Annotated in this window: 824 protein-coding genes, 8 tRNA genes, 2 other RNA genes, 16 pseudogenes and 3 riboswitches (2 of these 853 running past the window's edge); of the genes and pseudogenes, 385 read left to right on the top strand and 465 right to left on the bottom strand. The window is 64.9% G+C overall.

All coding sequences use genetic code 11. The features are described from left to right. From E5675_RS07395 to E5675_RS07355, 10 genes are all read left to right on the top strand, one after another. Window positions 1-297 carry the 3' portion of a hypothetical protein gene (locus E5675_RS07395; protein WP_136173954.1) on the top strand. 186 nt of this gene lie to the left of the window's left edge, so 297 of the gene's 483 nt are visible here — the last part of the coding sequence; its start codon lies off the left edge, out of view; its stop codon occupies window positions 295-297. Continuing rightward, on the top strand, window positions 294-743 hold the full coding sequence (locus E5675_RS07390) for a hypothetical protein (RefSeq protein WP_136173953.1): 450 nt from the start codon (window positions 294-296) through the stop codon (window positions 741-743). The genes E5675_RS07395 and E5675_RS07390 overlap by 4 nt, the downstream gene beginning before the upstream one ends. Next, window positions 743-1,150, top strand: a complete 408-nt coding sequence (locus E5675_RS07385) for a hypothetical protein (protein WP_136173952.1) — start codon at window positions 743-745, stop codon at window positions 1,148-1,150. The genes E5675_RS07390 and E5675_RS07385 overlap by 1 nt, the downstream gene beginning before the upstream one ends. Before the next feature lie 123 nt (window positions 1,151-1,273). Beyond that, window positions 1,274-2,293 carry a hypothetical protein gene (locus E5675_RS07380; RefSeq protein WP_136173951.1) on the top strand — a complete coding sequence of 340 codons (1,020 nt, stop codon included), beginning with the start codon at window positions 1,274-1,276 and terminating at the stop codon, window positions 2,291-2,293. Between the two features lie 326 nt (window positions 2,294-2,619). Then, entirely contained in the window at window positions 2,620-2,826 is a 207-nt protein-coding gene (locus E5675_RS07375) for a cold-shock protein (RefSeq protein ID WP_037554756.1), read from the top strand. A gap of 3 nt (window positions 2,827-2,829) precedes the next feature. Beyond that, on the top strand, window positions 2,830-3,093 hold the full coding sequence (infA, locus tag E5675_RS07370) for a translation initiation factor IF-1 (RefSeq protein WP_136173950.1): 264 nt from the start codon (window positions 2,830-2,832) through the stop codon (window positions 3,091-3,093). A gap of 64 nt (window positions 3,094-3,157) precedes the next feature. Further along, entirely contained in the window at window positions 3,158-3,313 is a 156-nt protein-coding gene (locus E5675_RS21445) for a hypothetical protein (RefSeq protein ID WP_168707810.1), read from the top strand. Between the two features lie 27 nt (window positions 3,314-3,340). Then, window positions 3,341-3,538 (top strand): hypothetical protein, encoded by a 198-nt coding sequence (locus tag E5675_RS07365; RefSeq protein ID WP_136173949.1) that lies wholly within the window; start codon window positions 3,341-3,343, stop codon window positions 3,536-3,538. A gap of 32 nt (window positions 3,539-3,570) precedes the next feature. Then, complete coding sequence (locus tag E5675_RS07360; protein WP_136173948.1) at window positions 3,571-4,119, top strand: GNAT family N-acetyltransferase; 549 nt, start codon at window positions 3,571-3,573, stop codon at window positions 4,117-4,119. A gap of 100 nt (window positions 4,120-4,219) precedes the next feature. Beyond that, a complete protein-coding gene (locus E5675_RS07355; RefSeq protein WP_136173947.1) occupies window positions 4,220-4,594 on the top strand; it encodes a glycine zipper 2TM domain-containing protein in 375 nt (124 codons plus the stop codon). Window positions 4,595-4,616: 22 nt separating this feature from the next. Here the strand turns inward: E5675_RS07355 and E5675_RS07350 are convergent, their stop codons facing one another. The 6 genes and pseudogenes from E5675_RS07350 to E5675_RS07325 all read right to left on the bottom strand — a co-directional run bounded on the left by E5675_RS07350 (window position 4,617) and on the right by E5675_RS07325 (window position 9,927). Then, on the bottom strand, window positions 4,617-4,910 hold the full coding sequence (locus E5675_RS07350; protein ID WP_136173946.1) for a hypothetical protein: 294 nt from the start codon (window positions 4,908-4,910) through the stop codon (window positions 4,617-4,619). Window positions 4,911-5,150: 240 nt separating this feature from the next. Continuing rightward, on the bottom strand, window positions 5,151-6,239 hold the full coding sequence (locus tag E5675_RS07345; RefSeq protein WP_210727659.1) for a choice-of-anchor A family protein: 1,089 nt from the start codon (window positions 6,237-6,239) through the stop codon (window positions 5,151-5,153). 170 nt (window positions 6,240-6,409) lie between these two features. Further along, the gene (locus E5675_RS07340; protein WP_136173944.1) at window positions 6,410-7,081 is read right to left on the bottom strand and encodes a DUF6445 family protein; all 672 of its coding nucleotides are present in this window, start codon (window positions 7,079-7,081) and stop codon (window positions 6,410-6,412) included. Then, window positions 7,078-8,340 carry a DUF6596 domain-containing protein gene (locus tag E5675_RS07335; protein ID WP_136173943.1) on the bottom strand — a complete coding sequence of 421 codons (1,263 nt, stop codon included), beginning with the start codon at window positions 8,338-8,340 and terminating at the stop codon, window positions 7,078-7,080. Before E5675_RS07335 ends, E5675_RS07340 begins: the two co-directional genes overlap by 4 nt. 132 nt (window positions 8,341-8,472) lie before the next feature. Then, window positions 8,473-8,826: pseudogene (locus E5675_RS07330) on the bottom strand (YciI family protein); the annotation flags it as partial. A 90-nt stretch (window positions 8,827-8,916) separates the two neighbouring features. Continuing rightward, the gene (locus E5675_RS07325) at window positions 8,917-9,927 is read right to left on the bottom strand and encodes a GlxA family transcriptional regulator (protein ID WP_136173941.1); all 1,011 of its coding nucleotides are present in this window, start codon (window positions 9,925-9,927) and stop codon (window positions 8,917-8,919) included. A gap of 127 nt (window positions 9,928-10,054) precedes the next feature. Between E5675_RS07325 and E5675_RS07320 the strand changes: the two genes are divergently transcribed. Continuing rightward, window positions 10,055-10,882 (top strand): alpha/beta hydrolase, encoded by an 828-nt coding sequence (locus tag E5675_RS07320; RefSeq protein ID WP_136173940.1) that lies wholly within the window; start codon window positions 10,055-10,057, stop codon window positions 10,880-10,882. A 56-nt stretch (window positions 10,883-10,938) separates the two neighbouring features. After that, complete coding sequence (locus tag E5675_RS07315) at window positions 10,939-11,433, top strand: hypothetical protein (protein WP_136173939.1); 495 nt, start codon at window positions 10,939-10,941, stop codon at window positions 11,431-11,433. 48 nt (window positions 11,434-11,481) lie between these two features. Here E5675_RS07315 and E5675_RS07310 read toward each other — a convergent pair whose 3' ends face one another. Then, window positions 11,482-12,258 carry a CPBP family intramembrane glutamic endopeptidase gene (locus E5675_RS07310; RefSeq protein ID WP_136173938.1) on the bottom strand — a complete coding sequence of 259 codons (777 nt, stop codon included), beginning with the start codon at window positions 12,256-12,258 and terminating at the stop codon, window positions 11,482-11,484. Between the two features lie 84 nt (window positions 12,259-12,342). Between E5675_RS07310 and E5675_RS07305 the strand changes: the two genes are divergently transcribed. Then, the gene (locus tag E5675_RS07305) at window positions 12,343-12,855 is read left to right on the top strand and encodes a hypothetical protein (protein ID WP_136173937.1); all 513 of its coding nucleotides are present in this window, start codon (window positions 12,343-12,345) and stop codon (window positions 12,853-12,855) included. A 216-nt stretch (window positions 12,856-13,071) separates the two neighbouring features. Here the strand turns inward: E5675_RS07305 and E5675_RS07300 are convergent, their stop codons facing one another. Then, window positions 13,072-13,743: an AraC family transcriptional regulator gene (locus E5675_RS07300; RefSeq protein ID WP_136173936.1), complete on the bottom strand. Its 672-nt coding sequence runs from the start codon at window positions 13,741-13,743 to the stop codon at window positions 13,072-13,074. A gap of 134 nt (window positions 13,744-13,877) precedes the next feature. Between E5675_RS07300 and E5675_RS07295 the strand changes: the two genes are divergently transcribed. Further along, a complete protein-coding gene (locus E5675_RS07295; protein WP_136173935.1) occupies window positions 13,878-14,297 on the top strand; it encodes a VOC family protein in 420 nt (139 codons plus the stop codon). 78 nt (window positions 14,298-14,375) lie between these two features. Then, window positions 14,376-15,347: a nitronate monooxygenase family protein gene (locus E5675_RS07290; RefSeq protein ID WP_136173934.1), complete on the top strand. Its 972-nt coding sequence runs from the start codon at window positions 14,376-14,378 to the stop codon at window positions 15,345-15,347. Between the two features lie 181 nt (window positions 15,348-15,528). Here E5675_RS07290 and E5675_RS07285 read toward each other — a convergent pair whose 3' ends face one another. Next, window positions 15,529-16,011, bottom strand: a complete 483-nt coding sequence (locus E5675_RS07285; RefSeq protein ID WP_247594821.1) for a DUF6456 domain-containing protein — start codon at window positions 16,009-16,011, stop codon at window positions 15,529-15,531. Between the two features lie 88 nt (window positions 16,012-16,099). Between E5675_RS07285 and E5675_RS07280 the strand changes: the two genes are divergently transcribed. Together E5675_RS07280 and E5675_RS07275 are read left to right on the top strand one after the other, a co-directional pair. Next, window positions 16,100-16,660, top strand: coding sequence for a helix-turn-helix transcriptional regulator (locus E5675_RS07280; protein ID WP_136173933.1), 561 nt, complete (start codon window positions 16,100-16,102; stop codon window positions 16,658-16,660). Between the two features lie 6 nt (window positions 16,661-16,666). Continuing rightward, window positions 16,667-17,836 (top strand): glycosyltransferase, encoded by a 1,170-nt coding sequence (locus E5675_RS07275; protein WP_136173932.1) that lies wholly within the window; start codon window positions 16,667-16,669, stop codon window positions 17,834-17,836. 63 nt (window positions 17,837-17,899) lie between these two features. Here E5675_RS07275 and secF read toward each other — a convergent pair whose 3' ends face one another. Genes secF through yajC form a run of 3 tightly spaced genes read right to left on the bottom strand, consistent with a single transcriptional unit; the run spans window position 17,900 to window position 20,894 of the window. Beyond that, window positions 17,900-18,880 (bottom strand): protein translocase subunit SecF, encoded by a 981-nt coding sequence (secF, locus tag E5675_RS07270; protein WP_136173931.1) that lies wholly within the window; start codon window positions 18,878-18,880, stop codon window positions 17,900-17,902. Window positions 18,881-18,894: 14 nt separating this feature from the next. Further along, window positions 18,895-20,508, bottom strand: a complete 1,614-nt coding sequence (secD, locus tag E5675_RS07265) for a protein translocase subunit SecD (RefSeq protein ID WP_136173930.1) — start codon at window positions 20,506-20,508, stop codon at window positions 18,895-18,897. A 56-nt stretch (window positions 20,509-20,564) separates the two neighbouring features. Further along, on the bottom strand, window positions 20,565-20,894 hold the full coding sequence (gene yajC / locus E5675_RS07260) for a preprotein translocase subunit YajC (protein ID WP_136173929.1): 330 nt from the start codon (window positions 20,892-20,894) through the stop codon (window positions 20,565-20,567). 255 nt (window positions 20,895-21,149) lie between these two features. Here yajC and E5675_RS07255 point away from each other — a divergent pair. The 3 genes from E5675_RS07255 (at window position 21,150) to E5675_RS07245 (ending at window position 22,247) form a co-directional block, all read left to right on the top strand. Next, window positions 21,150-21,226, top strand: a tRNA-Pro gene (locus E5675_RS07255). Window positions 21,227-21,318: 92 nt separating this feature from the next. Continuing rightward, a complete protein-coding gene (locus E5675_RS21885; RefSeq protein WP_281727861.1) occupies window positions 21,319-21,441 on the top strand; it encodes a hypothetical protein in 123 nt (40 codons plus the stop codon). 32 nt (window positions 21,442-21,473) lie between these two features. After that, on the top strand, window positions 21,474-22,247 hold the full coding sequence (locus E5675_RS07245) for a TSUP family transporter (protein ID WP_136173927.1): 774 nt from the start codon (window positions 21,474-21,476) through the stop codon (window positions 22,245-22,247). Here E5675_RS07245 and E5675_RS07240 read toward each other — a convergent pair. Then, window positions 22,244-22,579 carry an EF-hand domain-containing protein gene (locus E5675_RS07240; RefSeq protein ID WP_136173926.1) on the bottom strand — a complete coding sequence of 112 codons (336 nt, stop codon included), beginning with the start codon at window positions 22,577-22,579 and terminating at the stop codon, window positions 22,244-22,246. The genes E5675_RS07245 and E5675_RS07240 overlap by 4 nt on opposite strands. Window positions 22,580-22,680: 101 nt before the next feature. Then, window positions 22,681-23,658 carry an NADPH:quinone oxidoreductase family protein gene (locus E5675_RS07235; RefSeq protein ID WP_136173925.1) on the bottom strand — a complete coding sequence of 326 codons (978 nt, stop codon included), beginning with the start codon at window positions 23,656-23,658 and terminating at the stop codon, window positions 22,681-22,683. A 71-nt stretch (window positions 23,659-23,729) separates the two neighbouring features. Here E5675_RS07235 and E5675_RS07230 point away from each other — a divergent pair, with 71 nt between their 5' ends. Both E5675_RS07230 and E5675_RS07225 read left to right on the top strand, forming a co-directional pair. Continuing rightward, window positions 23,730-24,299 carry a glycosyl hydrolase 108 family protein gene (locus E5675_RS07230; protein ID WP_136173924.1) on the top strand — a complete coding sequence of 190 codons (570 nt, stop codon included), beginning with the start codon at window positions 23,730-23,732 and terminating at the stop codon, window positions 24,297-24,299. Between the two features lie 61 nt (window positions 24,300-24,360). Beyond that, window positions 24,361-24,774 carry a holin family protein gene (locus E5675_RS07225; protein ID WP_136173923.1) on the top strand — a complete coding sequence of 138 codons (414 nt, stop codon included), beginning with the start codon at window positions 24,361-24,363 and terminating at the stop codon, window positions 24,772-24,774. A 150-nt stretch (window positions 24,775-24,924) separates the two neighbouring features. Here E5675_RS07225 and E5675_RS07220 read toward each other — a convergent pair whose 3' ends face one another. The 13 genes from E5675_RS07220 to dapA form a co-directional block, all read right to left on the bottom strand. After that, the gene (locus tag E5675_RS07220) at window positions 24,925-25,398 is read right to left on the bottom strand and encodes an SRPBCC family protein (RefSeq protein WP_136173922.1); all 474 of its coding nucleotides are present in this window, start codon (window positions 25,396-25,398) and stop codon (window positions 24,925-24,927) included. Window positions 25,399-25,409: 11 nt separating this feature from the next. Continuing rightward, the gene (gene alaS, locus E5675_RS07215) at window positions 25,410-28,052 is read right to left on the bottom strand and encodes an alanine--tRNA ligase (RefSeq protein ID WP_136173921.1); all 2,643 of its coding nucleotides are present in this window, start codon (window positions 28,050-28,052) and stop codon (window positions 25,410-25,412) included. 60 nt (window positions 28,053-28,112) lie between these two features. Beyond that, the gene (locus tag E5675_RS07210; protein WP_136173920.1) at window positions 28,113-28,853 is read right to left on the bottom strand and encodes a hypothetical protein; all 741 of its coding nucleotides are present in this window, start codon (window positions 28,851-28,853) and stop codon (window positions 28,113-28,115) included. 102 nt (window positions 28,854-28,955) lie between these two features. Then, window positions 28,956-29,549, bottom strand: coding sequence for a hypothetical protein (locus tag E5675_RS07205; protein ID WP_136173919.1), 594 nt, complete (start codon window positions 29,547-29,549; stop codon window positions 28,956-28,958). Then, complete coding sequence (locus tag E5675_RS07200; RefSeq protein WP_136173918.1) at window positions 29,539-30,165, bottom strand: glutathione S-transferase; 627 nt, start codon at window positions 30,163-30,165, stop codon at window positions 29,539-29,541. The genes E5675_RS07205 and E5675_RS07200 overlap by 11 nt, the downstream gene beginning before the upstream one ends. A 15-nt stretch (window positions 30,166-30,180) precedes the next feature. Continuing rightward, on the bottom strand, window positions 30,181-31,026 hold the full coding sequence (gene speB / locus E5675_RS07195) for an agmatinase (RefSeq protein WP_247594820.1): 846 nt from the start codon (window positions 31,024-31,026) through the stop codon (window positions 30,181-30,183). Between the two features lie 126 nt (window positions 31,027-31,152). After that, window positions 31,153-32,232: a recombinase RecA gene (gene recA / locus E5675_RS07190; protein WP_136173916.1), complete on the bottom strand. Its 1,080-nt coding sequence runs from the start codon at window positions 32,230-32,232 to the stop codon at window positions 31,153-31,155. 135 nt (window positions 32,233-32,367) lie between these two features. After that, the gene (locus tag E5675_RS07185) at window positions 32,368-32,721 is read right to left on the bottom strand and encodes a response regulator (protein ID WP_136173915.1); all 354 of its coding nucleotides are present in this window, start codon (window positions 32,719-32,721) and stop codon (window positions 32,368-32,370) included. Beyond that, window positions 32,718-35,093 carry a response regulator gene (locus tag E5675_RS07180; RefSeq protein WP_136173914.1) on the bottom strand — a complete coding sequence of 792 codons (2,376 nt, stop codon included), beginning with the start codon at window positions 35,091-35,093 and terminating at the stop codon, window positions 32,718-32,720. The genes E5675_RS07185 and E5675_RS07180 overlap by 4 nt, the downstream gene beginning before the upstream one ends. Before the next feature lie 92 nt (window positions 35,094-35,185). Next, the gene (locus E5675_RS07175; RefSeq protein WP_136173913.1) at window positions 35,186-37,228 is read right to left on the bottom strand and encodes a M13-type metalloendopeptidase; all 2,043 of its coding nucleotides are present in this window, start codon (window positions 37,226-37,228) and stop codon (window positions 35,186-35,188) included. A gap of 98 nt (window positions 37,229-37,326) precedes the next feature. Then, window positions 37,327-37,941 carry a DUF2062 domain-containing protein gene (locus E5675_RS07170; RefSeq protein ID WP_136173912.1) on the bottom strand — a complete coding sequence of 205 codons (615 nt, stop codon included), beginning with the start codon at window positions 37,939-37,941 and terminating at the stop codon, window positions 37,327-37,329. Continuing rightward, window positions 37,938-38,423: an SsrA-binding protein SmpB gene (gene smpB / locus E5675_RS07165; RefSeq protein WP_037554711.1), complete on the bottom strand. Its 486-nt coding sequence runs from the start codon at window positions 38,421-38,423 to the stop codon at window positions 37,938-37,940. The genes E5675_RS07170 and smpB overlap by 4 nt, the downstream gene beginning before the upstream one ends. 9 nt (window positions 38,424-38,432) lie before the next feature. Continuing rightward, window positions 38,433-39,308, bottom strand: a complete 876-nt coding sequence (gene dapA, locus E5675_RS07160) for a 4-hydroxy-tetrahydrodipicolinate synthase (protein ID WP_136173911.1) — start codon at window positions 39,306-39,308, stop codon at window positions 38,433-38,435. A gap of 100 nt (window positions 39,309-39,408) precedes the next feature. Between dapA and E5675_RS07155 the strand changes: the two genes are divergently transcribed. After that, window positions 39,409-41,439, top strand: coding sequence for a lytic transglycosylase domain-containing protein (locus tag E5675_RS07155; protein WP_136173910.1), 2,031 nt, complete (start codon window positions 39,409-39,411; stop codon window positions 41,437-41,439). Between the two features lie 7 nt (window positions 41,440-41,446). Beyond that, window positions 41,447-41,935 carry a transcription elongation factor GreB gene (gene greB, locus E5675_RS07150; RefSeq protein WP_136173909.1) on the top strand — a complete coding sequence of 163 codons (489 nt, stop codon included), beginning with the start codon at window positions 41,447-41,449 and terminating at the stop codon, window positions 41,933-41,935. 250 nt (window positions 41,936-42,185) lie between these two features. Here the strand turns inward: greB and E5675_RS21440 are convergent, their stop codons facing one another. The 8 genes from E5675_RS21440 to E5675_RS07115 all read right to left on the bottom strand — a co-directional run bounded on the left by E5675_RS21440 (window position 42,186) and on the right by E5675_RS07115 (window position 48,854). Beyond that, window positions 42,186-42,341 carry a hypothetical protein gene (locus tag E5675_RS21440; protein WP_168707808.1) on the bottom strand — a complete coding sequence of 52 codons (156 nt, stop codon included), beginning with the start codon at window positions 42,339-42,341 and terminating at the stop codon, window positions 42,186-42,188. 74 nt (window positions 42,342-42,415) lie between these two features. Then, window positions 42,416-42,801: RNase P RNA component class A (rnpB, locus tag E5675_RS07145), an RNA gene on the bottom strand. 38 nt (window positions 42,802-42,839) lie between these two features. Next, window positions 42,840-43,529 (bottom strand): N-acetylmuramoyl-L-alanine amidase, encoded by a 690-nt coding sequence (locus E5675_RS07140; protein WP_136173908.1) that lies wholly within the window; start codon window positions 43,527-43,529, stop codon window positions 42,840-42,842. Between the two features lie 67 nt (window positions 43,530-43,596). Continuing rightward, window positions 43,597-44,466 (bottom strand): CheR family methyltransferase, encoded by an 870-nt coding sequence (locus E5675_RS07135; protein WP_136173907.1) that lies wholly within the window; start codon window positions 44,464-44,466, stop codon window positions 43,597-43,599. Further along, window positions 44,463-45,503 carry a chemotaxis protein CheB gene (locus E5675_RS07130; RefSeq protein ID WP_247594872.1) on the bottom strand — a complete coding sequence of 347 codons (1,041 nt, stop codon included), beginning with the start codon at window positions 45,501-45,503 and terminating at the stop codon, window positions 44,463-44,465. The genes E5675_RS07135 and E5675_RS07130 overlap by 4 nt, the downstream gene beginning before the upstream one ends. Before the next feature lie 69 nt (window positions 45,504-45,572). Further along, window positions 45,573-45,947 carry a response regulator gene (locus tag E5675_RS07125; protein WP_136173905.1) on the bottom strand — a complete coding sequence of 125 codons (375 nt, stop codon included), beginning with the start codon at window positions 45,945-45,947 and terminating at the stop codon, window positions 45,573-45,575. A gap of 76 nt (window positions 45,948-46,023) precedes the next feature. Beyond that, a complete protein-coding gene (locus E5675_RS07120; RefSeq protein ID WP_136173904.1) occupies window positions 46,024-46,461 on the bottom strand; it encodes a chemotaxis protein CheW in 438 nt (145 codons plus the stop codon). After that, a complete protein-coding gene (locus E5675_RS07115; RefSeq protein WP_136173903.1) occupies window positions 46,458-48,854 on the bottom strand; it encodes a chemotaxis protein CheW in 2,397 nt (798 codons plus the stop codon). The genes E5675_RS07120 and E5675_RS07115 overlap by 4 nt, the downstream gene beginning before the upstream one ends. 202 nt (window positions 48,855-49,056) lie before the next feature. Between E5675_RS07115 and E5675_RS07110 the strand changes: the two genes are divergently transcribed. Together E5675_RS07110 and E5675_RS07105 are read left to right on the top strand one after the other, a co-directional pair. Then, window positions 49,057-49,614, top strand: a complete 558-nt coding sequence (locus E5675_RS07110) for a hypothetical protein (protein ID WP_136173902.1) — start codon at window positions 49,057-49,059, stop codon at window positions 49,612-49,614. Beyond that, window positions 49,611-50,222, top strand: coding sequence for an OmpA family protein (locus E5675_RS07105; RefSeq protein ID WP_136173901.1), 612 nt, complete (start codon window positions 49,611-49,613; stop codon window positions 50,220-50,222). Before E5675_RS07110 ends, E5675_RS07105 begins: the two co-directional genes overlap by 4 nt. A gap of 21 nt (window positions 50,223-50,243) precedes the next feature. Here E5675_RS07105 and E5675_RS07100 read toward each other — a convergent pair whose 3' ends face one another. After that, entirely contained in the window at window positions 50,244-50,885 is a 642-nt protein-coding gene (locus E5675_RS07100) for a histidine phosphotransferase family protein (protein WP_136173900.1), read from the bottom strand. A gap of 171 nt (window positions 50,886-51,056) precedes the next feature. Here E5675_RS07100 and E5675_RS07095 point away from each other — a divergent pair, with 171 nt between their 5' ends. The 4 genes from E5675_RS07095 (at window position 51,057) to mtgA (ending at window position 54,470) form a co-directional block, all read left to right on the top strand. Then, entirely contained in the window at window positions 51,057-52,013 is a 957-nt protein-coding gene (locus E5675_RS07095) for an RluA family pseudouridine synthase (RefSeq protein ID WP_136173899.1), read from the top strand. Between the two features lie 77 nt (window positions 52,014-52,090). Continuing rightward, entirely contained in the window at window positions 52,091-52,993 is a 903-nt protein-coding gene (gene rpoH, locus E5675_RS07090) for an RNA polymerase sigma factor RpoH (protein ID WP_136173898.1), read from the top strand. 90 nt (window positions 52,994-53,083) lie between these two features. Then, on the top strand, window positions 53,084-53,698 hold the full coding sequence (locus E5675_RS07085; RefSeq protein ID WP_136173897.1) for a hypothetical protein: 615 nt from the start codon (window positions 53,084-53,086) through the stop codon (window positions 53,696-53,698). Between the two features lie 61 nt (window positions 53,699-53,759). Then, window positions 53,760-54,470, top strand: coding sequence for a monofunctional biosynthetic peptidoglycan transglycosylase (mtgA, locus tag E5675_RS07080; protein ID WP_136173896.1), 711 nt, complete (start codon window positions 53,760-53,762; stop codon window positions 54,468-54,470). Between the two features lie 18 nt (window positions 54,471-54,488). Here mtgA and E5675_RS07075 read toward each other — a convergent pair whose 3' ends face one another. The 6 genes from E5675_RS07075 to E5675_RS07050 all read right to left on the bottom strand — a co-directional run bounded on the left by E5675_RS07075 (window position 54,489) and on the right by E5675_RS07050 (window position 60,564). Continuing rightward, the gene (locus E5675_RS07075) at window positions 54,489-55,025 is read right to left on the bottom strand and encodes a J domain-containing protein (RefSeq protein ID WP_136173895.1); all 537 of its coding nucleotides are present in this window, start codon (window positions 55,023-55,025) and stop codon (window positions 54,489-54,491) included. Between the two features lie 55 nt (window positions 55,026-55,080). After that, a complete protein-coding gene (locus E5675_RS07070; RefSeq protein WP_136173894.1) occupies window positions 55,081-55,866 on the bottom strand; it encodes a polyphosphate kinase in 786 nt (261 codons plus the stop codon). Window positions 55,867-55,963: 97 nt separating this feature from the next. After that, complete coding sequence (locus E5675_RS07065) at window positions 55,964-56,839, bottom strand: alpha/beta hydrolase (RefSeq protein ID WP_136173893.1); 876 nt, start codon at window positions 56,837-56,839, stop codon at window positions 55,964-55,966. 3 nt (window positions 56,840-56,842) lie between these two features. Then, window positions 56,843-58,624, bottom strand: coding sequence for an aspartate--tRNA ligase (gene aspS / locus E5675_RS07060; RefSeq protein ID WP_136173892.1), 1,782 nt, complete (start codon window positions 58,622-58,624; stop codon window positions 56,843-56,845). A 99-nt stretch (window positions 58,625-58,723) separates the two neighbouring features. Next, window positions 58,724-60,235: an FAD-binding protein gene (locus E5675_RS07055; protein WP_136173891.1), complete on the bottom strand. Its 1,512-nt coding sequence runs from the start codon at window positions 60,233-60,235 to the stop codon at window positions 58,724-58,726. Continuing rightward, window positions 60,235-60,564 carry a hypothetical protein gene (locus E5675_RS07050; protein ID WP_136173890.1) on the bottom strand — a complete coding sequence of 110 codons (330 nt, stop codon included), beginning with the start codon at window positions 60,562-60,564 and terminating at the stop codon, window positions 60,235-60,237. The genes E5675_RS07055 and E5675_RS07050 overlap by 1 nt, the downstream gene beginning before the upstream one ends. Before the next feature lie 108 nt (window positions 60,565-60,672). Between E5675_RS07050 and rnd the strand changes: the two genes are divergently transcribed. Then, window positions 60,673-61,860 (top strand): ribonuclease D, encoded by a 1,188-nt coding sequence (gene rnd, locus E5675_RS07045; protein WP_136173889.1) that lies wholly within the window; start codon window positions 60,673-60,675, stop codon window positions 61,858-61,860. Here the strand turns inward: rnd and E5675_RS07040 are convergent. Genes E5675_RS07040 through E5675_RS07025 form a run of 4 tightly spaced genes read right to left on the bottom strand, consistent with a single transcriptional unit; the run spans window position 61,857 to window position 67,426 of the window. Next, a complete protein-coding gene (locus E5675_RS07040) occupies window positions 61,857-63,344 on the bottom strand; it encodes a Ppx/GppA family phosphatase (protein WP_247594819.1) in 1,488 nt (495 codons plus the stop codon). The two genes, rnd and E5675_RS07040, sit on opposite strands and share 4 nt — an antisense overlap. 7 nt (window positions 63,345-63,351) lie before the next feature. Beyond that, window positions 63,352-65,520: an RNA degradosome polyphosphate kinase gene (locus E5675_RS07035; protein ID WP_136173887.1), complete on the bottom strand. Its 2,169-nt coding sequence runs from the start codon at window positions 65,518-65,520 to the stop codon at window positions 63,352-63,354. After that, complete coding sequence (locus tag E5675_RS07030; protein WP_136173886.1) at window positions 65,511-66,155, bottom strand: chromosomal replication initiator DnaA; 645 nt, start codon at window positions 66,153-66,155, stop codon at window positions 65,511-65,513. Before E5675_RS07030 ends, E5675_RS07035 begins: the two co-directional genes overlap by 10 nt. Then, window positions 66,155-67,426 (bottom strand): heavy-metal-associated domain-containing protein, encoded by a 1,272-nt coding sequence (locus E5675_RS07025; RefSeq protein WP_136173885.1) that lies wholly within the window; start codon window positions 67,424-67,426, stop codon window positions 66,155-66,157. Before E5675_RS07025 ends, E5675_RS07030 begins: the two co-directional genes overlap by 1 nt. Before the next feature lie 85 nt (window positions 67,427-67,511). Here E5675_RS07025 and purM point away from each other — a divergent pair, with 85 nt between their 5' ends. Both purM and purN read left to right on the top strand, forming a co-directional pair. Next, window positions 67,512-68,618 (top strand): phosphoribosylformylglycinamidine cyclo-ligase, encoded by a 1,107-nt coding sequence (gene purM / locus E5675_RS07020; protein ID WP_136173884.1) that lies wholly within the window; start codon window positions 67,512-67,514, stop codon window positions 68,616-68,618. A 138-nt stretch (window positions 68,619-68,756) separates the two neighbouring features. Beyond that, the gene (gene purN, locus E5675_RS07015; protein WP_136173883.1) at window positions 68,757-69,707 is read left to right on the top strand and encodes a phosphoribosylglycinamide formyltransferase; all 951 of its coding nucleotides are present in this window, start codon (window positions 68,757-68,759) and stop codon (window positions 69,705-69,707) included. A gap of 57 nt (window positions 69,708-69,764) precedes the next feature. Here purN and ndk read toward each other — a convergent pair whose 3' ends face one another. The 3 genes from ndk to E5675_RS07000 form a co-directional block, all read right to left on the bottom strand. Next, on the bottom strand, window positions 69,765-70,187 hold the full coding sequence (gene ndk, locus E5675_RS07010; RefSeq protein ID WP_054588335.1) for a nucleoside-diphosphate kinase: 423 nt from the start codon (window positions 70,185-70,187) through the stop codon (window positions 69,765-69,767). An 86-nt stretch (window positions 70,188-70,273) separates the two neighbouring features. After that, window positions 70,274-70,723, bottom strand: a complete 450-nt coding sequence (locus E5675_RS07005; RefSeq protein WP_136173882.1) for a DNA polymerase III subunit chi — start codon at window positions 70,721-70,723, stop codon at window positions 70,274-70,276. A gap of 19 nt (window positions 70,724-70,742) precedes the next feature. Next, window positions 70,743-72,188, bottom strand: a complete 1,446-nt coding sequence (locus tag E5675_RS07000) for a leucyl aminopeptidase (RefSeq protein ID WP_136173881.1) — start codon at window positions 72,186-72,188, stop codon at window positions 70,743-70,745. A 131-nt stretch (window positions 72,189-72,319) separates the two neighbouring features. On the opposite strand from E5675_RS07000, the gene lptD reads away from it, so the two are divergent. The 4 genes from lptD to rsmA all read left to right on the top strand — a co-directional run bounded on the left by lptD (window position 72,320) and on the right by rsmA (window position 78,036). Then, the gene (gene lptD, locus E5675_RS06995; RefSeq protein ID WP_136173880.1) at window positions 72,320-74,626 is read left to right on the top strand and encodes an LPS assembly protein LptD; all 2,307 of its coding nucleotides are present in this window, start codon (window positions 72,320-72,322) and stop codon (window positions 74,624-74,626) included. A gap of 214 nt (window positions 74,627-74,840) precedes the next feature. Continuing rightward, window positions 74,841-76,181, top strand: coding sequence for a peptidylprolyl isomerase (locus tag E5675_RS06990; protein ID WP_136173879.1), 1,341 nt, complete (start codon window positions 74,841-74,843; stop codon window positions 76,179-76,181). Between the two features lie 38 nt (window positions 76,182-76,219). After that, entirely contained in the window at window positions 76,220-77,200 is a 981-nt protein-coding gene (pdxA, locus tag E5675_RS06985; RefSeq protein ID WP_247594818.1) for a 4-hydroxythreonine-4-phosphate dehydrogenase PdxA, read from the top strand. Continuing rightward, entirely contained in the window at window positions 77,197-78,036 is an 840-nt protein-coding gene (gene rsmA, locus E5675_RS06980) for a 16S rRNA (adenine(1518)-N(6)/adenine(1519)-N(6))-dimethyltransferase RsmA (protein ID WP_247594817.1), read from the top strand. The genes pdxA and rsmA overlap by 4 nt, the downstream gene beginning before the upstream one ends. Before the next feature lie 4 nt (window positions 78,037-78,040). Here rsmA and E5675_RS06975 read toward each other — a convergent pair whose 3' ends face one another. From E5675_RS06975 to guaB, 3 genes are read right to left on the bottom strand one after another with little or no spacing between them, the layout of a single operon-like run. Further along, window positions 78,041-78,571 (bottom strand): tetratricopeptide repeat protein, encoded by a 531-nt coding sequence (locus tag E5675_RS06975; RefSeq protein ID WP_052182159.1) that lies wholly within the window; start codon window positions 78,569-78,571, stop codon window positions 78,041-78,043. A 32-nt stretch (window positions 78,572-78,603) separates the two neighbouring features. Beyond that, window positions 78,604-79,794 (bottom strand): RsmB/NOP family class I SAM-dependent RNA methyltransferase, encoded by a 1,191-nt coding sequence (locus tag E5675_RS06970; protein ID WP_136173877.1) that lies wholly within the window; start codon window positions 79,792-79,794, stop codon window positions 78,604-78,606. Between the two features lie 9 nt (window positions 79,795-79,803). Continuing rightward, window positions 79,804-81,261 (bottom strand): IMP dehydrogenase, encoded by a 1,458-nt coding sequence (guaB, locus tag E5675_RS06965; RefSeq protein WP_136173876.1) that lies wholly within the window; start codon window positions 81,259-81,261, stop codon window positions 79,804-79,806. Between the two features lie 259 nt (window positions 81,262-81,520). Here guaB and E5675_RS06960 point away from each other — a divergent pair, with 259 nt between their 5' ends. The 10 genes from E5675_RS06960 to E5675_RS06915 all read left to right on the top strand — a co-directional run bounded on the left by E5675_RS06960 (window position 81,521) and on the right by E5675_RS06915 (window position 93,316). Further along, on the top strand, window positions 81,521-82,885 hold the full coding sequence (locus tag E5675_RS06960) for a sugar MFS transporter (protein WP_247594816.1): 1,365 nt from the start codon (window positions 81,521-81,523) through the stop codon (window positions 82,883-82,885). Between the two features lie 22 nt (window positions 82,886-82,907). Further along, entirely contained in the window at window positions 82,908-83,990 is a 1,083-nt protein-coding gene (gene ugpC, locus E5675_RS06955) for a sn-glycerol-3-phosphate ABC transporter ATP-binding protein UgpC (protein WP_136173875.1), read from the top strand. A gap of 118 nt (window positions 83,991-84,108) precedes the next feature. After that, window positions 84,109-85,149 carry a LacI family DNA-binding transcriptional regulator gene (locus E5675_RS06950; protein WP_136173874.1) on the top strand — a complete coding sequence of 347 codons (1,041 nt, stop codon included), beginning with the start codon at window positions 84,109-84,111 and terminating at the stop codon, window positions 85,147-85,149. A gap of 22 nt (window positions 85,150-85,171) precedes the next feature. Next, window positions 85,172-86,440, top strand: coding sequence for an extracellular solute-binding protein (locus E5675_RS06945; RefSeq protein WP_136173873.1), 1,269 nt, complete (start codon window positions 85,172-85,174; stop codon window positions 86,438-86,440). Next, complete coding sequence (locus E5675_RS06940) at window positions 86,437-87,333, top strand: sugar ABC transporter permease (RefSeq protein WP_247594815.1); 897 nt, start codon at window positions 86,437-86,439, stop codon at window positions 87,331-87,333. Before E5675_RS06945 ends, E5675_RS06940 begins: the two co-directional genes overlap by 4 nt. Next, window positions 87,330-88,145, top strand: coding sequence for a carbohydrate ABC transporter permease (locus tag E5675_RS06935; RefSeq protein WP_136173872.1), 816 nt, complete (start codon window positions 87,330-87,332; stop codon window positions 88,143-88,145). Before E5675_RS06940 ends, E5675_RS06935 begins: the two co-directional genes overlap by 4 nt. Window positions 88,146-88,165: 20 nt before the next feature. Continuing rightward, entirely contained in the window at window positions 88,166-88,936 is a 771-nt protein-coding gene (locus E5675_RS06930) for an alpha/beta hydrolase-fold protein (RefSeq protein ID WP_210727621.1), read from the top strand. Then, window positions 88,933-90,279, top strand: a complete 1,347-nt coding sequence (locus E5675_RS06925) for a GH1 family beta-glucosidase (RefSeq protein WP_136173870.1) — start codon at window positions 88,933-88,935, stop codon at window positions 90,277-90,279. Before E5675_RS06930 ends, E5675_RS06925 begins: the two co-directional genes overlap by 4 nt. Further along, window positions 90,276-91,142, top strand: coding sequence for an endonuclease/exonuclease/phosphatase family protein (locus E5675_RS06920; RefSeq protein ID WP_136173869.1), 867 nt, complete (start codon window positions 90,276-90,278; stop codon window positions 91,140-91,142). The genes E5675_RS06925 and E5675_RS06920 overlap by 4 nt, the downstream gene beginning before the upstream one ends. Window positions 91,143-91,144: 2 nt before the next feature. Then, window positions 91,145-93,316 (top strand): glycoside hydrolase family 2 TIM barrel-domain containing protein, encoded by a 2,172-nt coding sequence (locus E5675_RS06915; RefSeq protein ID WP_136173868.1) that lies wholly within the window; start codon window positions 91,145-91,147, stop codon window positions 93,314-93,316. A 6-nt stretch (window positions 93,317-93,322) separates the two neighbouring features. Here the strand turns inward: E5675_RS06915 and E5675_RS06910 are convergent, their stop codons facing one another. Continuing rightward, window positions 93,323-94,819 carry a glucoamylase family protein gene (locus E5675_RS06910; RefSeq protein ID WP_136173867.1) on the bottom strand — a complete coding sequence of 499 codons (1,497 nt, stop codon included), beginning with the start codon at window positions 94,817-94,819 and terminating at the stop codon, window positions 93,323-93,325. A 69-nt stretch (window positions 94,820-94,888) separates the two neighbouring features. Next, window positions 94,889-97,924, bottom strand: coding sequence for a TonB-dependent receptor (locus tag E5675_RS06905; RefSeq protein WP_247594814.1), 3,036 nt, complete (start codon window positions 97,922-97,924; stop codon window positions 94,889-94,891). Between the two features lie 247 nt (window positions 97,925-98,171). Here E5675_RS06905 and bglX point away from each other — a divergent pair, with 247 nt between their 5' ends. Genes bglX through E5675_RS06890 form a run of 3 tightly spaced genes read left to right on the top strand, consistent with a single transcriptional unit; the run spans window position 98,172 to window position 103,323 of the window. Then, window positions 98,172-100,490: a beta-glucosidase BglX gene (gene bglX, locus E5675_RS06900; protein WP_136173866.1), complete on the top strand. Its 2,319-nt coding sequence runs from the start codon at window positions 98,172-98,174 to the stop codon at window positions 100,488-100,490. Then, on the top strand, window positions 100,487-102,052 hold the full coding sequence (locus tag E5675_RS06895) for a sulfatase (RefSeq protein ID WP_247594813.1): 1,566 nt from the start codon (window positions 100,487-100,489) through the stop codon (window positions 102,050-102,052). The genes bglX and E5675_RS06895 overlap by 4 nt, the downstream gene beginning before the upstream one ends. 41 nt (window positions 102,053-102,093) lie before the next feature. Beyond that, complete coding sequence (locus E5675_RS06890) at window positions 102,094-103,323, top strand: MFS transporter (RefSeq protein ID WP_136173865.1); 1,230 nt, start codon at window positions 102,094-102,096, stop codon at window positions 103,321-103,323. A 3-nt stretch (window positions 103,324-103,326) separates the two neighbouring features. Here the strand turns inward: E5675_RS06890 and E5675_RS06885 are convergent, their stop codons facing one another. Both E5675_RS06885 and E5675_RS06880 read right to left on the bottom strand, forming a co-directional pair. Further along, on the bottom strand, window positions 103,327-104,259 hold the full coding sequence (locus tag E5675_RS06885; RefSeq protein ID WP_136173864.1) for a winged helix-turn-helix transcriptional regulator: 933 nt from the start codon (window positions 104,257-104,259) through the stop codon (window positions 103,327-103,329). A 105-nt stretch (window positions 104,260-104,364) separates the two neighbouring features. Further along, window positions 104,365-106,653, bottom strand: a complete 2,289-nt coding sequence (locus E5675_RS06880) for a TonB-dependent receptor (RefSeq protein ID WP_247594812.1) — start codon at window positions 106,651-106,653, stop codon at window positions 104,365-104,367. Between the two features lie 116 nt (window positions 106,654-106,769). Between E5675_RS06880 and E5675_RS06875 the strand changes: the two genes are divergently transcribed. The 10 genes from E5675_RS06875 to E5675_RS06830 all read left to right on the top strand — a co-directional run bounded on the left by E5675_RS06875 (window position 106,770) and on the right by E5675_RS06830 (window position 118,849). Further along, window positions 106,770-107,738 carry a nitronate monooxygenase gene (locus E5675_RS06875; RefSeq protein ID WP_136173862.1) on the top strand — a complete coding sequence of 323 codons (969 nt, stop codon included), beginning with the start codon at window positions 106,770-106,772 and terminating at the stop codon, window positions 107,736-107,738. After that, window positions 107,735-109,231, top strand: a complete 1,497-nt coding sequence (locus E5675_RS06870; protein ID WP_136173861.1) for a carotenoid oxygenase family protein — start codon at window positions 107,735-107,737, stop codon at window positions 109,229-109,231. Before E5675_RS06875 ends, E5675_RS06870 begins: the two co-directional genes overlap by 4 nt. A gap of 1 nt (window position 109,232) precedes the next feature. Then, window positions 109,233-110,924: a class I adenylate-forming enzyme family protein gene (locus E5675_RS06865; protein WP_136173860.1), complete on the top strand. Its 1,692-nt coding sequence runs from the start codon at window positions 109,233-109,235 to the stop codon at window positions 110,922-110,924. A 1-nt stretch (window position 110,925) separates the two neighbouring features. Next, the gene (locus E5675_RS06860) at window positions 110,926-112,155 is read left to right on the top strand and encodes an acetyl-CoA acetyltransferase (protein ID WP_136173859.1); all 1,230 of its coding nucleotides are present in this window, start codon (window positions 110,926-110,928) and stop codon (window positions 112,153-112,155) included. Window position 112,156: 1 nt separating this feature from the next. Continuing rightward, the gene (locus tag E5675_RS06855; RefSeq protein WP_136173858.1) at window positions 112,157-113,314 is read left to right on the top strand and encodes an acetyl-CoA C-acyltransferase; all 1,158 of its coding nucleotides are present in this window, start codon (window positions 112,157-112,159) and stop codon (window positions 113,312-113,314) included. A gap of 50 nt (window positions 113,315-113,364) precedes the next feature. Beyond that, window positions 113,365-113,584, top strand: a riboswitch (cobalamin riboswitch). 178 nt (window positions 113,585-113,762) lie between these two features. Further along, window positions 113,763-115,619 carry a TonB-dependent receptor gene (locus E5675_RS06850; protein WP_136173857.1) on the top strand — a complete coding sequence of 619 codons (1,857 nt, stop codon included), beginning with the start codon at window positions 113,763-113,765 and terminating at the stop codon, window positions 115,617-115,619. Next, window positions 115,619-116,227, top strand: a complete 609-nt coding sequence (gene cobO, locus E5675_RS06845) for a cob(I)yrinic acid a,c-diamide adenosyltransferase (protein ID WP_136173856.1) — start codon at window positions 115,619-115,621, stop codon at window positions 116,225-116,227. The genes E5675_RS06850 and cobO overlap by 1 nt, the downstream gene beginning before the upstream one ends. Next, complete coding sequence (locus tag E5675_RS06840; RefSeq protein WP_136173855.1) at window positions 116,227-117,081, top strand: ABC transporter substrate-binding protein; 855 nt, start codon at window positions 116,227-116,229, stop codon at window positions 117,079-117,081. Before cobO ends, E5675_RS06840 begins: the two co-directional genes overlap by 1 nt. Continuing rightward, complete coding sequence (locus E5675_RS06835; protein ID WP_136173854.1) at window positions 117,078-118,079, top strand: iron ABC transporter permease; 1,002 nt, start codon at window positions 117,078-117,080, stop codon at window positions 118,077-118,079. Before E5675_RS06840 ends, E5675_RS06835 begins: the two co-directional genes overlap by 4 nt. Next, entirely contained in the window at window positions 118,073-118,849 is a 777-nt protein-coding gene (locus E5675_RS06830; protein ID WP_136173853.1) for an ABC transporter ATP-binding protein, read from the top strand. Before E5675_RS06835 ends, E5675_RS06830 begins: the two co-directional genes overlap by 7 nt. On the opposite strand, the gene E5675_RS06825 is transcribed toward E5675_RS06830, so the two are convergent. After that, window positions 118,846-119,856: a cupin-like domain-containing protein gene (locus E5675_RS06825; protein ID WP_247594811.1), complete on the bottom strand. Its 1,011-nt coding sequence runs from the start codon at window positions 119,854-119,856 to the stop codon at window positions 118,846-118,848. The two genes, E5675_RS06830 and E5675_RS06825, sit on opposite strands and share 4 nt — an antisense overlap. 16 nt (window positions 119,857-119,872) lie before the next feature. Then, window positions 119,873-122,428, bottom strand: coding sequence for a family 20 glycosylhydrolase (locus tag E5675_RS06820; protein WP_247594810.1), 2,556 nt, complete (start codon window positions 122,426-122,428; stop codon window positions 119,873-119,875). 100 nt (window positions 122,429-122,528) lie between these two features. On the opposite strand from E5675_RS06820, the gene E5675_RS06815 reads away from it, so the two are divergent. Together E5675_RS06815 and E5675_RS06810 are read left to right on the top strand one after the other, a co-directional pair. After that, window positions 122,529-123,572, top strand: a complete 1,044-nt coding sequence (locus tag E5675_RS06815) for a glycosyl hydrolase family 18 protein (protein WP_168707807.1) — start codon at window positions 122,529-122,531, stop codon at window positions 123,570-123,572. 99 nt (window positions 123,573-123,671) lie between these two features. Next, window positions 123,672-124,409: a GntR family transcriptional regulator gene (locus tag E5675_RS06810; RefSeq protein ID WP_037554622.1), complete on the top strand. Its 738-nt coding sequence runs from the start codon at window positions 123,672-123,674 to the stop codon at window positions 124,407-124,409. A gap of 73 nt (window positions 124,410-124,482) precedes the next feature. Here the strand turns inward: E5675_RS06810 and E5675_RS06805 are convergent, their stop codons facing one another. From E5675_RS06805 to E5675_RS06790, 4 genes are all read right to left on the bottom strand, one after another. Further along, window positions 124,483-125,973: a tryptophan halogenase family protein gene (locus tag E5675_RS06805; RefSeq protein ID WP_136173850.1), complete on the bottom strand. Its 1,491-nt coding sequence runs from the start codon at window positions 125,971-125,973 to the stop codon at window positions 124,483-124,485. Continuing rightward, entirely contained in the window at window positions 125,970-127,421 is a 1,452-nt protein-coding gene (locus tag E5675_RS06800) for a tryptophan 7-halogenase (RefSeq protein ID WP_136173849.1), read from the bottom strand. The genes E5675_RS06805 and E5675_RS06800 overlap by 4 nt, the downstream gene beginning before the upstream one ends. Before the next feature lie 8 nt (window positions 127,422-127,429). After that, on the bottom strand, window positions 127,430-128,935 hold the full coding sequence (locus E5675_RS06795) for a tryptophan halogenase family protein (RefSeq protein WP_136173848.1): 1,506 nt from the start codon (window positions 128,933-128,935) through the stop codon (window positions 127,430-127,432). Window positions 128,936-129,007: 72 nt separating this feature from the next. Further along, entirely contained in the window at window positions 129,008-132,229 is a 3,222-nt protein-coding gene (locus tag E5675_RS06790; RefSeq protein WP_136173847.1) for a TonB-dependent receptor, read from the bottom strand. Window positions 132,230-132,405: 176 nt separating this feature from the next. Between E5675_RS06790 and E5675_RS06785 the strand changes: the two genes are divergently transcribed. The 5 genes from E5675_RS06785 (at window position 132,406) to nagE (ending at window position 140,259) form a co-directional block, all read left to right on the top strand. After that, window positions 132,406-133,488 (top strand): heparan-alpha-glucosaminide N-acetyltransferase domain-containing protein, encoded by a 1,083-nt coding sequence (locus tag E5675_RS06785; RefSeq protein WP_136173846.1) that lies wholly within the window; start codon window positions 132,406-132,408, stop codon window positions 133,486-133,488. A 127-nt stretch (window positions 133,489-133,615) separates the two neighbouring features. Further along, a complete protein-coding gene (locus tag E5675_RS06780; RefSeq protein WP_247594809.1) occupies window positions 133,616-134,614 on the top strand; it encodes an SIS domain-containing protein in 999 nt (332 codons plus the stop codon). Further along, entirely contained in the window at window positions 134,611-135,777 is a 1,167-nt protein-coding gene (gene nagA, locus E5675_RS06775) for an N-acetylglucosamine-6-phosphate deacetylase (RefSeq protein WP_136173845.1), read from the top strand. Before E5675_RS06780 ends, nagA begins: the two co-directional genes overlap by 4 nt. Window positions 135,778-136,066: 289 nt before the next feature. Then, on the top strand, window positions 136,067-138,580 hold the full coding sequence (ptsP, locus tag E5675_RS06770) for a phosphoenolpyruvate--protein phosphotransferase (protein ID WP_247594808.1): 2,514 nt from the start codon (window positions 136,067-136,069) through the stop codon (window positions 138,578-138,580). Next, window positions 138,580-140,259 carry an N-acetylglucosamine-specific PTS transporter subunit IIBC gene (gene nagE / locus E5675_RS06765; protein WP_136173844.1) on the top strand — a complete coding sequence of 560 codons (1,680 nt, stop codon included), beginning with the start codon at window positions 138,580-138,582 and terminating at the stop codon, window positions 140,257-140,259. The genes ptsP (E5675_RS06770) and nagE overlap by 1 nt, the downstream gene beginning before the upstream one ends. 73 nt (window positions 140,260-140,332) lie before the next feature. Here the strand turns inward: nagE and E5675_RS06760 are convergent, their stop codons facing one another. The 11 genes from E5675_RS06760 to E5675_RS06710 all read right to left on the bottom strand — a co-directional run bounded on the left by E5675_RS06760 (window position 140,333) and on the right by E5675_RS06710 (window position 154,475). Then, the gene (locus E5675_RS06760; RefSeq protein ID WP_136173843.1) at window positions 140,333-140,653 is read right to left on the bottom strand and encodes a multidrug efflux SMR transporter; all 321 of its coding nucleotides are present in this window, start codon (window positions 140,651-140,653) and stop codon (window positions 140,333-140,335) included. A gap of 101 nt (window positions 140,654-140,754) precedes the next feature. Further along, window positions 140,755-141,774: a sugar kinase gene (locus E5675_RS06755; protein ID WP_136173842.1), complete on the bottom strand. Its 1,020-nt coding sequence runs from the start codon at window positions 141,772-141,774 to the stop codon at window positions 140,755-140,757. Next, window positions 141,771-142,547, bottom strand: a complete 777-nt coding sequence (locus tag E5675_RS06750; RefSeq protein ID WP_136173841.1) for a 2-keto-4-pentenoate hydratase — start codon at window positions 142,545-142,547, stop codon at window positions 141,771-141,773. The genes E5675_RS06755 and E5675_RS06750 overlap by 4 nt, the downstream gene beginning before the upstream one ends. Then, window positions 142,547-143,293, bottom strand: a complete 747-nt coding sequence (locus E5675_RS06745) for an FCD domain-containing protein (protein WP_136173840.1) — start codon at window positions 143,291-143,293, stop codon at window positions 142,547-142,549. The genes E5675_RS06750 and E5675_RS06745 overlap by 1 nt, the downstream gene beginning before the upstream one ends. Window positions 143,294-143,375: 82 nt before the next feature. Then, window positions 143,376-144,263 carry an alpha/beta hydrolase gene (locus tag E5675_RS06740; protein WP_168707806.1) on the bottom strand — a complete coding sequence of 296 codons (888 nt, stop codon included), beginning with the start codon at window positions 144,261-144,263 and terminating at the stop codon, window positions 143,376-143,378. An 8-nt stretch (window positions 144,264-144,271) separates the two neighbouring features. Further along, the gene (locus E5675_RS06735) at window positions 144,272-147,133 is read right to left on the bottom strand and encodes a TonB-dependent receptor (protein ID WP_247594807.1); all 2,862 of its coding nucleotides are present in this window, start codon (window positions 147,131-147,133) and stop codon (window positions 144,272-144,274) included. A gap of 114 nt (window positions 147,134-147,247) precedes the next feature. Next, window positions 147,248-148,087: a rhamnogalacturonan acetylesterase gene (locus tag E5675_RS06730; RefSeq protein ID WP_136176364.1), complete on the bottom strand. Its 840-nt coding sequence runs from the start codon at window positions 148,085-148,087 to the stop codon at window positions 147,248-147,250. Next, window positions 148,087-148,839, bottom strand: a complete 753-nt coding sequence (locus E5675_RS06725; RefSeq protein WP_136173838.1) for an SDR family oxidoreductase — start codon at window positions 148,837-148,839, stop codon at window positions 148,087-148,089. Before E5675_RS06725 ends, E5675_RS06730 begins: the two co-directional genes overlap by 1 nt. 13 nt (window positions 148,840-148,852) lie before the next feature. Next, complete coding sequence (locus E5675_RS06720) at window positions 148,853-150,136, bottom strand: MFS transporter (RefSeq protein WP_136173837.1); 1,284 nt, start codon at window positions 150,134-150,136, stop codon at window positions 148,853-148,855. Then, window positions 150,133-152,295 carry a heparinase II/III family protein gene (locus E5675_RS06715; protein WP_136173836.1) on the bottom strand — a complete coding sequence of 721 codons (2,163 nt, stop codon included), beginning with the start codon at window positions 152,293-152,295 and terminating at the stop codon, window positions 150,133-150,135. The genes E5675_RS06720 and E5675_RS06715 overlap by 4 nt, the downstream gene beginning before the upstream one ends. After that, window positions 152,292-154,475 (bottom strand): chondroitinase-B domain-containing protein, encoded by a 2,184-nt coding sequence (locus E5675_RS06710; RefSeq protein WP_136173835.1) that lies wholly within the window; start codon window positions 154,473-154,475, stop codon window positions 152,292-152,294. Before E5675_RS06710 ends, E5675_RS06715 begins: the two co-directional genes overlap by 4 nt. A gap of 176 nt (window positions 154,476-154,651) precedes the next feature. Here E5675_RS06710 and E5675_RS06705 point away from each other — a divergent pair, with 176 nt between their 5' ends. Next, a complete protein-coding gene (locus E5675_RS06705) occupies window positions 154,652-157,699 on the top strand; it encodes a TonB-dependent receptor (protein WP_210727618.1) in 3,048 nt (1,015 codons plus the stop codon). An 84-nt stretch (window positions 157,700-157,783) separates the two neighbouring features. Here the strand turns inward: E5675_RS06705 and E5675_RS06700 are convergent, their stop codons facing one another. After that, the gene (locus E5675_RS06700) at window positions 157,784-163,693 is read right to left on the bottom strand and encodes an autotransporter domain-containing protein (RefSeq protein WP_168707805.1); all 5,910 of its coding nucleotides are present in this window, start codon (window positions 163,691-163,693) and stop codon (window positions 157,784-157,786) included. Between the two features lie 363 nt (window positions 163,694-164,056). Here E5675_RS06700 and E5675_RS06695 point away from each other — a divergent pair, with 363 nt between their 5' ends. Beyond that, entirely contained in the window at window positions 164,057-166,309 is a 2,253-nt protein-coding gene (locus tag E5675_RS06695) for a sensor histidine kinase (protein WP_136173832.1), read from the top strand. On the opposite strand, the gene E5675_RS06690 is transcribed toward E5675_RS06695, so the two are convergent. From E5675_RS06690 to E5675_RS06680, 3 genes are all read right to left on the bottom strand, one after another. Next, window positions 166,295-166,912: a response regulator transcription factor gene (locus E5675_RS06690; protein WP_136173831.1), complete on the bottom strand. Its 618-nt coding sequence runs from the start codon at window positions 166,910-166,912 to the stop codon at window positions 166,295-166,297. The two genes, E5675_RS06695 and E5675_RS06690, sit on opposite strands and share 15 nt — an antisense overlap. 161 nt (window positions 166,913-167,073) lie before the next feature. Continuing rightward, complete coding sequence (locus E5675_RS06685; protein ID WP_136173830.1) at window positions 167,074-168,324, bottom strand: cation:proton antiporter; 1,251 nt, start codon at window positions 168,322-168,324, stop codon at window positions 167,074-167,076. Window positions 168,325-168,593: 269 nt separating this feature from the next. Beyond that, window positions 168,594-168,669: transfer RNA gene (locus tag E5675_RS06680), tRNA-Trp, on the bottom strand. Between the two features lie 92 nt (window positions 168,670-168,761). On the opposite strand from E5675_RS06680, the gene E5675_RS06675 reads away from it, so the two are divergent. Continuing rightward, the gene (locus E5675_RS06675) at window positions 168,762-169,706 is read left to right on the top strand and encodes a DMT family transporter (protein ID WP_136173829.1); all 945 of its coding nucleotides are present in this window, start codon (window positions 168,762-168,764) and stop codon (window positions 169,704-169,706) included. Continuing rightward, complete coding sequence (locus E5675_RS06670; RefSeq protein WP_136173828.1) at window positions 169,703-170,326, top strand: glutathione S-transferase; 624 nt, start codon at window positions 169,703-169,705, stop codon at window positions 170,324-170,326. Before E5675_RS06675 ends, E5675_RS06670 begins: the two co-directional genes overlap by 4 nt. A 183-nt stretch (window positions 170,327-170,509) precedes the next feature. Here E5675_RS06670 and E5675_RS06665 read toward each other — a convergent pair whose 3' ends face one another. From E5675_RS06665 to E5675_RS06515, 31 genes are all read right to left on the bottom strand, one after another. After that, window positions 170,510-170,830 carry a hypothetical protein gene (locus E5675_RS06665; RefSeq protein WP_136173827.1) on the bottom strand — a complete coding sequence of 107 codons (321 nt, stop codon included), beginning with the start codon at window positions 170,828-170,830 and terminating at the stop codon, window positions 170,510-170,512. 78 nt (window positions 170,831-170,908) lie between these two features. Continuing rightward, window positions 170,909-172,468 (bottom strand): fatty acid--CoA ligase, encoded by a 1,560-nt coding sequence (locus tag E5675_RS06660; RefSeq protein WP_136173826.1) that lies wholly within the window; start codon window positions 172,466-172,468, stop codon window positions 170,909-170,911. 101 nt (window positions 172,469-172,569) lie between these two features. Then, on the bottom strand, window positions 172,570-173,205 hold the full coding sequence (locus E5675_RS06655) for a DUF938 domain-containing protein (RefSeq protein ID WP_168707804.1): 636 nt from the start codon (window positions 173,203-173,205) through the stop codon (window positions 172,570-172,572). Beyond that, the gene (locus tag E5675_RS06650) at window positions 173,202-173,648 is read right to left on the bottom strand and encodes an ABA4-like family protein (protein WP_136173825.1); all 447 of its coding nucleotides are present in this window, start codon (window positions 173,646-173,648) and stop codon (window positions 173,202-173,204) included. Before E5675_RS06650 ends, E5675_RS06655 begins: the two co-directional genes overlap by 4 nt. A 30-nt stretch (window positions 173,649-173,678) precedes the next feature. Next, entirely contained in the window at window positions 173,679-175,226 is a 1,548-nt protein-coding gene (gene gcvPB / locus E5675_RS06645; protein WP_136173824.1) for an aminomethyl-transferring glycine dehydrogenase subunit GcvPB, read from the bottom strand. Then, entirely contained in the window at window positions 175,223-176,581 is a 1,359-nt protein-coding gene (gene gcvPA, locus E5675_RS06640; RefSeq protein ID WP_136173823.1) for an aminomethyl-transferring glycine dehydrogenase subunit GcvPA, read from the bottom strand. Before gcvPA ends, gcvPB begins: the two co-directional genes overlap by 4 nt. A gap of 12 nt (window positions 176,582-176,593) precedes the next feature. Next, on the bottom strand, window positions 176,594-177,400 hold the full coding sequence (locus tag E5675_RS06635) for a hypothetical protein (protein ID WP_136173822.1): 807 nt from the start codon (window positions 177,398-177,400) through the stop codon (window positions 176,594-176,596). Between the two features lie 39 nt (window positions 177,401-177,439). Continuing rightward, window positions 177,440-177,811 carry a glycine cleavage system protein GcvH gene (gcvH, locus tag E5675_RS06630; RefSeq protein WP_037554592.1) on the bottom strand — a complete coding sequence of 124 codons (372 nt, stop codon included), beginning with the start codon at window positions 177,809-177,811 and terminating at the stop codon, window positions 177,440-177,442. A 3-nt stretch (window positions 177,812-177,814) separates the two neighbouring features. Continuing rightward, window positions 177,815-178,939, bottom strand: a complete 1,125-nt coding sequence (gcvT, locus tag E5675_RS06625) for a glycine cleavage system aminomethyltransferase GcvT (protein ID WP_136173821.1) — start codon at window positions 178,937-178,939, stop codon at window positions 177,815-177,817. A 52-nt stretch (window positions 178,940-178,991) separates the two neighbouring features. Then, window positions 178,992-179,100: riboswitch (glycine riboswitch) on the bottom strand. Further along, a riboswitch (glycine riboswitch) is annotated at window positions 179,101-179,191 on the bottom strand. A 58-nt stretch (window positions 179,192-179,249) separates the two neighbouring features. Next, a complete protein-coding gene (locus E5675_RS06620; RefSeq protein WP_136173820.1) occupies window positions 179,250-179,897 on the bottom strand; it encodes an NAD-dependent epimerase/dehydratase family protein in 648 nt (215 codons plus the stop codon). After that, on the bottom strand, window positions 179,890-181,062 hold the full coding sequence (locus tag E5675_RS06615) for a deoxyguanosinetriphosphate triphosphohydrolase (protein WP_136173819.1): 1,173 nt from the start codon (window positions 181,060-181,062) through the stop codon (window positions 179,890-179,892). Before E5675_RS06615 ends, E5675_RS06620 begins: the two co-directional genes overlap by 8 nt. Next, on the bottom strand, window positions 181,059-182,816 hold the full coding sequence (locus E5675_RS06610; protein ID WP_136173818.1) for an SPOR domain-containing protein: 1,758 nt from the start codon (window positions 182,814-182,816) through the stop codon (window positions 181,059-181,061). The genes E5675_RS06615 and E5675_RS06610 overlap by 4 nt, the downstream gene beginning before the upstream one ends. Window positions 182,817-182,876: 60 nt before the next feature. Continuing rightward, on the bottom strand, window positions 182,877-184,328 hold the full coding sequence (ftsZ, locus tag E5675_RS06605; RefSeq protein WP_136173817.1) for a cell division protein FtsZ: 1,452 nt from the start codon (window positions 184,326-184,328) through the stop codon (window positions 182,877-182,879). Window positions 184,329-184,481: 153 nt separating this feature from the next. Further along, the gene (gene ftsA, locus E5675_RS06600; RefSeq protein ID WP_136173816.1) at window positions 184,482-185,738 is read right to left on the bottom strand and encodes a cell division protein FtsA; all 1,257 of its coding nucleotides are present in this window, start codon (window positions 185,736-185,738) and stop codon (window positions 184,482-184,484) included. Between the two features lie 3 nt (window positions 185,739-185,741). After that, on the bottom strand, window positions 185,742-186,680 hold the full coding sequence (locus E5675_RS06595; RefSeq protein ID WP_136173815.1) for a cell division protein FtsQ/DivIB: 939 nt from the start codon (window positions 186,678-186,680) through the stop codon (window positions 185,742-185,744). Beyond that, entirely contained in the window at window positions 186,677-187,603 is a 927-nt protein-coding gene (locus tag E5675_RS06590; RefSeq protein ID WP_136173814.1) for a D-alanine--D-alanine ligase, read from the bottom strand. Before E5675_RS06590 ends, E5675_RS06595 begins: the two co-directional genes overlap by 4 nt. Continuing rightward, complete coding sequence (gene murB / locus E5675_RS06585) at window positions 187,600-188,496, bottom strand: UDP-N-acetylmuramate dehydrogenase (protein ID WP_136173813.1); 897 nt, start codon at window positions 188,494-188,496, stop codon at window positions 187,600-187,602. The genes E5675_RS06590 and murB overlap by 4 nt, the downstream gene beginning before the upstream one ends. Before the next feature lie 121 nt (window positions 188,497-188,617). Beyond that, the gene (gene murC / locus E5675_RS06580) at window positions 188,618-190,051 is read right to left on the bottom strand and encodes a UDP-N-acetylmuramate--L-alanine ligase (RefSeq protein ID WP_136173812.1); all 1,434 of its coding nucleotides are present in this window, start codon (window positions 190,049-190,051) and stop codon (window positions 188,618-188,620) included. Beyond that, the gene (gene murG, locus E5675_RS06575) at window positions 190,051-191,235 is read right to left on the bottom strand and encodes an undecaprenyldiphospho-muramoylpentapeptide beta-N-acetylglucosaminyltransferase (RefSeq protein WP_136173811.1); all 1,185 of its coding nucleotides are present in this window, start codon (window positions 191,233-191,235) and stop codon (window positions 190,051-190,053) included. Before murG ends, murC begins: the two co-directional genes overlap by 1 nt. Window positions 191,236-191,245: 10 nt before the next feature. Continuing rightward, entirely contained in the window at window positions 191,246-192,478 is a 1,233-nt protein-coding gene (locus E5675_RS06570) for a putative peptidoglycan glycosyltransferase FtsW (RefSeq protein ID WP_210727617.1), read from the bottom strand. Further along, on the bottom strand, window positions 192,475-193,779 hold the full coding sequence (gene murD, locus E5675_RS06565) for a UDP-N-acetylmuramoyl-L-alanine--D-glutamate ligase (protein ID WP_136173810.1): 1,305 nt from the start codon (window positions 193,777-193,779) through the stop codon (window positions 192,475-192,477). Before murD ends, E5675_RS06570 begins: the two co-directional genes overlap by 4 nt. Then, entirely contained in the window at window positions 193,776-194,846 is a 1,071-nt protein-coding gene (mraY, locus tag E5675_RS06560) for a phospho-N-acetylmuramoyl-pentapeptide-transferase (protein ID WP_136173809.1), read from the bottom strand. Before mraY ends, murD begins: the two co-directional genes overlap by 4 nt. Beyond that, entirely contained in the window at window positions 194,846-196,222 is a 1,377-nt protein-coding gene (murF, locus tag E5675_RS06555) for a UDP-N-acetylmuramoyl-tripeptide--D-alanyl-D-alanine ligase (RefSeq protein ID WP_136173808.1), read from the bottom strand. The genes mraY and murF overlap by 1 nt, the downstream gene beginning before the upstream one ends. Beyond that, window positions 196,219-197,658: a UDP-N-acetylmuramoyl-L-alanyl-D-glutamate--2,6-diaminopimelate ligase gene (locus tag E5675_RS06550; RefSeq protein ID WP_136173807.1), complete on the bottom strand. Its 1,440-nt coding sequence runs from the start codon at window positions 197,656-197,658 to the stop codon at window positions 196,219-196,221. Before E5675_RS06550 ends, murF begins: the two co-directional genes overlap by 4 nt. After that, complete coding sequence (locus tag E5675_RS06545; protein ID WP_136173806.1) at window positions 197,658-199,346, bottom strand: penicillin-binding protein 2; 1,689 nt, start codon at window positions 199,344-199,346, stop codon at window positions 197,658-197,660. Before E5675_RS06545 ends, E5675_RS06550 begins: the two co-directional genes overlap by 1 nt. Beyond that, a complete protein-coding gene (locus tag E5675_RS06540) occupies window positions 199,343-199,966 on the bottom strand; it encodes a hypothetical protein (protein ID WP_247594806.1) in 624 nt (207 codons plus the stop codon). The genes E5675_RS06545 and E5675_RS06540 overlap by 4 nt, the downstream gene beginning before the upstream one ends. Beyond that, entirely contained in the window at window positions 199,960-200,937 is a 978-nt protein-coding gene (gene rsmH, locus E5675_RS06535) for a 16S rRNA (cytosine(1402)-N(4))-methyltransferase RsmH (RefSeq protein ID WP_136173805.1), read from the bottom strand. Before rsmH ends, E5675_RS06540 begins: the two co-directional genes overlap by 7 nt. Next, window positions 200,934-201,434 carry a division/cell wall cluster transcriptional repressor MraZ gene (locus tag E5675_RS06530; protein WP_136173804.1) on the bottom strand — a complete coding sequence of 167 codons (501 nt, stop codon included), beginning with the start codon at window positions 201,432-201,434 and terminating at the stop codon, window positions 200,934-200,936. The genes rsmH and E5675_RS06530 overlap by 4 nt, the downstream gene beginning before the upstream one ends. A gap of 276 nt (window positions 201,435-201,710) precedes the next feature. Continuing rightward, entirely contained in the window at window positions 201,711-202,874 is a 1,164-nt protein-coding gene (locus E5675_RS06525) for a GldG family protein (RefSeq protein WP_247594805.1), read from the bottom strand. Beyond that, on the bottom strand, window positions 202,871-203,269 hold the full coding sequence (locus E5675_RS06520) for a hypothetical protein (RefSeq protein WP_136173803.1): 399 nt from the start codon (window positions 203,267-203,269) through the stop codon (window positions 202,871-202,873). The genes E5675_RS06525 and E5675_RS06520 overlap by 4 nt, the downstream gene beginning before the upstream one ends. Then, window positions 203,266-204,243: a cysteine synthase A gene (locus E5675_RS06515; protein WP_136173802.1), complete on the bottom strand. Its 978-nt coding sequence runs from the start codon at window positions 204,241-204,243 to the stop codon at window positions 203,266-203,268. Before E5675_RS06515 ends, E5675_RS06520 begins: the two co-directional genes overlap by 4 nt. Before the next feature lie 192 nt (window positions 204,244-204,435). On the opposite strand from E5675_RS06515, the gene E5675_RS06510 reads away from it, so the two are divergent. Beyond that, on the top strand, window positions 204,436-206,553 hold the full coding sequence (locus E5675_RS06510; RefSeq protein ID WP_136173801.1) for a TonB-dependent receptor: 2,118 nt from the start codon (window positions 204,436-204,438) through the stop codon (window positions 206,551-206,553). 41 nt (window positions 206,554-206,594) lie between these two features. On the opposite strand, the gene E5675_RS06505 is transcribed toward E5675_RS06510, so the two are convergent. The 4 genes from E5675_RS06505 to E5675_RS06490 all read right to left on the bottom strand — a co-directional run bounded on the left by E5675_RS06505 (window position 206,595) and on the right by E5675_RS06490 (window position 209,828). Beyond that, complete coding sequence (locus E5675_RS06505) at window positions 206,595-207,134, bottom strand: hypothetical protein (protein WP_136173800.1); 540 nt, start codon at window positions 207,132-207,134, stop codon at window positions 206,595-206,597. Window positions 207,135-207,166: 32 nt separating this feature from the next. Then, the gene (fabG, locus tag E5675_RS06500; protein WP_136173799.1) at window positions 207,167-207,907 is read right to left on the bottom strand and encodes a 3-oxoacyl-[acyl-carrier-protein] reductase; all 741 of its coding nucleotides are present in this window, start codon (window positions 207,905-207,907) and stop codon (window positions 207,167-207,169) included. Between the two features lie 26 nt (window positions 207,908-207,933). Next, window positions 207,934-208,872, bottom strand: a complete 939-nt coding sequence (fabD, locus tag E5675_RS06495) for an ACP S-malonyltransferase (protein ID WP_136173798.1) — start codon at window positions 208,870-208,872, stop codon at window positions 207,934-207,936. Window positions 208,873-209,000: 128 nt separating this feature from the next. Next, entirely contained in the window at window positions 209,001-209,828 is an 828-nt protein-coding gene (locus tag E5675_RS06490) for an LD-carboxypeptidase (RefSeq protein WP_136173797.1), read from the bottom strand. Window positions 209,829-209,985: 157 nt separating this feature from the next. On the opposite strand from E5675_RS06490, the gene E5675_RS06485 reads away from it, so the two are divergent. After that, a complete protein-coding gene (locus E5675_RS06485) occupies window positions 209,986-211,368 on the top strand; it encodes a Mur ligase family protein (RefSeq protein WP_136173796.1) in 1,383 nt (460 codons plus the stop codon). Here the strand turns inward: E5675_RS06485 and E5675_RS06480 are convergent. Continuing rightward, window positions 211,365-211,646 carry a hypothetical protein gene (locus tag E5675_RS06480; RefSeq protein WP_136173795.1) on the bottom strand — a complete coding sequence of 94 codons (282 nt, stop codon included), beginning with the start codon at window positions 211,644-211,646 and terminating at the stop codon, window positions 211,365-211,367. The genes E5675_RS06485 and E5675_RS06480 overlap by 4 nt on opposite strands. Window positions 211,647-211,880: 234 nt before the next feature. Between E5675_RS06480 and rpsF the strand changes: the two genes are divergently transcribed. The 3 genes from rpsF to rplI are packed head-to-tail and all read left to right on the top strand — an operon-like array spanning window position 211,881 to window position 213,128. After that, window positions 211,881-212,246: a 30S ribosomal protein S6 gene (gene rpsF, locus E5675_RS06475; protein WP_037554563.1), complete on the top strand. Its 366-nt coding sequence runs from the start codon at window positions 211,881-211,883 to the stop codon at window positions 212,244-212,246. A gap of 11 nt (window positions 212,247-212,257) precedes the next feature. After that, a complete protein-coding gene (gene rpsR, locus E5675_RS06470) occupies window positions 212,258-212,482 on the top strand; it encodes a 30S ribosomal protein S18 (protein WP_037554562.1) in 225 nt (74 codons plus the stop codon). Window positions 212,483-212,495: 13 nt separating this feature from the next. After that, a complete protein-coding gene (rplI, locus tag E5675_RS06465; RefSeq protein ID WP_136173794.1) occupies window positions 212,496-213,128 on the top strand; it encodes a 50S ribosomal protein L9 in 633 nt (210 codons plus the stop codon). A gap of 176 nt (window positions 213,129-213,304) precedes the next feature. On the opposite strand, the gene E5675_RS06460 is transcribed toward rplI, so the two are convergent. The 12 genes from E5675_RS06460 to E5675_RS06405 all read right to left on the bottom strand — a co-directional run bounded on the left by E5675_RS06460 (window position 213,305) and on the right by E5675_RS06405 (window position 229,049). Continuing rightward, window positions 213,305-215,200 carry an XrtA/PEP-CTERM system amidotransferase gene (locus E5675_RS06460; RefSeq protein WP_136173793.1) on the bottom strand — a complete coding sequence of 632 codons (1,896 nt, stop codon included), beginning with the start codon at window positions 215,198-215,200 and terminating at the stop codon, window positions 213,305-213,307. 11 nt (window positions 215,201-215,211) lie between these two features. Beyond that, complete coding sequence (gene xrtA, locus E5675_RS06455; RefSeq protein WP_136173792.1) at window positions 215,212-216,690, bottom strand: exosortase A; 1,479 nt, start codon at window positions 216,688-216,690, stop codon at window positions 215,212-215,214. After that, window positions 216,687-217,892, bottom strand: coding sequence for a TIGR03087 family PEP-CTERM/XrtA system glycosyltransferase (locus E5675_RS06450; protein ID WP_136173791.1), 1,206 nt, complete (start codon window positions 217,890-217,892; stop codon window positions 216,687-216,689). The genes xrtA and E5675_RS06450 overlap by 4 nt, the downstream gene beginning before the upstream one ends. Next, window positions 217,892-218,974 carry a FemAB family XrtA/PEP-CTERM system-associated protein gene (locus tag E5675_RS06445; RefSeq protein ID WP_247594804.1) on the bottom strand — a complete coding sequence of 361 codons (1,083 nt, stop codon included), beginning with the start codon at window positions 218,972-218,974 and terminating at the stop codon, window positions 217,892-217,894. The genes E5675_RS06450 and E5675_RS06445 overlap by 1 nt, the downstream gene beginning before the upstream one ends. Beyond that, window positions 218,956-219,816, bottom strand: a complete 861-nt coding sequence (locus E5675_RS06440) for an XrtA system polysaccharide deacetylase (RefSeq protein ID WP_136173789.1) — start codon at window positions 219,814-219,816, stop codon at window positions 218,956-218,958. Before E5675_RS06440 ends, E5675_RS06445 begins: the two co-directional genes overlap by 19 nt. A gap of 45 nt (window positions 219,817-219,861) precedes the next feature. Then, window positions 219,862-221,118: an XrtA/PEP-CTERM system-associated ATPase gene (locus E5675_RS06435; RefSeq protein WP_136173788.1), complete on the bottom strand. Its 1,257-nt coding sequence runs from the start codon at window positions 221,116-221,118 to the stop codon at window positions 219,862-219,864. 23 nt (window positions 221,119-221,141) lie between these two features. Next, the gene (locus E5675_RS06430; RefSeq protein ID WP_136173787.1) at window positions 221,142-222,851 is read right to left on the bottom strand and encodes a hypothetical protein; all 1,710 of its coding nucleotides are present in this window, start codon (window positions 222,849-222,851) and stop codon (window positions 221,142-221,144) included. Then, entirely contained in the window at window positions 222,851-223,876 is a 1,026-nt protein-coding gene (locus tag E5675_RS06425) for a P-loop NTPase (protein WP_136173786.1), read from the bottom strand. The genes E5675_RS06430 and E5675_RS06425 overlap by 1 nt, the downstream gene beginning before the upstream one ends. 14 nt (window positions 223,877-223,890) lie before the next feature. Further along, window positions 223,891-225,417, bottom strand: a complete 1,527-nt coding sequence (locus E5675_RS06420) for an XrtA system polysaccharide chain length determinant (protein WP_136173785.1) — start codon at window positions 225,415-225,417, stop codon at window positions 223,891-223,893. Window positions 225,418-225,465: 48 nt separating this feature from the next. Further along, window positions 225,466-226,119: an XrtA/PEP-CTERM system exopolysaccharide export protein gene (locus tag E5675_RS06415; RefSeq protein ID WP_136173784.1), complete on the bottom strand. Its 654-nt coding sequence runs from the start codon at window positions 226,117-226,119 to the stop codon at window positions 225,466-225,468. 171 nt (window positions 226,120-226,290) lie between these two features. Beyond that, entirely contained in the window at window positions 226,291-227,520 is a 1,230-nt protein-coding gene (locus tag E5675_RS06410) for a pyridoxal-dependent decarboxylase, exosortase A system-associated (protein WP_136173783.1), read from the bottom strand. After that, window positions 227,517-229,049 (bottom strand): acyl-CoA ligase (AMP-forming), exosortase A system-associated, encoded by a 1,533-nt coding sequence (locus E5675_RS06405; protein ID WP_136173782.1) that lies wholly within the window; start codon window positions 229,047-229,049, stop codon window positions 227,517-227,519. The genes E5675_RS06410 and E5675_RS06405 overlap by 4 nt, the downstream gene beginning before the upstream one ends. Before the next feature lie 35 nt (window positions 229,050-229,084). Here E5675_RS06405 and E5675_RS06400 point away from each other — a divergent pair, with 35 nt between their 5' ends. The 4 genes from E5675_RS06400 to E5675_RS06385 are packed head-to-tail and all read left to right on the top strand — an operon-like array spanning window position 229,085 to window position 231,840. Next, complete coding sequence (locus E5675_RS06400) at window positions 229,085-230,074, top strand: GNAT family N-acetyltransferase (protein ID WP_136173781.1); 990 nt, start codon at window positions 229,085-229,087, stop codon at window positions 230,072-230,074. Then, complete coding sequence (locus E5675_RS06395; RefSeq protein ID WP_247594803.1) at window positions 230,071-230,349, top strand: phosphopantetheine-binding protein; 279 nt, start codon at window positions 230,071-230,073, stop codon at window positions 230,347-230,349. The genes E5675_RS06400 and E5675_RS06395 overlap by 4 nt, the downstream gene beginning before the upstream one ends. Window positions 230,350-230,365: 16 nt before the next feature. After that, window positions 230,366-231,034 (top strand): hypothetical protein, encoded by a 669-nt coding sequence (locus E5675_RS06390; RefSeq protein WP_136173779.1) that lies wholly within the window; start codon window positions 230,366-230,368, stop codon window positions 231,032-231,034. Next, window positions 231,019-231,840, top strand: coding sequence for a hydrolase 1, exosortase A system-associated (locus E5675_RS06385; protein ID WP_136173778.1), 822 nt, complete (start codon window positions 231,019-231,021; stop codon window positions 231,838-231,840). The genes E5675_RS06390 and E5675_RS06385 overlap by 16 nt, the downstream gene beginning before the upstream one ends. Here the strand turns inward: E5675_RS06385 and trxB are convergent. Beyond that, window positions 231,837-232,802, bottom strand: coding sequence for a thioredoxin-disulfide reductase (gene trxB / locus E5675_RS06380; RefSeq protein WP_136173777.1), 966 nt, complete (start codon window positions 232,800-232,802; stop codon window positions 231,837-231,839). The genes E5675_RS06385 and trxB overlap by 4 nt on opposite strands. 92 nt (window positions 232,803-232,894) lie before the next feature. Here trxB and E5675_RS06375 point away from each other — a divergent pair, with 92 nt between their 5' ends. After that, a complete protein-coding gene (locus tag E5675_RS06375; RefSeq protein WP_136173776.1) occupies window positions 232,895-233,521 on the top strand; it encodes a class I SAM-dependent methyltransferase in 627 nt (208 codons plus the stop codon). Window positions 233,522-233,664: 143 nt separating this feature from the next. On the opposite strand, the gene E5675_RS06370 is transcribed toward E5675_RS06375, so the two are convergent. The 7 genes from E5675_RS06370 to E5675_RS06340 form a co-directional block, all read right to left on the bottom strand. Beyond that, window positions 233,665-234,390 (bottom strand): rhodanese-related sulfurtransferase, encoded by a 726-nt coding sequence (locus E5675_RS06370; protein WP_348769824.1) that lies wholly within the window; start codon window positions 234,388-234,390, stop codon window positions 233,665-233,667. Window positions 234,391-234,490: 100 nt separating this feature from the next. Beyond that, entirely contained in the window at window positions 234,491-236,506 is a 2,016-nt protein-coding gene (locus tag E5675_RS06365) for a GMC family oxidoreductase N-terminal domain-containing protein (protein WP_136173774.1), read from the bottom strand. 113 nt (window positions 236,507-236,619) lie between these two features. Beyond that, a complete protein-coding gene (locus tag E5675_RS06360; protein WP_136173773.1) occupies window positions 236,620-237,243 on the bottom strand; it encodes a DJ-1/PfpI family protein in 624 nt (207 codons plus the stop codon). A gap of 43 nt (window positions 237,244-237,286) precedes the next feature. Beyond that, the gene (locus E5675_RS06355; RefSeq protein ID WP_136173772.1) at window positions 237,287-237,781 is read right to left on the bottom strand and encodes a hypothetical protein; all 495 of its coding nucleotides are present in this window, start codon (window positions 237,779-237,781) and stop codon (window positions 237,287-237,289) included. Window positions 237,782-237,852: 71 nt separating this feature from the next. Further along, window positions 237,853-238,755, bottom strand: a complete 903-nt coding sequence (gene dmeF / locus E5675_RS06350) for a CDF family Co(II)/Ni(II) efflux transporter DmeF (protein WP_136173771.1) — start codon at window positions 238,753-238,755, stop codon at window positions 237,853-237,855. A gap of 39 nt (window positions 238,756-238,794) precedes the next feature. Then, complete coding sequence (locus tag E5675_RS06345) at window positions 238,795-239,217, bottom strand: VOC family protein (RefSeq protein ID WP_136173770.1); 423 nt, start codon at window positions 239,215-239,217, stop codon at window positions 238,795-238,797. 199 nt (window positions 239,218-239,416) lie between these two features. Beyond that, the gene (locus E5675_RS06340) at window positions 239,417-241,510 is read right to left on the bottom strand and encodes a malate synthase G (RefSeq protein WP_136173769.1); all 2,094 of its coding nucleotides are present in this window, start codon (window positions 241,508-241,510) and stop codon (window positions 239,417-239,419) included. A 171-nt stretch (window positions 241,511-241,681) separates the two neighbouring features. On the opposite strand from E5675_RS06340, the gene E5675_RS06335 reads away from it, so the two are divergent. Beyond that, window positions 241,682-241,981: a hypothetical protein gene (locus E5675_RS06335; RefSeq protein ID WP_136173768.1), complete on the top strand. Its 300-nt coding sequence runs from the start codon at window positions 241,682-241,684 to the stop codon at window positions 241,979-241,981. On the opposite strand, the gene E5675_RS06330 is transcribed toward E5675_RS06335, so the two are convergent. Further along, window positions 241,982-243,154, bottom strand: a complete 1,173-nt coding sequence (locus tag E5675_RS06330; RefSeq protein WP_136173767.1) for a GGDEF domain-containing protein — start codon at window positions 243,152-243,154, stop codon at window positions 241,982-241,984. Between the two features lie 204 nt (window positions 243,155-243,358). Here E5675_RS06330 and E5675_RS06325 point away from each other — a divergent pair, with 204 nt between their 5' ends. The 7 genes from E5675_RS06325 to E5675_RS06295 all read left to right on the top strand — a co-directional run bounded on the left by E5675_RS06325 (window position 243,359) and on the right by E5675_RS06295 (window position 249,958). Further along, on the top strand, window positions 243,359-244,570 hold the full coding sequence (locus E5675_RS06325) for a hypothetical protein (protein WP_210727616.1): 1,212 nt from the start codon (window positions 243,359-243,361) through the stop codon (window positions 244,568-244,570). Between the two features lie 47 nt (window positions 244,571-244,617). Beyond that, window positions 244,618-245,829, top strand: coding sequence for a hydrolase (locus E5675_RS06320; RefSeq protein WP_136173766.1), 1,212 nt, complete (start codon window positions 244,618-244,620; stop codon window positions 245,827-245,829). Further along, complete coding sequence (locus tag E5675_RS06315) at window positions 245,826-246,827, top strand: arginine N-succinyltransferase (RefSeq protein ID WP_136173765.1); 1,002 nt, start codon at window positions 245,826-245,828, stop codon at window positions 246,825-246,827. The genes E5675_RS06320 and E5675_RS06315 overlap by 4 nt, the downstream gene beginning before the upstream one ends. A 2-nt stretch (window positions 246,828-246,829) precedes the next feature. Next, window positions 246,830-248,080 (top strand): N-succinylarginine dihydrolase, encoded by a 1,251-nt coding sequence (locus E5675_RS06310; RefSeq protein WP_136173764.1) that lies wholly within the window; start codon window positions 246,830-246,832, stop codon window positions 248,078-248,080. A gap of 6 nt (window positions 248,081-248,086) precedes the next feature. Continuing rightward, entirely contained in the window at window positions 248,087-248,758 is a 672-nt protein-coding gene (locus E5675_RS06305; RefSeq protein WP_136173763.1) for a spermidine synthase, read from the top strand. 161 nt (window positions 248,759-248,919) lie between these two features. Then, the gene (locus E5675_RS06300) at window positions 248,920-249,159 is read left to right on the top strand and encodes a hypothetical protein (protein WP_136173762.1); all 240 of its coding nucleotides are present in this window, start codon (window positions 248,920-248,922) and stop codon (window positions 249,157-249,159) included. 46 nt (window positions 249,160-249,205) lie between these two features. Then, window positions 249,206-249,958: an alpha/beta fold hydrolase gene (locus E5675_RS06295; RefSeq protein WP_136173761.1), complete on the top strand. Its 753-nt coding sequence runs from the start codon at window positions 249,206-249,208 to the stop codon at window positions 249,956-249,958. Here E5675_RS06295 and E5675_RS06290 read toward each other — a convergent pair. The 3 genes from E5675_RS06290 to E5675_RS06280 all read right to left on the bottom strand — a co-directional run bounded on the left by E5675_RS06290 (window position 249,912) and on the right by E5675_RS06280 (window position 254,241). Next, on the bottom strand, window positions 249,912-250,952 hold the full coding sequence (locus tag E5675_RS06290) for an alpha/beta hydrolase (RefSeq protein WP_136173760.1): 1,041 nt from the start codon (window positions 250,950-250,952) through the stop codon (window positions 249,912-249,914). The genes E5675_RS06295 and E5675_RS06290 overlap by 47 nt on opposite strands. A gap of 56 nt (window positions 250,953-251,008) precedes the next feature. After that, a complete protein-coding gene (locus E5675_RS06285) occupies window positions 251,009-252,682 on the bottom strand; it encodes an MFS transporter (protein WP_136173759.1) in 1,674 nt (557 codons plus the stop codon). A gap of 149 nt (window positions 252,683-252,831) precedes the next feature. Further along, window positions 252,832-254,241 (bottom strand): DEAD/DEAH box helicase, encoded by a 1,410-nt coding sequence (locus E5675_RS06280; RefSeq protein WP_136173758.1) that lies wholly within the window; start codon window positions 254,239-254,241, stop codon window positions 252,832-252,834. Window positions 254,242-254,553: 312 nt separating this feature from the next. Between E5675_RS06280 and E5675_RS06275 the strand changes: the two genes are divergently transcribed. After that, the gene (locus tag E5675_RS06275; RefSeq protein WP_136173757.1) at window positions 254,554-256,026 is read left to right on the top strand and encodes a glycerol kinase; all 1,473 of its coding nucleotides are present in this window, start codon (window positions 254,554-254,556) and stop codon (window positions 256,024-256,026) included. A 9-nt stretch (window positions 256,027-256,035) separates the two neighbouring features. On the opposite strand, the gene rpmE is transcribed toward E5675_RS06275, so the two are convergent. The 12 genes from rpmE to rpsB form a co-directional block, all read right to left on the bottom strand. Continuing rightward, the gene (rpmE, locus tag E5675_RS06270) at window positions 256,036-256,263 is read right to left on the bottom strand and encodes a 50S ribosomal protein L31 (RefSeq protein WP_037555096.1); all 228 of its coding nucleotides are present in this window, start codon (window positions 256,261-256,263) and stop codon (window positions 256,036-256,038) included. Between the two features lie 196 nt (window positions 256,264-256,459). Next, window positions 256,460-256,939: a 3-hydroxyacyl-ACP dehydratase FabZ gene (gene fabZ, locus E5675_RS06260; RefSeq protein WP_136173755.1), complete on the bottom strand. Its 480-nt coding sequence runs from the start codon at window positions 256,937-256,939 to the stop codon at window positions 256,460-256,462. 4 nt (window positions 256,940-256,943) lie between these two features. After that, window positions 256,944-257,633: an OmpH family outer membrane protein gene (locus E5675_RS06255; protein WP_136173754.1), complete on the bottom strand. Its 690-nt coding sequence runs from the start codon at window positions 257,631-257,633 to the stop codon at window positions 256,944-256,946. Then, complete coding sequence (bamA, locus tag E5675_RS06250; RefSeq protein WP_136173753.1) at window positions 257,633-260,317, bottom strand: outer membrane protein assembly factor BamA; 2,685 nt, start codon at window positions 260,315-260,317, stop codon at window positions 257,633-257,635. Before bamA ends, E5675_RS06255 begins: the two co-directional genes overlap by 1 nt. A 73-nt stretch (window positions 260,318-260,390) precedes the next feature. Further along, window positions 260,391-261,521 carry an RIP metalloprotease RseP gene (gene rseP / locus E5675_RS06245; RefSeq protein WP_136173752.1) on the bottom strand — a complete coding sequence of 377 codons (1,131 nt, stop codon included), beginning with the start codon at window positions 261,519-261,521 and terminating at the stop codon, window positions 260,391-260,393. After that, window positions 261,514-262,677 (bottom strand): 1-deoxy-D-xylulose-5-phosphate reductoisomerase, encoded by a 1,164-nt coding sequence (locus tag E5675_RS06240; protein WP_136173751.1) that lies wholly within the window; start codon window positions 262,675-262,677, stop codon window positions 261,514-261,516. The genes rseP and E5675_RS06240 overlap by 8 nt, the downstream gene beginning before the upstream one ends. A 1-nt stretch (window position 262,678) precedes the next feature. Then, window positions 262,679-263,350 (bottom strand): phosphatidate cytidylyltransferase, encoded by a 672-nt coding sequence (locus tag E5675_RS06235; RefSeq protein ID WP_136173750.1) that lies wholly within the window; start codon window positions 263,348-263,350, stop codon window positions 262,679-262,681. Between the two features lie 4 nt (window positions 263,351-263,354). After that, complete coding sequence (uppS, locus tag E5675_RS06230; RefSeq protein ID WP_247594871.1) at window positions 263,355-263,999, bottom strand: polyprenyl diphosphate synthase; 645 nt, start codon at window positions 263,997-263,999, stop codon at window positions 263,355-263,357. A 164-nt stretch (window positions 264,000-264,163) separates the two neighbouring features. After that, window positions 264,164-264,718, bottom strand: coding sequence for a ribosome recycling factor (gene frr, locus E5675_RS06225; RefSeq protein WP_136173748.1), 555 nt, complete (start codon window positions 264,716-264,718; stop codon window positions 264,164-264,166). A gap of 25 nt (window positions 264,719-264,743) precedes the next feature. Next, a complete protein-coding gene (gene pyrH, locus E5675_RS06220; RefSeq protein WP_136173747.1) occupies window positions 264,744-265,466 on the bottom strand; it encodes a UMP kinase in 723 nt (240 codons plus the stop codon). A 115-nt stretch (window positions 265,467-265,581) separates the two neighbouring features. Beyond that, window positions 265,582-266,508 (bottom strand): translation elongation factor Ts, encoded by a 927-nt coding sequence (gene tsf / locus E5675_RS06215; protein ID WP_136173746.1) that lies wholly within the window; start codon window positions 266,506-266,508, stop codon window positions 265,582-265,584. 134 nt (window positions 266,509-266,642) lie between these two features. Then, window positions 266,643-267,494, bottom strand: coding sequence for a 30S ribosomal protein S2 (gene rpsB / locus E5675_RS06210; protein WP_037555084.1), 852 nt, complete (start codon window positions 267,492-267,494; stop codon window positions 266,643-266,645). A 313-nt stretch (window positions 267,495-267,807) separates the two neighbouring features. Between rpsB and E5675_RS06205 the strand changes: the two genes are divergently transcribed. Next, the gene (locus E5675_RS06205) at window positions 267,808-268,068 is read left to right on the top strand and encodes a hypothetical protein (protein WP_136173745.1); all 261 of its coding nucleotides are present in this window, start codon (window positions 267,808-267,810) and stop codon (window positions 268,066-268,068) included. On the opposite strand, the gene E5675_RS06200 is transcribed toward E5675_RS06205, so the two are convergent. After that, window positions 268,052-268,825, bottom strand: a complete 774-nt coding sequence (locus E5675_RS06200; protein ID WP_136173744.1) for a phosphatidylcholine/phosphatidylserine synthase — start codon at window positions 268,823-268,825, stop codon at window positions 268,052-268,054. The two genes, E5675_RS06205 and E5675_RS06200, sit on opposite strands and share 17 nt — an antisense overlap. A 2-nt stretch (window positions 268,826-268,827) precedes the next feature. Next, on the bottom strand, window positions 268,828-269,565 hold the full coding sequence (locus E5675_RS06195) for a phosphatidylserine decarboxylase (protein WP_136173743.1): 738 nt from the start codon (window positions 269,563-269,565) through the stop codon (window positions 268,828-268,830). 160 nt (window positions 269,566-269,725) lie between these two features. On the opposite strand from E5675_RS06195, the gene E5675_RS06190 reads away from it, so the two are divergent. Beyond that, window positions 269,726-270,940, top strand: coding sequence for an NADP-dependent isocitrate dehydrogenase (locus tag E5675_RS06190; RefSeq protein WP_136173742.1), 1,215 nt, complete (start codon window positions 269,726-269,728; stop codon window positions 270,938-270,940). 64 nt (window positions 270,941-271,004) lie between these two features. Continuing rightward, window positions 271,005-272,789 carry a cation:proton antiporter gene (locus E5675_RS06185; RefSeq protein ID WP_136173741.1) on the top strand — a complete coding sequence of 595 codons (1,785 nt, stop codon included), beginning with the start codon at window positions 271,005-271,007 and terminating at the stop codon, window positions 272,787-272,789. Here E5675_RS06185 and E5675_RS06180 read toward each other — a convergent pair. Then, on the bottom strand, window positions 272,786-275,719 hold the full coding sequence (locus E5675_RS06180) for a M16 family metallopeptidase (protein WP_136173740.1): 2,934 nt from the start codon (window positions 275,717-275,719) through the stop codon (window positions 272,786-272,788). The two genes, E5675_RS06185 and E5675_RS06180, sit on opposite strands and share 4 nt — an antisense overlap. Window positions 275,720-275,803: 84 nt before the next feature. Between E5675_RS06180 and E5675_RS06175 the strand changes: the two genes are divergently transcribed. Then, a complete protein-coding gene (locus E5675_RS06175; protein ID WP_136173739.1) occupies window positions 275,804-276,664 on the top strand; it encodes a carbon-nitrogen hydrolase family protein in 861 nt (286 codons plus the stop codon). An 84-nt stretch (window positions 276,665-276,748) separates the two neighbouring features. On the opposite strand, the gene E5675_RS06170 is transcribed toward E5675_RS06175, so the two are convergent. Together E5675_RS06170 and E5675_RS06165 are read right to left on the bottom strand one after the other, a co-directional pair. Next, window positions 276,749-276,976, bottom strand: a complete 228-nt coding sequence (locus E5675_RS06170) for a hypothetical protein (RefSeq protein WP_136173738.1) — start codon at window positions 276,974-276,976, stop codon at window positions 276,749-276,751. 175 nt (window positions 276,977-277,151) lie between these two features. Beyond that, window positions 277,152-277,943 (bottom strand): NUDIX domain-containing protein, encoded by a 792-nt coding sequence (locus tag E5675_RS06165; protein WP_136173737.1) that lies wholly within the window; start codon window positions 277,941-277,943, stop codon window positions 277,152-277,154. Window positions 277,944-278,066: 123 nt separating this feature from the next. Between E5675_RS06165 and E5675_RS06160 the strand changes: the two genes are divergently transcribed. After that, window positions 278,067-278,693 carry a DUF4126 domain-containing protein gene (locus tag E5675_RS06160; RefSeq protein WP_136173736.1) on the top strand — a complete coding sequence of 209 codons (627 nt, stop codon included), beginning with the start codon at window positions 278,067-278,069 and terminating at the stop codon, window positions 278,691-278,693. 74 nt (window positions 278,694-278,767) lie between these two features. Continuing rightward, on the top strand, window positions 278,768-281,554 hold the full coding sequence (locus E5675_RS06155; RefSeq protein WP_136173735.1) for an autotransporter outer membrane beta-barrel domain-containing protein: 2,787 nt from the start codon (window positions 278,768-278,770) through the stop codon (window positions 281,552-281,554). 3 nt (window positions 281,555-281,557) lie between these two features. Here E5675_RS06155 and E5675_RS06150 read toward each other — a convergent pair whose 3' ends face one another. The 3 genes from E5675_RS06150 to E5675_RS06140 form a co-directional block, all read right to left on the bottom strand. After that, window positions 281,558-282,781 carry an FAD-dependent oxidoreductase gene (locus E5675_RS06150; RefSeq protein WP_136173734.1) on the bottom strand — a complete coding sequence of 408 codons (1,224 nt, stop codon included), beginning with the start codon at window positions 282,779-282,781 and terminating at the stop codon, window positions 281,558-281,560. 99 nt (window positions 282,782-282,880) lie between these two features. After that, window positions 282,881-283,165, bottom strand: a complete 285-nt coding sequence (locus tag E5675_RS06145) for a hypothetical protein (RefSeq protein WP_136173733.1) — start codon at window positions 283,163-283,165, stop codon at window positions 282,881-282,883. Beyond that, entirely contained in the window at window positions 283,165-284,217 is a 1,053-nt protein-coding gene (locus tag E5675_RS06140; protein ID WP_136173732.1) for a Glu/Leu/Phe/Val dehydrogenase dimerization domain-containing protein, read from the bottom strand. The genes E5675_RS06145 and E5675_RS06140 overlap by 1 nt, the downstream gene beginning before the upstream one ends. A 125-nt stretch (window positions 284,218-284,342) precedes the next feature. On the opposite strand from E5675_RS06140, the gene E5675_RS06135 reads away from it, so the two are divergent. The 6 genes and pseudogenes from E5675_RS06135 to E5675_RS06115 form a co-directional block, all read left to right on the top strand. Then, window positions 284,343-284,813: an Lrp/AsnC family transcriptional regulator gene (locus E5675_RS06135; RefSeq protein ID WP_136173731.1), complete on the top strand. Its 471-nt coding sequence runs from the start codon at window positions 284,343-284,345 to the stop codon at window positions 284,811-284,813. Between the two features lie 93 nt (window positions 284,814-284,906). Then, window positions 284,907-284,982, top strand: a tRNA-Thr gene (locus E5675_RS06130). A gap of 119 nt (window positions 284,983-285,101) precedes the next feature. Beyond that, the gene (locus E5675_RS06125; protein ID WP_136173730.1) at window positions 285,102-285,332 is read left to right on the top strand and encodes a hypothetical protein; all 231 of its coding nucleotides are present in this window, start codon (window positions 285,102-285,104) and stop codon (window positions 285,330-285,332) included. A 625-nt stretch (window positions 285,333-285,957) separates the two neighbouring features. After that, window positions 285,958-286,218, top strand: a pseudogene (locus E5675_RS21700) (ISL3 family transposase); the annotation flags it as partial. Further along, a pseudogene (locus tag E5675_RS21695) lies at window positions 286,216-286,329 on the top strand (IS66 family insertion sequence element accessory protein TnpB); the annotation flags it as partial. The pseudogenes E5675_RS21700 and E5675_RS21695, both read left to right, overlap by 3 nt. Window positions 286,330-286,411: 82 nt before the next feature. Further along, window positions 286,412-287,565, top strand: a pseudogene (locus E5675_RS06115) (IS66 family transposase); the annotation flags it as partial. 189 nt (window positions 287,566-287,754) lie between these two features. Here the strand turns inward: E5675_RS06115 and E5675_RS06110 are convergent. From E5675_RS06110 to E5675_RS06070, 9 genes are read right to left on the bottom strand one after another with little or no spacing between them, the layout of a single operon-like run. Then, a complete protein-coding gene (locus E5675_RS06110) occupies window positions 287,755-288,750 on the bottom strand; it encodes an alpha/beta hydrolase (protein ID WP_039575348.1) in 996 nt (331 codons plus the stop codon). After that, on the bottom strand, window positions 288,750-290,384 hold the full coding sequence (locus E5675_RS06105) for an NAD(P)/FAD-dependent oxidoreductase (protein WP_054588684.1): 1,635 nt from the start codon (window positions 290,382-290,384) through the stop codon (window positions 288,750-288,752). Before E5675_RS06105 ends, E5675_RS06110 begins: the two co-directional genes overlap by 1 nt. Further along, entirely contained in the window at window positions 290,381-291,994 is a 1,614-nt protein-coding gene (locus E5675_RS06100; RefSeq protein ID WP_136173729.1) for an acyl-CoA synthetase, read from the bottom strand. Before E5675_RS06100 ends, E5675_RS06105 begins: the two co-directional genes overlap by 4 nt. 58 nt (window positions 291,995-292,052) lie before the next feature. Further along, window positions 292,053-293,144: an acyl-CoA dehydrogenase family protein gene (locus E5675_RS06095; protein WP_054588686.1), complete on the bottom strand. Its 1,092-nt coding sequence runs from the start codon at window positions 293,142-293,144 to the stop codon at window positions 292,053-292,055. Continuing rightward, window positions 293,144-294,364 (bottom strand): acyl-CoA dehydrogenase family protein, encoded by a 1,221-nt coding sequence (locus E5675_RS06090; protein ID WP_054588687.1) that lies wholly within the window; start codon window positions 294,362-294,364, stop codon window positions 293,144-293,146. Before E5675_RS06090 ends, E5675_RS06095 begins: the two co-directional genes overlap by 1 nt. A 7-nt stretch (window positions 294,365-294,371) precedes the next feature. Further along, entirely contained in the window at window positions 294,372-294,833 is a 462-nt protein-coding gene (locus tag E5675_RS06085; RefSeq protein ID WP_054588688.1) for an OB-fold domain-containing protein, read from the bottom strand. Further along, window positions 294,830-296,020: a transporter gene (locus E5675_RS06080; protein WP_054588689.1), complete on the bottom strand. Its 1,191-nt coding sequence runs from the start codon at window positions 296,018-296,020 to the stop codon at window positions 294,830-294,832. Before E5675_RS06080 ends, E5675_RS06085 begins: the two co-directional genes overlap by 4 nt. A 24-nt stretch (window positions 296,021-296,044) precedes the next feature. Further along, window positions 296,045-297,187 carry a nitronate monooxygenase gene (locus E5675_RS06075; RefSeq protein WP_054588690.1) on the bottom strand — a complete coding sequence of 381 codons (1,143 nt, stop codon included), beginning with the start codon at window positions 297,185-297,187 and terminating at the stop codon, window positions 296,045-296,047. A 44-nt stretch (window positions 297,188-297,231) separates the two neighbouring features. After that, complete coding sequence (locus tag E5675_RS06070) at window positions 297,232-297,972, bottom strand: FCD domain-containing protein (RefSeq protein ID WP_039575369.1); 741 nt, start codon at window positions 297,970-297,972, stop codon at window positions 297,232-297,234. Between the two features lie 190 nt (window positions 297,973-298,162). Between E5675_RS06070 and E5675_RS06065 the strand changes: the two genes are divergently transcribed. Both E5675_RS06065 and E5675_RS06060 read left to right on the top strand, forming a co-directional pair. Further along, the gene (locus E5675_RS06065; RefSeq protein WP_039575372.1) at window positions 298,163-299,425 is read left to right on the top strand and encodes a cytochrome P450; all 1,263 of its coding nucleotides are present in this window, start codon (window positions 298,163-298,165) and stop codon (window positions 299,423-299,425) included. Window positions 299,426-299,451: 26 nt separating this feature from the next. Further along, window positions 299,452-299,781: a 2Fe-2S iron-sulfur cluster-binding protein gene (locus E5675_RS06060; protein ID WP_228383639.1), complete on the top strand. Its 330-nt coding sequence runs from the start codon at window positions 299,452-299,454 to the stop codon at window positions 299,779-299,781. 197 nt (window positions 299,782-299,978) lie between these two features. On the opposite strand, the pseudogene E5675_RS06055 reads toward E5675_RS06060, so the two are convergent. Together E5675_RS06055 and E5675_RS06050 are read right to left on the bottom strand one after the other, a co-directional pair. Continuing rightward, window positions 299,979-300,961: pseudogene (locus tag E5675_RS06055) on the bottom strand (helix-turn-helix domain-containing protein); the annotation flags it as partial. 490 nt (window positions 300,962-301,451) lie between these two features. Further along, window positions 301,452-301,952 carry a MarR family transcriptional regulator gene (locus E5675_RS06050; RefSeq protein ID WP_223181259.1) on the bottom strand — a complete coding sequence of 167 codons (501 nt, stop codon included), beginning with the start codon at window positions 301,950-301,952 and terminating at the stop codon, window positions 301,452-301,454. Window positions 301,953-302,020: 68 nt separating this feature from the next. On the opposite strand from E5675_RS06050, the gene E5675_RS06045 reads away from it, so the two are divergent. Together E5675_RS06045 and E5675_RS06040 are read left to right on the top strand one after the other, a co-directional pair. Further along, complete coding sequence (locus E5675_RS06045; protein ID WP_039575377.1) at window positions 302,021-302,899, top strand: alpha/beta hydrolase; 879 nt, start codon at window positions 302,021-302,023, stop codon at window positions 302,897-302,899. Then, window positions 302,896-303,306: a hotdog fold thioesterase gene (locus tag E5675_RS06040; protein WP_054588691.1), complete on the top strand. Its 411-nt coding sequence runs from the start codon at window positions 302,896-302,898 to the stop codon at window positions 303,304-303,306. The genes E5675_RS06045 and E5675_RS06040 overlap by 4 nt, the downstream gene beginning before the upstream one ends. Before the next feature lie 285 nt (window positions 303,307-303,591). Here the strand turns inward: E5675_RS06040 and E5675_RS06035 are convergent, their stop codons facing one another. From E5675_RS06035 to E5675_RS21435, 5 genes are all read right to left on the bottom strand, one after another. Next, entirely contained in the window at window positions 303,592-304,824 is a 1,233-nt protein-coding gene (locus E5675_RS06035; protein WP_136173728.1) for a serine hydrolase domain-containing protein, read from the bottom strand. A gap of 61 nt (window positions 304,825-304,885) precedes the next feature. Then, window positions 304,886-306,433 (bottom strand): carboxylesterase family protein, encoded by a 1,548-nt coding sequence (locus E5675_RS06030; RefSeq protein ID WP_082665267.1) that lies wholly within the window; start codon window positions 306,431-306,433, stop codon window positions 304,886-304,888. A 55-nt stretch (window positions 306,434-306,488) separates the two neighbouring features. After that, a complete protein-coding gene (locus E5675_RS06025; protein WP_054588694.1) occupies window positions 306,489-308,726 on the bottom strand; it encodes a TonB-dependent receptor in 2,238 nt (745 codons plus the stop codon). Between the two features lie 106 nt (window positions 308,727-308,832). Continuing rightward, window positions 308,833-310,032, bottom strand: coding sequence for a hypothetical protein (locus tag E5675_RS06020; RefSeq protein ID WP_168707803.1), 1,200 nt, complete (start codon window positions 310,030-310,032; stop codon window positions 308,833-308,835). 101 nt (window positions 310,033-310,133) lie between these two features. After that, the gene (locus tag E5675_RS21435; protein ID WP_052208263.1) at window positions 310,134-310,874 is read right to left on the bottom strand and encodes a GntR family transcriptional regulator; all 741 of its coding nucleotides are present in this window, start codon (window positions 310,872-310,874) and stop codon (window positions 310,134-310,136) included. Window positions 310,875-311,007: 133 nt separating this feature from the next. Here E5675_RS21435 and E5675_RS06010 point away from each other — a divergent pair, with 133 nt between their 5' ends. The 10 genes and pseudogenes from E5675_RS06010 to E5675_RS05970 all read left to right on the top strand — a co-directional run bounded on the left by E5675_RS06010 (window position 311,008) and on the right by E5675_RS05970 (window position 319,051). Beyond that, a complete protein-coding gene (locus E5675_RS06010; protein WP_052208266.1) occupies window positions 311,008-312,021 on the top strand; it encodes a serine hydrolase domain-containing protein in 1,014 nt (337 codons plus the stop codon). Window positions 312,022-312,235: 214 nt separating this feature from the next. Continuing rightward, a complete protein-coding gene (locus tag E5675_RS06005; RefSeq protein WP_137865749.1) occupies window positions 312,236-313,849 on the top strand; it encodes a long-chain fatty acid--CoA ligase in 1,614 nt (537 codons plus the stop codon). 171 nt (window positions 313,850-314,020) lie between these two features. Then, window positions 314,021-314,698, top strand: a complete 678-nt coding sequence (locus E5675_RS06000; RefSeq protein WP_039575391.1) for a TetR/AcrR family transcriptional regulator — start codon at window positions 314,021-314,023, stop codon at window positions 314,696-314,698. A gap of 98 nt (window positions 314,699-314,796) precedes the next feature. After that, window positions 314,797-315,483: pseudogene (locus E5675_RS05995) on the top strand (DDE-type integrase/transposase/recombinase); the annotation flags it as partial. Window positions 315,484-315,569: 86 nt separating this feature from the next. After that, a complete protein-coding gene (locus E5675_RS05990; protein ID WP_052208271.1) occupies window positions 315,570-316,013 on the top strand; it encodes a transposase in 444 nt (147 codons plus the stop codon). Then, window positions 316,010-316,366, top strand: a complete 357-nt coding sequence (gene tnpB, locus E5675_RS05985; protein WP_039575394.1) for an IS66 family insertion sequence element accessory protein TnpB — start codon at window positions 316,010-316,012, stop codon at window positions 316,364-316,366. The genes E5675_RS05990 and tnpB (E5675_RS05985) overlap by 4 nt, the downstream gene beginning before the upstream one ends. Window positions 316,367-316,397: 31 nt before the next feature. Next, a complete protein-coding gene (locus E5675_RS05980) occupies window positions 316,398-317,915 on the top strand; it encodes an IS66 family transposase (protein WP_054588696.1) in 1,518 nt (505 codons plus the stop codon). Continuing rightward, window positions 317,916-318,200: pseudogene (locus tag E5675_RS05975) on the top strand (integrase core domain-containing protein); the annotation flags it as partial. It abuts the gene before it with no gap. Window positions 318,201-318,269: 69 nt separating this feature from the next. After that, a pseudogene (locus E5675_RS21690) lies at window positions 318,270-318,539 on the top strand (transposase); the annotation flags it as partial. Next, window positions 318,443-319,051, top strand: a complete 609-nt coding sequence (locus E5675_RS05970; RefSeq protein ID WP_232003283.1) for an IS5 family transposase — start codon at window positions 318,443-318,445, stop codon at window positions 319,049-319,051. The pseudogene E5675_RS21690 and the gene E5675_RS05970, both read left to right, overlap by 97 nt. Before the next feature lie 18 nt (window positions 319,052-319,069). Here E5675_RS05970 and E5675_RS05965 read toward each other — a convergent pair whose 3' ends face one another. The 7 genes from E5675_RS05965 to E5675_RS05935 all read right to left on the bottom strand — a co-directional run bounded on the left by E5675_RS05965 (window position 319,070) and on the right by E5675_RS05935 (window position 326,972). Then, the gene (locus E5675_RS05965) at window positions 319,070-319,681 is read right to left on the bottom strand and encodes an ABC-type transport auxiliary lipoprotein family protein (RefSeq protein WP_081997347.1); all 612 of its coding nucleotides are present in this window, start codon (window positions 319,679-319,681) and stop codon (window positions 319,070-319,072) included. Then, entirely contained in the window at window positions 319,678-320,586 is a 909-nt protein-coding gene (locus E5675_RS05960) for an MlaD family protein (protein ID WP_054588698.1), read from the bottom strand. The genes E5675_RS05965 and E5675_RS05960 overlap by 4 nt, the downstream gene beginning before the upstream one ends. Next, window positions 320,586-321,353 (bottom strand): ATP-binding cassette domain-containing protein, encoded by a 768-nt coding sequence (locus E5675_RS05955; RefSeq protein ID WP_136173726.1) that lies wholly within the window; start codon window positions 321,351-321,353, stop codon window positions 320,586-320,588. The genes E5675_RS05960 and E5675_RS05955 overlap by 1 nt, the downstream gene beginning before the upstream one ends. Beyond that, on the bottom strand, window positions 321,350-322,450 hold the full coding sequence (locus E5675_RS05950; protein WP_168707802.1) for an ABC transporter permease: 1,101 nt from the start codon (window positions 322,448-322,450) through the stop codon (window positions 321,350-321,352). Before E5675_RS05950 ends, E5675_RS05955 begins: the two co-directional genes overlap by 4 nt. A gap of 355 nt (window positions 322,451-322,805) precedes the next feature. Beyond that, complete coding sequence (locus E5675_RS05945) at window positions 322,806-324,269, bottom strand: efflux transporter outer membrane subunit (protein WP_039575413.1); 1,464 nt, start codon at window positions 324,267-324,269, stop codon at window positions 322,806-322,808. A 7-nt stretch (window positions 324,270-324,276) separates the two neighbouring features. After that, window positions 324,277-325,848 carry an MDR family MFS transporter gene (locus E5675_RS05940; protein ID WP_095385529.1) on the bottom strand — a complete coding sequence of 524 codons (1,572 nt, stop codon included), beginning with the start codon at window positions 325,846-325,848 and terminating at the stop codon, window positions 324,277-324,279. Next, window positions 325,845-326,972 (bottom strand): HlyD family secretion protein, encoded by a 1,128-nt coding sequence (locus tag E5675_RS05935; protein WP_054590305.1) that lies wholly within the window; start codon window positions 326,970-326,972, stop codon window positions 325,845-325,847. Before E5675_RS05935 ends, E5675_RS05940 begins: the two co-directional genes overlap by 4 nt. Window positions 326,973-327,103: 131 nt before the next feature. Between E5675_RS05935 and E5675_RS05930 the strand changes: the two genes are divergently transcribed. From E5675_RS05930 to E5675_RS05920, 3 genes are all read left to right on the top strand, one after another. After that, window positions 327,104-327,592 carry a MarR family transcriptional regulator gene (locus E5675_RS05930; protein ID WP_052208277.1) on the top strand — a complete coding sequence of 163 codons (489 nt, stop codon included), beginning with the start codon at window positions 327,104-327,106 and terminating at the stop codon, window positions 327,590-327,592. Window positions 327,593-327,597: 5 nt separating this feature from the next. After that, complete coding sequence (locus E5675_RS05925; RefSeq protein WP_136173724.1) at window positions 327,598-329,187, top strand: AarF/UbiB family protein; 1,590 nt, start codon at window positions 327,598-327,600, stop codon at window positions 329,185-329,187. Between the two features lie 61 nt (window positions 329,188-329,248). Then, window positions 329,249-330,022: an NUDIX domain-containing protein gene (locus E5675_RS05920; protein WP_082819772.1), complete on the top strand. Its 774-nt coding sequence runs from the start codon at window positions 329,249-329,251 to the stop codon at window positions 330,020-330,022. Between the two features lie 115 nt (window positions 330,023-330,137). On the opposite strand, the pseudogene E5675_RS05915 reads toward E5675_RS05920, so the two are convergent. Both E5675_RS05915 and E5675_RS05910 read right to left on the bottom strand, forming a co-directional pair. Continuing rightward, a pseudogene (locus E5675_RS05915) lies at window positions 330,138-330,898 on the bottom strand (IS5 family transposase). Between the two features lie 82 nt (window positions 330,899-330,980). Further along, window positions 330,981-331,298, bottom strand: coding sequence for a hypothetical protein (locus tag E5675_RS05910; protein WP_136173723.1), 318 nt, complete (start codon window positions 331,296-331,298; stop codon window positions 330,981-330,983). Between the two features lie 107 nt (window positions 331,299-331,405). On the opposite strand from E5675_RS05910, the pseudogene E5675_RS21685 reads away from it, so the two are divergent. Together E5675_RS21685 and E5675_RS05905 are read left to right on the top strand one after the other, a co-directional pair. After that, window positions 331,406-331,675, top strand: a pseudogene (locus tag E5675_RS21685) (transposase); the annotation flags it as partial. Then, window positions 331,579-332,187, top strand: coding sequence for an IS5 family transposase (locus tag E5675_RS05905; protein ID WP_232003283.1), 609 nt, complete (start codon window positions 331,579-331,581; stop codon window positions 332,185-332,187). The pseudogene E5675_RS21685 and the gene E5675_RS05905, both read left to right, overlap by 97 nt. Window positions 332,188-332,485: 298 nt before the next feature. Here E5675_RS05905 and E5675_RS05895 read toward each other — a convergent pair whose 3' ends face one another. Next, window positions 332,486-333,808 carry a hypothetical protein gene (locus E5675_RS05895; protein WP_039575466.1) on the bottom strand — a complete coding sequence of 441 codons (1,323 nt, stop codon included), beginning with the start codon at window positions 333,806-333,808 and terminating at the stop codon, window positions 332,486-332,488. Between the two features lie 687 nt (window positions 333,809-334,495). Between E5675_RS05895 and E5675_RS05890 the strand changes: the two genes are divergently transcribed. Next, on the top strand, window positions 334,496-337,432 hold the full coding sequence (locus tag E5675_RS05890) for a TonB-dependent receptor (RefSeq protein ID WP_054588702.1): 2,937 nt from the start codon (window positions 334,496-334,498) through the stop codon (window positions 337,430-337,432). A gap of 246 nt (window positions 337,433-337,678) precedes the next feature. Here the strand turns inward: E5675_RS05890 and E5675_RS05885 are convergent. The 6 genes and pseudogenes from E5675_RS05885 to E5675_RS05860 form a co-directional block, all read right to left on the bottom strand. Then, window positions 337,679-338,087 (bottom strand): annotated as a pseudogene (locus E5675_RS05885) (integrase core domain-containing protein); the annotation flags it as partial. Between the two features lie 83 nt (window positions 338,088-338,170). Then, window positions 338,171-339,753: pseudogene (locus E5675_RS05880) on the bottom strand (IS66 family transposase). Between the two features lie 70 nt (window positions 339,754-339,823). Further along, the gene (tnpB, locus tag E5675_RS05875) at window positions 339,824-340,177 is read right to left on the bottom strand and encodes an IS66 family insertion sequence element accessory protein TnpB (protein WP_054588704.1); all 354 of its coding nucleotides are present in this window, start codon (window positions 340,175-340,177) and stop codon (window positions 339,824-339,826) included. Further along, on the bottom strand, window positions 340,174-340,578 hold the full coding sequence (locus E5675_RS05870; RefSeq protein ID WP_210727615.1) for a transposase: 405 nt from the start codon (window positions 340,576-340,578) through the stop codon (window positions 340,174-340,176). The genes tnpB (E5675_RS05875) and E5675_RS05870 overlap by 4 nt, the downstream gene beginning before the upstream one ends. A 125-nt stretch (window positions 340,579-340,703) precedes the next feature. Then, window positions 340,704-341,851 (bottom strand): IS3 family transposase gene (locus E5675_RS05865; RefSeq protein ID WP_095385752.1). Its coding sequence is split into 2 segments (ribosomal slippage): window positions 340,704-341,593 and window positions 341,593-341,851, totalling 1,149 coding nucleotides; the frame shifts between segments, so codons are not numbered across the junction. Between the two features lie 63 nt (window positions 341,852-341,914). Next, window positions 341,915-342,250 (bottom strand): annotated as a pseudogene (locus E5675_RS05860) (IS481 family transposase); the annotation flags it as partial. A 54-nt stretch (window positions 342,251-342,304) separates the two neighbouring features. On the opposite strand from E5675_RS05860, the pseudogene E5675_RS05855 reads away from it, so the two are divergent. Next, a pseudogene (locus E5675_RS05855) lies at window positions 342,305-342,608 on the top strand (integrase core domain-containing protein); the annotation flags it as partial. Window positions 342,609-342,805: 197 nt separating this feature from the next. On the opposite strand, the gene E5675_RS05850 reads toward E5675_RS05855, so the two are convergent. Beyond that, a complete protein-coding gene (locus tag E5675_RS05850) occupies window positions 342,806-343,282 on the bottom strand; it encodes a helix-turn-helix transcriptional regulator (protein ID WP_081997358.1) in 477 nt (158 codons plus the stop codon). Between the two features lie 364 nt (window positions 343,283-343,646). Between E5675_RS05850 and E5675_RS05845 the strand changes: the two genes are divergently transcribed. The 17 genes from E5675_RS05845 to E5675_RS05765 all read left to right on the top strand — a co-directional run bounded on the left by E5675_RS05845 (window position 343,647) and on the right by E5675_RS05765 (window position 359,782). Next, window positions 343,647-344,483, top strand: a complete 837-nt coding sequence (locus E5675_RS05845; protein ID WP_082665251.1) for a DsbC family protein — start codon at window positions 343,647-343,649, stop codon at window positions 344,481-344,483. Between the two features lie 184 nt (window positions 344,484-344,667). Then, on the top strand, window positions 344,668-344,982 hold the full coding sequence (locus E5675_RS05840; protein ID WP_054588705.1) for a hypothetical protein: 315 nt from the start codon (window positions 344,668-344,670) through the stop codon (window positions 344,980-344,982). 137 nt (window positions 344,983-345,119) lie between these two features. Beyond that, the gene (locus E5675_RS05835; RefSeq protein WP_054588706.1) at window positions 345,120-345,386 is read left to right on the top strand and encodes a type IV conjugative transfer system protein TraL; all 267 of its coding nucleotides are present in this window, start codon (window positions 345,120-345,122) and stop codon (window positions 345,384-345,386) included. Between the two features lie 8 nt (window positions 345,387-345,394). Then, window positions 345,395-346,036 (top strand): TraE/TraK family type IV conjugative transfer system protein, encoded by a 642-nt coding sequence (locus E5675_RS05830; protein WP_054588707.1) that lies wholly within the window; start codon window positions 345,395-345,397, stop codon window positions 346,034-346,036. Further along, window positions 346,020-346,784, top strand: a complete 765-nt coding sequence (locus E5675_RS05825) for a type-F conjugative transfer system secretin TraK (protein WP_054588708.1) — start codon at window positions 346,020-346,022, stop codon at window positions 346,782-346,784. The genes E5675_RS05830 and E5675_RS05825 overlap by 17 nt, the downstream gene beginning before the upstream one ends. Then, window positions 346,781-348,073, top strand: coding sequence for a TraB/VirB10 family protein (locus tag E5675_RS05820; RefSeq protein ID WP_054588709.1), 1,293 nt, complete (start codon window positions 346,781-346,783; stop codon window positions 348,071-348,073). Before E5675_RS05825 ends, E5675_RS05820 begins: the two co-directional genes overlap by 4 nt. Before the next feature lie 29 nt (window positions 348,074-348,102). After that, window positions 348,103-348,711, top strand: a complete 609-nt coding sequence (locus tag E5675_RS05815) for a TraV family lipoprotein (RefSeq protein ID WP_054588710.1) — start codon at window positions 348,103-348,105, stop codon at window positions 348,709-348,711. Further along, entirely contained in the window at window positions 348,708-351,236 is a 2,529-nt protein-coding gene (locus E5675_RS05810) for a TraC family protein (protein WP_054588711.1), read from the top strand. Before E5675_RS05815 ends, E5675_RS05810 begins: the two co-directional genes overlap by 4 nt. Before the next feature lie 32 nt (window positions 351,237-351,268). Next, window positions 351,269-351,565, top strand: coding sequence for a hypothetical protein (locus E5675_RS05805; RefSeq protein WP_145985979.1), 297 nt, complete (start codon window positions 351,269-351,271; stop codon window positions 351,563-351,565). Next, window positions 351,562-351,804 (top strand): hypothetical protein, encoded by a 243-nt coding sequence (locus tag E5675_RS05800; protein WP_054724994.1) that lies wholly within the window; start codon window positions 351,562-351,564, stop codon window positions 351,802-351,804. The genes E5675_RS05805 and E5675_RS05800 overlap by 4 nt, the downstream gene beginning before the upstream one ends. A 46-nt stretch (window positions 351,805-351,850) precedes the next feature. After that, window positions 351,851-352,477 carry a conjugal transfer protein TraW gene (locus E5675_RS05795; protein WP_136176358.1) on the top strand — a complete coding sequence of 209 codons (627 nt, stop codon included), beginning with the start codon at window positions 351,851-351,853 and terminating at the stop codon, window positions 352,475-352,477. Window positions 352,478-353,002: 525 nt separating this feature from the next. Next, window positions 353,003-354,091: a TraU family protein gene (locus E5675_RS05790; protein ID WP_232014684.1), complete on the top strand. Its 1,089-nt coding sequence runs from the start codon at window positions 353,003-353,005 to the stop codon at window positions 354,089-354,091. A gap of 369 nt (window positions 354,092-354,460) precedes the next feature. Beyond that, window positions 354,461-356,365 (top strand): hypothetical protein, encoded by a 1,905-nt coding sequence (locus E5675_RS05785; RefSeq protein ID WP_238929702.1) that lies wholly within the window; start codon window positions 354,461-354,463, stop codon window positions 356,363-356,365. Continuing rightward, entirely contained in the window at window positions 356,362-357,471 is a 1,110-nt protein-coding gene (gene traN / locus E5675_RS05780) for a conjugal transfer protein TraN (protein WP_136173720.1), read from the top strand. The genes E5675_RS05785 and traN overlap by 4 nt, the downstream gene beginning before the upstream one ends. Beyond that, window positions 357,443-358,336, top strand: coding sequence for a type-F conjugative transfer system pilin assembly protein TrbC (locus tag E5675_RS05775; RefSeq protein ID WP_054588714.1), 894 nt, complete (start codon window positions 357,443-357,445; stop codon window positions 358,334-358,336). Before traN ends, E5675_RS05775 begins: the two co-directional genes overlap by 29 nt. Continuing rightward, window positions 358,308-358,907, top strand: a complete 600-nt coding sequence (locus tag E5675_RS05770) for a S26 family signal peptidase (RefSeq protein ID WP_054588715.1) — start codon at window positions 358,308-358,310, stop codon at window positions 358,905-358,907. Before E5675_RS05775 ends, E5675_RS05770 begins: the two co-directional genes overlap by 29 nt. A gap of 26 nt (window positions 358,908-358,933) precedes the next feature. After that, window positions 358,934-359,782 (top strand): conjugal transfer protein TraF, encoded by an 849-nt coding sequence (locus E5675_RS05765; protein ID WP_054590309.1) that lies wholly within the window; start codon window positions 358,934-358,936, stop codon window positions 359,780-359,782. 35 nt (window positions 359,783-359,817) lie between these two features. Here the strand turns inward: E5675_RS05765 and E5675_RS05760 are convergent, their stop codons facing one another. Both E5675_RS05760 and E5675_RS05755 read right to left on the bottom strand, forming a co-directional pair. Then, on the bottom strand, window positions 359,818-360,228 hold the full coding sequence (locus E5675_RS05760) for a type II toxin-antitoxin system VapC family toxin (protein ID WP_054588716.1): 411 nt from the start codon (window positions 360,226-360,228) through the stop codon (window positions 359,818-359,820). Beyond that, window positions 360,225-360,476 (bottom strand): AbrB/MazE/SpoVT family DNA-binding domain-containing protein, encoded by a 252-nt coding sequence (locus tag E5675_RS05755; RefSeq protein ID WP_039575504.1) that lies wholly within the window; start codon window positions 360,474-360,476, stop codon window positions 360,225-360,227. The genes E5675_RS05760 and E5675_RS05755 overlap by 4 nt, the downstream gene beginning before the upstream one ends. A gap of 94 nt (window positions 360,477-360,570) precedes the next feature. Here E5675_RS05755 and E5675_RS05750 point away from each other — a divergent pair, with 94 nt between their 5' ends. From E5675_RS05750 to E5675_RS05740, 3 genes are all read left to right on the top strand, one after another. After that, on the top strand, window positions 360,571-361,101 hold the full coding sequence (locus E5675_RS05750; RefSeq protein ID WP_052208289.1) for a hypothetical protein: 531 nt from the start codon (window positions 360,571-360,573) through the stop codon (window positions 361,099-361,101). Between the two features lie 192 nt (window positions 361,102-361,293). Beyond that, a complete protein-coding gene (locus E5675_RS05745; RefSeq protein WP_223181289.1) occupies window positions 361,294-361,569 on the top strand; it encodes a hypothetical protein in 276 nt (91 codons plus the stop codon). Between the two features lie 4 nt (window positions 361,570-361,573). Beyond that, entirely contained in the window at window positions 361,574-362,290 is a 717-nt protein-coding gene (locus E5675_RS05740; protein ID WP_247594802.1) for a nucleotidyl transferase AbiEii/AbiGii toxin family protein, read from the top strand. A 300-nt stretch (window positions 362,291-362,590) separates the two neighbouring features. On the opposite strand, the gene E5675_RS05730 is transcribed toward E5675_RS05740, so the two are convergent. Further along, window positions 362,591-362,998: a PIN domain nuclease gene (locus tag E5675_RS05730; protein WP_058804244.1), complete on the bottom strand. Its 408-nt coding sequence runs from the start codon at window positions 362,996-362,998 to the stop codon at window positions 362,591-362,593. Next, a complete protein-coding gene (locus E5675_RS05725) occupies window positions 362,995-363,189 on the bottom strand; it encodes a type II toxin-antitoxin system VapB family antitoxin (protein ID WP_058804243.1) in 195 nt (64 codons plus the stop codon). Before E5675_RS05725 ends, E5675_RS05730 begins: the two co-directional genes overlap by 4 nt. 259 nt (window positions 363,190-363,448) lie before the next feature. On the opposite strand from E5675_RS05725, the gene E5675_RS05720 reads away from it, so the two are divergent. Both E5675_RS05720 and E5675_RS05715 read left to right on the top strand, forming a co-directional pair. Beyond that, on the top strand, window positions 363,449-364,876 hold the full coding sequence (locus E5675_RS05720; protein ID WP_058804242.1) for a conjugal transfer protein TraH: 1,428 nt from the start codon (window positions 363,449-363,451) through the stop codon (window positions 364,874-364,876). A 5-nt stretch (window positions 364,877-364,881) separates the two neighbouring features. Then, complete coding sequence (locus E5675_RS05715) at window positions 364,882-368,622, top strand: conjugal transfer protein TraG N-terminal domain-containing protein (protein WP_136173719.1); 3,741 nt, start codon at window positions 364,882-364,884, stop codon at window positions 368,620-368,622. Here E5675_RS05715 and E5675_RS05710 read toward each other — a convergent pair. Both E5675_RS05710 and E5675_RS05705 read right to left on the bottom strand, forming a co-directional pair. Further along, complete coding sequence (locus E5675_RS05710) at window positions 368,619-369,140, bottom strand: hypothetical protein (RefSeq protein WP_232014686.1); 522 nt, start codon at window positions 369,138-369,140, stop codon at window positions 368,619-368,621. The genes E5675_RS05715 and E5675_RS05710 overlap by 4 nt on opposite strands. 173 nt (window positions 369,141-369,313) lie before the next feature. After that, entirely contained in the window at window positions 369,314-369,712 is a 399-nt protein-coding gene (locus E5675_RS05705; RefSeq protein WP_136173718.1) for a MarR family transcriptional regulator, read from the bottom strand. A gap of 225 nt (window positions 369,713-369,937) precedes the next feature. Between E5675_RS05705 and E5675_RS05700 the strand changes: the two genes are divergently transcribed. The 3 genes and pseudogenes from E5675_RS05700 to E5675_RS05690 form a co-directional block, all read left to right on the top strand. After that, on the top strand, window positions 369,938-370,177 hold the full coding sequence (locus E5675_RS05700) for a ribbon-helix-helix domain-containing protein (RefSeq protein ID WP_058804239.1): 240 nt from the start codon (window positions 369,938-369,940) through the stop codon (window positions 370,175-370,177). 3 nt (window positions 370,178-370,180) lie between these two features. Next, window positions 370,181-370,609: a putative toxin-antitoxin system toxin component, PIN family gene (locus tag E5675_RS05695; RefSeq protein ID WP_062900424.1), complete on the top strand. Its 429-nt coding sequence runs from the start codon at window positions 370,181-370,183 to the stop codon at window positions 370,607-370,609. A gap of 223 nt (window positions 370,610-370,832) precedes the next feature. Further along, window positions 370,833-371,108: pseudogene (locus E5675_RS05690) on the top strand (PRC-barrel domain-containing protein); the annotation flags it as partial. Window positions 371,109-371,251: 143 nt separating this feature from the next. On the opposite strand, the gene E5675_RS21430 reads toward E5675_RS05690, so the two are convergent. Beyond that, complete coding sequence (locus E5675_RS21430; RefSeq protein ID WP_058804236.1) at window positions 371,252-371,503, bottom strand: hypothetical protein; 252 nt, start codon at window positions 371,501-371,503, stop codon at window positions 371,252-371,254. Window positions 371,504-372,083: 580 nt separating this feature from the next. Here E5675_RS21430 and E5675_RS05675 point away from each other — a divergent pair. The 6 genes from E5675_RS05675 to E5675_RS05655 all read left to right on the top strand — a co-directional run bounded on the left by E5675_RS05675 (window position 372,084) and on the right by E5675_RS05655 (window position 376,562). Beyond that, window positions 372,084-372,536: a hypothetical protein gene (locus E5675_RS05675; protein WP_152998810.1), complete on the top strand. Its 453-nt coding sequence runs from the start codon at window positions 372,084-372,086 to the stop codon at window positions 372,534-372,536. 18 nt (window positions 372,537-372,554) lie between these two features. Continuing rightward, a complete protein-coding gene (locus E5675_RS05670) occupies window positions 372,555-373,049 on the top strand; it encodes a hypothetical protein (protein WP_136173716.1) in 495 nt (164 codons plus the stop codon). Window positions 373,050-373,206: 157 nt separating this feature from the next. Continuing rightward, window positions 373,207-373,803, top strand: coding sequence for a GntR family transcriptional regulator (locus E5675_RS05665; protein ID WP_160328053.1), 597 nt, complete (start codon window positions 373,207-373,209; stop codon window positions 373,801-373,803). A gap of 138 nt (window positions 373,804-373,941) precedes the next feature. Next, complete coding sequence (locus E5675_RS21425; protein ID WP_160328052.1) at window positions 373,942-374,079, top strand: hypothetical protein; 138 nt, start codon at window positions 373,942-373,944, stop codon at window positions 374,077-374,079. Window positions 374,080-374,139: 60 nt separating this feature from the next. Continuing rightward, window positions 374,140-374,787 (top strand): lasso peptide biosynthesis B2 protein, encoded by a 648-nt coding sequence (locus E5675_RS05660; RefSeq protein WP_168707801.1) that lies wholly within the window; start codon window positions 374,140-374,142, stop codon window positions 374,785-374,787. After that, entirely contained in the window at window positions 374,784-376,562 is a 1,779-nt protein-coding gene (locus tag E5675_RS05655; RefSeq protein ID WP_082819775.1) for an asparagine synthase C-terminal domain-containing protein, read from the top strand. The genes E5675_RS05660 and E5675_RS05655 overlap by 4 nt, the downstream gene beginning before the upstream one ends. Here the strand turns inward: E5675_RS05655 and E5675_RS05650 are convergent. The 6 genes from E5675_RS05650 to E5675_RS05625 all read right to left on the bottom strand — a co-directional run bounded on the left by E5675_RS05650 (window position 376,540) and on the right by E5675_RS05625 (window position 384,656). Beyond that, the gene (locus tag E5675_RS05650) at window positions 376,540-378,654 is read right to left on the bottom strand and encodes an Atxe2 family lasso peptide isopeptidase (RefSeq protein ID WP_168707800.1); all 2,115 of its coding nucleotides are present in this window, start codon (window positions 378,652-378,654) and stop codon (window positions 376,540-376,542) included. The two genes, E5675_RS05655 and E5675_RS05650, sit on opposite strands and share 23 nt — an antisense overlap. 11 nt (window positions 378,655-378,665) lie before the next feature. Further along, window positions 378,666-381,236 carry a TonB-dependent receptor gene (locus tag E5675_RS05645; protein ID WP_082665244.1) on the bottom strand — a complete coding sequence of 857 codons (2,571 nt, stop codon included), beginning with the start codon at window positions 381,234-381,236 and terminating at the stop codon, window positions 378,666-378,668. Between the two features lie 92 nt (window positions 381,237-381,328). Then, a complete protein-coding gene (locus tag E5675_RS05640) occupies window positions 381,329-382,339 on the bottom strand; it encodes a FecR domain-containing protein (RefSeq protein WP_058804228.1) in 1,011 nt (336 codons plus the stop codon). Further along, window positions 382,332-382,979, bottom strand: coding sequence for a sigma-70 family RNA polymerase sigma factor (locus E5675_RS05635; RefSeq protein ID WP_058804227.1), 648 nt, complete (start codon window positions 382,977-382,979; stop codon window positions 382,332-382,334). The genes E5675_RS05640 and E5675_RS05635 overlap by 8 nt, the downstream gene beginning before the upstream one ends. A 190-nt stretch (window positions 382,980-383,169) precedes the next feature. Then, the gene (locus E5675_RS05630) at window positions 383,170-384,102 is read right to left on the bottom strand and encodes a HEPN domain-containing protein (RefSeq protein WP_058804226.1); all 933 of its coding nucleotides are present in this window, start codon (window positions 384,100-384,102) and stop codon (window positions 383,170-383,172) included. 29 nt (window positions 384,103-384,131) lie between these two features. After that, on the bottom strand, window positions 384,132-384,656 hold the full coding sequence (locus tag E5675_RS05625) for a sigma factor-like helix-turn-helix DNA-binding protein (protein WP_058804225.1): 525 nt from the start codon (window positions 384,654-384,656) through the stop codon (window positions 384,132-384,134). Window positions 384,657-385,427: 771 nt separating this feature from the next. Here E5675_RS05625 and E5675_RS21420 point away from each other — a divergent pair. Then, window positions 385,428-385,928, top strand: a complete 501-nt coding sequence (locus tag E5675_RS21420; protein ID WP_168707799.1) for a DUF2285 domain-containing protein — start codon at window positions 385,428-385,430, stop codon at window positions 385,926-385,928. A gap of 69 nt (window positions 385,929-385,997) precedes the next feature. On the opposite strand, the gene E5675_RS05615 is transcribed toward E5675_RS21420, so the two are convergent. The 4 genes from E5675_RS05615 to E5675_RS05600 are packed head-to-tail and all read right to left on the bottom strand — an operon-like array spanning window position 385,998 to window position 391,883. Next, window positions 385,998-386,561: a lytic transglycosylase domain-containing protein gene (locus E5675_RS05615; RefSeq protein ID WP_348769823.1), complete on the bottom strand. Its 564-nt coding sequence runs from the start codon at window positions 386,559-386,561 to the stop codon at window positions 385,998-386,000. Next, window positions 386,558-389,503, bottom strand: coding sequence for a MobF family relaxase (gene mobF / locus E5675_RS05610; protein WP_058804224.1), 2,946 nt, complete (start codon window positions 389,501-389,503; stop codon window positions 386,558-386,560). Before mobF ends, E5675_RS05615 begins: the two co-directional genes overlap by 4 nt. Further along, window positions 389,500-391,563, bottom strand: coding sequence for a type IV secretion system DNA-binding domain-containing protein (locus E5675_RS05605; RefSeq protein ID WP_058804223.1), 2,064 nt, complete (start codon window positions 391,561-391,563; stop codon window positions 389,500-389,502). Before E5675_RS05605 ends, mobF begins: the two co-directional genes overlap by 4 nt. After that, window positions 391,560-391,883 carry a ribbon-helix-helix protein, CopG family gene (locus E5675_RS05600; protein WP_058804222.1) on the bottom strand — a complete coding sequence of 108 codons (324 nt, stop codon included), beginning with the start codon at window positions 391,881-391,883 and terminating at the stop codon, window positions 391,560-391,562. Before E5675_RS05600 ends, E5675_RS05605 begins: the two co-directional genes overlap by 4 nt. Before the next feature lie 201 nt (window positions 391,884-392,084). Here E5675_RS05600 and E5675_RS05595 point away from each other — a divergent pair, with 201 nt between their 5' ends. The 4 genes from E5675_RS05595 to E5675_RS05580 all read left to right on the top strand — a co-directional run bounded on the left by E5675_RS05595 (window position 392,085) and on the right by E5675_RS05580 (window position 396,431). Then, complete coding sequence (locus tag E5675_RS05595; protein WP_058804221.1) at window positions 392,085-392,675, top strand: hypothetical protein; 591 nt, start codon at window positions 392,085-392,087, stop codon at window positions 392,673-392,675. Window positions 392,676-392,798: 123 nt separating this feature from the next. Further along, window positions 392,799-393,749: a nucleotidyl transferase AbiEii/AbiGii toxin family protein gene (locus E5675_RS05590; RefSeq protein WP_232014687.1), complete on the top strand. Its 951-nt coding sequence runs from the start codon at window positions 392,799-392,801 to the stop codon at window positions 393,747-393,749. Window positions 393,750-394,060: 311 nt separating this feature from the next. Then, window positions 394,061-395,245: a site-specific integrase gene (locus E5675_RS05585; RefSeq protein WP_136173714.1), complete on the top strand. Its 1,185-nt coding sequence runs from the start codon at window positions 394,061-394,063 to the stop codon at window positions 395,243-395,245. Further along, window positions 395,238-396,431, top strand: a complete 1,194-nt coding sequence (locus E5675_RS05580) for a site-specific integrase (protein ID WP_136173713.1) — start codon at window positions 395,238-395,240, stop codon at window positions 396,429-396,431. Before E5675_RS05585 ends, E5675_RS05580 begins: the two co-directional genes overlap by 8 nt. On the opposite strand, the gene E5675_RS05575 is transcribed toward E5675_RS05580, so the two are convergent. Further along, window positions 396,418-397,431 carry a FecR domain-containing protein gene (locus E5675_RS05575; protein WP_136173712.1) on the bottom strand — a complete coding sequence of 338 codons (1,014 nt, stop codon included), beginning with the start codon at window positions 397,429-397,431 and terminating at the stop codon, window positions 396,418-396,420. The genes E5675_RS05580 and E5675_RS05575 overlap by 14 nt on opposite strands. 2 nt (window positions 397,432-397,433) lie before the next feature. Further along, entirely contained in the window at window positions 397,434-397,997 is a 564-nt protein-coding gene (locus E5675_RS05570) for a sigma-70 family RNA polymerase sigma factor (RefSeq protein ID WP_136173711.1), read from the bottom strand. A 377-nt stretch (window positions 397,998-398,374) separates the two neighbouring features. Here E5675_RS05570 and E5675_RS05565 point away from each other — a divergent pair, with 377 nt between their 5' ends. Together E5675_RS05565 and E5675_RS05560 are read left to right on the top strand one after the other, a co-directional pair. Continuing rightward, window positions 398,375-398,902 (top strand): hypothetical protein, encoded by a 528-nt coding sequence (locus E5675_RS05565; protein ID WP_136173710.1) that lies wholly within the window; start codon window positions 398,375-398,377, stop codon window positions 398,900-398,902. Between the two features lie 459 nt (window positions 398,903-399,361). Beyond that, a complete protein-coding gene (locus tag E5675_RS05560) occupies window positions 399,362-399,607 on the top strand; it encodes a hypothetical protein (RefSeq protein ID WP_136173709.1) in 246 nt (81 codons plus the stop codon). A 195-nt stretch (window positions 399,608-399,802) separates the two neighbouring features. Here the strand turns inward: E5675_RS05560 and E5675_RS05555 are convergent, their stop codons facing one another. The 3 genes from E5675_RS05555 to E5675_RS05545 all read right to left on the bottom strand — a co-directional run bounded on the left by E5675_RS05555 (window position 399,803) and on the right by E5675_RS05545 (window position 402,837). Then, window positions 399,803-400,789 carry an SLOG family protein gene (locus E5675_RS05555; RefSeq protein WP_136173708.1) on the bottom strand — a complete coding sequence of 329 codons (987 nt, stop codon included), beginning with the start codon at window positions 400,787-400,789 and terminating at the stop codon, window positions 399,803-399,805. Between the two features lie 450 nt (window positions 400,790-401,239). Beyond that, complete coding sequence (locus E5675_RS05550; RefSeq protein WP_136173707.1) at window positions 401,240-402,292, bottom strand: DUF2493 domain-containing protein; 1,053 nt, start codon at window positions 402,290-402,292, stop codon at window positions 401,240-401,242. 77 nt (window positions 402,293-402,369) lie between these two features. Next, a complete protein-coding gene (locus tag E5675_RS05545; RefSeq protein ID WP_136173706.1) occupies window positions 402,370-402,837 on the bottom strand; it encodes a DUF736 domain-containing protein in 468 nt (155 codons plus the stop codon). A 1,236-nt stretch (window positions 402,838-404,073) separates the two neighbouring features. On the opposite strand from E5675_RS05545, the gene E5675_RS05535 reads away from it, so the two are divergent. From E5675_RS05535 to E5675_RS05515, 5 genes are read left to right on the top strand one after another with little or no spacing between them, the layout of a single operon-like run. Next, window positions 404,074-404,265, top strand: a complete 192-nt coding sequence (locus E5675_RS05535; protein WP_136173704.1) for a DUF6771 family protein — start codon at window positions 404,074-404,076, stop codon at window positions 404,263-404,265. A 1-nt stretch (window position 404,266) separates the two neighbouring features. Continuing rightward, a complete protein-coding gene (locus tag E5675_RS05530) occupies window positions 404,267-404,596 on the top strand; it encodes a hypothetical protein (RefSeq protein ID WP_136173703.1) in 330 nt (109 codons plus the stop codon). A gap of 10 nt (window positions 404,597-404,606) precedes the next feature. Beyond that, on the top strand, window positions 404,607-405,122 hold the full coding sequence (locus E5675_RS05525; RefSeq protein ID WP_136173702.1) for a hypothetical protein: 516 nt from the start codon (window positions 404,607-404,609) through the stop codon (window positions 405,120-405,122). Window positions 405,123-405,136: 14 nt separating this feature from the next. Next, the gene (locus E5675_RS05520; protein ID WP_247594801.1) at window positions 405,137-405,811 is read left to right on the top strand and encodes an SOS response-associated peptidase family protein; all 675 of its coding nucleotides are present in this window, start codon (window positions 405,137-405,139) and stop codon (window positions 405,809-405,811) included. After that, window positions 405,808-406,518, top strand: coding sequence for a thermonuclease family protein (locus E5675_RS05515; protein ID WP_168707758.1), 711 nt, complete (start codon window positions 405,808-405,810; stop codon window positions 406,516-406,518). Before E5675_RS05520 ends, E5675_RS05515 begins: the two co-directional genes overlap by 4 nt. A gap of 281 nt (window positions 406,519-406,799) precedes the next feature. Here E5675_RS05515 and E5675_RS05510 read toward each other — a convergent pair whose 3' ends face one another. After that, window positions 406,800-407,828, bottom strand: coding sequence for an IS110 family transposase (locus E5675_RS05510; RefSeq protein ID WP_136172897.1), 1,029 nt, complete (start codon window positions 407,826-407,828; stop codon window positions 406,800-406,802). Window positions 407,829-407,949: 121 nt separating this feature from the next. Continuing rightward, window positions 407,950-408,846, bottom strand: coding sequence for a LysR family transcriptional regulator (locus E5675_RS05505; RefSeq protein ID WP_136173699.1), 897 nt, complete (start codon window positions 408,844-408,846; stop codon window positions 407,950-407,952). A gap of 111 nt (window positions 408,847-408,957) precedes the next feature. On the opposite strand from E5675_RS05505, the gene E5675_RS05500 reads away from it, so the two are divergent. The 10 genes from E5675_RS05500 to E5675_RS05455 all read left to right on the top strand — a co-directional run bounded on the left by E5675_RS05500 (window position 408,958) and on the right by E5675_RS05455 (window position 417,312). Then, on the top strand, window positions 408,958-409,908 hold the full coding sequence (locus E5675_RS05500) for an alpha/beta hydrolase (RefSeq protein ID WP_136173698.1): 951 nt from the start codon (window positions 408,958-408,960) through the stop codon (window positions 409,906-409,908). Between the two features lie 172 nt (window positions 409,909-410,080). Beyond that, window positions 410,081-410,410 (top strand): metalloregulator ArsR/SmtB family transcription factor, encoded by a 330-nt coding sequence (locus E5675_RS05495; protein ID WP_136173697.1) that lies wholly within the window; start codon window positions 410,081-410,083, stop codon window positions 410,408-410,410. A gap of 13 nt (window positions 410,411-410,423) precedes the next feature. Further along, window positions 410,424-410,852 (top strand): arsenate reductase (glutaredoxin), encoded by a 429-nt coding sequence (arsC, locus tag E5675_RS05490; RefSeq protein ID WP_136173696.1) that lies wholly within the window; start codon window positions 410,424-410,426, stop codon window positions 410,850-410,852. A gap of 10 nt (window positions 410,853-410,862) precedes the next feature. After that, window positions 410,863-411,936: an ACR3 family arsenite efflux transporter gene (gene arsB / locus E5675_RS05485; protein ID WP_136173695.1), complete on the top strand. Its 1,074-nt coding sequence runs from the start codon at window positions 410,863-410,865 to the stop codon at window positions 411,934-411,936. Then, the gene (gene arsH, locus E5675_RS05480; RefSeq protein ID WP_136173694.1) at window positions 411,933-412,688 is read left to right on the top strand and encodes an arsenical resistance protein ArsH; all 756 of its coding nucleotides are present in this window, start codon (window positions 411,933-411,935) and stop codon (window positions 412,686-412,688) included. The genes arsB and arsH overlap by 4 nt, the downstream gene beginning before the upstream one ends. 377 nt (window positions 412,689-413,065) lie before the next feature. Further along, window positions 413,066-414,211 carry a hypothetical protein gene (locus E5675_RS05475; protein ID WP_168707798.1) on the top strand — a complete coding sequence of 382 codons (1,146 nt, stop codon included), beginning with the start codon at window positions 413,066-413,068 and terminating at the stop codon, window positions 414,209-414,211. Further along, complete coding sequence (locus E5675_RS05470; protein ID WP_136173692.1) at window positions 414,212-414,766, top strand: GNAT family N-acetyltransferase; 555 nt, start codon at window positions 414,212-414,214, stop codon at window positions 414,764-414,766. Next, window positions 414,763-415,221: an ASCH domain-containing protein gene (locus E5675_RS05465; RefSeq protein ID WP_136173691.1), complete on the top strand. Its 459-nt coding sequence runs from the start codon at window positions 414,763-414,765 to the stop codon at window positions 415,219-415,221. The genes E5675_RS05470 and E5675_RS05465 overlap by 4 nt, the downstream gene beginning before the upstream one ends. Beyond that, a complete protein-coding gene (locus tag E5675_RS05460) occupies window positions 415,208-416,746 on the top strand; it encodes a GNAT family N-acetyltransferase (RefSeq protein ID WP_136173690.1) in 1,539 nt (512 codons plus the stop codon). The genes E5675_RS05465 and E5675_RS05460 overlap by 14 nt, the downstream gene beginning before the upstream one ends. Then, a complete protein-coding gene (locus E5675_RS05455) occupies window positions 416,743-417,312 on the top strand; it encodes an ATP-binding protein (protein ID WP_136173689.1) in 570 nt (189 codons plus the stop codon). The genes E5675_RS05460 and E5675_RS05455 overlap by 4 nt, the downstream gene beginning before the upstream one ends. A gap of 73 nt (window positions 417,313-417,385) precedes the next feature. Here E5675_RS05455 and E5675_RS05450 read toward each other — a convergent pair whose 3' ends face one another. Then, the gene (locus E5675_RS05450; protein ID WP_136173688.1) at window positions 417,386-417,964 is read right to left on the bottom strand and encodes an ImmA/IrrE family metallo-endopeptidase; all 579 of its coding nucleotides are present in this window, start codon (window positions 417,962-417,964) and stop codon (window positions 417,386-417,388) included. Window position 417,965: 1 nt separating this feature from the next. Further along, window positions 417,966-418,316, bottom strand: a complete 351-nt coding sequence (locus E5675_RS05445; RefSeq protein ID WP_136173687.1) for a helix-turn-helix domain-containing protein — start codon at window positions 418,314-418,316, stop codon at window positions 417,966-417,968. 97 nt (window positions 418,317-418,413) lie between these two features. Here E5675_RS05445 and E5675_RS05440 point away from each other — a divergent pair, with 97 nt between their 5' ends. Genes E5675_RS05440 through E5675_RS05425 form a run of 4 tightly spaced genes read left to right on the top strand, consistent with a single transcriptional unit; the run spans window position 418,414 to window position 420,540 of the window. After that, the gene (locus E5675_RS05440; protein WP_136173686.1) at window positions 418,414-418,638 is read left to right on the top strand and encodes a DUF2188 domain-containing protein; all 225 of its coding nucleotides are present in this window, start codon (window positions 418,414-418,416) and stop codon (window positions 418,636-418,638) included. A 35-nt stretch (window positions 418,639-418,673) separates the two neighbouring features. Continuing rightward, a complete protein-coding gene (locus tag E5675_RS05435) occupies window positions 418,674-418,943 on the top strand; it encodes a multiubiquitin domain-containing protein (RefSeq protein WP_136173685.1) in 270 nt (89 codons plus the stop codon). Between the two features lie 18 nt (window positions 418,944-418,961). Further along, window positions 418,962-420,149 carry a DUF6791 domain-containing protein gene (locus tag E5675_RS05430; protein WP_136173684.1) on the top strand — a complete coding sequence of 396 codons (1,188 nt, stop codon included), beginning with the start codon at window positions 418,962-418,964 and terminating at the stop codon, window positions 420,147-420,149. Continuing rightward, window positions 420,136-420,540: a DUF6527 family protein gene (locus E5675_RS05425; protein WP_136173683.1), complete on the top strand. Its 405-nt coding sequence runs from the start codon at window positions 420,136-420,138 to the stop codon at window positions 420,538-420,540. The genes E5675_RS05430 and E5675_RS05425 overlap by 14 nt, the downstream gene beginning before the upstream one ends. A gap of 227 nt (window positions 420,541-420,767) precedes the next feature. Here the strand turns inward: E5675_RS05425 and E5675_RS05420 are convergent, their stop codons facing one another. The 5 genes from E5675_RS05420 to E5675_RS05400 all read right to left on the bottom strand — a co-directional run bounded on the left by E5675_RS05420 (window position 420,768) and on the right by E5675_RS05400 (window position 424,492). Continuing rightward, window positions 420,768-420,956 carry a hypothetical protein gene (locus E5675_RS05420; protein ID WP_136173682.1) on the bottom strand — a complete coding sequence of 63 codons (189 nt, stop codon included), beginning with the start codon at window positions 420,954-420,956 and terminating at the stop codon, window positions 420,768-420,770. Between the two features lie 70 nt (window positions 420,957-421,026). After that, window positions 421,027-422,928 carry a sensor histidine kinase gene (locus tag E5675_RS05415; RefSeq protein WP_136173681.1) on the bottom strand — a complete coding sequence of 634 codons (1,902 nt, stop codon included), beginning with the start codon at window positions 422,926-422,928 and terminating at the stop codon, window positions 421,027-421,029. Further along, window positions 422,823-423,170, bottom strand: a complete 348-nt coding sequence (locus tag E5675_RS05410; protein ID WP_247594800.1) for a hypothetical protein — start codon at window positions 423,168-423,170, stop codon at window positions 422,823-422,825. The genes E5675_RS05415 and E5675_RS05410 overlap by 106 nt, the downstream gene beginning before the upstream one ends. 204 nt (window positions 423,171-423,374) lie before the next feature. After that, entirely contained in the window at window positions 423,375-423,836 is a 462-nt protein-coding gene (locus E5675_RS05405) for a hypothetical protein (RefSeq protein ID WP_136173679.1), read from the bottom strand. An 11-nt stretch (window positions 423,837-423,847) separates the two neighbouring features. Then, a complete protein-coding gene (locus E5675_RS05400) occupies window positions 423,848-424,492 on the bottom strand; it encodes a hypothetical protein (protein WP_136173678.1) in 645 nt (214 codons plus the stop codon). Window positions 424,493-424,785: 293 nt separating this feature from the next. On the opposite strand from E5675_RS05400, the gene E5675_RS05395 reads away from it, so the two are divergent. Continuing rightward, window positions 424,786-424,977, top strand: coding sequence for a hypothetical protein (locus E5675_RS05395; RefSeq protein WP_136173677.1), 192 nt, complete (start codon window positions 424,786-424,788; stop codon window positions 424,975-424,977). 32 nt (window positions 424,978-425,009) lie between these two features. Here E5675_RS05395 and E5675_RS21680 read toward each other — a convergent pair whose 3' ends face one another. The 7 genes from E5675_RS21680 to E5675_RS05360 form a co-directional block, all read right to left on the bottom strand. Then, complete coding sequence (locus E5675_RS21680) at window positions 425,010-425,798, bottom strand: hypothetical protein (RefSeq protein WP_247594799.1); 789 nt, start codon at window positions 425,796-425,798, stop codon at window positions 425,010-425,012. Beyond that, window positions 425,788-426,219: a hypothetical protein gene (locus tag E5675_RS21415; RefSeq protein WP_168707797.1), complete on the bottom strand. Its 432-nt coding sequence runs from the start codon at window positions 426,217-426,219 to the stop codon at window positions 425,788-425,790. Before E5675_RS21415 ends, E5675_RS21680 begins: the two co-directional genes overlap by 11 nt. 19 nt (window positions 426,220-426,238) lie before the next feature. Next, a complete protein-coding gene (locus E5675_RS21675; protein ID WP_247594798.1) occupies window positions 426,239-426,628 on the bottom strand; it encodes a hypothetical protein in 390 nt (129 codons plus the stop codon). Window positions 426,629-426,685: 57 nt separating this feature from the next. Then, window positions 426,686-427,879, bottom strand: coding sequence for a DUF932 domain-containing protein (locus tag E5675_RS05375; protein WP_136173675.1), 1,194 nt, complete (start codon window positions 427,877-427,879; stop codon window positions 426,686-426,688). 346 nt (window positions 427,880-428,225) lie between these two features. After that, window positions 428,226-432,521, bottom strand: coding sequence for a strawberry notch-like NTP hydrolase domain-containing protein (locus tag E5675_RS05370; protein ID WP_136173674.1), 4,296 nt, complete (start codon window positions 432,519-432,521; stop codon window positions 428,226-428,228). 139 nt (window positions 432,522-432,660) lie between these two features. Next, entirely contained in the window at window positions 432,661-434,682 is a 2,022-nt protein-coding gene (locus E5675_RS05365) for a ParB/RepB/Spo0J family partition protein (protein WP_136173673.1), read from the bottom strand. After that, window positions 434,679-435,464: a toprim domain-containing protein gene (locus E5675_RS05360; protein WP_247594797.1), complete on the bottom strand. Its 786-nt coding sequence runs from the start codon at window positions 435,462-435,464 to the stop codon at window positions 434,679-434,681. Before E5675_RS05360 ends, E5675_RS05365 begins: the two co-directional genes overlap by 4 nt. A gap of 392 nt (window positions 435,465-435,856) precedes the next feature. Between E5675_RS05360 and E5675_RS05355 the strand changes: the two genes are divergently transcribed. Further along, complete coding sequence (locus E5675_RS05355) at window positions 435,857-436,057, top strand: helix-turn-helix domain-containing protein (RefSeq protein ID WP_136173671.1); 201 nt, start codon at window positions 435,857-435,859, stop codon at window positions 436,055-436,057. Here the strand turns inward: E5675_RS05355 and E5675_RS05350 are convergent. Further along, window positions 436,054-437,289 (bottom strand): integrase arm-type DNA-binding domain-containing protein, encoded by a 1,236-nt coding sequence (locus tag E5675_RS05350; RefSeq protein ID WP_136173670.1) that lies wholly within the window; start codon window positions 437,287-437,289, stop codon window positions 436,054-436,056. The genes E5675_RS05355 and E5675_RS05350 overlap by 4 nt on opposite strands. A 173-nt stretch (window positions 437,290-437,462) precedes the next feature. After that, a tRNA-Leu gene (locus E5675_RS05345) sits at window positions 437,463-437,549 on the bottom strand. Between the two features lie 199 nt (window positions 437,550-437,748). On the opposite strand from E5675_RS05345, the gene E5675_RS05340 reads away from it, so the two are divergent. From E5675_RS05340 to E5675_RS05310, 7 genes are all read left to right on the top strand, one after another. Continuing rightward, entirely contained in the window at window positions 437,749-438,687 is a 939-nt protein-coding gene (locus E5675_RS05340) for a complex I NDUFA9 subunit family protein (RefSeq protein ID WP_136173669.1), read from the top strand. Beyond that, a complete protein-coding gene (locus tag E5675_RS05335; RefSeq protein ID WP_136173668.1) occupies window positions 438,687-439,487 on the top strand; it encodes an undecaprenyl-diphosphate phosphatase in 801 nt (266 codons plus the stop codon). Before E5675_RS05340 ends, E5675_RS05335 begins: the two co-directional genes overlap by 1 nt. 159 nt (window positions 439,488-439,646) lie before the next feature. After that, a complete protein-coding gene (locus E5675_RS05330) occupies window positions 439,647-441,089 on the top strand; it encodes an NAD(P)-dependent oxidoreductase (RefSeq protein WP_136173667.1) in 1,443 nt (480 codons plus the stop codon). A gap of 19 nt (window positions 441,090-441,108) precedes the next feature. Next, window positions 441,109-442,254: a DUF2059 domain-containing protein gene (locus E5675_RS05325; RefSeq protein WP_136173666.1), complete on the top strand. Its 1,146-nt coding sequence runs from the start codon at window positions 441,109-441,111 to the stop codon at window positions 442,252-442,254. A 27-nt stretch (window positions 442,255-442,281) separates the two neighbouring features. Continuing rightward, window positions 442,282-446,811, top strand: a complete 4,530-nt coding sequence (gltB, locus tag E5675_RS05320) for a glutamate synthase large subunit (protein WP_136173665.1) — start codon at window positions 442,282-442,284, stop codon at window positions 446,809-446,811. A gap of 112 nt (window positions 446,812-446,923) precedes the next feature. After that, window positions 446,924-447,358: a hypothetical protein gene (locus E5675_RS05315; RefSeq protein ID WP_136173664.1), complete on the top strand. Its 435-nt coding sequence runs from the start codon at window positions 446,924-446,926 to the stop codon at window positions 447,356-447,358. Between the two features lie 78 nt (window positions 447,359-447,436). Continuing rightward, entirely contained in the window at window positions 447,437-448,108 is a 672-nt protein-coding gene (locus E5675_RS05310) for a glutathione S-transferase family protein (RefSeq protein WP_136176355.1), read from the top strand. Between the two features lie 125 nt (window positions 448,109-448,233). Here E5675_RS05310 and E5675_RS05305 read toward each other — a convergent pair whose 3' ends face one another. Together E5675_RS05305 and ubiG are read right to left on the bottom strand one after the other, a co-directional pair. Further along, window positions 448,234-448,827, bottom strand: coding sequence for a YdeI/OmpD-associated family protein (locus tag E5675_RS05305; RefSeq protein ID WP_136173663.1), 594 nt, complete (start codon window positions 448,825-448,827; stop codon window positions 448,234-448,236). After that, window positions 448,824-449,549 (bottom strand): bifunctional 2-polyprenyl-6-hydroxyphenol methylase/3-demethylubiquinol 3-O-methyltransferase UbiG, encoded by a 726-nt coding sequence (ubiG, locus tag E5675_RS05300; protein WP_136173662.1) that lies wholly within the window; start codon window positions 449,547-449,549, stop codon window positions 448,824-448,826. The genes E5675_RS05305 and ubiG overlap by 4 nt, the downstream gene beginning before the upstream one ends. 160 nt (window positions 449,550-449,709) lie before the next feature. Here ubiG and E5675_RS05295 point away from each other — a divergent pair, with 160 nt between their 5' ends. Then, window positions 449,710-450,957, top strand: coding sequence for an aspartate kinase (locus E5675_RS05295; RefSeq protein WP_136173661.1), 1,248 nt, complete (start codon window positions 449,710-449,712; stop codon window positions 450,955-450,957). On the opposite strand, the gene E5675_RS05290 is transcribed toward E5675_RS05295, so the two are convergent. Both E5675_RS05290 and katG read right to left on the bottom strand, forming a co-directional pair. Further along, window positions 450,958-451,542 carry a septation protein IspZ gene (locus E5675_RS05290; RefSeq protein ID WP_136173660.1) on the bottom strand — a complete coding sequence of 195 codons (585 nt, stop codon included), beginning with the start codon at window positions 451,540-451,542 and terminating at the stop codon, window positions 450,958-450,960. A gap of 252 nt (window positions 451,543-451,794) precedes the next feature. Then, window positions 451,795-453,993 carry a catalase/peroxidase HPI gene (gene katG / locus E5675_RS05285; protein ID WP_136173659.1) on the bottom strand — a complete coding sequence of 733 codons (2,199 nt, stop codon included), beginning with the start codon at window positions 453,991-453,993 and terminating at the stop codon, window positions 451,795-451,797. Window positions 453,994-454,350: 357 nt separating this feature from the next. On the opposite strand from katG, the gene E5675_RS21410 reads away from it, so the two are divergent. Continuing rightward, window positions 454,351-454,506 (top strand): hypothetical protein, encoded by a 156-nt coding sequence (locus E5675_RS21410; protein WP_161786561.1) that lies wholly within the window; start codon window positions 454,351-454,353, stop codon window positions 454,504-454,506. A gap of 66 nt (window positions 454,507-454,572) precedes the next feature. Here E5675_RS21410 and E5675_RS05280 read toward each other — a convergent pair whose 3' ends face one another. Together E5675_RS05280 and E5675_RS05275 are read right to left on the bottom strand one after the other, a co-directional pair. Continuing rightward, entirely contained in the window at window positions 454,573-456,990 is a 2,418-nt protein-coding gene (locus E5675_RS05280; protein ID WP_136173658.1) for a TonB-dependent receptor, read from the bottom strand. A gap of 90 nt (window positions 456,991-457,080) precedes the next feature. Further along, window positions 457,081-457,251 carry a YezD family protein gene (locus E5675_RS05275; protein WP_136173657.1) on the bottom strand — a complete coding sequence of 57 codons (171 nt, stop codon included), beginning with the start codon at window positions 457,249-457,251 and terminating at the stop codon, window positions 457,081-457,083. A gap of 189 nt (window positions 457,252-457,440) precedes the next feature. Between E5675_RS05275 and E5675_RS05270 the strand changes: the two genes are divergently transcribed. The 3 genes from E5675_RS05270 (at window position 457,441) to ptsP (E5675_RS05260) (ending at window position 461,620) form a co-directional block, all read left to right on the top strand. After that, window positions 457,441-458,445, top strand: coding sequence for a nitronate monooxygenase (locus tag E5675_RS05270; protein WP_136173656.1), 1,005 nt, complete (start codon window positions 457,441-457,443; stop codon window positions 458,443-458,445). Window positions 458,446-458,477: 32 nt separating this feature from the next. Beyond that, a complete protein-coding gene (locus E5675_RS05265; RefSeq protein ID WP_247594796.1) occupies window positions 458,478-459,236 on the top strand; it encodes a hypothetical protein in 759 nt (252 codons plus the stop codon). Window positions 459,237-459,322: 86 nt separating this feature from the next. After that, a complete protein-coding gene (gene ptsP, locus E5675_RS05260) occupies window positions 459,323-461,620 on the top strand; it encodes a phosphoenolpyruvate--protein phosphotransferase (RefSeq protein ID WP_136173655.1) in 2,298 nt (765 codons plus the stop codon). A 16-nt stretch (window positions 461,621-461,636) separates the two neighbouring features. On the opposite strand, the gene E5675_RS05255 is transcribed toward ptsP (E5675_RS05260), so the two are convergent. The 5 genes from E5675_RS05255 to E5675_RS05235 all read right to left on the bottom strand — a co-directional run bounded on the left by E5675_RS05255 (window position 461,637) and on the right by E5675_RS05235 (window position 467,165). Continuing rightward, a complete protein-coding gene (locus E5675_RS05255) occupies window positions 461,637-462,653 on the bottom strand; it encodes a glycosyltransferase family 4 protein (protein WP_168707796.1) in 1,017 nt (338 codons plus the stop codon). A gap of 65 nt (window positions 462,654-462,718) precedes the next feature. Then, window positions 462,719-463,414, bottom strand: a complete 696-nt coding sequence (locus E5675_RS05250) for a class I SAM-dependent methyltransferase (protein ID WP_136173653.1) — start codon at window positions 463,412-463,414, stop codon at window positions 462,719-462,721. Further along, a complete protein-coding gene (locus tag E5675_RS05245) occupies window positions 463,404-463,898 on the bottom strand; it encodes a hypothetical protein (protein WP_136173652.1) in 495 nt (164 codons plus the stop codon). Before E5675_RS05245 ends, E5675_RS05250 begins: the two co-directional genes overlap by 11 nt. Before the next feature lie 586 nt (window positions 463,899-464,484). Beyond that, on the bottom strand, window positions 464,485-466,077 hold the full coding sequence (locus E5675_RS05240) for a glycosyltransferase family 39 protein (protein ID WP_168707795.1): 1,593 nt from the start codon (window positions 466,075-466,077) through the stop codon (window positions 464,485-464,487). 77 nt (window positions 466,078-466,154) lie between these two features. Further along, window positions 466,155-467,165 (bottom strand): glycosyltransferase family 2 protein, encoded by a 1,011-nt coding sequence (locus E5675_RS05235; protein ID WP_136173650.1) that lies wholly within the window; start codon window positions 467,163-467,165, stop codon window positions 466,155-466,157. 184 nt (window positions 467,166-467,349) lie between these two features. Here E5675_RS05235 and E5675_RS05230 point away from each other — a divergent pair, with 184 nt between their 5' ends. After that, a complete protein-coding gene (locus tag E5675_RS05230) occupies window positions 467,350-467,766 on the top strand; it encodes a GFA family protein (RefSeq protein WP_136173649.1) in 417 nt (138 codons plus the stop codon). Here E5675_RS05230 and E5675_RS05225 read toward each other — a convergent pair. From E5675_RS05225 to E5675_RS05190, 8 genes are all read right to left on the bottom strand, one after another. Next, the gene (locus tag E5675_RS05225) at window positions 467,748-469,145 is read right to left on the bottom strand and encodes a serine hydrolase (protein WP_247594795.1); all 1,398 of its coding nucleotides are present in this window, start codon (window positions 469,143-469,145) and stop codon (window positions 467,748-467,750) included. The two genes, E5675_RS05230 and E5675_RS05225, sit on opposite strands and share 19 nt — an antisense overlap. Next, window positions 469,129-469,482, bottom strand: coding sequence for a hypothetical protein (locus E5675_RS05220; protein ID WP_136173647.1), 354 nt, complete (start codon window positions 469,480-469,482; stop codon window positions 469,129-469,131). Before E5675_RS05220 ends, E5675_RS05225 begins: the two co-directional genes overlap by 17 nt. A gap of 14 nt (window positions 469,483-469,496) precedes the next feature. Then, the gene (locus E5675_RS05215; RefSeq protein ID WP_136173646.1) at window positions 469,497-470,243 is read right to left on the bottom strand and encodes a hypothetical protein; all 747 of its coding nucleotides are present in this window, start codon (window positions 470,241-470,243) and stop codon (window positions 469,497-469,499) included. A 119-nt stretch (window positions 470,244-470,362) separates the two neighbouring features. Beyond that, complete coding sequence (locus E5675_RS05210; RefSeq protein ID WP_247594794.1) at window positions 470,363-471,682, bottom strand: replication-associated recombination protein A; 1,320 nt, start codon at window positions 471,680-471,682, stop codon at window positions 470,363-470,365. A 7-nt stretch (window positions 471,683-471,689) separates the two neighbouring features. Continuing rightward, window positions 471,690-472,847, bottom strand: a complete 1,158-nt coding sequence (locus E5675_RS05205) for a glycosyltransferase family 1 protein (RefSeq protein ID WP_136173645.1) — start codon at window positions 472,845-472,847, stop codon at window positions 471,690-471,692. A gap of 41 nt (window positions 472,848-472,888) precedes the next feature. After that, complete coding sequence (locus E5675_RS05200; protein ID WP_136173644.1) at window positions 472,889-473,833, bottom strand: hemolysin family protein; 945 nt, start codon at window positions 473,831-473,833, stop codon at window positions 472,889-472,891. 19 nt (window positions 473,834-473,852) lie between these two features. Continuing rightward, on the bottom strand, window positions 473,853-474,359 hold the full coding sequence (gene ybeY / locus E5675_RS05195) for an rRNA maturation RNase YbeY (protein WP_136173643.1): 507 nt from the start codon (window positions 474,357-474,359) through the stop codon (window positions 473,853-473,855). A gap of 161 nt (window positions 474,360-474,520) precedes the next feature. Further along, entirely contained in the window at window positions 474,521-475,459 is a 939-nt protein-coding gene (locus E5675_RS05190; protein WP_136173642.1) for a LysR substrate-binding domain-containing protein, read from the bottom strand. Between the two features lie 97 nt (window positions 475,460-475,556). On the opposite strand from E5675_RS05190, the gene E5675_RS05185 reads away from it, so the two are divergent. Then, window positions 475,557-476,648, top strand: a complete 1,092-nt coding sequence (locus E5675_RS05185) for a hypothetical protein (protein ID WP_136173641.1) — start codon at window positions 475,557-475,559, stop codon at window positions 476,646-476,648. Window position 476,649: 1 nt separating this feature from the next. Further along, a complete protein-coding gene (locus E5675_RS05180) occupies window positions 476,650-477,522 on the top strand; it encodes a PD40 domain-containing protein (RefSeq protein ID WP_136173640.1) in 873 nt (290 codons plus the stop codon). Here E5675_RS05180 and E5675_RS05175 read toward each other — a convergent pair. Then, window positions 477,519-478,394 (bottom strand): sigma-70 family RNA polymerase sigma factor, encoded by an 876-nt coding sequence (locus E5675_RS05175; protein WP_136173639.1) that lies wholly within the window; start codon window positions 478,392-478,394, stop codon window positions 477,519-477,521. The two genes, E5675_RS05180 and E5675_RS05175, sit on opposite strands and share 4 nt — an antisense overlap. Continuing rightward, window positions 478,394-478,852: a carboxymuconolactone decarboxylase family protein gene (locus E5675_RS05170; RefSeq protein WP_136173638.1), complete on the bottom strand. Its 459-nt coding sequence runs from the start codon at window positions 478,850-478,852 to the stop codon at window positions 478,394-478,396. Before E5675_RS05170 ends, E5675_RS05175 begins: the two co-directional genes overlap by 1 nt. Window positions 478,853-478,990: 138 nt before the next feature. On the opposite strand from E5675_RS05170, the gene E5675_RS05165 reads away from it, so the two are divergent. Both E5675_RS05165 and E5675_RS05160 read left to right on the top strand, forming a co-directional pair. After that, window positions 478,991-479,368 carry a DoxX family protein gene (locus tag E5675_RS05165; RefSeq protein ID WP_136173637.1) on the top strand — a complete coding sequence of 126 codons (378 nt, stop codon included), beginning with the start codon at window positions 478,991-478,993 and terminating at the stop codon, window positions 479,366-479,368. Window positions 479,369-479,375: 7 nt separating this feature from the next. Then, window positions 479,376-479,822: a hypothetical protein gene (locus E5675_RS05160; protein ID WP_136173636.1), complete on the top strand. Its 447-nt coding sequence runs from the start codon at window positions 479,376-479,378 to the stop codon at window positions 479,820-479,822. Between the two features lie 53 nt (window positions 479,823-479,875). Here E5675_RS05160 and E5675_RS05155 read toward each other — a convergent pair whose 3' ends face one another. From E5675_RS05155 to E5675_RS05095, 11 genes are all read right to left on the bottom strand, one after another. Then, a complete protein-coding gene (locus tag E5675_RS05155; protein WP_136173635.1) occupies window positions 479,876-480,853 on the bottom strand; it encodes a DUF6607 family protein in 978 nt (325 codons plus the stop codon). A 22-nt stretch (window positions 480,854-480,875) separates the two neighbouring features. Next, window positions 480,876-483,107, bottom strand: coding sequence for a TonB-dependent hemoglobin/transferrin/lactoferrin family receptor (locus tag E5675_RS05150; RefSeq protein WP_247594793.1), 2,232 nt, complete (start codon window positions 483,105-483,107; stop codon window positions 480,876-480,878). A gap of 1,024 nt (window positions 483,108-484,131) precedes the next feature. Beyond that, window positions 484,132-485,139 carry a PhoH family protein gene (locus E5675_RS05135; RefSeq protein WP_136173632.1) on the bottom strand — a complete coding sequence of 336 codons (1,008 nt, stop codon included), beginning with the start codon at window positions 485,137-485,139 and terminating at the stop codon, window positions 484,132-484,134. Window positions 485,140-485,269: 130 nt separating this feature from the next. Continuing rightward, complete coding sequence (miaB, locus tag E5675_RS05130; protein WP_136173631.1) at window positions 485,270-486,607, bottom strand: tRNA (N6-isopentenyl adenosine(37)-C2)-methylthiotransferase MiaB; 1,338 nt, start codon at window positions 486,605-486,607, stop codon at window positions 485,270-485,272. Between the two features lie 7 nt (window positions 486,608-486,614). Next, a complete protein-coding gene (locus E5675_RS05125) occupies window positions 486,615-487,403 on the bottom strand; it encodes a lysophospholipid acyltransferase family protein (protein ID WP_247594792.1) in 789 nt (262 codons plus the stop codon). Then, window positions 487,372-487,797, bottom strand: a complete 426-nt coding sequence (locus tag E5675_RS05120) for a Fur family transcriptional regulator (protein WP_037555319.1) — start codon at window positions 487,795-487,797, stop codon at window positions 487,372-487,374. The genes E5675_RS05125 and E5675_RS05120 overlap by 32 nt, the downstream gene beginning before the upstream one ends. Window positions 487,798-487,933: 136 nt before the next feature. Beyond that, window positions 487,934-488,368: a MucR family transcriptional regulator gene (locus tag E5675_RS05115; protein WP_136173630.1), complete on the bottom strand. Its 435-nt coding sequence runs from the start codon at window positions 488,366-488,368 to the stop codon at window positions 487,934-487,936. Window positions 488,369-488,476: 108 nt separating this feature from the next. Continuing rightward, complete coding sequence (locus E5675_RS05110; RefSeq protein WP_247594791.1) at window positions 488,477-488,959, bottom strand: GNAT family N-acetyltransferase; 483 nt, start codon at window positions 488,957-488,959, stop codon at window positions 488,477-488,479. Beyond that, the gene (gene tsaB / locus E5675_RS05105; RefSeq protein WP_136173629.1) at window positions 488,956-489,573 is read right to left on the bottom strand and encodes a tRNA (adenosine(37)-N6)-threonylcarbamoyltransferase complex dimerization subunit type 1 TsaB; all 618 of its coding nucleotides are present in this window, start codon (window positions 489,571-489,573) and stop codon (window positions 488,956-488,958) included. The genes E5675_RS05110 and tsaB overlap by 4 nt, the downstream gene beginning before the upstream one ends. A 19-nt stretch (window positions 489,574-489,592) precedes the next feature. After that, window positions 489,593-490,186, bottom strand: coding sequence for a malonic semialdehyde reductase (locus E5675_RS05100; protein WP_136173628.1), 594 nt, complete (start codon window positions 490,184-490,186; stop codon window positions 489,593-489,595). A 23-nt stretch (window positions 490,187-490,209) separates the two neighbouring features. After that, window positions 490,210-490,782, bottom strand: coding sequence for a NifU family protein (locus E5675_RS05095; RefSeq protein ID WP_136173627.1), 573 nt, complete (start codon window positions 490,780-490,782; stop codon window positions 490,210-490,212). A 62-nt stretch (window positions 490,783-490,844) separates the two neighbouring features. On the opposite strand from E5675_RS05095, the gene E5675_RS05090 reads away from it, so the two are divergent. Continuing rightward, on the top strand, window positions 490,845-491,717 hold the full coding sequence (locus E5675_RS05090; RefSeq protein WP_136173626.1) for a hypothetical protein: 873 nt from the start codon (window positions 490,845-490,847) through the stop codon (window positions 491,715-491,717). A gap of 58 nt (window positions 491,718-491,775) precedes the next feature. Further along, window positions 491,776-491,851: transfer RNA gene (locus E5675_RS05085), tRNA-Thr, on the top strand. On the opposite strand, the gene E5675_RS05080 is transcribed toward E5675_RS05085, so the two are convergent. The 5 genes from E5675_RS05080 to E5675_RS05060 form a co-directional block, all read right to left on the bottom strand. Further along, entirely contained in the window at window positions 491,852-493,225 is a 1,374-nt protein-coding gene (locus E5675_RS05080) for a hypothetical protein (RefSeq protein ID WP_136173625.1), read from the bottom strand. Window positions 493,226-493,269: 44 nt separating this feature from the next. Further along, complete coding sequence (locus E5675_RS05075; protein ID WP_136173624.1) at window positions 493,270-495,447, bottom strand: polysaccharide biosynthesis tyrosine autokinase; 2,178 nt, start codon at window positions 495,445-495,447, stop codon at window positions 493,270-493,272. Between the two features lies 1 nt (window position 495,448). After that, window positions 495,449-496,306, bottom strand: a complete 858-nt coding sequence (locus E5675_RS05070) for a UTP--glucose-1-phosphate uridylyltransferase (RefSeq protein ID WP_136173623.1) — start codon at window positions 496,304-496,306, stop codon at window positions 495,449-495,451. A 158-nt stretch (window positions 496,307-496,464) separates the two neighbouring features. Beyond that, window positions 496,465-497,403 carry a hypothetical protein gene (locus E5675_RS05065; protein ID WP_136173622.1) on the bottom strand — a complete coding sequence of 313 codons (939 nt, stop codon included), beginning with the start codon at window positions 497,401-497,403 and terminating at the stop codon, window positions 496,465-496,467. Window positions 497,404-497,471: 68 nt separating this feature from the next. Then, window positions 497,472-498,740, bottom strand: a complete 1,269-nt coding sequence (locus E5675_RS05060; protein ID WP_136173621.1) for an aldehyde dehydrogenase family protein — start codon at window positions 498,738-498,740, stop codon at window positions 497,472-497,474. Between the two features lie 311 nt (window positions 498,741-499,051). Between E5675_RS05060 and E5675_RS05055 the strand changes: the two genes are divergently transcribed. Genes E5675_RS05055 through E5675_RS05045 form a run of 3 tightly spaced genes read left to right on the top strand, consistent with a single transcriptional unit; the run spans window position 499,052 to window position 502,642 of the window. Then, window positions 499,052-500,404: a UDP-glucose/GDP-mannose dehydrogenase family protein gene (locus tag E5675_RS05055; protein WP_136173620.1), complete on the top strand. Its 1,353-nt coding sequence runs from the start codon at window positions 499,052-499,054 to the stop codon at window positions 500,402-500,404. Then, a complete protein-coding gene (locus tag E5675_RS05050) occupies window positions 500,401-501,414 on the top strand; it encodes an NAD-dependent epimerase/dehydratase family protein (RefSeq protein WP_136173619.1) in 1,014 nt (337 codons plus the stop codon). Before E5675_RS05055 ends, E5675_RS05050 begins: the two co-directional genes overlap by 4 nt. A 55-nt stretch (window positions 501,415-501,469) precedes the next feature. After that, window positions 501,470-502,642 carry a glycosyltransferase family 4 protein gene (locus E5675_RS05045; RefSeq protein WP_168707794.1) on the top strand — a complete coding sequence of 391 codons (1,173 nt, stop codon included), beginning with the start codon at window positions 501,470-501,472 and terminating at the stop codon, window positions 502,640-502,642. A gap of 4 nt (window positions 502,643-502,646) precedes the next feature. Here the strand turns inward: E5675_RS05045 and E5675_RS05040 are convergent, their stop codons facing one another. Together E5675_RS05040 and E5675_RS05035 are read right to left on the bottom strand one after the other, a co-directional pair. Further along, complete coding sequence (locus E5675_RS05040) at window positions 502,647-502,976, bottom strand: hypothetical protein (protein ID WP_136173617.1); 330 nt, start codon at window positions 502,974-502,976, stop codon at window positions 502,647-502,649. After that, complete coding sequence (locus tag E5675_RS05035) at window positions 502,973-504,133, bottom strand: acyltransferase (RefSeq protein WP_136173616.1); 1,161 nt, start codon at window positions 504,131-504,133, stop codon at window positions 502,973-502,975. The genes E5675_RS05040 and E5675_RS05035 overlap by 4 nt, the downstream gene beginning before the upstream one ends. Before the next feature lie 183 nt (window positions 504,134-504,316). Here E5675_RS05035 and E5675_RS05030 point away from each other — a divergent pair, with 183 nt between their 5' ends. From E5675_RS05030 to E5675_RS05020, 3 genes are read left to right on the top strand one after another with little or no spacing between them, the layout of a single operon-like run. Beyond that, window positions 504,317-505,498, top strand: a complete 1,182-nt coding sequence (locus tag E5675_RS05030) for a glycosyltransferase (protein ID WP_168707793.1) — start codon at window positions 504,317-504,319, stop codon at window positions 505,496-505,498. Beyond that, window positions 505,495-506,058 (top strand): polysaccharide biosynthesis/export family protein, encoded by a 564-nt coding sequence (locus tag E5675_RS05025; RefSeq protein ID WP_136173614.1) that lies wholly within the window; start codon window positions 505,495-505,497, stop codon window positions 506,056-506,058. Before E5675_RS05030 ends, E5675_RS05025 begins: the two co-directional genes overlap by 4 nt. Next, on the top strand, window positions 506,058-506,783 hold the full coding sequence (locus tag E5675_RS05020; protein ID WP_247594790.1) for a serine acetyltransferase: 726 nt from the start codon (window positions 506,058-506,060) through the stop codon (window positions 506,781-506,783). Before E5675_RS05025 ends, E5675_RS05020 begins: the two co-directional genes overlap by 1 nt. A 6-nt stretch (window positions 506,784-506,789) precedes the next feature. On the opposite strand, the gene E5675_RS05015 is transcribed toward E5675_RS05020, so the two are convergent. From E5675_RS05015 to E5675_RS05000, 4 genes are read right to left on the bottom strand one after another with little or no spacing between them, the layout of a single operon-like run. Continuing rightward, complete coding sequence (locus E5675_RS05015) at window positions 506,790-508,088, bottom strand: outer membrane beta-barrel protein (RefSeq protein WP_136173612.1); 1,299 nt, start codon at window positions 508,086-508,088, stop codon at window positions 506,790-506,792. Further along, window positions 508,085-508,999, bottom strand: coding sequence for an endonuclease/exonuclease/phosphatase family protein (locus tag E5675_RS05010; RefSeq protein WP_136173611.1), 915 nt, complete (start codon window positions 508,997-508,999; stop codon window positions 508,085-508,087). The genes E5675_RS05015 and E5675_RS05010 overlap by 4 nt, the downstream gene beginning before the upstream one ends. Next, window positions 508,996-509,922, bottom strand: a complete 927-nt coding sequence (locus tag E5675_RS05005) for a glycosyltransferase family A protein (protein WP_247594870.1) — start codon at window positions 509,920-509,922, stop codon at window positions 508,996-508,998. The genes E5675_RS05010 and E5675_RS05005 overlap by 4 nt, the downstream gene beginning before the upstream one ends. Window positions 509,923-509,960: 38 nt before the next feature. Beyond that, window positions 509,961-510,830: a glycosyltransferase family A protein gene (locus E5675_RS05000; protein ID WP_136173609.1), complete on the bottom strand. Its 870-nt coding sequence runs from the start codon at window positions 510,828-510,830 to the stop codon at window positions 509,961-509,963. Between the two features lie 228 nt (window positions 510,831-511,058). Between E5675_RS05000 and E5675_RS04995 the strand changes: the two genes are divergently transcribed. The 3 genes from E5675_RS04995 to E5675_RS04985 are packed head-to-tail and all read left to right on the top strand — an operon-like array spanning window position 511,059 to window position 514,289. Continuing rightward, the gene (locus tag E5675_RS04995; RefSeq protein WP_247594789.1) at window positions 511,059-511,820 is read left to right on the top strand and encodes a glycosyltransferase family 25 protein; all 762 of its coding nucleotides are present in this window, start codon (window positions 511,059-511,061) and stop codon (window positions 511,818-511,820) included. Then, entirely contained in the window at window positions 511,810-513,291 is a 1,482-nt protein-coding gene (locus tag E5675_RS04990; RefSeq protein WP_136173608.1) for a lipopolysaccharide biosynthesis protein, read from the top strand. The genes E5675_RS04995 and E5675_RS04990 overlap by 11 nt, the downstream gene beginning before the upstream one ends. After that, the gene (locus tag E5675_RS04985) at window positions 513,288-514,289 is read left to right on the top strand and encodes a polysaccharide pyruvyl transferase family protein (protein ID WP_168707792.1); all 1,002 of its coding nucleotides are present in this window, start codon (window positions 513,288-513,290) and stop codon (window positions 514,287-514,289) included. Before E5675_RS04990 ends, E5675_RS04985 begins: the two co-directional genes overlap by 4 nt. A gap of 12 nt (window positions 514,290-514,301) precedes the next feature. Here the strand turns inward: E5675_RS04985 and E5675_RS04980 are convergent, their stop codons facing one another. After that, window positions 514,302-515,690, bottom strand: coding sequence for an exopolysaccharide biosynthesis polyprenyl glycosylphosphotransferase (locus tag E5675_RS04980; protein ID WP_136173606.1), 1,389 nt, complete (start codon window positions 515,688-515,690; stop codon window positions 514,302-514,304). 264 nt (window positions 515,691-515,954) lie between these two features. Between E5675_RS04980 and E5675_RS04975 the strand changes: the two genes are divergently transcribed. The 3 genes from E5675_RS04975 to E5675_RS04965 are packed head-to-tail and all read left to right on the top strand — an operon-like array spanning window position 515,955 to window position 520,202. After that, entirely contained in the window at window positions 515,955-517,613 is a 1,659-nt protein-coding gene (locus E5675_RS04975; protein ID WP_136173605.1) for an MFS transporter, read from the top strand. Window position 517,614: 1 nt separating this feature from the next. Next, window positions 517,615-518,802: an HlyD family secretion protein gene (locus E5675_RS04970; protein WP_136173604.1), complete on the top strand. Its 1,188-nt coding sequence runs from the start codon at window positions 517,615-517,617 to the stop codon at window positions 518,800-518,802. Further along, complete coding sequence (locus E5675_RS04965) at window positions 518,799-520,202, top strand: efflux transporter outer membrane subunit (RefSeq protein WP_247594788.1); 1,404 nt, start codon at window positions 518,799-518,801, stop codon at window positions 520,200-520,202. Before E5675_RS04970 ends, E5675_RS04965 begins: the two co-directional genes overlap by 4 nt. On the opposite strand, the gene E5675_RS04960 is transcribed toward E5675_RS04965, so the two are convergent. Continuing rightward, entirely contained in the window at window positions 520,199-520,819 is a 621-nt protein-coding gene (locus E5675_RS04960) for a cation transporter (RefSeq protein WP_136173602.1), read from the bottom strand. The genes E5675_RS04965 and E5675_RS04960 overlap by 4 nt on opposite strands. A gap of 66 nt (window positions 520,820-520,885) precedes the next feature. Here E5675_RS04960 and E5675_RS04955 point away from each other — a divergent pair, with 66 nt between their 5' ends. Both E5675_RS04955 and E5675_RS04950 read left to right on the top strand, forming a co-directional pair. Continuing rightward, a complete protein-coding gene (locus E5675_RS04955; RefSeq protein WP_136173601.1) occupies window positions 520,886-521,296 on the top strand; it encodes a helix-turn-helix domain-containing protein in 411 nt (136 codons plus the stop codon). A gap of 194 nt (window positions 521,297-521,490) precedes the next feature. Beyond that, window positions 521,491-522,339, top strand: coding sequence for a BON domain-containing protein (locus E5675_RS04950; protein WP_247594787.1), 849 nt, complete (start codon window positions 521,491-521,493; stop codon window positions 522,337-522,339). 107 nt (window positions 522,340-522,446) lie between these two features. On the opposite strand, the gene ssrA is transcribed toward E5675_RS04950, so the two are convergent. Together ssrA and mscL are read right to left on the bottom strand one after the other, a co-directional pair. Continuing rightward, window positions 522,447-522,803, bottom strand: a transfer-messenger RNA (tmRNA) gene (gene ssrA / locus E5675_RS04945). 28 nt (window positions 522,804-522,831) lie between these two features. After that, the gene (gene mscL, locus E5675_RS04940; protein WP_136173599.1) at window positions 522,832-523,254 is read right to left on the bottom strand and encodes a large conductance mechanosensitive channel protein MscL; all 423 of its coding nucleotides are present in this window, start codon (window positions 523,252-523,254) and stop codon (window positions 522,832-522,834) included. 117 nt (window positions 523,255-523,371) lie between these two features. Between mscL and E5675_RS04935 the strand changes: the two genes are divergently transcribed. From E5675_RS04935 to E5675_RS04915, 5 genes are all read left to right on the top strand, one after another. Further along, window positions 523,372-523,974: a LemA family protein gene (locus tag E5675_RS04935; protein ID WP_136173598.1), complete on the top strand. Its 603-nt coding sequence runs from the start codon at window positions 523,372-523,374 to the stop codon at window positions 523,972-523,974. Window positions 523,975-524,092: 118 nt separating this feature from the next. Further along, window positions 524,093-524,500, top strand: coding sequence for a TPM domain-containing protein (locus E5675_RS04930; RefSeq protein WP_136173597.1), 408 nt, complete (start codon window positions 524,093-524,095; stop codon window positions 524,498-524,500). Then, window positions 524,497-525,321 carry a TPM domain-containing protein gene (locus E5675_RS04925; protein WP_136173596.1) on the top strand — a complete coding sequence of 275 codons (825 nt, stop codon included), beginning with the start codon at window positions 524,497-524,499 and terminating at the stop codon, window positions 525,319-525,321. The genes E5675_RS04930 and E5675_RS04925 overlap by 4 nt, the downstream gene beginning before the upstream one ends. Window positions 525,322-525,333: 12 nt before the next feature. Further along, complete coding sequence (locus E5675_RS04920; protein WP_136173595.1) at window positions 525,334-526,014, top strand: hypothetical protein; 681 nt, start codon at window positions 525,334-525,336, stop codon at window positions 526,012-526,014. An 11-nt stretch (window positions 526,015-526,025) separates the two neighbouring features. After that, window positions 526,026-526,571, top strand: coding sequence for an NUDIX hydrolase (locus E5675_RS04915; protein ID WP_136173594.1), 546 nt, complete (start codon window positions 526,026-526,028; stop codon window positions 526,569-526,571). Here the strand turns inward: E5675_RS04915 and E5675_RS04910 are convergent. The 5 genes from E5675_RS04910 to carA form a co-directional block, all read right to left on the bottom strand. After that, window positions 526,568-527,203 (bottom strand): rhomboid family intramembrane serine protease, encoded by a 636-nt coding sequence (locus E5675_RS04910; protein ID WP_136173593.1) that lies wholly within the window; start codon window positions 527,201-527,203, stop codon window positions 526,568-526,570. The genes E5675_RS04915 and E5675_RS04910 overlap by 4 nt on opposite strands. A gap of 13 nt (window positions 527,204-527,216) precedes the next feature. Continuing rightward, window positions 527,217-527,693, bottom strand: coding sequence for a transcription elongation factor GreA (gene greA / locus E5675_RS04905; RefSeq protein ID WP_037554366.1), 477 nt, complete (start codon window positions 527,691-527,693; stop codon window positions 527,217-527,219). Between the two features lie 95 nt (window positions 527,694-527,788). Then, window positions 527,789-531,109, bottom strand: a complete 3,321-nt coding sequence (gene carB / locus E5675_RS04900) for a carbamoyl-phosphate synthase large subunit (protein WP_136173592.1) — start codon at window positions 531,107-531,109, stop codon at window positions 527,789-527,791. Then, complete coding sequence (locus E5675_RS04895; protein WP_136173591.1) at window positions 531,109-531,678, bottom strand: DUF6680 family protein; 570 nt, start codon at window positions 531,676-531,678, stop codon at window positions 531,109-531,111. The genes carB and E5675_RS04895 overlap by 1 nt, the downstream gene beginning before the upstream one ends. Then, complete coding sequence (gene carA, locus E5675_RS04890) at window positions 531,675-532,847, bottom strand: glutamine-hydrolyzing carbamoyl-phosphate synthase small subunit (protein ID WP_136173590.1); 1,173 nt, start codon at window positions 532,845-532,847, stop codon at window positions 531,675-531,677. Before carA ends, E5675_RS04895 begins: the two co-directional genes overlap by 4 nt. A 131-nt stretch (window positions 532,848-532,978) precedes the next feature. Between carA and E5675_RS04885 the strand changes: the two genes are divergently transcribed. The 8 genes from E5675_RS04885 (at window position 532,979) to E5675_RS04845 (ending at window position 540,986) form a co-directional block, all read left to right on the top strand. Next, window positions 532,979-533,431 (top strand): GatB/YqeY domain-containing protein, encoded by a 453-nt coding sequence (locus E5675_RS04885; RefSeq protein WP_136173589.1) that lies wholly within the window; start codon window positions 532,979-532,981, stop codon window positions 533,429-533,431. Between the two features lie 108 nt (window positions 533,432-533,539). Further along, entirely contained in the window at window positions 533,540-534,022 is a 483-nt protein-coding gene (locus E5675_RS04875) for a GIY-YIG nuclease family protein (protein WP_136173588.1), read from the top strand. After that, complete coding sequence (dnaG, locus tag E5675_RS04870; RefSeq protein ID WP_136173587.1) at window positions 534,019-535,914, top strand: DNA primase; 1,896 nt, start codon at window positions 534,019-534,021, stop codon at window positions 535,912-535,914. The genes E5675_RS04875 and dnaG overlap by 4 nt, the downstream gene beginning before the upstream one ends. 33 nt (window positions 535,915-535,947) lie before the next feature. After that, complete coding sequence (gene rpoD, locus E5675_RS04865; RefSeq protein WP_136173586.1) at window positions 535,948-537,963, top strand: RNA polymerase sigma factor RpoD; 2,016 nt, start codon at window positions 535,948-535,950, stop codon at window positions 537,961-537,963. 396 nt (window positions 537,964-538,359) lie between these two features. Then, entirely contained in the window at window positions 538,360-538,662 is a 303-nt protein-coding gene (locus tag E5675_RS04860; protein WP_136173585.1) for a PspC domain-containing protein, read from the top strand. A 252-nt stretch (window positions 538,663-538,914) separates the two neighbouring features. Next, window positions 538,915-539,586 (top strand): hypothetical protein, encoded by a 672-nt coding sequence (locus E5675_RS04855; RefSeq protein WP_136173584.1) that lies wholly within the window; start codon window positions 538,915-538,917, stop codon window positions 539,584-539,586. A gap of 94 nt (window positions 539,587-539,680) precedes the next feature. After that, window positions 539,681-540,526: a MoxR family ATPase gene (locus E5675_RS04850; RefSeq protein ID WP_136173583.1), complete on the top strand. Its 846-nt coding sequence runs from the start codon at window positions 539,681-539,683 to the stop codon at window positions 540,524-540,526. A gap of 79 nt (window positions 540,527-540,605) precedes the next feature. Further along, complete coding sequence (locus E5675_RS04845; RefSeq protein ID WP_136173582.1) at window positions 540,606-540,986, top strand: hypothetical protein; 381 nt, start codon at window positions 540,606-540,608, stop codon at window positions 540,984-540,986. Between the two features lie 74 nt (window positions 540,987-541,060). Here E5675_RS04845 and E5675_RS04840 read toward each other — a convergent pair whose 3' ends face one another. Beyond that, window positions 541,061-542,458, bottom strand: a complete 1,398-nt coding sequence (locus E5675_RS04840; RefSeq protein WP_136173581.1) for a methyl-accepting chemotaxis protein — start codon at window positions 542,456-542,458, stop codon at window positions 541,061-541,063. 471 nt (window positions 542,459-542,929) lie between these two features. Here E5675_RS04840 and E5675_RS04835 point away from each other — a divergent pair, with 471 nt between their 5' ends. From E5675_RS04835 to E5675_RS04825, 3 genes are all read left to right on the top strand, one after another. Then, window positions 542,930-544,108, top strand: coding sequence for a VWA domain-containing protein (locus E5675_RS04835; protein WP_136173580.1), 1,179 nt, complete (start codon window positions 542,930-542,932; stop codon window positions 544,106-544,108). A 150-nt stretch (window positions 544,109-544,258) separates the two neighbouring features. Continuing rightward, window positions 544,259-545,065 carry a lipid II flippase Amj family protein gene (locus E5675_RS04830; protein ID WP_136173579.1) on the top strand — a complete coding sequence of 269 codons (807 nt, stop codon included), beginning with the start codon at window positions 544,259-544,261 and terminating at the stop codon, window positions 545,063-545,065. After that, complete coding sequence (locus E5675_RS04825) at window positions 545,058-545,906, top strand: DUF817 domain-containing protein (protein ID WP_136173578.1); 849 nt, start codon at window positions 545,058-545,060, stop codon at window positions 545,904-545,906. Before E5675_RS04830 ends, E5675_RS04825 begins: the two co-directional genes overlap by 8 nt. Here E5675_RS04825 and E5675_RS04820 read toward each other — a convergent pair. The 3 genes from E5675_RS04820 to E5675_RS04810 are packed head-to-tail and all read right to left on the bottom strand — an operon-like array spanning window position 545,903 to window position 548,912. After that, the gene (locus E5675_RS04820) at window positions 545,903-547,147 is read right to left on the bottom strand and encodes a Xaa-Pro peptidase family protein (RefSeq protein ID WP_136176349.1); all 1,245 of its coding nucleotides are present in this window, start codon (window positions 547,145-547,147) and stop codon (window positions 545,903-545,905) included. The genes E5675_RS04825 and E5675_RS04820 overlap by 4 nt on opposite strands. Window positions 547,148-547,161: 14 nt before the next feature. Further along, entirely contained in the window at window positions 547,162-548,367 is a 1,206-nt protein-coding gene (locus E5675_RS04815) for a DUF1343 domain-containing protein (protein ID WP_136173577.1), read from the bottom strand. Continuing rightward, window positions 548,364-548,912: a DOMON-like domain-containing protein gene (locus E5675_RS04810; protein ID WP_136173576.1), complete on the bottom strand. Its 549-nt coding sequence runs from the start codon at window positions 548,910-548,912 to the stop codon at window positions 548,364-548,366. The genes E5675_RS04815 and E5675_RS04810 overlap by 4 nt, the downstream gene beginning before the upstream one ends. A gap of 41 nt (window positions 548,913-548,953) precedes the next feature. Between E5675_RS04810 and tyrS the strand changes: the two genes are divergently transcribed. Together tyrS and E5675_RS04800 are read left to right on the top strand one after the other, a co-directional pair. Continuing rightward, window positions 548,954-550,180 (top strand): tyrosine--tRNA ligase, encoded by a 1,227-nt coding sequence (gene tyrS, locus E5675_RS04805; RefSeq protein ID WP_136173575.1) that lies wholly within the window; start codon window positions 548,954-548,956, stop codon window positions 550,178-550,180. A 74-nt stretch (window positions 550,181-550,254) separates the two neighbouring features. Beyond that, entirely contained in the window at window positions 550,255-550,596 is a 342-nt protein-coding gene (locus E5675_RS04800) for a PilZ domain-containing protein (protein ID WP_039576180.1), read from the top strand. Here E5675_RS04800 and recG read toward each other — a convergent pair. After that, window positions 550,593-552,659, bottom strand: a complete 2,067-nt coding sequence (gene recG, locus E5675_RS04795) for an ATP-dependent DNA helicase RecG (RefSeq protein WP_136173574.1) — start codon at window positions 552,657-552,659, stop codon at window positions 550,593-550,595. The two genes, E5675_RS04800 and recG, sit on opposite strands and share 4 nt — an antisense overlap. 156 nt (window positions 552,660-552,815) lie before the next feature. Between recG and E5675_RS04785 the strand changes: the two genes are divergently transcribed. Together E5675_RS04785 and mfd are read left to right on the top strand one after the other, a co-directional pair. After that, a complete protein-coding gene (locus E5675_RS04785) occupies window positions 552,816-553,076 on the top strand; it encodes a succinate dehydrogenase assembly factor 2 (RefSeq protein WP_136173573.1) in 261 nt (86 codons plus the stop codon). Next, entirely contained in the window at window positions 553,073-556,567 is a 3,495-nt protein-coding gene (mfd, locus tag E5675_RS04780; RefSeq protein WP_136173572.1) for a transcription-repair coupling factor, read from the top strand. The genes E5675_RS04785 and mfd overlap by 4 nt, the downstream gene beginning before the upstream one ends. On the opposite strand, the gene E5675_RS04775 is transcribed toward mfd, so the two are convergent. Next, on the bottom strand, window positions 556,564-557,763 hold the full coding sequence (locus tag E5675_RS04775; RefSeq protein ID WP_136173571.1) for a GGDEF domain-containing phosphodiesterase: 1,200 nt from the start codon (window positions 557,761-557,763) through the stop codon (window positions 556,564-556,566). The genes mfd and E5675_RS04775 overlap by 4 nt on opposite strands. 53 nt (window positions 557,764-557,816) lie before the next feature. On the opposite strand from E5675_RS04775, the gene moaA reads away from it, so the two are divergent. From moaA to E5675_RS04750, 5 genes are all read left to right on the top strand, one after another. Beyond that, the gene (moaA, locus tag E5675_RS04770) at window positions 557,817-558,839 is read left to right on the top strand and encodes a GTP 3',8-cyclase MoaA (RefSeq protein ID WP_136173570.1); all 1,023 of its coding nucleotides are present in this window, start codon (window positions 557,817-557,819) and stop codon (window positions 558,837-558,839) included. A 43-nt stretch (window positions 558,840-558,882) separates the two neighbouring features. Then, a complete protein-coding gene (locus tag E5675_RS04765; protein WP_136173569.1) occupies window positions 558,883-559,653 on the top strand; it encodes an NAD kinase in 771 nt (256 codons plus the stop codon). 82 nt (window positions 559,654-559,735) lie between these two features. Next, window positions 559,736-559,810: transfer RNA gene (locus tag E5675_RS04760), tRNA-Asn, on the top strand. Between the two features lie 126 nt (window positions 559,811-559,936). Continuing rightward, on the top strand, window positions 559,937-560,623 hold the full coding sequence (locus E5675_RS04755) for a hypothetical protein (protein WP_247594786.1): 687 nt from the start codon (window positions 559,937-559,939) through the stop codon (window positions 560,621-560,623). Window positions 560,624-560,691: 68 nt separating this feature from the next. Then, window positions 560,692-561,495, top strand: a complete 804-nt coding sequence (locus tag E5675_RS04750) for a hypothetical protein (RefSeq protein ID WP_210727614.1) — start codon at window positions 560,692-560,694, stop codon at window positions 561,493-561,495. Between the two features lie 65 nt (window positions 561,496-561,560). Here the strand turns inward: E5675_RS04750 and E5675_RS04745 are convergent, their stop codons facing one another. Next, complete coding sequence (locus E5675_RS04745; RefSeq protein WP_247594785.1) at window positions 561,561-563,651, bottom strand: TonB-dependent receptor; 2,091 nt, start codon at window positions 563,649-563,651, stop codon at window positions 561,561-561,563. A gap of 114 nt (window positions 563,652-563,765) precedes the next feature. On the opposite strand from E5675_RS04745, the gene E5675_RS04740 reads away from it, so the two are divergent. The 5 genes from E5675_RS04740 to E5675_RS04720 all read left to right on the top strand — a co-directional run bounded on the left by E5675_RS04740 (window position 563,766) and on the right by E5675_RS04720 (window position 568,534). Continuing rightward, window positions 563,766-564,134: a MerC domain-containing protein gene (locus E5675_RS04740; protein ID WP_168707791.1), complete on the top strand. Its 369-nt coding sequence runs from the start codon at window positions 563,766-563,768 to the stop codon at window positions 564,132-564,134. Next, on the top strand, window positions 564,127-564,567 hold the full coding sequence (locus tag E5675_RS04735) for a transcriptional repressor (protein WP_136173566.1): 441 nt from the start codon (window positions 564,127-564,129) through the stop codon (window positions 564,565-564,567). Before E5675_RS04740 ends, E5675_RS04735 begins: the two co-directional genes overlap by 8 nt. Window positions 564,568-564,630: 63 nt before the next feature. Then, window positions 564,631-565,362 carry a trehalose-phosphatase gene (gene otsB / locus E5675_RS04730; RefSeq protein ID WP_136173565.1) on the top strand — a complete coding sequence of 244 codons (732 nt, stop codon included), beginning with the start codon at window positions 564,631-564,633 and terminating at the stop codon, window positions 565,360-565,362. Continuing rightward, a complete protein-coding gene (locus E5675_RS04725) occupies window positions 565,359-567,140 on the top strand; it encodes a glycoside hydrolase family 15 protein (protein ID WP_136173564.1) in 1,782 nt (593 codons plus the stop codon). Before otsB ends, E5675_RS04725 begins: the two co-directional genes overlap by 4 nt. Then, a complete protein-coding gene (locus E5675_RS04720) occupies window positions 567,137-568,534 on the top strand; it encodes a trehalose-6-phosphate synthase (protein ID WP_136173563.1) in 1,398 nt (465 codons plus the stop codon). The genes E5675_RS04725 and E5675_RS04720 overlap by 4 nt, the downstream gene beginning before the upstream one ends. A gap of 31 nt (window positions 568,535-568,565) precedes the next feature. Here the strand turns inward: E5675_RS04720 and E5675_RS04715 are convergent, their stop codons facing one another. Beyond that, the gene (locus E5675_RS04715) at window positions 568,566-570,284 is read right to left on the bottom strand and encodes an arylsulfatase (RefSeq protein ID WP_210727613.1); all 1,719 of its coding nucleotides are present in this window, start codon (window positions 570,282-570,284) and stop codon (window positions 568,566-568,568) included. Between the two features lie 216 nt (window positions 570,285-570,500). On the opposite strand from E5675_RS04715, the gene E5675_RS04710 reads away from it, so the two are divergent. Further along, window positions 570,501-573,317, top strand: a complete 2,817-nt coding sequence (locus E5675_RS04710) for a TonB-dependent receptor (protein WP_136173562.1) — start codon at window positions 570,501-570,503, stop codon at window positions 573,315-573,317. An 84-nt stretch (window positions 573,318-573,401) separates the two neighbouring features. On the opposite strand, the gene E5675_RS04705 is transcribed toward E5675_RS04710, so the two are convergent. From E5675_RS04705 to E5675_RS04695, 3 genes are read right to left on the bottom strand one after another with little or no spacing between them, the layout of a single operon-like run. Then, a complete protein-coding gene (locus E5675_RS04705) occupies window positions 573,402-574,877 on the bottom strand; it encodes a sulfatase-like hydrolase/transferase (RefSeq protein ID WP_136173561.1) in 1,476 nt (491 codons plus the stop codon). Between the two features lie 15 nt (window positions 574,878-574,892). Continuing rightward, complete coding sequence (locus tag E5675_RS04700) at window positions 574,893-576,896, bottom strand: sugar-binding domain-containing protein (RefSeq protein WP_210727612.1); 2,004 nt, start codon at window positions 576,894-576,896, stop codon at window positions 574,893-574,895. Window positions 576,897-576,928: 32 nt separating this feature from the next. Beyond that, on the bottom strand, window positions 576,929-578,233 hold the full coding sequence (locus E5675_RS04695) for an MFS transporter (RefSeq protein WP_136173560.1): 1,305 nt from the start codon (window positions 578,231-578,233) through the stop codon (window positions 576,929-576,931). Window positions 578,234-578,408: 175 nt separating this feature from the next. Between E5675_RS04695 and E5675_RS04690 the strand changes: the two genes are divergently transcribed. Together E5675_RS04690 and E5675_RS04685 are read left to right on the top strand one after the other, a co-directional pair. After that, a complete protein-coding gene (locus E5675_RS04690) occupies window positions 578,409-579,563 on the top strand; it encodes an endo-1,4-beta-xylanase (RefSeq protein WP_136173559.1) in 1,155 nt (384 codons plus the stop codon). After that, window positions 579,560-580,501: a family 43 glycosylhydrolase gene (locus E5675_RS04685; protein ID WP_247594784.1), complete on the top strand. Its 942-nt coding sequence runs from the start codon at window positions 579,560-579,562 to the stop codon at window positions 580,499-580,501. The genes E5675_RS04690 and E5675_RS04685 overlap by 4 nt, the downstream gene beginning before the upstream one ends. Window position 580,502: 1 nt before the next feature. On the opposite strand, the gene E5675_RS04680 is transcribed toward E5675_RS04685, so the two are convergent. Continuing rightward, a complete protein-coding gene (locus E5675_RS04680; protein WP_247594783.1) occupies window positions 580,503-581,234 on the bottom strand; it encodes a FadR/GntR family transcriptional regulator in 732 nt (243 codons plus the stop codon). A 132-nt stretch (window positions 581,235-581,366) separates the two neighbouring features. Here E5675_RS04680 and E5675_RS04675 point away from each other — a divergent pair, with 132 nt between their 5' ends. From E5675_RS04675 to E5675_RS04665, 3 genes are all read left to right on the top strand, one after another. Further along, on the top strand, window positions 581,367-582,896 hold the full coding sequence (locus tag E5675_RS04675; RefSeq protein WP_136173558.1) for a sulfatase-like hydrolase/transferase: 1,530 nt from the start codon (window positions 581,367-581,369) through the stop codon (window positions 582,894-582,896). Between the two features lie 101 nt (window positions 582,897-582,997). After that, entirely contained in the window at window positions 582,998-583,918 is a 921-nt protein-coding gene (locus E5675_RS04670; RefSeq protein ID WP_136176342.1) for a formylglycine-generating enzyme family protein, read from the top strand. Between the two features lie 2 nt (window positions 583,919-583,920). Continuing rightward, entirely contained in the window at window positions 583,921-585,483 is a 1,563-nt protein-coding gene (locus tag E5675_RS04665) for a sulfatase (RefSeq protein WP_247594782.1), read from the top strand. 68 nt (window positions 585,484-585,551) lie between these two features. Here the strand turns inward: E5675_RS04665 and E5675_RS04660 are convergent, their stop codons facing one another. From E5675_RS04660 to E5675_RS04635, 6 genes are all read right to left on the bottom strand, one after another. Further along, window positions 585,552-586,634 (bottom strand): glycoside hydrolase family 43 protein, encoded by a 1,083-nt coding sequence (locus tag E5675_RS04660; protein WP_136173557.1) that lies wholly within the window; start codon window positions 586,632-586,634, stop codon window positions 585,552-585,554. A gap of 16 nt (window positions 586,635-586,650) precedes the next feature. Then, a complete protein-coding gene (locus E5675_RS04655) occupies window positions 586,651-589,449 on the bottom strand; it encodes a TonB-dependent receptor (RefSeq protein WP_136173556.1) in 2,799 nt (932 codons plus the stop codon). A gap of 191 nt (window positions 589,450-589,640) precedes the next feature. After that, the gene (locus tag E5675_RS04650; protein ID WP_136173555.1) at window positions 589,641-591,065 is read right to left on the bottom strand and encodes a sulfatase; all 1,425 of its coding nucleotides are present in this window, start codon (window positions 591,063-591,065) and stop codon (window positions 589,641-589,643) included. A 26-nt stretch (window positions 591,066-591,091) separates the two neighbouring features. Next, window positions 591,092-591,721, bottom strand: a complete 630-nt coding sequence (locus E5675_RS04645) for a 2-dehydro-3-deoxy-6-phosphogalactonate aldolase (protein ID WP_136173554.1) — start codon at window positions 591,719-591,721, stop codon at window positions 591,092-591,094. Continuing rightward, window positions 591,718-592,596, bottom strand: coding sequence for a 2-dehydro-3-deoxygalactonokinase (locus E5675_RS04640; RefSeq protein ID WP_136173553.1), 879 nt, complete (start codon window positions 592,594-592,596; stop codon window positions 591,718-591,720). The genes E5675_RS04645 and E5675_RS04640 overlap by 4 nt, the downstream gene beginning before the upstream one ends. Continuing rightward, complete coding sequence (locus E5675_RS04635) at window positions 592,587-594,182, bottom strand: sodium/solute symporter (protein WP_136173552.1); 1,596 nt, start codon at window positions 594,180-594,182, stop codon at window positions 592,587-592,589. Before E5675_RS04635 ends, E5675_RS04640 begins: the two co-directional genes overlap by 10 nt. Window positions 594,183-594,307: 125 nt before the next feature. On the opposite strand from E5675_RS04635, the gene E5675_RS04630 reads away from it, so the two are divergent. Beyond that, window positions 594,308-595,048 (top strand): FadR/GntR family transcriptional regulator, encoded by a 741-nt coding sequence (locus E5675_RS04630; protein ID WP_136176340.1) that lies wholly within the window; start codon window positions 594,308-594,310, stop codon window positions 595,046-595,048. Between the two features lie 16 nt (window positions 595,049-595,064). Here E5675_RS04630 and E5675_RS04625 read toward each other — a convergent pair whose 3' ends face one another. Genes E5675_RS04625 through E5675_RS04615 form a run of 3 tightly spaced genes read right to left on the bottom strand, consistent with a single transcriptional unit; the run spans window position 595,065 to window position 598,889 of the window. Beyond that, the gene (locus E5675_RS04625; protein ID WP_136173551.1) at window positions 595,065-596,210 is read right to left on the bottom strand and encodes an aldose epimerase family protein; all 1,146 of its coding nucleotides are present in this window, start codon (window positions 596,208-596,210) and stop codon (window positions 595,065-595,067) included. A 13-nt stretch (window positions 596,211-596,223) separates the two neighbouring features. After that, a complete protein-coding gene (locus tag E5675_RS04620; RefSeq protein WP_136173550.1) occupies window positions 596,224-597,078 on the bottom strand; it encodes an SMP-30/gluconolactonase/LRE family protein in 855 nt (284 codons plus the stop codon). Beyond that, complete coding sequence (locus E5675_RS04615) at window positions 597,078-598,889, bottom strand: IlvD/Edd family dehydratase (protein ID WP_136173549.1); 1,812 nt, start codon at window positions 598,887-598,889, stop codon at window positions 597,078-597,080. The genes E5675_RS04620 and E5675_RS04615 overlap by 1 nt, the downstream gene beginning before the upstream one ends. A gap of 112 nt (window positions 598,890-599,001) precedes the next feature. On the opposite strand from E5675_RS04615, the gene E5675_RS04610 reads away from it, so the two are divergent. After that, complete coding sequence (locus E5675_RS04610; RefSeq protein ID WP_136176339.1) at window positions 599,002-599,919, top strand: Gfo/Idh/MocA family oxidoreductase; 918 nt, start codon at window positions 599,002-599,004, stop codon at window positions 599,917-599,919. A gap of 99 nt (window positions 599,920-600,018) precedes the next feature. On the opposite strand, the gene E5675_RS04605 is transcribed toward E5675_RS04610, so the two are convergent. The 4 genes from E5675_RS04605 to E5675_RS04590 form a co-directional block, all read right to left on the bottom strand. Continuing rightward, window positions 600,019-601,926, bottom strand: a complete 1,908-nt coding sequence (locus tag E5675_RS04605; RefSeq protein ID WP_136173548.1) for a family 43 glycosylhydrolase — start codon at window positions 601,924-601,926, stop codon at window positions 600,019-600,021. Next, window positions 601,923-603,044: a hypothetical protein gene (locus tag E5675_RS04600; RefSeq protein WP_210727611.1), complete on the bottom strand. Its 1,122-nt coding sequence runs from the start codon at window positions 603,042-603,044 to the stop codon at window positions 601,923-601,925. Before E5675_RS04600 ends, E5675_RS04605 begins: the two co-directional genes overlap by 4 nt. 22 nt (window positions 603,045-603,066) lie before the next feature. Further along, window positions 603,067-604,644 (bottom strand): arylsulfatase, encoded by a 1,578-nt coding sequence (locus E5675_RS04595; protein WP_247594781.1) that lies wholly within the window; start codon window positions 604,642-604,644, stop codon window positions 603,067-603,069. Window positions 604,645-604,708: 64 nt separating this feature from the next. Further along, entirely contained in the window at window positions 604,709-605,833 is a 1,125-nt protein-coding gene (locus tag E5675_RS04590) for a hypothetical protein (RefSeq protein WP_210727610.1), read from the bottom strand. A 275-nt stretch (window positions 605,834-606,108) separates the two neighbouring features. On the opposite strand from E5675_RS04590, the gene E5675_RS04585 reads away from it, so the two are divergent. Together E5675_RS04585 and E5675_RS04580 are read left to right on the top strand one after the other, a co-directional pair. Then, window positions 606,109-607,386: a sulfatase-like hydrolase/transferase gene (locus tag E5675_RS04585; protein ID WP_247594780.1), complete on the top strand. Its 1,278-nt coding sequence runs from the start codon at window positions 606,109-606,111 to the stop codon at window positions 607,384-607,386. 90 nt (window positions 607,387-607,476) lie between these two features. Next, entirely contained in the window at window positions 607,477-610,194 is a 2,718-nt protein-coding gene (locus E5675_RS04580; RefSeq protein WP_136173546.1) for a TonB-dependent receptor, read from the top strand. A gap of 86 nt (window positions 610,195-610,280) precedes the next feature. Here the strand turns inward: E5675_RS04580 and E5675_RS04575 are convergent, their stop codons facing one another. After that, entirely contained in the window at window positions 610,281-612,029 is a 1,749-nt protein-coding gene (locus tag E5675_RS04575) for an arylsulfatase (protein WP_168707790.1), read from the bottom strand. A gap of 273 nt (window positions 612,030-612,302) precedes the next feature. On the opposite strand from E5675_RS04575, the gene dgcN reads away from it, so the two are divergent. The 7 genes from dgcN (at window position 612,303) to E5675_RS04540 (ending at window position 622,772) form a co-directional block, all read left to right on the top strand. Further along, complete coding sequence (gene dgcN / locus E5675_RS04570) at window positions 612,303-613,340, top strand: N-acetyltransferase DgcN (protein WP_136173544.1); 1,038 nt, start codon at window positions 612,303-612,305, stop codon at window positions 613,338-613,340. Then, complete coding sequence (gene dgcA, locus E5675_RS04565; protein WP_136173543.1) at window positions 613,298-614,287, top strand: N-acetyl-D-Glu racemase DgcA; 990 nt, start codon at window positions 613,298-613,300, stop codon at window positions 614,285-614,287. The genes dgcN and dgcA overlap by 43 nt, the downstream gene beginning before the upstream one ends. A 37-nt stretch (window positions 614,288-614,324) precedes the next feature. Beyond that, on the top strand, window positions 614,325-615,956 hold the full coding sequence (locus E5675_RS04560; RefSeq protein ID WP_136173542.1) for an amidohydrolase family protein: 1,632 nt from the start codon (window positions 614,325-614,327) through the stop codon (window positions 615,954-615,956). Between the two features lie 82 nt (window positions 615,957-616,038). Continuing rightward, window positions 616,039-618,861 carry a TonB-dependent receptor gene (locus E5675_RS04555; protein WP_136173541.1) on the top strand — a complete coding sequence of 941 codons (2,823 nt, stop codon included), beginning with the start codon at window positions 616,039-616,041 and terminating at the stop codon, window positions 618,859-618,861. Window positions 618,862-618,875: 14 nt separating this feature from the next. Then, on the top strand, window positions 618,876-620,450 hold the full coding sequence (locus E5675_RS04550) for an amidohydrolase family protein (protein ID WP_136173540.1): 1,575 nt from the start codon (window positions 618,876-618,878) through the stop codon (window positions 620,448-620,450). Window positions 620,451-620,529: 79 nt separating this feature from the next. After that, the gene (locus tag E5675_RS04545; protein WP_136176335.1) at window positions 620,530-621,414 is read left to right on the top strand and encodes a LysR family transcriptional regulator; all 885 of its coding nucleotides are present in this window, start codon (window positions 620,530-620,532) and stop codon (window positions 621,412-621,414) included. 113 nt (window positions 621,415-621,527) lie between these two features. Next, window positions 621,528-622,772 carry a dicarboxylate/amino acid:cation symporter gene (locus tag E5675_RS04540; RefSeq protein WP_136173539.1) on the top strand — a complete coding sequence of 415 codons (1,245 nt, stop codon included), beginning with the start codon at window positions 621,528-621,530 and terminating at the stop codon, window positions 622,770-622,772. A 2-nt stretch (window positions 622,773-622,774) separates the two neighbouring features. Here E5675_RS04540 and E5675_RS04535 read toward each other — a convergent pair whose 3' ends face one another. From E5675_RS04535 to E5675_RS04515, 5 genes are all read right to left on the bottom strand, one after another. Beyond that, a complete protein-coding gene (locus E5675_RS04535; protein ID WP_136173538.1) occupies window positions 622,775-624,823 on the bottom strand; it encodes a glycoside hydrolase family 97 protein in 2,049 nt (682 codons plus the stop codon). Next, window positions 624,813-626,429: an alpha-amylase family glycosyl hydrolase gene (locus E5675_RS04530; RefSeq protein WP_136173537.1), complete on the bottom strand. Its 1,617-nt coding sequence runs from the start codon at window positions 626,427-626,429 to the stop codon at window positions 624,813-624,815. The genes E5675_RS04535 and E5675_RS04530 overlap by 11 nt, the downstream gene beginning before the upstream one ends. Window positions 626,430-626,477: 48 nt before the next feature. Further along, a complete protein-coding gene (locus tag E5675_RS04525; protein WP_136173536.1) occupies window positions 626,478-628,280 on the bottom strand; it encodes an alpha-amylase family glycosyl hydrolase in 1,803 nt (600 codons plus the stop codon). Then, window positions 628,277-629,785, bottom strand: coding sequence for a tryptophan halogenase family protein (locus E5675_RS04520; protein WP_348769822.1), 1,509 nt, complete (start codon window positions 629,783-629,785; stop codon window positions 628,277-628,279). The genes E5675_RS04525 and E5675_RS04520 overlap by 4 nt, the downstream gene beginning before the upstream one ends. 61 nt (window positions 629,786-629,846) lie before the next feature. Further along, complete coding sequence (locus E5675_RS04515) at window positions 629,847-632,606, bottom strand: TonB-dependent receptor (RefSeq protein ID WP_168707789.1); 2,760 nt, start codon at window positions 632,604-632,606, stop codon at window positions 629,847-629,849. A gap of 317 nt (window positions 632,607-632,923) precedes the next feature. Between E5675_RS04515 and E5675_RS04510 the strand changes: the two genes are divergently transcribed. Continuing rightward, complete coding sequence (locus E5675_RS04510; RefSeq protein ID WP_136173533.1) at window positions 632,924-633,958, top strand: LacI family DNA-binding transcriptional regulator; 1,035 nt, start codon at window positions 632,924-632,926, stop codon at window positions 633,956-633,958. A gap of 110 nt (window positions 633,959-634,068) precedes the next feature. Next, window positions 634,069-635,592 (top strand): MFS transporter, encoded by a 1,524-nt coding sequence (locus tag E5675_RS04505; RefSeq protein ID WP_136173532.1) that lies wholly within the window; start codon window positions 634,069-634,071, stop codon window positions 635,590-635,592. Here E5675_RS04505 and E5675_RS04500 read toward each other — a convergent pair. Both E5675_RS04500 and E5675_RS04495 read right to left on the bottom strand, forming a co-directional pair. Continuing rightward, entirely contained in the window at window positions 635,576-636,259 is a 684-nt protein-coding gene (locus E5675_RS04500) for a UTRA domain-containing protein (RefSeq protein ID WP_136173531.1), read from the bottom strand. The genes E5675_RS04505 and E5675_RS04500 overlap by 17 nt on opposite strands. Continuing rightward, window positions 636,256-637,605 (bottom strand): formimidoylglutamate deiminase, encoded by a 1,350-nt coding sequence (locus E5675_RS04495; protein ID WP_136176334.1) that lies wholly within the window; start codon window positions 637,603-637,605, stop codon window positions 636,256-636,258. The genes E5675_RS04500 and E5675_RS04495 overlap by 4 nt, the downstream gene beginning before the upstream one ends. Window positions 637,606-637,634: 29 nt before the next feature. Here E5675_RS04495 and hutI point away from each other — a divergent pair, with 29 nt between their 5' ends. The 10 genes from hutI to E5675_RS04445 all read left to right on the top strand — a co-directional run bounded on the left by hutI (window position 637,635) and on the right by E5675_RS04445 (window position 647,438). Continuing rightward, window positions 637,635-638,846 carry an imidazolonepropionase gene (gene hutI, locus E5675_RS04490; RefSeq protein ID WP_136173530.1) on the top strand — a complete coding sequence of 404 codons (1,212 nt, stop codon included), beginning with the start codon at window positions 637,635-637,637 and terminating at the stop codon, window positions 638,844-638,846. Next, window positions 638,843-640,363, top strand: coding sequence for a histidine ammonia-lyase (gene hutH, locus E5675_RS04485; RefSeq protein WP_136173529.1), 1,521 nt, complete (start codon window positions 638,843-638,845; stop codon window positions 640,361-640,363). The genes hutI and hutH overlap by 4 nt, the downstream gene beginning before the upstream one ends. Continuing rightward, on the top strand, window positions 640,363-641,166 hold the full coding sequence (gene hutG, locus E5675_RS04480; RefSeq protein WP_136173528.1) for an N-formylglutamate deformylase: 804 nt from the start codon (window positions 640,363-640,365) through the stop codon (window positions 641,164-641,166). Before hutH ends, hutG begins: the two co-directional genes overlap by 1 nt. Continuing rightward, the gene (hutU, locus tag E5675_RS04475) at window positions 641,163-642,827 is read left to right on the top strand and encodes a urocanate hydratase (protein WP_136173527.1); all 1,665 of its coding nucleotides are present in this window, start codon (window positions 641,163-641,165) and stop codon (window positions 642,825-642,827) included. Before hutG ends, hutU begins: the two co-directional genes overlap by 4 nt. A 75-nt stretch (window positions 642,828-642,902) precedes the next feature. Beyond that, window positions 642,903-644,066, top strand: coding sequence for an acyl-CoA dehydrogenase family protein (locus E5675_RS04470; protein WP_136173526.1), 1,164 nt, complete (start codon window positions 642,903-642,905; stop codon window positions 644,064-644,066). Then, window positions 644,066-644,896: a MaoC family dehydratase N-terminal domain-containing protein gene (locus E5675_RS04465; RefSeq protein WP_136173525.1), complete on the top strand. Its 831-nt coding sequence runs from the start codon at window positions 644,066-644,068 to the stop codon at window positions 644,894-644,896. The genes E5675_RS04470 and E5675_RS04465 overlap by 1 nt, the downstream gene beginning before the upstream one ends. Before the next feature lie 217 nt (window positions 644,897-645,113). Continuing rightward, window positions 645,114-645,635 (top strand): hypothetical protein, encoded by a 522-nt coding sequence (locus E5675_RS04460; protein WP_136173524.1) that lies wholly within the window; start codon window positions 645,114-645,116, stop codon window positions 645,633-645,635. A 78-nt stretch (window positions 645,636-645,713) separates the two neighbouring features. Next, complete coding sequence (locus E5675_RS04455; protein WP_136173523.1) at window positions 645,714-646,121, top strand: hypothetical protein; 408 nt, start codon at window positions 645,714-645,716, stop codon at window positions 646,119-646,121. 16 nt (window positions 646,122-646,137) lie between these two features. After that, complete coding sequence (locus E5675_RS04450) at window positions 646,138-646,863, top strand: C39 family peptidase (protein WP_136173522.1); 726 nt, start codon at window positions 646,138-646,140, stop codon at window positions 646,861-646,863. 8 nt (window positions 646,864-646,871) lie between these two features. Next, a complete protein-coding gene (locus E5675_RS04445; protein WP_136173521.1) occupies window positions 646,872-647,438 on the top strand; it encodes a hypothetical protein in 567 nt (188 codons plus the stop codon). A gap of 88 nt (window positions 647,439-647,526) precedes the next feature. Here E5675_RS04445 and E5675_RS04440 read toward each other — a convergent pair whose 3' ends face one another. After that, the gene (locus E5675_RS04440; RefSeq protein ID WP_136173520.1) at window positions 647,527-648,963 is read right to left on the bottom strand and encodes a transporter; all 1,437 of its coding nucleotides are present in this window, start codon (window positions 648,961-648,963) and stop codon (window positions 647,527-647,529) included. Then, the gene (locus E5675_RS04435) at window positions 648,960-649,640 is read right to left on the bottom strand and encodes a helix-turn-helix domain-containing protein (protein ID WP_136173519.1); all 681 of its coding nucleotides are present in this window, start codon (window positions 649,638-649,640) and stop codon (window positions 648,960-648,962) included. The genes E5675_RS04440 and E5675_RS04435 overlap by 4 nt, the downstream gene beginning before the upstream one ends. 391 nt (window positions 649,641-650,031) lie before the next feature. Between E5675_RS04435 and E5675_RS04430 the strand changes: the two genes are divergently transcribed. Next, window positions 650,032-650,265: a helix-turn-helix transcriptional regulator gene (locus E5675_RS04430; RefSeq protein ID WP_247594779.1), complete on the top strand. Its 234-nt coding sequence runs from the start codon at window positions 650,032-650,034 to the stop codon at window positions 650,263-650,265. A 22-nt stretch (window positions 650,266-650,287) separates the two neighbouring features. Here the strand turns inward: E5675_RS04430 and E5675_RS04425 are convergent, their stop codons facing one another. Beyond that, complete coding sequence (locus tag E5675_RS04425; RefSeq protein ID WP_136173518.1) at window positions 650,288-650,737, bottom strand: nuclear transport factor 2 family protein; 450 nt, start codon at window positions 650,735-650,737, stop codon at window positions 650,288-650,290. Between the two features lie 319 nt (window positions 650,738-651,056). On the opposite strand from E5675_RS04425, the gene E5675_RS21405 reads away from it, so the two are divergent. After that, window positions 651,057-651,200 (top strand): hypothetical protein, encoded by a 144-nt coding sequence (locus E5675_RS21405; protein ID WP_168707788.1) that lies wholly within the window; start codon window positions 651,057-651,059, stop codon window positions 651,198-651,200. A 66-nt stretch (window positions 651,201-651,266) separates the two neighbouring features. Next, window positions 651,267-652,616, top strand: a complete 1,350-nt coding sequence (locus E5675_RS04415) for a prolyl oligopeptidase family serine peptidase (protein ID WP_136173517.1) — start codon at window positions 651,267-651,269, stop codon at window positions 652,614-652,616. A gap of 164 nt (window positions 652,617-652,780) precedes the next feature. On the opposite strand, the gene E5675_RS04410 is transcribed toward E5675_RS04415, so the two are convergent. The 4 genes from E5675_RS04410 to E5675_RS04395 all read right to left on the bottom strand — a co-directional run bounded on the left by E5675_RS04410 (window position 652,781) and on the right by E5675_RS04395 (window position 654,515). Beyond that, a tRNA-Arg gene (locus E5675_RS04410) sits at window positions 652,781-652,857 on the bottom strand. Window positions 652,858-652,906: 49 nt separating this feature from the next. After that, window positions 652,907-653,368 (bottom strand): DUF1178 family protein, encoded by a 462-nt coding sequence (locus E5675_RS04405; RefSeq protein ID WP_136173516.1) that lies wholly within the window; start codon window positions 653,366-653,368, stop codon window positions 652,907-652,909. A 3-nt stretch (window positions 653,369-653,371) separates the two neighbouring features. Next, complete coding sequence (grxC, locus tag E5675_RS04400; RefSeq protein ID WP_136173515.1) at window positions 653,372-653,632, bottom strand: glutaredoxin 3; 261 nt, start codon at window positions 653,630-653,632, stop codon at window positions 653,372-653,374. 4 nt (window positions 653,633-653,636) lie between these two features. Beyond that, on the bottom strand, window positions 653,637-654,515 hold the full coding sequence (locus E5675_RS04395; protein WP_247594778.1) for a double zinc ribbon domain-containing protein: 879 nt from the start codon (window positions 654,513-654,515) through the stop codon (window positions 653,637-653,639). 24 nt (window positions 654,516-654,539) lie between these two features. Between E5675_RS04395 and E5675_RS04390 the strand changes: the two genes are divergently transcribed. Beyond that, complete coding sequence (locus E5675_RS04390; protein ID WP_247594777.1) at window positions 654,540-655,391, top strand: class I SAM-dependent methyltransferase; 852 nt, start codon at window positions 654,540-654,542, stop codon at window positions 655,389-655,391. On the opposite strand, the gene E5675_RS04385 is transcribed toward E5675_RS04390, so the two are convergent. Next, entirely contained in the window at window positions 655,388-655,816 is a 429-nt protein-coding gene (locus E5675_RS04385) for a (deoxy)nucleoside triphosphate pyrophosphohydrolase (RefSeq protein ID WP_136173513.1), read from the bottom strand. The genes E5675_RS04390 and E5675_RS04385 overlap by 4 nt on opposite strands. Window positions 655,817-655,881: 65 nt before the next feature. Here E5675_RS04385 and E5675_RS04380 point away from each other — a divergent pair, with 65 nt between their 5' ends. Both E5675_RS04380 and E5675_RS04375 read left to right on the top strand, forming a co-directional pair. Next, complete coding sequence (locus E5675_RS04380; RefSeq protein WP_136173512.1) at window positions 655,882-656,052, top strand: Flp family type IVb pilin; 171 nt, start codon at window positions 655,882-655,884, stop codon at window positions 656,050-656,052. Window positions 656,053-656,197: 145 nt separating this feature from the next. Next, a complete protein-coding gene (locus E5675_RS04375; RefSeq protein ID WP_037554190.1) occupies window positions 656,198-656,359 on the top strand; it encodes a Flp family type IVb pilin in 162 nt (53 codons plus the stop codon). 87 nt (window positions 656,360-656,446) lie between these two features. On the opposite strand, the gene E5675_RS04370 is transcribed toward E5675_RS04375, so the two are convergent. The 4 genes from E5675_RS04370 to E5675_RS04355 form a co-directional block, all read right to left on the bottom strand. After that, complete coding sequence (locus E5675_RS04370) at window positions 656,447-657,946, bottom strand: M48 family metalloprotease (protein WP_136173511.1); 1,500 nt, start codon at window positions 657,944-657,946, stop codon at window positions 656,447-656,449. Between the two features lie 134 nt (window positions 657,947-658,080). Further along, window positions 658,081-659,028, bottom strand: a complete 948-nt coding sequence (locus tag E5675_RS04365) for an acetyl-CoA carboxylase carboxyltransferase subunit alpha (protein WP_136173510.1) — start codon at window positions 659,026-659,028, stop codon at window positions 658,081-658,083. 9 nt (window positions 659,029-659,037) lie between these two features. After that, window positions 659,038-659,913, bottom strand: coding sequence for a tyrosine recombinase (locus E5675_RS04360; RefSeq protein ID WP_247594868.1), 876 nt, complete (start codon window positions 659,911-659,913; stop codon window positions 659,038-659,040). 28 nt (window positions 659,914-659,941) lie between these two features. Continuing rightward, a complete protein-coding gene (locus E5675_RS04355; protein WP_136173508.1) occupies window positions 659,942-661,747 on the bottom strand; it encodes a hypothetical protein in 1,806 nt (601 codons plus the stop codon). A gap of 187 nt (window positions 661,748-661,934) precedes the next feature. Between E5675_RS04355 and E5675_RS04350 the strand changes: the two genes are divergently transcribed. Further along, the gene (locus E5675_RS04350; RefSeq protein ID WP_136173507.1) at window positions 661,935-662,513 is read left to right on the top strand and encodes a shikimate kinase; all 579 of its coding nucleotides are present in this window, start codon (window positions 661,935-661,937) and stop codon (window positions 662,511-662,513) included. Beyond that, window positions 662,501-663,607, top strand: a complete 1,107-nt coding sequence (gene aroB, locus E5675_RS04345; protein WP_136173506.1) for a 3-dehydroquinate synthase — start codon at window positions 662,501-662,503, stop codon at window positions 663,605-663,607. The genes E5675_RS04350 and aroB overlap by 13 nt, the downstream gene beginning before the upstream one ends. A 17-nt stretch (window positions 663,608-663,624) precedes the next feature. On the opposite strand, the gene E5675_RS04340 is transcribed toward aroB, so the two are convergent. Genes E5675_RS04340 through radA form a run of 4 tightly spaced genes read right to left on the bottom strand, consistent with a single transcriptional unit; the run spans window position 663,625 to window position 667,856 of the window. Further along, window positions 663,625-665,523: a cation:proton antiporter gene (locus tag E5675_RS04340; RefSeq protein ID WP_136173505.1), complete on the bottom strand. Its 1,899-nt coding sequence runs from the start codon at window positions 665,521-665,523 to the stop codon at window positions 663,625-663,627. Further along, the gene (locus E5675_RS04335; protein ID WP_136173504.1) at window positions 665,520-665,948 is read right to left on the bottom strand and encodes an iron-sulfur cluster assembly scaffold protein; all 429 of its coding nucleotides are present in this window, start codon (window positions 665,946-665,948) and stop codon (window positions 665,520-665,522) included. Before E5675_RS04335 ends, E5675_RS04340 begins: the two co-directional genes overlap by 4 nt. Continuing rightward, on the bottom strand, window positions 665,945-666,484 hold the full coding sequence (locus tag E5675_RS04330; protein ID WP_136173503.1) for a CvpA family protein: 540 nt from the start codon (window positions 666,482-666,484) through the stop codon (window positions 665,945-665,947). The genes E5675_RS04335 and E5675_RS04330 overlap by 4 nt, the downstream gene beginning before the upstream one ends. Before the next feature lie 10 nt (window positions 666,485-666,494). Beyond that, window positions 666,495-667,856, bottom strand: a complete 1,362-nt coding sequence (gene radA / locus E5675_RS04325; RefSeq protein WP_136173502.1) for a DNA repair protein RadA — start codon at window positions 667,854-667,856, stop codon at window positions 666,495-666,497. A gap of 233 nt (window positions 667,857-668,089) precedes the next feature. Here radA and fsa point away from each other — a divergent pair, with 233 nt between their 5' ends. The 3 genes from fsa (at window position 668,090) to E5675_RS04310 (ending at window position 671,215) form a co-directional block, all read left to right on the top strand. Next, entirely contained in the window at window positions 668,090-668,740 is a 651-nt protein-coding gene (gene fsa / locus E5675_RS04320) for a fructose-6-phosphate aldolase (protein WP_136173501.1), read from the top strand. A 176-nt stretch (window positions 668,741-668,916) separates the two neighbouring features. Next, window positions 668,917-669,711, top strand: a complete 795-nt coding sequence (locus tag E5675_RS04315) for a crotonase/enoyl-CoA hydratase family protein (RefSeq protein WP_136173500.1) — start codon at window positions 668,917-668,919, stop codon at window positions 669,709-669,711. A gap of 1 nt (window position 669,712) precedes the next feature. Then, on the top strand, window positions 669,713-671,215 hold the full coding sequence (locus E5675_RS04310; RefSeq protein ID WP_247594776.1) for an acetyl-CoA acetyltransferase: 1,503 nt from the start codon (window positions 669,713-669,715) through the stop codon (window positions 671,213-671,215). 113 nt (window positions 671,216-671,328) lie between these two features. Here the strand turns inward: E5675_RS04310 and E5675_RS04305 are convergent, their stop codons facing one another. Next, on the bottom strand, window positions 671,329-672,828 hold the full coding sequence (locus E5675_RS04305) for an aldehyde dehydrogenase family protein (RefSeq protein WP_210727608.1): 1,500 nt from the start codon (window positions 672,826-672,828) through the stop codon (window positions 671,329-671,331). Between the two features lie 97 nt (window positions 672,829-672,925). On the opposite strand from E5675_RS04305, the gene acs reads away from it, so the two are divergent. Next, a complete protein-coding gene (gene acs / locus E5675_RS04300; RefSeq protein ID WP_136173498.1) occupies window positions 672,926-674,890 on the top strand; it encodes an acetate--CoA ligase in 1,965 nt (654 codons plus the stop codon). Window positions 674,891-674,991: 101 nt separating this feature from the next. Here the strand turns inward: acs and E5675_RS04295 are convergent, their stop codons facing one another. The 8 genes from E5675_RS04295 to E5675_RS04260 all read right to left on the bottom strand — a co-directional run bounded on the left by E5675_RS04295 (window position 674,992) and on the right by E5675_RS04260 (window position 684,153). After that, window positions 674,992-676,179: a serine hydrolase domain-containing protein gene (locus E5675_RS04295; protein ID WP_136173497.1), complete on the bottom strand. Its 1,188-nt coding sequence runs from the start codon at window positions 676,177-676,179 to the stop codon at window positions 674,992-674,994. Between the two features lie 49 nt (window positions 676,180-676,228). After that, on the bottom strand, window positions 676,229-676,960 hold the full coding sequence (locus tag E5675_RS04290) for a peptidase (RefSeq protein WP_037554202.1): 732 nt from the start codon (window positions 676,958-676,960) through the stop codon (window positions 676,229-676,231). A gap of 48 nt (window positions 676,961-677,008) precedes the next feature. Continuing rightward, window positions 677,009-677,812, bottom strand: coding sequence for a transglutaminase family protein (locus E5675_RS04285; RefSeq protein ID WP_136173496.1), 804 nt, complete (start codon window positions 677,810-677,812; stop codon window positions 677,009-677,011). Between the two features lie 2 nt (window positions 677,813-677,814). After that, window positions 677,815-678,759 (bottom strand): alpha-E domain-containing protein, encoded by a 945-nt coding sequence (locus E5675_RS04280; RefSeq protein ID WP_136173495.1) that lies wholly within the window; start codon window positions 678,757-678,759, stop codon window positions 677,815-677,817. A gap of 5 nt (window positions 678,760-678,764) precedes the next feature. Then, the gene (locus E5675_RS04275) at window positions 678,765-680,177 is read right to left on the bottom strand and encodes a circularly permuted type 2 ATP-grasp protein (protein WP_136173494.1); all 1,413 of its coding nucleotides are present in this window, start codon (window positions 680,175-680,177) and stop codon (window positions 678,765-678,767) included. A 249-nt stretch (window positions 680,178-680,426) separates the two neighbouring features. Then, window positions 680,427-683,162: a preprotein translocase subunit SecA gene (gene secA, locus E5675_RS04270; RefSeq protein ID WP_136173493.1), complete on the bottom strand. Its 2,736-nt coding sequence runs from the start codon at window positions 683,160-683,162 to the stop codon at window positions 680,427-680,429. A 107-nt stretch (window positions 683,163-683,269) separates the two neighbouring features. Beyond that, window positions 683,270-683,536 (bottom strand): hypothetical protein, encoded by a 267-nt coding sequence (locus E5675_RS04265; RefSeq protein ID WP_136173492.1) that lies wholly within the window; start codon window positions 683,534-683,536, stop codon window positions 683,270-683,272. Window positions 683,537-683,613: 77 nt separating this feature from the next. Then, entirely contained in the window at window positions 683,614-684,153 is a 540-nt protein-coding gene (locus E5675_RS04260) for a hypothetical protein (RefSeq protein WP_136173491.1), read from the bottom strand. Between the two features lie 110 nt (window positions 684,154-684,263). Between E5675_RS04260 and E5675_RS04255 the strand changes: the two genes are divergently transcribed. Beyond that, entirely contained in the window at window positions 684,264-685,067 is an 804-nt protein-coding gene (locus E5675_RS04255; protein ID WP_136173490.1) for an SDR family oxidoreductase, read from the top strand. Between the two features lie 499 nt (window positions 685,068-685,566). On the opposite strand, the gene E5675_RS04250 is transcribed toward E5675_RS04255, so the two are convergent. Together E5675_RS04250 and E5675_RS04240 are read right to left on the bottom strand one after the other, a co-directional pair. Next, on the bottom strand, window positions 685,567-686,289 hold the full coding sequence (locus tag E5675_RS04250) for a head GIN domain-containing protein (RefSeq protein ID WP_136173489.1): 723 nt from the start codon (window positions 686,287-686,289) through the stop codon (window positions 685,567-685,569). A 309-nt stretch (window positions 686,290-686,598) separates the two neighbouring features. After that, window positions 686,599-687,348, bottom strand: a complete 750-nt coding sequence (locus tag E5675_RS04240; RefSeq protein ID WP_136173488.1) for a head GIN domain-containing protein — start codon at window positions 687,346-687,348, stop codon at window positions 686,599-686,601. 119 nt (window positions 687,349-687,467) lie between these two features. Here E5675_RS04240 and E5675_RS04235 point away from each other — a divergent pair, with 119 nt between their 5' ends. From E5675_RS04235 to E5675_RS04215, 5 genes are all read left to right on the top strand, one after another. Beyond that, on the top strand, window positions 687,468-687,944 hold the full coding sequence (locus E5675_RS04235; RefSeq protein ID WP_136173487.1) for a GreA/GreB family elongation factor: 477 nt from the start codon (window positions 687,468-687,470) through the stop codon (window positions 687,942-687,944). Further along, a complete protein-coding gene (locus E5675_RS04230; protein WP_136173486.1) occupies window positions 687,941-688,120 on the top strand; it encodes a hypothetical protein in 180 nt (59 codons plus the stop codon). Before E5675_RS04235 ends, E5675_RS04230 begins: the two co-directional genes overlap by 4 nt. 7 nt (window positions 688,121-688,127) lie before the next feature. After that, window positions 688,128-689,300: an NAD(P)/FAD-dependent oxidoreductase gene (locus E5675_RS04225; RefSeq protein ID WP_136173485.1), complete on the top strand. Its 1,173-nt coding sequence runs from the start codon at window positions 688,128-688,130 to the stop codon at window positions 689,298-689,300. 145 nt (window positions 689,301-689,445) lie between these two features. Continuing rightward, the gene (locus tag E5675_RS04220) at window positions 689,446-691,257 is read left to right on the top strand and encodes a DEAD/DEAH box helicase (protein ID WP_136173484.1); all 1,812 of its coding nucleotides are present in this window, start codon (window positions 689,446-689,448) and stop codon (window positions 691,255-691,257) included. A gap of 98 nt (window positions 691,258-691,355) precedes the next feature. Continuing rightward, window positions 691,356-692,342 (top strand): quinone oxidoreductase, encoded by a 987-nt coding sequence (locus tag E5675_RS04215; protein WP_136173483.1) that lies wholly within the window; start codon window positions 691,356-691,358, stop codon window positions 692,340-692,342. Window positions 692,343-692,458: 116 nt separating this feature from the next. Here the strand turns inward: E5675_RS04215 and fghA are convergent, their stop codons facing one another. The 13 genes from fghA to E5675_RS04150 form a co-directional block, all read right to left on the bottom strand. Then, on the bottom strand, window positions 692,459-693,307 hold the full coding sequence (gene fghA / locus E5675_RS04210) for an S-formylglutathione hydrolase (RefSeq protein WP_136173482.1): 849 nt from the start codon (window positions 693,305-693,307) through the stop codon (window positions 692,459-692,461). After that, complete coding sequence (locus E5675_RS04205; RefSeq protein ID WP_136173481.1) at window positions 693,304-693,807, bottom strand: prolyl-tRNA synthetase associated domain-containing protein; 504 nt, start codon at window positions 693,805-693,807, stop codon at window positions 693,304-693,306. Before E5675_RS04205 ends, fghA begins: the two co-directional genes overlap by 4 nt. Window positions 693,808-693,815: 8 nt before the next feature. After that, a complete protein-coding gene (locus tag E5675_RS04200) occupies window positions 693,816-694,193 on the bottom strand; it encodes a VOC family protein (RefSeq protein WP_136173480.1) in 378 nt (125 codons plus the stop codon). 102 nt (window positions 694,194-694,295) lie between these two features. Beyond that, the gene (purU, locus tag E5675_RS04195; RefSeq protein ID WP_136173479.1) at window positions 694,296-695,168 is read right to left on the bottom strand and encodes a formyltetrahydrofolate deformylase; all 873 of its coding nucleotides are present in this window, start codon (window positions 695,166-695,168) and stop codon (window positions 694,296-694,298) included. A 1-nt stretch (window position 695,169) separates the two neighbouring features. Then, window positions 695,170-695,556, bottom strand: a complete 387-nt coding sequence (locus E5675_RS04190; RefSeq protein ID WP_136173478.1) for a VOC family protein — start codon at window positions 695,554-695,556, stop codon at window positions 695,170-695,172. Between the two features lie 13 nt (window positions 695,557-695,569). Continuing rightward, window positions 695,570-696,682, bottom strand: coding sequence for an S-(hydroxymethyl)glutathione dehydrogenase/class III alcohol dehydrogenase (locus tag E5675_RS04185; RefSeq protein ID WP_136173477.1), 1,113 nt, complete (start codon window positions 696,680-696,682; stop codon window positions 695,570-695,572). A gap of 169 nt (window positions 696,683-696,851) precedes the next feature. After that, window positions 696,852-698,231 (bottom strand): L-serine ammonia-lyase, encoded by a 1,380-nt coding sequence (locus tag E5675_RS04180; protein WP_136173476.1) that lies wholly within the window; start codon window positions 698,229-698,231, stop codon window positions 696,852-696,854. A gap of 217 nt (window positions 698,232-698,448) precedes the next feature. Next, window positions 698,449-699,063 (bottom strand): superoxide dismutase, encoded by a 615-nt coding sequence (locus E5675_RS04175; RefSeq protein ID WP_136173475.1) that lies wholly within the window; start codon window positions 699,061-699,063, stop codon window positions 698,449-698,451. Between the two features lie 88 nt (window positions 699,064-699,151). Next, the gene (locus E5675_RS04170; protein ID WP_136173474.1) at window positions 699,152-700,720 is read right to left on the bottom strand and encodes a cisplatin damage response ATP-dependent DNA ligase; all 1,569 of its coding nucleotides are present in this window, start codon (window positions 700,718-700,720) and stop codon (window positions 699,152-699,154) included. Continuing rightward, window positions 700,717-701,733: a ligase-associated DNA damage response exonuclease gene (locus E5675_RS04165; protein WP_136173473.1), complete on the bottom strand. Its 1,017-nt coding sequence runs from the start codon at window positions 701,731-701,733 to the stop codon at window positions 700,717-700,719. Before E5675_RS04165 ends, E5675_RS04170 begins: the two co-directional genes overlap by 4 nt. Beyond that, the gene (locus tag E5675_RS04160; RefSeq protein WP_136173472.1) at window positions 701,733-703,160 is read right to left on the bottom strand and encodes a UdgX family uracil-DNA binding protein; all 1,428 of its coding nucleotides are present in this window, start codon (window positions 703,158-703,160) and stop codon (window positions 701,733-701,735) included. Before E5675_RS04160 ends, E5675_RS04165 begins: the two co-directional genes overlap by 1 nt. Continuing rightward, a complete protein-coding gene (locus E5675_RS04155; protein WP_136173471.1) occupies window positions 703,157-704,407 on the bottom strand; it encodes a putative DNA modification/repair radical SAM protein in 1,251 nt (416 codons plus the stop codon). Before E5675_RS04155 ends, E5675_RS04160 begins: the two co-directional genes overlap by 4 nt. Before the next feature lie 55 nt (window positions 704,408-704,462). Then, window positions 704,463-705,938, bottom strand: a complete 1,476-nt coding sequence (locus E5675_RS04150; protein ID WP_247594775.1) for a GAF domain-containing protein — start codon at window positions 705,936-705,938, stop codon at window positions 704,463-704,465. A 276-nt stretch (window positions 705,939-706,214) separates the two neighbouring features. On the opposite strand from E5675_RS04150, the gene E5675_RS04145 reads away from it, so the two are divergent. Beyond that, on the top strand, window positions 706,215-707,009 hold the full coding sequence (locus E5675_RS04145; protein WP_136173469.1) for a response regulator: 795 nt from the start codon (window positions 706,215-706,217) through the stop codon (window positions 707,007-707,009). Between the two features lie 114 nt (window positions 707,010-707,123). Here the strand turns inward: E5675_RS04145 and E5675_RS04140 are convergent, their stop codons facing one another. Both E5675_RS04140 and E5675_RS04135 read right to left on the bottom strand, forming a co-directional pair. Then, window positions 707,124-707,738 carry a sigma-70 family RNA polymerase sigma factor gene (locus E5675_RS04140; RefSeq protein WP_136173468.1) on the bottom strand — a complete coding sequence of 205 codons (615 nt, stop codon included), beginning with the start codon at window positions 707,736-707,738 and terminating at the stop codon, window positions 707,124-707,126. Between the two features lie 81 nt (window positions 707,739-707,819). Then, window positions 707,820-708,224, bottom strand: a complete 405-nt coding sequence (locus tag E5675_RS04135; RefSeq protein WP_136173467.1) for a BLUF domain-containing protein — start codon at window positions 708,222-708,224, stop codon at window positions 707,820-707,822. A gap of 172 nt (window positions 708,225-708,396) precedes the next feature. Between E5675_RS04135 and E5675_RS04130 the strand changes: the two genes are divergently transcribed. From E5675_RS04130 to E5675_RS04115, 4 genes are all read left to right on the top strand, one after another. Further along, on the top strand, window positions 708,397-708,627 hold the full coding sequence (locus E5675_RS04130; protein ID WP_136173466.1) for a NepR family anti-sigma factor: 231 nt from the start codon (window positions 708,397-708,399) through the stop codon (window positions 708,625-708,627). Continuing rightward, a complete protein-coding gene (locus E5675_RS04125; RefSeq protein WP_136173465.1) occupies window positions 708,627-709,262 on the top strand; it encodes a sigma-70 family RNA polymerase sigma factor in 636 nt (211 codons plus the stop codon). Before E5675_RS04130 ends, E5675_RS04125 begins: the two co-directional genes overlap by 1 nt. 183 nt (window positions 709,263-709,445) lie before the next feature. Further along, window positions 709,446-710,621 (top strand): PQQ-dependent sugar dehydrogenase, encoded by a 1,176-nt coding sequence (locus tag E5675_RS04120; protein WP_136173464.1) that lies wholly within the window; start codon window positions 709,446-709,448, stop codon window positions 710,619-710,621. Window positions 710,622-710,664: 43 nt separating this feature from the next. Beyond that, window positions 710,665-711,414 (top strand): alpha/beta fold hydrolase, encoded by a 750-nt coding sequence (locus tag E5675_RS04115; protein WP_136173463.1) that lies wholly within the window; start codon window positions 710,665-710,667, stop codon window positions 711,412-711,414. Between the two features lie 142 nt (window positions 711,415-711,556). Here the strand turns inward: E5675_RS04115 and E5675_RS04110 are convergent, their stop codons facing one another. Next, window positions 711,557-712,075 carry a GNAT family N-acetyltransferase gene (locus E5675_RS04110; protein WP_136173462.1) on the bottom strand — a complete coding sequence of 173 codons (519 nt, stop codon included), beginning with the start codon at window positions 712,073-712,075 and terminating at the stop codon, window positions 711,557-711,559. Between the two features lie 252 nt (window positions 712,076-712,327). Here E5675_RS04110 and E5675_RS04105 point away from each other — a divergent pair, with 252 nt between their 5' ends. The 6 genes from E5675_RS04105 to E5675_RS04080 all read left to right on the top strand — a co-directional run bounded on the left by E5675_RS04105 (window position 712,328) and on the right by E5675_RS04080 (window position 716,687). Continuing rightward, window positions 712,328-712,792, top strand: a complete 465-nt coding sequence (locus E5675_RS04105) for an Rrf2 family transcriptional regulator (protein WP_136173461.1) — start codon at window positions 712,328-712,330, stop codon at window positions 712,790-712,792. Beyond that, a complete protein-coding gene (locus E5675_RS04100) occupies window positions 712,785-713,480 on the top strand; it encodes a class I SAM-dependent methyltransferase (protein WP_136173460.1) in 696 nt (231 codons plus the stop codon). The genes E5675_RS04105 and E5675_RS04100 overlap by 8 nt, the downstream gene beginning before the upstream one ends. A gap of 56 nt (window positions 713,481-713,536) precedes the next feature. Next, entirely contained in the window at window positions 713,537-714,082 is a 546-nt protein-coding gene (locus tag E5675_RS04095) for a helix-turn-helix transcriptional regulator (RefSeq protein WP_136173459.1), read from the top strand. 80 nt (window positions 714,083-714,162) lie between these two features. Next, complete coding sequence (locus E5675_RS04090) at window positions 714,163-714,774, top strand: HD domain-containing protein (RefSeq protein ID WP_136173458.1); 612 nt, start codon at window positions 714,163-714,165, stop codon at window positions 714,772-714,774. 130 nt (window positions 714,775-714,904) lie between these two features. Next, window positions 714,905-716,224 (top strand): S41 family peptidase, encoded by a 1,320-nt coding sequence (locus tag E5675_RS04085; RefSeq protein WP_136173457.1) that lies wholly within the window; start codon window positions 714,905-714,907, stop codon window positions 716,222-716,224. After that, window positions 716,208-716,687 (top strand): MarR family winged helix-turn-helix transcriptional regulator, encoded by a 480-nt coding sequence (locus tag E5675_RS04080; RefSeq protein WP_136173456.1) that lies wholly within the window; start codon window positions 716,208-716,210, stop codon window positions 716,685-716,687. Before E5675_RS04085 ends, E5675_RS04080 begins: the two co-directional genes overlap by 17 nt. A 1-nt stretch (window position 716,688) precedes the next feature. Here E5675_RS04080 and E5675_RS04075 read toward each other — a convergent pair whose 3' ends face one another. The 4 genes from E5675_RS04075 to E5675_RS04060 are packed head-to-tail and all read right to left on the bottom strand — an operon-like array spanning window position 716,689 to window position 719,403. Then, the gene (locus E5675_RS04075) at window positions 716,689-717,168 is read right to left on the bottom strand and encodes a GNAT family N-acetyltransferase (RefSeq protein WP_136173455.1); all 480 of its coding nucleotides are present in this window, start codon (window positions 717,166-717,168) and stop codon (window positions 716,689-716,691) included. A gap of 4 nt (window positions 717,169-717,172) precedes the next feature. Beyond that, a complete protein-coding gene (locus E5675_RS04070; RefSeq protein ID WP_136173454.1) occupies window positions 717,173-717,760 on the bottom strand; it encodes a hypothetical protein in 588 nt (195 codons plus the stop codon). Between the two features lie 3 nt (window positions 717,761-717,763). Further along, a complete protein-coding gene (locus E5675_RS04065) occupies window positions 717,764-718,156 on the bottom strand; it encodes an acyl-CoA thioesterase (RefSeq protein ID WP_136173453.1) in 393 nt (130 codons plus the stop codon). After that, window positions 718,153-719,403 (bottom strand): threonine ammonia-lyase, encoded by a 1,251-nt coding sequence (locus tag E5675_RS04060; protein WP_136173452.1) that lies wholly within the window; start codon window positions 719,401-719,403, stop codon window positions 718,153-718,155. Before E5675_RS04060 ends, E5675_RS04065 begins: the two co-directional genes overlap by 4 nt. Before the next feature lie 57 nt (window positions 719,404-719,460). Here E5675_RS04060 and E5675_RS04055 point away from each other — a divergent pair, with 57 nt between their 5' ends. From E5675_RS04055 to E5675_RS04040, 4 genes are all read left to right on the top strand, one after another. Then, the gene (locus tag E5675_RS04055) at window positions 719,461-720,339 is read left to right on the top strand and encodes an NAD(P)-dependent oxidoreductase (RefSeq protein WP_136173451.1); all 879 of its coding nucleotides are present in this window, start codon (window positions 719,461-719,463) and stop codon (window positions 720,337-720,339) included. Then, complete coding sequence (locus tag E5675_RS04050) at window positions 720,336-722,000, top strand: amidohydrolase (RefSeq protein WP_136173450.1); 1,665 nt, start codon at window positions 720,336-720,338, stop codon at window positions 721,998-722,000. Before E5675_RS04055 ends, E5675_RS04050 begins: the two co-directional genes overlap by 4 nt. Then, window positions 721,990-723,258: an FAD-dependent oxidoreductase gene (locus tag E5675_RS04045; protein ID WP_168707787.1), complete on the top strand. Its 1,269-nt coding sequence runs from the start codon at window positions 721,990-721,992 to the stop codon at window positions 723,256-723,258. The genes E5675_RS04050 and E5675_RS04045 overlap by 11 nt, the downstream gene beginning before the upstream one ends. A 112-nt stretch (window positions 723,259-723,370) precedes the next feature. After that, window positions 723,371-724,519: an alpha-hydroxy acid oxidase gene (locus E5675_RS04040; protein ID WP_136173448.1), complete on the top strand. Its 1,149-nt coding sequence runs from the start codon at window positions 723,371-723,373 to the stop codon at window positions 724,517-724,519. An 89-nt stretch (window positions 724,520-724,608) separates the two neighbouring features. On the opposite strand, the gene E5675_RS04035 is transcribed toward E5675_RS04040, so the two are convergent. Next, a complete protein-coding gene (locus E5675_RS04035; protein WP_136173447.1) occupies window positions 724,609-725,361 on the bottom strand; it encodes a TorF family putative porin in 753 nt (250 codons plus the stop codon). Between the two features lie 235 nt (window positions 725,362-725,596). Then, a complete protein-coding gene (locus E5675_RS04030) occupies window positions 725,597-726,349 on the bottom strand; it encodes a TorF family putative porin (protein ID WP_136173446.1) in 753 nt (250 codons plus the stop codon). 191 nt (window positions 726,350-726,540) lie between these two features. Here E5675_RS04030 and ispG point away from each other — a divergent pair, with 191 nt between their 5' ends. Both ispG and E5675_RS04020 read left to right on the top strand, forming a co-directional pair. Beyond that, window positions 726,541-727,692, top strand: a complete 1,152-nt coding sequence (gene ispG / locus E5675_RS04025) for a flavodoxin-dependent (E)-4-hydroxy-3-methylbut-2-enyl-diphosphate synthase (protein ID WP_136173445.1) — start codon at window positions 726,541-726,543, stop codon at window positions 727,690-727,692. Window positions 727,693-727,895: 203 nt separating this feature from the next. Beyond that, complete coding sequence (locus tag E5675_RS04020; protein ID WP_136173444.1) at window positions 727,896-728,375, top strand: GNAT family N-acetyltransferase; 480 nt, start codon at window positions 727,896-727,898, stop codon at window positions 728,373-728,375. A 57-nt stretch (window positions 728,376-728,432) separates the two neighbouring features. Here E5675_RS04020 and E5675_RS04015 read toward each other — a convergent pair whose 3' ends face one another. From E5675_RS04015 to E5675_RS04005, 3 genes are all read right to left on the bottom strand, one after another. After that, entirely contained in the window at window positions 728,433-729,539 is a 1,107-nt protein-coding gene (locus tag E5675_RS04015) for a S41 family peptidase (protein WP_136173443.1), read from the bottom strand. Between the two features lie 75 nt (window positions 729,540-729,614). Continuing rightward, window positions 729,615-729,812: a hypothetical protein gene (locus E5675_RS04010; protein WP_136173442.1), complete on the bottom strand. Its 198-nt coding sequence runs from the start codon at window positions 729,810-729,812 to the stop codon at window positions 729,615-729,617. Next, a complete protein-coding gene (locus E5675_RS04005; protein WP_136173441.1) occupies window positions 729,812-730,957 on the bottom strand; it encodes an acyltransferase family protein in 1,146 nt (381 codons plus the stop codon). Before E5675_RS04005 ends, E5675_RS04010 begins: the two co-directional genes overlap by 1 nt. A 91-nt stretch (window positions 730,958-731,048) precedes the next feature. On the opposite strand from E5675_RS04005, the gene E5675_RS04000 reads away from it, so the two are divergent. Next, window positions 731,049-731,900 (top strand): LytTR family transcriptional regulator DNA-binding domain-containing protein, encoded by an 852-nt coding sequence (locus E5675_RS04000; protein ID WP_136173440.1) that lies wholly within the window; start codon window positions 731,049-731,051, stop codon window positions 731,898-731,900. Window positions 731,901-732,086: 186 nt separating this feature from the next. Here the strand turns inward: E5675_RS04000 and E5675_RS03995 are convergent, their stop codons facing one another. After that, window positions 732,087-733,604 (bottom strand): carboxyl transferase domain-containing protein, encoded by a 1,518-nt coding sequence (locus E5675_RS03995; RefSeq protein ID WP_136173439.1) that lies wholly within the window; start codon window positions 733,602-733,604, stop codon window positions 732,087-732,089. 56 nt (window positions 733,605-733,660) lie between these two features. Here E5675_RS03995 and E5675_RS03990 point away from each other — a divergent pair, with 56 nt between their 5' ends. From E5675_RS03990 to E5675_RS03980, 3 genes are all read left to right on the top strand, one after another. Beyond that, window positions 733,661-734,170 carry a thioredoxin family protein gene (locus E5675_RS03990; protein ID WP_136173438.1) on the top strand — a complete coding sequence of 170 codons (510 nt, stop codon included), beginning with the start codon at window positions 733,661-733,663 and terminating at the stop codon, window positions 734,168-734,170. After that, the gene (locus tag E5675_RS03985) at window positions 734,163-734,942 is read left to right on the top strand and encodes an SDR family oxidoreductase (protein WP_136173437.1); all 780 of its coding nucleotides are present in this window, start codon (window positions 734,163-734,165) and stop codon (window positions 734,940-734,942) included. The genes E5675_RS03990 and E5675_RS03985 overlap by 8 nt, the downstream gene beginning before the upstream one ends. A gap of 168 nt (window positions 734,943-735,110) precedes the next feature. Beyond that, a complete protein-coding gene (locus E5675_RS03980; protein WP_136173436.1) occupies window positions 735,111-736,010 on the top strand; it encodes a DMT family transporter in 900 nt (299 codons plus the stop codon). Here the strand turns inward: E5675_RS03980 and E5675_RS03975 are convergent. After that, complete coding sequence (locus E5675_RS03975; protein WP_136173435.1) at window positions 736,007-736,954, bottom strand: L-threonylcarbamoyladenylate synthase; 948 nt, start codon at window positions 736,952-736,954, stop codon at window positions 736,007-736,009. The genes E5675_RS03980 and E5675_RS03975 overlap by 4 nt on opposite strands. Before the next feature lie 51 nt (window positions 736,955-737,005). On the opposite strand from E5675_RS03975, the gene E5675_RS03970 reads away from it, so the two are divergent. From E5675_RS03970 to E5675_RS21400, 7 genes and pseudogenes are all read left to right on the top strand, one after another. Further along, window positions 737,006-738,748, top strand: a complete 1,743-nt coding sequence (locus tag E5675_RS03970) for an acyl-CoA dehydrogenase (RefSeq protein WP_136173434.1) — start codon at window positions 737,006-737,008, stop codon at window positions 738,746-738,748. Window positions 738,749-738,862: 114 nt separating this feature from the next. Beyond that, window positions 738,863-741,154: an EAL domain-containing protein gene (locus E5675_RS03965; protein WP_136173433.1), complete on the top strand. Its 2,292-nt coding sequence runs from the start codon at window positions 738,863-738,865 to the stop codon at window positions 741,152-741,154. A 738-nt stretch (window positions 741,155-741,892) separates the two neighbouring features. After that, entirely contained in the window at window positions 741,893-743,860 is a 1,968-nt protein-coding gene (locus E5675_RS03960) for a ribonucleoside-diphosphate reductase subunit alpha (RefSeq protein ID WP_210727607.1), read from the top strand. 157 nt (window positions 743,861-744,017) lie between these two features. Then, a complete protein-coding gene (locus E5675_RS03955) occupies window positions 744,018-744,362 on the top strand; it encodes an endonuclease domain-containing protein (protein WP_247594774.1) in 345 nt (114 codons plus the stop codon). A gap of 69 nt (window positions 744,363-744,431) precedes the next feature. Then, window positions 744,432-745,496, top strand: coding sequence for a ribonucleotide-diphosphate reductase subunit beta (locus E5675_RS03950; protein ID WP_136173432.1), 1,065 nt, complete (start codon window positions 744,432-744,434; stop codon window positions 745,494-745,496). Window positions 745,497-745,617: 121 nt separating this feature from the next. Then, the gene (locus tag E5675_RS03945; RefSeq protein ID WP_136173431.1) at window positions 745,618-745,848 is read left to right on the top strand and encodes a hypothetical protein; all 231 of its coding nucleotides are present in this window, start codon (window positions 745,618-745,620) and stop codon (window positions 745,846-745,848) included. Between the two features lie 214 nt (window positions 745,849-746,062). Further along, window positions 746,063-746,245: pseudogene (locus E5675_RS21400) on the top strand (transposase); the annotation flags it as partial. A 148-nt stretch (window positions 746,246-746,393) separates the two neighbouring features. Here the strand turns inward: E5675_RS21400 and E5675_RS03935 are convergent. Next, window positions 746,394-746,795 carry a type II toxin-antitoxin system PemK/MazF family toxin gene (locus E5675_RS03935; RefSeq protein WP_168707785.1) on the bottom strand — a complete coding sequence of 134 codons (402 nt, stop codon included), beginning with the start codon at window positions 746,793-746,795 and terminating at the stop codon, window positions 746,394-746,396. A gap of 20 nt (window positions 746,796-746,815) precedes the next feature. After that, a tRNA-Pro gene (locus E5675_RS03930) sits at window positions 746,816-746,901 on the bottom strand. 291 nt (window positions 746,902-747,192) lie between these two features. Between E5675_RS03930 and E5675_RS03925 the strand changes: the two genes are divergently transcribed. From E5675_RS03925 to E5675_RS03910, 3 genes are all read left to right on the top strand, one after another. After that, the gene (locus E5675_RS03925) at window positions 747,193-747,993 is read left to right on the top strand and encodes a hypothetical protein (RefSeq protein ID WP_136173429.1); all 801 of its coding nucleotides are present in this window, start codon (window positions 747,193-747,195) and stop codon (window positions 747,991-747,993) included. Between the two features lie 170 nt (window positions 747,994-748,163). Next, entirely contained in the window at window positions 748,164-748,361 is a 198-nt protein-coding gene (locus E5675_RS03920) for a hypothetical protein (protein ID WP_136173428.1), read from the top strand. Between the two features lie 490 nt (window positions 748,362-748,851). After that, entirely contained in the window at window positions 748,852-749,571 is a 720-nt protein-coding gene (locus tag E5675_RS03910; protein ID WP_136173426.1) for a hypothetical protein, read from the top strand. Window positions 749,572-749,603: 32 nt separating this feature from the next. Here E5675_RS03910 and E5675_RS03905 read toward each other — a convergent pair whose 3' ends face one another. Beyond that, complete coding sequence (locus E5675_RS03905) at window positions 749,604-750,098, bottom strand: hypothetical protein (protein ID WP_247594773.1); 495 nt, start codon at window positions 750,096-750,098, stop codon at window positions 749,604-749,606. Window positions 750,099-750,224: 126 nt separating this feature from the next. Here E5675_RS03905 and E5675_RS03900 point away from each other — a divergent pair, with 126 nt between their 5' ends. From E5675_RS03900 to E5675_RS03895, 3 genes are all read left to right on the top strand, one after another. Next, window positions 750,225-750,758: a DUF4440 domain-containing protein gene (locus E5675_RS03900; RefSeq protein ID WP_136173425.1), complete on the top strand. Its 534-nt coding sequence runs from the start codon at window positions 750,225-750,227 to the stop codon at window positions 750,756-750,758. A 277-nt stretch (window positions 750,759-751,035) separates the two neighbouring features. Continuing rightward, a complete protein-coding gene (locus E5675_RS21395; RefSeq protein ID WP_168707784.1) occupies window positions 751,036-751,191 on the top strand; it encodes a hypothetical protein in 156 nt (51 codons plus the stop codon). Between the two features lie 177 nt (window positions 751,192-751,368). Further along, entirely contained in the window at window positions 751,369-751,878 is a 510-nt protein-coding gene (locus E5675_RS03895) for a hypothetical protein (RefSeq protein ID WP_136173424.1), read from the top strand. 319 nt (window positions 751,879-752,197) lie between these two features. Here E5675_RS03895 and E5675_RS03890 read toward each other — a convergent pair whose 3' ends face one another. After that, window positions 752,198-752,437: a DUF2171 domain-containing protein gene (locus tag E5675_RS03890; RefSeq protein WP_136173423.1), complete on the bottom strand. Its 240-nt coding sequence runs from the start codon at window positions 752,435-752,437 to the stop codon at window positions 752,198-752,200. Window positions 752,438-752,576: 139 nt separating this feature from the next. On the opposite strand from E5675_RS03890, the gene E5675_RS03885 reads away from it, so the two are divergent. Beyond that, window positions 752,577-753,269: a hypothetical protein gene (locus E5675_RS03885; RefSeq protein WP_136173422.1), complete on the top strand. Its 693-nt coding sequence runs from the start codon at window positions 752,577-752,579 to the stop codon at window positions 753,267-753,269. Between the two features lie 5 nt (window positions 753,270-753,274). Beyond that, the gene (locus E5675_RS03880; RefSeq protein WP_136173421.1) at window positions 753,275-753,895 is read left to right on the top strand and encodes a hypothetical protein; all 621 of its coding nucleotides are present in this window, start codon (window positions 753,275-753,277) and stop codon (window positions 753,893-753,895) included. Here the strand turns inward: E5675_RS03880 and E5675_RS03875 are convergent. From E5675_RS03875 to mnmA, 5 genes are all read right to left on the bottom strand, one after another. Then, window positions 753,892-754,422: a thermonuclease family protein gene (locus E5675_RS03875; protein ID WP_210727606.1), complete on the bottom strand. Its 531-nt coding sequence runs from the start codon at window positions 754,420-754,422 to the stop codon at window positions 753,892-753,894. The genes E5675_RS03880 and E5675_RS03875 overlap by 4 nt on opposite strands. A 147-nt stretch (window positions 754,423-754,569) precedes the next feature. Continuing rightward, on the bottom strand, window positions 754,570-754,881 hold the full coding sequence (locus E5675_RS21390) for a hypothetical protein (protein ID WP_168707783.1): 312 nt from the start codon (window positions 754,879-754,881) through the stop codon (window positions 754,570-754,572). A gap of 55 nt (window positions 754,882-754,936) precedes the next feature. Beyond that, the gene (locus E5675_RS03870) at window positions 754,937-755,629 is read right to left on the bottom strand and encodes a DsbA family oxidoreductase (RefSeq protein WP_136173419.1); all 693 of its coding nucleotides are present in this window, start codon (window positions 755,627-755,629) and stop codon (window positions 754,937-754,939) included. A 433-nt stretch (window positions 755,630-756,062) separates the two neighbouring features. Continuing rightward, window positions 756,063-756,488 (bottom strand): hypothetical protein, encoded by a 426-nt coding sequence (locus E5675_RS03865; protein WP_247594772.1) that lies wholly within the window; start codon window positions 756,486-756,488, stop codon window positions 756,063-756,065. A gap of 51 nt (window positions 756,489-756,539) precedes the next feature. Further along, a complete protein-coding gene (mnmA, locus tag E5675_RS03860; RefSeq protein WP_247594771.1) occupies window positions 756,540-757,676 on the bottom strand; it encodes a tRNA 2-thiouridine(34) synthase MnmA in 1,137 nt (378 codons plus the stop codon). Between the two features lie 144 nt (window positions 757,677-757,820). Here mnmA and E5675_RS03855 point away from each other — a divergent pair, with 144 nt between their 5' ends. The 4 genes from E5675_RS03855 (at window position 757,821) to E5675_RS03840 (ending at window position 759,200) form a co-directional block, all read left to right on the top strand. Next, window positions 757,821-758,201 carry a hypothetical protein gene (locus tag E5675_RS03855; RefSeq protein ID WP_136173417.1) on the top strand — a complete coding sequence of 127 codons (381 nt, stop codon included), beginning with the start codon at window positions 757,821-757,823 and terminating at the stop codon, window positions 758,199-758,201. A gap of 2 nt (window positions 758,202-758,203) precedes the next feature. Continuing rightward, window positions 758,204-758,503 (top strand): DUF1153 domain-containing protein, encoded by a 300-nt coding sequence (locus E5675_RS03850; RefSeq protein WP_136176326.1) that lies wholly within the window; start codon window positions 758,204-758,206, stop codon window positions 758,501-758,503. Between the two features lie 104 nt (window positions 758,504-758,607). Next, window positions 758,608-758,802, top strand: coding sequence for a hypothetical protein (locus E5675_RS03845; protein WP_136173416.1), 195 nt, complete (start codon window positions 758,608-758,610; stop codon window positions 758,800-758,802). A gap of 122 nt (window positions 758,803-758,924) precedes the next feature. Continuing rightward, on the top strand, window positions 758,925-759,200 hold the full coding sequence (locus E5675_RS03840; protein WP_136173415.1) for a hypothetical protein: 276 nt from the start codon (window positions 758,925-758,927) through the stop codon (window positions 759,198-759,200). A 213-nt stretch (window positions 759,201-759,413) separates the two neighbouring features. Here the strand turns inward: E5675_RS03840 and E5675_RS03835 are convergent, their stop codons facing one another. Beyond that, complete coding sequence (locus tag E5675_RS03835; protein ID WP_136173414.1) at window positions 759,414-760,046, bottom strand: GNAT family N-acetyltransferase; 633 nt, start codon at window positions 760,044-760,046, stop codon at window positions 759,414-759,416. Window positions 760,047-760,212: 166 nt separating this feature from the next. On the opposite strand from E5675_RS03835, the gene E5675_RS03830 reads away from it, so the two are divergent. Further along, a complete protein-coding gene (locus tag E5675_RS03830) occupies window positions 760,213-760,554 on the top strand; it encodes a helix-turn-helix transcriptional regulator (protein WP_052182168.1) in 342 nt (113 codons plus the stop codon). 7 nt (window positions 760,555-760,561) lie between these two features. Here the strand turns inward: E5675_RS03830 and E5675_RS03825 are convergent, their stop codons facing one another. Further along, a complete protein-coding gene (locus E5675_RS03825) occupies window positions 760,562-762,334 on the bottom strand; it encodes a hypothetical protein (RefSeq protein ID WP_136173413.1) in 1,773 nt (590 codons plus the stop codon). Window positions 762,335-762,447: 113 nt separating this feature from the next. Next, a complete protein-coding gene (gene lepA / locus E5675_RS03820) occupies window positions 762,448-764,271 on the bottom strand; it encodes a translation elongation factor 4 (RefSeq protein WP_136173412.1) in 1,824 nt (607 codons plus the stop codon). Window positions 764,272-764,864: 593 nt separating this feature from the next. Between lepA and E5675_RS03815 the strand changes: the two genes are divergently transcribed. Then, window positions 764,865-765,338, top strand: coding sequence for a hypothetical protein (locus E5675_RS03815; RefSeq protein WP_210727605.1), 474 nt, complete (start codon window positions 764,865-764,867; stop codon window positions 765,336-765,338). Between the two features lie 300 nt (window positions 765,339-765,638). Here E5675_RS03815 and E5675_RS03810 read toward each other — a convergent pair whose 3' ends face one another. The 3 genes from E5675_RS03810 to E5675_RS21385 are packed head-to-tail and all read right to left on the bottom strand — an operon-like array spanning window position 765,639 to window position 767,788. Next, a complete protein-coding gene (locus E5675_RS03810; RefSeq protein ID WP_210727604.1) occupies window positions 765,639-766,523 on the bottom strand; it encodes a transposase in 885 nt (294 codons plus the stop codon). Then, window positions 766,511-767,587, bottom strand: a complete 1,077-nt coding sequence (locus tag E5675_RS03805; protein ID WP_136173411.1) for a HEAT repeat domain-containing protein — start codon at window positions 767,585-767,587, stop codon at window positions 766,511-766,513. Before E5675_RS03805 ends, E5675_RS03810 begins: the two co-directional genes overlap by 13 nt. 54 nt (window positions 767,588-767,641) lie before the next feature. Further along, a complete protein-coding gene (locus E5675_RS21385) occupies window positions 767,642-767,788 on the bottom strand; it encodes a hypothetical protein (RefSeq protein ID WP_161786524.1) in 147 nt (48 codons plus the stop codon). 173 nt (window positions 767,789-767,961) lie between these two features. Here E5675_RS21385 and E5675_RS03800 point away from each other — a divergent pair, with 173 nt between their 5' ends. Continuing rightward, on the top strand, window positions 767,962-768,912 hold the full coding sequence (locus tag E5675_RS03800) for a hypothetical protein (RefSeq protein WP_136173410.1): 951 nt from the start codon (window positions 767,962-767,964) through the stop codon (window positions 768,910-768,912). Window positions 768,913-768,997: 85 nt separating this feature from the next. On the opposite strand, the gene E5675_RS03795 is transcribed toward E5675_RS03800, so the two are convergent. The 4 genes from E5675_RS03795 to argH form a co-directional block, all read right to left on the bottom strand. Continuing rightward, window positions 768,998-769,786, bottom strand: coding sequence for a bifunctional precorrin-2 dehydrogenase/sirohydrochlorin ferrochelatase (locus E5675_RS03795; RefSeq protein ID WP_136173409.1), 789 nt, complete (start codon window positions 769,784-769,786; stop codon window positions 768,998-769,000). A 2-nt stretch (window positions 769,787-769,788) separates the two neighbouring features. Then, a complete protein-coding gene (gene lysA, locus E5675_RS03790; RefSeq protein ID WP_136173408.1) occupies window positions 769,789-771,054 on the bottom strand; it encodes a diaminopimelate decarboxylase in 1,266 nt (421 codons plus the stop codon). A gap of 122 nt (window positions 771,055-771,176) precedes the next feature. Next, window positions 771,177-771,407, bottom strand: coding sequence for a hypothetical protein (locus tag E5675_RS03785; protein WP_136176325.1), 231 nt, complete (start codon window positions 771,405-771,407; stop codon window positions 771,177-771,179). A gap of 14 nt (window positions 771,408-771,421) precedes the next feature. Beyond that, window positions 771,422-772,831 (bottom strand): argininosuccinate lyase, encoded by a 1,410-nt coding sequence (gene argH, locus E5675_RS03780; RefSeq protein WP_247594770.1) that lies wholly within the window; start codon window positions 772,829-772,831, stop codon window positions 771,422-771,424. On the opposite strand from argH, the gene E5675_RS03775 reads away from it, so the two are divergent. Then, window positions 772,803-773,423: a TlpA disulfide reductase family protein gene (locus E5675_RS03775; protein ID WP_136173407.1), complete on the top strand. Its 621-nt coding sequence runs from the start codon at window positions 772,803-772,805 to the stop codon at window positions 773,421-773,423. The two genes, argH and E5675_RS03775, sit on opposite strands and share 29 nt — an antisense overlap. Before the next feature lie 215 nt (window positions 773,424-773,638). Here E5675_RS03775 and E5675_RS03770 read toward each other — a convergent pair whose 3' ends face one another. The 11 genes from E5675_RS03770 to zwf form a co-directional block, all read right to left on the bottom strand. Beyond that, a complete protein-coding gene (locus E5675_RS03770) occupies window positions 773,639-773,977 on the bottom strand; it encodes a hypothetical protein (RefSeq protein ID WP_136173406.1) in 339 nt (112 codons plus the stop codon). A 118-nt stretch (window positions 773,978-774,095) separates the two neighbouring features. Further along, window positions 774,096-775,097, bottom strand: a complete 1,002-nt coding sequence (locus E5675_RS03765) for an NAD(P)H-dependent glycerol-3-phosphate dehydrogenase (RefSeq protein WP_136173405.1) — start codon at window positions 775,095-775,097, stop codon at window positions 774,096-774,098. A 137-nt stretch (window positions 775,098-775,234) separates the two neighbouring features. Further along, window positions 775,235-776,173 carry an alpha/beta fold hydrolase gene (locus E5675_RS03760; protein WP_136173404.1) on the bottom strand — a complete coding sequence of 313 codons (939 nt, stop codon included), beginning with the start codon at window positions 776,171-776,173 and terminating at the stop codon, window positions 775,235-775,237. Between the two features lie 30 nt (window positions 776,174-776,203). Further along, complete coding sequence (locus tag E5675_RS03755) at window positions 776,204-777,055, bottom strand: alpha/beta hydrolase (protein WP_136173403.1); 852 nt, start codon at window positions 777,053-777,055, stop codon at window positions 776,204-776,206. Window positions 777,056-777,057: 2 nt separating this feature from the next. Next, window positions 777,058-778,506 carry a DUF3336 domain-containing protein gene (locus E5675_RS03750; protein ID WP_136173402.1) on the bottom strand — a complete coding sequence of 483 codons (1,449 nt, stop codon included), beginning with the start codon at window positions 778,504-778,506 and terminating at the stop codon, window positions 777,058-777,060. Between the two features lie 23 nt (window positions 778,507-778,529). Beyond that, complete coding sequence (locus E5675_RS03745; RefSeq protein WP_136173401.1) at window positions 778,530-780,098, bottom strand: wax ester/triacylglycerol synthase family O-acyltransferase; 1,569 nt, start codon at window positions 780,096-780,098, stop codon at window positions 778,530-778,532. 116 nt (window positions 780,099-780,214) lie between these two features. After that, complete coding sequence (locus E5675_RS03740) at window positions 780,215-782,572, bottom strand: glycerol-3-phosphate 1-O-acyltransferase (protein ID WP_136173400.1); 2,358 nt, start codon at window positions 782,570-782,572, stop codon at window positions 780,215-780,217. 3 nt (window positions 782,573-782,575) lie between these two features. Next, window positions 782,576-784,162, bottom strand: coding sequence for an HAD-IB family hydrolase (locus E5675_RS03735; RefSeq protein ID WP_136173399.1), 1,587 nt, complete (start codon window positions 784,160-784,162; stop codon window positions 782,576-782,578). Window positions 784,163-784,223: 61 nt separating this feature from the next. Then, window positions 784,224-784,847, bottom strand: coding sequence for a bifunctional 4-hydroxy-2-oxoglutarate aldolase/2-dehydro-3-deoxy-phosphogluconate aldolase (eda, locus tag E5675_RS03730; RefSeq protein WP_136173398.1), 624 nt, complete (start codon window positions 784,845-784,847; stop codon window positions 784,224-784,226). A 92-nt stretch (window positions 784,848-784,939) separates the two neighbouring features. Further along, entirely contained in the window at window positions 784,940-786,781 is a 1,842-nt protein-coding gene (edd, locus tag E5675_RS03725; RefSeq protein ID WP_136173397.1) for a phosphogluconate dehydratase, read from the bottom strand. Window positions 786,782-786,988: 207 nt separating this feature from the next. After that, window positions 786,989-788,392, bottom strand: a complete 1,404-nt coding sequence (gene zwf, locus E5675_RS03720) for a glucose-6-phosphate dehydrogenase (protein WP_247594867.1) — start codon at window positions 788,390-788,392, stop codon at window positions 786,989-786,991. A 184-nt stretch (window positions 788,393-788,576) separates the two neighbouring features. Here zwf and glpD point away from each other — a divergent pair, with 184 nt between their 5' ends. Next, window positions 788,577-790,127 carry a glycerol-3-phosphate dehydrogenase gene (gene glpD, locus E5675_RS03715; RefSeq protein ID WP_136176323.1) on the top strand — a complete coding sequence of 517 codons (1,551 nt, stop codon included), beginning with the start codon at window positions 788,577-788,579 and terminating at the stop codon, window positions 790,125-790,127. A 6-nt stretch (window positions 790,128-790,133) separates the two neighbouring features. Here the strand turns inward: glpD and E5675_RS03710 are convergent, their stop codons facing one another. Next, complete coding sequence (locus E5675_RS03710; RefSeq protein WP_348769821.1) at window positions 790,134-790,778, bottom strand: SDR family NAD(P)-dependent oxidoreductase; 645 nt, start codon at window positions 790,776-790,778, stop codon at window positions 790,134-790,136. Between the two features lie 186 nt (window positions 790,779-790,964). On the opposite strand from E5675_RS03710, the gene E5675_RS03705 reads away from it, so the two are divergent. After that, entirely contained in the window at window positions 790,965-791,861 is an 897-nt protein-coding gene (locus E5675_RS03705; RefSeq protein WP_136173395.1) for an AraC family transcriptional regulator, read from the top strand. Here the strand turns inward: E5675_RS03705 and E5675_RS03700 are convergent. From E5675_RS03700 to E5675_RS03690, 3 genes are read right to left on the bottom strand one after another with little or no spacing between them, the layout of a single operon-like run. Further along, window positions 791,858-792,517 carry an MOSC domain-containing protein gene (locus E5675_RS03700; protein ID WP_136173394.1) on the bottom strand — a complete coding sequence of 220 codons (660 nt, stop codon included), beginning with the start codon at window positions 792,515-792,517 and terminating at the stop codon, window positions 791,858-791,860. The genes E5675_RS03705 and E5675_RS03700 overlap by 4 nt on opposite strands. Before the next feature lie 40 nt (window positions 792,518-792,557). After that, the gene (locus tag E5675_RS03695) at window positions 792,558-793,721 is read right to left on the bottom strand and encodes an MFS transporter (protein WP_136173393.1); all 1,164 of its coding nucleotides are present in this window, start codon (window positions 793,719-793,721) and stop codon (window positions 792,558-792,560) included. 14 nt (window positions 793,722-793,735) lie between these two features. Further along, complete coding sequence (locus E5675_RS03690) at window positions 793,736-794,770, bottom strand: aldo/keto reductase (RefSeq protein ID WP_136173392.1); 1,035 nt, start codon at window positions 794,768-794,770, stop codon at window positions 793,736-793,738. A gap of 89 nt (window positions 794,771-794,859) precedes the next feature. Here E5675_RS03690 and E5675_RS03685 point away from each other — a divergent pair, with 89 nt between their 5' ends. The 3 genes from E5675_RS03685 to E5675_RS03675 all read left to right on the top strand — a co-directional run bounded on the left by E5675_RS03685 (window position 794,860) and on the right by E5675_RS03675 (window position 797,347). Beyond that, the gene (locus E5675_RS03685; protein ID WP_136173391.1) at window positions 794,860-795,771 is read left to right on the top strand and encodes a LysR family transcriptional regulator; all 912 of its coding nucleotides are present in this window, start codon (window positions 794,860-794,862) and stop codon (window positions 795,769-795,771) included. Between the two features lie 257 nt (window positions 795,772-796,028). Continuing rightward, window positions 796,029-796,832, top strand: a complete 804-nt coding sequence (fdhD, locus tag E5675_RS03680) for a formate dehydrogenase accessory sulfurtransferase FdhD (protein ID WP_136173390.1) — start codon at window positions 796,029-796,031, stop codon at window positions 796,830-796,832. Then, on the top strand, window positions 796,829-797,347 hold the full coding sequence (locus E5675_RS03675) for a molybdenum cofactor guanylyltransferase (RefSeq protein WP_136173389.1): 519 nt from the start codon (window positions 796,829-796,831) through the stop codon (window positions 797,345-797,347). Before fdhD ends, E5675_RS03675 begins: the two co-directional genes overlap by 4 nt. Here the strand turns inward: E5675_RS03675 and E5675_RS03670 are convergent. Then, window positions 797,344-799,614, bottom strand: a complete 2,271-nt coding sequence (locus tag E5675_RS03670; RefSeq protein WP_136173388.1) for an FdhF/YdeP family oxidoreductase — start codon at window positions 799,612-799,614, stop codon at window positions 797,344-797,346. The genes E5675_RS03675 and E5675_RS03670 overlap by 4 nt on opposite strands. A 30-nt stretch (window positions 799,615-799,644) precedes the next feature. Then, window positions 799,645-801,321 carry a carboxylesterase family protein gene (locus E5675_RS03665; protein WP_247594769.1) on the bottom strand — a complete coding sequence of 559 codons (1,677 nt, stop codon included), beginning with the start codon at window positions 801,319-801,321 and terminating at the stop codon, window positions 799,645-799,647. An 83-nt stretch (window positions 801,322-801,404) separates the two neighbouring features. Here E5675_RS03665 and E5675_RS03660 point away from each other — a divergent pair, with 83 nt between their 5' ends. Then, entirely contained in the window at window positions 801,405-802,694 is a 1,290-nt protein-coding gene (locus E5675_RS03660) for a hypothetical protein (protein WP_136173387.1), read from the top strand. Between the two features lie 3 nt (window positions 802,695-802,697). Here the strand turns inward: E5675_RS03660 and E5675_RS03655 are convergent, their stop codons facing one another. The 7 genes from E5675_RS03655 to pip form a co-directional block, all read right to left on the bottom strand. Continuing rightward, on the bottom strand, window positions 802,698-804,371 hold the full coding sequence (locus tag E5675_RS03655; protein WP_136173386.1) for an MFS transporter: 1,674 nt from the start codon (window positions 804,369-804,371) through the stop codon (window positions 802,698-802,700). 73 nt (window positions 804,372-804,444) lie between these two features. Continuing rightward, window positions 804,445-805,344, bottom strand: coding sequence for an SDR family NAD(P)-dependent oxidoreductase (locus E5675_RS03650; protein WP_136173385.1), 900 nt, complete (start codon window positions 805,342-805,344; stop codon window positions 804,445-804,447). 89 nt (window positions 805,345-805,433) lie between these two features. Then, window positions 805,434-806,126, bottom strand: coding sequence for a TetR/AcrR family transcriptional regulator (locus E5675_RS03645; protein ID WP_247594768.1), 693 nt, complete (start codon window positions 806,124-806,126; stop codon window positions 805,434-805,436). A 55-nt stretch (window positions 806,127-806,181) separates the two neighbouring features. Continuing rightward, on the bottom strand, window positions 806,182-807,837 hold the full coding sequence (locus tag E5675_RS03640; protein WP_348769820.1) for an AMP-binding protein: 1,656 nt from the start codon (window positions 807,835-807,837) through the stop codon (window positions 806,182-806,184). After that, on the bottom strand, window positions 807,774-809,408 hold the full coding sequence (locus E5675_RS03635; protein ID WP_136173384.1) for a carboxylesterase family protein: 1,635 nt from the start codon (window positions 809,406-809,408) through the stop codon (window positions 807,774-807,776). Before E5675_RS03635 ends, E5675_RS03640 begins: the two co-directional genes overlap by 64 nt. A gap of 25 nt (window positions 809,409-809,433) precedes the next feature. Beyond that, window positions 809,434-811,710, bottom strand: a complete 2,277-nt coding sequence (locus tag E5675_RS03630) for a TonB-dependent receptor (protein WP_136173383.1) — start codon at window positions 811,708-811,710, stop codon at window positions 809,434-809,436. Window positions 811,711-811,892: 182 nt separating this feature from the next. Next, entirely contained in the window at window positions 811,893-812,984 is a 1,092-nt protein-coding gene (pip, locus tag E5675_RS03625; RefSeq protein WP_136173382.1) for a prolyl aminopeptidase, read from the bottom strand. A gap of 447 nt (window positions 812,985-813,431) precedes the next feature. On the opposite strand from pip, the gene E5675_RS03620 reads away from it, so the two are divergent. Then, window positions 813,432-815,576, top strand: coding sequence for a S9 family peptidase (locus E5675_RS03620; protein ID WP_136173381.1), 2,145 nt, complete (start codon window positions 813,432-813,434; stop codon window positions 815,574-815,576). Between the two features lie 195 nt (window positions 815,577-815,771). Here the strand turns inward: E5675_RS03620 and E5675_RS03615 are convergent, their stop codons facing one another. Further along, window positions 815,772-816,485, bottom strand: a complete 714-nt coding sequence (locus tag E5675_RS03615; RefSeq protein ID WP_136173380.1) for a 2OG-Fe(II) oxygenase — start codon at window positions 816,483-816,485, stop codon at window positions 815,772-815,774. Window positions 816,486-816,678: 193 nt separating this feature from the next. On the opposite strand from E5675_RS03615, the gene E5675_RS03610 reads away from it, so the two are divergent. From E5675_RS03610 to E5675_RS03595, 4 genes are all read left to right on the top strand, one after another. Further along, the gene (locus tag E5675_RS03610) at window positions 816,679-817,203 is read left to right on the top strand and encodes a hypothetical protein (RefSeq protein ID WP_136173379.1); all 525 of its coding nucleotides are present in this window, start codon (window positions 816,679-816,681) and stop codon (window positions 817,201-817,203) included. Between the two features lie 124 nt (window positions 817,204-817,327). Further along, entirely contained in the window at window positions 817,328-818,983 is a 1,656-nt protein-coding gene (locus E5675_RS03605) for a M20/M25/M40 family metallo-hydrolase (RefSeq protein WP_136173378.1), read from the top strand. 208 nt (window positions 818,984-819,191) lie between these two features. After that, window positions 819,192-819,770, top strand: coding sequence for a phosphoribosyltransferase family protein (locus E5675_RS03600; RefSeq protein WP_136173377.1), 579 nt, complete (start codon window positions 819,192-819,194; stop codon window positions 819,768-819,770). Beyond that, complete coding sequence (locus E5675_RS03595) at window positions 819,763-820,788, top strand: adenosine deaminase (protein WP_136173376.1); 1,026 nt, start codon at window positions 819,763-819,765, stop codon at window positions 820,786-820,788. The genes E5675_RS03600 and E5675_RS03595 overlap by 8 nt, the downstream gene beginning before the upstream one ends. Before the next feature lie 6 nt (window positions 820,789-820,794). On the opposite strand, the gene E5675_RS03590 is transcribed toward E5675_RS03595, so the two are convergent. The 8 genes from E5675_RS03590 to E5675_RS03555 all read right to left on the bottom strand — a co-directional run bounded on the left by E5675_RS03590 (window position 820,795) and on the right by E5675_RS03555 (window position 828,974). After that, window positions 820,795-821,835, bottom strand: coding sequence for a rod shape-determining protein (locus E5675_RS03590; protein ID WP_136173375.1), 1,041 nt, complete (start codon window positions 821,833-821,835; stop codon window positions 820,795-820,797). Between the two features lie 171 nt (window positions 821,836-822,006). Further along, the gene (locus tag E5675_RS03585; RefSeq protein ID WP_136173374.1) at window positions 822,007-822,495 is read right to left on the bottom strand and encodes a hypothetical protein; all 489 of its coding nucleotides are present in this window, start codon (window positions 822,493-822,495) and stop codon (window positions 822,007-822,009) included. An 84-nt stretch (window positions 822,496-822,579) separates the two neighbouring features. Continuing rightward, window positions 822,580-822,957, bottom strand: a complete 378-nt coding sequence (locus tag E5675_RS03580) for a reverse transcriptase-like protein (RefSeq protein WP_247594767.1) — start codon at window positions 822,955-822,957, stop codon at window positions 822,580-822,582. A 17-nt stretch (window positions 822,958-822,974) separates the two neighbouring features. After that, entirely contained in the window at window positions 822,975-825,068 is a 2,094-nt protein-coding gene (locus E5675_RS03575) for a TonB-dependent receptor plug domain-containing protein (RefSeq protein ID WP_136176318.1), read from the bottom strand. Beyond that, window positions 825,068-825,814 (bottom strand): hypothetical protein, encoded by a 747-nt coding sequence (locus tag E5675_RS03570; protein WP_136173373.1) that lies wholly within the window; start codon window positions 825,812-825,814, stop codon window positions 825,068-825,070. Before E5675_RS03570 ends, E5675_RS03575 begins: the two co-directional genes overlap by 1 nt. A gap of 122 nt (window positions 825,815-825,936) precedes the next feature. Then, window positions 825,937-827,664 (bottom strand): M56 family metallopeptidase, encoded by a 1,728-nt coding sequence (locus tag E5675_RS03565; protein WP_136173372.1) that lies wholly within the window; start codon window positions 827,662-827,664, stop codon window positions 825,937-825,939. After that, window positions 827,664-828,038 carry a BlaI/MecI/CopY family transcriptional regulator gene (locus E5675_RS03560; protein ID WP_136173371.1) on the bottom strand — a complete coding sequence of 125 codons (375 nt, stop codon included), beginning with the start codon at window positions 828,036-828,038 and terminating at the stop codon, window positions 827,664-827,666. The genes E5675_RS03565 and E5675_RS03560 overlap by 1 nt, the downstream gene beginning before the upstream one ends. Before the next feature lie 207 nt (window positions 828,039-828,245). Beyond that, the gene (locus E5675_RS03555) at window positions 828,246-828,974 is read right to left on the bottom strand and encodes a Bax inhibitor-1/YccA family protein (RefSeq protein ID WP_136173370.1); all 729 of its coding nucleotides are present in this window, start codon (window positions 828,972-828,974) and stop codon (window positions 828,246-828,248) included. A gap of 165 nt (window positions 828,975-829,139) precedes the next feature. On the opposite strand from E5675_RS03555, the gene thpR reads away from it, so the two are divergent. Further along, window positions 829,140-829,754, top strand: coding sequence for an RNA 2',3'-cyclic phosphodiesterase (gene thpR, locus E5675_RS03550; RefSeq protein WP_136173369.1), 615 nt, complete (start codon window positions 829,140-829,142; stop codon window positions 829,752-829,754). On the opposite strand, the gene E5675_RS03545 is transcribed toward thpR, so the two are convergent. After that, window positions 829,664-830,152: a low molecular weight protein-tyrosine-phosphatase gene (locus E5675_RS03545; RefSeq protein WP_136173368.1), complete on the bottom strand. Its 489-nt coding sequence runs from the start codon at window positions 830,150-830,152 to the stop codon at window positions 829,664-829,666. The two genes, thpR and E5675_RS03545, sit on opposite strands and share 91 nt — an antisense overlap. Before the next feature lie 110 nt (window positions 830,153-830,262). On the opposite strand from E5675_RS03545, the gene E5675_RS03540 reads away from it, so the two are divergent. After that, entirely contained in the window at window positions 830,263-831,873 is a 1,611-nt protein-coding gene (locus E5675_RS03540; protein WP_136173367.1) for an MFS transporter, read from the top strand. 36 nt (window positions 831,874-831,909) lie between these two features. Here E5675_RS03540 and E5675_RS03535 read toward each other — a convergent pair whose 3' ends face one another. From E5675_RS03535 to E5675_RS03525, 3 genes are all read right to left on the bottom strand, one after another. Beyond that, window positions 831,910-832,482 (bottom strand): superoxide dismutase family protein, encoded by a 573-nt coding sequence (locus tag E5675_RS03535; RefSeq protein ID WP_247594766.1) that lies wholly within the window; start codon window positions 832,480-832,482, stop codon window positions 831,910-831,912. Window positions 832,483-832,909: 427 nt separating this feature from the next. After that, window positions 832,910-835,798 carry a M16 family metallopeptidase gene (locus E5675_RS03530; protein ID WP_136173366.1) on the bottom strand — a complete coding sequence of 963 codons (2,889 nt, stop codon included), beginning with the start codon at window positions 835,796-835,798 and terminating at the stop codon, window positions 832,910-832,912. Window positions 835,799-835,841: 43 nt separating this feature from the next. Further along, window positions 835,842-836,987: a diguanylate cyclase gene (locus E5675_RS03525; protein WP_247594765.1), complete on the bottom strand. Its 1,146-nt coding sequence runs from the start codon at window positions 836,985-836,987 to the stop codon at window positions 835,842-835,844. A 171-nt stretch (window positions 836,988-837,158) separates the two neighbouring features. Between E5675_RS03525 and E5675_RS03520 the strand changes: the two genes are divergently transcribed. After that, window positions 837,159-839,147 (top strand): lipoxygenase family protein, encoded by a 1,989-nt coding sequence (locus E5675_RS03520; RefSeq protein ID WP_136173365.1) that lies wholly within the window; start codon window positions 837,159-837,161, stop codon window positions 839,145-839,147. A 50-nt stretch (window positions 839,148-839,197) separates the two neighbouring features. Here the strand turns inward: E5675_RS03520 and purC are convergent, their stop codons facing one another. After that, window positions 839,198-839,977 carry a phosphoribosylaminoimidazolesuccinocarboxamide synthase gene (purC, locus tag E5675_RS03515; protein ID WP_037553641.1) on the bottom strand — a complete coding sequence of 260 codons (780 nt, stop codon included), beginning with the start codon at window positions 839,975-839,977 and terminating at the stop codon, window positions 839,198-839,200. 238 nt (window positions 839,978-840,215) lie between these two features. Between purC and E5675_RS03510 the strand changes: the two genes are divergently transcribed. Further along, window positions 840,216-841,139: a crotonase/enoyl-CoA hydratase family protein gene (locus tag E5675_RS03510; RefSeq protein WP_136173364.1), complete on the top strand. Its 924-nt coding sequence runs from the start codon at window positions 840,216-840,218 to the stop codon at window positions 841,137-841,139. Between the two features lie 3 nt (window positions 841,140-841,142). Here the strand turns inward: E5675_RS03510 and E5675_RS03505 are convergent, their stop codons facing one another. The 5 genes from E5675_RS03505 to E5675_RS03485 are packed head-to-tail and all read right to left on the bottom strand — an operon-like array spanning window position 841,143 to window position 844,990. Further along, window positions 841,143-841,358 (bottom strand): hypothetical protein, encoded by a 216-nt coding sequence (locus E5675_RS03505; protein ID WP_136173363.1) that lies wholly within the window; start codon window positions 841,356-841,358, stop codon window positions 841,143-841,145. A gap of 21 nt (window positions 841,359-841,379) precedes the next feature. Next, window positions 841,380-841,802 (bottom strand): SRPBCC domain-containing protein, encoded by a 423-nt coding sequence (locus E5675_RS03500; RefSeq protein WP_136173362.1) that lies wholly within the window; start codon window positions 841,800-841,802, stop codon window positions 841,380-841,382. Next, window positions 841,799-842,122: a metalloregulator ArsR/SmtB family transcription factor gene (locus E5675_RS03495; protein ID WP_136173361.1), complete on the bottom strand. Its 324-nt coding sequence runs from the start codon at window positions 842,120-842,122 to the stop codon at window positions 841,799-841,801. Before E5675_RS03495 ends, E5675_RS03500 begins: the two co-directional genes overlap by 4 nt. Before the next feature lie 55 nt (window positions 842,123-842,177). Next, on the bottom strand, window positions 842,178-843,812 hold the full coding sequence (locus E5675_RS03490) for an alkaline phosphatase D family protein (RefSeq protein WP_210727602.1): 1,635 nt from the start codon (window positions 843,810-843,812) through the stop codon (window positions 842,178-842,180). A gap of 50 nt (window positions 843,813-843,862) precedes the next feature. Further along, the gene (locus tag E5675_RS03485; protein WP_136173360.1) at window positions 843,863-844,990 is read right to left on the bottom strand and encodes a DUF3667 domain-containing protein; all 1,128 of its coding nucleotides are present in this window, start codon (window positions 844,988-844,990) and stop codon (window positions 843,863-843,865) included. Between the two features lie 79 nt (window positions 844,991-845,069). On the opposite strand from E5675_RS03485, the gene E5675_RS03480 reads away from it, so the two are divergent. The 9 genes from E5675_RS03480 (at window position 845,070) to E5675_RS03440 (ending at window position 852,430) form a co-directional block, all read left to right on the top strand. Further along, on the top strand, window positions 845,070-846,356 hold the full coding sequence (locus tag E5675_RS03480) for a glutamate-5-semialdehyde dehydrogenase (protein WP_136173359.1): 1,287 nt from the start codon (window positions 845,070-845,072) through the stop codon (window positions 846,354-846,356). Continuing rightward, complete coding sequence (locus E5675_RS03475; protein ID WP_136173358.1) at window positions 846,320-847,015, top strand: nicotinate-nucleotide adenylyltransferase; 696 nt, start codon at window positions 846,320-846,322, stop codon at window positions 847,013-847,015. The genes E5675_RS03480 and E5675_RS03475 overlap by 37 nt, the downstream gene beginning before the upstream one ends. After that, a complete protein-coding gene (gene rsfS / locus E5675_RS03470) occupies window positions 847,012-847,422 on the top strand; it encodes a ribosome silencing factor (RefSeq protein WP_136173357.1) in 411 nt (136 codons plus the stop codon). The genes E5675_RS03475 and rsfS overlap by 4 nt, the downstream gene beginning before the upstream one ends. Window positions 847,423-847,567: 145 nt before the next feature. Continuing rightward, window positions 847,568-847,996 (top strand): 23S rRNA (pseudouridine(1915)-N(3))-methyltransferase RlmH, encoded by a 429-nt coding sequence (locus E5675_RS03465; protein ID WP_136176314.1) that lies wholly within the window; start codon window positions 847,568-847,570, stop codon window positions 847,994-847,996. After that, window positions 847,993-849,210: a peptidoglycan DD-metalloendopeptidase family protein gene (locus E5675_RS03460; protein WP_136173356.1), complete on the top strand. Its 1,218-nt coding sequence runs from the start codon at window positions 847,993-847,995 to the stop codon at window positions 849,208-849,210. Before E5675_RS03465 ends, E5675_RS03460 begins: the two co-directional genes overlap by 4 nt. A 133-nt stretch (window positions 849,211-849,343) precedes the next feature. Then, window positions 849,344-850,732, top strand: coding sequence for a S41 family peptidase (locus E5675_RS03455; RefSeq protein ID WP_136173355.1), 1,389 nt, complete (start codon window positions 849,344-849,346; stop codon window positions 850,730-850,732). 13 nt (window positions 850,733-850,745) lie between these two features. Further along, on the top strand, window positions 850,746-851,228 hold the full coding sequence (locus E5675_RS03450; protein WP_136173354.1) for a disulfide bond formation protein B: 483 nt from the start codon (window positions 850,746-850,748) through the stop codon (window positions 851,226-851,228). Continuing rightward, window positions 851,225-851,740 (top strand): demethoxyubiquinone hydroxylase family protein, encoded by a 516-nt coding sequence (locus E5675_RS03445; RefSeq protein WP_136173353.1) that lies wholly within the window; start codon window positions 851,225-851,227, stop codon window positions 851,738-851,740. The genes E5675_RS03450 and E5675_RS03445 overlap by 4 nt, the downstream gene beginning before the upstream one ends. 81 nt (window positions 851,741-851,821) lie before the next feature. After that, window positions 851,822-852,430, top strand: coding sequence for a hypothetical protein (locus tag E5675_RS03440; protein WP_136173352.1), 609 nt, complete (start codon window positions 851,822-851,824; stop codon window positions 852,428-852,430). A gap of 9 nt (window positions 852,431-852,439) precedes the next feature. Here the strand turns inward: E5675_RS03440 and E5675_RS03435 are convergent, their stop codons facing one another. Then, window positions 852,440-853,702: a SulP family inorganic anion transporter gene (locus E5675_RS03435; protein ID WP_136173351.1), complete on the bottom strand. Its 1,263-nt coding sequence runs from the start codon at window positions 853,700-853,702 to the stop codon at window positions 852,440-852,442. A gap of 365 nt (window positions 853,703-854,067) precedes the next feature. On the opposite strand from E5675_RS03435, the gene E5675_RS03430 reads away from it, so the two are divergent. The 9 genes from E5675_RS03430 (at window position 854,068) to E5675_RS03390 (ending at window position 863,038) form a co-directional block, all read left to right on the top strand. Continuing rightward, a complete protein-coding gene (locus E5675_RS03430; RefSeq protein ID WP_247594764.1) occupies window positions 854,068-854,388 on the top strand; it encodes a hypothetical protein in 321 nt (106 codons plus the stop codon). Between the two features lie 51 nt (window positions 854,389-854,439). Continuing rightward, window positions 854,440-855,783 carry a metallopeptidase TldD-related protein gene (locus E5675_RS03425; protein WP_136173349.1) on the top strand — a complete coding sequence of 448 codons (1,344 nt, stop codon included), beginning with the start codon at window positions 854,440-854,442 and terminating at the stop codon, window positions 855,781-855,783. Between the two features lie 12 nt (window positions 855,784-855,795). After that, complete coding sequence (locus tag E5675_RS03420) at window positions 855,796-856,587, top strand: inositol monophosphatase family protein (protein ID WP_136173348.1); 792 nt, start codon at window positions 855,796-855,798, stop codon at window positions 856,585-856,587. 201 nt (window positions 856,588-856,788) lie between these two features. Beyond that, window positions 856,789-857,157 (top strand): 30S ribosomal protein S13, encoded by a 369-nt coding sequence (gene rpsM, locus E5675_RS03415; protein ID WP_037553668.1) that lies wholly within the window; start codon window positions 856,789-856,791, stop codon window positions 857,155-857,157. 100 nt (window positions 857,158-857,257) lie between these two features. Continuing rightward, complete coding sequence (gene rpsK / locus E5675_RS03410; protein ID WP_003040416.1) at window positions 857,258-857,647, top strand: 30S ribosomal protein S11; 390 nt, start codon at window positions 857,258-857,260, stop codon at window positions 857,645-857,647. A 102-nt stretch (window positions 857,648-857,749) separates the two neighbouring features. Further along, a complete protein-coding gene (locus tag E5675_RS03405; RefSeq protein ID WP_136173347.1) occupies window positions 857,750-858,808 on the top strand; it encodes a DNA-directed RNA polymerase subunit alpha in 1,059 nt (352 codons plus the stop codon). Between the two features lie 161 nt (window positions 858,809-858,969). Further along, the gene (rplQ, locus tag E5675_RS03400) at window positions 858,970-859,392 is read left to right on the top strand and encodes a 50S ribosomal protein L17 (RefSeq protein WP_136173346.1); all 423 of its coding nucleotides are present in this window, start codon (window positions 858,970-858,972) and stop codon (window positions 859,390-859,392) included. A gap of 308 nt (window positions 859,393-859,700) precedes the next feature. Continuing rightward, complete coding sequence (locus tag E5675_RS03395) at window positions 859,701-861,617, top strand: proprotein convertase P-domain-containing protein (protein ID WP_136173345.1); 1,917 nt, start codon at window positions 859,701-859,703, stop codon at window positions 861,615-861,617. A gap of 47 nt (window positions 861,618-861,664) precedes the next feature. Next, window positions 861,665-863,038 (top strand): glutamate--cysteine ligase, encoded by a 1,374-nt coding sequence (locus tag E5675_RS03390; RefSeq protein ID WP_136173344.1) that lies wholly within the window; start codon window positions 861,665-861,667, stop codon window positions 863,036-863,038. 264 nt (window positions 863,039-863,302) lie between these two features. Here E5675_RS03390 and E5675_RS03385 read toward each other — a convergent pair whose 3' ends face one another. Then, a complete protein-coding gene (locus E5675_RS03385) occupies window positions 863,303-864,010 on the bottom strand; it encodes a response regulator transcription factor CtrA (protein WP_136173343.1) in 708 nt (235 codons plus the stop codon). A gap of 180 nt (window positions 864,011-864,190) precedes the next feature. After that, window positions 864,191-865,138 (bottom strand): LysR family transcriptional regulator, encoded by a 948-nt coding sequence (locus tag E5675_RS03380; protein WP_136173342.1) that lies wholly within the window; start codon window positions 865,136-865,138, stop codon window positions 864,191-864,193. A gap of 134 nt (window positions 865,139-865,272) precedes the next feature. Here E5675_RS03380 and E5675_RS03375 point away from each other — a divergent pair, with 134 nt between their 5' ends. The 7 genes from E5675_RS03375 (at window position 865,273) to E5675_RS03345 (ending at window position 869,609) form a co-directional block, all read left to right on the top strand. Beyond that, window positions 865,273-865,971, top strand: a complete 699-nt coding sequence (locus E5675_RS03375; RefSeq protein WP_136173341.1) for a pirin family protein — start codon at window positions 865,273-865,275, stop codon at window positions 865,969-865,971. Between the two features lie 118 nt (window positions 865,972-866,089). After that, the gene (locus tag E5675_RS03370; RefSeq protein ID WP_136173340.1) at window positions 866,090-866,686 is read left to right on the top strand and encodes an NAD(P)H-dependent oxidoreductase; all 597 of its coding nucleotides are present in this window, start codon (window positions 866,090-866,092) and stop codon (window positions 866,684-866,686) included. A gap of 4 nt (window positions 866,687-866,690) precedes the next feature. Continuing rightward, window positions 866,691-867,491 (top strand): class III extradiol ring-cleavage dioxygenase, encoded by an 801-nt coding sequence (locus E5675_RS03365; RefSeq protein WP_136173339.1) that lies wholly within the window; start codon window positions 866,691-866,693, stop codon window positions 867,489-867,491. Between the two features lie 24 nt (window positions 867,492-867,515). Beyond that, a complete protein-coding gene (locus E5675_RS03360) occupies window positions 867,516-868,199 on the top strand; it encodes an RNA pseudouridine synthase (RefSeq protein WP_136173338.1) in 684 nt (227 codons plus the stop codon). Continuing rightward, window positions 868,192-868,593, top strand: a complete 402-nt coding sequence (gene arfB / locus E5675_RS03355; protein WP_136173337.1) for an alternative ribosome rescue aminoacyl-tRNA hydrolase ArfB — start codon at window positions 868,192-868,194, stop codon at window positions 868,591-868,593. The genes E5675_RS03360 and arfB overlap by 8 nt, the downstream gene beginning before the upstream one ends. Before the next feature lie 8 nt (window positions 868,594-868,601). Further along, a complete protein-coding gene (locus E5675_RS03350; RefSeq protein WP_247594763.1) occupies window positions 868,602-869,192 on the top strand; it encodes an SOS response-associated peptidase family protein in 591 nt (196 codons plus the stop codon). A gap of 87 nt (window positions 869,193-869,279) precedes the next feature. Then, window positions 869,280-869,609: a PilZ domain-containing protein gene (locus E5675_RS03345; protein ID WP_168707782.1), complete on the top strand. Its 330-nt coding sequence runs from the start codon at window positions 869,280-869,282 to the stop codon at window positions 869,607-869,609. A gap of 4 nt (window positions 869,610-869,613) precedes the next feature. Here E5675_RS03345 and E5675_RS03340 read toward each other — a convergent pair whose 3' ends face one another. Beyond that, window positions 869,614-870,039 carry an EVE domain-containing protein gene (locus E5675_RS03340; protein ID WP_136173335.1) on the bottom strand — a complete coding sequence of 142 codons (426 nt, stop codon included), beginning with the start codon at window positions 870,037-870,039 and terminating at the stop codon, window positions 869,614-869,616. Window positions 870,040-870,170: 131 nt separating this feature from the next. Between E5675_RS03340 and E5675_RS03335 the strand changes: the two genes are divergently transcribed. Both E5675_RS03335 and E5675_RS03330 read left to right on the top strand, forming a co-directional pair. Beyond that, the gene (locus tag E5675_RS03335) at window positions 870,171-871,100 is read left to right on the top strand and encodes a 2-oxoglutarate and iron-dependent oxygenase domain-containing protein (RefSeq protein WP_136173334.1); all 930 of its coding nucleotides are present in this window, start codon (window positions 870,171-870,173) and stop codon (window positions 871,098-871,100) included. Window positions 871,101-871,258: 158 nt separating this feature from the next. Beyond that, window positions 871,259-872,329, top strand: coding sequence for an alpha/beta fold hydrolase (locus E5675_RS03330; RefSeq protein WP_136173333.1), 1,071 nt, complete (start codon window positions 871,259-871,261; stop codon window positions 872,327-872,329). Window positions 872,330-872,338: 9 nt separating this feature from the next. Here the strand turns inward: E5675_RS03330 and E5675_RS03325 are convergent, their stop codons facing one another. The 12 genes from E5675_RS03325 to E5675_RS03270 all read right to left on the bottom strand — a co-directional run bounded on the left by E5675_RS03325 (window position 872,339) and on the right by E5675_RS03270 (window position 882,321). Further along, complete coding sequence (locus tag E5675_RS03325; RefSeq protein WP_136173332.1) at window positions 872,339-872,743, bottom strand: ribose-phosphate pyrophosphokinase; 405 nt, start codon at window positions 872,741-872,743, stop codon at window positions 872,339-872,341. After that, window positions 872,719-873,534: a DUF1295 domain-containing protein gene (locus E5675_RS03320; protein ID WP_136173331.1), complete on the bottom strand. Its 816-nt coding sequence runs from the start codon at window positions 873,532-873,534 to the stop codon at window positions 872,719-872,721. Before E5675_RS03320 ends, E5675_RS03325 begins: the two co-directional genes overlap by 25 nt. Then, entirely contained in the window at window positions 873,531-874,154 is a 624-nt protein-coding gene (locus E5675_RS03315; protein WP_247594866.1) for a lysophospholipid acyltransferase family protein, read from the bottom strand. Before E5675_RS03315 ends, E5675_RS03320 begins: the two co-directional genes overlap by 4 nt. A gap of 83 nt (window positions 874,155-874,237) precedes the next feature. Beyond that, window positions 874,238-875,053, bottom strand: a complete 816-nt coding sequence (locus tag E5675_RS03310; protein WP_136173329.1) for a ferredoxin--NADP reductase — start codon at window positions 875,051-875,053, stop codon at window positions 874,238-874,240. Further along, complete coding sequence (locus E5675_RS03305) at window positions 875,053-875,520, bottom strand: hypothetical protein (protein ID WP_136173328.1); 468 nt, start codon at window positions 875,518-875,520, stop codon at window positions 875,053-875,055. Before E5675_RS03305 ends, E5675_RS03310 begins: the two co-directional genes overlap by 1 nt. Before the next feature lie 433 nt (window positions 875,521-875,953). Beyond that, a complete protein-coding gene (gene pnp, locus E5675_RS03300; RefSeq protein ID WP_136173327.1) occupies window positions 875,954-878,266 on the bottom strand; it encodes a polyribonucleotide nucleotidyltransferase in 2,313 nt (770 codons plus the stop codon). 192 nt (window positions 878,267-878,458) lie between these two features. Beyond that, entirely contained in the window at window positions 878,459-878,728 is a 270-nt protein-coding gene (gene rpsO, locus E5675_RS03295; RefSeq protein WP_136173326.1) for a 30S ribosomal protein S15, read from the bottom strand. Between the two features lie 25 nt (window positions 878,729-878,753). Beyond that, window positions 878,754-879,710 carry a tRNA pseudouridine(55) synthase TruB gene (truB, locus tag E5675_RS03290; protein ID WP_136173325.1) on the bottom strand — a complete coding sequence of 319 codons (957 nt, stop codon included), beginning with the start codon at window positions 879,708-879,710 and terminating at the stop codon, window positions 878,754-878,756. 33 nt (window positions 879,711-879,743) lie between these two features. Next, the gene (locus E5675_RS03285; RefSeq protein ID WP_247594762.1) at window positions 879,744-880,151 is read right to left on the bottom strand and encodes a DUF6491 family protein; all 408 of its coding nucleotides are present in this window, start codon (window positions 880,149-880,151) and stop codon (window positions 879,744-879,746) included. 55 nt (window positions 880,152-880,206) lie between these two features. Next, window positions 880,207-880,743 (bottom strand): GNAT family protein, encoded by a 537-nt coding sequence (locus tag E5675_RS03280; RefSeq protein ID WP_136173324.1) that lies wholly within the window; start codon window positions 880,741-880,743, stop codon window positions 880,207-880,209. Further along, window positions 880,736-881,338, bottom strand: a complete 603-nt coding sequence (locus tag E5675_RS03275) for a thymidine kinase (protein WP_136173323.1) — start codon at window positions 881,336-881,338, stop codon at window positions 880,736-880,738. Before E5675_RS03275 ends, E5675_RS03280 begins: the two co-directional genes overlap by 8 nt. Before the next feature lie 41 nt (window positions 881,339-881,379). Beyond that, window positions 881,380-882,321: a bifunctional helix-turn-helix transcriptional regulator/GNAT family N-acetyltransferase gene (locus tag E5675_RS03270; RefSeq protein ID WP_136173322.1), complete on the bottom strand. Its 942-nt coding sequence runs from the start codon at window positions 882,319-882,321 to the stop codon at window positions 881,380-881,382. 117 nt (window positions 882,322-882,438) lie between these two features. Here E5675_RS03270 and E5675_RS03265 point away from each other — a divergent pair, with 117 nt between their 5' ends. Continuing rightward, entirely contained in the window at window positions 882,439-883,860 is a 1,422-nt protein-coding gene (locus E5675_RS03265; RefSeq protein ID WP_136173321.1) for a wax ester/triacylglycerol synthase family O-acyltransferase, read from the top strand. 10 nt (window positions 883,861-883,870) lie between these two features. On the opposite strand, the gene E5675_RS03260 is transcribed toward E5675_RS03265, so the two are convergent. The 6 genes from E5675_RS03260 to rimP are packed head-to-tail and all read right to left on the bottom strand — an operon-like array spanning window position 883,871 to window position 890,505. Next, window positions 883,871-884,578, bottom strand: coding sequence for a hypothetical protein (locus E5675_RS03260; protein WP_136173320.1), 708 nt, complete (start codon window positions 884,576-884,578; stop codon window positions 883,871-883,873). Beyond that, complete coding sequence (rbfA, locus tag E5675_RS03255) at window positions 884,575-884,976, bottom strand: 30S ribosome-binding factor RbfA (protein ID WP_136173319.1); 402 nt, start codon at window positions 884,974-884,976, stop codon at window positions 884,575-884,577. Before rbfA ends, E5675_RS03260 begins: the two co-directional genes overlap by 4 nt. A gap of 52 nt (window positions 884,977-885,028) precedes the next feature. Further along, window positions 885,029-887,575, bottom strand: coding sequence for a translation initiation factor IF-2 (infB, locus tag E5675_RS03250; RefSeq protein WP_136173318.1), 2,547 nt, complete (start codon window positions 887,573-887,575; stop codon window positions 885,029-885,031). Between the two features lie 17 nt (window positions 887,576-887,592). Next, window positions 887,593-888,351, bottom strand: a complete 759-nt coding sequence (locus tag E5675_RS03245; protein ID WP_136173317.1) for a DUF448 domain-containing protein — start codon at window positions 888,349-888,351, stop codon at window positions 887,593-887,595. Then, window positions 888,332-889,960 carry a transcription termination factor NusA gene (gene nusA / locus E5675_RS03240; RefSeq protein ID WP_136173316.1) on the bottom strand — a complete coding sequence of 543 codons (1,629 nt, stop codon included), beginning with the start codon at window positions 889,958-889,960 and terminating at the stop codon, window positions 888,332-888,334. The genes E5675_RS03245 and nusA overlap by 20 nt, the downstream gene beginning before the upstream one ends. Beyond that, window positions 889,960-890,505, bottom strand: a complete 546-nt coding sequence (gene rimP, locus E5675_RS03235) for a ribosome maturation protein RimP (RefSeq protein ID WP_136173315.1) — start codon at window positions 890,503-890,505, stop codon at window positions 889,960-889,962. The genes nusA and rimP overlap by 1 nt, the downstream gene beginning before the upstream one ends. Window positions 890,506-890,721: 216 nt before the next feature. On the opposite strand from rimP, the gene E5675_RS03230 reads away from it, so the two are divergent. Further along, a complete protein-coding gene (locus tag E5675_RS03230) occupies window positions 890,722-891,210 on the top strand; it encodes an anthrone oxygenase family protein (protein WP_136173314.1) in 489 nt (162 codons plus the stop codon). Between the two features lie 96 nt (window positions 891,211-891,306). Next, on the top strand, window positions 891,307-892,428 hold the full coding sequence (locus E5675_RS03225) for a cell wall hydrolase (protein WP_136173313.1): 1,122 nt from the start codon (window positions 891,307-891,309) through the stop codon (window positions 892,426-892,428). Between the two features lie 58 nt (window positions 892,429-892,486). On the opposite strand, the gene E5675_RS03220 is transcribed toward E5675_RS03225, so the two are convergent. The 5 genes from E5675_RS03220 to E5675_RS03200 form a co-directional block, all read right to left on the bottom strand. Then, a complete protein-coding gene (locus tag E5675_RS03220) occupies window positions 892,487-894,076 on the bottom strand; it encodes an ATP-binding protein (protein ID WP_235211470.1) in 1,590 nt (529 codons plus the stop codon). A 209-nt stretch (window positions 894,077-894,285) separates the two neighbouring features. After that, complete coding sequence (locus E5675_RS03215) at window positions 894,286-895,059, bottom strand: TIGR02186 family protein (protein WP_037554483.1); 774 nt, start codon at window positions 895,057-895,059, stop codon at window positions 894,286-894,288. Further along, a complete protein-coding gene (locus tag E5675_RS03210; RefSeq protein WP_136173312.1) occupies window positions 895,056-895,964 on the bottom strand; it encodes a sulfite exporter TauE/SafE family protein in 909 nt (302 codons plus the stop codon). The genes E5675_RS03215 and E5675_RS03210 overlap by 4 nt, the downstream gene beginning before the upstream one ends. Before the next feature lie 106 nt (window positions 895,965-896,070). Beyond that, window positions 896,071-897,216 carry a hypothetical protein gene (locus tag E5675_RS03205; protein WP_136173311.1) on the bottom strand — a complete coding sequence of 382 codons (1,146 nt, stop codon included), beginning with the start codon at window positions 897,214-897,216 and terminating at the stop codon, window positions 896,071-896,073. After that, window positions 897,213-898,637 carry a glycosyl transferase family protein gene (locus tag E5675_RS03200; RefSeq protein WP_136173310.1) on the bottom strand — a complete coding sequence of 475 codons (1,425 nt, stop codon included), beginning with the start codon at window positions 898,635-898,637 and terminating at the stop codon, window positions 897,213-897,215. The genes E5675_RS03205 and E5675_RS03200 overlap by 4 nt, the downstream gene beginning before the upstream one ends. 138 nt (window positions 898,638-898,775) lie before the next feature. Here E5675_RS03200 and nhaA point away from each other — a divergent pair, with 138 nt between their 5' ends. Next, window positions 898,776-900,050 (top strand): Na+/H+ antiporter NhaA, encoded by a 1,275-nt coding sequence (nhaA, locus tag E5675_RS03195; RefSeq protein WP_136173309.1) that lies wholly within the window; start codon window positions 898,776-898,778, stop codon window positions 900,048-900,050. Between the two features lie 10 nt (window positions 900,051-900,060). Beyond that, a complete protein-coding gene (locus tag E5675_RS03190; RefSeq protein ID WP_136173308.1) occupies window positions 900,061-901,413 on the top strand; it encodes a hypothetical protein in 1,353 nt (450 codons plus the stop codon). Here E5675_RS03190 and E5675_RS03185 read toward each other — a convergent pair. Then, complete coding sequence (locus E5675_RS03185) at window positions 901,410-902,417, bottom strand: NAD(P)-dependent alcohol dehydrogenase (protein WP_136176311.1); 1,008 nt, start codon at window positions 902,415-902,417, stop codon at window positions 901,410-901,412. The genes E5675_RS03190 and E5675_RS03185 overlap by 4 nt on opposite strands. Then, window positions 902,417-904,156, bottom strand: coding sequence for a D-aminoacylase (locus tag E5675_RS03180; protein WP_136173307.1), 1,740 nt, complete (start codon window positions 904,154-904,156; stop codon window positions 902,417-902,419). The genes E5675_RS03185 and E5675_RS03180 overlap by 1 nt, the downstream gene beginning before the upstream one ends. A gap of 123 nt (window positions 904,157-904,279) precedes the next feature. Between E5675_RS03180 and E5675_RS03175 the strand changes: the two genes are divergently transcribed. Together E5675_RS03175 and E5675_RS03170 are read left to right on the top strand one after the other, a co-directional pair. After that, window positions 904,280-905,026, top strand: a complete 747-nt coding sequence (locus tag E5675_RS03175) for a class I SAM-dependent methyltransferase (protein ID WP_136173306.1) — start codon at window positions 904,280-904,282, stop codon at window positions 905,024-905,026. 7 nt (window positions 905,027-905,033) lie between these two features. After that, on the top strand, window positions 905,034-905,339 hold the full coding sequence (locus E5675_RS03170; RefSeq protein ID WP_136173305.1) for an alkylphosphonate utilization protein: 306 nt from the start codon (window positions 905,034-905,036) through the stop codon (window positions 905,337-905,339). A 172-nt stretch (window positions 905,340-905,511) separates the two neighbouring features. Here the strand turns inward: E5675_RS03170 and E5675_RS03165 are convergent, their stop codons facing one another. From E5675_RS03165 to sucC, 5 genes are all read right to left on the bottom strand, one after another. Then, the gene (locus tag E5675_RS03165) at window positions 905,512-906,792 is read right to left on the bottom strand and encodes a serine hydrolase domain-containing protein (RefSeq protein WP_136173304.1); all 1,281 of its coding nucleotides are present in this window, start codon (window positions 906,790-906,792) and stop codon (window positions 905,512-905,514) included. A 92-nt stretch (window positions 906,793-906,884) separates the two neighbouring features. Beyond that, window positions 906,885-908,243, bottom strand: a complete 1,359-nt coding sequence (locus tag E5675_RS03160) for a DUF389 domain-containing protein (RefSeq protein WP_136173303.1) — start codon at window positions 908,241-908,243, stop codon at window positions 906,885-906,887. 12 nt (window positions 908,244-908,255) lie between these two features. Beyond that, window positions 908,256-909,185 carry an electron transfer flavoprotein subunit alpha/FixB family protein gene (locus tag E5675_RS03155; RefSeq protein WP_136173302.1) on the bottom strand — a complete coding sequence of 310 codons (930 nt, stop codon included), beginning with the start codon at window positions 909,183-909,185 and terminating at the stop codon, window positions 908,256-908,258. Next, on the bottom strand, window positions 909,182-909,931 hold the full coding sequence (locus E5675_RS03150) for an electron transfer flavoprotein subunit beta/FixA family protein (RefSeq protein ID WP_037554504.1): 750 nt from the start codon (window positions 909,929-909,931) through the stop codon (window positions 909,182-909,184). Before E5675_RS03150 ends, E5675_RS03155 begins: the two co-directional genes overlap by 4 nt. 231 nt (window positions 909,932-910,162) lie before the next feature. Further along, window positions 910,163-910,231, bottom strand: the end of a protein-coding gene (sucC, locus tag E5675_RS03145; RefSeq protein ID WP_136173301.1) for an ADP-forming succinate--CoA ligase subunit beta. The gene runs 1,140 nt beyond the window's last position; the window shows 69 of its 1,209 coding nt (coding positions 1,141-1,209); its start codon lies beyond the right edge, outside the window; it ends in the stop codon at window positions 910,163-910,165.

Raw genomic sequence — 910,231 nt, 5'->3', positions numbered from 1 at the left:
AGAACTCGTATCTATAGACCTGCAGAGGTTCGCAAAATATTAGCCGACGATGGGTATCACGAAGTCTTCCCTCCTCATGTCGAGCCAGGGGACATCATCGTTTATTTTGATGAGCAAGGCGACGCTGATCATTCCGGCATCGTCGTGGAGATTGCCAAGCGAGCGGACGATAGCGCGTTACTGGTCCCAACGCCGAAAGTGTTGAGCAAATGGGGCTCGTGCCACGAGGTAGTGCATTTTTTCAACGATTGCCCATATAGCTTACGTACAATTCGGTATTTTAGGATGAAGCAATGATCGATTTGGAAGCGATCAATCTCAATGCAGCGAAAGCGCACTTCGCGCTCGCGAATGTGCCGATGTATATCGCTCGCAAACTCCGAGAAGATCCGGCCATTCTCAATATCGCCCTGCACAATGATGCCGATGCTTTGTTCGCTGAATTTGTAAATCGGGTGAGTTCAGAGCCTGCCAGTTTGCGTGAGCAGGTCTACCCATTCGCGTTAGCGGTCGCGGCCGCACTCAAACAGGACACGCCTGCCCTCAAGCAGATGGCGACTCTCGATCTCCATCATTTTGGATGGCTTTCAGATATGATTTCCGGCCTCATCGAGCAGCAGCCATCAGCCGCTACCGAGGCGAGAATTGGCCTTGATCGTCAAATGAACACTGACGACATCGATCTGCTCGCCAGTGATTTTGCGATTATTCCTGCAGCAGTCACCCGAGCTAAGGTCGCATAATGTTCCTGAAAGTCTTTACCGTCGCAGAAACTGTCGTAGTCGATGCTCGTACTAACCGCGCTTCCATCGTTAATGTCTCTGAAGAATATCAGACGCCGAGTTTCCCTTTCATAGCGGGAAATTTGACAGCCGTAGTTATGATTGAGCGTGAAGATAACGATGATGACGAGAAGGCGGCTAAGCTTGAGATAAGGTGCGGCAACGAGCTAACCCTGCAGGGTAGTTTTGCCATTCAATTCAGTGGATTAGTTCGGACGCGCGCAATAATTGAGATTGGAAATTTTACCGTCAATGAGTGTGAGCAAATTCATTTCGACATCATGATTGATGATGAAAGGTTTGCGAGGTGGACGGTAGGGGTTCGTGTTGTAGAAGACGCCTCTGAAGCGACGCCCCAACCCGTTTGAGATGCGAATGAGGCCTAACCCTTAATCTACAGAAGGGTCTGCGGAGCAGGGTAAAATCCCCTTTCCTACATTTCACCTATATGGTTCATTCTGTCGGCTTCACCAAACCGAAAGGACGAATCGATGGACGACTTCCCGCACTATCCCGCGCATATCCCCGCCCCCGGCAGCTATCACTGGACGCCGCGGCTCCAGCGCGAGTTTCTGGAGGCTTTCGCCACCAACGGGTCGGTGAAGATTTCGGCGGCGAAGGTCGGCATGTCGCCCGCCGCCGTCTATCAGCTCAAGCAGCGGCCCGAGGGTGCGGCGTTCAAGCTTGGCTGCGCCGCGGCGCTGCTGATCGCGCGCGGGCGGCTCGTCGACGAGCTGCTCGACCGCGCGATCTGGGGGCATGACGAGCTGACCACCGTAATGCGCGAGGAGGACCGCAGCCTTTACAAGCGCCGCCGCATCGACAGCCGCCTCGGCCTCGCGATGCTCGCGCGGCTCGACCGCATGGTCGAAACGCGCGCTAAAGCGGGCGAAGAGATGCTCGCGCAGACCATCGCCGGCGACTGGCCGGGCTTCCTGTCGCTCTTCGACGCCGCCGAAGCCGCACGCGGCGGGGCCGAAGCCGAGCGCACCGCCGCCCCCGACGCCGCATCCGAAGAGGCGCCCGAAGGCACCGCCGAAACCGCGCCCGCACCCGCGACCGAAGGCATGGCCGCCGCGCTCGCGCTCTGGCTCGCCGGCAGCGACAACCGCGCCAACCCCCTCGTCTCGCTCTGGCGCGGCACGGCAATCGCGAATGAAGTTGCGCGGATTTCCGCCGATTGCGACGAAGAACCCGACGCCGAACCGACCCCCGAGGAAGAGGCGGCCGCGATGACCGTCTGGCACGACGAGGAGCAGGGCGAATGGCGCACCAATTTCCCGCCGCCCGACGATTTCACCGGCATCGAGGAAGGCCTGTTCGGCGACGAGGATTATGAACGCACGCTCGACATCGACGAGGAAGCGGCGTGGGAAAACGCGCGCACCGAAGCCTTCGCCCCGCTGCGCCGCGCCGGCGAAACCGCCCGCCGCGCCTTCTTCGCCCTCCCCGATCCCGCCAACGACCCGGCGCCGGAGGGCAAACGGGCGCGCAAAAGTGCGAGCGGATGATCCCCTCCCTCCCTTCGTCATCCCCGCGCAGGCGGGGACCCAGCGAAACGAGTGAAACAGCGCGGCAGCGCTGTATCGAAACGCCGCAACCGGGTCCCCGCTTAGGCGCTACGCGCCGCCTTCGGTTCCGCGGGATTACGAAACTTTGGGCGCGCCAAAATTCTGCCAACCTTGACTTTTCAAGCAAGACCGCCATATTCGCGAGGCTATCGTCGCCTGCGACGGAAATTTACGGCCCTTCGGGGTACTATCTTCCCTTCACTCGCTACCAGCTTCAGCGGCGCTGTTGCCGCTGGATTCCCGTTTCTCGTGAAAGGAAACACCTCATGCCGATCGGCACCGTAAAATTCTTCAACGCCGACAAGGGCTATGGCTTCATCGAAAATGAAGACGGCTCGGGCGACAGCTTCGTCCACATCACCGCGGTCCAGGCCGCGGGCATGGACACGCTCAACAAGGAGCAGCGCGTCTCCTACGAACTCGAAACCGGCCGCAATGGCAAGGTCTCGGCGATCAACCTCCAGTCGGCCTGATTATTGGCCAAAGAGGAGCTGATGACCTTCGAGGGGCAGATCGACGAGATCCTGCCCGACGGACGCTTCGGCGTCGTCCTCGAAAATGGCCATCGGGTGATCGTCTATACGGCAGGCCGGATGCGGCGTTTCCGCATCCGGTCGGTCGTCGGCGACGCCGTGCGCGTCGAAATGACGCCCTATGACCTGACCAAGGGCCGCCTTGTCTACCGCGAACGCGGGGGCGGGCCGGTTCCGCCGAGCCAGCGCAAGAGGCGCGGGCTCTGAACGAAGAAGACCGGCGAACCGCGCCGGCTTCCAACAAGCAAAACACTCGAAATCAAAGATAAAGATGATGACACCATTCAATAACAACAATGCAATTTTCCCCGCTCTGCCCGCGCTGTCGCTGGCCGGCAAGGCGCAGACGGCGATCCCGCCGCGCCGCCGCCGCCCGACGCTGTCGCGCCGCGAGCTTAGGCGCCTGATCGCCGATATGGTCGATTGATCGACCCAAATCTTTAAAGGAGCAGCCATGTCGGCCACGATCGAATTCTATGTCGCACAGGCCGAAAAATGCACCGCGGAGGCCGAAGCCTCGGCGCTGACGCAGGTCCGCGACCGCAATTTGCGCGCCGCGGCGGCGTGGCAGGCGATGGCCGACAAGCTGCTCCACACCGAACAGCTCCGCGCCGAAAAGAACGCCGCGATGGCGGCCGCGCACGGCGGTTGACGCGAGGTCCGGCGGCAGGTCATGGCAGGGTCATGTTCACGCCCCGCCCCTTCACTCACCGTATCGCCACCCCCGCCGACCTCGAAGCCCTCCGCGCCGTGATGGCGCGCGCCATCGCCGAGCTGCAGAAGGGTTTTCTCGGCCCCGAACAGATCGCCGCGAGCCATGCGGTGATGGGGCTCGATACCCAGCTCGTCGCCGACGGCACCTATTTCATCGTCGAGGAGGATGGCCGGATCGCCGGCTGCGGCGGCTGGTCGCACCGCGCGACGCTCTATGGCGGCGACCACAGCAAGGATCTCCGCGACCCCGCCCCGCTCGACCCCGCGGTCGACGCGGCGCGCATCCGCGCCATGTACACCCACCCCGACTTCGCCCGCCGCGGCGTCGGGCGCCTTGTCATGGCGCTGTGCGAGGATGCGGCGCGCGCCGCGGGCTTCCGCCGCGCCGAAATGATGGCGACGCTGTCGGGCGAGCCGCTCTACCGCGCCTGCGGCTACACCGCCATCGAACAGGTCGCGGCGCCCGGCCCGAACGGCGTCGCCGTGCCGCTGGTCCGCATGGGAAAGGCGCTCGATTGACCGCCACGGGGAACCGAAAGGCCGATGCGACGTTTTCGCCGTTCAGCCCGGGTTATGGTCGATCGTGGCACGATTGGCCGTGCCAAGGAAAGGATCCAAGATGCGCAAGACCCTTATCGCCGCCATGATGGCGGCCATCGCCCTTCCCGCCGCGCCGGCGCTCGCCGACCCGCCGCCTTGGGCCCCCGCGCACGGAAAACGCGCCAAACAGGCCGCCCTCTACGACAATTATGGCCGCTATTATGAGCCGCGCCGGCTCGATCGCGGCTCGCGGATCTGGCGCGGCGACGATGGCCGTTATCATTGCCGCCGCGACAACGGGACGACCGGGCTGATCATCGGCGGCGCCGTCGGTGCGCTCGTCGGCCGCGAACTCGACGGCGGTCGCGACCGAACGGTGGGCACGATCATCGGCGCTGCCGGCGGCGCGCTGCTGGGCCGCGCGATCGATCGCGGCGAGCTTCGCTGCCGCTGACGGCAAGCCGCATGCGGGCGGGTCAGTCGACGACCCAGTAATCGGCCGCCCCGCCCGGTTCGTACCCACGGCGGCAAATCACCTCGTCCCCGCTCGACAATTCGGCCCATTCGCCGATCGGCTCGCGCTCCATCATCGCTAGCGCCGCGGCGACATCCTCGGCCTCGAACGCCACGCGCTTCTCCATCCCGAACCAGGCATCGCGATAGCGCAGAAGGAAGGGCGTCAGAGCGCTCGCATTCGCGGAAGTTTCGGGGCGCGGCAGACAGTCGCAATCGCTGTCCTTCTGGCCGCTGGCGGCAGGGGAGAATTTCATGGGAAGAGCCTTCGGTGGGGGAAACGAAGGGGGCGATCGCGTGGGCTTGTTCGGCCATGACCGCCGCCGGGGCGAAATTGGGTCGGCGACACATCTCCTTTGGGCGCACGGGTATGATCGGATCGTCCCGCAAACCACGGCGTTCCGGAAAAGATACATTATTTCATTGCCATATAGCGCGCGTTCGCCCGCCTTCTCCTTCGACGAGCAGCGCGTTCGAATCGACAAACGACTTGACGGTTATCCGTCATCCCGGCTGGCGCGGCGGCGACGCCACAGGATCAACCCCGCGACCCCCAGCCCGAACAGGCCGAACATCCCCGGCTCGGGCACCGGCACCGCCCCGCCGGTCGATCCGCCGCCGCCGGGCGCCCCGCCCCCGGTCGAGCTGTCGCCGCCGGTCGATGTGCCGCCCGACGGCTGGGTCACATAGCCGCCCTTGAAGATACCGACGTGCATCTCGCCATTCTGCTTGAGATTGCCGAACACCCCCGAACCCTGAATATAATTGCGCGTCTCGGCATCGGCGAGCGGCGCGAGCACCGACCCGCCCCAGGCGGTGGTCAGCTTCAGTTCCTCGGCATCGGGAAAGTTCCATATCACCCGTTCGCCAAGATTGTTGGTGCCGCCGAGGAAGTTGTCATTGAGATTGATCGACCGGCCGCTGACGTTGACGATCGCGGTATCGGCGCCGCCCAGATTGAACTGGATCTCGCCGATCCTGTCGAGGTCGGCAGCGGCGATGTTGAACACCGCGAGCCCCTGAGCGTTCGGCTGCGCGTTGAAAATGCCGCGGTTGCCCTGAACCGTCATCTGGCTGTTGGCGGCCAGCGTGCCCATGTCGAACGACAGGCTGCCGAGGCTGCTCTTGAGGTCGGCCTTCTGCTGCTGCAGTCCCAGGCCGAACGCCGGGTTGCTCCGGTCGAGATTCGCCAGGACGCTGTTCTGGTTGACGTTGGTGTTGCTGATCGTGCCGCCGACCTTCACCGTCTGATTCGGACCGTTGAGGTTGAAGCCGCTCGTCACATTGCCCCCGACGACAGCGCCCGACCCGTTGTTCAGATTCTTGTGGCTGCCCGTGACGTTGCCGACGACGGTCAGCCCCGGCTGGCCGTTCGGCGAGGTCGTGGCGCGGATACCGTAATTCGACGAATTGCCCGTCAAATTGCCGCCGACGAAGGTTCGCCCCTCGACCTCGGACGAGGATTCGAGATTGCCGAGCACGACGAGATTCCACTCGCGCAGCGCATCGATACCGGTAATCGAGTTGCTTTGCGCGAGCGCCGGGATCGTCAGCGCGGTCGCGGCGAGCGCGGCGGAAATCAACATGCGGGTCTGAAAAGGCACGAGTTTGATCCAATGTTTAAAGGAGTGAAGCGCCGGCGCCCATAGAAGGTCCATCCTCTCCCTTACACCGAAGTACGACGACCCGTTGTCCCGTTCCGGAACATCAGTCTATTTTCGGCGAAGGGTCGTGGGAAATTCGCGGCAGGCGTTCGTCAACCGATCGACAGGAATGCCGTCACCGTCAACCGCCCCCGAACCGGATCGGGCGACAGCGCGCTGGCTGACGAAATCGCCCCGCTATGCAGGTTCCAGCTGCGATAGAGCAGCGCGCGATTGTAGCGCGCGGGCTCGGTGTGGATCGATTCGAACAGCGGCGTGTCACCCAGCGGATATCCGGGCGACGGCACCCCGCCATGGCGCATCTCGGTGTCTAGATGGCGGAAGAAGAGATCGCGCCGGGCCTCGGTGACCGTCTCGAACCCCGTCGCGCGGTGGCGGAAGAAAGCGGTTCCGTCACCGTTCTCGATCGACAGATAATGGACCAGCGCGATGCGGTCCTCGGTGAAGGCGTCGACATGCGGCAGGCGCTGCGGAATCGTTAGCGCGCCGGGCGGGGTCGACACGATCGAAAAGCTCGCATCGACGACGCGCAGCGCCCGCCGCCTTTCGAAGGCGGCCGCCGCAGCCTCGGCGATAAGCGGGAGCTGCGTAGCCAGATAGGCCTCGGGCAGCGGCGCGCGCACCCCCGGATAATGGTTGTGCGCCGGGGAAAAATCCGCGGCTGCTGCGAAATCGCGCAGGCCAGCGGGATCGGGCGCGAAATCGTCGAGCACGACGAGCGGCTGCCCCTCGGTGCCGATCGTCTCGATGCGCATGTCCGTCATTCGCCGCACGCCGCCGCGCGTTCGAGCAGGAAGTCGCGCTCGCGCTCATTCCCAGTCAGCGCCGCGGCGGCCTCGAAGGCGACCCGCGCCTCATCGCGGCGACCGGCGCGAAGCAGGAAATCGCCCCGCGCGGCGGGAAGCGGGGCATAGTTTCGCAGCATCGCCGCGTCGGCGATATCGTCGACCAGCCGTAATCCCGCCTCGGGGCCGAATGCCATGCTGTGCGCGACCGCGCGGTTGAGTTCGACCACGGGCGACGGCATCACCTGCCCGAGCCGGTCATAGAGCGTGGCGATACGCCGCCAGTCCGTTGCCTCCGCCGTGCGCGCCCTCGCATGGCACGCCGCAAGCGCCGCCTGCAACGCATAGGGACCGTCGGCGCCGTCCAGCGCCTCGGCGCGGTTCAGCGCGTTCAACCCGCGCCGTATCAGCAGTTGGTCCCAGCGCGCGCGGTTCTGATCGGTCAGCGGTACGAACCGCCCGTCGGGCCCTGCGCGCGCCGTCAGCCGCGATGCCTGGATCTCGACCAGCGCCAGCAATCCCAGCACCTCGGGCTGCTCGGGCATCAACCCGGCGAGGACGCGGGCCAGCCGTTGCGCCTCGGCGCAGAGCGGCGGGCGGACGAGCGACGGCCCCGCGGTCGCGGCATAGCCTTCGTTGAAGATCAGATAGACGACTTCAAGCACCGAACCGAGCCGCGCCGCCAGTTCGGCGCCGCGCGGCACCTCGAACTGGGCGCCCGCCTTGGCGATCGCCTTCTTGGCGCGCGTGATCCGCGCTGCGATCGTTGCGTCGTTCGACAGGAAGGCGCGTGCGATTTCCTCGACGGTCAGCCCGCCGACCAGCCGCAGCGTCAGCGCGGCGCGCGCCTCGGGAGAGATCAGGGGGTGACAGGCGGCGAAGATCAGCCCGAGCAGTTCGTCGCCCAGCGGATCGTCGAGCGCCGCCTCGGCGGCTTCCACGCGCATATCCGGTTCCTCGTCGAGTTCGCGGGCGATTTCGGCATGTTTGCGCGACCGCATCGCGTCGTGTCGCGCCCCGTCGATCAGCCGCCGCTTCGCCGCCGCCGTCAGCCACGCACCCGGCTGGTCCGGCACGCCGCGCTTCGGCCATTCGGTCAATGCGATCAGCAGCGCCTCCTGCGCCAGTTCCTCGGCCCGGTCGACGTCGCGCGTCATCCGGGCGAGCGCGGCGATCAGCCGCGCGCGCTCGATCCGGAACACCGCTTCGATCGCCCGATGGGTCTCGTCCTTCGCCATGCCTGCCTTCTCGGGCAAGGGAGCCGGGGAGGCAAGCATGGCGGTGGACATGGCTTATTCGCCGCTCAGCCGCTCGCGCAGCTTCTGTTCCTGCTCGGCGAGTTCGGGGGTCAGCGCGTCGCCGAAATCCTCCATTTCATAAAAGGGCCGGATTTCGAGCTCGCTCGGCCCCGGCATCGGATTGGGGCAGCGCTTGGCCCAGGCGACCGCCTCGTCCATGTCCTTGACTTCCCAGACCCAATATCCCGCGACCAGCTCGCGCGTTTCGGCGAACGGTCCGTCGATCACCGAGCGGCTCGGCCCGTCGAACGCGATGCGCTTGCCGTGCGAAGAGGGCTTCAGCCCGTCGCCGTCGACCATCACGCCGGCGTTCACCAGTTCCTCGTTAAACTTGCCCATCGCCTCGAACATCGCGGTCATTTCTTCGGTGGGCGGCAGGCCCTTTTCGCTGTCCTCGGTCGCTTTCACGAAAACCATTACGCGCATTTTCCATCTCCTTTTCGAACGGGCCAACAGCGGCTCCTGTCAACACGACGAACGAGCCGTCGCCAAATCGACACGAGCCGCAAAAAATTTTCAGGCGACCTCCGCCAGCGACTGCGGCGTCGAGAAACGCTGGCGATATTCGCCCGGCGACAAGCCGATCAGGCGGTGAAACAATTTGCGGAACGCCGCCGCATCCTCATATCCGACGCTCCACGCGATCTGGTCGACCGTCCGCCGCGTGAATTCGAGCAGTTCGCGCGCCTTTCCGACGCGCAGATGCTGGACATATTCGACCGGCGTCATGCCCGTCGCCGCCTTGAAGCGGCGCTGAAAGGTGCGTTCCTCCATCCCCGCTTCGCGCGCCATCTCGGCGACCGCGACCGGTCCGGTGCCTTTCGCCTGCAGCCAATGTTGCACCTTCAGGACCGCCTCGTCGCCATGCGTCAGCCGCGGTGCGAAGCTCGCATAATTTTTCTGTTCGCGGCCCGCCGGATCGATCAGGAAGAAACGCGCGGTTTCCATCATCACCGTCGGACCGAGAAGCCGCTCTACGATGCGCAGCCCCAGGTCGGTCCACGCCATCAGCCCGCCTGCGGTGACGATATCGCCGTCGTCGACCACCATCCGGTCGGCCTCCAGCCGCACTTCGGGAAAGCGCGTCCGGAACTCCTCGGCAAAGAACCAGTGCGTCGTCGCCGGCCGCCCCGCGAGCAATCCCGTCGCGGCCAGCGCAAAGGCCCCGCCGCAATTCGACGCGAGCACGGTGCCCTGCGCGTGCCGGTCTACCAGCCAGCGTGCGTAGGGCGCGACCTCGTCGGGATCGAGCAGCTTGTGAAGGCTCCCGGGCGCGATCAGCACCGCGGGCGAATTGCTCGCCGGCTCGTCCGCATGGCTGTCGAAACAGCGCGCGAAACCCCCGCTCGCCTGCAAGCGCCAGTGGCTCGCCCGGATCGGGCGGCGCCCATGATCGATCGCGAACCGCCCGGCAACGTCGAACAGGTCGGTAATTCCGTGGACCATGCCGATCTGGCAGTCGGGATAAAGCATCATCCCGACTTCGACGAGCGCCGGCGGCGCATCGGGCACCTTCAATCTGGGCATGGTGGCTCCTTTGTCGGAATCGGCCCGCATAATGTCGCGTCCGCCAATCCCGCGCAAGGACGAGGCGGCGTATCTCCCTCTCATCGGGACGGACACCCCGCCCCTTCGAAACGAAAGGAACCATGACATGACTACGATCACGACCAAGGACGGCATCAACATCTTTTTCAAGGACTGGGGCCCGAAAGACGGCCAGCCGATCATCTTCTCGCACGGCTGGCCGCTGTCGGCCGACGCCTGGGACGCGCAGATGGTATTTTTCGCCAATCAGGGCTTCCGCACCATCGCGCACGATCGCCGCAGCCACGGCCGTTCGGACCAGGTCTGGGACAATAATAATATGGACCAATATGCCGACGACCTCGCCGAACTGATCGAACAGCTCGACCTCAAGGACGTCATCCTCGTAGGCCATTCGACCGGCGGCGGCGAAGTCACCCGCTATATCGGCCGTCACGGCACGTCGCGGGTCGCCAAGGTCGCGCTGATTGGCGCCGTCCCCCCGCTGATGCTCAAGACCGAAGCCAACCCCGACGGCCTGCCGCTCGACGTCTTCGACGGCATCCGCAAGGGCACATTCGACAACCGCCCGCAATTCTTCAAGGATCTGACGCTGCCTTTCTATGGCTATAACCGCGACGGCGCGACCGTCAGCGAAGCGGTGCGCGACGAATTCGTGCGGCAGGGCATGAACGGCGGCCTAAAGGGCCTGCTCGACAGCATCCGCGCCTTCTCGGAAAGCGACTTCAATGAAGATTTGAAGAAGTTCGACAAGCCGACCCTCGTCCTCCACGGCGACGACGACCAGATCGTGCCGATCGGCGCCGCGGCGCTCTCGACCGTCAAGATCGTCAAGCAGGCGGTGCTCAAGGTCTACAAGGGCGGCAGCCACGGCCTCACCGTCACCGAACAGGACCGGTTCAACGCCGACCTTCTCGACTTCATCAACAGCTGAACGAACGGACGGGCGGCGACGCGTTCGCCGCCCCCTTCCAACAGGGAGTAAAGACCATGATCCTCGGCCTCACCATATCGCAGTTCACCGCACTCCATGTCGCGATCAGCCTGATCGGCATCGGTGCGGGCCTGATCGCCCTTCCCGCCTTCGCCCGCGGCCGCATTCTCCGCCGCACCACCGACATCTTCCTCTGGGCGACGCTCCTCACCAGCCTCACCGGCTTCCTCTTCCCGATCGTCGCCTTCACCCCGGCGCTCGGCTTCGGCATCCTCTCGACGCTGATCCTCGTCGTGACCTTTTCGGCCTGGTATCGCCACAGGCTCGCAGGCCGCGCCGCAACGGTCTACGCCGTGACCGCCACCTTCGCGCTCTACCTCAACATGTTCGTGCTGGTCGTGCAGTCCTTCCTGAAAGTCCCCGCGCTCAACGCACTCGCCCCGAACGGCACCGAACCGCCCTTCGCCGCGGCACAAGGCGCCCTCTTCCTCGCCGCGATCCTGTTCGGATATGTCGCGGTCAAGGCGAGCCGTCGTCCGATTGCGGCCTGACCGGCCCCGAAGCGACCCAAGGGCGGCCGTTTGGCCGCCCTTGTCGCGTCAGGACCATATCGCGTTGAGCGCGATCACGATCCCGACTTCGGTAAAATTGCCCAGCCCGTGCGCGACGATCGGCGCCAGCAGGCTCCGCGATCGCTCCATCAGCCAGACATAGACGAGGCCCCAGACGAACGCATAGATCTGCTGCGCCATCGCTTGGTAAAAGGGATCGACGGTAAACGACTTCCAGTGCGCCAGCCCGAACATCAGCGCGACCAGATAGGCGGCGATGGGCAGGTCGAGCGCCCCGATCCGCAGCCGCCCCGGCACTAGCACGACGAGCATCCCGACGAGCAGCCCGCGAAAGATCGTCTCCTCCGCCAGCCCCGTTGTGATCATCCCGAGCAGATATCCCGCGGAATCGAGCGGCGCCTTCGAATAGCTCATATTTGGCGGCGTCTGCGCGGTGAGCGCGGGCCAATAATCGGCGGCGAGCATCACCAGCCCCATGCCGATCCCGATCAACGCGGCGATCCCGACATAGCTCGCGCCCGGCGGCCAGCGCAGGTGTGGGTCGGCGACGGGCAGCAATCGGCGCATGACAAGGATCGCGACCAACCCGAGCAGCGCCTGAAACGCGATCGCGAGGAGCAGGAAAACCGATATATAGCCGTCCCAGAGCGGCGCTCCGGCAAAATAGATTTCGCGCGCGGTGACGCGGCCGAGCTCGAGTATGGCCTGCATCAGCACCGCGGCGAGCAGTATCGGCCACAGGCGGAAGCGAAAACCGGTAAGCGCCACAAACGGGCGCGGCGAAGCGGGAGAGAGACCTGTCATGCGCCGGGTGTAGGCGCGAAGCGTCGCGCGCTTCTTGAACGAATGTGATGTGTGTCGGAGGGAGGTATTGACTCGGACGTCCGGATGGCGCGGGATGCCATCGACGCTGTCAAAAAGGGAGGCGCGCGTGATTACGATACTCACCCGATATCGCACGCTGATGAGCCGGGACGCGGAGCAGGCCGCAAACTGCGGCACCCGGCCGTCATGATCGCGGTGCTGATCGCCCTGAGCACCGCGCCGGCCGGCCCACCCGACGCGAGCGTCATCGAGTATCTTTTGCTCAGGAAGGAATATTGTACCGTCACTGTCGACGGGTGCAGCGATCACGAAGGGCGGCAGATACGTTTCAACACCCGTTATGCCGTCAGCAATGTCGTTTGCGAGGAAGTGGACAAGTCGGAGCAGGCGCCCCGGTCATGGCGTTGCGGTTTCGACGTCAGACTGACGCACTGGATGGAGGGGGAGCAGGTCGGCGAGGCGCAGATCGACCGACGGACCGAGATTTTCGACCTTACGCGCTTCACCGTCCACGACGGAAAAAGGGAAATCCCCAGCATTCTGTGGACCCAGCGTACGCGGGAACAAGCGCCCTGACATCGGGATGCCTTCGAGGTTCCGTCACACTCGCCGGGCGTGTCTGGAAACGACCGGCTGCTGCCGTCTCTTTATTCGTCACCCCGGACTTGATCCGGGGTCCCGCTTGATGCCGAAGACCGGTCGACGCCCCAAAAAGCGGGATCCCGGGTCAAGCCCGGGATGACGGAAGTGGAGGAGAGCAACGACAGCTCTCCGCCCCAAAACCGCCATCCGCTACCCCGCCCCGACCCGCCATCGCCGCGGCGACATCCCGGTCAATCGCGTCACCGCGCGCGTCATATGCGCCTGGTCGGCATAACTCGCCTCGACCGCGATCCCGGCAAGGCTGTCGTCACCCGCTACGATCCTCCGCCACGCCCGCTTCGCCCGGCAATCGGCGCGATAGGCGGCGGGCGACACGCCATAGAGCTTCTCGAAGCTGCGCGACACATGCTCGCGCGATTGCCCGTGCGTCGCGGCCCATTCGCCGATCCGCAGCGACGCCGATGTCCGAAGCGCCGCCGACAACCGGTCGGGCAGGTCGCCGTCTTCGGGCACGGTCGTCGGAACAAGGCCGTCGAGCAGCGCGGCAACCGCCTCGACCGGGTCGTGCCCGGCCAGCCGGACGATCCGGTCGGGATCGGCGATGTCCGCGCGTGCCGGCCAATCGCGCCCGTCGAACGGCAGCGGCAGGTCGAGCACGACCGTCCGTTTCGCGGAAACCCGGTCACGATGCGCCGAAAAAGGCCCGTGAAGCAGCACTGCGCCCTCTTGCACCGCGATCCGCCCGGCATCGCCGGCTTCCTCATAAGCTCCGGCCAATACCAATGTTGCATAGGGTTCGCGGTGGTGGTGCCGTGCGATCTCGGCGGCGGCGGGCAACAGGCTGGGCTGGAGCAACTGCATGGTCCCACCCTGTCGCGCCGCACGGCCGACCGCAACCGCCTCCGGATCAACCCCCGTTACCGGTCGATGGACAGCAGGGGCGCTCACCAACTAGAAGGCTCCGGCCGCGCACAAAAAATCGAGGAGCGATTGCCATGACGACACCCCCCTTTGCCCTTCGCGCAATCGATCATGTCGTACTTCGGGTTGTCGATCTCGATCGCATGACGGGTTTTTACCGCGAGGTTCTCGGCTGCACCGACGAGCGCGCGCAACCGGAAATCGGACTCTTCCAGCTGCGCGCCGGCAGTTCGCTGATCGATCTTGTCACCATCGACGGCAAGCTTGGCGCGATGGGAGGCGCGGCACCCGGACCGGAGGGCCGCAACGTCGACCATTTCGCAATCACCGTCGCCCCCTTCGACGACGCGGCCATTCGAGTTCATCTCGCCCGTCACGATGTCGCGATCGAACAAGCCGGCCCGCGCTACGGCGCCGAAGGCGAAGGTCCGTCGATCTACATCAGCGACCCCGAAGGCAATATCGTCGAACTCAAGGGCCCCGCCTTCGACTAGGGTCCTGACCCTAGCATCTTGCGCAGCCTTCCGTTTACGTTAAGGTCAGTTGCACAAAGCAACCGGAGAGTGTGATTCATGGCCCTTCCCCCGATTTTCGACCGCCTGCGCCTGCCCGTCATCGGCTCGCCACTGTTCATCGTATCGGGCCCCGATCTCGTCATCGCCCAGTGCAAGGCGGGCATCGTCGGCAGCTTCCCCGCATTGAACGCGCGCCCGCAATCCTTGCTCGACGAATGGCTGCATCAAATCACCGAAGAGCTTGCCGCGTGGGACCGCGACAATCCCGACCGCCTCTCGGCGCCCTATGCGGTGAATCAGATCGTCCATAAATCGAACGACCGGCTCGAACAGGATATCGCGACCTGCGCCAAGTGGAAGGTGCCGATCACGATCACCTCCCTGGGCGCGCGCGAGGAGCTTAATCAGGCGGTGCACGGCTGGGGCGGCATCACCCTCCACGACGTCATCGACGACCGTTTCGCGCGCAAGGCGGTCGAAAAGGGCGCCGACGGCCTGATTCCCGTCGCGGCGGGCGCGGGCGGCCATGCCGGCCGCCAGTCGCCCTTCGCTCTCGTGCAGGAAATCCGCGAATGGTTCGACGGCCCCGTCGCGCTGTCGGGCGCGATCGGCCACGGCCGCTCGATCCTTGCGGCGCAGGCGTGCGGCGCCGATCTCGCCTACATCGGCAGCGCCTTCATCGCGACGTCCGAAGCCAATGCCGAGGACGGCTACAAGAACGGCATAGTCGAGGGTCGCGCAGCCGACATCGTCTATTCGAACCTCTTCACCGGCGTCCACGGCAATTATCTCCGCCAGTCGATCGTCGCGGCGGGCATGGACCCCGACAATCTGCCTGAGGGCGATTTGAAGACGATGAACTTCGGGTCGGGCGGCAATACCAAGGCAAAAGCGTGGAAGGATATCTGGGGCTCGGGCCAGGGCATCGGCCCCGTCACCGCCGTGCGCCCCGTCGCCGAATTCGTAGCCGAACTCGAAGAGCAATATCTCGCCGCCCGCCGCGAGCTCGAAGCCAAGGTCCGACTTTAGGACCGAAATAGCCCGGCCAGCCGGCAACGGCTGTTTTGGGCTGGTGAGCGGACGTTCGCTTCCTCTCCTTCGTCATCCCGGACTTGATCCGGGATCCATTGCGGCGCTGACGTCATGGACTCCAGTCGGGGGTGACGATGTAAGAGGGGCAACTTCCGGTCGAAACCGCTCAGCGCGGCTCCTAACCCGTCCCGTAAAACCGCGCCAAACGGTCGAGCGCCAGACCGAGCACCAGTTTCCCCGACCGCGCGGGCCAACCCATCGCCTTCTCCACGCCCCCGATCCCTTCCCCGGCGCAGATCACCCGCCAGCATATATCGGCCAGCCCCGGCCCCGCCGCATCGAGCGCCGCGTGAAAGCGCCGGTGCGCGTCGATCCGCGCCAGCGATGCGTCGGACGCGCGCGCGCCGCCGCGGCTCTTTCCCGGCGGCGCGGCATCCCAGTGCATCGTCACCCGCGCCGACAATCCCGCGCGCTCATAATCGCTGCGAAGCCGTTCGCCCGCCCCGAGCTGCGCCGCCGTCAGCATTCCGCGCGACGCCAGCCAGGCGATCGGACTCTCGCCGACATTCACCGTTACATGCCGCATCACCTGCGGCCCCGCCTTGCCCGGATCGATCCGGTCGTCGGGATGGATGCGCGTTTCGAGGCGGCGTGTGGTCATGCGATTCTCCTTTGCTGCGCGCGGGGCTTGACATTGGATTATTTTGTAGGAAAGAAAAAACCGATTTGGTTATTCAAGGATGAGCCATATGATCAACAGCATTCGCTCCGTCCGCCGCGCCAAGGGCCTGACGCTCGAGGAGGTCGGCCAGCGCTGCGTTCCGCCGACCACCGCGCAGACGATCGGCCGCCTCGAAACGGGCACGCGCACGCTGTCGCTCGGTTGGATGAACCGCATTGCCGCCGCGCTCGGGGTCGATGCCGCCGAACTGGTCCAGCTGCCGCAAGATACCCAGCTCACGATCACCGCGCTGCTCGGCGCCGAGGGCGCGCAGGCGCCGACGCGCATCGAGCAGGCGCTGACCGCCCGCCCGGGCGAGGATATGGTCGCGGTGCGCGTTACCTCGTCGATCGGCGATTACCGCGCCGGCGACGAAATCTGGTGCCGCCGGATCGAGGGGGACTGGGCCAGCGCGCTCAACCGCGACCTGCTCGTGCCCCGCCCCGCCGGCCGCTTCTTTTTCGCGCGCCTGCTCAACGTCGATGGCGAAAAGCTGCACCTGCTCCCGCTCGGTACCGGCCAGCGCCAGCAGGTCGTCAGCAATCCGCCCTGGGCCGCCGTCGCCGTCCGTCTGCTCCGCACGCTCTGAGTGCCCGTGCCCTCCCCCCTCCGCGTCCTCAGCATCGCGACGCTCTTCCCCGACGCCGCGCGGCCGAACTTCGGCCTCTTCGTCGAGAAAAGCCTGCGCGCGCTCGCCGCACAGCGAGGAATCGAACTCACCATCGTCGCACCGGTCGGACTGCCGCCCTTTCCGCTGTCGCTGCACCGGCGCTATCGCGCGCTTCGTGAGCTGCCGACGACAGAGCAACGGAACGGCCTCACCATCTTTCGCCCGCGCTTCACGCTGATCCCGCGCTACGGCGCGCGCTTCAACCCCGCGCGAGTCGCGCGCGCGGTCCTCGGCGCGGTGCGCGATCGCAAATTCCATGTCGTCGACGCGCAATTCTTCTACCCCGACGGTCCCGCCGCGATGCGCGTCGCCGACGCACTCGGCCTTCCCTTTTCGGCCAAGGCGCGCGGCGCCGACATCAGCCATTTCGGCCATGATCCCGCGACAAGATTGCAAGTGATCGAGGCCGGGGTGAAAGCCGCGGGTCTGCTCGCGGTGTCCGAAGCGATGCGCGGCGAAATGGCGGCGATCGGCATCGACGCGCAAAAGGTAGCGGTCCATTACACCGGCATCGACATCGCGCGCTTCCACCCCGGCGACCACGCCGCGGCGCGCGCCGCGCTCGGCATGGACGATGCCCCCGCGATCCTGACCGTCGGCGCCCTCATCCCACGCAAGGGACAGGCACTGGTGATCGCGGCGCTGCCCGCGCTGCCCGGCGTCCACTACTGGCTCGCCGGCGCGGGCGAAGAAGAGGCGCGCTACCGCGCGCTCGCCCGCGAACTCGGCGTCGAAACCCGCGTCCATTTCCTCGGCCCCGTCGCCAACGCCGACCTGCCGCAGCTTTATCGGGCAGCCGACGCAGTCGTCATGCCGTCCGCGAGCGAAGGCCTAGCCAATGCATGGGTCGAAGCGCTCGCCTGCGGCACGCCGATCGTGATCAGTGGCGCGGGCGGGGCCGCCGAACTCGTTACTTCGCCAGTCGCCGTCCGCATCGTCGAGCGCACGCCGCAGGCAATCGCCGAAGCGGTGAAGACCATATTCGCCGCGCCGCCCGCTCCCGCCGAAGTCGCCGCCAGCCTGGCCGGACGCTTCGATTGGGACCGCAACGGCCGCGAACTCGCCGATCATCTGCGTCGCTGCGCCGGGGCCTAGATACGCCAACGCCGGCCCGCTCGCGGAGCGGACCGGCGCCGGTCATCCCTAAAATGTCGACGATTAGACGACCGCGCCGTCGTCCTTGCGCTCGACGCGCTCGCCGCCCTCGATCCCCGCGACGGTGCGCGGCACAAAGCTGTGCGGACCGACCTTCAGCCACACCAGCACCGGCGTCGACATCAGGATCGACGAATAGGTACCGACGAACACGCCGAACAGCATCGCAGCGGTGAACCCGAAAATGACGTCGGGGCCCATCACCAGCAGCACGCCCAGCGCGAGCAGGATCGATACGCTGGTCATCACGGTGCGCGCCAAGGTTTCGTTGATGCTGAGGTTCAGGAGCGGGACAATGTCCATCTTGCGATATTTTTTCAGATTCTCGCGAATGCGGTCATAAACCACAATCGTGTCATTCAGCGAATAACCGACGATCGTAAGCAGCGCTGCAACGCTGTTCAGGTCGAATTGCAACTGGGTGATCGCGAAAAAGCCGAAGGTCAGCGCGACTTCGTGAAACAGGCGCCCGAGCGCGCCGACGCCGAACTGCCATTCGAAGCGGATCCAGATATAGATCGAGATCCCGAGCATCGCGAGCGCCAGGCTGATCGCGCCGGTGCGCAGCAGCTCTTCCGACACCTTGCCCGACACGGTCTCAACCGATCCGGTCCGCGCGGTCGGGAAAGCCTTCTGGATGCCGGCGACAAGCTGTTGCCCCGCGCGTTCGGCTGCCGCCTTGTCGCCATCGGGAAGCGCGGTGCGGATCGACACCGCGCTGTCCGACCCGAATTGCTGGATCGTCGCCTCGCCGACGCCGATCTCGCCTACGGCTTCGCGGATATCCTCGATCGGCGGCATGGTTTGGGTGAACTCGACGCGGACCGACTGGCCGCCGACGAAGTCGATGCCAAGGTTCAGGCCCTTCACCGCCACCAGCGCGATCGAGACCACGACCAGAAAAAAGCTCATGAAGGAGGCGAGCTTGCGCCACTTCAAAAAGTCGTAATTGGTGTCGTCGGGGACGAGTTTGAGCAGGCGCATCTTTCGCTCCCTCCTTAGATATTGATCGACGTCGGGCGATTGGTCCGCAGCCAGTGGGCGACGAACATGCGCGTGACGGTGACGGCGGTGAAGACGCTGGTGACAATGCCGATGGTCAGCACCACCGCAAAGCCCTTGATCGGACCGGAGCCGAACCAGAACATCAGCCCCGCGGCGATGACATTGGTGACGTTGGCGTCGAAAATCGCGCGACTCGCTTCGGTATAGCCGAGCTCGACCGCCTGGAACGGTCGCCGCCCGCGTTTCAATTCCTCGCGGATGCGCTCGTTGATCAGCACGTTCGCATCGACCGCCGCGCCGACGGTCAGCACGAAGCCTGCGATGCCCGGCAGAGTCAGCGTCGCGTTGAACGCGGCCATGATCGCGATGATCAGGAAGACGTTGAAGACAAGCGCGAGGTTCGCATAGACGCCGAAACGGCCATAGACGACGAGCATCAGCGTCAGCACGGAAACCGTCGCGATGATCCCCGCCAGCACGCCCTTTTCGATCGAATCCTGGCCAAGTTCGGGCGAAACGGTGCGCTCTTCGACGACCGTCATCTTCACCGGCAAGGCGCCCGACCGAAGCGAGATCGCCAGCGCGTTGGCGCTCGCGACGCTGAAGCTGCCCGAAATCTGCGCGCTGCCGCCCAGGATCGGTTCGTTGATCGACGGCGCCGACAGCACCTTGCCGTCGAGCACCATCGCAAACCGTTTGCCGACATTCTGCGCGGTCACCTTGGCAAAGGTGCTCGATCCGCCCGAATCGAAACGAATCGAAACGACCGGCTGCCCGGATTGCGGGTCATAGCTTTGCTGGGCGTTGATCAACTGCTCGCCGCTGATCATCACCTGACGGCGCAGGACCTCGAACGGCGCGCCACTGCCCTCGCCCTCGGCATAGGGGACGATTTCGCTGCCCACCGGCACGCGACCGGCTGCGGCTTCGGCCGGGTCGGCATTGGTGTCGACCATGCGGAATTCAAGGCGCGCGGTCTTGCCGATCAGTTCCTTGAGCGCGGCCGGATCCTGCAACCCGGGAACCTGCACGACGACACGGTCGTCGCCTTCACGGATGATCGTCGGCTCGCGTGTGCCGAGCGCGTTGACGCGTTTGTCGATGATGTCGCGCGCGGTATCCATCGCGTTCGCGACCGCCTGCGTCTGTCCCGCGCTCGTCGGGGTCAGCACGATACGCTGCGAATCGACGACATTGATGTTCCAGTCGCGCTGGCCGGTAAGGCCCGCGCCTCGCGTCTCGCTGAACAGCCGCTCGCGCGCCTCGTCGAGTTGCGCCTGATCGCGAACGAGGAAGCTGATCCCGCCGCCCGCGTTCGACAGCTCGCCGATCGCGATGTCGTCATCCGGGCCGCTGTCACCACGCATCGCGGTGCGGACCGTCTTTTCCATGTTGGTGAGCTGCGTCTTCCTGAGGTCGGCGATATCTGCCTCGAGCAAGAGGTGGCTACCACCGGCCAGGTCGAGCCCCAGATTGACCTTCGCCTGCGCAAAGCCCGGCAGGCTTTCGAACGCCTTGGTCGGCAGGAAACTGGGGATGGAAAAGACAATACCGAGCAGCAGGATGATGCTGATGCCGATGGTCTTCCAGCGTGGAAAATCGAGCATAGTCTTGAAGATCCGATAGCAAGAGCGGGGGCCGCGGGAGAGCCGGCCCCGCCGCGTCAGTCGTTGGCGGGCTTGCCACCGGGCTGCAGGACGTCGGCCAGGGTCGACTTCACGACCTTGATCTTCACCCCCTGTGCGATTTCGACATCGACGAAATCATCGTCGACGCGCGTGATCTTGCCGACGATGCCGCCGCCGGTCACGACCTGGTCGCGCGGCTTGACCGCCGCGACCTTGGCGCGATGTTCCTTGGCGCGCACCTGCTGCGGACGGATCAGGAAGAACCAGAACACCGCGAAAATCAGCAGGTAGGGGACCAGCATCAGGAAACCGGCAGCCCCGCCGCCCGATCCGGCCGCCTGGGTCAGAAACAATTGCGTCGACATGGATGAAAAACTTTCGTTACAGGCAGCGCCCGTTCCCCTCCGGAGCGAGCGCGCAAATATGGCGCGGCGCCTATCATGCAGGGGCCTTGCGCGCAACCGGTCGTGCGCGCCCCTCCCCCGTGGCAAGCGCGCCCGAAATGGGGTCCGCGGCGGCGAGGCCAAGCCCGCGGCTTCGATCCGGTCGAAAAGCCGCCATCGCGTCTTGCATCCCCCGCCAAGGCGCGCTAGGGGCCTCGCCTGCCCAATCGGGCCGGTCGGGACGTAGCGCAGCCTGGTAGCGCATCACACTGGGGGTGTGGGGGTCGGAGGTTCGAATCCTCTCGTCCCGACCAATTTTGCCAAACACATTGACAGCTTGCTGACAGCATCAGATCATCCCGCTGTCCGTCACCGCGCTCGCGGTGCTCGCATCGATGGCGGCATCATGATCGGCGGTCATATCCTCGGCCGCATCAGCGAGGCGCATTTTCGCGCGAGCCGCCGCTGGATCGTCACGATCATCGGCGCGACCTTCCTCTATCAGGCGATCTGGATCGCCGCCGCTTGAGCATTGCGATACGGCGCACTACGAGCGCCCGCATGGAATTTGCTCCCGAAATCTTCGCCTTCCTGATCGCCGTTGCCTTTCTTGCGGGGACGATCGACGCGATGGCGGGCGGCGGCGGCCTCCTCACGATCCCGGCGCTGATGGCCGCAGGCGTGCCGCCGGTGTCGGCGCTCGCGACGAACAAGCTGCAAAGCACGATCGGCACCGGATCCGCGTTTGCGACCTTCTGGCGCGCGGGGCACGTCGACCTCCGCCGTTTCGCCTGGCCCGCGGCGGGCGCCTTCGCCGGCTCGGTACTCGGCGCGACGGCGGTTCAATATGTCGGCTCGGATTTTCTCGCCGCCTTCGTGCCCGTCCTCCTGATCGCGATGGGACTTTATTTCCTGCTCGCGCCGCCGATGAGCAGTGTCGATCTCCACGCGCGGGCCGGCCCGCTCGGTCTCACCCTCATCGTGGCCGCGCTCGGCTTCTACGACGGCTTTTTCGGCCCGGGCACCGGCTCGTTCCTGACGCTGACGCTCGTCGCGCTCGGCGGGCTCGGGCTCGTCCGCGCGATCGGCAACACGAAGCTCCTCAACCTTTCGACCAATATCGCGGGGCTGCTCGCGATGATCGTCGGCGGCCACGTCCTCTGGCTGCTCGGCCTGTCGATGGCCGCCGCCAATGTCGCGGGCAATCAGCTCGGCGCGCGGCTCGCGATCCGCTTCGGCGGGCGCGGGGTGCGGCCGCTGCTCGTCGTCATGTCCTTCGCGCTCACCGCAAAGCTGCTCGCCGACCCCGCCAATCCGCTCTGGGATCTGTTTTAGGGCTCGCCCTCGCCGTCGCCCTCCGTCGTCGGTGGCGGCGCGGCGCGCTTCTTGCGGGTGGCCTGCATTTCGGCCTTGTCGACCGCGCCATCGCCATTGGCATCAGCGCGCTTGATGAAGGCGTCGATCTTTTCTGGGCTCTTCAGGCCCGCGTCGCCGCGCCGTTCGGCGCGCATCTCCATCATCTTGGTGATTTCGGCCTTGTCGAGCTTGCCGTCGCCATTGGCGTCCATCCGCTCGAACATGCGCCCGCCGCCCTGCGGCGGCTGCGCGGCAGCGATGGCGGGCAGCGCCAGACCCAGCGAAGCGGCAATCCAGATAGCTGTCTTCACGTCATATCCTCTCGAATGATGCGGCGACCCCGCCGCGACGCCCCGGCGTCAACCCAATGACGGCGCGATGTCGCAAAATTGTCCCAGCACCGCTCGAGCCGTCACGGTTTCAGCACGACCTTCCCCACCACCGCGCGCCGCTCGAGCATCGCAAAGCCCTCGCGCCAGTCGGCAAGATCGAGCGCGGCATGGACGTGCGGCCGGATCTTTCCTTCATTCGCCAGCGCGTCGATCGCCGCGACATTCTCCACGCCGCGCTCGGGAAAGCGCCGGCCATATTCGCCCGCGCGCACCCCGACGACCGAGAAACCCTTGATCAGCGGCATGTTGACCGACAGCTCGGGAATCCGGCCCGAGGCAAAGCCGACGACAAGCAGGCGTCCCCCGAAAGCGATGCAGCGCGTCGATTCGTCGAAGACATCGCCGCCGACCGGATCGAAGATCACATCGGCGCCCTTGCCCCCGGTCAGCGCCTTCACCTCGTCGCGGAACCCCGGCCCCGCCGCGATCACCGCATCGGGCGAATAAAGCCGCGACACCGCTTCGCGCTTTTCTTCGCTGCTCGCCGCCGCGATCACGCGCGCGCCCAATGCCTTCGCCAGATCGACCGTCGCCAACCCGACGCCGCCCGCCGCGCCGTGAACGAGCAGCCACTCGCCGGGCTCGATCCGCGCGCAGCGGACGAGCGCGACATAGGCGGTCAGATAAGCCACCGGATAGGCGGCCGCCTCGTCCCAGCTCAAACCGCCCGGCTTCGCGCGCAACGCGCTCGCGGGAACGACGGCATATTCGGCCATCGCGCCAAAACGGTTGCCGCCGACCACCGCATCGCCCGTGACCCAGCCGGCCACCCCCTCGCCCACCGAGTCGACCTCGCCGGCAAATTCCAGCCCCGACACAAAGGGAAGATCGGGCTTCAGCTGATAGCCGCCCGACGTCATCAACAGGTCGGGGAAATTCACCGCCGCCGCGCGCACGCGCACGCGCACTTCGTCGGGCCCGGGCACCGGCACCGCTAGATCGGCCAGCCCTGCGCCGCCATGGTCGGGGAGCAATTCACGTACCTGCAAAGCCCGCATGGCGAAAAGCCTTTCCTACAATATCCCAATATGGTTCGTTATTCCTGTTTAACCAACCAGAGGAGCGAATCATGCCACGACCCGACCCCCTCGCCAGCGATGCCGACGCGTTGATCGACGCCGTCATCGACCGCGAAGGCCGCTATGTAAACCACCCCGCCGATCGCGGCGGCCCGACCTGTTGGGGAATCACCGAAGCCGTCGCGCGGGCCGAGGGCTATGCCGGCGCGATGCGCGACCTGCCGCGCGCCGATGCGGCGTCGATCTATCGCCGCCTCTATTGGCTGCGTCCCGGCTTCGACAGGGTCGCGCTGCGCGCGCCGAAGATCGCCGCCGAACTGTTCGACACCGGCGTCAACATGGGCACCGGCACCGCCGCCGGCTTCCTTCAGCGCGCGCTCAACGCGCTCAACCGCGCCGCGCGCGACTATCCCGACATCGCGGTCGACCGCGAGATCGGCCCACGTACCCTGTCGGCGCTCGACGGCTTTTTGAAGGCGCGCGGCAGGGGCGGCGAAACCGTCCTCCTCCGCGCGATGGAGGCGCTGCAGGGCGAACGCTACATCGCGCTCGCCGAACGCCGCCCGAGCCAGGAGGCCTTTCTCTATGGCTGGCTCGCGAACCGCATCGGCAACGGCTGATGCCTCTCGGCGCGCCATTGGGCTGAACTTCCCTGAACTTTGAACCTGAAGGAGCATTATCATGAGCATCATCGAAGGCCTGATCGGCCCCATCGCCAAACTGATCGACAAGATCATCCCCGATCCCGAAGCGCGCGACCGCGCCAAGCTCGAACTCATCAAGCTCGAGGGCAGCCAGGAAATGGAGGCGATCCGCACCCGGATGACGGCGATCGTCGCCGAGGCGAACAGCGCCGACCCCTGGACCAGCCGCGCGCGGCCGAGCTTCCTCTACGTCATGTACGCACTCTTGCTCTGGGCGATCCCGATGGGCCTGATCGCCGCCGCGCGGCCCGAGATGGCAAAGGGCATCGCGGAGGGCATGAACGCTTATCTAGCGGGCCTCCCCGAGCCGCTCTACGCGCTCTTCGGGACGGGTTATCTTGGGTATACTGCGGCCAGGGCGTGGGGGAAAGCGAAGGGCACAGAAGCCTGATGATCAATCGTCGTCCCCGCGAAGGAGTGAAGGGTCGGGTTGTCCCCCGGACAACCCTTAGACATGCCCGGGGGCATGTCTAACCCTTAACTGACCGCTGGCAAACTTGCGCAATGCTCATGGCGGTCCCCGCCTTCGCGGGGGCGACGATTATTCCAAGATCCGCGCCAAATTCGCGAGCGAGCTATTGAGCCCCGCTTCGTGATCCTTCGCCGAAATCCCCGGCGGCACCTGGTGCGCATCGATCGTGACCAGCGTGCCGCCGCCCTTGCGCGAAAGATACCAGTGCATCGCCATCGTCCCCGAAAAGCGCGGATCGTCGGATTCGAATTCGACCTCCCAAACGATCAGGCGTCCCTCGTCGAGTGTCGGGATATGCACTTCGACGACATCGCTGTCGTCGTCGCTCTTGGTCTCGACATCCGGGTCGTCGAAGGTGAGCCGCAGCCGAAAGCCCCCGCCCGCCCGCAGGTCGCAATGCTCGAACGCGCCCGTCGCGCCCTCGGGCGGCAGCCAGCGCGCCAGCTTGTCGGCGCTGGTGAAGGCCGCGAACACGTCGACCAGCGGCGCCGCGATCAGCCGTTCGGCATGATCGGTGCGCCGCGTCTTCTTGGTGGGTTTCAAGTCCGCAGGCTTCAGGCGAGCGCGGCTTTGACCGCCGCCACGGCATCGTTCGCCGCGCCGCCATCGGGCCCGCCGCCCTGCGCCATGTCGGGCCGGCCGCCGCCGCCCTGCCCGCCGAGCGCCGCGACCGCCGCCTTGACCAGATCGACCGCGCTATGGCTGCCCGTCCTGTCGTCGGTCACCCCGACCGCGACCGAGGCGCGACCGTCGTTGACCGCGACGAGCATTGCGACGCCGCTGCCGACCTGTTTCTTGAGGCCGTCAACCGTGCCGCGCAATTCCTTAGGATCAAGCCCGTCGACTACCTGCGCGAGAAACGCCACATCGCCGACCTGCTCGACCGCCGGCCCGGCAGCCGAACCGCCGCCGCCCATCGCGAGCGCCTTCTTCGCATCGGCCAGCTCGCGCTCGGCCTTCTTGAGCTGCTCGGCGAGCGCCGCGACGCGCGCGGGCACTTCGTCGGGCGAGGTCTTGAGCGCCGCCGCCGCGCTTTTGAGCGCCTCGTCGCGGCCGTTGAGCCAGACGCGCGCCGCCTCGCCGGTCAGCGCCTCGATGCGCCGCACGCCCGAGGAAACCGCGCTTTCGCTGACGATCTTGAACAGCGCGATGTCGCCCAACGCGCGGACGTGCGTCCCGCCGCAAAGCTCGACCGAATAATGATGATCGTCGGCCGCCCCCATCGAAAGCACGCGCACTTCATCGCCGTACTTTTCGCCGAACAACGCCAACGCCCCCGCCGCAACCGCGTCGTCGGGCGTCATCAGCCGCGTCGACACCGCCTCGTTGCCGCGGATCTGCGCATTAACATCGGCTTCGATCTGCGCGATCTCCTCGGCGCTCAGCGCCTTCGGGTGCGAAAAGTCGAAGCGGAAACGGTCCTCGGCCACAAGGCTGCCCTTCTGCGTCACATGCCCGCCGAGCCGGTTGCGGAGAGCGGCGTGCAGCAGGTGCGTCGCGCTGTGATTGGCGCGGATGCGGTCGCGGCGTTCGGCATCGACGATCAGCTGCACCGTGTCGCCGACCTTCAGCGTCCCGGCTTCGAGCTTCGCCTGATGCGTGTGCAGGCGGCCGAGCGGCTTGCCGGTGTCGCTCACCGACGCCTTTGCGCCTTCGAGCGTCGCGATCGTGCCCGCGTCACCCATCTGGCCGCCGCTCTCGCCATAAAAGGGCGTCTGATTCGTCAGCACGACGACCTCGTCGCCCGCCCTCACCTCATCGACCGGCTTGCCGTCCTTGACGAGCCCGATCACGGTCGCCTCGCCCGCGGTCGAGGTATAGCCGGTGAATTCGGTGCTACCGTTCGTCTCGGCCAGGTCGAACCAGATTTCGTCCGACGCCTTCTCGCCGCTGCCCTTCCACGCCGCGCGGGCCGCCGCCTTCTGCTGCGCCATCGCCGCGTCGAAACCCGCGCGGTCGACCGCGATATCCTGCGTGCGCAGCGCGTCCTCGGTCAGGTCATAGGGGAAACCATAGGTGTCGTAGAGCTTGAACGCGACGTCGCCCGCCAGCGTATCGCCCTTACCCATGCCCACGGTCGCCTCGTCGAGCAGCTTGAGCCCCTTGTCGAGCGTCTGGCGGAACTTGGTTTCCTCGCGTTCGAGCGTCTCGGCGATCAGCGGTTGCGCGCGGATCAGTTCGGGATAGGCGGCGCCCATCTCGGCGGTCAGTGACGGCAGCAGCCGGTGCATCAGCGGATCCTTCGCGCCGAGCAGATGCGCGTGACGCATCGCGCGGCGCATGATCCGGCGCAGCACGTAGCCGCGACCTTCGTTCGACGGCAGCACCCCGTCGGCGACGAGGAAGCTCGACGCGCGAAGGTGATCGGCGATCACGCGGTGGCTGGCTTGGCTTCCGCCTTCGGCCGGCACGCCGGTCAGGTCGACCGATGCCGCGATCAGCGCTTGGAACGTGTCGGTGTCGTAATTGTCGTGGACGCCCTGCATCACCGCGGCGACGCGCTCGAGTCCCATGCCGGTGTCGATGCTCGGCCGCGGCAGGTCAACGCGCTCGCCGCCCGGCATCTGCTCATATTGCATGAACACGAGGTTCCATATCTCGACGAAACGATCGCCGTCCTCTTCAGGCGAGCCCGGCGGACCGCCCCAGATATGGTCGCCATGGTCATAGAAGATTTCGCTGCACGGCCCGCACGGCCCGGTGTCGCCCATCGACCAGAAATTGTCGCTCGTTGCGATACGGATGATCCGCTCGTCGGGCAGGCCGGCGATCTTCTTCCACAGATCGAACGCTTCGTCGTCGGTGTGATAGACGGTTGCGGTCAGCTTCTCGGGCGCGAGGCCCCAGGTCTTGGTGATCAGCGTCCACGCATAGTGGATCGCCTGTTCCTTGAAATAGTCGCCGAAGGAGAAATTCCCCAGCATTTCAAAGAAAGTATGGTGCCGCGCGGTATAGCCGACATTGTCGAGATCATTATGCTTGCCGCCCGCCCGCACGCACTTCTGCGCCGACACGGCGGTGCTGTATGGGCGCTTTTCGAGCCCCGTGAAGACATTCTTGAACGGCACCATGCCCGCGTTGACGAACATCAGCGTCGGGTCGTTATACGGCACCAGCGGCGCCGACGGTTCGATATGATGGCCCGCTCCCCCGAAATAGTCGAGGAAAGAGCGGCGAATGTCGTTGGTCGATATCATGCGCGCGATCTAGTGCGGAACGACGCGTTTCTCAAGCGTGATGGTGCGACCATGCGGCGTCTAGCGGCGACAAAGGCGATCGAGTTCCTCGTCGCTCATCCCCTCCTCGTCGATCAGCTTCTGCGAAACATAGCGCACGTCATATTGCGCGATCTGATATTTGCCCTCGCTGACCCGATAGACCAGCAGCCCGCCACAGGTCCCCGCAATTCCGGGGTGCGAACTGAGGACCGCGAAATAGGCATAGGCACCGGGATAGCTAGCGTCCGGGGGATTGTTGAGCCAGCCATCGAGCCGCGCCGTAAAGCTGCCCTCACCCGTCTGATGCATTTTCGCTTCACCGCTGAACCGATTCATGTCCTCGGTGGTTGCTTCAAGCTGCGGATCCATCATCGCCGCCAGCGCGCGCCCGTTGCCGGTGTCGAGATTGCCCAGAAAGCGCGTCACATATTGGGTCGCGGCTGCGGTCTCGGCCGCGCTTGCCTTCCAGTCGGCCGGCACGGGCTTGTAGGGATCGGTGGCGGGATCGAAGCAGGAAAAGGCCTGACGGAAATCCTTGATGATCGTGACACCGCGCTCGACATCGATCTCATTGTCGAAAAAGAAACGCCCGAACCGGACGCTCTGCCGCCCGCATCGCTCGGCCGCCATCAGCTTTATCCGCTCGATGACCGGCGTATATTGGTTCTCGTCGATCACTGGAACCGTCGCGGCATAGCCGCGCCCCGGCACCGTCTCGATCTTGATCTCAGGTGCCCCCTGTGCAGCCGCAAGCAAGGCCGCCACGAAAATCGCCGACATAATCTGTTCCCCACCTCTTTGCGCATCGCCCCCCGGCGCCGCATCCTGCCCGCGATCGTGCTCAGGCGGGCGCGAGCAGACAAGCCCAAATTTCGCTTGGGATCACAGGGCCGTTGCGATGCCTTTTCCAAGGTAGCATGGGAGCTGTCGCAGCACGTCGACCTTGGGCACGCCGTCTTCGATCAGGTCGGGCGGCACCTCGGACGTGTCGGTGCGCACGACCGTCCAGCCGGCGCCGGGCTCTGCGCGGTGAACCACGACATAGCCGCAGTCCATCGTGCCGTCCTTGCGGTCACCGCGAAAGTCGAAGGCGGCATAAAGCCCGCCGGGCTGCCCCGCGGGATCGAGATACCAGCTAAGACGCAGCGGGCGGATCTGCCCGTCGGCCCACAGGGTTGCCCGCTTGCGTTGGTTCATTTCCCATTCGAGCCGCGGGTTCGACGCCTGGAACGACAGGCGGAACATCGCATAGGCGGCCGCGAAATCGCGCTTTTCAAGCGCGAGCGTATATTCGGCGAACCGGTCAACCGCGCCTTCCTCGTCGGACGGCGACGGCTGGAACGTGACGCCCTCGGGAGCGACAACCTCGCGCTCGACATCGGGCGCGAGCGCCGGCGGTGCCGCCACTGCGGCCGGGGTCGCCGCCATCAAGGCCGCGCCGGCGAACAGCACGCGGCCCCGAAAATCAATAGCCATAATAGGCGCCGCCCTTTTCGCGCGCCCGGCGCCACGCCGGCCGGTCGTGACACGCGTTCACAAAGGCGGCGAGCTTGGGGTAGCGCGGCGCCATGCCCTGCATAATCGCGATTTCGGCGGGGAAGCTCAGCATGATGTCGGCCGCCGACAGGTCGTCGCCGATAAAATGACCATTCTCGCCGACGCGGCTTTCCATATAGGCGAAATGCGCGTCGAGCTGCTGCGCGATGCGCGGCTCGAGCGGCGCCGCGGCTTCGCCGAGCCGCGCGGTGTAGATACGCAGCAGGATCGGCGTCATCGCCGACCCTTCGGCGAAGTGCAGCCATTCGAGGTGGCTGATATAATCGTCGCTGCCGCGTTCGGGAACCAGATGCCCGCCGCCGTGCCGCTCGCAGAGATATTCGGTGATCGCTCCCGATTCGGTGATGACGCGACTTCCATCCTCGATCACCGGCGACTTGCCGAGCGGATGCACTGCGACCAGCTCGGGCGGAGCGAGATTGGTGACGGGATCGCGGTCGTAATATTTGATCTCGTATGCCGCGCCGATTTCCTCCAGCAGCCAAAGAATGCGCTGCGAGCGGCTGTTATTCAGATGGTGGACGATCAGGCTCATGGGCTTTCCTTTGGATCAGGGCCGATAGGGGCCGTTGCGATCGATCAGCGCCGCGAGTTCGCGGACGAGTTTGGCGCCGAGGATGGCGGTAACGCCGCCGACGTCGCGACCGGGATGAAGTTCGACGATGTCCGCTCCGACAATCGGCACGGTCTGCTTGTACAACACCGCGAGCAATTCGCGCACCGTCAGGCCGCCCGGTTCGGGATGCGCCACCCCGGGCGCCGCCGACGGGTCGAGGCCGTCGAGGTCGATCGAGATATAGAGCGGACCGCCCAGAACCGGAACGCGGTCGGGCGAGAAATCGGTCATCGGCACGATTTCGACACCGAAACGCGCCGCCTGTTCGCGGCAATGATTGGTGAGGGTGCGGATGCCGACCTGCACCAACCGCTTCGCGTGACCGCTCTCGCAGATACGCGCGAAGGGCGAGGCGTGGCTACGCGGGTTGCCTGCGAAATCGTCGTAGAGATCGGGATGCGCGTCGAAGTGGAGGATCGTCACCGGGCCGTGGCATGCGGCGGTCGCTTCGACGAGCGGAAAGGTCACGGCGTGATCGCCCCCGAGGGCGAGCGGAATTTCTCCATCTTCGTGCACATAAGCGACGTGGCGGCGGATCATTGCATCGTCCTGCGCCGTGTCCTCGGTCAGCGAAAGGTCGCCGTCGTCGGTAAGGGCGATGTCGACCCCGATTTCTCGGCCGAGCTCGCTCGCCCTATTGCCGCGATCGCTCCACAGCATGGCGCGGATCGCGGCGGGGCCGGCGGCAGCGCCGCGTTCGAAGCTGCTATTGATGTCGGTGGGCAGGCCGAAGAGGCGGATCGCGGGCATGGGCTGCTTGTAGTCGCTGCCAAGGTCCACGCAAGGATCAACGGCGGGCGGGCCGACCTGCTTGGGAGGGGGAGAGCGCAGGTCAAAGGGGCTGGTGGCCCGCCGCCGTCGGCCGGCCGGTTCGAGCAAGGCGAACCGGCCGGATGGCAATCATCATCAGATGTCGTCGTCGCCCTCTTCGTCGGGGCCGGCCATCATTTCCTCGGCCACTTCGTCGGTGCGGCCGCGGATCGCGGCTTCGAGCCGCTCGCGCAGTTCGGGGTTTTCGGTCAGGAAATTCTTCGCATTTTCGCGGCCCTGCCCGATACGGATCGAATCATAGCTGAACCAGGCGCCCGACTTCTCGACCAGCCCGGCCTTGACGCCGATGTCGAGTATTTCGCCGATCTTCGAAATGCCCTGCCCGTACATGATGTCGAATTCGACCTGCTTGAACGGCGGCGCGACCTTGTTCTTGACGACCTTGACGCGGGTCGTGTTGCCGACGATCTCGTCGCCATTCTTGATCTGGCCGGTGCGACGGATGTCGAGGCGGACCGAGGCGTAGAATTTGAGCGCATTGCCGCCGGTCGTGGTTTCGGGGTTGCCGTACATCACGCCGATCTTCATGCGCAGCTGGTTGATGAAGATCACCATGCAGCGCGAGCGGCTGATCGAGCCGGTGAGCTTGCGCAAGCTTTGCGACATCAGACGCGCCTGAAGGCCGACGTGGCTGTCGCCCATTTCGCCTTCGATTTCGGCGCGCGGGACGAGCGCGGCGACCGAGTCGACGACAAGCACGTCGATCGCGTTCGAGCGCACGAGCGTATCGACGATTTCGAGCGCCTGTTCGCCGGTGTCGGGCTGCGACACGATGAGTTCATCGATGTTGACGCCGAGCTTGCGCGCATAGACCGGGTCGAGCGCATGTTCGGCGTCGACGAACGCGACGGTGCCGCCGGTCTTCTGCGCCTCGGCGAGCGTGTGGAGCGCGAGGGTGGTCTTGCCCGAGCTTTCGGGGCCGTAGATTTCGATGACGCGGCCGCGCGGCAACCCGCCGACGCCGAGCGCGATGTCGAGGCCGAGCGAGCCCGTCGAGATCGCTTCGACCTGCATCGCTTCTTTCGAGCCCAATTTCATCACCGAGCCCTTGCCAAACGCGCGATCGATCTGCGCGAGCGCGGCGTCAAGCGCCTTCTGCCTATCCGTGTTGTTCACTGATTTCCCCGATTCGACGAGTGACAATTGTCCGGCCATTTGCCGTCCCTTTCCAGCTCTAGAGCGACAGCGGAAGCATCGCAACGCCGGAACCATGTGCCACATTTGTTCCAGTGGAACAAGAGGGGAACAAAATATTCTTCGACGCCCGCCTTTGTGCGGGCGGCGCTTTCGCTATTTGGCTTCGAATTCCTCGAGGGCCGCCTCGATATCGCTGATCCGGAACGGCTTGGTGATCAGCTTGCGGTGCGCGTGCGTGGGCGGAATGACATCCCCCCCGCCCGAGGTGAAGGCGAATGGAATGTTTTTTGCGGCAAGCGCATCGGCGACAGGCCAGCCCTTTTCGTCGCCAAGGTTGATGTCGACGAGCGCGCCAGCGAGTGCCTCCGAGGCGATCAGCGCGAGCGCTTCCTCATTGCTCGTCGCCTGTGCGGGTTCGGGCAAATCCAGCGCATCGAACATGTCGGCAAGCATCATGCCGATCAGCACATCGTCCTCAACGAGCAGGATGCGGCGATCATCGGTCACTGGACGCCCCGATGCGCCGCGTCGTCGAGCGCCGCTGACGTCGCCTCGGCAAGCTGCGCTACCGAGAAAGGCTTGGGCAGGAAGGAGACATCATCGATGTCGATCGACTGGCGCAACTGCTCCTCGGCATAGCCCGACATGAAAAGAACCGGCAGATCGGGCCGCCTGGCGCGCATCGTGCGCACCATGGCCGGGCCGTCCATCGTCGGCATCACGACGTCGCTGATGATCAAATCGACCTTCTCCATCTTCGCAAAGCGTTCGAGCCCCTCTTCGCCCTGCGAAGCGGTGACGACATTATAACCCGCACGGGTCAGCGCGCGTTCCGCGACGGCGCGTACCATATCCTCATCCTCGACCAGCAGGATCGTGCCGGTGCCCCACTGGCTCTTCTTCGGCTTGGCGGGCGGCGGCACGACCGCAGGTGTATCGCCGCCGGCGCGATGGACCGGCAGATAGATCGAAAAGCTCGTCCCCTGCCCCGGCTTGCTGTCGGCGAAGATGAAGCCCGCCGACTGTTTGATGATCCCGTAGACGGTCGAAAGCCCGAGCCCGGTCCCCTTGCCGACATCCTTCGTCGTGAAAAAGGGTTCGAAAATCTTGGGTAGCACATCGGCGGGAATGCCCGTGCCGGTGTCGCTGACCTTGAGCGCGCAATAATCGGCGGGCGGCATGAATTCATTGCCCATCTGGCGCACGTCGGCGGCCGAGACCGGATAGGTTTCGATCGTCAGCGTCCCGCCGCCCGGCATCGCATCGCGCGCATTGACCGCGAGGTTGATGATCACTTGTTCGAGCTGCCCGGGGTCCGCGCGCACCGCGCCGAGCCCGCGGCCGTGATGCACCGAGAGCTGGACCGTCTCGCCGATCAGCCGCTTCAGGAGGTGTGAAACCTCCGAAATCACGTCGGGAAGCTGCAATATTTGCGGGCGCAGTGTCTGCTGGCGCGAGAAGGCGAGCAATTGCCGCGTCAGACTGGCGGCACGGTTGGCGTTGCTGCGGATCTGCTGGATGTCGTCATAATCGCTGTCGCCCGGCGTATGGCGCATCAGCATCAGGTCGCAGGCGCCGAGCACCGCGGTCAGGATATTGTTGAAATCATGCGCGACGCCGCCCGCGAGCTGGCCGACCGCCTGCATCTTCGACGCCTGCGCGACCTGGCGCTTGAGCCGCGATTCCTCGCTCGAATCCTTGAGACTCAGGAGCACCGCCGCTTCGCCCAGCCCGCGCACGCCAACGACGCGCATCGACACGGGATCGCCGCTCTGTCCCGCGAGGCGGATCGACAGGTCGCCGCCGACCTGCTGCCCGCTGCTGTGGCGGCGGATCATGTCGGCCAGCGGCCCCTTGTCCTCGCCGACAACGATGTCGCCGGGATAGCGCGGCATCTTGCCTTCGGGCAGGCTCGCCGCGCGGACGAAGGCGCGGTTCATGTAAAGGAAGCGCCCGTCGCGATCGACCATCGCGAGCCCGAAAGGCAGCAGCGACAGCAGGGTTTCGACATAGGTCTGCGCGGTGCCGCGGTCGGTCGGCCCCATTTCCTCGTCGAGCAGCGCGAGCAGCATCGGCGCGTTGCTGTCGGCGGGGGCGAGCGGGATCTGGATCAGGCGCACCGGGGTCGCGCGGTCGCCTTCGCGCGCAAAATAGAGCGCGCCGGCATCATCGAGGCGGATCATCGGCGCGACGTCGCGGCCGGCATAATGAACCGCCTCATCCTCGCCCAGCGCGCGAAGCAAGAAGGCCTGATTGGCGACGCGCAGCCGTCCTTCCGAGCTGACGAGCGCCGCCATCACCCCCGAATTACCAAGCGTGCGGCCCGCGGGACCGTCGAGATGCCGGACGATTTCGGCGACGAGGTCGAGCCGTTCGAGCGCCGAGAAGCGCCAGACGAGATAATCCTCCGACTGCCCCGTGCGCGTCACCTGCGCGCGCAGCTGCAGCGGACCGATCGCAATATCGTCGGCATAGCCCTCGCCGTCGCGCCATGCGATGCGGCCGGCATTTTTCAGCTCTTCGGCGCCGCGCCCTTCGAGTGGCAGACCCGGCGGCGTCACGAAGCCATTGAACCAGGTCCCGAACAGGTCGTTCGCGCAGACCATCCGCCCCGCGCGGTCGGTCACTGCGATCGCGACATCGTCGTGATTGACCGCCTGGCGCAGCATCGTCCAGTCGGGCGCGGCTGCTTCGCGCGATACCGCTGCGGGGAACAGGCGGCGCGCGAGCACGACGCCGCCGACAGCGACGGCCAAGCCCGCCACGAAGCCCGCGGCCAGTATCCCGCTGCCCGTAGCCCAGAACAACAGCGCCGCCGAAAGCAGCGCAAGACCGCCGAGTAATCCGATGTCGAGCTGCGACAAGCCTGCCCGGGGCACGAGTGGCCCGGCAGGGCCCGCCCCCCTGATGACGTCACCATCAGCGGAGGACAGGCTTTGCACGGTCAAAGATGGACTTTCCAGTTAACGCATCACCAGATGCGGACGCGGTCTTTCGGCTCGAGATAGAGCTTCTGACCCTGCTTGATCTGATAGGCCTTATACCAAGGGTCAAGATTGCGCGAGACCCAAGTCCGCTGGATCGAGGGCGAATGCGGATCGGTCGTGATGCGCTGCGACAGATTCTGTTCGCGATAGTTGCGCCGCCACACCTGCGCCCAGCCGAGGAAGAAGCGCTGGTCGCCGGTCAGCCCGTCGATCACCGGCGCCGCCTTGCCGCCGAGCGACTTTTTATAGGCATCATAGGCGATGGTCAGGCCGGCGAGGTCGCCGATATTCTCGCCCAGCGTGAAGGTGCCGTCCAGCTTTTCGCCCGGAAGCACTTCATAGGCGTCATATTGCGCGACCAGCGCCTTGCCCGCTGCCTCGAACGCCGCGACGTCGGCCGGAGTCCACCAGTCGGCGAGCTTGCCCGTCTCGTCATATTTCGCGCCCTGATCGTCGAAATGATGGCTGATTTCGTGGCCGATCACCGCGCCGATGCCTCCATAGTTGATCGCACCGTCAGCGTGGGGGTCGAAGAAGGGCGGCTGGAGGATCGCGGCGGGAAAGACAATCTCGTTCATCCCGAAATTGGCATAGGCGTTGACCGTCATCGGGGTCATCCCCCACTCCCAGCGGCGGATCGGGCCGCCGAGGCGGCTGATATTGTCGTCGTGCGCGAACTGGTTCGAGCGGAGCGCGTTACCGAACAGGTCGCCGGTCTTGATTGCGAGCTTGCTATAATCTTTCCAACGATCGGGATAGCCGATTTTGGTGGTGAAATTGGCGAGCTTCTTCTTCGCCTTCACCTTTGTTTCGGGCTGCATCCACGTCAGATTGGTGATGCGTGTGTCGAGCGCGGCGAGCACATTCTTGACGAGCACGTCCATCGCCGCCTTGGTTTCGGGCGGGAAATATTTGGCGACATAATCCTTGCCGACGGCTTCACCCATATTGCCCGTGGTGAAGTCGACCGCGCGCTTCCAGCGCTCCTGCATCTGCGGCGTGCCGGACAGCGCGGTGCCGTAAAAGGAGAAAGCCTCCTGCGCGACCGCATCGGGCAGCACGTCCGAAAAGCCGTCGAGGCTACGCACGACCAGCATGTCGCGGATCACGCCGATCGGCGCATCGGCGAGCAGCTTCGCCTCGCCGGTGAAGGCGCTCGGCTGCGACACGAGGATCGAATCCTCATTGACTCCGATGCCGCGAATGAAGATCGCCCAGTCAAAACCGGGCGCGGCCTGCGCCAGCTCGGCGATCGTCATCTTGTTATAGACCTTGGTCGCGTCGCTGCTGTCGTTCTTGTCCCAATGGACGGTCGCGACCCGCTTTTCGAAGTCGTAGATCGCCTTGGCGCGCGCCGCGGCATCCTCTTCGCCGGCGAGGCTCAGGACATTTTCGAGATGCTTCAGATAGGCAGCCTGCAGCTTGGTGTTCCGCTCATTCTCCTTCAGGTAGAAGTCGCGGTCGGGCATGCCGATGCCGCCCTGAAACATCGTATAGATGTAAACCTCGGGATTCTTGTCGTCCTGTCCAACATAGCCACCGAAGAAATGCTGCACGCCGCTGCGGTCGGCTTCGGCGAGGAGCTTGGCGAGGCCAGCCTTGTCGACAGCGCGGATTTTGTTCAGCCAGGGCTGGATCGGCGCGAGGCCCTTTGCCTCGACCGCCGGCGCGTCGAGATAGGAGGCATAGGCGCGCCCGATCATGCTGTTCGGGTCGGCCTTCGCCGCTTCGAGGATTTCCTGCGTGCGCTTCTGCGAAAGGTCGGCGAGAGCGGTGAACATGCCGTAGTTCGACTTGTCGGCCGGGATCTGCGTGTTCTTGGCCCAGGTGCCGTTGGCATAGGCATAGAAATCGTCGCCCGGCTGGACGCTCTTGTCCATGCCCGAAAGATCGAAGCCGAAGTCGCCGATTTCGGGCTTGGCGGCGGGCGCAGGCTGTTCCTGCGCGGTAGCCGGGACGGCGGCGAGCATCAGCGCACCAAGCGCGGCGGTCGCCAGCAGCGGCGAAGTGAGTTTCAAGTGAATCATGATATTCCCCGATTATCGATTTGAAGCGACGATCCGCGCCATCGAAAAGCGCCGCGGACCAGCGATGCGACAGCTATAGGCCCGGCTTTTGGGGCGGTTCAACCGGCGGCCGTGTCGCTCGTCGATGCCTCAAGTCGTTGGTCGCGTGCGCGCGCCAGCTTGCGCCGCCAGCGGAGGCGAATCCAATTGTCCCAGAACAGCGTCGCAAGCACATAGCCCACCGCCGCCGAGACGACCGAGATCACGAACAGCCCCGCAAGCATCGCGGGCGCCGCATCCGAAAACACCCAGCGCACCCATTCGCCCGCCGACGCGCCATGCTCGATCATCGCCGAAAAGGTCGCGCTGTTGGCGTGGAGTCCGAAGAGCCAGTCGCCGAGCCACACCGAGGCAAGGATGATGAAGGGCGTCGTCACCGGGTTCGAGAGGAAAGTCATCGCCGCGCCGATCGGAATGTTCGCGCGGAAGGGCAGCGCGAGCAGCGCGACGCCCAATATCTGCACGCCGGGGATCAGGAAGAAAATGCCGACGAACAGCCCGAGCGCGGTTCCGCGCGGCACCGAGGTGCGCGTAAAGCGCCACAAATGGCTATGCGCGACCCGGTGGGCAAAAGGCTTGATGAAGCGGCTTTCGAGCAGCTCCTCGCGCGTCGGCGAGTTGCGGCGGATCCAGTTCATCACCGCCGCCTTATCCTTGGGTTTGCCGCCGCTCATCCGCGGTCCTTCATCAGCCGCTGCTTGTCGCGCTTCCAGTCGCGTTCCTTGATCGACTCGCGCTTGTCGTGCGCCTTCTTGCCCTTGGCGAGCGCGAGCTCGACCTTCGCGCGGCCGCGACTGTTGAAATAAACGCTCAGCGGGACGAGCGTCATGCCCTGACGCATCACGCCGGCGTGCAGCTTGTTGATCTCGCGCCAGTTGAGCAGCAGCTTGCGCGGGCGCTTCGGCTCGTGGTTGAAGCGGTTGCCGTGGCTGAATTCGGGGATGTTGGCGTTGATCAGCCACACCTCGCCGCCGGTCACCTCGGCATAGCTTTCGGCAATCGTGCCTTCGCCGAAACGGAGCGACTTCACTTCGGTGCCCTGCAGCGCGATGCCGGCCTCGAACACCTGCTCGATGGCATAGTCGAAGCGCGCGCGCCGGTTCTCGGCGACGACTTTCTTCTTGTCGAATTCGGCGGCGGACTGCGGACGGGCCATGACGAAAGCTTAAATCACTCCTGCCGCGGACAATGCGGCGTCGACGGCGGCGCGCGATGCGCCGCACGCCGGGATGATAGGTAGGCGTACTTCGGGCGAAAACCAGTCATGGAGCCGCGACAGCGCATATTTGACCGGCCCGGGCGAGGTGTCGGAGAACATCGCCTTGTGGAGATCGAACAGCCGGTCGTGCAGCGTCAGCGCGCGCTCCCAGTCCCCGGCGGCGCAGGCGGCAGCGAAATCGGCGCAGAGGCGCGGGGCGACATTGGCGGTGACCGAGATGCAGCCCACGCCGCCCATGACCGCGTGCGGGAGCCAGAGATCATCGTTGCCCGAAAGCTGGCAGAAGTCGGCTCCGGCGCCCGCGCGGTGCACCGTCACGCGCGCGAGGTCGCCGCTCGCGTCCTTGATCGCGACGACGCTCTCGATTTCGGCGAGCTTGCACATCGTCTCGGCGCTGATGTCGGCGACGGTACGGCCGGGGACGTTGTAGACGACGATCGGCAGGTCGCTCGCATCGGCGAGCGCCCGGAAATGCGCGATCATCCCCTCCTGGCTCGGCCGGTTGTAATAGGGCGCCACGACGAGCGCAGCGGTCGCGCCGGCGGCCTGCGCGTGGCGCATGTGGCGGATCGCGGTCGCGGTGTCGTTCGACCCGCAGCCGGCGATCACGGGCACGCGCCCCGCCGCGGCCTGAATGCAGGTGTCGATGACCTGATAATGTTCGTCGAAGCCGAGCGTCGGGCTCTCGCCGGTCGTTCCGCACGGGACCAGCGCGCTGGTGCCCTCTTTGATCTGCCAGTCCACGAGGCGCGCGAAGGCGGGCGCGTCGAACGCCCCATCGCGGAATGGCGTCACCAAGGCGGGAATCGAACCCGAAAACATGCTCCGCTCCTTTACAACTACCCGCTGCGACCGGTAGAATCCGGCCAGCGCGCCGCTATTGGACGTCTATTCAGCGCCCCGCAAGGAGTTTGGCATTAGCATGGCCGGTATGATCTCGCTGTCCCGTATCTCCCGCCTCGCGCTCGCCGCGTCTCTTCTCGTCCCCACCGTCGCTCATGCGAGCGAACTTACCCCCGAACAAATGGCCTGGTATCGCGCCCAGATGGGGCTCGCGTCGGTATCGGGGCCGCCGCCGTCGCCCAATTCGGTCGGCGACGCGGTGATGGAATGGCGCCGCCTGACAGCGAACACCGGTGCGTCGTTCGACCAGCTTTCGCGCTTTCTGATGGCGAACCGCGGCTGGCCCGATGCCGAAAAACTGCGCACGCGCGCAGAGAAAGCGATCTCGCTCGACAGCTATGATCCGCAGCGCACCCTCGCCTATTTCCAGTCCTATCCGCCGCAGACCGCGAGCGGGCAGCTTCGCTACGCGCTCGCGCTCAACGCGGCGGGCCGGCGCGAGGACGCCAATGCCGCGGTCCGCCGCGCGTGGACGAGCGGGCCGCTCGACGATTATGAAACGAGCCGCGCGCTTAGCATGTTCCCCGGCGCGATCACCCCCGCCGACCATGATGTGCGCATGGACAAGCTGCTGTGGCTCGGCGCGACCGCGGCGGCGAGCCGCCAGCTCGCCTACACCTCGCCCGCCCAGCGCAGCATCTTCGCGGCGCGGCTCGCGATGCGCAGCGGCGCGGTCGACGCGGCCTTTCAGGCGGCGGCGGTCGAAAGCGCGAACCCGTCGCTGACGCGCACCGACCCGGGCTATATCACCGCCAAGGCGACCTGGCTGCGCGCGTCGGGCCGCGCCGGCGAAGCGCGCGCGCTGCTCGCCGCGCCGCGGTCGCTGGCCAAACCCCCGACCGACGCCGAGGAATGGCTGGAAACCTTGCTCACCAACGCGCGGCTTGCCGATTCGGGCGGCGACAAGCTGACCGCTTATAATATCGCGCGGCAGCTCGACGACGCGCTGCCGCCCGGCACTGTCGTTCGCGAAACCCCGCTCGGCGTGCGCGACGATTATACGTCGCTCGCATGGCTCGCCGGACAGCTCGCGCTGAACGACTTGCGCCGCCCGGCCGAGGCGGCGCGGCATTTTCGCGCCTATGGCGAAGCCGCGCGCTCGGCGCAGACGCGTACCAAGGGCTTTTACTGGGCGGGCCGCGCGGCACTGGCAGCGGGCGACCGCACCAGCGCGAACGCGCATTTCACCGATGCGGCGCAGCATTACGACCAATTCTACGGCCAGCTCTCGCTCGAGCGGCTGAACCGCCCGCAGCCCAAACCGACGCCGGATCCGACGATCGCGGTCAGCAGCGCCGAACGCCGCGCGTTCGAGGACGACCGGCTGGTGCGCGCCGCGCGCGCGCTCGGCGAGATCGGCGCATGGCGCGAACAGTCGGCGTTCCTGCGCGCGCTCGCGCAACAGGCGAGTTCGCCCGCCGACCATGTGCTCGCCGGGCAGCTTGCCAAGCAGATCGGGCGCCCCGACCTCGGCGTGATGATCGGCCGCAGCGCGCAGGCGAACAGCCTCGACGCGGTCGAGGTGTCGGGCTTCCCGACGGTGCGCGTGCCGTCGGGCCACGAAAGCAACTGGACCTTCATCCACGCGATCACGCGGCAGGAAAGCCAGTTCGACCGCGCCGCGATCAGCCATGCCGGCGCACGCGGCATGATGCAGCTGATGCCCAGCACCGCGCGCGAAGTCGCGGGCAAGCTGGGGATGAGCTATGACGCGGGGTCGCTGACCAGCGACACCAATTACAATATGACCTTGGGGTCGACCTATTTCCAGCAGATGCTGCGCTATTTCGGCGGCAGCTATCCGCTCGCGGTCGCGGCCTATAACGCCGGCCCCGGCAATGTGAACAAATGGCTGCGCGCCAATGGCGATCCGCGCACCGGATCGATCGAAATGCTCGACTGGATCGAGGCGATCCCGATCTTCGAGACGAAGAATTATGTGCAGCGCGTGCTCGAAAATGCGGTGGTCTATGACACACTGCGCGACGGCGGCACGGCGCGGACGAAGGCCCCGCTGAGCTTCTACCTCGGCAAGCGCACGCCGGGGTAAGAACCGGATGGCGGGGGACAAGACCAACATCATCAGCCCGGCGGGCTATGCCGCGCTGCGGGCTGAATATGACACGCTGCTGGGCGACGAGCGGCCCAAGCTGGTCGAGGTGATCAGCTGGGCTGCGGGCAACGGCGACCGCAGCGAGAATGGCGACTATATCTATGGGCGCAAGCGGCTGCGCGAGATCGACCGGCGCCTGGGCTTTCTTGCCCGGCGCATGAAGGCGGCGCGCGTCGTCGACCCCGCCGACCAACCCGACAAGAGCCGCATCTGGTTTGGCGCGACGGTCGAGCTTGCCGACGACGACGATGCGCGGCGCGTCGTCACATTGGTGGGCGATGACGAGGCCGAAGCTGGCGAAGGCCGGATCGGCTGGAACAGCCCGCTCGCCCGCGCGTTGCGCGGCGCGGCGGTGGGCGATCTGCGCACCGTGCAGCTTCCCGCCGGGCCGAAGGAATGGGAAGTGATGGCGGTCGGCTATCCGGTGAATTGAACTACCTTCACCGCGTTTGCCGAAACTTGTCCATAGGAAACCCTGCTCCCCTTGCCCCCAACGGACCGACCGTTCTGGCCGGAAGCTGACTTATCCCTTATCGTCACCCCGGACGTGATCCGGGGTCCATTCACCCAACCTCTGGAAAAATGGATCCCGGATCACGTCCGGGATGACGAAGCAAGCAAGTGTCCGCGCTCCACCCAAAGCCGGAGGGCACCCCGTACCGGAGAGTCGATCGCCTACGCGATCACGGCTGCAGCAGCGCGGGAATGATCCACACGGCCGACAGGACGACAATCACCGCGATGAGCGAAATCGCCAGTACATAGCGGACATTATGTCCCTTTACCCCGCTGCTTGCCTCGGTTTCCGTCACTTCGACATGGTCATCGACGACTTTCATGGTTCGTCTCCCTTTCTGGTTCCTTCAGAACGCGGCCCGTGCGCGGGCGTTCCCGCACGCGGGGCCGGGAGAGAGTTGCCAGAGGGTCTGTAAGCCGGGTTCTGTCCACCCCCTGCGGGGATAGGCGATCATTCCTCTAGGCGGACGGTTACCCGAACGCTCGAGCAGTCAACCCGGACGGCGGGGCCGGAACCGACCCTGGATAAATCCGTGCCATCCCTATTCGACCTTGCTCCCGGTGGGGTTTGCCGTGCCGCGTCCGTTACCGTCCGCGCGGTGCGCTCTTACCGCACCCTTTCACCTTTCGCCGGGCCGAAGCCTTTGGCGGTCTGCTCTCTGTGGCACTTTCCCTGAACCGGCCCTTCGGACCGGCCCGCCGGACGTTATCCGGCACCGTGGTTTCCGTGGAGCCCGGACTTTCCTCCCCCGCTTGCGCGGCGGCGATCGCCCGACCCTCTGGCGCTGGTGATTATAAGTCTTTCGTCCAGGTTTGACCAGTCAATTGCCTTCGGGCTGCGGCAACAGCAGCGCGAGGAGGATCGCGCGGCATTCGCCGTCGATCGTGCCGTCGATCAGTTCGGGGCGAAAGCGGCGCTGGAACGCCACCGTCGCCGCGAAGCCGTCGGTCACGTCATAGCCGAAGCGTTCGAGCGCGAGCAGGAAACCCGCGTCGGTCCACAAGGGATCGGTGAGCTTCTTTGTCGGGCGCGGCAGCGCGAGGCGGCGGCGCGCGAGTTCCTCCCAAGGGAAAAGCTCGCCCGGGTCCTGCTTGCGCGTCGGCGCAATATCCGAATGGCCAACAACATTGCCGCGGGTGATCGCGTGGCGGTCCTTGATCATGTGGACGAGGCGGACGACCGAAGCGACTTGCGGGTCGGGAAAGGGCACATAGCCCCATTCGTGCCCCGGATTGACGATCTCGATCCCGACGCTCGCCGAATTGATGTCGCTGACCCCGCGCCAGTGCGATTTGCCGGCGTGCCAGGCGCGCTTGTCCTCGGGCACCATATGGGTGATCTGGCCGTCTTCGCTGACGACATAGTGCGCGGACACCTTCGCCTCGGGATTGGCAAGCCAATCAATGGCTTCGGCGCCGGTCTTCATGCCGGTATAGTGGAGAATGATCATCGAAATGGGCAGCGAACGCTCGTCGAAATTGGGAGACCAGCGTTCGATAAAATCGCTCATGCGCTTTGCGGGCCCGTCCTGTTCTTGCCAATCCGTCGATTGCGCCAGCGGGGCGCAAAAAGCAAGGTCAGGCGGCGATCGAGCGCGAATCGGGCCGGCGGACCTGCTGATCGGCGGGCTCGTAGAGGCCGCGCAGGCGCGGGCTTGCGACGAACTGGTCGGTCTGGCCGAGCACCGTTTCGCCGGCGCCGAGGACGAGGAAGCTCTGCGGCGCCGCCATCGCGCGCAGCCGCGCGAAGGCTTTCTGGCGCATCGGTGCCGAAAAATAGAGTAGCAGGTTGCGGCAGAAAATGAGGTCGGCCGGACTCGCCAGCGGCGGCCGGTCGGTGAGCATATTCTGCACCGAAAAGTCGATCCGGCGCCGAAGGTCGGCCTTGGCGAGCCAGCCGCCCTCGGTCTGGTCGAACCAGCGCACCATCCGCTGGACGGGCAGCCCGCGCTGAATCTCGAACTGGGTATAGAGGCCGACGCGCGCGCGGCCGATCGCATGATGGCTGACGTCGGTGCCGACGATGTCGACCTGCCACCCGGCCCATTTCGCGCCCTGTTCGGCGATCAGCATCGCCATCGAATAGGCTTCCTGCCCCGTCGACACCCCGCAATGCCAGATCGTCAGCCGGCGGCGTAGCTTGTTGATCTCGCGAATCTGTTCGAGCGCTGTCGCAGTTATATCGTCGAAAACGCTGTATTCGCGATAGAAATAGGTCTCGTTGTTGAGCATGGCGTCGACGGTGTCGTCGAGCAGCGCCCGGCTGGTCGAGGTGACGAGCGCGGCGACCAGTGCGTCGAGATCGGCGATGCCATGCCGCTGCATCACGGGCTTGAGCGACATTTCGATCCGCCAGATGCGGTTTGGCGAAAGCGTCTGGCCCGTGCGTGATTCGAGCACCCCCATCAGGACGCGATAGGCCGATTCACTCGCGCTGCCCCCCATCATGACTTGCTCCTTCCGGACAGGAAGCTGCCGAGCATCAGCGCGATCGCGTCGGGGTTGAGCGTTGCCGCGGCGATGCCCGACTTCGCCACCGCGCCCGGCATGCCCCAGATCACGCAGCTTTCGGGCGCCTGCGCGAAGATCGTTCCGCCCGCATCCTTCAACCGCCCCGCGCCGAGCGCGCCGTCGCGGCCCATACCGCTCAAGATCACGGCGATACCGCCCTTGCCATAGATTTCGGCGACCGAATCAAGCATCGGGTCAGCGGACGGGCAGCAACCATTGTCGACGGGGCGGTGATCGAGCGCGATTTCGCGGCGGCGGCCGCTCTCGACGACGATCAGATGCGCGTCGCCGGGCGCGAGATAGATAGAGTTCGGCTCGATCGCCATCCCCGCTTCCGCGACGCGCACCCGGCGTGCCGTCATCGTTCCGATCTGCTTGGCATAAAATTCCATGAACGCGTCGGGCAGATGCTGGGTCAGCAGGATCGGCGCGCTGATCCGCGGATCGAGGTGCGCGAGGAAATTGGTGAAGGCGGGAATGCCGCCGGTCGACGCAGCGACCGCGATGCACTCGATCGGCTGGTCGGTATCGATCGCGAGCGCGACGGGCGCCGGCGCTTGGCGTTCGGCGACCGGCACCGGCGCCGGATGATCCTGCCGGTGGCCGAGCGTCATGATCCGTTCGGTCAGCACCTCGGCGAAGCGTCCCGAAAAGCTGCCGCGCCCGGGTTTGGCGAGCGTGTCGCTGGCCCCGAGCGCGAGCGCCTCGATCGCTGCCGGGCCACCCTCGACGCAGTTCGACGAGAGGATGAGCACGCGGGCCTTTTCGGCGCGTTCCAATATATGCGGCAGCGCGTCGATGCCGTTCATTCCCGGCATTTCGACGTCAAGCACGACGACATCGACGGGCTCGCGCGAGAGATAGTCGAGCGCGTCATGCGCCGAGGCGACCGAAGCGCAAATCTTGAGCCCCGCCCGCTGATCGACGATCCGTTCGAGGATGCTGCGGACGACAAGGCTGTCGTCGACAAGCATCACGCGCACGGTGCGCGCCGTGGGCTCGGCATCCGGTATCAGGGGTTGCGGCTGGGCCACGAAAAAACCTCAAGCGATGCCGACGAGCTGCAATTTTCCTTCCAGCGTTTCGCGGTCGAACGGCTTCATCACATATTCGTCGGCGCCCGCCTCGATCGCGGCGCGGATATGGTCGATGCTGTTTTCGGTGGTGCAGAAGACGACGCGCGGCCGCTCGTGATGCCCATAATCGAGATCGTTGAACGCGCCGAGAAACTCCATGCCGCTCATCACCGGCATGTTCCAGTCGAGCAGGATCACATCGGGCCGATTGGCGCGGCAGAAGGTCAGCGCCTCTTGCCCGTCGGCCGCCTCCTCGACTGCAAAGGACATGCTTTCAAGGATATGGCGCGCGACCTTGCGAATGACTTTGCTGTCATCGACGACCAGACAAGATTTCGACATTCAATTAACTCCGACCCCCGGGAATTTGGGATGTTTACCGCCAACGCGTGTGCAGCCCGTTAATAAACGGCCAGATTCATGCGGCAATTAAGGTGGGCAGCGAGATAAAGTTGGATGGGTCGACGACGAGCAGCGACGCGCCGTCATATTCGATCACAGCGTCGGCGACGCGCGCCCAGCCGGGAAGCAGCTTGCCGGTGATGCGCGTCTCGGGCGCCTCGATAAAACAGACATCCTCGATTTCGTCGGCGAGCAGCGCATAGCCATGCTCCGCGACTTCGACGACGATCACCCGCTGCCCCGGCGCCACGGGCACCGCGGCAAGGCCGATGACGACATGTGGATCGATGAGCGTGAAGACGCGGCTGCGCAACGCAAAAAGGCCCGCGACATGCGGCGGCGCTCCGGGCACCTCGACCGGGATGCCGACGGCGACGACCGAATGGATCGCACGACTGCGGAGCGCCACGCGCGTGTCGGCGATGCGCGCGACGAGATAGAGTTTTTCCATCATTGACCTGCTCCCCCCACGCTGCGGCGCATCGCGTCGAGCAGCGCCTGGCGGTCGTAACGATAGACGCTTTCGTCCTCCGGCCCCGTCGCGGCGATCGACGTGCGCAGGCGGATCACCGGCACATCGCACTCGATATGCGGGCAGATTTCCCCGTCTCGGGTCAGGCAGAGGAGGACGTCCACCGCCTCGTCGGACGGATCGCCGTCCGCGATTACCCGGTAACCGGCGCTGCGCAGGATCGGGGCGAGGAAATTGTCGCCCCAGCCGTCGCGATCGTCGGCAAGACGGCAGACCGGCTGGCGCGGCGTCGGGACGGCGGCAGCGCGTTCGGCATATTGCTCCATCAACCAGAAGGGATCGACGAGTTCGACCGGCTCGCCGCCGACGAGCACGACGCCGGCGATCAGCCCAGGCGCCGCCGACGGCTGCACCGCGTCGGGCAGCCGGACGATGTCGATCACCTCAGCAATCGGGTAACAGAGCACCGCCCGACCGTCGTAGAGGCGGAGAAGTTTCAGCGTTCCTTCACTCTCGGGCAGCGCCGCAGCATGCACCGCGAAGATTTCGTCGCCTATCTGGGCCTGTATCCGCCCCGCGCTTTCGAACAAGGCCGACACCGGCACTTCCTCGACCCGTTCGATCACCGACAGGCGAATGCCGCGAATGCGGGCGTTTGTGTCACGGAAAAGCAGAAGCTGCGCGGCATTGCGCGCCGCGACGGCCTCGGCTTCGGCTTCGGCGGCGCGGTCGTGCCTGCGCCCCGCTTCGTTCGCATCGACGGCGGCAGCGGCCAGCAGACCCTGAACGTCGAGCAGCAGCACCGGGCGACCATTATCGGGGAGCGTCGTTCCGGCATAAAGCCCCGTCGCCATGATCATCGGCGCGGCGGGCTTGATCACCAGTTCCTCATGATCGTGGATCGCGGCGACGCTGAGCGCATAGCTTTGCCCCTGCCCCGGCCGGACGATAACGAGCGCGCGATCATCGACGTCGTCGCCATCATGGCGCCCCCGGCCGAGTATGGTTTCGAGGCGGAGCAACGGATATTGCTCGCCGCGCACCGTCGCCAATTCGCCGCCGCCGACGCGGTCGATACGCACCGTATCGCCGCTTTCGAGCAGGATCTCGCGCACTGCGCCGCGTGGAATCGCGAAATATTGCCCCGCCGCGCGCACCATCAGGCCCGAGATGATCGTCAGCGTCATCGGCACACGAAGCAGGATCGTCAGTCCGCGGCCCTCGTCGTTACGCAGTTCAACAATGCCGCCAATCTTTTCGACATTCGCCTTGACGATATCCATGCCAACGCCGCGGCCAGAGATGGCGGTGACCTTCGCAGCGGTCGAGAATCCGGGTCGGAAGATCAGTTCGAGCTTTTCCTTCGGTTCCAGCCCACGCGCCTCGGTCGCGGTCACAAGACGCGCCGCGATGGCCTTTGCGGCGAGCGCATCGGGAGAGAGTCCGCGGCCGTCATCGCGGATTTCGATTTCGATCTGATTGCCCGACTGGCGCGCCGACACCGAAATGGTCGCCGTAATCTCCTTGCCCGCAGCGACGCGCTCCTCGAGCGGTTCGACGCCGTGGTCGATCGCGTTGCGGACAATGTGGATCAGCGGATCGCGGATATTCTCCATCATTTCGCGATCGAGTTCGACTTCGCCGCCGCTCGTCTGGAAGGCGATCTTCTTGCCCAATTCCTGCGCCAGATCGCGGACGATACGCGGCAGCGGCGCGAACAATTTGTCGATCCGCTGCATCCGCATCTGGCTGACCGACTGCCGCATTCCCGCGATCGAATCGGACAGGCGGTCGAACGAAGCGATCAGCGACAGGTCGGCTCCTGATTCGCGCAGCATCCGAGCGAATTCGTTGCGCGCGAGCACGATGTCGGTGACACCCGTCATCACGCTGTCGAGCAGCGGCAGCGGGACGCGGATCGATCGCCAGCCCTGCAGGTCGGCACCAAGATCGTCCTCCCGGCGCAACGGAACGCCCGCGATTTCGCGCGGGGCATCTTCGTCCGCCCCGCGTTCGGCGAGCGCGCCGATGACGTCGCGGTCGTCGCCCGCCGGTTCGGTTCCATCCTGTCCAAGCGCCGCGCACAGCTCGTTCAGCCGGTCGAGGATGCCGAGCACGCCCGTGACGAGCGCAGCGTTCGCGGCGCGGTTGCCGCGGCGCACTTGATCGAGCGCGTCTTCGGCAGCGTGCGACAACGCCGTGACCCGCGGCAGAGCGAGGAAGCCCGAACTGCCCTTGATCGTATGCACAAAGCGGAAAATCGCGTCGAGTTGCGCGCGGTCGGCGGGATCCGCCTCCCACGCAACGATCGCCCCACCCGCTTCCGCCAGGATTTCTGCCGTTTCGGCCAAAAAGTCGTTCAGCAGATCGTCCATCGCCGTACCGGTGCGCCCCAAAAAACTGAGGGTTCACCATGGCCGACAATGGTTAAGGTTGGCTTTACTTGGCCTGCCCGGCGGCGGGAAAGCGAGACCGCAAATCATTGTTTCGCGCCCGCTTGGCGCGATCGGCGGGCAATGCGCGGAACCCTGCCCCCGGTCGCGCGTATTCGGGCACGAGCTGACCGGGAGGAATTTCATGCAATTGAAGATATTTGCGCTGACAGGTGCGGCGGCGCTGATGCTGGCTGCGTGCACGACGAAGGAAAAGCAGACGCAAGACGGCACGACGAACACCGCTACCGGCGGGGTCGTGCGCGAGGAGGCCAAAGCCGAAACGGAAACCCCGCCGGTTACGCCGATGCCCGCCGCAACGGTGATCCAGTCGCAGCCCGGCCCCGACGGTTCGCAGGTCGACCTGCTTTCGGTCAAGGTCACGGGCGATATCCTGACCGTCACTCTGCGTTGTTCGAGCGCCGAGCGATATAATCGCGAAACGATCCGCGTCGCCCAGGTCAGCGTGATCGACGATGCCACGTCGCAGCGCATTGGCGTGCTGAAGGACAATGAAGGTAATGCGATGGTGTCGAACCTCAGCCGCAGCGGCAGTCCGGATAACGACAACATGATGGTCGATTGCACCTCCAAGCCCGGCGTGATGTGGGCCAAATTTCCGGCGCCGCCGGCCACCAGCCCTACGGTTTCGATCAATCTTCCCGGGGTCGCGCCCTTCGACGGCATACCTGTCCAGCGATGAAGCGGGCGCTTCTGTCGATCGCCGCCGCCGCTTCGATCGGCGGCTGTTCGGCGAACGCCCCGGCCGATGCCGCCAAGGAGGGCGAAAGCCCGATGGCGACGCCGGCGCCCGCCGCTGACACCGCCCCACAGCCGACGCGCCCAGGCCTGAGCGCAAAAGTCAGCCCGCTCACGGGCGCGGTGAGCGGACTTCGGACGCGGGTCACCGACATGGGCACGGTCATCGACCTGCCTGCCGACGCGTTGTTCGAATATGACAAGGCCGTGCTGACCCCTGCGGCAGAGGTGGAACTGCGCAAAGCAACCGAGATGATCCGCCGCAGCCCGTCCGGAGCGATCCGGGTGATCGGACATACCGACAGCAAGGGCGATGAAGCCTACAACCAGAGGCTTTCCGAAGCGCGCGCGAACAGCGTCGCGGATTGGCTTCGCGAGCAGGTCGGCGTTCGCCAGCGCGAGTTCCTGGTGTCGGGTCGGGGCGAAACCGCGCCGGTCGCGCCCAACGAAAATGCCGCGGGCGGCGATGATCCCGCCGGGCGCGCAAAGAACCGGCGGGTCGAGCTGGTTGTACCGACAGCAGGTAACCGATCGTCAGCTCCCGCCGGGTAACGCCGTCGCGGGAGAAGGGCGTCAGCGCCCCCTGAGCACCGCGCCGACGAGCAGCGAGGTCGGCGTCTCGCGCGCCAACATCACGGTGCCATCGCTCTGCCGCGCGACCGCTTGCACCAGCACCGCGGGCGCGGTGCGCGAGGTCATGGCGGTCGCGCCCTCGCCTTCGGCGAGGATGCGTTCGACATCGGCATCGAGGAAAATCCGCTCGGCCTCTACGTGCAGCGCGATTTCGATGCCTTCCGCCTGCTTTTCGCAGCCGATATCGAGCCGGCCGCCGCGCACCAGCGCATCGACGAGCAGCAGCGCGAGGTTGAGGATGATCTTGACCGCCGGCTTGGGCAGCGGGTCGCTGCCGATCATCCAGTTAAGCTCGATCGCGCGGTCGCCGATGATGCCCTGGATTGCCGATTTGGCTTCGTCGGCCGGCACGAGCTCACCGAAGCCGCCTGCCGAGCCGAAGGCGAGGCGGAAGAATTTGAGCTTGTTCGCCGAGGTTCGCGCGCTCTGTTCGAGCAGTTCGATGCACCGCGCCCGCATTTCGGGCTCTTTTTCGTCGGCAAGCAGTTCGAGGCCGTTGGCGAAGGCGCCGACCGGGCTCAAGAGGTCGTGACACAGGCGCGAAGCCAGCATCGAGGCGAAATCGACGCGATCGTCGGACATGGATGAACAGGCTCCCCAGCGCAGTGGCCGGATATTTCCGGCGTGGATCGCTCCTAGGGCAGGGATAGGCGCGAGGGCAAGCTGGTTCCTGGTCCATTCACCTCACTCACCGTCATCAGGCGCGCGCCTCCGCCCCTTGAAAATCGGTGCCCCGGACCCATATCCCCAGCAATGTTGGGGGACGACGAGATACTTACCGTGACGCTTCAGGATGGCGCGGCCGGGTTGCGGCTCGACCGGGCGCTCGCCGAAGCGCTCCCATCCCTTTCGCGCGAGCGGTTGAAGACGCTGATCAAGGGTGGCCGCGTTACCGATGCGAGCGGCACGATCTTGTGGGACCCGTCGGCCAAAGCCGCTGCGCCCGCGATGATCGAGGTTCGCCTGCCCGCCGCGGCGCCCGCGCATAACGTCGCGCAGGACATGGACCTTGTCATCGCGTTCGAGGACGAGCATCTGATCGTCGTCGACAAGCCCGCGGGAATGGTCGTTCATCCCGCCGCGGGCAATCTCGACGGCACGATGGTCAACGCATTGCTCCACCATTGCGCGGGACAATTGTCGGGGATCGGCGGCGTCGCGCGCCCCGGGATCGTCCACCGCATCGACAAGGACACAAGCGGGCTGATCGTCGCCGCCAAGCACGACAAGGCGCATGAGGGACTCGCGAAGCAGTTCGCCGCGCACAGCATCGACCGCCGCTACCTCGCGCTCGCGACCGGGCGCCCGATGCCCGCGAACGGCACCGTCGACGCCGCGCTCGGCCGGTCGAGCACCAACCGCAAGAAAATGGCGGTGGTCGCCGAAGGACGCGGCAAGCGTGCGGTCACCCATTACCGGACGGTCGAGCCGCTGAAGAACGCGACGCTTGTCGAATGCCGGCTCGAAACCGGGCGCACCCATCAGGTGCGCGTCCATATGGCGCATATCGGCCACCCGCTGGTCGGCGATCCGGTCTATGGCCGGACCAAAAAGCCGCTGTCGGAAGTGCTGAAAGCGCGGCATTTCGCGCGGCAGGCATTGCACGCGGCCCATTTGGGCTTTATTCATCCGGTGACCGGTAACAGGATCGCGCTCGACAGCGAACTCCCAGCGGATATGCGGGAACTGATCGATGAATTGCGCGTTTAGGTTTCGAATGAAAATCTATTTTGACCGTGGATGTCAACCGCGGCATATCTCTCCTCTGGAATTTTAGGGAAGACGCTATGGCTAACAAAAGCAATGTTCCGGCAGTGGTGCCCGCGCTCGGCGGTGAGGCGAGCCTGAACCGCTATCTGGCCGAAATCCGCAAATTTCCGCTTCTGACGCCCGAGCAGGAATATATGCTCGCCAAGCGATTTCAGGAGCATGAAGACAGCGAGGCGGCGGCGCAGCTCGTTACCTCGCATCTCCGCCTCGTCGCGAAGATCGCGATGGGGTATCGCGGCTATGGCCTGCCCGTCAGCGAGCTGATCAGCGAAGGCAATATCGGCCTGATGCAGGGTGTGAAGAAGTTCGACCCCGAACGCGGCTTCCGCCTCGCGACCTATGCGATGTGGTGGATTCGCGCTTCGATCCAGGAATTCATCCTCCGCTCGTGGAGCCTCGTCAAGATGGGCACGACCGCGGCGCAGAAGAAGCTGTTCTTCAACCTCCGCCGGATGAAGAACAACCTCGAGGCGTTTGAGGACGGCGACCTGTCGCCCGAACATGTCGCGAAGATCGCGACCGATCTTGGCGTGACCGAGGACGAGGTCGTCAGCATGAACCGCCGCATGGCAATGGGGGGCGACACCTCGCTCAACGTGCCCATGGGTGAGGATGGCGACAGCCAGTGGCAGGATCTGCTGGGCGACGAAGGCCCGCTGCAGGACGAACGCGTCGCCGAAGCGCAGGAGCGCGACGTGCGGCATGCGCTGCTCAACGAGGCGCTCGAAACGCTCAACGAACGCGAACGCCACATTCTGACCGAGCGCCGCCTGACCGACGACCCCAAGACGCTCGAGGATCTGAGCCAGGTCTATGACGTCAGCCGCGAGCGCGTCCGCCAGATCGAGGTCCGCGCGTTTGAAAAGCTGCAAAAGGCGATGCTCAAGCTCGCCGGCGACCGGCGCCTCGTCTCGGCCTGACCGGTTTCGCGGTATCCCGCGCCGGGATTTGACTAGCGGGCGCAAAAGGATCAGCCTCCCCCCTTCGGACCGACCGAAGGGAAATATGTCATGTGGAAATGGATCCGGATTCCCAAGGGCATCGCGCTGGTGGCCTTCCTGTTGCCATGGATGACCATCAGCTGTTCCGAACAGAAACTCGTCGAGGCGAGCGGCTTTGGCCTCGCCTTCGGCCGGGTCACCGCGATGGGCCGAGCGGCGCAGGCGAGCGACGGTGCCGCGCTCAATCTCTGGTTGATCCTCGCGCTACTTGCGATCGCCGGCGGGCTGGCACTGCTGTTCCTAAAAGGCCGCGAAGCAGCGAAATTCGTCCTCGGCACGGCGGTTGCAGCAATCGCGCTGATCTTCATCGGAACATATCGCTACAGCAAGGATGCGATCCTCGCCGAAGCCGCGAAGAACGGCCAGAACAGCGGAATGGACCAAGCGGCGCTGGCGATGATCCAGGTTCATTGGGAAATTGGATACTGGCTCGCTTTGCTGTCGTTGATCGCCGCTGCCGCGATGGCGTGGCTAGTGATGAGCGGCAAGGACGACGAAGCCGAAGCGAAGATGCGATCGATCGCAGCGGCGACCGGCGAAAAGGCAAAGGTGGCGGCGGAGGACGCGGGCGAAGTGGTGGACGATAGCGGCGGCGGCAAAGAGACCGAACCGCCAAGGCCGTGAGCGCGGTTCGCAACGGCAATCAATCACTTGCCGGAAGCGGGCAAGCAGCTATGAAAATTGCATGACGACCACAAAGAAGCAAAAGAAGCGCCGCAAGTTGCCCTGGTACCTGCGGCCCTTCAAATGGCTGCTCTGGTTTGTCGCGTTTTCGGTCCTGTGGGTGCTGATCTACGCCATCGCGCCGCCGCCTGTAACGCTGACGATGCTGCTCGACAGCAACGGCATCACCAAGGATTGGGAAAGCCTGTCGAACATCGACCGCAACATGGTGCGCGCGGTGATCGCGGCCGAGGACGGCAAATTCTGCAGCCATAACGGCTTCGACCGCGACGCGATCGAAGAGGCGATCGAGCGCAACGCCAAAGGGAAGAAACTGCGCGGCGGATCGACGGTCAGCCAGCAGACCGCAAAGAATGTCTTCCTGTGGCAGGGCAGCGGCTGGACGCGCTATGTCCGCAAGGTGCCCGAAGTGTGGTTCACCTTCCTGATCGAGACGATCTGGGGCAAAAGACGGATCATGGAGGTTTACCTCAACGTCGCCGAGACGGGCATCGGCACCTATGGCGTCGAGGCGGGCGCGCAGCGTTATTTCAAGCATGGCGCGGCCAAGCTGACCCCACGCGAGGCGGCCCGCATCGCCGCGATCCTGCCTCTGCCCAAGAAGCGCGAGGCGATCAGCCCGTCGGGATTCACGCGGCGTTACGGCAACACGATTACCGCGCGCATCGGCGTGGTGCGGCGCGATGGGCTGGATGCGTGCGTTTATAAATAGCGGCGGCTTTGCGATCGCTCAGGCCGGCTTCCAGCTTTTCCGCTCTTCGGCCTGTTTGAGCACCTCGAACGCCGCCTGCCCCGCAGCGAAGCGCTTTGCGGCCTCGGCGTCACCCGGCTTGACGTCGGGGTGGCATTCCTTGGCGAGATTGCGCCATGCCTTTTTCGTCGCCTCGAAATCGGCATCGGGCTCGAGGTCGAGGATTTCGAGCGCGCGCATTTCGTCAGCACTGCGGCTATCGTCGCCCGATCCGCCCCAAGCATAATGCTGCGCTCGCGCATAGCTGCGCGCACCCTGCGCTTCCTCGGCGGCGCGCGCGGCGGCGTCCTCGGCCGACAGACCGGCGAAATAGTCCCAACCGCGATTATATTCGGCAGCGTGGGTTTCGCAGAAATACCAGCGTTCGGGGCTGTTCGGCGACTTGGGCGCGGGGCAGTTGCCGGGGTTGGTGCAGCCGTGACGATCGCACAGGCGCACCTTCTGCGTCTCGCGCGACGAGCCATAGGGGCGCCAGCGGGGAAAACCCCAGTCGTCGGATCTCTTGGCGCGGCTCATACTGCCCCATGTAGCGGCAGAGGCCCTGAATTGCTAGCCGAGGGGGCCGAAAAACCTAGTCTTTGGGCTTGTAGCCAAACGCCTTCGCCGCGAGTTTGACGACCGCCGGGTCGAGATCGGGCGGGGTCATCGGCACCGCCGCCTCGAGCGTTTCGACGATATGGGTCAGCGCCGCGATGCGCGCCGTCTTCTTGTGGTTGCCGTCGATCACCTTCCACGGCGCCCAGCGCGTGCTTGTCTGCGCAAACATTTCTTCGATCGCGACGAGATACTCCTTGCGTTTCGACCGGTTGCGATAATCCTCGGTTCCGGTCTTCCAGCGCTTCCACGGATCGTCGAGGCGCGCGGCGAAACGTTCATCCTGCTCTTCCTGCGTGATGTGGACGAACAGCTTGACGAGATTGGTCGCGCTGCCGGTCAGTTGCGCTTCGAACTCGTTGATCTCGTCGTAGCCCTTGCGCCATTCGGCCTCGCTCGCGAAGCCCTCGACACGCTCGACGAGGACGCGGCCGTACCAGCTGCGGTCGAAGATCGAAATTTCGCGATTGCCGGGCAGGCGTTTCCAGAAGCGCCAGAGAAAATGACGCGCCTTTTCCTCGTCGGTCGGTGCGCCGATCGGCCAGACCTCGAAAAAGCGCGGGTCGAGCGACGCCGTCAGCCGCTGGATGATTCCGCCCTTTCCCGCCGCGTCCCAGCCTTCGAACATGATGATGCTGCGCTGGCCGTGGATGATATGCGCGGCCTGGAGCCGTTCGAGCCGATCCTCGAGCTCCCCTAGATCATCGGTATAGTCGCCCTCATATCTGGCGCCGGTTTCATAATCGGAAAGGGCAATGCTCATTCACACACCCTAGCGCGCGTCGCCCTTCGCACCAAGGGGGCGATGCGCCGATGTCATTTTCTGGCACAGCGCGCGCCAATTTCGCTGCGCGTCCGTATCAGAGAAAATTGGCGAGCAGTGCGGCGACGCGCGCCGGATTCTCCATAGGAATGAAATGGCTATGCTCGGCCCATAACTCGTCACGCTCGGCGCGGATCGCCGGACCAAGGCCGGTCCAGGTCGGGCTCAACGAAAAGTCGAGTTCGCCGCCGCGCTCGCCGGTCGGCGCGCGGATCAGCGTCGATGGCACGGACAGATAGTGCAGCCATTCGTGCGGGCTGGTTCGCAGCGCATTCTGATAGACCGACGCTTCAAGCGCAGGCGGGCAGGCGAGTTCGAGCCCGTCGCCGACCGCGACGGGAAGCAGGCCATGCGTGCAATAGTCGGCGAGTACGCGCGCGTCCCAGTTCGCATAAGGCGGCCGGCCTGCAAAGCGCGCACGCATCTCTTCGGCGCTGGCCCACGCGTTGCGGCGGCGCGCCACCGGATGATCGGCAGGATCGGGAATCGGCTTGGCGCTCTCACCCTCGTAAAGGGCGGGGTCCATGATCACCGGATCGATCAAGACGAGATGGGCGAAGGCCGCCGGCCGCTGCGACGCGAGCCGGGTCAGCACATAGGCGCCCATGCTGTGGCCGCAGCCGACGAGCGGATGGCCGCCGAGGCCGTCGACCAGCGGGAGCAGCACATCGGCGGTCGCCGTCCAGCTGGCGAGGGTCGCGGGGCGATGGCTGCGCCCATGCCCGCGATGGTCGGGCGCCACGACATGCGTTCCAGCGGGCAAGGCAGCAACGACCTGGTCCCACAGGCGCGCGTGAAAACCGGTGGCGTGGAGCAGGAGCAGCGAGGGCCGGTCCGAACGGTCGCCCCACTCGAACCAGCAAATCTCGCCATCCGGCGTCCCCATCCGGAGTTCGCGCGGCTGCTCGCCCATGCCTTAGCTCTTCGGACCGTCGACGAGGCGAATGCTGAGTTCCTTGAGCTGCCTGTCGCTGACCGGCGCGGGCGCGCCCATCATCAGATCCTCGGCCTTCTGGTTCATCGGGAAGACGACCACTTCGCGGATGTTGGGCTCATCAGCGAGCAACATCACGATGCGGTCGACTCCCGGCGCCGAACCGCCGTGCGGCGGTGCGCCGAATTTGAAGGCATTGATCATGCCGCTGAAATTCGCATCGACATCGGCCTGACTGTAGCCCGCAATTTCGAACGCCTTGTACATAATGTCCGGACGGTGGTTCCGGATCGCGCCCGACGACAGCTCGACGCCGTTGCAGACGATGTCATATTGCCACGCGAGAATGTCGAGGGGATCCTTGGTTTCCAGCGCCTCGAGCTCGCCCTGCGGCATCGAGAAGGGGTTGTGGCTGAAATCGATCTTCCCCGTGTCCTCGTCGGCCTCGAACATCGGGAAGTCGACGATCCAGCACATTTCGAACTTGTTCGCATCGATGAGGTCAAGCTGTTCGGCGACACGGGTGCGCGCGAGACCGGCGAGCTTCACGGCGACGGCTTCCTTGCCCGCGGCGAAGAAGAGGCCGTCGTCGGGCCCGATGCCGAGCTCGGCGGCGAGCGCGTCCATCTTTTCCGGCCCGTGATTCTTGGCGATCGGGCCGCCCCATTCGCCGCCTTTGCGCGTCGCGTAGCCGAGTCCCGCGAAGCCTTCGCTCTGCGCCCAGCTGTTCATGTCGTCGAAGAATTTGCGGCTCTTCTCGGCGGTCGCCGGCGCCGGGACCGCGCGTACGACATCGCCCACGGCGACGATATCGGCGAAGCGGCCGAAGCCCGATCCGGCGAAGTGCGCCGAGACATCGGTGATGATCAGCGGGTTGCGCAGGTCCGGCTTGTCGTTGCCGTACTTCAGCATCGACTCACGGTACGGGATGCGCGGGAACGAGCCCGCCGGGGTCACCGATTTGCCGCCCGCGAACTCCTCGAACACGCCGGCGAGCACCGGCTCGATCGCGTTGAAGACGTCGTCTTGCGTGACGAAGCTCATCTCGAAGTCAAGCTGGTAGAATTCGCCCGGCGAGCGGTCGGCGCGCGCATCCTCGTCACGGAAGCAGGGCGCGATCTGGAAATAGCGGTCGAAGCCCGCGACCATCAGCAGCTGCTTGAACATCTGCGGCGCCTGCGGCAGCGCGTAGAATTTGCCGGGGTGAACGCGGCTCGGCACCAGATAGTCGCGCGCGCCCTCGGGCGACGAGGCGGTCAGGATCGGCGTCTGATATTCGGTGAATCCTTGCTCGACCATGCGGCGGCGCAGCGACGCGATGACGTTCGAGCGTAGCAGGATGTTCGCATGCAGCCGCTCGCGGCGCAGGTCGAGGAAACGGTATTTGAGGCGGATATCCTCGGGATACTCCTGCTCGCCCGCGACCGGCATCGGCAGTTCGATCGCCGCCGACTGGACGGCAACCTCGCGCGCGCGGACTTCGATCGCACCGGTGGGCAGGTTCGCGTTGGTCGTTTCGACAGAGCGCGCGACAACGTCGCCGGTGATCGTCACGACGCTTTCAACGCGCAGGCCGTCGAGCGTGGCGAAGGCCGCATCGCTGCTATCGGCGACGATCTGTGTCAGACCATAATGGTCGCGCAGGTCGACGAAGAGCAGCCCGCCATGGTCGCGCTTGCGATGCACCCAACCCGAGACGCGGACATTCTTTCCGACGTCCTCGGCGCGAAGCTGGCCACAATTATGGGTGCGATAGGCGTGCATTTTATAGTCTTTCGATGAATGGAGGAAATCAACTTTAACGTGATTTATGGCCGCGCCTAAGGCAGGTCGGCGCGTCATTTGTCAAGGGTCGAGGCGGTTTCAGCAGGTCAGGCCGAGACCATCGAGAACCTCGCTCCCGAACAGCGCGCGGTGGACCGGATCGGGCATCAAGCGGCCCTGCGCCGCACGCCAGCGACGAAAATCCTCGCCATAGTCGGCGGCGACGCGCGCCGCGTCGAGATGGCAGCTTTTCGCCCAGTGCCGCGTGAAGGCGATCCCTTCGGCATCGAGGCAGTCGACGACGCGCGCATAGGCATCGGCGGTGCGCTGGCTGCGCGGGCCGTCGAAATCGATCACGGCGTTGTGCGTAAAACGCGCCGGCGCAAGCAATCCCTGCGCGCGCTCCATGAAGCGCACGGTGACGACGGTCGAGCCGCCATGGCGTGCATAAACCGCACAGATCCGTTCGAAGGCCCGCGCAAGGTCGGCGCGGTCGATGGTGACCGAGGCGTTGAACAGGTCCGCCATGGGGCGGTGCGTGTCGAGCCCCTCGCCCCAGCTCCCATAGACGGCTGGATCGTTGACGTCGGGGCCGGCGGCATAGCCCAGTTTCATCGCGAATTGCAGCAACGCGCCGCGCGCCCATGGATAATCGTCGAGCAACTGCCCCAAAAGGCTGAGTGCGTCATAGCCCGCGCCGAGCTGGCCGGGTGTCGCCCGCGGATAGTCGTCGCGCCATGGTTCGCGGTAGAGGAAACGCAGCATCGCGGGCCGCTTGAACGGCTTATAGGGATTGAAGATCATCTGGACGAAGTCGGGATCGCGGTCGAGCGCGTAGGTCGCCGAGAAGCGCCGGAAATCGCCTGCGGCGAGCCAGTCGAGTGCGCCGGGGGCGACCTTGCGCAGATTCTGGATCGGCCGGACAAGGAATTTGGGCTCGCTATCGACAACGAGCGCAGTGATGACGCCGAGCGCCCCGACGGGAAGCTGGGCTGCGGCGAAGACATCGTCGTCACGCAGCGGATTTGATCCGGTCGCGAGGATGAACGCGTCGCTCATCACGCCACTCTCCGGCTCGATCCAGTGGATGCCTCCGGGCGTGACGATCTGAACCGCGCGTATATGATCCTGGATACCGCCGCGCGCGATCATCGAGCCGTGGGTGCCGGTGGCGCACGCACCCGCAAAGGTCTGGCCGTTGCCGGCGCCGCTGGTCCAGAGTGATCGGCCCTGCGCTTCGAGCTTGTCGGACACTTCGTCGACGAGGGCCCCTGCCTCGACGAGCATCAGCGCGGCGGCATCGATGCCGGGACGGACGTTGTCGGCATGGATGCGAAAGCAGCGGTTGAACCGGCGCGTATGGAGCAGCCAGCTTTGCGACGCGATATTGACGTTCGACGGCGACCAGCCCGCACCGAGCGGACGGACGCGGCGCTGCGTGGCGGCGGCTTCGGCGAGCCAGTCCCGCACCGCCTTCGCGGCGATCGCGATTTCGTCGCGTCCGCGCTCCGCGTCACCGCTGCGCAGCACGAAACGCGTCGCCGCCTCGCAGGTCCCGGTGCCGTGATAATTGGTCCAGCGGCCTTCGTCGCGGAGTTTGAGGATAGGCATCACGCCTCTCCCAGCGGCGCGACGCCGGCGTGCGCACGCCACGTCACTGTCACCGGGCGCAGAAAGCCGGCGGTCCCGATCGCGACGAGCATTTGGCGCCGCGTCGCAAATATGCGCACGTCGCACAGGCCATGATCGGATTCGGGTGTGATGAACGGCTGCGCGGCCTGGGCGGCGAATCCCCAGCCCTTCAGCGTCACGACCATCACCTCCTCATCGAGCGGCCGTGGATTGGCGATCGAGACGAAAATATCGGCCTGCCCCGCCGCATATTGCCCGAAAAGCAGTACAAAACCCAGCGCCGCCAGCGCCCAACCGAGCCATATCATGCCCCAAATCCCTTCGTTTTCCCCTTGGCCGGTGTGCCGGCTCCGCGACCCGAAGAGTGCGGGCAATTTTTCCTGCCCGTTCCTTTCAACTAGCTGTATAGGCGCGCTATGCAAGTCCATCCGTTGATCGAAACCAGCGCCGCGCTCGTCGAATTCTGCGACCTCATCCGGAACAGCGATTTCATCGCCGTCGATACCGAATTCATGCGCGAAAACACCTTCTGGCCAGAGCTTTGCCTGATCCAGGTTGCCGACCGCGACCATACCGCGGCGATCGATCCGATGGCGTCGGGCATCGATTTGAAACCCCTGCTCGACCTGCTCGTCGACAACGAGGATATGCTCAAGGTCTTTCACGCCGGCGGGCAGGATGTCGAAATCATCTTCAACCTGACCGGCAAGACGCCGCACCCGATCTTCGACACGCAGATCGGCCAGATGGCGCTGGGTCAGGCCGAGCAGGTCGGCTATTCAAACCTTGTGGAGGCGTGGATCGGCGTCCAGCTCGACAAGGGCGCGCGCTTTACGGACTGGAGCCGCCGCCCGCTCGACAAGCGCCAGATCGATTATGCGATCGGCGACGTCACGCACCTCGCCAAGATTTTCCCGATGATGCTCGACAAGCTGATCAAGACCGGTCGCGGCCACTGGCTCGATGAAGAAATGGAAAAGCTCGCCGACCCCGCCAATTACAGCGTCGATCCCGACAAGGCGTGGCAGCGGATCAAGATACCGACGCGCAAGCTCGACGTGCTCGGCCGGTTACAGGCGCTCGCCGCTTGGCGCGAGCGCGAGGCGCGGAACAAGAATCTGCCGCGCGGCCGGATCGTCAAGGACGAGACGCTCGCCGACCTGGCCGCGCATCCGCCGAAGGATCAGGACGGGCTCGGCCGCGTCCGTGGGCTGTCGGCGACGTGGCGCACCAACGACATCGGCGGCCGGCTGATGGACGCGATCACCAACGCCAAGCCGATGTCGAAGGACGACATGCCCGACCGCGCGCCGCGCGGGCCGGGGCTAGGCAAGGAAGGCACTCTGGTCGCCGACCTTTTGAAACTGCTGCTCAAGATCCGGGCGCGCGAGCTCAATGTCGCGGCGCGGCTGATCGCGCGCAGCGACGATCTCGAGGCGCTTGCCGCCGGGGCGCGGGGCGGCATCCAGATGATGGAGGGCTGGCGCTACGACGTGTTCGGCCACGCCGCGCTCGATCTTGTCGAAGGCCGGATGGGCTTTGCCGTCAAGAACGGCAAGCTGGTGATGAGCGAGATCGACGCGGCGACCGCGGCCGAGGTTTAAAGCAGAACGAGCTCGGGTTTGGCATCGAGCGCCTGCGCGAGGACGCGCAGGCGGCGCTCGACCGATTCGCCCGCGAGATGATGCCAGCCGGCCGCCAGACAGAGCCTGAGCTTGCCGTCGACAAGCGCGATCCCGCTCGCCTTGAGCGGGGCTTCGACGCCCCCTGTAAGCCGCTGAGCAAGGCGGATCGCGAGGCCCCATTGCCGCGCGCGGGCGAGCCGTTCCTGCGCGACAAGCGCGCCCATCGCGGGAAATTCGGCGTCGGCGCCGCCAAAGCCTGCGTAAAGCGCGCGCGCGAGCAGGATGCGTCCGGGGATGTCGATGCTGCGCCAATTGCCGTGCAGGCCGATCTCGGTGCCGCGTTCGGCCCGGAAATCGGGATTCGCCGACCACGCGACGTCGCTGAGCAAGCTCGCCGCGAGGCGAACTCGGCTATCGGCCGGTCCTTCGTCCGTAAAGAGCGGTGCGATCCAGTCGGCGATCGCCCGGCCGTGCGGCGCGAAACGCGCAAGACGGCGTCCCTCGAATTCGGCGGCGACGATCAGCGGATCCTGCGCGCGCGTTTCAGCATCGAGCGCCTGATAGAGCAGCCCTTCGCGCAGGCCCGACGAGGAGACCGTCATTTCGGGGACGTCGAGGATGTTGACGAGCGCCGCGAGCAGCGCCGCCGCGTCGGGCAAGGCGGCGGCGCGGTTCGATGCCATGCCGGGGATTGCGCGCAATTCCTCGAAGCTCAGCCTTTTAGTCGCGCGGATCAGGCGGCGGAGCGCGCTGCGCGGCAGCGTATGCTGGTCGAGAACCGCGAGCGGATCCTTGGTGAGTTCGAGGTCCAGACGCGAGAGCGCGCGCCACGAGCCGCCGACGAGATAGAGCGGAAGCCCGCTGAGCCCCTCGCCCGGCCAACCCGCGGCGCGGAGCATCTTGCGGATCGCGCGTTCGAACGCCTGTTCGCCATCCTTGCGTAGCGTGGGCAAGCGGAGCACGCCGAGCGGGAAGGAGGCGCAGCGGCCGACCCGGCCATCCGAAACTTCGGCTAGTTCGAGGCTGCCGCCGCCGAGATCGACCGCGATGCCGCGCGCATCGGGAATCGCCGAAAGGACGCCATGCCCGGCGGCCGCGGCCTCCTCCTCGCCCGAGAGCAGCCGGATTTGGAGGCCGGCTTCGGCCGCCGCTGCGATGAAGTCGGGGCCGTTCGCCGCATCGCGCACGGCGGCGGTGGCAACGCACTGGATCATCTTCACGTCCATATGCTTCGCGAGCAGCGCATAACGGCGGAGCGCAACGAGGCCGCGTTCGGCATCCTCGGGCGCGATGCGGCCGTCGATCGCGAGGCCGCGGCCGAGACCGGCGGCAACCTTTTCGTTGAAGATCACCGCAGGCGCGCGCGACGGGCCTTCATAAACGACGATGCGGACCGAGTTGGAGCCGATATCGATGACGGCGGACCGGCTGACCGCTTGTCGGGAGCTACGCAGGAAGTTCAACCTCTTCTCAATCTTCACGCATATCGAAGGCCAGCGTCGGCACATCCTGACGCTTGTGAAGCGCGGTGCCGCGGCCCGACAGTGACGGGTTGTTCATGAAGTAATGGTGTAAGTTGAAAGGCTTGTCTCCCGGTTCCACGCGCACCGAGGTGCCGTCGGGTTGCAGAATCCAGCTTTGTTCATTGTCGATGAGGTTGGCGACGAGGACCTGATCGAGAATCTGGTCGTGGACGGTCGGATTCTCGATCGGGATCATATATTCGACGCGGCGGTCGAAGTTGCGCGGCATCCAGTCGGCGCTGCTGATATAGAGCTTTGCGGCGCGGTGGGGCAGCGGCGCGCCGTTGGCGAAGGCCCAGACGCGGCTATGTTCCAGGAAGCGCCCGACGACCGATTTGACGCGGATCGTTTCCGAAAGCCCCGCGACGCCCGGCCGCAGGCAGCAGATACCGCGCACGATCAGTTCGACCGGCACCCCCGCCGCGCTGGCTTCGTACAGCTTGTCGATGATGTCGGGGTCGACGAGGCTGTTCATCTTCGCCCAGACGCCCGACGGCCGCCCCGTCCTTGCCGCGGCGATTTCGGAATCGATCAGCTCGCACAGATGCTGGCGCATGTTGAGCGGCGACATGGTGATCAGGTCGAGCCGTTCGGGTTCGACATAGCCGGTGATATAATTGAAGAGCTGCGCCGCATCGCGGCCCGCGCGCGGATCGGCGGTGAAGAAGCTCAAGTCGGTGTAGATGCGCGCGGTGACGGGATGGTAGTTGCCGGTGCCGAAGTGGCAATAGGTGCGATAGCCCTGCCCTTCGCGGCGCACGACCATCGAAATCTTGGCGTGCGTCTTCCACTCGATGAAGCCGTAGACGACCTGCACCCCGGCTCGTTCGAGCTGGTTCGCCCAGAGCAGATTCTGTTCCTCGTCGAAGCGCGCCTTGAGTTCGACGACCGCGGTCACCGACTTGCCCGCCTCGGCCGCCTCGATCAGCGCGCGGATGACGGGGGACTGGTTGCCCGCGCGGTAGAGCGTTTGCTTGATCGCGACGACGTCGGGATCGGCGGCGGCCTGGCGCAGGAAGGAGAGGACGACGTCGAAGCTCTCATAGGGATGGTGAACGACGATGTCCTTCGAGCGGATCGCCGCGAAACAGTCGCCACCATGTTCGCGGATGCGTTCGGGGAAACGGGGCGAATAGGCCGGGAATTTGAGGTCGGGGCGATCGACGTCGACGAGCGCCGACAGCGCCGCAAGGCCGATGAAGCCGCCGATCTTGGCGACGATCGCCTCGTGCCCCTGAATATCGGAACCCAGCACCTCGGCGATTTCGGCGGGCATATCGGCCTCGAGTTCCATCAGGATCACGCGGCCGCGGCGACGGCGGCGGATCGCGGTGCGGAACAGGCGGACGAGGTCCTCGGCCTCTTCCTCAAGCTCGATGTCGCTGTCGCGGATGATGCGGAACACACCCAGCGAGCGGATCGTGAAACCCGGAAACAGCAAGTCGCCGAACAATTCGATCAGATATTCGATCGGCACAAAGGCGCTCGGCTCGCCGGGAACCGGCACGAAGCGCGCCAGCGATGCCGGGATCATCACCAGTTCGCGAACCGTCTCGCCATTCGTCTTGCGCTGAAGGTCGAAGATGACGCCGAGGCCGCGGTTCGGGATGAAAGGAAAAGGATGCGCCGGATCGAGCACCTGCGGGGTCAGGATCGGAAAAATCTGTTCGATGAAATATTGGCGCAGCGCCCGGCGGAGCGCCTCCTTGTCCGAGCCCGAACCGTGAACGACGATGCCCTGCTCGGCGAGTTGGCGGTGGAGCAATTGCCATTCGCTCTGCTGCTGGTCGACGAGGCGATGCACCTCGGCCTCGATTTCGGCGAGTTGCTGCCCCGGCGAGCGGCCGTCGGCGGAGGGATCGTCGATCCCCTGCAGCTGCTGGCCCTTGAGGCCCGCGACGCGGACCATGAAGAATTCGTCGAGATTGCTGCCCGAGATCGAAAGGAAGCGGAGGCGTTCGAGCAGCGGATGCGCGGGATTGCGCGCTTCCTCCATCACTCGCCGGTTGAAGGCGAGCCATGAGAGTTCGCGGTTGAAGAAGCGTTCGGGACCGAAGCTGGGGGCCGTCGTATCGGCGTCATTATCTGCGCGTAAGGGGCCGCCAGCTATCGACATGGGCTCGTTTCCTGTCCTTCGAGGAGATCGGGATCGATCAGCCCCTGTGACAGTAATGTTTCACGCGTAAGACGAATGCCAATGCCACCCTTTTTTTCGAGCGAGGCGGCGTCGAGCGCCGCGACGACGCGGTGGATCATCGCATAGCTGCGTTCCATCCGCGGGACGATATAGGAGGCGACGCCGGGTGCCAATGCCACGCCGCGCTGCGCGAACAGCGCCTCGATCAGGTCGCGCGCCAGGCAGTCGTCGGGATCGCCGATCGCCAGCACGGGAACGGCGGCGAGGCGCGAGCGGAGGTCCGGTAGCGCGATGTTCCATTCCGCGGGCGGCGCGTCGGCGATGATCAGCAGCGGTGTGCCGCTCGCCTGCGCGGCGTTCCACGCGTGGAAAATCTCTTCTTCGGAAACGCTGCCCGCCCCGTCGATGACGCGACCGCCGGTTTCGCGCGCGAAAAGGCGGCCCATCAGGCTGCGCCCCGAGCCGCGCGGCCCGGTGAGCACGGCGGTGCGGACCGGCCAGGTCGCGACATGGCGCAAATAGCGCACCGCGTCGGCGTTGCTGGTGCCGACGATCAGCGGGCCGTCATTCGACCCGCCCGCGCTCCAGTCGAGCGGTAGCGCGATCTGTCCCATCAGCGGCTGATCCTGAGCTGACCGCCGCCTTCCTGCACGTTGAACCCGCGCGCCGCGAGCGCCGCGCGCAGCGCCGCAATATCGCCGCGGAAGGTCACACGCATCACCGACATGCCGCCGAGCGCGAGGCTGGTGGTCGACGCCGACTGGACGCCGGCGACGCCAGCGACAGCACGCTCGGTCGCGGTGACCGAATCGACGTCGGGCGAGCTGTACTGCACCGTGAAGCTCTGCACGCCCGCCGCGGGCGCGGTGGATACGCTCGCGTCGATTTCTCTGGGCGGTATCTCTTCATCGGTCGCGATCTCTTCGGGCAGATCTTCCCTTTCGACCGGCTTTTCGAGCACGAGATAGGTATCGGTCTTGAGAACACCCGCAGTCAGCGCGTCGGTATAGATACGATCCATCCGCGCGACCGCCTTTTCCATCATGTCGGGCAACGCCGCGGGACTCGGTCCGGTCATCGTGAAGCTGGATATCAGCTTGCTGTCGGGGCCGAAACGCGCGGTGAAAATGCCTTTGATCGGCCCGCCGGGATAGGAATATTCGACGCGCGCGATCGGCGTCAGCACGTCGGCGGCGCCATATTGGTCGAGGATCACGCGCCACCAGACGCGGCCGCGACGACCTGTCTGCCCCGCGTTGATCAACAGGGTATCCGCCCCGGTGCCCGCGGTGCGGACATAGTCGATCGCGCTTTGCCCCGTATTATATTCGGCCCAGGCGCGCTGCCAAGCGCTGCGTTGTTCGAACACCTGTGGGATTCCGTCGATCGAATAGACCGGGATCACGAGCAATGGCGGCGAACGGAGCGTGCGACCGCTGACCCCCAATATCTGTCCGGCGCGGACGCGGTCGAACTGCACGCCGAGCTTGGCGACATAGCGGCGCGGGCCGATCTGCTCGTCTTCGACGACGATCGATGTGACGATCCCGTCGAGCACCGAATCGGTGAGTGCGGGGCCGTCACTGCCGTTCAGCCGGCGATAAAGCTGCGCCCAGCCCTTGCGTTGCGCCTCGCGCCAGCCCTTCGAGCGCGCATCGTCGGCATTGTCGCCTGTTACGTCGACCAGGATCCCGCTGGCGAGGAAATCGCCGCTGCTGTTGATCGGGGTAATGCCGCGGTCGCCGCGCGTAATCTGGCCGTCGACGATGCCCGCGAGCAGAATCGCGAAGAAAAGCCCGAAAAGCGCGGCCCAGCGCCAGTCGCGGCCGCGCAGCGGGTCGAAGGAAAAGCTTGGGGCGAAGCGGGGGAAAGCGGCCGAAATCATATCTTCTCTATGCTTTGCCCAAAAGCTTGCCCCCGGACAAGGAAATCATGGCATTTCGTGGCCAGAGTCGTTAGTCGCGCTGGCCATGGATTCCAAGCACAACCAACCCGCCTCCTACACTTATGCGCAGGCCGGCGTATCGATCGAGACCGGCAACGCGCTGGTCCGTGCCATTGCCCCGCTCGCCCGTGCGACGCGCCGTCCCGGCGCCGATGCCGACCTCGGCGGCTTCGGCGGCTTCTTCGACCTGAAGGCGGCGGGGTTCAACGATCCCCTGCTCGTCGCGGCGAACGACGGTGTGGGCACGAAATTGAAGCTCGCGATCGAATCGGGCAAGCATGACGGCGTCGGGATCGACCTGGTCGCGATGTGCGCGAACGACCTGATCGTGCAGGGCGCCGAACCGCTGTTTTTCCTCGACTATTATGCGACCGGCAAACTCGACAACGATGTCGCGACCCAAGTCGTGGCCAGCATCGCCGAGGGTTGCAAGCAGGCCGGATGCGCGCTGATCGGCGGCGAGACCGCCGAGATGCCGGGCATGTATTCGGACGGCGATTATGATCTTGCGGGTTTCTGCGTCGGCGCGGTCGAGCGCGATCAGGTGCTGACCGCCGACAAGGTCGCCGCTGGGGATGTGATTCTGGGGCTCGCCTCGTCGGGGGCGCATTCGAACGGCTTCTCTCTCGTGCGCCGGCTTGCGGCGGATAAGGGGTGGAAGCTCGATCGCCCGGCCCTGTTCGACCAGAATATCCTGCTGATCGACGCGCTGATGGCGCCGACGCGCATCTATGTGAAGAGCCTGCTCCCGCTCGTGAAGACCGGCAATATCCACGCGCTCGCGCATATCACTGGCGGCGGGCTGCTCGAGAATATCCCCCGCATTCTGCCCAAGACGCTGCATGCCCATGTTGATGCCGATGCTTGGGAACAGCCGCGGCTAATGGCGTTTTTGCAAGCGCAGGGGAACATCGAGCCCGAGGAAATGGCGCGCACCTTCAACTGCGGCATCGGGATGGCGGTTGTAGTCGCCGAGGACGATGTCGCCGAGGTGACGGCGGCGCTCGCAGCCGCGGGCGAGACGGTGTTCCGTATCGGGCATATCGCCGCGGGCGAAAAAGGCTGCACGGTCAGCGGCAGCGCCGAGACGTGGAGCGCGATGGGCGCGTGGAGCGCCACGCATCATGGCTAAAATCCTCCCCGCGCGTGGGGAGGTGGCAGCCGCAAAGCGGCTGACGGAGGGGGGTGTCGTGGCCCGCCAGCGTGGCGCGAGGACGCGAACCCCCTCCACCGCTTCGCGGTCCCCCTCCCCGCATGCGGGGAGGATTTGATGGCCAAGGCCAAGGTCGCCGTCCTGATTTCGGGCGCCGGCACCAATATGGCGGCGCTGCTCTACGCGGCGAAAGCCGCCGACTGTCCGTATGAACTGGTGCTCGTCGCGAGCAATGTTCCCGACGCCCCGGGCCTCGCGCTCGCGGCCGCTGAAGGCATCGCAACTTGGGCGCTTTCGCACAAGGGCATGAACCGCGACGCGTTCGACGCGCTGGTCGACGAGCAACTGGTCGAAGCCGGGGCCGAATATGTCGCGCTCGCGGGCTATATGCGCATCCTGTCGGATGCGTTCGTCGCGCGCTGGGCCAGCCGGATGATCAACATCCACCCCAGCCTGCTGCCGCTCTACAAGGGCCTCAATACGCACCAGCAAGCTATCGACGCCGGCGACAAATTCGGCGGGTGTAGCGTGCATATCGTCACGCCCGGCGTCGACGAAGGGCCGGTGCTTGCGCAGACGCCCGTCGCGATCATGCCCGGCGATACCGCCGACAGCCTTGCGCGGCGCGTGCAGTTCGCCGAGCATCAGCTTTATCCCGCGACGCTCGCGGCGTTCGTGACGCGCGAGCGCTCGCCCGACTATTTGCGCGGGCGCGTGCGCGAACTCGCGATGGCGCTGCCCGAGGCTGACGAGGTGGTGTCGCATGGTATGCCGTGCTTCGGGATCGTGAAGGGCAAGAAATTCGCCTATTTTACCGAAGACCATCATGGCGACGGCAAGATCGCGCTGCTGGTGAAGGTCAGCGGCGCCGACGAACAGGCGGCGCTGATCGAGATGGACGAAGAGCGTTATTACCGGCCGGCCTATTTCGGGGACGGCTGGGTCGGCATCCGGCTCGATCTGGGTGACACCGACTGGGATGCGATCGGCGAATGGCTGCGCAAGAGCTGGCTGGCGGTCGCGCCGAAAAAGCTGGCAGGGCTGATGGCGGTGGCCGACGAGTTTTGACGAAAAAGGCCGCCGGATCGCTCCGGCGGCCTCTTCGTATCGGCTGGACCGATCAGCTTAGCCGACGATTTCTTCGGGCTTGAAGAAATAGGCGATTTCGATCGCCGCATTCTCGTCGCTGTCCGAACCGTGGACCGTGTTCGCTTCGATGCTTTCGGCGAGTTCCTTGCGGATCGTGCCGGGCGCGGCGTCCTTCGGGTTGGTCGCGCCCATGATGTCACGGTTCGCCTGCATGGCGTTTTCGCCTTCGAGGACCTGGACGACGACGGGGCCGCTGATCATGAAGTCGACGAGTTCGCCGAAGAAGGGGCGTTCCTTATGGACCGCGTAAAAGCCCTCGGCCTGTTCGCGGCTCATGTGGATGCGCTTCGACGCGACGACGCGGAGGCCGGCGTCTTCGAGCATCTTGGTGACCGCGCCGGTCAGGTTGCGACGCGTGGCGTCGGGCTTGATGATCGAAAAGGTGCGGGTGACCGCCATGGGAAAGCTCCTGCGTTGCTGTGTTATGTGATGCGCGCGCCTCTAGCCGCGCTTTCGCCGCACCGCAAGGACAGAGCGCGCGGGCGCTAGGGCCCTTCGGACCAGCGGCCGTTTTCGTCCTGTTTCCAGAAGCGGTTGTCGACATCGTCGCGCGCCGCGAGCGTGCGCCAGAGCGCACGGGCATCGTCGATGCGGCTGTTGTCGAAGAGGAGGAAAGTGCGATCGAACGCCAGCGCCTCGTCGCGCCACTCGCCGTCGGCGAGCGCGAGAAGGGTCGCGCGATTGGGTGGCGAGGTGTCGAGTGTGCCCGAAATCAGGATCGGCTCGATCGACTCGTCGGGCGATCCGGCGTGGCCGTGCGGCAGGAAACTGGCGGGCTGGAACGTCCAGAGCGCCTCGTCGATCGCCTGCCGCTGCATCGCCGAGGCGGCGACCACCAGCAGGCGGTCGCCATTGCCGAGGACGCGCGTGGCGAGCGCGGGGAGCACGCGTTCGACGGGGTCGCGGGTCAGCCGGTAGAAGTCGACGCGCGGCATGCTCCCTGCCCTGCTCGCCTCAGCCTTCGTGGTTCGCAGCGATATAGCGGTCGAGCAGGCGCACGCCATAGCCGGTCGCGCCCTTGGCATAGACCGGGCCGTCCTTGTCGCCCCACGCCATGCCCGCGATGTCGAGATGCGCCCAGGCGACGCCGTCCTCGACATAGCGCTTCAGGAATTGCGCCGCGGTGATCGAGCCGCCTTCGCGCGGGCCGATATTCTTCATGTCGGCGATCGGGCTGTCGATCAGCTTGTCGTAGGCGGGCGACAGCGGGAAGCGCCACAGCTTGTTGTTCGACGCCTCGCCCGCCGCGAGCAGGCCGGCGGCGAGCCCGTCGTCGTTCGCGAACATGCCGGCATATTCGTGGCCGAGCGAGATGACCATCGCGCCGGTCAGTGTCGCGAGGTCGACGATCACCTTGGGATCATAAGCTTTTTGCGCCCAGCTGATCGCGTCGCAAAGGACGAGGCGGCCCTCGGCATCGGTGTTGAGCACTTCGACCGTCTGGCCCGACATGGTGGTGACGACGTCGCCGGGGCGCATCGCATTGCCGTCGGGCATATTTTCGACGAGGCCGACGACGCCGACGACATTCGCCTTCGCCTTGCGCCCCGCGATCGCCTTGATCGCGCCCGCGACCGCGCCCGCGCCGCCCATGTCCCACTTCATCATGTCCATGCCCGGTCCGGGTTTGAGGCTGATGCCACCGGTATCGAAGGTCACGCCCTTGCCGATGAAGACGACGGGCGCCTCGCCCGGATTGCCGCCGTTCCAGCGCATCGCGAGCAGCCGCGGCGGCCGTGTCGAGCCCTGCGCGACGCCGAGCAGCGCGCCCATGCCGAGCGCCTTCATCTGGCGTTCGTCGAGGACTTCGAGTTCGACGCCGAGCTCGGCGAGGTGCTGGCAGCGTTCGACGAAGCTTTCGGGATAGAGGATGTTCGGCGGCTCGGCGACGAGCGTCTGGGTCAGCGCGACCCCCTCGGCAATCGCTTCATTTTCGGCCCAGCGCGCCGAAAGGTCGCCGTGCGGCGACGCGATCGTCACCGTCTTGAGGCTGGGCTTCGCCTTGTCGGCGAGCCGCGTGCGATAGGTGTCGAGGCGCCAGTTGCGGAGGCGCGCGCCCATCGCGAAGGCGAGGACGTCGTCGGCGTCGCTCTGCCCCGCGCTGGCGAAATCGACATGGACATGGGTGACGCCGCTCGTCTGGAGCTTCGCGGTGAGCGCGGCACCGCCGCGTTCGATATCCTGCTCGCCGCCCTCGCCGATGCCGACAAGCAGCAGGCGCTTCGCCTGTGCGCCGTCGATCGCCGCGGTCTCGGCGATCGTGCCCGCCGCGCCGTCGAAACGCGCCTGCGCCGCAGCGGCGCCGAGCAGCGCCCCGAGCGCGCCCGCTTCGCCCTTGCGGACCGGAAACGCGACGACGTCGGCAGACGCATCGATTTGCGCGACAAACTGAATGTCCATGCCTTAACTTTCTTATGCGATGATTGATTGGAACGTGGCGGACCGATAGGGGTTTCGCTTGCGAGTTGCAAAAACAAAGCTGCCGGTCCAAGCCGGGACGTATCGATTAGGGTTCGGGACAAAGGGATTAAATGAGCTGGGCTTTGTTCCATCGGGCGGCGGGTGCGCGGCCGTTCTGGCTGGCGACGGCGAGCGGACTGGCCTTGGCGGCGAGCCCGGTGCTGGCCCAGAGCGAGGCGAATCCGGCCCCGCCGGCGGAGGAAGTTGCCGGCGAACCCGATTTGCAAACTCCCGACGTCGTCCCGACGACGTCCGACGCGCCCGATACCGCGAGCGAGCAGCAGATCGGATTTGCCGCGGACAACCTCAATTACGACGGCGACACCGAAGTCGTCGTCGCTGAGGGCAACGTCCAGATGAACCGCGAAGCGATCGAAATGCGCGCGGACAAGGTGACGTGGAACCGGCAGACGGGGCAAGTGTTCGCCGAAGGCAATGTCATGATCAAGAACCCCGAAGGCGACATCGCCTATGGGGACAAGATCGAGCTGACCGACAGTTTGCGCGACGGCGTCGTCGAAAATCTGCTCGTCGTGCTTGACAACGGATCGCGCCTCGCCGCGGTCCGGGGCACGCGCTTCGACAATGGCAATATCGAGCTGGAGAACGCCGCCTATACCCCCTGCCCGGTCGAGGACGACGAAGGCTGTCCAAAGAACCCGAGCTGGCAGATCCGCGCGGTCAAGGTGATGTACGACCGGGCCAAGAACAAGGTCCGATACAAGGGCGCACGCGTCGAGATTTTCGGCCTGCCGCTGATCCCGCTTCCCGGGCTCAGCCACTCGATCAACAACGAGGCGAGCAGCGGCATATTGGTGCCCGAAATCCGGCTGGACCGGAGCAACGGCTTCGAGATCGCGGTCCCCTATTATCTACGCATTGCCCCCGATCGCGACATGACGATCACGCCGCACGTCTACACCGACGCGGCGCCGATGCTGGAAGGCGAGTTCCGTGCGCTGACCGATATCGGGTCGTTCCGTATCAACGGCTATGCGACCTATGGCTCTCTCGTTCCGCTGGTCGGAGAGGATCCGGACAGCCAGAAGAGATTCCGCGGCTATCTGGAAAGCGCGGGCAAGTTCCAGTTCGATCCGCGCTGGAGCCTCACCTATTCGGGGCGCATCGCGACCGACCGCACCTTCATGCGCCGTTACGACATCAGCCGCGATGACCGGTTGCGTTCGACCTTCGAACTCGAACGGATCGGCGGCAATAGCTATCTCTCGATCGCCGGCTGGGCGACGCAGACGCTGCGCGTCAATGATATTCAGGGCCAGCAGCCGATCGCGCTGCCGATCATCGATTATCGCCAGCGGCTAGACGATCCGCTCTTCGGCGGGCAGCTGGAGTTGCAACTGAACACGCTCGCGATCGGCCGCACCGCGGGTCAGGACACGCAGCGCGCCTTTGCCGGTGCGCAGTGGAATTTGCGCGGGCTGACCGGGCTTGGGCAGGAAATCACGCTGACCGCGCTCGTGCGCGGCGACGTCTATCACAGTGACGAGAATCTGCTGACCGCGATCCCCGGCTATCGCGGCAAGTCGGGTTGGCAGGCGCGCGGCATCGCCGCGGTCGCCGCCGACATGCGCTGGCCCTTTATCGGCGAATTCGCCGGCGGCACGCAGACGCTGACCCCGCGCGTCCAGGTTGTCGCGACGCCGCCGATCAAGAATCTCGACATTCCGAACGAAGATTCGCGCGCCTTCGACCTCGAGGACAGCAATCTCTTCGCGATCAACCGCTTCAACGGTCACGACCGGTTCGAAGATGGCGCGCGCATCACCTATGGCCTAGAATGGAATTACAGCCGCCCGGGGTTCAACATCAACAGCATCGTGGGGCAAAGCTATCGCCTGACGGACAAACCCAGCCTGTTCCCCGACGGCACCGGCCTGACCGACCGCACGTCGGATATCGTCGGCCGGACGACGATTGCGTATCGCGATTTCCTGCGCCTCACCCACCGTTACCGGCTCGACAAGGATAATCTCGCGATTCGCCGCAACGAATTCGATGCGACGATCGGCAGCCGCTCGACCTATGCCGTGGTCGGCTATTCGCGGCTCAACCGCGACATCCTGCTACTCGGCGAGGATTTGCAGGACCGCGAGGAAGTCCGTGCCGGCGGGCGCGTCGCGTTCGCGAAACATTGGTCGCTGTTCGGATCGGCGATCGTCGATTTGACCGAACAGAGCGACGACCCGCTGAGCGGTGCCGACGGGTTCGAGCCGATTCGACATCGGCTCGGGCTCGCCTATGACGATGAATGCCTGTCGATCGCACTCACCTGGCGGCGCGACTATGCCGACACCGGCGACGCGCGGCGCGGCAACAGCTTTTCGTTCCGGATCGCGTTCCGTAATCTGGGATTCTGAGGACGGGCTTCGACCGGTTGCTGTCGATCCTCCCCGGCATGGGGAGGATCGGGGACGTCCCCTCACCACCCCAAACCAAATGGCCTTCGCTCAGCCTAGGTTCAGCGTCCGCGGGCTATGCGGCGATATCAAATGGCGTCCAAGGCGGATTGCGCTGGACCATCGGGCGTGTCCGCTGATACGGAGCGTCCGGACTTTCTCGAATAGGGTAAAGATGACCAAATTTTCGACCATGACCGGCCTGATCGTCTTGGCCGCCGTCGGAGCAGCGCCCGTGCTGGCCCAGACCGTTCCCGACAGCGAAGTGCCGACGACCAGCCTCAACATTCCCGGCAATGTGCAGCTCTACGGCGATGCCAAGCCGAACGTCTATCGCCCCTCGGCGACGGTGAACGGCGAGATCATCACCGCGACCGACATCGAACAGCGCATGGCGCTGATCCGTATCGCGAACAACAATGTCGAATTGCCGCCCGAGGAAATCGAGCGGCTTCGCAACCAGGTGTTCAGCAACCTGATCGACGAGAAACTGCAGATCCAGGAAGCCAAGGCAGCCGAGATCGCGATCGATGAGAATATCGTCAACGAACAATTCGCCCGGCTCGCGACGCGTTTCAAGCAGACGCCCGAGCAGTTCTCGGAATATCTGGCGTCGAAAGGCTCGTCCGCCGCGGCGGTGAAGCAGCAGATCCGCGGCGAATTCGCGTGGGATCGCCTGTTGTCACGCAACATCCAGTCAACGACCAACGTGTCGACCGAAGAGGTCGACCTGATCGTCAAGCAGATGGAAGCGGCCAAGGGCCAGGACGAATTCCACCTTGGCGAAATCTATCTGTCGGCGACCCCGGACAATATCGCCGCGGTCAGCGAAAACGCGAAAAAGATCATCCAGGCGCTGCAGGCCGGCGGCAGCTTTGCTGCCTATGCACGCCAGTTTTCCGAAGCATCGACCGCGGTCGTCGGCGGCGACCTCGGCTGGGTGAAGGCAGGTCAGCTGCCCGCGTCGATGGGCGAGGCCGCGACGCAGATGCAGCCCGGCCAGCTCGTCGGACCGATCGAGGTGCCCGGCGGAATTTCGATCATGCTGTTGATCGACCGTCGCCAGGTGCTGACCGCCGACCCGCGCGACGCGGTGCTCAGCCTGAAGCAGATTTCGCTCGATTTCCCGGCCGGAACGACCCAGGAAAAGGCGTCCGAACTTGCCGGCAAGTTCGCCGAAACGACGCGTAGCATCGCCGGCTGCGGCGCCGCAGACGCGGTGGCGCAGCAATTGGGCGCCAGCGTCGTGTCCCGCGACAATATCGAAATGCGCGCGCTGCCTGCGCCGCTCCAGGCGACGCTCGTCAACCTCCAGGTCGGCCAGACGACGCAGCCCTTCGGTGCCGCGAACGAAGGCGTCAGCGTCCTTGTCCTTTGCGGCCGCGACATGCCGCAGACCGCGACGGCGCCCAACCTCGAGCAGATCGAGCAGAAACTGCTGGAGGACAAGGTCAACAAGCGGGCCCAGCGCTATCTGCGCGACCTGCGCCGGGACGCCGTGATCGAATATAGCTGATGTTGAGTTACGACATTCGACGTCCGGTTGCGGTCACCATGGGTGACCCGGCCGGCGTCGGCCCCGAAGTCACAGCGCGCGCATGGGCTGCGCGCGGCGAAAACTGCCTGCCTCCCTTTGTCGCGATCGGCGACATCGCCGCGGTCGAAGCGGTGTGGGACGGCCCTGTCGTGCGCGTCGGCGACATGGAGGAGGTTGTAAAAACCTTCGGCGAGGCGCTGCCCGTCTGGCATCTCGAAGACAGCGGCCCGCTGACCCCCGGATCGCCGACGGCGGCCGGTGCGACATGCGCGCTCCACGCGCTCGAAACGGGTATCGGGCTGACGCGCAATCAGGCAAGTTCGGCGCTGGTCACCGGTTCGGTATCGAAACATGCGCTACACGGCATCGGCTATACGCATCCCGGGCAGACCGAATTCATCGCCGAACGATGCGGGGTGACCGCGACCAACGCGGTCATGATGCTGGCGGGACCGTCGCTGCGCGTCGTACCGCTAACCGTGCACATCCCGCTCGCCGAGGTGCCCGAGCGGCTGACGAGCGAGTTGATCGTCGCCAAGGCGCGGATCGTCGCGCGCGGACTGCGCCGCGATTTCGGCATAGATCCGCCGCGCATCGCGCTGGCAGGGCTCAACCCGCACGCGGGCGAGAGCGGCCATCTGGGCGGCGAGGAGGAGCGGATTATGAAGCCCGCGGTCGCCCAGCTGGCGAGCGAGGGCATCATCGTCGACGGCCCGCTTGCCGCCGACGCGCTGTTCGCGCCCGGCATCCGCGATCAATATGACGCGCTGCTCTGCGGCTATCACGATCAGGCGCTCGCGCCTTTCAAGGCTTTGCATTTCCACGACGGGGTCAATCTGACGCTCGGGCTGCCGATCATCCGCACCTCGCCCGACCATGGCACCGCCTTCAATATCGCGGGTACCGGCCGGGCCGATGCAGGGCCGACGATCGCGGCGATCGCAATGGCCGCGCGCATGGCGACGGCGCGCGAGCGCGGCTGCGCCCCCGCAAAGTGACGGTCCAGCCGCGCACGCCGCTGCCGCCGCTGCGCGAGACGGTGCGCGTCCACGGCCTGTCGGCGAGCAAGGCGCTGGGGCAGAATTTCCTGTTCGACGAGCAATTGCTCGACCGGATCGCGGCGCTTCCGGGCGATCTCAACGGCGTGACGGTGTTCGAGGTCGGACCGGGCCCGGGCGGACTGACGCGCGCGCTGCTGCGCGCCGGGGCGAAGGTGATTGCGGTCGAGCGCGACGACCGCTGCCTGCCGCTGCTCGCCGAGCTGGGCGACGCCTTTCCGGGTCAGCTGACGGTGATCGCCGACGACGCGATGGCGGTCGACGTCGACGCGCTGACCGGCGGGGCTCCCTATCATATCGTCGCCAACCTCCCTTATAATGTCGGCACCGCGCTGTTCACGCGCTGGCTCGAGCCTGCTGCGTGGCCGCCACGCTGGCTATCGCTGACCTTGATGTTCCAGCTCGAGGTCGCCGAACGCATCGTCGCGCCGGTCGGGACGGGCGCCTATGGCCGGCTCGCGGTGCTCGCGCAGTGGCGCTCGAACGCGAAAATCGCGATGAAGGTGCATCGGTCGGCCTTCACCCCGCCGCCCAAGGTGATGTCGGCGATCGTCCATGTGACGCCGGGCGATCAGCCCGCGGGCATCGACCCGAAACGGCTGTCGAAGCTCACCGAAAAGGGGTTCGGCCAGCGGCGCAAGATGCTGCGGCAGAGCCTGAAGGGGGTCGAGGGTGCGGTGGCGGCGGCGGAGGCGCTCGGCATCGACCCGACGCGGCGGGCGGAAACCGTTAGCGTCGACGAGTGGGTCGCGCTGGCGCGCGCGCTCGGCGGGTAATTTCTCAGTTCTGGCCGGTGGCGGGCTTGACCGTCGCGACGACCGGCGTCGGCACCAGCGCTTCGGCGGCGACGACGCGTTTCGACGCGCTCGACGCGATCGTCTTTTCGAGCGCGGCGACCTGCGGGCACTTGGCGCCGCAGACGCGCTCGGCCTCGGCAAGCTTCTCGCGCGCGAGTTCGAGCGCGCCCTTGTCGGCGAGAGCCTCGCCCTGCCCGGTCAGCGCGACGATGTCCTTGGGTTCGAGGATCAGCGCCTCGCGATAGAGGCCGATCGCCTTGCCTGGAAGCCCCTGCGCACGCGCGACCTGGGCCAGCGCGATGATCGCCGAACGGTTGCGCGGGTCGGCGGCGAGCGCCGATTCATAAAAGTCGATCGCCTGGTCGAGATCGCCGGCCTCCTGCGCCTGATGCCCTTCCTGCTGGAGCGCGATCGAGCGAGGAAAAATGTCGTTGTCGGCGCGCTGCGCATCGGAGGCGGTCGGCAGGCTGGCCAGAACAAGACCGGCGCCAATGGCCAGAAAACTGATGCGCATCGCATTCTCCCATCGCTTCATTGCAGGCGATGCTAACATGGCGATGTCAGCCGTGCGAGAAAAAATCCGTCGCAGCCGTCGTGCCCCGGAGTCAGCAGGAAACCCGCGCCCGCGCGGCGGCCGACACTTTCGGGTAGATAGCCGGCGTCGGCCGTCCAGCCCGGACTCCGGTTCAGAAAATCATCCACCTGTGCCCGCCCCTCGCGCGCGATAACCGAGCAGACAGCATAGAGAAGTTTGCCGCCGGGCGCCACCAGATCGGCGCCGATCGCGAGCAGTTTCGCCTGATCGGCGAGGTGGCGGTCGAGGCGCGCGGGGGTGAGGCGCCAGCGCAGTTCGGGACTGCGGCGCCAGGTGCCGCTGCCCGAGCAGGGGGCATCGACGAAGACCCGCGCCGCTTTGCCCCGCCAGCCGGCGAGCATTGCGGGTTCCTGCCCGGGATTGAGCAGGCGCGTCTCGATGCGGGTCGCCCCGGCGCGCTCGGCGCGCGGCGGCAGTTGCTGGAGGCGCGCGCGGTTGGTGTCGCAGGCGAGGATGTCGGCGTCGTTGCCGGTGAACGAAGCGATGGCGAGCGTCTTGCCGCCGCCGCCCGCGCAGAGATCGACGATCGCCTGCCCCGGCGCGGCGTCCAAGGCCGCGGAGGCATATTGGCTCGCGGCGTCCTGCACCTCGAACACCCCGTCAGTATAGGCGCGATGCTGGACCGCGGCCGTTTCGGGCGGCAGGCGCCAGCCGTCCGGCGCGCCGGGGATCGCTTCGCCCTCGGGAAAGAGATCGGCAAGATCGTCGCGCCTCGCCTTGATCCGGTTGGCGCGGAGGTCGAGCGGTGCGCGCGTCAGCATCGCGTCACGCTCGTCTTCGCCGACGAGCGGATCGAAGAGACCGATCAGCGCCTCGGCGGCGAGCCCGGTTTCGGCGCGCGGTTCGTCGGCAGCGATCGGCGCGGGTCCGTAGGGCGAGCCGTCGAACAATGGGGCGAGTTCAGGCTGCGCGTCGGCAAGCGTCAGCATCGCCGCGCGGCCCGACACGGGTGCAGAACGCACGAGCCGGATCGCGCCATAGACATGGCCGCGAATCACACGGCGGTCCTTCGATCCCGCATAGCGGCGCGCGCGCATCGCCTCGGCGAAGATCGCGTCGGCCGGCGCCCCGCCCTCGCGCGCCGCGGCGGCGATGGCATCGAGAATTTCGATCGCCGTCTGGATACGCGCTGCGGGCGTCACCGGCCGGCCTCAGCCCGCCGGATAGTTCGGCGCCTCGCGCGTGATCGCGACGTCGTGGACATGGCTTTCGCGCAGTCCCGCATTGGTGATGCGGACGAATTTGGCGCGCTCGCGGAAATCCTTGAGCGTTCGGCTTCCGGTATAGCCCATCGCCGCCTTCACGCCGCCGACCATCTGGTGGATGACGTCTTTCGCGGGGCCCTTGAACGGGACCTGTCCCTCGATGCCTTCGGGGACCAGCTTCATCTGGTCCTTGATATCCTGCTGGAAATAGCGGTCGGCGCTGCCGCGCGCCATGGCGCCAACGCTGCCCATGCCGCGATAGCTTTTATAAGTGCGTCCCTGATAGAGGAAGGTCTCGCCCGGCGCCTCGGCCGTGCCCGCGAGCATGGAGCCGACCATCACGCTCGACGCGCCCGCCGCGAGCGCCTTGGCGACGTCGCCCGAGGTGCGGAGGCCGCCGTCGGCGATCACCGGCACGCCGAGTTTCGACGCGGCCTCGACGCTGTCGAGGATCGCGGTGAGTTGCGGCACGCCGACGCCCGCGACGATGCGCGTGGTGCAGATCGAGCCCGGCCCGATGCCGACCTTCACCCCGTCAGCGCCCGCGTCGATCAATGCCTTGGTCGCGTCGCCAGTCGCGACATTGCCCGCGAGCACCTGCACGCGGTTCGAGAGTTTCTTGATGCGTGCGACGGTCTCGCCGACGCCCTTGCTGTGGCCGTGCGCGGTATCGACGACGATGAGATCGCATTCGGCCTCGAGCAATGCTTCGGCGCGCTCGACGCCGCTGTCGCCGGTATTGGTCGCCGCCGCGACGCGCAGGCGGCCGTTTCCATCCTTGGTTGCATCAGGGAAATTGACCGCCTTTTCCATGTCTTTGACGGTGATCAGCCCGATACAATGATAATCGTCGTCGACGACGAGCAGTTTTTCGATGCGGCGCTGGTGCAGCAATCTGCGCGCTTCATCCTGCCCGACTCCGGCACGAACCGTCGCGAGATTTTCGGCGGTCATCAGCTCGCGCACCGGTTGGCCCGGATTATCGGCAAAGCGCACGTCGCGATGGGTCAGGATACCGACGAGCTTGCCGCCGGTTTCGACCACCGGAATGCCCGAGATCCGATGCTGGTCCATCAGCGCCGTCGCATAGGAGAGCGGCGCATCGGGGGTTATGGTGATCGGGTTGACAATCATGCCGCTTTCGAAGCGCTTGACCTGCCGCACCGCCGCCGCCTGTTCCTCGATCGTGAGATTGCGGTGAAGCACGCCGATGCCGCCGATCTGCGCCATCAGGATCGCCATGTCGGCCTCGGTCACCGTGTCCATCGCCGACGACAGGACCGGGATGTTGAGGCTGATCTCGCTGGTCAGCTGGGTCGAGAGATTGGCATCCGACGGTAGGATATCCGACGCCCCGGGCACCAGCAGCACATCGTCGAAGGTCAGGCCGGTGATGATTTCCATGGGGTGCCACTTTCTGCTGCGGGCGGCGCCTGCCCCGGATTTCAGGGCGGCACAGCGATTCGTTTGGTGGCGGCCCATGTAACCAGTCGGGCCCGCGCGCGCCAGTGGGTGACGAACGATTATTTCGCGTGATGCGGGATCATCCGCGAAGGCGCGCGAAAGGAAGGCCGCAGGGGGCAAATTGTAACCGGTTGCATTGCCTTCTGCGTCCCGTTAGACCGCCTGCATAACATAGTTTCGGCGAAGAGGATATTCCTGCATGAACGTGCCCAGCCAGGCGCCCGCAAATGGTGGCGGTCGGTCGAATGCCATGGCGGCCTTTGCCGCGGTGACCGTGCTGTTTTTCGCTTGGGGCTTCATCACGTCGCTGATCGATCCGCTGGTCGCCGCGGTAAAGGGTATCTTCACGCTGAGCGACGCCGAGGCGCAATTGTCGGCGTCGGCCTTTTTCATCGCCTATGGCCTGATGTCCTTTCCCGCCGCGGCGCTGATCGCGCGCTTTCATTCGGTGCCCTCCATCCTGACGGCGCTGTCGACGATGGTCGTCGGTTGCCTCGTCATGCTCGCGGCGGCGAACCTCGCCGTCTATCCGCTCGTGCTCGCGGGCCTGTTCATCCTCGCGAGCGGCATCACCATCCTGCAGGTCGCGGCGAACCCGCTCGCGGCGGCGCTCGGCGATCCGAGACGCAGCCATTTCCGCCTGACCTTCAGCCAGACCTTCAACAGTTTCGGCACCTTCCTCGGCCCGCTGATCGGCGCGCACCTGTTCCTCGAAGGGGTCGAGGTCAAGGAAGGTACCGTGGTGACCGAGGCAGTGCGCGCGCAGGCGCTCGGCGGGATCGACGCGGCCTATTTCTGGATCTGCGGCCTGATCATCGCCCTCCTTTTCTTCTTCTGGTTCAGCCGGCGGATCGTCAACGAAGCGGTGCCGCCCGCGCCGATCGGCGAACGCGCGGGGATGGGCGAATTGATCCGCGAGGCCTTTTCGTCACGCTGGGCGCTGCTCGGCGGCGCCGCGATCTTCCTCTATGTCGGCGCCGAGGTCGCGATCGGGACGCAGATGGCGCTGTTTCTCAACAGCGATGCGATCTGGGGCCAGTCCGACGCGCCCTTCGGCACATTCGGCTGGATCATGGGCAGCGACGGCGTTCCGGGCGTGTCGTTGCAGGAAGCGGGCAAGGCGGTCGCGCTCTATTGGGGCGGCGCGATGGTCGGCCGCGCGATCGGATCGCTCCTGCTCGCGCGTTTCTCGGCATCGAAGCTGCTCGTCATCTTCACCGCCATCGCGGCGCTGCTCTGCCTCTATATCGTGGTCGTCGGCGGGGTGAGCGCGGGCTTCGTCGCGCTGTCGATCGGCCTGTTCAACTCGATCATGTTCCCGGTGATCTTCACCCTGACGCTCGAACGCTCGACCGCGCGCGCCGAGGCGACGTCGGGGCTGCTGTGCACCGCGATCGTCGGCGGTGCGGCGATCCCCTATCTCGTCGGACAATTGTCGGACGCGGTCGGTTATAGCGCCGCGCTAGTCCTGCCCGCCACCTGCTATGTCGCGCTGTGCGTCTTTGCCATCGCCGTCGGGCGCGCACCCGCGCGGCAGGCGGGCGCGGGCGTGACGGTCCACTGAAGATCGGGGAACGCGGGGGATCATGGCCGGATTGTCGATCGAGCGCGCGCGCAAGAGCTTCGGCGCGACCGAGGTCCTGAAGGACGTGTCTATTGCGGTTGCCGACGGCGAATTCACCGTGATCGTCGGGCCGTCGGGGTGTGGTAAATCGACGCTTTTGCGATCGGTCGCGGGGCTTGAGGAGCTGACGAACGGCCGTATCCGCATCGGCGACCGCGACGTCACCAACCTCCCGCCGTCGGAGCGCGGAATCGCGATGGTCTTCCAATCCTATGCGCTCTACCCGCATCTGACCGTCTATGAGAATATGGCGTTCGGACTGCGCATCGCGAAGGCCGACAAAGCCGCGATCGACGCCGCGGTGCGCCGCGCGGCGGCGATATTGAACATCGAACCGCTGCTGGACCGCAAGCCCGCGGCATTGTCGGGCGGGCAGCGGCAGCGCGTCGCGATCGGTCGCGCGATCGTCCGCCAGCCGCAGATTTTCCTGTTCGACGAGCCGCTGTCGAACCTCGACGCCGACCTGCGCGTGCGGATGCGTTATGAATTTGCGGATCTTCACCGCCAGCTCGGCACGACGACGCTTTATGTGACGCACGATCAGGTCGAGGCGATGACGCTCGCCGACCGGATCATCGTGATGCGCGACGGACGGATCGAACAGGTCGGCGCGCCGCGCGAACTTTATGACCGGCCCGCGAATATCTTCGTCGCGCAGTTTCTGGGCACGCCGCGAATGAATATCCTGCCCGCGACGGTGGCTGAAGGCGGCCGCGCTACGCTGGCCGACGGGCGCAGCATCGCCCTGCCCCCGCTCGCTGCTGCGCCGCCGGCGGGGACGCCGCTGTCGATCGGTATCCGGCCCGAGGATATCGCGATCGGCGACGCGCCGGGCGCGCTGCCCTTTACCATCAGCTTTATCGAGCGGCTCGGCGGGCTAGCGACGCTGCATCTCGGCGGGCATGACGGCGGCGAACCGGTCGCCTGCCAATTGCGCGACGACGGCAGTTTCAGCGAGGGCGGCACAATCGCCGCATCCTTTCCGCCCGATCGGCTGCACCTGTTCGACGCCGACGGCCAAGCACTGGGAAAGGCCGGGGAATGACCTTGCCTTTCGCCTGTGTAACCGGTTACTCTGTGAGCGTTTCCGCACCCGGCGAGGTCTGGAGGAACGGCGTCGCACAAGCGGCCCGCCGCCATATGAGGGAAAGGGGGCCAGCGGCATGGCGACATTGAGGGACGTGGCCCGCGAGGCGGGGGTTTCGGTGGCGACGGCATCGCGCGCGATCAACGGGCTCGGCAATGTCACCGCACCGACGCGCGCCGCGGTGATGGCGGCGGTCAAGAAGCTGAACTTCGTGCCCCACAGCGGGGCACGCAGCCTGACGCGGCGCAAGACCGATACCGTCGGGGTAATCCTGCCCGACCTGTTCGGCGAATTCTTCTCCGAAATCATCCGCGGCATCGACCTGGTCGCGCATGAATCGGGGATGCACCTGCTGCTCGGCAATATGCACGGCAGCACGCACGAGACGGCGGCGGCGATCGCCGCGATGCGCGGCCGCGTCGACGGGCTGCTCGTCATGCCGCCCGACCTGAAGCCCGAATTGCTGGCGGACTATCTCGATCCGGCGCTGCCCACGGTGCTGCTCAATTATGATGCGGGTTCGCTCGACCTGCCCTTCGTGGCGGTCGACAATTATCGCGGCGCCTATGCGATGACCGAGGCGCTGCTGGCGCAGGGAGCGCGGCAGGTGGTTCATATCGCGGGGCCCAAGCACAACCGCGACGCGCGCGACCGCCAGCGCGGCTTCGTCGACGCGATGGCGAAGATCGCGAAGGAACGCAGTCCGGTGATTCTGCCCGGCGATTTTTCGGAGGAAAGCGGCGAGAAGGCGGCCCGGCTGCTCGTCGAGGGACAGCTCCCCGCCGATGCGGTGTTCGCCGCGAACGACCAGATGGCGGTCGGGCTGATCGCCGAACTGGCGCGCGCGGGCGTGTCGGTGCCCGGCGACGTGATGGTAGCGGGCTTCGACGACATTCCGCTCGCGCGCCACCTGAGTCCCGGCCTGACAACGATGCAGGTCAATATCGACCGGCTGGGGTCGACAGGCATGATGCTACTGCTTCGCCTGCTGCGCGGCGACGCGCTGGGCGCGGCGAGCGCGACGATCCTGAACCCGAACCTCATCGCACGCGGCACCACCGCGAGCTCGCCCGACGCCCGGCGAGCAAGTACCGCAACGGGAGCCTCGCCATCGTGAACCCCGTGGCGCGCCTTTGCCGATGCAGCTGACGCGCCGCCATATGACCGGCGCGCTCGCCGCGCTGCCCCTCGCCCCGCTGCTCGGCGGCTGCGGCGCGCGCACGAGCGATATGTTGACAATCTGGGCGATGGGAAATGAGGCGGCGAGCCTGCCCGCGCTGATCAAGGGAATCGACTGGCCGGCGGGCGCGCCGCCGATCGCGGTCCAGCCACTGCCATGGACCGCGGCACACGAGAAGTTGCTGACGGGCTTTGCGGGCGGCTCGCTGCCCAGCGTCGGGCAGGTCGGCAATAGCTGGATCGCCGAATTGGCCGCAATCGGTGCGATCCAACCGGTTCCCGCCTATGCGAAGCGGTTGCTTAGCGACCAGTTCGGCGCGGTGGTCGACACCAATCGCATCGCAGGCAAGACGTGGGGCGTTCCCTGGTATGTCGACACGCGGCTGCAATTCTATCGCAAGGACCTGTTCGCGCGCGCGGGCTATGCCGCGCCGCCGCCCGAGTGGACCGAGTGGAAGGCGGCGCTGCACAAAGTGAAGCAAGTCGCTGGCGACGGCAATTATGCGCTGCTCTACCCGCTCAACGAATATGAGCAGCTGACGACGCTCGCGCTGTCGGCGGGGGCGCGGATGCTGCGCGACGAGGGCGGACGCGGCGCCTTTTCGGAGCCCGAGTTCAAGGCGGCGCTCGCTTTCTACAAATCACTGTTCGACGATAGGCTCGCGCCGCGGTTATCGATGGCGCAGATTTCGAATGTCTGGACCGAGTTCGGGCGCGGTTACTTCAGCGTCTTCCTGTCGGGGCCCTGGACGATCGGCGACATGAAGACCCGCCTCGGCCCCGAACGGCAGGACGATTGGGGCACCGCGGCGAACCCCGGTCCGGGCGGCAACGGATCGGCGGCGCCGGGCGGGTCGAGCCTCGTCGTCTTCGCCGGGAGCGAGCATGGCAAGGCCGCGTGGGATCTGGTCGCGCGCCTCACGACCTCGGGCGCGCAGCTCGCGCTCCACGAGGCGACGGGCGACCTTCCCGCGCGGCGCTCGGCGTGGAGCGCGGCGGGGTTGATGCGCGACCCCGCGGTCGCCCCCTTTCGCGCCCAGCTCGAGCACGCGACCGCGCTGCCCAAGGTGCCCGAATGGGAGCGGATCGTCACCGAGATGCAGATTGTCGCCGAACGCATGGTGCGCGGCCAATATAGCGTCGACGAGGCCGCGAAGGAGATCGACGCGCGCGCCGACCGCCTGCTCGAAAAGCGGCGCTGGATGCTCGAGAAGGGACGGACGCTGTGAGTGCGGTGGGCCGGGCTAGCGAGACGCGCGCGGGTTGGGCGATGTCGTCGCCGGCGCTCGCGGCAATCCTGCTCTTCTTCGTGCTGCCCGCGATCGCATCGCTGTTTTTGAGCTTCACCGATTTCGACATTTACGCGCTCGCCGACATCGGAAATCTGCGCTTCGTCGGCTTCCAGAATTATGAGCGCCTGCTCGAAAATCCGCTGTTCTGGAAGGCGATGACGAACACATTGCTATTCGTCGCGATCGGCACGCCCTTCATCGTCGCGCTCTCGCTGTTCGCTGCGATGCTGGTCAATTCGCGCTGGCTCGCATGGCGCCCCGTGTGGCGCGTCGCGCTCTTCGCCCCCTATGTGACGACGCTCGTCGCCACTGCAGTGGTGTGGCGTTACCTGCTCCACACGCGCTACGGGCTGCTCAACTATCTCCTCTCCTTTTTCGGAGTGCCGCCGATCGACTGGCTGGGAAGTCCGACCGCATCGCTGCCCGCGATCCTGATCTTCGCGGGGTGGAAGACCTTCGGCTATAATATGATCATCTTCCTCGCCGCGCTGCAGACGGTGCCGCGCGAGCTCGACGAGGCGGCGCGGATCGATGGCGCGGGGTGGTTCATGCGGCTGCGCCACGTCACGCTGCCCGCGATCGCGCCGACGGTGCTGCTCGTGTCGGTGCTCACCGTCGCGGGCATGTTCCAGCTGTTCGCGGAGCCCTATGTGATGACGCAGGGCGGCCCCGCCCAGTCGACCGTCACCATCCTCTATTTCATGTACGAGGAGGGGTTCAAATGGTGGAACCTCGGGTCTGGCGCCGCGGTCGCGTTCCTTCTCTTCCTCTGCATCCTCGCGGTGACGCTGGTGCAATTGCGTCTGGCGAAGCGGAGCGGCGCGATATGAGCCTGCGCCGCTGGTCCATCACCTTGCTCGCCGCGCTCGTCGCGCTGGTCACGATCGCGCCGCTCATCTGGATGGTCTCGGTCAGCTTGATGGCGCGCGGCGAGGCGGCGCAATTCCCGCCGCCGCTGTGGCCCGCTAGCCCGACACTCGAAAATTACCGTCTGCTCTTCGGCAGCTTCGGCGTCGGCCGCTTCCTCTTCAACAGCATCCTCATTTCGACGCTCGCGACGGGGCTCGCGCTGCTGTTCACGATTCCGGCTGGCTATGCCTTCGCCAAGCTACGCTTCAAAGGCCGCGACGCGACCTTCCGCCTGCTCGTCGCGGCACTTGTCGTGCCGGGGCAGATCGGAATGCTGCCGCTGTTCCTCGAACTCAAGGCGATGGGGCTCGTCAACAGCTATGCCGGCGCGCTGGTGCCGTGGCTCGCGGGGATTTTTGGCATCTTCCTCGTCCGCCAATATTGCCTGTCGATCCCCGACGAGATGCTCGAGGCGGCGCGGATCGACGGTGCGAGCGAGGGGCAGATATTGCGCCGGATAGTACTGCCGATCCTGACTCCGATCATCGTCACGCTCACGCTTTATGTGTTCCTATCGAGCTGGAACGATTTCATGTGGCCGCTGATCATTCTCGCCGATCAGGACCTCTACACGCTGCCCGTCGCGCTCGCCGCCAACAGCCGTCAGAATGTGCAGGATTACGAGATCATGATGGCCGGCGCGGTCGTCACCACCCTTCCCGTCCTCATCCTCTTCCTCGCGCTCCAACGCTATTATCTAAGCGGGCTTCTGACCGGGAGCGTGAAGGGATGAAATTTATCAGGAGCAAATCGTTGAAGCTGCCTAAAAACTCGTTCGCCTTTGCTCCGCTTGCGGCCATCGCGTTGGCTTTCTCCCCGCCAGCCTTCGCCCAAAGCGACGGCCAAAGCCCACAACCTGCGATCGAGGCGGGCAATTACCCCTACCAGCTGTTCCTGCCGCGCGGCTACACTGCCGATTCCAAGGCGAACTGGCCGCTGCTGATCTTCCTTCACGGTTCGGGCGAGCGCGGCGACGACGTCGCGAAGGTCAAGGTGCACGGCCCGCCGAAGATCGCCGACCGCACCCCCGACTTTCCCTTCGTCACCGTCTCGCCGCTGCTCGGCGCCGATCAGGACTGGGACGTCGCGAAGCTCGACCAGCTGCTCGATCATGTGACCAAGACGCTGCGCATCGACCCTACGCGCGTCTATCTGACCGGGCTCAGCCGCGGCGGCCATGCGAGCTGGCGCTGGGCCACGGCCGAACCGCACCGCTTCGCGGCGGTCGCGCCGGTCGCAGGGCGCGGCGATCCCACGACCGCCTGCGCGCTCAAGGACACGCCGGTCTGGGCCTTTCACGGCGACCGCGACGATGTCGTCGTACCCGAAGGAAGCTTCGCGATGGCGCGCGCGATCCGCGCCTGCGGCGGCCGGGTTTCGCGGCTGACCATCTATCCCGACCTCGGCCACAACAGCTGGGACCCGGCCTATGACGATCCCGCGCTTTACCTCTGGCTGCTCTCTCACCGCCTCCCCACTCCGCCCGACGCGGCGGCAAACAAGAAGACCAAGGAAAGAAAATGACGAAGACGATTTTCCCCGACGATTTCCTGTGGGGCGCGGCGACCGCTGCCTATCAGATCGAGGGGTCGCCGCTCGCCGACGGCGCGGGCGCCAGCATCTGGCAGCGCTTCAGCCACGACCCGCGGCTGATGGCGGCGAAAGGCGACACCGGCGACGTGGCATGCGACCATTATAACCGTATGCCCGCCGACGTCGCGCTGATGAAGGAACTCGGGCTCAAGGCCTATCGCTTCAGCGTCAACTGGGGCCGCGTGCTGCCCGAAGGCATCGGGCGCGTGAACGAGTCCGGCCTCGACTTCTACGAGCGGCTGGTCGACGAACTGCTCAAGAACGACATCGAGCCGTTGCTGACGCTGCATCACTGGGACTTGCCCGCAGCGCTCGACGACAAGGGCGGCTGGCTCAACCGCGACAGCGCCGACTGGTTCGCCGAATATGGGTCGGTGATGTACCGCCGCCTCGACGGGCGCGTGAAGAAATGGGTGACGCTGAACGAGCCGTGGGTGATAACCGATGGCGGCTATCTCCACGGGGCGCTTGCCCCCGGCCACCGCAATCTGTTCGAGACACCGATCGCAAGCCACAATCTGATGCGCGCGCACGGCCGCGCGGTGCAGGCCTATCGCAGCGAGGGCGCGCACGAGATCGGGCTCGTCGTCAACATCGAGCCCAAATATCCCGCGAGCGACAGCGCCGAGGATCTGGCCGCAACGGCGCGCGCACACGCCTATATGAACCGGCAGTATCTCGATCCGGCGCTGAAGGGCAGCTACCCCGACGAACTCGCCGACGTGTTCGGCGAAGCTTGGCCGCAATGGCCCGCGGAGGATTTGAAAGACATCTGCCAGCCGGTCGATTTCATCGGTATCAACTATTACACCCGCAACGTCGTCAGGGCCGACCCGAACCAATGGCCGGTCGGCGCGTCGCCGGTGCGGCAGGTCGCGACGCACACGACCACCGACTGGGAGGTCTATCCGCCCGCGCTCACCGACATGCTGATCTGGTTCCGCGACACCTATGGCGACATTCCCGTCTATATCACCGAAAATGGTGCCGCATTCTATGACCCGCCGCAGGCCGGGCCCGACGGCATCGACGATCCGCTGCGCTGCGATTATCTCCGCACGCATATCTCGGCGATCGGCGACGCGATCCGGCAGGGGGTCGACGTGCGCGGCTATATGGCCTGGTCGCTGCTCGACAATCTCGAATGGTCCTTGGGCTTTTCGAAGCGCTTCGGTATCGTCCATGTCGATTATGAAACGCAGGTCCGCACACCGAAGCGCAGCGCGCGTTTCTATAGTAGCGTGATCGCCGCCAACGGAGGAAATCTCGGATGACCCGCAAAGCCCTGATCCTCGCGGCGGCGCTGCTTGCACTGCCCGCCGCGGCGAAAGAGCGCGCCGATCATTATGAAGCGATGACCTATAATATCCGGCTCGATATCGCGTCGGATGGCGGCAACGCCTGGCCGCACCGCCGCGCGGCGCTGATCGCACTCGTCGCCTATCAGGCGCCTGACCTTGTCGGGATGCAGGAGGTGTTGCAGCACCAGAAGCAGGCCGTCGAGGCCGATCTGCCCGCCTATCAGTTCGTCGGCGTCGCGCGCGACGACGGCAAGACGAAGGGCGAATATTCGATGCTGGGGTTCCGCCGCGACCGCTTCGCGTTGGTCGGATCGGGCACTTTCTGGCTGTCGCCGACGCCCGATGTGCCGAGCAAGGGCTGGGACGCCGCGCTGCCGCGGATCGCCACCTGGGCGCGGCTGCACGACCGGGCGGCGAAGCGCAATTTGCTCGTCGTGAACACCCATTTCGACCATATCGGCGAGGTCGCGCGGCAGGAAAGCGCCCGACAGATCCGCCGCTGGATCGACGGCGAGCGCAAGCCTGACGAAAGCGCCATATTGATGGGCGACTTCAACAGCGCAGCGACGAGCAATCCCTATGCCGCGATCGTCGAGCCCGGCGAGGGCGCGCTGCGCGACAGCCGCACGATCAGCCGCACGCCGCACTATGGCCCGCTCGGCACCTTCACCGGATTCGACATCGCGCGGATGGACGCCAGCCCGATCGACCATATCTTCGTCAGCGACGATGTGGCGGTGCTGCGCCATGCGACGCTGACCGACCAGACCGGCGGGAAGCTGCCGTCGGATCATTATCCGGTGGTGGCCGATCTGTGCATTGGCGAGGCTTGCTGAAGATGGCGCGGTGGCTGGCGTTGCTGATCGCGGCGTCGCTCACCGGCTGCTCGGCGACGCCGCCCACCTCGGTGCCGGCGCCGCCTCCATCGCCGCGCATGATCGCCGATCTCGGCGCGGGCTGGCAGTTTCGCTTCGATGAAAAACTGACGCCCGAGACGGCGGCTGCGCTGCCCGATGGCGGTTGGGCGCCGGTCGTCCTGCCCCACACATGGAATCGTCTCGGCGAATATCGCGTCGGCCGAACCGAAGCGACCGACAACAGGCAGGGCATCGGCTGGTATCGGCTGCGGCTCGACGGCGCGACTTTGCCCGCAGGCCGCCGCCATGTGATCGAGTTCGACGGCGTCGGCAATATCGCCGACCTGTGGGTCAACGGACGCAAGGCCGGCAGCCACGCCGGCGCCTTCTCGCGCTTCCGCTTCGATCTCACCGGATATCTCGATCCGGCTGGTTCGAACCTCATCCTGCTGCGCGCCGACAACAGCAAGCCCGAGCCCGGCAGCAGCACGCAGCATGTCATCCCGCTCGACGGTGATTTCTTCATTCACGGCGGCATCTATCGCGGCGTCCGCCTGCTCCATGTCGCACCCAGCCATATCGCGCTCGACGATCATGGCGGGCCCGGCGTCTACGCGACCCCCCGCTTCGCGGCCGACGGACGCGCGACGCTGGCGGTGCGCGCAAAGCTCGCCGGCGCCGCGGCCGGACTGAGCCTCATAGCCACCTTGCGCGATGCCCAGGGGCGCCCCGTCGCCGAAGCGACGACGCCGCTCGATGCGCGGCAGCATGAGGCGCGATTGACGCTCGACGTCCCCGCTCCGCGCCGCTGGAACGGGCGCGCCGACCCCTATCTCTATCGGCTAGAGGCGAGGATCGTCGATGCGGGCGCCGCAATCGACAGTGTCACGGTGCCCGTGGGCTTTCGCGAATTCCTTATCGATCCGAACAAGGGCTTTTTCCTCAACGGCAAGCATCTGCCGCTGCATGGTGTTTCGCGGCATCAGGACTATCTCGGCAAGGGTTGGACGCTCACCGCCGAAGACCATGAACGCGACATGGCGCTGATCGCCGAAATGGGCGCGAACACCGTGCGCTTCGCCCATTATCAGCATGCGCCCGAATGGTTCGAACTCGCCGACCGTTACGGCATGATCGTGTGGGCCGAAATTCCCTTCGTCAACCGCCCGTCGAACGAAGGCTCGACCGGATCGCCCGAACTGGTCGCCAATGCGAAGGCGCAGATGGTCGAACTGATCCGACAGAATTACAACCATCCCTCGGTCGTCACTTGGGGCATCGGCAATGAGGTCGACCTCGACATGGCGACCGGCCGTGCCCCGCCGAGCGCCGACGCCCGCCCGCTGCTGCGCGACCTCGACGCGCTGTCGAAGGCCGAGGATCCGACGCGCCCGACGGTGATTGCCGATTGCTGCGAGGCGACGCACGAGGGCGCCGCTCCGTCCGGCGAGCGGCCCCGCCAGCCGGTGCTGACGGGGCTTGCCGACCTGATGGGCTACAACCGCTATTTTGGCTGGTATTACGGCGACGTCGCCGACCTTGGTCCGCATCTCGACCGGATGCACGCGCGCTATCCCGATATCCCGATCTCGATCAGCGAATATGGCGCGGGCGGCGCGCTCAGCCAGCATGTCGAGGATGGAGGGGCGCACAAGATTGCCCATGCCAGCCGCATGCACCCCGAGGAATTCCAGAGCTGGTATCACGAGCAAAGCTGGTCGCAGCTTCGCGACCGCCCCTATCTCTGGGCGAGCTGGATCTGGAACATGTTCGATTTCTCTTCCAAAATCCGGCAGGAAGGCGACGCGACCGACATCAATGACAAGGGCCTCGTCACATTCGACCGCAAGGTGAAGAAGGACGCCTTTTTCTACTACAAGGCCGAATGGTCGACCGAACCCGTCGTCCATATCAACAGCCGGCGCTGGAAACAGCGCACCGAAGCGACGACGCGTATCCGCGTCTATAGCAACGCACCGAAGGTCATGGTGATGCTGGGCGACAAGCCGCTGGGCGAAATCGCCTGCGCCGCGAGCATCTGCGAGATCGGGGACGTGCGGCTCGCGCCCGGCGTCAACCGCGTGACCGCCTCTGCCCGCTTCGCCGACAGGGTGGTCAGCGACGTCGTCGAATGGACGCTGACGCCGCGCTGAGCGTCGCTATTTCGGCTCGTCCAGCCAGCCGCCGGTGAAACCGATACGTTTCAATCCGCGAACGATATGCGGATTCTTGCGCATCACCTTCCACACCAGTCCGCTGCGATGGTTCTCCATCATCGCGAGGATCGGGCCCTGGTCGATACCAAGATAATCGTTCGCGACCCAGCCGTGGACGGGGTCGACCGCGCCCGATTTCGATCCGGAATCGGTGAAGATGAAGCCGGGGTTGAACGCGTCCTTGAAACCATAGCGCGTGTAGAGCCGGGGGCCGTATTGCGTGCGCATCGCCATCAGCGCGGGGATCGCCGCTTCGGGTGCAAAGGCGACCGAGCCGCCGGCCGCGGTCGGGACGATGGTGCCGTCGTCGACGACGCGGATCGCGCTGACGCCGCGCGCCATATAGCCGTTGAAATCGCGCGGCGTGCCGTTGACGCTATATTTGCCTTTCGAATAGCCGGGCCCGTCTGAGGCGGTCCAGCCCCAGATGTCGGCGCTATAGCCCAGCCATTCGTTCGGATTGTCGGCGCCATAGGCGCGCTGCGCCAGCGTCGCGCGGCGGCTGTTCTCGAAATAATCGATGCCCTTGCCGCGCATGAATTCGTCGCGGATGCCGCGGAAGTCGACCCAGACATGGCTGTACTGGTGTCCGAACAGCGGTTCGAACTGCAGATGCTCCTGCCCGTAATAGATGCCCCAATCCTTTTCGAGATCGGCCGCCCAGCCTTTGTCCCACGCATCCTTGCCGACGGGGTGCGTCGGCGAACCCAATGCGAGGATATAAACGAGCATCCCCTCATTATAGCCGACCCAGTCGTGGGTCCCGAAATCGCCGCCTTCGCCCCGTTCGGGATACCAGCCCATCGCGATCGCCTTTTGCCCGCCGCCATTGGCTGATGGAATCCGGCTGTTTTCGCGCTGGACGAAGGTCCAGTCGACGCGGCCATAGATTTTTTCGGCGAGGTCGCGAATCTCCGCCTCGACGGGCGTGTCGCGGTCGTAATAGCTCTGCGCGAAGAGCACGCCGCCGAGCAGCAGCGACGTATCGACGGTCGAAAGCTCGGTCTTGCCGCGCCGCGTTCCGTCTTCATTGTTCAGGAAATGATAGAAGAAGCCCTTGTGACCCGCCATCCCGGTCGCGGCGGGTCCCTGAGGCGCGGTCCAGTAGAAGCGCAGGCAATCGCGCGTGCGTTGCGCGGCTTCGGCGCGCGTGACGTAACCGCGTTCGGCGCCGATGCCATAAGCAGTCAGTGCGAAGCCGGTGGCGGCAATCGAGGAGAAGGGGTTGCTCGGCCAGCGATCGGGCGCAAGGCATTTTTCGGTGTCGGTCGTTTCCCAGAAATAGCGGAAAGTGCGCTCGGTCAGCTCCTCCGAAAATGACGCCTCGGTGAGCGGAGGCAGCGTCGCCGCGGGGGTGGCGGCGGAGGGCGCCGGGCTCGGAGCGCAGGCGGTGGCCAGCGCGATCAGGGGCAGGACAAGGACCCCGCTGCGGAACGACATGAAATACTCCAAAAATTGAGGCGCCCGGCCCACGGGAGGGGGGTGCAGGCCGGGCGCCCGGTCAGCCGGTCAGAAAGAGAAGCCAGCCGAAAACTTTAGCGTACGCGGCGGGTTGCCGCCAACGCCATTGCCCGAAATGCTCAGATAATTGGGCGATGTCGGGTCATTGTTGTAATCGACATAATTGCGGTCGTTGAACAGGTTGAGAATGTCGACGCGGAGTCTCAGGCGCGATTCCTCGCTGATGAACTTGAACGGGATATATTTGGTGATCGCGATGTCCATCTGGCGGAAACCCCAGCGATCGCCGTTGCCGTCGGCCTCGTTCGAGATCACCTCACGCGACGGATTGGCGCCGCCGACATCGATGAACCGCTTGAGATATGGCGGCGACGCAATCTGGAACTTGCCCGACAGCGTAACCCCGATCGGCAGATCGACCGACCCAGTCGCGACGAGGCGATGCTTGCGGACCCCGCTCGACCGCGTAATCGGATAATCGTCGAGCGACGGAAAATCGAGGCTGAACGTCTCGCCAAAGTTCCGGTTCTCCTCGGCCTCGGTATAAGTATAGGTCGCCGAGAAGCTCCACGGCGAAGCCGCCGTGTAGTTCTTTACGAGCTTCAGATAGCCCGAATCCGCACTCGTTTCGAGGCCGTTCGTTCCGATGATGATCGAACCGAAGCCCGGCGGGGCGAAACCGAAGGGCGATCCCGGTACCGCCGGCGCGGGCGGGAAGAAGGTGCCGTCGGGCCGGCGATTGCCCAAGAGATAGGCGAAACCATCCTTGCTCTCGATGTGGCTGTAACCGACTTCGGCTTCGAACAGCGGAGTCACGCGCGCACGGAAGCCCAAGCTGAACTGGTCCGAATAGGGCACCTTCAGGTCATTGTCGATGAAACGCAGTTCGCGTCCGCCGCCCGGCCCGGCCTGCGCCAACAGCTGAGCGCGGCCGGCTTCGGTCAAATAGACCGGATCCCAAGGAACGCAGGTCGGTCCGGGAACGCATGTGTTGTTCGGGTCACCCGTGATGAAGTTGAATGTCCGGGTCGTGTAGGAACCGACGCTGATCTCCTGTTGCAGGAAGTCGAACTGGTTGCGGTCGTACGAGCGGCCGAAACCACCGAACAGGACATAGCGTGCCTCGTCGTCGAGTTCGTAGCTGAAACCGATGCGCGGTTGCCATGCCCCGGTGAACGCCTTGCGTTCCGATCCCGTCGAGATGAAGTCGTTGATGTCATAATCGGCGTTGATCAGGTTCGGATAATTGGCCGGCGACACCGCATTGACCGCGTCGGCGGGGTGGACGAAGTCGAGGAAGGCCGGCGTCCGCTCATAGTCCCAGCGCACGCCAAGGTTGAGCGTCAGCCGGTCCGTGACCTCCCAGTCGTCTTGGACATAGATACCGAACTGGAAATTCTTCGAATTGACAATCGGGCTCCCGTTGCCGGTCTGCGCACCGAACTGGACGCGATACGGAACCTCGTCGTTGAAGCTGCCGCCGCCTGGATTGAAAGCGGGATTATAGGTATAAAGCGGGTTGAAATTGCCGAGCTGGAGTGTGTTGAGTTCGACCCATTTGGCCTTTGCGCCAACCTTGATCGTGTGGCCTTCGAAACCGGTCCAGGTGAAGTCGTTCTGGACGCCCCAGCCCTTCTGGCCCTTGTCCTGATAATTGCCGCCGCCGCCGGTGCGCAGAATGTCTCCGCGCACGACCACGCCCGGTTGCGGGTTGGTCGGCGACGGACCCGCATAGGCAAAGAGGAACGCGTTGCCGAATTCGACCGGCGTGGGCGCCCATTTGACGTCTTCATAGGTCAGCTTGAAATCATTGATCCAATTGTCCGCCGTATGTTCCCACCGGCCGGTCACGCGCAGTTCCTCGACATCCTGCGAACTGATCGTGCTGCGCGCGTTGATGCCGCTCGACAGAAACTCGCCGCTTTCCTTGCGATATTTGCCCGACACCTCGATCAGGTCGCTGTTCGAAGGCTGGAAACTGAGTTTGCCGAAATACAGATCCTCATTGAAGGTCGCGTTGGTCGGCCCGAACACCCCCTGATATTCCGACGGGAAATAGCTGACCGGCAGGTTGAGGCCCGGCCGGACATCCACCGGATTTTCCTGCCTTTTGCCTTCATAGGTCACAAAGAAGTGTAGCATATCCTTGATGATCGGACCGCCGAGCGCACCGCCGAACTGGAAATCCTTGGTCTTGACCTTGGACGTCGTGAGCTCGTTCGGCCGCGCGTCACGCAGGCTCTGATCGGTATAGTCGATGAAGGCTTCGCCGTGGAATTCGTTGGTGCCCGATTTGGTCACCGCCGTGATCGCCACGGAGCTTACCTGGTCGAATTCGGCCTTGTAGTTGGACGAAAGGACCCGGTATTCGCCGACCGCGAGCTGCGGGAACGGGTTGCCTTGCGTCGAATCCTGCCCGGTGACCCCGTTCTTGAGGACATAGTCCTTTTGCCCGACGCCATCGATGAAAATGTTGACGCTGCGGCTGTCCTGCGCGCCGCCCTGAAGGCGCGATTGCCCGTTGCCGCCGGTCACGAACTGGACGCCCGGCGCGAGGTCTGCGAAGGCAAGGAAGTTGCGGTTATTTTGCGGCAGCACCTCGATCTGGCGCTGCGTGATGTTCGAACCGACCTCGCCGCCCTCGAGTGAACGAATGCGCGTACCGGTGACGATGATCGCATCGCCCTCGGCCGACGCGATATCGGGCTGCGAGAAATCGAAATCGAGCACCGCGCTCTGTCCGACCGAGAGCGTAAACTCGTCGGTGCGGCGAACACCGTTCGGCGTCGTCAGTTCGAGGCGATAGGTGCCGACCGGGAGCGAGGCTATGTTATAGCTGCCGTTCGCGCCCACCGCGACGCTGCGCGTCAGCCCGGTATCGACATTGATCGCGGTGACCTGAGTCACGCCACCTTCGGCCTTCACCGTGCCGCGCAGCGAGGCGTTCGACACCTGCGCGTGCGCCGGCGTCGCGACGGCAACGGCGAGCGCGGCGCCCGCGCTGCTCCATGCAAGCGCCGCGGCGAGCCGGCGTGCGCGCGACCGGTGTGCGGTCATGGTCTGAAATTCATGCGAAAACTTCACGGCATCCTCCCTTTTTTTGTGCCCCGACCATTTCCGCCCTCGCCTGGCCAGCCGCCCGGCCTTGCCACCGTGCAGCGACGAGTCGCGAAAACCGCGTCGTTGTTTTTTTGGTTTGTAACCGGTTTCACGATAGCTGTATAGGGGGAAGCGACACAGATGGATGCAATCGGGGACCAGCCGGTTTTCGGCCGATTTCGGCCAATCCGCGTCACAATGTATAAGCAAACCCGACCGGGAAGGACGAATCATGCTACCGATGACGCGCAACCTCACATGCCTGACGCTGGCCACCTTGATGGTGACAGGACAGCTCACTCCCGCTCCGCTGATGGCGAAACCGGCGGCGAGCAAGAGCGAGGCCGCCCCGGAGGATTCGGCGGGATGGCTGCGCCCCGATCCGAAGATGGATCGCTTCATTGCCGAACTGATCGCGAAAATGACGCTCGACGAAAAAATCGGACAATTGTCGCTGCTGACCAGCGACTGGGATTCGACCGGCCCGACGATGCGCCAAGGATATCAGGACGATATTCGCAAGGGACGGATCGGGTCGATCTTCAACGCCTTCACCGCCAAATATACACGCGACCTGCAGCGGCTGGCGGTCGAGGAAACGCGGCTCAAGATTCCGCTGCTCTTCGGCTATGACGTCATCCATGGCCACCGCACCATATTCCCCATCTCGCTCGGCGAATCGGCGAGCTGGGACTTGAAAGCCATTGAAAAGGCAGCGCGAATCGCGGCGACCGAAGCGTCGGCCGAGGGCATTCACTGGACCTTCGCACCGATGGTCGACGTCGCGCGCGACCCACGCTGGGGCCGCATGTCCGAAGGCGCGGGCGAAGATGTCTACCTCGGCAGCAAGATTGCCGCGGCGCGCGTGCGCGGATTTCAGGGCGACGATCTGAAGCGCGTCGATACCGTGCTGGCGACGGCGAAGCATTTTGCCGCTTACGGCGCCGCGCAGGCGGGACGCGATTATCACACGGTCGATATTTCGGAGCGCACGCTGCGCGACGTCTATCTGCCGCCCTTCAAGGCCGCAGCCGACGCGGGCGCCGCGACCTTCATGACATCGTTCAACGAATATGACGGCGTCCCGGCATCGGGCAGCCACTATCTGCTGACCGAAGTCCTGCGCGAGAAATGGGGCTTCAAGGGCTTCATCGTAACCGATTACACGTCGATCAACGAAATGGTCGCGCACGGCTATTCAAAAGATCTCGAGCAGGCCGGCGAGCAGGCGATCAACGCCGGTGTCGACATGGACCTGCAGGGCGCGGTGTTCATGGATCACCTCGCCAAGTCGGTCGCCGAAGGCAAGGTCGACGTGAAGCGCGTCGATGCGGCGGTGAAGGCGATCCTTGAGATGAAATACCGCCTTGGCCTGTTCGAGGATCCTTACCGCTATTCGGACGAAGCTCGCGAAAAAGCGACCGTCTATCGCCCCGACTTCCTCGAAGCCGCGCGCGATGTCGCGCGCAAGTCGATCGTTCTCCTCAAAAACGAGGACAATGCCCTGCCCCTCGCCGCGGCGGCGAAGTCGATTGCGGTGATCGGCCCGCTCGGCAACAGCAAGGAGGACATGATCGGCAGCTGGTCGGCGGCGGGCGACCGCAAGACGCGGCCTGTCACGCTGCTCGGGGGGATGCAGGCCGGCGCACCGGAGGGAACGAGCGTCGCTTATGCCAAGGGCGCGAGCTATGCGTTCGCGGACGCGGGCAAGACTGACGGGTTCGCCGAAGCGATCGCGCTGGCGCAGAAATCGGACGTGATCATCGCGGCGATGGGCGAACGCTGGGACATGACCGGCGAAGCGGCGAGCCGCACCTCGCTCGATCTGCCCGGCAATCAGCAGGCGCTGCTTGAAGAGCTAAAGAAGACCGGAAAGCCGATCATCCTCGTGCTGATGAGCGGGCGGCCCAACAGCATCGAATGGGCCGATGCCCATGTCGATGCGATCCTCGAGGCGTGGTATCCGGGCACGATGGGCGGCCACGCGATCGCCGACGTCCTCTATGGCCGGTATAATCCGTCGGGCAAGCTGCCGGTTACCTTCCCGCGCAATGTCGGGCAGGTGCCGATCCATTACGATATGAAAAACACCGGGCGGCCGATCAATCCGGCGGATCCCAATGCGAAATATGTCTCGCGCTACCTCAATACGCCGAACACGCCGCTCTATCCGTTCGGCTATGGCCTCAGCTACACCAGCTTTACCTATTCGCCGGTGACGCTGGACAGGGCAAAGATTCGCTCCGGCGAGACACTGACGGCGAGCGTTACCGTGACCAACAGTGGCACGCGCGACGGCGAGGAGGTCGTGCAGCTTTACGTTCGCGACCTTGTCGGATCGGTGACGCGGCCGGTGAAGGAGTTGAAGGGGTTCGAGAAGATCAGCCTCAAGAAGGGCGAGAAACGGACGGTCCGCTTCACCCTGACCGACGCCGATCTGGCCTTCACGCGGCAGGATATGAGCTGGGGCAGCGAGCCCGGCCAGTTCAAACTGTGGGTCGGACCTTCGTCGGCCGAGGGGCAGGAAGCCGCCTTCGAGCTGACCGAATGACGACGCGCTTTCGCCTGCCTCTCGCGCTCGCACTCCCGCTCGCCTTCGTTGCCGTAGCGGGAGCGCAGCCGCCCGCGCGCCCGAACATCGTCTATATCATGTCGGACGATCATGCCTATCAGGCGATCTCGGCCTATGGATCGCAGCTGTCGAAGCTTGCGCCGACACCCAACATCGACCGCATCGCGAAAAATGGCGCGATCTTCACGCAGAGCTTCGTCGGCAATTCGCTATGCGGCCCCAGTCGCGCGACACTGCTCACCGGCCGCCAGAGCCACGCGCATGGCTTTACCCAGAACGGCCAGCGGTTCGACAACCATGTCTGGGTCTGGCCGCGCGCATTGTCCCAAGCAGGCTATGCGACGGCGATGTTCGGCAAATGGCACATCAACCATTCGCCCGAAGGCATCGGCTTCGACGACTGGAAAGTGCTCGACGACCAGGGCGAATATTATAACCCCGACATCATCACGCCAAAGGGGCGCAGCGTCGTCGAAGGCTATGCCACCGACCTCATCACCCAATACAGCCTCGACTGGCTGAAGAACGGGCGCGACAAATCGAAACCCTTCGCGATCCTGATCCATCACAAGGCGCCGCACCGCAATTTCATGCCCGCGCTGCGCCATGTGCGGAAATATCAGGGCGTGACCTTTCCCGTGCCGGGCAATTATTTCGACGACTATCGCGGCCGCATCGCCGCCGGCACGCAGGAAATGAACATCTATCGCGACATGTATGAGGGGCACGACCTCAAGATGACGGTCGCGAAGGGATCGGCGCAACTCCGCTACAACCGCTGGCCCGGCGCGTTCGACCGCATGACGCACGGGCAGCAAGCCGAGTGGGACGCGGCGATGCAGGCCGACAACGACCGGCTCAACGCCGCGGCGCCGTCGGACCGCGACCTCGCACTGTGGAAATATCAGCGCTACATGCAGCAATATCTGGGCACGATCGCCGCGGTCGACGAAGGCGTCGGCGCGGTGCTCGACTATCTGGAGGACAGCGGCCTCGATCGGAACACGATCGTCGTCTACACCTCCGACCAGGGCTTTTATCTTGGCGAGCATGGCTGGTTCGACAAGCGCTTCATCTATGAAGAATCGATGCGCACGCCGTTCCTGATCCAGTATCCGGGGCATATCCGCCCGGGCACGCGCATCGCGGCGCCGATCCAGAATATCGACTATGCGCCGACCTTCCTCGACTATGCCGGGGTGAAGGGCCCGGCGACGATCCAGGGCCGGTCGATGATGCCGCTACTGGCTGGCCGCACGCCGCGCGACTGGCGCAAGGATGTTTATTATCATTATTATGAATTTCCGGGGTTCCACGCGGTGCGCGCGCACTATGGCGTGCGTGGCGAACGGTACAAACTCGTGCGTTTCTATGGCGAAGGGCTCGACGCGTGGGAATTTTACGACCTCAAGAGCGATCCGCACGAAATGGACAACCGGATCGACGACCCGGCGATGAAGGGTCCGATCGCGGCGATGAAGCGGCGGCTGGTCGAACTGCGCCGCGAATATGAGGATACGAGCGGCCCCGCCATTTCCTGACCGGGTTGCGACGACCGCTTGCGAACGGTAGGCGCGATGGCGTGAGCCCCGAACCACCCTATGCGTTCGCGCCCTTCCGCTACCCGGCGTTCCGCGCGATCTGGATCGCCAACCTCGCGTCGAACATGGGGTCGATGATCCAGTCGGTCGCGGCGGCTTGGCTGATGACCGAACTGACCGAATCGCATCTGCTGATCGCGCTGGTGGCGGCGATCACGACGATCCCGGTCATGCTGCTCGGTATTTTTGCGGGGGCGATCGCCGACAATTTCGACCGGCGGCGCGTGATGCTCGCGGCGCAGACCGGGATGCTGATCGTCTCGGCGGCGCTGACGCTGACGACCTATATGGACGCGATCACGCCGCTCACCCTGCTGTTCTTCACGCTCGCGGTCGGGTGCGGCACCGCGCTCAACGGCCCGGCATGGCAGGCCTCGGTGCGGTTGCAGGTCGGTCCCAGGGATTTGCCGCAGGCGATCGCGCTCAACACCATCGCGTTCAACCTTGCGCGCAGCGTCGGCCCCGCGCTCGGCGGCTTGCTTATCTCGATCGTCGGCACCGCCGCCGCTTTCGGACTCAACGCACTAAGCTATGTCGCGCTGATCGTCGTGCTGCTGCGCTGGCATCCCGAAACGCTGCCGCCGCGAAGGACGCCGATGCTGACGGCGATCGCCGCGGGCATAAGATTCTGTGTGCATTCGGACCCGGTGCGCCGCGTGCTGATCCGCGGTTTCGCCTTCGGTGCCGGCGCGGCGGGGTTTCAGGCGCTGCTTCCCTCGCTCGTCCGCGACCGGCTGCACGGGACCGAAATCATATATGGTCTGTGCCTTGCTGCCTTTGGCGCGGGATCGATCTTTGCCGCACTGTGGGTCGGACAGGCGCGGCGCCGCTGGGGCAGCGACCGGGTGGTCACTGCGGCGTCGCTGATCTTCGCCGCCGCGATGCTGCCTGTCGCGCTCGCGGTCAATCTCCCCGCCTTGATGGTCGCTGCCTTCGTCGCCGGCGGCGCATGGGTGTCCACGCTGACGACGCTGAATGTCGCGATGCAATTGCGCTCGCCCGAGGAGATTCTCGGCCGCTGCCTGTCGATCTACCAGGCAGTGACCTTTGGCGCGATGGCGCTCGGCGCGTATGCGCTCGGACTGGTCGCCGACCTCAGCAGCTTGCCCGCGGCGATCCTCGGCTCCGCCAGCTGGCTCCTGCTCTCCGCGTTTGTACTGCGTTTTGTCGCGCCGATGCCCCGCCGCGACGAGGGCCGTATCCTGCCCTGAAACTCAACGCGCCTCTTCGAGCGTGAAGCGGCTGTTCGACAGCGCAAGTTCGTCACCGCAATGGCTGCACGCCGCGACCATGTGGAGGTCTTGACCGCACGGGCGATGCGTCAGCAACACCGGTGGACCCCGCTCGTCGGAAAACCATTTGTCGCCCCACTGCAGCAGCGCGAGCAGCACCGGATAAAGATCGCGGCCCTTGTCGGTCAGGCGATATTCGAAACGGTCGGCGTGGCTCGAATAGGGCACGGTCTTTAAAATGCCCTGCCGCACGAGGCGTTCGAGACGGCCAGTCAATATGTTCGTCGCCATCAGGGTGTCGCGCCGGATATCGTCGAAGCGGTTGATGTGCGTGAACATCGCGCGGACGACGAGCGTCGCCCAGCGGTCGCCGAACAGCTCGATCATCGTATCGACGAGCGGCCGGCCGCCGGGGCGCCGGGCGCCGACCTCGCCATTGAAGCGGCGGCGCTCATAATGCGGGACCACTTGCGCGAGCCCCGGTCCCTCACGCCAATCGACGTCGCGCGGATCGATTTCGGCCCGGCAATGCGCGCATGCGGGCACGGGTTCGGTCGCATGGCCACAGGTGGCGTGGTGGAGGCGGACCTGGAAATCGCGACTGTCGGCCTCCCACTTATGCTGCCAGCGCAGCATCATCAGGCCGTTGGGAAACTGGTCGCGGCCCTTCTGGGTAAGGACATAGTGAAAGCCGCGCCCATTCTTCTTGGGCATTTTGGCGAGGCATTCCTCGTCGACCAGCTTCTTGAGGCGGCCGTTGACGACCGAACGCGCAAGGCCGGTGCGCGCGACGAATTCGTCGAAGCTGTGGATGCCGAGGAACGTCTGTTCCATGATCAGCAGGACCGGCACATCGCCGACGACATCGAGCGCGCGCCAGATCGAGCAGGCCCTGATGGTGCGGTCGTGTTTCAAATAAGCCGTCCTTACTTCTCCCTGCCCCCTAAACGAAGCATGGGATGCCGACAAGGCTGGCACCCGCGACGGGGAGGGTGGCGCCGAACCGCCCTCCCCGCTGCATCAGAAACGCCCGGTCAATTGCACTGCGATCGTGCGCGGCCGGTCAACGATGCCATTATAAGCGTTGCCGGCATTTCGCGTGATCGTCGTCGCGAGCGGCATCGAACTCGCGGTTTGCAGAATGCGCTGGTTGGTGAGGTTGCGGCCGATCAGCGCGACCTCCCAGCGATCATCGACCTCAGCCAGCGCGAGCCGCGCGCCGAGCTTCACATACCCGTCCTGATGTGTGCGGGGGTCGAGGTTCGCCGCGGCGATATAGGAAGAGGAGAAGTCGGCGTTGACGTTGAACGCAACCTTCATGTCGCTCGTCACCGGCGTGGTGTAATCGACATTGAGATTGCCCGACCATTTGGGGCTGAGCGCGTTGCGCTTGCCCGAATAGTCGCAGAAGCCGTTCGCGTCGGGCGTCTGCAGATAATAGCACTGGCCGTCGGTGAAATTGCTGAACTTGAAATCGAGATAGGCGACCGCGCCGCTGACCGTCAGCCCCGGCGCTACCGCGGCGCGGAAATCGGCCTCAACGCCCTGCGTGCGCGCTTCGGCGGCGTTGCGGACGTTGAAATTGAGCGTGCCGTCGAAGATGTTGACCTGAAGATCCTTGTAATCGGTGCGATAGACCGAGAGGTTGAATGCGACGTTGCGCCCCTTGTATTTGAGGCCCGCCTCGAAATTGTCGGCGCTTTCATCCTCGAACTCGAACGCGCCGGGCTTCGCGACGGTGGTAGAGGTCGGCAGCGAGTTCGATCGGATGTCGAAGCCGCCCGCCTTGGTGCCCTTGGCATAGGAGGCGTAGAGCATCAGATCGTCGGTCGCGTCATACTGGACGTTGACCATCGGGTTGAAGCTGTCTTCGCTGATCTTGCCCGAGATGCTGTGTGCTTCGATATTGAGAGCGCGGAACACCGCCGCGACGACCGGCGCGGGGGCGGTGCTGAGCGGCCCCTGCACGATCGCGAGGCTGCGGCTGCCCGTCTTCTTCTCATGGTTGAAGCGCGCGCCCGCGGTGATACGAAGCCGGTCGGTGACCGACAACTCGCCCTGGGCAAAGCCCGAAATCAGGTCGGACTTCTGCGCATAATCACGATCGTTTCTGGTATCGCCGAGTGCGCTGAAGGGGGCGCCCAGCGCGAGGAAGGTCGGGTTGAACAGGGTGAAGTCCTGCACGTCGAGTTTCGCATGCTGGTAATAGACCCCCGCGATATAGTTGAACGCCTCACCGCCCGGCGATGCAAGCCGCAGTTCCTGGCTGAACTGGCGATAATCCTCGCGCAAGTTCGTCCCGTCGAGGAAGCTGATCCCCGAGAAATCGACGTCGACGATCTCGCGTGTCTTGTAATCGAGCAGCGACGAAACCGAGGTCAGCGTGTGGTCGCCAAGTTCGAGATCGGCGTTGAGCGTCGCGCCGAATACCTTGTTCCGGCTTTCATAGCCATTGTCCTCGCGGACGAAGTCGGGGTCGGTGCTGACGAAGAAGGGGCCCTGGAAAACGGTGTTGTAGTTGCCTACGGCGCCGAACACGTCGCGCGGCTGGCCCTTCATTTCGAAGTCGGCATATTCGAGCTTGAGCTCGGCGGCGAACGGCCCGCCCTTGTCGAATTCGAGCTTGCCGCGGAAATAATATTCGTCGACGTTCGGCTCGTCGCGGTCGAGTTCCTGATTATAGAAATAGCCGTCCATCGAACGGTGATAGCCGACGACGCGCGCCTCGATCCCGTCGCTCAGCGGTCCCGAGAGCACGCCGGTGAGCTGTACTTCCTTGTGGTTGAATTCATAGAGGCCGCTGACCGAGCCTTCGAACTCGTCGGTCGGGCTGCGCGTCGTGATGTTGACCGCGCCCGCGATCGCATTTTTGCCGAACAGCGTCGGCTGCGGCCCGCGCAGCACCTCGACGCGCTCCATGTCGACGAGCGGCAGGCGCGAGAGCTGGTCGCGGCCGTAATAGACGCCGTCGACGAACATCGCGACCGATTGTTCGAAACCCTTGTTGTCGCCCGACGCGATACCGCGGATCGCGATGCGGTTGGCGATCGCGGTCTGGGTGATCTTGAGGTTCGGGACCGACGACGAAATCTGTTCGAGGTTGGTCTGGCCGTAATTTTCGACCTGCTTGCCGCTGACCGCCGAGATCGAGATCGGCACGTCCGACAGGCCTTCGGCGCGCTTTTGCGCGGTGACGATGATTTCCTCAAGCCCGCCCTGATCGTCCCCGGGTGCCGTGTCCTGCGCAAGGGCGATTCCGGGGGTTGCAAGCGCGGTCGCGGCGAACAGCACGGCAAAGCTGGTCTTCATAATCTCTCTCCCTCCCACAATCGTCGGGTTTTCCCCGCGATGTTTTTCTGGCCTTGCGACTCTTATCGTCTTTAAGTATCGTTATGCAAGTCAGATAATTTGAGAGAGGATGAAGAGTGCCGAAACACGGCCTTCCGCCAGCACTGACGCGGGGTTTGCGCCTGCCGGCGATCGCCGCGCCGATGTTCCTCGTCTCGGGTCCCGAGATGGTCATCGCGGCATCTCGTTCGGGCGTGATCGGCAGCTTCCCCGCCCCCAATGCGCGGACGTCGGCGGACCTCGAGAATTGGGTCAGCCGGATCGACGCGGCGCTGTCGAACGACCCCGATGCCGCGCCCTGGGCGGTCAATCTCGTCGTTCATCCGTCGAACAGCCGTTTGCCCGAAGACCTCACCTGCGTCATGCGCCACAAGGTGCCGCTCGTCATCACCGCGCTCGGTAGCCCGGCGCGCGTGGTCGAGGAAATCCATAGCTATGGTGGTCTCGTTTTTGCCGACGTCAATTCGGTGGGCTTCGCGCGCAAGGCCGCGGCGGCCGGGGTAGACGGGCTCGTGCTCGTCGCTGCCGGCGCAGGCGGGCACACCGGCGCGACCGCGGGCTTCGCCTTCGTCGAAGAAGTGCGGCAGTTCTGGGACGGGCCGCTCGTGCTCGGCGGAGCAATTTCGACCGGCCATGCGGTGCGCGCCGCCGAAATTCTCGGCGCCGATCTCGCCTATCTCGGTACCTCGCTGATCGCCTGCGCGGAGAGCATGGCGGTGCAGCCCTACAAGGATATGGTCGTCGCGGCGGGCGCCGAGGACATCGTGCCTTCAAAGGGCATCACTGGTGTGACCGCCAACTGGCTGAAATCGAGCTTGATCGCCGCGGGTTACGACCCGACGAACATGCCCGAGGACAAGCGTCCCAATTTCTCGGATGCGCAGGACGACGCGAAGGCGTGGAAGAATGTCTGGTCCGCCGGACAAGGCGTCGGCGCGGTGCGCGCGGTCGAACCCGTCGCGACCATCGTCGATCGCCTTGTGAAAGAATATGATGCCGCCGCCGCAAGGCCGCGCTTTGCACCTGCCGAAGGAGCCCTCGCATGACCGCCCAGATCGTCGATACGATCACCACCACGATCCAGCCGAACGACCACCCCTATATGAAGGGCGCGTGGCGCCCGACCTATAATGAGTGGAACGCGACCTTCGCCAATGGCGATGCCGAGGTGATCGGCGATATCCCGACCGATATCGACGGCGTCTATGTGCGCACCGGCGAAAACCAGATCCACGAGCCGATCGGCCGCTATCACCCGTTCGACGGCGACGGCTTCATCCATGCGATTTCGTTCAAGGATGGCCGCGCCAGCTATCGCAGCCGTTTCGTGCGCACCAAGGGGTTCGAGGCCGAGAAGGAAGCCGGCCGCTCGCTGTGGGCGGGGTTGATGGAGCCGCCGCACAAGTCGACACGCCACGGCTGGGGGGCGCAGGAGTGGCTCAAGGATTCAAGCTCGACCGACGTTGCGATCCACGCGGGGAAGATCATCTCGACCTTCTATCAGTGCGGCGAAGCGTACCGGCTCGATCCCTTCACGCTCGAACAGTTCGGCACCGAAAGCTGGGTGCCGCTCGACGGCATTTCGGCGCATTGCAAGGTCGACCTTGCGACCGGAGAATTGATGTTTTTCAATTACTCAAAACACGCACCTTATATGCATTACGGCGTCGTCGGCGCCGACAACAAGCTCAAGCACTATATCCCCGTGCCGCTCGCCGGCCCGCGCCTGCCGCACGATATGGCGTTCACCGAAAATTACACGATCCTCAACGACATGCCGCTCTATTGGAACGAGGAATTGCTCGAAAAGAACCTTCACGTCGTGCAGTTCCATCCCGACCAGAAGACGCGCTTCGCGATCATCCCGCGCCACGGCCAGCCCGAGGACATCCGCTGGTTCGAAGCCGAACCCACCTATACGCTGCATTGGCTGAACGCGTGGGAGGAAGGCGACGAGATCATCCTCGACGGCTATTATCAGGAAGAGCCGATGCCGAAATCCTATCCGAACGCGCCCGAGGGGCTCGAACGGATGATGGCGTATCTCGATCAGGGCCTGCTCAAGCCGCGGCTGCATCGCTGGCGTTTCAACCTCAAGACCGGCGAGACCAAAGAGGAGCGGCTCGACGACCGCGACCTTGAATTCGGCATGTTCAACCATCGCTATGCGGGCAAGCCCTATCGCTACGCGTACAGCGCGATCCCCGAGCCCGGCTGGTTCCTGTTCCGCGGGCTCGTGAAGCACGACCTGAATGCCGGAACGAGCGAGGCCTACGAATTCGGCCCCGGCCGCTTCGGCAGCGAAGCGCCGTTCGCGCCGCGCATCGATGCGAAGGACGAGGACGACGGCTATCTCGTCTCCTTCATCGCCGACCTCGAAACCGACACGTCCGAATGCGTGCTGATCGACGCGAAGAATGTCGCCGCGGGGCCGGTTTGCCGGATCATCCTGCCCGAACGCATCTGTTCGGGCACGCACACCGTCTGGGCGAGCGGCGACGATATCGGCATGGGCGCAAACAGCGTGCTGGCCGCCTGAGATGATCGCCGCACGAGAGGACAAACGGCGACAGCACCGGGAAAGCGGCTGGTGGGGCGACAAGACCTTTGCCGACCTGTTCGCGACCAATGCGACGGCGCATCCGGAGCGGCTCGCGCTGGTCGATGCGCCGAACCGCGGCGACTTCGCTTTCGGCGAACCACAGCGGCTGAATTATGCCCAACTGGCGGCCGAGATCGACCGGCTCGCGGGCGCGCTCGTCAATGCGGGGATCGGCAAGGACGATGTGCTGCTGGTCCAGCTTCCGAACATCAGCGAGTTCGTCGCGTTCTATTTCGCCGCGGCTAAGATCGGCGCGATCGTCAGCCCGGCGGCGGTGCAATATCGCAGCCATGAACTGAAGGGCATGATCGGCGTCGTCGAGCCCAAGGCGTTTGTTTGCGCGACGCTGGTGAAGGGCTGCGACCATGTCGGCGTCGCGCAGCCACTGCTCGACGGCATCGCGCTCATGACTTTCGGTCCCAATCCACCTTCAGGAGCGCTCGACCTGTCGACCGCCGAGGGTGCCCCCGACGCCCTCGCCGCGCATGCCGCCGCCAACCCCGTCGATGCCGACGACATCTTCACCATCTGCTGGACCTCGGGCACCACCGGCGTGCCCAAAGGCGTGCCGCGCAGCCACAATCACTGGATCGCGGTCGCAGGCGCGGGGTATGAGGCGATGAAGGTCGGGCCGGGCGACATACTGCTCAACCCCTTCCCGCTGATCAACATGGCGAGCATCGGCGGCATCACCATGTGCTGGCTGACGAGCGCGGGGACGATGGTGCTGCACCACCCCTTCGATCCTGGCATCTACCTCAAGCAGATCGCGACCGAGCGCCCGAGCCTGACGATCGCGCCGCCCGCGGTACTCAACATGCTGCTGCAGAATGAGGCACTACTCGCCTCCGTCGACCTCTCCAGCCTGCGCGTCATCGCCTCGGGATCGGCGCCGCTCGCGCCCGCGATGGTGCGCGGTTTCCAGGAAAAGCTCGGCATCATCATCGTCAACGTCTTCGGGTCGAACGAGGGGATGAGCTTCATCACCGGCGAGGGCGAAATGCCCGACCCCGACAAGCGCGCCAGCCTGTTCCCGCGCCGTGGCACCTATCAGTGCCCCTATGGCGAGGGCCGCGCGCCCAACATCGAAAGCCGGCTCGTCCCGCCCGGCGGCGGCGATCCGATCGAGGCGGACGGCGTCTCGGGCGAATTGCAGATCCGCGGACCGACCGTATTCGAGGGCTATCACAACGCGCCCGAACGCACCGCCGAAGCCTTCACCGACGATGGCTGGTTCCGCACCGGCGACCTGTTCGAAATTGCCGAGGGCGGCGATTTCTACCGCTTCGTCGGACGCTGCAAGGATCTGATCATCCGCGGCGGTGTGAATATCTCGCCCGAAGAGGTCGACCAGCTGCTCGGCGGCCATCCGTTGCTGGCCGAAGCGTGCGTCTTCTCGCTCCCCGACCCGATGATGGGAGAGCGCATCGGCCTTGCCTATGTCCCACGCGGCGCGGACGATGTCGGGATCGGCGAGGTCGCCGACTATCTGCGCGGCCACGACCTCGCGGTGTTCAAACTTCCCGAGCGCCTGTTCCGCTTCGACGCCCTGCCGCGCAACGTCACCAACAAAGTGATGCGCAGCGAAGTGCGCGAAATGGCGCTCGCCACTCTCGAAAAGGAAGCCTGACATGGCGAAAGACGTCTTCATCCTCGGCGGCGCGCAGAGCGATTTCTCGCGCAACCTCGAACGCGAGGGCGGTGGCCTGTTCGAGCTGTTCCGCGGCGTTGCCGAAGCGGCGTTCGTGGCGACGGGGATCGAACCCAACGAGGTCGAGACCGCGCATGTCGGCAATTTCGTCGGCGAGCTGTTCGCTGGTCAAGGCCAGCTCGGCGGCTTCTTCGGCCATGTCCACCCCGACCTTGCGGGCATTCCGGCGTCGCGGCACGAGGCGGCCTGTGCGTCGGGCAGCATTGCCATCCTCGCTGCTGCCGCCGAGATCGAGGCCGAACGCTATGGTCTCGCGCTCGTGCTCGGCATCGAGCTGATGCGCAACGTTCCCGGGCAGCGCGCCGCCGAATATCTCGGCGCTGCCGCCTGGGCGGGACGCGAGGCGCAGGAGGCGCGTTACCTGTGGCCGTACATGTTCGCGCGCGTCGCTGAGGAATATGAGGAACGCTTCGGGCTCGACCGCGCGCATCTGCGCGGGATTTCGGCGAACAATTTCGCCAATGCCAAGAAGAACCCATATTCGCAGACGCGCGGCTGGGCGATTACCGACGATCATCTCGGTGAGAATGACGAGGTCAATCCGTTGATCGAGGGGAGTTTGCGCAAGTCCGATTGCGGGCAGGTTACCGACGGGGCGGCTGCGATCTTTCTCGCCTCGGCGGAAGTTGCCGAACGTTACGCGCAGCGTCGGGGGATCTCGATCGACTCGATTCCGCGGATCAAGGGATGGGGGCATGCGACCGCGCCGCTGCTCTATTCGGCCAAGGTCCAGGAAAGTCGCGGACAAGACTTTGTTTTTCCAAGCGTTCGCAAGGCGATGATGGATGCGCTGCGGCGCGCAGAGATGCCCGACATCTACGCCTGCGACGGGGTCGAGGTGCATGACTGTTTTTCGATCACCGAATATATGGCGATCGATCATTTCGGGATCACCAAACCGGGCGAAAGCTGGCGCGCGGTCGAGGACGGGACGATTGCGCTTGGCGGAAAACTGCCGGTCAATCCGTCGGGCGGCTTGATCGGACTGGGGCATCCCGTAGGTGCCACCGGGGTCCGGATGTTGCTCGACGGATGGCGCCAGGTCACTGGCAATGCGGGCGATTATCAGGTCGGGGGTGCCCGCAACTTCGCGACCTTCAACGTCGGCGGTAGCGCGACGACCGCAGTCAGCTTCGTCGTCGGCACCTGATTTGGCCGACGTCTATATCTACGACGCGGTGCGGACACCGCGCGGCAAGGCGCGGCCAGATGGCGGGCTTGCCGGGCTGAGCCCACAGGAACTCGTGCGTCAGCAGGCGGCGGCGCTCGCCGCTCGTTGCGGCGATATTGCGTCGGCGCCTGACGCGCTGCTGCTCGGCTGCGTCACGCAGAGCGGCGCCCAAGGGGGGCATATCGCGATGCTGGCGAAGCTACAGGCGAGGCTTCCCGACGCGACAGCAGCGCACAGCATCAACAATTATTGCGCGTCGGGGCTGTCGGCGATCGGACAGGCGGTGGCGAAGGTAGGCACTGGCGAAGTAACGCATATCCTTGCGGGCGGCGTCGAATCGATGAGCGCCAGCCCGTTTTTGAGCGACCGCGCGGGTTTCTATGCCAACGACGAATTGCCGCCGCGCGCGCGCTTCGTGCCGCCGGTGCTCGGCGCCGACCGGCTGGCGCATGCCGAGGGGATCGCGCGCGCCGACCTCGATGCCGTCGCGCTTGCCTCGCAGCAAAAAGCGGCTGCGGCCGAAAATGACGCCGCGCTGCAAGCCTCGCGGATCGCGACCGGGGCGCTGACGGGCGAGGAATGTATCCGGCCACAAACGAGCGCGGAATCGCTCGCCGCCGCACCTGCCGCCTTTGGCGAATTGCAGGCGCAATATGCGGGCGCGCTCGAAGGCGCGACCTTCGAACCGCTGCACAGCATCGCGCACGCGCCGCCGATCTGCGACGGCGCGGGGCTGGCGCTGGTCGGCGGCGAAGGCCTCGGCATCGCGCCGCGCGCGCGCGTCATTGCCTTTGCCGAGAGCGGCGGCGACCCCGCCGCCTCGTTGACAGCGGGGTTCGCGGCGATGGACAAGGTGCTGACGCGCGCCGGGCTGACGCTGGGCGACATGGACCGGATCGAGTTCATGGAAGCCTTTGCCGTCACGATCGCCAAATTTCTGCGCGACCGCGACGCCGATCCGGCGCGGGTCAACGTCAGCGGCGGGCATCTGGCCAAGGGGCATCCGATGGGGGCGAGCGGCGCGATCCTGACCTCGACCCTGCTCGACGCGCTCGACGCGTGCGAGGGCCGCTACGGGCTGGTCGTGCTGACCGGTGCGATGGGGGTCGGCGCGGCGATGATCGTCGAACGCCAATAGCCATTGCCAAAAAGCGCGGCTGCGCTATGGGCGGCGCGTGCGGGGCTTGCCCCGCGCATGATCGCGCCGGTGCCCGGAAGGGCTTAAAATGGGAACGCGGTGAAGGGGTTCGTCCTGAACCCCCGAAGCCGAGGCTGTCCCTGCAACTGTAAGCGGCGAGCGAGATGCACCGGTCCGGTTCTGCGGATCAGCCACTGGGGTCACCTGGGAAGGCGTGCATCGAGCCCTGACCCGCGAGCCAGGAGACCTGCCGGCGTGGGTCGCTCAATGCCAAGGCCCAGGGAAAGGCCGCGGCACGGAGGTTTCCGTCGAGCGACAACCAGGCGGCCGGAGCCGCCTCGGTGACGGGGTCGCAGGCCATGACGCCACTTGCGCCGCCGACATCGGTCGATCGCGCGCGCGTATCGGCAGGCTCCGCCTTCGTTGTCGGCGTGCGGGGCCCCTACCCATGTTGAAATTTGCGATCATTTCCCTGTTGGCTTTGACCGCGGCATCGCCGGCTTTCGCTGAAACCACCGACAGCGACCGCGACGATATCGTCGTCACCGCGTCGGGGATCGAGCAGCCGCGCGACGAGGTCGGTCAGGCGATCACGATCATCGACGCCGACACGATCGAAAAGCGCCAGACGGTCGATATCGTCGACCTGCTCGCGACGACGCCGGGCGTCCGCTTCAATCGCAGCGGTAGCACCGGTTCGGTCGCGGGCATCTCGCTGCGCGGTGCTGAAACGACGCAAACCCTCGTGCTGATCGATGGGGTGAAGGTCAACGACCCGAGCGGCATCGGCGACGGATATGATTTCGGCCATCTGCTGACCGGCAACATCGACCGGATCGAAGTGCTGCGCGGATCGAACTCGGTCGCGCACGGCAGCCAGGCGATCGGCGGTGTCGTCAGCCTGATGACCGCGACGCCCGCCGAGGGCCTCGCCGCCAATGCCTCGGCCGAATATGGTTATAGCGATACGGTGGGTGCCAAGGCCGATGTATCCGGCACCGCCGGGGCGATTTCGGGCGGGATCGGTGGCGCTTATTTCCGCACCGACGGCATTTCGTCGGCGGCGGTCGGCACCGAGAAGGACGGATACAAGAATTTCGCGGGCAACGCGCGGCTGAAGGTCGCGTTCAGCGACGCGCTGAGCCTTGACCTGCGCGGCTATTATATCAACGCCGACCTTGATTATGACAGCTTCTTCGGTGCGCCTGCCGACAGCGCCGACGTCGCCAAGCTCGACCAATATGTCGGTTATGCGGGACTGAACCTAGGCCTGTTCGACGGCCATTTCACCAGCCGCGCGGCGGTGACGTGGATGCGCAACGACCGCGATTATTATTTCGTGCGCGGGACGGCGCCCGATTACGGTTATTCGGGCACAAATTTGCGGTTCGAATATCAGGGTGTCGTGACGCCGGTACAGCAGGCCAAGCTGATCTTCGGTTACGAGCACGAACGCCCCGATTATGATTTCTTCGGCTTTGGATCGACCGATAGCCAGAAGGCCAATATCGACAGCGTCTATGCGCTGGGGATCGTCCAGCCCTTCACCGGCCTGTCGCTGTCGGGCGGCGTCCGTCACGACGACCACAGCCAGTTCGGCGGTGCGACGACGTTCGGCGCCAATGCCAATTACTCGCCGAATGCTGGCGCAACCAATGTCCGGCTGAGCTATGGCGAGGGGTTCAAGGCACCGTCGCTGTACCAGCTTTACGATGCGTTCAGCGGCAATAGCGCGCTGCGCCCCGAACGCTCGAAAAGCTATGATATCGGCATCGACCAGAATCTGGCCGACGGCCGCGCGCTGATCTCGCTGACCGCGTTCCTGCGCAACACCGACGACCAGATCAATTACGACAATGCGACCTTCAAATATGGCAACATCGATCGCACGCGCGCCAAGGGGGTCGAGGCGACGCTGGCGCTGAAGCCCGTCGATGCGCTGAACGTCACCGCATCCTACAGCTATATCGACGCGCGCGACCGGTCGGGACGCCCCGCGTTCGACGGCAGGCGCCTGCCGCGCCGCGCCGCGCATGCGGTCAGCCTGTCGGCCGATTATGACTGGTCGTTCGGCCTGTCGACCGGCGCGACGCTGACGATGGTCGGCGACAGTTTCGACGATTTCGCCAACAATGTGCCGCTCGACGGCTATGCGCTCGCGGGTATTCGCGCCTCCTTCCCCGTGGGCGGCCATTTCGAGATTTACGGCCGCGTCGACAATCTGTTCGACGCCGATTATGCGACCGCGTTCAATTACGCCACCTATGGCCGCGCGGCCTATGGCGGTGTGCGGGCGCGCTTCTGATGAAAGCGCGCACCGACGCCGAACATGCGGCCAAGATGAAGAAGATTCAGGCGGCGCAGAACAGGAAGGTCGCGACGAAGACGGTCGAAAAGGGGCTGGTGATCGTCCACACCGGCCCCGGCAAGGGCAAGACCTCGGCCGCGCTCGGCATGGCGGTGCGCGCGATCGGCCACGACATGAAGGTCGGCGTGGTGCAATTCGTAAAGGGCGCGATGGCAACCGGCGAGAAAGCGGTATTCGACCGCTTCCCCGAGCTGATCGAATTCAAGCCGATGGGCGAAGGCTTTACCTGGGACACGCAGGACCGCACGCGCGACATCGCGGTCGCGCGCGAAGCGTGGGACGAGGTCAAGCGCATGATCGCCGACCCGAGCTACAAGATGGTGATCGCCGACGAGCTCAACATCGTGCTGCGGTACGACTATCTGCCGGTGGACGAGGTGCTGGAGGCGCTGGGTACGAAACCGCATATGACGCATGTGATCATCACCGGGCGGAATGCCCCGCAGCAATTGATCGACGCCGCCGACCTCGTCACCGAGATGGCGCAGGTGAAGCATCCGTTCCGCGAGCAGAATGTGAAGGCGCAGAAAGGGATCGAGTTCTAATGCGACGTCGCGCGCTTGCGGCGGCAGCGGTGCTGGTCGGCGGCGCTGGACTGCTATGGGCGACTTCCCCCGCGCCGCGCGTCAAGGCGCCCGCCGTTCCGCAGCGCATCGTGTCGATCAACCTGTGCGCCGACCAGCTCGTCCTCGCGCTCGCCGACCGGGGGCAGATCGCCGGGCTCACGAAAAATGCGACCGATGTCGAAATGTCGGGCGAGGCGGTCAAGGCCGCGGGCCTTCCGCTGCTCAGCAATTCGGCCGAGCAGATATTGGCGATCGAACCCGACCTGATCGTCGGCATGCCCGCGAGCCGCAGCGCGGCGCTGCGCGCGTTGCCGCAGCAGGATTATCCGCTGCTCGATCTGGACACAGCGAACACGCTCGAAGAAATCTATACATCAATCCGCCAGACCGCCGTCGCCGTCGGCCATCCCGAACGCGGCAGCGCGCTGATTGCACGGATGCAGGGCGAGCTCGCCGGGCTGCCCAAGCCGGGCAAGGGCCGCGTTGCGGCCTATTACCAGCGGCGCGGCTATATGACCGGAACGGGGACTTTGATCGACGAGCTGATGGGGCGCGTCGGGCTGGTCAATCTCGCGGGCAAGCTCGGCAAGCCGCCGCTGTCGCAGTTGAGCCTCGAGGAAATGGTCGCGGCGGAGCCCGATTTCCTGATCGTCGAGAGCGCGACCGATGTCGTGACCGATCAGGGGAGCGAAATGCTGCACCATCCCGCGATCAAGGATATTCCGCGCATCAGCATTCCGCAGGCATGGACCGTGTGCGGCAGCCCCGCCTACACACAGGCGGCGCGCAGCATGACCGCGCAGATTGCACGCATCGACGGGGACCGATCATGAACCGCCTTGCCCTGCCCCGCTGGTCGCTGATCGCGGCGCTGCTCCTGCTGACGCTCGTCGCCGCGACCGGATCCTTGCTGTTCGGCGCGGTCGACCTGTCGGTCGCGCGGCTGATCGCCGCCGCGACCGGCGACGGCGACCGGGTGGCGTCGGTGATCCTCTTCGACCTTCGCCTGCCGCGCACGATCCTCGCGCTCGGCGTCGGCGCGATCCTCGGGCTCGCGGGCGCGGCGCTGCAGGGCTATCTGCGCAATCCGCTGGCCGAACCGTCGGTGCTCGGCACGTCGAACGCCGCGGCGCTCGGCGGCGTCGCGGCGCTCTATTTCGGGATCGCCGAACTGCATCCCGTCATGCTGCCGCTGCTCGCGACGGGCGGCGCGCTGCTGTCGCTCGCCTTGCTGTTCATCCTGTCGGGCAAGGCCGAAAGCCCGCTGACCTTGATCCTCGCGGGGATCGCGGTCGGCACGCTCGCGGTCGCGGGGACGAGCCTTGCGCTCAACCTGTCGCCCAATCCGTTCGCGGCGATGGAGATTATGACCTGGCTGCTCGGCAGTCTCGAGAACCGGTCGTTCGACCATGTGTGGATCGCGCTGCCGTGCATCGCGATCGGCGGTGCGATGCTGCTGTGGAACGGGCGCGCACTCGATGCGCTGACGCTGGGCGAGGATGCGGCGCAGGCATTGGGCACCGACTTGCGGCGCACGAGATTGCGGCTGCTGATCGGTACGGCGATCGGCGTTGGCGGCGCGGTCGCCGTGTCGGGATCGATCGGCTTCGTCGGGCTCATCGTGCCGCACCTGATCCGGCCGCTGACCGACCGCAGCCCGTCGGCGATCCTGCTGCCCTCGGCCATCGGCGGCGCGGCGCTGCTGACGCTCGCCGATCTGGGCGTCCGGATCATCCCGACGACGAACGAGCTGAAGCTGGGGGTCGTCACCGCCTTTCTGGGGGTACCGATCTTCCTCCTCCACCTGATGCGGGAGCGGCGGATATGGTGAGCATCACACTCGATCATGTCGGCGTTACGCTCGGCCGCCGCGCGGTGGTGCACGATGTCAGCGCCGCTTTCGAAGCCGGGACGCTCACCGGGATCGTCGGTCCCAATGGCGCGGGCAAGTCGACGCTGGCGCGCGCGATGCTCGCGCTGGTGCCCGCCAGCGGACGCGTCGAGGTCGATGGCGTCGATGCGGCGGCGATGTCGCGCGGTGACCTCGCGCGGCGCATTGCCTATGTGCCGCAGGGGCAGACCCTGCACTGGCCGCTGACGGTCGAACGGCTCGTCGGGCTGGGGCGGTTGCCCCACCTCGCCCCGATGTCGCGGATTTCGGGCGCCGACACCGCAGCCATCAAACGCGCGATGGCGCGTGCCGATGTGCTGGAACTGCGCGACCGGATCGCGACCGAATTGTCGGGCGGCGAACGCGCGCGCGTGCTGTTCGCGCGTGCGCTGGCGGTCGAGGCGCCCGCGCTGATCGCCGACGAGCCGCTCGCGAGCCTCGATCCCGGACACCAGATCGACGTGATGGAGCTGCTGCGCGCCGAGGCGGACGGCGGCGGGCTGGTGATCGCGGTGCTCCATGATCTGACGATGGCGGCGCGTTACTGCGACCGGTTGCTGCTGATCGATCAGGGGCGGATCGTCGCCGACGGGATGCCCGCCGCGGTGCTCACCGCCGAGCGGCTACGCGCGGTCTATGGCATCGATGCGCGCGTCGAGACCGGCGGCGAATGGCCGACGATCACGACCTTCGGGCGCGCGAAGGCCTAGCCGCTCCCACTGCTGCGGCACATGCCGACGACGTAATCGATGATCATCCGATCGCGCTGCGGCGACGGCGGGCCGAGCACGCCCTGCGCGTGCGGCGGCAGATGGTCGACCGCGTGCGTCGCGCCCTCGCCGAAGACATAATGGTCGAACCAGGTTCGCCATGCCTGACGTTCGCCGTCGGGGAGTTCGCGAATCGAATGCATCGCGAGCATCAGCGCGGCGAAGGGGAAGCGGTCCTGCCGCTGGCCGAACCAGTAGTTGACGAGGACATTGAGCGCGCCTTCGCTGCGCACATGATGCCACCACATCGGCGGCATGTAGATCGCGTCGCCGGGGGCGAGGTCGGCAACCAGCTTGTGGCGTTCGGCGTCGGCGTAGCGCGGGTAGCGCGCGTGGTCGGGATGGTCGGGATCGACCATGCTCGTCGGCTGGCCCGCGATAGTGCGCTCGACCGGCCCGACGTAGAGGTTCGCGATCTGCTCGGGCGGGAACAGCGTGAAGCGGCGGCCGCCCGCGACGACGACCGCGATGTTCGCCGCCATGTCGTAATGCGGGGCGATGCGGCTCGAATTGCCGACCCAGATGCGCGGATCGACGCCGGTATCGAGCGGCAACGGATTTTCGGCGGCAAAGCTCGCGACGCTCTCGGGGGTCGGGGTCGATCCGGCGTAGAGGCTGGGCGCATCAGATGTATCGCGCAGCGCGACGAGACGTTCGACAAGCGCCGCCATCGGCATCTTTTCGCTGCGGAAATTCACCCCGCGCATATCGTCGGTGTAGAAATAGCGCCCGCCGGTGTCGGGCGGGCCGACAAGCACGGCGAGCGGCCTGCCATTGTCGCGCGCGGCGAGATAGGCGGCGATCGCTTCGTCGCCGTCACGCGCGGCGGCGACGGCGGGCCAGTCGGCCGCGATGCCGCGGATGATGATGGGCTGGTCGGCGGCCGCAACCGCGCGCGATATCGCGCCATGATCGCTGCCAGCGATTTCGTCCAGGTTGCCGCTCACTTCGTCCCCCTGCCCCTTATCGGGCAGGTTCGACCCGCACCGTCCGGCTGGCGCGCTGGCCGTCGGCCGAGCGACTGCGCAGGTCCACCGCGCCGCCGACCGCGACGGGACCCGCATAGCGCGTCCACACGCCGCCTTCGACCCGATATTCGATCATCGTGCCGGGGAACATGCTGTTCGCCTCGAGCTTGCCGCCCGCGATGCGCGCGCCCGGCGGTGCAACGCGATAGGCAACGCCCATCTTCTCCAGCATCGGCCATTGCGCCGCAACGCGCCCGGCGAAATCCTGCCACCCGGCTTTCAGCTTCGCCGAATCGACCCGGCGGTCGCCCCATTCATAGCTGGCGCCCGCCTGATAGGCGGGGGTCCACGGCGCGGGCGCCCAAGCGCGCTCAGCAAGCGCGAGCAGGCGCGGAAAGAGCATATAATCGACCTGCGCGTCGGTGCGGATCGTCTCGCTCCAGAGCTGCGCCTGCAATCCCGCGACGCGGTGCCCTGCTTCGAGGACCGGTTTGTCCTCGATGGCCGCGCCCTCGGCCCGGATATTGCGGATCGTCGCGGCGTTGGCGGGCAGATTGTCGGACATGAAGCCATAGACCTGATACGGATCGACCCCGCGCGAGGCCCAGTCGTAGCCGCCCTCTTCGGGATGCGGCGCATAGGGCATGTCGAAATAGCCGAGGTCGGGGATCGACAATACCGTATCCCAGCCACGGTTCATCTGGTCGTGCGCCTCGCGGATCGCACCGCTGTGGAGCACGCCCCAGATGTTGGTCTGCACCAGATGCGGCGCCTTGGGCATGGCGGCGGTTTGGGTGTGCCCCATGCCGTCGCTCCAGCCGCCGGTGCGCAGGCCTTTCGCCGCGAGGCTCGCGGTCACGCGCTCGATGAAGCGCGGTGTGAGCTTGCCCGCATCGCCGCCATTTTCGGCGATCATCGCCTTGCACGCGGGCGACCTGATCCATGCGCCCGCGGTCTCGTCGGCGCCGAGGTGGAAGGTCTTGAGCGGCACCCCCGCTTGGACGTGCATCGCGACGAGCGCATCGACGACGGTATCGACGAAGCGATAGGTCGCGGGAATGCAGACGTTGAGCGTATTGTCGTCGTAGTTCTGGATGCTGCGATATTCGGTCGTGTCGGCGGGGTCGATCAGACGATACTCGTCGGCCTCGGCCCTTTTGCCTGCGGCGGTCAGGCGCGCATGGCGCACCTCCATCGCCTTGATCGCAGCGCGGCTGTGGCCGGGCATGTCGATCGACGGGATCACCTCGATCTGGCGTGCCGCCGCCGCCCGAACGATCGCGACATAGTCGGTCGCCGTCAGATAGCCGTTGACGCTGCCCGTACCGTCCGGACCGGCGCCGAGCTGCGGCAGGATACACGTCTGCTCCGACGGATCGTGACAGCGTTTCGAGCCGATTTCGGCGAGTTCGGGAAGCGCCGGAATTTCGATGCGCCAGCCTTCGTCGTCGGCGAGATGGAGGTGGAGCTTGTTAAGCTTGTACGTCGCCATCGCCTCGACCAGCTTCAAAATCTCGTCGCGGCTGTGGAAATTGCGGCCGAGGTCGATGTGAAGGCCACGGAAGCCATATTCGGGGGCGTCCTCGATATGCAGCGGCGTCAGCCTGCCCTTTTCGAATGCCGCCTGCTGCGCGAGCGAGCGCAGGGCACGGCTCGCGCCCGCGGCGTCGTGCGCGGTGATCGCGATTCCCGATGCCTTGGCGTCGAGGACATAGCCCTCGGGCTTTGCCACCGCGACCGGATCGATACGGATCGCGAGCGGCAATGTGCCTTCGGGCGCGCCGAGAGCCGCGAGCGCGGGCGCGATAGCGCTGCGCTCGACGTCATTCAGCGTCAGCGCGACGCCTGCGGCCAAGTCGACCGGCTTGCCCTTGCGCTGCTCCGCCTTTGCGGGTTTCGGCAGGATCACGACGCCCTTGGCTTCGGGTGCGAGCCGGCCGGCCTGCAGGTCGAACGCGCGCTCGGCGGTGAGCCAACGCGTCTTGTCGGCGTCGCTCTTGGTCGCGAGCTTCGCCTCGTCGGTCATCGGCGCAACGAATGGCAAGGTTTCGAGCCCGGTGTCGGGGTCGATCACGGGGCGCGTCGCGGCGATCGTCCGCGGTTTCAGCCCGTCGGCGACGAGATAGGCGTTGGGCATGCCGAACGCCTTGGAGAAGTTCGAGCCGACGCCCCACAGCTTGATTTCATGCGTCGAACCGGGGCGCAGCGTCGCGCCGGGTTTCAGCGTCAGTTGCTGGACGTCGCCGTTGATCAGCCGGTGCGCGAACATGTCGCTTTCGACGAGCGGCAGCCGGTTGACGAAGCTGAAATAGAGCGCGAGCCCCTTGGGCACATCGGCGGGCAGCGTTTCGGGCACGGTCAGCGTGATCGTCGTGAGGAAACAGCCTTCGATCCCTGCCGGGCAGGCCGGGCCGTTGTCGACCATCGTGAGGCGGTAGCCGAGCGTGTCGGCGAGGCGGTCGAGCGACGCTTGCGACCCCGTCTCGGCCGCCAGTGCCTGCGGCGCGGCAAGCGCCATCATCGCCATCGTGATCCACCCCGCAGCCCGCATCAATTTTCTCCCGCTCGACAATTTGTATCTAATTTGTCATGTAGTCGTGGGCGGGTCAACGTCTTTTGGATCGGGCAGAATTATGGGGGAAATTGACAAAATGACAAATATTCGTGCTTTTCGCCTCATCGCGTCGATCCTGATTGGTTTTATATTAGTATTGTCACTGTCGGCCCGAGCGGAGGAGCGACGGCCCGTTGTGGTCGGCTATCTCGCGGCGTTCAAGGGGCTCGACCTGTCGATCGCGCGCACCGACCGTGCAGCCTTCACTCATTTCAACCTGTCCTTTGCCAATCCCGATGTCGCGGGGCGCTTCGTCGATAAGGGGAAGATGACGTGTATGAGCGACGAGACGGGCGCGAACCTGTCGGTCGCGGCGCTGCGCGGCACGGTCGCGCGGCTGCAGGCGAGCGGGGCGAAGGTGCTGATCTCGACCGCGGGCGGGGTCATTCCCGGCTGTTCGGGCGACTGGAAGGCGCTGCTCGCGCCCGAGCGGCGCGCGGCGACGGTCGCGGCGCTTGTCGCGCTGGCCGATACGCTGGGCCTCGACGGGGTAGATATCGACATCGAGGGGGCGCTGCTCACCGAAATCGACCGCGCGGGCGACTATACGCCTTTCATCGCCGCACTCTCCGGCGCGCTGAAGGCGCGCGGCAAGCTGCTGACCTGCGCCACCGCTTCCTATGAAGGCGGGATGATCCCGGTGCGTTCGATCCCCTATTTCGACCTGGTCAACGTCATGTCCTATGACGCGATCGGGCCGAGTTGGGGCGAGCCGGGCGCCGAGCACAGCAGCCATGCGATGGCGGCGCGCGACCTCGACCTGTGGCTGTCGCGCGGCGTGGCGCGCGAGCGACTCGTCCTCGGCGTGCCCTTTTACGGCTATGGCTTCGGCGGTGAGAGGGCGAATTGGTCCTATCGCGAAATCGTCGACACGCATGGCATAAATGCGACCAAAGCCGATGTGATCGGCGATCGGTGCGCGGGCTGTCGCTATATCACCCACAACAGCCCGGCGACGATCGAGAAGAAGGCGCGGCTTGCCGCCGAAAAGGCAGGCGGCGTGATGGTGTGGGAGCTGTCGCAGGACAGCGCGGATCACGCGTTGACCAAGGCGATCACCCGCGGTCTGACGCGCGAATAATTCGCAACAAGGTTGACGCGACGATACCAATGCAACACATGGGGAGCTGGCGCTGGTCTTATCGATCGAAACGCCGGGCAACGAAATGGAGCATCGTCCTTGTCACTGATCGAACGCGTGGGTCCGCTCCAGAAGGACGATCCGACACCGCTTTACCTGCAGCTCCAGAAAATCCTGCGCGACGCGATCGAGGGGCAGGTCGTCAAGGCCGAAGAGGCGATCCCGACCGAGCGCGATCTGGCCGAGGAATTCGACGTGTCGCGCATCACCGTGCGCAAGGCGATCGACGGGCTGGTCGGCGACGGCCTCGTCACGCGGCGGCGCGGCGCCGGCACGTTCGTCACGCGGCCGCGCGTCGAGAAGAGCTTTTCGAAACTCACTTCCTTTTCGGAGGATATGATCTCGCGCGGGCGCAAGCCACACAGCAGATGGGTAAGCAAGACCGCGGGCGCGGTGACCCCCGAAGAGGCGCTGTCGCTCGGCCTGTCGCCGGGGTCGCTCGTCTATCGTTTCCACCGCATCCGCTATGCCGACGACACGTCGATGGCGCTCGAGATCGCGACGATCCCCGCCTATTGCCTGCCTTCGGTCGAGGCGGTGGGCGCGTCGCTCTATGAGGCGCTGGAGGCGGCGGGGCATTTGCCCGTGCGCGCGCTCCAGCGGCTGCGCGCGATCGCGGCAACGACCGAACAGGCCGAGATGCTGGAGATCGAGCCCGGCACGCCGGGGCTGTTCATCGAACGGCGCGGCTTCCTGGCCGACGGGCGCACTGCGGAGTTCACGCAGAGCTTCTATCGCGGCGATGCGTACGACGTGGTGGCGGAGCTGAACGGGTAAGACCGACCGACATCCCGGCGAACGGTGTCCGGAAGCACGTGACACCGGCCACCCTTCGCCGGGATGACGCGCGTTAGGAATTGAGCCGACGCAGAAATTCGATGTGCAGCGGCAGTTCGGCGAGCTGTTCGGCGACGCGGCCGCGCAATGTCGCGAGGCGCGCCGCGAGTTCGCCATCGGACAGACCATCGGCGATCGGATGCCAGCTTTGCGGCCGCACCCCCTGCCCCGTGAGCACCGCATACCAGTTCGTCGGGCCGAACAGGTCGCCGGGTTCGAAGAGGATATTGCCCGTGGCGCGAAACGCCTCGATCCGCTCGGCAAGGCTGTCGGGCATGCCCGCCGCGGCGACGTCGCGCCAGAAGGGCGTGTCGTCGCGGTTCGCGAGCGCATAATGGGCGATCACGAAATCGCGGATCACCTGATATTCGTGGAGCGCGTCGCGGTTGAAGCGGCGGATGACATTCGGATCGATCGCGTCGCGCGGCAGCAGCGACAGCAGGCGGATGATCGTCGTCTGGATGAGGTGGATCGAGGTCGATTCGAGCGGTTCGAGAAAGCCCCCCGCGAGGCCGATCGCGACGCAATTGCGGTTCCAGATCGCCTTGCGGTGCCCTGCGTTGAAACGCAGCCGGTTGGCGTCGGCGAGCGGCGCGCCGGGAAGGCGCGAGCGGAGCAGCGCCTCGGCCTCGTCATGGCCGAGATGCGCGCTCGAATAGACATAGCCGTTGCCGTCGCGGTGCTGGAGCGGGATGCGCCATTGCCAGCCCGCTTCGCGCGCGGTCGAACGGGTGAAGGGCGCCGGGTCGCCGGTGTTTTCGCACGGCATCGCAACGGCACTGTCGCACGGCAGCCAGTGGCTCCATTCGGTGTAGCCGGTGTGGAGCGCGCCTTCGATCAGCAGGCCGCGAAAGCCCGAGCAATCGACGAAGAGGTCGCCTTCAATGACGCGGCGATCGTCGAGCGCCAGCGCGGTGATAAAGCCGTCCTCGCCATCGAGGCGGACGTCGGCGACCTTGCCTTCGACCCGCACCACGCCCTTGTCCTCCGCATAGGTCCGCAAGAAGCGGGCGTATGCAGCGGCGTCGAAATGGACCGCGTGATGGACCGGCCCATGGCGCGTCGCGGGCGCGAAACGGCCTTCGCGCGCGGCCATCGTCTCCAGATTATAGGGGCCGTGATCGGGATCGCCGCCCGCCGCAAGATGCCTCAGCCAATAGTGATGGAAATGGATGCCCGACATTTCGACGCCGAGATAACCGAAGGGATGGAAATAGCGGTGGCCCAATCCGCCCCACCCTTCGAATGCGATGCCGAGTTTGATCGTGCCGTGAGTCGCACGGAGGAATTCTGACGGGTCGAGGCGGAGGTAGCGGTTGAATTCGTGGATCGGCGGCACCGTTGCCTCGCCAACGCCGACGGTGCCGATCGCCTCGGATTCGACGAGGGTGATGCTGTGCGGCTGCCCGGCCAGCGCGCGGCCAAGCGCGGCGGCGGTCATCCAGCCCGCGCTGCCGCCGCCGACAATGACGATGCGCTGCACGGCACGCGCGCGCGCGCTCATCCGCGCATCCGCCGTAGCGCGTCGGCGTGGCTCTCCATCGCATGGACGTCGCTCGCGACGGCGCGGAGCTGGCGCTGGAATTCGGCCATCAGCGCCTGATCTTCGGTCAAGAGCGCTTGCGGGTCGAAGCTGCGCGGGGTCACGCCGTGGCCCGCCATGACGAGCGCCCAGCTATCCTCGACATGCGCCTCATGGTTGAAATGCGCAAACATGCCGCGCGCGGCGAACAGGTCGATCTTGGCCGCGAGTTCGGCCGAGACCGGCGCGGCGCGCGCGGCATCCCAAAAGGGCTCGCCGTTGCGCGCGTTGAGGCGGAAATGCTGCGCGGTGAAATCGGCGACGCGCGCGCGCGTGCCCACGAGTTCTTCATTGTAAATATCGGCCTCGGGCATCTGCGCGCGGTCGATCGGCCAGAGCAGCACGAGCTGCGCTATCGCGAGTTGAAGCAGGAGCATTTCGGCGCCGTCGAGCGGCGGCGCGTCGCCCGCCGCGGGGCCGACCGCGACGACATTGCCGGTCCACGGGCGCCGGCGCGCGGTGGCGGCAAGCGGTGCGGATGGCTCGGCGTCGACGGGGCGTCCAAGGGTCGCCGCGAGCGCGGCGGGGGCATCGGCGTCGGACAAAGATGCGCTGTCGTAGGCGAACTCGATCGCGGTCCGGTTCGAAAGCGGCATCAGCGTGATCCATCCGTCGGGATGCGCGGCGACGCGGCCGTAGAGCGGCAGCGGATCGAAGGCGGGCGCCGAGGCACGGATGATGCGGTCGCAGAAGGCGGGGCGCAATTCCGCGCCGCCGTCAATCGCGGCGATCAGCGCGCCGCCGGTATCGACGAAGAGGTCGGCGTCGAGTTGCTCGCCATCGGCAAGCTCGATGCGGTCGAGGCCTGCGCCCGCTCGGTGCGGAGCGGCGCCCGCGCCGGGCACGATGCGAATATCGGCCTGCTCGCACGCGGCGCGCAGCAGCTTCGCATAGCCGGGGGCGTCGAGATGCCAGCCCGTCTTGACCGCCTGCCGTGTCGCCGGCTCGCGCGGCGCCCCGGTGCGGCCCTGTTTGGCGGCGGCGGCGGCGAGACAGAAATCCTCGAGCGCGACGCGCAGGCCCGCGGCGCGCGCGCGCGTCCAGTGCTGGACGAAAGGCAGCGAGGCGAAGGCGCTGCCCGCGTCGCCATAGGCATGCAGGAAAGCGTCGTCGCCGCCCGACCAGCCGGCGAATTGCTGGCCCATGTTGACCGTCGCGGCGGCGTGGCGGACGAGCGCAACTTCGTCGATGCCGAGCAGGCGGTGGAAGGTCGCGAGGTCGGGCGGCGCGATCAGCGCGGCGTGCGGCGCGGGCGCTTCGCCGGTATCGATCCAGGTCACGTCGGTGCCGAGCCGGGCATAGGCGCGGCCGATCGCGAGCGCCGCCATCGCCGCCGCGACTCCGCCGCCGAAGATAACGACCCGTTGCACCGCGTTGCTCACGGCGCGGGCGCCGGACAATAGCGGGCGATGAAATCGGCGTGCGAAGGGAGCGTCGCGGCCGCATCGGCAATCGTCGCGGCGAGGTTCGCGAGGCGCTCGTCCACCGTCGCCGCGGGGAGCACGTCGGCGAGACGGTCGGCGGCGCGCGGCTCGATCCCCTGCCCGACGAACACCGCCTGCCAGCTCGGCGGGCCGAAGAGGCCGTCGCGATAGGCCTGGACATGTCCGCGATGACGGAAGCGGTCGATCTTGTCCGCGAGCGTATCGGGGACTTGGGCGGCCGTGACGCGCTCCCACAAGGGCGCGTCGGCCTCGTTCGCGACATAATGGAGGATCAGGAAATCGCGGATGCGGTCGTACTCGACATCCATCACGCGGTTGAACTCGCACGGAAGCGCCGGGTCGATCGCACGCTCGGCGGGCATCAGCGTCAACATGTGCATGATCGCCATCTGGACGAGGTAGATGCTCGTCGATTCGAGCGGTTCGAGAAAGCCGCCCGCGAGGCCCATGCCGATGCAATTATGCGCCCATGCCTTTTGCCGCTTGCCCGCCTTGAAGCGCAGCACGCGCGGATCGGCGAGTGCCTCGCCGTCGAGGTTCGCGAGCAAGGTCGCCGCCGCCTCGTCGTCCGAAATATCGGCGCTCGAATAGACATAACCGTTGCCGGTGCGGTGCTGGAGCGGAATGCGCCATTGCCACCCGGCCTTGCGCCGCGTCGAGCGCGTATAGGGGGCGAAATCGTCCGAACGCGCCGAAGGCACCGCCTGCGCGCTGTCGCACGGCAGCCAGTGCGCCCAATCCTCGAGATCGACACCGAGCGTCCCGCCCAGCAATAGAGAGCGAAAGCCCGAGCAATCGACGAACAGGTCGCCCGCGACGCGCGTGCCCGACGCGAGCTTGACCGCGGCAATGTCGCCGCTTTCGCTGTCCTGTTCGACCTCGACGATCCGCCCTTCGACGCGCTCGATCCCGCGCGCCTCGGCCCAGCCGCGCAGATAGCGCGCGTAGAGAAAGGCATCGAGATGATAGGCGTAGGCGAAGGCATTGCGCACGTCGTTCGCATCGCCGCTGGGCAGCATGAAGCGGTTTTGCAGCGCGGCGACGATCGGGAAGCAATAATCGGAGAGCGGCGCGGCGGTGCCGGCAACGTGGGCGCGGATCCAGTAGCTGAAGAAATCGGCCTCGCCGATCGGGCGGCCGAAGGTGCCGAAGGGGTGAACGTAGCGGTCGCCCGCGGCGCCCCAATCGACGAATTCGATGCCGAGTTTGAAGGTCGCCTGCGTCGCCTGCATGAACTCGATTTCGTCGAGCCCGAGGAAGTCGTTGAAATCCTTCATCTGTGGCAGCGTCGCTTCGCCGACGCCGACGGTGCCGATCTCTTCGGATTCGACGAGGCGGACGCGAAAGCGTGCGAGGTCGAGCTTGGCGGCGCACGCGGCGGCGCACATCCACCCAGCGGTCCCGCCGCCGACGATAACGAGTTCGAACCTATCCCCCATCGCGGGTCCAGCTTAACGCGGAAGAAAGCGGGCGCCAGCCCCTAACGGGACCGACGCCCCTTCCCCCTTTTTTTAGAAGCTCAGGCGCACGCCGAGCTGGTAGCGGCGGTCGTTCTTGAACCAGGCGTTGGGCTTGAGCGTGCCGTCGCCGTCGACCTGCTGCATCAGCACGGTGTCGGTGCCGAGCAGATTGGTGCCTTCCAGCACGAACTCGATATTCGCGGTCGCGCGCAGGCGGAGCGACGCATCAAGATAGCCCGTACTCTTCTGCCAGATCGGGAAACCGACGCAGCAATCGATCGCGGTCACCAGATATTTGGAGCGCCAGTTATAGGCGACGCGCGCCGATAGGGGGCCTTTCTCATACATGCCGACGAGGTTGTAACTGTGCTTCGAAATGCCTTCGAGCGCGTTGGCCTTTACCGTGCTATCCTCATAGGTCAGGCCGCCGCCGGCCGTTCCACCGGCGGTTTCGTTGGTCAGATTGACCGTCTCGATCCCGTCGTTCTTCACATAGGTGTAGTTGGCCTGCACCCCGAAGCCGTCGAACGGCGCCGGCAGGAAGTCGAAGAAGGTCTGAAAGGCGAATTCAGCGCCATAGATGCTCGCACCGTCGCCGTTGACCGGGCGGTTGACGCGGACGTCCTCGGTCACCCCGTTGTTCGTCACTTCGAGGTTGAATTGCCCCGCCTGAATATAGTCGTAGAACTTCTTGTAGAAGCCGGTGGCGGTGAACGAACTCGACCGGCCGAAATAATATTCGAGCGTCAGGTCGAACTGGTCGGCCGTCATCGGTTTCAGCCCCGGGTTGCCCGACTGGCCGGTATATTGCCAATCATAGGCGATCGCCCTGCCGTTTTCGTCGCGCGTGACGTTCGGGTCCGAAAAATCGTTGAGATTCGGCGTCAGTCGGTTGACCGTCAGGAAGTTGCGCAGCAAGCCGAAATCGGGGCGCGACATCGCGCGCGAATAAGCGAAGCGCGACACCAGCTTGTCGGTCAGGTCGAACTTGATGTTGAAGCTGGGCAGCGCGTGGAAATGATTGACCTTGGTCGTTTCGGCAACGGTCGCGCCATTGCTGAAATCAATCTCCTGCTGCGTGACGACGCAGCCCGACGACGCCGTCGGCCGCGGCGGCGGGCCGGGATCGGTCCCTTCCTCGCAAAGAAGCCCGGTCGGCGTGAAGGGAACGGGCAAGGTGGTTGCCCCCACCGTATCGTCGCGCGTCCAGATCAGGCGGACGCCGATGTTGCCGGAGATCGGCACGCCGCCGATGGCGAGGCTGTCGCCGCCGAACTTCGCCATCGCATAGGTGGCAATCGTGCGCTCGCTGACGCGGTGGACTTCGCTCGGGAAATAGCAGCCGAAGGCCTTTTCGATCGTCTCCGCACCGCGATAGCCGTCGCCCGAACAGACGGGATAATAATCGCCCACGCCGATCGACGGCCGTCCGAGTGCCGCCGCGAGCTGTTCGCGATTCTCCAGCATATCCATGTTGAAGAAGGCGAAGCTGTTGTGATTGATCTGGTTGCCGGCGAAGAAATCGCCGCTGAAGGTGTGGAGCCCGTTGGTGCCCGGGGCATAAGCGGGGCTGTCGATATTGAAATAAGGCGCCTGGGTGAAGGTCCAGGTGTTCGAGATATTCGCCCAATTATAGGCGCCCCAGCGCACCGTCTGGTCGCGGTCGGCATAGCGGGCACCAACCTTGATCGCGTCGAGCCAGCCCGAATCGACATCATATTCGACATCGGCACGGAAGGCGACTTCCTCGCCGTCGCTATCCTCGGTGTGATCGGTCACGGCGTAGTAGAAATAATTGTTCGGGTTGTTCAGCCCGCCGCTCGACAGATTGATGTTCTCGGCCTGGTTGGGCAAGAATTCGAGCCGCGGATATTTACCCGTCAGGTCGACATAGGTGTCCGCAAAGGTCCGCGCGGTGACCGACGCGTTATAGTTGCTGACGCTGGCGTCGACATATTGACCGTCGAGCGTGACGCGCAGCCGGTCCGAAACGTCCCAGCGGAAATTGAGGCCGAAATCCTGGGTGATCTGCTTATTCTTGAGCGCGTTCGCCGCGGTGTCGACCTGCGGCGCGCGCTGTTGCGGGACGCAGCCTTCCCAGCCGTAACAGCGATTGAAGAAGGCCTCGCCATCCTCGTTGACGCCGAGACCGAGATTGTCGTCGCCTTCGCCAACATAGGGGCGCGGCGCCGACCACCAGCCGCTGAGGAAATTGCCGTCGTCGTCGAACTGGAACGGCGCGGTGCCGGTGAGCGGGTTCACGAGCGTCGGATCGGTAACCTGATAGTCGCTCGGCTGGCCGTAGATGCTGAACGCGCTCGAATAGATCGCATGTTCGCGCCAGCTGTTGTTATATTGCGAGCGCAGATACTGACCGGTCAGCTCCATGTCGCCGTCGTTGGAGCGCCACTGGAAGGCCGCGGAGATGCCGTAGCGTTTGCGGTCATATTCGTTGTCGCGCATGTAGATGCCGCTGGGAATATATTGCTTCCCCGGGCCGAACACGCCGTCGAAGATCGCCATACGGTCGAACTGGATGCCCTGGCTCGCGGTGATCGCGTGCGAATAGGCGCCGTTGAGCATCAGCCCGATCTCGCCGATTCCGGTCTGCCAGCGGTCCGAGATGATGCCGGAGATTTCGGGCGTCGATTTCTCCGCAATGTCGCCATAGGTGTTCTTGATCGAAATCGAGACGAGCCGCCCGTCCTGATCGAACGGCACGCGCGTGCGCAGATTGACCGTGCCCGCGATGCCGCCCTCGATCAGGTCGGCGGTCTGGTTCTTGTAGGTGTCGATACCGCCCAGAAGTTCGGGCGAGATGTCCTGCCAGCTGAGACCGCGCGAGCTGTTCGCGCTGAAGGTATCGCGGCCGTTGAATTCGGAGCGGACCTGGTTGAGGCCGCGGATGATGACGCCCGAGGGTTCGGCCGAGAAGTGCGAGGTATCGTCGGTGCCCGCGAAACGGATGACCGTGATGCCGGGAACGCGCTGCAAGGCTTCGGCGACCGATTTGTCGGGGAAGGAGCCGATATCCTCGGCCGTGATCGAATCGACGACCGTATCGGCGTTGCGTTTGCGGTTCTGCGCCGATTCGAGATTGGCGCGAATGCCGGTGACGACGATGTCGTCGGGATTTTCCTCGTCCGCCGATACGGGCGCGCTGTTTTCCTGCGCCGCGGCGGGCAGGATCATCGCGCTCGCCAGTGCTGCGCCGCAGATCCCCTGGAGCAGGTTGCGGCGAATCCGATATGTCTTGGCAGGCCCCTTAACCATTATAATTTTCCCCCATCCAATGCGGTCCAGATTGCCTTCCCACAATCTCTATAAGACCAATTGCGTCCTTGGAATATTACCAATAGACTACAAATTCGACGCGCTGTCCATTGCAAATTTATGGCAGTGTCAGGATGCCGCCCGAGGGGGCGGTGGCGACCGGGGAGGAAAAGGCCATGCGATTGATTTCACTCGACGTGCTGCGGGGGCTCACGGTCGCCGGGATGATATTGGTGAATTCGGCCGCGGCGATGAAATATGGCGCGGAAGCGAGCGTCGCGCCGATCCTGCTGCACGTCAGCTGGGACGGACTCACCCTCGCCGACCTCGTTTTTCCGGGTTTTCTGACGATGGTGGGCATCGCCATCCCCTTTTCGATGCGCGATGCGAAGCTCGATTCTGCACAGCGGCGCCATATCCTCGGCCGCACCGGCCGCTTGCTTCTGCTGGGCTTCATCCTCAGCAACCTTTACTGGTTCACGAGCTTCGCGTCGGGCGACTGGCGACTGTTCGGCGTGCTTCAGCGAATCGGGCTGGTCTATTGCGCGTGCGCGCTGCTGTTCCTGCTCGCCGGGCCGCGCGCACGGCTGATCGTCGCGGCGGCGATACTTGCGCTTTACTGGCCGCTCGCGCTGCTCCCCTCGCTCGACGGCCTCGCGACCGACATCTGGGCGCGCGGGCATAATTTCGTCGCCTCGGTCGACCGGCTGCTGCTAGGCAATCACCTCTATGTAAAGGGGCCCGAAGGCTATGATCCCGAGGGGATATTGGGCACGCTTCCCGCCATAGCTCAAGGCCTGATCGGCGTCGCGATCGGCGAGTTGCTGATCCGCCGGCAAGGTCCCGCGGCGCGACAGCTTGCGGTCATCGGCGCCGCGATGCTGGTCGCCGGCAGCGGCTGGAGCCTCACCTTTCCGATCGTCAAGGATATCTGGTCGAGCAGCTTCGTACTCGTCACCAGCGGCATCACCGTGCTGGCGCTCGCGCTGCTGCATCATTGGCTCGACCGCGAGGGCCGCAAGCCGGGGATGGCCGCGACCGCGATGCTGGCGTTCGGCGCCAATGCGATCGCCGCCTATACGCTGCATCAGGTGACGGCGGGCGTCGTTACCTGGGACCTGCTGCTCCTGCCCTTTCGCGCGCTGCGCGAAGCGCTGGGCGATCCGGTCGCGTCGCTAATCCCCATCCTTCTCTATACGCTGCTGATCTGGGGCGCGATGGAATGGCTGCGCCGCAAGGGCTGGATCATTAAAATCTGACCGCCCAAACATACCTCTTGATGAGACCTATATAACCTATATAATACCAATGATCGGATGGCGTCACGTCGCCCGATCTGGAGAGCGATGGACGATGCAGAACGCCGCAACAGACGGACGAATAACGATGATGGAGCAGGAAGCCGGGGCGGCGGCGGCGGCGGTCGCCACGATGCTGGACGCGAATCGCGACGCCTTCGCGGCGATCGGGCGGCGGCTGCGCAAGGCGCCGCCCGCCGCGGTCGTGACCTGCGCGCGCGGGTCGTCGGACCATGCGGCGACCTATGCCAAATATCTGATCGAGACGATGACGGGGACGCCGACCGCGTCGGCGGCGCTGTCGATCGCGTCGCTTTACGACGCGCCCGCGGTCGCGGGGAATCGCCTGTGCCTTGCCGTGTCGCAGTCGGGCAAAAGCCCCGACCTGCTGGCCGCGGTCGAGCAACAGCGCGGTGCCGGCGCCTTCGTCGTCGCGCTGGTCAACGCCGAGGGTTCGCCGCTAGCGGGGCTCGCCGACGTGGTGATCCCGCTCTCCGCCGGGATCGAACGATCGGTCGCGGCGACCAAATCCTATATCGCCTCGCTGGCGGCCATCGCCGCGCTCGTCGCCGCTTGGGCCGAGGATGATGCGCTCGGCGCGGCGCTGACCGTCCTGCCCGGCCAGCTTGCGCAGGCGTTCGCGCTCGACTGGTCGCCCGCGGTCGCGGCGTTCCGGGGGGCGACGAACCTGTTCGTGCTCGGGCGCGGCTATGGGCTCGGCGTCGCGCAGGAAGCTGCGCTCAAGTTCAAGGAAACCTCGGCGCTCCACGCCGAAAGCTTCAGCGCCGCCGAAGTGCGGCACGGGCCGATGGCGATCGTCGGCGACACCTTTCATGTGCTGGCGTTCGGCGGCACCGACCGTGCGGCGGTCAGCGTGCGCGACGCCGCCGCCGAGTTCCGCGGGCGCGGCGCGACAGTGCTGCTCGCCGATCCCGGGGGCGACCTGCCCGTCATCGCCGCGCACCCGGCGATCGAGCCGGTGCTGATGATCCAGAGCTTTTACCGCATGGCAAGCAGGCTGGCGCTCGCGCGCGGCTGCGACCCCGACTCGCCACCGCATCTCAACAAGGTTACCGAGACTTTATGATCGTTCGTTTCCACAACGGCCGGGTCGCACTGCCGGGCGGCACCGGCGACGCGGCGGACATCGCCGTCGAGGGCGCCGCCGTTACTGCGGTGTCCGCGCCGGGCGATACGCCTGCGGACCGCGACGTCGATCTGGAAGGCGGCTGGCTGCTCCCCGGCTTTGTCGACACGCAGGTCAACGGCGGCGGCGGCGTATTGTTCAACGATCAGGTCGATGTCGAAGCGATCGCCGCTATCGGCGCGGCGCACGCGCGCTTCGGCACCACCGCCTTCCTGCCAACCTTGATCAGCGACACGCCGGCGCAGATCGCCGCCGCGCTCGCCGCGGTCGATGCTGCGATCGAGCAGGGGGTGCCGGGCGTCGTCGGCATCCATATCGAAGGCCCGTTCATCAACGAGGTGAAGCGCGGCATCCACGAGGCGCATCGCATCCGCCGCCTCGATACCGAGATATTGGCGACGCTCACCGCGCCGCACCGCGGGCGCGTGATGCTGACGCTCGCGCCCGAATTGTGCGACGAGGAGGATATCCGCACGCTCGTCCGCCACGGCGTGATCGTCAGCGCGGGGCATAGCGACGCGACCTATGACGAGGCGCAGCGCGCGATCGGCGCGGGATTGTCGGGCTTCACCCATTTGTTCAACGCGATGTCGCCGCTGCACCACCGCAACCCCGGCGCGGTCGGCGCGGCGTTCGATTCGGACAGCTATTGCGGGCTGATCGTCGACGACGTCCACCTGCACCCCGCCGTCGTGCGGCTGGCGGTGCGGGTGAAGGGCAAGGAGCGCATCATGCTCGTCACCGACGCGATGCCGAGCGTCGGCACCGACGTCAGCGAATTCACGCTGCAGGGCAAGCGCATCGCGGTGAAGGACGGCGTCTGCATTTTCGAGGACGGCACACTCGCGGGCACGCATCTCGACATGGCGTCGGCGCTGCGCAAGACGGTCGAGGTCACCGGGCTGCCGGTGCCCGACGTGTCGGCGATGGCGAGCGCGACGCCCGCCGCCTTCCTGTCGCTGGAGGAGCGCATCGGGGCGATCGCGGCGGGACAACGCGCCGACTGGGTGTGGCTGGATGCCGGCCTTACGCCGCGCGCAACGTGGATCGGCGGCGCGATTGTTTCGGAAGCGACAGCGGGCCATTTTCTGGCCGCGCAATGATACACAAGCCGCATCATAAGCGGCGGACGTTTTGGGGATCAGAGCGGTTTTCGACCATTTCAGGTCGCCGTGACGGAGCCGATTTTGGCTCAGTGCAAGGAGAGATGGCGTAGGCATATGTCGATATTCCAAGACATCTCGACGCAGCAATGGGCCAAAATCGGCCCGCCGCAAAGCGGTTGGGCCAGGCAGTCCGCTGGCCGCGTTGCGTCGCTTGCAGGGGCGACCCGCCCCTGCCGCGCGCCGCGCCTCGCCAGCGAACTGCCTGACCCAATCACGGTGATCTGAAATGGTCGAAAACCGCTCTAAATCGATGGGCCTGATCATCACCTCTCCGCTCAGAGGGTGGGCGACGACGCTGGACGATGTTCCCGATCCGGTCTTTGCCCAGCGGATGATGGGCGACGGGGTCGCGATCCAGCCGCTCGGCGATACCGTCGTCGCGCCGTTCGACGGCGAAGTAGTGACGCTGCACGAAGCGGGACACGCCATATCGCTGCGCAGCGCCGAGGGCGCCGAGGTCCTGATCCATATCGGGCTGGATACGGTGACGTTGAAGGGCGAAGGCTTCGAGCCGCTGGTCGCGATCGGCGATATGGTGTCGCGCGGCGATCCGCTGATCCGGTTCGACCTCGACGCCGTCGCGCTTTCGGCGACGAGCCTGATCACGCCCGTCATCGTGACCAATGCCGAAGCATTCGCAATCGGCCGCCGCACGACCGATGCTGCGATCGGCGCATGCGAGGCGCTGATGACGCTGGTTCCGGTGCAGGGCGAAGCGCGGCGGCGTTCGGACGACGGCACGCTGGTCGAGCATGCGGTGACGCTGTCGCTGCCGCACGGCATCCACGCACGGCCCGCGGCGCGGATCGGCGAGGCGGCGCGCGGCTTCGAGGCGGACGTGCATCTGGCGAAGGGCGACAAGCGCGGTGATGCGCGGAGCACGGTCGCGCTGCTCGCGCTCGGCACGGTGTTCGGCGACGAGGTCGTGGTGCAGGCGCGCGGCGACGATGCCGAGGCGGCGCTCGCGGCGGTCGTCGCGTTGCTCGCGACCGATATGGGCGAAGGGGCGCCGGCGGTCGTCGCGCCCCTGTCCGCAGCCGCGACCGATCCGCTGCGCGCAGGGCAGATCGGCGGCGTGATCGCTTCGCCCGGCCTTGCCATGGGACCCGCTGCACGGCTGCGGCAGACGGAGATCGCCGTTGCGCGCGAGGGCGCCGGGGCCGCCGAGGAACGCGCGGCACTCCTCGCGGCGCAAGGCGCGGTTCGGGCGAGCATCGCCGCGCGCGCCGACGGCGCGAGCGGCAGCGTTGCGTCGGTGATGCAGGCGCATCTGGCGCTGATCGGCGATCCCGAACTGCTCGCCGCCGCCGAAGCGCGGATCGCCACCGGAAACAGCGCCGGTTTCGCGTGGCGCGGCGCGATCCACGACCAGATCGACGCGATCCGCGCGACGGGCAATGCCCATCTGATCGAGCGCATCGACGATCTGATCGACATCGAGCGGCAGATGCTCGCGGCGCTGACCGGCACCGCGCTCAATGGCGCTGCGGTCCCGGCGGGCGCGATCGTCGTGGCGGGAGATCTGCTGCCGTCGGAGCTGGTGGCGCTGGCGGCGGCGAGACCCGCAGGGCTGTGCCTCGCGCGCGGAGGGCCTACGTCGCACGTCGCAATCCTGTGCGCGGGGATGGGCCTGCCCGCGCTCGTCGCGATGGGCGACGCGCTGGACAGCATCGAGGATGGCGCAGCGCTGCTGCTCGACGCCGAGCTGGGCCATGCCACGGTGGCGCCCTCCCCCGCCGACGCCGAAGCCTTTACGGCGCGGCTCGCGAAGCGCGACGCGCGGCGCGAAGCGGCGCGAGCGGCGGCGAAAGACGCGTGCCACAGTGCCGACGGCACGCGCATCGAAATCTTCGCCAATGTCGGCAGCGTTGACGAAGCGCGAGCCGCCGCCGCGCAAGGGGCCGAAGGATCGGGCCTCGTGCGCAGCGAATTCCTGTTCCTCGACCGCGAGACCGCGCCGTCGGAGGATGAGCAGCACGCTGCCTATCAGGGGATCGCCGACGCGCTCGCGGAGCGGCCGGTGATCGTCCGTCTGCTCGACATCGGCGGCGACAAGCCCGCGGCCTATATCCCCTTCGACGCGGAGGAAAATCCGGCGCTCGGCCAACGCGGCATCCGTGTGGCGCTGGCGCGGCCCGACCTCCTCGAAACGCAGCTTCGCGCGATCCTGCGCACGAGCCCGGCCGGGCAATGCAAGATCATGATCCCGATGATCGCGAGCGTCGACGAGCTCAGGCAGGTGCGCGCGGTGGTCGAAAGGCTGCGCGGCGAGATGGGCGTCACGACACCGGTGGAGGTCGGCGTGATGGTCGAAACCCCCGCCGCGGCGATGACCGCCGACCTGCTCGCCGCCGAGGCCGATTTCCTGTCGATCGGGACAAACGACCTCACCCAATATGTGCTGGCGATGGATCGCGGCAATCCGGCGGTCGCTGCGGGGGTCGACGCGATGCATCCCGCCGTGCTGCGGATGATCGGCGAGACGTGCCGCCTTGCCGCCGTCCATGGCCGCTGGGTCGGCGTGTGCGGTGGGTTGGCGTCGGATCCGGCGGCGCTGCCGATCCTGATCGGGCTGGGCGTCACCGAATTGTCGGCGGTGCCGGGGTTCGTCGCCGAAGCGAAACAGATCGTACGCGGGCTCTCACTGCCCGAGGCGCAAGCGCATGCGGCGCTGGCGCTGCAATGCAAATCGGCGGCGGAGGTTCGCGCGCTCGCCCGCGCGTTCGAGGAGACACGGTGATGCGGAAGATACTCGAAACGCTCCAGCCGCTCGGCCGCGCGCTGATGTTGCCGATCGCGGTGTTGCCGATCGCGGGGCTGCTGCTGCGCATCGGCCAGCCCGACCTGCTCGACATCGCCTTCGTCTCGGCGGCGGGCGCGGCGATCTTCGAGAATCTGGGCATCCTCTTCGCGATCGGCGTCGCGGTCGGCTTTGCGCGCGACGGCAATGGCGCGGCGGCGCTCGCGGGGGTCGTCTGCTATCTGGTCACGACGACCGGCGCGCAGACCTTCATGACCGCGCCGGCTGACCTCGGCGCCGGATGGCCCGAGGCGGCGGCGGCGCTGGCAGGCAAGAACTGGGCGCTGACGCAGATCGACAAGCTCGAGGTGCCCATCGGCATCCTGTCGGGATTGATCGGCGGCAATTTCTATAACCGTTTCGCGGCGATCGCCCTGCCCGAATATCTCGCCTTCTTCGGCGGGCGGCGCTTCGTACCGATCGCGAGCGGCGTTGCAGGGCTGCTGCTCGCGGCGGTGATCGGTTACGGCTATGCGCATATCAGCGGCGCGATCGACGCCGCGAGCCGTACCGTCGTCGAAAGCGGCGGCGCGGGCCTGTTCGTCTATGGCGTGCTCAACCGGCTGCTGATCGTCACCGGATTGCACCATATCATCAACAATGCCGCCTGGTTCGTCGTCGGCGATTTCGCGGGCGCGACCGGTGATCTCCGCCGCTTCTTCGCGGGCGATCCAACCGCGGGCGCGTTCATGTCGGGCTTTTTCCCGGTGATGATGTTCGGTCTGCCCGCCGCGTGCCTCGCCATGTATCACGAGGCGCGGCCCGAGCGGCGCAAAGCGGTCGGCGGGATGCTGCTTTCGCTGGCGCTCACCAGCTTTTTGACCGGGGTGACCGAACCGATCGAGTTCACCTTCATGTTCGTCGCGCCCTTACTCTATGCGATCCACGCGCTGCTGATGGGCGTGTCAATGGCGCTGATGGACGCGCTCGACATCCGGCTCGGCTTCGGCTTTTCGGCGGGGCTCTTCGACTATGTGCTCAATTTCAGCCTCGCGACGCGGCCGTGGATGCTGCTGCCGGTCGGGGCAGTTTACGCGCTGCTCTATTACGGCCTGTTCCGCTTCTTCATCCGCCGATTCGACCTGACGACGCCGGGACGCGAGCGGGGCGAGGTCGCCGAGACATCGACCGTTTCGACCGGCGGCGTGCGCGGCGAAGCCTTTATCGCAGCGCTCGGCGGTGCGGCGAATCTCGTCAGCGTCGACGCGTGTACGACGCGCCTGCGCCTGATCGTCGCCGATCAGTCGGCGGTGGACGACGCGGCGCTGACCGCGCTCGGCGCGCGCGGCATCATCCGGCCGTCGGAAAACGCGGCGCAGGTCGTTCTGGGCCCGGTCGCCGATCTGGTCGCCGAGGAAATCCGCGGCGCGCTAGCCAGCGGCGGGACTGCTATCGCGGCCCCTGCCCCCGCAGCGAGCGGGAACGGAGCGGATGCGACCCTGCCCGACGATTTGGCCGGTGCGCTTGGCGGCACCGCGAATGTGCGTTCGGTCCGCGCGCTCCACGGCCGCTACCGGGTCGAACTCGCCGATGCGGCGCAGGTCGACGAAGGCGCGCTGGCGCGGCTGACGCGCGGGCTCGTCCGGCCCGCGCCCGATGTCTGTCACATCCTGATCTGAACAGGGCGGCGGTCTTCCCGCCGTTTGCCCTTGGCGCCCGCCGTGTTTTCTTCGAAAGCCCGGCGGGCGTCGCTCACGCAGTCGACGACAGCTTCATCAGGATGAGGCCGCTGACGATCAGCAGCGCGGCGACGATCCGCATCGCGTTCGCCTGTTCGCCGAGGATGAAGATGCCGACGAGGAAGGCGCCGACGGCGCCGATCCCGGTCCAGATCGTATAGGCGGTGCCGAGCGGCAGCGATTTCATCGACAGCGCGAGCAGCGCGAAACTCACGATCATCGCGGCGATGGTGACGGCGGTCGCGCCCGGGCGCGTGAAGCCTTCGGACTGCTTCATCGAGAAAGCCCACACGACTTCGAAAATTCCGGCGATCGTCAAATATATCCAGGCCATGGCAGCCTCCTTATCGAGCTGCCGGGCCGTCCCGGACTTGAGACCCCGGTATAGCCGGGCGAGGACGTGGCCTCCGTCGGGAGACTCTACCGTTGCGAACCCTAGCGTGCAATATCCTGTGCGGCACTGGACGCGCGGTCCAGCACCGACCGCGCGAATGGCGCGAAATCGCCGTGCAGCCCATGTTTGAGCGCCGCGAGCGCAAGGCCGTGCGTCGCCGCATCGGCGAGGTTCTTACCGCTCCACAGGCCGTCGAGAACGCCCGCTGCGAACGCGTCGCCGGTCCCGACCCGGTCGATCACCGGCGTGATGAGGGTGGAGTCGCTCGCGCCACGGTCGTCCCGCGTATCGACGCGCGCGGTAATTCGATGGACCTCGGGGCCGAGGATTTCGCGCGCGGTCGAGGCGATATGTTCGAGCGAAGGAAAATGGTCGAACAATGCGATCGCCGCCTCGCGCCGCCGGTCTTCGCCCTCGCCCGAAAATTCGCGGCCCAGCAGCAGCCCCGCGTCGCGATGATTGCCGAAAAGCAAGGATGCCTGCGCAACAATCGGTTTCAGGATCGCCGCCGGATCGGGCTGCCAGCGTTCCCACAAACGCCCGCGCCAATTGCCGTCGAATGACACGCCGATTCCGGCCGCGCGGGCGCGGGTGACGGCTTCGAGCGTCGCGGCAGCGCTGTCCGGCCCGAGCGCGGGGGTAACGCCCGAGACGTGCAGCCAGCCGATGCCCTCGAGCAAGCGGTCCCAATCCCAATCGTCGGGCTGCGCCGCCGCGAAGGCCGAGCCGGCGCGGTCGTAGACGACCTGGGCGGGGCGCATCGGGCCGCCCGGGAGATGATAATAGAGGCCCATGCGGCCCGCGGGACGGCGCACCGACGTGGTATCGACGCCATGGCGGCGCAGTTCGCCCATGACGCCGTCGCCGATCGGACCTTCGGGGACCGCGCTGATCATCGCGGTAGCGCGGCCGAGCGCGGCGAGCGCGACGGCGACATTCGCCTCGGCGCCGCCGACATGCGCGCCGAACCGCGCCGATTGCAGCGGCAGTTCGCCCGGCGGAACCGAGACGCGCATGACGATTTCGCCGAAACAGGCGATGCTGCGGGGAGGAGCGATCATGCGTGGAATCCGGTTTCGGCGGCGGCGGTGCAGGCGATGGCGGCGGCGCCGAAACGGGCGGTCGCGGTCTGGCCGATCGCGATCGGATGGACCCCGGTGATCGCGCCAGCGGAAATCCATTGCCCGGGCTTGAGTTCGATGACGCCGCGGCGATGGAGGTCGGCGAGGAAATCGAGCGCGCCCCACGGTCCGTCGAGCACGTCGATCGCCCGCCCGCTGCCGACCGCCACGCCGTCGATCCGCGTTTCGACCCCGAGCGTCGCGAAATCCGCAGGATCGAGCCGCGGACCGAGCAGCAGGCCATTGTTGATGCCGATGTCGGCGATAATGCCATAGGGGGCGTGGTTATGGACGTCGGGCGCGGGCGAGCTTGCGACCTCGAACCCCGCGCGGATCTCGTCGACCCAGCGGGCGCCGTCGTCCGCGGTCACGCGCCCGTCGGGCACGGCGCAGAGGCGCAGCATCACCTCGGACTCGATCGCGCCCGCGCCGTCCCTGAAGATAAGGGCCTCGCCCGGCCTGTCTCCGTCGAGTTCGGCGACGCGCAGCACGGGGCCCGCGACGCGCTCGGCACCGAGCGTTTCGACGAGCGCGGGCGGGATGCGGCCGACCTTCCAGCCGAGCACCGGCGCGCCGAGCGCGGCGGCAAGGCGCCGCTGGACCGTATAAGCCTCCGCCAGCGTCGCGGGAACCGGCGCGGGAAAGGCGGGAAGCGCCTGCCCCGAAAGGCGCGCGGCAAGCAGCGCCGCAACCGGATCGGGGGTATCGGGCATCAGGCGAGCTTGGCGCTCAGCAAATAACGCTGGCGGCTTTCGGCCGACTGGCGGCGCAGTTCGACCATCGCGCGTTCCTCGGTTTCGTCGAGCATCGATTCGAGCAGGCGGTTGAAATGGCGCCGCATCGCGAGCCGTGCGCCGCCCGCGTCACGCTTGCGCAGCGCCGCGACGACGTCGGCGTGTTCGGCCTGGCGCGCTGCGCCATCCTTGCGGCAGACGAGCGAATGGCTGCTCCGCACCTCGGGCAATTCCATGCGCATACGCCACAGGCTCTCGATCACATGGATGATCGCCTTGTTGCTCGACGCGGCGGCGATCGTCATGTGAAACTCGCGGTCGATCGCGCTGATCTCTTCCTCGCTCTTGCTGTCGTCGGCCATCGCCACGAGCAGTTCGTCGAGCTTCGCAAGCGTTTCGCTCGAAATCGTCGGCGCCGCGAGCGCCGCCGCCTCGGCCTCGAACAGCGAGCGCGCCTCGGTCAGCTCGAATGCGCTGACCTTGGGCAGGATGGCATTGTCGCCGGGCAGCACGGCCTCGACATAGGCGCCCGCGCCGGTGCGGATGTGGATCCACCCCGTCGCCTGCAGCGCGATCTCGGCCTCGCGGATCGTCACGCGGCTGACCTCGAAACGCTCGGACAGCTCGCGCTCGCCGGGCAGCCGCGTTCCCGGCGGATAGGTTCCGTCGAGAATCAGGCGCCGGATCGTATCGGCGACATCCTCGAAAAGGCGGCGTTCGGCCATGTTCAATCGTCTCCCCGCAAGATTGCGGGTACGGTCATACAATTTGGTATGACAAGTTTGAAGTCTATCGTCGCGCTGCGCATCAGTTTTTCGCTGCACAAGCCGATGCGGCCAGCAATTTGCGGTTACACAGGAAGGCGACGGCCCGCCTCGACACTTCGGCCCGGGCTTGGGGCGCAAATTTGCCATGCCCGCCGCCGCGCACGACGAACAATTCGGACGGCACCGCCAACGCGTCGAGGCGGCGCTTGAGTTCGATCGACTGGGCAACGGGCACCACCGGGTCGGCATCGCCATGTGCGATAAAGATGGGCGGGCTGTCCTTGGCAAGCCAGGCGACCGGCGACATCGCCCGCTCGGTTACCGCTGCTTCGGCTTCGTCGCCGATCCAGTTCGCGACCGTCGGATGGCGCTTTCCGGACGGCGACGCGATGCCGGTCAGGTCGGCCGGTCCATAGAAATCGAGGATCGCCGCCGCCGTGGGAGCACCGCGGCATTCGGCGCTGTCGACATCATTTGCCGCGGGTAACAGCCCCGCCATCAGCGCCAGATGTCCACCCGCCGAGGTTCCGGTCAGAATGATACGGCCGGGATCGAAGCCCAGCCGGGCAGCGTTGGCGGCTACCCAGTGGAGCGCGCAGCGCGCATCCTGCACGGCGGCCGGCGCGCGCGCCTCGCCAGCGAGACGATATTGCACCGTCACCAGCGACAGGCCCGCCGCCAGATAAGGACGGAACCCCGCCCAGTCGGCGGGCCGCGCACCACGCGCCCAACCGCCGCCATGGAAATGGATCAACACCGGGCCCGGCGCCGCGACGCTGTCCGCATGGCGATAGACGTCGAGGTGCAGCGCCGTTCCTCCCACCGTCCGGTACACGACGTCCCGGTCGATTTGCGCGAGTTCGACCGCCTCGGTCGCAGCGGCGGGCGCCGCCGCCGCGACTGATAGCAAGGCGAACAGAGTGCGCACCTTGCCGCCTAGATCCGTGCCCGCAGGCCGATGAAATATTTGGACCCGTAATAGTGATATTGGCGGCTGCTGCCGTAGACGGGCATATAGGTCGCCTTCGGCTCGTTGAAGAGGTTGAGCGCCTCGAACCGCAGCGACACGCCCTTCATCAGGTCGAGCGAAGCGCGGAAATCGACAGTCTCGCTGGGGCCGACATAGCGGAGCTGGCTGTTGCCGCCGACGAAGTCCTGGAAATATTTGCTGCGGTAATTGTAGATCGCCTGCAGCGACACCGGCCCGATTTCGTAATAGGCCTGCGCCGACAACACATGCTTCGAATAGCCCGAGAGACCGGCGGGCGCGATCAGCCCCGGCGTCACCGTTTCGGTTTCCGGATTATATTCGTCGCCGAGCCGGATATCCTGCGTTTCGAAGTTCGAATCGGCGTAATTGTAGCTGACCTTGGCGCCGAGACCGTCGAGCGGCTTGGGCAGGAAGCTGAAGCGCGTCGCGGCGGTGAGTTCGAGGCCGTAGATGCGCGACTTGTCGGGGCTGTTGCGCGTCTGCGTCACCGGGACGGTGACGGTTTCGCCGTTGATCGTGAAATCTTCGTTATAGACCACCGGCTGGAAGCCGCCGTTGAACTGCTTGTAATAGACCGTGGCCGACAGGAGGCTGTCCTTGTTCGGATACCATTCGATCGCGGCGTCGGCGTTCCACGACATCAGCGGCTTCAAACGCGGGCTGCCGTTGGCGCGGACATTGTCGATCGCCTCTTCGATCGAGGTGAAACCGTCGTCGCTTTCGCCGAGTGTGAAGGTTCGTCCGGCGCCAAGCGCGCTGGGGTTGGGTCGCGACATCGCGCGATAACCGGCGAGACGCACGAGCGTGTCGGGCGCAACTTCGAAGATCGCGTTGACGCTCGGCAAGATGCGCGTGCTACGGCTTTTGATCTGCACCGTCTCGAAATCGCCGCTCTCGTCGAGCGTGAACCGGGTCGGGTCGGCGGGATCGGGAACGACGACAAGGTCGCTGCGCAGCCCGTTCGAGGTGACGTCGGTGCGGACGACGCGGACGCCGAAATTGCCGCGGACGGGCATATTGCCCAGATCGGCGTCATATTCGGCCATCACATAGCCGGCGAGCGTGCGTTCGGTGACGTCGCGGTTCGCCGCGGTGCGCAGCTCGTCGGGCAGGCCCGGATCCTCTGTCCCCAGATAGGCGCCGAACAGGCAGTCGACGTCGAAGGTCGCCCAGCTGTTGATATTGTTACCCTCGGCCGCCGACAGATAGCCGGTTTGCGGGAACGCCTGGCGGCACTGGTTGTTGAACCGGCGGTCTTCTTCAAGCGTGAAGTCGGGGCCGAGGTTGAAGTCACCGTTGCGCAGATCATAGTCGCGAAAGGTGAGTTCCGACCAGCGCGCGCCCGCCGAAATCCGGCTGAGGAAGCCGTCGAGCTCGTAAGCGGCGTCGAAGCGTCCCGCGATGATCTCGTTGCGGCGCTTGCTTTCGTCGCGGCGGAAACGTGCGTCGTCCCAGAAGAGATCGTGATTGTTGAGGTCGAAGCGCGGATCGATCGTGATCGTCGGGACGAAGCTGCCCGGCGCGAGTTCGTAAATATAGGGGACGCGCTGGTCGCCCACCGGCGTGCGATCGCCGTTGACGTCGTTCCTGTCGGTGCGCAGGCGGAAATTGCGTTCGATTTCCTTGCGGATGGTGCGCGAATAGCTGCCGTCGAGGGTCAGCGTCAGCCGGTCGTTCGGCATCCATTCGACCGACAGACCGCCGCCCAGATATTCTTCCGAGCGCGACAGTTCGGAGCCGTTCGATTCGAGCGAGCTCGATCCTTCGAGGTAGCGGACGATGCCGTTCTCGTCATATTCGACGTTGGCAAGGCCGCGCCGTGCCTCCGAAATCGTAAGGTCGCGACGGCTTTCGACGAAGGTGCGGTCCGAATATTGGACGTCGAGGTTGACGTTAAGCCGGTCCGACGGGCGCCACTGGATAGCGCCGAACGCGGCATCGCGCTTGTCGGTTTCGCTGATCTGGCGGAAGATGTACGAGTTGGGGACGAGATAATAGGGATCCTGGCCGTAATCCTCGCGCGCGAGTTCGCTGCAATTGCCGCTGGAGGCATTGTCGGCGCGGCACGCGACCCAGGTGCTGCTGGCAGCGTAGGTTTCCTCGGGATTGTTGGTATCGTTGCGCTGAACGCCGATCGCGATGCCGATCGTGTCGTTCGCGAACTGGTCGACATAGCTCAGCGTCCCGCGCCAGCCGATGCCGCCCGAACCGACGATGCGGTCGCCATAGGGGTTGTACTGCGCCTTGACCTCACCCTGGATGCGGCGCTTGCCGAAATCGAGCGGACGCAGCGTGCCGATTTCGATCGTGCCGGCGACGCCGCCTTCGACGAGATCCGCCTGCTGCGTCTTGTAGATCTTGATATTGTTGACGAGTTCGGAGGGGAACTGGTTGAAATTGACCGAGCGGTCGCCGCTGCCGTTTGTCGCGTCGCGGCCGTTGAAGGTCGCGTTCGAGAGGAAGGGGCCGAGGCCGCGCAGCGCGATTTCGGAGGCGTCGCCCTTTTCACGGTGGGTCGTCGCGCCGGTGATCGTCTGGATCGCCTGGCCGACCGACAGCGCGGGAAGATCGCCGATGTCGTCGGCCGACAGCGCGTCGACGATCGCGGTTTCCTCGCGTTTGGTGTTGATCGAATTCTGGATCGTCTCGCGAATCCCGGTGACAACGATCGCGTCCTCTTCGTCCTGCGCGGCGGGCGCCGTGTCCTGCGCCATCGCGGGCATCGCGGCGACGAGCAATGTCGAGCCCGCGCCCGCCAGCAAGACGGCGCGGAGCGAACGCGCACGGATTTGAATACGAGAATTCACTTCGTCTCTCCCAGATACCGATTCTGTTATGACCAATGCTGTCGAACATCGCAGCATGATTGTCAACCATAGTGTATGGCAAATTGGTTAGTCCATATTGCCATACATGCTTTGTCAGCGGACGAGCTGACTCCTGAGCCCCGGCACCGCCCGGGCAAGCGCCTGCGTCACGAGCTTGGCAGTGACTTCGGCGCCGACATTGCCGAGATGCGTATAGTCGAACTTGCGTGTCACCTGCCCGCGGGCGCCATCGCCGGTGATCGGCGGGGGCGGAGGCGGCGCCGGGCGCGCGGTCAGCGTCGTCCCGGCCTTCGCGGCGGCGAGCTCTTCGGGCGTCGGCGGGACCTGCGCAAGCTTGGTCGCCGTCTCGGCGCCCATTTCCTGCGCCTGCGCGGCGCTGAGCGCGTTAAGGTCGACGAGCGGCACGTCCATAGCCTTGGCGACGCCGCGAATCTGGTCCGACCAGCTCGCGAGCGTGTTGCGGAGCTTGCCGTCGCGGAACTCGCGCCGGGTCAGCGGGGTGACGAGCACCGGAGTGGCGCCCGCTGCCCGCACCTCCTCGACGAAGCGGCGAAGGTTGGCGGGGAATTCGGTCGTCTCGTCGGTCCAGCGTTCGGATTTCGACGACTGATCGTTGTGCGCGAACTGGATGAGCACCCAGGTGCCGCGATAGCCGGGCACCTTTGCCTCGGCGAGCGCGATGTCCCAGCTGCCTTCCTGTCGGTAGCTGCGCGTCGAGCGCCCGCCGCGCCCGGTGTTGAGACACGCAACCGACGATTTGACATGATGCGCGCAAAACGCCCCGCCCCAGCCGCTGTGCGGCGCCATCGTCGAATCGCCGACGAGGATGATCTTGTACGGCTCGAGCGGCGGCGCGTCGGTGCGTTCGCGGGTCTCTGCCTGCGCCCCGCTCGCGAGCAGGGCGCAGCCGGCGATGGCGACAAGGCCGCGCATCACGAGAAGGCCAGCCCGCCGTTGATGTCGAGACAGACACCCGCGAGGAAGCTCGCCGCGGGCGAAGCGAGATAGACGATCGTGTCGGCGACCTCGTCGGGATGACCTTCGCGGCGGAGCGGCGTATTGTTCGCGGTCGCAGCGCGCCCCTCGGGCTTCGAGAAGATGTCGTGGAAGCTGGTGCCGATCAGGCCGGGGCAGACGGCGTTGACGCGGATACCCTGCGGGCCGAGTTCCTTCGCCATCGAACGCGTGTAGGTCATCAGCGCGCCCTTCGCGGTCGCATAGACCGACGCGCCCGGACCGCCGCCGTCGCGGCCGGCAAGCGACGAGACGTTCACCACCGCCGATCCTTCGCCAAGGAAGGGCTGCGACGCCTGGAGGACGAGGAAGGCCGATTTGAGGTTGAGCGTCATGACATGATCGAAGAACTCCTCGTCCATCTCGCTCAGCGTCTTGCGTGCGACCATGCCGCCCGCGAGGTTGACGAGGATATCGAGCCGGCCGCTGAACGCGACCCCGACCTCGTCGAGCATCGACTTTACCGCATGGCTGTCGGTGACGTCGGCTTGGATCAGGAAGGCTTCGCCGCCCGCATCCTTGATCGCTTTCAGCGTGTCTTCGGCTGCGTCGCGGCCGCTGTTGTAATTGATCGCGACACGCACCCCGGCGCGCGCGAGCGCGATCGAGACCGATCGGCCGATGTCGCGGCCGCCGCCGGTGACGAGCGCGGTTTTCCCGTGGAGATCCATGTGATGCAGTTCCTTATTCTTGCGTGTTGGTGGGTGGGGTGACGACCGGTTCGACGCGTCCGCCGATCAGCCAGAAACAGAGGAAAGAAACGGGCACGATCGCCGCGGAAAGCGCGAAGATCGGCGCGTAGCTCGTCTTGGTGAGCACAGGGACGAGCCAGGTGGTGATCAGCGTGCCCGCGACCGCTGCGGTGCCGCTGATCCCGGCAAGGCTGCCGACCGCGCCGCCACCGAAATAGTCGCTCGGCAGCGTCTGGATGTTCCCGATCGCCATTTGGAAACCGAAGAGGATGCACGCGATCAGCAGCACCGCGTTGAGCGGCTCGCTCGCGCCGATGGTGAACAGCAGCGAAGGCAGCATGATCGCGCAACCGATCGCGATCGTCAGCGTGCGCGCCTTGTGGACGCCGCCGCCCTTGCTGATGATTCGCCCCGCGAACCAGCCGCCAAACAGGCTGCCGAGCATTGCGCCGACAAAGGGTACCCAGGCGAAGAGGCCGATCTGCTTGACGTCGAAGCCGAAGGTTTCGGCGAGATAGATCGGCAGCCACGAGACGAAGAGCCACCAGACGGGGTCGAGGAAGAAGCGCGACAGGATGACGCCCCAGCTCTGCCGATAGCGAAGCAGTTCGCCGAGCGGCACGCGGCGGCTGTCGTCGCGTCCGGCTTCGGTGCGGCCGGTCAGAATATATTGCCGCTCTTCTTCGCTGAGGCCCGGATGCTTCTCGGGATCGGCCTTGTAGAACCAGAGCCAGGGCACGAGCCAGATGAAGCCGAGCACGCCGATGAGAAGGAAGGTGCCGTGCCAGCCGAACTGGACGAACAGGAGCGCGATCAGCGGCGCCGAGATGATGCCGCCCAGGGAGGCGCCGGCGTTGAAGATGCCCTGCGCCAGCGCGCGCTCGCGCGAGGGGAACCAGAGCGCATTCGCCTTGGCGGCGCCGGGCCAGTTACCCGCCTCGCTGATCCCCAGCGTCGCGCGCAGCACTATCAGCAGCGGCATGGAACGCACCAGCGCATGCGCCGCGATCGACAGCGACCAGACGACGATCGAGAGGGTGAAGCCCATCCGCGTGCCGATCGCGTCGAAGATGCGCCCGAAGAGCGACTGGCCGAAGGCGTAGAAGATCATGAAGATCGTCACCAGCAGCGCGTAATCTTCCTTGGTGGCGCCGATTTCCTTCGACACCTCGGGCCACATCACCGCGAGCGCGTTGCGGTCGATGTAATTGATCACGGTGGCAAGCGCGATCAGCGCGATAACACACCAGCGAAAGCGGCCCTTGATATTGCTCATTTCTTCGCTCCGGTTCTGGCGAGATCGAGGCGGCCGACAGGGCCGGTCCATGCGAGGGTGCGGCCATCGACCGTGAGGCTGTGCTTCGCATCGGCGGTGACGTCGTCGGCAACCGCGATCGCAAGCCGGCGGCCGTCGACGAGGGTGATGAGGACGAGATCGGCGCCCTTTTCCTTGCGATGCTCGAGCGCCGCGACGCGCGCGCTGCTCGCGACCACCGTCTCCGCCGCGGCGTCATAGGCGCCGTGCGGTTCGAGCAGGCTGACGAAGGTCGCATTTGCGGCGCCGTCGACGCGCTGGATCAGCGCGGGTTCGCGGCGCAGGTTGAATTCGGGATCGTTCGCGCCGCTTTGGGCGAGGATGAAGCTCGCCCCCGCGGGCGGCAGCATATGGTAGCTGTAGAAGCGGCTGCCCTGCATCCACGTCAGCCGCGCCTTGCCGGCCTTTATCCCCGTCCCGTCGACCCACAGATGCTGATAGCCGTTCGCCTTCCCTAGCACCGGGCGCTCGGCGAGATTGCGGTCGAACGCGATGTCGCTGTCGATGATATGCCCCGAAAAATGCAGCGGCAGGTCATAGACATGCCTGCCGCTGCCAGTTCCGTGGAGGATATCGAGCGTCAGAGGATTGGCGAGGCCATCGACCTCGATCAGCAGCAACGCGCGGCGGATTGCGACGTCCTTGTAGGCGCTGCCGATTTCGGCGATCGTGTAGCGGGTCGGGCCTTCGAGCGATACGGCGAGCTGGCCCGTTCCGGATTTTTCTCCGGCTTTCCAGTTGCCTGCGAAGTGACTTTGTTCATCGACGACAAGCGTGTTGTGCGCGATCGTCGCGCTCGCCCAGCTGTCGTTTTCGGGGAGGTAGCGCCCGCCGCGCTTTGCCTCGACATTGAGGAAGCGCGCGGCGCCATAGTCGGTCACGACCGCGCCGGTTTCGTCATAATAGAGCCAGCCGAGCCGGTCGAAATGGCCGTGTCCCATGCCTTGCACCGTATTCTTGGCAACGAGCAGCGGGCCTGAGGGATCGGTCTTGGTGCGCAGCAGCACGAGCGCGCCGCCCTTGCCGTCGGGGCCGTCGGACAGCAGCCGCGAGGCGAAGGGCCAGGACTTCGCCTTGCCCGCCGCGAGATCGGCGGCCATCGCCTGCCCCGCCGCGGTCAGCACGGTGCGTCCCTGCCAGTCGGCGATCGACAGGAAGGCCGGGTCTTTTGTCGCGCCATAGGCGATAGCGACGGCGTGATAGAGTTCCTCGGTGCGCAGGCTCTTGTCGGGCATCGCGTCGTTGATCGGCAGGAAAGTGCCATCGTGGGTCAGGTCGATCGCGGTGCGGATCGCTTTCAGCACGATGCCGTCGCGATACTCGAAAATCTTGCGGTCGGGATCATTCGCCGCGATCGCCGCCGCGAAGACGACGAAGGGTTGCAACGCATAGCGTTGATAATAGGGACCTTCGGCATAATAGCCGTCGGGCGAGAAGAGCAGGTCTAGCTGGCGGAGGAAGCCCGCCTTGCCGCTCTTGTCGAGCCCGAGCAGCGCCTTGTCGACGAGCTCGCGGTCGCCGAGCAGATAGCCCGACAGGCCGACGCCGGCAGCCGCCCAGGTCGCATGATTGTGGATGCGGTTGATCACCTCGGGCGATTCGTCCGACAGGAAGCGCGCCATCGGGCGGATCACCCGATCGTCGATCCGCTTGCGGTCGGCGGCGGAGAGCGCCTCGCGGATCTGAGCATAGCCCTGCACCGCGTTGACGAGGAAGACGCTGTCGTTGAGGCTCTGCCAAAAGAGGCGTCCCGGCACCTGGTTCGACGCCGCGGGGTGCGGCCCCAGCCCCGGATAGAGGTCGGCATAAGCGAGCAAAAGGTCGCGGACATGGTCGCGATAGCGCACCTCGCCAGTCAGGCGGAGGAGCTGGCCGCCCTCGAAAATGATGCGGTAATTGCGCTTATGCTGTTCGTGGGTGAAACCACCACCGGGGTCCTTGGGCACGGGCACGTTGATGCCCGCCCAGATCGACGCATCGACGTCGCGCCGGGCGCGCTCGACCTCGGCGGCGAAAAGCGGCGCGAAGGCCTGCGCCGAAGCAGTGGGCGGGGTTTGCGCGGCGGCGGGAAAGGCGGGCAGCGTGGCAGCGGCGAGCAGGAGCGCGAGGGTGCGGGTCACGGGCGTCCCTCCACTACATTGCCGCTGATCTGCCCGCGCGGCGGGCCTTTCCACGCGAGTTCCTCGATGCGCGGCGCGGGGGTCGCGGCGAAGGCGTTCGACGCGATCCGCGTTTCGGGCGCGCCGACCGAATGGATGACGACGATGCCGTCCGACTTGGCGAAGCTGTTCTGCGCGATGTCGGTGTGCTGGGCGCCCGAGACGCGCAGCGACGCGCCGCCCTTCCCACTGCCCGCGACGCTCGATCCGGTCATCGCAAACCAGGGGCCAAAGGTGCTTTCGTCGGTGCCCTTGCGCAGCAGGTCGGCGACCATCGCGACGCGCGCGAAGCGGCTGCCGGCGATCGTCAGCCGTTCCATCGGATACCAGCCCTTCGGTTCCTGCTCGCCGGTCGCGGCGACGACAACGCCCATTGCGGCGAAATCGCTGTTGGTGATGGTCACATCGTCGGCGAAAGTACCGGGCGCCATCGCGATGCCGTCGAGGCGGCCCTTGCCCGGGCCGCGCACCGATACACGGTCGAGCGTAATGCTGTAGTTGGGGGCGACGCCCGACGCGACCGCAATCAGCGCGTCCTCGCCGGACGCCGCGCTTGCGTCGACCGCGAGATTTTCGAGCCGCAGCCCGCCGCCGCCCGCGATCCGCGCGAGGCTCGACGCGACGCGCAGCACAGGCTTTGCATCCTTCGCGCCGGCGATGGTCAGCCGACGTTGCACCGCCAGCGGGGCGGCGATGTCATAGGTGCCGGTGGCGAGCGCCAGCGTGTCGCCGGCGTTCGCATCGGCGACCGCTTCTGCGAGCGAGGCGCCCGCCGCGATCGGCCGTGTGGCGCCGGCGCCGAACGCCGCCTCCGGCGCGTCGCCGCGATACCAGCTTGCGCCGACCTCTTCGCGGGACACGGGTTTGAGGTCGCGCGGGGCGCCGACGGCGGCGAGCGCGGGGTCGGTCGGGTAAAGCAGGCCATTGGCGGCACGTTCGAGCGCCACGTCGCGCTGCTCGACCCCGGCGGTCAGCAAGGGCCTAGCGGCCTTTGCCTGAACATTGCCCGCAAACGTAATGCCGCCGATCTCGCCTTCGGCGCGGAACGGGTCCGCCCCCTTGGCGCCGACGATCAGGTTGCGCTCGAATTTGCTGTCCACGGGCGGCGCCGAACGTTCGGCGTCGGCGCCCGCCGCCAGGGTGATGCGCGCGATGTCGATGAGGCTGTTGCGCTCGATCCGCGCGTTCGCGACCTGATGATAGCGGTTGATCACCGAATTGGGGACGCCGTTCATCACGGCGATCGCGCTTTTGAACGAGCCGCCCGCGAGCCCTTCGAAATAATTGTCGCGCACGATCTGATCGCGGTTGATCACGCGCACGCCGCCGGTGTCGGGCACGCCCTTGCCGAAGAAGATGTTGCGCTCGACGAGGTTGCCGTTGCCGTGGCGGAGCACGAAAGCACCCTGCGCTTCGAGCACGAGGTTTTCGCGGATGATATTGCCGCCCGATTTGATCGAGACGATCTCGACCTCGCCGCTCGTCCGGTCGAAGATGTTGCGCTCGACGATCGTGTGGCTGTCGGACAGCGATTCCTCGCTGGTGCCGATGCGGATCGTCTCGCCGCCGTTCGACCCCAAGGGCGGGCGCGGGCCGAAATAATTATGGTCGATGCGGTGGCCGTTATCGAGCGGATCGCCGGCGCGGCGGATCACCGCGAGCGTCACGCCGGCGTTGGTCTTGCCCTCGAAGTGCGAATGATCGACGCGGTTGCCGGTGCCGTAAAGCGCGACCCAGATGTCCTCGGCGCGGCGGTCGGACTTGCTGAAGCCGTCGATCACGGTCTCGGTGACGCGGCTGTCGGTGGCGAGCGTCTTAGAATCGCGGCGGAAGCTGATGACCTGATCGGTCGGGCTCGCGCCATTTTTGAAGACGAGACCCGAAACGAGCAGATGCTTTCCGCCGATGCGCAGGCTCGACTGGCCGGTGATCAGCACCTTGCCCATGGTCTGCGCGGTCAGCACGATCGGCTTGGCGGCGGTGCCGGCGCCCGTGAAGACGATCTGGAAATCGCGCCACTCGCCGTCGGCGAGGATGATATTGTCGCCCGGCTGCGCCTTTTTGACCGCAGCCCTATATTGCGCCTGATCGGCCACGAGCAGGTCGCGCGCCAGCGCCGGATGCGCGGTCGAGACCAGCATCACCAGTGTTAGAATCGCCCTTATCCGCACTGCGCCTCACCCTTTTTATGATTCTTAGCCATTGGACTATACAAGAGGTAGGACAATATCAACCCAGATATGGTATGAATCATGGGTTGACATATTGGTCTGACAGGAAGAGCCTCTCTCCAAACAAGGCAATGAGGGAGAGTGGGATGATTCGGGGCAGCCTCGTGCGCGTTTCGCGCGGTAAAATGATTTCGGTAGCGACCTTGCTGGGCACGACCGCCCTGTCGATGCTCGCCCTTCCCGCCTTTGCGCAGGAGCCGGTCGCGCAGGAGACAGGCAGTTCCGCCGCCGATGAGGTGGGTGATGATGCGATCGTCGTCACGGGCATCCGCAGTTCCCTTGCCACCGCGCTGGGCGAAAAGCGCACCTCCGACAATATCGTCGAGGTCATCCAGGCCGAAGATATCGGCAAACTGCCCGACCAGAACCTTGCCGAAGTGCTGGAAAATGTCACCGGGGTCCAGATCACCCGGCAGGCGGGCGTCGGCAATGCGGTGCAGATCCGCGGCACCGACGCCAACCGCACCGAAATCAACGGCGTGTCGACCGTCGGGTCGGGCGCCGGCCGCTCGGGCATCAGCTTCGAGGATCTGCCCGCCGCCTTGATCGCCTCCGTCGAGGTAACGAAGGTCCCGACCGCGCAGACGATCGAGGGATCGGTCGGCGGCACAATCAACCTGCGGACAATCCGCCCGCTCGACCTCAAGGAACCGCTGATCGCCGCGCGCGCCCAGATGGAAAACAGCGACCTGTCGAAATCGACCCTGCCCCGGCTGTCGGCGACGGTCGGCAGCAATTGGGATACCGGCATCGGCGAAATCGGCATCGTGTTGAGCGGGAGCTATGCCCGGCAGGACGTCGCCGCGTTCAAGCCGCGCGTCGACCGCGACGCGGTCGTCCTTCCCGGTTCGGGCCCGAGCGCCGAGGCTTTTCCCTTCCTGCGCATCCAGTTCCTTCAGCAGGGATTGGAGAATTACGAATATGAAACCTACAACGGCACCGCGGCGCTCGAATGGAAGCCGAACGACGACCTGAAATTCTATTTCGACGCGACGCTCAACAACCAGACGCGCGGCCAGCAAAGCCACCGCGTGCAGATTTCGGGCACCGCGACGCCCTCGGTCGTCGACGCGACCGACAATAGCGCGTTCGAAACGGTCAACTGGGGCACGCTCGACGGACCCGACGGCCCGATCGACCTTGGCAGCGTCGATGCGACGGTCGCGGGCACGCTCGGTATCGGCGGCAGCACCGGAACGGTGATCGATCCAAATATGCGCACGTCGAGCGACACCGGAGCGCGCGTCACCAAAAGCCGGGTGTTCGACTTTGGCACCGACTGGCAGGTAACCGACAAGCTGAGAATGCGCGCCGAAGTAGCGCTGTCGACCTCGAAATCGGACTTTCCGAACTTCTCGACGACGCTCGACTTCATCAACCCCAATGGCCCGCAGCCGCAAATCGGGCGGAGCATCGACAATGGCGTGCCGATCGAATTCGACCTTCGCGGCGGCACGCTGCAATTCGGAATCGACCAGGCGAGCCCCTTCGCGCCGACGACGGCGCAATTGCTCGACCCCGCCAATTATCAACTGCAGCAAGTGGCGCAGGGCGCGAACACGACCGACAATCAGGAAAGGGCGGCGCGCCTCGATTTCTCGTATGATACGAGCGATCTCAACCCGTTCGTCACTTCGATCGATTTCGGCTATCGCTGGAACCGCACCTCGGCGGAAAACAACGAATTTTCACGAAATGTCAGCCTGACCAACACGACAAGCGCATGGAACCGGCCGTCGGGCGACCTGTTTTCCGATATATTGATCCCGGGACCGAGCAACTTCAACGCGGCCGACGGGCGCCGGCTTTATTTCCCGGACTTCCTGCTGATCGACGGCGGGCTGGCGTTCGACGATCCCGCGAAGGTGCTCGATGCGCTCAACGCTGCCATCGACGCGAGCAACGCCGCCGCGACGCAAGGGCCGCCAATCGCGTCGCTGGTGACGCCGACCGAATCCTTCGCGGGCTTCTTCAAGATCAAGGAAACGACGAATGCCGCCTATTTTCAGGCGAATATGGAAGGTGAGATCGCCGGCATGCCGGTGCGCGGCAACGCGGGCGTGCGCTGGCTGCACACCAGCCTGTCCTCGACCGGCAACAATATCGCCAACGGCGAGGTCACAGGGCAGACGGTCGCGAAAAGCTCGTACAACTTCCTGTTGCCGCGCTTTAATCTCGTGCTCGAACCCGCCGACCGCTTCCTCGTCCGCGCGGGTATCGCGCGCGACATTCGCCGCCCGAATTTCGACACGCTGTCGACCTCCTTTTCCTTCGGCACCGGCGCGAACACGCCGGTCGCGGTGGGCAACCCCGACCTCGTCCCCGAAGCGGTGTGGTCGTTCGACCTGTCGGGCGAATATTATTTCGCGCCGTCGAGCCTGATCAGCATCGGTTTCTTCCACAAGAGCCGCACCAATTTGTTCGCGCAGCGGCAGGAAGATCCGGCCCCCAATCTCGACGCCGACGGCAACCTCAATATTTCGATCGACCCGTCGTGCCCCGACGGCGGCATCTATAACCCGATCGCCAACCGCAACATCAACAACCCGATCCAGGGCGTCGGCATCTGCGTTCCGCGCAGTTCGACCTTCAACGTTCCGGGCACGACGACGCAAACCGGCGTCGAGGTCGCGTTCCAGCATGATCTTTCGGCGTGGGAGGATGTGCTCGGCTTCGCCTCCGGCTTCGGCTTCATCGGCAATTTCACCTATCAGAAGGCGGGCGGCTCGGCGCGCGAATATCGCACCGCCGACGGGCCGCGGACGGTGTTCACCCAGCTCGGCTATCCGGGTTCGCAGGACCTGATCTCGCTGACCAACCTGTCGAAATATGCCTATAACGCGACACTGTTCTACGACAAATACGGGCTCAATGCGCGGCTGCGCTATACGTGGCGGTCGAGCTATGTGTCGGACGATCCCTTCTTCTTTGGCCTCCCGCTGATCAACGGGGCGCGGGGGCAGCTCAACGCCAGCATCAATTACGACATCAACGATCACATCAACGTCGGCGTCGAGGGCATCAACCTGCTGCGCGGCGACCAGAACCAATATTGCGTGAACAACAAGGCGCTGCTCTGCTTCCAGGGCCTGACCGATCGCAGGATCACCGCCGGGTTGAGCGTCAAGTTCTAAGCATCAGGACAAAAGAATGAGGCCGAGGCGACATATGTTGCCTCGGCCCCAAGCCTGCGTGAACCGCTTCCGATCGGGTCGCTATCAGAAGGCGATGCGCGCAGTTACCCGTGCACCATGGGCGCTGCGATCCGACGCCAGCGTGCCGGTGTAGGCCGCGCCGAGGCGGAAGGCCCCCGTGGTGAATTCAAAGCCGGCTTCGACCTCCGCCGAATTTTTGGGGATTGCGATGCCAAGGATGTCGAATGCCGGACCACCCGCGACGAAGCGCGAGACGATCGGCGCGCCGCGGTCGTTGAAGGCGCGGTTCCACGCCGCCGAGACATAGGGCTGGAAGCCCGGCTGCCCCGCGTTGAACTGCGCCCGTGCGCCGAGGCTGAGGAAGGTCGTCTTCTGGTCGGCCTTGCCCACCGTCAGCGCCGCATTGCCGCCGGTTTCGGTGAAGGCGTCGCTTCCGGTGTCGACATGCGCCAGCCGGGCAAAGGGCGTGATCGCCGTGTTGCCGGCGGTGATGTCGTAACCGATTTCGCCGAAGATCTGCAGCGTGTCGGCATCGCGCTTCGACGTCAGCGTTTGCGCCAGCGGCGCGCCGCTGATGCCGCGGCTGGTGTCGATGTCGTGCCAGGCATAGCTGACCCCGACGGTGCCGCGTAGCCCCTCGCCGCTGCCATAGGTGGCGTGCGCGGCGAGATATTTGCTGTCGACCTCGGCCCGGTCATTGCGGCCGTCGAAGCGGAAGTCCGACCCCCCGATCCCCGCCGAAAGCGCCGCGGCAAAGCCGTTGCCGCCGAAACCGACGCCCGCGACCAGCCCCTTGTGGTCGGTGTCCATCGCAAAATTGCCGCGATTGGCGTCAAAGTCGCCCCAGCCGCCGAAGGCCGAGCCCCAGACGAACGCGCCGCTTTCCTCGGGCGCCTTCATCCCCATCAGGCTGTTACGCAGGTGGCGGCTGTCGTCGGTCAAGCCGCTGAGCGAACTGGCGAGGATTTCGCCCGACAGATCGCCGAAACTCGCCTGCGCGGTCGCCGCATTCTGGACCAGAACCGCTTCGTAAAGGGGGTTGTCGATCCCGAGCGCCTGGACCGCGGTCGCGACGCTCGCCTGGTTGAAGCCGATCGCGATGTCGGCGAAGTCGATGTCGTTGCGATAAAGCGACAGGATCACCGAATTGGCGTCGTAGCGCAGCAGCGGATCGAGGAAGGCGAGATCGCTCGTCACCGTCCCGAAGGTGCCGGTGATGCCGCCCGCGCCCGTCAGGATCACATAATCGGTCCGCCCGTTATATTCGCCCTCTTCGGCGAGGACGGCAACGCTTGCGGTGCTGTCGATTGTCACCGCGCCGGTGGCGTCGAGGCGGTCGGCCTCGCCCGCGGCGTTGACTTCGACCTCGTAGGTCGAGCCGGCGGCGAAGGCGAGGTCGCCGTTGACCGTGAGCCGGCCGATCGAATTGCCCGGCGCAAGCGTGCCGCCGTCGCCGACCGTCGTCGAACCGACGCTGCCGTTTCCGCCGAGGGTGCCGCCGCTGTTGACGGTCACCGGCGAGACGATCGAGCCGTTCACCGCAAGGGTGCCGCCGTTGACCGCGGTGGGGCCGGTGTATGTGCTGTTGCCGGTCAGGTTGAGCGTGCCTTCACCCTGTTTGACGAAGCTTCCGGTGCCCGAGATGTTGCCGCCGAACGCGGTGTTCCCGGGCTGGTCGACGGTCAGCTGGCTGTTGCCGAGTTCGACGGTCGAACCTTCCTGGCCTTCAAGGCCGCCGATCGTCTGGTCCTTGCCCGTGATGTCGAGCGTACCGCCCTCGCCGAGGTTGAAATCGGTCGTCGGATCGATCGTTCCGCCGATGCGCACCGAACCGCCGAGGATGTTCGTCACCCCTTCGAAGGCATAGTCGCCCATGAAGGTCAGCGCGCCATCGCCCATCTTGTCGAGCACGCCATTGCCCGAGAAATCGCCGAGGAAGTCATAATTGTCCGAGCGATTGAAGACGAAGCGGCCGTCGTTGACGATGTTGCCCGCGAAGCTGCCCTCGGTCCCGCCAGCGCCGAGTTCGAAATAACCGTCGCCTTCGGTCCGCACATCGCCCTGGAGCACGCCGGTAAGCACCAGCCCGCCGTTGGAGATGATCGTGCCGCCGGTGTGCGCGATATTCGCGGTATCGACGGTGAAAACGGCATCGCCGATCAGCTGCAGCTGCCCGGCCCCGTCGATCGTCAGATCGTCGAGCGCCGAGACGGTTTCGTCCTCCCCGAAGTTGAGCACGAGCAGGCCGTCGGTCCGCACCGCCGAGGTGAGGATCGGCGACGAGGTGCCTTCTTCGCCGAGGTCGACTTCGTTGACCTGGAGCGACGCACCCGCGTCGATCGTGACATTGCCGAATTCGCCGACGAAGCCCGATGTCGACCAATAGCCCGCCGCGACGTCGAGCGCCTCGAAGCCATTGGCGGCGGTCAGTTGCTGCGCTTCGGTCAGTTCGAGGACGTCGCCGTCGAGCGTCAGCGTGTCGATACCGTCGCCCGCATCGACGAGGCCCGAAATCGCGCTGCCCGTGCCCAGCGTGACATTGTCGTCGAAGGCGCCGAGCAGCACTGCGACGCCGCTTCCGCCGGTAATCGTGCCACTGTTGACGAGGTTGGTCTGCGTCGTCGATTCGATGCCCGTACCGGCGCTCTGGATCGTGCCGGCGTTGGTCAGGTCGAGCTTGCCTTCGCCGCTGGTGTAGACGCCATAGGCGCCACCCTCGATCACGCCGTCAGCGCTGTTGTTGATCGTCACGTCGCCGAGCGTGCCGTGAAACACGCCTGCCGCCGCGACGCTGCTGATCGTGCCGCTGTTGTCGAGCGTCGCGGTCGAAAGGTCGCTGCCGAAGCCGACGCCATAGCCGTTGAGCCCGTCATCGCGGGTGCCGGTGATGGTTCCGCTGTTGACGACGCTAGCGGTCAGTCCGCTGCGATCTTCGCCGGGATCGGTGTTGATCGCGGTGCCCTGAATGAACATGCCGCCATCGACGCCGGTGATGTCGCCGGCATTTTCGACCGCGCCGCCGCCCGACAGGATGATGCCGAAGCGGGTGCCTTCGATTTCGCCGCCTTCGGCATTGACGACCGAGGCGCTGAAATCCTCCTTCGCCTGGTCGGTGAAGGCATACATCGAGATGCCGTCGGCGAAGGTCGTTCCCTCGCCGCGGATCGATCCGCTGTTGGTCACGGAGCCGCCGCCGATCAGGCGCACGCCGTCGTTCGCCTCGCCCAGGATGCTGCCGCTGTTCGTAACCTGCGTGCCGACCGCGAGGCCGACGAGCGCGCCGATCTCTTCGTCGAACACGAAGGCGGTGGTGATCCCGGCGTTCGCGCCGCTGATCGTGCCGCTGTTGGTCACGCTCGACGACGCGGTGCCGATGGTGATGCCCGCGTCGGGCGGCGCGCCGAAGCCATCATAGGCGCCCTCGCCGCGGATCGTGCCGGCATTGTCGACGGTCAGCGTACCGCTCGACCCGCTGTAGATGCCCGAGGTGGCGCCGGTGATCACGCCGGCTTCCTCGTTGGTGATCATGAGGTCGGCGAGCGAGCCGTGGCTGACGCCCTCGGCGAAATCGCTGCTGATTGTGCCGCTGTTGACCAGCGTTGCGGTCGACATGTCGCTGCCGAAACCGACGCCATAACCTTCGGTGCCGGTGCCGCCGAAATCGCCGAGCCCGGTAATCGTGCCGCGGTTGACGACGTTCGCGGTGAGCCCGCTGCGTTCCTCGTTCGGGTCGGTGTTGAGCGCGGTGCCCTGAATGTAAACGCCGCCCGACGCGCCGAGGATTTCACCGTCGTTCACGACTTCGCCACCGCCCGACAGGATGACGCCGAAGCGAACGCCGATGATCCGCCCCTCGGTCTCGTTCGTGACGAGCGCGCTATAATCCTCATTCGCCTGGTCGGTGTAGGCGAACATCGACACGCCGTCGGCAAAGGCGTCGATCTGACCGCCGATTTCACCGCTGTTCGTGACGCTGCCGCCGCCAATCAGACGCACGCCATCGTCGTTATAACCATAGATCGTGCCGGTATTGACCACCGTGGTGCCGGTCGCGAGGCCCTGAAGCTGGCCGGTCGCGGGATTGAAATAATTGGCGGTCGTAATGCCGAAGCGGTTGCCGGTGATGCTGCCGCTGTTGACGACCGAGCTGGGCCCGCCCGAAATGGTGACGCCCGCGTCGGGCGGCGCATCGAAGCCGGGATTGACGCCGTCGCCGTGGATCGTGCCCGCATTGGTGAGATCGAGCCCGCCAAGCTCGGCGTGGATGCCCGACGCCGCGCCGGTGATCGTGCCATCTTCGGCATTTTCGATCACCGTGACGCCGTCGGTCGTCGAGGCGTACACACCGTCGCCGGCCGCGCCGGTGATCGCTCCGCTGTTGGCGACCGAGAAGCTCTCCAGATTGCCGAAACCGACGATGCCGTCGCCCGCGAGGCCATTGATCGTGCCGCTGTTGGTGATCGTGCCGGTCAGCGGCTCCTCGCCATTCTGGATCAGCACGCCCATGCTGTTGCCGTCGATCGCGCCGGCATTGTCCACCGTGCCGCCCGACGACAGGGCAACGCCGGCGCGTACGCCGGTGATCTGCCCTTCGGTGGTGTTGGTGACGCTCGACACATAGCCTGCCGGGTCCTGCCCGTCGTAAGCATACATGTTGACGCCGTCCGACTGGGCGTTGTTCAGGCCGCTGATCACGCCGCTGTTGACCACCGTGCCGCCGCCGACGAGCCGCACAGCATCGTTATTATTCCCGATGATCGTCCCGCTGTTGGTCACCGCCGCATTGACGGCAAGAAACTGCCCCGGCCCTTCCGGCGTTGTCGGCTGCGCGTTCGTGACGACTCCGAATTGCCCCCCGCGGATCGTTCCGCTGTTGGCGATCGCGGCATCGGCGGTCAGGATGTTGATGCCGTTCTGCGAATCGCCGCGGATCGTGCCCGCATTGTCGACCGTCAGCCGGCTCGTTCCGGCCTGAATGCCGTTACCGCCCGATGCGATCTCCCCACCCTCGGCATTGTTGACGATCAGCTCGCCGTTCGACTGTCCCAGAATCGCCCCGGCAGACCCGTTGATGATGCCTTCATTATTGATCGTCGTTGTTTCCAGCGCGCCGCCCGCGAGCACGCCGAAAAAGCCGAGGACGACGCCCTCGTTGTTCAGCGTTGCGCTCCGTCCGGTCTGTTCGGGCGTTGCGCCCATGACGATCCCGAAGGGAACCTGTGCCCCCGGAATTGCGGGGTTGAACTGGCCGGTGGCCTGGATCCTGCCGCCTTCGTTGTTGATTGTTCCGCCGCCCTGCAGGACGACACCGAAGGTCTGTCCCTCGATAATCCCCGTGTCGATGTTCGTGACCGTGCCGATGCCGGTGACCCCCTCTGCGATGGCATCGGGGAACTCGGTGATAGCAACGCCGATCCCGTTGACACCGCTACCCGGAGCGCCGTTGAGGCCCTGGATCAGGCCGTCGTTGTTGGTGACACTACCCCCACCGGCCAAGGCGACGCCGGCACCTGCCTGGCCGATAATCGTTCCGGCGTTGGTGACGCTGGTGTTCGCCGCGAGCGGCTGCGGCGGCAATTCATCGTCATTTTCGTCTTCGCTGAAGAAATAGGAGGTCGCGATGCCGTTCGAACCGCCGATGATTTCGCCGCTGTCGCGGTTGGTGACGCTCGATCCGGGCTGCGCGATAACGATACCGCCGCTGGGGCGGCTTTCGGCGCTGCCGATGCTGGTGCCGAGGCCGCGAATCTCGCCGGCATTGTCGACGGTGACAGGGCCATTGTCGGCATAGATGCCAATGTCGAGACCCTCGACATCTGGATCTTCCTCTTCGATCACGATTTCCAGCAGTTCGGGCTGGTCGTTGTGGATGCCGAAGGACTCCTGCGCGGCAGCGGGCGCCGCGATTTGGCCGATCGACAGGCCGACGATCGCGCTGGTGGCCAGCAGGCGGGATTTCGAAATACGCGACATGATAATGACTCCCCTCGACATTCAAGCATGGCGAGGGGTTCGCCGGAGGACGTCGCGTCCTCCGGCTGGTCCACCCCACCCCCCAAAAATTATGCGCCCCGGCTGATGGGATGGCTCGCATCTCTCAGCTTTGTGCGCGTTGACTAGGTCGTGGCTCCCCCGAGCGTCTACCCAATGTTTTTTTGGGTAAATTTGCGACGGACCGTTGACGTCATGCTTGCACACCCGGCGGTGCGGCCGTTACGGTGACCCCGTCACCGGGGGGTGGGTCGCTGATATTCGGGGAGCGCGCGGCTTCGCGCGCCTGTGCCCCGTGGACATGAGGGAACCGCTGGCCCCGCAATCAAACGACGGGTGCCCATCATGCGAAGCCTGCTTGCCGTCCTGTTTTTCACCCTGCTCGGGCTGGTGCAGCCGGCGTGGGGCGCCACGAACACATTGCCCGTGCTCGAACTGCATGCACATGAGGATGCGCCGAATCTGGCGCCTTTCATACGCTTCGCCAAGCGCCCCGGCGACATCCGGACGCCTCGATTAAACGCCATCCTGCGGGGTCCGCTGCAGCAGGTGGAAGGTTCGACCATCCACTTCGGGCCGCCGGGCACGCGCACCGTCGTTCTGCTACAGGTCCGCAACGCCAGCGACGAGCAAGGAAGCTGGATTCTGACCACGGGCCGCGGGTCGCTCAAACACTTCCGGCTCTATGAAGCCAAGGGCGGGCGCCTCGCCTTGATCGTCGATGGCACGGACCCTCAGGCCGCTCGGCAAAATCTCGGCACATATCAGGCCTTCAGTTCCGAACTGATCCTCGGCCCGCGCCAGACCACGCTGGTCGCTATCGAGTTTATTTCGGAAAATTCGACCTATATGCCGCTCAAGATCAACAGCTATGGCACCTTCTTCAAGGAGCGGCGGGCGAATATCTCGATGGTGTCGGGCGTCGTGGTCGGCGCGCTGACGCTGCTGCTGCTCAATTTCCTCTTCTTCTCGATCACGGGTTTCAAGGAATTTCTCTGGCTCGCGGTCGCCGAGGCTTTTTTTGCGCTGAACACGGTCCATTCGGAAGGCTATATCACGATCTTCTTCCTCTACGACAAACCGCTGACGGGGCTGGCGGTGGAGGATTTCATCAAATGCGGCTTTGCCGCGTCGATGGCGCAATTCTGTCGGAGCTTCGTCGACACCCCTACCCATTTCCCACGGCGCGACCTGGTCCTGAAGGCGCTGATCTGGTTCGCGCTCGCGATCATGCTCTTCCAGCCGGGCCTCGCATATTATCCCCCCGAGCTGCGCTTCCTGCTGCACATCGCGACCTGGCTGGTCGCGGTGGCGGTCGCATTGTTCCTGCCCTTCGTCGGCTATGCGGCAATGAAACAGCTCGGCGTCCAGCTCTGGCCGCTCTTTGTAGGCTGGGCGAGCCTTGCGCTCTTCATCATCTATGCGGCGATTGCGTCGATGGGCATTTTCGCATGGTTGCCGATCAACTGGCACCTCGCCGGGCCGATCGGGCTGTTTGAATCGGTCATGGTGACAATCGCGCTGGGGCTGAACCTCAAGAAAATCCAGCGCGACAAGCTCGTCGCCGACTGGAAGTATGCGCAGTCGCTGACCGAACGGCTGGAAATCAGCGAGCGTGCCGCGCGGCTCGCCGAGGAAAAGGCCTTCGCGCTCGAAACCGTCAACAGCCAGAATGCGTTGCTCCACGCATCGGGACACGACAGCCGGCAGGTGATCCTGGCGCTCAACAGCGCTGTCGAGGTCCTCAAGCGCCAGAAGCGCGCCGATGCCGACGACGAGCTGGTCGAGATGCTCGAAAGTTCGGCCGACTATTTGAACGAGATCGTTTCGACGACTATCTCGGGCGCCAATATCGCCGCAAGCGATACGGGCTTCGTCGCGCTAAGCAGCTTTCGCGCCGAGGCGCTCGTCGAACCCCTATCGATGATGTTCAAGACCCCCTTCGCGGGCAAGAAGCTGACGCTGGACGTCCTTGTTCCGGACAAGGTGACGATCATTTCCGACCGGCCCTTGCTGATGCGCGCACTCGCGAACCTGCTGAGCAACAGTTACAAATATACCCACACCGGAGGGGCGAGCCTCTCGCTCGCGATCGAGGATGGCTGCGCCATCATCACGGTCCGCGACAGCGGAGGCGGAATGCCCGCCGAACTGGTCGCGGCGCTGAACGACGGCATCATGACCCGCATCCGCGCCGATGAAAGCGACGAAGGCAGCGGGTCGGGCTTCGGATCGGCGCAGCGCATCATCAGCACGCTGCGCGGATCGCTGAAAATTGTCGCATCGAGTGCCGCCGGAACCGAGATCCGGATCGCGCTGCCCGCGGCTTTTCCGTCGGTCACTCCGGTGTCCGCCGAAGCCTTGCGGGCGGAGCTCGACGGCTGGGCGCTGCTCGATTTCGACGACCGCACGGCGTTCGAGGCCGGACTCGATGCCGCTGCGAGCGGCCCGACGATCGCGCTCACCTATGACGACACGACCGTGACGCGCGGGCGGCTCAGCCAGCTCGTCACGATGATGGCGGTCAAGCCCGCATGCCGCGAAATGGCGCTCCACCCGCTTTTAGGCGCTGTTTCAGCAAGATCAGAGCAGGTTTAACTCGTTCGCCCGCTCGACGATCTTTCGGTTGTGCGGGACGTCGAGCTTGCGCCGCAGTTCGGCGATATGGAACGACACCGTCGGCGGCGCGATCGCCAGCCGATAGGCGATTTCCTTGTTCGTCTCGCCCTGCGCCAGATAGTGAAGAATCGCCATTTGCCGCGACGATAGCGCGACCGGCGGCTGCTGGAACTTGCCGAGTGCCTCGCCGATATGCGGCGAGACATAGATTTCACCCGCCAGCGCCGCGTCGCACGCGGCAACGATATGGTCGAGCGAGTCCGATTTGCTGACGATCGCGCGCGCGCCGAGCTTCAGCGCCGAATGAATCTCATTCACATGCGTTTCGCCGGTCAGGATGATGACAGTCATGTCGCGCGAACCCACGATTTCGGCGAGCACGTTGATCCCGCGCACGTCGGGCAGATTGAGGTCGAGGATCACCAGGTCGACGGGCTGCGACTGGACGAAGGCGTTGACCGTCGCGCCGCGATCGAGCGCGCCCACGACCGTATAGCGGTCGAGCGACCCGAACAGGAACCGCAACCCGCTCTGGGTGATGCGGTGATCGTCGACGATCAATATATTATGCTTCGACACCATGCCTGCGCCCCGCCTGCCCCGATACGGATTGATCAGCAGATTTTCCCGTCGCCGCAACCCGAATAATATTGGGGGACGCCGGTCGCGCCGACGACCGGGATGTCATGGCGGCCACGTTGGCTGAGGGATCGGCCTGAAAAGCTTCGCCTTCGCCCGCGGCCTCACCGCGCGCGGCGTTTCGCGACATGATCGACGATCGGCCCCGCCGTAAAGCCATGGACGATCGTCGACAGCAGGATGGTCAGAAGGATCGTAGCCCAAAGCTGTCCTTCGTTGACCAGTTCGAGATGGCTCCCCGCATAGGCGAGATAATAGATCGAGCCGACACCCCGTATCCCGTAAAATGCCACGAAAAGGCGTTCGCGGGCCGCAAGTCCCGTGCGCGCCAGGCCGACCCAGCCTGCGATCGGCCGGACGAGGAATATCAGTCCCAGCGCAATGCCGGCATGCGCCCAGTCGAGTATGCCGAAAAGCCGCGGAAAGGTCGCACCGACCAGAAGCAGCAACAGCGCGGTGAGCGCCAGTTCGATCGCCTCGTTGAAACTGTGGAGACGGCCATGGAATTCATGCTCGGCTTCAACCCGGCGGAGGACAATACCGGCGACGAAGCAGGCGATGAAGCCATAGCCTTCGGCGAGTTCGGTTGCGCCATAGCAAAAGAGGACGCCGGCAATCGAAAGCACCCCCGACGCGGTGTCGGCGAGGACGTTGCCGCGCGGGATCACGAAAAGGACGCGCGCGAGGAGCCAGCCGATGGCGGCGCCCCCGAGCACACCCACGGCAATCCGGTAGAAGACATCGACAAGCAGCCATTCGCCGAGCATTGCCGCGGAGAATCCGCTGCTCCCGAGGAGCAGGCCGAGATAGACGAAGGGGAACGCCAATCCGTCGTTGAGCCCCGCCTCGGTCGTCAAGGTGAAGCGTACCGGCTGTTCGTCGCCCTCGGTCGGCGGGCCGACCTGTACTTCGCCCGCAAGTACGGGGTCGGTGGGCGCCAGCACCGCGCCGAGCAGAATGGCTCCGGCGAGTGTCATGCCCGCGAAGGCCCATCCCATGAGCGCCACCGCGGCTATGGTCAACGGCATCGCTGCCGCGAGCAGCCTGACCGTCGGCCGCCAGCGGCGGTAATGCGCCAGATCGTCGATACGGATGCCGGTACCGAACAGCGCGACGATCACCGCCAGCTCGCTCGCGACCTCCCAAAGTTTCGGCACTTCACGCGGATCGAGAGCACGCCAGACATCCGGCATCGCCCAATGGATTGCGATACCGAAGAGGATCAGCAGTGCAGAAGCCGCGGGCTCGCGTCCCGAGAGAAAGCGTGGAAGCCAGAAAGCTGCGATGACGCCCACACCGACGAGCATCATGGCGAAGTGATAGGCACTTAATCCAAAGAAGGCCTGTTCGTTCATGCGCTCCCCCGAGTAATCGGAATCCGTATCGGCGTCGAGCAGATCGGTCTCTATAACGCGATAAAGGTTCGGGGTTTCAACCTGAAGGACGCAGACAATTATCGCATCGAAACGCCTATTTCGCCAAGCCGGGCGGGGTCGTCGGTACCGTGCTGCCGGGCGTCGTGACGCGCGTCGAATGCAATGCGTTCAATGCCGATTTCGCCGCGCCAGGGCAAACGCCATCCGGTTAATCGGCGATGCCGAAATCTTGCTCGAAGACGACGGCCTGGCAGGGGCAGCAGGACTCGAACCCGCGACCCTCGGTTTTGGAGACCGATGCTCTACCAACTGAGCTATACCCCTAGGCCGGAGTGCGCCACTAGCCGGATTGGAGATGCGGGGCAAGGGGGATGACGGGTTGCGCCCACGCGCCGTGCTGATATGCGCGATTTCATATGAGCGACGCTCCGTTTCCCGCCCAGTCCGACGGGCCTCCGCAGCATTATCTGGGGGGGATCGCATTGCGGCTGCTCGCGATGGTCAGCCTCTCGCTGATGTTCGTGCTCGTCAAAAAGATCGACGCGGCGGGCATCCATGTCGTCGAGAGCCTCTTCTGGCGACAGGCATTGGTGCTGCCTTTCTTGCTCACATGGGTGATGGCGACAAGCGGTCTTGCGTCGTTGAAGACCCGGCGGATCGGCGCGCATGCGCGGCGAATGCTGATGGGCCTCGCCGGCATGGCGTGCAATTTCGGCGCGATGATCCTGCTGCCGATGGCCGAGGCAACGACGATCAGCCTGTCGGTGCCCATCTTTGCCGTTCTCTTTGCCGCGCTTCTGCTCGGCGAGGCGACGGGGTGGCAGCGGTGGAGCGCGGTGATCGTCGGCTTCGTCGGCGTGCTCGTCGTGCTCGACCCGCTTTCAAGCTTCGCGGGCGGTTTCGGCGGCACACACGGCGTCGGCACATTGGTCGCCCTCACCGGCGCGATCATGACCGCGCTAATCACCATTGCGGTGCGCGATCTCGGCCGCACCGAAAATGCCGCGACGATCGTCTTCTGGTTCAGCCTGCTCTCGATGATACCGCTCGGCATCGCCCTTCCCTTCGTCATCACGCCGCACGGCGGCCACGAATGGCTGTTGCTGATCGGGCTCGGTTTCCTCGGCGCGGTCGTCCAGATGTCGCTGACCGGCGCGCTGCGCCTCGCGCCAGTGTCGGTCGTGATCCCGATGGATTATTCAAGCCTGCTCTGGGCGATCGCCGCGGGCTGGTGGTTTTTCGGCACCCTGCCCGCCGACACCACCTGGGTCGGCGCGCCGCTGATCATCGCTTCGGGCCTGTTCATCGCCTGGCGCGAACATCGCCGCCATATCGACCGGCCGAAGGAGGTTGCCGCATGACACGACCGATCCTCTACCACTGCCCCGATGCCCGCTCGCTGCGCTGCCTGTGGGCGGTCGAGGAGGCGGAGATCGACGTCGACCTCCGCCTGCTCAAATTCCCGCCGCGGGCGTTCGAGCCCGATTATCGCGCCGTGAACCCGCTGATGACGGTTCCCGGCTGGATCGAGGATGGACGGCTGATGACCGAGTCCGCCGCGATCTGCGAACGGATCGCCGAAGGAACGCCGCTCGAAGTCCGGCGGAGCGAAGCCGATTATTGGGATTATCGCAACTGGCTGCACCGCAGCGACGCGACGCTGACCTTCCCGCTCGCGATCATGATCCGCTACACGCGTGTCGAACCCGAGGAGCGGCGGCTCGTGCAGGCGGTCGAGGATTATAGGGCATTTTTCGGTGGCCGCGCCAAGAGCATCGAGGCAGCGCTGGCCGATGGGCGCGAATGGCTGGTCGCCGGACGCTTCACCATCGCCGACATCGTGATCGGCTATGCGGCGTTCCTCGCAACGACCCTCGGTGCCGACGATGTGCTGGGCGAGGTGACGAAGGCATGGCTCGGTCGCTGCATGGCGCGCGAAGGGTTTCAGCGCGCCCGCACACGCCAGAAGGCCGCAGCGTGACGAAAAAGGGCTCCACCATCCGGTGAAGCCCTCCGTGCCCCCCGTGCATGGCGAAGCCAACGAGGAAAACGCATCGGCCCTTCGGGGTGTCGGTCGCGTGAAGGGCCGTATGTGAGCCCAATTTATGGGGCGGCCGGACGGTTGGCTTTCATATTTTCACGCAGGCCATTGCCCTGTCCCAAACTAGCGCTTGTCGGGATGCGCCCGACGCCATCGAAGTCCGACCATCAGAACAAAGGGCCAGAATATCGTATTCAGCACATCGAAAGCGCTGTCGGGCATCCGCCATGCGCCATGCGCCACGCGATCGGCCGCTTCTTTCGCAATTGCCGCCGCCAGGACGAACAGAAACGGCGTCCATGACGCGAGCGAGCGCCGGGTTAGGATCCGGGCGAGAAACAGGACGACCATTCCGCCATGCACATGCAGCAGGCTGTCCGAGGCGCCCGTGCTCATGCCGAGCGCGGCACTCAGCGGACGGTAAAAGTCGATCAGCCATTCCATCGTTGCGCGCTAAGCACCGCGGAAATGAACCTGCCCTTACCGAACGTCAACCGGCACCGCGACGAGCGGTTTTGGCGCTCAATTCACCATCCGCTCATAGCCTTCCCAATAGGGCGCGCGCAGGTCTTTTCGCAAAATCTTGCCGCTGGCGTTGCGCGGCAACGCATCGATCAGGTCGATGCTGCGCGGGCATTTGAAGGGGGCGATGCGCTCGCGCGCCCAGGCGATGATATCGGCTTCCTCGATGCTGGCGCCGGGCTTGGCCACAACGACCGCCTTCACCGTCTCGCCCCATTTCTGGTCGGGAACCCCGATCACCGCGACCTCCTGCACCGCCGGATGGCCGAAGATCGCGCTTTCGACCTCGGCCGGATAGACGTTCTCGCCGCCGGTGATGATCATGTCCTTCATCCGGTCGTGGATGAACAGATAGCCGTCGGCGTCGAGATAACCCGCATCGCCGGTGCGGATCCAGCCGTCGTCGGTCATCGTCGTCGCGGTCGCATCGGGCAGGTTCCAATAGCCCAGCATATTGTTCGACGAGCGGGTGACGACCTCGCCCACCTCGCCCATGGGGACGGCTTGCCCGTCGGGACCCAGAATGACGATTTCGACCCCGGGAAGCGCCTTGCCCGCCGAGCGCATGCGCGCGTTGCCCGCGGGATCATGGTCCTCGGGCGGCAGCATCGAGATGGTGCCCGTCGTCTCGGTCATTCCATAGGCCTGAATGAACTGCGCGCCGAAGACCTGGATGCACTGGCGCAGCAGTTCGAGCGGGATCGGCGCGGCGCCGTAAAGGATATATTTGAGGCGGCTGTAATCGACGCTGGCGCAGCGCGGGTGCATCAGCAGCATCTGGAGCGCCGCCGGCACCATGAAGAAACGCGTGACGCCATGCTGTTCGACCGCGTCGAATACGCCGTCAGGTTGGAATTCGGCGAGGATGACGCCGGGAAGCCCCGCCGCGAGCGCCATGATGCCGAGCCCGGTACCGCCGATATGCGCACAGGGCATCGCGACCAGTACCGCCTCGTCATCCTCCCATTTGGTGTACGGCATGTCGAGGGTGCTCGAATGCTTGCGGAGCGCGAAGAGGTTGCGGTTCGACAGCACCGCGCCCTTGGGGTTGCCGGTGGTGCCCGAGGTATAGAGCTGGAGCACCGCATCGTTCGCGCCCGACGGCGCGAAGGGCGTGCGCTCGGCGCCCTTGATCATCGCCCAAGCATCGGCAGCCCCGACGATCGCCGGATCGTTTTGCAGCTTGCCCGCAAGCTGCTCGGCAAGCGTCTCGAACCCCGGCCCCGCAAAAACTATCTTCGCCTGGGTGTCATTGACGATGAACGCCCATTCGGCCGGCGACAGGCGCCAGCCGATCGGCGCCATCACGATGCCCGCGCGCGCCGCGCCATAGAAGAGCGTGAAGTAAAGATCGCTGTTCTTGCCGATCCAGGCGATGCGGTCGCCCTTTTTCAGACCCGCGGCGATCAAGGCCGATGCCGTACGCGCGGTCAACTCGTCGAGTTCGGCGTAGCTGTATACGCGATCCTCTTCGCGCATCGCCACCCGCTCGGGACGCTCGTCGGCCCAATGGGTCAGAAATTCGTCGAACGTAAACAGCTCCGAAACGTCGCGGCCCATCGCCTCTCTCCTCGAATCGCGTCGTTTGCGCGCAATTGATGAGAAAGCTAACGGTTCTACCGGCGAGGTAAAGCGCCGATCGGCCGACCCTGTCAGGTCCGTCAGGTGCGACGGAAGAGCAGCATCAAATTGTTCGCGGGCATCGCCCGGCGCTCGGCGAAAGCGAGCCCGGCGCGGCGAGCGGAGGACTTGACCACATCGGTGTCGCGCAGCCCCCATGCCGGATCACGCGCGCGCAAATTGGCGTCGAAGTCGAGGTTGCTCGCCGCAGTCGGCATATCGGGTTCGATATACGGACCATAGAGGATCAGCGGCGCGCCGGGCACGAGCAATCGCGCGGCTCCGGCGAACAGGCCGAGGGTCGCTTCCCACGGGCTGATGTGGACCATGTTGATGCAAAGGATCGCGTCGGCCCGCTCGACCGGCCAATCGGACGCGGAAGCGTCGAGCGCGACCGGCGGCGCGACATTGTCGAGCCCGGTCTCGGCGCGCCATGCCGCGATCGACGCCAGACCGGCGGGGTCGGGATCGCTCGGCTGCCAATCCAGGTGCGGGAAAGCCGCGGCGAAATGGATCACATGCTCGCCCGATCCGCTCGCGACCTCGAGCACCGTTCCCGCCGGCGGCAGCCAGTCGGCGAGTACCGCGGCGATGGCGTCGCGGTTGCGGAGCGTCGCGGGGGCGTGGCGCTTGTCGGCCTCGCCGCCGTCGCCCGGCATCCAGGGTTGCGGCGTCACTTTTTCGTCTGCGCCCGGGCGCGACGCTCGCGTACGATCAGCCAGGCGAAGAGGCCGACCGGGCCGGCCATCAACGTCAGGAACAGGAAGGGGAGTTGCACGGCGCGGCTGAAGCCCTTCTGGTCGGCATCGCGCGCGATCCACATGCCGGTGAACAGGTCGAAGGCAAGATAGTGGATCCAACCCAGCGTCGCCCCGCCGGGACTGTCAAACAGCTTCATCACCCCGGCCAGCGTCGTGAAATCGGCGCTGCCCGGCCCACCCGCATCGATGCCGCCGGTGAGGAAGCCGACGATTAGGATGGTGTAGGTCAGACAGAGCAGCGCGACGCCGAGATAGAGGATGAGCGCCAGCGTCTTCGGCCCGCGCGGCAGGAAGGCGAGTGTGATCCACGCTGCGAACGCCCAGTAATTTGCCAGCAGAAACAGGCTATCCCAGCTCATCGCACTCTCCCCCAATTACCGATATGTCGATCATCCCTCCCACGCCAGCACGGGCTTTCGCGCCGCCAGCGTCTCGTCGAGCCGCGCGCGCGGCGCGAAGTGCGGCGCCGATTTGAGCGCGGGGTCACCGTTCTTCCCGCGCAGCGCGATGCTACGCAGCGCGCCGATAAACTGGTCGAGCACCGCCTTCGATTCGGTCTCGGTCGGCTCGACGAGCATCGCTCCGTGAACCACCAGCGGGAAATAGACCGTCATCGGGTGATAGCCCTCGTCGATCAGTCCCTTGGCGATGTCGAGCGTCGAGAAGCCTTCGGCGAGGCCCTTGTCGCTGAACAGCGCCTCGTGCATGCACGGACCCGACGCCGCAAACGGCGCGTCGAGCACATCCTCCAGGCTGCGCAGGACGTAGTTGGCGTTGAGCACCGCATCCTCGGCGACCTGTTTCAGCCCGTCGGCCCCGTGGCTGAGGATATAAGTCAATGCGCGCGTGAACATGCCCATCTGACCATGGAAAGCGGTCATGCGGCCGAAGGTCGCGGGATGCTCCTCGCCGGCATTTTCTTCTTCGATCAGTTTGAAGCCGCCGTCGGCGTAGCGCGCGACGAAGGGCAGTGGACCGTAAGGCGCCAGCGCTTCCGACAGCACGACCGGCCCCGAGCCCGGGCCGCCGCCGCCGTGAGGAGTCGAGAAGGTCTTGTGGAGGTTGATGTGCATCGCATCGATGCCGAGGTCGCCCGGACGCACGCGCCCGACGATCGCGTTGAAGTTCGCGCCGTCGCAATAGACATAGCCGCCCGCTGCATGCACCGCGTCCGAAATCGCCTTCATGTCGCGTTCGAACAGGCCGCAGGTGTTGGGGTTGGTGATCATCACCCCCGCGACGTCGGGGCCGAGACGCGCCTTGAGCGCTTCGAGGTCGACGCGGCCTTCCGGGGTCGCCGGAATATCCTCGACCGTGAAGCCCGCGAAAGCCGCGGTCGCGGGGTTGGTACCGTGCGCACTTTCGGGGACAAGCAGCACGCGCCGGTCCTCGCCGCGTGCCTCAAGCGCCGCTTTGATACAAAGGATGCCGCACAGTTCGCCATGCGCACCCGCCTTGGGCGACATGGCGACGCCGTACATGCCGGTCAGTTTGATCAGCCAGACCGCGAGTTCGTTGATCACGGCCAGCGCTCCCTGAACGGTTTCCTGAGGCTGCAGCGGATGAACGTCCGCAAAGCCCGGCATGCGCGCGACCTTTTCATTGAGGCGCGGGTTATGCTTCATCGTGCAGCTGCCAAGCGGGAACAGGCCGAGATCGATCGCGTAATTCTGCCGCGACAGGCGCGTGTAGTGGCGCACCGTTTCGGACTCGCTAAGCCCCGGCAGGCCGATGGGCTCGCTGCGCATCAGCGAACCAAGGTCGGCGGCGGGCGACGACTCGTCGAAATCGACGCCGGTGGTTTCGGTCGACCCGATTTCGAAAATCAGCGGCTCCTCGAGCATCAAAGCACGGTTTCCGGTGAAGGTCACATTGTCGTCGGCGCCGCCCGCGGCGTTCATTTCGGGGCGCCAGCCGGCGCGGTTGAGCGCGGTCATGCCAGCACCTCCTTCAGCGCCGCGGCAAAGGCGGCGATATCATCCTCGGTCACGGTTTCGGTCACCGCGACGACCAGCCCGTTCGCGAGGCCGTCATTTTCGGGATAGAGACGGCCGAGCGACACGCCGCCCAGCACGCCCTTTTCGGCGAGCTTGTGAACCGTCGCGCGCGCGTCGGCGGGCAGCCGCAACGTGAATTCGTTGAAGAAGCTGTCGTTCATCACCGACACGCCAGGCACCTTCGCCAGCTCGGCCGCCGCCGCCTGCGCGCGGCCGTGGTTGATAGCGGCGAGCTGGCGGAGGCCGGCTTCACCGAGCAGGGTCATGTGAATGCTGAAGGCCAACGCACAAAGTCCTGCATTGGTGCAGATATTGCTCGTCGCTTTCTCACGGCGGATATGCTGTTCGCGGGTCGACAGGGTGAGCACGAAACCGCGCTTGCCCTTGGCGTCAACCGTTTCACCGCACAGGCGGCCGGGCATCTGGCGGACATATTTCGACTTGCAGGCAAAAAGGCCGACATAAGGCCCGCCGAACTGGAGGCCGACGCCGATCGCCTGCCCTTCGCCAACGACGATGTCGGCGCCCATTTCGCCGGGCGACTTGATGAGGCCGAGCGCGACCGGTTCGGTGACGACCGTGATCAGCAGCGCCCCCGCCGCCTGGCAGGCTTCAGCGAGCTTCGTCATGTCGTCGATGCGGCCGAGGATGTCGGGATATTGGACGACGACGCAGCTGGTGTCCTTGTCGAGGCTGTCCGCGAGCCCAGCCCAGTCGGTGCCGGCTTCGAAGCTCGGGTCGCCGTCGACGAGCACATCCCCGGTATATTTGGCCATCGTGCGTGCGACGCTGCGGTAATGCGGGTGGAGCCCGGTCGAGAGCAGTGCCTTGGCGCGCTTGGTGATGCGGCGCGCCATGACGATCGCTTCCCAGCAAGCCGTCGAGCCGTCGTACATCGACGCATTGGCCACATCGGTGCCGAACAGCCGCGCGACCTGGCTCTGGAATTCGAACAGCATCTGCAGCGTGCCTTGCGCGATTTCAGGCTGATAGGGCGTGTAGGCGGTAAGGAACTCGCCCCGCTGGATCAGATGATCGACGCTGGCCGGAACATGGTGGCGATAGGCGCCTGCGCCGAGAAAGAAAGGCCCTTCGCCCGCGGCGCGATTCTGCCGCGCGAGTGCCGCCATATGGCGTTCGACCGCGAGTTCGCTGGCGTGCACCGGCAGGCCCTTGATCGGACCATCGAGCCGCGCCGCGGCGGGGACATCGGCGAACAGGTCGTCGATCGACGACGCGCCGACCGCCGCGAGCATCGCCGTGCGGTCATCGGGAGTCAGAGGGAGGTAACGCATGCAATACTCCGGTCAGGATACGGAAGAAGAAGCAAAAAGCGGTGCGAGATCGGCCAGCGATCCGCGAAAGGTGGCGGGGCCGCTGTGCGTCGTGCGAACCCAGGGCGCGAGCCAGATGCGAAAACCCGCGTCGCGCGCGCGGCGGCAGAAGGCATAGTCTTCGGACAGCATCAGGCCGCTGCCGCGGTCGATCTCGGGCAGGAAGAGTGCGTGGACGCTTTCGCCCACCCCCGTTCCCTGCCGGTCGCGTGCATCGGTGCGGAAAGCGAGTTCGGGGTGCCGCGCGCAGAGCGTTTCGACGACGTCGCGGCGGATCAGCATCAGCCCGGTGCCGAGCTGCGACAGCTCGACGAGGTCGGTCAACGCGAAGCGTTGATCGGCGTGCAGGAAGCTCAGCGCGAAATCGCCCGCATATTGCGCAAGGTCGGCGGCATTGTCCTTTGCCAGCCCGCGCTCCACGGCGCGCGCAACCTGCGGCCAATTGACCGTACGGCGCGGCACCGCGGCTCCCAGGATCGCGCAGTCAGGCCGCGACGCCATCGCCTCGATCATCGAAAAAATATCGGCGGCGGCGAAGTCGATGTCCGCGTCGACGAAGAGCAGATGGCTGCAATCGCTCCGCACGAACAGGTCGGCGAGCAGGCTGCGTGCGCGGTGGATCTGGGCTTCGTGGAGGATGAACTCGAACCGCACCGGCACGGCCCCCGCCTGCGCCGCCAACGCGAGACCCAGCGCCGCGCGGACATAGGGGCCCTGCGCGCCGTCATAGATCGGCGTCGCCACCATCAGGCGGCAATTGGCTGGCGCGGCGTCGGTCATCGCATCCCTCCCCCTCCCGCCCGCGGGAGGGGCGATCGGTTACAGGGCGTCGCAGAAGGCCTTGTATGCCTTCGCGTCCATCAGGCCATCGAGCTGGCCCTTGTCCGACAGCGTCATGCGAAAGAACCAGCCTTCGCCTTCGGGGTCCGAATTGACCAGCGCCGGATCTTCCTCAAGCTGTCCATTGCCCTCGGTCACGGTGCCGTCGACGGGGGCATAGACGTCGCTGGCGGCCTTCACCGATTCGACCACCGCGGCGTCGCCGCCGGCGGTCAGTTCGGCGCCGGTGTCGGGAACCTCGACGAAGACGATATCGCCGAGCTGGCCCTGCGCAAAGTCGGTGATGCCGACCGTCGCGACGTCGCCGTCGACGTCGATCCATTCATGTTCTTCGGTGTAATAACGCGGCATCGATCAGGCTCCCTGTTTGCGCACATAGCGGTGCGGAATGAATGGCATGGCGGTGACGGTGCAATGGACCAGCTTGCCGCGCACTTCGGCGGCGATCGCGGTGCCCGGCACCGCGTGGTCGCGGGGGACATAGCCCATGGCGATCGGCGCACCGACGCTGGGCGCAAAACCGCCCGAGGTCACGATGCCGATTTCATCCTCGCCGTCGAACAGCTTGGCGCCCTCCCGCACCGGCAATTTCCCATCGACGGTCAGCCCAACGCGCTTGCGGGGCGGGCCGTCCTCGAGATGCCCGAGGATACGCGCGGCACCGGGAAAATTCCCCTCCTCGCGGCGGCGCTTGCTGACCGCGAAGCCGAGGTCGGCTTCGGCGGGGTCGATCTCCGGGCTTAGGTCATGCCCGTAAAGCGGCAGACCCGCTTCGAGCCGCAGCGAGTCGCGGGCGCCGAGGCCGATCGGCTTGACCTCTTCCATCGCGCAGAGCGCGTCGGCGAAGTCGGTCAGCGCTTCGTTCGGGAGCGAGATTTCGAAGCCGTCCTCGCCAGTGTAGCCCGAGCGGCTTAGGCCGATCGCATGGCCCTGCCAGGTCGCGCGGTCCGCCTGCATGAAGACGAGCGTCGCGGCTTCGGGCACCAGCCGCGCGAGCGCATCGACCGCCTTCGGTCCCTGCAGCGCGAGCAGGCCGTAATCCTCATTGTGGTTGAGGGTGATATCATCGGGGAGATTTTCGCGCAGGTGGCCGATGTCTTCCCATTTGACCGCGCCGTTGACGACGATGCCGTACCGGTCGCCTTCGTTGGTGATCATCAGGTCGTCGAGGATGCCGCCGTCTTCGTCGAGCAACAGCGAATAGCGCATCCGGCCGGGCTTCAGCGCCGAAATATCGCCCGGGACGAGCGTTTCGAGCGCTTCGGCGACGCCGTCGCCCGAAAGCTGCAGCTGCCCCATATGGCTGACGTCGAAGAGGCCCGCATTCTCGCGCGTCCAGAGATGTTCGGCCATGATGCCTTCATATTGGATCGGCATCCAATAGCCGGCGAATTCGACCATGCGGCCGCCCTTCGCGCGGTGCCAGGCATCGAGCGGCAGGGTGGCCGTTTCGATCGGAATTTCTTCATCTTCGCGCATATCGCACTCCCGTCGTTGACACGGCAAGACGCGGCCGGGTGCCGCCCTGTGCCATGCCCCCTCTGTCACGGGAACCTGAGAGTTTTCCTCCACGATATCATGGAGTTACCCCTTCGGTGGTTCCGGCGATAACGGCCGGAACGCTTTCCAGAGTGTCCGTTCCAGCCTGCGCGGTCCGCTTGACCTGAGAGTTTCCGGGGCGGTTGCTCCTTCGGTGGCGGGGTTGCCCCCGCGCTCTCCCGCGCGGCCGGTCGAATCCCTTGTCAGGACCGACAGACGCCGCGAGCCTTGGCGCTGCGCCCCGGCGGAGTCAATCGGCGAGCGCGCGGATCGCGTCGTTTTCGTGGATATACACGCCCGAAGCACTTTGTCCGGCCAGCGCGACGATCGCGGCGGCGACGCTGTCGCCCGAAATCGAACGGTAGCGGCGGAAGCGGCCGTGGAGCAGCGCGTCGGTGAACGGCGCGGCGATCGTCGCAAGCCCTTCGGCGAGGCGCTGCGGCCCAGGCCGGTCGCCGCGGAGCAGTCCCGGGCGGATCAGGTCGAGGCGGTCGAAGCCTATCGCGCCGAGATCATCCTCGGTCTCGCCCTTGGTGCGGAGGTAGAAATTGGCGCTCTTCGCCGCGGCGCCGACCGAGCTGACCGCGATCATGCGCGGCGTGCCGCTCGCCCTCGCTCCGCGCGCGGCGGCAAGCACGAGGTCGTGATCGACCGCGCGGAACGCCGCCTGCGATCCCGCCTGCCGGATCGTGGTGCCGAGGCAGGAGATGAGGACGGCGGGCCGTTCGGCGGCGATGATATCGCTCCAGCCTTCGGACGGCGCGACCAATTGCTTGTGATGCGGTGCGAGCCCTTCGACCTCGCGGCGGACGAGCGCGGTAACAGGTACGGATCCGAAACGGGCGATCACCGCGCGGCCGACCATGCCGGTCGCGCCGACGATCAGCGCCTCAGGCATGCGCCAGCGCGGCGGGCACGGCGTCGCGGCCGAAGATATCGGCGTAGCGATCGATAGCGAAACGGTCGGTCATGCCCGCAATATAATCACCGATATGCCGGTTTGTCGCGCAGGTTTCGCCGGGGAGCCGCGCCGCCCAGTCGGCACCCATCAGCGCGGGATCGGCGGCATAGACGGCGAAGAGGTCGGCGACGACCCGGTTCGCTGCCTCGGCGGCGGCGAGCTGTTCGGGGTGGTGATAGAGGTTCGCGTACATGAAGCGTTTAAGCTCGCGTTCCGCAGCCGCGAGTTCGGGCGAAAAGCCGCCGAGCGTGCGTCCCGCGGCGCGGACCTCGTCGGCGCTCGCGACACCGGCGTCGGCGACGTTGGCGGCAGTCGCGGCGATCACGTCGTTGACCATCACGCCGATCTGATCGCGGACGAGTTCGCGCAGCAGCCGGTCGCGCGGTGCGCCAGGGAAGCGCCCCTCGACCGCGCGATAATTGGCGGCGACGAAGGGCTGTTCCATCAGCTGGTCGAGGTCGAGCAGGCCGGCGCGCAGGCCGTCGTCGATGTCGTGATTGTCATAGGCGATGTCGTCGGCGATCGCCGCGACCTGCGCCTCGAGGCTGGCGTAGCTGGCAAGACCGAGCCCGAAATCGCGATCGATTTCGGCAAGCGCCCAGCCGGGGTTCGTCACCGGCCCATTATGTTTGGCGAGCCCCTCCAATGTCTCCCACGTCAGGTTGAGCCCGTCGAAGCGCGGATAAGGGCATTCGAGGCGCGCCAGCGTGCGCAGCGTGTGGCCATTATGGTCGAAGCCACCGTGCGCCGCCATCGCGGCCTTCAGCGCGTCCTCGCCCGCGTGACCGAAAGGCGGATGACCGATGTCATGCGCCAAGCACAAAGCTTCGGTAAGATCCTCGTTGAGCCCGAGCGCGCGCGCGATACCGCGGCCGATTTGCGCAACCTCGATACTGTGGGTCAGGCGGACGCGATAATGATCGCCGTCCGGGGCGACGAACACCTGCGTCTTGTGACGCAGGCGGCGAAAGGCGATCGAGTGAATAATGCGGTCGCGGTCGCGCTGAAAATCATCGCGCGGGCCGCGCACGACGCGGCCCGACTCCACATGGCGACGTCCCCGGCTTTTTTCCGGTCTGCTGGCGCAGGCCGCGACACTCACTTGAGCGGCTCTACGATTTCGCCCGCCTCGCTGTCGAAGAGGAAGCCGTCGCCTTCGGCCTTTTTATAGTCGCCGAGCCAGTCCTGGGCCGACTTACGGTTAGGGAAGGGCCCGACGAGCAGGCGACGCGTCTGGCCCCATTCGGCGGTCGCTCCCGATTTGCCCTTGAACAGCGCCGCGTTGCGCTTGGCGAAGCGGTTATAGTCGAAGCCGAGCGCCTTGAGGTTCGAACCGGTCGCGATCTGGACCCAGATGCGCGCGGGGTTCGCCTTTTTCTTTGCGGCTTCTTCCTTTGCCTTGGCATCCGCCTCCGCCTTCGCCTTGGCGGCCGCCTCTTCCTTTTCGCGCTTCGCCGCTTCGGCCGCTTCGGCCCTGCGCTTGTCTTCGAGCAGCATGGCAAGCGTGTCGGCGCCGACCGCGCCGGCGGGCCGGTTCAGCTCTTCGGCGGGAATCTCGATCGATCCGACGATCTCGGCAAGCGACGCGAGCGAGGCCGCTGCCGGAGGTGCAGGCGTTGCCGTCGCGGCGGCCGGGGCCGACGCCGCCGGGCGCCCGACATCGGCGATCGAAAAGCCGGGGCCAATTGATCCCTTGTCGGCATCGCCGGTTCTTCCGGCCGGGGCCGGCGTTGCCGCAGCGGGGACCCCGGCGGGCGCATCCGCCACCGGCGCCGACGCTTCGGACAGCGGGCGAATGGTTTCCCGGAACGGGGAACGCAATGCCGGCGCCCTATCCCCTGCCGGGGCGGGTGCAGGCTGCGCGCCCGCAGTTGCAGCGGGGCGGGCGGCGACCGCTGTGGTGTCCGGCTTCCGCGTCACGGCCGCGGGCGCGGGAGTCGTCGACGAAACCGGACGTCCGCTATCGCTTGCCCCGGGACGCTTGCGGCGCGCGGCGGGAGGCTGCGACGGCGGCGTCGCTGCCGCGACCTGCACGGGTCCGCGTTTTGCGCCGGGCTGGCTGGGGAAGCGGCCGAAATGCGCCGCCGCGGCCTGCTGCGCGGGATTGAGCCGGTCCATCTGGAGCAGATAGGGGGTGATATTCTGCGCCATCGCGGGCGGCATCGTCGCGTTGACGATTTCGGTCGCTTCCTTGTCGCGGCCGTTCATCGCGAGGATCATCGCGCGCAGCCGCCACGCGCCGCGATCCTGCGCGCGGAGTTGCGGAGTCAGCATGGCTATTCCGCGATCGGCGTCGCCGCTGATCCCGAGCGACAGCGCATAGCGCCGCGTCAGTTCGTCGTTGGGCGCGATCGACAGCGCGAGCTGATAGTCGCGCTGCGCTGCATCCTGTTGCCCGAGGAGGTCGCGCGCGAGGCCGCGGTCGGCGAGGAACAGCCGTTCGGGCGCACCCATCAGCTGCGCCTCGCCGAAATAGTCGAGCGCGCGCGTGGGATTTTCCATATGGACCATCGCCGACCCGAGCGCCGCCTTGATCGTGCCGTCGCGCGGGCGCGCCTGTTCGGCGCGGACTAGGAAACCGAGTGCGGCGCGATAATCCTCGAGGTCGATCGACGCGCGCCCCGCATCGAACAGCGCCGCCGTGTCGCTGTTGTTCGCCGCGATACGGGCGAGCGACGACGACAGCAAGCTACGCGCGGCGGTGCGCTTTTCCATCGCCGCCTTCGTCGCGGGGTCGGGCGGCGTCACCTGCGCGCGAGCGGGGGCGAGCGTCGCGGTTCCAAGCAACAGCGCGCCGAGCGCGCGAACAAGGTTGCGCGCGCGCGCCGGCTTCGCCGTCCATTTCACCTGCCGCATGGGCAACTCATCCCGATTTCCGGCCTGCCGTGCCCGGCGGGCGGCCGCTCGATAGCCCCGTTACTGGTTGTTCTGCCGTCCCAGAAAACGCGGAATATCGACCCCGTCATCCTTGCCGCCCTCTTCGGCGTCGGGGGTCGATGCCCCGCGCGAGAGCCGCGACATGCGTTCGAACAAGGTGCCGCCGCCGACCGCACGCGCCGGTGCTTCGGCCGGAGCTTCCGCCGAGGGCGCCGACCGATAGTCGCTCGCCGCGGGTTCGGGCGCGTCGAGCACCAGTTCGTCGGCGGTATCGTCATAGGTCGCGGCGACCTGCGACAATTCCATCGGCTCTTCCTCCGCCGGGGCCGGAGCCTCGGGTTCGGGGGCATCGCCGAGCGAGAAGCCCGGTGCCGGGTCGTTGTCCTGCTGGACCGGCGCTTCGGCGACGGGTTCTTCCTGCACCGCCGGCTCGACGACCTCTTCGGCTACCGGTGCCGGCGCCGCAGTACGCGCAGGAGCGAAGGAGAAGCTGCGCGTCGCGGGGGCGGCCTGCGCCGCTTCGCCCGTGCCGTCGATGCCGGTCGCGACGACCGAGACGCGGATCTTGCCGTCGAGGCTGTCGTTGAAAGCGCTGCCCCAGATGATGTTGGCGTCGGGGTCGACCAGTTCGCGAATATGGTTCGCCGCCTCGTCGACTTCCATCAGGCGCATGTCCTCGCCGCCGGTGATCGAGATGATGACCCCCTTGGCGCCCGCCATCGACACGCCGTCGAGCAGCGGGTTGGCGATGGCTTTCTGGGCCGCTTCCAATGCGCGGCCGTCGCCTTCGGCTTCGCCGGTGCCCATCATCGCCTTGCCCATTTCGCGCATCACGCTGCGCACGTCGGCGAAGTCGAGGTTGATGAGGCCGGGCATGACCATCAGGTCGGTGATGCCGCGCACGCCCTGCTGCAGCACTTCGTCGGCCATGGTGAACGCTTCCTTGAAGGTCGTGTTCGGGTTGGCGACGAGGAAGAGATTCTGGTTGGGAATGACGATGAGCGTGTCGACATGCTCTTGCAGCTCAGCGATGCCGGCGTCGGCCGAGCGCATCCGCCGCGAGCCTTCGAACATGAAGGGCTTGGTCACGACGCCGACGGTCAGGATGCCGCGGTCGCGCGCCGCTTTCGCGATGACGGGCGCCGCGCCGGTGCCGGTGCCGCCGCCCATGCCCGCCGCGACGAAGCACATATGCGCGCCGTTGAGCGCCTCTTCGACCTGCGTGATGCTTTCCTCTGCCGCCGCGCGGCCCACCTCGGGCCGCGAACCCGCGCCCAGTCCCTGGGTGATCTGCGTCCCCAGCTGAATGCGCCGTTCGGCCGGCGAGGCGTTGAGCGCCTGCGCGTCGGTGTTCGCGACGACGAAATCGACGCCCTCGACGCGCGCCGCGATCATGTTTGCGATGGCATTGCCGCCCGCGCCGCCGACGCCGATCACCGCGATACGCGGCTTCAGCTCGTCGACCTGCGGCGGGCCAATATTGATGCTCATCAAATAATCTCCCTGCAGCGGCGAACCGATGCCGCTTCCCTGCACCTTGCGACCCGTCGGGCGGTGGTCCTGCCGCCCGGATAACTGTTACCGCATTGCACTATTGTGACGTCGGAATCACCCAAAAAATTAACCTTTTCGACCATTCGATCGCTAAAAACTGCTTTTCAACGCGGCCATCAGCCGGTGGAGGATCGAGGTCCCCGCCGGCTTGTAAACATCCTGCGCCATCATCGGCAGGTCGCGAAGGTCGACGGGGTCCGATGCGGCATAGAGAACCAGACCCGCGAGCGTCGCGAAAGCCGGGCCGCCATGCGCATCGGGCAGGCCGTGCAAGCCGCGCGGTCGCCCGACGCGCGCGGCGCGGCCGAGCGCGGCCTGCGTATAGTCGGCGATGCCCTTGAGGTCGGCGCCGCCGCCGACGAGCACGACCTGGCGCCCGATCGGCCCGACGAAATGGAGGTCCTTCAAGGTCCGGCCGATCTCGCCCATCATCGCGTCGAGCCGCTGGCGGATCACCGCGACAAGCTGCGCGCGCGTGATGCGCGGGGAATCGCCGCCCGAGGGCGCGCCGGGTTCGAGTTCGATGATCTCATTATTGTCGCGCGGGCTGGCCGAGGCCGAACCGTAGAAACTCTGGAGCCGCTGCGCCTGGCTGCGCCGGATGCCGAAGGCCGAAGCGATATCGTCGGTGATATCGCTCGCGCCGAAGGGCAGCGACGCCATTTCGACGAGCATGCCGCCGGCGTAGAGCGAAACGGTGGTGACCGCGGCGCCGAGCTCGACGAGCGCGACACCCAGATCGCGTTCCTCCTCCGACAGGCAGGCGAGCCCCGCGGCGATCGGCGAGGCGACCACCGCGTTGACGTCGAGATGCGCCTGCCGCACCGCCGCTTCGAGGTTCCGCACCGGCGCGCCGTCGGCCATGATGATGTGGATATCGACGCCGAGGCGGTCGGCGTGAAGGCCGATCGGGTTCTTGACCCCGTTGAGCCCGTCGAGCGTGTAGAGCGCGGGCTGGGCATGGAGGATCATGCGGCCTTCGGGATCGATGCCCGCACGGCCCGCGGCGAGCAGGTCGTCGACGTCCTCCTGCTCGATGCGGTGGCCGCCGAGTTCGCTTTCGATCGGCGCGACGTCGCTCAAGAGGCTGCCCGCCGAGAAGCTGACCCAGACGTCGTCGATATTGAGCCCCGCGATGCGCTCGGCCTGTTCGATCGCCTCGCGCACGACATGCTCGGTCTGTTCCATGTCGGCGACATAGCCGCGCTGGACGCCGCGGCTCTCGCGCTGGCCGGTGCCGAGCACGTGGAGCTTGCCGTCGGCGGTCTGGCCCGCGATCAGCGCGCAGACCTTCCATGACCCGACATCAAGCGCGGTGATGATCTTTTCGATGCGCGGCGGCGCCATGGCTCAGCCCTTCTCCGCCGCCGCGTCGGCGACGGCGTCGACCGCGGCGCGCATGTCGTCGAGCTTGGCGGGCGCCACCTGTCCCTCGTGCGGCAAACGGAGCACGAAACGCGCGGGGTCGCGCATGTCGAAGCGAAGAATACCGCGGCCGAGCAAGCGGTTGGCGCCATCCATATGCGCGAATTTGGCGAGCGCGGCCTTCGCCTCGGCCTCGCCTTCGGGCAGCGACAGCGTCTCGCCGCTACGGAAGCGGAGATCCCAGCGGCGGTTGCCGACCCAGGTCGCGCCTGCGAGCAATTCCTTGAGGCTGCTCGCCTCGGCGAGCAGGCGGGCGAGATCCTGTGACCGCTGGTTGGCGCGCGGGCCGATGACTAGCGGCAGGTCGGGCATCGTCGCGACGGTGACGGGCTCGAGCACGACGCCCTTGTCGTCGATCAACGACAGACGGCCCGAGTGCTGCCAGATCGCCGCCGGGGTGCGTTCGACGATGTCGACGACGAGCGTGTCGGGCAGGCGTCTCGACACGCGCGCATCCTTGATCCAGCCATATTTCATCAGGTCCGCGCGGACGTCCTCGAGATCGACCGCGGCCATCGAGCGATCCTTCTGCGCGAGCGCGATGTCATAAACCTTGAGCCGGTCGATGCGGTCGGCGCCGACGACCTCGACCTTTTTGACCTGAAAGCCAGCGCGGCCGACGGCCTGGGCATATTCCTCGTGGATCTTGGCGGTTACCCCGGTCGCGTGCGCGGCGATCGCGGCGACGGCGCAGAGGCTGAGCCCGATCGTCCAGTTGGCGACCTGCTGCAGCCGCTGCGGGCTGATCGGCAGCGCGTTGATGATCACGTTGAGCCGCGACTGCTGGATCTTGCGCCGCTTTTTCGGCGCGCGCGCGGGGCGCCTTGGCGGCGATTTCCCGCGCTTGATCTGTGTCTTGCTCATATGAGCGCTTCCCCCACGATGCGTTCGACGAGTTCGGCATAATCGACGCCGACGGCGCGCGCCTGTTCGGGCACGAGGCTGAGCGGCGTCATGCCGGGCTGGGTGTTGACCTCGAGCAGGAAGATGCCCGCGAGGCCATGTTCGTCGTCCCAGCGGAAATCGGAACGCGACGCGCCCTTGCAGCCGAGGAGGCGGTGCGCCTGAAGCGCGAGGTCCTTCATCCGCTGCGCGACGTCGGCGGGGACGTCGGCGGGGCAGATATGCTCGGTCAGGCCCGGAGTATATTTGGCGTCATAGTCGTAGAAGCCCGACTTCACGCGTAATTCGGTGACCGCGAGCGGCGTGTCGGCAAGCACGGCAACAGTCAATTCGCGTCCCTTTATGAAGGGTTCGGCGAGCAGGCGGTCGAACGTCTGCCAGGGGCCCATCGCATCGCGCGCGATCGGGTTGCCGTAATTGCTGTCGTCCTTGACGATTGCAATCCCGACCGACGAGCCTTCGTTGACGGGCTTCAGGACATAGGGGCGCGGCAAGGGGTCGACTGAAAAGAGGCTTTCGCTGTCGACCATCGTCCCCGTCGGCATGGGAATACCATGCGGCACGAGCGCCTGTTTCGTCAATTCCTTGTCGATCGCGATCACCGAGGTGACGAGCCCGCTGTGCGTATATTTAAGGCCCATCAGGTCGAGCATGCCCTGCACCGTCCCGTCCTCCCCCGGGACGCCGTGGAGCGCGTTGAACACGACGTCGGGCTTCGCCTCGGCGAGCCGCAACGCAACGTCGCGGTCCATGTCGATGCGCGTGACCTTGTGTCCGCGCGATTCCAGCGCGTCGGCAACGCCATTGCCGCTCATCAGCGACACTTCGCGCTCGGCCGACCAGCCCCCCATCAGGACGGCGACATGCCACGGACCCCGGCTCACTTGGCCTTCCCCACGCGCTGAATCTCCCATTGCAATTCGATGCCGCTCTTGGCCTTCACGCGGCGGCGGACCTCTTCACCGAGCGCCTCGATGTCGGCGCTCGTCGCTTCACCCGTGTTGATGAGGAAATTGGTGTGCTTCTCGCTGACCTGCGCGCCGCCGACCGCAAAGCCGCGGCACCCGGCCTCGTCGACGAGCTGCCACGCCTTATGCCCGTTGGGGTTCTTGAAGGTCGAGCCCCCGGTTTTCGAACGCAAGGGCTGCGAGGCTTCGCGGCTTGCCGAGATGCGGTCCATTTCGGCCTGGATCGCGGCGGGTTCGCCGACACGGCCGCGGAAGGTCGCGCCGATCACCACCGCGCCTTCCGGCAATTCGCTGTGGCGATAGGTGTAGCCCAAATCGGCGAGCGGCAGCGTCCGGCGTTCGCCCGAGCGGAGCACGACGTCGGCGTCGATGAGGATATCCTTGACCTCACCGCCATAGGCGCCGCCGTTCATGCGCACGAACCCGCCGACGGTGCCGGGGATCGAGCGGAGAAATTCCATGCCCCCAATGCCCGCGTCGCGCGCGGTCGAGGAAACAAGGATGCCCGACGCACCCCCGCCGCAGCGCAGCGTCGTCGCATCGATCGCCTCGACCTTTGCAAAGGCCTTGCCGAGCCGGACGACAACGCCGGGGAAGCCGCCGTCGCGGACGATGAGGTTCGACCCGAGCCCGAGCGCCATCACCGGCACGGCAGGATCGAGATCGCGCAGGAAATCGGCAAGGTCGTCGGCGTCCTTCGGTTCGAACAGCCAGTCGGCGGGGCCGCCCGACTTGAACCAGACGAGCGGCGCGAGCGAAGCGTTGGGCGTGAGTTTGCCGCGAACGGTCGGGAGGGTGGCAACGCTCACGCCATATTCCCCTTCGCGTTCGCATCAAGCGAAGTCGAGATGCGTCTGGCGCTGTGCTGGCGTGTCTCGACTTCGCTCGACACGAACGGAGGGAAGAGCCTGATGTCGGGCGAAAGCAGGATCACTTCGCGCTCTCCACCGCGCTCGCCAGACCTGCCGCCATCTTGGTGATGTCTCCCGCGCCGAGGCAGATGACCATGTCGCCTGCGCCGAGTTCGCCCGCCCGGATGCTCGCGGCGAGGTTCGCGGCGAGCGCGGTCGCGTCGGCGACGACTTGTGCATGACGGTGGCCGCGGTCGCGCAGCCCTGCGGTGAGCGTATCGGACGACACGCCGTCGATCGGGCTTTCGCCTGCGGCATAGACGGGGAGCGCAAGCACCATGTCGGCGTCGTTAAACGCCTGCTGGAAATCGTCCATATGATCGCGGAGCCGCGTGAAGCGATGCGGCTGGACGACGCCGACGACGCGCCCCGCGCCCGCGCCTTCGCGTGCGGCCGACAGCACGGCGCGGATTTCAACCGGGTGGTGCGCATAATCGTCGATCACCGTGACGACGCCGCCTTCGACCGCGATCTCGCCAACCTTGGTGAAGCGGCGCTTGACCCCGGCAAAGCCGTTGAAGCCCGATACAATCTTGTCGTCGCTGACCCCCATGTGCAGGGCGACGGCAATGGCCGCGAGCGAATTCTGCACATTATGGCGCCCCGACATCGGCAAATGGATGCCTTCGATCGTGCGGCTGTTCCCGTCGCGGTCGCGCACGACGACATCGAAGCGGTTGCCGTCGGGCCCCGGCGTCACATTGGTGCCGCGCACGTCGGCCTGCGCCGAGAAGCCATAGGTGATGATGCGGCGGTCGCGGATGCGCGGGATGATCGCCTGCACCTCGGGATGGTCGAGGCACAGCATCGCCGCGCCGTAAAAGGGCACATTCTCGATAAACTCGACGAAGGCGTCCTTGATCGCGTCGAAACTGCCATAATGATCGAGATGTTCGGGATCGATGTTGGTGACGACCGCGATCGTCCCGTCGAGGCGGAGGAAGCTGCCATCGCTCTCGTCGGCCTCGACGACCATCCAGTCGCTATCGCCGAGGCGCGCGTTCGAGCCGTAATTGTTGATGATGCCGCCGTTGATCACGGTCGGGTCGATCCCGCCCGCATCGAGCAAGGCCGCAACGAGGCTGGTCGTCGTCGTCTTGCCGTGGGTGCCCGCGATCGCGACGGTCGATTTGAGCCGCATCAGTTCGGCGAGCATTTCGGCGCGGCGGACGAGCGGGATACGGTTCGCGAGCGCGGCCTCAACCTCGGGATTGCCGCGTTTGACCGCGGTCGAGGTCACGACGACGGCGACGCCGTCGATGTTCGAGGCCTCGTGGCCGATGCTGACCTTGATCCCGCGTTTGCGCAGCCCTTCCACCACGTAGCTGTCAGCGATGTCGCTGCCCTGCACCCGATAGCCGAGATTGTGCATTACCTCGGCGATGCCCGACATACCGATGCCGCCGATGCCGATGAAATGGATGGTGCCGATGTCGGTCGCAACGCCGCGCATCAGCGCTCTCCCGCGCGGGTGGCGGCGACGCCGCCCGCGACGGCAGCGCTGCGCGAGGGCGTGCCGACGCGGATCACGTCCATCATCGGCGGCGCGACGAGCGATTCGACGAGGTCGGCGAGGTCGCGCGTCGCGTTCGGCAGGCCGCAGCTTGCCGCCCGCTCGGCTGCTTCCTCGAGCGCGCCGGGTTCGAGCGCCATGCGCTGGATGTGCTTCGCCACCTCGGCAGGGGTGAAGGCCGGCTGCTGAAAAGCGATCGCCCCGCCCGCTTCGACAAGGTCGACGACATTGTACGTCTGATGATCGTCCATCGCACTCGGATAGGGGACGAAGATCGCGGGGCGCCCGGCGCAGGCAAGCTCGGCGACGGTCGAAGCGCCGGCACGCGCGATCACCATATGCGCCCAGCGCAGCCGTTCGGGGAAATCCCTGATATAAGGCGCGCATTCGGCGGCGACGCCGAGTTCGGCATATTTGGCGCGCACGCCCTCGATGTCGTCTTCGCGGCACTGCTGGACGACCTGGAGCCGGTCGAGCAGCGCGCGCGGCAACATCGCGATCGCGGCGGGAACGACTTCGCTAAGCACCGTCGCGCCCAGACTGCCCCCGACGACGAGCAGGCGGAAGATGCCATCCTCGGGCAGCGGCGGGAAGCCGTCCTCGCGGATCGCCACGATCTCGTCGCGCACCGGATTGCCGGTGATATGCTTCTTGAGCTCGTGCCCCGCCGGATAGCGCTGGATATTATGATAGGCGACCGCGACCGCGTCGACGCGCGGCGCCATCATGCGGTTGACGCGCCCGAGCACGGCATTCTGCTCGTGGAGCACGCGCGGCCGCTTCGTCGCACCCGCGGCGAGCAGGCTGGGGAGCGAGGGGTAGCCGCCGAAGCCGACGACGACCGCGGGGTCGAACTCGCGGATCAGGTCGATCGCTTGTCTGCGCCCCTTGCGGATCGCGAGCGCGGCCTTGAGCCAGCCGACGGGGCCGCCGTGGACGCGGCCGGCGGGAAGCACATGCGTTTCCATCTCGGCGGGCGCGCCGGGGATCTTCAGCCCGCGGTCGTCGCTGACCAGCGCGACGCGGTGGCCGCGCGCGATCAGCTCGCCGGCGAGGGCGTAGGCGGGCAGCATATGGCCTCCCGTCCCGCCGGCGGCGAGAAGGAAGTGGCGCGTCGCTGTCATTTTTGGGCGCTCATTTCTTGTTCCAGTTGCGGGTCATCGACACCCGTGCCGCATAGGGGTTTCGCCGGGTCAGCGACAAGAGCAAACCCATGCCGATCGACAGGGCGATGAAAGAGGAGCCACCGTAGGAGATGAAAGGCAAGGTCATCCCCTTCGACGGGAAGATCTGCGTGTTCACCCCCATGTTGATCACCGCCTGTCCGCCGAACTGCGCGATCAACCCCGCGACCGCGAGGATGAGGAAGCTGTCCTCCTCGTCGAGCAGGCGCACGAGCACACGGACGATGATCGCGAGATAGAGCGCCGCGATCGCGATGCACGCGATCATCCCGAACTCCTCGCCGATTACCGAGAAGATATAGTCGGTGTGCGCTTCGGGCAGCTGGAACTTGGCGAGCCCGGCGCCAGGACCGGTGCCGATCAGCCCGCCAGCGGTCAGCGTCGCATGCGCCTTATCGACCTGAAAGCTGTCGCCCTTGTCGAACAGCCAGATGTTGATGCGTTGCTGCGCTACGGGATAGAAGAAATAGGCGAGGATGAGGCCGGCGACGCCGGTGCCCGCAAGCATCCCCATGATCCGCATGGAAAGGCCGGCGACGAGGACGAGCACGAACCAGGTCGCGGCGAAGATGACCGTCTGCCCGAGGTCGGGCTGACCCATCAGCAACAGCGCGATGACCCCGGTGAGCGCCGCGGCGAGCGGGACAACGGGCAGGCTCTGGTCGTGAAGGCGCAGCGACAACACCCAGGCGAGCGACACCGCAAAGAAGGGCTTCAGAAACTCGGACGGCTGCAGCCGGAACATCCCGCTGCCGAGCCAGCGCTGCGCGCCGTTCACCGAGGTGCCGACCAGCGGTACGAGGAACAGGAGCGCAAGGAAGGCGATCGTGCCGTAAATCGCGAAGCGCCGCGCCTGCGGCTTGGGCAGCATCGACACCATCAGCATCACCGGGACGCCGACGATCACCCACATCAGCTGGCGATAGAAATAATAGAGCGGGTCGAGCGCGGCGGCCGAGGTCGAGAGTTTCTGCGCCGCGACGGGCGATGCCGCCGCGACCGCGACGAGCCCGACCGCGACGAGGATCGAGACGAGCAGCAGCAGGACGCGGTCGATTTCCCAGAACCACAGGCCGAGCGGCGTGCGGTCGGCGCGGCTGAGGCGCGGGCCGCGGCGTTTGGTCGTGCGCGTCGTGGCGATCACCGGGCGTTCGGTCGCGTCCATATTGTCCCCCCCGCTCATGCCCCGAGCGCCTGTACGGCGGCGCGGAACGCATCGCCGCGCTGTTCATAATCCTTGAACTGGTCGAAGGAGGCGCAGGCGGGCGACAGCAGGACGATGTCGCCGGGCTGCGCCGCCGCCGCCGCCTGCTTCACCGCCGCCGCCAGGTCGCCCGACCGCTCGACCGGGACCGCGTCGCCAATCTCGGCCGCGAACGGCTCCATCGCCTCGCCGATCAGATAGGCGCGCTTGACGTGGCCGAACCAGGGACGGCACGCCGCGAGCCCGTCGCCCTTTGCCTGTCCGCCGGCGATCCAGTGCAAACGCTGGTCCGGCGCCGGCGGGAACGCCGCCAGCGCCGGTGCAGCGGAAGCCGCGTTGGTGGCCTTGCTGTCGTTGAACCAGCGCACACCATCGGCTTCGCCGACCAATTCCATGCGATGCGGCAGCGACGTGTAGGTCGCGAGGCCGCGTTCGATCTGCTCGTCGTCCAGCCCCAACACGCGGCACACCGCGATCGCGCAGACGGCGTTCTGGGCGTTGTGCGGCCCCTGCAGCGCGGGCCAGCGCATCTGGTCTACGGGGTCGATATCCTTGCCCGACACGCGGTGGAGACGGTGGTTGATGCGCCCCGCGATCATCTTCGAAGGATCGTCGTCGACCGCGACGATTGCGACCTGATCGCGGTGCTGGAGGCTGAACAGGCGGGCCTTCGATGCGGCATAGCCCGCGAAACCGTCGTAGCGGTCGAGGTGATCGGGACTTAGGTTGGTCAGCACCGCGATATCGCACGCGAGACTGTGCGCGAGATCGATCTGGTAGCTCGACAGTTCGAGGACGTAGACCCCGCCTTCGGTTAAGGGCTCGCGGCTGAGGATCGGCAGACCGATATTGCCGCCCATCAGCACCGGCACGCCCGCGCTTTCGAGCATGTGGGTGACGAGCGCGGTTACGGTCGACTTGCCGTTGGTGCCGGTGATGCCGACGAGCTTGTGCGGTGGCAGGTCGCCCTCGGCTTCGGCAAAGAGTTCGATGTCGCCGATGACGGGGACATGCGCTTCGCGCGCGTGCGCTGCGATGGGGTGGCGATTGAGCGGCACGCCAGGCGAGACGACAACGCCCGCGAAACCGACGAGGTCGATTTCGAGCGGGTTGCCGATATCGGCGCCTAGCGCCATCGCCTCGTCGCGCGCGTCCTCGCGCTCGTCCCAGGCGGTGACGCCGGCGCCGCTGGCGACGAGCGCCTCGACTGTCGCGAGGCCCGAGCGCGCCAGCCCCAGCACCGCATAGCGGCGACCGGCAAAGGCGCGCGAGGTGATCACCGGAGTTTCAAGGTCGCGAGCCCTGCCAGCGCGAGGACGATCGAGACGATCCAGAAGCGGATGACGACGGTCGATTCGGGCCAGCCCAATTGCTCGAAGTGATGGTGGATCGGCGCCATGCGAAAGACGCGCTTGCCCGTCCTTTTGTACCAGAAGACCTGGATGATCACCGACAGCGCCTCGACCACGAACAGCCCGCCGACGAGGACGAGGACCAGCTCATGCTGCGCCGTGACCGCGATCGTCGCGAGCGCGCCGCCGAGCGCGAGGCTGCCCGTGTCGCCCATGAAGACAGCGGCGGGGGGCGCATTGAACCAGAGGAAGGCGAGGCAGGCGCCGATGATCGCGGCGGCGAACACCGCGAGCTCGCCCGCGCCGGGAACGTGCGGGATGCCGAGATATTCGGCGAATTTCACGTTGCCCGACAGATAGACGATGACGAGGAACGTCAGGCTGGCGATGATCACCGGAAAGGTCGCGAGCCCGTCGAGCCCGTCCGTGAGGTTCACCGCGTTGCCGAAACCGACGATCAGCACCATCGCGAAGACATAATAGAGTGGGCCGAGCGGGACATAGACGTCGTTGAAGAAGGGCAGGTAGAGATCGGTGCCGGTACGCGACACGATGAGCAGCACCGCGACGCCCGCGATCAGGAATTCGATGAGCAGGCGCACGCGCCCCGGAATGCCGCGATGGCTGGCCTTGGTCACCTTGTCGTAATCGTCGAGGAAGCCGACCACCGCGAAACCCGCGGAGACGAACAGGCAGGCCCAGACGAAACGGTTGGAGAGGTCCATCCAGAGCAGCGCCGAAATCATCAGCGAAATGAGGATCATCAGCCCGCCCATCGTCGGCGTGCCCTTTTTGGCGAGGTGGCTCTGCGGGCCGTCGTCGCGGATCGGCTGCCCCTTCCCCTGCCGCATGCGCAGCATCAGGATGAAGCGCGGCCCGATCCACAGCCCGAGGATCATCGCGGTCGCGACCGCGGCGCCCGAGCGGAAGCTCAGGTAGCGGATAAGGTTGAGAGCCCCCGGAAAGCCAAGCCATTCCGCCAGCCAATATAACATCAATAATCCCCACTGATCAGCGCCGTCACGACATGCGACAGGCCGACGCTGTTCGACCCCTTGACCAGCACGGCGTCGCCGGCGCGGATCAGGTCACCGAGCCGCCCTACCGCGGCCGGGTGGGCGGCCACATGCTCGAAATCGATGCGGCCCTCAAGTGCTTTGGCGAGCGGCGCCATCTCTTCGCCGACAAGCAGGGCGAATTGCACTCCGGCCGCGACGAGCGGAGCGGCAAGCGCGGCGTGATAGGCTTCGCCGTCGGGACCGAGCTCCTTCATCGCACCGAGAATCGCAACCTTGCGGCCTGCGGATTCGGTCCCGAGCTGACCGATCGTCGCCGCCATCGAGGCGGGGTTGGCGTTATAGCTTTCGTCGATGACGAGGATGTCGCCGCCGGGCACTTCGACCCGGTGACGCGCGCCGCGCCCTGTGAGGCCGCCCATTTCGGCGAAGGCGAGGCCCGCTGCGGGCAAATCGCCGCCGACCGCCTTCACCGCGGCGAGCACCGCGAGCGAATTGGCGACCCAGTGCGCGCCGGCCTGCGCGATGGTAAAGCAGAGCAGCGAGTCCTGCACCTCGGCGGTGACGAGCGAACCGCCCTGCCCGTCGGGCAGCCAGTCGACCGCGCGGACGTCGGCGCCCTCGTTCAGCCCGAAGCTGACGAGGTGCGCGGCGTGCTGCTCGGCCTTGGCGCGAAGGCGCGCATAATGCGGGCTGTCGAACGGGACGATCGCGGTGCCCCCGGGCTCGAGCCCTTCGAAAATCTCGCCCTTCGCGTCGGCGATCGCTTCCTCGCTGCCGAAATATTCCATATGCGCGGGGGCGATGGTGGTGACGATGGCGACGTGCGGGCGCACTATCCGCGTCAGCGCTGCAAGCTCGCCCGCGTGGTTCATCCCCATCTCGAATATGCCATAATCGACGGTAGATGGCATGCGCGCGAGGCTGAGCGGCACGCCGACATGATTGTTGTAGCTTTTGACCGAGCGATGCGCCTTGCCGGGGCGGAAACGGTCGAGCGCGGCGAACAGCGCCTCCTTCGTCCCCGTCTTGCCCGCCGAACCGGTGACGCCGATGATGCGGCCATGGCTGCGCGCACGCGATGCGATGCCCAGCGCATTCAGCGCCGCCGCGCTGTCGGCAACGCGGACATGCGGATGGTCGATTTGGGTTTCGCAGATTATGCCCGCGGCGCCCGCCGCAATCGCCTTGTCGATGAAGGCATGGCCGTCGGCGGTTTCGCCCTTCATCGCGATGAAGAGGTCGCCCTTCGTCACCTCGCGCGAGTCGAACGCGACGCCCTGCACGGTGAAGTCGGCGCTGGCGGTGCCATCCGTGGCGGAGGCGATGGCGCGCGCGGTCCAGAGCGGGTTCATGCCGCCTCCTCGCGCGCTACGGTGACATCGTCGAAGGGAATCACCCGCATGTCGTCGCCGCGCCCGACGATCTGACCCTGTTCGTGTCCCTTGCCTGCGATACAGATAATATCGTCGGCCTGCGCTTCGGCGATCGCGGCGGCGATCGCGGCGCGGCGGTCGCCGATTACTTGCGAATTCGGGGCCGCGGCGGCGATCGCGGCGCGGATGGCGGCGGGATTTTCGCCGCGCGGATTGTCATCGGTGATGATGAGCACGTCGGCCTTGGCGGCGGCAACCTTGCCCATTTCGGGACGCTTCGCCTGGTCGCGGTCGCCGCCCGCCCCGAAGACGAGGATCAGGCGGCCGGACGCATGCGGGCGCAGCGCGTCGAGCGCCGCCTCGATCGCGTCGGGTGTGTGCGCATAGTCGACATAGACCGGGGCGCCCGCCCTGGTGATAGCGGCGCGTTCGAGCCGCCCGCGCACCGGCTGGAGCCGCGCGAGGTTGGCGAGTGTCTGGCCGATGTCGCCGCCGGTCGCAATGACGAGTCCTGCCGATACCAATGCATTCGCGACCTGATAGGCGCCGATCAGCGGCAGGTTGACCTTGTGCGCAGCGTCGCCCGCCGCAATCACCAGCGACTGGCCTAGCTGGGACGGCGCACGCGAGACGAGGCGGAGCGCCTCGCCTTTCGTGCCGACGGTCAGCAGGCGGGTGCCGCGCGCCTCTGCCGCATCGATCACAGCGGGCGAATAGTCATCGTCGGCCCAGACCACCGCCGCGCCGCCGTGCTCGACCACCTCGGCGAAGAGGCGAAGCTTGGCCGCGAGATAGGCCTCCATCGTGCCATGATAGTCGAGATGGTCGTGGCTGAGGTTGGTGAAGGCCGCTGCCTTCACGGGCAGCCCCTCGGTGCGATACTGGTCGAGGCCGTGGCTCGACGCCTCGAACGCCGCGTGCGTGACGCCCTCGGCGGCAAGGCCCGACATGGTCGACAGAAAGGTGACGATGTCGGGCGTGGTCAGCCCCGTCGAAGCGCTTTCCATCGATGTCGTGATACCGAGCGTGCCGATCGAGGCGGCGTTGAAGCCGGCCATGCGCCACAGCTGGCGCGTCATTTCGACGGTCGAGGTCTTGCCGTTGGTTCCGGTCACCGCGACCGAGGTCGCGGGAAAACGGTGAAAGAAGCGCGCCGCGATATGCGCGAAGGCACGGCGCGGGTTGGCGTGTGCGACGTGCACCGCGCCCTCCACCTTCGCCTCGGGCCGCGCGACGACGGCGACCGCGCCCGCATCGACAGCGGCGGGAATGAAATCCTCGCCATTGAAATTTTCGCCGACGAAAGCGCCGAAAATCGTGCCCGGTGCGACCTTGCGATGATCGATCGCGAGCCCCGTCACCACCGGATCGCCCCCCTCCAGCGCCTGATCCTCGAGCAGCGCGGCGAGACGCATCAGTGCGCTTCCTCCTCTCTCCGTAACAGCGGCGTGAGTTCGGAGACGTCGACGTCGCGGCTTTCGTCGGGGAAGACGCCGAGCATCGGGCCCGCGCGGGTCACGACCTTGCGCACCACCGGCGCCGCGGTCCAGCCCGCGGTGCGCTGCCCTGAGCTATAGGCGTTGCCCTTGGGCTCGTCGATCATCACAAGCACGATATAGCGCGGATTATCCATCGGGAAGGCCGCGGCGAAGGTCGAGACAAGCGAATGGCGGCGATAACCACCCGCGCCCGGCTTTTCGGCCGATCCGGTCTTGCCGCCGACCCGAAAGCCGGGGGCGTCGGCCTGCTTGCCCGTGCCGTCCGAAACGATCAGGCGCAGCAGCTGGCGCATCCGCGCGCTGGTCGACGCCTTGAACACGCGGCGCCCCTGCGGCGGCGGCTTGTCACCGAGCCTGAGCATCGTCGCGGGACGATAGATGCCGCCGTTGACGAGCGCGGCATAGGCGCTGGCGAGATGAAGCGGCGTCACCGCGATGCCATGACCATAGCTCGTCGTCATCGTCGTCACCCGGCCCCAGTTCCTGGGCCAGAGCGGGAAAGCGCGTTCCTTGAGCTCGATTTCGGGGCGCTTGTCGAAATTGAGGTCGCGGAACAGGCGCTCCAGATTCTCGCGACCCAGCTCGTCGGCGATACGCGCGGTCGCGATGTTCGAGCTTTCGATCAGCGTCTCCGGCACGTTGTACCAGCGGCCGGGGTGGCTGTCGCGGATACGAAAGCCCGCAATCGGGAGCGGCGCCGTCGCGTCGTAGCGGCGCGCCATGCTGGTCACCGTGCCGTCGTCGATCGCGGCGCCGATCGACAGCGGCTTGAAGGTCGAGCCGAGCTCGTAGAGATTATAGGTGACGGCGTTGCGCCGCGTACCCGGATCGCTGCCCAGCAACTTGTTGGGGTTATAGGTCGGAAGCGAGGTCATCGCGGCGACTTCGCCGGTGTGGACGTCGAGGATCACGCCCGCGCCGCCGATGGCTTCCAGATTGGTAACCGCCGCGCTCAGCTCGCTTTCGAGGACCCCCTGCACGCGCGCGTCAATCGACAGCGCGAGCGGGTGCCCGCGCGTCGCCTCGTCAATCAGCCGCTGGTCGAACGCGCCCTCGACCCCTGTCACGCCATGGCCGTCGGCGTTGATGAAGCCGAGCACATGCGCCGCGAGCGTGAGCTGCGGATAGAGGCGTTCCTTTTCGCGCGGGAAGTCGAAACCGACGTCGCCGATCGCATTCACCGCCGCGACCTGATCGGGCAGCGCGCGGCGGCGGATATAGGTCGGGCGCGGCCCGGTCAGCTTTGCCAGCAGATCCTGGCGCGTCATGTCGGGGAAGATCTTGTGGAGCTCGGCCGCCAGATATTGTCGGTCGTTGAGCAGTTTCGACGGCACGACGCGGATCGAATAGCCGTCGATCGTGCGCGCGAGCGGTACGCCGTTACGGTCGACGATATCCGCGCGAGCGGGCACGAACGCCGTCGCCGCCGAACGGCCCGACGAGGTATCAAACAGCGCGAAATAAAGAAGGCGCCCCGACACGACGAAAAATGCCGCCATGAACAGCAGCATCAGGATCATCAAACGCTGTTGCGCGGTCAGCAATATCTGCTGCCGCACCCCGGCGGTTCGGACCCGCGTCGGACGGACGACGAGCGTGTTCATCGGCCGGGCTTGCCTCCCGCGGCTTCGATGGCGGCGGCGCGCTTCAAATCGGCGAGCGTCGATTCGGCGAGCAACTGATCCTCGATCATCTTGAGCTGCTCGCGGCGGCGCGTCGGCGCCATACGCGGCGTCACGTCGCTGCGCACGCCGGTATCGGCCTGCGCGAGCATAACGGGCTTCGCGGCGGCGGGCTTGGGCGCGGCAGGCTTTGCCGCCGCAGGCTTGCTTGCGACCGGGCTTTCCGTTGGCGCGGCCGCCACCGCGACCGGCGAGACCATCGCCATCAGCACCGGCGCGACCTCGTTGGCGCCGCGCGCGCGCGGGAGCCGGTCGAGCGAGGCAAGCTGGCGCTCGCTTTCCAGATATTGCGTCGAGTCGGGTGCCGAATAGCCGAACGCGTCGGCGTTCCACTGTTCGAGCTGGCGCATCGAGGCGCGCACCGCGAGTTCGGATTCGAGGTAGCGGATATTGTCGCGCGTCCGGACGATATCGCGCTCGATACGCGTCAGTTCGCTGCGCGTCGCCGCTACCTTGAGCGACACGGGATACAGCATCATCGCGAAGATGAGCACGAGCAGGACCAGACCGATTCCCTGGAGCTTGCGGGCCGCCATCAACATGACATCGCCTCCTTCATCGAACTATCCGGCCAAGCGGGCGCAGCGGTGCGGACCGCGCTGCGCAGCGTTGCCGAACGCGCGCGCGGATTGCGCGCTTCCTCTTGCTTGCCCGGGCGCACTTTGCGCGCCGGGGTCTCGAAAGTTGCGGCCCGCGCCAGAGGGATCGGCGCGGGCCGGTGACGCGAACCCGCGGCATCGCCACCGCTGCGTTCGCGCAGGAAATTCTTCACGATCCGATCCTCGGTGCTGTGAAAGCTGACGACGGCGAGCCGGCCGCCGGGACGCAGCAGGCGTTCGGCGGCGGAAAGGCCCGCGACCAGTTCGTCGAGCTCGCTGTTGATGTGGATGCGGATCGCCTGAAAGCTTTTGGTCGAGGGATCCTTGGGCGCGCCCGGCGGATGGCGCAGCGCCTTGCGGATCACGGTCGCGAGTTCGGCGGTGCGAGTGAGCGGACGCGCGGCGACAATCGCGCGCGCGACACGGCGCGACTGGCGTTCGTCGCCATAGTGAAAGAGCACGTCGGCGATCTCGGTCTCGTCGGCGCGGTTGAGCCAGTCGGCGGCGCTTTCACCCTCCTGCGCCATGCGCATGTCGAGCGGGCCGTCCTTTTGAAAGGAAAAGCCGCGTTCGTCGCGGTCGAGTTGCATCGACGAGACGCCGATGTCGAAGGTGATGCCGTCGACGGCATCGATCCCGCGCTCGGCGAGCAGCCGGTCGATCTCGCCAAAACGACCGTGGACCAGCGTCAGCTTGCCGCCGGCTTCGGCGACGAGCGCTTGCCCTTCGGCGATCGCGTCGGGATCGCGGTCGCAGGCGACGACATCGGCGCCCGCGGCGAGCATCGCGCGGGTATAGCCGCCGGCGCCGAAAGTCGCATCGACGTGGCGCTCACCCGGGGCGATGGCGAGCGCGGCGATGACTTCTTCGCGGAGGACCGGATCGTGACGGGGATCGCGGGGGAGGTCGGTCATTTGCGCCCCTTCCCTTTCGTGGCATCCCAAGAGGCAGCGAGGCGCTGGAGCACCGGATCAGCGTCGGCGCATTCGGCCAGCGTCGGCAGCCACCAGATTTCGAGGCGGCGGCCCGACCCCACAAAAGCCGTCGCGCCGGCATCGCCGACGCGGTCGCGGTGGATGAAGCTGGGAAGGAAGCGACCGCTGTCGTCGAGCGTGTAGGGCTCGGTGTAGCTGAAGCGCTTCTTGAACTCGCTGTCCTCGTCGAAATCGAGGTTGCGCAGCCGCGCGGTTTCGCGGTCGCGCTCGATCTCGCCGTTCAGCCGGTCATACTGATCCTGGCCGTAGGCGACGAGGCAGGGCAGTTTTTCGTGGAAACCGACCCAGAGCACGCGCTGGCCGTCCGCATTGAGGGGCACGTTGTTGCGGAACTGAGAGGGGACGGCGATGCGCCCCTTGCCATCGATCGCGGCGAAATTGGTGCCCGCATACTGGCCGGGCGTCACAATCGCCATCGCTCTGCCCCCCGTATCCGCGCCGCCGGGCAAAACTTTCCCGGCCCCGGAATCACAGGATTCCGGATGGTTCGGCCTAGGTGGAGAATGCCCCTCTCCACTTGCTTGAGTATCAACTATAGATCGGGGTGAAAAGGGGTATTTTAGGGTAGAATAGGGAATCTAGCCCCTATTTGCCGCAAAAAGCACTCCGAATTGGGTAAATGGCGGTCGCGCGGCGCGGCGGAGGCACCGTCGGGGAGTTTCGATCGGGGTGAATTGGGGCGAAACGCCGACTCAGGTCGTGCTGGTGCGAATCCAGAGCGGGTGGAGCAGCGCGATGCCCGCGCCGGGCCAGAGGCGCGCGGAAAGCCACTCCATCGTGTCGGCCCGCCGCAGATGGTCGGCGCCGGGCACGAGCGGCTGCCAGAGTGGGGCGAAGAGGAGGTCGGCGTCGCCGACGAGCCACACCTCCCCCTCGCCTATCGAACAGCGGGTGACGCGCCTGCCGGCAAAGGCCCGGCATTGACGAGGAAGGCGATCAAAGCGGCCGGCGCTGAAGAGCCGGAGACGCGCGCCGTCGATGTCAACAGGCAGCGCGTCGTCCTCGCCGGTTGGAGCAGAGTCGAGCGTGACGCCCCAATGATCGAGCAGCGGCGTCAGCAGGCTCGTCACCGGCGGGTTGCGCGGGTCGCCGAGCGGGTGGCGCGCGGGCCAGCCCGACAGCGCGTCGGCGAGAACGACCGCGCGGCCGCCGCCGCGCACAAAGGCGTCGATCACCACCAGTTCCTGCGGCGCGAGCGCGCGCGGATGCGCGAGCAGCAGCGTTCCGTCGGGGGGCGGGACATGATCGGCGAGGCTGTCGACGAGCGATACCGGGCCGGCCGCGGTTAGCCGCACGAGCGCAGGGTCGTCATTGGCCCCCTCGGCGATCATCGCGGCGATGTCGCCGACACCCGACCAGCGCAGCGGCAGGCCGGTGAGCATGGTGACGGCGGGCGCCTTCGCGCGCGCGGCGGCGGGGCGGTAGAGGATAGCGAGCAGCGCGTGCCCCGCCGCGAACCAGCCGACGGCGAGCGCGAACGCGGCGAGCCATGACAGGAATGCCGGCCGCGGACGCCACTGGACGATCAGATCGGCGAGCGACGCGGCGACGCCCGCCGCAACGACGACCAGCAGCAGTTGCGGCCAGCCGGCCGATCCGGCAAGCGCAAGCCCGAGCAGCGCCTGCGCCGCAACCAGAAATGCCAGCGCCAGAAACGAAGTGCGCCGCCGCGCCGCGGCGGGTTCGCGGCGCTGCCACCAGGCGAGAAGCAGCATCGGGGGCGCGAGCAAGGGGACAGCGAGCGCGGGATCGACGCGCCCGAGCAGCGCCTGCCCGCCAGCGACCCACGCCAGGGCGACGATGGCAACGGAGATGACGAAAGCGCGCAGCACCGGCCCGCGCGATACCGCGATCACTGTTTCGACTGGCGCGCGCGCTGGAGTTCGGGATCGGGTTCGAGATCGGGAACGGTCGCCGCCGGCGCCACCGCCTGCGGGACCTTAACTGCGGTCGCCGCATTTTCATCCTTCGACGATGACGGCGAGACCGGCTGGACGCCAAGTTCTTCAAGCGGCGCGCCGACGGCGGGTTCTGCGCCGGGCATCTTAACCTCGGTCGTTGCCGGAGCCTCGGCTTCGGCCCGTTCGCGCGCGCGCTCGCCGATCAGCCCTGCCATGCCGACGAGCAACAGCACCGTGAGCACGCCGGCGATGCCGATCTGCAGCCGCCGCATCGTGTCGTGGACCGGCGACGCCGCGGGCGGCGGTGCCTGCGGCTTGGGCGCCGAGGGGGTGTCAATCCGCATGCTCATGCTGCCGTCTCCAGTCCCTTGCTCGCCAGCCATTCGGGGTTGTAGAGCGTCGAGAGATAGCGAAACCCGCTGTCGCAGAGGATGGTTGCGATGCGTTTTCCCGGGCCCAGTTGCCGCGCGAGCGCCATCGCGCCGGCGACATTGATCCCCGACGAAAGGCCGAGGCACAGCCCCTCCTCGTCGAGCAGGCGGCGGACGACGGCAAGCCCTTCGGCGTCCGAGATGCGGAACTGGGTATCGATCGGCGCGCCTTCCAGATTGGCGGTGATACGGTTCTGCCCGATGCCTTCGGCGACGCTCGACCCCTCGGGCTTCAGCTCGCCGCACTGATAATAATTATAGAGCCCCGCGCCATGCGGATCGGTGAGCGCGATGACGACGTCCGAATTATGCGCCTTCAGCCCGAGCCCGGTGCCCGCGATCGTGCCTCCCGTACCCGCGGCGCAGGTGAAGCCATCGATGCGGCCGTCCATCTGTTCCCAGATTTCCTCGGCCGTGCCGAAGATATGCGCCTTGCGGTTGGCGATATTGTCGAACTGGTTCGCCCAGATCGCATTGTCGGTTTCCTCGGCGATGCGGCGCGAGGTGTGGACGAAGTGGCCGGGGTTGGCGAAGGGCGCGGGCGGAACGAGCACCAGCTCGGCGCCCAAGGCACGGATCGTGGCCATCTTCTCGGCGCTTTGATTGTCGGGCATGACGATGATCGTCTTGTACCCCAAGGCATTGGCGACGAGCGCCAGCCCGATTCCCGTGTTGCCCGCCGTCCCCTCGACGATCGTGCCGCCGGGGCGCAGGCTGCCGTTCGCCTCGGCATCGCGGACGATATAGAGCGCGGCGCGGTCCTTCACCGAACCGCCGGGATTCGCATATTCGCACTTGCCCCAGATTTCGCAGCCGGTCGCTTCGCTCGGCCCCTTCAGCAGCACCAGCGGAGTGTTGCCGATCAGGTCGAGGCTGTTTGCAGCAATAGTCATGCGCATGATCTAGGGCGGCGCCCGCGGCCCCGCAAGACAGCTTCGCTTGCCCCGCCGATGGTCGGCCTTGTCGACCAACGGGCGCCGGGGCCCGACGAACGACAGGTCCGGCATGCATCGGGGGTTGTCATTGTGACAGTATATCATTACTGACGCGCCATCTGGTCGCCAAAATTACAGGACTCTCCCCTCATGCGTTTGCTTTGTTCCGCCGGTTTTACCTTTGCCCTTTTCCTCGCCGCCCCCGTCTTTGCGCAGGACCGCGCCAATGCGGGCAGCGACGACGATGTGCACACGGGCGAGCCGATCGTGGTCACCGCGCCCTATGTCCGCAGCCTCGACATTCTCGGCAATGTTTCGGTGCTCGAGGGCGACGAGCTGGCACGCGACATTCGCGGGCAGATCGGCGACACGCTGACGCGGCAACCGGGCGTGTCGGCGACGAGCTTTTCGCCGGGCGCGTCGCGGCCCGTCCTGCGCGGCTTTTCGGGCGAGCGCGTCAAGGTCCTGACCGACGGCATCGGGTCGATCGACGCTTCGAACACGTCGGCCGACCACGCGGTGACGATCGACCCGCTGACGGTCGAGCGCGTCGAAATCCTGCGCGGCCCCGCGGTGCTGCTGTTCGGCAGCCAGGCGATCGGCGGCGCGGTCAATCTGTTCGACCGCCGGATCCCGCGCAAGGTTCCCGCCGACCATGTCCATGTCGATGCGATCGGCGGCTATGCGACCGCGGCAAACGACCGCAACATCGGCAGCTCGATCGACGTCGCGCTGAGCCCGCAGATCGTCGCGCATGTCGACGGCAGCTGGCGCAAGACGGGCGACACCCGTTCGGGAGGCTTCGTCTACGCCCCCGGTCTGCGCGGCGAATTGCTCGACCTTGCAGCCGAAGAGGCCGAGGAAGGCCATGCCGACGAGGCGGCCGAACTGACCGAACAGGCGGGCAAGCGCGGCAAGATCGACAATACGCAGAGCGAAACATGGACCGCCGGCGGCGGGCTATCGCTGATCAACGACGGCGGCCAGCTCGGCATTTCGGTGAGCTATTTCGACAGCAATTATGGCGTGCCTGCCCGGCCCGGCACCGAACACCACCATGAGGGCGAAGAGGAAGAGGGTCATGAGGAGGGCCCGGTCACCATCGGGATGAAGCAATGGCGCGCCGACCTGCGCGGCGAAGTCGAGCTCGGCGACGGATTTTTCGACAAACTGCGTATTCGTGCGGGCTTTGCCGACTACAAGCACACCGAGTTCGAAGGCGACGAGGTCGGCACCATCTTTACCAATCAGGGTATCGAAGGCCGGATCGAGCTGGCGCAGAACGACCGCGGCGGCTGGCGCGGCGCGAGCGGCGTCCAGTACAACCACCGCGATTTCAACGCGATCGGCGCCGAAGCCTTCGTGCCGCGCAACCTGACCGACCAGTTCGCGCTGTTCACGCTGCAGGAATATACGATGGGGCCGCTCGGGCTCGAAGCCGCGGCGCGCTATGAAAAGACCAATGTGCGCGCGCAGACGCTGGGCTTCGAACGCAATTTCGACAGCTTCTCGGGCGCGCTCGGCGCGACCTACGACATTTTCGAAGGCGCAAAGTTCGGCGTCTCGGTCTCGCGCGCGGTCCGTGCGCCGTCGGCCGAGGAATTGCTGTCGAACGGCCCGCACATCGCGACGCAGAGCTTCGAGGTCGGCGACCCGAACCTGCGGCTCGAGAAAAACTGGGGCGCCGAAGCCTCGTTCAAGTTCAAGTCCGACGGCTTCAACCTCAGCCTCACCGGCTATTCGAACTGGTTCGACAATTTCATCTATTCGGCCGCGACCGGCGCCGAAGAGGATGAGCTGCCCGTCTTTCAATATTTCCAGCGCGACGCGCGCGTCTATGGCTTCGAGGCCGAGGCGAGCGCGCGGCTCGCGCAGATCGGCGGCTTCAATATCGTCGGCGACGTGACCGCCGACATGACGCGCGCGAAAATCAAGAATGCCGGGCTCGACCGCAATGTGCCGCGCATCCCGCCGCTGCGCGTGCTCGGCGGGCTCGAAGCGCAGGGCGAGCGCGTCGATGCGCGCGTCGAGGTCGAATGGACTGACGACCAAGCGCGCGTCGCGCAGTTCGAGACGCCCACCGACGGCTTCACGCTCGTTAACGCCTCACTCAGCTGGCGCCCGCTTCCCGACACGAAAAATCTGACGCTCAGCCTGTCGGCGAACAATATCTTCGACGTCGAGGCACGCCGCCACGCGAGCTTCACCAAGGATTATGTGCCGCTGGCGGGCCGCGATTTCCGTCTGACGGCGCGGGCTAGCTTCTGAAGATCGGTTGCCCCCGCGAAAGCGGGGGCAACGGCAGTCGATCAGGGCGCGAGCAGCTTGCGCTTGTTCCAGTAAATCGAGGTCGCCGCGGCATAAGCGCCGACCTTTTCCCAGACCGCGCCATCGACCTTGTCGATGTCCACACCGCTTTCGACATAAGCCTGCACGATCTTCATGATCTGCTCTTCGGTCATGTCGGTCGACAGATCGGGGTTTGCGCCGGTGGGTCCGAAATCGAGCGCCTTGTCGACGATCGCCGGCGACAGGTCGAGTTTAGCGATATCGTTCGCCAGCCAATCGCGCGAAATGCGCGCAAGGCTATAGTCGAAATAGGGACCCTTTTGCTCCGCCGCGATGCCGTGCCGCGTGACGCAAGCGTCGGTGACGCTCGCCAACTGCTTGAACAGAGCCTCGCGTGACGCGTCGTCACCGCCGCCGGCCATCGCATCGCCGATCGAGGCCTTTGTGTCGCCGGGCACCGAAGTAACGACGCAATCGAGCTTCTCGCCATCTTGCGCTGCGGCCGCGCCGGGCAGCGCCGCGAGCATCAGCGCCGTGCCTGCCATCAAAACCTTCATCATCGACTCGTCTTTCGATCCGGAGGGTCCGTCCTTCAGGACAGCATGGCCATGCCGCCGTTCACATGCAACGTCTGGCCGGTGACATAGCCCGCTTCCTTCGACGCGAGATAAACGACCGCAGCGGCGATGTCGCTGCCCTCGCCCATCCGGCCTGCGGGAATGCGCTGGTTGAGCGCCTCCTTCTGTGCGTCGGGTAGGTCATCGGTCATCGCGGTCGCGATGAAGCCCGGCGCGACGCAGTTGACCGTGATGCCGCGGCTCGCGAGTTCCTGCGCCAGCGCCTTGCTCATGCCGGTGACCCCCGCCTTCGACGCGGCATAATTAGCCTGCCCCGGGTTGCCCGTCGCACCGACGACACTGGTGATCGAGATGATACGCCCGAAGCGCGCCTTCATCATCGGCTTCGCAGCCGCGCGCGCGAGGCGGAAATTGGCCTCGAGGTTGATGCGGATGACGTCGGACCATTCGTCGTCCTTCATCCGCAGGATGAGGTTGTCGCGCGTGACGCCGGCGTTGTTAACGAGGACGTCGAGCTGGCCGAGCGCCTCAACCGCCGACGGCACCAGCGCATCGACGGCGGCGGCATCGCCGAGATTGCACGGCAACGCGACATGGTCGCCGCCGAGCGTGTCGCGGAAGGCGGCGAGTTTGTCGGCGTTGGAGCCCGACACCGCGAGACGCGCGCCCCGCGCCGCGAGCGCCTGCGCGATGGCCGAACCGATACCGCCCGAGGCGCCGGTGACGAGGGCGGTCATGCCGGTGAGATCGAACATCTGTGTTTCTCCTGAAATCTTATCGATTAGAGCGTCTTGAGCAGCGCTTCGATGTCGTCCATCGAAATGACGCTGACAGTCTCGACTTCACCAGCGGCGCTGCGCTTGACCATCGGCGAGAGAACCTTGCCGCCGAATTCGACGAACTGCGCGACGCCGATATCTTCCATCGCGACGGCGCTTTCGCGCCAGCGGACGCGGCCGGTGACTTGGCTCACGAGCAGATCGCGAATACTGTCGGCGTCGCTCACCGGGCTCGCAGTGACATTGGCGACGACCGGAACCAGCGGCGCCGCGGGCGGGTTGGTGCCGAGCGCTTCGGCCATCGCGTCGGCGGAAGGCTGCATCAGCGGGCAATGGAAGGGCGCCGACACCGGCAGCAGCACCCCGCGCTTGATGCCATAATCCTTGACCAGCGCGACCGCGCGTTCGACCGCGCCCTTGTGGCCCGAGATCACGACCTGCGACGGATCATTGTCGTTGGCGACGGTGCAGACTTCGCCCTCGGCCGCGGCATCGGCGAGCTTTTGCGCGGTGTTGATGTCGGCGCCGAGCAGCGCCGCCATCGCGCCGACGCCGACGGGGACCGCCGCCTGCATCGCCTGCCCGCGCGTCTTCAAAAGCCGCGCGGTGGTCGCGAGATCGAAGGCGCCCGCGGCACAAAGCGCGCTATATTCGCCGAGACTGTGGCCCGCGACATAATCGGCCTTTGCGGCGAGCCTGACGCCGCCTTCCTTCTCAAGCACGCGCAGCGTCGCGATCGCGTTCGCCATGATCGCGGGCTGGGCATTTTCGGTGAGCGTGAGCTGGTCCTCGGGGCCTTCGCTCATCAGCTGGAACAGCTTCTGCCCGAGCGCGTCGTCGACCTCCTGAAACACTTCGCGCGCGTGGCTCGAAGCGTCGGCGAGCGCCTTGCCCATGCCGACCGACTGGCTGCCCTGACCCGGAAAGATGAATGCGCGCATGACCCCTGACCTTTATCGTCGCCCCCGCGAAGGCGGGGGCCGTTGGAATTCTATACTCCGCCATCGGAATAGGCCGACGGCGGCCCCAGCCTTGGCGGGGGCGACGGAAAGGTTTTGCGCCTATTCGCTCACCCGGCGCGATGCAAGCCGAAGGGCACGACCTTGTTCGCCGCATCGTGGCCGATGTCGGCCTGGCCAAGGAAAGCGATGCCGGTACGCGCACACCAGTCCTGCGCGATTTCCTCGGCCTCGATGCCGAAGGGACGGTCGTTTTCGGGCACGTCGTTTACCCGCCCCAGCCGTAGTCCGGCGAGCCCGCGCGGTGCGAGATAGGTAGCGACATGGAAAAAGGCGCGGTCGAAGGCGTAAAGATATTCGCTGACCTCCTCGACGAGCAGGACATGCCCCGAAAGGTCGGGCTCGAGCGGGGTCCCGAGCAGCATCGACAGCGTCATCAGGTTGAAGGCGGCGTGGCGCGCGCCATGCTCCAGCCCCGACTCGCAGGCCGCGGGATCGCGCGCGACGAGCCAGTCGAGCGCACGGAGCACCGCCGCGTCGCCCCCCTCGCGGCGAATGTCGGCAACCATCGGGCCGTGAGCGACATGGTCGAAACCGTCGCGATAGAGCGCGCCGAGCAGATTGCCTTGATCCGAATAGCCGAGGAAGGCCTTGCCGCGCGCCACGTGAGTCATCGCCGCGACCGCATCCTCGGCGATCCGGCACGCACCGTAACCTCCGCGCGCGAACCACACCGCGTCGACATCGGGGCGGTTCGCCATCTCGACGAGCGCGGCAAATCGGTGTCCGTCCTCGCCCGCGAAATGGCCGTGCGTCGAAAAGCATTGCGGGTCGAATTCGAGTTCGACGTCCGGATAGCCGAGGCTGGCAAGCGCGCGCACCGCCTCCGCGTCGTCGGGCAGGATCGGGGTCGACGGGGCAACAATGCCTATTCGCATGGATTTAAACTAACCCCTTTGATCGTTCGCATCGAGCGAAGTCGAGATGCTTTAGGCCTTACGCCATTCCGATGGGTGTCTCGACTTCGCTCGACACGAACGGAAATTGGGGTGAGTGCCAGTTGCAAACCCTTTGCCAAGCCCATATCGCGCCGCGATGGCCGAAAACAAATCCTATTTCTTCTGCGGCATCGGCGGGTCGGGTATGTTGCCGCTCGCGATGATCGTCGCGGCGCGCGGCGCCAAGGTTTCGGGGTCGGATCGCAGCCGCGACCAAGGCCGGACGCCCGAGAAATTCGCCTGGCTCGAAGGTCAGGGTATCGCATTTTTCCCACAGGACGGCAACGGGCCAAAGTCGGGGCAGATCCTTGTCGCATCGGCCGCGATTGAGGACAGCGTGCCCGATGTCGCGGCCGCCAACGCGCTCGGCTTGCCGCGCATGACGCGCGCCGACCTGAATGCGGCACTGTTCAACGCGGCGGACACGGCGATCGGCGTCGGGGGAACGAGCGGCAAGTCGACCGTGACCGGCATGATCGGCTGGATACTCGAAAGCACAGGGCGCAAGCCGACGGTGATGAACGGCGCGGTGATGCGCAATTTCGCCGCCGCCGAAATGCCGTTCGCCAGCGCACTAATCGGCGAGGCGGCAATCTATGTCAGCGAGGTCGACGAAAGCGACGGGTCGATCGCGCTCTATGCGCCCGACGTCGCGGTCGTCACCAATATCAGCCTCGACCACAAGAGCCTTGAAGAGTTGCATCAGTTGTTCGGCGATTTTACCGCGAAGGCGCGCGTCGCGGTGATCAATGCCGACGATCCGGAATCGGCGCCGCTGCTGTCGGCAGGTAATGTCGCGACATTCGGTTTCGGCGATGCGGCGACAGTGCGCGGCAGCGATTTCGAGGCGCTGCCCGACGGGTGCCGCTTCGCCGTCCATGCAGGCGGCACCGCCTATCAGGTGAAGCTCCGAATGCCCGGCCGCCACAATGCCGCCAATGCGCTCGCAGCAATCGCGGCGGCGCATGCAGCGGACGTAACCGTGGCGCAGGCGGTCGAGGCGCTCGCCGATTTCGCGGGTCTCGCGCGGCGCTATGAGGTACTCGGGCAAGCGGGCGGCGTCACCGTGATCGACGATTTCGCACATAATCCAGATAAAGTCGCCGCGACGCTCGCCGCCGTCGCCGAGTTGCCGGGCCGCGCCCTGCTATTCTTCCAGCCGCACGGCTATGGCCCGCTGCGCCAGATGGGCAAGGAACTGGCGGCGAGTTTCGCCGCTGGAATGAGGTCCGACGACAAGCTCTATGTCTGTGACCCCGTCTATTTCGGCGGCACCGTCGACCGAAGCGTCGGTAGCGAAGCGCTGGTCGCCGATATCGTGGCCGGCGGCGCCGATGCGGTCCACCTCACGACGCGCGCCGCATGCGGCGCGGCGATGCTTGGCGAGGCAAAGGCAGGCGACCGCATCCTGATCCTCGGCGCGCGCGACGACACGCTCACCGAATTCGGGAGGGATCTGCTCGTCCGCCTTGGCGATTAGCCGAACGTATCTTCGATGTTGCTGATGCCTGCCTTGCGCGCCCGATAACGTCCGATACCGAAGCCGACGAAGAATACGACCGTTTCGAGGACCAACTCAAACGCAATCGTGAAGATCATGGCGACACCTACCGGAACCTCTTCCCCGCCCGCAATCATGCCGCCGAGTCCGCCGAAGAGGCACGACAGCAGCAGAATGGCCCCAGCGTGCTTCCACGCAAGCCGATCGCTGTTCATTCCCCAGCTAAAAAGACCGATCAGCGCAACAATTTCCAACATCCCGTTCCCCCTGAATCCCGGCAGAAGTGTTGCGTGTCACCCCAAGAGGAGCAAGCCTTTTCGAACGCGGCCTTGATTTCCGCGCGCGAATCTGTATAGGCGCGCTCATTCGGGGCGAGGCCTTGTGCCGTTCGCCCCGTTTGCTTTGCACCAATAGGCAAAGCCGGACGACAGCCGGAGGGGTTTCGCGATTGGCGCGAAATCAGCGATCGGCCAAATCGAAGGACGCGAACCATGCCGTTTTACGAGCATGTCTTTATCGCGCGTCAGGACCTGAGCCAGGCTCAGGTCGACGCGCTGGCGGAAACCGTCACCAACGTCATCGGCGAATTCAAGGGCACGGTCCACAAGACCGAGACCTGGGGCCTCAAGCAGCTCGCCTACAAGATCCAGAAGAACCGTAAGGGTCATTATGTGATGCTGTCGGCCGAAGTATCGGGCGAAGCGATCGCAGAGATCGAGCGTCAGGCTGCGATCAACGAAGATATCATCCGCTGGCTCACCATCAAGGTCGACGAACTCGAAAAGGGTCCGTCGGTGATGATGCGCAAGCAGGAACGCCGCGGCGGCCGTGGCCGTGACCGCGACGGCGAAGAATAAGGAACAGCACAATGGCACGACCCTTTTTCCGCCGCCGCAAGACCTGCCCCTTCAGCGCGAAGGACGCACCGGTCATCGATTACAAGGACGTCCGCCTGCTCCAGGGTTACCTGTCGGAGCGCGGCAAGATCGTCCCGTCGCGGATCACCGCGGTGTCCACCAAGAAGCAGCGTGAGCTGGCGAAGGCGATCAAGCGTTCGCGCCACATCGGCCTGCTCCCCTACATCGTGAAGTAAGGAGGGCGGACCGATGGAAATCATCCTGCTCGAACGTATCGAGAAACTGGGCGGTATCGGCGACGTCGTCACCGTCAAGAACGGCTTTGCCCGTAACTATCTGCTGCCGAACAACAAGGCGCTCCGTGCGAACGACGCCAACAAGAAGCTGTTCGAAGCCAACCGTTCGAAGATCGAGGCCGACAACGCCGAGCGTCGCACCGACGCCGAAGGCCGTGCCAAGGACATCGACGGCAAGCAGATCGTCCTGATCCGCCAGGCGTCGAACACCGGCCAGCTTTATGGTTCGGTTGCGGTCCGCGACATCGTCGAGGCACTGACCGAAGACGGCGTCCAGGGCGTCACCAAGGCGATGGTCGAGCTCGAACGTCCGATCAAGTCGCTCGGTCTGGTCGACGTCAAGGTCAAGCTGCACCCCGAGGTCGTCGTGACCGTCGGCGTCAACGTCGCGCGCTCGCCCGACGAAGCCGAAATGCAGAAGCAGGGCATCGACGTCATCGCCGCGATGTTCGAAGAAGAACAGGCCGAAGCCGCCGCTGCCGCGCTCGAACCCGACGGCGAGGACGAGTTCGAAGACGCGACCCCGCCTTCGGAAGTCGCCGCCGACGAAGCTCCGGCTGCCGACGAGCCCGAAGAAGAAGCTTAAGCTTTTTCAGGCTGAAGCCTTTCGAAAGGGCCGCGTTTCCCGATGGAGGCGCGGCCCTTTTCTTATGCGATTTTTGAATGGCGGGCGGATAACGGCCGAACCGAGCCGTCGCCCCCACGAAGGCGGGGGCGACGGTTATTGGAGTACGACAACTCCCCATCCAAACGCCCTCCCGTTCAAATCCCGAACAGCTTCGCCAGCGATTTTTCGAGCATGAAATATTGCCAGATCAGTCGGCCGTGATCGCGGCGGCCCGACTGGTGCGCAGCGACGATGCGCTCGATCTCGGCCATGTCGAACCAGCCCGAGCGCGCGAGCGTTGACGAGGTCGCGAGACTCTTCGCCTGCTGCGCGAGCGCGCCGCGAAACCACGCTGACACCGGCGTCACGAACCCCATCTTTGGCCGATAAAGGATATCGTGCGGCAGATAGCGTTCCATCGCCTGTTTCATGATCGCCTTGCCCGTGCCGCGCCGGACGCGCATCGAGGCGGGCAGGCTTGCGGCGAATTCGACGAGACGATAGTCGAGCAAGGGTTCGCGCGCCTCGAGGCTGACCGCCATGCTCATCCGGTCGGTCTTGGTCAAAATATCGCCGGGCAGCCAGATCATCAGGTCGGCATATTGCGCGCGGTCGAGCGCCTCGCGCGCGGGCGCGTCCGCCATCGCTTTCCAGTAGCGCGCTTCGGCGACATGGTCACCGAGCGCGTGATGTGCGGCATCGTTGAAGAGTCTCGCGCGCTGCGCCGGCCCCGTCACGCCGACCGCTTCGGCATAACCCTCCGCCCCGCTTTTGGAGAGGCTGGCGAGCGTCGCGCGCGCGCGCAGCGGGCGCGGCGCCCAGTCCATCTGCGGCCAGACATGCGACAGCGGGCCGAGCAGGCCGCGGCGGAGGAAACCGGGGATCAGCCCGCGCAGGCGCTCCTCCTGATGCTGAAAAACCAGGCGGCGATAGCCCGCGAATGCCTCATCGGCGCCGTCGCCCGACAGCGCGACCGTCACCTCTTCGCGCGCAAGTTCGCAAACGCGGTAGGTCGGCAGCGCGCTCGCATCGGCAAAGGGTTCGTCGAACATGTCGGCGATCCGGTCGACGAGCGTGAAATCCCCCGGCGACACGGTGCGCGTGCGGTGATCGGTCGCGAAACGCTCGGCGATCTGCTGGGCATAGGCCGTTTCGTCGAGCGCCGCCTGGTCGAAGCCGATCGTGCAGGTCTTGACCGCTTTCGCGCTCGCCTCCGCCATCAGCGCGACGACCGCGCTCGAATCGACCCCGCCCGACAGGAAGGCGCCGAGCGGCACGTCGGCAACCATGCGGTCGGTCACAGCGGCGCGCATCAGGTGGACGAGATGCTCGGCCGCCTCGCCTTCGGATGCCCGGATGCGCTTCGAAAAATCGGGCGCCCACCAGCGCGTCGGCGCCGGCACCGGCTTGCCGCGTTCGAGCATCAGATAATGGCCGGCGGGCAGCTTCTCGACGCCGGCGACGATGCAATTGTCGTCGGGGACATAGCCGAAAGCGAGGAAATCCTCGATCGCGGTGATATTGGCTTCCTGCCGCAGCAACGGATTGCGAAGCAGCCCCTTGAGTTCGGACGCGAAGGCCACCGACCCATCGGATAGGCGGACATAATGAAGCGGCTTTACCCCCAGCCGGTCGCGCGCGAGTAACAGGCAGCCGCGCTGGTGATCGTGGATCGCGAAGGCAAACATGCCGTTGAACCGCGACAGACAGTCCGGCCCCCATTGGCGCCACGCCGCGATGATGACTTCGGTATCGCCGCTGGTGCGAAAACGGTGGCCGCGATCCTCGAGCTCAGCGCGCAGTTCGCGGAAGTTGTAGATTTCGCCGTTAAAGGTGAGCGTGACGGCTTCGTCGTCGCTCGCCATCGGCTGCGGGCTGCCCTCGATGTCGATGATCGACAGGCGAAGATGCGCCAGACCGACGCCGGGCGCGGTCCACTCGCCCGATCCGTCGGGGCCGCGATGCTGCATCGGCTGGAGCATCGCGCGCAGGCGGGCCGGGTCGACCGGCTTCGCGGTTTCGAGATGATAGATGCCCGCGATGCCGCACATATACCGATCGCTTAGCGCAGTTTCAGCGCGCGGTCAGCCATTGCCTCGACTCCGCCCGACGCGGAAAGGAAATCGGTGATCGCATTCAGGCCGCCCTGCCGATCCTCGCTCGATATGATCAAGGAGAGCGCGCGCGGGTCGCCGCCGAGCAGCCGCGCGCGAAGCCCCGCGAGCTTGGCGCGGCGCGGATCGCCCGTCACACGGCCGTCGACAACGTACCAGGTGGCCGCATCGCGCAGCACCGGGCCGGGGTGGAGCAGGCGCTCGGTCTTCGCACCCTCGACTGCGGGGAGCGCCGCGCTCCACGCCCATTTGCTGTCGAGGTCGATGGCGCCCTGCCCGAAAGCGACGACCTCGCGTCCCTCGGCCTGGCGCTCATAGCCGCCGATCGCGACCGTCACCTGCCGCCCGGCGCCGTCGACGAAATGCACGATCCGAATCTGGTCGGAGCCATCGAAGCGCGGCGACCATATCGGGCGCTCGAGGATGACCTCGCTCCAGCCCGGCGGCGCGATGATTTCCATGGTCGCGGGCAGCGGCGCACTGCGATCGCCAATCAGCATCCCCCACCCGGCGAAGACCAGCGGAAGCGCGAGCGCAGCGGGCAGCACCGATTTTGCTCGCCCTGCAAAGCGCGGCACGCCGTCCGGCCCGCGCACATCAACCGCGGGGTCGTTCGCCGGCCGGTCGAACCAGCGCAGCGCCACGAGCATGACGAGCAGGATGACGAGCCCGAAAAAAATCCAGCCGTAGAAAATATGGTCGATGCCGCCCGCCGCCTCGATCCCCCAGATTTCGGCAGCGACCATCGTGCCATAAGCACGCAGCGCGTTGGCGAGGATCGTTGTCGCAAGCGCCGCCGCGACGAAGACGATCCGCCGCGTCCAGCTTTTGAAACAGAGATGCGCCGCGAACACCGAATAGGCGAGCATCGCGATCAGGAAATTGACCCCCGAACATTCCTCGGCGACCTCGAAGAAACCAGCCTTCGTCGTGATGAACACGCCCTGCATTTCGGCGGCGATGCCCGAGAGGTGGAGCAAGACGACGCTGATGTGCGCGGTGAAGGTCTGGAGCAGCGGCACCAGTTCCTCGCCGAAGGGCACGAGCAGCAGCGCATAGCCGAGCGGGAACAGCAATCCGCGCACGAGCTTTTCGCCGAGCGCCGCGCCCACCGCCCCCTGCAGCATCAGGACGAGGCCGAGCTGCCGGAACAGGCCGACCCCCGCCGCTTCACCGACCAGCCACACCAGCCCCGCGCCCGCCATCCAGATAAGCGCGGGCCACCAGAAGGCGGGCGTGAGCGGGCGGAGCAGCGATACGCGCTGCGACACCAGCCAGCCGATCATCGGCACCATCAGCAGGCAATGGGTGAAGGTCGAGCTATGCCACCAGATGCCCGCCATGTCTGCGACATCGCGCCAGAAGAGCGCGAGGATGACCGCCGCGAGCAGACCGAGCGCGGCGAGATGGCGCTGCCAGAGCGTCATGCGGGCAGGCCCAGAAGGTCGCCGAGCGGCGCCATGCGCGCGTCCCATCCGTAACGCGCGACCATCCGCGCGCGCGCCGCCTGCCCCATTGCGGCCGCGGCGGCGCGGTCGCCGAAAAGCGTACAAACGGCGACCGCCATCGCCTCCGCTCCGTCGGCGACGAACAGATGCTCGCCCGGCATCGCGTCGATCCCCGTCGCGGCGGCGGCGCTCGCGACCACGGGGCGCGCCATCGCCATCGCTTCGAGCAGCTTGTTCTGCACCCCGCGCGCGAGCAGCAGCGGCGCGACCACGGCACCGGCGGCGACGAGCCACGGGCGCACATCGGGCACCTCGCCGGTCACGATCACGCCGGGCAATGCTTCGAGCGCACGAACCTCCTCGGTCGGTGCGCGGCCGACGATCGCGAAGCGGGCTTGCGGCTGGCGCTTGCGGACCAGCGGCAGAATATCGTTCGCGAACCAGCGGACCGCATCGATATTGGGCCGGTAATCCATCTGGCCGGTGAAGACCGCGAGCGGCCCCTCCCCCGCCCCGATCGTTTCCAACGGGACGGCCGGATCGAAGTGTTTGGTGTCGATACCATTCCCCACCGCGCGCACCTTGTCGTCGCCGAGGCCGCTTCGGCTACGGAACAGCGCCGCCTCCGCTTCGCTGACGAACAGGCTCGCATCGGCGCGGCGCGCGATGTCCGCCTCATAGGCGGCGAGCACGCGCGCCTCGCGCTGATGCACCCAATGGAGCGGCTGGCGCCTGTCCTGCTCCGCATAGGTCGCGAATTTCGCGGAATCGACGTCGACGAAATCCATCAACACCGGCCCGTCGAAACGAGCGGGGAGATATTGCGCCATCTGGCCCGAGAAAGCGACGATATGGCTGATGCCGCCCTGCCCGATCAGCGCGTCGATATGGCGGGCGAGCGCGGCGCTGCGGAACAGGCGGTTCGACACCGGTGCGCCGGTCAGGACGGCCTGCGCGAGCGCGATCGGGCGCGATGCCTTGCGCACTTCGATCGCCAGGCTCTTGCAAAGCGGCGCCATTTTTTCGCGCGCGCGCGCGGCCTCTGCTTCGTTGTCGGCGAGCGCCGCCACATGCACCGGCGCGAGCTTTGCCAGCGCCTCGAACATATGCCAGCTGCGGATCCGGTCGCCGCGGTCCGGGGGCCAGGGCGCGCGGTGAGCAAGAAACAGGATTTCCGCCACTAGCCGAGCCCGCGCGCAATCAGTGGGCCGATCCGGTTCGCCGCCCATAGCGGCAGCTTCTTCCAGAGGTCGACCTGCAGCCGATACCGGGTGCTGTTCGGATTGGTATCGCGCGGCGCCTCTCCCGGCGCGAGCCAGCGCGCGTAGACGAGCGGCTGCGGTTCGAAGCCCCAATTCTTCTTATAGGCGAAGGGGCCCGTGCCGAGTTTCGAGCGGCCGAAATCGAAGCGCGTGCAGCCCCGTTCGCGCGCATGGCGCATCAGCGCGAAATACATGAGTTCGTTGGCGCGCAACCGCCGCGCGTCGGCGGTCCCGCCGCCCCAATAGGGCATGACGGTGCCGCGCCAGTAGAGACTGAGCACACTCGCGACGGGGCGACCGCCCTCGCGCACCGTCAGGATATCCGCCTCGCCGCCGAACGCATCGAGCACGGCGTCGAACAGTGCCTTTGGAAAGACCGGCGTTCCGAGGTTACGAACACTGGTCGCATAAATGCGGTAGTGGTCGCAACGTTCGGCGGCGTCGCTTCCCGTGGTGACCGTCAGCCCGCTTTCAAGCACTTTGCGAACCTCGGCGCGCTGCTTGCGCGGGATGGCGAGGAGTTCGGCGCCGTCGTCGGCCGCAAGGTCGCGCGCGAAGCCCGCATAAATGCCCTCTTCCCGCCTCCAGCTCTCGCCTTCGGGCTGCGCGCCGCCGCGCAGTTCGACCGACGGCACGCCGAGCGATGCCGCCATCGCCGCCGCGCCTTGCGCCAGCGTCGCGGCGACGGCGGGATCGTCGGCCAATATGCCGCCGCCGACCGCGAAGCCGCTACCGACGAGCGCCTGTCCAAAGAGCGGCGAGCGGATATGGTGGAGCGGCAATATGCCCGTCAGCGCGCCCGCCGCGTCGCGCGCTGTGACGAGGTGGCAGCGATGCCCGGTCGCCTTGGTGATCGCCTCGCACCACGCGCGGCTGTGGAAGGGGGTCGCCTCCGGGTGCGCGGCGACATAGGCGTCCCATTCGCCCGCGTCGGATAGCGGCGCGCCCGAAAAGCTGTCGTTCGCGGCAAGCACCGGCGCGTTCACGCCGCGGCGCGCCACGGCTGTGCGCGTTGCTGCTGGGCGGGAAGCAAGGCATCGGCGCGCGTCCATTCGAAGTCGGCGAGCAGTTTCTTGAGTTTGCCAGCCATCGCCGACAAGCCGCTGTAATGGCGGATTTTCGATTTGACCGGAGCGTCGGCGACGCGCGGCTGGCCGGGATCGATTTCCCACGGGTGGAAATAGAGGATAGCGGGGTGCCCCTCGGCATTCATCCGCGCGATCGCCCAGCGCGTGAAGCCATAGGGCAGCATTCGCATGAAGCCGCCGCCGCCCGCCGCCAAGGTGCGTCCCGCAACACGCGCGGTCGTGACCGGCCATTCGACAAGCTCGCTGTCGGAAAACGGCCGCCACGCGTGGCGTGGGCTTTCGGGCCAGCCATAATGGTCGTGGACGACGGGCGCGACGCTCGACGAATAGGCATAGCCTTGTTCGGCGAGCACCCCGTGCGCCCAAGGGGTGCGCGTGTCGACCGAGAAGCTCGGCGCGCGATAGCCACGCACCGCGGCACCGCCGATGTTCTCGAGGATCGCCTGCGTCTTCCTGAGGTCGGCGGCGAATTCGTCTGCGGTCATGTTGAACACGCGTTTGTGATCATAACCATGGCTGGCAAGCTCGTGCCCCGCCGCGACGATGCGCTTGATCAGCGCGGGATAGCGTTCGGCGACCCAGCCCAAGGTAAAGAAGGTCCCGGTCGCGCCGGCATCGGAAAAAATCTGCAGCACCGCGTCGCAATTCGCCTCGACGCGGCATTCGAGCGTCGGCCAGTCGTCACGGTCGATCGTGCGCTCAAAGGCGCCGACCTGGAACCAGTCCTCGACATCGACCGACAGGCCGTTCTGCATTTTCCCTCACCTTCATCAGCGGGATAGCCGATTTCGGCCGGCGTGTCAGGCAGCCCAGGTCCGCGACGTCGCCGGATTGGGCGCGTTGTCGGGATCGCGCTCGACCCATTCGATGAGCAGGTCGAGAACGCGGCGAAGCGCTTCATCCTGTTCGACCAGCCGCGCCTCTAGCGAGGCGACCTGCGCCTCGAGCGCCGCGAGATGTTCGGGGTCGATCGCCGGCGCGGCCGGCGGGGCGATTTCGGTCGCGTCGGGCGTGGTCGCTTCGGCGGCAGGCGGAGTCAGCGTGATGACCTGCGCCGGTTCGGCGGGCACGGCGAAAGGCGCCGGCCCCTCCGTGGCAGGTGCTGCCGCGCGCTGTGGCCATTCGGGCGTTTCGTTCGCGGCCGCCGGAGCGGCGAAGGGCGCGGGGGTCGGTGCGACCGCCGTCGCCGCGGCCGCGACGACCTCTTCGACCGGAAGCGGAGCGAGCGTCGAGGCGTCGATGCCGCGATCGGCCTCGATCTCGGCGACCACCGAGCGCACATTCTGCGCGGTGATGCGGCTCATCTGTTCAACCGCGCCATAGAGCAGAAGCCGGCTGACGAGGACGTTCAATTTGCGCGGTACACCTTCGCTGTAATCGAAGATTTCCTCGAACGCGTCGGGGCTGAAGCTGGGGTTGCCGGTCCAGCCGACTTTGCCGAGGCGGTGCAGGATATAGGGTTCGACCTCCTCGGGCTCCATCGGGTCGAGATGGTGCGTCGCGATCACGCGCTGGCGCAGCTGTTCGAGCGTCGGCGAGTGGAAGAGCGTCTGGCGAAATTCGGGCTGGCCGAGCAGGAATATCTGCAGCAACGAATGGCCGCCGAGCTGGAAGTTCGAGAGCATGCGCAGCTCTTCGAGTGCCGAGATGGCAAGGTTTTGCCCCTCGTCGACGATCAGCAGCGTGCGTTTACCCGCGCGCGCCTGTTCGCGCAGATATTGTTCCATCGAGCGCAGCAGTTCGGCCTTGCTCTGCGCTTCCCATTCGATGCCGAACTGTTCGGCGACAAGGCGGAGCAGGTCGTCGCCTTCGACCTGTGTCGACACCAGCTTGACCGCGGTCAGGCGGTTCGGGTCGATCGTGTTCATCAGATGGCCGACGAGCGTCGTCTTGCCCGCGCCGACGTCGCCGGTGATGACGATGAAGCCTTCGCCCTGCGCGAGGCCATAGCCGAGGTAGGACATCGCCTTGCGGTGCGTGCCGCTTTCGAAATAGAAATTCGGGTCAGGCGTCAGCTGGAACGGACGTCCGGTGAAACCATAGAATTGATCGTACATCGCTTGAATTCCCGTTCGACTGGTCAGAAGTTGTAACGCAGTCCCACCAAAGCTGAGCCGATAAGCTGGCTGTTGAAACCTTCCTGATCGAAGGCGTTGAGGCTGGCCGCCGCGGTCCCGGTCAGGCCGCGCCAGAAGCGCCGCGAATAGGCAGCCGACAATCCGGCCGACTGGACGTCGCTCGCCCCCGGCGCGCCATTGTCGAAATAATTGATATAGCCCGAGAGGCTGAGGTCCGAATCGACATCGAGCTGGCGGCCCGCCGAAACGAAGAGATAATAGCTCTCGTCCTTGATTCCGTTAAGCCCGCCGATCGGCGACAGTTGCGGCGCGAGCAGCTTGCGCTGGTCGTAACCGAGGCCGACGCCATAAGCCCAGCCGGAGAAGCGCGATGACAGCGTCGCCTGCACGCCGCGGCTGCGATATTGCGCCGAGGTCGCATTACCGAGCTGGTTATTGAGGCAGCCACCGCCCTGCTGGCCGAACACGCACGGGTTGATATTGCCGCCGATCGGGTTGCGCGTCGGATCGAACTGCGTCGGCAGCGCGGCAAGTCCGCCCGACAGGCCGCGACCGAGGCTGGACAGTCCATCATAGACGCCGACCTGGATCGAGGTCGCATGGTCGGCGCGATAGGCGAAGCTGCCGGTATAGATGGTATCGCCATAGCGGCGGCCGACGCGAGCGGTCAGCGACGTGCGGCGGCTCGGCCGCCACATCACGCCGGCATCCCAGATCAGCCCATCGGTGTCGAACGACAGGCGGCGCGGGGTCGACTTATCGGTGACGAAGCGACCGTTGGCATCGCGCACCGGAACGCCGTTCGCGTCCAGCACCGGGTCGCGCTGGCCGATCTCGATATCCTCGTAACCGACGCCGCCGAGCAGCGCCACGGTCGGGCCGATGGGCACGGTGACGTCCGCGCGGGCGTATTTGCCCTCGTACCGCTGGTCGAGCTGGCTCGCATCCTCGCGCTCGTAACCGCCCGAAATCTGCCAGCCGAACGGCAGATCGCCGGGACGCGCGCCGAGGCTGGCCCAGGCGACATGGTTGGTCGAGCTGTCGAAAACATCCTGCGGCTGCACATCGGGCGACAGGATCGCGGGCTGGTCGATATCGACCTTGGTATAGCCGAAGCGATAGCCGGCGCCGAAATCGAGCCCGCCGATCCGCCGCGCGAACGTCGGCCCGGCGTAGACCGAATAGAGGTTGGCGACATTGCTGGCGTCGCCGATGAACAGACCGCTGTCGGCGCCCTGCCCGTCTGCGCGCGTGCGCGTCGCGAGCGCGCCGCCTTCGAGGTTGAGGCCGCGCGCGACTTCGAGCCGCCCGCGCGCGAGGCCGCTGATGACGTCGGTATCGCCCTGATTGCCCCAACCGAATTGATGTTCGTAACGCAAGGTCGCAGCGAGTTCGACGCGGCGCGTCACGATCGCGGCGTCGATGCCGGCCGCAACGGTCGTGTAGGTGAGTACGTCGCCGCCGTTCTTGAGATCGGCGGTCAGCACCTGCCCAACCTCGAGATAGGGGCTGACATCGACCTGGCGCTGGGAGCGCTGCCGTTCGCCGCGTTCCGCCGTGCGGTCCGTGTCGGCGGCGGGCGCGCTCGAAGACGCCTCGCCGGCGCCCGAGCCCGGATCCCCCGAAAATTGCGCCTGCGCACCCGTCGCCGTCGTGGCGATCAGAAGCGCCGCCAACGCCGCGCCATGGCGCAGGATGGTCGCGGAGCGCATCACGCGCCTCCCTGTCCGTAATAGGTGCCGAAGCGCCGGCCGCCCGGCGAGAATTTCACGCCGTTGAGGAGCAGCTGGATATGCGGGCACGCGCCCATCAACCCGATCGCGTCGCGTAGCGCGGATTCGAGCGTCTCGTCCGCGCGCACGACCATGATCGTCTGACCGACATGCCCGGCAAGCACGGCGGCGGGCGACGCGGCGAGCACCGGCGGCGAATCGAGGATCAGGATGCGACCCGGCGCGCCCGCTTCGAGCTGCGCCAGCAGAGTTTCGGTGCGCGCCGAAGCGAGCAGCTCGGTATCGTGCATATGCTGGGTGCCGGCGGGCATGACCTTCAACCCCGCGATGTCGGTCTGGATCAGGCAGTCGCCAAGCGGCAGATGCGGGTCGGCGAGCGCGTCCATCAGGCCCGGACCGTTCTCCAGCCCCAGCGCATCGAGCACGCTCGGCTTCGCGATATCGGCGTCGATCAGCAGCACGTCGTGATCGGCCTCGACCGCGAGACTGAGCGCGAGATTCACCGCAGAGAAGGTCTTGCCTTCGCCCGGGTTCGCCGAAGCGATCAGCACGCGGTGTCCGCGCGGCAGGATCGGGCGGTTGCCCGCGCCGCCGAAATTGCGGATCAGCTCGCGCTTCACGATGCGATATTCCTCGGCGATGCCGGTGACCGGTGTGCCGGGTACGATCATGCCGCGCGAGGCGAGCCGCTCGCGGTCGATCACCCCCTGGCGCGTCGGGGCGATCGCGGGCGCAGCCTTCGCAACATCCTTGCGCGGCGATGGCTTCGGCGCCGGGGTGGGTTCGACGGCGGGCGCCGCCTCGACGACCGGCTCGATAATTTCGGGCTGCGGTGCCTCGGCTGCGGGTTCGGCAGGCTTTGCCCTCTTCGCCTTTTTTTCCGGCTCGGGCGGCAGGTTCGACAGGTCGATCGTCGGCGCATTGGCCGCGGGATCGAGCCCGAACATGTCGGCGGCGCGTTCGAGGAGCGAGGGCGGGCGTTTGACTTTGCGTTGATCGTTCATGTCATCGTTCCCCGTCACGCAACCATGCCGCGCTGGATAAATTCGGCGACGAGAAGCAGGGCATAGAGGCCGACGAGCGCACCGCCGCCGCCGGCCAGCCAGACCAGCTTCTTGCGCCGCTCGACATGGCGTTCGGGTGTCACTACCTCGGTAATCGAGCCGATCACCGGCAGCCCGCTCGCGCGTTCGAGCTTCGCGGCGGTTGCATAACTTGTCCGCACCTGACCGAGACCAAAGGCGGCGCCAATGCCGCCACCGATCCCCGCGAGCAGCACGAGCGTCAGAAACAACGGCCGGTTGGGCGCCGCGGGGCTCGTCGGTTTCGATGGCGGGTCGAGCAATTCGATCTTCACCGCGTCGGTTTCGGTCTGCACCTCGCCGCGCAGGCGCACCTGCTCGCGCTGCGCGAGCAGCTTGTCATATTGCGCCTTGAACGCGGTATATTCGCCGTTGATCCGGTCATATTCGGCGGCGATGCCGGGGTTCTGGATCTGCTGCGCCGTGATCTTCGCAATGTCGCCCATCAGCTGGCTCTTGCGCGCCGACAACGCGCTCACCGTCGCCTGACGCTCGGCGCGCATCGCGGCGAGCGAGGCATAGGCGGGGTTCTGGATGCCGCCGCCACCGCCCGTGCCTTCGCGGTCGGCGATGGCCTTCAGCGAGGCGATCTGGCTTTTGATCGCGATCATGTCGGGGTGCGCATCGGTCAGGCCGCGTGCGCGCATCGCCGACAGCTCGTTCTGCGCACCGGCGAGCTGCTGGCGCGCGACGCCGCCTCCGACGCCGCCCCCGCCGGGTATCGACTGCGGGGTCGAGGCGAGCTGGCCGTTCGCAGCCGCGAGCTGCGCCTGCGCCGAGACGAGCTGCGAATCGATCTGGCTGAGTTCGGCGCGCGCCGCCTCGACGCGCTGCGCGGGCGAGCCGGCACCGGCCGGGATCAACCCGATATTCTGCGCCTCGAACGCCGCGCGGCGCGCCTCGACCTCGCGCAGCGCCTTTTCGCGATCGGCAATCTGCGAATCGAGGAATTTCAGGCTCTCGCGCGCGTTCATCCGGCCGCCGCGCAGCTGATCGTCGCGAACCACGGTGATCAGGCTGTCGAGCACGCCCGACGCGAGCTTCGCATTGTCGGCGTCGGAAAGGCTGCCGACCGCAATGCTCGAGGTGATTTCGAAGATATTGTCCTGCTGCGGAACGACCTTGATACTCTTTTGGAGCATGGCGACCGTGCCAGCCTTCTCGCGGTCGTTCGCGCCCGCCGGAAGCAGGCCCGTTGTCGCCGCGACCTTTTCCATATTGCGCGCGCTGGTCAGCGTCTCGCGGATCTGGTCGATGCGCGGCCCCCGCCCCCCCTGCGCCTCGTCGGGCAGAATCTGGTTGATCTCGACGAGCAGGCGCGCGCGGCTGTCATAACGGTTTGGGATCGACGCGATGGCGAGCCAGCCGAGGATGCAGATGCCCCAGGCGACCGCCAGCACGAGCCAGCGGCGTGTCCAGACGCTGTGCACTGCCACCCGGAATTCGTCGTAGAGGCTGTTCATCGCTCGAAATCTATCCTTGGGAGATGGGTGAGTGGCCGCCGGTCGATATCAGAACATGCTTTCGGGGATGATGATCACATCGCCCGGCTGGAGCCGCACGTTCGCCTTGATATCGCCGCGCTTGATCAGGTCATTAAGCCGCAGGGCAAATTCCTGCTGCTTCCCACTGCCCTTGTCGAAACGGACGAGTCGCGCCTTGTTCCCAGCGGCATATTCGCCCAGGCCGCCGACTGCAATCATCGCGTCGAGCACGGTCATGTTGGCGCGGAACGGAATCGAGGCGGGTTTCTCGGTCGCGCCGACGATCCGCACCTGCTGCGAGAAGGTGCTGTTGAAGCTGGTGACGATCACGCTGACGATCGGATCGGTGATATATTGGCTGAGCTGGAGCTTGATATCCTGCTGCAGCATCGTGGGGGTCTTCCCCACCGCGGGCATGTCGGTGATCAGCGGCGTGGTGATCCGGCCGTCGGGGCGCACCTGCACCTTGCCGCCGAGTTCGGGGTTGCGCCACACGAAGATCTGGAGCTCGTCTAGCGGGCCGATGATATATTCCTCGCCCGGCCCTTCCTGGTTCGCGACGAAATTCGCGCTGGGCAGCTGCGGCGCGTTTCCCGCTCCCATGCAGCCGGTGAGCGCGGTCGCGGCGATGCCCGAGACGAGCGCAGCGCGCGCGATACGGAGCGAGGGAAACGAAGCCATAATCATCAACCTTTCGAGCCGTCGGGGGAGCCGCGGTCAGAACTTAAGCGGCGACAGCCATTGCGTCAGTGTCCGCCATTGCTCGAAAAGGGTGAACATAATGTTAGTATTGACATAAGTCTGGACCGCGACCGCGCCAAACTGTCCCGATTGGGAACAGGTCGTGCCGCATCAGACCAGCATTTCGCGCGCGGGCCCCTGCCCCAGAAACGCCGCCGGGCTCGCGCTCGCGCCATAGGCGCCCGCCTGAAAGATCGCGATCAGGTCACCAACCTCGGCGCGCGGGAGCGCGACCTGATCGCCGAGCCGGTCGAGCGGGGTGCAAAGGCAGCCGACGACCGACACGGTTTCGGCGGGCTCGCGGCCGAAGGCATTGGCGACCGCGATCGGATAGTTGCGGCGGATCACGGTGCCGAAATTGCCGCTCGCGGCGAGCTGGTGGTGGAGGCCGCCGTCGGTGACGAGGAAGGTCTCACCGTGGCTGACCTTGCGATCAACGACGCGCGTCAGATAGACCCCTGCCTCGGCGACGAGCCAGCGGCCGAGTTCCATCGCGAAACGGCTGTCCGCGAGGACCGGGTCGCGCACGCCTAGCGTTTCGCCGAGCGCATGCCCCACCGCTGCTGCATCGACCGCCGTATCGCCAGGAAAATAGGGCACGCCCATCCCACCACCGAGGTTGACGAGCGGCGGCGTCACGCCGATTTCATTCGCCAGCCGCGCGGCGAGCGCGACGGTCTGCGCCTGCGTCTCGGCGATCGCGGCCGCGCCCAGCGCCTGCGATCCCGCAAAGATATGAAAGCCGCGCCAGTCGGCTCCGGCATCGATCAGGCGGCGGACGAGCGTCGGAACCTCGGCAGCATCGACCCCGAAAGGCTTGGCGCCGCCACCCATCTTCATCCCCGACCCCTTGAGATCGAAGTCGGGATTGACGCGCACCGCGAGTCTTGGCGTCACACCCCGATGGTCCGCGATCGACAGCGCGCGTGCCGCTTCGCCCGCCGATTCCAGATTGAGCGTCGCGCCCGCGCTGATCGCCGCCTCCAGCTCGCGGTCGCGCTTGCCGGGACCCGCGAAGCTGATGTCCACCGCCGCCATGCGGCTCGCCAGTGCGGCCTTGAGTTCGCCGCCCGATGCCACGTCGAACCCATCGACGAGCTCCGCTATGAAGGCGAGCAGCGGCGCATAGGGGTTCGCCTTCATCGCATAATGAAGCTGCACCTCGGCTGGCATCGCGGCGCGCCATTCGGCGACGCGCGCGGCGAGCATCGCACTATCATAGACAAAAAGCGGCGTGTCGCCCGCGACGTCGGCGAGCGCCGCAGCGCGGTCGCCGCCGATCAGCAACATGCCGCCGGCATCGGCCTTGAAGCCGGGCGGAACCGGACCGTGCGGTTTCATGCCAACTCTCCTTGCGTCCAGCCCGCAGCGATTGCGACGCGATCGAGCTTGCCGTTCGGATTGCGCGGCAGTTCACTCCGCCATTCGATGGCCTGCGGCTGCATAAAATTGGGAAGATTCTGCCGGAGGTGGGCCGCGAGCACCTCTTCGTCGGCGCCGTCGTCCCTGCCGCGCACGATCAGGACGATCGCGCCGCCGAGCCGCGCGTCGGGCACCCCGAAGGCGACCGCTTCATAGATCAGCCCCGACGCGATCGCGACATCCTCGACCTCGGTCGGGCTGACGCGATTGCCCGCGGTCTTGATCATCGCATCGTCGCGGCCGACGAAATAGAGCAGGCCGTCGGCGTCGCGGCGGACGGTGTCGCCCGACCAGACCGCGGTGCCGCCATGGCGCGAGGCGGCGGGCGCGGGCTTGAAGCGCTGAGCGGTTCGTTCTTCGTCGCGCCAATAGCCCTGCGCTACCAGCGGACCGGCATGGACGAGTTCGCCCGGCTCGTCGTCGGCGGTGACGCTGCCGTCGGGGCGGCAGACGAGAATTTCGGCGTGCGGGATCGCGCGGCCCATCGAGGTCGGATGATCGGCAACGAGCGCGGGGTCGAGAAAGGTTGAACGAAACGCCTCGGTCAGCCCGTACATCGGGTAGATGTCGGCGCCCGGGAAGGTCCGGCGCATCGCGTCGATCAGCGACGGTGTCAGCGCACCCCCGCTGTTGGTCAGGCGCCGGAGCAAGCCAGCCGTTTCGACCGGCCATTCGGCCTCGACGAGTTGCACCCAGAGTGGAGGCACCCCCGCGAGCGTCGTGATCCCGTGCCGTGCGACTGCCTTCACGACGTCACGCGCGGTGAGATAGTCGAGCGGGGCGACCGCCGCGCCCGCATACCAGCTCGAAAGCAACTGATTCTGACCATAGTCGAAACTGAGCGGCAACACGCCGACCACCCGGTCGTAGGGAGATAGCTTGAGATAAGAGGCGACGCTTTCGGCGCCGAGCCACAGGTTCGCATGGCTCAGCATCACACCCTTCGGCCGCCCGGTCGAACCGCTGGTGTAGAGGATGGCGGCAAGGTCGTCGGGCTCGGCAATCGAGGGCGGCAGGCCCTGCCCCCCCGAATCGACCACCTCTTCGGCGATTTTCAGATCCTGGAGCGCGCAGTCTTCGGGACGTCCATCGCCCAGCGTGTCGGCGCGCGCGCCATTGGTGACGAGCAGCTTCGCCCCGCTGTCGGCGAGGATATGCGCGACCTGCGGCCCCTTGAGCAGCGGGTTGACCGGCACATGGATCAGCCCCGCGCGCGCCGCGGCGAGCGGCATCAGGCAGGCCGCCCTTGTCTTCGCGCTCCAGCTCGCGACGCGCTCGCCCGGCCCGCCCGCCTGTTCGAGCAGCCACGCGGCGAGCCGGCCGACCCCGGCGTCGAGTTCGGCGAAGGTCGTGACCTTATCGTTGATTAGCAGCGCAGCCGCATCCGCCGCGCCGCGAAGGGCGAGATGGTCGATCGGAAACGAAGGCGGGTTTTCGGCTTTGGTCATCGGCTGTTAGGAGTGAGGTGATAGAGGGCCACACGATGCAAGGGAACGGTGAAGATCAGGCTAACGATGATGCGGCGCGCGCCGCGGGCTTCGCGGCGCCTTTCGACCGGGCCGAATGGTTCGACCTGCTCGCGGCGCATGGTTTTGCCGGGCAAGGCCGGCTCGATGCACGCGGTTCGGCGAACGGCACCGCAGCGCGACTGCCGCTACGCATCGAGAGACCTGGGCATCTGGCGGGGCTGACAAACTGGTACAGCTTTGCGATCCGGCCGCTTTTTTCGGGCGGAAGCGACCATCGCGCCGCGCTGCTCGCGCTGTTTCGCGATCTGCGCTCCCAAGCGGCGCGGTTGACGCTCTATCCGGTTCGCGACGAAGACCGGGCGGGCATCGCGTCGGCGCTTCGCGACGCCGGCTGGTGGGTGAAAGCCAACCCCTTCGGCGACCGCCACTGGCTCGATCTGTCCGATCTGGACCATGATCGCTGGTGGGCAAGCCGCCCCGGGGCGCTGCGCAGCACCGTGCAGCGCAAGGCGAAAAAGGGGATCGTCGCGGTCGAACTGCTCACCACTTTCGATCCCGGAAGCTGGGCGGCCTATGAACAAATCTACGCCGCGAGCTGGAAGCCCGAAGAAGGCGACCCCGCGCTGCTCCGTGCCTTCGCCGAAATGGAAAGCGCGCGCGGCACCTTTCGCATGGGAATCGCACGAATCGAGGGAGCTCCGGTCGCGGCGCAGTTCTGGACGGTCGAGGACGGCACCGCCTTCATCCACAAGCTCGCACATGTCGAGGACAGCCTGAAGGCCTCGCCCGGCACATTGCTCTCGGCGGCGCTCTTCCGTTATGTCATCGAGGTCGATGGGGTGAAACGCGTCGATTTCGGCACCGGCAACGACGCGTATAAGCGCGACTGGATGAACCGGCACGAGCGGCTGTGGCGTATCGAGGCTTTCAATCCGTCGCGTGTCGCGGCATGGGGACCGGCGTTGAAGGCATTTGCCCGTTCGCTGCTGAGGAAAGAAAAGTGACCGAACCCGCCCCTGACGCGACCGGCGTCGATGTCACCCTTCGCGCCCTGCTCGCCGATGTCCTCGGGCTCGGCGAAGCGCGTGCGGCCGCGCTGACCGACGACAGCGGGCTGTTCGGCGAGCTGCCCGAATTCGATTCGATGGCGGTCGCGACGGTGCTCACCGAGATGGAGGACCGGCTCGGCATCGTGATCGACGATGATGAGGTCGATGGGGAAATCTTTGAAACCTATGGCAATCTTCTCGCCTTCTCGTGGCGCAAGGTGAACGGCTGAACCAGCCGATGCGCGCATGATCGAACATCTGCTGCGTATCAACCCCGCCGGCGCGCCGCGCGCCACCGTCCTGATCGTTCCGCCGCTGTTCGAGGAAGCGAACCGCACGCGCCGGACGCTTGTGCTCGCCATGCGCGTGCTGGCGGCACATGGGTTCGCGGCGGTGTTGCCCGACTTGCCGGGTCAGAATGAAAGCATCGTCCCCCTGGTCGAGGCCGACCTGACGCGCTGGCAGGACGCTCTCGCCGAGGCTGCGGCCGCCATCGACGGCCCGGTTATCGCCGCTTCGGTGCGCGGCGGCGCGCTGATCGATCATCGCGCGGGCGTCGCGGCATGGTGGCGCCTTGCCCCCGTAGGAGGCGCTTCGCTGCTCAGGACACTGATGCGCGCGCGGGTCGTCGCCGACCGCGAGGCGGGGCTCACCTCGTCGCTCGAAAGCCTGCAGACCGCGGCGGAAACCGCTCCGCTGCTCCTCGCCGGCAACGCGCTGTCGCCCGCGATGATCGCCCAGCTCGGTGCCGCCGAAGCGCAGCCGGTCGAGCCGCTGCGCAGCGTCGCGCTGGGCGCCGAGGGTGTCGCGGGCACACCGCTCTGGCTGCGCGCCGAACCCGGCGAGGACGCCGCGATGGCGGCGGCGATCGCGTCCGACATCGCCGCATGGAGCACGTCATGCGGCATCAGTTGAGCTTCGATTGCGAAGGCGCCGCGCTCGCCGCGTCGTTCGACGAGGCGCCCGGCGGCACCGGGCTGCTGATCGTGTCGGGCGGCAACGAAATCCGCAGCGGCGCGCATCGCGGCATGGCGATGCTGGCGCAGCGCGTGGCGGCGGCGGGGCATCCGGTGTTCCGCTTCGATCGGCGGGGGATTGGCGACAGCGAAGGCGAAAACCGCAGCTTCGAAGGAAGCGGTCCCGACATCGCTGCCGCGATCGCCGCATTTCGGCAGGCGGCGCCCCAAGTCACGCGCGTTGTTGCTTTTGGCAATTGCGACGCGGCGAGCGCGCTGCTGCTCCACCAGCCGCTCGCGCTGGACGCGTTGATCCTCGCCAATCCGTGGACTTACGACGGGCCGGATGAGGCCAGCGGCGACGAACCCGCGCTGCCGCCCGCTTCCGCCATCCGCGCGCGTTACCTGTCGCGGCTCAAGGATCCGAAGAGCCTGCTCCGACTGCTGAGCGGCGAGATCGATTTCCGCAAATTGTTCCGCGGCCTTTCGGCGCTCAAACAAGCGCCGCGACCGGCAGCGGCGGACAGCCTCGCCCATCGCCTCGAAAGCGCGCTCGCCGAACTGTCCTGTCCGGTGACGATCCTGCTCGCGACCGGCGACCGCACCGCGCAGGCCTTTGCCGAGAGTTGCGGTCCGGCGCTGGGCTGTGGCGAGACAAAGCCCGGCTCGGTCCGCGTCGAGCGTCTCGCCAGCGCATCGCACAGCTTTGCCGGCGAGGATGGAGATTGGCTGACGGCTCGGATTTTGGCGGCTCTGGTCGTCTAGGCGTCCGCCATCGCGTGATATTCGGCTTCGGCGAGGAAGCGTTCGGCGTCGAGCGCGGCCATGCAGCCCATGCCCGCGGCGGTCACCGCCTGGCGATAGATTCTGTCGGTGACGTCGCCCGCGGCGAAGACGCCGGGGATCGAGGTCAGCGAGGTGCCCGGGGTCACTTCGAGATAGCCGTCGGCGTCGAGCGGCAGCTTGCCCTTGAACAGCTCGGTCGAGGGGCTGTGGCCGATCGCGACGAAACCACCGTCGGTCGGCTCGTGGCTCGCCGCGCCGGTTACCGTGTCGATCAGGTCGACACCGACGAGCCCGGACACGCCTTCGCCCGCAACGAAGCGATCGACCTGCTTGTTCCACAGGACTTTGATCTTGGGATTGGCGTGTAGCCGGTCCTGCAGGATCTTTTCGGCGCGCAGGCTGTCGCGGCGATGGATCAGCGTCACATCGTCGCTATGGTTAGTCAGATAGAGCGCCTCCTCGACCGCGGTGTTGCCGCCGCCGATCACCACGACCTTCTTGCCGCGATAGAAGAAGCCGTCGCACGTCGCGCAGGCCGAAACGCCCTTGCCGCCGAGTTCCTGCTCGCCCGGAACGCCAAGCCATTTGGCCTGCGCGCCAGTCGCGATGACAAGCGTTTCGGCCATATAGACGTCGCCGCCGTCGCCGGTCAGCTTGAACGGGCGGCGCGACAGGTCGACGTCAACGATCGTGTCCCAGATCATGCTGGTGCCGACGTGCGTCGCCTGCGCGGTCATCTGTTCCATCAGCCACGGGCCCTGGATCACCTCGGCGAAACCCGGGTAGTTTTCGACGTCGGTGGTGATCGTCAGCTGGCCGCCGGGCTGAAGCCCCTGCACGACGATCGGCATCATGCCCGCACGCGCGGCATAGATGGCGGCCGAGAGGCCGGCGGGACCGGAACCGAGGATGAGCATCTTGGTATGGTGAACGGCGGGCATGGCGATCTTTCATTGGCTGCGCGGCAGGCACAGATGGGTGTTGCCAACTGCGCTAGCAAGGGTCACCTTCCACGCCAAGGGGAGACTGGCGAATGGCAAGCTGGTGGGAACGTCATGGAGTGCCGCGGCTGATCAAATGCGCCTGTTCGCAGGGGCAGGTGATGAAGCTGCGGAGCAAGGTCGTGCCACTCGCGCGCGGTCATGTGCTCGAACTCGGCTGCGGCGGCGGGATCAATATGGAATTCTACCGGCCCGGGCAGATCGAGAGCTTTTCGGGCCTCGATCCCTCGCCCGAGCTGCTCGCGATGAGCCACGCGGCCGCGGCGGATCGCGGGATCGACGCCGACATCCGGAGCGGCGTCGGCGAGGCGATGCCGTTCGAAAGCGGGCGGTTCGACACGGTGGTCACGACCTTCACCCTCTGTTCGGTGACCGATCAGGCGGCGGTGCTCGCCGAAATCCGCCGCGTGCTGAAGCCCGGCGGGACGGCGCTGTTCCTCGAGCATGGCGCCGCACCCGACGCGGGTGTCGCGAAATGGCAGCGGCGGATCGAGCCGATCTGGAGGCGTATCGGCGGTAACTGCCACCTCACGCGCCCGATCGGCGGCGCCTATGAAATGGCGGGATTTGCCGTCGACCGGCAGGGCGCCGCCTATATGCCGAAAACACCGCGCCCGTTCGGCTGGGTCGAATATGGAACCGCGCGCGTGCTGGTATAGATTCGGGCGAAATCGGCCGTAAACCGCCATTCCCTTCCTTCGTCATTCCCGCGAAAGCGGGAACCCAGAGAGCCAGCGTCGCTACTGGGTTCCCGCTTTCGCGGGAATGACGAGAGATAGTCAGGAATGGCCGCGCCCCAACCCTATTCCTTCTCCCCCACCTCGACCAATCCATGGCCGACACTAACGCGCTCGTCGAAGACGAAGCAGCTGCCGTGCCAGCGACTGTCGCCCTCGGGCACCTGTTCGAGATAGGCGAGAATGCCGCCCTTCAGATGGACGACGTCCTCGACGCCTTCGTGGCGCAGGAAGGCGGTCGATTTTTCGCAGCGAATGCCGCCGGTGCAGAACATCGCGACGCGTTTGCCGACAAATTTGTCGGCGTTAGCGCGCCACCAGCCGGGGAAGTCGCCGAAGCTTTTCGTTCCGGGATCGACCGCACCCGCGAAGCTGCCATAGCCGACCTCGAACGCGTTGCGCGTGTCGATGAGCACCGTGCCCGGATCGTCAACGAGCGCGTTCCAGTCTGCCGGGTCGACATACGGCGCCGCGTCGCGCGCGGGATCGAGCCCGGGAACCTTGAGCGTCACGATCTCTTTCTTCAGTCGCACCTTCATCCGCTGGAACGGCATGTCGGCGGCGGTCGAATATTTGACGTCGAGCGCGGCGCAATCGGGAAGCGCGCGGATATGGTCGATGACGGCGGCGATGCCGGCTTCGCTGCCGGCGATGGTGCCGTTGATGCCTTCGCGCGCGAGGAGCAGAGTGCCCCTGACGCCCTGTTCCGCGCAGAGATCGACTAGCGGCTGGCGCAGCAGGGCGGGGTCATCGAACGAGGCGAAGCGGTAGAGGGCGGCGACCTGAAACATGATGCCGCCCCCTTACCCGCTCGCATCGAGCGAAGTCGAGATGCCTGTCATCCCCGGTGCCTCGCCTTCGCTCGACACGAGCGGACTTCGAAGGTTCGCTTCAACGAAACGGATCGCCTCGCCCGGTCGCATATTGCGCCATTGCCATCGTCGTCCACTGCGCGTTGACGCGGATGCAGCTTGGAAAGACGCTGGCGTCGGTGACGAGCACATTGGTCGTTTCGTGGACGCGGCAGTCGAGGTCGACGATGCCATATTGGGGATTTTCGTTGATCGCATTGCCGCCGTGCGGATGACTGCTCGACAGCGTCACATCATCCTGTTCGCGGATCGCATCGCGGAAAAAGGCGTCGACGTCCATGTCGGGCGTGACCTTCTGCCCCTTCGCGAGCGCGGGATAGCATTCGAGCGCGCCGGCGGCGAAATGCACCTTGGTCAGCGTCGCCATCGCATTGCGCAGCACCGGGAGGTCGTCGCTGGCGTCGAGCCGGAATTCGAGCTTGCCGTCCTTCACCCGCCCGCGCCGGTCGGCCGGGAACAAGATGCCCGCCGAATGGACGCGGCCGAAATTCTTCATGCGGTTCGCATGATCGCCGAACCAGCCGGGCATCAGCGACGCCATCGACATCGGCGGCTGAAAATGGCTTTCGAGCAGATAGTCGCCGCAATCGACATAGCTCGACATCTGATCCTCGTCCCACGCATCGCCGCCGACGCCATCGGGCATCAGCGCGACGACCGGCGAAGCGACGTTGAGCGAGACCTGATAGCCGGTGCGATCGATGTCGCTGCGGTCGAGCAGCTTCGAAGAGGCGATCGTGCCCGCCGCGACCACGACGCCGACGCGCGCGCGGACGAGCCGCTTGGACCCGTCGGGCAGGATCAGCTTCACCGCCTCCGCCTCGCGCCGGCCGTCATAGGCGGTCTGCCAGACGATCCGGTCGGCCTTGGTGTCCGGCAGGATGCGTGCCCCGAAATTGCGGCACGCCTCGGGCAAATAGGTCTGGGCGATCCCCATGCGGCGACCATATGCGCAGCCCGAATTGCAATAGCCGCAATAAGCGCAGGCACTGGCCGTATTCGGCGGGCCGAAATTCTTGGCAAACCAGTCGGTAACGGCGCGCTGATCGCGCGGGTTGCTCGATCCGGCCGCATAGGCCTGCCACCCCTCGATCAGATGCGGTCCGTTGTGGCGCCCGCTGCGCGGTTCGATCGGCGCGATGCCGAGCCGGGCCTGCACCGCGTCATAGCTGGCGTGAAAGGCGGCGGCGTCGATCGGCGCGCCGATGCTCGCCCATTTGGCGAGCACGTCGGGCGCGTCGGGGTGCGTCCGCCCCGCTTCGTTGACGCGCAGGCAAATCCCGTTGTTGATCGTCGACGAACCGCCGACGCAGCGGCCCTGAAACACGACGAAATCGCGGTTGGTCGAGGTTTGCAGCGCGCCATGCTTGTAGAGCCGCGCGATCATGTCGAGTTCGTGATGGGTGATCGCGTGGCTGGGATAGAAGGGTCCCGCCTCGACGATCAGCACCTTGTAACCTTGCGCCGCGATATTGCGCGCGGCGACGCCGCCACCCGCGCCCGAGCCGATGACGACAACGTCATATTCCTGTTCGACGCTGTCGGCGTCGAGGATATGCGCGGGATCGATTTCGCGGCCGCCGATCGGGGTCAGCGGCACGTCGTAGCCGCCGCGCTGGCGAAAGGCGGGAAGCGTGAAGCCGATCTGCCGATGCACCGGATTGGCGGCATTGGCACCCTGATCGCCGGGTTCCAGCCCCGGCTGCCAATGGCCGTAATAGCAGGCGTAGATGATGCCGCGCAGCCGCGCCATGTCCTGAAACAGATCGATCTGGCTGTTCTTGAGGCGATCGGTCAGCCGCTCCACACGGTCCGCGACATCATTCTCGGTGAAAAAGGGCCCGCCGAGCACAATTTCGGTCGCGGTCAGCGAAAGCCGGATTTCATCCAGCTTGGTGCCGCCGACCTTTTGGAACAGGTCGCAGACATTGGCGACGACCTGATCGGCCGAAATCGCCATCTCGGCCTCGTGAAACAGCGCCTCGGTCAGCGCCTTCAGAAATTTGAGCTGCCCGAAATTAAACGGTGCCGTCATCGCCCTGCCCCCAATTGCCCTCTGCCGCAAAATGCCGCCTTATAGCGGTGCGGAGCAAGCTGTATTGTATGGGATCGCCAGCTAGAGACTTTCCGAGCTAGACCGGAAAGACTCTAAGCCGTTTGGGCGAGGGCCTCCACCGGCAGGAACGGCCGCACCGCCGCCAGCGCGCGGTTCACATAATCGGCCTTTTCGCCAACAGGCGCGACATAGTGGAGTGCCTCTTCGGCGGCCGCCGTCCCCGCGAGGCGCGCGATGATCCACGCGCCAAGATATTGCGACGCGAGGCAGCCGCCCGCCGTCGCGACATTGCCGTGCGCGACGAAGGGCGCGTCGAGCACTTCCACCCCCGCCTCGATCACCCACGGTTTGGTGGTGAGATCGGTGCAGGCGGGGAGGTCGCCGATCAGCCCGAGCCGTGCGAGCAACAAGGTTCCCGAACATTGCGCGCCGATCAATTGGCGCGCGGGGTCGAGCCGGATGCGGCCGAGCATCAGCGGATCGGCCGCGATCTCGCGCGTCCGGATGCCGCTGCCGATGATAACCGCATCGGCCTTTGCCGCGAAGTCGAGCGGTTGCTGGCGCTCGATCGTCACGCCGTTCATCGAGGTGACATGCGGCGTCGGCGCGGTGATATGCGCCTCCCAGCCCTGTCCACGCAGGCGGTTCAGGATGGCGGCCGCGACGAACGAATCGAGTTCGTTGAAGCCGTCGAAGGTCAGCACCGCGATCTGCACGTCAAAACTCCTGCGAAAGATGAAGGACCAAAGGGGCTCGCGCCTACACCGCGCCTTCGAAGATGTCATCAACCCAGCGCGACCGCGCGGCATCGTCGCGCGGCGAACCGAGATAGCGGGCCCACGCCGCGCTTTCGTGCGCGACGATGCCGAGTTCCCAGACACAGAAGGTCGGGCGCACCACGCCCGGCTGCGGCGGATAGGCTGGATCGAAGGCCGCGAAGGCGGGCATGTCGCCGTGGCGGTACCAGACCGCTTCCCACAGCTCGTTCGAGCCGCGCCACATCGACACGAGCAGAAAATAGAAATCGGTGCCGCAGCGGTGGAGGATGACGAAGCCGCAATCGCCCGCGACGAGGGTCGCGGGCGCCTGCTCATCGAACCACCGCGCCGCCAGAGTTTCGACATCGTCCGGCACCGGCGCCTCGGGGGCGGTCAGATGATAGAGTTTCAGCACGGCGCCGCCGGCCGCGACGCGCGAATGATAGCGCGCCGCTTTCGGATAGTGGCGATAGGCGGGATCGACGGCAGCGGACATAAAGGAAACTCCACAATGTTCCCTTTATGTTCTAATCGAATCGTGCGGCGGCGCAACCCGCTATCGACGGGTCAACGAAGTGCGATCGTCAAATGCGCAACCGCCACGATGTCCGTCAGCCGGTCGCGCAGCTCCTCGCACGACACCTCGCCCCTCACTTCGACGATCGCGGCGCGCGCCTCGGGTCCGACGCGCCACACGTGAAGATCGGTTACGACCGCCCCCGCCGCCTCGACGCGCGAACGGATCGCCGCCGCCGCTTCGTCGTCGTTCGTGTCGAGCAGGATCGCTGCGGTGTCGCGCATCAGCTCCCACGACCAGCGCGCGATCACCAGCGCCCCGACGATGCCCATCGCAGGGTCCATCCAGTGGAGCCCGAGATAGCGCCCCGCAAGCAGCGCGCCGATCGCGAGCAGCGAGGTCAGCGCGTCGGCGAGGACGTGGAAATAGGCCGAGCGGAGGTTATTGTCGTGACCGTGGTGATGGGCGTGATCATGGTCATGTCCGTGCCCGTGATGGTGATGCCCGCCCATCAGGAGCAGCGCGCTCGCGACATTGACCAGAAGGCCGAGCACCGCGACGAGCGTCGCGCTCGCGAAATCGACGCGCACCGGATCGATCAGGCGCAGGAAGGATTCGACCGCGATGCCGATCGCGAAAATGCCGAGGATCAGCGCCGAGGCAAAACCCGTGAGGTCGCCGACCTTGCCGGTGCCGAAGCTGTAGCGCGGATCGTGGCGATGCTTCTTGGCATAGCGATAGGCGAGCGCGGCTAGTCCGAGCGCGCCCGCATGCGTCGCCATATGGAAGCCGTCGGCGAGCAGCGCCATCGAGCCGGTCCAGTAACCCGCCGCGATTTCGGCGACCATCATCACCGCGGTCAGCGCGACGACCCACAGGGTGCGCTTCGCATTCTCGTCGTGCGAGGCGCCGAGGAAATCGTGCAGATGCTGGGTGGATGAGGATTCGGACATGGCCCCACCCTATAAATAATCAGCTCTCCGGCAAGTCGATCAAAGCCCGAAGGCGACGCGCCCTTCACCATCGATGGACCAGGCGGGATTCCAGGCGATTTCCCATGCATGGTCGTCAGGGTCGGCGACATAGCCGCGATAGCCGCCGGGCGGCGGCGCATCGGGATTGCGGAGCAAGGCGCCCCCGGCTGCGACAAGCCGGTCGATCGCGGCGTCGACCGCCCCCGCGCTTTCGACATTGTGCGCGAGCGCGAAGGATCCGGGGCGGACAAGCCCGCGGCGGTTCATATCCGCCTCCAGCGAAGCTTGCAGGAAGGTACCGAGCATGAGGCCATTCATCTGGTAGAAGATGATCTCCTCATTCTCGAATACCGGCGACCAGCCGAAGCCATCGCCGTAGAAGCGCCGCGAACGCGCGAGGTCCGCGATGCCGAGCGTAATAACCGAAATCTGTTGTTGCATAACACGACCTTTCGATGCGGCAACGTGAAGATACGCCGCCGTTCCAGGTCATGGGGCTCGCCGTCACACCGGCTGCCAGGACCCGCGAGCGCGGGGGCCGGGCCAACCGCACCAGCCTGTCCTTTTCTGACAGGTCTATCTTACCGACACCGGGGGTACGGATTCAACCGGCGGCGAAGCAAAGCCCTGCGCCGATGGCTCAGCCCGCCTTTTTCATTTGCCGGTATTTGTGCAGCAACGGCTCGGTATAGCCCGACGGCTGCGTGACGCCTTCGAAGATCAGCGCGCGCGCGGCGCGATAGGCGATCCCGTCGGGCGACAGTTTTTCATAAAGCGCATCGCCCGCATTCTGCGCGTCGACCTTGGCTGCCATGCGCGCCAGCGCAGCGTCGACCTGCGCCTCGGTGCAGACACCGTGGAGCAGCCAGTTGGCGAGCGCCTGGCTCGAAATGCGCAGCGTCGCGCGGTCTTCCATCAGGCCGACGTCGTCGATGTCGGGGACCTTCGAGCAGCCGACACCCTGATCGATCCAGCGCACGACATAGCCCAAGATACCCTGGCAATTATTGTCGAGCTCGCGCATGATTTGGGCTTCGCTCCAGTTGCGGCCGGTGGCGACGGGGATGGCGAGCAGGCGATCGAGCGACGGCACCGCCTCGCCGGCGATTTCCTTCTGTCGCGCGAACACGTCGACCTGATGATAGTGGAGCGCGTGCAAGGTCGCGGCGGTCGGCGACGGCACCCACGCGGTGTTCGCGCCCGACTTCGGATGGCCGATCTTGGCGTCGAGCATCGCTTTCATCAGGTCGGGCATCGCCCACATGCCCTTGCCGATCTGCGCCTTGCCCGAAAGCCCGCAAGCGAGGCCGATGCGGACGTTGCGGTCCTCGTAGCTCGCGATCCAGTCCGACGCCTTCATCTCGCCCTTGGGGATCATCGGCCCCGCGCGCATTGAGGTGTGGATCTCGTCGCCGGTGCGGTCGAGGAAGCCGGTGTTGATGAAGACGATGCGGTCCTTCACCGCGTGGATGCAGGCGGCGAGGTTCGCGCTGGTGCGGCGCTCCTCGTCCATCACGCCGACCTTGATCGTGTGGCGCGCGAGGCCGAGCATATCCTCGACCGCGTCGAACAGGCGATCGGTGAAGCCGCATTCCTCCGGCCCGTGCTGCTTGGGCTTCACGATATAGATGCTGCCCGCGCGGCTGTTCCTGAGCGTGCCGAGGCCCTTGAGGTCGTGGAGCGAGCAGAGGCTGGTGATCACCGCATCGCAGAGCCCCTCGGGCGCTTCGGCACCGTCGGGGAGCTTGATCATCGGCGTCGTCATCAGATGACCGACGTTGCGCACGAACATCACGCTGCGGCCGTGCAGGGCGAACGCCTCGCCCGACGGCGATGTCCATTCACGGTCGGCCGCCATCGCTCGCTTGACGGTCTTGCCGCCCTTGTCGAAGCTCTCGACGAGGTCGCCGCGCATCAGGCCGAGCCAGTTGGTGTAGCCCAGAACCTTGTCCTCGCCATCGACCGCGGCGACGCTGTCCTCGAGGTCGATGATCGTCGTCAGCGCGGCCTCGATCAGGACGTCGGCGATGCCCGCGGGGTCGGTCTTACCGATCGCGCTGTCGGGGTCGATGACGAGTTCGATGTGAAGGCCGTTATGCTTCAGCAAAATGCCGCCGGGCTTGCTGCCCGCCCATTGCGACGGATCGGCTAGCGTCAGCTCTCCGCCCTGCCAGTCGGCCCAGCTCCCCGACGCGAGCGGCACCGCTTCGTCGAGGAATGCCTTCGCCCGCGCGATCACCGCGGCGCCGCGGTCGGGATCATAGCCGCCGGGCTTTGCAGGCGGCGCGTCGAGTGCGTCGGTGCCATAAAGCGCGTCGTAAAGGCTGCCCCAACGTGCATTGGCGGCGTTGAGCGCGAAACGCGCATTGAGCGCGGGCACGACGAGCTGCGGCCCCGCCATCGTCGCGATTTCGGGATCGACATTTTTTGTGCCGACGCTGAATGGCGCGGGTTCGGGGACGAGATAGCCGATCTCGCGCAGGAAAGCCTGATAGGCGGCGGCATCGTGCGCCTGTCCAGCACGCGCTTCGTGCCACGCATCGATCTGCGCCTGCATATTCTCGCGCTTCGCCAGCAGCGCGGCATTTTCGGGCGCAAACTTGCCCAGCAACCCGGCGAAATCGCTCCAGAATTTGGAAGTGTCGAGCCCGGTCCCCGGCAGCGCACGCTGTTCGATGAAATCGGCCAGTCGCGAATCGACGGACAGGCCGGAGCGATCGAGAAATTCGGTCATGCAAGCACCCTCTGGTCGGCGCGGCTGCGCCAGTGGACCCGGGGAGGAAAGGGCCGCCGCCCTATGCCGCGATTGGATTCGATTGGCAATGGGCGCTTTTCAATGGGGGCCGCGTAGGTTACGTTGCAACGCACAACGAAAAAAGACACCCTCCCCTGATGATCCGGATCCATGGACGATACACGACTGAAATTGATGGAAGCCATCGCCCGCAAGAAGCTGGTAACGGCGCAATATAACGGCCAGACGCTGACACTGGCGCCGCATCTGCTGTTCGAACGCCGTGGCGACCTGTTTATCAGCGCGCTGAATCTCAATAAGAGCTGGCGGTCGGACGAAGATCCGCGGCTGGGGCATTTCAAGCTCGGCGGCCTCGCGTCGATAGAGCTCAGCGAAGAGGGTTTCGAGCCCCTCCCCGGTTTCGAAGCCGCGCCGCCGCGCGAGGAAGATACGCCGCTGCTCGCGGTCTGATCAGGCGACGCCGAGGGCCGGCACTGACGGCATTTCACCGAGCGCGACGCGAACCTGGTTCCGTCCCGCGGCCTTGGCCCGATAGAGCGCGGCGTCGGCGCGGCGCGCCAGTTCGAACAGCGAACGGTCCGACGTGCGCTGGGCGACACCGAACGACGCCGTGAAGCCGCGGTCGACCCCGAGCACCGGCAATCGCGCCGAAGCGAAAGCGGCACGCACGGTTTCCGCATAAAGCCGTCCATCGGACAGCAAGGCGTCGGGAAGCAGCACCGCGAACTCCTCGCCGCCGATGCGGCCCACGATCGCATTGGCAGGCGCGGCACCGGCCAGCATCGCCGCGAAATGCGCGATCACGCCGTCGCCCGCCGCATGGCCGAAACTGTCGTTGATCTTCTTGAAATCGTCGAGGTCCGCAGTGATCAGCACTGCCGCCCCGCCACGCAGAAACGCCAGTTCGGCATGATGTTCGAAGCCGCGCCGGTTGAGCACGCTCGACAGCGGATCGGTTTCCGAACGCGCGACCATTTCCGCCGTCGTGTCGCGCATGATCACGAGCAGCATGACGAGCGCGATTGCCATGAGGGTAACGACGCTGCCGCTCTGCGAGATGGCGGCATAGGTCGTCGCCATATAGCCCTGCGGCGAACTCGCCGTTCCGACCGTCGCGGCGATGAAGGGCTTGGCGATATAGATGATCGCCGCGATCACCTGCAACGCAATCAGCAGCAGGTCGAGCGCCTGGCGCCGGCGCGAGCGCCAGATCACCAGCCCGAGCAGCGACTGCATCGCGAAATAGGGTAGCTGATAGAGGGTGAGCCGCAGCGTCGAGCCATAGGTCATGCTGAAAATCGCGGGCACGGCGAGGATGGTGAGGACCCATATCGCCGCCATCGCGGCCAAGGGCGGCGGCACGCGATAATGATGCGCAACCCCGACCAGCGCGAAGCTGAGTGCGAGCATGAAGACCAGGAAGATGCCGATGCCGACGGGGGTCGGATCGACCTGCTGCGTCAGCAGAAATTCGAGGCCGACATAGATGATCCCCATGCCATAGCCGAACGCAAGCCACCCCGCGCCGCGCGCGGTGCGGTTGGTCGCGGCGACCACAGCAAACGCGACGGCAAAAATGCCGGCCACCGACATGTTAATGCCAAATATAAAGGCAGAAGTCATCGCCCCTCACTCATCGTCGTCCGTCGGCGTAACCGGGCCGTCCCCAACTTTCGGTTAATATATTGCGATTCGGGATGATTCGCGCGCGTGTTACCCGATTGGCCGGCCTGCCGCAGCGACTTTACCGTATCGCGGGTTCCCGCGTTGCCCCCGCCGCCACCCGTGCTATGCGAGCATCCATTTTCTTAGCCGAGGATATCGACCGTGCTGCGACGTGCCTTTCCGTGGTTTGCTCTCTTGTTCGCCGTCATCCCGCCCCTCGCCAACGCCCAAGAAGCCAGAACGCGCGTCACGATCCTCGGCGTCGAGCACGCCGCCCAGCTCGTCGCCGAAAAGGACCAACCGGGGATGCTCGCGGCCTGGCTCGATCTCGTAAAGCCTGCGGCGGTGTGTATCGAGCGTCCGCCCGAACAGGCATCGCGGCAGGACTATTACGAATTCACCTATGAAATCCAAGGCATCGTCCTGCCCTGGGCCGCGAAGAATGCGACCGAACTTTGCCCGATCGACTGGATGCCGCCGGTCGACGATCAACTGCTCGGCTTCGGCGTCGATCTCGATATGCCGCTCGAAGTGCGGAAGACACAGGGGTTTCGGGGTTTCCTGACCTTTCCCGACCGCAAGATACTCGATTGGGATTTCTTTTCAGCCGACGACCCCGCAACGCTCGCGCCTTTGCAGAAATGGGCGAACGAGCCCGCGCCGCGCGCCGACCGCGACCTGCCGCGCCGCCTCTATCTCTATCGCACCTTCATGCAGGCGCAGCGCGTCCGCGCGATCGCGCGCAAGCGGAAAGGCGAAACCGTGCTGGTGGTCGTCGGATATTTCCACAAGCCCGACATCGAGGCGATCCTGAAGCACGATCCCGCGATCGAACTCGTGCCCGCCGCGAGCCTCGGCCGCCCCGACGACGCGGCCGTGCGCGCGGCGACGACAGCGGAGCATCGCGGTGCGATCCTCGCCTTCAACCTGCTCGGGATGCAGGCGACCACGGGCGTCGTGGACTGGGGATGGGTCGAGCGCGTCCTCGCCGATTTCGCGGGCGAGGCGCCCTCGCACGAAGCGCGGCTGTTCCAGACACGATACCGCGTGTTGACGGGCAAGATATCGCTCGGAGAGGCCGCACGGAGCTATACGACGATCGCCGAGGATGCGGCGAGCGCCGAGCCCTTCGGTTGGACCGGCGTCAAGGATAAGAGCCGCATCGATTCCTTTTTCGATCCCTTCGGCAATCTCGACGTGCGCCAGCGGGCGCGGGTCGAACTCGCGCGCACCCTGTTGGCTGAGGGCAAGGATGTGCGGGCGCAGCAAGTGCTGGACACGCTCGCCGCGACGCTTTCGCCGCGCAAGGCATTGCAGCTTCACGGTTATGCGCCGCTCCTCAAACCCGTCGCTACAGCCGCAAAGGCACCATAGCGCGTCGGGGGTGGCAAAAGGGCGGCAGGCACGTCTATAGCCGGCGCATGAACTCCGTCACGACCGCCGAGGCCCCCGTGCTCGAACGCGCCGCCGACGCGCCCATGCTCGCGCAGGTCGAGCGATGGGCCGCAATCAACAGCGGCACGGGCAATCTTGCGGGGCTGAAGAGCGTTGCCGGCGTGCTGGCAGACGCCTTTTCCGCGCTGCCGGGCGAGGTCCGGCTCGTCGCGGCCGATCCGGTCAAGAGCGTCGACGCCGCGGGCAAGGTCAATATCATCCAGCGCGGCGACCATCTGCACCTCCGCGTGCGGCCCGGCGCGCCGGTGCAGTTGCTGCTGACCGGCCATATGGACACGGTATTTGCCGCCGACCATCCGTTCCAGACGCTGAAATGGCTCGAACCCGGGGTGCTCAACGGCCCCGGCACCGCGGACATGAAGGCGGGCATTTCGGTGATCCTTGCCGCGCTCGCGGGACTCGAAGCCTCGCCGCTCGCGGAGCGAGTCGGCTATGACGTGATGATCAACAGCGACGAGGAAACGGGCAGCCAGGCCTCGGCGCGGCTGATCGCCGAGCTCGCGAAAGGCAAGACCGCGGCGCTGACCTATGAACCCGCCCTCCCCGACGGCACGCTTGCCGGCGCGCGGCCGGGAAGCGGCAATTTCTCGGTGATCGTCCATGGGCGCGCCGCACACGCGGGGCGCAACCCGCAGGAGGGGCGCAACGCGCTGCTCGCCGCCGCCGACCTTGCGCTGCGGCTCGGCGCGCTCAGATCGGATACGCTGAAGGTCAATCCGGCGAAGATCGACGGCGGCGGGCCGAACAATATCGTGCCCGACCAGGCGATCCTGCGCGTCAACATGCGCCCGACGACTCCGCAAGCGATGGCGGCGGCCGAAGCCGCGATGCGCGATGCCGTCGCGGCGGTGTCGCGCGAACATGACGTGCATTGCCATGTCCATGGCGGCTTCAACCGGCCGCCGAAGCCGCTCGACCCCGCCGCAACGCGGCTGTTCGAGCTGGTGCGCGACTGCGGGACGGCGCTCGGCCTGCCGGCGATCGGCTGGAACGCGACCGGCGGCGTGTGCGACGGCAACAATATCGCCGCGTGCGGGATTCCGGTGGTCGACACGATGGGCCCGCGCGGCGGCGCGATTCATAGCTCGGACGAATTTCTGATCGTCGATAGCCTCGCCGAACGGGCGCGGCTGTCGGCGCTGACCATGTTGAGAATAGCGGAACGGGGGACTGTGTGAATTATGTGATCCGGGCGGCCAAACCGGGCGATCTGCAAAGCATATACGAAATGGCGAAGCTGACCGGCGGCGGCTTCACCAACCTGCCCCCCGACAAAAAGGCGCTGCGCGCCAAGCTCGAGCGCGCCGAGGCGGGTTTCAATTCGGACAAGGAATATCCCGCCGACGAGCTTTACCTGATGGTGCTCGAGGATTTGGACAGCGGCGAAGTGCGCGGCACCTGCCAGATTTTCGGGCAGGTCGGCCAGCGCTGGCCCTTTTATTCCTATCGCATCGGCACCGACAGCAAGCATAGCGAACAGCTGGGCCGCACCTTTCACGCGCAGGTGCTGATGCTGAGCAACGACCTCAACGGCGCATCCGAAGTCGGCGGGCTCTTCCTGCACCCCGCGGCACGCGCCGGCGGGCTCGGGCTGCTGCTCGCACGCTCACGCTACCTGTTCATCGCGCGGCACCGTGCGCGTTTCGGCGACCGCATCCTCGCCGAGTTGCGCGGTGTGATCGACGAGGCGGGCGGATCGCCCTTCTGGGACGGGGTCGCGGGCAAATTCTTCGGGATGAATTTCCAGGAAGCCGACCAGTTCAACGCCGTCCACGGCAACCAGTTCATCGCCGACCTGATGCCCAAGCATCCCGTCTATATCGCGATGCTGAACGAACAGGCGCGCAGCGTGATCGGCGTCCCGCACCCGACGGGGCGAGCGGCGATGCGGATGCTGGAGAATGAGGGCTTCGCATTCGAAAATTACGTCGACATCTTCGATGGCGGCCCGACGATGACAGCACGCACCGATCAGGTCGCGAGCGTGCGCGATGCAAAGCATGTCGAGGTGACGGGAATTGCTGAAAGCGGCGAGGACGCGCTGATCGCGACCGGACGGCTCGGCGATTTCCGCTGCTGTTTCGGAAAGGTCGGCGCCGACGGCACGATCGACACGGAGGCGGCGCGCATTTTGAGCATCGGCAAGGGCGACGAAATCAGCTGGATCGGGCGGTAACCATGCTCACCGAAATCAACTTTGACGGGATTATCGGCCCGAGCCACAATTATGCGGGGCTCAGCCGCGGCAATATCGCGTCGGCGAGCCATGCCGGCGACGTGTCGCAGCCGCGAGCTGCGGCGCTGCAGGGCATCGAGAAAATGCGCCACAATCTGGCGCTCGGGCTGCCGCAGGGCTTTTTCGTCCCGCTCGATCGCCCCGATGCGCCCTGGCTCGGGGCGCTCGGCACGACGCCGGAGCAGGCCGAGGGCCATTTACGTGCACAGGCCTGGTCGGCCTCGTCGATGTGGGCCGCGAATGCCGCGACGGTCTCCCCCGCCCCCGACAGCGCCGACGGCAAATGCCATCTGACCGTCGCGAACCTCGTCACCATGCCGCACCGCAGCCACGAATGGCCGGGCACGCTCGCGCAGCTTCGCCTCGCCTTCGCCGATCCGGCCTTTCAGGTGCACGCCCCCGTCCCCGCGCCGTTCGGCGACGAGGGCGCGGCGAACCATATGCGGCTGTGCAGCGGACACGACACAGCCGGCGTCGAGATTTTCGTCTATGGGGTCGGCGGCGGGCGATTCCCCGCGCGCCAGCATCTCGACGCGTCGAAGGCGATCGCGCGCAAGCACCGGCTCGATCCAGCGCGCACGCTGTTCATCAGGCAATCGGACAGCGCGATCCAGGGCGGCGCCTTTCACAACGACGTCGTTGCGGTCGCGAACGAGCATGTGCTGTTCACGCACGAAACCGCGTTCGAGGATCGCGAGGCGGCGCACGCCGAAATCCGCGCGGCCTTCCCCGCGGTCGAGATCGTCGAAGTGCCCGCGAGCGCGGTGAGCCTGGCGCACGCGATCAAATCCTATCTGTTCAATGCGCAGCTCGTCAGCCTGCCCGATGGCGGCGGCATGGGGCTGGTGCTGCCGACCGAAGCGCAGGACACCCCCGCCGTCTGGAACTGGCTGGAAGCTATGATCGCGGGCAACGGTCCGATCCGCCGCCTGTTGCCCGTCGATGTCCGCCAGTCGATGGCGAACGGCGGCGGCCCCGCCTGCCTGCGGCTGCGCGTCGTCGCCGATCCCGCGACCGTGGATCCGCGCTTCATCGCCGACGAGGCGAAGCTCGATAGCATCGCCGCCGTGGTGGCGAAACTCTGGCCCGAGGCGATCGCGTCTGGCGACCTTGGCTCGGCTGCGTTGGCGAGCGACGTACGCAAGGCACGGAGCGCCCTGCTCGCCGAGCTTGGCCTCAGCGAACTGGACTGATCTTCCTTGAAGATACGCGAACTGGTCGACACCGCTCAGATTCCGGGTGGAGAAGAACTGCGCCTCTACCGGCGCGGGGACGATTTCATCATCGCGATCGGCGGCAATGAATTGATGAACAGCCGAATGAGCGGCTCCGAAGAGGCGCTCGCGGTGATGAGTTGTGAGCGGCTGCGGGGGCCCGATACCGCGCAATTGCTGATCGGCGGCTATGGCATGGGGTTCACGCTCCGCGCCGCGCTCGCGGCGCTCGGCCCGGACGCGAAGGTAACCGTCGCCGAGCTCGCTCCCGAAATCATCGACTGGGCGCGCGGGCCGATGGCCGGGCTCGCGGCGGGCTGTCTCGACGATCCGCGCGTCGAGCTGGTCGTCGGGGACGTCGCGGCGGCCATTGCGGGCGGGCGAAGCCGCTATGATGCGATCCTTCTCGACGTCGACAATGGCCCCGACGGGCTGGTGCGCGCGGCGAACGACGGGATTTACTCGGCGGCGGGGCTCGCATCGGCGAAAGCGGCGCTGCGGCCGGGCGGGGTGCTCGCGATCTGGTCGGCCGCGCCCGACGCGCGCTTTACGCGGCGGCTGATGGCGGCAGGGTTTCGGGTCGAGGAAGTCGCAGTGCGCGCGCGGGCGGGCGGCAAGGGCGCGCGGCATGTGATCTGGTTCGCGCGGGCGGGATAGATCCGTTACTGGCCGGACGCGACAGATCGGGCCGGTTTCGCGCTATGTGCAAGCTCCCCGCCCTTCCGCCACCTGTCGGATTAACTTACAATTTACCATAAGCCCGGCGCGCCGAATCCCCGATTTGCGCCGGTGGCATGGCGTTTGCTTGGGATAGGCCGATGCTGAAGAAAATCGGACGTCTGTTCGTCATCAAGACCCGCCTCGAGGCGTGCCTGATCATCTATGCGCTCGCCGTCGGCGCGATGGCGCGCGGCGCGGCCTATCTGCACGAATATCCCGGTTACGGCGGCAAGCTGTTGCTGCTGGCCTGCACGGGGTCGGTATTCCTTGCCGGCGCGAAGATTTTCGACTGCCTGCGCTACGAGCAGGCGGCGGACGCCGCGAGGCGGGCGGGCTAGCGCACCGGACTTTCGCCGGTCATCAGGATATGCCAAGGCACGGCCCATGAGCAGGATCAGCGGGCGGCCCACGATCAGTACCGAGCATGTTTACGGCCTGAGCCTGCGCGTCGCGCGCTGGCGCGAAGGCGCGCCCGGCACGCCGCTCTTGTTCCTCAACGGAATCGGCGCCGACATCGCCGCTGCTGCGCCTTTGCTCGCGCAGATCGACGGCCGCGAAGTGTGGACGCTCGACATGCCCGGCGTCGGCGGCTCGCCCGACGCGCTGCTGCCCTATGCCGCCCCCACGATCGCGGCGGTGGTGATGGAGATTGCTGACCGGCTGGGTCACAAGGTGATCGACGTCGCGGGGTTCAGTTGGGGCGGCGCACTGGCGCAGCAGGTCGCGATCCAGTTTCCCGGGCGCGTGCGCCGGCTGGTGCTGATGGCGACGACCCCGACGGTGGGCGCGCCGGGGATCGGCTGGGCGGCTTTGCTCGACGACGATATGCTGGCAAGCGGCCTGAAGCTGCCGACCGCGACCCCGCTCGGCCTCGCCTATCAGTCGATGGCGATGGCCGGGTGGACGAGCGTCGCGGCGCTACCGCACCTCAAAGGCACGCCCGTGCTGGTCCTGATGGGCGAGCGCGACGGCGTCGTGCCCGCGTGCCACGGCCAAGCGATCGCCGATTTGATCGACGGCGCGGCGCTCGAGGTGGTGCCGGGATCGCACCTCTTTCCTTTCACCCACGCGGCGGCGATTTCGACCCGGATCAGCGCGTTTCTGGATCAGCCGGAGCGGGCGCAAGCCGCCGCTTGAGGAAGTCCGCGATCGCGGCGGCGGTCGCGTCGGGCGCTTCTTCCATCGGCAAATGACCGATGCCGGGCAGGATCGCGACCTCCGATCCCTTTATCCGTTCGTTGAATGTCTTCGCGGCGCTCGGGTTGATCACCCGATCCTTAGCTCCGAACAGGATCAGGGTCGGCGCCGCAATCTCGCCGACCCGCGCCGCGACTTCGGGCTCGCGGTCCATTCGCGCGCGCAGCACCGTGGCCTCGCGATTGCCGGGGAAAAGCAGTAATTCCCAATAGCGGTCGATCATCGCGTCATCGATGATGCCCTGTTTCTCGACCGAGCCACGCAGCGACTGTTCGACGAGCATCCGCGGCGTCACCCGCGTCGCCAGCCAGCGGCCGAAGGGATATTCGAGTATGCGGAAGCCGACGTTCGATTCGGGCCGCTTCTCGCCTTTGCGGAGCGGCATGCCCGCGGCGTCGATCAGCAGCAGCGCATCGACGCGCGCAGGCTCCGCGAGCGCATAGCGCCACGCGACCCAGCCGCCCATCGAATTGCCGCCGAGAATGAAATGATCGAGCCCGAGCTTCGCCGCGACGACATCGACGGCGTGCCTCATCCCCTCGGCCGAATAATCCTTGTCGGGCGTCGCGCCGGTCAGTCCGTGCCCAGGCAGGTCGAGCGTGACGATGCGATAGGTAGCGCCGAGCCGCTTCACCAGCGGCTCCCACGTATGGAGGCTGGCATTGGCGCCGTGGATCAGGATGATCGGCGGGCCGTCGGCGCGGCCCTGATCGCGGTAGTGGATATGCTGGCCGGCCGGCCCGGCGACGAAGGCCGCGTCCGGGCCGCCATATTTGGCGATCATCGCGTCGCGATCGGTATCCGGGGTCAACAGCAGCAGGAAACCGACGACAATCGCAAGCAGGACGCCGAGCGGGATCAACACCCGCTTGCGCCGGAACAAGGGACGCCGCCGCGGCTGCGGCTCGTCGAAATCCATATCGTCAGCAACCATCACGCGCCCCCCTCAAGGCGTGAAGCGACCCTAGCGCGCGAGGGCACAGGGTCAATCTATGCCGAAGGATGTAGCGCGCGGCGAAAGGTCTCGGGAAGGAACAAGAGGCCGATCACCAAGGTGATCATCGCCACAACCACCGGATACCAGAGCCCGTAATAGATATTGCCGGTCGCCGCGACCATCGCGAACGCCGTCGTCGGCAGGAAGCCGCCGAACCAGCCGTTGCCGATATGATAGGGCAGCGACATCGCAGTGTAACGAATGCGGCTCGGAAACAGCTCGACAAGCAAGGCGGCGATCGGGCCGTAGACCATCGTCACGAGCAGCACGAGGTAGAAGAGGATCGCGACGACGAGCGGTTTGTTGATCGCGGCGGGGTCGGCCTTGGCGGGATAGCCGGCGGCGGCGAGCGCCGCGTCCATCTCGGCAAGCCGAGCGGGAATGCCCGCGGCCTTCATGCCGGGGCCGAGACCCCCTTGCGGATTGGCGATCGTAATAACTTCTCGCCCGATGGTGACCGTCGCCCAGTCGCTTCCCGCGTCTTGCGAAACATAGGGCACGCCGGCCTTGGCCAAATGTGATTTCGCGACGTCGCAAGCGGTTCGATCGAACCTGTTCTTGCCGATGGGGTCGAATTGGAATGAGCAGGCGGCGGGGTTGGCGATCACCGTCACCGGCGCCCTTGCCTGCGCGGCCGCAAGCCCCGGGTTGGCGGCTTCGGTCAGGATCTGGAACGCCGGAAAATAGGTGATTGCGGCAAGCGCGCAGCCCGCGAGGATGATGGGCTTGCGCCCGACCTTGTCGCTGAGCCAGCCGAAGAAGATGAAGAAGGGCGTGCCGAGCGCGAGCGCGATGGCGATCAATATGTTTGCGGTCGCACCGTCGACCTTCAGCGTCTTTTCGAGGAAGAACAGCGCGTAGAATTGTCCCGAATACCAGACGACCGCCTGCCCCGCGACCGCGCCGAAGAGCGCGACAAGCACCCATTTTAGGTTTTCCCAGCGCCCGAAGGCTTCGGTCAGCGGCGCTTTCGACGTCGTCCCCTCTTCCTTCATTTGCTTGAAAACCGGGCTTTCCTCGAGCTGGAGGCGGATCCAGAGCGACACGCCGAGCAGGATGATCGAGATCAGGAAGGGGATGCGCCAGCCCCAGTCGGCGAACGCCGCCTCGCCCATCGCCGTGCGGATCGCGATGACGACGCCGAGCGCGGCGAACAGGCCCAATGTCGCGGTGGTCTGGATGAAGCTGGTGAATAGGCCGCGTTTGCCGTCGGGGGCATGTTCGGCAACATAGGTCGCGGCGCCGCCATATTCGCCGCCGAGCGCGAGTCCCTGGATGAGGCGGAGCAGCACGAGCAGGATCGGCGCCGCGACGCCGATCGATGCATAGCTGGGTAGGACGCCGACGAGGAAGGTCGAGGCGCCCATCAGCCCCATGGTGACGAGGAAGGTGTTCTTGCGCCCGACGAGATCGCCGATGCGCCCGAAGACGAGCGCCCCGAACGGCCTTACCGCAAAACCTGCGGCAAAGGCTGCGAGCGCGAAGATGAAGCCGGTGGTTTCGTTGACGCCCGAGAAGAATTGAGCCGAAATGATCGTCGCAAGCAGGCCGTAGAGGTAGAAATCATACCATTCAAACACCGTGCCGAGCGACGAGGCCAAGATGACTTTGCGTTCGCTCTGGCGGGTGTCGCTTGCTGTGGTCGCTACGCCTGCGCCGTCCGTCATTTACCACTCCCCATTTTCGGAAGTGGTTCATCCCAACATCCGTTCGCCCGAGCCCGTCGAGGGGCCGTTCTTCCTTTTGCGCAATGCTAGAGGAAAGAGCGGTGCTTCGACAAGCTCAGCACGAACGGAAAATGAGGTTTGTCTGTAATTTAGCCGACGCGCTTCACCGCGCCCTTGTGTGCGCCGACGCTCTTGTTCCTCGGGCGGAAGCGGCGCTTGCGCTGGGGCTGGCCTTCGCCGCTAGCCGGACCCTCGCGGCGCGGGCCGCGGTCGCCGCGCGGCTGACCGCCATCACGGTTCCCGGCGTCGCGTTGGCCCCCGTCCCGCTGACGGTGCGCGTCCTCGCGCTGGCGCTGCGGGTTGCGTCCCTTGCTACCGGTATCGCGCGGCGGCTGCACCGGCTTGGGCAGGTTGCGTACCAGTTCGCTGAAATTCTCGGGCAGCGGCATCGGTTCGGACTTGGTTCGCGTCACGCGTTCGATGTCGCGCATATAGGTGCGCTCGTCGGGGGCGATGAAGCTGATCGCCTTGCCTTCTGCGCCGGCACGCGCGGTGCGGCCGATGCGGTGGACATATTGTTCGGGAACATTCGGGATTTCGAAGTTGATCACATGGCTCACCCCCGACACGTCGATACCGCGCGCGGCGATGTCGGTCGCGACGAGCAGCTTGATCTCGCCCGAGCGAAACGCCTGCAGCGCCTGCGTGCGCTGCGACTGGCTCTTGTTGCCGTGGATCGCCATCGCCTTGATCTTCGCGCCCGCAAGGTGACGCACGACGCGGTCGGCGCCATGCTTGGTACGGGTGAAAATAAGCGCGCGGTCGATGTCCTCGCGGCCGATCACCGCAGTCAGCAGCGCCTGCTTTTCCTTCTGTTCGACGAAGGTCGAATATTGGCGGATCTTCTCGGCAGTCGTCGCCTGCGGGGCGACCGACACGGTAACCGGATCGTTGAGGAACTGGTCGGCGAGGCCCGCGATCTCTTTCGGCATTGTCGCCGAAAAGAACAGGTTCTGGCGGCGCGACGGCAGCAGTTTGGCGATGCGGCGCAGCGAGTGGATGAAACCCATGTCCATCATCTGGTCGGCTTCGTCGAGGACGAAGATTTCGACATCGTCCATGCGTAGCGCGCGCTGGTCGATCAGGTCGAGCAGGCGCCCCGGCGTGGCGACGAGGATGTCGACGCCCTGCGCGAGGTCGCGGATCTGCTTGTTGATCGGCACGCCGCCGAACACGGTCGATACGCGAAGCTTGGTAAAGCGGCCATAGTCCCGGCAGCTTTGCGCGATCTGCGCCGCGAGTTCGCGCGTTGGCGCGAGCACGAGCATCCGGCAGCTGCGCGGATTGGCGCGGTGCGGATAGGTCAGGAGGTGATGGATCGAGGGCAACGAAAAGCCCGCGGTCTTGCCCGTGCCCGTCTGCGCGATGCCGCACAGGTCGCGACCCTTCATCAGCGGCGGGATCGCCTGCGTCTGGATCGGGGTGGGCTGGGTATAATCCTTGGCGGCAAGCGCGCGATTGATGTCGGCGTGCAGGCCAAAGTCGTTAAAAGTCGTCATAAATTACTCACATGGGGCGACGCGCAAGCGCATCCGTTCGATCCGAACGAACGGCGCACGGCCGCGGGTTCGAAACGACCCGCGTGAAAGGGTGCCTCTGGGGACAAAGCGCCGGTCCGGCTCGTCCCGCGCCTGTTTCGGACGGGAAAATCACGCTGCCGGTGGTTGCGGCGGAAGGGTCCGCCATGCTGCGCTGCACCATCATATGGCATGGGTTGCGCAATATTGCAAGATTATTGCTCGGCACGGGATTGCTCCCCTCCCTCGTTCGTGCTGAGCTTGGCGAAGAGCGAACGGGAGAGGGAGGACATCATGCCGGAAAAGATCATCGTGATCGACGAAGGCACGACCTCGACCCGCACGATGCTCTTCGACGCCGAGGGCTCCCCGCTCGGCAGCGCGCAGCGCGAGTTTCGGCAGCATTATCCGGGGCCGGGGCTGGTAGAGCATGATGCGGCCGAAATCTGGGAAGCGACGATCGCCTGCACGCGCGACATGGTCGAACGGGCGGGCGGCGCGCATCGGGTGGCGGCGATCGGCATCACGAACCAGCGCGAAACCGTCGTGTTCTGGGACCGAAAGACGGGCGAGCCGCTCGCGCCCGCGATCGTCTGGCAAGACCGCCGCACCGCAGCCGATTGTGCGACACTGAAAGAGGCGGGGCACGAGGCGATGGTGCAACAGAGAAGCGGCCTGCTGCTCGATCCCTATTTTTCGGGGAGCAAGATCGGCTGGGCGCTGGAACACTGGCCGCAGCTTCGCGAGGCGGGCGAGCGGCTCGCGGTCGGGACGGTCGAATCCTATCTTGTCTACCGGCTGACTGGCGGCGTCCATGTCAGCGATGCGACCAACGCCTCGCGCACGCTGCTGATGGATATCAACGGCGATGGCGGCTGGGACGAGCAATTGTGCGACCTGCTCGGCGTGCCCATGACGCTGCTCCCCGAAATCACCGGCTGCACGACGCGCGTCGGCGTGACCGAACCCGCGCTGTTTGGGAGCCCGATCGCGATCTGCGGCATGGCGGGCGACCAGCAGGCGGCAACGATCGGGCAGGCGTGCCTGTCGCCCGGGCAGACCAAGGCGACCTTTGGCACCGGCGCCTTCATCCTGTCGGCGAGCGGTCCCGAACGTCCGCAATCGGCGAACCGCCTGCTCGCAACTATCCTGGTTCAGGAGGAGGGTGCCCGCTCCTATGCTCTCGAGGGATCGGTGTTCGTCGCCGGCAGCCTGATCAAATGGCTGCGCGACGGCCTCGGCCTGCTCGCGAGCGCCGGCGAGAGCGAGGGGCTCGCGCGGTCGGTCGCCGACAATGGCGGCGTCTATCTGGTCCCCGCCCTCGCCGGGCTCGGCGCCCCGCACTGGCGGCCCGACGCGCTCGCGGCGCTCTCCGGCCTCAGCTTTGCGAGCACGAAAGCGCATGTCGCGCGCGCTGCGCTCGAAGCGCAGGCCTATCAGGCGCACGACCTCAAATCCGCCTTCGCCGCCGACGGGGTCGACTGGGCCGAATTGCGGATCGACGGCGGCATGGCCGCGAACGACTGGATGGCGCAGGATCTGGCCGACATGCTGGATCTGGCGGTCGAACGCCCGGGGTTCGTCGAAAGCACCGCGCTGGGCGCCGCGATGCTCGCCGCCACGGGGGCCGGCCTTTATCCCGATCTTGGTAGCGCCGCCGCGACGATGCGCGGCACCGCGACACGCTTTACCCCGGCTCTGGACGCCCAGAAACGCAAAACGCGCCTTGCCGGTTGGCAAAGCGCGCTTGCAAAAGTCCTCGGCTGAGGAGCCGAATTAACGCTTGAGGGTGAGACCACCGAAACGCTTGTTGAACTTCGCGACCTGACCGCCAGCGTCGAGCAGGCGTCCGGTGCCGCCGGTCCACGCCGGGTGCGCGGTGGGGTCGATTTCGAGCGTCATCACGTCGCCCTCTTTGCCCCAGGTCGAGCGCGTCTGATATTCGGTGCCATCGGTCATCTTGACCGTGATCATGTGATAGTCGGGGTGAACGTCTTTTTTCATCTCTTGGCTCCTGTGCCGCTGGTTACCGACCAGCGGCTGAGTCTGTGCGTCCGAGAACGCGAAGTGGCGCCCTTAGTGGGCTGGCTGGAAAAATGCAACTCCCCTGCTTCGTCACCCCGGACCTGATCCGGGGCCCACGACTTCGACGCCGCGGTGGATCCCGGATCAAGTCCGGGATGACGAAGTGAGATACTTCTTAGTCGCTCGGCGGATCGGCGATCATAGCGGTGAACTGGCATTCGGTCGCCAATTGATCGCCCAGCATCGCCTTACCTTCGAACTTGCAGATATTCCGTTTCGCCTGAAGGATCGTGACATGGAGGTCGAGCAGCACGCCGGGTTCGACGGGCTTCCTGAACTTCACCCCGTCGATGCCCATGAAATAGACGAGCTTGCCCGAGCCGCCGAGGCCGAGCGATTCGATCGCGAGAATGCCGCCCGCCTGCGCCAGCGCCTCTACGATGAGGACGCCGGGCATGATCGGCCGGCCGGGGAAATGGCCCTGAAAAAAGGGCTCGTTCATCGTCACCGCCTTGACCGCGTGGATCGAGGTGTCCTTCACCATCGATTCCACCCGGTCGACGAGCAGCATCGGATAACGGTGCGGCAGCAGCGTCAGAATCCGGCGGATATCCACCGGGCCCAACGCCCCTGCCCCATTTTCCCCTTCGGCCATCGGATCAGCGCGTGGTTGGCTGGGTGCCGGTCGGCGCCGGCGCCGGAGTCGCCGTGCCCTGCGACGCACGCGCCGCGTCCATCAGCTGCTGGTTGCGCTGCTGGACGAGCTGGCCGGGCTGGTAGCCGGCCGGAACCGCGATCGAAACGCTGGGCAGGATGCGGTTGAGTTCGGTCACCACCGCGTCGGTGATGTCGACATTGTTTTCGCGCGCAAGAACGGCGTCGGGGTTGAGCAGCAGGTCGATCTTTTTCGCGGTCATCGCGGCCTTGATCGCCTCGTTCATGCGGACGCTGATCTGGTCTTCGACATAAGCGATGGCGAGGTCGACCGGCGCGCCGATCTGGCCGAGTTCGGTCTGCGCGGCCTGGCGCTTGTCCTGCACCGCCTTTGCGGCGGCCTGCAGCGCGGCCTGGTTCTGCGGCGTCTTTTTCGCCTCTTCATTATATTTGGCGATCAGGACGTTGATTTCGGCCTGCAGCGTCTGGCCGCGCGACTGCTGCTGATCGATCTGCGCCTTGTAGGTGGTTTCGATCTGCTGCGACGCGGTGCGGAAGGCGTTCGAACGCGCGGCGGCGACGCGCACGTCGGCAACGCCCACGCCCTTGGCCTGCGCGAGTGCGGGGGCCGAGAGGATGGGCGAAACCGACAGCGCGGCGATCGCCAGCGCGGAGGCGGCAAGGATTTTCTTCATCAGAATTGGGTTCCTACATTGAATGAGAAGCGTTTGGTATCATCGCCCTCTTCTTTACGAAGGGCGTAAGCGAAGTCGATCCGGAAGGGACCGAAAGGAGAGTTCCAGTTGACCCCGGCACCGATTGCGACGCGCGGCATCCAGGTGTCGCCGAAGAAGCGTTCCTCGAACGGCGCGAGCGACGAGAAACCTTCCGGGCAGGTCGTATAGTCGCCGGTTGGCGTTGGGACGCCGCCTTCCGGTGTCGTAACGGTTTCGGTCGCGAACTGGCTGACGCCCGTGGTCGCGTTGCGGCAGAGGAACTTGGTGAAACCGTCGGCGGGATCGCGGAAATCGTCGAGCGTGGTCAGCGTCGGACGTTTCACGCTGAACACCGAGCCGACATCGAGGAAGATCGACGGCCGCAGCCCCAATTCCTTTGCCCCGGTGCCAAGCGGAATATCGAGTTCGATCCGGCCCTGATAATAGGCGCGCCCGCCGAGCGCGTCGTCAATCTGGCCGCGATTGTCGTTGCTGGTGTCGATCACCGGATTGAGCGGATCATAGGTCGCGGCATAGCGGATGACGCGCGGGCCGACCCCGCGAATGTCGAAACCGCGCATCTGCGGTTCGCCGAGGAAGAAGCGGTCGGTCAGGCGGACCTTGTCGCTGGTCGGGGTCGGGCGCCCGCCGAACGGATAGATATAGCCGCCCTCGGCCGAGATGTTGAGGATGAAACGGCTGCCAAGGTTGAAGTGCTTGCTGCCCGCGAGGCGCGTGCGAACATATTTGACGCTGCCGCCAAGCCCGGCGAAATCCTGGCTCAAGGACAGCGACTGGCCGCGCGTAGGACGCAGGCGGTTGTCGCGGTCGTCATAAGCGAGCGTGTAGCCGAGCAGCGAGGTTGTGCGGCTGCCGATCGCGTCGCACAGATAGCGGCCGGCGACGAGCGGATCGCATTCGTCGCCGAAATAATAGATCGACTTGTCGAGCGTCACATCGTCGAAGTTGATGCTGTAGCGACCGAAGAAGGACATGAATTCGGTCAGCGGCACACCGACGTTGATCTGCGCGCCGGTCGTGACCTGTTCGAAGGTCGTGCGGCGATCGTTGTCGATGAAGTTGAACGAATTGAGATCGCGGCGATAGACGCTGCCGCCGATCGAGATATTGCGGTCGAACAGATAGGGTTCGGTAAAGCCGAGTTCGATCGACTTCGAATAGCTCGAATAGTTGACCGAGGCCTGGAGTTGCTGGCCGAGGCCTCGGAAGTTGCGCTGGCGGATCGACGCCTGGAGCAGGAAATTCTCGATCGACGAGAAACCGGCCGAGAGCGACAGTTCGCCAGTCGGCTTTTCCTCGACATTGGTTTCGAGGATGATGCGGTCGGGCGCGCTGCCTTCCTTGCGCTCGATTTCCAGATTTTCCTGGAAATATCCCAAGCTGTTGATGCGGCTCTCGGTCCGCTTGACGCCGAAGCTGTTGAACGCGTCGCCCTCGTTCAGGCGGAATTCGCGGCGCACCACCTTGTCGTGCGTCAGCGTGTTGCCGTTGACGTCGATGCGCTCGACGTAGGTACGCGGGCTTTCGCCGACGTTGAAGGTGATCGCCATCGTCCGGTCTTCGGGATTGCGGCGGAATTCGGGATTGATGTCGGCGAAGGCGTAGCCGAACAGGCCGGCGGTTTCGCTGAGGCTTTCGACTGTATCCTCGACCAGCTTGGCGTCGTACCAGTCGCCGGTCTTCATCGGCAGCAGCTTTTTCAGCATCTCGGGCTGGAAGTCGCGGATCTCGCTCTGCACGTCGACGTCGCCGAACTTGTAGCGTTCGCCCTCCTCGACGACATAGGTGATGATGAAGTCCTGCTTGTTGCTCGTCAGCTCGGCGACCGCCGAAATCACGCGGAAGTCGGCATAACCGTTGGTCAGGTAGAAAAGGCGCACCTTCTGCTGGTCATAGGCGAGGCGATCGGGGTCGTAGCTGGTGTTCGACGACAGGATCGTCAGCAGCCCCGCCTCCTTGGTCGCCATTTCGTCCTTGAGGTCGCCGTCGCTGAACTTCTCGTTGCCGATGATGTTGATCTGGCGGACCTTCGACTTCGGGCCTTCGTTGATTTCGAAGACGACGTCGACGCGGTTCTGGTCGAGTGAGACCATCTTGGGCTCGACGGTCGCGGCGAAGCGGCCCTGCCGCTTGTAGAGTTCGATGATGCGCGCGACGTCGGCGCGGACTTTCGAGCGCGTGTAGATCTGGCGCGGCGCCATCTTGATCTCGGGACGGATCTTGTCTTCCTTGAGGCGTTTGTTGCCTTCGAGGATCACGCGGTTGATCACCGGGTTTTCGGTGACCTGGATCGTCAGCGCACCATTGTTGTCGGTGATCTGGAAATCCTTGAACAGCTCGGTGGCGGCAAGGTCCTTCAGCGCCTGGTCGAGCACCGCGCGGTCATATGGCTGGCCGACGCGCAAGCGCAGGTACGACAGGATCGTCTGCGCCTCGAGCCGTTGGTTGCCGACGACCGTGATCGACTGGACCGTCGTCGCGGTCGGCGCCGCTTCGGGGGTCGGCGCCGGGACCGTCGGCGCGGGGACGGGCGGCGGCGCAACATCTTGCGCCATCAACGGCGTCGCGAGCATCGTGCCGGCCAGAAGAACCACCGACAGCTGCGTCCGCGCCGAAAATTTGTGTGAAGCCACGCTGTTCATCCCGAAAAAATAACTCAAAAGCGACAAACCCGCCTGACCGCGGGGTTGCGCGCCACTCCCTGCCCCAGACTCGCTAGCCAATCAAGCGGGCGATCCTGTCCCACACGCCAATTGAGCCCAAATCGTTGAAAGTCACGACCAGCATGAGGGTCGCGATCGCCACAAAGCCGAATCGGAACGCCCATTCCTGCGCCTCGGGGGGCGCGGGACGTCGCCGGATCGCCTCATAGGCGTAAAAGGCCAGATGACCGCCATCGAGCATCGGCAATGGCAAGAGGTTGATGAACCCCAGATTGATAGAGATGAAGGCGGCAAAGAAGATCAGCGTGCCGATCCCCAGTGTCGCCATCTCGCCCGACTGCTTGGCGATCTTGACCGGTCCGCCCATATCCTTGATCGAACGCTGGCCAGTCACGAACTGGCCGAGGATGCTCCCCGTCAGCCGCACCATCTCCCAAGTTTGCGCGGCGCTTTCCTGGAACGCCGCGACGGGACCCACGGCCGAATAGACTGGCGCACCCGAACGGATCCCGATCACGGCGCGCTCGCTTTTGTTGCCGAACGGGTCGCGCTCGGAGATGATCCGCGGCCGCAACGTGACGTTCAGCCGATCGTTGCCGCGCGCGATCTGGAGGCTGGCGGGCTTGCCGAGGTTGAACGCCACCGCAGCCTGAATGTCGTTGAACGTATCCATTCTTCGGCCGTCGATGCTGACGATCCTGTCGCCGGCGCGTAGACCCGCTTCCTGCGCGGCGCTGTCCGCCTCTACCGCGCCGATAACGGCCGGAGTACGGCCAACGCCGTAAACCATCGCAAAAGCCGCAAAGATCAGGATGGCGAACAGAAAGTTCGTCACGGGCCCAGCGAGCACGATCAGCGCGCGCTTCCACACCGGCTGCGCGGGGAAGGTGTGCGATTTCTCTTCAGCGGGCAGCTGCTGCCAATCGGCATCGGGCTGGCTGACCGCATCGCGGTCTCCCGCGAACTGGACATAGCCGCCGAGCGGCAGCCAGCCGATCTTCCATTCGGTGCCGCGCTTGTCGGTCCAACCGAGGATCTTGCGCCCGAATCCGATCGAGAAGGTCTCGGCCTTCACCCCGCACCAGCGGCCGACGATATAATGGCCATATTCGTGCACGAAGACGAGCGGCCCGAGGACGGCGAGGAAAGCGACGAAATAAAGCCAAAGCGGCACATCAGGCATGTTCGTACTGGTCCACAAAATGCTGCGCGGCCGCGCGGGATGCGGCATCAACGCTGAATATGTCCTGAAGCGAGGTCGGCACCGCCGGGGCGTCGGCATCGGCCACGCGGCGCACCGTGTCGACGATCGCGGGGAAGGAGATGCGGCCCGCAAGGAAGGCGGCGACCGCCACCTCGTTCGCGGCGTTGAGCTGCGCCGGGCGCGCGCCGCCTTCGGCGATCGCGGCGCGGCAGAGCGCGGTCGCGGGAAAGCGCACCTCGTCGGGCGCCTCGAAATCGAGCCGCGCGATGGTTGCGAGGTCGAGCGGGGCGCACGGCGTTGCCATCCGCTGCGGCCAGGCCAGCGCGCTGCTGATCGGGATGCGCATGTCAGGCGATCCGAGCTGCGCGAGCGTCGAGCAGTCGATATATTCGACGAGGCTGTGGATCACCGATTGCGGGTGGACGAGGATTTCGATGCGGTCGAGCCCGACGGGGAACAGATGATGCGCCTCGATCAGTTCGAGCCCCTTGTTCATCATGGTCGCCGAATCGACGCTGATCTTGGCGCCCATCGACCAGTTGGGGTGCGCGACCGCCTGTGCGGGCGTGACGCGCGCCATGTCGTCGGCGCGCATCGTGCGGAACGGCCCGCCGCTCGCGGTCAGGATGATGCGTCGCACCTGATCGATGCGGCCGCCCGAAAGGCACTGAAAGATCGCATTATGCTCGCTGTCGACGGGCAGGATCGTTGCGCCCGAGGCGCGTGCGGCCGCCGTCATCAACTCGGCCGCCGACACCAGCGCCTCCTTGTTGGCGAGCGCGACGTCGTGGCCGGCGGCGAGTGCCGCCATCGTCGGCGCGAGGCCGGCGGTACCGACGATGGCCGCCATGACGAGGTCAGTGGGCCGCTGCGCCGCCTCGACGAGCGCCGCGGCGCCTGCAGCGGTTTCGATGCCCGTTCCTGAAAGCGCATCCTTCAGCGCGTCGTGACGGCTTTCGTCGGCGACGACAGCGAGGTCGGGGCGAAATTCCTTGGCGAGCTTCGCCAGCTCGGCAACGTCGCAATTGGCGGTCAGCACCGCGACCCGCCAGGCCTCTCCATCGCGGCGCACGAGATCGAGGGTCGATTGCCCGACCGAGCCCGTCGCACCGAACAGGGAGAGGCGGCGCGCCATGTCAGCCGCGCACCGCGATCTGACCCGCGAAGGCCAGCGCGCCGAGCAGCAGCGCCACGGGCAGGACGCCGTCGACGCGATCGAAGAGGCCGCCGTGGCCGGGGATGAGCTTGCCCGAATCTTTCACGCCCGCGCGGCGCTTCATCCAGCTTTGCGCAAGATCGCCAAGCTGCGCGAGGAGGCCCATGAACAGGCCGATCCATAGCGGCACGCCCACGATACCCGCGCGGTCGCCGATCGTGGCGCTGGCGATCAGCGCCGCGACCATGCCGCCGAACAGCCCCGACCAGGTTTTCGACGGGCTGATTTTCGGCGCGAGACGCGCGCCGCCGAAGGCGCGGCCGGCGAAATAGGCGCCGATGTCGGTCGCCCAGACTATGCCGAACACCCACAGCGCTGCGGTCACGCCCAGATGATCGCGAACGAACCATAGCCCCGCCATCGCGCCGAGCACGAGGATCGGGCCGAGGATGTGGAGTGCGGTCTTGCCGCCGCTGCCGAGCGTCATCGCCTTCACGAGCTGGAACCATTCGACGAGGACGAGGGCGCCGCCGACGAGCAGCAGCAGGCCGAAGGCGATGCCGCCGAACCATAGCGCGGTGCCCGCGATCGCGAACAGGATGATCGCCGAGGCGAGCCGCACCCAGAGATCCGATTTCGCCGCTGTCGCCATGCCCTTAAAGTCCCCCGTAACGGCGATCGCGGCGCGCGAAATGGTCGAGCGCCGCTTTGAGATCGGCCGGCTTGAAGTCCGGCCATAATATGTCGGTGAAATAGAGTTCGGCATAGGCCGATTGCCACAGCAGGAAGTTCGACAGCCGCACTTCGCCCGAGGTGCGGATGAGCAGGTCGAGCGGCGGCATGTCGGCGGTGTCGAGGTTCGCCTCGATCGCCTCGGTGGTGATTTTGCCCTGCGAAACGGCAGCGGTCGCGGCGCGGACGAGTTCGTCCTGCGCGCCATAGTTGAGCGCGACCGCGAGCGTCGTGCGCTTGTTGCCCGACGTGCGTTCGAGCGCATTTTCAATGAGCGCGACGACGTCGGGCGCGAGCGCGCGCCAGTTGCCGATCACTTTCAGCTTCACATCGTTCGCCGCGAATTCGTCGAGGTCGCTGAGAATGAAGCGCTTCATCAGCCCCATCAGGTCGCTGACCTCTTCCTCGGGTCGCTTCCAGTTTTCGGAGCTGAAGGCGTAGAGCGTCATTGCCTCGATACCGAGGTCGCCCGCGGCGCGCACGATCGTCCGCACCGCCTCGACCCCAGCCTTGTGTCCGGCGACGCGGGGCAGCAGGCGCTTTTTCGCCCAGCGGCCATTGCCGTCCATGATGATGGCGACATGGCGCGCACCGTGATCGGGAACAGTCACAGGAAGAACCTAAAAACCCGTTCGCCCTGAGCTTGTCGAAGGGCCGTTCTTTCTTTCAGAAGGAAAGGACGGGGCTTCGACAGGCTGAGCCCGAACGGAAAAATGGTATGCGCAGATAAGCACTAGCCCAGGATTTCCTTTTCCTTGGCGGTTGCTGCGGCGTCGATTTCGGCGATCGTGCTGTCGGTCAGCTTCTGGACGTCGGTTTCGGCGCGCTTGCGCTCGTCCTCGCTGATTTCCTTCTTGTTTTCGTCGGTCTTGAGATTGTCCATACCATCGCGGCGGACGTTGCGGACGGCGACGCGCGCCTTTTCGGCATATTGGCCGGCGAGCTTCGAGAGTTCCTTGCGGCGCTCCTGCGTCATTTCGGGGATCGGCAGGCGCAGCATCTGGCCGTCGACGATCGGGTTGAGGCCAAGACCCGCCGAGCGGATCGCCTTGTCGACCGGGCCGACGTTCGATTTGTCCCACACCTGCACCGACAGCATGCGCGGTTCGGGCGCGCTGACCGACGCGACCTGGTTCAGCGGCATGTGGCTGCCATAGACCTCGACGGTCACCGGATCGAGCAGCGCGGTGTGCGCGCGGCCGGTGCGCAGGCCCGCAAGGTCGTGCTTCAGCGATTCGACCGCGCCGTGCATGCGGCGTTCGAGGTCGGCCTTGTCATATTTCGCCATCTGTCTTTCCTCTCTGAATATCTTGTCAGCCAGCGTCGCCGACGACGGTCGAAACGCCCTCGCCTGCCAGCACGCGCGCCAAATTGCCAGGCTCGCGGATGTTGAACACGACGATCGGGATATGGTTGTCGCGGCAGAGCGCCACCGCGCTCGCGTCCATCACCTTCAGATTGTCGGCGAGCACGCGATCATAGCTCAGTGTGTCGTAGCGCACCGCCGACGCATCCTTCTTGGGGTCGGCATTGTAGACGCCGTCGACGCTGGTGCCCTTGAGCAGCGCGTCGCACTTCATTTCGGCGGCGCGCAGTGCGGCGCCGCTGTCGGTGGTGAAATAGGGAGCACCGACGCCGGCGGCGAAGATCACGACGCGCCCCTTTTCCATATGGCGTTCGGCGCGGCGGCGGATCACGGGCTCGCATACCTTGTCCATCTCGATCGCCGACTGGACGCGCGTTTCGACGCCGAGCTGCTCGAGTGCATTCTGCATCGCGAGCGCGTTCATCACGGTCGCGAGCATGCCCATATAGTCGGCCTGCGCGCGGTCCATGCCCTTGGCGGCGCCCGCCATGCCGCGAAAGATGTTGCCACCGCCGATAACGAGGCAGATTTCAAGGCCGCGGTCCTTGGCTTCCTTGACCTCGGCCGCCATGCTCGCGACCGTTTCGGGGTCGATGCCGAAGGGGCTGGGGCCCATCAGCGCCTCGCCCGACAGCTTGAGCAAAATGCGTTTCATGCCGGGCAATGCCATGTCGTGGGGAACCTCTTGGTATCGATGAATAAGCGAATGGCGCGCACCCTAGAGCGGGCACGCGCCATTGCCAAGCGGACTGCCGCGGCGAATGCGGCAATCCGTATCGTGCCTTTCAGACGCCAGCGGCGGCCGCGACTTCCGCCGCGAAATCGCTTGCTTCCTTCTCGATGCCTTCGCCGAGCTGGAAGCGGACAAAGCCCTTGAGCGTGATCGTTGCGCCGACATCCTTGCCGGCGGCGGCGACGACTTCGGCGACCGGGGTCTTGCCGTCCATCACGAAGAGCTGCGACAGCAGCGCGTTTTCCTTGCGATACTTGGCGATCGCGCCGTCGACCATCTTCGAAACGATGTCGGCGGGCTTGCCCGACTGGGCGGCCTTTTCCTCGGCGATCGCGCGTTCGCGGGCGACGAGATCGGCGTCGAGATCGTCGCCGTTCAGGGCCAGCGGGTTGGCGGCGGCGACGTGCATCGCGAGCTGCTTGCCGAGCGGTTCGAGAACGTCGGCGCCGGCGGTCGATTCGAGCGCGACGAGCACGCCGATCTTACCCATGCCCGGCGCGGCGGCGTTATGGACATAGCCGGTGACGACGCCCGAGTTCACCGAAACGATCGCCGAGCGGCGCAGCGACTGGTTCTCACCGATCGTCGCGACGTTCTGCGTCAGCTGTTCGGCGACGGTGCCGCCGGTCGGATAAGCCGCGGCGTTCAGCGCGTCGATGTCGGTGATGTTGCCGGCGAGCGCGACCTGCGTCACGTCGCGGACAAAGCCCTGGAACTGTTCGTTCTTCGCAACGAAGTCGGTTTCGCTGTTCACTTCGACCATCGCACCGCGGTTGCCGTCGGTGGCTACGCCGACAAGGCCCTCGGCGGCGACGCGACCGGCCTTCTTGGCGGCGGCGGCGAGGCCCTTGGTACGCAGCCAGTCAATCGACGCTTCGATGTCGCCGTTGTTTTCGGCGAGCGCCTTCTTGCAATCCATCATGCCTGCGCCCGTGCGGTCGCGCAGTTCCTTGACGAGAGCGGCCGTGATTTCAGCCATGGAATATTCCTTTCAAAAGGGGCGAGCCCGTCTGGCCCGCGGGGCGCCTCGCGCGCTTGGCGGGGCGATAAGTCAATGCGATGACAGGGACGGCGCGAACCCTTGCCGCGCCGTCCCGTCATGCCTGCAAGCGATCAGGCGTCGCTCTGGCGTTCGGTTTCGGCGGCGGCTTCGGCCGGGACCTGCTCGTCCTCGGTCACCGGAGCGGCGGCGTCGGCAACCGGGGCGGCTTCTTCGGTCAGCGCGGCTTCGGCGGCGGGCTCGACCGCAGCGCCAAGGTCTTCGCCGCGGTTCGCGCGGGCCTGCTGGCCGCCGCGCGTCGCCGCCTGAGCAACCGCTTCGCAATAAAGGCGGATGGCGCGGGCGGCGTCATCGTTTGCCGGAACCGGGAAAGCGATGCCGTCGGGCGAAACGTTCGAATCGAGGATCGCGACGACGGGGATGCCGAGGACGTTGGCTTCCTTGATCGCCAGCTCTTCCTTGTTCGCGTCGATCACGAACATCACGTCGGGAATGCCGCCCATGTCGCGGATGCCGCCGAGGCTCAGTTCGAGCTTGTCGCGTTCGCGGGTCTTGTTGAGCACTTCCTTCTTGGTGAGGCCCGAGGTGTCGCCCGAAAGCTGCTCCTCGAGCGTCTTGAGGCGCTTGATCGAACCCGAGATCGTCTTCCAGTTGGTGAGCATGCCGCCCAGCCAGCGGTGGTTGACGAAGTGCTGGCCCGACGCGCGGGCCGCATCGGCGATCGCACCCTGCGCCTGGCGCTTGGTGCCGACGAACAGCACCTTGCCGCCGGCGGCCGAGGTCGAGGCGATGAAGTCGAGCGCGCGCGCGAAGAGCGGCACGGTCTGCGACAGGTCGAGAATGTGGATGCCGTTGCGCGCGCCGAAGATGTACGGCTTCATGCGCGGGTTCCAACGGTGGGTCTGGTGGCCGAAGTGGGCGCCAGCTTCGATAAGATTCTGCATCGTGACGACAGGTGCCGCCATAGTCTTTCTCCTTCCGGTTAGTCCTCTGGAAAGCAAGAACCGAGGCATCCGCTCGAGGATGATCCCGGCACCGGTATGTGCGCCTTCCATGTGGAATGGGCGGCCCGTTAGCCGCCTTGGCCGCCAAAAGCAAGGGGGGCCAGCGCGTTTTCGCGCTCAACCGGTCGCGCGTGGCGGACTCGGTTCGGCGACAAAGCGACTCCGTTCGTCGCAAATCACTTGAGAACAAAACAGGAACATGGAACAAAAAGACCAAGGAAACCGTCGCTGGTTAACAAAAGGTTTCGCACAAGAAAGCCGAAAGGACAAGATCATGGTTCAGGTCGCTGCCGCTCTTCTCTTCGCCCTCGCCGCGGGGCTCGGCGTCACGGTGATCCTCGCCATGCTCAAGAATAATGAAGATGCAATTCTGTCGGCGCTGCTCGGCGAAGGCGCCTTCCCGGCCGATACCGCGCCGCAACCCGGCTCCGCTCCGTACAAGATGACGCTGCGCCGCTCGTCGGCCCGCCGCGATGCCCCGCGCCCGATCCGCGCCGCGGCGCGGATGCAACCGGCGATCAGCCGCGCCGCCTGACCTTTGCATAGCTCGCGAGCCCGAAAGGCAGCGTCGCGGCATAAAGCGCACAGACCGCAAGCAATGTCAGCCAGGGCGCGGTAACCAGCGCAGCGCCAAGGAGGCCAACGCCCGCCAAGGCGAACAGACGCCATGACCGGCGCAGCCGGATCGACGACCAGCTGTAGGTCGGGATCGCCGAGATCATCAGCATCGCAATGCCGAGCGCCCACGGCATAACGACATACCATTCACGAAACAGGTCGTTGCCCGTCGTCAACCACAGATAGATGGGCACGAACGACATGCCGGCCCCCGCCGGTGCGGGGATGCCGGTGTTGAAACCCGCCGACTTGTGCGGTTGAAACTCGGCATCCATGCGCGAATTGAAGCGCGCGAGCCGAAGCGCGCAGCACACGGCAAGCGCGAGCGCGGCGGTCCAGCCGAATTTCGGCGCCGCGTTGAGCGACCAGAAGAAGAGGATCATCGCCGGCGCGACGCCAAAGGCGATCACGTCCGAGAGCGAATCGAGTTCGGCACCGAACTTGCTCTGCGCGCGCAGCAGCCGCGCGATCCGCCCGTCCATGCCGTCAAGCACGCCGGCGACGATGATCATCGTTATCGCCGCCGCCCACTCGCCATCGATGGCGAAACGGACCCCGGTCAGCCCCGAACAAAGCGCGAGCAGCGTGATCGCATTGGGCGCAAAGGCGCGCAGCGGGATTCCGCCGATGCGGCGATGCGCGGCGTCGACCCGGGCCTCGACGTCGTCGGCCATTTCTACTGCCCGACGCCTTCGATCGTCTCGCCGACGCCGATCCGCGCGACGATAGTCTCGCCCGCCAGCGTGCGCTGACCGAGCAGCACCTGCGGCGTCGTCCCCGCAGGCAGATAGACATCGACGCGGCTGCCGAAACGGATGAGGCCGACGCGCTGGCCGGTTTTGAGTTCGTTACCCATCGACACGAAGGGCATGATGCGCCGCGCGACGAGGCCCGCGATCTGGGTGAAGCCGATGCGCACGCCGTCGGCGCGCTCGACGACGAAATGCTGGCGTTCATTCTCCTCGCTCGCCTTGTCGAGGTCGGCGTTCACGAATTTGCCGGGGATATAGACGAGTTTGCGCAGCGCGCCCGCAACGGGGGTGCGGTTGATGTGGACGTCGAAGACACTCATGAAAATCGACACACGCAGCATCGGCGCGGCGCCGAGCCCGTCGGGGCCCGCGATTTCGGGCGGTGGCGGCACTTCGGCGATCTGGGTGACAAGCCCATCGGCGGGCGCGACGATCAGGTCGCTGCCCACCGGGGTGATGCGCACCGGATCGCGGAAGAAGGCGCCGACCCAGATTGTCACGCCGAGCATCAGCCAACCGAACAGGTTCCAGATAGGCAGCAGCCACAGACAGAGGGTGATAATGCCCGAGATCAGCAGGAATTTCCGGCCTTCGGGATGAACCGAGGGCCATTGCCATTTGATGCCGCCGCCGGGCCGGTTCGATGAGATGATTATGGACATTGCGTTCTTCTAAGGTGCGGCTTCCATACTGACAATGGATAAGGCGGCTCGATCGTTGCCACCCGGACCATCGAGGACGCGCGACGGGCGGTTGATCAATCGTCCCGCTTTGCCTAAGGCCCGCTGCAACTCCGACTCCCCAAGGAAAAAGGCTGAACGCATGGGCAAGATCAAGGTAGCCAACCCGGTCGTCGAACTCGACGGCGACGAAATGACCCGGATCATCTGGCAATGGATCCGCGAGCGGCTGATCCTTCCCTATCTCGACGTCGACCTTCATTATTACGACTTGGGCATCGAGGAACGCGACCGCACCGACGACAAGATCACAGTCGATGCCGCGAACGCGATCAAGAAATATGGCGTCGGCGTGAAGTGCGCGACGATCACTCCCGACGAAGCCCGCGTCGAGGAGTTCGGCCTGAAGAAGATGTGGAAATCGCCGAACGGCACGATCCGCAATATCTTGGGCGGCGTGGTGTTCCGCGAACCGATCGTGATGAAGAACGTACCGCGCCTCGTCCCCGGCTGGACCGACCCGATCGTCGTCGGCCGTCACGCATTCGGCGACCAATATAAGGCGACCGACTTCCGCGTCCCCGGCCCCGGCAAGCTGCGCCTCGTCTTCGAGGGCGAGGACGGCACGCTGATCGACGAGGAAGTGTTCCAGTTCCCTTCGTCGGGCGTCGCGATGGGCATGTACAATCTCGACGATTCGATCCGCGACTTCGCGCGCGCCAGCCTGAACTATGGCCTCGCCCGCGAGTGGCCGGTGTATCTGTCGACCAAGAATACGATCCTGAAAGCCTATGACGGCCGCTTCAAGGATCTGTTCGAAGAAGTATTCCAGGCCGAATTCAAGGCGAAGTTCGACGCGCTCGGCATCGTCTACGAACACCGCCTGATCGACGACATGGTCGCCTCGGCGCTCAAGTGGAGCGGTAAGTTCGTGTGGGCCTGCAAGAATTACGACGGCGACGTCCAGTCGGACACAGTCGCGCAAGGCTTCGGCTCATTGGGCCTGATGACCAGCGTCCTGATGACCCCCGACGGCAAGACCGTCGAGTCCGAAGCCGCGCACGGGACCGTCACCCGCCACTACCGCATGCACCAGCAGGGCAAGGCGACCTCGACCAATCCGATCGCGTCGATCTTTGCCTGGACCGGCGGCCTCAAGCATCGCGGCAAGCTCGACGACAACGCCGCGCTGGTGCAGTTCGCGGACGATCTCGAAAAAGTCTGCGTCGCGACAGTCGAGAGTGGCAAGATGACCAAGGATCTGGCGCTTCTTATCGGTCCCGACCAGAATTGGCTGACCACCGAAGGCTTCTTCGAGGCGATCGTCGAAAATCTCGACAAGAAGATGGGCGCTTAAACAAGCGAATTAGTTGAGATAGCTCTCTAGCCAATCGGGGCCGGCCTGCATAAGGTCGGCCCTAATGGTATCCGAAACAGACACCTCCGCCATCGGCAACGCGCTCGTGGTGCTCGGCGCGGCGGGCATCGTCATCCCGGCCTTCGCGCGCTTCAGGATTTCGCCGGTGATCGGCTTCATCCTCGTCGGGCTGCTCGTCGGCCCGTCGGGGCTCGGCGCGCTCGCCGCCGATTATCCCTGGCTCAAACATGTCACGATCGCCTCGACCGAGGATATCGCGCTGTTCGGCGAATTCGGGATCATCCTGCTGCTCTTTTCAATCGGGCTCGAGCTATCGTTCCGCCGCCTGTGGCAACTTCGAAAGCTCGTGTTCGGGATCGGCGCGGCAGAGCTTTTCATCGCGGGCGCGATCCTTGGCACCGTTCTACTCTTCCTCGGCAATCTTTCGACCCCTGCCGCCTATGGCCTTGGCATCGCGCTCGCGCTCTCGTCGACGGCGCTGGTGTTGCCGATCGCCGGCACGAAATCGGCGGTCGGGCGGGCGTCCTTTTCGATGCTGTTGTTCGAGGATCTGGCGCTCGTCCCGATCATCTTCATTCTCGGTGCGCTGGCGCCGACGGCGTCGGGCGACAGCACCCAATTGATGCTGACGACGCTGTGGCAGGGCGGGCTCGTCGTCGCGGCGCTCGCGGTCGGCGGCTGGTTTCTGCTGCCAAAGATCTTCGCACAGGCGGCGCGCGCGAAGGACCCCGAACTCTTTCTTGCGGCGAGCCTGCTCGTCGTCATCGTCGCCGCGCTGGCGACAGCGGCGGTCGGGCTGTCACCGATCGTCGGCGCGCTGCTCGCCGGGCTGATGATTGCCGAAACCGAATATCATGGCGAGGTCGAGGCAATCACCGCGCCATTCAAGGGGCTCGCGCTCGGGGTGTTCCTGATCAGCGTCGGCATGGGGCTCAATCTCAAGACGATCGCCAGCCAATGGCAGGCGCTCGCGATCGCCGTCGTCGGGGTCGTTCTGGTCAAAGCGGTCGTCACCGCCGCGCTGCTGCGCTTTTCGGGCGCGGCGCGGCGCGGCACGGCAGCCGAGGTCGGATTGCTCATGGCAAGCCCTTCGGAGACGACGCTGATCGTGTTGACGACCGCGCTGCAGGCGCAGCTGATCAGCCGCGCCACCGCCGAATTCTGGCAACTCGTCACCGCGATCGGGCTGACGATCACGCCGTTGCTCGCGCGGGTCGGCCACGACATCGCGCGGCGGATCGAGATGCGCAGCGGCGATACGCAGGCCGAGGAGACGCCCGAAGGCCGCACCGTCATCGTCGGCTTCGGCCGCGTCGGCCACACCGTCGCCGAACTGCTGCGCGAGCATGACCGGCCCTATATTGCGGTCGACGCCGATATCGACACGGTCGCCGCGGCGCGGCGCGACGGCTTTTCGGTGCGTTTTGCCGACGTCGCGCGCGCAGGAAGTCTCGATCGGCTGGGCATCGAAAACGCCAATGCGATCGTGCTGACGATGGATGACCCCGTGCAGCAGTTGCGCATGACGCGCCAGCTGAAACAGAAATATCCCGACCTGCCGGTGATCAGTCGCGCGCGCGATTCGGACCATGCCGCGGCACTTTATCAGGCGGGCGCAAACGATGCGGTGCCCGAGACGCTCGAAAGCTCGCTGCAACTCGCAGAAGCGGTGCTGATCGACCTTGGCGTCGCGATGGGGCCGGTGATCGCGTCGATCCACGACGTCCGCGCCAAGATGCGGCACGACATCATGACGAAGGGCAAACTCGACCACGAACCGCGGATCCGGCGAACGCGCCGTCACCCCGCCGGCGGCGAGACCGCCTAACGTCCTCCGGTTACTGGCGCGGGCGAAGCATTCAGCGCCGACGCGTCGGCCAGCGTCATCCCCTTGGGCAGGATCGCCAGCGACCATTGCCGATCGGGTGCCAGATATTGACGCGCGAGCCGCTGGACGTCGGCGGCGGTGACCGCCGCGATATCGTCCTGAATAGACAGCGCCGCCGCAGCGACGCGCGGGTCGCGCGTCGCGCCTTCGAGCAGGAACATCCAATAGACATTGCCCGTCGATGCGCGCGCAACCTGTTCGCGGATCGGTCCGGCGTTGCGCGCCAGCTCGTCGGCGCTGACCGGTTTCGTCACCAGGTCGGCGGCGATATCCTTGGCTATGGAATAGAAGCGGTCGAGGTCCTTCGGCGCGAGCAAACTGCCGACGAGCAGATAGCCGCCGCTGTCGAAGCCGGTCGGCCAGTGGCTGTCGACGACGGGGCCATAGCTTGCGCCCTGTTCGGCGCGGAGGCGATCGAACAGGCGGTCATTGAAAATCGCCGCGAGGATCTCGAGCCCGCGCGCGTCGCGCGGGCTGGCAAGACCGCCGCCGGTGGGCCAGGCGGTCATCGCCGCAGCCTGCCCCTGCTCGCCGCGGTGATAGGCGATGTCGGGCTCGGTCACATGCTTGGCGAAGGCGACCCGCTGGCCGCTCGGCGGCGCGAGGACCTTGCGCGGCGGCAGCGCGCCCAATGTTTCGGCAAGGATCTTCTTGTAGTCGACCGTTTCGAGGTCGCCGAAAATCTGCACCTCGATCGGCCCACTCGCGAGGCGCGGCTCCCAGAAGGCGCGGAAAGCAGCGGGCGTCAGCGCCTCGATCTGCGCCTTGTCGGGCGCGGCCCAGCGCGCATCATTGTCGGTCAGCCAGCCGCGCAAATTACGGTCGAGTACCGCATTCGGTGTCGCGTCGTTGAGGTCGTAGCCGGTGAGATAGCCGATGCGCAGCCGCTCGACCGGCGCGGGATCCCAGCGGGGAACGGCCAGCTTGCCCGCGATGAGCCGCATCTGGTCGGCGAGATCGGCGGGGCGGCTTTCGGCCGACAGCTCGAACGCATCGTCGTCGATCGCGAAATTCATCTGAATCTGGCGGCCATTCGTCAGCTTGTCGATCTCGTTCTGGCCCCATGGGCCGATCCCGCTCGCGACCAGCGCATAATCGCCGGTCCACAGGAGATTCGGCGCGTCGGCGGCGACGCTGCGGTTGCCGGTGCCGAAGCGCACATTGACGCGAACCTTGCCCGGTTCGACCTTGTTGTTCGAAACCAGCGCGGTCACGCCATTGGCGAATTCGATCCGTTCGGCGCGCAATCCGAGGATGGGGCTGGTCGACGTGATGGTCCCCTCCGGGCCGAGCGCAGGCAGCTGCTTGAAATCGGCGTCGACCGCCGCCAGCCGGTCGTCGCGCGCGGTCACCGGCGCCTTCAGCGCGGCGAGCACGGCGGCGTTGCCGCCCGCCGTCGTTGGCGTCGTCAGCACGACGCGCGTAACCGGCGCGGCGAAGATCGCCTTACTGATGTCGAGCATCACCTGCGGTGTCGCCGAGGCGCGGATCGCCTTGAACATGTCGACCTGCCCCTGCGGGCTCGTCACCGTTTCGCCGATATCGACTGCGCGCACCATGTCGTCAGCGAGCCGCGCTCCGGGTTCGTTGCGGGCGTTCTCCAGCTCCTTCAGCAGAAACGCCTCGATCTCGTTCATCTCGCGGTCGATGTCGGCCTGCGACGGCGGCGTTTTCACGGCGTCGGCGATCACCCCGCGCACATCGGCGAGCGCGGCCTTCCAGTCGCTCAGGGGAACGATCGACGCCATCGTCACGTCGGCGCTGCGACTGACATATTGCTGCTCGACCGTCGCGACGAGATAGCTGCCCCCGGCGCGCGCTGTGTTTTCGAGCCGGCGGTTGACGAGCGCTTGGGCAAGATATTCGAGATAGAGCCGCCGCGTGTTCGCGACCGTGTCGATGCGCTTCTTCCAAGGCCGCACCATCGCGAGGGTGAGCGCGAGCGGCTGGCTGGCCTCGACAATCTCGAGCGCGGCGGCGTGTTTCGGATCGGGCTTGCCGAAATCGGGCGTTGCGGGGTTCGGGCCGTCCGCTTGCCAGTCGCCGTAATATTTGGCGATCAGCCGGGCGAATTCGGCCGGGTCGCCATCGCCCGAGATGACGACCACCGCCCGGTCGGGGCGATACCAGCGATCATGAAAGGCGCCGACCGTTGTCGCGCTCGCCTTGCCGAGCGACTCCGTGGTGCCGATCGGCGAGCGGTCGCCGAGCAGCTGCCCGGCGAAGAGATGCGCGTTGGTCGCGTCGGCGATCCGCTTTTGCGGACCGTTGGATTCGCGCAGTTCGGCCATCACGACGCCGCGTTCGGCGGCGACGGCAAGTTCGGAGATGCGCGGAGCGCGGATCATGCCCGACAGCAGTTTCATGCCTTCGTCGAGATTGGCCGGGGTAACGCTGGGCAGGTCGAGTTGGTAGACCGTCTGCGTCGGGGTCGTCTGCGCGTTCGAATCGCTTCCGAAGGTCACGCCGAAGCGCTGCCAGATGCGTTTCGCTTCACCGTCGGGGATATGTTCCGACCCGCGAAAGGTCAGATGTTCGAGCAAATGCGCATAGCCGCGCTCCTCCTCGGTTTCGAACATCGAGCCGACGTCCATGCGCACGCGGATCGACACCTGCCCCGGCGGCACGCCGTTGTTGCGCACGGCATAACGCACACCGTTGGGAAGCACGCCGAACTGCCATGCGGTGTCGCGCGGAATGTCGCTGCCGGCGTAGAGCCAGTCGGCGTTCTTCGCCCGGCTCTGCGCGGTCGCCGCCACCCTGTCTTCCTGCGCGCTTGCGGCGAGCGGTGCGAGAAGCAGTGCGGCGGCGCCGGACAGAAAAAGCGAACGGGCCAAACGAAGCGGGCGGCGCGGGGGGGTATAGGACATTGCCCCTTCTTATCGCCTCCGAACCTTGCTGGCCACTGAACTGTCATGCTTGCCCGGGGCGCAGCGCGGGCTTAGCCAGCTAGAATGAACGCTTCATCTCCCGCCCCGCTCGCCGCGCTGATCCAGATGACGAGCGGCATCGACCCCGACACGAATCTGGCGACCATCGATCGCGCGTTGGCGGAGGCCGCGGCGCGTGGCGCTGCCATGGCCTTTCTTCCCGAGATGTCGCTACTGCTCGACCGCGACCGCACGCGATCGGGCGCACTTATGGCCCGCGAAGTTGACAGCGCCTGGCCTTCGGCGCTGCAAGCCATGGCACAAAGGCACGACATCTGGCTGCATTCGGGATCGATGCCCTTGCTCGCCGACGATGGCGAACGACGCGTCAATCGCTCCCATGTCATCGCCGCAGACGGCAGCATACGGGCGCGCTATGACAAGATTCACATGTTCGATGTCGCACTGCCCTCGGGCGAAAACTGGCGGGAGTCGGCGAGCTATGTCGGCGGAGACGCGCTGGCGATCGTAGAAACGCCGCTTGGTCTGATGGGCCTCAGCATCTGTTATGATCTGCGATTTCCCGAACTTTATCGTGCGCTGGCCGATCGCGGTGCGACGGTCATCGCGATTCCTGCTGCCTTCACCGTGTCGACCGGCGAGGCGCATTGGCATGTCCTGATGCGCGCACGCGCGATCGAAACGCAATGCCATGTCGTGGCTGCTGCGCAGTGCGGGACGCATGCCGACGGCCGGCAGACCTATGGCCACAGCGTCACGATCGATCCATGGGGCGCGATCCTTGCCGACGCCAAGGGTGAGGAAGCGATGACCGGGAAGGACTATGTGCTTGCGCTGGCCTCCGTCGACGCAGCGGCCAGCGAACGCGCTCGTCTGGCGATCCCGCTGGAGCGATCCCGCGCAATGCGAAATATTACGCCCTGACCAATCGACGCAACAGGGGCCAGAATGCACAAAAGGCCCCGAGCAGAGCTCGGAGCCTTTTGGTATCGGTACGATCAGCCGAAATTACGGGCTGGTCGGTTCGTCGTCGTCGTTGTCCGACGCGATGATGATGCCACCAACGACGGCAACGAGAGCGAGGACAGCGATGATCCAGCTCGTGCTGCCTTCGAGTTCGCTCTGGCCGTCAACGGCCGAAGCCGCGCGAGCCGCCGGGGCTGCGGATGCGACGACCGGAGCCGCGAGCATCGAGGTCGCTGCGAGAGAGATCGCAGCCTTCTTAAGCAGGTTCATCTTATTCTCCGTCCACTGGATTACTCTTGTCGAATCACACCGGAGGAACCTCCCCGGTCTGCTTCTGCAGCGCCTTCTTAGGCACGGCCTTCAGCAATTGCAACGACGATTTGCCCTAGCTCGCCAAATCTTAGTAAATAATAAATAGGGAAAAACTTGTCGCAAAGAATAGCGCCTATCCGCGCCGCACGCGGTCGAAGGGTTCGCTCGTCACGGGGTAGCCGAGGTGCGCCGGAATGCACAGATAGCTCCGCCCTTCGCGGTCCTCGATCCACGGCGTGACGAGTTCGACTGGAAACTGCCGGGAATGGACAGAGAAGTCTGTAAAATCAGTGACCTGAGCAATACGCTCGAGATTGCGGCGGGTCGGGAAGATCACTGACACCTCGCCGCGATCGGCCATCGTCAGTGTCCGCTCGGCGCTCGCCCAGAAGATATGGCTGTGCTCGGCCTCTTCGACCGTCAGTTCATGGCTGTGCGGCGGGGCAGCCACAGCATAAAATCGCGTATCGAATGTCCGGGCCTCTTTGAAATTCGGGCACCAGCGCGCGAAGGGAACGAATGATTCCAACGCGATTCGATCGCGGCGCGCGGCCAGAATATCGGAAAGCAGGGTCCCGCCAAGCAACGCCCGCCGCACCTCGGCGACCTCGGTTTCCGCCAGTCCCGGCCAGCCGACCGCCAGCCCCGTTTCCTCCAGCGTCTCGCGCAGCGCGGCAACGCGGGCCGCACCGTCGGCCTCGTCGATTCCCGGGCTATACAGGCTTGCGACGCGATAGTCGTCGGGATCGACGCGCCCCCCCGGAAACACGACAGCGCCCGCGGCGAAGGCCATCTTTGCAGACCGTTTGACCATCAATATCTCGTCGGGGCCGCCGCTGTCCGACGGCCGCATGATCACGAGCGTCGCAGCGGGCACGGCGCCATCGGGCAAGGCGGCGGTGGTCGGCGAAGCGGTGTCGGTCATGAGGAAAGCGATAACTGTGCCGCGCCGCCCTGTCATCTCGGCATTTCATCCCGGCATTGCGGGCGTGCGTCGACGGGTGCAAGATGACGCGCGATCGAGCGATCCGGCACGGGGAGCAGGATATTGGGAATCGTCGAGATTTTGGGCGTCGCGGGCAGCCTCAGCCTTCTTGCCGGCTGGCGGCTCTACCTCACCATATTGGCGACCGGCGTCGCGATGCGGTTCGGCTGGCTACCGCTCCCCGAGCATCTCGCGGCGCTGCAGATTCTGGCCAATCCCTGGGTGCTGGGCGTGGCGGGGGTCGGCACGCTCGCCGAGTTCCTCGCCGACAAGATCGCGTGGGTGGATTCGGCCTGGGACACGGTTCACAGCATCGTCCGCCCCCTGGGCGGCGCCCTCCTCGCGCTTGCGCTTGTCGATTCCTCGGACCCCGCATGGCAGGTCATCGCCTTCCTGCTCGGCGGCGGCGGCGCGCTGCTCAGCCACGGCGCGAAGGCGACGACGCGCGCGATCGTAAACGTCAGCCCCGAGCCCTTCAGCAACGCCGCGGTCTCGACCGGAGAGGATGTCGCGACGGGCGGGTTGCTCGCGCTCGCCATCGCCTACCCGCCGCTGGCGATCGTCATCGCGGTCCTGCTCGCGGTCGCCGCAGTCGTAGTGATCATCGCGCTGCGCCGCCTGCTCCGCAATATCAAGGCAACGCTGAAGCGGGCGCTGGGGGATGAGCCTCCACCCGCAATCGACGCTTAACTGTTTGGCAATATTCGGTTAATAAGTCGCTACAGACAGGGGGGCACACCGACCCGATGAGGGAGTGCTGTGCTATGTCCCCGAAATATGCCCTGAGGCCGATACTCCTGTCTTCCGTCGCTATCCTCGCGCTGGGACAGGCCTCCCCCGCCCTTGCGCAATGCGTCTTCACGCCCACCGTGGGTGACGATGTCCATATCTGCGACAGTGACACGTCGGTAGGCGGGCTCGACGATCCGGGCGGAAACAATCAACTCACCCTCCCCGCCGGCGGCACCGGCACCATCGCGGGTAACGTCAACTTCGGCGGCGGCGCCGACATCGTCGTCATCGATTCCGGCCGGATCGAAGGCGGGGTTGATCAGGGCAATGGCGACGACAGCTTCTCGATCAGCGCCGGAACCGTCACCGCCCAGGTGCAGCAAGGCGAAGGCATCGACGACTTCGTCATGACCGGCGGTTCGGTGGGAACGCTCAACCAGGGCGGTTCGATGGATACATTCCTGATGACCGGCGGCCGTATCGTCGATGCCTTCGACGACGGCGACATCGCGCGGATCACCGGCGGGCGGATCGGGCGCGTGAATATGAAACTCGCCGACAATCTGTTCGACATGTCGGGCGGCATCATCGACCGTAATCTCGTCGCCGGCTTCGGCAACGACACGATCATCCTGTCCGGAGGGACGATCGGCGGCAATATCAGCGTGTCGGGCGGCACCGACAGCGTGACGATCTCCGGCGGTTCGGTCGGCGGCGACGTACTGATGAGCGTCGGTACCGACAGTTTCGTCTGGGATGGCGGCGGGATCATATACGGCACGGTCGACCTCGGCGGCGACGACGACAGCGCGCGCCTCGCCAATCTGACCAACGCGAACCTCGGCGGGTCGCCGCGGATCACTGGCGGAGCCGGCACCGACGCGCTGGTTTTCGACAATGTCACGACAGGCGGCGTCGCACGCTTCGACGGCTGGGAAACCATCCGGGCGACGAACGACAGCGAACTGACGTTCGATGGCTTGCTGACGCTCGGCGACGCCGGGACTGGCACCGGGCGCTTCGAGCTCGACGCGTCGAGCACGATCTTCGGCGGCGGCCAGCAAGGCGGGATCGTCGCATTTACGGCGGACGAACGCGCGACGCTGATCAATGCCGGACGTATCGACTTGACCAATGGCGGCAATGCGCCGGGCGACAGCTTTACCGTTGGCGGCGACTATCTCGGCGACGATGGACTGCTGCTGATCGATACCGTGCTGGGCGACGACGCATCGCTTTCCGACAAGCTGGTGATCGACGGCGGCAGTGCCTCGGGCACGACCGGCGTGACCGTGCTCAACGCGGGCGGCACCGGCGCCCTCACGCAGCAGAACGGCATTCTTGTCGTCGAGGCGGTGGGTGGCGCGACGACCGCGAGCGGCGCCTTTGCGCTCAACCACCGCGTCGCCGTCGGCGCCTATGAATATTTCCTGTTCCGTGGAGGCACCACGACCGGAACGAGAGAGAATTGGTATCTGCGTTCGACCTTGCCGCCCCCGCCGGCACCCGCCGCCCCGCCGCCGCCCGAGCCCGCCCCCGCGCCGCCGGTGCTCACGCCGCGGCCGCCCGCGCCCGCGCCGCTGCCCCCCGAGCCTCCGGCACCGCCCCCGCCGCCGGCACCCGCACCGCCTCCCCCGCCGCCCGAACCGACGCCGGACAATCCCGATCCGGTCGACCCCGCGCCGCCAGTGACCGAAACCGATCCGCCGCCCGCGCCGACGCCGGAGCCGCAGCCCGCGCCCGAACCCGAGGCGCCCCCGCCGCCGCCCGAGCCTCCAGCGAAGCCCGCGCCCCTTCCCTCACCCGATTCCCAGGTCACGCCCGAGCCGCCGACTCCCGGTGCCACGCCCGTGGTCGCAGAAGCCGGCGAAGTCGTGCCACTCTATCGCCCCGAGGTAGCAGCGTTCGTCGCAACGGTTCCCGTCGCGCACCATCTAGCCAGTGCGACGCTCGGGACCTTCCACGAACGGCGCGGCGAACAGGCGCTGCTGCGCGGCGGCGGCGCGCTGCCCGCGACCTGGGGCCGCGTCTTCGCCGAGGATAGCGAGATCAAATGGGACGGCGACGTCGCCCCGTCGCTCGACGGCGACCTTTCGGGTTTCCAGATCGGCCAGGATTTCGTCGGTTTCGGCGACGAGGGCGGCACGAATATTCGCCTCGGTGCCTTCGTCGGGCGTTCGTCGACCGACGGGACCGTGCGCGGCCAGGCGCTCGGCTGGAACGACCTGACCGTCGGCCAGATCGACGTCAAGGCGACGAGCCTTGCCGGTTATGCCACGATCGTCGGAGAAACCGGCTGGTATGTCGATGCCGTCGTCATACACAGCTGGTTCGACGGCGAAAACGCGGCCAGCTCGGGCGAGGCGATCGACGTCGACGGCAAGGGGTGGACCGCTTCGCTCGAAGCGGGCTATCCGCTCGCCCTCTCCGACAATTGGACGCTCGAGCCGCAAGCGCAGATCGTGTGGCAGCAGGTGAAGCTCGACGACCGCGCCGACAGCTTTTCAACGATCGACTTCGCGGCGGGCGATTCGCTCACCGGCCGCGCAGGCCTTCGGCTGCAGGGTGAATATGGCGGCTTCCAGCCTTATCTCCACGCCAGCCTGTGGCACGGCTTTTCCGGCGATCAGACGACGCGTTTCGGCAGCGATCCGATCCGCACCGATCTCGGCCGCACCGAGGTCGAGGTCGGCGCCGGGCTGATCGCGCGCCTGGGAACAAGCGTCGCGGTGCATGTGAAGGGCGACTACGGCTTCGACGCCGACGGGCCGCGCAGCCGGCGTTATGGCGGCACGGTGGGCGTCACGATAAGCTGGTAGGCGTCAGGCGGGGAGCAGCGCCTTGAGCGGGGTTTCGGTGTCGGCCAGCTGCTCTGCCGTCGCGCGAAGCCCCGCGGTGACGACCATGCGGCCCTGGACATAATCCTTGGTCGCGTTGACGCAGTCGATCGCGATCACCTTGCCCGCCTTGAGGTAGACGACCGAGAAGCTGCGGTTCGCGGGATCGCCGCGCAGCACCGCCTGATCGTGCCCGGTCGAGAGGCCGGCGGTCTGGAGCTTGAGGTCGTACTGGTTCGACCAGAACCAGGGGATCGCGCGATAGGGCGCCTCGTCGCCGACGATGCCCTTGGCGACGACATTTGCCTGGTCGTTGGCGTTCTGGACCGATTCGAGCCGGATCTCGGCGCCCTCGGCAAAGTGGTTCGCATGCGCGGCGCAGTCGCCGATCGCATAGATGTCGGGCAGGCTCGTCTTGCAGAACGGGTCGACGCGCACGCCATTGGCGCAATCGGCGCCGGCGGTGACCAGCGGTTCGACCGCGGGCACGATCCCGATGCCGACGATGACGAGATCGGCGGGGATCACCTCGCCGTCCGACAGCCGCACGCCGGTGACATGGGTGTCGCCTTCGATCGCATCGACGCAGACGCCGAGCCGAAGGTCGACGCCGTGATCGCGATGTTCCTTTTCATAGAAGCGCGACAGGTCGGGCCCCGCGACACGCGCGAGCACGCGGTCGAGCGCTTCCAGCAGCACGACCTTCTTGCCCGCCTTGGTGAGCACCGCCGCGGCCTCGAGCCCGATATAGCCGCCGCCGATCACGACGATCTGCTTTGCTGTTTCGGATGCCGCCTTCATCGCGTCGGCGTCGGCGCGGGTGCGCACGCCCTGCACGCCGGGCAGATCGCCGCCGGGGATCGGCAACATGCGCGCGGCCCCGCCGGTCGCCCAGACGAGCTTGCCATAGCCGATCGTTTCGCCGTCCCCGGTCGTGACGCTGTGGCCGACCGGATCGACGCTGACGACACGCCGGCCGAGCAGCATCGTTACCTCGCGTTCGTCCCAATATCGGGCGGGACGCAGCTGGATGCGCTCGAATTCCTTCTCGCCCGCAAAATATTCCTTCGACAAGGGCGGGCGCTCATAGGGAAGCTCGGGCTCTTCGCCGATGATCGCGATGCTGCCTGCGAACTTTTGCGTCCGCAGCATCACCGCTACCTGCGCCCCGCCGTGTCCCGCACCTACAATCACCACGTCGAATTGCATCGCTCGCATCTCCCGCTGCTCGTCAGCGCGGCCCTTGCACGCGCGGCGGAGCGAGGCAAGCCGCGCTCGCGTCGCTCGCAGGAAAGAAAAAGTTGAAGCTCAGCCCGCCAGGGTCAGCGCCGGCTTCGCCCCATAAGCGGCAAAGACCACCGGTTCGATTTCCTCAACTTCGGATCGGAGAACCGCAACGACCTCGCCGAGCTTGGCCGCGATGATCGCGGCCTGCGCCGCCTCAAGCCCGGCCACGACGACTTCGACGCGCATGTGCGACGGCAGAAGGTGCATCGTCATCGCGCCCGGGACGAAGGCGCGCTGCGCAAAGAAATTGGCGACGCGCGGCAGTGATTGCGGGTCGAGGGTCGCGTCGACCCGGAAACGGTGCATCACGCCGCCTCGCGCTGCGCGCCGGCGATGACCTCCTCAGCCATTTCGTCGGCGACGACCGCCGGCGAGCGCCCTTCGCGCGCCGCACGCGCGAGCAGGTCGCCTACCCGCGGGGCGATTTGGGCAACGCGCAGCTCGACATCGCTTTCGCCCTCGCCCAGATATTCGGCCGACACGTTGATGATGCCGCCCGCATTGACGACATAGTCGGGCGCATAGGCGATCCCGCGATCGAGCAGCAGCCCCGCAACTTCAGGCGTCGCGAGCTGGTTGTTGGCGGCGCCGCATACGAGCTTCGCCTTCAGCTTCGCGACCGTGTCGCGATCGAGCGCGCCGCCGAGCGCGCACGGCGCAAAGATGTCGGCATCGACCGATGCGATCTCCGACACGTCGACGACTTCGGCACCATGCACCGCCGCGAGCCGGTCGCGGCGCACCGGACTGACGTCGGCGATCACGAGCCGCGCGCCCGCACCGGCGAGGCGGCGGCACAGGTCGGCGCCGACATTGCCGGTGCCCTGCACGGCGACCGTCAGCCCGTCGAGTTCTCGGCCCAGCGCGAACCTGGCGGCGACCCGCATCGATTCGAACACGCCCTTCGCGGTCCAGGGCGACGGATCGCCGCCCGCGCGTCCTTCGACCGAGGGCAGGCCCGCGACATGGCGCGAGACCGCGGCGACCTCCTGCATGTCCTCGACCGACGTGCCGACATCTTCGGCAGTGACATAGAGGCCGCCCAGCGCCTCGACCGCGCGGCCGAAAGCGCGGAACATCGCGACGCGGTCCCATTCGCCCTCGGGCCTCCGCAGCACCGCTTTGGCCCCGCCGAGCGGCAGGCCGGCGAGCGCATTCTTGTAACTCATGCCCTCAGCCAATCGCACCGCATCGGCGAGCGCGTGGCTCGCGTCGGGGTAGGACCACAGCCGGCACCCCCCGGCACCGGGGCCCAGCGCGGTCGAGTGTATCGCGATAAATCCGTCGAGCCCCGCTTCGAGATCGTAAAGCCGCACGCATTCGAGCGGCGGGGCGAGGCGGGCAAGACGGACAACCATGAATCAAACTCCTTGGATTGAGGGGAGCTTGTCGCATTTTCCTGCAGGGCAAACTTGATCGATTAGCGGCTGCAGAGGATCTTTTCTGGATTTTCTGATCGATAAGATTCGTATATCGGGTTGAAATGACCGACTTGGATCCATTCGAGATTAAAATCCTCCGCGAACTCCAACGCGACGCGAATCAAACGACGGCACAGGTCGCCGAACGCGTCGGGCTGTCGGTGTCGCCCTGCTGGCGCCGCATCGACCGGCTCGAACGCGACGGCTTCATCAGGAAGCGCGTCGCGATCATCGACCGGCGCAAGGTCGGGCTCAACGCGCATGTCTTTGCGCAGGTAAAGCTCAACGCGCATGGCCGCGCCAATCTCGACGAGTTCAGCGCCGCGATTCGGGGCTTTCCCGAAGTGCTTGATGCCTATGTACTGATGGGCACGACCGATTTCATGCTGCGCATCGTCGCGCGCGACATCGACGCTTATGAAAGCTTCTTTTTCGACCAACTCAGCAAATTGCCGGGGGTGCAGGAAATCAACTCGACGGTCGCGCTGTCCGAAATCAAGGCGACGACCGAACTGCCGCTGGGCCAGGATTGATCCGCTGCTCCACGGGCGCGCAGAACCCTTATCCGCCACTTGTGCAAGGACGCTTGTTTTCGTCCGAAGGCGCTGCTAGTGGCGCCCCTCGTTGCCGCTTTAGCTCAGTTGGTAGAGCACATCATTCGTAATGATGGGGTCACAGGTTCGAGTCCTGTAAGCGGCACCATTTCCCCGAAATCGCAAAAGCCAAAGAGCCGCCGAGGTTAAGGCGCAATGGCCTGTGCGCCGGCCAGACCGAAGCGAGCATCCTGCCAAATTTCGCGATTTTCTCGGGGGAAATGCCCCATGGGAATGATGGTGCCCAGAAGAGGAACTGAACTGGGCATCAAAGCGGCGGAAATCCGATGCAATCAACAACGAGATACCGCTGAAACCATCATAGAAACCATCACAAAATTTGGCAAGGGCTGGACGATATCGGAAGCCGATTTTTGGTTGCAAATTCGCTCGCGATCGCAGTCGCAGCTTTTCAAGCTCGCCGGCAGAAAAATCGCCGACCGAGTAATCATTTTATGAGCGTCGAATTCGAGCTGGCAACTTGCTAGCTATTGCGGCCCAGTCCTGTTGACGAGGCCAATAAGGTCGAGACCACGCGTTCGAGTTCGGCCAGTGCGGCAATTGCCCCCATTCCCAAGAACGACCGCGCGCGCCCGGCGCTGGCCAACGGGCCGCCTTGCGCCGATCGCCTCAGAGAGTTGCCGCACATCCGCCAAAGGACGACAAATGGAGGCTTTGAGCGTCGATCATAACGGTCGAGTTCGCGCCTCGCGCTGTCGCCCGGGTCGTCTTGCAACTATGTACGGTGCCCTTCCGACCAGGCCAAAACAAATCCCATAGCTCAATCCCAGAGCCCACGCGGGTTCCCCCATCAGAGGCTTTCGTACGCTAAAGCGCCCGAGCCCTTCGCGTTAGGATGTGGATTAGCGCCAGAATGGGGCTCTGACTCACTTTTGGTGCAAGTGCGTTGATAGTGGCGAGTTTTTCCCCGAAGGAGGAGATCGCCATGCATGGGAGAGGTTTTCGCGAAGCCATTGCGCCAACAGGATTGGTGATCGACAAGGTCGAGTATGCCGCCGATCAGATACGGATCACCCGGCGATCCCGATTTCGAGTTTCGATTTACCCGAACTGCTGCCGCCCATCTGCGCGTGTCCACAGTCGATATCACTGTACACTCGCCGATCTACTCTCTCATGGCCGACCGGTTCGGATTACTCTTGTCGCCCGGCGTTTTCGCTGCGCCACATCCCGCTGCACCACGCGGATCTTCGTTGAACGCTTTCCTCCAGATGTGACTGCAACATTTGCCCGGCGTACGGCCCGCCTGGATTCTATCGTACATCACCTTAGGCTGGCGCTGGGTGGGCGTCCGGCGGCCAGCTTGGCGCGCCGCCTTGAGGTGTTCATCGGCGCGGGCAAGCGGCGGGAGTGGCCGCCCGAGGTGGAGGCCTCGATTGTCGCGGAGTGCTATTCGGGCCGCAAGGGCGTCAGTCCTGTGGCGCGCCGGCATGGGCTGGATCCCTCGCAGCTATACGCCTGGCGGCGGGATTTGCGTAAACAGCTTGAGGCCGAGGGTGTGATCCTGCCATCGGCACATTCGGAAGATCGGCGAGGATGTGGCCGAGCGCCTCGATGTGGTGCCGACCACCTTCCGCGTCCTGGTCACCCGGCGGCCGCGTTATGGCTGCCGTTCGTGCGAGAGCGCGATCGTGCAGGCTCCGGCGCCAGCGCGGATCATCGAGGGCGGTACTCCCACCGAGGCACTGATCGCCCAGGTGCTGGTATCCAAGTATGCCGATCACCTGCCGCTTTACCGGCAGGCCCAGATATACGCCCGGCAGGGCATCCGGCTCGACCGATCCACTTTGGCCGACTGGGTCGGGCGAGCGGCCTGGTATCTGCGCCCCTTGCGTGACCACATTCTCGACGAGCTACGACGATCCGAGCGGTTGTTCGCCGACGAGATAACCGCCCCGGTCCTCGATCCGGGCGCGGGCCGACCAAGACAGGACAGCTCTGGGCCTATGCTCGCGATGATCGACCATGGGGCGGCTGCGATCCGCCGATCGTTGCCTATGTCTATGCGCCAGATCGCAAGGCAAAACGCCCTCACACGCACCTTGGTGATTTCGCGGGCATCCTGCAGGTCGATGGCTATGGCGGCTACGCCGCGCTCGCCCGGCGGCGCCAGCAGATCCGGCTCGCTTTCTGCTGGGCGCACGTCCGCCGCAAGTTCTACGAACTGGCCGACACGTCGCCGGTCGCCACCGAAGTGCTGCGCCGCATTGCCTTGCTCTATGGTGTCGAGGACGAGGTGCGCGGTTCACCCGCCGAGCAACGCTGTGCCGCTCGGACCGAACGCAGCCGCGTCATCGTCGGTGATCTTCATCAATATCTTGCCGCCCCTGGCCGCCAAGTCAGCGCCAAGAGCAAGCTCGGCGAGGCGATCCGCTATGCGCTCACCCGCTGGGATGGACTGTCCCGGTTCATCGACGACGGCCGCATCGAGCTCGACTCCAATACCGTCGAACGCTCGATCCGCCCCCTCGCATTGAATCGCAAAGATGCCCTGTTTGCCGGTTCCGACGAAGGCGGCGACAACTGGGCGGTGATCGCCACGCTCATCGAAAACTGCAAGATCAGCGGCGTCAACCCGCACGGGTGGATGACCCAGACCCTCGTGAAACTTGCCAACGGTCATCCCGCCAACAATCTCGCCCAACTCATGCCATGGTCCACCGTGGCCTGAAAACACCGGTTACATGCTTTCGCTGCTTGGCACTGTTTCGCCTTCCCGTTCTATCTGGTGCGGCGCGAACGATGGCTTGAACGCCGCAACGGCATGGCCGGCGAACGCTGAGTGGCAGCTCCCTTTCCCGGCAGGCAAGGTCTGGCAAGCACCGCACCTGCGGGAACCCGGGGCGAAGGACAACCAGGATCAGGCTGCAAGTGGCGGTGCAGTGTGCGTATCCCAAAGGGCAAGAATGCTGCGGAGTGCGGTTACAAAGGCCAAAGGCTGATCGAGCATCAGATGGTGACGGGCTTCAGGCACCGCGATGATCGGAATGTCACCTCCACCCAGCTCGCGGACGTATTCGGCCGATTCCGGGGTGAAGAGTTGGCTCATACCGCCGTGCACGATGGCCTTCCGGCCCGGTGCCTGCACCAGACGCTCGCCCATGGTGAGCCATTCGTTGGGCTTGTTGCTCCTCCGAAAGACCTCGGTTGAAAACTTCCACGTCCACTCGTCTCCATCCTGTCGCAGGGAATGATAGGCCATGTAGTCCAGAAGGAATGGCTCGCCGACCGGCTGGGGCGGGGAAAGGATGTACCGCTTACGTGCCGTTTCATAGCAAGGATAACGCTTGCTGGGCTTGTCCGGATCGCCGGAACCAGGGCTTGACCGCCTGAGGTTCCAGTACTCTTCCAGGAGAGCGGGCCGCATGATCATGAGATCGCAAACCACCACTCCGGCAAAGGCCTCGGGCCACTGGGTCACGGCTGTCAGGGCTGCGCCCGACCCGAAGCTGTGCGCGATGATTGTCGGCTTTTGGCCATCCGCAAACATATTCAGCGCCTCGGCAATCTCGCGAAACTCGCCCCCTCTCGCCAAGAGGTCGGCGCGACCACGCATGTCGCTGTCGCCCATGCCGGCCAGATCAAACGCCACCACGTCATAATCTTCTGCCAGAAACGGTGCAATGAAGGCAAAGCAGCGCGCATGTGCCAGAAAGCCATGGGTCATCAATACCTTGGGCTTGCTGGGGTCACCCCAGCGGAAATAGTGCGCCTTGGCCCCATCTATTTCCACATAACCTTCTTCGCGGGGCACCTTGAGCGCCGACACGAACCATTCGGGCAGATGTGAGCCGTCGCCAGCCCAAACAGGATCAATGTCCACTGGAAAGTCACTTATTCTGAACATCTCATTCATCAGGTTGCGCTGTCCTTGTTCGCTGGTGTGCTGGCGGCAAAGCCGCGGTAGGCATCGCGTGCCACATCGCCGCAAATCGCAGCATAGGTCGACACGCTTGGAAAATTGATGAGTTGGCGCTTCTTACCCGGGATGTTTGCGCCCATGTACCAGGAGTCCGCTTCGGGAAAGAGCGTCATAGCGCCAACCTGAGCGACCATTTCGGTCCAGTCCGCCTCTGCTTGCGGATCGGCGTCGAAAAGATCGTAACCGTTGTTTCGCAGCCAGACCATGAAATCGCAGATCCAGTCGCCCTGCATTTCCGCGCTTGTCGGGCCGTTGGAAAAACCCGAGGGGCTCAGGGGTCCGTAAGCGAACAGCATGTTGGGGAAACCCGATACCGCCATTCCCAGATAGGCGCGCAGCCCGTTGTCCCAAGCTTGCGACAGTAACAGGCCGCCCCTGCCGGTGATGTTCATGTCGATCAACCCGCCCCGCCCCGCGTCGAAGCCGGTGGCGAAAACGATGAGATCGCATTCGACCTCGCCGTCTGCGGTTGTGATTGCGTGCGGCCCGACACGGGTGATCGGGTTTGCCTTCAGATCAACCAGCGCAACATTGTCCTGCGCGAAAATCTCGTAATATCCCTGTTCCAGCGAAGGTCGCTTCGTGCCGAACGGATGCGGCGGTTCGGATGGGGCGAGTTTCTCGGCCAGATCGGGATCGGCGATCCGCGCGCGAACCTTGTCGCGCCAGAAATCGTAGGCGTGGCGATTGGCTGCGCGATTGGTAAGCAAGTCGGCGAAGTTGTGGTACCAGAACCTCAATCCGCCTCGCTGCCATAAATCTTCGAAGTGGGCATTGCGCTCAATCTCGTCGACTTCGAGCGCCGAGACTTCAAGTGACTGGCTTTCAAATCCTCCGCTCGTCTGCCTGCGCTGTTCGAAAAGGGCAGGATAGCTGTGCTTTTCGCGTTCCTGATCCTCCCGCGTCAGCCGCTCCTGCCGCATCGGCAGGGCCAGGATCGGGGTTCTTTGGAACAGGATCAGCGCTTCAGCCCGCTTGGCTGCTTCTTGGGCGACCTGCACACCGCTCGCTCCGGTTCCGATCAGGGCAACTTTGCGCCCATCGAGATCAATACCCTCCTGCGACCAGCGCGCCGTGTGGCACCATTCGCCCTCGAAATCCTCAATGCCCGGAATGTCGGGGATATACGGCTTCGACGCAAAACCGAGGGCTGGGAGCAAGAAGCGTGTCGATACGGATTGCCCGCCCTCAAGCTGTAGATTCCATAGTCCCCGCCCTGCATCAAAATCGGCGCTTTCGACCCTCGATCCCATCCGCATCAGCGGCCAAAGGTTCAGCGTATCGCAGACATGGCGGAAATAGGCCCTGAGTTCTTCCCAGCCGGGAAAGCGCTCACTCCAAGTCCATGTCCGCCACACTTCGGGGATCGAGAATTCATAGAGCGGAATCTGCGAATCCACGCGTGCGCCGGGATAGCAATTCCAGTGCCAGATGCCGCCCGGATCGGTCGCAGCATCGACCAGCAGCACGTTGAACCCGGCGTCCCGCAACTTGTGGAGCAAGTAGATCCCGCTGAAGCCAGCACCGATGATCACAGCGTCATAATCGGGCGAAGTCTGATTCGTCATGAAGCGGCAGTCAGGCTCTCGGCAATTGCCTTCGCCGTTGCATAGTCGGCCTTGCCGTTCGATGCGCGCAGGGGGATCTTCGTTGGATATATGGCCTTCGGTGTTTTGTAGCCTGCCAACTGCCCCCGCACATGATCCTTGACGGCTTGCTCGTCGAACGCAACGTCGCCGCTGAGGTGGACGACGGCGGTGACGGCCTGACCCCATTTTTCGTTTGGCACGTCCACGACCAGCGCGTCACCAATCGCGGGATGGGTCTTGAGAATCTCCTCGACTTCCTCGGGGTAAACTTTCTCGCCAGCAGTGTTGATGCAAACGCTGCCACGGCCCAGCAAGGTCAGGCTGCCATCGGCCTCGACCGTGCACCAGTCGCCCGGAATCGAATAGCGGACCCCATCGATTGTGCGGAAGGTCTTGGCGGATTTCTCGGGATCCTTGTAATAACCCGCTGGGATCGCACCCATGAGGGCGATAAATCCCGGTACGCCGCTTCCCGGCGTCACTTTCTGGTCGTTTTCATCAAAGACATGACAGAATTCGCCAATCGCAAATTTCGCGGTGTTGGTGCCCCCTTGCGCGGTTGTGATGGAGCGGCCGAAGCCGAGCCCTTCGGAAGCGCCGAAGCTGTCCATCAGCACCACCTGGGGGATATGCTTGCACAGCCCAGCCTTGACTTCCTTGCTCCACATCACGCCGGATGAAACGATGGTGACGAGGCTGCTGGTATCCCAGCGGCCGGGATTCCGGTCCAGCGCCTGCAGCATTGGCTTGGCAAAGGCATCGCCCACAATTGCGATGCTTTGCACATTATGCTTATCAACTGTTTCCCACAACTCCGTCGCATCGAAGGACGAGTCTGCGAGTGTAACGATGGCGCCGCCCGACATAAGTGTGCCGATCGCGGTGATGAAGCCGGTCCCGTGCATCATCGGGCAGGATGGCAGGGTGCGGTTGCCGGGCCCTTGACTTGTGATCAACGCGACGTGTTCTTCGAGTGTCTGAGGAACGGGGGCGAGCAGCTTCTGGGCCTCGAGCTGTGCTTTGCGCATTTGGTCGTGATGCCACATCACGCCCTTGGGCATGCCCGTCGTGCCGCCGGTATAGATGAAGAGCTGATCTTCGGGAGAGCGCACTATGCCGAGCGCCGATCCGTCGCCTTCTTGCGCGAGTGTTTCGTAAGGGATCGCAAAAGGCGCGATTTGCGAAGCCTCGCCAATTTCCACAAAGGTGTGAACCTTCTCGAGCCGATCCTTGAGCTCGACGATACAGTCGCGGAATTCCGAGCTGTAGACGATCACTTCGCTATCGGAATCGTCGAAGATATAGAAGACCTCCTCGGCGACATAGCGGTAATTGATGTTCACATGGATCAGGCGCCCCTTGAAGCAGGCTGCCATCAACTCGCCATATTCGGGTCGGTTGCGCATATAAAAGGCAACCTTGGCCCCATTGCCGGCTCCGCGCTGCCGGAGCGCGCGGGCAACATTGTTCGAACGTCCCGACATTTCGGGCCAGGTGATGATCCGGTCGCCGTGTATCAGGGCCGGCGCATCCTTTGGCATGACGGGCTCGATAGCGTCGAGAATGTCGCCGAGATTCCAGTCGATCACATTAGTTCCCCTCTCCGAACGGGGTGGCGGCTTTGGCGCACTTCCCTTGGAAGAAACATCACGCAGCTTTGGTCCAGCCCTGAAGTGCCGCAGCCTCCGCCCGGACCGCTTCTGGCCCACCCAGAACCTGCCGGTCGAATCCGATCCGTTTGAACCAGTAATGCAGGCCAAGCAGGTCGGTGAATCCCATTCCGCCGTGCACTTCGGTGGAAGTGCGTGCGACAAATCGATAGACCTCGGCCGTGTGCGATTTGGCATGGCAGGCAAGCAGTGATGCCTCATTCGGCACCGCGTCGAAGGCGTGGGCGGCGTACCAGACGAGCGAACGGCACGGTTCATGCCGCGCGGCCATCTCGGCGCACATATGCTTTACGGCCTGGAAACTACCGATCAGGCGGCCGAACTGTTCGCGCTGACCAGCATAATCGACAGCCCTTTCGATCATGGCCTGACCTGCGCCAAGGCTGTCTGCGGCGAGGATCACGCGGCCCGCATCGCGCAGCCGGGCCACTGTAGCTCCGCCATCGTCAGCCAGTGGTTCCGCTTCGTCCCCGTCAAACCGCAATTCCCCGACGCTACGGGTGCGATCGATGGTCGTCAACGCGATAGCTTCCAGCCCGGACGCCTTGGCACCGACAAGGTGCAGCCTGCCACCGGAATCGGCGACGACGTAGGCATCAGCTCCTTCGAAATCGAGCGCGAACAGGGCGGTGCCGTTGAGCTTCCCGCCGGCAGAGGAAACTCCCGCGCCGTCGCGCACCTCGATCGTCTCGGAAATCGCGACACCGACACGCGCCTCGCCGCTCGCTATCTTTGGCAGCCAGTGGGCCTTTTGCTCCTCGTTGCCAGCTTCGCGCAAGGCGATCGGTGCGAGAACCTGACTGGCGAGAAACGGCACCGGTGCGACCGCATAGCCAAGCTGTTCCGCCACCACCGCCGCGTCGAGCAAGGTCATGCCGAGCCCGCCATGCTCTTCGGGGACGAGCATTCCGGCAACGCCCAGATCGTGGAGGGCGCGCAACACCTGGTCGCTCAACGGATTGTCCCGCTCCGCACATTCGCGGACGTGACTGAGCGGGCTGGTATCGGCGAGGCACCGCGAAACGGCGTCGCGCAACATCTGCTGGTCCTGCGAAAGTCCAAAGTCCATCAGTCTGCTCCCTGCTTCTGTCGCGCCATGTCCGCGGGGTTCGGCTCACGTGGCATTTCAAGGCCGCGTTCGGCGATGATGTTCTTCTGGATCTGAGCGGTCCCGCCGCCGATGATGAGACCGAGTTGGAACATATAGTTCCATTGCCACGCCCCGCCGTCCCGCTCACGCGGGCTGTGGTGATAGAGTATGCCCAGTTCGCCCATGGCGTCGATTGCCAGCGCGGATATCTGGTGAGCGAGTTCACAGCTTTGCAACTTGACGATCAGCTTCGCCATGCCGCCCGGCTCTCCCCTAAGGCTGTTCGAAAGGATGCGCATCCCATTGTATTTCATCGCCGCTACTTCGGCCTGAAGTGCCACTAGCCGGTCGCGCAGTACCGGATTGTCGATCGCGCGACCCTGGCCCAAACGCTCTTCCTGCATCAGTGCGATCAGCGCCTGCAGCCGGTTTTCGAGCGCGTCGGGATCGCCCAGCATTCCGCGCTCATGGCCTAGGGTTGCGTTCGCGACGAACCAGCCCTGGCCCCGCTGGCCGACGATCTGGTGCATGGGGACGCGCACATCGGTGAAGAACGTCTCGTTGAACTCGGCGTGACCGGTCATCGTCTTCAAGGGGCGAACCTCGATGCCCTGCGTGTCCATCGAAAAGATCAGGTAGGAAATGCCGCCATGTTTGGGTGCGTCAGGTTCGGTCCTGACCAGGCAAAAGATCATGTCGGCCTGCTTGGCGGTGCTGGTCCAGATCTTCTGGCCATTGATAACAAATTCGCCGTTTTCGATGTGCGCGCTGGTCTTGAGGTTGGCTAGGTCCGACCCGGCACCGGGTTCGGAATAGCCCTGGCACCATACGATATCGCCTTTCAACGTGGGTTCGATCCAGCGCCGTTTCTGTTCCTCGGTGCCGAGTTCAAGCAGGGTCGGCACGAACATCGAGATTCCCTGATTAGAAAGCCCGCCCGGCACCCTGGCCCGCGCAAATTCCTCTGCGATGATGCGCGATTGGAGAATGTCCGGCTCCGCTCCATAGCCTCCATACTCCTGCGGGATCGTTCGCGCGGTATACCCATGCTCGATCAACAGCTTCTGCCATTCGACTGCCTTGGACGAAGGTCGGGCCGCCCGGTCAGCAGAAGGCGGCGCGAGATGGCGGTGCGCTTCGATGAAAGCCCGCACTTGCTTGCGGAAGACATCGTATTCGGGCCCGTAATCAAGATCCATGACGCTTCTAACTTTCACGCAGGCGGAAAACAGGAAGGCGGAAGTCCTCACCGATCAATTCGAATTCCACTTCCACCGGAAGGTCGAGCGCTAGGCGCTCGTGATCGCAACCAATCAGGCGCGTGGCCATGCGTACGCCCTCTTCCAATTCCACCACCGCCGCCACGAAGGGAATTTCGTCGGCAAAAGCCGGGTGGAGGGCCTGGTGGGTAACGGTCCAGGAAAACAGCGTGCCCTTGCCACTGCTGCGTTCCCAGGAGAATTCCGGCGAGCCGCACTTTGCGCACATATAGCGCGGTAGGTGGCGGAAGCAGCCGCAGCCGCCGCAGCGCTGGAAATAGAGATTGCCGTCTTGGCACCGCTTCCAGAATTCCTGCTCAACCGGGTCTTGCGGGCGAGGTCGCGGTTTGGGCGGCGCAACCTGCGCGGAGGGCCGCATTTTGGGAGGCAGATCGCTCTCGCTGCTCATGCAAACCTCCTGAGAATGGCAATGCTTCCATCGCCAAGGTCACCCCAGCCGGTCACAAGACCAGTTTGGGCTCCCAGCACCTGGCGCTCGCCGCAGTCGTGACGAAGCTGGCGCACTGCCTCGACCACGTGGTTGAGTCCCCAGACATGCGCCTCACTGAGCAAGCCGCCATGGGTGTTGATCGGATAGCGGCCACCCAGCTCAATCTGGCCATTGGCGACGAATTCGAACTGTGCACCCGGTTCGCAATAGCCCATCGCTTCCAGTTGCAGCAGAACGACATAGGTAAAGCAGTCGTAAATCTGCAGGAAATCCATGTCCTCGCGCTTGACGCCCGCCATGTCGAAAGCGCGCGGGGCAGCATAGCTGAGGCCAATCTTGAAGGGATCGGGCCGCGAGGGGATGTCGTCGGCGGGATAGGGGTGGCCTTCCGCGGCACCGGCGATGCTGACGGGCACATGCGGCATATCCCTGGCCCGATCCATTCGCGATATGACTACCGCGCAGGCGCCATCGGTTTCAAGGCAGCAATCGTAAAGGCGGAAGGGCTCGGATATCCAGCGCGCCGAATGATAGGTTTCCGCGTCGAGTTCGCGCCCATAGGTAAAGGCGCGCGGATTCAACTGCGCGTGACGCCGGCAGGCTAGCGCTACCGCTGCCATCGCATCCGCGCCCACGCCGTAAAGCTTCGAGTGACGGGTCGCCAGCCAAGCATACATCTGCACCGGCAGGAACACACCATAGGGGATGTAATAGCCCTGGATGGTATTGGTCAGCGTGTTCATGTTCATCGCCCGAGTGGGCGGGGCACCCGGCTTGGGCCTGAGGGCGGAATAGCCGTTCCAACCGAGCGTCACCAGCACGTGATCGCAAAGCCCGCTGGCGATCGCCATTGCCGCGTTCTGCAGCGCCGTCGTCGGGCTGGCGCCGCCCATGTGAACGGTGGCCGCATAGCGCAGCACATCAATGCCGAGATTGGCGGCCATTTCCTCCGAGGTCGTATAGATCGGCGGCGGCACCATGCCGTCGATGTCGCAAGGTTTCAGCCCGGCATCTGAGATTGCGCGGCGCGAGGCTTCCAGCATCATGTCCACCGCGGTCCGTTCGGTGCCCTTGACGAATGCGGTTTCGCCCACACCGGTTATGGCGGCCTTGTCGGCAAAGGATAAGGTCTGCGAAGCGTTCATACAGCGTACCCGTCTTGCCGCAATTCAGGAATAGAATCTGGCATCGGCCAGCGCCCTTTCGGCCCCTTCGACAAGATCGCGCATGACCTCTGCCGCTGGACGGATCGAATGGATCAATCCAATTCCCTGCCCCGCGAAGCCGGGCATGATATCCTTGCGCTGAGCCTTTATGCCCGAAGCCATGACCGGCCCTGAAATCATCGACTGGTAAGGCATCGGAAGCGGCTCCTTGCCCGCCGCAACCCAAGCATCGGCCCATTTGTTGCGGATCATGCGCGCAGGCTTGCCGGTCAACGAACGGCTAACGACGGTATCTGCATCGCCGCCGTCGGTTATTGCTTCCTTTTGGAACCGTTCAATCCCTGCCTCTTCGGTTGCCAGGAACGCCGTTCCGACCCACGCGCCCAGAGCGCCCAGCATCATCGCTGCGGCGACTCCGCGGCCATCGGAGATTCCACCTGCTCCGATCACGGGAACCCGATCGCCCACCGCGTCGACTACCTGCGGAATCAGCGAGAAGGTTCCGATCGGGGAGTTGTGCCCGCCGCCATCGTGGCCCTGCGCCACAATCATGTCGATGCCGGAATCGACCACCTGCTGGGCGTGCTTGACCTTGCCGATCACCGCCATGACCCTGGTGCCATTGGAATGAAGGCGGTCCATCCACGGTCCGGGATTGCCGAGGCCGGCGGCATAGACTGGCACCTTTTCCTCGATTACCACTTCCATCTGCGCCTCGAAAAACTCCCGCGTGAACAGCTGCGGACCGCCCTTGCCCATTTCCGGCGCGCCAGCCGCGCGCATGGCCATTGCGGCATCCACTTCGGGCAGATCCTCGCGTTCCATGAAATCGCGGGTGAACTGCTGATATTCGCCAAGCAGTGCCATCGGGTTTTCGAGCGAGGCGCCGCTCTGCGGTGCCGAACCGCGCCTGACGGAGGCAGGCAGAAGGGTGTCGACCCCAAATGGCTTATCGGTCAGTTCGCGGGTCTGGCGGATCCAGCTGCGCAACTGGTCTGGCGAGCAGGCCGCAGCGCCAAGAACGCCAAGTCCCCCGGCATTCGATACTGCGGCCGCGAGCGCGGGGACACTCGCCCCGCCCATTCCGGCCAGAAGGATCGGGTATTCGATCCCGAGAATTTCGCATATGCGGCTCTTGAGTGCCATCGTAATACCCTCTCCATCCAGCGCCACCCACCGGCGCCCGTTTTTTACGTCTGTCCCCACCTGACCTTCTGGGACACAAGCTCAGGGCTTCTCTGTGCGAGATAGGAGGCGGAGCCCGCCACGAGACGCGCCATAGCCTGCCGCGCTCCTTCGGCATCGCCCTTGCGCACAGCTTCAAGGACGCGGCGCAAGAAACGCAACTGGACCGCACGCTCTTGCGCCGAATACCCCAGCGAGAGCGAGAATTCGCGGGTAAGCATATGCAACGCGGAAGTCAGAAGGCCGAAAAGCGGATTGCCGCTGGCCCAGCCGAGCATATCGTGAAAACGGCGATTCAGTTCCTCGAACTGGCTGCTCGCTTCGTTTCGCTCCAGCTCTTTGAGGCAATCGGCAAGTGCGCTCAGATCACCCGTGGTCGCGCGCTGGGCGGCATAGGCTGCAACATCCGCCGCAATCGCTTCGCGCAATTCGAGCAAGCCCCTCAAGTCCGCCTCCATGAAATGCAGGATCAGCGAGAGGCTGTTTGCGAAATCGCCAGTCTGCGGGCGAGCGACCACCGGCCCGCCACCGCGACCTAGTTGAAGATGGATAACGCCTTGGAGTTCAAGGAAGCGAAGCGCTTCGCGCAAGGTCGCTCGGGCGACATCGTATCGCGCAAGCATTTCGTCCTCGCGCGCCAACCTGTCGCCCGCAACATGCGCCCCGGCTTCGATATCGCGTACGATGTCCTGCGCAAGCGTGAGCGCACGCTTGGCCTTCCTCGAATCATCGACCTTCGGTTGCATCACTGGGAATCGCTCCTCTGATAAAACCTTATAAGAGTTTATCGGATGGCATGTCCAGCATCAGTCTATGAAGTTTGCAGTGCGGTCAAATGTCGCAACAATCCTTATAAGCTTTATTGACCACACCCTGCGAAACATCTACCTGTTTGATAGCAAGGTGAGTCTGCTTGCCTGGGATGGAGGACGAGACATGAGCATCGACACGATGGAGCTGGATACTGCCGGAAAAGTTGCAGCCATTCCGATCGACGAAATTGATGTCGCACGGCCGAGTCTTTTTCAGCAGGACACGATCGGCCTGTATTTCGACCGGCTGCGCAAAGAGGAGCCGGTCCACTATTGCCGCGAAAGCTATGTTGGGCCTTACTGGTCGATCACCAAGTTCGACGATATCATGGCTGTCGACACCAACCACAAAGTCTTTTCGTCGGAGGCAAAGCTCGGCGGTATCGCCATTCAGGACATGCATTCGGTGGAAGGCGCGCTCGAACTTGAAATGTTCATCGCTATGGATCCTCCAAAGCACGACCAGCAACGCAAGGCCGTCACCCCCGCTGTAGCGCCGTCCAACTTGCTGTTGCTCGAACCGACAATCCGCGAACGAGCGTGTCAGATTCTCGATGATCTGCCGATAGGCGAGGAATTTGATTGGGTTGACAAGGTCTCAGTTGAATTGACCACGATGACCCTTGCTACCCTATTCGATTTCCCGTGGGAGGAACGCCGCAAGCTCACGCGCTGGTCCGACGTCACAACGGCCGCCCCTGAAACCGGCATCGTCGAATCGTACGAAGCGAGGCGTGAAGAACTCATCGAGTGCGCGATGTATTTCAAAGGACTGTGGGAGCAGCGCATCAACGAAGAACCGAAGAACGATCTGATTTCCATAATGGCGCATTCCCCGGCGACACGGGATATGCCCTTCCTCGAATTTCTGGGTAACCTGCTGCTGCTGATCGTGGGCGGCAACGACACCACGCGCAATTCGATAAGCGGCGGTGTGCTGGCGCTCAATCAGAACCCCGATGAATATCGCAAACTGAATGACGACCCTTCGTTGATCGCCAGCATGGTGCCGGAAATCATCCGCTGGCAGACGCCGCTGACTCACATGCGCCGCACTGCGCTGCAGGACTGGGAGATTGGCGGCAAGCAGATCAAGAAGGGCGACAAGGTCGTGATGTGGTACCTGTCGGGCAACCGCGACGAAACGGTCATCGACCGGGCTGACCGGTTCATCATCGACCGCAAGAATCCGCGCCATCACCTGTCATTCGGTTATGGCATCCATCGATGCATGGGTAACAGGCTGGCAGAACTGCAGTTGCGGATCATCTGGGAAGAAATTCACAAGCGGTTCGCCAAGGTCGAAGTGACCGGCGAGCCCGAGCGCCTTTTCTCAAACCTTGTGCGCGGGATCACCAATCTGCCGGTGCGGCTGCACGCGCGCTGATTTGCTGAAGCAGAAATACGGAGTGTATGATGGTCAAAGTGACGTTCGTATCCAGCGATGGAACGCGGCGGGAAGTCGAAATTGCCGAGGGCGAAACCGCACGCGAGGCGGCGCTCTTCAATGATGTACCGGGCATCGACGGCGATTGCGGCGGTGTCTGCGCCTGTGCGACCTGCCATGTCCATGTCGATCCGGCCTGGATCGACAGGGTTGGTCGCCTGGTCGAAGGGGCAGCGGAGGCAGAGCTTCTGCAATTTGCCGAAGGTGCCAACGAATACAGTCGCCTCGCCTGCCAGATACCCATGGTGGAAGGAGTGGAAGGTTTGATTTTGCACGTTCCCGAGCAGCAATACTGACCAGACAGAGCGCAGCCCTGTCGTGCGCGTGCGGCGTCGCAAATTCAGTTTTGAACGGAGGTTTCAGTGCCAACTCAGCTAGAACCTGATGTCTAGACGAGCGAAGACGCATTTCGCACCGAAATGCGGCAATTCCTCGCCGCCCATTTCCCTGACGAATTAAGGGGCGCGGGCAATATGCTGGCCGGGCCCATTGGCAGCTTCGGCTTGTGGATCATCCTGGCCGACGCGCATCCGGAAGCTTCGAGGGACAGCTCCAGCGTGTCGGTGACATCCCCGGCCCGCATGGTGGTACACAGCTTCCAAAGGATGACATAACGGGAGAAGTCGTCGAGCACGGTCGACAGGTACACCAAGCCCCAGCCGATGATCTTGAAGTAGGTGAAGTCGGTCTGCCACATCTCGTTCGACCGCGTCGTCTTGGTGTGGAACCCGTCGGCGGCCTTGATCACGATGAAGGCCGGACTGGCGATCAGGTCATGGGCTTTCAACATACGGTAAACCGTGGCTTCCGACACGAAGTAGCGCTTCTCGTCGGTGAAGCGCACCGCGAGCTCGCGGGGTGACAGGTCGGTTGTATCCAACGCCATGTCGATGATCTGCTGCTGGATATCATCGCAGATGCGGTTCCACACCCGCCTCGGGGCCGATGGCCGATCCTCCAGCGCCTCCGGCCCGCGCTCGAGGTAGCGGTCGTACCAGCGTTAGAAGGTCCGGCGCGGGATGCCCAACTGCTCCAGCGTGCGCTTGGCCGGCAGGTGCGACTGCTCGACGATCCGAATGATCTCCAGCTTCTCGGATGCGGGTTACCTCATTCGTCGTCGGCCCTATCCGCGATCATGCTTTTTTTGAGCAACCGGTTTTCCAGCGTCAGATTGGCCACGCATTCCTTAAGGGCACGGGCTTCGCGGCGCAGGTCGTGCACCTCGCCGGTGGTCGCGGCACGGGCGGTGTCGCCCGCCAAGCGCCGCTTGCCCGCCTCCATGAACTCCTTCGACCACGTGTAATACAAGCTCTGGGCGATGACATCCTTGCAGCACAGCTCGGCGATGCTGTCCTCGCCGCGCAGGCCTTCCAGCACGATCCTGATTTTGTCCTCTGCAGAGAAGTGCCGGCGCGTCGCACGCCGTATGTCCTTCACCAGCCGCTCAGCAGGGGCCTTCGGCGCCGATTTTTTCAAGGAGGATTGGGCTTCATCCTCGTTCCTTAGTCACTACGACGAAGCCCAAATCCTCCTTAAATCACAACCTCAAATCTGTGCCATTGGTGCTGACGGCGGACAGCACCGGCAATCCGCCCTCACATGAAGCGCTCGGGTTGAGCCATGTCGGTCTCCACGCAGAGGTTCGTTTCTTGGTAGACAACTCGTTGCACGAAATAGCTCGTCGGTCAATTGGCGCTGGCACGCGAAGCCAAGAGCGGCCCGCCTCGCGGGAGGGCGCTCACCGCCGAACGATTGCCGGCTCGATCGGACTATTCTGCAACACGGCGGGAGGCAGGTAGGGCTCCGTGCCGCGATATTCGCAATTAGTTAGCCGTCAGTGCTGGCAACCTGATGCAGCGGGGGCAGAACGGCCGCGGCGCGCCGCCTCAGACGCGAGCGGTGCCAGTTGGGGATATCGGCTTGCTGACGATGAATGGCGTCGGCCATTTCAAATCTTCCACGGCTCCTATCGAGGAGGCATGTCTTCCGATCCGCTTTCGAGATTGCCGGACATTTTCGTCAGCAATGAGCGCATCGCGCGTATCTCAGTTGGGGAAATCATATGGAGCAGTCGCGCGTAGATCATGTCGGCTTCGGCGCGCAGCTGAGGCAGGATTTCGATCGCTCGGGGCAAAAGATGAAGTTCCCAGACGCGCCGGTCGCCCTTGGCAGCGCGCCGTTCCGCGAGCACCATTCTTTCCAGCTGGTCGACAACATGGCCAACGCTGGCACGCTCCAGTTCGAGGCATTTGGAGAGGTCGGTTTGGGTCATGCCCGGGGTCCGATAGATATAGACGAGCGCGCGCCACTGGGTTCGCGTCAATCCGAAGCGCGCCGTTGAGGCATCAAACTTCCGACGCAGTTTGCGGGGCACTTCCTCGATGAGAAAGACAAACTCGTCTGAGGCCGTCAGAAGACTTTTCGCGGGAGAGATGCCGCTTGTATTGCGAGGTTCAACCATCGTCATGGACTGTAGAGCCAACATCATATTCTGAAAACCCTTTACTGTAAGATATGATATAGTATGATCGTGGAATGATTGATCAGTCGATCACGCTTGCCGGGAAAGCGGGCCATGAAATCGCAGCGTCGGTTGATGGCCCGGAACTCGGATTACCGGTAATCCTCGCGCACGGCGGCGGACAGACCCGAAGGGCATGGAGGGCGGTAGCCCACCGGCTCGCGAGCCATGGTTTCCGGACCATCGCAGTCGATATGCGCGGGCACGGCGAGAGTGCATGGGCCAGCGACGGAGCCTATGATATCTCCGATTTTGCGGCCGATCTCGTCGAGATCGCTGCGGCGACGGCGAGCAAACCGGCGCTGATTGGCGCGTCTCTTGGTGGCCTGGCCGGGATCATCGCCGAGGGAAAATGCGCACCGGGAAGTTTCGGATCGCTGACGCTGGTCGACGTCACACCTCAGATGGAACCGAGCGGCGTCGCCCGCGTGGTCGGTTTCATGGCGGCGCATGCGCGCGATGGTTTTGCGTCGGTGGAAGAGGCCGCACAGGTCATTGCCGACTATCTGCCCCATCGCCCCAGCCGGAAGGCTTCGGCCGGGCTAGCACACTATCTGCGCCGCAAGGACGATGAACGCTTCTATTGGCACTGGGACCCCGCCTTCATCGAAAGAGTGACGCAGCAGGGCGGCGGCGTTTCCAGCGACCATGGCCGCACCGAGCTCAGCGCGGCCGCTGCCTGCTTGACCTTGCCGGTGCATCTGATCCGCGGCGGGTCAAGCGATCTCGTCTCGCTGGAAGCCGTCAAGCATTTCCAGGGCCTTGTCCCTCATATGGCGTATAGCGACATTGCGAATGCGACTCATATGGTGGTGGGGGACGAGAACGACGCTTTCGGGCAATCGATCCTAGAGTTTTTGCTCGGCATCCATGAAGCGGAAATGAAATCATGAATGCCCCCGCCGTCCCGGGGCTTGAGGAATTACGTGACCTATTGGCGCTGGCCCCTTTTCACCGCTGGCTCGGGCTCAGCATCGCTGAGGTCGGCGCCAACGAGTTGGTGATCTCCATGCCTTGGCGAGACGAAATCATCTCAAATCCGACGGTCGGCGCGGCGCATGGTGGCATCGTATCGGCTTTGATCGATCTGACCGGCCTCTATACGATCATCGCGATGGGGGGTGCTGCGCGGGCGACGGCGGACCTCCATGTGGATTTTCACCGACCGGCCAAGCTGGGGCCGCTTCGCGCGATCGGCAGCCCGGTGAAATTAGGGCGGCAGATAAGCGTCGCGGCTACCCGGATCCTAGCCGCAGACGGAACCTTGGTGGCGAGTGGTAGAGGGGCCTACGTCGCCTGATAACCGCCCGAGGCGAGCCAATCTGCGCGGCCAGATGCATGCCCAGCAGCTTTCGGAGCCGAGGCAGTGGCGGCAGCGACACGCTTTTTGGCGACGTGTCCCTAGGCCGAACCCACGACCGGACGGCCGCGCATCGGCCATTCAGTCAAATCGGCTCCCTGCCGGTCACACGCGGGTTTGGCCGCTCGCCTTTGAGCCGTCGACTTTGCCTAGTCCGACAGGCCAGCCACGCAGCGCATGGAGATCAAGTTCTCCTGTGCTGCGTGACTAGACTGCTGGGTCAGGTCAGGGCGCCGGGGTGCGATTCGCGATCGCATCCTCGATCAGATCCTGCATGACCTGTTCGAGCTCGACGCCTTTCCGGTCGCCTCCGCTCGATATTTCGGTGGCGATCAAAGCGTAATAGCCGGTCTCGCGATCGATCCAGCCGGTCCAACCATAGGCACCCGGTGAGGAATTGATCTTGGACGTCGCGCAGGCCGAAGGCGTGTCGCATTCGACAAAGGAGCCGAGCGCATATTCCCAATTGCCCGCGCTCGCCGGCACGAAAACGCGCGGCAAGCCTGCGGTACGTTGCTGGGTGAAGCTTGTCATATCGGTAATAAAGCTGCCGCCAAGGAAGGCACGCAGAAGTTTCGCATAGTCGCGCGGCGTCGAATAGGCGCCGCCCGCGACCCACGGGTTGGTGGGAGCGCTTCCCGCAGGGTCATACCAGGTCGTGCTCGTCATCCCGAGCGGGGTCGTCACATGCTGCGCGAACAGTTCGTGAAAATTGCGCTGGCGTGCCGGTGACGTGCCGGGCGCGATGCTTATATCCTTTGCCTCCAGATAGGCAGCGGCGACCTGAAGGCCGTGCGGTCCATAGCTATATTGCGCGCCGGGCGCGTTGCCCGGGCGCAAAATATCATAGCGCAAATCGTGGATGCTCTTCGCGCAATTGTAGAGCGTCATGGCCGGAAGCAGCTGACAGCCGCCAACGAGCGGGCTCGCATTGAAGCCCGACGTCATCGACAGCGCATGCTTGAGTTGGACATCCTTCTTCGTTCCGATCGTGGTCCAGAAGGCAAGCGGCGGCCGCATCGGATCGTCGAGCGTCGCGATGCCAGCCTGCACCATGCGCATCCCCAGCGCGCCGGCGAACCATTTGGAGGCCGACGCAAGCGGGGTCACCCGATCGATACCAAAGCTGCCCTTCTCGTAAGCGAAGAGATAGTCGGGATCCGAAGCATTCCCGACGATGAAATAGCCGTTATCGACCTCGGTATCAGCGTCGATTGCCGACTGTAACGCGGTCCAGTCATAGGTATAACCGCCGACGGTGGCCGAAAGGCTGGCGGCCGCGGGCGCCGATGCCGCCGACGTCGACGCTTTAGCAGCGGGCGCCGCAGGCGGAAGCTGCACCATGGGACGCGCCTCGCCGCCGCCGTTGCCCCCGAACCCGCCCTGCGCCGCAAAGGCCGCAGCCCCAGCCATCGCCGCACCAGCGGCAAGCCACATCCATTTCGTTCTTCCAGCCATTTTCTCTCTCCCAGCTTCGTTGCACATCGTCGAAACGGAGGGCCTAGCGCGGCCGGACGGGCTAGGGCCTGGGCTGGCCGTTCCCGAAGTGAACATTGAGCAGATGGTCGAGCTGCGCCTTGCGAAAGCCGGCGACGACGCCAGACTCGGGCGCAAATTTTGCGAGACGGTCGCTTGCCGCATCGTAACGCGGCCAGTCGCGAACGAGTGCGCAGCCAGGAACGCCCGTCTTGGCGAAGCCAACCCAGCAGGCGGCGATGCCTTCGCCGAAGCGGCGATCCTCGTCACCGACGGCGCCGGCGACCGACGCGAAATAGTCGAGCGTCCCGAACAGATAGGGGATTTCAGACCCGTGCGCGGCGCCCTTGGCGCGGTCGCGCCGCGCCGCTGCGACATAGTCGAAATGATAGAGATACGAAGGCGCCCCTCCCGCCGTCCGGGCCGCGAGCCAGCGCGCCGGGGCGACGAACCAGGCGTCGCCCAACACCTGGCGCGCCAGTTCATCATCGGCCAGCCCCATGCCATAGGCGGCCCGGCCCGCCGCCTGGTCGCGCCCTAGATAGGCGAGCGCGGCGGATGGCGGCACGCCCATGGCAAGGATGACGCTCGCCTCGTTGCTGTTCGCGCCGACGAGGAGCGGAACGTCGATCGGCTCGCTACGCGCAAAGACGCGCCAAGGCGCTTCGCGTACCAGGTCGCCGTCGAGGATGGGGCCGGTCATCGCGCCCGGCGTCCGGACCTCGCCAGCGGCAACGAGCGCGGCGGCGGGCAGCGCGCGAAGCGCGTCGAGCGATGCTGAAGGCGGCGCACCTGCGCGCGCTGCCAACGCCGCGCCTAGCGCTTCTTGCTCGCCAAGCGGGCGCGGATCGAGGAGACCAACGCCCGACTGAACGATCGCCTTGGCGAACAGGCCTTTGGCTTCGGGCTGGGCAAGGATCGTCGTCACTCCGATCGCCCCGGCGGATTCGCCGAACAAGGTGATCTGGCGCGGATCGCCACCAAATGCGGCGATATTTTTCTTCACCCACCGCAGGGCGGCCAATTGGTCCATCAGGCCGTAATTGGCGAGCGCCTCGCCGCGCGGCTTGGCCGCGCTGAGCGCGGGATGGGCGAAATAACCGAGCGCGCCCAACCGATAGTTGATCGTCACCAAAACCACACCTTGCCGCGCGAAGGCGGTGCCGTCGAAAACCGGGAAGGTGCCCGAACCGACCACATGGGCGCCGCCATGGATCCAGACCATCACTGGCAGCTTTCGCGCCCCCGCCGGGCGCCAGATGTTCAGCTGGAGGCAATCCTCAGACTGATGCTCGGCTACCCCGCCCGCGACAAGTGCGGGGCGCACCGTCTGCGGACAAGCCGGGCCGAGTTTTGCGGCATCGCGGACGCCCCGCCAGCGCGGCGGTGCCTGCGGCGCCCGCCAGCGAAGAGCGCCGACCGGTGCGGCGGCGAAAGGAATATCAAGGAAGCGCTCGACGTCCCCCGTGCGCGCGCCCGCAAGGCGCCCCTGCGCGATTGTCGCCGCGGGGGCCGTCTCCGCCGCCGCGACAGACACCGATCCGGTCAGCATCGCGGCACCGAACAGTGCTGCCATCACCAAATGCCGCATTGCGCCCTCCTACCCTTCCCGACCAGCGGCTGGAGGCCGCGGACGGGAGCGCGACCTAGAAAGAAATGCGTCCTTCGACGCCGACGACGCGAGGCTGGCTGTACCGGTTGATCGTCGGCGCCTGCGCGACGAAATAAACCTTGTCGAAGACGTTGTTCGCGAACGCGCTGACGCTGATCTTGCCGAAGTCGACGCCGACCCGAAGATTGACGAGGACATAATCATCGAGGTCGACCGAGGTCGCTGTCAGCTCCTGTTTGCCGCCCCATTGACCACTGATCAGGACATTGCTGGTCAGCGCGACATCCTTGGTGACCGGGTAGCGCAGATTGAGGTTGGCCGAGGCGAGCCAGTCGGGAACCTGCGCAAGGTCCAGCCCGTCATAGCGGCCGCTCTTGACCTTGCCCTCTTGCCGCGAGCCACTCAAGGCGAGGCGGCCATTGCCTTCGCCGAGATCGAAGCCCTGGCTATATTCGGCCTCGATACCCCAGCTTTTCGCATCGCCTGCGTTGGTTAGATAGGCGACCGCGGCGATCGGGCACGCCGGATTGGTGAGCGCGCAGCCATCGTCGACCTGCGCGATCAGGTCTTCAAGCTCGGTGTAATAGCCCGCGATTGCGAAATAGCCGCGGCGGATCGGACTGCCCTTGATGCCGACTTCGTAAGACGTGCTGTTTTCGTTGCCGAACAGCACCTGCACAGGACTCGGCGCGCGCGGATCGGAGAGGCGCGTGTTGAACCCGCCGGCCCGATAGCTGCTGCCGACCTTGCCATAGGCGAGGATGTTCGACGTGAGCTTGTACGAGAGGGTCGCATTGTAGGAGAGATTGTCGGCGTTGATGCTGTCGTCGATGATCCGCGATGGCCCGCCGGTGGGCAGGCCAGTCCCCAAATCGTAAAGCCGCGCCGAGATGCTCCGGCTGTCGCGGGTATAGCGCAGTTCGCCGGTCAGGTTGAGGCTGTCGGTGATGTCGAAACCGAGCGAGCCATAGGCCGCATAGCTTTCGAAATGCAGCCGCGCGGGCGCGATATTGCCCGGCGACGGATTGGCGAGCGTCGGCGTGCGCGTCGTCGCCACCGAGAAATCGCTGTCGAGCAACAGCATTTCGGCGCCGACCAGCCATGTGAAGCGATCGCTCGCCCCGCTGACATGAATATCCTGCGAAAAATTGTCGGTCGTGTCGACGACGTAGGACGCGGTGCTGGCATCGAGCGGCGTGAGAGCGCCGATCTGCCCCGCGGCGCGCGCACGCGCCAGCTCGGCGGGGCTGATCGCGTCATTGTCGAGATCATATTCGGACGTGCGCTTGCGAAAGGAGGTTGTCGACGTCAGGTCGGCACCGCCCAGATCCACGCGGACGAGCGCCTGAAGGCCGTCCACGTCCTGGCTGGCGCGCGGCGCGGTGTTCCAGGGGTAGCGAAAGCGATCCTGCGTATAACCGCCGGGAAAGCCTGGCGTGCCCGCGGGAATGGATATCTGGTAATGGATCGTCGGCGTGGTCAGCCGCTGGGTCTCGGCCGTGATGATCGCGTCGACCGGCCCGCGCTTCAGCCGGATCTGGCCGCGCAGTCCGTGGCCCTTCTGCTGGTCGAAATAGACGTCGTTGTCGGGATTGTAGAAGAAGCCCTTGTCCTGCTCGACGAGATCGCCGCTGATGCGGATCGCCAGGCCATCGGCGAGCGGGACATTGATCGCGCCCTGCGTCTGGAAGCTGTTGTTCTCGAAGCCATAGCGCGCGCTCGCCCAGCCCGAGAGATCGAATTCGGGCTCGGCCGAGATGATATTGATCGCGCCGCCGACCGCGTTGCGGCCGTACAGCGCGCCCTGCGTCCCGCGCAGAACCTCGACGCGGCCGATGTCAAGCAGGTCGAGCCGCGTGAAGTTGCGACCGCCCACCGGACCGCCGGCGATATAGGCACCGTTGCGATAGAGCCCGACGCTCGGGTCGCCATTGGTGGCACGCGCGGTCGACGAAGCGCGGATCGAGATCTCCGACGTGACGGACGAGTTCAGATTGTTGAAGCGAACGCTTGGCTGATCGGCGAGGAGTTCGCCGCTGCCCGTGGCGCCGCCGCGATCGGTGAGCGACGTGATATCGATGACCGACGCCGCGGTCGGCACATCGGCCAGCCGCTCTTCGCGGCGGCGCGCCGTTACGACTATGGCGCCGTCATCATCCGCTTCAGCCGCGTCCGGAAGAGCTTCGGACGGTGCGTCTTGAGCGAAAGCAGGCGGAGCGACGGCTACCCAAATCGCGGCCGTGCAGAAAAGAAGGTTCGCTCTGCGTCCCATGGTCACTCTCCCCATCTTGTTATCGCAATTATTATCGATAATTTTGTGCAAAACCGTCGGCAAGTCAAGCCGGAAAGCGCAATGTCTTTGCAGGTGGTTCGCTGGTCTAAGAGACGACGGCGCTCAGCAGGTCGCGGACGCCCCGCGCCGTAGCGGCAAGGGGGTCAGGTGTGACCGTCGATAAATCGTCGGTCACAGCGTGGTGATGACGGTGTGCGCCAAAGATGCCGGCATGACGCACGTAGCCGGCCTTTATCACTTCCGAGAGTTCGCCCGCTGTGCCTTCCGCCGAAGGATAGGCCATTTCCAACCCCGGCTGGCCTTTGAATATCTCGCGCGCACACGTCACGAATTCGGGCGATGTCATGAGAAAACGATAGGGATCGGCGCTTGGCAGCGGCAGCAAGCGCCCCGGCATTTCCTGATAGTCACGTGCTGCCGCATTGGCGCCGAGATGAAACCAGAAAGCGGTCTCGCCGGGGGCTGGACCCACCTTGTCGGCGATATGGCTCGCACCGAGATTCTCATATTCATGCCCGCTGTTGCACAGGAAGAGCAGGCTGTGTTGCGGAAACGCTCGGGGCATCCAGTCGGCAAGCGCGAGCCACATCGCGATACCCGGCCCCCGCTCGCCGGCGCAATCGGTCCAGCCTGAACGCGGCGTAGAGACGACGAGCCAAGGGCGACCGGAGCGAACGCGTCGCCCGATTATATTCTGCGCTGCCCGAATCCCACCGCGCCCGCGAAGCGCTAATTTCGCCGCGGCACCGTGGCGCGCGGCTTCAATCACCGGGGCGGCGAGTCGCGGCGCGAGCAAGGCAAGTGGCTTGTCCGATACAGGATGACCGGCCGGGACATTGAGGAGCAAGGCCTCGCCCGTCGGCCCAGTCGTAATGAGAATGACCCCGTTCGCACCGCGCGCAAGCGCATCGGCGAGCGGCTCGCGCACTGCACGATCTACGAGGCTCGACCAGCGGCGGAAAGGCAGGCGCACGACGGCGATCGCGCCGTCGAGGCGTTCAGGGATTTCTGCGAGGCGCAGCGGCGCAGCGAGACCGGCCTCGCCGGTTTCGACGGCGAGCGGCTGTGCGACGAGCGGTATCGTGTGGTCGCCGAGCGTAAGTTCGCAATGCGACGCCTCGAACCAAGGCACGTCAAACGTCTGGCGATCCACTTCGAATCCGGCACTGAACAGCCGCTTCGCTGTCCAGTCGGCGGTCCAGCGATCGCCCGCGCCGCCCGACTGCTTGTTGCCGGCCTCGGCATAGCTTTGGACGTCGGCGAAGAGGCGTCCGGGGCCGAACATGGTCAAATCCAGGGATACAGCGGCAGCGGAGTCAACCTGCAATGCGATCGGCGCCGCGAGGCCCGCCTTAAGCAAGGTGCGGCGGTCGGTCGGGAGACGGCTCATGTCACTTTTGCGCGGCGGCGGCTGGGCTTAGGCTTTGCGTGGCGGGCCTTATATTCCTCGAGTGCGCGCCCAAAACTATTCTGAGTAACCCCGATCAGATCGCGCGCCACCGCATCGGCGGCATCGCCATCGCGCGCGACGATATGGCGGCAAAGCGCGTCGTAGAGGATGGCCGATCGCTTCGCCGCCTCGTTGCCATGCGTCTCGATATAGCTGTCAGTATAGACATTGTGCTGCCAGCGCGCGAGCAGCGCGACCCGATCGAGGAGCTCGAGCGCGAGCGGCGCATTGCTGCGTTTGGCGATAAAGCGACCGATGCGGTTCGAGACCTTGATATGCTCGAACGTATTGTCGGTGCGCTGGGTGACATCCTTATATTCGACAAGCCGGTGCATCAGTTCGCGCCCGTCGCGGTCGGTCATTTCGGCGGCCGCAAGGCGACAAACGACGCCGAACAGCGATTTCCACAGTTCATAGACCTCGTTCGCAGCATGCTCGTCGATATCGATCACATAGGTGCCGCGCCACGGCACGACCTTGACAAGCCCGATCCGCGCGAGATGCCGGAACGCCTCGCGCACCGGCGCATGGCTCACTCCGAAGCGCGCGGCGATTTCGCGCTCGCGCAGCCACGATCCGGGCGGAATCCGCCATTCGACGATGTCGTCGGTCAAAAGGCGCGCGATCACGCGGTCCTGCGTCGGCGCGCTGTCGTCGTCGGTCTTCGTCGCGGCCATGTCTCTCCGTTCGGCTTTCCCTGCTCGCGGCGCCATCCTAATCGGGCAGCGCACACGAGCAATCGATGATTGCGAATGAATTTATTATCGATAATATGGAGAATGACAAGCATCGGAAAATCGGAGTCGGATCTTGAAGCGCACCATCCTCTTTTTCGCGGCCGCGGTTGCGGCACAGCCAGCCGCGGCAGGCGAACCCGCCCCTCTTCCCGGCTGTGCCGAAGCGATCGCCTATTCTGAGGCTAATTCCGGCGTTGCGCTGCTGATACTTGAAGATGGCAAAGTGCGCTGCCGATCGGCAGACATCGCGACGCCGCAGGAACTCTGGTCGGGCACCAAGAGCCTTGTCGGGCTGATGGCGGCGGCGGGCGCACAGGATGGACTTCTAACCCTCGACGAGCGGGCATCGGAGACACTCGCTGAATGGAGGGGCGACCCCAAAAAGGAACAGATCACGCTTCGGCAATTGCTGTCGATGACGGGCGGCCAGGCATCGACCGTCGGCAGGGCCCAAGGGTATCTGGACTCGGTGAAGGCACCGCTCACGGCGGCGCCGGGCAGCAAATTCCAATATGGTCCCGCCCCGATGCAAATCTTTGGAGAGATCATGCGGCGCAAGCTCGTTGCCAAGGGCCAAGACGGCAACGCTCGCCATTATGTGGAGCGGCGCATTCTCACTCCGCTTGGGGTTACCATAGGCAGTTGGCGCAGCGGCCCCGATGGCGCACCGCTCATGCCGCAGGGCCTCGTGCTGGCAGCGTCCGAGTGGGCGAAGATCGGCGAGTTCGTCCGCGGCGGTGGGAAGCTCGACGGCAAGCCGCTTGTCGATGAACTGGCGTTCGCCGAGCTGTTCAAGGGTAGCCAGGCCAATCCGGCCTACGGTCTCACCTGGTGGTTGCCCCGTAGCACGCCGGCTGTCGATATTGTTACCCGGTCCACCGATATCACCAGTCATGCCAACGAACTCCCGGCGGATATGGTCGTCGCCGCCGGCGCGGGCGATCAACGCCTCTATATCATTCCGTCGCTTCGGCTTACAATCGTTAGGCAGGCGAAACTCGATCTGGCGGCTTTGGCGGCGGGGGAAAAAGGCGATTGGTCCGATTGGCGGTTCCTGTCACTGTTGCTGAAAGCGGCGAGTGACTAATTTGAAACGCGGCCGAAAACATGTCGGGGCCGATCGAACCTAGGCCGTGCCGCTGCAATATGATCATTGAGAATTGCTGGCCGAATGGAAACGCGGCACGTGGAGTTTGCCGCTGGACCAAAATGATGACGGTTATTGACAGCCCGCGCGGCAATCATACCCGAGGGGCGGAACCTTGCACGCGACGCCGCAGTGGGGCGAAGAAGGATGCAGCATGTTACGGGGATTGATGCAGGACGCGCCGCTGCTGATCAGCGGAATATTGGAATATGCCGCGCGCGCGCACGGCGAGAGGGAGATCGTCTCGAAGGCTGTCGATGAGCCGGTTTGGCGGTATGACTGGCACCGCTGCGATCAGCGTGCGCGTCAGGCTGCGCAGGCCCTTGGTGTCCTCGGGATTGCAACGGGCGACCGCGTCTCGTCGCTCGCCTGGAACACGCACCGCCACCTCGAACTCTTCTATGCGGCGCCGGGCATGGGCGCTGTATTGCACACTGCCAACCCGCGTCTCAGCGACGAGCAAATCGCCTTTACTATCGCTCATGCAGGCAGCCGCATTCTCTTCTTCGAGCCCAATCTAGCCGAGCTCGTCGCACGGCTGCGCCCTCTCCTTCCAGGTATCGAGCGTTATGTCCTTCTCGCGGATCGCGGAGCGACCGCGCCAGATGTTGCTGACGCGTTGAACTATGAAGCGTTGCTGGCACGCCAGGACGGGGCCCTCACCTGGCCGAGCTTCGATGAAAAGGCAGCCGCATTTCTTTGCTACACTTCGGGGACGACGGGCGACCCCAAGGGCGTCCTATACAGCCACCGATCAATCGTTCTCCACGGGATGGCGGCCGGTCTGAGCAGTGCCTTCGGGTTCAGCGCTTTTGATGTCATCATGCCCTGCTCGTCCATGTATCATGCGACGGCATGGGGACTTCCGTTCACGGCAGCGATTAACGGCTGCAAGCTAGTGCTTCCTTGCGACAGGATGGACGGTGCCAGTCTCGCCGATCTGATCAACGAAGAGGGCGTCACCTTTTCGGGCGGTGTGCCCACGATCTGGACCATGTACCTCGCTCATCTCGACACCACGGGGACGGGGGTCGGCAATCTCAAGCGCCTCGTGATTGGCGGCTCGGCCGTCCCGCGGGCGATGGCCGAGACATTCCGCGCCAAATATGGTGTCACTGTGCTCCAGCTCTGGGGCATGACCGAAACCAATCCTCTCGGCGTGATTTCGACGCCCTCCCCGCTCCTGATGGCCGAAGGCGAGGATTTCGCGAACGATCTCCTGCTGACGAAGCAGGGTCGCATGCAATTTGGCATCGAACTGCGCATTATCGACGGCGATGGCACGCCGCTCCCCTGGGACGGTGAGCAGGCGGGTGCGCTCCAGGTCCGCGGACCGTGGGTCGTCGATCGCTATTTCCCCGATTTTGAGGGCGCCGGGAGCGATGGCTGGTTCGACACCGGGGACATAGGTACGATCGATCGCTTCGGCTTTCTCCGGCTGACCGACCGCGCGAAAGACGTGATCAAGTCCGGGGGCGAATGGATCAGCTCGATTGATATCGAGAATGCGGCGGTTGGGTACCCCGGCGTCCGGGTCGCCGCGGTCGTTGGCGTATATCATCCAAAATGGGAAGAGCGACCCCTTCTCGTGATTGAAACGCATGAAGGTCAAGCCGTCACAGCCGACGCAATTCGCGCGCATCTGGAGACGAAGGTTGTTCGTTGGTGGCTGCCGGACGACATCCTGTTCGCGACAGTACCGCTCACTGCAACGGGAAAGATCGACAAAAAGGCCTTACGCGAAGCGTATCGTAACCAACTCGCCTAGATGAGATCACACTGCGTCCATTCCCTGCGAACGGCAGCGATCCTTTCAGGCAGGCAAAGTTCAGCGGGCCTCGTGGGTCTTGCATAAGCCCGGGCAATCTCGCGGGGGCGGGCTATACAATGCAAAGCGCTCTACGCTTGCAGCGCGGACAAGGTATGGCCAAGATGAGGCATGACGTCGACCCAAAAAACCAAAGAACAAGCTTCCGGACGAACAGGGAGGCCTACTCGACAAGCCTCGCAAGCACTTTCGAGGAAAATTCTCCGTGTCGCCCGCGATGTCTTCTTTGCCGACGGATTCGGTCGTTCAACGGCGGAACGGATTGCTGCAAAAGCAGGCATCTCCAAGCGCACTTTGTACGCCCGTTACGGGAGCAAAAAGCTGCTTTTCGAGGCGGTAATACTCAGGGAAATCGAGGATCGGCTCTCCTTCCTCGAACAGCACGTTCCCGAACATGGCGACGTTCGGCCCGAGCTTGAAGAGCTGTCCGATGAACTGCTATCCTGGATGCTTACCGACATTCATGTCGCGTTGGAACGCGTTGTAATGGCTGAGGCTGCACGTTTTCCCGCTTTAGCGCGAAACCTTTACGAATTCGGCGTAGGACGCACGACGAGATTGGTGGCAGAGGTTTTGCGCAAAGCCGAGGAGAGGGGAGAAATCAGGGTGTCAGACGCGAATTTTGCTGCGGAGCAGTTTATATCCAGCGTCATTTTGTCACCTTTTCGTCGGGCCGCTCTTGGAGTGGGAGTGACCAGTCACAATGAAACCTCTTCAGCCCGAATGAGGCAAGCTGTGGATCTATTTGTGTACGGCTGCCGCCCCTCCCAGAAGGGGAGCCATCCATAACATTCCCGCTTCATCTCGGGCTGGGCAGTTGTCACGACTAGGTGTTTAGTCCCAGCATGTGATGGTGTAAGCTTGTCATCGTCACAGCGGGAGGGATTATGGGCCAGCTTCTACACGGCAGCGCCAAGACCACGCACGCCGTTCGAGCGGAGCTACAGCGATCGCAAGCTCCGGTCGCGCAGCTCGCGAAGCGGTACGGGATCAACGAGAAGACGGTGATCAAGTGGCGCAGCCGGCCGTCGGTCGAGGACATGCCGGTGGGGCCGAAGGAACGGCGCAGCACCGTGCTGTCGCCGATGGAAGAAGCCGCGATCGTGGCGCTCAGGGTGCAGGCCCGGCTGCCGCTCGATGACGTCTTCATCGCGTTGAAGGACGTGATCCCGAACCTGACGCGCTCGTCGCTTCACCGCTGCCTGCAGCGGCACGGGATCAGCCGATTGCCGAAGGCGGATCGCGAGAAGCCGAAGAAGTTCAAGAAGTACGAGATCGGCTATTTCCACATCGATATCGCCGAACTGCGCTACGAAGGCGGCAAAGGATTCCTCTATGTCGCGGTGGACCGCACCTCGAAGCTGGTGTTCGCCCGCATCTATCGACGGGCGACCAAGCTCGCCGCGGCAGCCTTCCTGCGCGTGCTGATCAAGACGGTTCCCTACAGGATCCACACCATCCTGACCGACAACGGCGTGCAGTTCGTGCAGCGTGACCAGGGCGGCACACTGGGATGGATCGGCCATATCTTCGGCCGTGTCTGCGAGCAGAACGGCATCGAGCATCGCCTCACCGTAACCGGTGTTTCCCTGCCACCTTGCGGGAGTGAAGCGTGGCGTCGATTTTCGCTAGCCCGATCAGGCTGGAGGATGCTGATGCTATGATGATGACATGTGATGATGCTGGCACCAGCGTGGTTCGGCGTTTTGAGGTTTTCACAGGTGCGGGCCAGCGTCGGGAGTGGTCGCCTGAGGTAAAGGCGTCGATCGTCGCGGAGAGCTATTCGGGTCAGGAGACGGCCTGCGCGGTGGCGCGCCGTCATGGGCTTGCTCCGTCGCAACTATTCGCTTGGCGCCGGGATCTGCGCAAGAAGCTGGAGGACCAAGGGCTGACGCTTCCAGCGACGCCTGCGTTCGTGCCGGCGGTGATCGAACCGCTCCCTTCGGGTGATCCAGCCCCTGTCGCCAGGCGCGGCCGTCGCCGTCGGCGTCCCACAGTCAGTGCTGTCGAGCTGGAGATTGACGGCGTGGCGGTGAAGATCGGACGCGGGGCCGATGCGGCTGTGATCGCAGCGGTGATTGAAGCACTCAAGGCAACGCGATGATCGGACCTGGCGCTGGCGCGCGCGTGATGGTGGCGACGCGTCCGGTGGATTTTCGCAAGGGACCTGACGCCCTGGCCGCGCTGGTCGGCGCCGAGTATGGCGGCGACCCATATTCAGGCGTGATCTACGTGTTCCGGGCAAAGCGTGCTGACCGGATCAAGCTGGTCTGGTGGGACGGCACTGGCCTGTGCCTGATGGCCAAGAAGCTGGAGTCCGGCGGCTTCCGGTGGCCGGGCATCCAGGACGGCGTGATGCGTGTGACCTCAGCGCAACTCGGCGCGCTTCTGGAGGGTCTGGATTGGCGCCGGGTGCATGGCGGGCGCCGCCCGCAGGCCCCGCAGATTGCCTGTTGACGGGGCGTTCCCAGACTGATTCACTGCTCCCATGCTCATGGAAGCGGACCTGCCGGACGATGTTGACGCGTTACGCGCGCTCGTCCTCGAACAGGCCCGCAAGCTCGAGAGTGCCGACGCGGAAGCCGAACGCCTGAGGGCGATCATCGAGGCTTTTCGGCGTCATCGGTTCGGCCGCCGTTCCGAGCAGCTCGATCAGGATCAGTTGCAGCTGGGCCTTGAGGATGCCGAGACGGCGCTCGCGGAAGCCGAGGCCGCCAGCGAAGCGAAGGCCGGACGGCCTCGCAGTGATCCTGTGCGCAAGACCAACCGCGGTTCGCTGCCCGCGCATCTCGAGCGGATCGAACAGATCGTTGACGTCGAGAGCAATGCTTGCCCCTGCTGCGGCGGCGCCCTCCACCAGGTCGGCGAGGATGTCGCCGAGCGCCTCGATGTGGTGCCGACCACCTTCCGCGTCGTGGTCACCCGGCGGCCGCGTTATGGCTGCCGTTCGTGCGAGAGCGCGATCGTGCAGCCGCCGGCGCCGGCGCGGATCATTGAGGGCGGCATTCCGACCGAGGCACTGATCGCCCAGGTGCTGGTATCCAAGTATGCCGATCACCTGCCGCTTTACCGGCAGGCCCAGATATACGCCCGGCAGGGCATCCGGCTCGACCGATCCACTTTGGCCGACTGGGTCGGGCGAGCGGCCTGGTATCTGCGCCCCTTGCGTGACCACATTCTCGACGAGCTACGACGATCCGAGCGGCTGTTCGCCGACGAGACGACCGCCCCGGTGCTCGATCCCGGACGCGGGCGGACCAAGACCGGCCAGCTCTGGGCCTATGCCCGCGACGACCGACCATGGGGCGGCTGCGATCCGCCGATCGTCGCCTATGTCTATGCGCCAGATCGCAAGGCCGAGCGTCCCCAGTTCCATCTTGGTGATTTTGCGGGCATCCTACAGGTCGATGGCTATGGCGGCTACGCCGCGCTCCCCCGGCGGCGCCAGCAGATCAGGCTCGCTTTCTGCTGGGCGCATGTGCGTCGCAAATTCTACGAACTGGCTGATACATCCCCGGTCGCTACCGAGGTGCTGCGCCGCATCGCCTTGCTTTACGCCATCGAGGACGATGTGCGCGGCCTCTCGGCCGAGCAGCGTCGTGCCGCTCGGGCCGGACGCAGCCGCGTCATCATCGACGATCTTCACCAATATCTTGCCGCCCGTGGCCGCCAGGTCAGCGCCAAGAGCAAGCTCGGCGAAGCGATCCGCTACGCACTCACCCGCTGGGACGGCCTCTCACGCTTCATCGATGACGGTCGCATCGACCTCGACTCCAATACCGTCGAACGATCGATCAGGCCGCTGGCTCGCAATCGCAAAAATGCCCTGTTTGCCGGTTCCGACGAGGGCGGCGACAACTGGGCGGTGATCGCCACGCTCATCGAATGTTGCAAGCTCAGCACCATCAACCCCCACCAATGGCTGACCGAAACCCTCACCAGCCTCGCCAACGGTTATCCCGCCAACAGCGTCGGTGATCTCATGCCATGGACCGTCGTAGCCTGAAAACACCGGTTACGCCTCACCAAACCCTATCACCCATGGACCAACGGTCAGGCCGAAAGGATGGTGCGCACCATCAAGGAGGCCACCGTCAAATCTTTCCATTACACGTCGATCAACGAGCTGCGCCGCCATGTCCGCGACTGGTTGGTCGCTTACAACTTTGCCAAGCAGTTGAAGGCACTGCGCTTCAAGACACCCTATGAGGCCATCGAAGAACTCTGGAAATCCAAGCCGGATATCTTCAATATGGAGCCACACCATCACATGCTGGGACTAAACACCTAGGCCGTGTTGACAAAAGGGATTCCCAAATCCTCCTCCTTCTGATTCAAGACTGCTTTTTGAGGATCAGTCATGGGTCGCGGGGATTTGTCGGATGCGGAGTGGGACCTGATTGGGCCGCTGCTGCCGCCTGAACGTGGTCGCTGGGCGCGGCCGTCGGGCGATAATCGTCGCTTTCTCAACGGCATGCTTCACGTGCTGCGGGTCGGCTGCCCTTGGCGCGACATGCACGAGCGCTACGGCAAGTGGAACTCGGTCTATGTCCGCTTCCGGCGCTGGGCCGAACAGGGTGTCTGGGATGCCCTGCTGCAAACGCTGGTCGATCTGGGTCTGACCGACGACTGGCAACATATGATCGACAGCACCAGCGTTCGCGGCCATGTTTCGGCAGCGGGCGGAAAAGGGGGGCTTGTGCGAACGCTCTTGGTCGATCACGCGGCGGCTTTACGAGCAAAATCCACGCCCGCTGCGACAATCAAGGACTGCCTGTCGGCTTCATCCTGACCGGCGGCGAGGCTTCTGATTACACCGCTGCCGAACCGCTGATGGCGATCCCCGTCGCCACACCCAAGGCGCTGCTCGCGGACAAGGGCTATGATGGTGATCGCTTCCGGGAAAGCCTGCTGACCCGGGGCATCCTGCCGATCATCCCGCCCCGCTCGAACCGCAAGGTGCCAGAGCATCCCGACTATCGCCGTTACAAGGACCGCAACCGCGTCGAGCGCATGTTCGGAAAGCTCAAACAGCAACGACGCATCGCCACTCGATATGACAAAACCCTTCTCTCGTTCGAGAGCTTCCTAAACCTCGCCGCCACGCGGCTATGGCTGAAGTCTTTTGTCAACGCGGCCTAAGTTTCCATTGGCTACCCGCTAATTGATCACCGCAGCCGTCCAACTCGCGATTTTGTCGGCCATTTCAAGGCTCGCGCGATCAAAGGCTTCGACGATACTCGAAACACTGTTTGCGCTTGCTGTCCTATCAAGGACGATGCGCGTGACTGCCAGTGGTTCCGATTCTTTGGATCGGCTTAGTTCCACTTGCGCGGCGATGCGAATGATCGGGGCCGCGTCGGGCCCCTGCTCGTAATAGGCTGCAAAAGAAGAAAGCCGTGCGGATAGGACGTAATGATCGGAAGCCACGCTCTGGACAGGGATATATGCGTGATCGATTTTGCGCGCTACGCTTCCGGCAATAGCCTCGCGGATCATCTCGGGCGCAGGCCTCATCCACCGTGCTTTGGCCAGATACGTGACTTCGCGATTCTCGATCGTGAGGATCCTGTCTCCATCGGCCCCAGGCGGAAGCGTCGGTCGCGTAATATACACCGGAATCCACTGTCGTGCAATTTCACGCTCCGGTACGGGCGTGCTGCTGATCCGGTACAACGTCGATTTGCCGCCAGTTCCCAGAATATTCCCGCAACCAGAAAGGCAAATTAGCGCGCCCGTCAGCAAAAACATTCTTGCAGAGATCGTTTTCATTGGGGGAGCTTCCTTTCACGAGGGGTCCGTCGTAGCTGGCCGGCGAGCTGCTCGATTTCCTGCGCCGCGCTATCGAGCGATTTCAAAGTTGCAGCAATCCCGGAGCCGTCGGGCGCCGCCAATCCACTCGCGGCGTCATCAAGCCTGTGAATGACCACCCTCGCCTCGGCGATCCCCTCTCGAAGATCTCGAGCAGCTGCCGAGACATCGGCAAACGTCTTGCGACCGTCGCCATCGATCGCCGTGCGCGCCGATGCGGCCGCGGCCTCGATATCGGCCGCCGCCCGGTCCAGGCGTGCAAACGCTTGTTCAGCCTTGCTGAACATTCCGCGACTAGATCGCAATTCCGCCGTGGTAGCTCTTACATCCGCAATAGCAGCCGAAACATTTTCGATATTCTCGTCGGACAAGGTCCGGTTGACCCTTTCCAGGGCCTGCGAAGCGTCCGCCAACAATGCGCCACCTCCATCCATCAGGGATTGTAGCGAACTTTTTTCCGCCTTAATCACTGGGAGCGTTTCCTTGGAAACCTCCTTCAACAACGGCTTAGAGGGCGTCCCCGCACTGATCTGGATGTAGCTTCCGCCGGTTATGCCTTGCGACTCCGTCGCGGCGGTAGAATCGACGCGCACAGGCGTATCCTCGCGCAGGCGCACCCCTGCAAGCACCCTGTTTGGATTTCTGGGATCAAGACTAATACGCGTGATTTCTCCCACCGGAATTCCGTTGAACTGCACCTCGCCTCCCTCGCTAAGACCGCGGACGGGACCATCGAAAATGATCCGATACTCGTCGAAATTACGGGCGAATTGGGATTGACCGAGCCAGAGGATGAAGCCGAAAGCCGCCGCTAGCAGAGCCAGCGTCAGGCCCCCAATCAGACCGTAGTTCGCGTCGCGTTCCATTAACGGTTCCTTTCCTTGACGCGCTCCGCCCGCCCTCCCAAAAACGCCCTGATCCAAGGATGGTCAGACCTCTCAAGTTCCGCGATTGGCGAAACCTCGACAATTTTCTGATCCGCAACCACGGCCACGCGGTCGCTGATGGAATACAGGCTGTCGAGATCATGGGTCACCATCACGACAGTAAGCCCCAGCGTGTCGCTCAGCGTCCGTATCAGCTGGTCAAATTCGGCGGCGGCGATCGGGTCGAGGCCCGAAGTGGGTTCGTCAAGGAACAGCAATTCTGGATCGAGCGCCAAGGCCCTCGCTACGCTTACACGTTTTCGCATTCCGCCTGAAAGTTCAGCGGGCATTTGCCGGCCCACCTCGGCATCGAGTCCGACAAGGCCGATTTTCATCAGAGCCACGGCCTCGAGCCACGGCTCTCTAAGACGGGTATGTTCGATGAGAGGAGCCTCGACATTTTCTTGCACACTAAGAGAAGAAAAAAGCGCGCCATTTTGAAACATGACGCCAATTCGGTGATCAATTTCCGTACGATCAAAGCGACTCCCAATTTTTTTCTGAAAGATTTCGATTGTCCCATGGCTAGGCGCAATCAGGCCCAAAATGGTGTTCATCAGGACGGATTTTCCACTACCGGACCCTCCGACGACACCAAGAATCTCGCCACGATGGACTTCTAGGTTCAAATCCTGGTGGATAATGTGATCGCCAAATCGGGTTTTAAGATTCTCCACCCGAATAACGATGTCCGGATCGCAAATCATATTTCGAGCACGTTGAAGAGAATTGCAAAGGCGGCATCCAGAAGGATGATTGCGAATAGCGCTTGGACAACGGCGACGGTCACCCGCCCGCCCAGATCCTCAACATCTCCGCGTACCGAAAGGCCGTGGCGACATCCGGCAAGCGCAATCACAATGGCCAGCACCGGTACTTTTGCCATTCCAACCCAGAAGTGTCGGATATCGACCGCAGCTGAGAGTCGTTCGGCGAAATATGTCGGGCTCACGTCGAGTATGCCCCAGCTGACGACAAGCCCGCCGGCCAAACCAGCCAGCATGGCAACAATCGCCAGGAGGGGCATAATTACAAGCAATGCCAATACGCGTGGCACAACCAGCGCGTCGAACAGGTCGATGCCCATCACCTTCATTGCCTGCGTCTCTTGATTCATTCGCATTGCGCCGATCTGGGCCGCGAAAGTGGAAGCGGACCGACCGGCAAGTAGTATCGCGGGAATGAGGACGCCGAACTCGCGGAGGACGGATATGCCAACCAGTTCGACGACCAGTTCCGATGCACCCAATGTCTTGAGCAGATCGCTTCCTATGAGAGCCACCACTGCGCCGATAAAGAATGTCATGATCGCTATGAGTGGCAGCGCATCGAAGCCGACCTTCTGAATTGACGACGCCAGTGCGATCAATCGCATCCTTTTGGGATGTGCAAGAGATTTCATGAGCGCCACCTCAAGTTGGCCGAGAAATCGAGCGCTTGCGCCGATTTCCTGGACAGCTCGATAAACTTTTTGGCCAAGACGCACGTGAAATGGGGGAGTTTTGATTGGCGGGACATCGCGGTCGGCCATGGCCGAGCCCACCAGCGCGAACAGATCAGCAAGATTGGCGGGCAGGTCTGCGGTAAATGCCGCATTGGGTGCGAGAGTCAGGATGGCGAGCGCGCCTGCGCTGTCTATCCTTCCCAGGTTTCCGAAGTCGCTTGAGAAGGAGAGGTTCGAGGGACTCAGAACATGCCCGGAAAGGCCTGCGATCGACATCGCTGTCCAGTCACCTTCAACGACCAACGTTGAAATGCCATCTCCTTCGCGAACGAAGATGTTCGGTGCTGTGCGCGCATTCATCGCAGCAAGTCTCCAACCGGTGTCGGGAGAGCGGATCGCCCGTGGCAACTCCCTCTCCCATAACCCGTCATCGAGCGGATCATGCCAGCAAGCGGGACCACTGACCCCACACATTTAACCATGCCGATCCACACATCGCGCCTTGCCGCAATGACATTATGTAAACGTCACCGTAGCGTTATATCAGGTCGCTTGCAAGGAGTATGCTGCGCACAAATCGGCCGACAGATCGTTTGAATAAGCACAGGATACTCTTGCTAAGGTTAGATAAAATTGTCAGTTGAAATCCCTATGAGATTCTTTCTGAACCGATATCGCACCTTAGAGTTCATATTAACGACACTCGTAGGTGACATTAAATCTTTGCTTGCACTTGCCATCCCAGGCCGAGTGATTTTTGCAGGGCGATCCATGACAGCGTGAGCGCCGCCTTTCCCCGGACGAGGTCGGTTGCCGCCTGCTGCTGTTTGCGAAGCGTGCGATTTAGGTCGGCGCGCGAGATCACTCCGCCGGCAAATCGTTGTCGATCAAGATCGGCTGCGCCATCTGCCTGGGACTTGATCTGCGCGAACGCCACCAGGGCAGAGCGCTGCTGGCTAAAGCGCGACAACGCGCGCTCGGCGTCCTGAAGTGCAGAAAGCACCGTCTTTCGATAGTTGGCAACTGCCTCGGCACGGACGGCGCTCGCCTGATCGACCGAGGCATCGACCCTTCCGAAATCGAGGAAGTTCCACTGCAACTGTGGAATGGCGAGAATTGACGGATTGCTCACATCAAAGAGATCGTCTGGCGACGTTCCGCCAAGTCCCAAGATTCCCATGAATGACAGCTTCGGAAATCGTGCAGCCTCCGCAACACCGATCCGAGCCGTTGCTGCCGCCAGGCTGCGTTCGGCCGCGCGGATGTCGGGCCGACGTGCGACAAGGTTGGAGGGGTCGCCCACGGCGACCTGTTCCGGCGGGAGGGGAACATCGAAGATCTGTTTCAGCGCTTCGTCCGTTGTCCCTGGGATCTGTCCAGCTAGAATGGCAAGCGCATCGAGCAATACCGCCGTGTCAGCTTCGGCCTCGGCGAGCTGAGACTTGAGCAGCTCGAGCTCGGCATTTGCATTGCCGAGAGGGAACAGGGGCAACACGCCTTGCTGATACCGTTGATAGGTTAGCGAGAGGGTTTGCTGCTGCAACTCGCACTCGGTTCGGTACGCTTTGGCTCGAAACTGGGCCTCGCGCAGGTTGACATAGGCATTGGCAACTTCGGCGGTCAGCTGGACCTTGGCATCCTCCACATTGGCAACCGCTGCCGCGGCCTGAGCGTTGCCGGCCTCGATCCGTCGCTGCGTTCCTCCTGCGAAATCCAGCTCCCAGTTAGCGTTGAGCCCGAGATTGTAGACACTGAGGCTATCATCCGCCTGTCCCTGCGGACTAACAGGCGCGCTCGCCGAAGGCGGGGCACTGTTCTGAATATCAAGGCCCGGCAAGCGGCCCTGAATAGCCGTCGCCTGGGTTCCAAGCGTCGGAAATCTTCCGGCCTTCTCCTGTCTCACGGATGCCCGCGCCTGCGCAATCCGCGCTTGCGCAGCCTGAAGCGAAGGATTGTCCGATAACGCAGCCTCGATAAGCCTGGTCAATTCCGGATCGTTCAAAAGGAGCCACCACTCTGCCAGCTCGGGCTCGGTATCGATGATGTTACCGCCGGCACGGACAAAGCCGTCATTTCGGTTCGCCGAGAATACTTCTGGAGGCCCGGCGTAGTCTGGGCCCGCAACACAACCGGCCAGCAGAAACGAGGCGAGAAGCGATATTACAGATTTTCTTATCATGTCAGGCTCAGTGCATCGAAAGGGAAACATTCTTGGGAAGCGGCTTCAAAAAGATGACCAAAGGAACGGTCATCAAGGTCAGGACGCCCATCACCAAGAATACATCATTGTAGGTCATTACGAACGCGTCCCGCTGGATGGTCCGGCCTAGCATCGACATGGCACCCTCCATCCCGCCGAAGCTTTTCGCGAGTTCATCAAGATAAATCTGGAGTGAAGCACTGTTGGCATTCAGCGTCTCTTCCATGCGCCGGCTATGGTGCCAGATCCGCTGGTCCTGAAACGAAGCCAGTCCGGCCAAAGCGAAAGATCCTCCGAGATTTCGAGCGGCGTTAAAAATACCGGAGGCATCGCCAGCATCTGTCTTTGCCACCGAGGCTACGGTAGCCTGGTTCAGGAACATCATGGCCAGAATCATGCCAACACCCCGAATAAGCTGGCTTTCGATGAATACGGCGCCCCCAGATTCCGCGGTGAGGCTTATGCTGACGAAACAGCTGGCCGCCATCAGAAGCATTCCGACACCGACGGCAATGCGAATGTGGAGTCTGCGGATCATGAAGGGCAGGATCGGCATAAGCACAAAAGCCGGAATACCCATCCAAAATATAACGAGCCCGGTTTGAAAAGCGTTATAATCGGATATGATCGCAAGAAATTGGGGAATGACGTAGGTCGAACCATACATGACCATTCCCAGGGCGAGAGCCATCACCGCAACGCTTCCGAATTGGCGATTGAGAAGGAGGCGGAGTTTCAGGACGGGCTTCGACGCGTTCAGCTGCCCGTATATGAGTGAAGCGAAACCGATAACGGCAATGAGTGCCAGCCAGCGAATAAGAGCGGATTCAAACCATTCCTCGCGATGCCCCTCCTCAAGCAACACAGTCAAAGCGCCCAACCCCAGAATCAGGCCGGCAATGCCCGCCCAATCAGCATCGGTCAGATACTCCCACTTCGGCTCTTCGTGAGGAAGCCCGACGAATAGCAGCAGCAGCAGTACGGCGCAGATTGGAACATTGACAAAGAAGGCATAGTGCCAGCTCAAATTTTCGGTCAGCCAGCCACCGATCAGCGGCCCCATGACCGGACCCAGAATCACTGTCATGCCGAACAGCGCCATGCCGATCGGCTGTTGATGGGGCGGCAATCTTTTCGCCACGATGGTCATCGCAGTTGGTATCAGCGCACCACCCATGAAACCCTGACCCGTGCGACCGATGATCATGGTCGTGAGGTCGGTCGCCATACCGCAAAGAATTGAGAAGCCGGTGAACGCGGAAACCGCAATGATGAGCAGGTTTCGCAGTCCAAAAAGGCGTTCAAGCCAGGCGCTAAGCGGAATTACCACAATTTCGGCAACGAGAAATGCGGTGGCAATCCAAGTGCCCTCGGTGCCGCTGGCTCCGATTTCGCCCTGGATCACCGGAAGCGCGGAATTGACGATAGAGATATCGAGTGTTGCGAGCATGGCGCCAAGTGCACCCGCTGCGACCGCTATCCACGCGGTGATATCGGCATTCCGCCTTTCTGCAGTCGGAGTACCAGAGGCGCTGTTCGATGCCAACTCGGCGGTCATTTGTCGGTACTCGAGATCTCTTTCAGCTCTCCGGCAGCGTTTCGCGTGTCGACAACTGCCACAACCGACATGCCCGGGACGAGCAGACGACGCACTTTGGGCGAGGCTATTATCGCGATACGAACCGTTATCCGCTGAACAATCTTGGTGAAATTCCCTGTGGCGTTTTCGGGCGGCAGGATCGAAAATTCTGCTCCGGTTCCGGGCGAGATGCTCTCAACGCGTCCAGCAATCTCAAAGTCGGGAAGAGCATCGACCTCGAGCCTGACCGGTTGCCCCGCCCGCAAAAGGCCGACCTGCGTCTCCTTGAAATTAGCGATGACGTAGATTTCGTTTACCGGAACCACCGTCATCAATCGCTGACCGGGCTGAACGAATTGGCCGACCCTTACTGTTAGATCGCCAACGCGACCTCCCTTGCTGGCTCGCAGCAGAGTCGATGTGACATCTAGGTCGGCCGCTTCCAGCTGCGCGCGGGCCGCGTCAGCTTGGGCTTCGGTCTGGTCGATCTGTTTGAACAAGGTGGCCCTCCGACCGTTGGCAGCAGAGACTGCTGCCTGGGCAGCAACAAAGTCGGCGTGCGCTTGCTGCGCCTGTGTCTCATATTGTTGAAGCTTTTCTCGCGGCTCCGCACCGGTCGCGGCAAGGGGGCGATACCTCGCTACCTGCTCATTGGCGAGGTCGAGCGCCGCGCGCTTGGCGGCGAGTTGGGCCCGCGCCTGCCGAATCGCTGAGTCCTGTTCGGTTACTTGCGAGCGGATTGTGTCGGCGCCGGCCAGCGTCGCCGCAATTTGCGCACGCGCCTGTTGCGCCTGGGCTCTATAATCTCGCACATCCAGTTGCACGAGCGCCTCGCCGGGACTGACCCGCCCGTTCTCAGAGACGAGCACCGCGTCCACGTATCCGGCCACTTTTGATGAAACCACAACGCTGTCGGCCGCGACATAGGCGTTGTCGGTCGACTGCATGTACTGCCCATAGGTGACATGCCTGTAATACCACCAACCACCTGCAATCAGCGCAGCAGTGATGGCTATGATGAGGATGAGGCGAAATTTGGGTTGCGATTTCAGGCTGGATGCGGGCGCGCGATCCTGTTCCCGCTCATTTGGTTCGTCGGTCATCTGCCTCTTTCGAAGGATTTTGGACATGTGCTAAGTCGCTTCATGGCGTGGCGTAGACCGTTCCATCCGGTTAGTAAAATCGTTTAGTAATTTGCGTTTTGGCATTCCCACGAAACGGACTAGGCAGCGGTATGAACGCAAATCTCGACACAATGCCGCCACGGCTTCGCGAAGGCGCCCTCACCGACGACGACCGTATGCTATATTTGATGGACGAGATTAGTCGGGGGGCGAGGCGCGCTTATGACGCACGGATTGCCAAGATTGGCCTCAATCAGACGCAGTGGCGCATCATCGGACAACTTCTCCGCGAACCATCGTTGACGCAGGCCGGAATTGCCAAGCGACTAGAGTTGGAATCCGCCACGATCGGTCAAGCCGTCGCTGGCCTTTGTGGGAAAGGATTGATGGAAAGGCGACGAGCCAAAACGGACGGCCGGGCATGGCAGCTCATCCTGACCCAGGAGCTCGACAGGTTGTTGCCCCAACTGAGAGAATCCGCGGACGGGCTGCATAGGGTCCTATGGCGGAACGCCACGCGCGACGAAAAACGGACGTTGCTGGACATTCTTGTGCGGATTGCGTCGAATCTCGATCAGAGCCGGACCGATGCGGAATAGGACATATGCCTGGGTTCCGAGATAAACCGATAGGAGACATCGCACGCGCCGCCGAGATAGGACAGATTCTTGTCCGGCACGGCGCCAAAAGCCTGGCGGGCGCTCTCGGAGTCATTCCGCATCCGGCCAAGTCAATCGATCCAGGTGAATTGCGGCCGGCGGCGGTCGTCGCACTCCTGCGCGACATTGGTCCGGTCGGAATAAAGCTTGGACAGCTGCTGGCGACGCGCAGCGATCTGTTTTCCAGGTCCTGGATTGCTGCCTTCGCGACGCTCCACGATAAGGTTTCTCCGGTGCCATTCGAAGAAATCGAGCCCATCCTTGCCGCAAGCTGGGGAGCTGACTGGCGAGGGGAATTCACCCAATTCGATGAACAACCACTGGCTTCGGCTTCGGTAGCGCAGACCTACTCTGCTTCGCTGCTCGACGGCGCCGACGTTATCATAAAGGTGCGGCGTCCGGGCACTGCTGCGCGAATGGAGGCCGATGTGCGGCTCCTGACGCGCCTCGCCGCCGTTGCCGAGGATCGATCCCCTGAAATCGCCCGCTATCGCCCCGTAGAGTTCCTGCGAACCTTTGGCAGAAATCTTGCCTGGGAAATGGATCTGGCAGCAGAAGCTCGTGCATGCGAGCGTATCGGTGGCTATCTTGATACGCTTGGGATCAAGACTCCAACAATTCATTGGGAACTGACGGGGATACGGGTCAACGTCCAGGAGCGGCTGTATGGAACGCCCGCGTCTGCGATCGAGGCCGAATCGACCGACCCACGCGTGGCGGCGTTCGCGAGACAATATGCGAATGCAGTCCTGCGCATGATCATTCTGAATGGCGAATTTCATGGCGATCCGCATCCAGGCAATGTTTTCCTTATCGGGGAACAGGATGTGGGCTTTATCGACTTCGGATCGGTCGGCACTCTCACAAAGGCGAGGCGCGAGGAACTGGTACGACTTGTCATGGCTATAGCCGACGAAGACACAGCAGACGTCGCGAACGTGTTGCTCGAATGGGCTGGAGATCCGAAAGTTGACCGTGATGGGCTCACCCAGAATTTGGACCAGCTGATCGGTGAGTTCAGGGGAACGGTCCTTTCGGGGATTGAGTTCTCGCATATTTTCAGCCGCGTGTTCGATCTCCTGCGAGACTATCAGCTCGCACTTCCGCCTGATCTGGCGATCCTTCTTCGAACATTGCTCACGGCGGAAGGGTTTGCGCGTTCCTTTGCGCCTGACTATAATATCGGGGAGGAAACACGCCCCATCATGTTGGAGCTGTTCGCAGAAAGATTCTCCCTTGGCAGGAATCGCGCCAATTTAAAAAAAGTTCGCCGACAACTCCTCGCCCTAGCGGCGATCATGCCTGACCTTCTCGATAACGCCGCCGCTATAGCCAAGTCCGGGCATGTGCCTGTCCAGATTGATCCGGCAAGTTTTGAGAAGCTCGCAGCCATTCGCCGCGCGAGCCAGCCTGTCAAAGGTCCTGTGGCGGCCGCACTTATCGTCTCCGCGGCGCTGCTTGCGAATCAATCCTGGGTGCTTGCAAGTGTTGCAGTGGCTCTTGCCGGGTTGGTTCTTCTGCGCAAATGGCGATAAGATCGTTGCTCAGCTTGAACGGGCCAGCGTCCAATATCAGGCCAACTGAGAACTGGAGTTTATGATGACACTGCAGAAGCCAGTCGATCCGGTCCCCGCAGCCACCATGCTGTTGCTTCGCGACGAGCCGGAGTTCCAGGTGCTGATGGTCAAGCGGCATCACCAGATCGATTTTGCATCCGGCGCGCTGGTCTTTCCCGGTGGAAAGCCTTCTGCTGCCGATGAAGCGCCTGAATGGGCCGATTATTGCAGGGGCTGGAAAACGCTAGATCCTACGCAGCGCACCCTTCGGATTGCCGCGATTCGTGAAGCCTTTGAGGAAGCAGGCATCCTGCTGGCCGATCATCGCGACGGTAGCGAGTTCGAGGATATTTGCGATCTTGAAAGCCGCAAAGCCGTCGAGCGAGGCGAGCGCGAATTTTTCGACATTGTGCGCGAGGCCGATGTGCAACTGCGCCTTGATCGCCTGAGCGAGTTCGCGCGGTGGATCACGCCCAGCTTTATGCAAAAGCGCTTCGACACTCATTTCTTCGTCGTTCGCGCCCCAGAGCGCCAGATCGCAGCATGTGATGGATATGAAACCGTTGATGCGGAATGGCTTTCGCCAAGCAAAGCCCTGAAACTGGGTGTCAGCGGTGAACGAACGATCATCTTTCCCACGCGATTGAACCTGCAACTGCTAGCCGAAGCTGCGAGCGCAGACGATTGCGTCGCGCGGGCCAAGGCTCGCGAAATCGTGCCGGTCCTTCCAGAAGTCATCCAGCGAGACGGCAAGAACATCCTCACTATCCCCGCCGACGTGGGATACGGCACAGCCTTCGAAGTTATCAGCTGAGATAGAAGCAAGCAAGCGGGGGCAAACTCTTACGATCCGTAGCCGGGTAACTGGGGGAATGGCTTGTTTTATCCCAGTATTTCTTGTCGCATAGTCTAGGGTCAGGACTCATTGATCAGAGCCAGAAGATGACGGTTGCGGCGAGTGCGACGGCGGAGAAGAAGGCCTTCGGGCAGCGATCGTAGCGTGTTGCGACCCGCCTCCAGTCTTTGAGGCGGCCGAACATGATCTCGATGCGGTTACGGCGTTTGTAGCGGCGTTTGTCGTACTTTACGGTCGTGTTCCGGATTTTTCAGCCCGGGATGCAGGGCGTGATACCCTTCTCCTGCAGGGCGTCGCGGAACCAGTCGGCATCATAGCCTCGGTCGGCCAGCATCCATTGCGCGTTGGGCAGACTGTCGAGCAAAGCGGCCGCGCCAGTGTAGTCGCTGACCGGTCCGGCGGTCAGGAAGAAGCTGATTGGACGACCATTCGCATCACTCACGGCATGAAGCTTGGTGTTCATGCCGCCTTTCGTCCGGCCGATCAGGCGTCCTGGACCCCCTTTTTTACCCGCAGGCTCGACGCCGTGCGGTGCGCTTTAAGATAGGTCGCGTCGATCATGATCGTCTTGCGCTCGGGAGCCTGAGGTGTCGCCAGGCCTTCCATCATGCGGATGAAGATGCCTTTGTCGCTCCACCGCTTCCAGCGATTGTAGAGCGTCTTCGCCGGGCCGTATTCCCTCGGCGCATCGCGCCACCTCAGCCCATTGCGGTTGACGAAGATGATCCCGCTCAAAACGCGCCGATCATCAACGCGCTCGCGGCCATGGCTCTTGGGAAAATAGGGCTGAAGCCGAGCCATCTGCTCGTCCGTCAGCCAGAATAAATCGCTCAAATTCAGGCTCCTTCGCAGCCGCCTGAATCACAGCCATCACCGCAAATCAATGGGTCCTGACCCTAGGGCACGCCATTGCAGTCTACTTTGGCACGTCAATCGGGCGAATAATTGGGTTCTCGAACTTAGGTAGCTCGCCTGTAGCTACCATTTTTGTAAGAATGGAATTTGCTGTTTCTCTGACTTCTCCTCGCGTTGCCGCCAACGCACTGAAGAGAATAATCTCGACGAAGTGAAAAAGGTAATCCGAATCTTTCACGCTGCTCGTCGCCCATTCAAGTATTAGGCCATATTCCATGTTTGCCATGTGGCGGGTCAGATGATCGATATTCACCCAATCGTGAAGCCCACCCTTGGCACGAACATCTTCCAACCACTCTCGCGTATTGCCAACCGCCATTTCCTGTAGCAACGAGCGCAAGTATGGATTTGTACTAGGCCGTGTTGACAAAAGGGATTCCCAAATCCTCCTCCTTCTGATTCAAGACTGCTTTTTGAGGATCAGTCATGGGTCGCGGGGATTTGTCGGATGCGGAGTGGGACCTGATTGGGCCGCTGCTGCCGCCTGAACGTGGTCGCTGGGCGCGGCCGTCGGGCGATAATCGTCGCTTTCTCAACGGCATGCTTCACGTGCTGCGGGTCGGCTGCCCTTGGCGCGACATGCACGAGCGCTACGGCAAGTGGAACTCGGTCTATGTCCGCTTCCGGCGCTGGGCCGAACAGGGTGTCTGGGATGCCCTGCTGCAAACGCTGGTCGATCTGGGTCTGACCGACGACTGGCAACATATGATCGACAGCACCAGCGTTCGCGGCCATGTTTCGGCAGCGGGCGGAAAAGGGGGGCTTGTGCGAACGCTCTTGGTCGATCACGCGGCGGCTTTACGAGCAAAATCCACGCCCGCTGCGACAATCAAGGACTGCCTGTCGGCTTCATCCTGACCGGCGGCGAGGCTTCTGATTACACCGCTGCCGAACCGCTGATGGCGATCCCCGTCGCCACACCCAAGGCGCTGCTCGCGGACAAGGGCTATGATGGTGATCGCTTCCGGGAAAGCCTGCTGACCCGGGGCATCCTGCCGATCATCCCGCCCCGCTCGAACCGCAAGGTGCCAGAGCATCCCGACTATCGCCGTTACAAGGACCGCAACCGCGTCGAGCGCATGTTCGGAAAGCTCAAACAGCAACGACGCATCGCCACTCGATATGACAAAACCCTTCTCTCGTTCGAGAGCTTCCTAAACCTCGCCGCCACGCGGCTATGGCTGAAGTCTTTTGTCAACGCGGCCTAGGGACCTCACCGGCGGATTTCCATCAAGGCCAGCGGCACTCAAAACGCCGCACAAACAGGCCGGACATATGAAAGCAACCGATCAAAGCCATCGCGACCACAAAGCCCTTGCCATAGGGGGCGTCCACATATGAATCAGAAAACCGCCCAAAAAAGAATCCCCTTTGAATCAGCCAAATGTCATCCCGCTCTAACTGCTCGCCCAGCCAATGATATCTACGGCGGAAAACTCTAACCGCAACTGGTCCAGAATTCAGGTGGCAGAGCACCTGAAATGGAGGCGGCGCCGTTCTCACAGGTCAGAGCCGCACGCATCCCCGCAGGGTATCGCGCAGCACTGCAATTGAATTGCTGAGCGAGGCTTCGCCTTCCAGCCGCCCGTTGATACGTAGCATCACCGTCCCGCTTTGCTGCATGAGCAGGGGAACAAGTTGCGTACCCGTCACGCCGCCGATCCATTGAGTGCCGTTCGCATTGGCGCGCTGAACGGATATGCTAACGAGCCGACCGGAGAAGTTCCACGTCATCGTCATCGCATTGTCGGCGGAGGGCTTGTTGAGCAGCATCGCCATGTAGGGCTTTCCGCCTTCACAATAGAGACTGAGGGCTTCGATGTTGGGCGATGCCGCGGCGCTCACATAAGCCATGGGCGCGCGACCTTGCACCGGTACAACTTCCCAGGGTGTACCGGGAAGCGGCACTGCCGTTTCGGGCGGGCTTTTGTCCAACAGCGTCTTGATTTCCGGCGCAATCGGCAGCCTAACGCCCGAAGCAGACGGATAAACTGTTAGCTTGCCGCGCTCCCAAAGGCCCACCTGCACCGCACGGCGCGCCGGGTCTATTATTATATAGGCCTGCTCCACACCGCCCTGATGCTGCGCATTGCCGGAAAGATAGTAATAGTTCCCAGCCCGCTGCAATGGCGAGACGGCTGAGAGATTGGTCCGCAGCGCAGCCATCTTCGGCCCCATCCGGGCCTTCAATGCCGCAGCCAAGGTACCCTTATCGAACAGGTCGATATTGTCCTTGGCGTAGCTTCCCGGATATTTGCCGACGAGGCTGGCGAGATTGGTCCATTCCGCTGGAATGCCTTGCACGGCCACCGCCGGCTCAGGCCGTGGCGGCAGTGGCGTGCCAGCAAGAGCGCTGCCCTGGCAGAGCGTGAACGGGCCGCCACCCGTGAAGGCCGCATGGAAAGAAGCCGGGCGTTGGCCGCGCGGCAGATCGGATTCAAAGCGGATGACACCGCGCTTCTCGTCGTCGTTCACATACATGAGAACCCGACCAAAATCATTGCTGCTAACTGGAAAGGGAAAAAATACTGCCATGATGCCGTCATAGCTCTGGCCCATGAAGGTGAGAGCATATTCCACCCGAGGGGGCTTTATTTCCCGACCATTGGCGCGGAACGTCATGCCCTTTTCATCGATGGTTACGCGCGGTTCCTTTGAGCAGTCGCCGCGCGGGGCGTAGCTGCCAAAGATATGGTCGACGCCCTGATCCTTGAAGCTGGATAGTGGTAGCGCCTGCGCACTTGCGGCAGCAATCGTGGCAATCGCACAAGCGGCAAGACCTACACCCGAAAGGCGGATTGTGGACGGCATGTGAAATGGCAATGTCATGTCGAATCCCCATCGAAGTGGTGACGGTTTTCGCGCGCACATGGCTCAGTCACGAGGTAAATTGGTGCGCCGGTCGCCTTGATCCTATTTGGCCAACAGGATAGCTGACTTAAGGGATGGTTTGGTTCTGGTCATGGATGCCCCCACGTGAAAGCCCTGCCCGGCAGGGACCGTGACGTGGTTAATACGATCTTGATGACTCTAAAATGAACGGGAAGGAATAGGTGAACTGACCTGACCCCCTGGTTTCCACCAGCCGGGATCAGAGCCCGGCCTTTTGCACTGCTATCCAACTTTCGACCACGCGGGTCATGCGCTCCGGATCGGGCATGCCGTACCGCAGCCGCATCCAAAAGTCGTCGGCGCGCGCTCGACCGCGCCAAGGCTGAAGCGCTGACAGCAAGCATCGGATGTATAAACTGATATCTTCGGATCTGAGATGGCACACCTCCCACCGCCCCGAGCAAAATAATAAAGTGCCATAATAAAGTTCTTTACCAAATGCCGAAAAACTGCTCATCTTCCAGCCGAGCGGCGAGAATCTTTTCCTCTCCGGAAATCTCCTTCTGGCCACTCCTCAAACTCGGGGCAGCTCGGCGAGCTGCCCCATTTTTGAACATCGACAATCGGGGACAAGGACGGGTTCGCGCAAGAAACGAAAAAATCGAGACAGGGAGAGATAGGGTGATGAATAAGAAAGCCTATTGGTTGGCAAGCGCCGTCGTGATGGCGTTGCCACAGGTCTCAAATGCTCAGGAAGTCATAGCCGAAGAGCCAGATGGCGGTGACAATGTCATCGTCGTGACAGCGCAACGTCAGGCGCAAAGCTTGCAAGACGTACCGATCGCTGTCAGCGCATTCAGCGCTGAGGCGCTTGAAAGCCAGCAGATCGAAAATGCCTCGGATCTACAGCTGACGCTGCCCAATGTATCTTTCTCGAAAGGCAATTTCACCTCAGCTTCATTCACTATTCGCGGCGTTGGCGACCTGTGCGTCGGCGTCACCTGCGATGCTGCGACCGCAATCCATGTCAATGGATCCCCCTTGTTCGGAACACGCCTGTTCGAGACCGAATATTTCGATCTGGAAAGGATTGAAGTCCTTCGCGGACCTCAAGGCACCCTGTTCGGCCGGAATGCGACCTCCGGGGTCGTGAATGTTGTGACCGCGAAACCCAAACTCTCCCGTTTCGAGGCTGAAGCGCAATTCGAGTATGGCAATTTCAACAGCATCGAAGCGCGTGGCATGGTCAACGTCCCGATCGGGGATATGATCGGCGTGAGGCTGGCGGGCATATATGTGAACCGCGACGGTTATACGACGAATCTCTATGATGGATCGGACATCGACGCTCGGGACCTCTATGCGTTGCGAGGCTCCCTTCGTTTCGAACCCGGTCCTGATACGACGATCGATCTCATGGGCTATTATTTCCGGGAAAAGGACACGCGCCTCAGAAACCAGAAACAAACGTGCCAACGCGATCCATTGGGCGTGCTCGGATGCCTGAACAATCGACGTGATTTCGATACCACGAACGCAAATTCAACGGTCGGTGCGACGCTCAGTTCATCCGAGTTCTTCGCCATTCAGGGCATTCCCGCCGTGCTCGGCCTCGGCAGCCTTTATGGCCCTGATGGGTTTTCCGGGTTTCAGGAGCCTGGCGATGTGCGTGTCGTCAACACGGCCTATACCCCTTTCTATTTTGCCGAAGAGCTACAGGTGCAGGCGCGCCTTGAGCAAAAATTCGGCGCGATGACCCTGACGGCCACCGGCATTTATCAGGATACTGAAGTCGATTCCAGGCAGGACTATTTTCTTGGAATTCAAAGCCGTGCCGGTTTCGCCCCGGCGCTCAATACGTTGGACTTTTTTGCGGCTAACGGATTACCGACAGGTCTTGCTCCGCCGGCGCCAGCCTTCATTCCCGGCTCTTCGGCCTATTTTTCGCCGATTGCCGGCGCTCTAATCCCGGACGGTCCGCAGGGCGTGCTGTGCACGTCGGATAATGATGATGGAAGCAGAGGCGCTTTCGAAGGGAACTCGCTGTGTTCCGAAACGCCGCTTTCTTTCGATCGATCTTCGGAACAACGCGAATCGTGGAGCGGAGAGCTCATCCTCACGAGTGACTTCGACGGGCCGTTCAATTTCCTGTTGGGCGGAATTTACGCGAAATCGAAAACCACCGACAATAGCTATTATGTGAACTCGTTTGCGCTCGATTACGCCAGTGCCGTATTGGGTTCATTCGGCTCCTTGTCGGGCGGCCTTCCGCCATCCTATTTCGCGACGTCGATGTATCGGAACAACTCGCTGGAATCGAATCTAGAGAGCTATGGCATTTTCGGCGAGGTCTATTTCGATCTAAGCGACCGGCTGACGTTGACCGGGGGGCTGCGTTACAATAATGACAAGAAGGATGTGACGGCGCGTACGACGCTGATCAGTTTCCTGAACCCTTATGCCAATGATGGAGATCCGTTCGATACCCCGATAACGCCCCTCACCGGGCCGTCTGGGCTTTTCGATGCCGACCCGGGGACGCCGGGCCAACAGCTCGCCCAGTTTCGCGAAGTAAGCTTCGACGAAATTACCGGACGAGCAGTTCTGGCCTTCGAGGTTACGCCGGACAATTCACTCTATGCATCTTATTCTAGGGGTTACAAATCCGGCGGGATCAATCCTCCGCTTTCTCCGATTTTCGCCGTCAGCGAGAGTTTCGGCTCTGAAACGATCGATGCCTTCGAGATCGGCTCCAAGAACGTCTTCGCAAACGGCGCGTTACAACTCAATGCCACCGCATTTTACTACAAATATAGTGGACTGCAGCTCAGCCGCATCGTGGCAAGAACGTCCGTGAATGACACGGTTGACGCCAATATCTGGGGTGTCGAACTGGAGTCTGTCATCAGGCCGGACCCGAACTGGCTTATCAATCTGTCCTTCAGCTATCTCAATGCCAAGGTCGCCGGCGATCAATTCTTCTCCAATCCGCGTGATCCGGGCGGCGGGGATCCTGATGCCGTGATTATCAAGGACATCAGCAATGGTGCGCACTGCGCTGTCACGGGACCTGCGCCTGGCGTTGCTGATGCGTTCGTTGCGGGCGTAAATGCGGCTCTCGGCCTTCGCGCACCGCAGGAATTTCCTTCGGACGGCAATATCGCCTCCAGCGGCGCGTTCGGCATTTGCGGTGTCCTCGCGAGCGCTATCCCTGCGAACAGCGGGATCCAGGTATTGAGTCCTGGCGTCGAGGTTAACATCAAGGGCAACACATTGCCGCAAGCGCCGAATGTCAAGGTCTCGATGGGCGTGCAGTACACGGCAGAGGTCGGGAATGGTATGACACTCGTCCCCCGCGTCGACATTTCCATGACCGGAAAGCAATATGGCAATATCTTCAACGGCAGAATTAATCGCATCCAACCTTTCGTACAGGCTAATGCAGTTTTGCAGTTGAATGGTGCCGACGAGCGCTGGTTTGTCCGGGGGTTCGTTCAGAATATCTTCGATAGCAACTCAGTTACCGGACTTTATGTCACCGATGCATCTTCCGGTAATTTTACAAATATCTACACGCTTGATCCGCGGCGTTATGGTGTCGCGATCGGCGCAAAATTCTAATGCTTTAGCTGTCCCAATCGATCGGGAAAAATTATACCGCATGAAAATCGCGGCGTCGGAGGGCCAGTAGCAGGCCCTCCGACGCCGATTTCATGCGCCAATTGCAGTCTTGGGCGAGGAATGGGTGTGAGATACGTCCGGCGTGCGCACTGCGGAAACTTGCGTCTCGCGCGAGCGATATGGGAGGCACATTGGCTCCTGCCCCTCGAATCTGACCGGCCCCCACCGAGTGGTCCGCGTGGACTGTTAGGTGTTTAGTCCCAGCATGTGATGGAGTGGTTTCATATTGAAGATATCTGGCTTGGATTTCCGGAGCTCTTCGATGGCCTCGTAGGTTGTCTTGAAGCGCAGAGCCTTCAACTGCTTGGCGAAGTTGTAAGCGACGAGCCAGTCGCGGACATGGCGGCGCAGTTCATTGATCGACGTGTAATGGAAGGATTTGACGGTGGCCTCCTTGATGGTGCGCACCATCCGTTCGGCCTGGCCGTTGGTCCATGGGTGATAGGGCTTGGTGAGGCGATGCTCGATGCCGTTCTGCTCGCAGACACGGCCGAAGATATGGCCGATCCATCCCAGTGGGCCGCCTTGGTCCCGCTGCACGAACTGTACGCCGTTATCTGTCAGGATGGTGTGGATCCTGGTAAGTGATAATTTTCCCCCACGCGGGGCGGACGGGCGCGGGCTTCGATTAGAAGCTGGCGCCTAATTTCGTTGTATCTAATTTCGATCGTGCTTTGCTCAGGCGGCGTTGGCGGTGGCACTCGTTTCGAACGTCATTTCGGCGGCCTTTGTATCGACCCAGTTCCCAGGTAGCAGGTCATCGATGGGCTCGCCGTCGCCGCGGGTGACGATGCGGGCAAGGACGTCGGCCAGGTAGGCGGCGGGGTTGATCGCACCCAGCTTGCAGGTCTCGATCAGCGACGCGATCGCCGCCCAGTTCTCGGCGCCCAGTTCGTGGCCCGCGAACAACGCATTTTTCCGTTGGAGTGCGATCGGCCGCATCGACCGCTCCACCGGGTTGTTGTCGATGTCGATCCGGCCATCGTCGAGGAACCGGACGAGCCCGGCCCAGTGGCTCAGTGCATAGTTGATCGCCTTGAGGGTCGGCGAGCCGCTGAACATGCGCCGGCGCTTGGCGTCGAGCCAGTCATGCAGCTCGTCGACGATCGGGCTGGACCGCGCCTAGCGGACGGCAAGGCGCTCCTCGGGCGTGCGACCGTGGATCTCGCGCTCGATGTTGTAGAGCAGCCCGATCCGGTGCAGCGCTTCGGTGGCGATCGGCGCGCCATCGCCCTTGCCGCCGGCGTCGAAGAAGCCGCGGCGAACATGCGCCCAGCAATAGGCCAGCACCGAGGGTCCGCCGGGACGTCCCGCCTTGCCGAACTGGCCATAGGCTTCATAGCCATCGACCTGCAGGATGCCGTGATACTCGCCGAGGAGCTTCGCCGCCCACATGCCGCCCCGGCCCGGCATGTAGCTGTAAACGATCGCGGGTGGATCGACCCCGCCATGCGGGCGGTCGTCGCGGACCATCGCCCACAGGTAGCCCGTCTTCGTCTTGCCGCTGCTCGGCGCCAGCACCATCGCGGTGGTCTCGTCGACGAACAGGCGATCGCTCTTCAGAAGCTCCGCCTTCTGCCGGTCGACGATCGGCTTCAGATAGCCCGCCGCGCGGCCGACCCAGCCCGCGAGCGTCGCGCGATCGATCGTCACGCCCTGGCGCGCCAACATCTGCGCCTGCCGGTAGAGCGGAAGGTGATCAGCGTATTTCTTGACGAGGATATCGGCGAGCAGCGCTTCCCTCGGCAGGCCGCCCGGCACCACATGCGCGGGAGCCTTCGCCTGCGCGACGCTATCGCCGCACGATCGGCACACCATCCTCGGCCGCACCGTCACGATGACGCGATATTGGGCGGGGATGATGTCGAGTCGTTCGGACCGATCCTCGCCGATCCGGTGCAGCGCACCGCCGCAGCCCGCGCAGCAGCCGGCCTCCGGCGCGATCTCGATCTCGTGACGCGGAAGATGCGCCGGCAGCGAGGCGCGGGTTCGTCCGCCGCACGCTTGCGCCGCGGCGGCGCGATGCCGGTGGCTTCCTCGCCCTGTTCGACCAGCAGTTCGGCTTCGGCCATCGATACGTCGCGATCTTCGAGCGCCAGCGCGAGCTGGCCGCTGTCGATCTTCTCCGACCGCTTGCCGAAGTGCATGCGATTGAGGACATCAAGAAGGTGCTGGAGCCGGGCGGAGCGGAGCCGTTCGGCGATGATCATCGCCTTTAGTGCCTCGACGTCGTCGGGCAGCTCTTCCACCCCCTCGCTCATGGTGCGGATGGATACATTATTTCGCGGTTTTCTGCCCGTTTTGTGCGGCAAGACGAGTCATTTTCACGGCCTATAACGCCATCACCGGACGCGCCACACGCGGGGCATGAACACGCGCCCAGTCGAGCCCTTCGATCAGCGCCGAAGCCTGCGCCGCGGTAAGGCTCATCACCCCGTCGCCGAAGCGCGGCCAGCGGAACGTGCCCGTCTCGAGCCGCTTCGTCACCAGCACCAGGCCGGTCCCGTCCCATAGCAGCAGCTTGATCCGATCGGCGCGCTTGCGGCGGAACACGAACATGATTCCGGAGAAGGGGTCGCGGTTCAGCTCGTGCTGCACGAGCGACGCCAGGCCCACCATTCCCTTGCGGAAGTCGACCGGCTTCACCGCCACCAGCACTTTGAGTGGTCCCGGCGGGATGATCATGTCGACACCTGCACCGCGAGCAGCACCCGCTCGATATGGTCGGCAGTCACGCCGTCGGGAATGCGGATCGTCATGCCCTTGATGTTGATGCGGATCTCGGCGCCGCTGCCCTGCGCCTTCGGCTCCTCGACCATTGCCGGAACGAAGGCCGGCGCGTCGTCCGATTCCATCCGTTCGCGCGCTTCCCGGCGCCAGGCGTAGAGCTGCTGCGGCAGGATATCGTTCCGGCGCGCGATATCCGCGACGTTCGCCCGCGGCGCCATACTCTCGGCGATGATCCGGGCCTTCGCTTTCGGCGTCCACTGCCGACGCTCGCGACCCGCCGGGATCACCTCCATCGGGCGAGCACGACCGTTCCCGTTGCTTTCGAAGCTACTTTCGAACGTAGTTACATCGCCCATCGCTAGTTACGCTCCCGATACAGAAGGCGCGCAACATAACGATCTCAGAACATTCGAAAATGTGGGGGTAAATTAGCGCTTACGGTGGCCTGCTGCCGGTTTGGTGGACACCGAGATAAGTTCATTCAGGCTACCCCAGCTTCACGTTCGAAGTCGATAGGACTGAGGTAACCCAAGGTCGAGTGACGCCGGGTCGGGTTGTAGAAGCATTCGATATAATCGAACACGTCGGCCTTCGCCTGCGCCCTCGTGCGGTAGATCTTCTTCCCGATCCGCTCGGTCTTGAGCGAGGAGAAGAAGCTCTCCATGGCGGCATTATCCCATACATTGCCGGACCGGCTCATTGAGCAGGTGACCCCATTGTCGGCCATGAGCCGCTGGAACTGCTCGCTGGTATACTGGCTGCCCTGATCCGAGTGATGCAGGAGAGCATCGGGCTTGCCGCGCCGCCAGATCGCCATGATCAGCGCATCGGTGACGAGCTGGGCTGTCATGTTGGGAGTCATCGACCATCCGACCACCCGGCGCGAGAACAGGTCGATCACCGCAGCAACATAGAGCCATCCCTCGGCCGTCCAGATATAGGTGAAGTCGGCCACCCACTTCTGGTTCGGCCTGTCTGCCGTGAACTGGCGATCGAGCACGTTGCCGGCGATGACCGAACGATCGCCGTGATCCTTGGGAAGCCCGCGTCGCCGCGGCCTCGCTCGCAGACCCTGCGCCCGCATGAGCCGTTCGATCCGGTGCAGGCCGCAGGACACCCCATCGGCCAGCAGGTCGTGCCAGACACGGCGCGCGCCATAAGTGCGATAACTTCCTACATGGCTGGCACGGACCTTCGCACCGATCACCTCGTCGTCGCGGGCACGCTGCGACGGCGGGCGGATCAGCCAGGCATGGAAGCCGCTTCGCGAGACACCGAGCGCCCCGCACATCCATGCCACCGGCCAGATCCCTCGGTGCTTCGCGATGAACTGGAACTTCATATCGAGTCCCTCGCGAAGTAGGCGGCGGCTTTTTTTAGGATGTCGCGCTCCGCCTTCAACTTGGCCAGCTCGCGCCGCAGGCGATCGATCTCCATCTGCTCCGGCTTCATCTGACCGTGACCGGGAAAGGCATGACCCGGATCGGCGGCAAGCTCCCGGACCCATTTACGCAGCACGTTCGCATGCACATCCAGATCGCGCGACGCCTGCGCGATCGTCACCCCGCGTTCGCGGACCATCCTCACCGCCTCAAGCTTGAACTCGCGGCTGAACTTCCTTCTTTGCATTGTGGACCTCCGATAGGTGGAAACACCCTATCTCGGTGTCCACCAAACCGGCAGCAGGCCACGGATCCTGTATGGCACCGTCTTGATAAGCACGCGCAGGAACGCTGCCGCGGCAAGCTTGGTCGCCCGGCGATAGATGCGGGCGAACACCAGCTTCGAGGTGCGGTCCACTTCGACATAGAGGAAGCCTCTTCCGCCTTCATAGCGCAGTTCCGCGATATCGACGTGGAAGTAGCCAATCTCATATTTCTTGAACTTCTTCGGCTTCTCCCGATCGGCTTTGGGCAACCGACTGATCCCGTGGCGTTGCAGGCAACGGTGCAGCGACGAGCGTGTCAGGTGTGGGATCACGTCCTTCAGCGCGATGAACACGTCGTCGAGCGGCAATCGCGCCTGCACCGGACACCGGATGTGTTCGAGGTGCTGGAACGGGGCTGCGCGCAAGTGGGTTATCCCGCCTCGATCAGGGCTGACAATGGCAGCGAATTTTATCTCCCGCGAGCTCGATCTGTGGGCCTACATGAAGGGCGTGACGCTCGACTTCTCGCGGCCTGGCAAGCCCACCGACAACGCGTTCATCGAGAGCTTCAACGGCAAGGAATGCCTTAACGCCCACTGGTTCATGAGCCTGGATGACGCGGTGCGAAAATGCGAGGCTTGGCGTAGGGACTACAACGAGGTACGACCGCACAGCGCGATCGAGAACAAATCACCGATATCGCTCATGTTGGCATCAGCGGCACATGGCCCGCCCTGATGTCAGCACGCTGGAAGGCTGCCAGCAGGGCGGTCCAGAAACGGGTAGCAGCTCAGAAGCCATCGAGTATCTTGGCAAGTTCTGGACGATCCTGGGATGTCGGTTTGCCCCGAACTTCGTCGTTCTGATCGCAATGCAACTCGGGTACGCAAATCCTTGTCCCTGGTTCACTTGACAAATTTTCAGAAGTAGCAATTTTAGCTCCTATCCTGAGTAGCAGGTAAAGATTGTGCTGTTCTTGACTGATTTTCAGCAGGGACTCGAACCTCGGCGCGCAGAGGTTCCTGGGCGCGTTCAAATTCGCCGCGGTGTGCAGCCCATCCTGCTCGTCTGCCGATATGAGTCCAGATCAGATATTCGATGTCGGCCCATTCGAATGGCGCTGGATCGATCGACGAAGCTTGGCTGTAGTCAGGGTCCAACAAGGGAAGAAGGACGAACGCGGGCGCGAGACGGAGCGCCGCTGCGCAACGTAAATGGTCATCGAGCGCCACGGCCGGGTTACCGCTCTCGATCTCTCGTAGCCAACGAACGCTCAATCCAACTCTGCGGGCAAGATGCTCCTGACTCAAGCGACGGCGAAGACGCTCGCTTTCGATGCGCCGCCCAGAGAACTCCTTGAGCTGATCCAGCGAAGCGACGCCGCCCTTCTCGCATGTCCTGGTGTCCGACATGAGCTTCCGTCCGAATAGTATGTGGTGCGCTAGCGCTCCATGCGAGGCTGGCTATCGCTGAGCGACACAGCAAGTAGAGATGCTTTCAGTCTATTAGCTTCGTTCATCTTCAAGGATTTCAGTCTGTGTCGCGCCTGACGCAATTCCCTTCAATTCATTGATTCCAATATGAAAGTTGGAATCACGATGCTCGGCTGCGGCACAATCGTGCCGCCTTGGGGAACGCGCCTGCCCTCACGATTGCCGCTGGCTCACAGCGCGTCCATCTATCCCTCCGTTCCGACCGGCTGACTTATCACTGGCTGCCTCATCGGACGTTCACGCAACCCACATCGAACGGGCGCCGTCGCGCCAGGGAGGACTCATGTCATGCGATTCCGCGAACGATCGTGCTGCGCCTCGATTCCGGTTATCGTCATTATCGGCGAACGGCCCCTTCAAGAAACCTGCCGTCTTACTGGCGGCGGCCGCACTTCTCGCCTCGCCGGTCGTTTGTGCACAAGAGAAGACGGAGAAGGTGTTGCTGGCAAAAGCCGCAGCGGAGGCGGAGCAGCAACTCAAGCAAACCTTCACAAATCTCCAGTTCGATGATTTCGAACCGGCGCCGGTGAAAGGCGCGATCTATCAAGCGAGTGCTGGCGGCCGGATCGTCTATTATGCGCCCGAGAGCGAGCATCTCTTGTTCGCGTCGATCTTCGACAAGAACGGCGTCAATCTGACAGCCCTCGCGCAGGAAGCCGGCATCTCCAACCGTCTGAAATCGATAGACTCCTCACAGGCGCTTGAAATCGGCCCCAAGGATGCGCCGACGGTGATCGAATTTACCGATCCCGACTGCCCCTATTGTCGCGCGCTTAATCGATATTGGGCAGCGAAGGCCGCCGAGGGAAAACCGGTCCGGCGTCTCATATTCTTCGTGAGCGGCATTCATCCGGAAGCCGCGGCAAAGTCCGAGCACATCCTGTGCTCAGTCGATAAGGCGGTAGCCTTTAAAGCCATCTATTCGGGTGCCGCGCCGACAGCGCTGCGAACCTGCGCTGAAGGCCGCGGAAAGGTCGAAGCTCACGCCAAAGTGGTCAGCGCCGCTGGTGTCAGCGGGACGCCGACCTTGATCGCGGGCGGCAAGCTCATCTCCGGATTTCAGCAGGCCGAGATCGAGGCCTTTCTATCCTCGGCGAAGACCAACCGTGTCTCTCGCTGAATTCCATCTCTTCATGGCGGCTGCTCGGACGCAGAGAGCATCATCGCTCTCGGTCCCAACGCACCGGAATGCCGGCGGCGACGCCCCTTCGGGCCGTCCAGCACCGCCGTCGGCCGACAACGATCACCATCGATGCCGGCAGGCAGAGTTCAGGGCGGCCCAATGCCCAAGAAAGCAATCATTCATGGTCAAAAAACTTACCAGAACCGTACTTTCGGCCGCCGATGTCGGCGTACCGGTCCTGCTTCTGTCGCTCCTCGCGGCAAGCGCCCACGCCTTTACCGCGCCCGTGGCGGGGGATCTCGGCTACGACATCTACGACATTGTCGTGAACCAGGGTGTCAAAGGCCCGCTCGGCTTCGTCGGGGGCGTCGCCGCCTTCCTGTTCGGCGTGTCGCGACTGTTCAGCAATATCATGATCGGCATCCCGACGATCGTCGCTGCCGTCTGCCTCATTAAGGCGGACAGCATCCTTCAAACCTTCGGCATGGTGATCTGACGGCATCGGAACGTGGGCAAGCATTCGGGTTCCACGCTCGCCCACGTTCCGGTCACCGGGAGGAAGTGCTCCCGGACCCTCGTCTTCGCTTTCGATTTGCTTCGCTGGTGAGGACCGTAGCAGGAGGAGAAGGGTCGATGGACGAACGCTTGCCCCAATATCTGCACAAGCCGGTTCAGATCCTGTGGTTCGGATCGGACGAGTTCGTGTTGGTGGTCACCACCATCTTCGTCGCCGTCATCGTCGGCGGACTGGTCGGTTGGGCGTTCATCGCGGCCCTTCTCCTTTTCCTGCCATGGAAGCGCGCGCAGCCGCGCGGTTTCCTCGCCCATCTCGCATGGCGCTGGGGGATGCTTCGCTTTCGCCATTATCCGGGTCCGACCCAAACCCGATTTTACGAGTGAGGCCGCAGATGTTCTCGCGTCATCGCAAACCCCGAAGCGCGCCGGTCGACCCGCTGCTCGGTAAACCCGCCAGCTTCGGGATCCATCGGTACATTCAGGGCTCATCGAACCTCTTCGAAGAGAACCGGCTGCTCAAGTTCGCGATCGTCGGGCTGTTCGGCATTACCGCGGTGCTTGGCACGGTCATTTACAGCTCGGACCAGAAAGAGCGCACGGTGGTCGTGCCGTTCGGTTCGGGCGGCGATCTCTATGTGACCGGCTCGAAGCCATCGGCCGCCTATATCCGCACGATGACGCGCAATATCGTCGCGCTCGCCGGGACCTATTCGGCCTACTCGGCCGACCGGCAGTTCCAGGAACTGCTCTCGATCGTCCATCCATCGGCGTACGACAGCATGCGCGACAGCCTGAACGGCATATTGGACGAGCTCGCGGGCAATCCGACGCTGTCGATCGCGACCTACATCCGCCCCGATCAGCCGGTCCAGTGGACCGAGCGTGACATCCTGGTCCCGATCGAGAAGGTCCGCGTGATCGGCGGTGTCATCCGCAAGTTCCGCGGCGAACTTCGCGTCCGCTACGCCGTCGAGAACGGACGCTTCTGGGTCATTTCGCTCACCGAGGAGAAATTCGATGTCCAGCCTCGCTAGGCTCGCGGCGGCGCTGCCCGTTGCCGCGCTGCTGTTGCCCGCGCCCGCATCAGCGCAAGCCATCACCGTCCTTCCCGACCAGATGAGCACGATCCGCCTCTCAAACCGCGACGTCAATCATATCGTCTGCGTCGGCGGCGAGATCGAGGATGTAAAATTCTCGGCCGAGAAGGCGATCGCGGTCGAGCGCGCGGGCTCCGACGCCTGGATCAAGTTTCTCGTCAAGGAAGTCGACGATATGGGTATGGTGACGCGCAGCTATGTGACGACACCCTCTGAGTTCTTCATCAGCTGCAACGGGGCCATCTATCCGCTCTATGCCGAGCCTACGGAAATTCCCGCGCAAACGGTCACGCTTGCTCCCGGACGGCCGCAGCGCGCACGGGCCAATGAGGAGCTGCTCGGGCCGCTAGTCGAGGAAGAGAGGGCAGTGTCGATCACGCTCGCGATGCTTCAGGACCGCGTGCCGGCAAGCTTCACCGAGGTCGCGCCGCGGTCGGGAACGATCACGATTGCCGGCCTCCCCTCGGCGCAGCTCGTCGAGCGCCGGCGTCTCGCGATCGAAGGCTCCGGCCTTTCCGTCTCCGAGTATCGCCTCGGTAGCGACAGCGATGTCGTGCTCGAGGAACAGCAGTTCCTCGACCGCGCGCTTGGCATCGACATCTTCGCAGTCACGCTCGACCGACTGAGCCTCAAGGCGGGCGAAAGCGCGCGGCTGATCGTTATCCGCCGGGGAGACGGCGAATGAACGACACGCCCGAACAAGAGCCGCTCGATCTCGGCGAGGTCGGCAAACCGCTTCCGCCCGAGGCCACTCGCGGCCCCGCTCTTCTCGCATTCAAGGAGCGCTGGGCGACGCTGGGCTCGAAACAGAAGCTGCGCGCCAAGCAGTTGAGTGTCGCGGGCGTCGTCGCGATGCTCGGTACCGGTCTCTACGCGGCGAGTACAGGCGGAGATGAGAAGGCGCCCGAGGCGCCAGCGGTGACCAAGCTCGACATGGGCGCCGGCCTGCGCGGCGACAGCCTCGAGACCAAGCTGCGGGGCGACCTCCAGAAGATTCTCGATGGCCAGACCTTGCTCGGCGACCGCGTCACCGCGATCGAGGAGGGCAAGGTCGTGCCCGGCAGCAAGCCAGGCGCACCTCCCGACGGCGACCCCGGGCTTCCCCCGGCTCTGCCGGGCGCGATACCGGATTATCCACCCGCGCCCGGCGATGCCGAAATCGCGACGGGCGAGATCCCGCCACCTCCTTCACCACCCGCGGCGCCCCCTGCTCCTCCTGCGCCCCCGGTTGAAAAGGCCGTCGGCGCGATCGGCGCCGCGGTGACCGCCCCCGGCACGATTGCCGCGGCCGATGGCAAGGGCGCGCCGTCTGGCGCTAAAAAAAAGACCCGGACGATCTATTTGCCACCTGGTTTCATGAAGGCGCGGCTGCTGACCGGGATCGACGCGCTCGCGAGCCGCGATGCTACCTCGAACCCCGAGCCGCTGATTGCGCGCGTCCAGGCGCCCGCCGTGCTGCCGAATGACGTCAAGGCCAATCTCTCGGGCTGCTTCGTCATCGGCAACGCGACGGGCAGCCTCGCCAAGGAGCGGGTCGAGGTCCAGCTCGTATCGCTGTCCTGCGTCGATTTCGACGAACGCTCGGTGGTCGACCAGCCGATCAAGGGTTTCTTCGTCGACACCGACGGCAAGAAGGGGCTGTCGGGCAAGGTGGTAACGCGCGCCGGCGCGAGTCTCGCGCGCGCCTTCATCGCCGGCACGATCAGCGGGATCAGCCAGACGGTCGAGAACACGGTCGGTGACGTGTCGACATCGGCCTTGGGTTCGGTGCGGACGCTCGATGTCGGCGACGCCGCCAAGGTGGGGATCGCAGGCGGCCTCTCGAAGTCGTCCGACAAGCTCACCGACTTCTATCTCGATCTCGCGCGGCAGGCGGGACCTATCGTCGAAGTGGGCGCCGCCAAGGACGTCGTCGTCGTCATCCAGGAAGGCGTCACGCTCGAGATCAAGCCGACCGCCGGGAGCAAGTTCTGATGCCCCCGCCCATCCTCGGAGGAATATCGATGACCGATATGTCAAACCGGCGCCGCGCGCGCCTCTGCTCAGCCGCACTCTTGCTTGCCGGCGTCTTGCCACTCTCAGGGTGCGCAACGCTCGGCTCAGCGATGTCGCCGTACAGCGAAAAGTTCAGCTGCAAGAACGACGATCACGGCCAGTGCATCCATCCCGAGAAAGCCTATGAGGATGCGGCGGAGGGCCGGGCTTCGCGTTCGGACCCGGCGGTGACACGCGACAAGATATTGCTCAAGGCGAACCAGCGCGGCACCGCGCGCCGAGGACGCAGCGATGCTGATGCCTATGGTGATTACCGCGACAGCGTCTACCGGGAGCTTCAGGGGCTGATCGAGGCGCCCGAGGCGCCGATGCTGCGGCCGGCGCAGGCGGTGCGAACACTGATCCTGCCCTATGCCGATCGGAACCGGCCCGACCGGCTCTATATGCCGCGTTTCGTCTATTCGGTGCTTGAGCCCCCCTCCTGGGTCGTCGGCGGCTATCTCGTGCCGCCGGTCTCAGCCGCGGCGCGCGTGCCGGTGCTCGAGCAGATCCGCGAGGTGCCCGGAAGCGAACTGACGCCGCCGGTTGTGCCCGCGCGCGCGGAGCCGCGGCCATGAAGGCGCCCGGAACCGGCGGTGGTCTTACCTTCTCCGACCTGCACCGCGCCGTTGCGCGCGACCGCTATTCGGATTTCCTCCCGCTCGTCGCCTGGGTCGAGGAAGAGGAAGCCTTTCTCTGCATCGATGATGGCTGGGGCTATGCTTGGGAGTTGACCCCTACCGCCTATATGTTCGCGCATGTTCACCAGGCGCTGCTCGGCCTGTTCAACGTCCAGTTTCCCGAGAACAGCGTCGTCCAGCTTATCAGCTTCGCCGACCCGCTGATTGCGCCAGCGCTCGACGCCTATCTCGACCTCAAGACCCGGCCAGATCCGCTGATCCAGGCATCGGCGCGCCGGACGCACGCTTATCTAAACGAAGGCCGGAACGGGCTTGGCGCGCTCCACGGCATTCCGGTGCGTGATTTCCGGACCTTCCTCGCTGTCAAAACGCGCGCCCCCATGCACAGCGACCTGCGCCGCCAGATCGAAGAGCAGCTTGCCAAGCTCGGCATTCGCCGCGTCGAGCCGCACGAAATGATCTCCTTCTATCGCCGTATCTTCAACGGCGTCTTCGAGGACGCTCCTGGCGTATTCGCCAGCGGTGCAGCCGGGCACCCCGCCCCGCCGATCCGCAAGCAGATCGTCGATGCCGGCCCCGATCTCGCTTTCGACGGACCCGAAGTGTTCCTCGGGGGCCAGGTCGCACGCTGCCTGACGCCGAAAGCGCCGGCGAGGCGGGTTACCGCGGAACACATGAACCGGCTGATGGGCGGGATGCGCGGGAGCGCCGAGGACAGCGACCAGATTGGCGGCCCCTTCCTCTATTGCCTCAACATCCTCTTCGACCATTCGCAGTTCGAAATTCACAAGCGCGCCCAGATATTGTCGGCGCAGAAAGCGGCGGGCAGCTTTGCGGTCGAGGTCGGCAAACAGATCGAGGAAATCGGCTGGGTGCTCGACGAGGCCGGCAACAGCCGTTTCGTCTCGGTCATGCCGACCGTCTGGGTTTTCGGCCGCGATTCCCATCACGCCCGCGAGATGGCCGCGCGCGCCAAGCGCCTCTGGGAAAGTGAACCGCTGCCCTGGATGGTGCAGGAAGAATCCTACCTCAATCCGATCTTGCTGACCGCGAGCCTGCCGTTCGGCCTTTATCCCGAGCGCCGAACGATCAAGATGCTCGAGCGCGATTTCCGGATGCCGGTGAAGGCGGCAGCGCTGATGGCGCCGATCCAGACCGACTTTCGCGGAGGCGGCCGCCCTGCCCTGCTCTATGTGGGCCGCAAGGGTCAGCTCGTCACACTCGACCTCTTCGATCCGCGCATCAACAATTATAATTTTGTGGTCGCGGCCGAAAGCGGCGCGGGCAAGAGTTTCCTCCTCAACGATCTCTGCCGGCAATATTATGCCCAGAACGCCCTCATCCGCATCATCGACATTGGCGGATCCTACCGCAAGCTCTGCACCCTCTGCTCGGGTCGTTATATCGACGTCGGCGAGGAACGGCTGGTTCTGAACCCGTTCGACCTCGGGCTCGCGCTAGACGGCGAGGACAAGCATTCGGCGATCGCGATGGCGGTCGCGATCGTTGCCGAGATGGGGAACGCGGCGACGCGCAAAGGCGTTTCGACCTCAGAATGGAATCTCATCAAGTCGGCCGTCCAGTGGACGATCGATGGGGGCTATGCCGATGAAGGCATCGACTCGGTCCGCGCCTGGCTCGGTGCCTATCCGCAATTTGCCGCAGCCGATCTCGACCGTGTCGAGCATCTGAAGCCGGTCGCGCGCGAGCTCGCGTTCAATCTCAGGGATTTCGGCTCGGATGGCGCTTACGGGCACTTCTTCAACGGGCCGTCGACCTTCGACATCTCCGCCGACGAGTTCGTCGTCCTCGAGCTCGAGCGGCTGAAAGCCATGCCTGACCTGTTCAACGTCATCGTCATGGTGGTGGTAAATGCGGTGACGCAGGAGCTCTACCTCTCGGCGCGCGACCGGCCCCGCTTCGTGCTTTGTGACGAAGCAGCGCAGTTCATGACGAAAAGCGATGGTCAGGATCTGTCGCGGCTGGCTGAAGCCTTCGCACAAGGCTACCGCCGTGCCCGCAAATATCAGGGCAGCTTCGGCATCGTCCTCCAGTCTATGAACGACCTCACGCTGTTCGGCGGCACAGGCCAAGTCATCCTCGAGAATGCGGCGACGCGGTTCCTCCTGCAAGGCTCCACCTATGATCGTGCTGTCGAGAGCAAAATTCTTGACTATTCCGGGTTCGTCCTCGACCTCCTGAAATCGGTCCGCAACAACAAGCCGAACTATAGCGAGGTCTTCATCGACTCTCCGCTCGGGCTCGGGGTCGCGCGGCTTGTCGTCGATCCCTTCAGCTACTGGATCAACACCAGCGCGCCCGGCGAAGTCGCGGCGTTCGAAGCACTGATCCGGGCCGGGCGATCGCCGCTCGAGGCTGTGTGCGAGCTCGCCGACGTCGATCCCCGCGAGATATTGGGCGATAGCCGCGACTTGCCGCGAGCATCGGAGCCAGCGGCATGAAGCGGCCTTCGCTCCATCCCGACGAGCTAGCGATGCAGCTCGACGCCATGTTGCCCGCCGATCGGGCGCTGTTCGACGCGGCCGTTGCGGCAGTGGCCGAGCGGCAGGCACTGGGTTGGCGGTTCCGGCTCGTCATGATCGAATCCGTCATGATGGCTGGCCTCGTTCTCATCGCCGGACTGCTGGTTGACCAGCCGACGTCGCTGTTTACGCAGGCGTCGGTGACGGTCGGAATCGCTTGCTTCGCAAGCGGGCTGGTCCTGATCTGGCTCTCGTCCGTGACGAGCGGTCTGATGCTCCGGTGGCGCGGTCATCGGCGGACACGATGAACGGCCTCCTCTCCCACGCTCCTTCGCCCATCGCGGTCAGGTTGGCCGTCGGTGGCCTGATGCTCGGCCAGGCGCAAGCCCTCATCCTCTTCGCCGCGCCCGGCCCAATCGCGAACTCGCCGCGATCGCTCATCGTCGTGCTGAGCCTTCTCTCGTTGGTTTCACTTGTCGGTGCGATCATCGGTGTTGGCAGCTCCGATCCGCGAGAAAGATGGAGGAGATATCGTCGTGGAACATGATCGCGGTAGCATTCGAGTGGCCGCCTGGCAGTTTGGCACCTCGTTGATGCTCGTGTTTGGGGAATTCGTCATCGCCGCCACGGCGCGTGGACAGACCGCGGCGATCGGGCGCACCTGGGCGATCGCTGAACCCGATGCCCTTTCTGAAATCGAGGCGCGCGTTGCGCAGCAGCCGAAAAGCATCGCGGGTCGTTTCGGTCCGCGTGAGAAGTGGAGCGCAATGCAGTCAGCCGCCCTCGGCGTTGCGCGCGCGAACAGGAAACGAAGCGTCGTGCCGTTCCACACGCTCGATTTTGAGGTCCGGTTGGACGACGGCAAACTGCTCTATCCCAAAGGCTACACCTTCAACCCCCTCACCTATGTGTCGATGCCGCAGCGCCTGATCGTGGTTCATTCGCGCGACCTGAACTGGGCGCTTGGCCACGCGCGGGCGAGCGACTGGATATTGCTCGCCGGAGGCGGCCCGGAGGTGACCGACCCGATCGCACTCGGAGAGAAGGTTGCGCGCCCGCTGTTCATTCTCGAAGAGCGCGTGAAGGAGCGGCTCGATCTTCGCGTTGCGCCGGTCATAGTCGCGCAGGTCGGACAAAAGCTCGAGGTCAGCGAGTTCGCGCTTGAACGAAAAGGCCCGGCTCCCGCGAGCCAAATCCTACGCTCGGCGAGCACGCCGTAATTTCGCCAGCTCTTTTTTGGCGCCTTCATCCAATCGCAAATCCGGTCATCCGCCTATTCGGACGCCGCGACCCAGGGGAGCTCTAATCGGAAACGAAGACAGAGTTCTTCATCTTGACGCCCGCCTGGCTCCGGCTGGACGGGCGTCTTTTTTTACTTCGATGAAGTTCGCAAGATTCCGCAGGGTCCCATTTGGCCCGATCGTCGACTTCGTTGATGCCTGGAGGAACTCGCTTCGCAAGAAGCGAGCTTTGGTGCCTTCCCTTCGCCATGGTCTGGTCCGCAAGGACGCGACGGGACCGCGAGCAGACATCTGATCGGCAAATCCAACCTCAGCGTCACGGAAGCCGGCCCCGCACCGCTGATAGCGGCAACGATGTGCCCATCCGCGGCATATCCTTTCCCATCTGGTTGCGACGAGCATGTCGGCGGGTCCATCTCCGCTTCGGGCAGGCCAATCGCCCATACAGAGCGCCGAAGCCTCATCCAACCTTTTCAGCGCCCTACCTGGCGGAACGGAGAAGTCATGCCAGCTTGCCGACACTTGCGCGCGACTTCCGCATCGGGGAGCAGCGGCGCCAGGCGCCAAGTCGAGCCGAAGAAGACGCGCCGGTCCTTTCGCTGGGCGGTACCCGTCGGGCTCGGCGCAGTTCTCGCTTTCATCCCCGCTCCAGCGCAAGCATCCAAATGTCCGAGCGACACGATCTTCAACCCGATCACCAAGGTGCGTTGGAACTGCATCTTCCCCATCACCATCGGCGGCGTGCGCGCCGGCAGCTACGACAAGCTCGACAAGGCGCTCGACGCACAATCGGCGTCGAAACCGCTGTGTGCGTGCCGCAAAGGTGCAACCTTCTGGTTCGGTGTCAAGGTCAGTTTCTGGACTCCGAACCGGATGATCGACGTGGTGACCGAACCCGGCTGCATGATGGCGCTCGGCACGGACATCATGGCGACCGGCGGCAAGCTCCAGGGCAGCCAGTCGTCGATTTCGGACGGCACGAACACGACGAAGTTGTTCGCGCAGATGCACTATTATGTCGCGCCGGTCTGGAAGATGCTCGACATGTTCAGCGATCTTCCGTGCCTCGAGGATGACGGTTTCGACGTCGCGCTGATGACCGAGGTGATGCCGACCTGGCAGTCGGGGACGCTGGGAGCGATCATCCAGCCCGAAGGCATCCTGTTCGGCAATCCCGCGGCCGGCCTTGCCTGCATGTCCGACAGCGCCGCGGCGGCAGCGGGCAAGGTCATCGACCCGCTCTTCTGGTGCATGGGCAGTTGGGGAAGCACCTATCCTGTCGCCGGCGACATTCACATGGGCGACCGCGTCGAAGCCTGGGCGGGGCTGGCAGCGCGCGGCACGTTCATGATGGGCCGGCTCGGCGCGCTGACCATCCATTCGGCGGACGGCTGCTCGTTCAAGCCGCAGCCGATCTGGACCAAGAGCCGATACAAACTCCAGCTCATGGAGCCGGTGAAGGGCGGCAAGTGCGTCAACATCGGCCGTCCCGGCGCGCTCTGGACCTCCGGCAAACACGCGCCGGGCAAGGACAACGCCCAGTTCATGCTCTTCGAGAAAGCGATCTGCTGTGCCGGCATTTCGACGCCCTGACCCGGCACTTCCCGATCGTCTCGTGCGCAGCCCGGAATCGGCCCGGTCTGCCCGCCACAGCCCCGGTGGCTGCCGGCAGGCGCGCGAGGCGGGAGCGGCGCCCTGCCCCCTCTCGGGCGCCGCTCCACCTGCAGACGATACGGGTAAATTGCCATCGCCACAAGCGAGACCGGCCCTGATCCCGCCGTGTCCTCGGGTAAAAGCGGTGCTCACGGTGTTCGACGGCCAGGCCGTCTATCGGCACCTCTCGCCCGGATCCGATGACTTCCGGGCGGGAGACCTGTTTCGGCTCGCGCATGGATCGCGCACTGTGGACGGTGATCGTTCGTGAAGCGCTCGGTTTCTCTCCTGTTGCTGCCGATGGCGGCAATGGCTTCCGCCAGCACACTGGCGCAGTCAGTCGAGGACCGCGCGCGCGCAGCCGCGGAAGCTTCTCGCGCGAAGTCCTCGACCAGCAAGGCGATCCAGGAGAATTACCTCACCCCCGGCCTCAGCGGACAGCCGATCGCGACGGTCGATCGCAGCCAGAGCTTTACGCCGAGTCTCGCCTGCCAGAAAACATCGAGCCTCCTCGAAATCCTGATCCAGCCTGACGGCACGGGCGACATCAACACCGTCCGCATCGCCCGCGACACCGATCTCGACGGCAGCTTCGACCGCGTGTCCACCTTGCCCGTGCCCGTCTCGGGCATCTGCGCCAACGGCGTCATCGCTTGCCAGCCCGGAAGCTGGAACGCGTGCAACTATCATCGTTGGAACGTCGATGTCTCGGGCGACCTGGGGCTCGCCGCCGCCGAAATGGCCGAACTCGCGGGCTGTTACTGCGTCAACAACAGCTGCGGCGCGAATCTCGTGATGGACAATCTGCCGTCGGTGCTCAAGGATCTCGGCGGCGGCGCGATCGGCGCACTCACGAGCCACGATCCCCGCGTCGGCGTGGCCGAGGCGCGCATCAACGGCCCGCTGATCCAGTATGTCGGAGCGCAATCAACCGCCTGCACGGCTTTGCCGGACCTTCCGCAAACAGCCTATCGCGGCCGTCCGACTTCGATCCTCGGCGACGCCGCGGCGACCGCAGCCGGAAGCTCGCTGTTCCAGAGCCTCAAGGGATCGCCCGCCGGCATCGGCAAGGCCGAACAGGTCCGCGCCTGCACGATCGAACGCGACGTCACACTGCGGCCGCTCGCGTATGAGGATATCGTCTCCGCGACGGGCGTCATCTATTCGGTTCAGGGCTGCGGCGAAGGCTGCCGACGCTTTCGCATCATCGGAGATGGCAATTGCAGTAGCGCGCCGCCGATCTTCACCGCGCGCTTCGAAGTCAGCGACCCCGCGAAGCTCCTGTCGGCGCGGATCGTCGAGATGGGCGCCGACGACTGGGTCCAGGGCCGCATCAACGGCCGCGTCGTCGGCTCCGCGGGGCCGCGTCCGTGGCTGACGACAGGATTGCCTTCAGGCGACTGCCGCACCGATGGCGGCGCGGCGCGCAATTACACCTCCTATGATTTTACCACCGACCTGCGGGCGGGGCCGACGACGGTGTCGGCACGCGTGCGCGGCGGCGGCGGCGGTGCGCCTCTCACGACCGAATGGGGACTGGTCGACGTCGAGATTCGCGTTTCGGACGCATGCGAACCGAGCGACCGGCTCGTCGACCAGTGCGAAGATATTGGCGCCAATCAAAAGTGCCGCCTCGACAGCGAGAGCGTCGATGGCGTCCAGACGTTTCTGAACGGCGTCGGCACCGGCCTTCGCCCCCTCCCGCGGTCGCGCCAGTTCGGCACGGGCAGTTGCACCGCTACCCTTACCCGCGACTTTTTCCTGCGCCAGCGGACCTATAAATGCGCGATCGACACCGGCGCGATGCCCGAACCCGACCTGTCGCGCGGCGCCTATATCATCGATCGTTCGACCGAGACGCTGCTCGCCGACCGCGTTCGGACGGCCGACGGCGGCAGCGCCGCGTCTACGCGCGCCTTCGCGCTTCCCGATCGCGGCTCGGTTCCAGCTTGCGAGGCGGTCTGCAAGACGCGCTCTGCGAAAGCCAATACCGACGCGGCGCCTGCGGGCGTCGTCGGCGCGCAGCAGACCAGCCCGACCGGCTTCGACACCTTCTATCACGCCTGCTCACCGGGCAATGTCTGTCCCGCCGGTCCCGGCGAGACCATCGTCACGCCCTGCGGCTGCCTTGATACCTTTCCCGAGGCGGTGGTCATGATGCAAACGGTCAGGCTCGCTGGCGCCGATCTCGCCTGCACGGCGACAGCGCGATGATGGGCCGCTTTCTCTTCTGGCCGTCGCGCCTCGCGCTGATCCTGTTCGGCATCGTCGCCTTCGCGCTCGCCGTTTACGCGTCGGCAGCGCAGGCGCAGCAGATTTGCGCGGTCGACCTCAATGGCAATGGTGACGCCGACGACGCGGGCGAGACCGCTAGCTGCGTCGGGATGCAAGGTGGTAGCTGGCAGTGCCCGATCGAACGGGCATCGTGCGCGCCCGAGCCCGGCGGCGCGTCGTCCTGCCCGCTTGGTTCGCAATATGCGTGCGAGACGCTGGCGAGCGGCGGCGTGCCGAGTTGCTCGCCGAACGCCTGCATCGATACCGCGGCAAACCCGATCGAGGATGAACCCGTCGTCGACGATCCGGGCGCGCCCGCCGACGGCGAAGTCGACACCGACGGCAATTGTCTCGGGAACATCGAGATATTCGGCGGCCGCGCGCTGCGCTGCCGCCCAGCGGGCCTCAAGACAACCTTTTCCAACTGCTGCAAGGACAAGGGTAAGATCGTCAAGGACGGAATGGGCTCGTCGATCGCGTCGACGCAGACGAAGATCGCGATCGCCAAGGGCGTGTTCACCGGAGCCCAAGCCGCCTATGCCGCCTTCCAGGCGGGCGCGACGGCAAGCCAGGCGGCGAGCGCGGGCGCCAATGCGATCATTGTCGGCATCGATCCGACCTCGATCGCGATCAGCCTCGCGGTCAACGTCATGATCGAGTTCCTCCTCTGCTCCTGCGACCAGCAGGACATGGAGACGGGCATGCTACGCGGCTCGGGCATGTGCGTCGAGGTCGGCTCCTATTGCTCGTCGAAGATCCTCGGCATCTGCGTCCAGAAGTCGCGCAGCCATTGCTGCTTCAATACCAAGCTCGGCCGCATCATCCAGGAACAGGGCCGCCCGCAGCTGAAGTCGTTCGCGGATGGCTGGGGACCGGTGAAGACGCCGAACTGCCGCGGGTTCACGCCCGAAGAGTTCCAAGCGCTCGACTTCAGCCGAATGGACCTCTCCGAATATTATTCGGAAGTTCAGGCCCGCGCGCAGGCCGACATCCAGTCAGACATGAAGGATCGTATCGATGCCTATATGCAGGCCATCGGCCGCTAGGCGCCGCGCCGTACTCGCGGTGGCGCTCGCCGACGTAGCCGGCATCGCCGGCCTTGCCGCAGCGCAAATATCGCCGGGCATCGACGACAACCCGTCGGCGCGCGAGAAGGTAGAACGCGAGGGCGAAGCGGCGATGGACCGGCTGAAGGGCGCGGTGTCGCGCCGCAAAGCCCAACAGCAAAACGGCCCATCTGACCTGCCGAAGCCGAGCGAGGTCGAACGCCGGCGCGCCTTCGAGGCGATGCGCGACCGTGCCAAGTCGCCAGCGATGGAAGCCCGCGCCCGCGATGCGCTTGAGACCGGCAAAGACCGCTTCGCCGCAGAGCGCGAGGCGATGGCGAAGCGGCTCGGCCAGGCACTCGGGCTCGAAGCGCCCGAGATCAAGGCCGTCGCCGATGCCGGTCCGGCGCCGGCGGCGAAAGGCTGGGTGCCTGTGCTGTTCGTCTCCTCGTCGATGCCGTCGTCAACGCTGCGCACCTATGCAGCGCAGCTCGAGAAGGCACGCGGTGTCCTCGCGTTTCGCGGCATGCCGGGCGGGATGGCCAAGGTCGCGCCGATGGCGAAGCTCACCGCCGAGATTCTCCGCCTCGATCCCGGCTGCGAGGGACCGGCATGCGTGATGCGCGACGTGCAGGTGATCGTCGACCCGCTGGTCTTTCGCCAGCACGGCGTCACCCGCGTGCCCGCGCTCGCCATGATCCCGGGCGATCCGGTGCTCCCCTATTGCGAGCGCGAGGAGGAAAGTCCGCGCGGGAGCCATATCGCTTACGGCGATGCCGCCCTTTCCGGTTTGCTCGAAGAAATTGCCCGCCTCGGCGGAAAAGAGGAGGTGCGCGATGCTCAGTCTCGCCTGGAAGGCCGGTAAGCATCTGGCGATCGGTTTGAAGGGACTGCCGCGGCGCGCAGCCGTTGCGCTCGGCAGTCCGGGGCTCGGCGAGCCCGCGCGCCCCGACCGGCTCTGGAAGGCGACGGCGATCGTTGTGCCACTCGGGCTTCTGACGTGCTGGGCGATGCAGCAAGCCATTCTCGTGATGTCGCCGTCGATCGACGCCTGGGCGGTGCGCGCGGCGCCGGGGCCGATCGAGAAGGGCGATTTCGTCCTGTTCATGCTCTCCCATCCGCTGGCCGGCCCCGAACCGGTCAAGGTGACCAAGCGCGCGCTTTGCATGCCCGGCGAGCGCATATCGCTGATCGAGAAACCGTCGACGATGGAGCCCCACGCCATGGACGGGTGGTATTATTGCGACGGCGTCCTGCTCGGCGTGACCAAGCCCTACGGGCGAAATGGCCAGCGGCTCGACTATTGGCGGCCCGATCACGGGCTGATCCCGCCGGGATTGATCTATGTCGGCTCGCTGCACCCGAGCGGGTTCGACAGCCGCTATTACGGACCGGTGCCGATCGCGCGCCTCACCCGCATGGAGAAGCTGCTGTGATCCGCCCTGCCCTCCTCGCGGCGCTCATCACGGCCTTCCCCGCCGCCGCGCAGCCGACCTCACCCACCCGCGAACCGAAGCAGGGCTATTGGTGGTATCAGGCACCGCCGCCGGTCGAAGATGCGGATGCCGAGCCCGACGCGCTGATGAAGCCGGCGATACCGCCGATGGCGGAACTGGCGACATGGACGCCGCCCAAAATCCGCAAGCTGATCGAGCAGCAACGCGACTATGCAGCGACCGTGCTCACCGTCGACGCGGTCGCGGACTTCTGGCGGCTGCAGGACTTCGCGCGGCGCAAGGCACGTGCGTTCGCAGGCGTGACTCAGATCGCCTTGCTTCAGAACCCCGAACTCAATGCCAAGTCCGCCAACCCGATCGTCGGCGACGCGCGCGCGGCGATGGGTGCCGAGAAGGAAGCGGTTCGCCGCCGGTATCTCCGCGCCCACGCAAGCCAGTTCGCGCTCGTCATGTTCTCGCGGAATTCCTGTGGCTATTGCCGGGTGCAATGGCCGATCCTCGAACGGTTCCGCGAGGAGACGGGCTGGCAGGTCACACAGATGGATCTCGAGCGCCGACCGGAGCTCGGACAGCGCTTCGGCGTCGAGGTGACACCGACGACGATGGTGATCCGCCGCGACAGCTCGGCAAGGATGGTGATCGCGTCGGGTGTCGAATCCTATCCCAATCTCGCGCAGACCACATACCAGGCCGTGCGGCTGATGCTCGGCGACATTCGGCCCGAACAGTTCCTGACCGGCGCGGGCGAGGAAGATGGTTTCTTCGACGCACTCGGCAATGGGCCGGTTTCCGCGACCGATCCCCGTGTGTTGGGCGGCGACCTCGTCGGTGCGGGCTTGGAGCCGCGTCGATGACAGCGTCTATTGCCGAGCAGCGCAGCGCAGTTGGATCAAGCTTTCGATTGATCGGGGTTCATCGCAGATTGCCCATGCTTTGCCAGAAGGCCAACAGCGCCTCGATCGAAGCTCACGAAGGTCTCGCCTCCCAGCCATTGGCCATCGTGGGCGATGACCCCATCAGCGAAGTCTCCACCTTGCTCCAGTATTGCAAGCCCCGCTTCAACAGCCTGTCGGTCCGCTGCGACATTGCCGGCGTCGATAAGCAATCTGACCGATGCAGCGACCCTTGCCGCCTCATAGCGATACACTTTTCTGAGCACCCAGCAGAACTCGCACAAGGCCGGAAGCGTCACAGCAACAAGTTCTGCTTCCTTCAGGAGCTTTTTTGCCAAGGGGCTTTGAACGGGATCGTCCAGCGTTGCGGATCGGACGAGGATATTGGTGTCGGCAGTAATTTTCACAGCTGTCCGGCCCAGCCCTTTTCAATGGCCTCATTCATCTCCTCGATCGAGATGGGCCGCTGGCCTTCCCGCTTGAGTGACCCGAAGAAATCCTCAATCTTTCCGGAAGGCCTGATGGCCCGAATCTTGATTTCACCGCCGGGGAGTTTGTCAAAGCTGATCTTGTCGCCTGGATGGACGCCGAGATGCCTGAGCAATTCCTTCCGCAGCGTGACCTGCCCTTTCGCGGTAATGGTAACAGCGTTCATGTGGCGAGTCCTTTCAATAGCACAAGGTAAGAGCAAATCCCCTTACCTGCAAGGCGAGTTCAGTATGTTGGCGCGATGTGCAAGCGCGCTGAGCATGAGCATCCTAGTCATTTCGCCCGGCATGGCGCAGACTGTCAGCCGCGAGGATGCAGCGCGCGCCGCGATCCATCCGGTCGGAACAACTGCGGCGATGAACCACTGGCTCTCGCGCGTTCCGGTGACGCGCGCTTTCCCGCCGGACTTTACCGAGGAACTGCGCGGACGCAGTTCGGCCTTCGTCGTCGAGATGAGCACCGCGCCCGGCTGCGTTCCCTGCGCCGATCTCTGGACCAAGCTCGGAAGTCTGGGAAGGCGATATGGCTGGCAGGTCCGCGCCATTTCCGCGCAGGAAGCGATGCTGCGATCAGGCCGGCTCGGCTTGCCCTGGATCGGGCATCCGGTCGCATGGGTGCGTCCGATGAACGATACGAACCGGATCATTCCAATCGCCGTCGGGACCGATCATGCGCCCAATTTAGCGCGCAACCTCTATCTCGCCGCGAAGATGCTGACGGGCGTTCGCCCAGCGGTAGGCGTCCGCGCACTCTCGAAATTCACTGGAATCGTTGGGGGCCCGTCGCGATAAGCCGGACGGAACTTTCTTAGCTCTGGCGCGGAATCTGCTTGAAACATCAAAGCCATGATGCATGCTTCATAAGCTGAATCTGGTCTTGTCATTATTGCCTCGCGTCGGGCGTAGGACGCGACCTGAGCGAGATTCTTGTTTTGATAACCGCTCGCGACTATATGAAAACAACGATCCAAACAGGATCGTGTTATGAGTGGAATGATGGCAAACGCTGTAACTCAAGTGCTGACGACGGTGAACGCCCCTTATGGGGCGGCCGTTTCCGCACATCAGCTTGCTGCCATGATCGTCGACTTGAAGAGCGCGATTGACTGCAACGCGCCGGTTTTCGCTTTCTTCTCCGAAGTGCCGCTGAACGTCCAGGAACAGTTCATGGCAGCGATGGGCGTAGACGCAAGTCAAGCGAGCCAAGTCGCCGATAAAATCTCCGAACTTTCGGGCTACACGCTACCGCTGGCGGCCTGACGCCGTGTCTGCAAAGCGGCCGAGCGAATGGCCGGTCCTTTTCAATCTCGCCGTAGATATTCTTGACCATTTCAGGAAGGCGAACGGCTTCGCGCCTCAGTGGAGCTTCGGCGGCGGAACCGCACTGATGCTGCAGATCGATCATCGTGAAAGTCACGACATCGACCTGTTTCTGGACGATCCACAAATCCTCCCATTTCTCAATCCGGAAACGCAAGGCATCAAACTCGATCACGCTCCTGACAGCTATCAGGCAGGCACCGATATGCTGAAGCTTGCTTATCACGATCTGGGCGAAATTGATTTCATCTGCTGCGACAGCATCATTCCAGATCCAACACGAGCGCACGACGTTCAAGGTCACGCCATCGCGCTTGAAACGCCAGCGGAAATCATCGCTAAAAAGGTCTTCTATCGCGGTTGGAGTTTCCAGCCGCGCGATATGTTCGACCTTGCAGCGGTCGCCGAGCATTTTGGACCCGACTATGTAGTCGGGGCTATTGAGCATTGCGGCCGCGCGAGGTGCGAAACGGCTCTGGCAGTCATCAACAAAACGAATCCCGCCTATGTTGAAGGGATTATTGGCCAGCTCATGCTTCGCGAAAAGACGCGCAATCTCGTTGCCCACTCCCGAGAAATCAGTCGAGACCCGATCGGACGAGCTTCAGCGAAACAGCCTATCCTGAATCCGGATACCCGGCCGCATGAGTCCGACCGGTGAACGATACGAACCGGATCATTCCGATTGCCGTTGGCACCGAATCATGCGCCCAATATCGCGCGCAATTTATATCTCGCCGTAAAGATACTGACCGGCATGCGCCCTGCAAGCCGGGGTCCGGGCGTTTTCGAAATTCACGGGAATTGTTGCTCAAGGGCCGGACATCTCACCGCAACGCCGAGCAAAGCCATAACTTCGAGCTTATTCCGGTTGGATATCCGTTCAGGGCGAAGAAGCGAAATCGAGCAACGACTTATCCCTGCAAATCTGGAGCTACGATCCAGATTTGCAGGGATCACATCATCGGCGTGCGTCCGACATGGCCGACGAGAGTCCGAGATGTTCCACGAAAGGATCAAAATCGCGGTCGCTGTAGAGCAGTGCTAACCCGTCTTCTATGCAACGGGTGGCGATAAGCGTATCGATGGTCTTGCGAATAGTGGCCCCTTTGCCGCGTAGTGCCCGAAAGTTTCGGGCCGCCTGGATCGCGATATCGCGACCTCCGATATCGATCTGGTCGAGAGACCCCATCAATCTCAGCCCGACGTTGAAGTCGCGGTCGCTGGTGAAACCCTGCAGGACTTCAGCCAGAATGATGTCGCCGGTCAGCAGTGGCTCGGCGCCTAGCAATGCGTCTAATCGTTCCGTCTGCGGTGTGGCATCGCCCCGGAAATAATCGATCCAGACGCTGGAATCGACGAGGATCACCCGTCGGTTCTCATGGCATCAAGATCGCCCGTCCAAGCGAGCTTACCCCGAAACTTCCGAATCTCGTCCTGTTTGCGAAGCCGAAGCAACGTCCGCAAGCCGAGCTCAACGGCCTCACGCTTTGTCTTGAGGCCCGTTGCCCGGAGAGCTTCGCTCATAAGATTATCGTCGATGACGATGTTGGTCCGCATGATGTGTATCCTTTTCTTAGATCATACACATACGAACCTTTGAAAGCGTTTGCAATCCATCACGGCATCTTGCCGACCCTGAAACATGGGACGAGGCGATGATCGACATGGCAGTGGCCCATTTCGCGTGGGACATATTGGCGGAAGGACCTTGCCTCTGAGAGGCGCGTACGTGCCTCTGCCCTTGTCGCGAGAGATCAACACAAGCGACCCTGAGCGGGTTCAGCCTGCCACATCCCGCCCCTGAGAAAGAACGCTGATGTCCTCGCTTGGCGGCCGCCGCGCCATTATGATCGCCCTCATCCTGTCAACCTGCGGAGCCGGCGCGCCGGGAGCCTATGCCCAAAGCTGGGCCGAGCATTGGTTCGACAATGTGACCTACACGTCGCCCGGCAGTTTCGAGGACCAGGCGCGCGGTTATGTGACCGCGGGCGGCTTCTCGGGCCGCGTCGACGTCCACAACGACTATCTGATGAGCGTGACGCTGCCCAAGGTGCGCGCGGGCTGCGGTGGCATCGACATGTTCCTCGGCGGCATGTCGTTTCTCGATCCCGACTATCTCGTCCAGAAGCTCGAGAGCATCCTGCAGGCCGCGCCCGCCGTCGCCTTCCAGTATCTCCTCGAAACCCTCGACGAGAAGATGGGCAACATCATCTCGAAGATGGAGGCGGCGACCAACTTCCTGAACTCGATCCAGGTCAACGACTGCCGCCTTGCGAACCGCATGGTTCAGATCGCTCGAGGAGACGACAATATGTCGGGGATCATCGAGGAGATGACCGGCTATCGCTCGATCAAGCAGGGTTATGCGAAAAGTTATCAGCAAAGCCGCGAGAAGATTGAGGCGAACAATAATAATCCGACCGAGGATCTGAAGGAAGCGCTCGCCAACTGCCCGCGCGAGGTCACCGACATCTTCCGCACCGGCTCGCTGCTCGCGCACGCCGCCGCGCGCGTCGGCGCCAGCGAATGGACCAGCGTGATGCGTGCGCGGGTCGGCGATGTTTACATGCGTTGGGACGCGACCGACAAGGTGCCGCTCTTTTCGGCCATCCCTGCCTGCCCGCGTCAGGACACCGAAGGCGTCGAGGATTTCCTGACCGGACGTGTCCAGGCCCGGTCGCTCAACGTCCCGCCGACCAGCGCTGACTGCGCGACTGACGGGCCGGGCCGCGGCGCGCTCGTCCTCGCGCGTGAACGGATGCAGACGATCGCGACCAAGATCCGCACCCGCGCCGCGCTGACTGCCGAAGAGCGCCAGTTCGTCGCCAATGTGAAGACGCTCCCCATCTACCGGATGCTCGAATGGGGCGTGCGCGAAGGCGTCGAGGATGCCGTGATCGGCGATACCGACGAACTGGTCGCCCTGACCCTCGCCTACCAGATGCTCAATGATCTCACTCGCAGCATCGATTTCGCGCTGTCGAATGCCGAGCGCGGCACGTCGGCCGCCGGTGCCGCCGACGCAGGCAATGCCAATATCTGCCAGACGCGCATCCTCACCAAGGGGATAGAGCAGCTGCGCGATCTTCGCGAGGAAGTGCTGCGCCAGCGCGCGCAGATGCGCCAGTCCTATATGGCGGCGCTGAACCAGGCCAACCTCTCGGCGAACTATGCCGGGCTCGTCCGCCAGCGCGACCGCGACGCGCGCGACGCCGCCGGTGCCGCCGCTAACCGCAATCGCTGATCGCGATGTGCTCCCGATTCCTTTCCGCGCTGATCGCCGCCCTCGCCGCCACCGTGCCGACCGCTGCGCTAGCGCTCGAAACCAGCTTCCACACCTATGACGGGTTCAACGAGACCGTCGACGCGTTCCGGCTCGTCTCGATGATCTTTGCCGATCCGCGCTACGAAACGCTGGTGCTCATCGTCGCGGTCGCCGGGATCGCGCTCGGCGCGCTACTCGCGAGCGTGCGCGGCAACGGCATGGGGATCGTCGCTTTCGGCTTTCAGACGCTCGTCGGCATCGGGCTTTTCGTCGGCATGGTTGCGACCACGGGCACCGTCCATGTCTACGACCGGGTCCGCAACGCCTATCAGCCCGTTGGCGACGTCCCGAACCTGATCGTTCTCGTCGCGGGCGTCACCAATATGATGGAGCGGGCGATCGCCGAGACGATCGACGATAATACGATCGACCCCAATGCCAAGCTCGAGTTCGGTGCGGGTGGTCACAGCTTTGACTTGTTCCTGAACGCTGTTAGCCCGCGAGGGCCGATGACCGACACCTTCCTCGATGCAACGATCAAGGATTATGTCCGGCAATGCTATCCCGTCGCGCGCGTCTCTCCCGCCTATGGCATCGACGACGATCAACTCTTTCGTACCACGAACGATCTTCCCGCGGCTTTTGCCGCGATGTCTGGGCCGGCGACCTTCAGCACCGTCTTCACTGCCACCGACAAGGGCGGAACAACGGTGAGCTGCACCGAGACTTGGACGCATATCTCGGACCGGCTTTCCGATCCGTCGCTGTTCCACGGTTACAGTCAACAGGTCTGCGAGCGCACCGGCTATGACGTCTCGAACGCGGCTCAGCTCCAGCGCTGCCGGTCGAACCTCGGAGCGCTCGGTGACAAGATGCTCGCGACGCCGCTGACGCTCCAGCAGCTGATGACGAACATCAACCTCGGCAACGCCGTCGGCGACGTGCTGTTCGAAGATAGCCCTGCGACCGCCGCGCGCGTCATGGCGAACCGTGCCGTCGTCTCGAGCGGTCTCGCCACCATGTCGACGGCGAACGAATGGATGCCGACGATCCGCGCCACTGTCTTCGGCATCATGCTGTTCATGATGCCGATCGCGCTGCTCTTCATCCTGACCCCGATCAACCTGCGCGTCGCGAGCTTCGCGCTTGGCCTCTTCGTCTTCGTCGCCATGTGGGGCGTGATCGATGCCGGAATCTACCAGCTCACGCTCGGCCGCGCGATGGACGTGCTTGCCGAGATGCGCTCGAACCATGTCGCGGCGAACGCCTGGATGCTGGCGCCAGGTTCGGCGATGAAGGCGCTCGCAATCTTCGGAAGCTTTCGCACCGCGGCCGCCGGGCTGGCCGGCGCCTTTGTCTTCACCGTGTTCCGCTTCTCGGGCAATGTGTTCACCTCCTTCACCAGCGGCGCGCTCGGCGTGCAGGGCCAGGGCACCGCGGCCGCCACCCCGATCATGACGCATGAAGGCCGCGCGCAGGCGCTCGAGGCGCAGGCCTCGGCGACCGGCACGACCGCACGGCGCAGTGCGGCGTCGAGCTTCGGCGACTTCGGAGAGCGGTCTACCTTCGGTACCAATCGCGCCTTCGGCGCCGCAGGTGGCTATCTCAGCGATCGCACGCCTGGCGCGCCGGGAGCGACCGGCTTCGGGCTCGGCGTCACGGACGCCGCACGCGAGCTCGGGGGGCTCGCCCCTGCCCTCGTCGGCCGCGACCTCACTCATCCCGCGACGGCCGCAGCGGTGCGCGCCAATGCGACGACGTCGGCGATCCACAATTTCGCCGAGAAGGACGCGCTACGTAGTCTCGGCACGAGCTATTTTGGGCCGGGCCAGGCGGGCGAACGCGCCTTCGCCGGCTTCGCGCAGAACATGGTGCAGTGGAAAGCCTTCGGCGATACGCGCGCCTACGACATGATGATGCAGGGCGCGCAGCGGCATTTCGAGCGCAATGGCTATGATCAGAAAGACGCTGCGCTGAAGGCCTCGACCGTGATCGCGCAGGCATCGGCCGACCCGACCTTCGCGAAGTTGATCGCCAACACGTACGACCAGGAGGCAATGCTGCGGAACGATCTCACGGCTGCGCAGGTCAACGTCGGCGCTATGGAAGGCCGACGCGACTATGCGGGCGACAATGTCGCGGGGATCGAACGCCGCAACGTCGCGACCGAGCAGGCGTGGCGCACCGGGAACAACGAGGGGCAGCGCAATTCCGCGTCGATGCTCGGCCTCTCCATCGACGAAACCTCGCGCCGCATCGGCTTCATCAACACCCTCTCGGGCGAGGCGCGCTCGTCGGCGATTACCTCCCTCTCCCGCGCGACGGGCCGCAATGAGGCGCAGGTCATGCGTGCGCTGGAAACCTATAACGCCTCGGTCCAGCTCGGCACCGCCGACGGCGCGACCGCCGAGGCGGCACGCGAAGGCACGAGCGTCTATGGCCGCACGCGCGAGGCCGCTGGTTACGATTTTGCCGAGCGCTCGGGCAAGCTCGATGCCCAGCGCGAAGTCGGCCACGATGGCGTGCGCGGCGCCGCGCGCATCGGCGAGCAGCGACGGCAGAGCGATAATTTCGGGTTTGCGGAAGGTGCGGCGGCTGCCGGCGTATCGACGCGCGAGGCGGCCCGGCTCGACGCCTTCATCCAGGCACTGAGCCGCACGGCGGGCAACCAGGTCGACATGGCCGAGGGTGGCGCGGCCGGAATTGCCGATCGTGCGCGCAACGAGCGGCTGACGCGGATCGTGGACAATGAGCGGTTGACACGCATGCAGGGGCTGCTGCGCAGCGAGGGCATCAACATGACCAAGCGCGAGCTCGCCATGGCGCAGAATGGCGATCTCAATCTCAATGTCTCGCCCGACGTCGCGCGGCAGCTCCGCGCCGCAGGCCTCATCAACGACAGCCAATATGGCACGATCGCCGAGGGAGGCCGCGCCCGGTTCAGCTTCGCGGACAACGACCTGCTCGTGTCGAGCAGCACCGGGTTCACGCAGTCCGCACGCAGCGACACCAGCACCAAATATGAGGCCGGCAAGCAAGCCGGACCCGATACCATCGAAAACATGCTAAGCAGCGGACCCGAGGGTCAGGCGATGATGGCGAACTGGCTGCGCGGTGGCTTCGAAATGGACCGCAACGGCGAGTGGCGGCTCAATCCGCAGGTTGCGGATACGCTTCAACGCGACGTGTCGGCGATCATGGCCCAGACGGGATGGCAGCGGGCTATATCTCGCTCGGCGCAAGACCAAATCTCAATGGGAACTGCGGTTGGCGGCAATGTCGGCGCAAGTGCCCAAAGCAGTGACTATGCGTCGCGTGGTGGTCCGGCCAAGGGTAAGGAACGATCACAGACAGCAACGTCAGGGAGCGTCGGCGGGAGCTTGGGATATAGCAGCAGCGACATGGGCACGAGTAACGAGACAGCTCGGGCCTCGCTCGATATCGTAAACTATGATGTACGCGAGGCGATATCCGCCGCAGAGCGGGCGGCTGCGCGCTCTGCAAACCCTGAAATGACATTTACGAGCGAGCTGAACCGTCAGGTGCTTGGCCCCGAGGGGCTGCGAAATCGCTACCTTGGGCAAGCCGATTCCGCACGTGGAACCGCCGATATTACTGGACCGATGACGTCGCTCGAACAATCCTCGATCTTGAGCAGTGGCCGATTTTCGACCGACCTAGCAAATGGTCCATTCGACGGAGATAGCAGCTACAAGAAGCGCTAATCTCGACGTCCAGGGTGCTGAAGGCTGAGTGGGTTGCCGATATATAGTCCGCCGGAGCGCGGATCATAGATGTCGACCGACCAATGAGGTCGCCCAAGACGCTCCCAGTGCTCGTCCTCCATCCTCATCTGCTCGAGTTCGCCGATTTCCTCGTCCGAGAGAGGCTCGCCAGATAGCGGCCTGTCGAGCCAAGCTTTGACGAACCCGAAACCAAGCACCAGTAGTGCCGTCGGCGGAAAGAACAGCATGTTGAGATAGCCTGCGAGAGCGCTGGTGTAGAACTCCGCCAGTGCCGGGACCTTCAGCGAGGCCACCGCGCCTGTCCAGTAGACCGGGATCGCCGCCCACCAGAGCTTCGCGTACCAAGGCTTCCAGAGCCAATTGCGCGCAACGGGCGGCCGCGCGGTCTCGGCTGTTGATACGTTGGAAGGTTGGCTCGCCTGCATGGGTTTTCTCGGTCGGCAGCCTATCAGAAGATGCCGATTGAAGGAATCGAAAGAGTTTCCGGAAATGGACATATTGCCTTCCCTGATCCGGTGAGCATCCAGCCATCTCCTGTTCCCATTTGCAACTTCACACCAACGTCAGCTTCCATCCTCCTCCCTTGGACTTGAGGCCGGATTCCCCGTCCCTCGCTTAGGTATGATAGATTGTGTTCTGGACGATCGAGAACGCGGCGGCCAATCAGATTCTATCGGAGCGGCACATTCGCCCGGGACTTCGCATAGTCGTCTAGAATGCACCGCAGGGTCGCTCGACCGCGAGCGGTCAGGGCGATGTTCGTTCGGCGCCCGTCGTGAGGATCGCGCTCGCGAGCCACAAGTTTCCGCGATTCCATCTCAGTTGTCTGCCGCGTCGCCGTCGGAACCGAAACGCCACTCGCATATCCTAGGCTTGAAACCGGCAGCCCTTTACCGACCGTATCCACGACATAGAGTTCCAGTAGCATGATCCAGCCCGCATGGCTCCAGTCTTGCTTCTTGAGGTACCGCGCAATGATCTGCCGTTCGACAAGTAGTTCACGGCAAAGGCCAAGTCGTCGAGCTTCGACATCGAACGGTGGATCATCTTGTTCGATCCGCGTCGCCATGCGTCCGTTTGCGCCTCGCGTCAGTTTGACGTGGAGAGCCGGAACGTCCGGCGCCGAGGTGGATGCTGCGATCTATTGTGTTCCGTGCAGAGGCTCGAAAATCGGGTAGGCTAAAATCGAGCCCCCCTGTGGTAAAGTCGATCCAGCGCATATGTCGGAATCGAATCTTGGCGTAAAAGATGGTCAGCGCTTATCCGCATAGGCGTCCATGAGGAGTTTTTGATTATGGGTGGTGCGACGCGCTGGACCGTCAATGTCGCGCCCGAAACCGACATTGATGTCCGCACATACCTAGCTCAGCGCGGAATGAAAAAGGGCGACCTATCGCGCTTCATTGAAGAGTCCGTGAAATGGCGCCTGCTCGATCTTACGCTCGCCGAGGCCCGCGCCGGTTTCGATGACGTCTCGCCGGAAGAGATGAGCCAGTTGATCGATGAAGCGATTGCGGATGCGCGTCGGAACTGATCAATGCGCGTTGTCATCGACACCAATGTGCTTGTCAGCGCCCTTTTGCACGGGCGGTCGCTTCCCTTTCACCTGATTGCCTTGTGGTGCCAAGGCAAGATCACCTTAATCACCTCTGCTGAACAGCTAGAGGAAATTCGGCGCGGTACGCGCTATCCCAAACTGCGGGCTCGCTTGAATCCAGCCGTTGTCGGCAGACTCGTCAATGAACTCAAGGGCAGCGCCATTGTTATAGAGAATCTGCCCGACGTGTCCGTCAGCCCGGATCCCTGGGACAACTATCTTCTGGCGACGATTGAGGCCGGGATGGCCGAACTTTTGATCACCGGCGATAAGGCCGACTTGTTGAGTCTCGGGCGCCACGGCGGGGCGCGGATTATCACGGTTCGGGAATGCCTGAGGCTGATCACAGGAACCGAGCCTGATATCTAGCGCCTCGTCGGCGCCAGAGCCGGCGTCCCTTCAGCCGAGACGACTCCATCTCATCGGCCGAAACTGTGAGAGCACGGCAAAGGGCCGCTTTGACTTCATCGACGCAGAGCCCGTGACGATGCCGAGTTCGCTATCGCTCGCGTGGTCGACTGGGGAGCCTAAGGAAACTCGGCGCAAGCAGAGGCGCTGGGCGATTGCGAAGCGCCAGGCGGGACTCGACCGCGACCGCGACCGCGAGAAGCTCGGACCGATCTACAATTTCATGGTCACCAAGCGCTAAGGTCGCGTCGAATATGCGGTCCTCCAGTTCGGCGGTCTATTCGGTCTTGGCAGCGACTATTATCCGCTGCCCTGGGACGTCCTGACTTACGACACCGAACAGGGCGGCTATGTCGTCGATCTCGACAAGAAGGTTCTCGAACAGGCGCCGCGCTATGGCGCCGATAGCAAGCCGACCTTTGATCACGACTATGGTCGCGGGATCAATTATCCGTTCTAGTTTCCGGCGCAGGATTCGGATGCGAGGTAACCGCATCGGAGGGCTGCCTCATCGGCGCGGACTGTCCCTGCGCGGCAGCACGAGCGGCAATCCGCCGACCGCCTGCCGCCGGCGATGCATATCATCTGCGACCGCATCAATGATCACGACGAAATGCTGCGGTCGATCGCACGGATGGATTTCACGGTCGCGCCGGGCCGCGGTGACGGGGCGAAGAATGGCGGCGGCCCCGATCCGCGCGATCCGACATGGGCGCCGCGCGGGCGCACATCGGCGTCACGGCCGTTCGGACGACCCCCGAACAAGATGAAATCCTCCGTATCCGCAGCCATGATTTTCACTAACCGGACCTTATCGCAGAGCACCCATACGAGATACTCGGTGAAGAAAAGCAAATCGTTGCCAAGGGTTGCCTGAAAATTCCGGTCCGCCTACTCCCGTGTTAAGTTGAAATTCAGAGAGAGTCGGGAACCGGCTCTGTTGACGGAATGCACGGGGAGCCGCTTGCAGAATCCGTCGGAAAGCAATGCTCGGGTCGAGAAAAAGAGGTGCTGTTTTAGATAGCGTAAGGGACTTGCCGTCCATTGATGGCAAGCAGCGCGCACTTGTCTGCTAGTGATGTAAAAGAGCCGAGCATCGCTCTCTGCGAACGCTTGGCCCCGCGCCAACGCGAGTGCCTCCGCCATGTCTATCGGCTCAAGACCTCCAAGGAAATCGCCCTCGAATTGGGTCTGGGCGTCGGCACCGTCGACACTTACATCAGCGAGGCTGTCGCCATTTTGCGCGCCCGCAATCGCCGGCACGCAGCGGAACTTTTCCACGCCTTCGAAGACGCCGCGATGACCCCCCGCAAAATGCAGTTGGAGAATACGGGGGTAGGCACCGGCCAGGCCGATGAGCCACCGGAGAAGGCGGAACCACCGCCCACCTCCTGGGTCAGGTTGCTTCCTCTACGAACCATGGGAGTATCTGCAAATGACCTCGACCCGTACCTCCGTTACTTCTGGCTCGTCTTCCTTGCGATCGCGCTTGCAGTCGGCTTCGGCATGCTCGCCGTCGGACTCGACGTCCTCTCCCGGCTTCTCGGATAGAAGGTCCGACGATGAAGAGCGCATCAAGCATCTGACCGAATCGCTGTTCGGCTACGAAAAACTGCTGCAGCAGATTTTCGCGGAAGGCGGGCGGCTCGCCACTGCGGCAATCGACGCGCAGACGCACCAAAATCTTTCGCCGCTGGTCGGACATCAGATATTGTCGGCCCTGACCAACGCGCAGCTCTCGGTTACCGGAGCGCTCGGTTACATGGCCGAAGGTCATCGACAGCTTGAAGTGCTGGCACAAAAGCTGGGCATTGATCCTGAAGCTTTCGGGGATGTCGTCAAGCGCCCAAGCGCGCGCGGCGCGACGCCCCTTGAATTGGCCGCCTGACCAAGGGGGCCGCTGCTCGTGATCGTCATTGTGGCATTCATGATCCTGCTCTTCCTCGTCTCTGCCTATGCGCAGTGGCGAGGCGGAGCCCCGGAAAGGACTGCGTCGATCTGCATGGTCATCGCCACGATGGGAACTTTTTGGGCCGGACTAAGCAATCCATCCTATCGCGACGTCGAATGGGAAATGTTACTTATCGATTTCGGGCTCCTGCTGGCGCTTTCGGCAATCGCCGGGGCGGCAGACAGATTCTGGCCGATCTGGCTGGCAGCCTTTCAGTTGGTTGCGGTCGCGGCACACGGCGTCACGGCATACAATCCCGAGATCTTGCCCGTCGCCTATTGGTGGATCGTAGGTAAGATCGCCTATCCAATGGTCGCAATCCTCGCCATTGGGACACGGCGACATCACCGCAGGACACGTGACGGGCTCCAGGAATATGCTTGGACTCATCAGCGACATCGCGCCGCATCTTCGCGCGCGAAGACGATCACACCCGCCCCGCGTTCCTGACTGATTCGTCGCATCGTCGCCGACGCGCGAACCGTGGAGGGGCTCTGTGGCGACCATTCCACGCCGGGATTGACCACAATGCTCAGTCCGAGACTCCACTAAGCATCGGTCATGTCCGCGACTGGCGCACGGGCGCTCGAACTCGGAGTGTATGAAGATGAGCGCAGATCACGGGCTTAGCCAAAGAGCCTACACCAGCCTTAAACTCGATCTCATTGAAGGTCGTATCGCGTCTGGGCGAATCAATATCGGACAACTAGCTGATCGATATGGAATGAGCGCGACTCCGGTCCGCGAGGCGATGTTGCGGCTCGTCGGCGAAGCTTTACTCGACATGCCGGTAACTGGCGGATTTGAAATACCGTCGCTCGACGAGAATGCGGCTCGCCACCTCTATATTCTGAGCCAATATGTAATGCTCACAGCCGCCTCGTGCCGGAGCAGTCTCCTTGTTTCCCATGACTTTAATCAACAGGACGAGCTCGGCGCGCCGCCGCCGATTGAACTACTCTTCGACTCGATCTCCCAGGTGACCCAGAACGTCTTTTTCATGCATTTGGTCCGGAATCTCAACGATCGAATGCGTCGGATCCGGCGCGCCGAAGAGCGTAAATTGAGCGGTTTGCGCCGCGAATTCGATGCTTTGCTCGGGAAGATTGAACGCGGAAACAGGCAGTCAATCAGGCGATCGGTAGTCGCATATCATCGACGCCGTATCCGTAATCTTCCTGAAATCATGAGTGGACTTACCTAGGGCGGCCTCAAGAATGCCGATACCGGGGTTCGCCCCTTCCATATATAGCTTCAGATTCAGAACATATATGTTTGGATATATCCTCTGAAACTGGGATTCTTTCGGTGTCGCATTTGTGCGGCGGGAAAGGAGACTATCATGGACAAGGAACCGAACTATCGCGACGCTGAACTGATCGACCTCGGCACCGTCACCGAAGAGACCCACGGGTCGAACGAAAACATCGCGCCGGACGGTGTGCAGCCGCGCCAGCCGCTCGGCATCGTCGTCGACTGATCAATGGCCGGCCGGGAATGGATAAATTCCCGGCCGGCTTTTTCCGCCAAGGCGTCACTCATGCTTCCTTCGTGGGTTTCGAGCTGCGAAATCGATGGTCAGGTCGTCTTTCTGGATGTCCTCGCAAATCGATATTCACGCTTGGAAAAGGAGGCTGCGTCTGCCCTCGGAAGAGGAGACGTTGATTCACTGCAACCGAGCCTTCGGCGCCTGATTGAGGATCGCCACTGGTTGAACTCCAATGCGGAAGGAGCCCGTAGTTCCTGCTGCGCAATTACTCGCCCAGCTCGTGAACATTCCGCGGAATTCGATATGCGTTCGCCATCCGGCCGGCAAATTGCATCGGCATTCAGATCTCTCGCCAGCGCACGATTCACCATTGCACTGCGCGGATTCGATGAATTGCTGTGGTGGGTGCAACGCAATAACATGATCGCCCAGACAGAAGGCCCTCCGGCGTCAAACCGCAGCGGTCTGATATCAGCATTCGAATATGTAGAACGGTTTGCGATCAGGAGGGATCGCTGCCTGCTCCGTTCAATCGGCCTTCAGCATCTTTTGGCCCAAAACGGGTATGAGAGCACACTGGTTTTCGGTGTTCGGCTTCATCCATTCGAAGCCCATTGCTGGCTTCAGGATGATGACCTCATCCTCAACGATACGATCGAAATGGTCGGCCCCTTCGAACCTATCAGAGCAGTGCGATGATCGGCAGATTCTTAGCCGTCAGCTCGCCGACCCAGGTCCCATGCGCCCTCGACCTACATTTGGATGAAATAGCTCATCAGTCGGGGCTGAGCGTGACCCATCGTGACGAACGCCTTGTCGTCTATTCCGACAGCGGGTTGGAAATCAACCACCTCACCGATGGCACTGGCGTCGTCGTTGGCGACGTCTTCTGCCGGCATGTCCCGTCGCGCGCATTTGGAAAGAACATCGACGAAGGGGCGCGTGTCACGGCGGCGTATCGAGGCGGCCATTTGAACAATGAATATTGGGGTTCCTATATCGTCCTGGCCAGTTTGCCCAACGGCGTGATCACCTGCGAACGATCCCCATTCTGTAGCATCAATGCCTATTACATAGTCGAGGGCGGAGTCCTCGTTGTTGCCTCGGACACAAGGCTATTGCTGGAAATGGCAAGGCGCCCGCCGTCGATAAACTGGGAATCAGTCGCCAGACATCTGATTTGGGATAATCTCAGCATGTCATCCACATGCCTCTCCGGAGTTTCCGAGATCAGGTGTGGAGAATCGATCAAGTTTGAAGCCCCACGGGCGCTTGAGGCCAGTTTTCACTGGGACCCTTGGAAGTTCACCAATCCCGACGTCCTGATCACCGATCCAGATGAAGCCATGGAACTTGTTCGCCGGGAAATTCTTCGCTGCATCGGAGCGCAGATGCCGCGCGGACGGTTTTACGCCCTCGATCTTTCAGGGGGCTTGGATTCGTCGATAATCGCGGCGGGGTCCGCCACTGCTGGGCGTGAAATTCACGCGATCACGATGTTCAGCGAAGGAAACGATGGGGACGAGAGGAATTTTGCAAGAAGCGTAGCCAGCCACTTACATATCTCCCTGGACGAGGGTGCGCCTGATCATCGAAGACCAGATCTTCTTCATTCGGCGCGGCCGCACTTGCCCCGACCCCACTCGCGGTCCTTTGTTCAAGAAACCGATCGCATCTCCCTCGAAATGGCAACGGACCGGTCGATCGACACATTTGTCAACGGTCAGGGCGGCGACGCCGTATTCTGCCATCTGCAGAGTTCCGGACCCGCGGCGGACACCCTTCGAGCGAAAGGTCCGAGTCCAAATTTTGCACGAACCGTCTTTGAGGTGGCGCGTGCAAATCAGTGCAACGCGTGGGATCTCGGCTGGAAGGCGATCAGGAAGGGATGGAAAGGCAAGCACCACGCCAACTGGCGCGCGAATGATGCATTTCTTTCCAAAGATCTTCCATCCAATGAATCGCCACCTGGGCTGCCGTGGCCTCCGCCAAAAAACCGACCGCTTCCCGGAAAGGTTGAACATGTTCATGGACTATACAACAGCTGCTATAACATGAATGGTTATCGGCGCTCCGATTTGATGAAGGGGATATTTCCCCTATTGTCGCAGCCCCTTGTCGAGACTTGCCTACGCATACCGACTTGGCTTTGGGTCGGCCGGGGGCGAAGTCGTTACATAGCCCGCCGAGCCATGGAGCGGGATCTTCCCGCCAAAGTCGCATGGCGGATCTCAAAAGGAGGCCTCGGCCAGTTTCAATTGCAGATGCTGCGCGAGCGACGAGTTCTCATTCGCGAAATGCTGATGGACGGACTACTCAGCGGCGCGGGTATTCTTGATCGCAGCATGATCGAACAGCAGCTGAAGGACGACCTGACATTTGGCGTGAATGATATGGGACGAATTCTCCGCCTGTGCGACGTCGAGGCTTGGTGCAGAGCATCGCCGCAAGTCACCTTGAACACCGCGCCTTAGGCAATCGCCGCCAGTCGTCGAGTTCCATGAGCGTTCGTCTGAAAACGGCCTGACGATGAACCGGCTGCCATTTCACATGATACTCATCGGGGAAAATGAACATTGTCACATCACGGCCGAATTGCCGCAGCGCCCGAAGGGAGGCAGTGGCCAGGCGCGCTTCCCGATCCGCGCTCTGAATTATAATCTTCGCGCACACGCGGCTTGCGTTCATCGCGAGACTGACGCGCTTCCAACTCGATTTGTGCTGTTCCCAAGGCAGTGGATATTCATTCGTGCGCAAAATGCTCGCATAGGCTTCCCCAACACCGGTCTCCAAAATGCTCGGGTCTTCACAGCATGAGCTAATGAGCGCCAGCGAGAATATATCGGCATGGATTAGCGCATATGTCGCGGTGGACGCGCCATCGCTGAGTCCCGTGATCGCGATATGGTCGGCATCGATCGGGTGCGTGTCAGCCGCCAGCTTGATTCCGCGCATAAGAGAATCGTGAACGCTCGCACGATCGGTCCACGCGTTCGCGATGTGCCGTCGGGATACCGATCGGCCGGCGCGAGACATCGCGGTCCGGTAGTCGAGCGGACGGTCAAAACTCAGGACGGCAAAGCCTTTCGCCGCGATAGCCTGAATCGGATATTCGTCGCCAGTTCCGCCTCTGAGAAAGCCGCGACTGCTGTACTGCACGACAACAAGTGGCAAACGCTCATCGTGCCGAGCGTCCGGTGGAAGCACGAGATCGCCAAACGTTTCGATTCCATATTTGTTGGTCCAACGCAGGCGGGTCACTGTTCCGAGCCTGCGCGCGATCCATTCGGGGTTGAGCTCGATAAGTTGATGGATTTTTCCCGACCTCAGATCGATTTCAACGATGTCGCGGGGTTGAAGAGAAGCTTCTCGGGCGCAAACCAAAAGGAGTTGAAAATCACATCCGCGGATCGCGTCGTCTGTTGTGAGGATATTCGTCAGCTTGTTCTCACCCAGAGCCCATCGATAAATGCCGGTTCGCGCTGCGGCGAACCCTTCTCGGCGCATGAAGACAATTTCGTCGGCTCCCGGAACCGTCCATGCCGCTGCGACGCGGGCGCATTCCTTAAATTGGCAAACTATATTTTTGTCGCCGACCCTCGCCGCGAGTTGTCGATGGTCGCTGATCGCAACAGCGGCGCCTTTGCGCGTCGGAGCGCGGCCTGCCTCCTCCGCCATTCTATCCTGCTGTGATGCACTGCCGGACCCACCGAACGTATCGGCCTCTCCGATCATGACAAAACGTTCGACTTCCGCAGGTGTCTCGCGTGGATATGGCGTGAGCTCGGCAAGCGGCCAAAATCGCTCGTCGAATTGGAAACCGCTTCGCCCCTCGGTTTGCAGTCGTTCTATGGCAGCGGCGTGATTTTCCCGTTGTCGATAGCGCAACTGCGATGCGTCATCTGACCAGGCGAAGTCGGCGACGTCGAAACGCCCGTCAGAGATACTTCTCGTGCCACCTTCGGACAGCGCGGTCACGAAAAGTCGCGTGATTCCTTCTTCTCGTTTCAGGAAGGCCAGCCACTTGCCATCTTTTGACCATTTCGGCGTCAAAGGTTCCGGAGTGCCGGTGGGGAAGCCCTCGAGACCGTAGAGCGTAATCGTCCGGCGCACGTAGTCGCCGCCCATGTCGACAATGCGCGGCGCAGTTCGAACATTGCCGAGATCATAAATCAGCAGGGCTTGGCAGTAGCTGTTGGAGACGGGGTCCGCCTGTCGAAGCTGGATTGCCAGATATCTTCCGTCGGGCGACACAGCAAAGCCGCCCGGGTCTGCCTCAGACGCATCCATCTTTCCGAAATCGCGGAGGCGAATGATATCATCCGCCTCCACACTTCGTGCTATCGATTGCGATGCGACCGGAGGAACTATCGTCGGACATGACGGGCTTGTGTCCCTCGCTGATTGCAAGTCGACGCCGGTCGCATTCGTAGCCACAACTTGCAGAGCGGGCGCCGTCGGTGGCAGCGGCGCAGCTTGTGAGAAAGCCGCACCCGGCAGCGCTGCGGTAGTAAGGAAAATTAACGTGAACGCGCGGTTCGCCGATCGCCGCGCGATGCATTCCATGACGAGGGCCATTAGAAAGACTGCGATAGCGACAACGCGACAAAGCGCCCCATTGGGGAATAATTGGTCGAGTCATAGGGTTCCGTGAAGGGTGCCGGCGCCAAATAGGGGGGCCGCTTGTCGAACAGATTCTCGACGCTGAGACCGATACGGAAACCGTTCGGAAAGCCGCCGGAAGTGGACGTTCGATAGCTGAGCGAAAGATCGACGGTAAACATTGATCGCCCGTCAATCGGGAGCGCCGCACGACGATCTTCGACGCCTCCAATATAGTTGAAATAGACGAATGCTTCGGCGGAATTCCCTTCCCAACCGACACTGGCGCGCGATCGAAAATGGGGTGGGTTCCAGATCGTTCCGGCAAGGTCAAAATAGGGGAAAGCTGATCCGTTCTTCTGGCGGCTGCGAAGCCAACTGCCATTCAACGCTGTGACCAGCGCGCCGTCGTGCAGATCCAGGCGATAGGACAAATTGACATCCACGCCCTCGATTTTTTGCGCCGCGACATTCATATTTCTGTTGTCGATGAGGTACAGGACCGACGCCGGGTCGTAGGCCCCGGCGGTATAATTGAGGAAGCCGCCGGACGCGCCATTGATGGCTGCCTGGAGCGCCACTTCGCTGGGATTCAGTGTGACATAGTTCGCATAATTCGGACTGAGTGCTTCGGGGTAAAACCCGATTGGAGTGCGAACACGGTCGATATATTTCACCCGGAAGTAGGACAGGTCCGCGTTAAGCCCCGGCAACGACTTGGGGTGAAAGGCGACCGTCGCAGTCCAGGTTGTGGCTCGCTCCGGCCGCAATGATGTGGAACCGCCATCAAGATAGAGGGCTGATTCATCTGGTGCAGCGTCGCTCCTCCCAAAATATGTCAGCGGAAGGAGGTACGCATATTGCGTCTGATAAATGGACGCGAGGGTGGGAGCTTTGAACGAACGCCCCCAGGAGAATTTCAGGTCGACGGCATTATTTGGGCTGTAAATCAGGCCGATCTTCGGCGTTGTGACGCTACCGCTATAATTGTACCGGTCGTAGCGGCCGGCTACCGAGATCGTCAGTGCCTTTGCGAATGCCGTTTCGTTCAGCCCTGAAATGACCGGGATCTGGATTTCGCCGAATGCGTAGGTATCGCTCTGATCCCCTCCAGTTGTGACGAATTGATCTCCGTTCGCCGACGATCTCCCGTGAACGCGATAGCGATTTTTCCGGTAGCCGGCGCCCAGCACCGCCCGCACATCCCCTGCGGGCAACGACAGCGCTGAGCCTTCCAGATAGGCTTCAACGGCGTGGAGCGAATGGCAGTAACAAAAGTCTTCGCGGAGGAATACGGTGCCGTTCGATGACGACGCGGTTTGGCGCCGATTCCGACTTCTCGCATAGGTGCTCGCGACCGAAAGCGACCAGTTGTCATCGACGGGGATGGTCAGAGACGGGCTGATCGAAAGCGAGCGATCGGTCGTATGGGAGACGCTAAGGATGTTATTCGTGTTGTAGCTCCCGTCCATGGCCCGATCCACGAAGGTAGCGTCGAGACTGAAGCGCACATCATCGAACAGGCTTTGTGACCCGCTTACGAGCGCGGAGTGCACGCGCTGCCCTTTGATCAGCGGATAAGGTTCCGGGAGATAGTTGGTATAGTCCCGATCCTCTGCATCCACCTCCTCATTTCGGCGAAAACCATATGCGACGAGCAGGTTACCGCTCTGCCACTGCTTGCCAGCCACGATCTGATAAAGCTGCGAAGTGCCGCCTCCATCGGTTGCCGTGCCGACGCGCGCGTTAGCGGTAACGCCGTCAAAGGAACGCCGCAAAATGACGTTCACGACGCCAGCCACCGCATCGGAACCATAAAGCGCCGATGAGCCGTCAGGAATGATTTCGACGCGCTCGATGGCTTCAGTCGGGATACCGGAAATATCGATGCCCTGCGCCGAACCCCCAAAAGACAATCTGTGACCGTTCAGAAGGGTGAGCGTTGCATCGGCTCCGAGGCCGCGCAAGTTGACGGCGGAACCTCCGGTCACATTATCGTTAGTATTTGCACCAGAGCGAGCGCCCTTCCCGACCCCCGGGTTTTGGCCCCCGCCGAAATTTTGCGGGATCGATCTCACGGCTTCGCCAAGATCACCAAACCCGGCTCGCTGAATATCGCCGCGATCAATTCTGATCTCGGGCGATGCAAGTCGCGCGCCTTTGATGCGCGATCCCGTAACGGTGATCTCCTGCTCGGCTGTCTCGACTTGGTCCGGAGAACGCGGTGTACCGGCCCGGCCGATTATAATCGCACTTTTCGTATTTCGGACGACCAGACCGGATCCCTCGATCAGACGCCTGACGGCTTCCTCAGGAGTGAAGTTTCCCGCCAACCGCGGCGCCTTTCGCTGTCGGACGTCTTCATTGTCGAAGACGATGTTTGTGCCGGAAATTCGGCGCACTGTATTCAGCGCGGAAGACAGATCCTGGGCAGGAAGATCATAGCTGGCGGTGATGGCGGACTCAGCAGCGATCGCTGAAGCAACCGGCACAAAGCTGGTGGTCGCGGCGAGCACGAAGCCCGCCACGCTGTAACGAAATTGCATGGACTCTCCCCTCAGTACAGCCAGGCGAGTTCTTGCCCGTGCCTACAGGGTATGAGCGTTGCGCACGCTGCGCAGGGTAGTCGAAGGAAGCGTTATTTCTGCGGATCGCCTAAAATAATGCGGTTCCCGCTCCGCGTTATCTGCAGATCGTAAAGATTCGACAGATTCTCAGCGAGCAATTCCGGGTCATCGATCCCGTTTAGCCCAGACACGATGCGCGGCGCGATGGCGGGGTCTTCAAGGTAGATTTTAGTCGCTGATCGATTGTTCACTCTGGCTATGAGATCTGCAACGCGCGCTTCCTGCGCTTCGGACACGCCCTCCGTCCAGTCGGCTTCCGTTCCTCGTTTTTGAACACTTGCCGAGTTGCCCGAACCTTCGATCGCATAGCGGAGCTCGTCACCTGGCTCGAGCCGGATCGGTTCAGCCTTCCCTGCCGACTGCGCTCGGCGAACGTCAATGGCGCCCCGCAGGAGATGAATCTCCACCGTGCGCTTGTCGCGAAAAGCTACGTCAAAGACAGTTCCCACGGCAACGATCTCGCTGTCGCCCGCGTCAACGACAAACGGACGTTCTTCGTGCGCGACATCGAAGCGCGCTCGGCCGCGGCCTAGTCGTAGACGGCGCTCGCCAGATCGAAACCATGCTCGGATCGTGGTGTCACCGTCCAAGGTCAGGCGAGACCCATCCGGAAGTGAAAACTCGCGCACCTCGCCAGCTTCGGTCGAATATTGGAGCGATGCGTCCGCGTGGCCCTGCGCCATTTGTGTCGTATCCGCTTCCGGCCAGAAGGCTGGTGCTCCGCTCGCGCGCCATGCGACGAAGCCTATGAGCGCCATGCATCCGATTACGGTGATCCAGACGCGTTTGGCCGTCCCGCGCACCGGCTTGGGCGGCGGCAGGTTTTCCCAATCGACGCGCTTGCCGGCGGAATGAAGGCCAGCGATGCGATTATAGGTCGCGCGATGCAGCGCACCACGCGCGAGCCATCGCTTAAATTCCCGCTCGTCTTCCTCACTCACATTCTCATCGTTCATGATAACGAACCATTCGCCGGCCTCGCGGCGGAGCTGATCTTGCTCATAGCGATGTGTTTCAGCCATTGGCGTTCACCCTGTGATCGAGATAGAGCAGTGCCTTCTTCATATGGTATTTGACACCGTCAACGGTGATACCGAGCTTCTCGGCGATCTCCTGATAGGTCAGTTCTTCCTGCCGATGGAGCCGGAATACTTCCCGCGTTCGCGATGGAAGTTCTGAAAGCGCCTCCTCGTAGCGGCGCATGAAATCCGACGCCTCCATCATCCATTCCTGTTCCGGATCGACCCACAACTCGTGGGCCTCGTCCACCGGGACATGGTTTGCTCGATCATGGGCGCGGGGACGCCGCGTGCGCTCCCACAACAGACTTCGGGCAATCGTGCGGAGATAGGCAGCGGGGGTGCGCACCTTAGACCTAGGGCGCGCCTCGACGAAATTGACAAATGTGTCCTGAACAAGGTCGTGCACCTCATCTTGGTTCCGGATCGATCGGCGGAAGAGGCGTGCGAGGCGCGGCGCCTCCGACCGGAACAACCGGTCGATCAACCGATCATTTTCGCCGGTTTCCGGCACAGGGGCGCGATCATTATCGGATCGGTTCATGCCGCAATACCCGCTGCAGAACGCCGCGTGCGCCGAGACGAGGTCTGAAGATTTGGTGGCATGGAATTGAAAGCCGATCAGCAAAGCATGACGCAGCATTGCCCGTGTGCAGGCCAATTGCGTAACGATGTGACGGCCGACCCGCATAGTCGGGCGTTTGTAGATCAGGAGACGGGTTCACCCATCCCCTTCGCGCATCATGACGAGGGTAGCTTGTCGTTGCAACAGCAGAATTTACGCCGCGCCCGCTCAGCACCGGTCCTGAGCGTGGCAACCGTCCGGCACAGGATCAGATATTGCCCGACTCTGACGCGGCAGCGCGTTCGAGCTCAGCCAGTTTCTCGGTGCAGATTTCCCGGACGATCGCGCTCAGCTCCTGCACGCGCTCGCCCAGCCATGCGAGATCTTCCGCGCTGATCCGATAATGTTTCGAATAGCGGGCTTTGACATAGGCGTCCTTCAAGAGGCTGAAGCGGCGGCGCGACTGCCTGTCGTCGTCGGGCCAGACATGGACGAGGCGCCGGTCGACCTTCCTCGCCTGGTTGCGGAGATTTTCCAGATTATGGCTGTGCGGCGTGTACAGCGTGCAGGTCAGCAGCAACGTGTGATAGAGACGCTCAGTAGCCTGATGCAGCTGAAACGCGGCATTCTTTCGAAACCCTTGATTTTGAGCAGCTTCGAACATGGCAAAGAACTCGCCGGCGCTCGGGTACCATTCGTCAAAATATTCGCGTGCCAGCGCGAGCGCATCCGCAGGGCGCTTGGGTCGTGGCGTCGCGAGCTCGCTGTCGTCCGATTGATACAGCGCAACCGCATCCTTGACGACGTCCAAGAAAAAGAAGCGTCCATCGGCGAGATTATTATTCACCTCTTGGAGCGTGTGGACGATCAGGCTCACCGGATGACGCAGCCGGTGAAGAACCATATAATCGCGCGCCAGCCGGTTCTCGAGATGATACCAATATTCGTGATCGGTAAGTTCGACCTGATTGACGATGACGAGGATGTCATAGTCCGAGACATAGCCCTTCTCGGTGTGCGGCTCGTATATCCCCTCGCCGCGCGCCATCGAGCCATAGAGAATGACTTTCAGGATCCGGCCAGCCTTGCGTTCGCCGTTCGCGAGCTTGTGGGCATCTTCGAATTCTTCGAAAATCGCCTGCACGATGGCCTCGAGTTCGCGCTGGCCGCGGGCGGGAAGGTGCGTAATGTCCGTGCGCATGACAATTCTTCCTGCATGACTGGGGGCCATCAGGCAATGGGCGACGGGTTATCGCGCTGCTGGATCGTCAGAGTCTGATCGATCGCGACAAGCGCCGCGGCAAGTTCGCGACGAACCAAATCCTCCGAAATGCCAAGGGCCGCGGCGATCGCCGGATAGTCGAGGCTGCCGCGGGAGGACAATGTGAACACGTCTCGGGCAAGAGGCGGCAGCGCGGCGATGGCGGCCGCCAAGCGCTCGGGATCGATGCTTTCACGGCTGCCGGGGCCGGTTGCGGCGCGGATCCAGGCGCCGATCCACACGCCCGCGCGATCGACGCGACAAGGTGCCCGATCGGCGATGAGCACGCGGTCTTCGGCCGCCCAGGCCTGCCTGGTCGCCTCAATGAGACCTGACGGAGCGGTGTCGTCGGCATCGACCGCAAGCACGGCCTGCACGCGTGCGAGAAGTTCACGTCGACGTCTGCGACGGCTGACGACGCCCAAGAACCTGCTTTCGTCGGCGAGTTGGTCGCGCAGTTCCCGGAGGAGCGCGCAAAGATGAACGGTGTCCATGGAATATATCCTTGATGGCAGCCGAGGACTCCAGCGGGTACGCAACCCGCTGTCCTCGCTTCCATCCTTCCCACTCCCCTTCCTGTCCGACACCGATCGCGCAGTCGTGGGATGCATCGATCAGCCATTGAGTGCCGACGAGCGGGCAGGATGCCGCGCACCATCGAACCTTGCGATAGTGTCGGGCAAAGTAAGTTCGCCCCCCGGAAATTCTCACTGGAAAGTCCGGGGGTAGTGATCAGCAATCACGATGACCGATGAACTGCGCAGACGCGCCGAGCGCGCCGCCTATCGGGGTCGATCTTGAATTCACACAATCCAAATCTTCGGTTCGACGCTGCATGCGTGCGCCAGCCATCGATCTATGCGCGGCAGCTAGCTGCCGCGCATTTGCCGTCGCACTTCTCTCGCGATCAGTTTGTCCGCGGTGAATGAGCTGAGATGGCGTCGGGAGGAAAAACCCAGCGCCGCGATGCCATTTTCGCCAGCCGACCCAGCACCTTATGCCCGCGCCGTCACGATCCCCCAGCATCTGACTGGTGCGATCCTCGCGAATATGATGCGTTGTTGCGGTGCGATCGCCGCGCGTTCGCGTGGGAATGGCTACGGCGGAACGGATTCTATCGCAGCCTTTGGAGCGCGCGTGATACACTGCCGTCAGACGCGCCCAAATGTGTTGGCCTCGTCGCATGGGTCGATCCGGCTCTCGCATCTCCCGTGGCGCGACCGATCTGGAGCACAAAACTGGACCCGAAGGTTGTGAGGAGTCACTTGACCGGCCGGCGAGCGGCTTCGAGTGACCTGTTCGATATTCGGGACTTCGCGTCATTCGTCTCGGTTGAAATTGATGCGAGCCAGACGGAACATTGGCTATTCAGTGACGGGCACTGGATCGTCAGGCTGGACGTGCATGGCGGTTCGCTACTCGGCGGCCCGGCAAGACTTGAATATCAATTGAGTGGCGTACGATCGGCAAAACCAAAACTGGAAGCACTACGACAGTTGCTCGCCCTGTTTGAAAATGGCCGCTTACCAAGGTCAATGATTCCCCGCGAACAGCGGGCTGCAAGGTGGATAATGGAACTTCGTATCGGCGATGCAATACTTGCCGGCGCCAGCGAACAAGAGATCGCGAGGGAATTGTTCCCAGATGCAATCGCGCCCAAGCGCTGGCGCCGAGAAAATTCGTCTCATCGCCTGAGGGTGCAACGGCTGGTTCGGACAGCCCGAAGTCGTCTTTCCGATCCGCTGGGAGGGCCATGGTTCGAATAATTTGTCGCAAATAGCCGGTGCCTGGGGGCAATTTGCGGGCTGCACACATGTCATCGCTATCTTGCGCGCTCACCATATTTGGCTGCCGAATCTTCTGCGTAGATGCTGCGAGACGCTCGCCGCGTAGCGCAGTTGCCTCCAACCCGTCGGGCTATGATAGACGCCGATCGCCTTCCAATAATCGCCGGCCGCCGCGAGCCCCGACAGGAATATCCAGCGCGCCGCCTCCGCATTGAAACAGGCATCGTTCTGGAGCCAATGCCGAACATGGGTTTCGGGCCGCCCCACGAGCGTCGCAATTTTGGGCACCCACCAGCTGTTGATTTGCAACGGCCCCAGATCATGAGTGCCATTGCTGTTGACGACAGCGGCGCCGATCCAGCCGCCTTCCTGATCGCGCAGACCCCAAAGCGTGCGTTCGAGCCACGGCTTGCCATGGGCGGCGCTGCGGATGCAGCGAGCGATCTCAGCATCACCCGTCGCGACTGGCGCGCGAGCCATTGCCGGCAGTGAGATGCCGAATGCCAAGGTGAAGATGGCCGCCGTCACCCCAAACCGCAAATCTTGCGAAGCGCGGACCCCGATAGGCGCGCTGGCGAGTTCGGCTGCCCGTGGAAACGGGAATATGTTCATCGATCATGTCCTTGCTGTCGGGAATGCGGTTGCTCTGCGGGCTCGGGATCAGTCGGTGCTTGCGCGCGCTGGCTCTTCGTCGAGCCAGCGAGAATGCCGTTCAGATAGGCATCGAGCTTCGACATGCCGTCTCTCGCGCGGCCCGCGAGCATTTCCGCAAGCGATGGCGGACGCAGAACCTCGTTCCATTCGCGCTCGCGCTCGGCCCTTCGCTCGGCGCGATCCGCACGCGTGCTCAGCATCAGCTCGCGCGCCCGGTCGAGACTTTCAGCGAGCCGGGCGCCGCGGATGTGGTGGCTGTCGCGCCAGAGACGTCCCAAGCCTTCGAGCGAGGACGTCTTTTCGCCAGAATGCTTCTCGAGCTTCTGCACGAGGCGATCACGGTCCTCGGTCCAGAGTTTCACGCCGTAACGAGCACGAGTGATGGCGGTGTAGTAATTCTGGCCATTGACGAGGCCCGATCCGACCGGGGCAAGGACATAGACGCGGTCATAGGTCTTCGACTGCGCCGAATAGACAGTTTCGGCGTAGCCATAATCCCAGGTGCGATGAACGGAGAGGTCGATCTTCTGCGGCTCGACGCTCCGGTCCCAGCGAATAGTCGCGATCGTCCCGTCTAGACGCTCGATCGTCCCGCGCTCCGCATTTTTGAGGCCGAGCTCCCTGGTCGCAAGCCGCCACTGAATGCGATCGCCCGCGGCGATGTCGCGTTTGTCCTCGACGAACACATTGACTTGCGACGCGCGGCCGAGACGGGGATTCCAGAGGATCGTCCCACCCTTCTCGTCGACAAGCCGCACGAGCTGGCGTCCGCGAGCATCGCGTGCGATACCGTCGACACGATATTCGGCGCCGGCGGCGATACCGAGCCCGGCATTGTCGCGGGCGAAGGTCACGACCTGGCCACCCGAATAAAACCGGGCAAAATGCTTCTCCTGGTCGGTCATACCGGAGGGCGAAAGAATATCGATGCGCGCGTCTTCGGCGGCAACGGCCCCTTCCCGCTTCAGAACTTCGCGGATCTGCGTGTTGACGATCAGCCTGGTCGCGTTGTCGAGAACCAAGATATTGGTCTTGTCGCGGTTCTCGGGTTTGAGCCGCGTCCATTCCGCGACGAGGTTAGCCGCAAGTTTGTCCGCGCCCTCGCCGCTGACGATCTTGTCGAGCGATTGGAGTGACGCGGCATAATCCCCGCTGCGCGCGCTCGCCACCGCGGCCTTCATCGACTGGGTTTGCTGTCGGACCGCCTCCGTCAGTTCAGCCGTCGGCAGGCCCAGTTTCTGCATCAGCCAGAATGGTTTGCCCTGCTCGATCGCCCCGGTCTGCTTGTTGTCGCCGAGAAGAAGAACGCGCGCACCGGTGTCGTGGCTGATCTGCAATATCCGCTGCGCTTGTCGGCTACCGAGTTGGCCAGCCTCGTCGACGACCAGGACATGACGGTCGGTAATATCATGCCCGCCGCCGCCTAGGAGCGCGGCGACGGTACGAGAGTCGATACCCGCGTCCTGGCCGAGTTTCGCGGTCGCCGATGAGGTCGGCGCCAATCCGATGAAGGTCCAGCCCGGATCGGCCGCGGCCTTCAACTGCTTGATGAGAGTCGATTTGCCCGAGCCGGCGACGCCGTGAACACCCATGACGCGGTCACTGGATATCGCGATTTCGGCGAGCACCTGTCGCTGGTCATCATTGAGAATGCTCCCGCGCAGCGACGTGTCGATCCGTTCCCGCGACGCAAGCGGAACCCCATCGCCAAGGCTTAGCGAGATATGCGTCGATAGCGCGATCTCGAGCCGCGCGGCGCGGCGCGAGGTTCTGCCGCGCGTAAGGACTTGGTCACCGGTGGGCTCTCTCGTCTTTAGCAGCTTGAGCCGTGCTTCATGCTCCTCGAAGAGGGGGCGAATGTCTCGGAACCGAACATCGCCCACATGCGACGCGAGCCCGGTGCGGATGAGCCGACCAAGGTTATTGACCGCTTCGCGTGTCTCCGACTGGCGAAGCCCGAACAGCGCAGCGCGGCGCACGGTTGCAGTATCGGCGTCCAGATGCTTCTCCTCTCGCGCATCGGCGGCGTCGCGGACAGCTTCGAGCGCGGGAATGTGAGCCTTCGATCGCTCTGCCCATTGGGCATGGAGCGTGTCGAGATCGACTTTCTGCTTGGGGGGCCGGGTCGCGAAGAAAGAAATCGATCGCTCGGCCTGGCCCTGGAAACCATGTTCCTTCGCGTGCGCATTGATCTGCTCGGCCCGGCGCGACGTCGCATCGATCAGCTCCTTGGGGACACCCCGAATCTCGAACAACCCCCGGCGCGGGTCGAACTCGATCTCGTAACCAATCCCCCTGAGGTCATGGGCGAGGTCGTTGCGATAGATCTGGCCGGCGACCATCTGCTCGGCGAACATGGCGCGGGATTCGAGGCTCACCATCTGCTCGTCACCGGCATGGCGGGTCATGTTGAGGATGACGACATGGGTATGGAGGTGCGGATCGAGCTCGCGCGAGGCATGTTCGGTAAAACGCGCATAGAGAAGCTGGCCCGTCGTCTCGTGGGTAATCTTGCCGTCCATGCGCCGACGGAGTTCGGCATGCTCCTCGATCCAGGCGATGGCCGTCCCGACCGCGCGCTCATGCGCGGCGATGATCCTTTCATCGCCCGTCACCAGTGCCATGATCGACACCGACTTCGGGGCTTTGACGGCAAAGTCCCACCCCGGATGATGCTGAACTTCGCCATTCCGGATACGCCCGAGTTGCTGCCCATCGACCTTGCCGGCGAGCAGCGCCTCGAACGCCTTGCGGTCGACCGGCCCCGAAAGACCGAGGTCGGCCGCAAGCTTCCCGCCCCACTCCGAGGGCTCATCCCCACCCTTGGTGTAATAATCGCCGATCGTATAATAGCGGGCGATATTGCCGGGTTTGCCTCCAAGGCGGCGCGGATGGATCATGCAGGCTTCGCGGGCCGGCGGCGACCGCCCGGACGACCGTGCTGCCGTAGGGTGCGATCCCAGTGCGGGGCGATGATTTCGAGGGGCGTGGCCGGATTATCGGGCGAACCATCGGCGGGCGCGTCCCGGTCGGTTGGCGCCTCCCCATTCGTGTCTTCAGGCGCGGGATCGGACGCGCCCATCGGGAGATCGAGCTTCAGCTCGGGCGCATTCGCATTCGCTTCGCGCTTCCCGGACCGTTTGCGCGCTGGCGCACCGTTCTTCGCCGGTTTCGCCGATGACGGGGCAGCCTCTACCGAACCTGATGGTGACGGCGGCGCGGGCAGAGGCGCGATGCGATGCGGAAGTCGACGGCGTTCGGTAAATGCCTCTCCAATGGATGGCAGGTCGTTGTATCGATCCGCAAAGCGAACGACGGGCAGGTCGCGACCGAACCGCAGATAGCCCGACAGGTTCGGGAGGTTCGTGACCTCGGTGTGCATCACAAGAGGTCGCGTCACCTGGATGCGCGAGAGATTGACCCCGTCGCGCATGTCGTTGACGCCGTAGCTCATCCCCTCGTTCGCCTCGACCTGCTCGACCTGTCCCAAATTCTCGCTGACGTGCTTGGCGGTGGGGGTATCGTTCGCCCGGAGCGCGACCCAGGTCGAGCAATAGCCGGTGATCGCCGCGGCATCCTGGATGCCGTATGTCGCCTCGAGCTGCGGATAAGACTGGAACCCGAGGATGCCGCAGCCGCCATATTTGCGGGCGCGTGCGAGAAAGTCCGAAAGCGATGGCAGTTTCTGGAGCGAGGGTAGCTCGTCGATCACGCAATAGAGGCGGCGCTGCTGATCGGGTTTCAGGCTCATGATCGCGCTGATCGCGATATCGAGCCAGACCGTGATGAGGGGGCGGAGCGAGGGAAGCTGGTCGGCCTTCACGGTGACGAACAGCCAGCTGTCGTCCCCCTCGGTCGCCACCCAGTCGCGGATCGAAAGCCCGTCGTCGGTATCATCGAGATAGGCGAAGCTGCGCATCACCGACGCGAGCTCAGCCTGGACGCCCGCCGACGTGCGTTCGCCCTCCATCGAGATAAACGCCGCCGCATCGGTCCCTGCGGCGAAGGCGGACAAATCCTTCAGCGAGGAGCGGACGATGGTGTGAAGGAGGATCGATATATAGGTGCGTCCCTGCGCTGCGAGCTTGCGCAGCACGGCGACCAGAGTACCGCGCGCGGCCTTAGGCCAGAAAGGATCGCCATGCTTGTCGGGGATCGTCGATTCCGCGATCTGGTCATAATGATAATCGTGCGGAACATCGACCCAGGGCGACCAGATGGCCGACCGTTCGTCGAGGGGGTTGAGCAGGATGTCCTTCCCCTCGCGGTAGAATTTCTCGACGAAGGTGCCGGCGGTGTCGTAAACGATCGCCCGCTTGCCCTTGGCGCGGATGCCCTCGAGCATCTTGACGATCATGTTGGTCTTGCCCGTGCCGGGAGCGCCGCAGATCAGAACATGCTCGGTTTCAAAAGCGTTCGGGACGTTGATGCCCCCGATCGCGAAGCTGCCCTTCGCTTCGCCGCGAAGCGCGCGTCGTACCTGACGGACTGTCCCGAAGTGGGCCCCGCGCAGATATTCATTGGAACCGAGCCCCTTCCCTGTCCGGGTAAAATAGAACCAGGCGAAGACAAGTGCTGCGAGCGCGAACACCCCGGACAGGATCGCCCCGCCGATGAGATCGCTCTCGAGCTTTTCGAGCGCCTGCTTCGCGATCACAGAATCGACCAGCCAGTCGGCCGACGTCCAATATTCGCGGCCATCCGGGGTGCGGAACAGGACCGGGTCGTTCGTCCCCGGCGCGGCGTCGGCCTTGAAGTTTGCCTCAATGAGCTTGGTAAGGACGAAGCGCTGATAGGCATCCGATTTTTCGAAGGCGTACCAGATGGCGCCGATGACCCAGATGCTGAGCCCGGCGAGGGTGGTCTGGAAGAAGACCTGGGTGGTCATCCGGACATTGTGGACGATGGCCTGGCCGCCGCGCGTCCAGCTGCCGAGCGTGTCGTTGCGGAAGATGCTCATGACGACGCGCCTCCCCCCAGAGCGGGAAGGTCGCCAGCGGTGATCAGTCCCCGGTCGAGGAGTAGCCGCTTTGTATCTTCCATCCCCTTTGCGAGCGATTTGGGCGCGCGCGCGCCGACGTCGGACGCGAGGATCGCGAGCACTTGGATGACGGTCGAATGAAGTTCGTCGAAGCGGGCATGGAAGCCAAAGGGGTCGGCGCCGTTCAGCTGTTCGAGGGCGTCACGAACGAAGGCCGCGGTAGAGGCGCCTGCCGCATCCGCATCGGCCGCGAGCCGGTCGTATAGATCGTCGGGAAGACGAATAGTCAGTCTTGCCATGGCAAGCTCCTGGTCTGGAGCTTCGGCAAGTGAGGACGCGTAGCCCCTCTTATATAGCGAAACCGGCTCTGACAGGCAAATCGATGAAGGATATTTCGAGGTCTGGCCTGTCGCAATCATCTCGATCCAGCTACGGTCGGCTTGAAAAACGGTTCAAACAAAACTATCTGAATGCCGTAAGCGTCGTATTTTGGTGAAGCCATGCCGAGCCTGTCGAAACAGATTCTGGATTATGTCCCCGAGGGGAAAGTCGTCGATCGCGCGCAGATTGCGCTCGACGCCGATTATGATTCCATTGGCCGCGTGCTGCGCAAGCTGGTCGACGATGGTAAACTCGTGCGTGTCGGTCGCGGCCGTTACCGCAGGCGGGCACGCGGCTCGACTATGTCCTCGAACTCGATCGCCGATCGTGTTGCGCGACGCGTGGCTCGTTCAAAGCGCAATGTCTTCCTGCGCCGGGATTTCGAGACGTTTGGCAGCTATGATGCCGTTGGGCGCGCCCTGCGGAGGGTCACCGAGGAGGGCCGCCTCGTCCAGATCGGCTACGGGCTCTATGCGCGCGCCGAACGCTCGCCGGTGACCGGCAAGCCCGCCCCCGTCGTCGGGATCAAGCGGCTCGCGACCGAGGCCCTCAAGCGGCTGGGGAAAACGGTCTCCGATTCCGGCCAGACAAGAGATTATAACAGCGGCCGAACGAACCAAGTCCCCACCGGGCGAACGATTGCCGTCAAGAACCGTGTCCGCCGCCGGATCGGCTATGATGGCGCCTATGTCATTCTCGAACGCGCCTGACGCAAGAACGCTCGGGCGCGTCGCAGGTGCGCTGCGCGTCGACGAAGCGTTCGTCGAGAAAGACTGGTATGTCGTCCAGGCCATTCAGGTCCTTCTCAACTGGCCACGCCCGACCTTACGCCAGTGTTTTCAGGGGGAACGTCGCTCCTAAAAGCGCACGGGCTGATTCAGAGATTTTCAGAGGAGTTAGATTTCAAGCTCATCCTCTCGGACGCATTCTTGGAAAAGTCTCCGGGGCAAAAACGTAGTGCGTTGAGCGCCTTCAAGAACGGACTCGCCGATGCCTGGGCGGCAGCGGGATTCGTCATAACCGGGGTCGAAGCCGGAAGTGGCAACGGGTTCATCCAGATCGACATGGACTATCCAACGATCCTCGATGGGCATGACGCGCTCCGCCCCCATATCCAGGCCGAGATATCCGCCAAGCCCACGCCGCTTGCGACCGGCGAACGGCCGCTGGCATCTTTCGTCCATCAGTATCGTGGATTGGAACCCGAGATCACCGCGATTGCGTGCGTCGATCCGGTCGAGACAGCCGCCGACAAGCTGAGCGCCTTCTGCTGGCGGGTGCTCACCCGCGACCGCGAGAGGGTCGGTGATGACCCGACGATCGTGCGTCATCTTCACGATCTCGCGGCGCTCGAAGCGACCGCTTCCGCAAACGCGCAGTTCCCTGCCCTGGCTGAAGAGACGATTATGGCCGATTCGCATCGCGGTGGCGGCGCACTGGAAGGCATGCTCCCTGCGCAACGCATGGCGGCCCTGGTGGAGCACCTGCAATCAGACACGCTCTATGCGGATGAATATGCCCGCTTCGTAGGCGGAATGGCCTTTGCCACTGAACAGAAATTCCCACATTTCCGGAAGCCGTCGGGGCGCTGGAGCGGCTTTGCAGGCCGGTACCGGCCAAATAGAGTCGGTACCGGCGTTTTTCCATGTGGCAGCTGCGGCAGCCAAAAGATGCCAAATGAAATCAGAAGCTTGCACCCAATGGCTGCCAAACGCGGCCGCAACCGGCAGCCGCGGCTGCCAGATGACGCCATCTTGGTCGAGCCAGGATATCCACATAACTAGCTGAATTAGAATGAGGAACAGATCCGCAGCACCCGTGCGTAGGGTGCATTACATTAACGACCTTCGGGAGTGAGTCGACATAGACGCATGAGCTTGCGAATGCGCCACATCGAAACACTCCACGCGGCGGACAAATAGCTGATCTGGAAGGGGAAAGTTTAAGCTCCTGAAGGATCGGCAATGATCGGCCGAAGGCCGGTCGAGCCGCCCGACACCCTTGTTGCTCATAAATCCCCGCGTGTCCTGGGGAACAATCCCGGACGCGCTCCACCGGCCCCGCAAGGGGCCGGGATTTATGGAGTGACGACGCTATGCGACGTGCAAAACCGATTGACCTCGCCACCATTGAAATTGCCTCCGTTGACCTGCCCGCCAAGGGCGAGCGCCTGCTCTACGATGCCGGGGCGCAAGGGCTCGCCATGCGCCTCCGTGCCTCCGGTGCGCGCTCTTGGGTGCTGCTCGAAAAGACAGGCGGGCGGACAATGCGCCGAACGCTCGGCAATGCCGCACTGATCCCGCTGGATGCGGCAAGGCGCATGGCCGGGACGCAACAAGCTCCTTCGCCCACCCCTTCCACCGCCACCCCCTCCGCGCCCCTATTCGGCTGCGATGCGCGCATCGCGGACGTTATGCCGCGCTTCCTCGCGTGGGGGGAAAAGGGACGCTGGAAGCGTTCGACTGTCCGCCAAATGCGGTCGGTTACTGAGGGGCATATTCTCCCCGCCTTGGGGCGGCGCAGGGTCCGCGATCTTGCCCCCGAAGACGTGACGCGCTGGCACCTCGACGTGTCCGCCAAAAGCGCTGCCGCGCGTATGGCTCTGTCCACGTTGTCGGGAATGATGCTCTATGCCGAAAGCCACGGCTTACGCGAACCCGGCTCGAACCCTTGCCGGGGCTTGCGGAAGAAGCAGCGAAGCAACCGGGGCCAGTTGCTCCCCGCTGCGACGGTCAGGCAGCTTTGGGCCGCGCTCGACCGGCTGCAAGAGCGGTTCCCCGACGCCTGTGACGCGGTTCGCCTCCTGCTTCTGACCGGCGCGCGTCGAAGCGAGATATTGGGACTGGAATGGGACCGCATTGCGGGGCCGCGCGCGGTGCTGGAAGATTCCAAGGCGGGACCGCGCACGATCTGGCTCAACGCCCCAGCGCGGGCGATCCTCGACGCCCGCAAGGCAACGGCAATGGGGCCGCTGGTGTTCCCGGCCCCGAACAGCGAAGGACCGATCAGGGCCATTGATCGGGCATGGGATCGAATCCGCGAGGAAGCGGGCATTGGGTCGCTGCGGGTCCACGATCTACGGCACCATTTCGCGTCGCTCGCGGTGTCGAACGGAATCGACTTGCGATTGGTCGGACAACTGCTCGGCCACCACGACTTGGACAGCACTCTTGGTTACGCCCACCTGTCAACCGGTGCGCTGGCAAATTCGGCAACGCGGGTGTCGGGACTGATCGACCGCGCCTTGCGCGGCAAGACCGGGGAGGCGCGTCATGCCTAACTTGCGCCTCTCCCTGACCGATAGCCTGTGCGCGCGGGCGAAGCCCGAAGCGCGCGAATATGCCTTGCGCGATACGCGCCAGCCGGGGCTTGCGCTGCGCGTCCAGCCCTGCGGCGCGCGAAGCTGGACCATGCGCGCGCGGGTCAATGGCAAACCTGTGCGGCAGTCGCTCGGCACTTTCCCAGATACCCCGGTGAAGGCCGCGCGCCAGATTGCCGCCGCCCTCTTCGCGAGCGATGCCCCTCCCCCGCCCGCGCCGTCCACAGCGCCGCCGTTCGAGATATTCCGGTTGGAACATGAACGGCGATGCGCGGCGCGCTACAAGCCGGAAGGGCTGCGGACCTATCGCAGCTACGTCCGCTGCGAGTTGCTGCCCGCCTTCGGCGGCAAGCGGCTCGATGCGATCACGCAGCCGGACGTGGTGCGCTGGTTCGAGGGCTACAGCGCCCGACGACCGGGCGGGGCAAATCGCGCGCTTGGCATCCTCGGCCAGATGCTCGCCAGCGCGAAGGCATGGGGCTACATGCCTGATGGCTGGCGCAACCCGGTGACGGGTATCAGGATGAACCGGCGCAAGATCGTCGGCACCTTCCTGAGCCAAAAGCAGATGGAACGGCTTGGCGCGGCGCTCGATGCCCGCACCGCCGAAGGCTGCACGGTGGCGCCACTGCTGCGCTTCCTGACGCTGACCGGCTGCCGGGTCGGCGAAGCAGTCGCACTCGAATGGCGCGACGTGCTGCCGGATCGTCTGCGACTGCGCGACAGCAAGACGGGGCCGCGCGACGTGCCGCTCGGCCTTCCTGTCCGCCGCTTGCTCAACGCGCATCGCGCCCGCTTGCCCGCCCGCGCGCGCGGCTCCGGCTCGCCAGTGTTCCCGCTCGGTGGGCGGCAGCATTACGAGACGGTGCGGAGCGTCTGGCTGGTCGTCCGGCAAGCAGCCGGATTGCCCAAGGCGCTGCGTATTCATGACCTGCGGCATAGCTTCGCCAGCCATGCGGTCATGTCGGGCGAGACGCTGTTCTCGACCTCCCGGCTGCTTGGTCATCGGCGAGTGCAGATGACGGCGCGCTACGCCCACCTTGCCGACGCCGCGCTGCTCGCAGCGGCTGAGAAAATAGGGGCATGGATTGGCACAGACCTCAGACACGCTCCCAACGAACGATCACACCAGCCTACTCCAGTCTAATTCTACCATCAGGTAACTTTGTCATGCGAAGATCATATAATTTTGAAACTAGATCAGCAGCGATCTTTGGATCAGTTATGCTGCTCAATCCGCTTACCGTTCTATGTCTAATACGCTCAGGCACGATAACTCTTGGGGTGCCCTGCGCGTCAGAGAGAGCATCCAGCCACGCTCCCACTTCGACATCAAAGGTTGTTGGGTAAGACGCATTCTCTCCAGCCGATCTTATTGGAGTAGGAGTTACAATGGCATCAGCGGCGGTTCCGTTCGCACTGGGTATGTCCAACTGATATCCAGCTTTCAAAATAACTGGAGGGACCGCTGCTCCGATTGCTCTCTTCCTCACCTCGACAGAACCACTTATGAGAACGACTTGAGTTTTTCGCGCGTCCCGCTCCACATCAAAAACGGTTCCCAGAGCAACGACGCTCACATTTCCGGAAGCAACAGTGAACGTGCTACGTTTGTCATGCTTGACGATTACGCGCACGCGACCTTGGTCAAGTTGCAGTATCCGAGCAGAACCGTCATACCGGAACGTAAGGAGCGTTCCCTTTGCCGCGACGATGGCCGATCCGTCGGGCAAGGTCGCGATTTTCGGCTCATCAAGCGCATTCACTCGCACCAACGGCTTACCAGCGTTGGGGGCAGCAGACGCGATTTCCGCTTTGCGAGGAGAGATTGGTGAGGATTGAAAACCTAAATATGTAACGCCCGCAGTCACTAGGCATAAAACGCCTAGAATCCCTATGTTACGCTTTCGAGCACGACTAAGCTTGTTGGCCTCCCACGCCTCATCGAGCAATTGGCGCGCAAAAGGTGACCTCTTCAACGCGGCTGACGCCTCCCACGCCTTTTCAGTCCTTTCGAGTGCTGCGCGATTAGCTGGATTACTGTCGAGCCAATATTTAAACGCATCTCTATCGTTTTCTATACGCTCTATGTATATTCTAGTGAACCAATAATCGGCTTGCTCGTCGGTGTCGGCTTCACGACCCATGCTCAAGAGACATCCTCAATAATATCGCGATAAGACCGAAGCATTTTTAGCGCGACCTTCATATGATACTTCACACCGTTCACGCTCATTCCAGCTTTCTTCGCGGCCTCGTCGTATGTTAAATCTTCCAATCTAACCAAAAGAAAAACCAATCTTGTATTACTAGGAAGTTCTTGGATAAATTTTTCCAGAAGCCTTAAAATTTGCTGGTCATCCAAGCGATCCTGATCGCCTGCCATTGCAACATCAAAAGATTCATCAAACGGGACAAAGCTACGTTCAATTTGATTTCTTTTAAGACTTGACCACTCCCAGACAAGACCCCTAACAATCCTGTGGAGATAGCCAGCAGGATTTTCTATATTAGACAGGTTCTTTTTCATCAATCTAGTGAAAGCATCGTGAACCAAGTCTTCGGCAACTGCAACGCTCTTCACTCGTCCCGTTAGCCAGCGCACATTGGTTCGATGATGATTCCGATATAGGCGGATAATGATTTCGTTTCGCGCATCCCGCTCCTCATCAATTTCTGCTGTGCTTGTTGCAGACATCAACGGATTACGCACAAATGCTCTCCATTACATTGAAGCGTGAATGCCAGTCGAGGGGCACATGATTTAGCTACGAGAGGAAATCCGATAACCCCAACGAGCGAGACTGGCGGCCCCCCTGCCCCTGTTTTGTGCAGTGCTCTCGCGAACCTATCAGGCGACGGGCAGAAAACAAGAGGACGCAAAAACCGGCTATGCGCTAGACTACATGACTGAGATCAGAGCGAAGTGGGTAGTATTGCGATTGCAAAAATTTATCATCAGAGCGCCCGTGCCCCCGCATTCGCTCGCGACAAACCGGACAGTAACGCTGCTCGATGTTTGAGAAAACCAATATGACGATGCAAAGTTGATTAGCTTGCGTTTAACAATGTTCGGGTTATCGCTTGGGAATGGACACAAGTCCGAGCCCGAACGCGCCGCCGTCGCCAGCAAAGTGGGACGCAATTTTCGCCGAGGTCAACGCTTGGCGCGGAGCTTGCCTGCACCATTTCTCGACGGTCGAGATGGCGGTGACTGAGACGCTGTTCGACCTAAGTGCCGCTGCTCCGACTGGCACCGGCGTTCGTCTGCGGCATCTGATCGGGCAGCGGCTTGAAGATTTGGCTGTAGCGATTTCACCTGACGGCCCGTTCAAGGAAGTCGGCAAGTCGGCATTTATTGAGCTTTCGCAATTTCGCGAGAAGCACGAAAGCTTCCGTAACCTGTTGTGTCATGGAGTCGTGAAAATCACCGTCGAACGCAGCGGTCAATGGGTGCTGGTCATGCGCGTTTTGTCGATCCGCTCGCGCCAAGCCGAACGAAACGCTTTGGCGCTGGAAAAAGACGAGGCCGACGCTCTGCTGACGGCACTGAAGCGCGATGGGCAACGGCTAACGTCGGCTCTTGGACAGCTTCGAAAAGCAGTCAACGCTGCTTAATCACGCGGGAAACGCACCTTTGCGAATGAATGACTAAGCGAACCTGCCCACGCTACGAAAGAGGACAAGTGCCAATCTGTTCGCGATGCACCGGGCGGCGAAGCCGCTGGGTGCCTGAGCGAGCAGATTTCGCTACGCCACAGCCTTGATCGACGGATCAAAATAGCGCAAGATGTGTCCTGACGGCTTGGCCTTGATCCGAACAAGCCGTTGAAAAGCCGACATTTATGAGCAGCACGGGTGCGTAGGGTGCATTACAAACGCCAACGGCGTGCGTCCGCCCACCGCAGCGACCATGTCGCTGCGACGCCTCGTGCCGGAAGGCGCGCGGGCTCCCCCGCAAGGGGGATTTCTTTCTTCCCGGCGGCACGCCGGGCATATTCTCGGGAGGGTTGATTCATGGGATATCCATTCGATAGAAAGCTCAGTGGCGGGCAGACCATCGAAAGGAAGATGGACATGCCCAAGAAGAATGAACGTGAGCGTCTCGCCGACCTCGAAGCGCGCCAGCGCAAGGTCGCCGAAGATGTCGAAAATGCCCGCCGCGCGCTGCGCGGCAAATATGCCGCGATCGTGCCCGAGCTCCCTGTCGAGACCCTCACCGAGCGGGAGTTTCGGGAGATCGTCGATCTTGCGATCCGTGCTGGCGGGACTGCATCTGTCGCGGCGCTCAAGCCCCTGCCGGAGATAGCCCCGCACAAATGACGCCCATCCCGAAGGGATGGTCCCTGCGACGAGCACGGCGGAGCCGCGCGCAGGAGGCCGGTGCGCCGCACCGCATCGCCGCCCGACGGGACCGGGCGCTCCCGCGTCCGGTTACCTGAGGGTGGCGACAGGACGCTCGATCCAAAAATAAGGGGATCGGTCCGAGCTAGCGCCCGGACCGATCCCCTCGCCTTTCTATGCCCGCACCCGTTCGCGCGGCATATCGTGATGCGGAAGCAGCACCGGTTCAACCCCGGCCGCTCGCAGCACCCGCACGAGCTGCGCCTGCACCCCAGTGCCTTCGGCGACCACGGCATCCACCGGCTGCAACCGCGCGATCTGGTCGTTGCGGACGAACCCCGCCCGGTTCCCCCAGCGCGCCTTGTCGATACCCAGCGCGACCAGCGGCGTCTTCGTTCTTGCTGCCCACGCCGCGGCGATGGCATCGGCGCCCCTGTCCTGCGCGGTGGTGAGCAGCACCATGTTCGGTCGGGCTGCTTTCATCTCCTCAAGCGCCTTGTAGATCGGCCGGTGGTCGGCCCAGCGCGCACCCCCGGAGAAGACCACCAGTGGTCCCGGCGGAAAATGCTGCGCGAGGCGGCGCTGGCGGCGTGCGGCGAGATAATCGGTCCCTGCGATGACCGACGCGGTGCGCTTCGACGATACCAGCGTCGCCTTCGGCGCCGACCACGGACGCCCCGTTTCGGCGTGAAAGATGTCTGCGGCATGGTCGCGCATGCAGGCGATGGCATCGCTCGCTTCATCCAGCGATTCCAAAAGTTGCTGCTGTTCTTCCAGCTCGACCCCGTGGATCTCGCTGCCATCGGCCGAGCGCAGCAACTCGCGCACCTCCTGCGCCGCCCGGTCGGACTGTCCAGCGAACTGCCCTGCGACGCGGTGGAAGCTGTGGACGATCCCCCATGCGATCCGTTCGGCCGCGCTTTCGATGCGCGTGTCGCGCAGCACATCGAACACGGTCGTGATCATAAGCTCAACTGCAAGCTGCACCTGCATCGCGTCGGGCATATCGCACGTTTGTTCCTCCTCGCTGCGCCCCAGCCTGCTGCGTTCCAGATCCGTGTCGAAGGCGGCGCTGAAGCTGTCGTTCGCGTCCCCCGTCTCCTCGGCGATGAGAGCTGCGATTTCCGAAAAGTCTCGAATGCTGCGTTTGAACGTCGTCATATTGACCTCCTCTAGATTGAGAGGTCATTCCCCCTGCACGGGCTCCGAGTAGCGGGGTCAAGGATCGGGCGAAGCCCGACCGCGAAGCGGCGGTGGGGGTCACGATTTTCTCTGGCGGCCACGCCCATCGAAGGAAGAAGCCCCGCGCCCGACCCGCCAGGGAAAATGGTGGGGCCCCGCCGTCCTTGAGGCCGATGCGGCCCCGTGCCACACTAAGAAGACTTGAGAGAGAGGAAGAGGTTTGCGGAGTGGGGGCTCGATGCCCCCGATCCGCAAAGGCTCCGGGCCTTCCGCGGCGCGATATGCGAGCATGAGGGTGCGGCTGGTTAGGCGCAGCCTGGGCGGTCAGGGCGTGCAGCAAATCCCCCGCAGCAAAAGAAAGGCCGGCGCGCTTCAGCGCACCGGCCAAGGTGGAGCCAAGGGACAGCCGGGCCTATGGCCCGGTCGATGTCAGGCCGCGGCGAACATCGGATCGGCGCGCGCCGCTTTCAGCGCGCCATGCGCCGTCGGACGGCGGAGCGCACCCTCCTTCTCCGGCGCCTGGTCAGCCTTGCGGAAGGCGTGGATCGGGACATTGGCCTGGCGCAGCGTCTGATAGAGATTGGCCTGCAACCCCGACCCCTCGCAGACCACCGCTTCGACGGGGCGAAGCTCGGCGAGCTTGCGGTTGCGGGTGAAGGCGGTCTTGCGTCCCGTCCCGTAGAGGCCGAAGGCCACGACGGGGACGCGGGTTTCGGATCGCGCGGCCCAGGCCGCGGCAATCGCGTCGGCGCCCTTGCGCTGCCCGGTCGTCACCAGCGTCATTTGGGGCACGCGGGCGTGGATTTCGTCCAGCCGCTGCCAAAGCATTTCCCAGTCGTGCCATTGCGCGGGCCCGGAAAAGACGACGACCGGGCCCTGCGGCAGATAGCGTTCGCGCGTCTCGAGCGCGCGTTCGCGCAGGAAGTCCTGCGCCGCAATCTGGCTCGCGGTCGAGGCGGAAGATGCGCGCGAGCCGCGTGCAGGCGACCAGGGCCATCCCGACTGCGCGCGATACATTTCGGCGGCATAGTCACGCATGCATTCGATCGCCGCGCGCTGTTCGGCGGTCGACTGACACAGGAGCTGCTTTTCCTCTAGCTCGCTGTTGAACACCTCGCTCATGTCCGGGCGCCGGACCATGTCGCCGATCTCGACCGCGAGCGCATCCTCGCGGCGTTCGAGTTTCCCGGCAACGAAGTGGAAGCTGTTCACGAACCCCCAGGCGATCTCGGCCGAAAGCGGCGCGAGCCGCGTGTCGTTGAAGAGGTCGAAGATCGTTGCGATAATTCCTCCGCATTCGGCCTGCGCCGCAAAGGGCTCGGGCATGTCATGCTCCCTGGGCTCGTCGCCGGGTTCGATAATCGAAAGAGGAATGGGGTCGCCGAACGACGCCTGGAATTCAGGCGTGGCAATCTGCTCTGCGTATAGCGCGCGAAGGTCTGCAAAGCTGTCGACGCTTTGCGCGGAAGAATGAGCGACCATGTTCGGTCTCCTTGGATCGGACAAGAAAAGAGCCGGGAAGCGCGGCAGCGCCTCCCGGCCCGGTTGCAGCGTATTCGTCAGCCGAAGGGCACCTCGTCATCGAGGTCGGCGCCGGCGCCCATCAGCGCGCCGTTCGAGCTCGCCGTGCTCTCGCCGAAGCCGCGGTCCTGCGGCTGCTCGTCATAGCTGCGCGTGCTGGCGCCGAAGCCGCCGCCGAACTCGGCACGGACGGTTTCGCGGCGCCACGCGATGGTGTAGCCGCCGTCCTCGGACGGAAACAGCGCCACCGGCAGCGGTTCGGGGAGGCTCGGATCGTCGATATTGCCCGCGAGGAAAACCTCGCCGGTCTTCTTCGACGCCGCTTCCCAGAGCGCCCCGACCTGCACCCAGCGCCGAGCGACGTTGAGCGCCAACACCTCGTAGACGGGTGCCCGCGGGTTCATGCTTTCGACCTTGCGCAGACCGATGCGCGGGAGGTCGATCGTGCGGGTCGCGATCGAGCCGGTCAGACGATCATTCACATTCCTGATTTCACCGATATTCATGACACTTACTTTCGAATGTCGCGCGCGAACCATTTCCCGGCGACACTCTTCCCGACCCTTCTCTCCTCTGTGGCGCCGCGCCCTCGGCCCACGCCGCCGCCTGCATGCACGCGCTCCCCTCGCCGCCCGCGCCGTGGCGTGCGGAGGCTGAAAACCGATCACCGAGTCACTGAGCGGACTGGCTCGGGTCAGCGGAAAGAAGGGGAGCGATATCGGGGAGGTGGCCTCCCGAACCGGCGGGTAGAAATGTCATGAGATTGTCTTGCGGGCGTCAGCGTTGCCTGCATTAGGCCGCGCGGACGCGCGGCGCCCTCACCCGCCATCCGCCTTGCGCGATGCATGCGGCTCGCAGTCTCTCCGCGCTGGCACTTGGCGTGAGCGCGTGGCCTCTGCCCATTGGATATGGCCGATGGCGGCGAGGCAGCTTGTAGGCTTGCGCTTGTCGCGCGGAGATTCTGAGCGCGGCCCCTCTCGGTTCATACGAGATGTTCAGCGCCGAGGCTGAGGCTGTCCATTGGCGGACCGGCGGCATTCGGTGACGAAACCTGAAAACACAGGTTGATGCGATGCTGGAAAGCGAACCTCGCCTTCCACATAAAGCGACCCCCGCGTGGCGGGAAACGCCAGTTCTGCCTAATGAATGCGCCGTCTTTTAGTGACGCTCCCGGCCGACCTCCGTCCCTGAAAATGACGGCACCCCGCGCCCGGAAAACCGGGGTCTAGGCGCGGAGCGCCGCCCAGGTACGGCCGGGCGGGTCGCATGCCCGGCCGACTGTTATCGGAATGATGAGATCGGTCCCCTTATCGGTAACCAGAGGCCCCTCCACCGACGCGGCCGCCGTTAGGGAAACCTCGCCGTTTTCAAAAACAAAACTTTCCTGCCACCAGGATAGATTGTCTTTTCCGTTCACAGTTTGCCAATCTGACGTAATCTTTCAGTTTGCAATTCGGCGCCACTGACTCGGCGCACAGCACGATCCACCAGCCCTCGCCCGCGCAGCTATCTACGACACCAGCTATCCCCAGGTCGCCCAAGGACACCCGCGTTGGCGTTTCTGGCCGATCGCACTCGGGCGCTTTCTTGGAAAATGCCAAAAAGAGCGCCTGTCCGGACCGCCAAGTCTGCGCCGAACGGCTCGCGGTGAGACCGCTCGCGTAGCGGCGGCAAAGCGAGGCCAAGCTAACGCGAGCGCGCTGCGGCTTGCTCGTTTGTTCTTTTTATGTTCTCATTGTTCCATGACGAGAATCGACCCCGACCGAATCGCTCGCGCACTCCTCGACGCCCCGGGGTGGGCGCGCGTCGGCCTGACCGCGCCAACGGAAATCATCCGCGAGGCCGCGGCGCAAGAACTGGCGCTCACGAATGTGCGCATCGACGGCGATTGCCTGACTGCGGCCGATCCCGATCAGCTGGTGCTGGCGCTGTGACGTGCAGCATACGAAATCGGGCATTCCGCGGGCCACGCACATTTTCGAGGCGGCCATCTGGCATTATGCGGTGCAGCCGGTCTGTCGCTGCGGGCATCATGCAAAATTCGATGCGGGGCTGCTCTGGTACCGCTTCCACCGCAAAGGCTGGGACGACAATCTTCGCCAGGCGTGCCGGCACTTCTGGTGCCGGAATTGCGCGTGGAGCTTGGGTCGTCGCGTCGAACCGCTCCGCCTTGAAGTCGTCAATTGGGACAAGGATGCGATCTGCATCAAGGAGCTGGTCGACGAACGAGAATGGAAGCGCGCGATCCGCCGCTACCGGAGCTAGGAGTTAGACAATGGAACGGGATTTCGACGACGTCCTGCAGGGCCTCGGCAAGGGTGGCCACCGGATCATGATCTGGGACGGCCAGGAGGAACGGCAGATCGAGGCGCATTGGGGCCTCCGGTCACGCGACCCCGGCATCGGCCAGATACCTCTCCTCAGGTCCGAGACCGCGCGCATCGAAAACCCCTGCCTTATCCTCGCCAACGAGTTCGGCATCAAGCGCGACGGCAAGACGCTTTACGCGGCGAGCCTTGTCACCGACATTCCCTTTTTCTGCATCGCGGGCGTATGGCAGCGCGGGACGCGTTATTATCCAGACGCCTTCGCGGCGCTGACCGTCCCCGCCTATCCGGATCTCGAGCCGTTTAAGGATCGCCACGTCGCGGTCGTACACCCCGACGACTGGTATGACTGGCTCGAACAGGCCCGGGCCCCGCTGGACATTTTGCGCCCCTTCCCCGAAGGATGTTTCACCATCATGCCGCCGATCCAGCCCCGTTTCGAAGGACTGCGCGGCGCCGCCTGACGCGGGAGCCGCATATGTGCAACCAGATCACGCTCAAAGCCTCGGTCGACGAGGTCGCATCGCATTTCAAGGCGCAACGCAAGAAACAGACCAATGCGAGCTCTGGGGACGTCTGGAAGGGTGGCACCGGCTTCATCGTCCGCGAAGTTGCCGACGAACGCCAGCTCGATGCAATGGTGTGGGGCTTCCCGCGGCATTCGACCAACAAGAAGACCGGCAAGCCCAACAAGCCTACTCATGTCAACAACGCCCGCGACGACAAGCTGATGTCGCCATACAATATGTGGCGCGAATGGTTCGTCCAGCCCGGGCAGCGCTGCCTCATTCCGATCACCGCTTTCGCCGAAGCCGTTGGGCCCGAAGGTCAAATGACACGCACATGGATAAGCATCGCCGACCAGCCGCTCGCCGCCTGCGCGGGCTTCTGGCGCCCGACCGACGAATGGGGAGACAGCTATACGATGGTCATGGTCGATGCCGTTCCCAAGATGCTCGAGGTCCATGACCGGATGCCCGTTATCCTGCATCCCGAAGACCATGAAGCATGGCTGCACGCACCGGCCGAGGAGGCGATGAAGCTCGTCACTCAATATCCCGCCGATCGTCTCGTCGTCGATCATACGCCCGAGCTCTGGTACGCGGGTCGTACCAGGAAAGATCCGGCGCCCACGGCCGCAACCCTGCTGTGACATCGAAAATCCCGACCTGCGCGACACGCCGGACCACGCGCTACGCGCTAGCCGCTATCATCCTCTCGTTCGCCCTGCCCCCTGCCCCGTCGGTCGCACAGGACGTGAGCGGCCCCGCGCGCGTCTCCGACGGCGATACGCTCAACCTCACAGGTGTCGTCGTCCGGCTTTACGGGATCGACGCGCCCGAACTGAAGCAGACCTGCATGCGCGGCGACAGCCGCTGGGCCTGCGGCAGGGAAGCGGCGGGCAAGCTCGCCGCGCTCGTCGAGGGCCATACCGTGCGCTGCGAACAGCGCGACATCGACGACTATGGCCGCACCGTCGCGATGTGCAGGGTCGGACGGGCCGACCTCTCCGCCGCCATCGTCGATGCAGGCCTCGCCGTCGCACTGTCCAAATTCACGGCCGCCTATGTCCCCAACGAAGCTAGAGCGCGCGAGCGCAAACTCGGTCTCTGGGGCAGCGAATTTCAGATGCCCGCCGATTATCGAGCCGCCAACCCCGCCGCGCGCCAGCCGCCCGCGCGCGTGTCAGACGACCCCCGACCGGCAACGCCGCCTTCAGCATCCAGCGCGTATTTCCGCAACTGCAAGGAGGCTTGGGCTGCTGGTGCCGCTCCGATCTATCGAGGTCAGCCCGGCTATCGCCCCGAGATGGATGGCGATGGCGACGGAATCGCCTGCGAAGCTTATCGCCCTCGATAGAGATTCTGGCCGTGTGTGGACGGCCCTCCGTTGGCAAGTGGTTTCTGGATGTGATGCGACCTGCTGGTTGGTGCAGCCATGTGTCCGGCCTGTGATGCGGCCTTGTCATGCGCCGCTGGCCATGATGCCTTTCGCGCGGATCGGGTCCCGACCAATTGCTCGCACTCGAGGTGCACCGGCCAAAATGGGTTTTCCTGATCCGGCGGTTTCAACCGGCTTTGTGCATCAGCTCCTATCTGCCCTTCCCAACCTCGGCGACGCCAAGTTCGGCGCCTGATCTCTTATGCGTGCGCGACCTGCGGTTCGCGGTAGCGCTCTCCGCTCGTCATCAGTGCCCAGACCATGCGGGCGGTTTTGTTAGCTAGCGCCACAGCTGCAATTTTCTTCGCGCGACGCTTCATCAGTTCGATGAGCCACGGCCGTTTGGTGCCGTGTCGTTCAGCATGGCGGATGACGGCCATCGAACCGACGACGAGCATCTGGCGCAGATATTGGTTGCCCGCACGCGATATGCCGCCGAGCCGCTCCTTCCCTCCGCTGGAGTTCTGCCGAGGGACCAGGCCTATCCACGCGGCGAGGTCGCGCCCCGTCTTGAAAATACCGGGGTCGCCGACACTGGCAACAAAGGCGCTGGCAAGCAGCGGTCCGATGCCGGGAATCTCCATCAACCGCTGCCCGACTTCTGTGTCGCGCGCACTCGCACGGATGCGCCGGTCATTCTCGAGGATCTGTTCCTTCACGATGGCGAGCTGCGCCCCGAGCATCTCCAGGCAGAGCCGGGCATCGGGTGGGATGCTCTCGTCATCTTTGTCGGCGACTATCGCCAGCAGGTGCTCGAGCCCAATGCGCCCCACCGGCGCCACGATCCCGAACTCCGACATATGGGCCCGCGTCGCGTTCGACAGCTGAGTGCGCTGGCGGTTGAGCATCAGGCGGACCCGGTGAAGCATCATCACGCTCTGCTGCTCCGGGGTCTTCACCGTCACGAACCGCATCGTCGGCCGCGTTACCGCCTCGCAGATCGCCTCGGCATCGGCAGCGTCGTTCTTGCCGCGCTTCACATAGGGCTTCACATATTGCGCCGGCATCAGTCGAACATCATGCCCCAGCGCGATCAACTCGCGGGCCCAGTGATGAGAGTTGCTGCAGGCCTCGATGCCGACCAGACATCGCGGCAGCTTCGCAAAGAACGGAATCACGCGCGCCCGGCTCAGGCGCTTGCGCACCACCACTTCGCCTGCAGCATCAACGCCGTGGACCTGAAACACCGACTTCGCGATATCCAACCCGACTGTTGCAATCTTCTCCATCGTAGCTCTCCTTCCAGCTCATCCCGCGGACTATACCGCGGGGCGTTGGAGAGCCGTCCACGTCATCACTTGCGGACAGTCGGCTTTCAAGTGCCAACTGAGCAAACCTGCCGTCCGTCGCTTATGGCTGGCGAAATCGCAGTGTCTCGACAAGGAGCTTGAACGCCGGAGAGGCGAAGCGCCGGTTCGGATAATAGAGATGATATCCCGGCAGGTCCTCCGTCCATCGCTCCAATATGCGGATCAGGGAGCCACTTTCGATCGCGTCTGCCACGTAATCGAGCGGCAGATAAGCGAGCCCCAAGCCATCCAGCGCCGCATCCCGGATCTGCGCGATGGCGTTGAAGACGAGCTGTCCCTCGACCTGCACGCGTAGCATCTTGCCGCGCTGACGAAAGTTCCAGCGGTTGTTCGTGCCCGAGGTGGGTAGCCGCAAGTTGATGCATTGGTGACGAACAAGCTCGCCGGGTTCGGACGGCGCGGCATGGTGCTCGAAATAGTCGGGTGAGGCGACCACCGCCATCGGGATATCGGGCCCAATCCGCACAGCGATCATATCCTTGTCGACCTGCCCGCCGAGACGCACGCCCGCGTCGAAGCGCTCGGCCACGATGTCGGTGAGGCCATAGTCGATGATCACTTCGACATTAATGTCCGGATGGCCCGGAAGCATGCGCGCGAGCGCCGGGCGCAGGATCGTCACCGCGGCATGCTCGACGGTCGTGATACGGATATTGCCCGCAGGCTTGTCGCGATATTCGCTGAGCGCCTCGATGCTGGCGTCGAGATCGCGAAGCATCGGCGAGAGGGTAGCGAGGATGCGTTCGCCGACCTCGGTGGGCGCGACGCTGCGCGTCGTCCGCGACAGAAGACGAAGCCCGAGCCGCTCCTCGAGACGCCGCACAACCTGGCTGACCGCCGATTGCGAAAGACCGAGCTTGGCGGCGGCCTTCGTGAAGCTTTGCTCCTCGGCGACCGTCACAAAGGTGGCGAGATCGGCCATTTCCTCGCGGCGCATTCATCACCTCATTGATAGGCTCATGCAGTTTTTAGCATCTAATCGATCAACCCGCGAACCGCTAGATTGTTTGCAACGCCGCATCCCCGGCGGCGAAACAGGAGCGAGACGATGGAAAAGATCAGCTTCCCCAATTCGAATAACGAAACGATCGCCATGTCGGCGGTCATCAATTTCCCCGAAGGCTTCGACAAGGGCGGCAAATACCCCGCCATCGTCGTGTCGCATCCCGGTGGCGGCGTGAAGGAGCAGGCCTCGGGCCTCTATGCCCGGAAGCTCGCCGAACAGGGCTTTGTCACAATCGCCTATGACGCAAGCTACCAAGGCGAAAGCGGTGGCGCTCCGCGCCAGCTCGAAAACCCCTATGTCCGCACCGAAGATGTCAGCGCGGTGATCGATTATCTGACCACCCTGCCCTATGTCGACGCCGACCGCATCGGCGCGATGGGGATCTGCGCCGGCGCCGGCTACACCGCCAACGCTGCGATCAACGACCAGCGGATCAAGGCCGTGGGTACGGTCAGCGCGGTCAATATCGGATCGATGTTCCGCAACGGCTGGGAAAACAACATCAAGGATGCCGACGCCGCGCCGGTGATCGGAATGGGCGACGACGCGCGCAGCAAGGACATCAAGAGCGGCACGCCCGAGATCTTCCCGCTCGCGCCGCTCAAGGAAGAAGATGCGCCGAACGAGGAGCTGCGGCAGGCTTGGGAATATTATCACACGCCGCGCGCCGAATATCCGAGCGCGCCGGGCTATATGACCGCGCGCAGCCTGTCGCAGATCATTCCTTATGACGCCTATAACAAGGCCGAGGCCTTCCTGACCCAGCCGCTCCAGATCGTCGCGGGCAGCGAGGCGGGCAGCAAGTGGATGAGCGACGACCTGTTCGACCGCGCAGCGAGCACCGACAAGCAGTTCCATGTCGTCGAGGGCTCGAACCATATGCAGCTCTACGACGGCGAGAAGGAAGTGGGCGAAGCTGTGTCGGTCCTCGCGCCCTTCTTCGCGGACAAGCTCGCCCTCACGAACACGCCCGAAACCGAGGCCGCCGACTGAGACGGCTGCGGTTTCGACCAGCTCCGCTGATCGAAGGATCGGTCCGCGGAGCTGGCCGGTTGAAGAACCTCCGCTTTTGTCCAGCGGGCGGGACAATCGGACACCATCCCCAACCTATCGGATATTTCCGATAGGAATTGACGAGCACCAACGCATCGGATAATTCCGATGCATGAACATCGATTCCGCGCTTCCCGCTCTTGCCGCTCTCGCCCATCCGACGCGCCTCGAAGCTTTCCGCTTGCTCGTCCGACATGAACCGGAAGGACTGTCGACCGGCGAGCTTGTCGACGCATCGGGTCTCACGCAGAGCACCTTCTCGACCCATCTCGCGGTGCTGGCCAAGGCAGGGCTGGTCAAATCCGAAAAGCTCGGCCGGCAGCAGATACAGCGAGCCGATATCGACACGCTCCGGGAGCTGATGCTCTTCCTTGCGAAGGACTGTTGCCAAGGCCGCCCCGAGCTATGCGAGCCGCTGCTCGCCGAACTCACCTGCTGCTGAAGGAAACAGCCCCGTGACCGACATCATCATCTACCACAATCCGGACTGCGGCACCTCGCGCAACACGCTCGCACTGATCCGCAACGCGGGGATCGAACCGCATGTCGTCGAGTATCTGAAGACGCCGCCGTCGCGCGCGCTGCTCGAACAGATGATCCAGCGCGCCGGGATAGGCCCGCGCGACCTGCTCCGCGAAAAGGGCACGCCTTACGCGGACCTCGGCCTCGGAGACGAAAGCCTGAGCAATGACAACTTGATCGATGCGATGATGGAGCATCCTATCCTCATCAACCGCCCGCTCGTCGTGTCGCCGCTCGGGGTCAGGCTCTGCCGCCCGTCCGAAGCCGTGCTCGACATACTGCCCGCACGGCAACTCGGTGCCTTTGCCAAAGAAGATGGCGAGCAAGTTGTCGACGCCAGCGGTAACCGCGTCCAAGCCTGAGGACAGCATCATGACTGTCGCAAAGCCCGAACGCCTGTCGTTCCTCGACCGCTATCTGACGCTCTGGATATTCCTTGCGATGGCGCTCGGCGTCCTTCTGGGGTCGACCTTCAAGGGTCTGCCTGCCGCGATCGACGCCATGTCCGTGGGCACGACGAATATCCCGATCGCGATCGGCCTCATCCTGATGATGTACCCGCCGCTCGCGCGCGTGCGCTACGATGAGCTGCCGCGGGTATTCGAGAACAAGCGGGTCCTCGTCATCTCGCTGATCCAGAACTGGGTCATCGGGCCGGTTCTGATGTTCGCGCTCGCGGTCATCTTCCTCGCGGACAAACCCGAATATATGACCGGCCTGATCCTGATTGGCCTCGCCCGCTGCATCGCGATGGTGATCGTGTGGAACCAGCTGGCCAAGGGCGACAATCAATATGTCGCGGCGCTCGTCGCCTTCAACTCGATCTTCCAGATCCTCTTCTTCAGCATCTATGCGTGGTTCTTCCTGACTGTTCTGCCTCCACTCTTCGGACTTGAGGGCAGCGTCATCGACGTGAGCATCTGGACCATCGCCGAGGCAGTACTCATCTATCTCGGCATCCCCTTCCTCGCCGGATATCTCACGCGCCGCTTCCTCGCGAAGGCCAAGGGTGACGAGTGGTATGAGTCGCGCTTCCTGCCCAAAATCGGCCCAATCACGTTCGTCGCGCTGCTCTTCACCATCGTTGCGATGTTCAGCCTCAAGGGCGGCGAGATCGTCACCATTCCCGGCGATGTCGTGCGGATCGCAATCCCGCTCACCATCTATTTCGTCGTGCAGTTCCTCATCAGCTTCTGGATGGGAAAACTCATCGCGGCCGACTATCCGCGCACGACCGCGGTCGCTTTCACCGCTGCAGGCAATAATTTCGAGCTAGCAATTGCGGTGGCGATCGCCGCCTTCGGGCTCGCCTCGCCCGTGGCCTTTGCGGCTGTCATCGGCCCGCTGGTCGAAGTGCCCGTCCTCATCCTGCTTGTCGGCGTCGCCTTCCGCCTTGGACGTCGCTGGTTTCCCGCGACCGTTCCTTCACAAGCCAGAGTATCATGACAGAACCGACCCATAATCGCCTGCGCACGCTTACCGACCCCGACCATCTGCCGGCGCTCAGCCCCGAATATCTCCGCGCGCAACCCGCGCTCGGCCTCGGGCCGCTCGACCCGGCGCCGCGCATCCTCCTCCTCTACGGGTCTTTACGCGAACGCTCCTATTCGCGCCTCGTCGTGGAAGAGACGGCGCGCCTGCTTCAGCTCTTCGGGTGCGAGACGCGCATCTTCGATCCGTCCGACCTCCCCTTGCCCGATCTGATCGCCGACGACGACCATCCCGCGGTCGAGGAGCTGCGGCAGCATTCCATCTGGTCCGAAGGCCAAGTCTGGTGCAGCCCCGAACGCCATGGCCAGATTACCGGCATCATGAAGGCTCAGGTCGACCATCTTCCCCTTGCCTACAAGGGGCTGCGCCCCACGCAGGGCCGCACACTCGCGGTAATGCAGGTCTCGGCGGGATCGCAGTCGTTCAACAGCGTCAATACGCTCCGCATCCTCGGCCGCTGGATGCGGATGATCACCATCCCCAACCAGTCGAGCGTCGCCAAGGCATATGCGGAGTTCGACGAGGCCGGCCGGATGCTGCCTTCGAGCTATTATGACCGGATCGTCGACGTCACAGAAGAACTCGTGCGGTTCACCGTGCTTACGCGGGGCCATGCCGACCAGCTCGTTGACCGCTATTCGGAACGCAAGGATCGGAAAGAGCCTGTCGTCACGCCCGCCGAAATCGCCGGAATTCCGGGTACCTGACGGTTGCTTGTGGCCGTTTGGAGACCGTCCGCTTTCAGAAGCGGATCGGGAGAATCTGACATTCGGGACTTCGGATATCCGCGCATTCAATCACGCCGGCCACAAGGCCCCTCAATAGGGGATCGTTGTCGAGTGGTCAGGACGCAGTAGGCGGCGCGAACGGCGGCGGTCTTGATCCTTCGTATCGGCAGCCCGTGCGAAGCGCATCGATCGTGCCAAAGATTGTATCGAGAGATGCGGTTGCCGATCGTCTTTAGGACGCCGACGCGCACAGATATTCGGGCACCTTCTGTGCGCAAAGAAAATATTCGGTATCGGGACAATACCGCTCGCCGAGATCGTTGGATTTTAACTGATATCTGTTTAGGCAGAATTGTATGAATGGAACGCTCGCACTCTGGTATCAGAGCAGAACACAAGGCCCGCCTCAATCCGAACCATCGCGTCGGAGCGGTAATGCGCCATCGGTACAGTTGCACGTCAACCTTTGGCGCGACATCGACAAGGATTTCAATTTCCTTGATGTCGGCTTTCTCCTTGAAGACGTTTCCGATTTGGACAGGCTCAATCTCTTTATTCCTGGCCCGATCGACGCCGCCTCCATCTACGACCTAAGCAACGCCCTGAAGGATGCCGACACGCTGAACGCTGTCTTCAATCAAGTTGCAGTCATTCAGCACAATGCCGACCAGCACTTCATCGTTGCGACGGATTCGGACAAGCAGCGCGTCATTCATCACGTCGAGCCATCACGCGACCTCGCAATCAGTCCTGTCACAGTACCGGGCCGCGGACGCGGCACGACCGTCGCACTAAATACCTCCTTCTGCGATCGCATTCGCGATCCCGCGCATTCCGGACACGAGCATTACGTCAGGCTGCGGGTTTTCTTACGAGGCGAAGCGCGCAATCTCTTCACAACAGAAGAGTCGGCACCCGGTGTCGGCTTATCGCTGACCCAAGACGTGCTCGAAACCACGGAATTTCGTCTGAACGAGCGGCGGAGTTATCCACCGCCGATCTTGCAGAGCTCGATGCGGGGCCAAGTTAGGCTGAAATCGGTGTATTATTTTCTGATCCGCAGCAAGAATCACCAGTTAGGGAGCCAGCACCAGAATTTTCGTAAGGTTCGAAACCTCGAACCCGACATCTGGACCAGCTACCTGCAGGTCGGACAACCCAGCGCTCCTCGATGGCGTCGGAAGCCTCGCGCGGACGGGATGATCATCTATCAGTGGCGAGCGACCGACCGAATTGATAAGCCGCTCGATGACTTCATTGCCTATGCCAGCTTCCGCCGCGTCCAGGCGAAAATCCTAGCCTATCTGGTCGCAATTCTCGCGATCGGGGGTGTCGGTAGCGCACTTCTCAACGTCGGAATCTGGGGGCTGCACGGGTTGTATGTTTTCTTGGGTAAAGCCAAACCCGACGAAGGTCCGTCGAATCTTCTCGTCGGCGGGGCCTTGGCCGTTTGCGCGCTGGGCCCAATGATCTATTCGCGTTTTCGGAGCTGGCTAAATTAAATGCCCCACCCCTTTCCAGTTCGCGCGCCGTTCGCTATCGTGCCATCAATGTCCATGATGCAATCGGCCACCTCATTCCTCGCAAGCCCCCGGGATTGCGACCTCTTTCCGGCTGCAGCCGGAAAGGCGGATGCTTTCTGGCCGGCGCTTGCCCATCTTGAAGCAAGCTATCCGGGCTTTGGCGCTTGGTATTGGTCCAAGGTCGTACCCGGCCTCGACAATGCGACGCGGCAAATCCTCCATGTCGGAGACGTGGAAAATCCGGCGGCGATTGCGATCGTGAAGCGCGATAATATCGAAGCTAAGATTTGCACGCTCTGGGTTTCGGAGACGTGCCGCGGCAAAGGCGTTGGCGGCGAGCTCATGGCAGAAGCTATCGACTGGATTGGGCATGCTCACCCGTTGTTTACTGTGCCGGCAGAGCGTTACGAAGAATTTCGGCCGCTGATGGCGCGTTTCCGATTTGAGGAAACCATGCGTATACCGTCCCTGTACCGCTCGGGCGTGGTCGAGCATGTCTACAACGGCCAGCTTCTGCCGACCCTGGTCTCGTGAACCGCAGCGAAGCGCGCGATACCGGACGCGCATCTGACCGCACGCTCCTAGTCAGCATTCACAATCATTACGCGCGGCTTATTCTTGCAGGAAAGAAGAGCGTGGAACTGCGTCGGCGTTTCGATGCGTCCGCTGCGGGCAGCAGAATGCTCATCTACGCGACGCAGCCCACGGCTGCAGTAATTGGCCATGTCGATATCGAGAAAATGGATGTCCTACCGGTAGATGAACTTTGGCAGCAGCACGGCGCGAGTGCGGTCATATCGGCCGAGGATTTCAAACTTTATTACGACGGCGCCGATACCGGCTGCGCGCTATTGCTGAGCAATCCGACAACCTATCAAAGCCCCGTACCGCTGAAGAATCTACGGGAAGAATACGGGTTGAACGCTCCGCAGTCCTACCTCGTGTTGAAGGAGGCACATCGGGACCTCATCGAGCATGAGCAAGACTAGGGCCCTGATCGATACGAATGTGCTGATCGCCCTCGAGGATCCTGGGCAAACCGGACCCGTTGCCGCCGAATTGTCGCGACGTTGTCAGGCAGGCGGCATCTCGCTCCATATTCATCCGGCGATGAGAGACGATTTCGCGCGCGATCGAAACGAAGTCCGTCGGCTGGTTTCGGCGTCTCGGATGGAAAAATATCCGTGGCTCGCTTTAATCGCCATTCGCGGCTGGGAACTACTCGAACAGCAGTTCGGACCGATCAAGAACGAGAATGATCGCGTCGACGTCCAGCTTCTTTATGCCCTGTCACTCGATGCCATCGACATTTTGATTTCTCAGGATGAGGGTATCCATAAGCGCGTGCGAGGCACGCCATTGGAAGAACGTGTCCTCACGATCGCTGACGCGGTGGCTTGGCTCAAGGCGCTCCAAGACGCGGTCGATGACGGCGTAGCATTTGTCGCAGACGTGCCCGCGTACAGCGTTGACCTCGCCGATCCTATATTCGAAAGCTTGCGAGCCGATTACGAACCGTTCGTGCATTGGTGGCGGACCAAGTGCGTGGTCGAACATCGCGATTGCTGGGTCATTCGAGGCCGTGATGGCCTGCTCGACGGCCTCATTGTTCGCAAAGCTGAGGACGGGACCGAACTCGGCCTCACTCCATCGGACAAGATACTCAAATTATGCACATTCAAGGTCGGCGCGCGTGCGCAAGGTCACAAGGTAGGCGAACTTCTTCTGCGTAAGGCGATCTGGTACGCCCAGCTTAACGGCTTCGACGCCTTGTACCTTACGACTTTTCCCAAGCAGACGATGCTGATCGATCTTCTCGGCCGATACGGGTTCGTCACTAATGGCGAGAATTCGACAGGCGAGCTCATCCTTGCTAAATATTTGCCGAAAGATGCGATACCCGCTCCAACAGGAGATGATGCCGCCCATCTCGTGCGGACACGCTACCCGCGTTTCAGCATCGCTAACCCTGTCACGCTATTCGCGGTCCCGGTGCAATGGCGATTTCATCGCCAGCTTTTCCCGGAAGTCGCCAAGCTCGTTCCGACCCCTTTGTTCAATGACGACACGATCGACGACCGCGAAGCCGGTCGCGTGCCCGGGAACACGATCAGAAAAGTTTATGTCTGCCGCGCAAAGATCAAGGCCATGCGCGCGGGCGACCTTCTGTTCTTCTATCAGTCCAAAGAGGAAGCAGCGCAGAACTCCCAGATGCTGACCACCGTCGGCGTGGTCGAACAATTGCGCCGTGCGGTCGGAGAAGCGGAGTTGCTGCGACTGACAGCTGGCCGATCAGTTTATTCGCGGCAGGATCTGGAGGCGATGGCCGCCGCGTCGCCGAACGGCCTCGCCGTAATCGATTTCCTGCTCATTCGTCATCTCAGTCCACCGATCGGCCTCAAAAAGCTGACCAATACCGGCGTTCTCAAAGGTCCGCCGCAGTCGATCACCCGGATCGACCGCGCCGGCCTACCCGAACTTCTCCCGTCGATGAATTTCGGATTTGCGCTATGAATGCCGCGCCCGTCATCGCGATCCTGGGTCTTTCGGGCTCGGGCAAGAGCCATCTGGCGAAAGCGATCGTGCGTGCACGCCCCGGTATTCTGAGAATGACCGCCGGCAGCCTGCTAAGGCGATCATTCCATACCACCGGTGAGAAACTCCGCACCGCCGAGAGCGATCATGTCAGGGACAATCAGTTCGAGCTAGCGAGTGCTTTAGCCAATGAGCGCGCCGGGCAATTGGAGAGACCCGTTCTGCTGGAGGCGCACGCCTTCATCGACAATGACCGGGAACTCGTCGATGTCCCGACGAACGTAATGGCGTCGCTAGGCCTCGCAGCAATAATTCTGGTGGATGCCCCCGCCACGGCGGTCCTCAAACGCCGCTCACTCGACAAGCGCCAGCGCCCCCGCCGGAACCTTACTGAACTTCGACTACAACGACGCCGTCTACGGGAGCTCGGAGAGATTTACGCATCGGCGCTCAGCATCCCCCTGCTCAAAATTGATTCTGGTAATCGTGCACGCGCCATAGCCTTCGTCGATGCCATCATCACGTCCTCGAATTCGCCTCCATAGTCTCGAACCAAGCGTCGTATTGCGATCGTTTGCTGCCAGGAAGCATCGGCTACCGACACATCGCAATGTTACTTTATCTAAACGCCGCAACCAGATGAGCAGCTCTTGAAATGCGCCGTTGCGCGCCCGTAACGTTTAGTCGCATCTGCATCAGTTGTGTGCTGACGCCATACTCAGCTGCCGCAGACCTTATAGTGATCCCCCGCTTCGCCACAGTCACGGCGGCTTCGTCAGAGACCAAAAGCGCGGGACCAAACCAGTTTGCTTCTTCCTCGAGCCCGGCATCGAAATGGCGCTTCCCCGTCTCCCCGCACAAGGGGTGCGGCGGGTGCAACAACAGCATGTGAGCCAGCTCATGCATGATGTTGGCGGCGCAGCGCGCGGGCGAATGGCCATCATTGTAAACGATAACCCGAACACTGCCGATGCAGACTGTGATAGCTGAAAATTCGGTCTGTCCCGCCGTACTGATGAGATACTCGACCGCGTCGCCGTGCTGCCCTCGAAAGTCGGACAACTTTACGGTGAGAACCTCCAGATGCTTTGCCGTCAAAAAGGGGCACAGCGGAGCGTCGGCGGCGAGGCCCAGCTCTGCGCGAATTTCTCGCGCAGTCCTGTTCGCTTCGGTCTTGAAGCCTCGCCGCAACGTCATCTCATTTCTTTCGAAATTGTTCGTAGGTGGCATGAAGAATGGCTTCCAATGCCTTTGCTCCTTCGTCGCTCAGATTAGGATCGGCCCGGAGATAGGCCGTGACCTTGGCGAGGGGTTCGATGGGCGTAGCTGCGGCCGTCCCGGTGTAAAAAGTGTCCGTATCGAGACCGGCCCAGTGAACTAGAGCGCCGAGGCTATCGACGTCGGGACGTTTACCCTGAGACAGTCGCGTCAAGGTTGAGGCGCTGACTTTCGCCTCATCCGCCACCTTTCGCCAGGTCATGTTCCGCGCCCGCCGCGTGCTGTCCAGCGCTGCCACGAACTTCTCCCCATCAAAATGAACATCCGTCACCGTTCGACTCTTGCAATTCCGTTCGACATTTGCGATCTCCCTCTTGCGTTGCAGATTCGCAACGCCACGTCACTAACAGAACAAGAGGCCCAAGCCAATGGCAGGTAAAAACCAACACGTTGTCCCGCACGCGAGCGGCTGGGCCGTCCGCGGCGCCGGTAACAGCCGCGCATCTTCCGTTCATTCGACACAGGCTGAGGCAGCGCAGGTCGCTCGGGCCACGGCGCAGCGCCAAGGCAGCGAATTGCTGATCCACGGCCGAAACGGACAGATCAGGGCGCGCGACAGCTACGGCAACGACCCGTTCCCGCCGAAGGGATAAAGCGGCGGCAAGAACTCAGAACGAAAGGAAGTCAGATGAGTGACCTCAAAGAAGACAAGGACGACAAGGGACCGAAGACGGTCGATATCGTCGTTAATGACCAGCCTCATTCCGTGCCCAAGGGCAAGATCTCGTTCGACCAGCTGGTGAAGTTGGCGTTCGGCGATGGCGCCAATCCTGCGGACGGATATCGCATTTCGTATGACCGCGGTCACGGGAACGCATCCGGCAAGCTCAAGCCGGGCGGCTCGGTCCAGGTCGTCGAGGGCATGGACTTTACCGTGACCGGCACCGGCCAATCCTAATAGAGAGGACGGGACAAATTGGATAAGCTTCCGCCTTCCGAAGATGGCAGCATCCAGCAGCTCCTCGATGAGGGATATGCGCTCTACAGGCGCGGCCCTTATCTGGTCATGCCGGTGCCGTATCTCGACGCGGCTGGTGATCCGCGTACCGGGCTGATGGTCGACACCCTCAACCTGGACGCGGATCACCGGGCACGGACCCTGCCGATGAACCACCAGATGTATTTCATTGGCGACCAGCCCTACGATCATGAAGGACGCATATTGTTCAGCGGAAACGGCGCGACCGCATCGCCGTTGTTCGATGGGAAATCGTCAACCTTCTACTGGTCGTGGAAGCCGCTCGACGCCAATGGGGCCAAGCGCGAGTACGTCAGCCTCCACGAGAAGTTCACCGAATATGCCGCCTACGTAGCTGGACCGGCCGAGGCGAAGCATCCGAAGTTCAACGCGACGCCTTTCGTTTCGATCGGTGAGAGGCCAGCTGAATGCCCATTCCCCTTCGACGACATGAATTCGGCCCGGGCAAATCTGAGCGAACTCGACAAACGCATTTCCGAGGACGCCGTCGCAATCATCGGCGCCGGCGGTACCGGATCATATATCTTCGACTTGATTTCGAAGACGCGAGTCAAAGCAATTCACCTTTACGATTTCGATGAGCTCGACATCCACAACGCCTTCCGCATTCCCGGAGCAACCATCAGGGAGGAACTAGGTCAGCCGAAGGTTCGGGTGATTGAGCAGCGTTATGCCGGGTGGCATAACGGCGTGAAGGCGTTCGAGGAACGCCTCGATGCTACGTCGGAAAATTTGCTCGAAGGTATTACCTTTGCCTTCATCGCCGTCGACAAGATTGCAGCTCGCAGAAATATTGTGAAGCTGCTCCTCGCTCGCGACATTCCTGTTGTCATAGTCGGAATGGGACTACACCACGGCAATCCTGGGCTCACCGGGTTGGTCGATACGACCCTGCTCGACGCGGCGAGCTCGCCTGCCGCAATAGCGGAGATGATCGGGGACGACCTGATAGATATCCCGGATGAGTACCAGAAGAACATCCAGACTGTCGAACTTAATGCCTTTAACGCTGCCATGGCCGTCTTCATGTACAAAAAGTACCGCGGATACTACGCTGGGGGCCATTCCACCTATCAGGCGACATTCAACATTTCCACCATGCAGCTCGACCGTGAATCAAGCTGAGCGTCGCGAGGCCTTCACGGTCGCGTGCGGGCCGATCCCACAGAATCTCGAGGCGGGAGTTCTGTACGTCAACCCGCAGCGCACACGCGCGCACCACCTCTGCGCGTGTGGATGCGGCCATCGCGTGATAACCCCGCTCAACGAAATCGAGTGGGAGTTGACCGGTACCGACGAGCGACCTTCCCTGTTTCCATCGGTGGGAAACTGGAACTTGGAGTGCAAATCTCACTACATCCTCACCAACGGTCGAATTCGCTGGGCTCGGCTCTTCTCGCCGGCAGAGATCGACGCAGTCCGCCGAAAAGATCTCAAAGCCTACCAGAGCATGTCTTGGTGGCAAAAGATCAACGGGTGGATCGAATTGATCGTCGGGTTCTTCGGTCGCCGCTGATGGGTGCGAACGCATAGGCATCCCCGGGAGGTTCCGCGTCTGCTTTCAGGCCATCTTCGGTGTCCATCGCAACGGCCGAGATGAGGCGCATTCCCGACCAAATTCCTTCGAAGCTCGACGTCTGGACGCTTGGCTTAGGAATTTGACGGAGCGACATGCCTCCCGTAACGTCGCTGACCTGAAATAGGTGGTACCTCCGCCAGATGTATGATCAGGAAATGGCCGCTTCAGGCTACCCAGACCAGCAGTTGCTCACCGAGCGGCGGCAAAGTCGGAGAAACACGAAATGGCTGGATCGGATTGCCGGTCCACAGGATGAACTGACCACGACCGGTCGTGCCGCGGAGTTGAATCGCAACGGCATAAGCGTGGTCGAACGAGGCGAGCCGCGCCCGCAGGGGTGACAGGGCGATCATGGATCACTCCGGCAGGTAGGGGTAAGGGCGGAGGCGGACGCAAAACCGCCAGCCTAGCATGGTCTGCCGGCTATGCAGCGGTGGGTCCTGCTTCTGGATCCGTGGCAGCCAGAGCGATTTGAGCCTTGCCGACATCGGCCTCCAGGGTGAGGGTCAATCCCTCGGGGATCAGCCATTGGACATCGTCGCGGAAAGCCGATCGGATCTGTTCGAGAAGAGCCTCTTCCTTTCCCAGGAGGAGCTTGTTGGCGAAGTGGCGCGCATCGCGGATGAAATCGTCATGCTGCCTGCCCCAGCTGTCGCTGTCGCAATCCTCGTCGTAAGCGAAGACCGCATCCTCGATCAGCTGCGCGAGCGCCTGCGGCGTGACGATTGCCCCCTCCTGGACAAAAATATGCGCTTCATCGACATGGCTGCTTGCGTTCGCGCAGACGAGCATATCGACGGGAAGGCTCAGGATCGCGACGGGTTCGTCGAACTCGGCGCAGCGAACGATCGGGATATTGAGGGTAATCGCAGTCACCCCGCCCGATTCAACATGGTCGAAAACAACGTCATCGTCCGCATAGTGGAACAGTTCGCCCTGCCTTTCGATCGTAAAGGAAAGGCCCGGGACGCGCGGAAGCTCGTCATACCGTCGATAGCCGGAGAACTTGTCTTCAGCGAAGACAGGTCGGAAGCCGAGCTTCTCCTCGGTCAACACCTTCGCCGCGCATTGTTCGACATCGGCCTCGTGCCTGGGGATCAGGATCATCGAGGCAACTTCGACGCGCTCGTCCTCGACATATGCATTGCCATCTGCTGTTCGCGGGCGCCATGCACAGAGCCACGGACTGGCTTCGGGAAGGCCAACGCCGAGCTCGGTGGCGCGCTGCCAGTCCTTGAACGACAGGCGGTGTTCGCCGTTGAGCGCAATGGCCCGGTAAATGGCTGCCTGCACTTCAACCCGCAGATCGGCGAGTGCGGCATTCTCGACCATCTCCTTGCGCGCGGGTAAAACGAGCTGGAGCGAGGGCGCGTCGACGATATCGACCCGAACCGTCCATTTCCGCCGTGCTTCGATTTCCCCGATGGCGGGCATCCGGCAGGGAACCTTGACGCCATGAAAATTGAGGCGTGGGTCGCTCGGGATGTCATAGGAATCGCTGAAGATTCCGATCCGGCAGCCACGCCACTCTTCGATCCGGCAGGCGTCCTTGAGGAAATCCTCGCGTGGCAAGGCCGCGCCCTGAAAACGGACTGGCAGCGGAAAATGCTTCGCCGTAGCTTCGATCTGCGACTGGAGATTGGGCAGCCATTCGGCGGACATGGCAATGACCAGCTGCGTTCCCCTTCGGATCTCGGAGGTTTCGACGGTCAGCGGCTGTTCTCCCTGCCAGCCGTCTTCGGGGATGGTGACCGTCCATCCGACATCGGCGGCTCTCGAGAAGGATCGCACGGTCACGCGCTTGCCGGCGAGGCTGAACACACCCATTCCGGCGGGGTCTTCCCGCCGTGCGATCTGGTCGCTCCAGCCGGAGCGGCCAAGGGTCACGAACGCGGCGGGATCGTCGATGCCAACGCCGTCGTCGGCAATGAAGAGGGCCGGCTTGCCTTCATGCTCGCCGAGGTCGACGTCGATACGCTGCGCACCCGCACGGCGGGCATTCTGGAAGAGTTCGTTGAGAACGTCGGTGATCGTCCCGTTGAACAGGCGCGACACCTTGGTGATGAGTTGCTCGCCGACGGACGGGCGGATTTGAGCGGGAAGCGTCATGGGAATACTCCGGTTACGCGGCAGCCTCATCGCCGCCGCACGCCCATGCTCCCTTTCCTCCCGAGCGGTGACGATTGGTGGCGAGCGTTTGGGCGTGGGCAGCTTAAGATTCAGGCGACGCGAAGTGCCTTCTCGGCCACGGTTTCGACATATATATGCCGCGCGCGCCCGCGTCGCCGCTTCCGGATGCGGCCGTCGACATAGGCCTCTGCCCATCGTTTCGCCTCCGCGGCGCGCGATCCGGCGGAGCATTCGTCCGCTTGCGCAAAGATCGTATAGGCGAGCGCATATTGTTCACGTTCCGGAAGCGCGAGCAGCGACGAGGCGATCGGCAGGGTGCTTTCGTAGAATTCGAGGACGTAGCGGCCGCCGCCATGGTGCATCAATATGGCGAGCCGGCCCTTGCTCCCGACGCCGGTCGGCCTCGCGATCATGACGTCGTGCGAAGCATAGGTCACCGCCCCAAAGCCATCGGGCTCCACCGGATAGAAAACGCGGTCTTCTCGATGGGGAAGCGGGTGCGCTAGAATCTCATATCGGTCGAAGTTCTCGACTTTCCGGATTTGATTATGTCCGATGACCGTCATCGCAGGATCTTTCTACTGGTGGTGAGGTAATTATGCCGAGGGCAGGCGCTTTGGACGGGCCGTCGACGACGGAGATCAAGCAGCCCGGAGGCCGTCGCCTTGACGCAGCCCGAGGTCGATGGCTGTGAGGCTTGCGAACTCGCGTTCGACGCGATCGAAGACGCCGGTCAAATCGTCGACATCGGCCCAGACGCATGCGTCGCCGGGGGCACGGTCGAGTTCAAAGACGATAGGTAATGATTGTGGGGTCATCTCGGGGAAGAAGGCGCCGATGATCAGCCACTCGATCCGGCGTCCGACTGCCCCGACGCGCGAGGCAAGCGCGGTCCGCTCCACAGGGTGCGTCGCGAGGTAGCGCTCGGGCGCAATGAACGGAGCGATCCGAATGCAGGCAATACGACCGGCGATCCCGGGCGCAGCAACGGTGCCAGCAATCGCGCAGCGCTCCGCCGCAATCCCCTCGGCAGGAACCAGGGCGCGATAGATATAATGGGGCAGCGCCCCCGCGAGACGGCAACGCGAGATGACAATTTCCATGGGAGTTCCCCTCAGGCGACCAGCTGCATCGGCGGCGTTCCGGGTTCGGCGAGGTGCAGTTCACGGCGGATGCGCGCGGCTAGGCGGTCAGGCTCGAGCAGTTCGCCGACCGCGGCCCAGTAGTTGCGGTCGCCGCAATAATCCTTCCGCCCGGCGACACGGCGGAACATCACCTCGCGGCCGGATCCGATGCCAAGCCCGAGCTGGACATAGATTTCCTCGCCATGGAGGATGATCTCGCCGCTAACCGCGATGCCGCCCTTGTTCGAGCGAAGGTCATAGCTGCCGTCCTCCAAGCGAAGCGCCTCGGCAAGCCGCTTCAGAGCCTTGCGACCGTCGCCATGGAAGAGCTTCTTTGCCTGCTCATCGTAGCTGACGCCTCTATGCGCCAGCGCCACGAGTGCGGAATTGCCGCGCATGTCGGCAATGTGATCCATGCAGGCACGCTTAAGCGCGGTGTCGGCGCCGCCCGTTGCGCCCGCGACGGCACCGAGATGCCGCGCGAGCAACAACACCGCTGGATCGGCGTCGTCGGGATTGCCGGCATATCGACAATCCTTGATCGCCGCGATCAGCGCGTGGAGACAGGCCGGCAGCGTCGAGAGTGCCGAAGGATCGAGTGCCTGCTGGTAGCGGAATGCGATATCGTAGGTCATGGGATAGGCTCCTTCGTTCGGACGTCTTTTGCGCCCGCCCCTGCCCTTCCCGCTCTCCTCCCACTTGGCGGGGCTATCGCGGGCACCCCAGGCGCCCGCATTCACGGCGTTGTAGATCCGTCGATCGATGGTGAGCGGGCGGCCAGCAAGCGGTCGCCGCTTGTGCCTGGCATCACGCGGTGCGTGCGTTGGCGCTGCCTATCATCGCCGAGAGGAGAATTTGAGCATCCGGCAGTCGCCCGAATGTGCTAGATTGCGGGCATGCCCAAAAAAGCGTCCCGCGGAGAATGACGATGCGAGAACTGGACGAGCAAGAACGCCATTTGTTGCGCACTCTCGATGGCCCGCTCGCGACCGGCGATCTGATCGCTATGGTCAGGGATCTCGGCGAAATCCTGCGCAATCGCGGCCATGTGATCCAGGCCAATGTCGTGGAGCTTGCCGCCGATCGGCTGGAAACACTCGATGCGCGGGCGCATGCCTGAAGATAACTAGCGCAGGATACCAAAGACCGGCTTCACCAGCCATGCTTCGGCAATGCCTCGACGCTGCCTGCGTCGCAGTCGAACAGGATGTGGTCGAAGCCTTGCGCGCGAGCGAACTTCATCGCAGCAAGGAGGTCGGCCGGCAGCTTGGCCTGCGTTAGTTCATCCAGTTCGCGCGCCGGAACAAACCATCCGTAAACGGTGCTCGCAACATTGATCGGCCGGTCCGAGGTTGCCGCCGCGCACCATTCATCCAATGAGCTTGCGGTCGCAGTCGACAGATGCGCCGTGGTGAGTACGCAATAGTGCCCGGTTTCGAGGCTGGATGTCTGCATGTCGGCGCGTGGCGGATCGATATGGACGCGGTCGGTTGTGAAATGCTCGCTCGGATGATCTCCGAAATAAATGTCCGCGATCTTTTCGTCGTCGAGCGTCGCCGGGTCGCGCCTATCTTCGATATCGGACCACCACTCTCGGCAATATTGGGCGACCTCTGCCATCAACGCTTCCCGAGCGAGCGCGGCATAATGGTTGGTGCCATTCTTATGATCGATTGAGCCGATGTGGATGTCGAAGCCCCACGGAATCGCTCCTCGCGCAAGGCAGTCCTCGAACGCGGCGATATCCTCGATTACCGCGGTCCGGGCCGCATCATCGAGGTCGGCCGGCGTCTCGATCGCCGCGCGGGCACGGGCGAGCAGTTGCGCGAATGCGCGAATGCTAGCGTCAGACATGAGATAATCCTGTTCAGCTTGATGTGAGCCTGTGCCGGCAATCGGCGACCTACGATGCCTGGGCAGCCCGGATCGATCAAATGACAATCATTTGATCGACCGCGTCGATAACGCGGCGAATATCTGCCGCGGCCATTTCCAGGCGGCGCAGCGCTTCTTCGCGGCAATCACAGCCCTCGCTCGATGCGAACTCGGCCATAAGAAACGCAAAGAGCCTATCGCCCACATCGTGGGCCTCCTCGATGCTTTCGATGTGAGCAAAGTCGCCTTCACTGTAGGCGAGGGTGCAAATTTGCTGGAATGGATTCAACATCGTCGGGACCTTTTCGGCAATGGTCATGCTGCCAAGGCAAGAAGGGACATGCCGGGCGGCCGGCATCGATCTCGCAAAGTGATGACCTTCACGAAGGATGAGGCCTGTCGGCGCGCGTCGATGACGGCGACGGAAAGGAAACCCCGGGTCGATTCCGTCGCACTCGGTAGCCAGCGGCAGCGCCGTTCGCGCCATCACGGGGTCCGATCGACGATCATATCGGTTTGTTCGGATCGTCCATCGGCCTCGCGGTCGCAGCGCGCGACAGGTCCGGAATGCGCGGGTCGTTGTAAACGCTGTCCAATGACATCGACAGCGCGTGATGCTCCGCCCCGTCGGGTGTCGAAGCGTCGATGGTATAGACGACGGTCGTAAAACAATCGTCGCCGCTGAAGAACTCGACTTCGACCAGGTAGGTAGCGACGACGGCGGTTGAGACCACACCCCGGCTATGCTTGTCGATGAGACCCGCGACGCTCGAACGCAGTCCGTCGATGTCAGGGTCGAAATCTTCCCACGTCACATTGTCGGGGCATGCGTCGAGAAGATAGTTGGACATGAGGTCCTGTATCGTATCGAGCAGACGGTAGCGCGCATCGGTCATCGCGGGTCTCCATGGGAAAGGAAGCCGCCGGATCGGGGGAACCGGCGGCTTCGCGTGTCAGTGGGCGGATTCGAGAAGCTTGCGGGCCTTGCCTTCGACCTCGAGCCGGCTGTCTTGGTTGGTCCTGGTCCGCGCGAAGGCCGTGATGCCCTGCACGAAATCATAGATCGTCTCCGGCGGGCGGCCCTCCTCAGCGAGCACCGTCGCGACGATCTTCGCGGTCTCGGCCTTCGAGAAACCGCGTTTGCGCATGAACGTCTCGCGGTCCTCGTCCTTGCGGGCGACGATGCGCTCGCGCGCGGTCTTGATGCCGCTCAGGAATGGCATCGGCGAGGAGTCTGCGAAGTGCTCGAGCGCGGGCGCCGCTTCATGAGCGAAGCGGTTCGCCGCGAATTTCGAGTGGCGGATCTTCACCTCCTCGAAATTCTCGACGCCCCAGAGGTTCCGGTTCATGCAAACGGCGCGGAGATAGAAGGTCGCCATGCCGAGCGTTTTCGCGCCGACCTCGGAGTTCCAGCAGTAGAAGCCGCGAAAATAGAGGTCGGGGTCGCCATTGGGAAGCTTTCCCGCCTCGATCGGGTGTGTGTCGTCGACAAGGAAAATGAAGACGTCGCGGTCGGAGGCGTAGAGCGTTGTCGTGTCGCGCGTGACGTCGACATAGGGGTTATAGTGCATGTTCGACCAGTCGAGCACGCCGGGGACCTTCCACCGCGTCTGCCCGACGCCGTCGCCAGCGATCTTCATCACCGCTTCCACGAGCTCGTAATCCCAGATACGGCCATATTCGGGACCGGTCGCGGCGCGAAGTTCGGTCCGCCCGTCGTCGGTCTGCAGCAGTTTCACCTGCTCACCGCGGTGCGCGACGAGGCCATGCTGAAGATTGATGCCGGCGAGCGCGGCCGGAAGCTCGCGAAGATAGGATGCGGGCGCGCCGACGAGGCTGCAAAGCTGTCCGAACGCCCAGTTCGTCGGCGCAACGGGCCGCTCTTCGTCGGGGACAATTAGCGAGAGACGTTCGGGGCTATCGCTCCGCGCCTCGACACGGATCGCCTTGCTGTCGACGACGCGCGTGGTTGCGCGGTCGGCGCGGGCACGAACGACCTCATGGAGATCGGTGAGCGAGAGGAAGCGCTCGTCGTCGGGACGCGAGAACCATTCGGACGAGACACGGCCGATATTGCGGCCGCGGGAGATATCGACGCGATAGGCGCCGCCGACTGGGCGGTCGACGACGGGTGCAAGACTGTTCATGGGAGATCTCCGACAAAAATGGGACGTCGAGCTTGGGCGAAATCACTGCCCGGCTCACACCGACCCCACCCCCTTCTCTCCTCGCTGCCAGTCAGATGGCGCCGTGCGCCACGAGGTCGATGAACCAGATTTGTCGACCTTGCGGATATCGACTGCGGCGGCGTTATTGATGATGAAAGTGCGGATATCGCGGACACGGTTCCGGTGCTGAGCACCGCGCTGGGCGCCATTCGACTGGGACCGAGATGGCCTGCATTGAGCAATCCACGATGGGTTTAGATCGTGACCGTCTCGGCATCGACACCTACCAGAAAAGCAAGGGGACACGTGGTCAGGGGTTGTGATTTCACTGCGATCTCTCGGCGACGATGGCGCCGAGAATTTCATCGGCCTTCCCCGCCGGGAGGAAGAGGCGTGTCCTGTATGCGATCACCTCGCTGAACGCACCGCGCGCCTTCAGCCATTCACGATCCTCAGGCCGATAGTCCCTGATCTCGAACCGGCGGCTGTCGTTTACCATGGCCGACACGAGCCGCGCGCCGTGCAGCCCGGGTATGAGGCCGCCATCACCATACCGGGCGGCCTCGATCAGTTCGTCAGGCGTGAGCATGATCGAGGAGGTGAGGCCGAAAGCCGATTCCAGCTTCTCGATCGCCCCGGACATCACGATGCGGCCGAGGATCGACGTTCCCGATGCGTCGTCGATCCGCCAGACACGGACGTCGTCCTGTGGTAGCTGGTTCCAGACAGGGAGAAGAAGGCCCGTCGCGACACTGATCGTCTCGATATCGACCTTCTCGAGTGCTTCGCCGACCTCCGCTTCCCAGAAGCTCCGGAAGCTGTCGCGGTCGATCACCTCCCAGTGCGTATGCCCGAGACCGGCAAGCTGGATGCGGTTCGAACCCGTCGGGCGGACGAGTTCCATCATCTTGACGGGCTTCCCGTCTTCGTCGGTGATCGACCAGGACGGCACGCAAAGGGCTACGCGCCCCGAACGGCTGTTGCGAAGATATTGGACATCCGAGGAAGCACCCCAAATCTTGTCAAGGCGCGCCCACCCCGTGACACGCGGCTTCAGGTGAAGTTCGAGGCGGAGCAGCCGCGTCTCGGCGCCGGATACAGGATCCTCCCTCAGCACCTGCTGCGAGAGCTCGACGATACGCTCGGCGCGCATCGCCTCGACGCCAAGGTCAAGCGTCCCGGCCTCGCGAGCGGCGTCGACGCGGGCCTGGATGAGCCCCATATATTCCTCGAAAATGGCATCTTGGGTCGCGATGCGGAGCGCGAGGATGCGGTTCAGCCATCGCTGGATCGGCGGCAGCTTGTCGAGCAGGGTTCCATTCTCGTCGACGAGCTTCAGTCCCGTGATAAACTGGAACTTCTCGAGACCGATGCTCGCGAGCTTGCCGGCATGGAGCAGATGATACCATTGGGTCAGCGCTTCGCGAGCATAGCTGCTTTCGAGATTATCCGCGGGGTCGAATAGATTCTGGCCGCCGGCCTGACGCTGGCCGCGTGTGAGCGCGCCGAGGGTATCGAGACGGCGCGCGATGGTGCTGATGAAGCGGCGCTCGCCCTTGCAGTTGGTTGTGACGGGGCGGAACACCGGCGGCTTCCACTGGTACGTCCGATGCGTGCGGCCGAGACCCTGGATCGCGATGTCGGCGCGCCAGCCCGGTTCGAGCAGGAAATGGATGCGCCGCTTGTTCGCGGTCGGACAATCGAGGTCGGCGTGATAGGAACGGCCGGTGCCGCCCGCTTCCGAGAAGACGAGGATCGGCTTCCGTCCCGACATGAAGGCGTCGGTCTCGGCGATATTGGAACTTGCGCTGCGGCGCTCGAGCTTCTGTCGCCCCTGCTCCTCGAGGACAACGCGGCGCGTTCGGCCCGTGACCTCGGCGACAGTGTCGGTCCCGAAATGCGCGATCAGGAAGTCGAGCGCCGCCGGGACCGGCGGCATCGAGCAGAGGCTTTCGACCAGATTGTCGCGCGCCGCGACCGCTTCCTGACAGAGGACAGCATTGCCGTCGCCATCGTGCATCGGCTCGGAGCGCATTGCTCCGTCGGATGAGCGAAAGGCGCGCATCTGACGCGTCGGGAAGGCGGTCTTCAGATAATCGATCAGCGTATCGAGCGGCGAGACGTCGATCGCGAGGTTGGCGCGTTCGTCCGGCGACAGGTCCGCCCGCCGGCGTTCGAGGATCGCCTCGGCTGTGCTGGTCAGTTGCACGACGGCGACATGGCCGGCAGCGAGTTCCTCCTCGATCGCGCGAACGACCGTCGGCATTTTCATCGAGATCAGCACTTGGGAGAAGAAGCGCTGCTTCGCGCTCTCGAACCGGCTGAGCGCCGAGCCCTTGGCCATGGCGTTCATCGTCAGACCCGACATGCGGTCGACGATATTCGACGCCTTCAGCACCTCGTCCAGGTTCTGGTGAACAATCGCCCAGGCGTCGGCATAGGCATCGTAAATCTCTATCTGGTCGGGCGTCAGCCGATGCTCGAGCGGGTCATATTCGACGCCGGCGAAACTCAGTGCACGCGCCGTGTAGAGACCCATGGACTTGAGGTCGCGGGCGACGATCTCCATCGCCGCGATACCGCCGTCGGTCATCGCAGCGAGAAAAGCGTCGCGGTTCACGAAGGCCGTGCCGGGCCCCCAAAGCCCGAGCCGCGAGGCATAACTCAGATTCTCGGGCTTGGTGGCGCCGGTGGCCGATTCATAGACCACCCGGGCGCGCGGCAGTGCGTTCTGCAGGCGCACTCCGGCCAATCCCTGTTCAGACCCCTTGGCCTGGCGATATTCGTCCTTGGTGCCCGCCGCATTGCCCATCGAATGGGATTCGTCGAACAGGATCACGCCCTCGAAAGTGGCTTCCGTCCACTGGAGTATCTGCTGGAGGCGCGAGCATTGGTCGTGGCGCTGCGAGCGGAGCGTCGCATAGGTGAGGAAGAGGATGCCGCTCGCCATGCCGATTGGTTGCCCCAGCGGAAAAGCGTCGAGCGGCTGGATGTCGATCGGGAGGCCGCCAAGCGCGGTCCAGTCGCGGCGCGCATCCTCGATCAGTGTCGCGCCCCTCGAAATCCAGACGGCGCGGCAGTTGCCGCAGTTCCACTGGTCTCGAATGATCGCGGCGCCCTCGCGCCCCTTGCCGACGCCAGTGCCGTCACCAATGAAGAAGCCCATGCGATAAGCATGTCCGTCCGCATTCTCGCGCAGCTGGTCGCCTGCTTCATTGGGCACGAACCGTCCCGGCAGGTCGCGTGAGAAAGCATCGCCAGCATAGATGATCGCTTCGAGCTGAGCATCGGACAGTGCGCTGCTCGCCCGCTTCTGAAAGAGCGGGCGATACTGAGGGATCGGCGGCAGTACCGACGCCATGGCCAGCGATTCAACAAGATTGTCGGGATGAGGCGTCGCGCCCGGAATATCTATCCGGGCGAGGCGCCAGGGCGCGTAAATGCCGACGGGATCACCGACCGGTAGCGGCGCGTCACGAACAGAGTAAGCGAGCGGTTCGGCCGGATCGTCCTTGGCGGCGATCCGCGACGGCGCCATGACCTTGGGGCTCGCGAGCCCGGAAAAGAGCGATCCCGACGCGGATTTGAGCGCCGGACGGAACGGGATCACCGCCGGCGAGGCGGGGGGCGGTTCGTCGGATGGGTGCAACCGGGGCGGGAGCGCAAGCACGATGGGCAACGCCGCCTCGATCGTATCGACCGTGTGGCGTTCGGTCTCGCCGATCCAGCCCTTGTCGAAGACGATCAGCCGAACGGCGATGCCGGTCCCATGCTTGACGTACGGGCGGCCGAGAATGGTAATCTCGACGCGCGGACGAGCGATCTCGGCGACCGAGACATAGCCGCGGGCGCCGCTGCCGTCATGCGCAAAGGCCGGCGACATGATTGCGACACAGCGTCCGCCGTCGGCGAGGCGGAGCAACGCGGAGCGAAGGTGGCGGGCACCGGCGTGGCGATCCTCGCCGCGGCCTTCGCTGCGGCTGAAAGGCGGATTGATCAGGACGACCGTGGGCCGAACATCCGGCGGCAGCCGGTCGTTGATGAACTCGGCATCGTGCGTGGTGACTTCGGCGTTCGTCACGAGAGCGAGCAGCGCGGCGCGGCAGGGATCGCGTTCGTTGAGGGTTACGGAGGCTCCGGCGGCGATCGCGCGCGCTGCGAGCATGCCGGTGCCCGCCGACGGTTCGAGCACATGGTCCTCGGCCGTAATCGCCGCTGCACGCGTCGCGAGCCAGCCGAGTGCGGCTGGCGTGCTGAACTGCTGCATCTCGACCTGGTGTTCGCTGCGATAGGTCTGGGTTGGCAGCGCCTTCTCGAAGGCGAGAATGGCCGAGAAGGCAACTTCCGGCGCGCAGTCCGGGTTTTGGCCTTCATCGAGCGACAGCATGTTCGAAGCCTGCGCCGCTTCGAGCGCGTCATAGGCATCGCGCATCGACCAGTGTCCGTCGGCATCCGATCCGCCGAATGCCTCCGACATGAGACCTTTGAGCAGCGAACGCGTTACCGATTGCGGGTCGGCGAGCCGGGTTTGCAGAGCCCGTGCGACGCCGTGAAGGCGTTCGGCCTTTTCCCGGGCGCCGGAATCTGGAGTGTCGGCGAGTTTGAAAAGCGGAAGAGTCATGGACGATCTCCTGAAACGGCTCCGGGGCGCCTGCCCCTGCCGCACACCGCCCTCCCCCTTTCCTCCAGTCGGGTAGGCGGCATGAAAAAGGGGCCGCGACGCATCGTCGCAGCCCCTAATCGAGGTCGGCGCTGGCTGATCAGGCCGCGTCGGCCACCGGTTCGTCCTCGTCGCCAGCACCGACCGGATCGTCGTCGACCGTCAGTTCGGCGGCATCGGCTGGCTCCAGGTCGGCATCGTCGTTCGCCAGCTCTGCGACGGGACGGTCGAAGCGCATCGCGTCGGGAAGCCAGGCGAGCGCCTTTTCCTTGACGTCGGCTTCCACGATGATGTTGCCCGCGAAGAGCTGTTCGGCCGAGGAAGCGAGGAGGTCCTTCTTTGACGCGCCATAGCGTTGGCCGAGTTCGCTGCCGCCGATTTCCGCGAACAGATCGAGGATCGTCGTCTTGGTGAGCCGCTTGAAATAATTCTTCGCGGTCGGTCGCCACCAGGCGGCGACGTCGATCCCGAGCTTGCAGCCGAGGTGATCGACGAACTCGCTGCCGGTCGCCTTGGCGGGCACGGCGTGGATCGTGCGGGCGATTGCCCAACCCAGCCATGCCGCGCGTGCTTCCTCGCCAAGCGCGCAGAAGGCATCGTAGCGGACGGTGACACCGGCATTGGGGTCGATCCAGCTCCGATCGAGTCCGGCTTCGAGCTTAGCCCATTCCTCAGCCGCCGTCGTGCCGCTCTCGAACCCGATGACGCGCGACGGCGCCGCATCGGCCCGGAGCTCGCTTGCGAGATCGCTCGCCCCGTAACGCCGCTGCGCGGCATCGACCATCACGAACGTCCCGAGATCGAGCGCGAACCGCGGTTCGCTGGCGACATGGACGCGGAGCAGTTCCGCCTTCATCGTTGCGAGTTCGTCAGCGAGCCGCTGGCTGATCGCGGGTTTGCCTGATGCTCCGCCAGGAGCCGCATCGTCGCGGTCATCGTCCGAGTCATCGGTTTCGCTCATCGCTTCGGGGGTTCGGTAGACCTGATGATGAACCCGGGGCTGGCCATCTTCACCGAGGACGACGAAGGCGAGCGCGGAGGCCTTCTGGTCATCGGACAACACCGGCGGACGATTCTGGATGTCGCGGAGTTCGGATTCCAGATCACGATAACGCTGTTCGTCATCATCGGTGATGCCGTCGTCGCTTTCGTTCGCGGCTTCGGCGATGATGGTCATTTCGGCCTCGATCTCGGCGCAGCGCGCTTCATCCTCTGCCGTGGGTGGCGGAACCTCACCGCGAACCGGGCTCAGACCGTCGAGTTCGGTGTAGGAGACGCGCGTCGTCGGCAGCGCACGGATTTCCGCGAAACCCTCGCGTTCGCGAATCGCCTCGGCCTCAGCCGAGAGCCTTTTATCGACAAGGCGATCGAGAATGTCGCCATCGATCCAGTTTTCCGACGCGCTGTCGGAGAAAAGATCGGAGTCGATCCGTCCGCCGGCCTCGACATAGGCTTCGCGGCCGACGAGCAGCGCCTTGGGATCGCCGCCGCGATAGCTGCCTGAGGCGAGCTCGCGCCGGATGGTGTAGACGTCGTCCCCGTAATAGCTGTCCTGATATTGCTCGAACACACGGGCCTGACGAACGGTGTCGGACGTGCTGCCATAGGCCTTGGCGACCTCAAGCGTGATGTCGCCCTTGCGGAGCGCCTCGAAGATCGTCTCGTGAAGATCGGCGAGACGAACGCGCCCGAGCACGAAACGCTCGGTCTTGCCGAACCGCGCGGCAACCTGCGCCGGGGTTTTGCCTTCCTTCTCGATCATGTTCTTGAAGGCAGTGCATTCATCGGCGGCGGTCATCGGCAGCTTCTGGTTTTCAGCGAGACTGAGTTCGATGGCATCCTTTGCGTTCGGCAAGACCATGATCGGGACGCAAAAATCATCCGGCAGCTGGCCCTTTTCGATCAGGGAATGAACCCGCGCGAGTCGCCGGCCGCCACCGAAAATGCTGTAGCTGTCCTTCTTGCGCTTGATCGCGGTGCCAATCAGGTTCTGGAGCACGAAGCCGGCTTGGCCGATCATCGCTTCCAGTTCGGCGTCGGCGTCGGGGTCGCTTTCCGTTCGGACATTCAGCGGGGAAGCGACGCAATTGCGCGCAAGCGCGTATACGATCGGATATGTCATAGTCCGTCTCCTGGCGGCGGAGACCCGACCATCAGGCCACTCGGCGCCGCCAGTCCCCCACCCCCTTTTCCTCCTTCCCGTAGGACATCGTTCCAGTCGTTCCGCCCGTGCCACGGCCAGATTGTGCGGATCTGTCGTCCAGGCGCCGTGTGGGCCTGTATTGCAAGCGGCACGGCTCGGCGTCCCGCGTTGTCATTGTCTGGGAGCAGGACGAGGCGGTTCACGGATTTCGGGATGGCAACATGGGGGAGGCGTTCATTGCCGAGCGTCGCCCAGACCGGAATGCCGAGCAGGATCATCGCCGAGACCGCCGTCTCGACGCCTTCGGCGATCCCGAGAGTTTCGGTTGCTGGTGCGAGCCGTACGGCACCGCCGCAGGGGTGGCCTAGCAGGCGGCGAGGATGGCGAAGGTCGCGTGCACGCCGCCCGCGGGCATCGAGAAAGGTCCTCTGGACGGCGAGCAGACCGGAATCGTCGGTGACGGCGGCGAGCATCGCCGGGCAAAACCGTGCCGCCTTGCCCTTGCCCAGCGGAGTTCGGTCGCAGAAGCGCAAAGAGTCGAGCGCGATGTGAATCGACCGATTGCGTAGGTAGGTCTCGGCGATAGTCCAATATATCGGCCGTCCGACCCTCCAAAGATCGAAGGCGCGCTTTTGCAGCCATCGATCGAGCTTGAACTGCTTGGCGATTCCATCGCCCTTTGCGCCCAAGGCATTCGGATCGAGCCGCCGAATGGCGCGCAGCACGCCACGCGTGTCGCAGCCGGCAAAGCATTTGAACAAGAGTCGGGTGTCGCCAACGCGAACCGATAGGCTCGGCGTTCGGTCATCGTGAGCTGGGCAGCGACACATTCCAGTCGATCCCTGCCAGAAACCGCCAAGACCCCTGACCAGTGCAGCCCCGGCAGCCTCCAATTCGGAATCACGGAGAGTCGAAGGGGCAACAGACATTGGAATTCTCTCGATCAGATCAGACTTCGCTCAAGCTCCCCCTCTCTCCTGTCGTGCTTTTCGCGGCCACCTGGTGACGAAGTCACGCGGCGCGGCGATACCGCTCAACGGCACGATCCTGCCCTGATTATTGTGAGGTGGCGTAGCAACCGGCACGCTTGCGATGGCGAATGCTGCGTTGGAACCGCGCTCGCGCCATTGCTCTCCTCCCGAGGACAAGGAAAATGGAGGATCTCGATTTGTCACGGTCCGAAATCGTCTTCATCGAGCCATTAACCGTGCGGATTCCGACCGCAGTCGAGCTGACCGGGCTCAGCCGATCAAGAATCTACGAGTTGATCGTGTCCGGCGACCTTGAGGTCGTCAAAGTCGGCCGGTCCACGCTGGTCCTCTATACGAGCCTCAAGGCCCTGGTCGGCCGCTAAGCGGTCGATGTTGCACTCATCCCGAAGGCAGGGCGGAGAATTTGCGCACCGCCCTGCAGCTCGTCGAGATAATCGGACCAATGCTGCATCATGCGAACACGTTCATCCCAATATTCGCCGCGGGTGTAGACCCGGCGGGTCGCATTGGCATCGAGATGTGCCAGTTGCCTTTCGATCGCATCCGGGTGCCACATTCCCATCTGGTTGAGGAGAGTGGCGGCCGTCGCGCGGAATCCATGGGCCGTCATCTCTTCACGGCTGTAGCCCAGCCGCCGAAGCGCAGCGCTGACAGTGTTCTCCGACATGCAACGGTGGGGCGTCCGAAAGGAAGGGAAGAGGTATTTCCCATGGCCGGTAAGGGCGTGAAGCTCTTCGAGCATCGCAAGAACTTGCCGTGACAGGGGGACGCAAAGCGAGCGGCGCATTTTCATTTTCTCTGCCGGGATCGACCAGACGGCATCATCGGGATCAATCTCCGCCCATTCTGCCTGACGCAGTTCTCCCGGTCTGACGAAAAGATGCGGTGTCAATCGAAGCGCCACCGCGGTGAGTTCGTGGCCAGTGTAGCCATCGATAGCGCGGAGTAGCGCGCCGACTTCCTTCGGGGCCGTGATGGCGGCGTGGTGCTTCACCTTCGGAGTGATCAGCGCCCCGCGGAGATCGGCCGCGAGATCGCGATCAGCCCTGGCCGTCGCAATGGCGTAGCGGAACACTCTGCTAATCACGCTCCGCATGCGCCGCGCGCTTTCATATCGGCCATTCGCCTCGACTTTACGGAGAACGGCCAGGATTTCCTGCGCGGTGAGTTTCGATATCGGGCGACTGCCGATCATCGGTTCGGCGATGTCGAGGAGCCATCGCACCTTCCGAAGCGTGACTGGCGCGCGATCTTCTCGTTCGATTTTCACCAGCCATTCCTCGGCGATCGCCTTGAACGTATTGTCCTGCGCGATCTTCTGGGTGATCCGCGCGACCTTCTTCTCCGCTGCGGGATCAAGCCCGGCGATGAGCTTCTTGCGTGCCTCATCACGCAATTCGCGAGCGGACGCGATGCCGACATCGGGCCACGACCCGAAATACAGCGTCTTTTGCCGATCGAGATAGCGATAGTTCATTCGCCAGACTTTTGCGCCGCTCGGCCTGACCACAAGGTACAGGGCGTCGGCGTCAGCCATTTTATAGGCTTTTTCCTTGGGCTTAGCGTTCGAAATCTGGATGTGGGTAAGCGACATGATGGTTTCACCTTCGATAGGCTGACCGAAACCATCAAAAACACCATCAAAGCTGATGGTACGCTGATGGTTCCGGCTGGATCAGCCTGGATTCCACTCAGCGAGTCTCATCGAAAAAGCGGTGAGAAACCAGCCGCTTACTGGACGTCCTCGGACATTCCGAGGAGAACAGATGGTGCCCAGAAGAGGACTCGAACCTCCACGACCTTGCGATCGCCAGCACCTGAAGCTGGTGCGTCTACCAATTCCGCCATCTGGGCACGGGGTAGGAGCGGGCGCTTAGCGGCGCGGCTATCGGCTTGTCAACCGCGTCGCGGTGGCCGAGACGCATTTTATCGCAAAGCCACCGGTTTTGCGTCATATGGCCGCCTCGCCCCTTGCTCCCCTTCCCGCTTCGCGGCATGGGGAAGGCCGTCGGCGCGCCCCGCGCCATCCAGAGAATCGATACAGGCGGACCCCATGCAGAAACTCGACGGGCAATTGATCACGGTGCTGGGCGGCGGGGGCTTCCTTGGCCGCTATGTCGTGCAGCGGCTGCTCGCGCGCGGCGCGCGCGTCCGCGTCGCGCAGCGCGCGCCCCGCGCTGCGACCTTCCTGAAGCCGCTCGGCGGGCTCGGCCAGACGCAGTTCGTGACGTGCGACGTCCGCGATCCCGGAAGCGTCGCGCGCGCGGTGCAGGGCAGCGATGCCGTCATCAACCTCGTCGGCGCGTTCGGCGACATGCAGGCCGTGCAGGCCGATGGCGCAGGCCATGTCGCGGCGGCGGCAAAAGCGGCTGGCGCCAGCGCACTGGTCCATGTTTCGGCGATCGGCGCCGATTCTGAAAGCGCGTCGGCCTATGGCCGCAGCAAGGGCGACGGCGAAGCCGCGGTACGCGCCGCCTTTGCCGATGCCGCGATCCTGCGCCCCTCGATCATCTTCGGCCGCGAAGATCATTTCATCAATCGCTTCGCCACGATGATGCGTATGGCACCGATCGTCCCGGTGATCGCGCCGAATGCGAAGTTCCAGCCCATCTACGTCGGAGACGTCGCCGACGCGGTCGTCGCAGCACTCGGCAACGGCGTTGCCGGCAAGACATTCGAGATCGGCGGACCGCAGGTGCTGACGATGGGCGAACTGCTGCGCTGGATCGCGAGCGCGACTGGCCGCTCGCCCTTGTTCGTCGATGTACCCGACTTTGTTGCCTCGGCGCTCGCCAGCGGCCTCGGCTGGGCGCCAGGCGCGCCAATCACCAAGGATCAGTGGCTGATGCTCCAGCATGACAACGTCGTTGCCGATGGCGCCGCGGGGCTCGCACAGCTTGGCATCACGCCCGCGTCGCTCGCCTCGGTCGCCGAAGGCTGGCTGGTGCAATATCGCCGCCACGGCCGCTTTGCCGAGCTCGCTTCGCGATAATGGGCATCTGGCTGACCGCAATCATCCTCGGCATCGTCGAGGGTTTGACCGAGTTTTTGCCCGTCTCCTCGACCGGGCACCTGATTCTTGCGACGGAACTTCTCGGCTATGACGCCGCGCGCTGGGCAATCTTCAATATCGCGATCCAGCCCGGCGCGATCCTCGCGATCGTCGTGCTGTACCGGAAGCTGTTCTGGGAGATGTTCACGGGCTTCTTCCGACGCGATCCGCAGGCGATTGCCTTCGTGCGCAACCTGTTGCTCGCCTTTTTCCCGGCGGTCGTCCTCGGCCTCGCCTTCGGCGACTATATCGAGCTGCTGCTCGAAAATGCAGTCGTCGTCGCGTGGGCGCTGATCATCGGCGGCTTTGCGATCCTGCTCGTCGAGCGGTTCGCGAAGACAAGGGACGTCGGCGGGGTCGCCAATGTGTCGGCGCGCCAGTCGATCCTCGTCGGGCTGGTCCAGTGCATCGCGATGATCCCGGGAGTCAGCCGCTCGGGCGCGACGATCCTCGGCGCGATGTCGTTCGGCGTCGACCGCAAGACCGCGGCCGAGTTCAGCTTCTTCCTCGCGCTTCCGACGCTGACCGGCGCGACGGTACTCCAGCTGTTCAAGCATCGCGACGCGATCACCACGAACGATCTCGGCCTGATCGCGGTCGGCGCGTTCGTCTCGTTCGTCGTCGCTTGGGCGGTAATCAAGGCCTTCCTCGCGGTCGTCACGCGTTATGGCTTCGCGCCCTTCGCCTGGTATCGAATCATCGTCGGCGTCGCCGCGCTGATCTGGCTCGGCATGAGATAGGTCCGGAACGGAACTAATTGACGAAAGATAATTGCGCTAACCGATTTTGAGGTAAATTCGGCGGTCAATTTATGTAAGTGTTGCTGACCTATCGCGCAATTCGCCCGTGACAGGGCGTGTCGGGCCATGCATTTCGCCTCTCAACGAAGGGGATACTGCATGGCTTCCGAACGCATGCTCCAGTTTGTGGAGCGTGAACAATCCTATCCGGACAAGCGCTCCGCCGAAGAACGCGCGCACGACTTTCGCGAGATCGCCGAACGTTACGCGGCGCCCGATGCCGATGCGCAGGCGGCGCGCTGCTCGCAATGCGGCGTGCCCTATTGCTCGGTGCATTGCCCGCTCCACAATCATATTCCCGACTGGCTGCGCCTGACCGCCGAGGGGCGCCTCCGCGAAGCCTATGAACTGAGCAACGCGACCTCGACGATGCCCGAGATCTGCGGCCGCATCTGTCCGCAGGATCGGCTGTGCGAAGGCAATTGCGTGATCGAATTTTCGGGCCATGGCGCGGTGACGATCGGTAGCGTCGAGAAATATATCACCGACACCGCCTGGGCCCAGGGCTGGGTCGAACCGCTGCACGTCGGCGCCGCGACCGGCCAGTCGGTCGGCGTGATCGGCGCGGGCCCCGCGGGGCTGACCGCGGCCGAATATCTGCGCACGCAGGGGCATGAGGTCCATGTCTATGACCGGCACGATCGCGCGGGCGGCCTCCTCACCTATGGCATCCCGGGCTTCAAGCTCGAGAAGGATGTCGTGATGCGCCGCATCGACCGGCTCGTGGAAGGCGGAATCCAGTTCCACCTCGGCTTCGCGGTCGGCGAGGATGCGACGCTCGACGAACTGCGCCAGAAGCATGACGCGATCCTGGTCGCCACGGGCGTTTACAAGGCGCGCGAGATCAACGTCCCCGGCAATGCCGCCGACGGCGTGATCGCCGCGCTCGACTATCTGATCGCGTCGAACCGCAAGAGCTTCGGCGACGAGGTTCCGGCGTTCGACGACGGTCGCCTCGATGCCAAGGGCAAACATGTCGTCGTGATCGGCGGCGGCGACACCGCGATGGACTGCGTCCGCACCGCGGTGCGGCAGGGCGCCAAATCGGTAAAATGCCTCTATCGCCGCGACCGCGAGAATATGCCGGGGTCGCAGCGCGAGGTTTCGAACGCCGAGGAAGAAGGCGTCGAATTCGTCTGGCTTTCGGCCCCTGAAAGCTTCACCGCCGACAAGCATGTGAAGGAAGTCGCGGTCGCCGGCATGCGCCTTGGCGCCCCCGACGCGAGCGGCCGACGCAGCCCCGAGGCCGATCCGGGCCGCAAGTTCGACGTGCCCGCCGACATGGTGATCAAGGCATTGGGCTTCGATCCCGAGGAGCTTCCGCACCTGTTCGGCTCGCCCGACCTGTCGGTCACGCGCTGGGGCACCCTGCGCGTCGATCATCAGACGATGATGACCAGCCTGCCCGGCGTTTTCGCCGCGGGCGACATCGTGCGCGGCGCCAGCCTGGTCGTCTGGGCCATCCGCGACGGCCGCGATGTCAGCGAACAGATGGCAAAGTGGTTGAAAGTCAAAGCGAAGAGCGAAAAGAAGGCGGCATGACCAACAGGGGAAGGAAACTATGATGCCGTCGTTCAAATCGATCCTGCTTGCCGGTGCCGTGGCGATGCTGCCGCTGGGCATTTCGGCCCATGCCGCGCAGCAGGAAGCGCCCGAGGCCGAAGTCGTCGCCGCCGAAGACGGCAGCGAGATGCCGTTTGACAGCGAAGCTGCCGCCGCCGAGGCGAAGGCCAAGATGCAGAAGGAAATGGACGAGGCGATCGCGCTCATCGAAAAGATGTTCGACACCAGCGACCTGCCGCCGATCGACCCGGCGCGCCTGACGCTGGCGCAGCAGACGACCGCCGCGCTGATCCCGGCCGGCAGCATCGAGAAGATGGTCGACAATCTGTACGGCAAGATGTTCAAGACGATCATGGGCGAGTTCGGCGGTCAGTCGGACCTGCTGCTTTCGATCAAGACCGGCGTCGAAACCGACCAGATCGCGAAACTCGACGAAGCGACCAAGGGCAAGGTCGCCGACATGTTCGACCCGCATCGCAAGGAACGCGACGAGCAGATCAACCGCGTGATCAAGCCGCTGATCAGCGAAGTGCTCGCCGATATGGAACCGCCGATGCGCGAAGGACTGGCCAAGGCCTATGCGCGCAAGTTCACCGGCGCGCAGCTCACCGACCTCAACACCTTCCTCGCGACGCCGACGGGCAATCTGTACGCCAGCGAATGGATGGCGTTGCAGGCCGATCCCGAAGTGATGGTCGCGGTGATCAAGGCGGTGCCGCCGCTGGTGACCAAATTCATCGACCGCGCCCCCGAGATCGAGAAGGATTTGAAGGAGCTGCCCAAGGAAAAGCAGCTTTCGGACTTCGACGACAAGGAACTCGGCAAGCTCGCCAAGCTGATGAAGGTCGATATGAGCGTGCTTAAGGAACAGCGCGACATGTGGAACAGCCCGGCCGAGGATGCCGCGATGACCGACGTCGCCGAAGCCGCCGACGATTATGCGGTCGACGCCGCCGCCGATGTCGCCACCGCGGAAGCGGCCGCTGACGCCGCCGTCGCGGTCGAAGCCACCGCATATGATCGCAGCAACTGGTCCGAAGCCGATCGCAAGCGCGTCGAGGAACTGGAAGCCGCCTATATCGAAGCCGAGGCCGCCGCCGTCGAAAAGGCGCGCGAGCGATTGGACAAGACCCCCTCCGAATAGGCGTCAGCCTATCCCGTCAGGACGAAGATGATGACCCACTACCCCACCCCCGATCACGCGCGGCTCGCCGCCGAAGGCATGTATCGCCCCGACCTCGAATCCGATGCCTGCGGCGTCGGCATGGTCGCGGCGACCGACGGCAAGCCGTCGCGCCGCGTCGTCGAGGCGGCGATCGAGGCGCTGCGTGCCGTGTGGCACCGCGGCGCGGTCGACGCCGACGGCAAGACCGGGGACGGGGCGGGCATCCATGTCGACCTGCCCGTCCGCTTCTTCGACGATGCGATCGCTGCGTCGGGGCACAGGGTGCGCCCGAACCGCCTCGCCGTCGGCATGGTCTTCCTGCCGCGCACCGATCTGGGCGCGCAGGAGGAATGCCGCACGATCGTCGAGGCCGAGATCATCGACGCGGGTTTCACCATCTATGGCTGGCGCCAGGTACCGGTCGACGTCTCTGTGATCGGCGACAAGGCGCAGCGCACGCGCCCCGAGATCGAGCAGATCATGATCGCGGGGCCGATGCCCGACGAAGCGTCGATCGACGAGTTCGAAAAGCAGCTCTACCTCGTCCGCCGCCGGATCGAGAAGAAGGTGATCGCGGCGCAGATCGCCGACTTTTACGTGTGCAGCCTGTCGGCGCGCTCGATCATCTACAAGGGCCTGTTCCTCGCCGAGAGCCTCGCGGACTTCTTCCCCGACCTCACGAACAAATTGTTCGAGAGCCGCGTCGCGATATTCCACCAGCGCTATTCGACGAACACCTTCCCGCAATGGTGGCTCGCGCAGCCGTTCCGCTGCCTCGCCCATAATGGCGAGATCAACACGATCCGCGGCAACAAGAACTGGATGAAGAGTCACGAGATCAAGATGGCGAGCCTCGCCTTTGGCGAGCATTCGGAAGACATCAAGCCGGTGATCCCGGCGGGGGCGTCGGACACCGCCGCGCTCGACGCGGTGTTCGAGGCGCTGTGTCGCGCCGGCCGCGATGCGCCGACCGCAAAGTTGATCCTCGTGCCTGAGGCGTGGACGACCGAGTGTGACGTCCCCGACAACCACCGCGCGATGTATTCGTACCTCGCGAGCGTGATGGAGCCGTGGGACGGCCCCGCCGCGCTCGCGATGACCGACGGCCGCTGGGCGGTCGCGGGCATGGATCGCAACGCGCTGCGTCCGCTGCGCTACACGCTGACCGCCGACAATCTGCTCGTTGTCGGGTCCGAAAGCGGGATGGTGCTGCTGCCCGAAGCGAGCGTGCGCAAGAAAGGGCGCCTTGGTCCGGGTCAGATGATCGCGGTCGATCTCGACGAGGGCACGCTCTACGAAGATCTTGCGATCAAGGACAAGATCGCAGACGCTGCCGACTATGCCTCGCGCGTCAAGGGCTTCCGCACGATGGCCGACCTGCCCAAGGGCGGCAAATCGAGCCTGCCCGCATGGGATCGTCAGGAACTCCTCCGTCGTCAGGTGGCCGCCGGGCTCACCATGGAGGATATGGAGCTGATCCTCAGCCCCATGGTCGAGGACGCCAAGGAAGCGATCGGATCGATGGGCGACGACACGCCGCTCGCGGTCATCTCCGACAAGCCGCGTCACGTCGCGCAATTCTTTCGCCAGAATTTCAGCCAGGTCACCAATCCGCCGATCGACAGTCTGCGCGAACGGCATGTGATGAGCCTGAAGACGCGCTTCGCCAACCTTGCGAACATACTCGACGAAAAAGGGCAGAGCGATCATGTGCTCGTGATCGACAGCCCCGTGCTCGTCGGCGAGGATTGGGACCGGCTGCGCGCCTATTTCGGCGATGCGGTCGCCGACATCGACTGCACTTTTGCTGCCGGCGGCGACGCCTCGACGCTGCGCGAGGCGATCGCGCGCGTCCGGCGCGAAGCCGAGGATGCGGTGCGCGCGGGGCGCAGCGAACTCTTCCTCTCCGATCAGAATATCGGCGAAGGGCGCGTCGGCATGGCGATGGTGCTCGCCGCTGCCGCCGTGCACACCCACCTCGTGCGCAAGGGGCTGCGCAGCTATGCCTCGATCAACGTGCGCTCGGCCGAGGTGCTCGACACGCACGCCTTTGCCGTGCTCGTCGGCGTCGGCGCGACCACCGTCCACGCCTATCTGGCCGAAGCGGCGATCGCCGACCGGCAGGCGCGCGGCCTGTTCGGCGAATTGAACCTCGACGAATGCCGCCAGCGTTTCCGCAAGGCGATCGACGACGGCTTGCTCAAAATCCTCGCCAAGATGGGGATCGCGGTGATCTCTTCCTATCGCGGCGGCTATAATTTCGAGGCGGTCGGCCTGAGCCGTGCGCTCGTCAACGATCTTTTCCCCGGCATGCCGGCGAAGATTTCGGGCGAAGGCTATCAATCGCTGTTCATCAACGCGACCGAGAAGCATGAGGCGGCGTTCGATGCGCGCGTCACCACCCTTCCCATCGGCGGTTTCTATCGCCAGCGCGCGGGGGGCGAGGCGCACGCCTATTCGGCGCAGTTGATGCACCTGCTGCAGACCGCGGTCGCGACCGACAGTTACTCGACCTATCTGCAGTTCGCGCGCGGGGTCGCCGACCTGCCGCCGATTTATCTGCGCGATCTGATGGAGTTCAACTATCCGGCACAAGGCGTCGCGCTCGACAGCGTCGAGGCGATCACCGAAATCCGCAAGCGTTTCGTCACCCCGGGGATGTCCTTGGGCGCGCTGTCGCCCGAAGCGCATGAGACGCTGGCGATCGCGATGAACCGCATCGGTGCCAAGGCGGTGTCGGGCGAAGGCGGCGAAGCAAGCGAACGCTATCGCCCCTATGCGAGCGGCGACAATGCCAACAGCAACATCAAGCAGATCGCGAGCGGCCGCTTCGGCGTCACCGCCGAATATCTCGGCGCGTGCGACGAGATCGAGATCAAGGTCGCGCAGGGCGCCAAGCCCGGCGAAGGCGGCCAGCTTCCCGGATTCAAGGTCACCGAGTTCATCGCGCGGCTGCGCCATGCGACGCCGGGCGTAACGCTGATCTCGCCGCCGCCGCATCACGACATCTATTCGATCGAGGATCTGGCGCAGCTCATCTATGATTTAAAGCAGATCAACCCGAAGGCGCGCGTGTGTGTGAAGCTGGTTTCCAGCGCGGGTATCGGTACGGTCGCTGCGGGCGTCGCCAAGGCGCATGCCGACGTCATCCTCGTCGCGGGCAACACCGGCGGCACGGGCGCGTCGCCGCAGACGAGCGTCAAATATGCCGGCACGCCGTGGGAAATGGGGCTCAGCGAAGTCAATCAGGTGCTGACGCTCAACGGCCTTCGCCATCGCATCCGCCTCCGCACCGATGGCGGGCTCAAGACCGGGCGCGATATCGTGATCGCGGCGATTCTCGGCGCCGAAGAATTCGGCATCGGCACGCTCAGCCTCGTCGCGATGGGCTGCATCATGGTGCGCCAGTGCCATTCGAACACCTGCCCCGTCGGCGTTTGCACGCAGGACGAGAAACTGCGGCAAAAGTTCACGGGGTCGCCCGAGAAGGTGATCAACCTGATGACCTTCATCGCCGAGGAAGTGCGCGAAATCCTGGCCAAGCTCGGCGTCACGAGCCTCGACGAAGTGATCGGCCGCACCGAATTGCTGCGTCAGGTCAGCCGCGGCGCCGAGCATCTTGACGACCTCGATCTGAACCCGATCCTCGCCAAGGTCGACGCCCCCGACGATCAGCGCCGGTCGCAGGGCCCAAGCTTCCGCAACCCCGTGCCCGACAGCCTCGACGCGCAGATTTTGAGCGACGCCAAGCCGCTGTTCGAGCGCGGCGAGCGGATGCAGCTCACCTACAACGTCCGCAACACGCACCGCGCGGTCGGCACGCGCCTGTCGGCAGAGGTCACCGCGCGCTTCGGCATGAAGGGGCTCGCCGACGACCATGTGCAGGTGCGCCTGCGCGGCACCGCGGGCCAGTCCTTGGGCGCCTTCCTGTGCCAGGGCGTGACGCTCGAGGTGTTCGGCGACGCCAACGATTATGTCGGCAAGGGTCTGTCGGGCGGGCGCATCATTGTGCGCCCGACCGTGTCGAGCCCGCTCGTCAGCCAGCACAACAGCATCGTCGGCAACACCGTGCTTTATGGCGCGACCGCGGGCACTTTGCTCGCAGCGGGTCAGGCGGGCGAGCGCTTCGCGGTTCGCAATTCGGGCGCGCGCGTTGTCGTCGAGGGCTGCGGCGCGAACGGCTGCGAATATATGACCGGCGGCACCGCGGTGATCCTCGGCCCCGTCGGCTCGAACTTCGGTGCGGGCATGACCGGCGGCATGGCGTTCATCCTCGACACCGACGAGCAGTTCGAGCGCCGCGTGAACGGCGAATCGATCGTCTGGCAGCGACTCGCGAGCGGCCATTGGGAAGCGGTGCTCAAGGAGCTTGTCGAGGAGCATGCCAAGGCGACGGGCAGCAAATGGTCGGCCGAGGTGCTCGCTGACTGGGACCGCTGGCGGACGCGTTTCTGGCAGGTGTGCCCGAAAGAAATGCTGAGCCGCCTGACGCATTCGCTGAACGAAGAAGAGGTCGAGGTCGTCGCAGCCGAATGACCCGACGTGACGGCGATGCGCTTCGTCGCATCGCCGCCGCACGTTCAGCGCAGCGAAAGCGTTGCTTCGCTAAGGAGCCGCATCGATTTTCGCATCCTGAAAGGATGAATTCATGCGCTCGACCGCAAAAATGGCGCTCGCCGCCCTTCCCCTGCTCGCACTCGCTGCACCGCTGCCTGCGGCCGCCAACGAGATGCACGATACCGTCGCGACGCTCAACGATCCGGTCGCCCAGGACCGGATGGCCGAAACGATCACCGCTATGGTCGGCGCGCTGATGCAGATGCAGGTCGGCCCGCTCGCCAAAGCCGTCGCGCAGATCGATCCCGAGTCCGACGCCGCCTATATTCCGCCCGACGCGACGCTCGGCGAAGTGACGGGGCGCGATCCCTATTATGCCGAACGCTTGGGCGACGATGTCCGTGCGACGACGCGCATGGCGGGCCATGCCGCATCGGCGCTCGCGGCTTATGCCCCTGTCCTCAGGGATATGGCGCGCGATCTTGCCGCCCAGTGGGAATATGAGCGCGACGCGGCGCGACGCTGACGTCTAATCCACAATCGCCAGAGGCAGGTCGCGCCATAGCCGTTGCGCGTGGCGCCCCGCTGCCGCTATGCCAAGCGCATGTGGCAACTCTATCAATTCCCGCTCTGTCCCTTTTCGCGCAAGGTCCGCCTTTTGCTGGGCGAAAAGGGCGTGGGTTACGAATTGGTGCGCGAATCGCCGTGGGAGCGCCGCGACGAATTCATCGATCTCAACCCGGCGGGCCGCACCCCGGTGATGGTCGATCAGGCGCGCGGACAGGTGCTGATCGACAGCATGGCGATCGCCGAATATTTCGAGGAAACCGTCGAAGGCAAGGCGATGATCAACGGCACGGCGGCGAACCGCGCCGAGATCCGCCGACTGACCGCGTGGTTCGATCACGACTTCTATTATGAAGTCACCGGCCCCTTGCTGTTCGAGCGGATGCAGAAGCGCATCGTCCACCGCCAGCCGCCCGACGGCGGCGCGCTGCGCGAAGCGATGAAGGCGGCGAACAACCATCTCGATTATGTCGACTATCTGATCGACCACCGCACCTGGCTGGCGGGCGCGACGATGAGCCTCGCCGACTTGGCCGCCGCGGCGCATATCTCGGTCGCCGACTATCTCGGTGGCATCGACTGGACGGGGCACGAACAGACCAAGGGTTGGTATTCGGGGCTGAAATCGCGGCCGAGCTTTCGCCCCTTGCTGGCCGAGCGAATGGAAATCGTGACGCCGCCGAAATATTATGAGGACGTCGACTTTTGACGCGCCACGGAATGCGAAGCGTTCCGAAGCGTCAACCCCCGCGAAGGCGGGGGTCGTTGGCGGCCTTGTCACGCCTCGCTGCGTTAACCGATCGCGGCCCCGCATTCGCGGGGGCGACGGAATAATCAGCAGCCCTTATATTTCCAGTTCCGATCCTTGCCCTCAGCGACCTGCGCGACGATCGTTTCGATGCGCTTGACGCGCGTTTCCTCGCGCTTCGCCTCGAGCACCCATTCGATATAGTCGCGGCGCTTGCCGGGCGAGAAGGCGTCCCAATGGCCTTGTGCCGCGGCATTGGCTTTCAGCGCCGCGCCGAGATCATCGGGCAGGTCGAGCGCGGCTTTGGGTTTCGGCGCCGCGCGCTTGGGTTTGCCTTCGGCGCAAAGCGCGGCCGCCTTTCGGATATAGTCCGCCATCTGCTTGTCACCCGGCAGGTCGGCGAGCGAGGCCAGGCGCCCCATGCTCCCCATCGCGCCGGTATCGCGCGGCGCGCCCGTCACCTCCTCGTCGCGCCAGAAGCCGAAGGTTGCATGTTCCTTGAACGCCGCCATGCCCGCCAGATTCTGGCCGTTCAGCACGAAATGCGGCACGCCCCATTTCAGCGTTTCTTCCACACCGGGCGCATATTCATGCACCAGTTCGCGCAAATGGTTCAGTATCGGCTGGGCGAAGGGCTGCCGCTTCGCGATATAATCGTCGACGCGCGGGTCGCGGCTCACCCCGCGTGCCTCGCGGCAACCAGATAGTTGAGCGCCTCGCTGCCGCCGAGCTTGAAGCCCTTGGCAGCCGACGGCGACAGGCCGATACGGTCGAGCACTTCCAGCCCCGCGCCTTCGAGCAATTTGGTCAGTTCCCCGGGCTTCAGAAACTGATCCCAGTCGTGCGTCCCGCGCGGCACCGCACCGATACGTTCGGCCGCCTCGACGAGCAGCAGCTTCGACAGCATCGTGCGGTTGGGTGTAGACAGGATCATAAGCCCGCCGGGCGCAAGCCGCGCTGCGAGTTCGCCGATGAAGGCCGCCGGATCGGTGACATGCTCGACGACCTCCATCGAGGTGACAAGATCGAAGGTCGCAGGCGGCAGCGCGGACAGTTCACCCGCGAAATAGGTGATCGAAAGCCCCTGTCCCGCCGCATGATCGCGCGCCGCGGCGATATTTTCGGGCGCCGCATCGACGCCGGTGACCTTCGCGCCCATTCGCGCGAGCGGCTCGGCGAGCAGCCCCGCACCGCAGCCAACGTCGAGCGCGCTGCGCCCGGCAAGCGCATGACGCTCGCGCGCATCGACCTGCCAATGCGCGTCGATCTGATCGCGGATATAGGCAAGCCGCACCGGATTGAGCTTGTGCAGCATCGCCGACGAGCCGTGCGGGTCCCACCAGTCGGCGGCAAGCGCGCCGAAATGGGCGGCTTCATTCGGATTGATCGTCGCGGCGCTCATGCTCAGCGATGTGGCACCGCGCCTTCCCGGGTGCAAGAAATTCTATCGCGCACATAGGTTCTCACGCTTGCCATCGCCCTCCCCCTTCCGTAACGACGCGAGCGCCGCGGAAATGCTTGGAAAAGTTGCGGCGGAAACCAGATCGGGAAAGCGGGGCGACATGGCGCGGATCGTGATGAAATTCGGGGGCACGTCGATGGCGGGCACCGAGCGGATTCGCACCGTGGCGAAGCTCGTCGCGCGCGAAGTGGCGCAAGGAAACGAGGTCGCGGTCGTCGTGTCGGCGATGGCGGGCGAGACCGACCGCCTCGTCAATTTCTGCCGCGAGGCGAACCCGCGCTATGACCCCGCCGAATATGACGTCGTCGTCGCGGCGGGCGAACAGATCACATCGGGGCTGCTCGCGCTGACCTTGCAGGCGATGGGTGTCCCCGCGCGCAGCTGGCTCGGCTGGCAGCTTCCGATCCGCACCGAGGAAGCGCACGCCCGCGCGCGTATCATCGACATCGACACCGGCGCGCTGACCGCCGCGATGGGACGCGGCGAGGTCGCGGTGATCCCCGGCTTCCAGGGCATGATGGACGACGGCCGCGTCGCGACGCTTGGCCGGGGCGGATCGGACACCAGTGCGGTCGCGGTCGCCGCCGCCGTGAAGGCCGAGCGCTGCGACATCTATACCGACGTCGACGGCGTCTACACCACCGATCCGCGCATCGTCGCGCGTGCGCGCAAGCTCGATTATGTCACCTATGAGGAAATGCTCGAACTCGCGAGCGTCGGCGCCAAGGTGCTCCAGACGCGCTCGGTCGGGCTCGCAATGAAGATGGGCGTGCGCGTGCAGGTGCTCTCCAGCTTCGTCGAGGGCGACGAGGCTCCCGCAAAAGGCACGATGATCGTCAGCGACGAGGAAATAGAGGAACATCAGATGGAACGGCAGCTGATCACCGGCATCGCCCACGACAAGAATGAAGCGAAGATCATCGTCACGCGCGTGCCCGACAAGCCCGGCGCGGTCGCGAACATCTTCGGCCCGCTCGCGGCGTCAGGCATCAACGTCGACATGATCATCCAGAACGTCGGCCGCGAAAAAGGCGAAACCGACGTGACCTTCACCGTTCCCGCCACCGACCTCCTCCGCTCGATCGACCTGCTCGAAGGCGCGAAGGACAAGATCGGTTTCAACCGCATCATCAGCGACGACAAGGTCGCGAAGATCAGCGTCGTCGGCGTCGGCATGAAGAGCCACGCGGGCGTCGCGAGCACGATGTTCCGCGCGCTGGCCGACCGCGGCATCAACATCCAGGCGATCTCGACCAGCGAGATCAAGGTCAGCGTGCTGATCGACGAGGACGAAACCGAACTTGCGGTGCGCGTGCTGCACACCGCCTACGGGCTCGACGCCGAATAATTACTCCGCCGCGAGCGGCTGCAATTCGCCGCTCGCGCGGCGGCGCAGCCGCGCCTGCGTGATGTAATGCACGACAGCGATGTGGACCGCGAACAGGCCGAATTTCGACGCCAATGGAAAGATACCGATGAACAGCGGCCACCAGGCGGTGAAGAAGAGCGCGATGACGAGGTTCAGCGCCGCGCTGGTGAACATCAGCGCCGCCCAGATCATCCCGAAACGATCCATGACGTCGCCGACGATCGCGAGCTGCTCGGGCGGGATATAGCGGCCCAGCCAGCCCTTGCGCAGCATCACGCTGCCGACGATCAGATAGACGATCGTCGGCTTTGCCATCACGAAGCGTGGATCGCCCGTGAACAAGGTCGCTGCGGCGGTGAAGAGCACCGAGGCGAGGCTGATCCATTGCAGCGCCGCGACCTTTTTGCCGCGCGCGAGTTCGTAACCGACGACCCCGAGCGCGACGACGGTGCCCGCGATCGTCGCGGGCACGATCCCTGCACCGGCGACCAGCAGCACTGCAAAGACGAGGATGCCGAGCGAGTCGAACAGCATCGGCCCGATGGCATAGAGCAAGGTTTTCATCCGCCTGTCCTTTCCGACTCAATGTTATCGACGTAAACATTGCGCGCGGACCGGATCAACGTCAAGGGAAAATTGACATTGTTAACATCGTTTGCGGTAAAACGTCGTGTCGCAGCGATCAGCTACAAAGCCTCACCTTCGCAAAAACAAGACCCGCCCCCGGGCCCATGTCCCCGAGGGCGGGTCGCGACCCGTCGTCTTGTGCAGCTGCTGCTGCCCGCGCGGCATGATGCACGGGCAGCGGCGCCAAGATCAGGCGAGGTCGAAGCGGTCGGCGTTCATCACCTTGGTCCACGCCTTGACGAAATCGGTAACGAACTTTTCGCCATTGTCAGACTGCGCATAGACTTCGGCCACCGCACGCAGTTCCGAATTCGAGCCAAAGATCAGGTCGGCCCGCGTTGCGCGCCATGTCTCTCCGCCGCCCTTGCGGTCGGTCGCGACATATTCCTGGTCGTCCGATCCGTCGACGGCCTTCCACACACTGGTCATGTCGAGCAGGTTGACGAAAAAGTCGTTGGTCAGCTGCCCCGACCGTTTGGTGAAGTGGCCGTGGCCGCGCTCGCCATGGTTGGCGCCGAGCACGCGCAGCCCGCCGACCAGCACGGTCATCTCGGGGACCGAGAGGCCGAGCAGCGAGGCGCGGTCGAGCATCATCTCCTCGACCTTCACCGCGAGCTTCTTCTTGCCGACATAGTTGCGGAAGGCGTCGGCCTCGGGCTCCATCACCGCAAAGCTTTCTGCGTCGGTCTGCTCCTGCGTCGCGTCGCCGCGACCGCCGGCGAAGGGGACCGCAACGCTGAACCCGGCATCCTTGATCGCCTTTTCCAGCCCGACCACGCCGCCGAGCACGATCGCGTCGGCGAGGCTCATCGAGCCGCGCAGGCCGTTGAGCGTGTCGATCACCTTGGCGAGCATCTCGGGCTCGTTGACTTCCCAATCCTTTTGCGGGGCCAGTGCGACGCGCGCGCCGTTGGCGCCGCCGCGATGGTCGGACTTGCGATAGGTACCGGCCGAGGCCCAGGCGGTCTTGATCAACTGGCTGACGGTGAGGCCGCTATCCGCGATCTTGGCCTTGACCGCGCTGACGTCGGCGTCCGATGGCGTGGTGCCGGCGGGGACCGGGTCCTGCCAGATCAGGTCTTCCTCGGGAACGTCGGGGCCGAGATAGCGGACCTTGGGCCCCATGTCGCGATGGGTCAGCTTGAACCAGGCACGGGCGAAGGCGTCCTTGAACGCTTCGTGATCGTTGCGGAACTTCTCGCTGATCGCGCGGAATTCCGGGTCCATCTTGAGCGCCATGTCGGCGGTGGTCATCATCGTCGGAACCTTCTTGGACGAGTCCCAGGCCGCGGGGGCCATGTCCTCTTCCTTCTGGTTCACCGGCTGCCACTGCTGCGCGCCCGCGGGCGAGCGGACCAGTTCATAGTCATAGTCGAGCAGGAGGCGGAAATAGTTCTCGCTCCATTCGGTCGGCGTGTTGACCCACGAACCCTCGATCCCGCTGGTGACGGTGTGCTCGCCGCGGCCGCCATGTTCCTCGCCGCTGACCCAGCCAAAGCCCTGCGCGACGAGATCGCCGCCCGCCGGGGCGTGGCCGAGCGTCGAGGGATCGCCATTGCCGTGCGCCTTGCCGAAGGTGTGGCCGCCGGCGGTGAGCGCGACGGTTTCCTCGTGGTTCATCGCCATGCGCTCGAACGTCGCCTTCATGTCGCGCGCCGACTGGAGCGGGTCGGGATTGCCGCCGGGACCTTCGGGATTGACGTAGATCAGGCCCATCTGGATCGCGGCGAGCGGGCCTTCGAGCTCGTGCATGCCATGTTCGGGAGCGATGCGGGTCTGCACGCCCTCATTCACCCATTTGTCCTCGCTGCCCCAATAGATGTCGCGTTCGGGCTCATAGACGTCGGCGCGGCCGCCGCCGAAACCGAACACCGGCCCGCCCATGCTTTCGATCGCGACATTGCCGGTGAGGATGAACAGGTCGGCCCAGCTGATCTTGCTGCCGTATTTCTGCTTGATCGGCCAGAGCAGGCGGCGCGCCTTGTCGAGATTTCCGTTGTCGGGCCAGCTGTCAAGCGGGGCGAAGCGCTGTTGCCCGCTATTGGCGCCGCCGCGCCCGTCGGCGGTGCGATAGGTGCCGGCCGCGTGCCACGCCATGCGGATGAAGAACGGGCCATAATGCCCGTAATCGGCCGGCCACCAGTCCTGGCTGTCGGTCATCAGCGCGTGGAGATCCTGCTTCAGCGCCGCATAGTCGAGCGACTTGAACGCTTCGGCATAGTCGAAATCGTCGCCCATCGGGTTGGACGCGCCGTTGGGGTTGAGGATCTCGGTCGCCAGCATTTCGGGCCACCAGTCCTTGTTGGTGCGGCCGAGCAGCGCACGGACGCCCCCGGGCTGGTGGACCGGGCAGCCGCCGGCGGAATCGATGGGGGTCGGGTCGTTCATGCAGTCTCTCCTCGTTTATCTGTTGTGGAATGCCGTATCGTGGCGCCGCGGAATGACGGGCGCATGACGCTAGCGACGGGGGTCGCTGGCGGACGGCCGGCATGGGCGGGCGTAGAGTCGATGGCGCCATCCTTTCGTTCTGACCGGGGAAGGATAGGCCGCGCTTCCCCATCGACATAACCGAATAAGCTGAATTCAGTCATCGAATGAACCGATCAAGCACGCGCGAGTTGCCGCAAAAAAGGGCGCCCATCCCGCACCCGCCACGCCCCGGCTACAGGGAGGAACATCTGCCTAGCCCGGGGGTTGATCCGGTGTCGCGGCATGATGGCATGGCACGGCAAAAGGAGATGGAAAGTGGCTAACAACCCCAACCAGCAGAACCAGAAGAACCCGCAGGCTGATCGCGACGAGGAACAACGTCGCCAACAGCAACAGCAGGGCGGCCAGGATCGCCAGCAGGGCGGTCAGCGGTCCGATCAGGACCAAGGCAAAAACCCGCAGCAGCGCTGACCACAGCCTGCATGAGAAAGGGCGGCCCCGCGGGGCCGCCCTTTTCATTTGGTGGGCGCAAGCGCGTTAGAAGCTGGCCTTGATCGTCCCGCCCCAAGTTCGCGGATCGCCCGGCAGGCCGGTAATCAGCCCCGTATTGCCCGGCCCGACGAAAAGCTGGTCGATATAGTTGCGGTCGAAGGCGTTACGGACCCACGCGAAGATGTCGACCCTGCTGTCGGCGCGAAACCCGGCGCGGAAATTCGACAGCGAATAACCGTCGACCCAGGTATAGGCGGAAGGCGTCGCGTTCGACGAAAAATTCGACCGATAGCTGCCGTCATAGCCGAGATAGAACTGCCCCGCCTCGCCGAAAAGCGACGAGGGCGCGTTGACCTCGGCGCCGAAGGAGAAGGCCCATTTCGACACGCCGGGCAGGCGCTGCCCCGAAATGTTGCAATTGGCAGGGCTGTTGCTGCCGCCCGAAAATTCGGGCGGACACGGCGCATCGACGAACCTTCCATATTTGGCGTCGGTATAGGCGCCGTTGGCATAAGCGCGGAACCGATCGCTCGGCCGGATCGCGACGTCGGCCTCGACGCCCTGCGTCCGCACCTTGCCTGCATTCGCCAGATAACCCCGCAACACGCCGAACTGACCATTGTTCACGTTCGCCTGATAATCCTTGATGTCGGTGCGGAAGATCGCGAGGTTGAAGGTCGCCCTGCGGTCCCAGAATTCGCTCTTCAGGCCCGCCTCATAATGATCGACCGATTCAGGCTTGATCGTCGCCGCGGCGAGCAAGGGGATGCCGGCGGCATCGCTGGGCACGCCATTCTGGTTGATCCCGCCCGATTTGAACGTCTTGGCATAGGTGGCATAGACGAGGACATCGGGCGTCACCTTGTAATTGACGGTAAGGTCGTAACTGAAATTCCAGTCGCTGAATTCGGGCGCATATTCCTGCGGCGAGAAGACCGCGAGGCGTGCGGCCGAAACCGGATCGGCCAGATCGCGCGTTATCGCCGACCCGTCGCCCGCAAAGACCAGCCGCTGATAATAGCCCTTCTTCTTGTCGTAATTCAGCCGCACGCCCGGCTGGATCGTCAGGCGGTCGGTAACCGTCCAACTGAGCTGCCCGAAGAGTGCTGCGCTGGTGTTCTTCAGATACTGGGTATTGCGCGCCGTCAGCCCGTCGAGCACGGTCTGGTCGTTCGACAAGGGGTTCGACGGGTTGATCGTCCAGCGGCTCGACGCGGACCCGTGCTGTTCGGTACCCTGCGTGTCGATGCGCTGATGAAAGACGAAGCCGCCGACGACAAAATCGAAGCGGTCGCCAGTGTAATTATAGCGCAGTTCCTGCGTATATTGATCCTGCTGCGACGGGTTCTGCGATCTGGTTACGATCGGCAGGCCGGTGAAGTCTCGGTCGTTTTCGGGCTGCCAGTCCCAATAGCGCCACGCGGTCACCGAGGTCAGCGTGCCCGGCCCGACATCCCATTTGACGCGCAGCGACGCGCCGCCGATCTCGTTGCCCGCATTGAGGTTCGCATCGAGGTCGGTGAGCCGGTCATAGGGATTATCGCTGGGGAAGGCATAGCCCTGCGCCGCGGCGAGCGCGGCGAACTGGCGGTTCAGCGGCCGCTGCGTCTCGCCGGTGCGGACGAAGACCGAACCGCAGCACACCGCCTCCTGCTTGTTCCAGTCGCCGGCGAGCGTGATGTCGAGATTGTCGGTCGGCCGCCAGAGCAATTGCCCGCGAATGCCGATATTGTCCTGGCTCTGGATATAGCGGTCGGTCACGACATTGTAGATCGTGCCGCGGCGGCTGGTCGAGGAGACCGCGATGCGCGCCGCAAGCTGGTCGGACAGTGGCCCCGAAATCGCAGCCTTCGCCTGCTTGAAATCGAGGTTGCCGATGCTGACCTCGGCCTTGCCTTCGAAATCGAAGGTCGGCTGATTGGTCGTGATGTTGATCGCGCCGGCGGTCGTATTCTTGCCATAGAGCGTGCCTTGCGGCCCGCGCAGCACCTCGATCTGCGCGACGTCGAGGAAGTCGAAGGTCGAGGAGGCGACGCGCGAATAATAGACGTCGTCGACATAGATGCCGACGCCCTGTTCGATCCCGTCGTTGGTCAGGCCGAACGGCGCGCCGATGCCGCGAATATTGACCGCGGTGTTGCGCGGGTTCGACGAATAGAATTGCAGCGTTGGGGTGAGCTGGGTCAGGCGGCCGACGTTGAAGCTGCCGGTATTGTCGATCTGTTCGCCGTCGACGACCGAGATGGCGATCGGCACGTCCTGCGCGGTTTCCTGACGGCGGCGCGCGGTGACGATGATCTCGCCGCCATAACTGCCGCCTTCGACCTGCGCAGCCTCATCGGCCAAGGCAGCGGCGTCAGCGTCGGCGGCAGCGGCAGGGTCCGCGGCAATCGCCAGAGCCAGGGAAAGCGTAAAGAGGCTGGCCGGAACGCGCCGGCGGACAGACGGATATTTTGCGGTCATGACAATTTCCTGTTGCAAGAAAATTGCCACATCCGGTGGTCCGGTCTGCGGCAGAGAGGTGGGGAATATCCCCGCTGGGAGTGGTTGAAATCAGTTGGGGTAGCGGTGCCGCTCGGTCACGTCGACCTGCACCAATCGTCCTTCGTGCACGGTCAGCTGGATCGCGCCGAACTTCAGCTTGTCGAGTGCGTCGAGCACCGTCTGGATGGCGCGGCGCGCCGGTTCAGGACCGCTTTTGGCGGCTTCCTCCGAGAGGCTCATCAACATTCCTTTCCCTTTTGGATTCGCCGCCAAACATATGCCAAGTGATTTAGTTGACAATGATTGATTTGCTTTCTGCGCCGAAAGGTTCGGTTGTCGCGCCCAATGGATTCACGCGTGCGATGGGACGACGAGCGCAATGACGCTAGGGATTGCGCGCGAGTCACAGTGCTGGCAAAGGCAGCCTCAATGAGCAAAATTAACGATCTGATGGCCCGCGGAACCGAACTACTCGGCAGCGACTATGCCATCCTGTGCGGCGCGATGAGCTGGGTTTCCGAACGTCACCTGGTCAGCGCGATCAGCAATGCCGGCGGCTTTGGCGTGATCGCGTGCGGCGCGATGACACCTGAGTTGCTGGACGCCGAAATCGCCGGGACCAAGGCGCTGGCGACGCGCAATTTCGGCGTCAACCTGATCACCATGCACCCGCAATTGTTCGAACTGATCGAGGTATGCGCGAAGCATAGCGTCGGCCATGTCGTGCTCGCGGGTGGTTTGCCGCCGAAGGGCAGTCTCGAAGCGATCAAGGCGTCGGGCGCGAAAGTCATCTGTTTCGCGCCGACGCTGGCGCTCGCCAAGAAGCTCGTCCGTTCGGGCGTCGACGCGCTCGTGATCGAAGGCATGGAAGCGGGCGGCCATATCGGTCCCGTCTCGACGAGCGTGCTCGCGCAGGAGATCCTGCCGGCGCTCGCCGACGAAGTGCCGATCTTCGTCGCCGGCGGCATCGGCCGCGGCGAAGCGATCGCCGCTTATCTGGAGATGGGCGCATCGGGCGTCCAGCTCGGCACCCGCTTCGTATGCGCCACCGAGAGCATCGCGCATCCCAACTTCAAAAAAGCCTTTATGCGCGCGTCGGCGCGCGAAGCGGTCGCGAGCGTCCAGATCGACCCGCGCCTGCCCGTCATCCCGGTCCGCGCGCTTAAAAATGCGGGGACCGAAGCCTTTACCGCGAAGCAGCGCGAAGTCGCGAACAAGCTCGACAAGGGCGACGTCGACATGATGGAAGCGCAGCTCGAAATCGAGCATTATTGGGCGGGCGCGCTGCGCCGCGCCGTGATCGACGGCGACGTCGAAAATGGGTCGTTAATGGCAGGGCAATCTGTCGGTATGGTATCCGAAGAGGAGAGCGCGGCAGCGATTGTCGCATCTCTGGTGCAACAGGCCGAAGCGGCGTTGCACGCGCGGGGTTGATGCCGCATGGTGATGCGGTTGGGGAGTGGATCATGAATTTGTCGCGTAAGATCATCGTAGCCGGTCTGCTGGCGAGCGTCGCCGCCTGTGCGCCGAAGCCGCCTCCGCCGCCTCCCCCGCCGCCGCCGCCGCCGGTCGTGATCACCATACCGCCGCGGCCGCTGCCTCCGGGCAATGCGTCGCTGACGCAGATTCTCCCCGGCCGCGGGATCGACGGGCGTTTCGTCACCGCGAACAGCGGCGTCACTGGCGACCGCGCCTTCTGGCAGCTCAAGATCGGGCTCAACGTCGCCGCCATCGGCTGCCGCGGCGTCGAGGAATCGACGCTGGTTTCAGCCTATAACAATATCATCAAGACGCACAGCAAGGTGATAAAGTCGACCGAGAAAACGGTGATCAAGGACCTTGGCAAGGAAAACAAGAATAACGGCATCGCGCCGCGCGACCGGCTGTCGACGCAGTTGTTCAACTATTTCGCACAGCCGCCCGCGCAGCGCGCTTTCTGTTCGCGCGCTAACGAGATTGCGCAGATCGTCTCGACGACGCCGACCGACCAGCTCGTCGAGCAGTCGCCCGCGCACCTCGCGCGGCTCGACGAGCCGTTCAAGCAATTCTACGAAGCCTATGCCCAATATCAGGCCGACGTGATCGCCTGGGACGCGAAATATGCGCCGCCGCCAGCGGTGATGACGACGCCGATGCCGGCGACGCCCATCGGTCCCGCCATCACGACCGGCACCACGCCGGTCGCGCCGACGACGGCCCCGGCCAGTCCGACCGGAAATCCCTGACGGTTTTTCGCACTTCCGGACAATAGAATAAACAATCGCGCGCGGGGTATTGGCGCATACGGCATCCGTCTGTTAGCAGGATTGCGATGACCAACGCCCCGCCCCCGCCCTCGTCGGCCGCCCAGTCGGCGCGCACCATATTGACCCGGCTGCACGAGGTCATGGCGTCGCGCATCAATGCGCAGGGCAAGCTCAATCAGGTCGTCGGCATCATCGGCGAATGCCTCGATAGCGAAGTCTGCTCGATCTACCTGCTGCGCGATGGCACGCTCGAACTTTATGCGACGCGCGGGCTGAAGCAGGAGGCGGTGCACGTCACCCGGCTCGGCCTCGGCGAAGGGCTGGTCGGCACGATCGCCGACCAGATCGAGACGCTGAACCTCGACGAAGCGGCGGCGCATCCCGACTTTTCCTATCGTCCCGAAACCGGCGAGGAGTTGTTCCACAGCTTTGCGGGGGTGCCCATCATCCGCCGCGAGCGCGCGGTCGGCGTGCTGTGCGTTCAGCATGCCGACCCGCGGCGTTACGACGATATCGAGATCGAGACGCTGCAGACCGTCGCGATGGTGCTGTCCGAACTGATCGCCAACGCCGACCTGGTCGACACCGCGGCGCGCACCGACGCCGCCGCCGCCGACCAGTCGGCGCAGCGGCTGAACGGGCAGAAGCTCGTCGACGGCATGGGCGCCGGGGTCGCGGTGTTCCACCAGCCGCGCATCACGATCGAGCACACGGTCGCCGACGATACCGAGGCCGAGCGCCACCGCGTCTACGCCGCCTTCGACAAGATGCGCGAGCAGATCGACCGCATGGCGAGTTCGGCCGACTTCGGCGTCGGCGGCGAACATGAAGAGGTCATCGAGACCTACAAGATGTTCGCCTATGACGAGGGATGGTCGCGGCGGATCAACGAGGCGATCGACAGCGGGCTGACCGCCGAGGCGGCGATCGAACGCGTGCAGCAGCGCACTCGCATGCGGATGCGCCAGATCGACGATCCGTTGCTGCGCGACCGCATGCACGATCTGGAGGATTTGTCGAACCGGCTGATCCGCATCGTGTCGGGGCAGATGGGCACCGCGGCGCAAATGGGCCTGCGGCAGGATTCGATCCTGATCGCGCGCAACCTCGGCCCGGCAGAACTGCTCGAATATGATCGCCGCCGCTTGAAGGGCGTCGTGCTCGAGGAAGGATCGCTCACGGCCCACGTCATCATCGTCGCGCGCGCGATGGGGGTGCCGGTGATCGGTCGCGTCAACGACGTACGCGCGTCGATCCGCGAAGGCGATCTGCTGCTGCTCGACGCCACCGCTGGCCAGCTGCACGTCCGCCCGACGCAGGCGGTGCAGGACGCATTCGACGCCAAGCTAGAGATTTCGCAAAAGCGCCGCGCCAATCTTGCCGCGCTGCGCGACCTCCCCGCCGTCACCAAAGACGGCGTGCCGATCGAATTGATGATCAACGCGGGACTGCGCGAGGATGTCGCGGCGCTCGACCTGACCGGTGCACGCGGGATCGGGCTATTCCGTACCGAATTCCAGTTCCTCGTGTCGGCGACCCTGCCGTCGCGCGACCGCCAGCAGCGGCTGTATCGCGACGTTCTCGATGCGGCGGGCGACCGGCCGGTTATCTTTCGCACCGTCGATATCGGCGGCGACAAGGCGCTGCCCTATATGAACGTCGGCGACACCGCGCAGGAGGAAAATCCGGCGATGGGCTGGCGCGCGCTGCGCCTGGCGCTCGAACGCGAAGGACTGCTCAAGGTTCAGGCGCGCGCGCTGATGGAGGCCGCCGCCGGCCGCACGCTTCACGTCATGTTTCCGATGGTGTCCGAGCCATGGGAATATGAAGCGGCGCGCAACCTCTTCGTCAGCCAGCGCGCGTGGCTTGCGAGCCACAACAAGAAGCTGCCGGTGGCGATCCGCTATGGCGCGATGCTCGAGGTGCCGGGCCTTCTCGAAACGCTCGACCTGATGCTGCCGCACCTCGATTTCCTGTCGGTCGGTACCAACGATCTGACCCAGTTCCTGTTCGCCGCCGACCGCGCGCACCCACGGCTTGCCGAGCGTTACGACTGGCTCTCCCCCGTCGTGATGCGCTACCTCGCGCGCGTCGTCCGCACCGTGTCCGGATCGAAGGTCGCGCTGGGCGTGTGCGGCGAAATGGGCGGACGCCCCCTCGAAGCCATGGCGCTGCTCGGCGCGGGCATCGAGCGGCTGTCAATCACGCCCGCCGGCGTCGGCCCGGTCAAGGCGATGATCCGCTCGCTCGACCTCGGCGCGCTGCGCGCCGACATGCCGGCGATCCTTGCCCAGCCTGCGGCAAGGCCCCGCGACCAATATCGCGACTGGGCCCAGCGGCATCAGGTCGATCTGGGCGACTAATAGAGTAGCCTCCCGGCTAGGATAGTCGATCACCGTAGGCCCGCAGCGTTTCGCGCGCAACGCGGTCCCAGCTGTAATGGCTCCGGCAGAATTCCATCGACCTCAGAAGGAAGGCCCGTCTTTCCCCAGGAGTCCACGACACGATCCCGTGAATCGCCGTCTGCCACCGGGATGCGTCGCCCGCGGTGACGAGTATGCCGGTGATGCCATCTTCAACGGCCTGCACCAAGCCGCCCGTCCGCGACGCCACGACCACACCGCCCGCTGCTGCTGCCTCGGTCGCGACCAAGCCGAAGCCTTCATATTCCCCCGATACGGGTTCTATATTCGGGACTACGACGCAACAAGCGCGCCGATAGGCCTCGACAAGCGCCTCGCCATCAAGGCTGCCCAGAAAATCGACACGCGGATCGTCGAATACCTGCCATTCGCTCTCGTCCCAGCCCGTGCCGGCAACCTTCAACCGAATATGCGACGGCAGGACGGGAAGGACATTCCGAACGAACCACGCGCATCCCTTTCGTTCGACCAGCCGGCCGGCGAACAGGATATAAGGGTCGCATTCGCCTGTCGGTGGCGGGCCCGCGAAATCGGTCGCAAGCGGGACGACCCGCTTTGTCCGCCACCCCGTTTCCGCAGCGACGTCGCGCGTCGCGTCCGAATTCGCAATGACCCCGGCCCGTCGCATCAAACGGGAGCCGGTCCGCAGATAATATCCATAGGCGCGCGGCCCGAACCCCCTGCGCCGGGGATAGGCTACGTCGGTGCCGTGCACGGAAATCACGACTTGCGTCCGCCAGGACCGCAGCTGCGCGAACAGTCCCAGCGGCCATAATGCGAGATCGCCGATGTGCAGAATGGCGGGCGGGCGGTGCCGGAGCAAAAGGCGCAAGGCAGAAATGAAGCCGAATGCCAGCAGTCTGATCGCGGTTGGAGGCAATCCGTTACGACGCCCGGGCAACGCCATCACTTGCACGGGCGCGTCGGAACAACGGACGAGAGCCTGCGTCAGCTTTACGGAATAGGTTTCCATGCCTCCCACTGCGGGAGGCCATTTACGGGTGAGGAAGAGAATGGAGCTCTCCGTCATATGCACAATCAGGCGGTTGCCGCGATCCAGAGCCTTGCCGCAAACCATCCGCCGAGGCCGGGCATAGCGGAAAGCGGATGCACGAGCTTGAGGATATTATAATGGGCAATGGTCTGGACATCGATCGCCGCGCGGTCGAAGCCGGCCGCAACCAATAGCGCGGCTGTCTGGTTGCCGTTGCGGACCGCTATATGTTCCGGAAACTGCGGAATGATGCCGATCTGCTTGGCGCGTTCCATGAAGAAATCGAGATTGGGGGTATGCAGGTAGAGGCGGCCGCCCGGCCGCAACGAGCGGCGGATGGCCGTATATATTTCGATAGCGAGCGCGTCGTCGACATGCTCGGAAAAATCGAGCGTCGCCGCCACGTCGAAATGCCCGGGAAGACGGCCACAAAAGTCGCGGATATCACAGCAGTGAAAGCGGTAGTTGCTACAGCCTTCGCGCTCAGCCCACGCATTCGCCGAGGCGATGAAGTCAGGGGAAAAATCGACCCCGTCATAGGTGCGATATTTGCCGCCGAGCGCATGGAGCAACATACCGTTGCCGCAAGCGAAATCGGCTACCTTCGCATCCTCGGCGACTGCCATTCGACGGACGAGGTTGCGCACCCGGTGTAAGGGTTTGGCGTTGTAGCGCTCGACATAATCGCCGCTGTGAAGCGCGACGCCGGGATCGAGCGCTTTTTGGTCGTCAGCGTTCATTGTCCTCCCTTTCCTGCGCCACAACGCCGCGCGTTCCTGCCGATCGCAGGGACGTGCCAATTTCGGAGCCGAGCGCGAGAACGGCGCATCCGCCGATACAAAAAAGGCGGTCGATGCCGACGGCCAGAAATGCGATTCCCGCCGGATAGTCGCTTGCGGTCGCGGCAAGCGCTGCGAGGGATTCGCTTATCCCCAACCCAGCCGGAGCCACCGAAGAGGCCGAGCCGAGCAATATGGCAAGAACGAAAGGAAATGCCTGCAAAACACCGATCGGCATGTGCAAGGCCGCAAAAGCGAACGTCAGGCGCAGCGCGGTAAGAAGAATGCCGGCTATGCGATGCGCCAGCGTTTGCAATGCGATCGCAGCGCCGGCGATCGACCATAACCATAGAAATATCGCGCCGCCGACGAGACCCCCGATCGACAGCAGCGGCATCGCGAACCGGGCCGAAACGGGCAGCAATGTCAGCCCGGCGGCGAACATGGCGAGCGATATCCATAGGATAGCGGTAAAGATGACGAGCGCCGAACTACGCCGCGGGGCGGACCCCGCCTGGATCAATGCGCCCGCGCGAACCACGGCTCCCCCGGGCAGCGGGAGCATCTCGGCAAGATAGGCATAGGCCGAAATCCCGGTCGCCCTGCCGACCGGCATCGAGAGGCCTGCGCTTCGGGCGAGCAGCCACAGCCCTATCCCGCCATAAACCAGGGACGGAAGAATCAGACCGGCGAGGATCAGGAGCGGCGTCACACGCAGTTGGGTCGGCGAAATCGGAAGCGTGCTGAAAGCCCAATATGTGCCCGCGAAGAAAAGCCCCCCGGCGACCAGCAACAGGGGAACCCGCCAGCGGCGGCGCGACCGCGCAAGCACCGCAAGCCTGTCAAATAGCGACACCAAGCATTCGTCCAGTCTCTGCGACAGGGGAATAGCGGTCATAGCTGCACTTTGCCGTCAGAGGACATGCGGGTCCGGGTGATCATCAAATCTCGTCTATGGTAAATAAATCGAAAATATTGACGTTTACTAAATGCCGCCGCAGCGCGTCGAAACTGCCAAGGTTCTTTGGCGCCTAATAGACGGAATACATCAATCCCTCCGGCCAAGCGAAAGCCGGCCGGCCCAGATGATCGCCCCAGCGGAGGACCGCGGCCGAGGTCCGGCCGCCGCCGATCACATGCTTCCCGCGCGACAGGCGGACAAGATTTCCGACGGCATGGCGATGCCCGTCAATCGCTACGGGCCCGCCTTCGACCGTGTAGATGCCGGGCACTCCGACATGAATGACGAGCTCGGCATCGCCCGGTCGAATAGCTTTGCCGGCAACGAACACCCGTCCCCAATGCGGAATATAATTCTCGCGCAGGATCTTGTCGTCTGCCGGGTGAAGGTGGCTGTCGAAATTTGTGTCGTAGAAAATGCCCCGCAGAACCACATTATTGGCCAGAAGCATCGGGACCGGCTCGGCCTCCAGCGCATCGCTGAAAATCGGTTCGCCTGACCGGTAATAATTATCCAGCGCCCATCCGCTGGCGAAGTGATTGACCGCACGCGGAAAATTTCCCGCCATCCCGCTGTTGTCGATGTAGGCGACGGGCACGGGAAATATCGTCTGGATGCCGGTCTGGATCGCCCGCTGACGGGACAGCACGTCCCGGTCCTGGCCCAAGGACAACAATAGCGAGCCCGCGAGCGGAAGAAACGAAACCGTGACCACCCCGTAGCGCCGCCGAAGCCAGCCCACCACTGGCGCGATGGCGACTGCGGCAGGGGGCAGGATGAAGGCGAAATGATAGGGAAAGGCGTTGCGATAGATCACCACCGTCGCCAGCGGCGCGAGAAGCGAGAGAAAGAGGATGCGCTCCATCCACTCGCGACCCGGCCAGCAGGCATGAAGGATCGCCGCGAAGATTGCGACCGACAGCAGCGGGGCGAAGACGATCTGCAGCGCGAGCCAAACCCCTTGGGGAAAGACGCCGCCCGAAAACATGCGGTCGATCGAAGCGCGGCCCAGATCGCCGATGTCGCGCAAAGCGCCGACAAGCCCGGTCGCCGGCAGATGCGGGGCCAGCCAAAGCAGCGCCAGGCCTGCCAGAACGACCAGAATAGCTGTGCTCGCGAGCGCCCGGCGGTGGCTCGGCCGCTCCAGCCGGAACAGCAGGACGCCCAGAAAGGCGGGCGCATAAAGCACTGCCTTGATCGTCGAAACGAAGGCCAGTCCGACAAGCAAAAGGATCAAGGCGATGTTCCTGCCACGCAGCGGACGGCAGAGGATCAGCCACAGCGCCGCCATCAGCAGCGCCGCCGCGATCATGTCGGCGCGCAGCGCGAAGGCGTGCAGGAACACATAGCCGCCGGTCATATATATAAGGCTGCACAGCAGCGCCGTTTCGCGGTCGGCGAAACGGCGCGCCATTCCCGCGATCGCGGCGATCGTGACGATTTCGAACGGAAGGATCAGAAGGCGGATAAGCTGGATATGGTCGATATTGTCGCCGGGCAGCGCGGGCACCCAAAAGAACAGCGCGACAAAGGGCGCCTGCAGCCACGGCGCCGGACGCCCGAGCAGATGCTGGTGAATCTGGCTGAAATGGAAAAATTCGTCCCAGTTCACGCTTTTGGAAAAAACGAGTTCGACCTGGAGCAGCAGCACGAGGGCCAGCATCGCATATAATAGCTGCGCGGCGGTCGGGCGAGGCAGTCTCGCCGCGAAACCTCGCCGATCGGCCGCCGCTGCCATGGTTAGCGTTCGGCCCGACGCGTGGTGCGCGCCTCGCCGGGCACCGCATCGGCAGCGCCGCCGTTCGCAGCGTCCAGATGCGCCTCGATCTTGTGCAGACGGACGAGACCCGCCTCGATCAACTTGCGGTTCGCGGCGATCAGGTCGGCGAGGAGGCCCATCACCGCGACCATCGCGCCGAGCACGAGCAGCGCCCCGCCGATGACGAGCGACTGGACATGGCCATCGCCGCCGCCCTGCAAGAAAAAGATCAGGAAACGGACGATCGGCACGACGCCGACGAAAGCGATGGCCGACCCGAGGCCGACGAAGGCGCGCAGCGGGTTGTAGGTCGTGTAGGCGCGCGCCATCGTGATGCCGGTGTTGACGATGAAGCGCGGGATCGATTTGAACAGGCGCGAGGGGCGCAGCGTGGCGTTGGTACGGATCGGCACGCTCAGGATCGAAAGCCGCTTGCGGCCGGCCTGGATCAGCATGTCCGTCGTATAGCTGAACTCGGTCGTGATGTTGATGCGCTGCGCCGCCTCGCGGCTGATCGCGCGAAAGCCGCTGACCGCGTCGGAGACCTGCACATTGGCGAGACGCTGGACCACCCGGCTGCCCAGTTCCTGCAGCCGACGCTTGACCGGGCCGAAATGCGCATTGTCGGCGACGCCGCGGTCGCCAACGACGATATCGGCGCGCCCGTCGAGGATCGGCGCGACGATCCGGGCAATATCCTCGCCGACATATTGACCGTCGGCGTCGGTGTTGACGATGATGTCGGCGCCCGCCGCGAGCGCGGCATCGATACCCGAACGGAACGCCGCGGCGAGACCGCGGTTGGTGCGGTGGCGCACGACATGATGCACGCCCCACATGCGGGCGACCTGCGCCGTATTGTCGGTGCTGCCGTCGTCGATGACGAGGATTTCGATCGCGTCGATGCCGTCGATCTTGCGGGGCAAGGCGGCAAGGGTAGCGGGAAGATCTTCGGCCTCGTTCAGGCAGGGAATCTGGATGACGAGCTTCATCGTGCCGTTCCTCGGCTCGGCGCCTGCTTGGCCGGTTCGCTCCGATCCATGGAAATTCCCCAAAATCCGTGTCTCCGCGGCTTAGGAGCTTGTGGTTAACATCACGCTAATGCTTACCTCTCGCGTCATTGCCGAGGCAAATATGTTTATGATATGTTCCCATCGATTCCATAAGGAGAGAGAGATGACCGACCAAGCCCCCCGTGCCAGCGGCCAGTGCCATTGCGGCCAAATCCGCTATTCGATGAGCACCGCGGTGCAGCATCATGCGCTGTGCCATTGCAGCGATTGCCGCCGTCATTCGGGCGCACCGCTCGTCGGCTGGGCGCTCGTCGGAAACGACGAGATCGAGATCAGCGGAACCGCGAAAATCTATGCGTCGTCGGAGCATGGCCGCCGTCATTTCTGCGGCAATTGCGGCACCGGGCTCTTCTATACCAACGAGGCGATTTTTCCGGGACAGATCGACGTGCAAAGCGCGACGCTGGACGATCCCGACCAGATCCCGGCACAGGCGCAGATCCAGACCGCCGAGCGCATCGGCTGGATGGAGAAGCTGGGTGACCTGCCCGCCTTCGAACGCTACCCGCCCTTCGAATAGCGGCGGTCATTATCGTCGTCGGCGACGACCGCCGCGACGAGCTTCGCGATGTCAAGCCGGGTCTTGCCATCATCATAGCCCTGACGAACGATCACGAGCGCGCGCGACGGGATGACGATCAGATATTGGCCGCGGTTTCCAAAACCGCCGAAGGCGTCGGCGGGGATGCCTTCCGACTTGTCGAGCAGCCAGAAACCGGCGCCATAGCCGAAATCCCGGTCGGGCTGCGGACCGCTGGGCGTCGTGACGAAGCGCCGCCAGCCTTCGGGAAGAAGGCGTTCCCCCTGCCACACTCCATCATTCTGATAGAGCATGCCGAGCCGCGCGAGGTCGCGCGCGCTGGTCCACACCTGGCTCGACAGGATATAATTACCATCCTTGTCATGCTCGGCGAAGGTGCGCGTCATGCCGAGCCGGTCGAAGAAGGCGGCGGGATCGAGCGGCGTCCCCGCCTTTTCGAGCGCAGCCTTCAGCGACAGCGTCGCGAGCAACGTATCGTTGTTGGCATAACGATAATGCGTATTCGGCGGATTGAGCAGCGGCCATTGCGTCGTCCACTGGCGCACCGATGCGCCGCCCATATAGATGGCGTCGGTGCGGTTGCCCGCGGTGTCGCTGGTGAGGCCGCTCGCCATGCGCATCAGTTGTTCGGTGGTGATCGCGGCGCGCGGGTCGCCGGGGGACGTCCATTCGGCGATCATGGCAGGCTTCGTCACGTCGATCCGACCCTTCAATACCGCGTGCCCGATCAGCGTCGCGGCCATCGACTTGGCGACCGAGAAAGTGCGCTGCGCGGTGTGAATATCGTGGCCGCCCCAATAGCGCTCAAGCGCGATGCGGCCGTTCTTGACGATCAAAATCGAACTGGTGCGGCCGCCGAAGCGCGCCATATCTGCCGTCGCTTGCTCGAACTTCGTCTGCCCCTTGGAAGCCGGCCAGCGCGCGCCCGCGTCGCCCATCGGCCAGGGCTGGGCATCGAGATCGGGGCGCCGTTCGACCGGCTGGCCCGCCGGCCGGGACTCCGCGCCGATCGGCAGCGTGACACATCCTTCGCGCCCGCGCCATTGGGCGATGCGCGGCGGCATGTCGTCGCGATAGCGCACGCTGACGCGTTTCGTTTCCTCGTCGACCTCGGCCCTGAGCGAGCGAACGTCGGCCTCGATCTCGGGATAGATGTTGGTGAGTTCGTCGCGCTCGATCGCCGCGAGCGACTTTCCGGCACCGTTCCACAGCGACGAGCAGGTAAAGGCGGCGCGATAGCCCGCCGCCCAGGCGCGAGCCAGTTCGGCATCGGGCTTCGGCGCCTGCGCCGCCGCGGGCGCCGCACCCGCAAGGAGCGCAGCCCCGAACAGGCGCAACAGGTCAGGGACGATCGCCAAACGCCTGCCGCTGCGCCTTTTTCGCGCGATCCCACCAGGCACGACAGAGGACATCGGCGACGCGTTCGGGGTCGTCCGATCCGAAACGGACGAGCAGCGCGTGCCACCCTTGGTAATGCGGGGTCTGCCAGAAGGTATCGGGATCGGTTTCAAGCAGGATTTCCTTTTCGTCGGGCTTGCACATGACCGCAAAGCTGCCGGGCTCGCGCCCGGGCGAAGCGAGCGCCTTGCCGTTGAGCTTGGGACAGGGAGTGCCATAGAAGGAAAGCATCTCGACATCGGGAAGCGCGCAAGCGAACGCGACCACATCGTCCCAGCTGTCGAATTTCAGCGCCATCTTGCCGGTGCAGCTCAGTCTTCCAATGTCCCGGCGGTGACCTCTATGTCGCGCCCCAAGGGCTGCATGGGCTGGAAGCGCAAGCGCGTCAACACCAGCCGGTCGTCCTGGATGTCGAGGTCGAACATCGCGTTGCCGCCGCGCGGGCAGCATTCGCCATCGCCGTCGCGCGCGACGGGGGCGGACGCGGCCATCTCGGCGAACGCGAACTCGGCCGGGCCGCGCAGCCAATAGCCCGTCGGGAGCAGCTTGCCGCCCTGTTCGGACCAGTCGGACAGATCCACGCGCCGCCATTTTGGTGCGGCGGCATCGCTCATGAAGAGCGCGTCGGCATTGCCGCCCCCGCTCCCTGCCAGAGTGCCGCCGACATGGACGAGCCGACGTTGGTCGTTATCGACGACGAGATCGGGCGTGCCGATCGATCCCGAGCTTTCGGCGAAACCCGCGAGCGACGCCTTGCCCGCCTTGTCCTGCGCAACGAGCACGAGCATCCGCGTTTGGGCGCCGTCGCGCGGGGCGAGCAACATTTTTTGCCATGACAAGGTCGCGCTGCGGTCCGCGGTGTTGATCCGCCCGCTCGCCTCGACGGTGCATCTGCCGCCGAAATCATAGAGGCACCGCTGCGCGATATTGGCGAGGCGGGCGCGAGTCACCGCGATCTTCGCGTTCACCTCCGCCGCGGTGCAGGTGGTTTCGACGGTGCCGCCTGGACAGGACAGGATCGGTGTCGCTGCGGCGGCAAGGACAAGCGCCAATGCCATGATGACTACCCCAATTCCAGCGCGACCCGACGGAGCGAAAATTATACCCTTGCGGCGCCCGCGGCAAGGTTAGGCAAATACCCATAGCGGCACGTCGAAAACGCGTATGTGACCCAGCCTCAGTCCTTCGCGCGTCGCCGTTCATCCCACCAGGCAAGGCGGTCGGCGATGCGCTTTTCGAAGCCGCGATCGACGGGGCGATAGAATTCCGCGGGCGCCATCTCGTCGGGCCAGTAATTGTCGCCGGAAAAGCCGTCGGGGGCGTCATGGTCGTAGCTATAGCCCGCGCCATAACCCAGATCTTTCATCAGCTTGGTCGGCGCGTTGAGGATGTTCGCGGGCGGCGCGAGGCTGCCGGTTTCGCGCGCCGCGGCCCATGCGGCCTTTTGCGCGGCATAGGCGGCGTTCGATTTGGGCGCAGTCGCGAGATAGAGGCAGGCCTGCACGATCGCGAGCTCGCCCTCTGGCGAACCGAGGAACTGATAGGCGTCCTTCGCGGCGAGGCATTGCACCAGCGCCTGCGGATCGGCGAGGCCGATATCCTCGCTCGCGAAGCGCGTGAGTCGCCGCAGGACGTAGAGCGGCTCCTCGCCCGCGACGAGCATTCGCGCGAGCCAGTAGAGCGAGGCCTGCGGGTCCGAACCGCGCAGCGCCTTGTGGAGCGCCGAGATCAGATTGTAATGGCCATCACGGTCCTTGTCGTAGACCGGCATCCGGCGGTGAAGGAACTGCGCGAGCTCGGCCGGGTCCAGCGGTTTTTCGATCGTCACCGAAAACAGCGTCTCGACCTGATTGAGCAGGAAGCGCCCGTCACCGTCGGCGCTGGCGATCAGCGCCGCGCGCGCTTCGTCGGTCACGGGCAGGCGCTGGCCGATTTCGGCTACGGCCCGCTCGATCAATGTACCGAGCGCCGCTTCGCCGAGCCGGTTCAGCACGAGCACCTGTGCGCGGCTGAGCAGCGCGGCATTGAGCGCGAAGCTGGGATTCTCGGTCGTCGCGCCGACGAGCACGACGGTACCGCGCTCTACATAAGGAAGGAAACCGTCCTGCTGGGCGCGATTGAAGCGATGAATCTCGTCGACGAAGAGCAGGGTGCGCTTGCCGGCGGCCGCCATCTTTTCGGCATCGGCGAAAGCTTGCCTGAGGTCGGCAACGCCCGAAAAGACCGCCGACAAGGGGGCGAAGCGCATACCGACCGCCTCGGCCAGCAGCCGCGCGATCGTCGTCTTGCCGGTGCCCGGCGGGCCCCAGAGGATGATCGACGACAATTGCCCCGCGGCGACCATGCGGCCGATCGCGCCTTCAGGGCCGGTCAGATGCTCCTGACCGACGACCTCGGCGAGCGTGCGCGGGCGCAGCCGCTCGGCGAGCGGCGCGGGGCCGGTTGCGCCGCTTTCGCGCTGGTCGGGTGCGCCCTCGCCGAACAGGTCCCCGGCCATGCCGATCCTAGCCCCGGCGCCGCTGTTTCTGGCGGATCAGGCGGATATAGGTGTCGGCGACCGCCTGGTTGATCGCGCCCCATTGATAGGCGCCGCTTTCGACCACCGCCGCGGCGCCATGTTCGGCGCGCAGCCCCGTGTCGCGGCAATAATGCTGGAGATGGTCGGCAAAGCCGGTGATCGATCCGGGAGCGACGAGATAGCCCGTCTGTCCGTGCTTGACGATGCTCGCGCTGCCGGTAGCGCGCGCAGCGACGACGGGCAGTCCGCACGCCATGGCTTCAAGGGTCACATTGCCGAAGGTTTCGGTGACCGAGGGATTGAAGAAGATGTCGCACGAGGCAAGCGCATGGGCGAGGTCCGCTCCCCCCTGAAAGCCGACGAAACTAGCATCGGGCAGGCGCGATTCGAACCATTCGCGCGCAGGCCCCTCGCCGATCACGACAACCTTGTGCGCCACGCCGCGCCGCTGGAGCACCTCGATGGCGTCGGCAAAAACGTCGAGCCCCTTTTCCATCACCAGCCGGCCGAGAAAAGCGATGGCGGGCACATCGTCGTCGATGCCGAGCGACCGGCGCCAAGCCATGTCACGCCGCCCGGGGTTGAAGACCGCCTGCTCGACCCCGCGCGTCCAGATGCCGATGTCGTAGTTCATCCGCTGGTCGCGCAGCACCTGCGCGAAGCTTTCGGACGGTGCGATCAACGCGTCGCACTTGCGGTAGAGCTTGCGAAGCCAGGCGACCACGACCGGTTCGAGGAACGACAGGTTATAATAGCGGAAATAGGTCTCGAAGCGCGTGTGCACCGAGCAGGCCACGGGCAGCCGCCGCCGCCGCGCCCAAGCCGCCGCCTGCCGCGACACGCGGTCGGGGCTGGAAATATGGACGATATTGGGCGCGAATGCCGTGATGTCCTGGCGGACGCGCGGCGAAAAGCTGAGCGGGATGCGATATTCGCTTCGCCCCGGGATTGCCATCGACGGCACGCTGACAAGGTCGCCCGTCGGCTCGAAATCGGGATTGGCGACGGTCGGCGAATAGACCCGCACTGCGGCGCCATGCTCCAGCAGAAAGCCAACCAGGCGATTGAGCGCCTTGTTCGCACCGTCGGTGGTCATGTTGTAATTGCCGCTGAACAGGGCGATGCGAAGATCGGAAACTTCCATCCGGTCGCGCCTAATCCTTTAGTCGCGCATTGGCAATTGCATCAGAAATCCTCGGTCCGTTCCGACGGAGGCTCGAGATCGACTTCGACCGGCGGGTGAAGACGCAGCCGGTGGACGCGGCGCTCGTCGGCCTCGGTCACTTCGATCCGCCAGCCGCTCGGATGGACGAGAATCTCGCCGACCTCGGGCACATGCCCCGCGAGGACCGCGGCAAGCCCGCCCAATGTGTCCACATCCTCGTCGACTTCGGCCAGACGAGAGTCGATCGCCTCACCCACATCGTCGAGTTCGGCGCGCGCATCAGCATCCCAGCAGCCATCTTCGCCCACAACGATCAGCGGTTCGGGCTCGTCGTCATGCTCGTCCTCGATCTCGCCGACGATTTCCTCGACCAGATCCTCGATCGTCAGCAGGCCTTCGGTGCCCGAATATTCGTCGATGACGATTGCGAGGTGGGTGCGTTTGGCGCGCATTTCGGCGAGCAAGTCGAGTACGCCCATCGATTGCGGAACATAGAGCGGCTGGCGGATCAAGTCGAGCAAGGGCGGCGGCGGGCGCCCCTCTGCGAGCACCGCGAACACATCCTTGACGTGGATCATGCCGACGACCTCGTCGAGATTTTCGCGATAGACCGGCAGGCGGCTGTGCCCCGCTTCGGCAAACAGCGCGACCACCTCGGCAAAGGGCGCGCTTTCGGGGATGGCGATGATGTCGGCGCGCGGCACCGCGACATCGTCGACGGTCTGTTCGCCGAAATGGAGGAGGTTGCGCAGCATCTTGCGCTCGATCGACGACAGGTCGCCGACGATATTGCTGCCGCGCCGGTCGTCGCCCTCTTCCTCGGCCTCGTCGATGACCTCTTCGATCTGTTCGCGCAGCGACGGTTCCTTGTCGCCCCCGAACAGCAGGTTTCTGAGCCCGGACAGCAGCCCGGGTCTGCTACTGTCCTCTTCCGATCGGTTCGAAGATCCCTGGTCGTCGGGCATTTTTTCGGCTTTTCCCAAGTTAATCCTGATCCGCATATGGATTGGCGATGCCCAGCGATGCAAGGGCTTTCACTTCGAGCGCCTCCATCGCCGCCGCCGAGGCATCGTCCATATGGTCATAGCCGACGAGGTGGAGCGTGCCGTGGACGATCAGGTGCGTCGCATGATCGGCGACCGAAATGCTCTTCTCCTCCGCCTCGCGCGCACAGGTTTCGCGCGCCAGCACGATGTCGCCGAGCAGGATTTCGCCGTCGTCGCTGTTGGCGAGGCTTTCGATCAGATCGTCCTGAATCTGCGGAAAGGACAGCACATTGGTCGGCCTGTCCTTGCCCCGGAAATCGCGGTTGAGCGTGTGCACTTCGGCATCGTCGGTCAACCGCACCGCGATTTCGACGAGCGGCGCGGCGTCGGCAAGCGCCGCGAAGGGCGTCAGTGCGAGCGCCGCGGCGGAGGCCTCCGCAGCACGCACCTCCCAATCGATGGCGTCGGGCCATGGCGATGCCGCATGGGTTTCGACGCTCAGCATGAAAAAAGCCCGAAACGGAAACTGGCTGAAAACTGCGCAACTTCACTCAAGATTCGCATATTTGTCCCTATGTCGCGCGGACGGCCGCGATGCCGCAAAAAGCTCTTCTCGCCATCTCGTATCGCGGCGCGGTTTTATAGGACAGCGATATTTGGCGAACCTTACGGGTCGAGAATAACCGCACGCTCGACAAGGTGCCGTGCCGCCGCGACTTCCGCCGCGGCGACAGCGGCCAGCCAGTCGCGGAAGCGTGCGATCTTCGCGCTCTGCAGCCGCGCGACGGGATAGACGAACCAGAAGGCGCGGCCGTCGCCCGCGACGAGATCGTGTGCCGGGACGAGGCGGCCGGCGGCGATCTCGTCGGCGAAAAGGATCGGCGATCCGATCGCGATACCGTGCCCGGCGACGGCGGCGGCGATGTCCATATGCTCGGCGGCAAGACTGGTGCCGAAGCGATCGGGCGGCGGGCCGGGGACGACGCCAAGCGCGCGGTACCAGAGTGCCCACCAGTCGGGCCGGCCGAGCAGCGGCACATCGAGCGGGCGGCCGGGATCGGTGAGTTCGCGGGCGGCATCGCGCAGCCCCGGCGCGCAGAGCGGCGTGAACAGGACGGGAAAGAGCCGGACGCGGCGCAGGCCCGGCCATTCGCCGAGACCGTGTCGGATCGCTGCGTCGAAACGCCCGTCGCCGAGCGGCTGCGGTTCGGCCGACAGCTCAAGCTCGATCGCGATGTCGGGGTGCGCGGCGCGAAACCGGCCGAGCCGCGGGGTGAGCCAGCTCGTCCCGAAGGTCGGCAAGGCGGTGAGCGAAAGCCGCGCCTCGTCCTGATCGCGCGCCTTGACGAAGCTCGCCTCGAGCGCCGCGAAAGCGGCGGTCGCCTCGCGCGCGATCGCGGCGCCGGTCGCGGTGAGCGCGACCTTGTGCGGATGACGCACGAACAGATGGACCCCGGTCTGTCGTTCGAGCTGGCGAACATGATAGCTGACAGAGGCGGCCGTCGTCCCGAGTTCCTGCGCGGCGCGGGCGAAGCTTTCGAGCCGCGCGGCCGCTTCGAAGGCACGGATCGAGGGCAGAGGCGGAAGTTTGCCGGTACGGACCATAAGTCTGATTTAGCCTCTACGCCAAATCTTCGCCTCGTCCAAGCGCGAGCTGTCGGGCAGACCGGACGCCGTTCCGTTCCATCGTTCCGGAGGCTCCATGACATTTCCTTCCCCTGCCCTCGATCGGCGTCAGCTGATCGAAATGATGATCCTTGCCGGCGGCGCGGCGGCGTTCGCCGGACCCGCATGGGCCGAGACGCCCCGACCCGACGCGCACCGCGACGACTGGCGATGGCTGGTCGGCAATTGGGATGTATGGCACCGGCGGCTGAAGGAGCGGCTGGCGGGCAGCGACGACTGGGCCGAGTTCGGCGGAAAGAGCGCGTGCTGGCTGACGCTGGGCGGGCTCGGCACGATCGACGACAATATCCTCGACCTGCCCGGCGGCGAGTATCGCGGCTTCGGTATCCGCGCCTTTGATCCTGCGACGCGGCAATGGGCGATCTGGTGGGTCGACGGCCGCAACCCGACGCATATCGAACCGCCGGTCGTCGGGCGCTTCGACGGCGACGAAGGCGTCTTTACGGGGCGCGACACGTTCAACGGCAAGGATATCGCCGTCCGCTTTCGCTGGCACGAGGTCCACAGCGCACGGCCGAACTGGGACCAGGGATTTTCGGCCGACGGCGGCGCGACCTGGGAGATCAACTGGCGCAATTATTTCACCCGCACCGCCGCGACGCCGACCCCGCTGCCCAAATTGCCCGACAGCCCCAGTGCGCCGAACGCGCGCGATTTCGACTTTCTCGCGGGCAGCTGGAAGGTCGCGCATCGGCGCCTGAAAAGACGGCTGGCCGGAAACGGCGAGTGGATCGATTTCGACGGGACGTTCGTCAATTGGCCGGTGCTGGGCGGGCGCGGCAATGTCGGCGACAATGTCATGAACTTTCCCGACGCACCGTTCCGCGGCGTCGGGGTCCGCGCGCTCGACCCCGCGACGGGCGAATGGCTGAGCTGGTGGCTCGACGGACGCAGCCCGGCGGCGATCGCGCCGCCCGTCCGCGGCGGCTTCAAGGACGGGACCGGCACCTTCATCGGCGACGACAGTTTCGAAGGGCGTCCGATCAAGACGCGCGTGCTGTGGTCGCGGATTACCGCGACGTCGGCGCGCTGGGAGCAGGCGTTTTCCGCCGATGGCGGCGCAAGCTGGGAGACCAACTGGATCAGCGATTTCGCGAGGGTCGTATAGGATGCTTGCGATAGCCCTGCTCGCCGCCACGCCGCCGGTCGAGATCGTCGGCGCGGCGGAGATGTTTGCCCCGGGCATCGCGTCGACCGGACATTCGGAAGTCCGGCTGACGATCAGCCCCGACGGCCGGACGGCGCTGTGGTTCAGCCGCGACCGGCCCGGCGGCGCGGGCGGATATGATATCTGGATGTCGCGGCGATCGGCATCGGGCTGGTCCCCGGCGACACCGGTTTCGTTCAATTCGCCCGGCCGTGATTTCGACCCCGCTTTCACACGCGACGGCCGCTTCGTCTATTTCTGCTCCGACCGGCCCGGCGGAATCGGCAGGGACGACCTCTACCGCGTCGCGGTGACCCCGTCGGGCTTTGGCACCCCCGCGAATCTGGGGCCAGCGGTCAACAGCGCGGGAAGTGAATTCGCGCCGATGCTGTCGCCCGATGGCCGGCGCCTGCTGTTTTCGAGCGACCGTCCGGGCGGCGCGGGACGGCATGACCTTTACAGTGCGCGCACGGCGCGAGGCGGCTTTGCGGCGGCGGTTCCGTTGGCCGGTGCGATCAACACCGCCGCCGACGAGTTCGACGCGACCTTTCTTTCGGACGGAAAGACCGTGATTTTCGCGCGCGCGCCGAGCATGCAGGACGACCGCGTCGACCTGTTCGCCGCCGCGGCAACCGATGGCCGCTACGGTGCGGGGACGATATTGCCGCGGTCGGTGAACGATGCCGACGGCGACAACTATGGCCCGATGGTCGACTGGTCGGCGCCGGGCCGACTGACTTTTTCGGCCCGGCGCGATGGCGCGGCGTCGATGGACCTGTATCGCATCACCTATCGCTTTCCGGCGACCGGAGCGCCGGGGCGATCCAGACCCTAATGCACGTGGCGGAGTTTGTCGGGGTTGCGCATCACATAAATCGCCACGATCCGGCCGTCCTCGATGTCGAGCGCGGTGGTCTGGAGTTCGCCGTCGGCCTCGCGCGTGACGAAACCCGGCAGGCCGTTGATCATGCCGGTGTGAACAAGCGTCGAGCCATATTTGCCGAACAAGACCGCGAGACCGCGGTGCAGTTTGAGCACCACGTCGTGTCCGAGCACCGGTTCCATCGCGGCCGGTCGCTTGCCGCCGCCGTCGGTCCACATGCCGACATCGGCGGCGAGCAGCGCACCGAGCGCGCCCATGTCGCCGCTGCGCGACGCGGCGAAGAAGGCGTCGGCGATTTCGAGCCCCCGCTCCTTTTCAAGCTTGTAGCGCGGGCGCGCGTCGCGAACGTGAGTACGCGCGCGGGCGGCGAGCTGGCGCGTCGCCGCCGGATCGCGGTCGATCGTCTTCGCGACCTCGTCGAACCCGACGCCGAAGACGTCGTGGAGAAGGAAGGCTGCGCGCTCCAAGGGGGAGAGCCGTTCAAGCGCGAGCATCAGCGGCAGCGTGACGTCGTCGTCTTCCTCCTCCTCGACCAGCGGGTCGGGAAGCCAGGGGCCGACGTAGGTCTCGCGGCTGTTGCGCGCCGATTTGATCTGGTCGAGGCAGAGGCGCGTCACGGTGCGGCGGAGGAAGGCCGCTGGCTCGCGCACCGCATCGCGGTCGGTGCCGAGCCAGCGGATGAAGGCGTCCTGCACCACATCCTCGGCATCGGCGACCGAGCCGAGCATGCGATAGGCGACGCGCGTGAGAAGCGGGCGCAGCGGATCGAAACTGACCGCCGCATCCGCCGCATCGACACCGTCCCGGACGCCTTCGCCGGTCATCAGGCGGCCTTCGCCGGCGCGCCGCCTTCGTACCAGAGCTCGAAGCCGACCGCGATGCGGTTCCAGCCATTGATGACGTTGATCATCACGGTCAGGTTCATCTGTTCCTCCGCGGTGAAATGCGCATCGAGTGCTTCGCGCGCTTGGCTTTGTGTGTGGCCTTGCGACAGGCGGGTCAAGGCGTCGGTCCAGGCGAGCGCGGCGCGTTCGCGGTCGGTATAGACCGGCGCTTCCTGCCACGCGGCGAGCAGGTAGATGCGCTGTTCGGTTTCGCCCTTCGCGCGCGCTTCGGCGGTGTGCATGTTGATGCAGTTCGCGCAGCCGTTGAGGATCGACGAGCGGATCTTCACCAGCTCGATCAGGCCCGGCTCGAGGCTTTCCTGCGCGGCGAGGCTGACCGCCATCCACTGCTTCATGAGCTGCGGCGAGGCGGCAAAGGGGTCGGTTACCTTGGACATATCGTGTCTCCTTCGAGGGGTTGTGCAGATATGACGAGACAGGATCGGCGGATGTGACATGCGCTGCGAAAAAAATTCGCGTCGGCGGGAAAATCGGTTAGCCTCCTCGCCTCGACAATCGGAATGAGGGGGCAATCCATGAAATTTCTGGGTGGTTTCGGCGAGCAGGCCTATGCGCTGCTGCGCATCGTCGCGGGCTTGCTGTTTCTGGCGCATGGCATGCAGAAATTCTTCAATTTCCCGGTCGCCTTTCCGATGCCGCTGAACCCGATGCTCCACGCCGCGGGAATCATCGAACTCGTCGCGGGCGGCCTGATCGTCATCGGCCTGTTCACGCGTCCCGCGGCCTTCGTCGCCAGCGGCATGGCGGCGGTCGGCTATTGGGTCGCGCACGGTAGCAAGGGGCTTTACCCGATCGTCAATGGCGGCGAGACGATCGCGCTCTATTGCTTCATCTTCCTGTTCATCGCGACGCGCGGCGCGGGAATCTGGAGCGTCGACGGGGCGAAGAAGTAGCGGGGCGTTGCGATATTATCTGGATGCCGAATTCAACGGGTTCGGGGGTGCGCTGATCTCGATCGCGCTCGTCCCCGAGGCGGAAGACAAAGCACCCTTTTACGGCGCCATCGAGTGCCGCGACCCGACGCCGTGGGTCGCGGCGCACGTGCTGCCGAGGCTCGATGTCACGCCGATATCCTATGAAGCCCTGCAAGACGCGTTCGCCGATTATCTGGCAGCCGATCCAGAGCCGATACTGGTCGCCGATTGGCCCGAGGATATCGTCCACGCCGCGCGCCTGCTCGTCACCGACAACGGGCGGCGGCTGATTATTTCGGCGGTGCGGTTCGAACTCGCAGAGGTCGTCAATTTCTCGACCGCCGAACTGAGCGACATTCCGCACAATGCCTATCACGACGCCGTCGCGCTTCGCACCTTCTGCATGGCGCGCCACCACGCACATATAAAATAGGGGGCGACCCCTTCGAGCCGCCCCCAGGTGCGGGCTTCACATGGTGAAGGTCGTCAGAGCTTGCGCGTGTTCGTCTCGATCAGCTTCTTCGCTTCGCTGATGGCTTTCGCGGTCGTCAGCTTCTTTTCCTGAACCTCGTCGGCCATTTCGAGCAGGCGGCCGCTGATCACGGTGCCGGTGTCGGCCTTTTCCTCGATCGCGATGCCTCCCTTGGTCGCCGCGACCCGGTCCCATTCGGCGCGCACCGCGGCCCAATATTCCTTGGTCGCCGCCCAATAATCGTCGGCGGCCTTCACATCATATTGGTCGTATTTGGTATAGGTGTTGAGGACATATTCCTGGACGATCGGCACCAGCTTGCCGTCTTTCGTCCCCATCTTGGTATTGTCCTGCCAGTGGATCCAGCCGTCGGGCGAGGGCTGGTGGCGATTGATCGAAAGGTAGCGGTCGTAGACGGGATTGCGCACCGCATCGCGGCGCGCGAGCGGGCGCCACGTCCAGCTCGAACGCCAGCGACGGATGCCGCCCTGCGTTTCGAACTGACCCCAGCCGGCGTAACGCGGGCTGTCGTCGACCTGATAGACCGTCTGCGACCAGCGGCCGGTGCGCATCCGTTCGGGGACGTCTTCCCACGCCCATATATTGCGATCCGAATAGGCGACGATCTTTGCAGGTTCATATTCCCAGTCCTGCCGCCAATGCTTGATCACGAAGCTCTTGTCGTCGCCGCCGGTGATGACGAGCATATGCTGGAGCACGATCTTGCGGCCGGTATCCTCGATCACGCGCACGACTTCGTGGCCGCCCGATTTCTTGGGTTCGAGCACTTCATAACCGGGGTCCCAGCGCGTCGATTCCTGCATGTTGAAGCTGACGCGGTAATTGCCCGCCATCGCGAGAATGTCGGCACGGTCCTGCTCGAAATTGGCGGCGGCGTCCTCGGCGGCGATCGGCGGGTGGGCGGAGGCGACGGCGGGCAGCGCGGCGGTGAGCAGAAGCAGGCCGGCGGCGATCTTGCGATAATGTTTCATCGATGCAGTCCTTCTGTTTTGATTAGAAGCGGAAGCTCAGCGAGGCGCTCACATTGCGGCCGGGCTGGGTGTAGGCGTCGGTGACGGTCGAGGTGGACGCGAGCCCGCGCACGTCGCTCCACCACGCATATTTCTCGTCGAGGATGTTGAAGACACCGGCGCGAAGCGTCAGCCCCTCGACAATTCGCACGAAGGCGGTCGCGTCGAGGATGGTGAAGCCGTCTGGGCGGAAACATTCGGGCGTGCACAGCCCCTCGGTCCGCGACGCCTCCTTGCGCGCGCTGTGCGTCATGATCAGCTGGCCGCCGAAACGCCCGCTCTGCGGCTCGCGATAGCCGATGCCCGCGACGAGTTTCAGCGGGTCGATCGTCGACAGCGGCACGCGCGTGCCGTCGGGCAAAATCTCGTTGCCCTTCGCATAGGATAGGGCGAGCGTCGTATACAGGCCGGACGACGCTCGCCCCTCGAACCGCGCTTCGGCGCCTTTGACGCGGGCCCGGTCGAGATTCACGAATTGATAGACAGCGGGATCGGCGGGCGTGAAGCTGCCGCTCACCACTTCCTGGCTGATGAAATCCTTGTAACGCGCCGAAAAGGCGGTGACATCGAGGCTGACATGATCGCTGGAAAAGCGGATGCCGCCCTCGAAGCTTTCACTGCGTTCGGGGTCGAGATCGGGGTTCGGCGCCGAGGTATAGCCGAAGGCGAGATTTTCGAAGAACTGGTTGACCTGCCCCGGCTCGGGCGCCTTGAAGCCGGTCGCATAATTGGCGAACAGCCGCACCGTGTCGGTGATCTTCCACAGCGCGCCGAACTTGGGCGACAGCCGCGAACCGTCCTGCCCCGCGCCGCTGAAGGCGGGAAGCAGCGGATCGTCGTCGGGCGACAGGTCGTACCAGTCGAAACGCAGCGCCGGATAGAGGATCAGCCGGCCGTCGGCGATGCTGATCTCGTCGCCCGCGAAGAGGCCGCCGCGCGTGAAGTCGGTACTCGGAAAGGCGCGGGTGGGAAACACCTCGCCCGCGGGCGGGACGGTGCCATCGCGTAGCCCGCGCTGGCGCGTCTTGCTGATGTCGCCGCCGAAGACGAGACGATGCGCGATAGCACCGGTGGCAAAATCGGCGCGCGCATCGGCCGAGGCACCGATGACGCGGTTTTCGAAGGTGTTGAGACGCGTGCGGTCGGCCGAAGGCGTGCGGTCTTCCTCGGTATATTGCCGGTCTTCGCCATCCTGCCAGTAAAGCGCGACGCGCGCGAAATCGATCGCCCCCTCGCCCTCCCAGCTCCAGTCGAGCGAAACGCGCTTGCGCTCGCCGCTGTCCCAGCCTTCGAGCCGGTCGACCGATGCGCCGAAGCTGCCCGGCCCGACGCCGGTCAGCCCGTTGGTGTAAAGCTCTGTGTCGAGATATTCGCCGGTCAGGCGCAATTTATGGCCGTTTGCCGGGTCATAGACGATCCGCGCCAGCGCGGCGTTCGAATGGCCATCCTGCGGATTGGGTTCGGTGCGCGCCGGGCCGGTTCCGCCGACCGTGCCCTTGTTGTCGAGCTCCTGCCAGTCGCGGCGCGTATAGGCGGCCATGATCGACCAGTCGCCGCTGCGCCCCGCGAGGATCGCGGCTTCGCTAAACTCCTCGTCGGCGCTGCTGTAGGCGGCGCGAAGGAGGCCGCCGACATTGCTGCCCGGCTGGATGAAATCGGCGGGATCGGCGGTGATGAAGCTGACCGCGCCCGCAAGGCCGTCGCTGCCGTAGAGCGCCGACGAAGGGCCGCGCAAAATCTCGACCGACTTGATCAGGCCCAAGTCGACATAATCGCCGCGTCCCGACGCCTGCGCGCCGAAACTGAAACCGTCGGGGACGCGCACGCCGTCGACCTGGATCAGCACGCGGTTGCCGCCGATACCGCGGATGTTGAAGCTGTCGTTGCCCGCACGGCCGGTCGCGCCGAGCGCGGCGCCGAAACGCGCGGGCTGGCGCTGGACGCTGACGCCGGGCTCGAAGCGCACGAGGTCGCGGATGTCGGTGACGAGTTCGTCGGCGATCTGCTCGTCGGTCTTGACGGTGACGGTGACGGGCAGGTCTTCGGCTTTCACTGCGGTGCGCGTCGCGGTCACGACGATCTGGTTCTTGCGCGCGAGCCAATATTCGCCGTCATTGTCCTGCGCAAAGGCCGGCGCGGCGGGGGCGGCGAGCGCAAGGCCCAGCGCGCTGCCTGCGACAAGGCGGGATACGGACGGCAAACGATGACTGGTCAAATTTCTTCCCCTGATTATCTTGCGATTGACTCGCAATAGCGGCGCTCTAGGCGCGCGAAATCAGAGGGTCAAGATGCTATTGAGAATCGTTCTCGAAAATATTGCGCGAGCAGGGTGACGCGAGTGAGCGCTGTCGGCACCCATGCCCAAGGGCCGTGGGTTGACGAGGTTCGAGAGGACGGCTTCCGACCGATTGCGGACATCAGCCTCTTTGCATGCACTCGCCAACTATGGGCTCAAGTAAACCCTCATCGTAAGCGCCATAATCTTTAAAGGCGCCGCGCTCAGAAGCTTTCTTGACAATGCAACCGCACAGTTGGTGTCGCGCCGACGAGTTGGGTTCCAGCTTAACCGCTTTCGCTTCGCATGCCTCGATGCGTGCGCTTTCAGTGCTGCCCGAAGCGTCTAAGGCCTCAAGCTCACTGTTAGTGCCTGACGCGTTCCAGAGGATCAGTGGGATGCCTACAATTACGAAGAGGAGGCCGAAGCCCTTTGGTGCCTGCGTGCCGATCATGGTTGGGTGATCGCAGATACAAGTAACTAGATAGTAAACTCTGCAACGTCAGCACCCCCACCTCCAAAGTCGTCATACGGGGGCTAATCCATTGACAAAGACGGCAAACGACCGCTTGCGGTCATTCTCGCGCCTGCGTAGCATGCCGTCATGCCAAGCGTGGAAGCCTTTGACCACAAAGACGCCTTGGAGCCGCTATTCACAGCGGAATTCGAGTTCCTACCCCGCACTGGTGAATATCTCTCGATCGACACTACGCCGGGCTACTTTAAATACTTCAATGTTGTCGAAGTCTGGCATCGGCAGGACAAAGAGGGTGGCGTTTTCCGAGCTTGCATACGCGTCGAAGAGACAGACTAACTACCGTCCGTGCCCTACCCCTGCTGCATCGTTGGTCGCCGATCTGGGTGCTAAGTCAGGAAACGACCGAACCTAGCCGTCGCCCCCGCGAAGGCGGGGGCGACGGTTGTGGAATGTCCCCTCCCCACCCCAAAGCCGGCATCGTTTGCGCTATGCGCCCGGCCCCTCATAGGCTTCGACGATCCGCCCGACGATCGGATGACGCACCACGTCGGCGGCGGTGAAGCGGCTGACGTTGATTCCTTCGAGCCCTTCGAGCCGCGCGACGGCGTCGGCGAGGCCCGAGGTCGCGGGCATCGGCAGGTCGACCTGCTTCGGGTCGCCGCAGATGACCATGCGGCTATTCATGCCGAAGCGGGTCAGGAACATCTTCATCTGTGGGATCGTCGTATTCTGCGCCTCGTCGAGGATGATGAAGGCGTCGGCGAGCGTGCGACCGCGCATGAAGGCGAGCGGCGCGATCTCGATCTCGCCCGACGCGATACGGCGCTCGACCTGCTCGGCGGGCAGGCAGTCGTGGAGCGCATCGTAAAGCGGGCGCAGATAGGGATCGACCTTTTCCTTCATGTCGCCGGGCAGGAAGCCGAGCTTTTCGCCCGCCTCGACCGCGGGGCGCGAGAGGATCAGGCGCTGAACGCTGCCGGTGATGAGCTGCGCGACGGCCTGCGCGACCGCGAGATAGGTCTTGCCCGTGCCCGCGGGACCGAGCGCGAAGATCACCTCGTCGCGCGCGAGCGCCTGCATATAGGGGACCTGCGACGGCGCGCGCGGGACGATCGTCTTCTTGCGCGTGCGGATCATCACCGGCGGCGCTTCGCTCGCGTCGTGGCGGATGATGCCGTCGAGCGTCGGCTGCGCCGACATCGCGATCAGGCCGTCGACCATGCCGGCGTCGACCTCCTGCCCCTTTTCGATGCGGTCATAAAGGTCGGTGAGCACGTCGCGCGCGCGCGCCGCGGCTTCGGCCTCGCCCTCGATCTGCACGCGGTTGCCGCGCGCCGAGATGTAAACGCCGAGGCGGTTTTCGATCGCGACGAGATTGCGGTCGAACTCGCCGAAGAGAATGCCCAAAAGCTGCGTTCGCTCGAATTCCGCCGTCAGTCGGACGCGGTCGCCGGGTTCGGCGGGGGCGGAGGCGGTCAGCGGGCGTTTGGACACGTAAGCAAGGCTCCTTCTGGCGGTGAGGAGACTGTAGTCCCGCGAAGGCGCGAGTCCATCTCCCGCGGGTTCGGGATGCGACGGAAAAAGACGGAGTGTGTCTTCACGGAGACAGCTTCCGCCCCTGGCACTAGGCGACCGCTTCCATCAGCAGTTCGGCGCCAAGGCTGTTCGGCCCCGCCGAAACAATCCGCACGTCGACCATGTCGCCGATCTTCAATCCCGGCGCGATGACGTGAACAGACTGGAGCCACGGCGATTTGCCGATGAGCTGCCCTTCGAGCTTGCCCTTGCGTTCAAGGAGCAGGCGCGTGGTGCGGCCGACGGTCGCTTCGTTGAACGCCTGCTGCTGCTCGTTGAGCAAAGCCTGCAGCCGCTGGAGGCGGCCGTTCATTTCGGCTTCGGAAATCTGGCCGTCCATCGTCGCCGCGGGCGTGCCGGGGCGGCGCGAATATTTGAAACTGTACGCCATCGCATATTTGGTGGCGCGGACGATATCGAGCGTGGCGAGGAAATCTTCTTCGCTCTCGCCAGGGAAGCCGACGATGAAGTCGCCCGAAATTGCGATGTCGGGGCGTGCCTCGCGAACGCGCTCGATGACACGAAGATAGCTGTCGACGCTGTGGCTGCGGTTCATCGCCGCCAGGATTCGGTCGCTGCCCGCCTGCACCGGCAGGTGGAGGAAAGGCATCAGCTTCTCGACCTCGCCATGCGCCGCGATCAGCCCGTCGGTCATGTCGTTGGGGTGGCTCGTCGTGTAGCGGATGCGTTCGAGACCATCCTCGCGCGCGAGTTCGCGGATCAGCCCGTCGAGCCCGATCGCCCTTCCCTTCTCATCCTCGCCGTCCCACGCGTTGACGTTTTGCCCGAGCAAGGTGATCTCGCGCACCCCGCCCGCGACGAGCGCGCGCGCTTCGGCGATCAGGTCGGCGAACGGCCGGCTGATCTCTGCGCCGCGCGTATAAGGGACGACGCAGTAGGTGCAGAATTTGTCGCAGCCTTCCTGCACTGTCAGGAAGGCGGTCGGACGCTGGCCGCCGGCGCGCTTGGGCAGCGCGCCAAACTTGCTTTCAAGCGGCATGTCGAGGTCGACCGCCTTCTCGCCGCGCTCGGCCCGCGCGATCAGGTCGGGCAGGCGGTGATAGGCCTGCGGGCCGACGACGACGTCGACGCTGGGCGCGCGGCGCGCGATCTCGGCGCCCTCGGCCTGCGCGACGCAGCCAGCGACGGCGATCGTCGGCGTGCTGCCGTCGGCGCGCTTCAGCCGGCCGATATCCGAATAGACCTTCTCGGCCGCCTTTTCGCGGATGTGGCAGGTGTTGAGTACGACGAGGTCGGCGTCGGCGCCGTCGGGCGCCGCGACATAGCCCTCTGCGCCCAGCATCTCGGCCATGCGCTCGCCGTCATAGACGTTCATCTGGCAGCCGAAGGATTTGACGTGGAATGTTTTCGGAGAGTCGGATTTCATCGGCGCGCTATAGGCGATGCGGTGCGCTGGCGGAAGAGCGTGCGATTTCCGCCGCAATCGCCGCGCGCGCGGCCTCGGCGAGCAGCTTGCGATCGCCCTCGACGATATCGGGCAGCGGATCGAGATAATGGATCGTCAAGTGCACCGGGCGCTTGCGTGCCAGCAGCCGCTTGAAATTGTCGAGGCCCGATTCGGGATCGAGCCAGGCAATGTCGTTCGCCTCGACGCCATAGTCGAGCAGGACCGGCTGGACGCGCAGCTTCGGCGGCGTCGGGATCACCGCCTGGAACAGCGAGGCACGGAAGGGCAGCAGGCCGTCGCCCGGGCCCGTCGTGCCTTCGGGGAACAAAGTCACCGGGCGCCCGCGCGCGAGCGCATTGCGAAGGTCGTTCGCCTGATTGTGGATTTCGCGCCGCGCCTCGCGCTGGACATAGACGGTGTGGTTCTGGTCGGCGAGCCAGCCGACGAGCGGCGCCGACCCGATCTCGGCTTTCGACACGAACGCCGAGCGCGCCGCGCCGCCCAGCGCGAGGATGTCGAGCCAGCTGACGTGATTGGAAACGAACAACACGTCGCGTCGAAGCCGCGTTCCCGTCGTGCGGATGCGCAGTCCCGCGATCCAGCCCGCGGCGTTCAGGAACGCCATCACCATGGGCGAGGGGCGGCCGATGGCACGGTAAAGCAGATGCGGGACGATCAGGAAAAGGAGCGCCAGCACCATCAAGGCGAGACGGGCGACCGTCCGCCAGGTAATCGCGCTGCGATCAGTCGCGCTTGCGATCGATGGCGACACCATAAAGCTCCATGCGGTGATCGACGAGGCGGAAGCCCAGCCGTTCGGCGATCACCTTCTGCAACGCCTCAAGCTCGGGGTCGACGAATTCGATCACATTGCCCGTTTCGACGTCGATGAGATGGTCGTGATGCGCCTCGGGCGCGGCTTCATAGCGCGAACGCCCGTCGCCGAAATCATGACGGTCGAGAATTCCCGCTTCTTCGAACAGGCGCACGGTCCGGTAAACGGTCGCGATCGAGATACCGCTGTCTATCTTCGACGCGCGTTCATAGAGGGTTTCGACATCGGGATGATCCTCCGAATCCGAGATGACGCGCGCGATGATGCGGCGCTGTTCGGTGATGCGGAGACCCTTTTCGTGGCACAGGGCTTCGAGATCGATATTGCCGGACATGCTTGCCTTTCCTGCAGATGCAGCCGCGTCTGTCTTTGTCACAAACTGTATAGGGATGCCCCGCGAATAGGACAAGGGCGGCGCCCCTGCGGGCGCCGCCCTTCCCTACTCCGGCTGGAGCGATGTATCGCGGCTGTCAGGCCCTGGCTTTGCGCTTGCGCCCGCCGCCACGACCCTTGGTGCCGAGGCCGATTTCCTTCGCCAGCGCGCGGCGCTTTTCGGCATAGTTGGGCGCGACCATCGGATAGTCGGCAGCAAGACCCCATTTGGCGCGATAGTCGTCGGGGGTCATGCCATAATGCGTCATCAGGTGGCGGCGCAGCATCTTCAGCTTTTTGCCGTCTTCGAGGCAGACGATATAGTCGGGCTTGACCGAGGTGCGGATCGAAACCGCCGGTACCAGCTTTTCTTCCACGACCGGCTCGCTCCCGAGACCCGACAGCGCGGCGTGGACATTGTTGATCAGAATGGAGAGGTCTGAAATCGCGACGCTGTTGTTGCTGACATGCGCCGCGACAATGTCGGCGGTCAACGTAACGAGCATCTCATTGGTGTCGGCAGAATCGGACATGAGACTATTCCTTGTTGTCGATTACCCAGAAGTATCTCGGCGAATATTGGATTTTTTCTTTCGCCGGATCGATTAGTGCCACTTTGGATTTAATTCCGCAATGACCGATCAGTCGGTTCGACTCTCGCCTGACGGCCGCCGCATCGTAATGGCGTCGCGAAGCTTGCCGTCGTTGCCGCGATAATAAGCCGGGCGCCGCCCGCATTCGGAAAAGCCCGCGCGTTCATAAAGATGAACCGCGTCATTGTCGGCCCGCATTTCAAGGAAATAGTCTTCGGCGCCCTCGCCTCTAGCCCAGACGCGCCAGTCTTCGATCAACAATCGCCCGATCCCGCGGCCGCGAAACTGCGGGTCGACCGCGAGTAATAATAATTCGCTCTCGGGGCCCGCGATCCGCGCGGCGGAAAAACCGCACGCCTGCTCGCCCTCCCACGCCAGGCACACGCGCGCCGACGGCAGCGCGAACAGGGTCAAGAGCTGCGCGCCGGTCCATGCCTCGCCATAGGCGGGCTCGAACGCCGCATCCATCACGCGCATCACCGCCGCAAGATCGCCGACGCGCGCGGTGGCGAGACGAATAGCGGCGGTCATGCACACGCCATCGGCTTGGCGTCGGGCGCGCGGCCATAGATCGGGCTCGGCGTGTCGATCATCGCGCCCGTGGGCAAGCGTAAAAAGGCACGCGCGTCGGGCAGCATCGCGAGCGCGCGTCCCGCGCCACGCTTCGCCACAAAAGCCTCGGCGCGATTGCCGACGACCAGCGCGTCGCCGAGCTCGATCGCCTCGTCGGGAAGCAGCGAGCGAAGCGCGGAGCGCGGGGCGAGATCGGCTGCGAAAGGCTGGACGAACCATTGGCCGTGGCCGCCCTCCATAACCACCAGGGCGCCGTCCGCCGCCGCGATGTCGTCGGCCGCGGCGGCGGCAACGAGGGCTAGAGTCGAAAAGCCGTGGACCGGCACCTGCCAGCCGAGCGCAAGCGCGCGCGCTGCGGCCACGCCGATGCGCACCCCGGCAAAGCTGCCCGGGCCGCATCCGGCGACGATGACGTCGGCGCGGCCGCCACCGACGAGTTCGGCGATCAGCGGAACGAGGCGCTCGGCGTGACCGCGCCCGATCACTTCGTGGCGATAATCGACGACCGCGCCCGCATCGAGCAGCGCCACCGAACAGGCTTCACTCGCCGAATCGATGACCAGGTGGCGCATGAGATGGAACGCGCGCCGGTCAGGCGATGCGGTTGAAGCGCGCGAAATCGGGGCGCGGGCTGCGCTCGAAAATGCTCGCGGGATCGCCATAGCCGAGGGTCGAGATGAAGTTGCTCTTCACCTTCGGCTCGCCAGCGAAGAAGGCCTTGTCGACCGCAGCATTGTCGAAACCCGACATGGGGCCCGTGTCGAGCCCGAGCGCGCGCGCGGCAAGGATGAAATAGGCACCCTGCAGGCTCGAATTGCGAAACGCGGTCGTCTCGGCGTGCGCGTCGTTGCCCGCGAACCAGCTCCGCGCGTCGGTATGCGGGAAAAATTCGGGCAGATGCTCGTAGAATTCGGTGTCCATCGCGATGATCGCGGTAACGGGGGCCTTGCGGATCTTTTCCTCATTGCCCGGAATGGCGTGCGCGGCGAGCTTTTGCTTTGCTTCGTCCGACACGCACCAGACGATCCGCGCCGGCAGGCTGTTCGCGCTGGTCGGGCCAAATTTCATCAGGTCCCAGATCGCGTGCAGCTGCGCTTCGGTCACGGGTTTGTCGTGATAGCCATTATAGGTGCGCGCGGTGCGAAACAGCTGGTCGAGAGCGCTGTCGGAAAGCGGCTCGCTCATGGGCTAACTCCTCGAGGAAAAAATCAAACGGCGTGAACTGCCGTTACCTCGGGAACATAATGTTTCAAGAGGGACTCGATGCCATTCTTCAGCGTCGCGGTCGAGGACGGACAGCCCGCGCAGGCGCCCTGCATCTTCAGATACACATTGCCCTTGTCGAAACCGCGGTAGATGATGTCGCCGCCGTCGTTGGCGACCGCGGGGCGAACGCGCGTTTCAATGAGTTCCTTGATCTGGTCGATGATGTCGGCGTCGGCGGGATCGTCGGCGAAGCCCTCATCCTCGGCCGGAACCGAGAAACCCGCACTCGCGGCATTGAACAGCGGCACGTCGGCGAGAAAATGATCCATCACGATCCCGAGCACATCGGGCTTCGCATCGGCCCATTCGGCGCCGGGGGCGATCGTCACCGACACGAAATCGCGGCCAAAAAACACGCCGGTCACGTCGCCAAGCGAGAAAAGCGCGCTCGCAAGCGGCGAGGCTTCGGCCTCCTCGGGGGTGGCGAAGTCGCGGGTTCCCGCCTCCATCACCGCCCGGCCGGGCAGGAATTTGAGCGTCGCGGGATTGGGCGTCGATTCGGTTTCGATGAGCATGGGGCGCATGTGGGGCTCCGTCGCCCTTTGTGCAAGGCGCTTGACAGCGCTAAAGCCCGCCAATGCGTCGCTTCACCCATTTCGCCGCCCTCGACTGGTCGGGCGCCCGCGGCGAGCGCCAGCGCGGGATCGCGCTCGCCGTGGCGAGCGGTGCAGCGGCGCCCGCGCTCGTACGACCCGGCCATATCTGGTCGCGCGCCGAAGTCCTCGCCTGGCTGGAGGATGTCGCCACCGCAGGCGAGGACATGCTGATCGGCTTCGATTTCTCGGCCGCCTTCGCCTTTGCCGACGCGGGCGCCTATTTTCCCGAATGGAGCGAAAGCCCCGCCGATATCCGGGCGCTCTGGGCGCTGGTCGAGCGGCTCGCGCGCGTCGATCCGCATTATGAAGCCCGCGCGTTCCTGTCGCACCCCGACGCCCGGCGCCATTTCCGCCACGGCCAGGGCGATATCGGCGATCTGTTCGTCCCCGGCGTCGGTCGCCTGCGCGTCGTCGAGCAACATCAGCGTGCGACAAAACAGGCCGCAAGCGTCAGCAATTTCAATCTTGTCGGCGCGGCGCAGGTCGGCAAGGCGAGCCTCGCCGGCATGCGCCTGCTGCACCGGTTATCGGGCCGGATACCGCTGTGGCCGATGGATCCGGTTCCCGCTCGAGGTCCGCTGCTCGTCGAAATCTATACCAGCCTCGCGGCGCGCGCGGCCGGCCTGCCGCCGGGACGCAGCAAGATCCGCGACGGCGCGGCGCTCGACGCGGCGCTGGCTTCATTGGGATCGGCCCCCGCCGGCCTCGCGGGCCACGTCAGTGACCATGCAAGCGACGCGCTGCTGACCGCCGCCTGGCTGCGCGCGATCGCCAACAACGACGCCCCCTGGTCGCCGTCGCCGCTGACCCCGGCCCTCGCCCGAACCGAAGGCTGGACTTTTGGCATCGTCTGACGATTCCCGCACGTCCGCTGTTTCCATCGGACCGAAAAATGCTTAGGGGAGCGCGAGCGCCGGCTTAGCTCAGTTGGTAGAGCACCTGATTTGTAATCAGGGGGCCACGGGTTCGAATCCTGTAGCCGGCACCATCATCGCACCCGAATCCCGCGGCCTTCTGGCAATCGGTAAGCAAACCGGTCCGGAGAGACTGTCCCCCGCCGCGTCGCCGCACGCGCCGCATGGACGGTGTAACCGCAGAGCAGGCCATAAAACGCCAGCCCCTCGACCTGCCAGAAGGGCATCGTCGCCATATTGAGCAGGAAGAAAGCGAAATGGGCGGCGATCAGCAGGAAGCGGTCGCCGCGCGCCGACGCCGCCGCCGCGAACATCGCCGTCCACAAGGCAATCATCGCCGCGACGCCGAACCAGCCGAGTTCATAGAGCGTCGCCACCAGCGTGTTGTGCGGATAGACTTTGAACACGCCCTCCCAGCTTTCGGGTCCGAGGCCGAACAAATGCTGAAGCGGCGTGCCGTCGGCCCAGGCATAGATATAGCTGCTCCAGATCAGCGGGCGACCCGACATCACCTGCCGTTCGAGCAGATCGAACTCGCGTGGCGGTTTGATCAGCGCCGCCGGGTCCGCGAGGAACGCGGCGAGGTCGGCGAAACTCTCGCGATAGAGCAGCGCCGCGATCGCAAAGAGCAGCGCCCCCGCGACGGTCGCCGTCACCGCCATCGCCCCGCGCTGGTCGCGCCGTACGCTCATCGTCACCCCGCCGAGGAAGATCGCCAGCGCGAGCGGCGCGAGCGCGAGGATCGTGGTGCGATAACCAGCGAGCAGAATGGCAATGAGCGTCACGGACAGAAAGGCGATCCGCACCGCGCGCGGCGCCGAGCGCGCGAGGCCGCCGACGAGGAACCCCGTCAGCAGCGCGACCGAAAAGGCCGCCTCGTGATTATAGCCGCCGATCCAGACGAGCCCGTCGCCATCCTCGGCCCCCTTGGGCATGTTAAGCGCCAGCGACAGCGCCTGAAAGACGAGCAAGGGCAGGAAGGACACCATCGCCCAGGTCAGAAAGCGCGCCTCGGGATCGCGGCGCAGCGCCTGGAAAGCCGCGAGCAGTATCACGATCATATAGGCATATTTGACCGCGACATTGACGCCGCCCACCGGATCGCCGTTGAGGACGGCGCTGACCAGCGCGAGCAGGATGAGCACATAGACGGGCACGAGCCATTTGAGCGCGAGATTGGCGGACCGCACGACGAAAAGCAGCCCGAAGCCCGTCACCGCGACCGAAAGCAGCGCGTTACCCGACAGTCCGCCCGCAAGCGGCTGGAACATATAGAGATGATAGGCGCCCGCGGTGGTGCGCAGCCACAGCGCAACGACCACGAAAGCCCCGGCCATGCCGCCCGCCCGCCGCGCCGCGACGACCAGCGGGACGAGCAGCAGCAGCGTGACGGGCACCAATATGCCGGGCCCGAAGGCCGGGCCATAGGGCAGCGGCTGCGCGGTCACGGCGCCGCCCGGCTAGGTCGTGAACTCATAAATGACGTCACGACCTAGTCGGCATAATAGTGGCGGTACGCCTTGAGGAAGGTGCCGCCATCCTCATAGCCGGCGCGTTCCTGCTCGCGCACATCGACCAGCGTCAGCACCGCGCCCAGCATTTCGGCATGGACGTCGTAGAGCCGGCGCAGTGCCACCGACGCCGCCTTCGACGGCGTCTTGCGCCAGCGTACGAGGAAGACGACGCCATCCGCCATGCTGGCGATCACGCGCGCCTCGTCGACCGGCAGGACCGGCGGCGTGTCGAGAATCACGAGGTCGTAGCGGTCGCGCACCTGTTCGATCAGCTCGGCGAGCCGCGGGCTCTCGGTCAGGCCGATACCCTTCGAATCGAGCCGCTGCGGCAGCAAGCAGGCGTCGGACAGGCTGTCCTTGACAATCGCCTGATCGAGGGTCGCCTCGCCTGCCAGCACTTCGTCGAGGCCGAGCGTTACGCCCTCGGCGAACTGCCGGCTCGATGCACGCCGGCGCGCATCGGCGTCGATCAGCAGCACCTTGCCGCCCGTCGCCGCCATCGCGCGGGCAAGACCCATCGCGGTCGTCGTCTTGCCCTCGCCCGGCACCGCCGAGGTAATCGCGACGACACGGACCGGCTTCGCCGCCTCGGCGAACTGGATCGAGGTGCGCAAGGCCCGGAACGCCTCCGCATAGGTCGATTGCGGCCGCTTGATCAGCAGCTCCGCGGGCGGCGCCGGCAGCCCCGACTTGCGATAGCCAGGCAAGGTGCGCGCGTCGGGGATCGAGGCGAGCGTCGCCAACCCCAAGGCTTCCTCGATCGCGTCGCTCGTCTCGAGCCCGCGCTCGAGCAATTGCAGCAGCACCACGAGCAGAACCCCGATACCGAGCCCGCCGACCACCGCCATTGCGGCATAGATCAGCATGTTAGGCGAACTGGGCGCACCGGGAACGCGCGCACGGCTGACGATATAGGAATCGCTGCGCTCGAGCCCCGATTGCGCGACCGTCTGGCGATAGCGGTCGAGGAAGGCCTGATAGAGAGTCCGCGACGATTCGGCGTTGCGCTCCAGCTCGGCCAGCCGCACCGATGCTTCATTGTCGCTCGCGAGCTTGCCTTGAGTCTGCGCGACCGAGCCCGCGAGCGAAGCCGCGCGTTGATTGGCGATGCTCGCCTGGATCGACGCGTTGGCGACGATGCGCTTTACCTCGGCGGCGATATGCTGGTCGGCGGTGCGGAGCTGGTTCTGCGCCTGAACCAGCGCAGGATGACGCGGACCATAGCGTTTTTCGAGCGCCGCCACCTCGCGCGCGGCCTCGGCGCGCTGGGCCCGGAGCTGGCTGACCACCGGAGAATCGAGCGAGTCGCCGAGTTCCTCACCGCTCCGTCCACCGCGCACCTGTGCGCGTGCTGCCGAAAGTCGCGCCTGCGCCGCGGCATTTTCCGCCTTGGCCTGCGCGAGTTGCGTCGAAAGACCCGACAATTCCTGCTGCGTCACCGTGCTGGCTTCGGAAACGGCGAAAAGATTGTTCGCGGCGCGATAGTCGGCGACCGCTCGCTCGGCGCCGAGCACCTGCGTGCGCAGCTCCTCAAGCCGCTTCTCGAGAAAGCCTTGCGCGCGCTGCGTCGCCTCGGCCTTCGAACCCGCCTGTCCCGAAACATAGTCGTCGACCAGCGCATTGGCGATCTGGGCCGCCTGCGCCGGCGTATTCCCTTCGTAAGACACGCTGATCGCATAGGAGAGCCCGTCGCGCTTCACCGTCAGGCCGCCCAGCAGCGCGCCGATCGCGCGCTGCCGCCCGATCAGGTCGGGCTGCGCTGCGGGACCGCCCTGCCCCGCGGCCTCGTTGAACGCGGGATCGCGCGCGAGCCGCAGCCGGTCGACCACCCGCCCGATCAGCTCGGGCGAGCGCAGCGCCTGCACTTCGGTGTCGACCGCCGCCGAATCGGGATCGGCGGTCGGGGTCACCGCATCGACGTCGATCACCCGCTCCGCCGTGCGTTCGAGCGCGACCTGCGCGGTGGCGAGATAGCGCGGCTCGGCGACGAGATAGGCGGCGGTCGCGACGATGATCGCCGCGACCATCGCCGCACACAGCACCATCCATCGCCGGCGCAAAATCCCGCCGATATGGCGCAGGTCGATCAGCGCGCCGCGATCGACCTGCGGATCCGCTTCCTGACGAAGCGACGTACGCCGTGAAAGTGCATCCATGTCACGCGGCAGCCAGGAAAGCGCGGACCGCGGGCGCGATATCGGGACGGCCGAGCGCGAGCGCGAGCGTCGCAGTCACGAAACCGCTCTTGTCGCCGCAGTCATAGCGCGTCCCCGCAAAGGTGACGCCGTGGAAGGGTTGCTGGCCGATCATTCGCGCCAGCGCGTCGGTGAGCTGAATCTCGCCGCCCGCGCCTTCCTCCTGACTGCCGAGCACGTCCATCACCTCGGGCTGGAGGATATAGCGGCCGATGATCGCGAGCCGCGACAGTGCGACATCGGGCGCCGGCTTTTCGACCAGCCCCTTCACTTCGGTGATCGGCCCCGCCTGCGCTCCGGGGGTGACGATGCCATATTTATGCGTCTGGTCTGCCGCCACTTCCTCGGTGCAGATCAGATTGCCACCAAGGTCGTTATAGGCTTCGACCATCTGCTTGAGACAGCCGGGCTCGCCGACCATCAAATCGTCGGGCAGCAACACGGCGAAGGGCTCGTCACCGACAAGGCGACGCGCGCACCAGACGGCGTGGCCGAGCCCGAGCGGCTCTTGCTGCCGCACGATGGTGATATCGCCCGGCGAGGGGCGGGTGCCGTCGAGCGCGGAAAGCGATTTGCCGCGCCGCGCCATCGCTTCCTCAAGCTCGAAGGCGTGATCGAAATGATCCTCGATCAGGCTCTTGCCGCGGCTGGTGACGAAGATGAATTGTTCGATCCCCGCCTCGCGCGCCTCGTCGACGGCATATTGAATGAGCGGCCGGTCGACGACCGGCAGCATTTCCTTTGGCATGGATTTGGTCGCCGGAAGAAACCGGGTTCCAAGGCCGCCAATGGGGAACACGGCCTTGCGTATCTTTCGCATTTTTCCACCCTTTTCTGGTCACTGGGTTCCCCCCCAAAAACCAGTATTCGGCTCGCCAGACACGATCGCCACGTGCTGACGGGCGCGGTTTGCGCCCTTACGCTGCATTGCAGCAAGAGCCCGGCGTCGAAGCGTGTCCAAAGTGCGTCGGGGCTATTTCAAAGCTTCGGCGGTTCGCCCTTGAAGGACACCCCGCCCGGCACCGAACCCCCGCCTCGCGAGCGGACCAGCTGCGTTCCGCGCGGCACCTGGATATCATGCGAGCCGATGATAATCCTGGCGGGTCCGTTATGAACGTCGAAGATCGGCCAGCCACGATCGCTCTTCACCGACAGATGCTCGATATAGATGACCAGGGGCTCGTTCCCGCCTTTAGCCGCCATGATCGAAAAATGGTTCGTGTCGCCGATTCCGCCAATCTTGATCGGATCGACGCTGACGAGCCGCGTCGCGCGAATGCTCGACCACAACCGGAAGTTGCGCGCGTTGCGGCCGCTGATGCAATCGTCGAGCAAAGTCTCGGTCGACTTCAGGTCGAAACCGCCATCGCTATTGTCCCAAGCGGCGCAGTTGCGGAATAGAAAACGTGCATTGCCGCGCTCGGTCGAGAAGCCGTCGCCGTTCCAATATTGCGAGTCGCCGCGTTTCCACTGAAATCCGCGCATCGAACAGCGCTCGATCCGGAAATCATGCGCAGCGTCGGCGAATCCGATGCCGACCGGAAGGTCGGTAGAACCGGTGGTGAGCCTGCCGCTCGCGCTCACATCCTCGATCACGCCGTCGCGGCTGTCATAGCGGATCCGCGCGAAGCTGCGTTCGAGATCGCTCGCTCTTGCCCCGCGCACGTGCAGCCCGATGCAGCCTGCGGCCGCCAAGCCGGGCGCAGCGGTATTTTCAATGACGCGATAACCGCTCGCCACCCTGACGTCCGAAATCCGCACGTCGCGGACCGGCTCGCGAATCACGAACAGGCCGTTGCCGACCTCGCGGGCGCGCACGGCGCGATAGGCGGCGCCCGAGCGCACGACATAGACCGGCTCGCCGTCCGCTGCGATCTGAACCGCGCTCGCGGCGCGACGGGAGGACGTGTCTGCCATGAGGCCGCGTTAGGGTGTCGGCGCGCGTCAGAGCGAGCGCGATGCGGCGCGGCGTGGTGTGCCCGGGATCAGTGCAGCGCGGGTGCCGGCCCGGAAAGGTCGTCGCCGCCCTTGATCGCGAACCGGGTCGCGAGACCGAAGAAAGGTGGGCGGCAGACGCGCCGGGTTCGGCTGAACCGGCGAAAGCCCGCTTCCCCCGAGCCGATGTTGAGTGTCATGTCCGCGCCCGCCGTAACCGGAGACAGCGCCCGCCCGTCGATCGCTATCGCCGACGACAGGGTGCGCCCCAGCACATGCCGGCGCTCGATACCGTCGCGCCCGAAATAATATATGGCATGCGGCGGCGTGCGGCGGTGGATCGTGGCGATCGCGTCCTCGATCCGGGCATAATTGCACAACGGCAGGATCGGACCCTCGACATCCTCCTGCATCACCAGCATGTCCTCGCTGGCATGGCGGACGATGTGGAGCGGAATTTCCGTCCCCCGCGGGCGCGCGGTCATCACCTCGCCTCCGCGCGCGCGCGCGTCGTCCAACAGCCGCATCCATCGCGCCTGTTCGGCAGCGGTCGGCGCCGCTTCGTTCGCGGCCGGCTGCATCGCCGCGCGCCACAGCCAGGCGGCGATCGCCTCTTCCTGCTCGTCGGGCACGAGCAGATAGTCGGGCGCCAGCGGCAGCCGTCCGCCCCGGACGCGCTTGTCCGCGATCACCTTGTCCGCAGCCCGCGCAAAATCGGCGGAGCGCCCGAAGATGACCGGCGACTTGCCCGAGCGCGCGATCGTCACGCCATCGCCCTGTTCTTCGCTGGTTACGAGCAGATCGAATGCGCGCCCCGCAAAGGCCGCGTCCGAAGCGACGGCCAATTCGAGCGGATCGAAAAAACCGGGCGCCAGCCGGTCGATCAGCTCGCCCAGCCGCGGCGAGGCGGTATCGAATTTCAGCATTATCCGATTGCCCGCGGCAAATGCCCCGGCGAGGACAGTCGCCACTTGGAGCAATGCCAGCGAGGCAGGCGCCGATATTCCGATCACGCCGACCGGCAGATATTCGACATAGTCACCGCCGCCCCAAAGCCGCGCAAGCAACCGGCCCTCGGTTTCGGGGCGCATCCATTGCCCGACGCTGTTTCGCGCCGCGCGCAACACCGCCAGTGCCGGGACCACTTCGGAGCGCCTCGCCGACTCGACATCCTGATTCGTCTGATCAGCAGCGAGCGCTGCGCACAGCGCATCGGCATTTTCTTCGATCATCAGCATCGCTCGCCCCAGCCGGTCGCGGCGAACCCCCAGCGACACCGGCAGGTCGGCGAAAAATGCCGCGCGTTGCGCTTCCAGCATCCTGCCCTTCCCACAGTTTATCGCATCCAGCTTGTAGTCCCGCGCCGACGCGTGGCAAGTTCAAGTCGAAACGTTTCGTCGCATCGCATCCAAAACGCTCGATCTTCGTTTGCGCAAAGTCGCGAGTTATCTCCTTAAATTTCTCTCGCTTTTTTAATTCTGCCCCATTTTGAATCGGAATTGCGGGCGCATTCGCTTCGCCTCCGAATTGCCTCTTTTCAAAGCTGCCAAGTTGACGGGCGAGGGCTATCCGGGATGATTGTTCGCAAGCGCAGCATAATCGCCTTCATATAAATAGGGAGCAACGCGTAATGCGTATCGTAATGATCGGGTCCGGCTATGTCGGGCTCGTTTCGGGCGCGTGTTTTGCCGATTTCGGCCATCATGTGACCTGCGTCGACAAGGACGCGAACAAGATCGCCCGGCTTCGCGCCGGCGGCATTCCCATCTATGAGCCCGGGCTCGACAATCTGGTCGCGCGCAATGTCGCCGCGGGCAATCTGGACTTCACAACCGAGCTTTCCGAAGCCGTTGGCGCCGCGGACGTTGTGTTCATCGCGGTCGGCACGCCGAGCCGGCGCGGCGACGGCCACGCCGATCTCTCCTATGTCCATGGCGCGGCGCGCGAGATCGCGGGCGCCTTGAGCGGCTTTACCGTGATCGTCACCAAATCGACCGTTCCCGTCGGCACCGGCGACGAGGTCGAGCGGATCATCCGCGAATGCAATCCCGCGGCCGAGTTCGCCGTCGCCTCCAACCCCGAATTCCTGCGCGAAGGCGCGGCGATCGAGGATTTCAAGCGCCCCGACCGCGTCGTCATCGGCATCGAGGACGAACGCGCCCGCGCGCCGATGGAAGAGGTCTATCGCCCGCTGTCGCTGAACAAGGCGCCGATCGTCTTCACCCGGCGGCGCACGAGCGAACTGATCAAATATGCGGCGAACGCCTTCCTCGCGATGAAGATCACCTATATCAACGAGATGGCGGACCTGTGCGAACAGGTCGGCGCCGATGTGCAGGAGGTCGCGCGCGGCATCGGGCTCGACAACCGGATCGGCGGCAAATTCCTGAACGCGGGACCGGGCTACGGCGGCTCCTGCTTTCCCAAGGACACGCTCGCGCTGATGAAGACGGCGCAGGACCATGACGCCCCGCTGCGGCTGATCGAGGCGACCGTTGCCGTCAACGAGCAGCGCAAGCGCGCGATGGGCCGCAAGATCCTTGCGGCGATCGACGGGCCGGTCCGCGGCCGTACGGTCGCTGTGCTCGGCCTGACCTTTAAACCCAATACCGACGACATGCGCGACGCACCCTCGATCGCGATCATCCAGGCGCTGCAGGACGCCGGCGCCAAGGTGCGCGCCTATGATCCCGAGGGCATGGACGCGGCCAGAGCGGTGCTCAGCGACGTGGATTATGCGTCCTCCGCTTACGCCGCAGCAGCCGGCGCGGCGGCGACGGTGATCGTCACCGAATGGGACGCGTTCCGAGCGCTCGACCTGGCGCGCCTCAAGACCGCGATGGCCGATGCGCTGCTCGTCGACCTGCGCAACATTTATCGGCCCGCTCAGGCCGAAGAGGCGGGTCTGCGCTATGTTGGTATCGGCCGCCCGAACAAGCTCGACGACGATGAAGAACTCTCGGGCGAGAGGCGCGCGGCGTGAAGGACGACGGCCCCGTCCTCGTCACCGGCGCCGCCGGTTTTATCGGCCATGCCGTGTCCGAGCGGCTGCTCGAGCGCGGCGAGCGGGTGATCGGCCTGGACAGCTTCACCGACTATTATGACGTCGCGCTGAAGAAAGCGCGCACGGCGCGCCTGGCCGGCAATTTCAATTTCCGGCTTATCGATGGCGACATCGCCAGCCCCGGGCTGGTCAGCGAGCTGGTCGAGGCGAACGGCATTCGCCGCATCGTCCACCTCGCCGCGCAGGCTGGCGTGCGCTACAGCCTCGAAAACCCCTTCGCCTATGAGCACAGCAACCTCAAAGGGCATCTCGCGGTGCTCGAAGCGGCGCGCCACGCCGGCACTATCGAGCATCTCGTCTATGCCTCGTCGAGCTCGGTCTATGGCGACCGTCCGATCGGCGGCGCAGGGTTCCGCGAGGACGAACCCTGCACCGCGCCCGTCTCGCTTTATGCTGCGACCAAGCGCAGCTGCGAATTGATGAGCCAGAGTTATGCCACGCTCTACAAACTACCGCTCAGCGGGCTGCGCTTCTTCACCGTCTATGGCCCGTGGGGCCGGCCCGATATGGCCTATTACGGCTTTGCGCAGAAGATATTGCTCGGCCAACCGATCGAGGTATTCGGCGAGGGCCAGATGGCGCGCGATTTCACCTATATCGACGACATCGTCGATGGCGTCATCGGCGTGCTCGACAGGCCGCCGGCGAGCGGCCAGCACCGGCTCCTCAACATCGGCGACTGCAATCCGGTCGGACTGATGGACATGATCGCGATGCTCGAGCGCGCGCTCGGCCGGCCGGCGGTCAAGCTGATGCGGCCGATGCAACCGGGCGACGTGACCGCGACCTATGCCGATATCTCGGCGATCAACGCGCTCACCGGATATAGCCCCAAGGTACCGCTTTCCCGCGGGATCGAGCGGTTCGTCGACTGGTATCTCAGCGAAATAGAAAATGGTGGAAGAGGGCCGATGGCAGCGGTGGCCTGAGCCGGGAAATCCGGCCGGGCGCTTTTGGAGTTTTATGATGCTGCAACGGACGAATATGTCTTCCGGCAAACGCGCGGGGTCTCCCGTCATCTGCGTGACGGGCCTACGCGGCTTTCCGCATGTCATGGGCGGGATCGAAAGTCACTGCGAAGAACTGCTGCCGCGGATAAAGGCGCTGTGGCCCGACCACCGCTCGGTCGTGCTCGGCCGCGCGCCCTATCTGCCCGAGCCCGTGAGCGAGCATCGCGGGGTCGAGATCGTCGGCATCCCCTGCCCGCGCTCGCAGCATTTCGAAGCGATCGTGTCGACCTTCCTCGCCGTCCTGTCGGCACGCAAGCGTGGCGCCGGGCTGGTCCATATCCATGCGATAGGCCCCGGATTGCTGGCGCCGGTCGCGCGGCTGCTCGGCCTGAAGGTCGTCGTGACGCACCACGGCACCGATTATCACCGCGCCAAATGGGGCCCGCTCGCGCGCGGCGCGCTGCGCGCCGGCGAGTGGCTGGCGCTCAAATTCGCCGATCGGGTCATCGCCGTTTCCCCCTCGCTCGCCGCGCAATTGCAGCAGAGTTTCCCGCAGCGCGCGCAGGCGGTCTCTTATATCCCCAACGGCACCTCCGACCTGCCCGGCGATGCCGATCCCGCGCTCATATTCGAGCGGCTGGGGATCGACGACGGCAACTTCCTCCTCGCCGTCGCACGACTTGTTCCCGAAAAGGGTCTGCACGACCTGATCGACGCCTATGAGCGGTCGGACTGCACCGCCAAGCTGGTCATCGCCGGCTCGGCCGATCATGAAAGCGAATATGCCCGCGAGCTTCTCGAACGCGCGAGCGACCGCGTGATCTTCGCGGGCGTCCAGTCGCGCGCGACGCTCAAATGCCTATACGAACATTGCGCGCTGTTCGTGATGCCATCCTATCACGAGGGTCTGCCGATCGCGGCACTAGAGGCGGCAAGCTGCGGCGCGCGGATGTTGCTGAGCGACATTCCCGCCAACCTCGACATCGGGCTCGACCCAAGGAACTATTTTCCGGTCGGCGACGTCGGCGAACTCACCGCCCGGCTGAACGTCGATTGCGCCGACTTCCAGGTCGATCGCGACGCTGTCCGCGCCCGTTTCAGCTGGGACAGGGCGGCGGCAGAGACGCTCGAAGTCTATCGCGCCGCGCTTGCGCCGCGCCGGCCGGTCCCGCGGCCCTCCACCACACCGGGGCCGGCGAGAGGTTAGGGCCCTAGGCGCGAAACTGGGCGATCACTTCGGCGCGGTCAGCCGCGTCGATCGCGCCGTCGATTTCGATCTTGCCGCCAGTCCGCCGCGCCCGGGCAATCAGTGGCCGCCACGCGTTCGCGCGCCATTGCCAGCTGCGGATGCGCCAGCGCCCCGGCCCCTCGGAATCAATCGCCAGCGTCGGGCGGCCGGCTCTGCCCGCTCCGGTGTTATCGTCGTCGCGACGGGTGCAGGCGCTTGTGGCGGCGGCACCGGCAATCGACGTCAGCAAGGCTCGGCGGTCCATCGGACAATCTCCATTGATATCGGAATAGCATGGCGGATCGGCCATCACGGCGCGGCAATCCTTTCGGGAACCGTCTGATGCGCGCGCGGCGTACCGCGTCCGACGGCTCGTTTGATGACCGCTTTCCCGATCCGCTGCCCCGGCAGCTCGACCAGCTTGTAAGTCACAAAGGCAAGCGCATAGGTCGCGGGCACAACGATCGCACCGGTCAGCATGAAACGCTCGACTGCGCCGAGTCCGGTGCCGAACCGCCCGATCACCGCCGCCGCGACGGGCTGCAGGATCAGGAGGTGGATTAGATAGGTACCGTAGGAAAGCTCGCCCAGCCAATAGAAGGGCCGGCTGCCGAACAGCCGCGAAATCCAGTCAATGATGCCGAGCGAACGCAGATGCACGAGCGCGAAGAAGCCAAAGACGAGCAGCTCGCGGACCGCGATGTGGAGCAGATCCTGATCGCCGCCGATCGGGATCGCGGCGAGCAGCATTGCCGCGCCGAGGCGAATCCACAGCCGCGCAGGGCTTTCGCCCGCACCGGCGGCGAGCAGCATGCCGGCGAGGAAAAGCTGGAGCTTCAATGGCAGGAAGGATGGCATCGGATAGTCGAGGCCCGCCGCGCCGGCGATCAGCGCGATGGTCACTCCGCCACCGGCCGCGACGAGCGCCGACGCTATCCAGCCAAACCGCCGTCCGAGCAGTATGAGGAAAGGAAAGAGCAGATAGAATTGCATCTCGAGCCCGAGGCTCCAGTCGGGCAGCGGGGTGCGAAAGGCATAGTCGGGAAGCAATCCGAACAGGAAGCTCAGATGCAGCGCGATGTTCATGAGACTGCCGTCGAGATAGCGTTCGGGCAGCTGCAGCGACTGGCCGAGGAAGCTGTCGATCGCGACGCGGCCCTCATAGATCGCGGGCCCGGCGATCAGCGCGGCGGCAAGCGTCACATAGAATAGCGGCGCCAGCCGGAAGAAGCGCCGCGTCCAAAAGGCGGCCCAAGTGCCGGGCGCGGTCCAGTCCTCGCTGCCCGCGCGCAGCCGGTACTGGAACATCATCAGAAAGCCGGAGAGCAAGATGAACAGATCGACGCCAAGATCGGGCTTGCTCATCAGCGGCAGCCGGAAACCGGTGAGGATCATCATGTGTCCGAACAACACCCAGAGCGCCGCGACGCCGCGCAAGCCGTCCAGACACTCGACGCGCCGAATGTCCATTACATATCTCCGCAAACGTTCATCGGTATCACCGGCAATAGACCTATCCCGGCGCGAAACCCGCTCGAATCGGCCAAATGCCCCCCGCAGGCGATGAAGCGGGCGCGCCTGTGTGCACTGCAACAAATCGGCGTGGTAAGGGTTCTTCCGAGGCGCATTCCGCGCCAACTCCAACGAGGAATCATGCTGCACCGAAAGCGGATCTTGTTCGCGATCAACTCGCTCGCGGGGGGCGGCGCCGAACGCGTGCTCGCGACCTTGCTCGGCGGGTCGGAGCCTTGGCGCGCGCGCTACGACATCCATCTCGCCCTGCTCGATGACGAGCCGCGCGCCTATGAGGTTCCCGAATGGGTTGCAGTTCACCAGCTCGACGCGCAGCACAAATTGCTGCCGAGCCTGACGCAGTTGCGTGCGCTGACGCGACGGCTCGCGCCCGACGCGACGCTCAGCTTCCTCACCCGCGCCAATATCGCCAACGCTTGGGCGATGGCGGGGCGCCGCCGACCCTGGCTGATCAGCGAGCGGATCAACACCAGCGCGCATCTGGGCAGCGCCTTCGCCGCCAAGGCGATGGTCCGCTTGGTCTATCCGCGCGCCGCGCATGTCATCGCGGTGTCCGAAGGCGTGGTCGACGATCTCGCCGCCAATTTCGGCGTCGCGCGGGGCCGCATGTCGGCGATCGCCAATCCGGTCGACCATCGGCGCATCGCCGAACTGGCGGCCGAACCGCCCGCCTTCGTGCCTGCCGATCCTTATATCGTCTCGGCCGGGCGGCTCATGCCGAACAAGAATTTTCCGCTGCTGCTGCGCGCCTATGCGCGGGCCGCGCCGGCGGAGCGTCTCGTCATCCTCGGCGAAGGGCCCGAGCGCGGCGCGCTCGAAGCGCTCGCCGCCTCGCTTGGCATTGCCGACCGGGTCGACATGCCCGGCTTCGTCGCCAACCCCTTCGCGGTGGTCGCGCGCGCGCAGGTCTATGCGATGCCTTCGAACGCCGAAGGTTTCCCGAACGGACTGGTCGAGGCAATGGCGTGCGGTGTGCCCGTCGTCGCGACCAATTGCGCCTCCGGCCCATCCGAGATTTTGGCCGACCGGCCGCGCGATACGATTACTGGCGGGATCGATGTCGACGCCGGCGCGTTGGTGCCGACCGATGATGTGCCCGCCTTCGCCGCCGCCTTGCACCGCGTTCTCGCCGAGCCGCAGCGCAGCGAATGCGGCAAGCGCGCGCGCGCGCGCTCGCTTGCCTATGGCGTCGGGCAGGCCGCGGCGAATTATTGGGCGCGGATCGAGGCGACGCTCGCCCGACCCCGCGCAGGGGCCGAGTTCAAAGACATTGCAGCATCAAGTCCGGGAGTGATTTCATGAAATGGCTTAAGCAGATCGCCTTGGCGAGCACGCTCGCGATGCTCGGTGCGTGCGCCGGGCAGGCGCCGCTCGCAGGCAGTGGCGCGGCGGCGCCGCCGGCCGAGGCGTTCAGTCTCTCGCCCGGCGACAAGGTCAAGATCGCGACCTATGGCGAAGAGACGCTGACCGGCGACTTCGAAGTCTCGCCCGCCGGCACGATCGCCTTTCCGCTGATCGGCGAGATCAAGGCCGCCGGGCTCCAGACCGACCAGCTATCGAAGGCGATCGAAGCGAAGCTCGGCGACGGCTATCTGCTCGAGCCGAAAGTCTCGGTCCAGGTCGCGAGTTTCCGGCCCGTCTATGTGCTCGGTGAAGTCAACAAGCCAGGCGAATATCCCTATACGCAGGGCCTCACCATCCGCGGCGCGGTCGCCAAGGCCGACGGTTTCACCTATCGCGCCAACGAGAAGCGCGTCTTCCTGAAGCGCGCGGGCGAAGCCGGCGAGCGCGAATATGAGATGACCGCCGATTTCCCCGTGCTTCCGGGCGACACGATCCGTTTCGGCGAGCGTTATTTCTGATGGACATGGCCGGCGCATCGCTCGCCCCCGCTCCGGCGCTCGAGGAGCCCGTTTCCGAAGATACCGGCAAGCCGCACCTGCGCGGCTGCCCGGTGAGCTTCGCGAAGCTCAAGGCGCTGCTCGCCGCCGACCTCTATCGCTATGCCGGCCGCACCGACTTCGGCGCCTTCGCGCGGCATTATGCCTTTACCCCGGGGTATAAATACACGGTGCTGATGCGCACGACAGGCTGGCTCAAGCTCAAGCCCGCCAAGGCTTTTGGTCTCTATCCGCTCGCCAAGTGGCTGCTGCTGCGCGCGCGTTACAAATATGGCTTTGCGATCCCCGAATATATGGAGATCGGGCCCGGCCTGTTCCTCAACCGCTTCGGCGGCTTCTATTTCCACGGCGACGCGGTGCTCGGCAGTAATGTCAACATCACCCACGGCGTCGTGCTCGGTTATATGAACCGCGGCGGTCGGCGCGGCGCGCCGGTGATCGGCGATCGCAGCTTTCTGGGGTCAGGCGCCAAGATCATCGGCGGCATCGCCGTAGGCGCGGAGGCGGCGATCGGCGCCAATGCGGTAGTGACAAAGGACGTGCCCGAGCGCGGCGTGGTCGGCGGCATCCCGGCAAAGCTGCTCTCCGATCAAGGATCGGACGGCTATATCAACCGTCTCGCCCCGCCCGAACTGCTCGCCGCCTGCGAGGGGGCGCTATATGGATCACGGGCCCGGGCTGGCTGATCGCGCCTACAGGCCCGAGAAGGTCACACCGACCGAAACGCGATTGTCGGTGAATTCGCGGCCCGCGTTGAAACCCCAACTCGACTGGGTGCGCCGCTGGAGGTCGACGCGCAGCGCCAGCCGCTTGCTCACCAGATAGGAGGCGTTGGCGCGCCAGGTCCAGCGATCGTCGCGCCGGTCGATATTGTTGAAATCGCGCTTTTCCAGCTCGCCGCCCGCGCTGATGATCAGGTTGCGCAGCAGCTCGTAATCGGCGCGCAGCGTCATGTTGGTGGCGAGATAGCCCGTCGCCCCGTTGACGCCGGTTTCCTTGATGCCGCGGTCCACGGTGCCGGTGAGCGTCACCAGCGGTGTCAGGAAATAGGCGAGTTCGCCGCGCACGAGGAAGCCCGAGACATCCTCGAACTCGGCCGCCTTGTAATCCTGATGAAGATAGCCGAGGCGAAGCGACCCGCGCGCCTTGCGCCCCAGCTCGAAGCTCGCCCCGGCCGCCAGGTCGAAACCGGTCGAATCGCGCGCCGGAACCGGACCGCTGCGTTCGCGATAGTCGCGCTTGCCGAGCGATCCCGCGACGAACAGCGCAACGCTGGGGCTCAGCGCATATTCGCCGATCGCGGTGCCGGTATAGCTGGTGTGATCGCGGAAATCCTGATCGATCGGATCGCCGCCCGGCGTCACGCTGTCGCTGTAATTGCGGTTCTCGATATCGATCACGCCGCGCACGCGCAGCCGGTTGAAGACATGCGTATAGGTCGCGGTTCCGCCATTCAGCGTGAAGCGGATCGGCCGCGACGCCTGCGTCGGGCTGTCGGGCGAGACGCGTTCCTGGCTGTAACGACCGTTGCGCAGCGTGACGTCGAACGTGTCCGACTTGCTGATCGTCCAGGCCGCGCCCGCGCTCACCGCATATTGGGTGGCATTTTCGCTCGACCGGTCGGCGTAATGCAGCAGGTCGAGTTCGCCTTCGAGCGACAGCTTGAGGTCGGGCGACGGCCGCACCAGCGAGATGCGCGGGCGGATGCGCAGATAGGCGTCGCCGATCTCGTCATCAGGCAGTGCATAAAGATTATCATCATAGCCGGCCCCGACCGCGATGCGCGGCATCAGTTCGAGCGAGCCGACGCGGATCGGTTCCGCGGTGTAGTCGGGCCGGCGGCGTTCGAGCACGCTGATATTGCGGTCGCGCCCGAAGCTGTTCTCGCTCGACACCGAACCGAGTCCGTCGGTCGCGTCCGATTGCTGCGCGAGGGCGGGCGCGGCGAAGCCGCAGCTGCCGAGCATTACGATGGAAAGGGCGCGCTTCACCGGCGCGCCAACGTCACGAGAATCGGCCTGTGATCCGATCCGGTCGCGGGCAATTGCCGCGCCGACACCAGCCCCCAATGGGGCCCGGCATAAAGATGATCGATCGGCAGCACGGGAAGCGCGCGCGGCCAGCTGGGCGCGCGCGTCATGCGAGTAAGTGGGGCAAGGGCGCGGTCCTGTTCACGCATCGCCGCGGCCCAAGGGGTCAGGTTCATGTCGCCTGCAACGATCAAGGCGCCCCGATCGATCCTTGCCAATGCCCGCGCCACGTCGCGCCTGCGCACCGCCTGGTCGCGCGAGGTCGGCCGAGGATAGTGAAGCGTCGCGACCATGAACGGGTCTCCGCCCGGCGGCGCGATCCGCGCCCAGAGCAAGGCGGGGCCGAATTTGCGGCCGTTTCGATCCTTCAGGAAATAATCGCCGTCGGCGATCGGCCAGCGCGAAAAAATGGCGAGATCGCAGCCGTTCGGGCATTCGGTCGCATGAAGGAAATGCTGGCCCAGCGCTGCAAGCATCGGTCGGAAGCTGCCGTTCACTTCCTGCAGCATCACCACATCGGGCTTCGCATCGATGATCGCCTGCGCGGTGCCGGCGGGGTCGGCGTTGCCCGACCAGACATTGTGCGTCAGCACATGAACCTGTGGGGCGCTCGCGGCTACGGCGGGGATATCGCGCAGCCATTCGGGCACAATCCCGATCGCGAGCGGGACCAGCGCCAGCAATGCGCCCGCGACCGTGGGCCACGGTCGCCACCCGGCAAACAACAGCCCCAGCAAGGCCGCCACGCCAAAGAAAGGGAGGAAGGAGGCGAGCAGATCGAGCGCCGGCAACCGCCCGCCGCCGAGCGCCAGCCACGCAGCGACGATCCCCCCGCCGGTCAGCAGGGAGCCGAAGGCGCGGACGGGTTTCACGCGCGCGCGCGCAGCCGGCTACGCAGGGCATGGCCCGACTGCCGAAGCGACGCTGGGATGAGCTTCGCGGCGAGCAGCAGCGCCGCCGTGCCCGTCCCCTCGGGCAGATAGACATCGCCGAGCCGGATCGCCGTCCGTCCCGGATATTTCATCGCGTAGCGGGCGTAATGCGCGATTTCCTGATTGACGAGCCGCCGCAGCAAGGCGGCCTCGCGCGGCGGGGCCTCAGCGAGCATCGCCCGCGCCGTGTCGACCAGACAGGGCAGGTCGAGCGTCGTGGTCGATTTGCTCACCTTGTTGTCGCTGTCGCGGTGAAAGCGCGCGGTGACACGCGGGTCGTAACACAGCGAGCCCTTGGCAAGCACGCGCAACCACAAATCCTTGTCGCCCCCGCGCACCGCGCGCCCTTCGGGAAAGAGCCCCGCCTCGAACAGCGTGTCGCGCCGTATCGCGATCGCACCGGTCCACATCGGGCATTCGCGCACCGCGAGCCATGCTTCAAGGAAGTCCGCGAAGTCTAAGCTCCGCGTGCGATCGAGCTGCGCCGCGATCCGCTGCGGTTGCGACCGATCGTCGAAGACATGGTCGAACCGCGTCGCCGCCGCGCGCACCTCGAGATCGGCGCTTATGCATTCGGCCAGCACGGCCAGATGATCGGACTGCCACAGGTCATCGGCGTCGAGAAAAGCGATCCAGTCACCGCTCGCGGCCCGGATGCCGACATTGCGCCCGGCATAGCCGCCCGGCCCCGGCGCCGCGAGGTCGAGCAGCTTGATCCGCGCGTCGTCGATCGCTGCTGCCAGTTCGCGCCCACCGTCGGTCGAGCCATTGTCGATCACGAGTATCTCATGCGCCGAATAGCTCTGCGCGAGCGCGCTCTCGATCGCCGCGCGGACATGCGCGGCCTTGTTATAGAGCGGCATAACCACGGAAAAGCGCGGAGCTAATTGGAGGTTTGTCATCAGTCGCGTGCTGCCTTTCGTCCCCCCGCCAGATTGAGGAACTCGCCCACCGCCACCCCGGCGAGCTGCAATGTCAGCCCCATCACCGCCAGCCGTCGCCGCAGCGACAGCTCGCGTGTGATCGCCGCCCGGCGCAATCGCCGCACCGTATCGACGGCGGTTATGCCGAGCACATGAACGAGGCGCGGACGCCCCGTGGTACGGTCCCAGCGTCCGCCGCTCAGCCGCTGGCGCTTGCGCACCAGCTCGGCGCGGCTCGCGCGCACCGGATGGCGGACGACCATCGCCGGCACGTAAATGAGCGGCCGGCCGGCACCCCGGATGCGCAGCGCCATCTGCCGGTCGCCGCCCGATTTCAAAGCCGCGTCGAACCCGCCGAGCGCCTTCAGCAGCGCCGTCTCGCTCGCCCAATTGGCGGTCGCGCAATTGCCGCGTGACGCGTGCTCCTGCGGAAAGCTGAAAAGCCGCTCATAATCGCCGAACACCTCGCGCTCGGGCGCGATTTCGTCGAAAAGCTCGATCTTGCCCGCGAGTACCCCGAACCCGGGGTTCATCCCGGCGGCGCGCACCACCTGTTCCAGCCAGTCGGACGCGGGCTCGCAATCGGCGTCGGTGAAAGCCGTGATCGGCGCGCACACATGCGCGATCGCGCGGTTGCGCGCGACATAGGAGCCGGGCTGCGGCTCTTCGAGCAGCTCGACGCCGGCGTAGCTCCGCGCAATTTCGCACGTGGTATCGCTCGACCCATTGTCGACGACGATGATCTGATAAGCCTCGCGCGGCAATGTCTGACGCGCGAGCGCGTCGAGACAGCGGCCGAGCACGGCTTCGCCGTTCCATACGGGTATGACGACTGCGACTTCGAACATGGATTCGCCTGTTTCAGTGCCCCCGCAGGCATCCCAATCGGGTCGTCGCCCCATTCAGGTCAACCTTATGCTGCACCTGCGAAGACGAGCCGCCCCGTTGACCGGACGACCGGAGCCGGGGTGCCTTCGCTCGCAAATAATTGCCCGCTACCAAGGATCGCGTCGGGCCGGTCGCCCGTTCTGCACCGCACAGGCTTGGCGGCGGCGGTGAATAGGAGACGTATATCCGTGGGTGAATTCCTGCCCGAATCGGGCGAAGCCGCCGAAATATTGGTGGTGTCGCTCGAGTCAGCCGAAGCCCGCCGGGCTGCCTTCGCCGCGCGCGCCGCGGACACGTCGCTCGCCTGGCGCTTCTTCGACGCGTGCACGGCTTCCGCCCCCGGGATGACGGTCGACGAAGCCGCGATCCGCCGCAACAAGGGCCGCGCGATGAGCAAGGGCGAGATCGGCTGCTACGCGAGCCATTTCTCGATCTGGCAGGACATGGTCGACCGCGGCGTGCGCCAGGCGATCGTCCTCGAGGACGATACGGTTGTCGACTGGGCCTATCTCGAGCCGCTCGCGCGCACCGACCTCCATGCCGAGGGCATCGATTATCTCCGGCTCTATGCCAAGCGGCCCACCTGGCAGCGCGTCGTCAAGCGCAACTTCCTCCAGCATTCGCGCGCGGTCGTCGAGCTGGTCGGGCTCGCTTACGGCACGCAGGGCTATGCAATCACGCTCGCGGGCGCGCGGCGGCTCGTCGAGCATTGCCGCACCGTCCGCCGCCCGATCGACGACGAGATGGACCGGTCGTGGGCGCACGGTCTGCCCAATCTCGCGCTCTATCCGGCGCCGATTTTCGAGGCGGCGATCGTCTCGGACATCGGCAATTCGCGCTTCGTTCCCAAGAACGACCCGCTCTATCATTCGCCAAGGCAAAGGGTCTGGCGCCAGATCGAGCGCGCGCGCATGCGGATGCTGAAAGCGAGGCGCCTGCTTGAGCGCTGACCTCCCCACCCGCTTCGACGCGGGGTTACGCGCACGCAGCCGCAGTTCGATCGGCTGGACGGTGACGCGTTTCCTGTCCGACCAGATCTTCTCCTTCGTCGTTTTCGTCATCCTAGCGCGCCTGCTGGCGCAAGCGGATATCGGCGCCTTCGCGGTGATGGCGGTGACGGCGGAGGCGTTCCGCATCATCGCGACCGCCGGCCTCGTGCAGACGATCGCGCGCAAAAAGGAGATCACGCCGGCCTTCCTCGACACCATCTATCGCTCGCAGCAGGCCTTTTCCTTCCTCTCCGCCTTGCTGATCATGGCGCTCGCCCAGCCCATCGCCCATTGGATGGGTGCGCCGGGCATCGCGCTGCCGCTCGCGGTGATGAGCCTGACGCTGCCGATCTCTTCGTTCGGCGCGACGCATATGGCGCTGCGCCTGCGCGAATTCGGGCACCGCACGACCGCGCTACGCTCGGTCGTCGGCGGCCTGATCGGCGGGACTGCCGCCGTGGTCGCCGCCTTTGCGGGGCTCGGCCTGTGGAGCCTCGTGATCCAGCGCCTCGTTACCGAGATCGTCGGGCTCATCCTGTCGCGCGCCTCCTATGACTGGAAACCCGGTTGGCGGTTCGACTGGGCGATATTGCGCGGCAATCTGATGCTCAACGCCAGCCTGATCTATGTCCAGCTCGCCTTTCTCGCCACCGTCCGCGTGCAGGAAATGGCGATCGGCGCCGGGATCGGGCTTGCCGCCGTCGGCATTTATCGCACCGCCTGGCGGACCGTCGAGCTGATCGGCCGCGGCGCGATCCAGCCCTTCACCCAGGTCGCCGTACAAACGCTCGCGCGCGTCAAGGACGATCCCGCCGAACTGCGCCGTGCCTATCGCTGGATGATTTCGCGCGCTTCGGCGCTGTCCTTTCCGGCGCTGGTCGGTTTCGGCGCGCTCGCCCCGATCGCGATCCCGACCGTGTTCGGTGCCAAATGGGCCGAGGCGGGTCAGCTCGCCCAGATTTTCGCCTTCATGGCGGTGCCCTTCACGCTCAACTTCTTCGCTTCGCCCTCGCTCAGCGTGCTCGGCGCATCGCGCAGCCTGATCTCGCTTTCGACGACGCAGCTCGTGCTCGGCGTCGCGCTGACGCTCGCGGCGCTGCCCTTCGGCCTCTTCGCGGTCGCGGTTTCCTATGTCGGGCGCGCCTATCTCACCCTTCCGATGCAGATCTGGCTGCTGCGGCGCGCCTCGGGCATCCGGCCGACCGACAGCCTGCGCGCGGTCGCGCCCCCTCTCGTCGCCTCCTCGCTGATGGGCGTCGCGCTCGCGATCGCGATGCGGCTGCTCGATGGGTATCTGGCGGGATGGCAGGCTCTGCTGCTGCTAACCGCGGTCGGGGCGCTCTTTTACGGCATCGCGCTGCTCGCCATTTCCGGAACGTGGCGCGGCCGCCTCCTCTCCCTCTCCAGACAGCTCAGAAAGAGCCCGATATGACCATGAAAAGCGCCGACCTGCTCGTCGGCGAACTCGCCGACCATTTTGCCCGTGTGCTCGATAGCGTGCTGCCGGCGGGCCGGCTGGCGCTCGTCGACTTTCCCGATCACTCGAACGTCGGCGATTCGGCGATCTGGCTCGGCGAGATGGCCTATCTGCGCAAGCGGAACCGCCTGCCCGCCTATTATTCGGCGATCGCCGATTTCGACGACGAAGCCTGCGGGGCGGCGATCGGCGACGGGCCGATTCTGATCCACGGCGGCGGCAACATGGGGACGTTGTGGCCCAAGCATGAAGACTTCCGCCTGCACCTCCTTCGCACGCACCGCGGCCGTCCCATCGTGCAGATGCCGCAGTCGATCCACTATGCCGACCCCGCCGCCGCGGCCGAGATGGCCCAAGCGATCCGCGATCACGGCCAGTTTACGCTGCTCGTCCGCGACGCTCGCTCGTTCGCCTTTGCCGAGCGGCATTTCGACTGCGCTATCCGGCTCTGTCCCGATGCCGCGCTGATGCTCGGCCGCCAGCAGCGCAGTCCCGCGACCGTGCCGGTCTTCGCGCTGCTCCGCACCGATCATGAGCGGGCACCCGGCGGCGCCGACACGCTCCCCGCCGGCGTAGTCGCCGACGACTGGCTCGGCGAGGATCCCGCCCAAAAGCGCCGATTGCGCCTGTCGCTGAAGCTCGGCCGCCTTTTCAACCGCGATCCGATGGCGCAGCGCGCCGCGCGGCAACAGCGGCTGGCCGAATGGCGACTGCAACGCGGGCTGGCGATGCTGTCCACCGGCGAGCTGGTCGTCACCGACCGGCTCCACGCGCATATCCTCTCGCTGTTGCTCGACATCCCGCACGTGCTGCTCGACAACAGCTATGGCAAGGTCGCGGGCTTCGCCGATCAATGGACTGGCGATTATGGCGGGCTGATGCGCGCGACCGACCGTGTGGAGGCGTTTGAAACCGCGCTTGCAGGCACCGCGCCGCAGATCGTCGACGGCTAAGCCACCTCAACCTCAATAGGCGTTGCGGTGGATCAGCACCTGCACCGTGCGCACCAGGATCGAAACGTCGCGCAGCAGCGACCAGCCGTGCTGATATTCAAGGTCGGCTCCCAGCCGGTTGACGATATCGCGCTTCGTATTGGTCGCGCCGCGAAAACCGCGGATCTGGGCGAGTCCGGTGATGCCGGGCTTGAGCGCGTGGCGATGCCAATATTGCCGGTCGACGCGCCAGAACAGTTCGTTCCCCGCGGTCGATCCGAGCGCGTGCGGGCGCGGCCCGACGAGGCTCATCTCGCCCGACAGCACGTTGATCAGCTGCGGCAGCTCGTCGATGCTCGTCGCCCGGATGAATTTGCCGACGCGCGTGATCCGGTCGTCGTCGCGGCTCGCCGAGCGCGCGCCGTTGGCGTCGGTCGCCTCGACGCGCATGCTGCGGAATTTGAGGATCCGGAAAATGCGGTTGCCGCGCCCCATCCGCTCCTGCCGGAAAAACACCGGTCCCGGCGAATCGAGTTTGATCGCGATCGCGACCAGCATCAGAAAGGGCGCCAGCACGAACAGCGCCGGGATCGTCACCGCGAGGTCGAGCGCGCGCTTCTTGACCCGGTTGGCGCGGTTGAGCGGCCCCCACGACACCACCAGCGTCGTTACCCCGCCCGATTGCCGCGTGGTGAGCGGCCCGAGTTCGGCGATCTCGGGCATCACGATCTCGCCGAGGATGTTCACGCCCTTCAGCGCGCGCGCCCATTCGACCTTCCGCTCGGGCGCGCAAACGATCGTCACCCGGTCGTAATCCTGCAGGACCGTACCGAGCCGATCCAGCATGTACGGGTCGTCGAGATCGGTGCGAAGCCCCGACGCGCGCGCGTCGATGATATCGCGCTTCAGATAGGATGGCGGCAGGTTCGCGCCGTCGACGATCACCAGTTCGGCCGTCATCTCGCCGAAGACACGGCGCACGGCATGGCAGACGAGCAACCGCTGCGCGACAAGCAGTATCAGCGCGGTCACCATGCCCATGCCGAGCGCGAAGCGCGGGACATCGCCGGTTACGCGCAGCGAGAAGGCTGCGAGGAGGAAGACGAGCAAGGTGGTCGCGAACGAGAGCATCGTCTGGCGGCAGCTCTTGATCGGCCTGGTCAGGCAGCGCGGGTTATACGCCTGGTTCTGGAATGCGATCGCCGCGTGAACGAGCAGCGCGCCGAGCATCGCCGTCAGCAAACCCTCCGAAATGCTCCGCGGCGCTTCGATTATCAGCGTCACCGCAAAACCCGCCATCAGCGCTACCGCGTCCAGCCCCATCAGGCCGAGGCAGAGCCATATCTTGGCGTCGCGGCGCGCCGCTTTTGCAATCGGTGTCCGGACGGGCACGCCCTGAAGCGCCAGGTCGATCTTGGTCATGGGATGGGAGACTCCCTGAATTCACATAATCTTGTTGCGATGCAACATGTCCGGAGGGGCTGGAAACACAAGCAGACAGCGCGGGCTTGTGCTGGATACAGGACGATCCGTGTGAAAGACGTCTGGTCACAGGTTTAGGTATCGTTGGCCGTGCGAATAGGCTGTCAGCGCGCGCGCAATGGATTAAGGAAAACAGCATGTCCATCGATCCGACTCGCCGCAGCCTGTTGGGTGCCACGACGACCGCCGGCGGGACCTAGGATTATGGCGGACTATATCTTCAAGCCGCACGAACGTCCGACATTGCCGGGCTCGCCCGCCAACCCCGATCACCCAAGCCGCCGCCGGATTCGCTATTTCCTCATCGGCTGCCTGATCGGGATCACCGGCGGGCTCGGCAACGCGCTCGTCACGGTGAACCTGAATTTCGCGCAGGGCACGCTGGGACTCAACAGCGACGAGGCCGCCTGGCTGACCGCCGCCTACTTCATGACCAACGTCACCGCGAACCTGCTTCTGGTGAAATATCGCCAGCAATTCGGGCTCCAGCCTTTCATCCGCTATACGCTCGTCGCTTATGCGGTGACGACGCTTATGCACCTCTTCATCCACGATTTCTGGACCTCGGTCGCGGTTCGCGCGATGAGCGGTATCGCGGCGAGCGGCCTCTCGACGCTGACCATCCTCTATTTCTTCCAGGCGCTCCCCGCGCCCAAGCGGCTCGCCGCGGTAATGATCGGCATCTGCATTCCGCAGATCGCGACGCCGCTCGCGCGCGTGCTCTCGCCCGGACTGCTCGAATGGGGCGACTGGCACCAGCTTTACTGGTTCGAATTCGGGCTTGCGCTCGCAACGCTCGCCACGGTTTGGACGCAGCCGCTGCCGCCGAGCGAGCGCGAGAAAGTGTTCGAACCGCTCGACTTCCTGACCTTCGCGCTCTTTGCGCCCGGCCTGTGGTTGCTCATCGCGGTGCTTTCGCAGGGCCGGATCCAGTGGTGGACCGAACGGCCGTGGATCGGCTGGTCGCTCGCGGCGAGCGTCGCGCTGATCGCCGCCGCGATCCTGGTCGAACATCATCGCCGGAACCCGCTCCTCAACACGCGCTGGCTCGGCACGCGCGAGATGCTGCGGCTGATCGCGGTGGCGGCGTCGGTGCGCATCCTGCTGTCCGAACAGGCGTTCGGATCGATCGGCTTCCTTAATACCGTCGGCCTGATCAACGACCAGATGGTGACGCTGAACCTCATCGTCGTCTTCGCCTCGATCGCGGGCCTCGCGACCGCCGTGCTGACCTTTCGCCCCGACAACCTTACGCGGCCGATCCTCATCGCGGTTGTCCTGATCGTCATCGGATCCTTCATGGATGCGCAGGCGACCAACCTCACGCGGCCGAGCCAATTCCATTTGAGCCAGGCGCTGATCGGTTTCGCCTCGCTGCTCTTCCTCGCGCAGGCGATGGTGATCGGCATCGCGCGCACCCTGCTCGCGGGTGGCAAGAATTTCATCAGCTTCGTCGTGATTTTCAGCATGAGCCAGAGCATCGGCGGCCTTGCCGGCAGCACGCTGCTCGGCACATTCCAGACCGTCCGCGAGAAATATCATTCGCACGAACTCGTCCAGAATATCGTCGCGAGCGACCCTCTGGTCGCGGCGCGGCTCGGCGCGGGCAGCCGCGTCGTCGCCGGAACGGTAGGCGACCCCGCGCTGCGCAGCACCGAGGGGACCGCGCTGCTCAGCCGGCAGGTGACGCGCGAGGCGAATATCCTTGCCTATAACGACGTGTTCCTGCTCGTCGGCGTGCTCGCGATCCTGACGACGATCTGGGGCTTCATGATCACGCGGGCGATCCGGCGGCGGAACGAGCCGTCACCGGTGTTATTGTTGGTACAGCGGCTGCAGGCTCAGGCGCAACAGGGGCAATGAGATGAGCGACGAACAGGCGAAGGCGCCCGAACTCGAAGCGGCAAGCCCGCCCCCCGCGGCGGGACCGGCGGCGCGCGCCGCGCCTTCCCCGGCGGAGCCCGTTGCCGATCCGCAGGTCGATGCGCCGCCATCGTCGTGGCGCCCGCCCGATAAGACGCGCACGACCGTGATCCTTATCGTCGCGATCGCACTGCTCGCCATCCTCGCGATCCTCTTCGCATGGGAACTCCCGCCGTTCGGTAGCGGGTCCGAAAGGACCGACAATGCCTATGTGCGCGGCCGCGTGACGATCATCAGCCCGCAAGTCAGCGGCTATGTAACCAGCGTTCCGGTGCAGGATTTCGCCGAGGTCAAGGCGGGGCAGGTCCTCGCCACGATCGACGACCGCATCTATCGCGCACGCGTCGCGCAAGCCGAAGCGAATGTCGCGGCGCAGGAAGCGTCGCTCGCCAATTCGGCACAGGCGCAGCGTTCGCGCGAGGTCGCGACCGACAGCCAGAATGCGGGCATCGCGAATGCGCAGGCGCAGCTCGCCCGCGCCGAGGCCGATATGCGTCGCGCGCGAACCCTCGTCGCCGATGGTTCGATTTCGACCCGCGAGTTCGACCAGACCCGCGCCGCGCTGCTCGCCGCGCAGGCCTCGCTGCAGCAGGCGCGCGCCAGCCGCGCGATCGGGACGCAGGATGTGCGCACCGTCGTCGTCGGCCGCGCCGGCCTCGAAGCCGCCGTCGCCTCCGCGAAGGCACAGCTTCGTCTGGCGCAGATCGACCTCGACAATACGGTTATTCGCGCACCCGCCGATGGTCAGCTCTCCGAAATCGGCGTGCGGCGGGGCGCTTATGTCACGGCGGGCACGCAATTGCTGTCGGTCGTCCCGCACAATGTCTGGGTGATCGCCAACTTCAAGGAAGCGCAGACGGGCGATATGGCGATCGGCCAGCGGGCGCGATTCAGCGTCGATGCGCTGGGGGGTACCGAACTCACCGGGCGGATAGAAAACCTGGCGCCGGCGGCGGGCTCCGAATTCGCGGTGTTGAAGGCCGACAATGCCACCGGCAATTTCGTCAAGGTTGCGCAGCGCATCGCGGTGCGGATCGCGATCGACAAGGGGCAGCCAGCGGCGAACAGGCTGCGTCCGGGCATGTCGGTCGAGGTACGCGTCGACACGAGCCGCGGATCGCGGCAGTGAGGATAGCGCCTCTCACGACAGCCGTGCTCGCTGGAACGCTAAGCGCCTGCGCCGGACCGAACATCGCGCTCACCGAGGTCGCACCGGTGACGCCTCCGCCCGCATGGCGAACCGATGCGGGCACCGGCGCCCCGCTGCAAGGCGACTGGTGGCAATCGTTCGGCGACCCGGCGCTCGCGGCGCTGGTCGAGAAAGCGCTCGCCCACAACAGCGACGTCGGAATCGCCGCGGCGCGCGTACGCGAGGCGCGCGCCAATGCCGCGCTCGCGCGATCGCAGACCCTTCCAGCGATCGATGCGACGCTCGGCGCCGGGCGCTCGCGGTCGGTGAACGCCTTTGGCCAGCCGGCCGAACAGAGCTTCGCCCAGCCGCAGATCCAGATCGCGTATGAAGTCGATCTGTTCGGCCGCCTCGCCGATCAGCAATCGGCCGCGCGCGATGCCTTTTTCGCGAGCGAAGCGGCACGCGACGCGGTGCGGCTCTCGGTCGCCGCGGCGGTGGCGAGCAATTATGTCGTGCTGCGCAGCCTCGACGCGCGGCTGGAGGTTGCGCGCGAGACGGTGCGCGCGCGCTCCGAATCGCTGCGCATCGCGAAATCGCGCGTCGGATCGGGCTATTCGCCAAAACTCGAACTCGAACAGTCGCAGGCCGAATATGACGCGACCGCGCAGATCGTCCCGCAGATCGAGCTGGCAATCGCGCGTACCGAAGGCGCGCTGAGCCTGCTGGTCGGCGATACGCCCAGGACGATCGCTCGCGGCATCGCGCTCGATCGTCTGGCCGTACCCGCGATACCCGGCGACCTGCCGTCGGAACTGCTGCGCCGCCGGCCCGACGTTGCGCAGGCCGAATACCAGCTCGCCGCGTCGGACAAGAATCTGGCGGCGGCGCGCAAGCGTTTCCTGCCGCAAGTGCGCCTCACCTCGGCGGCGGGTGCGGCGTTTTCGACGCTGCTCGGCGATCCGATCACGATCTGGTCGGTCGGCGGCAGCATTCTTGCCCCGATCTTTCAGGGCGGGCGGTTGACCGCGCAGGCCGACGCTGCGGGGGCTCAGCGCGACCAAGCGGCCTTCGCCTATCGCCGCACCGCGCTGGCCGCGTTCCGCGAGGTCGAGGATGCGCTCGCGGCGGTCAGGCGAATCGACGAGCAGATCAATTTCGCGCAGTCGCAGCGCGAGGCGCTGGCCGAAGGACTGCGCCTTGCGACCAACCGCTTTCGCGAAGGCTATTCGCCCTATCTCGAACAGCTCGACGCGCAGCGCGGGCTGCTCGGTGCCGAACTGTCGTTGATCCAGCTGCGCGCCGACGCGCTTACCGCGCGCGTCCAGCTGTTTCAGGCGATGGGCGGCGGATGGGCGCCCTGCGGAGCGCCGGACGTGCCTTGCGCCCCCGAACCCTAGACTTCGGCCGCGAGTTCGCCCCGCGCCTGCCGGAACACCTCGAGGCTGCCCCAGATTGCGAGCCCGGCCATGATCGTCGCAACGGCGAGGTCGGGCCAGTTGCGCCCGGTGCCGAATACGCCGAGCGCCGCGCCCATCACCGCGATATTGCCGATCGCGTCGTTGCGCGAGCATATCCAAACCGAGCGCATGTTCGCGTCGCCCGTCCGGTAGCGATAGAGCATCAGCGCGACCGCGACATTGGCAACGAGCGCCAGTGCGCCGATCACCCCCATCGTTTCGGCATGCGGCGCCGAACCGGCGAGGAAGCCCCAGGCCGCTGATCCGAAAACCCAAAGCCCGAAGGCGAGCATCGTTGCCGCCTTCAGCAATGCGGCGCGGGCACGCCAGGCGAGCGCCATGCCCGCGACGCCCAGACTGATCGCATAATTGGCGCTGTCGCCCAGAAAATCGAGCGCGTCGGCCTGCAGCGCACGCGAATCCGCGGCGACGCCCGCGACGATCTCGACGCCGAACATGGCGGCATTGACCAGCAGCGCGAACCACAGGACGCGCCGCCATTTGGGGTCGTTCAGCGCGGTCTTGCCGCTTTTGCCGGCACAGCATTGATCGGCCATCGAAATCTCCTGACATTCTCGAGTCGGCCTACTATATGCACCCTGTAGCAACTACAGGGTCAAGCGATGAAGATCGGCGAGCTATCGCGTGCCACCGGCACAAACATCGAAACCATCCGCTATTATGAGCGCATCGGTCTGCTCCCCGCACCCGCCCGCACCGCAGCCAATTATCGCAGCTATGGCGAGGCGCACCGGTCGCGGTTGAGCTTCGTGCGCCATTCGCGCGAGCTGGGCTTCACTATCGAGGAAATCCGGTCGCTTCTCGACCTGTCGGACAATCCGGCGCGCGACTGCGGCGAGGCCGACCGGATCGCGACCGCGCATCTGGGGCAGGTCGAGGCGAAGATCGCACAGCTCACCCTTCTCCGCGACGAACTCGCGCGCATCGTCGGGCGATGCCGCGGTGGGGTCGCCGCCGATTGCCGGGTGATCGAGGCGCTCGGCGACCACAGCCACTGCGACAGCCAGCACTAGGGTCCTGACCCTAGAGCCTGTCGCCCCGCGGAACGGCGGCGACCAACATGGATCAAGGTCGCGCGTCTATTTCCACTCGCTTTGCCGAATGGGCAGGAACCCGGACGCCGCACATGCGTCAATCGCACAGGTTGGGGGCGTCGGCCCCTTGGCGCCTGCCAGCCGCTCCCCCAGCGAAAAAGAGGAGACGGAAAGTGGAGAGGCAGACGAACAAAGATCGCGGCAGCCGCGACGAAGCCGGCGATCGCGATACGCAATCGGGTTCGCTTTATGAGTGGGAAACGAGCCGCGACGACAACGGCGGTTACGCCTATGGTGGCTACCCCGAAGCCGGATTCGGTCCGCGCGAGACGCGGCGCCATAGCGACTATGGCCGCAGCGGACGCGAACGCACCGAGCGCGGTCATTACAGCGCTGACCGCCCGCGCGACTATGCCGGAAACGACTGGAATCGCACCTATGGCGCGCGGCGCTATTGGGACGACGATCAGCGATATGGCGAGCGCGGCGACAGGGACCACTATCGCGGGTCGCGCGATCGCGATTGGCGCGACCGCGAGGATCGCCAATCGGCCTGGTCCTATATGGGATATGCCGACCCTTATGGCTGGCCGACCTATATCCCTTATGGTGCCGCCGATTTCGGCCGATCAACCTATGACCGCGGCGGCTATTCGCCGCGCGGGCATCACGAACGCGGCTTCTTCGAGCGCGCAGGCGACGAAGTGCTGTCGTGGTTTGGCGACGAGGAAGCGCAGCGCCGCCGCGAGCGCGACCATCGCGGGCGCGGGCCGGCCGACTATGTGCGTTCGGACGACCGCATTCGCGAGGATGTGAACGACCGGCTGACCGAGGATTATTGGGTCGATGCGTCGCGCATCGGCGTTACCGTTTCGGGCGGCGAAGTCACGCTCGATGGCATGGTCGACAGCAAGCGCGCCAAGCGCCGCGCCGAGGACTTGGCTGACGATGTGACGGGCGTGAAGCATGTGCAGAACAATCTGCGCGTCGACAGCACGTCGTTCGCACCACAGGGCAGCTAGTGGCTCGCCGCAGGGCGAGAGAGAGGGAGCGGTTCGCCGCTCCCTTTTCTTGTTAACGATAAGGGAAAGGTGGGACGATTCTGTTGCCCGGCTCGTCCCCAGCCGCTGGTATCCGATTCTGTTGCCCGGTTCGGTCCGAACCGCGTTCTATTTGTCTAACCTTAGGCCGTGAGGCTTATCGGTTAGGCAGCAAGAGCGAGTGCTTCGTTATCGTTAGCACTTATAGTTTTGAGCCTTGAACGGGTTACTCAGCCCGGAAGAAAACATCGTCTTTGAACACACGTCGATCCTGGTTCGGCCCCGTCAGAAACCCGCGCGCCCATCGATGAAACGCGGGTTTGTGGTGGAGCCGCCGGGTACTGCCCCCGGGTCCGCTGTGTCTATTCCACGACACCATTTATCCTCATAGCCAGCCGAAGCCGGCAACAACCCATATAGGAAGCCCGCCCGCGCTTGGGAAGAGCGGGCGGGCGTTTCGTCGCGGATCGCGAACTACTTCTTCTTCAGCTCATCGCGGATTTCTGCCAGCAGTTCGACCTCGGTCGGGCCCGTCGGCGCGTCAGGCGCCTTTTCCTTGCGCACCACCCTGTTCACGGCCCTTACCAGCAGGAAGATGATCCACGCCAGAATCAGAAAGTTGATCGTCGCGGTGATGAAGGCGCCATAGCCGAACATCGCGACCCCGGCCTCTTTGAGCGCCGCATAGTCGGTCGCCGACACGCCCTCCGGCACCGGACCAAGGCGGATGAACATGTTCGAAAAATCGACCCCGCCGAAGATCGCGCCCACGACCGGCATGATGATATCCTCGGTCAGCGACTTGGTGATCGTCGCGAAGGCGCCGCCGATGATGACGCCGACGGCGAGGTCGATGACATTGCCTCGCGCGATAAATTCCCTGAATTCATTCAGCATCTTGTCGTACCCCGAGTTGTTGAGCCGTGCCGTGAAAACTGCCGTGATGATTGCACAAAGGCAAGCGCGATCCTATTATGTGTATTGTTGCGGCAAAACGCCGCCGGAGGGAGCCTGATGACCATGACCTATCGTAACGCCCGCTGGTTGATCCTGCCCGTCGCCGCGATGAGCCTGTCCGCCTGCGGCATCAACAGCGTCCCCACCAAGGAAGAGGCCGCGAAAGCGAAGTGGGCGAATGTCGAAGCCGCCTATCAGCGGCGCGCCGACCTGATCCCCAATCTTGTCGAAACCGCGAAGGGCGCCGCCAATATCGAACAGTCGACGCTCGAAGGCGTGATCCAGGCGCGCGCGTCGGCGACGCAGGTGAAACTCAGCACCGACGACCTCGAAGATCCCGCCAAGGTGCAGGCCTTCCAGCAGGCGCAAGGCAATGTGTCGAGCGCTCTCGGCCGCCTGCTCGTCACCGTCGAAGCCTATCCCGACCTCAAGAGCCAGGCGCGCTTCGCCGACCTGATGACCCAGCTCGAGGGCACCGAGAACCGCATCAACGTGTCGGTGCAGGACTATAACGCCGCGGTGCAGGACTATAATACGACGATCCGCACCTTCCCCGACATCATCGGCGCCAAGATCGTCCATGGCGCTGAGGCGATGACCCCCTATCGCGCGGTGACGCCCAACGCCAATCAGGCGCCCAAGGTCGACTTCGGGCAATAAGGTGCGCCGCGTCGCTCTTGTCGCTCCGCTCGCGATCCTGCTGGGCGCGAGCGGATGCAAGGCGGCGTCGGAGCCAGCTATCGCAAGCGAGACGGTTGCCTGCGAGGGCGTCCCACCGATGGCGATGACCGGCCGCGTAACCGATGCGGCGGAGATATTGACCGGCGAGGAGGAAGCGCGCTTGTCCGATCGACTGGCCCGGTATGAAATGCGGACGAAACACCAGATGGTCATTGCGACGACGTCCAGCCTGCATGGCGCGCGGGTGGACAATTTCGGAACCTGTCTTGGTGAGCGCTGGGAAATCGGCAGGCAGGATCATGACGACGGTATCGTCATTCTTGTCGCTCCCAAAGAACAGCAGATACGCATCGCAACTGGCTTGGGAATGGAAAAGATACTGACCGACGACAAGGCGCTCGCCGTCATTCATGAAATGCTTCCGCAGTTCGAAATTCAGGATTATGCGGGTGGCCTGTCGACCGGCATCGACGCTATCGCCGCGCAAACGGGAGATACCGAATGAGGTCGCTTTTGCTCGGCTGGGCACTGGGCCTCTCATTGCTCGCTGCGCCCGCGACCGCGCAGACCTTCCCCAAGCTCGCGGGCAATCCGGTCGTCGATCAGGCCGATATCATCCCCGCGGCCGAGGAAGCCGCGCTCAATACGCAGCTTCTCGAACTCGAGAAGCGGACCGGACACCAGTTCGTCGTCGCGACGATCAAGGATCTGGAGGGTCGCGACGTCGCCGACTATGGCTATAGGCTTGGCCGCGAATGGGGGATCGGGGACGAGGCTCGTGACGATGGCGTCGTTTTTCTGATCGCGCCGGACGATCGGCGGATGCATATCGCGGTCGGCCTCGGCCTCGAACCCGTACTGACCGACGCGATGTCGGGGCGGATCATCCGCGACACGATCACTCCCAAATTCAAGGCCGATGATTATCCCGGCGGCATCCAGGCCGGCGTCGATGCGATCGCCGAGCAGATCGAGCTGCCGCCCGAGGAAGCTGCCGCTCGCGCGCAGGCGGCCGCAGCGCAAGAACGCGACCGCGCCGACGACGGCAATTTCGGCGGGCTTTTCTTCATCGGTTTCATCATCCTGATCTTTTTCGTCATCCCCTGGCTGTCGAGCCGCTCGCGGCGCGGCAGGAAACGGCGCAAGGGCGGGCCGTGGGGCGCCGCGCCGATCATCATCTGGGGCGATGACGACGACTGGGGCAATTGGGGCGGTGGCGGCGGCGGTTCGTCATGGGGTAGCGGCGGCTTCGGAGGCGGCGGCTTCGGCGGTTTCTCGGGCGGTGGCGGCAGCTTCGGTGGCGGCGGCGCCTCGGGCGGCTGGTAAGGGAGGGGACCTATGAAAGTCAGCCATGTCAGCGAAGCCGACCATGATATCGTCACCGCCGCGGTCGCAGCGGCCGAGGCGCAAACGAGCGGCGAGATCGTCACGGTCGTCGCCGGAAAATCCAATGACTATGACGATGTCGCGCTCGTCTGGGCGAGCATCGTCGCCTTCCTCGCCATGTCGATCGTCGCGCTCTTCCCTGAATTCTACCGCGGCCTTTACGACCGGCTGACCGGAGGCTGGGGCCATGAGCTCACGGCCAACCAATGGCTGGGGATGGTGATTGCGTTCGGCGTGCTCAAATGGATCGGCGTGTGGCTGATCCTGCTGTGGCGGCCGCTGCGCATGGCGCTGACTCCGCGCAGCATCAAGGCCGAGCGGGTGCGTGCCCGCGCGATCGACCTGTTCAAGGTGGGGACCGAGGGCAAGACCACGGGCCGCACGGGCGTGCTTCTCTATTTGAGTCTGAAGGAGCATCGCGCCGACATCGTCGCCGACGAGGCGATCGCCGCGAAGGTCGCGTCCGGCGTGTGGGGCGACGCGATGGCCGCGCTGATCGAGCGCGTGCGCGCGGGCAAGCCGGGTGAAGGCATGGCCGAAGCGGTGCGCCAGATGGGCGTTGTGCTCGCCGAACATTTCCCGCGCGGTAGCGAAAATCCGAACGAACTCCCCGACCGCCTTATCGAACTTTAAAAGGAAATATCATGAGCCGCCCCGGCCCCGACACCCCCATCGAGACGCGGTGGGAAGGCCGCTTCATCACGGTCAAACAACAGGGAAATTGGGAATATGTCGCGCGTGCGCGCGGTATCCACGCCGCGGTGATCCTGGCGATCGACGAGGGCGACGACGGGCGGCACGTCATCCTGGTCGAGCAGTATCGCGTGCCGCTCAATATCAATTGCCTTGAACTGCCCGCGGGGCTCGTCGGCGACGACATGGCGGGCGAAGCGTCCGAGATCGCGGCGGAGCGCGAGCTTGAGGAGGAAACCGGCTATCGCGCCGCGCGATGGCGCACCGTCGGCGAATTCTACAGCTCGCCCGGCATGGTCAGCGAAAGCTTCACGCTGCTCGTCGCCACCGACCTCACCCGGGTTGGCAAAGGCGGCGGGGTCGACGGCGAGGATATCGTCGTCCATCGCGTTCCGATCACGGGCATCGCCGATTTCGTCGCCATGAAACGCGCCGAGGGTTGCGGGATAGACGTGCGCGTCGCGATGCTGCTCGCGGGCGGATTGCTCGCCGCCTAGCGCGCGCCGAAGCGCCAGCGGAGTAGCGGGCGAGCGAGGAACAGGCCGGCGAGAAAGCCGCCGACATGCGCCCAGATCGCGACCGCACCGAACCCGCCGCCGCCCGCGAAACCGAGGAGCAGCTGAAGCCCGATCCACGCGGCGGCGAGCCATAGCGCGCGCACCCAATGGCCAGGGATCGGGCCGATTGCGGGCGCCTGGCTGCGGCTGAAGATCAAGGCAAACACCGCGATCAGCGCCGAAATCGCACCGCTCGCGCCGATCATCGGGACCGCCGAAGCGGGATCGGCAAGAAACTGGGCGAGCGCGCCGCCATAGGCGCCGGCGAGCAGCAGTACCGCCATCGCCTTGGTGCCCAGCGGCGCCTCGAGCTGGCGGCCGATGAACAGCAGAACGACCATGTTGAAGACGATATGCAGCACCCCGCCGTGCAGGAAAGCCGACGACAGCGGCGTCAACACAAAGGGCACCATCGTCCCCGGCGGCAGGATCAGTTCATTGCCGAAACGCGCGGGGATAAACCCCGCGCGCACGATCGCGTCGAGCTGAAAGCCGGTAATCCACACGAGCACGAAGATGACGACACAGGCGAGCGCATAGCCCGTGACCAACGGCGCGTCCTGTGGCTTCACCCTCGCTCGCCCGTCAGATGAATTCGATCTTGGTCACGAGATAATATTTGTCGCCCGCGGGCACGGTGACTTCGACCTCGTCGTCGACGCGGCGACCGATCAGCGCGCGGCCGAGCGGCGAATTATAGCTGATCTTGCCGTCCTTGGCGTCGGCTTCGGCCTGCCCGACGATCTGGTATTTGACCGGCTTGTCGTCCTCGTCGGCGAGCGTGACCGTCGCGCCGAACACGATGCGGTCGCCCGACAGCGTCGTCGGGTCGATCACCTGCGCGCGCGAAAGCTTGTCTTCGAGGTCGCCGATCGTCGCTTCGACCTGGCCCTGGCGTTCCTTGGCGGCGTGATATTCGGCATTTTCCGAAAGGTCGCCATGCGCGCGCGCTTCCTCGATCGCATCGACGATCAGCGGTCGCTCGGCTTTGAGGGTCGCGAGTTGCGCTGTCAGCTTCTCATAGCCCTCTGCCAGCATCGGCACCTTTTCAACGCTTGCCATTATCCTGTTGTCCTTCGTCAATAATCCAGCGCCAGCGAAACTTCGCCGGGCGGCTGCGCCGCTGTTCCGTCAATGTCGGGGGGTGGAGCGGTCCTTCAATAATAGTCCTGAAGCGGCTTTACTTCAAGAGAGCGCGAGCGGAGCGCCCCGATCGCCTGCGTCGCCGCATCGCTCGCCGCCGCCGTCGTATAATAGGCGATATCGGCCGCCAGCGCCGAGGCGCGGATCGATTGCGAATCCTGCAGCGACTGCCAGCCTTCGGTCGTGTTGAAGATCAGCTGGACGTCGCCATCCTTGATCCGGTCGACGATATGCGGACGCCCTTCGGCGACCTTGTTGACGCGCTCGACGTCGATCCCTTGGCTCCCCAGATAGTCTGCGGTGCCGCCGGTCGCGATGACCTTCCATCCCCAGTCGGCGAGCTGCTTCACCGCGCCGATGACGCGCGCCTTGTCGCTGTCCTTGACCGACACGAAGAGGCGCCCCGTGGTCGGCAGGCGGTCGCCCGCGCCGAGCTGCGCCTTGGCGAACGCAAGGTTGAAATCACTATCGATTCCCATAACTTCGCCGGTGGATTTCATCTCGGGGCTCAGCACCGGATCGGTGCCGGGGAAGCGCGCGAAGGGGAAGACCGCTTCCTTCACCGCGACATGGTCGATGTCACGGTTGATCGTGGGCAGGTCGGCGAGCTTTTCGCCCGCCATCACGCGCGCCGCGATCTTGGCGATCGGCGAACCCACCGCCTTCGCAACGAAGGGCACGGTGCGCGACGCGCGCGGGTTGACCTCGATCAGATAGACCTCGTCATCCTTGACCGCGAACTGGATGTTCATCAGGCCGCGGACTTCGAGCGCACGCGCGAGCGCGTCGGCTTGCCGCTCGATTTCGGCGACGATCGTGTCCGACAGGCTGTAGGGCGGGATCGAGCAGGCGCTGTCGCCCGAGTGGACGCCCGCCTCCTCGATATGCTGGAGCACGCCCGCGACGACCACGTCGGTGCCGTCGCAGAGCGCATCGACATCGACCTCGATCGCGTCGCGCAGATAACGGTCGATCAGCACCGGGCTGTCCCCCGACACCTGCACCGCGGTCTCGATGTAATTTTCGAGCTGCGCCTGATCGTCGACGATCTCCATCGCGCGGCCGCCGAGCACATAGGAGGGGCGCGTGAGCACCGGATAACCGATGCGCGCCGCGACCGCGACGGCTTCCTCGCGGCTGCGCGCGATGCCATTCTCGGGCTGCTTGAGACCGAGCTTGTTGACGAGCGCTGCGAAGCGCTCGCGGTCTTCGGCGAGGTCGATCGCGTCGGGCGAGGTGCCGAGGATCGGGATGCCCGCTTCGCTCAGCGCCTGCGCGAGCTTGAGCGGCGTCTGCCCGCCGAACTGGACGATCACCCCGACGAGTTCGCCCTTCGACATTTCGACGTGGAGGATTTCGAGCACATCCTCGGCGGTCAGCGGCTCGAAATAGAGGCGGTCGGACGTGTCATAGTCGGTCGACACCGTTTCGGGGTTGCAGTTGACCATGATCGTTTCATAGCCCGCCTCTTCGAGTGCGAAGCAGGCGTGGCAGCAGCAATAATCGAACTCGATCCCCTGCCCGATGCGGTTGGGACCGCCGCCGAGGATCACGACCTTCTTGCGGTCCGACGGGTTCGCCTCATTCTCGGGCTCGCCAAAAGTCGGCGCTTCGTAGGTCGAATAGAGATAGGGCGTCTGCGCCTGAAACTCCGCCGCGCAGGTGTCGATCGTCTTGAACACCGGGCGCACGCCGAGCTTGTGGCGCAGCTTGCGCACTTCACCCTCGGTCACGCCGCCGGTCATCGCCTTGACCGCCTCGTGGATCAAACCGCTGCCGTGCGCGGTCGCATGACGCGTGCCCGGCTGGAGGTTCGCCGACTGGAGCGCGAGATAGGCAAGGCGTTTGTCGGAAAAGCCCATCGCCTTCAATTTGCGCAGCCCTTCGGCATCGCGCGGCAAGCCGTTCTTGCAAACCTCCTGCTCGGCTTCGACGATCTCGGCGATGCGTTCGAGGAACCACATGTCGTAACCCGCGACGCGGTTGATCTCGGCGAGCGGCAGGCCCTCACGGATCGCCTGCGCGGTGTTGAGCAGCCGGTCGGGAGTGCGCTGCGCCAGCTCGTTGCGCAGCTGATCGTGCGTCGCGCCCTTCAGCCGCTCGACGAAGTTGAAGCCCGAAAGCCCCGTCTCCAGCCCGCGCAGCGCCTTCTGCATTGATTCATGGATGGTGCGGCCGATCGCCATCACTTCGCCGACCGACTTCATCGCGGTCGACAGCGTCGCCTCGGCGCCCTTGAACTTTTCGAACGCGAAGCGCGGGATCTTGGTGACGACATAGTCGATTGTCGGTTCGAACGATGCCGGGGTCACCCCGGTGATGTCGTTCATGATCTCGTCGAGCGTATAGCCGACCGCGAGCTTCGCCGCGACCTTGGCGATCGGGAAGCCCGTCGCCTTCGACGCCAATGCCGACGAGCGCGACACGCGCGGGTTCATCTCGATCACGATCAGGCGGCCGTCCTTGGGATTGACCGCGAACTGGACGTTCGACCCGCCGGTTTCGACCCCGATCTCGCGCAGCACCGCGATGCTCGCGTTGCGCATGATCTGATATTCCTTGTCGGTCAGCGTCAGCGCGGGCGCGACGGTGATGCTGTCGCCGGTATGCACGCCCATCGGATCGACATTCTCGATCGAACAGATGATGATGCAATTGTCCTTGCGGTCGCGCACCACCTCCATCTCATATTCTTTCCAGCCGAGGAGCGATTCCTCGATCAGGACTTCGGTCGTCGGCGAGGCGATCAGCCCGCCGCGCACGATATGTTCGAACTCCTCGCGGTTATACGCGATCCCGCCGCCGGTACCGCCGAGCGTGAAGGACGGACGGATGATCGAGGGCAGCCCGGTGCGTTCGAGCACCGCGAACGCCTCGTCGAGCGTGTGCGCAACGCCGCTGCGCGCGCTTTCGAGCCCGATCTTGTCCATCGCGTCGCGAAACTTCTGCCGGTCCTCCGCCTTGTCGATCGCCTCGGCATCGGCGCCGATCATCTCGACGCCATATTTCGCGAGCGTGCCGTCCTGCGCGAGCGCGAGCGCGGTGTTGAGCGCGGTCTGCCCCCCCATCGTCGGCAGCACCGCATCGGGGCGCTCCTTTTCGATGATCTTCGCGACGATCTCGGGCGTGATCGGCTCCACATAAGTGGCGTCGGCGAGGTCGGGATCGGTCATGATCGTCGCCGGGTTGGAGTTGACGAGGACGATGCGATAGCCCTCCTCCTTCAGCGCCTTGATGGCCTGCGTCCCCGAATAGTCGAACTCGCACGCCTGACCGATAACGATCGGGCCGGCGCCGATGACGAGGATGGATTGGATGTCGATTCTTTTGGGCATTATTTGTCTTTCTTGCCCTTGTTTCCGCTCTCAGCAGTCACTTTAGGGGTAGGTGACGATTGAATTGATTCCCATGACTCCCCTGCGAGGAGGCGGGTCTGGATCCACAAAATGTCTGCGACGTTTCTCATCGCTCTTTGGCTATCGAGAAAGAGATTGTCCCTTTCGATGAAGCCCGATGCTGCATAGCCCGCGTGCTGAATATCGCTCTCTTGGATGTTGAAACCAAGATCACGAACAATTTCGAAAATGAGTTTCGTCGTCTTTATTGCCGTCGACTGAAGCGCCGGCGTTTCCGGTGCCGCGTTCTCCGGATTCTGGACAGCATGGATAAACTCGCGATATGCGGCCATCACCTTGGGAGACTTATTAAACTCCACTGGAACAAGGTTGATCGCAACCGAAAATCCGGGATCGGAAGGCAAATGCCGAGTAGAGAGAAGCATCCTCAGGACTATCAGCCTCTGGTCACGCTCCTGTTTGTTGTTGGTTAGCCATACGGAAATTAGCACGGCCGCAATCGGACCAATTAAGATCGCTGCCAAGCTAATGAGTTCAGCGGTGCTCACTTCAGCCCACCCACAAACTTCTCGAACAGATAAAAACTGTCCTGCGGCCCTGGGCTCGCCTCGGGGTGATATTGCACGCTGAACGCCTTCTTGCCCGTGATCGCAATGCCGCAGTTCGATCCGTCGAACAGGCTCTTGTGCGTCTCGACCACGCCATCGGGCAACGTCGATGCGTCGACCGCGAAGCCGTGGTTCATGCTCGTGATCTCGACCACGCCATCTTCGGCGCGCTGCACCGGATGGTTCGCGCCGCGATGGCCCTGATGCATCTTCACGGTCTTGGCGCCGGCAGCCAGCCCGAGCATCTGGTGGCCGAGGCAGATGCCGAAGATCGGCACGTCGCGTTCGAGCAGCCCCTGGATCACCGGCACCGCATAATCGCCCGTCGCCGCGGGGTCGCCGGGGCCGTTCGAGAGGAACACGCCCGCGGGCTGGTGGCTCAATACTTCGTCGAGGCTCGCGGTCGCGGGCACCACGGTGACGCGCGCGCCGGCCTTTACGAGGTTGCGGAAGATATTGTCCTTCGCGCCATAGTCGATCGCAACGACATGCGGACGCTCGCCGCCGTCTTCGGTCGCATAGCCATGCCCCAGCGTCCACGCGCCGCCGGTCCAGTCGCCGGTGTCGGTGCGGCTGACCGCCTTCGCCAGGTCCATGCCCTCGAGCCCCGCCCAACCGCGCGCCATCGCGAGCAACTCGCCCACGTCGAACTTGCCGTCGGGGCTGTGCGCGATCACGCCGTTCGGCGCGCCCGCGTCGCGGATACGGCGGGTGAGCGCGCGCGTGTCGATGCCTGCGAGGCCGATCACGCCCTGCTCGATCATCCATTCGGGCAAGGTCTGAACGCTGCGGAAATTGCTCGGCTGCGTCGGCAGCTCGCGCGTGATCGCGCCGAGCGCGCCGTGGACGCCGCGTTCCATATCCTCGGGGTTCGCGCCGACATTGCCGATGTGCGGGAAGGTGAAGGTGACGATCTGCCCTGCATAGCTGGGGTCGGTCAGGATTTCCTGATAGCCCGTCATCGACGTATTGAAACAGATCTCGCCCACAGCGGCGCCACTCGCACCATAGCCGACGCCCCACAGGATCGTGCCATCGGCAAGGACAAGGACACCAGTCGCGCCATTGGGCTGACTTTTGGGCGCGGCAGAGGGGTTGGCAGGTGCCATTCAACATGCTCCGGACGGGGGGCTAAACGGCCGACCAAGTAGGCGGCAAAAAAGTGATTCACAAGCTATCGGATTTGGAATCTTCCCGCTAGGGAGGGTCTTTCCGAAATTTGCAGCGCATGGGGACACGCATGATTCGTGACGACATCAAGGCTGCGCAGGTCGCCGCGATGAAGAGCGGCGACAAGGCGCGTTTGGGCACCATCCGGCTGATGCTGGCCAAGATCAAGGACAAGGACATCGAACTGCGCACCGGCACCGCGCCGGCCGACGACGATGTGCTCGTTACCGACGTGCTGCAGAAAATGGTCAAGCAGCGCCGCGAATCGATCACCATGTACGAACAGGGCGGCCGCCAGGAACTCGCAGATATCGAGGCGGCCGAGGTCGCGGTGATCGAGGACTTCCTGCCCGCGCAGCTCTCCGACGATGAAGCGGTGGCCGCGATCGAGGCGATCGTGGCCGAGCTGGGGGCGGAAAGCCTGAAGGACATGGGCAAGGTGATGGCCGCGGTGAAAGACCGGCTGGGCTCGCAGCTTGATATGAGCAAGGCGAGCGGGTGGGTTAAGGCGGCGTTGTCGTAAGTTCGACGCCGACTCCTCCTCTCCGTTCGTCCCGAGCGAAGTCGAGGGACGTATAGCACCGCGCCAACGTGTCTCGACTTCGCTCCAAACGAACGGTTATGTGGGTGGATGGCGTTCTGGACCTATATGCTGCGCTGCTCCGACGGCCGCTATTACACGGGACACACCGATAATTTGGAACGCCGCATCGCCCAGCATCAACATGGCGGATTTTGCGATTTCACCTCGCGACGGAGGCCGGTGGCTTTGGTCTGGTCACAAGATTTCGCAACACGCGCCGAGGCGCTGGAAGCCGAACGTCGGATAAAACCTTGGTCGCGCGCCAAGAAGAAAGCGTTGGTCCGGGGCGACTGGAAAATGGTAGGGCACTTCGCCAAGCCGCCACACGAACGCCCTCCCCTCCCATTCGCCCCAAAGGACGAAGCTCCTTATCCGTTCGTCCCGAGCCCCTCGACTGCCTTGGCAGGCGCTCGGGATAAACTTCCGGCTTGGCCGGAAGTCGAGGGACGCGAGGCCGGGCGCAAACGTGTCTCGACTTCGCTCGACACAAACGGAGGTGGGGGCATGGCCGATCGGGAGGAGGGCAGGTGACCCTCACCCCGCAATGGCTCGACGAACTCCGCTCGCGCGTCACGCTGTCCACTCTCATCGGCCGGACGGTGAAGGTCACGCGCGCCGGCCGCGAGTATAAGGCCTGCTGCCCCTTCCATAACGAAAAGACGCCGAGCTTCACGATCAACGACGAAAAGGGCTTCTACCACTGCTTCGGGTGCTCGGCGCATGGCGATGCGATCCGCTGGATGACCGACCAGCGCGGCCTGTCGTTCATGGACGCGGTCAAGGAGCTCGCCGCCGAGGCGGGCATGGAAGTCCCCGCCGCCGACCCGCGCGCCGCGAAGAAGGCCGAGGAGCAGGCGAGCCTCCGCGACGTGACGCAGGCCGCGGCCGACTGGTTCGCGCAGCAACTCGGCAGCAGCAACGGCGCCCCGGCGCGCGAATATCTTGCCAAACGCGGCATTTCGGAGGCGACGCGCAAGGCGTTCGGCTTCGGCCTCGCGCCCGAAAGCCGCAGCGCGCTCAAGGAAGCGCTCAAGAAATTCCCCACCGCGATGCTCGTCGAGGCGGGGATGCTCATCGCGGTCGACGACAAGGAGCCCTACGACCGGTTCCGCGGGCGGCTGATGATCCCGATCCGCGACGCGCGCGGGCGCGTGATCGCGTTCGGCGGACGCATCCTCGGCGACGGCGAGCCCAAATATCTGAACTCGCCCGACACGCCGCTCTTCGACAAGGGGCGCACGCTCTACAATCTCGACAAGGCCTCTCCCGCCTCGCGCCAGACGAACCGGATCATCGTCGTCGAGGGCTATATGGACGTCATCGCGCTCGCCGAGGCGGGGATCGCCGATGCCGTGGCGCCGCTTGGCACCGCGCTCACCGAGAATCAGCTCGGCATGATCTGGCGGATGGTGCCCGTGCCCATCCTCTGCTTCGACGGCGACAGCGCGGGGCAAAAGGCCGCGATGCGCGCCGCGATGCGTGCGCTTCCGCTGCTGCGTCCCGGTTTCAGCCTGTCCTTCGCGACCCTCCCCGCCGGGCAGGATCCCGACGATATCGTTCGCGCGCGCGGCGCCACCGGCTTCACCGAAATCCTCGAGGGCGCGCAGCCGCTCGTCGAGCGCCTGTGGATGCACGAGGTCGCGGCCGGCCCGCTGACGACGCCCGAGGAGCGCGCCGCACTCAAATCGCGCCTGCTCGCCCACGCCGACGCGATCGAGGATGCCGATGTGCGCCACCATTATCGCGAGGCCTTCCGCGAGCGGCTCGACGCGCTGTTCGCGCGCAAAACGCCCGAGCGCGGACCGCGCCAGCCGTGGACGCCGAACGCGCCGCGCGGCGGATTTGGCGGAGGGGGGCGCCGCTTCGCCCCCGACCCGCGGCTGCAACCTCCAGCCGATGAAACGCGTTCCATCGGACAAGCCGGAATTTCGGCGCCTTACATCGCTGCCCTGATCGGCGGATTGCTGCGTTACCCGGAGGCGCTGAGACGCAATGAGGAGGCGCTCACCCGCCTGCCGGTGAGCGATCCGGGCGACGCCGAACTGCTCGGCGTAATGCTTGACAGCGCAATGTGCCGCGAAGGGCTTGATTGCGAGGGGTTGCTTGCCATATTGGAGCCGATGAAAGTGTATAATAGGGCGACGACATTGCTCAGAGCCGACGGAATGCACTTCTCGTTCAATCGCAGGCTGGAAAGCAGTGACGAGGCCGTAGCGGCGCGCGAAACCGCGCTTCGCGACCTCGACGAATATATCGGCGTGCTGGTCACCCAGCCCGAAATCCGCGAGCGGCTGGCACAGGCCACCGCGGATTTCCAGCGTACGATGGATGATGAAGGATTCGCGCGGCAGCAAAAGCTGTACGCCATGGACAAAGAACTGACCCGCCGTCTGGCCGCGCTGTCCGAAAACAGCAGCCAGTAACGACCAGCAAATGCCCCCTAGGCAGGAACAAATATGGCCACCAAGAACTCCGAAGCCGACACCGACGCCCCGCTGATCGACCTCAACGAGGCCGACGTCAAAAAGCTGATCGCGCGCGGCAAGAAGCGCGGTTACCTGACCTATGACGAGCTCAATGAAGCGCTGCCGCAGGACCAGATGTCTTCGGAGCAGATCGAGGACATCATGTCGGCGATTTCCGACATGGGCATCAACATCGTCGAGAGCGACGAGGATGTGCAGGAAGAAGCCGAGCAGGAGGTCGACGACGAGGTCGACGTGTCCGCCGGCACGGGTTCGGTTTCGAACCCCGCGATCGAGAAGAAGAAGGAAACGGTCGATCGCACCGACGATCCCGTTCGCATGTACCTGCGCGAGATGGGCGCGGTCGAGCTTTTGAGCCGCGAGGGCGAAATCGCGATCGCGAAGCGCATCGAGGCGGGCCGCGACACGATGATCCTCGGGCTGTGCGAAAGCCCGCTCACCTTCAACGCGATCATCGAATGGTCGAACGCGCTCAACAACGGCGACATGCAGCTGCGCGAGATCGTCGACTTGGAAGCAATGCTCTCGAAGGATCCGGCGCCCGAGAATCTCGACGAGGAAGGCGCCGAGGATGACGGCGAGATCAGCGAGAAGACCGCCGGCGTCTCGTTCAAGGACGAGGACGAGGTCGAGGAAGAACCCTCGGCCGACGGCGACGACGAGGACGGCGAAGGTTCGTCGGGCAAGCGCGAAAGCTTCGAAGAAGATGAGGAAGACAACACGCTCAGCCTCGCCGCGATGGAAGAGCTGCTGAAACCCGACGCGCTCGAGAAGTTCGCGAACATCACCAAGAGCTTCAAGGCTTTCTCGAAGCTGCAGGACGCGCGCCTCGAATCGCTTTCGGGCGGCGAGGAATTCCCCGCGGCGTCGGAGAAGAAATATCACAAGCTGCGCGAGGAACTCACCGCGCAGGTCGAGAGCGTGCAGTTTCACGGCACGAAGATCGAATATCTCGTCGACCAGCTCTATAGCTACAACCGCCGCCTGACCGCGCTCGGCGGCCAGATGCTGCGCCTTGCCGAGCGCCACAAGGTGCCGCGCAAGTCGTTCCTCGACAACTATGTCGGGCGCGAGCTCGAAGAAAATTGGCTCGACAGCGTCAGCGGCATCGACAAGAAATGGGCCGCCTTCGCCGAGAATGAAGCCGGCGCGGTCGACCGCATCCGTATCGAGATCAGCGAAATCGCGCAGGCGGCAGGCATGAGCCTGACCGAATTCCGCCGCGTCGTGAACATGGTCCAGAAGGGCGAGCGCGAAGCGCGTATTGCCAAGAAGGAAATGGTCGAGGCGAACTTGCGCCTCGTGATCTCGATCGCCAAGAAATATACGAACCGCGGCCTGCAGTTCCTCGACCTGATCCAGGAAGGCAACATTGGTTTGATGAAGGCGGTCGACAAGTTCGAGTATCGCCGCGGCTACAAATTCTCGACCTATGCGACCTGGTGGATCCGGCAGGCGATCACCCGCTCGATCGCCGACCAGGCGCGCACGATCCGCATCCCGGTCCATATGATCGAGACGATCAACAAGCTGGTGCGGTGCAGCCGCCAGTTCCTTCACGAATCGGGCCGCGAGCCGACGCCCGAGGAAATGGCCGAGCGGCTGTCGATGCCGCTCGAAAAGGTCCGCAAGGTGATGAAGATCGCCAAGGAGCCGATCAGCCTCGAAACGCCGATCGGCGACGAGGAAGACAGCCACCTCGGCGATTTCATCGAGGACAAGAATGCGGTCATCCCGGTCGACGCCGCGGTGCAGTCGAATCTCAAGGAAACGGTGACCCGCGTCCTCGCCTCGCTCACCCCGCGCGAGGAGCGCGTGCTGCGCATGCGTTTCGGCATCGGGATGAATACCGATCATACGCTCGAGGAAGTCGGCCAGCAGTTCAGCGTGACGCGCGAGCGCATCCGCCAGATCGAGGCGAAGGCGCTCCGCAAGCTGAAGCACCCGTCGCGCAGCCGCAAGATGCGCAGCTTCCTCGACCAGTAAGGACGGGGGTCAGCGGAAATCAGGGGGCGGTCCGGCGACGGGCCGCCCTTTTTCTGTCGGTTTCTGAGTGGGTAGTGGGCGCTAATCCTTGCGGCAGGATTATAATGCCGCACCGCACAATTATTTTTGCGCGCGCTCTTTAAATCTTCATATTTCCCCATCACATAGCAGCCGTCATCGCGGTGTGGGCGCTTCATCACCGGTTCAGGCGCTACCCATCAAATGGTAATCATTCCCATCGAATGGGAATCGATTCGGAAAAAATGCGGGAAGCCTGTCGGGGCGAGGCAGGGAAAAGCCCGGAAATTCGAGGGACTGCGAAAATTGGCACGGCCTTTGCGATGCTTCGGGCATCGGCGCGGGGCAGTGCTCGCAGCCAAAGGGAAAGACAGAAAAATGCAGAACGAAACCACCAATCTCTTCCGCCGCCGCGACACCTTCTTCGGTATCTGCGAGGCCGTGGGCCAGGATTTCGGCTTCAACCCGCTGTATCTGCGCCTGGCGTTCATCGCGCCGCTCTTTTTCTTCCCCGTCCAGACCTTCGCGGCCTATTTCGCGCTTGGGCTCGTCGTTCTCGCTTCACGGCTGCTCTTCCCCGCGAAGACCGCCGGCCAATCCGCACTGACCGCGATCGAATCCGACGCGCCGAACGCCGAAAAGACCCCCGACAAAACGGGCGAACTCGCGCTCGCGGCTTGAGCGGTCCCGGCCGGGCATTCCCTCTCCCCGTCTGGCCCCTCCGCTCCGATGGCGCCCCGGCGTCATAGCATGGAACCGGCAAGCTTCTTCCCCGGGGCTTGCCGGTTCCTTCGTCTGTCCCCGACTGAAACAATCGGATCACAAATCCGTCCCCGCTTATAAACGCGTCGTTTACGACGTTGCCCTATGACCGATCGCTGACATTCCATTGGCTTGGGCGCTCGCGCGCCTGCCGCAGCGAGGATCGGCCCGTTGAACCAGTCGCCCCAGCCCAAAGCGCCGACGCGCGGCGTCGCCGAACTGCTCGACGCGCTGGTCGCCAGCGACGGCACCGGCGCGCATCCGCACGTCCGCTCGGGCGCACTGTCGAGCGGGCCCGAGGCGATGCGCAATCTCGCCGACGCGGTGCATTTCCTTTGCCTCCTTCATGGCCGCCATCCAGGGGTCATCGACAATGCCGCGCGCAAGGCGGTCGATCCCGCGTCGCGCCGCTGGATGGACGAAGCCGCCGGCGCCTTCGTCGAAGAGCGCGCCTTCCTGTCGAAGATCGCCTCGGCGGTCGGCCCCGTTCCGAGCACGCAGGGCCAGGCACAGTGCGAGGCCGCGGTCGCCGCGCAACGCAAGGCGCTCGACATGCTCGCCGAATCGGACCGTCACGGCTGCGCGCTCGGCGCCGCGATCGCGCTGACGCTCGACTGGCGAACGATTCGCGTGCTGCTCGACATCAGCGCGCTGCGGCTCGACCTGGTGCCGCCGACCTGCACCCTGCCCGACCTGCCCGGCACCGCGCGGCTCGCCGCTGCGGTCGCCGACACCCCCGCGATCGAACGCGCAATGGTGTTCGGTGCGCAGCAGCTCGTCACCCAGCACAGCAGTCTCTGGGATTTGATGGCCGCACGCGCCGCAAGCCGCGCGCATCCCTGATACCGCCCCCTCCCGCCGCCTGCGGGAGATTCGGTTGCACCCGCTCCCTCCCCCCGCTATGCCCACTTGACGTTCACGTTAAGGGAAAGAGCCGATGCGCTTCGAAGGCACCAGCGCCTATATCGCCACCGACGATCTCAAGGTCGCGGTCAACGCCGCGACGCTGCTGCGCCGTCCGCTGCTCGTGAAGGGCGAGCCCGGCACCGGCAAGACGGTGCTGGCCGAGGAGATCGCCAAGGCCTTCGACGCGCCGCTGATCACCTGGAACATCAAGTCGACGACCAAGGCCCAGCAGGGCCTTTACGAATATGACGCGGTCGCGCGCCTGCGCGACGGCCAACTCGGCGAAGAGCGCGTCCACGACATCCGCAATTACATCAAGAAGGGCAAGCTGTGGGAGGCCTTCACCTCGCCCAAGCTGCCCGTGCTGCTGATCGACGAGATCGACAAGGCCGACATCGAATTCCCGAACGACTTGCTTCAGGAACTCGATCGCATGGCGTTCCACGTCTACGAGACCGACGAGACGGTCACCGCGAAAGAACGCCCGATCGTCGTCATCACCTCGAACAATGAAAAGGAACTGCCCGACGCCTTCCTGCGCCGCTGTTTCTTCCACTATATCAAATTCCCCGACCGCGACACGATGGCCGAGATCGTCGAGGTCCACTTCCCCGGCATCCAGAAAACCCTCGTCAGCCGCGCGATGGATATCTTCTACGAGGTACGCGAAGTGCCCGGGCTCAAGAAAAAGCCCTCGACGAGCGAACTGATCGACTGGCTCAAACTGTTGCTCAACGAGGATATGCCGCTCGAAGTGCTCCAGAACCGCGACGTCGGCAAGGCGATCCCGCCGCTCCACGGCGCCTTGCTCAAGAATGAGCAGGACGTGATGCTCTTCGAAAAGCTCGCCTTCATGGCGCGGCGTCAGGGTAGCTAGGTCGGCGGAGAATCAGGAAGTCAGGAATCGAACGGAAGCGGACATTGCGGTCGATCCCGATCATAGTTATCGTCGCAATATGAAGGATAATCACCCGTTCCCACATGTTTCACTGGCTAATCCGGACAAGCGACAAGAGCTCGTTCTGTATCTCAAAGAGCTGGCGGCAGAAAATCCGGAAGAACTTTGGCACAAGGAGCGCGAACAAGGGCTGGTGTCAGACATTGATCAGATTTTTCATTTCTTCTTCGACGACAATGATTTTGACGAAAGCGCGGTCGGTTATAATTTTTTGGATGTGAACGAAGCCAAGGTCATTGGTGAGGTGAAGGCCTTGCTTGACGCGATGCTTGTGGATTTACCCAACGGAGATGACGTGGCATTCGTCAGTCATCACTTATGGCCACGCTTGCGTGCCAAGGCGCAAGAGGCTCAATCTCTTTTTGAGGCGCGGAGCTAAACGTCCGCTTCCCACCCCAAAACGGCCATTGCCGTGAGCGTCTAATTTGTTCCCGCCGCCCAGGCCTCTGCCCCTCAAAGCTGGTACGCCACCTCGACGTCGCCCCAGCGGCGGCCGTCGATGATCGCGGGCATATAGACGTTGCGCACGGTCAGGTAATTGATGCCGTCGCCTTCCTGGCGATAGACCGTCATGAAGAAAGGCGCGGTGCTGCGCTTCGCCGCCATGTCGGTATCGTCGAGCAGGATACGGCCGTTGCGGCAATGCGCGGTGTCATGTTCGAGGTCGCCGGTCGGCGCCCGCGAGCATTCGGTGATATGCGTCGGCAGGAATCCGTTCATATCGCCCGCCGACGACATCTTGATCTCGGGATGCTGCGCGACGATGCGGTCGAACAACGGGCGCCAGTTGGCATCGGCCCAGTCGCACAGGCTGGTGCGAAAGCGCTCGGGATTCGAGTTCGGCACGCGAACATAGTCGGTGTCGAAAAGCTGCTCCATCGTCAGCTCGCCGCGTGCGATCGCCCGTTCGGCGAGGCCGACGAATTCGTCGCGCACCTTCGCCGCGAGTTCGACGATCGCCGAATCCTGCGGGCTGACCCCTGCCGAGATCACCGCGTTGAACATGCGGTTCGACACATGCTCCATCGTCAGGATCGATGTGCGCGTGCCGTCGAGCGTCGAACTATTGTCGCGTACCGACGTGACGACGCTGTCGAGCGCCTCGCGCACCTTCGCGCCATTGGCATGGACCATCGCGCTCGACTGCGCGATACGATCGCTCTGATCGTCGAGCAGCGCGACGAGATGCGTTGCATCGTGCAGCGCGTCGGTGATCGTTTCGAACTGCGCCTCGGCGCGGCTCGACTGTTCGACCCCCGACTGGATTTCAGCGACCAGCCCCGAAGCCTCGGTCGCAAGGCTGCCGATCGACCGGCGGATCTCGTCGGTCGCGCCGCGCGTGTTCTGCGCGAGCTTCTTCACTTCGGCCGCGACGACCGCGAAGGTGCGCCCGGCATCGCCCGCGCGCTCGGCTTCGATCGCGGCATTGAGCGCGAGCATGTTGGTGGTCTTGGCGATCGATTCGATCGACTGGCTCACCTGCTGGACCTGCTCCATCACCGCGGCGAAATTGGTGACATGCGTGCCAAGCCGCGCGACGAGGTCGATCACCGAACGGAATTCGCTGACCGCGGCGTTGACGCGTTCGGCCCCGGCGTCGAGCTGCTCGCAGGCCCGCGCCGACAGCAATTTCGCCTCGTCGGTCGAATCGGCGATCTGGCGCTGGTCGGCCTCGAGGCTGACGACATATTCCTCGAGCCGGCCAAGCTCGCCGATCTGCCGTTCCATCTGGTCGGTCGCACGTTTGATCCGCCCCGCAGCGTCGCTGCACCCCACGGCTAGCTCGCCGCAGTCGCTCGCGACCGACTGGTCGAGTATCTGCGCTTCCGGGTTGATCGGATCATATTTCATTGGCTTGCCCGCGTCCCTGAATGATCGCAAAGCTATGACGCGCAATGGTTAACGCGGGGTCAATGGAGGATGCGCGGAGGTGTCGACTTTGGGGTGGGGGGCTGCCATTGCATGCTCTCACTTTCGTCATCTCGGGCTTGACCCGGGACCCGCCTTTTCTTCCTGACGACGGCGAAAAGGCAAGGCAGGCCCCGGGTCAAGCCCGGGGTGACGGTAATGGGAATGCCCGCTTCCGGTCGAAACCGATCGTTTGCCGCATCCCATTTTTCGCCGCAAAAATCCCTTTACTAAAATATCCGGCCATGATCGACCCTGCCGGATGACCCCGCCACCTCCATGCCGCCCCTATCCGTTTCTGCGATAACGGTTTCCCGCGCGCGATGGTGGTGTCAACTTCGTCAACTTTCGCAGCTGGTTTCCGTAAACGTAAAGTGATTGCGCCAACCGCCCCGAAAGGATAACCCTGCCCCCATGTTTTTCGGCTTTCTCGACGAGCTTCGCGCCGCGGGCATTCCCGCCAGCCTGAAAGAGCATCTGATGCTGCTCGAGGCGCTCGACCGCGAGGTGATCGACCGCAGCCCCGAGCAATTCTATTACCTCTCCCGCGCCATCTATGTGAAGGACGAGGGGCAGCTCGACCGCTTCGACCAGGTGTTCAACAAGGTCTTCAAGGGCATCATTTCCGATTACGGGCAGAATCCGGTCGACGTCCCCGCCGACTGGCTGAAAGCCGTCGCCGAGAAATTCCTGACGCCCGAGGAAATGGCGGCGATCGAATCGCTCGGCGACTGGGACAAGATCATGGAGACGCTGAAAGAGCGGCTCGAGGAACAGCAGAAGCGCCACGAGGGGGGCAACAAGTGGATCGGCACCAGCGGCACCTCGCCCTTCGGCAATTCGGGCTATAATCCCGAAGGCGTCCGCATCGGCGGCGAGAGCAAGCACAAGAGAGCTTTGAAGGTCTGGGAAAAGCGCGAGTTCCAGAATCTCGACAACACCAAGGAGCTGGGCACCCGCAACATCAAAATCGCGCTGCGCCGCCTGCGCAAGTTCGCGCGCGAGGGCGCGGCCGACGAGCTCGACATTCCGGGCACAATTGATGGGACGGCGCGGCAGGGCTGGCTCGACATCAAAATGCGCCCCGAACGGCGCAACGCGGTCAAGCTGCTGCTCTTCCTCGACGTCGGCGGGTCGATGGACCCGTTCATCAAGCTGTGCGAAGAACTCTTCAGCGCGGCGACGACCGAGTTCAAGAATCTGGAGTTCTTCTATTTCCACAATTGCCCGTACGAAGGCGTGTGGAAGGACAACAAGCGCCGCTGGTCCGAACGGCACCAGATGTTGGACATCCTCCACAAATATGGCCATGATTATAAAGTGATCTTCGTCGGCGACGCGTCGATGTCGGCCTATGAGATTACCCATCCGGGCGGCAGCGTCGAGCATTTCAACGAGGAATCGGGCGCGGTCTGGCTCCAGCGCATCACCCATGTCTATCCCGCCGCCGTGTGGCTCAACCCGGTTCCCGAGGCGCATTGGGGCTACACCCAGTCGGTCAAGCTGATCAAACAGCTGATGAACGACCGCATGTACCCGCTGACGCTCGCGGGCCTCGACGACGCGATGCGCGAGTTGACGCGGAAGCATTGATCCAAGCGGCGCCCACTTAGGCCGTGACGATTACAAACCGATCCCCTAATCCCGTTCGTGTCGAGCGTAGTCGAGACATCCATCGGTAGCGCGCGGTGTCTCGACTTCGCTCGACACGAACGGATTTCAGAAGTTCCGCTAAGGCCTTAAATGTTCGACCTTCCCCTCGTCACCATCCTGCTCCTCACCGGGTTCATCAACCTGATCGGCGCGCTCGCCTATGCCGCGCGCATCGCCGGGGTGCGGACGCGGCGCATCGCGATGTCCTTCGCGCTGTTCAACATCCTCGTGCTGTTTTCGCGTACATCGAACAGCTTCCTTGGACCCTTTCTCGCAAAACGCATCGAGACGCGCATCCACGACGGCAGCGGCGCGTCGCTGTTCATCGACATGCAGCTCGTTCTGGCCGCGGCGAGCGTCGCGACGCTAATCGGAATTCTGCTCGTGCCCACTGGCCAGCGCATGTTCGCCGCCGCGATCGGCTGGTATCAGGACAATCGCTCGACGACGAAGCTCGCACTGAAGGCGATCAGCCCGAGTGGCGTGCGCACGCTCGGCCGGTCGCTTACGCTTCCCCGCCTGTCGCACCTCAGGAGCTGGAAGATGCCGAAGGGCATCGGCTGGGGGGTGCTGATCGCCAATTGCCTTGCACAATCCTTGCTCGCGGTCGGCGTCGTCGCGTCGCTTTATGCGGGCTATCTCGCGCCCGAGTTCCGCGTCACCGCGTCACAGCTCTCTGCGCTAATCAACGGCTTTGCGACGATCCTGCTGTTTGCCTTCATCGACCCGCAACTGTCGGTGATGACCGACGACGCGGTAGAAGGGAAGGTCGACGAGGCCGATTTTCGCCGTGCGATCACCTTCATTTCCCTAAGCCGCCTCGCCGGCACAATCCTCGCGCAGGCTTTGCTTCTGCCCGCCGCGTTGCTGATCGCGTGGGTCGCCGTCCATGTCTGAACCGGAACGCGGTCATAGCCGTTTTCACGCCGTCCGCGCCCGGCTTGAAGCGATGGCGGTCGAGCCGGGGCCGCGCGGCTGGTTCCTCGAATTCTGTGTTTTCGGATTCAAGCAGGGCTGGGCTTGCCTGTTCGGCGCCCTGATGCTCGCGTTGCTGCTCGGCACGCATCTCTTCTGGCCCGACAATGCGCCGCTCCACCGCTATGACGCGATCACAATCGGCGCCGTGCTAATCCAGCTCTTCATGCTCGCGTTCCGGCTCGAAACGCCGAAGGAGGCGCTCGTCATCCTGATCTTCCACATCGTCGGCACGGTGATGGAGTTGTTCAAGACCGCCGCGGGATCGTGGCAATATCCCGAGGCAAGCCTGCTCCATATCGGCGCGGTCCCGCTTTTCTCGGGCTTCATGTATGCCGCGGTGGGCAGCTATATCGCGCGCGTGTGGCGCATCTTCGACTTTCGGTACACGGGCTATCCGCCGATGTGGACGAGCTATACGCTCGCCGCCGCCATCTACGTCAATTTCTTCGCGCACCACTGGACCTACGACATCCGCTGGTTCCTCTTCGCGGCGACGGCGCTGCTTTTCTGGCGTTGTCAGGTGTGGTTCCGCCCCCTGCACGTCCACCGCCGCATGCCGCTGCTCGTCGGCTGGGGGCTCGTTGCGCTGTTCATCTGGTTCGCCGAGAATATCGGCACCTTCGCGCGCGCCTGGACCTACCCGAGCCAGAACGACGGCTGGCACATGGTCGGCCTCGAAAAGCTCGGCAGCTGGTATCTGCTGATGATTATCTCGTTCGTGCTGGTCAGCCTCGTGCAGCGTCCGAAGGCGCCCGATTAACCGAACGGCCGGTCGATCGACGGCGGCGGTTCACTGAACCATTTCGGGCCGCTGTCGGTCATGTAGAAACAATCCTCGAGCCGGATGCCGAACTCGCCGGGGATATAGATGCCGGGCTCGTTCGAGAAGCACATGCCCGGCGCGAGCTTCGTCGTTTCGCCGCGCACGAGGTTGACAGGCTCGTGCCCGTCGAGGCCGATGCCGTGGCCGGTGCGGTGCGAGGTGCCGGGGAGCTTGTAGCCGGGACCCCAGCCGAGGCTCTCGTAATAAGCGCGTACTGCGTCATCGACCTTGCCCGCGGGCGTGCCGGGCTTGGCCGCCGCAAAGGCGACATCCTGCCCCTTGCGCATCTGTTCCCAGACCTGCCGTTGGCGCGCCGTGGCCTTGCCGTAGACGAAGCTGCGCGAGATGTCGGATTGATAGCCGTGGACGGTCGCGCCGCAGTCCATCAGCACAACCTCGCCCTCGCGCACCGCCTGCGGCTTGCCGCTGCCGTGCGGATAGGCGCTCGCCTCGCCGAGCAGGATCAGCTCGAACTCGCTGCGCCCGCCGAGCGCGGTGGTCGCGGCCTTCATGATCGCGCCGATGTCGGCGGGGGTCATCCCAGCTTCCACGCGCGGCGCGGTGTGGCGATAGGCGGCGAGCGTGATGTCCGCGGCGATCTGCATCAGCGCGATTTCGGCGGGAGACTTGTGCATCCGGCACCCGCGCACGACGGGCGCGCCGTTGACCACGGTCGCGCCCGGCATCGCCTTTTCCAGCCCATCGATGGCGAAATAGCGCACCGTTTCCTCGACACCGATCCGGCCTTTGGTCAGTCCCCGCTTGCCTAGCCACGCGGCGACCGCGGCGAGCGGGTTTTCATCCTCGTTCCACGTCAGCACCTCGGCCTCGACGCCGAGGCTCTCGCGCACCGACGGTTCTTCGAAGAACGGCGTGACCACCGCAACCTCTCCCTCGCGTGTCAACACCGCGGCGGTCAGCCGTTCGCTCCGCCACCACTCGACCCCGGTGAAATAGATGAGGCTCGACCCCGGCTCGATCAGCAGCGCTCCGATGTCATTCGCGCGCATCAGCTCCTTCGCCTTGTCGATGCGCACCAGGCGTTCGGCCTTGCCGATCGGGATCGCTTTGGCGGCGAGGTTGGGAAGTCCGGCGGTATCGGCGGCGAACACTGGCGCGGGCAAGGCGGCAGCGAAGCCGGCCAGCGTCGCGGTCCCCAGAAATTGCCGTCGGTGCATCATCGTTCCCTTCTTCAGTAGATCAGCAGGTCCGCAATCTCGTCTCGCCACGCCGCCTCGTCGGGTCGTGCCAGCGCATCAAGATCGCTCGCATCGGCGCCCGCGTCGTCGACCCATTCGCGCAAACCGGGCCCGCCGTTGATCACGTCGATCGCCAGCACATCGTCGGTATATTCATATTTGAAATCCTTGCCGCGCCAGATCGGATAATCCGGATAAAGCGAGCGGATCGCCTTGAACCCCAGTGCCTGCACGCGCCAGGGGCGGAAGGCGTCATGGTCGTACCAGCCGCCTTCGGCGTGAATATGGATTCCGCTGTTGAGCCGTTTCATATGCTTGTGGAAGGTCGGTTCGAACCAGATGTCGCGCAGCTTGCATCCGGCGAGCCATTGCGGCGCGAGCCGCTGCATCTCCGCAATCACCGCCTTTGCGTCGATATCGGGGGCGCCGAACAGTTCGAGCGGGCGCGTCGTGCCCCTGCCCTCGCTGAGCGTCGCGCCCTCGACCATCACGGTGCCGGCATAGGCGCGCGCCATGTTGACGTTCGCCGCATTCGGGCTCGGGTTGATCCATACCCGTTCCGTCGGCCAGCCGAAGCCGGGCCCTTCGGGCTGCCACCCGTCCATCTCGATCACGCGATAGTCGACGTCGAGCCCGAAGTGGCGGATGAACCAGTGTCCCATCTCGCCCATCGTCAGCCCGTGACGCATCACCATCGGGCCCGCGCCAACGAAGCTTTCCCAGCCGGGCAGCAGCCGCGTTCCCTCGACGGGGCGGCCTGCGGGGTTGGGCCGGTCGAGCACCCACACCGCCTTGCCATGCTGCGCCGCGGCTTCGAGCACGTAGAGCAGGGTGGTGACATAAGTGTAGATGCGGCAGCCGAGATCCTGCAGGTCGACGAGCATCACGTCGAAGGTGTGCATCGACTGCCCCGACGGGCGGCGCACCTCGCCATAGAGGCTGAACACCGGCATGCCGTAGGTCGGATCGGTGAAGTCGGGCGACTCCATCATATTGTCCTGCAGGTCGCCGCGCACGCCATGCTGCGGCCCGAACACCGCGGTGGCATTAACCCCCGCGGCGACGAGCGAGTCTAGGCTGTGCGTCAGGTCGGCGGTGACCGAGGCCGGATGCGCGAGCAGCGCGACCCGTTTGCCTTCGAGCGGTTTGCGAAGCGCCGGGTCGGCGAGCAGGCGATCGATACCGAAAAGCGTCGTCATGCCCGCCCGCGTGCCTCAAGCGTGAGCGCAAAGCAATCGGGATGATGGAAGTCGGGCTTGCCCGGCGGGTGCGCGAGCGCCCAATAGCTTTTGGTGCCATCGAGTTCCTCGATCACCGCCGACAGCGCGAGCTTCGCGCCGATGTCGGGGAAGATGCCGGGTTCGATGCGTAGCGCATAGCTTTGTTCGCCGCGCTCCGCGACCATCTCCCACGGCGCGAGCTCGTCGGAGCGCAGCAGCGAGCGATAATCGTCGAACTGGTAACAGGCCCAGCGCCCGTCGGGGCCGTAATTGAATTCGGTATAGTCGGGCTGTCCCTCTTCGGTCAGGAAGGCTTCGAAGCAGGTGCTTTCCCATAGCCCGTCGGTCGCGCTGTCGGCGATGACCAGCTCGCCCTCGCCGGGGGGCAGCACGAGGTCGGCGACCGCGCCACCCACGATATAGCGGAGCGCGAACCCGTCCTCGAACGAGAGGCTGACCTCGACGGCGACCGCGCGCACCGCCTTGCCCGGCGTATCGGGGTGGCAGATCAGTTCCTTGCGCATGCTATCCAAATATCAAACCCCATGTTATGCGCCCGCCCGCTATGACCAGTTACAAATCCGACCTGCTGCGCCTCCTCGACGAGCGAGGCTATATCCACCAGACGACCGATGCGGAAGGGCTCGATACGCTTGCGGCCGGACAGGTCGTCCCCGGATATATCGGCTTCGACGCAACCGCGCCGTCGCTGCACGTCGGCAGCCTCGTCCAGATCATGATGCTGCGCCGCCTGCAACAGACGGGGCATAAGCCCGTCGTGCTGATGGGCGGCGGGACGACGCGGATCGGCGACCCGACGGGCCGCGACGAAAGCCGCAAAATGCTCTCGGACGAGACGATCGCGGCGAACATCGCGTCGATCTTCAGCATCTTTCAGCAGTTTTTGATCTTCGGCGACGGGCCGACCGACGCGGTGATGGTCGACAATCAGGACTGGCTCGGCAAGCTCGGCTATATCGAACTGCTGCAGGAAGTCGGCACGCACTTCACGATCAACCGCATGATGACTTTCGATTCGGTCAAGCTGCGGCTCGACCGCGAACAGCCGATGACCTTCCTCGAATTCAACTACATGATCCTGCAGGGCTATGATTTCCGTCACCTGTCGAAGGCTATGGGCGTTCGGCTGCAAATGGGCGGATCGGACCAGTGGGGCAATATCGTCAACGGGATGGAACTCGGTCGCCGGATGGACGGCGCCGACCTGTATGGTCTCACGACTCCGTTGCTCACGACGGCCGCCGGCGCAAAAATGGGCAAAACCGCCGCCGGCGCCGTGTGGCTTAATCCCGAACAACTGTCCCATTTTGACTATTGGCAATATTGGCGCAACTGCGACGATCGCGACGTCGGCAAGTTCCTGAAGCTGTTCACCGACCTGCCGCTCGCCGAGATTGCACGGCTCGAAGCGCTGGAGGGTGCCGAGATCAACGAGGCGAAGAAGATCCTAGCCAACGAGGCGACCGCGATGTGCCGCGGCGAAGAGGCCGCCAAAGCCGCTTCGGACACGGCCGCGCAAACCTTTGAAAAGGGGCAGATTGGCGGCGACCTCCCGCAAGCGGTCGCGCCCGCCGAAGGGATTAACGTCGTCGATGCGCTGCGCGAACTCGGCTTCGCAGGCTCCAACAAGGAGGCGCGCCGCAAGCTCGATGAAGGCGCCGTGAAGATTGACGGCGTGATCATTCGCGACCCGCACCACCTGATTCAGCCTGGCGAGAATGCGGTTCCGCTGAGCCTCGGGTCAAAAAAACATGGCCTTGTTGTGCGGTAAGGCGCAGAAAAGCGTTTACCACTTCTTCAGCAATCGGATGGATCGTCATGCCCAAATCAACAAGGTCCACGAATATGCGCAAGATCGACACGAGCAAGGCCCATTATGTCGGACTCGACCAGCGGATCGCTCCGCGTAGCGACGTCTATTGCCGCCTGCCCTTCGTCATGCCCGATGGGCGGCAGGAAATGTGCACCTGCGTCAACATCAGCGCCGACGGCATGCTGATGCGCTTCGAACGCGGGCTGGAGATCGGCGACCTCGTCGTGTTCCGCATGCCGATCGTCGGCCGCATTGCGGCCAAGGTGGTCTGGTCGATAGGCGGAAAGACCGGCGTCCAGTTCGACAAATCGATCTCGGTCGAGGATTATCTGCCGATGATCCGGGCCATGGGCGCGCGGGGCGACGTCAACTAACCGCTTCTGAGCAGCGGCACCGCCGCATCGCGTTCGAACAGATAAAGGCAGAGGCGGACAGCTTCGGCGCGCGCGCCTTCCATTCCCCCGTCGCGTTCGACGAACAGCCGCGCGTCGTCGTGCGCCACCGGCAATAGCCGCACCAGTTGTTCGGGTGTCGCGAGCCGGTAATCGGCATCGCCCGATTGCTTGAGCCCGAGCAGTTCGCCGCCGCCGCGCAGTTCCAGATCCTTTTCGGCGATCACGAAGCCGTCGTTGGTGTCGCGCATCAGCGCGAGCCGTTCGCGCGCGGTTTCGGACAGATTTTGTGAGCGGAGCAGCAGGCACACCGATTTCGCGGCGCCGCGCCCCACGCGGCCGCGCAGCTGGTGCAGCTGTGCGAGCCCGAAATTTTCGGCATGCTCGACGATCATCAGGCTGGCGGCGGGGACATCGACCCCGACCTCGATCACCGTGGTCGCGACGAGCACTCCGATCTCGCCCGCCTGGAAGCGCGCCATGACCTCGTCCTTCTCGGGCCCCTTCATCCGGCCGTGGACGAGCCCGACGCGCGCATCGCCCAGCCGCTCGCGAAGCAGCGCCGCGCGGTCCTCGGCCGCCGCCAGCTCGCTCCCTTCGCTTTCGGCGACGAGCGGACATACCCAATAGGCCTGCGCGCCGGTGGCGAGGTGGCGGTCGAGCGAGTCCACCACATCGTCGAGCCGGTCGAGCGAGATGACGCGCGTATCGACCGGGGTGCGACCGGGCGGCATTTCGTCGATCTGCGACACGTCCATCTCGCCATGATTGGCGAGTTGCAGCGTGCGCGGGATCGGCGTTGCGGTCATCACCAGCAGGTGCGGCGGCCGCGCCGCCTTTTGGGTCAGCATCAACCGCTGCGCGACGCCGAAGCGATGCTGTTCGTCGACGACGACCAGCGCGAGATCGCGGTAATTTACCGCCTGCTGGAAGATCGCGTGCGTGCCGACGAGGATGTCGATGCTGCCGTCGGCGAGTCCCATCAGCGTCGATTCGCGCGCCTTGCCCTTGTCGCGCCCGGTCAGGATCGCGAGGTTGACCGGCAGTCCGCCGAGCATGCGTTGCAGCGTCGCATGATGTTGGCGCGCCAGAATTTCGGTCGGCGCGAGCAACGCCGCCTGCGTCCCCGCCTCGACCGCCGCCAGCATCGCGCGCAGCGCAACGAGCGTCTTGCCCGATCCGACATCCCCCTGCAGCATCCGCAGCATCGGCTTGTCCTGCGCCATGTCGCCCGCGATTTCGCGCCCGACACGTTCCTGCGCACCAGTCAGCCCGAACGGGAGCTGGAGCGCGTCGGTCAGCCGGCCGTTGCCGGCAATCGCCCTGCCCTTGCGCGCCCTCAGGCCTTCGCGGATCAGCATCAATGCGACCTGACTCGCGAAAATCTCGTCATAGGCGAGCCGGTCGCGCGCCGGCTCGTCGCGCGGGCTCGCATGCGCGCGCGCCATCGCCTCACGCCACGCAGGCCAGCCGCGCGTTGCAAGCAAGGGCGCGTCGATCCACTCGGCGAGCTCGGGACGCCGTTCGAGCGCGATCTGGCCCAGCTGCGACAGCCGCGCGTTGGTAAGGCCCTCGGTCAGCGGATAAACGGGCTCATGTTCGGCGATCCCGGCCTCGTCGCCCGGTTCGAGGACATGGTCGGGATGCACGATCTGGCGCATGTCGCCATAAAGGTCGAGCCGCCCCGACACACGGCGCTTCTCGCCCAGCGGGAACAGCTTGCGCGCGAGCCCCGACGTCCGCCCGAAATAGACGAGCCGCACATGATCGCCCGCGCTGTCGAACGCCTCGACCCCAAAGGGCGCACGCGGGCTGCGCCCGGGCCGATAATCCTGCGCGGTCAGTTCGACGATGATCGTCTGCCCCGCCTGCGCCTGATCGAGCCGGTCGACGGGAAAGCGCGAGATGAGTCCGGTCGGCAAATGGAACAGCACATCGACGACGCGCTCGAGCCCCAGCCGCGTCAGCGGCTTGGCAAGCTGCGGCCCGACCCCTTTCAAGTCGGTCAGCGCGGCAAAGAGCGGATTGAGTATCTCGGGTCGCATGGCTAGGGCGTGTCTAGCCCCCACATTCCGTTCGTGTCGAGCGAAGTCGAGACACCTCGCGTTTGCGCCGGACCGATGGGCATCTCGACTTCGCTCGATGCGAACGGATTTCGGGGTGGCCGTCGAAGAGTTCGAGAGAATAAAGACAGACCCGCCATGCAAGACCGCCTCAAACGCCTGAAATTCCGTGCCTGGCACCGCGGCACGCGCGAGGCCGACTATATGATCGGCGGCTTCTTCGACCGCTATTCGGCCGGTTGGAGCGAGGAAGAGATCGCTTGGTACGAAATCGTCGTCGAGGAGGATGACGTCGATATCATGGCGTGGGCGCTCGGCACCGGCGAGCCGCCCGCGCATCTCGACCGCCCCGACATGATCGCCGCGATGCGCCGGCTGGACTATATCCCGCTGCCATGACCCGCCCCGCCGCCGACATTTTCGCCGCGATCGGATCGGCGTCGGCGCCGCTGACGCTGGCGCGTACCGCCGACGGTTTCCTGCCGCTGCTGCTCGCCGACCTCGCTCGCGCAAGCGACAAGCGGCTGGTCTATGTCGCGACCGACGACGCCGCGACGCAGGCGGTCGCCGACGCCGCGCCCTTTTTTGCTCCCGACCTGATCGTCCACCGCTTCCCCGCGTGGGACTGCCTTCCCTATGATCGCGCCGGCCCCTCGATGCGCGTCAGCGCCGACCGGCTCGCGACCTTGTCGGCGCTACAAATGCCGGCGAAACGCGGCGAGCTGATCCTCACCACCGTCGCCGCAATCACCCAGCGCACCCTCACCCCCTTCCGCATTCGTCAGCTCGCGACGACGCTCGCGCCGGGACAGCGGATCGACCGCGACGCGCTCGCCGAACTGCTCGTGTCGAACGGCTTCAGCCGCGTCGACACCGTTGCCGACCAAGGCGAGTTCGCGGTACGCGGCGGCATTCTCGACCTCTTCCCGGCGGGCGAGGAAAATGGCCTGCGCGTTGATTTCTTCGGCGACGAGATCGAGAGCATCCGCCGCTTCGACCCCGCCGACCAGCGCAGCCTTGGTCCCGCCAAGGCCTTGCAGCTTCTTCCGGCGTCCGAAACCCTACTCGACGAAGCGACGATCAAACGTTTCCGCTCCGCCTATCGCGAGCTGTTCGGGGCGCAAGCGACCGGCGATCCGCTCTATCAGGCGGTCAGCGAAGGGCGGCGGCAGGCGGGCATGGATCATTGGCTGCCGCTGTTCGAGGAACGGCTCGCGACGCTGTTCGACCATATCGATCCCGCGACGCCGGTGCTGCGCGGCCACCGTACCGAGGCGACCGCCGAGACACGCTTTGCCGCGATCGCCGACTATCATGCGAACCGTGTCGCCGCCGAGCGCGAGTCGCCGGGAAGCTATCGTCCGCTAGCACCCGAGACGCTCTACCTGACCGAAGGCGAATGGGCCGGGGCGGCATCGGATCGCCCTATCCATATCGTCACCCCCTTCGACGTGCCGCCGTCCGCGACGGTGGTCGATCTCGAAACCTTCGCCGCGCGCGATTTCACCCCCGAGCGCACCGCCGACGAGAATGTCTATGCGAAGGTCGCGGACCATCTGTCGGACGAACGCCGCAAGGGCCGCCGCACGATCATCGCGAGCTATTCGGGCGGCGCGCGCGAGCGCCTCTCGGGGCTGCTCCGCGACCATGGCGTCACCTCGCTCGCGCCCGCCGAAAGCTGGCAGGACGCGCTCGGCACGGCCTCGACGGACAGCGGCGGCGCGACCGCGATGGTTGTCCTCCCGCTCGACCATGGTTTCGCCTCCGACGCGATAAGCCTGCTCACCGAACAGGATATCCTCGGCGAGCGGCTCGTCCGCCGCCAGAAGCGCCGCAAGAGCGCCGACGCCTTCCTCGCCGAACTCGCGACGCTCAGCGTCGGCGACCTTGTCGTCCACCTCGATCACGGCATCGGGCGTTACGAGGGGCTGACGCAAATCCCCGTCGGGAGCAGCCCGCACGACTGCGTCGCGCTCACCTATGCCGGGGGCGACAAGCTCTACGTTCCAGTCGAAAATCTCGACGTCCTCTCGCGCTATGGCGGCGAAAGCGAGGGGGTAGGCCTCGACAAGCTCGGCGGCGAGGCGTGGCAGCGCCGCAAGGCACGGATGAAGGAGCGCATCCGCGAGATCGCGAGCGAACTCCTCGCGACCGCGGCGCAGCGCGCGCTGCGTTCGGGCGAATTGCTCGCGCAAGATGCTGCCTATCCCGCCTTCGCCGACCGCTTCCCCTATCAGGAAACCGACGATCAGGACCGCGCGATCGGCGACGTGCTCGCCGACATGGCGTCGGGGCGCCCGATGGACCGGCTCGTCTGCGGCGACGTCGGCTTCGGCAAGACCGAGGTGGCGCTACGCGCCGCGTTTGTTGCCGCGATGGCCGGGGTCCAGGTCGCGGTCGTCGTGCCGACGACGTTGCTCGCGCGCCAGCATTACACCAATTTCGTCGAGCGTTTCAAAGGCTTCCCCGTGAACATCGGCCGCCTGTCGCGGCTCGTCCCGGCAGGAGAAGCGCAGAAGACGCGCGACGGCCTTTCAAATGGCCATATCGATATCGTCGTCGGCACCCATGCGGTGATCGCCAAGACGGTCGAGTTCAAGAATCTCGGCCTTGTCATTGTCGACGAGGAACAGCGGTTCGGGGTCGTCCACAAGGAGCGGCTGAAGCAGCTCAAGGCCGACGTCCATGTGCTGACGCTGACCGCAACCCCGATCCCGCGCACGCTCCAGATGGCGATGTCGGGCCTCCGCGAACTCAGCGTGATCCAGACGCCGCCGGTCGACCGCCTCGCGGTGCGGACTTATGTCGCGCCATGGGATCCGGTCGTGATCCGCGAGGCGTTGCTCCGCGAGCACGACCGCGGCGGACAGAGCTTCTTCGTCACCCCGCGGATCAAGGACCTTCCCGACATCGAGGAATTCCTGCGCACGCGCGTGCCCGAAATCAAATATGTCGTCGCGCACGGTCAGATGGCGCCGGGCGAGGTCGAGGAGCGGATGAGCGCCTTCTACGACCGCAAATATGACGTGCTCGTCTCGACGACGATCGTCGAAAGCGGGCTCGATATCCCCAGCGCGAACACGCTGATCGTCCACCGCGCCGACCGCTTCGGTCTTGCGCAGCTCTACCAGCTACGCGGCCGCGTCGGGCGCTCGAAGACGCGCGCTTATGCCTATCTCACAACGCTCGAGGGCGGCGCGATCACCGATACCGCCGAAAAAAGGCTCAAGCTGCTCGGCGATCTCGATACGCTCGGCGCGGGCTTCCAGCTCGCGAGCCATGACCTCGACATTCGCGGCGCGGGCAATCTCGTCGGCGACGAGCAATCGGGGCATATCCGCGAGGTCGGCTTCGAGCTTTACCAGGCGATGCTCGAGGAAGCGATCTTGGTGGCCAAGGCCGAGGGCATGGGCGCCGCGCCGCCGCGCGAGGCCCTGTCGCCCGTCATCACGGTCGACGCGCCGATCCTGATCCCCGAGGATTATGTCCCCGACCTACCGCTGCGCATGGCGCTCTATCGCCGCCTCAACGAGGCGAGCGATCGCCCGGCGCTCGATGCCTTCGCGGCCGAAATGATCGACCGTTTCGGCCCGCTGCCGCCCGAGACCGCGAACCTGATCCAGCTGATGGAGATCAAGGCCAATGCGAAGGCCGCGGGAATCGCGAAGCTCGACGTGGGCACCAAGGGCGCCCTCGTCAGTTTCCACGGCGACCAGTTCGCCAACGTCGCCGGCCTGATCGCCTATGTTGAGCGGCTCAAGGGCCGTGCGCGCATCCGCCCCGACAACCGGCTGTCGGTCAGCGGCGATTGGGTCAGCACGGGCGCACGCCTCAACGGCGCGCTGCAATTGTCGAAGGGTCTGGGTAAGCTGGCGCGGCAGGCCGCCTAAGCTTCCATCAATGCCAGCAGCTGGTCCGCCGGCACCGGTCCCGATTTCAGGAAGCCCTGCCACGTCGCGACGCCGAGTTCGGACAGGCGCGCGAGCTGGCGCTCATTCTCGATCCCCTCGGCCACGACGAGCAGGCCGAGCGCGCGCGCGAGGTCGACGATCGCACGCACGACGATGCGGTCGCGGTCGCTCCCGTCGATCGTGCGGGTGAAGCCGCTGTCGATCTTGAGATAATCGATCGGCAGCCGCGCGAGCAGCGACAGGCTGGAATAGCCGGTGCCGAAATCGTCGATCGCGACCGCGACGCCAAGTGCACGGATCTGCGCGAGCTGGTCGGCGGCGCTCGCGGGATCGCTCAGCATCGCCTGTTCGGTCAGTTCCAGCGTCAGCCGGTCGGGGTCGACCCTGGCCGCCTTTGCCATCGCGGCGAAACGTCCCGCGAATTCTGGATCGCCGAGATCGGCGGCGGTGATGTTGAGCGAGACGCGCAGCTTCGCCAGCGCCTTGGGCCAGGTTGCCATTTCGGCGAGCGCGACGCGGTGGGCATGTTCGGTGAGCTCGCATTCGAGTCTTGCCGCACGCGCTGCGGTCACCAGCGGCCCGGCCCCAAGCAGCCCAAGTTCTGGATGCTGCCAGCGTAGCAGCGCCTCGACGCCCGTCATAGCGCCGGTCGCCACATCATATTGCGGCTGGTAATGGATCGCGACCTCATTCCGCGACAGCGCGGCATGGACCATCGCTCCGTCGCGTGCCGACGCGGGCCGCGCGAGCTGGTCGCACGCAGCACCAAGTTGCTCGGCGACCGATTCGCCCTGCGTGATCAGTGCAGCGGCGATGCGGATCGACAGGCGGCCGTTCGGATCGCCGACGATCGGCTCGGCGAGCGCGACGTGCAGCGCGCGTTCCTGCGCGCGAAGTGCCCCGAGCGACAACGGCGTCGCGGGCACGATCAGGAAGCGCGGTCCGTCGAGCCGGTCGACGCACGACCCTTGGCCGAACTCGTCGCTCGCAAAATTTTCCAGCCGTCGCCCGATTTCGTCGAGCACCGAATCGCCTGCCGCTGTTCCAGCGCTGTTGTTAATGCGCGCCATCTGGTCGACCTGAACCAGAATGACGCCGACGTCGGCGTCGTGCCGAGCGTGCAGGACTTCGAGTTTGTGGGCGCAGGCTGAAAGGGTTTCGGACGGGCGATTCATTGCCCCTTCCTAACAGGCTTTCCTTGCCAAGCTCCTGTCTTTTGCACCACAATATGTCCGTGGCCGTCCCATTATCTCACCACGCCGCGTCGTCGGCGCCGTTGATCGACGGACTTGGTCGCCGGATCAGTTACTTGCGCCTGTCGATCACCGATCGCTGCGACCTGCGGTGCCGTTATTGCATGGCCGAAGATATGACCTTCCTGCCCAAGTCGGCGGTGCTCAGCATCGAGGAAATGGCCGAACTTGCCGAGCGTTTCGTCGCGCGCGGTATCCGCCGCATCCGCCTGACCGGTGGCGAGCCGCTCGTGCGGCGCGGTATCGACACGCTCGCGATGCGCCTCGGCGCGCTGATAGACCACGGCCTCGACGAACTGACCCTGACGACCAACGCGATGCGGCTCGCCGAACATGCGTCGATGCTGGCAGCGGCAGGGGTGCGCCGTATCAACGTCAGCCTCGACACGCTCGATCCGGCGGCGTTCCGGCATATCACGCGCGTCGGCGACCTTGAGGTCGCGCTGCGCGGCATCGATGCGGCGCGCGCGGCCGGGCTGGCGATCAAGATCAATATGGTCGCGCTCGCCGGTCTCAACGAGGACCAACTGCTCCCCATGCTCGATTATTGCGCGGCGACCGGCTGCGACCTCACGCTCATCGAGACGATGCCGCTCGGCGAGATCGCGGACGATCGCAGCGATCATTATATCCCGCTCCATCATTTCATCGCGCCGCTGCGCGATGCGCATGCCATCTTTCCCGTCGACAAACGCACCGGTGGCCCGGCGCGTTATTTCGCGGTCGAGGACAGCCCGGTCACGCTCGGCCTGATCACGCCGCTCAGCGACAATTTCTGCGCGACGTGCAACCGCATACGCCTGACCGTCGAAGGCCGCGTATATATGTGCCTCGGCCAGGACGATCATGTCGACCTGCGCGCAGCCTTGCGCGAAGACGGCGACGTCGACGGCTTGATTGACGCCGCATTGGCTGGCAAACCCCGCGCGCATGACTTTCATATCGAACGAGAGTCCAAACCGGCGGTCGCGCGTCATATGAGTGCAACGGGCGGCTGACAGGCCGTTCCCATATTCGAAGGCACGGGGGAACCGGACCAATATGCAACGCAAGATCGCGCTTGTCGCATCGAATGCGCCCGCGGCCATGGAAGCGGAAGCCGAACTTCGCCCGCTCTACGACTTCGTCGATCTGGCGGAGGCCGACCTTTTGATCGCGCTCGGCGGCGATGGCTTCCTGCTGCACATGCTGCATCAGCTGCTCGATCAGCGCCGCAGCCTGCCCGTTTTCGGGATGAACCGCGGCACGATCGGCTTTCTGATGAACGAGTTTCGCGTCGAAGGGCTGCTCGATCGCATCGCCGCCGCGCGCCCCTATCTGATCCATCCGCTGTCGGGCGACATCACCACGATCAGCGGGGAGCGGCACATTTTGCCGGCGATCAACGAAATTTCGCTACTCCGCGAAACGCGCCAGGCCGCGAAGCTCGAAGTGATGATCAACGAAAAGACGATGCTCGAGGAATTGGCCTGCGACGGCGTGCTCGTCTCGACCCCTGCCGGATCGACTGCCTACAACCTCAGCGCGAACGGCCCGATCCTGCCGCTCGATTCGGCGATGCTCGCGCTCACGCCGATCAGCCCCTTCCGCCCGCGGCGCTGGCGCGGCGCGCTCGTCCCCGAATCGACGAGCATCCGTTTCAACGTCCGCGAGGCCGCCAAACGCCCGGTCAGCGCGGTCGCCGACCAGCGCGAGATCCGCGATGTGAAGACCGTGCTTGTCACGACCGACCGCAGCCGCCCGCTGACTTTGCTGTTCGATCCCGACCAGGGCCTCGACGAACGCATTGCGATGGAACAATTTATCGCCTGAGAGTCACAAAGCCGCCAAAACCCTCTTGATAATTATATCGGTTGACGGCAAAGGGGCCGCCTTGCCCGCATCGGCGGCGTGTTCCTCGGTAGCTCAGCGGTAGAGCAATCGACTGTTAATCGATCGGTCGTAGGTTCGAATCCTACCCGGGGAGCCATCTTTCCAGACTTGTGCAGGGCTACGCTGAAACACCTTGCTTCGATCGAGCCCCGTTCCGGCCACGCCCTATGTCGCTCAGCTCAACATTGGAGTGGGGCGCCGCACTCTTGCTATCGGCTTGGCGATGGCGATCGCCGGACTGCTGCTGCTCATGCTCCTTTCGTGGGGGCCCGGAACGCAGCCCGACGCTGAGGATGAGTCGATCAGCGTGGTGAGCCTTGAGGCCACAGAGATCGCGAAAGACGCGCCCGAGCCGGACAGCCCGGAACGCCAGCAGAGCGAGGAACGGACCACCTCGCCGCAGCCGGAACCCGACGAACCGCGGCCGTTGACACCGCTGCCTCCGCAAGTCCCGGAACCGACGGCCGCGCCGCCAATGCCAGCGCCCGTTCAGCGGCCATTGCCGGCGAGTCCCCCGAAAGCTGCGCGTCCGCAGGGCGGGCAGGTTTACGGGCCGCCCAACACCGGCGGATCGCCCTCCTCGCGCGACTCCGAACGCGTGGGAACGACACCCAATGGCGAGCCGCTGTATGCGGCCGCCTGGTACCGCGAGCCGAGCGATGACGAGCTGCGCGGCTATCTGTCCACCGCCAGCGGTCCCGGCTGGGGCCTGATCGCCTGCCGCACGGCGCCCGATTACCGTGTCGAGGATTGCGTCGGGCTCGACGAATATCCCTATGGATCGCAGATCAATCGCGCGGTGCTTGCTGCAGCGTGGCAGTTTCAGGTGCGGCCCCCGCGGATTGGCGGACGACCGATGGTGGGTAGCTGGGTGAGGATCAGGATCGATTACGGCACCCGGCGACGTTGATCGTCGCTTGCGCAAGGCCGATGCGCCGCTGATTTGCCATCGGCGGGTTCGGGTTTGATAAAGCCTCGATGATACCTTATATCATCGTGATGTTATTTGATGGCGAAGATCGACAATCAGCTTCCGGACTTTTTCAGGAAATCGAAGCCCTTCAGGACGGGCAGGCGTGGGGCAAATTTCTCGACGCCGGGACGGGAACCCACTCGATCGGCTGGATCGGTTCGCTCGCCACCGAAAGCTGGACCGCGGTGAGCGGCGCCGAAGCCCATGCCGCGCAGGTCGCCGATGCGATCGCGGCGAAGCGCCGCGCCGCCGACCGCATCATCGTCGGCAACTGGGCCGACCCCGCGCTGCTGGCGGGCGAGCGATATGACACGGTGCTGGCGGACTATCTTCTCGGCGCGATCGACGGTTTCGCGCCCTATTTCCAGCATCGCCTGTTCGCGCGGCTGCGTCCGCTCGTCGGACGGCGGCTCTATGTCGTGGGGCTGGAGCCCTATGTGACCGGCGAGCCCGATGGCGAAGCGGGGCGGCTGATCTGGGAGATCGGGCGCTTCCGCGACGCGTGCCTGCTCCACGCGGGCGAACAGCCTTATCGCGAATATCCGGCGCAATGGACGGTCGATCATCTCGAAGCATCGGGGTATCGCGTCATCGCCGCCAAGCGGTTCGCGAACCGCTACAAGGAGCATTTCGTCAACAGCCAGATCGACATGTGTGCGCCCCGGCTCGCAAGGATCGCCGACCGCGGCCTAGCCGGCGCCCTCGCTGCGCGCGGCGAGGCGTTGCGGGCCGAAGCCCTCGCGCATGTCGCACGAAAGGGCGGGCTTCATCACGGCTTCGACTATATCCTGGCGGCCAAGCCCGTCTGACAAAATCGGCGGAAGGAGGGGCGCGGGACTAGGCGCCCCTCCTTCCGGCCGCCCCCTTTTGGCCCCTAGAAGCTCGTTCGCAGCCCGAAGACGAAATTGCGCCCGCGCAGCGGCGACGCATTTTTGATGAAGGATGCGTGATTATAGGCGAGCTCGTTGGTCAAATTGGTCGCGCGCACGAACAATTCGGTATCGGCCTTCGGGCCGAGATCGAGCTTGTAGGCGAGCGTCGCGTTGAGCATGTCATAGCCTCGCGTCCGCGTCTCGAAGTCCGCGATCCGGTCCTGTTCGAAGACATGATAATATTCGACGTCACCCGACAAGCCCCCCCAGCGCCCGTCGGCGCGCGCGCCGAGCCGGCCGGCGGGAATGCGCGGCAGATTGCCGAGCCCGTCCTTGAACTTCGCGCGGACATAATCGCCGAACAGCGACACGCCGACATCGCCGAAATCATGCCGCACTTCGCCATCGACCCCGGTGAAGGTCGCGTCGGCCGCCTCATATCGGATGAGACGGAAGTCCTCGAACTGATCGAGCGTGTTGGCGAAGATATAATCGTCGAAATCCTGATGATAGGCGCCGATCGTGAAGGTCGTCGCCCCCTTCGTCTTGCGGAAGGTCAGGTCGATCGACTTGCCCGTTTCCTTGCCGAGCGTCGCGGTGCCGAGTTCATAGGTATTGGTCGCGAGGTGGATACCGCGCGCATAAAGCTCCTGCACATTCGGCGCGCGCTGCGAGCGCGCGAGCGACAGCGCGAGCGAATAGTCGCCGCCGATGTCCCAGACCGCGGCGCCCGAGATCGAAAAGGGCTTGTGGCTGACCTCGCGGTTCAGCGTCGTCTCGATCCGCTGCCATTCCTGCCGCGCCGCAAGCTCGAAGCGGACCGGGCCGGCGGTCAGCGTTTCCATCAGGAACAGCGCGGTGCGCCGCGTATCGCTTTCGGGCAGGAAGGCTTCTTCGCCGACCGCGCTGAACTGGCTTTCCGAATGCTGCACCCCGAACGCGCCACGCAGCGGGCCGATCGGCTTGTGCGCGAGTTCGAAACGCAGTTCGTGCGCCTTGTTCTTGAAGGTCGTCGCGACCTCGTCATGCTCGATCTCGTCATGCTCATAATCGGTGAACGACAGGCGGAAGCGGACCTTTTCGAAGCCCGGCAGCGGATCTTCATATTCGCTGCGGATATCGAACCGTTCGCTGCGCAATTTGACGAAGGGCACTTCCTCATGTTCGTGGTCATGATCATGGTCGTGGTCATGATCCTCGTCATCATGGCCGTGGCCGCCGCAGTGCAGGCTGCTGCCGTGCGGGTGGCAGCCTTCATAATCGTGGCTGTGCCCCGGCAGGCCATATTCGCTGCGCTGGCGCGTATAGGCGACGCCCAGATAGCCGCCGCTGCCGACCCATGAACCGCCGACGGTAAAGGTCGAGGTGTCGTTGTACGATCCGTCGACATGGCGTTCGCCGAACCCCTTGGGCACCCGATAGTCGTTCGACGAGCGATGGACGCCCTCGACGCGGAGCGCGAGCCCCTGCCCGCCGATGGTGATCCCGCCGACCAGCGAGCGTTCGTCGTCGGCGGTGCCGAAGCGGCCCTCGACCGTGCCCGCGATGCCGCCGTCGGGGATCGATGTCGGCACCTTTTCGTCGAGCAGGTTGATCGCGCCGCCGATCGCGCTGCCGCCATAGAGAAGCGCCGACGGGCCGCGCAGCACCTCGATCCCGCGCAGCAGCAGCGGTTCGGTCGTCACCGCATGGTCGGGCGAGATCGCCGACGCGTCGTGGACGCTCGCGCCGTCGGACAGCGCCTGGACGCGCGGCGCGGTCTGCCCGCGGATGACCGGCCGGCTCGCGCCGCCGCCGAAATTGTCGAAGTTAATGCCCGGCTGTCCGGCGAGCGTATCGCCCAGCGTCGCCTGACGGCGGTGAACCAATTCCTCGCCAGTCAGCGTGATCACCGGCGTTGCGGTCTCGTCGGCGCGCAGGCCGAGGACATTGGCCGAGACGACAATCTCGGGATCGGCGTTGCTGCCGGCCTGCATGAAGCCGGCGTCGGGCCCTGCAGCGGATTTGACCGCCGGCACCGTTTCGCCCGCAAAGGCGATGTGCGGAACGACCGCCGGAACCGCGGCGGACAGGAGGAGAACTCGAAACTTCACAAAAACCCCTTTCTTATCTGGACGCCGGCCGTATATGATACGTTATCTCATATCACAACCCCTCAAGGTTTTTCTTCCATGTGCGCTCTCCCCTCGCGCCCTTCGCGGCGCCAAATGACGACGAACCTCGTCGAAGGAACGGCGGTGTCGGCCTCGCTCCTCTGCCTCGGACATTGTCTGGCATTGCCGCTGATCCTGCTCGCCTTGCCGATGCTGGTCGGGACCTTTTTCGAATCGGAGCTTTTCCACATCGTGGCGGCTGCGCTGGTCGTCCCCGCGGCCGCCCTCGCGTTCCTTCTCGGTTACCGCCGGCACCGCGCCCTTCTTCCAGCACAGCTCGGGGCGGCGGGGGTCGCCTGCATCGTGGCCGCGCTGTTCCCCGTCTGGGGCGAGCCGGCGTCGGCGGGGATAACGGCGATCGGCAGCCTGTTTCTGATCGGCGGGCATCTTATCAACTGGCGGCTACGCCGGACCCTTGCCTGAGCATGGCGAGCAGATCCGCCCGCCCGGCACCGGTGCAGGTCGCAAAGATACGCGACGCGAAAATGCCAAGCGGACGCCCGCGGAGCTCGAGGAAGTCGTCCTGGCAATCGTGCGTGCCAGTCCGCGGCCGCTCGGAGCCTACAGGATCGCGCGCCAAAGCCGGGTGCTCGGTGTGCCGCTGGCGCCCAACCAGGTTTATCGGATCCTCGATCGGTTGGGCGGGCGCGTCCATCGGGTCGAAACGCTGAATGCCTATTTCGAGGCCGGCGGCCAGCCCGGAGCGATAACAATCTGTCGCGGCTGCGGCCGCACCCGCACGCTCGACGCCGGATACGAGACCGAAGTCGACCGCTTGTGCCGAGCTGCAGGCTTCCGCCCGAGCCGCGTCATCGTGGAAGTCGTGGGTGTCTGTCCCGATTGCGGAGGCAAATAGCGGCGGCTCCGGTCGGCCGTTCGATGGTTGACCCCCGCATCCTTGGCCTCTAGCCTTGCTGCGATGCACAAAAGGGACCATCTGCCGCTTCCGCCACCGCTTACGCAATGGGCGGCACAGCAGCCGGTGGCGCTCTTTCTGGATTTCGACGGCACGCTCGTCGACATCGCGGAAACGCCGGACGCGATCCTGGTCCCCGACGATCTTTTACGACGGCTCGAAGCCTTGGCGGCGCGCGTGGATGGTCGCCTCGCGCTGATCACCGGGCGGTCGCTTTCGGACATAGGCGGGCATCTCGGCAGCGGGGCGATCAGGATAGTGGGTTCGCACGGCGCCGAACAAGGCGATGCCACTGTACCGGCGGTCACGCTATCCGGCGATACAAACATGGCAATCGCGTCGCTCGCGGCGCGGTGGCCCGGCCTGCTTGTCGAAACCAAGCCGCACGGCATGGCAATCCATTACCGGCAGGAACCACATGCCGAGGCAGCCGTCTTTAGCGTCATGGACGATATTGCAGAGCGCGAAGGTCTGGCCGTGCGGCGAGGCAAGATGGTTGTCGAACTGGGACCGGCGCAAGCCAACAAGGGACTGGCGGTGGCGCGGCTTCTGGACCAGTCGCCCTACGCCGGCGCCACGCCGGTTTTCATCGGAGACGACATTACCGACGAAGACGGCTTTGCCGCCGCGGCGGCGGTAGGGGGGCACGGCATCCTCGTCGGCGCACCGCGTCCGACCGCCGCTCATTACCGGCTTCCCGGCACCCGCGAGGTCTATAATTGGCTGGGCCTGTGAGCAATTTGTCCCTTTGGCCGATCGGCAATTGTCAGGTCAGCGCCCTCGTCGACAGCGCGGCGGGGCTCGTCTGGGGATGCGTCCCGCGCGTTGACGGCGACCCGGTCTTCTGCGCCCTGATGAACGGCGAACGGCAGGACGAGGGGGTGTGGCGTTTCGCGCTCGAAGGGCAGGTGCGCGCCACTCCCCGTTACAGCCGCAACACACCGATCCTCGTGACGCGCCTCGAAGCCGCCGATGGCAGCGCGGTCGATATCATCGACTTCTGCCCGCGCTCCGAACGCTCGGGACGGATGTACCGGCCCGTCGCCTACACGCGCATCGTCCGCCCCGTCGCCGGCAGTCCGCGCATCCGGATGAACCTTTCGCCGATGCGCGGCCATGGCGCTGAACGCGCGCCGACCACGCGCGGCACCAATCATATCCGCTATCTTATCGGCAACCAGCCGCTCCGCCTCACTACCGACGCGCCGGTCGGCTATCTCATGCAGGAGCTCGCATTCCGCGTCGAATCCGACCTCCATTTCTTCCTCGGCCCCGACGAGCCCTTTACCGGCAACGTCCGCGAATCGGTGCGCGGGATGGAGGAAGCGACAGGTCAATATTGGCGCAGCTGGGTGCGCGGGCTCGCGACGCCGATGGACTGGCAGGACGCTGTGATCCGCGCCGCGATCACGCTCAAGCTCTGCCAGCATGAGGAGACCGGCGCCATAGTCGCCGCGCTGACGACATCGATCCCCGAGGCACCGCACAGCGAGCGCAACTGGGACTATCGCTATTGCTGGATCCGCGATGCCTATTACACGGTTCAGGCGCTCAATCGGCTTGGCGCGCTCGACGTGCTCGAAAAATATCTCGCTTACCTCCGCAACATCGTCGATCGCGCCGCGGGCGGGCATATCCAGCCGCTCTATTCGGTGATGGGCGTCGCCGAACTGGACGAGGGCGTCGCCGAACATCTCGCGGGTTATCGCGGTATGGGACCGGTGCGGATCGGCAACGCGGCCTATCAGCAGATCCAGCACGACGCCTATGGACAGATCGTGCTGCCGACGGTGCAGGGCTTCTTCGACCAGCGGCTGTTCCGCATGGCCGACGAGCGCGATTTCGAAAGCCTCGAAAGCGTCGGCGAAGTCGCATGGGCAATGCACGACCAGCCCGACGCCGGATTGTGGGAATTTCGCACCAAGCAGCTCGTCCACACCTATTCGGCGGTGATGAGCTGGGCGGCGTGCGACCGGCTCGGCAATGTCGCCGCGCGCATCGGCAAACCCGACCGTGAAGCCCATTGGAAAGAACGCGCTGCCAAAATCCGAGAAACGATCGAGCGCGAGGCCTGGGACGAGACCGCGGGCCATTATGGCGCCGCCTTTGGCCATGCCCATCTCGACGCCAGCCTGCTCCAGATGGTCGAGCTGCGTTATATCCGCGCCGACAATCCGCGTTTCCAGGCAACTTTCGCCGCAATCGAAAAGGCGCTGCGCCGCGGCGAACATATGCTGCGCTATGACAGCGAGGATGATTTTGGTCTCCCCGAGACCGCGTTCAACTTCTGTACCTTCTGGTTGATCGAGGCGCTGCACCTGTGCGGTCGGGGCGAGGAAGCCCGCGAGCTGTTCGGAAAGATGCTCGCGCATCGAACACCATCGGGTCTGCTTTCCGAGGACCTTGATTTCGAAAGCGGCGAATTGTGGGGCAATTTCCCCCAGACCTATTCGCTTGTCGGGATCATCCATTGCGCGGGGCTGCTCTCGCGCGGCTGGGACACGGTGCGATGAGCCGGCTGATCGTCGTCTCGAACCGCGTCTCGGTCGCCAAGGGGCGCGGCGCGGCGGGCGCGCAGGGCGGCCTTGCGGTCGCGATGAGCGCGGCGCTGCGCAAGCGCGGTGGCATCTGGTTCGGCTGGTCGGGAAACGAGGTCGAACGTTTCACGGGTCAGCTCACGATGGAGCGCGTCGACGGCTTCACCACCGCGACCGTCGATCTCGAGCCCCACGACGTCGACGAGTATTACAATGGCTATGCCAACCGAACGCTCTGGCCGCTCTTTCACTACCGCATCGATCTTGCCGAATATGAGAATGAATTCGGCCGCGGCTATGAACGCGTCAACGAGCGGTTCGCGAACAGCCTCTATCCGCTGATCGAGGAGGAGGATGTCGTCTGGGTGCAGGACTACCACTTCCTGCCACTCGGCGAACGGCTGCGCGCGCAGGGGGTGACGAACCGCATCGGCCTGTTCCTGCATATCCCGTGGCCGCCGACGCGCCTGCTCGTCTCACTCCCGCATCACGAGCGGCTCGTCGCCGCGATGCTCCACTATGACGTCATCGGCTTTCAGTCGGTCGAATGGCTCGAAAGCTTCCTCCATTATTGCCGGAAGGAACATGGGGCCGAAGTCGACGAGGAGAGCGGCACCGTCCGCATTGACGGCCGAAGCACCATCGCGCGCGCCTTTCCCATCGGTATCGACCATGCCGAATTCATGGCGCTCGGCGAGACCGAGATCGCCCGGCGATCGCAGCAGCGGCTGGGCACCAGCGCACGCAAGCGCACAATCGCGATCGGCGTCGACCGGCTCGACTACAGCAAGGGGCTTCCCGAACGGATCGACGCGCTCGAACGGCTGTTCGCCAGCCACGACGACATGGTCAACGATCTACTCTTCGTCCAGATCGCGCCGCCCTCGCGCGAGGACGTCCGCTCTTACCAGCGGATCCGCGCGACGCTCGAGCAGAAGACCGGCCAGTTCAACGGCGCGCACTCGGACGTCGACCTCGTTCCGATCCGATACGTCAACCGCGGTTTCGGCCGCGCCGAATTGTTCGGCTTCTATCGGGCGGCGAAGATCGGCCTCGTGACTCCGCTCCGCGACGGGATGAACCTCGTCGCAAAGGAATATGTCGCGGCACAGGACCCCGACGATCCGGGCGTATTGATCCTCTCGCGCTTCGCGGGCGCGGCCGAGCAACTCACCGACGCGTTGCTCGTCAATCCGCACGACGGCGGTGACGTCGCCCGCGCGCTCTGGACCGCGATGCACATGCCGCTCGCGGAACGCAAGGCGCGCTGGGAAAAGCTCTACGCCGTCGTTCGCGACGCCGACGTCATCGGCTGGGCGGACGACTTCCTGACGGTGCTCACGCAGGACCCGGCTTTGCCCGAGACGTAAGCGCCGTGCGCCGCGCCTGGAGCGACCGGCCCTATTTCCCGATCAGCGCCTGCGGCAGCTGCGGAACGTCTGCCCCGCCCCAGATCCGGCGTTGCTTGCCTTTGAGATGCGGGTCGTAGGCCTCGCTCCACGCATCGACAAAGCTGCGCGCCGCCCAGGCGTCCCATTGACCGGCCATCTCGCGAACCCGGCCCGGCTCCTTCGCGGCAAGATCGTGCATTTCGGTGCGGTCGGCGGTCATGTCGAAGAGCTGCCACGGCTTCTGGAAGCCGGCGACGAGTTTCCACTTGCCGTCGCGGACGGCGCGGTTGCCTTCATGCTCCCAGAAGATCGGCTTGCCGCGGGTCAGCGCCTCGCCGCGGAAGGCGGGCACCATCGAACGCCCCTCCATGGGCAGGATCGCATGGCCGTTAAAGGCCTTTGGATAAGTGGCCCCGGCGATCTCGACGAGCGTCGGCATGACGTCGATCAGATGCCCCGGCTCGCGCACGAGGGTGCCGCGCGCCTTCGCGGCGATCCCGCGCGGCCAATGTGCGATCAGCGGCGTCGCGATCCCGCCCTCGTAGGTGTGGTGCTTATAATATTGGAAGGGCGCGTTTTGCAGCGTCGCCCAGTTCATTCCGGTCCAGACCACCGACTGCGCGCTACCCGGCAACCCGTCGCCCTTGAGCCGGCCGTCCGGCCCGCTTTCGGCGGTCCCGCCATTGTCGTTCATCAGCAGGATCAGCGTATTGTCGAGCTCGCCCGACTGCCGCAGGCGGTCGACGAGCGTGCCGATCGCACGGTCGACGCGGTGAACCACAGCGGCATAGACCGCCATCATGGTGTCGAACCGATCCTTCTCCTCCGCGGACAATTTATTCCAGTCGTAGCTTCCCGGCAGCGCAGCGGGCAGTTCGGCGTCAGCGGCGATGATGCCGAGCTGCTTTTGCCGCTCGAAGCGATCGCGGCGCACCGCCTCCCAGCCCTGCATGTACCGGCCCTTGAACTTAGCGACATCCTCGGGCGGCGCCATCAACGGAAAATGTGCTCCGACAAAGGGCATATAGAGGAAGAAGGGTTTGCGCTGTTCGCGCGCCTCGCCGATGAACTTCGTCTGCCAGTCGACGAACATGTCCGACGAATACCAATAGCCCTGCCCGACGCGCGGTGAACCCGCAGGCACGCGCTCGCCGTCGATATAGACGGATTTTGCCAGCGGCTGCGGCTGGTCGCGGTAATAAAGCTCGCCCGAGGGCGAGGTGAGCGACCGGTCGAAGCCGCGCTGCCACGGGCCGACGCCACGCGAGATGCCGAGGTGCCACTTGCCCGCCATCGCGGTGAAATAGCCCGCCGATTTCAGCACCTCGGCCAGAGTGACGACGCGATCTGAAAGCTTGCTGTGCAGACCTTTCGAACCCGGAACATGCACCGATTCGAGATGCCCCAGCCCCGCCTGATGCGGATAGGTGCCCGTCAGCAGCGACGCCCGCGACGGGCTGCACCGCGCATTGTTATAGAATTGCGTGAAGGCGAGGCCGTTTTTCGTCAGCGCGTCGATGTTCGGCGTCGGGATTTCGCCGCCGAAGCTGCCCATGTCGGAAAAGCCGACGTCGTCGAGCAGGATTACCACCACGTTCGGACGCGTCGGTTGCGGACGGGCCGGCGCCGTCTCGGCCCCGATCGCGACCGACGGCAAGGCAGCTGTTGCGACCGCCGCAGCGGCGTAGCCCGCACGGGCCAAAAGGCGGGCAGCAAATCTGATATTCACCGGTCACTCTCCCTATTCACCGATTTATCATATATATATTGACTTTATTTGGCCCGTTGGTCAACGTCCGCGGCGAAGCGTCGACGAAAAGGGTGCGGAAGAGCTGGGTAGAGTCGGGTTTGCGGCCGGAGTGCCCCGCCGACTCATCGACGGCCAGCCTCCTCGTTGTCGGCGCCAAGGGCAAAAATGCCTGCGCACGGAACTGGGAGAGGGAAGATGAAGAAGCAGACAGGTTTTTCGGCCGCCGTGTCGGTCATTGCACTCGTCGCGAGCGTACCTGCGTGGGGCCAGTCGACCGACGCGGGCGGTGCCGTCGCCAGCGACACCCTGGCCGACGCGCCACGGGAAAATACCGAGGATGCGATCGTCGTCACCGGCATCCGCCGCTCGCTCGAGCGCGCCGCCGACATCAAGCGCGAGTCGGTGCAGGTCGTCGATGCGATCGTGGCGCAGGACATCGGCAAGCTTCCCGACCCCACCACCGCCGCCGCGCTCCAGCGCGTGCCTGGCGTCCAGGTGTCGGTGAACCGCAACAACGAGCTTGGCGACGTCCGCGTTCGCGGCCTTCCAGACGTGCTCACGACGGTCAACGGCCGCGAGGTGTTTTCGACCGTCGGCCGCAACTTCGACCTGCAGGACATGCCCGCCGAGGCGCTGTCGCGCGTCAATGTCTTCAAGTCGCAAACCGCCGAGCTGACCGAAGGCGGGCTTGCCGGGGTCATCGACCTCCAGCTAAACCGTCCGTTCAATTTCAGGGATCCGACCATCGTCGCCGCCGGCCGCGCCAATTACGGCGACCGCGTCGACAAGATCAATCCTCAATTCAGCCTGTTGGCGACCGACCGCTGGGACACCGGCATTGGCGAGATCGGGGCGCTGATCAACGGCACCTATTCCAAGTCCGACTATTATCGCGCGACGACGGTGCTGTTCCAGCGGCGCAGCACCAACACCGCGCCGTTCAACACGCCGGGCTATGTCATCCCCGGCATCCTCCAGAACTTTCCGCAACAAGGCTTTATCGAGCGGCACCAGCTCAATGGCGCGCTGCAATGGCAAGCCTCGCCGCCGCTCGAGGTCTATGTCGAGGGTTTCTACACCTATTTCCGCGACCGCGGCAGCCGTAATGGCGCGAATATCCAGCCTTTCACCAACGGAACGACGATCACCGACGTGACGCCGGGGACCAGTTGTATCCAGACCCGAGTGCGGCGCAACAACGGCAACAATCCGGTGATCCAGACCGACGCGGTCGGCAACCAGACGCTGACGCCGTATGACAAGGTTGAACTGTGTCAGCCCGAAAGCATGACCTTTGCCAATCTGGTGTCGAACCAGACGACGCAGGCGCGCGACCTCAACCAGCGAAACAAGCAGTTCGCCGGCGGGCTGAAATATGACGAGGGCCGCCTGAACGCTGTGCTCGACGTCGCCTATCAGACCTCGAAATACGAACTTCAGAACATCACTTCGGACATCGGCCAGCGGCTGCCCAGCCTGACCGTGACGATGGATGTCGACGGTCACGCCGAATATACCGTTCCCGGCGACGCGCTGCTGAGCCGCGACAATCTTTATATACGCAACGCGCTGATCCAGAATTTCACCGAAAATCGCGGCAAGCTGTTCCAGGCGAAGGGCGACGTCGATTATGATCTCGACGGCTTCCTGTCAAATATCGCGGTCGGTGTCCGCTACGCGCACCGTTCGGCCGAAGAACAAGCGGTCAATCTCAACAAGGCGACGCCCGGCGGCAATATCGGGACGGGGACCGAGGCAACCGCCGTGCTCGTGTCGGACACCGGCCTGCCCGACGATTTCCTCACGCTCGGTTCTCGGGCACCCGACCTCAACAATGGTTCGCGTTTCTATATACCGAACCCCGACTTCCTGCTGTCCGAAGACGGACTCGACGCTGCGCGCGCCTATTTCGGCCTGCCGGCGGGTCGGCCCGACTTCGATCCGGGGCGCGCATTCGACGCCAAGGAAGACACGCTCGCCGCCTATGTGCAGGGCAAATATGAAGCCGACCTGTCGAACAGCGTCACGCTGGATGGCGTCGTCGGGGTCCGCTATATCCGCACGAGCCGAACGATCGGTACCTTCGTACCGGCGGGCGGCGGCGAATATGACCGGCTGACCGCCGACACGGTCGATCATGACTGGCTGCCCAACGCGACGGCGCGGTTCCGGATTGGCGACGATATCCAGATTCGCTTCGGCTATGCCAAATCGCTGCGCCGCCCGAATTTCGGCGCGCTCAATCCGGCGATCACGCTCAACCAGTCGAACAACCCGCTGGTCCAGAGCACCGGCAATGCTGGCAATCCCGGCCTCAAGGCGCAAAAGTCCGAAAGCCTGGACGCGACCTTCGAATATTATTTCCCCAGTGGCTATATCGCGGTCGCGGGCTATTATCGCGACATCAGCGACCGCGTCATTACCAGCGGGGCGGTGGAAACGATCGACGGTGTCGATTATTCGGTGTCGCGTCCGCGCAACGTCGGGCAGGCGACGCTGAAGGGTATCGAACTCAGCACCCAATATTTCTTCGACTTCCTGCCGGGCGCGCTGTCGGGCCTAGGCGTACAGGGCGCCTTTACGCTTGCCGATTCCAAGGTCGGCGGGGACGATCCACTCGCGGGCTATGCGCTGCAGGGTGTGTCGAAATATAATTATACCGTCGGCCTGTTGTACGAGAAGAGCGGGATCAGCGGGCGGCTGGTTTACACCTACCGCTCCAAATATCTTTCGCTCGACGCGAGCGGCGAGCCGACGTTGCGGCCCTTCACCGACGAGACGATCGACGTCGTCGCGGTGCCCGCGCTCGTCACCTATGCGCGCGGCGCAGGACGGCTCGACTTCAACATCGGCTATGACATCACCGACAAGATTCGCGTCGATGTCGGCGGTACCAATATCCTCGGTAACAATACTTCGACCTACTACGGCTATCCCGGATATACGAATATCAACAACGAGATGGCGTACGACGAGACCACCTATTCGATCGGCGTCCGCGTCAAATTCTGACGGAAAAGGGCGGCGGCATCGATCTGCCGCCGCCCTCTCCAATACAGCGCAAGGCCCCGTCGCTCATCGCGACGGAGCCTTTCATTATTGCGCCCGATATTTGGGGAGTGTCGCCATCCAGGCCCTGAGCTTGCCGAGCAGGCGGTCGCGAATCGCAGGCTGGCTCATCGCGACATCGGTGGCTTCGGTGGGATCGTTCGCCAGATCGAAGAGCTGCGGATTGGTGCCGCCCGCCTCGGCGAGCAGTTTCCAGTCGCCCTCGCGGATCGCAAAAGGCGGCGCCTGGTCGCGTTCCAGCGCCGGCTGCGGCGTTTCCTTTGGCGCGCCTTCCTTGCCATAAGCCCAATAGAGGTCAGGCCGCCCGGCGATCGCGCGACCCTCGATCACCGGTGACAGGTCGACGCCATCCACCCCCACGGGTATCCGCGCCCCGACAATGCGCGCGAGCGTCGGCAAAAGGTCGACGCCCTGCCCCACCGTCCGCTCGTCGCGATAGCCGGCCTTGGTATGGCCGCGCCAGTAGAGGATCAGCGGCTGGCGAATGCCGCCTTCATAGAGGCTCCATTTGCGGCCGCGCAGATTTTCGGTGCTGCCCGGGGCGACTTGGCCATCCTTGTAATAGCGCGGCGACGACGACGGGCCGTTGTCGCTGGTGACGATGACGAGCGTATTGTCCATCTCGCCCATCTGGTCGAGGCGGTCGAACAGGCGGCCGAGCGTCTTGTCCATCTTGACCAGCGAGGCGAGCATCCGGTCGTCATCGGAGGACGTGCCCTTGCCCATGACGTCCTCAAGGCTTTCGTCGTCGGGCGCCCAGGGATCGTGCATGTCGTTGAGCCAGAGGTTCACGAACCAAGGCCTCTCCGCATGCTGCGCGACAAAGTTGACCGTCATGTCGGCATATAGCCCGGTGAGATTGGTCTTGAGTTCCCAGAAGCGCGGTCCTTCGCCGAGCTTGTCCGATTGCTCGGCGAGGAAGCGTTCCTCGTCGGACACCAGCACGCGCGGTCCGAGCCCTTCGAAGGTCGTGAAACTATGGTCGAAACCATAGGCCGTCGGCCAGGGCGCATCACCGATGTCGCGCCCGCCGCCGAGATGCCATTTGCCGATATGCGCGGTATCATAGCCGGCGCCCTTCAGCAGCCGCGCGATGTTGGGGAGCTTTGGGTCGAGCCAATCCGCTTGGCCGACCGCCTTGTTGTATGCGCGGTCGCTGACATAGTTGATGAAGCCGACCTCGGCGGGAAAACGTCCGGTAAGCAACCCCGCACGCGATGCGGAGCAAATCGGCGCCGAGTCATAGAATTGCGTCATCAGCACGCCTTCGCGTGCCAACCGGTCGAGGTTGGGTGTCTGGACCTTTTGGTTCCCCATCACCGATAGGTCGCCGAAGCCCATGTCGTCGACGAGAACGAACAATATGTTGGGCTTGCCCACCGCCGCGGAGGAAGCGGACCTGTCGGCCGCGGTAGTCGTCGCCGTCACGGGCGCCGCGACGCCCATGAGCGCCGCGAGCATGGTGGTCGCGGCCCAGCGGGCGATCGCGGTACGTCGTGCCATCGGCTTTCCCCTGCCTTATTTATCCTCGAACAGCGGCTTCGCGATCTTCGCGAAATCCTCGACCGGCAGCTTCGACACCGCGCGATCATAGGTGAGGAGTCCATTGAGTTCGCCCTCGACGTCGCTCGTTTCGGTGTAGACCGATGCGGCGAGCCCCAGTTCTTTCGCCTGACGGATGATCTCGTCGAACTTGATCTTGTAACGGCGGCGATAATCTTCCTTGTCGGTCGCGAACTGATAGATGCGCGCATCGCGGTCGGTGAACCACAGATGCCCTGGGATCGGCAGCCCGACGCCGCCGAATTCGCCGGTCACGATCGGCCGGTCGGCCTGCGGCGCGGGCTCGACGGGCACTTCATCATAGGTGTGGATGTCATAGACGTCCGACCCGCTGCCCGGCACGTCGAACCAGCCGCTCGCATTGTTGACGAGTCGGCTCGGATCCATATTCTTCGCGATGCTGCCGACGGTCTTGACATCATACTGACCCCAGCCTTCGTTGTTGGTAACCCACATCACGATCGACGGGAAGGCGCGGAGCGCGCCGATCATTCGCGCCAGTTCGGCCTGATATTGCGCCATGCCCGCCGAGGTGAAGGTCGCCTCGCGGTCGCTCGGACGCCGCACGGCCTGATCGCCGAATGCGCCGGAGGGCATGTCCTGCCAGATCAATATGCCGAGGCTGTCGGCATCGTGATAATATTGCGCCGGCTCGACCTTGATATGCTTCCTCAGCATGTTGAACCCGGCTTTTTTCAGGAAGACGATATCGCTGCGCGCGGCCTCTTCCGACGGCGGGGTCAGCAGGCTTTCGGGCCACCAGCCCTGATCGAGCGTTCCGTTGTGAAAGAGCGGCTTGTTGTTGAGAAGCAGCGCCATCTTGCCCGTCTTCGGATCGACGCCGGTCGAAATCTTGCGCATCCCGAAATAGCTTTTGACGCTGTCGCTCGGGCTGCCGACCACCGTCGCTGCGGCATAGGCCGCAACCTCGCGCCGGGTCATCGGCGGCAGGCCGGTGCGGTCGTTCCCCGCACCCTGCGGCGGGGTCACCTTCACCAGCTCGGCGGTAAGGTCATAGAGATAGGGATCGTCCGGCGACCAGAGGCGCGCATTCGGGATCTTGAGCACCCCCTGCCGGTTGCCGCGAATGATCGTCGTCGCGATCACCTTGCCCTTGTCGCGCGCGGTGATGCGCACGGCGTCGCTGGGCGTCGCGGTGTTGCTGAGCGCGACATCGACCGTCAGCTCGCCCTTGTCGATATCGGGCACCGCGCGAAGGTCGGCGATATGGAGATCGGCGACAGGTTCGAGCCACACAGTCTGCCATATCCCACTGACCGCGGTGTACCAGATGCCGCGCGGTTCGAGCGTTTGCTTGCCGCGCGGCTGGTCACCGGTCGAGGTCGGGTCGGTGACCTGCACGACGAGCTCGTTCGCGCCAGACCGCAGATAACGGGTGACATCGAAACTGAACGGGTCAGAGCCCCCCCTGTGGCTGCCGACGACGACGCCGTTGACGAGTACGGTCGATTCGAAATCGACCGCGCCGAAGTGGAGCAAGGTGCGCTGGCCCGGCCATTTCGCGGGCAGCGTGAAGCTGCGCTTATACCAGAGCCGGTCGTCGGGCATCAGCTTGCGCGCGACGCCCGATAGCCTCGATTCGACTGCGAAGGGGACGAGAATCTTGCCGTCCATCGCCGCCGGCTGCGGCTCGTTCGCGGGGCGGATTGCATAATCCCAATGCCCGTTGAGGTTCATCCAGGTGTCGCGTTCCATCTGCGGACGCGGGTAGCTGCGCCACGCATTTTCGGGCGTCACCTTGCGGCCCCACTCGCTCATGATCGGGCCGACATAGGCAGGCCCGCCCTCGGTGCTGCCCGGTGCGGTATAGCCTGCGGTATTGGTGGTCGAATTGGCAGGCTTTTTGGGCGGCGGCGCCGCGGTCTGCGCATAGGCGGCGACGCTGGCGCTGCTCGCCAAGAGCGCGGCAACCACAAGCAGCTTCGAAACAGACTTCATCGGACCCTCCCAATTTATATGATCAATGTGTTTTATAAAGAGTCGCCAGACGTGGCAACCGGAAATCGGTCGGCGGCACCCCGCGGAATGCGGCGTTCGATCAGGAAGATCGCGGCGGCCGAGAAAGCGAGCATGGCGGCGAGGAAGATCATCGGGGCCAGATCGCTGCCGGTCGCGTCATGGATTTTCGGCACGACCGCCTGCGCGACGAAGCCGCCGAGATTCCCCACCGAATTGATCGCCGCAAAGCCCGCCGCCGCCGCCGCGCCGGTCAGAAGGCGCCCCGGAAGCACCCAGAAAAAGGGCTGGCCAGCAAAGATTGCCGCAGCGGCGATGCACAGCGCGGTGAACTGCAGTATCGGCGATGGCAGCGCCGCCGCCATCATCAGGCTGAACGCCCCGATCAGCGCCGGACCCACTATGAAGCGTCGCGAGCCGGTGCTGCGCGCGGCCCAGCGCGGAAGCCACCACAGCGCGGCCGCGACGACCAGCCAGGGAATGATGTTGAGCAAGCCATTGACGCCATCATCCACCCCGAAACCGCGAACGATCGTCGGAAGCCAATAGCTGAGGCCATAGGCCGACAGTGGAAAGCCGAGAAAGGCGATGCAGAGCAGGATCACGCGAAAATCGCCCAGCGCACGCAGTGGATTGGCGTGCTCGCGCGTGCCTCCCTCCGCAGCAAGCGTGTCGGCGAGCCATGTCTTTTGCGCATCGGTGAGCCACTGCGCTTCGGCGGGCCCGCGTGGCAGGCGCGCGAGCACGACGGGAACGAGCAACAGCGCCGGGATCGCGGTGACGATGAACACCCATTGCCATCCGCGCAGGCCGCACACGCCGTCGAGTTCCAGCAGCAGTCCGCCGAGCGCCGCGCCGACCGCGTTGGCGAAGGCACTTGCGATCAGGAACAGCCCGATCGCCCGCGCCCGCTCGGCCTGCGGAAACCAGAGGGTCAGCAGGTAGAGCACGCCGGGGAAGAAACCAGCTTCGGCCACCCCCAACAGAAAACGCAAGATGTAGAAGCTCGTCGGCGTCCAGGCGAACCCCAGCGCGAGCGTCACGAGGCCCCACGCCCCGATGATTCGCGCGAACCAGATTCGCGGGCCGACGCGTTCGAGGATCAGATTGCTCGGAATCTCGAAGATGCAATAGCCGAGAAAAAACAACGCCGACCCCAGGCCATAGGCGGCTTCGCTGAGCCGAAGGTCGCCGACCATCTGCAGCTTGGCATAGGCGACATTCTGCCGGTCGATATAAGCTACAAGATAGAGAAGGCACAGCAGCGGCATCAGGCGCCAGGTAATGCGCCTTACGGTCGCCGCGCCGATATCGCCCATTCCACCTCTCCCTGCCGGCGCTTTTCGCGCTTTGAGGCGGTCGCGCCGCCATTTCGTTATTTATACGATATATATGCTTCCTATCGGCACAAATCGAATCTATCAATGGGGCATCGGTTGTCATGCGGAGGGCGGACCGGCCCTCGCCAAAGACACCACAAGAGGGAGAAGAAACATGATCCGCCGGAGCTTACTGCTCACCGCCGTCGCCGCGTTCACCGTCGCCGCAACCGCCGCCCAGCCCGCAGCCGCACGTGAGCAATGGACGAAGGAACAGGCGAACAGCTGGTACGACAAGCAGCCGTGGCTGATCGGTTCCAACTACAACCCCGGCTCGGCGGTCAACGAACTCGAGATGTGGCACGAGCCCACTTTCGACCCCGCGACGATCGACAAGGAACTCGGCTGGGCCGCGGGCATCGGCATGAACACGATGCGCGTCTTTCTCCACAATCTGCTTTGGGAAAATGATCCCGAAGGCCTCAAGAAGCGGATGAACGAATTTCTCGTCATCGCCGACAAGCACAAGATCAAGATCATGTTCGTGCTGTTCGACAGCGTGTGGGATCCGAACCCCGTCTATGGCCTGCAGAGCCCACCGATCCCGGGCGTCCACAATTCGCGCTGGGTGCAGGCCCCGGGCGAGCCGCGACTGAAGGACGCGAGCCAATATCACAAGCTGGAGGGTTATGTGAAAGACATCGTCGGCACCTTTGCCGGCGACAAGCGCATCATCGCCTGGGACGTGTGGAACGAACCGAACAACAAGGGCGGCGGCAATTACGAGCACATCCCCGACAAGAATAAATATGTCGCGCTGCTGCTGCCGCAGGTCTTCGAATGGGCGCGCAGCGCCAACCCCAGCCAGCCGCTGACCTCTGGCGTCTGGATCGGCGAGAATTGGGACAATATGGACAAGGTCGACGCGGTCGAGCGCACCCAGCTCACCCAGTCGGACATCAACAGCTTCCACGACTACAGCTGGCCCGAAAAGTTCGAAAAGCGGGCGAAGCAGATGCTGAGCTATGGCCGCCCGGTGCTCTGCACCGAATATATGGCGCGCGGCAACGGATCGACCTTCGACGGATCGCTGCCGATCGGCAAGAAGCTCAACATCGGTATGTATAATTGGGGCTTCGCCGACGGCAAGACGCAGACGCGGCTGCCGTGGGATAGCTGGAAAAAGCCCTATACCTATGACGAGCCGACGATCTGGTTCCACGAGGTTTTCCGCGCCGACGGCCAGCCCTATCGCCAGGCCGAAGTCGAACTGATCAAGCGCCTCGCCGCCGCGCCCAAGGGCGTCGTGCCAATGGCGAACGCCAAGTGACCCGGCGGCCGGTGCTCCGCCGCGCGCTGCTCGCCGCTCTGTTCGTCAGTTCGGCCGCAGTTGCGGCGGATGCGCCGGCCCCGCCCTCGTTCGACGGCGCCGATCCCGATATCGAAGCGGCGGACGGGCGTTATTACATTTATCCCACCAATTCGGGCGACACCTCGCGGCTGCACGTCTGGACATCGGACGACCTCCGCCATTGGCAAAAAGGCGCCGAGCTGATCGCGCTCGACCAGATCGGCTGGATCGGCGACGATGGTGCGCCGCGCCACGCACTATGGGCGCCCGATATGGTCGCCTCGAACGGCCGCCACTATCTCTATTATTCGGTCGGGCCGCAGAATCCGACGCCGAGCCGGATCGGCGTCGCGACCTGCGCCGGGCTCGAAGGCCCCTGCACCGACAGCGGCAAGCCGCTCATCACCGGCGGCAACGGCTTCGAGGCGATCGACCCCGCGGTCTTCGTCGATCCCGCGAGCAAGACCCCCTACCTCTATGCCGGCGGCAGCGCGGGCGCGAAGCTCCGCGTCTGGATGCTGAAACCCGATATGGTGACCATCCACCGTGAGGTTCCGGTCGAAACCCCGCCGCATTTCACCGAAGGCGCCTTCATGCACGAACGCGGCGGCACCTATTATCTGTCCTATTCGTCGGGCAGCTATCGCCACGACAGCTATCAGGTCCATTACGCGACTGCGGCGTCACCCACCGGTCCCTGGACCTATCGCGGGAAGATCGTCGAGAGCGACGATCGCTTCAAGGGACCGGGGCACCATTCCTTCCTGCACGACCCCGCCGATGGCCGCTGGTATATCGCTTATCACCGCTGGGAAGACCAGACCGGCCCCGGCCCGTACAAGGGCAGCCGCAAGTTCATCGTGCAGCCGATCGCCTATCGCGCCGATGGTACGATCGTTCCGCTGGAAATGCGCTAGGCTATTTCTCCGCGTCGTCGATCAATGTCAGCACGTCGCCGATCAGGTGACGCATCGCGCTGCGCGCCGCGTCGGGATTGTGGGCCGCGATCGCATCGCGGACCGCGGCATGGTCGGCGACGCTGGCGGTGCGGCCCTTGATCCGGTTGGTAAAGCGGATCGAGGTACGCAATGCCGTGCTCACCACATCGCGGAACTGGGCGTAGAAGGGATTGTTCGACGCGCGCAGGACGGCAACGTGAAACGCGATGTCAGCTTCGAGCGTATCGTCCTCGCCGCGCTCGGCCGCCGCCATGCGATCGAGACCGTCGCCGATTCGCTTGAGCTCCTCGTCGCGTCCGAACTGGGCCGCGAGCGCCGCCGCCTCGGGCTCGATCGCGACACGCAGCTGGTTGAACTGTTTGAGGAGCTCGATCGAAAATTGCCGCTCGAGCAACCAGCGCAGCACATCGGTGTCGAACAGATTCCACGAAGAGGTCGGCTGCACCACCGTCCCCTGCCGCGGCCGCGCGCTGAGCAGCCCTTTGGCCGTCAACATCTTCACGGCTTCGCGCGTCACCGACCGGCTGACGCCGTGGCGCTTGGTCAGTTCGGCTTCGGTCGGAAAGGCTTCGTCGTCGAACTGACCGGTAACGATCGCGCGTCCCAGATTGTCGAGCAGACCATAAGTCAGGTTGCGCCCGAGCGAAGCGGGGGCATCATCCTGCCCCAGTCCCGATTGTTCCCACGACACGGCGTTCGCCTCCTTTCGAGAAGCCGCTAAGCGGCCATGCGGCAATGTTTAGGCCGAACAGAAAAGTAGACAAGCTTAATTAATACGATAAATATGTATTCAGCCGACAGAATCGGGAGGTTGGGAGAGAATATGTTCAATCGGTCGCTCACCGCTGCCCTCCCCGCCGCCGGAAAAGCCCGCAGCCCGCTCCGCTCTTTCTCCAGCCGACGTTTTTTTGCGACGGCGGCGATGAGCTTGGCGGCGATCGCGGCCGTGCCTGCCCCTGCGGCCTTGGCACAGGGTGCGTCCCCGGCGCGCGCGCCCGAAGCCAACAAGCAGGCCGAGCGCCGACCCAATATCCTGTTCATCCTCGTCGATGACATGGGCTTCGGCGATCTGTCGGTGATGGGAAACAAGAAGGTCCGGACACCGAATCTCGACCGTCTCGCGCGCGAAGGCGTGCTGCTTACCAAATTCTACGACGCCGCGCCGATCTGTTCATCGTCGCGGGCGGGCTTGCTGACGGGGCGATTTCCGGCGGATGTCGGCTTCGTCGGCATCACCGCCAGCCGCGCGCGCAACGCCGAGATCGGGCAGGTCGACTGGCTCGATCCGAAGCTGCCGACGATCGCGCGGCTGCTCCAGCGGAACGGCTACAAGACCGCGCATATCGGCAAATGGCATCTCGGCGGCGGGCGCGATATCGGCGATGCGCCCTGGCCGACCGCTTATGGCTTCGACAAGAGTTTCACGACTTTCGAGGGGCTCGGGCCGCGCGTGCTCGTGTCGGACGAGGAGCGCTTCCTTGCGCAGCAGTCAGACAAGCTCGGTCAGGGACCGCGATTCTGGGAAATCAAGACCAATCTCACCGCGCTATATGCCGACATGACGGTCGATTTCGTTGCCCAGAACTCCGGGAAGCCGTGGTTCGTGAACCTCTGGCTCAACGACATTCACGACCCTTGGGCGCCCGACGACGAAAGCCTGTCCGATGTCATGGGAAAAGGTGAATCTTCGGACGACGACCGGATGCTCGCGTCGCTGGTCAAGATGGACAAGACGCTCGGCCGTCTCTTCGGTCGCCTCGACCAGATGGGCGAAATGGACAATACGCTGGTCCTCTTCACGTCGGACAATGGCCCCTCTCCGCTCGCGCGCTATTATGAGCGCGGCGAAACCGCGCCGGGAAGCACGGCGGGGCTGCGCGGCCGCAAGTTCAGCCTTTACGAAGGCGGCATCCGGCAGCCGCTGATCCTCTATTGGCGCGGCCATATGAAAGCCGGAACGCGCGACGAGCAGACGGTGGCGCAAGGCGTTGACCTGCTGCCGACCTTCGCGAGCGTCCTCGGCGTAAAGAAGCCCGCGGGCAGCGTCGGCATCGACCTGTCGCCGGCGCTTCGCGGTCAACCGGTCGCGCAGCGGCCCGACCTCTTCTGGGCCTATGGCAAGGAAGGGCGCCCCCTGTTGGGCAAGCCCAGCCAGCCGATCGACATATCGCCGCGCTTTGCGGTGCGCGAAGGCGACTGGAAGCTGCTTGCGAACGATGGCGGCACTGACCTCGAGCTTTACGACCTCGCGCGCGATCCGATGGAAAAACAGGATCTGTCGGCGAGCCAACCCGAAGTGCGCGTGCGGTTGCTTGCCAAACTCAAGAAATGGCTTGCCCAGCTGCCCAAATGATCGTGCAGCGAAGCACTGAGCAACCACCGAACGAGACGCCCCCGACTATGAAAGCCGCTTCGCGCACCGCCGCCCCTGCCCCCGCCCCGTCGCACGAGGGAATGCGCTTCATCGAAGGCGGCGCCTTCACCATGGGGTCGGACCGCTTCTACCCCGAAGAACGGCCGCTGCGCCGCGTCAAGGTCGACAGCTTCTGGATCGACGAGACGCCGGTAACCAACGCCTCTTTCGCCGAATTCGTCGCCGCGACCGGCTATCGCACCCTTGCCGAACTGCCTCCCGATCCCAAGCTTTATCCGGGCGCCGATCTGGAGGGCGTTGAGCCCGGATCGCTCCTGTTCCGCAAAGCCGACGGGCTGATCCCACTCGACGATCCGTCGGGATGGTGGGCCTTCGTCCCCGGCGTCGACTGGCGCCATCCGACCGGCCCGGAAAGCTCGATCGAAGGGATGGAGGATCATCCTGTCGTTCATGTCGCGCATTGCGACGCCGAAGCCTATGCGAAATGGGCCGGTAAGTCGCTGCCGACCGAGGCCGAATGGGAATATGCCGCGCGCGGCGGCGTCGACGGGCAAGAATTTGCGTGGGGCGACGAACTGGCGCCGGACGGCGCGATCCTCGCCAATTATTGGCTCGGCCTGTTTCCCGTTTCGACGACCAAGCCCGACGGCAATTACCGAACGACGCCGGTCGGCAGCTTTCCCGCCAATGGCTACGGCCTGTTCGACATGATCGGCAATGTCTGGGAATGGACGCGCGACTGGTATGCGGCGCCGCAGGCGGCGAAGACCAAGTCGCCCTGCTGCGCGGTCGCCAACCCGCGCGGCGCGACGCTCGCGCAAAGCTATGAGGATGCGACGCCCGGCGCGCGCATCGGCCGCAAGGTCATGAAGGGCGGATCGCACCTATGCGCCGTCAACTATTGCCAGCGCTACCGCCCGGCGGCGCGGCATCCGCAACATGTCGACAGCGCGACGAGCCACATCGGCTTTCGCTGCGTGTCGCGTCGAAAGGGAGAATGAACATGCCACGTACCGCGCACTGGACCCGCCGGGCGATGCTCGCCCTGCTGATCACGGCAACGTCGGCGTGCAGCCAGACCCCGGCGCCGCGCGCGGCGCTGACGCCTGCGCCGGCGCCCGCAGCACAGCGCCCCAACGTCCTGCTCATTCTCGTCGACGATCTCAAGCCCGCGCTCGGTATCTATGGCGACCGCACCGCGATCACCCCCAACATGGACCGCCTCGCCCAGCGCGGGCTGAAGTTCAATCTTGCCTATGCCAACGAAGCCGTCTGTGGGCCGAGCCGCATCAATTTGATGACCGGCGCGCGCTCGACAAGCAGCGGCATCTATAATTTCGGGATGAACCTGCGCGATTATATGCCGGACGCGGTGACCTTGCCGCAATATTTCATGCGCGCGGGTTACCACACCGAAAGCATGGGCAAGGTCTATCACATTGGCCATGGTACCGTCGGCGACACCGCCGGCTGGTCGGTCCCCCATCACAAGGAAAAGGTGATCGAATATGTCGATCCCGCGAGCACCGGCGGCAATCCGACGCAAGAAGAAGCGCTGTTCGAAGAGGTTCCGGTGCCCGAGGGCAACCCCTTTGCCCATGCCCGCACGCTCGCGCGCGGCGCCGCGTGGGAAATGCCCGACGTCGCCGACGACGCCTATGCCGACGGTCGCACCGCCAAGCGCGCCGAGGAGCGGCTGAAGGCGCTGAAGCAGGGCAACCAGCCCTTTTTCCTCGCCGTCGGCTTCGCCCGCCCGCACCTGCCCTTCTCGGTACCAAAGCGTTATTGGGACATGTATGACCCGGCAAAACTGCCGATGCCGGATTACGAGCAACTGCCCGAAGGTGCGCCCGCCTATACCGACAAGCAGGGCGGCGAGATCACGGCCTATCGCGAACCGCCGAAGGGCGTCCGGGGCGACAAATTCCCGGCCGAACTGAAACGCACGCTGCTGCACGGCTATTACGCGGGGGTCTCCTATGTCGATGTCCAGATCGGCAAGGTGTTGAAAGCCCTCGAACGCGAAGGGCTCGCCGACAACACGATCGTCGTCCTGTGGGGCGACCATGGTTATCATCTCGGCGACCACGGCATCTGGACCAAGCACACCAACATGGAGCAAGCGACGCGTATCCCGCTGATCTTCGCCGGCCCCGGCGTCGTCAGGGGACGCGCGACCGACCAGCTTGCCGAAACCGTCGACATCTATCCGACGCTCGCCGCGCTCGCCGCCCTGCCCGCCCCCACCGGGCCGCAGCCGATCGACGGCACCTCGCTCGCGCCGGTGCTGCACGATCCGGCGGCGCGCGTGCGCGGCTATGCCTATCACGCCTATCCGCGCCCCGGACGGCTCGGGCAGGCGATCCGCACCGACCGCTATCGCCTCGTCCGCTGGACGCAGGAAAAGACCGGCGCGCGCGACTATGAGCTTTATGATCTGGTCGCCGACCCCCAAGAGACGCGCAACCAGGCGAACGCTTTGCCCAAGGTGCGCGCCGAACTCGACGCGATCCTCGACAGCCAGCCGGAGGCACAGCCGATCGATGGCAAGCCCCGGCGAAACTGAGCAGGATCCGAGCAAAGAAAAGGCCGCGGTGACCCCGCGGCCTTTTTGTTCGTCACGAAGAAAGTCGGTCAGCGCCCGCGCGACGGCACCGGAAGCGGCGTGTCGCTGGCAACCGGCTCGCCGAACTCGGGCCACCCCGCCTCGCTCCACCCGAAACGCTGGATATGCGGCGCGCGCGCGGGTGTACATTTCATCCCCGGCCCCGGGTTGGCGTGATAGATGATCCAGCTTTCCTTGCCGTCGGGGGAGGTGAAAAAACCGTTGTGCCCCGTCGCATAGACGCCGTTCGCGCTCTTGAAAACCGGCTGGGCAGCCTTGGTCCAGACTTTGGGATCGAGCACGTTCGATCCCGCCGGTGCGTGAAGCAGGCCCAGCGAATAATCGTCGGACCAGCACGCGCTTGCCGAATAGGTCAGGAACAGGTCGCCCTTCGGCCCCCGCAAGAATTCGGGGCCTTCGAGGATCTGGCGCCCGCCCTGCTTTTCCCAGACCTTGTCGGGCATCGCGATTACGTTTTCGGGTCCGGTGAGCGTCCAGGGATTGGCCATTTCCGCGACCGCCAAGCCGCTGTCGGAACCGATATAGGGTGAGTAAGCGAAATAGCGTTTGCCGCCATGTTCGAAAACGGTCCCGTCGATACCCGCGCGCGCCGTGTTCACCCGACCTCGATCGACCCATTCGCCCCGCATCGGATCGGCGCCCGTATTCTCGAGGACGAAGACCGCGCGGTGCGCATCGTCCTTGAAGCCCCTCGCGGTCGCCGAATAATAGAGATACCATTTGCCGTCGAGACGGTGGAGTTCGGGCGCCCAGATGCTGTGCGCGTTCGGCCCCTTGGCGGGCGGCGTCCACACGACGCGCTTCTCGGCAATTGCGAGGTCGGCGATATTGTCGGTCCGCCAGAGCATCACGCGGTTGCCCAGCGTATGTGTGTAATAATAGATGCCCCCCACCTGCGTGATCCACGGATCGGGCCCCGAGGTCAGCAGCGGATTGGTGAAGGTCGCTGTGGCTGGCGCCTCCGCACCGCCCGGTCCGGCTAGCACCGTCACCGACATCAGCACCGCGAGCAACGCCGCCGGCCGCCGAACGAGTCCATTTTTGGGGCGGCGGATCGAACCCGCCGCCCCCTTCTTATATGCGACCTTCATCCATTTCCTCGTCAGCTCAGAATTTCACGCGGGCGCCGATGCTATAAACTGTTTCGTCACCCTGCAGCGCAAACACGACCCGCTTGTCGCCCCAATATGTCGATGTCTTGTTACGCAGGATGTTGGTACCGCCGATGTCGAGCCGCAGTGCGTCGGTCACGTCATAACCGATGCTAAAGTCGAGACGGCCAGCAGGACGAACATAGCTTAGGAACACCGGGATATAGGGATCCTGAACCGGCCGACTCTCATCATAGGGTCGCACCGCGACACCGCCGGTGTTGTCGCCGTTGATATATTTTGACCGGAAGGTCCAGATCAGGCGTCCGCTCAGGCCCTTTTTGTCATAGAGCAGCCCAGCGGTGTAATTATATTTGGAGACGCCCACCAGCGGATTGCCCGCGAGCGTGTCGTCGCCCTTGATCTTCGAATCAGCAAGCGTGAACGCGCCCTGCACGCCGAAACCCGACAGCGCTCCCGGCAGGAAGTCGAAGAAATATTGCGCGCTGACCTCGATACCCTTGAGGTCGACCGACCCGACGTTACGCGGGGTGGAGATCAGGTAATTTTCGCCCCCGATCTCTTCCTGCCGGTTTGCCGTCACGACGCGGTCCTTGATCGACCGGTAATAGCCGGTGACCGCGACATAACCGCTGTCGAAATAATATTCGGCGGTCAGATCGATGCTGTCCGATTTCTGCGGGCGCAGGTCGGGGTTTCCGCGCGTGCCATTGTTGATCAGGAAGACGTTGCCGACGACGGTGAGCGATTCCGCAGGGTTGAGCGAACCGAAATCGGGACGCCGCATCGACCGCGAATAGGTCAGGCGGGTCTGGAACGAGCCAGGGAATTTCAGGCGCGCGGTGGCCGACGGCAGGATATCGACGTCCGATCGCTTGGCGACGATCGGGCTGAAGGCATCGCTGCCCCCGACGCGCTCGAAGCCCGAGATAGTGCGATCGGTCTTGACGACGCGCGTGCCGACCACGCCGTCGAGAGTGAGCGCGCCGATCGGGATTTCATAGCCGCCCTCCAGATAGGCGGCCAGGGTTTCCTCGCTGGCGTTGAACTCCTTGGTCGGATCGTAGGGCGGCGCCTCGAGGGGGAGGCCGAACAGATCGCGCAGTTCGTTCCGGCCGCGTTCGGACCGCAGGTAGGCGGGATTCACGCCGAGAAACGCCTGACCGCCGTTCAGTCGCGGCGCGACGCCGATCACGCCCAGGAAGTCGGGCGACAGCGGCAGCGAAGAAATCAGCCGCGCATTCGGCTCCGACGGCGTGCCGATATTGCCGAAGCCGATCGACTGCACCGTGTTGGTCTGGCGAACTTCCTGAAACCGTGCCTCGCGCTTGGCATAACGCAGACCGCCGCGAAGCTTCGTCAGGATGCCGTCGAGTTCATATTCGCTGTCCATGCGCGCCTGGAACAGGCTGCCTTTGCCCGTCGAGAAATTCTGGTTGATCGAATTGCGCAGCGAAACATTTTCGGAGCTGAGCGGGATCGACGGGTCGATGGTGAACGAAGGACCGTTGTCGTCGTTGAATTCGACGAATACCGTCGGGACGCGCTGCCCGATCTCGGCGTTGAAATTCTCCGTCACCGAGCGCGACGTCTGATAAGCGACATCGACCTTGAGCACGCCGCGATCCTGTTCGAAGATCAGGCCGCCAGCGACCATCTTGTTCCGCTGCGTGACCTCTTCGGACGAACTGTTCTGGTTGATCACGACATTGTTGAAACGCGCGCTCGTCGGCTCGCACATCGTTCTGACGGTCGCGGGCTGAAGCGTCTGCGTCCCGTCGGCATTGTTGACGATCTGCGGGTTGGTCCCGGCGGCGTTGACGCGCGCGTCGATGCAATAATTGCTGAGGGTAACCTCGGCGATCTGCGAATTGTTGGTGAAAGGCTGGGGGTTGAAACCGGCGAAGCCCGTGGTGCTGTTGAAATAGGTATAAAGGCCGTCAGCATAGAATTGCAGCGACGGGGTCGCCTGCCATTGCAGCGCGGCATTGGCCTGAAAGCGCTTGATGTCGCCGACGTCGGGCATGTTGCGCAGCACCTGGGGCATCATGATATCGGCGGTGCCAAACGGCGTCCCCGAGACGAAGCGGCGTTCGCCCAGATTGGTAACGCTGCGGATATTCTCGGCCTGCGAATAGGTTACATTGACCAGCGCGCCGATCTCGCCGATCGACGAATCGGTCTTGGCGGCGGCGAGCGCGCCGAACTGCGGATTGCTCGCATCGGCGGTCGTCGCATAATTCTGGCGGGCGGTCAGGACCAACGTCGGATCGCGGAAGCTGAAGGGGCGATTGAGCCGCAGGTCGAGCGCGCCGGCGACCCCGCCTTCGATCTGGTCGGCGGTCTGTGACTTGAAGGCGTCGATCCGGGCGAGCGCCTCGGCGGGCACATCCTGCAAGTCGAAGCCGCGCCCCGTCGTGGTCACCACCTCGCGCCCATTCACCGTAGTCAATATGTCGGTGAGGCCGCGGATGCGGACGGTCGACAGTTCGTTGTTGCGGTCGTTCTGGACCTGAATGCCGGGAACGCGCTGCAGCGCTGCCGCGACGGTAGGGTCCGGCAATTTCCCGATGTCGGTCGCGACGATCGAATCGACGACCTGTGTCGCGTTGCGCTTCACCTCCGCCGCGCGTTCTAGCGACTGGCGCACGCCGGTGACGACAATATCGCCATCGGTGCTTTCCGCTTGCTGGGCCGAATCCTGCGCGGCTGGCGCCGCTGTATCCTGAGCAACCGCCGGCATCGAAACCAACACGGCGGTCGCCGACACGGCGGCCAACAAAATTTTACGCATAACCCTCTCCCTGTTCGACGCGTTTCGCGCGCTCGTCACCAACTCCGATCTCGGAGCGATTCTTAAACGATAAATAATATAAAACGGAGAATAGAGCAATGCATGGATATCGAAAAGCGGCCGCAATAAAAGAAAACGCGCCGGAGTCGGGCTCCGGCGCATCATCTTGTCCGATAGATCGGAAATGGCGCTCAGTCGCCCTCGCCGCTCATCGGGCCGCGTTCGAAACGGGGCTTCACGGGCACGGTCCCGCTATCGCCCTGTGCCTTGCGCCAAGCGGCGAGGCGGCGGCGCAGATCCGTCAATTGCTTGGCATAACGCGGGTCGCCGGCAAGGTTTATCTTTTCGTCTGGGTCCGCCTTAAGGTCATATAATTCCTCGGCGGGCCGCTTGTAATAGCTGTCGACGATCGCCTTGGCGGCGGAATCCTTGTCCGCCGCTTCGCGCCACGAAGGGAAATAGGCGCCCGAGTCTGTGCGCTTCACCTTCAGATCGATGTGCGTCGTATAGGTCCAGTCGGGGTGCAGATTCTCGATATATTTCCAGCGGTCGGTGCGGATGCTGCGCATAGGATAGACATTGACCCGGCCGTCATTGTTGTGCGTCGTGAAAATCTCCTTCCGTCCCGCAGACTCCTTGCCGGCTCCGAACAGGTTGGCGAAGGACAGACCATCGATACCTTGCGGCTTCTTGCCACCGGCGAGCTCGACCAGCGTCGGCAGGACATCGACCCAACTGACCATCGCATCGGTGCGGGTTCCAGCCTTTACATGGCCGTTCCAGCGCACGACCATCGGCACGCGCGTGCCGGTGTCATAGAGATTCCATTTTCCGAACGGCCACTGCGTGCCATGGTCAGTCGAATAAAGGACGAACGTGTCCTTCCCCAACACCGCATCGACAGCGTCCATCGTCGAGGCGAGATCCTGGTCCATCCGCGTGACCGCGGCGTAGAAACGCGCGCGCGCATCGCGGGTGATCGGCGTATCGACCGTCTTTGGCGGCAGTTTCATCGCGTCGGGATCATAGCCCTCGGTCGTTCGCGGCCACGGCACATGCGGCCAGTTGGTACCGACGAACAGCACGAGCGGGCGCTTGTCCTTGCGCGCCTTCAACCACTCGGCCGCGGCGGGAATGCCCTTGTGATCGTGGAAGGTATCGTTCGCATAATAATCGAACCCGTATGTGCCCGTATGCTGGTAATGCGCGACCTTGCCGAAAGCGACGACCTCATAGCCCTGCTCCTGCAGGTAGGAAGGCAGCTTGCGGATCGCGGCGTTGGCGCGGTCGTGGTTCGCTTCCGCCCCGTTACGCGCGGGCATCATCCCAGTCAGCAGCGCAGCGCGGCTGGGCGCGCACGCCGGCGAAGCGACAAAGGCACGATCGAACGACATGCCCTCGGACGCGAGGCGCTGCAGCGCGGGGGTCCGGACATTGCCATCGCCGCCGAGCGGGACGTCGGCGTAGCTCAGATCGTCGGCGAGGAAGATCACGATATTGGGCTTGTTGGCCGGCTGCGCCGCATCGCCTTGCGCTTGGCCGGGGGCAGCGGACGCGAACGAGAAGGCAAAGATGCTCGACGCAAGCACCAGATTGCGCCGGTTGAATTTAGACATCGGAAATCTCCCAGATTATAAGATTTTTATTGGCCGAGCGCCGCGACGAAGGCGCGCGCGCGATCGCCAACCTCAGCCGCCGCCATGCCCGGCTTGTAGAGCGCCGATCCGAGGCCGAAGCCCGCCGCGCCGGCGGCGAGCCATGGCGCCATATTGTCTGGCGCGATGCCGCCGACCGGCAGCAGGCGCGTTCCCGCCGGAACCACCGCACCCAGCGCCTTGAGCACCACAGGGCTGGCGGCCTCGGCGGGAAAGAGCTTCAGCGCCGTCGCGCCTGCCGTCAGCGCGGCGAATGCCTCGCTGGGGGTCGCGAAGCCCGGAAGCGACACAAGCCCTGCCCCTGCCGCCGCCGCGATAACGTCGACATTGGTGTTGGGCGAAATGATCATCGTTCCGCCCATGTCAGCGACTGACGCTACATCGGCCGCGGTGAGCACCGTGCCGGCGCCGACGACCGCGCGTCCCTTAAGCCGGCAGGCAAGGCGGCCGATGCTGTCCAGTGGGTCGGGCGAATTCAGCGGGACTTCGATCAGCGTGAAGCCCGCCTCGACCAACGTTTCGCCGATCGCTTCGACCTCGTCCGGATTCACGCCGCGCAGGATAGCGATCAGCGGACAGCGCGCGAAAGCTGCGTCGAAGGCAGCAACGTGGGTCATAGGGCTTTATCTCCGATAGCAAGGATGCCGCGCGCGAAGGCGCTGTGGCTGTCGACGATCACCGGCTCGCGTCCGGTCGCCGCGACGGCGGTGGCGTAAAGATTGCCGAGATGGGGGTCGGCAAGAATATGGATTTGCTCGAATGCGCAGTCGTCCGTGCGCGCGGCGACGTCGCTGCCGATCAGCACCCCGCTCGCGAAGGACGCTGCATCGGCATCGTCGCGAAGGCCGAGCACCGAAGAAGCGCGGATGCCGAACAGCGATGCGGCGAGGTCGCGCCGCGCGCCCTCGGCCAGACCTTCGCGGAAGGCGTCGCCATCGGTCACGTCGGCTGTCAACGCCCCCGCGAGCAGGCTGTGTCCGCGGAGCAGCGCGAATAGCTCGCCGGTCATCGCGGTCGTGAAGCCGCTGATCCGACCGTCCGTCATCGTCGCCCATTTGCAATGGGTTCCGGGCTGCGCGAGCAGCGCGTCGGGCGGCACCATCCAGCCCGCGACGGCACCGAGCAACTGCACCTCTTCGCCGCGCATTACGTCGGCGCGGCCATTCGCCGAACAGGATACTCCGGGCACGATCGCGGTGCGGTCATCGATCCAGTCGAGCCCGGCCACCAGCTCGTCGATCCCCGCCGGCGCCGCGACATAGGGCACGATGCGCCAGCCGACGGTCGAGCCGACCATCCCCGCGAGCAACATCGGCAGGTCGCCAAAGCGCTCGCGGATCGCCGCGACCTCGCCGGCGAAGTCGGTGATCGAGGCCGCGCCGCGGTCGTCGCGCTCGGTATGCGCGACCGCGCCGCCCTCGAAGCGGAATATGCGCCGGTTGGTCGTGCCCCAGTCGACGGCCAGGAAGGCGGACGCGATGCTCACCACCAGGTCGCGTAGAGCGCGATGAGGATCAGGATCACGCCGACGCCCGCCACGTTGAAGGTTGTCGGGGTGGCAAAGCTGACGCCCTGCATCGTGATCCGGTTCGCGTCGCCGCGGCCCTTGAATATCAGGCTGATCCCCACTGCGAGCGCAAGGCTGATCAGGAAGACGAGCCCCATGCGATTCATGAAGGGGAAGTCAGGCATCCCGACCTTGAAGGCATAGGAAAGAACTACCGAGGCAACCGCGGCGGCGATCGCACCCGCTTCGCTCGCCTTTTTCCAGAACAGGCCGAGCAGGAAGATCACCGTGATACCCGGCGTGAAGAAACCCGAGAATTCCTGGATGAACTGAAAAGCCTGATCCGAATTGCCGAGCAGCGGACGCGCGGTGAGCAACGCGATAATCACCGCTACCGCCGCCGCTGTCCGGCCGACAAGCACCAGATGCTTTTCACGCCCGCCGCGCCGCTCATTTTCGGCTTCGCTCGAGATGCCGCGCGCCTTGGCATAGAGGTCAAGCGTGAAGATCGTCGCGATTGAATTGATCTTGCTCGCGGTCGAGGCAATGATCGCGGCGATCAGCGCGGCGAAGACGAGGCCGAGCAGCCCGGGCGGCAGTAGCCGCATCATCGTCGGATACGCCTCGTCAGGCTTGGCGAGGTCGGGAGCGAGCACGACCGCGGCAATCCCGGGCAGGACGATGATCACCGGCATCAAGAGCTTGAGGAAGGCCGCAAAAATCACACCCTTCTGCGCTTCGCCAAGGTCCTTTGCGGCGAGCGCGCGCTGGATGATATATTGGTTGAAGCCCCAATAGCTGAGGTTCGCGATCCACATCCCGCCGACGAGCACCGCGATGCCTGGCAGGTCCTTGTAGAAGGGGTGGTCGGGCGCGAGGATCATGTCGAAATGGCCTGGAACGCGCTCGGTCAGGATCGAGAAACCCGCGAGCACGCCCTGCCCGTCGCTGATTTCGTTGAGCGTCAGATAGGAGATGATGAGGCCACCCATGACAAGCAAGGTCACCTGCACGATGTCGGTAAGCGCGACGGCCTTCAGCCCGCCGTACAACTGATAAAGCAGCGCGAAAGCGCCGAGCACGATCAGCGCGACATTCTGATCGACGCCCGCGACCTTGTTGACCGCGATCGACCCGAGCCAGATGATCGAGGTCAGGTTCACGAAAATATAGAGCGCAATCCAGAAGACCGCCATGATCACCGGCAGCGTCTTGCCGTACCGCTGCTCAAGGAACTGCGGCATCGTGTAAATCTTGTTTTCAAGGAAGATCGGCAGGAAATATTTGCCGACGATCAGCAGCGTCAGCGCCGCCATCCATTCGTAGGAAGCGATCGCGAGACCGAGCGCATAGCCCGATCCCGACATGCCGACGATCTGCTCCGCCGAGATGTTCGCCGCGATCAGCGATGCGCCGATCGCCCACCAGGGGAGCGATTTCGACGCGAGAAAATAGTCCGACGTGTCCTTGGCATGGCCCGCCTTTTCGCGGCTGACCCACTGCGCTAGGCCGAAAATGCCGATGGCGTATATGACGATTACGATGATATCGATTTGCGACAGGCCCGACATACGGACTCTCCCCTTGGCTGATTATTGAAATCACATTTATCTGATTTAAACGGCTTGTCTAGCTTCCTGTGCGGAATCGGTGATAAGGCCCGTCAAAATAGTGCGTGGAGACAAACGTGGCGAACATGTCGGGACTGGGTATAGAAGATGCGGGGCCACAGCTTGGCCGGAACTTGACCTATGGCATGCTCGATGCGATCGGGCGCGCGATCGTCGTCGGCGATTATGACGGCGCGATCTTTCCGACCGAAGCCGAACTTGCAAAGCAACATGGCGTCAGCCGTTCGGTGACGCGCGAAGCGGTGAAAATGCTGACCGCAAAGGGACTGCTGAGCGCGCGCCCGCGTCAGGGCACGATCGTCCAGCCGACGACATCGTGGAACCTCTTCGACACCGATGTCCTTCGCTGGCTGCTCGAGCGGCAATTTTCGATCGACCTGCTGCGGCAGTTCAACGAATTGCGCGTCGCGATCGAACCGGAGGCGGCGGCGCTCGCCGCGCGCGTCGCAACGGTGGACGATATCGAGCGCGTGAACGCGGGCCTGAAGCGTATGGAGCGCGCCGAGCGCGGCGAGGACGACACGCTGGAAAGCGACATCGCCTTCCACATTGCCGTGTTGCGCGCGTCGCGCAATCCGTTTTACGCCCAGTTCCGCGACGTCGTCAGCACTGCACTTCGCACCTCGATCCGTTTCACCAACCGTGTCAAGGGCCGCACCGCCAATGTCGCCGACCATGCCGCGGTGCGCGATGCGATCGCGAACGGCAATCCCGACAAGGCGCGCAAAGCGATGCGCGCGCTGATCAGCGACGTGCTCGAACTGATCGAGACGGCCAATCCCGACGGCGCCGTCCCCGGGCGGTGACGGCACTGACCGGCTCCTATCGCTTCGCCTGCGCTCCGGTCGTGAGGCGATAGGTCATCACGTTGCGATAGGTTTCGCCCGGCGCGAGGCGCGCGTTCGGAAAATTCTTCTGGTTCGGCGCGTCGGGAAAAATCTGCGGCTCCATGACCAGCGCGTCGCCCATGCGATAGATTTTCTTGCTCTTGCCGTGGCTCGTCGCGTCGAAAAAATTGCCCGAATACATCTGCAGCCCCGGCTGGTTCGACCAGAGTTCGAAACCGCGACCCGACGCCGGATCCTCGACGCGCGCCATCAGATGCTGGTCGGGCGTCACCTTGCGTCCGATGACCCAATTATGATCGTAACCGCGCCCGAAGACGATCTGTTCGTCGCTGGCGTCGCGGACGCGCTCCCCGATGACGGTCGGCTTGCGGAAATCGAACACCGTGCCGACGACCGGGCGATATTCGCCGGTCGGAATGGCGCCCGAATCGGTCGGTAGATAGGCTTCCGCCGGGATCGTCACCACATGCCCCATCGCACCGTTCGCCGAGCCTTCGCCCGACAGGTTCCAATAGGCATGGTTGGTGATGTTCGCGATCGTCGGGCGGTCGGTGGTCGCGACATATTCGATCCTGAGGTCGTTGTTCTCGTCGAGCGAATATATTGCATCGACGGTCATCGTACCGGGATAGCCCTGATCGCCGTCGGGGCTGACATAACGCATCGTGACCGACGCCGTCGGCCCGCTCTTTACCGAGGTCACTTCCCATAGGACCTTGTCGAAGCCGAGCGTCCCGCCGTGCAGCGCGTTCGCGCCATTATTGACCGGCGTCTGCCACGTCTTGCCGTCGAGCTTGAAACGCCCGCCCGCAAGGCGGTTGGCGAAGCGGCCGACGGTCGATCCGAAATATTGCGGCTGGTCGACATAGTCCGACAGATTGTCGTAACCGAGCGCAACGTCGGCCTTCTTGCCGTTGCGATCGGGCATCACGACCGATTGCAGCGTCGCGCCGAGCGCGATGATCCGTGCCGAAATGCCATTGGCGTTGGTCAGCGTCACCGCGGGCACGCTGCGCCCGTCGGGCATCTTGCCAAAGCTCGATTGCGATGCCTCCGCGCCAAGCGCCGGCGTTGCCGCAACCAAGGCCGCCGCGGCGGCTCCCCAAGCCAGTTTCGTCATCTTCTTCACTCCTCTAACCCTTATATTTCTGCGTCGGCAGGCCGCGGCACCCCGGATCGACTTCGAATAGCGCGCCGCCGTGCTCCTCGGTCACGCCATCGGACGCGGAGGTGACGAACATGCGATCGAGGTCGGGTCCCGCGAAAGTGCAGCTGGTGATTTGCGATGCCGGAAGCAGGATATGCCGATCGGGCGTGCCGTCGGGCGCGAAACGCATGATGCGCGACGCGCCCCAGCAAGCGACCCACAAGCCGCCCTCGGCGTCGAAGGTCATCCCGTCGGGATTGCCCCACGCTTCCTCGAAGACAATGAAGGGAGATGCCTCGCTCAGCGAACCGTCGTCCCGGATATCGAAACGAAAGATAGTCCCTCGCGCGGTGTCGGTATGAAGAAGGAAGCTATTGTCGGCGGCGATCGCCGGACCGTTGGCGATCGTATAGGGGCCATCGACCTGTGCAAGCGCGCCGTCGGGATCGAGGCGGTAAAAGACGCCCGAAGGACGATCGCAGGTAACAGGCATCGTCCCCGCCCAGATTCGTCCTTTCGCGTCGGCCTTGGCATCGTTCAGCCGGTTTCCGGCGTTGCGTGGATCGACCGAAACGATGGGTTCGCGAGTATCGGCGTCAAGATCGATACGGACGATATCGCGGCCGATCCCCGCGACGAAGCCGCCGGTCTCTCGCTCGATGACCCAGGCCGCGTAGTGAGGCTGGTCAAAGCTGTCGACGCGGCCGTCGGCGAATGCCATGCGATTGATCCGGCGGCCCAATATATCCACCCAGAACAGCGCGTCGTGCCGCGCCGACCACATCGGCCCTTCGCCCAACCGATCGCGCCGATCGCGCGCAATCACCCGCGCGTCGGTCATCAATGACTGTCTCGCGGCAAGCCGTGCGCTTGCGCGACGCGCTGGTATTTGACCGCCATTTCGAGCACCGCACCGCTGTCGAACTGCCCGGTCAGCGCGCGGTGGATTTCCTGCCACGGCGTCTGCGCGGGAGGCATGTAATCAGGTTCGTCCTTGAGTTCGGCGCGGCGCCGATCGAGTTCGACATCATCGACGAGCATATTCGCGGTGCGCTTCGCAAGGTCGATGCGGATGCGGTCGCCCGTCCGCACCAGCGCCAGCCCGCCGCCGACGACGGCCTCCGGCGCGGCGTTCAGGATCGACGGGCTGCCGCTCGTCCCCGACTGGCGCCCGTCGCCGATACATGGCAGCGCATGGACGCCCGCCTGGATCAGCGCTGCGGGCGGCCGCATGTTCACGACCTCAGCACCGCCCGGATAGCCGATCGGCCCCGCGCCGCGCATGATCAGGATCGAGTTGGCATCGGCGCCGAGCGCCGGATCGTCGATGCGGCTATGATAATCCTCCGGCCCGTCGAATACGATCGCGACGCCCTCGAACGCGTCGGGGTCGGCCGCATTGCTCAGGTAACGTTCGCGAAACTCGGGCGAGATGACGCTGAGCTTCATCACCGCATTGTCGAACAGATTGCCGCGCAGCACCGTAAGCCCCGCCGCGGGCTTCAGCGGCGCGTCGAGCGTGCGAATGACGTCGACGTCCTGCGTGTCCGCCTCGCCGATGTTCGCGGCGACCGTCTGACCGTTGGCGGTCAGCGCCCCGCCCTCGATCAATCCGGCGCGCAGCAACTGCCCCATCACCGCGGGCACGCCGCCGGCGCGGTAGAAATCCTCGGCCAGATAGGCGCCTGCCGGCTGCAGATTGACGATCAGCGGCACGTCGGCGCCCTGCGCCTCCCAATCTTCCAGCGTCAGCTCGACGCCGATATGGCGCGCGATCGCGTTCAGGTGAATCGGCGCGTTGGTCGACCCGCCGATCGCCGAATTGACGCGGATCGCGTTCAAGAAGGCGGTACGCGTCAGAATGTCGCTCGGCTTGCGGTCGGCGTGGACCATTTCGACGATCTGCATCCCGGTGCGATAAGCGCATTCCTGCCGGTCACGATAGGGCGCCGGGATCGCCGCCGAGCCGGGCAGCGACATCCCGAGCGCCTCGGTCAGCGAATTCATCGTCGTCGCGGTGCCCATGGTGTTGCACCAGCCGGTCGACGGCGCCGACGAAGCAACGAGTTCGAGGAACCCCTTATAATCGATCTCGCCCGCCGCGAGCATTTCGCGCGCGCGCCAGACGATCGTGCCCGATCCGGTGCGCTCGCCCTTGAACCAGCCGTTGAGCATCGGGCCGACCGACAGCGCGATCGCCGGGATATTCACCGTCGCCGCCGCCATCAGGCACGCCGGCGTCGTCTTGTCGCAGCCGACCGTCAGCACCACGCCGTCGAGCGGATAGCCGTGGATCGCTTCGACGAGGCTCAGATATTGGAGGTTGCGGTCGAGCCCTGCGGTCGGCCGCTTGCCCGTTTCCTGAATCGGATGAGTGGGAAATTCGATCGCGATGCCGCCCGCGTCACGGATGCCGTCGCGCACGCGCTTCGCGAGTTCGAGATGATGGCGGTTGCAAGGAGTCAGGTCGCTGCCGGTCTGGGCGATGCCGATGATCGGCCGCCCCGATTGCAGTTCGTCGATGCTGAAACCATAGTTCAGATAACGTTCGAGATAGAGCGCCGTCATATCCGGGTTGTCAGGGTTATCGAACCAGGCACGCGACCGCAGCCCTCCCTTGCCTTCTGGCCGCGTTTTCGCCCCGTCTCCCATATATTTCCTTCTCGATGCACATTTTCGGCCCAAGGCCGGAATCGGTTGATAACCTGAACCGCCACGGATAGGAAGCATATATATCAGACAAATGAAAATGGGGTGAAGATTGATGATTCGCTTGGGATTGGTCGGAATTGGAAAAATCGCGCGCGACCAGCATCTTCCGGCCATTCGTGCGGACGATCGATACGAACTGGCCGCGACTGCCAGCCGCCATGCTCAGCTCGATGACGTGCCCGGACATATGGACACTGCGGCGATGATCGGGGGCGGCCACCGTCTTGATGCTGTATCGATCTGCACCCCGCCGGTCGGCCGCCACGCGATCGCGGCGGCGGCGATAGACGCGGGACTGCATGTCATGCTCGAAAAACCGCCGGCCGCGACGACGACCGAGATCACCGCGCTCGCCGATCACGCCCGCGCCCGCGGCGTCACCCTGTTCGCGACTTGGCATTCGCGCGAGGCCGCCGGAGTCGCGACGGCGCGCGACTGGCTCCGCGACAAGCGGATTCGCGCCGCGCATATCCGGTGGAAGGAAGATATCCGGCGCTGGCACCCGGGGCAGGAATGGATTCTCGACGCGGGCGGGTTTGGCGTCTTCGATCCGGGCATCAACGCGCTGTCGATCATGACCGCGATCCTTCCCGCCCCGCTGCTGCTCGACGCGGCGCGGATTGACATTCCCGAGGGTCGCAGTTCCCCGATCGCCGCAACGATGACGATGCGGAGCGGCGATGCCGCGGTGACCGCCGATCTCGACTTCCTGCAAACCGGCCCACAAAGCTGGGACATCGAGGTCGACACCGACGCGGGCGCCTTGCGGCTGTCGATGGGCGGCAGCGTACTCGAACTGCCCGGCGGCGAACCGGTCACGCGCGAAGACCGCGAGTATCCGCGCCTCTACGCGCGCTTCGCTGAGCTGGTCGCGGCGGGCAAGAGCGACGTCGACATCCGCCCGCTCCAGCTCGTCGCCGACGCCTTACTCGTCGCCGAGCGGCGCAGCGTAGCGCCGTTCCAGTTCTGACGACTCCCGACCCGTCCACTCACGCTGAGCAAAAAAGGACCCGCCACCCCGGAAAGAGGTAGCGGGCATCGGGGAGAGCAGAGAAAGCCGGGCGTGTGCCTAGTCGCGCGCGGCGTCGATCCGCGGAATACCGATGGATTCGGCGTCACCGATGTCGATCGGCACGAGTCCGAAGTGCATGCGCCAGGGCGCGGTCGGGTCGTTGCCGAACATCGTGTACCAATAGCGCCCTTCCTTATCGCGGAACGCCGTGCCGTGGCCGCCGTGCGGCGCGCCCATGCGGCGTTGCGTATAGGGACCGAACAGGTTCTTCGACGTGCCATACATCATATCGTAAGTGCCGTGGGTCCGTAGTGGACCGTGCCATTCGGCGCCGGTCAGGAAATAGACGCCGTTCGCCTTGATCAGCCCGTTGCCTTCGTAACCGACATGATCGCCGTCGACATCGACGAGCTGGCGCACCGGTCCCTCGAAGCCGCTGCGCGCGGCGTTGAGCTTGGCGATGCTGCCGCCGCCCCACAGGAAATAGAGGCCGTCGTCGTCCTCGAACGGAAAGCCGTCGATGCCCTTGACGAAGAAACTCTTGGTCACATTCTCATAGGGGCCGTCGGGCTTGCCGGTCTTCGAACGATAGAGCCAGGTCTTGCCCCCTACGCCCTTCTCCATCACCGAGAAGGCGAGATAATAGGTCCGGTCGCGCGCCGACCACATGATCTCGGGCGCCCAGAGTTCGGCGATATTCTTGCCGAAATCATAGCCCATGCCCTCCCACTTCCAGATGAAACCGGCCTCTTCCCAGTGCTTGAGGTCCGACGAGCGCCATAGTTTCACGCCGCCGTCGGGTTTGTGATAGCCATAGCCGTCGAGCGTCCCGACGAGATAGTAGAAGCCGTCGCCGCCCAGCGTCACCGACGGATCGCGCATCGTCTCGCTCGTCACCAGCGCCTTACGCGCCGCGACCGCGCTGTCCTCGGTAATCACCGATGCGGCCTGCCGTAGCCGCCCGTCGGGCGCGCGTTCGAGCGGCACGAGCCCGACCTGCTCGCAGAACATCGCGAAGCCGTCGTCGCATTTGGGATTATAGACCGCGGCGAGCTTGCCGTCATCCAGCCGCACGACCGAACCCCGGCCGGCGTGCGGTACCGCGAGCGCGCGCATCGTGAATGGGCCGTAAGGCGTTGGCCCTTCGGCCACGAACAGGTCCTCGGTCGCGGTCCGCATCCTGCCGGTGACCTCGCTTGCGGCGAAGACATAGCGGTCGCCGTCGCGGACCATCGTCGCCCCGCGCTTGCCGACGCGGGTGCGGACCGGCCAATCCTTGCCGACCGGCGGGTGCTTGGCAAACAGTGCCTGGTCGGGCTTAAGGAAACGCGGCGCCTCGGCGAGCTTGGCAAAGCCGGGCGCAAGCTTTGCGATCGTGCCCCCGCCCCAGATCAGATAACCGGTGCCGTCGGCATCGACGAACAGCGACACGTCGGATGCGCCGTCAACGAGGCAGGGTGAGGCATTGAACGTGCCGCCGGGCCGCGCCGCAAGTCCCGTCGCGATGCGCGCGCAACCGGTCTTGTCGGAAAAAGCCAGATACAGCTTGTCGCCCGCGACCGTCACCGACGGCGCAAGATAACGCTCAGAAACGTCGCCGGGCGCGATCCCTTCTCCCGAAATTCTGGCAGGGCCGACGCGTGTCCATTTTTTCGCGTCGGGCGAGGTCCACAGTTCGACCCCGTGGCGCGCGCCGGTACGAAGCGTGGTGCCGGTAAGAATCCAGCCACCGTCCGGCAACCGCGCGATCGATGCGTCGCCGATCGGCCGTTCGGAGAAGATCGGCGCGACGGGCTTTGCGTCGGCGGCCGGCATCACCGTCGCATTCTTGTCCATCGACGGGTGGTCGGCAAAAATATCGTCGGCGACGGCGGCCTTCAGTTTCTGCTGCGCGTCGGCCGAGGGCGCCAGCGACAGCGCCGCCAGCGACAGGCCGGTGATCCAGGTCTTTGTCTGCACGGTCATTTACCCTTCTGGAGCGCCTTGAAATCGTCGAAAATCGTATAGTTGGGTGCCGCGCTGCCGTCTGCATTCTTGCGGATCGTCGCGGGCGCGAAGACGCTGTTGATCAGCCACGGCGTCTTGTCGGGACCGAAATTGTTCGACATCGAACGTCCCTGCTTGAAACCATAGGTCGCGACCGCGAGACGACCGGTGTCGCGAAACATCTTCATCTGGTTCGCGACATAATGTTTGCGGTTTTCGAACCACGGGCTCATCCGCAGGAAATCGTCCCACTGCTCCTTGGGGAAAGGCGTCTCGAGCGCAGCCTTGATGATCTGCCAGTTCTGCGCGGTGCGCGGCGCCTGATATTTATCGGCAAAGGCAGGCGCCACGACGCCCTTCATATTCTGCTGCCACCACCAGACGAGCGAGAATTCGGTGACGATGAATGTCTGTTCGGGGCGCATGCGCGGCAGGATATAGTCGAGGAAGGGCTTCGACGCCTGGATCGCGGGGATATGCGGGTGGATGTTGACGCCGTCGAGTTCGGGGGTCGCCTTGACGAACGCCATCCAGCGCTCGGTCGATGCCGTCCGGTTCTTCTTCAGGTCCATCCGGTTGAGCGCCCCCATATAAAGGCGCGTCTTGCAGTCACCCGGACACGCCTTGGCGCGATAGGCGATCACGCGCTTCGCCATCGCCTCGTAAAAGGCGTTGAGGTCGAGGTCGCGATCCTTCTCGCGACTCTCGATATAGGGCTCGTTGCCGACGACGAGGATATTGACCTTGCCGACGACGAGCGGCAGCACCGCATCGGCGCGCGCCAGTTCGCGCTCGAAAGCCGGCGTGCCTGCCTTCGGGAAATCGCCGCGATTATATGGGAATTTCAGGGTCAGGATCGTCTGGTAGCCGCGCGCATGCGCGCCCAGGATCGTCTTCACCGCGCCATGCTCGGCGGCGCCGCGGTCGAGCTGGGGCATCGGCACGAACAGGCGGACCCAGCTTGCGTCGGCCTTTTCGAGGTCGCGGTAATCGACATCCTCATAATGCTCGTTGTAATTCGCTCCCAGCGCACCCTGCGCCTGCGCTGCGCCCGGCAGGCAAGCCATCGCCGCGGCGGCGGCCAATAATCCCCGCATCCTCATCTCCTCTAGATCCTGATCACGGCCGGCTGCGGCCGTCCTTTTCGATTTTGTCGAGCCGCGCGGCCAGCCGGGCGGTAACGCCGGGCATCTTTCCGGCCAGATTCTCCCGCTCGCCCGGATCGTTCGCCAGATTGTAGAGCTGGTGCCGCGGCAGCGTACCGATCGCATTGCCATGGAATTCATGCGGTTCCACGCTGCCGCGAATGAACTTCCAGTCACCGGCGCGCAGCGCCAGGATGCGCGCGCCGCTGCTCGCGACAGTCGACCCCGTCGTCACCATCAGCTTGGTATCCTCGACCACATGGTCGCGCCCGCGCGCGCTGCGCCCCATCAGCGGCACCAGCATGTCGAAGCTGTCGACGGCGGCATCGCGCGGAAGCGTCTGTCCCACCAGCGCCGCCAGCGACGCGACCATGTCGACATGGTCGACCAACGCCTCCGACACATGGCCTTCGCGCACATGCCCCGGCCAGCTGACGATCATCGGCACCCGCGTGCCGCCTTCGTATATGCTGTATTTGCCGCTGCGATACGGCCCCGACGGTTTGTGACCGCCCGCAAGCTCGACCGCTTGATCCTCATAGCCGTCGAACAGGATCGGACCATTGTCGCTGCTGAGGATGACCAGCGTGTCGTCGGCTATGCCAAGCGCCTCGAGCTTGTCCATCAGCGCGCCGACGGTCCAGTCGAACTGCACGATCGTGTCACCGCGCGGCCCCATGCCCGATGCGCCGACGAAGCGCGGGTGCGGCGCACGCGGGACGTGCGGCTCGTTCATCGCGAAATAGAGAAAGAAGGGCGCGTCCCTGCGCGCGCTTACGAAATCGACCGCCTTGCCAAGCAACTGGTCGGTCAGTTCCTCGTCAGTCCAGCGCGCCGCCTTGCCGCCGGTCATGTAACCGATGCGGCTGATACCGTTGACGATCGTGTTCGAATGTTCGGGATCGCCCTTGAACTTCAGCTGCTCGGGATGTTCGGCGCCCGTCGGCTCGTCGCCGACCTTTGCCTTGTAATCGACGCGGATCGGGTCGGCGGGATCGAGTTTCACGACGCGCCGGTTCTCGATCAGCACCGTCGGCACGCGGTCGAGCGTCGCGGGCATGAAATAGCCATAGTCGAAACCGACATCGAGCGGTCCCGGCGCGATCTCGCCGTTCCAGTCGACCTTGCCGTCGCCGAGGCCAAGGTGCCATTTGCCGACGACGCCGGTGGCATAGCCCGCCTTCTTGAGCATATGCGGCAGGGTGAACTGGCCGGGACGGATCAGCGCGGGCGCGTCGCCGGGCAGGATTTGCGTCCCCGACGCGCGCCAGGCGTAGTCGCCGGTCAGCAGGGCATAGCGCGACGGCGTGCAGGTGGCGGAGGGAGAATGCGCGTTGACGAAGCGCGTCCCGCGCGCGGCGAGGCGGTCGACGTTCGGCGTCTTGAGATTTGTCGCGCCGTAACAACCCAGATCGCCATAACCGAGGTCGTCGGCATAGATGACGATGATATTGGGTTTGGTGCGCGGCGCGGTCCCCAAGGCAACCCGCGGCAGCGCGGCCACTCCCGCGCCAGCCAGCAGCAGCGCCCGACGCGACAATATGGACTTCACGACCCTCTCCTATCCGCTTGAGTAGGATATATCTGATTTATTATGGGCGCGCAACGCGGCGGCGCTATTTCGCCTGCATCCGTCGGAAATCGTCTATCCACGCGTAGTTGAATGCCGTGGTGCCGTCGGGATTGGGACGGATCGTCCGTCCGGCATAGACGCTGTTGAGCAACCACGGCGTCTTCTTCGGGCCGAAATTGTTCGACATCGAGCTGCCCTGCTTGAAGCCATAGGTTGCAACCGCGAGCCGGCCGGTGTCGCGGAACATCTTCATCTGGTTGGCGATATAATGTTTGCGGTTCTCGAACCACGGACTCATCCGCAGGAAGTCATCCCATTGCTCTTTTGGGAACGGCGTCTCTAGCGCCGCCTTGATGATCTGCCAGTTCTGCGCGGTGCGCGGCGCCTGATATTTGTCGGCGAAGGCCGGGGCGACCGGCTTCGTCAGATTTTGCTGCCACCAGCCGACAAGCGAGAATTCGGTGACGATGAACGTCTGCTCGGGCCGCATCCGCGGCAGGATATAGTCGAGAAACGCCTTCGACAGCTCGATCTTCGGCACATGCGGGTGGATATTGACCCCGTCGATCTCGGGCGTCGACTTCACAAACGCGAGCCAGCGCTCGGTCGAAGGCGTTCTATTCTTCTTGAGATCGAGCCGGTTGAGCGCGCCCATATAGAGTTTCGTCTTGCAGTCGCTGCCGCAATTGGCCTTGCGATAGGCGATGATGCGTCCCGCCATCGCTTCGTAAAAGGCATTGAGGTCGAGGTCGCGATCCTGCTCGCGCGTTTCGAAATAGGGCTCGTTGCCGATCACCAATATGTCGACCTTGCCCATCACCAGCGGTAATACGGCATCGAGCCGCGCGAGTTCGCGCGCAAACTCCGCGCTTCCCGCCCTGGGGAAATCGCGGTCGCTCTGCGGCCATTTCAAGGTGAAGATCGTCCTGTATCCGCGCGCGCCGGCCTCAAGCGTGGTGCGGATCGCGCCATGTTCGGCCGCCCCGCGATCGACCTGCGGCATCGGCAGGAACAGGCGGATCCATTTCGCTTTCGCGCTATCGAGTTCGCGATAATCGACATCTTCATAATGTTCGTTGAAATTGGCACCGAGCGCGCCTTGCGCCATTGCTGCGCCCGACTGCAGCGCCAGCACCGCACCTGCAAGTCCAACCAATTTCCTAAGCATCTCGCCCTCCCGTTCCGCAGCACAAACTTGACTCATCTGAATTATACGATAATACAGATATAACGAAGGTGCAGAGCCGGACAAGGGAGGAATGGATGAAATCGGCACGGCATACGCGGCGATGGGCGATCGGGGCGGCGGGGGCCGCCCTTTTTGCAATGCTCGGTGCCGGTATTCTTCCCGCCCACGGCTCCGCATACGTCCCGAGACCGGAGGGAACCGCCCCGCGCGCGCCGGCGCGGCAACCGAACATCCTTTTTATCCTGATCGACGACATGGGATTTGCCGACCTGTCGCTGACCGGCAACAAACTGGTCGCTACGCCGAACATCGACGCGCTCGCACGCGACGGCATGGTCATGACGCAATTCTATGACGCCGCGCCGATCTGCTCGCCGTCGCGCGCCGGCTTCATGACGGGCCGCTTCCCCGCGCGCGACCGCTTCGTCACCTATATTCACGACCGCAAGCGCAACCACGCCTTCGGTCAAGCCGACTGGCTCGACCCGTCGCTGCCGGTTCTGCCGCGCATGATGCGGCAGGTCGGCTATGCCACCGGCCATTTCGGCAAATGGCACCTCGGCGGCGGACGCGACATCGGCGATGCGCCGCTCCCGTCGGCCTATGGCTTTGACGAAAGCTATACCCAGTGGGAAGGCCTTGGCCCGCGCGTCCTGCCGACCGACCTCACGAACAAGCTGGGCCAGCAGAGCGCCGAACTCGGTCGGGGCCCGGTCGAATGGCTGCCGCGCGCTGAGATCACCGGCCGCTTCGTGGACAAGACGCTCGATTTCGTCGGGCGCAGCAAGGATCGTCCGTGGTTTGCGCAGCTATGGCTGACCGACATGCACACACCGTGGGTACCCAGCCCCGAGCAGCTCGCCGCCACCAAGGGCAAGGGCGCCACGCCGCGCGAAGATCAGTTTCTCGCCGTGCTCGTCGCGATGGATGCCGAGATCGGGCGGCTCGTCGATGGGTTGCGGCAGGCAGGCGAACTTGATGATACGCTCCTCATCTTCACCTCGGACAATGGCCCCACCATCGGCGCCAACACGCCCGGCTCGGCGGCGCCCTACCGCGGCCGCAAAGCAAGCCTGTACGAAGGCGGCGTGCGCCAGCCGCTGATCGTCCGGTGGCCCGGCCATATCGCCAGCGGCGGGCGCGATGCGAAAAGCGTGGTGCAAGCGGTCGACTTGCTTCCGACGCTGGCGGCGATTACGGGGGCGCCGAAACCGGCGGGGATCGACGGCATCGATATGTCCGCCGCGTGGCGCGGCAGACCTGTCGCCTCGCGCCCCGATATCTACAGCCACATCGCGCGTCCGGGCGGCGAAGCCTTCGGACCGCTTTATTCGATCCGGTCGGGCCCGTGGAAACTGTTGATGAATGCCGACGGTAGCAGCCCCGAACTCTACCATATCGAGCGCGACCCGCAGGAGCGGCAGAATCGGATGGCCGACGAGACGGCAATCGCCAAGACGCTGTCAGCCAAGCTCGCGAAATGGATCGCCAGCCTGCCCACTCCGGCCACGCCGAAACCACGGCCTAGGTGACGGAAATATGGACGCCCGGCCAGTATCGCCCGGCGCACTTTATTTTATCATATTAATTCTATCTGACCGATTTTGAAGGGGGAGATTATCATGCGAAACCGAATAATCCTGGCGTGTACGACATCGGCGTTGGCGATCGTCGCGATGCCGTCGACGGCGCTGGCGCAGGATCAGAATGGGCAGGTTACCGTCGACTCGGCGCCCGAGGACCCGACGGCGGACGACGCGATCGTCGTCACTGCGATCCAGCGCAGCCTCGAAACCTCGCAGGCGATCAAGGAGGATTCGGACCAGATTGTCGATTCGATCGTCGCCGAGGATATCGGCAAGCTGCCCGACGTGACCGCGACCGAATCGCTCGCGCGCATCACCGGCGTGCAGGTCGATTATGCGAACGGCACCGCCGCCGGCACGCGCGTCCGCGGCCTGCCCAATATCGCGACCACCTATAATGGCCGCGAACTTTTCACCGGCCAGGGCCGCGCGGTCGCACTTCAGGACTTCCCTTCGAGCAGCATCGCGCGCCTCGACGTCTATAAATCGGGCAGCGCCAATCTGCTCGAACCCGGTGTCGCCGGCTTGATCGACGTGCGCGCGCGCAAGCCCCTCGACTTCAAGGGCGACCGCATCGCCGGCGGCGTCAGCGGCGTGCACTGGAAACAGTCGCAGAAACTCGGCGTCGATGCGAACCTGCTGCTCAGCAAGCGCTGGGAAACCGGCATTGGCGACATCGGCTTCCTGATCGAAGGATCCTACACCGATCTCAAATTTCTCGATTCGTCGCGCAACGTCGCGCAGGCGATCCTTAGCCGCAACGTCGCCGGCCTCGGCACGATCCGTTACCCTTCGTTCGTGAACATCAACTACAACACGGCCGATCGCTACCGCCCGTCGGTGGCGACCGCACTGCAATGGCGCCCGAGCAACGAACTCGAATTCTATGCCGACTTCCTGTTCCAGGGCTATCGCAGCAGCGGCTATGGCAGCAACCTCCAGATCAACTCGGGCGTACAGGCCAATCTGAGCGACATCGAGCTGTTCCCCGGCACCAACCAGGTCAAGAGCATGACCGCGACCGCCGGGGGCATCCCGACCGGCAACCAGAATGTCGTGACGGGCAAGACCGACACCTATCAGGCGGGCACCGGTTTCATCTGGAAGCGCGACGGGTTGAAGATCACGGGCGACGTCGCCTTCACCGATTCGACCTTCACGCGGCGGACGACGCAGTTCAACTATTCGCTCGTCGTGCCGCAGCCGACGCGCACCTATGATTTCGACACCGATATCGGTGCCGGCGGCGGCACCGTCGTCGTCGACGACTTCCCCGTCAACAACCCTGCGCGTTATCGCATGGTGGGGCTGGGCGAGAATGGCGAGCGCAACCACGGCCGCGACTGGCAGGGACGGCTCGACCTCGATTACCGGATGGGTCCGACGGGCATTACCAACGTCCAGGCCGGTGTCCGCTTCAACAGCCGCGACTTCGATTTCGCCAATTATTCGGAAAGCGGCAACGCGCCCGGCGGCCAATTCTATTCGCTGCTGCCGCTCGAATACAGTACCGTTGCACCGGGCTTTCGTGGCGACAAAGTGCCGGTCACGCGCGTTTTCCTGACACCGACCACCGACAGCATCATGGACAATCTGGATTTTCTGCGTGACCTCACGGGCGACCGCACCGAAGTCCCCCCGCTCGATCGCGTCTATTTCGGCAACGAAAAAGGATACGCGGGCTATGTGCAGGGCCGCTACGCCTTCGACATCGGCAGGATGACCGTCGATGGCCTCGTAGGCCTGCGCGCCGTGCGCACCGAGACCGAAATCAATGGCTTCGACCGTGTTACGACCGGCGGCGTCACCACGGTAACGCCGGTGTCACAGTCGAACAGCTACACCGACTTCCTGCCCAACGTCAGTGCGCGCATTCGCCTGGCGCCCAAGCTGCAGCTCCGCCTCGCCTTTACCGAAACGCGCACGCGTCCCGGTTTCGGCGACCTCAACCCGTCGCTGACCATCGGCGCGCCCTCGGCGATCTGCAACACCGATCCGAACGACGTCGATTGCGTCCGCAATGCTTCGGGCGGCAACGCCGATCTGCAACCGATCAAGTCGCAGAATTACGACGCGTCGCTCGAATGGTATTTCTCGCGCGGCGGTTCGCTGACCTTCGGCGCCTTCCAGCGCGATGTGACCGGCTTCATCTCCGATTTCACCACCGATGTCGAAGATGCCGAATTCGGCCGGCTGCGCGTCACGCGGCCGTTCAACGGCGGCGAAGGCCAGCTGCGCGGCATCGAAGCGGCGTTCCGTACCTTCCTTCGCTTCCCGCAACTGCCCGCATGGCTGCAAAATTTCGGCGTCCTCGCGAACTATACCTATATCGACCATGGGACCCAACTGCCCGAGGCGCTGGCCGCGACCCTGCCGGGCAAGCAGCGGATCGCCGGGGTATCGAACCATATCGCAAACGCATCGGTCTTTTACGAGAACCAGTCCTTCTCGGCCCGGCTTTCCTACAATTACCGTTCGGACTTCGTGACCGACTATAACCGGGTCAACGATCCGTCCCTTGGAAATGCGGTGCTCGGTCCGACGACGCCGATCATCGAGGATGGCCGCGGCAGCCTCGACTTCAACGCGACGCTCGATCCGACGAAGAATGTGACGATCGCGTTCAGCGCGACGAACCTGCTCGGCGCGGCGGCGACGAACCGCCGGCAATATGACGCCGAGGGCCACAGCTATCCGTGGCAGACGCGATTCCTCGAGACGATCTACCGCGTCGGCGTCCGCTTCCGCTTCTGATCCCATCCCCCACGGGAGCCATCGGCCCGCAATCGCCACCCGGCGATTGCGGGCTTCTTTTTGGGGCGCGCGGGGCGCCGCGCGGGTCATTCGCCCGTCGCAGCCTGCGCAGCGCGCTTTCGCTTGCCTTTTCCGCGCTTTCCCTTGCCCGGCCCCGGCGCCTTGCCGCCTTCCAGCCGGCCCTTGACCACGCCGCCGTCGACCTTGTTCGGCCATGGATCGACGAAGCTCGTCGCAGCCCAATCGTCCCACTGCTTCGCCATGCGCGCGGCTATGTCGGGGTGCGCGGCGGCAAGGTCGCGCGTCTCGGTCCGGTCGCTGCTCATGTCATAAAGCTGCCAGGGCGTGCCGAATTGCGCGACCAGCTTCCACTTGCCGTCGCGCACCGCCTTATTGCCCTCATGCTCCCAGAATATAGGCAGGCTGCGCGTCAGCTGCTCGCCTTCGAACGCACCGGCAAAGCTGCGCCCCGACATCGGGCGGATGTCGTGTCCATCGAACCGCGCCGGATATTTCGCGCCGGCAAGCTCCACCAGCGTCGGCATGACGTCGATAAGGTGGCCGGGTTCGCGTACCATCGTGCCGCGAGCCTTGGCGTCGATCCCGGCGGGCCATGACGCGATCAGCGGCGTCGCGATCCCGCCTTCCTCGGCATAATGTTTGAAATAGCGGAACGGCGTGTTCTGGAGCGTCGCCCAATTGAGCCCGACGAAGATGTTCGAATTCTTGCCGCCCCACGGCGCCGCGCCGGTGCGCCCGTCGGGACCGCTTTCGGCGTTGCCGCCATTGTCCGACATGAAGAGGATCAGTGTGTTGTCGAATTCGCCGCGTGCCTTCAAATCGGCGACCAGCGTGCCGATCGCCTTGTCCATCCGCGAGATGGCGGCGGCGTAAACCGCCATCATCGTGTCGAACCGTTCCTTGTCAGCCGTTGACATCTTGTCCCAGTCATAGGCCTCGGGCAAAACCTCGGACAACGTCGCATCGGCGGCGATCAACCCCGCCTGCTTCTGGCGCTCGAAGCGGTCGCGGCGCAGCTTGTCCCAGCCCGCCATATATTTGCCTTTGAACTTCGCGATCTCGTCGGCCGGCGCCATCACGGGAAAATGGACGGCGGTGAACGGCAGATAGAGGAAGAAGGGCTTTCCTTGCGCCTTCGCCTCGTCGACGAAACGCACGGTCCAGTCGACCAGCATGTCCGACGCATACCATTCGCCCTTGCCCACCTCGGGCGAATCGAGCCGCGTGCGCTGGCCGTCGATCATGGCGAACTCACGGCCCGGCTGATTCGGGAAATAGGTCCCGCCCTTGTGAAAGAGGGATCGGTCGAACCCCACCTCTTTCGGCGGCGTGCCGTGTTGCGCGCCAACATGCCATTTGCCCGCCATTCCGGTGAAATAGCCGGCGGGCTTCAGCACTTCGGCGATCGTGACCGCACGGTCGGCGATCCGTCCCTGAAAGCCGCCGAGACCGGGGCGCACGACACTGTCGAGCCCGCCCATCCCCGCTTCGTGCGGATAGAGGCCCGTGAGCAGCGATGCGCGCGACGGGCTGCAACGCGCGGTATTGTAGAATTGTGTGAAGCGGAGACCGTTCTTGGCCAGCGCTTCGAGGTTCGGCGTCGGAATCTCGCTTCCATAGGGGCCGATGTCCGAGAAGCCCATGTCGTCGACGAGGATGACGATCACGTTCGGGCGCTTCTCCTGCTCGGCAGGTGCTGAAGAGGTAGGAGTCGGGGTCTGCGCCGCCGCCGGAAGCCCGCCTGGCCCTGCGAGGAGCGCCAGCGCAGTTGCTGTCGCCGCGGCGCCGCGCAGGGTGCGCTTTATAGAGTTCATGATGTTCATACATATTCCCCTGTCGCGATTGAATTGGCCTATTTATCTGACAATAATTGTCGCAGAAGTATGTTAGTCCGTTCGATGACGAAGCCATCCCGGCTGCTTGGCCCGCGAGATGGCGGTCGCGGGCCCGTTCCACCGTCCGCCGGGCAGGCCGGCGAGCGTCGCCCCAGGGCCATAGCCACCGGTTATGGCCCTCCCCTGCCTTTGAAGACGCGCGCACCGGACGCTTCGAGCATGATGCCCCCGTCCCCACCTGAGAGGCCTTTCATGATCGCCAGCCCCTACCTCCTCTATCTTGGCCATGTGAACGACGAAGTCGGCATCAAGACGTCGCGCGGCCTTGCGGTTTTCCGGCCCGACGATTGCGTCGGCGAATTTCGCCACGACGATTGCGAGCTGACGCTCGGCCTGCCCCGCATGGACTTTGCCGAGGCGGTTGCTGCGGGCGCGCGAACGCTCGTGCTCGGCATCGCCAATGCCGGAGGCAAGCTCGGCGACGATCTGGTTCGCGACGCCGTCGCGGCGATCGAGGCCGGGCTCGACGTCGCTTCCGGCCTCCACAACCGGTTGCGCGACGAGCCCGCGCTCGTCGAGGCTGCCGCACGCCACGGCCGCGCGCTCCACGACGTCCGCGATCCGCGCCCCGACATTCCGATCGGTAACGGCAAGCGGCGCGCGGGCAAACGGCTGCTCGCGGTCGGCACCGATTGTTCGGTCGGCAAGATGTATGCGACCCTCTGCCTCGAACGCGCGATGCGCGCGCGCGGCATGGCGGCCGATTTCCGCGCGACCGGCCAGACCGGCATCCTGATCGCGGGCAGCGGCGTGCCGCTCGACGCGGTGATCGCCGATTTCATCTCGGGCGCGATCGAACAATTGTCGCCGCCGCGCGACGATGACGGCTGGGACCTGATCGAAGGTCAGGGATCGCTCTTCCACCCCTCTTTCGCCGGCGTTTCGACCGGCCTTCTCCACGGCGCGCAACCCGATGCGCTGGTGCTGTGCCACGACCCGGTGCGTCCGCACATGCGCGGGCTGCCGCATTATCCGATGCCGGGTCTTCGCGAGACGCTCGACGCGAACCTGCAGGTCGCGCGGCTTACCAATCCCGACGTTCGCGCCGTGGGCGTCGCGCTCAACACCTCCAAGCTCTCGCCCGCCGAGGCCGAACGGCTTTGCGCCGAAACCGCCGACGCGCTCGGCCTGCCCTGCACCGACCCCTTTTCCATGGGCGTCGACCCCATCATCGACTGGATCGCCAAATGCTTCGAACCCTCGCCGCGCAAAGCGACGCTTTCCCTCTAGCCCGGCCGTTCCGCATCTCGCGCGGCGTCAAGACCGTCGCGGATGTGGTGACGGTCGAAATCGGCTGCGACGGCGTCACCGGACGCGGCGAAGGCGTGCCCTATCCGCGCTATGACGAATCGATCGCGGGCGCGCTGGCGACGATCGAAGAAGCGCGCCGCGCAATCGAGGCGGGCGCGACGCGCGAAGAGCTGGCCGAAGTCATGCCCGCGGGCGCGGCGCGCAACGCGGTCGACTGCGCGCTGTGGGACCTCGAAAGCAAGGCATCGGGGCAGAGCGTCACCGACCGGCTCGGCCGCCCGCCGCTCGGCGCCACCCCGACCGCGATCACCGTCAGCCTCGACACCCCCGCCGCGATGGGCGCCGCCGCCCGCACACTCGCCCGCGTGCCGCTGATCAAGATCAAAGTCGACAGCAGCGATCCCGAAACGCAGATCCGCACCGTCCGCAACGCCGCGCCCGCCCCGCGCGTCATCGTCGATCCCAATGAAAGCTGGACCTTCGCCGAGGTCGAGCGGCTCCAGCCCCTGCTCGCCGAATTGCGGATCGACCTTCTCGAACAGCCGCTCCCGGCGGGCGAGGACGATGCGCTTGCGGGCTTCGTCCCGCTCGTCCCGATCGCCGCCGATGAATCGGCCCATGTCGCGGGCGACGTCGGCGCGCTCGCGGAAAAATATCAGGTCATCAACATCAAGCTCGACAAGACCGGCGGGCTGACCGGCGCGCTCGCGCTCGCCGATGCCGCTGCCGCCGCCGGGCTCGGCGTGATGACCGGCAGCATGATTTCCTCGTCCCTGTCGATCGCGCCCGCGCTGATAATCGCGGCGCGATCGGCCTTCGTCGATCTCGACGGTCCTTTGTGGCTGGCGAACGATCGGCCGGGCGGCGTCGGACACGGCACAGGTGTCTTGACGCCGCCCGCACGAGGCTTTTGGGGAACGGCATAAAGTCCTTAGCCATGTAAGAAAAAAAGGGGTGTCGCACATGATCCGCTCTCTCAGGACAACTACCGGGATCGTCGCTACTCTTGCGGCGGGCGTCTTCGCCGCGCAGCAAGGCGCCGCGCAGTCCGGCGATGCCGCCGACCTGATCCTGCGCGGCGGCACCATCTATAGCGGCGAGGCCGAACCCTTTCGCGGCGATGTCGCGATCCGCGGCGACCGCATCACCTATGTCGGCCCCAAGGCGCCGGGAACGGCGGCGCGAACGATCGACGCGACCGGGCTGATCGTTGCGCCGGGCTTCATCGATCCGCATACGCATGTGGGCGAGGCGCTTGCCTCCTCCGATCCTGCCGCGCGGCTCGTGCTCCCGTTTCTGACGCAGGGCGTCACCACCGCCTTCATCGGCGTCGACGGCGGCGGCGATCCCGACATCGCCCGCACCTTCGGCACCGCAAAGGCCGGTGCGGGGGGAGAAGGCGAAGCGGGCCTCGGTCAGTCGACGCGCGACTTCGGGATCAATTTCGCTGCCTATGTCGGCCTTGGCGCCGTGCGCGCGAAGGTCATCGGTGCCGCCGACCGCGCGCCCACGGCGGCCGAACTCGCGCAGATGACCGGCTTGGTCGACAAGGCGATGTGCGACGGCGCGCTCGGCCTTTCGACCGGCCTCTTCTATGCCCCGCAAAGTTTCGCCAAGCGCGACGAGGTCGTCGCGCTGGCCAAGGCGGCAGCGGCGAAGGGCGGCGTCTACGACAGCCATTTGCGCGACGAATCGAGCTATACGATCGGCCTCGCTGCCGCCGTCGATGAAGCCCTGTCGATCGGGCGGGACGCGCGCATTCCGGTGCATATCGCGCATATCAAGGCGCTCGGCGTCGATGTCCATGGCCAGGCGCCCGCGATCATCGCGCAGATCGAGAAGGCGCAAAAGGCAGGCCAGATCGTCCACGCCGACCAATATCCTTGGTCGGCTTCGGGCACCGGCCTGTCGGCCGCGCTCCTTCCGCGCTGGGCGCAGGACGGCGGGCGCGCCGCGATGCTGAAACGGTTCGACGATGCCGCGACGATGGCGCGGATGCGGCCCGAGATCGCCGAGAATCTTCGCCGTCGCGGCGGACCCGCGTCGCTGCTCATCACCTCGGGCCCTGCCGGTGCAGAGGGCAAGACGCTCGCTGATGTCGCCAAGGAACAGGGCGTCGATCCGGTCGATGCCGCGATTGCCGTGCTTCGTCAGCGCGAGGCGGGGGTCGCGTCCTTCAACCAGAGCGAGGCCGACATCGCCGCCTTCATGACCCGTCCCTGGGTCGTCACCAGTTCGGACGCTTCGCGCGGCCATCCGCGCTATTACGCCTCCTACGCGCGCAAATATGCGACCTATGTGAAGGACAAGCGCGTGCTCGATCTCAAGCGCTTCATCGCGCAGAGCACAACGATTACGGCGCGCCTGTTCGGGCTGGAGGGACGCGGCGAGCTCAAGGCGGGCGCCTTCGCCGACGTCATCGCCTTCGATCCCGCGACCTTCGCTCCGCGCGCCGATTATGCGCATCCCGCGCTCTTCTCCACCGGGATGCGCTTCGTCCTCGTCAACGGCGTGCTCGCGCTCGAAAATGGCGAGCCGACAGGCGCCGCGGGCGGCAAGCCGTTGCCGCGCACGCCAACGGGTCAATGCAAATAATCCAGGGAAACGCGCCGGCCTCGCCGGCGGAATGGAGGCGTCCTTCACGCACAATAAACAAACAAAACAAGGGGTAAGACACATGACCAGATCAACGCCGATCGTATCGACCGCGGCGCTCGCCACCGCGCTGCTTTGGAACGCGCCCGCGCTGGCGCAGGACACGCCGCCGGTGCCCGCCGCCGAGACTTATGCGGATGCCGAGATCACCGTGACCGGCAGCCGCATCCAGCGCGACGGCTTCCGCGCCCCCACCCCGCTCACCGTGCTCAATTCGGAGGATATCGAAAGTTCGGCGCCGGCGAATATCGCCGACTATGTCAACGACATCCCCTCGCTCGTCGGCAGCGTCACGCCCGCGAGCTCGAACCTCAACATCAGCGCGGGCACCGCCGGGGTCAACGCGCTCAACCTGCGCGCGCTCGGCACCGCGCGCACGCTCGTACTGCTCGACGGCCAGCGTTCGGTTGGATCGACGATGACCGGGCTGGTCGACGTGAACACCTTTCCGCAAGGCCTGATCAAGAGCGTCGAGATTGTCACGGGCGGCGCGTCGGCCGCCTATGGGTCCGACGCCGTGTCAGGGGTCGTCAACTTCATCCTCGACAAGGATTATACCGGGATCAAGGGATCGGCCGAATATGGCATCACCACCTATGGCGACGCCCCCAATTATCGCGCGACGCTGACCGCGGGGACCGCCTTTGCCGGCGGGCGCGGCCACTTGCTGCTCAACGGCGAGATCGCGATCAAGGACGGGCTGCACAGCGTGCCGCGCGACTGGAACCAGCGAGGGTCGTACATGATCACCAACCCCGCCTATGCCGCGGGCAACGGCGAACCCGAACGGCTCGTCGTGTCAGGCGCGGGGCTCAGCCTTGCGACGCCCGGCGGGATCATCACCGACACCGCGCTGCGCGGCACCGTTTTCGGCCCCGGCGGCGCGGTCGGCCAGTTCGACTATGGCACCGTGCGCGACCCGTGGATGGTCGGCGGCGACTGGGAATCGACGCAGGTGAACAGCTTCCAGTCGCTGGACCCGGCCGAAAACCGCAAGAGCCTGTTCGGGCGCCTCAGCTTCGAAGTGTCCGACGGGCTCAATCTCTTCGTCCAGGCTTCCTACGCCAAGTCGAAGAATCTCGGCAACCTCGGCATCCAGCTGAATCAGGGGAATGTCACGATCCAGTCGGACAATGCGTTCCTGCCGCAGTCGGTGCGCGACGAGCTGGCGCTTCGGGGCATCGACAAGTTCAGGCTCGGTACGACCAACGCCAATCTGCCGGTCCGCAAGAATGACACGCGACGCGAATTGCAGCGCTATGTCGTTGGCGCCAACGGCGAATTCGACCTTTTCGGGTCGAGCGCGCGCTGGGACGTCTATTATCAGAAGGGGATCAGCCGCACGCGCGAAATGGCGCGCGACATCAGCAACAACGCGCGCCTCGCGCTCGCGCAGGACGCGGTGTTCGCCCCCGCGGGCAATGCGCTCGGCGTGCCCGCAGGCACGATCGTCTGCCGCTCGTCGCTCACCAGCCCCGACAATGGCTGCGTGCCGTTCAACCGCATCGGCATCGGCACCGCGAGCCAGGAGGGGCTCGATTATGTGATCGGCAACCCGTTCCGCCGCCAGAAATTCCAGCAGGACGTATTCGCCGCCAACCTGTCGTTCGACGCCTTCGAGCTGCCCGCGGGGCCGGTGTCGGTCGCGATCGGCGGCGAGCACCGGCGCGAGAAAGTGTCGGGCGAAGTGGCCGAAGAATTCCAGATGGGCTGGTTCGTCGGCAATTTCCTGCCCAGCTTCGGCTCCTACAATGTCAGCGAGGCCTATCTCGAACTCGCGGTTCCGGTGTTCGAGGGGCTCGACCTCAACGGCGCGGTGCGCGGCACCGACTATTCGACCTCGGGCTATGTCACGACATGGAAGGCGGGGCTGACCTGGGAGCCCATCCCCGACATCCGCTTCCGCGCGACGCGATCGCGCGACATTCGCGCGCCCAATCTGGGCGAATTGTTCACCGCAGGATCGACGCGCATCAACGTCCTGATCGATCCGACGCAGAATAATGCCTCGGTGCAGTTCGCGGGAACGACGCGCGGCAACCCGCTGCTCGACCCCGAAAAGGCTGACCAATGGGGCGTCGGCGTCGTGCTGCAACCGCGTTTCATCCCCGGCCTCGCGCTATCGGCCGACTATTATGATATCAAGATCAACGGCGCGATCGGTACCGTCGCGGCACAAACAATCGTCGACCGCTGCGCCGAAGGCGTGCAGGCCTTTTGCACGGCCGTCGTGCGCGGCCCCAATGCTTTCGGCAATAACCTCCAAGTCTTTGAAAGCCCGTTCAACTTCGCGGTTCAGCGTGCGAAGGGGATCGACTTCGAAGGCTCCTACCGGATGCCGGTCGGCAGCGGCGACCTGACGCTGCGCGCGATGGCGACGCGCTACATCAAAAATTATTTCGACAATGGCATTGATGCGCCGACCGACACGGTGGGACAAAATGCGCCCGGCGGGACGCCCAAATGGCTTTACCGCATCCAGGCCAATTGGGCGACCGACGACTTCAACTTCAACCTGACAGGGCGCGGCATTTCGAGCGGCGTCTATGACACCAGCTTCGTCGAATGCACCTCGGGCTGCCCCGCATCGACGGTCACCAACCGCACGATCAACGACAATCATATCGCGGGCGCCTTCTATCTCGACACCTCGCTGACTTTCGACGTCGCGATGGCGGGCAAGGAGCTCGAACTTTATCTCGCGGTGAACAACCTCCTGAACAAGGATCCGGCGACCGTAGCACCGGGGCCGGCGGGCAGCGCCTATGCGACGCCGGCGACGAACCAGACGCTCTACGACCTGCTCGGGCGCACCTATCGCGTCGGCATTCGTTTCAAGCTGTGACGAAAGGACGGTCGATGAAACGCCTGACGCTTTCGCTCGCGGTCCTCCTCGCCACCACTGCGCCCGCGCTCGCCCAGCATTATGACGTGCTGATCCGCGGCGGCACGCTCTATGACGGCACGGGCGCGCCCGCGCGCACCGCCGATGTCGCAATTACTGGAGACCGCATCGCGGCGGTGGGGGCGATCCCGGACGGCGCCACCGCGACGACGCTAGTCAACGCCGCGGGCCGGATCGTCGCGCCGGGCTTTATCGACCCCCATTCGCACGCGGCGCCGAATATCCAGACGAAGGAACTCGCCGCCGCGCTGCCGATGCTGCATCAGGGGATCACGACGCTGGCGATCAACCCCGACGGCGGCGGGCCAGCCGAGCTCGGCCCGCAGATCGCCGACCTCAAGACCAATATCCCCGGGGTCAACGTCATCCCGCTGATCGGCCACAATGCGGTGCGGCGCGCAGTGATGGGCGATGTCGCGCGCCTCGCCAACGCCGACGAACAGGCGAAGATGGAGGGGCTGGTCACCGCGGCGATGGCGGCGGGCGCCTATGGCCTGTCCGATGGCCCCTTCTATATTCCGGGCAAATATTCGAACACCGCCGAAATCGTCGGCCTCGCGAAGGCGGCGGCGCACTTTCCCGGCGCCTTCTACATCAGCCACATCCGCGACGAGGGCAATTACGACATCGGCGTCGTCGCCGCGGTCGACGAGGTGATCACCGTCGCGCGCGCGGCGAAAATTCCGGGTGTCGTCACCCACATCAAGGTGCTGGGGCCGCAGGTCTGGGGCAAGTCGGCCGACGTCATCGCCCGCATCGATCAGGCGCGCGCCGAGGGGCTCGAAATCTGGGCCGACCAATATCCTTACTCGGCGTCGGGATCGAGCCTGATGGCCTCGCTCGTCCCGGGCTGGGCGCAGGAAGGCGGCGCGGCGGCGCTCGCCAAGCGGCTTCAGGATCCGGCGATGCGCGCGAAGATCCGGGCGGAGATGGTGCCGAACCTCGAACGCCGCGCGGGGCCGCACGCGCTGATGATCCGCAGCTTCGCGCCCGATCCGTCGCTCGAGGGCAAGAGGCTGGACGAGGTCGGCCGGATCAAGGGCATGGACCCGCTCGACGCCGCGATCGAGATGCTGATCGCGGGCGGCGCGCCGACCGTCTCGTTCAACATGAGCGACGCCGATGTCGAGGCCTTCATGCGCCAGCCGTGGACGATGACCTCGACCGACGGCGGCCTGCCGCATTTCGGCAAGACGTCCGAACATCCGCGCGCCTATGGCGCCTTCCCGCGCAAGCTGCGCAATTATGTGCTCGACAAGCCGGTGATCCCGATGGCGCAGGCGATCCATGCCGCGACCGGCCTGCCCGCGAAGGTCCTCGGCATTCCCGACCGCGGCCTGCTGCGCGAAGGCGCCTTTGCCGACGTGATCGTCTTCGATCCCGCCACGATACACGACCGTGCGACCTATGAACGGCCGCACGCCTATTCGGTCGGCGTGGTTTATGTCTTCGTCAACGGAAAGGCGGCGCTGGCCAAAGGAAAGCCCACCGCCGATCGCCACGGCCGCGTGCTGCTGCGGCCGCGCTGACGCCGGAACCCCGCCGTGCTGCGTTGCAAAATCTCTTGCCGCAGGGCGGGGCGCGGTTAGGGTCTGAACCATGCCGGGGATGAATCTGCGCCATATCGAGATATTCCACGCGGTCTATACTAACGGGTCGGTCAGCGCCGCCGCGCGTGCGCTCAACATTTCGCAGCCGTCGGTGTCGAAGACGCTGCGCCACGCCGAATCTATCCTCGGCTTTCCGCTGTTCGAACGCTCGGCCGGGCGCCTCGTCGCGACCGACGATGCGCACGCGCTGTTCGCCGAGGTCAGCGAAATCCAGGATCGCGTCCACGCGCTGCGCGAAGGCGCGCGCAACCTGCGACGCGGCGCGGGCATGAAGCTGCGCATCTCGGCGCTTCCGTCGCTGGCGCTCGGCGTCCTCCCCGAAGCCGTCGCGCGCTTCCTCATCAGCCATCCGCACGTCAATTTCGACCTGCAGACGGTCCACCACGACGATCTGGTCCGCAAGCTCCAGGAACGCGAAACCGACGTCGCGATCGCGGTCGAAGTGCCGCAGAACGCGCCCATCGGAAGCCGCTGGCTGGGCGAAGGCGAACTGGTGGTTCTCTACCGCGAAGCCGACATTCCCGACGCCCCGCCGCGTCTCGCGCTCGGCGACCTGCGCGAACATCGCTTCATCAGCGTCGCGGCCAGCGGACCGATCGGCGAGATATTCGTCGAAGAACAGCGCCGGCTCGGGCTCGAATTCGACCATGCGATGTCGGCGCGCACCTTCTATATCGCGACCGCGCTTGTTCGCGCGGGCGTCGGACTGACGGTCGTCGACAGCTTCACCGCGCAGGCGGCGCTGGCCCCCGGCCTCGCGATCCGCCCGCTGACGCCCCCGCTGACCTTCGATCTTTATGCGATGTATTATCACAATCGCCCCCCCACCGCGCTCACGACCGATTTCCTGAAAGTCGTGGCGGAAATCATCGACGGGATATAGCGACAGGTTATGGATAGGCGCACATTCGCTATGCGGTCCGGGCCGCGAGCCCGACTAGGCTTGCCGGCCATGTCATGTCTTCCATCCCTTCCCGCCCGACAGTCGGCCGGACGATGATGCGCCGCTGGTTCGCCATTCCCCTCTGGAAACGCGTGCTCGGCGGACTGGTGCTCGGACTGCTGCTCGCGCTCGTCTGGCCCGAGGCGGCCCCCAAAGTCGCGGTATTCGGCGACCTGTTCGTGCGCGCGATCCGGATGCTCGTCGCGCCGATCGTCCTCGTCACCATCGCCGCCGGGATCACCTCGCTCGCCGATCCCAAGCGCCTCGGGCCGCTCGGCGGGCGGACCGTCGGGCTGTTCGCGCTAACGACGGCGATAGCGGTGTCGGTCGGCATGGCGGTCGCGCTGCTCGTCGAACCCGGTGTTGCGGCACCGGTCGGCACGGCGGCGCCCAAGGCGCTCGGCGACCCGGTGCCGCTCTATGACCAGCTTGTCGGCATCATCCCGCTCAACATTGTCGAGGCGCTGGCGAAGGGCGACATGCTGGCGCTGATCTTCGTCGCGATCCTCGTCGGTGTCGGCACCGTGCTTGCGGGCGAGGCCGGAAAACCCTTCGCTCGACTGCTGCAGTCGCTGTCGGCGGTGCTGCTGAAGATCGTCGGGCTGGTGATGGAAGCGACCCCGATCGGCGTGTTCGCGCTGATCGCCAATGCCGTCGCCGCCAACGGCGCCGCGGTCTTCGTCAACATCGGCTGGCTGGCGCTCGCCGTCGTACTCGGCTCGGCGATCCAGATCGTCCTCGTCCACAGCCTTATCCTGCGACTGCTGGCGCGCCTGCCCGTCTTCACCTTCTTTCGCGGCATCATCGACGCGCTCGTCGTCGCCTTTTCGACCGCCTCGTCATCGGCGACCTTGCCCGTCGCGATGACCGTGGCGGGCAGGAACCTGGGCATATCTTCCAGCGTCTATTCGACCGTGCTGCCGCTGGGCGCGAGCATCGGCAAGGACGGCACCGCCATGTATGTCGGCCTGCTCAGCATATTCAGCCTGCAGGCTTTCGGCGTGCCGATCGATGCCGGAACTCTAGCGATCATATTGCTCACCGGCGCGCTCGCGGCCTTCGGCACCGCCCCCGTTCCGTCGGCGTCGCTCTTCATGCTCGCCGCGGTGCTTTCGGCGGTCGGCGTTCCGCCCGAACAGACCGCGCTGATCGTCGGCTTCGTGCTTCCCTTCGACCGGTTGCTCGACATGACGCGCACGGTGCCGAGCGCCAGCGCCAACCTGACCGTCGCGACCACCGTGGCACGCTGGGAGGGTGAGCTCGATCAGGCTGTCTATCGCGCGCCGCCGCGGCGCTAGAGCTATTTCCCCGGCGCGACGCGCATCGCCGCGCCGCCGCCCGGGGCGAGCCATAATTTATAGGTGTCGCCTTTCTTCACCTTGATCGTCTCATAAGCGATCCGGTGCCGTGCTTCGTTGAGATAGGTGGCGCCTTCGCCATCCTTCCAGATCGTCGCGGTATAGGTCTTGCCCGGGTCGAGGAAATCGAAGGTCAGCGTCAGCGTGCGTTCGGTCGCGTCGTTGACCCCGCCGACATACCAGTCGGCGCTTTTGCGGTCCTTGCGCGCGAAGATCGCATAGTCGCCGACCTCGCCCGCGATCAGCTTGCTTTCCGCCCAGTCGGCCGGAACCGCCTTGATGAATTCGAGCTCGCGCGGATGCGCCTCGAGATTTTCGATGAAGTCGGCGGCCATCTGGATCGGCGAATAAATGGCGAGATATAGGCCGAGCTGCTTGGCGAGCGTCGATGCGAAGGGCGCCTTATTGGAGCCTTCGAGGCTCAGCACCCCCGGCGTATAGTCCATCGGTCCCGAGAGCATGCGCGTGTAGACGAGCGTCGGTTCATGGTCGGGGCCGCTGCCGAAATCGCTCCAGGCATTATATTCCATGCCGCGCGCGCCTTCACGCGCAACCCAGTTCGGATAAGTGCGGCGAAGCCCGGTGTCCTTGATCGGTTCGTGCGGATTGACCGCGACCTTGTACTTCGCCGCGGTCTGGACGACCTTCAGATGATGTTGCACCTGGCGCTGGCCGTCGTGCCATTCCATGCGCGTCGTCCCCGGCGTGTCGCCCGGCGCGATGATGCCGCCGGCGTCGGCGACATAGCCGGTCTTCACCGCCTTGACGCCAAGCTGGCCATATAGCTTCATCGCATCGTCGAGCTGCGCCTCGTAAACCGCTATATTGCCGCCGGTTTCATGATGGCCGATCAGCGTCACGCCCTTCTTTCGCGCGTAATCGGTAACTGCCTTCAGGTCGAAATCGGGATAGGCTTCGGTGAAGCTGAACTCGTCGCCATGGCCGAACCAGTTACCGTTCCAGCCCTTGTTCCAGCCCTCGACGAGCACGCCGCCAAAGCCGTGCTTTGCCGCGAAATCGATATATTGCTTGGTCCGCTCGGTGGTCGCACCATGCTGCGGCCCTTCGGCCCAGCTCCACGGTCCGCGGATCATGCCCCACCAGATGCCGATATATTTCATCGGCTTAACCCAGCTGACATCGCCCAGCTTGTTCGGCTCGTTGAGGTTGAGTTCGAGATCGCTTTCGACGAGGCCCGCCGCATCGTCGGCGATGCGGATCGTGCGCCATGGGGTCGCGAACGGCAGGTCGCGGATGACGCGCGCGCCCTGCGACGACGGCGAGAGGGTGGCACGGAATTTCCGCCCCTCGACGCGCTTGAACCACATGCCCGCATAATCGACGAGCGCGGCTTCGTGGAACGACAGGTGCGTGCCGTTGTCGAAGCGCATCGTGATCGGCGTATGCGCGGTCGCGACCGCGTCGATCGGCGTCTTCTGGTAGATCTGCTCGTAACGGTTCCACTCGCCGCCGGCGATCCACCATGCCGTGCCCTCGGGCACGATGTCGAATTCGGTGATTTCGTCGGCGATCTTCGCGGTCTGGAGTCCCGCCTGTTCGGGCAGTTCGTAGCGGAAGCCGATGCCGTCGTCGAACAGGCGGAACCGCACGTTCATCGCATGGCCGCCCCAGCTTTCATTCTGGCGGAAGCGGACGAGCAGTTCGTTGTGGCGATCGCGGACGAAGCGGCGTTCGCCCCACGGCTGTTCCCAGCGCTCATCGCCGCTCGCGCGTTCAACGCTCTCGATCGTGAAACCGCGCTGGAGCGCGACGCCGTCGGTCAGCAGGAAGCCGAGCTTCGACGGCGCGATCAGCAGCTTGCCCTTGCGCGTCAGCGACCAGGTCGGCCGCTGGTCGTTGTCGGTCGACACGGTCAGCACGATGTTGCCGTCGGGCGACGCGGCGATCTGCTCCGGCCGCGCGTCCTGCGCGACGGCGGGAACGGCCGTGGCGGCGAGCAGCGGGAGGGCGACGAACAGGCTACGCATCATTTTTTCCTTCGAGTTTCAGCCAGAGGGCGCCGCACGGCGGCAAGTGCGCCGGATCGGCGCCGTTCAGTGCGACGATCGGCTCGGCGCCGGCGCCGAGGCCCGCGATGTCGATCGTCCCGCCGCCGAGATTGAAGAGGCAACGCATGGATTCGTCGCCCGCCACGCGATCGAAACCGAGGAGGTCGCCCTCGGCGGTCCAGTTCGCGTTGGCGCCGAGCCCTAGCGCCGGGTGCGCCGCGCGCAGCGCGACCAGATGGCGGGTGAGGTTGAGCAGCGAAGCGGGGTCGTCCTGCTGCCGGTCGACCGCGAGATCGCGGTGCGCGGCGCCGAGCGGAAGCCACGGATCGACGCTCGAAAAGCCCGCATGGCTCTCGCCCGCCACCCAGGGCAACGGCGTCCGCGCGCCGTCGCGCGACAGGGTAAGCGGCCAGTTTTTGAGCGCCTCGGGGTCCTTGACGAGTTCGAACGGGATCTCGACCTGATCGAGTCCGAGTTCCTCGCCATTATAGATAATGATATTGCCGCGCAGCGCGCACAGCAGCGCCATCTTCATTCGCGCAAAGGCGGCGGGATCGACCCCGTTGGGGGTCCAGCGCGACAGCGCGCGCGGCGCGTCGTGATTTTCAAACGCCCAGCTCGGCCAGCCGATCCCCGGCGCGTCGGGCCAGCTCTCGGCCGCCTCGCGCACGAGCTGAGGCGTCAGCTGCCCCGCATAAAGGAAGTCGAAGCCATAGGCGCTGTTCAGCCGCTGGTCGCCCGCGGTGAACAGCTTCATCTCGCGCGCTGCATCGTCGCCGCCGACCTCGGCGACGGTGAAGCGACCCGGGTATTGGTCGGTCAGCGCGCGGATCCGTTCGAGGAACAGCGGGATGTCGGGGTGCGACTGATTATAGATTTTCTGCTGGAAATCGAACGGCCGCGTGCGCGGCTTGTTCGACGGCGGCGCAGGCGGATTGTCGCGAAATTCGGGGTCGTGCATCGAAAAGTTGATCGCATCGATGCGGAAGCCGTCGACGCCGCGGTCAAGCCAGAAGCGCACGATATCGAGCAGCGCGTCCTGCACCGCAGGGTTGTGGACGTTGAGCTGCGGCTGCGATCCCAGGAAATTATGCATATAATATTGGCCGCGGCGTGCATCCCACGTCCAGGCGGGACCGCCGAACACCGACTGCCAGTTGGTCGGCGGCGAGCCGTCGGGTTTCGCGTCGGCCCAGACATACCAGTCGGCCTTCTCGCCATGCTTGCTCGCGCGGCTTTCCGCAAACCAGGCGTGGCGGTCGGAGGTGTGCGCGAAGACGAGGTCGGTGGTGACCTTCAGCCCCAGCGCATGCGCGCGCGCCACCAGCGCGTCGAAATCGGCGAGCGTGCCGAAGATCGGGTCGACGCCCTGATAATCGGCGATGTCGTAACCGAAATCGTCCATCGGCGAGGGGTAGAAGGGCGACAGCCAGATCGCATCGACACCCAATGAGGCGATATAGTCGAGTCGCGCGGTGATGCCGGCAAGGTCGCCGATGCCGTCGCCGTTCGAATCGGCGAAGCTGCGCGGATAGACCTGATAGATCGCCGCGCCCTTCCACCATGGCGTGGTTGCCGCGGCGGTCATGGTCCGGTCCTGAACGAGGGGGCTGTTCGTCGTCACACGCACTTTCGCTTATTCGCTGGCCTGGCAGATGATCATGCCGAAGGCGGGGAGAGAAAGATGGAGGCTTCCCGGCGCGGCCGGCGCGGCCGGCGCGGCCGGGCAATCGCCGTGGAGCGCGGTAAAGCCCGCGCTTTTCGTATCGATGGCAATATTCGATGCGAGCGGCGCCGCCGATGTGTTGAAGGCAAGCAGCACCTCGCGCCCGGTATCGGGATCGAAGCGCGATACCGCGAGCAGGCCGGGCTTGTCGGAGAAGGCACGGACCTTTGTCGCGCCGCGCATCAGCGCGGGGGTCTTGCGCCGGATAGCGGCCAGCGCGGCGATATGGCGATAAAGCGGATGCGCGGTGTCGAAATTCGCCGCCGCCGTCGTCGCATCGCTGCCGATCAACTCATTGTCGTTATAGGCTTCGACTTGCGACGCGAACATATCCTCGCGCGCGAGTTGGTCCTTGTCGTCGGAGACGAACCCCTGCTCGTCGCCATAATAGATGGTCGGCACGCCGCGCAGCGTCAGCAGCATCGCATGGCCGAGCATCACGCGCTGGAGCAGTTCGGCCTTGCTCGCCTGAGGGTTCGCCGCCTTCACGAACATCGAAAAGCGGCCCATGTCGTGGTTGCCGAGGAAAGTCGGAAGCTGCTGCGCCGCCCCTGCCCCGCCCTTGTAGAGCGCGTCGCCGTCGAGCAGACGCGCGAACTCGCCGGTGCCCTTGGTACCGCTCACCGCGTCGATCGCGGCGCGTGCAAAGCCGAAGTCGAGCACCGCGGGGAGACCCGCCGCGTGCGTGTACCAGGCGAGCGCGCCGGGATCGACGGCGTCGACATAGACTTCGCCGAAGATGTGGAAATTGGGGATGCCGCGCGCCTTCGCGCGTGCCTGCATCGCAGGGACGAAGGACTGCCAGAATTCGGGGTTCACATGCTTGGCGGTGTCGATGCGGAAGCCGTCGATACCGAATTCGTCGATCCACCGGCCATAGATGTCGATGAAGCCCTGGACGACGCGCGGATGCTCGGTCGCGAGATCGTCAAGCCCGGAGAAGTCGCCGTACAGCGCGGACTCGCCGACCCAATCGCTGTTGCCGCGATTGTGATAATAGATCGGGTCGTTGAGCCAGGCGGGAACCTTCACCCGCTCCTCGCCCTTCGGCACGACAGGCGTATAGGCGAACGCCGGATCGGTCAGCTTTGCCCAGTTTTCAGCATCGGCCACATGATCGCCCGCGAAACCCGGATTGATCGGCGCGCCCTTCACCCCGCCGCGCCGTGAGTAAGGATAGTCGGCGAGATTGCGGTAACGGAAGCCGCCGGCCGCATCTTGCTTATAGGCGATCACGTCGGCGGTGTGGTTGGCAATGATGTCCATATAGACTTTCATCCCCCGCGCGTGCGCCGCGTCGACGAAGGCCTTGAACTCGGCATTGGTGCCGAAATGCGGGTCGACCTGCGTGAAGTCGGTCACCCAATAACCGTGATAGCCTGCGCTCTCTTTGCCCTTCGGCCCCTGCACCGGCTTGTTCTTGAAGATCGGCGCAAACCAGATCGCGGTCGCGCCCAGACCTTCGATATAGTCGAGCCGCTTCGTCAGGCCAGCGAGGTCGCCGCCGTGGAAGAAGCCCTTCGCGGTCGGATCATAGCCGGTCTGGAGCCGGTCGCCCTTCAGCCCGCCCTTGTCGTTCTTGGCATCGCCATTCTCGAAACGGTCGGGAAGCACGAAATAGATGATCTCGTCCTCGGGAGGGCGCTGGCGGAAATCCGCAGCCGGCGCGGCGCCCGACAGGCTCATCGCGAGTATCGATGCGAGCAAACTCATGCGGGCACTCCTGCCGCGCAATGCTGCGCGATAAACTCTTCGTGGGTCGGAAGATGCGACGCCGCGCGCGCAACGATCGTTTCGATGTCGGCGAAAAAGCCCGCCAGTTCGTCGCGGGTGAGCTGGTCGGCCATCGGGTGATAGCCATCGGGCATGATATTCTGCCCCGTCAGCACCTGAAACCAGCCGATTTCGATGAACAATTCGTCGCCCTCGCGGACGATCTGGCCCTGGCTTTTGAACAGCGCGATCTTCTGCGCCAGCGTATCGGGGATGCCCATCTCGCGGCAGCGGATCCAGAAAGGCGCGTCGGTGCGCTGGTTGGCATGATAGTGGAGGATGACGAAGTCGCGGACGCGCTCGTAGTCGAAGCGGACGCGTCGGTTATAGGCACCGATATTGGCGGCATCGAAATCGCGGTCGGGAAAATGCGCGAGCAGCTTGGCGATGCCGTTCTGGATCAGGTGGATGCTCGTCGATTCAAGCGGCTCGAGAAAACCCGAAGCGAGGCCGAGCGCGACGACATTGGCGTTCCACGCACGTTTACGCATGCCAGTCTTAAAGCGAAGCGTTCGCGGGTCGGCGAGCGGGCGGCCCTCGATATTGGCGAGCAGGATCGCGGTGGCCTCATCCTCGCTGATGAAGTCGCTGCAGAAAACGTGGCCGTTGCCTGTCCGGTGCTGGAGCGGGATGCGCCATTGCCAGCCGGCCTTGTGCGCAATTGCCTGCGTATAGGGCCGCGCGGGGCCGGCATTTTCGCTCGGCACCGCGATCGCGCGGTCGCAGGGAAGCCACTGCGTCCAATCCTCGAACCCGGTTTCGAGCGCATCCTCGATCAGCAGCGCGCGAAAGCCCGAACAGTCGATGAAGAGTTCGCCTTCGATTTCGGTACCATTTTCCAGAACGACGGCTTCGACATGGCCGCTTTCGCCGCCCCGCCGGACGCCGGCGATCTTGCCTTCGGTCCGTTCGACCCCGGCGGCCTCGGAAACCTTGCGCAGATAGGCCGCATAGAGCGCGGCGTCGAAATGAAAGGCGTAGGCGATGCCGTCGAGGCTGGTGTTCGGGATTTGCGGCAACCGTGCAAAGCGGTTCTGCCGCCCGGTGGTTTCGTTCAGCGAATAATCGCCGAGCCGCCCCGCGACGCCCTCGTTCCGGCCGCGAAGCCAATATTGCTGGAACGGCAGCATGCCGAGGCTGCGGCCGATCTGGCCGAAGGCGTGCATGTAGACGTCGCCGATCCGGCCCCAATCGTGAAACTGGATGCCGAGTTTGAACGTCCCGCCGGTCTCGCGAATAAACTCATTCTCGTCGATGCCGATCAGCGCGTTGAACAGGCGGATCGCGGGGATCGTCGCCTCGCCGACCCCGACGGTGCCGATCTCGTCGCTTTCGACCAGCCGGATCGACAGATGGTCCATCGTCCGCGACAGCGCCGCGGCGGCCATCCAGCCCGCGGTTCCGCCGCCGACGATGACGACCTTCGTGATGCGGCGCTCGCCCACCCTGTTCCTTCCCTCTCCTCCGGGAAGCGGGCCGGACGTATCGCCCGGCCCGCGCATCCCGTCAGAACTTGTAAGTGATACCCGCCATGAAGTTGCGACCATAATTCTGATAGTCGCGGATCTGGCGCGGGTCGTTGTTATAATAGGTCACGAACGGCTCGTTGGTCAGGTTCGACGCCTGAAACAGGACGCCCAGCCCTTCGAGCGCGCCGCTCTGGAAGGTGTAGCCGACCTGCGCGTCGACGACGAATTCGCTCTTCGCCATGAACATGTCGCGCGCGAGGCTGATCGTCGAAACTTCGGCAAGGAACTTCGAGCGATAGCGACCCGATGCCCGCACCTGGAAGCCGTCCTTTTCGAAATAGGCGGTTCCGTTGATGACCCATTTCGACAGGCCCGGCATCGAAATCGGATCCTCCCCACCTTCGCGCACGCGGCTCTTGGTATAGGATGCGCTGCCGAGCACGCCGAAACCGTCGAGCGACTGGGTGAAGTTGGCGAAGGGCAGCGAGAAGGAGGCTTCGGCGCCGTAGATGCGCCCGGCGTTGCCGTTCAGCCACTGCTTGCTGAGGCCCGCCCGCGTACCAACCGTGCCGCCGTCGGGCACCTCGAAGTCGGTGAAATCGAACGGGTTGACCTGCCGATAGATGTAATTTTCGAGATATTTGTAGAAGCCGCCGATCGAGACATAGCCGCCCTGCCCGAAATATTTTTCGAGGCCCACGTCGACCGTATCGGCCATCAGCGGACGCAGCCGCGCGTTGCCGAGGTCGAGCGACCAGGGCGAGGCGTTGACGTCGGTGTTGTTGCGCTTCGACGTGTCGAAATTGACGCCGCCGCCGGGCTTCAACTGATCCATGCGCGCGCGCGCCAGCACGCGCGCGGCACCGAAGCGCAGGAAGGTGTTGTCCGCGAATTCGACCGACAGGTTCAGGCTGGGCAGGATGTCGGTATATTTGGTACCGTCGGTGACGGGCGTCGACTGCGTGACGCCGCCGACCACCTGCGCATAGAAGCTCGATCCCGTCTGGTCCGAGTGGACGATCTGGACGCCGACATTGCCACGGATCGGCGTGCTGCCCGCATCGGCGTCGAAATTCGCCTGTACAAAGCCGGTCAGCACCTTTTCACGGATCGTATAGTCGTTGAACACGCGCGCCGGATCGAAGCCCGCGCCGTCGGTCAGCGTGTAATTGCCATCATTATAGTAACGCCAGCTGTCGAACGCGACCATGCCCGGGATGCCGATGAAATCGAGCGACACGGGATCATAGAGATAGTCGGCCGGCACCGCGGTGTTCGCCGGGTAATTTTCGCTGGTCAGCACGAAACCGCGGTCGTCGAGGCTCTTCTCGCGGTCCGAATAATTGGCGCCGACGCGGATGCTGCTGAGCACGCCGTCCAGTTCCTGCGTCGCCTGCACGCGCAGCGATTTCAGTTCGTCCTTGATGCTCGGCGTGTTGACGAAACCGTCCTGGCAGTTGGGCACCGCCCCGCCGCAGCTGTTCCAGCCCTGCGGGTCGGTGATCACGAACAGATTGGGGTCCGAATAGTCGAGCGACGGGTCGAACATGATCCCGCCCTTGCGGCGCATCTCGAAGCCCAGCGCGGTTTCGCGTGCACCGACGCCTGCGCCGCGACCCGTGCCGAGATAGATTTCCAGATTTTCCTCGGTCTTCTTGACCCGCGAATAGCCAAGGTCGAGTTCGAGCGTCAGTCTCTCGTTCGGCTTGAACTGCGTGTTCCAGCCGCCGGCGATGATCGTCGAGTTGCGGTGAACGACGTCGTTGCGCATCACCGCCTCGGTGCCCGTCCAGACACCCTTGGTCACCAGCCCATCCTCGATGGTGAAGCCCGGCTGGAGCGTCGAATTGCCCCAGAAAAGCGGGAATTCGATGCCGCGCAGGCGCTGCTCGTCCTTGAACTTCGACCAATAGCCGTCGATCGTCGTGTGGAACTTGTCGCTCGGCTGCCATTCGACGACCGCCATCACGCCGTCGCGCTTCAATGCGTTCGATTTCACATAGGGCTTGGCACCGCCGATGATGAAACCGGTGTTGGTGCCGTCGGTCGCCTCGGGATAGCCCCATGCGTTGAAACGCTCTTCGGCGGTCGGCGACTGCATGCGCGCATAGCCGATCGCCCAGCCGAGCGTGCCGTCGGCATTCTGGTCGATGTACGAGATATTGGCGCGATAGCCCTTGTTCGAAATGTCGGGGTTGAGCTTGCCAAGATCGTTGATCTCGAACCGCGCCCCGGCCGCGATCGCGCGCTTGCCATAGGCGAGCGGGCGTACCGTCCGCATGTCGATCGTACCGCCGATCGCCTGCCCGATCAGCGATGCGTCGGGGGTCTTGTAGACGATCGCGCCGTTCAGCAGTTCGGACGGATATTGATCGAGCTCGACGCCGCGGTTGTTGTTCGCCGAAACCTGTTCGCGGCCGTTGAGAAGCGTCGTGGTGAAATCGGGGGCGAGGCCGCGGATCGACACGACATTGGCGCGGCCGTCGAGGCGCTGCGTCGCGAGGCCCGGCAGGCGCGAGAGCGATTCGGCGATCGACAGGTCGGGCAGCTTGCCGATATCTTCGGCCGAGACGACCTCGACGATCGACGTGTTCGCCTTTTTCGCCTGTACCGAATTGTTGATCGCGCCGCGAATGCCGCTGACGACGATCTCGCCGTCGACCGGCGCCTCGTCGACGGGCGCGGTGCCGGCATCCTGCGCCATCGCGGCGGGCACGAAGACGGTCAAGGCAAGGCCGAGCGCGATGGCGCTGGCACCCCGACGAAAATTGGGGCGAAGATTGGTCGGCATGGTCATAGTGGCTCCCCTGGCACGGACGGGCGGTCTCGACCACGCATCGGAAGGGGACGCGGTGCGTCCGTCAGGCTCCTCTCCGATACATGGGCTTTCCCATCTTGAGCCTCGCAATTGAAACCAATCGCGCCGAGCCGCCATAGGGTATACGTATACGCATAATATGCAGCCCGGCCGACTGTCGCGGAAATGCAACGCTTAGGACCCCGAAAATCGCAGGACGCCGCGCCACGCATATTCTTGGCAGCGACCGGACCAATCGCTACTCTCCGACGGCTGCGAAGGCCATCGACAAGAGCCGCAGCGTCAGGGAGAGAGAGATGGGGCGCCCGCCGTCCGCCAAGCCGACGAGCTTCGATATCGCCTATCTGGCCGGCGTGTCCCAGCCAACCGTGTCGCGCGCGCTGCGCGGCAGCAAGTCGGTGAGCGCCGCAACGCGCGCGAACATCGAACGCATCGCGCGCGAACTCAACTACACCGTCGACAAAAATGCGTCGAGCCTGCGATCGCAGCGCACCCACACGCTCGCATTGCTCTTTTTCGAAGACCCGACCCCAGACCAGTCGATGATCAACCCCTTTTTTCTGTCGATGCTCGGGTCGATCACGCGCCAGTGCGCGCTGCGCGGCTATGACCTGCTCATCAGCTTCCAGCAGATGCACAACGACTGGCATGTCGCCTATCAGGACAGCCACCGCTCCGACGGCATCATCCTGCTCGGATACGGCGATTATCAACTCTATCGTTCAAAGCTCGAGCATCTGGTCGAAATGGACACGAAATTCGTGCGCTGGGGATCGGTGTCGGACGACAGCATCGGGCTCACGGTCGGGTCGGACAATGTCGGTGCGGGGATGCAGGCGGGACGGCACCTGATCGAAATCGGGCGACGCACCATCGCTTTCCTCGGCGACGCGTCGGACCATGCGCCCGAATTTCAGGATCGCTATGCCGGCCTGTGCCGGGCGATGGAGAGCGCAGGCCTGTCGCCCGACCCGGCGCTCCAGCGCGACGCCGTGTCGTCGGAGGACTCGGGTCACGCCGCCGCGCGCGCGCTGCTCGCAAGCGGACGCGCGTTCGACGCGATTTTCGCCGCCAGCGACCTGATCGCGATCGGCGCGATGCGCGCGCTGATCGAGGCGGGGCTCCGCCTGCCCCAAGATGTCGCGATCATTGGCTTCGACGACATCCCGGCGGCGAACCTCACCTCGCCGACGCTGACCACGGTGATGCAGGATATGAAGAGCGCGGGCGAACTGCTCGTCGACGCGCTGCTCCGCCGCCTCGACAACCTGCCTGTCGAACGCAGCATCCTGCCGACGCGGTTGATCAAGCGGCAGAGCACGGCGGTCTAGCTGGCCCGGCGAACGTATTCGTATACGCACCGGCCGCGCGGCTTGCCCTCCCTCCCCCGCGCTGCAATCCTCATGCCGCGCGCCGCGCCAGCGCCGCCGGGGAGAGAGATATGGAAAAGCCGACACAGGGCTTTCGCGGTCTGTGGAACATCAGCTTCGGCTTTCTGGGAATCCAGATCGGCTTCGCGCTGCAGAATGCCAATATGAGCCGTATCTTCCAGACGCTCGGCGCCGAACTCGAATCGCTGCCCGCGCTCTGGATCGCCGCGCCGCTCACCGGCCTGCTCGTCCAGCCGGTCATCGGCCATATGTCCGACCGCACCTGGCTCGGGAGGCTCGGGCGGCGGCGCCCCTATTTTCTCGCCGGCGCGATCCTCGCCGCGCTCGCCTTGCTGATCATGCCCGAATCCTCGGTGCTCTGGTTCTCGGTGCTGATGCTCTGGATCCTCGACGCGTCGATCAATGTCTCGATGGAGCCGTTTCGCGCCTTTGTCGGCGACATGCTGCGCCGCGACCAACACAGCATCGGCTATGCGGTGCAGACCTTCTTCATTGGCGTGGGCGCGGTCGCGGGATCGGCCTTCCCTTGGCTGCTCGACCATCTCGGCGTCGCCAACACGGCGGCGCCGGGCGAGATCCCCGACACCGTGCGCTACAGCTTCTGGGCGGGCGGCCTCGTCTTCTTCCTTTCGGTGCTGTGGACCGTGCTCACGACGCGCGAATATTCGCCCGAAGAGATGGCGGCCTTCGCCGGCAGCGATGCCGTCGCCGACAACCCCGCCGCCACCCGCCTGCTCGCCGCGCGCAGCTTTGCGGGCAGCGCGATCTGGGCCGGCGCCGGCCTTGCCATCGCCTTCCTCGTCGCCGAGTTCGGCCTCGAAAAGGAGATGTATCTGCTCGCCGCGCTCGTCACGGGCTATGGCCTCGCCGGCGCGCTCGCGATCGCGCTCGCCCGCGCGGGGCGCAGCAACAACATGCTCGCGCATATCGTCGGCGATTTCGCGGGCATGCCGCCGGTGATGAAGAAGCTCGCGCTCGTCCAGTTCTTCAGCTGGTCGGCGCTGTTCGTCATGTGGATCAACACCACTCCCGTCGTCGCGCAATATATGTTCGGCAGCAGCGATCCCGCATCGCCCGCCTATCAGGCGGGGGGCAATTGGGTCGGGGTCCTGTTCGCGACCTATAATGCCGTCGCGGCCATCGCCGCGCTGACCCTGCTGCCATGGTTGTCGCGGCGCGTCGGGCAGGCGCGCACGCACATGATCTGCCTGCTCGTCGGTGCCGCCGGGTTCGTAAGCTTCCTCTTCCTGCGCGATCCGCAGGCCCTGCTCGTCGCCGAGGTGGCGATCGGCATCGCATGGGCCTCGATCCTCGCCATGCCCTACGCCATCCTCGCGTCCAACCTGCCGCAGGCAAAGCTCGGCATCTATATGGGGCTGTTCAATATATTCGTCGTCATACCCCAGCTTCTGGTCGCCACAGTCATGGGTCAGGTGATGAAGGCGCTGTTCCCCGGCGAGCCGGTCTATACGATGGGCTTCGCGGCGGCCGCGTGGGCGATCGCCGCGATCGCGATGCTGCGCATCGTCCCGATGGTTCCGCATGGCCGGGGCGGCGTCACGGACCCGCGTTGAATTCGGCAACCAGATCGAAGCGGTCACCGCGGAACAATTGCCGGACGTGCGTGACGACGCGGCCCGCGCGCCAGGTCGTGCGGTCGAGTTCGAGGCACGCCGCGCCGGGACCGATTCCCAAAAGCGACGTTTCCTTGCGCACCGGGTTCACCGCGCGAATAACGTGGCGCGCCTGCGTCCACGGGATATGGCCGAGCAACCAGGTCCCCGGGGCCTCCTTCGCAAAGTCCGCGTCCGCCGCAGCGGGCACTTCGCCGAGCGCGATGAAGCGCCGTTCGAGCGCGAAGGGCTCGCCCGCCGCCCTGTGCACGCCCTCAATGCGCAGCGCCGGCCCCGCGAGCGGTTCCTCGCCGGTATCGTCCGTGTCGATGATCGATATCAGGTCCCAGCGATAGGTCTCGCCGCGCGCCGCGATCAGTTCGGCAAGGTCGGGCACCGTCATCACCGCCGAATGAACCGGCGGATGCGCGACGAACGTCCCCGCCTTGCGGCGGCGTTCGACGAGCCCCGAGGCCGCGAGTTCGCCGAGCGCCTTGCTCACCGTCGCGCGCGCGCAGACGTAGCGCGCGGCGAGCTCCTGCTCGGTGGGCACGCGGTCGCCGGGACGCCATTCGCCCGAGCGGATCGCGGCGGCGATCTCGTCGCGGATGCGCCGCGCGGGGTTCACGCGAGCAGCCGCGCAACGCAGCCGCGATACGCGGTTCCGATCGCATCGGCGTCCAGATGGCGCCCCTTTTCGACGCGCTTTACGCCCGCGCGCCACACGCTGTCGATCGCGCCCGCGCGAGCGGCGAAAATCCAGCGGTCGAGCAGCGTCGCATCGTCGTTGCCAGCGAAGGAGGGATGCTCCAAGTCGAGCGAGACGATGTCGGCGGCATGGCCGACAGCCAGCCCCGCGGGCACGCCGAGCGCCTGCGCGCCGCCCGCGATGGCGCTCGCGAAGAGGTTGGCGCCCACGAAGGGCGCTTCCTCGCTCGCCAGCAAGGCGCGGGCGCGCTGCGCGAGGCGCTGCGAATATTCGAGCGCGCGAAGCTCCTGCGCCGCATCGACGAGGATATTGCTGTCGGTGCCGACCCCGAAGCGTCCCCCCGCGCCCAGATAATCGACCGCCGGAAAAATGCCGTCGCCCAGATTGCCTTCGGTAACCGGGCAAAGCCCGGCGACCGCGCCACTCGCAGCGAGCCGCCGCACCTCGCGTTCGTCGAGATGTGTCGAATGGATGAGGCACCAGCGTTCATCGACCCCGACATTGTCGAGCAGCCATTCGACGGGCCGCGCGCCGCTCCATGCGACGCAGTCGGCCACCTCCTTCAACTGTTCGGCGGCATGGATATGCACAGGCCCGGTCGGCGACATTTCGAGCAGCGCGCGAAGCTCTTCGGGCGTCACGGCTCGAAGCGAGTGTGGCGCGACGCCGATGTTGGCGTCGCCCGCGAGCTTCGACCGCGACGCATCGAGCAATGCCGCAAAGCCGTCGATGTCGTTGAGGAAGCGCCGCTGCCCCGGGCTCGGCGGCGCGGCATCGAAATTGCCGTGCGCGTAGAAAACGGGAAGCAGCGTCAGCCCGATCCCCGTCGCGGCGCTCGCCTGCGCAATCGCCCCCGCCATCTCGGCCGGGTCGGCATAGGCCGCGCCCGCCGGATCGTGATGCAGATAGTGGAACTCGCCGACGCGCGTGAAACCCGTCTCGAGCATCTCGGCATAGGCCTGCGCGGTGATCGCCGCGACATCCTCGGGCGTCAGCCGGTCGAGGAAGCGGTACATGATCTCGCGCCAGCTCCAGAAATTGTCGTCGGGACGGCTGCGGCGTTCGGACAATCCCGCCATGCCGCGCTGGAAGCCGTGACTGTGGACGTTGCAGAGGCCGGGCAGGCCGGCGCGGTGACGATCGTCGGCGCCCTGCGCTGCGACGCCCGTCTCTACCGAGGCGATCCGCCCGTCCGCGATACGCAACCGCACGTCCTTTTCCCAGCCATTGCCGATCCATGCGCGTTCGAACCAGAGCGAAACCATCATCCGTCCTCATATTATGTCTAGACATAATGGCGCATCAAGGCGAGACTGTCCAGATGGAGCAACGCTGGACGAACGCCCGAATCGCAACAATGGCCGGAGACGATCTCGGCCTGATCGACGATGCCGTGGTGGCGGCGAAGGATGGCCGAATCACCTATGCCGGCCCCGCCGAGGGCGCGCCGACCACCGAAGCGCAGGTGCATGATTGCGAAGGGCGGCTGATCACGCCCGGGCTGATCGACTGCCACACCCACCTGATCCACGGCGGCAACCGTGCGAACGAATGGGCGATGCGGCTTCAAGGCGCGAGCTATGAAGAGATTGCCCGCGCCGGCGGCGGCATCGTCTCGACGATGCGCGCGACACGCGAAGCGAGCGAGGAGGAGCTGGTCGAAAGCGCACTGCCCCGCCTCGACGCGCTGATCGCCGAGGGTGTGACGACGATCGAGATCAAATCGGGTTACGGCCTCTCGACCGACGACGAACTCAAGATGCTGCGCGCCGCGCGTGCGCTCGCCGGGCACCGCAACATCCGCGTCGAGCCGACCTTCCTCGGCGCGCACGCGCTGCCCCCCGAATATAAGGGCGACAGCGACTCCTATATCGATCTCGTCGTCGGCGAGATGATCCCCGCCGCCGCGCCGCTCGCGACCGCAGTCGACGCATTTTGCGAAGGCATCGGCTTTTCGCCCGCACAATGCACGCGCGTGATCGAAGCCGCGAAGGCGCATGGCCTCGCGGTCAAGCTCCACGCCGAACAATTGTCGGCGCTCCACGGCAGCGCGCTTGCCGCAAACCATGGCGCCTTGTCGGCCGACCATCTCGAACATGCGACCGACGACGATGTCCGCGCGATGGCCGAAGCGGGCACCGTCGCGGTCCTGCTGCCCGGCGCTTACTATTTCATGCGCGAGACGAAACTGCCGCCAGTGGGCGCGATGCGCCGCCATGGCACGCGCATCGCCCTTGCCACCGACAATAACCCCGGCACCTCGCCGACGACCTCGCTGCTGCTGATGCTCAACATGGGCGCAACGCTGTTCGGGCTGACGGTGGTCGAGGCGCTGCGCGGCGTGACGGTGAACGCCGCCGCGGCGCTCGGCCTGTCCGCCGAGATCGGCACGCTCGAGCCTGGCAAGGCGTGCGACCTCGCGATCTGGGACGTCACTGAACCCGCCGAGCTTGTCTATCGCATCGGCTTCAACCCGCTTCACCAACGCATCAAGGACGGACAATGATCATCGAGCCCGGGCATATTTCGCTCGCCGACTGGCGCGAAATCTATGAGGGCGCGAGCGCCGAACTGAGCGACGCCGCATGGAACGCGATCGACGCGAGCGCCGCCGCGGTCGCACGCATCGTCGCCAAGGGCGCGCCGGTCTATGGCATCAACACCGGCTTCGGAAAGCTTGCGAGCGTGCGCATCGCCGACGACGATCTGGCGACGCTCCAGCGCAATATCGTGCTCAGCCATGCCGCCGGGACCGGCGCGCCGTCGCCGACGAAGATCGTCCGCCTGATGATGGCGCTCAAGCTCGCGAGCTTCGGCATGGGGGCATCGGGCGTCCGCCGCGAAACGGTCGCGATGATCGAGGCGATGCTGGCGAAGGGGCTCACCCCGGCCGTTCCGTCGCAAGGATCGGTCGGTGCGAGCGGCGACCTTGCGCCGCTGTCGCATATGGCGGCGGCGATGATCGGCGTCGGCGCGATCGACGTGGGCGGCAAGACGCTGCCCGCTGCCGATGCGCTCGCCCAAGCTGGGCTCATCCCGCTCGACCTCGGCCCCAAGGAAGGGCTCGCGCTGCTCAACGGTACGCAATTTTCGACCGCCAATGCGCTCGCCGGCCTGTTCCGCGCCGAAACGATTTTCCGCTCGGCGCTGATCACCGGCGCGCTGTCGACCGAAGCCGCCAAGGGTTCCGACGCACCGTTCGACGCGCGTATCCATGCGCTGCGCGGCCATGCGGGCCAACGTGAGGTCGGTGACGCGCTGCGCGGGTTGATGGCGGGTTCGGCGATCCGCGCCTCGCACGCGGTCGACGATCCGCGCGTGCAGGACCCCTATTGCCTCCGCTGCCAGCCGCAGGTCATGGGCGCAGCGCTCGACCTGCTGCGGCAGGCAGGAACGACGCTCGGCATCGAAGCGAATGGCGTCTCGGACAACCCGCTGATCTTCGCCGACACCAACGAAGCCCTCTCGGGCGGCAATTTCCACGCCGAACCCGTCGCCTTCGCCGCCGACATGATCGCGATGGCCTTGTGCGAGATCGGCTCGATTTCGGAGCGCCGCATCGCCATGCTCGTCGATCCGGCGCTGTCGGGCCTGCCCGCCTTTCTCACCCCCCGCCCCGGCCTCAACTCGGGCTTCATGATCCCGCAGGTTACCGCCGCGGCGCTGGTCAGCGAGAACAAGCAGCGCGCCTATCCGGCGAGCGTCGATTCTATCCCGACGTCGGCCAATCAGGAGGATCATGTCTCGATGGCCGCGCACGGCGCGCGACGCCTGCTCGACATGGGCGACAATGCCAGCGCGGTGATCGGCATCGAACTGCTCGCGGCATGTCAGGGGGTCGATTTCCACGCGCCGCTGAAATCAAGCGACGCGCTCGAAGCCGCACACAAGCATCTCCGCGCGAATGTGCCGACGCTCGAAGACGACCGGCATTTCCACCCCGATATGGAGGCCGCGACCGCGCTGGTTCGCTCGGGCAGCCTCGTCGCCGCGGTTCCCGCCACGCTGCCGGGTCTCGGTTGATGGACTGGCTGCGCGTCCATCGCGGCGACGCGCCGCTCGTCGTCGCGTTCCCGCATGGCGGGACCGATCTGGCGGGGCTCGACGAACAGTATGTGTCGCCCTGGCACGCGCAGATCGACACCGACTGGTGGATCGCCGATCTTTACGCCTTCGCCGCCGATCTCGGCGCGACACTGATCGCCACCGACATTTCGCGCAGCGTGATCGACATGAATCGCGATCCCTCGGGCGCGTCGCTCTACCCGGGGCAGGCGACGACCGAACTCTGCCCGACGACGACCTTCGACGGCGAGCCGCTCTATCGTTTCGATCAGCCCGACGAGGCGTCGATCACCCAGCGGCTCAACCTCTATCACCGCCCCTATCACGACGCGCTGACCGACGAACTCGGCCGCCTGAAAGCCGCGCACGGCAAGGTCGTCCTCTATGACGCCCACTCGATCCGCAGCCATGTCCCGCGCCTGTTCGACGGCGAGCTGCCGCAGTTCAACGTCGGTACCAACGGCGGTATGACATGCGCGCCCGAACTCGAAACCGTCGTCGCGAATATCTGCGCCGCGAGCGGCCATAGCCATGTCGTCAACGGCCGTTTCAAGGGTGGCTGGACGACGCGCCACTATGGCCGCCCCGAAAGCGGCATCCATGCGATCCAGATGGAGCTGGCGCAGCGCGGCTATATGACCGAGCCCGATACGATCACCCACGTCAACTGGCCCAGCCCCCTCGACCCCAATCCCGCGATCCGGCCCGTGCTCGAACAGGTCATCGCTGCGACACTCGATTTTGCGAAAGGACATTCATGACCACCCGCCTCGATAACAGCCGCGTGATCCGCCCTGCGACCGGCCCCGAGATCAGCGCGAAAAGCTGGCTCACCGAAGCACCGATGCGGATGCTGATGAACAATCTGCACCCCGACGTTGCCGAAGCGCCGCACGAACTCGTCGTCTATGGCGGCATCGGCCGCGCCGCGCGCGACTGGAAAAGCTATGACAAGATCGTCGAAACGCTAAAGCGGCTCGAAGGCGACGAAACCCTGCTCATCCAGTCGGGCAAGCCCGTCGGCGTCTTCCGCACCCACGAGAATGCGCCGCGCGTGCTCCTCGCCAATTCGAACCTCGTCCCTGAATGGGCGAACTGGGATCATTTCCACGAGCTCGATCGCAAAGGCCTGATGATGTACGGCCAGATGACCGCGGGCAGCTGGATCTATATCGGCAGCCAGGGCATCGTGCAGGGCACCTACGAAACCTTCGTCGAAATGGGGCGCCAGCATTATGGCGGCAGTCTTGCGGGCCGCTGGCTGCTCACCGCCGGGCTCGGCGGCATGGGCGGCGCGCAGCCGCTCGCGGCGGTAATGGCGGGTGCGAGTTGCCTCGCGATCGAATGCCAGCCGAGCCGCATCGAGATGCGCCTGCGGACCGGCTATCTCGACAAGCAGGCAGCGAGCATCGACGAGGCGATCGCGATGATCGAAGCGAGCCACGCCGAAGGAAAACCCGTCTCGGTCGGCCTGCTCGGCAACGCCGCCGAGATCCTGCCCGAGATGGTCCGTCGCGGCATCCGCCCCGATCTGCTCACCGACCAGACCTCGGCGCACGATCCGGTCAACGGCTATCTTCCCGCGGGCTGGACCCTCGACCAATGGTTCGCCAAGCGCGAGAGCGATCCCGCCGCCGTCGCCAAGGCAGCGAAGGCGTCGATGGCGGTCCATGTGCAAGCCATGCTCGACCTGCAGGCGGCGGGTGTACCGACGACCGATTACGGCAACAATATCCGCCAGATGGCGAAGGACGAGGGCGTCGAAAACGCGTTCGACTTCCCCGGCTTCGTCCCAGCCTATGTCCGCCCGCTCTTCTGCCGGGGCATCGGGCCGTTCCGCTGGGCGGCGCTGTCGGGCGATCCCGAGGACATCTACAAGACCGACGCCAAGGTGAAGGAGCTGCTGCCCGACAACGCTCACCTCCACAACTGGCTCGACATGGCGCGCGAGAAGATCCGGTTTCAGGGACTGCCCGCGCGCATTTGCTGGGTCGGGCTCGGCGATCGCCACCGGCTCGGCCTTGCGTTCAACGAAATGGTCGCGGCGGGTGACCTCAAGGCACCCGTCGTGATCGGCCGCGACCATCTCGATTCGGGCTCGGTCGCCTCGCCGAACCGCGAGACCGAGGCGATGCGCGACGGGTCGGATGCGGTTTCGGACTGGCCGCTCCTCAACGCGCTGCTCAACACCGCCTCGGGCGCGACCTGGGTATCCCTCCATCACGGCGGCGGGGTCGGCATGGGCTATTCGCAACATAGCGGCATGGTGATTGTCGCCGACGGCACCCCCGAGGCGGCGAAGCGGCTCGAACGCGTGCTGTGGAACGACCCCGGCACCGGCGTCATGCGCCACGCCGACGCGGGTTACGACATCGCCATCGACTGCGCGCGCGAAAAGGGCCTCGACCTGCCGAGCATCTGACGCTTGTTTCAGTTGCGCCGAAACAGCTTCGCATTCTAAGGCTCTCCCCGATGATCAGTGGAGAGCCAGACGCCGATGTCCGAAGCCCAGCCGCAGAGCTTTCCCGAAATCCGTGAGGCGGTGCGCCGCCTCTGCGCTGCGTTTCCCGGCGAATATTGGCAGAGGCTCGACCGCGACCGCATCTATCCGACCGAGTTCGTGCGCACACTGACCGAAGCGGGTTTCCTCTCGGTGCTGATCCCCGAGGAATATGGCGGATCTGGGCTCGGACTCGGTGCCGCGACCGCCGTGCTCGAGGAAATTCACCGTTCGGGCTGCAACGGCGGCGCGTGCCATGCGCAGATGTACACGATGGGCACGCTACTCAAGTACGGGTCGGAGGCGCAGAAGCGGGAATATTTGCCCGCGATCGCGCGCGGCGAGCTTCGCCTGCAGGCGTTCGGCGTGACCGAGCCGACCGCGGGCACCGACACCACTCGCATTCGCACCTTCGCGCGTAGGGTCGACGACAAATATATCGTCAACGGCCAGAAGATCTGGATCAGCCGCGCCGAACATTCGGACCTGATGGTCCTGCTCTGCCGCACCACCCCGCGCGAGGCGTGCGCCAAGCCCTCCGACGGGATGAGTGTGCTGCTCGTCGACATGCGCGAGGCGGTTGGCAAGGGCCTTACGATCCGCCCGGTACGCACGATGCTCAACCATGCGACGACCGAGCTTTTTTTCGACGATCTCGAAGTCCCCTCCGCGAATTTGATCGGCGAGGAGGGCAGGGGCTTTCGCTATATCCTGTCGGGCATGAACGCCGAGCGCATCCTGATTGCATCCGAATGTATCGGCGACGGCCGCTTCTTCGTCGACCGCGCGGTCGCCTATGCCAAGGACCGCTCGGTCTTCGGCCGCGCGATCGGCGAGAATCAGGGCGTCCAGTTCCCGATCGCGCGCGCCTGGGTCCAGATCGCCGCCGCCACCGAAATGGTCGACAAGGCCGCGCGTCTGTTCGACACCGGCGCCGATTGCGGGACCGAAGCCAATATGGCGAAGATGCTCGCGTCCGAGGCCAGCTGGTACGCCGCCGACATGTGCATCCAGACGCACGGCGGCTTCGGCTTCGCCGAGGAATATGATATCGAGCGCAAATTCCGCGAGACGCGCCTCTATCAGGTCGCGCCGATCAGCACGAACCTGATCCTCAGCCACGTCGCGACCCACGCGCTCGGCCTACCCAAGAGCTTTTGATGGACGAATATTCTGCCTGGGTCGGCCGCAGCGAAACACGCAAGGATATCGCGACCGCAGCGCCGCTGCGGGGTCTTGCCGCCTTGCTCGACCATGACGCCGTGACGGATATCCTCCCGCCGCTCGGTCACTGGCTCTATTTCCTTCCCGACGCCCGGCAGTCGGCGATCGGCGAGGACGGCCACCCGCGCCGCGACGGCGCAGGTCTGCTCCCGCCTGTCCCGCTTCCGCGCCGCATGTGGGCAGGAAGCCGCATCGAATTCCTCGCTCCGATCGCGGTCGGCGCCGCGCTGACCCGCGTCACCACGATCGACGCGATCAAGCCCAAACGCGGCGCGAGCGGCGACCTGCTCTTCGTCACCTTGCGCCACGACATCGCGGCGAACGGCGTGCCCGCGATCCGCGAGGAACAGGATATCGTCTTTCGCGAACCCACCCCGGCATCGCCCGCCCCGCAGGCACCGACCGTCCCCGCGGCCGCCGAACCCGCCGACGCGGTCCGCAAGGTTTCGCCCGATCCGGTGCTGCTCTTCCGCTATTCGGCGCTGACATTCAACGCGCACCGCATCCACTATGACCGCGACTATGCGCAGAGCGTTGAGGGCTATGCCGGGCTGGTCGTGCACGGCCCGCTGATCGCGACGCTGCTGATCGATCATGCCCTGCGCGCCGCGCCCGACATCGTTCCGCGCCAGTTCGTCTTCCGCGCAGAGGCGCCGCTGATCGACGGCGCCCCCTTCGACCTCTGTCTCGCGCGCGAGGGCGACGCGGCGAAGCTGTGGGCGCGCGATGCGACCGGGCGCGCGACGATGCGCGCGAATCTGTCCTGAAACCAGCGCTTCGCCGGCCGGATTGATCCAAGCAATCCTCCCACCGGGATCATCTGGGTATTTCTCCGCCCCCGACATTGTGAATTCGCAAAGCGGCACGGGCGGTCGCGGAGCATCATCGCCTTGTTCGCACCGATGCGGACGGAGTCGGGGAGGATCCGCATCAGCCATGCCATCCGGCATCGCGAGCCGTCCCCATTATTGAGAGGAAAAAGTCATGATCAAGAAAGTCATGCTTGCGGTCTCGACGCTGGCCCTTGCAGCAACCGCAGCGCCTGCGCTGGCGCAACAGAACCAGGACAACGACAACACCACGACCGGTGCGTCGGGTAATAACAGCGACACGCTCGTCGTGAACGACCTGATCGACCTGTTCGTCCAAGACAATGCCGCCGACACTTTCTCGGACGACGACCAGGACAATGACGGCAATGGTTCGTTCAACGGCAACAGCCTGGTCGTTGCGACGCAGACGCTCAGCGCAAACAACACCAACCAGAACCTCGACGAAGTCGTCGATATGGACGGTGAAGACGGTACCGAAACGCCTGTCGGCTACAACAGCGGCAACAACTCGGTGCGCGGCAATGCCTTTGCGGCTTATGCGGGCATCCTGAACGCCGCCTGGAACACGGGCATCAACGCCAACACCCAGGCCGCAACCAACATCGCCGCGCAAGGCACCGTCAGCTTCGGCGACAGCGCCCCGGCCGGCGGTGGCGGCGGCGGCGGCGACTGATCGGTCCCCCCGGATGGCCGGCCCGGCCCCACTGGCGGGCCGGCCATTTCTTCCCGTTTCGGTTTCGAGGAGCGCATCATGAAACCCCCGATCGTCCCGGTACTGCTGGTCCTGGCGGGCTTGTCCGTGCCGGTATCTGCCCAATTGCCTCCGCCCGACGCAGCGGTGCCTGCGGTGGCTCAATCTGCCCCGGTCGAAGCTATTGTGGTGTCAGCCATCCCGGCACGGCCCGTACGCAAATCGCCGATGCTGAACGACAGCGAACTCGACACGCAACGCGGCGGCCAATCGCTCGTCATCACCAACCAGACGATGGAATCGCTCGTCGCCGGCAATGTGCTGAACGGCGATTACACCGCCGGATCGGTAGCGCTCAGCGATTTCGCCCTCTCGAACTTCAACGGTGTCGGCAACCTGCTGATCAACACCGGCGCTCAGGTCAGCGCGCAGAGCGGCATGAACCTGACCATCAATCTCGGCGATTGAATTCGCCGTGCGGCCCATGCGAGCCTTGATCGCGGGTATGCTGTGCGCCCTCGCCGCAGCACCCGCCGCCGCCGAGGTCCGGCTGACGGGCCCCGAAACCGGCGGCACTTACCAGCTCCAGGTGATGACCTGGTGGGACATTCCCTTTCGTTCGGTCATCCGCCAGCGTTATGATTTCAGCTGCGGCTCGGCCGCGCTCGCAACGCTGCTCACCTATCATTACGGCGCGCCGACCTCCGAAGCGATGCCATTCCGCTCCATGTGGGAAAAGGGCGACCGCGAAGCGATCCGCAAGGTCGGCTTCTCGATGCTCGACATGAAGACCTATCTCGCTTCGCGCGGCTTTCGCGCCGAAGGCTTCCGGCTCACCGTCGATCAATTGAAGCAGGTGAAGCGCCCGACGATCGTCCTGATGGACCTTAAGGGATTCAAGCATTTCGTCGTGATCAAGGGCGTGCGCGGCGACCGGGTACTCACCGGCGATTCGGTGCTCGGCCTCAACGAATATTCGCTCGAGGATTTCGAGAAGCACTGGAACGGCATCGCCTTGGCGATCGTCGAAGGGGGCAAGAAACGCCCCGAATTCAACCTCGCCGGCGACTGGGGACCCTGGTCGCAGGCTCCACTCGAAAAGGACGGCTCGCTCCACGTCTCGGCCGGCGACCTCACCACCCACCTTCCCCCACAATATCAGCTGACCCCGCAGATCCTGCTCGATGTGCGCGTCGGCACCGTGAAATGAGAAAGACCATGCCCTCACGCATCTTCCTGCTCGCCCTCGCGCCCGTGCTCCTCGCGGCAAGCGAACCGCAGGACGCCGATCCGCTGGCAAACGCGCAGACGGTATCAGACGAGGTGCTCGCGGCCCAGCGCGGCGGCTTCGCCTTTCAGGGCATGGTGATCGCCTTCGGCGCCGACATCCGCAGCTATGTGAACGACGAGCTCGCGCTGCGCACGATCGTCAGCTGGACACCCGAGGGGCAGACGATCGAGCGCTTCGTCTCGCCCGCGCTGACCGCCGTCGATGCGGCGCAGGTTCAGGGCGGTATATTGACCAGCGGCGGCATCTCGATGCGCATCGGCGACGAGACGGTGTTTCTCGCGAACAACGGCCAGACGGCGCTGATCCAGAGCACCGACGCGATCCAGAATGTGCTGATCAACACCGCCAGCAACGTCTCGCTGAACCAGCAGGTCGACGCCGTGCTCGACATCAGCGGTTATGAAGGCTTCCGCGATGCGCTCGCGACGACACGGCTCAGCGACTCGATCGGCGCCGTGATGGGCGCCCAGACCGTCGGCGCACTCGGAAACTGACGACCCCCCGCCCCCGTTTCGACAGGGACGGTTCACCTGGCCCCGCCATCCATTGGCGGGGCTTCTTTCTGGGTCGCTTGGGAAAGGTCTATTTGCCGCCGAAGGGCATGCGCAGCGTGATCGACACGTCGGGCGCATCCTCGGTCACCCCGATTTCGAAGCCGAGGTTGAGCACGTCGCGTTGGGTCAGCCGGTACGACATGCCGAAATTGAGCGAACCAACGTGGATATAGTTTGATTTCTGGCGCGTATCGCCGATCTCCGTCTTCGTCGGGAAGATATAATTGTGGCGATAGCCGAGCGAGAAGGAAAAGCGGGGGTTGAGCGCAAAGCCGAAGCCGATGTTGGCCGACACTGCATCGCCCGGGTCGACGCGCCCGATCAGCACATCGCCGACCATTTCGTTCACGTCGCGCGGGATGTGATAGAGATAGGCGGCACCGCCATAGATGACCGCGGGATCCGACGGCATCAGGAAGTTGAGCCCCGGCTGGACCGCCCAAAATCCCGACCCGGTGGCGAGGCCCGTCGCGACGCCGAATTCATCATAGCCGATCTCGAACGGCCCCTTGCCCGTGTCCGATTTGACGCGCAGCGTTCCAACGAAAATCGGCTTTTGCCCGACCGGCCGGTTGAACTGGTAACGCAGCGAGAATTCGGCATCGCCGAAACCATCTTCGCGCAGCTTGATCTGGCGGACGATGCCTTCGTCACGCTGCTGGACGACCTCGATCCGGTCGTTGCGATACAGATAGGGCAGCCGCACTTCGGCTTCGAGCCGGTCGGTGATCCCGTAACGCAGCGACGCGGTGCCGACGAGCGTGTCGCGATCGGCGTCGGTCGCCTCGATCAGGCCGATCTGGATGCCGGGGATCAGCTCGATCCCGCGGAACACGAGGCGGTTGGTCGACGAGCGCGTATATTCGAACGAGGGTTCGAAGAAGAGCTCGCCGGCGCGCGTCAGCACGCCCTGTCCCTCGGGAACCGCCGCAACGCGTTGCTGGGGTGGTTCCTCCGGCGGCGGCGCCTCTCCTACCGGTGCGTCGGGAAGGGCGACCGAGTCGCTGCCGGGCCCGGGGAGCGCCGGTCCTGGCCCGACACCCTGCCCCAAACCCGTACCGCGAAAGATGTCGAGCGGCGCTTCGGCGAGCGCGAATGAGGAAAGCCGGTCGACCTGCGCCTGCTGGGTCACGATCTGTTGCTGGAGCTTCGCGATCTGCTCTCCCTGCTCGGCGATCATGGCGCTCTGCCGGTCGATCAGCGCGCGCTGTTCGGCGATAATCCGGCGCTGCGCGTCGATCTCGCTCTCGGGGCTCGCGGCGAGGTCGCCCCCGGCAGCGCCTGCCGGTGCCAGCGCCGCGGCGCGCCAGGTCGGCGCGGTGTCGAGGAACGGCAGCGTCTCGCAAAGGCATTCGAGCGCCGGCGCTTCATGCGCCCACGCCTGTGCGGGCATGAAGACGGCCGAGAAGCCGGCCGCCGCCACGCCCAAATGGCGCAGCGCGGGCGGGGCGGACACGATGCTCATGCTCCCAGCTCCTGCCCGGCGAAGGGGGGACGCACCCGCATCGCACCGATTCTGTCGATCGCCATCCCCGCCTCTTCGCCGGCGATGGCGCGCAGTCCGTCGAGATCGAGCAGCCGGCACGATTGCGGTCCGTCGAGCTCGATCAGGCCCTGTCGGACGAAGCCCGATATGGTGCGGCTGACCGTGTGGATCGTCAGCCCCAGATGATCGGCGATGTCGCCGCGCGTCATCGGCAGGGGAACGCTGCCGATCGCCGACAATCGCTTCGCGGCGATCAACAGGAACGCCGCGACGCGTTCGTTCGCGTTGCGGCGGCCGAGCAGGAATATACATTGGTTAGCGCTGTCGAGCGCGCGTTCGAGGGCCCGGCTCTGCCCCGGCGCGTCGGGCCCGCCGTTCGATGCGGGACGGCGCGCCAGGACGGCGTTCGTCACGGCCTCGGCCGCGGCGTCGCGCGCGCCATATTCGACACCGAACACGTCGCCCTGATAGAAAAAGCCGGTCAGCTGGCGATGTCCGTCGACGTGGAAATGACAGGTCCGGACGGTGCCGGAGATGACTTCGAACCAGCAATCGCCGGGATCGCCCTGCGAAAATATGATTTCGCCCTTACGAAATTTCAGGATGGTATCCTGCGGAATCGCCCCGCGATGAACTTCCCTCGACAGACCTTGCACGCCACGTCTCCAATCTGGAATTGGTATTTGCGGCGACCCCGTTTGCGAGTCTCATCTGCCTTTGCGGACCTCAAATCCATCCGGGGAAAGACCTAGGAATTCGTGTGTAGGAATGGCTTAGATGAATCACTTACGTATAATTCCTTAGCGTTTTCGGGGAATATACATTTGGATTCCAGCACCATAGCTGTATCGGCACAACGAGTGCCGCCATATACTTAATTAGCTTGCGTTAATTGCTAAACAGCTCGCAAAGCGATATGCTCCTCACCAGAGCAGGTGGGTGGCGGCTTTGCCGCGCAAAAGATGCTCGTCGGTCGCAAAAAAGTCCACGCCTTGGGTGTCAGGGGATTGCACCGTGCATCATAATGCTTTGAACGTAGAACCGCATTTGACCTTTCGCGAGCATCAGATACTGGAATTGGTAGCTGTCGGTTGCTCCGCCAAGCAGATCGCGATCGAAATCAATATCGCGCCGCGTACCGTGGAACGGCACATCGAAAATGTGCGGCTGAAACTCAATGCCCGCAACCGCGCGCACCTGATCACTCAGGCAATGCACCTCGGACTACTGGTCATCGAAACCCCGTCGCCCGACGAGCCGACGCTCTTCGAACTCAAATGACCGGGGCGTCTGCGTCAACGCGTCAGTCGCGCTCGACGCGGATGCGGCTGAGCCGGGTCTTCGCGATCAGCCAGCGTCCGCTCGCCTTACGGTAGCAATCATGATAATGTCCGAAGCCGTGACGCGAGCGACCGGCAAGGTCGCTTCCCTCGCCTGCCCAGAAGTGGTCGTCCATCGCCCAGATGCCCTCGGCGTCGCGCGCGCCGGTGAAGCGGATTTCGAAACTGTGTACGTGATGGACGGTCGTGGCCCCTTCGAGCGCCGCGGTGACCCCCGCCACAAAATCGTCGGCGCCGGTGGTCAGCAATTGCTCGTCGGGCTCGCCGCCCGGCATTTCGCGGAAATCGCCGACCATGTCGTCGGTCAGCAGGCTGCGCAGCAGCGGCCAGTCCTTGGTGTCGAGCGCGCGCAGATAGCGCGCCTTGAGCAGCCTGATCTCCTCGATCGCAGCGAGGTTGACGGCTTCGGTCATGATCTATTTCCCCTCCAGGAAGGCGGTTCGATAGGGCGCGAACCCCTTTTCGACATCGGAGCGGACCAGACCGAAATCTTCAAGTGCATATTTGTGCGGCGCGCGATCCTCGTGCTTGTTGTCGTCGATCCACTCGATCGCGGTTCCCGTGCCTCGCCGCAACTGCCGGCTGCGAAAGCCGCTGAAACAACGCCGGCCCGGACCCAGCCTTGTTCGGAAGTGGTGCATCCGGCATGAGTATGGCGGGCACTCCGATCATTGGGAAACTTCGGCCTCGTTGAATCGCTAATGCCCGGAATGCGCCTGCGGTTGGAAGAAGATGCAAAGGCGCTTCTGCAAAACGCCGCTTTATGCCGCCCATATCGAAAGCCGCGACCTCCTCGCACGGCCGCGCGAGATTTGTCCGCTGTCGCCGCGCTGGGTCAAGGCGGACGGCGCGATCACCGGCCTTGTCGCATCTTAAGTGTATTGCTATATTAATACACTATGGCCGGCACTCCGCCGGTTGGCACAAGGGACAGGACAGATCATGCCGCACCAACGCCTTTCATCCACGCTCCGCGCCTGCATCGTCGCCGTCGCACTCGCCGCGACATCGAGCGCGGCACACGCCGCCGAGGGTAGCGAATGCCATGTCGGCAGCTACAGGCTCGCCGACGGGCGGATCGTCGACATCGCGCCGCTCGAAGACGACCGGCTGCGCTGGCGCAGCTTCGACGGCGCGGTGGGCGAGCTGAAGCCGCAACGGGACGGCGGCTGGCAGAGCCTCTACGGCTGGATCGGCCGTCCCGACGGCATCGACGTCCGCTTCGGCGCCTGCAGCGCGGGGACGATCCGTTTCGCGGGCTCCGAGGGACAGCGCTTGACGTTTGATGTGGCCAAGAGCGATTTCAACGGCCGCGACGGCGTGACGCTCAAGGGGCAGCTCGTCATGCCAAAGGGTACAGGCAAGGTGCCCGTCGTTGTACTTGTCCACGGCGCCGAGCGCGACGCGGCGCTGCGCTTCAACTTCCTGCAACGCCTCTTCCCTGCGGTGGGCATCGGCGTCTTCGTCTACGACAAGCGCGGCACCGGCACTTCGGGCGGGACCTATACGCAGGACTTCGACCTGCTCGCAGACGATGCGATCGCCGCGATGGCGACCGCGCGCAAGCTCGCCGGGGCACGTGCGGGGCGCGTGGGCTATCAGGGCGCGAGTCAGGGCGGCTGGGTCGCGCCGCTCGCCGCCAACCGCGCGCCCGCCGACTTCGTGATCGTCAGCTTCGGCCTCGCGGTCAGCATCCTCGACGAGGATCTCCAGCAGATGGAGATGGAACTGACCGACAAGGGCTATCCGCCCGAGATCATCGCCAAGGCGCAGGAAATCGCACGCGCGGCGGGAGAGATTTTCGCGAGCAATTTTAAAGACGGCTACGCCGAGTTTGATGCCGTGCGGGCCAAATATCGCAGCGAGAGCTGGTACAAGGACGTCCATGGTCACATCACCTGGCTGCTGCTCCCCCACGAGGAAGCCGCGATGCGCGCCGAAGGCCCCAATTATGACTGGGGCACGCCCTTCCGCTACGATCCTATGCCGACGCTGACCGCGAACCGGACGCCGCAGCTCTGGGTGCTCGGCGGACGCGACTATCAGGCGCCCGCGAAGGAGACGAGCCGCCGCCTCGGTACGCTGATCGATGCAGGCAAGCCCTTCAGTCTCGCGGTCTATCCGCAGGCCGAGCATGGCATCACCTTGTTCGAGACTGCGCCCGACGGCACCCGCACCTCGACGCGTTTCGCAGAAGGCTATTTCGCGATGATGCGCGATTTCATCAAGGAAGGCGCGATCGATAACGCCTATGGCGATGCGCGGATTTCAGGTGCGAGCGTCCATGACTAGCACCGACGCTTATACCAAAGAACAAAGAATCGATCCGGCGATCATAATCGGCCATTCGATGGGCGGCACGATGCCATGATGCTGACAGCGCACCATCAGGCACAGGTTTCGAAGTTTTTGGTGTCGATATAATGCCAAGGTGGTGCCCGGTTTTGACCTTGGAATGGTGCACCCGACTGGATTCGAACCAGTGGCCCCCAGATTAGGAATCTGATGCTCTATCCTGCTGAGCTACGGGTGCGCCGCCGCTCGTGTAGCGGCGCAGCGCGCAAAGCGTCAATCGGCTTGGGTCAATTGGCCGCTTCGGGCGGCACGATCGGCACCAGCAGGGGCATCGCGGCGATCCCGTCGTCGCGAAGCGCCTGCGCCTCGTCGGGCGAGGCCTGGCCGTGGATCAGGTCCTCGGCGGCGCGGCCTTCGTGCATCGCGCGGGCGGCATCGGCAAACTCGCGGCCGACCCAGCGCGATTGCGGTAGCATTTGCGCCTGTTTCGCCGCGATGTCGGCAAGCAGCTTGCGCACCAGTTCGGGGCCGGGTTCGGGCTCGGTCGTTTTCGAAGCGGGCGCGATCGCGGCCTGATTGGACTTCGCACCCACGCGCGGCGCCATCACCGCCTTCTTCACCGCGCTGTCGCCGCAGACCGGACAGGCGATCAGGCCGCGGGCCTGCTGGTCGGCGAAGCTGTCGCTACTTGCGAACCAGGCTTCGAACCGGTGATCGCCGGCGGCGCAGCAAAGATCGAACACGATCACGGGTCAGGCGGCTCCGATCAGCGCGTCGAGTTCGCCCTTCGCATCGAGCGCGGCGAGGTCGTCGCTGCCGCCGACATGTTTTCCGTCGACGAAGACCTGCGGCACGGTGCGCCGCCCGTTCGCGCGTTTGACCATCACCTCGAACCCCGCCCGGTCCATCGTCACGTCGATTTCACGGAAATCAGCGCCCTTGCCGTCCAGCAGCATCTTCGCGCGCGTGCAGTAGGGGCAGAAGGCCTTTGTATAAACTTCGATCTGGGCCATGCGGCTATCCTGTCATCCTTTCGCTGTGCATATCGGAATCCAACGAAGCAAAGTCAAATATGTTGCCCCCGGCCGCGTCCGGAACGACGCGCGCCCAGGTCAGCGCCGACACGCGCGCAGCACCGCTCCGCCGCAGCGCGCGCGCCGCGGCGCGGAGCGTCGCCCCGCTCGCATGCACGTCGTCGACCAGCACCAGATGCCTGCCCTCCGCGCGCGCGTTGGCACCCGGCGCCAGCGCGAAGGCACCGGAGACGATACGCTCGCGCGCCTTGCGTCCCTTGCCGCGGAGCGATGCGGTCGACTTGACGCGGAGCAGCAGATGATGGTCGCGCGGCGCGCCGGTCAGCCGCGTCAGTTCGTCGGCGAGCAACGCGGCCTGGTTGAATCCGCGCGACCAGAGCCGCCAGCGATGCAAGGGCACCGGAACGAGCAGGACCGCGTCGACCTCACCCAGCCGGGCGAGCTGGCGCGCCATCAGTCGCGCCATCAGTCGTGCATGCCCCGTCCGCCGCCCATATTTGAGCCGCAGCGCGACGGTGCGGGCGACGGGGCCATAGGCGAGCGCCGCCGGCGCGCCGTCGAACGGCGGCGGCTCGGCCAGGCACGCGCCGCACGCCAAGGCGCCGCCGAGTGCGGCGGCGGGAAGGGGAATCGAGCAATGCACGCACGCCGGCTCGCCCAAAAAATCGAGCGAGGACCAGCAGGAGAGACAGAATTGGCGATCGTCGCCGACGATGACACCGCAGGCCGGGCATCGCGGGGGTAGTGCATAATCGACGATCGCGTGCCCGATCGCGCGCAGACCGCCGAGCCATGCTCCGGTCGGCGCATCCGTTTTTTCGGCATCCCCCGTCGCCCTTGCCATCGGCGGGTTGTGAAGCATCGCCGGGGACGGCACAAGCGGCGCATGTCGCAATCCCCACGCCCGCTCTTTTCGCCCGCCCGCCACCGTGCCCAGCGCGACCGTATGGCGCGCCTGCCCGCGACCGCCAATTTCCTCGCGCCGATCATCGCCGAAACCTTGCTCGACCGGCTGACGATGGTGACGCGCGAATTTCCCCGAACGCTGCTCGTCGGCGCGCTCGACGCGGCGCTGACCGATCATCTCCGCGCGACCGGCACCGACCTTACGATCATCGAGGCCGCGCCAGGGCTCGCAAGCCGGACGGCGGCGATCGCGGTGGAGGTCGATGCGGTCGACCTGCCCTTCGGTAGCTTCGACCTCATCCTCTGGCCGGGCGGGCTCGACAGCGCCAACGACGTACCGGGCGCGCTCGTGCGGCTCCGCGCACTGCTCGCGCCCGACGGGCTGCTGCTCGGCGCCTTCGTCGGCGACGGCAGCCTGCCGCGCCTGCGCCGCGCGGTGATGGCCGACGGCGTGCGGTCGATCGCGCGGCTGCATCCTCAGATCGACCTGGCCGCGATGGGCAATCTGCTCCAGCGCGTCGGCTTCGCGCTTCCGGTGGTCGACGTCGAAGCGCTGACGGTGCGCTATGGCGATTGGTTCGCGCTCGCGCGCGACCTGCGCGCCGTCGGCCTGTCGAGCCGCCTCACCCCCGCGCCGCCGCCGCTGACCCGCGACGAAGCGGCACAGGTCGCCGCAGCGTTCGCGGCGCAGGCCGACCCCGACGGCCGCATCGCCGAAACGTTCCGCATCGTCCATTTCAGCGGCTGGGCACCGCATCCCGACCAGCCGCAGCCCGCGCGGCGTGGCAGCGGCACGGCCTCGCTCGCCGAGGCGTTGAAACCGAAGGACTAGATCAGCGCCTCGATCAGCCCGATCAGCGGCGCGTCGGCGGGCGGCATGTCGAGGCCGTGCAACTCGACCGGGCGCACCCAGCGCAGCGCGCTCGCATGCTGCGCGACCGGCGTTCCACGCCATTTGCGGCATACGTAAAGCAGGAGCAGCAAATGCCTCTCGCCCAGCATGTCGCTCGCAAAGCAGGCGGGTGCAAGGCAGGCATGGTCGACGTCGATCGCCAGCTCCTCGGCGAGCTCGCGAATCAGTGCCTGCTCGGGGGTCTCGCCGGGCTCGAGCTTGCCGCCCGGAAATTCCCACAATCCAGCCATCGCCAGCCCTTCGGGACGCTGTTGGACAAGCAGCCTCCCATCGCGGTCAACCAGCGCCGCAGCAACGACGACAAGCGATGTTTTTGGCGGTTTTCCGGGGATAAGCTCGGACAAATTGTTAACCTTCCTGTGCGAATGTTGGAACCCTCGGGAACTATATTTCAGTCAGGGGTGGAACAATGCGAAACTTTTACAGGCTGATGCGGTCGACCAGGGCCGCCACGGCCGTCGAATATGGGCTGATCCTGGCCCTTGTCTTTCTGGCGGCTGTCGTCGCAGTCAGCAACGTCGCCAACTCCACCGGCAATATGTGGGGCAAGGTTTCGAACGCCGCCGACGCGAATATGTAGCGGCAGCGACTGTCCCTTTTCGGGGCGACTCCCGGCCCGCTCACAGCCCGGTCACATTAAGATTTTCAAAACCTATTCGCCGTAAACCGCAGATGTTGACCCAGACCAGACCGTCAACAGGGTAAGTGAAATCAGGAGACCAGTCATGAAGTTCATCAAAAAGTTCGTCCGCGACACCAAAGCCGCCACCGCCATCGAATATGGCCTGATCGCGGCCCTCATCGCCGTCGCCGGCATCTCGGCCATGGGCCTCGTCGGCAACAGCGTCAGCAACACCTTCAACTCGGTTGCGTCGAACCTCGACTAATCGCGTTGGTTTGCGCGGCTTCGGGCGCGCGAACAAGATCGGAAAGGGCGGTGGGTCATCCCACCGCCCTTTTTCGTGTCTTCGGACCTATCGGTTCGCGTAGACCACGACCTTGACCTTCTGTCCCGGCGTCAGCCGGCTCGATGCGGTCAGGCGGTTGAGCACCTGAAAGCGTTCGGTCTGGTAATTGCTGTATGCCATCCGCCGCGCCAGATTGGCGACCGTGTCGCCACGGCCGACGGTGACGACATCGACGCGCCGCGGCCGGATCGCCGCCGCCTCGGCGGTGCTCAGCCGCCGCACGCTACCGAACATCGAGTTGAAGACGCTGCCCCGGCCCGCCTGTGTGAGCGCGACGAAGTGAAACGCACTGCTCCGTGAGAATTCATAGGCGAAGACGGTGACGTCGACCTGGCCGGACTGGCTGTTCACGCGCGCGGTCGAGTAGGATGCCGGAATGCCGTTTACGGTCGTGCGCTGGATCGCGCTGGGGCTGATCGACGCATTGCCGGCAACCGCTCGGAAAACCGCCGAAATATAGGCGTTCATGTCGCCATTATAGGGGCCGGTCGCAAATTGCGCCTGCCCGCCATTGCCGCTGATCGACACCGCGTCGGTGCCATTCTGCATCCCGTAACCGTTCGGCACGGTGAACCGAAGGCGAAGGTCGGGGTGCAGGAAGTCGCGTCCCTCGACGACCCCCTGCGCCGGATCGTCGCCATAGAGCACGCCGTCGACCGATGCGAGAAATGCGTCGGCATTGCGATTTCCGCCCCGGCCGCCGACGCGGCTGGCGAGCGTCTGTGCGTTGCGGACGCGCGACGCGGGGTCGGGGTGGGTGCTCGCCCATTCGGGCAGGGAGCGCGCATCGCCACCCGAGAGGCGCGCGTCGAGGTTCGCCTGGTTGGCGAGGCTCGCCAGCATCGTCGACAGCGCGAGCGGATCATAGCCCGCGCTGCTGAGATATTGGACGCCGAGTTGATCGGCCTGCAATTCCTGGCTGCGCGAGAAACCCAGCGTCGCAAGCTGCGCGACGCGCATCGAATTATTCTGGAGCAGCCCACCGAGCCCCCCGAGCAGCCCGCCATTGTCGCCGATCGCCCCGCCGAGTACCGCGCCGAGCACGCCGAGGATCGTGTTGCGCGTCGCCGCCGACTGTCGCTTCTTGCTGTGCTGCGCAGCGACATGGCCGACTTCGTGCCCGAGCACCCCCGCCAATTCGGCCTCATCATTCATCAGCGCCATCAACTGGCGCGTGACATAGATATAGCCGCCGGGGATCGCGAAGGCGTTGTTTACCGGCGAATTGAGCAGAGTGACGGTGAAATCGCTGGGCGATCGCGACAGGCCGGACTGGACGGCGATATTCTGTCCGACGCGGTTGACGTAGGCGGCCTGCGGTCCTTTGTATGCGCCGCCGAATTCCTGGAGCAATTGCGGATGCGCCTCATCGCCCTGCTTGCGCTCGGCGGGCGAGATATTAGTCTGGGTCTTGATCGCCTTCAACTGCGCATCGGCCGCGCCGGTAAAAGCGATGCCGCCGATCGCCAGCGCCGCTGCCAGTGTCTTTCCGGTCTTCCAGCTCATCGCAATGCCTCCCGTTGTGCCTTGCCGAGGGTAGCTTCACCGTGCGGCAAGGCAAGCCGCGCCGTCGCGCGCGGCTCGTCGATTTCGTAAAATGGAACGCCATGACCCGCGATCGGGTTCCGGCAGGGATCCGCCTAAGCCCGCCCCATCGCGAGGAATTTCTCTTCGCGCGCGGCCAGCAGCGTGTCGCGCGGAAGCCCCGCCAGCGCGCCCAGTTCCTGCTCGATCGCATCGCCCAGCGACGCGATCGCGACCTCGGGTGCACGGTGCGCGCCGCCGACGGGTTCGGGAACGATCCGGTCGATGACCTTGAGGCCGAGCAGGTCCTGCGCCGACATTTTCATCGCCGCGGCGGCGTCGGCAGCTTTGTCCGAAGTGCGCCACAGAATCGAAGCGCAGCCTTCGGGCGAGATCACCGAATAGACCGCATGCTCGAACATCAGCACGCGGTTGGCGGCGGCCAAGGCTATCGCCCCGCCCGAGCCGCCCTCTCCGACGACCGCTGCAACCATCGGCACCCCGAGCGCGAGGCATTGCTCGGTCGAGCGCGCGATCGCCTCGGCCTGCCCGCGTTCTTCGGCCTGGATCCCGGGAAAAGCGCCCGAGGTATCGACGAGCGTCACCACCGGCAGGCCGAAACGGTCGGCGAGCTGCATCAGGCGGATCGCCTTGCGATAGCCCTCGGGCTTCGCCATGCCGAAATTATGCTTCATGCGCGACGGGATATCGTCGCCCTTTTCATGGCCGATCACCATCACCCGGCGGCCGCGAAAACGCGCGAGCCCGCCGAGGATCGCCTGATCATCGGCGAAATTGCGGTCGCCCGCCAGCGGCATCCAGTCGTCGAACAGCCCTGCGACATAATGTTTGAAATGCGGGCGATCGGGATGACGCGCGACCTGCGTCTTCTGCCACGGCGTCAATTTGGAATAGATTTCGCGCAGCAGTTTCGAGGACTTATCCTCCAGCCGCACGATATCGTTGTCGATGTTGAGCGACGGATCGTCGCCCATTTCGCGCAGTTCGGCAATCTGTCGATCGAGCGCGGCGACCTGTTTTTCGAAGTCCAGAAAGGCTGTCATGCGAAGTCGCTAGGACGATGGCGTCTCAAGGTCAACGCCGTCCATGCGGGCAAGCGGATGCCGCTTGTTGACGAGCTCGACGAGGCGGCGACTGTCGACATGCGTGTAAATTTCGGTCGTCGCGATGTCGGCATGGCCGAGCATCAATTGCAGCGCGCGCAGATCGGCGCCGCCCTCCAGCAAATGGGTCGCGAAGGCATGGCGCAGCACATGTGGGCTGATCGCGGTCGGGTCGATCCCCGCACGCGCGGCGAGTTCGCGCAGCATCTGGAACAGCCGAACGCGCGAGATATGCGCCTTGCCCGACGGGAAGAGCCAGGGCGACCCGTCGGCGAGCAAAGGTAGCCAGCGATCGAATGCGGCGCGCGCGCGTTCGGACAAAGGCACCAGCCGTTCCTTGTCGCCCTTGCCGCGGATGATCAGATATTCGCGCTCGCCCGCCACGGCGCGGCGCGGGAGCGATACGAGTTCGCTCGCGCGGAGCCCCGATCCATAAAGAAGTTCGAGCAATAGCAGCATCCGCACTGCGCTTGCGGGCGGCGCCTCGCCACCGGCCTCCTCCCCCGCTTGCTCGAACAGCCGCTCGACATCGGGGTGCGTCAGGATGCGGGGCAGCGGCCGCCGCGTCGCAGGACGCGCAATGTCGAGCGCCGGATTGTCCGCCCGCTCGCCCTCGTCCAGCAGGAAGGCGAAGAACTGCCGCAGCGCCGACAATTTGCGCGCCGCGCTGCTTGCGGCAAGCGACTGGTAATCCGCCATCAATTTGCGCAACGCCGCAGAATCGGCATCGCCGAGCGGACCTTTGATCCACTCGGCCGCCTGTTCGAGGTCGCGGCGATAGGCCGCCAGCGTGTTGCGCGACGCCCCGCGCTCGGCCGCCATCATTTCCAGAAAGCGGCCGATTAAAGCGGCGTCAGACACGCACCACTGCTTCGGCAGCGATCATGCGTGCTTCGGCGTCGAGGCCCACTTCGCGCAGCGCGCGGACGATATAATAGAGATGATAGGGCGGCACTTTCGACCATTCGCCCTGCATCCCCGCCGCCGCGAGCAGCGCCACCATGCCCGGCTCACGCCGCTCGGCTGCCGTCATGATCGCGCGCGACCAGCGCGTTTGCCGGCCCAGGTCGACTTCCAGATCGCCCGCTGCCGAAGCCGCCGCATCGGCATCGAGCCGCCCGAGACCGGCAAGCCCCGCGAGCAGGAATTTCGATCGTAACGTGTCGGCGCTGTCGTCATCGTCCGAAAACCGCTCGACGGCGCCCGCGCTCATCCCGCTGAGCGCGCGCGGCGAGCCGACCGCGAGCACGCCCCACGCCCGGCTGCCCACCGAAACGGTCGGAACCCAAGCGAGCGCATTCGCGTCGTAACCGCCCGCGAGCATCGACCCCAGAAGCCGCCACGGATCGCCCCCGGTCTCGGTACCGGGCGAAAGCGCGGCCGCCGCGCGCGCGGTCGCGACCATCGCGGCATAGCTTTGCGGCGCGCTACCGCCCGCGCCCCACAGCTGCTCCATCGCGGCATAGCGCTCGGCGCCGGTGGCGAGCGAAAAGGCGCCGCGAAGCTGATCGGTTTGCGCCGCCAGCGCTTCGGCGGGCTCTTCCTCGCTCGCTGCGGCGCTCAGCAGCGATACATAGGCCTCGCTCGACAGCACGCCTCGCGCCGCCGCCTCGGGCGCCGCGGCAACGCGGTTCGCCATGTCGGTCATCGGCGCGAGAACCGTCCAGCCCTTCATATAGTATGGCGCCGAAGTCCGCAGCGCCTCGGGAACCTCGATCGCGGTCGCGGTCGCCATGCCGAAGCGCCAGCTCGTCAGCCGGTCGATATTGTCCCATTCGATCGTCGTCGACCGCCGTCCCGCGCCGGTCGCGCCGAGCACACGTTCGGCGAGCAATATGTCGAAGTTCGAGATCCTGCCGCTCGACCGCACGCGGCTGACGGCCCAGCCGGCGGGCCCGGCCTCGCCCGACAAACCTGCGCAAATCGCGGCCGAAAGGCGCCACGCCTGCTCGTCGCCATGTGCGAGCCCCGCCGGCACATAGGGGCACATGCCCGCCGGATCGGCGTTGGCGAGATAGACCTGCTGCGCCGCGGCGACGAGTCGCGGGCTCGCGCGGTCATAGTCGACCGACTGAACGATCCGCCGCGCGGTAATCGATTCGCCCATGCGCAGCAGCAGCGACGCTCGCTCGGCCGCCAGATCGGCGCCATTGATCGTCGCCGGGGTATCGATCGCCGATGCGAGGGCGCGGCGAAGCAATATCTGGCCCCAGCGCGACGCGAACTGGCCGCTTGTCTTGCGCATGATCGCCGCGGCATATTGCCCGCGAACCCCGAAGGCGTCGGGTGCGAGCCCCCCGGTTTCCGGCGTGAGCGGCCCGATGCGGGCGAGCAGGCGGCGCGCGCCGGGCGGCAGATCATATTTGAGCCCGCCCGATTCGACCTCTTCTTCTTCGCTCTCCTCGTCAGCCGCACCGACCGTCGTGCTATCGAGCGTCGGGGCAACGGGCGGCGGCGTGGCACCGTTCGTCGGTGCCGAACCGGGTGCGGGGCTCGGGGTCGGTGATGGAGATGGAGACGATTTCGGCGCGGGCGTGTCGGCAGGCGCACCGAAACCCTCGGGCAACAGCGATTCCTGTGCGATCGCGGGCAGCACCAATATGGCGGCGAGCGCGGTTGCCGACAGGCCCAACGTCAACGACAGTGTGTTTTTCTTCATCGCGTCGCGCCTTCGGCAATCTTGTCGATCACATTCACCTCAATCATTCCGGCCCGATCGGTCGTGACGCCGCAGCCAAGTCTTTTCCCGATCTGCCCGGCACGCGCAATATCCAATGCCCGCCGTTCGTCCCGTATCGCGCAAAACCATTGTTCCGCGCCGAACGGGCGGTATAGCCGCGCGCACCATGTCGCGAAACCCGAAAAGCCCGGCCGCTGCCATCCCCGCGTCGATCCGCGACCGGTCGATCGTGCTCGTCGGGCTGATGGGGTCGGGAAAGTCGACGATCGGCCGCCGCCTCGCGCAGCGACTGGGCATGCGCTTCGCCGACGCCGACGACGAGATCGAGCGCGCCGCCGGCATGACGATTTCGGACATTTTTTCGCGCTTTGGCGAGGCGCATTTCCGCGACGGCGAGCGCCGCGTGATCGCGCGCCTGCTCGCGGGGAAGCCAATGGTGCTCGCGACCGGCGGCGGCGCCTTTGTCAACGGGGAAACGCGCGCGCTGATCCTGAAGGATAGCCTCTGCATCTGGCTCGATGCCGACATTCCGACACTCGTCGAACGCGTAGGGCGCCGCAGCCACCGCCCACTGTTGAAGGACCGCGATCCCGGCGAGGTGCTGCGCGAACTCGCGGCGGTCCGCAATCCCATCTACGCCGAGGCGCATCTGCGCGTCAGTTCGGCAAGCACGCCGCACGACCATACGGTGCGCGCGATCCTGGAGGCCCTGTCAAAGTGGGAAGATCCGCAATGGAAAAGCTGACCGTCGAACTGGGCAGCCGCAGCTATCCGATCCTGATCGGCGACGGGCTGATCCGAGAGATCGGCGCGCATGTCGCGCCGCTCTTGAAACGCCCGCGGACGATGATCGTCACCGACGCCCATGTCGCCGACCATTATCTGATCCCGCTCGGCACCTCGCTCGCGATGGAGAATATCTCCTTTTCCTCCTTCGTGCTCGATCCCGGCGAAAGCACGAAAAGCTGGGCGGGCCTCGCGCGGCTTACCGAATGGCTGATCGGCGAAGGCGTCGAACGCGGCGACCATGTCATTGCGCTGGGCGGTGGCGTAATCGGCGACCTCGTCGGCTTCGCGTGCAGCATCGTCAAACGCGGCTGCCATTTCATCCAGGTCCCGACCACCTTGCTCGCGCAGGTCGACAGCAGCGTCGGCGGCAAGACCGCGATCAACGTGCCCGCGGGCAAGAATCTGATCGGCGCCTTCCATCAACCGGCGATGGTCGTGATCGACCCGACGACGCTCGAAACGCTGCCGCGCCGCGAACTGGGCGCGGGCTATGCCGAGGTCGTCAAATATGGCCTGATCGACGACGCGGAGTTCTTCGGCTGGTGCGAGGCGAACGGCGCGGCGTTGCTCGCGGGCGACGGCGCCGCCCGTCACAGGGCGATCGCGCATAGCGTTGCGGCCAAGGCGCGTATCGTCGCCGCCGACGAGCGCGAGACGCAGGATATCCGCGCGCTGCTCAACCTCGGCCACAGCTTCGGCCACGCGCTCGAGGCGGAGACGGGCTATTCGGACCGGCTGCTGCACGGCGAGGCGGTCGCGGCTGGCATGGTCCTCGCACATCAATTCTCGGCCGCAAACGGCCTTTGCCCCGTCGCGGATGCCGACCGCGTGCGCGCCCACCTTGCCAGCGTCGACCTGCCGCACAGTCTGGCGAGCGCCGGCGTGAACACGGGCGGCGCCGAACTCGCCGCGCATATGGCGCACGACAAGAAGGTGCGCGGCGGCAAATTGCCGCTGATCCTCACCCAAGGCATCGGGCAAAGCTTCGTCACCGACGAATTTAGCCTCGATAGGGTCGCGGCGTTCCTCGACGAGCAGCGTCTCGCGTAGAAAGGACGGCGCGGCGGCTAGCTCTCGCTCGTTAGCCCCATTGCCTCATTCTCTTCGCGCGCCGCTTTCGCCTCCTGCCGCTTGCGGCGGAATTTCTCGAGGACGCTGTCGGCCTCGCGTCCACCGCCCGGCTTGAAGCGATGGTCCATACCCGCCGACAGGTCACCCTCGTCGAGTTGTGCCCGCAGCCGCGTTTCGTCGAGGTGCCGCAGCGTCGCCTCGACATCGTCCATCTCCGCCGGGTCGACGTCGAGATGGCGCAGCGCCGTCAGCCCCATCGCGACCGAACTTTCGAACACCTCGCGAATGACACCGTCGACACCCGATCCGTCGATTGCGAGCATCTGGCGGCGGTCGAACACGCGCATCAATATCTTCGCATTCGGAAAGGCTTCGACGATCGGCTTGAGCGCCGCGGCATCGACCGACGAATCATCGATGCAGAAGATAATCAGCCGCGCTTCCTCACCCCCCGCGCGGCGGAGCAGGTCGATGCGCAATCCGTCGCCGAAATAGACCTTGGTGTCGAAGCGGCTCGACAGCTCGATCTGGCTCGGCTTCTTGTCGATCAGCGTCACCGAACAGGCAACGCCGTGGAGCATCTGCGACACGATCTGTCCGAACCGTCCGTATCCGACGACGATCGCTGACCCGCGGGGCGCGCCTTCGGGATCGTCGAGATCGGGCTCGGCGGCCCCGGGCGAGAATTCCAGATTGCGCGCAAACAGCATCAGGAACGGCGTCGTCACCATCGACAGCGTCACCACCGCGCTGAACAGGCTCGCCGCCTCGGGATCGATGAGCAGCGCATCGGCGGCCTGCGCGAACAGCAGGAAACCGAATTCGCCGCCTTGGCTGAGCAACAGGCCTAGGCCGAGCGCAGCCTGCCAGCTCTTGCCGAATGCCTTTACGATCAGCGTCAGCACGGACGCCTTCACCGCCACCAGCCCAAGCGCCAGCGCGAGCACCAGCAACGGACGTTCCATGACCGCGCCGACATCGAGCACCATGCCGACGGCGAGGAAAAAGAGTCCGAGCAGGATCAGGCGGAATGGCTCAACGTCGGATTCGATTTCGTGTCGATAGGGCGAATCGGCGAGCATCACGCCCGCGATGAACGCCCCGAGCGCGGTCGACAGATGCAGGCTGTGCATCAACGCCGCGCTCGCGAGGATGGTCAGCAATCCGACGACGACGAACAGCTCGCGCTCGCCATAGCGCCCCACGATGCGCAGGAGCGGATTGACGATGAAGCGCCCCGCCAGCACCAGCACGACGATCGCCCACAGCGTAAAAAAGGCCATCTGCCACCCCGGCGGCGCCGAGGGGTTGGCCGGTGCGCGCGACAGCACCGCAACGATGGTAATCATCGGGACGATCGCGAGATCCTGGAACAGCAGGATCGAAAAGGCCTTTTCGCCGAAAGGCGAATTGATCCGGCCCGAACTTTTGAGCCCCGGCAGCACCTGCGCGGTCGACGACAGCGCGAGCGGCAGGCCGAGTGCGAGCGAGGCCGCAGGACTGAATCCCAACGTCAGATGGATGAGCGCTGTGAGCACCAGCCCCGTGACGACGACTTGGACCATGCCAAGCCCGAAGATTGCGCGGCGCATATCCCAGAGCCGGCGCGGCGAGAGTTCGAGCCCGACGAGGAAGAGCAGGAAGGCGATGCCGAGTTCGGCAAAAGCCAGCTTCGATTCGCCGCCGCCGACAAGGCCGAACCCGTGCGGCCCGACGATCGCGCCGGCGATCAGATATCCCAACACGGCGCCGAGTCCGAGCCGGCGGAAGATCAGCACGAACAAGGTCGCGACGCCGAGCAGGATCGCCCCTTCGACCAGCGCAGTATCGGCCGCGGTTTCGGTAACCTTCCCGGCCGCCTTGGAGGCCCCGGCAGCAAGGGCGATCAGGCTCATGCCGCCGCCGCCTGATCTTCGAGCGCGGCGATCGCGGCATCAAAGGGCAGCAGGATCGCGCCTTGGCGCGCTGGATAGTCGCGGGCGGGAGCGAGCAGGTCGAAGCCCGGCCACTCAGGCCGTTCGTCCTCGCCCGCAAACCAGCCCGCTATCCGCTCGCGCGCGGCGCGGATTTCGGCGAGGCCCAGCCCCGGCGCATGGCGCGCGAGCAGCGCCGCCGACGCCTGCCCCAGCGCGCATGCTTCGACGTGAAGGCCGACGCGCGTCACGAGGCCCGCATCATCGGTGTCGAGATCGAGGATGATCGCGCTGCCGCACAGCGGCGCGCGCTTGCTGACGCGATGGCGCGCGTCGGCGAACGGCAAATATTGGGCGGTCGCGACCGCCAGCGCCAATATGTCGCGATTGTACAGCGGAGCGCTCATGATGCGTCGCCGTTTGCGGCTTCGACTTCGCGTGCCTCGGTGCGCCGCGCGGCGATCACCTTGCTCATTGCGCTGCTCGTCGCGTTGAGCGCCGGATAGGTGCGACTGCCCGTCATCCACGCGGGGCGCTGCGCATTCCCATAACCGATGTCGTATAGCAAAGTCACGAGCATGAAGCCGATCGTAGCGATCAACAGGCCCTTTACGGCTCCGAAGCCCGCGCCGAGCCCGCGGTCGAACCCGCCGACGAGCGACGCGCGGCTGCGCTGCCCCATCGCGCGCGATCCCCATTTGGCGAGCGCGAAGACGCCGCCGAAAAGCAGCACGAACGCCAGCATCGCCGCACCGCCCTCGGTCCCGACCCATCCCGCGAGCAAGTCCGTCACGAGCGGATGAAAAAAGCGCACTGCCGCGATCGCCAGGACCCATGCGAGCAGCGTCGTCACTTCCTGCACGAGGCCGCGCGAAAAACCGAGCACCGCGCCGCCGCCCACGAGCGTCAGCACGATGATATCCAGAGCCGTCAGACTTCCCATTTGCCGGTCGCTAGTCGCGCCCGAGCATCAGGTCAACGAGTTCGCCGAGCCGGTCGAAGCCGGTCACCGAAATCCCGCCGACACCTTTCATTCCCTTTGGACCCCAACCGCGCGAGAAACCGAGCTTTGCCGCCTCGCGGAGGCGCAGCGCGTCGTGCGCGACCTGCCGCACCTCGCCCGACAGCGACAGCTCGCCGAAGACGATCGCGTCGGCGGGCACCGGCCGCTCGCTGAACGCCGAGATCAACGCGGCGGCGACCGCGAGGTCCGCGGCGGGATCGGTGAGCCGGTAGCCTCCCGCGATGTTGAGATAGACTTCGGCGGCGCCCAACTGGAGCCCGCAGCGCGCTTCGAGCACCGCGAGCACCATCGCCAGCCGCCCGCTGTCCCAGCCGACGACCGCCCGGCGTGGCGTCGCGCCGCTCGCGAGGCGGACGGTGAGCGCCTGCACTTCGACGAGCACCGGGCGCGTGCCCTCCAATGCGGGAAAGACCACCGAACCCGGCACGTCGCGGCTACGGTCGGTCAGGAACAGGCTCGACGGATTGGCGACCTCGCCCAACCCTTCCTCGCCCATCGCGAACACCCCGATTTCGTCGGTACCGCCGAAACGGTTCTTCACCGCACGCAGGATGCGATACTGGTGACTGCGCTCGCCCTCGAACGCCAGCACGGTGTCGACCATATGTTCGAGCACGCGCGGCCCCGCGATCGTGCCGTCCTTGGTCACATGGCCGACAAGCACGATCGCGGCCTCGCTGTCCTTGGCGTAACGGATCAGTTCCTGCGCGCTTGCACGCACCTGGCTCACCGTTCCCGGCGCGCTGTCGATCAGGTCGCTGTGCATCGTCTGGATCGAATCGATCACGACGAAATCGGCGTCGCGGCCGTCGAGCGTTGCAAGGATGTCGCGCACCGAGGTCGCGCTCGCCAGCGCGACCGGCGCCTTGCCGAGCCCCAGCCGCTGCGCGCGCAGCCGCACCTGCGCCGCCGCTTCCTCGCCGCTGATATAGACGACCGACTTGCCTGCCTTTGCGAGCCTTCCTGCCGCCTGGAGCAGCAGCGTCGATTTGCCGATCCCCGGATCGCCGCCGATTAGCGTCGCCGATCCCGCGACGAACCCGCCGCCCAGCGCGCGGTCGAACTCCGCGATTCCGCACAGCATCCGCTCGGGCATCCGGCTGTCGGCGTCGAGCGTTTCGAGCGTTAACGTCCGCCCACCGCGGCTAAGGTCGTGCTTCGCCGAAAAGACGGTTTCGGCGGCTTCCTCGACCAGCGTGTTCCACTCGCCGCAATCGACGCACTGCCCCTGCCAGCGGTACGAGACCGACCCGCAATTCTGGCAGACATATTGACGCTTCGCTTTGGCCATGATCGCCGCATAATCGGAACAAAGACGGAACGCCAGCGGTTTCCTCGTTCGTCATGCCAGACTTGATCCGGCATCCATCGCTGCCCGGTCGTTGTGGACCCCGGATCAAGTCGAACGAGCCATGTGTCTCGTTCGAGGGTGACGAAATAGGCGGAGGACGGTTCAGTTTTCCCGGCCGTTGCTCTAGGGCGAACGCAACAGCCGAATCACCTTCCCAGACGAAAGCCCTTCCCATGAAATTCTTCGCCGACACCGCCGAAATCGCCGACATTCAGGAGCTCGCCGCGACCGGCCTACTCGACGGCGTGACCACCAACCCGTCGCTGATCGCCAAGTCGGGCCGCGACTTCAAGGAAGTGACGAAGGAAATCTGCGCCATCGTCGACGGCCCGGTTTCGGCCGAGGTCGTTGCGCTCGACCATGAAACGATGATGAAGGAGGCCGAGATCCTCCGCAAGATCGCCGACAATGTCTGCATCAAGGTGCCGCTCACGATCGACGGGCTCAAGACGTGCAAGGCGCTGACCGGCGACGGCACGATGGTCAATGTCACCCTCTGCTTCTCGGCAACGCAGGCGCTGCTGGCAGCCAAGGCCGGAGCGACCTTCGTCTCGCCCTTCGTGGGCCGCCACGACGACAATGGTTTCGACGGCATGCAGCTGATTTCGGATATCCGCCTGATCTACGACAATTATGGCTATGAGACCGAGATCCTCGTCGCGAGCGTCCGCCACGGCATCCATGTGCTCGAGGCCGCCAAGATCGGCGCCGACGTGATGACCGCCCCGCCCTCGGTCATCAAGGGGCTGTTCAAGCATATCCTGACCGAAAAGGGCATCGAAGGCTTCCTTGCGGACTGGGCGAAGACCGGCCAGTCGATCTGATCGAATAACGTCGTCCCCGCGAAGGCGGGGACCGCTGGCAACCTTGCGCTACACCGATAGCGGCCCCCGCCTTCGCGGGGGCGACGTTTCTATCGTTGCCTGCCTTCCTCTCACCCTTTCCAGTTGACGTAAACGTCAAGCCATCGCGATACTCGCCCGAAAGGGAGAGATTCGCGATGACCGACACCACCATCCTCACCGAACGCCGCGGCCATGTCCTGATCGTCACGATCAACCGGCCCGAAGCGCGCAACGCGGTCAACGCCGCGGTCCATATCGGCGTCGGCACCGCGCTCGAAGAGGCCGAAAACGATCCCGAAATCCGCGTCGTCGTTATCACCGGCGCCGGCGACAAGAGCTTTTGCGCCGGCGCCGACCTCGTTGCGCTGTCGCGCGGCGAAAGCCTCTACCCCGACGAGCCCGCGCAACAGGCGTGGGGTTTCGCCGGCATGGTGTCGCACCCGATTTCGAAACCGATCATCGCCGCGGTCAACGGCTTTGCCTTTGGCGGCGGCTGCGAGATCGCGTTGATGAGCGACATCATCGTCGCCGCCGATCATGCCCAATTCGGGCTGCCCGAAGTCAAGGTCGGGCTGTTCGCAGCGGCGGGCGGCGCCTTCCGCCTCGCGCAGCAGCTGCCGCGCAAGCTCGCGATGGAATATATGCTCACCGGCGATCCGATCCCCACCGCGCGCGCCGCCGAATTCGGCCTCGTCAATCATGTCGTCCCGCTCGCCGACCTGATGCCCACCGCACTCGCGCTCGCCGAAAAGATCGCCGCCAACGCGCCGCTGTCGGTGCAGGCGTCGAAGCGTGTCGCGCTTGGCATCGAGCAAGGCCGCATTGCCGCCGACGCCCCCTATTGGGATCACAACACCCGCGAACGCAGCGTGCTGATGCGCAGCGAAGACGCGCGCGAAGGCCCGCTTGCCTTCGCGCAGAAGCGCAAACCGGAATGGAAAGCGCGCTGAGATGAGCATGACCGATCCCGAGCTTATTCCGGTCATCATCGGCGTCGGACAGGTCAACGACCGACCCGCCGACCCCGATCAGGGGCTCGACTCCCTCGGGCTGATGGTTGCGGCGCTGGAACTCGCGGCAAAGGATGCCGGCATCCCGCTCGCCGAAATCGACAGTCTCGCGATCGTCGACCAGATCAGCTTCCATCATCTCGGCAAGCTCTGTGAACCGCTCGCCGCGGCGATCGGCGCCAGTCCGGCGATCAATTATCAGTCCGCAGCCCCGCACGGTGACACGCCGGTGCGCCTGCTCAACGAAGCCGCGAACCGCATCGGCGCGGGCGAGGTCAAACTCGCCGCGATCGTCGGCGGCGAAGCATTGCGCACCGCCGCCGGCCGCGCTGCCAAGGCGGCAACCGGCGAGGACAAAAGCTATAACGCGATCCGCAAGGTCGCGACGCGGCGCGAACCCAATTACGCGCAGAAGCACGGCCTCGCCGCGCCGGTCGATGTCTATCCGCTCTATGAAAATGCGACGCGCGCCGCATGGGGCCAAAGCCTTGGCGAAGCGCAGCAGGAAAGCGCCGAAATCTGGTCGCGCTTCTCCGACGTCGCCGCCGCCAACGACGGCGCATGGATTCGCAAACCTGCCTCGCCCGCCGACATCCTGAAAGTCGACGAGCGCAATCGCCCGATCGCTTTTCCCTATTCGAAGCTGATGGTCGCCAACTCCTCGGTCAACCAGGGCGCGGGCTTCCTCGTCGCGAGCCTCGCCGAAGCGCGGCGGCGCGGGATCGCCGAGGACCGGCTGATCTATGTCGGCATGGGCGCAGCAGCGAAGGAACCGCCGAGCATCCTCCACCGCGACCGCTACGACGGCAGCGTCAGTATGGAAACGTCGATCACTCGCACGCTCGACCTCAACGCGATGACCGTCGAGGATTTCGATTTCGTCGAGCTTTACAGTTGCTTCCCCTGCGTGCCGAAGATGGCGCGGCGCATCCTTGGTTGGCCGGCGGATCGGCCCGCAACTGTGTTTGGCGGCCTCACCTTCGGCGGCGGTCCGATCGCCAATTATATGAGCCATGCGGTGGTCTCGATGGTCGAAAGACTGCGCAAGGACGGCCGCTATGGCTTCCTGTTCGCCAATGGCGGCTTCGCGACCGACAATCATTGTATCGTACTGGGGAGCGAACCGATCGCCGCGGCGAGCTTCCCGCAGGATTTCGACCATCAGGACGAGGCCGAAGCGAAGCGCGAGCAGGTGCCCGCGCTGGTCGAGGATTATGCGGGCCCCGCGACGATCGAGAGCTATACGGTATTTTACGGCCGCGATGGCGGCCCGAAGGCGGGGGTGGTGGTGGCGCGCACGCCCGAAGGCGCGCGGACACTCGCGCATGTCGATGCAAGCGACGCCGCGATGCTGGCGTTTCTGACCGATGGGACGCGGGAACCGGTGGGGACGGCGGGACAGATTGTGCCACTGGACGAAGGGTTCGGCTGGCGGGCCGCGTAACCGTTCAAGACCGTTCGTGTCGAGCGAAGTCGAGACACCCAGAAGGCGTGCGCCAACGATGGGCATCTCGACTTCGCTCGATGCGAACGGGAATTGAGATTGGCTTTCTCCCGTTAGATCTCGAACGACACTCCCTGCGCCAACGGCAGCGCGTCCGAATAATTCACCGTATTCGTCGCGCGGCGCATATATTGCCGCCAAGCGTCCGAGCCACTTTCACGCCCGCCGCCGGTTTCCTTCTCGCCGCCGAACGCCCCGCCGATCTCGGCGCCCGACGTGCCGAGATTGACGTTGGCGATCCCGCAGTCGCTTGCAACAAGGAAGCGCTCGGCCTCGCGCATATCGGTGGTGAAGATCGCTGACGACAGACCGGCGGCAACGTCGTTGTGCAATTCGATCACCGCATCGAGCTCATAATAGCGCATCACATAGAGGATCGGCGCGAAGGTCTCTTCGAGCACCGGCCCCACCTGTCCCGGCATCTCGACGAGCGCGGGCCTCACATAGAAGCTCGCGCCTTCGCCGACGCGGCCGCCGCCATGCACGATGCCGCCCGCCGCCTTGGCGGCCGCCAGCGCGTCCTGCATCATCTCGTAGGCAGCGCGGTCGATCAGCGGTCCGACAAGCGCTTCACTCTCCAGCGGGTTGCCAACGCCAACGCTGCCATAGGCGGCCTTCAGCTTCGCGACGAAGCCGTCATAGACGCTGTCGTGCAGGAACAAGCGGCGCGTCGTCGTGCAACGCTGCCCCGCCGTCCCCATCGCGCCGAAGGCGACACCGCGCAGGGCGAGGTCGAGGTCGGCGGAGGGCGCGACGATCACGCCATTGTTGCCGCCAAGTTCGAGGATCGCACGCGCGAACCGCTGCGCGAGACGCGGCGCGACCGCGCGGCCCATCCGCGTCGATCCGGTCGCAGAAACGAGGACGACGCGCCTGTCGTCGACCAGCGCCTCGCCGGCCTCGCGCCCGCCAATCAGCAGCTGTGCCAACCCTTCAGGCGCATCGCCGAAGCGCACCAACGCACGCGTGAAAATCGCCTGCGTCGCCAGCGCGGTCAGCGGCGTCTTTTCCGACGGCTTCCAGACCACACTGTTGCCGCATACGAGCGCGAGCGCAGCGTTCCACGCCCATACCGCGACGGGGAAGTTGAACGCCGAAATCACCCCGACCACGCCGAGTGGATGCCAGACCTCCATCATCCGGTGCCCCGGCCGCTCGGTCGCGATGGTGAGGCCATAGAGTTGGCGCGAAAGCCCGACCGCGAAGTCGCAGATGTCGATCATCTCCTGCACTTCGCCCGCGCCTTCGGACGCGATCTTGCCCGCCTCGATCGTGACAAGCTTGGCCAGATCGTCCTTGGCTGCACGCAGTTCCTCGCCCCACAATCGTACCAGCTCGCCGCGACGCGGCGCCGGGACGTGGCGCCACGCGCGGAACGCCGCGCTCGCATTGGCCAGCACCGCGTCGGTCGCCGCCGCATCGGCGACCTGCACCATTCCGAGCTGCTCGCCGGTCAGCGGCGTCACCGACGGCATCGATCCTTCGCTCCACAGCGCGCGATCGACGCCGATCCGGTCGAGCAGTCCGCCTACCTCTTGGCCCAGTTCAACCATATTCCGTCCCTTCATTGGCGCGCATGCGCCTTGCAGTTTGTGGCTCGCGGGTTATCGCAGCGGGCGAACAATGCAAACCCGAATGGGAGAGTCGCCAGTGTCCGAGTTGCCGCCGTCAGAGCCGCTTGTCCCCGTTCCCGCCGACGCCGCCGCGAATACGCATTGCACCGCCGCCGACTATGACCGGCTCTATGCGGCGAGCATCGCCGATCCCGACGCCTTCTGGGCCGAACAGGCGCAGCGCATCGACTGGATCAAGGCGCCGACAAAGATCGCCGGCTGGTCCTACGACCCGGTCGAGATCAAATGGTATGAGGACGGAATTCTCAACCTCTGCCACAACGCCGTCGACCGCCATGTCGCGGCAGGACATGGCGACCGCACCGCGATCGTCTTCGAACCCGATGCGCCCGATGGCGAGACGCGGCACATCAGCTACAAGACGCTGCTCGCCGACGTCATCCGCTTTGCCAATACGCTGAAAAAGATAGGTGTCCGGAAAGGCGACCGCGTCACCATCTATATGCCAATGATCCCGGAAGGCGCGGTGGCGATGCTCGCCTGCGCGCGCATCGGCGCGGTGCACAGCGTCGTTTTCGGCGGCTTCTCCCCCGAGGCAATCCACGGGCGGATCGAGGATTGCGGCAGCGACTGGGTGATCTGCGCCGACGAAGGCCTGCGCGGCGGCAAGGTGGTGCCGCTGAAGGCCAATGTCGACAAGGCGCTCGAGCGCGTCGATGTGAAGGCGGTGCTCGTCATCGCGCACACCGGCGGCGACGTCGCGATGAAGGAAGGCCGCGACCATTGGTACGACGCGCTGTCGGCCGATGTCGGCGCCGACTGCCCGTGCGAGCCGATGAATGCCGAGGATCCGCTCTTCATCCTCTACACCTCGGGCTCGACCGGAAAGCCGAAGGGCGTGCTCCATACCGTCGGCGGCTATTCGGTGTGGACCGCGAGCACCTTCTGGTACGGCTTCGACTATCGCCCCGGCGAAATCTTCTGGTGCAGCGCCGACATCGGCTGGGTCACCGGACACAGCTACGTCGTCTATGGCCCGCTCCAGAATGGCGCGACGACTTTGATGTTCGAGGGCGTGCCCAATTACCCCGACCACGACCGCTTCTGGCAGGTCGTCGACAAGCATAAGGTCAATATCCTCTACACCGCGCCGACCGCGATCCGCGCGCTGATGCGCGAGGGCGACGATTATGTGACGCGGCATGACCTGTCGTCGCTCCGCCTCCTCGGCAGCGTCGGCGAGCCGATCAATCCCGAGGCGTGGCGTTGGTACCATCAGGTCGTCGGCAAGGGCCACGTTCCCGTGATCGACACCTGGTGGCAAACCGAGACCGGCGGGATCATGATCACCACCCTGCCCGGCGCGCATCCGATGCAGCCGGGCAGCGCAGGGCGCCCTTTCTTTGGTGTCCGCCCGCAACTCGTCGATGCCGAAGGCGCGGTGCTCGTCGACGAGCAGACCGGCGGCGCCTCCGAAGGAAACTTGTGCATCACGCACAGCTGGCCGGGGCAGGCGCGCACCGTCTATGGCGACCATGAACGCTTTATCCAGACCTATTTCTCGACCTACAAAGGCAAATATTTCACCGGCGACGGCTGCCGCCGCGATGCCGATGGCTATTGGCGGATCACCGGCCGCGTCGACGACGTCATCAACGTCTCGGGCCACCGCATGGGTACCGCCGAGGTCGAAAGCGCGCTGGTGCTGCACGACCTTGTCGCCGAGGCGGCGGTCGTCGGCTTCCCGCACGACATCAAGGGCCAAGGCATCTATGCCTATGTCACGCTCAATGCCGGGGTCGAGCCGAACGATGAAGTCGCGGCGGCGCTGAAGCAGCAGGTTCGCACCGAAATCGGCCCGATCGCGACCCCCGATCATATCCATCTGACCCCCGGCCTGCCCAAGACGCGCTCGGGCAAGATCATGCGCCGGATTTTGCGCAAGATCGCCGAGAATGATTTCGGGTCATTGGGCGACACCTCGACCCTCGCCGATCCGAGCCTAGTCGATGGGCTGATCGAGGGGCGGAAGAACCGGTAGAACCGTCGCCCCCGCGAAGGCGGGGGCCGCTGTCGGTTTACGCAGCGATGCGGGGTAAGGCCTATTGCGGCCCTCGCCTTCGCGGGGGCGACGACAAAGGGCTATTCCGACAGCGCCTCGCATAACCGGTCAGTCGCCAGCGCAATCCGCGACTCCGCCGTCTCGCGATTGGAAGGGCTGTTTTCCACACCCTTGGTCTCGGTGTTGAACGCCAGCAGGCTCGCCGCTCGCTGATCGGGACAGAGGCTCAAATAAGCGCGAAAGCCGTTCTGATCGCCATTATGCCCGACGAAGCGCACCCCGGCGCTGCGGTCAATAAAGAAGGACAGGCCGCTCATCGTCGTCGTCGCCATGCGGCCTTGCGTGAAGTCCCGACCCGCCGAAATCTGCGGCACCCACATTTCCTCAAGCGACGCGCTCTTCAGCACCCGATCATAGTCTGCCGCGCGCGCCGCATTGCCAAGCAGGAAGGCGACATATTTTGCCATGTCGGGCATCGGCGCATTGAGCCCGCCGTTCGACACGGTGACGCCGGTATCGACATCGAACGGCGCCGCGACGCGCTTGCCGTTCCTGACATAATAGCTGTGCGAGCGAAACCGCAGCAGATGCGGCGGTGTGCGGTCGAAATAGCTGTCGTGCATCGCCAGCGGCTTCAGGATGTTCTTGTCGATATAGACTTCATAATCCTCGCCCGACAGCCGTTCGATCACCTGCCCCAGATAGACGATACCGGGGTTCGAATAGCCGAAGCGCGAGCCGGGTTTGAACTCGACCGTGGTATAGGGAAGCATCGCGACCAGCTGCGCCCAGCCCCTGGGCTCGAACGGCTGCCAGTCATGCTCGCGCCACGGCCACGTCCCGCTTCGGAACCCCGCGCTGTGGCTCATCAGCTGGCGGAGCGTGATCGCGCCGGTGTCGCCATAGACATTATGCACCGCCGCAAGTTCGGGGACATATTTGACGACCGGATCGTCGAGCGACAACAGCCCGCGGTCGCGCAGCTGCATGATCGCGATCCCGGTCATCGTCTTGGTCACCGACGCCCAGTGGTAGATCGTTCGGGAATCGACCGGCACGTGCGCCGCCGCATCCTGTTCGCCCAGATGATCGGCGGCGACCGTCTGGCCATCGCGCACGAAATAGAAACTGCTCCCCGCAATCTGGGCGCGGTGGGTCTCGGCGCGATGTGTTTCGCGAAAATCGCGGAGCGCGGCATCAAACCCGGCGTCCTCGGCAGCGGCCGGACTGGCGATCAGGGCAAGTGCAGCAACAATCCGGCGCAACATCGGCGTCCCTTTCCGTCATCCCGAAAGACGCGACGGTGGCCGAAGCCGATCAGAAATGGAAGTCGGGAAGCTCGGCCAACGCGATTCCCAGCGCCTCGGCCCAGCCGTGCGACACGCTTTGGAAATAGGCGTCGTCGCGCTCGAAACGCCGCTCGCGCACCGTGGTGAACTCGTCGCGCTCGTGAATCTTGAGGTCGATCGGCAAATCGACCCCCGCATTGGCGCGGATCGTCGAATCGAACGAGACGCAGAGCAGTTTCACCGCATCCTCGAACGACATCGCCGGATCATAGCTGCGCACAATGATCGGGCGGCCATATTTCGTCTCGCCGATTTGGAAGAAAGGATTGTCCTCGCCCGCCTCGATGAAATTGCCCTCGGGATAGATGAGGAACAGCCGCGGGTCCGATCCCTTGATCTGTCCGCCGACGATCAGCGACGCGCGGAAAAGCGATTCGGCGGCGGGGCCTTCGTCATTGTGGCGCATCACGATGCTGCGCAACGTCTCGCCCACGATATTCGCCACCGCGAACATCGACGGCGCGGCCAAGATCGACGGGTGGCGTTCCTCCGGGGCCTTGGTGCGCTCGTCAAGCAGGCTGACGACCGCCTGCGTCGTCGCGAGGTTGCCCGCCGACATCAGCGTGATCACGCGTTCGCCGGGGACGGTCCAGCTGCGCATCTTGCGGACCTGCGAGATGTCGTCGACGCCCGCATTGGTGCGGGTGTCCGACATGAACACCAGCCCCTTGTTCAATCGCATGCCAACGCAATAGGTCATCGTGTCCCGTTTTCCCCGCCCGGATAATTCTCGGCCGCCCCGGCTCGCTTATTGCTGGACCTGCACTTGGACAACCAGATTTTCCTGCGCGGCGCCATAGCGCATGCCGCGAACCGGGGCGGCGTCGCGATAATCGAGCCCCGTCGCGACGCGAATGTAACGCTGGTCTGGCGAATGACCGTTGCTCACGTCGAACCCGATCCAGCCGATATGGTCGAAATGCGCCTCGGCCCAGCCGTGCGTCGCATCCTGATGCGTGCGGTCGTTCATCATCAGATAGCCCGATACATAGCGCGCCGGGTGCCCAAGGTGGCGCATCGCGGCAATGAAGATATGTGCATGGTCCTGACACACCCCGCCTTCGCCGGCGAGCGCCTGCTCCGCGCTCGTTTCAGCATCGGTGACACCGATCCGGTAAGGCAGTCTGTCCAGAATCAGCGCCGACAGCGCGTGTGCGCGCTCGATGTCGTTGGCGAAGTCGCGGCCGAGTTCGGCGGCGAGCGAGCGCACTCCGCGTCCCGCGCGCGTCAGCGACGTCGGGCGGAGGAAGGTCCAGAGCGGCATCGCGCCGCGGTGCGGCCCGATTACCCCGTCCCATGTGATCAATTCGACCTCGCCCGCGCAACGGATGACGAGTTCGCTCGCACCGCTGTCGACCGCGACCAGATCGACGCCATTACCATGATGGTCGGTATAGTGAAGCTGGTGCCCGCCGCCCTCGATCGCGATCGTCCAGCCGTGGATCAATTGCTGCCCCGGCCGCTCCTTCGGCGTCAGCTTGACCTGTTGCAGCGCGTAACGGACCGGGCTGTCATATCGATAATGGGTGATATGTTCGACGCGCAGCCGCATGGTTACTCCACGAACCGGTAGTCGCGCTCGATCTGCCGCGCGAGCGCGGCGTTGGCACGAAGGAAGTCGGTGATAAATTCGTGCAGCCCGCCGTCGAATATCGACGCGATCGGTCGCGACAGCCGGTCGCGGCAGATCGAGGCGCCCATCCGCACAGCCTCGGTCTCCTCGCCATAGGCGTGCTGCAGCCATGCAAGATTGTCGTTCATCTTGTCGCAGCAAAATGACAGACTGCGCGGCATCTGCTTATAGAGGATCAGGAACTCGGCGATCTTGAGCGCGCTGATCTCCGCTCCGTACAGCCAGTGATAGGCGCGATGCGCCGACACCGATCGCAGGATCGTCTCCCACTGCACATTGTCGATCGAACTGCCGATATGCGCGACCGACGGCAGCAGCAGATAATATTTGACGTCGAGGATGCGCGCGGTGTTGTCGGCGCGTTCGAGGAAAGTGCCGACCCGCGCGAAATTATAGCCGTCGTTGCGCAGCATCGTCCCCGCGAAGGCACCGCGCACCAGCCCGCTTTGCTGGCGGATCGCCGCGAGCACGTCGGGCAGGTCGTCCTCGCGCACCTGCCGTTTCAGCAGCGCGCCCAATGTCATCCAGCTCGTGTTGACCGCCTCCCACGCCTCGCGCGTCAGATAGGTGCGCGCGGTCCGCGCATTGTCGCGCGCCTGCTTGATCACCGACATGATACTCGACGGGTTGGCGGGATCGCGCAGCATGAAATCGACGACGCGCTGCGAGCTATAATCCGCGCCATGCGCCTGCCGGAAATAATAGTCCTGCCCCGCGGTGACGAGGACCGAGCGCCATTCGGCCGCCGCGGTGTTCGACCGTGTCAGTGCGATGCGGAAACCCGCGTCGATCAGCCGCGCATTATTCTCGCTGCGTTCGAGATAGCGCGCCATCCAGTAAAGGGAGCCTGCGGTTTTGCCGAGCATCGCCGTCAGTCCTCCAGGACCCAGGTGTCTTTGGTCCCGCCGCCTTGGCTCGAATTGACGACCAGCGATCCCTTGCTCATCGCGACACGCGTCAGCCCGCCGGGCGTGATACGGATCCCCTGCGGCGACATCAACACGAAGGGGCGCAGATCGACGTGGCGCGGCGCCAACCCTGCCTTGGTAAAGATCGGCACGGTCGAGAGCGAGAGCGTCGGCTGCGCGATATAATTGCGCGGGTTCGCCTCCAGCTTGGCGCGGAACGCCGCGATCTCCTTCTTGCTCGCCGCAGGTCCGACGAGCATCCCGTAACCGCCCGACCCGTGCACCTCTTTCACGACCAGTTCGGGCAGGCGTTCGAGTACTTCCGTCAGATGCTCGGGTTCGCTGCATCGCCAGGTCGGCACGTTGGGAAGCAGGGCCTTTTCACCCGTATAGAATTCGATGATGTCGGGCATGTACGAATAAAGCGCCTTGTCGTCGGCGATACCCGTCCCCGGCGCATTGGCGATGGTGATCCCGCCCGCACGGTAAACGTCCCATATCCCCGGCACACCGAGCATCGAGTCCGGCCGGAAATTGAGCGGATCGAGGAAATCGTCGTCGACGCGGCGATAGAGGACGTCGATCGGCGTGTAGCCCTGCGTCGTGCGCATCGCGACGCGGCCCTCGACGACGCGCAGATCATGCCCCTCGACCAGTTCGGCGCCCATCTGGTCGGCGAGGAAGCTGTGCTCGAAATAAGCGCTGTTGTGGATGCCCGGGGTCAGGACAGCGACGGTCGGCGTGCCGCCACATGCCGGTGGGGCACATGCCGCGAGCGATTTCAGGAGTTTGAGCGGATAATCGCTGACCTCGCGCACCGAAATCTTCGCGAACAGCTCGGGGAACATCTGGAGCATCGTCTCCCGGTTCTCGAGCATATAGGACACGCCCGACGGCGTCCGTGCATTGTCCTCGAGCACGTAAAATTCGTCGGCGCCGGTGCGCACGATGTCGATGCCGCTGATGTGGGTATAGATCCCGCCCGGCGGGTCCATGCCCATCATCATCGGCAGAAAGGCCTCGTTGCGCGCGATCAACTCGACCGGCACCCGGCCCGCGCGCAAAATCTCCTGCCGGTGATAGATGTCATGGAGGAAGGCGTTGAGCGCGCGCACGCGCTGCTCGATCCCGCGCGACAGCCGCCGCCATTCACTCGCCGCAATGATGCGCGGGACGACGTCGAAGGGGATCAGGCGTTCGTCGGCCTCATCCTCGCCATAGACGTTGAAGGTGATGCCGGTGGTGCGGAAAAAAGCCTCGGCTTGCTTCGCCTTGCGCTGGATGCGCGCCGCATCCTCGCGGCCGAACCAGTCCGAATATTCGCGATAGGGCGGCCGGACCTCGCCCCCCTGCCCGTAACTTGGCTGTCCCGTCATCTCGTCGAAAAAGGAAATGCGCCGCCCTTTCCACGCAACATGCCACCGTCCGGCCGCGCGTCTCCTCGTGGGCGTGCGCGGCCCCGTCGTTCCTGCCTGCTGCGTCGCTTGTCTGGCTACGCGGCCGCCAAGCTTATGAAGGCGATGCTAATCGCGCCCGCGCACCTTGGCAAGCGGACTCATCGGACAGGATGATACGGTAACTTCAAGGGCTTGCCGCGCGCCCGAGAGCGCGCGGCAAACATTAGATCAGATCGCCCCGTGGCAATGCTTATACTTGCGGCCCGAACCGCAAGGGCACGGCGCGTTGCGGCTGATCTCGAGCGCGGCATAGGGATTTTCGCCCTCGGGCAGGTCGGGCTTCGGCACCTGCATCGGCGGCAGCGTGTTCGCGATCACGCCGAGCGCGCCCGCGTCGATGTCGCCGCTATTGTCCTCGCCGGTGAACGGATCGATATGCGTCGTCAGGAAATCGGGCAGGTCGGGCAGCGGCATCGGCTCGGGCTCCTCGAAGCGCAGATCGATCCGCGCGACGGTGCGCGTTACATCCTCGCGGATGTTCGACAGCATGCGCTCGAACAGCGCGAAGGCTTCCTGCTTATATTCGTTGATCGGCTGCTTCTGGGCATAGGCGCGCAGGAACACGACCTGGCGCAGCGCGTCGAGGGTCGAGAGATGCTCTTTCCAATGATGGTCGAGCGTCTGAAGCAGGATCGACTTCTCAATCCCCTTCCACGTCTCGGCATCGACGAGGCCCGCCTTCTCGGCCGCTACCGCGTCGGCCGCCTGCTGGATGCGCTCCTCGAAGATTTCGGCATCGACCGCATCCTCCTGCATCCAGTCGTCGATCGGCGGCGCGAGGTCGAGGATGTTCGCGACGCGCTCCTTCATCGCCTCGACATCCCACTGTTCGGGATAGCTGCCCGGGGGGCACGCGTCGGCAACGATCGAATTGACCGTCTCGGCGCGCATCGCCGCCATCACCTCGTCGACGGTCTCGCTGTCGATGATCTCGCCGCGCTGTTCATAGATGACCTTGCGCTGGTCGTTCATGACGTTGTCATATTCGACCACCTGCTTGCGGATATCGTAGTTGCGCGCCTCGACCTTCTTCTGCGCGGTCTCGATCGCCTTCGACAGCCACTTCGACCCGATCGCCTCGCCATCCTCCAGATTCTTGTTCATCATCTTGGAGAAGAGCGTGTCGGGACCGAAGATGCGCAAAAGGTCGTCGTCGAGGCAAAGGTAGAATTTCGACAGGCCGGGATCGCCCTGACGCCCCGAGCGGCCGCGCAGCTGGTTGTCGATACGGCGGCTTTCGTGGCGCTCGGTCGCAAGCACGAACAGCCCGCCCGCGGCCTTCACCGCTTCGCGCTCGGCGGCGACTTCGGCCTGGATGCGCGCGATGCCCGCTTCGCGCTCGGGACCTTCGGGCAGGTCCTTGAGCTCGTCGTCGATGCGGAATTCTTCGTTGCCGCCGAGTTTGATGTCGGTGCCGCGGCCCGCCATATTCGTCGCGATCGTCACCGCGCCGGTGCGGCCTGCCTGCGCGACGATATGCGCCTCGCTTTCGTGGAAACGCGCGTTGAGCACGCTGTGCGGCACGCCTTCCTTTTCGAGGTAGGAAGAGAGCAGCTCCGACTTTTCGATCGACACGGTGCCCACGAGCACCGGCTGACCGCGCTCGTTCGCCTCGCGAATCGTCTTGGCGATCGCGCCGAACTTGTCGGTGATATTCTTGTAGAATTCATCCTCGTCGTCGATGCGCGCAATCGGGCGATTGGTCGGGATGTTGACGACATTCATCTTGTAGATGTCGAAGAATTCGGCCGCTTCGGTCGCCGCGGTGCCGGTCATGCCCGAAAGCTTCGGATACATGCGGAAATAATTCTGGAAGGTGATCGAAGCCAGGGTCTGGTTCTCGGGCTCGATCTGGACGCCTTCCTTCGCCTCGACCGCCTGATGCAGCCCGTCGGACCAGCGCCGCCCGTCCATCATGCGGCCGGTGAACTCGTCGATGATCACGACCTTGCCGTCCTTGACGATATAGTCGGTGTCGATCCGGAACATCTGGATCGCCTTCAGTGCCTGGTTGACGTGGTGGACGACCTGCGTGTTTTCGATGTCGTAGAGATTATTGCCCTGGAGCAGCCCGGCGGCTTCGAGCAGGCGTTCGACATGCTCGGTGCCGTCTTCGGTCAGGCTGATCGACTTCGACTTCTCGTCCTTCTCATAATCTTCTTCGCCGAGCTGGAGGACGACCTCGTTGACGCGGATATAGAGTTCGGACTTGTCGTCGGTCGGGCCCGAGATGATCAGCGGGGTGCGCGCCTCGTCGATCAGGATCGAGTCGACCTCGTCGACGATGCCGAAATTGAATTCACGGTGCACCATCTGCGCGCGGTCGAACTTCATATTGTCGCGGAGGTAATCGAACCCCAGCTCGTTGTTCGTCGCGTATGTGATGTCGCTGTTATAGGCGTCGCGGCGCTGCGTCTCGTTAAGGTTGGGGACGATGATCCCGGTGGTGAGGCCAAGGAAGCCATAGACGGTGCCCATCCATTCGGCGTCGCGGCGCGCGAGATAGTCGTTGACGGTCACGACATGGACGCCCTTGCCCTCGAGCGCGTTCAGGTAACAGGGCAAGGTCGCCATCAGCGTCTTGCCCTCGCCCGTCGCCATTTCGGCGATCTCGCCGCGGTGGAGGACGACGCCGCCGATCAGCTGCACATCGAAATGACGCATGCCGAGCGTGCGGACCGCCGCCTCGCGCACCGTCGCAAAGGCCTCGGGCAGGATGTCGTCGAGCGTCTCGCCGGCTTCGAGCCGGTCGCGGAATGCCTGCGTCTGCGCCTGCAGCCCCGCATCATCGAGCGCCTGCATCGCGGGCTCGAACGCATTGATCTTGTCGACGATCTTGCGGATCGAATTGACGTAACGGTCGTTGGACGAGCCGAACAGGCTCTTGGCAAGGCCAGCAAACATCTATTTTTCCTTGAAATATCAATTGAGTTGGCGACCATCGGGTCGCGCGTATGTGCAAAGATGCCCGGCGTGGGCGGCGCCCCGAAACAGGCGCAGGCAAGCTCGCCCTATTCGAGCGCGCGGTCGCTGCCGGTGAGAAGACCGGGAAGATGCGGAGGCGCCGCCTTGCGCGGCTTGCCGCTGCCGGTCGACGTCCGCCGCGGCGCGGTGTTGGTGGTGGGGCGCCGCTCGGTATCGCTCGCTTCGGTCTTGCCCGTCGTTTCGGCCAGCAGGACCAGTGCCCCCATCGCCGCCGGAACGGCAGGCGCGGCAGCAGCCCGGTCGGCGGTCGCCAGGCCGGTCAGCAATGCCAAAAGGGTCAAAAACAACCGCAAGAATCGCCCCTCTATACGTCCGGAGCGTGAAATATTGCGCCCCGTCCCCTGAACATAGGGTGAAAGCCGTGCGGCGTCTAGAGGGCTGCGGCCGCCGCGGGGTCGGTCAGTTCGGGGTTCAAGCCGCGGACTTCGATCAGAAAGCTCTTGGGCTTCTTGAACAATTTGCTCTTGCGATTGACCTGCAGGCCGACCACCTCGGCCAACTCCATCACGAAATGGACGCAATTGCGCTTGTTGAGGCTGTAGCTCGGCTGCTCGCGGTCGCGCCATTCGGCGACCTTCGCCAAGATCCGGCCATAAGTCGCATCGTCGACCGTCACGTCGAACTGGCGGTCGCTCTTTTCGATATAGTCGGGTTTCGATGATTCGACCTTGCCCTTCACCGACCCGAAGAGGATCGCGGGGCTGACCGAAACCGCGGTAAAGCCGTAATTGGCGTCGACCACCTCGCCCGTCGCGTCGAGCGTCCCCTTCATCACGATGAAGGCGTGCGGAAAGCGATCACCGAAATCATGGCTGTAAAAGCTCACGACCACGTCGGCGCGCGCCGGGGTGGTGAAGCCCGCGCACAGCATCAGCAGCGACAGGAGGATCAAGCGAAGGCCGCGGGTCATCCCCGCCCTCTTAGCCAGCGGCGCCCGATCTTGCCAAGCCGCGATTGCCGCTTGACCCCGGCGCCGACTTCGCATCATGTCTCATTGACATCGATGTAAGGAGGGAGCGGATGGCACGGAAGGCGATTTTCATCACCGGGGGCGGATCGGGTATCGGCCGCGCGGTCGCGCGCCATTTCGCCGGACAGGGCTGGTTCGTCGGCATCGCCGACGTCAACCGCGCCGGCATCGACGAGACCGCGGCATTACTCCCGGAAGGTGCGTCCTCGCGCCATGTGATGGACGTGCGCGACCGTGACCAGTGGAAGGCCGCGCTCGAAGAATTCGCGGCGGCGAGCGGCGGCCGCCTCGACGTCCTTTTCAACAATGCCGGCATCGGGTCGGGCGGGCAATATATGGACATGGATCCGGCGGAGGCCGACCGGCTGATCGCGATCAATTTCGGCGGGGTCGTCAACGGCATCTATGCGGCGCTGCCGCTGCTCAGGGCGACGCCAGGGTCGGCGATCCTCAACACCGGATCGGCGTCGGGCTTCTATGGCGTCGCGGGGCTCGCCGTCTATTCGGCAACGAAGTTCGCGGTGCGCGGGCTGACCGAGGCGCTCGAGATCGAGTTCGCCAAGCACGGCATCAAGGTGCGCTCGCTGATGCCCGGCTTCATCGACACGCCGCTGCTCGATCAGGTCAGCGCCGACAGCAACGAACCCGCGCGCACCCGCCTGTCGGCAAGCGGGTTCGAGATTTCGCCGGTCGAGGATGTCGCGCGCGCGGCATGGGACGCCGTGCATGGCGACCGCGTGCACATGCCCGTCGGCAAGATGGCCAGGCGGCTGTCGCGCCTCGCGCGCTGGTTCCCGGGATTGATCGTGCGCCAGTCGAAGAAGATCGACGGGCTGGGCACGGCCGGGCATTGAGGCGCGGCGGCGGCTTTGGGGTAGCCAGCGGACATTCGCGTGGCGCGCGGGTCAACAACTGGGTCGCGGTCTCAATGCCTCAAACCTGCCGATCTTAGCGCCGGGCAGTCCTAGTCGTTTGGTGGACAGCCCGCTTCGCCGACAATGCTCTGCAAACCGGCGCAGTTGCTCGGGTGAGACCTCCGCAGGCACCTCGACCTCGATAAATGGTTCATGACCGTGGCTGTTCGTCACTGTCAAACCCACGCTTCTCACGAAATATAGTGTCCGCCACTTTCGGCGGGGGTGAACGTGCAAGAGTGTGCGGAAAGGTGGGCGGCTCGGACCGCGAGGATAGTCCCACCCGTCGCTATAGAGAACCTTCTGCCTCCAACCGACCGAGCGCCTAAATCCATATTCCGGACGCCACTGCTTCGACTTCGCCAAGCTCTTCATTCTCCCAGATTGCATCGTAGCAGTAATGTCCACAACGGGGCCGAAACCGGCCCTCCCGCCGAACCTATTTCCCCGCCCCACAGGTCACCGATCCGCTGCCGACGTTGCGCACCGTGCACACCGGCCGCCCAAGCACAACGACCTTGCCGATCCCGCGCGCGGTGACCGCGGCGCTCTTGACCGCGTGGAGGATGTGATCGCCCGCGCCCTCGCTGTCGCTGATCAGCTCACCGACCGCCAGCGCGCCGGCATCGACCACGCCCGCACCCGACAGCGTCATCCGCGCGGTCTTGGCGGCGCCGCCGAGCGTCATCGTGCCGTTGCCGATCATCGCGACCTGCAGCCGGTCGGCCGCGATCGCGCCGACGGTCAATTCCCCGGGGCCGCGCAGGCCGACCATCGCGCGCTGCCCCTTGAGCTGGTCGATCCGGAGCGAGCCGGCCCCCGCGAGCGTCGCGCTGTTCAGATGGGCGGCGTTGACGCGAACCGTGACCGGCCCGTGCGGCCGTCGGCGCTTTTCATCGCCCGCGAACTGGCGCTGGCTGATCACCAGCCGGCCGTCGCGGCTTTCGAGGCTCAGCCGGTCGAGCGCGTCCTGCGGCCCCGTCGCGACCGCGCTCACCGGCGCGCGCGTCACCACCTCGACCGCGACGTCGGCATTGACCTCGATTGCCTCGAAACTGGTGAGGCCGAAACGCTTCTCTGCCGCCGATGCGACGCCGGCGAGCGAAAGGGCGCCCGCCGCGACGGCGGCGCCCCTTGCGATACAGGACAGGGTGCTGGTCATGCTGCTGCCCTAACCTTTTCAGGCCGGCAGCACCATAGGCGCCCTAGGGTCAGGACCCATTAATTCCACGTTCGAGGTTTGAAGCGATTTTGCTCAGGGCGAGGAGAAAAGGCGCAGGAATATGAACATATTTCAAGGCTTTTCGACGAAGCCATGGGCAAAATCGGTCAAATCCCGCAGGGACGTCGAAATGGCTTCGATCTCAGGCTTGGGCGGGCTTACAGGTAGCGATGCTACCCGCTGCGCCCGCCCAAGCCCGATATCTTCGCCATTTCGACGCCTCGATCGCGGAATTAATGGGTCCTGACCCTAGTTACAGGTCGCGGTGCCCGAACCCATCGTGCGCGTCGAACATTTGCCGCCGCCGCCGATCGTCGCATCGCCCGATCCCAGGATCGCGATGTCGGCGCTGCCGCTCGCTTTCGCGTCGACGTCGCCCGATCCGGTGATCGACACATCGAGCGTCGTCGCCGCGAGCCCACCCGCTGCGATGTTGCCCGATCCTGTAACCCCGAAATCACCCGATCCGATCGTTCCGCCGCCGATTTCGATATCGCCCGAACCCGACACGGCGACCTTAGCGCTCTTGCCGTTCAGCGTCCCCACCTTGAGGTCGCCCGAACCGGTGACCACCGCCTCGACCGCGTCGCCGTCGACCGCATCGGCGTCGATCTCGCCCGACCCGGTCAGCCGCACCTCGCGGAGCGCCGGCATGGTGATCGCGATGTCGACATCATTGTCGCCGCCGCGGAAGCTGAAGTCCGAATTCTTGCGCCCGATGGACAGCATGTCGCCGTCGAGTTCGATTTCGAGCTCGTCGATGACGGCTTTCGGTCCCTTGGCGCTGATCGAAAAAGCGTCGCCGCGGCGAATGGTGACATCGTCGGGACCCGCGACCTTGACGCCGGTGAAGCCCGTGAGGTCGAAGCTCTGCGTGGTCACCGGCCCCGCATCAACCGTGCGCCGTCCGTTCTTGCCGTCGCTCGTCACTTCGGCGCTGCACGCCGTGACGGTCATCGCGAGAGCCAGCGGCAGCGCCGCCATCGTCCAGTTACGCATCGAAAATCTCCTTCGTGTGTTGCTTGCGTAACACACAGGAGCACGGCCTGTCCAGTGCAAGCCGCCATCTTGTCGCCACCTTCGTGGCCCAGAGGCGCAAATCCTTCAGGAAAGAGACGATGAGCGTAGCCTTTCGCCGCGAGAGCGACGACGAACATAAAGAACCCGAGTTCGAATGGCCGATTCCGGTCGGCGCCAATCTCGTGACCCCACGCGGCCTCCGCCTGCTCGGCGAGGAGGTGGCGCGCCTCGAAACCGCGATCGCAGCCGAAACCGGCGACGACGCGCGCAAGAAATTGCAGCGCCGCCTTCGCTATCTCCATACGCGTCAGGCGACCGCGGAGGTGCAGGCGCCGCCTGGCGACAATGTCGTCGGCATCGGCAGCCGCGTCCGCTATGCGTTGAATGGCGCCGAACGCGCGGTCACGATCGTCGGCCATGACGAGGCCGATCCCGCCGCGGGCCATATCGCCTTCACCGCGCCGCTCGGCCGCGCCTTGATGGGTGCCGAGGCCGGCGACATGGTCGCATTTCAGGGGCGCGACGATGCGATCGAGATTCTCGCCGCCGCCGCCGATCCGGAGGTGATGGCATGAAGGACAGGTTCGAACGACACAAACAGCCGTGGACCGCCGCCGAAATCGACAAGCTTCACACGCTCGCGAAAAAGGGCATGGCGCTGAAAGCGATCGCCAAGGCGCTGACGCGCAGCGAGGAATCGGTGAAGCAACGCGCCAAGGCCGACGGCCTCTCGATCGCGAAGCTGCACTAGGCCTTTCATGACCGCTTTCGATTATGACGCCATCGTGCTGGGTGCCGGCGCGGCCGGGCTGATGTGCGCCGCGGTCGCGGGGCAAAGGGGGCGGCGCGTCCTGCTGCTCGACCATGCCGACCAGGTGGGCAAGAAAATCCTGATCTCGGGCGGCGGGCGGTGCAATTTCACCAACATATATAGCGCGCCCGACCGTTATATCTCGGCGAATCCGCATTTCGCCAAATCGGCGCTCGCGCGCTATACCGCCGCCGATTTCATCGAGCTGGTGAACGCTTACGGGATCGCGCATCACGAAAAGACGCTCGGCCAGCTTTTTTGCGACGGCTCGGCAAAGCAGATCGTCGCGATGCTGCTGGACGAATGCGCGAAGGGCGCGGTCGATGTCCGCTGCGGCCAGCCGGTGCGCGAGGTGACGCATGGCGATGGCGGCTTCCGCGTGAGTTTCGGCGACCAGCCCTTTACCGCCGCCAACCTCGTCATTGCGACCGGCGGGCCGTCGATCCCGAAAATGGGCGCCACCGGCTTCGCCTACGATCTCGCGCGCCGGTTCGCGCTAAAGGTCGTCGAGCCGCGCCCCGCGCTCGTCCCGCTGACGTTGGGCGGCGACGATGTACTGTTCCGCGACCTGTCGGGGGTCGCGACCCCGGTCGAAGCTCGCGCGGGCAAGGCAAGCTTCCGCGAAGCCGCGCTGTTCACGCATAAGGGTCTTTCGGGCCCGGCGATCCTTCAGGTCAGCAGCTATTGGCGGCATGGCGAACCGGTGACGATCGACTTCCTTCCCGATGCGGCGCCGGGCTGGCTGCTCGAAGCCAAGCGCTCTCGCCCACGGGCGACGCTGGCTTCGGCGCTCGCGCTTCCCGACCGGCTCGCCCAGACGCTGGCCGACCGCCTCGCGCTTCCCGGCGAACTCGGCGCGCTCACCGACCGCAAGCTCGCCGACGCCGAGGCGCGCCTCAAGCGCTGGCCGTTCCACCCCAACGGCACCGAGGGTTTCGCGAAGGCCGAGGTCACCGTGGGCGGGATTTCGACTGCAAACCTGTCCTCGCAAACAATGATGGCCAAAAGCGTTCCCGGCCTGTATGCGGTCGGCGAAGCCGTGGACGTCACCGGATGGCTGGGCGGCTATAATTTTCAATGGGCCTGGGCCAGCGGATACGCAGCGGGTCAGGCCCTTTAGGAAAAAACTTAAGAACCATCGTCATGCCGGACTTGATCCGGCATCCACGCGCCATTGCAAAACCTTGGGCGATGGACCCCGGATCAGGTCCGGGGTGACGAACAGAGAATCGGCCGCGCATGGCCGCACAGGATAAGAAGAACATATGGCTTTCGAACATCTCTCGCCCGTCCTTGCGGACGCCCTCACCGCGCGCGGCTATGAAGCGCTTACTCCCGTCCAGGCGCAGGTTAGCGAAGAGGCGGCAAAGGGCCGCGACCTGCTCGTTTCGGCGCAGACCGGCTCGGGCAAGACCGTCGCTTTCGGCCTCGCGATGGCGGACGAACTGCTCGAAGACGGCCGCCTGCCCTTCGCGACCGCGCCGCTTGCGCTGATCGTCGCGCCGACGCGCGAACTCGCGCTGCAGGTCAGCCGCGAACTCGGCTGGCTCTATGCCAAGGCCGGCGCGCGCATCGCGACCTGCGTCGGCGGCATGGATGCGAGCCGCGAGCGCCGCAACCTCAACCAGGGCGTGCATATCGTCGTCGGCACCCCCGGGCGCCTGCGCGACCATCTCGAACGCGGTGCACTCGACCTCGAAGCGCTGCGCGTCGCGGTGCTCGACGAGGCCGACGAAATGCTCGACATGGGGTTCCGCGACGATCTCGAGGAAATCCTCGACGGCACCCCCGATACGCGCCGCACACTTCTCTTCTCGGCGACGCTTCCGAAGCCGATCGTCCAGCTCGCCAAGCGTTACCAGCGCGATGCGCTGCGCATATCAACCGTCGGCGAAGACCGCGGCCATGGCGACATCGCCTATCAGGCGGTGACCGTCGCCCCCGCCGACATCGAAGGCGCGGTGATCAACCTGCTGCGCCTGCACGAAGCCGAGACCGCGATGCTCTTCTGCGCGACGCGCGACAATGTCCGCCGCCTGCACGCGAGCCTGATCGAGCGCGGTTTCGCCGCCGTCGCGCTGTCGGGCGAGCATAGCCAGAACGAGCGCAACCACGCGCTACAGGCGCTGCGCGACCGCCGGGCCAGAGTCTGCGTCGCGACCGACGTCGCCGCGCGCGGCATCGACCTGCCGACGCTCAGCCTCGTCATCCATGTCGAAATTCCGCGCGATGCCGAAACGCTTCAGCACCGTTCGGGCCGCACCGGCCGCGCTGGCAAAAAGGGCACCGCGGTCATCATCGTCCCCTATCCGCGCCGCCGCCGCGTCGACGGCATGCTGCGCGGCGCGCGGATCAACGCTGAATGGATGGACGCGCCGACCGCCGCCGACGTCCGCCAAAAGGATCAGGAACGGCTGATCGAAAAGCTGCTCGCACCCGTCGAGCATGAGCCCGAGGATCTGGAACTCGCCGCGCGGCTGATGGCCGAGCGCAGCCCCGAGGACATCGCGGCCTCGCTCGTCCGCGCGCACCGCGCGCTGATGCCGCCGCCCGAGGATCTGCTCGACAACGGCCCGCGCGGCCGCGAGCGTCCCGAACGCGGTGAGCGTTTTGAACGCCCTGAACGCGGCGGCGGCGACCGCCGCGACGGCTTCGAGGACAGCGTCTGGTTCCGCCTCAATATCGGCCGCCACCAGAATGCCGATCCGCGCTGGATCCTGCCCCTGCTCTGCCGCCGCGGCCATGTGAGCAAGAACGAGATCGGCGCGATCCGCATCGGGCCAAAGGAAACGATGTTCAACATCCCGCGCGCGATCGCCGACCGCTTCGCCGAAGCCGTGGTTCGCACCGCGAACCAGGACGGCGAGGACGACAGCGGCGTGTCGATTACGCCCGCGCCCGACGGCCCGACCTATCCGCCGCGCCGCGACAAAGGCCCACGCGACGCTGGACCGCGCGGCGCACCGGGCGGCCATCGTGCAGGTCCACGTGGACCGCGTGGCCCGGGCGGCCCCGGCGGCAACGAACGCTACAAGCCCAAGCCCTACGGCCAGCGCAGCCCGCGTCGCCCCAAATGAGTTGACCCCCTCCCCTTCGCGGGAGGGGCTTTCATCGCACTGCCCTTGCGCTCTCTGCTCCGGCCCACCAGATGGGCCCGACAGCAGGAGAGCGGCGCATGCAGGCGATTGAGGCTTTCATCGAAAAGCAGGGCGGTCCCGAGGTCATCGACTGGCGCATCGTGACGCTCGCCGATCCCGGCCCCGGACAGGTGCTCGTGCGCCAGACAGCTGTCGGGCTCAACTATATCGACACCTATCACCGCGACGGCACCTATCCGGTCGAGTTGCCCGGCGGGCTCGGCGTCGAGGCGGCGGGCGAGGTGGTCGCGATCGGCGCCGACGTCCACGGCCTCCGCCCCGGGGACCGCGTCGCGACCTTCGGGCCGCAGCGGAGCGCCTATGCGTCAGCGCGGATCGTTCCCGCTTCCTCGCTGTTCAAGCTGCCGCCCGGCATCGACGACGAAACCGCCGCCGCCGCGCTGCTCAAGGCGTGCACGGTCGAAGCGCTCGTCGAACGCTGCGCGAAGGTCGAAGCCGGTATGACGGTGCTCGTCCATGCCGCCGCGGGCGGGGTCGGGCTGATCCTCGTCCAGTGGCTGAAGGCGATCGGCGCGACGGTCATCGGCACCGTCAGCACCGAAGCCAAGGCGCATGCCGCGCGCGAAGCCGGCGCCGACCATGTCATCCGCTACAAGCAGGACGACGTCGCCGCGCACGTCCGCGAAATCACCGACGGACAGGGCGTCCCCGTCACCTTCGACGGCATCGGCATGGCGACCTGGGACGTGTCGCTGCGAGCGACCGCACGGCGCGGACTGATCGTGAGTTACGGCAACGCCGGCGGGCCGGTGACCGGCGTCAACCTTGGCATCCTCGCACAGCATGGGTCGCAGTTCGTGACGCGCCCGACGCTGTTCGATTATTATCACCTGCCCGGCGAACGTGCCGCGGGCGCCGCGCGCGTGTTCGAGATGATCGAGAGCGGCGCGGTGAAGATCACGATCGGCCAGCGTTATTCGCTGGAGGATGCGGCGCGGGCGCATGCCGATCTGGAAGCGGGACGCACGACCGGGTCGACACTGCTGATACCGGAGCACTCTTAGAACCCCCTCCCGCTTGCGGGAGGGGCGGCGAGACTTGCGAGCTTGCTCGCTAGTCGCAGCGCGGAGGATTCGGCAACGTCAAATGCCCTCCCCCAACCCCGCCCTGAAGGGAGGGTTTACGCCTTCAACCGTTCGGCGTGCCACGCTACATGCTCGGCCATGAAGGTCGAGATGAAGAAATAACTGTGGTCATAGCCCGGCTGCATGCGGATATCGGCCTTTTGCCCGTTCCGCTCGCACGCTTCGACCAGCAATCCGGTCTTGAGCTGTTCGGCAAGAAAATTGTCGGCCTCGCCCTGATCGACGAGCAGGTCGGGCACACGCAGCCCCTGATCGAGCAGCGCGCACGCATCATAGGCGTGCCAATCCTCGCGGTCGCCGCCGAGATAGCCGCCGAGCGCCTTTTCGCCCCACGGGCATTGCGACGGCGCGACGATCGGCGAAAAGGCCGACACCGAGCGGAAACGGTCCTGATTGCGAAGGCCGATCGTGAGCGCGCCATGTCCGCCCATCGAGTGGCCGGTGATGCCCTGCCGCGTCAGGTCGGCGCTCGCGAAATTGCGCAGCACCAGCGACGGCAGTTCGTCCTCGACGTACGAGCGCATTCGGTAATGTTTCGCCCACGGCTCGGCGGTCGCATCGACATAAAAGCCCGCGCCGAGTCCGAAATCATAGGCCGCATCGGGATCGTCCGGCACATCCTCACCACGGGGCGACGTGTCGGGCGCGATGAAGATCACGCCATGTTCGGCGCAGGCCGCGCGATATTCGCCCTTCTCCATCACATTGGCGTGGGTGCAGGTCAGCCCCGACAGATACCATAACACCGGCAGCTTCGCGCCGCCGTCATGGTCGGGGACGAAGACCGCGAAGGTCATGTCGGTGCCGGTGGTCGTGCTCGCATGCTTGTAGACGCCTTGCGTGCCTCCATGGCTGCGAACGGTGGAAAGGGTTTCGATGGTCATGCGGGGTCCTGAACGGGAATGGGCGCGACAAGTGGCCGATGTCCCCAATGACGCAGCAAATCGAGGATCGTTGCGCCCGGCAGCCCGAACGTCGCGGTATTGCGGAGCGGATGGACGTTCACCGTTCCCGCCGCAGCCAGCGCTTCGTCGAGCACGACGGTGATACTTCCCGGCACCGCATTGATCGCGGCGAGCGGGGTTACCGAGCCCGGCGAGATGCCGAGCAGGCGCTCCATATCGTCGGCCTTGCCGAAGCTCACCCGCTTGCTGCCAATTGCGGCGGGCAGCGCCTTCAGGTCGACGCGCGACGCGCCGGGGACGGTGACGAGCCAAAAGGCGCCACCATTGTCCTTGAGGAACAGATTCTTGGTATGCGCGCCCGGGATCGCGGCGTTCACCGCATCGCTCTCGGCGACGGTGAACACCGCTTCATGCTCATAGGCGGCGAAGGGGATGGCGAGCGCGCCAAGGTCCGCCAGCAATCCCGCTTCGCCGCGCATAGACGCGATTACATCCGATGGAGCGCGCAGAGCTTGTTACCCGACGGGTCGCGCAGATAAGCGAGATACATCGCGCCGAAACCGCCTTCGCGCACCCCCGGCGGGTCTTCGATCGAGGTGCCGCCATTGGCAACTCCCGCATCGTGCCATGCCTTCGCCTGCTCGGGGCCGTCCATCGCAAACCCGATCGTGCAGCCGTTCCCGATGGTCGCGGGCTGGCCGTCGATCGGCGTTCCGACGAGGAACAGCCCGCCGTTGTGAATATAGATCAGGCGGCCCTTGTCGTCGGTGATCGCGGGCTTCCCGCCGATCGCCTGAAAGGTCGCGTCATAGAATTTCTTCGACGCCTCGATGTCGTTCGATCCGACCATATTGTGACTGTACATGGCTTTCCGCTCCTCCTGATTATGGTTGCGATTCGATACCTACTCCGCCCGCCGGGGCAGGACCAGCCACGATAACGGCCCCTGTTCACCGAAAATGACGAATTAGCGGAACACCACCGTCTTGCGCCCGTCGATCAACACCCGCTGTTCGGCGACCCAGCGCACCGCCCGCGCGAGCACCTGCGCCTCGGTATCGCGGCCGATGCGGATCAGTTCTTCGACCCCGTCGCGGTGATCGACGCGCTCGACCGCCTGTTCGATGATCGGCCCCTCGTCGAGGTCGCTCGTCACGAAATGCGCGGTCGCGCCGATCAGCTTGACCCCGCGCTCGTGCGCGCGGTGATAAGGCTTGGCGCCCTTGAAGCCGGGCAGGAAGCTGTGATGGATGTTGATGCAGCGGCCCGCGAGCTGCGCCGACAGATCCTGCGACAGCACCTGCATATAGCGCGCGAGCACCAGATATTCGGCCCCGCCGCGCGCCATCACGTCGAGGATCGCGGCCTCCTGTTCGGCGCGGTTGGCGTCCCTGACCGGCAGATAGTGAAAGGGCACGCCGTGCCATTCGGAGAGCCGCCGCTGCGCCTCATGATTCGACACCACGCCGACGATGTCGATCGCGAGATTGCCCGTCGACCAGCGGTGGAGCAGGTCATTGAGGCAATGGCTGCCCTGGGACACCGCGATCACAAAGCGCGGCTTGGCGGTGCGGTCGCTGATCCGTGCGTCCATCCGGAACCGCTCGACGATCGGCGCGAAGGCGTTCTGCACCCCCGCCAGTCCCGCGGGAAAGCGCGGCCCTTCGCCGCGAAACTCGACGCGCATGAAGAAGCGACCCGAATCGAGATCGGCATATTGCTGGCTATCGAGGATAAAGCCGTCGCGTTCCGCGAGCAGCCCCGTCACCGCCGCGACGATCCCGACCGCGTCGACGCAACTAAAAGTCAGCACATAGGCGGGTGCGCGATCGTCCGCCATCTCAGCCCGAAATCTTGTGCGTCGCGCACAGCTTGTTGCCGGCGGGATCGCGCAGATAGGCGAGGTAAACGACACGCCCTTCGGTGGCGTGGCGAATACCCGGCGGGTCTTCGGCCGTCGTCCCGCCGTTCGCGACCCCCGCGGCGTGCCAGGCGTCGACCGCATCGGTCGAGGGCGCAAGGAACCCCAGCGTATGCCCGTTACCGCACACCGCGGCCTCGCCGTTGACCGGATGCGTGACGATCAGCCGGCCTCCCGCGTGCATGTAGATCAGTCGCCCGCGCTCGTCGATCACGCCCTCGGTCGCACCGAACGCGCCCAGAATTGCGTCGTAAAACCGCTTGCTCGCTGCGATGTCGTTCGACCCCAGCGCCACATGGCTGAACATGGCGTGTCTTCCCTCAGTAAACGACGACGCTGCGGATGCTTGTCCCCGCATGCATCAGGTCGAAGCCCTTGTTGATCTCTTCGAGTCCCATGACGTGGGTGATCATCGGGTCGATCTCGATCTTGCCCTGCATATACATGTCGACGATCTTGGGCACGTCGGTGCGCCCCTTGGCGCCGCCGAACGCTGTGCCACGCCAGTTGCGCCCGGTGACGAGCTGGAACGGCCGCGTCGCGATTTCCTTGCCCGCCTCGGCGACGCCGATGATGATCGAGGTGCCCCAGCCGCGGTGGCAGGCCTCGAGCGCGGTGCGCATCACCTCGGTGTTGCCTGTCGCGTCGAAGGTGTAGTCGGCGCCGCCGTCGGTCATCGCGACGATCGCCGCGACGACATCCTCGCGGCTCATGCCCTTCGAATTGAGGAACTCGGTCATGCCGAACTTGCGGCCCCATCCCTCGCGGTCGGGGTTGATGTCGACGCCGATGATCTTGTCGGCGCCGGCAAGCCGCGCGCCCTGAATAACATTCAGCCCGATGCCGCCAAGGCCGAACACGACGACATTGTCGCCAACCTGCACCTTGGCGGTGTTGATCACCGCGCCGACCCCGGTGGTGACGCCGCAGCCGATGTAGCAGCTCGACTGGAACGGCGCATCCTCGCGGATTTTCGCGACCGCAATCTCGGGCAGCACGGTGAAGTTCGAGAAGGTCGAGCAGCCCATATAGTGAAAGATCGGCTGGCCCTTGTACGAAAAGCGCGTCGTGCCGTCGGGCATCAGCCCCTTGCCCTGCGTCGCACGGATCGCGGTGCAGAGGTTGGTCTTGCCCGAAAGGCAGCTTTTGCACTGGCGGCATTCGGGGGTGTAGAGCGGGATGACATGGTCGCCCGGCGTCACGCTGGTAACGCCCGCGCCGACCTCGCGCACGACGCCCGCGCCCTCATGCCCCAGCACGCTCGGGAAGATGCCCTCGCTGTCGAAACCGTCGAGCGTGTAAGCGTCGGTGTGGCAGATGCCCGTCGCCATGATCTCGACCAGCACCTCGCCCGCCTTCGGGCCTTCGAGGTCGAGCTCGACGATCTCGAGCGGCTTCTTCGCTTCGAACGCAACGGCGGCGCGGGTCTTCATGGGCGGGTCTCCTTCTCGGGCGTCCCAATCAGGCAAATGGGGCGGCAATGCAAGATGCGAGGCGGGTCGCCCCCAACTTCGTCACCCCGGACTTGATCCAGGGTCCACGACTTCCGCGCTGCGATGGACCCGAATCAAGTCCGGGGTGACGATGAAGATAGCGTGGTGCTCAACACTCCACCACACTGACCGCCAGCCCGCCTTTCGACGTTTCCTTATATTTGTCGCGCATGTCGCGACCCGTTTGCAGCATCGTCGCGATCACCGTGTCGAGGCTGACGACATGCGTGCCGTCGCCGATCATCGCGATGCGGCTGGCGTCGATCGCCTTGATCGCACCCATCGCGTTGCGCTCGATGCACGGGATCTGGACGAGGCCGCCAATGGGATCGCAAGTGAGGCCGAGGTTATGCTCCATGCCGATCTCGGCGGCGTTTTCGACCTGCGCGTTGGTGCCACCCAATGCCGCGGTCAGCCCCGCCGCCGCCATCGAGCAGGCGACGCCGACCTCGCCCTGGCAGCCGACCTCGGCGCCCGAGATGCTGGCATTGCGCTTGTAGAGCGCGCCGACCGCGCCCGCGGCGAGCAGGAAGGTGCGTACCCCCGCCGCGTCGCCGCGATAGCTGCGCCGGTAATAGCGGATCACCGCCGGGATGATCCCCGCGGCGCCGTTGGTTGGCGCGGTAACGACCTTGCCGCCCGCGGCATTTTCCTCGTTCACCGCCATCGCCCACAGGTTGATCCAGTCCATCATCGCCATCGGATCGGACAGATTCTGTTCGTGGCGGCTGCGGATGTCGGCGGCGATCTGCGGCGCGCGGCGCTTGACCTTGAGCCCGCCGGGCAGGACGCCCATGCTCGAGCAGCCCGCGTCGATCGAGCCGTCCATTGCTCCGGCGATCGCATCGAGCCCGGAATTAACCTCGTCGAGGCTGCGGTGCGCGAGCTCGTTTTCGAGCATCATCTCGGCGAAGCTCTTGCCCGAGGCCGCGCCCATTTCCATGAGGTCGGCGCCCGAGGTGAAAGCGAAGGGCAGTTCGATCTCGTCCTCGGCACCGCGGCTGTTGCGCCCCGCCTCCTCCTCGTCGACGACAAAGCCTCCGCCGATCGAGAAATACATGCGTTTCGCAAGGATCTCGCCCTCGCCGTCGCGCGCGGTGAAGCTCAAGGCATTGCTGTGGAACGGCTGGCGCTGGCGCATCTGGAAATGCAGGTCGCGCGCCGGCTGGAAGCGCACGCGCTGCCGCCCGAGCAGGTAGAGAAAGCCCTCGCTCTCCGCCCGGTCCCAATGCGCCTTGATCACCGCGAGGCTGGTCGAGGCTGGGATTTCGCCCGCGAGTCCCGCGACGACCGCGGTGTCGGCGGCGTGGCCTTTCCCGGTCAGCGCGAGCGAACCGTAAAGATCGGCCTCGACATGCGTGGTTTTCGCGAGCAGCGCCTGCTCGTCAAGCCAGACCGTGAACCGCCGCGCGGCAACCATCGGGCCCACGGTATGCGAGCTGGAAGGACCGACACCGATTTTGAAGAGTTCGAACAGGCTGATCGTCATGGCGCGCCTATAGGCGCATCGCGATCATCGGGATAGGCCCGCGCGGGCCAATTTTCGTTACAGATTACAACAATGACCCTCCCTGTCGCCAAGCGACGGGGAGGTGGCAGCCCGAAGGGCTGACGGAGGGGCTGGCAGCGCTACCGTCGCGGCCCCTCCACCACCGCTTCGCGGCGGTCCCCCTCCCCACGGCGCCGCCGCAGGGAGGATCAACGGATCAGGCCGGATAGGTCCAGGTCCCCTCGCGCGCGAAATTCTCCGCCGCGAAATCCCAGTTGAGCAGTTCGTCGACCACCGCATCGACATAGGCCGGGCGCAGATTCTTGCGGTCGATATAATAGGCGTGCTCCCACACGTCGATCACGAGCAAGGGCTTGATGCCCGCGACGAGTTCGGTGCCGGCATCGTGCGTGTCGGTGACCGACAGCGTGCCGTCGCGCGAGACGAGCCAGGCCCAGCCCGACGCGAAATGGTTGACCGCGGTTTCCTTCAATTTCTTCTTGAGCTCGTCGAGCGAACCGAAATCGCGGTCGATCGCGGCGGCGAGATCGCCGGCGGGCGCGGTCTTCGTGGGGCTCAGGCTGTTCCAGTAAAAGGCGTGGTTCCACGACTGGGCGCTGTTGTTGAACAGGCCCTTGTTGCCCGACCCTTCGGCGTGGTGGATGATTTCCTCGAGCGGCTTCGATGCGAGATCGGTGCCCTCGATCGCGGCGTTCGTCTTGTCGACATAGGCCTTGTGGTGCTTGCCATGGTGCGTCGCCAGCGTGTCGGCCGAGATATGCGGCTCGAGCGCATCTTGGGCGTAAGGCAGGGGAGGATGGGCGATCGTCATGGCAGTCTCCTTTTTCGTGTTCGGGGGTCTAACTCGGTATCGAGCTTCCGAGTTGCAACCCTGCGACCGCAAATTTCCCGGTTATTTTTCAGGTCACCATCCCTCGCAGCGTCGCGATGCGGTCGGCTTCCTCGGCGGGCTTGTCGCGGCGGATGCGCGAAATGCGCGGGAAGCGCATCGCAAGACCCGACTTGTGGCGCTTCGATGCATGGATCGAATCGAAGGCGACTTCGAGCACAAGCGACTTTTCGACCTCGCGCACCGGGCCGAAGCGGTTGAGCGTGTTGTCGCGCACGAACTTGTCGAGCCACTTCAGCTCCTCGTCGGTGAAACCCGAATAGGCCTTGCCGACGGGGAGCAACTCGCCTGCGTCGGACCAGCAGCCGAAGGTATAGTCCGAATAGAAGCTCGCGCGACGGCCGTTGCCGCGCTGCGCATACATCATCACGCAATCGGCCGTGAGCGGGTCGCGTTTCCATTTATACCACAGCCCGGCGCGGCGGCCCGCGACATAAGGCGCGTCGCGGCGCTTGAGCATCACCCCCTCGATCGCGGCGTCGCGCGCGCCGGCGCGGCGTTCGGCGAGGTCGTCGAAGTCGGCCGCGTCGATCACCTGCGACAGGTCGAAATGGCTGTCGGCGAGACGCGGGACGAAGGCCTCCAATTGCCGCCGCCGTTCAGTCCACGGCAGCGGGCGCAGATCGTTGCCGTCGACCGCGAGCAGGTCGTAAACGCGAACGAAGGCCGGATAATCGGCGAGCATCTTTTTCGACACCGTCTTGCGCCCGAGCCTCTGCTGCAAGGCGTTGAAGCTCGCAGCCTCGCCGCCCTGCACTTCGCCGCGCACGAGCAGTTCGCCGTCGATCACCGCCTCCTGATCGAACGCCGCGACCAGTTCGGGGAAGGCGCCGCTGATCTCCTCGCCGCCGCGGCTGTAGATGCGCGTCTCGCCACCGCCATGAACGATCTGGACGCGGATGCCGTCCCACTTCCACTCGGCCGCATAGTCGGCGAGGTCGATGTTCTCGGCTTCGAGCGGATGCGCGAGCATGAAGGGACGAAAGAAAGCGACGTCGGCGAGGTCGGGCCGTTCCGCCCTTCCCTCGCCCCACGCGAACAGCGGCCCATAGGGCGGCGGGATCGCGTGCCACAGCTCCTCGACATCGTCGACGGGCACATCGAAGGCCTGCGCAAACGCCTGCTTCGCCAGCCGCGCCGACACCCCGACGCGCATGCCGCCGAGCGCGAGCTTGAGCAGCGCATAACGCCCGTCGGCATCGAGACGATCGAGCAAGGACGCGACAACCGCGGGCGCATCGCTGCGGCTCGTGGCGGCCAAAGCATCCACCGCCTCCGCCACGCTGAGGTCGGCTTTCTTCCCCGGCGCATCGGGCCACAACAGCGCCGCCGTCTCCGCCGTATCGCCAACGAAATGTCGTGACAGGCGAAACAATTCTTCGTCGACCCGCGTCGCCAACAACGTCCTCACCGTCCCGGACTTCACCGCCGGAAAATCGAGCGCCTCGGTCAGCGCGGCGAGCGCCCAGCCGCGGTCGGGATCAGGGGTATGGCAGAGGTAATCGACGATCAGCGCGAGCTTGCTGTTGCGCGAGCGCGTATAGATCAGCCGGTCGATCAGGGCGGCGAAGCGCTTCACGCCTCTTCTTCCTCCAGATCGCGGCCGACAAGGTGCAGCGCGCGTGCCTTGCGCTGCGTGAGTTCGCACCAGCGCAGCAGCCCGTCCTCGCTGCCGTGAGTGATCCACGTCTCGCCGGGGTTCACCTCCGCGATCGTCGCGGTGAGCTCGTCCCAGTCGGCATGATCCGAAATGACGAGCGGCAGTTCGACCATCCGCTGCCGCGCGCGCTGGCGCACGCGCATCCAGCCCGACGCCATCGCGGTGATCGGGTCGGGCAGCCGCCGCGACCAGCGGTCATTGAGCGCCGAGGGCGGCGCAAGAACGATCTGTCCTGCCATCTCGACCTTGTCGGTCTGCGAAACGAGCCGCAATTCGCCGAGTTCGACGCCGTGGATCGCATAAAGCTGGCACATCTTCTCGAGCGCGCCGTGGATATAGATCGGAGCGTCCCACCCCGCGCCGCGCAATTCGGCGATCACGCGCTGCGCCTTGCCGAGCGCATAGGCGCCGACGAGCACGCTGCGATCTGGCTCCGCGCGCACCGCGCCGATCAGCTTGGCGATCTCGCCCGACGTCGGCGGGTGGCGGAACACCGGCAGGCCGAAGGTCGCCTCGGTGATAAAGATGTCGCATGGCACGACCTCGAAACGCGCGCAGGTCGGGTCAGCGCGGCGTTTGTAATCGCCGGTGACGACGATCCGCTCGCCCGCATATTCCATCAAAATCTGCGCGCTGCCGAGCACATGCCCCGCGGGGTGGAAGCTGAAGCGCACTCCGCCACGCTCGAACCCGTCGCCATAGACAAAGGCTTGATTACGGCTCGCCTCGGCATCGATGCTGTAGCGCAGCGCCATGATCGCGAGCGTTTCGGGGGTCGCGAATACTGCGTCATGGCCGCTACGCGCGTGATCGGCATGGCCGTGCGTCACCGCGGCGCGCTCGACCGGGCGCGACGGGTCGATCCACAGGTCGGCGGGCTTCACATAGATGCCGCCCGGATGCGGCTCGATCCAATGCTTCGACTTCGCCATCAGGCGGCGAGCTTTCGCGCGCGGATCAGGTCGGCGATGAAGGCCTTGCGCTCCTCGGCGGCGCGTGTCCGGTCGGGCATGCGGAGCAGGAAGGACGGATGGATCGTCGCGATCAGCTTCGTCCCCCCTTCGAGTTCATGCACGGCGCCGCGCATCGACTTGATGCTCGCGCTCTTCCCCGTCACCCCGCGCAGCGCGCTCGCGCCCAATGTGACGATCAGGTCGGGCTGCACCAGCGCGCGTTCCTTGTCGAGCCACCAGCGGCAGATATCGATTTCGCCCGTCGTGGGATTCTGGTGGAGCCGCCTTTTGCCGCGCGGCTCGAACTTGAAATGCTTGACCGCGTTGGTGAGGAACAATCGCGCGCGGTCGAGCCCTGCTTCTTCCAGCGCCTGGTCCAGCACCAGCCCTGCCGGACCGACGAACGGCCGCCCCTGCAGATCCTCCTGGTCGCCCGGCTGCTCGCCGACCAGCATGATGCGCGCCGCTTCCGGTCCCTCGCCCGCCACGCCCTGCGTCGCATTGCAATAGAGCGGACAGCGCGTGCAGCGGTCGATCGCGCGCGCGACGTCGCCCAGCGTTTTCACATCGTCGTCGAGGAGCAAGTCTTCGGGCACGCGCGTCCGCCATTTTTCGGTCAACGGGTTCGCCATGGAAACGGCCGCTTCGCGCATGCGTTCCACCCGCGCCTCGGCGCCCGCGAGCAGCGGCGCGATATCCTGCGCCTCGGGCAGATTCTTCCAATATTTTTTCGGCATTTCGGCGCGCATCGCGTCGATCTTCACGCGCGCCGGGTTGAAGATGGCGCCATAATAGGTGCGCCACTGATCCTCGACGACATCGCTGCCCGGCACCTCGTCCTTCGTCCCGCCGGGGCCGTAGACAAGCGTCTCGCCCTGCCAGATCGCGCGCGCATCGGGAGTGACGATCGCCCAGTCCATTCCCGTGAAGCGCCGCTGAAAGAAGGGCGCGGTCAGCCGTAATATTCGATGCGTCGGCTCGAACCAGGCGGCGAAACTCTCGCGTCCTTCTTCTTCACCGAGCCGCCGGAAGCGAACGAACGCGTGCATCTTGTGCACGTCACGGCGGATCGCCTTGTCGGCCTTACGCAGCCAGTCGACATCGGCGTCGGTGGTCCGCGCCAGAAGCAGGCGGTCGCGCGCCGCGCGCCAGATCACGCGATAGAGCCGCGCCGGCACCTCGGCGCCGCGATGACAGATCACGCGCTCGGCGATTTCGAGCAACTCGCGCGGCAGCACCACCGCACCCGGGCGTGCCGGAGTGCCCGCCTCGCCGAACAGCGATGCCCCCGCCGCGCTGTCGCACCAGCTCACTTCCTCGGGCGCGACGCCGTTCGCGAGCAGCCCGCGTGCGGCGCTCCGCCATTCGGCGAAATCGCCCGGCACCGCGAGAACGACCTCCCTCACAGCGCCAACGCCAATTGCTCGGCCGGGGGCGCGAAGCGCGCGCGGAGGTCTGCGCTGTCGGTGAGCTTGCCCGGCCGCCAGTCAGGGGTGACGATGAAGGGCAACAGTTTCTTCACCGAGGCGGTGAGCTTCGCGAGGTCGCCGAGACCGAGCTTGCCCAAACGCCGCGCCGCGACGATGCGGTCGACCGCGCGCGTGCCGAGCCCGGGCACGCGCAGCAGCAGCTCGCGCGGCGCGCGGTTGATGTCGACCGGAAAGGCCTCGCGCCGCTGGAGCGCCCACGCGAGCTTGGGATCTATGTTCAGGTCGAGCATGCCGCCGGTCGCCCCCTCCATGATCTCGGCGCGTTCGAAGCCATAGAAGCGCAGCAGCCAGTCGGCCTGATACAACCGATGTTCGCGCATCAGCGGCGGGCGCACCGGCGGCAGGTCGCTGCTCGCATCGGGGATCGGGCTGTAGGCCGAATAATAGACGCGGCGGAGCTGGTATCCCGAATAGAGGTTCGTCGCGGTCTTCAATATATCGTCGTCGCGCGCCGCATCGGCGCCGACGATCATCTGCGTCGATTGCCCCGCAGGCGCAAAGCGCGGCGGCATCGCCTTGCCGATCAGCCGGCTCTTCGCGGCTTCGGCCGCATCCTCGGCGCCGACGCGCACCGACGCCATCGTCTTGCGAATCGTCTCGGGTTTCTTCTCGGGCGCGAAGTTCGACAACCCAGCCTCGGTCGGCAGTTCGACGTTGGTCGAAAGGCGATCGGCATAGAGTCCCGCGAGCGCGATCAATCCTGGGTCGGCGCCCGCAATCGTCTTCAGATGGATATAGCCGGCAAAGCGATGTTCCTCGCGCAGGATGCGCGCAACCTCGACCAGCTGCTCCATTGTATAATCTTCGGAGCGGATGATGCCCGACGAGAGGAACAGTCCTTCGATATAGTTGCGCTTGTAGAAATCGAGCGTGAGCCGAACGACCTCTTGAGGGCTGAAGCGCGCGCGTTCGACATTGCTCGACGCGCGGTTGATGCAGAAGCGGCAGTCATAGATGCAAAAGTTCGTGAGCAGGATTTTGAGCAGCGAGATACAGCGCCCGTCGGGCGCATAGCTGTGGCAGATGCCCATGCCCTCGGTCGATCCGATACCCCCTGTTTCGGTCGAATCGCGCTTTACCGTCCCCGACGACGCGCACGACGCGTCATATTTCGCCGCGTCGGCGAGCACGGCCAGCTTTTCGAGAATCGCTTTGGCGGACATGCCGCATGGCTAGCATGAGAACATAGATAGAACAAATAATCCAGGTTAAGGGCGATCAGGCCTCTCGCCACCGCGCGGGGAGCGTGATGTCGACGATCAGCCCGCCGGGTTCCCACCGGCGTTCGATCGTCCCGCCGAGGTTGTTCTTGACGCTCCGCTCCATCAGCAGCGTGCCGAAACTGGTGCGCTCGGGCGCGGCGACTTTGCGATCGCCGCCGCTTTCGGCCCAGGTCAGGCGGAATCTGCGATCGTCGTTGCCCTCGGCCTCTTGCGTCCAGCTCACCTCGACCTGGCCGTTCGCGCCAGTCAGCGCGCCATGCTTCGCGGCATTGGTCGCGAGCTCGTTGAAAAAAAGCGCCATCGCGACGAGCGCATTTTCGGGAAGCAGCAGGTCGGGCCCCGACCAGCGGATGCGCGGAAAGGCCGCCTCGACCTCGCGCATCAGCGCGTGCATCGACCCCGTCATGAAATTGGCGCCGAGCAGGACGTTCTGTGCGCGGTTGAGCGCGTCGAGCCGGCTGCTGATCCGCTCGACATAATCGTCGACATCGCGCGCCGCGTGGCGGGTGAGCGAGATGATCGCGCCGACCGTCGCGAACAGGTTGCGCATCCGGTGGTGCAGTTCGCGCATCAGCAGATTGGCGTTTTCCTGCCGGCTTTTCTGTTCGGTGATATCGATGCTGACCCCGGTCAGGATCGCGTCGTCGGTCCTGACATCCCAGTCGGCGTGGACCGCGATCCAGCGCACGCCGCGTTCAGGGTGCTGAATGCGATATTCGGTCGCATAATGCGCACCATGCGCCACCGAATTGCCGAGCACGCCGCGGACCGCGTCGCGGTCGTCGGGATGGAGGCGGTCGAAGAAGTCGTCGACATGCGCAAGCGCGGTTGCATAGTCGGCGCCCCAGAGTTCTGCCGCCGCGCCGCTCCACTGGATCGCGCCCGTACGGGCATCGTAACGCCAGGTCGCTATTCCCGAAAAATCGAGCGCGCGCTCGAGCGTTCGCTTCGCTTCGTCACGTTCGCCCACGATACGGCGCAGGTCGGCCTCGGCCATGATGATTCCCGCGAAATCCTCCAGCCGTTCGAGTTCGGTGGGGGTCAACGGCGCCCGCTCCTCGCGGTCGATCAGGCACAGCGTCCCGAGGATCGCGCCATTATAGGCGCGGAGCGGCACCCCGGCGTAGAAGCGGATATGAAGGTCGCCGGTGACGAGCGGATTATCGCGAAAGCGCGGGTCGCCCATCACGTCGGTCACCACGAAGGGCTTTCCTTCGGCGACGACATATTGGCAGAAGCTTATCTCGCGCGGCGTTTCGGTTGCCTCGAGCCCGTGGGCCGATTTGAACCACTGGCGGCACTCGTCGACGAGCGATACCAGCGCGATCGGCACGCGGTACAGATCGGCGACCATCTTGGTCACGCGATCGAACGCCGCCTCGGGCGGCGTATCCATGATGCGATATTCGCGAAGCGTATCGAGGCGCAGCCGTTCGGCTCTTTTTGCCTCTTCGCTGCCTCCGTCCGCCAATTCCCGTCCCCCGCCGCCGTGCGATGCCGCCCCATCGCTATATTCCCCGGGCCGCCGCTCTGCCATCGATATGGTCCCTACTAAAGCATTCTTGCCGCGCAATAAGAAAGTGGCGACATTCTATCCACTTACATCGCGGCTCTCTGGCGTCCCGGCTAAATCTACGCTTTAACGCGCGACAAGTTGCAGCCCGGCGTATCGCTTTTTGGGCATCCGTCGAGGGAACCGACCCGCGCGGGCGCGCGTATGACTGCTCTCAAGAGGGAGGTATTTTGCATGACATTGGGTGAGGAAATTCGGGGCCATCTTCCCTATCTGCGCCGCTACGCGCGCGCGCTGACGGGCAGCCAGCAGCATGGCGACAATTTCGTTCACACCACCCTCGAAGTCATCGTCGCCGCGCCTGATGAATTCCACAGCGGCGACGGCACGCGGATCGACCTCTACCGCAATTTCCACCGCATCTGGGAAAGCGCCTATATCGACGATGGCGAAGGCCGCGACGACGAAGAGCATCCGCTGGTCCGCGCCGCGCACCAGCGCCTCGTGCAGCTCACTCCGCTCGGCCGGCAGATATTGCTACTCACAGCGCTCGAGGGGTTTTCGGTCGAGGAGGCGGGGCTGATCACAGGCACCGATCAGCCAACGGTCGAGACACTGCTCGCCGACGCGGTCGGCGAACTCGACCGCGAGTCGCGCACCTCGGTGCTGATCATCGAGGACGAGCCGTTGATCGCGATGGAGCTCGAACAGATCGTCCGCGACCTCGGTCACCGCGTCGCGGGGATCGCGACGACGCACGAGGACGCGGTCGCGGCGTTCGAGGAAACCGACGCCGGCCTCGTCCTCGCCGACATCCAGCTTGCCGACGGATCGTCAGGGATCGATGCGGTGCAGGACATCCTCGCGATAGCGCCGGTGCCGGCGATCTTCATTACCGCCTTTCCCGAAAGGCTCCTCACCGGCGGACGGGTCGAGCCGACCTTCCTGATCTCGAAGCCGTTCCGCGAGAATACGGTGCGCGCCGCGATCAGCCAGAGCCTGCTCTTCACGCCGCAGCTTGCGGCGTAACGCATAAGGACGGCACCGGCCCGCTCCCCCTCCCGGCCTCCCGACAGCGTATCCTGAAATTGGAGGGCGGGGGAGCGGGCCGGTGCCGTTTCCGACGTCAGTCGAAAAAGCGTCTCAATCGGGCGAAGGCCCGCCGCCGGTCAGATGGTCGACATTGTCCATAATCGACCGGAACGCTTCGCTCGACGGTATCTCGTCGGCGCTGCGCCGCGGCATCTCGCCGCTTTCGAGGATCGTCTGCAGTGCGGCGCGGCCGCGCGATACGCGGCTCTTCATAGTGCCGACCGCACAGCCACAGATCGCCGCGCCTTCCTCATAGGATAATTGCCCCGCGCCGATCAGCACCAGCGCCTCGCGCTGGTCGACGGGCAGCAACAATAGCGCGCGCTGCACGTCGGCGAGGTGCAGGCTGTCGTCCTGATCGTCGGGCGCGACGAGGAGCCGCTCGGCCGCCATCTCGTCATATTCGGCAGTGAATTTCTTGCGCCGCATCTGCGACAGGAAACAGTTGCGCAGGATGACGAAGGCCCAGCTCTTCATGCTGGCGGGCCCCGGAATATATTGCGCGCGCGCCTTCCACGCCTTCAGCATCGTTTCCTGTACCAGGTCGTCGGCAAGGTCGGCATTGCCGCACAAGCTGCGACCGAACGCGCGCAGATGCGGTAGCATCGCGGCCAATTCACGCTTGAAGCTGGCATCGTCGAGCGGTTGAGGCGTTACGTCGCTGATAAAAAAACCTTTGCGTGACGATGTCGGTTCATATCATGAACGGCTTAGCGGGTTGGGTTGGCATTGCAAGCGCCCGCCCGGTCACCCGACGCGCGGGCGGCGCCCCAGCGCCATGAAATTGGCGAATATCCGCTCGTCCTGCACATCGATCCGACCGTTGGCCGCGAGCCGCGCCAAGCCATCGCCCTGCCATTCGAAGCGCGGGTCATAGAGCATCGCCCATTCACCGAAATCGCGCGTCTCGACGGCGCGGCGCCGCACTTCGACCATGCCACTGTGACGCGGATCGTCCCTGATGACCGCAAGACATGCCTCTACCCGGTCGTCCGGCCCCTCTAAAAGCTGGAGGAAATTATGGCCGTTATAGACAAGCGCTCCGGTCAACTCGTCGCGCGCGTTGTTGCGACGCGCCGAAACGAGAATCGCAACGATATCCTCGTCCCTGATCAACGGATCGGCGACACTCACATATGTAACGGAAAGCAACTGGTCGTCTCCCGAAGACCGGCCAAGGGCGGGCCAAGCGTGACCCCTCACATCCCTTTGCTTAGGGCCGGTGTGGTTTCTTGGCAACGCGTTCGTCGCAAAAAACAGAAGTCGTGGAACCTGCGGCGCTTTTCCTCGTTGCTCTCGCATGGCTACGCAAGGCAATGACAGGATGAACGGAAAGGGCACTCTCCCGCCCGGCGCCGATGCGCCGCGCCGTGCACAGGGGAGCTTCCCCGGAACGCAAGGCGACCAGTGGCATCGCACCCTGACCGGACGGCAGGCGCCCGAGCCGGTGAGCGCCAAGTTGCGCATGATTTATGGCAATATCGTTTCCGAACAATTGCCCGACAACATGCTCGACCTTCTGTCCCAGCTCGATCAGAAAAGCCCGAAGCAATAATGACCGGAACCCCCGCCGCTGCATCGCAGCCGCAGGCCGACACCCTGTCGGACAGCGAATTCAAGGCACTGCTCGCCGGCGTCATTCCGCATCTGCGCGCCTATGGGCGCAGCCTTTCGGGCAATCCGGATCTGGCCGACGACCTGACGCAGGATACGATGGTCAAGGCGTGGGCGTCGCGCGAGCGGTTCGAGCGCGGCACCTCGATCAAGGCGTGGACCTTCGTCATCCTGCGCAATACCTTTCTGTCGCAGATGCGCCGCAACAAATTCGTCGGCGAATATGACGAGACAGCGGTCGAACGCACGATGTCGACCCCCGCGAACCAAGAAGACAGCGGCGAGATGGCCGACCTCCAGCGCGGCCTCATGGAGTTGCCGCAGGACCAGCGCGAGGCGCTGATTCTCGTTGGCGCCGGCGGCATGTCGTATGAAGAGGCCGCGAGCATTTGCGACTGCGCGCTCGGCACGATGAAGAGCCGCGTGTCGCGCGCGCGCGCGGCGCTCGAGGAGATCATGAACAGCGGGCAATTCTCACAAAAGCGCGCCGATGCGCCGCCGTCGAGCGAGGCGGTCGATGCGATCATGGACAGCGTCGAGACGATCACCGCGCGGCGCGAAGCGGCGAACCGCTAAGCCCGAACGCGGGCTTTCTTTTCCGTTCATACCGAGCTTGTCGAAGCACCGTCCTTATTCAACGACGCCAAAGGAAAGAACGGCCCTTCGACACGCTCGGGGCAAACGGATTGCGGGTACTCGACATTGAGCATTGATCACGTCAAAAATGACGTGTCTTCCCTAGTAAAGCGAGCCTCCCCGATGAAAAACCTGCCGTCCCTCGCCCTGATCGCGGCGCTCGCCGTCGCAGCCTGCTCGGCGCCCGGTGCAAGCGAAGCCGCTCCGCCCGACATCGCCAAGCTCGACGCATCGGGCGATCATCCCGCGACGCCGCTCGCCGACGCGCCTTTCACGGTGCAAGAAATAGCCGATTTCAACGAACCCTGGGCGATGACCTTCATCCCCGGCACCCGCGCAGCGCTGATCACCGAGAAATCGGGCAAATTGAAGCTGTGGCAGGAAAATGGTCCGACGCAGGACGTCGCGGGCGTGCCCGCCGTCGCCTATGGCGGTCAGGGCGGCTTCGGCGACGTCATCGTCGCCCCCGATTTCGCCGCGACCGGCACCATCTATCTGAGCTGGGTCGAAGCGGGCAGCGGCGGCACCTTCGGGGCCGTCGTCGGCAAGGCGAAGCTAGTCCAGGGCGCGGCGCCGCGGATCGAGGGCCTCCAGATCATCTGGAAACAGGATCCCAAGGTGGCGGGTCGCGGCCATTTCTCGCACCGCCTCCTCTTCTCGCCCGACGGCAAATATCTCTTCATAGGGTCGGGCGAGCGGCAGAAGTTCGATCCGGCGCAGGATATGAAGGCCAATCTCGGCAAGATCCTGCGCCTCAATCCCGACGGCAGCGTTCCGGCCGACAACCCCTTTGCCGATCAGGGCGGCGTGACTGCGCAAATCTGGTCGCTCGGCCACCGCAATATCCTGGGCCTCGCCTTCGATGCCACCGGCAAGCTCTGGAATCAGGAAATGGGGCCGAAGGGCGGCGACGAGGTCAATCTGGTCGAAGCCAAGGCCAATTACGGCTATCCGATCGTCTCTAACGGCGATCATTATGACGGCAAGGACATTCCCGACCATGTGACGCGCCCCGAATTCGCCGCACCTAAGCTGTGGTGGAACCCCGCGGTCTCACCCGCCGGCCTCGCCTTCTACAACGGCGACCTTTATCCCGGCTGGAAGAACAGCCTGTTGATGGGTGCGCTGTCGGGCGAGGGCCTCGTCCGCATGGCGATCGACGGAGAGACGCTGCACAAATCCGATCGCTGGGACTTCGGCCAGCGCATCCGCGAGGTCGAGGTGCGCGATGACGGCTCGGTCTGGCTGCTCACCGATGGCGAGGACGGCAAGCTGGTGAAGCTCGTCCCGAAGAAATAGCCCGCGGCTTTCGCCGCGGGGCAAGCATCCCTATATCGTTCCCATGATCCGCGGCTTCCTCACCCGGCGCGCCGAATGGCCCGCGCGCGTCCCCGATCCCGATGCACCGCCGCCGCTGACCTTGCTGTGGCGCGAGATCGGGTCGCTCGCGCGCGCGATCGGCGGCCGTATCCGTCCGCTGCCGCCCGAACCCAATCCCGACAGCGAGCATCCGCCGGTGATGGTGCTCCCCGGCTTCCTCTCGGGCGACTGGGCGACCAAGGCGCTGCGCGCCGACCTCCGCCGCTCGGGTTTCCGCTGCTATGCCTGGGGCCTCGGCTTCAACCGCGGCGCGACCGCCGACATCATCGATCGCATCGACACCCGCGTCCAGTGGATCATCGACCGCACCGGCTATGCGCCCGCGCTCGTCGGGTGGAGCCTCGGCGGCATCTATGCGCGCGAATATGCGAAGCACCATCCGGACAAGGTCGCGCGCGTCGTGACCCTCGGCTCGCCCTTTTCGGGCAGCCGCCGCGCCAACCGGGCATGGCGCCTCTACCACCTGATCGCGCGCCATCCGGTCGACAATCCGCCGATCGACTTTCACCCCGCGCCGCGCCCCGAAATGCCGACCTTCGCGCTTTGGTCGAAGCACGACGGCGTCGTCGCGGTGAACAGCGCGCGCGGGCTTCCGCACGAAAGCGATCGCGAGGTCGAGGTCGATTGCAGCCACATGGGCTTCGCCTATGCTCCCACTTCGGTCGCGGCGATCGTCAAGGCGCTGACCGAAGAAGTATCAGCGGCAGACTGATCCTCCCTGTGGCGAAGCCATTGGGAGGGGGACCGCTCGCTGAAAGCGAGTGGTGGAGGGGCCGCGACGATGGCGCCATCGCCCCTCCGTCAGCGGCTACGCCGCCGCCACCTCCCCATCGCTTCGCGACAGGGAGGATCGCTCAGCAGACGTCGATGCGATAGGCCGGCGCCGCGCGCCACGCCATCAGCATCCGCCCCGGCCGTTTCCCCGGCCGCCCGGTCGACACGAAACCGATCCGGCGCAGCAGCGCGCGCGAGCGCTCGTTTTCGAGATGGCATTCAGCGATGATCGAAGCACCCGGCAGCGACGCGGCGAGCGCCTCGACCACCGCGCGCACCGCCTCGGTCGCGATCCCCTTGCCCCTCACGCGCGCCGCGAACCAGTAGCCGATCTCATATTCGTCGCGCGCGCGGCGGTGGACGCCGATGACGCCGTTGAGATCGAGGCCGTGCTCGTCGCGCACCGCATGGAACACGTCGCCGCCGCCCGATCCCGCGATCAGCGCGCGGGCATCGGTTTCGGTGAAGGGCGCGGGCAGGAAATGGACGCGCGAGGTCACCGTCTCGTCGGTGATCGCGGCGAGCGCGCGGGCATCGTCGGCAAGCAGCGGCGTGATGCGGCAATGGGCGGTCGACAGGGCAAGCAAAGTATCGGTCATGTCGCGTCTTCTTCAAAAAGCGCGCGCCGCGGCCGGGGGTTCTGGTCTGATGATGTGATGACAACCATTCGCCTTCCGGTCACGGCGGCGATGGTCACAGGTGATGCCATGCCGCTCCTATGTAAAGGAGCGCCAATACGCCTTGAATCGGGTGGATCGGTCGTTGGTCATCGGCGCTGTGGCTAACGGCTCCGCCGCCCGCGGTCAATCCCGCGTCTTGACGATCGCATTTCACGCACTATTTAAAGTTACATGAAACGCGACAGCCGACTCTCGGGCGTGCTCCACGTCCTCCTCCATATGGCCGAAACGGGCACGCCGATGACGTCGGATCAGCTTGCGAAGGCGATGCAGACGCACGCGGTGGTGATCCGCCGCATTCTCGGCGGGCTGCGCGACGCAGGTTTCGTCCACAGCGAAAAGGGTCATGGCGGCGGCTGGACGATCGCAAAGCCCCTCGCCGAAATCACGATGCGCGATGTCTATAACGCGATCGGTCGGCCGAGCCTGATGGCGATGGGCAACCGCACCGAGGCGCCCGGCTGCCTCGTCGAGCAGGCGGTCAACGCCGCGCTCGATACGAGCTTTCAGGAGGCCGAGACGCTGCTGCTCGCACGCTTCGCCGAGGTCACGCTCGCTGAGCTCGCCGCCGATTTCCACGCGCGCATGGCCGCGCGATCCCCCTCCCCCACGACGCAGGAGCATATTCATGGCTGAAGGCGCCCAGCATTTCCTCGACAGTTTCAAGGATCCCGAAGCGGTCGCGCGCTACACCGAGGGGCCGCGCCGTTTCGTCCCCGGGCTCGACGGACTCCACCGCATGACCGGCCTCCTCCTCGCCGAGCGCGTGCCCGCCGACGCGCATATCCTTGTCCTCGGCGCGGGGGGCGGCAGCGAAATGAAAGCGATGGCCGAGACCTATCCGGGCTGGCGCTTCACCGGCGTCGATCCGGCCGGACCGATGCTCGACCTCGCGGCCAAGGTCATGGGCGCGAATGCCCACCGCGCCGAGTTGGTCGAGGGCTATATCGACGACGCGCCCGCCGGCCCCTTCAACGGCGCGACCTGCCTCCTGACGCTCCATTTCCTGGAAACCGAAGAGCGCATCCGTACCGCCGCCGAAATTCGCAAGCGGCTGAAACCCGGCGCGCCCTTCGTCGCCGCGCACGGCAGCTTCCCGCAGGGCGCCGACGAACGCGACCGCTGGCTCGACCGCTACGCGTCCTATGCGATCGCCTCGGGTGGCGATCCCGAACAGGTCGCCAAGGGCCGCGAGGCCGTCGCGACCCACGTCGCGATGCTCAGCCCCGAAGCCGACGAGGAGGTGCTGCGCGCGGCGGGCTTCACCGGCGTCGAACAATTCTACGCCGCCTTCACCTGGCGCGGCTGGGTCGGCTATGCTTGAGCGCCGCGTCCGACGCGCGATATTGTAGTGGCGCCGCGGCGCGCTAATATCGGGCGATGACACAGGATCTGCCGATCGGCCGGGCGCTCCGCCGCTTCCGCCGCCTCAACGCCATCAAGCAGGGCCATTTCGCGGAGCTGCTCGGCGTCGCGCAGGCGAGCGTCTCGCGCTGGGAAAGCGGCACGCACGAGCCCGACGCGGCGCACCGCGAGAAAATCGCCGCACTCATCGCCGCGCAGACGGGGAGCGACGCCGATGCCGCGCTCAAACGGTTGGTCGAGACCTCGACGCAGGCGGTCCACCTCGTCTGTGACGCGACGCACCGCCTGCTCGCGGCGTCGCCCGCGCGCGCGGCGTCGTGGAATGCCGACGCCGGTACCTATGTCGGCATGTCGCTGTGGCGCTTCGCAACGCGCGAAATCATTCTCGCCGAAGCGGGGCTCGCGGCGGCGGGCTGGTTCGAGCGCCCGTTCCAGACCCTCGACGTCCGGACCGGCGCCAACGGCAGCCGCGAAATCCCCGTCAGCCCCGGACGGATGCGCTGGGAGACCATTCCGCTTTCGGGCGGCCGCACAGGACGCCTGACGACGACGCTTGGCTGACGCGCATATTTTTTACGTGTCCGCGTTCGCGTCGCATTTCTATGGCGAACCCTTCAAGCGTCGCTGTGAAGGACCGCCCGATGGAACAGGCCATTCAGACAGATCCCGCCCGGCTCGAAGCCATCCTCGCTTTCGTCCAGGCGGCCGAGAAGCTCAAGGATACGCTGCGGAGCGGCATCACCGCGCAGGGCCGCGCCGAGAGTACCGCCGAACATAGCTGGCGGCTCTGCCTGATGACGATCTTGTTCGACCGCGAACTGGGCGATCACGACCGCCTCAAACTGCTCAAGCTGTGTATCGTGCACGACCTCGGCGAAGCGATTTCGGGCGACGTTCCGGCAACGCTGCAGGTCGCGGGCGACGGACGCGCCGCGCAGGAACGCGCCGATCTGATGACGTTGTGCGCCCCATTGCCGGACGACCTCCGCGACGAACTCGTCGCGCTGTGGGACGAATATAGCGCAGCCGCCACGCCCGAGGCGATCCTCGCCAAGGGCTTCGACAAGCTTGAAACCATGCTCCAGCACCTCGTCGGCAAAAATGGCCCCGGCTTCGACTACCGGTTCAACCTCGCCTATGGCGCAAAGCATACCGCGCGCCATCCACTGCTCGCGCAATTGCGCGCCCTCGTCGATCGGGAAACCCAAAAACGCGTGATAATGATGGCGCCGGCCGAGGCAGCTAAAGGCTGAACTCCGCCGGCGGCGCGATCAGCTCTTGGTTTCCGCGATGACATTTTTTTCGCTGGCTCCCTTGCGTCTCTGAATAATACAATATATTGCGCAATATGTTGTATTATTCAGATCGCAGACGGGACACAGGATGAAGAACGGACGTTGGGCTATATTCCTTGCCGCCACGACCGCGTGGCTGGCGACCGTTGCCGCAGTGGATGAAGCCCCGCTCTCCCCGGCCGACAGGCGCGCCGTGGTCGAACAGCTCGGCCAAACGCTCGAAGCGAACTATGTCTATCCGGACAAGGCAAAGACGATCGCCGCGACCTTGCGGCGCAATCTCGATGCCGGCGACTATGACACCGCGCATGATCGCCCCGCCCTCGCGCGCGAGCTGACCGACGATCTGATTGCCGCGTCGGGCGACCTGCATTTCGCGGTCGGGGTCGATCCTATATGGGTCGCCAACTATGCCGCGAAAAAGGATCCCGCCCGCGCCGCTGCGCTGCGCGAAGAGGAACGTCGCGACGAAGCACGGCAGAATTTCGGCTTTTCGGGCCTGCGCTATCTCGACGGCAACATCGCCTATGTCGACCTCGCCCATTTCGCCGACCCCGAACTCGGCTATGACGCCGCCGCCGCGGCGATGCGCTTTATCGAAAATGGCGACGCGGTCATCTACGACCTGCGCTACAACAATGGCGGTCATCTGGAGATGGCGCAGCTGCTCGCGAGCCAGCTCTTTCCCGGCGACAGGGATCAGGAGCTGTTCGATTATGATTATAATCTCGACGGCCGCCGCGTCGAACGCGGCCAGTGGGTGCTTCCCGCGCTGCCGGCGAAGCGGCTAACCGGCAAGCCCGTCTATATCCTCACCGGCTCGACCAGCTTTTCCGCCGCCGAATGGTTCGCTTACACGCTCAAGAAACTCGGCCGCGCGACGCTGGTCGGCGAACGCACCGCGGGCGGCGCGCATCCGGTCGACCGCAAACCCGTGGGCCGCGATTTCTTCGTGCAGGTGCCGATCGGCCAGATCCGCGATCCCGTCGACCGCAGCGATTTCGAGGGGCAGGGCGTCGCGCCCGACCACCAGCTTGCCTCGGTCGACGCGCTCGCCTTCGCCCACCGCCTCGCGCTCGCCGATCTGGCCAAAGCCGATCCCGCGAAACGCGCCGACGCCGACTGGTTCGCCCCGCTGCTCGCGCCGCACGCGCCACCATCCGCCGCCGCACTCGAAGCGGTGACCGGCCGATACGAAGGGCGCCGCGTCGACCTTGTGGACGGAAAATTGCGCTATACATGGCGCGAACGGTTGCGCCTGACGCTCGAACCGCTCGGCGGCGACCTGCTGGCGATCGAGGGCGTGCGCGACTTCCGCTTTCGCATCGTTCGCAAAGGCGGCAAGGTCGTCGCGCTCGAACGCATCAACCGCGACGGAACGACCCAGACCTATGCCCGCCTCGACTGACATGGCCCCCGAAATCGACGATATCACCTTCCTCGGCCGCCTCAGCGAAGCGCTGAGCCAGCGGATCGAGGAACAGACGCGCCCGCTGTTCGACGGGGCCGGGATCGTCGTGCCGGTGCGGTCCTGCTCGCTGCTCACGGCGCTCAACGCGGTGGGCGAAGCTTCGGCTGCCGATCTTGCGCGCACGCTCGGCCAGTCGCACCAACTGGTGGTCCAGAAATGCCCCGCGCTGCTGCGGCTCGGCCTGATCACCCAGCACGCCGACCCCGCCGACGCGCGGCGCAAGGTTTTCCGGCTAACCGAAGCCGGCCACGACCAGCTCCGCCGGCTCGACGCCTACAGCGCCCGGATCCGGGAAGTTTACCGCGCGCTCTTCGAGGAGGTTGGCGATGTGCATGGAACGATATTGAAAGCGCTGAAGGCGCTCGACGCCCGGCCGCTCAGCGCGCGCTTCGCGGAATAGGTCAAAGCGCCCGGAACATCACCAGCGCATCGACGAAACCTTCGGTCGGATGCGCAAACGCCTCCGGCAACCGGCCGACGACCTCGAACCCCAGCGACTGCCACAGCCCGACCGCGCGGACATTGCTGCTCACGACGAAGTTGAACTGCATCGCACGAAAGCCGCGCGCTTTGGCATGGTCGATCGAATGCAGCGCCATCGCCCGCGCGACCCCGCGCCCCATGGCCGCCGCGCCGGTCACATAGCCCGCATTGGCGACATGCGCGCCCCCGCCCGCCTGGTTGGCGCGCAGATAATAGGTGCCGATGATGGCGCCGTCGGCCTCGGCGACGAACGCCTCCTTGTCCGCGTCGAACCAGTAAGCGAGCGCATCGCCCTCGCGCATGTCGCGGTCCAGCGTATAGGTCTCACCCGCGCGAATCACGGGTTCGAGAATCGCCCAGATCGCGGCGGAATCTGCGGGGGTGGCGGGCCGGATCATTTCTCTAGCTGACCCATATCGAGCTTGTGGCTCTGATGCGCCAACGTCCGCCCTTGTCGCGCTGCAGCTCGGCCGGGCCGCCGCCGCCTGCTAACGAGCCATAAGTGGTCGAAATCCAGATTTGTGCGTGCGCGCGATCTTTCGACACCACCGGCATGGATATCTCGACTATGACAAAGGGAAATTTCTCTTTCTCCCTTGTTGCCGCCTCGATCTTATCCTCGTCATGGAGGATGCGAGATGCAGCGAGCCACGCGCGAATATTCGCGCATGCTTCCACCGGCTTCACCTTAGCAACCACCGCGCCTTTGACGAAAAGATCGAGCAGCCTTTCGCCTTCGGCATCAATCACATGATCGCTGCGGAAATCAGCCGCGAATTCTTCCGCCTGCCTCCGCGTCATTGGATTGAGATGCGCGCTCTTCGAGGACACAGCCAGTTTCGCGCCGTTCTCGTAACGCAAATCCTTGAGTACCTGGAGAGCAATATCACAGGCTTCGTCGTCGTAACGCGGTTCCTGCTGCACGAGCGCCAAGGTAAAGACAATTATGGCCAGCGTGGCGAAAACGACGATGCCGGTGGTCTGCCGCATGGTCTAGCCAGCAAGGGGCGCGACGATGTCGTCGGTCACGCGCAGCGGCCGCCCGCTCGCCTTGTCGAGCAGCGCCCATACCGTCCGCGCCCGCACATGCACCTTGCCGTCCGCGCCGGTGAATTCCATGAAGCGGTCGAATTTCGCGCCCTGCGGCTTGTCGGCGACCCAGGTCCGCGCGGTCACCGTCTCGCCGGGGCCGAGCGCGCGCAGATAGTCGATCTCGTGCCGCACCACGACCCAGATATAGGCGTCTTTATGCGCCTCAGGCGCCGCCGCGTCCCAATGGCCCGTCGCGACCTGCTGAATCCACTGGACCCACACCGCATTGTTGACGTGCCCGAGCTCGTCGATGCTCTCGGGCGTCGCCGTCAGTTCGAGCGTAAACTCTCTCAAGCCAGCTCCACCGTCGTCACCATATAGCCCGCGTCGCGCAGCGAGGCGACGAGGCTGTCGAGATGTTCGCGGTCGCGCGCTTCGCACTCGATGTCGGTGATCAGGCCCTTGGCGGGCAAGGTCGTGAAGATGCGCTGGTGATAGATTTCGATGATGTTGACCTGCTTCTCGTCGAACAGCTTCATCACCTTGAACAGCGCGCCGGGGCGATCCTGCAGCCGGATGCGCAGCCGCGCGATGCGGCCCGAGCGCGCGAGGTCGCGGAGCAGCACGTTCGCGAGCAGCCGCGTGTCGATATTGCCCCCGGTGAGCACGAGGCCGACCTTGCGCCCGGTGAATTCTTCCGGATGCGCGAGCATCGCCGCGAGCCCTGCGGCGCCCGCGCCCTCGACCACCGTCTTTTCGATCTGGAGCAGCAGGCTCACCGCGCGCTCGAGATGGCGCTCGGCGACGAGCACGATGTCGTCGTTGAGTTCGGCCACCAGTTTGCGCGTGTAGCCGCCGGGCTCCTTGACCGCGATACCCTCGGCCAGCGTGTCGCCCTCGCACGCCATGTCGACGCCGTTCAGCTCGGCGTACATCGACGGATAAAGTTCGGCCTGCACGCCGACTAGGCGCATGTCATTCTTGATCCCGCGCGCCGCGGTGCCCATACCGGCAAGCAGCCCGCCGCCGCCGATCGGAACAATGAGGGTGTCGAGTTCGGGCACATCCTCGAGCATTTCGAGCGCCACCGTCCCCTGCCCCGCCGCGACATTCGGATGGTCGAAAGGATGGACGAAGGTGAGGCCGCGTTCCTTTTCGAGCTCGCGCGCATGGGCATAGGCGTCATCGAACTTTTCGCCGAACAGCACGATCGTCGCGCCGTGGCTCGCGGTTTGCGAAACCTTCACCTGCGGCGTCGTGCTCGGCATCACGATGGTGACGGGAACGCCGAGCCGCTTGCCATGATAGGCGAGGCCCTGTGCATGATTGCCCGCCGATGCCGCGATCACGCCGCGCGCGCGCGCTTCGGGGTCCATCAGCAGCAGCGCGTTCAATGCGCCGCGTTCCTTATACGCCGCGGTGAATTGCAGATTTTCGAACTTCAGCCACACCTCGGCGCCGACCATTTCGGACAGCGTCTGCGAATGGAGCGTCGGCGTCCGCACGACCGATCCGTTAATTCGCTCCGCCGCCGCGCGCACATCGTCCAATGTGATCGCCGGAAAATCGGCGGCGGAGGTCAGGGTGAGTTGATCGGTCATGGTGCCTCGCGCCCTAGCCCATCTGGCGCGCGAAGCAAACAATGCTATGGACCGCGCATGAGCGAACAAAAATTGCGCGTCACTTTCATCGGCACCGGCGTCATGGGCGGACCGATGGCAGGCCATCTCGTCAAGGCGGGGCACGCCCTCACCGTCTACAACCGCACGCGCGCCAAGGCCGACGCCTGGACCCGCCAGCATGGCGGCACGGCGGCAGCGACCCCGGCCGACGCCGCGAAGGACGCCGACGTCGTCCTCACCTGCGTCGGCAACGACGACGATCTCGCGCAGGTTACGCTCGGCCGCGACGGCGCGTTCAAGGCGATGAAAAAGGGCGCGCTGTTCATCGACCATACCACCGTCTCGGCGCGCATCGCGCGCCAGCTGTCGGTCGAGGCCGACGGGCTCGGCCTCCTCTGCCTCGACGCCCCCGTCTCGGGTGGCGAGGCGGGTGCGCAGAACGGCGCACTCTCTATCATGTGCGGCGGCAGCAAGGCCGCGTTCGACGCCGCCGCGCCGGTGATGCAGGCCTATGCCGCGCGCATGGTGCATATCGGCGGCCCCGGCGCGGGGCAGACCACGAAGATGGTCAATCAGATCGCGATCGCCGGGGTGATCGAAGGTCTGTCCGAAGCCCTGCGTTTCGCGCAGGCGTCGAAGCTCGACACCGACAAGGTGTTCGAGGCCGTGTCGGGCGGCGCCGCGGCGAGCTGGCAGATGCTCAACCGCTGGGGCACGATGGCGAAGGACGAATTCGATTTCGGCTTCGCGGTCGACTGGATGCGCAAGGATCTGGGGCTCGCGATCGACGAGGCGCGCGTCAACGGCGCGACGCTGCCCGTCGCCAGCCTCGTCGACCAATTCTACGCCGATGTGCAAAAGGCCGGCGGCGGCCGCAAGGATACAAGTTCGCTGGTGACGAGGCTGCCCAAGTGAGGCGCCTCCTGCTGGCCGCGCTGGCCCTCACCCTCGCCGCCCCCGCGCACGCCGACACGCTGATCGACAATGTCAACGGCATCACGCTCGACAAGGACGGCAAGCTCGTCCGCTTCACCGGCCTCGTCATCGATACCGAGGGCAAGGTGAAGCAGCTGCTCGACCGCAAGGACAAGCGCCCCGAACGCCCCGACTTCAAGCAGGACGGCAGGGGCCGCACGCTGATCCCCGGGCTGATCGAAGCGCACGGCCATGTCATGGGGCTCGGCTTCAAGCTGATGCTGCTCGACCTCTCGGACACCGGCAGCCTCGCCGAAGCGCAGGCGGCGATCCGCAAATATGCCGCCGAAAATCCCGAAATGCCGTGGATCATCGGCACGGGCTGGAATCAGGAGAAATGGGGCCTCGGCCGCTTCCCGACCGCCGCCGATCTCGACGCCGCAGTGCCGAACCGACCCGTCTGGCTCGAGCGCGTCGACGGCCATGCCGGCTGGGCGAACAGCGCCGCGATGGCGGCGGCAAAGATCACCCCCGCGAGCAAGTCGGCTGAGGGCGGCCGCATCGAAATGGAGGGCGGCAAGCCGTCGGGCGTCTTCGTCGATGCGGCGATGCGCCTGATCGACGCCGCCAAGCCCAAACCGCTCGCGCGCGACCTCGACCGCGCGCTCTACCTCGCGCAGCAGAAATTGCTCGAACAGGGCATCACGACGATCGCCGACATGGGCACGAGCATTCACGACTGGCAGGCGTTCCGCCGCGCGGGCGACAAGAAACAGCTCGCCGTCCGCATCCTCTCCTATGGCGGCGACATCGACAATATGGCGATCATCGCCGGGTCCGAGCCGACGCCGTGGCTCTATGACGACCGCCTCCGCATGGTCGGGGTGAAGCTCTTGCTCGACGGCGCGCTGGGTTCGCGCGGCGCGTGGCTGAAAGCGCCCTATGCCGACGCGCCGGGGCAGAAGGGCCTGCCCCTGCTCACCCCCGCGCAGCTTCGCAACAAGATGGTGCGCGCGTCGATGGACAAGTTTCAGGTCGCGATCCACGCCATTGGAGACGCTGCGAATGCCGAGGCGCTCGCGGCCATCGCCGACCTCACCGCCGACCTGCCCGGCGAGCGCCGCTGGCGCATCGAACATGCACAGATCATCGACCCCGCCGACATCGCGCGCTTTGCCGAGCTCAAGGTCATCGCCTCGATGCAGCCGATCCACCAGCCGAGCGACCGCGTGATGGCCGAAGCGCGGCTCGGTCCCGATCGCCTGAAAGGCGCCTATGCGTGGCGCAGCCTCCAGAATGCGGGCGTCCGCCTCGCCTTCGGTTCGGACGTGCCGGTCGAGAGCGCCAACCCCTTTCCCGGCATCGCCGCCGCCATTTCGCGCACCGATGCGAAGGGCGAGCCCTTCGGCGGCTGGCGCCCCGAGGAAGCGGTGAGCCGCGAGACCGCGCTCGACGGCTTCACGCGCACCGCGGCCTATGCGGGCTTCGCCGAGGACCGCATCGGTACGCTGATGCCGGGGATGCGCGCCGACTTCCTGATCGTCGACGCCGACCCGATGCTCGCGAGCCCCGACGAGATCCGCCGCATGGTGCCGCTCGAAACCTGGATCGGCGGCTATCGCTATTACAAGCAGAAGGAAGGCGCGACCGTTGGCCGGTGACGTACCCTCCCGCCGCGCGCTCCTTGCCGGCCTTGCGGCGGTGCCGGTCGCGGCTGCCGCCGCGGCGACCGAGCGCAAGGAGCGTCGCTCGAAAAAGCGCAAACCGGCGAAACCGAAAATCCAGCATGTCGACGTCGCGATCATCGGCGCCGGCGTGTTCGGCGCATGGACCGCGTGGCATCTGCTGCGCGCGGGCAAGTCGGTGCGGTTATTCGACGCCTATGGCGCGGGCAACGCGCGCAGCTCGTCGGGCGGGGCAAGCCGCGTCATCCGCATGGGATATGGCGCCGACGCGCTTTATTCGGAGATGGCGCGCGACTCGCTCAAATATTGGAAAGAGCTTTCCGACACCGCGAGCGCGCCAATCTTCCACAACACCGGCGTCCTGTGGTTCGCGCCGCAAGGCGACGCCTACACCGCGCAGTCGCTCGCCTGGCTGCAGGCGAACCGCGTCGGCCACGAACATGGCGACGTCAGCTGGCTGCAGAATAAATATCGCCAGATCCAATTCTATCAGGGCGAAACCGGCATCCTCGAGACCGAGGCGGGCGCGCTGATCGCCGCGCGCGGGGTGCAGGAGGTGATCGCCGACGCCCAGATCGCGGTCGAGCGCGTCGTCATGCCCGCGCCGCTCTTTTCAAAGCGCATCAAGAAGCACACGCTCCCCGACGGCGGCACCGCCGACCACCTTGTCTATTGTGCCGGCCCGTGGATCGCCGAACTCTTCCCGCAGCAGTTGATGAACAAGATCGTCGCGACGCGGCAGGAAGTCTATCATTTCGGCGCGCCGCAGGGCGACACGCGTTTTGCCCCGCCCGAGCTTCCCGTGTGGGCCGATTTCAACAACGGCCGCATCGTCTACGGCATCCCCGACCTCGAAGGCGCGGGGTTCAAGATCGCGATCGACGTCCATGGCCCGACGGTCGACCCCGACACTATGGAACGCCAGCTTACCCCCGCCGGCATCGCCGAGGCGCGCGCCTATATGCAGCGCCGTTTCCCCGGCCTCGCCTCCGCCCCCCTGCTCGGCGGGCGCGTCTGCCAGTACGAGAACAGCTCGAACGGCGATTATCTGATCGACCGCTTCCCGGGACAGGAGCATGTCTGGCTCGTCGGCGGCGGATCGGGGCACGGCTTCAAGAACGGCCCCGCGGTGGGAAAGCGGGTGGCGGCGCACATCCTCGATGCGAAGCTGGCGGTCGAACCGCGCTTCAGTTTCGCGACCAAGGGGACGGTCGCGGCAAGAACCGTCTTTTGATGGTGAACCGCCCTTCCCAGCTCCGTTCGTGTCGAGCGAAGTCGAGACACGCTGCGTTCGTGCAAGACCTCACGTGTCTCGACTTCGCTCGACACAAACGGAAACATGACAGGTGAAACTCACCGACTGCCACAATATCGACGATTTCCGCGCGCTCGCGAAACGCCGCCTGCCGTGGCCGGTGTTCGATTATATCGACGGCGCCGCCGACGACGAGGTGACGCGCCGCCGCAACCGCGAAGCGTTCGACAGCTGCGACCTCATACCCCGCGTCCTCGCCGGGGTCGAAAGCGTCGACATGAAGACGACGCTCTTCGGGCGCGAGATGGCGATGCCGCTCTTCCTTTCGCCCACCGCACTCCAGCGCCTGTTCCATTGGCAGGGCGAGCGCGCTGTGCTCCGCGCCGCGGCGAATGCCGGCACCGTCGCGGGCATATCCAGCCTCGCGACGATCGGCCTCGCCGAAGCCGGCGCGCTGACGAGCGGCCCCAAGCTCTTCCAGCTCTATGTCCACCACGACGAGGGGCTCAACCGGGCGATGCTCGACGCCGCGCGCGAAGCGAAATTCGACGCGGTCGCGCTCACCGTCGACACGATTGTCGGCGGCAACCGCGAACGCTGCCTGCGCTCGGGCTTCACCTCGCCGCCGCGCTTCACCGCGTCGAACATGCTGAGCTACGCCGCCAAGCCCGGCTGGGGGCTCAACTATATGCTCCGCGAAAAGTTCAGCCTGCCCAACCTCGCCACGCATGTGTCCGAAGGGTCGAGCGTCCCCAAATCGGTCGCCGAATATTTCACTTCGATGCTCGACCAGAGCCTCGACTGGAAACGCGCCGAGGCGATCCGCAAACAGTGGGGCGGTCCCTTCTGCCTCAAGGGCATCGTCGCTGTCGAGGATGCCAAGCGCGCGGTCGACATCGGCGCGAGTGCGATCATGGTCTCGAACCATGGCGGGCGACAACTCGACGGCAGCATTTCGCCCTTCGACGCGCTCGCCGCCATCGTCGATGCGGTCGGCGACAGGGTCGAGGTGATCTGCGACGGCGGCATCACGCGCGGCACCCATGTGCTGAAAGCGCTGTCGGTCGGCGCCAAGGCCTGCTCGGGCGGCCGCCTCTATCTCTATGCGCTCGCGGCGGCGGGCGAGGATGGCGTCGCGCGCGCAATCGCCCTGCTCCGCGCCGAGATCGAGCGCGGCATGAAATTGATGGGGGCCAAGACCCTCGCCGATCTCGGCCCCCATAATCTGCGCTGGCGTTGAGCCCTCCTGCTTTCGTCATTCCCGCAAAAAAGGGGACGGCCTCCCCCGAAGCCGTCCCCTTCGCGCGTGGTCGCTGACCCGCAGGGCGATCAGAAAGATGCGCCCAGCGTAAAGACCACGGTTGGATCGTAAAGCGTGTCGACGGCCTTGACGCCCGTCTTTTTAACGTCGGTGTCGATATATTGCGCCGAGAAAGTCAGCGGGCCGGCAGCGAAGGACGCGCCGAGCGACCAGTCGACATATTTGCCATCGGGCGACACGAGGCCGAGCGACCCGTCGTTATAGCCGATTCCCGCGGTCAGCGTGACCGGCGTGCCGGGAATGCCGTATCCGGCGCCGAGGTTCAGATAGATATTGTCCTGATCGCCGAGCGAATCCTGCTTGGGCGCATAGGCGACCATGCCGGTGACCGAAACGGGGCCGATATCGTGCGACAGTTTGCCGATGCCTTCGAAATAGTCGGTCGGCGCGCCGCCGTCGTCGCTGCCCGGGTAGGTGTACCAGGTCACGCCGATATCGGCCGTCGTACCCGGTGCGATTTCGGTGTTGAAGCCGCCATAGACGTCGAGTTCGAACTTGCCATAGGCGGGGCTGTCGGGAAGCGACGAACCCCAGACGCCGGCATAGAAGCCGCTTTCGTGGCTGACGGTCAGCGTCGGCTGCACCGCGACCTTTTCGTTCGACAGCGAAATGCCGCGGAAACGATAGTCGCTCGTGACCGCAATGCCGCCCGAAAGCGTGAACGGGCCGGCGGCAGCTTCTTCTTCCTGGGCAAAGGCCGGGGTGGACATCGCCGTCGCGGCGACAAGCGCGCCAAGGCACGCGCGGACAAGAGTTTTCATGGACAGATCCCTGTTCGTTGATGGATCGTCCCTGCCTGCCGCACGGCTGCCAGCCTCTTTTCGGGTCTGGTCCCGTCGTGCGTGCGTCGATGTTCACCACTTTGGTGCGACGCACAAATGAAAAAGTTCCACGCGCCGTGTTAAAACGGGACGATGCGACTTTTGTGCAACAGTTGGCTATGAATAAATGGGCTGAGTGAAATTATATTATACAAAATCGCCCGTCGAAGCGCGGTCAGAACGATAAGCCGAGCGTCAGTACCAAGGTTGGTTCGTAAAGCGTATCGACCGCCTTCACGCCGGTCTTCTTGATGTCGGTGTCGACATAGCGCGCCGACAGCGTCGCCGGACCGACGACATAGGATGCACCGACCGACCAGTCGACATAGTCGCCCGGCGGCGCGGTCAGCGCGAGCGAGCCGTCGGAATAACCGACCCCAGCGTGGACCGTGACCGGTGTGTTCGGGATGCCGGACGAAACGCCGAGGTTATAATACCAGCTGTCGCCCATCGAGCGCTGCGCAGGCGCATAGGCGATGGTTCCGGTCGCCGAAAGCGGGCCGATGTCGTGCGACAGCTTGCCGCTGAACTCGAAATAATCGGCAGGTCCGGCCCAGTTCCGGTTGCCCGGATAGCCGTACCAGATCACCCCGACATCGACCGAGGTGCCCGGCGCGATCTCGGTCGCATAGCCGCCGTAAAGGTCGAGCTCGAACTTCCCCGACAACGGATTGTCGGGCATCGTCGATCCCCAGACGCCGACGTAAAGGCCGCTTTCGTGGCCGAGCGTCAGCGTCGGTTGCAGCGCGATTTCCTCGTCCGACAGCGAAATGCCGCGGAAACGATAGTCGCTGACGACCGCGACCTCGCCCGACAGCGAAAGCGGCCCGCCGCCGCGGGTAATCGGATCATCCTGGGCAAAGGCGGGGACCGGCATGGCCGCGGCCGCGAGCAACAGGCCGGCACCGGCCGTGTCGAAAAAACGCATCAATATTCTTTCATCTCTGGCCCGAAACGCCGATCGCGCCACGCGGTGCGGTCGGAAAGGGTGGCCCGTATCGGGTCAGCATAAAGCCGCGAATGTCGCGCTACAAGCCGCGCGCCATCGCTTGGCTTTGCCAAGCCGCCGCGGGACGGCTAAAGAGCGGCGCATATCTCCCCATCTGCCGAGCACTATCAATGAGCGATCACAATCCCGGCCTGCGCCCATGGCGCGACATTGCACGACGCGCGTGCCGCCAGATCATGGTCGGCACCGTCCCGGTCGGCGGCGGCGCGCCGATCAGCGTCCAGACGATGACGAACACGCTGACGAGCGATCCGGTCGCGACGATCGACCAGATCCGCCGCTGCGAGGACGCGGGCGCCGACCTGATCCGCGTCTCGTGCCCCGACACCGATTCGACCGCGGCGCTGGGGAAGATCGTCCGCGCGTCGCGCATCCCGATCATCGCCGACATCCACTTCCACTACAAGCGCGCGCTCGAAGCCGCCGACGCCGGCGCCGCCTGCCTGCGCATCAACCCCGGCAACATCGGCAGCAGCGAGCGCGTCGGCGAGGTGGTGCGCGCGGCGAAGGCGAACGGCTGCGCGATCCGCATCGGGGTCAACGCGGGGTCGCTGGAAAAGGATCTGCTCGAAAAATATGGCGAGCCCTGCCCCGAGGCACTCGTCGAAAGCGCGCTCGACCATATCAAGCTGCTGCAGGACCACGACTTCCACGAATATAAGGTCGCGGTGAAGGCGAGCGACGTCTTCCTCGCGGTCGCCGCCTATGCGCAGCTCGCCGACGCGGTCGACTGTCCGCTGCACCTCGGCATCACCGAGGCGGGCGGGCTGATCGGCGGAACGGTCAAGTCGGCGCTCGGCATCGGCAATCTCCTCTGGGCCGGAATCGGCGACACGATCCGCGTCAGCCTCTCGGCCGAACCCGAAGAAGAGGTCCGCGTCGGCTATGAAATCCTGAAGTCTCTCGGTCTCCGCACCCGCGGCGTCCGCGTCGTATCCTGCCCCAGCTGCGCGCGCCAGGGCTTCGACGTCATCCGCACCGTGCAGGCGCTCGAAGAAGCGCTGAGCCACATCAAGACCCCGATGTCGCTCTCGGTTCTGGGCTGCGTCGTCAACGGCCCCGGCGAAGCGCGCGAGACCGACATCGGCATCACCGGCGGCGGCAACGGCAAGCATATGGTCTTCCTCTCGGGGGTCACCGACCACCATGTCGAGGACGCCGACATGATCGGCCACATCGTCAAGCTCGTCGAAGCGAAGGCCGCCCAGATCGAGGCGGGCAGCGCGGTGAGCATGGACGTGACGCACGGCAAGGCGGCGTAGGCGGGCTTCCGATTAGGGGTGGGGGGCTGCCATTGCATGCTCTCACTTTCGTCATCCCGGGCTTGACCCGGGACCCGCCTTTTCTTCCTGACGACGGCGAATAGGCAAGGCAGGCCCCGGGTCAAGCCCGGGGTGACGGTAATGGGAATGCCCGCTTCCGGTCGAAATTTGACAGCGAACGCCCGACCCGACAGAGCGCCATCATGACCCTATCGATCCGCCCCGCCACGCCCGCCGACCTGCCGCTGATCGCGCAGTTCATTCGCGACCTCGCCGATTATGAAAAGCTGGCGCACGAAGTCCGCTTCGACGAGGCGAAGCTCGCCGCCAACCTGTTCGGCCCCCGCCCCTATGCCGAGGTCGTGATCGGCGAATTGGACGGGAGCCCACAGGGCTTCGCGCTCTTCTTTCACAATTTTTCGACGTTCGAAGGGCGCCCCGGCATCTATCTCGAGGATCTGTTCGTCCGCCCCGAAGCGCGCGGATCGGGGCTCGGCAAGGCGCTGCTCGCGCACCTCGCCGAGCTTTGCGTCGAGCGTGATTGCGCGCGGCTCGAATGGTCGGTGCTCGACTGGAATGCGCCGTCGATCGGTTTCTACCGGAGCCTCGGCGCCGGGCTGATGGACGAATGGACGGTGATGCGAGTCGATGGCGAGGCGCTGACCAAGCTGGCGGGTTCCTGACCCGAAATTCCGTTCGCATCGAGCGAAGTCGAGATGCGAACGGAATTTTGAAGCTGCCTATTTCGCGCCGCGCGGCTTCCGCCGTTCCATCGGCCAGCTCGGCATGCGCGCGTCGGACAGGCGCTTCGCCTCGGCGGGCGCGACGCCCAGCTCGGTCAGCGCGCGCGCGAGCGCATCGGCCGGGGCGACCGCGATATCGGGCAAGACCCCCTCACCCTCCCAGTCCTTGCCCGTCACCGGGTCATAGGTACGCCCGACAGGGATGAAGGCCCCATAGCCGCCGCCCAGATCCTCGCCGCGCCCGAAATGATTGGCGCCCGCGGTCGGCGCGCCGACCAGCGTGCCGCGCCCCGTGTGCTTCATCGCGAGCGCAAAATGCTCGGCCGCCGACGCGCTCGCGCCCGATGTCAGCACATAGATCTTCGCATCGCGCAGCCGCGTGTCGGCGTTCGGCGTCGCCCAATGTTCGCGCGCGACCATGCCCGCATCGCCCTTCGCCATCCGCATCGAGGCGATGCCCGCGATCGGCGAGCCGCCTTCGGCGTCGACCGACGCGCGCGTCGCCATCGTCACCAGCCGCGTTTCCTTGCCGAACAGCCAGGGGAAGATGACGTCCATCTGGTCTAGCCCGCCGCCATTGTGGGTGCGGATGTCGAAGATGATCGCCTTCGCGTCGGCGTGGTCGGCCATGAATTTCGCCGCCTCGGCCGTCACCGCATCGTCCATCGGAAAGACGTTGAAGCGCACAAAGGCGATCCCCGGCGCGATCCATCCCGCCTGCTCGACCGGCGCTTTTTTCGGGCGGGGTGCGGGCGTCGCGCCGCCCGGCGCGGGCACGGCGCCCGCCGCCGCTTCGGGAACGCGCAGCCGCAGATGCCCGTCGGGCGACACCGCATTCACGTCGCTATCGATCGCGGTGCCCAGCGCCTCGCCGGAAAGCCCCTTGTAGCGGCCCGCGGCGATCGCGGCGCGGATCGCGTCTGCATATTTTTTGCCCGTTTCGGGATAGAGATAGTCACGCTCGAGCAGCGCCGCATATTTTTCGGCGATCGCATCGGCGCCGGCCTCGTCGGCCGCGAGCGCGGGAGACGGCGTGAGCAAGGGGGCCGCAGCCATTCCGGCAGCGAGCAACAATGCCGACATAACAAGCGACGAACGAATCATTCCTGTCTCCAATCCGGTCCCGGCGGATCGAAGTGTATCACATCATCAACACAGATCAACTACATTTGTAGTCGTCTATTTCTTGCGCGCGAACCAGACCAGAACCGCCCCGACCACCATCGTCACAACGCCGTTGCGCGTCCACACGGTGTCACCCAGCATGAAGCTGCTCGCCGGCCAGCGCACGATGTCGAGCCCCTGCAACGCCCATAGCCCGCCGACGAGGATCATCGCGACACCGACGATCGTCATCATGCCTTTCAACGCACCCATCAAACCCTCCCCGCTTTTCGCCGCAATCCGATCAGCGGCCGCAGCCAGCCAATGCTGCGCCCGATCGCATAGAAAAGCCAGCATCCGGTGACCGTCGCGACGATCAGGGTCCAAAAGGACGGGAGTGCCGCCACCCCCGCGCGCAGCAAATACCAGCCGGCGACGACGATGATCGTCTGGTGGATGATGTAAAAGGGGAAGACCGCTTCGGCGAGCGTCGCGCGCCGCGGATGATCGCGGTTCCACCAGCGGTCGGCGACCCCGACGAGCGCGACGATCGCCGCCCACCCCTGTACCAGCCGCACGACCATGAAGGGGGTAACGATTCCCGCCGGCGGCGGCCCCTCGCCCGGCGCCGCCCACATCGCCCAGACGATCCAGACATAAGCGGCCACCGCGAGCACCGCCGCGACCGGCCAGCAGCGCGCCACCGCGTCGAACAGCGCCGGACGCACACGCAGCAACCAGCCGATGAAGAAGGGGACAAGGAAATGGAGGTGCGCCGGCCCGTCATCGAACAGCGCGTGCGTGTCGCGATGCCCGGGGAAGGCGAGCAGGATGGCGAGCCACACAGCGAATGGCGTGACCAGCATCCCCCAGCCGCCGAGCCACCGCGCTGCCGCATCGGCGATCCGCGCGCGCGCCGCGACAGGAAACAGGACGAGCAGCAGCGCGGCCAGCGCGGTATAGACGTACAGGTAAACGACGAACCACAGATGCTGCCAGGTCGGCAGGACGATGCCCTCGAGCGTCCCGAAGCGGAAATAATCGTAGAGCCAGAAATGCGCGAAGCCATGCGCATAGCCATGCTGCGTCACCAGCTCGATCCACGGCTGCACCGGGATGATCACGACGATGCCGAAAGCAAGCGGGATCAGCAGCCGCGCGCTCCGCGACCGCATAAATGCGCCCGCCTCTTCCGTCTTCGCAAACAGCGCCGCGCTCGCATAGCCCGACACGAGGAACAGCAAAGGCAACCGCCAGCTGTTCGTCGCCATCATCGGGATCTGTACCCAGTCCATCGGCGCCGCGATTTTGACATGCCAGCCCCACGGCACGAAGTACATGCCGATGTGATAGAAGATCAGCAAGCCGAAGGCGCCGATGCGCAGCCAGTCCATTCCGTAATGCCGTGTCGTCGTCATCTGCCCAAATCTCCTTTGCGGGGCCTGCGGCAGCCGCTAATCGAAAGGGCGGACGGCGGGCGATCCCGGCGGGACGAACAGCGGGGCCGGAGTGACGGACAAGCAAGCCATGGGGACGAGCGGCGGCACAGCGGGGACGAGCGGCTTCAGCGCGCGCGCACTCACCGCACTGCTGCTGACGGCGATCTTCCTCTTCGGGCTCGTCCGCATCACCGCCAACGTCTATTCCTACATCGCCGACCGGCAGGGCGCCGGCCTCGCCACCTCGCCGACGATCGCCTGGATGCTCGAAGGAAGCAGCCTCGCCGCCTGGGTGGTGATGATGATCCCCTGCTGGTTCGCGGTCGGGCGCATCCGCCCGCCGCGCGTTCCGCTGCCCGCGACGGTTGCGATCCACGCGCTGCTCGCGATCCCGGTCTCGCTCGGCCATATCGCGCTGATGGTCGCCTTTCGCACGATGCTGTGGTGGACGATGGGGTTGGACTATGATTTCACCTCGCCCGACGGATCGCCGATCCTCTACGAATTGCGCAAGGATCTCTCGGCCTATGCCGAGCTCGTCTTCATCCTCTTCCTCGTCCAGTGGCTCGTCGCGCGCTACGCCGCGCCGCCGGCAAAGACGCCCGAACGCAGAACGCTCGCGATCGGCGACGGGTCGGTCACGCACCATCTCCCGGCCGACGAGATCGAGCATGTCGCGGCCGCGGGCAATTATGTCGAGGTCGCGTGGCGGGGCCAGCGCCTGCTCCACCGCGCAACGCTGACGGCGATCGAGGGCGAACTCGCCGGCTCGGGCTTCGCGCGCATCCATCGCGGCCGCCTGGTCCGCCGGGACGCCGTGCGGCGCGTGGTCACGCTGAAGAGCGGGGACTTCGACGTCGAGATGGAAAGCGGCGAGACGCTGCGCGGCAGCCGACGTTATCGCGAGAATGTCGAGGGGTGACGCAGGACCTTCCCCCTTGATGGGGGAAGGATATGAAGCCTTATCGCGAAGAGGTTAGGCGCGGTTGGATGGGGGTGATGATGGTCCTCGCGCCGTCGCGTCGGGCCGAAACCGCGCCCCCACCGCTGCGACTAGGGCGCAAGCGCCCAAGCCTCGCTGCCTCCCCCATCAAGGGGGACGGGGGCTTTATGGAAGCACCCGCCACGCCAGCTCGGCAAATTCGCACAGCAACGGCCGCGTATCGCGCGGATCGATGATATCCTCGACGCCGAATTTCTCCGCCGTACGAAAGGGCGAGCGCACGCGGTTCAATCGCTCGCGGATCGCCTCCAGATGCGCCGCCGGGTCCTCGGCGGCCTCGAGCTCGCTCTTGTACGCGACCTCGACCCCGCCCTCGATCGGCAGGCTGCCCCAGTCGCCCGACGGCCAGGCGAAGCGGTACTGGAAGCGCTCGGCGTTCGACATTGCGCTCCCCGCGATCCCGTAAGCGCGCCGCACGACGACCGAGGCGAGCGGCACCGTCGCGCGGTAGATCGCGTTCATCGCCTGCACGCCATAGCGGATCGTCCCCGTCCGCTCGGCCTCGCCGCCGATCATGAAGCCCGGATTGTCGACAAGGTGGACGATCGGCAGCCGGAACTGGTCGGCCATCTTGACGAAACGCTCGGCCTTCTCGCTCGTCTTCGCGTCCCACGACCCGCCGAGATACGACGGGTCGCTCGCAAGCACCGCGACCGGATAGCCGTCGAGCCGCGCGAACGCTGTAATAACCGCCCGCCCCCAGCGCGCGCCCATCTCGAAGACACTGCCCGCATCGAACACCGCATTCGCGATGCGCCGCATCGAATAAACCTGCTTCGCCTCGCGCGGCACGACCGACAGCAAGGCCTCGTCGCGGCGATCGACCGGATCGCTGCATTCGGCCCTCAGCGCGCGGTCATGGATCGACGAGGGCAGGTAGGAGAGGAAGCGCCGCGCCGCCGCGAAAGCCTCGGCCTCGCTCGCCACCTCGTCGTCGACCACCCCGTTGCGCGTATGCACATCGCTGCCGCCCAGCTCCTCGCGGTCGAGCGTATCGCCGATCGCGGCGGCGACCGCCGGCCCCGCCGCGAACAGCTGCGACAATCCGCGCACCATCACGCTGTAATGGCTCGCCACTACCCGCGCCGCGCCCAGCCCCGCGGTCGGCCCCAGCGCCAGCGCGACCACCGGCACCGTGTCGAGGTTGGCGATGATCTCGTCCCAGCCGGGAACGTGCGGGATATAGGTATAGCCCATATCTTCCAGCGTCTTCACCGATCCCCCGCCGCCAGTGCCGTCGATCATGCGGATCAGCGGCAGGCGATATTCATGCGCCATCGCCTCGCACTGGACGAACTTGCGGTGCAGCGCCGCATCGGCCGCGCCGCCGCGCACGGTAAAATCGTCGGCGCTCGCGACGACGGGCCGGCCATCGATATTCGCGCGCCCAAAGATGAAATTGCTCGCGGCCAGATCTTCCAGCTCGCCGTCGGCGCCATATTTGCCGCGCCCGGCAATCTTGCCGATCTCGCGAAAGCTGCCCGGATCGACGATGCCCGCGAGCCGCGCGCGTGCGTCCATCTTGCCACGCCCGTGCTGGCGCGCGACCTTTTCGTCGCCGCCCATCTTCTCGGCCATCGCGCGGCGCTGCCCGAGTTCACTTACTTCTTTTTTCCAACTCATGCGGCGAAGGCTATCTTACGTTGACGGAAACGTCATGCAAAACCTATCGTCGCCGCATGACCCGCCCGATCGCCCTCGCCCTCACCGCCGCATTGATGACGCTCGCGCCCGCCACCGCGGCCGAAAAGCGCACGCTCCCCGGCATCGAGGAGCCATACAAGACCGACGCCTTCATCGCCGACCCGATGCCCGCGATCGACGCCGCACTCGCGCGGGCAAAGGCGTCGGGCAAGCCCGTGCTGCTCATCATGGGCACCGGCGCCTGCCACGACAGCGCCTGGCTCGCCAACCTGCTCACGACCGGCCGCTTCGCTCCCGTCCGCGCCCGCTACGAAATCGTCTACGCCGACATCGGCATGCCGCATGTGAAGGATCAAGGGCGGAATCCCGACGTTCCCAAACGGTTCGGCTTCCGGATCAAGGGCACGCCGACGGTGGCGATCCTCGATGCCGAGGGCACCGTGCGCAACCGCAAGGCCGCCCCCAAATGGCGCAACGCCGCGAGCCGCAGCGACGACGACATCTATAACGAATTGATGGGCCAGGAGAGAGAGCGACATGACTGACATGAACCTTGCCGGGCGCGTCGCGCTCGTCAGCGGGGCCTCGCGCGGGATCGGCCGCGGCATCGCGATGGGCCTTGCCGAAGCCGGCGCCGACGTAGCGGTCAACTATACGCGCGGCGAGGACGCCGCCGCCGAAACCGTCGCCGCGATTCAGGCGCTCGGCCGCAAGGCGAAGGCCTATCAGGCCTCGGTCACCGACGAGGCGGCCTGCGCCGCGATGGTCGCGGCGGTCGAAGCCGATTTCGGGCCCATATCGATCCTGGTCAACAACGCCGGCATCGCGAGCCGCGGGCAGTCGGTGGCCGACACCGACCCCGCCGAGGTCGACAAGCTCTTCGCCGTCCACGCCGCGGGCCCGCACCGCCTGTCGCGTCTCGCGCTGCCGCAGCTCCGCCAGCACAAGCGCAGCGACATCATCGTGATTTCGAGCATCGCCACCTATGTGAACTCGCCGAACGGCGCCCCCTACACGATGGCCAAGGCCGCGGGCGAAGCCTTGGCGCTGACGCTCGCCAAGGAGGAGCTCGCCAACGGCGTCCGCGTCAACATCGTCGCCCCCGCGCTCACCGTCAGCGACATGGGCGAAAAACTCTCGCGCGCGATAACCGGCAACGCCGACATCCACCACCTCGACGCCAAAATGCCCTTCGGCCGCGTCGCCGTCCCCGCCGATGTGGCGGCAGCGGTCGTGTGGTTCGTGAGCGACGCGAACAGCTATTGTTCGGGCCAGAAACTCAACATCGACGGCGCGGGACAGGCGACCTTTCGGTAAATATTCCCCTCTTTGCTGCCTAGTCAAATCTGGGTGAGGGGTATGCGAGCCGAGGGCTCGCGCGGCGCTGTGCTCCGCTCACCCTCATCCAAGTCCGCCTAATCGCCTGCGGCGATAAGGCTCCCTATCCTTCTCCCCTCAAGGGAGAAGGTCGGTTAGATCGCTGCCATGCGCCCCGATTCGCCTTCGCCCGTCATCCCCTTCCTGATCGCTTGCGCGGGGATCGCGACCTATTCGGCGATGGATGTGCTGATGAAGGGGCTGTCGATCGACATCGGCGCCTATAACGCCGTTCTCTGGCGCACCGGCACCGGAGCTTTGCTGAGCGGCCTCATTTATTTCGCCACGCGTCCCAAATGGCCGGGCCGGGCGACGATGCAGATCCACGCGTGGCGCGCGCTGTTCGTCGCGGGGATGGCGCTCTCTTTCTTCTGGGCGCTCGCGCGTTTGCCGATCGCCGAAGCGATCGCGCTCGCCTTTGTCGCGCCGCTGATGGCGCTCTACATGGCCGCGATCTTTCTGGGCGAGAAGATCGGCCCGCGCTCGATCGCCGCCTCGCTGCTCGGGCTCGTCGGCGTGATCGTGATCGTCGCGGGCAAGCTCGGCGGCGACTATAGCGACGAGGCGCTCCTCGCGGTCGGCGCGGTGTTCCTCTCTGCCATCGTCTACGCCTACAATCTCATCCTCGCGCGGCGGCAGGCGAAGATGGCCGAGCCGATGGAGATCGCCTTCTTCCAGAATTTCTTCGTCGCGGCGATCCTCGCGCTCGGCGCACCATGGTTCCTCGCTGTTCCGGACGCTGCTCAGGCCCCGAACATCGCCGGCGCCGCGATCCTCGCGACGACCTCGCTGCTGCTGTTGAGCTGGGCCTATGCACGCGCCGAAACGCAGATCCTCGCGACCACCGAATATACGGGCTTCCTGTGGGCGATGGTCTTCGGCTGGTATTTCTTCGACGAAGCGGTGACGCTACCGACGCTCGCCGGCGCCTGCCTGATCGTCGCCGCCTGCCTGATCGTCGCGCGCAAGGCACCCCACGGCGACCCGATCGAGCCGGCGGCGGCCTAGACCGCCGCGCGCGCCAACCGGTCGTTAATCGCCGCGCCCAGCCCCTCGGCCGGGATCGCCGCCACCGCGATCTTTGCCTTCGTGCTTGCGGCTCCCGCGTGCAGCGCATCGAACAGACGCGCCGCCGCCTCGGTCAGGTCGCCGCGCGCGCTGAGGTCGTAATCGCCCCGAACCGCCCCGAAACCGATGCCATATTCGTCCGCCGCGAAATCGCGCGCGCCGAGCCGCACCGGTTTGCCGGGCGCATAATGGCTTGCAAGCATCCCTGGCGCGACGATCTCCGCCCCTTTCACGCCCGTCACAGCCAGCCCGCTCGCCTCCGCGAGCATCGCCGCAGTCACCGGCCCCGGCCGCAGTACCGCGACCGCGCCGTCCTGTATGCGGGCAATGGTCGATTCCACCCCCGCGCTCGTCGGCCCGTCATCGATCACGAGGCCGACCCGCCCGCCCAAACTCGCGAGCACATGCGCCGCCTTGGTCGGGCTCACCTTCCCGCTCGCATTGGCGCTGGGTGCGGCGAGCGGCGCGCCCGATGCCGTCAGCAACGCCTGCATCGCGCGATGTCCCGGCACGCGGAGCGCAATCGTATCGAGCCCCGCTGTCGCGACGCTCGCGACAGGGCAGTCCGGCGTGCGCGGCACCACCAAGGTCAGCGGCCCCGGCCAGAATCGCGTCGCGAGCGCGCGTTCGGCGGTTCCGAACTCGCCCAGCGTCTCGGCCATGGCGAGCGTCGGCACATGCACGATCAGCGGGTTGAAATCGGGCCGCCCCTTGGCGGCATAGATGCGCGCGACCGCTTGCGGATTGCGCGCATCGGCGGCGAGGCCATAGACCGTCTCGGTCGGCACCGCGACCGGCTGCCCGGCCGCGATCGCCGCCGCCGCTTCGGCAATCGCCGCGCGATCGAACGCACGAACAATACTGGGCTTTGAGGCTTGGACCATGCCGCGCTATAGCGCCCGCGCAACGATATTCACCAGCAAAGAACCGCACCCATGACCTACACGCCGCCCACAACCGAGCAGCTCTTCGTTCTCGACCATATCGCGCGCATCGACGCGATGGCGCAGCACGACCGTTTCGCCGCCGCGACCCCCGATATGGTCGAGGCGATCGTCACCGGCATCGGCGAGTTCGCCGCCGAGGTCTACGCCCCGCTCAACCGCGTCGGCGACACGCAGAACCCCCAATGGCAGGACGGCAAGGTCACCATGCCCCCGGGCTTCAAGGGCGCGTACAAACAGTTCGTCGACGCGGGCTGGGGCAGCATCGACGGCCCCGGCGCCTATGGCGGGCAGGATCTGCCCTTCACCCTCGCGACCGTGGTCATCGAGGCGCTCGGCAGCGCGAACATGGGCTTCTCGCTGTGCAGCATACTGACGCCGGGCGCGATCCATGCGCTGATGGCCTATGGCACCGAGGAACAGCGCCAGACCTGGCTTCCGAAGCTGATCACCGGCGAGTGGAACGGCACGATGAACCTGACCGAGCCCGCCGCGGGCAGCGACGTCGGCGCGCTGCGCGCGACCGCCGAAAAGGTCACCGAAGGGCCGAACGCCGGCCTCTACCGGATCAAGGGCCAGAAAATCTTCATCACCTTCGGCGAGCATGACCTCACCGACAATATCGTCCACCTCGTCCTCGCGCGCACCCCCGGCGCGCCCGAGGGGACGCGCGGCATCTCGCTCTTCCTCGTCCCCAAATACCGCCTCGACGCCGATGGTAATCCGACGATCAGCAACGGCGTCCATTGCGCCTCGATCGAGCACAAGCTCGGCATCCACGGCTCGCCGACCGCGGTGATGGTCTATGGCGAGGACGAAGATTGCCTTGGCGAGATCGTCGGCGAGGAAATGGGCGGCATGCGCGCGATGTTCGTGATGATGAACAATGCGCGGCTGATGATCGGCTGCCAAGGCATCCAGATCGGCGAGCGCGCGACGCAGCAGGCGCAGCGCTTCGCTGCCGAGCGCGTCCAGTCGGCGCTCGCGGGCGCGCCCGACCGTACTCCGGTGACGATCGATCAGCACCCCGACGTCCGCCGCATGCTGTGGCGGATGCGCGCGCAGACCGAGGCCGCGCGGGCGCTCACTTACTATGCCGCGGCGCAGATCGACTTCGGCAAATTGGGCGACGAGGCGGCCGCGATGCGCGCCGACATCCTGATCCCGCTCGTCAAGGCGCACGCGACCGACATCGGCTGCGAGGTCGCGAGCCTCGGCGTGCAGGTGCATGGCGGCATGGGCTTCATCGAGGAAACCGGCGCCGCGCAGCATTATCGCGACGCGCGCATCGCGCCGATCTATGAAGGCACCAACGGCATCCAGGCGGCCGATCTCGTCGGACGCAAGCTCGGCATGGCGGGCGGCGACCTTGTCCGCGCGCTGATCGACGATATCGCGCATGGCGCGGCCAATTTCCCCGAACTCCAGCAGCTCGTCGATGCGTGCCGCGCGGTCACCGACTGGATGGTGAACGCGCCGACGGCGGACCGGCTCGCGGGCAGCTACCCCTATCTCACCATGCTCGCGACGGCGACTTGCGGCTGGCTGATGGCGATCCAGCACAAGGCGGCGCGCGCCGCGCTCGACGAGGGCGGCGGCGATGCCGCCTTTCTCGAAGCCAAGATCGTCTCGACGCGCTTTTATCTTCAGCAGATCGTCCCGGCGGCGACGGGGCTCGCGGCCTCGGCGCTTGCCGGCGACGCCGCGCTCGAACCGCTGCCCGCACTTACCTGAATTCCGCGAAATCCTGCGCTTTCCGCGGTGCCGGACCGCGCAGGATTTTGTTCATAATTAACGCGATGATAACCATCTGGGGTTAGACGCGACCGGCAATTGCTGGAGACGTGCGTGCCCTTCCCGGTCAAAAGTCTGATCATCAGCTGGCGAACGATCGCGCTCGCGCTGCTGCTCAGCGTGATCGTCGGCATCAGTGGCGCGGGCGAGCTGCCCGATAGGATGATCTCGATGGCGACCAGCCGCATCGCCGCGCGGCCGGTATCGGGTGACACCGTTATCGTCGCGCTCGACGACAAGACATTGCAGGCAATCGGCGGTCGAGATTTCGATATTGATCACCACACGCAGCTTGTCCGTGCGGTCGATGCCTCGCCGGCGCGGCGCCTGTTCGTCGATTTTTCCTATGAACGGCGACTGCGGGACCGTGAATTTCCTAATTTTGCCGCGGCAGTGCGTCATATGGGTCCGCGCATTGTGCTGGCTGTACCATCGGCCAGTTTCGAGGGCCATACCGCCAAACAGCCTATGTGGCCCGATGATCGCCTCGGCCAAGAGGCCGTCCGGGGCTTCATTGGCTGGGAATATGAATTTTGGCAGGTGTGGAAAGTTCCCCTCGCAGTGCGGGCCGATAGCCGTCTCCTTCCCAGCTTTGCGTCGATCCTTGCGGACCGGCCCAGCAACCATCCGGCCAATTTTGCGCTGGATCTTTCGTACGACCCCGACACGATCACGCAATATAGCGCGATCGACGTCATGTCGGGCAAGCTCGATCCGAATCTGTTGCGCGGCAAGGACGTGATTTTCGCGCCGGCATCGGCCGCCTCACCCGACCAGCATTATCTGCCGGGCCACGACAAGGTCCACGGCGCCTATATCCACCTGATCGCCGGCGAGGCGCTCAAGCGCGGCCAGCCGGTCGATATCGGCTGGTTTCCCGCACTCGCGCTGACCTTCATCGTCTCGCTCGCAGCCCTCGCCTGGCGAAATGGCCGCCGCTACGGGCCGGTGGCCATCGGCCTTACCGTCGCCCTGATCGTCGTGAAAGTGGCGAGCAGCCTGTCGCTCGTCACGGTCCAAGTCGGTGCCGCCTGCTTCCTGATTGCCGCAATCGCCGCCAATGTCTCGCGCACCCGTCGCCGCGATTTGGCCCAACGCGAGAACCCGATATCGGGCTTGCCCAATTTCGAGGCGCTGCGTTCGCAGGCGTCATTCGGCAGCGCGACGGTTATCGCTGCGAAGGTGGTGAATTTCGAGGATCTCGCGGCCTTCATCCCCGGTGACGGCATCGGCAAGCTCGTCGAACAGGTCACCCGCCGCCTCCAGCTCGCTTCGCAGGGCACGACGCTCCACCATGATCTCGACGGCACCTTCGCCTGGCTGGTGCCCTATTATCAGCACAGCCAGATCGAGGGGCAGCTCGCGGGCCTCGCCGCGCTGTTCAACGCGCCGTTGACGATCGGCGAGCTACGCGTCGACGTCGCGATTGCCTTCGGGGTCAATGACGAGTTCGAAGGGTCGAACGCGCAGCGTCTCGCCGCCGCGCTCGTCGCCGCCGAACGCGCGATCCGCACGCGCGCGCTATGGACCAAATATACCTCGCGCCAAAAGGAAGACGCCGGCTGGCAATTGAGCTTCCACTCGCAGCTCGAAGATGCGCTGACCGGCGGCGACATCTGGGTCGCTTTCCAGCCGCAATATGAAATCGCGTCGAAAAAGCTCGTCGGGGTCGAGGCGCTCGCGCGCTGGACGCACCCGACGCGCGGGCCGATCCCGCCCGACGAGTTCATCGTCCAGGCCGAAAAGAGCCAGGATATCTATCGCCTCACGCTGTTCGTGATGGATCAGGCGATCCGGTCGGCGGCGCAGCTGCGCGAGCGTGGCATCCACATCAACATGTCGGTTAACCTGTCGGCGAGCCTGCTCGACCACAGCGACCTTGTCGGCACGATCCGCGTGATGCTGACCGCGCATCACCTGCCCCCCGAAACGCTGACGATCGAGATCACCGAAACCGCGCAGATCGAAAACAGCCGCCAGGCGCGCCAGACGCTCGCACAGCTGCGCCGGACGGGCATTCGCCTGTCGATCGACGATTATGGCACCGGCCAGTCGAACCTCGAATATCTGACCGAGATCGAGGCCGACGAGATCAAGATCGACAAGCGATTCGTGATGACGATGCGCGATTCGCAGCGGAACCTCGAAGTGGTCAAATCGACGATCGATCTCGCGCACCGCCTCGGCGCCGTCGCGGTCGCCGAAGGCATCGAGGACGGTGAAACCATGGCCCTGCTCGCCGGCCTCGGCTGCGATGTCGGCCAAGGCTATCATCTTGGAAAACCCCAATTGTTTTCCGAACTGACCGCGGCCCTCAGCGCCCATCCTCAAAACCGCATCGCATAACTGCCAAACTGGCGGTAATGTTTATAGTTAAGACTCGATTTACCTTACTAATTAAGGTATATGCTCCGTTAACTGTTCCCGCGTGGGCAGTCTGAACAGGAGATTGGTCATGGGTTGGTTTTGGCGATGGATGGGTGGCGGCGGCTCCGGCAACGGTGGCGGTCAGGCCTGACCTGAAAGCATAGAGTTAGTGATCGGGCTCCGGCATCGCCGGGGCCCTTTCTTTTTGCCCGACGACGATCTGCGCGGGGGGTTCACGCAGGCGACCGGGCGAAACCCTCGCTCCCCTCGCCGCATCGCGCGTCGGTAACGGCGGCGTCGCGGCAAGCCCTTCTTCGCGACCGAAAAAATTTTGGTCCCGCACCCGTATCCGCCCCTTTGCCCGCAAAGCCGCGGAAACGCTGGCGCGGCGCGTTTCGCGCGTGCATCGGGGACGACGAGACGAATCAAATTATCGACGAGTTGAGTCTTCAACCTGTCATTTACCGTCTTGCATCGTCGCGCCGACGTGGCACTATAGGTGGTGGGTCAACCACGGGGGCACCCCAATAAATAGTATTCGGCTGCAAGTGGCGGATTTCCGTCGTCCATCGCATATGGACCCGGAAAAACCCTTGCTGCGCCCAAAAAAAGTGCCCCGTGGACGGGTTTAGATGCTAGGATCGGGGCTTCGCCCTGAGTCGAACAAGACAGGAACAAAGCGCACCCATGTGCGCGTTTAGATCGGGGGCGAATGCGATGGATTTTCGGGAAAGCGAACGGGTGGAGACGAGCGACGTGGCGACGATGGAACTGGCGAAGAATGACGCTCCGGCGGCCTCCGAAGCGAAGGGCGAATCGAAGAATGATTCGGCGCCCGAGCCGAAGTCTGCTGCGAAGCTCAACGACGGCAGCGAGCCCAAGGTTCACGCGCGCCGCTTCGACATCGTGACCGACGCGAGCCGCGACGCGCTGCTCACCGACTTCGGCAAGGAAACGCTGCAGGACCGCTATCTCCTCCCCGGCGAATCGTATCAGGATCTCTTCGCGCGCGTCGCCGACGCCTATGCCGACGATCAGGACCATGCGCAGCGCCTCTACGACTATATCTCGAAGCTGTGGTTCATGCCCGCGACCCCCGTGCTGTCGAACGGTGGCACCGGGCGCGGCCTCCCGATCAGCTGCTACCTCAATTCGGTCGACGACAGCCTTGAGGGCATCGTCGGCACGTGGAACGAGAATGTCTGGCTCGCGAGCCGCGGCGGCGGCATCGGCACCTATTGGGGCGCGGTGCGCGGCATCGGCGAACCCGTCGGTTTGAACGGCAAGACCAGCGGCATCATCCCCTTCGTCCGCGTGATGGACAGCCTGACCCTCGCGATCAGCCAGGGTTCGCTCCGCCGCGGCTCGGCCGCCTGCTATCTCGACATCTCGCACCCCGAGATCGAGGAGTTCCTCGAGGTCCGCAAGCCGTCGGGCGACTTCAACCGCAAGGCGCTCAACCTCCACCACGGCGTGCTCATCACCGACGAGTTCATGGAGGCCGTCCGCGACGGCGCCGAATTCAACCTGCGCAGCCCCAAGGACCAGAGCGTCCGCGGCACCGTCGACGCGCGCGGGCTGTTCCAGAAGCTCGTCGAGACGCGCCTCGCAACGGGCGAGCCCTACATCATCTTCATCGATCAGGTGAACCGCATGATGCCCAAGCATCATCGCGACCTCGGGCTCAAGGTCACGACCTCGAACCTCTGCTCCGAAATCACCCTGCCCACCGGCCGCGACCATCTCGGCAACGATCGCACCGCGGTCTGCTGCCTCTCGTCGCTCAACCTCGAAACCTGGGACGAGTGGAACGGCGACAAGCGTTTCATCGAGGATGTCATGCGCATGCTCGACAATGTCCTCCAGGACTATATCGACCGCGCCCCGCCCGAAATGGCGCGCGCCAAGTACAGCGCGAGCCGCGAACGCTCGGTCGGCCTTGGCGTCATGGGCTTCCACAGCTTCCTGCAGGCGCGCGGCCTGCCGTTCGAGGGCGCGATGGCGAAATCGTCGAACCTCCGCGTCTTCAAGCATATCCGCGCGCAGGTCGACGCCGCCTCGATGCTGCTCGCGAACGAGCGCGGCCCCTGCCCCGACGCCGCCGATCAGGGCGTGATGGAGCGTTTCAGCTGCAAGATGGCGATCGCGCCGACGGCGTCGATCAGCATCATCTGCGGCGGCACCAGCGCGTGCATCGAGCCGATCCCGGCGAACATCTACACGCACAAGACGCTCTCGGGCAGCTTCTCGATCCGCAACCCGCACTTGGAAGCCCTGCTCGTCGACAAGGCGAAGAACAGCGACGCGATCTGGAACTCGATCCTCGAACGCGGCGGCAGCGTCCAGCACCTCGACTTCCTGACGCAGGACGAGAAGGACTGCTACAAGACGAGCTTCGAGATCGACCAGCGCTGGCTGCTCGAACTCGCCGCCGACCGCACGCCCTATATCGATCAGGCCGCCTCGCTGAACCTGTTCATCCCGGCGGACGTCGAGAAATGGGACCTGCTCATGCTCCACTACCGCGCGTGGGAACTCGGCATCAAATCGCTCTATTATCTCCGCTCGAAATCGGTGCAGCGCGCCGGCTTCGCGGGCGGGGTCGAGGCCGACAACACGCCCGAGGCGGCGAAGTTCGAACTGGCGGGCAGCACCGATTACGACGAGTGTCTGGCGTGCCAGTGAATATGACCCCTCTCCCCTTGTGGGAGAGGGAGGGGCCCGTCGCCGCTTGAGCGGCGATGGGAGGGTGAGGGGAAGAGGCCGCAAGGCCGGCCTCCCCCGGTGGACGACCGAAAGAGCACGCCAGCTCCGACGCGACGCCACCGATGCCGAGAAGCGCATGTGGCGCGCCTTGCGAGAGGCTTTTCCCCTCGCGAAGTTCCGCCGCCAGCAAGCTCTCGGGCCCTTTTTCGCCGATTTCGCATCGCACGCCGCGGGGCTGGTGATCGAGATCGACGGAGGACAGCATGGCGAAGCGGTCGCCCAAGACGAAGCGCGGACACGCTTCATCGAAGGTGAGGGATACAGGGTGATCCGCTTCTGGAATGACGATGTGATGACGAATCTGGAGGGCGTATTGGCCTCGATCGCGTCCACCCTCCCTTCTCCCCTTGTGGGAGAAGGTGGCCCGCAGGGCTGGATGAGGGAGAACGGGGCCGACACCCCCTCACCCTCCCAAGGCTGACGCCTTGGGCCCCTCCCTCTCCCACAAGGGGAGAGGGGATTTGGACCGAGTTTCGATTGGAGTAAGCCGATGTCGCTTTTGGAAGCCCGCAAGACCTACAAGCCCTTCGAATATCCCTGGGCGTTCGATTTCTGGAAGCGCCAGCAGCAGATCCACTGGGTGCCCGAGGAAGTGCCGCTGGGCGAGGATTGCCGCGACTGGGCGCAGAAGATTTCGGACCATGAGCGCAACCTGCTCACCCAGATCTTCCGCTTCTTCACCCAGGCCGATATCGAGGTGCAGGATTGCTACCACGAAAAATACGGCCGCGTATTCAAGCCGACCGAGATCAAGATGATGCTGACCGCGTTCAGCAACATGGAAACGGTGCACATCGCGGCGTACAGCCATCTGCTCGACACGATCGGCATGCCCGAAAGCGAGTATGGCATGTTCCTCGAATATGACGAGATGCGCGCCAAGCACGACTATATGGGCACCTTCGGGGTCGAGAATGACGAGGATATCGCGCGCACCCTCGCGATGTTCGGCGGCTTCACCGAAGGGCTCCAGCTTTTCGCCAGCTTCGCGATGCTGATGAACTTCCCGCGCTTCAACAAGATGAAGGGCATGGGCCAGATCGTCAGCTGGTCGATCCGCGACGAGAGCCTCCACTGCGAGGGCATCATCAAGCTGTTCCACACCTTCGTGAAGGAACGCGGCTGCCTGACCAAGGCGGTGAAGGAAGACATCATCGACACCTGCCAGAAGACGGTGCGGCTCGAGGATGCGTTCATCGACCTCGCGTTCGAACAGGGCCCCGTCCCCGGCATGACGCCGAAGGAGATCAAGCGCTACATCCGCTACATCGCCGACTGGCGTCTCGGGCAGCTCGGGTTCCAGCCGATCTACATGATCGACGAACACCCGCTCCCCTGGCTCGCCCCGCTGCTGAACGGCGTCGAGCACGCCAACTTCTTCGAAACGCGCGCGACCGAATATAGCAAGGGTGCGACGCGCGGCGACTGGAACACCGTCTGGTCGAGCTTCGACAACCGCAAGAAGGCGAAAGCGAACGACGATAGCGCCGCGGCCGGCGAGCCCGAAAGCGACGGCGACGACATGTTCGCCAAGGCCGGCATCGCCGCCGAATAAGCACTTTCAAACCCCTCCCTTTATGGGAGGGGCAGCGAGACTTGCGAACTTGTTCGCTAGTCGCAGCGGGGCGGGCCGAACCGCTCACCCGCGACACCAGACAAGAAGCCAGAGGCCAAAAATGACCGAAAAGAAAAAAGAAAAACTCCTCATCCTCAGCCAGCCGCAACGCGCGACGCTCGAAGGCCTCTCGAACCGCCGCCCCCAACTCCCCACCGACCCGATCCGCGACGAACTCGTCACGCTGGGGCTGGTGGTGAAACAGGGCGCCAAATGGGCGCTGACCCCGACGGGCAAGAAGGTGCTCGCGGCAAGCTCGAACCGGCGGAATGCTGGGGGGTTTTCGGTTTAGAATTAGGGCTAGATAGATCAGTCTTCGGAGTAAGCGCCATACCTAGAAGCAAGGTTAGTCAATACTCCGATTTGCAGGAACTCGTGCTCGGTCGAGCGGCTGAGGCCCAACAACTTGAATTCAAATCGGCTCTCCCAGGAAGATCCGACAGAGACCGCCACGAGTTTCTAAAGGACGTGTCCGCGATGGCAAACGCCGACGGCGGGTGCATCACAGCCTGTTGAAGCGCGGCATTATCGGCGCGTTCCATCATGTGAGCGACAAGCACCTTCCGCGCTATCTTGCAGAGTTTGACCGCCGTTGGAATACGCGCTCGACCACCGATGGCGAGCGCGCCGTTCGCGTGATCGAAACTGCGATTGGCAAGCGCCTGACATACTCTGATACCATCGCCTAAATGACAAAGCCCCGCCGTTTCCAGCGGGGCTTTGGACATTGACAATATCTAGGCTGCTCTGCGCTTGTCATCGCACGGTGAACAACCTGCCTAGCAAGCTAGGTCTTAAAGCCCGATGACCGGGAATGCTCACCATATAGGAATCCAGTTAAGGTTTCGCAACCGGAAACATGCCAAGCCCATGAAGCACGCCGTCGCGAACGGCGGCTAGGTCATCTCCGGTCATTTGCGGAGTGGCCCATTTCCGGCGTCCGATCTTAAACCCGCTCAACCGATATAGCCCCAGATTCATCACATGGTCCGCTATCGCCCAGCACGGTAAATCGTCCGGCTCGTCAGGGTGATAATTCTTTGAAAGGCGAACCTGATAAGGCATCAACGGGACGGGCTCAGTGAGACTGATCGGCACTACGGTGACAATCTGAGAACGGCGCGGGAGTCTCGGCGAAACGACCACCACGGGGCGCGGCTTGATCATTTCCGGCTCCACGAAACCAGAAAAGCTGCACATTAAAACCTGGCCGGCTCGAGGGTAGAAGTTGAGTGCCATAACGATCCATGCTATTAAAATGGTGCCCCCGCCCGGTGTCGAACCGGGAAGGCTAAAGGCCACCAGCATCCTATGCTGGCGCGTCTTCCGTTTCCGCCACGGGGGCACAGTCGGTTAAATGGGTTTGCCCACCGGGTCGTTGAGAGGTTCCAGCTCTCGCGATCCGGCCTGACCCTCAGGCCTCGCCCACAGCGCAAGTCAGTTTTTCGCGGCGCGTGGGCTATCTGGTGGGTGGCGGCATGACGATTCCTCCTGTCGATTCTCCGTGGACCCATAATCCACTTTCGGCCCTATACCTTCAAGCCGGTTACGCGGCAAGGTGGAAAAGACGCAATCGCTTTCCACTTGCTTTCTTTCTCTCCCTGCTCTAGTGGCGCGAGAGTGACAGGAGGACTGTATGGCGAAAACACGTAGCCCGAACTTCCCGGTTATCGATCTGGGCGAAGCGATCGCAGACATTGCCGAGATTCTGAAAAAGGAAAAGCGGGGGCAATTCCCCAAGGAGGCCGCTGCAACGCATCTTGGCTACAGTAGTGTGAATGGCCGATCCCTAGGCAAGATCGCTGCGTTGCGCGCCTATGGGCTTTTAGAAGGCCGAGGCGATGGCTTGGCCGTGAGTTCCGATGCCATTGCAATTCTTGAGGCTCCGTCTGAAAGCGAAGACCGCCGTGAAGCCTTGCGTCGGGTGTTTGAAACGCCCCCCATGTTTCAGCGCATTCAATCCGAATACGCTGACAAACCGAGCTATGAGACGCTGAAATGGTGGCTCAACAAGGCTGGCTTTAATCCGGATGGCGCAGAAAAGGCAGCATCTATCTATCTCGCCAGTTTCGACCTTGTAACCGAGAATCTGGGGGCGTATAAACGCTCTCCAGTGGAGCCGGTTGCGGAAATGCACTCTCCGGCGGCGCGCGACATTGAAGAGAATCGAATTGCGCGCAAATGGTCTGACACTGCTCAATCCATTTTCGGAGGCGGCGGTGCCGCGAAGGAGGAGCTAGCTGTGAGCGTTCATGAAAGGGTGCTCCAATCGGGTATGTTGTCCAAACAGGCGAGCTATCGCCTGATTGTCTCTGGCCACGTCGGGGAACGAGAAATCGAGCGCCTTCTGAAAAAGCTAGAGATGGACAAGGAAATCTTGGCCGATCCTGATCCGGAGCCAGAAGGCGGTGACGATTTTGATGACTTGGCTGTCTGATGCCTGACGAAAAGCCTGTCAGCCTCGGCCCTCTTTCCCTCGGCGATGCCCTAAAGGGCCTTCTCTCGATTCCCGATCCCGAGAAAACCAAACCGGTTACAAAGCCGAAACGCAAAAAGGCCGCGCCACCCCCTAAGGAGTGAGCGCGGCCTTTTCATTTGGAGAACGATATGTCCGACCCGACTTTGATCTATCACCTCGACAAGTTCGGTCTTGGGGATGAGGGCGACCACATCGACATAGATCGCGAGGCAATCCACGAACAAGAAATCAGCCCGGAAATCGCGACAGTGATCCTCTTAAAGGGAATTCACGGTCATTTGAGGGACATCTCTAGGCTGCTTCACGAAATGCGGGACTCTCGCTGAGGATTGGTCCAAACAAGTATATAATCGCCTTTGGTTCGATCATTTCCTACGAAAAAATTGGTCATTCCTTTGAAGGGAAAGACATAATACCACCTGAAACTGTGGCCAAACTAACATTTGAACGAATAGAAAAATGTATCAGACTAGCTAGAATTCTCGACATCCAAGGTCCGTATTTTCTATACTGCTCTATAGCAAAAATGGGAGGCTATTGGGACTGCCGCCGCTGGGTGGGTGACGCAAACCCTATGCACCTCTCTCTCATTCGTCATGCCGGACTTGATCCGGCATCCATAGCAGCGCCGGTGTCATGGACCCCGGATCAAGTCCGGGGTGACGAAAGAGGGGTGGCGTTTCTTGTCTCTCTGCGCCTTCACGCCCGCGTGCGAAGCCCAATCCCCGCGCCGCCCCGCACCCCCAAATCCTATTTTGCACACCCCACCCCAAAAACCCCTTTCCTACATTATCTCGCCATGCTCCAAACTGGCGGATGAGCCACATCGCCCCCATCCCCGCGCCCGACGCGGACCCCGCCCCCACCGCCGAACCCACCCCCGCGCTCGACGCACACGGCCACGATCCCGCCGCCTACGACTGGGTGCCAGTGCTGAAAAAGCGCCGCAAGGACGGCTGGTCGCCCGACCGGCAGCGCGCCTTTATCGAGGCGCTCGCCGACTGCGGATCGGTCGCCAGTGCCGCGCGCGCCGTCGGCATGTCCGAATCCTCCGCCTATCGCCTGCGCCGTTCCCCCGGCGCCGAAGCGTTCGACCGCGCGTGGGGCGCGGCGATCGATGCGGCGGCGAAGAAATTGCTCGACGCCGCCTTCGAACGCGCGCTGGTCGGCACCGACGAGCCGGTGTTCGACCGCGACGGCAACCGCGTCGGCCGCCGCCTGCGCCAGAGCGACCGACTGCTGATGTTCCTGCTGCGCGCCTATGGCCCCGACTGTTTTCGCGATGCCGCGGCCCGCGGCACCGCCCCCGCGCCGGCGGTCACTCCGGTGGCCGAGGCGCTGGTCCATCTGCACCCCGCGCCGCCCGCCGTACCCGAAGCGCTGATGGCGCCCGGCGATCTCGCGGTGGCGCTGGAGGTGGCCGATATGTGCGACGGAGCGCTGCCGCGCTGGCATCGCGACGATATCGACGATGCCGACGCGGTGCCCGCCGAACCGCCGCGCACGTGGGCGCGCGACGAGGCTGACCTTTCATGAACTTTGACGGCGCGGCGCGCGCGGCCGCCCCCTCAATTCATCGCCGACCCCGCCGGAAACCCGCGCACGCCCGCGACCGCGAACATCACCCCGCCGCGCACCGCCTCGGGCGAATCGGCGAGCAGGTAGAGCTTCACCAGTTCGCGCGTCACCTCGCTGTCGTCGTCGACGACCAGCCGCAGCGACGCGATGCCGAGGTCGTTCTTCGAAATCACCACGTCGCGGATCAGCGGCAGCGGCCAGCTGTCCGACGCACCGCGATACAGCCGCGAGCCGTCGTGCCAGATAAAGGCGTCGCGCCGCCGCCACGCGCGAAAAAAGGCGGCAAAGCCGAGCAGCGCCGCCACGATTGCGGCGGTGACGAGCAGATTGCCGAACAGCAGCATGCGCAGCACGTCGCCCGCGCCGTCGCCCCACGCGCCGCTTGCCTGCCGCACGACCAGCGCCGCCGCGGCGAGCGCGCACAGCAATTGCCCCGCCAGCAGCGGCTTCGCCTTCAGCCGGCCGATCACGATCTGTCTGTTCACCCCGCCTGTCATCGCGCGCCCTACATAGGAAGCGCCCCCGCCCCGCGCCAGTCCGCAGCGCCGCCCATCTTGCGTCCGCGCCCCGTTAGTGTATTATATATACAATACAGTATGGAGCCCTCCGCCATGTCCTTCGCGCTTTTCCTCGCCGCCGCGCTCGCGGCACCCGCCGCCCCCGCCCCGATGCCGACCGGCGACGCGCTGACCGCCGCGATCGCCGACAACGACGCGCGCCTCTTCTGGGCCGCGTTCGAGGGCTGCACGCCGGCGGCGCTGACCGACCTGCTCACCCCCGACTATCGCATGATCCACGATCGCGGCGGGCTATCGGCGAAGGACCGCGCCGACATGGTCGCGGGGTTCGAACGGCAATGCGCGCGACGCCGGCCCGGCGGCGAGGACGAAGGCTATAAGAATCGCCGCCAGATCGTCCCCGGATCGCGCATCGTCCGCCCGATGGGCGACTGGGGCGCGCTCGAAGAGGGCGCGCATGTCTTCTTCGAATGGACGCCGCGCGCGCCGCGCTGGACGCTCGTCGGCGGCGCCAAATATATGAATGTCTGGCAATGGATGCCCGCCGAGGGCCGCTTCCGCCTGTCCGAAAGCCTGAGCTACGACCACGCCCCCGCCGCGCCCTATCCGCCCGCCGGCGCGAAATAGGACCGGCGCCCCCTTTCCTACATTGCCGCCACGTGCCAGCCTCGCGCGCTGGCTCTTTGACATGCTGAATTCCCTGCCCCGCGACCGGATGAAATATCGTGCGGCGCGCGATGTTTGCGATCTTTGGCGCTTGCGCGGCGTGGGCCATCTTTGCGATCTTCGGCCCGCACGCCCCGCGCGCCGCGCAGCCACCGGGGTTAACCGCCCCGGCCGCACGGCGAAACGCCCGCTGCTTCGCTTAGACGATGCTATACTGCGACTCGAAAGGAGAAAGCCCATGCAGGCCGTAACCGAAGGCAATCGCCGCAAGGAGGTGAGAAGCCTCCTCGACCAGATTCAGGCGCATCCCGAGCGCGACTGGACCCAGGCCCGCCGCCGCATCGCGACGCTCAACAAGCTGATCGCCGCCCCGCCGCGTCCGCGCGCGCACTAGGGCCGGGGGCCTAGCCTCCGCCACTCGTCGCCCGGATGCGGCCGTCCGTCGCATCGGGGCGCTGCGCGATGCAACCAGCGGAGCTTGCGCCGGTTTCTCGGGCGAAGGCATCGTCGCCGCCCCTCTTCCCCCCCCCCGGGGGGCGGCGTCGATGCCGACCAGATCATGGAGAGAGAGATGCGCAAGCCCCCAGCTCTTGGCGCGCTGGCCCTTCTGGCAACCGCCCCCGCCCTTCTCGCCGCACCCCCTGCGCTCGCGCAAGCCGCGTCGCCCGCGCCCACCCTCCCACCCGCCGTGGGCAGCGACGGCGTCGCCAACGTCAACCTCGTCGGAAAGGTGGGCCTCGATGGCAGCGCCGCGGTTCAGGACGCGGCCAGTCCCGTTGGCGAAACCGTCGATCAGGTCGACGGCGCCGTCCAGAAAAGCGTCGACGCCGCGAACCTCACCCTCGCGACGCGCGAACAGGTGCGCGCGGGCGCCGAGCTTTACGGCACCGACGGCAGCAGCGTCGGCACGGTGCAGAGCGTCGAAGGCGACGTCGCGGTCGTCGTCCGCGGCGGCAAGCTTTACAATGTGCCGCTCGCCGAAATCTATCATGGAGCAGTCGGCGCCACCCACGGCCTCGTCACCAAATTGTCGAGCGCCGAGATTCAGGCGCGCACGACCGCCGAGGTCGAATCGCGCTGATACGGGACAAGCCGCGGCGACCTCCCGCACGGAGAGATGTTGCCGCGCGCTGGGGGAGCCGGGTGCACCTGGCTCCCCGCCAGACATGGATTTAAGAGACCGCATCGCGTCCGCGATCGGGGAGGGAGCCGGAATGCCGGCTCCCTTTCGCCGTTTCAGCTCCGCGAAAACCCCGGCCCGGCGGTCCCTTCCCGTCCGACCTCGCCAATCATCGGGGCGCCCCGCATATGAAAATGGCCCGCCCCAGGGGAAAGGGCGGGCCAGTTCGGTGCCGACGCGCCCGATTGCGCGCCCGGCCCTCTGTTGTTCGCTGGATCGGCTATTCGGCCTCTTCGAACAGATCGACCGCATTGGCGGCGTTCGCCGAAAGGCGCACCGTGTCGCCTTCGACCGCGGCAACCAGCCCCGCGGGCAGGTAATGATGCTTGCCGTCGCCGCTGTCCGTCTTGGTCAGCTTGATGCGTTCGCCTTCGAGATGGTCGACCGTGCCGACATGGACGCCGTCGGCGCCGACGACAATCATATCTTCCTTGATCGCGCTATGGTCATGCTCTGCCATGGTCATTCTCCTTGCCGCTCCGGGGGAGGGAGCTTGGCGATGATACGCATGGAAAGCGAGTCGGCTCCATAGGCCAGGACGGGACGCCCGAAAGCCGCGCCGGCTTCCCAACCGGCTTCCGCAACGCTAGCCTTTGCCGATGCGCTCGCTCCTTTCGCTCGCCGCCCTCGCGCTCGTCGCCGCGCCGCTGAGCGCATACGCCTGCTCGATCGCGCCGGGCTACCGCGTGCCGACCAATATGGAACTTGTGGAGGACGCGGACCTCATCCTGCTCGGCACCGTGACCGCCGGCGATTCCGACGACACCGGGCAACAGATGATCGCGATCAAACCCGTCGAGGCGCTCAAGGGCGCGATGCCCTCGGCGCCGATCGCCCTCCCCGCGATGATCGCGACCGACCGGGCAGCCCAGCTCAGCAACCCCTATGAACTCAAGCAGGCGCACCCGCAGAGCCTCGCCGGCGCCTGCGTCCGCTACATCTTTCCGCGCGGGTCGCGCGTGCTCTTCTTCCTCGACCGGCAGGACAGCGAGTGGCAGGTGTCGGGCGGGCCGTTCAGCCCCTGGGCGGAGGATGTGCTGACCGACGACGCGCCATGGCTCCAGACGGTCCGCTTCTATATCGCGGTCGCGAAGCTGCCCGAAGCGGAGCGCGCCGCCGCGCTGGCCGCGCGCCGCGAAGAACTCGCCGCGATCGACGACGATCCCGTCGCGCAGCTGATCGCCGCGGACATCGGCCGCCAGCTCGAAGGCCCGAACGCGCCGCTCAGGGATGCGCTGCCGCCGCCCGACGGCGCGGCGCCTCAACCCGACCCTTCCGGCCCCGAAGCCTGACCCAGATGCGGCTGCCGACCTATGTCTATAGCCTGATCTATCCCGGCTTCCTCGGCAGCTTCCTCTACGGCTCGCTCACCGCCCCCTTTCCCGACGCGCTGCACGTCTGGGCGGCGCTGCTGATGCTCCTCTATTTCGGCGCCCAATATGGCGAGGGCGCGATCGCGGCTTTCCCCGGCGCCGACGGCGTGCCGCGCTATGGTGCGCCCGAAGCCGCGGTCGACCTTGCCGAAACGCTCGCGATGGCAGCGATCATGGCGGCGATCGGGGTGTTCGGTGGCGCACCGACCGGGCTCGTAGGCCGTCTGTTCGACGCGGGCAACGATGCCGATCACTGGCTGTGGATGGCGCTCGCCTTTGCGCTGCCGCCGATCGCGCGCGTCGCGCTGTCGATCGTCGGCCGCGACCCTGACCGGCGCAGCCACGACATCAAGGCGCATAAACGGCTGACCTTGCTCTCGCTCTCGGCCGCAACGGGTGCAATCATCGGGCTCGTTAATCCCGTCGCCGGGCTGATCGTGATCAGCCTCGCGCTCGGCACCTATCTTTTCGCCTTCATCTTCAAACCCGCGCTCGGCCGCGGCACGGTGCACGAGGCGCTGTGGGGCACCCCCGGCGAGGACTAGCACCAAGGGCGGCGACGCCCTTCCCACGGCCGCGCCAGCCCTTCGGTGACAAGCACCGACCCGACGCTTGCGCCGTCGCGCGTAACGATGCGCAGCTTGCGCCCATAGCGATCGGTATCGCGCCCGGTGTCTTCGAGGCTGAACGTGCCGGCATTCAGCCAGTCGCGAAGTCGCCCGGTCGCCGCCTCGCCGAGCGCAGCCTCTTCGGCGCAGCGCGCGGGGTGCGTTTCGGGGGTGTCGATGTCGGCGACGCGATATTTCTCGCCCGCGAACCAGAAGGTGTCGCCGTCGACGACGCAATCGCGCCCGCCGCCGCGGTAGCAAAAGCCGAAGCGAGCCGAGAGCGCATCGCGCCCGCGCTTTCCTTCGCCCGCAAAGAATGCGGCGGCGGGAACGGCGTCCGATCCGGCCGGGAAGCGCTGGAAGGTGGCCAGCGCCGCGACAAAGGCCACCACCATGATCGGCGTCAGCCACAGATTCGATCCGACATGACGCCGCCACCCCCGCGCCGGTCTGCGCCGACGCATCGCGCCGCGCCTCGGATAGTGAAAATCGGGTCCCGCCATGCCCGCGACCCTGGGGCCAGAAACTTAGAGAAATCCTGACGAGGCCGCTCCGCTATGCGGAGCAACCGGCCGAATCAGGCCCGCTATGGCGTCGCTTTGGTCGTGAACTCAGGACCCGCCGCGCCCCTCGCCGTCCTCGACCCCGCTTGGCCCCAGCTCGTCATCCTCGTCGTCGTCGCTGCGCTCGCCGCGATAGGCGTCCATGTCGATGCGGCCCGACCGCTCCATCTGGCGCATATGGTCGACCAGATCCTGCACATCGTCGCTTGCGTCCCCGCTCGGCTTCTTGTCGCTGTCCTCCAGCCGCGCCTCGCGCCGCGCCGCCTCGGCAACGCTCTGCGCCTGCGCGGCCTCATCGTCCTGCTCGCGATTGCGGGACTCGGGCGCATCGGCTTGGGGTTTGCGGGGGTCGTCGATCATGGCCGGTTCCTTTCAGGGGGTGACCTGAAAACGCGCCGGCCCCGGCTGCCGTTCCTCAGGCTATCGCAGCGAGCACCTTATTCTCGATCACGCGGATGAACACATCGGGGTCCTGCGCGCCGGGAACCAGCATCCGGTCGCCAAGGATGAAGGCGGGCACGCCGGTGATATTCCGGTCCGCCCAATAGGCTTCCTCGGTGCGCACCATGTCGCCGAACTCGCCCGAGCCGAGGATCGCCGCCGCGCGGTTGCGGTCGAGCCCGACCGATGCCGCGACATCGGCGAGCACCTGCACGTCGCCGACATCGCGATTGTCGGTGAAATGCGCCTTGAACAGGGCGAGCTTCAGCGCGGTCTGCACCCCCGTGGGGCCATCCTGTTCGGGCTCCTCGATCGCCCCCGCCCAGCTTAGCAGCCGGTGCGCGTCGAAACTGTTGCGCATCCGGAAAGCCGGGCCGCGGTTGAAGGCGAAACCCAATTCGTCCGCGATGCCCGCGAGCCGCCCCGTATTGGCGCGGCTCTGCTCGGCGCTGATGCCATATTTGCGCATCACATGCGCTGCCGCATCCTCGCCTTCGGGCGGCATGTCGGGATTGAGTTCGAACGGATGCCACTGGACGCGGAAATCCAGCCGGCCCGCGAAGTGATCGATGACCTTGCGGAATTTCAGCCAGCCGATAATGCACCACGGACACATCACGTCGGACACGATATCGACGCTCAGGCGCGGCACGCGCGGTTCGGTCAAAATTCTTCTCCTGTCCGCGCGTGCCGCCGCACTCAGTCGGAGCGACGATCCTTGCCCGTTCGCCGGTCGCCCTTGCGACGATCCGGTCCCTTGAAATCGGGGTCGTCGGCGACGCGGCGGTCACTCGCCCGCCGGTCCCTGCTCAACCTCTTGTCCTCATCGCTTGTCATACGCTTCCTCCCCACCACAAAGGAAAACAGAAGCGACCCGGCGCGCAATAACTCACACAATGGTTAAAAAGACAAGCAACGCCCGAAATCCGCCGGTTATCAGCGCATCGGCAAAGGAGTGGGGCGGACGCCCCCTTTAACCGTCGCCCCCGCGAAGGCGGGGGCGCTGTCGGTTTACGCAGCGCCTCTGAGTAAGCCCGTTAGCAGCCCCCGCCTTCGCGGGGGCGACGGCTAGTTTCGGTCGAAACCCGCCGCGCGCGACACTAATATCCCGAGTCGGCCGCCCCATCGACCGGCGCCACCGCCGGCCGCGAGAGCACCCACCAGCTGCCGATCATCAGCAGTACCGACAATGCCTCGACGATCATACCCTGCACGATGCCGAAATTGGTCGGGTCGCCCATCGCGACGCCGATCAGCCGTCCGGCCAGCGCGGCGCCGTAAAGCGCAGCGGGCACCAGCAACGCGCGCACCCACGCCGGGACCAAGGCGCCGAGCGCGGCCGCGCCCGCCGAGACGAGAAAGAAGGACGACAGATCGGCCCGCAGCGTGTTGATCGCCACGCCGCTGATCGTGAAGCCGAAGGTTTCGGTATAGCTCGCGGGATCCAACAGCCCGCGCGCGCCGACGATGGCAAAGAAAGCCGCCCAGAGAAGGACGGCGCCGCGCAAGACCATGTTGACCATCATATTTCTCCCCTGTTTGCCGGCAAGCTGCGGCATCGTGGAAGAAAGTTCAATCTATTCCGCCGCGAACGTCTCTTCGATCCAGCCGCCGCCGAGCACGCGTGCATTGTCAGCCGCATCGTACAACACAGCCGCCTGCCCCGGCGCGACGCCATATTCGGCCTCGGCAAAGATCAGCCGGTCGCCCGCGACCTTCGCCGGCACCGGCTTCGCCATGCTGCGCACCTTCGCCAGCACCGCGCGCCCCTCGACCGCACCGAGCCAGTTCGCCTCGCCGAGCCGCGCGCCCGAAACGCCAAGCGCGCGCCGCGGCCCGACAACGACCTCCTTCTTCTCCGCATCGATCCGAACGACATAAAGCGGCTCGGCCTGCCCGCCGATCTCGATCCCGCGCCGTTGCCCGACCGTGTAGTGAATCAGCCCCTTGTGCGCGCCGAGCACATGGCCGTCGACATGGACGATCGCCCCTTGGTCGTCGGCCTCGGGGCGCAGCTTCTTCACCAGCGTCGCATAGTCACCGTCGGGGACGAAACAGATGTCCTGGCTGTCGGGCTTGCTGGCGACGCCAAGGCCCAGCTCGCGCGCAATCTCGCGCACAACGCTCTTCTCCATTCCGCCGAGCGGAAAGCGCAGGAAGTCGAGCTGGTCCTGCGTCGTCGCGAACAGGAAATAGCTCTGGTCGCGTGCCGGATCGACCGCGCGGTGCAACTCGGCGCCCGCAGCCCCCATCACGCGCCGGACATAATGGCCGGTCGCAAGGCAGTCGGCGCCCAGATCCTTCGCGAGGGCGAACAGGTCGGTGAACTTCACCCCCATATTGCAGCGCACGCAGGGGATCGGCGTCCGCCCGGCGAGATATTCGTCGGCGAACTGGTCGATCACCGTGTCGCGGAACCGGCTTTCATGGTCATAGACATGATGCGCGAAGCCCAGCCGGTCGGCGACCGCGCGCGCGTCGCGAATGTCCTGCCCGGCGCAGCAGGCGCCGACGCGCTTCGCCTTGGCGCCGTGATCGTAGAGCTGCAGCGTCACGCCAATCACTTCGGCGCCCGATCGCGCGGCGAGCGCGGCGACGACGCTCGAGTCGACTCCGCCCGACATCGCGACGACGATTCGCCTGTCTTTCAGCGGCATGGGCAGCTGAAAATCGGCTTGGGCGAGCCCGGCGGGGGAGGAAATCGTCTCGATCATCGTCGGCGCCATCTAGGGACAGGGAGAGAAAAATGCCAGCTTTTCCGCCGTGCCTGTCAATATATTGACGGGGGTTAAGCTTCGCTAACGGGTGCTGAAACGGGCATTTACTGGACCTTAGCTCCTGTGGGCTAGACGAGTCGCATGAACCTCGTTCCGTCCGATCTTCCGCGCATCGCCGGCGCGGCTCGACTGTCGAAGCCCGGCTTCGACATCATTCTGGCCGTCTCCAGCGCGCGCCAGGCGATGCTGCCGACGGTGCGCCAGCTGCGGGGGCAAGCGCAGCGCGATCGCCATGCGGCAAAGCTTAACGCCCTTCGGAGCATTCTGCTCGGTGAACGCGGTTCGGCGGAACAAAAGGCTCCTCCCGTCGTTCGCTTCTTCGATCTGTCCGACGATGCGAACGTCCTGCCCGAAACTATGAACGGCCTGTTTACCAGAGGATTTCAATCGATGTTGAATCCCTCTGATTTAGAGCATGAAGCGTCGGACACACCCCCCTCCGACGTTGCAAATATGGAATGAGCATGATCGAGAATCAGAAAATCCGTCCCGCACAGGTCATCGGCCCCTTGGGCGAACCGCTGACGCTGGACTCGCTGCCCCCGTCGACGACGACCCGTTGGGTCGTGCGCCGCAAGGCGGAAGTCGTTGCGGCCGTCAACGGCGGGCTCCTGTCCGTCGATGAAGCGTGCGAACGCTATGGGCTGACCCTCGAGGAATTTGCCAGCTGGCAACGGTCGATCGATCGCAGCGGCATGCCCGGGCTGCGCGTCACGCGCATCCAGCATTACCGCGACCTTTACGAGCGCCAACAGCGCTTCTAACGGGCCGCGGGACCGGACCAGGCACGAGAGAGGGCGCTTCGGGCGCCCTCTTTTTTTGTCGGCCGCGGCTCGACAGCCGATGGGGGCGCCGCTACCGGCGCGCCATGTCTATCACCGCGACGATCATGAACACCGCCACCGGCCAGCCGATCCAGAAGATGAGCTTCGGGCGCATGCCCAAGCCCTGGGCCAGCTTCAACCTCGCGACCGGCGAGCTGGTCACCGCCGAGCGCATCGACATCACGCCGCCCGCGCCGGGCAAGTTCGCGGCGACGGTTCAGGTGTGGGTGAAGGTCTAAACGGGAGGCTGACCACCCCGCCACAATAAAAACCATTTATTCCCAACAGCTTGACAATTTTGTTGCAACCCTATTGTTCATCCCGCGTTAAGCCCCCGAGTCAACTTTGGGAGTCACTCAATATGCGCAAGATGTTCATCACCCTCGCCGCCACCTCGGCCCTCGCTCTCGGCGCCTGCCAGAGCCCCGCAGCCGACAAGGTCGAGGATCAGGCCGAGGCCCAGGCCGACGCGATCGACGATCAGGCCGACGCGATGCCCGAAGGCGCCGCGAAGGAGGCCATGGAAAACAAGGCCGACGTCGTCGAGGAAATGGGCGAAGAAAAGGCCAACGCGATGGACGACAATGGCGAGATCGCCCCGTCCGAAACCGGAGTCGGCGACACGCAGAAGAAATAAGGGCTGCCTTCCCTAAAGGGCAGGGCGAAGGGCGCCGGTCGATTCCGGCGCCCTTTGTTTTGCGCGCCGCACTTTCGGCACGCGCTGTGATCGGCGTCACGCCAGCGCCCCGCAAAAAGGGTTAATGGCGCGTTCGGGACGAGCACACGCTTTCAGCGACCGCTAACGGACCACCCTCTCGCCGTCCCCAGCGACCCGGGGCGGCGGGGGGGACTAGCTTTCGAGTGCGCGCAGCACGGCCTGCACTCCCGGCGCGCCCGCGTCGGCACGCAGCGAATTGATCGCCGCCGCGACGTCGAGCTTATAGTGAGCGACACCCGCCGTCTCGCCCGCCCATGCCGCGCCGAGCGATTTGACCAGCCGCCGCGCCGGGGCATTTTCCGACAGCATATGGACCTCGAGCATGCCGAGTCCCTCGGCGCGGCAGTGGAAAAGCAGCGCCGCGGCCATCATCCGCGCGAGCCCCTGACCCTGAAATTCGTCGAGCACCGCGATCGAAAATTCGCCCACAGGACCGCCCGCCCGGTGCCGCACCGCATGAACCGCACCGATCGGCGGGCGCCCGGGGCATTCGCTGCAGATCGCGCCCCACGCGATGTGATCGTGCCCGTCGACATCGGCGAGCTTGCGCACCACCGCATCGGGCAGCACCGGTGCGGGCGAGAAAAAGCGAAGATAGCGCGATTCCGCTGACAATTTGGCGATGCCGTCGCGAATCAGCGGCGCGTCGTCGGGGGTGATCGTGCGCAGACACACCGCGGTGCCGTCGTTGAGCGCGCTATGCACCGCCACATCCTCGATCCGCGGCCGCTTTTTCGCCGCCGGCTGCCCGTCCCTACAGGTCATCGCAGTCTCCCGATGCCCCGACGATAGGCAGTGCAAGGCATCGCGGCAATCGTTGCACCGCCAAACCCTCAGCAATTTCTCCCGCCCGGCTCGGTGAAATGTTGAAAGCCGAACCATGCTTAACTTTGCTAATGTTGCGCCTCGAAGTCGAAAAGGTTGCGCCCCCGTGATCCCCGCCCACCCAGACATCAACCCGTCTTACGAAGTGCTGGGCGACCGCCTCGCGCGGCTGCGCCGAAGCCGGGGGCTGAGCAAGACCGATCTCGCCGACCGGCTCGGCGTCACCGTCACCTCGATCTGCTATTGGGAACAGGGTCGCTCGCGCCCGCGGCTGGCGCGGCTTCAGGCGCTCGCCGACCTCCTCGGAACCTCGCCGGCCGAGCTGCTAAGCCGCGACAGCGCGCCCGGCGGCGACCATCTCGCCGACCTCGTCGGCCGGATGCGCGCCGAAATCGCCCATGCCGCAGGCACCACCCCATCGAAGGTACGCATCACGATCGAGATGTAACGGCCGCCTACAGCCGGTCCATGCGCAGCCAGCGCCGGTCGCCGAGCCACGCCTTCGTCAGCGCCTTGCCCGCCGCCGCCGCCTCGAGCCTTTTGCCCTGCATAGCCTCGCTGCGCTGGAGGCCATAGAGCGCCCAGCCATTGTTCGGCGTCTGTGCCAGCGCGCCGCGGAACGCCTCGCTCGCCTCGGCATAGCGGCGCTGCTCGAACAGCGCGGCGCCCAGCGATTGTTTCACCGGGAAATACCAGTAGGGCGGCTCCTGATAGGGCAGCTTGGCCTCGATCCCGATCGCTTCGCGGTAGAAGCCTGCCGCCGCGTCGTGACGCCCCTCAGCCGCGGCAAAGCGCCCGCGCGCGACCGTTTCGGCGAGCAACACGAGGTCGGGGCCTGGAACCCCTTGGTCGACCATCGCCTTGAACGCGTCCGACGTCCGAAGCCTCGCCATCGCCGCCAGCTCGCCCTCGAACCCCTTGCGATCGCGCAGCTGCGCAAAGGCGGTGGCGCGCGCATAATGGCGCATCGCGCTCGGATAGGGCAGCCGCGCGTCGGGCGTCGGCATCGCGAGGATCGCCTTGGGCTCGGCGAATTGCGCCATCGCAAAGTAAGGCGCCGCGTCGATCGACTGGATCCACGCGATCGTCGCCGACGTGTCGGGGTCGAGCAGGCTCCGAAGCCGCCGCGCCTCCTCGATCGCGGTGCGAAGGTCGCCCGCCATCTGCGCCGAGGTCACGATGAAATGGACATTGTGCGGATAATAGCCGTAACGCACGAGCCCCTGATCGCCCGCATCGCGGATATAGGCCTCGTCCGCCCGCGCCGCGGCGACATTGACGCGGATCGAGTCGGCATGCCGCCCGCGCCGCTGAAAGATATGCCCCGGCATATGGACGAGGTGCGCCGCGCTCGGCGCCAACGGGTTCGCCAGCCGGTCGGCCGCCGCCTCGGCGCGCGCCGGGTCGGTCGATTCGACGAGGTGGATATAAAGATGGTTCGCCTGCACATGGTCGGGATTACGCGCGAGCACCCCCTCGACCAGCCGCACTGCCGCGCCGCTCCGCCCGACCGGCGTCTTCCCGTCGGCTTCCCAATAATTCCACGGCGTCGTGTTCATCGCCGCTTCGGCCGCAAGCACCGCGACATCGTCGTCGCCTGGAAAGCGCCGCGCGACGTCCAGCATCGCATCGGCATAGGCGGCGTCGAGCGCCACGCGGTCCTGCGCCGCATCGCGCGAATAGCGTAGCGCCACCGCCTCGATCAGCGCGCGCTCGATCGGCGTCGCGCCCTCGCGCAGCGCCATCGCGCGGTCCATCGCACCCAGCGCCGCGTCCCGGTCGCGCTCGTCCATCGGCGCGTTGATGTTCGGGCCCAGCGCCGCCGCCTCGCCCCACCAGCACATCGCGCATCCGGGATCGGCGCGCTGCGCCTCACGGAACGATCGCACCGCGCCCGCGTGGTTGAAGCCATAGCTCATCAGCAAGCCCTGGCTGAAATAGCGCCGCGCCCGTTCGTCGCGCGTCGTCACCGGAAAGCGCGATTTCGCGAGATCGGGATAGAGCGGGATCGTCCGCCCCGCGCTCGCCGGCGCGGCAACCGCTGCCGCGATCAACAACTCGTTCGCGAGCATCGCCCCCGCGCGCCGCGCGCCGCACGACAGGTTGGCGAGCCGGCTCGGGTCTAGCGCGTCGAGCGCCGCGACCGAAAAGCCCGGAATAGGCGGCGTGAAACTCGCAGTCGACAGGCCGATGGCGACGATCGCCGCAGTCTTGAACGGATGACGCATGACAATTCCCCTTCCCCAAGGCGAACCGAAGCAGCACGCGTTCCTTATCACGAAAGCTGGGGCGCCCAAACCCCGGGCTTTTCGCCAGTTTTTCGGGGCTCGATCTGTCGAGCCTAGGCGTCGTCCCCCATCCGCAGCGCGGCGATAAACGCCTCCTGCGGGATGTTCACATTGCCATATTCGCGCATCCGCTTTTTGCCCTCTTTCTGTTTTTCGAGGAGCTTTTTCTTGCGGGTCGCGTCGCCGCCGTAGCATTTGGCGGTCACGTCCTTGCGCAGCGCGGCGATGGTTTCGCGCGCGATCACCTTGCCGCCGATCGCGGCCTGGATCGGGATCTTGAACATGTGGCGCGGGATCAGGTCCTTCAAACGCTCGCACATGCCGCGGCCGCGTGACTCGGCGCTGCCGCGGTGGACGATCATGCTCAGCGCATCGACCGGCTCGTTATTGACGAGGATGCTCATCTTGACGAGGTCGCCGGCGCGGTGGCCGACCTGGTGATAGTCGAACGACGCGTAACCGCGGCTGATGCTCTTCAGCCGGTCGTAGAAATCGAACACCACCTCGTTGAGCGGCAGTTCATAGGTGATCTGCGCGCGGCCGCCCACATAAGTGAGGTTCTTCTGCACCCCGCGGCGGTCCTGGCAGAGCTTGAGGATCGGGCCGAGATATTCGTCAGGCACGTAAATCACCGCCTCGATCCACGGCTCCTCGATCTCGTCGATGCGGTTGGGATCGGGCATGTCGGCGGGGTTGTGGAGCTCGATCTCCTTCGCCGCTTCATTCTTCGTATGGGAAAGCTTGAGCTTGTACACCACCGACGGCGCGGTGGTGATGAGGTCGAGGTCATATTCGCGCGTCAGCCGCTCCTGGATGATCTCGAGGTGCAGGAGGCCGAGGAAGCCGCAGCGGAAGCCGAAGCCCAATGCGGCCGAGCTTTCCATCTCGAACGAGAAGCTCGCGTCGTTGAGGCGGAGCTTCTGGATGCTTTCGCGCAGCTTCTCGAAGTCGTTCGCGTCGGTCGGAAACAGGCCGCAGAAGACGACCGGCTGGACTTCCTTGAACCCCGGCAGCGGCGCCGCGGCGGGTTTCTTCGCGTCGGTAACCGTGTCGCCAACGCGCGCCTGCGCGACGTCCTTGATCTGCGCGGTGATGAAGCCGATCTCGCCGGGGCCGATCTCGGTCAGCTCCTCGCGCTTCGGCGTGAAGCAGCCGACGCGATCGATCAGGTGGGTGGTACCCGCCTGCATGAACTTGATCTGCTGGCCTTTTTTCAGCACCCCGTCGACGACGCGGACGAGGATGACGACGCCCAGATAGGGGTCGTACCAGCTATCGACGAGCATCGCGACGAGCGGCGCCGCGGCGTCGCCCTTCGGCGGCGGGATCTTGGTGACGATCGCTTCGAGGGCTTCCTCGATCCCGATCCCGGCCTTGGCGCTGGCGAGCACCGCGTCGTCGGCGGGAAGGCCGATGATATCCTCGATCTCTGCCTTCACCTTGTCGACGTCGGCGGCGGGCAGGTCGATCTTGTTGATCACCGGCACGATTTCATGGTCATGCTCGATCGACTGATAGACGTTCGCCAGCGTCTGCGCCTCGACCCCCTGCGCGGCATCGACGACGAGCAAGGCGCCCTCGCACGCGGCAAGGCTGCGCGAGACTTCATAAGCGAAGTCGACGTGGCCGGGCGTGTCCATGAGGTTCAACTCATAGGTTTCGCCGTCCTTCGCGGTATATTTCAGGCGTACCGTCTGCGCCTTGATCGTGATCCCTCGCTCCTTCTCGATATCCATATTATCGAGGACTTGCGCCGACATCTCACGCGCGGTCAGCCCGCCGGTGAACTGGATCAGCCGGTCGGCGAGCGTCGACTTGCCATGGTCGATGTGCGCGATGATCGAAAAATTGCGGATATGAGACATGGGCGTGGTCATGCGCGGCGCACTAGCAGGGGTTTGCGCCGCTGTCAGCAAGGGTCTTAAAGCCGCATGACCCCACATGCGCGAGGCGGTTTCGGGGCTTTGCGGCCCGTTCGACTGGCTCAGGGCAGGCTTAAGGAGACAAAGGATACGGACGTGCGGCGCGAAACTGTCTCCTTTGTCGCTTTAAGCGCGGGCCAAAGGTCGCGAAGGACGCCCACGACGTGCGTGGGCGAAAGATCGCAAAGGTCGCACCCGGCCGCGATGTTTGGCGCGGCGACGCGGCAGCGGTTTCGGACGAGTCAAAGAGCCGGAAAGGCGAGGCTGGCATGGCAGGATAATGTAGGAAAGGGGTTTTTCGCGCGGAGACGCGGAGCGCGCGGAGGGGCTTGCCCAGGTTCGCGATGGCCGCCACTGCGGGTTGACGCAAGTGCGACGCATCGGGGGCGAAAAGACGAATGGATATTACTGCTTGCCTTAAAGAAGTGCGCGATTTCGAGTGCATCCGCGACGGAGCCATCGCGTGAGCCTGTTCGATACCTTGGCACGCGCCCCGCACTGAGGAGGACGTCAAGGACGCCTATATCGCGGCGCTTGGTCTCAAGGGCGTGTTCAAGGGGCTGGTTGATATCCAGACTCCCGAAATCTGGTTCGAGGCGAAGGAGGCCTCTACACCGCCGCTGCTCATGTTCGCGCAATTGCTCGTCTATGTCCGCGCGGCGCGCAAGCGGGGCGAGGCGATCCCCGGTTTCCTTTGTGTGATCGACCGCGAGAAAGCGGCGCTCGAACTCGGAGTGAAGCGCGAAGCGGATTATGCTGTGCTGTTCTTCGCCGACATCATGCACGATGGCCGCAACGAAGCGATGCGCAATCTGCCAGCGCGGTTGCTGTTCAGCGGCGATAAGCCGGTGTTTATTATCGGTTCCGAGCAATATGAGCTCGCCAGCGAACGCGGCCGATGCCGGGTGGTATCAAGTGCGCCGCGCGCTCGAAGCCTATGGCGATACCGAATTGACCGATTTCGATCCGTTCAAGGCCGCCTATACCGCGCTCGGCGAAAAGCTGCGGCCAATGGTGTATGAGCTGGGCTTCCTGCCTGAGTAGGCACCGGCAACATCCTCCAGCGTTTCGCCGTAGTCCTCCCTGTCGCGCAGCGATGGGGAGGTGGCAGCGCCAGCGCTGACGGAGGGGCTATAACGCAACGTCATTGCCCCTCCACCACCCTTCGGGCGGTCCCCCCTCCCCATCGCTTCGCGACAGGGAGGACATCTTTATCATCGTCACCCCGGACTCGATCCGGGGTCCCTTCAGCCGGCGTCGAAATATGGACACCGGATCAAGTCCGAGGACGACAGGCTCGAGAGCCTCAGCGATCGAGAGGATCAGAGCGCCAGCCACCGCCTACAATCATCGCGCACCCGCGCATCGCTATCGCACATGCCCCGCTCCAGCACCGCGGCCCTTCCCGCGCCCTCCTCCACCGCCGCCAGCGCGGCAATCGCATTCGCCCGCACCCGCGGTACCGGATGCGCTTTCGCGAAATGGTCGGCGATGTCCTTGCCGTTTTCGGTCAGATGCACCGCGCAGCGGAGCAGCATTTCGCTGCTGGTCAGGGTCGGGCGCCTGGCGATCGTGCCCGCGTCGAGATCGACGATATATTGGTCGCGCCAGGGGACATGCTCGCCTTCGTCCATGATGTTGAGGCTGACCGACAGGCTTTCGGGCGGGAGCTGGCTGTGGATGTCGCGGTGGGCGCGGTAGAGGAGCATTTTGCCTTCGTCGAGCTGGCTGCGCTCGACGAATTGCAGGTTCAGCGGCTCGCCGAGGCGGCCGTCGACGGCTTCGGGGTCGTAATCATAATAGTCGCTGACATAGCCGGGGCCGAAATAGCCCGTCGTGAGGAAGCTGAAATTATGGTCGTGGGGGACGCCGTAGGAGAAGGCGGCGGCGCCGCTCGCGGAATAGACCGCGTCGGTCGCGGCGGGCCAGAGGTTGGCGCGGAGGTAATAGCCGCGCGCGCCGCGGTGGAGGAGGAAGACCTGCGCCGAATAGCGATTGATTTCGAGCTGGTCGGCGTAGCTTGCCTTGAGCGCGGCGATGACCTGGGTTGCGAGAAAGTCGCGGTTGCGCCCGAGCCCGGCGAGGAGGGCGGCGCAATGCGCGACGCTTGCTTCGCCGGCGAGGTCGACGCCGCTTTCGTCGAGGCGCGCTGCGACTTCGGCGAGGTCGAGCGCGGGGCCGGCGGGCGGGTCGATCAGGCGGGGCATGACGCGCTTAAGCCCTCCCCTTCAGGGGAGGGTTTGGGTGGGGCATGTTCGCCGGCATGGACCGAAACAGGCCCTCCCCAACCCCTCCCGCCAGCGGGAGGGGGGGTTAAGAGCGTCAGCGTTGCCGCGGCGGCACGGCGCACCTCGGGATGCGGATCGCTCGCCGCCATCGCCGCGAGAGGCGGGTGCGCGGCGGCGGGATCGAGCGCGACCAGTTCGCGCATCGCGTGCCAGCGCGCGGCGAAATCCGCGGCCTTGGTTTCGGCGGCGAAGAGCGGCGCGGCGTCGGTGCGGCCGAGGTGGCGGAGAAGGGTCAGCGCCATCGCGCGAAAGCTGCTGTCGCGGCGCGAGGCGCTGATATGGATCAGCCGGCCGGTCGCGACGTCATAGGCGCGTATGGGGAGCGGAGACGGCGGTTGCACCGCGAGTTCGAGCAGCAATATGTCGCGGCGGGCGCCGGCGAGGCTGTAGCTTTGGCGCGCGGTGTCGAGGTGGATGAGTTCGCCGGGACCGAGCGCGCGCGGCGGGTGGCTGTGGCACGGCGCGGCGGCGGCGGCGGTGAAGCCGCCCGCTTCCTCGGCTTCGCTGACCGCCACCTCGTGCGCGACGAGCGCGGCGCCGCCGCTTGCGAGGACGCGGATCGCGGCGCGGCCGGGGACGAAGACGGCGGTCGCGGGCGACGCGATGCAGCTGCCCGCGGGGCGGACGAGGAGCGTCAGCCGAACGCCGCCGCGATCGGCGAGGACGAGCCCGCCCGGGCCGCCATCGCCGCCGCCGACGAGCCGTAGCGGCGGGCGCGTGAAGGGGTCGGCGGCGAGGAGCGCGAGCGCGGCGTCGAGGCGGGCCTGCAGCCATGTCGTATCATCGAGCCATGCGAGGAGGCGCGCGACCGCGACCGCCGGCGCAGTGCCCAGGGCCGCATCGATCGCGGCGAACAGGCCGCCGGGCGCGCCATCGGCGGTGCGCCACGCCGCGTCGGCGGCGGCGACCGCTTCGCCGATGCGCTGGCGGCGCGCGCGGTCGGTGCGGGGGAAATGGTCGTGGCGCGAGCGGGCCGCTATCATATGAAAAGCGCGGGGACGGGGACGGAACGCGCCGCCGCCCGCCCCCGCCCGCGATCAGTCGTGAACGATCAGCGCGATGGTGACCGCGATCTCGAAGACCGACGGCCCCGACGTGACGCTTTCGCCCATCAGCGACCCGAACAACCCGACCGCGGTATCGAGCAACGGCAACGCGGCGATATCAATGGGCGGCAGTTCCATAGTCCCCCTCCTGTTCTGACCGGCGACGCGACCTGCCGCCGCGGTCAGGGCTAGGCGGGCGTGCGCCGATCGCCGAGTTAACTTTGCGTAATTTGCGTATGTCGTCGGTCGAAGCGCGGTTGCGGCGCCGCGCCCGCGGGATAGGATGCGCCGTCACAACCGGGAGATTGTTCATGCGCCGCGCCGTCCTCGCCGCCCTTTCCGGCGTCCTCCTCGCCAGTCCGGCGGCCGCCGAAACGCTCCTCGTCGGCAACAAGGGCGAGGATACGCTGAGCGTCATCGCGCTGGGTAGCGGCGCCGAACTCGCGCGGCTCCCGACGGGCAAGATGCCGCACGAGATCGCGATCTCCCCCGACGGCAAGCAGGCGGCGGTCGTCGCTTATGGCGGGACGACGATCGATATATTCGACGTCGCGAAGCGCATCAAGCTCCGGACGATCGACATCAGTCCCAACCAGCGGCCGCACGGACTGCTCTGGCTGGCCGACGGTCGGCTCGTCGCGACCGCGGAGGGCAGCGAGTCGGTCGCGGTCGTCGCGCCGGGCGGCAAGCTGACCTCGATCGCGACCGGGCAGAAGGGCACGCACATGATCGCCGTCGCGCCCGACAATCGCACCGCCTATACCGCCAATATCGGGTCGGGGACGGTGAGCGTGCTCGACCTGAAGGACGGGAAGAAGCTGCGCGACCTGGCCGTCGGCGGCAAGCCCGAGGGGCTGGCGCTGACGAAGGGCGGGCGCGAGCTGTGGGTCGGCGACCTCGACGCGCCGCGCGTGTCGATTTGGGATACGCAGGCGGGCGAGACGATCGCCGAATTGCCGGTCGATCCGGTCGCGATCCGTGTGCTCGCGAGCCCCGACGGCAGGCTCGTCGCGACGAGCAATATCGCGTCGGGCACGATCAGCCTGTTCGACGCCGAAACCCGCGCGCCGCTGAAGACGATCAAAGTGTCGGGCGACGCGGCGAAGGGACAGGTGACCTTGCTGTTCAGCGCCGATTCGAAGCGGCTCTATGCCGCCGAGACGGGGCACGACAAGGTCGCCGAGATCGACGTCGCTACGGCCAAGGTGCTGCGCCGGATGGCGGCGGGCAAGCAGGGCGACGGGCTGGCGATCGCGCCCTGAACCGTTGCGCTGTTTTGGGATGGGGAGCGGACGGCGCTACTCCAACCTCCGGGGTGACGATGCAATAAAGGTCTGCCTTCGGCCGCTAGCTGTCGTTAGGAACCGTTGGCATATCCAGCCATAGCGACAAGCCCGCGGGCGAGTTGGCGGGCGCAGAGTCCGCGAGGTGGCGCACCGCATCGGCGCGCGCGCGGTCGAGGATCGCCGGCGCGACGGTCGCGGAATGGAAGACATGGTCGGCCTCGCCGAGCAGGCGCGCGGCGCGCAGCGTCAATTCGTCGGGGTCGGCGCTCGTCAGGCGGATCGTTTCGAGGCGCGATGACGATGCGGGCGTTTCGTCCGCAAGCCAGCCATCGACCTTGTCGACCGCATCGCCGTCGAGCGGATCGAGCGCGCCGCCCGGCGCGAGCGCGGCGTCGATCGCGCGGCGGCGGCTGGCGGCGTCGGGCCAGCGCGCCTTCATCGCCCCCCGCGCCGCGTGGAGCGCCGATGCGAGCGCGCCCAGCCGCGCGGGCAGCAGAGCTTCGATGCGCTGCCGGATCGCTTTCGCGAGCCCCGCCGATGCACCGCCGGTGCCAATCGCGATCGTCAGCGGCGCGCGGTCGACGATCGCGGGGGTGGTGAAGTCGCAAAGGTCCGGGCGGTCGACGACGTTGACGAGCAGCCCGCGCGCGCGCAGCGCTTCGGCGGCGACGCGCGCTTCGGTTTCGTCGTCGAGCGCGACGAAAGCGATCGTCGCGCCTTGCTCCCACCCCGTGACGACCCGGCCGCCGGCTCGGGCGATCAGCCGCGCCTTGGCGTCGGCGGCTTCCCCCTCCCCGACCAGCACGACCGTGCGGCGCGCGAGGTTCAGGAAGATAGGAAGCTGCTCCATCGTCAGTCGATCCAGTCGGGGACGCGCTCGGCGGCCATGATCGTCCCGGCAGCGATGCGGTCGGCGACGACGACATAGCGGTCGCCGTCGACGAGCACCTCGGGAACGAGGCTGCGACTGTTATAGGTCGACGCCATCGTCGCGCCATAGGCGCCCGCGCTGCGGAAGATTGCGAGGTCGCCCGACTCGACCTTGTCGATCAGCCGGTCGCGCGCAAAGGTGTCGCCGGTTTCGCAGACCGGGCCGACGATCGAGGCGGTCATCGTCTCGCCCGAGGGTTTCACCGCGGCGAAATCGTGCCAGGCATCATAGAGTGCGGGCCGTGCAAGATCGTTCATCGCCGCATCGACGATCACAAAGGGATGCGTTGCGCCGGGCTTCACCCACAAGACTTCCGTCAGCAACACCCCCGAATTGCCCGCGATGATGCGGCCGGGCTCGAACATCAGCGTGACGTCCCAGTCGCGGGTGACCCGCGCGACCATCGCGCCATAATCGGCGGGCGACGGCGGAAGGATATTGTCGCCCGCGCGATAGGGCACGCCAAGCCCGCCGCCGAGATCGACATGGGTGATGCTGTGCCCTGCGGCGCGAAGATCGGCGACGAGCTCGCCCACGCGCTTGAACGCCGCCTCGAACGGCGCGAGGCTGGTGAGCTGGCTGCCGATATGCACCGCGACGCCGCGCAGATTGAGACCCGGCAGCGCCGCGAGGCGCGCGAAGATTTCGGGCGCGACGTCGATGCCGACCCCGAACTTGTTATCGGCCTTGCCGGTCGAGATCTTGGCGTGGGTGCCCGCATCGACGTCGGGGTTGACGCGCAGCACCGCGGGCGCGGTCATTTCCTTGCGCAGCGCAATCTCGGCAAGCGCGACGCCCTCGGGTTCATGCTCGATGTTGAACTGGCCGATGCCGCGGTCGAGGCCGAGCGCCAGCTCGGCGCGCGTCTTGCCGACGCCCGAAAAGACGATGTCCTCGGCCGCCATGCCCGCCGCGAGCGCGCGTTCGAGTTCACCGCCCGAGACGACGTCGGCGCCATAGCCCTGCCGCGCGAGCACGCGCAGCACGCCGAGGTTGGGATTGCTCTTGATCGCGAAGGCGAGGTGCTTTCTGGGCACATCCTTCAACCCGTCGCGGAACGTCTGCGCATGGCGCTCGAGCGTCGCGCGCGAATAGACATAGACGGGAGTGCCGATTTCCTCGGCAATACGCGGCAGCGGAATATCTTCGGCGTGCATCACGCCGTCACGAAGTTCAAAATGGTCCATCGAAGGAAAGTCCTGTTTATCATGTCCGTTCGCATCGAGCGAAGTCGAGATGCCCCGAAGGTCAGAGCCACACCGATGGGTGTCTCGACTTCGCTCGACACGAGCGGATAAACTAGCTTTGCTCAGCCCGGGGGCGGCAAGTCGAAATCGTCGGGTTCGCGTTGTTCGGATCGTTTGAGAAGTTCGTCGCTGCGCGCGGGCCGGGCCTGCGCGTCAGGCGTCGTAAGCTCCTCCGTGGTCGGGGCGCGGGTCGCGCCGACGGGAATGACCGGGGCAGGCTGGCCCGCCACCGGCTTCAGATCCTGCTTGCTGCCGCAAGCGCCGAGCAGCGCGGTCGCAACCAATGTCGTCATGACGAGGTGGTTCTTCACCGTATATTCGTCCCTTCGAGCGCCGCGCGGGCCGCGACGACGGCCTGCCTTACCCGTTCGGGCGCCGTGCCGCCATAGCTCATGCGACTGGCGACCGACGCTTCGACGGTGAGCGCGGCGAGTACATCGGGCGTGACCGCCGCATGGATTGCGGCGGCGTCGGCCGCGGGCAGCGCCGACAGTTCGACGCCGAGTTCCTCGGCGCGCTTGACGCAGGCGCCGACGACATGATGCGCCTCGCGGAACGGCAGGCCGTTTTCGCGCACCAGCCAGTCGGCGAGGTCGGTCGCGGTCGAATAGCCCGATGCGGCGAGCGCGCGCATCCGGTCGGTGCGGAAGGCCAGCGTTTCGACCATGCCGGTCATCGCGGCGAGCGACAGGGCGAGCGCATCGAAGGCACCGAACACGGTCTCCTTGTCGTCCTGCAGATCCTTCGAATAAGTGAGCGGCAGCCCTTTCACGATCACCGCCAGCCGCTGGAACGCGCCGAGCAGCAGCCCCGCGCGCCCGCGCACCAGTTCGGCGGCGTCGGGATTGCGCTTTTGCGGCATGATCGAGCTGCCCGTCGACCACGCGTCGGGCAAAGCCACGAAACCGAAGGGCTGGCTCGCCCAGATCACGACCTCTTCGGCAAGCCGCGACAAATGGATCGCGGCGATCGACGCCGAGGCGCAGAATTCGAGCGCGAAATCGCGATCCGAGACCGCGTCGATGCTGTTCGCCATCGGGCGGTCGAAGCCGAGCGCCGATGCCGTCGCGTCGCGATCGAGCGGAAAGCTGGTGCCCGCGAGCGCCGCGGCGCCGAGCGGCGATTCGTTGAGGCGCGCCCGCGCATCGGCGAAGCGCGAGCGGTCGCGGCCGAACATTTCGACATAGGCGAGCAGGTGATGGCCGAGCGTCACCGGCTGCGCGACCTGCAGGTGCGTGAAGCCCGGCATGATGCTGTCGGCATGTTCGTCGGCGCGCGCGAGCAGCGCGGCCTGGATCGCCCTCAGCCCCGCATCGATCCGTTCGCACGCGGTGCGCGTCCACAGGCGAAAATCGGTCGCGACCTGATCATTGCGCGAGCGCGCGGTGTGGAGCCGCCCGGCGGCTTCGCCGACCAGCTCCTTCAGGCGCGATTCGACGGTCATGTGGATGTCTTCGAGCGCGAGATCGACCGGAACGCCGTTCGCGGCAAACTCGTCGGCGATCTGTGCGAGGCCGCGGTCGATTTGGGCGGCGTCCTCGGCGGCGATGATTCCGGTCGCGCCGAGCATCGCCGCATGCGCGCGGCTGGCGGTGATATCTTCTTCCCAAAGGCGCTTGTCGACGGGGATCGATGCGTTAATCTCTTGCATGATCGCCGCGGGTCCGCCACCGAAGCGGCCGCCCCACATGCTGTTACTGTCCGGAGTATTCGCCATCCGCCGCGTCCCGAATCCGTCCCTTGCGATCCTCGCCGTGTTTCTGGCCGGATCGATCGCGGGCTGCGATAGGGAAAAGCAGCCGGACGGGCAAGCGGCGCAGGGCCAAGCAAATGTTTCGGCGGGCCAAGCGAAGGGTATCGACCAGTTCGAATATGTGATCGATCGCAGCCACAAGGGCGAAGCGGCGCCCACCGCGGCGTTTCGCGGTCCCGACGACGCGCCGGTGACGCTGGCGTCGTTCCGCGGCCAGCCGCTGCTCGTCAACCTGTGGGCGACCTGGTGCGCGCCGTGCGTCGCCGAAATGCCGACGCTCGACGCGCTCGCGGCGAAGAATAGCGAAGCGATGCGCGTGATCGCGGTCGCGCAGGATCTGAAGGGCGCCGAGGTCGTCGACCCCTGGTTCCAGAAGGCGGGGCTGAAGGCGCTCCAGCCCTATATCGATCCCGAGAACGGCCTGCTCGACGCCGCGAACAGCGCGCTGCCGACGAGCATCTATTACGACGCCGAAGGCCGCGAAATCTGGCGGGTGATCGGCGCGATCGACTGGCAGGGCAAGGAAGCGGCGGCGCTGTTGGCGGAGGGTGCTTGATCCTCCCCGTCGCGTAGCGATGGGGAGGTGGCAGCGCGAAGCGCTGACGGAGGGGCGATAGCACTGACGTCGCGGTCCCTCCACCATTCGCTTCGCGAACGGTCCCCCTCCTCACGGCTTCGCCGCAGGGAGGATTATGACGCAAAGAAAGGGCGGGTGCCCATGACACCCGCCCTTCCCTGCGACCCGAGCAGGGCTCGGGGAAATCGGGGGCGTTATCCGCCGACCGTCACGCGGCCGGTGCGATACCCCTTCTTGCGCATTTTCTTCACATAATCCTTGTCGGCGTCGACGACCTCGACGGTCCATTCATCCCACGCGTCCCAGCGGTCTTCGCGGTCGGTCGCGCGGTGAAGGTCGCTGCGCAGCTCCTTCTCGGCTTCGAGGATATCGGCTTTATAATTGTACCAATATTGGTTCACGATACCGGCGATCGGTTCGGCGCGGATCTGCGGCGCTTCGAAGCCGGGGGGCATCGCATGATAGGGAACGGCGGCAACCGCGGCCGTGGCGGGGAGAGCGGCAAGCATCGCCAGAGTCGTCCATTTTTTCATTTTTCGTCTCCTTCTGGATCCTGTTGGACAGGAGAGAAACGAAGGAGCGGCGCGATTTATTCCCCGCTCGACGATGATTCGGCACGGTTCGCGGTGGAATCGTCCTATTCGGCAGATTTCAGCCGGGATGCGCCTCGTCGCCGACGCTCGATTTCAGAAGCCCGCGAAACACGTCGAGCGCGCTGCGCCGGCCCTGCGTCACGTCGAACACGTCGCGCGCGATCGGCATATCGAGACCATGTTGATCCGCGAGCGCCATCACCGTCGGCGCGCTCTTCACCCCCTCTGCCACCATGTTCATCCCCGCGATGATCTCGTCGATCGGCCGCCCCTTGCCCAGTTCGACCCCGACGTGGCGGTTGCGCGACAAGGGGCTGGTGCAGGTCGCGATCAGGTCGCCCATTCCGGTGAGACCCGCGAAGGTTTCGGGGCGTCCCCCCATCGCAACGCCCAGTCGGGTGATTTCGGCAAGCCCGCGCGTCATCAACCCGGCGCGCGTGTTGTCGCCGGCGCCGAGCCCGTCGCCCATGCCAACCGCGATCGCGATGATATTCTTGAGCACCCCGCCGAGCTCGCAGCCAAGCAGGTCGGTGTTGGTGTAGACGCGGAACAACCCCGAGTGAAACACCGGCTGGAGCGCGCGGACGACGATCTCGTCCTCCATCGACAGCACGCTCGCCGCCGCCTGCCCGGTCATGATCTCGCGCGCGAGATTGGGCCCGGTGAGCACGCCGACGGGGTGGCCGGGGAGCACTTCCTCGATCAGCTCGGTCATCCGCTTGCCCGAGGCGAGTTCGAGGCCTTTGGTGAGGCTGATGACAGGCACCCACGGGCGCAGATGATTACGCGCCTCTTCGAGCACGCTGCGGAAGCTGTGCGACGGCACCCCCATGACGAGCACATCGGCGCCCGCGACGACCTCGGCCATGTCGTTCGTCGCGCAGAGCGTCGAGGGCAGCTTGATGCCGGGAAGATATTTGCGATTTTCGTTATCGGCATTGATGCCGTCGACGGTTTCGGCATCGCGTGCCCAGAGCGTGATCGGCGCGTTGCGCGACACCAGTGCCGCGACCGTCGTGCCCCAGCTCCCCCCACCGAGCAGGCCCACTTTGAGGCGCATATGTCTCTCCCCTGTTTTGGGGGAGAGTGACGCCGGATTGGGGGGTTGGCAAGCCATCCATCGTCACCCCGGATTGATCCGGGTCCACCATCGCATCGGCGTCATGGATCCCGGATCAAGTCCGGGATGACGAATCTTCAGGAGGAATGCTCGGCCAGGAACGCGCGTTGAATTTCTGCCGTCGCTTTCGGATCCTCGATCATCGGCACATGCGCGACATGGTCGAAAATGTGGCTGCGGCTGCCCGCGATCCCGGCTTCGAGCACCGCGACGCAGCTGACGTCGATCAGCTTGTCGTGGCGTCCCCAGAGGATGAGCGTCGGCACCTGCACCTTGCCGAGCTCGCCGTTGAGCGGCGCCTGCTCCATCTCGTCGGCGATGACCCAGAAAATCTTGTCGAGCAGGTCGCGGTGCCGCAGCGCATCGGCGTAGATCACGGGCTTCAGCCGCGTAGGAACGTAGGTCGGCTTGTGCACGACGAAGGCGATGAGGCGGTCGGCATCCTCGAGATTGGCGAGTACGAGCGGGTTATAGTCGCGGTCGGCCGCGAGCCTTTGCAACTCGCTTTCGTTCGCGCCAAGGATGCCGGCATTGTTCATCAGCGTCAGCGTGCGCAGCGCGCCGGGATAATCGATCGCGAAGCGCAGCGCGATCCAGCCGCCCATGCTGTTGCCGCCGAGATGCGGGCGATCGATGCCGAGCGCTTCCAGAAATCCCTTCAGCCGGGTGGCCTGGCTGCCGACGTCGAAAGGCAGTTCGCCGTCGCGGTCATTCTCGCCAAAGCCGGGGAGGTCGGGCGCGATCAGGTGATAATCCTTCGTCAGCCATGGCGCGTAGAAGGTCCAGTGATCCTTGTCGGCACCGAAGCCGTGGACCATGACGAGGGTGGGCTTGGCCGGATCGCCGCCTTCGAGATAGGGCCAACGGCGGCCGTCGACCGCGACCGTCTTGCGCACGACCCGCGCGCGTTTCCGCATCAGCCAGCGCATCAGCTGCACCAGCTGTTCGGGGAAGAGGAAATAGAGCAGCGCAAGCGTGATGAGCGGCGCGAAGATCAGGACGAGGAGGATTTTCATGTCAAACTAACTCCGAACTCCCCACGCCGTTTAGGACTGCCCCACATGCGCGTCGAACCATCCGACCAGATCGCCCAGCACCGCACCCTGTTCGGGCTCGTTGTAGATTTCGTGGAATAGCCCGGGGTAGATTTCGAGCCGTTTGTCCTTCGACGCGACATTCGCAAAGAGATAGCGCGAGCCCGCCGGGGCGGTGAGGCGGTCGGCCTCGCCGTGCTGGATCAGGATCGGCAGGCGGATCTTGGACGCGTCGGCCTGTGCGACCGCCATCGCGTCCATGAATTCCTTGCCCAAGCGCGCGCCGATCTTGCCGTCATAGACGAGCGGGTCGGCGCGATAGGCCTCGACTACCGCCGGATCGCGGCTGACGCCATTGGCGTCGAGCGATAACACGCCCAGGCGCGGGAAGAAGCGCGACAGGAAGCGGCTGATCCAGACGGTAAAGCGCGACGGCGGCTCGGCGGGCAGGATCGCGGGGCCCGACAGGGCCGCGGCGACGAAGGCCTGCTGGCGCTCGACGAGGAACAGCGTCGCGATCAGCCCGCCCATGCTATGGCCGAGGAGCAGGCGCGGCGTATCGCCATGGTTGATTTCGACGAGCGTCAGCAGTTCGCTCATCCCGTCGAGAAAGGCCGAAAAGCGCGGGACGTAGCCGCCCTCCCCATCCGATTGGCCATGCCCCCAATGATCGACGGCGTAGATCGCATAGCCGGCGTCGGTCAACCTTTTCGCGACATGGGCGTAACGCCCGGCATGTTCGGCGTAGCCGTGCGCGAGCAGGACGATGGCGCGCGGGCGCCCTTCGGGAAGCCAGTGGGTGACGTGGAGCTTCGCGCCGGCGCCGGCCGATTCGGCGGGCAGGATCACCGCGCCGCTTGTCATATTCAGCGCACCGCCTTCTTGAGCGCCGCGCTGCGATGTCCCGGGCCGTCATCCCCCGCCTTGTCGATCTTCGCCAGTATCGCTTCGAGCGCGCGGCTGATCGCGGTCTGGGTGCGGACCATTTCGATCTTCGGCCAGGCGGTCCGCATGCCGGTGTCGATCAGCTCGTCGATGTCGTCCTGCCCCAGATCCGACAATATCTTCGCCGGCGACCAGAATTTGGGTGGGCGTATGATGTTGATGTCGCCGGTATATTCCTGGTTGATCACCGAGCGCGCCATATTGGCGATGCTGTTCAGGGGCGGGATCAGCTCGAGCGGCTTCTGAAAAATCACCATATTGGCGTTAAGCCAAGCCTTGAAGGTCGTCATCGACGCGTGCTGGATCGCCTCGACCGGCGCCATCTGCTTGCGCGTGTCGGTCGCGAAGGGCAGCGCGATCGGGTTCGCCTGGCTGACGATATGATGGTTGACGCCATAAAGGCGTTCGAGCCGCTTGGTCGGGATATCGTGCGTCACCGAACCGTCGACCCAGCGCCGGTCGGGCTGGTAGGGGACGCGCTCGCCCGCATCGTCGCGCGCCATCAGCATCACCGGCGGAAAGACGCCGGGGACCGCGCACGATGCGAGCACCGCTTCGCGGATCAGCACGTTCGGCGCGGTAATCGCATTGAGCAGGCGGCCGTTCTGATGCTTTTCGGCTGGCGCGACCGAGACGTTGAGATGGCGGCCGCTGACCTCATAGGCTTCCTGGAAGGTCAGGTCGGGGATCAGGCCGGCCAGCCGCTCGCGTACCTCGTCGGGCGCGAGGCGGCGTCCCTCGGGATCGCGGTCGGGATTGGCAAGGCGGTCGCTTTCGAGGAAGGCGCCGATGTCGGCATTCTTGCGCGTGCAGACGACCGCAGCGACGATCGACCCGCCGCTCGCGCCCGACATGATCGCGGGGAGCACGCCCTCTTCCCACAAGGCCTTGACGACGCCGATATGGAAGAAAAGGAAGCTGCCCGAACCCGAGAGCAAGAGCGCCGAGCGGCCATAGCAATGCTGCGCACGGCGGAAGAAATCGCGCTTTTCCTCGCGGCCGATGCTGCGTGCGGCGGCGATCTTGTCCAAGGATGCGACGACCTCGGCGACATAATCCTCGACCAACTTTTTCGTGCCGAAGCGCGCTTTTTGATACAGCCGCTCGTGCCCCATGCCGTCGATATTGCCGTGGATGCCTTCGTTGAGGACAAAGAGCAGGCCCTTGACGTCGCCCGCCGCCGACAGCTTGCGCAGCTTTTCGAGCCGCGCGCGGATCGCCCTGTAATCGAAATGCTTGCTTTCGTCGGCGTCGCGCCACGCCTGCATCCCCGATTTCCGGTCATGCTCGTGCGCCGCTTTGGTCCAGGCGGCATAATCGGGGGCGGTCACAAGGTCGCGGTCGGCGCTGAGCGTCGGGGTGAAAAGCATTCGGTAGTCCTGCGAGAGCATCGTTATTTTTTGCGAGTCTTGCCGGTTGCGTTCGCTTTAGCAACCGGTTTCACCCTGTCCTTTGTTGCAGTTTGGGCCGCCATCTTTGGTTTCGTCTTGGGTTTCGGAGCAGGCTGCGGCGCCGCTTTCGGCTTTGCCGTAGCGGCTTTTGCTTTTTCGGGTTTCGGCGCCGCCGTCATCAGGTCGGCGAAACTTTCGTCGATACATTCGCGGAAAAAAGCGATGTCGGGCATGATCGATCGTTCGCCGATGATCGAAAAGGCGATGCGGCCGTTATAGCTCGGCGTCGCGACGAACAGCCCCATATTGTTCGCGAGCGGCGCCATGCCGTGCTGCTGCACGAGCTGCGCGCCCGCGAGATACAGCGGCACCTGCGCGCCGGGGACGTTCGAGATGAAGAGGTTGGTGCCGCGCACCGCGAACCGCTCGCTGGTGACGAGGCGCGCGACCGCCGCCATCGTCGCGCCCGGGATGTGCTGCGACAGGTCGGTCATGATCCGCGCGCTGACCCCCGCTTTGGCCTCCTTCGCCTCGACCGTGTAGTCGCGCACCGCCGCGAGCCGTTCGAGCGGATCGGCGATATCGGTGCGGATCGGCACACTCATCGCCGAGACCTGATTGCCCGGCGTACTGGCCTTGCCGCCTTTGCCGCGCAGATTGACCGGCGCGACCGCGACGAGGCTTTCCTTCGGCAATTCCTTATGCTTCTGAAGATATTTGCGCAGCGCGCCGCCGACGGTGGTGAGCACGACGTCGTTGACCGTCGCGCCGGGCACCTTCTTGCGGATTTCGGCGACGTCGGCGAGCGCGACCGTCGTCGCGTCGAACATCTTGTGCGGGCCGACGGGGACGTTGAAGCGCGTTTCGGGGACGCCCGCGGTCATGCCGCCCTCGGCGATCGACTTGCGCGCCGACGAGATGATCGCGGGCGACATCTTCATCAGCGCGTTCATGAATTTGACCGGCGACTGCATCGACGCCGACCAGGCGCGCGAGAGCGTTTCGGCGCTCGATGGCGCCTTGCCCAGTTCCTCGACCGGCGGCGGCTCGGGTATCGCGGGCGTGCCCTTCGCATCGATATCGCTCATCGCGATAAAGGCGTGCGCGCCCGACGCGCCGTCGACGGCGGCATGGTGGACGCGGTGGAGCATCGCAAAGCTGCCCTTCGGAATGCCGGGGATGCGGTCGAGCCCCTCGATGATATAGATGTCCCAGAGCGGCCGGTTCATATCCATCGGCTTCGAGAACCAACGCGCCACCGCGATGCAGAATTGCCGCCAGTCGCCGGGTTCGGGCAGGCGCGCGTGGCTCATATGCGCCTCGATATCGAAATGCTCGTCCTCGACCCAATAGGGATGGTCCATGTCGAACGGCAGCCGGTGGAGGCGACGCTTGAACAAGGGCGAGGTGTCGACGCGGCTTTCGACGTGGCGGATGATGTCCTTGAAACGCACGAAGCCGCCCGGCGCGGTCGAGGGGTCGTAGATATAGACCCCCATGATGTGCGTCAGATTGTTCGCGGTCTGGGTATAAAGGAACTGGGCGTCCTGCGCGCTGAGCTGTTTGAGCATTTGGACCTATCCCCTGAAACCAAAAAACATCTCGTCATTCCCGCGGAAGCGGGAACCCAGCGAGCTGCCGTTGCAACTGGGTTCCCGCTTTCGCGGGAATGACGAAGGAAGGAAAGTCACGCCCGCTCTCCTGAACCCGGCAATCGGTCCGCAAGCGCGACGGTCGAAAGCCGCATCGTTTCCATGACGTTGGCAAGGCCGCGCAGTTCCATCAGCAGTGCGCGGCGCACGGCGAGCGTGTCAGGCGTCGCCTCCTCGGCGAGCCCCATGTGACGCATCAGCGACAGCCCATTGGCAAAGAGCAATTTGCCGATCGCCGCCTCGCTGCTGATCCGGCGGAGCAGATAGGCCTGCCGTCCCTCGACGAGCGCCGCGTCGAGCAGCGCCTTTTCATCGACCGCATCGCCGGGCTTGGCGCGCGCGAGCAGGTCGGCGACGACCGAATAGGCCTCGGCGAAGGGCAGCAGGATCGCGTGGCCGACGACCGGCTGGCACCGGCGGAGCAATTGCGCGATGCCGCGGTCGCCGCTCGCGAGGCGGCGGTCCCAGACGGGGTCGATGCGCCCCAGTTCGGCCTCGATCGCGGCGCGATGCTCATCGCGCGGCGGATAGAAGAATTCGAATTTGAACAGGTCGCGCAGGCGGTCGATCTTCGTCCAGAAGGCGGCGGTCGCATCGCCGCTGTCGGCGTCACGCAGTTCGAACAGCGCGAGTTCGATCATCGCGCGATCGAGGAAATGATGCGCGATGATGTTGCGATAATAACTCGCCATCGGATGTTTGGCGGGGTCGATCGAATAGACATTTTCGCTGCCCGCCTCGTAACGCGTCAGCAGCCCGCTCGCGACGAGCGTATCGACCGTGGCGGACAGCGCGGCATCGTCGCCGCTTTCGAGTTCCTTGCTGAGCCTTATCCCGCGCGCGCGCGCCCAGTCGGTCACCGCGCCGATCGCGCCCAGCAATTCGGCCGAGGTCGCGCCGCGCGGCGCCATGCCGAGCAGGATCAGGCACATCACCGACGTGACGGTGAGCGGCGTGACGCGGTTCGCCTCGACCGCCACCGCAAAGGCGATCTGCTCGAGCGCGCGCTTGTCGTCGGGCCCGGGCGCCGTGTCGATCACTACGGGCTCGCCGATGTCGAGGCGGATGCGGCCCGACGGTTCCTTGAGGCTCTTCATATAGCCGATGAACCACGACAGGCTCTCGGGCTTCTTGTTCCGTCCCGTCTGCTCGGCGGCATATTCCTCGACGTCGCGGATCAGGTCGAAGCTGGTGACGAAGGGCACGAAATGCACGCCGCGCGTCCCCGTCGCATGCGCCGCATCGAGCACATATTTCATCAGGCCATATTTGGGCGGCATCAGCTTGCCGAGGCGTGAACGCGTCCCCTCGAACGCCCAGCTCAGCGGAAAGCGCTTGGCGAGCAGCCAGGCGATATAGTGGCGCAGCACCAGCTTGTAGACGGGCTGGTCCTGAAAGCTGCGGCGGATGAAGATCATTCCCGAACGGCGGAAGAACTCGCCCATGATCGCGAAGTCGAGGTTGGCGCCGCCGAAGCTGTGCAACATCGGCATGTCCTTTTCATAGGTCAGCCGGCTGGGCGTCGCGCCGTCGATATAGGTCTTGTGCGTGAAGAGGATCGCGGTCGGATGCTCGCGCAGGATATTGCGAAGCCTGGCCAACTCGGCCGCGTCGATCTCCATCTCGGGCGCGTAACCGCCGAACATCATGCGGTCGAGCCGCGCGCGCAGGTCGAGGAACAGCGCCGACGGCCGCGCAATGGCCTCTTTCATCAGCGGGCGCGCTTCACGATACAGGTCCGCGACGGGGCGGCCCGTCTTCTCCGCGAGTTCGGCAAGCGCGGCGCGGAATTTGGGACTGGTACGCAGGCCATCGGCGACGAAGCGCGGGACCTTGTAGCGTGTGCCGCGAATCCCGCGCTCGGCGACATCGAGCGCGAGCGCCGCCTGCCGCGCGACGAAGCCGGCGAATTCGGGGCTGTCCGCCCCCTCGCCGTCGCCCCCGCCGGTCTGCTCGCAGAAACGGTCGCGTAGCGCGTCGAGCGTTGCCGCCTCGCCCACCAAAATCTGCGCGCGCCGTCGGTCGCGGAGCAGGATCAGCCGCGACCTGAGCGGCCCCGGATGGCGGGGATCGCCGAAAATCAGGTGACGGAATTTGAGCGCCCGGTCCTTGTCGAAGCCCGGGATGCGCCACGCGACGCGCAGCGGCACGATCAGCCGCGACGGCGCGCCGTCGAGCCGCGCCTGTAAAACATCGACGGGCAGGGCGTGATCGCCGTCCTCGATGTCGAGGCTCGCCCAGGCAGGCTCGTCATCGCCGCCCGACCCGTCACAGGTCGAATGGATCCAGTCGAGCAATATGCGCCGTTCGACGCCGTTGCGCGCGTCGATGATGTAAAGCCGGTCGGCCGCCTCCTCCGCCACGATCGGGTTGCGGGGCGTTCCGTCGGCCACCGCTTAGCCGGTCTTTCCCTTGCGCGCGGCCGGCTTTTTCGCCGGCGCCTTTTTCTTTGGGGCAGGCTTCTTCTCAGTCACCTTTTCAGGCTTCGCTTTCGCGGCCTTTTCCTTGGGCGGAGCGGTCTCGGTCGCGACCGATTCCGCCACGCTTTCCTCGGGCTGCCCGAGCGTGCGCAGGAACATGTTGCGCACGTCGCGCACATGGTTGCTGATCGTCTTCGGTGTCCACTTCGACGTATCGACCGGCGGCAGCACGGTGACGCGCACCGTCGCGGGGCGCATCACGAACTCATTCTTGGGCGCGACGTCGGTCGCGTTATGGATGACGATCGGGACGATCGGCACCCTCGCCTGCATCGCGAGGTGGAACGCGCCCTTCTTGAAGGGTTCGAGCTTCGGCGTCAGGCTGCGCGTGCCCTCGGGCGCGATGCAGATCGACTTGCCTTCCTGCTGGATCGCGTCAACCAGCGGCTCCATTGCCTTGATCGCGCTCTTGCCGTCGGCGCGGTCGACGAACACGGTGCCCCCCCATTCCATCAGTTTTCCCAGGATGGGGATGTCCTTGATCTCTTTCTTCCCTACCCCGCCCATGTCGCGGCGGATGAGCTTGGCGAGGATCATCACATCGGCCTTGCTCTGGTGATTGAAGATGAAGACGCACGGGCGCGACGACCAGAGGTGGCGTTCATCCTCGACCTCGAGCTCGACGCCGGTGATCGCGGTTGCGAAATCGCCGAACAGCCCCATCGAGAAATTGACCGCCTCGCGCTGCGAACGCGTGAGCGCCCAGATCGGCAGCCCCGCGGCAAAGGCACCGACGAGCGAGCCCGTGGCATAGATGGTGCGCGTGTAATCGACCCACGACGGCGTGCCGCGGCTCGCGAAGCGCTGGACCGGCCAGTTCCGTTCGTCGGCGATGCCCTTCAGCTTCATGTTGGGATTGAGCGGGCGCGGCTTGCCGACGCGTTCGAGCAATTCGATATCGTCGTCGCTGTCCGAATAGAAAAAGCTCTGGTCGAGATCGAGGCCATATTCGGCGGCAAGTTCTTCGGCGGCGAGCACCTTGCCCTCGCCGAAACAGAGCGGACGGATGATTTCGCCGGTGAAGACCCCATCCTCGATCTCGTACGACGAGCATTTGACGTCGGTGATGCCGAGGTCGCGCGCGGTCGGCTCGATCTGGTAGATCGTCGCCGACGAGATGATCGCGACGCGGTGCCCCTTCGCCTGATGCGCCTCGATGATCGCGCGCGTTTCGGGATAGATTTTGCGCGCGATATGCTTTCGGTAAAGCTCCTCGCCGAACTCGACGAAACTCTCCTCGTCGACGCCCTTCATGAACTTCGCCGCGGCGGTCATCAGCCCCGAGAAGCCGATGCTGCCGAGACTGTGCTGCGCGAGGACGTTCGCTGTCTCGGCGATTTCCTCGACCGACATTTCGCGGCGCTGGAATTTCTCGCGCAGCATCGCGGTCGCCGAATAGCCCGAGATGATCGTGCCGTCGAAATCGAACAGCGCGGCGATATGCGGTCCGGGTTCGGACGCCAGAACTTCTTCCAAATGCGGCTGCGGCCTCGGCACGCGCATCTCCCCACCAACGGCTTATTGCCGCCTTGTCCCTGCACGATGACAGGTAAAATGGGGTTAATCAATGGCCCGAAAGTGCCGATGCCTCGCGCGCCAAGGCCTCGATCTTGACCGTGTCGAGCGGCCCCGACGGAACGACCCAGCTGCCGCCGACGCAGAGCACCGGACCCAGCGCGAGCCAGTCGGGCGCGGTCGCGGCGCTGATGCCGCCGGTCGGGCAGAAATTGATGCCGCCGAACGGGCCAGCGAGCGCCTTCAGCGCCGGGATGCCGCCGCTCGTCGCCGCGGGGAAGAATTTGAAGCTGTCGAGGCCGAGGTCGAGCCCCGCCATGATGTTCGACGCATTGGCGACGCCGGGCAGGAAGGGAACGCCGCTCGCGACTGCGGCTTCGCCGAGACTGTCGGTGAGGCCGGGCGAGACGATGAATTCGGAGCCCGCGTCGATCGCATCCTTGAGCATCCGCGGGTTGAGCACCGTGCCCGCGCCGACGACGGCGCCCGGGACCTTCTTCATCGCCCGGATCGCGTCGAGCGCGGCGGGGGTGCGCATCGTCACCTCGAGCACCTTGAGCCCGCCCGCGACGAGCGCCTCGGCCATCGGCACCGCATCCTCGACACGGTCGATGACGATCACCGGGATGACGGGGGCGAGCGCCATGATCTGTTCGATGCTGTGGTCGGTCATGTCTTTTTCCTTCGTCGCCCCCGCGAGGGCGGGGGCCGTTGGCAGGGTGGCGCTAGGCCGGTGGCGGCCCCCGCCTTCGCGGGGGCGACGGATTAAGTTACGGTTTCCATCGCCGCGAGCACTGCCGAGCCGCCCTTTTCCGCCTCGTCGGCGTGATGGCGAAACAGCGCGAAGAGTTCGCGACCGACGCCGACGGCGGGGGGTGGCGCGGCAGCGGGCTGGCGCGCCACCCATTCAGCTGCGTCGACGAGCGCGACGACTTCGCCCTTCACCGCGCAAACGCGGACGATGTCGCCGTCCTGCAGATAGGCGAGCGGGCCGCTCACCCCGTCGGGGCCGGGCAAGGCTTCGGGCGAGAGGTGGATCACCGCAGGCACCTTGCCGCTCGCGCCCGACATGCGGCCGTCGGTGAGCAAGGCAACGCGAAAGCCCTTGTCCTGTAGCACGCCGAGCGCCGGGGTCAGCTTGTGCAGTTCGGGCATGCCGTTGGCACGCGGGCCCTGGAAGCGGACGACGACGACGACGTCGCGTTCGAGCTCGCCCGCCTTGAACGCGGTCAGCACCTGGTTCTGGTCGTCGAAGATCCGGCACGGCGCCTCGATCGTCCAGCGGTCTTCGGCGACCGCGCTCGTCTTGATGATCGCGCGGCCGAGATTGCCCGCGAGCAGGCGCATCCCGCCATCGGCCGAGAAGGGCGCGGCGACCGGGCGCAGCATCGTATCGTCGCGGCTCGTTTCGGGCGCCGCCTGCCAGTTAAGTTCGTCATCCACGAGCACGGGCTCGGCTGCATAGTCGGCCATCGTTCCGCCGACGGTCAGCACGTCGCCGTGGAGCAATCCCGCACCGAGCAGTTCGCGCACGACATAGCCGATCCCGCCCGCGGCGTGGAAATTGTTCACGTCGCCCGCGCCGTTCGGATAGACGCGCGCGAGCAAAGGCACCGCGTGGCTGAGCTCATCGAAATCCTGCCAGTCGATGACGATCCCCGCCGCGCGGGCGATCGCGGGCAGATGAATCGCATGGTTGGTCGAGCCGCCGGTCGCGAGGAGGCCGATCGCGGCGTTGACGATCGCTTTCTCGTCGATGCAGCGACCAAGCGGGCGATAATCGTCGCCGTCCCAGCCGATCTCGGCGATCCGGTGCGTCGCGGCGCGCGTCAGTTCCTGCCGCAGCTTCGTACCGGGGTTGGTGAAGGCGCTGCCGGGGATGTGCAGCCCCATCAGCTCCATCATCATCTGGTTCGAGTTCGCGGTGCCGTAGAAGGTGCAGGTGCCCGCGCCATGATAGGACGCGGCTTCGGCCTCGAGCAGCTCGTCGCGGCTCGCCTTGCCCTCGGCATAGAGCTGGCGGACGCGCTGCTTTTCCTTGTTCGCGAGCCCCGAAGGCATCGGCCCCGCGGGAACGAGAATCTGCGGCAGGTGACCGAAGCGCAGCGCGCCGATCAGCAGTCCGGGAACGATCTTGTCGCAGATGCCGAGCAGCAGTGCGCCCTCGAACATCGCATGGCTCAGCGCAATCACCGTGCCCTGCGCGATATTGTCGCGGCTGAACAGCGACAGGTCCATGCCCGCCTGCCCCTGCGTCACGCCATCACACATCGCGGGAACGCCGCCGGCGACCTGCGCGGTAACGCCAACCTCGCGCGCGAACAGTTTGATCTGCTCGGGATAGCGACCATAGGGCTGATGCGCCGACAGCATGTCGTTATAGCTGGTGACGATGCCGATGTTCATCGCTGCGCCGGTGCGGATCGCGGGCTTGTCCTCGCCCGACGCCGCGAAGCCGTGCGCGAGATTGCCGCACGACAGGTTGCCGCGGTTGGTGCCGGCATCGCGCTGGCGGTCCATGAGGTCGAGATAGGCGGCGCGGCGCGGCGCGCTGCGGCGGGTGATGCGGTCGGTGACCGCGGCGATGGTGGGGTGGAGATCAGTCATAGTGCAATACTCAATCCCTTCTCCCCTTGCGGGAGAAGGATACGAAGCCTTGCGCCTTTGGCGCTAGGCGGAGTTGGATGAGGGGTTGCGAGCCAAGGGCTCGCGCGCTCGCCATGCGAGCGCATACCCCTCACCCAGCTACAACTAGCCAGCAAGCTGGCAAGTCTGCGCAACCCTCTCCCGCAAGGGGAGAGGGGGTTTATCTCCTCAATCATGCCAGCTCGCTCCGTCGCGTTCGATCAGCGCGATCGCGCTCGACGGGCCCCAGCTTCCCGCGGTGTAATTCTGCGGCGCCATATCGATCGCCGCCCAGGCATCGCGGATCGAATCGATCCACTGCCACTGCGCCTCGACCTCGTCGCGGCGCACGAACAAAGTCTGGTCGCCCTCGATGAAATCGAGCAGCAGGCGTTCGTACGCAATACGCCGCCGCTCGCCCGCAAAGCTGTGCGAGAGCGAGACGTCCATCGTCACTTCTTTGAGCTTCACGCCCTCGCGGTCGAGCCCCGGCTGCTTCGCCATCACCTTGACCCGGATATTCTCCTCGGGCTGCAGGTTGATGATCATGCTGTTCGCGTTGAGCTTGCCCGCGCCGACGCGCGCGAAAATATTGTGCGGCACCGGTTTGAACTGGATCAGCACTTCGGACTTGCGCTGCGGCATCCTTTTGCCGGTGCGAAGGTAAAAGGGCACGCCCTTCCAGCGCCAATTGTCGATATAGGCCTTTAGCGCGACGAAGGTTTCGGTGTTCGATGGATCGCCGAGTTCGTCGGCATAGCCCGCGACCGCGCCGCCGTTCACCGCGCCGCTGGTGTACTGGCCTTTCACGCTGTGCGCTTTCACATCCTCGGCAGTCATTTTGCGGAGTGAGCGCAGCAGCTTGACCTTTTCGTCGCGCACCGCGGTCGACGACACGCTCGCCGGCGGCTCCATCGCGATGATCGCGAGCAATTGGAGCATATGGTTCTGCACCATGTCCTTGAGCGCGCCGACGCCGTCATAATAGGAGACGCGGCCTTCGAGCCCGACCGTCTCGGCGACGGTGATCTGCACATGGTCGATCGCCTGCGCATTCCACAGCGGCTCGAAGAGCATGTTGGCGAAGCGCAGCGCGAGCAGGTTCTGGACCGTTTCCTTGCCGAGATAATGGTCGATGCGGAAAACCCGGTCCTCGGCAAAGGCGTCGCCGACCTCGGCATTCACCGCGCGCGACGAGGCGAGATCGTGGCCGATCGGCTTTTCCATCGCGATGCGGCATTCGGCGCACGCGATATTCGCGGCCTTGAGGCCCTGTGCGATCGGGCCGAACATCGACGGCGGGGTCGAGAGATAGGCGCCGATCGGGCGGCCGAGCCGGTCGCCGAGCATTGCCGCCAGCGCGTCGTAACCCGTCCCGGCACCGGCATCGACCGGACAATAGTCCACGCGTTCCAGAAAGCTCGCAACCTGCGCTTCGTCGAGCCGGTCGTCGGACAGATGATCGGTCAGCGCTTCGCGCACCATGTGGTGACACGCCGCGCGATCCATCTTCGACCGCCCCGACGCGACGATCGTCAGCGCGTCTTCGAGCAGCCCGTCGACGTGGAGATTGTAGAGCGAGGGAAAGAGCATGCGCTGCGCAAGGTCGCCCGTCGCGCCGAACAGGATCAGGGTTTCGACTTTCACGCTCACTATAATCCCCTTCGACAGTTTTTCAGAATTGGAGGATGCACCCTGCGAATGCAACGCGCATACGTAAGCCGCATACGATGTCGAGAGCTTGGCAAATCGGGTAACGCTGCCATAGGGAAAAATGATGCCCGACAGCACGCCCCCTTATGATGTCATCGTCGTCGGCGGCGGCGTCAACGGCGCGGGCGTCGCGCGCGATGCCGCGGGGCGCGGCGCGCGGGTCCTGCTGCTCGAGGCAGACGACCTTGCGCAGGGCACGTCGTCGAAATCGACCAAGCTCATCCACGGCGGGCTGCGCTATCTCGAACATTATGAATTCGGCCTGGTACGCGAAGCGCTGAAGGAACGCGAGCGATTGTGGCGTATCGCGCCGCATATCATCCATCCGATGCGCTTTGTCCTGCCCTATCGCGACGGGCTGCGCCCGCGCTGGCTGCTGCGGCTCGGGCTGTTTCTCTATGACCATATCGGGGGCCGCGAGAAGTTGCCCGCGACGCGCTCGGTCGACTTGCGCCGCCATGCCGCGGGCGGGCCGCTCCAGCCGCAATATATTCGCGGCTTCGAATATTCGGACGGCTGGGTCGACGACGCCCGGCTCGTCGCGCTCAACGCGCGCGACGCCGCCGACCGCGGCGCGCGGGTGCGAACGCGAACGCGCGCCGAAATGCTGCGCTGCGAGGACGGACTTTGGGTCGTCGATGCGGTGGGCGATCAGGGCCATCAATATCGCTTCACCGGCCGAAGCGTTGTCAATGCCGCGGGGCCGGCGGTTCTCGACCTGCTGCAGCGCGCCGACGCCGAGCCCGACCACCGAATGCGCCTCGTCCGTGGGTCGCATATCGTCGTGCGAAAATTGTTCGACCATGATTATGCCTATTTCTTCCAGCTTCCCGACGGGCGCATTTTCTTTGCCATTCCCTATGAACGCGACTTCACGCTGATCGGGACGACCGACCAGGATCACGACGGCCCGGCGAGCGAGGCCGAAGCGAGCGCGGAAGAGATCGCCTATCTTTGCGAAGGCGCGAGCCTCTATTTCCGCGCGCCCGTAACCCCTGCCGATGTCGTCTGGACCTATTCGGGTGTCCGGCCGCTGATCGAGGATGGATCGGGACGCCCCGAGGCGGCGACGCGCGGATACCGCATCGACCTCGACATGGATGAGGGGGCGCCATTGCTCACCATCTATGGCGGCAAGATCACCAGCTACCGCCATGTCGCCGAAGAGGCGGTCGACCGGCTGGCCGCCCATGTTTCCGCGCTTTCGGGAAAGCGCTGGACGGCGAAAGCCCCGCTGCCCGGCGGAGATTTCCCCGCCGATGGCGCCGCCTTACTGAAGGCCGAATATAAACTCGCTTACCCGTTTCTTCCCGCCGCGACGGTCGACCGCATCGTCAAGGCCTATGGTACCGACGCGCGCGAATGGCTGGCGGGGGCGACGGGCTGGGACGATCTCGGCGGCGAGATTGCGCATGGGCTGAGCGTCGCCGAAGTCCGCTGGATGGTTCGGCACGAATGGGCGCGTACGACCGACGACATCCTCTGGCGGCGGAGCAAGCTGGGGCTGCATTTCACGCCCGGTGAGGTCGCACGCCTCGCCGAACAGGCTGAGCGGCTCGTCGTCGAAGCCCGAGTCGCCGACCCCGCTCATTTCGACGAACGCTCGACCGCTTGATCGCTCTCATTCGACCAGCGCGAGCGCATCGGCACCGGCGGGAAAATGGGGACGGCCGCTCCGGTCGTGCACCGCCTGCCACACCGCCTCGGCGACATCGGCCTCGGTCGTGAACAGCGGCGGTTCGGCCATGCCCGCGAGGATCGGCTGCGCATAGGACCAATAGGGTTCGGGCAGCACGTCCTCGAGGCGGATCTCGGTGTTCTGCGCAAAAGCGGTCGTCGGGCCATAGCCGGGCTCGACCAGCTTCACCGCGATGCCGAGCGGCAGCAGTTCGTGCGCAAGGCTGCGCGTGAAACCCTGGATAGCCGTCTTGCTGCCCGTATAGGCGGCGGCGAGCGGAAAGGGCGCGAGCGTTGCCGACGAGGTGATGTTGACGATGACGCCCGAACCGCGATTGCGCATCTGCGGGATCACCGCCTGCGTCATCGCGATCGTGCCGAGCGTATTGGTTTCGAAAATGTCGCGGATCTTCTGAAACGGCGAATGTTCGAGCGCGCCGAACAGGCCGATCCCGGCATTGTTGACGAGGGCGTCGATCGGGCCGGCCAGTTCGAGTGCAAGCGCGATGCTGCAGGGATCGGTGACGTCGAGGGGGAGGATGCGGAGACGGTCCGAAGGTGTCAAAGGTGCCGCGGCGGGATTGCGCATGGTGGCAACCACGTTCAGCCGAGCGCGTGGAAATGACGCGCAATTTCAAGACCATATCCCGACGAGCAGCCGGTGATGAGGATGGTTTTCATGGATGTTCCTTTCTCGGGGTGATGAAAGGACGCTAGACGGCGCATACCGGACTATCTATAATCTGAAATCCATATTTCATTCGAGATAGTCCATATGGCCGATCCCTTGTCCGACCTGATCGCGCTGCTGCGCCCGCGCACCGTCTTTGCGAAAGCTATCAGCGGCGCCGGTCGCTGGGCGGTGCGCTATGGCGATTTCGGGCATCCGGGGTTCTGCACGGTGACCGAGGGACGCTGCCGCCTGTCGGTCGATGGGGCCGATCCGGTGACGATCGAGGCGGGCGATTTCGCCTTCCTGCCCGCGACGCCGGGCTTCACCATGGGCGGGTTCGAGCCCGCCGAGCCGGTCGAGATCGATCCGCACGCGGCGGCGGACCTGACCGGCGAAGTGCGCCACGGCCGGCACGAGGGCGCGCCCGATGTGACGATGCTCGGCGGCTATTTCGTCTTTGAATCGCCCGACGCCGGGCTGCTGGTGTCGCAGCTTCCCGCGCTGATCCATCTGCGCGGCGCCGAGCGGCTGGCCACGCTGGTGCGGCTGGTGCGCGAAGAGGCGGGCGAAGAGCGGCCGGGATGCGACCTGATCCTGTCGCGGCTGGTCGAGGTGCTGATCGTCGAGGCGCTGCGATCGGTCGAGGGCGACGACGCGCCGCCGGGGCTGCTGCGCGGCCTAAGCGATCCGCGGCTCGCGGCGGCGATCCGGCAGATCCACGGGGCGCCCGCGCGGCCGTGGACGGTCGCGGCGCTCGCGAAGGAAGCCGCGCTGTCGCGCTCGGCCTTTTTCGAGCGCTTTGCACGCACCGTCGGCGTGCCGCCGATGGAATATCTGCAGGGCTGGCGGATGAGCATCGCCAAGGATCTGCTGCGCCGCCGCGCGGGCAAGCTCGACGAGATTGCCGCGCGCGTCGGTTATGGCTCGGCGAGCGCGTTCAGCACCGCCTTTACCCGCCATGTCGGGTTGCCGCCGAAGCGTTTTGCGATGACCGCCTAATCCGCGCCGAACTGTTCGGCGAGCTTGGCGCGGCGGACTTTCCATGTTTCGGCGAGCACGGGCACGTCGCGGAGCGCGCGGAGGTCGGCGACGCGATCCTTCGCCTCGCCGCCGATCAGCAGGCCGAAGAGCGAGGCGAGCGGCCATTCGGGATAGGGCCGGTCGACCAGCTCCAGATCGTCGCCCGCGCGCACGGTGCCGGGTTCGAGCACGCGGTAATACCAGCCCGAACGCCGCGTCTTCACCACCCCCGCCATCACGCCCTTCGTCCCGAACCGATGGTCGAGCTTCCAGCACGGCTGGCGCGCCTGCGTCACTTCGACGAGCGCACTGCCGAGGCGGAAGCGGTCGCCGAGGAAGACGCTGTTTTCGTCGAGCCCGATGGTCGAGATATTCTCGCCGAACGCGCCCGCCGCATCGAGCAGCGGCGCGGCGCCGAGCTGGCCGCGCCACCAGTCATAATGGTCGGCGGGATAATGGTGGATCGCCTTGTCGATGCCGCCATGGACGCTACGGTCGGCCTGTTCGTCGCCGACGAGCCCCATCGCGTCGACCGCGACGGCATCGGTAACCGGCAGCTTGCCGATCGCGCTGGGCTCGTCGCCGCGAAAGGGGCGCGCCTTGCCAGTCAGGACGGCGAGAATCGGGGTTTTCATGCCGCCGATTGCATAGGGCCCGCCGCAGAAATGGCAATCATCAGGCTTTGGCCAGCGCGGGTGCCTTTTGCGTCCGGGTCGCCAGCACGATCGCGAGTCCCGCCACCGCCATTGCCGCCCCCGCGAACGACACCGCCGGATAGCCGAGCCCAAGGCCGATCACCCCGCCCCCGACCGCTGCGCCGACGGCATTGCCGAGGTTGAAGGCACCTATATTGACCGCCGACGCCAGATTGGGCGCGTCGGACGCCGCCTCCATCACGCGCATCTGGAGCGGCGGGACGATGGCAAAGGTCGCGACGCCCCAGACGAAGATGGTGACCGCGGCGGCGAGCGGCTGGAACATCGCGCCCGCGAAGATGACGAGCGTCGCGGCGAGCCCGGCGAGCGAGACGATCAGGGTGCGGTCGATCGACCTGTCGGCGAAGACGCCGCCGAGCCAGTTTCCCACGGTGAGCCCGAGCCCGTAGACGACAAGCATCGCGGTCACGAACAGCGTCCCCGCCCCCGCCGCGTCGCGAAGGATCGGCGCGATATAGGTGAAGACGGTGAACATCGCCGACGAACCGATCGCGGTGAGCGCAAGCGCGATCAGCACCTCACGCCGCTTCAGCACGCCGAGTTCGGCGAGCATGTTGCCGCCCCTATCGCGGCCGATATCGGGCAGCGCAAAACGCAGCGCCGCCATGGTAATCAGCCCCCAGACGGCAATCGCGCCGAAGGCGGTGCGCCAGCCGAACGTCTCGCCGACCCACGGCGCGAGCGGCACGCCGATGACATTGGCGAGCGTCAGCCCCATGAACATCGCCGCGACCGCGCTGGCGCGCTTTTCGGGCGGGACGAGGCTCGCCGCGACGACCGAACCGACGCCGAAGAAGGCGCCGTGATTCAAGGAGGTGATGACGCGCGCGACCATCAAGGTCGTGTAATCGCCCGCAATCGCGGACAGGAAATTGCCGAGCGTGAAGATCGCCATCAGGCCGATCAGCAGCGTGCGGCGGTTCATCTTAGCGGTGGTGAGCGTCATCAACGGCGCGCCGAGCATGACGCCGAGCGCATAGGCCGAGACGAGCAGACCGGCGGCGGGGATCGACACCCCCAGCCCTTCGGCCATGTCGGGGAGCAGCCCCATCGGGGCAAATTCGGTGATGCCGATGCCGAAGGCGCCCGTGGCGAGCGCAAGGAGGGGAAAGTTGATTTTCATGTCGGTTGTTCCGATCAGACGAGCGGCGGATTGAGGCGCGCGAAGCCCGCCTGTTGCCGGTAGGGTGTGTGCGGATAGGGCGGCAGGACATCGCTTGCGGCGTCGAGCGCCGCCACTTGGTCGGCGGTCAGTTCCCAGCCGACCGCGCCGAGATTCTGGCGAAGCTGCTCCTCGTTGCGCGCGCCGATGATCACCGACGACACGGTGGGGCGCCGCAGCAGCCAGTTGATCGCGACCTGCGGCACCGTCTTGCCGGTTTCGGCGGCGACGGCTTCGAGCGCGTCGATCACGCGGTAGAGCAAATCTTCGGCGACCGGCGGCGCGAACTGTTCGGTTTCGTGGAGGCGGCTGCCCGCGGGTACCGGGCGGTCGCGGCCGATCTTGCCGGTGAGGCGTCCCCAGCCGAGCGGGCTCCAGACGAGCGCACCGATACCCTGATCGGCGGCGAGCGGCATCAGGTCGGCTTCATAGGCACGCCCGATCAGCGAATAATAGACCTGATGCGCGACGAAGCGAGGGGTGCCGAACCGGTCGGCGGCGGCCTGTGCCTTCATGAGTTGCCAGCCGGGATAGTTGGAGACGCCGGCGTAGCGCAGCTTGCCCGCCGCGATCAGCGTCGCGAGCGTATCCATCAATTCTTCGACCGGGGTCGAGGCGTCGAAGGCGTGGAGCTGGAGCAGGTCGATATGATCGGTGCCGAGCCGGCGGAGCGCATCCTCGACCGCGCGGATCAGCCGGCTGCGCGACGCACCCCAGTCCTGCGGCCCGTCGCCCGTCGGCAGCCCGGTCTTGGTCGAGATCAGCACTGCATCGCGGCGCCCCTTGATCGCTTCGCCCAAAATCTCCTCCGACGCGCCGTTCGAATAGACGTCGGCGGTGTCGAACAGCGTGACCCCGGCATCGAGGCTGATGTCGATCAGACGCCGCGCCTCGGCCGCATCGCTGGTGCCCCACGCGCTGAACAAAGGTCCCTGCCCGCCGAAGGTGCCGGTTCCGAAGCTCAAGGCCGGAACGCGCAGCCCCGACGATCCCAATTGGCGATAATCCATGTTCCTGCCCTTTCGATTGCGTGTCGAATGCATAGATGGACGCGCGTGCATCGCTGGAGTAGCGTCGAACAAAGCGAAGGATTTTTGAAATGAACGCAAAGATGGAGGGAAGCAGCGACCGCGCGCGGTCGATGGAAGTCTTTGCCGCGACGGTCGCCGAAGGGAGTTTTTCAGCCGCCGGGCGCTGTCTTGGCCTCACACCGTCGGCGGTGAGCCGGACGATCGACCGGATCGAGGCGCGGCTGGGCGTCCGCCTGTTGCTGCGTTCGACGCGCGCGCTGACGCTGACCCCCGAGGGCGAGGCCTATCTGCGCGCGGCGCGGCGCATCCTTGCCGATCTGGGCGATGCCGAACAGGCGATCGCAGATCAGGGCGCGCCGCGCGGGCGGCTGCGCGTCAGCGCGGCGCAGGCGCACGGGCGGCTGACGATCGTGCCGCTGATCGGCGAGTTCGTGACACTCTATCCGCATATCCTCGTCGACATCAGCCTTGCCGACCGGCTCGTCGATATCGCCGCGGGACAGGCCGACGTCGCGATCCGCTTCGGCCCGCTCGCCGACAGCCCGCTCACTGCGCGCAAACTCGGCGAAAGCCGCCGCGTCATCGTCGCCTCACCCGCCTATCTGGCGGCGCACGGCACGCCGCGTAGCCCCGAGGATCTGCACGATCATAATTGCCTCAACTTCAACTTCCGCCGCGCCGAGCCGGTCTGGCCCTTCCGCGACGGCGAGCGGGAGTACGCCCTGTCGGTGCAGGGCAATATCGAGGCCAACAATGGCGAGACGCTGGGGCAGCTTGCCGCCGCGGGGGTCGGCATCGCGCGCGTCGGCGCGTTCAGCATCGCCGACCAGATCGCCGCCGGAGCGTTGGTGCCGATATTGGAGGATTACAACCCCGGCGATATCGAGGCGATCCACGCCGTGTTCGCGGGCGGCGCGAACACGCCGGCGCGGGTGCGGGTGTTTGTGGACTTCCTTGTCGAGCGGCTGCGTGGGGGGTGAGACGGACGCTTCTCCGGGACAGACCGGGGTATGGATGTGGCTGGTTTTGACCGGCTGCGGGCATTCCCATTACCGTCACCCCGGGCTTGACCCGGGGCCTGCCTTGCCTTTTCGCCGTCGTCAGGAAGAAAAGGCGGGTCCCGGGTCAAGCCCGGGATGACGAAAGTGAGAGCATGCAATGGCAGCTTTCCACCCCAATGCTACCACACCTCCGGCGCGGTCGGGACAAGCCGATACCGATGGGCTATCGTGCAATCATGACCAGCGAGACAATCGACCTCCCCGTCCGCCGCCTCGGCCTTGCCGAACCCGGCGACGCCGACCTGACGCGCAGTATTGCAACTGAGGCGCCGGTGTCGGTCGAGGTCGGCGGCATCGCCTATGCGGTGATGATGGCGACTCCCGCCGATCTGGAGGATTATGCGGTCGGCTTCGCGCTGGGCGAGGGGCTGATCGAGACGGCGGGCCAGATCGGGCGGGTCGATGTGCATCGAATCGAGGGCGGCTGGGCGCTGCGCATCTGGTTGCCGCCCGAGCGCAATGCGATCGCGCTCGAGCGCGCGCGCAAACGGGTGAGCGAGAGCAGTTGCGGCCTCTGCGGGATCGAGAATATCGAAGAGGTGCTGCGCCCCCTGCCCGCTGTCACCGCGCGGATCGCCACCGACCGTGGCGCCATTGCGGCGGCATTGGCGGCGCTTGGCGAACATCAGCCGCTCGGGCGCGCGACGGGCGCGGTGCATGCCGCGGCCTTCTGTTCGCCGGGCGGCGCGATCGGGCTGGTGCGCGAGGATGTCGGGCGGCACAATGCGCTCGACAAATTGATCGGCGCCATGGCGCGCGCGGGGGTCGATCCGGGAACCGGCTTTATCCTGCTGTCGGCGCGGTGCAGTTATGAGCTCGTCGAAAAGACGGTGCGCGCGGGGTGCCCGATGCTCGTCACCATCTCGGCGCCGACGAGCCTTGCGGCGGAGCGCGCGGCGGCGGCGGGGCTGACGCTCGTCGCGCTGGCGCGGACGGACTCGGCGCTGATCCTCAGCGATCCGCACGGGATGATCGCATGAGGACGCTCGGCGCGGTGCTTGCGGGCGGGCGGTCGAGCCGCTTCGGGTCGGACAAGGCACTCGCCATGCTGGAGGGGCGGACGCTGCTCGATCATGCGTCGGCGGCGCTTGCGCCGCACTGCGACGCGCTGGTCATCGTCGGCCGCGACGGCGGAATCGCCGACTGGCCACGCCCTGGCATGGGGCCGCTCGGCGCCTTTGCGGGCGCGCTCGGCCATGCGGCGGCCGGCGGATTCGACCAGTTGCTGACCGTATCGGTCGACTGCGTGCGCCTGCCCCCCGATCTGCGCGCGCTGCTCAAACCCGCGCCCGCCTTTCTGGACAGCCAGCCGGTGATCGGACTGTGGCCGGTTTCGGCGCTGGATATGCTGCGGGCGATGATCGAGGACGAAAGCGACCTGGCGGTGCGTGCCTTTGCCCGGCGGATCGGCGCGCACGCGGTGACATGCGATTTCGTGCCGCCCAATATCAACAACACCGCCGATCTCGACCGGCTGGCGGGCGAGGCGGGCTAGCGCGCCGCGACGACGCGCACGGGGACCGATTTTGCCGCCGGACAGCCGCTGACCTTGTCGTAGAAGGTGAGCGGGAGCAGCGGGTTGAGTTCGGGATAATAGCCCGCGACCGAGCCGCGCGACATCGGATAGTCGATGATCGTGAGCCCGTCGACACGGCGCGCGATGCCGTCGGTTCCGATCGTTTCGAGCGCAACCTTCGCGCCTGCCTCGAGTCCCCGATCGGCGATGTCGTCGGCGTTCATGAAGAGGATCATTCGGTCGTTATACACGCCGCGATAGCGGTCGTTATAGCTGTAGATCGTCGTGTTGAACTGGTCGTGCGAACGCACCGTCGCGAGCCGCAACATGGCGGGATCGGCGACCGGCGCGTTGACGTCGAGCCCCGGCAGGACGAGAAAATTCGCCTTGCCGTCCCGCGTCGCCCAGACGCGGCGGCGCGGCGGAATGTCGAGGTGAAACCCCATCGGCGCCTTGATGCGCTCCGAAAATCCTTCGTAGAGCGCGGGATAGACCTCGGCGATCTTGTCGCGGATCAGGCCGTAATCATCGATATAACTGGCCCAATCGACCTTGCTCTCCGGCAATGTCGCAATCGCCATCCGGCAGACGATCTCGGTCTCGGGCAACAGATGCTCGCTCGCGAGGTCGAGCACGCCGCGCGAGGCGGTGACGTTCGACATCGAATCCTCGATCGTCACGAACTGCTCGCCCTTCGCGGTCTCGATGCGTTCGGAGCGCGCGACGACGGGGAGGATCAGCGCATCCCTGCCGTGGACGAGGTGCCCACGGTTGAGCTTGGTCGCGATGCCGACGGTCAGGTCGAGCTTTCGCATCGCCGCGTAGGACCGCTCGGTGTCGGGCACCGCACGGACGAAATTGCCGCCGAGGCCGATGAAGACCTTCGCGGTGCCCGCGAGCATCGCCTCCACCGACTCGACCGCATGATGGCCGTGCGCGCGCGGCGGTTCGAAACCGAAGACGTCGCGCACCCGGTCGAGATAGGCCTGGCCGGGCTTTTCATCGATGCCGACGGTGCGATCGCCCTGCACGTTCGAATGGCCGCGGATCGGCGAAATGCCCGCGCCGGGCTTGCCGAAATTGCCCTTGAGCAAGAGCAGGTTGGCGATCTGCTGGACGAGCTGTGACCCCTGCTGATGCTGGGTCACGCCCATGCCGTAGCAGATGAGCGTCGCGTTCGAGGCGATATAGATTTCGGCGCAGCGGCGGATCTGCGCCTCGTCGATCCCCGCCGCAGCGACAAGGTCGGGCCAGTGTTGCGCCTCGATATCGGCCTTGAGTGCGTCGAAACCCGACGTATGTTCGGCGATGAAGGCGTGATCGAGCACCGGCTCGCCCGCCGCCTCGCGCTCGAACAGCACCTTCATCATGCCTTTCAGGAGCGCGAGGTCGCCGCCGACCTTGATGTGCACGAATTCGCTGCTGATCTCGGTCGAACCGAAGGTCGCCATCTGGACGATGTCCTGCGGCTCGGTGAATTTGATCAGCGCGCGTTCGGGCATCGGGTTGACCGCGACGATCGGCACTCCGCGCTTTCGCGCCTCGACGAGCGGCGTCATCATCCGCGGCGCATTGGTCCCGGCGTTGTGACCGATCAGGAAAATCGCCTCGGCATGTTCGAAGTCGCCCAGGATCACCGTGCCCTTGCCGACCCCGATCGACGGCGGCAGCCCGCGGCTCGTTGGTTCATGGCACATGTTCGAACAATCGGGAAAATTGTTGGTGCCATATTCGCGCACGAAGATCGAATAGAGGAAGGCGGTCTCGTTCGCGGTGCGGCCCGAGGTGTAGAATTCGGCCTGATCGGGGCTTTCGAGCGCGCGGAGATGGCCGCCGATGAGCGCGAAAGCGTCCTCCCAGCTGACCGGCACATAATGATCGGTCGCCGCGTCGTAACGCATCGGTTCGGTCAGCCGGCCCTGCATCTCGAGCCAATAATCCGACTGTTCCATCAACTCGGTCACGCTGTGCTGCGCGAAAAATTCGCGCGTCACACGGAATTTCGTCGCCTCGTGCGCGAGCGCCTTTGCACCATTTTCGCAAAATTCTAGCTTCTTGGTACAGCTCGCATCGGGGAAGGCGCAGCTCGGGCATTTGAAACCGCCCGGCTGGTTCATCGAGAGCAGCGCGCGCGACCCCTTGGTGACGACGCTCTGTTCGAGCAGAACCTTCGCGGTCGCCGCCGCGGCGCCCCAGCCACCGGCGGGGCTGTCATAGGTTTTGTACCGGGGTTTCTGCTCGGCCATTGCACGCCGAGTAAAGCATAGCGGCGGGCGCTAATCCATCAGTCTTTGGTGCTGGAGGGGGCTCATGTTGGTGAACCATTGCTCGCCGGCGCTGCGGCGGCGCTGCATGATTTCCTCCTGAAATTCGAACATGCCCGGCAGCATATCGCGCCCCGCCACCGGACGAGCGCCGAACCGCATGAAATTCTCCGCCTTGCCATAGGCGGGCCATGCCGGCGCACCGTCCGCCGAAGGGGTGCCGTACGCGGCGAACGCCGCCCAATAGCCCACCATCTGCCGCGCCAGCGCGCGATCCTCTTCACCGGCCGGCATCGGCCAGTTGGAGAGGCCGTCGAACGGACGTCCTGCAACGCCGAAAGCGAAGGGCAATTCGCCGGCGTGAAAGGCGCAGAGGCCCCGCGCACGCGCTGCGGCGTAGCAATGGTCGAAAAGATAGAGATAGGCGGGCTGCCCGGCGCGCGCCTGTTGCCGCACGAGCCGCTCGGTCGCCCAGCCGTAAACGGCGTCGCGCGTCGCGGCGAGCAGGCTCTCTTCGCGGTGCGACGCGGGATAGAGCCGCAGGTAAGCCGGTGCGAGGTCGCCGTAGCGCCGCGCGATTTCGGCCTCGTAGGTCACGGCATCGGCGGGAACCGGAGGGACCAGCGCACGCTGGCTGCGCACCTCTCCGCTGTTGAAGCCCGCGAGCACGGGCACCTTCGCCTGTTCGCCGCGGTCGAAAATATCGACCAGCTGGGCGGGCACGACCGCGCCGTCGATCACCGGTTGCGCGGTGAAGCGCGCGCGCAGCCCGGCGGCGACAAGCGCCTCTGGATCGGCGCGGCGGAGCGCCGCGAGGTCGGCGGCGCCCAGGTTCTCGGCGAGCGCGGTTCCGGTCGCCTCGGCGGACGGCATGCCGAAGGCCGCATCGCGGAGATGCGGTACGGCGCGCATGTTCGTGCTCTGGACGATCGCTTTCGCGAACAACCCCTTCGCGCGCGGGCTGGCGAGCAGATAGGTGGCGCTGAGCGCGCCCGCGGACTCGCCCATCACGGTGACATTCGCCGGATCGCCGCCGAACGCGCCGATATTGCGCCGCACCCATCGCAGCGCCGCGATCTGGTCGAGCAGACCGTAATTGCCCGATACGCCCTCGGCCGATTCGGCGCTGAGCGCGGGATGCGCGAGCCAGCCGAAGACGCCGAGCCGGTAATTGATCGACACGAAGACAATTCCGCGCCTCGCAAATTCGCCGCCGTCGTACATCGGGCTGGCGCTCGATCCGAATTGCAGCGCGCCGCCGTGGATCCAGACGATCACCGGCGCGCCATCGGTGCGTTCGGGCGCCCATACATTGAGCGTCAGGCAATCCTCGCTCATCGGACGCGGCGGCTCGAAATAGACGCTGGCGGCAGGATAGGAAGGCTGGATGCAGTCGGCGCCGAAGGCACGCGCCTGGCGTTCCCCCTCCCACGTCGCGGGGGGTGCGGGCGGACGCCAGCGGCGTTCGCCGACCGGCGCCGCGGCATAGGGGATGCCGCGAAAGACGCGCAGCCCGTCCTCGCGGACGCCCGCAACGCGACCCTCGGCGACCGTCGCGGCCGGCGCTTCGGCGGCGAAGGCTGTGCTGCCCCCAACGACCGCGAGCAGGAAAAGGGTCGAGGCGAAATGCCGGCGCAATGCCGCAATATCCTTCATCAACATGTCTCTCCCGTCGGCGATGCTTGCCATCGTCCTGCACCCGACTTACGCTCACACGTTAGTGAATATCAAGCGCGGACAGCAGGCGATCGAATGGATGCGGGAGAGGCGAGATGACGAAACCCACGCGGCGCGGCTTTCTGGCCGGGGCGACGGCGTTACCGATCGTAGCTGCGGCGCATGTGGATGCGGCGACCGCGCCGGATGCGATCGCCGCCGACCTCTCGACCTATATCGGGTTCGGCAACAAGCAGTCGGGCGGTGCGGGCGACACCGCCTGCGGCCATTGGCTGGCGACCGAGCTGGAAAGAGCCGGTTTCGCGGTCGAGAAGGTTCCGATCAGCGTCCCCTGGTTCGATGAGGAGCGGTGCGAGATCGCCCTGGGCGAGGCGCGCGCGCCGTTGCGCGCGCAGCCGATCGTCACCCCGACCCCCAACGGAGGCGTATCCGGGCCACTCGTCCGCGTCGATGCGCATGGCCAGGCCGACGCGCCGCTTGCGGGCGCGCTCGCGCTTGTCGACCTGCCCTATGGGCGCTGGTCGTCGGCGCTGTCGAAGCCGGTCCGCGCGCCGGTCGACGCCGCCTTCGCGGGCGGCGCAAAGGCGGCGGTGATTATCACCAACGGCCCGACCGGACAGGTAATCGCGCTCAACGCCGACGGCCGCGCGCCGATGTTCGCGGGACCGGTCGGGCTGCTTGCCCCTGCCGAGGCCGCGCCCTTCCTTGCCGCCGCGATGCGGCGCGAGCCCGCGCGCGTGACGCTGGCGGGCCGCGGCGGGCGGCGGGCAGCGTTCAACGTCATCGGCCGGCTCGACCGCGGCAAGCGGCGCTGGCTCGTCGTCTCGACTCCGCGCTCGGGCTGGACCGTCTGCGGCGGCGAGCGCGGCGGCGGCGTTGCCGCATGGCTCGACCTCGCGCGCCGGGCGCCGGCGGCCTTTCCGGACCATGACATCGCTTTTCTGTGCAACAGCGGACATGAGTATGAAAATCTGGGCGCCGAAGAATCGCTGAAGGCCGTCGCGCCCAAACCCGCCGAAACGCATTTCTGGCTGCACCTCGGCGCCAATCTGGCGGCCCGCGACTGGCACGAGGGGCTGTTCGGCCTTGCACCGCTTCCCGGCACCGATTCGCAGCGCTATCTGGTGGTCAGCCCGCCGCTGCTACCCGCGGCGCGGCGGCTGTTCGCGGGCCTTGCGGGTCTCGAGGCGCCCTATGCCAGCGACCGGATTTCGGCCGGCGAACTGACCGCGATCATCAAGGCGGGCTATCCCTCGGTGGCCGGGCTGTTCGGGGTGCATCGCTTTCACCATGTCGAAGGCGACGACGCGCGCTGCGTCGATGCGGCGGCAGTCGCCGCAACGACGGCGGCGTTCCGGCAATTGCTCGTCACCGCCGCCGCCTGACTTCTACGCTTCGATGTCCCGCCTGAAGGTTTCGGGCAGGAAGAGGATGCCGACCACCGCGGTGACCGCCGCGATCACCACCGCATACCACAGCCCCTGATAGATATTGCCCGTCGCCGCGACCATCGCGAAGCCGATCGTCGGCATGAAACCGCCGATCCAGCCGTTGCCGATATGATAGGGCAAGGACAGCGAGCTGTAGCGGATGCGCGCCGGGAACAGTTCGACGAGCAAGGCCGCGAGCGGGCCATAGACCATCGTCGCGAGCAGGCCGAAGATGCAGAGGATCAGGATTACCTTCGTCTTGTTCACCTGCGCCGGGTCGGCCTTGTCGGGATAGCCCGCGGCGTCGAGCGCTGCCTTCGCCTCGGCGCTAAAGGCGGCGACCGCCGCGGCGCGCGCCTCCTTGTCCAGCCCCGCGGGGTCGGGGACCGCGACCGCCCGGTCGCCGACCCGCACCGATGCGCGCGTTCCCGCCGGCGCCTCGACATTCGCATAGTTGATGCCGTTCCTGGCGAGATAGGATTTGGCGATGTCGCAGCTCGTGGTGTCGAAGCTGTTCTTGCCGATCGGATCGAACTGGAACGAACATTCGCCGCCATCGACGACCACGGCGACCGGCGCCCGCTCGATCGCCGCCGCCATCGCCGGGTTCGCCGCGACGACGAGCGCCTTGTAGAGCGGGAAATAGACAAAGACCGCGATGACGCAGGCGGTCATCATGATCGGCTTGCGCCCGATCTTGTCGCTGAGCCAGCCGAAGAAGACGAAGCTTGGGATGATGATCGTCAGCGCCGCGGCGACCAGGAAATTGGCGGTCGCGCCGTCGACCCGCGCGATCCGTTCGAGATAGAAGAGCGGATAGAGATGCGCGGCGAAGCCGATCACCGCCTGCCCCGCGACCGCGCCGAAGAGCGCGATCAGCACGATCTTCAGGTTGCGCCATTCGCCGAAGGCTTCCTTGAGCGGCGCCTTCGACGTTTCGCCCGCCGCCTTCATGCGCTGGAAGACCGGGCTCTCTTCGAGCTGGAGGCGGATCCACAGCGCGACCGACAGGAGGACGATCGAGAAGATGAAGGGCAGGCGCCAGCCCCAGTCGTTGAACGTGTCGGCATCCATGAACAGCCGCAGCGACACGACGAAGGTCGAGGCAAGGATGAGCCCGATCATCGCCGTGGTCTGGATGAAGCTGGTATAGAAACCGCGCTTTCCGGGCGGTGCATGTTCGGCGATATAGACCGCCGCGCCGCCATATTCGCCGCCGATCGCCAGCCCCTGGAGCAGCCGCAGGATCATCAGGATGATCGGCGCCGCGACGCCGATCGTGTCGTAGCCGGGCAGGAAACCGACGGCAAAGGTCGACAGCCCCATGATCGCCATGGTGACGAGAAAGGTGTTCTTGCGCCCGACGATATCGCCGACGCGCCCGAAGACGAGCGCGCCGAACGGCCGCACCGCAAAACCCGCGGCAAAGGCCATCAGCGCGAGGATGAAGCCCGTCGTCTCGTTCACGCCCGAGAAGAAATGGTGCGACAGGGCGCTGGCGAGCAGCCCGTAGAGGTAGAAATCATACCATTCGAACACCGTCCCCAGCGACGACGCGCCGATGACGAGCTTTTCATTCTGCCCCTTTTGCGCCGCATCCGCGGCAGGCAAGGCTTCGCTGTCGGTTGCCATATCCTTCTCCCATTTTGCCCGGCGACGGCGGCGGGCTCTTCATCGGCCCGTCCGCCATGCCCCCGGGGAATCCCTAGCGTGCGGCCGCCATCGTCGGCGCGGTGAAGCCGGCGCTTGCCAGCTCGCGTTCGGCCTGCGTGAAGCCATAGGCGGGGACGCTTTCGCCCGCGCGGTCCGATACTTCGTCCCAGGCCGCGACCAGCCGCTGGGCCGCATCGTCCCCGCGCCCGATGAAGACGCCTTCGGTCAACGTGATATTTGCGGTCGCGAAATGCCCCGCGCCGGCGCACAAGATCGCGCGCGTCGGCGCATCCTCGCCGATCAGCGCGAGCAGCCCGGGGCTCACAGCTTCGGGCGCGAGCCGGGCAAGCGCGTCGGGTGCGAGCACGCCGTCGGTCATCGCCGTCGCCGCGGTCGGTGCGAGACAGTTGACGCGAACGTTGTATTTTTCGCCCTCGATCGCCAGCGTCTGCATCAGCCCAACGAGCGCCATCTTCGCCGCGCCGTAATTGGCCTGCCCGAAATTGCCGTAGAGCCCCGACGACGAGGTCGTCATCACGATGCGGCCGAAACGGCGCTCGCGCATCTGGTCCCACACCGCCTTCGAACAGACCGCGGCGCCGATGAGGTGGACGTCGACGACGAGGCGGAAGTCGGCGAGGTCCATCTTCGCGAAGCTCTTGTCGCGCAGGATGCCGGCATTGTTGATCAATATATCGACGCCGCCCCATGCCCTCGTCGCGCTATCGACCATCGCCGCGACCTCGGCCTCGTCGGTCACCGAGGCGGCCGCCGCCATCGCACCGCCACCGGCTTCGGCGATCTCGGCCGCGACGCGCGCGGCGGCGGCGCCGTCGCGATCGTTGACCACGACGCGCGCGCCGTGCCGCGCGAGCATCAGCGCATGCGCACGGCCGAGCCCGCCGCCCGCACCCGTCACGATCGCCACCCTGTCCTTCAGCTCGTTCGTCATGCCATTTCCTCTTGTCATATCATAACTCACTTGTGAGTGAATATAATCGTCGGGAGGACGGCCCGATCCGCGCCGTCCACGAAGGGCTGTTAAATTCTGTCCTGCTTGCGCTGGTCGCAGATTTCGCGGAAACCCGCGGCCATGAAGCGCGCCATGCGCGCCTTGACCGCTTCATAATCGTCCGAGTGGCACAGGCCGTGCGACAATTTGTCGATGCGCCCGGTGCGCGCAAGCGTCAGCATCAGCGCGCCGGTGACGAAATGATAGCCCCAGAAAATATCTTCCTCGGCGGCGTCGGGCAGCGCCTTTTTCAGTATCTCGATCAGGCGGAGCACGACCGGGTCGAAATATTTGTCCATGAATTCGGCGCCCTCGGGGCTGTTCGACGCCTGCGCGCCGAACGCGCCATAATTTTTCCAGCCCTCGCCGCCCTGGATATAGAGGTCGAGGTCGGTGTCGAGGAAGGCGTGGAGCGCGCCCTCGACCGTCGGCTTGCCGCCCGCCGCGCGGTCATAATCGTCGAGCGCCTGCATCCGTTTGTCGATCGTCACCACCGCGCGCCGCGCGAACACCGCGTCGAACAAGGTCCTTTTGTCGTCGAAATAATAGTTGAGCAGCGTGTGGTGGACCCCGACCTGTTTTGCGACATCCTTCAGCGTCACGCCGTGAAAGCCGTGTTTCGAAAACAGGAGTTCGGCGGTGTCGAGGATCTGCTCCATCATTTCGGCGCGCTGTTCCGCCTTCGACGGGCGTTTCACCGCACTCTTTGCCTTCGACGCCAAATTCCTGTCCTTCCGCACTTCATCAGTTTCGTCATGCCGCCGCGACGCGACCGGCCTACACCTGACCGTAATCGGCCCGCAATTGCATTTTGTCGATCTTGCCCGTCGGCGCGAGCGGCATCGCGTCGAGCCGCACGATCGCGTCGGGAATCCACCAGGAGGCAACGCGTTCGCGCAGCGGCGCGAGCAGATCCTCGTCGCTGACCGATCCGTCGTTGGTCTCGACCAGCAGAATCGGTCGCTCGCCCCATTTGGGATCGCTGCGCCCGATCACCGCCGCGAGCGACACCTGCGGCAGCGCGCCGACCAGCGCCTCGATCTCGGCGGGGTTGATCCATTCGCCGCCCGATTTGATCAGATCCTTCGACCGCCCGGTGATGGTGAGATAGCCCGCGCTGTCGAGCCGCGCGAGGTCGCCGGTGTCGAACCAGCCATCGGCGTCGGTCGCGGGCGCATCCTGCCCGAAATAGCGTTCGACGACGCTCGGCCCACGAACGCGCAAATGTCCTTCCACGCCGCGCTGTTCGGCGAGCGCGCGTCCCTCGGCATCGGTGAGCAGCAGGTCGACGCCGATCGCGGGTTTTCCCGACACGCCGGCAGTGCGATCGGGATCGCCCGGGACCGCCGCGGTGCCGAGCGGCGACAGCTCGGTCATGCCCCAGCTCGTCTGCACCTCGGCGCCGAGCCGCCGCTCGATCCGCTCCATCAGCGCCGGCGGCATCGGCGCGCCGCCCACGAGGATGCGCTCGAGCGTCGGCACCTCGCCCCCCTCGCGCTCGAGATGTTCGACCAGCCCCAGCCACACGGTCGGCACGCCGACCCCCGCAGTCACGCCCTCGCTGCGGATCAGCGCCGCCAGATGCGCGCCGTCGCTGTGGCGGCCGGGCAGCACGAGCTTGCCGCCCGCCGCGGGCACCGAAAAGGGCAGCCCCCAGGCGTTGGCGTGGAACATCGGCACCACCGCGAGCACCGCGTCGCGCGCGCGCACGCCCATCACATCGGCCTGCAACTGCCGCATCGTGTGGAGGTAGCATCCGCGATGGGTGTAGGTGACGCCCTTCGGTGCGCCGGTGGTGCCCGAGGTGAAACAAAGCCCAGAGGGGCTGTTCTCATCGAACTGCCCCCATGCGACGTCGGTCGACGCCGCGGCGAGCGCCGGTTCGAGCGCAGCGACCGCGATGCGGCCGGTCCCCTCGGCCGTATCGGTTTCTGCGGCGTCGGCGTCGAGCAGGAGTATCTGCCGCACGGTGCCGACATTGCGCGTCGCCGCTTCAGCGAGCGGCAGCAAGTCCGGGCTGACGAGAATTATGCCCGCTTCCGACTGCACCAGCATCGCGCCGATCTGCGCGGGCGTCAGCCGCGGGTTCAGCGTGTGGCACACCGCGCCCATGCCGATGATCCCGTACCAGCTTTCGAGATGCCCCTGCGTGTTCCACGCGAGCGTCGCGACGCGGTGCCCCGCGCGCACGCCCATTGCATAGAGCGCGCCCGACACCGCGCGCGCGCGTTCGTAAAGCGCGGCATAGCCGATGCGCGCGATGCTTCCGTCCGCCGCGGCCGATACGGTTTCGGCTTGCGCGTGCCATTTGGCGGCGTGGGAAAGGAATTTGTCGAGCGTCAGGCCATAGGACTGCATCGAACCGTCGATCATTGGCACCCCGCGGCTTTCGGCGGCAGCGACGGCGAAATCACGCCGATGTTCCAGTTCCACGATATGTCGCCCGCAGCGCGGCGGCGGCACATCACCGCCTCGTGCAGCGCCGCGGTGCCGGGGAGCAGGCGGTGCCCGGCCTTCGGCGCATCGGCGATATGGAGGAAACCGGCGTCGTCCGAATAGTCGGGCCAGTCGGGCTGCCCCTTCGCCTGCGGGCGGCCGCTGCGCGCGAAGCTCGCCCAATAATCGCCCATCGCACCCGCCAGTTTGCGCTCGGCGAGGTCGTCCGGAATTTTCGGCCACAGCGGCGGCGTCTTGCCCGCGGTGCCGAAGATATAGGGCAGTTCGGCGGCATGAAAGGCGTGGAGCTTCCATTCGGCGGTCGCCGGATAGCCATGGTCGAAATAATAGAGATACGCGCCTTGCCCCAACGCCGCCTGGTTCGACACCAGCCGTTCGGAGGTCCATCCATACATCGCGTCGCGCGTCGCAGCGAGCATGCTTTCCTCGATATTCTTTGCCGGATAGCGCGCAAGGAAGGCGTCGGCGAATTCGCCGTAATTGGCTCGGATCGCGGCTTCATAGGCCGCGGCATCGGCGGGCGGCTTGGGCAGCAGGAAGCGCAGCGAGCGAATTTCACCGGCATTGAAGCCCGCGAGGATCGGCACCGGCGCCTGCTCGTTCCGGTCGAAGCTGTCGACGAGCTGACGCGGCACGATCTTGCCGTCGACAACGGGGAAAGGGAAATAGCCCGTCGCCGGCGCCTTTTCGGCTATGTCCTTTGCGGGCATCGCGCGCAGCGCCGCGAGGTCGGCGGCGCCGAGCTTGGCAGCGAGGTCGGCGCCCTGCGTCTCGGCGGGCACCATCCCGTTCAGCGGCGCACGCAGCCCCGGCGCCGAGACCATATAGGCGCTTTGCGCGACCGCCTTGTGGAACAGCCCGCGCGCAGCGGGCGCGGTCATCAGATACATGACGCTGAGCGCGCCCGCCGACTCGCCCGCGATCGTCACATTGGCCGCGCTGCCGCCGAAGGCGCCGATGTTGCGCTTGACCCATTCGAGCGCCGCAATCTGGTCGAGCAGCCCGTAATTGCCCGACACACCGTCGGCCGATTCGGCGCTGAGCTGCGGATGCGCGAACCAGCCGAGCGCGCCGAGCCGGTAATTGATCGACACGACGACGATACCGCGTTCGGCGAGCGCGCTGCCGTCGTATATCGGATCACCGCCCGACCCGCCGGTCAGCGCGCCGCCGTGGATCCAGACGAACACCGGTGCGTCCTTCGCTTGCCTGGGCGCCCAGATGTTGAGCGACAGGCAATCCTCGCTCATCGCCGGCAGGTCCCAGGCATAGATGCTGGGGCCGCGCGGCCCCGGCTGCATGCACGCCGCGCCGAAGCGCGTCGCGTCGCGCACGCCGTCCCAGCCCTTCGCCGGCTGCGGCGGCGCCCAGCGCAGCTCGCCGACCGGCGGCGCGGCATAGGGGATGCCCTTAAAGGCGCGGATATCCTTCGTCTCGCTGCCCTCGACCTTGCCCGCAGGCGCGTCGACCACCGGCCCCGCGGCCAAGGCCGGCGCCGCACATGCGGCGGCGGCGGCAACGACGAAACGGGACAGGCGGCGGATCATCGGACCTTTCATCTCCCCGCCCCGATCAGAAGCGGTAGTTGGCGCGGACGCCGATGGTGCGCGGACGCATGCGCGCATAGCGGCCATCGAGGAAAGCCTCGGGATGGACATAGGTGACCTTGCTGTCGTCGAAGAGATTTTCGACATAGGCGCCGAGATCGAGCGGCCCCAGCTTTGCCCCGGCATAAAGGTTCACATTGGTCCACGCCTCGGTGAAGTCATAGGTCGGGGCGACCGCAGCGGGATTGCCCGGCACATTGGGGAACTGGTTCGGGAAGGCCCCCGCGTGCGACACATTGACCGCGGCATAAGCGGTATCGGCGCCGCCGATCGCGAAATCGTAACGCAGCGTGCCCGACCCCTGGAAATGCGGCGAGGCAAGGCGCGTGCCGAGTTCGGCGCCCGAAATCGCGGCTTCGCCCGGGGTCAGATCGGTCACCTTTGCGCGGTTGAACGAGCCGTTGAGCGCGAGACTCAACCCCTGCACCGGCCGCGCGATGAACTCGAACTCGAGGCCGTAGCTTTCGGCGCCGCCGATGTTGGTCGCGAACTGGATCGAGTCCGAGACGCGGTTCGCCTGGACCTGAATATCCTTCCAGTCGATATAATAGGCCGCGATATTGGCGACGAGATCGCCGCCGAGCCAGCGTCCTTTCAGCCCGAGTTCGTAATTGGTGACGCTGTCCGATTTCGCGCCGTCGGGGATGATGATGTCGGTCGGATCGACGGTGCTGGCGAGTCCGGCGCGTGCATTGACGACGGGCGTACGAAAGCCCGTAGAAATCGTCGCATAGGTGGTCAGGCTGTCGACCGGCTTCCACGACACGCTCGCCTTGTACGAGAGGCGGTCATCGGTAACCTTCAACCCTTCGGCATAGTTGATCGGGGTGATCGTGACGGGGAGGTTCGACAGGCCGAACAGCGCGAGCGTCAGATAATTGCTGTTATAACCGCCGCCGCGGGTAAAGCTCTGCACCTCGGTGCTGCCGTAGCGCAGCCCGCCGGTGATCCAGAAATTGTCGCTGAAGCGCGCGGTCACCTCGCCGAAGCCGGCGATTTCGGTCTGGTCGGTATAGCTGTTGAAGCGCTGATAATATTCGTCCGGCAGCCCCGTCAGCCCGCGCGCGTCGAGAAACTCCTGCGTCGAGCGATAGGCGAAATCGACGGTGCGGCGTTTGTCGTAATAGAAAAAGCCCGCGACCCATTCGATCGGCCCGTCGTGGCGCGACACCAGCCGCGTTTCCTGAACGAACAGATCGTCATAGCCATAGGCGTCGAGCGCGAAGGGAAAGGCCTGTCCGAAGGTGCCCGCGAGGTCGACATAGAAGGAGGCGTCATAATCCGACAGCGTGGTCGAACTGATCAGCTCGGCGAAATCGAACTCGTAATTGATCGTCACGTTATAATTGGTGAGCTTGCCCTGAAACAGGTCGGGACGGTCCGAGCGGCGCACGAACTTTCCGAGCAGCGGGTTGGTCAGCCCCGAATCGGCGGGCTTGCTGTTTTCATACGACGCGAGAAGCTTGACCTTCATCCGGTCGGTCGGCTGGAGGAGCAGGATCGCGCGGCCGCCGAACGCCTCGAGGCTGTTCGCATCCTCGACGCCGGTGCCGATATTGTCGACCCAGCCGTCCTCGTTGCGATAATAGCCGGTGACGCGCAGCCCGATCTCGTCCTTCATGATCGGCAAATTGACCATCGCATTATAGCGCTGGCGCACCGAGCTCGACCCGGTGAGGCCGAGGTCGACGCTCGCCGAGGCCTCGAAATCGTCGAGATCGGGGCTCTTGGTGATGATCCGCATCGCACCCGCGAGCGAATTCGACCCGAACAAAGTGCCCTGCGGCCCGCGCAGGAACTCGACGCGCTCGACATCGTAGAGATTGGGGTCGAGGATCGTCGAATTGCCGTTCGCCGAAATCGGCAGCTCGTCGACATAGATGGCGACCGCGCTCTGCAGGCCGGCCGAATAGCCGTTGGTGTTGATGCCGCGCGCGGTGAAATTGTTGAAATTCTGCGTCGGACGGTTGACGACGATGCCCGGCGTATTCTGGGCGATGCCCTCGAACCCGACGATGCCGAGGTCGTCGAGTTCCTCCTGCCCGAACGCGGTGACGCTGAGCGGCACGTCCTGCAAGCGGGCGGTACGGCGGGTCGCGGTGACGATGATGTCGTTATCGTCCCTCTGCTGATCCGATGCCGCCGCATCGGCGGGCGGCGCCTCGACCTCCTGGGCCATGGCGGCAACAGGCGACGCGAACAGCGCGGCCGCCGAGGCGGACGCAAAAAGCTGAGCCTTCATATCAAACTCTCCCTCCCGTCAGCGGTCATTGCCGCCGATCTGGGCCCAGCTTATCGGCAAGATTCTCGCGCGAGTCAATATTCACTATCGCGTGTGTGAATAAAAATAACGAAGCCGGTAACACCGTGCCATGGAGTGAAATTTGAGGCGAATTCCCGCAGATTACCGGAGGGGCGGCGCCATCATGCTCCGAGCCTGTCCAGGCCGTCCATCACCGCGGTCAGCGCCAACGCATTCTCGCGTTCCATCGCGCTATGCCCCGCATTGGTGACGACGTAAGTCGCGGGTTCCGCCCCCGCCCCGCGCAGCGCCGCGACGAGCCGCGACGCCTGCGTCAGCGGACACACCTCGTCGAAGCGGCCATGGACGATATGGGTAGGGACGCGGGCGAGCGTGGCGATATTGTCGAAGAAATGCCCCGCGGGGAGGAACAGCGCGTTGGCGAAATAATGCGCCTCGATCTGCGCAAAGCAGAGCGCGAAATCGGCCTCGCCGAACTTGCCCGTGTCCGCCGTCTCGGGGATCATGTTCGAGATGACACCTTCCCACAAGGACCAGGTCAGCGCCGCCTTCAGCTGGCGTTCCTTCTCGGCCTCGTTCGCCGGGACCATATCGAAGATCGCCTTGTAGGATTTCATCACGTCGCCGCGCTCTTCGAGGGTCAGCACTGACAGCAGTTCGGCCCACTCCGCGGGATATTTCATGTAGGCCCCGGGCTCGGTGAGACCGTATGGATCGGCCTCCCATGTCGCGGCATTGCCCTGATAGAGATAGAGCAGATCCTCGGGCGCACCCAGAAAGATGCCGCGCAGGATCAGGCTTGCGCAATGCTCGGGATGCGCGATCGCATAGGCCATCGCGAGCGTGCTGCCCCAGCTGCCGCCGAAAACGTGCATCGGCCCCGCGATCTCCAGCTTCTCCCGCAGCTTCACGATGTCGCCGATCAGGTCGGCGGTGCTGTTCTTGGCGAGTGCCACCGCCGGTCCCGCCGAGGCGACATTGGGCTCGCTCTTGCCGCAGCCGCGCTGGTCGAACAGGATGACGCGATAGCGTTTCGGGTCGAAGAAACGCGCCATGACGGGTGCGCAGGCGCCGCCCGGGCCGCCGTGGAGGAACATCACCGGCTCGCCCGCGGGATTGCCATATTCCTCCCAATAGATGCGGTGCGCGGGATCGCGATCGACCTCGAGCCAGCCGAAATTGAGGCACGGCGGCTGCGGATAGACCCAGTCGTCGCCGATCTTGCTCGACGTCTGCAATCGCGAAAAATCCATGTCTTTCCCTTCACTTGTGATCGGGCCGCGCGGCCGGCTTAGCGATGCGCATCGCCATGTCCGCCGCCCCGGTCGGGACGCCGGGAACTTATGGCGCAGATCATTGTTCAAAAACCACCCCTGATCGCGGGATGGTCAACGTCCCCGACCATCTCGCGCAGAAAAGCATCGCGCCCAAGGTGTTCGCGGGCCGCAGCCTCGCGTCGCTGCGTATGGAGGCGCTCTCCGACTGGGGACCAACCCCCGCAAACTCAAACAATCGGAAATCGACTGGCCCGCAGTCGCCGCGGGCGACCAGCTTTCGTCATCCCGGACGTGATCCGGGATCCATTTCCAGATGTCGCGCGAATGGACCCCGGATCAAGTCCGGGGGATGATCGGACAGGTAGTTGACCGTCCGGCGCGAAAGGGCCAGACCATGCCCAACCAAAAAAGGGGAAGTATTTCATGCGCAAACTGGCATTGTTCGGGGCGAGTCTTCTCGCCCTTACCTCGCAGATCACGCTTGCGCAGGAGGAACAGCCGCCCGTCACCCCGCCCGCTGAAACCGACGCGCCGCCCGCCATGTCGGCCTCCGCCGTAGGCAGCGCCAGGATCGCCCCCAACCGCCGCTTCACCGGCGCCGATCTTTTCGACCTCGCGATCGCCGCCGATCCGCAAATCAGTCCCGATGGCCGCCACATCGCCTATGTCCGCCGCGCGAACGACATCATGACCGACCGGGCGGTCAGCTCGATCTGGCTGATCGACACCCAGACCGGCGTGGAAACCCCGGTCGCCGGCCGGCAGGGCGGCGCCTTTTCGCCGCGCTGGTCGCCCGATGGCAAACGCCTCGCCTTCGCCTCGACCGAGGGCGGCAGCGCGCAGCTCTGGGTGCGCTGGATGGACGGTGGCGAGGCGGTTCGCCTCACCGGCCTGCCGACCAGCCCGTCGAGCATCGCCTGGTCGCCCGACGGCCGCTCGATAGCCTACACGATGCTGGTCAAGGACGAGGGGCCGAAATTCGGCAGCGCCCCCGCGAACAAGCCCGAGGGCGCGAAATGGGCCGAGCCGCTCGAGATCCGCGACCTCCTCACCTATCGCGCCGATGGCGAGGGCTATCTCGAACCCGGCTTCGAGAAGATCTTCCTTGTCCCCGCGACCGGCGGCGCGCCGCGCCAGCTGACCTTCGGCCCCTATCACGACGGCGGCCCGCTGAGTTGGTCGCGCGACGGCCGCACGCTTTATTTCGCCGCCAACCGCCGCCCCGACTGGGAAAGCGACCCGGTCGAAAGCGAAGTCTATGCGCTCGACGTGGCGAGCGGCGGGGTCACCGCGCTCACCGACCGCAACGGCCCCGACGCGAGCCCGCTCGTTTCGCCCGACGGCGGCAAGATCGCCTATCTCGGTTTCGACGACGCGCTGCGCGCCTATGAGAACACCCAGCTCTACGTCATGAACCGCGATGGCTCGGGCAAGCGCAGCCTGACCGCCGATTGGGACTATGGCATCGATGCGATCGAATGGGCTGCCGACGGTCGCAGCGTCTATGCGCAATATGACGACCATGGCGAAACAAAGGTCGCGCGCATCGGCCTCGACGGTGTGGCGCGTACCGCCGCGACCGGCCTTTCGGGCGGCGGGATGGACCGGCCGTACACCGGGGGCAGCTTCACCGTGTCCGACGGCGGCGCGATCGCCTTCACCGGCGGCACCGCGACGCGCCCCGCCGAGGTGCAGTTGACGCGCGGCGGCGACGCGCGCATCCTCACCGACCTCAACCGCTCGCTTCGCGAAGTGAAGTCGCTCGGCGAAGTCCGCAAGATCACCGTCGCCTCGAGCCACGACGGCAAGACGATCGAAGGTTGGCTCACCCTCCCGCCCGGCTATCGCGAGGGGCAGCGCGTCCCGCTGATCCTCGAAATCCACGGCGGGCCCTTCGCGGCCTATGGCGGCCATTTTTCGACCGACAACCAGCTTTATGCCGCAGCGGGCTATGCCGTGCTTTCGGCGAATCCGCGCGGTTCGACCAGCTATGGCGAAGCCTTCGCGAACGAGATCGACAAGGCCTATCCGGGCAATGATTATTTCGACCTCATTTCCATCGTCGATCGCGCGATCGAGCTTGGCGTTGCCGACCCGGACGCGCTGTTCGTCACCGGTGGCTCGGGCGGCGGTGTGCTGACGAGCTGGATCGTCGGCAAGACCAACCGCTTCAAGGCCGCGGTCACGCAAAAGCCAGTGATCAACTGGACGACGCAGGCGCTCACCGCCGACGGGCCCGCCTTTTTCGGCCGCTATTGGCTCGGCGCGCAACCGTGGGAGAATCCCGAACTTTACTGGTCGCGTTCGCCGCTCTCGCTTGTCGGCAATGTCCAAACCCCGACGATGGTCGTCGTCGGCGCCGAGGATTATCGCACCCCGGTCAGCGAATCCGAACAATATTACACCGCGCTCCGCCTCCGCGGTGTGCCTACCGCGCTGGTCAAGGTGCCCGGCGCCAGCCACGGCGGCATCGCCGCGCGCCCGTCGCAAGCGGCAGCCAAAGCCTCGGCGATCCTTGCCTGGTTCGAAAAATACAAGAAGGGGTGGACGCGCCCGGCGGGGGAATAGCCGGGTCACCGATCAGGTTGAATTGGGGGTCGTGAGCGGAGGTTCCCCACTTTCGTCACCCCGGACTTGATCCGGGATCCATAGCGCCGACGTCATGGACCCCGGATCAAGTCCGGGGCGACGATGCGATAAAGGTCGGTCTTCGGCCGTTTCCGGTTCTACCCCATTCCGGCGCTTTCGACCGACCCGCGCCCCTCACGCCGCATCGTGGAAGATCAGCCCCAGCGTGTGCCGCCGCCCCGACCGGATCGCGCTCACCCCGTGGCGCATCGCCACGCGATAATCGCCGCGGCTCCCCTGCACCGGCCGCGCGTTCACCGCGAAGACGACCGCATCGCCCTTCACCAGCGGCACGACCGCGGCCCTTGATTGCATCCGCGGGCGCTGTTCGGTCAGCACGAACTCGCCGCCGGTGAAATCTTCCCCCGGCGCCGACAGCAGCACCGCGATCTGCAACGGGAAGACATGCTCGCCATATAAATCCTGGTGCAGGCAATTATAGTCGTCCGCGCCATATCGCAGCAGCAAGGGCGTCGGTCGCCTTTGTCCCGCTTCATGGCATCGTGCGAGAAATTCGGCATGATCGGCCGGAAAGCGCGTCACCATCCCCATCCGTTCGTGCCAGCGATTGGCGATCGGCGCGAGCCGCGCATAGAGCATCCCCCGCAGCGCCTCGACCAGCGGCGGCAGCGGATAGGCGAAATAACGATATTCGCCGCGTCCGAAGCCGTGCCGCGCCATAGACACATGGCTGCGAAACCCTGTGTCCTGCGTATACAGCGCCGCGGTGTGGTCGCAATCGGCGGCGCTCAGCAACCCCGGCAGCACCGCCCATCCGTCGCGATCGAGCGCCGCGGCGATCGGGTCCCCATCCGGCACGTCGATATGCGCGCCGATGCGTGTTTCCATGGTCTCCATCATGCGGCGGCCATGCCATCGCGCGCGCTGGCCCGCGCTCCGTTTCTTGCTTTCAAACTGAAGCCCCCAATCTCGCCACCGTCCGGCGCATCCGGGGCACAGCGGGCCTGATCGGGGCTTCCGCGCCCGCGCATTTTCTCTCTAGTCGATCCCACAGGGGCGGGTGAAGGCAGGAGCAAGGATTATGAGCGCCCTTTCGATCCGGCACGAGCCCGACGCTGTCCGTCACGGCGGTCCGCCGACGGCCGAGGATTACGCGCTGGGGCTCCAGTTCTGCCGCGTGGGCTTTCTGTCGTTGACGCGGCTGCAACTCGCGCTCGAACGCGGCGACCGGTCGCGCGCGATGGAGGCGATCGACGATCTCCACGCGCTCGATAGCGAGGTCGAACGCCTCGTCGGCGCACTCCCCGTCTCGTTCGACGATCCGCGACAGGGGCGCATCGCCCGTCTTCTCAAGGAAGGGAAGATGGCGGTCGCCTTCGAAAAGCTTGCGCTGGCAAGCGGGATGAGCGGGCCGGATCTTTCGTCGCGACCCGGTGTTTCGGGGCGCACCACCAGCGTGCGGGACGAAGCCGAGCCCGCCGGCATCGCCGATTGGCCGCCCGCCGAGCCTCGAACGGCGCACCTCGTGCGCATCTATGGACCGCGCATAGCGGTGCTGTTCGCGATCGCGGCCGCCACGCTGACCGCATTGGTGGCGGCACTCTAGCAGGCTTCCATCCCACCGCGCGCCGCCCGCGCCCGATAACCCGCGCCAGCGGTTCACAATGCGCGTCGCCGTGCTAAGACCCGGGTTTCGAACCGCCTCGACCGCTGCCAAACCGGAACGCCTCATGAAAACGCACCTTGCTGCCGCCCTCCTTCTCTCGACTGCCTTCGCCGCACCGGCCTCGGCGCAAACGGGGATCGACGCCGCCAACCTGACCGAAACCGTCCGCACGCTCGCGTCCGACCAGTTTCAGGGCCGCGCCCCCGGCACGGTCGGCGAGGAGCGTACGATCGGCTATCTCATCGGGCGGCTGGAGGCGATGGGGCTCGAACCCGCGGGGGTCGACGGCGGCTGGACCCAGCCCGTGCCGCTGCTCCACACGCGCCTTGGCACGCCGGAAACGCTCGCCTTCGACCGCAAGGGCGCCGCGACGTCGCTGACTTTCGGCACCGACATCTATGTCTCGACGCTCCAGCCCAAGGATAAGGCGGTCGTCGCGAACGCGCCGATGGTGTTCGTCGGCTATGGTGTCAGCGCCCCCGAACGCGGCTGGGACGATTTCAAGGGGCAGGATTTGAAAGGCAAGGTCGCGGTCTTCCTGATCAACGACCCCGATTTCGTCGCGGCGAAGGGCGAGGATCCGTTCGGCAAATTCGGCGGCCGCACGATGACCTATTACGGCCGTTGGACCTACAAGTTCGAGGAAGCCGCGCGCCGCGGGGCGGTCGCGGCGCTGATCGTCCACGATGCCGAGGGTGTCGGCTATGGCTGGAATGTCGTCAAAAGCGCCGGCGGCGAAAATTACGGCCTCGTCGTGCCGCCCGACAAGGTGACGAGCCTCGCGCTGCAGGGCTGGATCTCGGGCGAAATGGCGACAAAGATGTTCGCAGACGCCGGGCAGGATCTGGCGAAATTACGCGTCGCGGCACGCCGCAAGGATTTCAGGCCCGTCGATCTCGGCACCGGCTTCGACGCCGCGATCCCCGTGACGCAGGAGGTGGTGCAGAGCCAGAATGTGCTCGCCAAGATATCGGGCGCGAAACGCCCCGACGAGGTGGTGATCTATGGCGCGCACTGGGACGCCTATGGAGAGGGTCCGCCCGATGCGCAGGGCCGCATCTATCGCGCGGGCGCCAACGACGATGCGCTCGGCGTCGCGGGGCTGTTCGAGATCGCCCGGCTGTTCAAGGCCGCGCCGCCGCCCGACCGCACGGTCGCCTTCGCTTTCTGGACCGCCGAAGAGCGCGGTCTGCTGGGGTCCGAAGCCTATGCCGCGCAGCCGATCTTCCCGCTCGAAAAGACCGTCGCCAATCTCGGCCTCGACATCCTTCAGACCGCCGGCCGTGCCAAGGACGTCGTCCTGGTCGGCAAGGGGCAAGGCACGCTCGAAGACGATCTCGCGCGCGTCGCCGCGACGCAGAGCCGCACGGTCAGCGTCGAGAGCCTTCCCGAACGCGGCCTCTTCTATCGCGCCGACCATTTCAGCCTCGCCAAGCGGGGTGTCCCCGTCCTGTTGATGATGGGCATTGCGGGCGCGTCCGACCTTGTCGATGGCGGCAAGCAAGCGGGGCAGGCGTGGGTCGATGCCTATACGGGCAAATGCTATCATCAGGCGTGCGACGCCTGGGGTCCCGACTGGAACCTCGAGGGAGCGGTTCAGGATATCGATGTTTTCTACCGGATCGGTGACGAACTCGCGCGCACGGCGCGCTGGCCGGGCTGGAAGGCCGGCAGCGAATTCAAGGCGATCCGCGACAAGAGTGCTGCGGCGCGGAAGTAGCGCGTGATGGCTTGAAGGCGGCTGACGGCCGATAACAGCCGTCGCCGCCGCGAAGGCCGGGCGGCGGTCGTCTTACGCAACTTCGCCGAGCAGGGTCGCTAACGGCCCGCCGCTTTCGCGGGGGTGACGATCAAGAGCTAGCGTCTCCTCCCCGCCCCGAAGCCGCTCCATCTTGCGACGTCCCGCCCGGAGGATTACTCCGCTTTATATGACCGCCGAGAAAATCTTCATCAGCGCGAACGAACTGCTCGCCGACTCGCTGCGTCTCGGGATGCAGGTCATCGACAGTGGCTTCCAGCCGACCCACCTCGTCGGCATCTGGCGCGGTGGCGCGCCGGTCGGGATCGCGGTGCAGGAACTGCTCGACTACCACGGCCACCACTGCGACCATATCGCGATCCGAACCTCTTCCTATAAAGGCATCGACCAACAGGATCCGCAGGTAAAGGTCTTCGCATTGGGCTATCTGATCGACACGCTGAACCCCGACGACCGCCTGCTCATCATCGACGATGTCTTCGATAGCGGCCGCAGCATTCGTGCCTTTATCGCCGAACTCAGGGCGCGCTGCCGCCACAACATGCCGCGCGACATTCGCATCGCGACTGTCTGGTTCAAGCCGGGACGCAACGTCACCGACCTCCGCCCCGATTTCTTCGTCCATGAGACCGACCGGTGGCTGATCTTCCCGCACGAGATCGACGGGCTGACGGTCGAGGAAATCCGCCGCCACAAGCCCGAGGCGGCGATCATCCTCGGGCAGGAGGAGAACGCGCCCGGTGCCTGACGGTTTCGCTTCACGCGCGGATCGCGCCGCCTTCATCGCCCGCCTGCCAAAGGCGGAGCTTCACCTGCATATCGAAGGCTCGCTCGAACCCGAACTGATGTTCGAGCTGGCGCAGCGCAACCAGGTCGCCATGCCCTTTGCCAGCGTCGAGGAGGTACGCGCTGCCTATGCCTTTTCGAACCTCCAGGATTTTCTCGATATCTATTACCAGGGCATGGACGTGCTCCACCGCGAGCAGGATTTTTACGACCTGACCGCCGCCTACCTCGCGCAAGCCAACGCCGACAATGTCCGGCACGTCGAGATTTTCTTCGATCCGCAGGGGCATACGGAGCGTGGCGTTGCGTTTGAAACCGTCATCACCGGCATCACGCGCGCGCTCGACGATGCCGAAGCCGGTTACGGCATGACGTCGAAGCTCATCATGTGCTTCCTCCGCCACCTCAGCGAAGCCGAGGCCGAAGCGACGCTCGACGCGGCGCTGCCGTATCTGGACCGCATCGACGGCGTCGGGCTCGACTCGTCCGAAGTCGGGCATCCGCCGTCGAAATTCGAACGTGTCTTCGCGCGCGCGAAGAGACTGGGCCTCAAGATCGTCGCGCACGCCGGCGAGGAGGGACCGCCCGACTATGTTCGCGAAGCGCTCGACCTCTTGAAGGTCGACCGCATCGACCATGGCAACCGCAGCCTCGAAGACCCTGCGCTCGTCGCGCGCCTCGCCGCCGAGGGCATGGCCCTCACCGTTTGCCCGCTCTCGAACCTCAAGCTCTGCGTCGTCGACGACATCGCCGCCCATCCGCTGAAAACCATGCTCGACGCGGGCCTCAAGGCCACCGTGAACAGCGATGATCCCAGCTATTTCGGCGGCTATGTGAACGCCAATTATCAGGCGGTTGCCGACGCGCTTGACCTGTCGAAGGGCGAACTCCTCGCGCTCGCGCGCAACAGCTTCGCCGGCTCGTTCCTCGACGACGCCGATAAGGCGAAGCACCTCGCCGCGATCGACGCTTACGCCTGACCCGCGTCAGGCGGCAATCAGCACGCCATGATAGGTGCGGTCCTCGAACGCGCGCCCCGCGCCCATCGCAACGCAGATCAGCGCGTCGTCGGCGACCACGACGGGCAGCCCGGTCGCGCGCGCGATCGCTTCGTCCATGCGGCGCAGCAGCGCGCCGCCGCCGGTCAGCGTGATGCCTTCGTCGATGATGTCGGCCGACAGTTCGGGCGGCGTCTGTTCGAGCGCCGCGCGCACCGCGCCGACGATCTGTCCGACCGGTTCGGCGAGCGCTTCGGCGATTTCGGCTTCGGTCACGCGCACCTCGGCCGGGCGCCCGGTCACCAGGTCGCGACCCTTGACCCCCATGACCATGCCGTCGCCCGTCGGCGGCGTCGCGCAGCCGATCGTCAGCTTGACGCGCTCGGCGGTCATTTCGCCCACCATCAGATTATGCTTGCGGCGGATGAACGACGAAATCATGTCGTCCATCTTGTCGCCGCCGACGCGCACCGAATTGCTGTAGGCGATGCCGCTGAGCGACAGTATCGCGACCTCGGTGGTGCCGCCGCCGATGTCGACGACCATGGCCCCTCTGGGCTCGGCGACCTGTAGCCCGGCGCCGATTGCGGCGGCAAGCGATTCCTCGATCAGTTGCACCGATGCCGCGCCCGCGTTGCTCGCCGCATCGCGGATCGCGCGGCGCTCGACCATCGTCGATCCCGACGGCACGCAAATCACGACATGGCTGCGCTGGACGAAACGGCTCGGCCCGCCCTGCGCCTTGTCCATGAAATGCTTGAGCATCTGTTCGGCGACGTCGATGTCGGCGATCACCCCGTCGCGCAAGGGGCGGATCGCCTGGATATTGTCGGGGGTCTTGCCCATCATCGGCTTGGCTTCGTTGCCGACGACCTTGACCCGGCGGATGCCGTCGCGCGTTTCCAGCGCCACGACCGACGGTTCGTTGAGAACGATGCCCTTGTCGCGCACATAGACGACGGTATTCACGGTACCCAGGTCGATGGCCATATTGTGCGCGGCCGACGCAAACCGATTAAAAAACTTCATATGCGGGGCAAATGCCTTCGGAAATGAACGGAAGAATCAGGCGTGCCGGCCCTTCGGCGCCCACAACGTCTGGTCCGATGATCGACTGCGTCGAAGCCGCCGACGCGTCAACGAAAGCCGCCGCCAATACTGCCAGAACGGTTGTTTCTCAGGCTCGGTTGATCGAACGGTTCAAAATTCGGGGCCAGCCGAGTCCGGAACGAGCAATTTGAGGCCCTGCAGCCTGACGATCCGATCGCCCTCGCACACCGGGGCTGCGATCAGCCGCATCCAGCGGCGCGGCGCCTCTGCGGGACAGATTTCGACGTCGAGCGTGAAGCCGCGCCGATGCTTGATCGCATAGGCGCGGAGCTTCTCCATCACCGCGCGCGACCCCTCGGCATAAAGCGCCACCGCTTCGGCGCGCGCGACGGCGGCGCCGCGCGGAATGCCGAAAATGTCATAGACTTCGTCCGACCAGCTCAGCCGGTCGTTATCGGTGAGGTCGCATTCCCATTGCCCGACGCGGACGCGCCCGGGCGCCAGCCGCGCCGCGACATCGACGACGTCGGGAATCGGGTCGAGCGTTTCGCAGCGGTGCAGCTGTCCCAATTCGAAAAAGCGCGCGCGTTCGTACAGCGGCCAGCTGTGGTGAACGGGCAAGGGATGGGTCGGCTTCAACGCGCTCGGCTTCCTTTAAGTCCGCCCAGGATAGGCGCGCGTCGCTTAACAACTGGTTTGGGTGTTGGACAGCCCTTCTGGGCGCTACCGCCCCCGCGCCAGCGCGATCCCCGCGAGATTCTGCGTACGTTTGATATGGCGCACCGCAGGCATCGGCCCGTCGCCGGCCAGCGCCCGAAAGGCGGCGAGATGCTCGGCCGCTTCGCCGCGTGCGCGCACGATGCCGTTCGCCTGCTCGATCACCGCCGCGGCATCGCCGAGCAGGATATAATGAGCGAGCTCCATGTCCTGCGCGAGCCGCAGCGCCGCGATCAGCGCCAGCCATTCAGCGTCCTGGCTGCTGCCGATCCCCGCATCGCGCACGACGATGGCCGCACCGCCGGTCACGACGGCGGTTTCCATCTTTCCCGGATTGGGCCGGCATCCGCCGTCGAAATAGATTTTGATGCGTCGCTTCGTCACCGGGAGCTCCTAACGCGTCAGAATGTCCCGCGCACCGAAAAGACAAAGATCGGCCCGATCAACCGGTCGCGCTGTTCGATGAAGGAAATCGGGCTGTCGCCGCGCACCCCTGTATAGACGGTGCGGTCGCGCCTCGAACGCGCATTGACGATGTTCGAAACCTGCGCGCGGACGGTCAGGCCAAACACATCCTTGTTCTCGACAAACAGCGACGCCCACACCGGCCCTTCCCAGACCTTGTCGGTCTGGTTGCGGCGATAATTTGGCTGGTAATGCGAATATTCGAGGTCGCCGCCCCACGCCCAGTCGCTCGCGGGAATATCGTGACGCAGGCCCAGCTCGACGACGGTGTCGGTGAAGCCGCTCCACTGCCGCTTTTCGCCGGTAAAGGGATCGCGCAGCGAGCTCTTCTGCAACAGCACGCGCGTGTTGAGCCGTACCCCCTTCAGCCCCGCAGGGTCGAGGTTGATGGTCGAGGTCCAGTCGATCGCGCCCGCCCTCGCCTTCGCGATATTGCCGACCGCCTCGCCGTTCTCGCCGATCGGGATCACGTCGACGCGATCCTCGACGTCGCGATAGATGAAGATCAGCTTGGTCGACCCCCACGGACCGAACTTCTTGTTGATCTCGCCCTCATAGGTCCAGTCCTGCTGAGGGCGCAGGTCATTGTTGCTCGCATTCTGGTTGCCGTCGTTCAGAAAGGCGCGCGCGAGAAAGTCATAGAAGGACAGCTGAAGCACCCGCCGCCGGAGCTTCACCGATATGTCGAAATCGGCCGAAGGCGCCCAGGCGAGCGAAATCGACCCCTTGGGGCGGAAGAAGCTGCGGGTGAGGCCATTCACGCCGGTCTGGGTGATCGTCGAATGCTCGGCGCCCGCGATGATCTGGAAATTGAGCTTGTCGGTCAGCTTGCGGCCGAAGCTCAAAAGTCCTTCATAGCGATCCTCGCTCACCCCGCCGGTGCCGCCCTCGAACGGAATATCGACGAAATCGCCGGAGGGATCGAGCACCGCGAGCGACGCGACGTTGTCGAGCGTGTTGAACGCCGCTTCGCCCGAGAGCTGCCAGTCGCCGCCGAACATCTTCCACTGATATTCGCCGCGCCCGATCGTCTCGCCGAGGTCGCCCGTCTGCATGAAGCGGTCGCCGATGGCGACGCCACCTTCGGGGGTGGTCACGATTTCCTGGCGATAGGGTTCGTGGCTGAAGCGGCGGAGCCCGATCAGCTTAAGCTTCCCCGGTCCGAGCCCGAGCTGGTAGTCGCCATTGATCTCGTAATTCCAGCTGTCGGCATTTTCGCGCACGGTGCGGATGCTGTCCGGCAGCCCCGGCGCGATGCGCACGCCGTCCTCGTAATAGCGATCATATTTGCGCTGATAATGGCCGCCGAGATTGGCGACGGTGTCCCCCGCCGGATCCCATGTGATGCGCCCCGAAAGCTTCGGCGTGTCATAATGGGTGTGCCAGATATCCTTGCGCCGCTCGATGATATTGCCCGCGCCGTCATAGATCAAAGTCGGGCCGCCCGCGCCGCTCCGCGCCGAATCGTCGTTGTTGAGCGACGCTTCATATTCGATCTCGCCCGACCGCCCGCGCACCGACACGTCGCCGCGCGTGAACAGCGGGTCGGTGTAATGCGGGCGGAACTGCGGCTTCCACGAAAATTGCCCCGAAATACCGTCGGCGCGATAGACGATGTTGGCGACCTGCCCCGACAGGCCCGGAATATCGAGCGTCGCGCCGTCTACGATCTCGATCCGCTCGACATTGCCGCCGGGGATACGCGACAGCTGGGTATACATGTCGTCGGCCTTGTTCGACGGCCGCTTGCCGTTGAACAGGACATTGCCCGTCGCCTGCCCCAGCCCGCGCAGCTCCTCGCTGTCGCGGATCTGGAAACCCGGCACCTGGATCAGCATGTCATAGGCGTTGACGGGCGCATAGCGCGCGAAGTCGGCCGGGGTGTAGACCTGCCGCGCCGGCGTGGTCGCGGTCGGGGCGACCTCGGTCGCAGCGGGCGGCGGGGTGTCACCGCTCGGCGCGGGCGTTTCCTGCGCCAGCGCCGGGTTGGAAAGCGCGGTGGCGATCGCCGCGAAGCTGGTCCATCGCATCACTTGGCTTTTCCCCCCGCCGCGCGGTTCATCGCCTGCGCATATTCGCCCGTCACGCCCATCGCCTTCATGCTTACGACCTCGTCGGCGCTCAACTTGCGGTATCCCGCAGCGGCGAGCCCGCGCACATAGGCGCCATCGACGCCAAGCGCCTTGCACGCGATCGCATCCTCGACATCGGTGAGCACCAGCGCCTCGGACCTGAGATCGCGCACATATTCGGGCCGCACGTCGAGCGCGGCGGCGGCGATCAGGTCGTCGGCGTCCTTCGGCCGAACGCCCTCGCGCGTCAGCCCGTCGGCCAGCTCGATCGAGGCATCGACGAGGAGCATCGCGAGCAACGACGAGCGCTGCTCGGGTGCGAGCCCGCGCTCGCCGAGCGCCCGCTCGAACGCGGGATCGGAGGTAAAGCGGCACGCGCCCCGCCCTTCGAAGGCGGCCGTGAGCGTGCCGGTGCACGACAGCGTCCCCGCGTCGTGCGTGACCTCAAAGCTGACGGGTCCGGGTGTTTTGCGCCGCAGCGCCGCCTCGGCACCGGCGAAATAGGGTCGCGATCCGTCGAAGCTCTGGTCGCTGCTCGACTTGCGGTGCTGGATGCGGATGCGCGGGGCGCTCTTCTTCCCGCTCGCGGGCTCGGCGATCCAGCGCACGTCGGTCAGCACCAGCGGATCGGCGGCGGCGGTCGGCGCCGAACAGGCGAGGATCGACAGCAGCGCGGCGCCGCTAGCAAAAAACAGGGCCTTCATATGGTGCACTCCTCCCTCCGTGCGCCAGGCGAGCGCCATCGCTCGCCGCCGCAGCGGCGTTTTTCAAACAAGGTTTCGATCAATCGGCGGTGCGTTCGGACGAATGTCCGGGCGTTAGGACCCTAATCGTCGGGGCCCGTCGGCGGCGCCGGGGGTTCGGGCGTCATCGGCATTTCGATCCGCGCGGTGCGGCCGTCGGCGCGGCGCGCCTCGATCACGCCGCGTTCCATGTCGAGGACCGCGACATCGCCGCCGCGCACCGCCTTTGCGACCGGTCGCGGCGTTGCCGGGGGGCGGGCTTTCGCGCTCGGCCGGAACGCGCCCACCGCACGCAATTCGATCGCATCGTCGGCATCGCGCATCCTGACGCCCGACCGCTGCATCTCGGTGACGAAATCGCAGTCGACCCCCATCGCCTTCAGCGCGATCAGATCATCGATGCCGACCGCCGGGAAATGCGAGCGCATGTCGCGGGCAAAAGCCGCGTCGACCCCGACGTGGCGCGCACCGACCAGATCGTCGAAATCGGCGCCGGGAATGATGGCGCGCATCTGCCGGATATAGGCGGGGTCGATCCCGCTCGCCTTGGCCGAGATGATGTCGTCGGCGTCGATCGACCCCCCACTCTCGCGGATTTTCTCGACATATTCGGGGGTCACGCCGACCGCGCGCATGCCGACGAGCTGTTCGGCGGTCAGCGGCTTCGCGTTGGCGGTGGCGACCCCCTCGACCCCAGCATCCTTGGCGGCCGCTGCCGACCGCGACGTCACAGTCGTCGCCGTCCTGGTGGTCGAGGCGGCGACAGGGTGGACGCCCGCCGCCGCCTCGGGCTTCGCCGTCGCCGAAAAGGCGGCGAGCGGCGCGGTGACGCCGGCGAGCAGCACAAGGCTCATCAGCATCCAGCTCGCGCTTGCCGGGCCGCGCCGCAGGCTACCGTCGAGAACGCGCGTGATGCGGCGTTTCAGGCTGTCCTTGCCCGGCGCGACGCCGTGCGCGGCGAGCAGCGCGCCCTGATTGTCATGGCGCGCCGCGCCGACGAGCAGCGTCGCATAGTCGGGGCCATCGATGTCGGCCATCAGCACCGCATCGTCGGCGGCTTCCTCGCGCAATTGATGGCTCTCGCGCGCCAGCATCCACACCAGCGGATTGAACCAGAAGACCGCGCAGGCGACGCGTGCGCCGAGCAATTTCGCCCAGTCGAGCCGTGCGACATGCGCCAGTTCGTGCGCGATGATCGCCTCGGCCTCGCCCGCCGCCGCGACGGCTTTCGGGCTCAGCACGATCGTCGGGCGCAGCACGCCCCAGCTGATCGGCGAACGCAGCTCCTTGCTGACCAGAAGCGCGGTGCCATGCTTGAACCCCATCCGCCGCTGCGCCTCGGCGAGTGCCGACAGCCACGAGCGTTCGACGAGGATCTCGGCGCGTCCACGCATCGCGAACAGCCGCACGACCGCCAGCGCCATCACTCCGCACAGCAGGACGAGCGGGACAAGATAGAGAAAGGGGGCAAGGTCGCTCCAGTCGACGACGATCGGTGTCGATCCGGCGCCATCGACCACGACAGGGACTGACGTCGTGGCGGCGGCCGGATCGATCACCGATCCCCCGGTTGCCTGTGTTTCGAGGGCGAGCGAGGCGGGCGCCGCGAACCAGTTAGCCGGAAGCGGCGCCCATTGCGGCAGCAGCAGGATTGCGGCGGGCAGCGCGAGCAGCGCCGCAAGCCCCGCATGCGCGATCATCGACCGCTCGCCCGCCGAACGCGCCCGCGCGAGGCGGAGCAGCGCCAGCGTCAGCGCCGCGACGACGGCGGATTTCCAGGCGAGGCCCAGCAACATGGCGGTGGTCAGCATCACCCTCTCCCTTCGCGTGCCTTGGCAATCATTTTTTCGAGCTCGTCGAGCTCGTCGCCGGTCATCTCGTCCTGCATGCCGAGCAGCGCTGCCGCGGCGCTCGTCGCCGATCCGTTGAAGAAGACCCGCACGACCTGGCTCAGCGCCGACTTGCGCGCGGTCTTGTCCGACACGCTCGGCGCATAGACAAAGCCGCGCTCCGACGCTTCGCGCGCGACAAAGCCTTTGGTCTCAAGCCGCTTCAGCATCGCGCGGATCGCCGAACCCGACAACGGGTCGGCGAGCGCGTCGCCGATCTCGGTGACCGTGGATGCGCCGCGCTCGTACAATATGTCGACGATTTCGCGTTCGCGTGGGGGCAGACTGGACAGCATTCGAATCACCTCATGCGCTACATTTGTAGCGTGCTACATTTGTAGCGCATGCTTGGCAAGGGGTTTTGTTCGAACAATACACACCGTTCGTCGAACGGCGGTCACGCGCGCGCAGGCCGAACGAAAGCTCCCGCGCGCTCCCCAAAAACGAAAGAGCCCGGCGGATCGCTCCGCCGGGCTCGCCGATGTCGTCCGTGTCCGGCCCGCTTATTCGCGGCTGCCGAGCAGGTTGAGCAGGAAGGTGAACATGTTGACGAAGTCGAGATAGAGCGTCAGCGCGCCCATGACCACCGACTTGCCGACAAAGTCGGTCCCGCGGACATAGAAGTACATGCTCTTGATCTTCTGCGTATCATAGGCGGTGAGACCCGCGAAGAGCAGCACGCCGATGACGCTGATCGCAAGGCTGAGCGCACTCGACTGCACGAACATGTTGATGACCATCGCGACGAGGATGCCGACGACGCCCATGATCAGGAAGGTGCCGAAGCCCGACAGATCCTTCTTGGTCGTGTAGCCATAGAGGCTGAGGCCAAGGAAGGCCGCGGCGGTCGCGAAGAAGGTTGTCGCGATCGACGTTGCGGTAAAGGCCAGAAAGATCGTCGACATCGACAGGCCCATCACAGCGGCATAGACCCAGAACAGCGCCTGTGCGGCGCCGGTCGAAAGCTTGTTGATGCCGAAGCTCAGCACCAGCACGAAGGCCAGCGGCGCGAGCATCACCACCCACATCAGCGGGCTGCCGATCATCGAGGCGGTAAAGCCCGAGTTGAACGCCAGCATCGCGACGATGCCGGTCAGCAGCACGCCCGAGCCCATATAATTGTAAACCGACAGCATGTACGACCGCAGACCGGCATCGACGGCCTGGTCCATTGCGTTCGCGCCGGCGCCGAAACCGGAAGCCGCCATATTGGGGTCGTTCCAATTCGCCATTTTTCATCTCCATAACTGGCCAGCCCATACCGGCCGTATCGACAATATCGGGGGTTTGCCCGCGCGTTTCAAGCGAAACCGGACATCAGCAATATTCCAGCAATATTATTGTCCCGCGTGCAAACAAGGGTCGCGGCGCGGAAGATCGCCGCTTATGTTGCCGGCATGTCCTCGCACCGCCTGTTCGTCGCGCTGCGCCCGCCGCGTCCGATCCGCGAAATGCTGATTTCCGCGATGCACGGCGTTTCGGGCGCGCGCTGGCAAAGCGACGACCAGCTTCACCTGACCCTGCGCTTCATCGGCGAGGTCGACCGCCATCGGGCGGAGGATGTCGCGGCGGCGCTCGGCGCGATTTACGCGCCCGCCGTCACGGTGCGGATCGCTGGCGTCGACCTGTTCCAACGGCAGGGGCGCCCGCATATGCTGTGGGCGGGAGTCGAGCCGCACGAACCGCTTGGCGCGCTGCACCGCAAGGTCGATCAGTTGCTCACGCGCGTCGGGATCGCACCCGAAACGCGCGCCTTCGTGCCGCATATAACGCTGGCGCGGCTGAACCGGGGGTCGGGAGCAGTCGAGCCCTTCCTTGCGCTGAACAGCGATCTTGCGAGCCCATCGTTCGAATTCGGCCATGTCACGCTGTACGAAAGCGAGATGGGACATGGCGGCGCGCGCTATCATCCGGTGGTGCGCTACCCCTTGGGCGAAAATTCGGCGACGAGCGCCGACGCGATCGCATCGACGTCGTCCCATGTCGCCGCAAAGCCGTCATCCTTGCCATAATAGGGGTCGGTCACGCCCTGCCCTTTGCGGCCGGGGAGGAGGTCGAGCATCAGCCTGAGGTCGGCCGTCGCATCGGCCGGACGGATCGCCCGCGCGTCGCGCAGGTTCGTTTCGTCGGCGGCGAGGATCAGATCGAAACCGTAAAAATCGTCGGGCGATAGTTGCCGCGCGCGCAGCGCCGAAATGTCGATGCCGCGACGGCGAGCCTCGGCCTGCGCGCGGTCGTCGGGGGCATAGCCGACGTGCCAGTCGCCGGTGCCTGCCGAATCGAGCGTGACGTCGATGCCGGCGCGCGCGAAGGCGGCGCGTGCTGCGCCTTCGGCGAGTGGCGAGCGGCAAATGTTGCCGAGGCAGAGGAAAAGGATCGCGGGTTTCGCAATTTCACCATCTTCACGCATATTCGACTTGCCTCCGTATAAAGTTGAACCGACTTTCAACTTGCGCCCGCCTCCGGCTCTGCTAGCCATGAGCGACAAAAGAGATAATCGGTGAGGGAGAGGGTTGCCAGATGGCCGATACCGCCAGCGAAAACGACATGCCGGGTGCGCCCGCCGCCGCCGAGCCGAAAGCCACCGGTTACAGTTGGTACGTCCTGTCGGTGCTCGTCGTCGTCTATATCCTCAATTTCATCGACCGGCAGATCATCAGCATCCTCGCGGTCGACATCAAGGCCGACCTCGGCCTGTCCGACGGCGACATGGGCTTCCTCGGCGGCGCGGCCTTCGCGGTCTTCTATGCGCTGTTCGGCATTCCGCTCGGCCGGCTCGCCGACAATTGGAACCGCGTCAAGCTGCTGTCGATCGGGCTGACCTTGTGGTCGGCGATGACCGCGTTTTCAGGCCTCGCCTATAACCAGCTCACGCTGACGCTCGCGCGCATGGGCGTCGGCGTCGGCGAGGCGACCGCGAGCCCGACCGCCTATTCGCTGATCTCGGACTATTTCCCCAAACGGCAAAAGGCGACCGCACTCGCCATCTATTCGTCGGGGCTCTATCTGGGCGGCGGCGTGTCGCTGTTCATCGGCGCGCTGATCGTCGAGGCGTGGAACAACGCCTATCCCGCCGGCGGCCCGCTGGGCCTCGTCGGCTGGCAGGCCGCCTTCCTCGCGGTCGGCATCCCCGGCCTGTTGCTTGCGCTGTGGGTTGCAAGCCTGCGCGAACCGGTACGCGGCGCGATGGACGGCACCCCGAGCCCGAGCTCGCCCGCCCCGTTCCGCGAGTTCGGCAAGGATCTGGCGATGATCGTGCCGCCACTGACGCTCTGGGGAGCGTGGAAGCGCGGTCCGGCAGCGTTGGCGATCAACCTCGGCTTCGCCGCCGCCATCGCCGCTTTCGCGTGGTGGATGATCGAGCTGACCGGCAATTTCCCGCAATGGTCGGCGGTCGCGCTCGGCTATTATGCGGTCTTTTCCTGGGCCTGCACGTTGCGCGCGCACGACCCCGCGACCTTCCGGCTGATCTGGGGGACCCCGGCGTTCCTCTGCACGACGCTGGGCTATGGCCTCGTTGCGCTCGCGGCGTACGGGCTCGCCTTCTGGTCGGCGCCCTATGCCGAAATCGTGCTCGGGCTGCCCAAGCAGGAACTCGCCTTCATCCTCGGCGCCAATGGCGCGCTCGCGGGCTTCGTCGGGGTGATCATCGGCGGCCGCATCGCCGACGCGCTGCGCGCGCGCAACCCCGCCGGGCGCATCCTGATGATCCTGTTCGGCGTGATCGCGCCGATCGTCCCGATCTGGATCGGCTATACCACTGCGAACGGCACGCTCTTCTATGTCATGAACTTCCTCGCCGGCATGTTCGGCGCGGCGGCGCTCGGCGCGGCGGCGGCGACGACGCAGGACCTGGTATTGCCGCGGATGCGCGGCACGGCGACCGCCGCCTTCTTCCTCGGCACCACGCTGGTCGGGCTGTCGTTCGGCCCCTATCTGGTCGGGCAGATTTCGGACCTTGCCGGAACGATGGTGGATGGCAAGCCCGTCGGCGACCTGCGCACAGGCATCCTGTCGCTGATCGGCGTCGCGCCGATCGCGGTCGCGCTACTGCTCTATGCCTATCGCGCGGTGCCGGAGGCCGAAGCGACGATCGCCGAGCGCGCGGCCGCGGCGGGCGCGCCAGCCTAGGGTCAGGAACCTAGAGCCGGCGCGCGGGCAGCGGCGTTACTCGCTGTCGCCGCGAACGATCACGCCGCAGGCGACGCGGCCGCCGCTGTTGCCGCTGGGGTCGGTCTTGTAATCGTCGGGCCCGGCGTGGATGACGAAGGCGGCGCCATCGGCGTCGAGCAGCCCGCCGTCGCCCTCGAAGCGCGATCCGACGAGACGCAAGGTCGCACGGCCGATCTGGTCGGGTTCGATCACGAGATTGGGCAGGTCGCCATGATGCGCGCCCATCGGGTTTTCGCGGCCATGCTGCGCGCCGGTCGGGTTCCAGTGCGGGCCCGCGCTCGCGAAGTCGGGCGGCGTGCACTGGCCGACCGCGTGGACGTGCATGCCGTAAGTGCCGGGACCGAAGCCGCGCGCGACGAGTTCGATGCGCAGGCCCGATGCGTCGCGATAGATGTCGGCGCGGCCGCGGTCGGCACCCTTCGAATCGGTAAGCTGGGCATAGGCGTCGGCGGGCGGCAGCGTGCTCGTCGCCTTCCCGCCCATCCCGGCGCAGCCGGCAAGCGCCAGCGCCCCGGTGAGGATGAGGCCCCCGGCTATGAAAGGCTTATGGTGCGAACGCGTCGTCATCTTGCTGCTCCCCTGTCTTGACCATCGGAATCGGAACGTCACGTCGGCGCGTTCAAATCCGTTCGTCGACGATGCCCGTATTTGTCGTCCGTTCCAAGGGGATAGTCGGGTTTGGGAGACAGGGCAGTATCGGCGGTGCGGATTGGCGTGCGCCGATATGCTGTAACGGCGGCTTTGGGGTGGAAAGCGGACATTCCACAACCGTCGCCCCCGCGAAGGCGGGGGCCGCTAGCGGCCTTATTCAGCGCCATTGTGTAAACCGACAGCGGCCCCCGCCTTCGCGGGGCGACGGCTAGGTTCGATCGTTTTTAGACCTTCGTCATCCCGGACTTGATCCGGGATCCACTGCGGCGTCGAAGTCGTGGACCCCGGATCAAGTCCGGGGTGACGATGCAGGATAGGTCCGCAGCCGGCGGAACCCGGTCGATCAGGCCCCTGCCTTGTCGCTGACCGCCTTGATCACCAGCGCCTTATCATCGACGAGGTAGCGGCGCGCCAGCGCCTGAAGCTCGGCGGGGGTCGCCGCCTCGACTTCGGCTATCCCGTTGCGGCTGCGGTCGAGGCGGTCGGCGTGGGTCGCGGCTTCGGCGACATAGTTCAGCCAATAGCTGTTCTCGCGCCGCGCCTTGACCATCGCCTCGACGAGCGGCCGGCGCGCGCGGTCGATGAGGTCGGCATCGACGGGCTGGTCGCGCAGTTCCTTCGCGATCGCGAAGATCGCCGCGCGCGTCGTCGCGAGATCCTGATAATCGACGTTGCTCGCGGCGAAGAGATGGCCGTAGCCCGGAAATTCGTCCGACAGGCTCGCCGCCGCGCCGGGGCTGTAGCTTTCGCCGAGCCGCTCGCGCAGTTCCTCGGTGAGCTTGAGCTGCATCACGCGCGCGAGCAGATTGAGCCGCATCGCCTCGGCAAGATCGCTGTCGTCGCGCGCGGGCCAATAGACGCGCAGTTCGGCCTGTTCGGCCGGCCCCTTGTGGATCAGCGTGCGTTCGCTGCGGTCGGTCGCATATTGGCGAACGCGCGCCTCGGTCCGTGGATCGAAGGCGGCGCGCCGCTGGGGCAAGGCGCCGAAGGTCGCCGCGATCGCGTCGATCGCCGCCTGTTCGCCGATGTCGCCGACGACGCCGATTTCGATCGCGCCATGCGCGAAGCTGTCGGCGACCACGGGTTTGAGCTGCGCCCAGTCGAGCGCCATCACGCTTCCCAGCGGCGGGGTCTGCGACCGCGGATCGTCGTTCGCGAGAATGCCGCCTGCATCGCGGCCGAGCACTGCCGCCGGGGTCGCGTCGTTCGCGGCATATTGCTGCGGCAGCACGCGGCGGATCAGTGCGAGCCCGTCGGCGCGATAGCCGGGGTGCGTGATATAGGCGGCCATCAGCTTCGCCTGCAGCGCGAAATCCTCGGGCGAGGTCACCGCGCTGCCCCCAAAGCTGTCGGTGGCGTTGCCGAAAACCGGGCTGATCGTCTTGCCCGCGAGGATCGAGCGCAGCTCGTCATAGCTGTGCGCCTCGAGCCCGCCGAGCATCAGCGACCCCGCGAGCGACACCTTCGTCGGATCGTCCTTCGTCGCGAGCAGGTTGCCGCCGTCGACGCGCAGCGACAGCATGACCTTGTCCTTCTGGAAATCGGTGGTCTTGATGTTGAGCATCACATTGTTCGCGAAGCGGATGCGGCGGATATTGAGATCCTCGACGCGTTCGTCGCTGACGATTTTTCCGGGCGTGCCGAAATCATCATAAGCGAAGGCGGCATTCGCGGCCTCTGACGGCGGCGCGACCGCGATTTTGGCCGAAGCCTGAAGGTCGGCGAGGATCGCGGCGGTGCCGCCCTCGACCGGGATCTTCGTCGTCACGCGCGCGAGCGGCGGGCTGAGCCCCTCCATCCGCGCCCGAAAGGCGGCGGTGACCGCGGCGGCGTCGAGCGACGGCGCGGCCGCCTCGAACAGCGCCTGCGAAGTTTCGGGGCGCGTGAAAACGAAATCTCCCTCGGCCGCCGTGACCAGCGCGTCGGCGAGCGTCTCGCTGCGCCGCGTCGTCACGCCCGCCACGGCATTGCGGAAGGCGGTGCGGCGGATCGCGAGCTGCTCGTCGACCTCGGCCTCGGTGAAGCCATGCTCGACGGCGCGGCGCTGTTCCTGCTCGACGAGCGCCAACGCCTCTTTCCACGCGCCTTCCTTGGCGACCGCGCCGACGGTGACCTGATCGAAAATCCTCCACCCCTCGGCGTCGCTGAAATAGCCGGTGAGGATCGGCGAATCTTCCCGGAGCGCGATCTTCGCGAGCCGGCGGCTGACGATCGCCTCGCCGACATCCTCGGCGAGTTTGCGCGCGCGCTTCGCCCTGCTGTCGGGCTCGTCCACCCATGGCTTGAAGGCCGCGATCGTCACTGAATCCTGGATCGCGGGGTCGACAAAATCGTCGGCGGCGGCGGCGCGGCTGTAATCGACATTGCCGATATCGGGGTCGGCGCCCGCGGTGCCACGCCCCTGCCAGTCGGCAAAGCGCGCCTTGATCTTCGCCTCGACCGCCGCGGGATCGAAATCGCCGACCATCACCAGCGTCGCGCGTTCGGGACGGTAATAGCGCTCGTAAAGATCGCGGATACGCGACGCCGGCGCGGTCTTGATCACCTCTTCGGTCCCGACGGGGATGCGGCTCGCCACCGTCATCCCCTGCATCTGGAAGTCGAGCTGATCGATCAGGCTGCGCAGCTGATAGGTGTCGCGCGCGCGGCGTTCGGAGAGGATGATGCCGCGTTCGCGGTCGACCGCCGCCGGATCGATCGTCAGTTCGCTCGCGGTTTCGCGCATCAGCATCAGCCCGGTGTCGATCAGATCGTCGGAGGCGTTGGGCAGGTCGAGCTTGTAGACCGTCTCGTCGAAGCCGGTCGAGGCATTGGTGTCGGCGCCGAAGGCGAGGCCCTTGCGTTCGAGCAGCTTGATCATCTCCCCCTCGGGCACGTTGGTCGATCCGTTGAACGCCATATGTTCGAGGAAATGGGCGAGGCCGCGCTGGTCGTCGGCTTCGGCGAAGCTTCCGACGTCGAAGCGCATGCGGAGCACGACGCTGTCCTTGGGTGTGCTGTTTTTGAGCAGCGCATATTTCATCCCGTTCGGCAGCACGCCGAAGACGATGTTCGGGTCGACCGCAATGTCGCTGGCCGCGAAATTCCATGCCTTTGCCGCTGCGTCCTGCGGATTGACCGCTGCGGGCGCCGAGGCGGGAGCCTCTTTGGCATAGACTGGCGCAGTGCTGGCGATGAGGAGGACGAGGGGCGACAGCGCGGTTGCGGCGCGCCGGACGAGGTTTTTGGTCATGACCCCCGATGTGGCGGCCGCCCCGCGGGCGGTCAAGCCGTCGTCATGCGACCCGGCCGACGCTTTCGACAGACGACGTCGGGGGGCGACTGGCGGCCTTGGCGGCATAGAGCGCGCGGTCGGCGACTTCGAGCAATTGGCGGGCGCTGTCGCCATGTTCGGGCCAATAGGCGGTGCCGATGCCCGCCCCGACCCCGATCGAGCGCCCATCGATGCGGTAGGGCGCCGCCAGGGCGGCGAGAATATGGTCGGCGAGCGCGGTTCCGAGCAGTGGCGATCCGGCGGGCACGAGGATGGCGAATTCGTCGCCGCCCTGGCGTGCAACGATCGCGTGATGACCGCAGGCGCGGCGCAGGCGGTCGGCGAGCTCGCACAGAACCCCGTCGCCGATCGCGTGGCCGTGCCGGTCGTTGATCGGCTTGAACCCGTTGAGATCGAGCAGCGCGATCGCAAAGCGGCCGGCGCCGTCGGCCCGGGCGATCGCCTCGTCGAGCCTGAGGTCGAATTCGCGGCGATTGGCAAGGCCGGTGAGCGGGTCGGTATGCGCGAGCTCGCGCATCTGGCGCTGCAGTTCGAGAAGGTCGATCACCTGTCCGTGCTGCTGGACGACCATGCGCAGCAGGAACAGGGTCGCGATGACGAGACTGGTGCCCGCCGCAATTTCGGGCGGATTGCCCGAGGTCAGCATCAGCGCCGACACCGGCGCCAGCCCGACGCCGAGGTTGAGGAAGGTCGCGAAGCGGATCGAAGACAGGCAATAGGCGGTCGCGAGCGAGCCCATCGCCATGATCATCGCATAATAGCTGTGCGCCTCGGGCGGCGCGGCGAGCCAGTTGGTCACGGTCCACAGGCTGCACATCGCACCGGTGATGCCCGACACCCAGCTTGCCTCGCGAATGACGCGCCGCGCGCGGCGCGGGCTCATCCGGCGGCCACGATTGTGGCGCAGGAACAGGAAGCCGAGCACGCCGACAATGGCGAGGGTGACCGGAAAACCGATGCGGATCACCGGATGGACGGTATCGACCCCGGCGTAGATGGCGGTCGGCGTCGTCGCCGCGAGCATCAGGAACAGCATCGGCGTCAGCGTCTCGACGCGATTGGCGCGAAGAACGGCGATATCGTCCCGAATCGCGTCCGGAATCGGCGGAAAGAAGCGCGCCTGCAGCGTGTGAAAGACCCCCGTCATGGGGGCGGGATAGCAAGGCCGGGTAAAGCAGGGGTTAAGGAATGAAAGCCCGTCTTATCACGGCTCTAGGGACGTATCGGGGGCGGATAGCTTGCGAAATATTAACCATGTTCGCCGATACGCGCGGTCCCATAGTTTCTTACAAGTCTCGCGCCCGACAGGAGCCACGCCATGTCTTATCCGATGCCGCCGCTTGCCCCATCCAGCGCCGCGCCGGCGGTGCCGATGCCGTCCGCCGCGCCCACGTTGCCGCAGGACGACACGCCCGCCGAACAGGCCGCGCGCGCGGCGCAGCTGACCGCGACGCAGGCGATCTATACATGGACGACCGACGTCCCCACCCTGCCCGGCGTGCCGCTGGCGACGGCCGTTCCGCGAAATGACGAGCCGACGATCGCCTGGTTCGCGATCCTGATCGGCGTCGGGCTGGAGATCGTGCGCAACGCGCTGACGGTGAAGCTCGGCGGGGTCGATAAGGGCGAACTCGATAGCCCGCGCGCCGAATATGAGGCCGCGCTCGCCGAATGCGACGCGATCGAGGCCTCGACCGCCAAGATCGCGGCCGAGCATGGCGTCCACAGCGGCGGCAACATCTTCGAACGGATGATCGGCGACGTCCAGCAAGCCGTCGCCGCCGCCGAGCGCGACGCGCATGTCGCGTTGCTCAAGGGCTATAAGGAGCGGATCGAGGAGTTGATGAAGGTCGACGAAGCGCTCGGCCTCGGCAGCAAGACGGTGCGCAGCATCGAAGCCTATCGCGCGCTGTTCGCGACGCTGCCCGTCCCGGGGATCTCCTATATGTTCGAGGGCGATGCCGAGTTCGCGCGGCTGCGCGTGCAGGGGCCGAACTGCATGCTGATTGCTGCGGTCGGCGGCGCCCTGCCCGCCAACTTCCCGCTGAGCGCCGCCCAATATGCCGCGGTCGTGAACGGCGACACGCTGGCGGCCGCGCTCGCCGACGGTCGGCTGTTCCTGCTCGATTACAAGCCGCTCGAAGTCCTCGACCCAGGCACCTATGGGAGCCTCGCCAAATATGCCTGGCAGCCGATGGCGCTGTTCGCGGTCCCGCCGGGCGGATCGTCGCTCGTGCCGGTCGCGATCCAGTGCGGGCAGGACCCCGCCGACTGGCCGATCTTCACCCCCTCGCCCGCCGCCGACAAGCTTTGGGGCTGGGAAATGGCGAAGTTCGTCGTCGAGGTCGCCGACGGCAATTATCACGAGCTGTTCACGCACCTCGCGCGGACGCATCTGGTGATCGAGGCGTTCGCGGTCGCGACGCACCGCCATCTTGCCGAAGTCCATCCGGTCTGGGCGCTGCTCGTCCCGCATTTCGAGGGCACGCTCTTCATCAACGAAGCGGCGGCGACCTCGCTGATCGCAGCGAACGGCCCGATCGACCATATTTTCGCGGGCACGATCGCATCGAGCCAGCTCGCCGCGGTCGACGCGCGGCTCGCGTTCGATTTCTATGGCAAGATGCCGCACGCCGATTTCGCCGCGCGCGGCGTCGGCGTCGATTCAGCGCTCGCCGACTATCCCTACCGCGACGACGCGCTGCTCGTGTGGGATGCGATCCACGAATGGGCGCGGCAATATATCGACCTATATTATGCGCATGACGCCGACGTTGTCGCCGACACCGAACTTGGCGCATGGGCGGCGTGCCTTGCCGGCGCGGCGAAGATCAGGGGCTTCGGCCCCGTAACGACGCGCAAGCAGCTTGCCGACGTGTGCGCGATGGTGATGTTCACCGCGAGCGCGCAGCACGCCGCGGTCAATTTTCCGCAAAAGGACATCATGGCCTTTGCCCCCGCGATTACCGGCGCGGGCTGGCAGGCGGCGCCGAACGGCCAGCGCGGGCACGACAAGGCCGGCTGGCTCGCGATGATGCCGCCGATGGCGCTCGCGCTCGAACAATTGAATGTGCTCGAACTGCTGGGGTCGGTGCACTACCGCCCGCTCGGCGACTATCGCAGCAACGCCTTTCCCTATCCGCTATGGTTTCAGGACCCGCGGGTGACGGGAGCGGAGGGGCCGCTGGCATGGTTTCAGGCGGCGCTTGCGGGCGTCGAGGCGGAGATCGTGCGGCGCAACGCCGGGCGGATGCAGCCCTATCCCTATCTGCAGCCGAGCCTGATCCCGACGAGCATCAATATTTAGAGAACCCCGTCGCCCCCGCCTTCGCGGGGGCGACGGTCTATCAAGCAGCCTCAGCTGCCCTTTTTCTTGCGGTGGCTTTCGAGGTCGAGCACCGCATTCTCGCCGCCTTCGGGCATCAGCCCCAGCCGGCGCGCGACTTCCTGATAGGCTTCGACCTCGCCGCCGAGGTCGCGGCGGAAGCGGTCTTTGTCGAGCTTTTCGTTCGTCGTCATGTCCCACAGACGGCAGCCGTCGGGGCTGATTTCGTCGGCGAGGATGATGCGGCTGAAGTCGCCCTCGTAAAGGCGGCCGAACTCGAGCTTGAAGTCGACGAGGCGAATGCCGACCGCGGCGAACATACCCGACATGAAGTCGTTGATGCGGATCGCCATGTCCTGAATGTCGTGAAGCTCGTCCTGGCTGCACCAGTTGAAGCAGGCGATATGCTCCTCGGCGACGAGCGGATCGCCGAGCGCGTCGTCCTTGTAGCAATATTCGATCAGGGTGCGGGGAAGCTGCGTCCCCTCCTCGATCCCGAGCCGCTTCGACAGCGTGCCCGCGGCGACGTTGCGCACGATCACCTCGATCGGCACGATCTCGACCTGGCGGATCAGCTGTTCGCGCATGTTGAGGCGGCGGATGAAGTGCGTCGGCACGCCGATATTGCCGAGCAGCGTGAAGACATGCTCCGAAATCCGGTTGTTGAGCACGCCCTTGCCGTTGATCGTCCCGCGCTTCTGCGCGTTGAACGCGGTCGCATCATCCTTGAAATATTGGATGAGCGTGCCCGGTTCGGGGCCTTCGTAAAGGATCTTGGCTTTGCCTTCGTAGATCTGGCGGCGGCGGGCCATGGGCGCAAACTTTCTGTCGGAACCAAATGAATGACCCCGGCAAAGCGACTCATAGGCGAGCGCGGCACCGGGGTGGTCGGCGGCCTATAGCGACAAAGCGAGGGCGCGTCATCCCCGGGTTGAAAGCGATCCTCCCTGTCGGGCAGCGATGGGGAGGATCTTTCTTTACGTTTACGTAAAGTGCTTGCACTCGACGCCGTCGCTTGCAACGCTGCGACCAAAACCAAGGAGAGAGAAGATGAGCTTCGACCAGATTCGCCTCGACAAGCATGAGGGCATCGCGCTGCTGACGCTGTACCGGCCCGACCGGATGAACGCCTTTACCGGCGAGATGATGCTCGAGATCATCGCCGCGCTCGAAGAGTGCGACGCCGACGATAGCGTGCGCGCGGTCATCTTCACCGGTCATGGCGACAAGGCCTATTGCGCGGGCGCCGACCTCGGCGGCGGCGCCGCGACCTTCGATTACGACAAGCGCAGCGACAAGCTGGCGATGCTACCCGAAGGCATGTCAGCAAGCCCGGTCGCCGAGGACGGCTCGATCGACTGGTCGCACCCGCTGATCCGCGACGGCGGCGGGCGCGTGTCGATGCGTATCTTCGAGGCGAAAAAGCCCGTGCTCGGCGCGATCAACGGCGCGGCGGTCGGGATCGGCGCGACGATGACGCTACCGATGGACGCGCGGCTGGCGAGCGACACTGCGCGCTACGGGTTCGTCTTCGCGCGCCGCGGGATCGTGCCCGAAGCCGCCTCGAGCTGGTTCCTGCCGCGCCTTGTCGGCATCGCGAACGCGGTCGATCTTTGCTATTCGGGGCGCCTGATTTCCGCCGCCGAAGCGAAGAAAAAAGGCCTCGTCCAGTCGGTCCACGCGCCGGGCGAGCTGATCGACGCCGCGATCGCCAAGGCGCGCGAAATGACCGCCGACAGCGCCCCGGTGTCGGTCGCGCTGACACGACATATGCTGTGGCGGATGATGGGCGCCGCCCATCCGATGAGCGCACACCGCTGGGACAGCCGCGTGATCTTTTCGCGCGGCCGCAGCCCCGACGCCGCCGAGGGCGTGACGAGCTTCCTCGAAAAGCGCGCGCCCAATTTCACCGCGAGCGTCGCGAACGATTATCCTTCGTTCGACGAGTTCGAGGACGCGCCGCCCTATAGCTGAGCGTCAGCCCGCCGCGCCGCCGTGCTTCCTGAAATAAGGCCGGAAAAACATGTAGAGGCCCGAGAATATCAGCAGGAAGAGCGGCGGCAGCGGTAGATAATAGACCCATTCGGGCGGCTGCTGGCCGATGCCGAGCATCACGAAAATGGCGAGGACGATCGCCGAAAAGAGGATCGATACCCAGCGGTGAAACCGCCGGATCCAAAGGCTCCAGTTCATAATCTTCTCCCTGTCTGACGGTCAGTCGAGCGTCGCCACGACCTTCTCGAGATTTTCGAGGTGGATCTTCCAGCCGCCCTTGGCACCGCCGAACGCCTGTTTCTGATCGGGGCGGAAGCCGGTCTGTTCCATGCGCAGCAAGGTGCCGGCCGCGGTGGGTTCGAGCGTGAAGGTGACGGTGCTTTCAAGGCGGTAAGCAGGATCGTCGTGCGCGTGGTTCCATGAATAGGACAGGCTCCGCCCCGGATCGACGTCGAGAATCTCGCAGTCGACATGGCCCCAGTCGCCGCGCATCTGGAACCGGTGACCGAGGTCGAGGCCGAAGTCGTTCTTCATCAGCCATTCCTCGATCAGATGCTGCGTCGTCAGCGCGCGCCAGATCTTTTCGGGCGGGTGCGGAATCTCGCGCTCCACAGTCACGCTGCGCACATCGCTATCGGTCATTGATCCATCCTTTTGAGCAAATCTTCGAGATCGTCGAACCGCGCTTCCCAAAAGCGGCTCATGCGCCCCGTCCAGTCGACGAGCGGCGCGAGCGCGCGTTGCTGCGCGCTGTAATGCGTCTGGCGGCCTTCGTGCCGATCGCGCACCAGCCCCGCCTGTTTGAGAATGCCGAGATGCTTCGACACCGCGGGCTGCGAAATGCCGGCTTCGGCGGTGAGCGCACCGACCGTCTGCTCGCCTTCGAGACAAATCCGCTCGAACAGCGCGCGCCGCGTCGGATCGGCGAGCGCCCTGAACAGCTGGTCGGGTGACGACGTCATTTAATCCATAACTCCATAGCTATGGATTTTTCATAACCATCGAGTTATGAATGTGTCAAGCGTCGTATTTCCTGCGCCCGCGCGTCGCAGTCATGCTGTGCGTGCCTTTGAGCCCAGGCGTATGGCTGTGAATCGTTTCGACGCTGTGCCAGCTCGCGGTCACCCGCTCACGCGTCAGTTGCACCGTCACATAGCCGCGATCCGCGGTGTTCGCCCATTTGAGCTGCGGCGACACCGCGCGCAGCGCAGACACGCGCGCGGCGTCCGAAATGCCGGGCGTATAGGCCTCGAAGCCCGGCGAGGTGACGCTGTGGCCCGCGATCTCGACCCCAGCGGGGCGGCGATCGTGCGTCAGGTCGAACGCCCAGGCGTTGTGGCTGTCGCCCGACAAGGTGACCAGATCGGCATCGGCGCGCTGCGCCGCCGCGAGCAGGCGGCCGCGCGCCGCGGGATAACCGTCCCAGCTGTCCATGTTGAGCGGCAGGCCGGCCTTGGCTGCGAGTTGCGCCGTCTCGACGCGGCGGCGGACAGTATCGGGCTGGTCGGCGCCGAACCAGCCCCGCGATTCGGGCGGGGTGAACAGGCTGCCCATCACGATCTGCTGCGCGCAGACTTGCCAGCGCGTGCCGCTCTTCACCGATTGCGCCAATCCGTCGAACAGCCATCGTTCCTGATCGGCGCCCAGCAATTGGCGTGCCGGGTCGCGATAATCGCTTTCGGCGAATTGCTTCAGCGCCGCCGCGGGGTCGGCCTTGCCCTCCAATATCTCGCCGAGCTGAAAAGGGCGGTCGCGGGCGGTAATGCGCGTTTCGGGCAGGAAAATCGTCGCGAGGTCGCCCGCCTGATAATGGCGCCAGCGCGTTTCGGCGACGGGCATCCATTCGCGATAGGCGCACTCGGCCGCCGCTTCGCGAACGCGCCAGTCGCCCTCGCCTTCGTTGTGATTTTCGGCGCCGCCTTTCCACACGTCATTCGCGAACTCATGATCGTCCCACTGCGCGATCATCGGGAACAGCGCATGGAGGCGCTGGAGATCGGGGTCGGCGCGATAGGCGGCGTAGCGGAGCCGATAGTCGGCGAGGCTCACCATCTCGTGCGTCGGCTGGATTTCGCGGCCGGGCAGCGCATCCTTCAGCGAGGGATATTCGCCGACGCGATATTCGTAGAGATAATCGCCGACATGCGCGACGAGGTCGATATCGTTCCGCGCCGCGGCATGGGCATAGGCGTTGAACCAGCCGAAGGGCAGGTTCGAACAGGAGAAGAGCGCGATGGTGAAGGCGCTCGTCGGCCCGGCGGGCAGTGTGCGCGTGCGGCCGGTGACCGACTTCGTCCCGTCGGGCGCGACGAAGCGGTAGAAATACCAGCGGCCGGGTTCGAGCCCATCGATGGCGATTTTCGCGGTGTGATCGCGATCGCCCGTCGCGGTGACGCTGCCGCCCGCCGCGATGCGCGCGAAGTCGGCGCTTTCGGACAGCTCGACGGTCAGCGCCGTGTCGCTTGCCGCGGCATAGCGCGTCCACAGCAGCACCGAATTGGCGCCGGGTTCGCCGCTCGCAACGCCGTGGGTAAAGCCCCGCGCCATCGCGGCGGCCGCGGCGCCGGGCAAGGAAAGCGCGGCGAGCCCCGCGGTGCCGAGCTTGATGAGCAGACGGCGATCGATTTCGTGCCACAATGGATGCACTTGCATGTCCTCCCGCATCGCCGGGTTTGTGGCCGGTCTTTGTTACAGCTTCACCTCTAGCCGCTGATCCCGAGCGCAAGCAGCAGCAGCATGAACCAGATCACCGCAAACAGGCTGAAAAAGAGCAGCAGGTTGGCGCGCACGAACGCGCCGAACCGCGACGAGCGATAGGCGCCGCGCAACTGGCGATACATGTGGAAAGGCACATAGAGCATCGCGAAAAAGATCGCGAGATCGCCGAAGATCGTCAGGTTCAAAAGCCGCACGACCACGAACAGCAGCAGCATGAACGAAATCGAGTAAGTGACGAAGACGAAATGGTCATAAGTATGGAATCGGCGGCTGAACGGATAGAGCAACCACATGAAGGGCAGTGACAGCGGGATCAGCGCCCAGGCGAATTTATAGGCGTTGGCCTGGAGCTTGTAGAGCAGCAGCCCGGGGTTCGCGATCGCCTTTGCGGCCGCCTCGTCGATGGCGGGGATACCCGTATCGACCTTTGTTCGCGTCACGAAATCCACGCTCGTCATCACCTGCTCTGCGGGATCGTCCAGAACCGGTGGCCCCCTCTCGCGTTCCTCCCGCGTCATGCGCCGCTCGACGCCAAGATAGTCGGCGCTTTTCAAAAGCGTTTCGCGTTCCTGCTTCAGCTGCTCTCGTTCGGCCGCGGACAAGTCTTTCAGCGCCAACCGCGCATCGACCCGGTCGATTTCTTCCTCGAAACTGACCTTGAGCGCGTTCGATTGCGTTTGCGCCGCCGCCTCCTTCGCGATCACCTCGCCGAAGCCGCCGCCGCTGCCGACCATCGCGAGCACGGCATAGGTCAGGAATACCGCGAACAGGAATAAAGCGAGCGGCGAAATGAAGCGCGCGCGTTCGCCATGGATGTAGCGCCGCGTCAGGTCGCCCGGCCGCCACGCCAGCAGCGGCAACGTGTTCCAGATCTTGCCTTCGAAGTGGAAGATCGCGTGAACGAGGTCGTGTCCGATCGCGCCGAAGCTGCGGTGGACGTCGGCGCGCTGTCCGCAATGGTGGCAATGCGGGCCCTTCAGGCTGGTACCGCAATTGAGGCAGCGCGGCGGCGCGTGGCCGTGCGCTTTGCCCTCGCCATGCCGCGATTCGACCGCGCGCGCCGCGAGGCCCGCGGTTACCGCGCTGCCGATACCCTCGATATCCCCTGTCATGGCGCCATGCCTAAAGATGCCGGGCGCGAGGCGCAACGGGGCTTTCGAGAGTCGGGCGAAACATGGTAGTGGCCGCGCCATGAACGCCGAAGCCCTGACCGCCCCGCCCCTGCCCGGCGACGCTGCCGCCCTGATCGCCGACATGGGCGCGCGCGCGCGTGCCGCCGCGAAACGGGTCGCGCTGACGCCGACCGCCGATAAGGCGGCGGCGCTGGTCGCGGCGGCGGCGACGATCCGCGCGCAAGCCGCGCACATCCTCGCCGCCAATGAAGAGGATATGGCGGCCGGGCAGAAAAACGGCCTGTCGGGCGCGATGCTCGACCGGCTGCGGCTCGACGAGGGTCGCCTTGGCGCGATCGCCCATGCGATCGACGATGTTGCGAAGCTCCCCGATCCGTCGGGCGCCGAGATCGACCGCGTGACCCGCCCCAACGGCCTGGTGCTGAGCCGCGTGCGCGTGCCCCTGGGCGTCGTCGGCATCATCTATGAAAGCCGCCCGAATGTGACCGCCGATGCGGCGGCGCTAGGGCTGATGTCGGGCAATGCCGTGATCCTGCGCGGCGGAAGCGAAGCGGTGCATTCGAACCGCGCCATTCACGCGGCCTTCGCGGCGGGGCTGGTCGAAGCGGGCCTCTCCTCCGATGCGGTGCAGCTCGTCCCGACGCAGGACCGCGTCGCGGTCGGCGCGATGCTGCGCGCGCAGGGGCTGATCGACATCATCATCCCGCGCGGCGGCAAGGGCCTTGTCGCGCGCGTGCAGGACGAGGCGCGCGTGCCCGTGCTCGCGCATCTCGACGGGATCAATCATCTCTATATCGACGGTGCGGCCGATCCCCAAAAGGCGGTGGCGCTGGCGGTGAATGCCAAGATGCGCCGTACCGGCGTCTGCGGCGCGACCGAGACGATCCTGATCGATCGCGCCTATCCCGCCCCGCTCGCGATTGTCGACGCGCTGATCGCCGCGGGCTGCGAAGTCCGCGGCGACAAGGACATCGCGGCGCTGAGCCCGCACGTCGAGACTGCGGCAACCGGCGACTGGGACTGCGAATATCTCGACGCGATCGTCTCGGTCGCACTGGTCGACGGGCTCGCAGGGGCGCTTTCGCATATCGACGCGCATTCGAGCCGCCACACCGACGCGATCGTCACCGAGGACGCCGCAACCGCCGAACGCTTCCTTACCGGGGTCGACAGCGCGATCGTCATGCACAATGCCTCGACGCAGTTCGCCGACGGCGGCGAATTCGGCCTCGGCGCCGAAATCGGCATCGCGACGGGGCGCCTCCACGCGCGCGGCCCCGTCGCGCTCGAAGGGCTGACGACGTACAAATGGCTCGTGCGCGGGACGGGGCAGGTCCGGCCCTGAACCGGAAAATCCCCACCGGCCTCCTCGGCGGCAGCTTCAATCCCGCGCATGGCGGGCATCGCGCGATCAGCCTCAATGTGATCGAGGCGCTGGGGCTCGACGAGCTGTGGTGGCTCGTCTCGCCCGGCAATCCTTTGAAGCCGAAGGCGGGCATGGCCCCACTCCCCGCCCGGCTCGGTTCGGCGCGGCGGATGGCGCGGCGGTCGCCGATCCGCGCGACCGCGATCGAGGCCGAGCTCGGCACGCGCTATACGGTCGATACGCTCAAAAGGCTCGTCCGGCGTTACCCGAACCGCCGGTTCATCTGGATCATGGGCGCCGACAATCTGGTTCAGCTGCCCCAATGGCGCGACTGGCGGGAGATCGCGCGATTGATGCCGATTGCGGTTGTCGCGCGTCCGGGCTATAACGACCGCGCCCATGCAAGACGTGCGATGGGATGGCTGCGGCGTTTTGTCCGGCCCGCAGACCAGAAAAGCCATTGGACAGACTGGAGACCGCCCGCCCTCGTGTTCTTGCGATTTTCGCCCGATGTGCGATCCGCGACTGCGATACGGCAGGCCAACCCCCGCTGGTTCGAACGCTATGAAGGCCGCGCGATGCGCGACCCGCTGACGCGTTCATGGCTGGTGGAACCGACCGAGAAAGGACGCATTTGATCTCCGCCGACAAGGGTGACGCGCCCGGCGCCGCACCCGCCCCGACGTCTTCGGACGACAGCGTGGACTCGCTCCACGCGCTGATTCTCCACCAGCTGGACGAGGATCAGGCCCAGGAAACCATCTCCATCCCGCTTGCCGGCAAGAGCAGCATCGCCGACCATATGGTGATCGCGAGCGGCCGTTCGACGCGCCACGTCTCGGCGATCGCCGAGAAGCTGGCGCAGCGGATCAAGCAGGAAGCGGGCCGCAGCGTTCGCGTCGAGGGCCTGCCCAATGCCGATTGGGTGCTGATCGATGCGGGCGACGTCATCGTCCACCTGTTCCGCCCCGAGGTGCGCAGCTTCTACAACCTCGAGCGCATGTGGTCGTTCGGCGATGCGCCGCCGGTCGCCGCAGCGAATTGACGTTTTTGTTCTGTTCGGCCTAGAGCCCGAACAGAAGCGGCACCAGCCCGCTCCCCTACCCGGCCTCCCATAGGCTACTATCGTCGGGGAGGCCGGGCGGGGGAGCGGGCTGGTGCCGCTTTCACCAAAGGTGAACGAAAACGCTATGTTGCTGCACATCATCGCGCGCGGGCGCATCGGGCGCGGGCCCGAGGCCGAACTGGTCGAGCGCTATATGAAGCGCGTGACCTGGGCGCAGAAGATTTCGGAACTTCCCGACACCGGCGGGCGGATGCCCGCCGCGGCCGACAATAGCCGCACCATCCTGCTCGACGAGGGCGGCGAGCAGATGTCGTCGCTCGAATTCGCAAGGCTCCTCGAAAAGTGGCGCGACGGCGGGGTGCGCGAGGCGCGTTTCTGCCTCGGTGCCGCCGACGGCTTCACCCCCGAGGAGCGCGAGGGCGCCGACAAGATTATCGCCTTCGGTCGCGCCACCTGGCCGCATCTGATGGCACGCGCGATGCTCGCCGAACAATTGTGGCGCGCGACGAGCATCGTCGCCGGCCACCCCTATCACCGCGAAGGCCGCCAATGAGACGCGTGCTCGCGGGGCTTGCGGCGACCGCCGTCTTCGCAGGCGGCGCGCTCGCGCTGGCGCAGAGCGATATTTTCGACCCCGCCGCCATCGCGACGCGCGAGCGCGAACAGCTTATCGACGCGAAGCAGCAATCGGCGGCGGCGATGGCGCGGAGCGCGCTGCTCGAAAAACAGGCGGAAGCCGCGAGCAGCGAGGCCGACCGGCTCAAGAAGCAGAGCGCCGCGCTCGCCGCGCGCATCCAGTCGGCCGAGGCCGACATCAGCGCGGGCGAGGCGCGCGTCGCGCTCGTCAACCGCCGCCTCGCGGGCCAGCGTGCGCGGCTCGCCGAGCAACAGCAACCCTTGCTCGAACTCGCCGCCTCGCTCCAGCAATTGAGCCGTCAGCCGCCGGTCAGCGTCCTCGCGCAGCCGGGCTCGCTGTCCGACATGATCCACGCGCGCGCGGTGATCGACGCCGCGATGCCCGTGATCGAACGGCGCACCGCGGGCGTCCGCCGCGAGCTGACCGCGCTCGACACAACGCGGCGGCAGCAGGCGATCGCACTGAAGGCGCTGTCGACGAGCAAGGCGCAGCTCGCGCGTCGCCGCGACGCGCTCACCCGGCTCGAAAACGAAGGCCGGCTGCGCTCGCGCGAGCTGATGAGTAGCGCGCAGCTCGAGGCCGACCGCGCGCTGGGGCTCGGCGAGAAGGCGCGCGACATCGTCGAACTGATGGATTCGCTCGAAGCCGACGGCGCGGTCCGCGCCCAACTCGCTGAGCTCGCCGGGCCGATCCCGCGCCCCCGCAACCCCGAAGCGAGCGTAACCGGAAGCGCCGCGCCGCCCGCCACCGCAGAGGCCGAGCTGACCCGAGGCGCCTATCGCCTGCCCGTCGTCGGGCGCATCGTCGCCGGGCTTGGCGAGGTCAATGAAAGCGGCGTGCGATCGCGCGGGATCACGATCGCCGCGCGTCCCGGCGGACAGGTCGTCGCTCCCGCACCCGGCCGCGTCGGCTTCGCCGGCGATTATCGCGGCTATGGCAAGATCGTCATCATCGACCATGGCGGCGGCTGGGTCTCGCTGCTTACCGGTATGATCGCGCTGTCGGTGGGGGTCGGCGATACGGTCGATGCCGGCGCCCCGGTCGGCCGCGCGGGATCGGACGACAGCCGCATCACCGTCGAACTTCGCCGCGCGGGCCGTCCGGTCGACGTCGTCGCGATGATCGGCTGATCGTGCGGTTCATCGCCCGTTCGGCCGCTGTCCCGCAGAGGGATGCACCGCTTGACCCCCACAGATTTGCGTAGGATGATGGCGCGCCGGGGATTATAAGGCGAAATTGCTCTCGCCCGAGTGAAAGATGGAAATGACCGACTCGACCAAGACCGCCGCTTCTCCGAAACGCCGCTTCGCCTTGTGGCAGGGCGCCGCCGCGCTTTCGACGCTGGCTCTCGTCCCGCTCGCGACCGGCGCGATGGCGACCGTCGATTCGAAGACGCAGGAAGAAATCGCGCGCTTCATGGACGTCTATCTCGAAGTGAAATCGAATTATGTCGAGCCGGTCGAGGATTCGAAGCTGATCGAAGGCGCGATCAACGGCATGCTCGCCAGCCTCGATCCGCATTCGGGCTATCTCGACGCACGCGGCTTTTCGAACCTCAGAACCCAGACCGACGGCGAATATGGCGGGCTGGGCCTGTCGGTGACGATGGAGGACGGCGTCGTCAAGGTGATCGCGCCGACCGCCGATACGCCCGCCGACAAGGCGGGGATCAAGGCGGGCGATTATATCACCCATATCAACAAGGAACTGATCTTCGGCATGACGCTCGACGAAGCGGTCGAGCAGATGCGCGGCCGCCCCGGCACGCAGATCGAGGTGACCGTCGTGCGCGAAGGCCAGGACAAGCCGATCGAGATGACGCTGACGCGCGAGATCATCGATCTGAAACCCGTGAAATGGGAAGTCAGCGGCGACGTCGGCGTGCTCACCGTCACCAATTTCTCGGCCGACGCGACCGCCGACCTCAAGGCGGCGATGATGGCGGTCGAAAAGTCGCTGGGCAAGAAGCCGCGCGGCTGGATCCTCGACCTGCGCTCGAACCCCGGCGGCCTGCTCGACGAAGCCGTCGGGATCAGCGACCTGTTCCTCGAACGCGGCGAGATCGTCTCGCAGCGCGGCCGCAAGAAGGGCGACATCGAACGCTATTTCGCCGAACCGGGCGACGCCGCCGGCGGCGCGCCGGTGATCGTGCTGATCGATTCGGGATCGGCCTCAGCCTCCGAGATCGTCGCGGGCGCGCTGCAGGATCAGCATCGCGCGGTCGTGATGGGCGAACGCAGCTTCGGCAAGGGATCGGTGCAGACGGTGCTGCCGCTGACCGACACCACCGCGCTCCGCCTGACCACCGCGCGTTATTACACGCCGTCGGGTCGCAGCGTGCAGGAAGGCGGGATCGACCCCGACATCCAGGTGCCGCAGCTCAGCGACCCCGATTACGCCTCGCGGCCCAAATTCCGGGAAAGCGACCTGCGCCGTCACCTAATCAACGAGAAGAAGGTCGACGACGGCCTGCTCGAAAAGGATGAAAAGGCCGATCCGCGCTTCACCGCGACCGCGGCCGAGCTCAAAGAAAAGGGCATCGAGGATTTCCAGCTCCATTATGCGCTGCAGACGATCGGGCGGATCGGACCGGGCACGGCGCGCATGGCGCAGGCCGGCAAACCCGGCGCCAAGCCCGCGCGCCGCAACTGAGGGCGTTTCGGACATGCTGACATCGCGCCTCGCCGCGCCCATCGTCGCGTTCGCGGCACCGCTCCTCCTCTATGGCGGGGCGCTCGTGTCTCAATATGGCTTTGGCCTTCATCCGTGCGAGATGTGCTATTGGCAGCGCTGGCCGCATCAGGCGGCGATCCTGCTGGCGCTCGCCGCGCTGCTGCTTCGCCGGAACGACAAGGCGATGCGCGCGCTCACCTTGCTCGCCGCGATCGCGATCGCGGTCAGCGGCGCGATCGGCGTCTTCCACGCCGGGGTCGAATATGGATTCTGGGAAGGCGTCACGACATGCGCGACCGGCGCCGGCGGCCCCGTCACGCTCGATTCGATCATGAACGCGCCGCTGATCCGCTGCGACGCGGTGCAATGGTCGCTGTTCGGCATCTCGCTCGCGGGCTTCAACGCGATCTTCTCCTTCGCCGCCGCCGTGCTCGTCTTGACCTTACTGCGGCGCGGGCGCACATCGGCGGCATGACCAATAAGCGCACCGCATCGATGATCCGCGTCGACCAAGCGGGCGAATATGGCGCGACGCGCATCTACGCGGGCCAGCTCGCGGTGATGGGCGACCGCCACCCGATGGCGCGCGAGATCGCGCATATGGCCGAACAGGAGGAGCGACACCGCAAGTTCTTCGACGCGATGATCGCGCGACGCGGCGTGCGCCCGACCGCTCTCCAGCCGGTCTGGAACGTCGCGGGCTTCGCGCTCGGCGCGGTGACCGCCGCGATGGGGCCGCGCGCGGCGATGGCGTGCACCGCCGCGGTCGAGACCGAGATCGACCGCCATTATCAGCATCAGCTGAACGAACTCGGCGACCGCGACCCCGAACTCAGCGCCGCTGTCGAGGATTTCCGCGCCGAAGAGCTCGAACATAAGGAAGCCGCGCTGAAGGCGGGCGCCGAAAGCGCGCCGGGATACCCGATCCTCAGCCTGGCGATTCGCGCGGGTTGCCGTGCAGCCATCGCGCTGTCGAAACGTATCTGATACAGAAAAAGCCCCCGCGTCGTTCATGACCGATGCAGGGTCGCGGTGCCACGCCGCGTCAAATTGACAAAGGAAGATCCGATGACCCGCCTCCCCCTGTTCGCGCTGATCCTCGCCGGCAGCGCCGCCGCCCTGCCCGCCGCCGCACAGGAAGCCACGGTCGACGCCGAAAAGATCAATCAGGTCATCGTCTACGGCAACGACAAGTGCGAACAGTCGAGCCCCGACGAAATCGTCGTCTGTAATCGCCTGCCCGAAACCGAACGCTATCGCGTGCCCGAGATGCTGCGCGGCAACCCGCTCGATCCGCGCAACGAAGCCTGGGCGAACAAGGTCGTCGCTCTCGAACGCGTCGGCCGCTTCGGCACCGACAGCTGCTCGCCGACCGGCCTCGGCGGCTTCACGGGCTGTACGCAGGCGCTGCTCGCGGGCGCGCGCGCCGAACGACGCGCCGCCGACAAGACCGACTGGCAGGCGATGATCGCCGACGAGCGCGCCAAGCGCCTGGCGGGTATCGACGCCGCGGCCGAAGAGGTGGAGGCGGCGGTCGTAGCCGAAGAGCGCGCGCTCGCCGAACGGCAGAAGGCGGCCGAGGATCTCGAGCGGCAGGCGAACGGCGAGGCTCCGGCCGCGCCGACCGCCCCCGACGAAGCCGATACCGAGCCGCTGCCGGTCCCGCCGCAGCCCTAGGGCCGGAAGCTAGTGCTCACGCGGGGTCCAGCGCCCCGCGCCGCGCCCTTTCCGCCAGCGCAGGATGAAACCGAGCGCCACGCCAGTACCGATCGCGATCGTCAGGTCGGCGAATACCGTCAGCAGCAAGGTAATGAGCAACAGGATGAGCTCGTCCCGCGGCAGCGCCGCATGCTCGCGCCATTTTTCGGGTTCCGCCATATTATAGGCGGTCACCAGCAGCACCGCTGCCAGCGCGGGCAGCGCGAGCGCACCCGCGAGTCCTCCGGCAGCGAGCACGACGATCAGGATTACCGCCGCATGGACCATGCCCGCGACCGGCGTGCGCCCGCCCGCGCGGACGTTGGTCGCTGTGCGCGCGATCGCGCCGGTGACCGGCAGTCCGCCGAACAGCGGCGTCACGACATTGGCATAGCCCTGCGCGAGCAGCTCGGCGCTGGGGCGGTGGCGGCCGTCGAACATGCGGTCGGCGACGATCGCCGACAACAGCGATTCGACGCCCGCCAGAAAGGCGATCGTGATCGCGGACGGAAGCAAGGCGACGATCCGCTCCGGCGTCACATCGGGCCAGTGGGGAGCAGGAAATCCGGTCGGCAACGCACCAAAACGCGAACCGACCGTATCGACCGGCAGGTGGAACAGGAGAACCGCGAACGAAGCCGCGCCGACGGCAATCACCAGCACCGGCCAGCGCGGACGCCAGCGACGCAGCAGCAGGATGGCGGCGACCGTCGCCGCGGTTATCCCCAGCGCCGCAAAGCTGAGCGTGGCGCGCGCCGCCCACAGCGCCTCCAGTTTCGGAAGCATGGCGGCGGGAACCTTTCCCGCCGACAGGCCGAGCGCGTCCTGAAACTGGCTGGCGGCGATGATCACTGCGATGCCGATAGTGAAGCCGTCGATCACCGGTTCGGGGACCAGCGCGATCAGCCGGCCGGCGCGGAAGAAGCCGGCGACGATCAGCAGGATGCCCGCCATAATCGTCGCGACGATCAGCCCGTCCATGCCATGATCCTGAATTACGCCATAGACGACGACGATGAACGCGCCGGTCGGCCCGCCGATCTGCACCCGGCTGCCGCTGGTTGCTGAAATGACGAAGCCACCGACGATCGCGGTAACCAGTCCCACAAACGGCGTGCTGCCCGATGCGATGGCAATCGCGATGCAGAGCGGCAAGGCAACAAGCGCAACGCTGACCCCGGCCAGCGCATCGGCGCGAAAGAGCGGCCAGCTATAATCGGTTGCCGTATCGAGCAATTTGGGCCGGCGCATCGCGTCTCCGTCGATCGAGGGAACGCGATGGCGCTACGCCGCGGCCCGCGGCGCGGTCAAGCCCGCCGTTTCCGTTCGGCTGAGGGTATTTTCCACCCCTACCGTCGTGCCGGACGGATCAAAGAGGGCCAGATTCGCAATGATTCTAGCGGCCCGACGCGATTTTGTTGTGAATCCGCGCCGAACCGAGTGCAAAAATTAACGAATCGCTGGCAAGCTGTCTTGACTTAGGAATTTTTGGGGCAAAACGTGCGGTTCTGGGAATCGCCAGCCTAGGGGGCTGTAACATGGCATCAGCATTCGGACCGCGCCTGTGGAGGCGCACGGCAGTCAGCGTGCCGCCGGCACGAAGCCTCGGTCGCCGAATGACATGGCATGCCGCCGCCGCCCTCATCGCCTTCGCCGCGCTGCAGATCTGGCTCGTGATGAGCGTGGTCGCCGCCGGCGCGCCATCCGCCTTCATCGTCGTCGCGCTGGTCATGCTGCTCGCGCTCGCGCTTCCCGTCGCGCGCTCGACCGAACGCCACTGGTATCGTCTGAGCCGTCAGGCGCTCGCGAGTTGGGGCCTGCACGCGCGCTTCCGCCGTGACGTTCGCCGCCTGTGGTTCGCCGCGCTGACGCTGCCCTTCCTGTGGATCAGCGGCGCGATCGCCGCGACCGACGCGATCGCGGCGATCACCGGCTGATCGCCCGCAGCCAGGTTTGACGCTAGCCCGCGCGCCGTATAGGGCGCGGCAATGCTGACCGTTTCCGAAGCTCTCGATCGCGCGCGCATGCTGTGCGACGCCGCGACCCAGGCCGGCGCCGACGCCGCCGATGCCCTTTATTATTGCAACGCCGCGACCTCGGTCTCGATGCGGCTCGGCGCGCTCGAGGATGTCGAGCGGTCGGAGGGGCAGGATATTTCGCTGCGCGTCTTCGTGGGGCAGCGGAGCGCGAGCGTGTCCACCGCCGACATGGACGCGGGCGAGCTTGCGAAGCTCGTGACCCGCTGCGTCGCCATGGCGCGCGAGGCGCCCGAGGATCCCTATGCCGGGCTCGCGCCTGAAGAATTGCTGTTCAAGGGGCCCGTGCCCGATCTCGACCTCGACGACGGCAGCGACGCCGATCCCCAGTCCTTGCGCGAAGCCGCGCTGATGGTCGAGGAAGCGGCGCGTGCTGTCGCGGGGGTCACCAACAGCGAAGGCGGCAGCGCGAGCCACAGCCGCACGCGCTTCGCGCTCGCGACCAGCCACGGCTTTGCCGGCGGATACGGATCGAGCGGCCACAGCCTGTCGGCGAGCGTCATCGCAGGCGAAGGCGCGGCGATGCAGCGCGATTACGGATGGCACAGCGCGCACCATCTGTCAGATCTCGAAAGCGCAGCCGACATCGGGATACGCGCCGGCACGCGCGCGGTCGCGCGGTTGAATCCGGGCAAGGCGCCGACGGGCAAGCTTCCGGTGCTGCTCGACCCGCGGATCAGCAGCAGCATCGTCGGCCATCTGCTCGGCGCTATCGCCGGTCCCGCGATCGCGCGCGGGACGAGCTTTCTGCTCGGCAAGGAAGAGGCGATGCTGTTCGACAGCGGCATCGTCATCCGCGACGAGCCGCATCGGCCGCGCGGCCTGCGCAGCCGCGCCTTCGACGGCGAGGGCCTGCCGACCGCGGCGCGCGACATCGTGGCCGACGGCAGGATCACCGGCTGGTTGCTCGACACCGCGTCGGCGAAACAGCTCGGCCTGACGCCGACCGGCCACGCGAGCCGCGGCGGCGGCGCCTCCGGGGTCGGCGCGAGCAACTTGCACCTCGCTGCGGGCGGTGCGACGCCGGCAGCGCTGATGGAGGGCATATCCGAGGGCGTCTATATCACCGAGCTGATCGGCCAGGGGGTCAATCCGGTGACCGGCGATTACAGCCGCGGCGCCTCGGGTTTCCTGATCAGGGACGGCGCGCTCGCGGGGCCGATCGCCGAATTCACGATCGCGGGCAATCTGATCGACATGTTCGCCGCGCTCACTCCGGCGAACGACCTTGAATTCCGCCACGGCACCAATGCGCCGACGCTGCGCATCGACGGCATGACCGTCGCGAGCAGCTAAAAGGACGGCAGGATGCCCGCGCGCAACCTCGAAGCGATGATCGCCGCAACGCGCGAGGTCGGCGACATGGCGATGGCGCGCTGGCGGGGCGAGGGCAAGGCGGTCGACGTGTGGCACAAGTCGCACGACAACCCGGTGAGCGACGTCGACCTAGCGGTCGACGCGCGGCTCAAAGCCGTGCTCGGCGCGATGGTGCCCGAAGCGGGGTGGCTGTCCGAGGAAACCGCCGACAATGAAGACCGGCTTGCGTGTCGCGCCATGTGGTGCGTCGACCCGATCGACGGCACGCGCGACTTCATCCGCGGCCGTCCGGGCTGGTGCGTGTCGGTCGCGCTCGTCGTCGACGGCACCCCCGAACTCGGCGTGCTCTATGCTCCCGCGCTCGACGAGCTGTGGGTCGCGCAAAAGGGCAAGGGCGCGACGCTCAACGGCGAAGCGCTGCGCGCCAGCCGCCGCATGATCTTCGACGGGTCGCGCGTGCCCGCCGACAGCCTGCCCAGGATCGACCGCGACCTGATCATGGTGACCAAGCCGAACAGTATTGCGCTCCGCATGGCGCTCGTCGCCGACGACCGCGCCGACCTCGTCGCGACGCTGCGCTGGGGATTCGAGTGGGACGTCGCGGCGGCGGCGCTGATCGCGGCCGAGGCGGGCGCGGCGGTCACCGATGCCTTTGGCGAGCCGCTGAGGTTCAACACGCCGCGCGCGCAGGCCTTTGGCGTCATCGCCTGCGCTCCCGGGATTCATCGGGCGGTCGTCTCGCGCTTGAACGATCGCGCGGTAGCGCTTACATCCCGTTCGTGATCGCATCTTCGGACAAGCCATTCACCGCAGTCTGCTTGACTTTCGGGGCGACTCACCCTAACTGCTCGGACATTCCGACAGCCTGACCGGACGGCGAAGCGTCTTCGTGCGCATCGTGGTCCGTTTTTTGCGTTGGAAATTCAGACGCTTTGAGATGGGGCCGATTGCCAGCGCGCCCTGTGGAGCAGGAGAAAGTTACCAATGGCACGTATCGCGGGCGTCAACCTGCCCACCAACAAGCGCGTTATCATCGCGCTCACCTATATCCACGGCATCGGTCGCAAGACCGCCGTCGACATCGCCGACAAGCTGGGCATCGACCACAGCCGCCGCGTTCAGGACCTGTCGGACGCCGAAGTCCTGCAGATCCGCGAAACGCTGGACGCCGACCACACGGTCGAGGGCGACCTGCGCCGCAACACGGCGATGAACATCAAGCGCCTGATGGACCTCGCCTGCTATCGCGGCCTGCGTCATCGCAAGGGCCTTCCCGTCCGCGGCCAGCGCACGCACACCAATGCGCGCACCCGCAAGGGCAAGGCAAAGCCGATCGCCGGTAAGAAGAAGTAAGGTCGAGCGCGTCCCTGTTGGCGCGCTTCCTTATTTCCCCAGCCGGGGCAGCTTCGACAGCCAGCCACCGGCCATTCAGGATTTAGGTTAGGATTTCATCATGGCTCGTGAACCGCAGCGCCTTCGTCGGCGCGAACGCAAGAATATCTCGTCGGGTGTGGCCCACGTCAACGCGACCTTCAACAACACGATGATCACCATCACCGACGCGCAGGGCAATGCAATCGCATGGTCGAGCGCCGGCATGATGGGCTTCAAGGGCAGCCGCAAGTCGACCCCTTACGCGGCGCAGGTTTGCGCCGAAGACGCGGGCAAAAAGGCCGCCGAACATGGCGTCCGTACCCTCGAAGTCGAAGTCAAGGGCCCCGGTGCCGGCCGTGAATCGGCGCTGCGCGCGCTGCAGGCGGTCGGTTTTCACATCACGTCGATCCGCGACGTGACGCCGATCCCGCACAATGGCGTCCGCCCGGCCAAGCGCCGCCGCGTCTGACGTCTTTTCGGGCGCGCCCCAGCCGGGGCGCCGCCCGCATAAAACTCCTCGCTGGACAGGTGGCCGACCCCCGCCCGTCCCGCCCAAAGCAAAGGGAAATCCATGACTGTCAATATCCGGAACTGGCAGGAATTGAAGAAGCCCAGCAACCTGGAAATCAAGGCTGGCAGCGACGGCAAGCGCAAGGCGACCTTCGTCGCCGAGCCGCTCGAGCGCGGTTTCGGCCTGACGCTCGGCAACGCGCTGCGCCGCGTGCTGCTCTCGTCGCTCCAGGGTGCGGCAATCACGTCGATCAAGATCGAGAACGTCCTCCACGAATTCTCGAGCCTCGCCGGCGTGCGTGAAGACGTCACCGACATCGTACTCAACGTGAAACAGATCGCGCTCAAGATGGAAGGCGAAGGCCCGAAGCGGCTCCAGCTTTCGGCGACCGGTCCCGCGACCGTCAAGGCCGGCGACATCATGGTGTCGGGCGACATCAAGGTGATGAACCCGAACCATGTCATCTGCCACCTCGACGATGGCGCGACGCTGAACATGGAACTCGTTGCCGACACCGGCAAGGGTTATGTCCCCGCGACCGCCAACCGTCCGGTCGACGCGCCGATCGGCCTGATCCCGGTCGACTCGCTCTACTCGCCCGTGCGTCAGGTCGCCTACAAGGTCGACAATGCGCGCATCGGTCAGGAACTGGACTATGACAAGCTGAACCTCACCGTCGAAACCGACGGCACGGTGACCCCCGAAGATGCCGTCGCCTATGCCGCGCGCATCCTTCAGGACCAGCTCCAGGTCTTCGTCCACTTCGAAGAGGCGATGAACGACAGCGGCCTCATCGGCATGGCGGCACCGTCGACCACCGCCGACGAGTCGGACGTCAACCAGCTCAACCGTTTCCTTCTGAAGAAGGTCGACGAGCTCGAACTGTCGGTCCGCTCGGCGAACTGCCTCAAGAACGACAACATCATCTATATCGGTGACCTCGTTCAGAAGACCGAAGCCGAAATGCTCCGCACGCCGAACTTCGGCCGCAAGTCCTTGAACGAAATCAAGGAAGTGTTGTCGTCGATGGGCCTGCGCCTCGGCATGGACATCCCCGGCTGGCCGCCGGAGAATATCGAGGAAATGGCCAAGAAGCTCGAACAGGAACTTCTCGGATAACAGCGCGTCGCCCCCGCGAAGGCGGGGGCCGCTTGCTGCCTTGCGCTATGCTTCCAGCGGCCCCCGCCTTCGCGGGGGCGACGGGGCGGGGAAGGGTCGGCCCGCAATCGACCTGGTCTGGGCTACCTCACACGGGCCCTTAACGAACGAAGGAAAGAAACATGCGTCATAAATCGGGTGGCCGGAAGCTTCAGCGCACGAGCGCGCATCGCACGGCCCTGTTCCGCAACATGTCGGCTTCGCTCATCAAGCATGAGCAGATCACGACGACCGTCGCCAAGGCGAAGGAACTGCGCCCCTATGTCGAAAAGCTGGTGACGCTGGCGAAGCGCGGTGGCCTTGCCAACCGCCGCCTCGCGAACAGCCGCCTGCTGGACGACACGCAGCTCAAGAAGCTGTTCGACGTCCTCGCCGAGCGCTACAAGGACCGCAACGGCGGCTATACCCGCATCATCAAGGCCGGTATCCGCGCCTCGGACGCGGCACCGATGGCCGTCATCGAATTCGTCGACCGCGACGTCGACGCCAAGGGCCAGGATTCGGGTCCGGTCGAACAGTTTGACGAGGATATGGCCGAAGCCTGAGCTTCGTCTCTTCGCCAATGGATCAAGGGCGGCGTCCAAAAGGACAGCCGCCCTTTTTCATGCGATGTGGCCGGTTTCGGGATGGGGAACGGTGGTCGCTGGTGACGATGAACTAGGGGTCCGTTCCTGGTCGCTGCTCTCTCCCGATCCCGACAAACTGTTCCGTTATCGGACATAATCACCTCTAAACCGTCATTTTAACCCGATATTAGCTATCCCGGCTCCATAGCGGCGTCATGCAACGGCGGGACCAGAGCCGATACCGCTGGCTGGGGGGCCAGTGTTTGCAGTCTGCGCGAGCCTGTATCATGCTCGTCTGGCTGGCGTTTACGCTTGCCGCCAATCCCGCCGCCGCGCAGACCACCACGACCTACAGCAACGTGACCGCGGGCACGATCAACGCCGCGACGACCTGCACCGCCCCGCTCGTGCGCAATTTCACCGTCGGCACCAGCTATACGGTCGGCGACGTCGATCTTGGTCTGCTCGCGACGCACAGCTGGCGCGGCGATCTGCGCGTCACGTTGCAGTCGCCCGCCGGAACGCGCGTCCAGCTGGTCAATGGTGATACCGGCAGCATCGACGGTAATAATTTCAACGTCCGCCTCGACGACGATGCGTCGCAGACGGTCAATACCGACGGCAACGATACCAATCATTCGAACAGCGCGCCGCCCTATCAGAATGTCTTCCGCCCCAATTCGCCGTTGTCGGCTTTCAACGGCCAGAACAGCGCGGGGACCTGGCGGCTTGAGATTTGCGACCAATATCCTTCGGCCGACAACGGCAATTTCGTCCGCGCCGACCTTTATCTCACCAGCGTGCCGTCGAGCTACGCCGACTTGTCACTGACCAAATCGGTCAGCAACGCGGCGCCGGCGTCCGGAGCTAGCATCAACTATGTGCTGAGCGTCACCAACGCGAGCGGGTCGACGCTGACTGCGACGGGAGTGACGGTGCAGGATAATTTGCCTGCGGGCTTCAGCTTTACGGGCGCGTCGGGCTTCGGCAGCTATAACAGCACCACCGGCGTGTGGACGGTGGGGACTATCCCGGCGGGGACCACGCGGACCTTGACGATCAGCGGGACCGTCGCGGCGACCGCGGGCGCGACCGTCACCAACGGCGCCGAGATCAGCGCCTCCTCGGCGTTCGATTTCGATTCAACCCCCGGCAACGGCGCAGCGGGCGAAGATGATCAGGACAACGCGAGCTTCACCGTATCGGGGACGCGCGTCGCGGGGACGCCGCCGGCGCTCGTCTGCCCGGTCGGCACGACGACGCACGACTGGGACGGCGTCAGCTGGCCCGCGGGGACCACGAGCGCCAGCGCGGCGCTGACTGCGATCGGGACGGCGAGCTTCAACATTGCGGTCAGCGGCGGCAGTTTCCTCAGCAACGCGACCTATGGCGGCCAATCGCCGACGCGACAGAATGCCGTCACCGGCGGACTGGCGCCCGCACAATATTCGATCTTCGAGCTCGTCGATTTCACCAGTCAGGCGGGAACCGTCACCACGACGATCGCGCTGCCGACCGCGGTGCCCGGTGCACAGTTCCGGCTGTTCGACGTCGATTATGCCTCGGGCCAGTTCGCCGACCGCGTCACCGTCACCGGCACATACAATGGCGCAACCATCTATCCTGTGCTCACCAACGGCTCCGCCAATTATGTGATCGGCAACAGCGCCTATGGCGACATATTGTCGGCCGACGGCAGCGCCGACGGCACCGTAACCGTGACCTTCAATACGCCCGTCGATGGCATCACCATCGAATATGGCAGCCACGCTCTCGCCCCCACCAATCCGGGCCAGCAAGGCATGGCGCTCCACGACATCATTTTCTGCCGCCCGGCCACGAATCTGGTGATCGCGAAGACGAACAGCATCGTCAGCGATCCGGTCAACGGCACGACAAATCCCAAGGCGATTCCAGGCGCCCGGATGCGATATTGCATCCTCGTCACCAACAATGGCAGCGGCACCGCGACGGGTATCACCCTCGCCGATCCGCTGCCCGCCGGCACGAGCTTCGTCGCCGGATCGCTGCGCAGCGGCACGAGTTGCGCAGGCGCGACGACCGTGGAAGACGATAATGCGAGCGGCACCGACGAGAGCGATCCGTTCGGCGCGTCGGTCGCTGGCACCACCATCGCCGCGACCACCGCGACGCTGTTGCCCGCTGCCGCGATGGCGATCGCGTTCGAGGTCGTGATCGACTGACGATCGGCCCCGATTGCATTCTATACCGGATAGTCTAAATGCGCGGCATGAGCACGCGCACCGCCTCCGACAGCAACGACCCCATCGTCGAAACCCGCGACCAGCTCGCGGCGCCCATGATCAAGGGCGAAAAGCCAAGGGACCGCTGGCGTATCGGCACCGAGCACGAGAAATTCGTCTATCGCACCGCCGACAATCGCGCTCCCTCATATGACGAACCCGGCGGTATCCACGATTTGTTGATGGCGCTCACCCGCTTCGGCTGGGAACCGGTGATCGAGGGCGGAAAGGTGATCGCGCTGGCGGGCAGCGACGGCACCGTCAGCCTCGAACCTGCGGGCCAATTGGAACTGTCCGGCGCGCCGCTCGAAAACCTCCACCAGACCTGCGCCGAGACCGGGCGGCATCTGAAGCAGGTGAAGGAAGTCGGCGCCGAACTCGGGCTCGGTTTCCTCGGGCTCGGCATGTGGCCCGACAAGACGCGCGAAGAACTGCCGATCATGCCCAAGGGGCGCTACAAGATCATGCTCGACCATATGCCGCGCGTCGGCAGCCTCGGGCTCGACATGATGCTGCGCACCTGTACGATCCAGACCAACCTCGACTATGCGAGCGAGGCCGACATGGTGCAGAAATTCCGCGTCAGCCTGGCTCTGCAGCCGCTCGCGACCGCGCTCTTCGCCAGCTCGCCCTTCACCGAAGGACGGCCCAACGGTTTCATGTCGTATCGCAGCCATATCTGGACCGACACCGACCCCGCGCGCACGGGCATGCTGCCCTTCGTGTTCGACGAGGGCTTCGGCTACGAGCGCTATGTCGATTATATGCTCGACGTCCCGATGTATTTCGTCTTCCGTGACGGCAAATATATCGACGCCGCGGGGCAAAGCTTTCGTGACTTTCTGAAGGGCGAACTGCCCGCGCTTCCGGGCGAGAAGCCGCGTCTCTCCGACTGGAACGACCATCTGTCGACCGCCTTTCCCGAAGTGCGCCTCAAAAGCTTCCTCGAAATGCGCGGCGCCGACGGGGGCCCGTGGAACCGCATCTGCGCGCTGCCGGCGCTGTGGGTGGGGCTGCTCTACGACCAAGGCGCGCTCGACGCGGCGTGGGATCTTGTCAAGGGCTGGAGCATCGAGGAGCAGCAGAGCTTGCGCGACGCAGTGCCAAGCGAAGGCCTCGACGCGCTCGCGCCCGGCGGCAGCACGGTCGGCGAGCTGGCGCATCACGTGCTCGACATCGCGGCTGCGGGGCTCAAGGCGCGCGGCGAGGTCAATTCGATGGGCGACAACGAGGTCGGCTTCCTCGAACCGCTCCGCCGCATCGCCAAAAGCGGCAAATCGCCCGCGCACGACCTGCTCGACCGCTACGAAGGACCGTGGAACCACGATCTTTCGAAAATCTATGACGAACTGAGCTTCTAAGGCGCCGCCGGCTTTGGGGTGGAGAGCTGCCATTGCATGCTCTCACTTTCGTCATCCCGGGCTTGACCCGGGACCCGCCTTTTCTTCCCGACGACGGCGAAAAGGCAAGGCAGGCCCCGGGTCAAGCCCGGGGTGACGGTAACGGGAATGTCCGCAATCGGCCGGTAGCCGCCTTCCAGCGCACAAGCCGCTACCGCCAAAAAGAAAACCGGCGCGGATCGCTCCGCGCCGGGTTCCCTCGGGTAATAGTTGAAGCGTTACGCGTCAGGCGACGCGGCGCACCTCATTGCCTTCGTCGTCGATGTCGCGAAGGACATAGCCGCGGCCCCAGACCGTCTCGATGTAGTTTTCGCCGCCGCAGGCGAGCGCCAGCTTCTTCCTGAGCTTGCAGATGAAGACGTCGATGATCTTCAGCTCGGGTTCGTCCATGCCGCCATAAAGGTGGTTGAGGAACATTTCCTTGGTCAGCGTCGTACCCTTGCGCAAGCTAAGCAACTCGAGCATCTGATATTCCTTGCCGGTCAGATGCACGCGGATGCTGTCAACCTCGACCGTCTTCGTGTCGAGATTGACCGCGAGCTTGCCGGTCTTGATGACGCTCTGGCTATGGCCCTTCGAGCGGCGGACGACCGCATGGATGCGCGCGACCAGCTCGTCGCGGTGGAACGGTTTGGTGACATAATCGTCGGCGCCGAAGCCGAACGAGCGCACCTTCGAATCCATTTCGGAAACGCCCGACAGGATCAGCACCGGCGTCTGCACCTTTGCAGTGCGCAGCTTTTTCAGCACGTCATAGCCGTGCATGTCGGGCAGGTTCAAGTCGAGCAGAATGATGTCGTAATCATAGAGCTTGCCGAGATCCAGGCCTTCCTCACCAAGATCGGTGGTGTAGACGTTGAAGCCTTCGGTCGTGAGCATCGTGTCGATCGCTTTCGCGGTCGTCGGCTCGTCCTCGATCAGCAGTACGCGCATTGGGCACCCCTTTTTCCCACGATAATCCCGCGAACCGATCGCATGACCATCAAGGATGTCACCGACCAACCCCCGTTGCAGGACTGCCGGAACATTAACCATGAAAGCAATGAAGGGAAAAGGTTAATTTTGATTTAACCCGCGGAAGTCCGCGAGTCGCGTCCAATTTGCAACACTCGCTCAGACCGTTTTCGGATCATGGTGAAGCGTCACATAGCGATCATGTGCCCCGGTACAGGACATTTTGAGCGTGTCGACAAGATGGTCCGAAAGCGCGCGCACGCGCGCTGGACGCAGCCGCGACGGCGGCGACAAAAGGTGCAGATGCGACTGCGGTGGCGACCAGTCGGTGAGGATCGGGACAACCGCGCCCGACGCCAGCGCGTCGGCGGCGATGAAGTCGGGCAGGAGGGCGATCCCGACCCCCGCGACGACGAGCGGCACCGCGATATCGCCATTGTTCGCGAACAAGGGGCCGGTGGGGAGCACCGTCGCTTCCTCATCCTTGCGGTGAAAATGGAGCGGCATCGCCCGCTGACGGTGGCCGTAACCGATCAACCGATGCCTCGCGAGATCGAGCGGATGCTTTGGCACGCCGTGCCTTTCCAGATAGGCGGGGCTCGCGATCACCGAAGCCGCGACGGGCGCGATCGTCCGTGCGAGTAGGCTTGAATCGGCAAGCGGCGCGATGCGCAGCGTCAGGTCGATGCCCTCGGCGACGGGGTCGTTGCGCGCGTCGCTCAACAGCACCTCGATCTCGACCGCGGGATGCTGGTCGAGGAAGGCCGCAAGCGGCGGGCCGAGCACCTTGATGCCGAAACTCATCGGAGCCGCGAGGCGGATCGGGCCGGCGAGGTCGAGCCGGTCGCCGCGCGCCGCCTCGGTCGCCGCGGTCGCCGCCGCGACCATCGTGCGTGCCTCGTCGAGCAGGCCCGCGCCCGCGGTCGACACCGCGACGACGCGCGAGCTCCGATGCAGCAGGGTGATGCCGAGCGACGCCTCGAGCCGCGTCACCGCCTTCGACACGCTCGCCTTCGACAGGCCGAGCGCGGCGGCGGCGGCGGTGAAGCTGCCGCCGTCGGCGACGGCAACGAAACAGGCCCAGCCTTCATAGTCGGGAAGTGCCACGCAATAGCTCCTGATTGGAAACGATGGTTTTCCATCTACGCTATTTTCGAAACGATCCAAGCGCCTATCTTGTCTTCAACAGATGAGCCGCAGGGCACCCAGGCCCAAGGGGCGGCAAGCAAAGGACAAGGCCAATGATCGATATTCGCAAATTCGACACGCTGGGCCACGCCGACCATGGCTGGCTCGACGCCCGTCACCATTTTTCCTTCGCAAACTACCATGATCCGAAGCGGATGGGCTGGGGCGCGCTGCGCGTCTGGAACGACGACGCCATCGCGGCGCAGTCGGGTTTCCCCCCGCACCCGCACCGCGACATGGAAATCATCACCTATGTCCGCACCGGCGCGATCAGCCACCGCGACTCCATGGGCAACGCCGGTCGCACCGCCGCGGGCGACGTCCAGGTGATGAGCGCCGGGACGGGCGTTACACACAGCGAGTTCAACCTCGAGGACGAGGAAACGACGCTGTTTCAGATCTGGATCATCCCCGATCGCGAAGGCGGAAACCCCGGCTGGGGCGCGCGCCAGTTCCCCAAGGCCGACCGTTCGGGCCAGTTCGTGACGCTGGCGAGCGGTATCGAGGGCGATGATGACGCGCTGCCGATCCGCGCCGATGCCCGCGTCGCCGCGGCAACGGTGAACGCCGGCGAAACTGTCTCTTACGAACTCGAGGCCGGACGCCACGCCTATCTGGTCGCCGCCAAGGGCCGCATCCGCGTCAACGGCGAGGCGGCCGACCCCCGCGACGGCATCGCGCTCCGCGATGTCGGCACGATCAGCGTCGAGGCGCTCGACGACGCCGAACTGGTACTCGTCGACAGCCTCTGACGAAACCCCCGGCCGCCGCCCTCCCCCTCCCCCGGCGGCGGCCACCCCGCCGCGGGCCTCTCCGGAAACGGACGGCTCGCGGCCCCCCTCTCCCCCGACCGCAAAAGGAGTATTTACGATGGCCCATATTCTTCGCATCGATGCCAGCGCCCGCAACGAAGGGTCGACCACCCGCTTGCTTGCCGACCGGCTCGTCAACCGCCTCGTCGAACAGAATTACGGCGCGACGCTGACCCGCCGCGATCTCAACGCCGCGCCGCCGGCGCTGCTGACCGAAGGCTGGGTCGGCGCCAATTTCACCGACGAGGCCGAGCGCAGCGACGAACAGAAGGCGCTGCTTGCCGGCTCGGATGAGTTGATCGCCGAACTCGAAGCCGCTGACACGATCGTCATCACCGCTCCCATCTATAATTTTGCGATCCCCGCGTCGCTCAAGGCCTGGGTCGACCTGATCGCCCGCGCGCGCCGTACCTTCCGCTATACCGAAGCCGGTCCCGAAGGGTTGCTGAAGGGCAAGCGCGCTTTCATCGTCTTCGCCTCGGGCGGCGTGCCGCTGGGCAGCGAGGTCGATTTCGCGAGCGGTTATCTCAAACACATCCTTCGTTTCGTCGGCATCACTGATGTCACCATCATCGCTGCCGACGGACATCTGATGGACGGCGACGCCCTCAATCGCGCAACCGCCGCGATCGGCGAGCTGAGCCAAGCGGCCTGACCCGATGCGCCGCCTGCCGAGCCTTTTCCTTTCGCACGGCTCGCCGATGATGGCGCTCGAGCCCAGCCCGGCGCGGGACTTCCTCGCCGGGCTGGGTGCCCATTTGCCGCGCCCGCGCGCGATCCTCGTCGTGTCGGCGCATCACGACGCGGCGTATCAGGGCGGGCGGGCAACGGTGACCGCGTCGACCGCGCCGCCGACGATCCACGACTTCGGCGGCTTCCCCGACGAACTGTTCGCGATGCGCTATCCCGCGCCGGGCGATCCGGCGCTGGCGGCACGGGTTGCCGAGTTGCTCGCCGGCCACGGTCTTCATGTCACCGCCGATGCGGACCGCGGCCTCGATCATGGCGCGTGGGTGCCGCTCTCACTCATCTATCCCGACGCCGACATTCCCGTCGTCCAGCTCTCGATCGCCTCGAATGCCACGCCCGAATGGCATTACGCGCTTGGCCAGGCGCTCGCGCCGCTGCGCGACGAAGGCGTACTGATCGTCGGGTCGGGCAGTATCACCCACAACCTGCGCGCGGTGTTTTCGGCGCGCCCGCCGATCGACGCGCCTGCCCCGGCATGGGTCACCGACTTCACCGACTGGATCGCGGAACGGATGTCTGCGGGGGCCATCCACGACGTGCTGAACAGCGTCCAGCACGCGCCGCACGGCGCGGACAATCATCCGACCCCCGATCATATATTGCCACTGTTCGTTGCGATGGGCGCCGGAGACGCGCCGCTCAAGGCCGAACGGCTGCACGCCAGCACGACCTACGCCGTGCTCGCGATGGACGTTTACGCTTTCGACTAAGGGGACAGCCGCCTATAGCGCGCCATGCTCCTTTCAGATCGTGTCCTATTCCTCGACGGCGAGGCCCTCGTCATCGACAAGCCAGCGGGCCTTCCCGTCGACGCGCCGCGCGACGGCAGCCTCAGCCTCGAAAACCATCTCGATTCCTTGCGGTTCGGCTTCAAGCGCTGGCCGCTCGCCGTCCACCGGCTCGACCGCGATACGTCGGGCTGCCTGCTCCTCGCGCGCAATCCCAAGGCGCACGGCCGCTTCACCCGCGCGTTCGAAAGCCGCGAGGTCGAGAAGCAATATCTGGCGATCGTCGACGGCGTGCCGGAGGGGGACAGCGGCACGATCGACCTGCCGCTTGCCAAGACCTCGACCGCCGAGACCGGCTGGCGCATGGTCGGCGACCCGAAAGGCAAGCCGTCGGTCTCGCACTGGGAGAAGCTCGCGGTCGTCGAGGGCCGCGCGCTGCTCCGCTTTCGTCCCGAAACCGGCCGCACCCACCAGCTGCGCGTCCACGCGCTCGAAGGACTCGGCTTCCCGCTCGTCGGCGATCCCGTTTACGGGCGCGGCGGCACGAAGACGCGCACGCTGCTTCATGCCGAAAGGCTGGTCGTAAAACGTGACGTCAAGCCGTCGATAATTGCCGAGGCGCCCTTCCCCGACGCGTTCGTCGCGTTGGGGTTCGCGGTGCCCGAAGGAGCGGAGCCGACGCGTGGCTGAAATCCCCGAAAGCGCGATCACCGAGAAGTTTCTCGCGGGGTCGGGTCCTGGGGGCCAGAATGTCAACAAGGTCGCGACCGCGTGCCAGCTACGCGTCGATGTTTTTGCGCTCGGCCTCGCGCCCGATGCCTATCGCCGCCTCAAGGCGCTCGCCGGGAGCAAGATGACTTCGGCGGGCGAACTCGTCATTCTCGCGCGCAGTTTTCGCACGCAGGAAGCGAACCGCGCCGATGCACGCGCGCGGCTGAACGAGCTGGTCGATGCCGCGCTCGTGCGTCCCGAACGCCGCATCAAGACCAAGCCGAGCAAGGCCGCCAAGGCGAAGCGCGTCGATAGCAAGAAGGCACGCAGCAGCATCAAGGCCGGACGCGGACGGGTGCGCGGCATCGACTAGGCGACCTGTTGACCAGCCTCTACCGCCTCGATGCGCCCGCGAGCATGATCGCCGCAACGTTCGGCGCCGAGGCGGGCGATGACCCGTGGATCGGCGATTATGTCGCGCCCGCACGCCCCGCGCCGGTGATCGTCAGCGACGGGCGCGGCGGATCGCGGCGCTGGCTGCGCCCGAAGCTGTGGGGGGTGCCGCCGCCGCCGCAGGGCACCGAGCCCGTCACGCACGTCCGCAATCTGACCAGCCCCTTCTGGATCGGCACCTTGCGCCATGCCGAACTGCGCTGCCTGATCCCCGCGACCGCCTTTGCCTATTGGTCGGGCGCGGACGGCGCGCGGCGGCAGCACTGGTTTTGGGTGCCGTCGCAGCCGATCTTCGCCTTTGCCGGGGTGGTGCGGCAGGGGGAGGATTGGCCGTGCTTCGCGATGCTGACAACCGACGCCAACCGGCTTGTCGGACATCACCAGCCCAAGGCTATGCCGGTGATCCTGCACCGCGACGATCATGCGACCTGGCTCTGCGGCGAATGGCGCGCCGCCGAGGCGCTTGCCGTTCCCTTTCCCGGCCAGTCGATGGCGGTCGGCGAAGCGCCGCCGGTATAGACCGATTTCACCATATCGCTTCACTTTGCGGTAACCAGCGGTGCCCTAAATCTGCCGCGACCAAGAATGACATGCAGGGACCGAACTGTGTTGGGGAATCACACCATCGAAACCGTAAAGGCGCCCAAGGGCGGGCGCGGCGCCGAACGCGCGCCGGTGACTGCGCGTGCGCGCTTCCGCGAACCGGGACTCAACCCCTTCGACGTCGAATTGTTCGACCTGTCATCGACCGGCTTTCGCATGGTAACGTCTTTCCGGCCGCAGATCGGCAAGCATATCTGGGTCAACCTGCCTGGGCTCCAACCGCTGGAGGCAGTCGTCCGCCGCGCCGACGGCAATAATTACGGCTGCGAGTTCGTGCACCCGCTCCATGTGTCGGTCGCCCAGCATCTGCAGGCGAAATTGCGCGGCCAGTAAGCGGTCAGCCCTCGGGCTTCTCCGACTTCTTCAATATATGTTTCCACTCGGCGGGCGTCACGCGCCCGACCGACAGCCGCGACTGGCGGATGAGGTCCATGTCGGCGAGCTTCGGATCGGCCTTGATTGCCGCGAGCGTCACCGGATGGGCGAACGCGCGCACCGGCGCGACGCGCACCACCACCCAGGGCGAGCCCTTGTCGGCGGTCGGGTCGGGAAAACTTTCCTCGGTGATCTCCATGATCCCGACGCATTCCTTGCCGATATTGCTGTGATAGAAAAAGGCTTCGTCACCCTTCTTCATCGCCATCATGTTGAGTTTCGCGGTGTGGTTGCGCACCCCGTCCCAGATGCCGGTGCCGTCCTTGACCAGCTGGTCCCACGCATAGGCGTCGGGTTCGGATTTCATCAGCCAATATTGCTTTGCCATGGCGGCGGGCTTAGCCGACCCGCGCGGCGGACGGAACCGCCTTTTTCCCTTTAACCGTCGCCGCGCAGCGCCTAAATCGCGACTCATGATGCGCCCGTGGCGCCGCCCCTTATCAGATGGACTTACCCCGCATGACCGCTGCCGTTCCCGTCATTTCCATGTCGCTTCCCGCCGACCAGTTCGCGAAGGATTTCGGGGCGTCGTTCGAACGCTTCGGTTTCGCGATGATCACCGATCACGGCATCGCCCCCGACCTGATCGACGAGGCTTGGGCGAAGGCGAAGGCCTTCTTTGCGCTGCCCGAGGAGGTCAAGCGCGCCTATCATATCGCGGGCGGCGGCGGCGCGCGCGGCTACACGCCGTTCGGGACCGAGATCGCCAAGGGCGCGAAGGAGGTCGACCTCAAGGAATTCTGGCACGTCGGCCGCGACCTGCCCCCAGGCCACCGCCTCGCCGCGCAGCAGCCGAACAATGTCTGGCCGAAGGAAGTCGACGGTTTCCGCGCCGCCTATGACAAGCTGTTCGCCGAATTCGACCGCGTCGGCGCGCGCCTTCTGTCGGGCATCGCGCGCTATCTCGGCCTCGCGCCCGATTTCTTCGACGACACCGTCGCCGACGGTAACAGCGTGATGCGCCTGCTCCATTATCCGCCGGTCGAGGCGCCCGCGAAGGGCATCCGCGCCGAGGCGCATGAGGACATCAACACGATCACCCTCCTCCTCGGCGCCGAGGAAGCGGGCCTCGAAATCCTCGACAAGGACGGCAGCTGGCTTCCCGTGTCGCCGCCGCCCGGCGCGATGGCGGTCAATGTTGGCGACATGCTCCAGCGGCTGACCAACAACCGCCTGCCCTCGACCACCCATCGCGTCCGCAATCCCGACGCGGGCCGCGCGAGCGTCGCGCGTTATTCGATGCCCTTTTTCCTCCACTTCCGTTCGGACTACCCGATCGAAACGCTCGAAAGCTGCATCGACGCGTCGCACCCGAACCTCTACCCGACGCCGATCACCGCCGACGACTATCTGCAGGAGCGGCTGCGCGAGATCGGGCTAAAAAAATAACCGAAATCAACGGGTAGCAAGGGCTTGACGGGTCACCGTTCGCCGGTTGGAATCGCGCGTTCGCCGACGATCGATTGCCCTTCGCCGGCAGCGATGCCAGAAGACGTCGGTCCCCCGCTCGCGCCGACGTCCGGCCGCGGCCGTTCCCGGAGATATTTATGCGACCCGCCGCCATCTGTTTCGCCTTCGTCGCGGCGCTCGGTGCGCTGCAACCCGCCGCGGCGGCGGAAACCTCACCCGGCCTGCCGTGGAGCGCGCCCGCAACGACCGAGGTCGTGGTGGAGGAGCGCAAGTTCACGAACGGCGACCGCGAGCTGTCGGGAACGCTGCACATGCCGCGCAGCGGCAAGCCCGTCGCGGCGATCGTCGTAACGCACAGCGCCTCGTCGCCGCTGCGCTCGGCGTCGCTCTACGATCATCTCAAGACGATTCTGCCGGTGCTCGGCATCGCCGTCTTCACTTACGACCGGCGCGGATCGGGCCAGTCGGGCAGCCAGAATGCCGGGGGCGATTTCACGCTCCTCGCCGACGACGCCATCGCCGCCGCGCGGAGCCTGAAGAGCGATCCGCGGATCGATCCGCGCCGCATCGGCACCTGGGGGCTGAGCCAGGGTGGCTGGATCTCGCCGCTCGCCGCGTCGCGCAGCCCCGACATCGCCTTCGTCGTGGCGGTGTCGGCGCCGATCGTGACCGCCGACGTCCAGATGATCTTTTCCTCAACGAACCATCTGAAATCCAATGGTTATTCCGCGGCCGACATCGAGCAGATGGTCGCGGCGCGCAAGGCGGTCGACGATTATATGCGCGGCACCGTGAGCCGCGCCGAAGCGCAGGCGAAGCTCGACGGGATCAAGGCCAAGCCGTGGTTCAAATATCTCTATATGGGCGAAACCTTCCGCGACCGCGACGTATCGGGTTGGCGCAAGGAGATCGAAAATGATCCGCTGGTCAATCTGAAGGCGGTCACCGTGCCGACCCTCATCCTGTTTGGCGCCGACGATGCGGTCGTCCCGGTCGCCGATTCGGCCAAGCGCCTGAAGGCCGTCGCGCCGCAAATGCCCAATATCGAGGTGCATGTGATTGCCGGCGCCGACCATGCGATGCAGATGTCCGCGGACCTCGAAACATCGCTGGACCCCAAGTACGACGGCACCGAACGTCCCGATTCGCCCGAATATTTCGCGCTGCTGGCGAGTTGGCTGGCAGCGCGGGGCTTCACCGGCGACTGAGGTTTCCTCCTATCGCCCCGCCCAATAATCGAACACTGCCTGCTGCTGCTCGCGGATGAAGCGTGCCGCCGCGGCACCCTCCCACGGCCCGTCATAGCCGAGGAGCAGCGCGGTGCCGCCGACCCACCAGCCCTGCCCCGGCAAGCGGTCGGACTCGCGGACGACCAGCACCGCAAGATCGGGTTCGCCGTCCGCCGCGCTCAGCCGGTCGACCTCTTCGAGCGTCCGGCACACCGCGCGCATCTTGGGCCGCGTGAAGCGAAAGCCGAGGTCGCCGAGCAGTTCGGAGTAGCTGACGCTGCGCCCCGCGCGCGCCGCCTCGATCAGGATCGCGCGGATGCGCGGCGCGTCGCCGAGCGCCGACACATCCGCCGGGCGTTCATCGCCGCCTAAGCCCCGGTCTTTGGCGGCCATGGAATGAAGCCCGACGTACGTTTCACATAGTCGGCATAAGCGGGCCGCGTCTTGTGCAGCCCCTTTTCGAGCAAGGCCTTGCCCGACCATCTGGTAAGAGTGAAGGTCAGGAAGACCGGCCCGATGAGGCTCGCGAGCGCGGGTCCCCAGCCGAGATCGAGCACGACGAGCCAGATGCCCCACCAGGTCAGCGCGTCGCCGAAATAATTGGGATGGCGCGTATAGCGCCACAGGCCCGTGTCGAGCACTCTGCCCCTGTTCGCGGGATCCTTGCGGAACGCGTCGAGCTGTGCATCGCCGATGCTTTCGAACGCGACGCCCGCGAGCGCCGCAGCGGCGCCAAGCCAGCCGACGAACCCGATGCCCTGAGGGGCGCTCGCGCTCGCCCAGATGCCGATCTGCGCGGGCAGGCAGGTGAGGAAGAGCAAGGGCGCCTGCGTCAGGAAAACGGTGAGCAGCGCGGTCTTTGCCCAGCTCCACTTGCGCTTCTCGATCCTGTTCGCGAGCATTTTTCTGTAGCGCGGATCTTCGCCGTCGCGCGCCCAGCGGATTATGAGGTGGATCGCAAGCCGCAGCCCCCAAAGCGTCGTGAGGCCGAGAAGCAGCTTCGCATGCGGCGCCTCGAAACCGGCCTGCCACGCGGTGCCCCATGCGAGAAGCACCATGCCGAACGCCCAGAAGGCATCGATGAACGAGACGTCGCGGATCAACGTCGCGACGCCCCACAACAGCAGGATTACGCCGAGCAATCCCGCGAAATTGACGCCGAGCAGCGAAAGGGCGTCACTCATGCACGCATGTCCGGTTCCTCATCGGCGCCGACTATATCATCGATCGAGCGGACCGCACGCTCGGGAAATCGGGGAACGCAATTTTTATAGCTTTCCAGCACCTTCACCATGTCGGCCCGAAAATCGCCACTCGGCCAGATCAGCGGGCCGATCCCCCCTGTCCTGGTGCCATAATCCATCAGCCCGACGACCATCGGCACCTTGGCCGCGAGCGCGATCTGGTAAAATCCGGTGCGCCATTTTTTGGCCTTGCCGCGCGTTCCCTCTGGCGCGACGGTGAGCATGAATTCGCTTCGGCGCGCAAATTCCCGCACCATCTGCTCGACGACATTGCCGCCGCCGCGGCGGTCGACGGGAACGCCGCCCATCTGGCGGATGAAGCCGCCGAGCGGCCAGCGGAACAGCGACAGCTTGGCCATGAAATGCGGGCGGACACCGAGGTCGGCGGTCAGGCCAAGGAAATTGACGAAATCCCAATTGCTGGTGTGGGGCGCCGCAATCAGGATGAAGCGCCGCGGCTTGGGCACCACGCCCGCGGCTTTCCAGCCGCGCAGCCGGTACAACAGAAGCAGCAGCCGGCGCACGGCGCGCGCCACCAGCCCCGGCGGGTCGTCTTCCATCGGTGTCACGCCTCCTCCCCTTCCCTCGGCACCGATTGCGCGAAAGCCGCGCGCCGCGCAAGGGGCGAGGAAGGGGCGGCGGATCAGCCGACGAACGCGCGCTCGATCACGAAGTCGCCGGGCGCGGCGTTCGAGCCTTCTTTGAAGCCCAGCTCCTCGAAGCGCGCCTGCAGGTCGCGGATCATCGCCATGCTGCCGCACATCATGACGCGGTCGGTCGCGGGGTCGAAGGCGGTCGGGCCGGTCAGCGGATGACCGAAGAGCGAACCGTCCTCAATCAGCGCGTCGATGCGGCCGGTGGTGCGGAAGGGCTCGCGGGTCACCGTCGGCAGATAATGGAATTGCAGCAGCGCCTGATCCTGCACCAGCGGATCCCCGGCGAGCTGGCTTTCGAGCTCTTCGCGGAAAGCAAGGTCGCTGACCTGCCGCACGCAATGGACGATCACGATCTGGTTGAAGCGATCGTAGATGTCGGGATCGCGCGCGAGGCTGAGGAACGGCGCGAGCCCGGTTCCAGTCGACAGCATGAACAGGCGCCGTCCGGGGGTAAGCGCGTCGGCGACGAGCGTGCCGGTCGGCTTGCGGCCGAGATAGACGGGGTCGCCCGGCTGGATCTTCTGCAGCCGCGAGGTCAGCGGGCCGTCGGGCACCTTGATCGACAGGAATTCAAGTTCGTCGGCATAGGCGGGGCTGGCGATCGAATAGGCGCGCAGCAAGGGACGCCCCTCACCCGGCAGACCGATCATCACGAACTCGCCCGAGCGAAAGCGAAAGCTCGGCGGGCGGGTGATGGTGAAGCTGAACAGATGCTCGTTCCAATGGCGCACCGAACGCACCTCCTCGACGGTCAGCGAGGCGGAGGGGGCGAGCTTGGCGGCTTCGGCGATACGGTCACTCATCACTTTGAACTTTCCTGATGTGTCATGGCGCTGGCCGCGAGGACCGGCATATCGAAACCCGCCGCTACCAACCGGTCGGCCGCGGCGCCCATCGCCTTTGCGATCGAGCCGACGCTGTCTCCCTCGGCCAGCAAGGCCAGCAAGGCCAGCGTCGCATGGGCATTTGCGGTTTCCCCAAGCGAAATATCGCGCCAGAGTCCAAGCAGAATTGCTTCATCCTCTGAAATCTGGAGGCATGGCATCGGGGCAAGGACGAGCGTGTCCACCGCATCGCCGCCGAGCAGCGCCATCGCGACATGGAAATCGGGCAGCGCGTCCGCCGCATTCACGGCGGCAAATCCGCGGTGCAGCTTCCGCGGCGAACACTGACCGCGCTCGGCGGCCGAGACCCACCCCCGCATCGCCCATAGCAGGAAGCGCCCGCTGTTGCAGAGACTTTCCACCGGCCGGTCAACGAAGGCGTACATCGATTCCCTTTACAACGCGCATGTGTGCGGTGTCGGCGGGCTTATATGTTATTGCAAGTCATTTGCAATCTAGAAATAGCCGCCGTGACGATTTCAAGGACCGTTCTACGGCTAGCGACCGGAAGTGGGCATTCTTTTGAACCGTCACCCCGGACTTGATCCGGGGTCCACGACTTCGACGCCGCAGTGGATCCCGGATCAAGTCCGGGATGACGAAGGTCTAAAAAACGATCGTTAGTTGCCATTCCCTGTCTTCGTCATTCCCGCGAAAGCGGGAACCCAGCGAGCCAGCGCAGCCACTGGGTTCCCGCTTTCGCGGGAATGACGAGGGTGGGGAGGAACGACAGCTCTCCACCCCGACGCCGACATTCTGTGGCGACAAAAAAGGGGCCGCCTTTCGGCGACCCCTTCTCTGTTCCGGTATCGGAAAGACTTAGTCCTTCAGGAAGTCGGGCACATGGCCCTGATCTTCCGGACCGTCTTCGCTGCGCTCGCGGCGCGGACCGCGATCGCCGCGGTCGCCACCATCGCGGCGGGGACCACGGTCACGGCCGCCACGGCCACGGTCGCCGCCATCACGGCGCGGACCACGATCGCCACGGTCACCACGTTCGCGCGGTTCGCGGGCCGGACGGGTGTCTTCCAGCTCTTCGCCGGTTTCCTGGTCGACGACGCGCATCGACAGGCGAACCTTGCCGCGCGGATCGATCTCGAGGACCTTGACCTTGACTTCCTGGCCTTCGCTCAGGACGTCGGCGACCTTCTCGACGCGTTCGTTCTTGATTTCGCTGACGTGAACGAGGCCGTCCTTGCCGCCCATGAAATTCACGAACGCCCCGAAATCGACGAGGTTGACGACCTTGCCGTCGTAGATCTTGCCGACTTCGGCTTCCTCGACGATGCCCGCGATCCACTTGCGCGCGGCTTCGATCTGATCGAGGTCGCTCGACGAGATCTTGATCACGCCTTCGTCGTCGATGTCGACCTTGGCGCCGGTGGTCGCGACGATCTCGCGGATCACCTTGCCGCCGGTGCCGATGACGTCGCGGATCTTCGACTTGTCGATCTGCATCGTCTCGATGCGCGGTGCGTGCGCCGACAATTCGCTGCGGGTTTCGCCGAGCGCCTTGTTCATTTCACCCAGGATGTGCGCGCGGCCTTCCTTGGCCTGGTTGAGCGCGGCCTCGAAGATCTCGCGCGTGATGCCCGCGATCTTGATGTCCATCTGCATCGTGGTGATGCCTTCGGACGTGCCCGCGACCTTGAAGTCCATGTCGCCGAGGTGATCCTCGTCGCCCAGGATGTCCGACAGGATCGCATAGTCCTTGCCTTCGAGGATCAGGCCCATCGCGATGCCCGAGACGGGGCGCTTGATCGGTACACCGGCGTCCATCATCGCGAGCGAACCACCGCAGACCGACGCCATCGACGACGAGCCGTTCGACTCGGTGATGTCGCTGGTGAGGCGGATCGTGTAGGGGAAGTCCTCCTTCGTCGGCAGCACGGGGTGCAGCGCACGCCATGCGAGCTTGCCATGACCGACTTCGCGGCGGCCCGGCGCGCCGAAGCGGCCGACTTCGCCGACCGAATAGGGCGGGAAGTTATAGTGCAGCATGAAGTTCTGGTACGACAGGCCATTGAGGCCGTCGACCATCTGTTCGCTTTCCTTGGTGCCAAGGGTAGCCGTGGCAATCGTCTGCGTTTCGCCGCGGGTGAACAGCGCCGAACCATGCGCGCGGGGCAGGAAGTGCGTTTCGGCGACGATCGGACGGATCTGCGTCGTCGTGCGGCCGTCGATGCGCTTGCCGTCCTTCAGGATGGCGGTGCGAACGATTTCGGCTTCGAGCTTCTTGGTCAGCTTGATGCCGGCCATGACTTCCTGCGGGGACAGGCCGTCGGCGGCGAAGCTTTCCTTCGCCTTCGCGCGCGCCTCGTTGAGCGCGTTCGAACGGGCCGATTTATCGGTCAGCTTGTAAGCGGCGGCGATGTCCTTGCCGATCAGCTTCTTGAGCTTGTCCTTGAGTCCGGCGTTGTCGTCGCCGGCGGCGACTTCCCACGGATCCTTGGCCGCCTGTTCGGCGAGCTTGACGATCGCCTTGACGACTTCCTTGCACGCGTCGTGCGCGAACAGGACGGCGCCGAGCATGACCTCTTCCGAGAGTTCATTGGCTTCGGATTCGACCATCATCACCGCGTCGTAGGTCGCAGCAACCACAAGATCGAGGTCGCCTTCGGCAACCTGTTCGTCGGTCGGGTTGAGGATATATTCGCCGTCGACGTAGCCGACGCGCGCGGCGCCGATCGGGCCCATGAAGGGCACGCCCGAAATGGTGAGCGCGGCTGACGCCGCGACCATCGCGAGGATGTCGGGCTCGTTGTGGCCGTCATAGCTCAGCACCTGAGCGATGGCGTTGATTTCGTTGTAGAAACCTTCGGGGAACAGCGGGCGGATCGGGCGGTCGATCAGGCGGCTGACCAGCGTTTCCTTTTCGGTCGCGCCGCGCTCGCGCTTGAAGAAGCCGCCCGGGATGCGGCCGGCGGCCGAATATTTTTCCTGATAATGGACGGTGAGCGGGAAGAAGTCCTGCCCCTCCTTCACCGACTTCGCGGCGGTCACGGCGCACAGGACGACCGTTTCGCCCAGCGTCGCCATCACGGCGCCGTCGGCCTGGCGGGCAACCTTGCCCGTTTCGAGCGTCAGCGTTTCACCGCCCCACTCGATCGATACTTTTTTCACGTCAAACATGTGGTTTCCTTCGCCCGCCGGGCCCTATGCCGGGCGGGGCCTCTGATTCCGGGCAGTCCGGCCCGGGGCGGTTCAGGGCGTCTGTCTGCCCTTATGGCGGTCCCGCCGGATGCGGGAGCGGCCCTGTGGTCCGGCATTTTGCGCGGAGCCAATATGACAGCGGCCCCGGAAATCCGGGGCCGCCAGAAATTCTTACTTGCGGAGACCCAGCTTCGCGATGAGAGCCTGATAGCGACCCTCGTCCTTCTTGCGAAGATAGTCGAGGAGGCTGCGGCGCTTGTTGACCATCATCAGAAGGCCGCGGCGGCTGTGGTTGTCCTTGTGGTGCGCCTTGAAATGCTCGGTCAGCGTGTTGATGCGGTCGGTCAGGATCGCGACCTGGACTTCCGGCGAACCGGTATCACCCTTTTCGCGGGCATTGTCCTTGATGACTTCGGCTTTGCGCTCGGCGGTAATCGACATATCTTTTTTCCTCGAACATCCTTGTTTACAGATTGAAGCCCCGGACGACCTTCAGCGTTCCCGCCAAAGCCTCAATCAGGGCAACGGGACGCATTTCGCTGTCCCTTCCCCAATAGAGCCCGTCTTCGGTGCTACCCCCGGTCCAGACGCGACCCTGACGGATCGCCCCTGCCGCTTCCGGGGAAAGGTTCAGAGCCGGGATGTCGACCAGCCCTGCCTCGAGCGGCAGAAATATTTCTGATTGGGCGGCCCCTTGGCCGAATGCGTTCAATTTGTCCAGCGAAATCGCCTGTTCGAGCGCGAAGGGGCCCGCCTTGGTGCGGCGGAGCATCGTGACGTGACCAACGCTGCCGACCGCGCGCGCGATGTCGCGCGCGAGGCTGCGGATATAGGTGCCCTTCGAGACATGGGCAGTGAGGGTGATCGATTCGAGCCGCCCCCCTGCCTCGTCACCCCGGACTTGATCCGGGGTCCCGCTTTTCACCGTCGCTGAGCGGGACCCCGGATCAAGTCCGGGGTGACGAAGAGAGTAGATCGTCACGCTCCGCGCCTTCATCTCGACCGCTTCGCCCTTGCGCGCGCGGTCATACGCCCGCTCGCCGTCGATCTTGATCGCCGAATAGGCCGGCGGCACCTGCTCGATCGGTCCGGTGAAACGCGGCAGCACTGCCTCTACCTCGGCAAGCGTCGGTCGCGCATCGCTCGTCGCGACCACCTCGCCCTCGGCGTCGAGTCCCGCCGTCTCCGTCCCGAAGGCGATGGTGAAATCGTAAACCTTGCTCGCATCGAGCATCCGCCCGCAGAGCTTGGTCGCCTCGCCGAGCGCGATCGGCAGTACCCCCGACGCGAGCGGATCGAGCGTGCCGCCATGGCCGACCTTGACCTTGCCGAGCCCCGCCTCGCGGCACACGCGCTTCACCGCGCCCACCGCCTGCGTCGAGCCGAGCCCTACGGGTTTGTCGAGAATGATCCAGCCGTTCATCGAAGCGCCGCTAGGCGCGCCGGGCGGCGATTGTCAATTTGCTGCGGGCTTTTCGCCCATGATGTCCTTCGACTTGTCGCGCTTCGACGGTGGCGGGGCCGAGGTGACGAAAGAGGTCAGCGGGCAGCGTTCGCCGCGCACGATGATCGATGCGAATTTGTCGAGCCGCCCGGCGCCGCGTGTTTCGACGCCGATCGCCTGGGCGAAATCGACGTCGCGGCAAAAGCCGGCAAAGATGCCATAATACCAGTTGCGCTGGCGGTCCTGAATCCAGATGCCGCGGCCGCGGTCGGCCTGCCAGTTGCGGATCGAGCTGTCGCTGGGGAATACGATGCTGGCCTCGACACCCAGCGCACGCTTTTCTTCAGTAGGCTCGATGGCCGCCGCCGCAGAAAGGGGAAGCAGCAAGGCGGCCAGGGAGAGTGCGAGTTTCGGTTTCATGATGACGATGCGCATAGCAGACCGAGTCTGAACCCGTGCTGACCCCTTCCGGCGGTTATCGCCCCCATTCGTCCGCTAGCAGCGACCAGAGGCCGGTGTCGCGCACATAGCCTGTCCAGGTGACGCGTTCGGAGCGCAGCACGCCCTCCTTGGTGCAGCCAAGTTTGGCGACGGCCGCCTGGCTGCGCTTGTTGCGTTCGTCGATGCGAAATTCGATGCGGCGGATGCCCGCCGCGAAGGCGTGATCGATCATCAGCTTCTTGAGCCGCCCGTTGAGGCCCGTGCCGCGCGCTTCGGGGTGGATATAGGAGTTGCCGATCTCGACCGTCTGCGCCGACATGTCGGGACGCAGCCAGGCGGTCATGCCGACGAGCCGCTCGCCGTCGAAGATCGCATAGGGCATGCGGAACTTGCCGCCGATCAGCGTGTCGAAGCTCCGGTCGAAATGCTCCGGATCGAAACTCGACGAATAGATCGGCCAGACGTCGGCATCGGCGGCGCAAGCGGCGCGGAGCGCTTCCCGGTGGGACTCGGCCAGCTTGACAAGCCGCAGGTCACCGTCGGCGAGTTCGGTGTAAAGACGATCAAGCATCGGCAAGCGCCTCCGCTGCTTCGCGCCGTTTCGCCATGAAGTGACGCCGGCACATCGCGACATAGCGGTCGTTGCCGCCGATCTCGGTCTGCGCGCCCTCGACCACCGCGCGGCCGTTTTCGTCGACGCGCAGGTTCATCGTCGCCTTGCGCCCGCATTCGCACACCGCCTTCAGTTCGACTAGCGCATCGGCGAGCCCAAGCAGCGCAGCCGATCCGGGAAAGAGCTCGGCCGAAAAATCGGTGCGGAGGCCGTAACAGAGCACCGGGATGTCCGCCTCGTCGGCGAGCCGCGCCAATTGCAGCACCTGTTCGCGCGACAGGAATTGTGCCTCGTCGACGAGCACGCAAGCGAGCGGGCGCCGGCAGCTCTCCCCGGTCGCCGCCGCGAACATGTCGCTGTCGGGGTCGAATTTATGCGCCTCGGCAAGCAGACCGATGCGGCTGGTGATCTGACCGGCGCCATAACGGTCGTCGAGCGCCGCGGTCCATAACATCGTTTCCATGCCGCGCTCGCGATAGTTGAAATCCGCCTGCAGCAGCGTCGTCGACTTGCCCGCATTCATGCTGGCGTAGTAGAAATAGAGCTTGGCCATGGCCGGTGCTTAGGAGCAATCCGGGCGGCGTTCCACCCCGTTCAGGCGGTGAGCCGCAACCGCCAGCTTTCGCTCACTTCGGGCTTGCCGAAATCGTCATGCGTTTCGACCGACTCGACCGTGAACCCCTGCGCCGCGTAGATTTTGCGCGCGCTGGTCAGCACGGCGTGTGTCCAGAGCACGATCTCGCGATACCCCGCCGCGCGGGCAAATTCGACGCAGCGCGCGACGAGGTCGGCACCGATCCCGAGCCCGCGCGCTTCGGGCTCGACAAAGAGGAGGCGCAGCCGCGCGACGCGCTCATCCTCGGCAACCAGAAAGACCGAACCCATCATGCGCCCAGCACGCTCGGCGATCCAGCATTGCTCGCGGCCGGGCTGGAAACCGCGAATGAAGGCGGCGGTAATCTCGCCGATCAGCGCTTCCATCCCGGATCCCCAGCCATAGACCTGGTGGTAGAGAATCGCCTGCCGCGCGGTGATCATGCCCATGTCGCCCACCGCCCACGTCCTGACGCGATAGGGCTCACTCCCGGCGCGGCCCAGCCGGTCGGCGATCCAGTCGATGGCGGCGCTCAGCGTCGCCATATCCGGATCGGGCAACCCGCCCAGAAGCTGTGCCGTCTGGTCGAAGGTTCGCGCATCGAGCGCGGCAAAGGCCGCGCGACCTTCGTCGGTCAGCACGATCGGCCGCTCGCGCGCGTCGACACCGCGCCCACGCGCGATCCAGCCGCGCCGCACGAACTTGCCGATAATCCGGCTGAGATAACCGGCGTCGACGCCCAGCTCTCGCTGAATTTGTTTGGCGAGGGCCGGCTCGCCTACCGCGATCTCATACAAGATCCGCGCTTCGACGAGCGACAGTTCGCTGCCCATATAGTGCGGATCGAGCGCACCCATCCGCCGGGTATAGAAGCGGTTGAAGCGTCGCAGCGCTGCAACGGCGGGCACGAGCGTCGGGCTAGGATCAGGAGAAAGGGCCATGACTCGACCCTCGTGCTATTAATTGCCGATGTCAACTATTATGCCTCGCTTGACTCGTTCCCGGCGGGTGCCATGCTGCGCGCAAGAGATGCAGCATAAACAGTGGGAGAGCTGCCGATGCGGTTGATGCCGGTGACCGACGCGATGTTCCTGTGGGGGGAGAGCCGCGAGATGCCGATGCACATCGGCGGCATCAATCTCTACACTCTGCCCGAGGGCGCCGACGAAACCGAATGGCTGAACGAACAGCTCGCGCTGCTCCGCCAGTCGGAGGGCCTCAGGCGGCCGTTCAGCGAAGTGCTGAAGCTGACCCCGCTCGGCCAGTACGGTCCGATCCGCCTCATCCCCGACCGCGACATCGACATGCATTACCATGTCCGCGCAGCGGCGCTGCCCAAGCCGGGGCGCTACCGCGAGATGTTCGAACTCGCCTCACGGCTCCATTCGGGACTGCTCGACCGGACGCGGCCCTTATGGGAAATCACGCTGATCTCCGGCCTGCCCAACCGCCAGATCGCGACTTTCAAGAAGGTTCACCACGCCCTGATGGACGGCGCCGCAAGCATCCATTTCTATAATTCGATGCTGTCGGCAGATCCCAAGGAACGCCGCGCCGCCTCGCCGCTCTCGGTCGAGGCCTATGAAGCGTACAAGCGCCTCTTTCCGCCCCCCAAAAAGCCGGCGCGCCCGAACCTCACCGACATCAAGGCGATCGGCGATTTCCTGAAGGAGCAATGGGGCAACAGCGTCGGCGTGACCAAGGCGATGAACCAGTATCTCGCCGCGATGTTCGGCATCGGCGGCGATGGCCTTGCGACCCCCTTTGCCGGGGTGCCGCGCACCAGCTTCAACCGCAACATCACCGGCGCGCGGCGTTTCGTCGCGCAAAGCTGGTCGCTGGAACGTGTGCGCGCGATGGGCAAGGCCTATGACGGAACGATCAACGACGCGGTGCTCGGCATGTGCGCGGGGGCGATGCGCAAATATCTTCAGTCGCTGAACGAGCTCCCCGACAAGCCGCTGAAGGCCATGGCGCCCGTATCGATCCGCCCGAAGGACGATATCGATTCGGGCAATTCGGTGGCGTCGGTCACCGCGAACCTCGCGACGCATATCGACGACCCCGCGACGCGCATGGCGATGATCCAGGAATCGATGAATTCCGCAAAGGCGCAGCTTCGCGCGATGACCGCGGCGCAAATCCAGCTCTATACCGCGATCACCAGCTTCCCGATGATGCTCACCGCGCTGACGCGCACGGCCGACAAATTCCCGGCCTATTCGGTGACGATCTCGAACGTTCCCGGCCCGCGCGAGCAGATGTACTGGAACGGCGCGCGCCTCGACGGCATGTATCCCGCGAGCATCCCCGTCGACGGCATGGCGATGAACATCACGCAGGTCTCGAACTTCAGAAATATCGACTTCGGCATCACCGCCTGCCGCCGCAGCGTACCGCACGCGCAGCGGATGATCGACTATCTGGAGGAAGCGCTGGTCGAGCTTGAGGCGGCAGTGGGGATCAGGAAGGGAAAATAGCCGTAGACGCTCAAGAAACCCAGCTGGGCTGAACCGCTATGACGCGCCATGTTTCGTTGGTCTTGCGGAGTGCGTAGTTTTCCCCGCGCCCGCAGAGATCGCCGCAAATCAAACCGACCTTGATGAAGGCGGTATCGCCCGCGACCCACGGGGCCGAATAGACCATCATGTGATGCGCTGGCATATCGTCGCGCAGCGATACACGCGCCCGAACATCAGCTATCGCCAGCCCGGACGGGTCGATGGAATCGAACTTCTGCTGCGATGCAGCGATCTGCAATCGTGCGATCCCTGCTGCGCTGGGTGACTGCAAGCGGGAAATATCGATTGCCTTGGGAAGGGGGTTTTCGGGGGTAATGCCTGCATAGCGCTCGAAATTTACTGCGGCATCGTGCCACGACATTTCCAGCCACCGACCCTTTTCCTCGCCCAGATGGACGTCGATGGCTACGCAATCCGCGGATGTCGACGTCGCGCCGCACGGCTTCGTTTCGATAAACTTGATATGGGCTGGCTTCGCCTCGGCAGCCATGGGCGGCGCGGCACCGCCGCCGGCCTCAGCGTTCTGGATCGACAGGTTGTAGTCGGACGCAGCTTCGATGATATCGAGTGCATCGTCGAGCGACGGCCGCACAAACTGCGGGGGCAGGAAAGCAAGCGACAAGGCTACTCCGATCGCCGCAAGCGTCGCGATCACGAGCGGCGCAACCTGCTTCATTCGCCCTCGCCGCTCTCCAGATCCCGCATCACCTTCGGATCGCGAAGCAATTTGTCGATATGGCTCGCCTCGTCGAAGCTTTCGTCGGCCAGGAATTTGAGTTTCGCGGCATATTTCATGCGGATGCGGTGCGCGACCTCGCGCTGCAGATAGGCTGTGTTGGTGCGCAGCGCCTTCAGCACCGCCTCCTCATCCTTGCCGAGCAACGGCTTCACGAACACGGTCGCGTGGCGGAGGTCGGGCGACATGCGCACCTCGGTCACGCTGACCGGGTGCGTCGCCAGCACGTCGTCGTGCACGTCGCCGCGCGCGAGGATCTCGCTCAGCACATGGCGCACCTGTTCGCCCACGCGCAGCACGCGGACGGAGGGGCCTTCGGATTGTTCCTTGTGGCGCATCGGTCAATTCCTCCTGCACCCCCGCGCCGGCGGGAGTGCAGGGATGGCACAGTTACAGCGTACGTTCGCGCAGCTCGACCTCGAAGACTTCGAGATGGTCGCCCGCCTTGATGTCGTTGGTGTCCGCCAGCACGACACCGCATTCGAGGCCCGCGCGCACTTCGGCAACGTCGTCCTTGAAGCGGCGCAGCGATGCGATCGTCGTTGCCGAGACGATGACATCCTCGCGCGTGAGGCGCGCGTGGAGCCCCTTGCGGATCGAACCTTCGAGCACGAGCAGGCCTGCGGCCTTGTCGCGCTTGCCGGCCGGGAAGACTTCCTTGACCTCGGCGCGGCCAACGACGTTTTCGATACGCTCCGGGCCCAGCTCGCCCGCCATCTCCTTCGCCACGTCGGCGGTCAGGTGATAGATGACATCATAATACATGAAGCGCACTTTTTCGCGGTTCGCGATCTCGCGTGCCTTGGCGTTCGGGCGGACGTTGAAGCCGATGATCGGCGCGCCCGTGGCGGCCGCCAGCGTCACATCGCTCTCGGTGATCGCGCCGGCGCCCGACTGGAGCACGCGAACGCGGATCTCGTCGGTCGACAAGCGGTTGAGCGCGTTGACGATCGCTTCGACCGAGCCCTGTACGTCGCCCTTGATGACCACCGGATATTCGATGACCTTCGCCTTGTCGGCGAGCGCCGAGAACATGCCTTCGAGGCTGACGGGCGCCTGCGCCGTCCGCTTCTTGAGCGCCTGTTCCTGACGATAGGCGGCGACTTCGCGCGCGCGCGCCTCATTCTCGACGACGGTCAGCGTGTCGCCTGCCATCGGCACACCGCCGAGGCCGAGGACCTCGACCGGCATCGAGGGACCGGCCTGTTTGATCTGCTTGCCATGATCGTCGACGAGCGCGCGGACGCGGCCGCTTTCGGCACCGCAGACGAAGATGTCGCCGACGTTGAGCGTGCCGCGACGAACGAGGATCGTCGCCACCGGGCCGCGGCCCTTGTCGAGCTTCGCCTCGATCACCGTGCCTTCGGCGGCGCGATCGGGATTGGCCTTCAATTCCATGATCTCGGCCTGCAGCGCGATTGCGTCGAGCAGCTTGTCGAGACCCGTTTTCTTGAGCGCCGACACTTCGACATTCTGGACGTCGCCGCCCATTTCCTCGACCACCAGCTCATGCTCGAGCAGGCGTTCGCGGACGCGCTGCGGATTGGCGCCATCCTTGTCGACCTTGTTGATCGCGACGATGATCGGCACGCCGGCCGCCTTCGCATGGGCAATCGCCTCGATCGACTGCGGCTTGAGACCATCGTCGGCCGCCACCACGAGGATGACGATGTCGGTGACATTGGCGCCGCGCTGGCGCATCTCGGTAAAGGCTTCGTGGCCCGGCGTATCGAGGAAGGTGATGACGCTGCCGTCCTTTGCCTTCACCTGATAGGCGCCGATATGCTGGGTGATGCCGCCGGCTTCGCCCGCAACGACATTGGCGCCTCGCAACGCGTCGAGCAGGCTGGTCTTGCCGTGATCGACGTGACCCATGATCGTGACAACCGGTGCGCGCGGCTTGAGCTGCGTGGCATCGTCGACATCCTGATCGTGGCGGATGTCGATATCGCCTTCGCTGACGCGCTTGATCTCGTGCCCGAATTCGGTGACGAGCAGCTCGGCGGTGTCCTGATCGATCGTCTGGTTGACCGTGACGGGCATACCCATCTTGAACAGCGCCTTGACCAGATCGGCGCCCTTTTCGGCCATGCGGTTCGCCAGTTCCTGCACGGTGATCGTGTCGGGCACGACGACTTCGCGGACCTGCTTTTCGCGTGGACCCGAAGAGGTCATATGCGAACGCTTTTCCTTTTCGCGAGCGCGCTTCAGCGCCGCAAGGCTGCGCGCACGCGCACCTTCATCCTCGTTGAGCGCGCGCGTGACGGTGAGCTTGCCCGACTGGCGGCGATTGTCGGCGCCGCGGTTCGCTTTCGGCTCGGGGCGCTTGGGTTCGGGGCGCTTCGGCGCCTCGACCGGGGTGAAGCGGCGCGGCGCCGGGGCGGCGCTGCTCGTCGTCGCCGGACGCGGCGCGGCCTCCTCGCCCTGCGGTTCGGCAGCGGCAGCAGCAGGCGCCTCGGCCACGGGTTCGCTCGCAGCGGGCGCAGGCGCAGGTTCGGCCGTCTTCGCGGCAGCCTGTTCCTGACGCGCTTCGGCGCGGGCCTTTTCTTCTTCGGCAGCACGCGCACGCGCGGCTTCGTCGCGGCGGCGATTTTCTTCGAGCGCGGCCATGCGCGCTTCCTCGGCCTCGCGCAGCAGCTGCGCCTGACGTTCCTGACGCGTCATCAGGCTGTCGGGCGCGGGCTTCGGCGCGGCGGGCTTGGGAGCCGGCGCAGGCGCAGGCGCGGGCGCAGGCGCCGGGGCGGCCTGGGCCTCTTCGGCCTCGGGTGCCGGGGCGGCTTCGCCCGGACGGCCAAGCACGCGGCGACGCTTCACCTCGACCACCACCGTATTGCGGCGGCCGTGGCTGAATTGCTGCTGCACCTGTCCGGCCTCGACCGTCCGCTTCAGCCCGAGCGGCTTGCGGCTAAGGGTCGGCTTGTCCTGTTCGTCACTCATCGAAAACCATCATTCCTTCAAAACGCGTCCGAAACGGCGGAAGCCGCGGACGTATCCCCTGTCCCCGACGTGCGGGAAGCTGTGTTCGAAACGCGATTGGCCGCGTCCCTACTCCATCCGGTGAAAAACTGCCAGCGGCTCAAATGCGCCAGCACCCGGTCGGCGGCGCGGGCGTCGACAATCGCCAGATGCACCGCATTCTCGCGCCCCAATGCCATAGATAGGGTGCCGCGGTCCACCGGCAAGACCAGACCCTCGCGGCCCGAGCCTTCGTCGTCCTCGCCGACGCGCCACGCCTGCGCCAGTTTCTTGCGGCCGTCCTCGCCCGCATCGCTCGTGTGGAGGAGCAGGCGCACCTGCCCGCGACGCGCCGCCTGCTCGATCTTGTCATTGCCGCTGATCAGCGTGCCCGCGCGCGATTCAAGGCCCAGCCGGTCGAGCGTCGCGCGGGCGAGCTGTGCCTCGATCCGCGCGCCGAGATCGTCGGGAATCGTGATTTTGCCTTCGTGCAAGGCGCGCGCGAGCCCGCTCTTGAGCTTGCCCTTGGCATGCGCGACCTCGAGGTCGGCGCGCGTTACGCCGATCCATGCGCCGCGCCCCGGCGCCTTGCCATGCACGTCGGGGGCGATGCTGCCGTCGGGCCCGAGCGCCAGGCGCACGAGCTGCTCCGCCGGCGAAACCTCACCGGTCACGACGCAGCGCCGCTCGGGCACATGCTGGCCGCGCCCCTTTGCGCGGTCGGTTTCGGTCAGCTGATCATTGCGCGGGGTCCGCATCGGCGGCCTCCCCGGTTTGCGACTCCGCCGCGGCTTCAGGTTCGTCGTCGAACCAGTGCGCGCGCGCCGCCATGATGATCTCGTTGCCCTGCTCTTCGCTCAGGCCATATTCGCCGAGCACGCCGCCCTTGTCCTCGGCGCGCTCGCTGCGCGGCGGGCCGCGGCGGTTGTCGGCGCGCTTCTTGGCGATCAGTTCGTCGGTCGCGAGGTCGGCGAGGTCGTCGAGCGTCTTGATCCCCGCCTTGCCGAGCACGACGAGCATCGCTTCGGTCAGATGCGGAATATCGGCGAGCGCATCTTCGACGCCGAGTTCGCGGCGTTCGGCGCGCGACGCTTCCTCGCGGCGCTCGAGCCCCTCGGCAGCGCGGCTTTGCAGTTCCTCGGCGAGTTCCTCGTCGAAGCCCTCGATGCTCGCCAGTTCGTCGAGCGGCACATAGGCGACTTCCTCGAGTTCGCCGAAACCTTCGGCGACGAGCAGCTGCGCGAGCGTCTCGTCGACGTCGAGTTCTTCCTGGAACATCGTCGAACGCTCGACGAATTCGCGCTGGCGCTTCTCGCTCGCGTCGGCCTCGGTCATGATGTCGATCTGGCTGCCGGTCAGCTGGCTGGCGAGACGGACGTTCTGGCCGCGGCGGCCGATGGCGAGCGACAACTGGTCGTCGGGAACGACGACTTCGATGCGGCTGTCATCCTCGTCGATGACGACGCGCTGCACCGTGGCGGGCTGGAGCGCGTTGACGACGAAGGTCGCGGTATCTTCGGACCAGGGGATGATGTCGATCTTTTCGCCCTGCATTTCCTGGACGACCGCCTGGACGCGGCTGCCCTTCATGCCGACGCAGGCGCCGACAGGGTCGATCGAGCCGTCGTAGCTGATGACGCCGATCTTCGCGCGCGAACCCGGGTCGCGGGCGGCCGCCTTGATCTCGATGATGCCGTCATAGATTTCGGGCACCTCCTGCGCGAACAGCTTCTTCATGAAGTCGGGGTGCGCGCGGCTGAGGAAAATCTGCGGACCGCGGTTCTCGCGGCGCACCGACAGGATCAGCGCGCGGACGCGATCACCGACGCGCATCAGTTCGCGCGGGATCTGCTGGTCGCGGCGGATCACGCCTTCGGCGCGGCCGAGGTTGACGACGATGTGGCCGAATTCGACCGACTTCACGACGCCGGTAATGATCTCGCCCGCGCGGTCCTTGAACTCTTCATACTGGCGCTCGCGATCGGCTTCGCGGACCTTCTGGAAGATGACCTGCTTCGCCGACTGGGCGTCGATGCGGCCGAGGTCGACCGCGGGCAGCGGGTCGACGATGAAGTCACCGATCTTGGCATCCTTCTGCAGCTTCTGGCCCGAGGCCAAGTCGACCTGCTTGAAATAATCCTCGACCTGTTCGACGACCTCGACGACGCGCCACAAACGGAGATCGCCGGTCTGCGCGTCGAGCTTGGCACGAATGTCGTTCTCGGCGCCATAGCGCGCGCGCGCCGCGCGCTGGATCGCTTCCTCGATCGCCTCGATGACGATGCCCTTGTCGATCATCTTCTCGCTAGCGACGCTGTTGGCAATCGCGAGCAGTTCGGCCTTGTTGGCGGAAATGGCAGTGGCCATCAGTCCTGTCCTTCTTCTTCCATTTCGTCGGCGCCCTCGATCGAGAGCGGAACGGTTGCGGCAATCAATTTGTCGGTGAGGACGAGCTTCGCCGTGTCGATCGCGTCGAACGGCAGTTGATGCTCCACCCCTTCCTTGTCGAAAATCGTGACGGTGTCGCCGTCGATACCGGCGAGCTCGCCGTTGAAGCGCTGGCGTCCGTCGCGCTTCTCTTTCAGCGCGATCTTCGCTTCATGCCCCGCCCAGTCGGCGAAATCGGCGCGGCGCGTCAGCGGGCGGTCAATGCCGGGCGACGAAACCTCGAGCCGGTAGGCGACGTCGATCGGGTCCTTGCCCGCCTCCTCGAGCGCGTCGAGCCGGTCCGAAATGCGGCGCGACAGGTCGGCGCAATCGTCGATCGTCAACTGGCGCGTGTTGGGGCGTTCGGCCATCACCTGCAGCGTCGGGTCGCTCTCGCCGCCAAAAAAGGCGACGCGCACGAGCGCAAGGCCCATCGCCTCGGCTTCGGGCGCAATGATCGCATTGAGGGCGTCGAAATCGACCAAGTCATTATCCCAAATAGGATGACCGGAAAGCCATGCAGCTTTGGCCGCCGCGGCCCGCGGCCCCGACGTCCCAACTGGCTAACCATGTCAAGAAGTAGGCCGCATATAGGCTTGCTACGGTGAGTCGGCAAGGGGGAATGGATCGACGCCGGTCGACCGCCTTCGCGCGATCGGCGAAAGCGGGTATGCGTTGCCCCTGTCATATTGGAGTTCAACATGGCCGACACTTTGATCACCGCGCTGCTCTGGTTCTCGATCGTCGCCTGCGGGCTGCTCGCCGGACTCTATTTCGCGTTCTCTGCCTTCGTGATGACAGCGTTCGCGCGCATCGACATCCCCGCGGGCGCCGCGGCAATGAACAGCATCAATCGCGTGATCCAGCGCTCGCTTTTCATGCCGCTTTTCGCTGGATCGAGCCTGTCGAGCCTCGCGCTCGCGGTGATCAGCGCGCTGCATTGGGACGAAGCGGGCGCCTGCGCGGCGCTGGCCGGGGGCGTGGTCTATTTCCTCGGCATGTTCGTCGTGACGATGATCTTCAACGTCCCGCGCAACAATGCGCTCGACGCGAGCGATCCCATGACAGCCGGGGGGCAGACGGTCTGGGTACGCTTTCTCAAGGAGTGGACGGCCTGGAATCATATCCGCACACTCGCCTCGACCGCGGCCCTGATCCTGTTCGTCGTCGCGCTTGCCGAACGTGCCTGACGACGGCGAAACATTTTATTGGCGTTTCCGCGTATAAGGCGGGTTGGCCGCTTCGCGCGAATCGCGCGCCGAGCGCCGACGGAATTTGAAACGCGCATGAAGCCCGAACTGTCCCTCACCGCCCGCTCGACGTGGCGCGACCCGGTGCCGGAAAAACCGGCAGGGCCGGGGCGCGCTTTTTGGGCGGCGATCGTCGGAGTGGTTGCGGTCGCGTGCCTCGCCTTCCTGCTGTCGAGCGGTCAAATGCGCGCACCCGCGGTCTTCGGCCCGTACAGCGTGTCGGTGCCGATCGATTTCCGGGCCTATGACCCCGAACGCTGGGCGATCATGAATGCCGAAGATTATCAGGCGGCGCTGAAAATCGACCCGTCGCTGCCCGATCCGACGAGCATCGGATATAGCAATGCAACCGCGCTGCCCCCCGCCGATCCCGCGCTGCTGCGCGAGGAGGCCTTCGTCGGACCGGCCGCCAAACCCTATGTCTTTCGCGGGGTCACCGCGCTCGATCGCGAGCGCGCGCATTATTGCCTGACCGCCGCCCTCTATTATGAGGCGGCGTCCGAGACCGACGACGGCATGCGCGGGGTCGCGCAGACGGTGATCAATCGCGTCCGCCATCCGAGCTTTCCCAACACCGTGTGCGGTGTCGTCTTCCAGGGATCGCAGCGCGCGGGCGTGTGCCAATTCACCTTCAGCTGCGACGGTGCGATGGCGCGCGCGCCCGAACGGCGGAACTGGCTGCGCGCGAGCCGTATCGCATCGGCCGCGCTGGGAGGCTTTGTCTTCCCGAAAGTCGGGCTGGCGACCCATTATCACACGCAGGCGATCTGGCCGCGCTGGGGCAAAAGCCTGGTGATGACCAATATCGTCGGCGCGCACATCTTTCATCGCTGGCGCGGCCGCTGGGGAATGCCCGACGCGTTCCGTGCGCCCTATCCGGGCCGCGAACCTGTTCCCGGTCCCTATCTGCCGCTCGCGCAGCAGCTCGCGATCCTCAAGGGCCAGGGCCTCGCCCCCGGCGCGGGTCCCGCACCGATGCTCGGCGGTCCCGCCGCGCCGCTGCCCGATGTCACCCCGACGCCGCTGCCCGGCGCGATGACGCCGCCGGCGACCACCGCGCCGCCGCCCGCCTCGACGCCGACCTACACCGATCCGCGGCTCAACCAGTCAGGCCAGATTCGCGAGGAATTCCTCAAGAGCGGTGAGTGGAAAGGCTGAGGCTTTCGGCTCGGGCTGAACGCAGCGCTCGCGGTTTTCGCGAGGTGGGTGAAGCGACTTACCGCCCCTGACTGCGCCACCGCTTGACGACGCGTTCCAGGATTTCCGCCTCACCGCCGGTTTCGCGCCACAGCTTCGAGAAGAGCGGATCGCTCGACGCCGGCCGTTTTTCCTCTTCGAGCGTGTCGAGATGAACGCGGATCGGGATCGAGACGCCTTCACCGCAGATGATACATTCGCGGTTGCGCAGCGCCGGGATCGAATCGATGAAGCCGCGTGCGCCTTCGGGCATTGCCGCTTTGACGAAATGCTGGTCGCGTTCGTTGTTGAGGCGCATCGAAATGATCGTGCCGCACTGCGACAGCACGCCTTCGGCAAGATCCGACGGGCGCTGGGTGATGAGCCCCAGCGACACGCCATATTTGCGGCCTTCCTTGGCGATGCGTTCGAGGATCTTGCGCACCGCCTGCCCGGTCCCGACGTCCTTCGACGGAATGTAGCGGTGCGCTTCCTCGCAGACGAGCAGGATCGGGCGCTGCGGCTCGCCGCGCGACCAGATCGCATAGTCGAAGGTCAGGCGCGACAGCACCGCGACGACGACGCCGGTGATGTCCGACGGCACCCCCGACACGTCGATGATCGAGATCGGCCGCCCGTCCGACGGCAGGCGGAAGATCTTGCCGAGGAAGTTCGCCATCGTGTCGGCGACGAGCATCCCCGAGAACATGAAATTATAGCGCGGGTCGGCGCGCATTTCCTCGATCTTGCCCTTGATGCGCATGAACGGCGCCGACGAGGTCGCCTTGTCGAGCTTGCCCATTTCGTTCTGGAGGATGTTGAGCAGATCGGAGAGCAGATAGGGAATCGGCGAATCGACCGTGATCTTGGTCATGCCCTCTGCCAGCCGGTTCTTGGTCCGCGCCTGGAGCAGGCAGCGCGCGAGCACGTCGCAGTCGGCCTGGCGGTCGCGTCCTTCGGCGGTGACGAACACTTCGCAATGTTCCTCGAAATTCATCAGCCAGTAGGGCATCGCGAGATTGTCGACGTCGAACAGCGCGCCGGTGCCCTTGAAGGCGGCCGAATATTCGCCGTGCGGGTCGACCATCACGATATGGCCCTGTGGCGCGAGTTCGCAAATCTTGTGGAGGATCAGCGCGGCGCTCGTCGACTTGCCGGTACCGGTCGACCCCAGCAGCGCGAAATGCTTGCCGAGCATCGCATCGACATAGAGCGAACCGCGAATATCCTTGGTCGGATAGACGGTGCCGATCTCGACATGCGCGCGCTCGTCGGCGGCGTAAATCTGTTTGAGGTCGGCGCTGGTCGCGGCAAAAACCTGGCTGCCCGGGATCGGATAGCGCGTGACGCCGCGGCGGAAATTATGGATGCGGCCGGTGATCTTTTCCTCTTCGCCCTCGCCAAGAAAATCGATCGTCGCGATAATCAGCCCTTCACCGCGCGTGTCGAGTTGCTGGTCGCGGATGCTCGCGATCAGCCAGACATTGCCGACGCGCACCTTTACCTGCGCCCCGACCTGCCCGGCCATCGCCACCGCAGCATCGGTCGACGACGCCAATTTTCCGATCACCGCGGAATCGAGCAGGATGCGCGAGGCCGAGCCGGAAATATCGACGACTTCGCCGATCATCAGGTCATCGCGATGATGGTTGGCTACCGGCACGACCGGCGCCGCCACGCCACCGCCCGCCAGACGCACATGCTGCGCCGCCGTCAAATCCCCGGCGCCGAATCCGCCACCCTGCATGTCCATATATCCGCCCCGCCTATTGTGGTCCCGGCTCCAGCTATCGCAGACGAGGGTAAATAGGCCGTGAACTTAGGACTAAAAGCTTGTGTCTAACGGCGGCGGAAAATCGCAGATGCGCCATAGCCGAGCACGAGCGACAGGAGCACCGCGGAAAGACCATAGAGAAAGCCATGGCGCTCCGCCGCGAGCGCGACGAAGCGTTCGAACCCGGCCTTGCGGATCTGGACGTCGCGCGCCGCGACCGCGAGCACCCGGCCGCGGCTGATCAGATAGGTTTCGGCGCGATAGGTACCCACCGGCACGCGCGCCGGCACGGGAATGCGGGCGCGATAGAGCACGCCCTCGGTGATTTCGACCGCGGCGGGGTTTTCGACGAATAGCCCCGCGCGGCGATAAAGGTCGATGAGCCCCGCTTCGAACCGTCCGAGCGTTTTCGCTTCCGGAAATCCGGTCGGCGACATCGACAGATTGGCAAGGCCGAGCTCGAAGATTGCCGCGGTCCGTTCGTCGACCAGCTTGTCGATCGGCCGCGACGATCCGATCGCATAGAAGCCGGGCGAGGTGCGCAGCCGGATGCTGTTCGCATTAACCCATATCCCCGCCACACGGCGCTTTTCGCGCAGCACGATCGGCCGCACCGGCCCCTTGAGCACGACAACGATGTCGGCGCGGTCGTCGGGCAGGCGCTGGCCGGGATAGAGGATCGCGCCGAACAGCAGCAGTTCCTCGCCGGTGAAGCTGTACTGGATGTCGATCGCGCGGCTCGATACGTCGGGGACGAGCCGCGGATCGGCGGCGCTCGCCGCGGCTGTTGGCAGCAGCGCGAATGCGAGCGCAAGGACAAAGGCGCGAACCCGGGTCATTGCACCGTGTAGATTTCGTCGGGGCGTATGAAGAGGTCGACCGCCATGCGCGCCGCGACGAGCAGCACGATGACCGCCAGCGCCATGCGCAGATATTCGGGTTTCACCCGCTGGGCGAAGCGCGCGCCGATCTGCGCCCCGGTGACGCTGCCGAGCAGCAGCAGTCCGGCGAGCACGATGTCGACCGCGCCCGTCGTCATCGCGTGGACCATCGTCGTCGCGATCGTCACGAACAAGATCTGGAACAGCGAGGTCCCGACGACCACCTGCGTCCCCATGCCGAGCAGGAAGATCATCGCGGGCACCATGATGAAGCCGCCGCCGACGCCGAGCAGCATCGTCAATATGCCGACCGCCATGCCGAGGATCAGCGGCGCGAGCGGCGAGATATAGAGGCCCGAACGATAGAAGCGCCAGCGCAGCGGCAGGTTGGCGACCATCGGGTGGTGGCGCCGTTTGCGCGCCGGCGCGGGCAGCCCGGCGCGCATGGTGCGCAGCGCGCTCAACGCCTCGCGCGCCATGATCCCGCCGACCGAGCCGAGCAGCACGACATAGAGTATGTTGATCACCGTATCGATCTGACCCCATGCGGTGAGCAGTTCGAACAGTCCCGCGCCGATCAGCGAGCCGACGAGGCCGCCCGCGACGAGCACCGTTCCCATGCGCAGGTCGACCCCGCCGCGCTCGAGATGCGCGAGCGCGCCCGACACGCTGGCGCCCGTGACCTGCGTCGCGGCCGAAGCGGCGGCGACCGTCGGCGGAATGCCATAGAAGATGAGCAGCGGCGTGGTGAGGAAGCCGCCGCCGACGCCGAACATGCCCGACAGAAAGCCCACCCCGCCACCGAGCAGGATGATGACCAGCGCATTGACCGAAAGATTGGCAACTGGGAGATAGAGATCCATGGGCCCCGAATGCGTATCGACGACGCCGGAAGAGCGCCGATTCCAAGGACCCTAGACCATTTTTCCAGCACGGGGAATCGGCTGTAGCGCCTTATTTCGTGCTCAATCAGAAGTCCGCGGCGAGGGTCAGGGCAAGGCCGCTTTCGGGGCGCGCGTCGCCCGCGACGCGCTGACGCCAGTCGAGCGCGATCCGGCTGCCTTCGCCCACGTCGGGAAGGCGCAGCGTCAGCCGCGGCCCGACATCGACGCGCGCCACGCCGGGCTGCACCGCGCCCGCGGCAAGCGCGCCAAGCCGCAGCGAGGTCTCGCGGGCGCCGAGGCGATGATCGACGACGATAGCCCCGTCGGCGAAGCCGTCGCGCCGCCGCGCGCCGACGATGCCGGCCTGCGCATAGGCATCGAGCCGGAAGCCGGCGGGAAGTGCGACATCCGAAACACCGCCGCTGGCCATGACGGCGAGCGCGGTGCGGCCTTCGGGTCCGGCCGCAACGCGCTGCTCGATCGCGAGATCGACCGGCAATTGCGCCAGCGGGGCAAAGGCGAGACCGAAGGCCAGCTCGCGCTGGCGCGTCCGTTGCAGCGCGATCGTCGCACGGCCAAAGGCGCGCAAACGGCCGGTGTCCCCGAAACCATAAGCGAGCCGAAGGCCCGCCTGGCTGCCCCCGAGCTGGCCGGCACCGACGATGGTTTCGGGCGCATCCCCCGACCCCTGGCGCAGATAGAGCCAGCTTCCGAGCGACCAGCTCGAAAGCTGACGCCGGATCCAGAAGGGCGCGCCCTGTCCGGGCGCAGCTGTCGTCGTCGCGGCCGGCGGGAACCACAAGGGCGCGCTCCCGCCCACCGCCGAACGCGCCCCCTCTCCCGGCCGCGACGGTAATAGGCGCGCCATCAGCGCAAGGCGAAGGTTGTGGCGGTCGGCGGCGAAGCCTCCCGAAGGTGTCCGGACCTCCGCGGGGGGCGGTGCATCGGAGTCATCTGGCCGCGGTGCCGCCAAAGGACGCGCGAGGCCCGCGCGTTGCGCCGACATGCCCTTCTCCGGCACGCCATCGGCAAAGGACCCGCTGTCCGCCAGGCCGCCTCCGGTTGCAAAGGGTGAAGGCGGCGCCCACGGCACCGCCGGCCCATCGGGGGGCACCGACATGGCGGGATTCCACGTCATCATGATGCGCAGGGCGATCCAGCCGCCGACGCACAGCAGCAGGAAGCGCAGCGCCGGTGCGTCGCGACGCGCGCCGATGCGCCGCGCCATCATCGCGCGGCCCTCCGGACGAACGCATCCTCTTGGACCGGCTCGCTTCGGCAATGGTCGGTCTTGTCCCACACCACTTCGCCCGATCGCAGCATTCGCCAGTAGAGGGTGACCGCACGGCGCGCCGCGAGAATCGCGATGATGTTCGCGACAAAGGCGCGCGGCACCGAAAGCAGCGCTTCGCCAAGGCCATACCAGCGCGCCGTGAAATGACCGCGCATGCCCAGTCGCCAACAGAGCAGCAGCAGATTGAGCGCGAGGAGCAGCCGCATATCCTCTCCGACGACGATCGCATTCCAGCCGAGAAGCGCGCCCCCCGCCAGACCCAGCCCGGTCAGGATCGCCCCGACATAGGCGGCGAGGAGGACGAGGGCGGCGAGCGGCGCACGGCGATCGCGCCACAGCATCCACCGCGCGAGCCAGGTGCGGTTCGCGGAGCCCCCCGCGTCGACCTGCCGCGAACCCGGCCAGCCCAGATGATCCCATCCGGCAAGCGAGATTCCAGCAATCCAGCGCGATTTTTGCCGCACCGCCTTTTCAACCTCGCCCGGAAAAGCGCCACGCGACACGATCCGGTCGCCGGCGGATCCGACCGTGTCGATGAAGCGCGTGCCAAGGCCATAGGCGCCGATCACCATCCCGATCTCATAATCTTCGGTCAGGCTGTCGCAGCGAAAGGGTTCGCCGCCGCGCTCGATCGCCAGCAGCGCCAGCGCGGTACGGGTCAGCGCACAGCCGACCCCGGCCGACGGAAGGGGCAGGCCGAGCCGCGAGCGCACGACCAGCTCCTTGCCATGCGCTTCGGCAAATTCGTCGCCATAATGCCCGCCGACCCAGCGTTCCTCGCGCTTGATCAGCGGGACTACGGGAATTTGCACCATCGCATTTTCACCGAGATAGCGGCGATAGAGCGCAAGTTCGCCCCGATGGACATGATCTTCGGCATCGTGGAGGACGATGGCGGCGAACCGCATGCCTTCGGCGCGTTCGTCCTCGGCGAGCGCCGCCCACAGATGATTAAGATTGTCGCCCTTGGTCGTCGGCCCCTCGCGACCCCCGATCACCAGCCGCAGCCGCCGGTCGCGCGCGACCAGCGGCGACACGGCGAACAGCGTCGCGGCGTCGTTGGGGTAGCAGCCGACATACAACCGGAAATCCTCCCCCTGCCATGCCGCGAGCGTGCGGTGCAGCATCGCGGGAAGCACTTCGGCTTCGTCCCAAGCGGGCACGAACACCGCGAAGCGCCCGTCGATCGGCGGCGCGTCGGGGAGCGCCGCAGGGTCGCGGCGGCGCGTCGCCAGCCACAAGGCGTCGAGCAGCAAGTCGTCGAGCCCGATCAGCAATATGCCGACCGATGCGAACAGCATCAGTTCATGGCCGGCTCCCAGCACCAGCCATTCCAGCCATGCGGTCGATAGCCCCAATATGCTAGCCCCGCGCCCCTCGATGACCTAATGTCATTTCCATCTATAGTGCTAGTGAATGGGCCCGGTTTGTAAAGCCGGGCCCATATCAACGCTCAACTGTCAAATTCGCTGACGAAATAAGGAAATAGCTTACCCATGACTCGCAGTTTTCCGCCTCGTTCTGCATTGCGTGATTTTCTTGAAAGCGAGAGCGCCGGCGGCATGCTGCTCATTTTCGCCGCCATTTTGGCGATGATTGTCGCCAATTCAGCGTTCGCCGAGACTTACGAACACGCTATTCATGCGGTGACCGGCCCTGTTCTCACGGAGAAGCTCGGTCCGATGACGGTTCACCTGTGGATCAACGACGGGCTGATGGCGGTGTTTTTCCTGCTTGTCGGGCTCGAGATCAAGCGCGAGTTCGTCGATGGCCGGCTCGCGAGCTGGGACCGGCGGCGGTTGCCTTTCATCGCTGCGGCGGCAGGTATGGCGGTGCCGGCGGCGCTCTACATGCTCTTCGCCGGGAAGGAGCCGGGGCTCGCGCAGGGCTGGGCGATTCCGGCAGCGACCGACATCGCCTTTGCGATGGGGGTGCTCGCGCTGCTCGGCAAGCGCGCGCCGACCTCGCTCAAACTGTTCCTCGTTACCGTCGCGATCGTCGACGACATGGGGGCGGTCGCGATCATCGCACTTTTCTACACCGCCAAGATCAATGTCATGGCGCTCGGTGCGGCCGCCGCGATCCTCGCCTTCATGTACGCGATGAACCGCGCGGGGGTGAAGAGCCTCATCCTCTATCTGCTGATGTTCCTCCTCCTCTGGTACGCCATGCTGCTTTCGGGCGTGCATGCAACGATCGCCGGCGTGCTCGCGGCAATGACGATCCCTTTCGAGCGCACGCCCGGCGCGCCCGATAGCCAGACCTCGCCGCTGCACCGGCTCGAACATGCGCTGCACCCATGGGTCGCCTTCGCGATCGTGCCACTGTTCGGTTTCGCCAACGCCGGGGTCGACATCCGAGGCCTCGGCATCGACCAGATCCTTGCGCCGCTACCGCTCGGCATCGCCGCAGGCCTGTTCCTCGGCAAGCAGATCGGTATCTTCGGCAGCGTCTGGCTTTCGGTCAAACTCGGCATTGCGGGCCGCCTCCGCGGTGCGACCTGGCTACAGGTCTATGGCGTCGCGATGCTGTGCGGGATCGGCTTCACGATGAGCCTTTTCATCGGCGGGCTCGCGTTCCCCGGCGACGCGCTGCTGATCGAGGAAGCGAAGATCGGCATTTTGATGGGGTCGCTGGTGGCCGCGCTCGTCGGCTTCGCCGTGCTCCGCTTCGCGCCGCTTCATCCGCAGCATAGCGCGGTCGAAAGCGCCTCGAACGGCGAGATCGCCACCGACGGCGATGTGCGTGACACGTCCGAAGCGCACGGCTAAGCAGCCGGGCATGAAGACACTGATTTCGCCGTCGCTGGTTGCTGCCGCGCTCCTCTCGGGCTGCGCCGCCACGGGGGTCGAGCAGCCTGCCCCCGGACCGGGCGTCGCAACGCTCGACGTGCGCCGCACCGCCGCCTCGACCAAGGCGCTCGATGAAATCGCCGCCGCCTATCTGCGCCTCAGCCTCGAAATCGGGACGCACGAGCCGGGCTATATCGACGCCTATTATGGCCCGCCCGAACTGCAGAAGGCGGCCGAGGCCGCGCCGCGCGACAAGGCCGCGCTGCTCGCGGCGACGCGTGAGTTGATGGCGGCGGCCGACCTTGCCGCGCGCCGCCTCTCCGGCCCCCTCGCCAAGCGCCGCGCCGCCTTCCTCCGCGCGCAGCTTCGCGCCGCCGAGACGCGATTGCAGATGATGCAGGGTACGCGTTTCGCTTTCGCCGACGAAGCCGAGCGGCTGTTCGGGGTCCGCCCCCAGCTCAAACCGCTCGCGAGTTACGACCCCGAACTCGCGAAGATCGAAGAGCTCGTCCCCGGCGACGGCGCGCTCGCCGACCGTGTCGAGGCCTATCTCGACGGCTTCACCATTCCCAAGGATCGGCTGCAAAAGACCTTCGACGCCGCGATCGCGCGCTGCCGCGGGCGCAGCATGGCGCATATTCCGATGCCGGCGGACGAGAGCTTTCGCCTCGAATTCGTCACCGGCAAGAGCTGGAGCGGCTACAACTATTATCAGGGCGGCTATCACAGCCTGATCCAGGTCAACACCGACCTGCCGATCCGCCTGTCGCGCGCGCTCGATCTCGGCTGTCACGAGGGTTATCCGGGGCACCACCTCCTCAACATGAAGCTCGAAGAGAGGCTGGTGAGGGAAAACGGCTGGATCGAATTCAGCGTCTATCCCCTCTACAGCCCGCAAAGCCTGATCGCGGAGGGGAGCGCCAATTACGGCATCGACCTCGCCTTTCCCGAACGCAGCAAGGCCGACACCGAACGCGACGTGCTGATGCCGATCGCCGGGATCGCGGTGCCGTCGGACGACCGCTATTGGCAGCTATTGAAAGCGATCAAGCGCGCGTCGGGCGCGCGGCTGACGATTGCGCAGCAATATCTCGACGGCGAGATCGACCGACCGACCGCGATCGCGCTGACGCAAAAATATATGCTCGTCTCCGCAAAGCGCGCCGAACAGTCGATCGGCTTCACCGATCAGTATCGCAGCTATGTGATCAACTATGGTCTCGGCGAGACGATGGTGCGCGCTTATGTCGAGCGAGGCCGGCCCACGCGCGACGAGATGTGGCGGCGCATGGCGAAACTCGTCAGCGAACCGACTTTGCCTTCGGATCTGCTGGCCCGCTAAATATCGACGACGATCTTGCCGAAATGGGCGTTCGCCGCCTGATGCCGAAAAGCATCGGCCAGCTTTTCGAGCGGGAAATGGTCGCTGATGACAGGCCGGATTCCGTTTGCTTCGATTCCCGCGATCATATCGATCTGTTGCTGGCGGCTGCCGACGGTCAGCCCCTGCACACGCAGATTCTTGGCCATCAGCAACGCCGTCTGAACCGGTCCCGCGAATCCGGCGAGCACGCCGATCAGCGCGACATGCCCGCCGACACGCGCTGCGACCATCGACTGGTCGAGCGTGCCGGCGCCGCCGATTTCGACAACGGTATCGACCCCGCCGCCGCCGGTCAGTTCGAGCGCCTTTGCACCCCATGCGGGCACCTGCTTGTAGTTGATCAGCTCATCGGCACCGAGCGCCTTCAGCCGATCGAGTTTGGCATCGGACGAGCTGGTCGCAATCACCCGCGCGCCCGCGGCCTTCGCAAATTGCAAAGCGAACACCGAAACACCGCCGCTGCCCTGTACCAACACGGTCGAACCCGGCCGCGTCCGGCCATCGACGAACAGCGCGCGCCACGCGGTCAGCCCGGCGCAGGTCAGCGTCGCCGCCTCGCCCGCCGAATAGCCATCCGGCGCGGGGGTGAACCAATGTTCCGGCGTCACCACTGCCTCGCGCGCGTAGCCGTCGACGCCGTCACCGGGCACGCCGCGAAACGCCGTTGCGGGCGGCGCGCCGTCGGTCCATTCGGGGAAGAAGATCGACACCGCCGTGTCTCCGGGTTTGAACTGCGTCACGCCCTCTCCGACCGCTTCGACCGTCCCGGCGCCGTCGGACATCGGGATCCGACCGTCGGCGGCGGGGATCATTCCGGTCACGACGGCATAGTCGTGGAAATTGAGCGAGGAGGCCGCCAGCCGCACACGAATCTCGCCCGGCCCCGGATCGCCCGGGTCGGGCAGGTCGACGAGCGTCAGATTGTCGAGCGAAGCGGGTGCGCGAAGCTGGACGCCCCGCATCACTCCGCGGCCATCGCCATTTCGACGCGTTGCGGGCCGCGTATCACGCCGCCCGGCGTCGGCCCCTGCATTTGGCCGTCCCTGAAGGTCACGACCCCGGACTTCACCGTCGCGACATAACCGTCGGCCTTTTGCAGCAGGCGCTTGCCACCCGCGGGCAGATCGAAGGCGAGCCAGGGCTTGCCGAGCTTGATCGCATCCATGTCGATCACGTTCAAATCGGCGAGATAGCCCGGCGCGAGCACGCCGCGATCTTCGAGGCCATAGAGGATCGCGGTGTCGCGGCACTGGCGCTTCACCGCATGTTCGAGCGCGATGCGCTTGCCGGCCCGGTCGCGCACCCAATGCTGGAGCATGAAGGTCGGCGATGCGGCGTCGCAGATCGTCCCGCAATGCGCGCCGCCATCGGACAGGCTGTTCACCGTGTCGTCGGCCGCCTGCAGATCCTCGAGGAAATTGAGGTTGCCGTCGCGGTAGTTGAGGATGGGGAAGTAGATGAAGCCCTTGCCGTCGTCCTTCATCAGCAGGTCATACGCATATTCGGCTGGCGAAACCCCAGCGGAGGCCGCGCGCGCCATGATGCTTTCGTCCATCTTCGGCTCGTAATTGAAGTCGGGGTCCATTTCGAACTGGACCGGCCAGCCCAGCGCGACGATCTTCAGAAAATCGATGATGTCGCTTTCGGGCCAGACATTCTCCTCTTCGATCATGCGTTTCTTGAAGGCGGGGTCTTTGAGCTTCGCGAGCTGCGCGTCCCACGGCAGGTCGATGATCTCTTCCCACGCGGGCTTGAAGCGGAACGGGTGGACGGTGCCCTGCCACGCCATGATCACGCCGTTGCCGCGCAGCGCGATCTGCGCGACGATGTTCGCGCCGCTCGCATTCTGGCGCCGCATCTCCTCGATCTGCTCTTCGAGCGGCAATTCCTTGGCAATCGACTGGAGCGCGGCAAAGGTCACCGGCAGCCCGGTTTCGCGGCTCAAATCGCCCATCCACTGAAATTCGTTCCACTCGCGCTTGAGGTCGCTCGCCATTTCGAACACGCCGTAACCGACGCGCCCCATCGCGCGGCCGATCGCAATCAGCTCCTCGGCGGTCGCGGTCGTGCCGGGAACAAGTTCGCCGTCGACCGACTTGTGGAGGACGGTGCGGCTGGTCGAGAAACCGAGCGCGCCGGCACGCACGCCTTCCTCGACGATGCGCGACATTTCGGCGATGTCCGCCTCGGTCGGGATCGCGCCGGGCTTTTCGCGGTCGCCGAGCACATAGGCGCGCACCGCGCCGTGCGGGACGTGGCACGCGACGTCGACCGTGCGCGGCAGCTTTTCGAGCGCGTCCATATATTCGGGAAACGTCTCCCAATCCCACGACATGCCCTCGGCGAGCGCGGTGCCGGGGATGTCCTCGACGCCTTCCATCAGCGAAATCAGCCAGTCGTGGCGATCGGGCTTGGCGGGCGCAAAGCCCACGCCGCAATTGCCCATCACGACCGTGGTGACGCCGTGCCAGCTCGACGGCGCCATTTCGGCGTCCCACGTCGCCTGCCCGTCATAATGGGTATGTACGTCGACGAAGCCGGGTGTGACGATCTTGCCGCTGGCGTCGATTTCTTCGCGCGCGAGCCCAAGATTCTTGCCCACCGCGACGATGCGGTCGCCATCGACCGCAACATCGGCGACGAAGGGCGCGCCGCCCGAACCATCGACGACGGTGCCGCCGCGAATCACCAGATCATGCATGTCCGTCTCCCGATTTTTAGTTTCACAGAAAAACCTATCATCAAATTAGCGAGATGCAAATAATCGGGCGAAGGCGGCGCGATGCTGTTATGCTCACGCGATACACCAAAGGGAGTCGATGCCATGATCCGTCCGCTTGCCCTCGCCGTCCTACTCGCCATTTCGGCGACCCCACTCGCCGCCAAGGAAAGCACCGTCAGCTACAAGGCCGCGCTCGACGACCCCGCGCGCCCCGCCGCCGACCGCGAGCGCGACGCCGCGCGCAAACCCGCCGACCTGCTCGCCTTTGCGCAGATTGCGCCGGGCGAAAAGGTCGGCGATTTCGTCATGGGCGGGGGCTATGTCACGCGCCTGCTCGCCGCTGCCGTCGGCCCGGCGGGCAAGGTCTATGGCTTCCAGCCCGCCGAATTCATCGCCTTCAAGAAACAATATGGCGACGACCAGGCCGCTGTGGACGCGGCTTACGCCAATGTCGATGCCGTCGCGGGGCCATTCGCGGCGCCCGCCTTTCCCGAGCCGCTCGACACGATCATCACCGTGCAGAATTTCCACGACCTTTATCTGAAGCCCTTCCCCGAAGGCACCGGCGCCAGGGCGAGCGCAGCCTTGTTCGCGGCGCTCAAACCCGGCGGCACGCTGGTCGTCGTCGACCATAGCGCCGCCGATGGCAGCGGCACGTCCTTGTCCGACAGCCTGCACCGGATCGACAAGGATGCGGTCGTCGCAGCGCTGACCGGCGCGGGGTTCAAACTCGAAGCCGAAAACGACCTCTATCGCCGCCCCGACGATCCGCGTACCGCCAATGTCTTCGACAAGGAAATCCGCGGCAAGACCGACCAGTTCGCGCTGCGCTTTCGCAAACCCAAATAGGAAAACCATGGCCGACGACGATTATGTCTATGACGAAGCGAGCGGCGAGTGGCTGTCGGTGAGCGATGTTGCCGCGCGCAACGCAGCCGAAGCGGCCGCCCCCGAAGTGCGCGACGCGGTTGGCAACCTGCTAGCCGACGGCGATTCGGTCGTTTTGGTTAAGGACCTCAACGTTAAAGGCGCGGGGCAGACGTTGAAGGTCGGGACTGTCATCAAATCGATCCGACTGACCGGCGACGCGCAGGAAATCGATTGCCGCCACGCGGGGATCAAGGGGCTGGTGCTGCGCGCCGAGTTCGTACGGAAACGGTGAAGTCTGTGCGGGCGGGACAGCGGTCAGTGCCGCCCCTCTGTGGTTGGGAAGCCGGATTATCGCACGGATCGAAAGGACAGTCAGCCGGCAAGCAGGGCGCGTTTGTCAGGTTGCGACATCGGAAATTCCTCGAACCCGCTCAAGCGCCTGTCCATGACCGACATATGACAGTCTAGTCGCCTGCCGGCCCTTTATAGTCTGGCCCGTAAACCGCCGCGCGGAAATCGCGGTGCAGCGTGCCATCATAGGGGATGGTCTGGACGAAGAAGACGGCGGTCAGGCGGTTCGCCGGATCGACCCAGAAGAGCGTCGAGGCCATGCCGTCCCAGAAAAACTCGCCGACCGCGCCGCGATTTTCCTCAGCGGTTTGCGGCGGCGACTTGCGTACAGCAAAGTCGACGCCGAAGCCGACCGCACCCTTGCCGGGAAGCCACGCGCGCTCCGTGATAGCGGGGTCGAGCTGGTCGGTCGCCATCAACTCGACCGTCGAGGGTTTGAGGATGCGCACGCCGTCGAGGCTGCCCTTGTTCAGCAGCATCCGCGCGAAACGCGAATAATCGTCGAGGGTCGAGGCAAGGCCGAAGCCGCCCGGTGTCAGCGCGTGATCTTCGAAATTGAGCTTCTGCGCTTCCGCCGCCGGCTGCTGAACCAGCTTGCCGTCCTGCTTCACATTCATCGCCGCGAAGCGCGCCAGTCGCGCGTCGGGCTGGCGCCACGCGGTCTCGGCCATCCCGAGCGGTTCGAAGATATGCGTGCGGACATAATCGGCGAAGGGCTGGCCCGACAGCTTCTCCACAAGCGCCGCCTGCACGTCGACCGCGATACTATATTCCCACTGCCTCCCCGGTTGATAGAGCAGCGGCACCGTCGCGAGGCGCCGGCTCGTCTCGGCAAGCGGGACAGTCAGCGCGAGCGGATCAGCGGCGACATAGGCGTCGTGCGCGGGCGTCGGTCCGGCGCCATAGGCGAAGCCCGCGGTGTGGCGCAGGATATCGCGCACGCTGATCGGCCGCTCGTCGGGGAGGTAGCGCGGCTGGCCCGCCGCATCCTTACCCGCATAGACACGCATATTCGTATATTCGGGCAGATATTTCGCCAGCGGATCGTCGAGCCGGAACTTGCCCGCCTCCCAAAGCTGCATCAGGGCGACGCCGGTAACCGGCTTGGTCATCGAATAGATTTGGGCGATCGTGTCGCGGCGCATCGGGCGCTTCGCTTGGCGGTCGGCCATGCCCGCCGCGCCGAAATAGACCTCCCGACCGTCCTGCCAGATCAGCGCCGAGGTGCCGGCGGCGCGGCCGTCGGCGATCATCGCCTCGATCGCGGCATCGATCCGCGCCTTGTCGATTTTGACGCTTTCGGCCGCAGAAACCATTGCCTGCGCCGGTTTGGCGATCGCGCCAAAACCGGCGCACGCCAACATCATCGCCAATGCCAGTCGCTTGCCGTGCATATCGCCTCCCCCTTTTCCGACATTCGCCAAGGATCGGCGCCTATCCCACGGGATTGAGTGCCACAGATCAACTCGAATAGGTCTGCGAAAGGCTATTCGGCCGCGGCCTCTTCCGCAGCGGGTGCTTCCGCCACCGTCAGCGCGCCGTTCTGGATCAGCCATTGCGGATGGTTCGCCTGCACCGACGCCATGATGCGGTCGATCGCGGCGGCGACCTGTTCGCCCTCCGCCTCGCGGTCGCGCTGCACGACGACGCGGCGCGCCTGCGCATCGACCAGCACCCGCTCGCGCGGCACCAGCTCGCCGACGGTGAGCCCGGCAATGATGTTGCGGCTGTCGCCCTCGCGCTGTTCGAGCGTCGTGACGCGGCGATTGAGCTGCTCTTCGACCTGCGCCGCGGCGTTGGTCTGCTGCCGGAGCTGGACGATATTCACCCGCACCGACCGCTTGAGCTTGCGTTGTACCTGCCGCGCCAGAGCGGGATTGAGCTGCGCGGCATATTGGTCGACCAGTACGACACCGTCGACCGATACATCGTCGCCTTCCATCCGCACATTGAGGCTGTCGACGCGGTCGCTGGGGTCGAGCAACCGGTCGAGTTCGGTTTGCACCGCATTGCGCGCGCCGATCTCGCGGACGATGGCATTGAGCGAAAGCGCAAGCGGGATCGAGAGGATACCTAGCGTCACGACGATCCCCGCGACCTGCATCATCGTATGCTGCGCGGTCAGCGACGGCCCGAAGCGATTGACGCGCGCGACGATCGTCGCGGCGAAGGCGATGGCAAGCGTGTTGGTGAGGAAGAGCAGCGCCGAACCGAGCGCGAAATCGAAACGCCCGGTCGCAAGGCCGAAGCCGATCGTCGAGAGCGGCGGGACGAGCGCGGTAGCAATCGCCACGCCGACCATCACCCCCGACAGCTTGCGCATGATCGCATAAACGCCGGCGATGCCGCCGACCACCGCGACGCCGAGGTCGAGCAATGTCGGCTGCGTCCGTGCGCGGAGTTCGGGGGTGACGTCGTTGATCGGCGACAGCCAGATGATCAGCATCGCGACGATCACTGCAACCGCCATCCCCGCCGCCATGGTGATCAGCGAGCGTTTGATCAGATTGCTTTCGAGCGTCGCGAGCCCGAAGCCGACGCCCATGATCGGACCGAGCAGCGGCGACACGAGCATCGCGCCGATGACGACTGCCGCCGATCCCTGAAGCAGGCCCAATGTGGCGATCGCCGCCGACAGCGTGATCAGCAGCAGGAATTTCTGATTGAGCCGCGCATCGCGCGCGACGCTCGCGAGGACGAGCGCGCGGCCGTGGACATCGTCGTCGCCGATGCCATTGTCGTCGTCGTCGACCTCGCGCCCGGCGCCCGGGCGCGCGGACCGGCGACCACCCGCGTTGAACGGTGCGTCGCCCAGTCCGGGCACCCCGGGATGATTGCCGGCCATATGGGCGGACGTTTAGATCTTGCCGGTCAGTTCGGGCACGGCGCTGAACAGGTCAGCGACGAGGCCGAGGTCGGCGACCTGAAAGATCGGCGCGTCTTCGTCCTTGTTGATCGCGACGATCGTCTTCGAATCCTTCATGCCCGCAAGGTGCTGGATCGCGCCCGAAATGCCGATCGCGAAATAGACTTCCGGCGCGACGATCTTGCCGGTCTGGCCGACCTGATAGTCGTTGGGTACGTAGCCCGCATCGACCGCGGCGCGGCTGGCGCCGAGCGCGGCGCCGAGCTTGTCGGCGAGCGGAACGATGACTTCCTCATACTTCTCGCTCGAACCCAGCGCACGGCCGCCCGACACGATGATCTTCGCCGAGGTCAACTCGGGACGATCCTGCTTGGCGATTTCGGCGCCGACAAAGCTCGAGATGCCGGCGTCGCCGCCCGCCGAGACGGCTTCGACCGCACCCGAACCACCCGAGGTGGCGGCCTTTTCAAAGGCGGTGCCGCGGACGGTGAGGACGAGCTTCGCGTCCGACGATTCGACGGTCGCGATCGCGTTGCCGGCATAGATCGGGCGGGTGAAGGTCTTGGGTCCCTCGACCGACAGGATTTCCGAAATCTGCATCACGTCGAGCAACGCGGCGACGCGCGGTGCGATATTCTTGCCCGTCGTGGTAGCAGGTGCGACGAACGCGTCGTGGCTCGCCATCAGTTCGGCAACGAGCGGCGCGACATTTTCGGGCAGGTTGTGACCGAAGGCGGCACCATCGGCGACATGCACCTTGCCGACACCGGCGATTTCCGACGCGGCCTTTGCTACGCCATCGACGCCTTCACCGGCGACGAGCAGATGGACTTCGCCAAGCTTCGCGGCGGCGGTCACCGCGGCGAGCGTGGCATCCTTGACGGCGCTGCCGTCATGTTCGACCCAAACGAGCGTTTTCATGAATGCACTCCCATCGCCTTCAGCTTGGCAACCAGTTCATCGACATCGGCGACCTTGACGCCGGCCGAGCGGACGGGCGGTTCCGAAACCTTGACCGTCTTGACGCGCGGCGCGGTGTCGACGCCGTAGTCGGCGGGCGACTTGGTATCGAGCGGCTTCGACTTCGCCTTCATGATGTTCGGCAGCGACGCATAGCGCGGCTCGTTCAGGCGAAGGTCTGTGGTGACGATCGCGGGAAGCTTCAGCTTCACCGTCTCGAGGCCGCCGTCGACTTCGCGCGTCACATTGACGCTGTCGCCCTCGACGTTCACCGCGCTGGCGAAGGTGCCCTGCGCCCAGCCGGTCAGCGCGGCAAGCATCTGGCCGGTCTGGTTGTTGTCGTCGTCGATCGCCTGCTTGCCGAGGATCACCAGACCCGGCTGTTCGGCGTCGGCGATGGCTTTGAAGATTTTCGCGAGCGCCAGCGGCTCGACGGCATCGTCGGTCTGGACGAGGATCGCGCGGTCGGCGCCCATCGCGAGTGCGGTGCGCAGCGTTTCCTGCGCCTTCGCCGGGCCGACGGAGACGGCGACGACTTCGGTCGCGACGCCCTTTTCCTTCAGCCGGATCGCTTCTTCGACCGAGATTTCGTCGAACGGGTTCATCGACATCTTCACATTGGCGAGGTCGACGCCGGTGCCGTCGGCTTTCACCCGCGGCTTCACGTTGTAATCGAGCACCCGCTTTACGGGGACGAGGATTTTCATGGGCTCAAAGCTCCTCTCAGTAAATTGTGCACTGCGCCATAATTGGCGTTTACGTAAACGTCAACCAGCAGTCCCTCATTCCTCTCCCCTTGGGGAGAGGATAGGAAGACTTGGTCCGCAGGACCTAGTCGGACTTGGTGAGGGTCCGGACGTCGCCGCCCTCACCGCTGCGACTAGGCGGCAAGCCGCCAAGTCTCGCTGCCTCTCCCCCAAGGGGAGAGGCAATTTCTATCACGCCGCCTTGGCAACCTCGGCGACGATTTTCTTTGCCGCGTCGCCCAGATCGTTGGCCGCAACGAT

It is taken from the genome of Sphingopyxis sp. PAMC25046 (genome assembly GCF_004795895.1).
Lineage (GTDB): Bacteria > Pseudomonadota > Alphaproteobacteria > Sphingomonadales > Sphingomonadaceae > Sphingopyxis.
Note: the sequence above shows the minus strand (reverse complement) of the source record. Positions and strands in the feature narration are given on the sequence as shown.

Excerpts from the sequence above, each read along its gene's own strand:
- E5675_RS05810 (WP_054588711.1), top strand. The coding sequence starts at position 348,708 with ATGAAGGCGCCCGGAACCGGCGGTGGTCTTACCTTCTCCGACCTGCAC.
- E5675_RS05945 (WP_039575413.1), bottom strand. The coding sequence starts at position 324,269 with ATGATAAGAAAATCTGTAATATCGCTTCTCGCCTCGTTTCTGCTGGCC.
- E5675_RS04425 (WP_136173518.1), bottom strand. The coding sequence starts at position 650,737 with ATGACCGAAGCCGTCAACCTCGCTGCGATCGAGGAGATCAGGCTGCTC.
- E5675_RS06935 (WP_136173872.1), top strand. The coding sequence starts at position 87,330 with ATGAGCCTGCGCCGCTGGTCCATCACCTTGCTCGCCGCGCTCGTCGCG.
- pip (WP_136173382.1), bottom strand. The coding sequence starts at position 812,984 with ATGGATTTTTCGCGATTGCAGACGTCGAGCAAGATCGGCGACGACTGG.
- E5675_RS03565 (WP_136173372.1), bottom strand. The coding sequence starts at position 827,664 with ATGCTGACCACCGCCATGTTGCTGGGCCTCGCCTGGAAATCCGCCGTC.
- miaB (WP_136173631.1), bottom strand. The coding sequence starts at position 486,607 with ATGAAATCCGACTCTCCGAAAACATTCCACGTCAAATCCTTCGGCTGC.
- E5675_RS04705 (WP_136173561.1), bottom strand. The coding sequence starts at position 574,877 with ATGGCACGACGTACCGCGATCGCCCGCTGGGCCGCGACCACCATGCTC.
- E5675_RS06745 (WP_136173840.1), bottom strand. The coding sequence starts at position 143,293 with ATGGCCGAACGCCGCCTTTTCGAGGATGTCGCCGATACGATCCGGCGC.
- mtgA (WP_136173896.1), top strand. The coding sequence starts at position 53,760 with ATGACGACCACAAAGAAGCAAAAGAAGCGCCGCAAGTTGCCCTGGTAC.
- E5675_RS04130 (WP_136173466.1), top strand. The coding sequence starts at position 708,397 with ATGAACGGAAAGGGCACTCTCCCGCCCGGCGCCGATGCGCCGCGCCGT.
- E5675_RS06860 (WP_136173859.1), top strand. The coding sequence starts at position 110,926 with ATGGCGAAAGACGTCTTCATCCTCGGCGGCGCGCAGAGCGATTTCTCG.
- ispG (WP_136173445.1), top strand. The coding sequence starts at position 726,541 with ATGAGCGATCACAATCCCGGCCTGCGCCCATGGCGCGACATTGCACGA.
- E5675_RS21415 (WP_168707797.1), bottom strand. The coding sequence starts at position 426,219 with ATGGCGCGAACGGCGCTGCCGCTGGCTACCGAGTGCGACGGAATCGAC.
- E5675_RS03465 (WP_136176314.1), top strand. The coding sequence starts at position 847,568 with ATGTTGCTGCACATCATCGCGCGCGGGCGCATCGGGCGCGGGCCCGAG.
- E5675_RS06725 (WP_136173838.1), bottom strand. The coding sequence starts at position 148,839 with ATGGATCTCCACGGGAAAACCGCGCTCGTCACCGGCGGCGGCCGCGAC.
- E5675_RS06125 (WP_136173730.1), top strand. The coding sequence starts at position 285,102 with ATGGGAATGATGGTGCCCAGAAGAGGAACTGAACTGGGCATCAAAGCG.
- pyrH (WP_136173747.1), bottom strand. The coding sequence starts at position 265,466 with ATGGCATTGCCCGGCATGAAACGCATTTTGCTCAAGCTGTCGGGCGAG.
- ubiG (WP_136173662.1), bottom strand. The coding sequence starts at position 449,549 with ATGAGCGCCGCGACGATCAATCCGAATGAAGCCGCCCATTTCGGCGCG.
- E5675_RS07350 (WP_136173946.1), bottom strand. The coding sequence starts at position 4,910 with ATGAAATTCTCCCCTGCCGCCAGCGGCCAGAAGGACAGCGATTGCGAC.
- nagA (WP_136173845.1), top strand. The coding sequence starts at position 134,611 with ATGATCGTTCGTTTCCACAACGGCCGGGTCGCACTGCCGGGCGGCACC.
- purU (WP_136173479.1), bottom strand. The coding sequence starts at position 695,168 with ATGGCGGACGATCGCGCACCCGCCTATGTGCTGACTTTTAGTTGCGTC.
- E5675_RS05290 (WP_136173660.1), bottom strand. The coding sequence starts at position 451,542 with ATGAAAACCTTGCTCTATGCCATCGGGCCGATGCTGTTCGACTCGCTC.
- E5675_RS06950 (WP_136173874.1), top strand. The coding sequence starts at position 84,109 with ATGGCGACATTGAGGGACGTGGCCCGCGAGGCGGGGGTTTCGGTGGCG.
- rpoD (WP_136173586.1), top strand. The coding sequence starts at position 535,948 with ATGGCCACCAAGAACTCCGAAGCCGACACCGACGCCCCGCTGATCGAC.
- E5675_RS21440 (WP_168707808.1), bottom strand. The coding sequence starts at position 42,341 with ATGAAAGTCGTCGATGACCATGTCGAAGTGACGGAAACCGAGGCAAGC.
- E5675_RS05450 (WP_136173688.1), bottom strand. The coding sequence starts at position 417,964 with ATGACGTTGCGGCGAGGCTTCAAGACCGAAGCGAACAGGACTGCGCGA.
- carB (WP_136173592.1), bottom strand. The coding sequence starts at position 531,109 with ATGCCCAAAAGAATCGACATCCAATCCATCCTCGTCATCGGCGCCGGC.
- rpsO (WP_136173326.1), bottom strand. The coding sequence starts at position 878,728 with ATGTCGATTACCGCCGAGCGCAAAGCCGAAGTCATCAAGGACAATGCC.
- katG (WP_136173659.1), bottom strand. The coding sequence starts at position 453,993 with ATGAACGACCCGACCCCCATCGATTCCGCCGGCGGCTGCCCGGTCCAC.
- E5675_RS05665 (WP_160328053.1), top strand. The coding sequence starts at position 373,207 with ATGAGCGCAGATCACGGGCTTAGCCAAAGAGCCTACACCAGCCTTAAA.
- E5675_RS06005 (WP_137865749.1), top strand. The coding sequence starts at position 312,236 with ATGTTACGGGGATTGATGCAGGACGCGCCGCTGCTGATCAGCGGAATA.
- E5675_RS04335 (WP_136173504.1), bottom strand. The coding sequence starts at position 665,948 with ATGAGCGCTCCGCTGTACAATCGCGACATATTGGCGCTGGCGGTCGCG.
- E5675_RS04985 (WP_168707792.1), top strand. The coding sequence starts at position 513,288 with ATGACCATGAAAAGCGCCGACCTGCTCGTCGGCGAACTCGCCGACCAT.
- E5675_RS05495 (WP_136173697.1), top strand. The coding sequence starts at position 410,081 with ATGAACATCGATTCCGCGCTTCCCGCTCTTGCCGCTCTCGCCCATCCG.
- E5675_RS04440 (WP_136173520.1), bottom strand. The coding sequence starts at position 648,963 with ATGAGCATCGTGTCCGCCCCGCCCGCGCTGCGCCATTTGGGCGTGGCG.
- rplQ (WP_136173346.1), top strand. The coding sequence starts at position 858,970 with ATGCGTCATAAATCGGGTGGCCGGAAGCTTCAGCGCACGAGCGCGCAT.
- tsaB (WP_136173629.1), bottom strand. The coding sequence starts at position 489,573 with ATGCGCCACCTGGTCATCGATTCGGCGAGTGAAGCCTGTTCGGTGGCG.
- E5675_RS04460 (WP_136173524.1), top strand. The coding sequence starts at position 645,114 with ATGATCAAGAAAGTCATGCTTGCGGTCTCGACGCTGGCCCTTGCAGCA.
- E5675_RS05925 (WP_136173724.1), top strand. The coding sequence starts at position 327,598 with ATGCCTGGGTTCCGAGATAAACCGATAGGAGACATCGCACGCGCCGCC.
- E5675_RS06320 (WP_136173766.1), top strand. The coding sequence starts at position 244,618 with ATGAACTCCGTCACGACCGCCGAGGCCCCCGTGCTCGAACGCGCCGCC.
- E5675_RS04720 (WP_136173563.1), top strand. The coding sequence starts at position 567,137 with ATGAGCCGGCTGATCGTCGTCTCGAACCGCGTCTCGGTCGCCAAGGGG.
- E5675_RS05565 (WP_136173710.1), top strand. The coding sequence starts at position 398,375 with ATGGACACAAGTCCGAGCCCGAACGCGCCGCCGTCGCCAGCAAAGTGG.
- E5675_RS06430 (WP_136173787.1), bottom strand. The coding sequence starts at position 222,851 with ATGCGCTCCGCGACCATCCTGCGCCATGGCGCGGCGTTGGCGGCGCTT.
- E5675_RS07120 (WP_136173904.1), bottom strand. The coding sequence starts at position 46,461 with ATGATGGAAAAACTCTATCTCGTCGCGCGCATCGCCGACACGCGCGTG.
- E5675_RS03650 (WP_136173385.1), bottom strand. The coding sequence starts at position 805,344 with ATGACGAACGAGCTGAAGGACAGGGTGGCGATCGTGACGGGTGCGGGC.
- E5675_RS03480 (WP_136173359.1), top strand. The coding sequence starts at position 845,070 with ATGAACGCCGAAGCCCTGACCGCCCCGCCCCTGCCCGGCGACGCTGCC.
- frr (WP_136173748.1), bottom strand. The coding sequence starts at position 264,718 with ATGGCGAAATATGACAAGGCCGACCTCGAACGCCGCATGCACGGCGCG.
- E5675_RS06840 (WP_136173855.1), top strand. The coding sequence starts at position 116,227 with ATGCGACGTCGCGCGCTTGCGGCGGCAGCGGTGCTGGTCGGCGGCGCT.
- E5675_RS04555 (WP_136173541.1), top strand. The coding sequence starts at position 616,039 with ATGACCAGATCAACGCCGATCGTATCGACCGCGGCGCTCGCCACCGCG.
- E5675_RS07000 (WP_136173881.1), bottom strand. The coding sequence starts at position 72,188 with ATGGACATTCAGTTTGTCGCGCAAATCGATGCGTCTGCCGACGTCGTC.
- E5675_RS07050 (WP_136173890.1), bottom strand. The coding sequence starts at position 60,564 with ATGATATGGCTCGGTTGGGCGCTGGCGGCGCTGGGTTTTGTACTGCTT.
- E5675_RS06280 (WP_136173758.1), bottom strand. The coding sequence starts at position 254,241 with ATGACGACTTTTAACGACTTTGGCCTGCACGCCGACATCAATCGCGCG.
- E5675_RS05815 (WP_054588710.1), top strand. The coding sequence starts at position 348,103 with ATGACCGATATGTCAAACCGGCGCCGCGCGCGCCTCTGCTCAGCCGCA.
- E5675_RS03450 (WP_136173354.1), top strand. The coding sequence starts at position 850,746 with ATGCTGACATCGCGCCTCGCCGCGCCCATCGTCGCGTTCGCGGCACCG.
- E5675_RS06780 (WP_247594809.1), top strand. The coding sequence starts at position 133,616 with ATGATGGAGCAGGAAGCCGGGGCGGCGGCGGCGGCGGTCGCCACGATG.
- traN (WP_136173720.1), top strand. The coding sequence starts at position 356,362 with ATGATGGGCCGCTTTCTCTTCTGGCCGTCGCGCCTCGCGCTGATCCTG.
- E5675_RS03190 (WP_136173308.1), top strand. The coding sequence starts at position 900,061 with ATGAAGACACTGATTTCGCCGTCGCTGGTTGCTGCCGCGCTCCTCTCG.
- E5675_RS06340 (WP_136173769.1), bottom strand. The coding sequence starts at position 241,510 with ATGACCGAATTTCTCGATCGCTCCGGCCTGTCCGTCGATTCGCGACTG.
- E5675_RS05830 (WP_054588707.1), top strand. The coding sequence starts at position 345,395 with ATGTTCTCGCGTCATCGCAAACCCCGAAGCGCGCCGGTCGACCCGCTG.
- E5675_RS06540 (WP_247594806.1), bottom strand. The coding sequence starts at position 199,966 with ATGTTGATGGCGGCCCGCAAGCTCCAGGGAATCGGTCTGGTCCTGCTC.
- E5675_RS05910 (WP_136173723.1), bottom strand. The coding sequence starts at position 331,298 with ATGGCGGTTGGCAATACGCGAGAGTGGTTGGAAGATGTTCGTGCCAAG.
- E5675_RS03710 (WP_348769821.1), bottom strand. The coding sequence starts at position 790,778 with ATGCGCAATCCCGCCGCGGCACCTTTGACACCTTCGGACCGTCTCCGC.
- E5675_RS04450 (WP_136173522.1), top strand. The coding sequence starts at position 646,138 with ATGCGAGCCTTGATCGCGGGTATGCTGTGCGCCCTCGCCGCAGCACCC.
- E5675_RS05395 (WP_136173677.1), top strand. The coding sequence starts at position 424,786 with ATGCGAGAACTGGACGAGCAAGAACGCCATTTGTTGCGCACTCTCGAT.
- tsf (WP_136173746.1), bottom strand. The coding sequence starts at position 266,508 with ATGGCTGAAATCACGGCCGCTCTCGTCAAGGAACTGCGCGACCGCACG.
- E5675_RS06040 (WP_054588691.1), top strand. The coding sequence starts at position 302,896 with ATGAATGCCCCCGCCGTCCCGGGGCTTGAGGAATTACGTGACCTATTG.
- E5675_RS06915 (WP_136173868.1), top strand. The coding sequence starts at position 91,145 with ATGGCGCGGTGGCTGGCGTTGCTGATCGCGGCGTCGCTCACCGGCTGC.
- E5675_RS03810 (WP_210727604.1), bottom strand. The coding sequence starts at position 766,523 with ATGCCCCGCCTGATCGACCCGCCCGCCGGCCCCGCGCTCGACCTCGCC.
- E5675_RS05545 (WP_136173706.1), bottom strand. The coding sequence starts at position 402,837 with ATGAATATCGGTGAAATCAGGAATGTGAATGATCGTCTGACCGGCTCG.
- E5675_RS04835 (WP_136173580.1), top strand. The coding sequence starts at position 542,930 with ATGTTTTTCGGCTTTCTCGACGAGCTTCGCGCCGCGGGCATTCCCGCC.
- E5675_RS03850 (WP_136176326.1), top strand. The coding sequence starts at position 758,204 with ATGATCGAGAATCAGAAAATCCGTCCCGCACAGGTCATCGGCCCCTTG.
- E5675_RS06610 (WP_136173818.1), bottom strand. The coding sequence starts at position 182,816 with ATGCGGCAGGTGAAATGGACGGCGAAGCCGGCGCGCGCGCGCAACCTT.
- E5675_RS03435 (WP_136173351.1), bottom strand. The coding sequence starts at position 853,702 with ATGCGCCGGCCCAAATTGCTCGATACGGCAACCGATTATAGCTGGCCG.
- fdhD (WP_136173390.1), top strand. The coding sequence starts at position 796,029 with ATGACCAGCGAGACAATCGACCTCCCCGTCCGCCGCCTCGGCCTTGCC.
- aroB (WP_136173506.1), top strand. The coding sequence starts at position 662,501 with ATGGAAAAGCTGACCGTCGAACTGGGCAGCCGCAGCTATCCGATCCTG.
- E5675_RS04980 (WP_136173606.1), bottom strand. The coding sequence starts at position 515,690 with ATGACCAAGATCGACCTGGCGCTTCAGGGCGTGCCCGTCCGGACACCG.
- zwf (WP_247594867.1), bottom strand. The coding sequence starts at position 788,392 with ATGCTCTTTCCCTCGCTCTACAATCTCCACGTCGACGGGCTGCTCGAA.
- E5675_RS03530 (WP_136173366.1), bottom strand. The coding sequence starts at position 835,798 with ATGACCAAAAACCTCGTCCGGCGCGCCGCAACCGCGCTGTCGCCCCTC.
- E5675_RS06755 (WP_136173842.1), bottom strand. The coding sequence starts at position 141,774 with ATGATCGCTCCTCCCCGCAGCATCGCCTGTTTCGGCGAAATCGTCATG.
- E5675_RS06150 (WP_136173734.1), bottom strand. The coding sequence starts at position 282,781 with ATGCAATTCGACGTGGTGATTGTAGGTGCGGGACACGGCGGGGCGCAG.
- E5675_RS03955 (WP_247594774.1), top strand. The coding sequence starts at position 744,018 with ATGTGGCGCGCCTTGCGAGAGGCTTTTCCCCTCGCGAAGTTCCGCCGC.
- E5675_RS03210 (WP_136173312.1), bottom strand. The coding sequence starts at position 895,964 with ATGGATCTCTATCTCCCAGTTGCCAATCTTTCGGTCAATGCGCTGGTC.
- E5675_RS06675 (WP_136173829.1), top strand. The coding sequence starts at position 168,762 with ATGAGCGACGCTCCGTTTCCCGCCCAGTCCGACGGGCCTCCGCAGCAT.
- E5675_RS04825 (WP_136173578.1), top strand. The coding sequence starts at position 545,058 with ATGTCTGAACCGGAACGCGGTCATAGCCGTTTTCACGCCGTCCGCGCC.
- E5675_RS07030 (WP_136173886.1), bottom strand. The coding sequence starts at position 66,155 with ATGGGACAGATCGCGCTACCGCTCGACTGGAGCGCGGGCGGGTCGAAT.
- E5675_RS03340 (WP_136173335.1), bottom strand. The coding sequence starts at position 870,039 with ATGGCAAAGCAATATTGGCTGATGAAATCCGAACCCGACGCCTATGCG.
- recG (WP_136173574.1), bottom strand. The coding sequence starts at position 552,659 with ATGCGACCCGAGATACTCAATCCGCTCTTTGCCGCGCTGACCGACTTG.
- E5675_RS03205 (WP_136173311.1), bottom strand. The coding sequence starts at position 897,216 with ATGATGGCGCGGCGCATCGGCGCGCGTCGCGACGCACCGGCGCTGCGC.
- E5675_RS03945 (WP_136173431.1), top strand. The coding sequence starts at position 745,618 with ATGACCGAAAAGAAAAAAGAAAAACTCCTCATCCTCAGCCAGCCGCAA.
- E5675_RS06490 (WP_136173797.1), bottom strand. The coding sequence starts at position 209,828 with ATGCGAATAGGCATTGTTGCCCCGTCGACCCCGATCCTGCCCGACGAC.
- E5675_RS03275 (WP_136173323.1), bottom strand. The coding sequence starts at position 881,338 with ATGGCCAAGCTCTATTTCTACTACGCCAGCATGAATGCGGGCAAGTCG.
- E5675_RS03455 (WP_136173355.1), top strand. The coding sequence starts at position 849,344 with ATGACCGACTCGACCAAGACCGCCGCTTCTCCGAAACGCCGCTTCGCC.
- E5675_RS05055 (WP_136173620.1), top strand. The coding sequence starts at position 499,052 with ATGCGTATCGTAATGATCGGGTCCGGCTATGTCGGGCTCGTTTCGGGC.
- E5675_RS05250 (WP_136173653.1), bottom strand. The coding sequence starts at position 463,414 with ATGAACGCTGACGACCAAAAAGCGCTCGATCCCGGCGTCGCGCTTCAC.
- E5675_RS05745 (WP_223181289.1), top strand. The coding sequence starts at position 361,294 with ATGAGTGGAATGATGGCAAACGCTGTAACTCAAGTGCTGACGACGGTG.
- E5675_RS07175 (WP_136173913.1), bottom strand. The coding sequence starts at position 37,228 with ATGATTCACTTGAAACTCACTTCGCCGCTGCTGGCGACCGCCGCGCTT.
- rpsF (WP_037554563.1), top strand. The coding sequence starts at position 211,881 with ATGCCGTTTTACGAGCATGTCTTTATCGCGCGTCAGGACCTGAGCCAG.
- E5675_RS05210 (WP_247594794.1), bottom strand. The coding sequence starts at position 471,682 with ATGGCCGGGGACCTGTTCGGCGAGGGCGCACCCGACCAGCGCGAAAGC.
- E5675_RS04505 (WP_136173532.1), top strand. The coding sequence starts at position 634,069 with ATGGAAAAGCCGACACAGGGCTTTCGCGGTCTGTGGAACATCAGCTTC.
- E5675_RS05455 (WP_136173689.1), top strand. The coding sequence starts at position 416,743 with ATGAATGCCGCGCCCGTCATCGCGATCCTGGGTCTTTCGGGCTCGGGC.
- E5675_RS07375 (WP_037554756.1), top strand. The coding sequence starts at position 2,620 with ATGCCGATCGGCACCGTAAAATTCTTCAACGCCGACAAGGGCTATGGC.
- E5675_RS04355 (WP_136173508.1), bottom strand. The coding sequence starts at position 661,747 with ATGAAGAAAAACACACTGTCGTTGACGTTGGGCCTGTCGGCAACCGCG.
- E5675_RS21445 (WP_168707810.1), top strand. The coding sequence starts at position 3,158 with ATGATGACACCATTCAATAACAACAATGCAATTTTCCCCGCTCTGCCC.
- E5675_RS04255 (WP_136173490.1), top strand. The coding sequence starts at position 684,264 with ATGGCACGGAAGGCGATTTTCATCACCGGGGGCGGATCGGGTATCGGC.
- ybeY (WP_136173643.1), bottom strand. The coding sequence starts at position 474,359 with ATGCTGAGCGTCGAAACCCATGCGGCATCGCCATGGCCCGACGCCATC.
- E5675_RS03825 (WP_136173413.1), bottom strand. The coding sequence starts at position 762,334 with ATGCGTCATCCGTTCAAGACTGCGGCGATCGTCGCCATCGGCCTGTCG.
- E5675_RS04970 (WP_136173604.1), top strand. The coding sequence starts at position 517,615 with ATGAGCGACGAACAGGCGAAGGCGCCCGAACTCGAAGCGGCAAGCCCG.
- dgcA (WP_136173543.1), top strand. The coding sequence starts at position 613,298 with ATGCTTCGAACCCTCGCCGCGCAAAGCGACGCTTTCCCTCTAGCCCGG.
- E5675_RS07315 (WP_136173939.1), top strand. The coding sequence starts at position 10,939 with ATGATCCTCGGCCTCACCATATCGCAGTTCACCGCACTCCATGTCGCG.
- E5675_RS05265 (WP_247594796.1), top strand. The coding sequence starts at position 458,478 with ATGAATTTGTCGCGTAAGATCATCGTAGCCGGTCTGCTGGCGAGCGTC.
- E5675_RS05980 (WP_054588696.1), top strand. The coding sequence starts at position 316,398 with ATGCTCATGGAAGCGGACCTGCCGGACGATGTTGACGCGTTACGCGCG.
- E5675_RS03865 (WP_247594772.1), bottom strand. The coding sequence starts at position 756,488 with ATGATGGTCAACATGGTCTTGCGCGGCGCCGTCCTTCTCTGGGCGGCT.
- E5675_RS04530 (WP_136173537.1), bottom strand. The coding sequence starts at position 626,429 with ATGACCGCCGCGGCAACCACGCCATGGTGGAAGGGCGCGGCGATCTAT.
- E5675_RS07310 (WP_136173938.1), bottom strand. The coding sequence starts at position 12,258 with ATGACAGGTCTCTCTCCCGCTTCGCCGCGCCCGTTTGTGGCGCTTACC.
- E5675_RS06925 (WP_136173870.1), top strand. The coding sequence starts at position 88,933 with ATGACGAAGACGATTTTCCCCGACGATTTCCTGTGGGGCGCGGCGACC.
- E5675_RS04845 (WP_136173582.1), top strand. The coding sequence starts at position 540,606 with ATGAAGGATAATCACCCGTTCCCACATGTTTCACTGGCTAATCCGGAC.
- ptsP (WP_247594808.1), top strand. The coding sequence starts at position 136,067 with ATGGTCGAAAACCGCTCTAAATCGATGGGCCTGATCATCACCTCTCCG.
- E5675_RS05075 (WP_136173624.1), bottom strand. The coding sequence starts at position 495,447 with ATGGATGCACTTTCACGGCGTACGTCGCTTCGTCAGGAAGCGGATCCG.
- E5675_RS21425 (WP_160328052.1), top strand. The coding sequence starts at position 373,942 with ATGGACAAGGAACCGAACTATCGCGACGCTGAACTGATCGACCTCGGC.
- glpD (WP_136176323.1), top strand. The coding sequence starts at position 788,577 with ATGCCCGACAGCACGCCCCCTTATGATGTCATCGTCGTCGGCGGCGGC.
- E5675_RS06385 (WP_136173778.1), top strand. The coding sequence starts at position 231,019 with ATGCGGCATCAGTTGAGCTTCGATTGCGAAGGCGCCGCGCTCGCCGCG.
- E5675_RS07210 (WP_136173920.1), bottom strand. The coding sequence starts at position 28,853 with ATGTCGGCGATTTTCGTGGCGGCCTTGCTTGCGGCTGCACAGGGGGCA.
- E5675_RS07085 (WP_136173897.1), top strand. The coding sequence starts at position 53,084 with ATGTGGAAATGGATCCGGATTCCCAAGGGCATCGCGCTGGTGGCCTTC.
- E5675_RS04085 (WP_136173457.1), top strand. The coding sequence starts at position 714,905 with ATGAAGAACGGACGTTGGGCTATATTCCTTGCCGCCACGACCGCGTGG.
- E5675_RS03150 (WP_037554504.1), bottom strand. The coding sequence starts at position 909,931 with ATGAAAATCCTCGTCCCCGTAAAGCGGGTGCTCGATTACAACGTGAAG.
- grxC (WP_136173515.1), bottom strand. The coding sequence starts at position 653,632 with ATGGCCCAGATCGAAGTTTATACAAAGGCCTTCTGCCCCTACTGCACG.
- E5675_RS05965 (WP_081997347.1), bottom strand. The coding sequence starts at position 319,681 with ATGAAAACGATCTCTGCAAGAATGTTTTTGCTGACGGGCGCGCTAATT.
- E5675_RS03920 (WP_136173428.1), top strand. The coding sequence starts at position 748,164 with ATGTCCGACCCGACTTTGATCTATCACCTCGACAAGTTCGGTCTTGGG.
- E5675_RS03770 (WP_136173406.1), bottom strand. The coding sequence starts at position 773,977 with ATGAAAAAATGGACGACTCTGGCGATGCTTGCCGCTCTCCCCGCCACG.
- E5675_RS06505 (WP_136173800.1), bottom strand. The coding sequence starts at position 207,134 with ATGATGAAGGTTTTGATGGCAGGCACGGCGCTGATGCTCGCGGCGCTG.
- gcvPA (WP_136173823.1), bottom strand. The coding sequence starts at position 176,581 with ATGCGTTACCTCCCTCTGACTCCCGATGACCGCACGGCGATGCTCGCG.
- E5675_RS05420 (WP_136173682.1), bottom strand. The coding sequence starts at position 420,956 with ATGATCGCCCTGTCACCCCTGCGGGCGCGGCTCGCCTCGTTCGACCAC.
- E5675_RS03485 (WP_136173360.1), bottom strand. The coding sequence starts at position 844,990 with ATGACAGGGGATATCGAGGGTATCGGCAGCGCGGTAACCGCGGGCCTC.
- E5675_RS21405 (WP_168707788.1), top strand. The coding sequence starts at position 651,057 with ATGCAAAGGCGCTTCTGCAAAACGCCGCTTTATGCCGCCCATATCGAA.
- E5675_RS05330 (WP_136173667.1), top strand. The coding sequence starts at position 439,647 with ATGGCTTCCGAACGCATGCTCCAGTTTGTGGAGCGTGAACAATCCTAT.
- E5675_RS04955 (WP_136173601.1), top strand. The coding sequence starts at position 520,886 with ATGAAGATCGGCGAGCTATCGCGTGCCACCGGCACAAACATCGAAACC.
- E5675_RS05090 (WP_136173626.1), top strand. The coding sequence starts at position 490,845 with ATGCGTCGCTTCACCCATTTCGCCGCCCTCGACTGGTCGGGCGCCCGC.
- E5675_RS06785 (WP_136173846.1), top strand. The coding sequence starts at position 132,406 with ATGCGATTGATTTCACTCGACGTGCTGCGGGGGCTCACGGTCGCCGGG.
- mraY (WP_136173809.1), bottom strand. The coding sequence starts at position 194,846 with ATGTTATATTGGCTGGCGGAATGGCTTGGCTTTCCGGGGGCTCTCAAC.
- E5675_RS07365 (WP_136173949.1), top strand. The coding sequence starts at position 3,341 with ATGTCGGCCACGATCGAATTCTATGTCGCACAGGCCGAAAAATGCACC.
- E5675_RS04315 (WP_136173500.1), top strand. The coding sequence starts at position 668,917 with ATGACCGACACCACCATCCTCACCGAACGCCGCGGCCATGTCCTGATC.
- E5675_RS04465 (WP_136173525.1), top strand. The coding sequence starts at position 644,066 with ATGGACGAATATTCTGCCTGGGTCGGCCGCAGCGAAACACGCAAGGAT.
- E5675_RS04650 (WP_136173555.1), bottom strand. The coding sequence starts at position 591,065 with ATGTCTAAATTCAACCGGCGCAATCTGGTGCTTGCGTCGAGCATCTTT.
- E5675_RS04690 (WP_136173559.1), top strand. The coding sequence starts at position 578,409 with ATGATCCGCCGGAGCTTACTGCTCACCGCCGTCGCCGCGTTCACCGTC.
- E5675_RS05275 (WP_136173657.1), bottom strand. The coding sequence starts at position 457,251 with ATGAGCCTCTCGGAGGAAGCCGCCAAAAGCGGTCCTGAACCGGCGCGC.
- E5675_RS05000 (WP_136173609.1), bottom strand. The coding sequence starts at position 510,830 with ATGTTCGAAGTCGCAGTCGTCATACCCGTATGGAACGGCGAAGCCGTG.
- E5675_RS04350 (WP_136173507.1), top strand. The coding sequence starts at position 661,935 with ATGTCGCGAAACCCGAAAAGCCCGGCCGCTGCCATCCCCGCGTCGATC.
- E5675_RS05705 (WP_136173718.1), bottom strand. The coding sequence starts at position 369,712 with ATGGCGACGCGGATCGAACAAGATGATCCACCGTTCGATGTCGAAGCT.
- tnpB (WP_039575394.1), top strand. The coding sequence starts at position 316,010 with ATGATCGGACCTGGCGCTGGCGCGCGCGTGATGGTGGCGACGCGTCCG.
- ftsZ (WP_136173817.1), bottom strand. The coding sequence starts at position 184,328 with ATGAGCATCAATATTGGCCCGCCGCAGGTCGACGAGCTGAAGCCGCGT.
- gcvT (WP_136173821.1), bottom strand. The coding sequence starts at position 178,939 with ATGCGCGAAGATGAAGAAATTCCGATCGAAACGGCCACCCTGCCGCTC.
- E5675_RS06345 (WP_136173770.1), bottom strand. The coding sequence starts at position 239,217 with ATGCAACAACAGATTTCGGTTATTACGCTCGGCATCGCGGACCTCGCG.
- E5675_RS03505 (WP_136173363.1), bottom strand. The coding sequence starts at position 841,358 with ATGAACTGGAGCCTTTGGATCCGGCGGTTTCACCGCTGGGTATCGATC.
- arsB (WP_136173695.1), top strand. The coding sequence starts at position 410,863 with ATGACTGTCGCAAAGCCCGAACGCCTGTCGTTCCTCGACCGCTATCTG.
- E5675_RS04250 (WP_136173489.1), bottom strand. The coding sequence starts at position 686,289 with ATGACCAGCACCCTGTCCTGTATCGCAAGGGGCGCCGCCGTCGCGGCG.
- E5675_RS06295 (WP_136173761.1), top strand. The coding sequence starts at position 249,206 with ATGAGCAGGATCAGCGGGCGGCCCACGATCAGTACCGAGCATGTTTAC.
- E5675_RS06140 (WP_136173732.1), bottom strand. The coding sequence starts at position 284,217 with ATGGTTGTCCGTCTTGCCCGCCTCGCCCCGCCGCTCGAATGCGTGCGG.
- E5675_RS04850 (WP_136173583.1), top strand. The coding sequence starts at position 539,681 with ATGCGCTTCGAAGGCACCAGCGCCTATATCGCCACCGACGATCTCAAG.
- E5675_RS05890 (WP_054588702.1), top strand. The coding sequence starts at position 334,496 with ATGAATAAGAAAGCCTATTGGTTGGCAAGCGCCGTCGTGATGGCGTTG.
- E5675_RS04630 (WP_136176340.1), top strand. The coding sequence starts at position 594,308 with ATGTCGGGACTGGGTATAGAAGATGCGGGGCCACAGCTTGGCCGGAAC.
- E5675_RS07355 (WP_136173947.1), top strand. The coding sequence starts at position 4,220 with ATGCGCAAGACCCTTATCGCCGCCATGATGGCGGCCATCGCCCTTCCC.
- E5675_RS03845 (WP_136173416.1), top strand. The coding sequence starts at position 758,608 with ATGTCTATCACCGCGACGATCATGAACACCGCCACCGGCCAGCCGATC.
- rplI (WP_136173794.1), top strand. The coding sequence starts at position 212,496 with ATGGAAATCATCCTGCTCGAACGTATCGAGAAACTGGGCGGTATCGGC.
- E5675_RS03375 (WP_136173341.1), top strand. The coding sequence starts at position 865,273 with ATGATCGATATTCGCAAATTCGACACGCTGGGCCACGCCGACCATGGC.
- E5675_RS03605 (WP_136173378.1), top strand. The coding sequence starts at position 817,328 with ATGAAAACGCACCTTGCTGCCGCCCTCCTTCTCTCGACTGCCTTCGCC.
- E5675_RS03370 (WP_136173340.1), top strand. The coding sequence starts at position 866,090 with ATGGCCCATATTCTTCGCATCGATGCCAGCGCCCGCAACGAAGGGTCG.
- E5675_RS04810 (WP_136173576.1), bottom strand. The coding sequence starts at position 548,912 with ATGCGCAAGGAACTGATCTGCCACCCCGATACGCCGGGCAAGGCGGTG.
- E5675_RS07070 (WP_136173894.1), bottom strand. The coding sequence starts at position 55,866 with ATGAGCATTGCCCTTTCCGATTATGAAACCGGCGCCAGATATGAGGGC.
- E5675_RS03430 (WP_247594764.1), top strand. The coding sequence starts at position 854,068 with ATGACATGGCATGCCGCCGCCGCCCTCATCGCCTTCGCCGCGCTGCAG.
- moaA (WP_136173570.1), top strand. The coding sequence starts at position 557,817 with ATGTCCGTGGCCGTCCCATTATCTCACCACGCCGCGTCGTCGGCGCCG.
- E5675_RS04060 (WP_136173452.1), bottom strand. The coding sequence starts at position 719,403 with ATGACCGATCAACTCACCCTGACCTCCGCCGCCGATTTTCCGGCGATC.
- tnpB (WP_054588704.1), bottom strand. The coding sequence starts at position 340,177 with ATGATCATCCCGCCGGGACCACTCAAAGTGCTGGTGGCGGTGAAGCCG.
- E5675_RS05695 (WP_062900424.1), top strand. The coding sequence starts at position 370,181 with ATGCGCGTTGTCATCGACACCAATGTGCTTGTCAGCGCCCTTTTGCAC.
- E5675_RS03490 (WP_210727602.1), bottom strand. The coding sequence starts at position 843,812 with ATGCAAGTGCATCCATTGTGGCACGAAATCGATCGCCGTCTGCTCATC.
- E5675_RS03260 (WP_136173320.1), bottom strand. The coding sequence starts at position 884,578 with ATGAAGCAGGTTGCGCCGCTCGTGATCGCGACGCTTGCGGCGATCGGA.
- E5675_RS04015 (WP_136173443.1), bottom strand. The coding sequence starts at position 729,539 with ATGATTCGTTCGTCGCTTGTTATGTCGGCATTGTTGCTCGCTGCCGGA.
- E5675_RS04660 (WP_136173557.1), bottom strand. The coding sequence starts at position 586,634 with ATGAAGGTCGCATATAAGAAGGGGGCGGCGGGTTCGATCCGCCGCCCC.
- E5675_RS04930 (WP_136173597.1), top strand. The coding sequence starts at position 524,093 with ATGGCGATGACCGGCCGCGTAACCGATGCGGCGGAGATATTGACCGGC.
- E5675_RS04830 (WP_136173579.1), top strand. The coding sequence starts at position 544,259 with ATGTTCGACCTTCCCCTCGTCACCATCCTGCTCCTCACCGGGTTCATC.
- E5675_RS05795 (WP_136176358.1), top strand. The coding sequence starts at position 351,851 with ATGCTCGTGTTTGGGGAATTCGTCATCGCCGCCACGGCGCGTGGACAG.
- fabZ (WP_136173755.1), bottom strand. The coding sequence starts at position 256,939 with ATGGCCGAAGGGGAAAATGGGGCAGGGGCGTTGGGCCCGGTGGATATC.
- E5675_RS04840 (WP_136173581.1), bottom strand. The coding sequence starts at position 542,458 with ATGAAATATGATCCGATCAACCCGGAAGCGCAGATACTCGACCAGTCG.
- E5675_RS06550 (WP_136173807.1), bottom strand. The coding sequence starts at position 197,658 with ATGCGTCTCGCCGCGCTGCTCGAGGATCAGGCGCTGGAGGGGGGCGAT.
- E5675_RS05935 (WP_054590305.1), bottom strand. The coding sequence starts at position 326,972 with ATGACCGACGAACCAAATGAGCGGGAACAGGATCGCGCGCCCGCATCC.
- E5675_RS07105 (WP_136173901.1), top strand. The coding sequence starts at position 49,611 with ATGAAGCGGGCGCTTCTGTCGATCGCCGCCGCCGCTTCGATCGGCGGC.
- E5675_RS03520 (WP_136173365.1), top strand. The coding sequence starts at position 837,159 with ATGTCTTATCCGATGCCGCCGCTTGCCCCATCCAGCGCCGCGCCGGCG.
- E5675_RS03840 (WP_136173415.1), top strand. The coding sequence starts at position 758,925 with ATGCGCAAGATGTTCATCACCCTCGCCGCCACCTCGGCCCTCGCTCTC.
- E5675_RS04205 (WP_136173481.1), bottom strand. The coding sequence starts at position 693,807 with ATGCGCGGCGAAGCGGGATTGCTGGCGGACCTTGGCGCGCTCGCCATC.
- E5675_RS05625 (WP_058804225.1), bottom strand. The coding sequence starts at position 384,656 with ATGGACACCGTTCATCTTTGCGCGCTCCTCCGGGAACTGCGCGACCAA.
- E5675_RS06710 (WP_136173835.1), bottom strand. The coding sequence starts at position 154,475 with ATGCTGGTCTCGACCGCGCATCCGGCGCTGGCGCGCGACCTGCTCGTG.
- guaB (WP_136173876.1), bottom strand. The coding sequence starts at position 81,261 with ATGGAAATCATCACCGGCCTGACCTTCGACGATGTGCTGCTGGTGCCC.
- E5675_RS03285 (WP_247594762.1), bottom strand. The coding sequence starts at position 880,151 with ATGAAACCGAAACTCGCACTCTCCCTGGCCGCCTTGCTGCTTCCCCTT.
- E5675_RS05525 (WP_136173702.1), top strand. The coding sequence starts at position 404,607 with ATGGAACGGGATTTCGACGACGTCCTGCAGGGCCTCGGCAAGGGTGGC.
- E5675_RS03475 (WP_136173358.1), top strand. The coding sequence starts at position 846,320 with ATGGCTCGTGCGCGGGACGGGGCAGGTCCGGCCCTGAACCGGAAAATC.
- E5675_RS03310 (WP_136173329.1), bottom strand. The coding sequence starts at position 875,053 with ATGAGTGACCGTATCGCCGAAGCCGCCAAGCTCGCCCCCTCCGCCTCG.
- E5675_RS04110 (WP_136173462.1), bottom strand. The coding sequence starts at position 712,075 with ATGACCGATACTTTGCTTGCCCTGTCGACCGCCCATTGCCGCATCACG.
- E5675_RS06595 (WP_136173815.1), bottom strand. The coding sequence starts at position 186,680 with ATGAGCAAGACACAGATCAAGCGCGGGAAATCGCCGCCAAGGCGCCCC.
- E5675_RS03385 (WP_136173343.1), bottom strand. The coding sequence starts at position 864,010 with ATGCGCGTACTGCTGATCGAGGACGAGCCGACGACCGCGAAAGCGATC.
- E5675_RS04030 (WP_136173446.1), bottom strand. The coding sequence starts at position 726,349 with ATGCGTTTTTTCGACACGGCCGGTGCCGGCCTGTTGCTCGCGGCCGCG.
- E5675_RS03985 (WP_136173437.1), top strand. The coding sequence starts at position 734,163 with ATGACTGACATGAACCTTGCCGGGCGCGTCGCGCTCGTCAGCGGGGCC.
- E5675_RS03315 (WP_247594866.1), bottom strand. The coding sequence starts at position 874,154 with ATGGAAGACGACCCGCCGGGGCTGGTGGCGCGCGCCGTGCGCCGGCTG.
- E5675_RS03950 (WP_136173432.1), top strand. The coding sequence starts at position 744,432 with ATGTCGCTTTTGGAAGCCCGCAAGACCTACAAGCCCTTCGAATATCCC.
- E5675_RS03535 (WP_247594766.1), bottom strand. The coding sequence starts at position 832,482 with ATGACGACGCGTTCGCACCATAAGCCTTTCATAGCCGGGGGCCTCATC.
- E5675_RS03960 (WP_210727607.1), top strand. The coding sequence starts at position 741,893 with ATGGATTTTCGGGAAAGCGAACGGGTGGAGACGAGCGACGTGGCGACG.
- E5675_RS07245 (WP_136173927.1), top strand. The coding sequence starts at position 21,474 with ATGGAATTTGCTCCCGAAATCTTCGCCTTCCTGATCGCCGTTGCCTTT.
- E5675_RS05825 (WP_054588708.1), top strand. The coding sequence starts at position 346,020 with ATGTCCAGCCTCGCTAGGCTCGCGGCGGCGCTGCCCGTTGCCGCGCTG.
- E5675_RS07130 (WP_247594872.1), bottom strand. The coding sequence starts at position 45,503 with ATGCTTGTCGACGACAGCCTTGTCGTCCGCAGCATCCTCGAACGGATC.
- E5675_RS03875 (WP_210727606.1), bottom strand. The coding sequence starts at position 754,422 with ATGCGTCGGCGCAGACCGGCGCGGGGGTGGCGGCGTCATGTCGGATCG.
- E5675_RS03165 (WP_136173304.1), bottom strand. The coding sequence starts at position 906,792 with ATGCACGGCAAGCGACTGGCATTGGCGATGATGTTGGCGTGCGCCGGT.
- E5675_RS05585 (WP_136173714.1), top strand. The coding sequence starts at position 394,061 with ATGCGACGTGCAAAACCGATTGACCTCGCCACCATTGAAATTGCCTCC.
- E5675_RS04225 (WP_136173485.1), top strand. The coding sequence starts at position 688,128 with ATGACCGCTTTCGATTATGACGCCATCGTGCTGGGTGCCGGCGCGGCC.
- E5675_RS04920 (WP_136173595.1), top strand. The coding sequence starts at position 525,334 with ATGAAAGTCAGCCATGTCAGCGAAGCCGACCATGATATCGTCACCGCC.
- E5675_RS03785 (WP_136176325.1), bottom strand. The coding sequence starts at position 771,407 with ATGACGACATTGGTTGCGACCGCGCTGCTCGGCGCTTGCGGCAGCAAG.
- mfd (WP_136173572.1), top strand. The coding sequence starts at position 553,073 with ATGACCCGCCCCGCCGCCGACATTTTCGCCGCGATCGGATCGGCGTCG.
- E5675_RS06355 (WP_136173772.1), bottom strand. The coding sequence starts at position 237,781 with ATGTCCGCTGCCGTCGATCCCGCCTATCGCCACTATCCGAAAGCGGCG.
- E5675_RS05220 (WP_136173647.1), bottom strand. The coding sequence starts at position 469,482 with ATGGCGCTGAAATTCGACAGCTGGGACGATGTGGTCGCGTTCGCTTGC.
- E5675_RS05205 (WP_136173645.1), bottom strand. The coding sequence starts at position 472,847 with ATGGAAGTTTCCGATCTTCGCATCGCCCTGTTCAGCGGCAATTACAAC.
- E5675_RS03660 (WP_136173387.1), top strand. The coding sequence starts at position 801,405 with ATGACGAAACCCACGCGGCGCGGCTTTCTGGCCGGGGCGACGGCGTTA.
- rpsB (WP_037555084.1), bottom strand. The coding sequence starts at position 267,494 with ATGGCGGCACCTGTCGTCACGATGCAGAATCTTATCGAAGCTGGCGCC.
- rsmH (WP_136173805.1), bottom strand. The coding sequence starts at position 200,937 with ATGACCGACCTCCCCCGCGATCCCCGTCACGATCCGGTCCTCCGCGAA.
- E5675_RS06080 (WP_054588689.1), bottom strand. The coding sequence starts at position 296,020 with ATGAACGCTTCGCAGACCTTATCCTTTGCCGACAAGGCCGCCATAACC.
- E5675_RS05560 (WP_136173709.1), top strand. The coding sequence starts at position 399,362 with ATGCCCAAGAAGAATGAACGTGAGCGTCTCGCCGACCTCGAAGCGCGC.
- E5675_RS05775 (WP_054588714.1), top strand. The coding sequence starts at position 357,443 with ATGCCTATATGCAGGCCATCGGCCGCTAGGCGCCGCGCCGTACTCGCG.
- E5675_RS03600 (WP_136173377.1), top strand. The coding sequence starts at position 819,192 with ATGACCGCCGAGAAAATCTTCATCAGCGCGAACGAACTGCTCGCCGAC.
- E5675_RS21390 (WP_168707783.1), bottom strand. The coding sequence starts at position 754,881 with ATGATCGACGACCCCCGCAAACCCCAAGCCGATGCGCCCGAGTCCCGC.
- hutG (WP_136173528.1), top strand. The coding sequence starts at position 640,363 with ATGGACTGGCTGCGCGTCCATCGCGGCGACGCGCCGCTCGTCGTCGCG.
- E5675_RS03365 (WP_136173339.1), top strand. The coding sequence starts at position 866,691 with ATGCGCCGCCTGCCGAGCCTTTTCCTTTCGCACGGCTCGCCGATGATG.
- E5675_RS05110 (WP_247594791.1), bottom strand. The coding sequence starts at position 488,959 with ATGACCGCCGCTATTCGTCTCGCCACCGCGCGCGTCGGCGATCTTGCG.
- E5675_RS06060 (WP_228383639.1), top strand. The coding sequence starts at position 299,452 with ATGATGGTCAAAGTGACGTTCGTATCCAGCGATGGAACGCGGCGGGAA.
- E5675_RS04935 (WP_136173598.1), top strand. The coding sequence starts at position 523,372 with ATGACCATGACCTATCGTAACGCCCGCTGGTTGATCCTGCCCGTCGCC.
- E5675_RS06545 (WP_136173806.1), bottom strand. The coding sequence starts at position 199,346 with ATGAACACGCTCGTCGTCCGTCCGACGCGGGTCCGAACCGCCGGGGTG.
- E5675_RS06920 (WP_136173869.1), top strand. The coding sequence starts at position 90,276 with ATGACCCGCAAAGCCCTGATCCTCGCGGCGGCGCTGCTTGCACTGCCC.
- E5675_RS06530 (WP_136173804.1), bottom strand. The coding sequence starts at position 201,434 with ATGGCGATTGTGACGCCCGGCCAGTATGCGGGCACCAATTTCGCCGCG.
- E5675_RS05750 (WP_052208289.1), top strand. The coding sequence starts at position 360,571 with ATGAGCATCCTAGTCATTTCGCCCGGCATGGCGCAGACTGTCAGCCGC.
- E5675_RS04740 (WP_168707791.1), top strand. The coding sequence starts at position 563,766 with ATGACGACGAACCTCGTCGAAGGAACGGCGGTGTCGGCCTCGCTCCTC.
- E5675_RS03325 (WP_136173332.1), bottom strand. The coding sequence starts at position 872,743 with ATGGCCGCCAAAGACCGGGGCTTAGGCGGCGATGAACGCCCGGCGGAT.
- E5675_RS04515 (WP_168707789.1), bottom strand. The coding sequence starts at position 632,606 with ATGACCATGCCGACCAATCTTCGCCCCAATTTTCGTCGGGGTGCCAGC.
- E5675_RS05520 (WP_247594801.1), top strand. The coding sequence starts at position 405,137 with ATGTGCAACCAGATCACGCTCAAAGCCTCGGTCGACGAGGTCGCATCG.
- E5675_RS06830 (WP_136173853.1), top strand. The coding sequence starts at position 118,073 with ATGGTGAGCATCACACTCGATCATGTCGGCGTTACGCTCGGCCGCCGC.
- nusA (WP_136173316.1), bottom strand. The coding sequence starts at position 889,960 with ATGGCCACTGCCATTTCCGCCAACAAGGCCGAACTGCTCGCGATTGCC.
- E5675_RS04820 (WP_136176349.1), bottom strand. The coding sequence starts at position 547,147 with ATGCACCGACGGCAATTTCTGGGGACCGCGACGCTGGCCGGCTTCGCT.
- E5675_RS07095 (WP_136173899.1), top strand. The coding sequence starts at position 51,057 with ATGTTGGGGGACGACGAGATACTTACCGTGACGCTTCAGGATGGCGCG.
- E5675_RS04695 (WP_136173560.1), bottom strand. The coding sequence starts at position 578,233 with ATGGGCGATATCGGCGCGGCGACCGTAAGGCGCATTACCTGGCGCCTG.
- E5675_RS07205 (WP_136173919.1), bottom strand. The coding sequence starts at position 29,549 with ATGGCTATTGATTTTCGGGGCCGCGTGCTGTTCGCCGGCGCGGCCTTG.
- E5675_RS04415 (WP_136173517.1), top strand. The coding sequence starts at position 651,267 with ATGCCGCACCAACGCCTTTCATCCACGCTCCGCGCCTGCATCGTCGCC.
- E5675_RS03835 (WP_136173414.1), bottom strand. The coding sequence starts at position 760,046 with ATGACCTGTAGGGACGGGCAGCCGGCGGCGAAAAAGCGGCCGCGGATC.
- E5675_RS05895 (WP_039575466.1), bottom strand. The coding sequence starts at position 333,808 with ATGACATTGCCATTTCACATGCCGTCCACAATCCGCCTTTCGGGTGTA.
- E5675_RS05095 (WP_136173627.1), bottom strand. The coding sequence starts at position 490,782 with ATGCTCATCGAAACCGAATCGACGCCCAATCCCGCGACGCTCAAATTC.
- E5675_RS05940 (WP_095385529.1), bottom strand. The coding sequence starts at position 325,848 with ATGACCGCCGAGTTGGCATCGAACAGCGCCTCTGGTACTCCGACTGCA.
- fsa (WP_136173501.1), top strand. The coding sequence starts at position 668,090 with ATGAAATTCTTCGCCGACACCGCCGAAATCGCCGACATTCAGGAGCTC.
- E5675_RS06975 (WP_052182159.1), bottom strand. The coding sequence starts at position 78,571 with ATGCGCATCAGTTTTCTGGCCATTGGCGCCGGTCTTGTTCTGGCCAGC.
- E5675_RS05215 (WP_136173646.1), bottom strand. The coding sequence starts at position 470,243 with ATGGCATTGGCGCTTGTCCTTGCCGCCGCAGCGACACCGATCCTGTCC.
- E5675_RS04220 (WP_136173484.1), top strand. The coding sequence starts at position 689,446 with ATGGCTTTCGAACATCTCTCGCCCGTCCTTGCGGACGCCCTCACCGCG.
- E5675_RS07385 (WP_136173952.1), top strand. The coding sequence starts at position 743 with ATGTTCCTGAAAGTCTTTACCGTCGCAGAAACTGTCGTAGTCGATGCT.
- E5675_RS05230 (WP_136173649.1), top strand. The coding sequence starts at position 467,350 with ATGACCGACCAAGCCCCCCGTGCCAGCGGCCAGTGCCATTGCGGCCAA.
- E5675_RS03635 (WP_136173384.1), bottom strand. The coding sequence starts at position 809,408 with ATGATCCGCCGCCTGTCCCGTTTCGTCGTTGCCGCCGCCGCCGCATGT.
- purM (WP_136173884.1), top strand. The coding sequence starts at position 67,512 with ATGGATTCCAAGCACAACCAACCCGCCTCCTACACTTATGCGCAGGCC.
- E5675_RS06865 (WP_136173860.1), top strand. The coding sequence starts at position 109,233 with ATGATCGCCGCACGAGAGGACAAACGGCGACAGCACCGGGAAAGCGGC.
- E5675_RS05370 (WP_136173674.1), bottom strand. The coding sequence starts at position 432,521 with ATGACTCTTCCGCTTTTCAAACTCGCCGACACTCCAGATTCCGGCGCC.
- E5675_RS04055 (WP_136173451.1), top strand. The coding sequence starts at position 719,461 with ATGAGCGAACAAAAATTGCGCGTCACTTTCATCGGCACCGGCGTCATG.
- E5675_RS06190 (WP_136173742.1), top strand. The coding sequence starts at position 269,726 with ATGGGCAAGATCAAGGTAGCCAACCCGGTCGTCGAACTCGACGGCGAC.
- E5675_RS03500 (WP_136173362.1), bottom strand. The coding sequence starts at position 841,802 with ATGACCGATAGCGATGTGCGCAGCGTGACTGTGGAGCGCGAGATTCCG.
- gcvH (WP_037554592.1), bottom strand. The coding sequence starts at position 177,811 with ATGCCGCGTTATTACACCGAAGAACATGAATGGATCGACGTCGACGGC.
- E5675_RS06035 (WP_136173728.1), bottom strand. The coding sequence starts at position 304,824 with ATGGCTGGAAGAACGAAATGGATGTGGCTTGCCGCTGGTGCGGCGATG.
- E5675_RS04295 (WP_136173497.1), bottom strand. The coding sequence starts at position 676,179 with ATGTTGCGCCGGATTGTTGCTGCACTTGCCCTGATCGCCAGTCCGGCC.
- E5675_RS03510 (WP_136173364.1), top strand. The coding sequence starts at position 840,216 with ATGAGCTTCGACCAGATTCGCCTCGACAAGCATGAGGGCATCGCGCTG.
- E5675_RS21435 (WP_052208263.1), bottom strand. The coding sequence starts at position 310,874 with ATGGCCGCGACGAAGACCGACGACGACAGCGCGCCGACGCAGGACCGC.
- E5675_RS03170 (WP_136173305.1), top strand. The coding sequence starts at position 905,034 with ATGGCCGACGACGATTATGTCTATGACGAAGCGAGCGGCGAGTGGCTG.
- E5675_RS05600 (WP_058804222.1), bottom strand. The coding sequence starts at position 391,883 with ATGGCAAGACTGACTATTCGTCTTCCCGACGATCTATACGACCGGCTC.
- E5675_RS07110 (WP_136173902.1), top strand. The coding sequence starts at position 49,057 with ATGCAATTGAAGATATTTGCGCTGACAGGTGCGGCGGCGCTGATGCTG.
- E5675_RS06095 (WP_054588686.1), bottom strand. The coding sequence starts at position 293,144 with ATGGACTTTGGACTTTCGCAGGACCAGCAGATGTTGCGCGACGCCGTT.
- E5675_RS03665 (WP_247594769.1), bottom strand. The coding sequence starts at position 801,321 with ATGGCAAGCATCGCCGACGGGAGAGACATGTTGATGAAGGATATTGCG.
- E5675_RS06175 (WP_136173739.1), top strand. The coding sequence starts at position 275,804 with ATGAACGCTTCATCTCCCGCCCCGCTCGCCGCGCTGATCCAGATGACG.
- E5675_RS03695 (WP_136173393.1), bottom strand. The coding sequence starts at position 793,721 with ATGAAAATCAACTTTCCCCTCCTTGCGCTCGCCACGGGCGCCTTCGGC.
- E5675_RS04080 (WP_136173456.1), top strand. The coding sequence starts at position 716,208 with ATGCCCGCCTCGACTGACATGGCCCCCGAAATCGACGATATCACCTTC.
- E5675_RS05200 (WP_136173644.1), bottom strand. The coding sequence starts at position 473,833 with ATGCCCGACGACCAGGGATCTTCGAACCGATCGGAAGAGGACAGTAGC.
- E5675_RS06420 (WP_136173785.1), bottom strand. The coding sequence starts at position 225,417 with ATGAACAGCCTCTACGACGAATTCCGGGTGGCAGTGCACAGCGTCTGG.
- E5675_RS05295 (WP_136173661.1), top strand. The coding sequence starts at position 449,710 with ATGGCGCGGATCGTGATGAAATTCGGGGGCACGTCGATGGCGGGCACC.
- E5675_RS04765 (WP_136173569.1), top strand. The coding sequence starts at position 558,883 with ATGCAACGCAAGATCGCGCTTGTCGCATCGAATGCGCCCGCGGCCATG.
- E5675_RS04540 (WP_136173539.1), top strand. The coding sequence starts at position 621,528 with ATGATGCGCCGCTGGTTCGCCATTCCCCTCTGGAAACGCGTGCTCGGC.
- E5675_RS05785 (WP_238929702.1), top strand. The coding sequence starts at position 354,461 with ATGGCTTCCGCCAGCACACTGGCGCAGTCAGTCGAGGACCGCGCGCGC.
- E5675_RS06945 (WP_136173873.1), top strand. The coding sequence starts at position 85,172 with ATGCAGCTGACGCGCCGCCATATGACCGGCGCGCTCGCCGCGCTGCCC.
- E5675_RS05415 (WP_136173681.1), bottom strand. The coding sequence starts at position 422,928 with ATGGGCAGAGGCCTATGTCGACGGCCGCATCCGGAAGCGGCGACGCGG.
- E5675_RS07230 (WP_136173924.1), top strand. The coding sequence starts at position 23,730 with ATGCCACGACCCGACCCCCTCGCCAGCGATGCCGACGCGTTGATCGAC.
- gcvPB (WP_136173824.1), bottom strand. The coding sequence starts at position 175,226 with ATGACCGCGCTCAACCGCGCCGGCTGGCGCCCCGAAATGAACGCCGCG.
- E5675_RS04305 (WP_210727608.1), bottom strand. The coding sequence starts at position 672,828 with ATGGTTGAACTGGGCCAAGAGGTAGGCGGACTGCTCGACCGGATCGGC.
- arsH (WP_136173694.1), top strand. The coding sequence starts at position 411,933 with ATGACAGAACCGACCCATAATCGCCTGCGCACGCTTACCGACCCCGAC.
- E5675_RS05115 (WP_136173630.1), bottom strand. The coding sequence starts at position 488,368 with ATGTCCGATTCTGCCGACACCAATGAGATGCTCGTTACGTTGACCGCC.
- E5675_RS06620 (WP_136173820.1), bottom strand. The coding sequence starts at position 179,897 with ATGCCTGAGGCGCTGATCGTCGGCGCGACCGGCATGGTCGGCCGCGCG.
- E5675_RS05280 (WP_136173658.1), bottom strand. The coding sequence starts at position 456,990 with ATGACCGCAAAATATCCGTCTGTCCGCCGGCGCGTTCCGGCCAGCCTC.
- E5675_RS05510 (WP_136172897.1), bottom strand. The coding sequence starts at position 407,828 with ATGGAGAAGATTGCAACAGTCGGGTTGGATATCGCGAAGTCGGTGTTT.
- purC (WP_037553641.1), bottom strand. The coding sequence starts at position 839,977 with ATGGCCCGCCGCCGCCAGATCTACGAAGGCAAAGCCAAGATCCTTTAC.
- E5675_RS03390 (WP_136173344.1), top strand. The coding sequence starts at position 861,665 with ATGAGCACGCGCACCGCCTCCGACAGCAACGACCCCATCGTCGAAACC.
- E5675_RS06515 (WP_136173802.1), bottom strand. The coding sequence starts at position 204,243 with ATGACTATTGCTGCAAACAGCCTCGACCTGATCGGCAACACTCCGCTG.
- E5675_RS06695 (WP_136173832.1), top strand. The coding sequence starts at position 164,057 with ATGCGAAGCCTGCTTGCCGTCCTGTTTTTCACCCTGCTCGGGCTGGTG.
- E5675_RS04360 (WP_247594868.1), bottom strand. The coding sequence starts at position 659,913 with ATGATGGCGGCCGAGCGCGGGGCGTCGCGCAACACGCTGGCGGCCTAT.
- E5675_RS04445 (WP_136173521.1), top strand. The coding sequence starts at position 646,872 with ATGCCCTCACGCATCTTCCTGCTCGCCCTCGCGCCCGTGCTCCTCGCG.
- E5675_RS06660 (WP_136173826.1), bottom strand. The coding sequence starts at position 172,468 with ATGGGCCGCGACGTTTCGGAGCTGTTTACGTTCGACGAATTTCTGACC.
- E5675_RS03440 (WP_136173352.1), top strand. The coding sequence starts at position 851,822 with ATGACCCGCCTCCCCCTGTTCGCGCTGATCCTCGCCGGCAGCGCCGCC.
- E5675_RS05125 (WP_247594792.1), bottom strand. The coding sequence starts at position 487,403 with ATGGTGTCGCCATCGATCGCAAGCGCGACTGATCGCAGCGCGATTACC.
- E5675_RS03990 (WP_136173438.1), top strand. The coding sequence starts at position 733,661 with ATGACCCGCCCGATCGCCCTCGCCCTCACCGCCGCATTGATGACGCTC.
- E5675_RS03895 (WP_136173424.1), top strand. The coding sequence starts at position 751,369 with ATGCGCAAGCCCCCAGCTCTTGGCGCGCTGGCCCTTCTGGCAACCGCC.
- E5675_RS04915 (WP_136173594.1), top strand. The coding sequence starts at position 526,026 with ATGAGCCGCCCCGGCCCCGACACCCCCATCGAGACGCGGTGGGAAGGC.
- E5675_RS03185 (WP_136176311.1), bottom strand. The coding sequence starts at position 902,417 with ATGCGGGGCGTCCAGCTTCGCGCACCCGCTTCGCTCGACAATCTGACG.
- E5675_RS03615 (WP_136173380.1), bottom strand. The coding sequence starts at position 816,485 with ATGGAAACACGCATCGGCGCGCATATCGACGTGCCGGATGGGGACCCG.
- E5675_RS07345 (WP_210727659.1), bottom strand. The coding sequence starts at position 6,239 with ATGTTGATTTCCGCCGCGCTCGCCGCGACCGCGCTGACGATCCCGGCG.
- E5675_RS03575 (WP_136176318.1), bottom strand. The coding sequence starts at position 825,068 with ATGCGATGGACCAGCTTCGCGGCGATCGCCACCGCGCTTTCCAACCCG.
- E5675_RS04665 (WP_247594782.1), top strand. The coding sequence starts at position 583,921 with ATGCCACGTACCGCGCACTGGACCCGCCGGGCGATGCTCGCCCTGCTG.
- E5675_RS05820 (WP_054588709.1), top strand. The coding sequence starts at position 346,781 with ATGAACGACACGCCCGAACAAGAGCCGCTCGATCTCGGCGAGGTCGGC.
- E5675_RS21395 (WP_168707784.1), top strand. The coding sequence starts at position 751,036 with ATGCAGGCCGTAACCGAAGGCAATCGCCGCAAGGAGGTGAGAAGCCTC.
- E5675_RS06405 (WP_136173782.1), bottom strand. The coding sequence starts at position 229,049 with ATGACCAAAGCCGAAAACCCGCCTTCGTTTCCGATCGACCATCTCGCC.
- E5675_RS05315 (WP_136173664.1), top strand. The coding sequence starts at position 446,924 with ATGCGCTCGACCGCAAAAATGGCGCTCGCCGCCCTTCCCCTGCTCGCA.
- edd (WP_136173397.1), bottom strand. The coding sequence starts at position 786,781 with ATGACTGATCTCCACCCCACCATCGCCGCGGTCACCGACCGCATCACC.
- E5675_RS07005 (WP_136173882.1), bottom strand. The coding sequence starts at position 70,723 with ATGCCGCGCGTCGACTTCTACCGGCTGACCCGCGACCCCGTCGAACGC.
- E5675_RS06410 (WP_136173783.1), bottom strand. The coding sequence starts at position 227,520 with ATGAAACCGCACGGTCCGGTTCCGCCCGGCTTCAAGGCCGATGCCGGC.
- E5675_RS06135 (WP_136173731.1), top strand. The coding sequence starts at position 284,343 with ATGACCGACTTGGATCCATTCGAGATTAAAATCCTCCGCGAACTCCAA.
- E5675_RS07390 (WP_136173953.1), top strand. The coding sequence starts at position 294 with ATGATCGATTTGGAAGCGATCAATCTCAATGCAGCGAAAGCGCACTTC.
- E5675_RS04815 (WP_136173577.1), bottom strand. The coding sequence starts at position 548,367 with ATGACGACGCTTTTCGGTATCGATCGCCTGCTCGCCGACCCGGCGCTT.
- E5675_RS06895 (WP_247594813.1), top strand. The coding sequence starts at position 100,487 with ATGACGACGCGCTTTCGCCTGCCTCTCGCGCTCGCACTCCCGCTCGCC.
- E5675_RS04125 (WP_136173465.1), top strand. The coding sequence starts at position 708,627 with ATGACCGGAACCCCCGCCGCTGCATCGCAGCCGCAGGCCGACACCCTG.
- E5675_RS03610 (WP_136173379.1), top strand. The coding sequence starts at position 816,679 with ATGAGCGCCCTTTCGATCCGGCACGAGCCCGACGCTGTCCGTCACGGC.
- cobO (WP_136173856.1), top strand. The coding sequence starts at position 115,619 with ATGAAAGCGCGCACCGACGCCGAACATGCGGCCAAGATGAAGAAGATT.
- truB (WP_136173325.1), bottom strand. The coding sequence starts at position 879,710 with ATGAACGGCTGGATCATTCTCGACAAACCCGTAGGGCTCGGCTCGACG.
- E5675_RS06685 (WP_136173830.1), bottom strand. The coding sequence starts at position 168,324 with ATGAACGAACAGGCCTTCTTTGGATTAAGTGCCTATCACTTCGCCATG.
- murC (WP_136173812.1), bottom strand. The coding sequence starts at position 190,051 with ATGCGCGGCGTTGCGACCGACATCGGCACCATCCATTTCATCGGCATC.
- E5675_RS07380 (WP_136173951.1), top strand. The coding sequence starts at position 1,274 with ATGGACGACTTCCCGCACTATCCCGCGCATATCCCCGCCCCCGGCAGC.
- E5675_RS03570 (WP_136173373.1), bottom strand. The coding sequence starts at position 825,814 with ATGAAGGCCCTGTTTTTTGCTAGCGGCGCCGCGCTGCTGTCGATCCTC.
- E5675_RS06815 (WP_168707807.1), top strand. The coding sequence starts at position 122,529 with ATGACAAATATTCGTGCTTTTCGCCTCATCGCGTCGATCCTGATTGGT.
- E5675_RS06330 (WP_136173767.1), bottom strand. The coding sequence starts at position 243,154 with ATGACTTCTGCCTTTATATTTGGCATTAACATGTCGGTGGCCGGCATT.
- E5675_RS06870 (WP_136173861.1), top strand. The coding sequence starts at position 107,735 with ATGACCGCCCAGATCGTCGATACGATCACCACCACGATCCAGCCGAAC.
- E5675_RS04340 (WP_136173505.1), bottom strand. The coding sequence starts at position 665,523 with ATGAGCCTGATCGCCCTTGCTGCCGGGGCCTCCAAGGCGGCCGGGAAG.
- ftsA (WP_136173816.1), bottom strand. The coding sequence starts at position 185,738 with ATGGCGCCGCCGCGCATCGAAAAGATCATCACCGCGCTTGATGTCGGG.
- rpsR (WP_037554562.1), top strand. The coding sequence starts at position 212,258 with ATGGCACGACCCTTTTTCCGCCGCCGCAAGACCTGCCCCTTCAGCGCG.
- E5675_RS06155 (WP_136173735.1), top strand. The coding sequence starts at position 278,768 with ATGTCCCCGAAATATGCCCTGAGGCCGATACTCCTGTCTTCCGTCGCT.
- E5675_RS06670 (WP_136173828.1), top strand. The coding sequence starts at position 169,703 with ATGACACGACCGATCCTCTACCACTGCCCCGATGCCCGCTCGCTGCGC.
- E5675_RS03745 (WP_136173401.1), bottom strand. The coding sequence starts at position 780,098 with ATGCTCAAACAGCTCAGCGCGCAGGACGCCCAGTTCCTTTATACCCAG.
- E5675_RS05800 (WP_054724994.1), top strand. The coding sequence starts at position 351,562 with ATGAACGGCCTCCTCTCCCACGCTCCTTCGCCCATCGCGGTCAGGTTG.
- E5675_RS05770 (WP_054588715.1), top strand. The coding sequence starts at position 358,308 with ATGCTCAGTCTCGCCTGGAAGGCCGGTAAGCATCTGGCGATCGGTTTG.
- E5675_RS04365 (WP_136173510.1), bottom strand. The coding sequence starts at position 659,028 with ATGACAGCCTTTCTGGACTTCGAAAAACAGGTCGCCGCGCTCGATCGA.
- E5675_RS04100 (WP_136173460.1), top strand. The coding sequence starts at position 712,785 with ATGGCTGAAGGCGCCCAGCATTTCCTCGACAGTTTCAAGGATCCCGAA.
- pdxA (WP_247594818.1), top strand. The coding sequence starts at position 76,220 with ATGGGTGACCCGGCCGGCGTCGGCCCCGAAGTCACAGCGCGCGCATGG.
- E5675_RS04495 (WP_136176334.1), bottom strand. The coding sequence starts at position 637,605 with ATGGTTTCGCTCTGGTTCGAACGCGCATGGATCGGCAATGGCTGGGAA.
- E5675_RS05165 (WP_136173637.1), top strand. The coding sequence starts at position 478,991 with ATGAAATTTCTGGGTGGTTTCGGCGAGCAGGCCTATGCGCTGCTGCGC.
- E5675_RS03305 (WP_136173328.1), bottom strand. The coding sequence starts at position 875,520 with ATGTACGCCTTCGTTGACCGGCCGGTGGAAAGTCTCTGCAACAGCGGG.
- E5675_RS04710 (WP_136173562.1), top strand. The coding sequence starts at position 570,501 with ATGAAGAAGCAGACAGGTTTTTCGGCCGCCGTGTCGGTCATTGCACTC.
- E5675_RS06020 (WP_168707803.1), bottom strand. The coding sequence starts at position 310,032 with ATGTTCGGCCCCGGACGCCTCTTCGCCGACGTCCAAAGCTATGCCGAG.
- E5675_RS06760 (WP_136173843.1), bottom strand. The coding sequence starts at position 140,653 with ATGGCCTGGATATATTTGACGATCGCCGGAATTTTCGAAGTCGTGTGG.
- E5675_RS04775 (WP_136173571.1), bottom strand. The coding sequence starts at position 557,763 with ATGAATCGCCCGTCCGAAACCCTTTCAGCCTGCGCCCACAAACTCGAA.
- E5675_RS04600 (WP_210727611.1), bottom strand. The coding sequence starts at position 603,044 with ATGCGGGGATTATTGGCCGCCGCCGCGGCGATGGCTTGCCTGCCGGGC.
- E5675_RS06370 (WP_348769824.1), bottom strand. The coding sequence starts at position 234,390 with ATGTTTCAGGTCGCCGCCCTCTACCGCTTCGCCTCGTTCGATGACCCC.
- E5675_RS06730 (WP_136176364.1), bottom strand. The coding sequence starts at position 148,087 with ATGCGCGGCCTTGTCGCCATCGCCGGCTGCGCCCTGCTCGCGAGCGGG.
- E5675_RS06030 (WP_082665267.1), bottom strand. The coding sequence starts at position 306,433 with ATGCGGCATTTGGTGATGGCAGCACTGTTCGGTGCCGCGATGCTGACC.
- E5675_RS03230 (WP_136173314.1), top strand. The coding sequence starts at position 890,722 with ATGGCCGACACTTTGATCACCGCGCTGCTCTGGTTCTCGATCGTCGCC.
- E5675_RS07300 (WP_136173936.1), bottom strand. The coding sequence starts at position 13,743 with ATGCAGTTGCTCCAGCCCAGCCTGTTGCCCGCCGCCGCCGAGATCGCA.
- ugpC (WP_136173875.1), top strand. The coding sequence starts at position 82,908 with ATGGCCGGATTGTCGATCGAGCGCGCGCGCAAGAGCTTCGGCGCGACC.
- E5675_RS04235 (WP_136173487.1), top strand. The coding sequence starts at position 687,468 with ATGAGCGTAGCCTTTCGCCGCGAGAGCGACGACGAACATAAAGAACCC.
- E5675_RS03765 (WP_136173405.1), bottom strand. The coding sequence starts at position 775,097 with ATGCGCCTCAAAGTGGGCCTGCTCGGTGGGGGGAGCTGGGGCACGACG.
- E5675_RS06650 (WP_136173825.1), bottom strand. The coding sequence starts at position 173,648 with ATGAGCTGGGATAGCCTGTTTCTGCTGGCAAATTACTGGGCGTTCGCA.
- E5675_RS04580 (WP_136173546.1), top strand. The coding sequence starts at position 607,477 with ATGCGAAACCGAATAATCCTGGCGTGTACGACATCGGCGTTGGCGATC.
- E5675_RS03560 (WP_136173371.1), bottom strand. The coding sequence starts at position 828,038 with ATGCTGTCCAGTCTGCCCCCACGCGAACGCGAAATCGTCGACATATTG.
- E5675_RS06285 (WP_136173759.1), bottom strand. The coding sequence starts at position 252,682 with ATGACGGACGGCGCAGGCGTAGCGACCACAGCAAGCGACACCCGCCAG.
- E5675_RS06400 (WP_136173781.1), top strand. The coding sequence starts at position 229,085 with ATGCAAGGGAACGGTGAAGATCAGGCTAACGATGATGCGGCGCGCGCC.
- rpsM (WP_037553668.1), top strand. The coding sequence starts at position 856,789 with ATGGCACGTATCGCGGGCGTCAACCTGCCCACCAACAAGCGCGTTATC.
- E5675_RS06185 (WP_136173741.1), top strand. The coding sequence starts at position 271,005 with ATGGTATCCGAAACAGACACCTCCGCCATCGGCAACGCGCTCGTGGTG.
- E5675_RS04190 (WP_136173478.1), bottom strand. The coding sequence starts at position 695,556 with ATGTTCAGCCATGTGGCGCTGGGGTCGAACGACATCGCAGCGAGCAAG.
- E5675_RS03880 (WP_136173421.1), top strand. The coding sequence starts at position 753,275 with ATGCGGCTGCCGACCTATGTCTATAGCCTGATCTATCCCGGCTTCCTC.
- E5675_RS06065 (WP_039575372.1), top strand. The coding sequence starts at position 298,163 with ATGAGCATCGACACGATGGAGCTGGATACTGCCGGAAAAGTTGCAGCC.
- E5675_RS03685 (WP_136173391.1), top strand. The coding sequence starts at position 794,860 with ATGAACGCAAAGATGGAGGGAAGCAGCGACCGCGCGCGGTCGATGGAA.
- dmeF (WP_136173771.1), bottom strand. The coding sequence starts at position 238,755 with ATGTCCGAATCCTCATCCACCCAGCATCTGCACGATTTCCTCGGCGCC.
- E5675_RS07100 (WP_136173900.1), bottom strand. The coding sequence starts at position 50,885 with ATGTCCGACGATCGCGTCGATTTCGCCTCGATGCTGGCTTCGCGCCTG.
- E5675_RS06085 (WP_054588688.1), bottom strand. The coding sequence starts at position 294,833 with ATGAGCAGCGAGAGCGATCTGCCTCCCAAAATGCGGCCCTCCGCGCAG.
- E5675_RS04005 (WP_136173441.1), bottom strand. The coding sequence starts at position 730,957 with ATGACGACGACACGGCATTACGGAATGGACTGGCTGCGCATCGGCGCC.
- E5675_RS06050 (WP_223181259.1), bottom strand. The coding sequence starts at position 301,952 with ATGACGATGGTTGAACCTCGCAATACAAGCGGCATCTCTCCCGCGAAA.
- E5675_RS07115 (WP_136173903.1), bottom strand. The coding sequence starts at position 48,854 with ATGGACGATCTGCTGAACGACTTTTTGGCCGAAACGGCAGAAATCCTG.
- E5675_RS05575 (WP_136173712.1), bottom strand. The coding sequence starts at position 397,431 with ATGGGTCGTGAAGCCGACACCGACGAGCAAGCCGATTATTGGTTCACT.
- E5675_RS05100 (WP_136173628.1), bottom strand. The coding sequence starts at position 490,186 with ATGAGCGAGCCGCTTTCCGACAGCGCTCTCGACCAGCTGTTTCGCACC.
- E5675_RS06720 (WP_136173837.1), bottom strand. The coding sequence starts at position 150,136 with ATGAGCAATATCAAGGGCCGCTTTCGCTGGTGTGTTATCGCGCTGATC.
- E5675_RS05020 (WP_247594790.1), top strand. The coding sequence starts at position 506,058 with ATGGACATGGCCGGCGCATCGCTCGCCCCCGCTCCGGCGCTCGAGGAG.
- hutU (WP_136173527.1), top strand. The coding sequence starts at position 641,163 with ATGACCACCCGCCTCGATAACAGCCGCGTGATCCGCCCTGCGACCGGC.
- E5675_RS05240 (WP_168707795.1), bottom strand. The coding sequence starts at position 466,077 with ATGCTGGCCCTCGTGCTGCTGCTCCAGGTCGAACTCGTTTTTTCCAAA.
- E5675_RS06275 (WP_136173757.1), top strand. The coding sequence starts at position 254,554 with ATGCCGGAAAAGATCATCGTGATCGACGAAGGCACGACCTCGACCCGC.
- E5675_RS04035 (WP_136173447.1), bottom strand. The coding sequence starts at position 725,361 with ATGAAAACTCTTGTCCGCGCGTGCCTTGGCGCGCTTGTCGCCGCGACG.
- E5675_RS07320 (WP_136173940.1), top strand. The coding sequence starts at position 10,055 with ATGACTACGATCACGACCAAGGACGGCATCAACATCTTTTTCAAGGAC.
- E5675_RS03545 (WP_136173368.1), bottom strand. The coding sequence starts at position 830,152 with ATGCGTGAAGATGGTGAAATTGCGAAACCCGCGATCCTTTTCCTCTGC.
- E5675_RS03750 (WP_136173402.1), bottom strand. The coding sequence starts at position 778,506 with ATGCTTTTCACCCCGACGCTCAGCGCCGACCGCGACCTTGTGACCGCC.
- E5675_RS05630 (WP_058804226.1), bottom strand. The coding sequence starts at position 384,102 with ATGCGCACGGACATTACGCACCTTCCCGCCCGCGGCCAGCGCGAACTC.
- E5675_RS03995 (WP_136173439.1), bottom strand. The coding sequence starts at position 733,604 with ATGAGTTGGAAAAAAGAAGTAAGTGAACTCGGGCAGCGCCGCGCGATG.
- E5675_RS04625 (WP_136173551.1), bottom strand. The coding sequence starts at position 596,210 with ATGACGAAACTGGCTTGGGGAGCCGCCGCGGCGGCCTTGGTTGCGGCA.
- nhaA (WP_136173309.1), top strand. The coding sequence starts at position 898,776 with ATGACTCGCAGTTTTCCGCCTCGTTCTGCATTGCGTGATTTTCTTGAA.
- E5675_RS07280 (WP_136173933.1), top strand. The coding sequence starts at position 16,100 with ATGATCAACAGCATTCGCTCCGTCCGCCGCGCCAAGGGCCTGACGCTC.
- E5675_RS06255 (WP_136173754.1), bottom strand. The coding sequence starts at position 257,633 with ATGAAGAAAATCCTTGCCGCCTCCGCGCTGGCGATCGCCGCGCTGTCG.
- E5675_RS03330 (WP_136173333.1), top strand. The coding sequence starts at position 871,259 with ATGCGACCCGCCGCCATCTGTTTCGCCTTCGTCGCGGCGCTCGGTGCG.
- E5675_RS07170 (WP_136173912.1), bottom strand. The coding sequence starts at position 37,941 with ATGAGCGGCGGCAAACCCAAGGATAAGGCGGCGGTGATGAACTGGATC.
- E5675_RS04885 (WP_136173589.1), top strand. The coding sequence starts at position 532,979 with ATGATTCGTGACGACATCAAGGCTGCGCAGGTCGCCGCGATGAAGAGC.
- E5675_RS03425 (WP_136173349.1), top strand. The coding sequence starts at position 854,440 with ATGCTGACCGTTTCCGAAGCTCTCGATCGCGCGCGCATGCTGTGCGAC.
- dgcN (WP_136173544.1), top strand. The coding sequence starts at position 612,303 with ATGATCGCCAGCCCCTACCTCCTCTATCTTGGCCATGTGAACGACGAA.
- E5675_RS04675 (WP_136173558.1), top strand. The coding sequence starts at position 581,367 with ATGTTCAATCGGTCGCTCACCGCTGCCCTCCCCGCCGCCGGAAAAGCC.
- E5675_RS03885 (WP_136173422.1), top strand. The coding sequence starts at position 752,577 with ATGCGCTCGCTCCTTTCGCTCGCCGCCCTCGCGCTCGTCGCCGCGCCG.
- E5675_RS03215 (WP_037554483.1), bottom strand. The coding sequence starts at position 895,059 with ATGACCCGGGTTCGCGCCTTTGTCCTTGCGCTCGCATTCGCGCTGCTG.
- E5675_RS03360 (WP_136173338.1), top strand. The coding sequence starts at position 867,516 with ATGCTCCTTTCAGATCGTGTCCTATTCCTCGACGGCGAGGCCCTCGTC.
- E5675_RS06090 (WP_054588687.1), bottom strand. The coding sequence starts at position 294,364 with ATGGATCTTGATTACGGGCCCGAATACGATGTCTTCCGCAAGCAAGTG.
- E5675_RS03525 (WP_247594765.1), bottom strand. The coding sequence starts at position 836,987 with ATGACGGGGGTCTTTCACACGCTGCAGGCGCGCTTCTTTCCGCCGATT.
- carA (WP_136173590.1), bottom strand. The coding sequence starts at position 532,847 with ATGGCACCTGCCAACCCCTCTGCCGCGCCCAAAAGTCAGCCCAATGGC.
- E5675_RS05580 (WP_136173713.1), top strand. The coding sequence starts at position 395,238 with ATGCCTAACTTGCGCCTCTCCCTGACCGATAGCCTGTGCGCGCGGGCG.
- E5675_RS04655 (WP_136173556.1), bottom strand. The coding sequence starts at position 589,449 with ATGCGTAAAATTTTGTTGGCCGCCGTGTCGGCGACCGCCGTGTTGGTT.
- E5675_RS03670 (WP_136173388.1), bottom strand. The coding sequence starts at position 799,614 with ATGGCCGAGCAGAAACCCCGGTACAAAACCTATGACAGCCCCGCCGGT.
- E5675_RS03175 (WP_136173306.1), top strand. The coding sequence starts at position 904,280 with ATGATCCGTCCGCTTGCCCTCGCCGTCCTACTCGCCATTTCGGCGACC.
- E5675_RS05555 (WP_136173708.1), bottom strand. The coding sequence starts at position 400,789 with ATGACGACGTTCAAACGCAGCATTCGAGACTTTTCGGAAATCGCAGCT.
- E5675_RS05475 (WP_168707798.1), top strand. The coding sequence starts at position 413,066 with ATGAATGGAACGCTCGCACTCTGGTATCAGAGCAGAACACAAGGCCCG.
- fabD (WP_136173798.1), bottom strand. The coding sequence starts at position 208,872 with ATGCGCGCATTCATCTTTCCGGGTCAGGGCAGCCAGTCGGTCGGCATG.
- E5675_RS04095 (WP_136173459.1), top strand. The coding sequence starts at position 713,537 with ATGACACAGGATCTGCCGATCGGCCGGGCGCTCCGCCGCTTCCGCCGC.
- E5675_RS06910 (WP_136173867.1), bottom strand. The coding sequence starts at position 94,819 with ATGTCGTTCCGCAGCGGGGTCCTTGTCCTGCCCCTGATCGCGCTGGCC.
- E5675_RS07075 (WP_136173895.1), bottom strand. The coding sequence starts at position 55,025 with ATGAGCCGCGCCAAGAGATCCGACGACTGGGGTTTTCCCCGCTGGCGC.
- E5675_RS05030 (WP_168707793.1), top strand. The coding sequence starts at position 504,317 with ATGCTGCACCGAAAGCGGATCTTGTTCGCGATCAACTCGCTCGCGGGG.
- E5675_RS05595 (WP_058804221.1), top strand. The coding sequence starts at position 392,085 with ATGCCGAGCCTGTCGAAACAGATTCTGGATTATGTCCCCGAGGGGAAA.
- E5675_RS07135 (WP_136173907.1), bottom strand. The coding sequence starts at position 44,466 with ATGATGGGGGGCAGCGCGAGTGAATCGGCCTATCGCGTCCTGATGGGG.
- E5675_RS03335 (WP_136173334.1), top strand. The coding sequence starts at position 870,171 with ATGACCGCTGCCGTTCCCGTCATTTCCATGTCGCTTCCCGCCGACCAG.
- E5675_RS03705 (WP_136173395.1), top strand. The coding sequence starts at position 790,965 with ATGGCCGATCCCTTGTCCGACCTGATCGCGCTGCTGCGCCCGCGCACC.
- E5675_RS04075 (WP_136173455.1), bottom strand. The coding sequence starts at position 717,168 with ATGATCCGGCCCGCCACCCCCGCAGATTCCGCCGCGATCTGGGCGATT.
- E5675_RS03540 (WP_136173367.1), top strand. The coding sequence starts at position 830,263 with ATGGCCGATACCGCCAGCGAAAACGACATGCCGGGTGCGCCCGCCGCC.
- E5675_RS05045 (WP_168707794.1), top strand. The coding sequence starts at position 501,470 with ATGTCTTCCGGCAAACGCGCGGGGTCTCCCGTCATCTGCGTGACGGGC.
- rpoH (WP_136173898.1), top strand. The coding sequence starts at position 52,091 with ATGGCTAACAAAAGCAATGTTCCGGCAGTGGTGCCCGCGCTCGGCGGT.
- E5675_RS06425 (WP_136173786.1), bottom strand. The coding sequence starts at position 223,876 with ATGAACGATCAACGCAAAGTCAAACGCCCGCCCTCGCTCCTCGAACGC.
- E5675_RS03890 (WP_136173423.1), bottom strand. The coding sequence starts at position 752,437 with ATGGCAGAGCATGACCATAGCGCGATCAAGGAAGATATGATTGTCGTC.
- E5675_RS06435 (WP_136173788.1), bottom strand. The coding sequence starts at position 221,118 with ATGTACGATCAATTCTATGGTTTCACCGGACGTCCGTTCCAGCTGACG.
- rpsK (WP_003040416.1), top strand. The coding sequence starts at position 857,258 with ATGGCTCGTGAACCGCAGCGCCTTCGTCGGCGCGAACGCAAGAATATC.
- E5675_RS06300 (WP_136173762.1), top strand. The coding sequence starts at position 248,920 with ATGCTGAAGAAAATCGGACGTCTGTTCGTCATCAAGACCCGCCTCGAG.
- E5675_RS04180 (WP_136173476.1), bottom strand. The coding sequence starts at position 698,231 with ATGACGATCAGCCTGTTCGAACTCTTCAAAATCGGTGTCGGTCCTTCC.
- E5675_RS03280 (WP_136173324.1), bottom strand. The coding sequence starts at position 880,743 with ATGCTTGATCGTCTTTACACCGAACTCGCCGACGGTGACCTGCGGCTT.
- E5675_RS05065 (WP_136173622.1), bottom strand. The coding sequence starts at position 497,403 with ATGGCAGACACGTCCTCCCGTCGCGCCGCGAGCGCGGTTCAGATCGCA.
- E5675_RS07025 (WP_136173885.1), bottom strand. The coding sequence starts at position 67,426 with ATGATTTCGGCCGCTTTCCCCCGCTTCGCCCCAAGCTTTTCCTTCGAC.
- E5675_RS06790 (WP_136173847.1), bottom strand. The coding sequence starts at position 132,229 with ATGGTTAAGGGGCCTGCCAAGACATATCGGATTCGCCGCAACCTGCTC.
- E5675_RS05720 (WP_058804242.1), top strand. The coding sequence starts at position 363,449 with ATGTCCTCGCTTGGCGGCCGCCGCGCCATTATGATCGCCCTCATCCTG.
- E5675_RS07065 (WP_136173893.1), bottom strand. The coding sequence starts at position 56,839 with ATGGGCGAGCAGCCGCGCGAACTCCGGATGGGGACGCCGGATGGCGAG.
- E5675_RS03760 (WP_136173404.1), bottom strand. The coding sequence starts at position 776,173 with ATGAAAATCCTCCTCGTCCTGATCTTCGCGCCGCTCATCACGCTTGCG.
- E5675_RS03180 (WP_136173307.1), bottom strand. The coding sequence starts at position 904,156 with ATGCATGATCTGGTGATTCGCGGCGGCACCGTCGTCGATGGTTCGGGC.
- E5675_RS05255 (WP_168707796.1), bottom strand. The coding sequence starts at position 462,653 with ATGGAAACCTATTCCGTAAAGCTGACGCAGGCTCTCGTCCGTTGTTCC.
- E5675_RS03395 (WP_136173345.1), top strand. The coding sequence starts at position 859,701 with ATGCTCGTCTGGCTGGCGTTTACGCTTGCCGCCAATCCCGCCGCCGCG.
- eda (WP_136173398.1), bottom strand. The coding sequence starts at position 784,847 with ATGACCGACCACAGCATCGAACAGATCATGGCGCTCGCCCCCGTCATC.
- E5675_RS06180 (WP_136173740.1), bottom strand. The coding sequence starts at position 275,719 with ATGTCCTATACCCCCCCGCGCCGCCCGCTTCGTTTGGCCCGTTCGCTT.
- E5675_RS05335 (WP_136173668.1), top strand. The coding sequence starts at position 438,687 with ATGGGCATCTGGCTGACCGCAATCATCCTCGGCATCGTCGAGGGTTTG.
- E5675_RS07290 (WP_136173934.1), top strand. The coding sequence starts at position 14,376 with ATGGCCCTTCCCCCGATTTTCGACCGCCTGCGCCTGCCCGTCATCGGC.
- E5675_RS04185 (WP_136173477.1), bottom strand. The coding sequence starts at position 696,682 with ATGAAGACCCGCGCCGCCGTTGCGTTCGAAGCGAAGAAGCCGCTCGAG.
- E5675_RS05235 (WP_136173650.1), bottom strand. The coding sequence starts at position 467,165 with ATGAAGCTCGTCATCCAGATTCCCTGCCTGAACGAGGCCGAAGATCTT.
- E5675_RS06835 (WP_136173854.1), top strand. The coding sequence starts at position 117,078 with ATGAACCGCCTTGCCCTGCCCCGCTGGTCGCTGATCGCGGCGCTGCTC.
- mnmA (WP_247594771.1), bottom strand. The coding sequence starts at position 757,676 with ATGATCGAGACGATTTCCTCCCCCGCCGGGCTCGCCCAAGCCGATTTT.
- E5675_RS06105 (WP_054588684.1), bottom strand. The coding sequence starts at position 290,384 with ATGACGAATCAGACTTCGCCCGATTATGACGCTGTGATCATCGGTGCT.
- E5675_RS06170 (WP_136173738.1), bottom strand. The coding sequence starts at position 276,976 with ATGAACCTGCTTAAGAAGGCTGCGATCTCTCTCGCAGCGACCTCGATG.
- E5675_RS04395 (WP_247594778.1), bottom strand. The coding sequence starts at position 654,515 with ATGCTTCACAACCCGCCGATGGCAAGGGCGACGGGGGATGCCGAAAAA.
- E5675_RS21385 (WP_161786524.1), bottom strand. The coding sequence starts at position 767,788 with ATGGAACTGCCGCCCATTGATATCGCCGCGTTGCCGTTGCTCGATACC.
- E5675_RS04800 (WP_039576180.1), top strand. The coding sequence starts at position 550,255 with ATGCGCAAGATCGACACGAGCAAGGCCCATTATGTCGGACTCGACCAG.
- E5675_RS04610 (WP_136176339.1), top strand. The coding sequence starts at position 599,002 with ATGATTCGCTTGGGATTGGTCGGAATTGGAAAAATCGCGCGCGACCAG.
- E5675_RS03910 (WP_136173426.1), top strand. The coding sequence starts at position 748,852 with ATGAGCCACATCGCCCCCATCCCCGCGCCCGACGCGGACCCCGCCCCC.
- E5675_RS06570 (WP_210727617.1), bottom strand. The coding sequence starts at position 192,478 with ATGAGCGGGGGGGACAATATGGACGCGACCGAACGCCCGGTGATCGCC.
- E5675_RS04020 (WP_136173444.1), top strand. The coding sequence starts at position 727,896 with ATGACCCTATCGATCCGCCCCGCCACGCCCGCCGACCTGCCGCTGATC.
- E5675_RS05460 (WP_136173690.1), top strand. The coding sequence starts at position 415,208 with ATGAGCAAGACTAGGGCCCTGATCGATACGAATGTGCTGATCGCCCTC.
- E5675_RS04875 (WP_136173588.1), top strand. The coding sequence starts at position 533,540 with ATGGCGTTCTGGACCTATATGCTGCGCTGCTCCGACGGCCGCTATTAC.
- E5675_RS05405 (WP_136173679.1), bottom strand. The coding sequence starts at position 423,836 with ATGGAAATTGTCATCTCGCGTTGCCGTCTCGCGGGGGCGCTGCCCCAT.
- yajC (WP_136173929.1), bottom strand. The coding sequence starts at position 20,894 with ATGTCGACGCAATTGTTTCTGACCCAGGCGGCCGGATCGGGCGGCGGG.
- E5675_RS05645 (WP_082665244.1), bottom strand. The coding sequence starts at position 381,236 with ATGCAATTTCGTTACAGCGTGGCGGGCTTCGTGCTCGCCGCGACCACC.
- E5675_RS04785 (WP_136173573.1), top strand. The coding sequence starts at position 552,816 with ATGCAAGACCGCCTCAAACGCCTGAAATTCCGTGCCTGGCACCGCGGC.
- E5675_RS04285 (WP_136173496.1), bottom strand. The coding sequence starts at position 677,812 with ATGCGGCTGCGCGTCGAACATATCACCCATTATCGATATGACAGCCCG.
- E5675_RS03155 (WP_136173302.1), bottom strand. The coding sequence starts at position 909,185 with ATGAAAACGCTCGTTTGGGTCGAACATGACGGCAGCGCCGTCAAGGAT.
- E5675_RS05120 (WP_037555319.1), bottom strand. The coding sequence starts at position 487,797 with ATGTCCGGCAATATCGATCTCGAAGCCCTGTGCCACGAAAAGGGTCTC.
- E5675_RS05025 (WP_136173614.1), top strand. The coding sequence starts at position 505,495 with ATGAAATGGCTTAAGCAGATCGCCTTGGCGAGCACGCTCGCGATGCTC.
- E5675_RS05920 (WP_082819772.1), top strand. The coding sequence starts at position 329,249 with ATGATGACACTGCAGAAGCCAGTCGATCCGGTCCCCGCAGCCACCATG.
- E5675_RS03675 (WP_136173389.1), top strand. The coding sequence starts at position 796,829 with ATGAGGACGCTCGGCGCGGTGCTTGCGGGCGGGCGGTCGAGCCGCTTC.
- E5675_RS05700 (WP_058804239.1), top strand. The coding sequence starts at position 369,938 with ATGGGTGGTGCGACGCGCTGGACCGTCAATGTCGCGCCCGAAACCGAC.
- E5675_RS06805 (WP_136173850.1), bottom strand. The coding sequence starts at position 125,973 with ATGAGCGCGCGCGCGCGTGCCGTGCAGCGCATCGTCATTGTCGGCGGC.
- E5675_RS04535 (WP_136173538.1), bottom strand. The coding sequence starts at position 624,823 with ATGATGCGTAGCCTGTTCGTCGCCCTCCCGCTGCTCGCCGCCACGGCC.
- E5675_RS04620 (WP_136173550.1), bottom strand. The coding sequence starts at position 597,078 with ATGACCGACGCGCGGGTGATTGCGCGCGATCGGCGCGATCGGTTGGGC.
- E5675_RS04550 (WP_136173540.1), top strand. The coding sequence starts at position 618,876 with ATGAAACGCCTGACGCTTTCGCTCGCGGTCCTCCTCGCCACCACTGCG.
- E5675_RS06700 (WP_168707805.1), bottom strand. The coding sequence starts at position 163,693 with ATGTCGCGTATTTCGAAATCCCGCCTGCTGGCCACCAGCGCGATCGTC.
- E5675_RS07335 (WP_136173943.1), bottom strand. The coding sequence starts at position 8,340 with ATGGCGAAGGACGAGACCCATCGGGCGATCGAAGCGGTGTTCCGGATC.
- E5675_RS05470 (WP_136173692.1), top strand. The coding sequence starts at position 414,212 with ATGCCCCACCCCTTTCCAGTTCGCGCGCCGTTCGCTATCGTGCCATCA.
- E5675_RS04275 (WP_136173494.1), bottom strand. The coding sequence starts at position 680,177 with ATGACGGGACAGCCAAGTTACGGGCAGGGGGGCGAGGTCCGGCCGCCC.
- E5675_RS03980 (WP_136173436.1), top strand. The coding sequence starts at position 735,111 with ATGCGCCCCGATTCGCCTTCGCCCGTCATCCCCTTCCTGATCGCTTGC.
- mobF (WP_058804224.1), bottom strand. The coding sequence starts at position 389,503 with ATGATCCATCCGCGCCGCCTTGGAGGCAAACCCGGCAATATCGCCCGC.
- E5675_RS04605 (WP_136173548.1), bottom strand. The coding sequence starts at position 601,926 with ATGACCGTGCAGACAAAGACCTGGATCACCGGCCTGTCGCTGGCGGCG.
- E5675_RS06235 (WP_136173750.1), bottom strand. The coding sequence starts at position 263,350 with ATGGCGACAGCGGCGAAATCGGATCTCTGGGTGCGGCTCGCCTCGGCG.
- E5675_RS06510 (WP_136173801.1), top strand. The coding sequence starts at position 204,436 with ATGCGTTTGCTTTGTTCCGCCGGTTTTACCTTTGCCCTTTTCCTCGCC.
- E5675_RS04645 (WP_136173554.1), bottom strand. The coding sequence starts at position 591,721 with ATGACCCACGTTGCTGCCTTCGACGCAGCTTTCGCGCGCTGTCCGCTG.
- nagE (WP_136173844.1), top strand. The coding sequence starts at position 138,580 with ATGCGGAAGATACTCGAAACGCTCCAGCCGCTCGGCCGCGCGCTGATG.
- E5675_RS06440 (WP_136173789.1), bottom strand. The coding sequence starts at position 219,816 with ATGCAGAACGGCCTGTCGGTCGATGTCGAGGACTGGTTCCAGGTCGGC.
- E5675_RS05840 (WP_054588705.1), top strand. The coding sequence starts at position 344,668 with ATGGTCAAAAAACTTACCAGAACCGTACTTTCGGCCGCCGATGTCGGC.
- E5675_RS03630 (WP_136173383.1), bottom strand. The coding sequence starts at position 811,710 with ATGAAGGCTCAGCTTTTTGCGTCCGCCTCGGCGGCCGCGCTGTTCGCG.
- E5675_RS03775 (WP_136173407.1), top strand. The coding sequence starts at position 772,803 with ATGCTGTTACTGTCCGGAGTATTCGCCATCCGCCGCGTCCCGAATCCG.
- lptD (WP_136173880.1), top strand. The coding sequence starts at position 72,320 with ATGAGCTGGGCTTTGTTCCATCGGGCGGCGGGTGCGCGGCCGTTCTGG.
- E5675_RS03655 (WP_136173386.1), bottom strand. The coding sequence starts at position 804,371 with ATGGCAACCGACAGCGAAGCCTTGCCTGCCGCGGATGCGGCGCAAAAG.
- secA (WP_136173493.1), bottom strand. The coding sequence starts at position 683,162 with ATGTTTGCTGGCCTTGCCAAGAGCCTGTTCGGCTCGTCCAACGACCGT.
- E5675_RS05400 (WP_136173678.1), bottom strand. The coding sequence starts at position 424,492 with ATGACCTACGATATCGCATTCCGCTACCAGCAGGCACTCGATCCTTCG.
- E5675_RS04390 (WP_247594777.1), top strand. The coding sequence starts at position 654,540 with ATGTCGCAATCCCCACGCCCGCTCTTTTCGCCCGCCCGCCACCGTGCC.
- hutH (WP_136173529.1), top strand. The coding sequence starts at position 638,843 with ATGATCATCGAGCCCGGGCATATTTCGCTCGCCGACTGGCGCGAAATC.
- E5675_RS04375 (WP_037554190.1), top strand. The coding sequence starts at position 656,198 with ATGAAGTTCATCAAAAAGTTCGTCCGCGACACCAAAGCCGCCACCGCC.
- E5675_RS04310 (WP_247594776.1), top strand. The coding sequence starts at position 669,713 with ATGAGCATGACCGATCCCGAGCTTATTCCGGTCATCATCGGCGTCGGA.
- E5675_RS06240 (WP_136173751.1), bottom strand. The coding sequence starts at position 262,677 with ATGGCGCGCCGCCTCTCCCTGTTCGGTGCGACGGGCTCGGTCGGGCAA.
- E5675_RS03265 (WP_136173321.1), top strand. The coding sequence starts at position 882,439 with ATGCGGTTGATGCCGGTGACCGACGCGATGTTCCTGTGGGGGGAGAGC.
- ptsP (WP_136173655.1), top strand. The coding sequence starts at position 459,323 with ATGACCAACGCCCCGCCCCCGCCCTCGTCGGCCGCCCAGTCGGCGCGC.
- E5675_RS05005 (WP_247594870.1), bottom strand. The coding sequence starts at position 509,922 with ATGCCGCTCTATAACAAGGCCGCGCATGTCCGCGCGGCGATCGAGAGC.
- E5675_RS07340 (WP_136173944.1), bottom strand. The coding sequence starts at position 7,081 with ATGACGGACATGCGCATCGAGACGATCGGCACCGAGGGGCAGCCGCTC.
- E5675_RS03555 (WP_136173370.1), bottom strand. The coding sequence starts at position 828,974 with ATGGCGAATTGGAACGACCCCAATATGGCGGCTTCCGGTTTCGGCGCC.
- E5675_RS03620 (WP_136173381.1), top strand. The coding sequence starts at position 813,432 with ATGCGCAAACTGGCATTGTTCGGGGCGAGTCTTCTCGCCCTTACCTCG.
- E5675_RS06705 (WP_210727618.1), top strand. The coding sequence starts at position 154,652 with ATGATTCGGGGCAGCCTCGTGCGCGTTTCGCGCGGTAAAATGATTTCG.
- E5675_RS05190 (WP_136173642.1), bottom strand. The coding sequence starts at position 475,459 with ATGGTCCGTACCGGCAAACTTCCGCCTCTGCCCTCGATCCGTGCCTTC.
- E5675_RS05805 (WP_145985979.1), top strand. The coding sequence starts at position 351,269 with ATGCAGCTCGACGCCATGTTGCCCGCCGATCGGGCGCTGTTCGACGCG.
- E5675_RS05365 (WP_136173673.1), bottom strand. The coding sequence starts at position 434,682 with ATGACATATCCGATCGTATACGCGCTTGCGCGCAATTGCGTCGCTTCC.
- E5675_RS05990 (WP_052208271.1), top strand. The coding sequence starts at position 315,570 with ATGATGATGACATGTGATGATGCTGGCACCAGCGTGGTTCGGCGTTTT.
- E5675_RS04470 (WP_136173526.1), top strand. The coding sequence starts at position 642,903 with ATGTCCGAAGCCCAGCCGCAGAGCTTTCCCGAAATCCGTGAGGCGGTG.
- E5675_RS03755 (WP_136173403.1), bottom strand. The coding sequence starts at position 777,055 with ATGACAAGCGGCGCGGTGATCCTGCCCGCCGAATCGGCCGGCGCCGGC.
- E5675_RS05535 (WP_136173704.1), top strand. The coding sequence starts at position 404,074 with ATGACGAGAATCGACCCCGACCGAATCGCTCGCGCACTCCTCGACGCC.
- E5675_RS06165 (WP_136173737.1), bottom strand. The coding sequence starts at position 277,943 with ATGACCGACACCGCTTCGCCGACCACCGCCGCCTTGCCCGATGGCGCC.
- radA (WP_136173502.1), bottom strand. The coding sequence starts at position 667,856 with ATGGCCAAAGCGAAGCGTCAATATGTCTGCCAGAATTGCGGGTCGGTC.
- E5675_RS06990 (WP_136173879.1), top strand. The coding sequence starts at position 74,841 with ATGACCAAATTTTCGACCATGACCGGCCTGATCGTCTTGGCCGCCGTC.
- E5675_RS04115 (WP_136173463.1), top strand. The coding sequence starts at position 710,665 with ATGATCCGCGGCTTCCTCACCCGGCGCGCCGAATGGCCCGCGCGCGTC.
- E5675_RS06520 (WP_136173803.1), bottom strand. The coding sequence starts at position 203,269 with ATGAGCATGCGGATTGACACCCCCTCGGCGCCCAAGCCGCAGGCACCG.
- E5675_RS05505 (WP_136173699.1), bottom strand. The coding sequence starts at position 408,846 with ATGCGCCGCGAGGAAATGGCCGATCTCGCCACCTTTGTGACGGTCGCC.
- E5675_RS03590 (WP_136173375.1), bottom strand. The coding sequence starts at position 821,835 with ATGAAGTTTTTTAATCGGTTTGCGTCGGCCGCGCACAATATGGCCATC.
- E5675_RS05060 (WP_136173621.1), bottom strand. The coding sequence starts at position 498,740 with ATGCTGGAAGCGCAACGCGCGGCATTTTTCGCCGACCTGCCGGTGTCG.
- E5675_RS04590 (WP_210727610.1), bottom strand. The coding sequence starts at position 605,833 with ATGCTTAGGAAATTGGTTGGACTTGCAGGTGCGGTGCTGGCGCTGCAG.
- E5675_RS04545 (WP_136176335.1), top strand. The coding sequence starts at position 620,530 with ATGAATCTGCGCCATATCGAGATATTCCACGCGGTCTATACTAACGGG.
- E5675_RS03245 (WP_136173317.1), bottom strand. The coding sequence starts at position 888,351 with ATGCGGACCCCGCGCAATGATCAGCTGACCGAAACCGACCGCGCAAAG.
- E5675_RS04635 (WP_136173552.1), bottom strand. The coding sequence starts at position 594,182 with ATGTCGGGCCTGTCGCAAATCGATATCATCGTAATCGTCATATACGCC.
- murG (WP_136173811.1), bottom strand. The coding sequence starts at position 191,235 with ATGACAGCGACGCGCCACTTCCTTCTCGCCGCCGGCGGGACGGGAGGC.
- E5675_RS07155 (WP_136173910.1), top strand. The coding sequence starts at position 39,409 with ATGGCCGGTATGATCTCGCTGTCCCGTATCTCCCGCCTCGCGCTCGCC.
- E5675_RS05715 (WP_136173719.1), top strand. The coding sequence starts at position 364,882 with ATGTGCTCCCGATTCCTTTCCGCGCTGATCGCCGCCCTCGCCGCCACC.
- greA (WP_037554366.1), bottom strand. The coding sequence starts at position 527,693 with ATGGCAAGCGTTGAAAAGGTGCCGATGCTGGCAGAGGGCTATGAGAAG.
- E5675_RS05655 (WP_082819775.1), top strand. The coding sequence starts at position 374,784 with ATGATCGGCAGATTCTTAGCCGTCAGCTCGCCGACCCAGGTCCCATGC.
- E5675_RS05550 (WP_136173707.1), bottom strand. The coding sequence starts at position 402,292 with ATGGTCGCTCATTCTTCCGCGCAAAGCGTCGACAGCTTTGCAGACCTT.
- E5675_RS05035 (WP_136173616.1), bottom strand. The coding sequence starts at position 504,133 with ATGGACATTCGGCGCGTCGAGTGTCTGGACGGCTTGCGCGGCGTCGCG.
- purN (WP_136173883.1), top strand. The coding sequence starts at position 68,757 with ATGGCCAAGGCCAAGGTCGCCGTCCTGATTTCGGGCGCCGGCACCAAT.
- E5675_RS05835 (WP_054588706.1), top strand. The coding sequence starts at position 345,120 with ATGGACGAACGCTTGCCCCAATATCTGCACAAGCCGGTTCAGATCCTG.
- E5675_RS04380 (WP_136173512.1), top strand. The coding sequence starts at position 655,882 with ATGCGAAACTTTTACAGGCTGATGCGGTCGACCAGGGCCGCCACGGCC.
- E5675_RS05660 (WP_168707801.1), top strand. The coding sequence starts at position 374,140 with ATGCTTCCTTCGTGGGTTTCGAGCTGCGAAATCGATGGTCAGGTCGTC.
- E5675_RS04155 (WP_136173471.1), bottom strand. The coding sequence starts at position 704,407 with ATGTCCGCCAAAGCGATTCTCGAAAAGCTGGCCGTGCTCGCCGACGCG.
- pnp (WP_136173327.1), bottom strand. The coding sequence starts at position 878,266 with ATGTTTGACGTGAAAAAAGTATCGATCGAGTGGGGCGGTGAAACGCTG.
- E5675_RS04240 (WP_136173488.1), bottom strand. The coding sequence starts at position 687,348 with ATGCGTAACTGGACGATGGCGGCGCTGCCGCTGGCTCTCGCGATGACC.
- E5675_RS06045 (WP_039575377.1), top strand. The coding sequence starts at position 302,021 with ATGATTGATCAGTCGATCACGCTTGCCGGGAAAGCGGGCCATGAAATC.
- uppS (WP_247594871.1), bottom strand. The coding sequence starts at position 263,999 with ATGGACGGCAATGGCCGCTGGGCGAAAAAGCGCCTGCTGCCCCGCGTC.
- mscL (WP_136173599.1), bottom strand. The coding sequence starts at position 523,254 with ATGCTGAATGAATTCAGGGAATTTATCGCGCGAGGCAATGTCATCGAC.
- E5675_RS04260 (WP_136173491.1), bottom strand. The coding sequence starts at position 684,153 with ATGACCCGCGGCCTTCGCTTGATCCTCCTGTCGCTGCTGATGCTGTGC.
- E5675_RS06335 (WP_136173768.1), top strand. The coding sequence starts at position 241,682 with ATGGACGATACACGACTGAAATTGATGGAAGCCATCGCCCGCAAGAAG.
- E5675_RS21885 (WP_281727861.1), top strand. The coding sequence starts at position 21,319 with ATGATCGGCGGTCATATCCTCGGCCGCATCAGCGAGGCGCATTTTCGC.
- E5675_RS05270 (WP_136173656.1), top strand. The coding sequence starts at position 457,441 with ATGAGCAAAATTAACGATCTGATGGCCCGCGGAACCGAACTACTCGGC.
- E5675_RS04165 (WP_136173473.1), bottom strand. The coding sequence starts at position 701,733 with ATGGCGAAGTCGAAGCATTGGATCGAGCCGCATCCGGGCGGCATCTAT.
- E5675_RS05375 (WP_136173675.1), bottom strand. The coding sequence starts at position 427,879 with ATGAACAGTCTTGCACCCGTCGTCGACCGCCCAGTCGGCGGCGCCTAT.
- gltB (WP_136173665.1), top strand. The coding sequence starts at position 442,282 with ATGATGACCCACTACCCCACCCCCGATCACGCGCGGCTCGCCGCCGAA.
- E5675_RS03460 (WP_136173356.1), top strand. The coding sequence starts at position 847,993 with ATGAGACGCGTGCTCGCGGGGCTTGCGGCGACCGCCGTCTTCGCAGGC.
- E5675_RS03160 (WP_136173303.1), bottom strand. The coding sequence starts at position 908,243 with ATGGCCGGCAATCATCCCGGGGTGCCCGGACTGGGCGACGCACCGTTC.
- E5675_RS04615 (WP_136173549.1), bottom strand. The coding sequence starts at position 598,889 with ATGGGAGACGGGGCGAAAACGCGGCCAGAAGGCAAGGGAGGGCTGCGG.
- bglX (WP_136173866.1), top strand. The coding sequence starts at position 98,172 with ATGCTACCGATGACGCGCAACCTCACATGCCTGACGCTGGCCACCTTG.
- E5675_RS07305 (WP_136173937.1), top strand. The coding sequence starts at position 12,343 with ATGGCGCGGGATGCCATCGACGCTGTCAAAAAGGGAGGCGCGCGTGAT.
- E5675_RS03445 (WP_136173353.1), top strand. The coding sequence starts at position 851,225 with ATGACCAATAAGCGCACCGCATCGATGATCCGCGTCGACCAAGCGGGC.
- E5675_RS04120 (WP_136173464.1), top strand. The coding sequence starts at position 709,446 with ATGAAAAACCTGCCGTCCCTCGCCCTGATCGCGGCGCTCGCCGTCGCA.
- tyrS (WP_136173575.1), top strand. The coding sequence starts at position 548,954 with ATGACCAGTTACAAATCCGACCTGCTGCGCCTCCTCGACGAGCGAGGC.
- E5675_RS07125 (WP_136173905.1), bottom strand. The coding sequence starts at position 45,947 with ATGTCGAAATCTTGTCTGGTCGTCGATGACAGCAAAGTCATTCGCAAG.
- rbfA (WP_136173319.1), bottom strand. The coding sequence starts at position 884,976 with ATGCGCCACAAGGAACAATCCGAAGGCCCCTCCGTCCGCGTGCTGCGC.
- E5675_RS05710 (WP_232014686.1), bottom strand. The coding sequence starts at position 369,140 with ATGTCCATTTCCGGAAACTCTTTCGATTCCTTCAATCGGCATCTTCTG.
- E5675_RS06375 (WP_136173776.1), top strand. The coding sequence starts at position 232,895 with ATGGCAAGCTGGTGGGAACGTCATGGAGTGCCGCGGCTGATCAAATGC.
- E5675_RS07285 (WP_247594821.1), bottom strand. The coding sequence starts at position 16,011 with ATGACCACACGCCGCCTCGAAACGCGCATCCATCCCGACGACCGGATC.
- E5675_RS03970 (WP_136173434.1), top strand. The coding sequence starts at position 737,006 with ATGACCTACACGCCGCCCACAACCGAGCAGCTCTTCGTTCTCGACCAT.
- E5675_RS05340 (WP_136173669.1), top strand. The coding sequence starts at position 437,749 with ATGCAGAAACTCGACGGGCAATTGATCACGGTGCTGGGCGGCGGGGGC.
- E5675_RS06795 (WP_136173848.1), bottom strand. The coding sequence starts at position 128,935 with ATGGGGGATAGGTTCGAACTCGTTATCGTCGGCGGCGGGACCGCTGGG.
- E5675_RS03225 (WP_136173313.1), top strand. The coding sequence starts at position 891,307 with ATGAAGCCCGAACTGTCCCTCACCGCCCGCTCGACGTGGCGCGACCCG.
- E5675_RS06200 (WP_136173744.1), bottom strand. The coding sequence starts at position 268,825 with ATGGCCGACGACGTCGAGGCCCGGGTCGACGCCGCGCATCGCCGCATC.
- E5675_RS05500 (WP_136173698.1), top strand. The coding sequence starts at position 408,958 with ATGGAAAAGATCAGCTTCCCCAATTCGAATAACGAAACGATCGCCATG.
- E5675_RS04175 (WP_136173475.1), bottom strand. The coding sequence starts at position 699,063 with ATGACGATCGCCCATCCTCCCCTGCCTTACGCCCAAGATGCGCTCGAG.
- E5675_RS03690 (WP_136173392.1), bottom strand. The coding sequence starts at position 794,770 with ATGGATTATCGCCAATTGGGATCGTCGGGGCTGCGCGTTCCGGCCTTG.
- E5675_RS07235 (WP_136173925.1), bottom strand. The coding sequence starts at position 23,658 with ATGCGGGCTTTGCAGGTACGTGAATTGCTCCCCGACCATGGCGGCGCA.
- E5675_RS05185 (WP_136173641.1), top strand. The coding sequence starts at position 475,557 with ATGACATTTCCTTCCCCTGCCCTCGATCGGCGTCAGCTGATCGAAATG.
- E5675_RS04200 (WP_136173480.1), bottom strand. The coding sequence starts at position 694,193 with ATGTACAGTCACAATATGGTCGGATCGAACGACATCGAGGCGTCGAAG.
- E5675_RS06665 (WP_136173827.1), bottom strand. The coding sequence starts at position 170,830 with ATGGAATGGCTGATCGACTTTTACCGTCCGCTGAGTGCCGCGCTCGGC.
- E5675_RS06690 (WP_136173831.1), bottom strand. The coding sequence starts at position 166,912 with ATGGTGTCGAAGCATAATATATTGATCGTCGACGATCACCGCATCACC.
- E5675_RS07035 (WP_136173887.1), bottom strand. The coding sequence starts at position 65,520 with ATGTCGATAGCTGGCGGCCCCTTACGCGCAGATAATGACGCCGATACG.
- E5675_RS04925 (WP_136173596.1), top strand. The coding sequence starts at position 524,497 with ATGAGGTCGCTTTTGCTCGGCTGGGCACTGGGCCTCTCATTGCTCGCT.
- E5675_RS07200 (WP_136173918.1), bottom strand. The coding sequence starts at position 30,165 with ATGAGCCTGATCGTCCACCATCTGAATAACAGCCGCTCGCAGCGCATT.
- trxB (WP_136173777.1), bottom strand. The coding sequence starts at position 232,802 with ATGCCCGCCGTTCACCATACCAAGATGCTCATCCTCGGTTCCGGTCCC.
- E5675_RS05790 (WP_232014684.1), top strand. The coding sequence starts at position 353,003 with ATGCCAGCTTGCCGACACTTGCGCGCGACTTCCGCATCGGGGAGCAGC.
- secD (WP_136173930.1), bottom strand. The coding sequence starts at position 20,508 with ATGCTCGATTTTCCACGCTGGAAGACCATCGGCATCAGCATCATCCTG.
- E5675_RS05440 (WP_136173686.1), top strand. The coding sequence starts at position 418,414 with ATGGCAGGTAAAAACCAACACGTTGTCCCGCACGCGAGCGGCTGGGCC.
- E5675_RS05650 (WP_168707800.1), bottom strand. The coding sequence starts at position 378,654 with ATGGAATGCATCGCGCGGCGATCGGCGAACCGCGCGTTCACGTTAATT.
- E5675_RS03805 (WP_136173411.1), bottom strand. The coding sequence starts at position 767,587 with ATGATAGCGGCCCGCTCGCGCCACGACCATTTCCCCCGCACCGACCGC.
- rseP (WP_136173752.1), bottom strand. The coding sequence starts at position 261,521 with ATGCCTGATGTGCCGCTTTGGCTTTATTTCGTCGCTTTCCTCGCCGTC.
- E5675_RS03935 (WP_168707785.1), bottom strand. The coding sequence starts at position 746,795 with ATGGCACTCAACTTCTACCCTCGAGCCGGCCAGGTTTTAATGTGCAGC.
- dapA (WP_136173911.1), bottom strand. The coding sequence starts at position 39,308 with ATGTTTTCGGGTTCGATTCCCGCCTTGGTGACGCCATTCCGCGATGGG.
- E5675_RS04860 (WP_136173585.1), top strand. The coding sequence starts at position 538,360 with ATGCAGAACGAAACCACCAATCTCTTCCGCCGCCGCGACACCTTCTTC.
- E5675_RS06880 (WP_247594812.1), bottom strand. The coding sequence starts at position 106,653 with ATGAAGACCAGCTTTGCCGTGCTGTTCGCCGCGACCGCGCTTGCAACC.
- E5675_RS06960 (WP_247594816.1), top strand. The coding sequence starts at position 81,521 with ATGAACGTGCCCAGCCAGGCGCCCGCAAATGGTGGCGGTCGGTCGAAT.
- E5675_RS06485 (WP_136173796.1), top strand. The coding sequence starts at position 209,986 with ATGGCCGAAAACAAATCCTATTTCTTCTGCGGCATCGGCGGGTCGGGT.
- E5675_RS05245 (WP_136173652.1), bottom strand. The coding sequence starts at position 463,898 with ATGTTCGCCGCCGGGCTGACATTGCTGCCCGTTTCGGCCCGGTTCGCG.
- E5675_RS05675 (WP_152998810.1), top strand. The coding sequence starts at position 372,084 with ATGACCTCGACCCGTACCTCCGTTACTTCTGGCTCGTCTTCCTTGCGA.
- E5675_RS06310 (WP_136173764.1), top strand. The coding sequence starts at position 246,830 with ATGCTCACCGAAATCAACTTTGACGGGATTATCGGCCCGAGCCACAAT.
- E5675_RS04290 (WP_037554202.1), bottom strand. The coding sequence starts at position 676,960 with ATGACCTATTGCGTTGGCATGCGATTGAACAAGGGGCTGGTGTTCATG.
- E5675_RS05635 (WP_058804227.1), bottom strand. The coding sequence starts at position 382,979 with ATGCTGCGTCATGCTTTGCTGATCGGCTTTCAATTCCATGCCACCAAA.
- rpmE (WP_037555096.1), bottom strand. The coding sequence starts at position 256,263 with ATGAAAAAAGACGTTCACCCCGACTATCACATGATCACGGTCAAGATG.
- bamA (WP_136173753.1), bottom strand. The coding sequence starts at position 260,317 with ATGAACAGCGTGGCTTCACACAAATTTTCGGCGCGGACGCAGCTGTCG.
- E5675_RS05325 (WP_136173666.1), top strand. The coding sequence starts at position 441,109 with ATGATGCCGTCGTTCAAATCGATCCTGCTTGCCGGTGCCGTGGCGATG.
- E5675_RS04330 (WP_136173503.1), bottom strand. The coding sequence starts at position 666,484 with ATGGGAAGTCTGACGGCTCTGGATATCATCGTGCTGACGCTCGTGGGC.
- E5675_RS04510 (WP_136173533.1), top strand. The coding sequence starts at position 632,924 with ATGGGGCGCCCGCCGTCCGCCAAGCCGACGAGCTTCGATATCGCCTAT.
- E5675_RS06000 (WP_039575391.1), top strand. The coding sequence starts at position 314,021 with ATGACGTCGACCCAAAAAACCAAAGAACAAGCTTCCGGACGAACAGGG.
- E5675_RS05755 (WP_039575504.1), bottom strand. The coding sequence starts at position 360,476 with ATGAACGCTGTTACCATTACCGCGAAAGGGCAGGTCACGCTGCGGAAG.
- E5675_RS04280 (WP_136173495.1), bottom strand. The coding sequence starts at position 678,759 with ATGCTCGGCAAAACCGCAGGCTCCCTTTACTGGATGGCGCGCTATCTC.
- E5675_RS04090 (WP_136173458.1), top strand. The coding sequence starts at position 714,163 with ATGGAACAGGCCATTCAGACAGATCCCGCCCGGCTCGAAGCCATCCTC.
- E5675_RS05355 (WP_136173671.1), top strand. The coding sequence starts at position 435,857 with ATGGAGGATCTCGATTTGTCACGGTCCGAAATCGTCTTCATCGAGCCA.
- E5675_RS05435 (WP_136173685.1), top strand. The coding sequence starts at position 418,674 with ATGAGTGACCTCAAAGAAGACAAGGACGACAAGGGACCGAAGACGGTC.
- E5675_RS07360 (WP_136173948.1), top strand. The coding sequence starts at position 3,571 with ATGTTCACGCCCCGCCCCTTCACTCACCGTATCGCCACCCCCGCCGAC.
- E5675_RS05175 (WP_136173639.1), bottom strand. The coding sequence starts at position 478,394 with ATGACCGGCGAAGGCGTCCGGGACGGTGTCGATGCGGCGGATGCGGCG.
- E5675_RS04700 (WP_210727612.1), bottom strand. The coding sequence starts at position 576,896 with ATGAAGTCTGTTTCGAAGCTGCTTGTGGTTGCCGCGCTCTTGGCGAGC.
- E5675_RS06850 (WP_136173857.1), top strand. The coding sequence starts at position 113,763 with ATGTTGAAATTTGCGATCATTTCCCTGTTGGCTTTGACCGCGGCATCG.
- E5675_RS05310 (WP_136176355.1), top strand. The coding sequence starts at position 447,437 with ATGTGGCAACTCTATCAATTCCCGCTCTGTCCCTTTTCGCGCAAGGTC.
- E5675_RS06415 (WP_136173784.1), bottom strand. The coding sequence starts at position 226,119 with ATGGCTTCGTTTCCCTCGCTCCGTATCGCGCGCGCTGCGCTCGTCTCG.
- E5675_RS07140 (WP_136173908.1), bottom strand. The coding sequence starts at position 43,529 with ATGAGCGATTTTATCGAACGCTGGTCTCCCAATTTCGACGAGCGTTCG.
- E5675_RS05615 (WP_348769823.1), bottom strand. The coding sequence starts at position 386,561 with ATGAACATATTCCCGTTTCCACGGGCAGCCGAACTCGCCAGCGCGCCT.
- E5675_RS03405 (WP_136173347.1), top strand. The coding sequence starts at position 857,750 with ATGACTGTCAATATCCGGAACTGGCAGGAATTGAAGAAGCCCAGCAAC.
- lepA (WP_136173412.1), bottom strand. The coding sequence starts at position 764,271 with ATGACCACGCCCATGTCTCATATCCGCAATTTTTCGATCATCGCGCAC.
- E5675_RS03270 (WP_136173322.1), bottom strand. The coding sequence starts at position 882,321 with ATGGCCCTTTCTCCTGATCCTAGCCCGACGCTCGTGCCCGCCGTTGCA.
- argH (WP_247594770.1), bottom strand. The coding sequence starts at position 772,831 with ATGGCGAATACTCCGGACAGTAACAGCATGTGGGGCGGCCGCTTCGGT.
- E5675_RS04370 (WP_136173511.1), bottom strand. The coding sequence starts at position 657,946 with ATGAGCTGGAAGACCGGAAAGACACTGGCAGCGGCGCTGGCGATCGGC.
- E5675_RS06110 (WP_039575348.1), bottom strand. The coding sequence starts at position 288,750 with ATGAATGAGATGTTCAGAATAAGTGACTTTCCAGTGGACATTGATCCT.
- fabG (WP_136173799.1), bottom strand. The coding sequence starts at position 207,907 with ATGTTCGATCTCACCGGCATGACCGCCCTCGTCACCGGCGCCTCGGGC.
- E5675_RS03320 (WP_136173331.1), bottom strand. The coding sequence starts at position 873,534 with ATGAGTGACGCCCTTTCGCTGCTCGGCGTCAATTTCGCGGGATTGCTC.
- E5675_RS03800 (WP_136173410.1), top strand. The coding sequence starts at position 767,962 with ATGCGCCGCGCCGTCCTCGCCGCCCTTTCCGGCGTCCTCCTCGCCAGT.
- E5675_RS06460 (WP_136173793.1), bottom strand. The coding sequence starts at position 215,200 with ATGTGCGGCATCGCGGGCATCTATCATCTCGAAACCGCGAAGCCGGTC.
- E5675_RS05870 (WP_210727615.1), bottom strand. The coding sequence starts at position 340,578 with ATGGGCGATGTAACTACGTTCGAAAGTAGCTTCGAAAGCAACGGGAAC.
- E5675_RS07295 (WP_136173935.1), top strand. The coding sequence starts at position 13,878 with ATGACGACACCCCCCTTTGCCCTTCGCGCAATCGATCATGTCGTACTT.
- E5675_RS05155 (WP_136173635.1), bottom strand. The coding sequence starts at position 480,853 with ATGAAACATTATCGCAAGATCGCCGCCGGCCTGCTTCTGCTCACCGCC.
- fghA (WP_136173482.1), bottom strand. The coding sequence starts at position 693,307 with ATGACCATCGAAACCCTTTCCACCGTTCGCAGCCATGGAGGCACGCAA.
- hutI (WP_136173530.1), top strand. The coding sequence starts at position 637,635 with ATGGCGCATCAAGGCGAGACTGTCCAGATGGAGCAACGCTGGACGAAC.
- E5675_RS05180 (WP_136173640.1), top strand. The coding sequence starts at position 476,650 with ATGCTTGCGATAGCCCTGCTCGCCGCCACGCCGCCGGTCGAGATCGTC.
- E5675_RS07325 (WP_136173941.1), bottom strand. The coding sequence starts at position 9,927 with ATGCCCAGATTGAAGGTGCCCGATGCGCCGCCGGCGCTCGTCGAAGTC.
- E5675_RS07225 (WP_136173923.1), top strand. The coding sequence starts at position 24,361 with ATGAGCATCATCGAAGGCCTGATCGGCCCCATCGCCAAACTGATCGAC.
- E5675_RS05350 (WP_136173670.1), bottom strand. The coding sequence starts at position 437,289 with ATGTCGCTTACCCACATCCAGATTTCGAACGCTAAGCCCAAGGAAAAA.
- E5675_RS06025 (WP_054588694.1), bottom strand. The coding sequence starts at position 308,726 with ATGGGACGCAGAGCGAACCTTCTTTTCTGCACGGCCGCGATTTGGGTA.
- murF (WP_136173808.1), bottom strand. The coding sequence starts at position 196,222 with ATGAACCCGCTCTGGACCGCGCGCGCCATCGCCTCCGCCACGGATGGC.
- E5675_RS03735 (WP_136173399.1), bottom strand. The coding sequence starts at position 784,162 with ATGCGCGTGCCGAGGCCGCAGCCGCATTTGGAAGAAGTTCTGGCGTCC.
- recA (WP_136173916.1), bottom strand. The coding sequence starts at position 32,232 with ATGGCCGGACAATTGTCACTCGTCGAATCGGGGAAATCAGTGAACAAC.
- E5675_RS06480 (WP_136173795.1), bottom strand. The coding sequence starts at position 211,646 with ATGTTGGAAATTGTTGCGCTGATCGGTCTTTTTAGCTGGGGAATGAAC.
- E5675_RS04670 (WP_136176342.1), top strand. The coding sequence starts at position 582,998 with ATGCGCTTCATCGAAGGCGGCGCCTTCACCATGGGGTCGGACCGCTTC.
- E5675_RS04215 (WP_136173483.1), top strand. The coding sequence starts at position 691,356 with ATGCAGGCGATTGAGGCTTTCATCGAAAAGCAGGGCGGTCCCGAGGTC.
- E5675_RS03855 (WP_136173417.1), top strand. The coding sequence starts at position 757,821 with ATGAACCTCGTTCCGTCCGATCTTCCGCGCATCGCCGGCGCGGCTCGA.
- E5675_RS05950 (WP_168707802.1), bottom strand. The coding sequence starts at position 322,450 with ATGAATGCGCGCACAGCACCGAACATCTTCGTTCGCGAAGGAGATGGC.
- E5675_RS05170 (WP_136173638.1), bottom strand. The coding sequence starts at position 478,852 with ATGTCCAAGGTAACCGACCCCTTTGCCGCCTCGCCGCAGCTCATGAAG.
- E5675_RS06290 (WP_136173760.1), bottom strand. The coding sequence starts at position 250,952 with ATGGTTGCTGACGATATGGATTTCGACGAGCCGCAGCCGCGGCGGCGT.
- E5675_RS06635 (WP_136173822.1), bottom strand. The coding sequence starts at position 177,400 with ATGACCGACGCCGCGCCAGCCAATTGCCGCCTGATGGTGGCGACGCCG.
- E5675_RS04585 (WP_247594780.1), top strand. The coding sequence starts at position 606,109 with ATGGGATTTGCCGACCTGTCGCTGACCGGCAACAAACTGGTCGCTACG.
- E5675_RS06195 (WP_136173743.1), bottom strand. The coding sequence starts at position 269,565 with ATGTCCATAATCATCTCATCGAACCGGCCCGGCGGCGGCATCAAATGG.
- E5675_RS07055 (WP_136173891.1), bottom strand. The coding sequence starts at position 60,235 with ATGCCTATCCTCAAACTCCGCGACGAAGGCCGCTGGACCAATTATCAC.
- E5675_RS04070 (WP_136173454.1), bottom strand. The coding sequence starts at position 717,760 with ATGCGGCAGACCACCGGCATCGTCGTTTTCGCCACGCTGGCCATAATT.
- E5675_RS03900 (WP_136173425.1), top strand. The coding sequence starts at position 750,225 with ATGTCCTTCGCGCTTTTCCTCGCCGCCGCGCTCGCGGCACCCGCCGCC.
- alaS (WP_136173921.1), bottom strand. The coding sequence starts at position 28,052 with ATGATATCGACCAACGACATTCGCCGCTCTTTCCTCGACTATTTCGGG.
- ndk (WP_054588335.1), bottom strand. The coding sequence starts at position 70,187 with ATGGCGGTCACCCGCACCTTTTCGATCATCAAGCCCGACGCCACGCGT.
- E5675_RS05850 (WP_081997358.1), bottom strand. The coding sequence starts at position 343,282 with ATGTCGGACACCAGGACATGCGAGAAGGGCGGCGTCGCTTCGCTGGAT.
- E5675_RS03495 (WP_136173361.1), bottom strand. The coding sequence starts at position 842,122 with ATGACGTCGTCACCCGACCAGCTGTTCAGGGCGCTCGCCGATCCGACG.
- E5675_RS05930 (WP_052208277.1), top strand. The coding sequence starts at position 327,104 with ATGAACGCAAATCTCGACACAATGCCGCCACGGCTTCGCGAAGGCGCC.
- E5675_RS04560 (WP_136173542.1), top strand. The coding sequence starts at position 614,325 with ATGATCCGCTCTCTCAGGACAACTACCGGGATCGTCGCTACTCTTGCG.
- E5675_RS06390 (WP_136173779.1), top strand. The coding sequence starts at position 230,366 with ATGATCGAACATCTGCTGCGTATCAACCCCGCCGGCGCGCCGCGCGCC.
- E5675_RS03975 (WP_136173435.1), bottom strand. The coding sequence starts at position 736,954 with ATGGTCCAAGCCTCAAAGCCCAGTATTGTTCGTGCGTTCGATCGCGCG.
- E5675_RS06820 (WP_247594810.1), bottom strand. The coding sequence starts at position 122,428 with ATGCGGGCTGCGGGGTGGATCACGATGGCGATGATGGCGCTTGCCGCG.
- E5675_RS03925 (WP_136173429.1), top strand. The coding sequence starts at position 747,193 with ATGGCGAAAACACGTAGCCCGAACTTCCCGGTTATCGATCTGGGCGAA.
- E5675_RS06075 (WP_054588690.1), bottom strand. The coding sequence starts at position 297,187 with ATGGCACTCAAGAGCCGCATATGCGAAATTCTCGGGATCGAATACCCG.
- lysA (WP_136173408.1), bottom strand. The coding sequence starts at position 771,054 with ATGGACCATTTTGAACTTCGTGACGGCGTGATGCACGCCGAAGATATT.
- rnd (WP_136173889.1), top strand. The coding sequence starts at position 60,673 with ATGCAAGTCCATCCGTTGATCGAAACCAGCGCCGCGCTCGTCGAATTC.
- E5675_RS06205 (WP_136173745.1), top strand. The coding sequence starts at position 267,808 with ATGGTTCAGGTCGCTGCCGCTCTTCTCTTCGCCCTCGCCGCGGGGCTC.
- smpB (WP_037554711.1), bottom strand. The coding sequence starts at position 38,423 with ATGGCCCGTCCGCAGTCCGCCGCCGAATTCGACAAGAAGAAAGTCGTC.
- E5675_RS05955 (WP_136173726.1), bottom strand. The coding sequence starts at position 321,353 with ATGATTTGCGATCCGGACATCGTTATTCGGGTGGAGAATCTTAAAACC.
- E5675_RS04750 (WP_210727614.1), top strand. The coding sequence starts at position 560,692 with ATGATACCTTATATCATCGTGATGTTATTTGATGGCGAAGATCGACAA.
- E5675_RS04105 (WP_136173461.1), top strand. The coding sequence starts at position 712,328 with ATGAAACGCGACAGCCGACTCTCGGGCGTGCTCCACGTCCTCCTCCAT.
- E5675_RS06750 (WP_136173841.1), bottom strand. The coding sequence starts at position 142,547 with ATGCCCGATACCCCCGATCCGGTTGCGGCGCTGCTTGCCGCGCGCCTT.
- E5675_RS05070 (WP_136173623.1), bottom strand. The coding sequence starts at position 496,306 with ATGCGAAAGATACGCAAGGCCGTGTTCCCCATTGGCGGCCTTGGAACC.
- thpR (WP_136173369.1), top strand. The coding sequence starts at position 829,140 with ATGTCCTCGCACCGCCTGTTCGTCGCGCTGCGCCCGCCGCGTCCGATC.
- E5675_RS05605 (WP_058804223.1), bottom strand. The coding sequence starts at position 391,563 with ATGAGCATCTTCCGCAACGACACGCTCGGCAGCTGGACGCGCGGCGGC.
- E5675_RS21675 (WP_247594798.1), bottom strand. The coding sequence starts at position 426,628 with ATGACCGATGCGCGCTACCGTCTGCTCGATACGATACAGGACCTCATG.
- otsB (WP_136173565.1), top strand. The coding sequence starts at position 564,631 with ATGCACAAAAGGGACCATCTGCCGCTTCCGCCACCGCTTACGCAATGG.
- E5675_RS04525 (WP_136173536.1), bottom strand. The coding sequence starts at position 628,280 with ATGAGTTTGCTCGCATCGATACTCGCGATGAGCCTGTCGGGCGCCGCG.
- greB (WP_136173909.1), top strand. The coding sequence starts at position 41,447 with ATGGCGGGGGACAAGACCAACATCATCAGCCCGGCGGGCTATGCCGCG.
- E5675_RS06145 (WP_136173733.1), bottom strand. The coding sequence starts at position 283,165 with ATGCACCGTTTCCGGGTCGACGCGACCCTCGACCCGCAATCACTGCCG.
- E5675_RS05640 (WP_058804228.1), bottom strand. The coding sequence starts at position 382,339 with ATGGCTGAAACACATCGCTATGAGCAAGATCAGCTCCGCCGCGAGGCC.
- E5675_RS04230 (WP_136173486.1), top strand. The coding sequence starts at position 687,941 with ATGAAGGACAGGTTCGAACGACACAAACAGCCGTGGACCGCCGCCGAA.
- aspS (WP_136173892.1), bottom strand. The coding sequence starts at position 58,624 with ATGCACGCCTATCGCACCCATAATTGTGGCCAGCTTCGCGCCGAGGAC.
- E5675_RS05725 (WP_058804243.1), bottom strand. The coding sequence starts at position 363,189 with ATGCGGACCAACATCGTCATCGACGATAATCTTATGAGCGAAGCTCTC.
- E5675_RS05845 (WP_082665251.1), top strand. The coding sequence starts at position 343,647 with ATGTCATGCGATTCCGCGAACGATCGTGCTGCGCCTCGATTCCGGTTA.
- E5675_RS06070 (WP_039575369.1), bottom strand. The coding sequence starts at position 297,972 with ATGCAACCGAAGGTCGATGATTCGAGGAAGGCCAAGCGTGCGCTCACG.
- xrtA (WP_136173792.1), bottom strand. The coding sequence starts at position 216,690 with ATGACGCTCTGGCAGCGCCATCTCGCCGCGCTCGGTCTGCTCGCGGCG.
- E5675_RS03795 (WP_136173409.1), bottom strand. The coding sequence starts at position 769,786 with ATGGAGCAGCTTCCTATCTTCCTGAACCTCGCGCGCCGCACGGTCGTG.
- E5675_RS06365 (WP_136173774.1), bottom strand. The coding sequence starts at position 236,506 with ATGACGGCACCGTTTAATTTCGGGCAGCTCAAATTTCTGAAGGCGCTG.
- E5675_RS03420 (WP_136173348.1), top strand. The coding sequence starts at position 855,796 with ATGCCCGCGCGCAACCTCGAAGCGATGATCGCCGCAACGCGCGAGGTC.
- E5675_RS04010 (WP_136173442.1), bottom strand. The coding sequence starts at position 729,812 with ATGGGTGCGTTGAAAGGCATGATGACGATCGTCGGTGTCGCGATGATC.
- E5675_RS03220 (WP_235211470.1), bottom strand. The coding sequence starts at position 894,076 with ATGATCGGCGAAGTCGTCGATATTTCCGGCTCGGCCTCGCGCATCCTG.
- infB (WP_136173318.1), bottom strand. The coding sequence starts at position 887,575 with ATGAGTGACGAACAGGACAAGCCGACCCTTAGCCGCAAGCCGCTCGGG.
- E5675_RS04575 (WP_168707790.1), bottom strand. The coding sequence starts at position 612,029 with ATGAACTCTATAAAGCGCACCCTGCGCGGCGCCGCGGCGACAGCAACT.
- E5675_RS04455 (WP_136173523.1), top strand. The coding sequence starts at position 645,714 with ATGAAACCCCCGATCGTCCCGGTACTGCTGGTCCTGGCGGGCTTGTCC.
- E5675_RS04145 (WP_136173469.1), top strand. The coding sequence starts at position 706,215 with ATGACATTGGGTGAGGAAATTCGGGGCCATCTTCCCTATCTGCGCCGC.
- E5675_RS04755 (WP_247594786.1), top strand. The coding sequence starts at position 559,937 with ATGGCGATCGCCGGACTGCTGCTGCTCATGCTCCTTTCGTGGGGGCCC.
- E5675_RS04975 (WP_136173605.1), top strand. The coding sequence starts at position 515,955 with ATGGCGGACTATATCTTCAAGCCGCACGAACGTCCGACATTGCCGGGC.
- E5675_RS03700 (WP_136173394.1), bottom strand. The coding sequence starts at position 792,517 with ATGAAAACCCCGATTCTCGCCGTCCTGACTGGCAAGGCGCGCCCCTTT.
- E5675_RS04960 (WP_136173602.1), bottom strand. The coding sequence starts at position 520,819 with ATGGCCGATCAATGCTGTGCCGGCAAAAGCGGCAAGACCGCGCTGAAC.
- secF (WP_136173931.1), bottom strand. The coding sequence starts at position 18,880 with ATGCGCCTGCTCAAACTCGTCCCCGACGACACCAATTACGACTTTTTG.
- E5675_RS05960 (WP_054588698.1), bottom strand. The coding sequence starts at position 320,586 with ATGGAACGCGACGCGAACTACGGTCTGATTGGGGGCCTGACGCTGGCT.